At 63.1% G+C, this 922,746-nt stretch carries 778 protein-coding genes, 5 tRNA genes, 21 pseudogenes and 1 riboswitch (2 of these 805 running past the window's edge); of the genes and pseudogenes, 351 read left to right on the top strand and 453 right to left on the bottom strand.

Annotation, left to right across the window (positions count from 1 at the left end; all coding sequences use genetic code 11):
• The 12 genes and pseudogenes from P6U24_RS06395 to P6U24_RS06340 all read right to left on the bottom strand — a co-directional run.
• A protein-coding gene (locus P6U24_RS06395) for a c-type cytochrome (RefSeq protein WP_407158322.1) crosses the window boundary here: on the bottom strand, positions 1 to 439 show its beginning. The gene continues 512 nt to the left of window position 1, outside the view; only the first 439 of its 951 coding nucleotides appear in the window; it begins with the start codon at positions 437 to 439; its stop codon lies off the left edge, out of view.
• A gap of 483 nt (positions 440 to 922) precedes the next feature.
• A pseudogene (locus P6U24_RS06390) lies at positions 923 to 1,559 on the bottom strand (HD domain-containing protein).
• Between the two features lie 192 nt (positions 1,560 to 1,751).
• Positions 1,752 to 2,409, bottom strand: a pseudogene (locus P6U24_RS06385) (catalase); the annotation flags it as partial.
• 451 nt (positions 2,410 to 2,860) lie between these two features.
• Positions 2,861 to 3,622 (bottom strand): HD domain-containing protein, encoded by a 762-nt coding sequence (locus P6U24_RS06380; protein ID WP_407158321.1) that lies wholly within the window; start codon positions 3,620 to 3,622, stop codon positions 2,861 to 2,863.
• 62 nt (positions 3,623 to 3,684) lie between these two features.
• Positions 3,685 to 4,068, bottom strand: a complete 384-nt coding sequence (locus P6U24_RS06375; RefSeq protein WP_407158320.1) for a DUF302 domain-containing protein — start codon at positions 4,066 to 4,068, stop codon at positions 3,685 to 3,687.
• Between the two features lie 218 nt (positions 4,069 to 4,286).
• Positions 4,287 to 5,972, bottom strand: a complete 1,686-nt coding sequence (locus P6U24_RS06370) for an MFS transporter (protein ID WP_407160799.1) — start codon at positions 5,970 to 5,972, stop codon at positions 4,287 to 4,289.
• A gap of 147 nt (positions 5,973 to 6,119) precedes the next feature.
• The gene (locus P6U24_RS06365; RefSeq protein WP_407158319.1) at positions 6,120 to 7,241 is read right to left on the bottom strand and encodes an HlyD family secretion protein; all 1,122 of its coding nucleotides are present in this window, start codon (positions 7,239 to 7,241) and stop codon (positions 6,120 to 6,122) included.
• A 341-nt stretch (positions 7,242 to 7,582) separates the two neighbouring features.
• A complete protein-coding gene (locus P6U24_RS06360; protein ID WP_407158318.1) occupies positions 7,583 to 8,836 on the bottom strand; it encodes a c-type cytochrome in 1,254 nt (417 codons plus the stop codon).
• Entirely contained in the window at positions 8,829 to 10,607 is a 1,779-nt protein-coding gene (locus P6U24_RS06355; RefSeq protein WP_407158317.1) for a GMC family oxidoreductase, read from the bottom strand. Before P6U24_RS06355 ends, P6U24_RS06360 begins: the two co-directional genes overlap by 8 nt.
• A 1-nt stretch (position 10,608) precedes the next feature.
• Entirely contained in the window at positions 10,609 to 11,337 is a 729-nt protein-coding gene (locus P6U24_RS06350) for a gluconate 2-dehydrogenase subunit 3 family protein (RefSeq protein WP_407158316.1), read from the bottom strand.
• 32 nt (positions 11,338 to 11,369) lie between these two features.
• Complete coding sequence (locus P6U24_RS06345) at positions 11,370 to 11,870, bottom strand: Dps family protein (protein ID WP_407158315.1); 501 nt, start codon at positions 11,868 to 11,870, stop codon at positions 11,370 to 11,372.
• A 391-nt stretch (positions 11,871 to 12,261) separates the two neighbouring features.
• A complete protein-coding gene (locus tag P6U24_RS06340) occupies positions 12,262 to 12,417 on the bottom strand; it encodes a DUF3551 domain-containing protein (RefSeq protein WP_407158314.1) in 156 nt (51 codons plus the stop codon).
• 1,032 nt (positions 12,418 to 13,449) lie between these two features.
• On the opposite strand from P6U24_RS06340, the gene P6U24_RS06335 reads away from it, so the two are divergent.
• Positions 13,450 to 14,439, top strand: coding sequence for an NADP-dependent oxidoreductase (locus P6U24_RS06335; RefSeq protein ID WP_407158313.1), 990 nt, complete (start codon positions 13,450 to 13,452; stop codon positions 14,437 to 14,439).
• A 199-nt stretch (positions 14,440 to 14,638) separates the two neighbouring features.
• Here the strand turns inward: P6U24_RS06335 and P6U24_RS06330 are convergent.
• Positions 14,639 to 15,450 (bottom strand): annotated as a pseudogene (locus tag P6U24_RS06330) (alpha/beta fold hydrolase); the annotation flags it as partial.
• A 547-nt stretch (positions 15,451 to 15,997) separates the two neighbouring features.
• Here P6U24_RS06330 and P6U24_RS06325 point away from each other — a divergent pair.
• The 6 genes and pseudogenes from P6U24_RS06325 to P6U24_RS06300 form a co-directional block, all read left to right on the top strand.
• Positions 15,998 to 18,859 (top strand): ATP-binding protein, encoded by a 2,862-nt coding sequence (locus P6U24_RS06325; RefSeq protein WP_407158312.1) that lies wholly within the window; start codon positions 15,998 to 16,000, stop codon positions 18,857 to 18,859.
• A gap of 385 nt (positions 18,860 to 19,244) precedes the next feature.
• Positions 19,245 to 20,024: a sensor histidine kinase gene (locus P6U24_RS06320; protein WP_407158311.1), complete on the top strand. Its 780-nt coding sequence runs from the start codon at positions 19,245 to 19,247 to the stop codon at positions 20,022 to 20,024.
• 230 nt (positions 20,025 to 20,254) lie between these two features.
• Positions 20,255 to 20,398: pseudogene (locus P6U24_RS06315) on the top strand (LysR family transcriptional regulator); the annotation flags it as partial.
• Between the two features lie 183 nt (positions 20,399 to 20,581).
• Positions 20,582 to 21,349, top strand: a complete 768-nt coding sequence (locus tag P6U24_RS06310) for a LysR substrate-binding domain-containing protein (RefSeq protein WP_407160798.1) — start codon at positions 20,582 to 20,584, stop codon at positions 21,347 to 21,349.
• Positions 21,350 to 21,764: 415 nt separating this feature from the next.
• A pseudogene (locus P6U24_RS06305) lies at positions 21,765 to 22,164 on the top strand (SOS response-associated peptidase); the annotation flags it as partial.
• Positions 22,165 to 22,174: 10 nt separating this feature from the next.
• A pseudogene (locus P6U24_RS06300) lies at positions 22,175 to 22,355 on the top strand (indole-3-glycerol-phosphate synthase TrpC); the annotation flags it as partial.
• 111 nt (positions 22,356 to 22,466) lie between these two features.
• Here P6U24_RS06300 and P6U24_RS06295 read toward each other — a convergent pair.
• The 8 genes and pseudogenes from P6U24_RS06295 to P6U24_RS06260 form a co-directional block, all read right to left on the bottom strand.
• On the bottom strand, positions 22,467 to 23,156 hold the full coding sequence (locus P6U24_RS06295) for an LLM class flavin-dependent oxidoreductase (RefSeq protein WP_407158310.1): 690 nt from the start codon (positions 23,154 to 23,156) through the stop codon (positions 22,467 to 22,469).
• Between the two features lie 55 nt (positions 23,157 to 23,211).
• Positions 23,212 to 23,265 (bottom strand): annotated as a pseudogene (locus P6U24_RS06290) (hypothetical protein); the annotation flags it as partial.
• 1,467 nt (positions 23,266 to 24,732) lie between these two features.
• Complete coding sequence (locus P6U24_RS06285; RefSeq protein ID WP_407158309.1) at positions 24,733 to 25,200, bottom strand: DUF1348 family protein; 468 nt, start codon at positions 25,198 to 25,200, stop codon at positions 24,733 to 24,735.
• Positions 25,201 to 25,382: 182 nt separating this feature from the next.
• Complete coding sequence (locus P6U24_RS06280; protein ID WP_407158308.1) at positions 25,383 to 28,244, bottom strand: ATP-binding protein; 2,862 nt, start codon at positions 28,242 to 28,244, stop codon at positions 25,383 to 25,385.
• A gap of 183 nt (positions 28,245 to 28,427) precedes the next feature.
• Positions 28,428 to 29,726, bottom strand: a complete 1,299-nt coding sequence (locus P6U24_RS06275; protein ID WP_407158307.1) for an MFS transporter — start codon at positions 29,724 to 29,726, stop codon at positions 28,428 to 28,430.
• A gap of 255 nt (positions 29,727 to 29,981) precedes the next feature.
• On the bottom strand, positions 29,982 to 30,521 hold the full coding sequence (locus tag P6U24_RS06270) for a DUF4863 family protein (protein WP_407158306.1): 540 nt from the start codon (positions 30,519 to 30,521) through the stop codon (positions 29,982 to 29,984).
• Entirely contained in the window at positions 30,521 to 30,742 is a 222-nt protein-coding gene (locus tag P6U24_RS06265) for a hypothetical protein (RefSeq protein ID WP_407160818.1), read from the bottom strand. Before P6U24_RS06265 ends, P6U24_RS06270 begins: the two co-directional genes overlap by 1 nt.
• A 16-nt stretch (positions 30,743 to 30,758) precedes the next feature.
• Positions 30,759 to 30,818: pseudogene (locus tag P6U24_RS06260) on the bottom strand (hypothetical protein); the annotation flags it as partial.
• An 837-nt stretch (positions 30,819 to 31,655) separates the two neighbouring features.
• On the opposite strand from P6U24_RS06260, the gene P6U24_RS06255 reads away from it, so the two are divergent.
• From P6U24_RS06255 to P6U24_RS06245, 3 genes are all read left to right on the top strand, one after another.
• Entirely contained in the window at positions 31,656 to 32,633 is a 978-nt protein-coding gene (locus tag P6U24_RS06255; RefSeq protein WP_407158305.1) for a LysR family transcriptional regulator, read from the top strand.
• A 271-nt stretch (positions 32,634 to 32,904) separates the two neighbouring features.
• Positions 32,905 to 33,543, top strand: a complete 639-nt coding sequence (locus tag P6U24_RS06250) for an HD domain-containing protein (RefSeq protein ID WP_407158304.1) — start codon at positions 32,905 to 32,907, stop codon at positions 33,541 to 33,543.
• A gap of 127 nt (positions 33,544 to 33,670) precedes the next feature.
• Positions 33,671 to 34,786, top strand: coding sequence for an MFS transporter (locus P6U24_RS06245; RefSeq protein WP_407158303.1), 1,116 nt, complete (start codon positions 33,671 to 33,673; stop codon positions 34,784 to 34,786).
• 186 nt (positions 34,787 to 34,972) lie between these two features.
• On the opposite strand, the gene P6U24_RS06240 is transcribed toward P6U24_RS06245, so the two are convergent.
• Entirely contained in the window at positions 34,973 to 35,686 is a 714-nt protein-coding gene (locus P6U24_RS06240) for an alpha/beta fold hydrolase (RefSeq protein WP_407158302.1), read from the bottom strand.
• A gap of 99 nt (positions 35,687 to 35,785) precedes the next feature.
• Positions 35,786 to 36,181 carry an AMP-binding enzyme gene (locus P6U24_RS06235; protein ID WP_407158301.1) on the bottom strand — a complete coding sequence of 132 codons (396 nt, stop codon included), beginning with the start codon at positions 36,179 to 36,181 and terminating at the stop codon, positions 35,786 to 35,788.
• A gap of 453 nt (positions 36,182 to 36,634) precedes the next feature.
• Between P6U24_RS06235 and P6U24_RS06230 the strand changes: the two genes are divergently transcribed.
• Together P6U24_RS06230 and P6U24_RS06225 are read left to right on the top strand one after the other, a co-directional pair.
• On the top strand, positions 36,635 to 37,951 hold the full coding sequence (locus P6U24_RS06230; RefSeq protein ID WP_407158300.1) for a glycosyltransferase: 1,317 nt from the start codon (positions 36,635 to 36,637) through the stop codon (positions 37,949 to 37,951).
• A gap of 400 nt (positions 37,952 to 38,351) precedes the next feature.
• A complete protein-coding gene (locus tag P6U24_RS06225; protein WP_407158299.1) occupies positions 38,352 to 39,578 on the top strand; it encodes a cupin domain-containing protein in 1,227 nt (408 codons plus the stop codon).
• A gap of 797 nt (positions 39,579 to 40,375) precedes the next feature.
• Here P6U24_RS06225 and P6U24_RS06220 read toward each other — a convergent pair.
• The 4 genes from P6U24_RS06220 to P6U24_RS06205 all read right to left on the bottom strand — a co-directional run bounded on the left by P6U24_RS06220 (position 40,376) and on the right by P6U24_RS06205 (position 45,821).
• A complete protein-coding gene (locus tag P6U24_RS06220) occupies positions 40,376 to 41,023 on the bottom strand; it encodes a response regulator transcription factor (protein ID WP_407158298.1) in 648 nt (215 codons plus the stop codon).
• 34 nt (positions 41,024 to 41,057) lie between these two features.
• Positions 41,058 to 41,432 (bottom strand): response regulator transcription factor, encoded by a 375-nt coding sequence (locus P6U24_RS06215; protein WP_407158297.1) that lies wholly within the window; start codon positions 41,430 to 41,432, stop codon positions 41,058 to 41,060.
• A complete protein-coding gene (locus tag P6U24_RS06210) occupies positions 41,429 to 43,600 on the bottom strand; it encodes a PAS domain-containing protein (RefSeq protein WP_407158296.1) in 2,172 nt (723 codons plus the stop codon). The genes P6U24_RS06215 and P6U24_RS06210 overlap by 4 nt, the downstream gene beginning before the upstream one ends.
• A gap of 685 nt (positions 43,601 to 44,285) precedes the next feature.
• Positions 44,286 to 45,821 carry an ATP-binding protein gene (locus tag P6U24_RS06205; protein ID WP_407158295.1) on the bottom strand — a complete coding sequence of 512 codons (1,536 nt, stop codon included), beginning with the start codon at positions 45,819 to 45,821 and terminating at the stop codon, positions 44,286 to 44,288.
• Between the two features lie 604 nt (positions 45,822 to 46,425).
• Here P6U24_RS06205 and P6U24_RS06200 point away from each other — a divergent pair.
• From P6U24_RS06200 to P6U24_RS06190, 3 genes are all read left to right on the top strand, one after another.
• A complete protein-coding gene (locus P6U24_RS06200) occupies positions 46,426 to 46,887 on the top strand; it encodes a carboxymuconolactone decarboxylase family protein (protein WP_407158294.1) in 462 nt (153 codons plus the stop codon).
• Between the two features lie 1,187 nt (positions 46,888 to 48,074).
• On the top strand, positions 48,075 to 48,218 hold the full coding sequence (locus P6U24_RS06195) for a LysR family transcriptional regulator (protein WP_407158293.1): 144 nt from the start codon (positions 48,075 to 48,077) through the stop codon (positions 48,216 to 48,218).
• Positions 48,219 to 49,058: 840 nt separating this feature from the next.
• Complete coding sequence (locus tag P6U24_RS06190) at positions 49,059 to 50,114, top strand: LLM class flavin-dependent oxidoreductase (RefSeq protein ID WP_407158292.1); 1,056 nt, start codon at positions 49,059 to 49,061, stop codon at positions 50,112 to 50,114.
• Positions 50,115 to 50,239: 125 nt separating this feature from the next.
• Here P6U24_RS06190 and P6U24_RS06185 read toward each other — a convergent pair whose 3' ends face one another.
• From P6U24_RS06185 to P6U24_RS06170, 4 genes are all read right to left on the bottom strand, one after another.
• On the bottom strand, positions 50,240 to 50,401 hold the full coding sequence (locus P6U24_RS06185; RefSeq protein WP_407158291.1) for a hypothetical protein: 162 nt from the start codon (positions 50,399 to 50,401) through the stop codon (positions 50,240 to 50,242).
• Positions 50,402 to 51,001: 600 nt separating this feature from the next.
• Positions 51,002 to 51,940, bottom strand: a complete 939-nt coding sequence (locus P6U24_RS06180; RefSeq protein WP_407158290.1) for a homocysteine S-methyltransferase family protein — start codon at positions 51,938 to 51,940, stop codon at positions 51,002 to 51,004.
• A gap of 464 nt (positions 51,941 to 52,404) precedes the next feature.
• Positions 52,405 to 52,884, bottom strand: coding sequence for a cache domain-containing protein (locus tag P6U24_RS06175; protein ID WP_407158289.1), 480 nt, complete (start codon positions 52,882 to 52,884; stop codon positions 52,405 to 52,407).
• 161 nt (positions 52,885 to 53,045) lie between these two features.
• A complete protein-coding gene (locus P6U24_RS06170; RefSeq protein WP_407158288.1) occupies positions 53,046 to 53,954 on the bottom strand; it encodes a class II fructose-bisphosphate aldolase in 909 nt (302 codons plus the stop codon).
• Between the two features lie 369 nt (positions 53,955 to 54,323).
• Here P6U24_RS06170 and P6U24_RS06165 point away from each other — a divergent pair, with 369 nt between their 5' ends.
• A complete protein-coding gene (locus tag P6U24_RS06165) occupies positions 54,324 to 55,352 on the top strand; it encodes an RES domain-containing protein (RefSeq protein ID WP_407158287.1) in 1,029 nt (342 codons plus the stop codon).
• Positions 55,353 to 55,705: 353 nt separating this feature from the next.
• Here P6U24_RS06165 and P6U24_RS06160 read toward each other — a convergent pair whose 3' ends face one another.
• On the bottom strand, positions 55,706 to 57,031 hold the full coding sequence (locus P6U24_RS06160) for an MFS transporter (RefSeq protein WP_407158286.1): 1,326 nt from the start codon (positions 57,029 to 57,031) through the stop codon (positions 55,706 to 55,708).
• 816 nt (positions 57,032 to 57,847) lie between these two features.
• Here P6U24_RS06160 and P6U24_RS06155 point away from each other — a divergent pair.
• Complete coding sequence (locus tag P6U24_RS06155) at positions 57,848 to 59,458, top strand: amidase family protein (RefSeq protein WP_407158285.1); 1,611 nt, start codon at positions 57,848 to 57,850, stop codon at positions 59,456 to 59,458.
• Between the two features lie 703 nt (positions 59,459 to 60,161).
• Here the strand turns inward: P6U24_RS06155 and P6U24_RS06150 are convergent.
• Positions 60,162 to 61,346, bottom strand: a complete 1,185-nt coding sequence (locus P6U24_RS06150) for an ABC transporter substrate-binding protein (RefSeq protein WP_407158284.1) — start codon at positions 61,344 to 61,346, stop codon at positions 60,162 to 60,164.
• Between the two features lie 227 nt (positions 61,347 to 61,573).
• Here P6U24_RS06150 and P6U24_RS06145 point away from each other — a divergent pair, with 227 nt between their 5' ends.
• On the top strand, positions 61,574 to 62,149 hold the full coding sequence (locus tag P6U24_RS06145) for a MarR family winged helix-turn-helix transcriptional regulator (RefSeq protein ID WP_407158283.1): 576 nt from the start codon (positions 61,574 to 61,576) through the stop codon (positions 62,147 to 62,149).
• Positions 62,150 to 62,179: 30 nt separating this feature from the next.
• On the opposite strand, the gene P6U24_RS06140 is transcribed toward P6U24_RS06145, so the two are convergent.
• The 3 genes from P6U24_RS06140 to P6U24_RS06130 are packed head-to-tail and all read right to left on the bottom strand — an operon-like array spanning position 62,180 to position 65,057.
• Positions 62,180 to 63,406, bottom strand: coding sequence for an NAD(P)/FAD-dependent oxidoreductase (locus P6U24_RS06140; protein ID WP_407158282.1), 1,227 nt, complete (start codon positions 63,404 to 63,406; stop codon positions 62,180 to 62,182).
• On the bottom strand, positions 63,403 to 63,837 hold the full coding sequence (locus tag P6U24_RS06135; protein WP_407158281.1) for a Rieske (2Fe-2S) protein: 435 nt from the start codon (positions 63,835 to 63,837) through the stop codon (positions 63,403 to 63,405). Before P6U24_RS06135 ends, P6U24_RS06140 begins: the two co-directional genes overlap by 4 nt.
• Entirely contained in the window at positions 63,834 to 65,057 is a 1,224-nt protein-coding gene (locus P6U24_RS06130; protein WP_407158280.1) for a Rieske 2Fe-2S domain-containing protein, read from the bottom strand. The genes P6U24_RS06135 and P6U24_RS06130 overlap by 4 nt, the downstream gene beginning before the upstream one ends.
• Before the next feature lie 173 nt (positions 65,058 to 65,230).
• Here P6U24_RS06130 and P6U24_RS06125 point away from each other — a divergent pair, with 173 nt between their 5' ends.
• Together P6U24_RS06125 and P6U24_RS06120 are read left to right on the top strand one after the other, a co-directional pair.
• Complete coding sequence (locus tag P6U24_RS06125) at positions 65,231 to 66,034, top strand: SDR family NAD(P)-dependent oxidoreductase (protein WP_407158279.1); 804 nt, start codon at positions 65,231 to 65,233, stop codon at positions 66,032 to 66,034.
• Between the two features lie 14 nt (positions 66,035 to 66,048).
• Complete coding sequence (locus P6U24_RS06120; protein ID WP_407158278.1) at positions 66,049 to 66,558, top strand: cupin domain-containing protein; 510 nt, start codon at positions 66,049 to 66,051, stop codon at positions 66,556 to 66,558.
• Positions 66,559 to 67,107: 549 nt separating this feature from the next.
• On the opposite strand, the gene P6U24_RS06115 is transcribed toward P6U24_RS06120, so the two are convergent.
• From P6U24_RS06115 to trpC, 6 genes are all read right to left on the bottom strand, one after another.
• The gene (locus P6U24_RS06115; RefSeq protein ID WP_407158277.1) at positions 67,108 to 68,640 is read right to left on the bottom strand and encodes a porin; all 1,533 of its coding nucleotides are present in this window, start codon (positions 68,638 to 68,640) and stop codon (positions 67,108 to 67,110) included.
• A 1,382-nt stretch (positions 68,641 to 70,022) separates the two neighbouring features.
• On the bottom strand, positions 70,023 to 72,620 hold the full coding sequence (locus tag P6U24_RS06110) for an ATP-binding protein (RefSeq protein ID WP_407158276.1): 2,598 nt from the start codon (positions 72,618 to 72,620) through the stop codon (positions 70,023 to 70,025).
• 744 nt (positions 72,621 to 73,364) lie between these two features.
• On the bottom strand, positions 73,365 to 74,006 hold the full coding sequence (locus tag P6U24_RS06105) for an HD domain-containing protein (protein ID WP_407158275.1): 642 nt from the start codon (positions 74,004 to 74,006) through the stop codon (positions 73,365 to 73,367).
• 99 nt (positions 74,007 to 74,105) lie between these two features.
• Entirely contained in the window at positions 74,106 to 74,489 is a 384-nt protein-coding gene (locus tag P6U24_RS06100) for a hypothetical protein (RefSeq protein ID WP_407158274.1), read from the bottom strand.
• A gap of 525 nt (positions 74,490 to 75,014) precedes the next feature.
• On the bottom strand, positions 75,015 to 75,677 hold the full coding sequence (locus P6U24_RS06095; RefSeq protein ID WP_407158273.1) for a winged helix-turn-helix domain-containing protein: 663 nt from the start codon (positions 75,675 to 75,677) through the stop codon (positions 75,015 to 75,017).
• Positions 75,678 to 75,966: 289 nt separating this feature from the next.
• Positions 75,967 to 76,776: an indole-3-glycerol phosphate synthase TrpC gene (trpC, locus tag P6U24_RS06090; RefSeq protein WP_407160797.1), complete on the bottom strand. Its 810-nt coding sequence runs from the start codon at positions 76,774 to 76,776 to the stop codon at positions 75,967 to 75,969.
• Between the two features lie 865 nt (positions 76,777 to 77,641).
• Here trpC and P6U24_RS06085 point away from each other — a divergent pair.
• The gene (locus tag P6U24_RS06085; RefSeq protein WP_407158272.1) at positions 77,642 to 78,958 is read left to right on the top strand and encodes a glycosyltransferase; all 1,317 of its coding nucleotides are present in this window, start codon (positions 77,642 to 77,644) and stop codon (positions 78,956 to 78,958) included.
• A gap of 129 nt (positions 78,959 to 79,087) precedes the next feature.
• A complete protein-coding gene (locus tag P6U24_RS06080) occupies positions 79,088 to 80,311 on the top strand; it encodes a flavin-dependent oxidoreductase (RefSeq protein WP_407158271.1) in 1,224 nt (407 codons plus the stop codon).
• A 583-nt stretch (positions 80,312 to 80,894) separates the two neighbouring features.
• Here P6U24_RS06080 and P6U24_RS06075 read toward each other — a convergent pair.
• The 12 genes from P6U24_RS06075 to P6U24_RS06020 form a co-directional block, all read right to left on the bottom strand.
• Positions 80,895 to 82,358, bottom strand: a complete 1,464-nt coding sequence (locus tag P6U24_RS06075) for a catalase (protein WP_407158270.1) — start codon at positions 82,356 to 82,358, stop codon at positions 80,895 to 80,897.
• 714 nt (positions 82,359 to 83,072) lie between these two features.
• The gene (locus P6U24_RS06070) at positions 83,073 to 84,116 is read right to left on the bottom strand and encodes an EscU/YscU/HrcU family type III secretion system export apparatus switch protein (RefSeq protein ID WP_407158269.1); all 1,044 of its coding nucleotides are present in this window, start codon (positions 84,114 to 84,116) and stop codon (positions 83,073 to 83,075) included.
• On the bottom strand, positions 84,113 to 84,922 hold the full coding sequence (gene sctT / locus P6U24_RS06065) for a type III secretion system export apparatus subunit SctT (protein ID WP_407158268.1): 810 nt from the start codon (positions 84,920 to 84,922) through the stop codon (positions 84,113 to 84,115). Before sctT ends, P6U24_RS06070 begins: the two co-directional genes overlap by 4 nt.
• A 7-nt stretch (positions 84,923 to 84,929) precedes the next feature.
• Positions 84,930 to 85,199: an EscS/YscS/HrcS family type III secretion system export apparatus protein gene (locus P6U24_RS06060; RefSeq protein ID WP_407158267.1), complete on the bottom strand. Its 270-nt coding sequence runs from the start codon at positions 85,197 to 85,199 to the stop codon at positions 84,930 to 84,932.
• 7 nt (positions 85,200 to 85,206) lie between these two features.
• Positions 85,207 to 85,863, bottom strand: coding sequence for a type III secretion system export apparatus subunit SctR (sctR, locus tag P6U24_RS06055; RefSeq protein ID WP_407158266.1), 657 nt, complete (start codon positions 85,861 to 85,863; stop codon positions 85,207 to 85,209).
• On the bottom strand, positions 85,856 to 86,899 hold the full coding sequence (locus P6U24_RS06050; protein WP_407158265.1) for a FliM/FliN family flagellar motor switch protein: 1,044 nt from the start codon (positions 86,897 to 86,899) through the stop codon (positions 85,856 to 85,858). The genes sctR and P6U24_RS06050 overlap by 8 nt, the downstream gene beginning before the upstream one ends.
• Positions 86,896 to 87,288: a hypothetical protein gene (locus tag P6U24_RS06045; protein WP_407158264.1), complete on the bottom strand. Its 393-nt coding sequence runs from the start codon at positions 87,286 to 87,288 to the stop codon at positions 86,896 to 86,898. Before P6U24_RS06045 ends, P6U24_RS06050 begins: the two co-directional genes overlap by 4 nt.
• A gap of 83 nt (positions 87,289 to 87,371) precedes the next feature.
• Entirely contained in the window at positions 87,372 to 88,694 is a 1,323-nt protein-coding gene (locus P6U24_RS06040) for a FliI/YscN family ATPase (protein WP_407158263.1), read from the bottom strand.
• Positions 88,691 to 89,281 (bottom strand): hypothetical protein, encoded by a 591-nt coding sequence (locus P6U24_RS06035; protein ID WP_407158262.1) that lies wholly within the window; start codon positions 89,279 to 89,281, stop codon positions 88,691 to 88,693. Before P6U24_RS06035 ends, P6U24_RS06040 begins: the two co-directional genes overlap by 4 nt.
• A gap of 2 nt (positions 89,282 to 89,283) precedes the next feature.
• The gene (locus P6U24_RS06030; protein ID WP_407158261.1) at positions 89,284 to 89,838 is read right to left on the bottom strand and encodes a hypothetical protein; all 555 of its coding nucleotides are present in this window, start codon (positions 89,836 to 89,838) and stop codon (positions 89,284 to 89,286) included.
• Positions 89,835 to 90,590 (bottom strand): type III secretion system inner membrane ring lipoprotein SctJ, encoded by a 756-nt coding sequence (gene sctJ / locus P6U24_RS06025; RefSeq protein ID WP_407158260.1) that lies wholly within the window; start codon positions 90,588 to 90,590, stop codon positions 89,835 to 89,837. The genes P6U24_RS06030 and sctJ overlap by 4 nt, the downstream gene beginning before the upstream one ends.
• Entirely contained in the window at positions 90,590 to 91,027 is a 438-nt protein-coding gene (locus P6U24_RS06020; protein ID WP_407158259.1) for a hypothetical protein, read from the bottom strand. Before P6U24_RS06020 ends, sctJ begins: the two co-directional genes overlap by 1 nt.
• A 190-nt stretch (positions 91,028 to 91,217) precedes the next feature.
• On the opposite strand from P6U24_RS06020, the gene P6U24_RS06015 reads away from it, so the two are divergent.
• From P6U24_RS06015 to P6U24_RS06000, 4 genes are all read left to right on the top strand, one after another.
• Positions 91,218 to 91,850: a nodulation protein NolW gene (locus tag P6U24_RS06015; RefSeq protein WP_407158258.1), complete on the top strand. Its 633-nt coding sequence runs from the start codon at positions 91,218 to 91,220 to the stop codon at positions 91,848 to 91,850.
• A 235-nt stretch (positions 91,851 to 92,085) separates the two neighbouring features.
• Positions 92,086 to 93,396 carry a type II and III secretion system protein family protein gene (locus P6U24_RS06010; RefSeq protein ID WP_407158257.1) on the top strand — a complete coding sequence of 437 codons (1,311 nt, stop codon included), beginning with the start codon at positions 92,086 to 92,088 and terminating at the stop codon, positions 93,394 to 93,396.
• Positions 93,393 to 94,085, top strand: coding sequence for a CpaD family pilus assembly lipoprotein (locus P6U24_RS06005; protein ID WP_407158256.1), 693 nt, complete (start codon positions 93,393 to 93,395; stop codon positions 94,083 to 94,085). The genes P6U24_RS06010 and P6U24_RS06005 overlap by 4 nt, the downstream gene beginning before the upstream one ends.
• Positions 94,086 to 94,230: 145 nt before the next feature.
• Positions 94,231 to 94,710 carry a tetratricopeptide repeat protein gene (locus P6U24_RS06000; RefSeq protein ID WP_407158255.1) on the top strand — a complete coding sequence of 160 codons (480 nt, stop codon included), beginning with the start codon at positions 94,231 to 94,233 and terminating at the stop codon, positions 94,708 to 94,710.
• 154 nt (positions 94,711 to 94,864) lie between these two features.
• Here the strand turns inward: P6U24_RS06000 and P6U24_RS05995 are convergent, their stop codons facing one another.
• The 5 genes from P6U24_RS05995 to P6U24_RS05975 all read right to left on the bottom strand — a co-directional run bounded on the left by P6U24_RS05995 (position 94,865) and on the right by P6U24_RS05975 (position 101,886).
• The gene (locus P6U24_RS05995) at positions 94,865 to 97,918 is read right to left on the bottom strand and encodes a type III effector HrpK domain-containing protein (RefSeq protein ID WP_407158254.1); all 3,054 of its coding nucleotides are present in this window, start codon (positions 97,916 to 97,918) and stop codon (positions 94,865 to 94,867) included.
• 371 nt (positions 97,919 to 98,289) lie between these two features.
• Positions 98,290 to 100,218, bottom strand: a complete 1,929-nt coding sequence (locus P6U24_RS05990) for an FHIPEP family type III secretion protein (protein ID WP_407158253.1) — start codon at positions 100,216 to 100,218, stop codon at positions 98,290 to 98,292.
• The gene (locus P6U24_RS05985) at positions 100,218 to 101,120 is read right to left on the bottom strand and encodes a hypothetical protein (RefSeq protein WP_407158252.1); all 903 of its coding nucleotides are present in this window, start codon (positions 101,118 to 101,120) and stop codon (positions 100,218 to 100,220) included. The genes P6U24_RS05990 and P6U24_RS05985 overlap by 1 nt, the downstream gene beginning before the upstream one ends.
• Positions 101,121 to 101,242: 122 nt before the next feature.
• Entirely contained in the window at positions 101,243 to 101,446 is a 204-nt protein-coding gene (locus tag P6U24_RS05980; protein ID WP_407158251.1) for a hypothetical protein, read from the bottom strand.
• 242 nt (positions 101,447 to 101,688) lie between these two features.
• Positions 101,689 to 101,886 (bottom strand): hypothetical protein, encoded by a 198-nt coding sequence (locus tag P6U24_RS05975; protein ID WP_407158250.1) that lies wholly within the window; start codon positions 101,884 to 101,886, stop codon positions 101,689 to 101,691.
• Between the two features lie 847 nt (positions 101,887 to 102,733).
• On the opposite strand from P6U24_RS05975, the gene P6U24_RS05970 reads away from it, so the two are divergent.
• On the top strand, positions 102,734 to 103,690 hold the full coding sequence (locus P6U24_RS05970) for an IS481 family transposase (protein WP_407158249.1): 957 nt from the start codon (positions 102,734 to 102,736) through the stop codon (positions 103,688 to 103,690).
• On the opposite strand, the gene P6U24_RS05965 is transcribed toward P6U24_RS05970, so the two are convergent.
• Positions 103,687 to 107,274 carry a hypothetical protein gene (locus tag P6U24_RS05965; protein WP_407158248.1) on the bottom strand — a complete coding sequence of 1,196 codons (3,588 nt, stop codon included), beginning with the start codon at positions 107,272 to 107,274 and terminating at the stop codon, positions 103,687 to 103,689. The two genes, P6U24_RS05970 and P6U24_RS05965, sit on opposite strands and share 4 nt — an antisense overlap.
• A 118-nt stretch (positions 107,275 to 107,392) precedes the next feature.
• The gene (locus tag P6U24_RS05960) at positions 107,393 to 110,515 is read right to left on the bottom strand and encodes a hypothetical protein (RefSeq protein WP_407158247.1); all 3,123 of its coding nucleotides are present in this window, start codon (positions 110,513 to 110,515) and stop codon (positions 107,393 to 107,395) included.
• A 1,082-nt stretch (positions 110,516 to 111,597) separates the two neighbouring features.
• Here P6U24_RS05960 and P6U24_RS05955 point away from each other — a divergent pair.
• The 4 genes from P6U24_RS05955 (at position 111,598) to P6U24_RS05940 (ending at position 115,770) form a co-directional block, all read left to right on the top strand.
• Complete coding sequence (locus tag P6U24_RS05955; RefSeq protein WP_407158246.1) at positions 111,598 to 111,786, top strand: hypothetical protein; 189 nt, start codon at positions 111,598 to 111,600, stop codon at positions 111,784 to 111,786.
• A 223-nt stretch (positions 111,787 to 112,009) separates the two neighbouring features.
• Positions 112,010 to 113,698 carry a hypothetical protein gene (locus tag P6U24_RS05950; protein ID WP_407158245.1) on the top strand — a complete coding sequence of 563 codons (1,689 nt, stop codon included), beginning with the start codon at positions 112,010 to 112,012 and terminating at the stop codon, positions 113,696 to 113,698.
• Entirely contained in the window at positions 113,658 to 115,025 is a 1,368-nt protein-coding gene (locus P6U24_RS05945; protein WP_407158244.1) for a hypothetical protein, read from the top strand. Before P6U24_RS05950 ends, P6U24_RS05945 begins: the two co-directional genes overlap by 41 nt.
• 55 nt (positions 115,026 to 115,080) lie before the next feature.
• Positions 115,081 to 115,770 carry a hypothetical protein gene (locus tag P6U24_RS05940; protein WP_407158243.1) on the top strand — a complete coding sequence of 230 codons (690 nt, stop codon included), beginning with the start codon at positions 115,081 to 115,083 and terminating at the stop codon, positions 115,768 to 115,770.
• Between the two features lie 843 nt (positions 115,771 to 116,613).
• Here P6U24_RS05940 and P6U24_RS05935 read toward each other — a convergent pair.
• From P6U24_RS05935 to P6U24_RS05880, 12 genes and pseudogenes are all read right to left on the bottom strand, one after another.
• Positions 116,614 to 117,621 (bottom strand): GlxA family transcriptional regulator, encoded by a 1,008-nt coding sequence (locus P6U24_RS05935; protein WP_407158242.1) that lies wholly within the window; start codon positions 117,619 to 117,621, stop codon positions 116,614 to 116,616.
• A gap of 327 nt (positions 117,622 to 117,948) precedes the next feature.
• Positions 117,949 to 118,657: pseudogene (locus P6U24_RS05930) on the bottom strand (CbtA family protein).
• A 13-nt stretch (positions 118,658 to 118,670) separates the two neighbouring features.
• Positions 118,671 to 118,859: a CbtB-domain containing protein gene (locus P6U24_RS05925; protein ID WP_407158241.1), complete on the bottom strand. Its 189-nt coding sequence runs from the start codon at positions 118,857 to 118,859 to the stop codon at positions 118,671 to 118,673.
• A gap of 56 nt (positions 118,860 to 118,915) precedes the next feature.
• Complete coding sequence (locus tag P6U24_RS05920) at positions 118,916 to 119,242, bottom strand: nitrile hydratase accessory protein (RefSeq protein WP_407158240.1); 327 nt, start codon at positions 119,240 to 119,242, stop codon at positions 118,916 to 118,918.
• A gap of 13 nt (positions 119,243 to 119,255) precedes the next feature.
• Positions 119,256 to 119,873 (bottom strand): nitrile hydratase subunit alpha, encoded by a 618-nt coding sequence (gene nthA / locus P6U24_RS05915; protein WP_407160796.1) that lies wholly within the window; start codon positions 119,871 to 119,873, stop codon positions 119,256 to 119,258.
• A 22-nt stretch (positions 119,874 to 119,895) separates the two neighbouring features.
• The gene (gene nthB, locus P6U24_RS05910; RefSeq protein ID WP_407158239.1) at positions 119,896 to 120,639 is read right to left on the bottom strand and encodes a nitrile hydratase subunit beta; all 744 of its coding nucleotides are present in this window, start codon (positions 120,637 to 120,639) and stop codon (positions 119,896 to 119,898) included.
• 28 nt (positions 120,640 to 120,667) lie between these two features.
• Complete coding sequence (locus P6U24_RS05905; protein WP_407158238.1) at positions 120,668 to 121,168, bottom strand: DUF1097 domain-containing protein; 501 nt, start codon at positions 121,166 to 121,168, stop codon at positions 120,668 to 120,670.
• Between the two features lie 31 nt (positions 121,169 to 121,199).
• A complete protein-coding gene (locus tag P6U24_RS05900; protein ID WP_407158237.1) occupies positions 121,200 to 122,174 on the bottom strand; it encodes a CobW family GTP-binding protein in 975 nt (324 codons plus the stop codon).
• A 2-nt stretch (positions 122,175 to 122,176) separates the two neighbouring features.
• The gene (locus P6U24_RS05895) at positions 122,177 to 122,542 is read right to left on the bottom strand and encodes a hypothetical protein (protein ID WP_407158236.1); all 366 of its coding nucleotides are present in this window, start codon (positions 122,540 to 122,542) and stop codon (positions 122,177 to 122,179) included.
• 640 nt (positions 122,543 to 123,182) lie between these two features.
• Positions 123,183 to 123,719, bottom strand: a complete 537-nt coding sequence (locus P6U24_RS05890; RefSeq protein ID WP_407158235.1) for a hypothetical protein — start codon at positions 123,717 to 123,719, stop codon at positions 123,183 to 123,185.
• 587 nt (positions 123,720 to 124,306) lie between these two features.
• A complete protein-coding gene (locus P6U24_RS05885) occupies positions 124,307 to 125,221 on the bottom strand; it encodes a helix-turn-helix domain-containing protein (protein ID WP_407158234.1) in 915 nt (304 codons plus the stop codon).
• Positions 125,222 to 125,673: 452 nt separating this feature from the next.
• Entirely contained in the window at positions 125,674 to 126,624 is a 951-nt protein-coding gene (locus tag P6U24_RS05880) for a c-type cytochrome (RefSeq protein ID WP_407158233.1), read from the bottom strand.
• A gap of 481 nt (positions 126,625 to 127,105) precedes the next feature.
• Here P6U24_RS05880 and P6U24_RS05875 point away from each other — a divergent pair, with 481 nt between their 5' ends.
• From P6U24_RS05875 to P6U24_RS05860, 4 genes are all read left to right on the top strand, one after another.
• Positions 127,106 to 127,318, top strand: coding sequence for a hypothetical protein (locus tag P6U24_RS05875; RefSeq protein ID WP_407158232.1), 213 nt, complete (start codon positions 127,106 to 127,108; stop codon positions 127,316 to 127,318).
• A 151-nt stretch (positions 127,319 to 127,469) separates the two neighbouring features.
• Entirely contained in the window at positions 127,470 to 128,870 is a 1,401-nt protein-coding gene (selA, locus tag P6U24_RS05870; RefSeq protein ID WP_407158231.1) for an L-seryl-tRNA(Sec) selenium transferase, read from the top strand.
• Positions 128,871 to 128,895: 25 nt separating this feature from the next.
• The gene (selB, locus tag P6U24_RS05865) at positions 128,896 to 130,893 is read left to right on the top strand and encodes a selenocysteine-specific translation elongation factor (RefSeq protein ID WP_407160795.1); all 1,998 of its coding nucleotides are present in this window, start codon (positions 128,896 to 128,898) and stop codon (positions 130,891 to 130,893) included.
• Positions 130,846 to 130,938: transfer RNA gene (locus P6U24_RS05860), tRNA-Sec, on the top strand. Before selB ends, P6U24_RS05860 begins: the two co-directional genes overlap by 48 nt.
• Positions 130,939 to 130,952: 14 nt before the next feature.
• On the opposite strand, the gene selD is transcribed toward P6U24_RS05860, so the two are convergent.
• The 5 genes from selD to fdnG form a co-directional block, all read right to left on the bottom strand.
• Entirely contained in the window at positions 130,953 to 131,999 is a 1,047-nt protein-coding gene (gene selD, locus P6U24_RS05855; protein WP_407158230.1) for a selenide, water dikinase SelD, read from the bottom strand.
• A 93-nt stretch (positions 132,000 to 132,092) separates the two neighbouring features.
• The gene (fdhE, locus tag P6U24_RS05850; RefSeq protein ID WP_407158229.1) at positions 132,093 to 132,929 is read right to left on the bottom strand and encodes a formate dehydrogenase accessory protein FdhE; all 837 of its coding nucleotides are present in this window, start codon (positions 132,927 to 132,929) and stop codon (positions 132,093 to 132,095) included.
• 116 nt (positions 132,930 to 133,045) lie between these two features.
• Positions 133,046 to 133,702: a formate dehydrogenase subunit gamma gene (locus P6U24_RS05845; protein WP_407158228.1), complete on the bottom strand. Its 657-nt coding sequence runs from the start codon at positions 133,700 to 133,702 to the stop codon at positions 133,046 to 133,048.
• The gene (fdxH, locus tag P6U24_RS05840) at positions 133,699 to 134,610 is read right to left on the bottom strand and encodes a formate dehydrogenase subunit beta (protein WP_407158227.1); all 912 of its coding nucleotides are present in this window, start codon (positions 134,608 to 134,610) and stop codon (positions 133,699 to 133,701) included. Before fdxH ends, P6U24_RS05845 begins: the two co-directional genes overlap by 4 nt.
• Before the next feature lie 12 nt (positions 134,611 to 134,622).
• On the bottom strand, positions 134,623 to 137,694 hold the full coding sequence (fdnG, locus tag P6U24_RS05835) for a formate dehydrogenase-N subunit alpha (protein WP_407158226.1): 3,072 nt from the start codon (positions 137,692 to 137,694) through the stop codon (positions 134,623 to 134,625).
• 674 nt (positions 137,695 to 138,368) lie between these two features.
• On the opposite strand from fdnG, the gene P6U24_RS05830 reads away from it, so the two are divergent.
• From P6U24_RS05830 to P6U24_RS05815, 4 genes and pseudogenes are all read left to right on the top strand, one after another.
• Positions 138,369 to 138,524, top strand: a complete 156-nt coding sequence (locus P6U24_RS05830; protein WP_407158225.1) for a hypothetical protein — start codon at positions 138,369 to 138,371, stop codon at positions 138,522 to 138,524.
• A 319-nt stretch (positions 138,525 to 138,843) separates the two neighbouring features.
• Positions 138,844 to 139,494 (top strand): annotated as a pseudogene (locus tag P6U24_RS05825) (cupin domain-containing protein); the annotation flags it as partial.
• Positions 139,495 to 139,612: 118 nt separating this feature from the next.
• Positions 139,613 to 139,738 (top strand): annotated as a pseudogene (locus P6U24_RS05820) (oxalate decarboxylase); the annotation flags it as partial.
• Between the two features lie 131 nt (positions 139,739 to 139,869).
• Positions 139,870 to 140,067 carry a hypothetical protein gene (locus P6U24_RS05815; protein ID WP_407158224.1) on the top strand — a complete coding sequence of 66 codons (198 nt, stop codon included), beginning with the start codon at positions 139,870 to 139,872 and terminating at the stop codon, positions 140,065 to 140,067.
• A gap of 678 nt (positions 140,068 to 140,745) precedes the next feature.
• On the opposite strand, the pseudogene traG reads toward P6U24_RS05815, so the two are convergent.
• The 6 genes and pseudogenes from traG to P6U24_RS05785 all read right to left on the bottom strand — a co-directional run.
• A pseudogene (gene traG / locus P6U24_RS05810) lies at positions 140,746 to 142,313 on the bottom strand (IncP-type conjugal transfer protein TraG); the annotation flags it as partial.
• 89 nt (positions 142,314 to 142,402) lie between these two features.
• Positions 142,403 to 144,125, bottom strand: a pseudogene (locus P6U24_RS05805) (relaxase/mobilization nuclease domain-containing protein).
• Positions 144,126 to 145,470: 1,345 nt separating this feature from the next.
• Positions 145,471 to 146,658, bottom strand: a pseudogene (locus P6U24_RS05800) (DUF932 domain-containing protein).
• A gap of 366 nt (positions 146,659 to 147,024) precedes the next feature.
• Entirely contained in the window at positions 147,025 to 147,336 is a 312-nt protein-coding gene (locus tag P6U24_RS05795; RefSeq protein ID WP_407158223.1) for a DUF736 domain-containing protein, read from the bottom strand.
• Positions 147,337 to 148,320: 984 nt separating this feature from the next.
• A pseudogene (locus P6U24_RS05790) lies at positions 148,321 to 148,455 on the bottom strand (transposase); the annotation flags it as partial.
• A gap of 565 nt (positions 148,456 to 149,020) precedes the next feature.
• Positions 149,021 to 149,314 (bottom strand): hypothetical protein, encoded by a 294-nt coding sequence (locus tag P6U24_RS05785; protein ID WP_407158222.1) that lies wholly within the window; start codon positions 149,312 to 149,314, stop codon positions 149,021 to 149,023.
• A 545-nt stretch (positions 149,315 to 149,859) separates the two neighbouring features.
• Between P6U24_RS05785 and P6U24_RS05780 the strand changes: the two are divergent.
• From P6U24_RS05780 to P6U24_RS05760, 5 genes and pseudogenes are all read left to right on the top strand, one after another.
• Positions 149,860 to 150,087 (top strand): annotated as a pseudogene (locus P6U24_RS05780) (cytochrome P450); the annotation flags it as partial.
• 21 nt (positions 150,088 to 150,108) lie between these two features.
• A complete protein-coding gene (locus P6U24_RS05775; protein WP_407160817.1) occupies positions 150,109 to 150,249 on the top strand; it encodes a hypothetical protein in 141 nt (46 codons plus the stop codon).
• A 905-nt stretch (positions 150,250 to 151,154) separates the two neighbouring features.
• Positions 151,155 to 151,364, top strand: a complete 210-nt coding sequence (locus P6U24_RS05770) for a hypothetical protein (RefSeq protein ID WP_407158221.1) — start codon at positions 151,155 to 151,157, stop codon at positions 151,362 to 151,364.
• Positions 151,365 to 152,359: 995 nt separating this feature from the next.
• Positions 152,360 to 153,121: a phage integrase central domain-containing protein gene (locus tag P6U24_RS05765; protein WP_407158220.1), complete on the top strand. Its 762-nt coding sequence runs from the start codon at positions 152,360 to 152,362 to the stop codon at positions 153,119 to 153,121.
• Complete coding sequence (locus P6U24_RS05760; protein WP_407158219.1) at positions 153,060 to 153,512, top strand: hypothetical protein; 453 nt, start codon at positions 153,060 to 153,062, stop codon at positions 153,510 to 153,512. Before P6U24_RS05765 ends, P6U24_RS05760 begins: the two co-directional genes overlap by 62 nt.
• 32 nt (positions 153,513 to 153,544) lie before the next feature.
• On the opposite strand, the gene P6U24_RS05755 is transcribed toward P6U24_RS05760, so the two are convergent.
• Positions 153,545 to 154,731, bottom strand: a protein-coding gene (locus tag P6U24_RS05755; RefSeq protein WP_407158218.1) for an IS3 family transposase whose coding sequence is annotated in 2 segments (ribosomal slippage) — positions 153,545 to 154,479 and positions 154,479 to 154,731 — 1,188 coding nt in all. Because the reading frame shifts where the segments join, the coding sequence is not laid out codon by codon here.
• Between the two features lie 918 nt (positions 154,732 to 155,649).
• On the opposite strand from P6U24_RS05755, the gene P6U24_RS05750 reads away from it, so the two are divergent.
• The 18 genes from P6U24_RS05750 to rfbD all read left to right on the top strand — a co-directional run bounded on the left by P6U24_RS05750 (position 155,650) and on the right by rfbD (position 179,347).
• The gene (locus P6U24_RS05750; RefSeq protein WP_407158217.1) at positions 155,650 to 156,207 is read left to right on the top strand and encodes a transcription termination/antitermination protein NusG; all 558 of its coding nucleotides are present in this window, start codon (positions 155,650 to 155,652) and stop codon (positions 156,205 to 156,207) included.
• 24 nt (positions 156,208 to 156,231) lie between these two features.
• On the top strand, positions 156,232 to 157,011 hold the full coding sequence (locus tag P6U24_RS05745) for a response regulator transcription factor (RefSeq protein WP_407158216.1): 780 nt from the start codon (positions 156,232 to 156,234) through the stop codon (positions 157,009 to 157,011).
• Between the two features lie 91 nt (positions 157,012 to 157,102).
• Positions 157,103 to 158,041, top strand: a complete 939-nt coding sequence (gene rfbA, locus P6U24_RS05740; protein WP_407158215.1) for a glucose-1-phosphate thymidylyltransferase RfbA — start codon at positions 157,103 to 157,105, stop codon at positions 158,039 to 158,041.
• Positions 158,042 to 158,193: 152 nt separating this feature from the next.
• The gene (locus P6U24_RS05735; protein ID WP_407158214.1) at positions 158,194 to 160,653 is read left to right on the top strand and encodes a DUF1972 domain-containing protein; all 2,460 of its coding nucleotides are present in this window, start codon (positions 158,194 to 158,196) and stop codon (positions 160,651 to 160,653) included.
• A 9-nt stretch (positions 160,654 to 160,662) separates the two neighbouring features.
• Positions 160,663 to 161,832, top strand: coding sequence for a glycosyltransferase family 4 protein (locus P6U24_RS05730; protein ID WP_407158213.1), 1,170 nt, complete (start codon positions 160,663 to 160,665; stop codon positions 161,830 to 161,832).
• Positions 161,802 to 163,736: a GumC family protein gene (locus tag P6U24_RS05725; RefSeq protein ID WP_407158212.1), complete on the top strand. Its 1,935-nt coding sequence runs from the start codon at positions 161,802 to 161,804 to the stop codon at positions 163,734 to 163,736. Before P6U24_RS05730 ends, P6U24_RS05725 begins: the two co-directional genes overlap by 31 nt.
• Positions 163,737 to 163,931: 195 nt before the next feature.
• Positions 163,932 to 165,143, top strand: coding sequence for a VpsF family polysaccharide biosynthesis protein (locus P6U24_RS05720; protein WP_407158211.1), 1,212 nt, complete (start codon positions 163,932 to 163,934; stop codon positions 165,141 to 165,143).
• Positions 165,104 to 166,342, top strand: coding sequence for a glycoside hydrolase family 5 protein (locus P6U24_RS05715; RefSeq protein ID WP_407158210.1), 1,239 nt, complete (start codon positions 165,104 to 165,106; stop codon positions 166,340 to 166,342). Before P6U24_RS05720 ends, P6U24_RS05715 begins: the two co-directional genes overlap by 40 nt.
• A 129-nt stretch (positions 166,343 to 166,471) precedes the next feature.
• The gene (locus P6U24_RS05710) at positions 166,472 to 167,773 is read left to right on the top strand and encodes a hypothetical protein (RefSeq protein ID WP_407158209.1); all 1,302 of its coding nucleotides are present in this window, start codon (positions 166,472 to 166,474) and stop codon (positions 167,771 to 167,773) included.
• Between the two features lie 4 nt (positions 167,774 to 167,777).
• Positions 167,778 to 169,364, top strand: a complete 1,587-nt coding sequence (locus P6U24_RS05705; protein WP_407158208.1) for a formyl transferase — start codon at positions 167,778 to 167,780, stop codon at positions 169,362 to 169,364.
• A 919-nt stretch (positions 169,365 to 170,283) separates the two neighbouring features.
• A complete protein-coding gene (locus tag P6U24_RS05700) occupies positions 170,284 to 171,120 on the top strand; it encodes a hypothetical protein (protein ID WP_407158207.1) in 837 nt (278 codons plus the stop codon).
• Positions 171,121 to 171,562: 442 nt separating this feature from the next.
• Positions 171,563 to 172,402 carry a GNAT family N-acetyltransferase gene (locus P6U24_RS05695; protein WP_407158206.1) on the top strand — a complete coding sequence of 280 codons (840 nt, stop codon included), beginning with the start codon at positions 171,563 to 171,565 and terminating at the stop codon, positions 172,400 to 172,402.
• A gap of 249 nt (positions 172,403 to 172,651) precedes the next feature.
• On the top strand, positions 172,652 to 173,398 hold the full coding sequence (locus P6U24_RS05690; RefSeq protein WP_407158205.1) for a class I SAM-dependent methyltransferase: 747 nt from the start codon (positions 172,652 to 172,654) through the stop codon (positions 173,396 to 173,398).
• Between the two features lie 114 nt (positions 173,399 to 173,512).
• The gene (locus P6U24_RS05685) at positions 173,513 to 174,742 is read left to right on the top strand and encodes an NAD(P)-binding domain-containing protein (protein WP_407158204.1); all 1,230 of its coding nucleotides are present in this window, start codon (positions 173,513 to 173,515) and stop codon (positions 174,740 to 174,742) included.
• Positions 174,743 to 174,941: 199 nt separating this feature from the next.
• Positions 174,942 to 176,411: an undecaprenyl-phosphate glucose phosphotransferase gene (locus P6U24_RS05680; RefSeq protein WP_407158203.1), complete on the top strand. Its 1,470-nt coding sequence runs from the start codon at positions 174,942 to 174,944 to the stop codon at positions 176,409 to 176,411.
• 199 nt (positions 176,412 to 176,610) lie between these two features.
• Entirely contained in the window at positions 176,611 to 177,699 is a 1,089-nt protein-coding gene (rfbB, locus tag P6U24_RS05675; RefSeq protein ID WP_407158202.1) for a dTDP-glucose 4,6-dehydratase, read from the top strand.
• Between the two features lie 173 nt (positions 177,700 to 177,872).
• Positions 177,873 to 178,442, top strand: a complete 570-nt coding sequence (rfbC, locus tag P6U24_RS05670; protein WP_407158201.1) for a dTDP-4-dehydrorhamnose 3,5-epimerase — start codon at positions 177,873 to 177,875, stop codon at positions 178,440 to 178,442.
• Positions 178,424 to 179,347 (top strand): dTDP-4-dehydrorhamnose reductase, encoded by a 924-nt coding sequence (gene rfbD, locus P6U24_RS05665; protein WP_407158200.1) that lies wholly within the window; start codon positions 178,424 to 178,426, stop codon positions 179,345 to 179,347. The genes rfbC and rfbD overlap by 19 nt, the downstream gene beginning before the upstream one ends.
• A gap of 310 nt (positions 179,348 to 179,657) precedes the next feature.
• Here the strand turns inward: rfbD and P6U24_RS05660 are convergent, their stop codons facing one another.
• The gene (locus tag P6U24_RS05660) at positions 179,658 to 180,335 is read right to left on the bottom strand and encodes a LuxR C-terminal-related transcriptional regulator (RefSeq protein ID WP_407158199.1); all 678 of its coding nucleotides are present in this window, start codon (positions 180,333 to 180,335) and stop codon (positions 179,658 to 179,660) included.
• Positions 180,336 to 180,759: 424 nt separating this feature from the next.
• Between P6U24_RS05660 and P6U24_RS05655 the strand changes: the two genes are divergently transcribed.
• Positions 180,760 to 180,960: a hypothetical protein gene (locus P6U24_RS05655; RefSeq protein ID WP_407158198.1), complete on the top strand. Its 201-nt coding sequence runs from the start codon at positions 180,760 to 180,762 to the stop codon at positions 180,958 to 180,960.
• Positions 180,961 to 181,682: 722 nt separating this feature from the next.
• Here P6U24_RS05655 and P6U24_RS05650 read toward each other — a convergent pair.
• The 7 genes from P6U24_RS05650 to P6U24_RS05620 form a co-directional block, all read right to left on the bottom strand.
• Positions 181,683 to 182,375 carry a winged helix-turn-helix domain-containing protein gene (locus tag P6U24_RS05650; protein WP_407158197.1) on the bottom strand — a complete coding sequence of 231 codons (693 nt, stop codon included), beginning with the start codon at positions 182,373 to 182,375 and terminating at the stop codon, positions 181,683 to 181,685.
• Between the two features lie 63 nt (positions 182,376 to 182,438).
• A complete protein-coding gene (locus P6U24_RS05645; protein ID WP_407158196.1) occupies positions 182,439 to 184,304 on the bottom strand; it encodes a tetratricopeptide repeat protein in 1,866 nt (621 codons plus the stop codon).
• Positions 184,301 to 185,707: an HlyD family type I secretion periplasmic adaptor subunit gene (locus P6U24_RS05640; RefSeq protein ID WP_407158195.1), complete on the bottom strand. Its 1,407-nt coding sequence runs from the start codon at positions 185,705 to 185,707 to the stop codon at positions 184,301 to 184,303. Before P6U24_RS05640 ends, P6U24_RS05645 begins: the two co-directional genes overlap by 4 nt.
• Positions 185,649 to 187,802, bottom strand: coding sequence for a peptidase domain-containing ABC transporter (locus tag P6U24_RS05635; RefSeq protein WP_407158194.1), 2,154 nt, complete (start codon positions 187,800 to 187,802; stop codon positions 185,649 to 185,651). The genes P6U24_RS05640 and P6U24_RS05635 overlap by 59 nt, the downstream gene beginning before the upstream one ends.
• Positions 187,803 to 188,122: 320 nt before the next feature.
• Positions 188,123 to 189,304: a TIGR03118 family protein gene (locus P6U24_RS05630; protein WP_407158193.1), complete on the bottom strand. Its 1,182-nt coding sequence runs from the start codon at positions 189,302 to 189,304 to the stop codon at positions 188,123 to 188,125.
• Positions 189,305 to 190,016: 712 nt separating this feature from the next.
• Complete coding sequence (locus P6U24_RS05625; protein WP_407158192.1) at positions 190,017 to 191,210, bottom strand: serine hydrolase domain-containing protein; 1,194 nt, start codon at positions 191,208 to 191,210, stop codon at positions 190,017 to 190,019.
• Between the two features lie 49 nt (positions 191,211 to 191,259).
• Positions 191,260 to 192,900 carry a flavin-containing monooxygenase gene (locus P6U24_RS05620; RefSeq protein ID WP_407158191.1) on the bottom strand — a complete coding sequence of 547 codons (1,641 nt, stop codon included), beginning with the start codon at positions 192,898 to 192,900 and terminating at the stop codon, positions 191,260 to 191,262.
• Between the two features lie 368 nt (positions 192,901 to 193,268).
• Here P6U24_RS05620 and P6U24_RS05615 point away from each other — a divergent pair, with 368 nt between their 5' ends.
• Positions 193,269 to 194,153, top strand: coding sequence for a helix-turn-helix domain-containing protein (locus P6U24_RS05615; protein ID WP_407158190.1), 885 nt, complete (start codon positions 193,269 to 193,271; stop codon positions 194,151 to 194,153).
• 472 nt (positions 194,154 to 194,625) lie between these two features.
• Positions 194,626 to 194,748: a hypothetical protein gene (locus P6U24_RS05610; protein ID WP_407158189.1), complete on the top strand. Its 123-nt coding sequence runs from the start codon at positions 194,626 to 194,628 to the stop codon at positions 194,746 to 194,748.
• Between the two features lie 28 nt (positions 194,749 to 194,776).
• On the opposite strand, the gene P6U24_RS05605 is transcribed toward P6U24_RS05610, so the two are convergent.
• From P6U24_RS05605 to P6U24_RS05560, 10 genes are all read right to left on the bottom strand, one after another.
• A complete protein-coding gene (locus tag P6U24_RS05605; RefSeq protein WP_407158188.1) occupies positions 194,777 to 195,790 on the bottom strand; it encodes a formate dehydrogenase subunit gamma in 1,014 nt (337 codons plus the stop codon).
• Between the two features lie 40 nt (positions 195,791 to 195,830).
• A complete protein-coding gene (fdh3B, locus tag P6U24_RS05600) occupies positions 195,831 to 196,427 on the bottom strand; it encodes a formate dehydrogenase FDH3 subunit beta (RefSeq protein WP_407158187.1) in 597 nt (198 codons plus the stop codon).
• 13 nt (positions 196,428 to 196,440) lie between these two features.
• Complete coding sequence (locus P6U24_RS05595) at positions 196,441 to 199,383, bottom strand: formate dehydrogenase subunit alpha (RefSeq protein ID WP_407158186.1); 2,943 nt, start codon at positions 199,381 to 199,383, stop codon at positions 196,441 to 196,443.
• Positions 199,384 to 199,385: 2 nt separating this feature from the next.
• The gene (locus P6U24_RS05590; RefSeq protein WP_407158185.1) at positions 199,386 to 199,604 is read right to left on the bottom strand and encodes a twin-arginine translocation signal domain-containing protein; all 219 of its coding nucleotides are present in this window, start codon (positions 199,602 to 199,604) and stop codon (positions 199,386 to 199,388) included.
• 29 nt (positions 199,605 to 199,633) lie between these two features.
• The gene (locus P6U24_RS05585) at positions 199,634 to 200,413 is read right to left on the bottom strand and encodes a Cro/CI family transcriptional regulator (protein WP_407158184.1); all 780 of its coding nucleotides are present in this window, start codon (positions 200,411 to 200,413) and stop codon (positions 199,634 to 199,636) included.
• Positions 200,414 to 200,526: 113 nt separating this feature from the next.
• Positions 200,527 to 201,162 carry a DUF3306 domain-containing protein gene (locus P6U24_RS05580; RefSeq protein WP_407158183.1) on the bottom strand — a complete coding sequence of 212 codons (636 nt, stop codon included), beginning with the start codon at positions 201,160 to 201,162 and terminating at the stop codon, positions 200,527 to 200,529.
• Positions 201,159 to 201,674 carry a DUF3305 domain-containing protein gene (locus P6U24_RS05575; protein ID WP_407158182.1) on the bottom strand — a complete coding sequence of 172 codons (516 nt, stop codon included), beginning with the start codon at positions 201,672 to 201,674 and terminating at the stop codon, positions 201,159 to 201,161. The genes P6U24_RS05580 and P6U24_RS05575 overlap by 4 nt, the downstream gene beginning before the upstream one ends.
• On the bottom strand, positions 201,671 to 202,678 hold the full coding sequence (locus P6U24_RS05570) for a DUF6352 family protein (RefSeq protein WP_407158181.1): 1,008 nt from the start codon (positions 202,676 to 202,678) through the stop codon (positions 201,671 to 201,673). The genes P6U24_RS05575 and P6U24_RS05570 overlap by 4 nt, the downstream gene beginning before the upstream one ends.
• On the bottom strand, positions 202,675 to 203,214 hold the full coding sequence (locus P6U24_RS05565; RefSeq protein WP_407158180.1) for a DUF6505 family protein: 540 nt from the start codon (positions 203,212 to 203,214) through the stop codon (positions 202,675 to 202,677). Before P6U24_RS05565 ends, P6U24_RS05570 begins: the two co-directional genes overlap by 4 nt.
• Positions 203,211 to 203,918 carry a biotin/lipoate--protein ligase family protein gene (locus tag P6U24_RS05560; protein WP_407160794.1) on the bottom strand — a complete coding sequence of 236 codons (708 nt, stop codon included), beginning with the start codon at positions 203,916 to 203,918 and terminating at the stop codon, positions 203,211 to 203,213. The genes P6U24_RS05565 and P6U24_RS05560 overlap by 4 nt, the downstream gene beginning before the upstream one ends.
• Before the next feature lie 196 nt (positions 203,919 to 204,114).
• On the opposite strand from P6U24_RS05560, the gene P6U24_RS05555 reads away from it, so the two are divergent.
• Positions 204,115 to 206,085, top strand: coding sequence for a 4Fe-4S binding protein (locus P6U24_RS05555; RefSeq protein WP_407158179.1), 1,971 nt, complete (start codon positions 204,115 to 204,117; stop codon positions 206,083 to 206,085).
• 22 nt (positions 206,086 to 206,107) lie between these two features.
• Here the strand turns inward: P6U24_RS05555 and P6U24_RS05550 are convergent, their stop codons facing one another.
• The 4 genes from P6U24_RS05550 to tnpA (P6U24_RS05535) all read right to left on the bottom strand — a co-directional run bounded on the left by P6U24_RS05550 (position 206,108) and on the right by tnpA (P6U24_RS05535) (position 210,683).
• Positions 206,108 to 207,400, bottom strand: coding sequence for a c-type cytochrome (locus tag P6U24_RS05550; protein ID WP_407158178.1), 1,293 nt, complete (start codon positions 207,398 to 207,400; stop codon positions 206,108 to 206,110).
• Between the two features lie 856 nt (positions 207,401 to 208,256).
• Entirely contained in the window at positions 208,257 to 209,789 is a 1,533-nt protein-coding gene (gene tnpC / locus P6U24_RS05545; RefSeq protein WP_407160438.1) for an IS66 family transposase, read from the bottom strand.
• Between the two features lie 142 nt (positions 209,790 to 209,931).
• A complete protein-coding gene (gene tnpB, locus P6U24_RS05540; RefSeq protein ID WP_407153976.1) occupies positions 209,932 to 210,282 on the bottom strand; it encodes an IS66 family insertion sequence element accessory protein TnpB in 351 nt (116 codons plus the stop codon).
• On the bottom strand, positions 210,279 to 210,683 hold the full coding sequence (gene tnpA / locus P6U24_RS05535; protein ID WP_407153975.1) for an IS66-like element accessory protein TnpA: 405 nt from the start codon (positions 210,681 to 210,683) through the stop codon (positions 210,279 to 210,281). Before tnpA (P6U24_RS05535) ends, tnpB (P6U24_RS05540) begins: the two co-directional genes overlap by 4 nt.
• 566 nt (positions 210,684 to 211,249) lie before the next feature.
• On the opposite strand from tnpA (P6U24_RS05535), the gene P6U24_RS05530 reads away from it, so the two are divergent.
• From P6U24_RS05530 to P6U24_RS05500, 7 genes are all read left to right on the top strand, one after another.
• Entirely contained in the window at positions 211,250 to 211,468 is a 219-nt protein-coding gene (locus P6U24_RS05530) for a hypothetical protein (protein WP_407158177.1), read from the top strand.
• Positions 211,469 to 212,058: 590 nt separating this feature from the next.
• Positions 212,059 to 215,277, top strand: a complete 3,219-nt coding sequence (locus P6U24_RS05525; protein WP_407158176.1) for a DUF3237 family protein — start codon at positions 212,059 to 212,061, stop codon at positions 215,275 to 215,277.
• Positions 215,278 to 216,280: 1,003 nt separating this feature from the next.
• On the top strand, positions 216,281 to 217,006 hold the full coding sequence (locus P6U24_RS05520; RefSeq protein WP_407158175.1) for a DUF3237 domain-containing protein: 726 nt from the start codon (positions 216,281 to 216,283) through the stop codon (positions 217,004 to 217,006).
• A gap of 144 nt (positions 217,007 to 217,150) precedes the next feature.
• Entirely contained in the window at positions 217,151 to 218,095 is a 945-nt protein-coding gene (locus tag P6U24_RS05515; protein ID WP_407158174.1) for an encapsulin, read from the top strand.
• A gap of 87 nt (positions 218,096 to 218,182) precedes the next feature.
• Positions 218,183 to 218,539, top strand: a complete 357-nt coding sequence (locus P6U24_RS05510) for a hypothetical protein (protein ID WP_407158173.1) — start codon at positions 218,183 to 218,185, stop codon at positions 218,537 to 218,539.
• A 204-nt stretch (positions 218,540 to 218,743) separates the two neighbouring features.
• Positions 218,744 to 221,710 carry an FAD-dependent oxidoreductase gene (locus P6U24_RS05505; protein ID WP_407158172.1) on the top strand — a complete coding sequence of 989 codons (2,967 nt, stop codon included), beginning with the start codon at positions 218,744 to 218,746 and terminating at the stop codon, positions 221,708 to 221,710.
• A gap of 165 nt (positions 221,711 to 221,875) precedes the next feature.
• Positions 221,876 to 222,574: a VOC family protein gene (locus tag P6U24_RS05500; protein ID WP_407158171.1), complete on the top strand. Its 699-nt coding sequence runs from the start codon at positions 221,876 to 221,878 to the stop codon at positions 222,572 to 222,574.
• Between the two features lie 3 nt (positions 222,575 to 222,577).
• On the opposite strand, the gene P6U24_RS05495 is transcribed toward P6U24_RS05500, so the two are convergent.
• Positions 222,578 to 225,898: an ATP-binding protein gene (locus P6U24_RS05495; protein ID WP_407160793.1), complete on the bottom strand. Its 3,321-nt coding sequence runs from the start codon at positions 225,896 to 225,898 to the stop codon at positions 222,578 to 222,580.
• A gap of 226 nt (positions 225,899 to 226,124) precedes the next feature.
• Between P6U24_RS05495 and P6U24_RS05490 the strand changes: the two genes are divergently transcribed.
• Positions 226,125 to 226,340, top strand: a complete 216-nt coding sequence (locus P6U24_RS05490) for a hypothetical protein (RefSeq protein ID WP_407158170.1) — start codon at positions 226,125 to 226,127, stop codon at positions 226,338 to 226,340.
• Positions 226,341 to 226,364: 24 nt separating this feature from the next.
• Here the strand turns inward: P6U24_RS05490 and P6U24_RS05485 are convergent, their stop codons facing one another.
• On the bottom strand, positions 226,365 to 226,643 hold the full coding sequence (locus P6U24_RS05485; RefSeq protein WP_407158169.1) for a hypothetical protein: 279 nt from the start codon (positions 226,641 to 226,643) through the stop codon (positions 226,365 to 226,367).
• 287 nt (positions 226,644 to 226,930) lie between these two features.
• Between P6U24_RS05485 and P6U24_RS05480 the strand changes: the two genes are divergently transcribed.
• From P6U24_RS05480 to P6U24_RS05470, 3 genes are all read left to right on the top strand, one after another.
• Positions 226,931 to 227,215, top strand: coding sequence for a hypothetical protein (locus P6U24_RS05480; RefSeq protein WP_407158168.1), 285 nt, complete (start codon positions 226,931 to 226,933; stop codon positions 227,213 to 227,215).
• Between the two features lie 561 nt (positions 227,216 to 227,776).
• Positions 227,777 to 229,471 carry a hypothetical protein gene (locus tag P6U24_RS05475; protein WP_407158167.1) on the top strand — a complete coding sequence of 565 codons (1,695 nt, stop codon included), beginning with the start codon at positions 227,777 to 227,779 and terminating at the stop codon, positions 229,469 to 229,471.
• A gap of 72 nt (positions 229,472 to 229,543) precedes the next feature.
• Complete coding sequence (locus P6U24_RS05470) at positions 229,544 to 229,792, top strand: hypothetical protein (RefSeq protein ID WP_407158166.1); 249 nt, start codon at positions 229,544 to 229,546, stop codon at positions 229,790 to 229,792.
• On the opposite strand, the gene P6U24_RS05465 is transcribed toward P6U24_RS05470, so the two are convergent.
• From P6U24_RS05465 to P6U24_RS05440, 6 genes are all read right to left on the bottom strand, one after another.
• Complete coding sequence (locus P6U24_RS05465) at positions 229,793 to 231,520, bottom strand: chemotaxis protein (RefSeq protein WP_407158165.1); 1,728 nt, start codon at positions 231,518 to 231,520, stop codon at positions 229,793 to 229,795.
• A gap of 4 nt (positions 231,521 to 231,524) precedes the next feature.
• Complete coding sequence (locus P6U24_RS05460; protein ID WP_407158164.1) at positions 231,525 to 232,619, bottom strand: chemotaxis response regulator protein-glutamate methylesterase; 1,095 nt, start codon at positions 232,617 to 232,619, stop codon at positions 231,525 to 231,527.
• Between the two features lie 15 nt (positions 232,620 to 232,634).
• Positions 232,635 to 233,483, bottom strand: coding sequence for a CheR family methyltransferase (locus P6U24_RS05455; protein WP_407158163.1), 849 nt, complete (start codon positions 233,481 to 233,483; stop codon positions 232,635 to 232,637).
• Between the two features lies 1 nt (position 233,484).
• Positions 233,485 to 233,976, bottom strand: a complete 492-nt coding sequence (locus tag P6U24_RS05450; RefSeq protein ID WP_407158162.1) for a chemotaxis protein CheW — start codon at positions 233,974 to 233,976, stop codon at positions 233,485 to 233,487.
• An 80-nt stretch (positions 233,977 to 234,056) separates the two neighbouring features.
• Positions 234,057 to 236,252, bottom strand: a complete 2,196-nt coding sequence (locus P6U24_RS05445; RefSeq protein ID WP_407158161.1) for a methyl-accepting chemotaxis protein — start codon at positions 236,250 to 236,252, stop codon at positions 234,057 to 234,059.
• A 31-nt stretch (positions 236,253 to 236,283) separates the two neighbouring features.
• A complete protein-coding gene (locus P6U24_RS05440) occupies positions 236,284 to 236,721 on the bottom strand; it encodes a chemotaxis protein CheW (RefSeq protein WP_407158160.1) in 438 nt (145 codons plus the stop codon).
• Between the two features lie 368 nt (positions 236,722 to 237,089).
• Between P6U24_RS05440 and P6U24_RS05435 the strand changes: the two genes are divergently transcribed.
• Positions 237,090 to 238,169 (top strand): HD domain-containing phosphohydrolase, encoded by a 1,080-nt coding sequence (locus P6U24_RS05435; protein ID WP_407158159.1) that lies wholly within the window; start codon positions 237,090 to 237,092, stop codon positions 238,167 to 238,169.
• Positions 238,170 to 238,286: 117 nt separating this feature from the next.
• Here P6U24_RS05435 and P6U24_RS05430 read toward each other — a convergent pair whose 3' ends face one another.
• From P6U24_RS05430 to P6U24_RS05410, 5 genes are read right to left on the bottom strand one after another with little or no spacing between them, the layout of a single operon-like run.
• Complete coding sequence (locus P6U24_RS05430) at positions 238,287 to 239,996, bottom strand: methyl-accepting chemotaxis protein (RefSeq protein WP_407158158.1); 1,710 nt, start codon at positions 239,994 to 239,996, stop codon at positions 238,287 to 238,289.
• 31 nt (positions 239,997 to 240,027) lie between these two features.
• Positions 240,028 to 240,498: a chemotaxis protein CheW gene (locus tag P6U24_RS05425; protein WP_407158157.1), complete on the bottom strand. Its 471-nt coding sequence runs from the start codon at positions 240,496 to 240,498 to the stop codon at positions 240,028 to 240,030.
• Positions 240,498 to 242,621 carry a chemotaxis protein CheA gene (locus P6U24_RS05420; RefSeq protein WP_407158156.1) on the bottom strand — a complete coding sequence of 708 codons (2,124 nt, stop codon included), beginning with the start codon at positions 242,619 to 242,621 and terminating at the stop codon, positions 240,498 to 240,500. Before P6U24_RS05420 ends, P6U24_RS05425 begins: the two co-directional genes overlap by 1 nt.
• Positions 242,618 to 242,983 (bottom strand): response regulator, encoded by a 366-nt coding sequence (locus P6U24_RS05415; protein WP_407158155.1) that lies wholly within the window; start codon positions 242,981 to 242,983, stop codon positions 242,618 to 242,620. The genes P6U24_RS05420 and P6U24_RS05415 overlap by 4 nt, the downstream gene beginning before the upstream one ends.
• A gap of 10 nt (positions 242,984 to 242,993) precedes the next feature.
• The gene (locus tag P6U24_RS05410) at positions 242,994 to 243,302 is read right to left on the bottom strand and encodes an STAS domain-containing protein (RefSeq protein WP_407160792.1); all 309 of its coding nucleotides are present in this window, start codon (positions 243,300 to 243,302) and stop codon (positions 242,994 to 242,996) included.
• Between the two features lie 625 nt (positions 243,303 to 243,927).
• Between P6U24_RS05410 and P6U24_RS05405 the strand changes: the two genes are divergently transcribed.
• The gene (locus P6U24_RS05405; RefSeq protein WP_407158154.1) at positions 243,928 to 245,028 is read left to right on the top strand and encodes an IS4 family transposase; all 1,101 of its coding nucleotides are present in this window, start codon (positions 243,928 to 243,930) and stop codon (positions 245,026 to 245,028) included.
• Positions 245,029 to 245,806: 778 nt separating this feature from the next.
• Here the strand turns inward: P6U24_RS05405 and P6U24_RS05400 are convergent.
• Positions 245,807 to 246,025, bottom strand: a complete 219-nt coding sequence (locus P6U24_RS05400; RefSeq protein ID WP_407158153.1) for a hypothetical protein — start codon at positions 246,023 to 246,025, stop codon at positions 245,807 to 245,809.
• A gap of 569 nt (positions 246,026 to 246,594) precedes the next feature.
• Between P6U24_RS05400 and P6U24_RS05395 the strand changes: the two genes are divergently transcribed.
• A complete protein-coding gene (locus P6U24_RS05395; protein ID WP_407158152.1) occupies positions 246,595 to 246,957 on the top strand; it encodes a response regulator in 363 nt (120 codons plus the stop codon).
• A gap of 127 nt (positions 246,958 to 247,084) precedes the next feature.
• Here P6U24_RS05395 and P6U24_RS05390 read toward each other — a convergent pair whose 3' ends face one another.
• Both P6U24_RS05390 and P6U24_RS05385 read right to left on the bottom strand, forming a co-directional pair.
• The gene (locus P6U24_RS05390) at positions 247,085 to 247,342 is read right to left on the bottom strand and encodes a hypothetical protein (protein ID WP_407158151.1); all 258 of its coding nucleotides are present in this window, start codon (positions 247,340 to 247,342) and stop codon (positions 247,085 to 247,087) included.
• Positions 247,339 to 247,833 carry an RNA polymerase sigma factor gene (locus tag P6U24_RS05385; RefSeq protein ID WP_407158150.1) on the bottom strand — a complete coding sequence of 165 codons (495 nt, stop codon included), beginning with the start codon at positions 247,831 to 247,833 and terminating at the stop codon, positions 247,339 to 247,341. Before P6U24_RS05385 ends, P6U24_RS05390 begins: the two co-directional genes overlap by 4 nt.
• A 212-nt stretch (positions 247,834 to 248,045) precedes the next feature.
• Between P6U24_RS05385 and P6U24_RS05380 the strand changes: the two genes are divergently transcribed.
• The gene (locus P6U24_RS05380) at positions 248,046 to 248,918 is read left to right on the top strand and encodes a protein-L-isoaspartate O-methyltransferase family protein (RefSeq protein ID WP_407158149.1); all 873 of its coding nucleotides are present in this window, start codon (positions 248,046 to 248,048) and stop codon (positions 248,916 to 248,918) included.
• Positions 248,919 to 248,931: 13 nt separating this feature from the next.
• Here P6U24_RS05380 and P6U24_RS05375 read toward each other — a convergent pair whose 3' ends face one another.
• Positions 248,932 to 249,621, bottom strand: a complete 690-nt coding sequence (locus P6U24_RS05375) for a substrate-binding domain-containing protein (RefSeq protein WP_407158148.1) — start codon at positions 249,619 to 249,621, stop codon at positions 248,932 to 248,934.
• A 23-nt stretch (positions 249,622 to 249,644) separates the two neighbouring features.
• Between P6U24_RS05375 and P6U24_RS05370 the strand changes: the two genes are divergently transcribed.
• The 3 genes from P6U24_RS05370 to P6U24_RS05360 all read left to right on the top strand — a co-directional run bounded on the left by P6U24_RS05370 (position 249,645) and on the right by P6U24_RS05360 (position 253,474).
• Positions 249,645 to 249,824, top strand: a complete 180-nt coding sequence (locus P6U24_RS05370) for a hypothetical protein (RefSeq protein ID WP_407158147.1) — start codon at positions 249,645 to 249,647, stop codon at positions 249,822 to 249,824.
• A gap of 312 nt (positions 249,825 to 250,136) precedes the next feature.
• A complete protein-coding gene (locus tag P6U24_RS05365) occupies positions 250,137 to 251,258 on the top strand; it encodes an NAD(P)H-dependent flavin oxidoreductase (RefSeq protein ID WP_407158146.1) in 1,122 nt (373 codons plus the stop codon).
• 335 nt (positions 251,259 to 251,593) lie between these two features.
• Positions 251,594 to 253,474, top strand: coding sequence for a response regulator (locus tag P6U24_RS05360; protein WP_407158145.1), 1,881 nt, complete (start codon positions 251,594 to 251,596; stop codon positions 253,472 to 253,474).
• Between the two features lie 28 nt (positions 253,475 to 253,502).
• Here P6U24_RS05360 and P6U24_RS05355 read toward each other — a convergent pair whose 3' ends face one another.
• Positions 253,503 to 254,162 carry a TetR/AcrR family transcriptional regulator gene (locus tag P6U24_RS05355; RefSeq protein ID WP_407158144.1) on the bottom strand — a complete coding sequence of 220 codons (660 nt, stop codon included), beginning with the start codon at positions 254,160 to 254,162 and terminating at the stop codon, positions 253,503 to 253,505.
• 88 nt (positions 254,163 to 254,250) lie between these two features.
• Here P6U24_RS05355 and P6U24_RS05350 point away from each other — a divergent pair, with 88 nt between their 5' ends.
• Entirely contained in the window at positions 254,251 to 255,168 is a 918-nt protein-coding gene (locus P6U24_RS05350) for an SDR family NAD(P)-dependent oxidoreductase (RefSeq protein ID WP_407158143.1), read from the top strand.
• A gap of 222 nt (positions 255,169 to 255,390) precedes the next feature.
• On the top strand, positions 255,391 to 256,665 hold the full coding sequence (locus tag P6U24_RS05345; protein WP_407160791.1) for a serine hydrolase domain-containing protein: 1,275 nt from the start codon (positions 255,391 to 255,393) through the stop codon (positions 256,663 to 256,665).
• An 80-nt stretch (positions 256,666 to 256,745) separates the two neighbouring features.
• Here the strand turns inward: P6U24_RS05345 and P6U24_RS05340 are convergent, their stop codons facing one another.
• From P6U24_RS05340 to minC, 8 genes are all read right to left on the bottom strand, one after another.
• Positions 256,746 to 257,441, bottom strand: coding sequence for a hypothetical protein (locus P6U24_RS05340; RefSeq protein ID WP_407158142.1), 696 nt, complete (start codon positions 257,439 to 257,441; stop codon positions 256,746 to 256,748).
• 127 nt (positions 257,442 to 257,568) lie between these two features.
• Positions 257,569 to 257,820, bottom strand: a complete 252-nt coding sequence (locus tag P6U24_RS05335) for a hypothetical protein (RefSeq protein ID WP_407158141.1) — start codon at positions 257,818 to 257,820, stop codon at positions 257,569 to 257,571.
• A 144-nt stretch (positions 257,821 to 257,964) separates the two neighbouring features.
• Positions 257,965 to 258,777 (bottom strand): hypothetical protein, encoded by an 813-nt coding sequence (locus tag P6U24_RS05330; protein WP_407158140.1) that lies wholly within the window; start codon positions 258,775 to 258,777, stop codon positions 257,965 to 257,967.
• 591 nt (positions 258,778 to 259,368) lie between these two features.
• Entirely contained in the window at positions 259,369 to 260,385 is a 1,017-nt protein-coding gene (locus P6U24_RS05325) for a hypothetical protein (RefSeq protein WP_407158139.1), read from the bottom strand.
• Between the two features lie 630 nt (positions 260,386 to 261,015).
• Positions 261,016 to 261,789, bottom strand: a complete 774-nt coding sequence (locus tag P6U24_RS05320; RefSeq protein ID WP_407158138.1) for a thioesterase family protein — start codon at positions 261,787 to 261,789, stop codon at positions 261,016 to 261,018.
• Positions 261,790 to 261,816: 27 nt separating this feature from the next.
• Entirely contained in the window at positions 261,817 to 262,110 is a 294-nt protein-coding gene (gene minE / locus P6U24_RS05315) for a cell division topological specificity factor MinE (protein ID WP_407158137.1), read from the bottom strand.
• Positions 262,107 to 262,922 (bottom strand): septum site-determining protein MinD, encoded by an 816-nt coding sequence (minD, locus tag P6U24_RS05310; RefSeq protein WP_407158136.1) that lies wholly within the window; start codon positions 262,920 to 262,922, stop codon positions 262,107 to 262,109. The genes minE and minD overlap by 4 nt, the downstream gene beginning before the upstream one ends.
• A 19-nt stretch (positions 262,923 to 262,941) precedes the next feature.
• Positions 262,942 to 263,631, bottom strand: coding sequence for a septum site-determining protein MinC (minC, locus tag P6U24_RS05305; RefSeq protein ID WP_407158135.1), 690 nt, complete (start codon positions 263,629 to 263,631; stop codon positions 262,942 to 262,944).
• Positions 263,632 to 264,180: 549 nt separating this feature from the next.
• On the opposite strand from minC, the gene P6U24_RS05300 reads away from it, so the two are divergent.
• The 4 genes from P6U24_RS05300 to P6U24_RS05285 all read left to right on the top strand — a co-directional run bounded on the left by P6U24_RS05300 (position 264,181) and on the right by P6U24_RS05285 (position 270,006).
• A complete protein-coding gene (locus tag P6U24_RS05300) occupies positions 264,181 to 264,870 on the top strand; it encodes a hypothetical protein (RefSeq protein WP_407158134.1) in 690 nt (229 codons plus the stop codon).
• Positions 264,871 to 264,971: 101 nt separating this feature from the next.
• A complete protein-coding gene (locus P6U24_RS05295) occupies positions 264,972 to 266,540 on the top strand; it encodes an ABC transporter substrate-binding protein (RefSeq protein WP_407160790.1) in 1,569 nt (522 codons plus the stop codon).
• A 130-nt stretch (positions 266,541 to 266,670) separates the two neighbouring features.
• Positions 266,671 to 268,221 (top strand): ABC transporter substrate-binding protein, encoded by a 1,551-nt coding sequence (locus P6U24_RS05290; RefSeq protein ID WP_407158133.1) that lies wholly within the window; start codon positions 266,671 to 266,673, stop codon positions 268,219 to 268,221.
• A gap of 222 nt (positions 268,222 to 268,443) precedes the next feature.
• Positions 268,444 to 270,006, top strand: coding sequence for an ABC transporter substrate-binding protein (locus tag P6U24_RS05285; RefSeq protein ID WP_407158132.1), 1,563 nt, complete (start codon positions 268,444 to 268,446; stop codon positions 270,004 to 270,006).
• A gap of 282 nt (positions 270,007 to 270,288) precedes the next feature.
• On the opposite strand, the gene P6U24_RS05280 is transcribed toward P6U24_RS05285, so the two are convergent.
• The 6 genes from P6U24_RS05280 to P6U24_RS05255 all read right to left on the bottom strand — a co-directional run bounded on the left by P6U24_RS05280 (position 270,289) and on the right by P6U24_RS05255 (position 274,736).
• Positions 270,289 to 271,245, bottom strand: coding sequence for an IS481 family transposase (locus tag P6U24_RS05280; RefSeq protein ID WP_407154696.1), 957 nt, complete (start codon positions 271,243 to 271,245; stop codon positions 270,289 to 270,291).
• Positions 271,246 to 271,329: 84 nt separating this feature from the next.
• Entirely contained in the window at positions 271,330 to 272,298 is a 969-nt protein-coding gene (locus tag P6U24_RS05275; protein ID WP_407158131.1) for an NAD(P)H-dependent flavin oxidoreductase, read from the bottom strand.
• A gap of 181 nt (positions 272,299 to 272,479) precedes the next feature.
• Complete coding sequence (locus P6U24_RS05270; RefSeq protein WP_407160789.1) at positions 272,480 to 273,025, bottom strand: hypothetical protein; 546 nt, start codon at positions 273,023 to 273,025, stop codon at positions 272,480 to 272,482.
• A 173-nt stretch (positions 273,026 to 273,198) separates the two neighbouring features.
• Positions 273,199 to 273,780, bottom strand: coding sequence for a YqaA family protein (locus P6U24_RS05265; RefSeq protein WP_407158130.1), 582 nt, complete (start codon positions 273,778 to 273,780; stop codon positions 273,199 to 273,201).
• Between the two features lie 64 nt (positions 273,781 to 273,844).
• Positions 273,845 to 274,246 carry a phosphoribosyl-ATP diphosphatase gene (gene hisE / locus P6U24_RS05260; protein WP_407158129.1) on the bottom strand — a complete coding sequence of 134 codons (402 nt, stop codon included), beginning with the start codon at positions 274,244 to 274,246 and terminating at the stop codon, positions 273,845 to 273,847.
• Positions 274,247 to 274,355: 109 nt separating this feature from the next.
• On the bottom strand, positions 274,356 to 274,736 hold the full coding sequence (locus P6U24_RS05255) for a hypothetical protein (protein ID WP_407158128.1): 381 nt from the start codon (positions 274,734 to 274,736) through the stop codon (positions 274,356 to 274,358).
• 251 nt (positions 274,737 to 274,987) lie between these two features.
• On the opposite strand from P6U24_RS05255, the gene P6U24_RS05250 reads away from it, so the two are divergent.
• The 5 genes from P6U24_RS05250 (at position 274,988) to P6U24_RS05230 (ending at position 282,065) form a co-directional block, all read left to right on the top strand.
• Positions 274,988 to 276,025, top strand: coding sequence for an ABC transporter substrate-binding protein (locus P6U24_RS05250; RefSeq protein ID WP_407158127.1), 1,038 nt, complete (start codon positions 274,988 to 274,990; stop codon positions 276,023 to 276,025).
• Between the two features lie 104 nt (positions 276,026 to 276,129).
• Positions 276,130 to 277,932, top strand: a complete 1,803-nt coding sequence (locus tag P6U24_RS05245; protein ID WP_407158126.1) for a glucan ABC transporter ATP-binding protein/ permease — start codon at positions 276,130 to 276,132, stop codon at positions 277,930 to 277,932.
• A 306-nt stretch (positions 277,933 to 278,238) separates the two neighbouring features.
• A complete protein-coding gene (locus tag P6U24_RS05240) occupies positions 278,239 to 279,573 on the top strand; it encodes a D-alanyl-D-alanine carboxypeptidase family protein (RefSeq protein WP_407158125.1) in 1,335 nt (444 codons plus the stop codon).
• A 188-nt stretch (positions 279,574 to 279,761) separates the two neighbouring features.
• Positions 279,762 to 281,444 (top strand): long-chain fatty acid--CoA ligase, encoded by a 1,683-nt coding sequence (locus P6U24_RS05235; RefSeq protein ID WP_407158124.1) that lies wholly within the window; start codon positions 279,762 to 279,764, stop codon positions 281,442 to 281,444.
• A 135-nt stretch (positions 281,445 to 281,579) separates the two neighbouring features.
• On the top strand, positions 281,580 to 282,065 hold the full coding sequence (locus P6U24_RS05230; protein WP_407158123.1) for a peroxiredoxin: 486 nt from the start codon (positions 281,580 to 281,582) through the stop codon (positions 282,063 to 282,065).
• A 185-nt stretch (positions 282,066 to 282,250) separates the two neighbouring features.
• On the opposite strand, the gene rnhA is transcribed toward P6U24_RS05230, so the two are convergent.
• The 3 genes from rnhA to ispH are packed head-to-tail and all read right to left on the bottom strand — an operon-like array spanning position 282,251 to position 284,684.
• Complete coding sequence (rnhA, locus tag P6U24_RS05225; protein ID WP_407158122.1) at positions 282,251 to 282,715, bottom strand: ribonuclease HI; 465 nt, start codon at positions 282,713 to 282,715, stop codon at positions 282,251 to 282,253.
• Positions 282,716 to 282,728: 13 nt separating this feature from the next.
• Entirely contained in the window at positions 282,729 to 283,709 is a 981-nt protein-coding gene (locus tag P6U24_RS05220; protein WP_407158121.1) for a homoserine kinase, read from the bottom strand.
• A gap of 6 nt (positions 283,710 to 283,715) precedes the next feature.
• On the bottom strand, positions 283,716 to 284,684 hold the full coding sequence (gene ispH / locus P6U24_RS05215) for a 4-hydroxy-3-methylbut-2-enyl diphosphate reductase (RefSeq protein ID WP_407160788.1): 969 nt from the start codon (positions 284,682 to 284,684) through the stop codon (positions 283,716 to 283,718).
• 252 nt (positions 284,685 to 284,936) lie between these two features.
• On the opposite strand from ispH, the gene P6U24_RS05210 reads away from it, so the two are divergent.
• A complete protein-coding gene (locus P6U24_RS05210) occupies positions 284,937 to 285,635 on the top strand; it encodes a DUF1013 domain-containing protein (protein ID WP_407158120.1) in 699 nt (232 codons plus the stop codon).
• Between the two features lie 120 nt (positions 285,636 to 285,755).
• Here the strand turns inward: P6U24_RS05210 and P6U24_RS05205 are convergent, their stop codons facing one another.
• The 3 genes from P6U24_RS05205 to P6U24_RS05195 all read right to left on the bottom strand — a co-directional run bounded on the left by P6U24_RS05205 (position 285,756) and on the right by P6U24_RS05195 (position 289,130).
• Positions 285,756 to 286,031, bottom strand: coding sequence for a hypothetical protein (locus P6U24_RS05205; protein WP_407158119.1), 276 nt, complete (start codon positions 286,029 to 286,031; stop codon positions 285,756 to 285,758).
• Positions 286,032 to 286,309: 278 nt separating this feature from the next.
• Positions 286,310 to 288,220: a propionyl-CoA synthetase gene (locus P6U24_RS05200; protein WP_407160787.1), complete on the bottom strand. Its 1,911-nt coding sequence runs from the start codon at positions 288,218 to 288,220 to the stop codon at positions 286,310 to 286,312.
• 154 nt (positions 288,221 to 288,374) lie between these two features.
• Entirely contained in the window at positions 288,375 to 289,130 is a 756-nt protein-coding gene (locus P6U24_RS05195; protein WP_407160786.1) for a hypothetical protein, read from the bottom strand.
• Between the two features lie 181 nt (positions 289,131 to 289,311).
• Between P6U24_RS05195 and P6U24_RS05190 the strand changes: the two genes are divergently transcribed.
• From P6U24_RS05190 to P6U24_RS05180, 3 genes are all read left to right on the top strand, one after another.
• A complete protein-coding gene (locus tag P6U24_RS05190; protein WP_407158118.1) occupies positions 289,312 to 290,856 on the top strand; it encodes a cation:proton antiporter in 1,545 nt (514 codons plus the stop codon).
• 273 nt (positions 290,857 to 291,129) lie between these two features.
• Positions 291,130 to 291,615, top strand: coding sequence for a DUF924 family protein (locus tag P6U24_RS05185; RefSeq protein WP_407160785.1), 486 nt, complete (start codon positions 291,130 to 291,132; stop codon positions 291,613 to 291,615).
• A gap of 44 nt (positions 291,616 to 291,659) precedes the next feature.
• On the top strand, positions 291,660 to 292,430 hold the full coding sequence (locus tag P6U24_RS05180) for a hypothetical protein (protein WP_407160784.1): 771 nt from the start codon (positions 291,660 to 291,662) through the stop codon (positions 292,428 to 292,430).
• A gap of 288 nt (positions 292,431 to 292,718) precedes the next feature.
• Here the strand turns inward: P6U24_RS05180 and P6U24_RS05175 are convergent, their stop codons facing one another.
• Positions 292,719 to 293,519 carry an SDR family NAD(P)-dependent oxidoreductase gene (locus P6U24_RS05175; RefSeq protein WP_407158117.1) on the bottom strand — a complete coding sequence of 267 codons (801 nt, stop codon included), beginning with the start codon at positions 293,517 to 293,519 and terminating at the stop codon, positions 292,719 to 292,721.
• 192 nt (positions 293,520 to 293,711) lie between these two features.
• Here P6U24_RS05175 and P6U24_RS05170 point away from each other — a divergent pair, with 192 nt between their 5' ends.
• Entirely contained in the window at positions 293,712 to 294,887 is a 1,176-nt protein-coding gene (locus P6U24_RS05170) for a beta-propeller fold lactonase family protein (RefSeq protein ID WP_407158116.1), read from the top strand.
• Between the two features lie 155 nt (positions 294,888 to 295,042).
• On the opposite strand, the gene P6U24_RS05165 is transcribed toward P6U24_RS05170, so the two are convergent.
• On the bottom strand, positions 295,043 to 295,522 hold the full coding sequence (locus P6U24_RS05165) for a hypothetical protein (protein ID WP_407158115.1): 480 nt from the start codon (positions 295,520 to 295,522) through the stop codon (positions 295,043 to 295,045).
• Positions 295,523 to 295,739: 217 nt separating this feature from the next.
• Here P6U24_RS05165 and P6U24_RS05160 point away from each other — a divergent pair, with 217 nt between their 5' ends.
• A complete protein-coding gene (locus P6U24_RS05160) occupies positions 295,740 to 296,045 on the top strand; it encodes a hypothetical protein (protein ID WP_407158114.1) in 306 nt (101 codons plus the stop codon).
• Between the two features lie 262 nt (positions 296,046 to 296,307).
• Here the strand turns inward: P6U24_RS05160 and P6U24_RS05155 are convergent, their stop codons facing one another.
• Positions 296,308 to 297,495, bottom strand: a complete 1,188-nt coding sequence (locus tag P6U24_RS05155; protein WP_407158113.1) for a hypothetical protein — start codon at positions 297,493 to 297,495, stop codon at positions 296,308 to 296,310.
• Positions 297,496 to 297,520: 25 nt separating this feature from the next.
• Positions 297,521 to 298,153: an NUDIX hydrolase gene (locus P6U24_RS05150; protein ID WP_407158112.1), complete on the bottom strand. Its 633-nt coding sequence runs from the start codon at positions 298,151 to 298,153 to the stop codon at positions 297,521 to 297,523.
• Between the two features lie 69 nt (positions 298,154 to 298,222).
• On the opposite strand from P6U24_RS05150, the gene P6U24_RS05145 reads away from it, so the two are divergent.
• Positions 298,223 to 298,645 carry a PaaI family thioesterase gene (locus P6U24_RS05145; protein ID WP_407158111.1) on the top strand — a complete coding sequence of 141 codons (423 nt, stop codon included), beginning with the start codon at positions 298,223 to 298,225 and terminating at the stop codon, positions 298,643 to 298,645.
• Between the two features lie 185 nt (positions 298,646 to 298,830).
• The gene (locus tag P6U24_RS05140; protein ID WP_407158110.1) at positions 298,831 to 299,841 is read left to right on the top strand and encodes an aldo/keto reductase; all 1,011 of its coding nucleotides are present in this window, start codon (positions 298,831 to 298,833) and stop codon (positions 299,839 to 299,841) included.
• Positions 299,842 to 300,098: 257 nt separating this feature from the next.
• Here the strand turns inward: P6U24_RS05140 and P6U24_RS05135 are convergent, their stop codons facing one another.
• Together P6U24_RS05135 and P6U24_RS05130 are read right to left on the bottom strand one after the other, a co-directional pair.
• Entirely contained in the window at positions 300,099 to 301,061 is a 963-nt protein-coding gene (locus P6U24_RS05135) for an NAD(P)-dependent oxidoreductase (RefSeq protein WP_407158109.1), read from the bottom strand.
• 159 nt (positions 301,062 to 301,220) lie between these two features.
• Complete coding sequence (locus P6U24_RS05130) at positions 301,221 to 302,522, bottom strand: M24 family metallopeptidase (protein WP_407158108.1); 1,302 nt, start codon at positions 302,520 to 302,522, stop codon at positions 301,221 to 301,223.
• A 218-nt stretch (positions 302,523 to 302,740) separates the two neighbouring features.
• On the opposite strand from P6U24_RS05130, the gene P6U24_RS05125 reads away from it, so the two are divergent.
• A complete protein-coding gene (locus P6U24_RS05125) occupies positions 302,741 to 303,715 on the top strand; it encodes a LacI family DNA-binding transcriptional regulator (protein WP_407160783.1) in 975 nt (324 codons plus the stop codon).
• A 246-nt stretch (positions 303,716 to 303,961) separates the two neighbouring features.
• Here P6U24_RS05125 and P6U24_RS05120 read toward each other — a convergent pair whose 3' ends face one another.
• The 12 genes from P6U24_RS05120 to P6U24_RS05065 form a co-directional block, all read right to left on the bottom strand.
• Positions 303,962 to 305,446 carry an amidohydrolase family protein gene (locus P6U24_RS05120; RefSeq protein WP_407158107.1) on the bottom strand — a complete coding sequence of 495 codons (1,485 nt, stop codon included), beginning with the start codon at positions 305,444 to 305,446 and terminating at the stop codon, positions 303,962 to 303,964.
• A 1,192-nt stretch (positions 305,447 to 306,638) separates the two neighbouring features.
• Positions 306,639 to 308,096: a glycogen synthase GlgA gene (gene glgA / locus P6U24_RS05115; RefSeq protein ID WP_407158106.1), complete on the bottom strand. Its 1,458-nt coding sequence runs from the start codon at positions 308,094 to 308,096 to the stop codon at positions 306,639 to 306,641.
• Positions 308,097 to 308,106: 10 nt separating this feature from the next.
• Positions 308,107 to 309,372 carry a glucose-1-phosphate adenylyltransferase gene (gene glgC / locus P6U24_RS05110; RefSeq protein WP_407158105.1) on the bottom strand — a complete coding sequence of 422 codons (1,266 nt, stop codon included), beginning with the start codon at positions 309,370 to 309,372 and terminating at the stop codon, positions 308,107 to 308,109.
• A gap of 153 nt (positions 309,373 to 309,525) precedes the next feature.
• A complete protein-coding gene (locus P6U24_RS05105) occupies positions 309,526 to 310,473 on the bottom strand; it encodes a carbohydrate kinase family protein (protein ID WP_407158104.1) in 948 nt (315 codons plus the stop codon).
• Positions 310,470 to 312,122 carry an FGGY-family carbohydrate kinase gene (locus tag P6U24_RS05100; RefSeq protein WP_407158103.1) on the bottom strand — a complete coding sequence of 551 codons (1,653 nt, stop codon included), beginning with the start codon at positions 312,120 to 312,122 and terminating at the stop codon, positions 310,470 to 310,472. The genes P6U24_RS05105 and P6U24_RS05100 overlap by 4 nt, the downstream gene beginning before the upstream one ends.
• Before the next feature lie 28 nt (positions 312,123 to 312,150).
• Complete coding sequence (locus P6U24_RS05095) at positions 312,151 to 312,924, bottom strand: SDR family NAD(P)-dependent oxidoreductase (protein WP_407158102.1); 774 nt, start codon at positions 312,922 to 312,924, stop codon at positions 312,151 to 312,153.
• Positions 312,925 to 312,976: 52 nt separating this feature from the next.
• Positions 312,977 to 313,981, bottom strand: a complete 1,005-nt coding sequence (locus tag P6U24_RS05090; RefSeq protein WP_407158101.1) for an ABC transporter ATP-binding protein — start codon at positions 313,979 to 313,981, stop codon at positions 312,977 to 312,979.
• A gap of 13 nt (positions 313,982 to 313,994) precedes the next feature.
• A complete protein-coding gene (locus tag P6U24_RS05085; RefSeq protein WP_407158100.1) occupies positions 313,995 to 314,825 on the bottom strand; it encodes a carbohydrate ABC transporter permease in 831 nt (276 codons plus the stop codon).
• A gap of 4 nt (positions 314,826 to 314,829) precedes the next feature.
• Positions 314,830 to 315,702 (bottom strand): carbohydrate ABC transporter permease, encoded by an 873-nt coding sequence (locus P6U24_RS05080; protein ID WP_407158099.1) that lies wholly within the window; start codon positions 315,700 to 315,702, stop codon positions 314,830 to 314,832.
• Between the two features lie 270 nt (positions 315,703 to 315,972).
• Positions 315,973 to 317,262 (bottom strand): ABC transporter substrate-binding protein, encoded by a 1,290-nt coding sequence (locus P6U24_RS05075; RefSeq protein ID WP_407160782.1) that lies wholly within the window; start codon positions 317,260 to 317,262, stop codon positions 315,973 to 315,975.
• A 207-nt stretch (positions 317,263 to 317,469) separates the two neighbouring features.
• Positions 317,470 to 318,420, bottom strand: coding sequence for a sugar-binding transcriptional regulator (locus tag P6U24_RS05070; RefSeq protein WP_407158098.1), 951 nt, complete (start codon positions 318,418 to 318,420; stop codon positions 317,470 to 317,472).
• Positions 318,421 to 318,927: 507 nt separating this feature from the next.
• A complete protein-coding gene (locus tag P6U24_RS05065) occupies positions 318,928 to 319,113 on the bottom strand; it encodes a hypothetical protein (RefSeq protein ID WP_407158097.1) in 186 nt (61 codons plus the stop codon).
• Positions 319,114 to 319,274: 161 nt separating this feature from the next.
• Here P6U24_RS05065 and P6U24_RS05060 point away from each other — a divergent pair, with 161 nt between their 5' ends.
• The 3 genes from P6U24_RS05060 to P6U24_RS05050 all read left to right on the top strand — a co-directional run bounded on the left by P6U24_RS05060 (position 319,275) and on the right by P6U24_RS05050 (position 320,536).
• Complete coding sequence (locus tag P6U24_RS05060; protein ID WP_407158096.1) at positions 319,275 to 319,421, top strand: hypothetical protein; 147 nt, start codon at positions 319,275 to 319,277, stop codon at positions 319,419 to 319,421.
• A 280-nt stretch (positions 319,422 to 319,701) separates the two neighbouring features.
• Entirely contained in the window at positions 319,702 to 320,109 is a 408-nt protein-coding gene (locus P6U24_RS05055; protein WP_407158095.1) for a flagellar basal body rod protein FlgC, read from the top strand.
• A 208-nt stretch (positions 320,110 to 320,317) separates the two neighbouring features.
• Positions 320,318 to 320,536: a hypothetical protein gene (locus tag P6U24_RS05050; RefSeq protein WP_407158094.1), complete on the top strand. Its 219-nt coding sequence runs from the start codon at positions 320,318 to 320,320 to the stop codon at positions 320,534 to 320,536.
• Positions 320,537 to 320,652: 116 nt separating this feature from the next.
• Here the strand turns inward: P6U24_RS05050 and P6U24_RS05045 are convergent, their stop codons facing one another.
• From P6U24_RS05045 to P6U24_RS05025, 5 genes are all read right to left on the bottom strand, one after another.
• Positions 320,653 to 321,693: a 4-hydroxythreonine-4-phosphate dehydrogenase PdxA gene (locus P6U24_RS05045; protein WP_407158093.1), complete on the bottom strand. Its 1,041-nt coding sequence runs from the start codon at positions 321,691 to 321,693 to the stop codon at positions 320,653 to 320,655.
• Positions 321,690 to 323,225 (bottom strand): tripartite tricarboxylate transporter permease, encoded by a 1,536-nt coding sequence (locus tag P6U24_RS05040; protein WP_407158092.1) that lies wholly within the window; start codon positions 323,223 to 323,225, stop codon positions 321,690 to 321,692. Before P6U24_RS05040 ends, P6U24_RS05045 begins: the two co-directional genes overlap by 4 nt.
• A gap of 11 nt (positions 323,226 to 323,236) precedes the next feature.
• Positions 323,237 to 323,719 (bottom strand): tripartite tricarboxylate transporter TctB family protein, encoded by a 483-nt coding sequence (locus tag P6U24_RS05035; protein WP_407158091.1) that lies wholly within the window; start codon positions 323,717 to 323,719, stop codon positions 323,237 to 323,239.
• Between the two features lie 54 nt (positions 323,720 to 323,773).
• Positions 323,774 to 324,757 carry a Bug family tripartite tricarboxylate transporter substrate binding protein gene (locus P6U24_RS05030; protein ID WP_407158090.1) on the bottom strand — a complete coding sequence of 328 codons (984 nt, stop codon included), beginning with the start codon at positions 324,755 to 324,757 and terminating at the stop codon, positions 323,774 to 323,776.
• Between the two features lie 62 nt (positions 324,758 to 324,819).
• Positions 324,820 to 326,073, bottom strand: coding sequence for a CaiB/BaiF CoA transferase family protein (locus tag P6U24_RS05025; RefSeq protein WP_407158089.1), 1,254 nt, complete (start codon positions 326,071 to 326,073; stop codon positions 324,820 to 324,822).
• 163 nt (positions 326,074 to 326,236) lie between these two features.
• Between P6U24_RS05025 and P6U24_RS05020 the strand changes: the two genes are divergently transcribed.
• Positions 326,237 to 326,863, top strand: coding sequence for a GntR family transcriptional regulator (locus tag P6U24_RS05020; protein WP_407158088.1), 627 nt, complete (start codon positions 326,237 to 326,239; stop codon positions 326,861 to 326,863).
• A 228-nt stretch (positions 326,864 to 327,091) separates the two neighbouring features.
• On the opposite strand, the gene P6U24_RS05015 is transcribed toward P6U24_RS05020, so the two are convergent.
• The 9 genes from P6U24_RS05015 to P6U24_RS04975 form a co-directional block, all read right to left on the bottom strand.
• Positions 327,092 to 327,352, bottom strand: a complete 261-nt coding sequence (locus tag P6U24_RS05015; protein WP_407158087.1) for a hypothetical protein — start codon at positions 327,350 to 327,352, stop codon at positions 327,092 to 327,094.
• A gap of 42 nt (positions 327,353 to 327,394) precedes the next feature.
• Positions 327,395 to 330,088 carry a type VI secretion system ATPase TssH gene (gene tssH, locus P6U24_RS05010; protein ID WP_407158086.1) on the bottom strand — a complete coding sequence of 898 codons (2,694 nt, stop codon included), beginning with the start codon at positions 330,086 to 330,088 and terminating at the stop codon, positions 327,395 to 327,397.
• On the bottom strand, positions 330,061 to 331,128 hold the full coding sequence (gene tssG / locus P6U24_RS05005) for a type VI secretion system baseplate subunit TssG (RefSeq protein WP_407158085.1): 1,068 nt from the start codon (positions 331,126 to 331,128) through the stop codon (positions 330,061 to 330,063). Before tssG ends, tssH begins: the two co-directional genes overlap by 28 nt.
• A 16-nt stretch (positions 331,129 to 331,144) precedes the next feature.
• Positions 331,145 to 333,109, bottom strand: coding sequence for a type VI secretion system baseplate subunit TssF (gene tssF, locus P6U24_RS05000; protein ID WP_407158084.1), 1,965 nt, complete (start codon positions 333,107 to 333,109; stop codon positions 331,145 to 331,147).
• Positions 333,110 to 333,116: 7 nt separating this feature from the next.
• Complete coding sequence (gene tssE, locus P6U24_RS04995; protein WP_407158083.1) at positions 333,117 to 333,662, bottom strand: type VI secretion system baseplate subunit TssE; 546 nt, start codon at positions 333,660 to 333,662, stop codon at positions 333,117 to 333,119.
• A gap of 94 nt (positions 333,663 to 333,756) precedes the next feature.
• Positions 333,757 to 334,245 (bottom strand): Hcp family type VI secretion system effector, encoded by a 489-nt coding sequence (locus P6U24_RS04990; RefSeq protein WP_407158082.1) that lies wholly within the window; start codon positions 334,243 to 334,245, stop codon positions 333,757 to 333,759.
• Between the two features lie 77 nt (positions 334,246 to 334,322).
• On the bottom strand, positions 334,323 to 335,816 hold the full coding sequence (gene tssC, locus P6U24_RS04985; RefSeq protein ID WP_407158081.1) for a type VI secretion system contractile sheath large subunit: 1,494 nt from the start codon (positions 335,814 to 335,816) through the stop codon (positions 334,323 to 334,325).
• A gap of 41 nt (positions 335,817 to 335,857) precedes the next feature.
• A complete protein-coding gene (gene tssB / locus P6U24_RS04980) occupies positions 335,858 to 336,385 on the bottom strand; it encodes a type VI secretion system contractile sheath small subunit (protein ID WP_407158080.1) in 528 nt (175 codons plus the stop codon).
• Positions 336,386 to 336,555: 170 nt separating this feature from the next.
• Positions 336,556 to 338,007 carry an ImpA family type VI secretion system protein gene (locus P6U24_RS04975; protein ID WP_407158079.1) on the bottom strand — a complete coding sequence of 484 codons (1,452 nt, stop codon included), beginning with the start codon at positions 338,005 to 338,007 and terminating at the stop codon, positions 336,556 to 336,558.
• 1,015 nt (positions 338,008 to 339,022) lie between these two features.
• Here P6U24_RS04975 and P6U24_RS04970 point away from each other — a divergent pair.
• The 11 genes from P6U24_RS04970 to P6U24_RS04920 all read left to right on the top strand — a co-directional run bounded on the left by P6U24_RS04970 (position 339,023) and on the right by P6U24_RS04920 (position 357,266).
• Positions 339,023 to 340,945: a type VI secretion system Vgr family protein gene (locus P6U24_RS04970; RefSeq protein WP_407158078.1), complete on the top strand. Its 1,923-nt coding sequence runs from the start codon at positions 339,023 to 339,025 to the stop codon at positions 340,943 to 340,945.
• Positions 340,946 to 341,036: 91 nt separating this feature from the next.
• Entirely contained in the window at positions 341,037 to 341,636 is a 600-nt protein-coding gene (locus P6U24_RS04965) for a DUF6931 family protein (RefSeq protein WP_407158077.1), read from the top strand.
• A gap of 162 nt (positions 341,637 to 341,798) precedes the next feature.
• Positions 341,799 to 343,316: a type VI secretion system-associated FHA domain protein TagH gene (tagH, locus tag P6U24_RS04960; RefSeq protein ID WP_407158076.1), complete on the top strand. Its 1,518-nt coding sequence runs from the start codon at positions 341,799 to 341,801 to the stop codon at positions 343,314 to 343,316.
• Between the two features lie 191 nt (positions 343,317 to 343,507).
• Positions 343,508 to 344,905, top strand: a complete 1,398-nt coding sequence (tagH, locus tag P6U24_RS04955) for a type VI secretion system-associated FHA domain protein TagH (protein WP_407158075.1) — start codon at positions 343,508 to 343,510, stop codon at positions 344,903 to 344,905.
• Positions 344,906 to 344,972: 67 nt separating this feature from the next.
• On the top strand, positions 344,973 to 346,310 hold the full coding sequence (tssK, locus tag P6U24_RS04950) for a type VI secretion system baseplate subunit TssK (RefSeq protein WP_407158074.1): 1,338 nt from the start codon (positions 344,973 to 344,975) through the stop codon (positions 346,308 to 346,310).
• A 233-nt stretch (positions 346,311 to 346,543) separates the two neighbouring features.
• The gene (gene tssL, locus P6U24_RS04945; RefSeq protein WP_407158073.1) at positions 346,544 to 347,872 is read left to right on the top strand and encodes a type VI secretion system protein TssL, long form; all 1,329 of its coding nucleotides are present in this window, start codon (positions 346,544 to 346,546) and stop codon (positions 347,870 to 347,872) included.
• A 19-nt stretch (positions 347,873 to 347,891) separates the two neighbouring features.
• On the top strand, positions 347,892 to 351,455 hold the full coding sequence (tssM, locus tag P6U24_RS04940) for a type VI secretion system membrane subunit TssM (RefSeq protein ID WP_407158072.1): 3,564 nt from the start codon (positions 347,892 to 347,894) through the stop codon (positions 351,453 to 351,455).
• A gap of 3 nt (positions 351,456 to 351,458) precedes the next feature.
• A complete protein-coding gene (tagF, locus tag P6U24_RS04935; protein ID WP_407158071.1) occupies positions 351,459 to 352,154 on the top strand; it encodes a type VI secretion system-associated protein TagF in 696 nt (231 codons plus the stop codon).
• 13 nt (positions 352,155 to 352,167) lie between these two features.
• A complete protein-coding gene (locus P6U24_RS04930; protein WP_407158070.1) occupies positions 352,168 to 352,965 on the top strand; it encodes a PP2C family protein-serine/threonine phosphatase in 798 nt (265 codons plus the stop codon).
• A gap of 4 nt (positions 352,966 to 352,969) precedes the next feature.
• Positions 352,970 to 354,763, top strand: coding sequence for a protein kinase domain-containing protein (locus tag P6U24_RS04925; RefSeq protein WP_407158069.1), 1,794 nt, complete (start codon positions 352,970 to 352,972; stop codon positions 354,761 to 354,763).
• 355 nt (positions 354,764 to 355,118) lie between these two features.
• Positions 355,119 to 357,266: a caspase family protein gene (locus tag P6U24_RS04920; protein ID WP_407158068.1), complete on the top strand. Its 2,148-nt coding sequence runs from the start codon at positions 355,119 to 355,121 to the stop codon at positions 357,264 to 357,266.
• A 286-nt stretch (positions 357,267 to 357,552) separates the two neighbouring features.
• Here the strand turns inward: P6U24_RS04920 and P6U24_RS04915 are convergent, their stop codons facing one another.
• On the bottom strand, positions 357,553 to 358,557 hold the full coding sequence (locus P6U24_RS04915; protein ID WP_407158067.1) for a DUF4424 domain-containing protein: 1,005 nt from the start codon (positions 358,555 to 358,557) through the stop codon (positions 357,553 to 357,555).
• Between the two features lie 181 nt (positions 358,558 to 358,738).
• Here P6U24_RS04915 and P6U24_RS04910 point away from each other — a divergent pair, with 181 nt between their 5' ends.
• Positions 358,739 to 359,368, top strand: coding sequence for an invasion associated locus B family protein (locus P6U24_RS04910; RefSeq protein WP_407158066.1), 630 nt, complete (start codon positions 358,739 to 358,741; stop codon positions 359,366 to 359,368).
• Positions 359,369 to 359,604: 236 nt separating this feature from the next.
• Here the strand turns inward: P6U24_RS04910 and P6U24_RS04905 are convergent, their stop codons facing one another.
• Both P6U24_RS04905 and P6U24_RS04900 read right to left on the bottom strand, forming a co-directional pair.
• Positions 359,605 to 362,844 carry a beta strand repeat-containing protein gene (locus P6U24_RS04905; protein ID WP_407158065.1) on the bottom strand — a complete coding sequence of 1,080 codons (3,240 nt, stop codon included), beginning with the start codon at positions 362,842 to 362,844 and terminating at the stop codon, positions 359,605 to 359,607.
• Positions 362,845 to 364,868: 2,024 nt separating this feature from the next.
• Complete coding sequence (locus P6U24_RS04900; protein WP_407158064.1) at positions 364,869 to 365,156, bottom strand: hypothetical protein; 288 nt, start codon at positions 365,154 to 365,156, stop codon at positions 364,869 to 364,871.
• Between the two features lie 474 nt (positions 365,157 to 365,630).
• On the opposite strand from P6U24_RS04900, the gene P6U24_RS04895 reads away from it, so the two are divergent.
• The 7 genes from P6U24_RS04895 to P6U24_RS04865 all read left to right on the top strand — a co-directional run bounded on the left by P6U24_RS04895 (position 365,631) and on the right by P6U24_RS04865 (position 372,906).
• A complete protein-coding gene (locus tag P6U24_RS04895; RefSeq protein WP_407158063.1) occupies positions 365,631 to 367,382 on the top strand; it encodes a hypothetical protein in 1,752 nt (583 codons plus the stop codon).
• A 127-nt stretch (positions 367,383 to 367,509) separates the two neighbouring features.
• Entirely contained in the window at positions 367,510 to 368,457 is a 948-nt protein-coding gene (locus tag P6U24_RS04890) for an OmpA family protein (protein ID WP_407158062.1), read from the top strand.
• An 11-nt stretch (positions 368,458 to 368,468) separates the two neighbouring features.
• Positions 368,469 to 370,181, top strand: coding sequence for a caspase family protein (locus P6U24_RS04885; RefSeq protein WP_407158061.1), 1,713 nt, complete (start codon positions 368,469 to 368,471; stop codon positions 370,179 to 370,181).
• Positions 370,182 to 370,190: 9 nt separating this feature from the next.
• Positions 370,191 to 370,982 carry a DUF4384 domain-containing protein gene (locus P6U24_RS04880; protein WP_407158060.1) on the top strand — a complete coding sequence of 264 codons (792 nt, stop codon included), beginning with the start codon at positions 370,191 to 370,193 and terminating at the stop codon, positions 370,980 to 370,982.
• Between the two features lie 179 nt (positions 370,983 to 371,161).
• The gene (locus tag P6U24_RS04875) at positions 371,162 to 371,293 is read left to right on the top strand and encodes a hypothetical protein (protein ID WP_407158059.1); all 132 of its coding nucleotides are present in this window, start codon (positions 371,162 to 371,164) and stop codon (positions 371,291 to 371,293) included.
• Positions 371,294 to 371,443: 150 nt separating this feature from the next.
• Positions 371,444 to 372,022 carry a TetR/AcrR family transcriptional regulator gene (locus P6U24_RS04870; protein ID WP_407158058.1) on the top strand — a complete coding sequence of 193 codons (579 nt, stop codon included), beginning with the start codon at positions 371,444 to 371,446 and terminating at the stop codon, positions 372,020 to 372,022.
• 35 nt (positions 372,023 to 372,057) lie between these two features.
• Positions 372,058 to 372,906 carry an alpha/beta fold hydrolase gene (locus tag P6U24_RS04865; protein WP_407158057.1) on the top strand — a complete coding sequence of 283 codons (849 nt, stop codon included), beginning with the start codon at positions 372,058 to 372,060 and terminating at the stop codon, positions 372,904 to 372,906.
• A gap of 153 nt (positions 372,907 to 373,059) precedes the next feature.
• On the opposite strand, the gene P6U24_RS04860 is transcribed toward P6U24_RS04865, so the two are convergent.
• The 6 genes from P6U24_RS04860 to P6U24_RS04835 form a co-directional block, all read right to left on the bottom strand.
• Positions 373,060 to 373,398: a hypothetical protein gene (locus tag P6U24_RS04860; RefSeq protein ID WP_407158056.1), complete on the bottom strand. Its 339-nt coding sequence runs from the start codon at positions 373,396 to 373,398 to the stop codon at positions 373,060 to 373,062.
• A gap of 180 nt (positions 373,399 to 373,578) precedes the next feature.
• Positions 373,579 to 374,361 carry a MetQ/NlpA family ABC transporter substrate-binding protein gene (locus P6U24_RS04855; protein ID WP_407158055.1) on the bottom strand — a complete coding sequence of 261 codons (783 nt, stop codon included), beginning with the start codon at positions 374,359 to 374,361 and terminating at the stop codon, positions 373,579 to 373,581.
• A 90-nt stretch (positions 374,362 to 374,451) separates the two neighbouring features.
• Entirely contained in the window at positions 374,452 to 375,117 is a 666-nt protein-coding gene (locus P6U24_RS04850) for a methionine ABC transporter permease (RefSeq protein ID WP_407158054.1), read from the bottom strand.
• Positions 375,107 to 376,231, bottom strand: a complete 1,125-nt coding sequence (locus tag P6U24_RS04845; RefSeq protein ID WP_407158053.1) for a methionine ABC transporter ATP-binding protein — start codon at positions 376,229 to 376,231, stop codon at positions 375,107 to 375,109. The genes P6U24_RS04850 and P6U24_RS04845 overlap by 11 nt, the downstream gene beginning before the upstream one ends.
• Before the next feature lie 217 nt (positions 376,232 to 376,448).
• Complete coding sequence (locus P6U24_RS04840; RefSeq protein WP_407158052.1) at positions 376,449 to 376,871, bottom strand: DOPA 4,5-dioxygenase family protein; 423 nt, start codon at positions 376,869 to 376,871, stop codon at positions 376,449 to 376,451.
• A 39-nt stretch (positions 376,872 to 376,910) separates the two neighbouring features.
• On the bottom strand, positions 376,911 to 377,354 hold the full coding sequence (locus tag P6U24_RS04835; protein WP_407158051.1) for a hypothetical protein: 444 nt from the start codon (positions 377,352 to 377,354) through the stop codon (positions 376,911 to 376,913).
• Between the two features lie 185 nt (positions 377,355 to 377,539).
• Here P6U24_RS04835 and P6U24_RS04830 point away from each other — a divergent pair, with 185 nt between their 5' ends.
• Both P6U24_RS04830 and P6U24_RS04825 read left to right on the top strand, forming a co-directional pair.
• A complete protein-coding gene (locus tag P6U24_RS04830; protein ID WP_407158050.1) occupies positions 377,540 to 378,100 on the top strand; it encodes a hypothetical protein in 561 nt (186 codons plus the stop codon).
• A gap of 88 nt (positions 378,101 to 378,188) precedes the next feature.
• Entirely contained in the window at positions 378,189 to 379,145 is a 957-nt protein-coding gene (locus P6U24_RS04825) for an MBL fold metallo-hydrolase (protein ID WP_407158049.1), read from the top strand.
• 355 nt (positions 379,146 to 379,500) lie between these two features.
• Here the strand turns inward: P6U24_RS04825 and P6U24_RS04820 are convergent, their stop codons facing one another.
• The 16 genes from P6U24_RS04820 to P6U24_RS04745 form a co-directional block, all read right to left on the bottom strand.
• The gene (locus P6U24_RS04820; RefSeq protein WP_407158048.1) at positions 379,501 to 379,875 is read right to left on the bottom strand and encodes a hypothetical protein; all 375 of its coding nucleotides are present in this window, start codon (positions 379,873 to 379,875) and stop codon (positions 379,501 to 379,503) included.
• Between the two features lie 35 nt (positions 379,876 to 379,910).
• The gene (locus P6U24_RS04815; RefSeq protein ID WP_407158047.1) at positions 379,911 to 383,081 is read right to left on the bottom strand and encodes an efflux RND transporter permease subunit; all 3,171 of its coding nucleotides are present in this window, start codon (positions 383,079 to 383,081) and stop codon (positions 379,911 to 379,913) included.
• The gene (gene ihpB, locus P6U24_RS04810; protein ID WP_407160781.1) at positions 383,074 to 384,036 is read right to left on the bottom strand and encodes a divalent metal ion exporter adaptor subunit IhpB; all 963 of its coding nucleotides are present in this window, start codon (positions 384,034 to 384,036) and stop codon (positions 383,074 to 383,076) included. The genes P6U24_RS04815 and ihpB overlap by 8 nt, the downstream gene beginning before the upstream one ends.
• Complete coding sequence (ihpA, locus tag P6U24_RS04805; RefSeq protein WP_407158046.1) at positions 384,036 to 385,307, bottom strand: divalent metal ion exporter subunit IhpA; 1,272 nt, start codon at positions 385,305 to 385,307, stop codon at positions 384,036 to 384,038. Before ihpA ends, ihpB begins: the two co-directional genes overlap by 1 nt.
• A gap of 53 nt (positions 385,308 to 385,360) precedes the next feature.
• Positions 385,361 to 385,726 (bottom strand): hypothetical protein, encoded by a 366-nt coding sequence (locus tag P6U24_RS04800; RefSeq protein ID WP_407158045.1) that lies wholly within the window; start codon positions 385,724 to 385,726, stop codon positions 385,361 to 385,363.
• Between the two features lie 482 nt (positions 385,727 to 386,208).
• Positions 386,209 to 386,284, bottom strand: a tRNA-Phe gene (locus P6U24_RS04795).
• Between the two features lie 162 nt (positions 386,285 to 386,446).
• Positions 386,447 to 386,644, bottom strand: coding sequence for a DNA gyrase inhibitor YacG (yacG, locus tag P6U24_RS04790; RefSeq protein ID WP_407158044.1), 198 nt, complete (start codon positions 386,642 to 386,644; stop codon positions 386,447 to 386,449).
• A 105-nt stretch (positions 386,645 to 386,749) separates the two neighbouring features.
• Complete coding sequence (locus P6U24_RS04785; RefSeq protein ID WP_407158043.1) at positions 386,750 to 387,379, bottom strand: Maf-like protein; 630 nt, start codon at positions 387,377 to 387,379, stop codon at positions 386,750 to 386,752.
• 191 nt (positions 387,380 to 387,570) lie between these two features.
• Positions 387,571 to 388,038: a low molecular weight phosphatase family protein gene (locus P6U24_RS04780; protein ID WP_407158042.1), complete on the bottom strand. Its 468-nt coding sequence runs from the start codon at positions 388,036 to 388,038 to the stop codon at positions 387,571 to 387,573.
• A 48-nt stretch (positions 388,039 to 388,086) separates the two neighbouring features.
• Entirely contained in the window at positions 388,087 to 388,593 is a 507-nt protein-coding gene (locus P6U24_RS04775) for a UPF0262 family protein (protein ID WP_407158041.1), read from the bottom strand.
• Entirely contained in the window at positions 388,590 to 389,885 is a 1,296-nt protein-coding gene (gene hisD, locus P6U24_RS04770) for a histidinol dehydrogenase (RefSeq protein WP_407158040.1), read from the bottom strand. The genes P6U24_RS04775 and hisD overlap by 4 nt, the downstream gene beginning before the upstream one ends.
• An 87-nt stretch (positions 389,886 to 389,972) precedes the next feature.
• Positions 389,973 to 390,425, bottom strand: coding sequence for a DUF2948 family protein (locus tag P6U24_RS04765; protein WP_407158039.1), 453 nt, complete (start codon positions 390,423 to 390,425; stop codon positions 389,973 to 389,975).
• 20 nt (positions 390,426 to 390,445) lie between these two features.
• Positions 390,446 to 391,735, bottom strand: a complete 1,290-nt coding sequence (murA, locus tag P6U24_RS04760) for a UDP-N-acetylglucosamine 1-carboxyvinyltransferase (RefSeq protein WP_407158038.1) — start codon at positions 391,733 to 391,735, stop codon at positions 390,446 to 390,448.
• Between the two features lie 98 nt (positions 391,736 to 391,833).
• Positions 391,834 to 392,337, bottom strand: coding sequence for a hypothetical protein (locus tag P6U24_RS04755; protein ID WP_407158037.1), 504 nt, complete (start codon positions 392,335 to 392,337; stop codon positions 391,834 to 391,836).
• Between the two features lie 270 nt (positions 392,338 to 392,607).
• Complete coding sequence (locus tag P6U24_RS04750) at positions 392,608 to 394,320, bottom strand: FAD-dependent oxidoreductase (RefSeq protein WP_407160780.1); 1,713 nt, start codon at positions 394,318 to 394,320, stop codon at positions 392,608 to 392,610.
• A 62-nt stretch (positions 394,321 to 394,382) separates the two neighbouring features.
• Entirely contained in the window at positions 394,383 to 394,706 is a 324-nt protein-coding gene (locus P6U24_RS04745) for a hypothetical protein (protein WP_407158036.1), read from the bottom strand.
• A gap of 251 nt (positions 394,707 to 394,957) precedes the next feature.
• Between P6U24_RS04745 and P6U24_RS04740 the strand changes: the two genes are divergently transcribed.
• Positions 394,958 to 395,032: transfer RNA gene (locus P6U24_RS04740), tRNA-Thr, on the top strand.
• Between the two features lie 672 nt (positions 395,033 to 395,704).
• Here the strand turns inward: P6U24_RS04740 and P6U24_RS04735 are convergent.
• Positions 395,705 to 396,079, bottom strand: coding sequence for a hypothetical protein (locus P6U24_RS04735; protein WP_407158035.1), 375 nt, complete (start codon positions 396,077 to 396,079; stop codon positions 395,705 to 395,707).
• A 377-nt stretch (positions 396,080 to 396,456) separates the two neighbouring features.
• On the opposite strand from P6U24_RS04735, the gene P6U24_RS04730 reads away from it, so the two are divergent.
• Both P6U24_RS04730 and P6U24_RS04725 read left to right on the top strand, forming a co-directional pair.
• Entirely contained in the window at positions 396,457 to 396,675 is a 219-nt protein-coding gene (locus P6U24_RS04730) for a hypothetical protein (RefSeq protein ID WP_407158034.1), read from the top strand.
• 262 nt (positions 396,676 to 396,937) lie between these two features.
• Positions 396,938 to 397,195: a hypothetical protein gene (locus P6U24_RS04725; RefSeq protein WP_407158033.1), complete on the top strand. Its 258-nt coding sequence runs from the start codon at positions 396,938 to 396,940 to the stop codon at positions 397,193 to 397,195.
• A gap of 156 nt (positions 397,196 to 397,351) precedes the next feature.
• Here P6U24_RS04725 and P6U24_RS04720 read toward each other — a convergent pair whose 3' ends face one another.
• Positions 397,352 to 397,684: a hypothetical protein gene (locus P6U24_RS04720; RefSeq protein WP_407158032.1), complete on the bottom strand. Its 333-nt coding sequence runs from the start codon at positions 397,682 to 397,684 to the stop codon at positions 397,352 to 397,354.
• A gap of 425 nt (positions 397,685 to 398,109) precedes the next feature.
• Complete coding sequence (locus P6U24_RS04715; RefSeq protein WP_407160779.1) at positions 398,110 to 398,637, bottom strand: GNAT family N-acetyltransferase; 528 nt, start codon at positions 398,635 to 398,637, stop codon at positions 398,110 to 398,112.
• 279 nt (positions 398,638 to 398,916) lie between these two features.
• On the opposite strand from P6U24_RS04715, the gene P6U24_RS04710 reads away from it, so the two are divergent.
• Positions 398,917 to 399,564: a hypothetical protein gene (locus P6U24_RS04710; RefSeq protein ID WP_407158031.1), complete on the top strand. Its 648-nt coding sequence runs from the start codon at positions 398,917 to 398,919 to the stop codon at positions 399,562 to 399,564.
• A 369-nt stretch (positions 399,565 to 399,933) separates the two neighbouring features.
• Here the strand turns inward: P6U24_RS04710 and poxB are convergent, their stop codons facing one another.
• Positions 399,934 to 401,664 (bottom strand): ubiquinone-dependent pyruvate dehydrogenase, encoded by a 1,731-nt coding sequence (gene poxB, locus P6U24_RS04705; RefSeq protein ID WP_407158030.1) that lies wholly within the window; start codon positions 401,662 to 401,664, stop codon positions 399,934 to 399,936.
• A gap of 232 nt (positions 401,665 to 401,896) precedes the next feature.
• Here poxB and P6U24_RS04700 point away from each other — a divergent pair, with 232 nt between their 5' ends.
• From P6U24_RS04700 to P6U24_RS04690, 3 genes are all read left to right on the top strand, one after another.
• Entirely contained in the window at positions 401,897 to 403,870 is a 1,974-nt protein-coding gene (locus P6U24_RS04700) for an ATP-binding protein (RefSeq protein WP_407158029.1), read from the top strand.
• A gap of 74 nt (positions 403,871 to 403,944) precedes the next feature.
• The gene (locus P6U24_RS04695) at positions 403,945 to 404,343 is read left to right on the top strand and encodes a response regulator transcription factor (protein WP_407158028.1); all 399 of its coding nucleotides are present in this window, start codon (positions 403,945 to 403,947) and stop codon (positions 404,341 to 404,343) included.
• An 8-nt stretch (positions 404,344 to 404,351) separates the two neighbouring features.
• Positions 404,352 to 405,044: a response regulator transcription factor gene (locus P6U24_RS04690; protein WP_407158027.1), complete on the top strand. Its 693-nt coding sequence runs from the start codon at positions 404,352 to 404,354 to the stop codon at positions 405,042 to 405,044.
• A gap of 21 nt (positions 405,045 to 405,065) precedes the next feature.
• Here P6U24_RS04690 and P6U24_RS04685 read toward each other — a convergent pair whose 3' ends face one another.
• Positions 405,066 to 405,572, bottom strand: coding sequence for a hypothetical protein (locus tag P6U24_RS04685; protein ID WP_407158026.1), 507 nt, complete (start codon positions 405,570 to 405,572; stop codon positions 405,066 to 405,068).
• A gap of 513 nt (positions 405,573 to 406,085) precedes the next feature.
• On the opposite strand from P6U24_RS04685, the gene P6U24_RS04680 reads away from it, so the two are divergent.
• Positions 406,086 to 407,021: an RNA polymerase factor sigma-32 gene (locus P6U24_RS04680; RefSeq protein ID WP_407158025.1), complete on the top strand. Its 936-nt coding sequence runs from the start codon at positions 406,086 to 406,088 to the stop codon at positions 407,019 to 407,021.
• A gap of 275 nt (positions 407,022 to 407,296) precedes the next feature.
• On the opposite strand, the gene P6U24_RS04675 is transcribed toward P6U24_RS04680, so the two are convergent.
• On the bottom strand, positions 407,297 to 407,818 hold the full coding sequence (locus P6U24_RS04675; protein ID WP_407158024.1) for a Dps family protein: 522 nt from the start codon (positions 407,816 to 407,818) through the stop codon (positions 407,297 to 407,299).
• A gap of 549 nt (positions 407,819 to 408,367) precedes the next feature.
• Here P6U24_RS04675 and P6U24_RS04670 point away from each other — a divergent pair.
• The 3 genes from P6U24_RS04670 to P6U24_RS04660 all read left to right on the top strand — a co-directional run bounded on the left by P6U24_RS04670 (position 408,368) and on the right by P6U24_RS04660 (position 412,599).
• Positions 408,368 to 409,258: an SDR family oxidoreductase gene (locus P6U24_RS04670; RefSeq protein ID WP_407158023.1), complete on the top strand. Its 891-nt coding sequence runs from the start codon at positions 408,368 to 408,370 to the stop codon at positions 409,256 to 409,258.
• A 144-nt stretch (positions 409,259 to 409,402) separates the two neighbouring features.
• Complete coding sequence (locus P6U24_RS04665; protein WP_407158022.1) at positions 409,403 to 409,645, top strand: hypothetical protein; 243 nt, start codon at positions 409,403 to 409,405, stop codon at positions 409,643 to 409,645.
• A 53-nt stretch (positions 409,646 to 409,698) separates the two neighbouring features.
• Positions 409,699 to 412,599, top strand: coding sequence for an ATP-binding protein (locus tag P6U24_RS04660; protein ID WP_407158021.1), 2,901 nt, complete (start codon positions 409,699 to 409,701; stop codon positions 412,597 to 412,599).
• Here P6U24_RS04660 and P6U24_RS04655 read toward each other — a convergent pair.
• Positions 412,596 to 413,069 carry a DUF1348 family protein gene (locus P6U24_RS04655; protein WP_407158020.1) on the bottom strand — a complete coding sequence of 158 codons (474 nt, stop codon included), beginning with the start codon at positions 413,067 to 413,069 and terminating at the stop codon, positions 412,596 to 412,598. The genes P6U24_RS04660 and P6U24_RS04655 overlap by 4 nt on opposite strands.
• A gap of 285 nt (positions 413,070 to 413,354) precedes the next feature.
• On the opposite strand from P6U24_RS04655, the gene P6U24_RS04650 reads away from it, so the two are divergent.
• Both P6U24_RS04650 and P6U24_RS04645 read left to right on the top strand, forming a co-directional pair.
• Positions 413,355 to 413,570, top strand: coding sequence for a hypothetical protein (locus P6U24_RS04650; protein ID WP_407158019.1), 216 nt, complete (start codon positions 413,355 to 413,357; stop codon positions 413,568 to 413,570).
• An 84-nt stretch (positions 413,571 to 413,654) separates the two neighbouring features.
• Complete coding sequence (locus tag P6U24_RS04645; RefSeq protein WP_407158018.1) at positions 413,655 to 414,359, top strand: SDR family oxidoreductase; 705 nt, start codon at positions 413,655 to 413,657, stop codon at positions 414,357 to 414,359.
• Positions 414,360 to 414,373: 14 nt separating this feature from the next.
• Here the strand turns inward: P6U24_RS04645 and P6U24_RS04640 are convergent, their stop codons facing one another.
• Both P6U24_RS04640 and P6U24_RS04635 read right to left on the bottom strand, forming a co-directional pair.
• The gene (locus tag P6U24_RS04640; protein ID WP_407160778.1) at positions 414,374 to 416,449 is read right to left on the bottom strand and encodes a methyl-accepting chemotaxis protein; all 2,076 of its coding nucleotides are present in this window, start codon (positions 416,447 to 416,449) and stop codon (positions 414,374 to 414,376) included.
• A 118-nt stretch (positions 416,450 to 416,567) separates the two neighbouring features.
• Complete coding sequence (locus tag P6U24_RS04635) at positions 416,568 to 417,323, bottom strand: caspase domain-containing protein (RefSeq protein ID WP_407158017.1); 756 nt, start codon at positions 417,321 to 417,323, stop codon at positions 416,568 to 416,570.
• 279 nt (positions 417,324 to 417,602) lie between these two features.
• Between P6U24_RS04635 and P6U24_RS04630 the strand changes: the two genes are divergently transcribed.
• Complete coding sequence (locus tag P6U24_RS04630; protein WP_407158016.1) at positions 417,603 to 418,304, top strand: alpha/beta fold hydrolase; 702 nt, start codon at positions 417,603 to 417,605, stop codon at positions 418,302 to 418,304.
• 21 nt (positions 418,305 to 418,325) lie between these two features.
• Here P6U24_RS04630 and P6U24_RS04625 read toward each other — a convergent pair whose 3' ends face one another.
• Positions 418,326 to 418,979 (bottom strand): hypothetical protein, encoded by a 654-nt coding sequence (locus P6U24_RS04625; protein WP_407158015.1) that lies wholly within the window; start codon positions 418,977 to 418,979, stop codon positions 418,326 to 418,328.
• A gap of 154 nt (positions 418,980 to 419,133) precedes the next feature.
• Positions 419,134 to 419,718: a TetR/AcrR family transcriptional regulator gene (locus tag P6U24_RS04620; RefSeq protein ID WP_407158014.1), complete on the bottom strand. Its 585-nt coding sequence runs from the start codon at positions 419,716 to 419,718 to the stop codon at positions 419,134 to 419,136.
• A gap of 194 nt (positions 419,719 to 419,912) precedes the next feature.
• Here P6U24_RS04620 and P6U24_RS04615 point away from each other — a divergent pair, with 194 nt between their 5' ends.
• The 5 genes from P6U24_RS04615 (at position 419,913) to P6U24_RS04595 (ending at position 425,047) form a co-directional block, all read left to right on the top strand.
• Positions 419,913 to 420,410 (top strand): (2Fe-2S)-binding protein, encoded by a 498-nt coding sequence (locus tag P6U24_RS04615; RefSeq protein ID WP_407158013.1) that lies wholly within the window; start codon positions 419,913 to 419,915, stop codon positions 420,408 to 420,410.
• Positions 420,407 to 421,465 carry an FAD binding domain-containing protein gene (locus tag P6U24_RS04610; protein ID WP_407158012.1) on the top strand — a complete coding sequence of 353 codons (1,059 nt, stop codon included), beginning with the start codon at positions 420,407 to 420,409 and terminating at the stop codon, positions 421,463 to 421,465. Before P6U24_RS04615 ends, P6U24_RS04610 begins: the two co-directional genes overlap by 4 nt.
• A complete protein-coding gene (locus P6U24_RS04605) occupies positions 421,455 to 423,719 on the top strand; it encodes a xanthine dehydrogenase family protein molybdopterin-binding subunit (protein ID WP_407158011.1) in 2,265 nt (754 codons plus the stop codon). The genes P6U24_RS04610 and P6U24_RS04605 overlap by 11 nt, the downstream gene beginning before the upstream one ends.
• A gap of 209 nt (positions 423,720 to 423,928) precedes the next feature.
• Positions 423,929 to 424,609, top strand: coding sequence for a glutathione S-transferase N-terminal domain-containing protein (locus P6U24_RS04600; protein ID WP_407158010.1), 681 nt, complete (start codon positions 423,929 to 423,931; stop codon positions 424,607 to 424,609).
• A gap of 144 nt (positions 424,610 to 424,753) precedes the next feature.
• Positions 424,754 to 425,047: a hypothetical protein gene (locus tag P6U24_RS04595; protein ID WP_407158009.1), complete on the top strand. Its 294-nt coding sequence runs from the start codon at positions 424,754 to 424,756 to the stop codon at positions 425,045 to 425,047.
• A gap of 21 nt (positions 425,048 to 425,068) precedes the next feature.
• Here the strand turns inward: P6U24_RS04595 and P6U24_RS04590 are convergent, their stop codons facing one another.
• Positions 425,069 to 425,662 (bottom strand): GNAT family N-acetyltransferase, encoded by a 594-nt coding sequence (locus P6U24_RS04590; RefSeq protein ID WP_407158008.1) that lies wholly within the window; start codon positions 425,660 to 425,662, stop codon positions 425,069 to 425,071.
• 307 nt (positions 425,663 to 425,969) lie between these two features.
• On the opposite strand from P6U24_RS04590, the gene P6U24_RS04585 reads away from it, so the two are divergent.
• The 3 genes from P6U24_RS04585 to P6U24_RS04575 are packed head-to-tail and all read left to right on the top strand — an operon-like array spanning position 425,970 to position 428,826.
• Positions 425,970 to 427,103, top strand: a complete 1,134-nt coding sequence (locus P6U24_RS04585) for an ABC transporter permease (RefSeq protein WP_407158007.1) — start codon at positions 425,970 to 425,972, stop codon at positions 427,101 to 427,103.
• Positions 427,100 to 427,816, top strand: a complete 717-nt coding sequence (locus tag P6U24_RS04580) for an ABC transporter ATP-binding protein (RefSeq protein ID WP_407158006.1) — start codon at positions 427,100 to 427,102, stop codon at positions 427,814 to 427,816. The genes P6U24_RS04585 and P6U24_RS04580 overlap by 4 nt, the downstream gene beginning before the upstream one ends.
• The gene (locus P6U24_RS04575) at positions 427,813 to 428,826 is read left to right on the top strand and encodes an HlyD family secretion protein (protein ID WP_407158005.1); all 1,014 of its coding nucleotides are present in this window, start codon (positions 427,813 to 427,815) and stop codon (positions 428,824 to 428,826) included. Before P6U24_RS04580 ends, P6U24_RS04575 begins: the two co-directional genes overlap by 4 nt.
• A 14-nt stretch (positions 428,827 to 428,840) precedes the next feature.
• On the opposite strand, the gene P6U24_RS04570 is transcribed toward P6U24_RS04575, so the two are convergent.
• From P6U24_RS04570 to P6U24_RS04535, 8 genes are all read right to left on the bottom strand, one after another.
• Complete coding sequence (locus P6U24_RS04570) at positions 428,841 to 429,473, bottom strand: glutathione S-transferase family protein (RefSeq protein ID WP_407158004.1); 633 nt, start codon at positions 429,471 to 429,473, stop codon at positions 428,841 to 428,843.
• Between the two features lie 14 nt (positions 429,474 to 429,487).
• Entirely contained in the window at positions 429,488 to 430,990 is a 1,503-nt protein-coding gene (gene glpK / locus P6U24_RS04565) for a glycerol kinase GlpK (protein WP_407158003.1), read from the bottom strand.
• Between the two features lie 210 nt (positions 430,991 to 431,200).
• Complete coding sequence (locus P6U24_RS04560) at positions 431,201 to 431,974, bottom strand: SDR family NAD(P)-dependent oxidoreductase (protein ID WP_407158002.1); 774 nt, start codon at positions 431,972 to 431,974, stop codon at positions 431,201 to 431,203.
• A gap of 204 nt (positions 431,975 to 432,178) precedes the next feature.
• The gene (gene pimD / locus P6U24_RS04555) at positions 432,179 to 433,321 is read right to left on the bottom strand and encodes a pimeloyl-CoA dehydrogenase small subunit (RefSeq protein WP_407158001.1); all 1,143 of its coding nucleotides are present in this window, start codon (positions 433,319 to 433,321) and stop codon (positions 432,179 to 432,181) included.
• 182 nt (positions 433,322 to 433,503) lie between these two features.
• Positions 433,504 to 434,694, bottom strand: coding sequence for a pimeloyl-CoA dehydrogenase large subunit (gene pimC / locus P6U24_RS04550; protein ID WP_407158000.1), 1,191 nt, complete (start codon positions 434,692 to 434,694; stop codon positions 433,504 to 433,506).
• Between the two features lie 201 nt (positions 434,695 to 434,895).
• Complete coding sequence (locus tag P6U24_RS04545) at positions 434,896 to 436,083, bottom strand: acetyl-CoA C-acyltransferase (RefSeq protein WP_407157999.1); 1,188 nt, start codon at positions 436,081 to 436,083, stop codon at positions 434,896 to 434,898.
• A gap of 10 nt (positions 436,084 to 436,093) precedes the next feature.
• On the bottom strand, positions 436,094 to 437,770 hold the full coding sequence (pimA, locus tag P6U24_RS04540) for a dicarboxylate--CoA ligase PimA (RefSeq protein ID WP_407157998.1): 1,677 nt from the start codon (positions 437,768 to 437,770) through the stop codon (positions 436,094 to 436,096).
• Positions 437,771 to 437,942: 172 nt separating this feature from the next.
• Positions 437,943 to 440,039 (bottom strand): 3-hydroxyacyl-CoA dehydrogenase NAD-binding domain-containing protein, encoded by a 2,097-nt coding sequence (locus P6U24_RS04535; RefSeq protein WP_407157997.1) that lies wholly within the window; start codon positions 440,037 to 440,039, stop codon positions 437,943 to 437,945.
• 196 nt (positions 440,040 to 440,235) lie between these two features.
• Between P6U24_RS04535 and P6U24_RS04530 the strand changes: the two genes are divergently transcribed.
• The 8 genes from P6U24_RS04530 to P6U24_RS04495 all read left to right on the top strand — a co-directional run bounded on the left by P6U24_RS04530 (position 440,236) and on the right by P6U24_RS04495 (position 448,983).
• Positions 440,236 to 441,102, top strand: coding sequence for an IclR family transcriptional regulator (locus tag P6U24_RS04530; RefSeq protein ID WP_407157996.1), 867 nt, complete (start codon positions 440,236 to 440,238; stop codon positions 441,100 to 441,102).
• Positions 441,103 to 441,168: 66 nt separating this feature from the next.
• Positions 441,169 to 441,966, top strand: a complete 798-nt coding sequence (locus P6U24_RS04525) for an ABC transporter ATP-binding protein (protein ID WP_407157995.1) — start codon at positions 441,169 to 441,171, stop codon at positions 441,964 to 441,966.
• Positions 441,963 to 442,676, top strand: a complete 714-nt coding sequence (locus P6U24_RS04520) for an ABC transporter ATP-binding protein (RefSeq protein WP_407157994.1) — start codon at positions 441,963 to 441,965, stop codon at positions 442,674 to 442,676. The genes P6U24_RS04525 and P6U24_RS04520 overlap by 4 nt, the downstream gene beginning before the upstream one ends.
• A gap of 272 nt (positions 442,677 to 442,948) precedes the next feature.
• Positions 442,949 to 443,827 carry a branched-chain amino acid ABC transporter permease gene (locus P6U24_RS04515; RefSeq protein ID WP_407157993.1) on the top strand — a complete coding sequence of 293 codons (879 nt, stop codon included), beginning with the start codon at positions 442,949 to 442,951 and terminating at the stop codon, positions 443,825 to 443,827.
• Between the two features lie 2 nt (positions 443,828 to 443,829).
• Positions 443,830 to 444,846 carry a branched-chain amino acid ABC transporter permease gene (locus P6U24_RS04510; protein WP_407157992.1) on the top strand — a complete coding sequence of 339 codons (1,017 nt, stop codon included), beginning with the start codon at positions 443,830 to 443,832 and terminating at the stop codon, positions 444,844 to 444,846.
• Between the two features lie 10 nt (positions 444,847 to 444,856).
• Positions 444,857 to 446,083, top strand: coding sequence for an ABC transporter substrate-binding protein (locus P6U24_RS04505; RefSeq protein WP_407157991.1), 1,227 nt, complete (start codon positions 444,857 to 444,859; stop codon positions 446,081 to 446,083).
• 286 nt (positions 446,084 to 446,369) lie between these two features.
• Complete coding sequence (locus tag P6U24_RS04500; RefSeq protein WP_407157990.1) at positions 446,370 to 447,596, top strand: ABC transporter substrate-binding protein; 1,227 nt, start codon at positions 446,370 to 446,372, stop codon at positions 447,594 to 447,596.
• Positions 447,597 to 447,702: 106 nt separating this feature from the next.
• Positions 447,703 to 448,983: a glycerate kinase gene (locus P6U24_RS04495; protein WP_407157989.1), complete on the top strand. Its 1,281-nt coding sequence runs from the start codon at positions 447,703 to 447,705 to the stop codon at positions 448,981 to 448,983.
• A 361-nt stretch (positions 448,984 to 449,344) separates the two neighbouring features.
• Here P6U24_RS04495 and P6U24_RS04490 read toward each other — a convergent pair whose 3' ends face one another.
• The gene (locus tag P6U24_RS04490) at positions 449,345 to 449,860 is read right to left on the bottom strand and encodes a MarR family winged helix-turn-helix transcriptional regulator (protein WP_407157988.1); all 516 of its coding nucleotides are present in this window, start codon (positions 449,858 to 449,860) and stop codon (positions 449,345 to 449,347) included.
• A gap of 209 nt (positions 449,861 to 450,069) precedes the next feature.
• Here P6U24_RS04490 and P6U24_RS04485 point away from each other — a divergent pair, with 209 nt between their 5' ends.
• The 7 genes from P6U24_RS04485 (at position 450,070) to P6U24_RS04455 (ending at position 455,921) form a co-directional block, all read left to right on the top strand.
• Entirely contained in the window at positions 450,070 to 451,113 is a 1,044-nt protein-coding gene (locus P6U24_RS04485; RefSeq protein WP_407157987.1) for a branched-chain amino acid ABC transporter permease, read from the top strand.
• 3 nt (positions 451,114 to 451,116) lie between these two features.
• On the top strand, positions 451,117 to 452,886 hold the full coding sequence (locus tag P6U24_RS04480; protein ID WP_407157986.1) for an ABC transporter permease subunit: 1,770 nt from the start codon (positions 451,117 to 451,119) through the stop codon (positions 452,884 to 452,886).
• Entirely contained in the window at positions 452,883 to 453,614 is a 732-nt protein-coding gene (locus tag P6U24_RS04475) for an ABC transporter ATP-binding protein (RefSeq protein ID WP_407157985.1), read from the top strand. Before P6U24_RS04480 ends, P6U24_RS04475 begins: the two co-directional genes overlap by 4 nt.
• A gap of 117 nt (positions 453,615 to 453,731) precedes the next feature.
• Entirely contained in the window at positions 453,732 to 454,514 is a 783-nt protein-coding gene (locus P6U24_RS04470; protein ID WP_407157984.1) for a hypothetical protein, read from the top strand.
• 11 nt (positions 454,515 to 454,525) lie between these two features.
• Positions 454,526 to 454,921 carry a DUF6152 family protein gene (locus tag P6U24_RS04465; protein ID WP_407157983.1) on the top strand — a complete coding sequence of 132 codons (396 nt, stop codon included), beginning with the start codon at positions 454,526 to 454,528 and terminating at the stop codon, positions 454,919 to 454,921.
• A gap of 9 nt (positions 454,922 to 454,930) precedes the next feature.
• Complete coding sequence (locus P6U24_RS04460; protein ID WP_407157982.1) at positions 454,931 to 455,398, top strand: DUF6644 family protein; 468 nt, start codon at positions 454,931 to 454,933, stop codon at positions 455,396 to 455,398.
• Between the two features lie 61 nt (positions 455,399 to 455,459).
• On the top strand, positions 455,460 to 455,921 hold the full coding sequence (locus P6U24_RS04455) for a hypothetical protein (RefSeq protein ID WP_407157981.1): 462 nt from the start codon (positions 455,460 to 455,462) through the stop codon (positions 455,919 to 455,921).
• A gap of 62 nt (positions 455,922 to 455,983) precedes the next feature.
• Here P6U24_RS04455 and P6U24_RS04450 read toward each other — a convergent pair whose 3' ends face one another.
• The 5 genes from P6U24_RS04450 to P6U24_RS04430 form a co-directional block, all read right to left on the bottom strand.
• Complete coding sequence (locus P6U24_RS04450) at positions 455,984 to 457,129, bottom strand: ABC transporter substrate-binding protein (RefSeq protein WP_407157980.1); 1,146 nt, start codon at positions 457,127 to 457,129, stop codon at positions 455,984 to 455,986.
• Between the two features lie 164 nt (positions 457,130 to 457,293).
• Positions 457,294 to 457,713, bottom strand: coding sequence for an acyl-CoA thioesterase (locus P6U24_RS04445; RefSeq protein WP_407157979.1), 420 nt, complete (start codon positions 457,711 to 457,713; stop codon positions 457,294 to 457,296).
• Between the two features lie 205 nt (positions 457,714 to 457,918).
• Positions 457,919 to 458,680, bottom strand: coding sequence for an SDR family NAD(P)-dependent oxidoreductase (locus P6U24_RS04440; RefSeq protein WP_407157978.1), 762 nt, complete (start codon positions 458,678 to 458,680; stop codon positions 457,919 to 457,921).
• A gap of 25 nt (positions 458,681 to 458,705) precedes the next feature.
• Complete coding sequence (locus tag P6U24_RS04435) at positions 458,706 to 460,607, bottom strand: feruloyl-CoA synthase (protein WP_407157977.1); 1,902 nt, start codon at positions 460,605 to 460,607, stop codon at positions 458,706 to 458,708.
• Between the two features lies 1 nt (position 460,608).
• Complete coding sequence (locus P6U24_RS04430; RefSeq protein ID WP_407160777.1) at positions 460,609 to 461,412, bottom strand: crotonase/enoyl-CoA hydratase family protein; 804 nt, start codon at positions 461,410 to 461,412, stop codon at positions 460,609 to 460,611.
• 610 nt (positions 461,413 to 462,022) lie between these two features.
• On the opposite strand from P6U24_RS04430, the gene P6U24_RS04425 reads away from it, so the two are divergent.
• Positions 462,023 to 462,271 carry a hypothetical protein gene (locus P6U24_RS04425; protein ID WP_407157976.1) on the top strand — a complete coding sequence of 83 codons (249 nt, stop codon included), beginning with the start codon at positions 462,023 to 462,025 and terminating at the stop codon, positions 462,269 to 462,271.
• A gap of 366 nt (positions 462,272 to 462,637) precedes the next feature.
• On the opposite strand, the gene P6U24_RS04420 is transcribed toward P6U24_RS04425, so the two are convergent.
• The 4 genes from P6U24_RS04420 to P6U24_RS04405 form a co-directional block, all read right to left on the bottom strand.
• The gene (locus P6U24_RS04420) at positions 462,638 to 463,117 is read right to left on the bottom strand and encodes a DUF3237 domain-containing protein (protein WP_407157975.1); all 480 of its coding nucleotides are present in this window, start codon (positions 463,115 to 463,117) and stop codon (positions 462,638 to 462,640) included.
• Between the two features lie 118 nt (positions 463,118 to 463,235).
• Entirely contained in the window at positions 463,236 to 464,555 is a 1,320-nt protein-coding gene (locus P6U24_RS04415) for a TRAP transporter large permease (protein WP_407157974.1), read from the bottom strand.
• A 6-nt stretch (positions 464,556 to 464,561) separates the two neighbouring features.
• Positions 464,562 to 465,071, bottom strand: coding sequence for a TRAP transporter small permease (locus tag P6U24_RS04410; RefSeq protein WP_407157973.1), 510 nt, complete (start codon positions 465,069 to 465,071; stop codon positions 464,562 to 464,564).
• A gap of 238 nt (positions 465,072 to 465,309) precedes the next feature.
• On the bottom strand, positions 465,310 to 466,326 hold the full coding sequence (locus P6U24_RS04405) for a TRAP transporter substrate-binding protein (protein ID WP_407157972.1): 1,017 nt from the start codon (positions 466,324 to 466,326) through the stop codon (positions 465,310 to 465,312).
• 377 nt (positions 466,327 to 466,703) lie between these two features.
• Here P6U24_RS04405 and P6U24_RS04400 point away from each other — a divergent pair, with 377 nt between their 5' ends.
• Positions 466,704 to 467,120, top strand: coding sequence for a PaaI family thioesterase (locus P6U24_RS04400; protein ID WP_407157971.1), 417 nt, complete (start codon positions 466,704 to 466,706; stop codon positions 467,118 to 467,120).
• Positions 467,121 to 467,330: 210 nt separating this feature from the next.
• Positions 467,331 to 467,951, top strand: a complete 621-nt coding sequence (locus tag P6U24_RS04395) for a pyridoxamine 5'-phosphate oxidase family protein (RefSeq protein ID WP_407157970.1) — start codon at positions 467,331 to 467,333, stop codon at positions 467,949 to 467,951.
• A 133-nt stretch (positions 467,952 to 468,084) separates the two neighbouring features.
• Here P6U24_RS04395 and P6U24_RS04390 read toward each other — a convergent pair whose 3' ends face one another.
• Entirely contained in the window at positions 468,085 to 468,813 is a 729-nt protein-coding gene (locus P6U24_RS04390; protein ID WP_407157969.1) for a glutathione S-transferase family protein, read from the bottom strand.
• Positions 468,814 to 469,036: 223 nt separating this feature from the next.
• Between P6U24_RS04390 and P6U24_RS04385 the strand changes: the two genes are divergently transcribed.
• Together P6U24_RS04385 and P6U24_RS04380 are read left to right on the top strand one after the other, a co-directional pair.
• Positions 469,037 to 469,735, top strand: coding sequence for a helix-turn-helix transcriptional regulator (locus P6U24_RS04385; protein ID WP_407157968.1), 699 nt, complete (start codon positions 469,037 to 469,039; stop codon positions 469,733 to 469,735).
• Positions 469,728 to 470,042, top strand: a complete 315-nt coding sequence (locus P6U24_RS04380) for a YkgJ family cysteine cluster protein (RefSeq protein WP_407157967.1) — start codon at positions 469,728 to 469,730, stop codon at positions 470,040 to 470,042. Before P6U24_RS04385 ends, P6U24_RS04380 begins: the two co-directional genes overlap by 8 nt.
• Positions 470,043 to 470,062: 20 nt before the next feature.
• Here the strand turns inward: P6U24_RS04380 and P6U24_RS04375 are convergent, their stop codons facing one another.
• The 4 genes from P6U24_RS04375 to P6U24_RS04360 form a co-directional block, all read right to left on the bottom strand.
• Complete coding sequence (locus tag P6U24_RS04375; protein ID WP_407157966.1) at positions 470,063 to 470,455, bottom strand: hypothetical protein; 393 nt, start codon at positions 470,453 to 470,455, stop codon at positions 470,063 to 470,065.
• A 138-nt stretch (positions 470,456 to 470,593) separates the two neighbouring features.
• On the bottom strand, positions 470,594 to 470,944 hold the full coding sequence (locus P6U24_RS04370) for a DUF3307 domain-containing protein (RefSeq protein WP_407160776.1): 351 nt from the start codon (positions 470,942 to 470,944) through the stop codon (positions 470,594 to 470,596).
• A gap of 326 nt (positions 470,945 to 471,270) precedes the next feature.
• Complete coding sequence (locus P6U24_RS04365; protein ID WP_407157965.1) at positions 471,271 to 472,140, bottom strand: DUF6537 domain-containing protein; 870 nt, start codon at positions 472,138 to 472,140, stop codon at positions 471,271 to 471,273.
• Between the two features lie 14 nt (positions 472,141 to 472,154).
• Positions 472,155 to 472,826: a Crp/Fnr family transcriptional regulator gene (locus P6U24_RS04360; protein WP_407157964.1), complete on the bottom strand. Its 672-nt coding sequence runs from the start codon at positions 472,824 to 472,826 to the stop codon at positions 472,155 to 472,157.
• A 279-nt stretch (positions 472,827 to 473,105) separates the two neighbouring features.
• On the opposite strand from P6U24_RS04360, the gene P6U24_RS04355 reads away from it, so the two are divergent.
• The 4 genes from P6U24_RS04355 to P6U24_RS04340 all read left to right on the top strand — a co-directional run bounded on the left by P6U24_RS04355 (position 473,106) and on the right by P6U24_RS04340 (position 476,719).
• Entirely contained in the window at positions 473,106 to 474,218 is a 1,113-nt protein-coding gene (locus P6U24_RS04355; protein ID WP_407157963.1) for a cyclic nucleotide-gated ion channel, read from the top strand.
• A complete protein-coding gene (locus tag P6U24_RS04350; RefSeq protein ID WP_407157962.1) occupies positions 474,219 to 475,043 on the top strand; it encodes an enoyl-CoA hydratase/isomerase family protein in 825 nt (274 codons plus the stop codon).
• A 177-nt stretch (positions 475,044 to 475,220) separates the two neighbouring features.
• A complete protein-coding gene (locus P6U24_RS04345) occupies positions 475,221 to 475,955 on the top strand; it encodes a LuxR family transcriptional regulator (protein WP_407157961.1) in 735 nt (244 codons plus the stop codon).
• Positions 475,956 to 476,035: 80 nt separating this feature from the next.
• The gene (locus tag P6U24_RS04340; protein ID WP_407157960.1) at positions 476,036 to 476,719 is read left to right on the top strand and encodes an acyl-homoserine-lactone synthase; all 684 of its coding nucleotides are present in this window, start codon (positions 476,036 to 476,038) and stop codon (positions 476,717 to 476,719) included.
• On the opposite strand, the gene P6U24_RS04335 is transcribed toward P6U24_RS04340, so the two are convergent.
• From P6U24_RS04335 to P6U24_RS04300, 8 genes are all read right to left on the bottom strand, one after another.
• Positions 476,655 to 476,804: a hypothetical protein gene (locus tag P6U24_RS04335; RefSeq protein ID WP_407157959.1), complete on the bottom strand. Its 150-nt coding sequence runs from the start codon at positions 476,802 to 476,804 to the stop codon at positions 476,655 to 476,657. The genes P6U24_RS04340 and P6U24_RS04335 overlap by 65 nt on opposite strands.
• A 395-nt stretch (positions 476,805 to 477,199) precedes the next feature.
• The gene (locus tag P6U24_RS04330) at positions 477,200 to 477,847 is read right to left on the bottom strand and encodes a nitroreductase (protein WP_407160775.1); all 648 of its coding nucleotides are present in this window, start codon (positions 477,845 to 477,847) and stop codon (positions 477,200 to 477,202) included.
• 247 nt (positions 477,848 to 478,094) lie between these two features.
• Positions 478,095 to 479,339, bottom strand: a complete 1,245-nt coding sequence (locus P6U24_RS04325) for an acyl-CoA dehydrogenase (protein WP_407157958.1) — start codon at positions 479,337 to 479,339, stop codon at positions 478,095 to 478,097.
• A 226-nt stretch (positions 479,340 to 479,565) separates the two neighbouring features.
• Positions 479,566 to 480,810 (bottom strand): acyl-CoA dehydrogenase, encoded by a 1,245-nt coding sequence (locus P6U24_RS04320; RefSeq protein WP_407157957.1) that lies wholly within the window; start codon positions 480,808 to 480,810, stop codon positions 479,566 to 479,568.
• A 195-nt stretch (positions 480,811 to 481,005) separates the two neighbouring features.
• Positions 481,006 to 482,133, bottom strand: a complete 1,128-nt coding sequence (locus P6U24_RS04315) for an acyl-CoA dehydrogenase family protein (protein WP_407157956.1) — start codon at positions 482,131 to 482,133, stop codon at positions 481,006 to 481,008.
• 82 nt (positions 482,134 to 482,215) lie between these two features.
• Positions 482,216 to 484,081: an AMP-binding protein gene (locus P6U24_RS04310; protein WP_407157955.1), complete on the bottom strand. Its 1,866-nt coding sequence runs from the start codon at positions 484,079 to 484,081 to the stop codon at positions 482,216 to 482,218.
• Positions 484,082 to 484,307: 226 nt separating this feature from the next.
• A complete protein-coding gene (locus P6U24_RS04305) occupies positions 484,308 to 485,066 on the bottom strand; it encodes an SDR family NAD(P)-dependent oxidoreductase (RefSeq protein WP_407157954.1) in 759 nt (252 codons plus the stop codon).
• Positions 485,067 to 485,162: 96 nt separating this feature from the next.
• Positions 485,163 to 485,822: a TetR family transcriptional regulator gene (locus tag P6U24_RS04300; protein WP_407157953.1), complete on the bottom strand. Its 660-nt coding sequence runs from the start codon at positions 485,820 to 485,822 to the stop codon at positions 485,163 to 485,165.
• Between the two features lie 134 nt (positions 485,823 to 485,956).
• On the opposite strand from P6U24_RS04300, the gene P6U24_RS04295 reads away from it, so the two are divergent.
• The 6 genes from P6U24_RS04295 (at position 485,957) to P6U24_RS04270 (ending at position 492,685) form a co-directional block, all read left to right on the top strand.
• Positions 485,957 to 487,129, top strand: a complete 1,173-nt coding sequence (locus P6U24_RS04295; protein ID WP_407157952.1) for an acetyl-CoA C-acetyltransferase — start codon at positions 485,957 to 485,959, stop codon at positions 487,127 to 487,129.
• A gap of 185 nt (positions 487,130 to 487,314) precedes the next feature.
• A complete protein-coding gene (locus P6U24_RS04290) occupies positions 487,315 to 488,856 on the top strand; it encodes an acyl-CoA synthetase (RefSeq protein WP_407157951.1) in 1,542 nt (513 codons plus the stop codon).
• Positions 488,857 to 489,092: 236 nt separating this feature from the next.
• Positions 489,093 to 490,193, top strand: coding sequence for an alpha/beta fold hydrolase (locus tag P6U24_RS04285; protein WP_407160774.1), 1,101 nt, complete (start codon positions 489,093 to 489,095; stop codon positions 490,191 to 490,193).
• 72 nt (positions 490,194 to 490,265) lie between these two features.
• Positions 490,266 to 491,237: an iron exporter MbfA gene (gene mbfA / locus P6U24_RS04280; RefSeq protein ID WP_407157950.1), complete on the top strand. Its 972-nt coding sequence runs from the start codon at positions 490,266 to 490,268 to the stop codon at positions 491,235 to 491,237.
• A gap of 8 nt (positions 491,238 to 491,245) precedes the next feature.
• Positions 491,246 to 492,127 carry a hypothetical protein gene (locus tag P6U24_RS04275; protein ID WP_407157949.1) on the top strand — a complete coding sequence of 294 codons (882 nt, stop codon included), beginning with the start codon at positions 491,246 to 491,248 and terminating at the stop codon, positions 492,125 to 492,127.
• 27 nt (positions 492,128 to 492,154) lie between these two features.
• Positions 492,155 to 492,685: a cytochrome b gene (locus P6U24_RS04270; RefSeq protein WP_407157948.1), complete on the top strand. Its 531-nt coding sequence runs from the start codon at positions 492,155 to 492,157 to the stop codon at positions 492,683 to 492,685.
• A gap of 410 nt (positions 492,686 to 493,095) precedes the next feature.
• On the opposite strand, the gene P6U24_RS04265 is transcribed toward P6U24_RS04270, so the two are convergent.
• Together P6U24_RS04265 and P6U24_RS04260 are read right to left on the bottom strand one after the other, a co-directional pair.
• Positions 493,096 to 494,184 (bottom strand): Zn-dependent alcohol dehydrogenase, encoded by a 1,089-nt coding sequence (locus tag P6U24_RS04265; RefSeq protein WP_407157947.1) that lies wholly within the window; start codon positions 494,182 to 494,184, stop codon positions 493,096 to 493,098.
• Positions 494,185 to 494,323: 139 nt separating this feature from the next.
• The gene (locus P6U24_RS04260) at positions 494,324 to 496,108 is read right to left on the bottom strand and encodes an acyl-CoA dehydrogenase family protein (protein ID WP_407157946.1); all 1,785 of its coding nucleotides are present in this window, start codon (positions 496,106 to 496,108) and stop codon (positions 494,324 to 494,326) included.
• A 154-nt stretch (positions 496,109 to 496,262) separates the two neighbouring features.
• Between P6U24_RS04260 and P6U24_RS04255 the strand changes: the two genes are divergently transcribed.
• Positions 496,263 to 496,964: an SDR family NAD(P)-dependent oxidoreductase gene (locus tag P6U24_RS04255; RefSeq protein WP_407157945.1), complete on the top strand. Its 702-nt coding sequence runs from the start codon at positions 496,263 to 496,265 to the stop codon at positions 496,962 to 496,964.
• A gap of 225 nt (positions 496,965 to 497,189) precedes the next feature.
• On the opposite strand, the gene P6U24_RS04250 is transcribed toward P6U24_RS04255, so the two are convergent.
• Positions 497,190 to 497,807, bottom strand: a complete 618-nt coding sequence (locus P6U24_RS04250; RefSeq protein WP_407157944.1) for a GNAT family N-acetyltransferase — start codon at positions 497,805 to 497,807, stop codon at positions 497,190 to 497,192.
• 64 nt (positions 497,808 to 497,871) lie between these two features.
• Positions 497,872 to 498,087 (bottom strand): DUF1127 domain-containing protein, encoded by a 216-nt coding sequence (locus P6U24_RS04245; protein WP_407157943.1) that lies wholly within the window; start codon positions 498,085 to 498,087, stop codon positions 497,872 to 497,874.
• A gap of 114 nt (positions 498,088 to 498,201) precedes the next feature.
• Here P6U24_RS04245 and P6U24_RS04240 point away from each other — a divergent pair, with 114 nt between their 5' ends.
• From P6U24_RS04240 to P6U24_RS04225, 4 genes are all read left to right on the top strand, one after another.
• Positions 498,202 to 499,101: a transcriptional regulator GcvA gene (locus P6U24_RS04240; RefSeq protein WP_407157942.1), complete on the top strand. Its 900-nt coding sequence runs from the start codon at positions 498,202 to 498,204 to the stop codon at positions 499,099 to 499,101.
• 144 nt (positions 499,102 to 499,245) lie between these two features.
• Complete coding sequence (locus P6U24_RS04235; RefSeq protein ID WP_407157941.1) at positions 499,246 to 500,559, top strand: MFS transporter; 1,314 nt, start codon at positions 499,246 to 499,248, stop codon at positions 500,557 to 500,559.
• A gap of 85 nt (positions 500,560 to 500,644) precedes the next feature.
• Positions 500,645 to 501,682 carry an esterase gene (locus tag P6U24_RS04230; protein ID WP_407157940.1) on the top strand — a complete coding sequence of 346 codons (1,038 nt, stop codon included), beginning with the start codon at positions 500,645 to 500,647 and terminating at the stop codon, positions 501,680 to 501,682.
• Between the two features lie 13 nt (positions 501,683 to 501,695).
• On the top strand, positions 501,696 to 502,160 hold the full coding sequence (locus tag P6U24_RS04225) for a CinA family protein (RefSeq protein WP_407160773.1): 465 nt from the start codon (positions 501,696 to 501,698) through the stop codon (positions 502,158 to 502,160).
• Positions 502,161 to 502,203: 43 nt separating this feature from the next.
• Here the strand turns inward: P6U24_RS04225 and P6U24_RS04220 are convergent, their stop codons facing one another.
• A complete protein-coding gene (locus tag P6U24_RS04220) occupies positions 502,204 to 505,269 on the bottom strand; it encodes an efflux RND transporter permease subunit (protein WP_407157939.1) in 3,066 nt (1,021 codons plus the stop codon).
• The gene (locus tag P6U24_RS04215) at positions 505,266 to 506,369 is read right to left on the bottom strand and encodes an efflux RND transporter periplasmic adaptor subunit (RefSeq protein ID WP_407160772.1); all 1,104 of its coding nucleotides are present in this window, start codon (positions 506,367 to 506,369) and stop codon (positions 505,266 to 505,268) included. Before P6U24_RS04215 ends, P6U24_RS04220 begins: the two co-directional genes overlap by 4 nt.
• Before the next feature lie 357 nt (positions 506,370 to 506,726).
• On the opposite strand from P6U24_RS04215, the gene P6U24_RS04210 reads away from it, so the two are divergent.
• A complete protein-coding gene (locus P6U24_RS04210; protein WP_407157938.1) occupies positions 506,727 to 506,933 on the top strand; it encodes a DUF3551 domain-containing protein in 207 nt (68 codons plus the stop codon).
• A gap of 169 nt (positions 506,934 to 507,102) precedes the next feature.
• Here the strand turns inward: P6U24_RS04210 and P6U24_RS04205 are convergent, their stop codons facing one another.
• The 10 genes from P6U24_RS04205 to P6U24_RS04160 all read right to left on the bottom strand — a co-directional run bounded on the left by P6U24_RS04205 (position 507,103) and on the right by P6U24_RS04160 (position 518,394).
• Entirely contained in the window at positions 507,103 to 508,446 is a 1,344-nt protein-coding gene (locus P6U24_RS04205; protein WP_407157937.1) for an HlyD family type I secretion periplasmic adaptor subunit, read from the bottom strand.
• Positions 508,447 to 508,454: 8 nt separating this feature from the next.
• Positions 508,455 to 510,203, bottom strand: a complete 1,749-nt coding sequence (locus P6U24_RS04200; protein WP_407157936.1) for a type I secretion system permease/ATPase — start codon at positions 510,201 to 510,203, stop codon at positions 508,455 to 508,457.
• A 214-nt stretch (positions 510,204 to 510,417) separates the two neighbouring features.
• Positions 510,418 to 510,687 (bottom strand): GlsB/YeaQ/YmgE family stress response membrane protein, encoded by a 270-nt coding sequence (locus P6U24_RS04195; RefSeq protein ID WP_407157935.1) that lies wholly within the window; start codon positions 510,685 to 510,687, stop codon positions 510,418 to 510,420.
• Positions 510,688 to 510,809: 122 nt separating this feature from the next.
• Positions 510,810 to 511,793 carry an ABC transporter ATP-binding protein gene (locus P6U24_RS04190; protein WP_407157934.1) on the bottom strand — a complete coding sequence of 328 codons (984 nt, stop codon included), beginning with the start codon at positions 511,791 to 511,793 and terminating at the stop codon, positions 510,810 to 510,812.
• Between the two features lie 250 nt (positions 511,794 to 512,043).
• On the bottom strand, positions 512,044 to 513,456 hold the full coding sequence (locus P6U24_RS04185; protein WP_407157933.1) for an amidase: 1,413 nt from the start codon (positions 513,454 to 513,456) through the stop codon (positions 512,044 to 512,046).
• On the bottom strand, positions 513,453 to 513,650 hold the full coding sequence (locus P6U24_RS04180; RefSeq protein ID WP_407157932.1) for a hypothetical protein: 198 nt from the start codon (positions 513,648 to 513,650) through the stop codon (positions 513,453 to 513,455). Before P6U24_RS04180 ends, P6U24_RS04185 begins: the two co-directional genes overlap by 4 nt.
• 28 nt (positions 513,651 to 513,678) lie before the next feature.
• On the bottom strand, positions 513,679 to 514,737 hold the full coding sequence (locus tag P6U24_RS04175) for an ABC transporter ATP-binding protein (RefSeq protein ID WP_407157931.1): 1,059 nt from the start codon (positions 514,735 to 514,737) through the stop codon (positions 513,679 to 513,681).
• On the bottom strand, positions 514,734 to 515,636 hold the full coding sequence (locus P6U24_RS04170) for an ABC transporter permease (RefSeq protein WP_407157930.1): 903 nt from the start codon (positions 515,634 to 515,636) through the stop codon (positions 514,734 to 514,736). The genes P6U24_RS04175 and P6U24_RS04170 overlap by 4 nt, the downstream gene beginning before the upstream one ends.
• Before the next feature lie 3 nt (positions 515,637 to 515,639).
• Positions 515,640 to 516,593 (bottom strand): ABC transporter permease, encoded by a 954-nt coding sequence (locus P6U24_RS04165; protein ID WP_407157929.1) that lies wholly within the window; start codon positions 516,591 to 516,593, stop codon positions 515,640 to 515,642.
• Positions 516,594 to 516,774: 181 nt separating this feature from the next.
• The gene (locus tag P6U24_RS04160; protein ID WP_407160771.1) at positions 516,775 to 518,394 is read right to left on the bottom strand and encodes an ABC transporter substrate-binding protein; all 1,620 of its coding nucleotides are present in this window, start codon (positions 518,392 to 518,394) and stop codon (positions 516,775 to 516,777) included.
• Between the two features lie 258 nt (positions 518,395 to 518,652).
• On the opposite strand from P6U24_RS04160, the gene P6U24_RS04155 reads away from it, so the two are divergent.
• Positions 518,653 to 520,248, top strand: coding sequence for an ABC transporter substrate-binding protein (locus P6U24_RS04155; protein WP_407157928.1), 1,596 nt, complete (start codon positions 518,653 to 518,655; stop codon positions 520,246 to 520,248).
• 337 nt (positions 520,249 to 520,585) lie between these two features.
• On the opposite strand, the gene P6U24_RS04150 is transcribed toward P6U24_RS04155, so the two are convergent.
• Together P6U24_RS04150 and P6U24_RS04145 are read right to left on the bottom strand one after the other, a co-directional pair.
• Entirely contained in the window at positions 520,586 to 522,811 is a 2,226-nt protein-coding gene (locus P6U24_RS04150; RefSeq protein ID WP_407157927.1) for a CHASE2 domain-containing protein, read from the bottom strand.
• Between the two features lie 115 nt (positions 522,812 to 522,926).
• On the bottom strand, positions 522,927 to 528,821 hold the full coding sequence (locus tag P6U24_RS04145) for a VCBS domain-containing protein (protein WP_407157926.1): 5,895 nt from the start codon (positions 528,819 to 528,821) through the stop codon (positions 522,927 to 522,929).
• A 615-nt stretch (positions 528,822 to 529,436) separates the two neighbouring features.
• Between P6U24_RS04145 and P6U24_RS04140 the strand changes: the two genes are divergently transcribed.
• The 3 genes from P6U24_RS04140 (at position 529,437) to P6U24_RS04130 (ending at position 532,661) form a co-directional block, all read left to right on the top strand.
• Positions 529,437 to 530,216 (top strand): transglutaminase-like cysteine peptidase, encoded by a 780-nt coding sequence (locus tag P6U24_RS04140; protein ID WP_407157925.1) that lies wholly within the window; start codon positions 529,437 to 529,439, stop codon positions 530,214 to 530,216.
• A gap of 172 nt (positions 530,217 to 530,388) precedes the next feature.
• Positions 530,389 to 531,138, top strand: coding sequence for an ABC transporter ATP-binding protein (locus P6U24_RS04135; protein ID WP_407157924.1), 750 nt, complete (start codon positions 530,389 to 530,391; stop codon positions 531,136 to 531,138).
• Complete coding sequence (locus tag P6U24_RS04130; protein ID WP_407157923.1) at positions 531,135 to 532,661, top strand: permease; 1,527 nt, start codon at positions 531,135 to 531,137, stop codon at positions 532,659 to 532,661. The genes P6U24_RS04135 and P6U24_RS04130 overlap by 4 nt, the downstream gene beginning before the upstream one ends.
• Here the strand turns inward: P6U24_RS04130 and P6U24_RS04125 are convergent.
• On the bottom strand, positions 532,658 to 533,542 hold the full coding sequence (locus P6U24_RS04125; RefSeq protein ID WP_407160770.1) for an alpha/beta fold hydrolase: 885 nt from the start codon (positions 533,540 to 533,542) through the stop codon (positions 532,658 to 532,660). The genes P6U24_RS04130 and P6U24_RS04125 overlap by 4 nt on opposite strands.
• A 164-nt stretch (positions 533,543 to 533,706) precedes the next feature.
• Between P6U24_RS04125 and P6U24_RS04120 the strand changes: the two genes are divergently transcribed.
• Complete coding sequence (locus P6U24_RS04120) at positions 533,707 to 534,516, top strand: MBL fold metallo-hydrolase (protein WP_407157922.1); 810 nt, start codon at positions 533,707 to 533,709, stop codon at positions 534,514 to 534,516.
• Between the two features lie 259 nt (positions 534,517 to 534,775).
• On the top strand, positions 534,776 to 535,225 hold the full coding sequence (locus tag P6U24_RS04115; RefSeq protein ID WP_407157921.1) for a DUF4399 domain-containing protein: 450 nt from the start codon (positions 534,776 to 534,778) through the stop codon (positions 535,223 to 535,225).
• Between the two features lie 85 nt (positions 535,226 to 535,310).
• On the opposite strand, the gene P6U24_RS04110 is transcribed toward P6U24_RS04115, so the two are convergent.
• Positions 535,311 to 536,567 carry an aminopeptidase gene (locus tag P6U24_RS04110; protein WP_407157920.1) on the bottom strand — a complete coding sequence of 419 codons (1,257 nt, stop codon included), beginning with the start codon at positions 536,565 to 536,567 and terminating at the stop codon, positions 535,311 to 535,313.
• A 542-nt stretch (positions 536,568 to 537,109) separates the two neighbouring features.
• Here P6U24_RS04110 and P6U24_RS04105 point away from each other — a divergent pair.
• Positions 537,110 to 537,445: pseudogene (locus tag P6U24_RS04105) on the top strand (SRPBCC domain-containing protein); the annotation flags it as partial.
• An 81-nt stretch (positions 537,446 to 537,526) separates the two neighbouring features.
• Positions 537,527 to 538,000: a VOC family protein gene (locus P6U24_RS04100; RefSeq protein WP_407160769.1), complete on the top strand. Its 474-nt coding sequence runs from the start codon at positions 537,527 to 537,529 to the stop codon at positions 537,998 to 538,000.
• Positions 538,001 to 538,907: 907 nt separating this feature from the next.
• Here the strand turns inward: P6U24_RS04100 and P6U24_RS04095 are convergent.
• Positions 538,908 to 540,260, bottom strand: coding sequence for a transposase (locus P6U24_RS04095; protein WP_407154848.1), 1,353 nt, complete (start codon positions 540,258 to 540,260; stop codon positions 538,908 to 538,910).
• A 429-nt stretch (positions 540,261 to 540,689) separates the two neighbouring features.
• On the opposite strand from P6U24_RS04095, the gene P6U24_RS04090 reads away from it, so the two are divergent.
• From P6U24_RS04090 to P6U24_RS04080, 3 genes are all read left to right on the top strand, one after another.
• Positions 540,690 to 541,208: a hypothetical protein gene (locus tag P6U24_RS04090; protein ID WP_407157919.1), complete on the top strand. Its 519-nt coding sequence runs from the start codon at positions 540,690 to 540,692 to the stop codon at positions 541,206 to 541,208.
• Positions 541,209 to 541,325: 117 nt separating this feature from the next.
• Positions 541,326 to 542,018, top strand: a complete 693-nt coding sequence (locus tag P6U24_RS04085; protein ID WP_407157918.1) for a response regulator transcription factor — start codon at positions 541,326 to 541,328, stop codon at positions 542,016 to 542,018.
• A complete protein-coding gene (locus P6U24_RS04080) occupies positions 542,005 to 543,081 on the top strand; it encodes a sensor histidine kinase (protein WP_407157917.1) in 1,077 nt (358 codons plus the stop codon). The genes P6U24_RS04085 and P6U24_RS04080 overlap by 14 nt, the downstream gene beginning before the upstream one ends.
• Positions 543,082 to 543,154: 73 nt before the next feature.
• Here the strand turns inward: P6U24_RS04080 and P6U24_RS04075 are convergent, their stop codons facing one another.
• The 6 genes from P6U24_RS04075 to P6U24_RS04050 all read right to left on the bottom strand — a co-directional run bounded on the left by P6U24_RS04075 (position 543,155) and on the right by P6U24_RS04050 (position 551,815).
• Positions 543,155 to 544,792, bottom strand: coding sequence for an ABC transporter ATP-binding protein (locus P6U24_RS04075; RefSeq protein ID WP_407157916.1), 1,638 nt, complete (start codon positions 544,790 to 544,792; stop codon positions 543,155 to 543,157).
• Between the two features lie 5 nt (positions 544,793 to 544,797).
• Entirely contained in the window at positions 544,798 to 545,976 is a 1,179-nt protein-coding gene (locus P6U24_RS04070) for an ABC transporter permease (RefSeq protein WP_407157915.1), read from the bottom strand.
• Positions 545,976 to 547,088 carry a microcin C ABC transporter permease YejB gene (locus P6U24_RS04065; protein ID WP_407157914.1) on the bottom strand — a complete coding sequence of 371 codons (1,113 nt, stop codon included), beginning with the start codon at positions 547,086 to 547,088 and terminating at the stop codon, positions 545,976 to 545,978. Before P6U24_RS04065 ends, P6U24_RS04070 begins: the two co-directional genes overlap by 1 nt.
• Before the next feature lie 2 nt (positions 547,089 to 547,090).
• Positions 547,091 to 548,983 carry an extracellular solute-binding protein gene (locus P6U24_RS04060; RefSeq protein WP_407157913.1) on the bottom strand — a complete coding sequence of 631 codons (1,893 nt, stop codon included), beginning with the start codon at positions 548,981 to 548,983 and terminating at the stop codon, positions 547,091 to 547,093.
• Positions 548,980 to 550,830, bottom strand: coding sequence for an extracellular solute-binding protein (locus P6U24_RS04055; protein WP_407157912.1), 1,851 nt, complete (start codon positions 550,828 to 550,830; stop codon positions 548,980 to 548,982). The genes P6U24_RS04060 and P6U24_RS04055 overlap by 4 nt, the downstream gene beginning before the upstream one ends.
• A gap of 430 nt (positions 550,831 to 551,260) precedes the next feature.
• A complete protein-coding gene (locus P6U24_RS04050) occupies positions 551,261 to 551,815 on the bottom strand; it encodes a c-type cytochrome (RefSeq protein WP_407157911.1) in 555 nt (184 codons plus the stop codon).
• A 221-nt stretch (positions 551,816 to 552,036) separates the two neighbouring features.
• Between P6U24_RS04050 and P6U24_RS04045 the strand changes: the two genes are divergently transcribed.
• Positions 552,037 to 552,777 (top strand): 3-deoxy-manno-octulosonate cytidylyltransferase, encoded by a 741-nt coding sequence (locus P6U24_RS04045; RefSeq protein ID WP_407157910.1) that lies wholly within the window; start codon positions 552,037 to 552,039, stop codon positions 552,775 to 552,777.
• Positions 552,778 to 552,798: 21 nt separating this feature from the next.
• The gene (locus P6U24_RS04040) at positions 552,799 to 553,659 is read left to right on the top strand and encodes a prephenate dehydratase (protein WP_407157909.1); all 861 of its coding nucleotides are present in this window, start codon (positions 552,799 to 552,801) and stop codon (positions 553,657 to 553,659) included.
• A 251-nt stretch (positions 553,660 to 553,910) separates the two neighbouring features.
• On the opposite strand, the gene P6U24_RS04035 is transcribed toward P6U24_RS04040, so the two are convergent.
• Entirely contained in the window at positions 553,911 to 554,804 is an 894-nt protein-coding gene (locus P6U24_RS04035; RefSeq protein WP_407157908.1) for a LysR family transcriptional regulator, read from the bottom strand.
• A 103-nt stretch (positions 554,805 to 554,907) separates the two neighbouring features.
• Here P6U24_RS04035 and P6U24_RS04030 point away from each other — a divergent pair, with 103 nt between their 5' ends.
• Positions 554,908 to 555,780: an NmrA/HSCARG family protein gene (locus P6U24_RS04030; protein ID WP_407157907.1), complete on the top strand. Its 873-nt coding sequence runs from the start codon at positions 554,908 to 554,910 to the stop codon at positions 555,778 to 555,780.
• A 79-nt stretch (positions 555,781 to 555,859) separates the two neighbouring features.
• A complete protein-coding gene (locus P6U24_RS04025) occupies positions 555,860 to 556,528 on the top strand; it encodes an NAD(P)-dependent oxidoreductase (RefSeq protein ID WP_407157906.1) in 669 nt (222 codons plus the stop codon).
• A 386-nt stretch (positions 556,529 to 556,914) separates the two neighbouring features.
• Here P6U24_RS04025 and P6U24_RS04020 read toward each other — a convergent pair whose 3' ends face one another.
• Positions 556,915 to 557,934: an LLM class flavin-dependent oxidoreductase gene (locus P6U24_RS04020; RefSeq protein WP_407157905.1), complete on the bottom strand. Its 1,020-nt coding sequence runs from the start codon at positions 557,932 to 557,934 to the stop codon at positions 556,915 to 556,917.
• Between the two features lie 369 nt (positions 557,935 to 558,303).
• Between P6U24_RS04020 and metF the strand changes: the two genes are divergently transcribed.
• Positions 558,304 to 559,221, top strand: a complete 918-nt coding sequence (metF, locus tag P6U24_RS04015) for a methylenetetrahydrofolate reductase [NAD(P)H] (RefSeq protein WP_407157904.1) — start codon at positions 558,304 to 558,306, stop codon at positions 559,219 to 559,221.
• Positions 559,221 to 563,090 (top strand): methionine synthase, encoded by a 3,870-nt coding sequence (metH, locus tag P6U24_RS04010; protein ID WP_407157903.1) that lies wholly within the window; start codon positions 559,221 to 559,223, stop codon positions 563,088 to 563,090. Before metF ends, metH begins: the two co-directional genes overlap by 1 nt.
• Before the next feature lie 41 nt (positions 563,091 to 563,131).
• Here metH and P6U24_RS04005 read toward each other — a convergent pair whose 3' ends face one another.
• Entirely contained in the window at positions 563,132 to 565,117 is a 1,986-nt protein-coding gene (locus tag P6U24_RS04005; RefSeq protein WP_407157902.1) for a methyl-accepting chemotaxis protein, read from the bottom strand.
• 450 nt (positions 565,118 to 565,567) lie between these two features.
• Here P6U24_RS04005 and P6U24_RS04000 point away from each other — a divergent pair, with 450 nt between their 5' ends.
• The 4 genes from P6U24_RS04000 to P6U24_RS03985 all read left to right on the top strand — a co-directional run bounded on the left by P6U24_RS04000 (position 565,568) and on the right by P6U24_RS03985 (position 572,789).
• Positions 565,568 to 566,299 (top strand): outer membrane protein, encoded by a 732-nt coding sequence (locus tag P6U24_RS04000; protein WP_407157901.1) that lies wholly within the window; start codon positions 565,568 to 565,570, stop codon positions 566,297 to 566,299.
• A 170-nt stretch (positions 566,300 to 566,469) separates the two neighbouring features.
• Positions 566,470 to 567,531, top strand: a complete 1,062-nt coding sequence (locus tag P6U24_RS03995) for an MBL fold metallo-hydrolase (protein ID WP_407157900.1) — start codon at positions 566,470 to 566,472, stop codon at positions 567,529 to 567,531.
• Positions 567,532 to 567,717: 186 nt separating this feature from the next.
• Entirely contained in the window at positions 567,718 to 568,944 is a 1,227-nt protein-coding gene (gene hemA / locus P6U24_RS03990; RefSeq protein WP_407157899.1) for a 5-aminolevulinate synthase, read from the top strand.
• A gap of 335 nt (positions 568,945 to 569,279) precedes the next feature.
• Positions 569,280 to 572,789, top strand: a complete 3,510-nt coding sequence (locus P6U24_RS03985; RefSeq protein WP_407157898.1) for a NahK/ErcS family hybrid sensor histidine kinase/response regulator — start codon at positions 569,280 to 569,282, stop codon at positions 572,787 to 572,789.
• 95 nt (positions 572,790 to 572,884) lie between these two features.
• Here P6U24_RS03985 and P6U24_RS03980 read toward each other — a convergent pair whose 3' ends face one another.
• Complete coding sequence (locus P6U24_RS03980; RefSeq protein WP_407157897.1) at positions 572,885 to 573,559, bottom strand: response regulator; 675 nt, start codon at positions 573,557 to 573,559, stop codon at positions 572,885 to 572,887.
• A gap of 388 nt (positions 573,560 to 573,947) precedes the next feature.
• On the opposite strand from P6U24_RS03980, the gene P6U24_RS03975 reads away from it, so the two are divergent.
• Positions 573,948 to 575,576, top strand: coding sequence for an MFS transporter (locus P6U24_RS03975; RefSeq protein WP_407157896.1), 1,629 nt, complete (start codon positions 573,948 to 573,950; stop codon positions 575,574 to 575,576).
• A gap of 73 nt (positions 575,577 to 575,649) precedes the next feature.
• Here the strand turns inward: P6U24_RS03975 and P6U24_RS03970 are convergent, their stop codons facing one another.
• Together P6U24_RS03970 and P6U24_RS03965 are read right to left on the bottom strand one after the other, a co-directional pair.
• Complete coding sequence (locus P6U24_RS03970) at positions 575,650 to 576,117, bottom strand: secondary thiamine-phosphate synthase enzyme YjbQ (protein ID WP_407157895.1); 468 nt, start codon at positions 576,115 to 576,117, stop codon at positions 575,650 to 575,652.
• A gap of 2 nt (positions 576,118 to 576,119) precedes the next feature.
• Positions 576,120 to 576,719, bottom strand: a complete 600-nt coding sequence (locus P6U24_RS03965; RefSeq protein WP_407157894.1) for a hypothetical protein — start codon at positions 576,717 to 576,719, stop codon at positions 576,120 to 576,122.
• 399 nt (positions 576,720 to 577,118) lie between these two features.
• On the opposite strand from P6U24_RS03965, the gene P6U24_RS03960 reads away from it, so the two are divergent.
• From P6U24_RS03960 to P6U24_RS03940, 5 genes are all read left to right on the top strand, one after another.
• The gene (locus P6U24_RS03960) at positions 577,119 to 577,496 is read left to right on the top strand and encodes an AtpZ/AtpI family protein (protein WP_407157893.1); all 378 of its coding nucleotides are present in this window, start codon (positions 577,119 to 577,121) and stop codon (positions 577,494 to 577,496) included.
• Positions 577,497 to 577,568: 72 nt separating this feature from the next.
• Positions 577,569 to 578,312 (top strand): F0F1 ATP synthase subunit A, encoded by a 744-nt coding sequence (locus P6U24_RS03955; protein ID WP_407157892.1) that lies wholly within the window; start codon positions 577,569 to 577,571, stop codon positions 578,310 to 578,312.
• 36 nt (positions 578,313 to 578,348) lie between these two features.
• A complete protein-coding gene (locus tag P6U24_RS03950; RefSeq protein WP_006615622.1) occupies positions 578,349 to 578,576 on the top strand; it encodes a F0F1 ATP synthase subunit C in 228 nt (75 codons plus the stop codon).
• 30 nt (positions 578,577 to 578,606) lie between these two features.
• A complete protein-coding gene (locus tag P6U24_RS03945; RefSeq protein ID WP_407157891.1) occupies positions 578,607 to 579,179 on the top strand; it encodes a F0F1 ATP synthase subunit B' in 573 nt (190 codons plus the stop codon).
• On the top strand, positions 579,179 to 579,664 hold the full coding sequence (locus tag P6U24_RS03940) for an ATP F0F1 synthase subunit B (RefSeq protein ID WP_407157890.1): 486 nt from the start codon (positions 579,179 to 579,181) through the stop codon (positions 579,662 to 579,664). The genes P6U24_RS03945 and P6U24_RS03940 overlap by 1 nt, the downstream gene beginning before the upstream one ends.
• Positions 579,665 to 579,800: 136 nt before the next feature.
• On the opposite strand, the gene P6U24_RS03935 is transcribed toward P6U24_RS03940, so the two are convergent.
• The 4 genes from P6U24_RS03935 to thrC form a co-directional block, all read right to left on the bottom strand.
• Positions 579,801 to 580,424 (bottom strand): hypothetical protein, encoded by a 624-nt coding sequence (locus P6U24_RS03935; protein ID WP_407160768.1) that lies wholly within the window; start codon positions 580,422 to 580,424, stop codon positions 579,801 to 579,803.
• 178 nt (positions 580,425 to 580,602) lie between these two features.
• Positions 580,603 to 581,190, bottom strand: a complete 588-nt coding sequence (locus tag P6U24_RS03930) for a GNAT family N-acetyltransferase (protein ID WP_407157889.1) — start codon at positions 581,188 to 581,190, stop codon at positions 580,603 to 580,605.
• 96 nt (positions 581,191 to 581,286) lie between these two features.
• Positions 581,287 to 582,576, bottom strand: coding sequence for a M16 family metallopeptidase (locus P6U24_RS03925; protein WP_407157888.1), 1,290 nt, complete (start codon positions 582,574 to 582,576; stop codon positions 581,287 to 581,289).
• A complete protein-coding gene (thrC, locus tag P6U24_RS03920) occupies positions 582,576 to 583,994 on the bottom strand; it encodes a threonine synthase (protein ID WP_407157887.1) in 1,419 nt (472 codons plus the stop codon). Before thrC ends, P6U24_RS03925 begins: the two co-directional genes overlap by 1 nt.
• A 1,073-nt stretch (positions 583,995 to 585,067) precedes the next feature.
• Between thrC and P6U24_RS03915 the strand changes: the two genes are divergently transcribed.
• Positions 585,068 to 586,027 carry a c-type cytochrome gene (locus P6U24_RS03915; RefSeq protein WP_407157886.1) on the top strand — a complete coding sequence of 320 codons (960 nt, stop codon included), beginning with the start codon at positions 585,068 to 585,070 and terminating at the stop codon, positions 586,025 to 586,027.
• 193 nt (positions 586,028 to 586,220) lie between these two features.
• Positions 586,221 to 586,694, top strand: coding sequence for a DoxX family protein (locus P6U24_RS03910; protein WP_407157885.1), 474 nt, complete (start codon positions 586,221 to 586,223; stop codon positions 586,692 to 586,694).
• 8 nt (positions 586,695 to 586,702) lie between these two features.
• On the opposite strand, the gene P6U24_RS03905 is transcribed toward P6U24_RS03910, so the two are convergent.
• The 8 genes from P6U24_RS03905 to coxB form a co-directional block, all read right to left on the bottom strand.
• Entirely contained in the window at positions 586,703 to 587,461 is a 759-nt protein-coding gene (locus P6U24_RS03905; protein WP_407160767.1) for an SURF1 family protein, read from the bottom strand.
• Positions 587,462 to 587,734: 273 nt separating this feature from the next.
• The gene (locus tag P6U24_RS03900; RefSeq protein ID WP_407157884.1) at positions 587,735 to 588,121 is read right to left on the bottom strand and encodes a DUF983 domain-containing protein; all 387 of its coding nucleotides are present in this window, start codon (positions 588,119 to 588,121) and stop codon (positions 587,735 to 587,737) included.
• 133 nt (positions 588,122 to 588,254) lie between these two features.
• The gene (locus tag P6U24_RS03895; RefSeq protein WP_407157883.1) at positions 588,255 to 589,154 is read right to left on the bottom strand and encodes a cytochrome c oxidase subunit 3; all 900 of its coding nucleotides are present in this window, start codon (positions 589,152 to 589,154) and stop codon (positions 588,255 to 588,257) included.
• A 77-nt stretch (positions 589,155 to 589,231) separates the two neighbouring features.
• Positions 589,232 to 589,858, bottom strand: a complete 627-nt coding sequence (locus tag P6U24_RS03890; protein ID WP_407160766.1) for a cytochrome c oxidase assembly protein — start codon at positions 589,856 to 589,858, stop codon at positions 589,232 to 589,234.
• Between the two features lie 20 nt (positions 589,859 to 589,878).
• On the bottom strand, positions 589,879 to 590,046 hold the full coding sequence (locus P6U24_RS03885; protein ID WP_407160765.1) for a CoxF protein: 168 nt from the start codon (positions 590,044 to 590,046) through the stop codon (positions 589,879 to 589,881).
• Between the two features lie 20 nt (positions 590,047 to 590,066).
• Positions 590,067 to 591,020: a heme o synthase gene (locus P6U24_RS03880; protein ID WP_407157882.1), complete on the bottom strand. Its 954-nt coding sequence runs from the start codon at positions 591,018 to 591,020 to the stop codon at positions 590,067 to 590,069.
• 76 nt (positions 591,021 to 591,096) lie between these two features.
• On the bottom strand, positions 591,097 to 592,710 hold the full coding sequence (ctaD, locus tag P6U24_RS03875) for a cytochrome c oxidase subunit I (RefSeq protein WP_407157881.1): 1,614 nt from the start codon (positions 592,708 to 592,710) through the stop codon (positions 591,097 to 591,099).
• A 72-nt stretch (positions 592,711 to 592,782) separates the two neighbouring features.
• Positions 592,783 to 593,634 carry a cytochrome c oxidase subunit II gene (gene coxB, locus P6U24_RS03870; protein ID WP_407157880.1) on the bottom strand — a complete coding sequence of 284 codons (852 nt, stop codon included), beginning with the start codon at positions 593,632 to 593,634 and terminating at the stop codon, positions 592,783 to 592,785.
• Between the two features lie 446 nt (positions 593,635 to 594,080).
• On the opposite strand from coxB, the gene P6U24_RS03865 reads away from it, so the two are divergent.
• Positions 594,081 to 594,668: an invasion associated locus B family protein gene (locus P6U24_RS03865; RefSeq protein WP_407157879.1), complete on the top strand. Its 588-nt coding sequence runs from the start codon at positions 594,081 to 594,083 to the stop codon at positions 594,666 to 594,668.
• Here P6U24_RS03865 and P6U24_RS03860 read toward each other — a convergent pair whose 3' ends face one another.
• A complete protein-coding gene (locus P6U24_RS03860) occupies positions 594,669 to 595,184 on the bottom strand; it encodes a GNAT family N-acetyltransferase (protein WP_407160764.1) in 516 nt (171 codons plus the stop codon).
• Between the two features lie 97 nt (positions 595,185 to 595,281).
• On the opposite strand from P6U24_RS03860, the gene tldD reads away from it, so the two are divergent.
• From tldD to P6U24_RS03840, 4 genes are read left to right on the top strand one after another with little or no spacing between them, the layout of a single operon-like run.
• Positions 595,282 to 596,709: a metalloprotease TldD gene (gene tldD, locus P6U24_RS03855; RefSeq protein WP_407157878.1), complete on the top strand. Its 1,428-nt coding sequence runs from the start codon at positions 595,282 to 595,284 to the stop codon at positions 596,707 to 596,709.
• Entirely contained in the window at positions 596,706 to 597,518 is an 813-nt protein-coding gene (lepB, locus tag P6U24_RS03850) for a signal peptidase I (protein ID WP_407157877.1), read from the top strand. Before tldD ends, lepB begins: the two co-directional genes overlap by 4 nt.
• A 12-nt stretch (positions 597,519 to 597,530) precedes the next feature.
• A complete protein-coding gene (locus tag P6U24_RS03845; protein ID WP_407157876.1) occupies positions 597,531 to 597,866 on the top strand; it encodes an MmcQ/YjbR family DNA-binding protein in 336 nt (111 codons plus the stop codon).
• 21 nt (positions 597,867 to 597,887) lie between these two features.
• Positions 597,888 to 598,478, top strand: coding sequence for a nucleotidyltransferase family protein (locus tag P6U24_RS03840; RefSeq protein WP_407157875.1), 591 nt, complete (start codon positions 597,888 to 597,890; stop codon positions 598,476 to 598,478).
• 240 nt (positions 598,479 to 598,718) lie between these two features.
• On the opposite strand, the gene P6U24_RS03835 is transcribed toward P6U24_RS03840, so the two are convergent.
• The 3 genes from P6U24_RS03835 to P6U24_RS03825 all read right to left on the bottom strand — a co-directional run bounded on the left by P6U24_RS03835 (position 598,719) and on the right by P6U24_RS03825 (position 601,826).
• A complete protein-coding gene (locus P6U24_RS03835) occupies positions 598,719 to 599,453 on the bottom strand; it encodes a PAN domain-containing protein (RefSeq protein ID WP_407157874.1) in 735 nt (244 codons plus the stop codon).
• A gap of 419 nt (positions 599,454 to 599,872) precedes the next feature.
• On the bottom strand, positions 599,873 to 601,243 hold the full coding sequence (locus P6U24_RS03830; protein ID WP_407157873.1) for a glutamate--cysteine ligase: 1,371 nt from the start codon (positions 601,241 to 601,243) through the stop codon (positions 599,873 to 599,875).
• Positions 601,244 to 601,337: 94 nt separating this feature from the next.
• Positions 601,338 to 601,826, bottom strand: coding sequence for a MarR family winged helix-turn-helix transcriptional regulator (locus P6U24_RS03825; protein WP_407157872.1), 489 nt, complete (start codon positions 601,824 to 601,826; stop codon positions 601,338 to 601,340).
• A gap of 145 nt (positions 601,827 to 601,971) precedes the next feature.
• Here P6U24_RS03825 and gstA point away from each other — a divergent pair.
• Positions 601,972 to 602,597: pseudogene (gene gstA / locus P6U24_RS03820) on the top strand (glutathione transferase GstA).
• A 210-nt stretch (positions 602,598 to 602,807) separates the two neighbouring features.
• Here gstA and P6U24_RS03815 read toward each other — a convergent pair.
• The 4 genes from P6U24_RS03815 to P6U24_RS03800 form a co-directional block, all read right to left on the bottom strand.
• A complete protein-coding gene (locus P6U24_RS03815; protein WP_407157871.1) occupies positions 602,808 to 605,027 on the bottom strand; it encodes a 3-hydroxyacyl-CoA dehydrogenase NAD-binding domain-containing protein in 2,220 nt (739 codons plus the stop codon).
• A gap of 189 nt (positions 605,028 to 605,216) precedes the next feature.
• A complete protein-coding gene (locus tag P6U24_RS03810) occupies positions 605,217 to 606,425 on the bottom strand; it encodes an acetyl-CoA C-acetyltransferase (RefSeq protein WP_407157870.1) in 1,209 nt (402 codons plus the stop codon).
• 78 nt (positions 606,426 to 606,503) lie between these two features.
• Positions 606,504 to 608,294, bottom strand: a complete 1,791-nt coding sequence (locus P6U24_RS03805; protein ID WP_407157869.1) for an acyl-CoA dehydrogenase C-terminal domain-containing protein — start codon at positions 608,292 to 608,294, stop codon at positions 606,504 to 606,506.
• 127 nt (positions 608,295 to 608,421) lie between these two features.
• Complete coding sequence (locus P6U24_RS03800) at positions 608,422 to 608,823, bottom strand: nuclear transport factor 2 family protein (RefSeq protein WP_407157868.1); 402 nt, start codon at positions 608,821 to 608,823, stop codon at positions 608,422 to 608,424.
• 115 nt (positions 608,824 to 608,938) lie between these two features.
• Here P6U24_RS03800 and P6U24_RS03795 point away from each other — a divergent pair, with 115 nt between their 5' ends.
• The 5 genes from P6U24_RS03795 to P6U24_RS03775 all read left to right on the top strand — a co-directional run bounded on the left by P6U24_RS03795 (position 608,939) and on the right by P6U24_RS03775 (position 616,220).
• Positions 608,939 to 609,526: a PadR family transcriptional regulator gene (locus P6U24_RS03795; protein ID WP_407157867.1), complete on the top strand. Its 588-nt coding sequence runs from the start codon at positions 608,939 to 608,941 to the stop codon at positions 609,524 to 609,526.
• A 191-nt stretch (positions 609,527 to 609,717) separates the two neighbouring features.
• Positions 609,718 to 613,134, top strand: a complete 3,417-nt coding sequence (locus P6U24_RS03790) for a hypothetical protein (RefSeq protein WP_407157866.1) — start codon at positions 609,718 to 609,720, stop codon at positions 613,132 to 613,134.
• Positions 613,135 to 613,308: 174 nt separating this feature from the next.
• Complete coding sequence (locus tag P6U24_RS03785; RefSeq protein WP_407157865.1) at positions 613,309 to 614,121, top strand: hypothetical protein; 813 nt, start codon at positions 613,309 to 613,311, stop codon at positions 614,119 to 614,121.
• A 390-nt stretch (positions 614,122 to 614,511) separates the two neighbouring features.
• A complete protein-coding gene (locus P6U24_RS03780) occupies positions 614,512 to 615,438 on the top strand; it encodes a sulfite exporter TauE/SafE family protein (RefSeq protein ID WP_407157864.1) in 927 nt (308 codons plus the stop codon).
• A complete protein-coding gene (locus P6U24_RS03775; RefSeq protein WP_407157863.1) occupies positions 615,435 to 616,220 on the top strand; it encodes a TIGR02186 family protein in 786 nt (261 codons plus the stop codon). The genes P6U24_RS03780 and P6U24_RS03775 overlap by 4 nt, the downstream gene beginning before the upstream one ends.
• Before the next feature lie 64 nt (positions 616,221 to 616,284).
• Here the strand turns inward: P6U24_RS03775 and P6U24_RS03770 are convergent, their stop codons facing one another.
• Positions 616,285 to 617,223, bottom strand: coding sequence for a DMT family transporter (locus tag P6U24_RS03770; protein WP_407157862.1), 939 nt, complete (start codon positions 617,221 to 617,223; stop codon positions 616,285 to 616,287).
• A 97-nt stretch (positions 617,224 to 617,320) separates the two neighbouring features.
• Between P6U24_RS03770 and P6U24_RS03765 the strand changes: the two genes are divergently transcribed.
• Positions 617,321 to 618,184, top strand: coding sequence for a LysR family transcriptional regulator (locus P6U24_RS03765; protein ID WP_407157861.1), 864 nt, complete (start codon positions 617,321 to 617,323; stop codon positions 618,182 to 618,184).
• A 190-nt stretch (positions 618,185 to 618,374) separates the two neighbouring features.
• Here P6U24_RS03765 and pdeM read toward each other — a convergent pair whose 3' ends face one another.
• The 4 genes from pdeM to P6U24_RS03745 form a co-directional block, all read right to left on the bottom strand.
• On the bottom strand, positions 618,375 to 619,055 hold the full coding sequence (pdeM, locus tag P6U24_RS03760) for a ligase-associated DNA damage response endonuclease PdeM (RefSeq protein ID WP_407160763.1): 681 nt from the start codon (positions 619,053 to 619,055) through the stop codon (positions 618,375 to 618,377).
• 52 nt (positions 619,056 to 619,107) lie between these two features.
• Positions 619,108 to 621,807, bottom strand: a complete 2,700-nt coding sequence (locus P6U24_RS03755) for a ligase-associated DNA damage response DEXH box helicase (protein WP_407157860.1) — start codon at positions 621,805 to 621,807, stop codon at positions 619,108 to 619,110.
• A gap of 179 nt (positions 621,808 to 621,986) precedes the next feature.
• Positions 621,987 to 623,219: an ABC transporter substrate-binding protein gene (locus tag P6U24_RS03750; RefSeq protein ID WP_407157859.1), complete on the bottom strand. Its 1,233-nt coding sequence runs from the start codon at positions 623,217 to 623,219 to the stop codon at positions 621,987 to 621,989.
• A 102-nt stretch (positions 623,220 to 623,321) separates the two neighbouring features.
• A complete protein-coding gene (locus P6U24_RS03745; protein WP_407157858.1) occupies positions 623,322 to 624,248 on the bottom strand; it encodes a methyltransferase domain-containing protein in 927 nt (308 codons plus the stop codon).
• A 52-nt stretch (positions 624,249 to 624,300) separates the two neighbouring features.
• On the opposite strand from P6U24_RS03745, the gene P6U24_RS03740 reads away from it, so the two are divergent.
• From P6U24_RS03740 to P6U24_RS03720, 5 genes are all read left to right on the top strand, one after another.
• Entirely contained in the window at positions 624,301 to 625,338 is a 1,038-nt protein-coding gene (locus P6U24_RS03740) for a ligase-associated DNA damage response exonuclease (protein WP_407160762.1), read from the top strand.
• Positions 625,335 to 627,221 carry an ATP-dependent DNA ligase gene (locus P6U24_RS03735; protein ID WP_407157857.1) on the top strand — a complete coding sequence of 629 codons (1,887 nt, stop codon included), beginning with the start codon at positions 625,335 to 625,337 and terminating at the stop codon, positions 627,219 to 627,221. The genes P6U24_RS03740 and P6U24_RS03735 overlap by 4 nt, the downstream gene beginning before the upstream one ends.
• Before the next feature lie 115 nt (positions 627,222 to 627,336).
• Entirely contained in the window at positions 627,337 to 627,639 is a 303-nt protein-coding gene (locus P6U24_RS03730; protein WP_407157856.1) for a DUF6460 domain-containing protein, read from the top strand.
• Positions 627,640 to 627,652: 13 nt separating this feature from the next.
• Complete coding sequence (locus P6U24_RS03725; RefSeq protein ID WP_407157855.1) at positions 627,653 to 628,387, top strand: MBL fold metallo-hydrolase; 735 nt, start codon at positions 627,653 to 627,655, stop codon at positions 628,385 to 628,387.
• Positions 628,388 to 628,513: 126 nt separating this feature from the next.
• Positions 628,514 to 629,800 (top strand): MATE family efflux transporter, encoded by a 1,287-nt coding sequence (locus tag P6U24_RS03720; RefSeq protein ID WP_407160761.1) that lies wholly within the window; start codon positions 628,514 to 628,516, stop codon positions 629,798 to 629,800.
• Between the two features lie 135 nt (positions 629,801 to 629,935).
• Here P6U24_RS03720 and P6U24_RS03715 read toward each other — a convergent pair whose 3' ends face one another.
• The 3 genes from P6U24_RS03715 to P6U24_RS03705 form a co-directional block, all read right to left on the bottom strand.
• The gene (locus P6U24_RS03715; RefSeq protein ID WP_407157854.1) at positions 629,936 to 631,030 is read right to left on the bottom strand and encodes a quinone-dependent dihydroorotate dehydrogenase; all 1,095 of its coding nucleotides are present in this window, start codon (positions 631,028 to 631,030) and stop codon (positions 629,936 to 629,938) included.
• Positions 631,027 to 631,371 (bottom strand): DUF952 domain-containing protein, encoded by a 345-nt coding sequence (locus P6U24_RS03710; RefSeq protein ID WP_407157853.1) that lies wholly within the window; start codon positions 631,369 to 631,371, stop codon positions 631,027 to 631,029. Before P6U24_RS03710 ends, P6U24_RS03715 begins: the two co-directional genes overlap by 4 nt.
• A 163-nt stretch (positions 631,372 to 631,534) precedes the next feature.
• Positions 631,535 to 632,314: a class II aldolase/adducin family protein gene (locus P6U24_RS03705; protein WP_407157852.1), complete on the bottom strand. Its 780-nt coding sequence runs from the start codon at positions 632,312 to 632,314 to the stop codon at positions 631,535 to 631,537.
• A 188-nt stretch (positions 632,315 to 632,502) separates the two neighbouring features.
• Between P6U24_RS03705 and P6U24_RS03700 the strand changes: the two genes are divergently transcribed.
• On the top strand, positions 632,503 to 633,444 hold the full coding sequence (locus P6U24_RS03700; protein ID WP_407157851.1) for a 2-dehydropantoate 2-reductase: 942 nt from the start codon (positions 632,503 to 632,505) through the stop codon (positions 633,442 to 633,444).
• A 5-nt stretch (positions 633,445 to 633,449) separates the two neighbouring features.
• Here the strand turns inward: P6U24_RS03700 and P6U24_RS03695 are convergent.
• Positions 633,450 to 635,140 (bottom strand): annotated as a pseudogene (locus P6U24_RS03695) (methyl-accepting chemotaxis protein).
• 213 nt (positions 635,141 to 635,353) lie between these two features.
• Positions 635,354 to 636,259, bottom strand: coding sequence for a LysR substrate-binding domain-containing protein (locus P6U24_RS03690; protein ID WP_407157850.1), 906 nt, complete (start codon positions 636,257 to 636,259; stop codon positions 635,354 to 635,356).
• Positions 636,260 to 636,364: 105 nt separating this feature from the next.
• Here P6U24_RS03690 and P6U24_RS03685 point away from each other — a divergent pair, with 105 nt between their 5' ends.
• Positions 636,365 to 637,723: an FAD-dependent oxidoreductase gene (locus tag P6U24_RS03685; protein ID WP_407157849.1), complete on the top strand. Its 1,359-nt coding sequence runs from the start codon at positions 636,365 to 636,367 to the stop codon at positions 637,721 to 637,723.
• A gap of 4 nt (positions 637,724 to 637,727) precedes the next feature.
• Positions 637,728 to 638,960 carry a nitrate/nitrite transporter gene (locus P6U24_RS03680; RefSeq protein ID WP_407157848.1) on the top strand — a complete coding sequence of 411 codons (1,233 nt, stop codon included), beginning with the start codon at positions 637,728 to 637,730 and terminating at the stop codon, positions 638,958 to 638,960.
• Positions 638,961 to 639,002: 42 nt separating this feature from the next.
• On the opposite strand, the gene P6U24_RS03675 is transcribed toward P6U24_RS03680, so the two are convergent.
• The 6 genes from P6U24_RS03675 to P6U24_RS03650 form a co-directional block, all read right to left on the bottom strand.
• Positions 639,003 to 640,643, bottom strand: coding sequence for a lysine--tRNA ligase (locus P6U24_RS03675; protein ID WP_407157847.1), 1,641 nt, complete (start codon positions 640,641 to 640,643; stop codon positions 639,003 to 639,005).
• 159 nt (positions 640,644 to 640,802) lie between these two features.
• Positions 640,803 to 641,717 (bottom strand): transporter substrate-binding domain-containing protein, encoded by a 915-nt coding sequence (locus tag P6U24_RS03670; RefSeq protein ID WP_407157846.1) that lies wholly within the window; start codon positions 641,715 to 641,717, stop codon positions 640,803 to 640,805.
• A 124-nt stretch (positions 641,718 to 641,841) separates the two neighbouring features.
• Positions 641,842 to 642,438, bottom strand: a complete 597-nt coding sequence (locus P6U24_RS03665; RefSeq protein ID WP_407157845.1) for an SCO family protein — start codon at positions 642,436 to 642,438, stop codon at positions 641,842 to 641,844.
• A gap of 23 nt (positions 642,439 to 642,461) precedes the next feature.
• The gene (locus P6U24_RS03660; protein WP_407157844.1) at positions 642,462 to 642,638 is read right to left on the bottom strand and encodes a hypothetical protein; all 177 of its coding nucleotides are present in this window, start codon (positions 642,636 to 642,638) and stop codon (positions 642,462 to 642,464) included.
• Between the two features lie 163 nt (positions 642,639 to 642,801).
• The gene (locus P6U24_RS03655) at positions 642,802 to 643,329 is read right to left on the bottom strand and encodes a hypothetical protein (RefSeq protein ID WP_407157843.1); all 528 of its coding nucleotides are present in this window, start codon (positions 643,327 to 643,329) and stop codon (positions 642,802 to 642,804) included.
• A gap of 453 nt (positions 643,330 to 643,782) precedes the next feature.
• Entirely contained in the window at positions 643,783 to 644,136 is a 354-nt protein-coding gene (locus tag P6U24_RS03650; RefSeq protein ID WP_407157842.1) for a hypothetical protein, read from the bottom strand.
• A 376-nt stretch (positions 644,137 to 644,512) separates the two neighbouring features.
• Here P6U24_RS03650 and P6U24_RS03645 point away from each other — a divergent pair, with 376 nt between their 5' ends.
• From P6U24_RS03645 to P6U24_RS03635, 3 genes are all read left to right on the top strand, one after another.
• The gene (locus P6U24_RS03645; RefSeq protein WP_407157841.1) at positions 644,513 to 645,715 is read left to right on the top strand and encodes a patatin-like phospholipase family protein; all 1,203 of its coding nucleotides are present in this window, start codon (positions 644,513 to 644,515) and stop codon (positions 645,713 to 645,715) included.
• Between the two features lie 161 nt (positions 645,716 to 645,876).
• Complete coding sequence (locus tag P6U24_RS03640; RefSeq protein WP_407157840.1) at positions 645,877 to 646,590, top strand: TetR/AcrR family transcriptional regulator; 714 nt, start codon at positions 645,877 to 645,879, stop codon at positions 646,588 to 646,590.
• Between the two features lie 270 nt (positions 646,591 to 646,860).
• Positions 646,861 to 647,478 carry a PepSY domain-containing protein gene (locus tag P6U24_RS03635; protein WP_407157839.1) on the top strand — a complete coding sequence of 206 codons (618 nt, stop codon included), beginning with the start codon at positions 646,861 to 646,863 and terminating at the stop codon, positions 647,476 to 647,478.
• 16 nt (positions 647,479 to 647,494) lie between these two features.
• On the opposite strand, the gene P6U24_RS03630 is transcribed toward P6U24_RS03635, so the two are convergent.
• From P6U24_RS03630 to P6U24_RS03620, 3 genes are all read right to left on the bottom strand, one after another.
• Positions 647,495 to 647,568 (bottom strand) — tRNA-Gly (locus P6U24_RS03630).
• Between the two features lie 461 nt (positions 647,569 to 648,029).
• The gene (locus tag P6U24_RS03625) at positions 648,030 to 648,428 is read right to left on the bottom strand and encodes a nuclear transport factor 2 family protein (protein WP_407157838.1); all 399 of its coding nucleotides are present in this window, start codon (positions 648,426 to 648,428) and stop codon (positions 648,030 to 648,032) included.
• A gap of 298 nt (positions 648,429 to 648,726) precedes the next feature.
• The gene (locus tag P6U24_RS03620; protein WP_407157837.1) at positions 648,727 to 651,285 is read right to left on the bottom strand and encodes an ATP-binding protein; all 2,559 of its coding nucleotides are present in this window, start codon (positions 651,283 to 651,285) and stop codon (positions 648,727 to 648,729) included.
• Between the two features lie 457 nt (positions 651,286 to 651,742).
• Between P6U24_RS03620 and P6U24_RS03615 the strand changes: the two genes are divergently transcribed.
• The 6 genes from P6U24_RS03615 to P6U24_RS03590 all read left to right on the top strand — a co-directional run bounded on the left by P6U24_RS03615 (position 651,743) and on the right by P6U24_RS03590 (position 655,160).
• Positions 651,743 to 652,138: an SPW repeat protein gene (locus tag P6U24_RS03615; RefSeq protein ID WP_407157836.1), complete on the top strand. Its 396-nt coding sequence runs from the start codon at positions 651,743 to 651,745 to the stop codon at positions 652,136 to 652,138.
• Positions 652,139 to 652,377: 239 nt separating this feature from the next.
• On the top strand, positions 652,378 to 652,953 hold the full coding sequence (locus P6U24_RS03610; RefSeq protein WP_407157835.1) for a methylated-DNA--[protein]-cysteine S-methyltransferase: 576 nt from the start codon (positions 652,378 to 652,380) through the stop codon (positions 652,951 to 652,953).
• A gap of 9 nt (positions 652,954 to 652,962) precedes the next feature.
• The gene (locus P6U24_RS03605; RefSeq protein ID WP_407157834.1) at positions 652,963 to 653,811 is read left to right on the top strand and encodes a helix-turn-helix transcriptional regulator; all 849 of its coding nucleotides are present in this window, start codon (positions 652,963 to 652,965) and stop codon (positions 653,809 to 653,811) included.
• A 43-nt stretch (positions 653,812 to 653,854) separates the two neighbouring features.
• Positions 653,855 to 654,214 (top strand): VOC family protein, encoded by a 360-nt coding sequence (locus P6U24_RS03600; RefSeq protein WP_407157833.1) that lies wholly within the window; start codon positions 653,855 to 653,857, stop codon positions 654,212 to 654,214.
• Positions 654,215 to 654,225: 11 nt separating this feature from the next.
• Entirely contained in the window at positions 654,226 to 654,627 is a 402-nt protein-coding gene (locus tag P6U24_RS03595; protein ID WP_407157832.1) for an SRPBCC family protein, read from the top strand.
• Positions 654,624 to 655,160: a hypothetical protein gene (locus P6U24_RS03590; RefSeq protein WP_407157831.1), complete on the top strand. Its 537-nt coding sequence runs from the start codon at positions 654,624 to 654,626 to the stop codon at positions 655,158 to 655,160. The genes P6U24_RS03595 and P6U24_RS03590 overlap by 4 nt, the downstream gene beginning before the upstream one ends.
• Before the next feature lie 12 nt (positions 655,161 to 655,172).
• Here P6U24_RS03590 and P6U24_RS03585 read toward each other — a convergent pair whose 3' ends face one another.
• Positions 655,173 to 656,639 (bottom strand): MATE family efflux transporter, encoded by a 1,467-nt coding sequence (locus P6U24_RS03585; protein ID WP_407157830.1) that lies wholly within the window; start codon positions 656,637 to 656,639, stop codon positions 655,173 to 655,175.
• A 164-nt stretch (positions 656,640 to 656,803) separates the two neighbouring features.
• Complete coding sequence (locus tag P6U24_RS03580; RefSeq protein ID WP_407157829.1) at positions 656,804 to 657,910, bottom strand: 2'-deoxycytidine 5'-triphosphate deaminase; 1,107 nt, start codon at positions 657,908 to 657,910, stop codon at positions 656,804 to 656,806.
• Positions 657,911 to 658,037: 127 nt separating this feature from the next.
• A riboswitch (SAM riboswitch) is annotated at positions 658,038 to 658,117 on the top strand.
• 72 nt (positions 658,118 to 658,189) lie between these two features.
• On the opposite strand from P6U24_RS03580, the gene P6U24_RS03575 reads away from it, so the two are divergent.
• Positions 658,190 to 659,389 (top strand): O-succinylhomoserine sulfhydrylase, encoded by a 1,200-nt coding sequence (locus P6U24_RS03575; protein ID WP_407157828.1) that lies wholly within the window; start codon positions 658,190 to 658,192, stop codon positions 659,387 to 659,389.
• Between the two features lie 99 nt (positions 659,390 to 659,488).
• Here P6U24_RS03575 and P6U24_RS03570 read toward each other — a convergent pair whose 3' ends face one another.
• The 3 genes from P6U24_RS03570 to P6U24_RS03560 are packed head-to-tail and all read right to left on the bottom strand — an operon-like array spanning position 659,489 to position 662,527.
• Positions 659,489 to 660,487 (bottom strand): SGNH/GDSL hydrolase family protein, encoded by a 999-nt coding sequence (locus P6U24_RS03570; RefSeq protein WP_407157827.1) that lies wholly within the window; start codon positions 660,485 to 660,487, stop codon positions 659,489 to 659,491.
• 13 nt (positions 660,488 to 660,500) lie between these two features.
• A complete protein-coding gene (locus tag P6U24_RS03565; protein ID WP_407157826.1) occupies positions 660,501 to 661,271 on the bottom strand; it encodes an SGNH/GDSL hydrolase family protein in 771 nt (256 codons plus the stop codon).
• On the bottom strand, positions 661,271 to 662,527 hold the full coding sequence (locus P6U24_RS03560) for an OpgC domain-containing protein (RefSeq protein ID WP_407157825.1): 1,257 nt from the start codon (positions 662,525 to 662,527) through the stop codon (positions 661,271 to 661,273). The genes P6U24_RS03565 and P6U24_RS03560 overlap by 1 nt, the downstream gene beginning before the upstream one ends.
• A 299-nt stretch (positions 662,528 to 662,826) precedes the next feature.
• On the opposite strand from P6U24_RS03560, the gene apaG reads away from it, so the two are divergent.
• Positions 662,827 to 663,219 carry a Co2+/Mg2+ efflux protein ApaG gene (gene apaG, locus P6U24_RS03555; RefSeq protein ID WP_407157824.1) on the top strand — a complete coding sequence of 131 codons (393 nt, stop codon included), beginning with the start codon at positions 662,827 to 662,829 and terminating at the stop codon, positions 663,217 to 663,219.
• Between the two features lie 965 nt (positions 663,220 to 664,184).
• Positions 664,185 to 666,518 carry a molybdopterin-dependent oxidoreductase gene (locus P6U24_RS03550; protein WP_407157823.1) on the top strand — a complete coding sequence of 778 codons (2,334 nt, stop codon included), beginning with the start codon at positions 664,185 to 664,187 and terminating at the stop codon, positions 666,516 to 666,518.
• A 183-nt stretch (positions 666,519 to 666,701) separates the two neighbouring features.
• Here P6U24_RS03550 and P6U24_RS03545 read toward each other — a convergent pair whose 3' ends face one another.
• The 4 genes from P6U24_RS03545 to P6U24_RS03530 all read right to left on the bottom strand — a co-directional run bounded on the left by P6U24_RS03545 (position 666,702) and on the right by P6U24_RS03530 (position 670,426).
• Entirely contained in the window at positions 666,702 to 667,700 is a 999-nt protein-coding gene (locus P6U24_RS03545) for an Hsp33 family molecular chaperone (protein ID WP_407157822.1), read from the bottom strand.
• Positions 667,701 to 667,828: 128 nt separating this feature from the next.
• Entirely contained in the window at positions 667,829 to 668,194 is a 366-nt protein-coding gene (locus P6U24_RS03540; RefSeq protein WP_407157821.1) for an endonuclease domain-containing protein, read from the bottom strand.
• 97 nt (positions 668,195 to 668,291) lie between these two features.
• On the bottom strand, positions 668,292 to 669,218 hold the full coding sequence (gene argF / locus P6U24_RS03535) for an ornithine carbamoyltransferase (protein WP_407157820.1): 927 nt from the start codon (positions 669,216 to 669,218) through the stop codon (positions 668,292 to 668,294).
• The gene (locus P6U24_RS03530) at positions 669,215 to 670,426 is read right to left on the bottom strand and encodes an aspartate aminotransferase family protein (RefSeq protein WP_407157819.1); all 1,212 of its coding nucleotides are present in this window, start codon (positions 670,424 to 670,426) and stop codon (positions 669,215 to 669,217) included. The genes argF and P6U24_RS03530 overlap by 4 nt, the downstream gene beginning before the upstream one ends.
• Positions 670,427 to 670,904: 478 nt before the next feature.
• Between P6U24_RS03530 and P6U24_RS03525 the strand changes: the two genes are divergently transcribed.
• Positions 670,905 to 671,420 (top strand): GcrA family cell cycle regulator, encoded by a 516-nt coding sequence (locus tag P6U24_RS03525; RefSeq protein WP_407157818.1) that lies wholly within the window; start codon positions 670,905 to 670,907, stop codon positions 671,418 to 671,420.
• 205 nt (positions 671,421 to 671,625) lie between these two features.
• On the opposite strand, the gene phoB is transcribed toward P6U24_RS03525, so the two are convergent.
• From phoB to P6U24_RS03475, 10 genes are all read right to left on the bottom strand, one after another.
• Entirely contained in the window at positions 671,626 to 672,330 is a 705-nt protein-coding gene (gene phoB / locus P6U24_RS03520) for a phosphate regulon transcriptional regulator PhoB (protein ID WP_407157817.1), read from the bottom strand.
• A 15-nt stretch (positions 672,331 to 672,345) separates the two neighbouring features.
• Positions 672,346 to 673,062: a phosphate signaling complex protein PhoU gene (phoU, locus tag P6U24_RS03515; protein WP_407157816.1), complete on the bottom strand. Its 717-nt coding sequence runs from the start codon at positions 673,060 to 673,062 to the stop codon at positions 672,346 to 672,348.
• A gap of 33 nt (positions 673,063 to 673,095) precedes the next feature.
• A complete protein-coding gene (pstB, locus tag P6U24_RS03510) occupies positions 673,096 to 673,917 on the bottom strand; it encodes a phosphate ABC transporter ATP-binding protein PstB (protein WP_407157815.1) in 822 nt (273 codons plus the stop codon).
• Complete coding sequence (pstA, locus tag P6U24_RS03505; RefSeq protein ID WP_407157814.1) at positions 673,914 to 674,801, bottom strand: phosphate ABC transporter permease PstA; 888 nt, start codon at positions 674,799 to 674,801, stop codon at positions 673,914 to 673,916. Before pstA ends, pstB begins: the two co-directional genes overlap by 4 nt.
• Before the next feature lie 3 nt (positions 674,802 to 674,804).
• Positions 674,805 to 675,803 carry a phosphate ABC transporter permease subunit PstC gene (pstC, locus tag P6U24_RS03500; protein WP_407160760.1) on the bottom strand — a complete coding sequence of 333 codons (999 nt, stop codon included), beginning with the start codon at positions 675,801 to 675,803 and terminating at the stop codon, positions 674,805 to 674,807.
• A 97-nt stretch (positions 675,804 to 675,900) separates the two neighbouring features.
• Positions 675,901 to 676,911 (bottom strand): phosphate ABC transporter substrate-binding protein PstS, encoded by a 1,011-nt coding sequence (pstS, locus tag P6U24_RS03495; protein ID WP_407157813.1) that lies wholly within the window; start codon positions 676,909 to 676,911, stop codon positions 675,901 to 675,903.
• 139 nt (positions 676,912 to 677,050) lie between these two features.
• A complete protein-coding gene (locus P6U24_RS03490) occupies positions 677,051 to 678,358 on the bottom strand; it encodes an ATP-binding protein (RefSeq protein WP_407157812.1) in 1,308 nt (435 codons plus the stop codon).
• Positions 678,359 to 678,386: 28 nt separating this feature from the next.
• Positions 678,387 to 679,442 (bottom strand): UPF0104 family protein, encoded by a 1,056-nt coding sequence (locus tag P6U24_RS03485; protein ID WP_407157811.1) that lies wholly within the window; start codon positions 679,440 to 679,442, stop codon positions 678,387 to 678,389.
• Positions 679,443 to 680,460: 1,018 nt separating this feature from the next.
• Positions 680,461 to 680,766, bottom strand: a complete 306-nt coding sequence (locus P6U24_RS03480) for a hypothetical protein (protein ID WP_407157810.1) — start codon at positions 680,764 to 680,766, stop codon at positions 680,461 to 680,463.
• A 6-nt stretch (positions 680,767 to 680,772) separates the two neighbouring features.
• Positions 680,773 to 682,167 carry an OmpA family protein gene (locus P6U24_RS03475; protein WP_407157809.1) on the bottom strand — a complete coding sequence of 465 codons (1,395 nt, stop codon included), beginning with the start codon at positions 682,165 to 682,167 and terminating at the stop codon, positions 680,773 to 680,775.
• Between the two features lie 163 nt (positions 682,168 to 682,330).
• Between P6U24_RS03475 and P6U24_RS03470 the strand changes: the two genes are divergently transcribed.
• Entirely contained in the window at positions 682,331 to 683,386 is a 1,056-nt protein-coding gene (locus tag P6U24_RS03470; protein ID WP_407157808.1) for a polysaccharide deacetylase family protein, read from the top strand.
• Positions 683,387 to 683,408: 22 nt separating this feature from the next.
• Here P6U24_RS03470 and P6U24_RS03465 read toward each other — a convergent pair whose 3' ends face one another.
• From P6U24_RS03465 to P6U24_RS03440, 6 genes are all read right to left on the bottom strand, one after another.
• On the bottom strand, positions 683,409 to 684,674 hold the full coding sequence (locus P6U24_RS03465; protein WP_407157807.1) for a hypothetical protein: 1,266 nt from the start codon (positions 684,672 to 684,674) through the stop codon (positions 683,409 to 683,411).
• 96 nt (positions 684,675 to 684,770) lie between these two features.
• Positions 684,771 to 685,493 (bottom strand): sulfite exporter TauE/SafE family protein, encoded by a 723-nt coding sequence (locus P6U24_RS03460; RefSeq protein WP_407157806.1) that lies wholly within the window; start codon positions 685,491 to 685,493, stop codon positions 684,771 to 684,773.
• A gap of 412 nt (positions 685,494 to 685,905) precedes the next feature.
• The gene (gene boxB, locus P6U24_RS03455) at positions 685,906 to 687,357 is read right to left on the bottom strand and encodes a benzoyl-CoA 2,3-epoxidase subunit BoxB (protein ID WP_407157805.1); all 1,452 of its coding nucleotides are present in this window, start codon (positions 687,355 to 687,357) and stop codon (positions 685,906 to 685,908) included.
• A gap of 96 nt (positions 687,358 to 687,453) precedes the next feature.
• The gene (boxC, locus tag P6U24_RS03450) at positions 687,454 to 689,142 is read right to left on the bottom strand and encodes a 2,3-epoxybenzoyl-CoA dihydrolase (RefSeq protein ID WP_407157804.1); all 1,689 of its coding nucleotides are present in this window, start codon (positions 689,140 to 689,142) and stop codon (positions 687,454 to 687,456) included.
• A gap of 97 nt (positions 689,143 to 689,239) precedes the next feature.
• Positions 689,240 to 690,040: an alpha/beta fold hydrolase gene (locus tag P6U24_RS03445; protein ID WP_407157803.1), complete on the bottom strand. Its 801-nt coding sequence runs from the start codon at positions 690,038 to 690,040 to the stop codon at positions 689,240 to 689,242.
• A gap of 290 nt (positions 690,041 to 690,330) precedes the next feature.
• A complete protein-coding gene (locus P6U24_RS03440) occupies positions 690,331 to 691,851 on the bottom strand; it encodes a benzoate-CoA ligase family protein (RefSeq protein WP_407160759.1) in 1,521 nt (506 codons plus the stop codon).
• Positions 691,852 to 691,983: 132 nt separating this feature from the next.
• Between P6U24_RS03440 and P6U24_RS03435 the strand changes: the two genes are divergently transcribed.
• Positions 691,984 to 692,907 (top strand): helix-turn-helix transcriptional regulator, encoded by a 924-nt coding sequence (locus P6U24_RS03435; protein ID WP_407157802.1) that lies wholly within the window; start codon positions 691,984 to 691,986, stop codon positions 692,905 to 692,907.
• Positions 692,908 to 692,965: 58 nt separating this feature from the next.
• Here P6U24_RS03435 and P6U24_RS03430 read toward each other — a convergent pair whose 3' ends face one another.
• Genes P6U24_RS03430 through P6U24_RS03420 form a run of 3 tightly spaced genes read right to left on the bottom strand, consistent with a single transcriptional unit; the run spans position 692,966 to position 695,593 of the window.
• Positions 692,966 to 694,807: a MinD/ParA family protein gene (locus tag P6U24_RS03430; RefSeq protein WP_407157801.1), complete on the bottom strand. Its 1,842-nt coding sequence runs from the start codon at positions 694,805 to 694,807 to the stop codon at positions 692,966 to 692,968.
• A gap of 8 nt (positions 694,808 to 694,815) precedes the next feature.
• Positions 694,816 to 695,343, bottom strand: coding sequence for a helix-turn-helix domain-containing protein (locus P6U24_RS03425; RefSeq protein WP_407157800.1), 528 nt, complete (start codon positions 695,341 to 695,343; stop codon positions 694,816 to 694,818).
• Positions 695,333 to 695,593 carry a hypothetical protein gene (locus P6U24_RS03420; RefSeq protein WP_407157799.1) on the bottom strand — a complete coding sequence of 87 codons (261 nt, stop codon included), beginning with the start codon at positions 695,591 to 695,593 and terminating at the stop codon, positions 695,333 to 695,335. Before P6U24_RS03420 ends, P6U24_RS03425 begins: the two co-directional genes overlap by 11 nt.
• A gap of 365 nt (positions 695,594 to 695,958) precedes the next feature.
• On the opposite strand from P6U24_RS03420, the gene P6U24_RS03415 reads away from it, so the two are divergent.
• Both P6U24_RS03415 and P6U24_RS03410 read left to right on the top strand, forming a co-directional pair.
• The gene (locus P6U24_RS03415; RefSeq protein WP_407157798.1) at positions 695,959 to 696,318 is read left to right on the top strand and encodes a PilZ domain-containing protein; all 360 of its coding nucleotides are present in this window, start codon (positions 695,959 to 695,961) and stop codon (positions 696,316 to 696,318) included.
• Positions 696,319 to 696,324: 6 nt separating this feature from the next.
• Positions 696,325 to 696,585, top strand: a complete 261-nt coding sequence (locus P6U24_RS03410; RefSeq protein WP_407157797.1) for a hypothetical protein — start codon at positions 696,325 to 696,327, stop codon at positions 696,583 to 696,585.
• 10 nt (positions 696,586 to 696,595) lie between these two features.
• On the opposite strand, the gene P6U24_RS03405 is transcribed toward P6U24_RS03410, so the two are convergent.
• Positions 696,596 to 697,381 (bottom strand): IclR family transcriptional regulator C-terminal domain-containing protein, encoded by a 786-nt coding sequence (locus P6U24_RS03405; RefSeq protein WP_407157796.1) that lies wholly within the window; start codon positions 697,379 to 697,381, stop codon positions 696,596 to 696,598.
• Positions 697,382 to 697,500: 119 nt separating this feature from the next.
• Between P6U24_RS03405 and P6U24_RS03400 the strand changes: the two genes are divergently transcribed.
• Entirely contained in the window at positions 697,501 to 698,859 is a 1,359-nt protein-coding gene (locus P6U24_RS03400; protein ID WP_407157795.1) for a Rieske 2Fe-2S domain-containing protein, read from the top strand.
• A 162-nt stretch (positions 698,860 to 699,021) separates the two neighbouring features.
• Complete coding sequence (locus P6U24_RS03395; RefSeq protein WP_407157794.1) at positions 699,022 to 700,458, top strand: glutamine synthetase family protein; 1,437 nt, start codon at positions 699,022 to 699,024, stop codon at positions 700,456 to 700,458.
• A gap of 273 nt (positions 700,459 to 700,731) precedes the next feature.
• Here the strand turns inward: P6U24_RS03395 and P6U24_RS03390 are convergent, their stop codons facing one another.
• On the bottom strand, positions 700,732 to 703,098 hold the full coding sequence (locus P6U24_RS03390) for a TonB-dependent receptor (RefSeq protein WP_407157793.1): 2,367 nt from the start codon (positions 703,096 to 703,098) through the stop codon (positions 700,732 to 700,734).
• Between the two features lie 150 nt (positions 703,099 to 703,248).
• Positions 703,249 to 703,656 carry a DUF2946 family protein gene (locus P6U24_RS03385; protein WP_407157792.1) on the bottom strand — a complete coding sequence of 136 codons (408 nt, stop codon included), beginning with the start codon at positions 703,654 to 703,656 and terminating at the stop codon, positions 703,249 to 703,251.
• 285 nt (positions 703,657 to 703,941) lie between these two features.
• Here P6U24_RS03385 and P6U24_RS03380 point away from each other — a divergent pair, with 285 nt between their 5' ends.
• Entirely contained in the window at positions 703,942 to 704,322 is a 381-nt protein-coding gene (locus P6U24_RS03380) for a hypothetical protein (protein WP_407157791.1), read from the top strand.
• 64 nt (positions 704,323 to 704,386) lie between these two features.
• Here the strand turns inward: P6U24_RS03380 and P6U24_RS03375 are convergent, their stop codons facing one another.
• The 8 genes from P6U24_RS03375 to P6U24_RS03340 form a co-directional block, all read right to left on the bottom strand.
• Complete coding sequence (locus tag P6U24_RS03375) at positions 704,387 to 705,103, bottom strand: ABC transporter ATP-binding protein (protein WP_407157790.1); 717 nt, start codon at positions 705,101 to 705,103, stop codon at positions 704,387 to 704,389.
• Positions 705,096 to 705,863: an ABC transporter ATP-binding protein gene (locus P6U24_RS03370; RefSeq protein WP_407157789.1), complete on the bottom strand. Its 768-nt coding sequence runs from the start codon at positions 705,861 to 705,863 to the stop codon at positions 705,096 to 705,098. The genes P6U24_RS03375 and P6U24_RS03370 overlap by 8 nt, the downstream gene beginning before the upstream one ends.
• Complete coding sequence (locus P6U24_RS03365) at positions 705,856 to 706,803, bottom strand: branched-chain amino acid ABC transporter permease (RefSeq protein ID WP_407157788.1); 948 nt, start codon at positions 706,801 to 706,803, stop codon at positions 705,856 to 705,858. The genes P6U24_RS03370 and P6U24_RS03365 overlap by 8 nt, the downstream gene beginning before the upstream one ends.
• On the bottom strand, positions 706,800 to 707,717 hold the full coding sequence (locus tag P6U24_RS03360) for a branched-chain amino acid ABC transporter permease (protein ID WP_407157787.1): 918 nt from the start codon (positions 707,715 to 707,717) through the stop codon (positions 706,800 to 706,802). Before P6U24_RS03360 ends, P6U24_RS03365 begins: the two co-directional genes overlap by 4 nt.
• 96 nt (positions 707,718 to 707,813) lie before the next feature.
• Positions 707,814 to 708,986: an ABC transporter substrate-binding protein gene (locus tag P6U24_RS03355; RefSeq protein WP_407157786.1), complete on the bottom strand. Its 1,173-nt coding sequence runs from the start codon at positions 708,984 to 708,986 to the stop codon at positions 707,814 to 707,816.
• A gap of 264 nt (positions 708,987 to 709,250) precedes the next feature.
• Complete coding sequence (locus P6U24_RS03350) at positions 709,251 to 710,444, bottom strand: ABC transporter substrate-binding protein (protein WP_407160758.1); 1,194 nt, start codon at positions 710,442 to 710,444, stop codon at positions 709,251 to 709,253.
• Between the two features lie 83 nt (positions 710,445 to 710,527).
• Positions 710,528 to 710,851, bottom strand: coding sequence for a 2Fe-2S iron-sulfur cluster-binding protein (locus tag P6U24_RS03345; RefSeq protein ID WP_407157785.1), 324 nt, complete (start codon positions 710,849 to 710,851; stop codon positions 710,528 to 710,530).
• A 9-nt stretch (positions 710,852 to 710,860) separates the two neighbouring features.
• Entirely contained in the window at positions 710,861 to 712,099 is a 1,239-nt protein-coding gene (locus P6U24_RS03340) for a cytochrome P450 (RefSeq protein ID WP_407157784.1), read from the bottom strand.
• 68 nt (positions 712,100 to 712,167) lie between these two features.
• Between P6U24_RS03340 and P6U24_RS03335 the strand changes: the two genes are divergently transcribed.
• Positions 712,168 to 712,683, top strand: a complete 516-nt coding sequence (locus P6U24_RS03335; RefSeq protein WP_407157783.1) for a MarR family winged helix-turn-helix transcriptional regulator — start codon at positions 712,168 to 712,170, stop codon at positions 712,681 to 712,683.
• Positions 712,684 to 713,005: 322 nt separating this feature from the next.
• Positions 713,006 to 714,280 (top strand): NAD(P)/FAD-dependent oxidoreductase, encoded by a 1,275-nt coding sequence (locus P6U24_RS03330; RefSeq protein WP_407157782.1) that lies wholly within the window; start codon positions 713,006 to 713,008, stop codon positions 714,278 to 714,280.
• Here the strand turns inward: P6U24_RS03330 and P6U24_RS03325 are convergent.
• Complete coding sequence (locus P6U24_RS03325; protein WP_407157781.1) at positions 714,270 to 715,178, bottom strand: sigma-70 family RNA polymerase sigma factor; 909 nt, start codon at positions 715,176 to 715,178, stop codon at positions 714,270 to 714,272. The genes P6U24_RS03330 and P6U24_RS03325 overlap by 11 nt on opposite strands.
• Positions 715,168 to 715,476, bottom strand: a complete 309-nt coding sequence (locus P6U24_RS03320; protein WP_407157780.1) for a hypothetical protein — start codon at positions 715,474 to 715,476, stop codon at positions 715,168 to 715,170. Before P6U24_RS03320 ends, P6U24_RS03325 begins: the two co-directional genes overlap by 11 nt.
• A 285-nt stretch (positions 715,477 to 715,761) precedes the next feature.
• Here P6U24_RS03320 and atzF point away from each other — a divergent pair, with 285 nt between their 5' ends.
• Positions 715,762 to 717,582, top strand: coding sequence for an allophanate hydrolase (gene atzF / locus P6U24_RS03315; protein ID WP_407157779.1), 1,821 nt, complete (start codon positions 715,762 to 715,764; stop codon positions 717,580 to 717,582).
• 113 nt (positions 717,583 to 717,695) lie between these two features.
• On the opposite strand, the gene P6U24_RS03310 is transcribed toward atzF, so the two are convergent.
• The 6 genes from P6U24_RS03310 to ugpB all read right to left on the bottom strand — a co-directional run bounded on the left by P6U24_RS03310 (position 717,696) and on the right by ugpB (position 722,816).
• Positions 717,696 to 718,421 (bottom strand): GntR family transcriptional regulator, encoded by a 726-nt coding sequence (locus P6U24_RS03310; RefSeq protein ID WP_407157778.1) that lies wholly within the window; start codon positions 718,419 to 718,421, stop codon positions 717,696 to 717,698.
• Positions 718,418 to 718,816, bottom strand: a complete 399-nt coding sequence (hpxZ, locus tag P6U24_RS03305) for an oxalurate catabolism protein HpxZ (protein ID WP_407157777.1) — start codon at positions 718,814 to 718,816, stop codon at positions 718,418 to 718,420. Before hpxZ ends, P6U24_RS03310 begins: the two co-directional genes overlap by 4 nt.
• A 2-nt stretch (positions 718,817 to 718,818) precedes the next feature.
• Positions 718,819 to 720,195 carry an AtzE family amidohydrolase gene (locus tag P6U24_RS03300; protein ID WP_407157776.1) on the bottom strand — a complete coding sequence of 459 codons (1,377 nt, stop codon included), beginning with the start codon at positions 720,193 to 720,195 and terminating at the stop codon, positions 718,819 to 718,821.
• A gap of 10 nt (positions 720,196 to 720,205) precedes the next feature.
• Complete coding sequence (locus tag P6U24_RS03295; protein ID WP_407157775.1) at positions 720,206 to 720,397, bottom strand: DUF4089 domain-containing protein; 192 nt, start codon at positions 720,395 to 720,397, stop codon at positions 720,206 to 720,208.
• 206 nt (positions 720,398 to 720,603) lie between these two features.
• A complete protein-coding gene (locus tag P6U24_RS03290; protein ID WP_407157774.1) occupies positions 720,604 to 721,581 on the bottom strand; it encodes an aminoglycoside phosphotransferase family protein in 978 nt (325 codons plus the stop codon).
• Positions 721,578 to 722,816, bottom strand: a complete 1,239-nt coding sequence (gene ugpB, locus P6U24_RS03285) for a sn-glycerol-3-phosphate ABC transporter substrate-binding protein UgpB (RefSeq protein ID WP_407160757.1) — start codon at positions 722,814 to 722,816, stop codon at positions 721,578 to 721,580. Before ugpB ends, P6U24_RS03290 begins: the two co-directional genes overlap by 4 nt.
• Positions 722,817 to 723,353: 537 nt before the next feature.
• Between ugpB and P6U24_RS03280 the strand changes: the two genes are divergently transcribed.
• From P6U24_RS03280 to P6U24_RS03255, 6 genes are all read left to right on the top strand, one after another.
• On the top strand, positions 723,354 to 725,444 hold the full coding sequence (locus P6U24_RS03280) for a sensor histidine kinase (protein ID WP_407157773.1): 2,091 nt from the start codon (positions 723,354 to 723,356) through the stop codon (positions 725,442 to 725,444).
• A complete protein-coding gene (locus P6U24_RS03275) occupies positions 725,414 to 727,165 on the top strand; it encodes a DUF3369 domain-containing protein (protein ID WP_407157772.1) in 1,752 nt (583 codons plus the stop codon). The genes P6U24_RS03280 and P6U24_RS03275 overlap by 31 nt, the downstream gene beginning before the upstream one ends.
• Positions 727,162 to 727,902 (top strand): response regulator, encoded by a 741-nt coding sequence (locus P6U24_RS03270; protein WP_407157771.1) that lies wholly within the window; start codon positions 727,162 to 727,164, stop codon positions 727,900 to 727,902. Before P6U24_RS03275 ends, P6U24_RS03270 begins: the two co-directional genes overlap by 4 nt.
• A 251-nt stretch (positions 727,903 to 728,153) precedes the next feature.
• Positions 728,154 to 728,765 carry a sigma-70 family RNA polymerase sigma factor gene (locus P6U24_RS03265; RefSeq protein ID WP_407157770.1) on the top strand — a complete coding sequence of 204 codons (612 nt, stop codon included), beginning with the start codon at positions 728,154 to 728,156 and terminating at the stop codon, positions 728,763 to 728,765.
• Between the two features lie 375 nt (positions 728,766 to 729,140).
• Complete coding sequence (locus P6U24_RS03260) at positions 729,141 to 729,737, top strand: L,D-transpeptidase (RefSeq protein WP_407157769.1); 597 nt, start codon at positions 729,141 to 729,143, stop codon at positions 729,735 to 729,737.
• Between the two features lie 60 nt (positions 729,738 to 729,797).
• Positions 729,798 to 730,835, top strand: coding sequence for an amino acid ABC transporter substrate-binding protein (locus P6U24_RS03255; RefSeq protein ID WP_407157768.1), 1,038 nt, complete (start codon positions 729,798 to 729,800; stop codon positions 730,833 to 730,835).
• Positions 730,836 to 730,922: 87 nt separating this feature from the next.
• Here the strand turns inward: P6U24_RS03255 and P6U24_RS03250 are convergent, their stop codons facing one another.
• Positions 730,923 to 732,551 carry a hypothetical protein gene (locus P6U24_RS03250; RefSeq protein WP_407157767.1) on the bottom strand — a complete coding sequence of 543 codons (1,629 nt, stop codon included), beginning with the start codon at positions 732,549 to 732,551 and terminating at the stop codon, positions 730,923 to 730,925.
• Positions 732,552 to 732,717: 166 nt separating this feature from the next.
• Here P6U24_RS03250 and P6U24_RS03245 point away from each other — a divergent pair, with 166 nt between their 5' ends.
• The 3 genes from P6U24_RS03245 to P6U24_RS03235 are packed head-to-tail and all read left to right on the top strand — an operon-like array spanning position 732,718 to position 736,248.
• Complete coding sequence (locus P6U24_RS03245; protein WP_407157766.1) at positions 732,718 to 734,139, top strand: UbiA family prenyltransferase; 1,422 nt, start codon at positions 732,718 to 732,720, stop codon at positions 734,137 to 734,139.
• 24 nt (positions 734,140 to 734,163) lie between these two features.
• Positions 734,164 to 735,498 (top strand): FAD-binding protein, encoded by a 1,335-nt coding sequence (locus P6U24_RS03240; RefSeq protein ID WP_407157765.1) that lies wholly within the window; start codon positions 734,164 to 734,166, stop codon positions 735,496 to 735,498.
• Positions 735,499 to 735,501: 3 nt separating this feature from the next.
• A complete protein-coding gene (locus P6U24_RS03235) occupies positions 735,502 to 736,248 on the top strand; it encodes an SDR family oxidoreductase (protein WP_407157764.1) in 747 nt (248 codons plus the stop codon).
• Between the two features lie 82 nt (positions 736,249 to 736,330).
• On the opposite strand, the gene P6U24_RS03230 is transcribed toward P6U24_RS03235, so the two are convergent.
• A complete protein-coding gene (locus tag P6U24_RS03230; RefSeq protein WP_407157763.1) occupies positions 736,331 to 737,944 on the bottom strand; it encodes a hypothetical protein in 1,614 nt (537 codons plus the stop codon).
• 299 nt (positions 737,945 to 738,243) lie between these two features.
• Here P6U24_RS03230 and P6U24_RS03225 point away from each other — a divergent pair, with 299 nt between their 5' ends.
• Positions 738,244 to 739,719, top strand: coding sequence for an amidase (locus tag P6U24_RS03225; protein ID WP_407157762.1), 1,476 nt, complete (start codon positions 738,244 to 738,246; stop codon positions 739,717 to 739,719).
• Positions 739,720 to 739,831: 112 nt separating this feature from the next.
• On the opposite strand, the gene puuE is transcribed toward P6U24_RS03225, so the two are convergent.
• The 3 genes from puuE to P6U24_RS03210 form a co-directional block, all read right to left on the bottom strand.
• On the bottom strand, positions 739,832 to 741,271 hold the full coding sequence (puuE, locus tag P6U24_RS03220) for an allantoinase PuuE (RefSeq protein WP_407157761.1): 1,440 nt from the start codon (positions 741,269 to 741,271) through the stop codon (positions 739,832 to 739,834).
• Between the two features lie 5 nt (positions 741,272 to 741,276).
• Positions 741,277 to 741,633 carry a hydroxyisourate hydrolase gene (gene uraH, locus P6U24_RS03215; protein ID WP_407157760.1) on the bottom strand — a complete coding sequence of 119 codons (357 nt, stop codon included), beginning with the start codon at positions 741,631 to 741,633 and terminating at the stop codon, positions 741,277 to 741,279.
• Between the two features lie 131 nt (positions 741,634 to 741,764).
• Entirely contained in the window at positions 741,765 to 742,979 is a 1,215-nt protein-coding gene (locus P6U24_RS03210; protein WP_407157759.1) for an alpha/beta hydrolase family protein, read from the bottom strand.
• Between the two features lie 325 nt (positions 742,980 to 743,304).
• Between P6U24_RS03210 and P6U24_RS03205 the strand changes: the two genes are divergently transcribed.
• From P6U24_RS03205 to P6U24_RS03195, 3 genes are all read left to right on the top strand, one after another.
• The gene (locus P6U24_RS03205; RefSeq protein WP_407157758.1) at positions 743,305 to 744,081 is read left to right on the top strand and encodes a hypothetical protein; all 777 of its coding nucleotides are present in this window, start codon (positions 743,305 to 743,307) and stop codon (positions 744,079 to 744,081) included.
• 290 nt (positions 744,082 to 744,371) lie between these two features.
• Positions 744,372 to 746,348 (top strand): SPFH domain-containing protein, encoded by a 1,977-nt coding sequence (locus P6U24_RS03200; protein WP_407157757.1) that lies wholly within the window; start codon positions 744,372 to 744,374, stop codon positions 746,346 to 746,348.
• 330 nt (positions 746,349 to 746,678) lie between these two features.
• Positions 746,679 to 747,077 (top strand): DUF930 domain-containing protein, encoded by a 399-nt coding sequence (locus P6U24_RS03195; RefSeq protein WP_407157756.1) that lies wholly within the window; start codon positions 746,679 to 746,681, stop codon positions 747,075 to 747,077.
• A gap of 241 nt (positions 747,078 to 747,318) precedes the next feature.
• Here the strand turns inward: P6U24_RS03195 and P6U24_RS03190 are convergent, their stop codons facing one another.
• The 6 genes from P6U24_RS03190 to P6U24_RS03165 all read right to left on the bottom strand — a co-directional run bounded on the left by P6U24_RS03190 (position 747,319) and on the right by P6U24_RS03165 (position 752,815).
• Positions 747,319 to 747,615, bottom strand: coding sequence for a type II toxin-antitoxin system ParD family antitoxin (locus P6U24_RS03190; protein ID WP_407157755.1), 297 nt, complete (start codon positions 747,613 to 747,615; stop codon positions 747,319 to 747,321).
• Between the two features lie 72 nt (positions 747,616 to 747,687).
• Positions 747,688 to 748,383, bottom strand: coding sequence for an ABC transporter ATP-binding protein (locus P6U24_RS03185; protein ID WP_407157754.1), 696 nt, complete (start codon positions 748,381 to 748,383; stop codon positions 747,688 to 747,690).
• On the bottom strand, positions 748,383 to 749,132 hold the full coding sequence (locus tag P6U24_RS03180) for an ABC transporter ATP-binding protein (RefSeq protein ID WP_407157753.1): 750 nt from the start codon (positions 749,130 to 749,132) through the stop codon (positions 748,383 to 748,385). The genes P6U24_RS03185 and P6U24_RS03180 overlap by 1 nt, the downstream gene beginning before the upstream one ends.
• Positions 749,129 to 750,427, bottom strand: coding sequence for a branched-chain amino acid ABC transporter permease (locus tag P6U24_RS03175; RefSeq protein WP_407157752.1), 1,299 nt, complete (start codon positions 750,425 to 750,427; stop codon positions 749,129 to 749,131). Before P6U24_RS03175 ends, P6U24_RS03180 begins: the two co-directional genes overlap by 4 nt.
• Complete coding sequence (locus tag P6U24_RS03170) at positions 750,424 to 751,371, bottom strand: branched-chain amino acid ABC transporter permease (protein WP_407157751.1); 948 nt, start codon at positions 751,369 to 751,371, stop codon at positions 750,424 to 750,426. The genes P6U24_RS03175 and P6U24_RS03170 overlap by 4 nt, the downstream gene beginning before the upstream one ends.
• Before the next feature lie 205 nt (positions 751,372 to 751,576).
• Complete coding sequence (locus P6U24_RS03165) at positions 751,577 to 752,815, bottom strand: branched-chain amino acid ABC transporter substrate-binding protein (protein WP_407157750.1); 1,239 nt, start codon at positions 752,813 to 752,815, stop codon at positions 751,577 to 751,579.
• Between the two features lie 569 nt (positions 752,816 to 753,384).
• Here P6U24_RS03165 and P6U24_RS03160 point away from each other — a divergent pair.
• From P6U24_RS03160 to P6U24_RS03120, 9 genes are read left to right on the top strand one after another with little or no spacing between them, the layout of a single operon-like run.
• Positions 753,385 to 754,215 carry a nitroreductase family protein gene (locus P6U24_RS03160; RefSeq protein WP_407157749.1) on the top strand — a complete coding sequence of 277 codons (831 nt, stop codon included), beginning with the start codon at positions 753,385 to 753,387 and terminating at the stop codon, positions 754,213 to 754,215.
• A gap of 21 nt (positions 754,216 to 754,236) precedes the next feature.
• Positions 754,237 to 755,091, top strand: a complete 855-nt coding sequence (locus tag P6U24_RS03155) for a transporter substrate-binding domain-containing protein (RefSeq protein WP_407157748.1) — start codon at positions 754,237 to 754,239, stop codon at positions 755,089 to 755,091.
• A gap of 15 nt (positions 755,092 to 755,106) precedes the next feature.
• The gene (locus P6U24_RS03150; protein WP_407157747.1) at positions 755,107 to 755,754 is read left to right on the top strand and encodes an amino acid ABC transporter permease; all 648 of its coding nucleotides are present in this window, start codon (positions 755,107 to 755,109) and stop codon (positions 755,752 to 755,754) included.
• Complete coding sequence (locus P6U24_RS03145) at positions 755,751 to 756,407, top strand: amino acid ABC transporter permease (protein WP_407157746.1); 657 nt, start codon at positions 755,751 to 755,753, stop codon at positions 756,405 to 756,407. Before P6U24_RS03150 ends, P6U24_RS03145 begins: the two co-directional genes overlap by 4 nt.
• Positions 756,408 to 756,416: 9 nt before the next feature.
• A complete protein-coding gene (locus P6U24_RS03140; protein WP_407157745.1) occupies positions 756,417 to 757,217 on the top strand; it encodes an amino acid ABC transporter ATP-binding protein in 801 nt (266 codons plus the stop codon).
• A 10-nt stretch (positions 757,218 to 757,227) separates the two neighbouring features.
• A complete protein-coding gene (locus P6U24_RS03135) occupies positions 757,228 to 757,620 on the top strand; it encodes a RidA family protein (protein WP_407157744.1) in 393 nt (130 codons plus the stop codon).
• A 9-nt stretch (positions 757,621 to 757,629) separates the two neighbouring features.
• Positions 757,630 to 758,232 carry a DUF1989 domain-containing protein gene (locus P6U24_RS03130; protein WP_407157743.1) on the top strand — a complete coding sequence of 201 codons (603 nt, stop codon included), beginning with the start codon at positions 757,630 to 757,632 and terminating at the stop codon, positions 758,230 to 758,232.
• Between the two features lie 16 nt (positions 758,233 to 758,248).
• Complete coding sequence (locus tag P6U24_RS03125) at positions 758,249 to 759,046, top strand: urea amidolyase associated protein UAAP1 (RefSeq protein WP_407157742.1); 798 nt, start codon at positions 758,249 to 758,251, stop codon at positions 759,044 to 759,046.
• A gap of 13 nt (positions 759,047 to 759,059) precedes the next feature.
• Positions 759,060 to 759,683, top strand: coding sequence for an urea amidolyase associated protein UAAP2 (locus tag P6U24_RS03120; RefSeq protein WP_407157741.1), 624 nt, complete (start codon positions 759,060 to 759,062; stop codon positions 759,681 to 759,683).
• 13 nt (positions 759,684 to 759,696) lie between these two features.
• On the opposite strand, the gene P6U24_RS03115 is transcribed toward P6U24_RS03120, so the two are convergent.
• On the bottom strand, positions 759,697 to 760,641 hold the full coding sequence (locus P6U24_RS03115) for a LysR substrate-binding domain-containing protein (protein WP_407157740.1): 945 nt from the start codon (positions 760,639 to 760,641) through the stop codon (positions 759,697 to 759,699).
• 185 nt (positions 760,642 to 760,826) lie between these two features.
• Between P6U24_RS03115 and P6U24_RS03110 the strand changes: the two genes are divergently transcribed.
• From P6U24_RS03110 to P6U24_RS03060, 11 genes are all read left to right on the top strand, one after another.
• A complete protein-coding gene (locus tag P6U24_RS03110; RefSeq protein ID WP_407157739.1) occupies positions 760,827 to 761,855 on the top strand; it encodes an ABC transporter substrate-binding protein in 1,029 nt (342 codons plus the stop codon).
• A 193-nt stretch (positions 761,856 to 762,048) separates the two neighbouring features.
• Positions 762,049 to 763,092 (top strand): ABC transporter ATP-binding protein, encoded by a 1,044-nt coding sequence (locus P6U24_RS03105; RefSeq protein ID WP_407157738.1) that lies wholly within the window; start codon positions 762,049 to 762,051, stop codon positions 763,090 to 763,092.
• Positions 763,089 to 763,979: an ABC transporter permease gene (locus tag P6U24_RS03100; protein WP_407157737.1), complete on the top strand. Its 891-nt coding sequence runs from the start codon at positions 763,089 to 763,091 to the stop codon at positions 763,977 to 763,979. The genes P6U24_RS03105 and P6U24_RS03100 overlap by 4 nt, the downstream gene beginning before the upstream one ends.
• A complete protein-coding gene (locus tag P6U24_RS03095; protein WP_407157736.1) occupies positions 763,976 to 764,785 on the top strand; it encodes an ABC transporter permease in 810 nt (269 codons plus the stop codon). Before P6U24_RS03100 ends, P6U24_RS03095 begins: the two co-directional genes overlap by 4 nt.
• Positions 764,786 to 764,793: 8 nt before the next feature.
• On the top strand, positions 764,794 to 765,933 hold the full coding sequence (locus tag P6U24_RS03090) for an NAD(P)/FAD-dependent oxidoreductase (RefSeq protein WP_407157735.1): 1,140 nt from the start codon (positions 764,794 to 764,796) through the stop codon (positions 765,931 to 765,933).
• 34 nt (positions 765,934 to 765,967) lie between these two features.
• Entirely contained in the window at positions 765,968 to 766,264 is a 297-nt protein-coding gene (locus P6U24_RS03085) for a (2Fe-2S)-binding protein (RefSeq protein WP_407157734.1), read from the top strand.
• Positions 766,261 to 767,679 (top strand): NAD(P)/FAD-dependent oxidoreductase, encoded by a 1,419-nt coding sequence (locus P6U24_RS03080; protein ID WP_407157733.1) that lies wholly within the window; start codon positions 766,261 to 766,263, stop codon positions 767,677 to 767,679. The genes P6U24_RS03085 and P6U24_RS03080 overlap by 4 nt, the downstream gene beginning before the upstream one ends.
• Complete coding sequence (locus P6U24_RS03075) at positions 767,676 to 768,806, top strand: NAD(P)/FAD-dependent oxidoreductase (RefSeq protein ID WP_407157732.1); 1,131 nt, start codon at positions 767,676 to 767,678, stop codon at positions 768,804 to 768,806. Before P6U24_RS03080 ends, P6U24_RS03075 begins: the two co-directional genes overlap by 4 nt.
• Before the next feature lie 7 nt (positions 768,807 to 768,813).
• Positions 768,814 to 769,161, top strand: coding sequence for a RidA family protein (locus P6U24_RS03070; RefSeq protein WP_407157731.1), 348 nt, complete (start codon positions 768,814 to 768,816; stop codon positions 769,159 to 769,161).
• Positions 769,162 to 769,649: 488 nt separating this feature from the next.
• A complete protein-coding gene (locus P6U24_RS03065; protein WP_407157030.1) occupies positions 769,650 to 770,750 on the top strand; it encodes an IS4 family transposase in 1,101 nt (366 codons plus the stop codon).
• A 922-nt stretch (positions 770,751 to 771,672) separates the two neighbouring features.
• The gene (locus tag P6U24_RS03060) at positions 771,673 to 772,308 is read left to right on the top strand and encodes a LysE family translocator (protein WP_407157730.1); all 636 of its coding nucleotides are present in this window, start codon (positions 771,673 to 771,675) and stop codon (positions 772,306 to 772,308) included.
• A 136-nt stretch (positions 772,309 to 772,444) separates the two neighbouring features.
• Here P6U24_RS03060 and P6U24_RS03055 read toward each other — a convergent pair whose 3' ends face one another.
• On the bottom strand, positions 772,445 to 773,071 hold the full coding sequence (locus P6U24_RS03055; RefSeq protein WP_407157729.1) for a glutathione S-transferase family protein: 627 nt from the start codon (positions 773,069 to 773,071) through the stop codon (positions 772,445 to 772,447).
• 224 nt (positions 773,072 to 773,295) lie between these two features.
• Between P6U24_RS03055 and pyrE the strand changes: the two genes are divergently transcribed.
• Positions 773,296 to 773,853, top strand: a complete 558-nt coding sequence (gene pyrE / locus P6U24_RS03050) for an orotate phosphoribosyltransferase (RefSeq protein WP_407157728.1) — start codon at positions 773,296 to 773,298, stop codon at positions 773,851 to 773,853.
• Between the two features lie 102 nt (positions 773,854 to 773,955).
• Positions 773,956 to 774,750, top strand: a complete 795-nt coding sequence (locus P6U24_RS03045) for a DUF2865 domain-containing protein (protein ID WP_407157727.1) — start codon at positions 773,956 to 773,958, stop codon at positions 774,748 to 774,750.
• A gap of 135 nt (positions 774,751 to 774,885) precedes the next feature.
• Here P6U24_RS03045 and P6U24_RS03040 read toward each other — a convergent pair whose 3' ends face one another.
• Entirely contained in the window at positions 774,886 to 775,317 is a 432-nt protein-coding gene (locus P6U24_RS03040; RefSeq protein WP_407157726.1) for a hypothetical protein, read from the bottom strand.
• 219 nt (positions 775,318 to 775,536) lie between these two features.
• On the opposite strand from P6U24_RS03040, the gene P6U24_RS03035 reads away from it, so the two are divergent.
• Positions 775,537 to 775,821, top strand: coding sequence for a GIY-YIG nuclease family protein (locus P6U24_RS03035; RefSeq protein WP_407157725.1), 285 nt, complete (start codon positions 775,537 to 775,539; stop codon positions 775,819 to 775,821).
• 57 nt (positions 775,822 to 775,878) lie between these two features.
• Here P6U24_RS03035 and P6U24_RS03030 read toward each other — a convergent pair whose 3' ends face one another.
• The gene (locus P6U24_RS03030; protein WP_407157724.1) at positions 775,879 to 776,103 is read right to left on the bottom strand and encodes a hypothetical protein; all 225 of its coding nucleotides are present in this window, start codon (positions 776,101 to 776,103) and stop codon (positions 775,879 to 775,881) included.
• Positions 776,104 to 776,310: 207 nt separating this feature from the next.
• On the opposite strand from P6U24_RS03030, the gene P6U24_RS03025 reads away from it, so the two are divergent.
• The gene (locus P6U24_RS03025) at positions 776,311 to 778,830 is read left to right on the top strand and encodes a glycogen/starch/alpha-glucan phosphorylase (protein ID WP_407157723.1); all 2,520 of its coding nucleotides are present in this window, start codon (positions 776,311 to 776,313) and stop codon (positions 778,828 to 778,830) included.
• Positions 778,831 to 778,976: 146 nt separating this feature from the next.
• Positions 778,977 to 779,789 (top strand): acyl-CoA thioesterase, encoded by an 813-nt coding sequence (locus P6U24_RS03020; RefSeq protein WP_407157722.1) that lies wholly within the window; start codon positions 778,977 to 778,979, stop codon positions 779,787 to 779,789.
• 235 nt (positions 779,790 to 780,024) lie between these two features.
• On the opposite strand, the gene P6U24_RS03015 is transcribed toward P6U24_RS03020, so the two are convergent.
• Both P6U24_RS03015 and P6U24_RS03010 read right to left on the bottom strand, forming a co-directional pair.
• Positions 780,025 to 781,641, bottom strand: a complete 1,617-nt coding sequence (locus tag P6U24_RS03015; RefSeq protein ID WP_407157721.1) for a phosphoenolpyruvate carboxykinase — start codon at positions 781,639 to 781,641, stop codon at positions 780,025 to 780,027.
• A gap of 285 nt (positions 781,642 to 781,926) precedes the next feature.
• Positions 781,927 to 782,661: a HugZ family protein gene (locus P6U24_RS03010; RefSeq protein WP_407157720.1), complete on the bottom strand. Its 735-nt coding sequence runs from the start codon at positions 782,659 to 782,661 to the stop codon at positions 781,927 to 781,929.
• Between the two features lie 278 nt (positions 782,662 to 782,939).
• Here P6U24_RS03010 and P6U24_RS03005 point away from each other — a divergent pair, with 278 nt between their 5' ends.
• From P6U24_RS03005 to P6U24_RS02985, 5 genes are all read left to right on the top strand, one after another.
• Positions 782,940 to 783,641, top strand: a complete 702-nt coding sequence (locus P6U24_RS03005) for a response regulator transcription factor (RefSeq protein ID WP_407157719.1) — start codon at positions 782,940 to 782,942, stop codon at positions 783,639 to 783,641.
• A gap of 140 nt (positions 783,642 to 783,781) precedes the next feature.
• Positions 783,782 to 785,590 (top strand): stimulus-sensing domain-containing protein, encoded by a 1,809-nt coding sequence (locus P6U24_RS03000; protein WP_407157718.1) that lies wholly within the window; start codon positions 783,782 to 783,784, stop codon positions 785,588 to 785,590.
• Positions 785,591 to 785,727: 137 nt separating this feature from the next.
• A complete protein-coding gene (locus tag P6U24_RS02995) occupies positions 785,728 to 786,264 on the top strand; it encodes an HPr kinase/phosphorylase (protein ID WP_407160756.1) in 537 nt (178 codons plus the stop codon).
• 131 nt (positions 786,265 to 786,395) lie between these two features.
• Positions 786,396 to 786,797, top strand: coding sequence for a PTS sugar transporter subunit IIA (locus P6U24_RS02990; RefSeq protein WP_006611446.1), 402 nt, complete (start codon positions 786,396 to 786,398; stop codon positions 786,795 to 786,797).
• Positions 786,794 to 787,123: an HPr family phosphocarrier protein gene (locus P6U24_RS02985; RefSeq protein ID WP_407157717.1), complete on the top strand. Its 330-nt coding sequence runs from the start codon at positions 786,794 to 786,796 to the stop codon at positions 787,121 to 787,123. Before P6U24_RS02990 ends, P6U24_RS02985 begins: the two co-directional genes overlap by 4 nt.
• 115 nt (positions 787,124 to 787,238) lie before the next feature.
• Here P6U24_RS02985 and P6U24_RS02980 read toward each other — a convergent pair whose 3' ends face one another.
• The 5 genes from P6U24_RS02980 to P6U24_RS02960 all read right to left on the bottom strand — a co-directional run bounded on the left by P6U24_RS02980 (position 787,239) and on the right by P6U24_RS02960 (position 793,448).
• Positions 787,239 to 787,574: a cytochrome c gene (locus tag P6U24_RS02980; RefSeq protein ID WP_407157716.1), complete on the bottom strand. Its 336-nt coding sequence runs from the start codon at positions 787,572 to 787,574 to the stop codon at positions 787,239 to 787,241.
• A 10-nt stretch (positions 787,575 to 787,584) separates the two neighbouring features.
• Positions 787,585 to 788,796: a molybdopterin-dependent oxidoreductase gene (locus P6U24_RS02975; protein ID WP_407160755.1), complete on the bottom strand. Its 1,212-nt coding sequence runs from the start codon at positions 788,794 to 788,796 to the stop codon at positions 787,585 to 787,587.
• Between the two features lie 337 nt (positions 788,797 to 789,133).
• The gene (locus P6U24_RS02970) at positions 789,134 to 790,369 is read right to left on the bottom strand and encodes a TAXI family TRAP transporter solute-binding subunit (RefSeq protein WP_407157715.1); all 1,236 of its coding nucleotides are present in this window, start codon (positions 790,367 to 790,369) and stop codon (positions 789,134 to 789,136) included.
• A 135-nt stretch (positions 790,370 to 790,504) separates the two neighbouring features.
• On the bottom strand, positions 790,505 to 791,359 hold the full coding sequence (locus P6U24_RS02965) for a hypothetical protein (protein WP_407157714.1): 855 nt from the start codon (positions 791,357 to 791,359) through the stop codon (positions 790,505 to 790,507).
• 484 nt (positions 791,360 to 791,843) lie between these two features.
• Complete coding sequence (locus tag P6U24_RS02960; protein WP_407157713.1) at positions 791,844 to 793,448, bottom strand: glycosyltransferase family 39 protein; 1,605 nt, start codon at positions 793,446 to 793,448, stop codon at positions 791,844 to 791,846.
• Positions 793,449 to 793,562: 114 nt separating this feature from the next.
• On the opposite strand from P6U24_RS02960, the gene lepA reads away from it, so the two are divergent.
• Complete coding sequence (gene lepA / locus P6U24_RS02955) at positions 793,563 to 795,374, top strand: translation elongation factor 4 (RefSeq protein WP_407157712.1); 1,812 nt, start codon at positions 793,563 to 793,565, stop codon at positions 795,372 to 795,374.
• A 16-nt stretch (positions 795,375 to 795,390) separates the two neighbouring features.
• Here the strand turns inward: lepA and P6U24_RS02950 are convergent, their stop codons facing one another.
• The 3 genes from P6U24_RS02950 to P6U24_RS02940 all read right to left on the bottom strand — a co-directional run bounded on the left by P6U24_RS02950 (position 795,391) and on the right by P6U24_RS02940 (position 798,479).
• Positions 795,391 to 796,245 (bottom strand): transglutaminase-like domain-containing protein, encoded by an 855-nt coding sequence (locus P6U24_RS02950; RefSeq protein ID WP_407157711.1) that lies wholly within the window; start codon positions 796,243 to 796,245, stop codon positions 795,391 to 795,393.
• A gap of 385 nt (positions 796,246 to 796,630) precedes the next feature.
• Positions 796,631 to 797,833 carry an MFS transporter gene (locus tag P6U24_RS02945; protein WP_407157710.1) on the bottom strand — a complete coding sequence of 401 codons (1,203 nt, stop codon included), beginning with the start codon at positions 797,831 to 797,833 and terminating at the stop codon, positions 796,631 to 796,633.
• Positions 797,834 to 798,017: 184 nt separating this feature from the next.
• Entirely contained in the window at positions 798,018 to 798,479 is a 462-nt protein-coding gene (locus tag P6U24_RS02940; protein WP_407157709.1) for a hypothetical protein, read from the bottom strand.
• 312 nt (positions 798,480 to 798,791) lie between these two features.
• Between P6U24_RS02940 and P6U24_RS02935 the strand changes: the two genes are divergently transcribed.
• A complete protein-coding gene (locus P6U24_RS02935; RefSeq protein WP_407157708.1) occupies positions 798,792 to 800,213 on the top strand; it encodes an FAD/NAD(P)-binding protein in 1,422 nt (473 codons plus the stop codon).
• A 75-nt stretch (positions 800,214 to 800,288) separates the two neighbouring features.
• Here P6U24_RS02935 and P6U24_RS02930 read toward each other — a convergent pair whose 3' ends face one another.
• The gene (locus tag P6U24_RS02930; RefSeq protein WP_407157707.1) at positions 800,289 to 801,134 is read right to left on the bottom strand and encodes a CmcJ/NvfI family oxidoreductase; all 846 of its coding nucleotides are present in this window, start codon (positions 801,132 to 801,134) and stop codon (positions 800,289 to 800,291) included.
• Between the two features lie 15 nt (positions 801,135 to 801,149).
• Here P6U24_RS02930 and P6U24_RS02925 point away from each other — a divergent pair, with 15 nt between their 5' ends.
• Positions 801,150 to 801,419 carry a hypothetical protein gene (locus tag P6U24_RS02925; RefSeq protein WP_407157706.1) on the top strand — a complete coding sequence of 90 codons (270 nt, stop codon included), beginning with the start codon at positions 801,150 to 801,152 and terminating at the stop codon, positions 801,417 to 801,419.
• 114 nt (positions 801,420 to 801,533) lie between these two features.
• Positions 801,534 to 801,809 carry a hypothetical protein gene (locus P6U24_RS02920; protein WP_407157705.1) on the top strand — a complete coding sequence of 92 codons (276 nt, stop codon included), beginning with the start codon at positions 801,534 to 801,536 and terminating at the stop codon, positions 801,807 to 801,809.
• 25 nt (positions 801,810 to 801,834) lie between these two features.
• Here the strand turns inward: P6U24_RS02920 and P6U24_RS02915 are convergent, their stop codons facing one another.
• Both P6U24_RS02915 and P6U24_RS02910 read right to left on the bottom strand, forming a co-directional pair.
• The gene (locus P6U24_RS02915) at positions 801,835 to 802,467 is read right to left on the bottom strand and encodes a cell envelope biogenesis protein TolA (RefSeq protein ID WP_407157704.1); all 633 of its coding nucleotides are present in this window, start codon (positions 802,465 to 802,467) and stop codon (positions 801,835 to 801,837) included.
• Between the two features lie 428 nt (positions 802,468 to 802,895).
• Complete coding sequence (locus tag P6U24_RS02910; RefSeq protein ID WP_407160754.1) at positions 802,896 to 803,798, bottom strand: LysR family transcriptional regulator; 903 nt, start codon at positions 803,796 to 803,798, stop codon at positions 802,896 to 802,898.
• A 102-nt stretch (positions 803,799 to 803,900) separates the two neighbouring features.
• Between P6U24_RS02910 and P6U24_RS02905 the strand changes: the two genes are divergently transcribed.
• The 7 genes from P6U24_RS02905 to P6U24_RS02875 all read left to right on the top strand — a co-directional run bounded on the left by P6U24_RS02905 (position 803,901) and on the right by P6U24_RS02875 (position 809,276).
• Positions 803,901 to 804,788 carry an aldo/keto reductase family oxidoreductase gene (locus P6U24_RS02905; RefSeq protein ID WP_407157703.1) on the top strand — a complete coding sequence of 296 codons (888 nt, stop codon included), beginning with the start codon at positions 803,901 to 803,903 and terminating at the stop codon, positions 804,786 to 804,788.
• Between the two features lie 55 nt (positions 804,789 to 804,843).
• A complete protein-coding gene (locus tag P6U24_RS02900; protein WP_407157702.1) occupies positions 804,844 to 805,848 on the top strand; it encodes a zinc-binding dehydrogenase in 1,005 nt (334 codons plus the stop codon).
• A 68-nt stretch (positions 805,849 to 805,916) separates the two neighbouring features.
• Positions 805,917 to 806,402, top strand: coding sequence for a hypothetical protein (locus P6U24_RS02895; protein ID WP_407157701.1), 486 nt, complete (start codon positions 805,917 to 805,919; stop codon positions 806,400 to 806,402).
• Entirely contained in the window at positions 806,395 to 806,769 is a 375-nt protein-coding gene (locus P6U24_RS02890; RefSeq protein ID WP_407157700.1) for a YybH family protein, read from the top strand. The genes P6U24_RS02895 and P6U24_RS02890 overlap by 8 nt, the downstream gene beginning before the upstream one ends.
• 17 nt (positions 806,770 to 806,786) lie before the next feature.
• The gene (locus P6U24_RS02885; RefSeq protein WP_407157699.1) at positions 806,787 to 807,473 is read left to right on the top strand and encodes an MBL fold metallo-hydrolase; all 687 of its coding nucleotides are present in this window, start codon (positions 806,787 to 806,789) and stop codon (positions 807,471 to 807,473) included.
• 826 nt (positions 807,474 to 808,299) lie between these two features.
• Entirely contained in the window at positions 808,300 to 808,548 is a 249-nt protein-coding gene (locus tag P6U24_RS02880) for a hypothetical protein (protein WP_407157698.1), read from the top strand.
• Positions 808,464 to 809,276, top strand: coding sequence for a hypothetical protein (locus tag P6U24_RS02875; protein WP_407157697.1), 813 nt, complete (start codon positions 808,464 to 808,466; stop codon positions 809,274 to 809,276). The genes P6U24_RS02880 and P6U24_RS02875 overlap by 85 nt, the downstream gene beginning before the upstream one ends.
• A 347-nt stretch (positions 809,277 to 809,623) precedes the next feature.
• Here P6U24_RS02875 and P6U24_RS02870 read toward each other — a convergent pair whose 3' ends face one another.
• From P6U24_RS02870 to P6U24_RS02860, 3 genes are all read right to left on the bottom strand, one after another.
• Entirely contained in the window at positions 809,624 to 809,926 is a 303-nt protein-coding gene (locus tag P6U24_RS02870) for a hypothetical protein (RefSeq protein ID WP_407157696.1), read from the bottom strand.
• Between the two features lie 407 nt (positions 809,927 to 810,333).
• Positions 810,334 to 810,702 (bottom strand): hypothetical protein, encoded by a 369-nt coding sequence (locus P6U24_RS02865; RefSeq protein ID WP_407157695.1) that lies wholly within the window; start codon positions 810,700 to 810,702, stop codon positions 810,334 to 810,336.
• Between the two features lie 891 nt (positions 810,703 to 811,593).
• Positions 811,594 to 812,085 (bottom strand): YfbU family protein, encoded by a 492-nt coding sequence (locus P6U24_RS02860; protein WP_407157694.1) that lies wholly within the window; start codon positions 812,083 to 812,085, stop codon positions 811,594 to 811,596.
• Between the two features lie 300 nt (positions 812,086 to 812,385).
• On the opposite strand from P6U24_RS02860, the gene P6U24_RS02855 reads away from it, so the two are divergent.
• Positions 812,386 to 812,514 carry a hypothetical protein gene (locus P6U24_RS02855; protein ID WP_407157693.1) on the top strand — a complete coding sequence of 43 codons (129 nt, stop codon included), beginning with the start codon at positions 812,386 to 812,388 and terminating at the stop codon, positions 812,512 to 812,514.
• A 37-nt stretch (positions 812,515 to 812,551) separates the two neighbouring features.
• Here the strand turns inward: P6U24_RS02855 and P6U24_RS02850 are convergent, their stop codons facing one another.
• The 6 genes from P6U24_RS02850 to P6U24_RS02825 form a co-directional block, all read right to left on the bottom strand.
• A complete protein-coding gene (locus tag P6U24_RS02850) occupies positions 812,552 to 813,355 on the bottom strand; it encodes a hypothetical protein (protein WP_407157692.1) in 804 nt (267 codons plus the stop codon).
• Entirely contained in the window at positions 813,267 to 813,752 is a 486-nt protein-coding gene (locus P6U24_RS02845) for a hypothetical protein (RefSeq protein WP_407157691.1), read from the bottom strand. Before P6U24_RS02845 ends, P6U24_RS02850 begins: the two co-directional genes overlap by 89 nt.
• Before the next feature lie 282 nt (positions 813,753 to 814,034).
• Positions 814,035 to 814,286 carry a hypothetical protein gene (locus P6U24_RS02840; protein ID WP_407157690.1) on the bottom strand — a complete coding sequence of 84 codons (252 nt, stop codon included), beginning with the start codon at positions 814,284 to 814,286 and terminating at the stop codon, positions 814,035 to 814,037.
• Positions 814,287 to 814,445: 159 nt separating this feature from the next.
• The gene (locus P6U24_RS02835) at positions 814,446 to 815,243 is read right to left on the bottom strand and encodes a hypothetical protein (RefSeq protein ID WP_407157689.1); all 798 of its coding nucleotides are present in this window, start codon (positions 815,241 to 815,243) and stop codon (positions 814,446 to 814,448) included.
• Between the two features lie 187 nt (positions 815,244 to 815,430).
• Positions 815,431 to 815,799, bottom strand: coding sequence for a hypothetical protein (locus P6U24_RS02830; protein ID WP_407157688.1), 369 nt, complete (start codon positions 815,797 to 815,799; stop codon positions 815,431 to 815,433).
• Positions 815,800 to 816,646: 847 nt separating this feature from the next.
• Positions 816,647 to 817,375 carry a hypothetical protein gene (locus P6U24_RS02825; RefSeq protein ID WP_407157687.1) on the bottom strand — a complete coding sequence of 243 codons (729 nt, stop codon included), beginning with the start codon at positions 817,373 to 817,375 and terminating at the stop codon, positions 816,647 to 816,649.
• 544 nt (positions 817,376 to 817,919) lie between these two features.
• Here P6U24_RS02825 and P6U24_RS02820 point away from each other — a divergent pair.
• The 4 genes and pseudogenes from P6U24_RS02820 (at position 817,920) to P6U24_RS02805 (ending at position 820,007) form a co-directional block, all read left to right on the top strand.
• Entirely contained in the window at positions 817,920 to 818,438 is a 519-nt protein-coding gene (locus tag P6U24_RS02820; RefSeq protein WP_407157686.1) for a hypothetical protein, read from the top strand.
• Positions 818,439 to 818,576: 138 nt separating this feature from the next.
• Entirely contained in the window at positions 818,577 to 818,849 is a 273-nt protein-coding gene (locus P6U24_RS02815) for a hypothetical protein (protein WP_407157685.1), read from the top strand.
• Positions 818,850 to 818,864: 15 nt separating this feature from the next.
• Positions 818,865 to 819,597 (top strand): annotated as a pseudogene (mobF, locus tag P6U24_RS02810) (MobF family relaxase).
• A complete protein-coding gene (locus P6U24_RS02805; RefSeq protein WP_407160753.1) occupies positions 819,516 to 820,007 on the top strand; it encodes a relaxase domain-containing protein in 492 nt (163 codons plus the stop codon). The pseudogene mobF and the gene P6U24_RS02805 overlap by 82 nt, the downstream one beginning before the upstream one ends.
• 486 nt (positions 820,008 to 820,493) lie before the next feature.
• On the opposite strand, the gene P6U24_RS02800 is transcribed toward P6U24_RS02805, so the two are convergent.
• The 4 genes and pseudogenes from P6U24_RS02800 to tnpA (P6U24_RS02785) form a co-directional block, all read right to left on the bottom strand.
• Positions 820,494 to 821,540 (bottom strand): hypothetical protein, encoded by a 1,047-nt coding sequence (locus P6U24_RS02800; RefSeq protein WP_407157684.1) that lies wholly within the window; start codon positions 821,538 to 821,540, stop codon positions 820,494 to 820,496.
• A 1,166-nt stretch (positions 821,541 to 822,706) separates the two neighbouring features.
• A pseudogene (tnpC, locus tag P6U24_RS02795) lies at positions 822,707 to 824,235 on the bottom strand (IS66 family transposase).
• A gap of 69 nt (positions 824,236 to 824,304) precedes the next feature.
• Positions 824,305 to 824,658: an IS66 family insertion sequence element accessory protein TnpB gene (gene tnpB, locus P6U24_RS02790; protein WP_407154079.1), complete on the bottom strand. Its 354-nt coding sequence runs from the start codon at positions 824,656 to 824,658 to the stop codon at positions 824,305 to 824,307.
• On the bottom strand, positions 824,655 to 825,557 hold the full coding sequence (gene tnpA, locus P6U24_RS02785) for an IS66-like element accessory protein TnpA (protein WP_407154080.1): 903 nt from the start codon (positions 825,555 to 825,557) through the stop codon (positions 824,655 to 824,657). Before tnpA (P6U24_RS02785) ends, tnpB (P6U24_RS02790) begins: the two co-directional genes overlap by 4 nt.
• A gap of 846 nt (positions 825,558 to 826,403) precedes the next feature.
• Here tnpA (P6U24_RS02785) and P6U24_RS02780 point away from each other — a divergent pair.
• Positions 826,404 to 826,580, top strand: coding sequence for a hypothetical protein (locus tag P6U24_RS02780; protein ID WP_407157683.1), 177 nt, complete (start codon positions 826,404 to 826,406; stop codon positions 826,578 to 826,580).
• A 43-nt stretch (positions 826,581 to 826,623) separates the two neighbouring features.
• On the opposite strand, the gene P6U24_RS02775 is transcribed toward P6U24_RS02780, so the two are convergent.
• Entirely contained in the window at positions 826,624 to 827,583 is a 960-nt protein-coding gene (locus P6U24_RS02775; RefSeq protein WP_407157682.1) for a hypothetical protein, read from the bottom strand.
• 390 nt (positions 827,584 to 827,973) lie between these two features.
• Here P6U24_RS02775 and P6U24_RS02770 point away from each other — a divergent pair, with 390 nt between their 5' ends.
• From P6U24_RS02770 to P6U24_RS02750, 5 genes are all read left to right on the top strand, one after another.
• A complete protein-coding gene (locus P6U24_RS02770) occupies positions 827,974 to 828,834 on the top strand; it encodes a hypothetical protein (protein WP_407157681.1) in 861 nt (286 codons plus the stop codon).
• A gap of 97 nt (positions 828,835 to 828,931) precedes the next feature.
• Positions 828,932 to 829,162, top strand: coding sequence for a helix-turn-helix domain-containing protein (locus P6U24_RS02765; protein ID WP_407157680.1), 231 nt, complete (start codon positions 828,932 to 828,934; stop codon positions 829,160 to 829,162).
• Positions 829,163 to 829,501: 339 nt separating this feature from the next.
• Positions 829,502 to 830,026, top strand: a complete 525-nt coding sequence (locus tag P6U24_RS02760; protein ID WP_407157679.1) for an ImmA/IrrE family metallo-endopeptidase — start codon at positions 829,502 to 829,504, stop codon at positions 830,024 to 830,026.
• Between the two features lie 57 nt (positions 830,027 to 830,083).
• Positions 830,084 to 831,241 carry a hypothetical protein gene (locus P6U24_RS02755; protein WP_407157678.1) on the top strand — a complete coding sequence of 386 codons (1,158 nt, stop codon included), beginning with the start codon at positions 830,084 to 830,086 and terminating at the stop codon, positions 831,239 to 831,241.
• A 525-nt stretch (positions 831,242 to 831,766) separates the two neighbouring features.
• Positions 831,767 to 832,030, top strand: coding sequence for a helix-turn-helix domain-containing protein (locus tag P6U24_RS02750; protein WP_407157677.1), 264 nt, complete (start codon positions 831,767 to 831,769; stop codon positions 832,028 to 832,030).
• Between the two features lie 230 nt (positions 832,031 to 832,260).
• Here the strand turns inward: P6U24_RS02750 and P6U24_RS02745 are convergent, their stop codons facing one another.
• The 3 genes from P6U24_RS02745 to P6U24_RS02735 all read right to left on the bottom strand — a co-directional run bounded on the left by P6U24_RS02745 (position 832,261) and on the right by P6U24_RS02735 (position 834,029).
• Positions 832,261 to 832,428 (bottom strand): hypothetical protein, encoded by a 168-nt coding sequence (locus P6U24_RS02745; RefSeq protein WP_407157676.1) that lies wholly within the window; start codon positions 832,426 to 832,428, stop codon positions 832,261 to 832,263.
• A 119-nt stretch (positions 832,429 to 832,547) separates the two neighbouring features.
• The gene (locus P6U24_RS02740; RefSeq protein ID WP_407157675.1) at positions 832,548 to 833,780 is read right to left on the bottom strand and encodes a tyrosine-type recombinase/integrase; all 1,233 of its coding nucleotides are present in this window, start codon (positions 833,778 to 833,780) and stop codon (positions 832,548 to 832,550) included.
• Between the two features lie 159 nt (positions 833,781 to 833,939).
• Positions 833,940 to 834,029 (bottom strand) — tRNA-Ser (locus P6U24_RS02735).
• Between the two features lie 224 nt (positions 834,030 to 834,253).
• Between P6U24_RS02735 and P6U24_RS02730 the strand changes: the two genes are divergently transcribed.
• Positions 834,254 to 834,601 (top strand): hypothetical protein, encoded by a 348-nt coding sequence (locus tag P6U24_RS02730; protein WP_407157674.1) that lies wholly within the window; start codon positions 834,254 to 834,256, stop codon positions 834,599 to 834,601.
• 142 nt (positions 834,602 to 834,743) lie between these two features.
• Here the strand turns inward: P6U24_RS02730 and P6U24_RS02725 are convergent, their stop codons facing one another.
• The 3 genes from P6U24_RS02725 to P6U24_RS02715 all read right to left on the bottom strand — a co-directional run bounded on the left by P6U24_RS02725 (position 834,744) and on the right by P6U24_RS02715 (position 838,873).
• Positions 834,744 to 836,204 (bottom strand): trehalose-6-phosphate synthase, encoded by a 1,461-nt coding sequence (locus tag P6U24_RS02725; RefSeq protein WP_407157673.1) that lies wholly within the window; start codon positions 836,202 to 836,204, stop codon positions 834,744 to 834,746.
• 302 nt (positions 836,205 to 836,506) lie between these two features.
• A complete protein-coding gene (otsB, locus tag P6U24_RS02720; RefSeq protein WP_407157672.1) occupies positions 836,507 to 837,337 on the bottom strand; it encodes a trehalose-phosphatase in 831 nt (276 codons plus the stop codon).
• 6 nt (positions 837,338 to 837,343) lie between these two features.
• Positions 837,344 to 838,873, bottom strand: coding sequence for an MFS transporter (locus tag P6U24_RS02715; protein WP_407157671.1), 1,530 nt, complete (start codon positions 838,871 to 838,873; stop codon positions 837,344 to 837,346).
• A 215-nt stretch (positions 838,874 to 839,088) separates the two neighbouring features.
• Here P6U24_RS02715 and P6U24_RS02710 point away from each other — a divergent pair, with 215 nt between their 5' ends.
• The 5 genes from P6U24_RS02710 to P6U24_RS02690 all read left to right on the top strand — a co-directional run bounded on the left by P6U24_RS02710 (position 839,089) and on the right by P6U24_RS02690 (position 845,316).
• Complete coding sequence (locus P6U24_RS02710) at positions 839,089 to 839,514, top strand: DUF3175 domain-containing protein (RefSeq protein WP_407157670.1); 426 nt, start codon at positions 839,089 to 839,091, stop codon at positions 839,512 to 839,514.
• 673 nt (positions 839,515 to 840,187) lie between these two features.
• Positions 840,188 to 840,673 (top strand): (2Fe-2S)-binding protein, encoded by a 486-nt coding sequence (locus P6U24_RS02705; RefSeq protein WP_407157669.1) that lies wholly within the window; start codon positions 840,188 to 840,190, stop codon positions 840,671 to 840,673.
• An 87-nt stretch (positions 840,674 to 840,760) separates the two neighbouring features.
• The gene (locus P6U24_RS02700) at positions 840,761 to 843,106 is read left to right on the top strand and encodes a xanthine dehydrogenase family protein molybdopterin-binding subunit (protein WP_407157668.1); all 2,346 of its coding nucleotides are present in this window, start codon (positions 840,761 to 840,763) and stop codon (positions 843,104 to 843,106) included.
• Positions 843,107 to 843,124: 18 nt separating this feature from the next.
• The gene (locus P6U24_RS02695; RefSeq protein ID WP_407157667.1) at positions 843,125 to 843,925 is read left to right on the top strand and encodes an FAD binding domain-containing protein; all 801 of its coding nucleotides are present in this window, start codon (positions 843,125 to 843,127) and stop codon (positions 843,923 to 843,925) included.
• Between the two features lie 278 nt (positions 843,926 to 844,203).
• A complete protein-coding gene (locus P6U24_RS02690) occupies positions 844,204 to 845,316 on the top strand; it encodes a CaiB/BaiF CoA transferase family protein (RefSeq protein ID WP_407157666.1) in 1,113 nt (370 codons plus the stop codon).
• Between the two features lie 341 nt (positions 845,317 to 845,657).
• Here P6U24_RS02690 and hppD read toward each other — a convergent pair whose 3' ends face one another.
• Positions 845,658 to 846,776 carry a 4-hydroxyphenylpyruvate dioxygenase gene (gene hppD / locus P6U24_RS02685; RefSeq protein ID WP_407157665.1) on the bottom strand — a complete coding sequence of 373 codons (1,119 nt, stop codon included), beginning with the start codon at positions 846,774 to 846,776 and terminating at the stop codon, positions 845,658 to 845,660.
• A gap of 122 nt (positions 846,777 to 846,898) precedes the next feature.
• Here hppD and P6U24_RS02680 point away from each other — a divergent pair, with 122 nt between their 5' ends.
• Positions 846,899 to 847,390 (top strand): Lrp/AsnC family transcriptional regulator, encoded by a 492-nt coding sequence (locus P6U24_RS02680; protein ID WP_407157664.1) that lies wholly within the window; start codon positions 846,899 to 846,901, stop codon positions 847,388 to 847,390.
• Between the two features lie 91 nt (positions 847,391 to 847,481).
• On the top strand, positions 847,482 to 847,793 hold the full coding sequence (locus P6U24_RS02675) for a DUF1272 domain-containing protein (protein ID WP_407157663.1): 312 nt from the start codon (positions 847,482 to 847,484) through the stop codon (positions 847,791 to 847,793).
• Between the two features lie 240 nt (positions 847,794 to 848,033).
• Here P6U24_RS02675 and fahA read toward each other — a convergent pair whose 3' ends face one another.
• The 5 genes from fahA to P6U24_RS02650 form a co-directional block, all read right to left on the bottom strand.
• Complete coding sequence (fahA, locus tag P6U24_RS02670; RefSeq protein ID WP_407157662.1) at positions 848,034 to 849,326, bottom strand: fumarylacetoacetase; 1,293 nt, start codon at positions 849,324 to 849,326, stop codon at positions 848,034 to 848,036.
• A gap of 123 nt (positions 849,327 to 849,449) precedes the next feature.
• Positions 849,450 to 850,796, bottom strand: a complete 1,347-nt coding sequence (hmgA, locus tag P6U24_RS02665; protein WP_407157661.1) for a homogentisate 1,2-dioxygenase — start codon at positions 850,794 to 850,796, stop codon at positions 849,450 to 849,452.
• Positions 850,796 to 851,752, bottom strand: a complete 957-nt coding sequence (locus P6U24_RS02660; RefSeq protein WP_407157660.1) for an MBL fold metallo-hydrolase — start codon at positions 851,750 to 851,752, stop codon at positions 850,796 to 850,798. The genes hmgA and P6U24_RS02660 overlap by 1 nt, the downstream gene beginning before the upstream one ends.
• A gap of 37 nt (positions 851,753 to 851,789) precedes the next feature.
• Positions 851,790 to 852,017, bottom strand: coding sequence for a DUF2783 domain-containing protein (locus P6U24_RS02655; RefSeq protein WP_407157659.1), 228 nt, complete (start codon positions 852,015 to 852,017; stop codon positions 851,790 to 851,792).
• Between the two features lie 11 nt (positions 852,018 to 852,028).
• Entirely contained in the window at positions 852,029 to 853,693 is a 1,665-nt protein-coding gene (locus tag P6U24_RS02650; RefSeq protein WP_407160752.1) for an FAD-dependent oxidoreductase, read from the bottom strand.
• A 207-nt stretch (positions 853,694 to 853,900) separates the two neighbouring features.
• Between P6U24_RS02650 and P6U24_RS02645 the strand changes: the two genes are divergently transcribed.
• The gene (locus P6U24_RS02645; protein ID WP_407160751.1) at positions 853,901 to 854,431 is read left to right on the top strand and encodes a MarR family winged helix-turn-helix transcriptional regulator; all 531 of its coding nucleotides are present in this window, start codon (positions 853,901 to 853,903) and stop codon (positions 854,429 to 854,431) included.
• Between the two features lie 120 nt (positions 854,432 to 854,551).
• Here the strand turns inward: P6U24_RS02645 and P6U24_RS02640 are convergent, their stop codons facing one another.
• Together P6U24_RS02640 and P6U24_RS02635 are read right to left on the bottom strand one after the other, a co-directional pair.
• The gene (locus P6U24_RS02640) at positions 854,552 to 857,017 is read right to left on the bottom strand and encodes an adenylate/guanylate cyclase domain-containing protein (protein WP_407157658.1); all 2,466 of its coding nucleotides are present in this window, start codon (positions 857,015 to 857,017) and stop codon (positions 854,552 to 854,554) included.
• A gap of 291 nt (positions 857,018 to 857,308) precedes the next feature.
• Positions 857,309 to 859,345, bottom strand: coding sequence for an AsmA family protein (locus tag P6U24_RS02635; RefSeq protein ID WP_407157657.1), 2,037 nt, complete (start codon positions 859,343 to 859,345; stop codon positions 857,309 to 857,311).
• A gap of 338 nt (positions 859,346 to 859,683) precedes the next feature.
• Between P6U24_RS02635 and P6U24_RS02630 the strand changes: the two genes are divergently transcribed.
• The 3 genes from P6U24_RS02630 to P6U24_RS02620 all read left to right on the top strand — a co-directional run bounded on the left by P6U24_RS02630 (position 859,684) and on the right by P6U24_RS02620 (position 863,460).
• A complete protein-coding gene (locus P6U24_RS02630; RefSeq protein WP_407157656.1) occupies positions 859,684 to 860,358 on the top strand; it encodes a Crp/Fnr family transcriptional regulator in 675 nt (224 codons plus the stop codon).
• 480 nt (positions 860,359 to 860,838) lie between these two features.
• The gene (locus P6U24_RS02625) at positions 860,839 to 862,416 is read left to right on the top strand and encodes a glycosyltransferase family 39 protein (RefSeq protein ID WP_407157655.1); all 1,578 of its coding nucleotides are present in this window, start codon (positions 860,839 to 860,841) and stop codon (positions 862,414 to 862,416) included.
• A gap of 84 nt (positions 862,417 to 862,500) precedes the next feature.
• Positions 862,501 to 863,460 carry a DNA-methyltransferase gene (locus P6U24_RS02620; protein WP_407157654.1) on the top strand — a complete coding sequence of 320 codons (960 nt, stop codon included), beginning with the start codon at positions 862,501 to 862,503 and terminating at the stop codon, positions 863,458 to 863,460.
• Here the strand turns inward: P6U24_RS02620 and P6U24_RS02615 are convergent.
• The 4 genes from P6U24_RS02615 to P6U24_RS02600 form a co-directional block, all read right to left on the bottom strand.
• Positions 863,438 to 866,584 (bottom strand): efflux RND transporter permease subunit, encoded by a 3,147-nt coding sequence (locus P6U24_RS02615; RefSeq protein WP_407157653.1) that lies wholly within the window; start codon positions 866,582 to 866,584, stop codon positions 863,438 to 863,440. The two genes, P6U24_RS02620 and P6U24_RS02615, sit on opposite strands and share 23 nt — an antisense overlap.
• Positions 866,584 to 867,510, bottom strand: coding sequence for an efflux RND transporter periplasmic adaptor subunit (locus tag P6U24_RS02610; RefSeq protein WP_407157652.1), 927 nt, complete (start codon positions 867,508 to 867,510; stop codon positions 866,584 to 866,586). The genes P6U24_RS02615 and P6U24_RS02610 overlap by 1 nt, the downstream gene beginning before the upstream one ends.
• Positions 867,511 to 867,679: 169 nt before the next feature.
• The gene (locus P6U24_RS02605) at positions 867,680 to 868,324 is read right to left on the bottom strand and encodes an OmpA family protein (RefSeq protein WP_407160750.1); all 645 of its coding nucleotides are present in this window, start codon (positions 868,322 to 868,324) and stop codon (positions 867,680 to 867,682) included.
• Between the two features lie 178 nt (positions 868,325 to 868,502).
• Positions 868,503 to 870,017, bottom strand: a complete 1,515-nt coding sequence (locus P6U24_RS02600) for a caspase family protein (protein WP_407160749.1) — start codon at positions 870,015 to 870,017, stop codon at positions 868,503 to 868,505.
• A gap of 263 nt (positions 870,018 to 870,280) precedes the next feature.
• On the opposite strand from P6U24_RS02600, the gene P6U24_RS02595 reads away from it, so the two are divergent.
• Both P6U24_RS02595 and P6U24_RS02590 read left to right on the top strand, forming a co-directional pair.
• Positions 870,281 to 871,099: an N-acyl homoserine lactonase family protein gene (locus P6U24_RS02595; RefSeq protein WP_407157651.1), complete on the top strand. Its 819-nt coding sequence runs from the start codon at positions 870,281 to 870,283 to the stop codon at positions 871,097 to 871,099.
• Positions 871,100 to 871,101: 2 nt separating this feature from the next.
• On the top strand, positions 871,102 to 871,983 hold the full coding sequence (locus tag P6U24_RS02590; protein WP_407160748.1) for an NAD(P)-dependent oxidoreductase: 882 nt from the start codon (positions 871,102 to 871,104) through the stop codon (positions 871,981 to 871,983).
• Between the two features lie 1,073 nt (positions 871,984 to 873,056).
• Here P6U24_RS02590 and P6U24_RS02585 read toward each other — a convergent pair.
• Positions 873,057 to 874,046, bottom strand: a complete 990-nt coding sequence (locus P6U24_RS02585; RefSeq protein ID WP_407157650.1) for a L,D-transpeptidase — start codon at positions 874,044 to 874,046, stop codon at positions 873,057 to 873,059.
• Between the two features lie 236 nt (positions 874,047 to 874,282).
• Here P6U24_RS02585 and P6U24_RS02580 point away from each other — a divergent pair, with 236 nt between their 5' ends.
• Positions 874,283 to 875,173 (top strand): efflux RND transporter periplasmic adaptor subunit, encoded by an 891-nt coding sequence (locus tag P6U24_RS02580; protein WP_407157649.1) that lies wholly within the window; start codon positions 874,283 to 874,285, stop codon positions 875,171 to 875,173.
• Positions 875,174 to 875,478: 305 nt separating this feature from the next.
• Here the strand turns inward: P6U24_RS02580 and P6U24_RS02575 are convergent, their stop codons facing one another.
• Complete coding sequence (locus P6U24_RS02575) at positions 875,479 to 876,339, bottom strand: caspase domain-containing protein (protein WP_407157648.1); 861 nt, start codon at positions 876,337 to 876,339, stop codon at positions 875,479 to 875,481.
• 409 nt (positions 876,340 to 876,748) lie between these two features.
• Between P6U24_RS02575 and P6U24_RS02570 the strand changes: the two genes are divergently transcribed.
• The 4 genes from P6U24_RS02570 (at position 876,749) to P6U24_RS02555 (ending at position 883,007) form a co-directional block, all read left to right on the top strand.
• The gene (locus P6U24_RS02570; protein WP_407157647.1) at positions 876,749 to 878,479 is read left to right on the top strand and encodes a hypothetical protein; all 1,731 of its coding nucleotides are present in this window, start codon (positions 876,749 to 876,751) and stop codon (positions 878,477 to 878,479) included.
• 333 nt (positions 878,480 to 878,812) lie between these two features.
• A complete protein-coding gene (locus P6U24_RS02565; protein ID WP_407157646.1) occupies positions 878,813 to 879,550 on the top strand; it encodes a thermonuclease family protein in 738 nt (245 codons plus the stop codon).
• Between the two features lie 128 nt (positions 879,551 to 879,678).
• Positions 879,679 to 880,884: a pyridoxal-phosphate-dependent aminotransferase family protein gene (locus tag P6U24_RS02560; RefSeq protein WP_407157645.1), complete on the top strand. Its 1,206-nt coding sequence runs from the start codon at positions 879,679 to 879,681 to the stop codon at positions 880,882 to 880,884.
• Positions 880,885 to 880,907: 23 nt separating this feature from the next.
• Positions 880,908 to 883,007: a S9 family peptidase gene (locus P6U24_RS02555; RefSeq protein WP_407157644.1), complete on the top strand. Its 2,100-nt coding sequence runs from the start codon at positions 880,908 to 880,910 to the stop codon at positions 883,005 to 883,007.
• A gap of 64 nt (positions 883,008 to 883,071) precedes the next feature.
• On the opposite strand, the gene P6U24_RS02550 is transcribed toward P6U24_RS02555, so the two are convergent.
• The 3 genes from P6U24_RS02550 to araD form a co-directional block, all read right to left on the bottom strand.
• On the bottom strand, positions 883,072 to 884,061 hold the full coding sequence (locus P6U24_RS02550; RefSeq protein ID WP_407160747.1) for an ABC transporter substrate-binding protein: 990 nt from the start codon (positions 884,059 to 884,061) through the stop codon (positions 883,072 to 883,074).
• Between the two features lie 448 nt (positions 884,062 to 884,509).
• The gene (locus P6U24_RS02545) at positions 884,510 to 885,229 is read right to left on the bottom strand and encodes a ribonuclease activity regulator RraA (RefSeq protein ID WP_407157643.1); all 720 of its coding nucleotides are present in this window, start codon (positions 885,227 to 885,229) and stop codon (positions 884,510 to 884,512) included.
• Positions 885,230 to 885,355: 126 nt separating this feature from the next.
• A complete protein-coding gene (araD, locus tag P6U24_RS02540) occupies positions 885,356 to 887,095 on the bottom strand; it encodes an L-arabinonate dehydratase (RefSeq protein ID WP_407157642.1) in 1,740 nt (579 codons plus the stop codon).
• A 186-nt stretch (positions 887,096 to 887,281) separates the two neighbouring features.
• Between araD and P6U24_RS02535 the strand changes: the two genes are divergently transcribed.
• The 3 genes from P6U24_RS02535 (at position 887,282) to P6U24_RS02525 (ending at position 892,389) form a co-directional block, all read left to right on the top strand.
• Positions 887,282 to 887,992, top strand: a complete 711-nt coding sequence (locus tag P6U24_RS02535; protein ID WP_407157641.1) for a GntR family transcriptional regulator — start codon at positions 887,282 to 887,284, stop codon at positions 887,990 to 887,992.
• Between the two features lie 370 nt (positions 887,993 to 888,362).
• The gene (locus tag P6U24_RS02530; RefSeq protein ID WP_407157640.1) at positions 888,363 to 888,800 is read left to right on the top strand and encodes a response regulator; all 438 of its coding nucleotides are present in this window, start codon (positions 888,363 to 888,365) and stop codon (positions 888,798 to 888,800) included.
• Between the two features lie 106 nt (positions 888,801 to 888,906).
• Positions 888,907 to 892,389 (top strand): PAS domain S-box protein, encoded by a 3,483-nt coding sequence (locus P6U24_RS02525; protein WP_407160746.1) that lies wholly within the window; start codon positions 888,907 to 888,909, stop codon positions 892,387 to 892,389.
• An 82-nt stretch (positions 892,390 to 892,471) separates the two neighbouring features.
• Here the strand turns inward: P6U24_RS02525 and P6U24_RS02520 are convergent, their stop codons facing one another.
• From P6U24_RS02520 to P6U24_RS02485, 8 genes are all read right to left on the bottom strand, one after another.
• Complete coding sequence (locus tag P6U24_RS02520; protein ID WP_407157639.1) at positions 892,472 to 893,107, bottom strand: response regulator transcription factor; 636 nt, start codon at positions 893,105 to 893,107, stop codon at positions 892,472 to 892,474.
• A gap of 840 nt (positions 893,108 to 893,947) precedes the next feature.
• Positions 893,948 to 894,268, bottom strand: coding sequence for a PilZ domain-containing protein (locus P6U24_RS02515; RefSeq protein ID WP_407157638.1), 321 nt, complete (start codon positions 894,266 to 894,268; stop codon positions 893,948 to 893,950).
• Positions 894,269 to 894,291: 23 nt separating this feature from the next.
• Positions 894,292 to 895,164 (bottom strand): CheR family methyltransferase, encoded by an 873-nt coding sequence (locus P6U24_RS02510; protein WP_407157637.1) that lies wholly within the window; start codon positions 895,162 to 895,164, stop codon positions 894,292 to 894,294.
• Positions 895,165 to 895,201: 37 nt separating this feature from the next.
• Positions 895,202 to 895,594, bottom strand: coding sequence for a PleD family two-component system response regulator (locus P6U24_RS02505; protein ID WP_407157636.1), 393 nt, complete (start codon positions 895,592 to 895,594; stop codon positions 895,202 to 895,204).
• Positions 895,595 to 895,633: 39 nt separating this feature from the next.
• On the bottom strand, positions 895,634 to 896,107 hold the full coding sequence (locus P6U24_RS02500; RefSeq protein WP_407157635.1) for a chemotaxis protein CheW: 474 nt from the start codon (positions 896,105 to 896,107) through the stop codon (positions 895,634 to 895,636).
• Positions 896,108 to 896,133: 26 nt separating this feature from the next.
• The gene (locus tag P6U24_RS02495; protein ID WP_407157634.1) at positions 896,134 to 898,962 is read right to left on the bottom strand and encodes a chemotaxis protein CheW; all 2,829 of its coding nucleotides are present in this window, start codon (positions 898,960 to 898,962) and stop codon (positions 896,134 to 896,136) included.
• A gap of 474 nt (positions 898,963 to 899,436) precedes the next feature.
• Positions 899,437 to 900,981 (bottom strand): flagellin, encoded by a 1,545-nt coding sequence (locus tag P6U24_RS02490; RefSeq protein ID WP_407157633.1) that lies wholly within the window; start codon positions 900,979 to 900,981, stop codon positions 899,437 to 899,439.
• Positions 900,982 to 901,261: 280 nt separating this feature from the next.
• Positions 901,262 to 902,014 (bottom strand): histidine kinase dimerization/phospho-acceptor domain-containing protein, encoded by a 753-nt coding sequence (locus P6U24_RS02485; protein ID WP_407157632.1) that lies wholly within the window; start codon positions 902,012 to 902,014, stop codon positions 901,262 to 901,264.
• 722 nt (positions 902,015 to 902,736) lie between these two features.
• Between P6U24_RS02485 and P6U24_RS02480 the strand changes: the two genes are divergently transcribed.
• The 3 genes from P6U24_RS02480 (at position 902,737) to P6U24_RS02470 (ending at position 904,614) form a co-directional block, all read left to right on the top strand.
• Positions 902,737 to 903,441, top strand: coding sequence for a Crp/Fnr family transcriptional regulator (locus P6U24_RS02480; protein ID WP_407160745.1), 705 nt, complete (start codon positions 902,737 to 902,739; stop codon positions 903,439 to 903,441).
• Positions 903,442 to 903,729: 288 nt separating this feature from the next.
• Complete coding sequence (locus tag P6U24_RS02475; RefSeq protein WP_407157631.1) at positions 903,730 to 904,119, top strand: response regulator; 390 nt, start codon at positions 903,730 to 903,732, stop codon at positions 904,117 to 904,119.
• A 249-nt stretch (positions 904,120 to 904,368) separates the two neighbouring features.
• Entirely contained in the window at positions 904,369 to 904,614 is a 246-nt protein-coding gene (locus P6U24_RS02470) for a hypothetical protein (RefSeq protein ID WP_407157630.1), read from the top strand.
• 133 nt (positions 904,615 to 904,747) lie between these two features.
• Here P6U24_RS02470 and P6U24_RS02465 read toward each other — a convergent pair whose 3' ends face one another.
• Entirely contained in the window at positions 904,748 to 905,329 is a 582-nt protein-coding gene (locus tag P6U24_RS02465) for a LuxR C-terminal-related transcriptional regulator (protein WP_407160744.1), read from the bottom strand.
• A gap of 293 nt (positions 905,330 to 905,622) precedes the next feature.
• Between P6U24_RS02465 and P6U24_RS02460 the strand changes: the two genes are divergently transcribed.
• Both P6U24_RS02460 and P6U24_RS02455 read left to right on the top strand, forming a co-directional pair.
• Positions 905,623 to 906,780 (top strand): hypothetical protein, encoded by a 1,158-nt coding sequence (locus P6U24_RS02460; protein WP_407157629.1) that lies wholly within the window; start codon positions 905,623 to 905,625, stop codon positions 906,778 to 906,780.
• Between the two features lie 401 nt (positions 906,781 to 907,181).
• Entirely contained in the window at positions 907,182 to 907,601 is a 420-nt protein-coding gene (locus tag P6U24_RS02455) for a hypothetical protein (RefSeq protein ID WP_407157628.1), read from the top strand.
• A 62-nt stretch (positions 907,602 to 907,663) separates the two neighbouring features.
• Here P6U24_RS02455 and ipdC read toward each other — a convergent pair whose 3' ends face one another.
• The 15 genes from ipdC to P6U24_RS02380 all read right to left on the bottom strand — a co-directional run.
• Positions 907,664 to 909,298, bottom strand: coding sequence for an indolepyruvate/phenylpyruvate decarboxylase (gene ipdC, locus P6U24_RS02450; protein WP_407157627.1), 1,635 nt, complete (start codon positions 909,296 to 909,298; stop codon positions 907,664 to 907,666).
• Positions 909,299 to 909,444: 146 nt separating this feature from the next.
• The gene (locus P6U24_RS02445; protein WP_407157626.1) at positions 909,445 to 909,861 is read right to left on the bottom strand and encodes a hypothetical protein; all 417 of its coding nucleotides are present in this window, start codon (positions 909,859 to 909,861) and stop codon (positions 909,445 to 909,447) included.
• Positions 909,862 to 910,120: 259 nt separating this feature from the next.
• The gene (locus P6U24_RS02440; RefSeq protein ID WP_407157625.1) at positions 910,121 to 911,455 is read right to left on the bottom strand and encodes an alpha-amylase family glycosyl hydrolase; all 1,335 of its coding nucleotides are present in this window, start codon (positions 911,453 to 911,455) and stop codon (positions 910,121 to 910,123) included.
• A gap of 89 nt (positions 911,456 to 911,544) precedes the next feature.
• Positions 911,545 to 912,237 carry a DUF2848 domain-containing protein gene (locus P6U24_RS02435; protein ID WP_407157624.1) on the bottom strand — a complete coding sequence of 231 codons (693 nt, stop codon included), beginning with the start codon at positions 912,235 to 912,237 and terminating at the stop codon, positions 911,545 to 911,547.
• Between the two features lie 135 nt (positions 912,238 to 912,372).
• Positions 912,373 to 912,999, bottom strand: a complete 627-nt coding sequence (locus P6U24_RS02430) for an FMN-dependent NADH-azoreductase (protein ID WP_407157623.1) — start codon at positions 912,997 to 912,999, stop codon at positions 912,373 to 912,375.
• An 8-nt stretch (positions 913,000 to 913,007) separates the two neighbouring features.
• Entirely contained in the window at positions 913,008 to 914,579 is a 1,572-nt protein-coding gene (locus P6U24_RS02425; RefSeq protein ID WP_407157622.1) for an isochorismatase family protein, read from the bottom strand.
• A gap of 10 nt (positions 914,580 to 914,589) precedes the next feature.
• Positions 914,590 to 915,438 (bottom strand): MBL fold metallo-hydrolase, encoded by an 849-nt coding sequence (locus P6U24_RS02420; RefSeq protein WP_407157621.1) that lies wholly within the window; start codon positions 915,436 to 915,438, stop codon positions 914,590 to 914,592.
• A 19-nt stretch (positions 915,439 to 915,457) separates the two neighbouring features.
• Positions 915,458 to 916,348, bottom strand: a complete 891-nt coding sequence (locus P6U24_RS02415; protein ID WP_407157620.1) for an amidohydrolase family protein — start codon at positions 916,346 to 916,348, stop codon at positions 915,458 to 915,460.
• Entirely contained in the window at positions 916,345 to 917,454 is a 1,110-nt protein-coding gene (locus tag P6U24_RS02410) for a VWA domain-containing protein (protein WP_407160743.1), read from the bottom strand. Before P6U24_RS02410 ends, P6U24_RS02415 begins: the two co-directional genes overlap by 4 nt.
• A 5-nt stretch (positions 917,455 to 917,459) precedes the next feature.
• Positions 917,460 to 918,341 (bottom strand): AAA family ATPase, encoded by an 882-nt coding sequence (locus P6U24_RS02405; RefSeq protein WP_407157619.1) that lies wholly within the window; start codon positions 918,339 to 918,341, stop codon positions 917,460 to 917,462.
• Between the two features lie 7 nt (positions 918,342 to 918,348).
• Positions 918,349 to 919,371: a xanthine dehydrogenase family protein molybdopterin-binding subunit gene (locus P6U24_RS02400; RefSeq protein ID WP_407157618.1), complete on the bottom strand. Its 1,023-nt coding sequence runs from the start codon at positions 919,369 to 919,371 to the stop codon at positions 918,349 to 918,351.
• A gap of 1 nt (position 919,372) precedes the next feature.
• Positions 919,373 to 920,965, bottom strand: a complete 1,593-nt coding sequence (locus P6U24_RS02395) for a xanthine dehydrogenase family protein molybdopterin-binding subunit (protein WP_407157617.1) — start codon at positions 920,963 to 920,965, stop codon at positions 919,373 to 919,375.
• Positions 920,966 to 920,976: 11 nt separating this feature from the next.
• Positions 920,977 to 921,456, bottom strand: coding sequence for a (2Fe-2S)-binding protein (locus P6U24_RS02390; RefSeq protein WP_407157616.1), 480 nt, complete (start codon positions 921,454 to 921,456; stop codon positions 920,977 to 920,979).
• A 5-nt stretch (positions 921,457 to 921,461) separates the two neighbouring features.
• The gene (locus tag P6U24_RS02385; protein ID WP_407157615.1) at positions 921,462 to 922,280 is read right to left on the bottom strand and encodes an FAD binding domain-containing protein; all 819 of its coding nucleotides are present in this window, start codon (positions 922,278 to 922,280) and stop codon (positions 921,462 to 921,464) included.
• A 235-nt stretch (positions 922,281 to 922,515) separates the two neighbouring features.
• A protein-coding gene (locus P6U24_RS02380) for an SRPBCC family protein (protein ID WP_407157614.1) crosses the window boundary here: on the bottom strand, positions 922,516 to 922,746 show its 3' portion. The gene runs 213 nt beyond the window's last position; 231 of the gene's 444 nt are visible here — the last part of the coding sequence; its start codon lies off the right edge, out of view; the stop codon is at positions 922,516 to 922,518.

Here is a 922,746-nt window from a genome sequence, read left to right as displayed (position 1 = left end):
CGTCAACACCGTTACGGATGGCGCGGAAGATCTGACCATCAGACCAACGCTTCAATGGCCCGGCCGGAGTCAGGTTTGCAGCTACGAATGATCCAATTGGAAACTGGAGTTCTAGGGCCAGATCGTAGCCGCCGGTGAGCGTGCCGGTATGTGAATGGCAGGCACCACAGAGGCCGTCGGCGATGTCCTTGCCACGTGCAAGCAGTTCGGGCGTAGCCGTGACCTTGATGTCCGGGATCGGGGCCGAGCGGCCGTGCTGCTTGATCATCCCGAGCGACGTGAGTGTGCCGGCCGACAGTGCCACGGCGGATAGAACCGCCAACAGACCTGCGCCGCCCCATTTGATGACGCCGCTTTCAGAATGCCAACTGCGGAAAGCAGACCAGGCCAATAACGCGGCGATAGCGATTAACGCCAGCAATCCAACGATGTTTTGCATGCTACTCCCAGACAAATGATGCGGGCGAAGAATCGCAGCAGAATGGCGCCTGCTGGTTTACCCCGGTGGCTGCGCTGGCGAGCCAGCCGTTGTTGGCGGGCAATCGCAGATAGGTCGCCGAACGGGCTGCCCCGCAGACGCACTTGCGCACGGTTGGACTCCTCGCAATTCAACGCCGGACACTACTGAGCCAGAAGCGCTACAGAACAATTGCGAAGCTCGAAATCGAGTTACAGCGGTAAGGGTCCGATTGCATCACCGCCTGAAGGGGCGAGCCGTCACCGAAGACAGGCACCTATCGTTTTCAGTCGAAGCAAGCATTTGCTGCTCACGATGATGCAGGGGTGCAAATCACTCCGGCCGGCCATTTTCATTGCACGGCCCACAAACACAAGCGCGCCCGCTCGAGAGCGGCGGGCGCCTCGTCGCGGGCGCGACTGCCCGAGGACATTTCCAGCCAAAGGCCGATCGCGCCAAGGCCATTCAGCTCGACAACGCCGAGCCGAGAATGCTGGAGCAGAACTTCCCACGAACATAATTCATGTCCTTCAGCGCCAGGACATCGGCCTTCACGTTCCCGAACGCCGTCTGCGGCTTCTTGATGATTCCGTTGGCGAAATGATCGATAATGTTCTCTTTGAAGTTTTCCTCGCGCGGACGATGAGCGCAGACAAGGCTTCTCTGCTCGTGCGTGAAATTATGGTAAGCCATGCCGAGCACGTCCATTTCCGCCCCGGCGGTCACCAGCGCGATCGTTGGACGCATGTGCTCGGGGATTCCGGGCGTCGTATGCAGTGCGATCGCGGTCCAGACGTCCTCGATATCTCGCCACGCCATAGCTCTTCATGAATTCGCGGGCGGCATTGGCGCCGTCGACCTCGAAGCGCTGGTCGGGGCTGGAATGTTTCTCAGTGAGACCCACGTCGTGGAACATGGCGGCGAGGTAGAGCAATTCCGGATCGAATTTCAGCTTGCGTCGCTCTCCGGTGAGAGCTCCCCAAAAGAACACGCGGCGGCTGTGGTTGTACAGCAGATCGTCGTCGGCATCGCGCACGAGCTGAGTTGCGGCACGGGCTATGGCGCTGTCCGGCACGCGGATGCCAGCGATGATCTCGGACATGAATGATCTCCTTCGTTGGATCAGAGTGAGGTGGCGTCGACCGCCACGATGATCAGCTTTGGTTGAACAGGCGGTCGCCGCTATTCGGCAGCGACGTCTGTCGGCGTGAGCCCCACGGCCTGCGCCACGCCGGATGAACATCGTCCAGCGTGGGAAGTTGCCGCTTTCAACGGCATTGAGCAGATCGCGCCCATGGCTCTCGCGGTCGTTGGCGACGAGTGCGGCGGCCTCGCCATCGCTGAGATTCTGGATGGCCTGCTGCGTATGGAAGTGGAATTTGACCCAGACGCGATCGGCGCGGCGTTGATCATCGAGAATGTATGACTGCCGAAGCCGTGCATGTGCCGGAAGCTCTTCGAGACGCCGCGGTTGGACATGACGATGGTCACCTGGTGCAGCGCCTTGGGCAGCAGCGACCAGAAGTCCCAGTTGTTGTCGGCCGAACGCAGGCCGGTGCGCGGATCGCGTTTGATGGCGTGGTTGAGATCGGGGAAGCGCAGCGGGCCGCGGAAGAAGAAGATTGGCGTGTTGTTGCCGACAATGTCCCAGTTGCCCTCCTCCGTATTGAATTTGAGCGCAAAGCCGCGGATGTCGCGTTTCGCATCGGCCGCACCACGCTCGCCGGCAACGGTCGAGAAGCGCGCGAACATCGGCGTCTTCTTGCCGATCTGCGAGAAGATTTCGCGTTGGTGTAGCGACTGATGTCGTGCGTGACCGCGAAGCTACCGTAGGCGCCCCATCCTTTCGCGTGCATGCGCCGTTCGGGGATCACCTCGCGGTCGAAATGGGCCATCTTCTCGATGAGCCAGATATCCTGCAGCAGCGCCGGACCACGCGGTCCCGCGGTCATGATATTGAGATTGTCGGCGACCGGCGCGCCGGTTGCGTAGGTCATGGGTGGGCGGGGATCGCTCATGTCGGCCTCCTGTTGTCATGAGGGAATGGGGTAGCTGCCGGTCTCTGCGGTGAGATCAGCTGCCTGGCCCTATTTGGCCAAAAGGGCCCGGTAGCCGGCAACAAACACCACCCTGCGGATCAGGACAGCGGTACGTCGTTTCCTGACAAAGCACCGTTGGACAATCCTGCTTCGAGCCGCCGGCGCTCGACCCATGTCGTCTCAGCGAACGCAAGTAGCACGGAGCCAGCCGAGCCAATCGCCGTTGTCGCTGCTGACGAAGGCGCCCAACCCACAACTCTCCTCGATCAGGAGCTTGCGTGCGACCTAATTGTCCGCTGTCTGGCTCTCCGGCAAACGGCTGCCGGGGGCCGTCAGCATCCAACTCCACCAAAGCTGCTGCCGATTATGGTTCAGTCACCCAACGCGACTTCCGCATCAAACTGCTAAAGTCCCGCCGGCGGAAGTTCGGATCCTTGTAGGCCATTACATCGGCCAGACCCGTGCCTTGGGTCGTCTCAGGGCGGTGCTTGAGGCTATCGTACAGGGCCTGCAGGAAACCTTCCGCGAATTGCGGCGGCCGCGGATAAGCTGCCTCGACGGCACTCCGCTGCTCCGCAGTGAAATCATCGAAACCGGCGCCGACAAGGTCCATGTTGGCTGCTTCGGCGAGGAGTGCTGCAATCGGGTATAGATGCGGCGAAATCCCATTTGTTGTATGCAGCGCGATTGCAAGCCAGACATTCTGGCGATCCGACTCTGGAACACCTTCGCTCTGCAAGAACGCACGCGCGGCGTTCGCGCCATCCACTTCATAACGCAAATGGCTAGCGCCATACCCACCGGTCAGACCGTAGTCATGGAAGATCGCCGCGACGAAGAGAAGATCCGGATCGAAAGTCAGGCCCTTCCGCTTTCCGGCCAACGCCGCCCAGTAGTAAACGCGCATGGAATGCTGAAAAAGCAAATCGTCTTCGGCTTTGCGAACGGTCTCAGCTGCGTCTCGCGCTAGTTTGCTGTCAGGAGCTTTTACCCCTGATACCTCAATGGGGTTCGAAACCGCCCCGGCAGGGCCAGGCTTTACAGTTTCGGCCTGGGTCTTCGGCACGGACGCGGATCCGAGAACCAAAGCAAGGGCGGCACAAGTGAGAGCCGTACGAACCGTCATGGCATTCTCCTTCGCTAGTCGTTCAGGACGTCGCCCCAGGTTTTGAGCCACCGCCGCCGCGCTCAGTCATTGGTGTCCCGACCACGGCATTGGTGATGATCTTCTCTGCCGGCGCGAGTTTCCCTGCCATCCCCGGGGGGCAGCCCGTGCTTTCCGTGCAGTTCGACCGACCGGTTGAAGGTCACGTAGACTTTGCCATGCTCACCCTCTCGAACCAGTAGCCGCAGCGGGAGCTCAAGCGCGAAATCAGGCGCTGCCTGCATTAGAGGAGTGCCGCCTTCCGGGCGCCCATAACTGAGGACCGTCGTCGGCGGCATTTCCAATCCGACCGAATGAGCCGCGGCCCGTCGGTCGATCATCGCGAAAATTCTGAAACCTCTCGCTTCAAGACTCGACCGCAGGCGGGCAAGCGTATCGGCAAATGAATAGCTACTCTCTGGCTTCACTGGCAGCTCTCTCGATGTGCTCTGCCGCCCCAACGCGCTATGCGGAGCAAAAAGCAATATGCCAGTCGAATCCCTTCCGTTTGGGTCAGTCGCTGGCGGCTCAATTTGCGCCATTTGCGGCCGCAAGGAAGTGAAAGAACCGCAGCTGGTGAATGAGTAAGCTGCAGCTCTCCGTCATGTGCTTGACGACGTTCCCAGATTTGCCGGGAGGGCGCCGCCTACACCTGCTCAGGAGGCTTCAACGGGCCATCGATCCACTTCCAGGTATTAGGATCGTGCAAGGGATCGGGTTCGATTCTTATGCTGTAGCCACACTTCATAGTCCCGCCGACTAGATACCGTGCTGGCTTGACCTGTAGGCCTACGCGTCTGGACCCCGCGACCAATGCGATGAAAGCAGAGGTGATCTCACTGACGATGCTGGCTCGCTTCGGCCCTGGTCGGCCCGCCGCGCGCTCCTGAGAACGGCCGGTCCCGTTGTCAGGGTGGCGAAAGGGGGTCAGTGGACCGGCCGGCGGTTCGGTAATCGCCGCGAGAAGAAGCAAGCCGAGCGCGGCGGCGGCAAACGCGAGCCAAAAGCCATCGATGTATGCCAACACGTTTGCTTCCCGTCGAATGATCGCTCCCAGCCTGAGAAGCCCTCGGTCGCGCGCTTGAGAAACTCCATGCTGAGCGAAGCTCATCGACAGCCCTGCAAGCGCATCGGCCACCTCCTGTGCGCCGCCTTGAACGTATTTTCCCAACCAGTTCGAGTGCATCTGTTCTCGCACGCGCAACCACGTGGACAATGCTGCAGCGCCGAATTCCGCACTCCCGAGACGCACCACTTGGATGTAAGCTGAAAAGGCCGCCGCGCGTGCAGGATCCGAGTTTGTCAGCACGATCACGATAAGCGAGAAGAGCGTGAACGCCTCGCCAACGGCCTGCAGCAGAAGTAGCGGGACGAAGTCCTCCCGCACCCATTCATGCGTAAGCCTGGTCCCAAGCAGGGCCGCTACGCCAAACGAAAGAAGACCCAGCAGCGCCGTCAATCGGGCATCCAGCCGCTTCAGTAGGCGAACGGCGAGGAGAAGAAACAACAACATCGGTCCGACGACATAGAACAGCAGGAAGGGACCGACTTGTTCCGGCCGCAGCTGCGCAACTCCGAGGAGGAAATTGGGCACCAGTGACGTATTCGATAAATTGGTCAGGCTGAACAGCAGCAAAATAGCCAGAGCCAAGATGATGTTTCGTGAGAACAGGACGCTGACACTTGCCCATGGCATGGGGACGACGGCTTCATTTACAAGAAATGCCAGCAGGAGAAGCACGCCGGCAAACAAGAAGCTGGAAACGATACCCGAATTGAACCAGTCCAATCGATTTCCTTGATCAAGTCCTACGTAGATCATTGCCAAGCCAGCGCCGAACAGCAGCATTCCTCCCCAGTCTGCATTTGCAACCATGGCTCTGTTGATCGACTGGTGTGAACATCCGGCATAAGCAAGCCATGCCATCAGCAAGGTTGGCACAACGTCCTGCCAGTACATCCAGTGCCAACTGAGATGCTCCATATAGAATCCGACAAGCCACACCCCAAGGTTCTGGGTGCAGCCAACTCGCATGCAATAGACGGCTATGGCGGCCAGCCATAGCCGCGTCGGGACATGTCTGAATATGATCATGATCGCTGCTGGCACAAACGTCCCCAATAACAGCGAGTGGAGCGAGACAAGCACGAGCAGCGTCTGCAAGTCGCTCACCAGCGGAATGATCAGCGATACGCCCGCGTACAGGATGGCAGGCCCAACCAGAACCCGCCTGATTCCGTAGGCTGCGGCGAGCCACACCACCGCGGGCGCTATCAGCACTTGCGGCGCCGTTGCGCACGTGTTGAGCCATGACGCCTCGTCGAAACTCAGAGACAGCGCACCTCGGAGATCCGGTAGTTCTACTGAAACAGGCGGCTGTGCAGGTTTGCAATGAAGGAGCCGAGCAACACCGCGCCGACGGCAAGAAATGGGCGGTAACTGCCCTCTAAAGGTGGGTCCGGACTCTGATTACTCACCTTAATCGCGGACATTGGACATATCACTGGCACGACGTTCCGCCCGCGCTTGCGATTTATCGACGTAGATGCGAGTGATGACGGACATCCCCGGTCTGAGCTGACGCACGAGCGGCTGGTCAGCATCGAACGCGATGCGGACCGGAAGCCTCTCGACAACCTTTGTGAAATTACCTGTAGCGTTGTCCGGCGGCAGTAATGCGAACTGCGATCCACTAGCTGGCGCGATCCGCTCTACCCGGCCTCGCAAGCTCGCGCCGGGAAACGCGTCCACAGATATCTCAGCGCGTTGGCCCGACCTGACTTTCGTCAATTGAGTTTCCTTGTAATTCGCGATGACGTAGAGTTCGGGAATTGGAACGACGCTGATAAGATTACTTCCGACGTTGACGTAATCGCCTGGCTGAACCTGGCGCTCACTCACGAAGCCATCAAATGGCGCCACTATGCGGGTGTATGAGAGCTTGAGATTGGCTGTTGTCAGAGCCGCTTGTGCGCCAAGCAAGTCAGCCGCACGCTGCTGCTTTGTCCCGTTGAGAACGTCGAGCTGATGCTTTTGAACTTCGACGAACGCCTCGCTGGCTTTCACATCGGCTTCCGCACGCGCGTGCGCTGAGACGGCTTGCTCAAGCTTTTGCTTGGTTCCCGCGAGCGTCGCCACAAGCGACTTTTGCCGCTCCTCTTCTTGCCGGGTCTCGATCTCTCGGGCGACGGCAGCTTGCTTTGCGGCTTCCGCCTGCGCAATCGCCGCATACTGTAGTTCTATCTGATTGGTGAGGTTCTCCAACGCGGCCCGGGCGGCGGCTACACTGGCTTCCGCTTGGGCAACAATCGCAGCAAATTCCGAGTCATCGATTTGGACCAGAAGGTCCCCGGCTCGGACAGATTCAAAGTCATCGACCGCGACAGTACGCACCTGCCCGGCAATGCGAACGGACAATCGCGTAATGTGGGCTCGGACATAAGCGTCGTCTGTGACCTGGGTTGACATACCTCCGACCCAATCGTTCCAACGCAAACCGGCAACACACACCAGGGCCACAGCCAGCAAAACGGCGGCGATCGGCAGGACCAGACGGCCTATGGGTCGACGTCCTTGCCCGCCAGCTTCTACCGTAACCATCGTCTTTCCCTTCCGTGCTACGCATGGACTACTTAGGCAGCCATCAGCGTGGAAGTGAAACGACGTCATTGCGCGACTGAACGATGGTCATGTTCCGGGCGACCAGCAACGGTCGTTGCCGCTCGCCGTGCTATGGCTCGTGCATCCACGAACGCCCGCGTGCCATGCACGCGAGTTCGCAGGTGCCGGCCCGCTCATCCAAGGCAATTTCCCGAGGCTGCTGATGTTTAGGTGCTTACGCTGATGGCCGATTTGCCAAATTGGGGCATACGACAGGCCAACGGCGCCAGCGTCATCCCGATCCGTACGCCTTGTCGACAGGCCTTGGCAGGAAACCGACCTCAGTCCGCACGCGACGCGGTCTCCGCGCGGACTCGGGTAACATCCCTCGCTTCAATCGCCGGCGAGCGAGCTCCCCAGCTATTTCTCACGTAATTAAGTACATCTGCGATCTGGCGATCATCGAGCTGCCAACCGTACGACGGCATACCTGCGGCTGTAGGCTCCGCGTCCGTGCTTGCACTGCGCGCACCTCGAAGCAGCATCCGGATCACTGTTGTGGGGTCATCTGAGCGTACCATCGCGGACCCGCTCAGCGACGGGAACAGGTGTTCGACACCCTTACCTTCAAGGCCATGGCAGGCGGAACACTGGTCCCGATAGATAGCCCCGCCTGCGGCCATCATGTTGCCCTCGACCGAGGCCGATCCCCTACTCTCTTCAGCTTTGCCTGGGAGCGATTTCAAATACGTAGCGATCGCCATCGTGTCCGCATCGGTCATCCTGGATGTGGACTGCTCCACTGCCTCGGCCATCGGTCCGGTAGCCGCCGACAGGCGGTTGTGCCCGGTCTTGAGGTAGAGCGCAACATCCTCGGCCGTCCAGCTCCCGAGTCCGGTGCGAGTGCTGTTCGTTATATCCGGTGCGGACCAGCCCTGAAGATTGGCCCCCTGCAGGTATTGATCGGTACGGTCGCCTCCCAGCATCGTTTTTGGCGTATGACAAGCACCGCAATGCGCCGGCCCATCCACGATGAACTTGCCCCGATTCCATTCAGGCGACCTTTTTTGATCGGGTTCGTATTCTCTTGCTGCAAAATACAGCTTGTTCCACACGGCCATGAGCTTGCGGACATTGAATGGAAAGGGTAGCGTATTGGGATTGCGCGATTGGCGAACCGGATCGAGCGAGCTGAGATAGGCGCGGATCGCCAGGGCGTCATCGCGCGACATCCGGGTGTATGCATTGTAGGGCATAGCCGGATACAGATGCGCTCCGTTCCATCCAATTCCCCTTCTTAGCGCAGCATCAAATTGATCATCGGTCCACGCCCCGATACCCGTCTCCAGATCCGGCGTGATGTTGGGCGCGACGATGCTGCCGAATGGCGTTTCGATCGGACGTCCACCTGCGAACGGCCTGCCCCCGGGAGCGGTATGGCATCCGCCGCAATCAGATAGGATGGAGAGGTAGCGTCCCTGCTCGATCAGCGTGAATTCCTGCTGGTCCGCCGAACCGGCATATGCACTACAGGCGGTAACGATCGAAAGGATGGTTGCGAGTCCGAGTGTCGGCGGGCGATAAGACCTACGCATCGACCAGCCTCCCCGGGTTCTTCAGGTATTGCGTGCGAATCGCGGCGGCCGACCAATAGGCAAGAGCTCCAACCGTAAGCGTCGGGTTGTAACCGGCGTTCTGCGGGAACGCGCTCGCGCCCATCACGAACAGGTTTGGAACGTCCCAGCTCTGCAAGTAGCGGTTCAGAAAGCTGGTCTTTGGATCGGTCCCCATGATCGCGCCGCCGTTCAGATGCGTGGTCTGATAGGTCGTTATGTCGTAGGGCGCAGTACGATATTGGACTGCGAGTTTGTCCGCGCCCATGGCCTTGATGATCTCCGCAAACTTGTCGGTCAGAAACTTGTTCTGCTTGATCTCGTTTTCCTTGAGATCCATCGTGATCCGCATCAGCGGACGCCTGAAGCGGTCTTTATAGGTTGGATCAAGGTCGAGGTAGATGTCGCGGTACGCGTAGAAGCTTCCGTGTACGCCGGTGCCCGGCTTTACCGTGCTGAGGTAGTTGTCCTTGACCGCCCTCTTCCATTCGGCTCCCCATTTGGCCGTGCCGGGGGGCACTAGGGTGCTCTCGATCGGACGAGCCCCTGTCTGCACCTGCCCGACATAACCACCTCCAACGAAGCCATGCGGACCGTGATCGAAGTTGTCTCCGTTGAATTCGTCGATGCACATTCCGATCGACCCGGATCCGATGAACGGATTGAAGTTGAATTTCTTGTTGTCGAAGAACCCGTTCACGGTCGAGATCGTCTGGTGAGTGTAGTTGCGCCCTACGACCCCCGTGTTCGTGAACGGATCGTAGGGTTGGCCGATCTTCGAATGAAGCAGAAGTTGTACGTTGAATAATGCATAGGCAGACAGGATGACGAGGTCGGCCTCTTGCTCCCACTCCTCGCTGCTCGAATCGACGAACGTCACGCCAGTCGCCCGCTTTCCGGTGCGATCGAGATTGATCCGTACGACTTCCGAATTGTCGCGCAGACTGAAGTTCGACTTTCGAATCAGGTGCGGCAAAATCGTGGTTTGCGGGCTTGCCTTCGAATAGTTGCTGCAGCCAAACCACTCGCAGAAGCCGCAATAGGTGCAGGGCCCAAGCCTTAGGCCCAGTGGATTGGTGTAGGCCTGCGAAAGATTTCCGGAAGGCTGCGGAAAGGGCTTATAGCCCAGCTCCCGCGCAGCCTTGCCGAACAACGTATGGCTGAACGGCTGTTGTTGCGCAGGCGTCGGATAGGGCCGCGAGCGCGGCCCTTCGAAGGGATTTCCGCCCTCCTGGATCTCTCCTCCGAGATTGCCCGCCGTGCCCGACGTGCCGCAAAGATACTCGAAGCGGTCGTAATGTGGTTCGAGGTCATCGTAGGTTACGCCCCAGTCCTGGATAGCCATGTCGGAGGGCAGGAAGGACGCACCATAGCGTTCAGTGAGATGCGTTTTCAGCACGAAATCGCTCGGCAGGAAACGCCACATCTCGCCATTCCAATGTACTCCGCCCCCGCCGACGCCATTCGGCGGCATGAAGGCACCCCAGCTCCGGATAGGAAGCGCTGTCTGGCTCGTGTTGTTACGGAAAGTGAATGTGAGCTGATCCGGACGCAGGAACAGCTCGTGCCGAATACGGTAGCGAAGCTCATCCTGCATGTAGCTTGCCGGGAAGTCTGTCGGAGCGTCACGCCAAGGTCCGCGTTCAATGGCAATGACATCGAGCCCCTCATCAGTGAGCTCGTTCGCCATTATTGCGCCGGTCCACCCGAAACCAACGACGACGACATCTTTTCTCGGGAGCTTTCTGGCCACGTTACGACCTCGTCCATTGGGCGTTTCCGGTCATCCCGACTGGCGCGAGAGGAAAGCGCTCATTATGGCGGCTGACCCAGTCGAGATAGTTGTAGCGCGCGCCGGGATATCCGATCATCTTCCATCCTGCCATATCTCGATTTCCCCCATAGATCGGGTCCGCAAAGAATCCCATCTGCACGTCCTTGACCACCTGAGCGAAGAAGGACTTCCCATCGACGCCCTGGAGCTGCAGCTCGCCAAGTTCAAGATTCTTCAAGAACAGGGTCCTGTCGCTCTCCGAGATATCAGCGAATGCTCTTCCGCTATTTCGTCCCTTGCAGGCGGCATCGATGGCAGCCAATCCGGCGCGATAGATCTGTGCTGGCCCTACTTCTGTCTGATGGCCCTGATTCTTCGCTCCCGACTGAAACGGCGGACGCAGATACAGTCCTTCCTGCCTGCCATACGGCCCCGCCAACTGCCGGTCGATAAATACGGCGCAACCTGCATCTTTTCCGCCGAGCGTCTGTGGGTCCGGCGGGATGATGCAATCGGCGAGCGCCTCCATGGCCCGTCCTTCGGCACCAGTAAAGAATTCCCAAGGACCCAGCTTGAAACGCGTAGGGGGATCGCCCGCATTGGGAGCCCACGGCAACCGGCCGGCGATTGTCGCCGCGCGGACACTGGTCGCGGTGAACAACAGAGTGGCCGTTCCGGCAAGAAAGTGCCTGCGCCGCACGTCAGTCATGACTCTAACCTTCGCTGTCCTCGGGACATTCGTCAGTCACGCGCAGCTTCAAACAGGAACCAGATCCGCCTTTCAGCCTCATCGATCCAGTTTTCAAGCGCGCTTGCGGACGCAACATCGTCGTACCGCTCACAGAGCGCGTGGACATCGCGCATAGATTCAACCAGCCGCAGGTTGTCATCTTGCAACTCATTCAGCATGGCTCCTGGCGATTGCTCCAGGGCATCAGAGTCCATGAGCCGTCGCCGGTGGGATATCTCGCCAATCGACCGGATAGTCCGGCCGCCGACTTTTCGGCATCGCTCGGCCATCGCGTCCACCTGGTCAGCTTGCTCGTCCAACAACAGCTGATAGTCGCGAAAGTGTCGCCCCGACATGTGCCAATGAAAGTTCTCTGTCTTCAGGTACAAAGTAAAGACATCAGCAAGCAGATCGGTCAGAGCTGTGCTGATCTCGTTAGCCACGCCAGGCGGAAAGTTCTGCATGGCTCCAATCACGGCGGACGCCCTTCTGGATTCCACGGCGGTTCCCATGTCGGCATTTCCTTTTGGCTGCTCACCCGTGTGCGGTGGTATGCTCCTTCAATGGCACAGCTGGAAGTGAAACTCCTTCACTCGCGGGATGACGCGACTGCATTTCGGCCGTAACGCTCAATGTCCTGCGATATCTAGCCACGAAAAAGCCCGCCGCGCACGAGTACGAGCACGAGCGCGACGGGCATCAGGTCAGGGAGGAATGGCCGGAAGTTTGCAATCCGGCCGCCGCGAAGCAAGTGAACTCTATTCAAGATGCGAATGATCGCGGTCGAACTCCGCTAGACGCGATTCTCGAGCTGATCTCAGACGACAGATCGCATGAAAGTTCGTCACGCGGATGCTGGTGATCTTCACTTCTCGCGCACTCGTTCGTTGCCCCACAATCACTTCAGCGAACAGCCAACACCGACCTCATTTGCGCATCCGCCCGCGCACCTTTCTCGTGTCTCGATTGCAGAAGGAAGGGATCGCGGCGGCAATAGCCACCGCGCCCCGACGCAGCCGCATTGCATTGCGCCATGTCGGCATAGCTGCAATTCCACATGTCGCTCGATGCATCCCGGCGACAATACTCCCAGGCTCTCGCTGGCGGCAACGACAACGCTAGAAGCTCCAAGGTAAGCAGCCATATCAGCAGCTGAGCGGGCCGCGGTGACCGGCACTTCATCTTTGGCCGCCTCACCATCACGGGGCGCTGAAACATTGCTCTTCTTTGTGTAGGCTCGACGTCGCCCAATTACTCACGAGGATCGTCCGCGGAAGTGAAACGATTTCATTAGAAAATTGAGCGCAGTGCAGTTCAGGCGAACGTTACGCCCGCAATCTGCCCCTGCCCGGCTGCAGAGCGGCGCAGTTAATAGCGCTGTTGTAGGTTAATCACTTGGCTGTACATCAAACCTGCTTTAGAAGCAGATGGCTTCTTTCAACGCGGGAGACGCATAAGATGAACTACCTGTATGGTTGGCTCGCCCCAACATAATGGATTAAGGCACATTTCAGCTCTTCAGGCAGAAGCTCGCTGGACTGGCTATAGACGAGCCAGACCACAAAGCGTTGTATGCCCTGCTAAGCCTGCTGGCAGCGCGCTCTATCGAAGCTTTTGATGAAGAGCCAGTTCCCATATCGGTCGCTGATCGCAGCTATGACAACTTGCTGAGGCTTCCGGCGAGCCTCGATCTGTCTGCACCTGCAGACTGGCCGATCTAAACCGCTTAGCTGCGGTCGATCTTCTCGATCCCTCGATCGAACTCGGCAGTGATCCAAGCGCGCACTCCCGCTCGGAGCGAACGCAAACGGCATAGGCGCAACGTAGCTTGGCTTGGCGGCCTCATACTGGGCTCGCATGAGCCGGCGGCGCTCCGGGTCAGGCTGGCCATGTGGAAGACACGGCTTCCGCCCCAAGTCGCATCTGAAACCCGATGTGAATGAGGCTGTGTTTCGAGCTGCAGGCATTTCACTTCTGGCAGACGCTTGCGAGTGGTACTCACTTTTCGATCCCGCTACCAGATAGGCGGCTCTTCGGTATCTCGCTTCTTTGATGGGGACGTGTTCAACCTGCAACAAGCGGAGCCTCAGGATGGCAGATAAGATGACTCGCAAGGCCGCACATGGCACTTTACCGAGCGAGATCAAAGTTTGGCGCGTGCACTCCTTTGGCCCGCCCGACGCAATGATGTTCGAATCCGTTCCCCGGCCTGAACCCGGTCCTGACGAGGTCCTTGTAAAGGTGCATGCAGCGGGCGTTGGACCTTGGGACGCATGGATTCGGTCCGGCAAAAGTGCGTTGCCACAGCCTCTCCCTCTGACACTGGGCTCCGATTTGGCTGGAGAAGTCCAGGAGATTGGACCTGGTTCGACCAACCTGAACGTTGGCGATCAAGTCTTCGGAGTGACAAACAAGCAATTTCTCGGCGCCTATGCCGAGTACGCTGTCGCGTCTGCCGCGACGTTGGCTACACGGCCGCGCTCGCTTTCCCCCGTCCAGGCGGCGGCGGTCCCGGTCGTTGCGGTCACAGCGTGGCAAGCTCTCTTCGAGTACGCTCGCTTATCGTCTGGCCAGACGGTGCTTATCCATGGAGCGGCAGGAAGTGTCGGCGGATATGCCGTACAGCTCGCGCGCCGGGCCGATCTCCATGTCATTGCCACAGCGGCGAATGAGGATATCGAGCACGTACGGGAGCTTGGCGCAGCGCAGGTGATCGACTATCGGTCGCAACGCTTCGAACAGGAAGTCAGGCAGCTTGACGCCGTCCTTGACCTTGTTGGGGGTGAAACGCAGGAACGTTCTTTCGCAGTCCTGCGCGAGGGCGGCCGGCTGGTCTCCACGGTGTCGCAACCAGATCAACGATTGGCCAAAGATCGAAAAGTGGCTGCGGAGTTCTTTCTTGTCGACGTAACCACAGAGAGGTTGAGCAAAATCGCCGACCTCATTGACCGTGGTGAATTAAAAGCCGAGGTAGGCACAATTCTTCCCCTCCTAGATGCGCGAAAAGCACATATGATGCTTGAAGGCCAACTGCCACGACCAAAGGGCAAGATCGTGCTTCGCGTGGATTCGCCCGGATAGCGGCGGATCTGCAAGGGCCGCCCAAAAGTGAGCGCCGGCCGGATGTCTCCAGCAGTATCCCCGCCGGCGCGTCCCTCGATTGATTCCGTTTACCGCCCGATACGATGGGCCCCAATTCAGACTGGGCACACGTCGAATGCCGCCCGATCGCTGTTTCGTGTGATCTCACGAGGGCCATCGGGAAGCGATGTCGCGCTGCGATAATCGTCAAAAGCGCTTCGTTGACCAGCTCCTTTTGCGTGGTGCACATGCCGTGCGGTGCGTTTGGGATCACCCTCAGCTCGCCATGCTTGATGAGCTTCGCCGACCGCATTGCAGAGTTTTCAATGGGAATGATCTGATCGTCGTCTCCGTGTAGAATGAGCGTCGGGACGTCGAATGCCCTCAAGTCATCGGTCTGGTCAGTTTCGGAAAATGCCTTGATGCAAAGGTGGGACGCGGGCAAACTTGCCAACATTCCTTGTTGCCAGAACGATTGCAGCACGCTCTCGGAAACTCGGGCTCCAGCACGATTATAATGGTAAAACGGCTCACTGAGATCCAACCAGAATCCAGATCGATCGAGCAGAACATTCGCTCACATCCGGTCGAAGACTTCGAGCGGCAGGCCACCGGGATTGGCCTTTGACTTGACCAAAGTGGTGGCACCGCCCCGATGAGGACAGCCTTGGCCACGCGCGAGGTACCGTGCTGGGCGATATATCGCGCGACCTCGCCGCCGCCGGTCGAATGGCCAACGTGAACCGCTCCCGCAAGATCGAGGGCTGCGACCAGTTCGGCCAGATCATCTGCATAGATGTCCATATTATTTCCATGCCACGGCTTGCCGGAACGCCCACGCCCACGACGGTCATGCGCGATGACGCGGTAGCCGCGTTCTGCCAGGAAAAACATCTGATCCTCGAAGGCATGACCGCGCAGAGGCCAACCATGGCTGAATACGACGTGCTGTCCTGCACCCCAATCGCTGTAGTGGATATCGGTACCGTCCCGTGTTCTGAAGGTCGGCATTGGAAGACCCTCTCTTTGGCTGCTGCGCGCAGATCCCGTTGCGCTCTCGGCTAAGCTCAAAGAACTCAGCTCAATTGTGCTGTAGGGCTTTGAGTTCCGACGGAAGTGAGACGATCTCAGCTGCAGGATGTGTCGCTTGCACTGCCGCAGCTGGGCTCGGCCGCCTGGACACCCCGCAAGATACAACGCAACGGGTGAGGATCGATACGGCCGGCGCGTACAGCCCACTGCTTTCCGCGGCCACGGGATGGTGACCGCATCGGCTTTCCGTCGATTTCCGTCATAGGGTAGGCCCAAGGGGGATTTCAATCGCTGACTGGCCGTCCCACTTGCTCCCTGTGATCAGATGTGATGGTCGCTGGCAGTCCGGCAACCGTGGAACCTGCAGCCATCCGGCCGCCTCAAGCCCCTTTGCAAAGGATTGGTGCGGTTGAACCTCGGTTAAGGGGACGATATCGTTCAATCCGCAGTAGAACCGCAAAAGAAAGGTTTAAATATTGCACCATGGCCCAGTTGGCGCACGGTGGAGATCGGCGGATTTGTACCTATGAGCGAACCGGCAATCTGGCGTCGAACGGAGGTGTTCGTATTTGGTCCCTTCCAGCTACGGGTGGCCGCCAGGATATTGACAAAGGATGGTGAGCCGCTTGTGGTTGGCGGCCGGGCGCTGGACCTGCTGATTGCACTTCTCGAGCGCGCGGGAGAAGTCGTAAGCCAAAAGGATTTGCTCGCGCGAGTGTGGCCCAACGTCGTTGTCGACGTAACCAACCTGCGGGTCAATATTGCCGCTCTCCGCAAGATTCTTGATGCTGCAGGGGGCGACGGTCAGCGCTACATCGCAAGCGTCTCTGGCCGCGGCTACTCCTTCGTCGCACCTGTGCAACGCTGGAGCGACGATGTCTTCCGACACGTCGGCCAGGCGTCTACCAAGACGAACAACAACCGGATTCCCCCACGTCTAGCGCGGATGGTAGGCAGGGATGATACAGTGCTTACATTGTTGGCCAAACTGATGACGCACCGGTTCTTAAGCATTGTAGGTGCAGGAGGGGTGGGAAAAACAACGGTCGCTATTGCCGTGGCTTACGCAGCGCTCGAACACATTGGAGAGACGACCTGCTTTGTCGATATGAGTTCGCTCGCCGATCCAACATCTCTTCCGATCACCTTTGGAGCGACTTTCGGGTATACACCACAGCCACGTGACCCCATCTCATCTCTCATAACCTTCCTGCGCGGAAAGGCTGCTCTTCTTGTGATCGACAACTGTGAAACGGCGATCAATGCAGCTGCCGATCTGGCCGAGCGACTTCACCGAGACGTCACAAGAACGTACATCCTAGTAACGAGCCGGGAGGCCCTGCACGCGGACGGCGAACACGTCCACATCTTGAACTCTCTAGATTGCCCCCCTGACAAGTCCGACCTGACGACGGCCGATATACTCCGTTATCCCGCCGCTCAGCTATTTTTGGAGCGTGCGTCCGCTGCTGGATTGAGAACACCTTTACCCGATCCGGATGCTCCGACGGTTGGACGCATTTGCCGCAGGCTCGATGGCATTCCCTTGGCGCTGGAACTCGCGGCTGGTCGCATCGGCGCCCTCGGCGTTCGCGGCACCGCCGACCTCCTAGACAATAAATTTGCGCTTACTTGGAAGGGCCGCCGCACGGCACTCGCCCGTCACCAAACAATTACTACGATGCTGGACTGGAGCTATCGCCTTCTGTCTGAAATAGAGAAAACGATGCTCTGCAGAGTGTCCGTCTTTGTCGGCGATTTTACCGTGGCCCTGGCTGTGGCGCTCTCCCTCGATACGAACGAAGGCCGACAGGCGATAACCGAGTCCCTAGCAGGACTCGCTGCAAAATCCCTTCTGTCAGCCAATGATGGTGACGGCCAAACCCGCTATCATCTCCTGGAGACAACCCGCGCATATGCTGCGGTCAAACTCGAGGAGCGCGGGGAAGCACAAGATACTCAGCGGGCGCATGCGATCATGTTTTGCGAGCTCTTGCGGTGCCGGATAGGGCTCCGGTCCGTCTTCGACTCCCTATCAAGCGATCTGTCCGGATACGACGGTCATATCGGCAACATTCGCGCAGCGCTTGGCTGGGCATTGTCAGATCGCGGAGATCCGTCGCTCGGCGCGCAGCTTGCGGCCATGGCCGCGCCGCTGCTGATTCGACTGTCCTTCTTCGATGAATGCCGCCGTACTTGCCAGAGAGCCCTTGCCTTACTGCCAAGCCACGAGCGAGGCCAGCGCCTCGAGATGCTCCTGCAAGGAGCATTATCGTATACATCCATGTTCACGACAGGCAACAGCGAAGACGTGCAGGCGAGCCTCAAGAGAGGCTTGGCAATCGCGGTGGATCTCGAAGACCGCGCTCAGCAGCTGCACTTCCTGGCCGGATTAAACGCATTTCTGTATAGAACGGGCGATTTTCGCGGCTCCCTCGCAGTCGCCAGATGGGCATCCGACGCGGCGAAACACAGCAACATCGCGGCTGGTCTCGTAGCTGCTGAGTGGATGTTGGGCGTTGCATACCATTGCGTCGGAGACCAGAAGGCTGCGGAACGTCACTGCCAAACTGGCATGGCGCGTTCAATTGAGCTCGCGGTCCACGATGCACTTTTGTTTGGCTACGATCACCGAGTTCGTGCGCTGGTGGGGCTAGCGGGCACTCTTTGGCTACGCGGATATGCGAGCCGAGCCTTGAGAACTGCAGAGCAGGCTATTCGCGAAGCGGAAGCCCGGAACCACCCGATTTCGCTCTGCATATCCCTCTACACCGCTCAGGTTTTTCTGCGAGCCGGCGCCCTGCAGCGATCACGCGACCTATCTAATCGATTGATCGAGTGTGCAACGCAAAGCGGGCTCGATCCATTCCGCTTTATTGGCATGGCATTCAAGGGCGAGCTTGCTGTTCACAACGGAGAGCTAGATACGGGTACTGAGCTTCTCCGGCAGTCATTAGTGTCGCTACAGTCTGAAGAGCATGAGATGCTTTACACAATTTTTTCCGGCGCTCTTGCAGAAGGACTCAAGCGACAGCGACGCTTAGACGAAGCCCTTGCGACAGTTGACCGAGCAATCGATCGGGCCAGTGGCTCGGGAGGAGCGGTGGAGCTTGCAGAGCTGCTGCGACTGAAGGCCGAAGTTACAGCGGCGAGAACGCAATCGGATCTCGGTTCGGCATTGGACCTGATCGACCTATCTCTAGAAACAGCCCAACAACAGGGTGCGCTGGCCTATCAACTTCGCTCAGCCACCACGCTCGTGCACCTTCAAAGTCGAAACGGCACCGAAAATCGCGCGAAAGAGATTCTTGCAGCCGTCCTCGGGAAGTTTACAGAGGGATTCGAAACTCCCGACCTCCAGGCGGCTAGCGCCATTCTCAGGGCTTAACATTTGTTAAGTCGGTCCGGCCCTGGTTCGCAGCACGCAGTAGAGCCCCTGCGGATCGTTTACAGCTTTTAACAGGAGCGACAGCTTCAGATCGCTAAAGATCTCTCGTTTCACCGATGCGTGTCATCGCACGCTCCTGATTCATTATCCAATGGACCGTCTGTGCCCGCATTTGCCTGTGTACTTCCTGACGCAGACGGCGGTCCAGCGAGGGACGACACGCGCTCGCGAGACCACAATCGTGCTTTTTTGCAATAAGTCCCAAACTGTCCAGGTCACTTTACAGATTCTTAGCACGTTTAACTCGCAAGCGGAGCCAAAGTCGGTAGCATGGTCGATGGCAGGGTGATGTTCTTCCAAAGCCAGTGAGCTGAAAGGGGACACGATGCACAACGCGACGAATACGATCTCGCGCCGAGCAACTAATCATTTTGCCGGGAAGCACGAGCATACTTGGGCGCTCGATGGCACTGCGCAACCGCATTTGGCCTCAGAGTTTGAGGCTGCTCTGCTTGCAATAGCAGGTCACGACCTGCGTCAGCCACTCCAGGTGATTCAGAGCGCACACGAGCTGCTTGGGATGGGTGTTCGAACGCCGGCAGATTTGCGGTTACTGCAGTCGGGACAGAAGGCAATCGATCGTCTCAAGGAACAGCTGGCCTTACTCACCAGCGCGCTTCGAATGCGGGAACGCGCGAACACCCTCAAGCTGGTTCCGGTCTGCGTAGCGGACGTCTTGAGGCAGGCTTATCGGGAGAACGAGGACGTTGCGCTGAGCCGAGGCGTCATCATCCGCATGGTCCTATCCGAAGCAATGGTGGTGAGTGACAGCCTTCTATTGGGAGCGGCTGTCCGTAACTTGGTTAGTAACGCCGTCAAATACACCCGTCCGGGTGGTCGCATCCTGCTAGGTTGCCGGCGCTCCGGCTCAGACCTGCGCATCGAGGTGCATGACACCGGAATTGGCATCTCAAGCGAGCATATGCCGAGGATTTTCGATGCCTTTACTCGCCTCGACCCAGTGCAGCACGAGGGCCTCGGTATCGGGCTTTTCATAGTCCGACAGGCGCTCGGCCTTTTGGGGCATCGACTCCACGCAGCATCTCGCCCATCTCAGGGATCTCTCTTCTCGATCTCGGCAGCCCGATTTGAACTGCCAGACTGAGGCTGGCGTTCGCGCGATAGTGTCGAGCCAATATCTCGCTCAGTTGAGGCAATGGAGTTTCACGTGCACTACATGCTGTACTCTGCTCGCCCCACGGCAACGGCAGGAGCTCCGGCTCGGAGATTTGGGACTGAAATCGCGGGGCCGCCCTATCGTCCCTTAATCTCAAACGGCTATTGATCCATGAACTGTCACTGCCTCCTGACATTCACGACCGCCCAGGTTCGCGCATGACCACGATGTTGAACAGACTTGATCTGAACCTCCTGCGCGTCTTCGATGCGGTCATGGAGGAACGCAGCGTATTGCGGGCCGGCCAGAGAATATGCTTGAGCCAGTCTGCGGTCAGCCATGCTCTGGCTCGACTGAGAGAGGTGCTCGAAGACGAGTTATTCATCCGGACAACTAGCGGAATGCAGCCGACGGCACGAGCCCTCACGATGGCTCCGCTCATACGTCAGGCGTTGCAATCGCTCGAGACGGCAATCGGCTCGCCTAAATTCGAGCCGGCCAGCTCGACTCGACGGTTTACGATTGCAGTAAGCGATTTCGTGACGATGGTCATGGTACCGCGGCTCCTAAGTCTACTCAGGCAAGAGGCCCCCCTGGTGGAGCTGGTTATCCGTCCTGAGAGCATGAACGATTTGGCGGAACAGATCGATCTGGGGCATATCGACGCGGCAATAGGAACCTTCGCGCATAGTGCGACCCGGTTCCGGTCGAGCTCACTGTTTGCGTGCGACGATGTTCTGATCACCAATTCTTCTCGGCCTCTTAAAAATTTGTCGCGCGAAGTCCTTTCCCGCCTCTCCATAGCAGCAGTGTCCTCGCGTGGGGAGCACCCTGAGGTGGTAGAGGGGTTCGTCTGTCAGCGTGACTTATCTAGGAGAGCGGAGATGTATGATCGGGCCGCTTTGGAACGAGCACTTTCGGTGTCGGCCCAGAGCCCCCGGATAGTCGTATCGCTTCCGCATTTTCTCGCAGTTCCGACTCTGCTCGAGCAGTCGGATTGGAGTGCAATCGTGCCACGCCCAGTTGCCGTGTCTCTAGCTCGCACTCAGCCAATCTCGATTTACGAGCTTCCCTACCACTCAAGCTCGTTCGACGTTAGCGCTCTATGGCATGAACGCACCACCAATGACCTGCCGCAACAATGGCTGCTCGATCTTCTCGCGCGCGCTACCGAACATCTGCGACACCGTTCAACGAACTTGCCATTTTCCGAAGGATCAGCGTCAACACACACACATTTTCGCCCACCGACTCACTCGACGGCCGAGTTCACACAAAGGCGACCTGCCGCTACGGACTGCCGCCTTTTGTAAGTTCGGGCGTACTTTGCCCGGCTGGCCTCGGAAGACCTATACGCCGCTTGGGGGCGGAACGTCGCTCTTTGGATAGAACACGCCGTACACTTGCCGCCGAATCGAAAGCCGGCCTCACTCCGCGTTCGGCCATCTCCTGCTTCACAATCGAAACATGCCGGAAGCGCGCGCAAAGGGGCAAGCGGCCAGTTGCTACTCTGCTGCAGTCGGCGCAGCGGCGGCAGCCGGATCCGAAGACCTGAGCTCGTCATGAGCGCCTTGAAATGATGGCATTCGCCATCGGGCGACCGCGAGTTCCCCGCCGTCGGCGCCCGTCCAGCCGATTGGCGGCTTCTAGTCGGGAAAGACGCTCGGCATTGGCGCGAGGTTGCCGACGTATCGATTGACGACGCGGAACAGCGCGCTGATCGCCGCGCCCGACGGTGGCACGACCGACATTCCAACGTTACGAGCAAACACTGGACGCACTGGCTGGGCCCTGAGAACCGGTGCGTGGTGCCTTTAACACGGGCCGAAAGCAGCGACATCTGGTTCTCGGTCGATGAGACCCGCCCGCTCGCATGCTTCGCCGGCATCTGGACCAATTGGACGTCGGTCCGGAAGGTCAAGGAAGACGAGACGACCAACGACCTCTACACGTTTCTGATGTCGGAGCCAAACGCCGAAGTCGGTGCCATCCCTCCCAAAGCCGTTCCTGTGATCCTGACGACGCCGAGACATGGATGACGGCGCCGGTGGACGAACTCCTGAAGCTGCAGCGGCCGCTTCCGGACGGTACGTTGCGGATCGTCGCCCGCAGCGTGAAGGAAGACCCCGCACTAAACGACCAGCGAGGCGCTTGCGCCGCTTATCCGGGAGGAGCGGCTGATGGTTGGGGAAAGCGGGCATCTTCACGTCGGACGATATGGCTAGGCTAGAGCGCGCGGGCATGTCGACGTTTCTTGTCGGCGAGAACCTGATGCGTCAGCCCGATGTGGTGGCAACCCGCGCGCTGCTGGTGCGGGCCGAACCAGCGACGGCCGCGGGAATTACGTTGCAACCGAGATGCACCGTCCTCTCAATGAGCGAGCTGACTGCGGTAGCGCCGGGCGGGCCGCTCCGTTCAATGAAACTCGCGTTAGCCGAAATCTTGCGCATTTGGCGCAAAATCGGGAATGATGATCGAACGCATGGCCGAGTTTGTTTGGAGTGATATAGCGAGCGGTAGGTCCCCGAAAGCGAGCTGGCACATGACATATGTAACACCAGCTTCAATGACCTGGCTCTTGAACGCCTCTCGCACCGTGGATGGTGATCCGACCACGCAGAACCCGTCGTCCAAAGCTTGCTCGAACGACTCAGGCACATTCGGCGGATTTGGCAAACTTCGAGTGCGTGACAGGAAGGTGAATGTCTCGAACCAGCGAGGATAGGCGGGAGCGGCCAGAGCACGTGCCTTAACGTCGGACTCGGCGATCACCACAATGCGAACCATACCGAGCAGCGGCATACTCTGTGCTGGTCGCGCTATCCAGTGCGCGCGGTACGTGTCCGTATTTTCCCGAATGGCGTTACCCTTTCCGACACAAGCTATGTTGATCGAATTTTCAGCAGCCGATCGGGCTGTTTCCAGTTTTGTCGTCTCATACCACAGCGGCGGACATGGTTTTTGGATGGGTGAGAGTGTGATGGGCACATCAGCAAGGCTGAAGTAACGACCACGGTATGTAAGGGCATCGATTTCCATGGCTTTGATAACAATCTCGGCCGCCTCGTTGTAGCGATCCCGAGCCTCCGCGGGCGAAACGCCAAAAAAGCGAAAGTTCAAGTGGGACGCCGCCGCGGCCAATGCCTAGATCGAGTCTGCCTCCACTCAGCTGATCCAGCATGCAGATTTCCTCGAAAGCAGGCAGAGGATGATACAGATTCAACAACATCACCAACGGTCCGAGTCATAGTTTTCGTGTGTGTTGCGCCACGGCGGACAAAAACAAGTTGGGTGAAGCCGCCAGACCATGTGGCGTGCCATGATGCGAGGTGATAGGCGCGAAAGCCAACCTCATCGCACGCTGAGGCGATTTCTAATCGATCGTTGTATTGCTGGCGAAGGCTACCGCCAGCATGGTCCAAATGGTCAAAGACGCAAAAACTGAGAGCGGGCAGAGTTGCGGATCTCATGGAGGACCTTTTAGCCTGTTGTTCGGGAGACATGATCGTTCAGAAGTTGGTGTTGAACCACCGTCCCGGGCAGCTGGCCCAACGAGCGGCCCGTTGCACTTCGCAAAGAGTGTTGGCGTTGACTCACGATCCTCATTCCCTGACTTTGATGTGTTGCGGAGCGGGTTCGATTTGGAGAACCCTGACCGCGGGTATCTTAGGCCGCGACGGCCAACTAGCGACTGCATCGAATTCGTTCGAGCTATATGACAAGCGTGATCTCGAACGTACGGAGATTGCGGTTGTTGACGCCGCCCCTCGGGAGCGAAGCTTCGGCGCTCGGTCGGGCGACGCCCTCTTCATCTCAGCAATCAGCGCATAGTCGCCGCCGCTATGCTTTCCCTGATCGCGCGAACCAAGCCGCGCATTAGCGTCGCCGCGCTGGCGCGCGCCTCGATGCTCGCGCGGGGACGAGCACGCTCGACGGCGGCGATCTCGTCGCGCTTATAGGTTGCGATTTTCTTCGAAATGTCTGACGTCATCGACCCGTTGGTGGACTTCCTTGCCGCCCCACAATCTGCGCCGCTTCAGCAGAACGGTACAAACCAAACATTGTCGGCGCTTACTCACTTCCTCTTTATTGATCGTTCGTGCCGGGACGCATTTGCGAGCTCGTCATGACGCTCATACCGGCGATCAATCTCAACCACGCGATCGCTGGCGCGAGGGCCGATTGCCGTGAACGCGCCGACAAGCTCATCGTCAAGACGAACTCGTCGCAGTCCGATGCAGCTCCACCCTTCGGAGATGAAGGCCGAATGGCGCTGGGTCCGCGATGAGACGTCATCCACGTCAGACCGCGCTACCGGAGCAACGACGCCCAATCGGCGCTCCTCACGCAGCGCGCTTTGACAACGAGCGCCTCTGGGAGCGCCACACCTATTGTAATATTTCTCGGTGCTGGACGACTAAGCGCGAAATTGCGCATGCCCTCGAGCGGATTTGCGGGCGAACATGTGGTGACTGCGGCCAAACTATGCCCGGACTTACACCTGTAATGGTACAGGCAAGGAGCGGCACATTCACCGCCACGACGGAGGTGCTGCCCGGTCTCGGGCATCAGACACGGAGACGACCCAGCGTCACTCGACGATGCACCGCAGCGCCGAGCAAACCATGTGAGAAAGGGCGTTCTCCGCTAGGGCAGTTTTGGCGTTCGTTGAAGGATGCCCACGAACATACTTGTATCAAAGGTCGAAATCGCTCAGCTCCGGATGCTCCTCCGGCCTACGTCCAAGCGGCCACCGAAGGACCCGGTCTGCCTCCGTTATGGGCTGGTCATTGAAGCTCTCGATACGTCGCCGGATTAGCCCATCCGATTCTAGATCCCAGTGTTCATTTCCGTATGACCTGAACCAATTGCCATCAATGTCCCGGTATTCGCTTGCGAAACGAGAGGCAATCCGATTGCCTGCGAATGCCCAGAGTTCAGTGATTAGCCGGTACTCGAGTTGCCTTGACCATTTACAGATCAGGAACGCCTCGATGGCTGCCCGCCCCGAGAGAAATTCTGCACCACAGCGCCAGAAGCTGTCGATTGTGTAGCTCAGCGCCACCTGCGTGGGCATGCGGCTATTCCAATTATCTTCGATGGTTCGAACTTTGTCTGCTGCGGTGGCCCAAGTGAAAGGCGGCGCTGGAAGGCGGGGAGACATGCCATGTATCCAGTGACTCGATATTCACCAGAATGGCCCCACGGAAACTGCAACGCGAGTTGTTTCCTGTAAAATACCGTAAATCAACACCGCTGGACACAAGATCATGTCCTTCCTGATTGCAGCAGAGGTCCTGTCAAGGGCGGCACTTCGAAGTTTGATAATTCACTAAGCCAAACCGGCTAAGATCCTCCGGCTTTGACCTCGATGTCATGAAGTTGACGCGTCGCCTGGACTAGATCAGCAGTTTCGAATCCTTCCGTGAACCGCTCACGCACCTCCGCGAGCAAATGTCGGGCCTCTGTGACGAGCCCGAGATCCACCCACAAGGAAGCCAAGACCAGAGCCGAGCGCAGTTCCCAGCCGAGTGCACCCTGCTGCCGCGCCCGTTGAATGGACTCTTTGAGAGATGCCTCCGCCAGAGACAAGTTGTCGGGCGAACCCAGCAGTAACACGCGCGCGCGGGTCCGTAGCATGTCCGGTAACTCGAATGTTCCGGAACCGTTCCGCGCGTCAGCGAGTAGGCCGTCGATCACGCTTGATGCTTCCGTGAATTCGCCAGCATTGGCCAACCCCTCGGCCAGCGCTCGATAGACGGAGGAAGAGAGCATGTATCGTCCCTCGGCCCGGAGAACGGCTAGCGCCTCCCGGAGTAAGTTGACACCGAGCTGTGTTTGCCCTCTGGCCAGCAAAAGCTCGCCTTTCAATCCCATGCCACCGGCCTCGTAGTTTGGGAGCGAGTACTTGGAAGCACAGGTCGTGAGGCGTTCTATCAAACTTTCGGCTAGCTCCAGATCTCCGCGCCACAAGAAGACCGGCGTGGCGTGCTGAAGGCAGATGCACAGCGAAACCGGATGCTCTTGTCTCCCCGCAACTTCCATGCCCTGGTATGCCAATCGCGCCGCATGATCCGGAAAGCCTCTAAGCCACATCGTACGCGCGTATCCGATCAACGCTCTTACCCGGTGATCGAAACCGAATGAATGCACCTCGGCTATACCCACGCTCGCAGCGGTGCTGAAGCCCTTCTCGTAGCTCTGCTGCGCCGCCGCCTGGTTCCCGACCAAGTGGTGACTGGCACCTAGCATCCACTCGGCCGTCACGGCTGCACGCACTCCGCCGAATTCCGCTGCTATTGCGGCATAACGCTCTGCCGCGCCCAAGGACCCACCGAATTCCGCCATTCGCGCCAAGTGAAGATTGAGGCCGGCCAACACCTCCAGCTGATATTCCGGGTCCCTGAGCGAGTCGGCGAGTTCCAGCGCTCTCTCGAGCACAGTACCAACCTCGCTGCCATCGCTATGAGCATGGTTTGACGAAATCGCTAGCGATAGTTGCAGCTCAAGCTCGAGCTTTGTACCGCGATCCTCTTCCGCCAACGCATGGATTGCCTGCAGCGACCAACGTCGACACTCGCTGAGCATTGAAAGCGCCAGAAACAAACCCATAGCGCCGGCGCTAAGGGCAACTCCGACCGAAGCATCTCCCGATGCCGAAAAGCTCCATTCCAACGCAGCTCGGATATCGCCGATATGGCGATTATAGCCTGCCCAGTCACGTCCCCGCACACCTGCTGTACGAACTCGCCCCAAGCGCTCTGCAAAATACAGCGCATGCCTCCTTGCAACGACCTTGTCCTCACCAAGCTCCCTTGCTTTAAGTGCGGCATACGAGCGAGTCGTGTCAAGCAGCCGATACCAAATCGCGTCCTCGGTCGGCGAGACCGCAATGAGTGACTTGTCCATCAGGCTTACAATTTCGTTTGCAACTTGCAGGCCGTCGCGATCGTGGCGAGACAGAACGGCTTGTGCCATTTCTAGAGTGAACGCTCCAACAAACACCGAGAGTGCAGCCAAAGTCGTCCTCTCACCATCGGACAGGAGCTCATAGCTCCAATCAAGCATTGATTGAAGCGTCTGGTGCCGCGGCACACCGCGTCGCGTCCGCCACACGAGCATCAGATGATCACCAACCAGCCTGGTTAGGCCGCTGATTCCGTATGCGCTTACCCTGCTGGCGACCAACTCGATGGCGAGCGGCATTCCATCGAGTTGGCGGCAAATGTCGACCACGTGGTTGGCCTCATCGTCGGTGAGTTCATGCCGCACTCCTCCAGCCGCGGCACGGTCCATGAAGAGTTGCACAGCGGGAAAGCCCAGGGCCTTTGTCGCGGTCAGGCTTGAGTTACCGGTGGGCAGCTCAAGCGATTGAAGCGGAAAAATGTTCTCTCCCTCGGCGCGCAGAGCTTCTCGACTAGTCGCGATGAGGTGAACGCGAGGTGCTTCTCGGCATAAATTCTCGGCAAATTGAGCGACCGGGTCGAGGACATGCTCGCAACTATCGAGAACTATGAGGATCCGCTTGTCAGAAAGGAAACCCAGCAGCCGCTGGCTCGAGTCTTGCGTCTGCGCCACGCATCCCATGGCGGACGCGATCGCTGTCACGAGAAGCGCGCCGTCTCTCAGCACGCTCAAGTCAACGAAGCAGACAGCCTCCTGAAAGTCGCTCGCGAGGGCGTGTGCCACGGCTACGGCGACAGTGGTCTTTCCAACACCTCCCGGACCAACGATGGTGACGAACCGGCCCGACCTCACATCTGAACACAACAATTCAACAGTATCGTCGCGTCCCACCATGCGGCGCAGGGGATCGGGAAGCGTGTCAGATCGCGTCCGATCGAATACGGCCCTCGGGGAAGGCTGCAATTGCTGCGAACGCTGGACCGGGGCGACAAAGCAATAGCCCTTTGCTGGGACATTTGCGATATAACGTGCTCCCTCCCGGCCATCACCCAGCGTCTTGCGCAGGCCAGCGATCTGCACGCGAAGGCTCGCCTCGTCGACGATAACATCCGACCAAACTCGCTTGAACAATTCGCGATGGCTGACAACCTCCCCTGCCCGCTCGATCAGAGCAATCAGGATGTCGAGGGCGCGGCCACCCAGCGGGACCGGCTCACCTTCTTTCAGAAGAAGTCGTTCGGAGGCGAGCAATCGAAATGGACCGAAAAGAAACGCTTCGCCCTCGTTCAATCGCTGTTGCAAGACCGCAAACCTCAGGATATGGACCTGTTATCCAGGCAGGGTTTTTTGTTGCAGCGCACCAAAACCAATGCGCGGTGCCGCCGTCGGGCTTGATTAGCACATTTGGCTTGCAATGCGATTTGCTACGAAAGTTGGCCGCCCGCTGGCGGTCCGACGCGAAATGCCTGCTCCTGCGGGGAACCATCAAGGCAAAGGCTCGCGATAGCGGTCCGTGAACTGCACCAGGGCCAAGCTCGTAAGAAGACTCGTTGCTATGATTGCAAAAGCGGGTGCACGGCTATCGCCGGTGAAGTCTATGAGCCAGGTAGCCAAAGCAGGCGAAAGGGCGCCAACCATCACTGTCAATCCATACGCTACAGCGACGGCGGTGGCGCGTAAACTCGTGGCAAAGAGTTCGGCAATGGTTGACATCAGGGGGCCGATGTAGATCGCGTTCAGCAACGCGAGCGCCGATTGAACCAACATCAGCATCTGAACAGAAGGCCAGGTCGTCACAACCAAATACGCGGGATAGATGATCAATGCATATGTGACACTCGCGAAAAGTAGCAGCGGCTTTCGTCCAACGCGATCCGATATCATGGCGGCGACAAGAGTACAGACAATCATGACGCATGTTGCAACGATCGTCGCGAGCAGCGCCCCTGAACTGGGCAGGCCCAACTTTCGAGCCGCGAACGTCGGCATATAGACAAAAATGATGTTACCTGCGACCACGTAAAGGCTTAGGATTCCGATGGCCAGCAGGAGAGGACGCCCTGTTCCGATAGCGGCACCGGCTAGTCTATCCTTTCGCTCCCGCTGCTTCGTCAGGAACAGGTCGGACTCTTGCACCTCGGACCTGATGTAGATGGCTGTTGGGACGATAGCCAGGCCCAAGCTGAACGGCAGGCGCCACCCCCACGCTTCTATCTGAGCCGGCGTCATAGCCACATTGACCGTCATGACGACGAATGCAGCGATCACAAACCCGATTTGCTGGCTTGCGGCATTGAAGCTGGCGTAGAGGCCTCTTCGATTGGGTGGCGCAATCTCGACCAGTAGCGCAGTCGCGCTACCTAGTTCGCCCGCTCCCGAAAAGCCCTGCAGTAAGCGCGCGAGCAGAACAAGCAAAGGGGCCGCAACGCCAATGCTTTCGTAAGTGGGTGCAAACGCAATGAGAGCCGTTCCGAGGCCCATGAGATACATAGATAAACAGAGTGACGCCTTGCGGCCAACGCGGTCGGCGTAGAGGCCGAGAACGACAGCACCGAACGGCCGCATCGCAACTCCACCACCATATGTGGCAAGCGCCAGGAACAGCGAGGTAACCTCGTTTTGCGCAGGGAAGAACAACTTCGCCATGGGAATGGCGAGCACTCCATACGCGAAGAAATCGTACCACTCGAGCAAGTTGCCGATCGTGGCAGCGATTATGGCTCGTCGCCTCTTTGCTTGATGCGGACTGCACGATGAAGCGCAATTAACCTCTGGACGGAGCATTTGAGACGCTCGAACTTCCCTGCTCGTGGCCTTCAATCTGATGCGAGAGGCTGGCGCGCGCTTCTGACCTCGCTTCTCAGAGATCGAATTAGTACAATGCGCTGTCGCTTTGACGAGTTCATCGAGCGACGCAGGATCCGGAAAGGCTCCCTGATTGACTGCGGAGCACACTCATCGCACAGAGTGATTACCAGTAAATCACTTCCGCCCAACGTAATCGGACAAAGTCGACCGCTTAGCCCTGGCAGCCATTCCTTACGATGGTGCTTTCACTTCGTACGATATGCGGCCAGCAGGAAGATAAAACAATGCGATCACTTCCCCTCCTCGCACTTCCGGATAATGCTGACTTCCAGGATCTGGAGCGGTCCAGCCCGCCCCTTGCCAGCCTTGCAGACCTCTCAATTGCGCGCCCTCTGTTAGAGGGACGACCAGATTAAGTTCGCCATATGGGTGGCCGTGATACTGGCCGCGCAACATGTCGATATCGTTCTCGTCCTTGAACCGGCGAGGGTCGTTGCTGTTCATGTAGACCGCCGTTACGCTGAAATGAAACGTCTCGGGGCGCGGCTCCAAAATGCGGCTCCGACGATAGTTGGGCCCTTCCACTTCCTGGTTAGCAGCCCAGCCCTCATCGACGCCGAGCTTGATCAGTCGCGAAAGATCCTGATAGAGCTTGCTCTCCGGGCCGTAGGTCGTGTTGAGCCATCTCTCCATCTCGGCGCCTGGCGTCATATCCTTAACTTCCGCCAAGAAGGGGATGCTGCACTGAATTAGATCGTCTCTGCTGCTCATTAGTTTGCCTCCTTAGATTTCAAAGCCCACGAACTGGCGAAGTCGTCGAGATCGGCGCGCGGCATCAATCTCGGACCTGACTCGACCTTGGTGTAACCCACCGATACCCCGCATACGACCATCTGCTCCTCCGGGATCGGTAGCTGCTCGGGACGGATCTTGTGGTACTTCGCAAACGTCTCCTTGGGGGCACGAATGAAAGCCCCGCCCGGCAGCCGCAAGCAGCACCTTCTGGACGAACATGCCGAGATCGAGCCAACTGCCCGCCTCTAAGCGACGGTCGATCGTGACGATCAATCCGACAGGAGCGCCGAAGAAGGCATAATTCTTGCCGTTTGGTTTGCACGCGCCTCGGCATCCGTCTGCGCGATACCAAGCGCGCCATAGAAGATCTGGCCAAACTCCTGCCGCCGCTGGTGATAGGGTGGAGGCAATACGTCGGCATAGTACTTGTACTCCGAATGATGCTTGGCCCTGGCGTTACAGTGAGCTTCGAGAAGAGCGGCCGAAAGCCGCCTCTGAGGCGAGCCGGCAACCCCCAGACATTCCAGGGCTGTATGTTGGCGCCGCTCGGGGCAAAGCGCGCGAGTGAACGAATCTCGCTGATCGTGCGCCGCATCACGGGTCGATCCGAGAACTCGCGACAGGCGAAACGGCTTAGGATGATGCGATAAATCTCAGGGCGGCGTTCTCCCTGAAGCGCCTGCCTCTGCTCCGATTCACAACAAAACCCTACTTCCCCAGAGTCATCATTGGACGGCCGCAGGGTAATTGAGCTCTCCCCGGCATGGTCGACAACCAATCGCGGCATTTCACTCCCGGCGCTTGGCTTGAGTGTTCCCCCCGTGGCCGTCAGATCGGGAACGTACCGCACAGCGGGCCCGGAGCGACTTCCAATTGATCGCACCCGACGCTTCATTACGTTTCCTCCAAAGCATTTCTTGCGCCAAGATAATGACCAGCGCCTACTCAAACGGAAGTGAAATTATTGCAGCACGATGCTGAATACAGCTCACGTCAGGATGCATGGCGCGTTTGCAGCCTTCAATGGCTTGGATTGTGTTTGGAGCTGCATTGGGATTAACTAATGGTCATCCCTAGGTAGGGCGATGCTCCCATGCAGGAAATTCGATCGTGGCCGTCTCCTTCAACACACTGGACCTGAATCTCTTAAAGGTCTTCGATGCCGTTATGGAAGAGCGAAGCGTTCTGCGGGCAAGTCACAAGCTCGCACTGAGCCAGTCCGCCGTAAGTCACTCATTGGCGAGGCTCCGCGAAATGCTGGAGGATGACCTATTTGTGCGCACTGCAGCCGGCATGCAGCCGACTTCCCGCGCAATGGCCATGGCCACTCAGGTGCGCGAGGCGCTACGCGCCCTCGAATCCGCCATCGAACTACCTACGTTCAATCCAGCCATATCGACGAAGCTGTTCACGCTTGCAGCAAACGACTTCACCACGCTGGTGCTAGGGCCACCTTTGCTGAACCTGCTTGGTCGGGAGGCACCATCGGTCGATTTGGTCATCAAGCCAGTTACGCGAATAGATCTCGCCGAGCAGCTCGATCTGGGGCGAATTGATGTGGCAATCGGGGTGTTCTCCTCGCCCCCAAGCCGCTTTAGGACCGCGCTGCTGTTCGAATATGATGACGTGCTAATTGTTGGGGCGGCCAACAAGATTGAACAAATCGATAAGGCCGCTCTCGAACAGCTGTCACTGGTCGTGGTCTCGTTTGGCGGCGAGCAGGAAGGGGCTGTTGAAGGTTTTATCTCGGAGCGCGGTTTGGCGCGACGATCGGAGATGTACGATCGTGCAGCCCTCGAAAGAGCGTTCGGCAACAGCGACATGCTCCCGCGGATGGCAATTTGTTTGCCACACTTTCTTGCGCTGCCAGCGCTGATCGAGGGCAGCGAGCTCGCGGCAATCATACCTCGGCCGCTGGCTAAGGCTTTCGCCGGGACGTACGCAATAGCAATTCACGAGCTGCCTTACTCGACCAACCCGCTCGAGGTCCGGCTGCTCTGGCATGAGCGCGTGGATGAAGATCCATCGCATGAGTGGCTTCACGACATCCTTCGGCGCGCAACCGAGGGCCTGCGTCGTGCAGCGTAACCGCTGATCCGGAATTCATTTAGCGAGGTTATGGATGGCAATAGATCTGGCCATCAGTCCCAGGGCACGTTTTCCGATCGGAAGCGCGCACGGCCTCCTTCAATGCATCAGATCAAATATCTCCTTGCAGAATCTTCATACACTCGTGTCTTCAAACCTATCGACAACGGTTTATCTGTCGCATGGGGTCGCGTCGCGGTGAGGACCGGTCAAGCGGACTGCCCTCAAGCTACGTGATCAGACGTGCCCCACAGGTCAAGAGGAGCTCGGCATGGCCGACCAGATTTCCGGCATCAAGATTCCCGACAGCAAGATCGCACGTGAGGCCGCTGAACTGGTAAGGCAGCACGAGAGCGAGATGTTGTTCAATCATTCCGTGCGTGTCTTTGTCTTCGGTGCGATGCGGGGATTACGCCAGAATGTGAAGTTCGACTCCGAGCTGCTCTACGTCGCGGCTCTCTTTCACGATTTGGGTCTGGTCGATGCTTATCACACGCAGACGAAACGGTTTGAGCTCGACGGTGCAGACGCCGCGCGCGACTTTCTCAGGAGTCACGGCATACCAGAACCACAAGCCGATCTGGTGTGGGAGGCAATTGCTTTGCATACGACCCCGGGCATTCCACAATTCATGCGCCCGGAGATCGCCCTGACCAATGCCGGTGTCCTGGTGGACGTCGTTGGCATCGGATATGACGATTACACCCCAGAGCAGCGCGAACAGGTGATAGCCGCCTTCCCTCGTGGCGACTTCAAGAATGAGTTCGTCAAGGTTCAGACATGCTCGGCACTGAAAAAGCCTCAAACCACCTTTGGAACTGTGAATTTCGATTACATTGAATATCACGATCCTTCGTTTCACAAGCCGAATGCCTGCACGCGGATCCACAGCACTCCCTGGAAGAGCTAGGCCCCGCCATTTCGCACCGCTTTCCGGAGGAGGCGGTGCTTCAGGAGCTTGATAATCAAGCGATATGTCCCACAGAAGCCTTCTTTGGTTGACCCTCGGTGCTTTTTCCATCGGGACGGAGGGTTTCATGATCGCGGGATTGCTGCCGGATCTCGCCCGAGACTTGCATGTCGGCCTTCCCGCCGCAGGCCATTTGGTCACGGTGTTCTCGTGCGCTTACGCCATCGGCGCTCCTGTCATTGCGGTGCTAACGGCCTCGATTGAGCGGCGCAGCCTGCTAACCGTGGCCATGCTGTGTTTTGGTCTGGGAAACGCGTTGGCCGCACTGACCCCCAACTACGCTGGATTGCTCGCGGCCCGACTCCTGCTGGCACTGTCAGCAGCCGGTTTCATGCCTGCAGCCAGCGGATACGCCGCTGCCTTTGGAGGCCACGAGCGGCGGGGTCGCGCCCTCTCCATGGTCACTAACGGGCTCACTCTGGCGATCATCGCAGGCGTTCCCCTCGGCGTATTGGTCGGCGAGGGTTTCGGGTGGCGCGCTACCTTCTTTAGCGTGGCGGGGCTGGCGGCTCTTTCCGTCATCGGAATCCTGACTGGAATGCCCGGCCAGCAGCCCGGCATCGTCCCGACGCTTGGCGAACGTTTCGCACTCGCCAAGCGCCGCGATATGCTGGCCGTTCTGGCGACAAGCCTGCTGACGGTGGCGAGCACGTTTGCATTATACACCTACCTGAGCGTCTTTGCGGCCGAGGTTGCCGGCATCGGTCCGGAGGGCTTGATCGTGGTGTTGCTAGCCTTCGGATTAGCCAGCGCCATAGGGACATGGTTTGGCGGCATTATCACCGATAAATGGGGTGCAGCACGCACCGTCGCGATCGGCTGCGGTCTGACCCTTATGGCCTATTCGGTATTCTCTCTCGCTCCAGAGCTTCCGCCAAAGGAAGCCATATCCGCGCTCGTGCCCGCCCTACTCCTTTGGGGCTTCGCAAGCTGGGGAACGATGACTGCACAGCAAGCTAGGCTGGTGGCCCTTGCGCCGGCATTGGCGTCTGTCAGTCTCTCGCTGAACTCATCTGCCATCTATTTGGGCAGCGCCATGGGGGCTGCAGTCGGAGCTGTGGTCGTCGCAAAGGGCGCAGTTGAGCATCTCGGCTGGGTGGCAGCGCTCTTCAGCATGACCGCTCTTTTGGCAGTCCTGGTCGCAAGCCGACCCTCTCGCCCAGGAGAAACGGGAGTTCCTTGACGCTAGGCTCGCGATGCGGAAATGTCGCAAGCGCGGAACCTGCTGGCTCTCGACCTACGGGCGAACGCTTCGCAGCTTCTGCTGCGCCAAGCTGCCCGCTTCAGACTACTTTTCCATCGAATCGACGTGAGCAACCAAACTTGCCCCGACTACCGAACGCAGTATTCCCGTGGATAGCGGCTTCAACTAGTCTCTGCCAGCTTCGACAATCGCTTGTGCAAGCCGGGACGGATTGGAGAAACATAGCTCGTGACTTCCGGGCGTTTGAACGAGACGAAAGAGGCCGAGCTTCTCCGACAACCTCGGATGCAGCGGAAAGCTATGGGGTAGCGCTGTGTCTTCTGTACAGTTTATGAAGGACTTCGGCAGCGTCATCATGGCCGGGTTTGTGCGCACCATCAACTTGTCCGTGAAACTGTTGAGCGGGTGCGGGTTCAAGCTGGCGTATGCGCGATGCGCCGTTTCCAGATCGGCATCGTTGATGTAGGCCTCGCGCCAGATCCGAAACGGCAGCACGACTGAACCGTCCCCAAGGCTGGTGAGGAGGTCGGGATAATGCGGCGGCACCAAGTCGCTCAAGGACTCTCCATTGTTGGCGACGAACGCGCTGAGATACACCAAGCGGCGAAGGCGGCTGGCCATACGGTCGGCGACGCCGGTAATGACAATCCCTCCATAGCTATGGCCAACTAGAATGACGTCGTCGAGCTCGTTTTCCGATATGAAATCAACGATCGAATGGATTGCGTCCTCTAGCCCCGTCGTCTTGGGATCTCCCGGCCTATTGCCCTTCATGGTCGGCGTGAACACTAGGTGCCCATCAGCCCTCAGCAGGGCAGCGACAGATTCGAATTCAACACCGCTGTGCCAGGCACCGTGAACGAGGACGTAAGTCGACATCGCAAGCGATCTCCGTATCTATTCCCGCGCGCATAATATCTCTTCAGAGGCCGCGCTGTTGCAGTCACCCGGCCAGGATGCCGACCGCGCCGCTGTTCGTTAGCGTCTGTTAGTCGACTCGCGTTGGGCCGGCCTCCCAAGAACGGCTTGCGCCACAGCCTGACGATCGACGTTGCCAAACCCGTCACGGGGCACAGCATCAACGGCCGTCACCAGCTCGGGAAGCTTGTATTCGGCCAGATGCATTCTGGCCTCCGCCAGAATTTCATCGATGATTGCATCGTCGGTCTCGCCTTCAAGCTGAACAACGGCCGCGACGCGCTGCCCTAATACCGGGTCGGGCACACCAAACGCGGCTGCATCCCGAACCATAGGATGCATCAGCAGGGCGCTTTCGACCTCCGTCGGAGAGATATAGGAGCCAGCACGAACGATCACATCAGTCTTGCGATCGGCGAAAGGCGCTGCGCTCAAGAACTCTATTAGACGCGCCATCTCCAACTTCTCCTATGTCCCGAGCTTCGATCCGCACAGACGCACTGCAACCCAACTCGCTCGCGCGAGCTCTTCTAGATCAACTTCGTTCCAGAGCCGAGTGAAGTTCTTTCATCTTCCATATTCGACGGCTGCACTTGAACTCGGCCCGGCAGCCGCCATGATAGGCGCACATCTCGAACGAGCTCCAAACACTCATGCGACCTTGTTTGCAGCCACGGCCGCAAATAGCTGCGGTAGCTCCGCTGCTCATGCCGCTCCATCCGCTCGATAGAGTATGAACGCTACAGCCCGGCTACGTGAGTTCGGATAATGATGACAAATGTAGCGTGATCTCCCCGATCTGACATGGATCGGCAACGGAGGCTTACGAAATCTCCCGGTGCAGTCAGCTCGATTGCAGCCCCACGCTACATAGCCGCTTCGCTTGGACGGCCGGGAGACACAGCATCAATGAAAATAGTCATCGCTGCAACGCCCGCACCAGGGCATGTGAACCCGATGCTTGGGATCGCGCGAATCCTCTTGGCCGAGGGCCATGACGTGCTTGCATTCACGGGGCGCGCCTTTCAGCAGCGCATCGAGGCACTCGGCGCCACATTCCGTCCGATACCCGCCAGCGCGGATCAAGACGTGGTCGATCCCTTTTCGAAATATCCCGAGTTCAAGACGCTGCCTCCCGGGTTAGAGCTGTTGCGCGTTATCCTGGAGCGATTGTTCGTCGATCACATTCCGGCGCAACACCGCGGACTTGAGCAGGTGCTGCGAGAGGTCCCGGCGGATATCGTGATCGGAGATGACTGCTTCCTGGGATTGCTGCCGACACTTCTTGGACCGCGGTCGGGGCGTCCCCCGGTCGTCTGCTTTGGCACCTCCATCTTGCACTGGCCGCGCGAGGACGGAGCGCCCGACTTTCTCGGCTTGCCACCAGCGGCGAGCCCGGCCGAACATGCAGCAACCATTCGAGATCACGACAGGATCGTTCATCAGCCGCTTGCGCAGCGCTTGGATCAGTGTCTGAAAGAACTGGGACTAGGGTCGCTTGCGAGCCCGCCATTCGAGACGATGGTGAGGCTCGCCGATACATACTGGCAACTCACGGTGCCAAGCTTCGAATTTGCGCGGCCGCTGCCGAGCTCGGTGAAGTTCATCGGCACTCCGCCCATCGTGCCGAACCAAGTCCCAATTCCACCATGGGCTGGCGATTTGGACGGCAAGCGGAAGGTCGTCCTCGTCACTCAGGGAACGGTCGCGAACCACGACTTTAACCTCCTGATCACACCGACACTGGCTGCACTAGCCGAGCAGCCTGACCTCCTCGTCGTGGTTACAGCGGGGGGGCGGCCGGTTGAGGATATCCCGGGCCCCATCCCTGCAAATGCACGCTTGGCCAGCTATCTGCCCTTTGAATGGATCCTGCCCAGGGCCGACGTATTCGTCACGAATGGTGGTTACGGCAGCGTCAACCAAGCCATGAGATTTGGCATTCCCCTGGTGTGCGCAGGACTTACCGAGGACAAGGCTGACGTAAACATGCGCGTGGGGTGGTCCGAGGTCGGGATCAACCTCAAGACAAACGCGCCAACGCCGAAGGCCCTGCGCGATGCGGTACGGACCGTTCTCGCTTCCGAGAAGTTTCGCCGGCGCGCTTTGCTGATGTCCGAAGAGTTTCGGATGATCGACACTCGCGGCGAGATCATCCGCGACATCGGCCGGTTGTCCCAAAACGCAGGTGTCGACCCTCGTGCGGCTTCGATTCGGGCAAAATAGCGGCCGATGCTCCCGACCTCACTGCAGAAGATCGGTAGGCATGATCGCCACCGCGATGGCAACGCGCCCGCAAAACCTTGCAGTGCGGTCGTGGACTCGAATTGGTCTAGGCCGACGCAGGGGCGTATCGGCCGGCGACTCCGGCTGCCCACTCTCGCATCGGCGACGCCAGTAGATGCTCCCGCCGCACCGGGCCTTCCGCATCATGCTTCGTGCGTCGATGCAGCCGACGCATCTCCCGATTGAAATGGTTTCACTTCCGCGGGAATTCGAAACCGCACACCATACCATTCATCGCTACGCACCTTATCAACTGCTGTATCGACTACGTGACCATCGAATAACCCGGACGCAGGTCTGATGATGGTGTTCACCAATTTCATGCCATCGGAAACAACCCATGAAACCCATTTCACGTCGTCAAATCCTCGCCGCGACTGCTGCCAGCGGCTTGTTGACAACAACTGCGATCGCGCAGGCGCAATCTGCGAGTTCCACCCCTCAGCCACAGCGGCCTGGTCGTGGCGGCTCCGATCCTGGACCCCGCAATCTGATGCGAGACCAGCAGAATCCGGACATCCTTGTGCCACCTTCGACCGACCACGGATCTCTGCCCAACCTGCGCTTCTCGTTTTCTGATGCTCATATGCGGCTGGAGACAGGCGGTTGGACGCGCCAGGTGACCCGGCGCGAACTGGGCGCCGCTACGGCACTTGCCGGCGTTAACATGCGCCTTAATGCCGGTGGCGTGCGCGAGATGCACTGGCACAAGGCGTCCGAGTGGGCCTACATGCTGCACGGAACGGCTCGAATAACGGCAGTCGATCCCGACGGCCGCTATTTTGTGGACGATGTCGGCGAAGGCGACCTTTGGTTCTTCCCGTCCGGAACGCCGCACTCGATTCAGGGGCTTGGCCCCGACGGCTGCGAATTTCTTCTCGTGTTCGACGACGGCGATTTCGACGAAGACAACACATTCATGATCAATGACTGGTTCAAGCATACGCCGAACGATGTCCTTGGGAAGAATTTCGGAGTTCCGGCCTCGTTATTCGGCCACACACCCGAGGAGAGCGAGCGCTATATCTTCTCGGCTCCTTTGCCCGGTCCGCTGAGCTCGGACAACGTCCGTGGCGCAAACCCTGTGGAGACAAGCTATACGTGGCGCCTGATGGCGCAGGAGCCCATTCGCACGAAAGGCGGCACTGTCCGGATCAATGATTCACGACTGTTTCCGATCAACACCACGACGGCCGCTGCGCTCGTCGAAGTAAACCCGGGCGGAATGCGCGAATTGCACTGGCACCCTAACGGCGATGAATGGCTCTACGTCATCGAAGGCGAGGCTCGGATGGGCGTATTTGCAGGCCAAGGCCAAGCACGCACGTTTGATCTGAGAGCTGGAGATGTCGGTTACGTCCCGGTCGCGATGGGCCATTACCTTGAAAACATAGGATCGGGTCCATTTCGTTTTCTTGAGACCTTCAAGAGCCGCTACTTCGTTGACTTCTCCTTGGACACCTGGATGGCATCGACTCCGCCGGAGCTCGTTGATGCCCATCTGAAGCTGCCAAAAGACGTGATGGATGGGTTGCGCAAGACCAAGGCTCTCGTGGTTCCGAACTAGAACGTCCCCGGATCCAACTCCGTTCGTCAGTTTGGCTTGCGACGGGGCGCCCTGCCGCAAGCCGCGGCACCGTGCAAGCGAGACATCCGGCCTTGGTGCCGATCGGATCGTGCAAGGGTCGAGACATTCGTACCTTGCAAAACTGGACCAGCCGAGAGCTGCCCATCTGCGTACGCAATGAATAGAGATGCCACGAGAGATTTTTTGCGGCGTGACTTGCTTGGCCGCGGCTTGGCAGGCGCGATTTCGGCCCTGATTAAATCTCAGGTCCCAATGCCCGCATTGGCGGGACCCATCGATCTGACGAACAAACGCAGGGCTCGTCTACCAGGCGAACTCCTCGGAGGTTCGCACTTTCTATCGCGTCAATCGCTAGAGCATCTCGATAGGTCCGATAGCCCAATCATTCCAGTCTCAGTGGCCAAGCACGCGCACAATCATTTGGGCAGCGGTGATTGCAGGCGAGAGGGGCAATCACGATTGAGGCAACAACCATCGGAAGTCCTGCGCCATATGCTGCAACGAATTCTCATCGTGCATGGTCACTGTGAACGCGGTGCCGACTACTACCGTCGCGTTGGCGCCGGCCTTGGCCGCTTGGCTTCATGGCCGAACCCCGGTGCGTGGACAAGACTTGCCTCAAGACCAACCGGACAAGCCGCCCGAGCGCGGCTCCGCCCGGAATCTGAGTCAGACGACGCACATTGCGCAGTTTGTCAGTCGAATGGGAGCGAAACTACTTCAGTCGTACAATGACGGGCGGTTCTGAGGTCTGCCCCGCCCGGGGATTCTCACCGTTACTGGGATAGATCGAGCTTTGCCGCAATATTCACCAGTTCTGCGAACGAGGTTACGCGCATTTTGCGCATCACGTGGCCACGATGCGCTTTCACCGTTATTTCGCTGATACCGAGTTCGTGGGCCACTTGCTTGTTCAACAAGCCACGTACAACGAGGCGCATAACTTCACGCTCGCGTCGGCTGAGCAGGGCGTAACGATCCTGCAGATCCTGCATTTCGGCTTCGAGGCGGAGCGCGATCCGACTGCGGTCAATCGCGTCGTGAATGGCATCGAGCAAATTGACGTCGTCGAACGGCTTTGTCAAAAACTCGACGGCTCCAGCCTTCATTGCCTCGACCGTCATCGGCACATTGCCGTAGCCGGTGATGAATATGATCGGAGTGCCTGGCCGATCGACCGCTACCCGTCTCTGCAACTCGAGACCGTTGAGACCGGGAAGACGAACATCCAAGACGAGACAGTTGGGAACAGACGCGCGTGGGCGCGAAAGGAACTCCTGAGCCGACCCAAAGATCTCTGGCCGCAGCCCAGCATCACGGATCAGCAGCTCGAGCGATTCGCGCACTGAGACGTCATCGTCAACAACGAACACAATTGCTTCTTGATCCGACTTGGCGGGCAGCTCTTCCGCCAAAAATTTCATTGTCACCCTCCCTTTCTGATGAAGGTTTGTTCGCTCAACTTACCCCGAAGGCCGCATTGAGAGCATGCAACAATGCCGTATCGCTGAACGGTTTGGATAGACACTCTGCGGCGCCCTGTCCAAGCATTCGCGGGCGCGTGGGCTCATCCCCGTGAGCCGTTATAAAGACAATCGGAATTTTGTGGCGGAGACGTGTCAGCTCCTTCTGAAGCTCCGGACCAGTCATGCCCGGCATCGCAATGTCGAGAATGAGACAGTCCGTCCGCCCCACATATTCGGATGCCAGGAACTCTTCTGCAGACGAAAACGCCTGTGCGGCATAGCCAAACTCTCTCAGGAGATCCGGCAGGGATTCGCGCACAGATTCGTCATCGTCAACAACTGACACCAATGAAGGTGCGACCATCATGAATTCCTCGTGGCGCGGTTTTCGGCTAGCGTCCGTCGAGCCTCCCGATCATGCACGCCGGTCACATCCTCCAGGTTCCAGGGGATTGAAAACGAAAAAGTCGCTCCCGGTCCGTCGTTTGGAGCAGCCCATAGATGACCGTGATGATTGTCGATTATTGAGCGACTTACCGAAAGTCCAATCCCCATCCCCTCCTCTTTAGTCGTAAAGAATGGATCGAAGAGTCTCTCGGCCACCGCGGGATCAAGACCGGGTCCGGAATCGATTACGCTCAGACGGACACGATCACTTTGGTCTAGCTCTGTCTTGATTATCAGCGCTCTCGCCCTTCCATCGACCATGCTCATCGCGTCCAGGGCATTTTGCACCAGATTCAGGATGACTTGCTGAAGCTGGATCCGATCGCCCCTGACAAGCGGAAGGCTATCGGCCAGTTCCGTCCGCAAACTGACGCGGTCGCGTCGGAGCCTGTCCAGTGACAAGGCAATCACCTCGCGAGTTGCCTCGTTCAGATCGATCGGCTGTGTTAGGGGAGCTTTCCGATTAAAAAGCGCTCGCAACCGTCCGATGATATCGGATACGCGGCTGCCATCGCGGATTGTGCGCCGCACAGTTTCGCGCGCACCGGCGACGTTCGGAGGATCTGCGGTGAGCATACGCAACCCAGTGCTCGCGTTGGTGACAATACCGGACAGCGGCTGGCTTATCTCATGGGCAATGGACGCCGTCAGTTCACCAACAGTCATGACGCGCGCAATATGCGCCAATTTCGCTTGGGTGCTACGTAGGTCTTCTTCGGCCTTCTTGCGGTCTTCGATATCCGTGTTGAGGCCAAACCATCGAACGACATTGCCGTCTTGGTCACGCAGCGGATTGGCTCGAAACAAGAACCAACGGTATGTCCCGTCAAATCGGCGCAATCTCGCCTCCTTTTCCCCAGGCTGGCGAGAGGCCATGATCACTTGCCAGGCATTCGCGAGACCGCTCAGATCGTCGGGATGAACCGCCGCAGTCCACCCCCAATCTTGTACCATCTCCGAACTGAGACCCACGTAATCCAGATAGTGATGATTGAAGAATTCAGCGGAGCCGTCCGGTCGAGCAGACCAGACCAGCGCGGGAATGGTATTGATAATTAGATTGAGATTGCGCTCGCTAGCCACCTGCGCATTCTGGGCGCTCTTGCGATCTTCGATATCGATCTGCAGTACACACCAGCACACGATTTTTCCGCTAATGTCCCGCAAAGGAAAGCCACGGACGTGAAACCACCGATAGACCCCATCGCTGCGGCGATGGCGACTTTCGATCTCATACGGCTCTCCGGTTTCGACCGCCCGTCTCCACGCGCTGACCGTTGGTTCAAGATCATCGGGATGAACAGCGTCAATCGTACTCCAACGCTTGAGCTCCTCGACCGACTTTCCGAAGTATTCCAGGACAAGGCGGTTGACGGTCTGAACCTCGCCTTCAGCCGTCATGATGGCAATGGGTGCGGGAATGGCGTCCACGACCAACTGAATATCAATTTCTCGCACACGCAACGAGTCCACGAGGCGCCTGAGTTCGGCAATCTCCTGCTCTTGCTCTCTGCTGATGGCCGAGATCTTTTCGTCTTGCAGCGCGACCTGTTGAGCTCCGGTTCCGGACGCCCGTTTCCGCTCATTCAAAAGCTGCCTCTCATGTAGCCAACTCGCGATTTGGGTGGCCACAATCCTGAGACGAAGTCTCTCCGTTCGATCGGGAAATTCGGCGCGCCGCGACCCAGCCACCAACACTCCTGAATCGTTCTCAATTCCCAATGGCAAGACAATCGCGGCAACTTCGCTATCCCCTATCGCGAATCGCGGTTGTGAAGGCCACTGTCGCGGTTCTAACCCCAGTGCGCTCTTTGACAAATCACCAACCTGCCGTGACTGAGCAGATTCTTGCAACGACTGCGCGGTCCATGCCACCTCAAAAGGTTCGGAGCTGGCTGGATCTTTGAAATAAAAGTAAACGAGATCCAGCTTGAGCAGGTCCACCAACATTTCGAACAGGTCGGGAACCAGGCGCGGCAGGGAGTCATCGTGCGAGATCGGAAACCGAGCAAAGATTCGGTCGAGATCGTCGATGCAACGCCAAAGGTGCTCATCTTGCTCAACAGTACGTTCGCTGTTGATCACCATTCCAGCTTGCTGCCTCGGCGTTCCCGACCGACATTTGGAGAGGTTTACACCTCCATATCTAGACGACGAACAATCCAAGCGCATGCTTGGGAAGCCGCCAGACTCCAACGCCGCTACTGCGACAGAATTACCATGGCCGGACCGGCCTCGCAAGGTTGCATAAGACGTACATCACACGTTGTAGCAAGCAATAGAATCCCGCTCCAAGGCAGCGGACTGCGGCCGGTTGCCAGCGTCAGCTAGTTGCCACGACGCCTATCGGTGTCGCACGTAGTCATCAGCACCCCGTTGAGCCCGGTTATGGCCATCCCAGAAATTTCCACCCACTAGATCACCGTGTCCTTTATAGAGCAGCACTGGTGACAATGGTGCGGAGCTGTACTCCGGCTTACGCTCGCTAAATCGCGTGCACACGGATCGCGGGTCGCGCAAGGCCACCGGTGACAAAGGCGCATAGATCCCCGTGGCCTGCGGCACGGCAAGCGCCCAGCATCCCGCAATGACGATACCTGCGGGAATTGGCCAGTGCCGGCTTTGCAGTTTCATGCTCAGCGACCTCAACCAGAATCGCGACGACATCATAGGTGGTTCGCATCGGTCACCGCGATCCGAGTTAGCGGATACGGCACGCCAACACTGCAGCCGTCCAACGTCAGTGACAGATACGTCACTGCGCACTTTGTCGCTACACAACGACAGCGCCTCGCCGATTCTGGCTTTGGTCGTCCCTAAGTTCGGAGATCAAGCCCCGCACGTATACGCGCGTGGTCCGAGGCATCGTATACACGGTTCGGCCTCCCTGGCTATTTAACATCAAGAGAGATTTATTAACCAAGCCAAAGAGCGCAGCTAACGTCGTCGTCTCGTCGACGTCCGCTGCCAGCGCTACGGCTATAGCAGCTTCCAACGTGAACTCATCTCCAAACACCGACAACAGCCAAAGAACTTTTCGTTCATCTTCGGAAAGGAGTCGATAGCTCCAATCAAGAGCCGCACGAAACGTTCTGTGCCGCGATTGCGCAGTACGTGACCCTTTCCATAGGAGGCTTCTTGGGTTTTCGAGGAGTTCGACCAGAGATCCGAGGCCAAACGATTCGACGTGAGCCGCGGCAATCGCAATTGCAAGCGGATTTCCGTCAAGCTTCCGACAGATCTCTTTGACGTGGTTTGCGCTGTCTTGCGTCAACTCGAGTTCATCGGCCCCACTGGCCCGACAGTCCATGAACATCCGAGTCGCCGGATAACTTGCAAGGTCGGCCATCGAAACCGTGACGTGCTGAGGAGGACATTCCAGGGGCCCCAATCGGTGCACGTGCTCTCCGTCGACAAGCATAGCTTCACGGCTTGTCGCCAAGATATGAACTCGAGGCGCCTCTCGTAGCAGACGTGTCGCGAATGGGGCGACAACATCGATAACGTGCTCGCAGCAGTCAAGAACAACGAGCATCCGCCTTTGACTTAGATTCATCGGAAGCTCATCATTTTGCTTCTCATCCAAGCCGAGGCCTGATGCCAGCGTGGCAGAAAGCTGCAGGGAGCGTATTATCAAGCCAAAGTCTACGAAGCGCACATCCCCGCAAAATTCTTCTAGCAGCCTATGCGCAACACTCGTTGCGACTGAGGTCTTGCCGACTCCTCCGGGACCGACGATAGTAACGAATCTTTCATTTAGGAGCTTGCTTGCGGTCTCCGGAATGACCTTTTCGCGACCGATGAGGTTTGCCGGGGCCATTGGTACATTGTGATGTGTCCCAGTTGGCTGGGGATAGCTCCTCCCCACACCTGAACGAGCGACGGGCGCTACAAAACAGTAGCCGCGGCCTGAGACCGTCTGTACAAATCTGGCTCCAGCCTGCCCGTCGCCGAGCGCCTTGCGTAGTTCTGTCATTGCCACGCGTAGACAGCTAACGTCTGCGGACCGTGTGCCCCAAACACCAGCGAGCAAATCAGCTTTGCTGACAACTGAACCCGCTTGCCGGACCAACAGGACGAGAACATCGAAGGCCCGCGCCGATAGCGCAATTGCGGCTCCATTCAGAAGGACCTGACGACGCGGCACCTCGAGGGAGAACGGCCCAAATACAAAGGACCATGAGTTGATGTCCTCCACCGGTGCATCATCCCTCCTGGCCTTCCCTAGAACACGACGTCCATCGATCTCGTCGTCGAGGTCATTTCCGATCGCGCTTTGCCCGTTGGTTGCGGCACCCAGTCCCAGCATCGTACACCTGCTTAAATCTTGACGGCTCCGCCACACGAGCCGGTAACCTGGTCCCGCACGCAAGTTAGTCACAGTTACGGATGCAAGCGATTGCACTATGGTGTTACCCTCACGCCCGGCTGCCCTCATTGATGGCTTTAGGACTGGGCGAGCGGATCTCGGCTGGCCCGCCCTGACCGATACCGAGGTATCGATTCCGAGCATTTCGCCGCAGTAAGTCGGACGAGCATGGAGGAAGGCAGACTTTCTCGCTAATCCTCTCCGTGCGCCGATAGCTGCCAAATTGCGGAGGACCGCGCCGATCTGCATGCCCACCAGCGCGCCCTCGACATCGCTGGAACGGATTCGCCGACCGGCCGGGTGCGCCAAATCGTTGAATAGTGCCGCATTGGGGCACACCTTCCGAAATCGACTGATTCGACAGTCCGGCGTCCTTGCAGATGAGCGTGTGGCGGCGGCCCGCCTACCGGCAGCGTGAGTTAATCGCGACATTCTCCAATCCCTTGTCGAGGCCGGGCTCTCGCGCGCTGAAAAATCGGCCCAGATGTCACATTCAGGCGGTCTATCTCGTCTTGGTTGCGTCCCCAGACAGAAGGAGACCCACATGACCATCCGCACCAGCCCGTTCGTCGCTGCGCCGCAACTCGTACAGCAACTCATGGACTATGGCCGCACACTCCTTACCGATGGCTTTGAGCAGGCGCTCGTCCGGCTCGTGGCGATCCGCACGTCTCAAATCAATGGCTCCGCAGCCGGCCTTCAACTGTATTACTTGGAGGCGCGCAAGCAGGGCCCAGCCGACCTGCGGTTGGATCTGGTGGTCGCTTGGCGGGAAACCGATTTTTTCAACGCACGGGAGCGAGCCGCCCTCGGCTGGGCGGAGGCCCTGACCCGCGTCGCCGAGGCGCGAGTCTCGGACGAAGCATTTGACGCCATGAAGGCCCAGTTCACCGACGAAGAGCACGTGCGCCTCACCTTGATGATCGGCGTGTTTAACAGCTTCAACGGCCTTGCGGCTGGGCATGGCGTCAAAGCGACTTCTGACGCCCGGCCACAAACGAGCTGAGCACGGCCGAAATTCCGCTCGAGAAGCTCGACCCGCTGCGGGACATCCGGCGCGGGTCACCCTCGCCCGTTAGACTTTTTAGCCGACGATGGGGTACAGCCTAGAGATCAGCATGCCAAAAAGATCACAGTCTATGGCTCTTACGGCCTAACCGGCTCGCATGTCGTTAGAGAACTGTCGATGCGAGGATATGAGCCCGTACTTTGTGGTTGCGACGTCGATGCTCTGGCAAAGCTGAGCGGAAACTTCGGGTCATGATACGAAACAGCGGTAGCACGCATCGACGATTCGTCCTCTCTTGATCGTATGTTGAAGGATGTGACTGCGGTGCTGAACTGCGCTGGTCCTTACCACAACACCAGTTTCCCCCATAGCAACCGCCGCGATCCGGAATCATGTCCATTATCTTGACCCCAACGCCGTTGAGCAGCTTGCTGCCAAGAGGCTTTTTGACGAGCTTGATACGAGCGCCAAGCAGGCTGGCGTGTGCGTCGTGCCTGTGATGGGGATTTTCGGTGGCCTTGGCGATGCTTTGGCTGACGTAGCGTCAGAAAGCCGGCCGGACATTGAGGAAAGTGATAGTCGCCTACCGGGTGGACGGCTGGATTCCGACACGGGGATCGCAACTGACATCGAACCTGCTTCAACCCGCCGACCGACTAGCCTTTGAAATGGGCACGTTCAGGAAGATTGCCCCGACCCGCGGGGTGGAAGAGTTCGATTTCGGGGGCGACGAATAAGCCGTTCGAGTCGACGGGACTGAACATGTATCGCGTCTCCGACGAGAAACTCGTCGACTCCTGGATTTCGGTCGATCCGCGCACAACGCGTGCACAATACGCTGCGCAAGCCGTCCTTGGGAATGGGTAGTTCCGGGACGTCGGCCCCGCGCGGCTCGCGCCAACGCCGACCGCGAGCCGCGCCTTAGCACGGTCCACCTCCGATACTTCAGACCGACCGAACCCGCACATTCAACACCACGCGAGGAGCCGTTCAGCCTATTGTCTGCCAATATGCCAGGAAGCGACGCTCCGATCGCCGGTGAAGACGCATGCCAGCATCGGCCACGAAAGATATTCGCCATCGACATATTAGGCGGACAGCACCTTGTCAGAACCAGAATGCTTTCCGGCAGCCAGCGATCGATATTATGTTTGATCTAAGATATCTCCGGTGCACATTGTCGGTTGCCGAGCAAGGCAGCATTCGTCGCGCCGCCCACACGCTTCGACTTGTTACAGTCTACAGTTACACGACGGATCCAATTGCTGGAACGCCGATTGGGATTTCAGCTATTCGTCCGCGATCGACGTGCAGTCAAACAAGCTTAGCAGCCGCTGGCTTTCTGAAAGACGCTACCTCCGGGCGGAGCACCTCGATCGGGCCGCTCGATTGGTGCAGCAGTGCATCGCGGGGAGCAAAGGGGGCTCCGAGTCGGCATTCTGATGTCGCCGATTGGCGATCTCCTCCAAGGTTCATTTAGGCATTTAGGGAACAACCTTCCGTGCGCATCCTCCTCAAAGGAGCAACGTCGCTCGAGCTCCTGCATGCTCTGCCGATGGGCGAGATGGGCATCGCTTTATCACCGGAAGCATCAACCTGGACGGCTACGACGAACAGCTCTTGTCGGACGAGAGCGTCTTCGCGGCGCTACCGGACGTCCACAAACTGGCCTCCAAGGACAAGGTTTTCTGGAGCGATCTTGAGGAGGAAAAATTTTTTGATCAGCCGAGCGGGCCGAAAGCTCGAGGATATTACGAAGAAACTAGGACAACAAGGCTCACACCTTCGAGCCGATATACATGATGTTTTCTCGGACTAGTAGCGACAGCAGACTTTTGAACAGAATTGGTCAAAAGCAGCGCTCGGTGTCCGAGATCGCGTGCTTCTGGTCGCAGCCCGATAGCGGGCATCGCCCGCGCCCCGCGACGTCGTGTTCTGGTGAGCGCGTCTGATCCTTAATCAATCGCATCGTTCGCACAGTTTTATATTACATCCGTAATCCACCATCAGAATTTCAGATACCGCTCCAACCTTTGCTGCTATCCATCATTGGTACGAACCCTTTGCGTCCGCTAGCAACCGTGTCACTGCCAGCCGTCGATACCGATCTATATTTTGACACCGCTGACCTTGGCTGGTGCGGTCATCGTGCCGGGAGAGATACGTAAATGAGCAGCACTTGCAGGTTGCCCCTGAGCTTTGGCGTTTTTGACCATTTCGATCACGCCGGCCGCAGCATGGCACAACAGTTCGAGGACCGATTGAAGATCGCAGAAGCATGCGATGAAGCGGGCTTTCGGAGCTATCATGTTGCAGAACATCACAGCACGCCACATGGCTTGGTAGCGTCGCCGAGCCTGTTCCTATGCGCCGTCGCACAACGCACAAGGAAACTGCGTGTCGGCCCTTTGGTAATGCTGCTCAATCTTTATCATCCTCTGCGCGCCTTTGAAGAAATATGCATGCTCGATCTGCTTAGCGGCGGTCGGCTAGATCTCGGGATCGGACCTGGCGGCAGCTCTCCCGAATTGGCCTTCTTTGGTGTTTCCACTCAGGAATCACGAGAGCGCTACCATGAGAGCGCCGAAATTGTCTTCGAAGCGATGAAATCTCAGCGCCTCACGCACGCAGGCCGTCATTTTACCCTGCGCGACATCCCAATCACCCTGTCGCCGGTTCAGAAGCCGCATCCACCCTTGTGGTATGGCGCTATGAAACCGGAGACCGCCCAATGGGCGGCCGAAAACTCGATTAACATCGCATGTGTCGGAACGACCACCTCTATTCGTCCAATCACCGACACTTATCGGGCGAACTGGCGAGGACCGGCCAGCGCGATGCCTCTCCTCGGTATGGTCCGGATGGTCGTGATCGCGGAGACTGATGCCGAGGCGATCGCATCGGCTGGCCCAGCCTACGCGCGGTGGTTGGAGAGCTTCACGTTCCTGTCCCGCCAATACGACGTGCCTCCCCCGCCAGGCTTACCGTCTTCGTTCGCCGAAGCCCTAGACAAGGGCTTCTGCATCACTGGCCCATCAAACAGAATTCGCGAGGAATTGGCGAAACAGGCAGTCGAGGCCGGCGTATCCTACGTCATGTGTCATCTAGCTTTTGGCGATATGCCGCTTGCCGCGTCGCTGCAGACGATCGCACGCATGCGCGCTGACATTATACCTCACATCGACTGCAAGGACGCGCGAGCCTACCAATCAGAGAACGATTGACCTCGCTGCGCTTGCCAGAAACTCGGTGTGCATCTCGGGATTTATGGACCTGATAGCTGAAGCAAACCGACGCAAGCGAACGTGACCGGCACGTTTCGGACACTGTGCCGACTACAATGGCCGGCTCAACGAATGCCGACGCCGAGCAGCCGGTCGACCAGGCCCCGCACGGAACGCAACTCCACGGATGAGCCGGTCCGAGCCGTGCGGCTCCGCTCGATCACCCGCACGCGTTCCGCAAAATCCAGAGCGCGCTCGATCTGCTGCTCGACCAGAGGAATGGTCATTTCCCCGAGGTCGCGAGGCGAGTGACGATCTCCATGATTTGATCGCAGATTACAGGCGCCAGCCCCTCCAACGGTTCGTCAAGCAGCAGCACTTTCGGCCTGCCCCAGCAGCGTCCGTGCCAGAGTCAGCATCTGCTGCTCGCCGCCGGACAGCTGCATGCCGAAATGGCGCCGCCGCTGCGCCAGCCGCGGAAACAGCGTGTAAGCCTAATCGAGCGCGCCGCTGCCGCGCTCCTTCAGCCCGGCGATCAGGTTCTCTTCGACAGTCAGAGAGCGGAAGATGTCGCGGGTTTCCGCACATAGCCCATGCCGGCACACGCGCGGTCCGAAGCCTTGAGGGCTGTGATTTCCGCGCCTGCGACCCGGATGTGCCCGCCCTGATGGGTGGATAGGCCCATAAGCGTCGCAAGCAAGATCCTCGACCCGATCGGACGGCTGCCGGCCGACATAGCCGCACTGATGATCGAGCATGACATGGATCTGGTGTTTAGATTCGCCTCCCGCGTGCTAGTGCTGGCCAGTGGCAGGCTGATTTCGAAGGCACGCCGGGCGATGTCAACAGCGACGAACGGGTTCGCCCCTCGGCTCTGCGCCTGTCTGCTAGATGCAGGCTTCGCAGATCGCGGCGACATGACGATGGTCGGTGCCGCAGCAGCCACCGAGGATTCGCAGGCTGGGAAAAGACCGTCGGAGATCGGCATAGCGCCGGCCGAGATCGACCGGATCACCGCTGTCGAGCGTCTCGGATTCATCGAGCTCGTGATGACTTTTCGTCGATGCATTAGCCCTGACACCCTGGATGCGCTCAGACCATTTCTCGCCGGCATTCAATGCTCCTTCGAAATGGCTAGGATGGGCGCAGTTGATCATGAAATACTCAGGCCCGTACCGCGTGGTGCGATCAACGGTCTCGATCGCCTCGCGCAGGGTTTCCCCCTTCACCAGACGGCCGTCGATTTCGACGGTGAAAGAGATCGCCACGGGAATGCTCTTCGCAGCCTTGGCGGCGCGAACGATGCCGACCGCTTCATCGATTCCGTTCAGCGTGAAGGCCGTTACCATATCCGCACCGGCCTCCGCAAAGGCGGCAATCTGCGGTGCATGATAGGCTTCCGCCTCTGATGCATCCATGTTGCCGGACTTGTAGCCATCACCGCGCGGGCCGATCACGCCATTGATGACAATAGGCATGTTCGGCCGCTCCCAGCTGCTTCGCAGCTCGTTCAGATACTCAATTGAACGGGTGTTGATCGATTTCAGCGCGTCCGCGTCGTAGCCGAGCTTGGTGCCCCAGTCTGGGTTGGCACGCCAGGTCGGGCTGTCGAGCACGAAACCAGTACGGTTCGCCTGCGCGATCGCAAGATAGGATTCGTAACAGCGCTTGAGGTGCTCGCGACCGTCTACGGAATCGAGCAGAACGAAAGCGGCAAAGTGCGGCAATTCGAGGCCGTGGTGGAATATCAGCGTCGTTTCCATGCCGCCGTCGGTCAGAAAGATACCGCCTCGTCGCTGCGGCAGGTCGTGTCGGTACTTGGCCATCGATGCTCCACGATCAACGCTGTCGTCCGTAAGTTGGCCAATGCTAAGTTGATCGCGTAGGGTTGGGGACTCATATTGTCGCGACTTCGCAGACGCTCCGCATGCACGGAAACGTGAGCGCGTAGGACAGTTCGCACATCATTTGTGGCGACATCCGAGCGAGTGCATCGGCGTAAATTCCTGGCGGTCGATATAGCCATCCGGGGACTGGTTCAATCCAAAGACTAGCTTGGCCATGTCGTCTCGTCCTATTCGCCGAGCTTCGACAATCGACAGACTGACGCAGCCATCGGTATGCCCTAATCTCCATTCAGCTTGCTCATCTGCATTATTGCAACGGCCACTCGTGGCCCCCATCAAGGACCTCCTGATCCGCGCCGGTGGCGGACAAGAGGCATCGGACCAGTGAGCCGCATGCAGGGCTGCACGCTAGCCTCGCGGCCCATCTGCTGTCGCAGGGCAGACTACTCCGCAAAGAAGCCGGCGCCGATCAAGCCCGTCATTCCATCAGCCTTGAACCCTTTGACATAGCTCCATTTGTGCGAGGGCTCCGTCTGACCAGGTTTCGGGAACATGTAATCAACCCAGCCAGCCTGACTAGTCTGCACTTTCTTCAAAAATTCGTCGTGGAACATCTTCCCACGCGCATCCTTTTCGCCGTGAGGATTGGTGCCTTCACGTTTGGGAAATGCCGGATTCAGCAAGACATTGAGATGATCATCGTAAGCGAACAGGTATGTATTGCCAGACCACCACTGACTGTCACGCTTCCTGAATTCGTCAAATGCGGCCCTCCCCTTCTGATCGATGAGAGCTGCCGCCCGGTTGACGAGGTCTTCGACCCGTCTGGCCTGATCCGACGGTGGTGGCGCGTCTTGCGCGCGCACCGAACTAGTCACTATGACGCCGGCCAACGCAGCGCAAACCGTGAGTGCCTTGATCATTCTATCCATCCTGCATCCTCCGTCTCCGGATGAGACGTCCTGGAAGCGCATGATCAAGTCAAATAAACTAGAATTTTGTTCGTATCTATCAGTCCTGCACGAGCGCGCAGCATCATCGCCGGCCTCAACAACAGCGCTCACTTTTCGTCGAGAGCAGGCACTTACAAGGCCCCTTTACTGTTGAACAGCTTCAGTCGCGAAGAAACAACTTCCTTCACCGACTCCATTGCAAATGGCAGGATATTGTAAGGGACGACTTCGTTGGGTCGCTTGACCAGGCCCTCCTCCAGTCCGCGTCTCCAGGCAATTCGCAGTTCCGTGTTGATGTGAATGATATTGATTCCAGCTAAGATTGCTTTCCGCAAATCCTCATCATCTGTCCCCGAACCACCATGCAAAGTAAGCGGCACTTGGGCCGCGTTTTTGATCTCGATAATTCGTTGAATATCCAACCGCTTCTTGGCTGACCCATGCACCATGCTCTTTAGCATGCCGTGCATGTTGCCTACAGCCGGAGCCAGAATGTCGATCCCTGTAGCCTCAGCGAAATGCTTTGCTTCTGCTGGGGAAGTCAAACCCTTCGATAGGTCGGGAGCCTCTTCATGTATTTCAGAACCGGTTCCGATGTCCCCAATCTCTCCCTCCACAAGGATCCCGGGATTTATTGCTTTCAGGGTTTCGACCGCTTCTTTGGTTTGCTGCAGATTTTGCTCGAACGGAAGGGCGGAAAGATCGAACACAATCGCATCGAAGCCGGCTTTGGCCGCTTCGACAGCCTTCGCCAGGGAATGGGTGTGATCCGCATTCAGAAAGACCGGACAATTCCATTCCTCCCTGAGACTCCGCACCATTGCCGCAAGCTGCCGAACTCCGATAAAGTCCCGTTCGCCTTCAGATGCACCGACCATCACAGGGAAGTTCAGCTCTCGACTTGATGCCAGCACGGCCTTCAATATAACCCAGTCCCCAACATTGAAATGGCCGATTGCCACGCGGCCTTTTTGACTTTGCTCCAGAACGTCGCGCAAGCCATGCATCAGTGACCTCCTCACCAATTCTTTCTGCTTCATATTTGATACCTGCCCCCCGTCCCCGCGACCGAAATACGCAAATTTGAAGAGTCTGAACCGGACCGACACTGGAGGTGACGGCCGTGGCCATCGCGGTGGCGCAAGGCTCCTACGGATTAGAAGCATCTGATCCAATCATGACGAACACGACCGTTCGCCCGGGCTACCCATAACGGTACAGGACACTTTCGCAATCTTGGTACTGTTTCAGCGACGAGTGCAGCTCATCTAGTCGCCATGACCAAGGGCCTGAGCGGCGATATTGCAGCTTTACTCAAGCGTCGCAGCTGCTCCAAGCGGCAGGCGTGATCGCGTCCGTCGCAAAATCGAATCTATTACATGGTCTAGATACTTCTCAGGAGCGCGCGGATGACCAAAAATTTCGGCTGGCACAGCCTCAAGGCTTCTCTCGAAGCTGAGGCGCGCCTCTTCAATCCCACCGTAGCACACACGCTCAAATCGGGCCTAGATGGCATCCGCGATTTTGGAACACAAGAGGGCCGTCCACTCTTGGTCGATGCCGGCCCCGGATCTAACATACAAACCCTATATCGCGCTCGGGCCTTCCAATCTGACGAGAAGCTAAAAGCCGCTCTTCGCAGGCCCGATATTCAACTTGGCTCGTCACAGGGGTCTTGGCGGTCGGCCGCGGGCATCAAGGCGGGAGGCATCCTGGCCTTTTACGGTGCAATGAATCAACAGACGGCTATCGCTGATGTGAGGCCGTCTGCTGGCTGTCAGGTGGCGGTTGCGCGATTCGAGATCATCAGGAAGCTCCGCTTGCTCGATTTGACGGCTTTAACCAACTTACGTTTTACTAAAACCCTTGCTGATTTCGGGTTAACTGGACGGAGAGAGGCCGCCATTTTCCTGCGGTCTCTGAGTGGGCGTCTCGCGCAATCCGGAATGCCAGATGACGATCCGTATAACCACCTTGCAACGGACTCGATGGTGCATTTCCTTGCGATGGAAACAACCGCTCCGATAGACGGGATCATCTTTCCCAGAGCGCGAGCCGTCGGCAGCCCTTCTAGCGTTGTCCTTTTTCACAAAGCTGCGCGTGTCGAGCAAATGTACGTCTCCGAGCGGGCAAACATAAGCGCAAGTACGGGCCGCTGGACGGAGAATGGCTGGGTGGACGATTATGAGGTTCTTGAAGAGGTTCATCCTCACCACCGCGGGAATGACAGAAACGAGCAAGGACCTGGAGGTGCGCAGCCCCGAGCTGCTGATGGTGGATCACCTGCAGTTCCTCCGAATGCCGATCAGCGCGACGATAGCCTACGCGTCCTGATCGAGAGCCTGACCGTCCACCGGGTTAGGCATGTAGACTTCACGACAGACAGATTCCCGGTGAAGCGCAGCCGCCGAGACAATAAGTGCGGAGAAATTCGATGAGCGGGAACGTATCAAGCGGCCACTGATATATTCCGTTCCAATCCTGCTTTGCGCGGTCGGATGTTGTGTATGCCTTCGAAACGTTCGGAGCTGAAGGCTTGCTCCTGGCATGCAATCGTTGTGGCCTGTCAACAGCCCTTTGCTCCGCACACCAGCAGAGACACAACAGCTGAGCGTCAGGTCCCAGCCGACACGGTGATGTACGGTCGCCGGTTCGTGCGCTGCTGCCGATCCTCCTTACGCCGCGAACGTTGCGTCTCCGGCCGGCGCTCTCCGATACCGCCCCGGGTGAATGCCGCCCTTGGCAATCGGGCTGGGCCGAAGTCCTCTGATGCGACAACAATCCAGCGGGTTTATCTGCCGCCCTTCACCGGCGCGGTCTCGGGCATCAACCCCATCGCGACCAGACCAACCAGCCCAGCGAGCAGAAGGTACCAAGCTGGCGCCAGCGGATTTCCTGTCACATGCAGCAGCCAGGTGACAACGAGCTGGGTTGTACCGCCGAAGCTTGCGATCGCAACTGCATAGACTGTACCCATCACGCAGGCTCGGATTGGCGGGGGCAGCGCCTCCGTGATGGCCGTGATGAACGCGGCCAATGGTAGCGACACGAGCAGAGATAGCGCACCGAAGCCCAAAAACAGTGACCAGGCGTCAGGCGCCTGGACCATCCAAAGAAAGATGGGATAGGTCAGCACGATGACAGCCAGCTGCGGGATGATCATGACGGGTTTGCGGCCGACGCGATCGGCCAGCCAGGCTCCGAGCAGGGTCCCGATCATATGCAGACCGGTGCTGACCAACGTCGTGGCAAAGGCCATGGATGGTGTCACGTGCAGAGTGCTCTGCGCGTAGGTGGTCATATATTTGTTCACATAGGTTGAAATTGCGCTCTTGGCCAACACCATGAAAGCGAGGACGACCAGGCGTAGATATGGGCGGACTTGCGTGACATGGCGCCACCATTCTGCGCGCGTTGCATGGTCAGCCCCCGACTGCCTCGTATCCGGCAGCGTTCGACGCATCCACAACCCGAACGGGGCTATCATCACTCCGACCAGGAATGCGATTCGCCAGCCATAAGAGTCAAGTGCAGCTGAAGTCATCGTCGCGCTCAGGACGAGGCCGACCAGAGCGCCGGCGCCGCCGGCCAGTTCCTGGCTAACAGGCTGCATCGAAACAGCCAGCGCCCGCTGTCCGGGTGGGACGATTTCTATCAGGCAGGCCGTGCTCGGTCCGATTTCTCCGCCGAGGGCAAATCCCTGCAGCATCCTAGCAAGGATAACGATCACCGGCGCTGCAAGGCCGATCACTGCATAGGCCGGTGTGATCGCAGTGATCAGAACCGAGATCGCCGTCAGCGAATAGCTTATCAACATTGCGGGGCGTCGCCCAACACGATCAGCATAGGTGCCCAGCACCACCGCGCCAACGGGGCGCGTCACGAAACCGACACCGAAGGTCGCAAGCGACAGCATCAGGCTGCTGTACGCGCTTTGGGTCGGAAAAAAGGCCCGACCAATCTGCAGCGCGAAGAACGCATAAGTGATGAAGTCGTAGAACTCCAGCATGTTACCGACGGTAACCGCAAGTGCCGCCCGCTTCACCCTTACTGGGGCTGCAGCTGCGGTCCCTGGCGACAGGTCTTGTTTTCCACGACAACGATTGACTGTGTTCATCCGTACTCTCGTGTACTCGCATGCCAGAGGGCGCGAGCTTCAATACCGATCGGACGCTTTACGCGTTACCGATGGATTGCATGGCCTGACGCGATGGTTGCGATTGCAACGAGCACGCGATTACGATCGATTAGAGCAGAACATCCACCTCCCCGATCGCAGTCCACAATGTCCGACAGCGCGCCTTGAGTGCGCCCGATACCGGATCGGTATGCCAGCGCCGGGGGAGGACGTCGACATATCCATCGCCGCGCCCTGCCATTGATCGATGGCAAGCCATCATCCCCAGCGCCCAAGCCCCCCTGGATTACGGCCCGCTTTTGTCCGCAACAAGAACGGAAGATGTGCATCTTTAGGCGTTGCCTCAGCCGCCGCGGGCGGCGATCTCCGAAAGCTGCCGTCATCCAATGCGCAAAACCAATCCGGCGCGACTACTCGCCAGCCGACGGGCCGACATCTTCGTCGCTGTGTCCGAGCCGGACGAGCACTGCCCGGGCCTCTTCCGCAAGGCGCGCGAGTTCGGACTCGATGACATCCTCTCTAAACAGTCCGAGAGTGAATTTGGTAACGAACGAAGGCCGGTGACCAAGATTTCGGGGAAGCCATCGCGGCCGGACTCGATACAATTCATATTCATTCTGTATGGCGGATGTACCGGGATATGCGGGGTGGGAGACCGACAGGGTGCCACGTCGTTCGTCGCCCTGTCCCGTACACTTGGCTGGCCTCTAAGCGTCGGCAGTTCCACGCTGAGGAGACTGTCTCGGCCTGGCCGCTTCTGGCGAAAGTCTCCGACGCTTTCTCTCGACATCGCTTATGATGAGCGCTATATCTTCCACGGAAGATACACGAGATCGTCCGCGTTTTGATCTGATCATCCCTTTTCTCATGGCCCGCGCGATGGCCACCGCATGTGAGTTCGACATGATTTGCCGCCGCGAGCTTCTTAAGACCGCATCGAACGCCGCTGCCGTGTTGCTATCCGGCATCCCTCCAGTGAGGGCGGCGTATAGACATGATATTCTAGCGCGGTTGGACGCCATTACTGCCACAAGGGCGATGCGGCAAGGAGACGTGAGTGCCGAGGACTATGCAAGAGCACTTCTCGGCGAAGCCAAGCGGCTCGAGCAATTGAACGTGTTCTCGCATATCGAGCCAGATACGGTACTCGAGGCGGCGCGGCTCGCAGACAAGGCACGCCAGTCCGGGCAGAGCTTGGGAATTCTTCATGGCCTCCCGGTTCCGGTCAAAGACAGCATCAACACCGCAACGCTACCGACATCATGCGGGACCGCCGCGTTAAAGCACTTTCGTCCCGTACGCGACGCGGAAATTGTGCGCTTGCTGAAGGCGCAAGGCGCCATTGTCATGGGGAAAACTGGTCTACACGAAATTTCAATGGGGTGGACTAGCAACAACGAAATAACTGGTCCGGTGCGAAACCCGTATGACATGACTTATGTTCCTGGCGGCAGCAGTGGTGGCTCGGCGGCTGTTGTCGCCGCACGGATTGCCCCGCTGGCCGTCGGCGGGGACACCCTTGGCTCAATACGTGTACCAGCCTCCTGTTGTGGAGTGGTCGGATTCCGCCCGACATTTGGCCGCTATTCCAGCGAGGGCTCAATGCCGCTGACCGACAACAAGTTCGACCAGGTCGGCCCATTCGCCAGATCGGTTGCGGACTTGCTGCTTTTCGATGCAGCGGTAACAGCCGAAGCAGCTTCCATAGCGCCGGGCCCGCCAAAGGGCACGCGCATCGGCATTGTACCCAGCTACTTCCAAGAAGATGTCGATCGCGAGATCCAAATAGCTTTCCACAATATGCTTGAGAGCTTACGAGAGGCCGGAGTCGTGATCGTGGAAGTTAATGCGCCTGCGGAGCTCAAAGAGGCTGCGGCTATCGGCCTTACGATCATGACTTACGAGATGGTCGCGAACATTTCGCGTTTTCTGCGTGAGTACCATGCAGGCGTTACTTTCGATCAGATACTATCCGCTGCTGGTCAAGGTACACAGCGTGTTCTGAAGTCCAGGGCGCTGGCTCCAAATCGGCCGTCAGATACCGCCTACCAGGCGATGCTTGCAAAGCGCGATAGACTCAAGAGCTGCATGTACGACCTCTACAAAGATCACGCAATAGACGCGCTGGCCTTTCCGGCTATTGGATTCGCTCCTCCACAGATTGGAGAAGAATCCGTAATTGACATAAATGGGAGCGAAGTTTCTCTTCCGCTCGCCATGGCGCACAATGTTGCGCCGGGCAGCTGCTGCGGATCACCGGGCCTCGTTCTCCCGGTGGGCCTGAGTAGCAACGGACTGCCCATAGGAGTGGAGTTCGATGCCTTGCCAGGCAACGACCGGGGTCTACTCGGGCTGGGACTCTCGCTTGAGAAATCGCTCGGACAGCTCAAGCCACCCTCGCTCTGATCTTCCGACTCGCTTCGTTACGAGATACTAACGTTTTTGAACCGCGTCGCCACCCGCCCTGCTATTGGCAAGCCTTCATCGGTTCGAACAAAAACAGCCGTTCGAAGAAGCGTCCGCTTTGACTAAGTTGAAGTTCCTAAAATGCGCAGTTATCGACGGCGGTCAAATCGTTCGCAGCGTCCAAAAATATCAGACAGATCGCCTTATACATTAAGGGACACATAAGACAGCTTTGGCGGCTGCCTATCGGAGCTTCGAGACCGCGAGCGTAGATAATGGTTTACGTTAGTCGAGTTAAGGGATGCCGCGGGCTCAGACCAGTATTGGCATTCGCATTATTGGCACCCCGCTCTTATCTTCTTTTTCGGAAGCGGGTTCGACAAAGCGCCTGAGGATCGGCGGATTATACTGCCCAAGCACGCGATGAGCTAGCCGCTTGAGGCCATCTGCTTCTATACGGTGGAATATCGGACGGCGAGCCGGATTGAGCACGCCTCGATGCTTCCCTGCCGACTGGGCGAGACGCCCGAGCGCGAGCATCCGTCGGACTGATGCAGTGCCGTTTGCGCCCGCTCGATCTCCTGCGCGCTCCGGCGCTCCGGGAAGAACAATTAGGAGGCAGGCCGGGAAATGCTGGAGCGCAGCCGAATACCGCGATTCCGTCGATGTCAACAGCCGCCCGCCTTTAACAATCAGAAGCCTTTTATTGAGGGGTCATTATTTGGAGCATTGGCACCCAGCGCTCGCCGTCAAATCTCTGGGGCCGCAGCGCTGTGATCAAGCGATAATCATCCGGCCTCGTGTTGACAGTAATGCCGGGGATCAGACCTGGAAGTTCAACGTTTTTGAGCGCTGTGGCACGCCTCATGATGTTCTGTCGGGACAAATCATCACCACAGGCCTCGAGGACCTTTGTCATGAGAACAGCGACATTCCATCCGGTGAAGTTGAGCTGATCTTCGGTATCGCCCTCCGGATAGTACCTCTTCATGAACTCCAGCCATTCGAGATAGGCCGGATCGTTCGCCCATTCCGGGTCGCCCACCGATTTGGTCGGAGTCGCCGAGATCGCACCCTTTGCGTTTTCGAGCCCGGCCGGTTTCAGGATCGTTGCCACAAAGTTGCTTCCGATCGGCAGGAATTGCTGAGCACGCCACCCAAGCTCGCCGGCTTTACGGATTGCCTGGGAGGTGAACTTACCGGTCGACGCGTTGAGAAAGACGTTGGCGTTGCTGCTGGCCAACGAGACCACCTGCGAGTCGACCGTGGGCGATGTGACCTCGTATGGCGACGCCGCGACGATCTTGGCCGCCGGATCCAGGCGAGCCAGCTCGGCCTTGAAGCTGCGGAGATATTCGCGCCCGTAGTCGTCGTTCTGGTACAACACTGCGACGCGCGATCCGGGAGTGCGCTCGGCCACAAGCTTGGCGTAGATCATCGCTTCGGTGCTGAACAATGTCATTCCCGCGATTGTGTAGGGACTGGCTTTCGGATCAGCGAAGCGCTCGCTGGCGGCAAATACAAACAGTTGAGGGATCTTTCTTCCGTTCAGATATTTCTGAACTGCCGCATTCTGAGCGGTCCCCATGCTGCCAAAGATCGCCACCGCTTCGTCGTTCTCGATCAGCCTGCGCGTCTGCTCCACGGCTTTCGGCGGGCTATAGCCATCATCGAGGGAAATCAGCCTGATCTTGTGGCCATTGATCCCGCCGCGGTCGTTAATCATCTGGAAATAGCGGGACTGCACCTTGCCCACAGCACTCAGCGCCGAAGCTGGCCCGCTGTAGGGCATGGTCTGGCCGAGGATCAGTTCGGCCTCGGCCGCGCCGGCCGTACCGCAACGAGCCAGTAAAGCCGCAAATACGAGTACGGCGCGAAGTCCGCGCATGCCTCCCTCCCTTCTTAACTTCCTCTTACGAGAATTATTCTTCCCAGGAAGATTAATTGTCAAGCTGAAGAGCCAACGGATCCTTCCGCTGGTGACCGGCGCCGCTGCCAGCTGCAGTATGAGGATCTTCCGGGCGACATGCCATTCCGGCCGTGATAAGTTGCCTAGCGGATGACGCCGACGCAATTGGCGCAGACCGAGGACCTGAAGAAATGAAGAGGAGTAGCGTGTCACGCCGCGCCGAACCCGCGACCAAGAAACCACCAGAGCCCGACAGCACTCTTTACGACGATATTGAGGCCGCCTGGCTCAAGCAACGCCCGGACCTCGACCTTGCCGCCGCCTGCACGTTGTTGCGGCTGGAGCGCGTCAATCGCCTTCATGAAATACGGCTGCAGGAGATATCGAAAGCGGTGGGCCTGCAGACAGGCGAACTCTATGTCCTGCTGGCGCTCAGACGCGCGGGAAAGCCGTATGAACTGCGCCCAACCGACCTGTTCCGCGCTTTGCTTGTCACGTCGGGTGCTATGACCAAGCGCGTATCGCGGCTTCAGGACCGAGGCTTCGTCCTCCGCGTCTCCGCCAGTGATGACGGCCGCTCGGAGCTCGTCCGCCTCACCGCCAAGGGTCTTTCGACCGCGGACCGCGGTATCGTAGAGGTTGCGAGGGTCGTTGAGAGCGTAACCGAAGCCAGCGGACTCACGAAGGCTGAGCTCACGACCCTCGATCGTTGTCTTCGCAAGCTCCTCACCGTCAAAACTGTGAAAACGAAGAAGTCCGGCAGGCTTGCAGAACGCGACTAGCGATCGTCGTCGGCAACACTCCACAAGAGCCTACTGCCTATTCTTCAGAAAGGATCTCAAATCGCATGAAATGTCTTTCACCTGGTCTGGTTCCGGGGAAATACCGGCGGCGATCAGGCGCCGCGCCAGCATCTGATCGCCCGGATTGTTGATGCTGTCGACCGCGACCAGCTTGTCCTGCCGGTAGTGAAACACGGAGAACCGGCCGGCGTCGATAGCGCCGCGGATCACGATCCGATCGCTGCCTGCGGCATGGCCAACGGTCTGAAGCCTGAGATCGTGTTGATCCGACCAGAATCTCGGCACACTGTCGTAGGGCTCGCGGCTGTCCGCGACGGCGAGCCCGACAGCCCTTCCCTGATCCTGCGCGTGCTGAACGCACTCCAACCTGATCCACCCCCCTGCAAACCGGCTGTAATGAATAGCGCAATCGCCGGCGGCATAGATCCCTGGGCATGCCGTTCGGCCATACTGATCCACCATAATGCCATTGGCACATTTGAGCCCTGCGGCAACGGCGAGATCATCATTGGCAATGCCGCCAATGCCCACGACGACGAGGTCCGCGCCGAGGCGAACGCCTCCGTCCAGTTCGACCGCTGCAACTCGACTACCGGCTCCGAGGATTGCGGAAATGGCTGCGTTCGTCTTCACCGCGACGCCTGCTTGGACGTGAATGTCAAGGAGGAAGCGCGACACGACGGAAGATACCGCCCGCTCGAGCAATCGGGATCCAGCCTCAATCACCGTTACGCGCTTGCCGAGCTTGATCGCCGAGGAAGCCACCTCGAGGCCGATGAAGCCGCCGCCCACGATGACGATCTCGCTGGCCCGGTCGAGCCGTGCCTTGAGATCGATCGCATCGGCGATCGATCGAAGATAGCAGACCCCGTCGAGTTCAGCCCCGTGAATCGTGATCGGACGCGCGCGCGAGCCCGTGGCGATGACGAGGCTATCGAAGTCCAGGACTGCATCTCCCGCCAACACGACCCGGCCGGCATTGCGATCGAGTTCGACAACGCGACGCCCAAGGAGCAGGTCGATCCGCCTGCCGGTGAAAATGGCCTCGTCCCGCATGAGTAGCCCCTGCGCGGTGGTCTCTCCGAGTAGGAAATCCTTCGATAGCGGCGGGCGTTGATATGGCAGCACTGCTTCATCGGCGACTACCGTCACCGGCCCGGAATAGCCGGCCTCGCGCACCGTGAGAGCTGCCTGAACGCCGGCATAGGACGCGCCGATCACGACGAGGCCACTCACGGATTGACGTCCACATCGCCGTGACGGTGGGCTTCCGGAGCAGCGACGCCCTCGAGCTTTACATAGATCTCGCCATCCCGGATTTCGACCTTGAACGCCCTGATGTCCTTGTAAGCGCCTGCCCGGCATCTGCCGTTGCGGACATCGAACATCGCCCCGTGCAGGGGACATTCGATTACATGCCCTTCGAGAAACCCCGTGGAGAGCAGAGCAAATGCATGCGAGCAGACGTCCTCCGTGGCGAAGATTTCGTCATCGATCTTGTAGAGCGCAACGCGCTGGTCGCCGACCTTGAAGCCACGCGGCTCGCCTTCGAACAGCTTTGAGACGGCGCATAGATGTTGCCAAGTCATGGGATGGGTTCTCCTGGACCAAGGCTGAAGAATGGATGCGAACACAAAGGTCGGCGCCCCGATTTCCGATTCGATCAACGAGGAATCTGCCGCCAATCGTCGGAGGCGGACGCAAGCCGGCCACCGACCGCGCGAATGTCCTTGTAGGACATGGTCTCGCACTGGCCACTCTTGGGTGCCTTGCCCTCCATGAAGCCGCGCACTTCATCGAGCAATTGGCGGCGGACCCTTACGATTGCCTGGTCTGCCGAGCAGAGATATTCCTGCGAACGGTCCACGATCGGGCCCATGCTGACCATCACGACGAAATCCTCGATGACGATCTCATGGAAGCCTGTGCTGTTGCCGGCATCCATGATCTGGCGGTTCTGTCCCCAATTGTTGGTTTGATCACCTGGCAGGCCGCCGGCCATCGGCCATTGATTGGCGCGCTGCACCTTGCGCCAGGAATCCACGGGCTTCTCCGGATTGTAATAGATATACCACTGGATGAGGTTCTCGTCGTCGATCGGCACCGCGATGATCGCGGTGCGATCCTGCTGCGGGCCGGAATAGATCGGCGCGATCAATCCGTAATAGGGCATCACGAATTCCGTGACCCTGGCCAGGCGTGCTCCGTCCGGCGCGGTGCGCAGCGCGGCGGCACGGAAGCCATAGCGCTTCTTCTCAAATTCATAGCTCACTTCAGTGTTGACCCGTGTCGCGCCGAAATCGGTCGACGACGTCGCGGTCCAACTCTGATGCAGCAGCGCCACATGCGAGGAATCGATGGTGGCCTCGACGCCCTGCAACCAGTTCGCATGGAGTTCGATGCCAGCTGCGTAAACCTGGTCAGGCGGCAGATCCATCCATTCAAAGTCCGGAGCGGGCGGAGCCTTGCCTTCCCCGAGCCAGACCCAGATCAGTCCGGCCCCCTCCCGCGTCGGATAGGCTTTCGCCTTGACGGTCTTGGCGAACTCCCTTGGGTTGTTCGGCTCATTGGGGACGTCCAGCACATCACCGTCGGCTCTGATCCTCCAGCCGTGGAACAGACAGGTCAGCGAGCAGTCGTCGACACGTGCTAGCGCAAGAGAGGCGCCCCGATGCGGGCAAGCCTCATCGAGAAACCCGACAGTCCCGTCCTTGCCTCTGAAGGCCACGAAGTTGCGGCCGAATAGTTTGACGCGAACAGGCGCCTCTCCCTTGCGCACGCGAACCGAGAGAACGGCCGGCAACCAATAATGCTGCCGCAGCATGCGTCCCATGGGGGCGTCACCCGTGACGCGGCACAACAATTCATTCTCTTCCTTGGTGACCATCGCGAAAGCGCTCCCTTGTTGACGCCTTTGACGTCTTGGCGCTATTATCTTCCTCGGAAGATTTCTGTCAAGATCTCTTACTGGAATGCAAATCAGGGGGTGGCATGACTGAGGGGCGCCTAAAGGGCAGCGTTGCATTGGTGACGGGAGGAAGCCGCGGAGTCGGAAAGGGAGTGGCGATCGGCCTCGCAGAAGCGGGCGCGACGGTGATCGTCACGGCGCGCACCCGCGACGGTGCAGGATCTTGGCCCGGTTCTCTTGATGAGACCATCGCGGCGATCGAGGCGGCCGGCGGCCGAGGCATTGGCCTGATCTGCGATCACTCAGACGATGCGTCGGTGAAGGAAGTCTTCGAGTTCGTCCGGCGCGACCACGGCCATCTCGACGTCCTGGTCAACAACGTGTTTGCGTCGCCCGACGTGATGCCCGTGAATGTCCCCTTCTGGCAGATCCCGACATCAATATGGGACACTTTGCACCGGGTCGGCCTCCGCTCGCATTTCGTTGCAAGCCAACACGCGGTCCCCCTGATGCTGCCACAAAAACGCGGCCTCATCGTCAATACGTCGTCTGGCGGAGGTGTCCGATACACGTTCAATGTTCCCTTCGGCGTGCAAAAGTCAGGAGTCGATCGGATGGCACGCGACATGGCACATGAACTGCAGCCTTTCGGCATCGCCGCGGTTTCCATTTGGCCTGGCTACATCAAGAGCGAGAAACTTGCAGCGCAGCCCGACCGGGTGCCGCCCGCATTGGCTAAGCTGATAGCCGAGCGCGGCGAGACTCCAATCTTTGCCGGACGTGCAGTGGCCGCGCTCGCCAGTGATCCCGGCGTGATGGCCAAGAGCGGACAGATCCTGCTCGCCTCCGAGCTTGCCGCTGAATACGGCTTCACCGATATCGATGGGAAGGTGCCACCGCCACCAAGCCGCGATCCGGCCCCGCTTTCCGTGTTCACCCCGAACCTCTCAAACTGACCAAGGAGCAACCAATGCGCACCGCAATCCAGACCGCGCTCCCTTTCGCCGAACGAGACGGGCATCGGTTCATGCTTGCTGTCGTTACGGGCCTCGCCTGTGCGGTGGCGCTCGCCAAACCCCTGTTGCTGGCGATGACCGCAAACCCGGGGTTCCCAGCACCGCTGTGCGCCGAAATGTCCTCATCCAACTCATCGTTGAACAAGGTAGAGGTGATCACCTCGCACGCCTTGCCGAATGTCCCCGGCAAGCGGGTCACAGTCGTCCGAGTAAGCTATGGACCGGGCGGCTTTACGCCGCCGCACCGGCATGGCGGCTCGGTGACCGCCTACATCACAAAGGGAGAGATCCGGTCGCAGCTGCGCGGCGGTCCGGTGGAGACGTTCGTGGTCGGACAAACGTTCTTTGAACCGCCTGGCGCGATACATCTCGTGTCAGCCAATGCGAGCAATACAGAGCCAGCCGAACTGATCGCCGTCGTGGTCGCGGACGAGGGTGCGGAATTGACCACGCTCCTCGATTGAAACACTAACCCGCGTTCAATCGCTTGGCCGTCATCACCCCCTCATACGAAGCGCAGATTGGCTTTGAGGCTGCTATCAGCGCATACGAGATCTGCTCGAAGCAGTAACTGTTGCGATCTATAGCAGCAATTCCGCAGCGCGGATCGATCGTTCGGAAGTCGAGAGGACGCTTCCGCTTAACGCCTCGAAGGTCTGCCTTTCGGTATGATCGCTGGCTGCAGGCCACTCTGGTCTTCCTCGGCGAGCGATCCGTAGCCCTTGCTGGCCAACGATCCGTAGACCGGCCCGACTCTAGATGTTCGATTGCTCCGGCCGCACATTAATCCCGACGTTGCCGAATGCCGGCGCGCAATCGCCCAACCCGGCTAGATGTCTTCGCTCTGAATCGGCACGGGTTACGACCACGTCGCGAGCGCCACCGGCCATGCCTGCCACTGAGGCGTCGCATCGACGGCGGGGTGTAGATCTCCTCACCTCACAAGCACAAACCTCCGGCGGGGCATCGCCGGAGGTCCGTGGAACTGCTGGAGGTTTAACGTTATTGCAGCATCACCAGTTACGCTGAGCACGCAGCAGCATGCTCACCGTATCCTGATCCTTCAATTGATAGATGCCCGCCGGCTTGGCGACGCTGGAGACCTGTGGCACACTCGCAAAGCCATCGTATTTCTGGTCAAGATGAGTGTACGTCACTTCACCTGAAACGGTCAGATTCTTGACCGGCGTCCAGCGCGTGATTAGACCGACTTGGCTGATGTTGAAGTTGGGATTGCAGGTGGCTCCGCCCGTCAACAGAGTGGGAGCGTTCGCCGCGATGCCGGAGCAGATCAGCGAGCTACCGGTGCTCTCATACTCTACCGCGGCGTAGGCGCCATAGATAGCCGTATTCCAATATGCGTTCCAGTTGTGGGTGTAAGCGCCCCGCATACCCCACGTCTGCACCGTCGAGAGGCCATTTCCGGGCGCGAACACCGCATCAGCGACGCCCGCATAGCCGAGGCTACCCGCACCGCCATACATCGAATATGAGGTAACAGCCTGGCTCTGGAAGTTGTAGCGGCTGGCACCGTCGGTGTAGACGGCCTGGATGTTGATGACGTCGCCTGGCCCGGTCGGAATGTTCTTGATCGATAAGGCGAACTGAGCCGCCCAGCCCCATTTGTCGTCGGGATGGCCGGTAAGCTCGGTTGCGCCGTTATACGCCGCGTGGTTCTCGTGCGCCGCGAACGACGCCTGGAACAATCCCCAAGCCTGATCGATGCGAACCATGCCCACGATGTCAGGCGACACAGTGCCGCCGATCGCATTCACGCCATAGCTGCCACCCAACACGCCAGCCGCCGAAATGCCCGCGGTGTTCCAGATATTTGTAGTGAAGTAAGCTGATGAGTCCTGCGCCGAAATCGTTGCCGATATGCCCTGGCCGAAGTCGGCGGTATAGGTAAACTGATTGACTCCGTAGATGTCGCCCCCACCGCCGACTAGACCGTCAAAATTGTTGCTGGGATAGTTGGTCCAAGGCGCATCGAACTGAGATACCGCTTTGCCCATCGTGAAGCCGCCAAACTGGATGAACGCGTAGGGCACGGATAGAGACCCGCCGTTAATGCCGTCATTGCTAAGCCCGTTGACGGACGTGAGGCCGCTTGAGTTTGCCGCCCCAGTCGAATATTGAGTTCCACCATTGCCGACGCCGGTAAATGTCCCGGAGCTCCACGTGAAATAGGCTTCGAAATAAGTACGTACCACTCCGTATTCAGTCGCCGTGCGCGTGTCGAGGTTGAGGTCCTCCCGCGCACGCCACTGAGCAGCATTGCTCAGGCGATTGTTGGCTCCGGCGGGGCCGCTGTAGGCTCCGTTGTAGTTGCTGTTGGTCTGAATGCCGATTTCGGCACGAAGATAGCCGCCCAGCTTGATGCAAGTACCCGTGCCGGGAATGTAATAGAAACCGGCGCCGTAAAGCGAACACACCCTGGCATATTCAATCGCTTTGGCCTTCAATGGCAGATCCGCAGCTTGCGCCCCCGCCACGGTGAATCCCACTGCTCCCGCACCAAGGAACAGGCCCCGTATCGACATCATTCAGATCTCTCCAGTTTATGAGACGGTCCACGCGCCCCTGCGCTCCCGTCATGCGTCATCGCACGACCGCCGCGGGACCCATTCACTGATCATCCAGCTAATGCGGCACGACATGCGTGACACCTTTTATCGATTGATAACCATCATACGACAGACAAAGCTGGTTACGCCGGACACATTTACGGTCAACCAAACGAGATGTTTCCGTGTAGTTAGATTGCGACATACGAAACAGGCTTACGTATCATTTCTCATCGCCGCGACGACGCGAGCTTCTGACTCGGATCGTTGCGCGTAGATCGAACTAATTTCGAGTGAAACACGCATGACCAATGGATGGCGCTGCAGATCTTCTGCCGCGTACCTCGTTAGCCGCGCGCACATCTGCCGGCATCTTCCCGGGCGTCCCGCCTCTCACAGATTTGCCCAAGGAAACCGTCACGATGCACCTTGCCGACTCGCAGGCGCTCACCTCTAGGCACAAAGCGGCCTTCTCTTTTGCCGCGTCTGTTGTTGGAAGCGGTGTTCATCTCCTTCCCCGCTACCGATTGTGGCAGCCGCTCTTGACACCAGCATCCCTCATTGCCTGCAATAGGCTGCGATCGCTTGGACACTCCGGCACCGGCCTAGCTCGCCACGGCTTTTTTTGCTGCTATCGTTGAGCCCATCGCTCCGCCTGTGCCGCGACCATGGTTTTGGCCATGAACTGCTCCAATTTTATTCGATCTCACTTGCTCGGAGAGGCAAGAGCAGTGATCACAAAGCCGGCTTGCGATTTCATGTTCTACGGCCAGTCGTAGCGGAGTAAATTCCCGGAAGAGGAGCTTACTTCTGATGCAACGGAAGGTCGCTCGGGCCACTTGTCGCCGTGTAGCTTTTCGCCGTCACGGCCGGCTCGTTATCCCGAAGCTACGATCGCAACAGTTATGCCATTACGTCGCAGCCGGACGCGCATGGAGCTTCAGTCGTTTTCAGAATGAATGATCCAGTTAGGAGGATTAGCGAACCGCCATACGTGCGGGCAGCTTCGCCCGAGCGGTGACTGAACCGGCACCCAGCTGCCAACAACGATCTCGGTCCGAAAGCCGACAATCGCTGCACGCTCACAGGTATCGGCGGCTTGATAGGCGTCAGAGACGATCTCACCGACTTAAGCAGTCGACCGATTCTTTGATCGGACCCAACAAACGCCGTTCCGCGGTTCGAATCCCGCCGGCAATCGAGCCCGCACGAATGCCGGATTGGCTTGCAATTTGGAACTGGAGACCCAATGGGCGAAACGGCGGCAGCCCATCGCTGCGGACCGAGAATGACAGCTCCTTATCGGCGTTGTTGGCTCGACCTGCCCCTGAACGCACTCCGTCCAGACGTCACGGGTCAGATCATTCACTTGGTTGAGTCGCAGCTTTCGTCTGCTCATCCATCCCCTCCAGCACGGACCGTAATCGTCGAGCCAATTCAGACACACGAAACGGTTTATAGATAACCGGAAACTCGTCGACCGCCCCGTGCCGATGGAGAACGTCTCCAGCATAACCTGATGTAAGCAATATCTTCATCTTGCCTTTCTGTCGCTTAGCCTCGCGGGCAAGCTCGACACCATTCGGGCCGCTCGGCATGACCACGTCGCTGAACATAAGATCGAATTCCTGATCGCCTTCCAGAAGTCGGATGGCCTCACTTCCATTTTTGGCACAGACAACCAGATAGCCGAACGTGGTCAGCATCTCCGAAGTGACCTCCAACACGTCCTCATTGTCCTCAACCAGGAGAATGCGCTCAGACCCTCCTGGCACGGCTCGTGCCCGCTCGATTTCCACATTGATATCGAGTTCCTGCTGAGTGGCTTTCGGCAGGTATACAGTAACAGTGGTTCCTACTGCTGGCGCGCTTTCAACGCTGATATATCCGCCTGATTGCCGGACAAAGCCATAAACCATGCTGAGACCTAGACCAGTGCCCTTGCCCACCTCCTTCGTTGTGAAGAACGGCTCAAAAATCCGATCTCGCACCTCAGGCGGCATGCCGTGCCCGGTGTCCGCGACAGACAGCCTCACATATGATCCGGGCGGACATCCGGCGACGGCTCCCTCCTCGAGCACGACGTTTTGCGTTTCGATCTGAAGCACACCGCCGGACGGCATCGCGTCGCGGCCGTTCAATGCCAGATTGAGGAGCGCTGTCTCCAGCAGGGAGGGATCGACCGTGCACCGCCACAGTTGTTCATCCGTCTTCAGCCTCAGCTCGCATCCTGCGCCGATCGCCTGGCGAATAAGCCCCTCGAACTCAGAGATCAGCACATTGACATCAAGCAATTTAGGGTCGAGCTTTTGTCGGCGAGAGAAGGCTAACAGCTGCGTAGTGAGCTTCGCTCCCTGATCGGTGGCGCGTCTTGCCGCTGCTGCGAGCCGGCGAACCTTACTATTGTCGGCTACATCCTCGATGAGCTCTAGATTCCCCGAGACTACGGCGAGCAGATTATTGAAGTCGTGGGCAACACCGCCGGTGAGTTGTCCGACCGACTCCATCTTCCGGCTCTGATGAAGCTGCTCTTCCATATGATGGCGTGCGTCCACGGCCCGCCTGTGCTCCGTAATATCTCTGAAGAAAATGCCAATTCCTTCGCCGGACGGAAACGCATTGACGGTGTACCAAGCATCGCGACGCCTACAATGCGCTTCGAAGACCGCTGGACGACGATCCGACATGGTGGCCTGAAGCTGCGCCAGCGTCTCCTCGTCATGGTCACCGAAAATGGCTTCGCGTAGATCCATGCCGATCAGCTCACGGCCTTCTTTGATGTCGTCCCAGGCTCTCTGGTTGAAGAAGCTGATACGCCAGTCGGCATCGGCGATAACAACGCTATCAGTTGTGCTTTCGAAAACCATAGCGAGACGCGCAGCAGCGGTTTCGGCCTTCTCCTTCGCATCAGAAAATTGACGTTCCCGGCTTTCCAAGGCCGCAGCCATGGCGTTAAATGCACCAGCTACGCTCGCGATTTCCGATCGGTCTCGGATGTTTACACGGCGGCTATAATCGCCGAGGCGCCACTGGTTCGCTGCATCGACCAATAATTCCAGGGGTCGATGGATGAATTGTCGGGCCCCGAGCAACGTCATCACCCACACCAATAGACTGCTCATGGCGATCAGGAAGATGTCGCGTCGAGTACGACGTTGAATCTCGCCAAAGGCCTTCTTTTTGTTGAGACCATAGCTGACGTGGAGCCCTCCTGGCTCGACCATCGAGACGCCCACGATTCTCTCCACTCCGTCGGCATCCACCAGATCAGCTGCGAGGTTCTCCCAATTTGGCTTATCTGCCTCAACAAAATTGAGTTTCTTACCGACGAAACGGTCATTTTCAGGATAGCGGGCGAGAACGGTTCCATCTCGGTCGGTGATGGCTAGCGCATCTCCCTCTGGTACCCCCGCTCGCGCGATGTAATTGCCCAGCCAGTCGAGCCCTAGAGGCGCGATAATGACGCCAGCTATTTGACCATCTTCGTCAAGGAAGGGGAGCGCGAACTGAATCAATTTCTGCCGAACGGACAGTCCAATCGAGAATTGTCCGACTGTAAACGCGCCGGTTTTCAACACGTTCGCAAAGTATGCGCGGCCGGCAACATTGACGGCTTCTCGATCCCGGTTTGTATCACAGAACGGCTGGCCGTTCAGATCGCTAACCACGAAAGTAAGAAAGGCTGGAAACCGTGATTTCATTCCGGCGAGCGCAGCATTGCAGGCCTCGCTATTCTTCGACTTTATGGCAGGCAGCTCCGACAGCGCAATGAGAACCTGGCGAATGCCTTGAACTATCTGTTCCTGCTCTTTCGCAGCGAGCTGCGCGAGGCTGAGCGCTTGATCCTGTACTTCGACCCAGCGCGCGCGCCGTAGGCTTGTTTCATGGTACGCTTGGATTGCGATGGCAGGGAGCGATGCTAACGCAAGAAGCGCAAACAGGCGGGACAAGATCGACATTTGCTTCCGTGTGAAAGATCATCCAGTCGCGGGGTCTGTGTTCTTCGAGCGCTCCGTCCACAGCAACTTGCGGCGCGGTCCGAAGCTGACGGCTGCCTTATACGGCCATGCATCATTCTGACCGCGATCTCCACGTCGCCGAGTTCCGCTCGTCAGGCACCTAAACACAAAGAGCATGAGGTCACCCGAGAAACTGGTCTGGTGGGCTGAGCGCTTCTGGACGATTTCAGGGCGGCACACTCTGCGATGTGCCAAATGTGACTGGCCTCCGCCGCTCATCTACGTGCGCCGAACTACCGCCGAAGATTTTCCAGGAACAATGGAAAACATCTGCCGGCACAGCCCGCAGCGAACTTTGCACCGACGCCGTCGGCAGCTGCGGGCACTAGTGAAGAATCTATCAGGACGGCGTGCGCTGTGCCGAGAATAGCTCGCAGTACCATACCGGCATCTCCTTTCCCACCTAGATGCGGTTGCGCGCTACCGTTTAAAAGCACCAAGAAAGCGCAATTGCGATGCACCATGCACACGTAATCGATATGGATTCGATCCAGATACAACCGTTGTGTCGCTTTAAGCCTAAGCGGAACAATGGGATGCTGCCTCAACGCAATCCAATGCCGCCTCCGGCCACAGTCCATTCAAGCGAAGCGTATGGTGCCGCGCTTGTTAGCGTTAGCCTCAATTCAAATGTTCAACTCTGCCCCGCTTACGACGACTGTCGTAGTACTCTCGGTACACCGGTTAGTTTGGCCAAGCTGAACCAAGAATGATCGAGCAAAAGTTTTGGCGGACATAATTCATGTCCTTCAGCGCCAGAACATCAGCTTTCACGTTACCAAACGTGGTCAGGGGTTTCTTGACGATGCCGCGAGCAAAGTGGTCGATTATATTTTCCTTGAAGTTCGCCTCACGTGGATGGTGATCGCAGACGTGTTGCCGCTGCTCGGGCGTAAAGTCGTGATACGCGATGCCTAGCACATCCATCTCCACGCCAGCTGTGACCAGCGCGACCATCGGACGCATGTGCTCGGGGATGCCCGGCGTCGTGTGCAGCGCGATCGCAGTCCAGACCTCCTCAACATCGCGTTCCGGGACGCCGTAGCTCATCATGAAGTCGCGTGCAGCATTGGCGCCGTCTACCTCGAAACGGAGGTTGGGGCTCGAATATTTCTCCGTCAGTCCCATGTCGTGGAACATGGCGCCGAGATAGAGTAGCTCGTGATCAACCTTCAGCCCGCGTCGCATTCCGGTCAGCGCTCCCCACAGGAAAACGCGGAGACTGTGGTTATAGAGCAGGTCGTCCTCGGTGTCGCGGACGAGCTGTGTGGCAGCGCGCGCGATGGCACTGTCTGGCAAGCGGACTCCTGCAATGATCTCGGGCATGAGTGGTCTCCTTTGTTGGTCCAGAGGAACTCGCATGTGTCATGACCGAAGCTCACCGCTCATGGTGCACCACCAAGCGACGCAGCGCCGCTCTCGAGGTCAGAGTTGAACGGCTTGTCCGCGTTTCGCAGCCGACAGCTCGGCCAATGTCCCGTAACCCAGCGCGACATCTGCATCAGCTTGCTGAAATCCCTGCGGCGGAATTCTGGGTCCTTGTAGGCCAAAACCTGTGGCTTGGGTCGTCTCAGGGCGGTGCTTGAGACTGTCGTAAAGGACCTGCAAGAAGCCTTCCGCGAATTGTGGCGAACGCGGGTAAGCCGCTTCAACAGTGCTCCGCTGCTCCGCTGTAAAGTCGTCAAAGCCGGCTCCGACCAGGTCCACGTTGGCTACCTCAGCAAGCAGTGTGGCACGTCCGCGCAACCATGCCGGACGCGAACTGCTAAACCAAAGCACCAAGCATTTCGTCAGCGAGAACGCTGACATGACCAATTCACTCATAATTTGAGTTATTTGCGCATCAATGGAAGTGAAAAAACAGCAGCCGACGAATGAGCCCGCTGCACCATGCTGCCGTCGCAGTTGAACTCATAACCAGGGTCGACCGCATAATCGAAGTTCGTTCGTTCCCCCGAAATCATCGCTATTTGCCAGGCCAGCTTCACACACGACTGTTCACGAGCGGGATGCGCAGGCCGAGCCTGCCGCAAAGAGTTGGCGCACCCTTCAGATTTCCCGCCATTTCCTCTCACACATACCATCCTACGGCGCATCCTTCTCATATCCCGCGCCGACAGAGAGCTGAAATCGTGCGGCTCCCCCCGCTCCGCCATTGGCTTGTCAGCTTGCGCGAAACACCGGTCAGATCCGCCTGCACATAACAGCTGGATTTCTCCAATTTTTGTTGCCCCGTGCCTTGCCGATACATTCGTTGACCGGCAACAACGGGAGCCTGCTTGGCAACTCTCGGTCCAGGTGAGCGACTCGTAAGCGGCTTCCTCTTACGTCCGCTTAAAGCCGCTCTACCGGCAATGTGAAGATATACCCGACGCCTCGTTGCGTCCGGATAATCGAGGGCCCACTCGGATCCGACTCAAGTTTGCGGCGCAGTCGAAACACCTGGACGTCAATACTCCTGTCGTAAATATCATCGTGGAGACGTGTCGCCTGCAAAAGACACACCCGAGAGAGCGGCCTCTGCGGAGCATCAAGGAAAGCCGTTAGAAGCGCGCACTCGCCCTTGGAGAGAGCGATCCTCGCCCCACAGGATTCGGTCAGGCGACGAGTTTGCCGGTCGAGCTGCCACTGACCAAAACGCCAGAGGCCCTTCTGTCTATCCCGCTGTGTCGGTATTGATCCTTCATCTCGGCGCCTCATGACCGCCTTGATCCGGGCAAGGAGCTCCCTCAAGCCAAATGGTTTGGTCAGGTAGTCGTCAGCTCCGAGTTCCAACCCCATCACTCGACCAGCCTCGTCTCGCCGATGACCCGTGATGATGATGACCGGCACATCAGACTGCACTCTTAAATCCCGGAGCAGGTCGAGGCCATCTTCCTGTCCAAGGCGGAGAAGAGAACGATAAGGTCCGGTTTGCGTCGCGCAAGGATCCCGATCACCTCCTCCCGCCGCGATGCCGAAATGGTTCGAACACCATCCTCTCCTCGGTAATTCCATACCCGCTTTCGCATCATCTCGTCGTCTTCAACGACCATGCATGTCAACTGCTGGCTGCTTGCGCCGTCAAACGTCTGCCATGGCTGCACGAAACGGCTTGTTCCAGTTGCTTGGTTAGCACCGTAGTCAATCCGGCAATCGTTCACTCTCTAATGCCCCTCTGGCATCCGCAGGGTATATTGAGGCTCTGCGATCTCGGAGCTTGCGAGCCTCCCGAGCGACGCACTCTTGAGCCAGTCGCTGCGGGAGCTCCATCATTTTCACCGGCTCCGCCACAACTCCGACGCAGTCAGTGTCCGGGGCTTCCAGCCCCCCTCAAAAGACTTTGAGTCGCTGCAGTCACATCGGCTTGCCGCATCAGGCTCTCTCCGACCAGAAAGGTCGATATGCCAATGCGCGACAGGCGCATGAGATCGTTCGAATCCGATATTCCACTTTCGCCCACAATCAGGCGATCCTTAGGGATGTGCGGCGCCAAGTCCTCACTAATTTGGAGCGTCGTCTCGAAGGTTCGTAAGTTACGGTGATTAATGCCGATCATTGGCGAGTTAAGACGGAGCGCTCGGTCAAGCTCCGCACGGTCGTGCACTTCAATCAGCACGTCCATACCCAAATCGAATGCCGCTGCCTCAAGCTTCCTCGCATCGTCGTCATCGAGCGCGGCCAAGATTAGCAGAATGCAATCCGCACCGTGTGCACGTGCCTCCGCCACCTGATAGGTATCGAACATGAAATCTTTGCGAAGTACCGGAAGGTCTGTTTCTGCACGCGCCGCAACCATGAACGCCAACTCACCTTGAAATGACGGTTTGTCCGTCAAGACAGATAAGCAGGCGGCCCCACCAGCTTCATAGGCCTGCGCTAAGAGTTCTGGATTAAACTCCTCCCGGATGAGACCTTTGGATGGTGACGCCTTCTTAATTTCCGCAATCAACGCATATTCGCCAGCGGCGTGCTTCTTGCGAATCGCTGAAATGAACCCTCTGGGGGACGAAGCCGACCGGGCGAGCGACAACACTTCCGCCGGGGTATGTGTGCGCTTGGCCATCTCTATCTCTTGCCGCTTATAGCCCTCTATTCGTTTCAAGATGTCTGGAATCATCGCCGACTACCCTCGCACACAATTATTGACCTTGAGAGAGGCGGACGAGACGCCTCGCAGACCTATCAGGTTGGCGGGCGCGGTAATCAAAACGCAAGTCACGTCCATGCGATAAACTCGATCGTTGCGCACCTTGGTGTACCGCAATCGATCGCATGCAACCTTACGTCTGACTAACGATAATGACCCCACCCGATTTTCCCGCACGCTCATCGGCTCGTTCACACCAACGCTCATAATGAAGCGGAATCGCTACGAGCTGACTACTAACTCCCGGATTTTGATTGCATTTGAAACAGCATCTGTTTTGCTATAGTTTCGCTTAGAGGCTGATCACCGGCTCGCTGCAAGCATCCGTCCGAAGAGCTGAAATGTGCGCAACCGGTGGTGCTGTTGCAACAGAAAACGATATAGCTCAATCATCGCAGGCTCCTTCACGCTGCAAGAAGCCGGCACTAGGTTGGCCTTTTAGATCTACCTTCTTTCGTAGCGGAGTGAAGATCTTTCAGTTTCTCTATTAGGGCGCTGCACATCGGCGGCTGTCCGGTGCCTTCGCATGCCAGATGGCGCGCATATCAATGATCGATGGTATCGCCCGCGGCCACGGGCTGCGTCGAATCCAACACTCAGTTCATCAACGGCAGCGCCGCCAGTGGCGCAAGCGACGCACGCGTTCGATAACCCCGTGAATGCTACGTGATCGCTACTTGAAACCTCATAATCGTGACAAGCGTAGCGCGATCAAATCGATCTGACATCGAGCTGAAACAAGTTTTTCATGGATTATCGTGGCGCATTCAGTTCGACTGCAGTCTCACACTTGGTAGCCGCTTCGCTCGTATTGCGAGGAGAAACAACATCAATGAAGATCGTCATCGCCACTACGCCCGCGCCAGGGCACGTGAATCCGATGCTTGGGATCGCCAGGATCCTCGTGGCCGAGGGGCACGACGTTCTTGCGTTTACCGGGCGCGATTTCCAAAAACGCGTCGAGGCGATCGGAGCCACATTCCGTCCGATTCCCGCCAGTGCGGATCAGGACGTCGTTGATCCTTTTTCGAAATATCTCGAGTTCAAGACGCTGCCTCCTGGGCTGGAGCTGCTGCGCGTCATCATCGAAAGATTGTTCGTCGACAACATTCCTGCACAGCATCATGGACTGCAAAGGATGCTGCAAGAGATCTCGGCCGACATCCTTATCGGAGACGACTGCTTCTTGGGGCTGCTGCCTACGCTCCTCAGCCCCGCATCGACGCGGCCTCCGATCGTCTGCTTTGGTACCTCCATCCTGCATTGGCCGCGCGAAGACGGAGTCCCCGACTTTCTCGGCTTGCTACCTGCGGCAAGCCCGGGCGAACATGCCGCAACCATTCGGGAACACGACAGAATCGTTCATCAGCCGCTTGCGAGGCGATTGAACCAATGCCTTGAAGCACTAGGCGTTGGACCGCTTGCGACCCCGCCATTTGAAGCGATGGTCAGGCTCGCCGACACGTATTGGCAGCTAACGGTGCCGAGCTTCGAATTTCCCCGGTCGCTGCCGAGCTCGGTGAATTTCATCGGCTCTCTGCCCATCATACCGAACCAGGCGCCGATACCACCATGGGCAGATGATTTGGATGGCACCCGAAAAGTTGTTCTCGTCACTCAGGGCACAGTGGCAAATCACGACTTCAACCTTTTGGTCGCGCCGACCCTGGCCGCGCTAGCCGAGGAGCGTGACATCCTCGTCGTCGTCACCGCGGGTGGGCGGCCAGTCGCAGACATCCCGGGGCCCATCCCGCGGAATGCGCGCCTCGCCAGCTATCTGCCATTTGAGTGGATCCTGCCCAGGGCCGACGTTTTTGTCACGAACGGTGGGTACGGCAGCGTCAACCAAGCCCTGAGCTTTGGTGTTCCTTTGGTTTGCGCCGGGCTCACTGAAGACAAGGCCGACGTAAACATGCGTGTGGGGTGGTTCGAGGTAGGAATCAATCTCGAAACAAACACGCCGACCCCACTGTCCCTGCGCAATGCCGTCCGGACAGTTCTCGATTCCGAAAGGTACCGTCGACGCGCTTCCCGGATGGCCCAGCAGTTCCGCATGATCGACACTCGAGGTGAGATCGTCCGAGAGATCGGCCAGTTGTCGCAAAAAATGGCCGACAGGCCACGTGCTGCACGTATGCCCGCGAAGTAACGATCGATGCCCTTTTCTTCGATGAAGACGACTAACGAGCAAGCTGCCCCTTCCCCACCAAGAAAGGACAGACGCGTCCACCTGAACCAACCCGTTATCATCGCTGGCGGGGGTATCGGTGGACTAACATTGGCATTATCGCTGCATCAGCTTGGCATTGCCTGCATGGTCTTTGAGGCCACCACCGAAGTCCACGAGATCGGAGTTGGGATCAATATACTTCCGCACAGCGCACGCGTGCTCATGTCGCTCGGTATCTTCGGAGAACTTGAGGAGCTGGCCATTCGGACGCGCGAACTGAGATATATGAACCACCTCGGCCAACGCATATGGACAGGCAAGTGCGGTCTTTGGGGCGGACATGACATGCCGCAACTGTCCATCCATCGCGGCAAGCTCCATGGTGTTCTTTGGAGAACTGCGCAGGCACGGTTGCCTGCAGGAAGCTTGCGTACCGGTCATCGATTGAAGAGCTTTGATCAGGATCATGGCGGTGTTACCGCGCGCTTCAGGCGTGCCGACCGCACCGATGCGGACGAGCGTGGGTGTGTGCTGGTAGGTGCTGATGGGATTCATTCGGTGCTGCGGTCCCTGCTTCATCCGACAGAAGGCGCCGTTCGATGGCAGGGCAGCCAGCTATGGCGCGGAGCAGTCGAATGGCCTGTCTTCGAAGGCGGCAATACCATGATGATCGCGGCTGACTTGAGGACGAAGCTGACGGTCTACCCAATCGCTAGAGGTAGATCGGTTGGAACGCGGCTAACAAATTGGATTGTGAACGGTAAGGTGGCGAGCAGCACCACTCCGCCACCGCCCCGTGAAGGCTGGTCCCGCCCCGGTAAACTTGATGACGTGCTGCCCTTCGCAAAGCGGATTCGGCTACCGTTCCTTGACGTCGAGGCGCTTGTCCGAGCCACGCCAAGCTTTTTTGAGTATCCGGAGTGCGATCGTGATCCGCTTCCGTGGTGGACTCAAGGACGGGTGACTCTGCTCGGCGATGCCGCACATCCGATGTATCCCACCGGCTCGAACGGCTCAGCGCAGGCCATTCTCGACGCGAGATGCCTGGCGAAGCTCTTGTCCGAAATGGCTCCCGAGGTGGCGCTCAGAGCCTATGAGACGGAGAGGTTACCCAAGACTGCTGAAATCGTGCGCAACAATCGTCGAGGCGGGCCCGAACGCGTCCTTGATCTCGTGGCCGAGCGGGCACCAAACGGCTTCGAGCACTTGGAGGATGCAATCACACCCGCGGAACTCGTCGACATCGTCGGAGGCTATGCACGGATGACAGGTCTTATAGACAACCATCAGTTCTCTCCGAACGCCGGATCGGAGCGTCAAGCAGACACTTAGGGTCATGTCTTGGAATGCTACGACATTGCACCGCACGTACCAGCCCAGCCGCATCATCTTCGCTATGCCAGCGAGCGACGTCCTACCGCGCAGTCGGCCTTCGCTCCTGCAACTGACACTTGCACAGACCGATGCGGATCTCAGTCAGCACGGGACGCGGTCTCCGAGCGGACTCGGCTAACGTCGCTCGCTTCAATGGCCGGTGAGCCTGCCCCCCAGCTATTTCTCACGTAATTGAGCACTGCTGCAATTTGTCGGTCATCAAGCTGCCAGCTGTATGAGGGCATACCTACAGCTGTCGGCTCGGCATCCGTGCGTGCACTGCGCGCACCTCGGGCTTAGCTCGGCCAGAGCGGACCGGTCGCAATATGGCTTTCAGCCGTTGTCGGCGCCGCGGCACTAGAATCGGTCGCTCTGACCGGCGATCCCACCGGTACGCCCGCGTGATCCCTACCACCTGCACCTTCAGGCCGGCCGCCACGCCATCGTCAGAATACGCGCCGGATTGAGGGAGCGAAGCAACGGAGTCCATCTAGCACCAGTGGTGCCGCGCCCAACATCGTAGTGCTGGACGCGGCATCATCTACTCGGCAGCTAGATTCGCAGTCAAACCAAGCGCCCTGGCGATGCCGGCCCCGTATTCGGGATCTGCCTTAGCACAGTTCGCGATGTGGCGCTGCTTGACCTCGATGCGAGCATCACCCATGGCGTTCGCCGTATTCTCGAACAGAATTGTGCGCTGCGCCGGGCTCATGCTCCGGAACAAATTGCCTGGCTGCTCATAGTGATCGTCGTTAACCCTGTGATCCCAATAGGTCGCATCGCCCTCGAGCGGCAGCGGCGGCTCGATTAGGTTCGTATCGCGATCCATCCATGCGCCCTTACTGTTGGGCCAATAGGTCGGTGTAGCGCCCAGATTGCCGTCGGTGCGCATCGCTCCATCACGATGATAGCTGATGAAAGGGCACTTCGGTGCGTTGACCGGGATATGGTTGAAATTGATTCCAAGCCGATATCGCTGAGTATCCCCATAGGAGAATAGTCGCCCCTGCAGCATCTTGTCGGGCGAAAAGCCGATTCCCGGCACCACGTTGGCAGGTGAAAAGGCGGCCTGCTCAACCTCGGCGAAATAGTTATCGGGGTAGCGGTCGAGCTCCATGACCCCGACTTCAATCAACGGATACTCTGCCTTCGGCCACACCTTGGTCAGATCGAACGGGTTGAACCGAAACGTCTTGGCCTGCGCCTCGGTCATCACCTGGATGAACAGGGTCCAGCGTGGGAAGTCGCCGCTTTCGATGGCCTCAAAAAGATCGCGACCGTGGCTCTCGCGGTCACGGCCGACCAGATCGGCCGCTTCGGCATCCGTGAGATTCGCGATGCCCTGCTGCGTACGGAAATGGAACTTGACCCAGACCCGTTCATTGGCGGCATTGATCATCGAAAAAGTGTGGCTTCCGAAACCGTGCATGTGACGAAAGCTCTTCGGTATACCGCGATCCGACATTACGATCGTGACCTGGTGTAGTGCCTCTGGAAGCAGCGACCAGAAGTCCCAGTTGTTGTCCGCCGATCGGAGCCCGGAGCGCGGATCGCGCTTGATGGCGTGATTGAGGTCGGAGAAGCGGAGCGGGTCACGGAAGAAGAATACGGGTGTATTGTTACCGACGATATCCCAGTTGCCCTCCTCTGTATAGAACTTGAGCGCAAACCCACGAATGTCCCGTTCAGCATCAGCCGCGCCGCGCTCTCCAGCTACTGTCGAGAAACGCGCGAACATCGGAGTCGTCTTGCCGATGTCGGAGAAAATCTTGGCCTTGGTGTAACGCGTGATGTCGTGGGTGACGGTGAAGGTCCCGTAGGCCCCCCATCCCTTGGCATGCATCCGCCGCTCCGGAATCACCTCCCGATCGAAATGCGCCAGCTTTTCGATCAGCCAGATGCTCTCCAGCAAAGCCGGTCCGCGCGGGCCGGCCGTCTGAACGTTCGTGTTGTCCACAACGGGTGCACCCGTGGCATGGCTCAAAGGGCTCGTGCGGTCGCTCATTGCTGATGTCCTCGTTGGTGACGGAAGGAAAGTCGATGCTGGCACAATGTGTTGTCCTCGCCCGGTAGGGCATTTCACATTCACAGTGCACAAACAGCAATGCCAGCTACCTGCTCAGCCTCGGCGACGAACGGAAGTGAATTTATGTCACGCGCCGGGTGAAAGGCGTGCAGCAGCAATCGATCACTGCCTGACATGAGCTCAAGCTCCCGCAAACGCTGCGCACACTGTGCTATGGCTGCCGCCATGACTGCCTGCCTTCGTCGATTGGGTCTGCCGCGCGATCGCCCAGTGCCGCGCACCACCATCTTGCGTGCAAATCCTGGGCGGCATTTTCCTGACATCTGGAGCATATCGTCGAGACACGATGGCGGGACTTGTTGGGCGACTCAAGGGCGGCCAGCGCATGCGTCCATGCGACCAGCAGCGCGAGCCACGCAGCCCCGTGCGCGTCGGTCGGCGTGCATACGCACGATTCATCGCCGAAGGCGTCGCGCAGCCTGGCAAGCGCGCGGCTCTTGCAAGCGGCCAATGATCTTTTCGAGCCCGACCAACAGTCCAAATGCGATGCCGGTGACGCCGATGAAGGCGGCGAAATTGACATTCAGTACATACCAGAAGCGATCAAGGTGCGCTGTAGATGGGCTTAGCTGCTACGGAGGCTTGACTCAACGCGAGCGGGTCAAAACGTTTTGGTGTCTGGCGCAACGCGGCTCAAATGACCCTGGCCTCGCGCATGCAACCAATAATCTGCTGGAACATGTCAGGACTGATCATGCGTCCCACTTTGAGCCGCGGAGCCACATGCATGACCGCCGCTGCATCGAATACAATGGGTAAGTTGCCTTTCTTTGCTTCATCCAATAGCTTCGCGGCCTGATCTTGCGTCCCTCGCGCCACCAAAACCGGAACCATCGCATCTGGAGCGGCATAGCGCAGGGCCAATACGGTGTCGGCCGAGCGGACGAGGAAAGTCGCGTTTCTGAGACCGGCTTTTGAAGCCGAGCCGGTACGACGAACCTGCTGCCGCAAGCGCCTGATCGTAGGGTCGCCTTCGCTGTCCTTTCTTTCACGCTTCTGCTCGGTCTTGGTCATGCGCATGTCACGGAGAAATAGCCACCGTTGCAAGCTGATATCGAACCCGCCGAGCAACACAAACAGGGCGACCGATATGTACAGAAGGCGGGCAATCGGCGTCCCGAAACTCAGCGCTGCGCAATCAAGTCCGCATGCCGGAATCTCGATCAGGGCCTGAAGCGCAGCAATCGTGATGACCCATAACAAGATGCCCACTGCGGCAATCTTGACAGCCGACTTCGCAAGTTCAATGAGCGTCTTCAACCCGAACATTCGCTTGAATCCAGCAACAGGGTCGAGCCGTTCCATCTTCGGGATAATGGGGTCGGCCGCTGCGACAATGCCCCCGTTGATTGCGATGTTCGTCACAATGGCAACGGACACGAGCAATCCGACCAACGGCAGCACGGTCAATGCGATGTCGGTGCCCAACCGACCAAACAAGACTGCGACGGCGCTTTCAAACGGTTTGTCGTACAGATCCGGAACTGCCATCAAACCGTCCCTGAGCTTTGCGAAACTGGAGGGAAAGCGGATCAGCAGATATCCGAGCGCCGTCGTGGTGATGACCGCGGTGACGGCTTCCTTACTATGAGCAATCTGGCCTTTCTTGCGCGCTTCCCGCAACTTCTTGGCGGACGGCGGCAGCGTCTTTTCTTCACTGCTGTCTTGCCCACTCACAATGGCGCGCCTTCGGAGACGCGCATGAGGTCGAACAGACGTGGTAAGTCAACGAGATCTTGACGGACGTAGACCAACAAAAATGCTGCGTAGAACAACATCACGATAAAGAAGACGATATTTCGTAGCGAAAGAGCCAAGTCATCGACGCGCATTTGTGGTGCGATGCGCGCCAACACCAACAATGCAGCATCAGCCAGCAGCATTGCGAAGACGGCCGGAGCCGCAATCAAGAATCCCTGACGTGTCATCCTGTCAAGCATGCCGAGAAGCAGCAGCGGCGTTCGGTCGTTCAGCTGGGGAAATGCGCCGAAGGGTCGCCAGACCGTCCAGCTGTCGCAGAGTAGACTGGTCAGTGTTTCAAGGCCGCCGCTCATCACGAATAAAACGGTACCGATCATGATGAGCATCGTGCCAGAGATAGACACATCCTCGAAACCGGCCGGATCGTTAAGTCTGCCCTGCGTAGCGCCCCGCTGCGCGTCCATCACATCGCCTGCGACGTCCAGAGCCCAGAAAGGCATCCCGAGCACGAATCCAAGAACCGACCCGACAATGGCTTCCTTGGTGGTTAATAGAACCATTGCAATCGGGCCGAGGCCGTCGCGGGGGAGCGCAGCCTCAATCACGGGGGCGACTGGAAGCGCCAGAGCGGAGGCCGCGGCACCGCGGATCACGCCGGTCAGAGGGACACGATTGAACATCGGGTTGAACGACAACAGCCCGATCGGGCGCGCAAGTGCAATTCCGAACGCGAGCAGCCAATGCCAGGCTACCTCGAAATCCAAGCCGGAGTTTACTGCCATGACCTTGTTACCGCGCCATGGTCGGAAAACTATCGAACAACAGGCCCGACTGGCGAACAAGCGGCTGCACAAGCAGCGGTCCGGCAAAGATGATGACGACAATGACGGCAAGCAGCTTCATTGCGATTGGAAGCGATTGATCCTGCACCTGTGTCACCGCCTGGAGTATGCCGACGATCAGCCCGACGACCATCGCCGCTATCAGCGGCGGCAGCGCCAGGACCAGCACGATGCCCAGCATCGCGGCGAGCTGGTCTATAAGAGCGGTCTGCGTCATCCAGTAATCACGTCGCGTAGCCCAGCACGAGGCCGTGCATCAATCGCGTCCAACCCTCGATGGCGACGAACAGGAACAGCTTGAATGGCACCGAAATTGTCGTTGGTGAAACCGCCGACATTCCCATCGCCATCAAGACCGCCGTCACCGTCAGATCAACGGCAATGAACGGCAAGTACAACAGAAAGCCCGCTTCAAATGCGCGTCTGAGCTCGGACAGAACAAACGCTGGAACGACGATGACGAAGTTGTCGGGCGTGGGTGATAATCCTGAATCGGCTCCCCACACCTTTGCGGTTGCGGTTGCGAAGAACTCTCTTTCGCCCGGAGTGATGAAGCGCAACATGAAGTCCTTGGCCGGCACCTGGGCCCGGCTGGCGAGGTCGCTGAAGTCGCTCACGGTCGAATAATGCTGTCCAGGAACGGTCATTTCCGCATAAACCTTGTTGACCACAGGCGCCATCACATAACCACTCAAGAGCAGAGCCACCCCATAGAGCACGAGGTTGGGCGGGGTCTGCTGAAGGCCAAGCGCATTACGCAAGATGAACAGGACGATGGAGATCTTGATGAAGCTCGTCATGGTGACGGCCACGAAGGTCAGCGTGCCAAGCGCAACAATCGCGACAATAATCGCCAGAAAATTCGGCTGCACTTCATTCATAGTCAAACAGCCTGGTGACTTTCACCCCGACCAAGCCGTCCACATCGACCAATTCACCCCATCCGACCGGGCGCCCCTGCGCGCTGATACGCACGGGTTCGACGATCCGGCGGCCCAGCTCGACAATCGAACCTCGCCCCAATACGCGCAGCTCCGCCAACGTCATTTCCAAACGGCCGACGTCAAACATCAGCTGAACGGGTAATTGATCCGGATCGCTGACTGACGAGCCTTCCGGTGCAACTTCGATCGCTTCAACGCTTCGCATCGTCCACTCCGTTCTTTCTCTTTCGGCAGCTGGTCCGGGCGCTTCGAGCAGCCGCCATGTCTGAGCATGCCGCTCGGCCATCGCTGTCCAACTCTCGGCGATGACAAGCATGCCGTGCCTGCCATCGCCGCTTTGCAGGAGAACCGCATCTCCCAACTGTAGGGACAGCAAGGCAGCATGGGACAACTGCGTTGATCCAATCCGCAATGCCATGGGCAGGTTGAAGCAACTCATGTCTCGCGGCTTGACCGGCCAGAACTCCAGCAGCGTCGCAAGCGGATCCGGTCCGCCATGACCAAGCTCTGTCGAAAGCAGGAGGTGCCAACACTGGGTTTCGTTCTCGAGCAGAAGACGCAACCCGTGCGGACAGGGTTCGCTGCTGGCAGTTTTCAACCTACCTATCGTGATGTCGCGCCCCGTTGCCAACTCCAAGCTCCGAATGCGGGGCAGCAGCGCCGCTTCGAGAAGCAGTGCTGCGAGATCCGGGGACATCACCTCAATCTCCAGCGAGGGATCGAGAGCCGCCAGAACGTCTCGCGGCAAACTTTCCGGGCAGCGCAATTCAAGACGATCCACGCCCCAGGTCAGCGCCATACACGCTTGATCTCCCGTCTGATCGCGCTGGCGTTCATCCACCGACAATTGCGACGGTTTGCCGCCCAAGAGCACCTCATCGAACTTCAGCGCCCTGCGCGGCACGCTGCGCGCGCGACGAGCGGCAGCCTCGACGCGGCTGTATTCGGGGAACGCGAACGCGCGATGCATCATGTCGCGATCCAACGTTCGGCGACTTGATCTTCGCTTTCCGCTTCAGCACGCGCCTCATTTTCCCGCCGCCAGGCGGTGAGCCCTTTCTCTGCCAGGCTTTCCTTCTTACGGGTAAGCCGGACCTCCGATCGCAAGCGGGACATCGCATCGACCAATGCCAGGTCCGCCTCCTGGAGACTTTCCCGGGCTTTGGCCAGCGCCGCGTCAGCCGTCACCGCTTCTCGGTGCAGGACCTGCTCGAGCGCCATCAACAGCTTCAGCTCGTGCTGCTCTATCACGCGGCCGCGAACGGCTTCGTGCGCTTCGGCCAGCCGCGCAACGCCAAGTGCGACTGAATCATCCCGCCGCTCACGTTCGGATATCTCCAGCGCCGCGGCCGCCTCACGCACCCGCTCTGCGCGGCGAACGTCGCCTCGCCGGTGGCTCTCCCGTCTGCGCTGAGATGCGAGTAGCAATGCGGAGCGACGTATGGTCAGTTGGTGAGGCGCGCGAGCCATTTTTGCGTTTCCTGCAAGGAGCTGACCTCGCGCGAGCCCTGGCGCAGGAAGCTGCGAATGCGCTCGACGCTGGCCAGCGCTGCGTCGGCGCGGGGGTCGGCGCCTCTCTTGTATTCGCCGACTTGGACGAGAAACTCGATCTCGTTGTAGACGTGCAACAACTCGCGAACGCGGGCTGCGCGAGTGCGGTGAGATGGATCAGTGACGGCGTCCATGACGCGACTGCGGCTTGCGAGCACGTCGATCGCCGGATAATGGCCGGAGCTCGCGAGACTCGGTGACAGCACGATATGGCCGTCCAGGATTGAGCGCGTCTCCTCGGCGATCGGATCGCCGGTGCCATCTCCCTCCACAAGCACCGTATAGAAAGCCGTGATGGATCCGGACGCAGAGAGGCCGGCACGTTCCAGCAAGCGGGGCAACTCAACCATGACCGAAGGCGGAAACCCCCGCCGCGTCGGCGGCTCGCCAGCGGCAAGCCCGATTTCGCGCAGCGCGCGTGCGAAGCGCGTCACGCTGTCCATCACCAGCAGCACCCGCATCCCACGGTCACGAAACTCTTCGGCGATGGACGTTGCCGCATAACTCGCCTTGACGCGTTCGATCGACGGACGGTCGGAGGTCGCCACCACGAGTACGGTGCGCTTTCTCGTCTGCATGTCCAGTTGACGTTCGATGAAGTCGCGCACTTCCCTGCCGCGCTCGCCGATCAACGCCACCACGATGACGTCGACCTGCGCGCCGCGCGCCAACGACGCCAGCAAGGTGGATTTCCCACCACCCGGCTCACCATAGATCCCCAGTCGCTGCCCTTCGCCGCAGGTCATCAGCCCGTCGATCGCCCGCACACCCAGCGGGAGCACTTTGTTGATAATCCGGCGCTGCAGCGGCGAGGGGGGCTCGGCGCGAACTGCCCGAAACGGACATGAGGTAAGCGGCCGTCCATCGAGCGGCCGACCAAGTCCGTCGAGCACACGCCCGAGCAGAGCATCTCCCACCGGGACGCGCAGCACCGTGCCGGTCCGCTCGACCTCGGCGCCCGCAGACAGCCCCAGCATGTCGCCGATCGGCGCCATGACCGCTTCCTCGCCATCGAGCGCGATGACTTCGGCGAGTATCTCCTCTTCCAGCCCGTGATCGCGGAGTCGACAAAGCTCGCCCAGCCGTGCTCCGGGTAAAGCAGCGCGCAGGACCGCGCCCGACGCATGCAACACGGATCCCCGCATCGGCCGCGATTGCAAATTCCGCACCTCGGACCGCAAGCTGCTCAATCGCGAAGCGAGATCTCTGGCGGTCATCCTTGCGGTTCCACATTCGACCGATCATTGGGGAGGCCGTTCATCATCGCCCGAAATTGCCCCAGAAGCCCGAGCTCGGTCCGGCCGTTCTTGTGCACCAGGGAACACTCTCCCGGCGCCGCGTTCGCATCCACCTGCACGGTCACGCGGCAACCCTGTGGGGAACTCGTCAGGGCGTCGCGGAGAAGCACCGCGGTCTCCGGCGCAGCGCGCAGCGTCAATTGGACGTTGGCCGCGTGTTCGGCGATCGCCTCAGACGCCAACCGAACCAGGACTTCATCGGCAGGCAAGCTGCCGATGATTCGATGAGCAACGGCAAATACTAGTTCCGTCAATTCGCCTTCACGCTCGACCCAAAAGGCGTCCATCGTTTGACGTGTATTGATAATGATCGCGGCAGCCTCGGTTATGCCTTGGCGCAGCCCCTGCCGCCTCGCCTCCTCGAAGATGCGGTCACGCTCGGCGTCCATCTCCGCCCTCACCTGCTCCGCCTTGGCTCTGGCGTCCGCGAGAATCGCATACGCTTCCTTATGGGCGTCAAGCACATCGCCGCGGACAATGAAGTCGGAATGCACGATCGGATTCATCGCTAATCCGCAAGCAAGTGAGCTATAATTTGTGGGCCCCAGGTCCGATGAACGGAATCCGGCGCTGCCGCCGGCCTCTTCAATCTCAGCCGGCCGCACACGGCCCAGGGTTGCTGCTCGCACCACTCGGCCAGACAGGCGGCTCCATCGATTGCAACAGCTTTCGCAATGTCTTCTGGCGTAAGGTCGACCGTGACGCCCGGCGGCCGAGCCTCAGCGCGAACGAGTGCTAACGCGTAGTTCCTCTCGCCCAGAAGCGAAATGAGCAGACGACGGGACGCGCCATCGATGATGCGAATGATAGAACCCGCATGCCACACGCTCCCCGCCCGACGCGACAATTCAATCAATTGATCAGGCTGCATCGCCAGCATCTTCGCCTGTTCGCGGCTTAAGCAGCCAACCTCTCCCAGACGCCGCAAAACCAGACCGAACAATCGATCCCGAAAGCGCGGAGTGTGCACGAGTTGGTCCACCAAGGTGGACGAAATGCCACAGCCGAGGACCGACGCAAGTCGATCGGACGATGCCGATTGCAGCAACGCGGCGTCCGTCACTTTGTGCTCTCCGCCAACGGCGCTTTTGTCTGAGCCAACAGCTCACCGATACGTCGACGGAACATGACCAAAGGCAGGCCTGCGACTGCAACCAACACTACTCCGATAAGCCACGACAACCGCCAGTCGCCACCCTTCTCGATCAACCTCGGCGGAACGTCCGCGTGCCGAACCGGCACCAGAACGACTGATACCTTGTCGTAGCTCAGTCCCTGAACGCTATCGGCGACCAGCATCTTGATCTGCGAGACGAGACTCGGAACGCGACTGGACTCGTCGTAGCGAACGAAGACTGAGGCGGCCGATGGGATAGGCTCGCGCTTGAGAAGATCATTGTCGGGGAGCACGACCTGGACACGGGCGGTCAGCACTCCGTCGATCTGCGACACGGTCTGGGACAACTCCTGACCCAAAGCCCACAAAAACCGCGCCTGCTCCTGAAGCGGGGAAGCGATCAGCCCGCTGGGTTGGAAGACATCATTGATGCTATTGAACTTGGCACGCGGATATCCTTTTGCCTGCAATAGGTTTACCGCAACTGCAAATTGCCGGTCATCAATCGAGAGTGAGCTCGTGCCATCCTTGGCGACGGATTTGGACGCACTTAGGCCGCCCTGCAACAGCAAAGCCAACATCTCGTTGGCCTCCTGCTGAGGCAACGCCGTGTAAAGTTCTGTCTGGCACCCCGCAAGAACAAGCAGCGCAGCCGAGACGAGACCGCGGGCCGACCAGTGCCGTGCAGAGCGCCGCATTACTGGCCCTTCAACAGCGTATTCAGTATTTTGGTCACTTCTGTGGGGCCGCGACTGGCCATCGTTGCCTCAATTGCGAAGGTGTAAGCGCGATCCATCTGCGCGATCGCATCGGACGCAACCGAGCTATTGGGCACGTCAAGAGGTGGCTGATCGGACGATGCGGCCGACCCCGCATGATGGTTCTGGACCTCGAACACCTTTAAATGAGAGGCAAAGCTTTCGAGCTGATGGGCAGCACCGGCAGCCATTCCGCCAGTGGACGGCACCGGTCCGGCACTCACCTCGTGGACCGCAGAAACCTCGATCGCGCGTGCAAACTCATCCACCTGATGTTGGGTGGGCCGCTCCAGTGCGGTCTCCGATGCGCCCGCATTTGTCGCCGGCGACGGATGCGTGTCTTGAACAGCGGCAAGCGCTCCAACAACTTCGATCATGGCAATCCCGCGTTTCTAAGTGACTCTGCCGAATCGAGACGCAATTTGCAAAATCATATTAGCTACAAATGAAGCATTTCTATTTCAAAGGAAGCGCTGAGCCGCCACGAGAGCCCTTGCACGGATCCGTTCGGAAATGCGATCATCAATGCGGGTTATTGACTGTCATCACGGCATCGAATGAGGACGGATGTATCACGCATCGCTCGACCGCGCGGAGGCCATCTCGGTGAATTTATTCAGGCACGAGCCGAACGTAATGCGCGCGACTCTGACCGCAGTAAGCTTGCTAGGCGCGCTTTGCTCAGGGACAACGGTGAGCGCCGCCGAACCGGAATGGCCCACGGTATCCTACGATTATGTCGTGGTGGACCAGGATCTGCGCATCGTGCTGGAACAATTCGGCGTCAACACCGGCTTGCGCATAGCGTTATCCGATGCGGTTCAAGGAAGAGTGCACGGCCGATTGCCGCCGGCCCTCCCCCGTCAGTTCCTCGATCATCTGACCGCAACGTTTGGGCTGGACTGGTACTATGACGGAGTCGCGATCTTGGTCAGCGCCAAGTCCGAGGCTCAGACAGAAATGATAAATTTGAAGGGTACAGATTTTTCCGAGCTGCGAAGCGCGCTGGAAACTGCGGGCTTCCTTGATCGCCGTTATCAGTTGCGGGCCGGTCGGGAAAACAGCTCTGCAATCGTTTCGGGCCCTCCGCGATATGTCGCAGTGGTGAAGCAAGTGGCAGCGAGTTTTTCGCCAACGCCGGGGACGGTGCACGTGACCGTCTTCCGCGGCTCGTCGATCAGCCGGGTGGAATTCCCCTGAAGAGATTTCGCGGCAGAAGTTGACCGAGAGTGCGTGGTGGCAGAGCCGTCGCCGCTAAATTCATCGTGCCGGGCCGCTTGGGGCAAGCCGCTATCGGATGTTCAATACGAGTTCGACCGTGCGAAATGCGAACGCTCCCGCGAAACAATCCGTGACACCTGGGCTCCGCGTGGCGATCGTCTGCCTCGGATTGCTGGTTTCGTGCTTGACGCAGGGTGCGGAAGCAGCCGATTCGATGACCGTGACCGTGACCGCGACCAAGTCGATCAAGATCACCGTTTCGGGAGGCACGCTTCTGCGGCTTCCAGAGAATGCCGGGAGCGAATTCGTCGCCGACCCGAACATCGCCGATATCCAGACCCCGACACCATCGAGTCTCTTCGTGTTCGGAAAGAAACCCGGGCGCACCACGCTTTTTGTGCTCGCAAAGGACGGCACACCGGTCGTGGCGTACAGCGTTGACGTTAGATTTCCGGAGGCTGAGCTCGACGGGCAAATTCGGTCAGAAGCCGGGAACGCTTCGGTTCAATTGCAATATACGGCCAATGGCGCCGTGCTGAAAGGCACCGTCCCCGATGCCCAGACCGCCGAGCGTCTGCAAGATACCGCGACACGAACGCTGGGACCCGGCGTGCCACTATCCAACCAGCTCCAGGTCAATGGAGCACCGCAGGTCAACCTTAGAGTACGGGTCGCCGAGGTCAGCCGTTCGGTTTCCCGTGAGCTCGGCTTCAATTGGTCGGCCGTGCTCTCGGCGGGCGACTTTGCATTCGGGCTGCAATCCGGGCGCTTTGCCGGCTCCGGTTCGACGCTAACCACGAACGGATTGAACGGGATCTTCGGAAGTGTGGCCTCGAGCCACGCTAATGTGACGACGGTGCTGGATGCGATGGCAAGCGAAGGCCTGGTGACACTGCTCGCCGAACCGAACCTGACAGCCGTATCGGGGACAACCGCGACGTTTCTTGCCGGCGGCGAATTTCCCATACCGGTTCCTCAATCGCTCGGAACGGTGTCCCTTGAATACAAGCAATTCGGCGTCAGTATTGCGTTCACGCCGACAGTTCTTTCAAGCGGGCACATTAGCATGAAGGTTCGCCCCGAAGTCAGTGAGCTCGACAATTCCAACAATGTGAGGCTGGATGGCGTGCAGGTGCCGGCACTCACCACGCGGCGGGCCGAAACGACGGTCGAGCTAGCCAGCGGGCAAAGTTTCGCAATTGCCGGCCTCATTCAAAACAACAACAACAATAATATCCAAAAATTTCCCTGGCTGGGCGATATTCCTGTCTTGGGCGCCTTGTTTCGGTCCAATCAGTTCCAGCGGAATCAAACCGAATTGGTCATCGTCGTCAGCCCCTACCTCGTTCAACCGGTCGGTCCTGGACACAATCCCTCGGATACCAACAGCTACATTAGGACGCCTTCCGACCTCGAAGAAGCTGCATTTGGCAGGGTTGGCGCGCTCAAGCGCCCAGCCGGCTCCGCTCCCGCTCCGTCCTCGCCTCGCCCTGCGCCGGCTCATAACGGTTTCGTCTTCCAATGACTCGTTCTCTTGTCGTCGTGGCCGGCCTCGTGGTCCTGCTTGGCGGATGCGCCGATGGCGCTGCCGATTTCGGGGCAACACCTCCGGTGACGCTGGTCACCGCCCGTGAGGACGTGACCGTCGCGGCGAGAGGTTCCGAAGCCTCGAAGCTTCGCCTTCGGCAACGGATCGATTTGATTGCACAGGGCAACTTGCAGGCTGTTCGCGCTTCCATTGTCGCGTCGAGCGCGGCGCAAATAAAAGCGCTCAAATCGACCCTCATCGGCCTCGGACTTGATCCGGTGCACATCGTGGGATCGATCTCGCTGGAGAGGCGCTCGCGCTATGCAACAGTGGCGCTATTTCGAACCACAGCAATTCCGGCCGACTGTGCCGCCGCCATCGAGACCGCCTTCCCAGACGACCCCACCTATAGTCTCTCAAGTCTGTCCCACTGCGTGCAAGACAACAATCTGGCCGAAATGGTGGTCGACCCGGCCGACCTGGTCGCTCCTTCCAGGCTGGGACCTGCGGACGGCGCCTATCTCGCCGACGGCATGCGGTCCTGGCGCGAGAATCGCCGAAGCCAGCTCCCTGGAGCGAGCACGTCGGCTGGCCTGAATTCGGGACTAGGGGCTTCGAGCGGTTCGTCGACAGCTCCGACGGCGCCAGTCAATTCGAGCACAAGCCCGAACACCCGTAGCCCGTAACCAGATCCGATGCGCGCCTTGCAAGAATGCCCATACCATGCTGACTAGATTACTCGGTCTCGGAGCAGCGACCGTCGTGTTGGCAGCCTGCGCCAGCGACCCGGCCACGCAACACCAGCAGCTGGTTGCCCAGGATCCTTCCGCAATGATCAGGATCGCCAATGCCGCGGAGAGTTTTGGCGACACTGAGGCCGCCGCCGCGTTCTATCGACGTGCCGCGGACCTGCAGCCGGGTTCCGCAGCGGCCCAGATCGGGATTGCGCGTTCGCTTGCCGAGCAGGGCAAACTCGACCAGGCCATCGACACGCTTCGATCGGCAAAAGAGCGAGATCCCTCGAACACGCAGCTTGACGCAACGTTGGGCCGTTTGCTCGTGGCAACAAATCGCCCTGCCGAGGCAGTGGCGGCGTTCGACGAAGGGCTGCAGCAAGATCCTCGGTCGGTGCCGCTGCTAATTGGACGGGGCGTCGCTCTTGATGCAATGGGCCAGCATGCGGACGCACAGGACGCCTATCGCAAGGCCATCGAGTACGATCCAGAGAACTCAGCGGCCCGCAAGGATCTGACGCTTTCGCTCGCACTCACCGAGGGGCATGCCCGAGACGCAAAGTCTCGGGCATGGTAGCAACACCAAATTCCGCACGATCCGTCATCGGCAGGCTCACTCGGGGTCGGTCTGGCCGTCGCGCGTGCGCGAGGGAGTAAATCCGACCGTAGCCGCGACCGATCTTGTCCTACAGGACCTAGTGGCACTTTCCGAGCTTCAATGTCCACTGACATCATGCAGGCGAATGCGCTCCCGAAACTCCTGTGGAGCCTGCGGTACCACTGGGAAGCGGCGTGAGATCTCCGAGCGGACCCGCTCCAGTAATATCCTGGAATGTCGTTGGACCTCCATTGAGGCCGTATTTGTTCAGCGTAGCGTCCACCGTGCGCGTCTCGTTCACGGCCTGCCTCTTTTCGGCCGCGAGCTGAAGCGCGACGCCCGCTGCCGTGAGGCCAAGCCCAGCGATCGCTCCAAGCACGTCAAGCGACGTGCTTATGATGGGGGCCAGATCTCCGAGGGTCGCCATCCCCCATACCCGCGGTACGGTGATCTTGCCGAGCGAGCCTCCAAGGAACTTGATCGTTCCATCCAAGGCGTCCGCGGTGCCTACCGCAGTCATGAATGCACCTTGCGCAATGTTGATATTGCCGAGCGCGACCTCGCCGGCCTTCCGGAGATGATCCCCGTAGATGATCAGGCCGACGCCGGTTACGACATTGCCGACGCCGCCGATGTTGCGGCCAACCGCGGGCGCCTTTTGCTTGGCAATCTCGGAGCTAGTGTTTTTGACTTTGGTCAGATTGTCCTTCGCCGTTTTGAGAGCCTCATCCGCGGCTTTCTCAGTGGATTTCGCTTTGTCAACTTGGTCGATTGCCGAATCGACCCACTCGTGCGCTTTGTTGTATTCGTCGCGCGCCCTCGTACGGTCTGCGTCCGTTGCGGCGTTATCGGCCTTAGTCGCAGCATCATTAAGCTTCGCGAACGCGGCATCGAGATCCGCCTGCGCATTGGCGACCTTATGATCCGCGACATCCTTTGCTTTCCGCGCGTCAGCGACTTTCTGTTTTGCATCGGCCAGGGCGCGGCTATCGATGCTCCGGATGAAGCGACCAGCCCCGACCGTCAGCACGCCGAACGTGTTGATGCCGACGCCCACGTCAGCGGTGATCTGACCCGGATCCGTCGGCCTGTGCCCGCCGAGTGAGAGGCCAAGATAGAGGCCGCCCAGAATGGCAGTTGCGCCATGAAAGTAGCCGACCTTATAGGCATCATGCCAGGCGTTGCTGCCGAGGCTCATCTTTCCCGCCGTCTTGAGCACATCGACGAGCCGTTCGCCAGACCGGACGAGGTCCCATACGGCTTTGATGAGGTGGAACGCCAGCCCGGCATGTGTCGTCGAGACGTCGACAGACCCGGACAGGTCCGGATTTGATTTCCCGGCATCGGTGATGAACTGCTTGACCTTTTTTTCATCAAGGTTGCCGTGCCCATCGCCGAGGACGGTCTCGATCTGCTGCGGCGTGAGGCTCTCGAACACATGTTCGCTCAGCACGTCCTGGAAATTGTTCTGCAGCGCTGTTGCGTCAGACTTGACGACGGCAGGATCGATCACGTTGCCGAACGCTTCGACTTCCTGTGAGAACTCAGCGGACGCGTTGACCGGATCTTCTCCGCTGTCGAGCAGTTCCTGAAGCCGCTTGCCGCTCACGATCTCAGAGCTGTAATAATCGGCGAGCTTGTCGTAGCTGCCGGATTTCTTGGCGATCGCGGTCAGATCGAGATCCGCGGAGGGCGATCCCTTCTGCCCCATCGCGAGCTGGAAGAAGCCGGCCTGAGCCACATAGGTGTGCAACGCCATGCCGACCGCCACCTGATTGCCCTTCGCGTCCTTGGCATTCAGATCATCGTTCAGTGTCTGGCCGCTTTCAAACTTTGCAAACGCATTGCTGAACGCGTTCTTCAGGCCAGGATCGGCACTCACCAGCGATTGCAGCGCGCTGGTCGATGCTTTGGACAGGTAGTCCTGGACGCCGGGATCGGCAGAGAGCAGGTCGATCTTGCTTTGCAGATCATCATTGGTTTTCAGAAGATTCGGATTGATCCCGTCGGCCTCCTGCGTACCGACATCGGTGACTTGCAACTGGTTGTCGAGAGTCATCCGATCCTGAGTGTCTTTGAGCTCCTGCAAGACGGCCGCCTTCTGCTCGGCCGAGTAGTTCTCCGGATGCTCGAACACGTCGGACGTCAGCTTTGACGTATCGACATTGATGACCGCGTCACGCGATGCGACAAGATTGAAAAAATCCATCACCGAATTCGGTCCGCCCGGCGCGTTGGACGTAAGCCACGCTCCGATGTTGCCCGCATTCACCAGACCGTCGGCGACGGAGAGCGGGCTTTGGCCCGCCTGATCGATCTGGCGCAGCATGCCGGGATCGGACCAGAGCTTGGCGGCGGCCGTCAGTTCCGGACTGAGATCCGGATTGTTGGACGCCAATGCCAAGAGGTCCTGCGCATTGAACACGTTTCCTGACCACCCTGGCTGACTCGATCCCGCCGCGTTCGACAGCAAGGTCGCATTGGCTTCGAGAAGGGCCGCCGATCGCGCCAATTCCGTCGCGGTCGCGTCAGCATTTGGATTCGCCTTCTGCCAGGCCTGGAAATCCTTCGTGGCCTGATCCAGATCCACCGAAGCCCGCCCCACGAACTTGCTCAACGAGTCCTTGGTGATCGGCCCATCGATGTTTCCATTGTCGCCGCCGGCCTTGATCGCATTCAACAGCGCGCGATTGCTTTCGATGTAGGCCAAAGCGTTCAGGGCTTCGGGCGGCAGGGTTGTCGGCGGATGCGCCCAATCGATCTCGCCCAGATTCCACCGATTCCAGTTGTTGGCTAACAGCGTTGCCGCGTCGAGCGGCGCCTCGAGCGCGGCCACCGCTTGCTGTTGATCAGAGCCTATCCCGCTCGTGATGGTCGTGTATTGCGAATTGTAGGGGGCCGGCGGGACGAAGTTCGGGTCGTCCGTCTTCGGGTTGAACGCTGGGTTTGGATGGACCGCCGGCGGCACTGCTCCGGGAGGCCGGTCACCGGGGCCTCCATCGCCCTCGGCCACCAGCACCTGGTAATGCACGCCACCGCTCCCACTCTTGTCACCTGCTGGCGAGGCATTGAACAGTGCGACCGCTTGCGTCCAGCTCCTGGAAAGGTCGTCCATCCCATTCTTCGGTTCGGACCCCAAATCCTTCAGATCGTCAGCTGCGCTGCTGGCCCGCACATTCACACCCATATCATTCCCTTCGCAGGTTGCGGTACGTCCGGTCGGCACCACGAAGAAGATGTTGGTGCTTAGCGGGAGCTGTGCGGCCTCACAATGACGTGCATGTCCGCGCTCGCTTGGAGGAGCAGTAGGCATGGTTCATTAAAGCGATGCGACACTTTACTCACGCCGCAGTCACCTGTGTGTGATACCTAGCAATATCCGACCCGCTGATCACGCTTATGCATCATGGCGCCCCACGCGCTGCAAGACGCACACACCCGTGGTGGTCTTGTTCAGGCAAGCCGACGCAATGAAAGACGCGTGTTCTAAGCCCTTCACTCACCACTGCAGAGGCGAATGCGAAACGCCCGAACGGGTGAGCGGCAGCGTATCGCTATCTAGGCGCGCTCTCCAACGGCGACCAGATGCGGCGGCTCGCGACGACCTTCAGCCGTTGCCGGCATGATCTGATCATGCCGCAATGTTCCTAGCACATCGAGCTTGAAGTCTTGGGGAAGCTCGGCGTGTGTCACCACAGGCAGATCGTTCCCCGCTCGGTGAAGCAAGCTGCGAAGATGCCGCCGGATCTCGGATGAGGCCAATATGGCCGCCTGCGGCGTCGACGTCGCAAGATCGTGTAGTGCAGCAAGAAGGCGATTCGACGCCGCCGGATCGAGCAGCAATTGCGTCCCGGCCGGCGTGGCGTGGATGGCGCCGCGCAGAGCCGCGTCCAAAGGGGCATCAATGAGGATCACGGACAGGATCCTCTCCGGTCCGGCGAGCGCATGGCAGATCTGCCGGCGCAGGCCGACGCGCACGTGCTCCGTCAGAACCGCGGTGTTTTGTTCACGGGGTCCCCATTCCGCCACAGCCTCGAGGATCGAGCGAAGATTGGAAACGGAGACACCTTCATCAAGTAGCCGCCGCAGGATTTCCGCCATGCGGACAAGCGGTGCAGCTTTCGTCGCCTCTCGCACGAGATCGGTGTAGGCGGGCTCCATGCTGGCCAGCAGGATCTGAGTTTCCTGGATGCCGACGAACTGGCTGGCGATGCGGCCGATCGATTGCCGTGCATGGTGCACGAGATCGTCGATATTGTCCGCTTTACCGTGGCCTGCGGGCACGCCGCTGACATCGAGGCGCCATGTTCCTGGATCAGCCAGCCTGTCACCTGCGATCTGCACGCGCGGCACCGCGATGCCAAGGGATCGTCCAAGGTCCAATCGCACGGCGTCCATCGTTCGATCGACGGCCTCATCGAACGACCCAGACAGGTGCAATAGCAGCTGGGCGGCTTCGGGCTTCGTCGAGGTGGCGCCGGCCTCCGCGAAGCGCCGCTCCTCATCCTTTTTCCGCGCGGCAAGCACCCACCCGGCCGTGCCCAGCAAGATCGCCAAGACGAGGAACACAGCCGCGGGAAAATTCGGTACGAAAGCCAAAGCCCCCAGAACCGACGCGCCGATCTGTAGCGTCTTCGGTTCACTGGTCAGCTGAGAAATGATGTCGCCCCCGAGGTTGTTGCCGTCATCCGACGCAGCCCGCGTCACGATAATGCCCGCTGTGAGCGAGATCAGCAGGGCGGGAATCTGGGCAATCAAGCCGTCGCCAACCGCCAGCAATGAATAGGTCTGGACAGCCTGACCGAGCGGCAACCCCCGCTCGAGACAGCCGATGGTGATGCCGCCGATGAGATTGACGACGATGATCACGAGGCTCGCGATTGCATCGCCTTTGACGAACTTCATCGCGCCGTCCATGGCGCCGTAAAGCTGGCTTTCCTTTCCAAGCGCCTGCCGCCTGAGGCGCGCCTCGTTCGGATCGATGTCGCCGTTCTTCAGATCGGTATCGATGCTGATTTGTTTGCCAGGCAGCGCGTCCAGCGTAAAGCGCGCGGCGACTTCGGCCACGCGTTCGCTGCCCTTGGTGATCACCACGAACTGGACAATCGTGATGATCAGGTAGACCACGAGACCGACAACGACATTGCCGCCGATCACGAACTCGCCGAACGTTCGGATGATCTCTCCGGCATCACCCTGGGCCAGCACCAGCCGACTGGTGGTGATGGACAGCGAAAGTCGGAAGGCGGTGGTGATCAGAATGACGGTCGGGAACGTCGAGAATTGGACGGGAGCGCTGATGTAAACGGCGACCATCATCAGCAGGAAGGCCAATCCGATATTGCTTGCGATGAGCACATCGGCGAGCACCGCCGGCACCGGCAGGATCATCATGCCAACTGTCAGCACGAGAAGCCCCACCAGGATCAGCTCCTGCCGGGACGCGATCCGTTCCAGCACCGCATTGGCAGACGGCGAGATTCGCATCAGAACCGCACCGCGAGTGTCTGCTGTCCGCGCTTGACCAGCACGTGGCTTTCGTCAATGGCGGCGACGGTCCATCCGCTCGGCAGCACGCTGCCGATGAAATGCTTGTTGCCGTCGCCATCGATCACATAAGGATTCTGCCCGGGCCACACTGCCTGGACGGCAAGAGGCTTCGGCGTTGCACCGACGCTGACCGCGTTGACGAGCACCACCTGCCCGTTCACGATGCCGTCGAACCAGTGCTCGACGTCGCGCCATGCGGCCTCCTGCTCCCTGGAAATCTCGCCGCGCGCCTCGATGGCGCCGTCCGGCCGCGCCGTCAGCGCAAGAGCCCCCAAGTCCACGGTCGCGAGATGCTGCCGCAGACTCTCAAGGGCCGAAAGCTGCTTTTGGCGTACGGATGACCCATCTCGACTCGATGCGGCCGGAATCGACCCTGTCGTTTCCGTCTCATCATTCGATTGCAGGACCGCCGGCGCCGGCCTGAATGACACGAAGCCAGCCAGCGCGACTGCCGCCAACGTGGCGGCGGCAAGGATCGGCATGCGCAGGCTGGATCCGGCGCGCATTGATTCGACATTCGCATCGGGAACGGACGGCGCAATCTCCAATCTGAAGGCAACGCCACCGCTGCGAAAGCGCGCGTCGTTCGCACAACGCCTCGACTGTCCGGGTTTCAGGGTTCGGCGGCCGGAGATTTCGATTGGCCCATCGATGGCGTGGAGCACGATGCCATGGCTGCCATTCTCCAGGGCGAAACATGCGCCGTCGCGCAAATCGGAGATGACGATATCATCCTCCCCCGAATGACCGACCCGATTCCGACCAGCCACAAGCGCGGCGGATGCAGTTTGATGCACACCGCTTTCAACGACCAGAACCGCCGAAGCATCGATTGCCATGATAATATTTCTAGTTTGTTTTGTCCGTATTGGGCCGGCGCAGTCACCACCCATTGCTGCAACCCGCAACGAAATCGCTCGCAAGGGAGAAATGCGAGCGATCCCGCGAATGCGGAAGTACGTCAGCCGATATTCGGGCGCTGCTGGGCCGCGGTCTCCTTCGAGCCTTCAATGGTCTTTACGATGGTGATTTGCAGGTTCGTTTTGGTGGCAACTTCGAAGGCCTGTTGCATCTGCGCGATTTCGGCGTTGATGTCGCTGTTACCAGCATTCACGTCGCCAGCTTGGCCGGCTCCAATGCTGGGAGGGGTCGTCGCATCAGTCATCGATGTTCTCCTGACGTATTGCCGTGGTCCAAACCATTTGGACCACTAATGCGGACCGCATTTCTTCCAATGCGATCCGGAAGACGGCCAAGCCAGCCGCCTAAACCCCGACACAAAATTTAGGATAGACACACCCTAACACGTGGCGGGGAATCTCGTCGTCGCGCCTAAACCGCATTGCTCCGCAGTGACGTCGTCACCCCAGATCCGGCGCAACGGACTCCATGAGGTTGACTCTGCGCTCAGCCGGCGGCGTCCGGATCGCTCGTGTTGTCGTTGATCGCGGACACGAGGTCGCTTTCGGCCCCCTGTAGGACGGCCAGCATGAAGTTGGCGAGCGCATTCTGGAATGCATTCTGCACTTCCATATTGGGAGTGTCGCCGCTCGAGGTCCCAGGATCGCTATTCCTGACCTGATCAGCTGCAGTAATATCGGCCATACTGGCACTCCTTGAGTTTGAACCTAAGGCCTTCTCGTCGTGGCTGCTTTGCCCCGGTTACATGACCTGAGCCAACATCTGGCCCAGCTGCTGGACGGGTACATTGACCAGGCCATCCGTTCGATGACGGCAACTGCGCGACCGACCTTCCCGGACCGATGTTGTTCAAGCGTTGCGGGCCGCATGTGGCAGATTGCCCATCAGCTTTGGGCCGACGCTTGCCATGCCTCAAGCCGTTCCAGCGTATCGATCTGGCGTGCGGAAGACTCCGGAAACGCACTGAACGCATTGAAGATCTTGGCGACGACATACATGCCAAAGCTCCAGACGGGCCGAGCGAGAGCGAGATTGCGCGAGCTTGGTGGTGGTGTCGCAATCTCTCACATGGGCCGACTGTCGAATCCCCAGATTGCAATGTTGTTTTCAAATGATGGAGATTAGTTACAATTGTGAGCAAATAATTAAACTTCATCGGACCGACGATACGCCACAATCTTACCATGCGTGCATAGGCCAGCTGGCAACCATGCCACGCGCGCTCGCGTTTGGATGCCGCGTCAGCCCATTGAGCTGACGCGCTCGGGAATCCGGAAACGCGTACCCGTGTTCGCGGCGACTCGACATGCGGGTCATCCAAATCGATAAAGGGTTAATCTCGATTGCACGAGCCGCATCCGTCTCGAGCCGGCCTGTTCTCTTGGGATCTCCCGAGCCCCAACCGCGTCTGCACCAGACGCGATGATCGCTCGGCATCGCGCTCTAGGTGTGGTCTTTCAGGAGGTTGTCCATCTGGCCTGAACCGAGGAAGCTGAGGTTGCGAAGCTTCAGTGTTCCAAGGAGAGACCAGATGAACACCCATAAGAATGCGCCTTTGACGCCCAAAGGTCGAGAGGCGATGGTTCGCAGCGTCGTGGAAGGCGGACTAAGCCAAGCCGACGCAGCCGACCAGTTCAATACGACGCCCAAAACGGTCGCCAAATGGGTCAAGCGGTTCCGCGCAGAAGGTGCGGCTGGGTTGCAGGATCGCTCCTCCAGACCTCATTCATCGCCAAGCCAAACCCCGCCTGCCACGTGCACGGTCGTCGAGACGTTGCGCCGGCAGCGCCACACCGGTAAGCAAATCGCCGCTGAGGTCTGGGTGTCACCGGCTACTGTGAGCCGCATTCTTCGCCGATTGGGATTGAACCGGATCCGCGATCTGGAGCCGGCCGAGCCGGAACGCCGCTATGAGCGCGAGAACCCAGGCGAGATGCTTCACATCGACATCAAAAAGCTCGGGCGTTTCGAGCATGTCGGCCACCGCATCACCGGCGATCGCACCGGCCAGAGCAACAGCCGCGGCGTCGGCTGGGAGTTCGTCCATGTCTGCATCGACGATCATTCCCGCGTCGCCTTCTCCGAGATCAAGCTGGACGAGACGGCTAACAGCGCCGTTCCCTTCCTCAAGGCGGCGGTCGCCTATTACAAGAGCCTCGGCGTCACCGTCACGCGCGTCATGACCGACAACGGGAGTTGCTACAAGGCATTTGCCTTCCGCGATGCCTGCAAGGACCTGCGCATCAGGCACATCCGCACCAAGCCCTACACGCCCAAGACAAACGGTAAGGCCGAGCGCTTTATCCAGACCGCGCTCCGGGAATGGGCTTACGCCAAGGCCTATCCCACATCAGATCGGCGCGCCGAAGAGCTGCCGATCTGGCTGCACCAGTACAACTGGCATCGGCCCCACGGTGGTACAAAGTCTCAAACGCCTATCAGCAGACTCGGTCTAACCGAGGACAACCTCTCGAGGCTCCACATCTAGGCGCTCGCCGCGGGAAGCGGCGGAAGCCGCGCCGCCGATGTTCCGGGTGCGGCGTCGGTCAGGTTCTGCAGCGCGGCCTTCGGATCGAAGGAGCCGTTCTTATCAGCCATACCGACGTCGATCGCCACCTGCGCGAGCCCGAAATCACCATTCTGGATGGCAAAGCCCGCCAGCGCCTCCGCGTCATTGAGGATTGTGGTCGGATCGGCGCCCGCGCGGATGTCCGAGATGAGCTTCTGATCGGCCGACGCTTCGTTGAAGGTGGGCGGCGATGCATCATTGGGCGAAGCGCGGGTCGTGCCGTCGTTCATCAACGCTTCCTCGGCTCCGACCTGATCGTAGGAACCGTTGTCGACGCCGCTGATGATGGCATTGGCCGCCGCGACCAGATTGCTGTTGCCGTCCTTCTGTGCCAGCGACTTGGCCTGTTCGGCATCGACTTTGATGGTCTGCAGGTCCGCGCCATGCTCGATATCGCTCTGCAGTTTCAGGTAAGCGGCTCCTGCATTATCCGATAGCGTTGGCTCCTGCGGAGTTCGCGCGCCGGCCGTGCCCGGCGCCGCGTTATCCAGGGCAGACAATGACCCGTCCTTCGAATACGTCCTGTTGCCGGCTGAATTGCCGATGTTGCGCGCCACCGTTTCGAGCCCGGCGTCGCCAGTGCTCGCCGCGGCGATCGCAAGCTGCGCCGCATCAGTGATGATCGCGTTGGCGTCGGCACCGGACTCGACGTCCGACTTAAGCTCGTTATAGGCAGCGATGTCGGACGGGGGCACCAGCGACCCCGGTGCCGGCGGCGGTGGGTTCGTTTGCGGCGGCACCGATGTCTGCGATGGCGGATTATCCATCAGAGCGGTCAGGCTCCCGCTCTGATCGTAGCTCCCGTCAGTAATGTTGTTGCTGATATTCGACGCCGCCGATTCCAAGCCCGGCTGGCCGGCATTCTTGGCAAGCTGCGTAACCTGATCGGCATCAGCCTTGAGCTTCTGCGGATCGGCACCGCCGGCGATGTCGACCTCGAGCGTGAGATAGGCGTCATTTAACGGACTGTGCAGTCCGCCAAGCGGGTCGGCTATCTGAGGTGCGTACACATTATCCTGATCGGCAAGCTCGGGAGACGCGGCTTTCAGGAGGTCAACCGCACTAGCTCCATACATGCCGCTGCCGACCAGCAGCGCCACCTTCTCCAGCGTGCCGTCATTGACGCCCGCCGCCACGATGGCAAGCTGCTGGGCATCCTTTTGGATGGTGCCCTTGTCGGCGCCCGATTGGAGATCATCGAGAAGCTTCTCATACGCATCGACCGCCGGCCCGACCGGATTAAGCGGAGTCGGATCGCCGCTCGCAGTTGCCACGATGTTGTCTCTCGGCGGCGGTGAGAACGGAGGCGGCGGCGAGCCCGGCGAGAACGGAGGCGGCGAGCCTGGCGAGAACGGAGGCGGCGCCCATGCTCTGGCTGAGAAATTGTTCACGACGTCCACGACATCGTCGGCTGTCGCACCGTCCGCGCCAGCTGCGTTTTGTCCAACCTCAGCGATCTCGTGCGCAACTGCGCCGGCCTGGCTCGGCGTGGCGTCGCCAAGCCTGGCAAGCTGAATACCTTCCGTCACGCTTAATTCGACATCGACGATTTCGACCGCGTTGCCGTGGACGGAAAGTACAGCATAGCCGGCGTCAAACTGACCATCCAAGGCGTCGCTACCACCGGCAGCATAAGCTTTGAAAGAAGCCTCGGCGGCCTTAACCACATCTACGCCCGTGCCGCCGGCTATACTGGCAAGATGAGCGTTCCGATAGACATCCCGTGCAACGTCGGGGCCACCGGCCTGAGCGGCTGCGGCTACAAAGTCGGCAGCGGCGTTGGCTTCGCCGGTGGTGCCACCGCCGGCGTAAACATCCGCGACGATTTGGGCTGCGGGGGCGCCCCCATGAGTGCTCGCATCGGCCGCTGTCTCCGCAGCAGTGGCTGCTGCTTTACCTGCTTTGTCGGCGCTCGGAGCACGGTTGAATGCGCCCTGAGCGGCATTGGCGACTGCCTGAGCAGTGGCTGTAATGTCAGCACTACTGTCTCCGCGTTTGATCGCATTTTCAACTGCAGAGTTGACGGCGTCTTCGGCTGCTTTGCCGCCCAATACGAAGGCACGCACGGGTGCCTCAAAGTCGTCAATCAATTGGGCGATCTCGTCAGGACTGGTATTTGCCTTCACCGTCTCCAAAATCTGCTTGGCATAATGAACGACATCACTCGCATTGCCTCCACCAGCAAGGATGGTCGCAAAGGCGCGCGCAAGAGACTTGGTAACGGCGATGACATCGTTAACATCCCCTCCCGAATTTATGATTGCCTGGATCGCATCAGCAGTAGACAGCGCGACTTGAGCGACATCTCCAACCGTTCCGCCGACTCGGGCTGCTTGTCGAGCGGCTTGGCTGGTCGCGTTGGCAGCCGCAGCACCGCCAGCGCGAGCAGCGGTGGAGACAGCTTCGGCAGCGGCCGTTCCTCCCACCTCAGCGGCCTCAGCGGCAGCCTGGGCGGCGGCAACGGCAGCTTCAACACCGGCGGCGCCCCCGCCAGCAATTGCAGCAGCGAACCCGGCCGCGTCGGAAGCCGCTGTCGCAGCAGCTACACCCCCAGCCGCGGCAGCTTTAGTGACCGCGATGGCAGCATCGGCACCGCCAACTGCAGCGGCGGCGGCGACGGCTTCGGCGGCCCCATCTCCGGCTACGGCTGCGTTGGCGGCCGCCTGAGCGGCAGTTACGGCAGCGGCTTCGCCTGCATCTCCCCCGCCGGCTACCGCAGATGCAGAAACCGCAGCATCGGCAGCGGCCGAAGCAGCCGCTTCGCCGCCAGTTCCGGCCGCAATGGCGACAGCTTCGGCGGCAGCGACGCCGCCTGCCCCACCACCTCGCGTGACTGCTACGGCAATGGCACTGCCGACAGCACCGCCCCCAGCTTTCTCAGCTGCCTGAGCAGCCGCATTGGCGACAGACTGAGCCACGGTAGGATCAGCGATGGTAGCAACATTGGCAGCGGCGGCCGGACCACCGGCCACGCCGGCAGTTGCCACGGCCTGCGCCGCAGTTTGCGCTGCGGCCGCCGCTTGCGCTGGCGTGCCGCCGGAATCGGTCACATGCCGAGCCGCATTCGCGCCAGCCTGAGCGGCACTTGCGGCCACCGCCGCGCCGGCGTGGCCGCCAATCGAAGCGGCCGCGCCGTCAGCAATTTTCTTCACGCCAGCAGCGGCGCCAGAATCCGCAAGTTGAGATATCTGGCCGAGCGAAGTGTTGGGGCTCTGGCTGCTGCCCGAACCGGTCGAAGATGATGGGCGACCGGAACTACCACTCGTCGATGGACCAGTGCTGCCCGGTCCTGTCCCATGCGTCGCCGCAGGATCACCGCTCGGCGACTGCGCAGGCTTTCCATCACTCGACCCCGAGGCGAGAATTTGCGCCTTGACGGAGGCGAATTCGCGCTCGAGTGCCTGATCATATTCGGGCGTCGCGTTCGCGTTGTGCTCCAGCTGATTGATCTGGCGTGCGTAGGCATCCAGAAACGCATTACCGGTGTTGGCGGCGACCGACATGCTGCAGCTCCAAAATCTTAGGTTGGGTTCTCGATTACACGGGTCGTATCCGTCTGGATGCGACCTGCTCTATTGCGGATCTCTGATCCATCAGGCGTCCCCGGACTAGGCGATCGGCTCACGCGGCATTGTTGGAAATCGGCGGAAGCTGCGCGGCCGACGTTCCGGGAGCAGTGTTGGTCAGAGACTGCAGCGTCGCGTTCGCATCGAACGTTCCGCCTTTGACTGAGTTGCCGATATCGAGCGCCGCCTTTCCGAGCCCGAAGTCACCATTACTGATCGATGCCTCGGACAGCGAAAACACGTCGTTCATCAGCGTGGCGTTGTCCGCTCCGGCGCGGATATCGCTGACGAGCTTCTGATAGGCCGAAGTTTCATCGGAAGAGATTGAGCCGCCGGTGTTCTCAGGGGTGGTGCCGTCGTTCATCAGCGCTTCCTCGGCTCCCACCTGATCGTAGCCGCCATTGTCGATGCCGCTGATGATGGCATCTGCCGCCGCCACCAGGTTGCTGCTGCCGTTCTTCTGCGCCAGCGACTTGACCTCTTCGGCGTCAGCTTTGATGGTTTGCGGGTCCGCACCATGCTCGACGTCACTCTCGAGCTTGAGATAAGCGCCGTCTGCCGTATCTGATGGCGTTAGTCCCTGCGGACCTGTTGCGCCCGCCGTGCCCGGCGCCGCGTTATCCAGGGCGGACAACGACCCGTCCGTCGAATACGTCCCGTTGCCGGCTGAATTGCCGATGTTGCGCGCCACCGTTTCTAGCCCGGTGTCGCCAGTGCCTGCCGCGGCGGTCGCAAGCTGCGCCGCGTCAGAGATGATGGTGACGGCGTCGGCACCCGACTGGATGTCTGACTTGAGCTTGTCATAGGCAGCAATGTCGGACGGCGGCACCAGCGGCCCCGGCGCCGGTGGCTCCTGCGCAGTCGAAAGCGTCGGCGCATTGTTCATCAGAGCGGTCAGGCTCCCGCTCTGATCGTAGCTCCCGTCGGTAATGCTGTTGCTGATATTCGACGCCGCCGATTCCAAGCCCGGCTGGCCGGCATTCTTGGCAAGCTGCGTAACCTGATCGGCATCAGCCTTGATCTTCTGCGGATCGGGGCCGCCGGCGATGTCGACCTCGAGCGTGAGATAGGCGTCATTTAACGGACTGTGCAGTCCGCCAAGCGGGTCGGTTACCTGAGGCGCGTACACATTATCCTGATCCGCAAGCTCGGGAGACGCGGCTTTCAGGAGGTCAACCGCACTACTTCCATACATGTCGCTGCCGACCAGCAGCGCCACCTTCTCCAGCGTGCCGTCATTGACGTCCGCCGCCACGATGGCAAGCCGCTGGGCATCTTTTCGGATGGCACCCTTGTCGGCGCCCGATTGGAGGTCATGGAGAAGCTTCTCATACGCATTGTCCGCCGGCCCGACCGGATTCAGCGGAATCGGATCGCCGCTCGCCGTCGCCACGATGTTATCCGTCGGTGTCGGAGAGCCCGGCGAGAATGGAAGCGGCTGCGCCGTCTCAAAGATCGGAAATGACTCACTGGATGCATCGACCACCGGCACCTTGCCAGGCTGTGAACTCGTACCCCCGCCCGGGGTCGCAACGATCCCGGTCAGCTCCCGAGGGCCACCACCGTCCATCATCGAGGGAGTGTCGACAAGCGTGTTGGATAGACCGCCCGCAGACGAAGCGGGAGAATTCGGTCCTGTCTGACTGGCGTCCAGTCTGGGAGAAGCCGAGGCGGGACCCGGAGGTGGGGAAGCCAGCGTATTCCCCGAGCCACCCGCCGGCGGAGCCGTGACGAGATTGGATGTGGGAGGAGCCGAGGCGGGACGCGGGGGCAGAAACGGCGGTGCGTCGGAGGTGGGTGAAGAAGGCGGCGCCGGTGGTGTGTTCGGCTGGAACCCAGGCGGCGGCGAGATCGGAGGCGGCAGCGGCTCCGGCCGCGCCGCGAGGTGCTCGATCTGCGAAACGATTTCATCGGCGTCGACGTGAGTCTCAGCGCCCAATGTGGCTACGTCCGCAAAGTCATTGGCTCGCTGAGCGACAACGGACGGATCGGGGTTGTAGCGGAGCGCCTCGAATCGGGCTCCTTCCGCGATGCTTTCGGCAACGCGGAGAACGTCATCAGCAGAGGCGCCGTCCGTGATCATTGCGTCGGCCCCTCGAAATACTGCATCAACCGCACCGAACCCTCCGACTCTGTCAGCGGCAGCCGCCGCATCGAGAATCTGCGGCACGCGTTGCAAAAGTGCCTCGGCGCTGGCCGCACCCGCAGCGGGACCATTTGCAGCGCCGGTTACAGCCGCGTCGGCAATAAGCGACGCAAAATCTGCCTGGACGCCAGGAGAAGTGCCTTCTGCATCGAGGGCCTGGACAGCTTTCAAGACGGCATCAAAGGCATCTCGGCCGCCAGCTCCGGCGGCCTGAGCTTCGGCTGATATTATGCGTTGGAAGGCAGTTACACCCGCCATGCCGAAATCCTCCAAATATCCGATGCCCGTCGTAAGGTTCGAGAACACGAAGAATCCTGGATCCCGCCCAATGTCTTGAGCAATGCCGATGCTCTTTGGTACAGTGTTGCTCAAGTCAACAGCAAGCTCCGCGGCATCGTGGCCATTGAGCCCAACGCTGTAAACCGCGGTGCGCACGGCACCGGAAAGTGTCTCTGCAGCATTAGCTGCTATCGCGTGCTCGCCGGTCGCATTGAAAACAGCTTCAGCAGTATCAGCGATCGCCCTGGCCGCTCGAGCCGCATCGGCTGGCGTGCCGCCGGCACCGCGAACGTCTTGCGCAGCTTGGAGCGCAGATTGGGCTGATGTTTCGCCACCCGATTGAGCAGCACGGGCCACGGCGGCGGCAGCATCGCCCCCTCCAACCTCAGCAGCGTCGGTGACGGCGCGGGCAGCATCGGCAGCATCGGTGATGGCGACTGGACCGCCCGCTGCGCCGCCGGCCGCATTGAATGCGCCTTCTGCGGCGCTGACGGCAGCTTGGGCCGCGGGAAGGCCGCTCACCGCTGCGGCATCAGCGACCGCCTGAGCCGCCGCAGCACCACCTAAGCCTGCAGCATTGGCGACAGCAACTGCCGCGGCGGTCGCATCGGCGACCGAGCCGCCCGCCGCGAGGATAGAGCTTGCGGCATTTGACGCAGCGGTCGCTGCGGCGGTTGCGGCCGCGGAAATCGCTGCAGGCGATAGGCCGGCTCCGGCGGCAACCGCAGCCGCATTCGAGCCCGCCAGGGTCACGGCGGCGGCTCCCGTGGCACCTGCAACGCCGCCGCCGAGCGCGTGCGCCACATTGGCCGCGCTGTTGGCAACAGCCTGCGCCGCTGCGGGATCGACGACGCCGATCCTGGCGACATTCGCAGCAGCCTGCGGACCGCCGGCAGCTCCGGCGATCGTCGCGGCATCCGCCACCGTCTGCGCCGCAGCCTCGGCGGCGGCGGCCGCTTCAGCGGCCGTGCCGCCGGAATCGATCACACGCCGCGCAGCGTCAGCGCCAGCCTGGGCAACCGAAGCACCAGCGGCGTCGCCGACCGACGCGGCCACACCGTCGGCAATCTTCTTGGTGGTATCCGCCGCACCGGGGCCCGCAAGGTGAGTGATCTCGCCGAGCGACGTGTCAACACTCTGGCCGCTACCTGCACTGGTCGCAGACAACGGGCCGCCGGAACCGCCGCGGTCCGATCCGCCCGGCTTGTCACTGGGCTTGCCCGTGGGTTTGTCAGCGGAAGTGCCATGGGCCGTCGCAGGAGCGGCGCCCGGCGACTGCGCAGGCTTTCCATGACCGGAGTTCGAGCCGAGAATTTGCGCCTTGACGGCAGCGAATTCCTGCTCCAGCGCCGCATCATATTCCGGCGTCGCGTTCGGATTCCGCTCCAGCTGATTGATCTGGCGTGCCCAGGAATCCAGAAACGCATTACCCGTATTCGCAGCGACCGACATTTTCCCGCTCCCGACCAAACGACAATGCGAGCAACCGGGGTCCATGCGGACGCATGGGCGCGCCGATCCCTCGCGAACAGCGATGCTAGAGCTGCAGGATTTCAACGTCGTTGCGAATGGTGGAGATCGGCTACAGCAGTAAGGAACAAGCAAATCCCATTGTGGCCGGCATGCGCCAGCCTTCACTCAAAAAAGCCAGAGTGCGACTAGGCACGGCGCCCCTCTCGCGAATCCCTTTGGTCAATTGAGCGTCGCGCGATCAACGCTTCTGGCGCCGGATTTCGCGCCACTGCAACGGAGCTGCCTTTCGAAGTCATCCGGTCCACCGGATTCAGCCAGGACCGGGTTCGATTCCGATCGAGTTTGATTTTAGCCGGAACGGCATGGTGTTCCCTGCAATTCGCGCGGCACAAGCAGTCAACAAGACCGTCGCGCTCTCCCGCCGGGTGCGAAACAAAGCGGACGTGTTAAGCTTCTGGAGCTTGCGCGACGGAGTCGCATGGAGTTTTTCATTTGAAAGAATGCGGGCCGCGATTGAAGGAGCCGTGATCATCAGGATGGCAGTGGTTTGAAGTCGATGGGCAGCCGCCTGCGAAGCGGCTCATCGGTCAGCTCGTTTCGCGTTGAACGGGCCGATGGAATTCTTTTGTTCCTTACTGCTGTAGCCGATCTCCACCATTCGCAACGACGTTGAAATCCTGCAGCTCTAGCGTCGCTGTTCGCGAGGGATCGGCGCGCCCATGTGTCCGCATGGACCCCGGTTGCTCGCGTTGTCGTTTGGTCGGGAGCGGGAAAATGTCGGTCGCTGCGAATACGGGTAATGCGTTTCTGGATTCCTGGGCACGCCAGATCAATCAGCTGGAGCGGAATCCGAACGCGACGCCGGAATATGATGCGGCGCTGGAGCAGGAATTCGCCGCCGTCAAGGCGCAGATTCTCGGCTCGGGTTCGACTGATAGAAAGCCTGCGCAGTCGCCGAGCGGTGATCCTGCAGTGACGCACGGCAAGCCAAGTGAATCGGGTGGCGGTTCATCCACGACGGGCTCGAGCAGCGGTAGTTTCGGTCCATCGTCTTCGACCAGTTCAGGCAATACTGAGAGCGTCGATACTTCGCTTGGCCAAATTAACAAGCTTGCGGGCTCGGACGCGGCTGATTCGGTCAAGAAGATTACCGACGGTGCAGCCACTTCAATCGGCGGTGACGCGGGTGCCGCCGTGGCTGCGAGTGCCGCTCAGGCCGGCGCTGAGGCTGCACAGCATGTGATCGATTCCGGCGGCACGCCTGCGCAAGCAGCGGCGGCTGCCGAGGCTACGGCCCAGGCGGTAGCGACCGCTGGCGCGGCCGGTGGTCCGCAAGCTGCAGCGAATGTCGGCAGGATCGGCGTGATCGTCGACCCCGCGACCGCTCAGAATATTGCCAACACGGCTGCAAATGCATCTGCCGCTGTCGGCGGCGGTGCTGCAGCCACCGCTATCGCAGCCGCGGTGACCGAAGCCGGAAATGCCGCTGCGGCAGCTGTCCTAGCTGGCGGCGGTTCTGCCGCAGCGGCAGCTGCTGCCGCAAACTCGGCTGCGACGGCCGCTGCCAACGCTGCGACTGCTGTTGTTGACGCCGGTGGCACCGTCGCCGACGCCGTCACCGCCACCGGGCTCGTTGCCTCGGCTGCGGGCTTCGGTGGCGCCGGCGCTGCCGCAGCGGTAAGCGACGCCGTAGCGCAGGGTGGTCTCGCTGCTGGCAAGGCCGTTGTCGATGTTGCTCAGACCACGGCCCGAGCCGGCGCCAGCTTTGCCGACGTCGCGCGCGTTGCGGGCGATGCGGTTGCTGTAACCAACATGGCCGCCCTGACTGGCGGCACGACTGGCGATATGCTTCAGCTCACCAGTGCCCTCACCAACGCTTTCGCCACCGGTGGTGCCGATGCGGCCGATGCGGTTGCGCAAGCTGCCGGCGCGGTCTTCGGTGTGACCATGAACGCTCACATTGTGTCGGGCGCGGCGTTGTCGACGACAGACATCATCAGCGCGGCACAAAGCGGGGCGCATGCAGCGCAAACTGGTGGCGCTGCAGCTGCAGAGACCGTTGCACAGCGTGCTCAGGCGGCTGCTTCAGAAAATGGTGCCTCTCCCGCCGATGTCGCTCGCGCTGCCCACGCGGCCGACATTGCTTTGCCCGATATCGGTCGCGCAACCAGAAACGGTGGCGAGCGAGCCGGAGATGCGGCATTTGATGCCGCCAATGCTGTTCTTGCAGCCGGCGGCAGCGATGCTCAGGCGACGGCCGCGGCAACGGGTGTCGCTGACGCTGCCCTGATTGTTCGGGCCCACGGCGGCACGGCTGCGGATGCCTCTGCTGCCGCAAACAGTGCTCGCAACGTTGCGACCGCCGTTCTCGGCGCCGTCGGCGGCACCACCGATGCCGGCGCGGCGGCGCGATTTGTTGCCAATGCCGCCGCTCAGGGAGGTGCGCCTCTCGGAGGATATTGATCGCGTGGTCAATGATATCGCGGCAGCCCATGGCACCAAACGCGATTTAATCAGCGCCGCCAATTTGATCGTAAGATCCTTCTCCGCCGGTGGCCAAGTGGCAGCGGACGCAGTCGCCAATACCGTTGCCAGTGTTCTCAACGGAGGCGGCACGATAGCTGATGCCCGTACTGCCGTCCAAACCGTCCTGGGTTTTGCTCAGCATCGCGGTCCCGCTCTCGCAGCGGACGCCGGCAGAGTTGCCGATATCATCTTTTCGTCGCATGGCACCATTGGTGATTTCACTCGTGCGACCGACGACATCGGCAGGGCTTTCAACGTGGGCGGCCAAAATGCCGCCGATGCTGTGGTTAGAGCTGCTCAGGCCGTCGCCGGTGCGGGTGGAGACCGAGAGGATATCTATGATGTTATTTCGGTCGTCGTTGACCACACTGAGGAATTTGCCCTGGAGCCGATTCCCGGGCACTCCGCGGCCGACTACGCCGCCAGTATTGCCAATGCGGCCGAGCAAGCTGCGATTGGCGGTGGAACCCCTAGCGATATCATATCGGCCGCGGAGCGTGTCGGTAGTGTTTCCGCTACAGCGTTCCCTTTGGCGCCTTCCTTCGAAGCTAATCCAGCCGTAAGAGAGTCGGTGCCTTCGGCAGACAATCTGACAAGCTTGGGCAACGTCGTAACGGCGCCGGTGATCTTCGAGGCACCTCAAACCATACACAATCCGTTTCCTGCCCCGGCTGAAAACGAGGCCTATAACAAGTTGCTGGCGGACATCGGGTCGGGCGCCGGCAAGGATGCGATCGAAAGTGATGCCGCCCAACTCGCCGTGGTCGCGGGTGAGCAGGGCGATGCTCGGCTTGCGAGCGTCGCAATCCATGTCGGCGATACTTTGAATGATGGGTCCTATGATGCCGCGGCGTCCACCAAGGATTTGAAAAACAATCCTCCTTCGACACCGTTCGGCCTGACGCCGAACGTTCCCCTGTGGCAGGACAACAGTGCACTCGCTGAAGCCTACCATCAGCTGCAACAGGAGGTGGCTAGCGGCGGACAAACGCTGCCGACCGGCAACGTCATGCCGGATCCGCAAAAGATCAAATCCGATGCTGATCGCCTCGCCGGGCTCGCAAAGGATGCGGGCCAGCCCGGGCTGGCAACGGCGGCGGCCAACATCAGCACCAGCATTTCCAACGGCACATATGATCAGACGGCGAGCCTGACCGCTCTCATGGACAATCCAATACCGCAGACCCTGATATCGCGATCGCCAATGCCGCCGCCGCCGGGTCCACCATCAGTCGGGCGCCGACGCCGTCACCATCATCTCTGACGCGGCGCAACTTGCCATCGCCGCGGCAGGCACTGGCGACACCGGGCTCGAAACGGTGGCGCGCAACATCGGCAACTCAGCCGGCAACGGAACGTATTCGAAGGATGGATCGCTGTCCGCCCTGGACAACGCGGCTCCGTTCTCGGCCGGCGCACGCAGTTCGCAAGGGCAAACGCTATCGGATAATGCGGGAGCCGCTTACCTGAAACTGCAAGGCGACGTCGAGCATGGCGCGGACCCGCAGACAATCAAAGCCGATGCCGAGCAGGTCAAGTCGCTGGCGCAGAACAATGGCAATACCCATCTCGTTGATGCTGCCAATGCTATCATCAGCGGCATCGACAACGGCTCTTACGATCAGCTCGGAGCCGAAGAAGCGCTGATGAACGACGGCACGACCAGCGCGTCGCCTGACAATGGTTCTCCGCCGTCCTTCAACGAGGCCTCGGCCTATCAGAAGCTCATGGCCGATATCCGCTCAGGCGCCGATAACACCACGTTGATCAGCGATGTTATATCGCTTTCCAGTGCATCGATCGCGAATGGGGATTTCGGGCTTTCGCAGGCGGCGCTCGACATCGGCGATTCCGTCAAGAACAGTACATTCGATCCGAGCGCGGCGCTGCAGTCCCTGACCAACACTGCTCCCGGAACGTCGGCCGCGCAGCTTCCGCCATCGATCGGCTGGATCGATCAAAGCCCGCCTCCCAGTACCTGGGACCAACTGTTGGCCGACATAGCGTAATCAAGGCGATTCGCGGGGCAATGCCCGACAGCTGAACCGCTTCGAATTCAAACCAAGGAGTGCATCAACATGGCCGATATAACGGCAGCCGAGCCGTTGTGTACCTACGCGCGTGGCTCATTTCGCTGCTTCCGCGCATTGAAATGGTCGGTCGCACCGTCGGGCTCGAAGGGCTGTCGGAGGCGACCAGGCTGCAGCGAACCGGGCTGATCGAGAGCCTGCTGGCGGACCGGTGAGAAGCCGTTTGCCGTGATGAGGCGCAAGGTCATCAAGAAGAGATGAGCGCGCGCACTCCGTCGCAGGCAGGCAACCGAAATTCATCAAAGCAGCCTCTATTACTATGAGCCTCTCTGCATCGGCGGCACATCTGAAATTCAGGTGGAACTCAATGAAACCGGTGCCGCTCCTTCGGGCATGGGCGAGTTTGGTGCACCAATGGCTGGCGCTACCGTCGCGAATGCGATTTTTGCCGTGAGGGGGCAGCGACCGCGACAAATGCCTTTTGGTCAGCTGCAAAGTTGAGCAGCCCCGTTTATCAAACCCAGAGACCCGGTTGCCCGCGCAGGTGGGCGGCTTCAGCTGAGCGTGCTTGGTCGCATCTCAGCGCGCAATCATCGAGCACGGTGAACCGGACGTTGGCGCCGTCATCCGTGAGATCGGAGTGGATACGGGATGGACGTCTGCCCAACGGCATGTCTACAACGATCGGTTCTCAAGTTGCCGCCTCTCAGCGGGGGCGGCCGATCGAGCAATTCGCACGAGACCCAGGCATCCAAGGTATTTGTACTTCGGCCAGTGGAACGGCACCTCGCTAAGGCCCTCTCGAAAACTGGATCTACAGTTCTAGGCAGTTAGGGACTGTTGATCGAGCGTCGGACTGATCGGCGTATGCGGACTTGGGCTCGAATGCTGAAATCGGCTCCTGTATTCGTTCGGCGTCACCCCGATCGTCCTCGCGAAGGTCCTGCGCATATTGTTGACGTCGCTGAAACCGCAGGTGCTTGCTATCCTCTGAAGTGGATGGGGCGTGTCTTCCAAAAGCCGGCGTGCGGCGTCAACCCGCGCCGCAGCGACGAAATCAGCAGGCGTAATACCGAATTCACGACGGAACACACGCGCAAAATTACGAGGACTCATTCCTATCTCACGAGCGATGCGCACCACTGACAGCGGGCTGGTCAGGTTTGCAAGGATGTACGCTTGCGCTCTCTGCGTTACTGTACGCTCCGACATTTGACCAACGAGGTGAGCGCTGAATTGAGACTGCCCACCCGGTCGCTTAAGAAAAACCACCATATAACGCGCGACAATCATCGCGATATCGCGCCCGTGGTCCTCCTCCACAAGGGCCAGCGCTAGATCGATCCCAGCAGTGACACCTGCGGCTGTGATCAAGGGTCCGTCACGCAGATAGATGGCGTCAGCATCGAGTTCAATCTCCGGGAAGTCCCTCCTGAGCTTGTCAGCGCACTCCCAGTGCGTTGTCACACGCCTGCCGTTTAGCAAGCCAGCTGCTGCAAGGAGGAATACCCCAGTGCAAATGGAGCCATAGCGCCGCACGGTCGGCACGCGGCGCTGCAACCAGCCGATAACAGCAGGATCGATGTACTGGAAAGATGGGTCGCCAGCCACTAGTAACGTGTCGATCGGTTCATCAGAGTCGAAGATGGTTCGATCGGCCATGAACCGGAGTTGCCCCGTCCCCCCGATCGAACCCGCACCAGTTGACATGATTTGTATGTTATAGATGCCCTGATCGCCGAGGCGGCGAGCCGCCTCCCAAAACACCTCGGCCGGGCCAACGATGTCGAGCGACTGGACGCCGGGCGGGGCGAGAATGACAATTCGCATAGCTCTCATTCCTCTTAGCCTCGGTACGTTGCGGTCGTCATGTTAAGTCGTTGGACCGCGCCTCTCTCGCTAGCGCTCCGCCGGATTTGGCGGCTGTTTAGGTGAAAGCTGCGTGCACCGATCGAAGGATCCGCCATGAGCCTACACCGAGCCGCAGCGACGAACCGCCCGGCGCTAGCGCGATAACACTCAAGACACTCGGCAGGCTCAGGCAGATGTCCAAGAAGCGTTCTGAAAGCTAGCCGGTCGACGAAACAGATATTCCTGCGCTCCATACCGAACTGGAGGGCGTCCAGGTCCGCTCGCCATATTGCGCGGTTCATCACGTCAGGCTTCGAACCGACGCAGGATTGCGCCGCTCAGCGCCCCAAGCAGAAGCCAAAACGCAAAGCTGGTCAACACCGCTGCAGCTACGAACTGGCGCTCGAGCGTCAGTGGCACCAGGGCATGACTTCCCTGCGGTGGCAGGGGGGGCCCCAATCAGGTGTGGCCCAGCCACCAGCAGAGCTGCGAGCGCTACGGCCCATACTGCCCGCATGAAGACCACGAGCCCAATCCCGACGACCGTCGCGGCGACGGTACCAATCCACCAAAGCTGCCCGTCTGCCACAGGCGCGGCCGCTGTGCCGGGCAACTCCAGCGGTAGCCTTGGCAGGGGAGCGACCGTTACGCAGGCGAAACCAGCGAGCCCCCACAAGAGGCCCTCTCGCCATGTCGCCGAACTACCGGGCCAGGCTATGAGCCCGGTCAACACGAGCGCGTCCCCGATGGCGGTGAGGGCGTTAACCGCCAGTGTGAACGCATATCGCTCAACGTCGTCTGCGGCCGCCCATCCTTCCTCCTCATGATCATGTGCGTGTGCAGCGGTCGCCTTACGATCTTGGCTCGCTGCAACGCGCTGGTCGCCCGTACGCTCAAAAACCTCTGCCCTGACGATAAGTTGGCTTGTGCTGAGGAATTGGACGAAGCTGATGGCGATGCTGGCGATGAGACCAGCCAGGACCGTGGTGAAAACGATCGAGCGGAAGAGCGACACCGCCAGCTCCCGTTCAGTGGCAAGGAAAAGCGTTGGAGTGGCGAGCCTCGTGTGCGGAGTTGCGAACGACCTCAAGATACGAGAAGCCTACAAAGCCGACGATCGCTAAATCGGGAAATGCTGCCAAAGCCGCCTGGATCAGCCCTGCCGCCGGAGCATTGGCGATCACCTTAGAGGGGCGGATGGAATAGGCAACTGACATCTTCGCTGTCTTTCAAGTTCGCACGCTGAGCGCGATCCGTGCTGAAGTTCTCGGCATCAGGTATCCAGTGCCGCCCTGAGTTCGCTTGCCTCCAGAAGACCGGTCTTCACAACCGCCCTCTCCAGCGCCGCAAGCCAGCGCTCGTAGTAATTCCAGGATGAACGATCATCGAAGTGCGCGTTCTCCCAGGCTTTGATCTCGCAAATCAGCTCGTTGCGAAAGTCATCCCATTCGAAACAACCCTGCTTCGCAAGAGCAAGGGCTACTCCGAACGCTATCCGCTCCCAAGGCTCGCTGAAGCAGAACGATCCGTTTGCACGTGGCGGCGTGTCGGGCTGCCCCATCATCTCCGTGATGGCGAAATGCTCGAAGCGCGTCAGCATCAGATGGCGCTCCTCAGACAGCCTTCGCGATGGCGACGCCCATCATGGCTTCGGGGGTCACCAACGTCTCGAGTTCGGCTTCGGAAAGCTCCTCTGTGCCGGCAGGGCGCTCCGGCACGACGAACCAACGGATCTGCGCGCTGGAATCCCAAACGTTCACCTCGACCGATTCCGCAATATCGAGGCCGAACTCCTTCAGTACCGCTCGCGGCTCGCGCGCAGCACGGCTGCGGAAGGTCGGATCCTTGTACCAATAGGGCGGCAGTCCAAGGACTGGCCATGGATAGCAGGAACACAGTGTGCAGATGATCAGATTGTGCACGCCCGGAGCATTGGCCACCGCCCGCATATGCTCGCCTTCTGCACCGGCCATCCCCTTAGGCAGTTTCAGCTCTGCGATCGCCTTCGGAGTATTGTCAAGGAGGCGCTGCTTGAATGCAGAGTCGACCCAGGCACGCGCCACAATCTTGGCGCCGTTGAACGGTCCCATCTTGGTCTCGAAGACTTCGAGCACTGTGTCGACGGTCTTGTCAGTGATGATGCCCTTCTGGATCAACAGGGCTTCGAGCGCACGCACACGTGCGGCGCTGTAGGCTTCCCGGTCTTTGCGATATCTAAAACGGTCATCCATGAGCAATGCTTCCAGTTGGCAGTCATGCTGCGTTGGCGATAACAATGGCCGTCGGCGCCCCGATATAATGAGCGTAGAGATCGGCGTACAGGCTGAAGTTTGGCTCGGCATTGCCGGGCCAGATCTCGGCCGGGTCGAAGCGGACGCAATAGACAGCCATTGCGGCACCGATCCCGTCGGGGCCAGTGTCGCACAGGTAAGTGTAGGCGCCCTCGTAGACCGTTTCGATCGTGCCTGTCTTACAGCGGAGAAATCCGGGCAGGCGTGTATGGTCGACGCTCGGCACATCCCTGACCGCCACCTTGTCCCCTACGGCGAAGTTATAGGTGACGGCTATATCGCGTCTCGGACTGTCGCCTTCGATGAGATACTGAATGATCCGATTGTCGATAGCGTCATCGCCACCACTCGGCAGCGGTTTACCGGGCTCTTCATAGTATGCCTCAGTCAGTGCATTGAGCTCGACGGCGGTGATGTAGCCCTTTTCGATGAAATACTCGGATATGCCGCCCAGCCACTTCTCGTAGTAGCGGAACTTGAAATAATCGAAAGGATTGAGCGATTCGGCGCCTTTGCGCAGGTCCGCCCAGGTCCAGACAGTGTGAAAAGTGGAGGGCGTCTGCGGCAGGGGCAGTTGCGGTGACAACGCCATCATTGCGGTGTGAATGCCGAAGATCCGGGTCTCCCACGCCTCAACGAACACGCGAGTTTCTGTGCTGACCGGACCGAGGCCCTCGAGTCCGCCAAGGTAGTGCTGGAGTTTCATCGAACGTTCCTCCAAAGACTTTGGTCGATTAGGCGGCCGTAGGCTTTCTGGCCGAGAGCAACTGTGTGCCAAATTGCGAGGCAAGACCGAACAAACCACCGACCAACATTGCGGCCATGGCGACGAGCGTCGGATGATTCATGCCACTCATTGTGACGGTCGTGTTTGTCGCTGCCGTCGTGCCAACGAGCGAGGCGAAGCCGAAAACGATCGCCGGCGGGAAGTTGAGCAGCGGCACTGCAGAAATAAGGATCATGGCCGAGGTGCCGAGACCGACAAGAACGGCAGCGAACGCGGGATGCGTCGGACCGAATTGAATGATCAGCAGCGCGATAGAGGCAATGACGATACCAGTCCAGTTCGATACCAAGGACTTGATCAGGCCCTTTCTACCGCCTCCACAGGTAAAGAACGATGCCCATGCTATGAAGGTCACCCAAACCGGAATTGGAAGGACCGTCGCGGTGACGTACGTGTCTGCAGCGCCTAACACTCCCAGGCTGATTGTGGCAGCAATGATAGAGGGCATGTGGATTCCACGTTTGTTGTTAAATGGCGGGTCAGGATGTGCGCGCGTGTGTCCCCACTAGGCACGACGCGAAGCTCTTTCGGATGGCGTTTTCGTCCAGGTTACGGCCGATGAATACGATTTCGTTCAGGCGCAGCTCCGCTGGCTTCCACGCCCGTCCCGGTCTTCCTTCAAGCGTCATGTGAACGCCATGGAATACATATCGCCGTGCTTCGCCCTGGAAGTTTAAGACGCCCTTCACGCGGAACAGGTCCTTGCCTGTCGCCTGCACGAGTTGATTAAGCCATGTGTTGAGCGCAGTCGGATCGAGCGAGCCCTTCTCGCGTATTGCTATGCAGCCTATGCTGTCGTCGTGCTCGTGGCTGTGATCGGCGAGGATGTCAGGATCTATCGCCACAATATTTCGCAGATCGAACGCCCCAATGTCGAGCACTGCGGCGCGCTCGACGACGCAGGAACGTGTCCTGATGATCTTGGCCAGCGGGTTCAGCTCCCTCAGCCCGCACTCCCTTTGGTAGAGAACGCTTTCTGGCTCAAGATCGACCTTGTTGAGAAGGATTACGTCGGCGAAGCTGATTTGTTCCCTTGCCTCGTCTTGGCTCAATTGCTGCGTGACGTGCCTGGCATCAACCACGGTGACGATCGCATCGAGCTCGAGTTCTCTCGATAGAAATTCATCGAGCATAAAGGATTGAATGACCGGCGCAGGATCAGCGAGGCCTGACGTCTCGACAAGGATTCGGTCGACAACGCGTCCGGATCCGAGCAAGCCACGAATTGCGGTGATCAGATCCGTTCGGACCGTGCAGCACACGCATCCATTGTTCAGTTCGATAATCTCGTCCTGTGTTTCGAGAACGAGCTTACCGTCAATGCCCACCTCTCCATATTCGTTTATGATTACCGCGATGCGCTCATCTTCCGAATTCCCAATGAGCTGATTGAGAAGGGTTGTTTTCCCTGCTCCAAGGAAGCCCGTCAGAATAGTTACTTTAAGTCTTTTCATTTTCAAAAGCGCGTATTCTCAACCCAACCGTTTGAGCCAGCGATCGACGCTAGATTGCTCGATATGCGAAGCTCCGGGCTGGCGGTGTGCTGCGGATTTGGTTCGATTAGATTCGAACGAGCGTCGCGCGGCAACACAACGAACGCTGCGGTTTCTGCCAAATCTAGAGTAAAAACGGACATCATTTTCAAGCGCCGTCGAACAGCCCATCTTTTACGCGACAAGATGAAATTTTGCCCTTTAATTGTCTGCGGATTAATCGTTGCGGTAATTGCCCAAACTGCCCAAGGTGCGCGGACAGCAAAATGCCTTCTGTCGGATTTTGCACTGTGGCGATTGCGGCTCCGCAACGGATCAAGAATCGGCATTCGGGGCTGGCGAGTTTGGATCGTCGTGCGAGATCGAGCGCTGCGCACCTCGTTCTTCCAACTTGGTGCCGCCCTCGGCTGCTCCATGAAAAACGCGAAAGTCCGATCGACAGTTCAATTGTCAGCTCGATCTGGAAACTCGTGGCGTGCTTTTCGCCTCCGGTCCATTGTTTACCTAAGACGGATCGATGACCAGAGACGGCATCACAGTGCTTCGCGCAACATCGTTCGAAGAGCCCAAAGCCATCACAGCGCATCATAGGCAACTGCGTTGCCGATTGGCGACCGATAGTCGGCCCGTTGGCCGATGCTATCGACCAGCCAAGAAGATCGGGGCTGATCGACAGCGGTCTCTTCAACACCAACGGGCCAGAAGTCGCAGCATACGAAGGCATCGGGGCGCAAATGTTCTGTCAATTCACATTTGTCGCATTCCGATAGAACGCATCGACTTCCTGGAGCGAAGCAGACCATTATACGTGCTGTGAATTCTTCGGTCCTTGAGGGATCCGAGATGTGGTCCGTTGTCGTAAGTCAGAGGTATCGGTCCGGCTGCTTTCATCGGGTGGGCCTTGGTAATTCGACCACGACTTCGATTCCATATGCCACTCGTCGGAAGGGGCGCGACCGATATTGAGAATCAACACCACGGATGCGGAACGGCGCGGCTAGCGGCCGCACAAATCGCGCGTTCAGTCGAGAGCAGCAGGAGCCGGTAGCCATCCTCCTCGTAAAGGGGGTACTGGCCGATTTCGTAGCACGCGCGCACGTACTGTAGCGCCGCGGCTGCTCCTGTCGGGCTTCCCGGCACGGTGGTGGCGAGCCGATGCGATGCCTTCATCTCAGCACGACCGAGAGCTCCTTCGGTCTCGCAGAGGCCAGCCAACTTGATCTCCAGCTCGGTCCGCCTGCTTGTTGGCGCACGCCGCAGTTCGCGCTCGGCGGCATCCTGTTCGGCGAGCAGGTGCCCCAATTCCTCGAAGGCTCGGCGGTGACCCTCAATGGCATCGAGGATCGGGTCGGGCGCGGTCGAAACACTAACGCTTCCGGCCCGTGAGGGGGTGATGAGCCGGGCGAGAAATGCGGCTCCGCCGGCGACGAACTGCCGCCGCCGAACAGCCCGTCCCGCAGGAAAGATCGAACGACTCGTGGTATAGGCAGAATCAGCCTGAGACATGGTGAGCTCCATGTTGAGGGTTAGGCTCGCGCAGGTGTGTCCAGCACCTGTGCGGGCCGCTTGCACTGGTCCTTAGCGGCCAGTGCCGCGAATCGAATCACGGCCGATGCGTTGCGGCAATGGATATGAGGTGACTTCCAGCGATCCAGGACGCGCAGGAATCGTTCGCGGCGGATGCTCCCGAAAATCTCTCGTGGAATTTCAAGCGAGCAAATGCTCTATTTCAAGGAAGGTCGGGCGCGGGTCTCGGCCGTCTTGCGTTTGCGCATTCGCAATTCGAGCGATCGCGACAGCTTCGGCAGCAGGATCTACCTTGGGCATCGAAAGATGAGCTGGGGCTCGGCGCTCCCCGGACGGCCGATAGCGATCGCTTCGGATCGTTCGCTGGTAATCTCCAAGCCCGAGTCTCAGCGATCTTGTCGCGTTCCGAAGAGCCCGGTCATTCTTCCCCCTGACAGCGCCGCAAAGTTCGGTACGAAGCTTCGACCAATAAGGGGCCAGTTTGTCTCCACAATTCAACGGTCTTATCGCAGATAATCCACCCAGCGGGCGGCGTCGGAACCTGACGCGTCGTTCCGGGCCTTGCGTCAGGCACTGGGTGGCCGCCGTCGCACATGACATGCCCCCCCGGGGGCGTGACCGAACCGTTGGCGGAACGCTCGGGCAAAACTCGTGTAATCGCGATAGCCGGAAGCGTAAGCTATCGCGCTCAGAGGCTGACCCGACTTCAGCGACGCACGGCGTTCGATGTTGCGCGCAGCTTGATCCAGGCGTAGTGATTGAATGACGCCGCTGCAGGTACAACCGCGATTCGTGAACAGTTTTTGAAGATAACGTAGCGAGATGCCGGCCTCGGCAGCAATCTCTTGCGGACCGAAATCTGGGTCTGGAAACCGATCCTTGATGATATCGCAGATGCGATTGAACAGCCGGTCTGACTGAAGAGAGCCTACTGCTGGGTCCGCTGGTGCGAATAGTGCTCCGAGCAGATCATAAACCGCCAGCTGCATATAGTTGCCAGCCAATATAGGTACCGGTTCCTCGTCTTCGACAGCATCCAGAACGAGTTGGAACAGCAGGCGTGATGCACGCGTTCTAGAGCGGCCACTGAGGCCGCCGCGTGGCTCGAACCCAAGTGTGGAGATCAGATGCTGGCGAGGCAACTGCAGGACAATCCACTGTTCGTGGCCATCATTAAGATACGTCGCTGGACGGGCACATTCTATGAAAGCGACATCTCCCACGCCCAGTGCTACGGCCTGATCATTTTGAATGATCGTTGATCGTCCAGCGACCTGAAATACAGCAAGGCAGTGATCAACACCGTCAATGCGAATATCCCTTTGCGTCCGTTCGCAACGACATTTATTATTCCTGATTTCCGACACATTAAGTCCGAAGATGTGCCGGGAGCGAACCCTGCCGGCAAAGGCTTTAGGGTTATCTATCGTGTACAGCCCGAAATTCGGGCGCAAAAGATCCCGCCACTGTTCGTAGTTCAACTCGGGCGTCTCGAGAAGGTGGGCACTCCGCATCAGCGCCTAGATCCTTTTAAGAGTGATTTGGAGTTCCTAAAAGAGGCTCTCAATCCGACTCTTTCAACGGCTCAAGCAATCAAATCCTGGAGAAACGCGGGATGAGTATGATCACAAACGCGATTGGCATCCAAGGCGCAAGCGGACTTTGGCCCGCCAACGGGATTCAGGTGAAGAAGGCCAAATCGGTCCGCGCCCAAATTGAGCAGATGTCGGGCTATCGTTCCAACCTCAGGGGAGAAGAAATGGCCCGTCTTGTGGAGGCACCATGGCTCGGGCGGGTCCCGCGCGCAAATCGAAACTGCCAGCGCCTCACGGCGCTGGGAGCACGGTGCTTACCAATGTGCCGGGCTCCGCGGCCGCGCTGACGAATCCGTCGGCGTGCTCCAGTGTGCTGATGCTCGAGAATACAACCGGAATTAGGGGGTGGGCATATGCGTCAGGTACTGATAGATCGCAGCCAGCTCGTCATCATCCATTTTCCCGACTGAGCGCCACGGCATCTGTTCGCTGATTTGATAACCGTTGGGGTCGATGCCGGTGCGCATGGCTGCGACGAAGCCGGCCAGCGTCCAGTCCTTGACCAAGTTCAGGTCGGGTCCGAGCGGTGCCAACTGCCCAGGCACGCCTCCGGTCAGTTTCTCACCGTGGCACTCACGGCAGTCCTGGTACGACAGGATGTACTCGCCGAACTGATAGGTCGGTCCTTTCGGCGGCCCTGAGACATGGCCGGTGATGATCGGCTTGCCACTTGGCAGCATGCCGGCACCGAGCATGGCTAGGCCGAGCATATTCATGTGATCGGGCGGATCCGGCGTCGGATCTCCTGCTGCGGGCAGGCTACGGATATACGCGATCACGGCCTTGATATCGTCATCGGTGAGCCGGCCGGCCCTGATGTAGGACATCATTGTCAGCCACCGGCCCTCTGCATCAATGCCGTTACGAATGGCGCGGAAGATCTCGCCATCGGACCAGTGCTTCAAGGGCCCAGCCGGAGTAAGATTTGCGGCCACGAAGGATCCAATTGGAAACTGGAGCTCCACAGCGAGATCGTAGCCGCCGGTAAGCGTACCGGTGTGTGAATGGCAGGCGCCACAAAGACCGTCGGCGATATCCTTGCCACGCGCAACGAGTTCCGGTGTAGCCGCAACCGCGATGTCCGGGATGGGGGCTGAGCGGCTGTGCTGCTTGACCATCCCCAACGACATGAGCGCTCCGGCGGACAACACCGGAACGGACAGCAGCGCCAAAAAACCTGTGCCGCCCCATTTGACGATGTGGTTTTTGGCGCGCCAAGTGCGGAAAGCGGACCACGCCAATAATGCGGCCATGACGATCAACGCCAGCAGTCCAACGATATTTTGCATGGTACTCCTAGACACATGATGCGCACGAGAAAGTGAGCTGAGCAGAATGGGAATTTGCCGGTGGCTCACGCTGACGATGTATCTCGCAACGACGGCCGGCGGCGCGCCATCGCAGATAGGCCACGGAACGGAGGGGGTCGTGGGTCTAACGCGCCCTTTCGTGCCTTACGTCGCGCACTCGGCCGGCGTTGTCGCCCTGCACATGAAGGCCGAGTGCGTGACCAGCAGCAGCCATGTGATCAGACGCGTGTGGATCGGGAGCAAGGTGCTAATTGCGCAAGTCACGGGCGCCGACCATGTCATGGTCGATGCCGAAGGACCCTTCGCAGGACGGGGTTCTCCACCCGACCGGTGGCGAGGGGCGTTCACGTGTCTATGGCAGATCTGGGCCTGCGACCTTCCGCAGCTCGCTGGCGTCGCCGCGGCGGGGTGGCACGTACTGTTGGGCGGTCCGAGCCCGATCGACATCATGGACCTGCCGATGAGCATCAAGACCGGATATGGGGCACTCTTCGACCACATCACACTCCAAGAGTTGCTCGGGCGTGCCGCAGCGCTCAACTGTTCGACTGGATTGCGCGCGGGTGCCCTCAAGGTGACGATCGGCGCCACCTATCCACTGACGTACGCGCGCGCATCCCGACATGGAGCGCCGCGCCAGCACGGGAAAGCTGCTGCTGCCGTACGTGCGTGACCCGCGCGCCGGGATCATGGGCGGACCCAGCCTAGCAGCAGATCGGCCCGCGCAACCGACTTGCGGCGCGGGAGAGATTTTGCGGCAGGAGATTGGTTTCTGGTGCAAAGCTCCTGATATCATCGACGGAGACCATCAAACGGTTGTGAGAATGCCGGACCTACCTTCTTTTCGCGATCTTCCCTCGGTAAGCGCCCTGCTCGGCGCCGCCGAAACGGCGCCGCTCATCGAGCTCTTTGGCCTCCGAGCGGCGACCGAGGCGCTGCGCGCCGTTCTCGAGGAGGCGCGTGCGGCGATTAGGCGCGGCGACAGCAACCCGCCGTCCACCGACAAACTCGTGGCAAGCGCGTCCCGCCTGCTCGCGCTCAAGGATCGCTCGTCGCTGCGTCCGGCCTTCAACCTGACCGGTATCGTCCTGCATACCAATCTTGGTCGCGCAGTGCTGGCGCAGGCGGCGATCGAGGCCGCCACGGCCGCGATGCGCGATGCGGTCGCACTGGAGTTCGATCTTGCCACGGGCAAGCGCGGCGAGCGCGACGATCATGTCCGCGACCTGCTGTGCGAGCTGACGGGCGCGGAGGATGCCACCATCGTCAACAACAACGCCGCCGCGGTGCTGCTCTGCCTCAATACGCTTGCCGACGGCCGCGAGGCGATTGTCTCGCGCGGCGAGCTGATCGAGATCGGCGGCGCGTTCCGCATGCCCGACATCATGGCGCGCGCAGGCGCCGTGATGATCGAGGTCGGCACCACCAACCGCACCCACCCTAAGGATTATCGCGCGGCGCTGAATGAGCGCACCGGCGTGATGCTGAAGGTTCACACCTCGAACTATCGTATCCAGGGCTTTACCGCTGAGGTCGACGCGAAGGAGCTCGCTGCAATCGCGCGGGAGGCGAGCGTGCCGCTATTGCACGACCTCGGCTCCGGCACGCTGATCGACCTGTCCCACTACGGCCTGAAGAAGGAGCCGACGGTGCGCGAGACGGTCGCCGACGGCGCCGGTCTCGTCACCTTCTCCGGAGACAAGCTGCTCGGCGGCCCGCAGGCCGGCTTCATCGTCGGCCACAAGGCGTGGCTTACGGAGATCAACCGCAATCCGATGAAGCGCGCGCTACGCGTCGACAAAATAAGACTGGCGGCGATCGAGGCGACGCTGAAGCTCTATCGCGACCCGGACCGTCTGGTGGAGCGGCTGCCGACCGCGCGATGGTTGGCGCGGGCACACGCTGACATTGCGGCGCAGGCCGCGCGTATGCTGCAGGTGCTGGCCGGCGTGCTCGGCGGCAGCTATGTGGTTGAGCTGACGGATTGCGATAGCCAGGTCGGCTCCGGGGCGCTGCCGCTGGACACCATGCCGAGCGCAGGCTTGATCGTACGCGCACAAGGTGGAGCCGCGCTGGACCGGCTTGCGGCCGCACTGCGCGCGCTGCCGCGACCGGTGATCGGACGGATCGTCGATAACGGCCTGCTGCTCGATCTGCGCTGCCTGGACGACGAGGCAGAGTTCGTCGCCACGCTCTCTGCGCTGCACCTGCCTAGGGCGTCCTAACCGTGCCTCGATCGGAAACATCTCGATGATTATCGGCACATCGGGCCATATCGACCACGGCAAGACCGCGCTGGTCAAAGCGTTGACTGGCGTCGATGCCGATCGCCTCAAGGAAGAGAAGGCACGCGGCATCACCATCGATCTCGGCTTCGCTTATTTGCCGATCGAAAGTGGCGACATCCTCGGCTTCATCGACGTGCCCGGCCATGAGCGCCTCGTGCACACGATGCTGGCCGGAGCCGGCGGCATCGACTATGCACTGCTGGTCATTGCTGCCGATGACGGCGTGATGCCGCAGACGCGCGAGCACCTCGCCATCATCGACCTGCTCGGCATCAGCAATGGCATCGTCGCGTTGAGCAAAGCGGACCTTGCATCAGCAGAGCGGCTCGTGGAGATTTCGCGGCAGATTCGCGATGTGCTGGCGGGCACGACGCTGGCGGACGCCGAGATCCTCCCGGTCTCCACTGTCAGCGGCGAAGGCATCGATGCGTTCCGCGCGCGCCTAGTTGCAGCGGCACGCGTAGCGACGCGCCATGCCGCCGACAGCCGGTTTCGGCTTGCGGTCGATCGCTGCTTCACGCTGACCGGCGTCGGGGTCGTGGTGACTGGCACAGTGCTATCGGGTTCGGTCACGATAGACGATCAAGTCGTCGTCAGCCCATCCGGGCTGAAGGCGCGGGTACGTTCGATGCATGTGCAGAACCGCCCCGCACAACGCGCGCGGGCCGGCGACCGCTGCGCACTCAACCTCGCCGGCGATGGAATTACGAAGGACGCCATTCAGCGCGGCAATGTCGTGCTCACCCCTAGCCTGCATGCGCCGACCGACCGGATCGATGCGCGGCTGCGCTTGCTGTCAAGCGAGGCCAAGTCCATCCGGCAATGGCAGCCGGTCCGGCTGCATCATGCCGCGGCCGAGGTCGGCGCGCATGTCGTCCTGCTCGATGACAAGCCGCTGGCGCCGGGCGAAGAGGCCGATGTGCAGCTCGTGCTGGACCATTCGATCGCGACAGCAGTGCCCGACCGCTTCGTGATCCGTGATGCCTCCGCGCATCGCACAATCGGCGGCGGCAGCTTCATCGACCTGCGTCCGCCGCAACGGCGCCGCCGCACGCCCGAGCGACAGGCGCAGCGGGCGGCGCTGGCGATTGCCGATCATACCGAGGCGCTCGCAGCGCTGCTACAGACGTCGCCGTTCGCCTGGGACATCACTGCATTCCTGAGGGACCGCGCGCGGCCGGAAAGCGACGAGAACAGCCTGATCAGAGAATTGCAGCTGGTTGCCCTCTCTACCGGCGCGACGCGAGTCGTGCTTACGATCACATATTGGCGACAGCTCGTGAGCGATATCATCGCGCAACTTACAACGTTCCATGCCGAAAATCCGGATCGACAGGGCATCGGCCGCGAGCTGCTGCGTCTGTCATCAAAGCCGCGCCTGACGGTGCCGGTTTTCACCGTGGCACTGGCGCGCATGGCCGCGGATCGAGAAATCGTACCGGACGGCGCCTTCGTTCGCCTCGCCTCGCACAGCGTACGCATGTTGGCCAAGGACGAGGAGGCATGGGATGCGATCGCGCCACTGCTTGCCGGCGAGACGCGTTTCCGTCCGCCGCGCGTGCGCGATATCGCGAACGAGACGGGGCGGCCGGAGCGCGACGTGCGCCGACTGTTGAAGCTTGCCGGACGCATGGGCCGCGTCGATGAGGTCGCGCACGACCATTTCTTCCTGCGCGATACGGTGCATGAGATGGTCGGCATCGTAGCGGACCTGTCGGCCGCGGCGCATGATGGCAGCTTCACCGCTGCGCAGTTTCGCGACCGCGTCGAAAACGGACGCAAGGTCGCGATCCAGATCCTCGATTTCTTCGATCGTCACGGTGTGACGCTCAATCGCGACGACATCCGCCGCGTCAACAAACACCGGGTGGACTTGTTCGGCCCCTTGGTGCAATCGTCCAGTGCTAGGAATGGAAGAGGATCGTCCCCGGTGGGATGTCCGGACTTCAAATCCGGGTGAGGCAGCGAGCCTGTCTTTGGTGGGTTCGACTCCCACCCTCTTCCGCCTTGCTCTGCCCCCTAAATGATCTCGACCGCCGGAGCACCTTCCGCAACTGAACCGATGATGCTTGCGCGCGGATAGCCCGCACCCTTGATGGACGCACGAAGCGCCTGGGCGCGATCCGGCGCACACGCGATCAGCAAGCCGCCGGAGGTCTGCGGGTCAGTGAGCAACGCGCGCTGCCAATCTTGGAGCAACGGCGGCAGCACCACCTGCTCTCCATAACTCGCCCAGTTGCGCCCTGAGGCGCCGGTGATGTAGCCCGCTTTCACCAGCCGCTCTGCGTCAGCAAGTAGCGGAATCTTGTCCCAGGCGATGGTGAGGCGCATGCGGGCGCCGCGTGCAAGCTCCAGCCCGTGGCCGAGCAGGCCGAAGCCGGTGACGTCGGTGATGCCATGCACGTCTGTGTCGCCGCCGAGCACTTGTCCGATTTTATTCAGAAGCGTCGTCGAGGCGATCATCTCGTCGTAGGCTCCGTCAGGCAGTGCCTGCTTCTTGAACGCCGCCGAATAGACGCCGACGCCGAGGCCCTTGGTCAAGATCAGCACATCGCCTGGCTGCGCACCGGAATTCTTGCGCACGTTCTCCGGGCGGCAGAGGCCGATCACGGCCAACCCATAGATCGGCTCAACGGAATCGATCGAATGGCCGCCGGCGACCGGAATGCCGGCCTCGGCGCAGATCGAGGCGCCGCCGGCAAGGATCGCGCGGACGGTCTCGATCGGCAGCTTGCCAAGCGGCATGCCGAGAATGGCAAGGGCCATGATCGGCCGGCCGCCCATCGCGTAGATGTCGGAGATCGCGTTGGTTGCGGCGATGCGGCCGAAATCACGGGGGTCGTCGACCACGGGCATGAAGAAATCAGTGGTGGCGATCACACAGGTCTCGTCGTCGATCTGCCAGACTGCAGCATCGTCGCCGGTCTCGGTGCCGACCAGGAGCTGCGCGAACGGCGCGGCCTTCGGCTGGTCGGCCAGCAGCTTCTGCAGCACCGACGGCGCGAGCTTGCAGCCACAACCTCCGCCGTGGGCGAGGTCGGTCAATCGGACAATGGGGCTCAACATCTGAAACTCCCGGCCTGATGCGCGATGGCGACGATAGTCGCCTCATCCGAAGTAGGCTGCGCGCGCGCCGCTCACAAGTGCGGAAATGAAACGTCACCCCACCAGCAGCAGGGGATGCGGCGCATGGCGCGACCAGCCGGCCTCAGCAATCAGCATGTCGAGGCCGAGCGAGGCCAGATCATCGGCGAACGGATCGGCCTTCATGTCCTGCTTCTGGTAGATCATTTTTGAATAGGTATGGCACGCCTTGCAGGTTTCCGCCTTCACCACCCCGTTGTCGCCTTCGACGCCCTCCAGCGTGACCGATTTGGAATCGCCGCAGGTGATGCAGACCGCGCGCACGTGGTTCCACGCGGTGGCGCATAACGAGCAGTGCAAATAGCGTGTGCCAGGCGTCGCGCCCGAAGCTGTGACAAAGCCTGCGCTCGGCGTCGAGCCGCAGGCCGGACATAGTCCGCGCTGCGGCAAAAGCTGCAGCGATGGCTGCGGGAGGCGCGCTGCCATCCGGACAAAATAGACCTGCAAAGCGGCCGCGACGTACAGCGCGGATGCGGCATCAGAAGCCACGACACGCCCATGCAAGAAGGCGTCGGCCAGCTGCTCCCGGGCCGACGCATCGTTCACATGCAACGCCGCTATGGCCTCGCGCGCCGGCGCAGGCACCTCAGGCGTGTCAAGATGGTCGTGCAGAATGACAAAAGCCGAGTGCCATGAAGCGGACCTGCGATGGCCGTCCGCGGCGAGCGGCGGCAGGCCTGCCGCCACCGCTTGCGCGATGGCAGACTGAGGCAGCGCATCCGGAGCAGGGCCACTCGTTGTAGCGACGTGCTGGGCGCGCGCGAGCCGTCCCATGAAGCGCAGCCAATCTTCCATCGGATGGCCCGCGGCCAAGATATCCAGTCGCTCCGCCGTTGCGCCAAAGCGCCTCAACGGGTCGGGCAGAAGGATCGGCTCCGGCGCCTTGACGCCGCCGAGCGGACCATCCCATTTGCCTTTCGCCGCGACCTCACCCTGTCTCAACGCATCATCCCTTCATCGCCACCTATTCATTGCCGCCGGGGCAGCGGCCCGCGCGAGCCGGTCTCGACTAGCCGCCGCAGCCATTTGCGATGATGGCGATAGGCCCAGCCGGGCGTCACCCAGCCATGCATCATCGCCCGCATCGACCCCCTGATCCACAGGCCGGCATAGACATGGGTGATCCAGACGATGATCGCACCGATCGCCGCAAGGCTATGGACCAGAAGCGCAATCCGCTGCTGCTCGATGGTCGTGTAGCCTGAGAAGTAATATTCCCAGATCACGAGCCCGGTGAAGAACAGCACGGGCACCAGCAGCGCCATCGCCCAGAACACAAATTTCTGGCCGGCATTGAAGCGCGGCACCTCGGGCACGCCCTCCTCGTTGTTGACGAGGACACGGTTGATCGCACGCAGCCACGCGATGTCATCCCGTGACGGTAACTCGTCGCGCCAGAACTGCACGATCATGCCCATGTAGCTTGCGAACAGCACGCAGCCGATCCAAGGATGCGCCGCGCGCGTCCATTGCCCGCCGCCGAACAGGTTCGACAACCAGAACAGGAATGGATGGAACATCGACAGACCCGACAGCACGAGCAGCGTGAAGCAGATACCGGTGATCCAGTGATTGATCCGGCTCGCGGTCGAGTAGCGAATGATGGTGCCCGGAGGATAGGTCATTTCAGCCCCTCTCCCGCGCTCAGCAGCCGTTCGGCCTCGGCTTCGTCCTTTGCCTCGACCTCATTCGGTCCGGCCATGATCCAATGCACGAAGCCGGCGATCGCGGTGAAGGCGATGCCCGCCAGCGCCACCGGCTTGATCAGGCCCTTCCAGAAGCCGACAAAATTGCTGACATGCGGATTCGCCGGCAGACCACTGTAGATCTCCGGCTTGTCGGCGTGATGCAGCACGTACATGACGTGGGTGCCACCGACGCCCGGCGGATCGTAAAGGCCGGCATTCTCGAAGCCGCGCGACTTCAACTCCTTAACGCGCTCGCCGGCCCAATCCTTCATGTCGCTCTTGGCTCCGAACATGATTGCGCCAGTCGGGCAGGTCTTCACGCAGGCCGGCTCGAGGCCGACACCGACGCGATCCGAGCACAGCGTACACTTATACGACTTGTGGTCCTGAGGGCTGATGCGCGGAATATCGAACGGGCAGCCCTTCACGCAATAGCCGCAGCCGATGCAGGCATCGCTCACAAAGTCGACAATGCCATTGGCATATTGCACAATCGCGCCCGGCGCCGGACAGGCCTTGAGGCAGCCAGGGTCCTCGCAATGCATGCAGCCGTCCTTGCGGATCAGCCATTCGAGATTACCCTGATCGCTCTCATATTCGGTGAAACGCATGAGCGTCCACACCGACGGACCGAGGTCCATCGGGTTCTCATAGGCGCCCTCAAAGTGTCCGATCTCCGGACGCAGGTTATTCCACTCCATGCAGGCCGACTGGCAGGCCTTGCAGCCGATACAACGGGTTACGTCGATCAGCTTGGCGATCTCCTGCTCGTGATTGCGTGCGGCGGGCGGCGTCAACGTCGTCGCCGACCGCCTGATGTAGTCCTGGGATTGCAAATCCGCCATCGCTCAGCTTCCTCAGACCAATGGTCCCATGGCCTTCTCGACGTTGACCAGAAACGCCTTGAACTCCGGCGTTTGTGTGTTGGCGTCGCCGACCGACGGTGTCAGCGTGTTGGCGCCGTAACCTTTGCGCGCCTGCCCGGTGAACCCCCAATGCAGGGGAATGCCGATCACGTGGGTCGGCTTGCCGTCGACCAACAGCGGCTTGATACGCTTGGTGACATAGGCCTTGCAGACGACGAAACCGCGCTTCGAGGACACACGGACCCAGCCCCCCTGCGCGATATCCTTCTCCTTCGCGAGCGCCTCGCCGATCTCGACGAACTCCTCCGGCTGCAGGATCGCGTTGATCAGCGCGTGCTTGGTCCAGAAGTGGAAATGCTCGGTCAGGCGATAGGTGGTGCCGACATAGGGGAATTCGGCCGAGGTGCCGAAATCCCTGCGATCGCCGTCGAACACCCGCGCGACCGGATTGGAACTCACCTTCGGATGCAGGATGTTGGGCAGCGGCGATTCCAGCGGCTCGTAATGCTCGGGGAACGGCCCATCCACCATCTGGTCGCGCGCGAACAGCCGGCTCTGGCCCTCGGCGTTCATGATGAAGGGACCGACGCCGTCCGATGGCTTGGTGGTCGGCGTGTAGTCCGGTACGTCGATGCCGATCCACTGCTTGCCGTTCCATTCGATCAACGGCTTGCTCCGATTCCAGGGCTTGCCCTCGAGATCGGCGCTGGCGCGGTTGTAGAGGATCCGCCGGTTGGCGGGCCACGCCCAGGCCCAGTTCGGCGCAATACCCTGCTCGCGCGGATCGGTGGCATCGCGCCGCGCCATCTGGTTGCCCTTCTCGGTAAAGCTCCCTGAGAAGATCCAGCAGCCGGACGCGGTGGTGCCGTCGTCGCGCAGTTGCGCGAAGCCGTCGAGCAGCTTGCCGCTCTGCACGGTCACCGTACCGGTTGCATCCTTGAGATCGACCAGCGCGCGGCCGTTCATGTCTTTCGCGAGCTCTTCCGGCTCCGGGTCGGTCGGATCGGTGTAGTCCCAGGTCACATTGAGCAGCGGATCGGGGAAGGCGCCGCCTTCCTTGCGATAGAGCTCGCGCATCTTGTGGAAGATCGCGCTCATGATCCAGATGTCGGACTTCGCCTCGCCCGGCGGCTCGGCGGCCTTCCAGTGCCATTGCAACCAGCGCGCCGAGTTGACCAGCGAGCCGTTCTCCTCGGCAAAGCAGGTGGTCGGCAGCTGGAACACCTCGGTCTGGATCTTCGACGGATCGGTCGGATTCTGCGGGCCAAAATCCTCCCAGAACCGCGACGTCTCGGTGTCGAGCGGATCCATCGTGACCAGGAATTTCAGCTTGCTCAGGCCGCGACGGATCTTGCCCCGATCCGGAAAGGCCTGCATCGGGTTGAAGCCCTGGCAGATATAGCCGTTGATCTCGCCGTTGTTCATCATCTCAAAGGCGCGGATGATGTCGTAGAGCGGCACATCGAGCTTCGGCAGCCAGTCATAGGCCCACTCGTTCTCGGCCGTTGCAGCCTCGCCGAACATGGCCTTCTGGAAGCTGACGAAGAACTTCTTAGTGTTCTGCCAATAGCTGATCTGACCCGGTCGCAGCGGCTTGAACTGCCGCGTCGACATGTACTCGTCGAACGTCGTCTCGTGGTCGGCCGGCAGGTTCATATAGCCGGGCATCTGGTTGGACAGCAGGCCGACATCGGTCAGCCCTTGGATGTTGGAATGGCCACGCAGCGCATTCATGCCGCCGCCGGCGACACCGATATTACCGAGCAGGAGCTGGACCATCGCCATCGCGCGGATGTTCTGCGACCCGACCGAATGCTGCGTCCAGCCGAGCGCGAACAGGCTGGTCATGGCCTTGTCTGGCGCCGATGTGCTGGCGATCAGCTCATAGACCTGCAGGATCTTGTCCTGCGGGGTGCCACAAATGCGCGACACCATATCGATCTTGTAGCGATCGACATGTTGGCGCAGCAGACTCATCACGCAACGCGGGTGCTGCAAGGTCTCGTCCAGCTTGGCAAAGCCATCGTCGTCGAGCTCGTAGTCCCAGCTCGAACGATCGTAGGTCCGGTTCTCCTCCTTGTAGCCGCTGAACAGCCCCCCGCTGAAGCTGAAGCCCTCCTTCACGATCAGACCGGCGTTGGTATAGTGCCGGACATAGTCGTGCTGGATAGCGTGCTTTTCCAGCAAATAGTGGATGAGCCCGTTAAGGAAGGCGATGTCAGTGCCGGGCCTGATCGGCGCATACATGTCCGCAACCGACGCCGTTCGTGTGAAGCGCGGATCGACGACGATGAGCTTGGCGCCGTTCTCGATCTTCGCCTCGATCACCCATTTAAAGCCGCACGGATGCGCTTCGGCGGCATTGCCGCCCATCACGATCACAACATTGGCATTCTTTATGTCCTGCCAGGTGTTGGTCATCGCACCGCGACCGAATGATGGGGCCAAACTGGCCACCGTCGGTCCGTGTCAGACACGCGCCTGGTTGTCGAACACTACCATGCCGAGCGAGCGCGCCACCTTCCAGGTCAGGTAGGCGGTCTCGGACGAGGATGCCGATGCCGCCAGCATGCCGACACTGGTCCAGCGGTTGACGGTCGTGCCGTCGTTGTTCTTGGCGATGAAGTTCTTGTCGCGCTCGTCCTTCATCAGCCGCGCGATCCGGTCGATCGCAAAATCCCAGCTCACATCCTTGAACGTGTTGCTGCCGGGCTCACGATAGCGCGGCGCCTTCAGCCGCGTCGGCGCATGGACCACATCCAAAAGGGCTGCGCCCTTCGGGCACAGCGTGCCACGATTGACGGGATGATCCGGGTCGCCCTCGATATGGATAATGTCAGAGCGCGCATTCTTGGCGCGGTCACCCATGCTGTAGATGAGGATACCGCAGGCCACCGAGCAATAGGTGCAGGTGTTGCGCGTTTCCGTGGTCGCCGACAGCTTGAACGGCCGCACCGCAGCGGCCAACGCCTCGCCGGTGTAGCCGAATCCCAACGCGCCGAGACTGGAGGCCGCGAGACCTGCCCCGGTCAGTTTTATGAAACCGCGACGGCTCAATTCCATCGTCAGTGCTCCCACATGACATTCCACTCAATGGCGCCCGCATCGAACCGGATCGGTCCACGGACCGATGAGCGTATGACCATCCTCCTGGATGCAGCTGATCGCAGATATCCGCGTCAAGCCGCGTGACCTGCAGGTCAGCCCCGCATCTCAGCGGTGGCCGGTCAACTTCGACATCATCGCTGCTTAGCGCGCAGCCGCACCACGCTTCAAATACCTATATCGTACGCATGGGCGAGGCACCTATACCTTGGAGCGCCGTCAGGGCTGATGATCGTGCTTAATCGAAAAACGGCGACTCCAACGCTCGGCTTCTCGATCTGCACCTGGCTGAAGCTAGCGATCGCTGATCCTACGGCATGATCCTGGCCTCCGGAGCTGTCGCGGGTCTGGATCGGCAACCTGATTCGCTTGCTTCGCCTCGACCGAGGGAAGCCCGATCCCGACAGCCAGCCGCGAGCGGCGAGTCCGGTTATTTCCTCGGCAACTGCCGCAGTTGCGGCGATCAAGCAGTTTCCAACGGACGTATTCGTCACCAACAGTGGCTATGGCAGCGTCAACCAGGCCATGAGCGTTGGCCTTCCCCTGGTCTGCCCCGGCCTGGCCGAAGACAAGACCGACGTGAACACGCGCGTGGACGGTCCGAGCTCGGGATCACGTGGAGACAAACGCGCTTGCGTGACACGGTGCGGACCGATCTCGAGTCGAGAAATCGCCGACGCGCCTCGCTGCTGCCCGACGAGTTCCGCATGATCGACACCCGAGGCGACATCACCCGCGAGATCAAGGTTGGCCCGATCCGGCACCAAAGCCGCCCGATGCCTCAATGAGCTTCTGTAATCACGGGGGCGAGGTCGCCCTGGTCCACGCAGCCTAGCACAATGCGCCGCATATTCGGGCATCGAGTATGAGATGAGGTGATCAGGTCGCCTGTGATTGCCTATCAGTATGCCTCGTGGGATCAATGCAGCAAACGCATCTTTCGGCTGAAATGCTTTCACTTCGGCCGGAGTTCGAATCCGCACACATCCCGATCGTCGCTACTCACGTACTTTGGCAACTGCTGCATCGGCTGCATGACCCTCGACTATCCTGGACGCACGTCCGCGATAACGATGCTCAATAGTGCCGTGCCACTGGAAACAACCCATGGACTCGATTTCACGTCGTCAAATGCTCGTCGCGACTACTGCCAGCGGTCTATTGACAACAACTGCAGTCGCGCAAGCGCAAACGGGAAGCGCCGCTCCTCAGCCACAGCGCCCAGGCCGCGGCGGCTCTGATCCAGGACCGCGTAATTTGGCACGAGACCAACAGAATCCAGATATTCTCGTGCCACCTTTGACCGATCACGGCTCACTGCCGAACCTGCGATTCTCGTTCTCTGATGCCCACATGCGGCTGGAGACAGGTGACTGGACCCGCCAGGTGACCCGGCGTGAATTGGGCGTGGCCACAGCACTGGCCGGCGTCAACATGCGTTTGAATGCCGGGGGTGTGCGTGAGATGCACTGGCATAAGGCTTCCGAGTGGGCCTACATGCTCCATGGAACAGCTCGTATCACGGCAATCGATCCTGAAGGTCGCTACTTTGTCGACGATGTCGGTGCCGGCGATCTTTGGTTTTTCCCCTCCGGAACACCGCATTCAATCCAGGGGCTCGGTCCCGACGGCTGCGAGTTTCTTCTCGTGTTCGACGATGGCGATTTCGACGAAGACAACACGTTCATGATCAACGACTGGTTCAAGCATACACCGAACGAGGTGCTCGGCAAGAATCGGAGTATCGGCCTCATTGTTTGGCCACACGCCGGAGGAAAGCGAGCGTTATATTTTCCCGGCTCCATTGCCCGGCCCGCTGAGCTCGGACGGCATTCGGGGCTCAACCCCTGTGGAGACAAGCTATACGTGGCGCTTGATGGTGCAGGAACCCATTCGAACGAAGGGCGGAACCGTGCGCGTCAACGATTCTCGCTTGTTTCCGATCAACACGACGACTGCAGCTGCGCTGGTCGAGGTAAATCCAGGCGGAATGCGCGAACTGCACTGGCATCCGAACGGAGATGAATGGCTTTGCGTTATCGAAGGTGAGGCTCGGATGGCGTATTTGCGGGCCAAGGCCAGGCGCGTACGTTCGATCTCAGGGCGGGAGACGTCGGCTACGTCCCGGTCGGTATGGGTCACTATCTCGAGAATACAGGTTCTACTCCATTTCGATTTCTTGAAACATTTAAGAGCCGTTACTTCGTGGATTTCTCTCTGGACACGTGGATGGGATCGACCCCACTGGAGGTTGTCGATGCGCATCTACAGCTGCCTCGAGAAGTGATGGACGCGCTGCGGAAGACCAAGGCTCTGGTCGTACCGGAGTAGAACACAAGAAGTGTGGCGAACCCCGCTTCTCACTTTTGTTTAGCGCCGCGCTGCAATGGCGGCGACTCAATGGCGAGCGGGATGGCCGATACTAGGCGTCATCTCGCCAGATCAAAGATGTTTGTGTTTTGCGCAATTGGATCAGAACGATCTCACCAAATTCATCGTACGCTTCCGGAAAGCCTCCGCTGGCCGATAGAAAAAAGCCTGAGCCTGTCATCGCGGTATTCGAGGCCCGGCTTGGGACCAGAGCCGGTCCACTGACAGCCGACCTGGTGACGAAGTCGGCGCCTCTGGTTGACCCAACTCAGTTCTCGCTTGCCCGCCCAGCACTCGTTCAGGCGCTAGATGCGTCCACCTATCCACCTAGTCAGTCGCAGCGGGGCTATCCCTCCTGCCGAAGCGCGGAAAGGCGAGTCCCGCGGCCGCGCAAATCGCACGTTCAGTCGAGAGCAGCAGAAGGCGGTAGCCATCCTCCTCGTAGAGCGGGTACTGGCCGACTTCGTAGCACGCGCGCACATACTGTAGCGCCGCGGCTGCTCCTTTCAGGCTTCCCGGCACCGTGGTGGCGAGCCGACGCGAGGCCTTTATTTCAGCACGACCAAGTGCTCCTTCCGCCCCGCAGAGGCCGGTCAACTTGGCCTCCAGCTCAGGCCGTCCGCCGCCGGGCGCACGCCGCAGCTCGCGCTCGGCAGCATCTTGCTCGGCGAGCAGGTGCCCCAGTTCCTCGAAGGCTCGGCGGTGGCCTTCGATTGCATCGAAGACCGGGTCGGGCGCGGTCGAAACACCAACGCTTTCGCGCATCTCGGTTGCTGTCCCGAGCGCGTCCGATACGCGCTTGGCGGTGCGCTCGTCATTGGTGGAGAACGCGATCCGGATGTGGCAATTATCGAGTATCGCGTGATTGGGGCCATAGGCGCGTTCAAGCTGGTTCAGGCTCTGCGTGATCAGGAAGCTTCGGATCCCGTAGCCTGCCATGAAGGTTAGCTGACTTTCGAAAAAATCCAGCCGGCCGAGGGCCGCAAACTCATCGAGCATCAGCAGCAGCTTTTGCCGGCGTCGGTCGGTATCCAAACTTTCGGTCAGCCGCCGTCCAATCTGATTAAGGATGAGGCGCATCAGCGGCTTGTGCGGGCGATGTCGGAGGGCGGGATCACCAGATACAGAGATATGGGTTGATCCCCATCAACCAGATCACGGATGCGCCAGTCGCTTCGGCCCGTCACCTTGGCGACCACGGGGTCGCGGTAAAGTCCCAGGAAGCTCATGGTCGTCGACAACACGCCCGATCGCTCGTTCTCACTCTTGTTGAGTAGCTCGCGCGCCGCCGAGGCCACCACCGGATGGACGCGCTCGCCGAGGTGCGGTGTCGCCAGCATGGCGTTCAGGGTTACCTCGATTGGGCGTAACGGGTCCGACAGGAAGTTGGCGACCCCTGCCAGCGTCTTATCGTCCTCGGCGTGAAGGACGTGTAGGATGGCACCGACAAGCAAAGAATGACTGGTTTTCTCCCAATGATTGCGCCGCTCCAGTGCGCCTTCGGGATCAACGAGAATGTCGGCGATGTTCTGCGCATCGCGTACCTCGTTGTCTCCTTTACGGATCTCGAGCAATGGATTGTAAGCGGCGCTCGCGGGATCGGTCGGATTAAACAGAAGCACCGACCCGAACTGAGCGCGAAAGCCGGCGGTCAATTGGAAGTTTTCGCCCTTGATGTCGTGAACGATCGTCGAATACGGCCATGTGAGAAGGGTCGGAATGACGAGACCGACTCCCTTTCCCGACCGGGTCGGCGCAAAGCACAACACGTGCTCGGGGCCGTTGTGTCGCAGGTAGCGGTCGCCCAAACGACCGAGCACGACGCCATCGGGTCCAAGAAGGCCGGCACGGCGCACCTCTCTTGGATCGGCCCAACACGCTGATCCATAGGTCGTGACATGCTGGGCTTCCTTTGCCCGCCAGACCGACAGGATAACAGTAACGACCATGGCCGCGATCCCGCCGCTTGCGGCGATGCAGCCACCCTGGAGGAAAATCGTCGGCGCATAAGGGTCGAATTTGAACCACCAGATGAATAGGGCCAGTGGTTGATACATGGGCCAGGGCCCGATCATGAACCAGGCGGGCCCGAGCTGCCGCTGAAAGCCGAGTTGCCAAGCGGTCCACTCGGTGGCCGTCCAGAGAAAGGCGAGCACGAGCAGCGACGCAATGAGAAGCTGGCCCCAGAGGATTTTGGTTGCGGACATGCGCGGAGGTGATGCCCGCCTTGTGCAATATTCAAAGACAATCCGCTCGCCATCGTAGTCAGACGCGAGGTGGCGTAGAAATCGGATGGTCAGAGCGCGAGGTCGCGCTTGCGTCCAAAACTCCATTCAACGCCACCGGGACCGGCAATGCCGTTCACATGCCTGCCAAGCTCGCGTTCCAGGGAAGGTATCCAGGGTACGAGCTGAAAGCCCAGGCCGTTGTCGATCATCGCGTAGCGGCCGGAAGCAAGCGACAGCCGTTGGCGATAAACTCCTGTGACGGCCTCCCCTGGCTCGGCCGGCAGATGCGACAGTCCTGTTTCGGAGGCGAGGCGCCGCCCGACCGCATCGAGTTCGCGGCTGCGCAGCGTACCTACAAGATTGCGCCCGATGGTGACCTTATCTCCGTCGCGGCGAGCAAGCCCCTGCTCGGCTAACCTATCGATCCGCCGATCGAGTGCAGTACGAACCTCGGCGCCGAAACCGGCAGGTGAAAGCTCGCCACCTTCTCGGGCGACCAGCCGGCGATCAAGCCAGGTCGCCCCCTCCGCGGCCACCTGTTGGTCGAGAATGAGATCCGAGCGGACCGCAAGCGCGACCCGCTGACGGCCCCCTGCATCGTCGAAACGGCGCAGCTCCACAATACCGCCGATGGGCCCATCACCGGCCGCTTCGATATCAGGGAGCTTGAGATGATGAACGCGCCCGTCGATGCCGTCGCCGATAGCGAATCCCGAGCCCCTCAACTCGTCATCCAGCCCGCGGGCGATGAGGCGGCCGATCACGGGCTCGCCATGGCGTTCGCCTTCGAGCGCCCAGGATGACGGGGCGCGTGTGGTGCCATCCTTCGTAAGGCTCTTGTGCAGGCGCTTGATGATATCGCCGCGCTCGCCCAGCTCGTGCAAGCGTTGCTCCGCGTCAGCCGCTAGCACCCAACGTGCTGGTCCCGCAGGTTCAGCCAGACCCAACCGCTCCAAGGTCCGCTCCGGCCAATTCGAAACTCCCGCAGCGGATCAGGCGTGGCATCCCGGCTTGGCCGGAGATCAACCACCCCATCCGCTGCGCCCGCTTCCCGGGCAAGCACCCGATCGATCCGTGTCCAGCGTTCGGCCGTCGTTTCATTCTCAAGGCCACGACGAACCTCAAGCTCCGATCGCGGGCCGAGCTCGCGGGTGACGAGATCACCGGCCCGGGCGCGCAAGCCCTTGAAATATAATCGCGGCTGATGACGAGGTCTTCGTCATCGATGCGGCCTCTCACGAGGATGTGGACGTGTGGGTGCTCCGTGTTCCAATGGTCGATGGCGACCCAATCAAGGCGCGTGCCGAGGTCGCGCGAAGCCTGGTCCATGAGCTCGCGGGTGAAGGTCCGTAAGCTTGAGAGCTCGCCGGCATCATCGGGCGAGACGATGAACCGGAAATGATGCCGGTCGTCCTTGCAGCGTTCAGTGAAGGCTCGGCCATCCGCCTCTTCTCCGGCCGCATCGAACAACCTGCCCTGCGACCCATCGCGGGTGACACCGTCACGCTGGAGATATCCGATATGGGCGCGCAGCGCGCCGGGCGATCGCATCCGCCGCACGACCCGTGCCTTGACGACAGCTCCGCGGGTGCGGCTGCCCAGGAGCCTTGACGCGGCAAGGCTCGCGGAGCGGCCACGCCCAAACGTGCTGCCGCGCCTCTGGCCCGCCCGCGAGAGACCGCCGGCTTTCTGCGCGGCCTGGAGCGCCTGCGCCAGGAACGGTTTTGTACGAGCCGCACGCGTCGAGCGGATGCGACCTGGATGGATGCGAAAATCGTCGTTTCCGGTCATCTTGAGCTCACGGGGTGTCGAAAGTTGAGCTGCGATAACGCGTTCCCGAAAGTCGCAAGGTGCGCCTGATATGGCGCAATGTTTGCCGGATCGCTGGAATTTTCAGGTAGCACCCAGCCCACCGACCGCGCGCACCTTGTGCGCTTTATCCTGCCCTCAACGGTCGTCTACTACCTGCTCTCATCCTGCCCACACACTAGAATACGAAAACTCCCGCCAAATGCGACAAAGTGCGATTGCCGGCAATTACTACATACCTCGCCAGATCAACGCACAATAGACCCGATTATGCAGGCTACCAATGCATAGCATTGACCGGAGATAGACGGACAAAGGTCAGAATCGATCGCTCGGTGGTTAGCTTATTCGCTTCCCGATCGCCCGACTCAAAGTGCTGGGTCCGCCGTCGGCCTGCAAGTTTATGGCTGAACGACCGAGTCCGTTGATCTCGATTTCCAATCGATCCTCTGCAAGCTATGCAGTATAGGCTCGCGAAGCTAGAAGCGGCCAATCTGCAATAAATTTTCTTCGTAGAGATCTGAATCCGCATTATAGGCTAGACCGCAGGTGCATAGGGTGTGAAAACTCCATTCCTTTTCTTCCCTGAGCCTTCGCTTTGCTTCCCGCTTTCTTGCGCGCCTTCTGATCCAGCCTCACTTCAGACGCCGATTTGCATTGGTCCTGCAATCGGAGATTCGCTAACTCCTCCGTGAGGCTGCTAACAACCTGCCGTCCAACTGCGGAATTCATGCCATCTTATTGCAGAATAACGGCATGGAATTCCCATTGCTCGTCCCCACCTGGGCGACGGTCTCTCGGCAATTCCGCTGCAGACCGGCTGCACTTGAGAACGCGGGCGGATGCTGGACAATCGTCTGTTCAAAGTCGTTAGGCTACGAAAATGCACCGCCGCCGATGGCCAAGGTTGAACGCAGCAGTAGTGCGTCGAGGCGGCGCGCTTCGTCCAACTTTCGTCGCGGCTGACGCGAATACGCGTGTCGATTATTCGGAAACTCTCGGCAGGAAGTAACCGACGGCACCGTCACTGCGGGTCAACGTCGTAGGCCATTTCCTGGCGTCGTGAAGTCGCGACAGCCGACGATCTTGCGAGATCGGGCAGCCGACGCAGTTCAAAGCCGCGGGACGAATTCGTCCGTCCGCTTGAACGTCGTACCTGTGATCGGTTGTTGGATTTCTGCGCTGTCGCGAGCCGGGCCGATGGCCCGGCGAGCCCCGGCCGTTTTCAAGCGGCCGGCCGCCGCTCAGGTTGGCCAGAGCGGCAGCGATGCAGATCAAAGGCACAGAGGAACGCGCAACCGGTGTCATCCGGTTGCGCGGGTCGTGTTTAGCTGGCACGCTCCATCAAGCGCTTGGCCTTGCCTTCGAGCTCCAATCTCGCGTCTAGATGCGCCTTGCCGTGCTGTGATGCCCTGCACGAAGTCGAAGACGCTCTCCGGCTTGCGGTTCTCCTCACCAAGAACGGCTTCAATGACCTTCGATGTCTCGGCCTTGGAAAAGCCGCTCTTACGCAAAAAGCTGTCCCGGTCCTCGTCGGTGCGGGCGACGATCCGCTGCCGGGCGGCTGCAATACCGGCGACAAACGGCGCAGGCGAGGAGTGGGCAGAGTTCGTTAATGCGGGCGCGGCCTCATGGGCAAACCGCTGCGCGGCAAACTTCGAATGTCGATGGTGATCTGCTCGAAATTCTCCACGCCCCAGAGATTGCGGTTCATGCAGACGGCGCGCAGATAGAAGCTGGCAATGCCAAGGGTCTTGCTACCGACCTCACTGTTCCAGCAGTAGAAGCCCCGGAAATAGACATCCGGCGAACCATCCGGCAGCCGTCCCGCTTCGATCGGGTTGGTGTCGTCGACCAGAAACAGGAACACGTCGCGGTCACTTGCATAGAGCGTGGTGTTGTCCCTGGTGACATCTACGAATGGATTGTGGGTCATGCTCGACCAGTCCAGCACGCCCGGCACTTTCCACCGTGCGTCACCGGTGCCATTGCCGGCGATCTGCATGACGGCGGCGACCAGTTCGTGATCCCAGATACGGCCGTAGTCCGGCCCGGTAACGGCGCGAAGCTCGACCCGGCCGCTGTCGGCTTCCAGGGTTTTGACCAGTGCGGCACAGTGCGACAGCAGGCCATGCTGCAGGTTGATGGCCGATAATGGGGTGGGCAGTTGCCGCAAGTAAACGGCGAGCGCGCCGACCAACGTGCACAATTGCGCAAAGCTCCAATGCATCGGCGCCACCGGTTCGTCACGACCGGGAACGATCAGGGCCAGCCGCTCGGCGTTGTCTCGGGCAGCTTCGACGCGAATGGATCGGCTTTCGACGGTGCGAGCCTGGGCGCACTCTGCCCGGCTGCGCACGGCGTCATAGAGGTCCGGCAGGTTCAGATATCTCTCGTCATCGGGTCGCGCAAACCACTCCGACGACACCCGGCCAATGCGCTGGCCGCGCGAGATGTCCACCCGGAATCCACCCGAAACCTTCTGCCCGCCGTGCTGAGAAACTGTCACGTTCATCGTCGTCTCCTGTCAGGTGAAGCGCAGCGCTGCGCTGCAACCCTGCCCGTCGGCGAGACCTGGGGAAGCAAGGGCAAGGGCGGCCGGGAGCGGAGGGGTATCCCCCGCCTGACAAGGGCGCGCGAGATCCGCGCGCGTCTGCACGCGTCGTTCCAGTCGAAAGTACTTAGATCAGATAAGAGGCGCGGAAGACCGGGGAGACCGCCCCGGTCGGTACGCTCTGTGCTCAACCCTCGCCCGCGCGAGGGCGGAGCCATTAGCAATCTCTTCAAAAAAAGCGCTCCTTCGTCTTCCTGAACAGCGGACGCAAGAAACACAAAAATGGCCCCGCCTCCGAAGAGGCAGGGCCGATGATCCAGCGCCAGATCACTCGCCGGCGCGGCGCGACCAGATCAGCGTGAAGCCGTCATCGCCGTCGACCTTGACCAGCGATGCGTAGAGCGGCGCCGGGAAGCTTGGATCGTCGAGCTTGACCGAGAGATATTCGCGGTCGCTGTCGCGGGCGGTCTTCTTCCAGGCCGCGCCGAATTCGGTGGGACCGGCAAAGATGCGATAGTCGGGCGCCTTCTCGTGGTCCTTCTCGGATGCAACGAACTTGGCTTTGACGTTCAGCGTCAGCGTCTTGATCGAACCGGTGTAGCCGTTGCCCGATGCGGTGAAAGTGCCGATGGTCGACATGGTGATCTCCGTCTGCTTGCTCGGGCCGCGCCCATCGCGGCCTCGATGGCGCCCTTGTGCCCGGGGGCGATCGGCCCGCAGCGCGCAGGGCCCACAGCGCAGCGGAGGACGGCGGAAGGCCGGCTTTTTTGACGTCCGCGAGGAATGCCGCCGCTTGGCGGCAGGGGAAAAAAGCTGGCTTTGAGCCGTTGCGAAGGCGATCGAGAACCTTCCGCCCCTCGGGCCGGATCAGCCATTCGAGGTCCGCGTCGACGCGTCATGACCGTACTGATGGCGAGAATATTGGCGACGGCCGCCGCCGACACAGCACAGGGACACGGCTCGCTCGCACGCTGCCGCGACCATCAACGGCAAGGACTGCGCATCCCGGCGACAAGCTGGACCGCTTCTTTCGCGTTCGCCGTGCACTGCTATCGACAGCAGTCACAGATCCGCCTGGGATCAACGCCGCCATCCGTTCGGCCTCCATCCCGTTGCCGCAACCGACTTCGAGAACGCGTGATCCTGCGACGAGCCGCAGCCGGTCGAAGGCTTGCGATCTGATTTCGCTGAACACTTCGGCTGCAAGCCTCAATTAGCGGTCGGCTGCCGCAGAATTACGATCTACCTTTCGCCAGTCTGGACTCATTTTGTCCGGACTCATTTTGATTTCTACCATTGTTGATGTTCCTCACGATGCTCCACCTCGACGATCTTCATCACGCGAGAGATTGGTGGATTAGACCACGCTGCATAGTGCCGCCGCTTCTAGTTATGGTAATGGAGGTGGCGCTACATCAACCGCACGCTTCGGCCAAGGATGCAATGCGATCGCCGCCATCGGCCGAACCGGGGACGTTAGCCGGTCTCTGTGTCGCGGATAATGCGGAATGCGCAGCCCGTGTTGCAGATGTAACCCGAGATGCTCAATGGGAGAGGTACGGCTTCAACCCGATCAGCCTTGCGGATGGTGTAAGGGCCGAACGCCAACGGCAGATCGCGTCAAGGTGCTCCAGATCGCAGAACCCAGAAAATACCATTGAGGACACGTCGGTCGTTCACACGACGAATGCCACGCGGTTTGTTCGGCAACATCGGCTTGATGGCAGCCCACTCATAGTTGACGAGTTCGTAGCGCATGTCGAACCCCCAGGTTGGGAGTTTGAATCACAGGAGTTCGGTCAAGCGCAATCCCGCTGAGACCATCGAAAATGCCCCTTAGCTGAAGTATGATATGGCATTGAGGTGCTGGGATAGCTTAACAAGAGCGTGCCCCGATGATTGAACTGCTGAAGGTTCAACCGGATGATCTCGGCGACAGTGGCCTCCGTCGGAATCTTCCTGCTACGCACGGCCGGACCATACAGGGTCAATCGCTGCCGAAGTGGGCTGCCCGCGCGACGTCTGCTCTTCCCTCGAAGCGAGCAGCACAGCGGGCATTCCGAATCGGCAGCTTCGGCCCAAGAGCTGCCATTGCGCAGCCCCTTTTTGCACGGCTGCGAGACGTGATTTGTTCGTGCGAGTACACCGTTGGCGACCGGAATCCAAGATTTCGGCGGTGCGCCAGGTTACTTTTGAAACGCTTTTCCCGTGAGCTGCAATCAAACCGCGATTTGTCCCCTCCAGAGTGCCGCTTCTCACTCCTACGGAAAGAGACGAAATGACGACGCTGGCGTCGACCGCAGGCGACCGGGCCATGGCCACTTCAGGTATCGGGGCGCAGTTCAAGCCCTTCGAACATCATGGCATGTACGCGTTTTTGGCGCGCGCCCGTGCCGAAGAGCCGGTGTTCTTCTGCCCGGAAATCAACCACTGGGTCGTGACGACGCGGGAGGATATTCTGCCCATGCTGCGGGATGCGACGCGTTTCTCGGCTGACATCGCGTTGGCTCCGGTCGTGCCCCTGGTGCCAGAGGCCTTGGCCATCCTGAAGGCTGGCATGGGCGCCGAACCGACGATGGTCAACGGCGATCCGCCAAAACACGACCGTCTTCGGCAAATCGCAGGGCGCTTCCTAAATGCCAAGCGCTTCCAGATGCTCGAACCCGACATACGTCGGCTGGCCCGCGAGGCCCTATACGCGCTTGAGGGTCGCGCCGAAGTCGATCTGGTTACCGACTTGGTGTACGAGTTCCCGGCCCAGGTCCTCTTCCTGCTGATGGGCATTCCGGCTGACGAGGCGCCGCGCATCAAGCGCTGGTCCGACTATCGCTTGCTGATTACCTTCGGAGACCTTTCACCGGAGGAGCAGCTGCGCGGCGCCCAAGACATGGTGGCCTACTGGCGCTACTGCGTCGCGCTCGTCGAGGATCGCCTGCGCCGCCCGCTGAGCGATTATGCAAGCTTTCTGATCGAACACCGCGGAGAGGTTGAACCGGCACTATCCGATAACGAGATCATGTCGTTAGTCTTCGGGCTACTGCAGCAGGGCACGAGACCACCACCAACCTCTCCGGCAACGCGCTACTGGCGCTGCTTAGCCACCGCCCCAGCTGGCAGGCGATCTGCAGCGACACCTCCCTCATTCCTACCGCGGTTGAAGAAGTGCTGCGGTTTGCCTCCTCGGTTGTGTGCTGGCGGCGTAGGACCCGAGAGGCGACGGTGGTGCAGGGAATCACCATTCCCGCCAACGCCAACATTCTGCTTGCCCTCGGCGCCGCCAACCATGATGCAAGGCTATTTCCCGAGCCCGACCGCTTCGACATCAGGCGGCCGAATGCGCACGAGCATGTCTCCTTCGGCAAGGGTACGCACTTTTGCATGGGTGCACCCTTGGCCCGACTAGAGGTTAGGGTGCTGCTCGAGGAGATCGTCAGGCGCTATCCAGCGCTTACCCTGGTGGAGGAGCAGCACGTCGAATACATCCGCACCATCGCCTTCCGCGGTCCCAAGCGCTTGATGGCCCGCCTTGAGCCCGTTCGTGTCAGTACCTAGCGGCTAGTTGACGATGTCGCTCGGCATACCAGCGTGAATTTCGCCCCGGGTCCGGCGCGCTGAGGGTGGGCGCGTGTCGGCGTCGGATCATCGCTGCGAGTCGCAACCAAGACTGGCTTGGATGCCCTGATAAGAAGCCCGAGGTCTCACATGGGTCGAAATCGCCGTTTGAGAGGGCGGCTGACCTGCCGCTAAGAATTTGCTCCAGAACGATTTAGAGTCCGGCCCGACCAAGGACGGACAGATGAAGCGTAAGCGGTTCACGGAAGAGCAGATCATCACGGTTTTGAAGCATGAGGCCGGCGAAGACGGCTGATCCGATCCTCAGATTCGGAGTAGAGGCAAGGTTCTGTCCGAGAGGACTTCTATCCTTACTCTCGACGAAGTCCAACGATAGCGCTGCGCACAGCCGAACCTGGGCGTCGCGATCCCTGATTCCCGGAACCCGCCCCGTTGGTTAGACCGGGACGGTGAGCGAGTCATGACAGAAGTGGTTGCAGGGATAGGATTTGAACCTATGATCTTCAGGTTGTGAGGTTGAATGGCATTTCTACACACCCGAAGGTAACCAACGGGACCAAGTGAGCACTGGACGGCAGATTACGAGCTTGCCAACAGCGCTTCCGGTTTATCCGATTTGTACGCTACGGCGCGCAGGACTTGGCGACGGCATCAGAGAGCCTTTTGTTTGACGCCCAGGGCATATAGATCGACGCATCCTGGGCAATTGGGTCAAGCACAGATGCCATCGAAACAAGTCAGCAGCAATCTCGTCAACTACCGCAAAAGCAGTGCCTTCATGATAAGCCCGCGTCGACACCAAGGCCGCGCCAAGGCAATGCCCGTCTCGCTCAGCGGGGCTTGATCAGGTCGTGGCGCAGATCATCTAAGCACATGTAAGAAACATGGTTGACAATGACAACAATAAGCGGCGTCGGCTCGTCGAGCTCAAGGACGGTTGCCGCTATGGCAAATTCGGAAAGACTAAGGCTTATGAACTGATCGCAAAGGAGCTGATCAGAGCCTATAAGATGGGAGGCAAGACCATGGTGGACCTCGACAGCGTGGACGAATATCACGCCTCGTTGCCTAGGGTCGAATCGAGAGCAAACTAGGCCGCCGACCTCGAGATGGCGGGCTCAACGTTAAGCAGGCCATCGATGCGTTCGACCCAATGCTGCATTAAACGCATGCGCTCGGCCCAATAGCCGTGCGGTTATCGATGCCGTGGATGTCGTTCTTGTCGCCGTTGCCAAAATGGCGCCACACACCTCGTTGCGCCATCGCCGCTTTTTCCTCCGGGACGTGGCGAATTGGGCCTCCACTACATCACCGTCGTACGCGCCTCCTGGTTGAGCAGGTTCGACGCGGTCGAGCGGAAGCCGTGGGCGCAGTGGGTCGCCGCCGGCGGCAGTATCGCAGTCGATAGTCGGCAGCGTCTTGTTCAGTGTTTTCGGACATCAGGACGCCCTCGTCATTGGACGCCCAGCAGATTGCGGATCAGCGTCGCGCGATCCCGCGTTTTCGATAATTGGTTTCGCGTGCACGTGGACAAAGACCCCCCTAAACCTCGCGATATTGCGTTAAGTCGAGTCCCGCTGGGACTTCGAGTCGGAGCCGGGTTCGATTCCGGTCGGGGCGATTTTGGAGACCGGAATGGCAAGGGGCGTGCCCGCTGCCGTGGAGGTCTGCTGTTATATTTTTACCAGCTGACACCACGCGTCATCTTGCTGGTATTTCTGCTGGTATCGGTAGCAATTGACAGATAAAATGACCCTAAATTCAATTGGTTGCGGGAATAGGCGACTGCCGGCCAGGGGCACCAACCAGGCTGTTCAAGCCCGTTCTAAAGCGTCCGCGCAGTGCTTGGAAACCCTTTGAAAATAGGCACTTCCGCGTAGGTCGGTGTTCGTCACCGTTTGTTCTCCTCCGATCCCAGCCGGCCGATTTGCTGGTATCCTGCTGGTATCAGGAGAGCAAACGTTCACGGCGCCTTTCGCTGTTCCGAATGAAGGAATTGAGCAGATGGCCCGCAAGAACGATGGCGCGTGCGCCAACCCCAAGCAGATCAGGACCGACGCGCCGCCCGATCCAGATTCGAGAATGGCGCGTGGAGCCCCGCCAAGACTTCCGACGTGACCGGTGGCGGTCTCGATCTCTTCGTCACGCCGGACGTGAGCAGGCCCGGCAAAGCTGCCTCCAGGCTCTGGCGGATGGACTACCGCTTCCATGGCCGGCAGAAAACCTACTCCATCGGCCCTACGGCAACGGCAAGGATGGCACCTTCTCGCTCGCCGACGCGCGGCGCGAGCGCGACAAGGCCAAAGATCTGCTCAAGGACGGCAAAGACCCGAGCATCGAGAAGCAGCTCGACAAGCACAGGCAGGCCGCCTCCCGGCCTTTCGGGAAATGGGCCGACGAGTGGCTCGCAAAGAAGAAGGTCGAAAGGGTCAAACGCGGCAGGATCGTCGCGGTGCGCGACCCCAAGACCATCGAGGTGCTTGAACTGCGCGTCGGCTACATCAAGAACCGCTTCGGCAAGCTGTGCAGGCAGGGCATCAAGCGTCCGGACGTGCTCGCTCTTATGCGTTCATACGAAGCCGAGGGAAAGCTCGAAACTCGCGACCGCGTGCGTAGCATCGGCGAGCAAGTCTGCGACTGTGTCGAAGGCGACGGCTACAATCGATTCCGCAACCTGAAGGGGCAGATGATTGCCAATATTTCGACGCCGCGTCCCGGCGTCACCGAACCACGCGACGTGACGCGCGTCTTCAAGCCCATCAGCGCACCATGGCCGAGAGCAAGGTCTAGTGACGTTGTTGGCCTTGCGCTTCGATGCGCTGACCATTCCCCGCCCCGGCATGGTCAATGAAATGGAGTGGAGCGAAGTCGATTGGGACGCCGAACGCTGGACTATTCCAGCCACCAAAATGAAGACCGGTTGGGACCGTGTCGTGCAAGATTTCGTCGACAAGAACGAGACGGCAAAGTCAACCGGTTTGAGAGGCCGCCAGCCGGTCGCGCCGCAGCCGGGCACTAGCAGGACGACCGCGCGCAGCGCTGCCGTTCTCGTCGGGATTCTCGCTCTGATTGGAATCGGCTACGGCATTTACAAGGCCGTCAGCCTAGGCCGGGACGAGATCGTTGTACGCTACACGGCATGCCTGCGAGAATATGAGAGAAACTGTGGCTTTAACCACGATGTCTATCTCTACTGCTACGCGGATGCCGCAGCGTACATCAAGGAAAAGACCAGTGCTTGAGGGTGTCGGCAAACTGACCTGCCACCGAACTTTCATCCAGTAGCAGTTAGAGTCTCAGGGTTTTGTACGCCGATTGGCGCGGGTGGAGCAACGGGCGATCGGCGGAGCTGGCCGGGATTGCGCAGCCGATCGTCCGTTGCGGTGAATGTGGCGGCGTAGGCCGCCGGCGTGAGGTATCTCAGCGACGAGTGCGGGCGATCGCCATTGTAGTCGGCGATCCATGCCGCGATCTTGGTCCTGGCATCATTGAGGTCGAAGAACAGCGTCTCGTTCAAGAACTCATCGCGCATGCGTCCGTTGAAGCTCTCGACGAAGGCGTTCTGGATCGGCTTACCCGGCGCAATGAAGTGCCAGTCGATGCTGGTTTCTTTGCACCAGGCCAGCATGGCGTTGCAGGTGAACTCGGTGCCGTTGTCGGAAACAATCGAGCCCGGCTTGCCACGCCGCGCGATGATCGCCGTCAATTCCCGGGCCACCCGCCGTCCGGAGATCGACGTGCCCGGGATCGCACCCAGGCATTCCTTGGTGACGTCGTCGACAATGTTGAGGACACGGAAGCGCCGACCGTTGGCGAACTGGTCGTAGACGAAGTCCAGGGACCAGCGCGCGTTCGGCCTCGTTTCCAGAAGGATCGGCACCCGGACGCCAACTGCCTTGCGACGGGTCCGACGCTTACGCACGGCGAGCCCTTCTTCCCGATAGAGCCGGTGGACACGGTTGATCCCCGATGGCTCGCCTTCCCGCCGCAGCAAAATGAACAGTCGCCGATAGCCGAACCGGCGGCGTTCATTGGCAAGCTCACGCAGCCGGGCACGAAGCTCAGTATCCGGTGGCCGGCAAGAGCAGTAGCGGATCATCGTCCGGTCCGCTCCCACGATCGAACAGGCCCGCCGTTCCGACAGGCCCATCTTGGCCTTCAGGTGCGCGACGCCGGCGCGCTTGGCGGCGGGCCCTACCATTTTTTTGACAACAACTCACGGAGCGCCGCCGCATCAAGCATCTGCTCGGCCAGAAGCTTCTTCAGCTTCGTGTTCTCCTCCTCCAGCGCCTTCAGCCGCTTGGCCTCGGAGACGTCCATGCCGCCGTATTTAGCCTTCCAGTTGTAAAACGTCGCTTCCGAGATCCCATGCTTCCGAGCCAGATCGGCCGTCTTGGCGCCGGCCTCGTGCTCCTTCAGCACCGCGATGATCTGCTCTTCCGTGAACCGTGCTCGCTTCATCTGTCCGTCCTCGTCAGGCCGGACTCTAACTCCTCCTGGAGGAAATTCTCAGGGGCAGGTCAAAACGCAATAGGGTCGCATGACGGAAACAAATGCGGCTACACCAACGCTCCGGTGTTGTGCACGAAAAAGGCTCCGTAGCCTGAGGCGAGTGCTCGACACCTACCGTGATCAATGGCCAGATTAATACAGCAGCTTGGGGAGAGGCGCTCGCGGAAAATCGCGTTTTTCTTGGCCTTTTTCAAGAGTGCGGTTAAGCGCGTCATCGTACGCCCGCGCCGTGCGGCCAAGGAGCGGGGCCTGTAGCAGCACGTAGAAATGCAGCAGCACAAAAAAGATCGGCGATCGATCCGCTCGATGAGAATAACTGCACCATCCAGAGCTGACCTAAAAGCGGCAGCTCGCACTTCGCTAACGGGTCAATAAACGATATCGCATGCTTGGATGGGTACGAAAAACGAGCCGCGATGCCCGCTCAGCGGGCATGACATGCCGCTTCGAGTGTCCTCACTTTGAGCGATTTACTTGTAAGATCTGTGACAGACCCATGACATCACGAGCCCGTCCTCGCGGACACTCTCGAACGAAACACGTCTCTACCGTTCCTGCTCACCCGATCGGCATACATCCCCGCCCTACCCCAATCGACATAATTGCATATCGCGAGACCTCTGCGCATAATCTGTGGGTAGGAATGGCCTCCGCCGATCAAGTGCTGCGAGGCGAAGCAAGAGAGAACGCGGGTTAGCGCAGAACACGCCCCGCGTATTAATTTACGTGTGAACCATGTCCGACGCGTCGGACAGTCCGGCTCACCCGAAGTGCGGTAGCGTTGGACCATCGGTTCGTCCGCTTGCTCGCCATGCAACTTTAAACCAGTAGCCTCACCTCCCAACAGCTAGCGCCGAGTAGAACTACATGTTTGTTACCTCACCGTCCCGACGCGAGCGCTGGTATGCCGTTTACACTCTGCCAAATCGGGAGGCGGGTGCGCAACTGAACCTTAGGAATCAGGGCTTTCGGACTTTTTTGCCGTTGCTACCAAAGACAGTCCGACACGCCCGCCGGCATGAGACGATTCTCGCCCCCCTCTTTCCACGCTACATGTTTGTTGCGCTCGATCCGACGCGCGATAGATGGCGCGCCATCAACGGTACCCACGGAGTCACCACATTGATAATGTACGATGAGCGCCCCGCGCCTGTGCAGTCCGGCGTCGTCGAAACCCTTATTGCGTCAAGCACTCCCGCGGGAGAGGTTCTATATTGTCAGGATGTTGCGCTAGGTGATCGTGTGCGACTCATTGCTGGTCCTTTTGCTGGCCAGCTCGGGATATTGCAGCGGCTTAATACTGCCGGACGCGTTCAGGTCCTGCTTGAAATAATGGGGAGCCAGATTCCGACCAATCTCCATGCGCGCAGCGTGGTTCCAGCTGGCCAAAGCAGGGCCGCAAGTGGAGCAGCAGTGCATCCCTAAGATGCTTTGCTGGAGCTGCACGCGATGGACCGGACCTCATTAGCCGTTGCACTTGTTAGCCCTGATCCAGACTTAAAGGACGGGCTTGCCAGGACTTTGATCCGCGCCGACTATCGGGTGCACGCCCCGCCCCCCGAGGCCGCGCTCTTGGATACGCTTCCCGGAGCTGACCCGATCGTGGTGCTTGCGGATGTTCACGGAAATTTCCTCTTCACGCTTCATCAGCTCGTGCAATTCAAAGACCGTCATCCAGTCAGCTGGATAGCATTGCTAACGGCTGAGAACCGTATTGACGACCTTGTTCGGGCGTTTCGCTGCATCCACGACCCATTCTCGACGACCGTGGTCACGTGTGAAACGCTCGCCGACTCTGTCGCGCTGGCCCTACTCGCTCCAGAACACCTTCGTCCCGGCTACTTTGCGTTATTGTATCCGCATGCCGGGACCGAAACGGGCGAATTGCTCCAAAGCCGCGCTTTGGCCGCCGCTATGCGCTATCGCAGTCCAGGATCACTCCGCGGGTGGAGCGATCGTGCGGACCCCCACTCGCGCATTGCTAAAAAGGACGAAGGCGACGGCGGGTCAATTAGCTCGGAGCCTATTGGCCGGCCGCTATTGTCGGCTCGACAAACGTTCATTCTCAAGTGTCTGCTCCAAGGCGAGTCGAACAAGGCAATTGCTCAGAGGATTCGCGTGACTGAAGGTACCGTGAAGATTCATATACAACGTCTTCTCAGAAGACTTGGCGTTCGAAATCGGACGGAGGCGGCCGTCTGGGCTCTTGGGAGAAGATGGGACCGCTAACCGCATCCCAGCCCAACTCTCTCAACTGTCGCGCTTGTCGTCACGCCCGTGAAGCGCGGACACTCCGGCAGCTCTCACAAAGGTCAAGATCATGCGCGGTATCATATTGGCTGGCGGCACCGGAACGCGGCTCCATCCCATCACCCAGGTCATCTCCAAACAGCTGCTCCCGGTTTACGACAAACCAATGATCTACTATCCGCTAACGACTCTTATGCTGGCGGACGTCCGTGAGATTCTACTGATCTCCACGCCAAGCGACCTACCACAATTCGAGCGGCTGCTCGGCAACGGGTCGCAATTCGGTATCTCTTTGCAATATGCAGAGCAGCCGCTGCCCGGCGGCTTGGCGCAAGCCTATCTCATCGGTGAAAAGTTCGTGAAGAACCAGCCGTCAATGCTGATACTGGGCGATAACATTTTCTATGGTCCCGATCTGCCGCGTGTGCTGCGTTCGGCCATTTCCCGCGGGCGGGGCGCCACAGTGTTCGCTTATGAGGTCGATGATCCTCATCGCTACGGAATTGTTAGCTTCGATGCGGTCGGCCAGGCCGCCGGGATCACCGAAAAACCTGAAGCACCGCAGTCAAACTGGGCCGTTACGGGGGCCTACATCTACGATGAAAACGCGCCTCGGCTGGCGGCTGAGTTGACGCCATCAGCACGCGGTGAACTCGAGATAACCGACCTGAACCGGGCTTACCTCGCGCGCGGGATGCTGACGGTCGAGAAACTTGGTCGTGGGTTCGCCTGGTTCGATACGGGAACACCAGAGTCGTTGATGGGAGCGGCCGAGTTCGTCCGGAACGTTGAGAAATGCCAGAAATACCTGATTGCCTGTCCTGAGGAAGTTGCTTTCAGTCATGGCTGGATTTCGTCCGCCGATCTACGACACCGCTCGGCAGCCCTGGCAAAAAGTGATTATGGGAAATACCTGTTGAAGCTTCATCATGATGTCCGGGATAAGCCGCCAAACGTCCCGGCGTCGCCGTTTCCCGCGGCGGCGCGTTCGGCCAGCGCTTTCTTCTGAGCAAAGCATCTGAGCAATATCGTGGAAGCTTTGGTCGCTGAGCGGCCAGCCAGCCTAAAACAGAGTTGAACCGGCGCGAGCGTTCCTGCTGGCAGTTCTGAAGACGTTGCCGCGGGCGGCTGCCGGCGCTGAGCGACGGCGAGGGCGGACGAATGTCATCCTTCAGTCTGATGGATTTGATCCGGAAGGTCGGTGCCGGCCCGCCGTCCGACCCGGGTTTGCTCGATGAAGCTAGTTCGTTGTCCGTTTCTGGTGTAAGCCGGAACGCATATCCTAGACTGATGATCCTCGGAACACGAGGCATCCCTGCTGCTCACGGCGGTTTCGAAACCTTCGCCGAAAAGTTTGCCCTCTATATGGTGGACCAGGGCTGGCAGGTCACTGTCTATTGCCAGGTAGACGACAGGAGCACAATCTCCACGCCAGGTCCGAAACTCTCGATCGACCATTGGCGCGGCATTCGCCGAGTGATCATACCGACGTCGGGTGATGGTCCGTTGTCGACAGTGATCTTCGACTGGCGTTGCGTTCTGCATGCCCGCCGCGAGGACGGGCTGGCGTTGGTCTTGGGTTATAACACCGCTTGCTTCTTGCCCCTGTTACGCATGCAAGGTCGACCGGTTCTGACCAACATGGATGGAATTGAGTGGAAGCGGCCGAAATGGTCTCCTGCCGTCCGGCTCTGGTTCCTGCTCAACGAGTGGATCGGATGCGCGACTTCCAGCGCGCTCATCGCCGATCATCCGGAGATCAACAAGCACCTGAAGCGCCGGGGCGCGGGAATCAAGATCTTCATGATCCCTTATGGTGCCGATCTCGTCGAGAGCGCTCACGTGCCTGCCCTGCGCGATTATGGGCTTGAGCCAAATGCCTTCATTGTCTCGATTGGTCGGATCGAACCGGAAAATTTAACTCTGGAGATTGTGCGCGCCTTCTCAAGACGCCGCCGTCCCTATTCGCTCGTATGCGTCGGAAAGCTCGACCCTGAGCGGAGCGCTTACCACAGGCAAGTGAAGGCAGCCGCGAGCGCGCAGGTGCGCTTCCCAGGAGCGATTTATGACCGGCAGACGATCGGCTCACTCCGCAGGGGTGCGCTGGCCTATGTCCACGGACATACCGTTGGCGGGACAAACCCATCGCTTGTGGAGGCGCTCGGCGCTGGAAGTGCCATCATTGCTCACCGGAATCCGTTCAATATGTGGACGGCAGGTCCCGAGCAGTTCTACTTCTCATCCGAAAGCGAGTGCGATGTTCTGCTTGATCATCTTGTAGACGATCCAGGTTCCGTCAACCGTGCCCGCCAGGCTGCCCGACGCCGTCACAGCCAAATGTTCGAGTGGCCTCGCATCTTCGATCGCTACCACGCTGTGTGCTCGCAGCTGATATCCGGACGAATGTCGCAAGTCTTGTCTCTGCTTTTCGCGCTGCTCGCCTCCCTTCAATCTAGCCCGGCACACAGCGAGTATATTCTCGGACCTGGCGATAAGCTTGACATCTCGGTTTCTGGATCGACTCCCCACCGCGCCACCGTCAATGCCGACGGCCAGGTTGCGATCCCACAGGTTGGTTATGTGGCGCTCGCAGGCCTGCCGCTCTCTGCAGCGCAAAGCCGACTGCAGGACGCGTATCGCGACAAGAAAGTTCTCCTCGATGCCGACGTTCTGCTGGAGATCGACGAGTACCGGCCATTCTACATCACAGGCGATGTCGCGCATCCAGGAGCGTATCCCTTTCGGCCGGACATCACGGTCCGGCAGGCCGTCGTCCTGGCGGGTGGGGTGGACACGATCCGGTTCCGCTTTGGAGATAACCCATTCATTCGTGCTGCTGATCTGCGCAATGAATATGAATCCCTTATTGCGGAAAACCTGCGGGTCAATCTGCGCCGGCGCAGGCTGCAGGCCGAACTTCAAGGTAAGGTCGACGCCGATTTTGGCGATCTGGAAAGCCCGTCGGTGTCGCCTGCAGCGTTCAACCAAGCGGTTTCGCTGGAAAAAGACCAGCTGAGGGAACGTGCCACACTTTTTCAGAAGGAGATTTCGTCTCTCAAGGCGGCCATCAGCAATACACAGCAGGATTTGAGCACACTTGCTGACGGGGTCAAAGTCGGCAGCGAAAGTATAAAGCAGGAGGAGGCGCAGCTGGCAATGATGAAGGGCAATTTCGACAGGGGTGTTATTCCTGCGAACAGGCTCTCGGAGCAGCAACGTGATCTGGCATACGCCAAGACGCAGTATCTCGCAGGATTGTCGCAGTCGTGGGCAGCGAGAAAATCGCTTGGCGACTTGCAGATCCAGCTGGAACAGACGATTCAATCTCGTCGCGAGAAGGCCTTGTCCGATCTCGCGGACAGCGATCTGGCCCTAGAGAAAATTAGGTCGCAACTCAAGGCAGTGGCGGAGAAGTTTGCGATCGTAGGCGGAGCACGGTCCGCGCTTTACATGAATTCGAAGAACGACGTTGTTGTCGAAATTCACCGCAAGGCCGGAGATGCGGTCAACACCTTGCAAGCAACTGTCGACACTGCGGTTGTTCCAGGTGACGTGATCGAGGTCGACCTAAAGCCCGCTCGGCTGATGGGGTTCGCTGGTTCCAACGATGTCGAGAAATAGAGCCACGCCTTGCGCCGGTTCGATATTCTTTGTGTTCACCCGCACTACGACCTCTATGGATCGGATCGCTGCTTCATCGAGTCGGTTGCTTCTCTCCGTGCCGCATTTCCGGGCGCCCGCATTCGCGTACTCGTTCCAAAGTATTGCAAATTGAGCATTCTGATCCAGCCATTCGTGGACGAGGTTAGCGTGGCGCCTTTGTGGGTGATCCGAAAACGTTATCTGCGCAGACTTATCACGCGGGATCTTTTCAGGCTACCGCACGCCCTGTCGCGCGCCTATGCACGCTTCCGCGCCAGTGACCTAGTCTATATCAATACGGTCACAGCTATCGACTACATGGTCGTTGCGGGCCTGTTCCGCCGCAAAGCGATCTTGCATGTTCATGAAGCGCCGACCGGCATCGTGGGCTGGGCGCTGAGACTGCTGGTGCGTGCCATTCGCGTTCCCACCATTTTCAATTCCACGGCGACCCGCGAATTCTACTCTTTGCCCGCCGCGGTTCCTTCTTACGTCCTGTACAACGGCTTCCGGGGGCCCGACGCTGTTGAACTCTCTACTTACGACGGCCTGCGACCGCTGCGGTTGCTCATGCTTGGGAGAATCAATCGCGGCAAAGGCCAGGATCTCCTGATCGAGGCCTGTAGCCGACTTCCCCGATCACTGCTGGACTGTCTGGAGGTCAGGATTGTCGGCAGCACCTTTGATGCGCAGCTGAAGCTCGAGGAGGACCTGCACCATCGAGCCAAAGCTGTTTCTCGTTCGGATGTAATCCGGTTCGAACCCTTTGTCGCCGACCCCAGTGCCCACTTCCAGTGGTGCGACCTTGCCGTCGTGCCGTCGCGCGTGCCGGAAGGCTTCGGTCGGGTCGCCGTGGAGGCGATGGCCTTTGGGCGAGCGTCGATCGTCGCAGCTCATGGCGGTCTCACCGAGATCGTGGTGAATCAGGAAACAGGGTGGCATTTTGCGCCCAATGACCCGCAGGCCCTCGCCGATTGCATTTGCCGAGCACTCAATTCCCCCGAGACCGTGACGGCGTTCGGACAGGCGGGACGGCTCCGATTCGAAAATCTGTTTGCCGCCCATCTGGTCGACCAGCAGTTCAAACGAATTGTCAGCGGCCTGGTACAGCAGGCTCAGGAGGCACAATGTCGTTCGAGAAGGGGCCGACGTTCGTGACCCACCCGTGGCTCGCCGGCCGCTTCGATGAAGCGCAAATTTTGGAGCAGCCGGGCATCGATCTGAAGGAAATGCTGGCCATCGTGCGGCGCCGCCACATCCTGTTCCTCGGCGTCAGCGGAGCGATGATCCTGCTGACGCTGCTTTATCTGCTCGCGGCTAAGCCAACCTACACTGCTACTGCGGAAATATTGTTGGATCCGAGCGGCGAGCGAATGACCGAAAGCGGACCGATTTCAGAAAGCGCACCGCCCGACGGGGGGGCCGCGTTCGCTGAAAGCCAGCTCAGGGTCGTGCAGTCGGAGAGCGTTCTGCGCCGTGTGGCCGCGACCGAGCAACTGTACTCCGACCCCGAATTCGGGGGCGAGCCGACATTGCGGGTTCCGCCTGCGGTGGCGGCCTTCTTGGGTCGGATCAGGGGCCACCAGGACAGCCAGGAAAGCAGTGAATTGCGCGCGCTGCGGCGGCTCCGCGATGCGGTCAACAGCAAACACGCCGGTAAGGCGCTCGTGATCGATGTGCTGGCGTCATCGCATGACCCACAAAAATCTGCGCGGCTGGCCAATGCTGTCGTGGACGCGTATTTAGCACAGGACGCCGATGCCCGAGCCGGGGCAGCAATCCAGACCGCCAACGCGCTCTCTGCACATCTGGGCGATCTGAGTGAGCAGGTCCGCCAGTCCGACGAGAAGGTCCAGCATTTCAAGTTCGAGCACAATACAATTGTGACGCCCAACGAACTCACCTCGCTGTCAACAAAGGAAGCGCTGGTCGCACTGCGCGAGCTTGAACGTAAGGCCGAGGTGGATCGTACGATCTATCAATCTTTCCTCACGCGCGCGCGTCAGGCCGCAGCAAAGGGCGCTCTCGGCCTGACGAACGCCCGCATCATCTCTCAGGCCGTTGCTCCAATTCGACCGAGCTGGCCTCCAGTCGCTGCGTTGCTCGGGCTTGCCAGCGTGCTTGGGGTCGGACTTGGAATTGGAGCAGCGCTGGCTAGGGACTATTTCGATAGCAGGATCCACACGCGACGCCAGCTGGAGGCTTCGTGCCAGCACCGAGTGCTTGCGGCGATCCCCGATCTGAAGCCCACGATGTCAATGCCCAAAATTGTTGGTAACATGTTCAGCGGTGCCCCGGAGCTGGCTGTTGCCGACATACAATTCCTGCGGCTTCGAGATTCGTTGCGCAGCGCTGAAGTCCGTGGTCCCCGTAGTCCCGGCACAATCCTACTCATCACCTCAAGCGGCAAGGGTCAGGGCAACTCCACCATCGCGGCGAATCTCGCACTTGCTTCGATGCATGACGGCGAGTGCGTTCTGCTCGTTGACGCGGATCTCCGAAGCCGCGCGATCTCCAATCAGCTTCCCGCCAAGCTGACGAGCAACTCAAGGACTAATTCCATCGGCGGTTCCATTAGGACGGAGCACCCGGGATTCAACGACGTCATCAAAGGCTTGGCCGGTTTCGAAGCCTCGCTGCGGTTCGCGGTGCCCGAGCGCTTGGCAATTCTTCCCGCAGGTTCTGCAGAGGCACCGCCATCGCGGGTTGACCGCGTCGAGCTGATGGATCTGGTCTTCTCCAAAGCGTTGCAGTTCGATTTGACCATCGTCGATTGCGGCGACGCTCCTTCGAACCGCCTCGTGCGGAGCCTCGCCGCCGTCGCGCACCAGATCCTCCTGGTGGTAAAGGCCGGAGCAACCAGACCTGCAGACATTGAGCTCGCGAACGCTATCTTGAGCGTTGCCCCGAGCGGCATTCGCGGCATCATTCTCAACTCCAGCGCGCGTCGTGGAACGCGCGCGTCTTGGAAAACGCATTCTGCTGGCTCTCGAACGGCCGTCTGCCATCATTCGGCCGGTGGGACAACTGCGCGGTCGTACCCGAAGCTCGCTGAAAGATAGTCATTTTCCCGAGGCTTGGCGCTCCCGCGCCAGCAATTGACAGATAGCCAGGCGCGGCGATCCCAATCGACATGCAGCCGAACAATCCACCAAATGACTGACATCACGGCGACAAACTTTTGCCCGTCCAGCATTTCCGCGCGATCAGCGCCTGCATCTAGCCAGGTGCTCTCGGCTCTGGTGAGACTGATAGTCTTGCTGCTCTTCACCGTATCCGGCGGCATGTTATGGGAGCTTGGCCTAAACTATGATGGGATCACCGGGGCCCCCGCGTCGAAGATCCACCCGGCCACGTATGCAACAGTGGTGGCGTTCGCGCTGTTCGTGCTCGCACGCCGCAATCCTGCGTCGCTGGTCCCGAAGTTGGCATCGCAGCGTCCAGGTTCGGTCGTCTTCTTCCTTGCTGCCCTCTCAGTGCTGGCCTTCATCGTCATTGACCGCCGGCCTGGACCAGCAGGGACGGTCGACACATTTATCCTTCCGATTCTGCTGACGTGGATTCTTGCGGAACAGAACGCCAGGAGCATGCGCTCGTTGGAGTTGATGCTCCACCTGCTGCTCACATCTAACGCGCTGCTCACGCTGTACGAGTTCATAGCCGGAACTCAGCTGTTCCCGTATCGGTTCGAAGGCGAACTGCTTATCGACTACCGCCCCGGTGGATTGATCGGACACCCGCTGACCAATTCGGTTGTGACCGGGACATACATCGCCAGCTTGCTGAGTGGGGGTGCGTGTCTTGGCCAACTCCTCAGACCGCCACTGATCCTCCTACAGTGGACTGCGCTGGCTGCAGCCGGAGGCCGGACGGCGCTGATCCTGATCACGGCCCTTATTGGTTTCCAAGTGCCGCGTTTCGTACTCGGGCTGGCCACGGGACGCCGCCTCAGCCTCCTGGGATGGGCCGCCTGCACCATCATGCCGGTGATCATTGGTGCCGGCATCGTTGCCCTCCACACTGCGGGATTCTTCGATCCCTTGGTCGATCGTTTCAAAGACGACACCGGCAGTGCCCAGACGCGCGTACAAATGTTCGATATGTTTTCCCACCTGGGGCTCCGTGACCTGCTGCTATCTCCGGACGTGGCATTGATCGAGTCGTTGCGGCCAGCTCAAGGCTTGGAGCAGGGGATCGAGAACCCGGTCATCCGCCTTGTCCTGTACCAGGGCATTGCGGCGACCGCGGCGCTTGTGCTCGGCTTCATTTTGTTTGTTCGCGAGGTGATCCGGCCACTACGACACGGGTACGGCCTGCCGCTGGCGTTCTTTCTAGCGGTCATCATGTCCTTTGAAAGTCTGAGCAGTAAGTCGCTGCTGCTTGCACAGTTCATCGTGATCGTTTTGGTCATGTTCAGAGTCGCACGCCCATGGAACAACCAACTCGCCGTGATGTCATCAAGTCGTTGATGGTCGCGAGCAGCGTCTGTCTGCCTGGTTCCGGCTTACGATGCGAGCCTGCGAAGGCCGCATTTCGCCGCGGCATCAACATCTGGCCGTGGTTCGCACTGACCCGTGAGTTTGCACCGCCGAGCCGCGCCTATGCATGGCCTCCGTTTGAGAGCGACCGGCCGCAGCCGTCGGCAGCCGATCTCGCGGCCCTGCACCGTGTCGGCTTCGACTTCGTCCGCCTCCCGGTCGATCCGGGGCCATTTCTTGCGGCGAACCGCGATCAGCGCCAGCAATTGCTTGCGACCGTCGAGCGCGCTGTCGACTCCATTCTAGCGGCGGGCCTCTCCGTCGTGCTCAACCTGCATCCGAACGAGGCGACGCATTTTTGGAATCCCCAACAGATGCTGGATGAGAGCCCGCGGGGTTCTTTCGGTTCGTTCGTCGATCTTGTCGTTGACGCGGCGCGGCTGCTGCGGACAGCTCCCGAGGGACGAGCGATGCTGGAATTGATGAACGAACCGCCCCAGCCATGCGGCTCCGTAGAGTGGCAGAAGCAGCAGTCGCACCTGCTTGCCGCAGCCCGAAGTGCCGCTCCCGATTTGAGAGTGATGCTCACCGGCGCCTGCGGGAGCCTGCCGGAAGGCCTGCTCGCGCTTGCCTCGACTGATGACCCAAACGTTGTCTTCACCTTCCACTATTACTGGCCGTACCTCTTCTCGCACCAGGGTGCGACATGGATGACGGAAGAGCCGATATACCGCTACTTGCGATCCGTTCCCTGGCCCGCCGCCGCTGGCGATCTCGATTCGACGGTAGCGATTTTCCGCAAACAGGTCATGGCGGATGCGGCATTGTCGAAGGCAGAACGAGAAGCTCTGCTGATCCAGGGCCAGGACAAGCTCGCGACCTACTTCGCAGCCCAAGTAGATGGATCAAGCATCGAGAAGGACTTTGCGCCCATCGATGAGTGGCGAGAGCTGCATAACATTTCGTCCGACCGAATTCTGCTTGGCGAATTCGGTGCCACCAAATGGGCTGCCCCCCCCGATCGAGCTAGGTATGTGCGCGACGTCCGCAGTGCCGCGGAGGCACGCGGCTTTGGTTGGGCGTTCTGGAACATGTTCGACGTGATGGGCGTCACCGTCGACGATCACACCCACGTGCTGGACGGCGCCATTTTGGCCGCGCTCGGATTGCAGGCTCCCGACGGAAGGTGAGCGCTGATACTTGCCCTCGGAAATCCTCAATGTGCCCCGGTAATGACGCCGGCGCATTCATGTGCTGCCGCGATCCGCTGCGCTGCGGCCCGAGAGGCGCGCCGAAGCCATTGCGATGCCGAGAAAAGCATGGCAGCTGACCAAGCCATCATCCGATTGAGCGCCTCGCTTGGCGGCCGCTATCTGTCACGGCTGGCCGGTGAAGGGCCTCAGAGCGTCTACCATTTTTGCCTGAACATTGTCCTATTACGTACGCTGTCGCCCTACGATTACGGAACTTTCTCGATCATCTTTATAACCGCCGCCACCGCGACTCTGTTCAGCGATGCCTTGTTCGCGATTCCGGCAACTGTCTACATTCCCAGTAGATGCGGCTGCGCAGCGCGCGTCCTTGACGTGACGATCGGCTCTGTGGCGCTTCTTGTCTGCAGCGCACTCTCCATCGTGGCGTCGATCGTCATCTGGGTCTGGTTGGGGATTCTGAGTGTGAGCTGCTTTGGAAGTGCCTTCATCGGTCTATGGGCGCTCCGTAATTACACGCGCGCCGTCGCTTTGGCCCAGCCGTCGCGAGCTGGCGGAGCGCGGGCCACGCTTTCCGATTTGACTTACGTGGTAAGTGGGACAGCGCTTCTGATCGTGGTGCCGCGGGTGCTGTACCTGCCGCTTACGCCTGGGTTGGTGTTCGGCGGCCTGTCTGCGGCGTGTGCGCTTGGAATTTTGCCGTGCTTTCTCGATAGGGGCTGGCGCATCCGCATCAGTTTTCGTGCGCGCATATTCAGACGCTACGGCGTGTTTCTGCCGGCACTCGTCTGGTCACTCGCCGGGGCAGGTGCGGCCATCCTCCTGGGACAATCGCAGGCGTTCCTGGTCGCCGGAATTGCCGGTCCTGCGGCATTCGCTCCCATTGCCGCGGGGTTTGTTCTGCTGGCTCCAATCCGTGTCCTTACCGGAAGCGTGCTCAACGTGCTGCGCCCCGAACTGTCGCGACGCGACGAAACCCGGGATGCGGCTTCAATACAAAAGGTTCTGATATTTTCAGTTCAGTGTGCGCTACTGTTCGTCCTTGCCTATGGAGCGTGCCTTTTGCTCGCTTGGCCACTGGTCAAGAGCCTGCTGTTTGCCAAGCAATTTGTCGGCGAGCCGATGAGCCTGATCGTCACCATGGCTTGGCTCACGGCCATGACCTATACCGCTTACCAGCCCTTCCGTGCTCTCGCACAATCCCAGTCACGCTTCCGCGACATTACACTGGCGACACTAGCCGGGGGCATCACCGGATTTACCACGGTCCTGCTGCTGCTCCTCACCTTTGGCCCGGCGATCTCGATTGGAGGCGCGCTTGTTGGCGAAGCCACGACTTTGTTCCTACTCTGGGGAGCCTACCTGAGGTCCGGCGCTCCAGGCTTCGTTGCTCGCTTTGGAGGTACCTAAACGGATGCGTGCCGAGGTTCGAGTCGATCGGGGTGCGCCCCGATTGTGGCATCTCAGCCTTATTGAGAAGCTGAACGCGATCCCAGGAGTCCTGGCAGGCGTAGGCTGGGGCGCCAGGGCAGAGCCGCTTCCAAGTTGCGTCTCGCTGCTTTTCCTGCTCGAGCGCATGATCAACGGCCTGCCCGCAGGCGGATTGGCCGAGGCTGTACCCATAGGCGCTTTCCTGCCCTACGTCCTTGAGCCGGCCGACAAGCCGGATCTCGTAATTGATCTCTGCGGGCCCATGGAGGCGTCTGCAGAGGTGCGCTGGTGCGTGACATTTGATGGGGTTTGCGGGGATGCCGCTGCATTAGCAGCTTTGCTGGCAGGACGCGCTCCTGTGATCGGGATTATCAATACACAAACCGGCGTCGCACTGGCGTCCGGCCGACCAGGTACCGAAGCGAACGGCATCATCCTCACTGCGTTCGAGGATTGCCTGACACGAGTGATCACGCTCATCGTGGCCGCTACCAGGGGGACCGCCCCGTCTCAGCCCTGTGCTGATGCCGCCGGTCTGCCCCTGCGGTGCGGCGACGTCGCCCGCTTCGCAATGAAAATGCTGGTTAGGCTTGTCATCCGACGGCTCTATCAGCTTTGCACCTATGCGCCCCATTGGCGGGTCGGCTGGAGGTTCGTCGACGGGCCGGACACCTTTGATCTGCTGGCTATGCCAACTGAAGGCTGGAACATCTTGTGCGATGACGGACTCCGGTTCTATGCCGATCCGTTCCCGTTGGCATTCGGAGGCCGCGTGGTGGTCTTTGTTGAGGAATTCGATCATCGGCTGGGGCGCGCTGCCATTGCTGCCACGGAGTTCGACGCGCACGGGCCGCGCTCCGCCCCTCGAACTGTCCTCGCGACGGGTTCACACCTTTCGTATCCCTTCGTGTTCGAGCATGCGGGGGAGGTCTGGATGACTCCCGAATCCACCGCTGCGCATCGCATCGACCTCTACCGCGCGGTCCGATTTCCAGACTCCTGGCAACTTGCAGCCACGCTGGTGACCGGCGTCGAGGCGAGTGATCCGACACTGGTTCAGCATGCCGGACGTTGGTGGCTGATGGCGACTGTCAGAGAGGGGCACGGATCCTTTTCCGACGCGCTCTACCTCTGGTCCGCCAGCAATCTTATTGGACCATGGGTCCCCCATCGGCGAAATCCTGTACTCGTCGACATCTCCTCAGCTCGGCCGGCCGGTCGGCTTGTCGAGCGTGGCGGACGTCTACTAAGGCCGGCTCAGGATTGCCGAGGGGGATATGGGAGAGCCGTAACCCTCGCTGAGATCACCCGCCTCGATGACGATACATTCGAGCAGAATATTCTTGTTACCTTGCGTACCGGGCCAGGGTGGCCGGGACGTCGACTGCACACTCTCAACCGTGCCGGGCGGGTTGAGTGCATTGACGGTTCGGCGATAGCGGTGAAGGTCAAGGGCGAGCTCAACCGTTGGGCGGGTTTGGTGACGCGCAGGCATGGTGTTCCGCAGCACGATGCGGAGCCCGTGATTGCGCGAGCACGCGGCGATGTTTCGGAAATTGCGCCAGATTGAGTCATGATTTGACGTTTCCGTCGCAAGATGCTCGCCAGATCAGCCAAATCAGGCTCGCCTCCGCGAGGTCGCTCCGGAGTTCGGAAGACGTTTTCCAGCCGCTTCATTTGAACTCCAGCGGACGATAACACCTTCTGTGACAGACGCAGTCGGGGCTTCCCGAATGAGCGGTCCTACCCGGCTGCAGATTAATCGCCTCATAGAGAACAGCATGTTGCGCCGCGGCCAAAGCAGCCTATCGCCCAGACTAAGCAGCTTCTGAACATACCCGGCGAAGAGCACTGGAACAGCGCCGGCCATGCCATCGTGGCAGATTCCGCGCGCGCTCGGCTCTTCGCGAACGTCTTCTCACAACTCGACGCGCCAGGTGTGCCGCGGTGACCAGATTCGAGGCCGGGATTGCATGAGCCACGCTGATCGTACGCCTACTTCCCCCGGGACCACCGAATCGCGAGCTCTCGATATATGGATGAAACATGTATCGCGAGCTCGAGCCACAGGACGCCGTTTGGCGTCCGGATTGCGTCACGCGCCGCACAGCGATGTTCGCGATGAGACGTGGCCCCATCAACGCGGTCGTGGCCTTGAGCCGGTGCACCAAGGGGTGCCAGCGGTCGTGATTCTTGGTGGCCTGAACAGCCTTGGTGTAAGTCGTAGTCTGGGTGCCGGAAATGTGACGAGTTATACAATCGACACTCGCTGGCTCAACCCGGGAATGTGGTCCCGATATACTAGTCCTGTGCGGTCGAACGGGCTCGAAGGTGAGCCCCTGGTCCAGACGTTGGCGCAACTCCAGGCGAAGCTGGGAGGTCGTCCAGTTCTCTTCAACACTCACGAGCTGGCTGTCCTCGCGTTGTCCCAATATCGAGACCGCGTCAACGTGCATTTTAGATTTCGATTGCCACCGCATAAGACCGTGTTGGTGCTTCAAGACAAGGCTCGTTTCCACGAATTCGCGACATCGGCTGGGCTTCCGGTCCCACCAGGAGCAGTGCTTCGCTCGCAAGCGGACATCGCGAAGAAGCTCTCCGCACTAAGTCTTCCGTTGGTCGTCAAGCCAGCCGACAAAGAGAGCGTCCATCGCGGAAAGGTACGAGGCATCGCAGTATGCCGCTCCGCCCGTGAGGCCGTGATCGCCTGCGAGCGAGTCCTGGAAATTGCCGGCGAGGTCCTGGTGCAGGAGTGGGTCGACGGCAGAAACGATGAAATCTATTTTTGCCTTTTTTATCGCGGTCGCAAGGGTCAACTCGTGAGCATGTTTACGGGCCGCAAACTAGCAAGCAGCCCACCAGGTATTGGCCTCACCGCATTTTGCGTCGAGGCGGCCGAAACGCGCCTAATTTTGGAGCCGATGACTGAAGCGTTTCTGGAAACCGTCGATTACGCCGGGATGGGCAGCATGGAATACAAGTGGGACCGGACAAACCGCCGATTCGTGATAATTGAGCCGACTGTCGGGCGCACTGATTGGCAAGAAGAGATCGCCACCCTCTGCGGAGTAAACATCCCCCTAGAGGCCTATCGTCATGAACTTGAGCTTCCGCCGGAGCCGCGGTTGCGTTCGTCGACCGACAAGGTCGTCTGGCGTGCTTCTATTTGGGAGCGACTGAAAACTGAGCGGCCTACACTTCCTCGGAACGCCGTCATCTATGACGGGTACTGGCGCCTTGATGACCCCATGCCGGGACTGATCCAATATTCGTGGGGTGCAGTCACAACTGCGTTTCGACAATTGCAAAAACATATTCCCCGCTGACGGGACATCGGTGTCGGTTAAATGACCAGGATTGCAGCGAGGTCTTATCAGACCGAACGATATATTCCGACCCGACACCGCGATGAGGGATGTGTTTACATTGCAGAGGGGAGCACGCGGAGTGGAGATCGTTCTCACGAAAGAGACGGCATTCGACTTCAATTCCGGCGAGTACGAATCCCTTTATAGGGATTCACACGCGACAGCGTTCCAAGCACCCTTATGGCTTGCAGGGATCCATGACCTCGTAATGCCCAGCACCGGAGCGGAGCCAGTGACAATTACCGGACGATCGCGTGACGGGCGGCTCGTCCTTCTCGTGCCCCTTATGCGCCGATGGCATCGTGGGCTGCGTCGCATTGAATTCGCAGGTAGCGAGCTTTGCGACTACCAGAGAGCTGTTTACAGGCCCTCTGACAGGACGGTCCTGCAAGAAGACCCTATGCTCGCGCAGCATGTCTCGCAGTATCTCATGCCGTGCGACCTCATCACGCTGGAAAAACTTGACGGGAACGATACGGTACTGCGTGCACTGTTTCCGCGTGCGCGCCAAGCTGCGATGCGGGTGGGCACCTATCCATCTATATTGGGGCAGGAATGGGGGCTATGGCGCTCCAACAACATGGACCTGGACTTTCGGCGTTATCTCGACAGAAAGCGACGGCGGCTTGGGCGGTCCGGGGAATTGCATTTTTGCCACGTGGATGAAGAAGATGAGTTGAGGCGCATCTTCGAGTCTTCACGACGTTTTCGCGCCAGCCGGTTCAAGGAGCTCGGCGCGTGCGACATTACTGCGCATGAAGACGTATTCGGATTCTACCGGAAGACGGCGATCGAAGGCGTCCATCAGGGCACGGCGTCCACGTTCTGCCTCTATGTCGACCAGCGTCCGATCGCGGTCATATTCGGGCTGCGGGACGATCGCACATTCTGGCTGGTTTGGGCGGCCTTCGACACCACACAGTATCGCAAGCACTCCGTGGGCCTGCTGGCCACAGAAGACGCGATCCGGACGTGCATCCAGATGGGTCTATCGATCTTCGATTTCACGATTGGAGACCATCCGTACAAACTACAGTTCGGTGGCAAGAAGCACCCCCTCTTTGAGTGGCACATACCCACGAGCCTCGCAGGCCGCATTGATCTCGTACGAATCACCGCGGTTCGCGAGGCGAAACGCGTCCTGAGACCCTGGTTGAAGGGTAGTGAAAGCTGGGGCAAGCCGGCGCGCGCCACAATCCGAGACCGCTTGGCCGCCGTGATCAAACGTGACCTGAATTGAGGCAACTTCCTTCCCGGTCGCGGAAAGCCGAAACGGGTCGAGCACAGCTGCCAGAACCCACCGGATCAATCAACGTGCGAGAACAAGCGAATGAGTGTGGCCCTATCCATCGAGGGAATTACGAACGTGGCATGCCCTTGGCCTGACGTGCTCTGCCCCACTTGCGGAACAGCGGTCCACATCAGCAGATCTGGCCGGTCGGTTTGCTCATGCGGAGCAGAGTTTGCCTTTGAGGGGAATATCGCGTTCTTGTCGTCGCCCGGAATGTTGGAGCGGATTCCAGAGGCTGCCACGCGCAACCAGGAGGCTCCACAATATTTGCAACTACCAAAGTTTCCCACCCAGCTTGATAGCATCCGGCGGTTCATAGACGCGGTCCCGGCCGAGCTCCAGGCATTCCCGGCGCTCGACCTCGGCTGCGGCCCTGGACCGACAACCGCTATGCTGCTGCAACGTGGATATCGCGTAATCGCGGTCGATTTCTCTACGGCCTCTCTGCAGCTTAATGCAGCCTCGAATGCCGAGCATGAATCGCGCGTCATGTACGTGGCAGCAGATTTGAAGGAGTTCCAGGTGGCCGGTGAGAGTTGCGGCGTTCTCATGATGGCGGACTTCCTGCAGCACCTCGGAGATATGGGCGACCAGCAGCGCTTTCTCCACAAAATCCTGGCCGCCCTTGTGCCTGGTGGCAGGTTTTATCTGAGTTGCCTCAACTACAACGTCAAGAATTGGTGGAAGAAGGATCGGATCGGATCATTCAGCGACGGAGCGATGCCAGGGACAATCAGCTATCGAAGATCGCAGGTACGCGAGGTCCTTTCGATGCTGCCCAGCACGATTGAAGTCCTGGCAATTCACCCGATGAATATCTTTCACAACGCGGTAGCAGATCGAATGGCGTCGCGGCTGCCCCTGCCTTTTCTGCTCGCAAGGATGATCGTCGTGATCGGACGTCGGCGACTGAGCGAGCCTCCGCGTGTCGATACGCAACGATAATGCCTGCCGGGGCGCGCCTTTGCTTCAGTGAATGCGCGCAAGGCCCAGCATGCTGGACAAACATGCTCATCCTTCGATGTAGCGGGCGCAGCCCAACTCTGAGGAGAGATGGAGATGCGGACGACGAATCTCGCAATCATTGGTGCGGGACCATATGGGCTTTCCATTTCTGCTCACTTGCGCGCGTGCGGGATTTACCATGAAATCTTCGGGCAGCCGATGAACAGCTGGCGCCACAACATGCCCACAGGGATGAAATTGCGTTCCGAGCCGCATGCATCAAGTCTGTGGGACCCTGAACGCCAGCACACGCTCCAGGCCTTTTGCAGCGAAAGGGGGCTCGATTATCAGCCAAGCGGCCGCCCCTTAGGCCTCGCCGACTTCCTGGATTACACCGAGTGGTTCCAGAGGCACGCCGTACCCGACGTAGAACAACTCGTGCTGTCCCGAATCGCAAGGGCACGAGACGGCTTTTGCCTAGAGTTCTCTAACGGCCAGATGTTGTGGGCCAAGAATGCCATCATTGCAACTGGGCATTTGCCGTTCCGCAATGTGCCCGCCGCGCTGTCCCATCTTCCGACCGAGCTCGTCTCGCACAGTGTAGACCACAGGGACCTTGCGCGATTCCACGGCAAAGAGGTGCTGGTGGTGGGAGCTGGGCAGAGCGGCCTCGAGACTGCGGCGCTGCTGCATGAACAGGGGGCGAATGTGAGACTTGTGATGCGGGGCCAACGAGTTAAATGGAATCCTGCGCATCCGGGCGAGCGTGCAGTGCTTAGCAAAATTGTTTATCCCGAGGCGGGACTCGGGTTCGGATGGCGGAATGTGGCCGTGTCCCAGTTTCCAACGCTGTTCTATCTTCTCCCAAATTCGCTGCGCAACTACATTGTCTCGCGGAGCCACGGGCCATCGGGAGGCTGGTGGTTGAAGGAACGCGTAGCCGGATTGATTCCTATCCTAACAGCACTCGAGATTGAGCGCGCCTTCGAACGACGCCAGCGGCTGCAGCTCATAGCTCGAACGGAAGGTGCCACGCGGGTCCTCGAGGCGGACCATGTGATTGCGGCGACGGGCTTCAAGCCGGATCTGCGGCGGCTCTCGTTTCTGGACCAGGGCTTGATGACAAATATCAAAGGAGTGGACGGCATACCGCGTCTGAGCCTCTGCGGGGAATCATCTGTGCCCGGCTTGTTTTTTGTAGGGCTCCTCACAGCGCCGACATTCGGCCCGGTGATGCGCTTCATGTTCGGCGCGAAGCATATCGCGCCGGCGCTGGCGCGCCGATTCTCCGCGCGCGGCGCTTGGCCCAGCACGCTCGCCGCGCCAGCGGCAGCGCGCAATTGATCGGGGGCCGCTTCGGGTCCTGGATCATGCCGAGCACCTAACGCCAACGAGTGCTCGCGCCAGCAAGGGCGACCGAAAGAGTATTGGAGCGCTGTCGGCCAGTGTCCGTCTCCGGAGGCCAACCGCGAACTCTAGCGCGCCCTCCATTTCGGTATCCGCAGCCGATCGCATTCGCATGATAACCTAATGGGAGGATGCTGTGGCATACAGCTCGCTGCACAAACTGTTCCCTGCGTCTGCTCAATCGAACCTTGACGGATGGTTTGCCGCAAGCTCGCTGGAAGGCTTCCGCATCAGATTCGGCATCGGCGAGTTTTTATTGGTATCTGCCGCTGCCTACCTTGGGAGCGCGACCTATCATCGTATGGTCCTGCTGCAATGGCCAGACCCTCAGCAGTATGCCCCAGCAGCGCTCTTGCTCGGCGCGATGGTTTCCGGCGTGGCTCTGGCCCTTGGAGGTTTCAATGGACTCGAGAGGACATCGCTACACCGGTTCATGTGCAACGGAGTAGGCGCGATCACTGTCGCTTTCGCGTTGTTTGTCTCGCTGATGTTCTTGCTCAAGGTCGCAGATGCATATTCGCGTGGCACATTTCTGTTTCAGCTGGTGTGCATCCTGGCCGGAGTAATTGCCCTGCGGCTGGCTGCGTACTCACGGCTGCAAGCCGGCATCGCCGCCGGCCGGATCGAAGCACGTCGCGTCGTTCTCATCGGAGATCGAGAGCACTGTTCCGAATACTCTCTTCGCCTGAGAATGACGGGCATACGGACAGTGCGCACATTTGGCTTCCCTGCCCGCCATGAAAGTGACTTTGACCTGGCAAACCATTCTGTCGGCGGATCGGCTTACGTTCGGCAATTCATCAGACAGTGCCGTTCGCGCAATCCAGACGACATCATTGTTCTGGCCGACGAAACGCATCTTCGCGGGACAAGAGCCCTCACCCTCGCGCTTTCGGAGATACCGGCCAATATTCACGTTATTCCAGTGGAAGCGGCCGACTTGATTGGGGCGGGCCGCATCGTTGAGTTCGGAAAGACGGTGACCCTGCAGGTGGCTCGCCGTCCGCTCTCTCAGGCCGAGCGCTTCATTAAGCGCTCCTTTGACATTGTTGGGGCATCCGTTGGCCTCATCTTGCTTGCGCCGCTCCTCGTAGCCGTGGCGATAATGATCAAGCTGGACTCACCGGGACCAGTTCTCTTCCGGCAGACCCGGCATGGGTTCAACAACAAGCCCATACGCGTGCTGAAATTCCGGTCGATGAGGGTCATGGAAGATGGCAGCAGCTTCAAACAGGCCACCAAAGGCGACGAACGTGTCACCCGTCTTGGCCGAATTCTGCGGCGCACCAACATCGACGAACTTCCCCAGCTCTGCAACGTGCTGCTCGGCGACATGTCGCTTGTGGGTCCGCGTCCGCACGCAACCGCACACAATGAAATGTTCGAACAACTGATTTGGCCATTTTATCGGCGTCACAACGTGAAGCCAGGCATCACAGGCTGGGCACAGGTCCATGGCCTCCGCGGTGAAACCGATACGCTCGAAAAGATGCAGCGCCGGGTGGAGTACGACCTGTACTATGTCGACAACTGGTCGCTTTTGCTCGATTTCAAGATCATCATTATGACTATATTCTCGCTCGCCGCCTATTCAAATGCGTATTGAGCGGCAGCGCGGGATCAACGGCTTCATAGCTGTACCCGCCATTCCATTCCACCAGGAACTAAGCTACGAGCCATAGTCGGGCTGCGGCGTAATGGCCGTCGAGATTAGGATCGGCTTGAGTGGGCGTGCTATTGCTGGTGGATTATGGACCCGATACAGCACGTCCGGACGCCCGCGGGTCGGCGTGTGCAAGGATTGGATGTCGTTCAGCCGACTCGGTCTGATCATGGATATGATGACGCGAATCGTGGTGACAGGAGGGGCCGGCTTCATTGGCTCCGCGCTGTGCAGGTTGCTTATTCGACACAGCGCATGCCAGCTCGTCAATATCGACAAGCTAACCTACGCAGGCAACCTGCAATCGCTCAGAGACGTTTGGGATCATCCGCACTACCGGTTCGTCAAAGCGGACATCTGCGACCGGCGCGTGATCAGCGGCGTCCTCGCTGATTTTAGGCCGACTGCTGTCGTGCACCTCGCCGCAGAGAGTCACGTCGATCGTTCGATCGGGGGCGCGGACGCCTTCATCGAGACCAACCTCGTGGGTACCTTCCGACTACTGGAGGCGTGTCGGCAATACTGGTCCGGCCTCAAGCCGGACCAGGCAAATGCTTTTCGTTTCCTGCACGTCTCCACCGACGAGGTCTACGGCTCGCTCGGGTCTGATGGGGCGTTTACTGAGGCGACGGCATACGATCCATCCTCGCCCTATTCCGCCTCCAAAGCTGGTTCTGACCATTTGGCACTTGCGTGGCACCGGACATATGGGTTGCCGGTCATCGTTACCAACTGCTCGAACAATTACGGCCCGTATCACTTTCCCGAAAAGCTCATTCCGCTTGTCATCCTAAACGCGCTGGACTGCCGAGAATTACCCGTATACGGAGACGGCGAGAATGTGCGAGACTGGCTCTACGTAGACGATCATGCAAGGGCGCTCCATCTCGTGATAACCAAGGGCCGGCCCGGACAGAGATACAATATTGGCAGCCACAACGAGCGCAGCAACCTCGCGGTGGTTGGCGCCATTTGCGACATCCTCGATGACCTGGTGCCCGTGGGAGCCTCGCGAAGACAGCTCGTCACCCATGTGCCTGACCGGCCCGGACACGACCGCCGCTATGCGATCGATCCGACGAAGCTCGAAAGCGAACTCGGTTGGCACCCTAAAGAGACGTTCGAGACCGGCTTACATAAAACGATCCTGTGGTACTTGCAAAACGAGTGGTGGTGGCGTCCGCTGCGCGAACGCGCTTATAACGGCCAGCGGCTTGGGCTTATTGCCTGAGCTCCGCAGCGGCTGATCGAGTTCTACATCACAGCGCCGCTTCGATGGAGAATGCGCAGTACGTACGTCGTAACGGCCGGCACTTTTGGCCGATGCGGCCGTTCCCAGCGCTGCTTCGCTGGCTTGCGTGATACATCGAGTCCAAAGCGCCAGATCAGCAATGAGGGTCGGGCATGAATATCGTGCGGACAGCACTGCCCGCGGTGATCATCATCGAACCGGACATGTTCGGCGATGCGCGCGGCTTTTTTCTTGAGACGTTCCAGATGCGACGCTACGCCGATTTCGGAATTGTGCAGCCGTTTGTTCAGGACAACCTGTCACGCTCTCGCTACGGCGTGCTACGCGGCCTGCATCTTCAAAGTCCCAAGGCTCAGGGGAAGTTGGTAAGTGTGATGAGGGGGTGCGTGCGCGACGTTGCCGTCGACGTGCGACGCGGTAGCCCGACATTCGGGCTCCATGTCGCGGTCGAGCTTTCGGAAGCTAACCGCCGCCAGCTGTGGGTGCCGCGGGGCTTCGCGCATGGCTTCGTCGTGCTCTCCGAGAGTGCTGATTTCTTCTACAAGTGCGACGAGGCTTACAGCCCTGCCGACCAGATCGTAATCCGATGGGATGATCCGGCTCTCGCAATCGACTGGGGCATCAGGGCTCCCCAATTATCGGAACGCGATGCGGCAGCCCCACTTCTTGCCGAAGTCGCCGGCCTGCCCATTTATGGTGAGGCATGCTGCGCACGCTGCTAACTGGAAGCAGCGGGCAGATCGGTGGCGCGCTGGTGCGTCCCCTGTCGGCGATCGGCACCGTCATCGCACCTTCACGGCACGAGCTTGACCTATCGGCCCCCGAGACGATCACTGTCGCGCTCGATCGCATTGCGCCAGAGCTGATCATCAATCCCGCGGCTTACACCGCCGTCGACCGCGCCGAGGACGAAGAGGCTCTAGCGTTCCGCGTCAACGCCGAGGCTCCCCGGTGCATGGCTTCGTGGGCGGCGGCACACCTGGTACCGCTGATCCACCTATCGACCGATTATGTGTTTGACGGCTCCGGCGAGCAGCCATGGCGTGAGGACGACCGGCCTGCGCCTCTGTCCGTGTACGGCGCGAGTAAGCTCCGCGGAGAGGAGGCAGTCCGTGCAGCCGACGGTCCGCACTTGATCATTCGTACATCCTGGGTATACGCCGTCCGAGGCGCGAACTTCATGCACACGATCGCGAGACTTGCTGGCGACCACGCGGAACTGCGAGTCGTAGCTGACCAGGTGGGTGCCCCAACCTCGGCCAGCGCTATCGCAGAGGCGCTCTGTGCGATATTATCCGGCAGCCCGGTTGACCTGACTTCTCGCCTCGCGGCTAGCGGGGGGCTCGTTCACCTGGCCTGCGGTGGCGAGACCAGCTGGCATGGATTCGCAGTTGCGATTGTGGAAGGCTTAAGGGCGCGCGGCGTTACGATGCGAGTCGAGCGCATCGTGCCTATTCCCAGCAGCGAATATCCGACACGCGCGCGCCGGCCGCGCAATTCGCGTCTTGAACAGGCACGGCTCTCGAAGGTGTTCGGAATTGCTCTACCGCCTTGGCAAGACGCGCTTGCGCACGAACTCGACCTCCTCGCTCGCAGAACTCCTGCGATTGCTGGAGCGGCTAAGTAAGCCGAAAGCGTTGGGGCGTTCGGGGCACGGGTGACAGGCGACCAGCGAAGGCACCAATGCGCCATTCGCGAGACATCGCCGCTCCACCGAACAGTCTCGGGCCGGTTCGCGGATGTGTAGCCTATGAAGCTTGCTCACCGGCGTTCATGCGAGATCGAACCGACTTTTCGTCGTTCTGTCACTACGCCGTCGAGAGTGCGCGCGCGGAGCAGCGGCAAGATCAATAACAATGACACGTGGAGCTTGTCATCCTGGTAATGCAGCCGGCGCTGCCGAGGCGAGCAGAAGCCCGGGACTCGGCCGGCACCCACTATCCTCGTCGTTGCGCGATGGCGCGGGCAGCTCGATCCTCTACAGGCGGGGTAGCGCTCTCATTTTGAGAAATGGCGAGCGCCGCAAGTTCCGTGCGATTACTGATTGCAAGCTTATGAAACATCTTGCGAAGATGAACTTTGATAGTTCCATCGGCAAGCTTCAGTCGGCGCGCGATCTCCTTATTCGACAGCCCTAGCGAAACTAAACGCATAACCTCTCGCTCCCGTTCTGTCAGTAACATCGGCGCATTTTTCGCGACTGCGCTGGATAGCTGGTCAGAAGACGGTAATGACAACAGTTTCTGGCCATTCGCAACCTGGCGCAAGGACTGCACCAGAACTTCGACTGATACATCGTTGACGAGGACGCCATACGCACCGGCCTCAGCTGCCATGACGAGCTCGCGCCCCCCTAAGCACTTGGCGAACAAGATCACACGCGTGGGACACCCCTCAGAACTAACAATGCTGAGGATTTGCAACCCAGTCAGTCCAGGCATGGAGATGTCGATGATGGCGACGTCCGGCCGCAGCCTCCGGAGCGCCTCAACGCAACTCACACCGTCGTGGCAACACGCAACAACCTTGAAGTCCCGTAGCCTACCGATCACTCTTCGTAGACCCAGCTCAACGACGGGGTAGCGGTTAGCAATCAAAATATTGATACACCGCATGAGCTGCCCTCCATCCGCAAGACTTTAACTGTCATGCACGCCGGAGCTGCCCTCCAGGAGCCCAACACTTACTCCGCCATAAGATGCGTTCAATCCTCGATTCAATGAAACCAACCCTGCTGTGCGGATCGGCGGCCCTCGAGCGCCCACCACCGCCTGCGACGCACCGATCACCTGGTCTTTGGCGCGCCTTCAGGTTGGATGATGGGAATTAGCCGTTAACATTGCGGCACAGCGCTTCAAAGCACGGACTTTTGAAATTACCTCAAGAGCCAGGGACCGCACCGCAGAATCCGACCCGGTCGCCGCTCAACGATTGACACGAGAGGACCAAGTTCAACGGCCCGATGACTCGTATTGTGCTTATAAGCTATGACGGCGTGGATGCGCACGCGAGAGGCTGCCCCGTCGGGAGAAATCGATCTTGCGCTGGATCCTCCAAGGCGATTCCAACAAATGCATAGCATGGAAGAAGGATATCGCCGAAGGCCGCACCTGCCTGAGTTTATGGTCGGTAACGTGCTTTGCGCGCATCGATCGGTCCTCACCCGGTGGAATGCCGGCCAGGAGGTCGGCGGCCCGGTGTCATAGGGGCGGCCAAACATCAAGATGCGCCGGCATCTAATGGAAACTGCCATTCCCATTCCGATTTGCGATCGCAATGCGACCGACGATGGCATTTTCTTTCAGCGAATAGAACAAGGCCGCTTCAAGCTGAGGCGCAGAATCGATCACGCCGGTCGAGGGCGCAATAACGAGTTCGCCTTCGTAAGTTGCCTCTTCCAGCTGATTGCGGAGTTCAGGGACGCCCTTCGGCTTACCTCCCCATTCAGGGCGACAAGCGTGGCATCGATCTGGTGCCTGAAGTCATCCTCCTTCTTCCGCCGGCGGGCGTCGCTATAGGCCGCCTGGAGCGCTCTCTCTCCCGCCGTTCCAGATAAAGCGATTAACCTCAACAACATTTGGATCACGATAGGTTTCTTCGGGGATACGCTCGCTATTGAGCCCGGCAGCCTCCGACCGCTGGAGCAGATCAGGAGCGGCTTCCAGGGCTGCTGCCATCTGCGCATGATCGGCCGGCGCGCAGGCGATATCGACTAGACGCTTATAGCTGTCGTGGGCTGCCTTCGGGCCACGCGGGCGCAACCGCACCGTTCAGACTTACCATGCCAGAAGCCCAACTTGGTCGCCCATCGCCAAGTGCTCAACGGATCGCCAAACTAGCGTTGCACTTTGAGACCCATCGCGACCTCAGCACTTCAATCGCATATTCGGCGGAGTCATCGCACATGGCGGCCGGAGAAGCTCGACGCCTAGACCATGACCGCGATATCCAACCGCCAGGCTTCACGCAGGAGCCCGGATACAAAATCCGACACCGCGCACCGTGCAAATGAGCGGATAGGCCTGTTCGCTGTCGATCTTCCTTCGCAGACGTCCCACGTAAACATCAATCAGATTCGTCGCAGGATCAAAATTCAGACCCCATACATGCTGCAGCAGCAGGTTTCGCGTCATGACCTCACCAGCGTGGCGGGCAAGGTACGCCAGGAGCCTGAATTCGCGGGGCCTTAAGCCGATCTGTCGGCCAGCCCGATACGCGGTTCGAGCCACGAGGTCCATTTCCAAATCCCCCACCCGCAGCGTTGTTTCCTGCCAGACCGAAGTGCTACGCCGGGAGAGCGCATCAACACGAGCCAGCATTTCCACCAAGGCGAACGGCTTCACTAGGTAGTCGTCAGCGCCTGCGCGCAAGCCGTCCACGCGATCGGCGACTTCGCCAAGCGCGCTGATGATCAACGCAGGTGTCCCGATCCCATATTGCCTGAGGCGCCGGATCACTCCGATCCCATCGACGCCCGGCAAGGCATGATCAACGGTCATCACAACATATTCGGCGGAGCGACCAAAGTGCAGGCCCTTCTCGCCGTCGGTTGCGATTGTAACGTCATAGCCGGCCGAACCCAAGCCACGACCAAGCTCATTGGCGGTTTGCGAATCGTCCTCGATGACGAGAACACGACGCATGCAGTTCGGCATGACATCACCTCCATCGCAGGGTTTGGGCTTCGCGATCCCGGTCGCAGACTGCTCACAGCAGCTTCAGAGCTTTGCGAGATGGATAGGACGGCGCATTCGTTCAGATGGTTGCGTCGGCGGCACGAACTGAATCGATGCGAGATCAAGGCCCGCATCTGGCAGGCCTTGAGCTGACGCACGCCCCAGCCACAGACGTGCTGATTCCAGATCGCGCTCGCCCGCCAGCCCTCGCGCTAAATATCGACCCAGCATCTTTTGAGCTTCGGCATGGCCCCGCTCAGCGGCTGCCTGGAACCAATGCTGCGCCGCAGGCGGGTCCGTCGGCACGTCATGTCCACCGCCGCTCAACACCCCCAGCGCGTACATCGCGCCAACGTGCCCCTTGACGGCGGCCTTCTCGAACAACGCGGCCGCCGCGAGATGATCGCGCGGTCCGCCGCGACCATTCACCATCATTTCCGCCAGAGCCGCCTCGGCATCCGCAATGCCGACCGCGGCAGCGCGCGCGATCCAGGCACGACCTGCCTCGGCATTGGCCTCGGTACCACGCCCGTCGACAAGCATGCGGCCATACCAATATTGCGCGTTCGCGAGCCCATCGGCAGCACGACGGAGATACCGGAGCGCTTGCCGCTCATCGCGCTCAACGCCGGCCCCTTCTGCCAGACAGAGACCGTAGTTGAGCGCTGCCACCAGATTGCCGGCCGTAGCCGCCTGCTCAAGCCAATGGCGCGCATCGGTCAGGTCTTCGGCGCGGCCATCGCCGAAACCCCGCAAGAGAAGATTGGCGAGATCCACCCGAGCCTCCGAATCACCGGCATCAGCGGCGATGCGCAACCAGCTCGCCGCCTCTTTCGGGTCGCGCGCCACCCCAACGCCAGTCAAATAAAGCAGGCCGAGCGCCCGCGCCGCGATCTGGTGGCCGGCTTCTGCCGCACGGCGAAACCAGATCGCCGCTTCTGCATGATTGGGCGGCAGCGCCCCTCGCTTGGCGTAGAGGTCGCCGACAAGCGCCGCCGCATCCGGATCGCCGGCCAATGCCGCCCTGCGGAGCCACGACTCACCTTCTGTCGGATTTGGTTCGACTCCAAGCCCTTGCATCAGCACGCGTCCCCAGTTTGCCTGGCCCGAACGATTGTTCTTGGCAGCCGCTTGCCGGTAGAGCTCGGCCGCAGCCGCGGGATCTCGCTCCGTTCCACATCCATGCTCCGTCATCACGCCAAGCAGATGAATCGCTGGTGCCAATCCGGCCTGTGCAGCACGACGGAGATTTTCGACAACCCTGCGCCGCCCTTCCTCATCCGTGACTGATCGAGCCAGCGACTGCGCGTATCCGAGCGCGCCCTGAGGACAACCGGCCTCGGCGGCGCGCTGATACCACGCATGCGCCTCCTCCGGGTTGCGCATCGATTCCGGGCCAGAGCTCAGGATGTAGGCAAGCACGGCCTGTCCGTCCGCGGAGCCGCGCTCGGCTGCCCGCCGCGCCCATTTCTCCGCCGCGACAAAGTCGGGGGCCAGCGCTTGGCTCGCTGAGAACAGATTTGTGGACGTGGACTCGCCTGCAAAGGCTTGCGGGTCCGCTCCGGCACCAACCCCGTGAACGTGCAGTGCCGCGAGCAACCACTGGGCCTCGACATGTTCCTGAGCCGCGGCGCGCGTGAGCCAGCGCGCGCTCTCGGTGACGCTGAGCGGGACGCCTGAACCTTCCAGATAGCAGCGCCCGACCCGGTATGCGGCCTCTGCGTTGCCGGCATCGGCGGCACGGGCGAACAGCGCAAAGGCCCGTGTTGTCTGAGACTGCTTGTTCAGGCGGATTGCGCGTCGCAATGCTGCCGATGCCGACAGCAGGCCGACGACACGATCGAGAAGACGCGCTCGTCTCGTAGCTGCGCATTTGCGGCCCGCGGTCCCTTCATCGGTGCATCTCACGGTTCGCGCATCCCTTCCGACATCACTGGTAGAATCCGGCCAAGCAGATAAGCCATAACGGTGCGCTTGCCGACCTTGATGTCGGCGGCAACCGGCATGCCGGGCATGACGTGAAAGCCAGGCGGCACGTCGTGCAGCATCAATCGGTCGAGGGTGATGCGCGAACGGTAGAAGGGCTCGGCGCCGGCCGGGTTTACAGGACTCGCGCCGGTGCGGGCTTTCGTGCTGTCCTGCGCGGCAAAGCTGTCGGCGCTGACAGTGCGCACCATTCCATGCGCCAATCCGTACTGTGTCGACGGAAAGGTGTCGAACTTGATAGCTACCGGGGCTCCCGTATGAACGAAGCCGTGATCGCGTCCGGCGATATCCGCCTCGATCTCAAGCGGCGCGTCGTCGGGTACAAGCGTGATCAGCTGCTCGCCCGTTTGCAGCACGGAACCCTCGGACACCTTGGCAATCGTCAGCACCGTGGCATTCCGGTCAGCGCGCATTTCGATCAACTCGCGCCGCAAGAGCGCCTCGTTCAGCGACTCACGCGCGTCACTCAACTTTCGAGCTGCTTCCGACAGCGCTTGGCCGATCTGGCCATGCCAGTTTTGAACATAGGCGTCACGCTCCGCAATCATCGCGGCAAGCTCTGCCTTCGCGCTCTCCCCTGTATTGAGTGCTGTGGACAGGCTGCGCTCGATCTCGAGCCGGCTGTCAGTCGCAATCAAGGCGTTGAGCTGACTTCCGACCTGCAATGCCTCGAGTTTCTTGCGCATGGTCTCCACGGCTTGCGCAACGACCAGCCGCTCGCGGAAAACTCTGGCGTCCGCAGTTGACCGCGCCGCGGTAGATGCCAGCGCATCGATCTTCTGACGATAGAATTCCAGCTTGGACTTCCGTTCCGCCTCACGCTGCGCGTAGATGCCAGCCTGAAGCAACATCGGCTGGTCAGTGCCCGAATATTGGAAGGGCTGCTGCTCCACCTCCGCCTGCATGCGCGCCACCTCGGCTTGCAAGCTCGAGACTTGTGCCTGCAGCGCGCCGACATCAGCGCTGGCAAACGTCGGATCCAGCCGGGCAAGCACGTCGCCCGCGTGAACGCTTTGCCCTTCCGTCACATCAATCGAGCGGACGATCGACGTTTCCAGAGGCTGCACGACCAGCATCGGTGCCCGGGAGACCACCTTTCCGTGCGCGGTGACAACCCTGTCGATCGGGATCAGCCACATCGCCGCTACGCACGCGGCAAACATGCCACCGATCATCCAGATAGTGCCGCGCGCCGCGCGGGGCACGGGAGCCGCAATGACTGCCGTGGTCGGCGACTGGAATTCCAAGACCATCGGAAGCGTCAAATCATCCGATCGGCTCGTGAGACGAGTTGCACCGGAATGGCGCGTGAGCAAGAGCGGCATGACGTAGCCCTTGGTCTTCGAGATGGCGGTTCTGCTGCATCCAGAGCTGACGGTAGATGGTGCAGCGTTCGAGGAGCACGCGATGCGGCGCGATATCAACCGCCCTGCCCCTTTCCAGAACCAGGATCTGATCACAGTCGATCAATGATGAAAGGCGATGCGACACGATCACCATCGTCCGGCCGTGTGCAATGCGAATCAGATTTGCGTTCAGCAGCGCCTCGCTCTCCGGATCGAGCGCGCTGGTCGCTTCATCCAGGACCAGGATCCGCGGATCGCTGATCAGTGCCCGCGCAATCGCCAGCCGCTGCCGTTGCCCGCCTGAGACATTCGGCGAGCCTTCCTCGATCAGGGTCTCATAGCCGTTCGGCATGCGCTCGATGAACTCTTCGGCGCCGGCAAGGCGCGCGGCGAGCACGGCGTCGTCCAGCGTCAGCCCCGGCCGACCAGCGATGATGTTGTCGCGTATCGAGCCACGGAACAGAAAGTTTTCCTGGAGCACCACGCCAAAGTTCTGGCGCAGATGACGCAGGTTGATATCGCGCACGTCGTTGCCGTCGATCTTCAGAAAGCCGGTGTAGTCGCGGTTGATGCCCTGCAGCAGCCGTGTCAGGGTCGATTTGCCGGATCCGCTACGCCCGACGATACCAAGCCTTATGCCGGGCGGGACCTCGAAGGTAACGCGGTCAAGCGCGGGAATCGTCGTTCCCTCATAGGTGAAGCTGACATCCTCGAATGAGATGGCGCCAGCGAACCGCGGCAGGAGCCCGCCAAAGGCAGGCTCGGACTCCGGCGGACGATTCAGAACCGAGGCTGCTTCACCGATAGCAGCTGCGATGCTTTGGTAATCCTCTATCAGACGTGCGAGCCCGGCGAGCGGCTGGGCCACACGCATGCTGAGCATCATGAAGGCGAACAGCGCACCGACCGCATAACCGCTGTTGTCGGCCAGAGCCATGTAAGCCCCCACCAACACGATACCGATGGACATGAAACGCTCGATCGGGGCAACTATCGTCTGTGGCCAATTCGTCAACTTGCCGAAGGCAAGGCGCCACCTCGCGGCATCGGCGACGCGCGCGTCCCATAGCGCGCTGCGTTGCCGTTCCAGGGCGAGTGATTTGATCGTCTTGATCCCGAAAATGGTCTCGCCCAGCGCCGAGGCCTTGTCGGTCTCGGCGCGAACTACCTTGGCGAACACCTGGCGCAGCGGCTTCAGGAAAGAGAGGATGACCAACATGATCGACGCCGCGCAGGCCAGGACCATCCAGGCCAGGATGGCGTTGAGAAGGAACAAAAACGGCAGCAACACGACGAGCGTCGTCAAATCGAGAAACGTACTCAGCAGCTTGCCGGTGAGGAATTCGCGTATCTTGTAGACTTGCACGATCTTGTGCATCGTTTCGCCGGCGGGATGCCGCTCGAAATAGTCGAGCGGAAGCCGCAACACGCGATTGAAGACATGCAGGTTCAGTTTTGCATCGAGGCGCGTGCCGACGACGAGAACGATCAGCCGGCGGGCATAGCCGAGAAGGACCTCGAACACGGCCGCAGTCGCGAGCAGTACCGCGAGCAGCGCAAGCGTCGAGTAGCTATTGTGGGTAAGGACCTTGTCGACCACGCTCATGACCAGCAATGGCGGAAAGATCGTCAGAAAGCTCAATGTCAGCGACGCTAGCCCCACATCGCGCAGTGATCGCTTCTCCTGCAGCACTAGGCCCGCGAGCCAGCTCAGACCAAATGGCTTTTCGGCCTCCGGCTGACCACGCGCGGCGCGCAGCAGGATCGCCTCGCCCGACCAGACCTGCTCCAACCGCAGCTTATCCACGGCAATTGTGCGCCCGCCTGCAGCCGCGCGGGGGTCCTTGAGGACGACGATATTCTGCTCGGCATTCGCACCGACCAGCAACCCGGCACCGCCGTCCGTGAACAGCAGCACCACCGGCCCGGCGTCATGCAACCGCATCAGTTGGCGCCACCGCAGCCGTGCCGCGCGCGCCCACATGCCGGCGTTCTGCAGCCAAGCGGAGAGCGCAGCAGCGGAGGGCACTTGTTTACTGTCGATGCAGGGGAGCTCGCGCGGATCGAGCGTCATGCCATGGAATCGAGCCGCGTTGATCACGGCCTCTAGGCGCGCGTGGCTCTCGTGGCCGCCCACACTAGGGCAGGCCGCGCCATTCCCCGCCGCATGCCCGTCTCCGGGACTGGCTGCGGATATTCGCGACCGACTATCGATGTCCAACCCGAAAGACTGCCCGCCCATTATCTCCACGAGCGGTCCTCCTCAGACTAGCACTCCTTTGCATTCTAGGAATTCGGCCCTGCAGCGCCGCCGATACGGAGCTCCGCATGTGCGAAGAACTCCGTGCAGCAGAACGAAAAGCCGAACGCCATCCCTCAGTCGTGGCACCGCCATCAGCCGTGCGGATGCGAGCCCGGCATCGACATTGCGGATCGATCCGGCTCGGGGGTCGCCGACAACGAGCCAAACAGACCCTGAGCTTCGTCCTGCACACCGGCCGAAAAATAGATCTTGTTGGGGTCACTGTTGCCACTGCCATTGCCGGGAACCAGAGCCCAGAGATCACCAATGGTGATTGGAGCGCCGGCAGCGTCGAGCAACTTGCCGTCAAAGTGATCGCTCTTCAGATTGAAGGCATTGATGGTGCCGTCACCGAAATTTCCGACCAGTAGATCGCCGCTCAGCTCTCCAAAGGACGTAGGTGCGATTGCAAGCCCCCACGGTGAATCGAGCGGCCCGCGCGATGCCACCCTTTGGAGCAAGTGCCCTTCGAGGTCGAACTCGTCCACGAAGCCGTGGCCCGCACCGGCGACGTCGTCGTGCTTGGCCGCGTCCTGCAACGCGAATGTCACGAACAAATGTCCATCAAGAACCTGGACATTGAAGGGCGCGTAGCCCTGCGGCAGATGCTTGTCGGTGAAGCTGTTCACCTGCGTGAAGTTCTTGTCGTAGACTTCGACCTTCCCACTGTTGAAGTTCGCCGCAAAAAGGAACGTACCGTCGTCGTTAGTGCCGATCGCGAGCCCCTTGTAAACGGCGCCCTGGCTCGAATGATCGACGGCAATGACCGAGTTTTTGGGATCTACGTTCGGGCTCCAGCCGGATATGGTGCCGTCCTCCGATGCGAAGATGAACTTCGACGAGTCAGTCTTGCCGCCACTGGTGACGTCGAAACCGCTTCCCGCATTGAACACCTGTCCGGTGGGGGCGGAATGGTCTTCTCCGGCAATTCCTGCGACCGTTACAAGCTGAGGCCCGGCCGGCATTCCGGCAGCATTATAGATTGTCGTCACGCCCTTGCCGTTGTCCGAGACCCAGAAAAGCCCGGTCGGGCTTTCGGCAATGCCCCAGGGATTGATGAGGTTTGGATCGATTGTCGTTGTCGGCGTGACGCCTGGCGTCTGCGAGCTATCCGCGACCAGATTGGTCTGCGTGATGGCGACCTCCTGGTTTTCGTGATCGTGATCGTGGTGGTGACGATGGTGGTGATGACCATGGTGGTGATCCGGACTCATTGCGTCCATGATTTCCTCCAGTTTCGTGGCGCGAAGATCCCCGCGCAGGTCGAACGACATGCGGATTCTCGGGCCATCTCCATTCGGAGCTGGCAGCGCTTCTGGAACAGGAAAATTTCCAAACGCTCGTAAAGCACGAGCGACAACCCTGAGTATCAGTTCCGACGTCACGCCAACTCAAATGACCTTTTTGTTAGTTTTTTCACGATCGGGTGACACTCGGGGGTGGCGCTTGGCGAATTCGGATATCGCATCTCATCGTTAGCGACCAGAGACCGTGTTGCGAGCTACAACTGTGTCGAACGCGGCACGGCGTCAGGCTGCAGTTCGCCAAGCACTCCAGGCTACTGCATCAGTTTAGCACCATAAACGACGCGGCCCCAATGCAACGAACGCCGCCGAACGCAAACGAAGCAGGATCAACGAAGCCGCCCGATAATCCGCCGTCCATAACGGTCGGGTTTCGGGTTCGAGTCATGCCGGGCTGACCAGCAAATCGGTCGGTGATTAGACCTCTGTTTGGCCAGATCGCCGCACCAGAAATGCCTTTTCTTCGTCCACCGAACCTGCGATTGAAGCACGGAGGCCCTGGTCGGGTAGGAAGCGCGGCCTGGTCTCACAGCATGAGAGGTTGGAATGGGTCGTATCCTTCATTAGCCGTGACATCATGCGGATACGCCCGACTGGACATTGTCGGACGGTCGCAGTTGGAGACCGGCCTCAAGGAAACAGGTCGCGCTGTGCGAGAGTTGCGATCTCGATCCATAAAAATCTAGCCCGCCTTTCGCTGCCTCAGGCTCTCGTAGAACGCGGTCTCAAAATTCATGTAACCGATAAACGATGCTAGATCGCCGAAGGGAAGAATCTGGGTGGCCCAGAACCCGCCGTATCCGTTTCGTCGATCGATCCAGTAGAACAGGTTAGCAAGTCCGGCCCAGCCCAGCGCACCGGCCGGACGTCCCGTAGGCGCCTCCTCGTCGTTGATCATGAAGGTCAGCCCCCAAGATTTCGACTGACCTGGGAAGAATTCCGCGTCATTGCACAGCGCGGGGATGACACCCGTGATGGGCGTCACCTTGTTGTCGCCCAGATGGTTCCTTTCTGCCATGCGCACGGTCTCGGCCTTCAGCACACGGCCGTGCTCGCCCACACCATCGTTCAGCCACATGCGGATAAAGCGCATATAGTCGCCGACGGTGCCGTAAAGGCCGTGGCCGCCCATGTGCACTTCGGGCTTGGCGGGGAGCTCGAAATCCATTGGCGTCAACGAGCCGTCGGCATTTCGCGCGTGGATCCCGGCCAGCCGCTTGCGCATCGCATCGGTCAACTCGAAAGTCATGTCCTTGACGCCGAGCGGTTCGAAGATGCGCGCCTTGAACACCTCGCCGAGCCGGCGGTCCGTGATGGTCTCGACGATCTGGCCGCACCAGTCGAGATTGGTCCCGTAATCCCACCGCTCGCCCGGATCGAACAGCAGCGGCGTCATCAGGCAGGCCTTGGTCGCAGTGATCACGCTGGGTTGACCCTTTTCCTGCGCCAGCCGATTATAGATGTGGTTAATGAAATCGTAGCTCAGCCCGGCGGTGTGTGTCATCAGCATGCGCGTCGTGATGTCGCGCTTCGGCGGCCGCAGGATCGGCTCGCCCTTGGCGTCAAAGCCTTCGATGACCTGGAGCTTGCTGATCTCGGGCGCATAGCGCTTGGCCGGTGCGTCGAGATCAAGCTTGCCCTCCTCGACGAGTTGCAGCACGGCGGTACCGGTGATCGCCTTGGTCGTGGAGAAGATGGCAAAGATGCTGTCCATCGTCATGTCGGCCGGCTGATCAAGATGGCGCTTGCCGAACGCACCTTCGTAGACGTTGCGGTGGCGGTCCGTCACCATCGCGACCACGCCGGGCACGCGCGGAGTGGATGTAACGACATCGTCGAGAACGGCGTCTGCCGCTGCACTGAAGTTCGTGCTCATGATCTTCCTCCCTCCTTATTGGAATGATTTCGTCGACGCGACGCTTCGCTCAGTGCATGGCAAACCCCTGGTAGTCGTTGGCCGCGACCTCGTCACACTTCTGACGATAAGCGCCGACACCACCGCAGTAGGACAACACACGGCGTGGCTTACCCTCGACGTTCGAGCCCAGATACCAGGAATGGGTTTTTGCAATCAGCGTCGCATTGGCGATCTCATCGTGATGGACTACCCATCCATCCTCCGCCTCCTTTGTCGGTTCGACGACCTTGAAGCTCTTTCGACGCATGTAGGCGATGCAATCGTCGATCCATTCGACCTGCTGCTGCAGGCACGTGGTCATGTTGCAGAGCGCGGCCGAGGGAGCGAGCGGCACCGCGGTCGTAAAAAGATTCGGATAGCCGTGAACCTGCAGGCCCATCGTGGTGCGGATATCCTTGCTCCAGTCATCCTTCAATGATCGCCCGCCGCGGCCCCTGATATCGATCCGCGTCAGCGCACCAGTTCCGGCGTCGAATCCGGTTGCCAGAATGATGATGTCGAGGTCATGGAGCGTGCCGTCGGCGGTCTTGATGCCCGTGGGCGTGACGCAATCGATCGGATTGTTCTTGACGCCGACAATCTCGACATTGGGACGATGGAAGGCTTCGAGGAAGTTCTGCTCGAGCGGGACCCGGTGCGTCCCGAACCCGTATCCGGAGGGAATGAGCTGCTCGCACAGCTTTGGATCCTTAAGCCGTTCACGCATCTTCTCGCGTACAAATTCGGAGATCTCGGCATTGACATCCTCTTCAAAGAACAGCTCGGCGAAGGACGATATCCACAGTTTCAGGGAGCCATCGTTCCAGCAATCCTCGATCACCTCGTGCCGCTGCTCTCGCGTCAGACCGGCCCAGCTGTGCTCGAAGTCGTATTCAAATCCGGTAAAGGTGTGCGGCAATCGCTCCGCGAAACGCTTGAACTTCGACTTGTAGGATTCCGCCTCCGCCGCGCCGTACTTGGGATTCTTCATCGGGATGATGTATTGCGGCGTGCGGATGAACACCTTCAGGTGACCGACCTCGCCCGCGATGGTCTGGATGACTTGGATGCCGGTTGCGCCGTTGCCGATGACGCCGACGCGCTTGCCAGCGAAGTCGACCGGCTGCTTGGGCCAGCGCGCGGTGTGAAACAGCTGCCCCTCGAATGTCTCCTGTCCCGGGAACGATACGTGAGGCGCCGAGAGCATGCCGCAGCAGGTGACCAGGAACTGGGTGTCGATCACGTCGCCTTGGTCGGTCGTAACCAGCCAGCGTTGCGTTGCCTCGTTGAAGTGCGCGCTCTTCACGACAGTGCCGAACTGGATGTCCTTGCGGAGATCCAGGCGATCAGCCACGTAGTTCAGCCAACGTTCGATTTCCGGTTGGCCGGGGAATTTCTCGCTCCAGCTCCATCCCTTGTAGAGCTCCTCGGAGAAAAGGTACTGATAGATATAGCTTTCCGAATCGAAGCGCGCGCCCGGATAGCGATTCCAGTACCAGGTACCACCGACGCCTGACGCCGCGTCGATAGCCCTGACGTTCAATCCCTGCTCGCGCAGGCGGTACAGTTGATAGAGCCCGGCGACGCCGGCTCCGACAACCACCGCGTCGAATTTTGCCGTCGCGTGCGCACCATTGCTTCCATTGGACTTGGTCGCGGCTTCCGTCATTTTTCCCTCCTCTTGTGTTTCCGGGTGCGCGCGGCCTTCCCCGTCCGTCGTGTCATCGGACGGTGGTGCATCGCGTCATTGTTGGTCCCGGCAGTGCGATCGGACGCGTTCACTTGGCCCGCGGCCGTTCCGCCGTTCGTTCTCCTGGTTGGGACGTAGAGGAGGCTACGAGACCGTCGTAGTTCGGGGCTTGAACAGAATCGACAATCCTTTGAACGAAGTCACGGGCATCGCAAGGCGCGGCATGGTCTCAGCACGGCTCGCTTGGCAAATGATAAAACCGGCTTATGCTGCCCCTCTGCCATTCGGCCAATGAGAAGCAGAGGCGGTCAACCGCGCTACAAAATCCAGGGAGGGAGGCTCGCGCGATGGGCCAATTCATCACGGTCGAGGAGCTGCCACGTTACGCTCCCGGCCAATTGATGCTGGACAGTTCGGCGGTGGGGAAGGCCGACTTTCGGCTGCGGGTATTCCGCTATGCGCCATCCGACATCTGGGTGCCGCCATCCGAAAACTTCCTGATCGTCACTTATCGCGAAGGCACGACGTCGATGAACCGCCGCCTGACCGGCGCCTGGAAGCAGGATCATGTGGGCCGTGGTGTCACAACCCTTCTGACGCGCGCGGAGGCTTCGAACTGGCGCTGGAGCCACGACATCGAAGTCAGCCATTTCTACATCTCCCCGACACTGATGGCGAAGACCGCCAGCGAGGCGTTCGACCGCGATGCGGAAGGCGTCGAGCTCCACGACCTGCTCAGGATCGATGATCCGGTCCTGACCTGGATCAGCGACCAAATGGTTCAGGAGGTTGCCGCGGGAGTTCCGGGTGGACGCCTCTGCTACGACGCGCTGGCGCTTCAGGCCAGCGTACACATCTTACGAAAGTATGCCTCTGTGCGCTTCAAAATGCCCTGCTCGCAGGGACGTTTCAGACCGGCCCACGCAAGATTGATCGAGGACTATATCGAGCAGAACATATCCAGGAACATCACGCTCGAGGAATTGGCCAACATCTGCAACTGCACACCGGTTCAGTTTGCGCGCAAATTTCATGTCCACTACGGCATGCGGCCGCATGCCTACGTCTTGAACCGCAAGGTGGAACGCGCGTGTCAGCATCTTCGCAAGGATCGCCTGGCGCTAAAGGAAATTGCGTTGCTGAGCGGGTTTTCGGATCAGAGCCATCTCAACCGGGTCTTTCGCCGACACATGAACCTCACGCCGGCCGAATATCGCAAGAAATCAGCATGAGCCAGGCCCGACCGAGGGAAATCGCAGGGAAGCGAATACGCCTAGCGACGTTTCTACTGCACCAGTTTCGTACCAGAAACGATCTGAACAAAGCTGCACGAACGCGCTCGATTTCAAGCGAAAGTCCGGCAAAATCAATGAAGCAGATTTTTGTTCTCCCGCTCATAACGGTCGGATTGCCGGTTAGAGTCTCCAAGAACTGGTCATTGCTGCGGCTCATCGGTCAATGTTGCTGTCACATCCACGACCCCGAGGCCTTGTTCGACGTGACTGACGTTCTGAAGTTTCGGTAAGCGTCGTGTCGTTTTCGACTTACCGTCTCCACCCCTTCGAGGATATCGTTTCCACTGATCAGCGCCGGTGGTCGGCGCCATGGCCGTCCGCAGAGCGTCACCTCTCCTGTGGTGTGCGGGGTTCGCACGCGAACTGCAGCAGGGCCCGCGTGCACCATGGCCAAATGCGGAGGATTCGGATGAAAGCATTCTTGCTTGCTTGCGTGGCGGCTATCGTGATCGCGGCCGCCTGGGCTGCGGTGCTGAGCAGGATCCAGGAGCCTGTCGCACAGGCCTTTGCGACAACAGGCGTACGTCTCTAGGGAGCGGCCAACGGCAGCTCTCCCGCCGCTACTCTGCTGCGGAGGCGGCGTGGTGCGGCTGCCGCTGGCTGTCGTTCGGACCGGTGCGCGCCATTTCGTCGTCGAGCCAAAGGCTGTGATGCTCGCGCGCCCAATTGACGTCGACCTCGCCTGACCCCATTGCCTCGAATGCGCCTTCCATACCGATCGTGCCGATATAGGTGTGCGCCAGCATCGCCGCGATGAACAGCACCGCGACGATGGCGTGAACCATCTGGGCCATCTGCATGCCCTCGATCCCCGTGACATAGAACGGGAACATGAGGAAATAGCCGCTCGCAGCGACAAGACCGCCTCCGATCACGACGATCCAGTAGATCCCCTTCTGGCCTGCGTTGAAGCGACGGGCCGGCGGGTGATCATGCCCGATCAGGCCGCCTCCCCGCTTGATCCACTCCACATCCAGCTTGTTTGGGATGTTGCCGCCGATCCACATCAGAAAGATCAGCACGACCCCAATCGTGAATGGGAAGCTCAAATAATTATGCGCATACTTGGCCCATTGCGACCATTCCGAAAACGTCTCGAATCCGAGCAGCGGCAGCAGCAGCGGCCGTCCGAAGGTGATGTTCAGTCCGGAGAGCGCCAGAATGATGAAGCAGGTTGCGGTCATCCAGTGTACGAAGCGTTCGAACATGTTAAAGCGCACAATGGTGCGCCCTGATCGTCCGCTCTCCAGGCGGACCATGCCACGCGTCAAATAGAAAATCACGAGCAGCGCGGTCATGCCGAGGATGGCGATGCCACCGGTCCAGCGCAGCGTTACATTGCGGAATTCGCGCCAGTCGCGTCCCGCCGGTTGCATGAGCACGCTGGAGCGTTGGTCGGGAATGCTGACGCGGCCCTGGATCCGGTCCATCTCCTGGAGCAACTGCCGCTCGGTGACCGAGCTTGCTGTCGGATTGACCTGTTGAGCGCTCGTCGGGGTCGGCGCCGCCGTGATCAAGAAGAGCAAGGCGGATGCGCCGATAACCAGGTGAATGATCCTTGCAGATGAGCTCATAACTCCTCCCTGGTCATGCGCGCCCCTGTCGACATCCCACTCAGGACTCGATCGTCTCGTGATAGGCCGTCGCCCAGCCCCATGCGCCCGAGCCGTAGCCGCGCTTCATCACGCGCTCTTTGTAGATTTGAGCTATGATCTCCCCGTCTCCGGCAAGCAGTGATTTGGTCGAGCACATCTCGGCACAGAGCGGCAGCTTGCCTTCGGCAAGCCGGTTCGCGCCATATTTCTCGTATTCCTCCCTGCTGCCGTCGGCCTCCGGCCCTCCGGCGCAATAGGTGCATTTGTCCATCTTGCCGCGCGAGCCGAAATTGCCGACCTTCGGATATTGCGGCGCGCCGAACGGGCAAGCGTAGAAGCAGTAGCCGCAGCCGATGCAGAGGTCCTTGGAGTGAAGCACCACGCCGTCGGCGGTGGTGTAGAAGCAGTTCACCGGGCAAACCGCAGCGCACGGCGCATCGGTGCAGTGCATGCAGGCCATCGACACCGAACGTTCGCCCGGCTTGCCATCCTGGAGGGTGACGACGCGGCGCCGGTTTATGCCCCACGGCACCTCGTGCTCGTTCTTGCAGGCCGTCACGCAGGCGTTACACTCGATGCAACGGTCGGCGTCGCAGAGAAACTTCATACGTGCCATCGTCGTTGCTCCTTTATGCCGCCGCGATCTGGCAGAGGGTGACCTTCGTCTCCTGCATGTTCGTCGCGGGATCGTATCCGTAGGTGGTGATCGTGTTGGCGCTCTCGCCGAGCACGATCGGATCAGTGCCCTTGGGGTAGTTGCCCCGAAGATCCTTGCCTGCGAGCCAACCGCCGAAATGGAACGGCATCCAGGCCACGCCCTTGCCGACACGCTCAGTGACGAGCGCCTTCATCCGCGCCCTGGAATTGCTCTCGGCACCCGTGACCCAGACCCAGCCGCCGTCCTTGACGCCGCGCTCGGCGGCATCGGCAGGATTGATCTCGATGAACATGTCCTGCTGCAATTCGGCGAGCCAGGGATTGGTCCGCGTCTCCTCGCCGCCGCCCTCGTATTCGACCAGGCGGCCGGACGACAGGATAAGCGGAAACTGCTTGGCGATTCCCCGTTCTACGGCCGCCTTTTGCACCGAGAAGCCGATATTGGGTACGCGGAATTGCTTGGCATCAGGCAGCGTCGGATATTTGGCGACCAGGTCCACGCGCGGCGTGTAGATCGGCTCGCGGTGAACCGGAATGGGATCGGGTAAGCCGAACGCATTCATGCGCGCCTTGCCGTTGCCGTAAGGGACACAACCGTGTTTCAACGCGACGCGCTGGATACCGCCGGAAAGATCGAGAGACCAGGACACCGTGTCCGGATTGGCCGGATTGATTCCGTTGATGACGGCCATTTCGGATTCGGTGAGGTCGGTGTCCCAGCCAAGCTTCTTCAGCACCGCCAGCGTGAATTCCGGATAGCCGTCCTCGATCGCAGACCCCTTCGAGTACGAGCCATCGGCGAGCAGGCTCACTTTCCGCGTCGTGCCGTCCGCCAGCTTCTCCTCGCGCTCGATGCCGAAGCGCGGCCGGAACGTGCCGCCGCCGTCCATCACATGCAAATTGGTATTGTAGAGCAGCGGCGTACCGGGATGCTTGACCTCCGGTGATCCCCAACATGGCCAGGGCAAGCCGTAATAGTCGCCACCGACCTCGGGATCGTCCTTGGGCGCCCGCATCGTCAGCACGTCAAACTTCGCCTGATTCTTCATATGCGCCTTGAGGCGCTCTGGCGATTGCCCGCAATACCCCGTGGACCAGCTGCCGCGGTTCATCTCGCGCAAGACATCCTCTGCCTCGGGCAAATTGTTCTCGACCTTGATGTTCTTGAACATCTGGTCGGCGAAGCCGAATTTCTTCGCCATGAGATAGATGACCTCGAGGTCGTCCTTCGATTCGAAGACCGGCTTCACGATCTGCTCGCCCCACTGGATCGAGCGGTTCGAGGCGACGCGCGAACCCTTGCACTCGAACTGCGTGGCGACGGGGAGAATGTAGACCCCCTCCTTGCGTCCCGCCTCGACGGCGAGCGAGGCCCAGGTGGTCGGATGCGGGTCGGCAATGACGAGCAGTTCGAGGCCCTTGAGGCCGTTCAGCGATTCGGGAATGCGCGTGATGCTGTTGGAGGCGTGTCCCTGCACGAACACCGCCCGCACATTGTCCTTCTGCCCGACCTGTTCCTTCGGCAAGGTCACGGCGTCAAACCAGCGGGTCAGCGGGATGCCTGGGGCTTCCATGATCTGCTTGGATTCGAAGCGCGACTTCAGGAACTCGTAGTCGACCTCCCAAACCCGCGACCAGTGTTTCCAGGCGCCTTCGGCGAGGCCGTAGTAGAACGGCAGCGTGACGATATCGAGCCCGACATCGGTCGCGCCCTGCACGTTGTCGTGGCCGCGGAAAATGTTGGCTCCCTTGCCCTCTCCACCGACATTGCCCGTCATCAGCAACGCGATGCAGCTGGCCCGCACGTTGGCGGTACCGACCGTTTTCTGCGTCTGGCCCATGGCCCAGATCAGTGTCGCCGGCTTCTCGGTGGCAAACATCTTGGCGACACGCTTGAGCTGCTCGCCCGGAATGCCGGTGACGCGCTCGACTTCTTCCGGAGGCCACTTCTCCACTTCCTTCCTGACATCGTCGAACCCGTAGACGCGCTGCCGAATGAACTCCTTGTCCTCCCAGCCGTTCTGGAGAATGTGCCACATCATTCCATAGAGCACCGGGATGTCGGTGCCCGGGCGCATGCGCACATATTCGGTCGCATGTGCGGCCGTGCGCGTCAGACGCGGATCGATGACGATGAAGTTGGCCTTTTGCAGCTCCTTGCCCTCGAGCAGATGCTGCAACGACACTGGATGCGCCTCGGCCGGATTGCCGCCCAACACGACCTGGGTCTTGGCATTCCGGATGTCGTTGTAGCTGTTGGTCATCGCGCCGTAGCCCCAGGTATTGGCGACGCCGGTGACGGTCGTTGAATGGCAGATGCGTGCCTGGTGATCGGTGTTGTTCGTTCCCCAGAACGCCCCTAACTTGCGGAACAGATAGGCGCCTTCATTGGTCATCTTGGCCGAGCCGAGCCAATAGACGGAATCGGGCCCCGACTTCTCACGCACGGCGAGAAGCTTGTCGCCGATCTCGTTGATCGCGCTATCCCAGGAGACACGCGTCCACTGCCCCCCTACGAGCTTCATCGGGTAGCGCAGCCGCCGGTCGCTATGCACGAGCTCGCGCACGGAGGCGCCCTTGGCACAATGCGAACCGCGATTGATCGGGGAATCCCAACTCGGCTCCTGGCCGATCCAGACCCCATTCAAGACCTCCGCCGTCACCGTGCATCCGACGGAGCAATGCGTGCAGATGCTCTTGCGAACGGTCGCGCCCGCGGTCAGCGGTCCGGCCATCGCCGCTTCCGCCTTGCGCACGCTACCGAGCGGCATGGTGCCGAGGGCGGCGAGCGCACCGCCGGCAAGGCCAGATTTGCGCAGAAAGCTGCGGCGATCGAGACCACCTGCCTGAGTTGCGAGGGCGACGGCAACGGAGCCGTGGCGTGGCGAATGCCGGTCTGTTCGCTTGATCAGCACAGTCAGCCTCCGTTAGCGGGATAACGATTGACGCGGTAATAGGCTTTGACGTGATCAGATTCCCTGTAGCGCGCCTTGCGCTTCTCATCGTTGGTCTCGCTGTCGGCCACCGCTGACCCGACCAGCGGTGTCGCGAGCGTCGCGCCGACGCCCACCGTGCCGGCGCCGACCCTGCGCAGGAAGTCGCGGCGTCCGACTCTGGCCTTCCCGTCTTCACTCATCGCATTTCTCCTCGACCCGCGCGGGCCGGTCAGTTGGCGAATGTGAATGCTTCCCTCTCGATCTCGATAAAGGTACGGCCGAGCGCGCCGACCGCACGATAGAAGCTGGCGCTCTCTGCATCCTCGATGTCGGTGAACAGGCGTCCCATCCAGGGAGCGACGTGTTTCTCGAAAAAGGTGCGCTGCGCGTCGGACGACGCCTCGAAACGGCCCCCGGCAAAACCTGCCATGATCTCGCAGAGGACGGCCGCGTGATCCTCGGGCTCCGAATTGTTCGCAACACGCTCGATCCCGAGTGTCGCGAGATCGGCGCGCAGGCGCGACAGCGGCCGCTCGTTGAGAAAACCGGTCAGATAGTAGGACGCATAGGGCAAGAACTCACCACGACCGACACCAACGAACAGATCGAAATATTCGCGTTCGACCTTCGCTGCGATTGCGCCAGCCGCAGCCGCGGCCAGCGCAGCATGCGCCCGCCCGAGCGGCGTCACATCCCCGGTCAATGCAGCCAGTTGATCGAGCAGCTTTCTTGATGGCGCTGCGGACAGAAGCGAGGCCAGCAGCAAATATTCCTGCGCACGCGCCGCGTCGATGGGATCCACCGGTTCCGCGGACAACGGCAGGTCACTGTAGAGATCAGGCCGCAATTTGCTGCGCGATACGCCGGTCGCCGCTTCGACCTCAATCACCCGTTGTGCGGGTACCTTGCTCCAATTCGAAACGGAGGGCTGGCTGATGCCGATTTTGCGCGCAAGCTGGGCAACGCCGCCGGCAGCGTCAATGGCGCGATGCAGACCCTCGTCCCGCACGTGGACCTCCCATCCAAGTCCCAGGTGCTTGATTTTGCTTTTTTCTAAGAATGCGAAGCGTAATCCTCGCTTCGCGGATGGTCAACGCTGGCATAGCCGAACGCTATGAGCATCTAAAATGGCAGCGCGCCACCATGCATGCCGCGTCGCCGCATGGGAACGGTTTCTTTTTTCTGGGTGTCCTGAACTCCTGCGTGGTCTGTCGCCACCGGTTGCGCTGCAACAGGAGCGGACACAGCGGTCCCCTCGACCGCGCACGCGATTTCGGCAACTTCCTCCTGATGCAGTTCTCGTGAAGAATCCTCGGATTCGACGGTCAGATCCGGCAGGGATTGAGCCGTCTTGCCCAAGCCACCGACGATCCGATCAACCAGCTCGGCCAGCTCTCCGGCGGAACAATCGAGCGGGCCGAAACCCGGCATCGCGGTCGGATCGTTGAAGTCCCAGGCGTTCTCCGCGAGCCCGACGAAGTCGCGAATGGCAGGATCGGCGCTCCAGGCGCGACGAAGCGCAGCACGCATCAGCTCCTGCGGAATTCCTTTGTGCAGGAATGCCTTGATGTCGGTCGCGGACGTTATCGAGTCGAGTGGTGGCAGGTCCGACAGGTCGAATTCGACATCCTTGTTCCTGACGGCGGGCGGCGGTGCAGATCGCACGTCCTCGTGTGTTACCGTCTCCGGCGGCGTGGCGCTCGCTTTTGCCTCCTGCTTGCGGCGAGACCAGCGTCTCAGGAACTTGTCCTCACTCATTCATGCCCGCCTTCATGCTGGCGGCGCGCCAGCGCCTCCGGATTGGCCGGCCGCCGCGTGCGTTTGAAGAACTCCCGTTCGACGTGGTGCTCAGCGACGAAACTTTCAATCGCCTGGTGCAGCGTCTCCGGCATGGCCACCGCCTCGACGAGATTGCCGGCGGCTTCTGTAAAGGCCTCCCCTTCCGCGGGATCGGCGGTCGCGGCCGTCACCGAATAGGGCCAGGCACCTTCCGCTGGGGACAACACGATCCAGATGCCTGGACTCCCGGAGGCGAGATTGTCGCGATAGCGCGCGGTCTCGGAGAGATAGAGATCGACTGTGGCACTGCCTGCATAGAACAGGGTGGCGCCGTGCTCCTCGCGAAGCACGGTCCAGGGTTTTGTCTCCGGCTCGTCCGGCAGCACGGCGACAGCGCGCCAGACGAAGTCAGCCCATTGCGATCCCGCCTTGCACCGTTCGACCACGATGCCGACGGGGATGCGGACGAGCGGCGGGGCGGCGGCGTTCACGTCATCATCTCCAGATGCTTGATCGGCAGCCCCGTCAGCAAATTTTGCGGCTTCATCCGCAGCTTCTGATCGGACGTCATCGCAAGGATAAGATAGACCGGCCCGCCTTGCACAGTCTCTATCGCCGCGCCCACGTCTACAAACGTCAGGCGGAACAACGCGAGCACCTGGCCGGCTCTGCATTCGTCGAGACGTTCGCCATACCAAAGACGGTCGCCGAGCGCGCTGCCGTCGGCATCGAGCCCGACATACCAAGTGAGCTGCGCATCATGCAGCTCGCGCAACGGCTCAATGGCAACGTCGATTCCGAGCAGATGGGAAATCCAGCGCGCCATGGCCTGCGCCAGCGCAGCTCGCCCGCGGCCGCCTGCGGTAAAGTCGAACGCCATGTCGAAATGGTCGCTGCGTCGCCAATACTCCCCGGCGTTCGCCTCGCTCAGCACATCCAGCCGAGCGTCGGTCATAGTCCCCAACATCGACATCAATGAGAGCACCGGGGTCGTAGTCTGCCCACCGACCACCTCTTCATCGCCGAGCAGTAAGGCGTGCTCATGCGGCATGATGCGCTGCGGGCGAAAAAACAGTTCGGCCGCCCGCAGCACGAACGGGTCGTGGCAACCGTCGAGCGCGTTGCGCAGGATCACATGCACGAGCTGATTGACGAATAGCGGCGGCAAATCGTTGGTGCGTGACCGGATGATTGCCAGATAGGCCGCTTCAAGCGTCGGATGTCGCGCAAGGAGATCGCGAAAGGCGAGCACGAAGCGCCAGTTGTCGCGAGCATCCGCATCGGCGATCGCGGCGACCGTGCCCGCGCTGACCGGCTTGCGCGGGTTGGCGAGCAGCTCGCGGTGCAACCTTCGTTCGACCGCGCAGGCATCCTCCGGCGGCATCAGCTCGGGACGGGCGAAATAGGCCTTCAGGAACTCGTCGGTGACGCTGAGCCGGCCGTCCTCGTCGCGATCGAGCAGATGGTGGCCGCACGCGATCCAGAAATCCTTCATCGCTGTCGCGGCTCCTGGCTGATTTCGGCAAGGTGGAGATCACCGTCTGGCTCGTCTTGCTCCTCCACTTCCATGAACGAGAATGCCTTGCCATGTCCCTGCCCTTCGCGCAGTTGCAGCCTGCGGAAGACCTCGCGGATGTCGCCGTCGCTCGCCGAGCGGTGGACGGCAATGAGCGAACTGATCGGGTGAGCACAGAGCGATCGCACGAAGGCGACTTCCTCTTCCGCGGCCGTCCGCGCAGTCGGCAGGTCCGGCGCGCCGAAACGATCGACAAGCTGCTGGGTCAGCAATTCGATCAGCCCCTGACAATCGTCCGGCTTCGCCGGGACAATCTGCGCCAGTGTCGACCAGCCCCAGGATTGCACGCCGAGGAAGCCGCTGCGGAAAGCCGCGCGCGCCTTTCCGCTCAGTTTTGCCGGATCGCGACCGCAGAAGCGAAAGGCCCCGGAGACGACCCATTCGCCTGAGACGGCCGGCTCGTCGAACACAAAGTTGTCCGAGCGATCCAGCGCGATGCTGCGCAGCAGTTTCACAGCCGCGGCCCTCCGATCGTCGGGTCGAGCCAGGAAGGCGCGGCGAGTGCCTTCACTAGCCCGTTCCGCTCGGTCGTATCGGCGCCGAGGCGCCGGGTGAGGAGATCGCCGCGATCGTCGATCCGCAGGAGCCTTTGCCTCGCGCGGGCTAAGCGGCCGAGGTAGTCGCGCGCGACGCTGTCAAAGCCATCGACCCGCCAGCCATCGATCGCCCGCATCAGGTATCGCGCAAAGCTCTCGGTCACCTGCACCGCCCCCGCTTCGCCGAAACCCTCCTCGTCCAGCGCAGACGCGAGCGGATGAACCCCGGCGCCCGGATCAGTCATCGCGACGGTTCGGATCATGGCGCCGAACACGAGCCATGCAGTCGGCTCGTCCTCATTTGCCGACGACGGCCATCCCATCCGCCCGCCACCGACCAGCCCGCCGTCGATCCTGATTGCGTCTGGCCAGTCGATCGTGATGACCTTGTTCGGCGGCGCATAGGCGCGAAGAGCATCCGTGAGCGCAACCATGCCGGCGTAGAACGCGCGCCGCGCTGTGCTCAAGGGCTCGTCCGGCTCGAGCACCACGGCAAATTCGGCAAGGTCGAACCGTCCGACATAAACCAACGTCCCGGCGCCGCTTTCGGGTGCAATGCGGCAAGCGTGGGCAAAGGCGTCTCCACTCTCGCGCAAGCGGACGAGCGTGAATGGCGGCGGCAGACGAGTCGGTTCCGCCGGGGAAACATGGCTGGTTGGGGTCGACCGCAGGTCGTCCTCCACTTTCCTTTTCTTCCCGATAGAGAATATCTATACGAAGCTAGGGAATGGCGCGAGTCCGCCGATCCGCGTTGCAGTGACGGAGGCCACCTTGGAGCCGCCAGCGAAGACCGTCCTGATCTGCTCGTGTGAGGACACGATGCACCTCGACGTGGCCGCGATCCGGCGCGGATGCCGAAACTGCGAGATCAAGACCTTTCGTCATCTCTGCGGGGCGGAGCTCGATCATTTCCGCAATGCCGCAAAGGCGGACGGGGCGCTGACGGTCGCCTGCACGCAGCAGGCCGCGCAGTTTGCCGACGAAGCCGGCGAACGTCCTGACGGGATCAACTTCGTCAACATCCGCGAGACCGCGGGCTGGTCGCGCGATGGCGCGAATGCGGGCGCGAAAATGGCCGCGCTGCTTGCGGCCGCTGCGATCTCCGCACCGGACTATCCGCTCGTCACGCTGTCGAGCGACGGCATCGTCCTGATCTATGGGCGCGACGAGGCTGCGATCGAAGCGGGCCGGCTTCTCGCTGACCACCTTGATGTCACAGTCATGCTCAAGCAGCCCGGAGACATCGTGCCGGCCGCGGCGACGGTCTTCCCGATCGTCAAGGGAACGATACGCAGCGCGCGCGGACATTTCGGCGCCTTTGAGCTCACGATCGACGACTACGCGCGGCCCCGCCCATCGTCGCGCGATCGCCTCGTGTTCGACATCCCGCGCGACGGCGCGACGTCGCACTGCAATCTCGTCCTCGACCTCTCCGGGGAGATGCCGCTATTTCCCGCGCACGACCTGCGCGACGGCTATTTGCGCGCGGATCCCAGAGATCCGGCGGCCGTGCTGCGCGCGGTGCTTGCCGCGCGCGACCTCGTCGGCAGTTTCGACAAGCCGAAGTATGTCGACTTCACGCCCGGTCTCTGCGCCCATTCGCGCTCCAAGCTGACCGGATGTCATCGCTGCCTCGATCTGTGCCCGACCGGAGCGATAACGCCCGACGGCGACCATGTCGCTATCGACGTGAATGTCTGTGCCGGCTGCGGACAATGCGCGGCCGCATGCCCAACGGGAGCAGCGTCGTACGCGCTGCCGCCTGCCGATACGCAGTTGCAGACCCTTCGCGCGATGCTGCTAGCCTATCACGAGGCCGGCGGCACGCATTCGGTGCTGCTGCTGCATGACAGCCCCCACGGCACGCCGCTGATCGAGGCGCTCGCCCGTTTCGGCGATGGGCTGCCGACCAACGTGCTTCCCCTCGCCGTCAACGAGCTGACGCAGGTCGGGCTGGAAGCGATCATCGGCGCATTCGCTTATGGCGCGTCCGCGGTGCGCTTCCTGTTGCGTGCGAAACCGCGGCATGAAGTGACCGGACTGTCGCAAACGATCGCCATGGCCGATGCCATCCTGGCCGGGCTCGGATTTGACGGGCGCCGTGTGGCCACCATCGAAACGGACGATCCCGAGGCGCTGGATGCACAACTGAGCGGAATCGAGATGCTTGCGGCCGTCGAGAGGCCCGCAACCTTCAAGACCGTCGGGAAGCGGCGCGACCTGCTTCGATTTGCCTCGAGTGAATTGCACCGCCTGGCGCCAACGCCCGTCGACGTGATTGCCCTGCCGCAGGGCGCGCCGGTCGGCGCGGTCAGCGTCAACACGGATGGATGCACCTTGTGCCTGTCCTGCGTCTCGGTCTGTCCGACCGGCGCGCTTCGCGACGATCCTGAGCGGCCCGTGCTCAAATTTGTCGAAGACGCCTGCGTACAATGCGGCCTGTGCCAGAGCACGTGCCCCGAGAAGGTCATCACGCTCAAGCCGCAGATCGATTTCCGCGCGGCCCGTGCGTCCGCGGTCGTGATCAAAGAGGAAGAGCCCGCCCTGTGCATCCGCTGCGGCACGCCGTTCGGCGTGAAGAGCACGATCAATCGGGTTGCCGCAGTGCTCGAGGGCCGGCATTGGATGTATCCCGCCGGCGACAAGAGGCTCGAGGCCTTGCGGATGTGCGCCGACTGCCGCGTCAGCCTCATGAGTGAGCAGCAATTCGATCCGTTCCCCGGTGTTCGCGAGCGGGCGCCTCCGCGCACGACCGACGAATATTTGCGCGAGCGAGACAACAAGCACTAAAGCGTCGTATTCGCGCAAGTGGTTACTTCCCGGTGGCGCGCGCCAGAAAATCGGTGAGCGCGCGGCGATCCTCGGCTGAGCCAATGTGCTGCTCCGGCATCTTCGTGCCGGGCGTATAGGCGTTCGGTCCGATCTCGAACAGTCTTGCGACGGTTTCTGGCGTCCAGACGATGTCCATCTCCTTGAGCGCATCGGAGAAGCGATAACCCGGCAGCGAGGCGATCTTTCGGCCGTAGAGCCCGGCCAGCGTGGGGCCGGCGCGCTGCACCTCCTTGTCTGACAGCGTGTGACAGGCGATGCAGGCCCTGAAGATTTCGGCGCCGCGATCGCCAGCATAGCCGGCGAGCGGATCGGCCGGTGTGCCCAACAGGTTCGAGCCGACGGCGAGGCCAGTCAGCGCATTCCAGCGCCCGATCTTGCCGTCAGCGCCGCCGGTCAGAAGCGTCACGCCATCGGGCAGGAACGCAACCGACCAGACCGGCATGCGGGGTCCAACGAGCGTGCGCAGCACGCTGCGCTCCTTACGGTCGACGATTGCCACGCTGCCACCAATGCCGGCCGCAGCAATCAACGCGCCGTCCTGCGAGATCGCCAGGGCCACGATCGGCGTGGCGCCGGCGACGACGTTGCCACTTTCCTTGCCCTCGGCAGTCATCATGCGCATCTGTCCGTCCGCAGCGCCCGTCACGATCTCGCCATCCGGCGCAATCGCAACTGCGTTCAATGGCGCAGGCAGTGCGACAATCTCGGAGCTACCATCCGTCAAACGCCAGATCCTAGCCGTCTGGTCGTAGCCCACGCTCACGAGCGATCGTCCATCCGGCGCGAATGCCACACCGTTGATGTTCTGCGCATGCCCCTCCAGTACGCGCGAGGTGCCGTCCGGCAGCGACCAAAGCCGCACCGAGCGGTCCCACGAGGCCGATGCGAGTGTCGATGCATCCGGCGAGACGGCGAGCGCGACGATAGGCCCTGTATGACCTTCGAACACCTTCTCGGGTTGCTGCCGGCCGGCGGCCCAGATCGCGATGCGTCCGTCCGCGCCGGCCGTCGCCATTCTTGTCGCGTCCAGGAAGGCGACCGCGTTCACCGCATCCGCGTGGAAGCGCAGCACCTGCTCGGCGGATTCGGATGCCAGCGACCAGCGGATCGCCGCGGTGTCGAAGCTCCCCGACAGCACCGCCTTGCCGTCCGCCGAGACGGCGATCGCACGCACGGGGCCGCCATGCCCGATCAATTGCGCGTGCACGGGCCACAGCCCAGCGAGCGGCGCGGCTGCGAGGAGAATTATGGAGAGATGCAGACCCGGTTTCATTCGTCGTCCGATCGTGAGACGCGATCGACCAGCCCATTTTGCATGATTTTCACCGCGCGGCCAAAATGATGGTGCGGCTTATTCGGTTCCACAGTGCGACAGGCAGCGCTTCGATCAGTGAAGCACCTGCCTCCCACCGCTGAGCTCTGAGCCGACAATACACGTAGACAAAAAGCCTATTGCAGGTGTTGTCGCGATAGCCACGCCTTCGTGTTGGTCCCGCCATCCCAACCCGACCAACCAGGACGCGTCGCCCATCCTCATCATCGCCATCGTATTGGCCCTGCTCCTCGGCGACCCCGCCTGCGCGCAACCCAATTTCCACCATGGGTCCTCGACGGTTCAACGATACTTTCAACTCAAGCCTTGGAAGCCGTGCAAGCGATCCCGAAAGGGCTTGTGGGCCGCACGGAGACGAACCGTGGCCCTAAGGATCGGAGGATTGCTCCGCTAGCGCTGCCTCATCTCTCGCGTGGAAACACCAACGATCGATCATCGAAGTCCTGGACCGGAAGTTTATCTGCCCGCGATCCATTTTGGGACTCCTGCTCGCCGGTGAGACGGGCCGCTCCAGTAGTCCCGACAATCGGCCATGTATGCGATCGCAACATAGTCGTTGCGGCAAAGAGCGATGCAGCGACAATCAGTCCGCAAATTGTCAGACGCCTCATTGGGAATCTCCGTTCCTATGCGGGAGCTGGAGGCCTGACTAGCGCTTCATCGGTATCTCGGATGTGTGCTGCGTCACATCTCCCGTATCGGTGATCGGAGTTCCACTTCGTCGGGTCACCTCTGCGAACGTAAGTATCCGGTGAAGACCGCGGGTTAGTCGATTGCCGCCCCGCCAGTCCAAGGATCAGGCGACGAGCTTCTGGGCTGAGAGCTTCCAATTCCAAGGCAGAAGCTGGTCAAGCGTGCGGATGTTGTGGTCGTTGATTCGAGCGAGGACGTCGGCGAGCCAAGCCTGAGGGTCGACGTCGTTGAGCTTGGCGGTCTGTATCAGCGTGTACATCACGGCGGCCCGTTCGCCGCCGCGATCGGAGCCGGCGAACAGCCACGCCTTGCGGCCGAGTGCGATGCCGCGCAACTCGCGCTCGGCGGCGTTATTGGTCAGGCAGATGCGGCCGTCGGAGAGAAAGCGCGCGAACGTCTCCCAGCGCTTGAGCATATAGTCCATGGCCTTGGCGACCTCGGAGTGCCGTGACAGCTTAGCGCGCTCGGTGCGCATCCAGATCTGCAGATCAGCGACCAGCGGCGCAACGCGCAGCGCGCGCTCGGCGAGCCGTTCGAGCGGCACCCGGCCGTTGATCTTGCGTTCGACGTCAAAGATCGCGTCGATGCGCTTCACCGCCTCGAACGCCATCGGCGCGATGACGGCGAGTTTGCCACGCGCCTTGGCGGTGACGTCGGCGAGCACGAAGAACTTGCGCCGAGCATGCGCCCAGCAAGCGGCCTCGGTGATCGGCCCTCCCTTGCGGCCGGCCTCGTACAGCCGGTTGAAGCCAGCGTAGCAGTCGGCCTGCAGGATGCCGCCATAGCCGTGCAGGTGACGCTCGGCGTGCTCGCCCGCGCGGTCGCGCGAGTAGAAGAACACTGCCGCTGGTGGATCGTGGCCGCCGAATGGGCGATCGTCGCGCACATAGACCCAGGCCCGTCCAGTCGCCGTCTGGCCCTTGGCAAGCACTGGCACCGGGGTCTCGTCGCCATGGACGCGGTTGCCCGCGAGCACGTGCGCACGGATCAGATCATGCAGCGGCCGCAGCAGCGCCGCGCAACCGCCCACCTGGTCGGCGAGCGTCGACAGGCTCAGCGCGATGCCCTCGCGCGCGTAGCGCTCCGACTGGCGATTGAGCGGCTGGTGCTGCCCGTACTTCTCGAACAGGATCATCGCCAACAGAGAAGGCCCGGCGAAGCCGCGCGGCAGAACGTGGAACGGCGCAGGCACCTGCGTGATCTTCTCGCAGTCCCGGCAGGTGAACTTCTCGCGCACGTATTGCACGACCTTCCACTGCCGCGGCACCACCTCCAGTGTCTCAGTAACATCCTCGCCGAGCTTGGCGAGCCGGGTCGAGCCACAGCAGGCGCAGGCATCGGGACCGGGCAGCACGACCCGCTCGCGCGGCAGATGCGCCGGGAACGGCTTGCGCGCAGGCTTGTTGCGCGGGAACGCAGACAGCGGCGGCGTCTCGCCAACAGCAGCGGCTGTCTTCTCGGCCGCAAGTTCGTCCTCCGCCGCAGTTGCTTCCAGCTCCTCAAGCTGAAGCTCCATCTGGTCAAGGAGCCGCGCCTTGTGCTCGCTGCGCTGTCCAAAGAGCTCGCGCCGCATCTTCGCAATCGTCAGACGCAGATGCGTGATCAGAGCCTCCGCGCCAGTCGCCTCGGCACGCATCCGCGCGATCTCGGCGTCGCGATCGCGCAGCAGGCGCGTCAATCTCTCGATCTCATCCGGGGAGAATCACTGGGGCTCATCGCCAATGATGGAATCACAGGGCGCGCGGTTTGTATGCCCTTCCTATCGCGCTCCAACGCGTTCAGCCCGCCGCCTCCGGCCGCCATGTCCGCTGCGGCAGCCGCCAGTCGATCCCTTCCAGGAGATACCCGAGTTGGGCCGGCGTGATCGCCACCGTCCCGTCCGCCGGCGACGGCCAGATGAAGCGGCCGCGCTCCAGGCGCTTGGAGAACAGGCACATGCCCTGGCCATCGTGCCACAGCACTTTGATCAGGTCGCCGCGCCGGCCGCGGAATACGAACAGGTGGCCGCCATGCGGATCGCGCTTGAGGGTCTCCTGCACCAGCAGCGCCAGCCCATCGAACCCCTTGCGCATGTCGGTGCGGCCTGTCGCCAGCCACACCCGCGCCCCGCTCGGAATAGGGATCGTCATCGCCGCTCCAGCGCGCCGATCATCCGCGCCAGCGCACCGGGATCGACGCCTTGCTCGACGATGACCCGCAGCCCATCCGCAAGCACGATCTCCATGCGTCTGCACCCACCAGCGGGAGGCGGCGATGCCGCCGCGGCCGATCCTCCATCCGCAATCACCGCTTCGGCAAACGACACGGGCTCGGCATTCCCGCCCAGTCGCCCCTTGCGTGCCAGCCGACGCCAGGTGAACAACTGACCGGTCGACAAGCCATACCGCCGGGCGGTTGCCGAGACCTGCCGCGTGCCGCTATCGCTCTCGGCGACGATCCGCCGCTTCTCTTCCAGCGTCCAGCGACGCCGCGACCCGGTCTGGATCACCTCAAGCCGCGACACCTTCGGCATAGTCGTATGCTCAGTCATACGACTATGTCTTCGCGCCTCCCTGCATCAGCGCAAGGCGGTTCTCACCGGAGGGGTACTCTGAAACCGGACTAGGAGCCGATGTGCTTCTTATTTTGAATCAGCAACACAACGAAGGCTCCGCGGCTCTTACACCGAGCTACTTATCCGGCGCGACCACGATCTTGTTCGATCCTTCCGGCGCGGCTTGCATCCCCGGCGGGCTTTGACCTTGGGGACTTTCCGCAGGGGCCCCGCCAGACTGCGTATTGATGGGGCCGGTCCAGCCCTGCGGTTGCAATTGGCCTTTATCCTCGGCGGCGGTTCTTTCAGCGTCCCTTGCGACCGGACCAGGCTTTGGCTGCTCCGTTTGCGCAAGTGCGAAACCGGAGCACAGCAGAACCATCGCGCCAACTGAGATAGTCCGCAGCTGCATCTTGGGATATCCTACTGCATGGTTGCAGCTCAACGAAGGAAGGCCTGCTCTGTTCCATGCCTGAATAACGTCACTGCTTGAACCAAGGCGCACGGGCGAATGTGCCTTCGGCGGGGACTCCAGGGTGATGGCAATGCAAATACGATCAAGAATGTATCTGCAGGTAATATCGACGCTGAGAACGCTTCGCGTATTGTTGTCGCATGATCACGATCCAACAGCAAAAGCCTCGCCAGTGCTTCTGTACATATCCATTGCGCTTACGCTGCTGCTGGCGATGATAGAGGTGGATCTGCATAGTGCTGAATTGCAGTCTTTGGGATTGAGAGGCGGTCCATTCCTGCTCGATCCGATCTTTATGAGCCCTTGATCGAGAACTTTCCAGTAACGGGCCGCCAAGCGCTCTCCAGCGAGGTGCATGTTCAGCCTACGCGGTCTACCGTAACCGCTATATATCGATGCCACCAAAACTCTCCAATGGACGGCGTCCAGCAAGCAAATGCTAATTTCTTGACCAGGCGCCGGCACCACGTTCATTTCAGCGCCCCGAATGCCGACACTCACCGGCGGCTTCGATTTGACCATGGCAACCGGCGGCTGGCATTCTCCAGGGAAGCGGGCAAAGCCAACAAAATCAACGGACTAAGTACCCGTATGGGGAGAATGGCCTCATTGTTCTGCAAGACTTGAAGACGAAATGTTTTTTGGAAGCCGGTTACGCGCACGGTATCGGAAAGACACCGATCTATATAGCTTTGCCGGTGCCTTGGTATGAGGATATAAACGTTCCATTCAAGCTACCTGATTGTTGATGGTCCGATAGTTTGGGTTTTAGTCGTGGACCAGCCCTTTGTACCAGAGACCGACAGTACTCCGACATTCGCGCTCAGGAACAATGGTCCGAACGGACACAAGCGGGGCGGCTCCTTGCGCCGTTGATTCTATTCAAGGGAGACCTGCGTGGGCACAGCGATTCGTGGCAGTGGAATGATCCGCGAGGCCTCCAGGCTCGCCGCAGCCGGCGAGCTCGGAAATTCGGATGCCATTCGACTGTTGCAGATTCCCCATAGCAAGGAAGACGTCCAAGAAGTCCTTCACACCTTCGGGCAGCAGCTATCCCGAGAAGCGAAGAGCAAGTTGACCTTGGACGCGTTCGTGCCGCCACCGTCCGATGTCGATAACGAGCGGTACGAACCACTCTTCGACAGGTACATCATCACGGGCAAGACCTATACAACCGCCAGCGGCGCAGTCGTGCTGAATGAGCTTCAGTACTACAATGGTCAAATGGTGCACCTCCACGGCGAGTGCTCCAATATCTCTCTGGTGAATGCCGCATTGGCCGGCAGTGGCTACAGGCCGATGACCTTGAGGTACGCGGACGGTAGGCACGCGGCTATCGCACAGCTCTGGTCGAGCAAGTTTACCGATACCTCGATCCGACCGTATGCCGCCATGTTCATAGTGGTAGCTGCCGTGGCGGACAACGCTCCCGAAAGCCAAGCGTGCCTGAGGGCGGCGTCTAACGGCGCATCGAGCGTGCTTGCGATGCTCGACGGATGGTTCGATCCCGCAACCATGGTCTACGAGAACGGCGCGCGGATGTACATGTTCCGACTGCTCGATACAACCCAGGTTGCGATCGACGTTGGCCGCGAGCGCATGGGCACCGACAAACGGCCCGGGACCGTCGACATGGCGTGCAACGGGCACCGGCTTCATTTGTCGATCACAGACCAGCACAGACGTGGCGTCGTCCGGGGCGACCTGGAGCTTACCAGGGATCCGACGGCATACGACTCCGCGGTAGCACAGGCGGCCAAAACAGCGGGCATCACGCTGCATGCGCTTCCGCGCGGGACCGAATGCGTCTACCCGGCGGTCGCGCGCATCGGTCAGGGTGCGGTCGTTCGCTGGCAGTGGCGAAGCGACGTCGCCCCTCGGCTTCAGCCGGTGTTGCCAGGGTCTGTGCTTTTCGACCGGAGTTCGGAAGAAGGTCGGACCCTTCTCGCATGGGGCTTCACACCCAAAGTGCTGGGGTTTTTCCCCAAAGTGCGGGGGGTGATCACCGGCCTGGTGGATCAGCCGCGAGCTTGCGCCCGCGACAATTCGGCCGCGTGCCGGGGAATGGCGAACGCCGGTCCACGGTCACATTCGAGGGCATCCGAAGAGGCCGCCTCTGCTCCATCCCGCTGGGCTTGGAATACGAGCTACCTCGGGTCGTTGAAGGTCGTGCTCCGGAAGGAGTTGGTCGGCCCGATGTCCGACGGCCTCCGGGTCAATTGGCACATCGCGGAAGGGACCTTCGTCGGGCCGGGTCACGATGCAGTCGTCTTACCCGGCGCGGCGGACTGGATGCATATCCGCCCGGATGGAATTGCGATCGTCAACGTCCGGGCGTGTTTCGAGACGCGGGAACGTGTTCGCGTGTACGGCGCCTACGGCGGGGTCGCCGATTTTGGTCCCGACGGCTACGCGCGGGCGCTGCGCGACGAGTACGATCGGCAAATCCCCGCCGTGGTCACACCGACGTATGAGACTGCGGATCCGAGGCTCGAATGGCTCAACCGCGTGCAGTGTATCGGCGTGGGCAGGGTGGACATGACCGCACTGCGCGCTGAATTCGACATATACCAGGTGCGGGTGGGGGAGCGAGCGCAAGAGACGTCGAGTGCGGCAGCACAGTCACCGATACCGGAGCAGATCAACACTGCCATCGAACGTTTTCGCAACGCTATTCCTGCCAATTTCGATCCCAACTACGTCGATAAAGTCGTCATACCGTTCTTACTGACGAACATTTACGAAGGGGAGCGGCCCCTGTTGCCAATGATAGCCCTCAATCTCAGCAAGGAGAATGCACTCCCTGATCATTTTCTTGGCCTGATCTACCGTGACTGGAAACCGACCCCTGAGGAGGGCGTGATGGTTTTCATGCAAGGCCTCGAGAAGCGGGGCGACAATAATCTTCGCAAGCGAATCTATTTTTCGGCTGTGTCGCCCGATCTGTATAAGCCGATGTACCGCGCCAAGGTCACGGCCTTTTTTGACAAGCTTTTGGATCAGAAATTCGCTGACAGGCCATTCATGCGGCATTACCTCGACCACTATTTCGACCTCTACTGGGACCTTCACCTTGGAGTTAGCGGTGGCGATATTCCCCGTGAGGTTCGTGAAATCGGAGAGGCCTTCAACACGGTCGTTGCGTATCAGAATCCCTTGCTGCCAATTACCTACCACAACTATACGAAAGTTCGTGAGCTTCAGGAATTTCTCAAATCATGGGTCGACGAACGCATCAGCGATATCCAATCTGGCAAGATCAAAAATCCCGAGAAAACGATCGCCTGGCATTGGCTGAAAAATGCCGGGGACGGCAGTCATTTCAGCAAGAAGGACATAGTCGTTGAGTGCTTGCACAATTTCGTCGCGCTGAGCCAGTGGGGCAATATGATCTTCCGGATCATGTCGCTCTTGTCCGAAGACCGCGGCGATCAGGCCGTGCGAGCGTCATTTCAGAAGACAATGAGCGGAAATTTCGACAGTGCCGGGGGCGCGGCATTCTCGCCGCTTGAACTATTCGTAATGGAATTGTTCCGCGTGATTTCGCCGAACGGCGGCAGCATCTCCAGCATCCATGATGAGAGATCGACCGACCACGGAGCGTCTCTGCAGCAAAAGTTCGGCTTACCGTTCGAACGGCACAGCTATATCTGCACGCCGCATACCAGCACCAGCCTGGATCCGGTTCACTGGACGGATCCAAATAGATTCGATCCGCAACGCTATCTCCGTGTCCCGACCAGCGCACAAATCAACGATGACAAATGTCGGCAAATCGGCCTGGCACGGTGTCCGTTCGACATCACCAATTTCAAGATCAAGGACGGACGAAATGCACACATTACAAATAGCGGCTTCGGCACGCTGTTTGTCGTTGCAGACGGACGAAGCTACCCGGTTTGCGACTATGCCGGCTTTGCCCCGTTCGGCTTTGGATACCGGCGATGTCCAGCTGAACGACTGACAATTCTCGTCTTCGAGGATTTTTTGCGAAAGGTCTGGCGCGACAAGATCCTGTTTCGGAAGCTTGATCTGGCAAATCCTACCCACATACCGGTCGGGCTGAACGCAGTGATTCAAGACGATATCGCCTTCAACAAATTCGCTTTGCGATAGGCATCGCGCCGCTGGCAAGCGGTCAAACGCGGGGCCGGCACGGGCGTTGGCGCAGCAACGCGCGGTCGGTGTGGGACGGCACAGGCGGCTCCGAATGGAGATCACTAGTCTCGGCCTTGCTCCCCAAAGGCTCAGCACGCGCGACAGCTTGCCTCCATGATCAGAGATTTACGTAAATCTCCAGCGAGCAGGGTCGTGACGCGCCATCCTTGTTTGTGTGTTCTCGTGCTCGCTTCCCACCACCGCATTGCAGTAGGTTGCCCCCCCTATTATGCACACTCAACATAGTATAGGCTTCAATTAGCCCACGCTGCGAGGTCCGTCGAGCAATGCAAGGCAAAGGCCATGGATCGAAAGGCCCGGTCGGGGACTCGAGGCTGCCGACCTCGGGAGCGCTGCCGCGGTCGCATTTGCCGAGCTTTGCCGACGCGGCTGCCGTCCAAACAGGGGCAGCCCAAAAGCGCGCCCTCCTTCGCGGCCCCTTGTGTGACGCGCCTCGATCAGCCCCCCAGAACGCCGCGCGTTCGAGAGACTCCTCGGCGCAACAGGCAGCGCCTTCACCCCTTCTGATGACCGATCCCGGCGATCTCATCGCGCGCGCCCTCGCCATCCTCGCCGAGGAGGAGGAAGCATGGCAGGCGCGCCGGGGCTTTGATCTCCCATCGCGGAGCGTCCGGTGAACTGCCCGCCGTACGGATTGGTCCATCGGAGCGTGGCTTTTCGCGGAAGCTGCGGCAACGCCCTCAGCGATCCCGGCCCGTGGCCGATGTCTTCCAGCGCGCCTGCAACGCCCACTTCCCTGACGCTGCGAACGGATGAAGCCACTTCGGCGACTGCATCATGTATGCCTTCGATGCAGCACGCGCGGGACGGCTCGGAGCTGCGATGGGGCGAGGCGGATACGCCTGTGCCTGCTGCGGTGATTTCTCCAGGGGTCCCAGCATCGGTCACTGTGGCAGTCTCTCCAGTGCGGCCGGGTCACGCTGTCACGGTGGAGTATCGGGTGAACGGAGGCCCGGTCCGCGAGGCAGCCGGGCAATCCGCGCCGCGCGTCCACGGTGCGAACGAGCGGGTATTTCGGGTGCTCCTGCCCGGCCAATCCGGCGGAACGGTCGAGTTTATGCCGGTGCTTCGCTTCGCAGGCCAGCCGATCTCTCCCCGCCTGCGGGAATCCGCCGAATGTCCCCGGTATCAGGTGGGCTGCGGAGCGGCACCGGGCGCGACCGCTAGTCTATCCGCAAGCGAGCCTCGCTGGAATTGGGATACCACGTTCCTCTGGACCGGCACGGTCGCCATCCGCCCGGAGGTGATTGGCGTCATGCCAGATGGACTGCGGATCAACTGGCACGTCACGGAAGGACGCTTCGTTGGGCCGCGCTTCGAGGGGATTGTCCGGCCCGGCGGGGCCAACTGGCTGCGCATCCGCAAGGACGGTGTTGGCATAGTCTGCGTGACGGAGTGTCTGCAGACGCGGTCGGGTGCGCGGATCGACTGCCTGTATGACGGCATCCTTGATTTAGGTGAGGACGGCTACGAACGTGCCGTTCGCGGCGACTTCGGTATGTTGCCGCCGTTCGTTCTTGCTCCGACCTATGCGACCGCTGACAAAGAACTCGCCTGGCTCAACCGCACCCAGTGTATCGGCGTTGGCAGGGTGGACATGAAGACGCTGCGCGCCGCGTACGACGTCTACGTCGTAACAGCGGGGACGGCAAAACATATGGAGTGAAGGACTGATCCGGAGCCGGAGCCGCATCTGTTGAGGCGCATCAACGGCGCTTCAAGATTGAAATATTGCATTCGTTAGCGCGCAAAGCATTGTCGGACAAACAGCTCTCATCCCCGATGTGCCCAATTATGGGGGGCTTCTGAAATGACAAACGATAACCCGCAAGTGCCGTGGACCGACGAGCAGTGGGCTCGCGTGAACAAAGCCGTCCAAGAGGAAGCTAGCCGCGCACGGATCGCGGCGACATTCCTTCCATTGGTTGGACCGCTGCCAGCGGATACCGACTTCGTGAGGGAGGGAGTGATCCGATACCTGCCTGCTGCTCCGCCGAATTTGGACATCCAGGACAAGGCTGTCATCCAGTTGGCCACGTTACAGGTAAAAGTGCCCGTGCGGGCTGCGCAAATGGCCGATCCGGAGATGACCAGCGTGCTGGCCCTATTCCGGCGCGCTGCCAACGTACTGGCTCGTCTCGAGGATGCCGTCGTGTTCAGGGGATTGGCGCCAGACCCGGCATTCCCGGGACAGAATAAGTTTGCCCCCCCCATAAATGTCGGCCCACCGCCCCCCCAAAGGGTCTGGGAAATCACCGGCGGGCAGATAAAGCGCGGACTTCAAACAAATCCAGTCCCTCCGGCGCCCTCGGTTATTATTCAACCGGGGCCTGCAAGCAGAGGCACGCGACTGGTGCGCGGTATAGCCGATGCCATTGGTCTCTTGGAGGCGAGGGGCCACTTCGGACCGTTCGCGGCAGTGCTTGACCAGCCGCTGTTTCTTGCCGCTCAGACTCCATCGCTGGCTCTTGTATTGCCGCAAGATCGCATCCTCCCGTTCCTGGGCGGTGGTCCGCTGCTCCGCTCGTCCACGCTTGACAACGCAGTGGTGATCCCCGGTCCACCTCCTCTAGTCGTTCCGTCCGGCGTGGTTATGGCACTTGGCGGCGAGCCAGTCGAACTAGTCATCGCCTCAGACATATGCGTCCAGTTCCTGCAGGTCACAGCTGAGCCGAACTTCGTCTTCCGTGTGTGTGAGAAGATGGCTCTCCGCATCAAGGAACCTGAAGCAATCGTACAGCTAGTCATGTTGTAGCTGCCATGAAACTTTGGGGCACGGTAGCGATTGGACGCGCATGATGATCGCTACTTTCAGTTCGGTACAAACTAGGAGCAGATACAAATGGTCAAGGTAAGTACTGAAGTTTTGAAATCTGCCTGTTCGATGAAGGAGAACAAGGCCCGGAAGATAATTGAGGAAACCACAAAAGTGGTTCTCAACTGGAAGACGCTAGTCGACGTGAAACCGGCAAACGAAAGTATAACTGTGAACGTGCCGCACGACCTCCGCGAGGATCCATTGATCATTGTCTTGATGAACAAAGAGATGAAGCCCGTGGCTGCACTGGGATATGATCAGAAAGAAGCACATTTTCGCCTTGCCGAAACCAACCCGGTCCGTTTTGTTGACGACGACAGCCACCTGCTTGAGGCCGAGCAGAAGCCTTGCCGCCGTAATGAAGAAGCAGATGGAAGATGAAAAAGCGTGAATGGCCAGAATCTATCTCAAAATACCCGACCGCCAATCTGTCCGAACTACAAACCTGTGCATCGGCGGTTTCCGGCGTGATGCCGCAACGAGATTCTGCGGGCAGGTTTGACCGACATTGCCAACACGCATGGTGAGAGAGGCGGGCCGGGATGAATGCCTGATCAATGGAAAGTTGCAATGGCGCGGTGAAGCATGCCCAACAGGGTCGTCGTCTTGGGAGGCGGTGTCGCCGGCATGAGTGTCGCGCACGAGTTGGTCGAGCGCGGCCTCGATGTCGTGGTGCTCGAGAGCAGCGATATTGCGGGAGGCAAGGCCCGCAGCATTCCCGTCATCCACGAGGGCGAGGACGCCAGCGGACATCAGCTCGCCGATGGCGATGGGGGTTCGATCCAGCACCGGGTGCCCGGCGAGCATGGCTTTCGATTCTTCCCAGGCTTCTACAAGCACGTCATCGACACCATGCGCCGCATACCGTCGTTTGACGGGAGCAAGGTCGCGGATCACCTGGTGCCGACCACGCGGCTGGAGTTCACGCAATACGACAAGCCCACAATAGTCGTACCAGCGGGCTTTCCGCTCTCGCCCCGCGATGCCGGCACCACGCTGCGGGACATCCTGCTGCTGTTCGAACAGTCCCCCGACCTCACTCCCGACGATCTGGCATTCTTCGGCGCGCGCCTGTGGCAGATACTCACGTCCTGCCACCAACGCCGGCTCGCAGAATACGAGGGTACGAGCTGGTGGGAGTTCGTCGGCGCAGAGCAACGGTCGGCGGCATACCAGAAGTTCCTCGCCGCCGGCTTAACGCGCTCGCTGGTGGCTGCCAAACCGCGCAAGGCGAGTGCGCGCACGATCGGCGACATCTTTGTGCAGCTGGTGCTCACGATCCTGAACCCGATCGCGGGATCGACTGATCGCGTGCTTGACGGCCCAACGAATTTCGTCTGGATCGATCCATGGCTTGCGTATCTCGAATCGAGCGGGGTGCGATACGTCAAGAACGCGCAGGTCGAGGAGATCCTTTGCGAGAACGGACGGATCACCGGCGTCGTCGCTCGCCAGCAAGGCGAGCGCATCATGGTGCATGGCGACCACTACGTGGCGGCGCTCCCGCTCGAGGACATTGCCCCCCTGGTGAGCGACCGCCTCGCGGCAGCCGACCCGGCCCTCGCCAACCTGCGCGCGCTGGCCGCCAACCTGGAGTGGATGAACGGCGTGCAGTTCTATCTGCGCCGCGCGGTGCCGTCGACGCACGGGCACGTGGTTCACATCGACACCGAATGGGCGCTCACCAGCATCTCGCAGCTTCAGTTCTGGCGCAATGTGCCGTCCGAGCTGTTCGGAGACAGCGACGTCCACGGCATTCTCTCGGTCGATGTTTCCGATTGGACGGCCCCGGGGTCGAGCGGACGCCCGGCAATGCGGTGCACGCGTGAAGAGGTGGTGAGCGAGACATGGAATCAACTCAAGCGCTCGCTCAACGATGCGGGCGATGAGGTGCTGCGCGATGAGGATTTGCATTCGTGGTTCCTCGATGCGGACATCGAGACCGATCCGGCACGCCCGGGCTGGCTGCAGAACTCCGAGCCGCTGCTCGTGAATCAGGTCGAAACCTGGGCCTTGCGTCCCGAGGCGACCACCGCCATTCCAAACCTTTTTCTGGCGTCGGACTACGTTCGCACGCATACCGACCTCGCAACGATGGAGGGAGCCAATGAGGCAGCTCGGCGCGCGGTGAACGGGCTGCTTGACGCCGTGAAATTCGACGGAAGCCGCTGTGAGCTGTGGCCGCTGCACGAACCTGAAATCCTCCTGCCATGGCGGCTGCACGATGCAGCGCGGTACCAGGCCGGCCTCCCCTGGGACGCTTCACTCGCGCAGGTCGCTGCCCACGCCTTGCGCGGTGCGTCGCCGCTCCTGGAGCAGGCGCACTCCCTGCTCGAGCAGGTATCGCCGTTCACCCATGCCATCGCCGACACGCTTGACCCGCGCAGTGCCGCCGCGGATGATGTCAGCGTGCTTGATAAGGTCGACCCGACGACAATGGGGCGCCGCTTGTTCGATGTGCCCACCCTGCAGGATGCGTTGATCAAGGTCGTGGACACTGTACCAGTGGCCGGCGAGATCGTAGGCCCGGGCGGCTTCCTGGACCGCCTGGTCTGGTATCGCGAAATGCTCGCCGATATGCTCGCAGACGGCGTACCGACGTGGGAACCGCAGCGGCACCTTTATGGGCTCGTGAAGGATTTCATGGAGCGGTCAGGCAAGGGCCTTCGCCCTGCCCTCTGCATCGCGACCGCGAGAGCGCTGGGGGGCCGCGCGGAGGATGCATTTCCTGCCGCCGCCGGCCTGGAAATGCTGCACAATGCATTTCTCGTGCACGACGATATTGAAGACGGTAGCGACTGGCGGCGTGGCGTTGCGACAATGCATCGCCGCGCCGGGATTCCGATCGCCGTGAATACCGGCGATTCCATGAACGCACTCGCCATGCGCCTTTTCCGCAAGACTGGCGAGCGGCTCGGACCGGTGGCGGCGCTGCGCGTCTTCGATGAAGTCGATCACATGATCTTCGAGACCTTGGAGGGGCAGGCCATCGAGCTCGGATGGGTGCGAGACAATGATCTCACAGTTACGACAGATGATTATCTGCGGCTCGTGCTGAAGAAAACGGCTTGGTACAGCTTCATTCACCCCATGCGGATTGGTGCACTCGTTGCCAACCGCGAGGACCAGAATCTTGGTCGATTTGATCGGTTTGGCTATCTGCTTGGACTGGCTTTCCAGATCACCGACGATGTTCTTAATCTCGTTGGCGACATTGGGCGTTACGGCAAGGAGATCGATGGCGATCTGTGGGAGGGAAAACGGACTATTGTGCTTACGCACGCGCTCGCTCACGCCAATCGAGTTGATCGAGCCTGGATCAGCCAGCTCCTGGTGCGGCCGCGTGAGCGCCGCCTGCCGCGCGAAATCCTGCGACTCCATCAGATTCTCGCGAGCGGCGGCAGCATCCAGTGGGCACAGCGCGCGGCAGCCGAATTTGCAGCGGCTGCGGCGCGCGAATTCCACGACTCTGCATTCGCAAATGTACCTGCAAGTCCCGATCTCGAGTGGCTGCGCAGTTGCATAGACTTCCTGATCCAGCGTGACGCATAATCAGGTTCAGGTTTGGCTTTCTGGCTCGGGTTTGCGCATGGGGCTTCGCCGACCGCGTTCTAATCTTACTGCGTCACAAGTCGTGTGAACTTCTAAAGTAGTAAGACCAAGCGACGAGGACCTCGCCCTGTCCTCGTGTCATCGGAGCCAAACCTCGGACGCGCCATGGAGCACCTCGGCAGGCTATTCGATGCAGACAACCCGCTGCTCGGGAAAGCCGCCGATCAGCTTGGCTACGTCGTGCCAGATCTCGAGCAAGCCATGAAGGGCTGGATCGACCGGGGTGTCGGGCCCTGGCTCACGGTCGGTCCGGTGGTCGTCACTGATAACAAGTATTTGGAGAGGCCCTCGCGCCCGATGCTCATGTTCGGTTTCTGTCAGGTCGGCGGGGTGCAGCTGGAGCTCATTCAGCCGCTCGACGATGAGCCGTCAAGTTGGCGCGCCTTCCTTGCGGCAGGATGGAGCGGTTTTCACCACTGCGGTTTTTGCGTCGAGCCGCGCGATTACCAGCGATCCATTGCGCGGGCCAGGGCGTCCGGCGCGACGATGCTGCAGATGATGTCGTTTTCGGGCGCCCGCTTCGCCTATTTCTTGCCGCCTGATCGCGTCGGTTCTCCGATTGAACGAATTCGGCTCGAAGAGGTCGCGCCTGAAAAAGCAAATGCAGTGCGCAATTCCGTCGCCGGGGGTTGCATGATCGGGGAATTGATCGAATTCCAGCCTCGTATCCGCGAGATGTTCGCGACAGTCACGCAGGCAGCGGCCACTTGGGACGGCAAGAGCAGACCGGTTCGTCACCTGCTTGGGCCTGTCGCAAAGGCAGGAATCGGTTCGCGCTTGCTGCGCACCATCCGATTCCGGTGATGCTCAGGCCTTGAGCTGCTCCAGCAGCGTTTTGGCCTCCCTCAAGTCGGGCGTGTCGAAGCCCTCGGTGAACCAGCCATAGACCGGGGCGACAAGATCGTGAGCCTGCTGTCGTTTGCCCTGAGCGTACCACAGCCGCGCCATGCTCACCGCCGCACGCAGTTCCCAGGACTTTGCCTGCTGCCGGCGAGCGATCGCGAGCGCATGTTCAAAATATTCTTCCGCCTTCGTTGCGTCTGGGTCGGGCAACGATAGCGCGATTTCGCCTGCCATGCGCTCGATCTCGGCCTCAAACCATCTTTCCTTGGTTGTCTCTACCTTGGTCATCGCCTCGCGAATGCAGGACAGTGCATCATCGAAGTTGTCGAGTTCAGCATGCGCGCCCGCCAGGTACGACAAGCAGATTGGCTCCAGCGCTGTTGCCCCCGTTGACCGACGTGCGATGATACCCGAGGTGATCACATGGATGGCGTCTGACAATTTTCCTGTGAGGGCCAAGACGCAACCTTGGACCAGCATTCCGAGCGACCCCCAAAACAAGGAACCTCTTTCGTCCGCCAGCGGGACAAGTTCGTTGGCCTCGGCGCTCGCTGCCGCATAGCGTCCGCAGCACATATGGGTAAAGGATGTATGGGCCAGGGCATACATCAACGTGGCGGCCTGGCCGATCTCGCGCGCTTCCTTGAGCGCCTGTTCAGCGTCTCTGGCGGCAGCCTCGGGGAAGCCAAGAAGCCACAGAGCCCAGGCCCGATAAGATAGGGCTGCGACCCTCATGTCCTGGCCAAATCGGGACGCCAATGCACGATGCTCGGCGGGTTCGTAGATCGCGATCGCCTGATCGTAATGTGCCCGACTTTCCGCAATGGCCCCCGTACACATCAGGGACGTGCCCATAAGACGATGCCCAAGCATGAGCGGAACCATTGCTCCTCGCTTCTCGGCAAGCGCCAAGCACTCTGCCGCGAGGTCGAGGAGAGCGTCGCTGTTGAAACCTATATAGTTCGCAACCCAGAACCCATAGAGGACTGAAAATAGGAGCAATGGGTCCTCAGGGGACTCTCCGAGTGACTCCGCTTGCTCGATAAAGGCGCGGGCTCGATCGAGAGATGCGATGGTCTCAGGGGCCGCGTGGCCCTTGGTGTGCATCAAAGCATTCACAAGAGCGACTTGTAGTTTGATCTGGTCGGCGCGCAGCGCTGGTGTGCCCGGCAGCGTCGCAATCTGTGAAAGAGCGCGGGTTAGCTGAACCGTCGCTTCTACTAGCGCTGAACGTGCTAGCGAACGCTGTCCCGCCTTGCCCCACAAGGCCGCCGCCCTCTCGATCAGCCCGGCCTCGGTGCAGTGATGTGCCAGCAACTCCGGCTGGCTCTCGGCTGTCTCGACGGATTGGCTTTCAATTGCTTCGGCAATGCGTGCATGAAGCGCCCGGCGGGGCTCCCGCAGCAACGTTCCATAGAACGCATCCCGCACCAAGGCATGCTTGAATAGGTACGTCGCGTTCGGAGGCAAGCCCAATCTGAGAAGCAAACCAGTCCGTATGAGACGGTCTAGAGCGGATCCCAGGTCCGGCCCTGGCATGCGCACCACCGCTGCCAGGAGAGCATGCGAAAACTCTCGTCCGATCGCCGCGCCAATCTGTGCCACTTCCTTGGCGGGGCCGAGCCGGTCGAGCCGCGCCATGAGTAAGGCGTGCAAACTTGCTGGGACTGCCAAGGCTGGAGACGGAACGACGGCAATCGTGCGTTCGACCGCGCCCTGGCCCTCCGCCTCCAGCACTGCCTTCGTCATCTCTTCCACGAAGAGGGGGATGCCATCGGTACGTTCGATGATGTCCTGCCTGATGCACGCCGGCAGCGGCTTGTCGCCGACTACGCCGTCGATCATGGCGCCGACTTGGCGTTTCGTCAGCCGATTGAGCGTCATGGCGGTCACGTGCGGCCGCCCGATCCAGGGCGCATCGAATTCCGGGCGGAATGTTACTATCATTAGCGCGCGAAGAGTGTTAATCCTGGCCACCGCCCGACCGACAGCTTCTAGGCTGGTAGGATCGGTCCAATGCGCATCCTCGAAGATTATCAACACTGGGCTTTGCCGTGTAAGTGCTTCTAATTGTGAGATGAGCGCTTCGAATGTTCTCTGCCTGCGCTGCTGCGGGGTCAATTCTAGGGCCGGATAGCGTCCATCGTTCGGGAGCGACAGCAACTCGGCAATGAGCGAAGCGTCCTCGATCGAAGTCGAGGTCTGCGCGAGCAGGGTGTCAAGCTTGTCGAGCCTTTGCGATGTATCGTCGTGCGTCAGCCTGGCGGCGCGTTCCATCTGCCCGATGATCGGATACAGCGCACTGTCGGTGTGCTGCGGCGAGCAGAAATAGCGCAAACGCGTATGCGGCTCGCCGGCGAGGCGTTCCAGAAGCGCGGCCGTGAGCCGCGACTTGCCGATCCCCGCCTCACCACCGATCAGGACCACCTGGCCGTCACCTGCCTTTGCCGTGGCCCAACGCCGCAGGAGCAATTCGAGTTCTTCCTCCCGCCCGACAAGGGCGGTCAGGCCGGTTGCGTGCAGCGCCTCGAAGCGGCTCGCCACGCAACTCGCCCGCAGCGCCACCCAGGCCCGCGTGGGCACGGCGATGCCCTTGAGGTCCTTCGGTCGGAGCTCTTGTAACTCGAATAGGTTGCCGAGGAGCCTTCGAGTGCCTTCGGCGATGACAACCGTGTCCGGCTCAGCGATCCCCTGCAGACGAGCCGCCACGTTCGGTGTCTCGCCTACCACTCCCCGTTCCTGGGCCTCGCCGGCACCAACGAGATCGCCGACCACGACGAGCCCCGTCGCAATCCCGACACGGACCCGGATCGGCTCCTGGATACCCAGCTTGCCGACCGCCTCGATGATCGCCAGTCCCGCCCGGACGGCACGCTCGGCGTCATCCTCATGGGCGTGGGGATAGCCGAAATAGATGAGCACCCCATCGCCCATGTACCTGGCAACGAAGCCGTCGAACCGGGCGACCGTCTCCGCGACGCACTTATGATAGGCGCCGATTACCGAACGCAGATCCTCTGGGTCGAGCGTGGTCGAGAGCGCGGTCGAGCCAACGAGGTCAGTGAACATCACCGTCAGTTGGCGCCGCTCGGCGTCGGCCGAGGCGTTGCTGAGATCGCGGATCGCACGCAGAATTTTCAAGCGATGACCGACCGAAACGCCAAGGTCTTTGAGATGTTGGTCGGTCAAGTCGCGGAGAACGGCCATATCAATGTCGTTCTCGGAGAACCTCTGCGCGTAGTCGGACATGCCGAGCTGTTTGAGCCAGTCCGAAATTTGTTGCATCGTGGTCACCACGATCCGGGCGTCGCCAATCTAAGCGTTGGCCTCACGACTACAGAAAGAGATTACACAAGAAAGACCGCGAAAGCACGTCCCCATGGGCGCGGAATCGCCCGCCGAACATCATAGGTTTTGCAAGATCGAGCATTGAATGCCCGCCCTGTGCGCTAGCAGTTGATAGCGAGAGCGCTATGCTGCCGAATTCGAACCGAAATTATGAAGAACTGTCTTGGCATACCGGATGGTATTCTCGTCGTTCAATGACCAGAAAACAGCAATTTATCAGCTACTTGGTGGTCTTCTTCGATGCCTGCCAGGGCAGTCGACCGAGCTGGCCGATGCCGCCATGATGCATCGCAACAAACATCGCAATCTCATCGCCGCCCATCCGGAAACTCGATCACGGCCAGGCCAGATTGGCGGCGGCGAACAGCAGCCAGCGTGACGTTCATGAAGCTTGGGTCGGACATCATGTCACTCCGTCTGGAGTCTGTTGCTTGAGGAAGCTGATCAACATCAAGACCAACATGTCGGCGAGGCTTCCGGCATCGACGCTCGCCCAGTTGAATTCCTGTCTTGGTTTGTCCAGCCTCAGCCGGTTCGAGACCCCCAGCAGGAAGCACTTGATCTGATCCGGGCCGGCATATCCATGACCCGCCCGATCGATCGCATCGCTGTAGGTCAGATTCTTGCCGTCGTCGACCAGCTGGTGGCGCACGGCAACGTTGATCGAGGCAGTCCTGCTCATCTCGCTACCCCATACGCGACTAGTCGTGCTCCACTTTGGATCCGATAGGCCCTTCTTTATCAACTCCTGCCGCCCGCAAACGTGAACCGGTTCACTATCGGCCGAAAAACCGAACGAGGTTGCTGCAATCCTCAGCCTGTCACGGCGTTCGCGGCCTCATGATATGAGGGCTCTTCAGCCAACCCAGACATTGATGATCATTGAAAAGGTAGCTGGGGCCATCCGACACGATTCGAACGTCCGCTCCTCAGATTCGTAGTACCACGCGAGCCGAACTTCTCAACCTGTTGCCGACCGACTTCGATCCCGACGCATTCGACGCAGACTTCACTCTCTTGTCGTCCGAGATCGGAAAGCAGAAGCCAGAGCGAGCGATTGTCGAGGAGGCGGTCATGCGCACCGGCAAGCCGGCAAACCAGAGCCTCTATTGTTCGGAGGACATCGTGGAAACACTGATGGCCCAGCAGGTCGGAATGCGATCGATTCGCGTTCAGAGTCTTCCCAACACTGACTTGAGTGGACTACGGCGGAAGATCACGGATTTTCAGGCCCTTCTCGGAGAAGAAAAGTAATCACTTCGCGTTGGCCCAACGAGGTGACGAGTGCCATCCATATTGTTGGACGCCGATAGCCCAACAGGGTCGCTGGTGTTGGGCCGAGTGAGCGCCAAATCCAAATAATGCGGATTGTGAACCAACCCACACAGAGCGACAGCTTCCGGGAATACAATTACCAGTATATGAGCTAACACATGCTGCGCCCTCGGGTGCTCCAACGAAGACACTTGAGATCTCGCGCCATTTGTAGCCAAGGCGCTTCTCAGGCTTGACTCGGCTCTCTCAAAGAATGGGATTGCTCGATCCCTTCAATCGGGCTCAGTGACTCGCATTGCGTTGCGTACGTTCGATCAAACGCAGGTTGCCGTTCTTGCTGGTGCGCCAACCATGTTGGGAGCGGCGAGGCGGAGTATTGCCTCAAGTCTCATACGGAAAATACCCAGCATCGGCACTTCGCCGGGAGCATTTGCCACATGTCATCGCATACGCGTCCACCGACGCGACCGGCGCAATAACAACCATCAACAGGCTTTCGAACGTCAACAGGAGTGGACAAGTGTAACGGAGGAAATGGTCATGGCATCGAAAGGGCAAGTTGTAACGATCTCGAAGACGAGTGAACTTCCGATAGACGTCGACAAATTGAAGGCCGCAGTCCAGGAAGCCATCGCTGCGTCACTGGTCCAGGCGGCGCAAGCAACGCGAGCGCCACCGCAGCCCGAGGCCGCCGAGAAGGCCGCGACCGCGGAACGAATCCAGATCTATGAGGACGACCCGTTCCTCGAGGCCGTCGCGAACGCCAGCCCCGTTGCAGCCGACCCGGTTCGGACGGGCGAGCCCACCAACAGACAGGACTTGCTGCAAATACAGATCGTAGATCCCCAGCCGGACCCGGAGATCTACGAGCCTCCCACGCAGGAATTTCGCTACTGGGACACGGAGTCTGCGTTGGACCGTGCGATCAGCTTCTGGGGTCCATTGCTTCCCAGCGGCACGCAATGGTCAACCGATCAGCAGCCGATGCAGGTCAATCTGGACGAGGGAGAAGATTTCAACGCTTTCTATGCGCGGGATAGTGGGCTCAATTTCTTCCACGGGCTGGTCGACAAGGTCGCCCCTCCCTTAACGGTGTTCTCTTGCGCTAGTCCCGACGTTTCCTGCCATGAATGTGGGCACGCGATCCTTGACGCGGTAAAACCCGAGCTGTTCAACGCAATGAGCTTGGAAGTCGCCGCCTTCCATGAGTTCTTTGGCGACGCAAGCGCGATGCTCTCGAAGCTGCAATTGGCGTCACTCCGTGACTTCGTGCTCCGGCAAACTCGTGGACGTCTGAGCTCGAATTCGCGGCTCTCCCAGCTCGCGCGTCAACTCGGCTGGGCCATCCGGGTCCAGGTCAATCCCACGGCGGTGGACCGAGACTGCCTGCGGAATGCCTCGAACAATTTCTTCTACCGCAATCCCGCCGGTCTGCCGCCGCGAGCTCCCGCCACGCAGCTCGCCTCGGAGCCACACTCGTTCTCTCGCGTGTTTTCCGGTGCATTTCTTGACGTGCTGGCAGGGATGTTCAAGATCGGCCCCGCCAGCTTGGCCGGGACGGATTCGGAAAAGCTTCTGGCCGTGGCGGTCGACGCAGGCAGGCTCCTCATCGAGGGCGTGCGGATGGCCTCGGTGACGCCAGGCTTCTATAGCCAGGTGGCGGCGGGAATGATCCAGGCCGATCAATCTCTCTCCGGGGGTCGTTATCGGACGGCCCTCACAAGCAGCTTTGTCCAGCGCGGAATTCTCTCCCCGACCGCAACCATGTCCCTGGTCCGGACCCTTCGGGAGCACAGCGCCTCCTTCGGCGTGACGGGTCGCGCGCCGAACGGTCAGCAACTTCAGTTCGAGAGTGAGAGCGACGGATACAAGATGAGCGGGCGAGACGCTCCAAACCTTCCGCTCCGGCCGCTCGCGACCCGGTTCGGCATCACCCTGCATGTTCATATGCCAGCGGAGGGCGCGCGCTTCCCCGTAGCGGCGGCCGCCCTGGCCGGGGAGACTCAAGACATCTCGAGCGCCGAGGAAGACGCCCGTTCCTTCGTCGAGGACCTGATCCAACGTGACAAGATCTCTCACCAGGGCGCAACGGACGTTATACCTGTCGAGCTAACCTCGCCGGGCGAAGCTCTGCAGCATCATAAAACGCACTACCTGGTTCGCGAGGACGGAAAGACAGTCCTCAAGCGCCATCACTTTGACTGCGGATTCTGTGGCTGCAACCACCATCATTGAGCAACTCGCGAACGGCACCCGCTTCCTCCCAAAGCGGGTGCCGTCACGCCGATTCGATCGGGTGGATTGGGCATGCAAGGAATGCTAAAATGGGCTGATAGCGAGGAGAGCCGGACGAAGGCGATGACCAATCCACCCAAGCCGCAATCCGAGCAGGACGCGGAGACGCGGCAGTTCATCGAAACGATGGAGAAGACCGGGCAACTCGTCGACGTTGATGAGCACGAGGATACGTCGCGGTTGCCGCCGCATGTAACACATGTCCGTTATCCGGACGGCGCCGTTAAGCGCATCCGCTTCACGGGCCCTGGACACCAGTGATCAAAATAGCAGCACACCATCGTCTTCGTGCGCTGCCGGCATGACAGTGACCTCTGATGTCACGCCAAACCGCCGCAATACGTCCCGATGGACCTCGCGTTCGCGCTCCATCGTGTAACGGGTGAACAACTCACCCAGCAGCGACTCATCCGCTGCGGACAACAGAGGCAGCGGGGGTGCGGCGTTCTGGGCGGCGATGGCTGCAGCCAGTGCCGGTAACGCGGCCGATGCCTGATCGAGCGCAGTCATGCGATCGCGGGCCCGGCCCAACAATTCGTCGAATGCGGCACTCTCCCGCGCAAGCCGCGTCATCAGTCCCACCAATTGCTCGTTACCGGCCTCGACCTCCTGCAGCGCGTTCAGCACCGCTGGCTCGAGCCGGGCGAGCTCGGCCGCGTTGCCCTTTGCACGCCGCTCCCGCAGCTCACCGACAAGGGTTTCGATCCGGTCAAGAACAGGCCTGAGTCTGTGGGCACCAGCCGACATCTGGTCTGCAGCGGCCTTGAGCTCGTTGGCGATCACCACGAACGCATTGCCCTTCGCGCCGGCGCGGGCTGCCCTCAAGCTGGCATTCATGCCGATCAGGATGATGTCGCCCACAGCGTCGCCGAGGCCGGAGATCGCCTCGCGGAAGCGCCCCACCGTTTCGGTGACAACAGACAGCGCATTATCGACCGATACGCCCGACTGCTCGCAGGCCGCGATCAGGTTCGACGCCTGCGATAAGCGCTGCTTCACCACGGCCAGGAACGAGGATGCATCCTCGCTTTCGCCGCCATAAATGGCGCGGCTCTGCGCCACGAGGCCGCCGGCGTCGCACATGATTGCGCCGAGCGCGCTCACCGTGCGCGCGAGGTCCTGATCGAAGGCGCGCTTGGTGTCCTTCAGCTGCTCGGCCTGGAGCTGGCCGATGAGCCAGGCCGCAGCCGCGGCCGCCGCGGACGCCTCCAGCATCAGGTTCGGCGCAGGCTGAGGCATGCGGCCGAGCCCCTGGCTGATATGTTCCAGCCGCTGGCGCGTCGCATCGCCCGATTGCAGTGCCATGACCGCCTCGGTGATTGCCGACGCGATCCGGCTCGCGGCCGTTGCAGCCATCTCGGTCAGCCTCGCCCCACCCACCTGCTGCACCTTCAGCTCCGAACGCGCGCTCACCAATCCGGCGGCGACCGACAACAGCTCGCTGCGATGCAGGTTCTCGAACTCCCTCTGCCGCGCCAGCGCGGCTTCGACGGCCTTGGCGAGCTGAACACCGTCACGGGTGCAAGCCTCAACGGAACGCTGCGCGGCCTGGCCGAGCTCGAAGGCTTCGCGGGTGAAATCGAGGAAGCTTTGCCGCTCACCATCGAACGATGCGGCCTCGATCCGCGCGCTGCGCGCCACGATCGTGATCATCTGGATGTGGCCGGACAGCAGCTTGAGGATGGCGCCGGCCTGCTTGGCCTGCTCGCCGATGTCGCCGAGCAGAGCGGCTTCGGCCGGCAGCGCCAGGGCAACATCGTTCAGCCGGTCCGCGATATTCTGGAGCGCCTGCGAAGCGCTCTCGATACCCGTTCCCGACAGCTCCTGCGCCAGGACGACGAGGCTCGCCTCGAGCTCCTTGAAGATCCGATGCCCCTGGCTGAGACGATCTCCGATCTCGGCAAAGGAGTCCTCGATCTGTGAAGAAACGCCGGCGATCGAGGTCACCGCCGCCGCGATCGCGTCCATCCTGTCCGTCGAAAGCGTCACCGCATCAATCCGTCATTGCGGCCTGACCGGCCTGATGCCACAGCATGATCTCGCGCGGGATCTGGCGCAGCGGCACGACTTTCTCCGCTGCGCCTCGCGCGATCGCTTCCTTGGGCATGCCGAACACGACGCAGCTCTCCTCGTCCTGTGCGCGTGTGGCAGCGCCGAGCTTGCGCATCTCGAGCAGCCCGCGCGCGCCATCATCGCCCATCCCGGTCATGATGATTCCGAGCGCATTGGCTCCGGCGAATTGTGCGGCCGAGCGGAACAGGACGTCCGCCGAGGGGCGATGCCGCGACACCGGCGGGCCGTCCTTGATCGCAATGTGATAGCGCAGACCGCTCCGCTGCAGCAGCATGTGTTTCGATCCCGGCGCGATATAGGCGCAGCCGGACTGCACTGCTTCGCCGTCCTCCGCCTCCTTGACCTGGATCTGGCAGGTCCCGTTCAGGCGGCGGGCGAAAGCCGCGGTGAAGCCTTGCGGCATGTGCTGCACGATCAGGATTCCCGGGCAATGTGGCGGCAGCGATTCGAGCACGTCGGCGAGCGCCTCCGTCCCGCCGGTCGAAGCACCAATGCAAACAATACGCTCGGTCACGGGCCGTGACCGTCCCGCCAGCGGGGGCGGCATGATCGCATCCGCCGTGAGCTTCTTCTCGACCAGAGATCGACGGCCGGGACGCGGCCGCACTCTTGCCCGTGCGGCCGCCTTCACCGCCTCGCGCAGCCGCGCCGAACTCTCGAACAGCGCCTGCCTGGTATCGATGCGCGGCTTGGGCACGATGTCGACAGCCCCGGCTTCCAACGCTTCAAGCATCTGCTCGGAGCCGTCCTCGGTCAGCGATGAGCAGATGATCACGGGGATCGGATGCTGCGCCATGATCTTGCGCAGGAAGGTGATGCCGTCCATCCGCGGCATCGCGATATCCAGCAGGATGACATCGGGCAATTCGTTCTGCAGCCGGCGGGCCGCCGCGAACGGATCAGACGCCGTCCCCATGATCTCGATCTCGGGATCCTCGCTCAGGATCGTCGAGAGGATCTGGCGCACCGAGGCGGAGTCATCCACGATCAGCACGCGACACTTTGGTTCGACCATGGCGCGCCCCTTCCGCTAGACCCGAAAGATCGTCGGCTGGACCTGCTTCAGGCCCGGCACGACGCTGTGGATCATGGACTCGGAATGGCCGACCATCAGGTAACCTCCGGGTCTCAAATGCGAGCAGAGCTGCTCGATGACCTTGCGTTGGGTCTCCCGCTCGAAATAGATCAGCACGTTGCGGCAGAAGATGATGTCGACGTCGCGATCCACCGGATAGGTCGCGTCCATCAGGTTCATGCGCATGAAATTGGTCATGCGACGCAGCTCCGGCACGATCCGGACCTCGTCGCTGGCGCGATCCTTCGATCTCAGGAAGTAACGCTTGACAAACTCCGGCGGAACCGGCGCGAGCACGTCGCTTGTGTAGATGGCCTGCCTGGCTAGCGCGAGCACCGCGGTCGAAATGTCGGTGCCGAGAATGCGGTACCGGAGCGACCTGGAGCTGCGCGCCATGTCGTCCAGTACCATGGCCGCTGTGTATGCTTCCATGCCCATCGAGCAGGCTGCGCTCCAGATCTTCAGCTCCTGACGCCCACGTGTTTTCGAGAGCGCCGGCACCGCGACGTCCTTCATGAAGGTGAAGTGCGACGGCTCGCGGAAGAAATCGGTCTTGTTGGTCGTGACGACATCGATCAGATGCGTCAGCTCACTCTCGAGCAGTCCTTCCTCGAACAGATTGTCGACATACTCCGCGATACCTGAGAAGTTGAGCGCCCTGACGCGCTTGTGCAGACGCCCCTCCAGCATCAGCCGCTTGGCAGCGGGCAGCTTGATCCCAACCTGCTGCTCGATCAGCTGGGCCACCGAACGGAAGTGGCGATCCGAAAGCTGCGTCGTGTGCAATGCGTTTGCGGTCGTCATGTCATGCTACGGCACTGGCGGCGTCCAGCTCCGGCTGGCCGGCGCTCGCGAACTCGGAGTCGGACATCAGCTTCGCCAGATCGAAGATGATGATGAATTTTTCTCCCTTGCGGCCGATGCGCGCGATGTAGTCGGACCGCCAGCGGCCGCCGACGGAGGGCACAGGCTCGGTGGTGCTCTCGTCGATGTCGGTGACCTCGAAAACGCAATCGGCGACGAAGCCGACGCCGACGACGCGATCTTCGATCGGCACGTCGAGGATGATGATCCGCGTCGCATCGGTCGACGGCACGCTCGGCAGATCGAGCTTCAATCTGAGATCCACGATCGGATAGCCGGTGCCGCGCACGTCGATCATTCCAAGCAGGAAATGCGGTGCATGCGGCAGCCGTGAAATCGGCCGCATGTCCAGGATCTCCCGGACATTGCGGATCGAAATGCCGAACGTCTCACCGGCGAGACCAAGCGTCAGATATTGCGAGATGGCGGCCATGTCAGGCTTCCCTCATGAAATGACAGTTCGGAAGAGGCGACCAGCCCTGGCGAGCGGCGCCGCATCACCCTAGACAAACCTCAGCGCTGAAAATCTGCGTCACGCTCGTCAGCACCGTCATCCAGGGTAAAGGCGAAGCCTCCGCCGCCGGCGACCTTGACCGCACGGGCCGGAGCAACCGTGACCGTCTTCCTGGCCCCACGCTCGGCTGCCGCCATACTGGCAGCTTTGGCGCGCAGCTGCCCGACGGCGCGGTCGATCGGCCTTGGGCTAGCAGCGGGCGCTGTGGTTGCGGCCTCCTCGATCCGGAAATAAGCGATGGTGGCCTGCAACTGCTCGGCCTGCGAGGCCAGCTCCTCAGACGTCGACGACACCTGCTCCGAGGCGCTGGCATTCTGCTGGCCGACCTTGTCGAGCTGCTGAATCGCCTGGTTGATCTGCGCCGAACCGACGTCCTGTTCGCGGCAGGCGGCGGTGATCTCCTCGACCAGCTCGGCCGTCTTCTTGATGTCCGGGACCAGCTTTGCGAGCATCTGGCCGGCCTCCTGAGCCACCTTGACGCTATCGGAAGATAGCGTTCCGATCTCCGCAGCCGCGGCCTGGCTGCGTTCGGCAAGCTTGCGCACCTCGGAGGCGACGACAGCAAAGCCCTTGCCGTGCTCGCCGGCTCTCGCCGCTTCGACCGCGGCGTTCAGTGCCAGCAAATCGGTCTGACGCGCGATCTCCTGCACGATCGTGATCTTCTCGGCGATGGTGCGCATCGCTTCCACCGCACGGCCCACCGCGACGCCGCTTGCTTCCGCGTCCTTTGACGATTGCGCGGCGATCTTCTCCGTCTGGCTGGCGTTGGAGGCGTTCTGCTTCACATTCGCGGCCATTTCCTCCATCGAGGAGGAGGCTTCTTCGGCGGACGCCGCCTGCTCGGTCGCACCTTGCGACAGTTGCTCGGCAGAGGCCGACAGCTCCTGGCTGCCGGCGGAGACGTTCTGCGCCGCCGTGAGCGCTTCCGACACGATCTGACGGAGCTTCTCGACCATCCGCTCGAGCGCCAGACCCAGCGTGTCCTGGTCCGACAACGGCTTCGCAGCAACCGTGAGATTGCCGTTGGCGATCTCGTTGGCCACGGAGGCCGTCGCGTTCAGGTTCGTCGTCATCGCATTCAGCGACTTGAGCACATCGCCGATCTCGTCGTCGCTCTTGCTCTCGATCTTCTGGCTGAGATCACCGATCGCAACCGCGTTGGCGAGCTCGACAGCGCGGGCCAGGGCGCGACTGGTGCTGATCGCGATCCAGGTCGCCGATGCCACCGCGACCAGCAACGCGCCGATGATGGCGCAGATCACAAGCAGCTTGGCAAAGCTTGCTTCCTTTGCTGCCTCGTCGGAGACCTCCGCCATCTGCTGCTCGTTGCGCTTTACATATTGCTCGATCGAATCGAGGCTCTCATTGAATGCTTTGCGTCCCTCGCCATTTGCGAGCGCGGCCGCCTTGATGTTGCCGGCTTCCGCGGCGAGGCCGGTCGACTTTTCGGCAGCCTTGGACAGACGATCGAGCTGGGCGTTGAGCGGAGCGGCCGCGCTCGCGCTCTGCCCGCTCGCCAGCTTTGCAATGTCCGACTTGACTGCGTTCAGGCGCTGTGTCGCTTCCTTCACGTCGGCCTCGACCTCATTCAGGTCCGCGGTCGTGTAGGACGAAACTATTGCGCGCGACAGGCGCGCCGCGTCGAGCTTGGCGGTCAGGAGCGCTGTCACGGCAAGCTGACTTTCCGAAGCCCCCTTGTTCAGCTCCGCGACCATTGAATCGAGCAGGTTGTCCAGCTCCTTGACCGCGGGTTGGCCCTCGCCCTTCCAGAGCTGTGCGGCCTTGTTGTTGGAGTTCAGCAGGGTCAGTTTCGCAATCTGATCTTCGAGCTCGTTCATGCGCTTGATGTGGACGCCCGCGTCGTCGAGGATGCGTCGGCCGGCATCGCTGGCCTTGCTGTAGAGCTCATCCCTCAGCTTCAGCACCCTGTCGCGCCGCGTCATCATGGTGCTGTAATAGTCCTGCACGTCCTTGTCGCTGGTCGAAGCGAGCATGCGCATTTCCGAGCGCTGCTGACCCTGAATGCCGTTCATGACGTCCGCGGCCATTTTCAGCCGGTTTGCCTGCGCGACGGTCCGCTCGCCGGTCCCGCTCAGCGAGGTCAATTGGCTGTAAGCGATGCCGCCCGCAACCGCCGACAATATGATGACCGCGCCAAAAGCGCCGGCCAGCTTGGCTTTAATAGTAACTCTCATCTTAGTCCCCTGTCCCGCCTCCGGGACGCTGCTAGTTCAGAATGCGTTCCATGTTCGGCACGATGACGAACTCCTCGGGCCATTTGGTGATGAAGCGGATGAATTCCGGCCGCCAATGCATGCCGACACGCGGCGTCTGCTGAATGTCGGTGCGGACGATCTCCGTGACTTCGTAGACCTTGTCGGCCGTGAGCCCGACGAGAACCGGCTCACTGTCGACCTTGAGCTCGATCACCACGATGCGTGTGTCGACAGAGGCTTGCGCCGCAGGCATGCCGAAGCGGACGCGCAGATCGGCGAGCGGAATCACGTTGCCACGCACGTTGATCACGCTCGGCACGAAGGCCCGCGCGCCGGCCACGCGGGTGACCGGCACCGGATCGATGATCTCGCGCACCAACTCGGCTTCAAGCGCAAACTTCTCCTCGCCGAGCCCGATCATCACGACTTGAAGCGTGCTCTCCCTCATCAGGGACGTATCCTGTTCGCGCATAATCGTCATTGCACGGCCACGCTCATCTGCGTTCGCGGCGGCGGCTGCAGCGCGCCCGCGAGAACCCACATCGTCGACGCAATCAAATCAGACACGGAACTCCCCATATGCTCGAGCACCATCCCCCGACGCCCGAGACGGTTGCAGAATAGAAAGTTAGAATTAGAAATTGCTGAAGAGCGGTAAGAAAATAATTTCATGAAATAGCCAGCGACATCATCGTCGCGGCACGGGATCATTGATGACGTGCCCGGGAGAACACGGGGGAGATTAATGAGCGGGTAACAACCAGGCGGTAGCCTCGCCAGCTCGATGCTACCGGACAACAATTCGAAAGAGGGCGGATGCTGACCCAAGCGCTTATCGTCGACGATAGCCCTTCGGTTCTCGATTTCCTGAAGCGTCTCATCGAGACAGATGGGTCGGTCCAGGCCACAACCAGCCTCGATCCCGTGGCCGCGCTCGACATCGCCCGGGAGCTTCATTTCGACATCGTCCTGGTCGACTACGAAATGCCGAAGATGGACGGCATCCAGTTCGTCCGCGAGCTGCGCGCGCTGGCCGGTTTCAGCGAGACGCCGGTGGCGATGATCACGTCGAGCGACTCCGATGAAATCAAGCTGCGCGCCCTGGAAGCCGGCGCGACGGATTTTCTCCCCAAACGTCGCAATAGCGTCGAGGTCAGGGTGCGGCTGCGCAATCTCATCAGCCTCGGCAAAGCGGTCAGGAAGCTCAACGATCGCGCATCGCATCTTGCGTCCGAGGTCGCTGCTGCCACGCGCAAGCTGCAGGAGCGCGAGGAGGAGATCATCCTGCGTCTCGCGCTGGCCGTCGAGTATCGCGACAATGACACCGGCGAGCATACGCTGCGCGTCGCCAAATACAGTCAGGTGATCGCCGAGCAGCTCGGCCTGCCGGCGCGCTTTTGCCGGGAGATTTACCTCGCCGCCCCGCTCCATGATGTCGGCAAGGTCGGAATTCCCGACCACATCCTGCTCAAGCCCGGCCGGCTCACCGAGAGCGAAATGGCGGTAGTCAGGACCCACGCCCGGATCGGAGAACACATCCTCGCGGACAGCGAATGCGACCTGATCCGGCTCGCCGCGACGATCGCATCGGCGCATCACGAACGGTGGGATGGCGCCGGCTATCCGAACGGGCTCAAGGGCGCCGAGATTCCGATCGCGGCGCGCGTGGTGGCGGTCGCGGACGTATTCGATGCGCTGACATCGCGCCGCCCCTACAAGGAGGCAATGCCGCTGATCGAGGCCCGCGATTATCTGATCGCGAACCGGGCGCGGCATTTCGACCCGGATTGCGTCGATGCATTCGTGTCCCGCTGGGACGAAGTCGCATCGATCGCGACGTCGCAGTCGCTGGCGCCGTTCCCGCGCAAGGATGGACGTTCGCTGCGGGTGGCCTGATTGGATCAGGTTATGTAGATCGGCCTCTCCATGGGAGAGAGGCCGATCTTCGCTGCTGGATCGGACCCAAGCCGATATCGTGTTGCACGACGTCGCGACCTACGCTCCCGGCCCGGTTCAGCGCTGGAAGTCCGCATCGCGCTCGTCCGCACCATCGTCCAAGGCGAAGGCGAAGCCGCCGCCTCCGCCGGCTGCCTTGAGTTGGCGGCGCGGAGCGGCCGATTTGGCCGGCAGAGGCTTCTTGGCACTGCGGTCCACGGCGGCCATTCGCGCGGCCTTGGCGCGAAGCTGTCCAACCGCATGATCGATCGATGCGCGTCCCTCCACACCTGACGCCGCCGCGAGGTCGTCGATCCGGAAGAAGGAGATCGTCGACTGCAACTGCTCGGCCTGCGAGGCCAATTCCTCTGAGGTCGAGGAGACCTGTTCGGATGCACTGGCGTTCTGCTGGCCGACCTTGTCGAGTTGCTGGATTGCCTGGTTGATCTGCGCCGAGCCGACATCCTGCTCGCGGCAGGCTGCCGTGATCTCCTGCACGAGCTCCGCGGTCTTCTTGATGTCCGGCACCAGCTTGGCGAGCATCTGACCTGCGTCCTGCGCCACCTTTAGGCTGTCCGATGACAGCGTGCCGATTTCGGCCGCAGCCGCCTGGCTGCGCTCGGCGAGCTTGCGCACTTCGGAGGCGACCACCGCAAAACCCTTGCCGTGCTCGCCGGCGCGCGCCGCCTCGACGGCAGCGTTCAGCGCGAGGAGGTCGGTCTGGCGTGCGATCTCCTGCACGATCGTGATCTTCTCCGCGATCGTCTGCATCGCCTGCACGGCGCGCCCAACCGCAGAACCGCTCGCTTCGGCATCCCTCGCGGACTGTGTGGCGATCCTCTCGGTCTGGCTGGCGTTGTCGGCGTTCTGCTTCACGTTGGCCGCCATCTCCTCCATCGAGGAGGAGGCTTCCTCGGCAGACGAAGCCTGCTCGGTCGCGCCCTGTGAAAGCTGCTCGGCGGAGGCTGACAGCTCCTGGCTCCCCGCCGACACGTTCTGGGCGGCGGTCAGCGCTTCAGACACCACCTGCCGCAGCTTGTCGACCATTCCGTTGAGCGAACGGATGAGATCGCCGATCTCATCGTTGCTCGCCGACGGAATCGTTTGGCTGAGATCGCCTCGCGCAACCGCACCGGCCAGGTCCACCGCGCGTCCCAAAGAGCGGCTGATGCTGAGCGAGATCCAGATTGCGGCCGCAATGGCGATCGCCAGGGATGCCCCGATGATCGTCAGCAGAACGAGCTGCGCCTGCTGACCTTCCGCCTTGGCCTGGACCACCTGCTCGGCGAGCTGCTTCTTGGTATTCGCAACATATGTGCCCATCGCATCGAGCGCGTCAGCGACGACCTTGCGGCCCTCGCCCATCGAGCGCTCGGTGGCCTTGGCCTTGTCCGTCCGGGCAAGCCTGAAAGTCTCGTCCTGGAACGCGATCATCTTGGAATAGGCGGCGGCGAAGCCATCGAGGAGCCGCTTTCCCTGCTCGCTCGCCAAGGCATAGACCTCATCCCTGGTCTTGAGCGAGGTTTCCCTGCTCTTGGCCGCGTCGGCGGCGAATTGCTCGGCCTGCTGCTCCGACCCGAGAATGGCGTTCTTCTCGGCGCGGACCTGCACGAGAATCTCCTTCTCGATCTCGGCAGCCTTCTCCATGCGCTTTGCGCGCTGGGCCATGCTGTCTGCATTGCCGATCATGTCGCTCAGCTTCAGGTAGGCGATGCCGCCTGCAACTGCCGAGAGGATGATGATCGCTCCGAACGCGCTCGCCAGCTTGGCCTTGATTGTGAATCTCATGTCAGCCCCCGTCCTATGCCCCAGGACATCCCTAATTCAGAATGCGTTCCATGTTCGGCACGATGACGAACTCCTCGTGCCATTTGCTGATGAAGCGGATGAACTCCGGACGCCAATGCATGCCGACCCGCGGCGTCTGCTGCACATCGGCGCGAACGATCTCGGTCACCTCATACACCTTGTCGGCGGTGAGCCCGACCAGAACCGGCTCGTTGTCGATCCGGAGCTCGATCACGACGATGCGGGTGTCGACGGAGGCTTCCGCCACCGGCATGCCGAAGCGGATGCGCAGATCGGCGAGCGGAATCACATTGCCCCGCACATTGATCACGCTCGGCACGAAGGCTCGCGCGCCAGCCACCTTCGTCACCGGCACCGGATCGATGATCTCGCGCACCAGCTCGGCTTCGAGCGCGAACTTCTCCTCGCCGAGCCCGATCATAACGACCTGAAGCGCGCCGTCAGTCGCCGCGGACGCGTCCTGTTTGTGCGCGCTGCTCATCAAGCCGCCTCGTTGATCTGCTTCTCGGTCCGAACCTGCGCCAGCGCCACGAGCTGCGCCACGTCCAGAATCAGTGCCGCGGTGCCGTCGCCCAGAATGGTCGCGCCCGAGAAGATCGTGACGTCCGAGTGAAGCTTCGACAGCGACTTGATCACCGTCTGGTGACTGCCGATGATCTGGTCGGCCACCAGCCCGACGCGGCATTCGCCGGTCGAGATGATGATGGTCTTCTGATGCGGATCAGCCGCGGCATCGACGTGCAACAGTTCGCGTAGCCGCAGGAACGGCACCAGGCTGCCGCGCACATTGAGGAAGCTTCGGCCGCGCGAGCGCTGGTCCTCGGGCGTCAGCTCGACGCATTCCTCCACGGCGGACAGCGGAATGATGTAGCGCCCCTCGCCGACCCGGATCAGAAGGCCCTCGATGATCGCGAGCGTCAGCGGCAGCCGCAGCGTCACGGTGGTGCCCTGACCCGGCCGGGTTGAAAGATCGATCGAGCCGCGCATGTTCTCGATGGTGCGCTTGACCACGTCCATGCCGACGCCGCGGCCCGACAGCGCCGAAATGGTCTGCGCCGTCGAGAAGCCAGGGTGGAACAGGAACTGATGGATGTCGCTGTCCGACAGCGTCGCACCGGACGCGATGAGGCCCTGCTCTTCCGCCTTGGCCCTGATACGCGCGGTATTGAGGCCGCCGCCGTTGTCGCGCACCGTCACCAGCACCTGCGCGCCCGAATGGACCGCCTGCAGCTCGATGCGACCGGACTCGGTCTTGCCGGCGGCCGCGCGCGCAGCGTTATCTTCAATGCCGTGATCGATCGCGTTGCGGATCAGATGCACCAGCGGATCGGCCAGGCATTCGATCATGGTCTTGTCGAGCTCTGTGTCCTCGCCTGAGGTGATGAACTCCACGGGCTTGCCGAGATCGCGCGACAGATCGTGCACCAGGCGGCGGAAGCGGCCAAACAGCGAGCCGATCGGCACCATGCGCGCGCCCATCGTGGTGTCGCGCAGGCTGCCCGCGAGCCGTTCGATTTCCTCCGCGATCATCTTGATCGACAGGTCGTCGCTGCCCGCCGCCAACTGGCTGAGCCGGGCCTGCGCAATCACGAGCTCGCCGACCCGGTCCATCAGCTCATCGAGCCGCTCGGCCTGCACGCGCACCGTGGCGACCGCACGCTCGTCGCTCCGCTTCGGCTCCTCGCGGCGGGCCTTGGCAGGCGCCTGCGGCGCTGCCGGCTCCGCCGTTGCCGCGTCAACCGGCCGTGGCGCAACCGGCTCCCGTTCAGGCACGATGGCCGGTGCCGCTGCGGCCACAATCGCAGCCGGCTCGTCCTGGACGTCCACGTCTTGGACGAGCGCGTCCTGAACGAACGCGTCCTGGACCGGCGCGACCATTTGCGGCGTGACGTCGGCCTGCGTCAGCGGCGTGATCGTCAGCTTCATCTCGTCGCAGACGAACATGAAGACGTCGTCGATCGCGGCCCGATCGCAACCACAATGCAGCGTGACGTCCCATTTGAGATAGCAGTCTTCCGGCTCGAGTTCACCCAAGAGCGGAATGGCGTCGGTCAGCGGGACGGCAAAACAGGGACCGAGCTTGCAGAGATCCTCGAGCAGGTCGAGCGGGTTCGAGCCGTTGCGCAGCACATGCTGCTCGAATTCGAGATAGAGCTTCCAGCCCGCCGGACGCTTCGGCTCCGCCGATGTGGCGGTCAAGACGGCAACGGCCGGCTCTGCGGCGGCAGCCAGCGGCGCGACGAACTGGGTCAGATCGCCAAGGATGGCATCGCCGATGATCGTATCGGTCTCGTCGGGCGCCTCGATCAGGGCGCGGATGTAGTCCTTGGCGGCGAGCGCGACCGCGATCAGCTCCTGCGTGGGAACGATCTCGCCTTTTCTCACCCGGTCGAAGGCGGTTTCGAACTCATGGGTGAAGGCGGCGACCTTGTCGAACCCGAACATCGCGCCCGAGCCCTTGATCGTGTGCAGAGCGCGGAACGCAGTATCGACCAGATCCTTGTCGTGAGGTCGCTGGCCGAGATCGAGCAACGTGCCTTCCAACACCTCCAGCAGTTCGCTTGCTTCCTGGCGGAAAACTGCAGTGGCGTCGGCGAAGCTCATGACCGCACCAGCTTGCCGACCACCGCGAGCAGCTGAGCCGGGACGAAGGGCTTGGTGATCCATCCCGTCGCCCCGGCGCTCTTTGCTTCCTGCTTGGCGCCGTCACTGGATTCCGTGGTCAGAAACACGATGGGCAGTCCGGTGAGCGTCGGCTGCTTGCGCAAGGCCCGGATCAAATCCAGTCCGTTCATGACTGGCATGTTGAGATCGGTGATCACCATGTCGGGACGGCTGGCCTGCGCCTTAGCCAGGCCTTGGGCACCATCGCCCGCTTCGATCACGCTGTGGCCGGCCGGCTCGAGCGTCATTCTGATCATCTGGCGCATGCTCGGGGAGTCGTCGACAGTCAGGATCGTCGCCATTGGCGCCTCTTTATTGTTTGTGGAAATGATGCGTGATCATCTCGTCACTGGTGAAGCCCGCGCGGTGCAGGGTCTTGCGAAGCGCCTGCGAGAACGCCGTCAGGACGACCTTGCGTCCTTCGGCCCGGCCCGTCTTGGCGGTCGACAGCAGGAGCTGGATCGACGTGACGTCGGCCTTGTCGACATGCGAGCAGTCGATTTCGAGCCGCTCATGACGACCGAAGGCATCGCGGATCAGCTCGCACACCACCCTTATGCATGCGATGCTGCAATCGGCCGGAAGGCGTAAGGCCTGTCTGGGTGGAATCAGATCAGACATCGGCCGAGCCTCCAAATCGCTTTCGATCCACATGACACAAGTGAGTGAACCGGATAGGTCGCCGACAATAGGTCTCAGGCATGAGGAAAGCGTTAATGACTGGGGCTTGCGGGTCCTACGCGATGCACCCTGCAGATGCGATGAGAATTGCGGCGTGCTGGACGCGGCATCGATGCTTGAAAGGCTGACCGCGCCGGGCACCCGTAACATTCCGGTGACGCGGTCGACGGTCCGACGTCTCGTCGCAAGCAATAGAGCAGCTGTTGCAGGTCGCAAGGCAGCTTACGTTGGCGTACGAGCCATCCCGAACAGTGACGAGGCTGCCCGCCTGTACTGATCACGCATGCGCGGCCTGTCTCATCGCTTCGATCCTGCTTCAATTGTCAAACAGCTCGCAGGCACGCGGCCGTGGTCTCGCGGCATCTGACGCCCGAGTTGTGCTGCGGCATGCCACCCTCAACATCAAGGAGGGCGCAGAGAAGGCCGGGAGCTCGCCGCCCCCATGGTCCGCGTGCAGCAAAGAAGCACGCGGCAGAACCACAGGTGCAGCCGAGATCACCCGGCCTTCCCCATAGGCGTTAAGTTTAGTCTTGCGTGTTGGAATCGTTCGTGATTCGAACATGGGATGACACGAGATTCGCTTTTGAACGAAGACTGGGCGAGCGTCGTTACGCAGCTAGGTGGGGCTGCGCAGCTCGAGAGCAGCGCGCGCCAGACGAAAGCTTTCGTGCGGCAACGGCGGATCCCTGATGCGGTGGCGTTGCTTCGGCTGATGCTGGCTTATTGTCTGGGTGAAAGAGGGTTAAGATCGACGGCCGCGTGGGCTGCTTCTGTTGGCCTTGCCAATCTGAGTAGCGTGGCGCTGTTCTACCGCCTGCGTCAATGTGGCGATTGGTTTACCGTGCTTGTGGAGCGCTTGCTCGCGGCGGCGGCGCCAAAGGCGAGCCGAGGCCGTCTGATCCGTATCATCGATGCCACGACAGTGCCTCAGGCAGGGCCGGCTGCGCGCAAGAACAGCGAGCTTTGGCGCATTCATAGTGCATTTGATCTGCCATATGAGCGGTTTGGCCATTTCGAACTGACAGATCAGCAAGAGGGCGAGACGTTTGACCGCATACCAGTGGTCAAGGGTGAGATCCGTATTGCTGACCGCGCCTATCTACAACCTGATCGGATCTCGGCAGTGCTCGAAGCTGGTGCAGATGTTTTGATCCGAGCGGGCTGGAAGAACGCACGTTGGCTTGATGCCAAAGGCTGTCCGCTCGATCTGATAGCCGAATTACGGGCGGGGAACGCCCGCGGACTGATCGATCGGCCGATTTGGATCAAACGCAAGGCCGGCGCGCCTCTGGCTATGCGTCTGATCGCAGTCAAGAAGTCTGCCGATGCGGCTGCCGCGTCGCGTCGTAAAGCCCGGCGAGACGCCCAAGACGAAAACCGCACCATCTCTAAAGAAACTTTGGAAGCGGCGGATTGGGTCATCCTGGTCACCTCGCTAGCGCCGGACGAGTTCACCGTCGAAGATGTGCTTGCGCTTTACAGACTGCGATGGCGGATCGAACTCGGCTTCAAGCGATTGAAGAGTTTGATCGGCCTCAAGACACCGCCTGGAACCGATCCGCGCTCCGCCAAGCCCTACCTGCTGGCTCATCTCTTGATCATTTTGCTGCTCGAACCGCTTGTCCGCGAGTTCGAGGACTCTCCCCACTGGACGCAGGCCGCCTGACGACACCTGGCGCTTGGCGTGTCTTGCAGCAACTCATTGCGTCCTTGCTACAAGCAATCATTCCACAACCAACCATCCGCCGCCTCCATCACAGCAAACGGGTACTGGACCGGCACCTCTACGAGCCACCTCGAAAACGACGATATCAATCGATGCCCGCATTATCTTAACGCCTATGCGGCCTTCCCTGCGCGATGGTTTTAACGCTTATACGTGCTCTCCCCGGGGACCGGCTTGATTGCCCCCGTCATCCGCGCGCTCGTCAATGAACAGCGCGGACCTAGCACCAGCACCGGGATGCCAGGACCACACGATTTCGCCGTCCGCGCCATGCCGTTCGTCCGCACGTGACAACGTGCTGCGCCACGCCGCGTCCATCCAATCCCACCTCGCGTGTCGTGACGACCGCGATACGCCCCTCGTGCCGAGGCGGGATGACGCGATGAAACAACTGATTTGGGGTCCGAGTCAAGAATTATTCTGGTAATCGGAAAAATTGATACAGAGCCAAGATTGCATGGAGATCCTCGCAGCTACGAGCCGGATCATGGATAGTTGCACTGTCGCCGTCATCGTTCTTGTCCCGTCGGCGGCAATGCTCATTAGAACATGACCAGCCTTAGCGCCGGCGCCGGGACACCAGCGCCACACGGGTTGATGTCCCAGCACTTTCCCGATTTGTCCAAGGACGGATCAGCAGATTGAAATCAAAAGCTTGCGCGGCTTGCCGTCATGGCTCGGCAAGGTCCTCCGAAGCACAGGCGTAATATCGTCTCGTTCAAGCGCCATCGAGTTCTCTAAGGATTTGATCGCGGTGCGCAACGAATTGAATTTGCGTGCAAAGGAATGTTTCCAAGAGGGAGCGGGCGAAAGTTGTGTCTTGCCCACGATGATCAAGTTCTTCTATGCGCTGTTCTTGATCAGAAATGGCCTGCTCGCCCCGCAATACGTGCTTCTCGGCTTCTGCCAAATGTTGAAGCTGCCTAGAACGATCCATGACGAGCCCCCTTCCTTTGCAGGCGGGAGCGCAATCGGTCTCTCAGCCACCGGCGCCTACGGGCCGGGCCGTTGCCGGTGATGCGCGATGATAGCCCCGCGTGCGGAATGGTTCCAGGTAGGCAGCGTAATATTCTTGCTTGCGCAGCAACGGAACCAACGGGCGGTCTGGCCGAACAAGCCGGTGGCTGGGCCACATGACCGGGAACCAACTTGCTCAACCCGAGTTCGTTCTCCATGCACGGGCCCATTGAAAGGGACATGCTACTCATTCGGGCGGATGCCGCCATCGCGCTAGCTCGGCTGTTAGAGAATCAATTGTCTGATCACATCGCAGTCGCCTGCGCCCAATGCCGTCGCACCGAGCAGCATGAAGCATTTCTGGCGGATCTGAACCCAGCCGTGGCGATCTCCTTGCTCGCGAGCGAGAAGCTCTGAACAAGGGACACCAGCGAACTCGGCCGCAAATTCGGCAGATGCTTCCGCCCGTTGGGAACTACGGCTTAGGAACGCTATCGCCGGTCTTTCTTTGTCATCGCGAGTGCGAGAACAGGGCGAAAGCTGGAACAGATGGCCCGCAATACTGCTTTGAAGGACTGCCGCGTTCTCGTTATCGAGGACGAATATTTCCTCGGAGATGATTTGGCGAACGCACTTCGATCGCACGGCGTCCAAGTGATCGGGCCAGTCTCCAAGTTCGCAGATGCGATGGCGATCCAGCACGACGGTTTTGATGTCGCTGTGATCGATATCAACCTGCGCGGATGCTCGGCCTACCCGATAGCGGACAAACTCCTGAGTCTCGGTAAGCCATTCGTCTTTGCAACAGGCTACGATGCCAATACCATTCCAGACCGCTTCCGTGCCGTGCAGCGATGGGAAAAACCCTATGAGCTCGACAAGCTCACAGCTGACGTCGCCGAATTATGTTGATCGCAGCTTCACCATGCTTGCAGTGTGAGGAGTGCAGGGTCATGCCCCCGCGGTTTGGGACCACGGGATAGGCCACGGAAAAAGTGCATTGTTACCGCAACCGCGCAATGTCGCGAGCAGATCGCTATCAGTGCCGCTGATGGTGCAAGAGCCGTCGAGGCGAACCCGCCGGCTGCGGTCCGACTCCGGGCTCATCCATCCCCGCTCTGACACCGCTCCATCTATCTACTCTCGCCGCGTTGATGAGCAGCTTGACCTCGCTGGCGGTGCTGGCGACCGCCCTGCCGTGCAGCTGCCGCACCTCCTCGTCGGTCGCGGCGATGATGTCGTCGCTGAGTGCTGCGAGCAAACGGGCCAGCTCAACGCGGGGGTGCCAGCGTGTCATGGCTCGCTCCAGGTCCGTTGATGGCGCAGCAGCGTGCGCCGCATGCGCCGCCGCGCGGTGTCATAGTCGAGGGCGGAGATGCCGTAGGCGCTGCAGATCTCCCTGGCCGCAAGGCCGTTGGCCATGCCGTCTATGATCTTCAGGGCAATCGGGTCTCCCGCGAACAGCCGGAAGATTTCGGCCAGGCTCGCGACCGCGACAGCCACCCGCTCGGGATCGGATACTTCGTCAACCGGATCGGCCAACGAGCCGCCCCGGCTCTGGTCATCGCGGCTGACGAGCAGCCGCTGCTCATGACGGACGCGGCGCCAATAATCGTCGCAGATGCTGCGCATGACGCCCGAAAGGAACGCGAGGATCGGCACGCCAAACGGCCAGACGCGCGATCCATCGAGAACGCGCACGATCGCCTCGTGCAGCACATCCGCCCAGCCGAACCCTTCCGGCAGCCCGCGGCTCCACAACTGGGCCAAGGCCTTCAGCCGCGCCAAGTCGGTCTCGGACAGCGCCTCGATCGCGGACGCAGCGTCGGCAGCCGTCCGGCCCGCTGCGCTGGCAATTCCCGAGGTGACTGTCGATCGTTCCATGTCCCTTACTATGCGGTCCAGCCGGCCCGGCGCGGACAGTGTACCGAAAAATATTTCGGCGTGTCTGCGCCGGCAACCCGCGCCCGCATCATCTCCATCCGCAACAGGAGAGAGCCATGGATGACATTTCGGCGGCGCGCCGCTGGTATGCCGAAGACCTGCGCTGCAAGACCCCGGTGCTGCGCAACCTGCATGTGATCGACGCTTTCGCCACCGTTCCGCGCGAGCCCTTCGTCGGCCCCGGCCCCTGGCGCATCATCCCCTACCCGTATCAGCAGCCCTTCGTCACGCCAGACAGCGACCCGCGCTGGCTCTATCACGATGTTCTGGTCGCGATCGATCCCGGCCGCAATCTCAACAACGGCATGCCGAGTTTCTGGGCGCGCAATTTCGAGCAGCTGGATATCGCGCGCGGCGAGCGCGTGCTGCAGATCGGCGCCGGGACCGGCTACTACGCGGCCGTGCTCGCCGAGATCGTCGGCGCCGGCGGGCGCGTCACGACGGTCGAGATCGATGCGGCTCTCGCGGAGCAGGCCCGCGCCAATCTCGCGCCCTGGCCGCAGATCAACGTGATCGCAGTCGATGGCCGCGCACTCGAGGCCGGCGCATTCGACACCGTCATCGTGTTCGCCGGCTGCACGCACCCGGCACCGCAATGGCTCGACGGCCTGGTCGAGGGCGGCCGGCTGCTGATGCCGCTCACCACCGACTCATGGTCAGGCTTTCTGCTGCATGTGATCCGGCGGGGCACATCCTTTGCGGCTTCATCCATCGGCGGGGTCGGCATCTACCCCTGCATCGACGGACGCGACGAGAATGCGAGCCAACGCTTGAAAGCTGCACTGGATGGGCTCGAAGCCCCCAAGATTCCCATCAGCGCTCTACATCGCGGCATTCCCTCACCTGCCGATGCCGAGCGGGTCTGGTATCAGGCACCTGGGTTTTGGCTGGAGCGTGAGCGGGCCGGAGCGGATGCGACAAGCCGCTGACCGAAGATCGTCCTCACAGCGGCGTCATACCGTGGCGGCGCTTGGTGTCCGCGGTCGCGGGCGAGGCGAGATAGCTGATGAAGCCGCGCGCGGCCTCCGCATGCCCCGCCGCCTTGCAGATCGCAGCGGCGAAGATCGTCTTCGGCTGCAGCGCCTCGGGCAAGAGGCCGACGATGTCGATGCCGGGCGCGCCCTGCATCTCGCTGAGCTGCTGGAAGCCGACCTCGACCGCGCCGTCAGCGAGCAGCTTTGCGACGGGGATGCCGGGCTTGGCCTGGACGATGCGGCTGGCGATCTCATTCTCCAGCCCCCAGTCGCGGGCCAGCTTCACGACATGGGCGCCGCTCGGGCCGGTGGAGATGCCGATCGACGCGGCGTTCGCCAGCGCCGCGCGCACCGCAGCCTCGTCCAGCGGGTCGGGCCGGATCGCGCCAGCGCGCACCGCCATCGCCATCGGCGACTCCGCGATTTCGACGATACTGCCGGCAACCAGCGCACCATCGGCCTCGAGCTGGCGCAGCGCGTCGGAGGCGAGCACGGCGAGGTCGAAAGGCTCGCCGGCGCGGATGCGCTTGGCGGCATCGACGCCGCCGACGGATTCGATGCTGACCGCCTGCCCGCTCGCCTGCTGATAGGCGCTTGCGAGTTCGGAGAGGATCTGCCGGGTCGCCATCGAGGAAATGCCAGTCACCGTCATGCTCATCGATCGCTCCGTTTGAGATAGCCGTGCCGCTTCAATCGCTGCGGTCCAAGCGCCGGGTCCAAGCCGCATCCGGCCCCGGCTTTCCGGATATTGCAAATGCCGCGGCGGAGCAAGCGGCCGACCGCCGCGAGGTCATGCCGGCCGGCGGATTTTCGTGTCCGCCGCAGCTCGACGTGCTGCGGCAATACGCGCATGATTGTTAGTTACAGCCGTAATCAGGTGACGCGCTCAGTCACGTGCTGTTGAGGCGACGATCGCTGAGCATGTGCTGAGAATGAATTGTCACAGGAGCTTCACATATTAGCACGGAGGGAGAACCGGAGCGTACGTACTAACAAGCCGATGACGAGAGCGCTTCCTGTCACATGCATTGATGCAGGATCATCCCAACGTCGCGATGCCTGCAAGGCGCGATGAGCCGAGCACAGACGCAGCTCATGGACGCCGCCGACGATTGAACAAACAACATTAGTGCGCCGGGCCGCTGCGGACGGCGGTCAGCATGGATCATTGATATGACGAAGACCAGCGGAGAAGCATTGCAGAAGCCGCAAACCGATGAGATCAGATGGCCGCGGAGCGGCCTGCTCGACCTGCTCGGCATCACCCATCCCATCATCCAGGCGCCCATGGGCCAGCACGCCGGACCGGCGCTGGTCGCAGCCGTCTCCAACGCGGGCGCGCTCGGCTCGCTTGGTTGCGGCCCGATGTCGATCGGAAGCACGCAGCGCCGTATCGCCCAGGTCAGGCGGGCTTCCGCGCGGCCGTTCAACCTGAACTTCTTTGCTCATCCCGCGCCGCTGGTCGATTCCGACACCGCCGATCTGGTGCGCGCCCGGCTCGCGTTCTACTACGGGCTGCTTGGCCTGGGCGCCGTGCCGCGGCCGACCGATCCGCTGCCGCGCTTCGACGAGAAGCGCCTGCAATTGATCCTGACGACGCGCCCGCGGGCCGTCAGCTTTCATTTCGGAATGCCGCCCGCGGCGACGGTGGCGCGGATCAAGCAGGCCGGCTGCGTCGTGATGGGCTCGGCCACCACGGTCACTGAGGCGCGGGCGCTGGAAGAGCAAGGCGCGGACGCCATCATCGCACAGGGCATCGAAGCCGGCGGCCCGCGCGGCACGTTCACGCGCGGCGACGGCGTCGGGCTGATCGGCACGATGGCGCTGGTGCCGCAGGTGGCGGACGCGGTGCGGGTGCCGGTGATCGCCGCCGGCGGCATCGCGGACGGCCGCGCCATCGCCGCCGCCTTTGCGCTCGGCGCCAGCGGCGTGCAGATCGGCACCGCGTTTCTCGGCTGCCAGGAGGCGGTCGTGCCCGCGCCCTATCGCGAGGCGCTTCGCCAGGCGAGTGACGACGACACCAGGCTGACCCGCGTCTTCACCGGCCAGCCGGCGCGCACCCTGCGCAACCGCATGACCGATGAGCTGGCGGACGCGGAGGTGATCGACTTCCCGGCCCAGCTCAGCCTGACGCGCGCGCTCGCGAAGGCCTGCGCGAAAAGCGCGCGCACCGACTTCGTGCCGCTGTGGGCGGGCCAGGCGGTGCCGCTGGTGCGCAGCCTTCCTGCAGCGGCGTTGATCGAGGCCCTGGTGACGGAGAGCCGGGCCTGGCTGCCGCGGCATCCAGTCCACTGATGGCGAGCGCGGCGCGAACAATCGGGATCGATGCGCGCCATGGCGCGTTGGCTCGCTGCGACCCGAGCGCACAAGCGTGCGCGCCTCGGCCGGGAGCCAGTTTTCCGCGCGCTGTGCATATCGGCGTGCAGAACACCTTGGCAACCTATGAAATAGTTGTGACGTTGGTGCGTCGGGAGCGCGCGACGAACAGACCACGCGAGAGCCGCTGCCAGCGCCGGCAGCCGAAGTGCCGACATGGACGACGCACTGCACGCGATTAGCACGGTCGAGCGGCTCTGGATCGGCACCGCCCGCCTGCAGAACGAGAACGACAAAAGCGCGACGATGTGCCTATGACGGAGACATCGGGCCATCCCACCCTGCTGCTGGTCGAGGACAATCCTGCAGACACCGAGCTGGTCCGCGAGATGCTCGATGGGCCCGGCGCACCCGCCCCCTACACCGTGCGCCATGTCGGCCGGCTGTCCGATGCCGAACAGATCCTGCGCGCCACTCCGGTCGATGTCGTGCTGCTCGAGCTGCACCTGCCCGACTGCTCCGGCGTCCATTGCGTGCACCGCCTGCAGCAGATCTCGCCGGCCACGCCGATCATCGTGCTGAGCGGGCTGGTCGACGAGACGCTGGCGCTGACCTGCATCGATGCCGGCGCGCAGGACTATCTGAACAAGGAAGAGCTGCGGCCGGCGATGCTCCGCCGCACCATCGAGCGATCGATCTCGCGGCTGAAGGAGGCGCGCGCGACCGATGCGCTGCGCCGCCAGTTCGAACATCTGGTCGGCTCGATCCCTGATGCGGTGGTCGTCACCGATCAGCGTGGCACGGTGCTGTTCGGCAACGACGCGGCGCGCGCGCTGTTCGGCCGCGGGCGTGGGGATTTCATCGGCAGCCAGTTCGGCCTCGACCTCAGGGACGGCGTGGTATCGCAGCTCAGGATTCCGGGCAGCGATGAACGGCGCGTCTGCGACATCCGCGTGGTCAACTGCGAATGGAACGGCGCGCCGGCGCGGCTCACGCTCATTCATGACATGACCGAGCAGAAGCGGCTGGACGACCAGCTCAGGCACGCCCAGAAGATGGAGGCGATCGGCCTGATCGCCGGCGGCGTCGCGCACGACTTCAACAATCTGCTGGCGATCATGCTGGTCTATGCCGAGATGCTGCGCACCGAGTTCGAGGCCGACGATCCGCGGCTGGTCGAGGTCGTCGAAATCGTGCATTCGATCGACCGCGCCCAGGCGCTGACCCGTCAGTTGCTGGCGTTCTCCCGCAGGCAGACGAGCGAGCCGACCGTGCTCAACATGGTCGAGGTGGTGGCCGGCGTTCATTCGATGTTGCAACGGACGCTGCCCGCCAGCATCGATTTCGTGGTGCTGCCGGGCGACGACATCTGGCCGGTCCTGGCCGACAAGGGCCAGCTCGAGCAGGTGCTGATGAATCTTGCGGTCAACGCCCGTGACGCCATGCCTTCCGGCGGACGTTTCGCGATCGAGATCGAGAACAGGAGCATCACGACGGCCGATCACGGCGTGCGGCCCGGCGACTATGTGGCGGTGCGCGTCAGCGACACCGGCACTGGCATCGCCCCCGAGCACCTCGACCGCATCTTCGATCCCTTTTTCACCACCAAGGCGCGCGGCCACGGCACCGGGCTCGGGCTTGCGATGTGCTACGGCATCATCGCGCAGGCCCGCGGCAACATGACGGTGGAGAGCAGGCTCGGCCTCGGCACCAGCTTTCTGATCCTGTTGCCGCGCACCTATCAGACCGAGGAGCAACTGGTCGCGGCGGAGGCCGAGCAAGAGGAGCTGCGTGGGCGGGAGACGATCCTGGTGGTCGAGGACGACCAGGCCGTGATGCGCGCCGCCGCCGCGGCCTTGACGAGGGGCGGCTACACCGTGCTCACCGCCGCCAATGGCGACGAGGCCCGGCGGCTCCTGCAGAACCACCGCGGCAGGATCGACCTCGTGCTCAGCGACGTCGTGATGCCGCAGCTCAGTGGTCCTGAACTCGCCGAATTCCTGGCGGCGACGTCACCCGGGCTGCCGCTGGTGTTCATGACCGGCTATTCCAACTATCCGATGACGACCGAGAGCGGCGAAGGGCGGATCGCCAACCGTCGCGCGATCATGAAACCGTTCCGGCCCAACGTGCTGCTGTCGACCGTGCGCGAGGTGCTCGACGAGTCGGAACGCGAGCGGATGCTGCAGCAATGACAAGGACCTGCGGGACGCCGTCAGAACGTCAGGCTCTTCCGTCCCGCGCGCCCTGCACGAGGCCGCGCGCGAACAGCCGGAGGATGCCCTGCTCGAGATCGGGTTCGGCGGCACGGCCGCGTCCGAGCGAGCCGTCGATCCGAAGCATCGCCAGGCCGTGCACGAGCCCCCAAGCTGCGATCGCTGCCTGCTCGCGAATCTTAAGCGGGGTATCCGCAGCAAGGTAGTCCGCCAGTGCCGCCCGCGTTGGCGCGAAGGTCGCGTGCTTGGCCTCTGACACCAGCGGATAGGCGTGCCAGTCGGCAACGCCGACGCCGAACATCAGCCGATAGAGCTGCGGGTGCGCCACGGCGAATTCGATGTAGTCCAGCCCGAGCCCGACCATGCGCTCAAGCGGCTCGGACAGCCGCGCGGCGCTCTCGGCCTGCGAAGCCGCGAGGCTGCGAAAGCCGGCTTCGGCGAGTGTCGCGAGCAGGTCTTCCTTGCCGGAGAAGTGATTGTAGGGTGCCGCCTGCGATACGCCGGCCGCGCGCGCCACCGCTCGGAAAGAGAGGGCTTCCGCTCCCTCGCGCTCCAGCAGCGTCATCGCAGCCGCGATCAGCGCCCGTCTGAGATCGCCATGATGATAGGGCCGCGGCGGCTTTGCCGCCGCTTTCGCGGGGCGGCCGCCCGTTTTTGATTTTTTCATCTCATCCAATGTTGACAGTGAACATATTTTCCATAGGATCATGTTATCAGCGTTCACATTCCAGCACAAACCGGCAGGAGGACATGATATGAACGAGCCACGGACATCGCGAAGGCCGTCGCGGCGCCAGGCGCTCGCCGCGGCCGGCGGCCTGACGCTCGGCGCGGTCGGCGGCATCGCGCTGGCGCAGGCCAGCCGACCGCCCGCTCCGACCCTCATCGAGGCATCCAAGCGCTTCGCCGGCAAGGTGGTGCTCGTCACCGGCGGCACGTCCGGCATCGGACGCGCGGCGGTGGCGGCATTTGCCGGGCAAGGCGCCGCGGTCGCGTTCTGCGGCCGGCGCGAGGCACTCGGCCAGGAGGTTGAGGCGCAGGTCCGGGACGCGGGCGGCACAGCGCGCTATATCCGCGCCGATGTGCGCGAGGAGGACCAGGTCGCGGCCTTCGTCCGCACCGCCGTCGAGACCTTCCATGGCCTCGACATCGCGCTCAACAATGCCGGCATCACGATCGAGAAGCCGCTGCATGAATACTCCGCGGCCGAATGGAACGACATCGTCGACACCAATCTGCGCGGCGTGTTCCTGGCGATGAAATACCAGATCCCGCCGATGCTGGAGCGCGGCGGCGGCACCATTCTCGTGACCTCGTCGTCGAACGAGCATCGCACCAGCGCCCGCCGCAGCGTCTACACCGCGACCAAATGCGGCCTGATCGGCCTCGTGCGCTCGGCGGCGCTCGACTATGCCGGGCAGAACATCCGCATCAACGCGATCGTGCCGGGGACGACCGACACCGCGCTGGTCCGGCGCGTCGCCGGCACGGAGAACATGCCAGATGCGCTGTGGGAAATCGGGGCGGCGCAGTGGGCGCGGTCCAACCTGCCCGGCATCAAGCGAATGGCGCGCCCCGAGGAGATCGCCGAATTCGCGGTCGCGATGGCCGCTCCGGAGCTGACCTACATGACCGGCGCCGCGCTGGTGGCCGATGGCGGCTCGGGCTCGTGATTTCCAAAGCGCACGATCACGTGAGCGATCCGCGTGCGGCAAGGCTAAAATCCTTCGCTGTCGTGCTCTAGAGTCCCTTGCAGCATGGTCCAATGCCGAAGCGGCTCACGCGTCGCAGAGCGGCGGGCTCCGTGAGGGCGTCGTCGAGGCGAGATCGAGGTGGCTGAAATAGGAATTGGTTCGGCCGGCTGGCGCTGCCTGCGCAGGCTGTCGCTCGTTGTGATTTTTGCCGTGCTCTTGCTGAGCCATAGCGGCGCCGGCCCGCTCCCACCTGCACCGGCGCCGGACAAGCTCGACCGCATCACGCAATTCTTCGACCAGGAAGTGGCCACCGGGCGACTGCCCGGCGCTGTCATCCTGATCCAGCAGCATGGCCGCGTGGTCTACCAGAAATGCTTTGGCGTGCGCGACGTCAAGACCGGCCTGCCAATGACGCCGGACACGATCTTTGCGCTGCATTCGATGACCAAGCCGATCACCAGCCTCGCCGCGATGATGCTGGTCGACCAGGGACGCATGTCGCTGTCCGACCCCGTCTCGAAATACATTCCATCCTTTGCCAAGGTCACGGTCGGCGTCGACACCGTGACGGCCGACGGCAAGCATGTGCTGCGGCGCGTGCCCCCAAACAACCCGGTCACGATCCGCGACCTGATGCGGCACACCTCAGGGATCACCTACGGCTATATCGGCGGCGAGCTGATCGAGCACGCCTACATGGCGGCCGACATCTTCGCCGGCCATTTCGACAATGCCGAATTCGCCGACCGCATCGCCGCGCTGCCGCTGGCGCGCCAGCCAGGCACGCTGTGGCGCTACGGCCATTCCACCGACGTGCTGGGCCGCGTGATCGAGATCGTATCGGGCGAGACGCTGTACGATTTCGAGAAGCGCAATATCCTCGATCCGCTCGGGATGAGCAGCACCAAATACGTCCTGACCTCACCGCAAGAGCGCGCGCGCATGGCAGAGCCGCTGCCGACCGATCACATCCTGCTCGCGGCCGAGCAGGAGCGGCGTGCGCATCCGGAATGGCAATCCGGCGGCGGCGGGCTGGTCTCCACCGTCACCGACTACGCGCGCTTTGCGCAGATGCTCCTCAACGGCGGCGAGCTCGACGGTCATCGCTATTTGTCGCCAGCGGCATTCAAGGAGATGACGACGGACCAGATCGGTCCCGGGTCCGGCGTCGGGCGGGACTATTTCTATTTTCCCGGCGACGGCTTCGACTATGGCTACGGCCTTGCAGTACGGGTCGCACCGGGCGAGGCGCATCCGCCGCCGCCGGGCTCGATCGGCGAGCTGAAATGGGACAGCGGCAGCGGCACCTATTTCGGCGTCGATCCGAAGCTCGGCATGCTCTACATCATGCTCGAGCAGACCCAGAACGAACGCGGCCGCATCACACCGGCCTTCAAGAAGCTGGTCTATGACGCGTTCGATACGGCGCAGGACGCCGCGCCGCGCAACGAGGCCGCCAGCGCGATCGCCAAATAGACCTTTCTCAGATCATCCATATGCAAATGGAAAAGGCCGCGCGAGGCGCGGCCTTTTGTCAATCCAATCCCAACAGGCCGTCAGATCGCGGCAGCGACCTTGTCCAGGCCGATCAGGCGGGCGAGCTTGCGGACCTCGTCCTTCTGGTCGTCGCGGAGCTGCCACAGCAGCGGCATCGCCGCCGACTTCAGCTGCTGCACTTCGTCGGAATCGGGATCGATCGCCGGCACGCTGCCCGGCTTCGCACTCGCGACTTGGCGCGTGGAATGAAGCTTCTTGGCGACCGCGCGCAGCGCGCTCTCCACCGCAGGCCAGTAGTATTCCTGGCTCGCGGACAGCTTCAAGCGTTCCTTGATGCCGGCGATCTGGCCGTCGCTGAGCAGCGCATAAGCCTTCTGCACCTCCGGCTTGACCGCCGCCGGCTTCGGATGCGGAGCGACCGCTTCAGCTGTGGGCGTAGGCGCCTGGGCCGCGGCAGCAGTCGCGGCCGGCTTGGTCGGCATCGGCATCTCGGCATCGGCCGGCGCATAGGCCAGCGCCTCGCGCACGGGTTCGGCGATATCAGCTGCAGGTCCCTGCCGTTCGGCCGATGCGCTGACATGGTTGACGGTCAGGCGGTCGCCCTTGGCCTCGCGATTGGAGATCGGGCTCTTGGCGATCACGGCCGGCATCGCGATACCGGCGGCCGGCACGCTGTCCCGCGTCAGAATACTGGTCGCCGCGGCCCCTACGACGAGCAGGCAGACCAGAGCGACAAGGGTAATCGACTTCGTCACGCAAATCTCCGTATCCCCGGAACGCCGCACTTTGCCGAAAACTGGGAGTTAATTAAGGCTGAACCGCGCCAGGCTCGCGGAATTCCCACCGATCCCAAGTGCGAACCGGGCGAAAAAGCCATGGAACTCAGGCAGTTGCGGAACTCAAATCGTAGGCTGCCTGGATGTCTGCAACGATGTGCGAGGCTTCCCAAACCGCCGCCGGCTCCGGTGCATGCAGGCTGATGGTCCAGTTGCCGCCCCTCGCTGTGCGCGGCACGCAGATGATATCGAACTGGACTTCGCGGCACATCGGGTGACGCTGCAGCGCGTGACCGACACGGATTCTGATCTCGTCGAGCGTCGCCGTCGTCTTGTCCGAGAACCTCTCGCTGCCCATCGCACACCCTTAAGTGATTCGAGCCCTGCAAGTCTTCCGCAGATAGCGGACTACCGCCATGGACCGATTGTCGCCGTGCGATGGTTAACAGCGCGTTAAAGTTGTGCTCTGCGAGGTCCGGACTCAACGCCCAGACGCGGCGCATCAATCGTTGTCGTCCCCGAACAGGTTGAAGCGCGGCAGCGCGGGGCCGACCGGCTCGGCGACATACTCGCGCCGTGGCACGTCCTCACGCCGCGGCGCGTCGCCGTAGACGACACGCGGCGCAGAATCGCGATATCCGCGCGGCGCCGGATCGCGCTGCGCCGAATCCTCGCGCACCGCTTGTTCGACATCGCGCATGTCAGGCTCGCGTTGACGCGGGTTACGATGACGCTCGACCCAATGCTGATGCCGTTCGGCGCGCCGCCGCTCGCGCTCCGCGCGCCGGGAGTCGGCGTCGCGCGACTTGCCGTCGTTCGACTTCACGTCGGAATCTGAGGCCTTGGCGTAGGCAGCCTCCGGCGTGCTCGCCCGCTGATGTGCAGCAGGTGGAGAGGCCTCGGCAGCTGGCGTCGGGGCGGGCGCCGCCGCTGCGGCCGCCGACGGTGACGGCGAGGGTTGCGGCTGCGGCTTGGTGTCGGCTGTGCTCTGCGGATTGCCGTCGGACGCAGGCGGCTTGCTATCCGCCTTGTCCGCCGCGGGCTGCGGCTGCTCGGGCGTCTTGTTGTCGGCCGATGTGGCGGCGGCTGGCTGCACCACGACCGGTGCTGTCGCCGCGCCCTGCGTCGCTGCTAGATAGGAGTTTGGCGCTGCACTCTGGGCTGGCGGCGCATCAGCGGATTTGCGCTCGGCCTTCGTCACCTGCGGCGTCCTTGGATTCATCATCTCGGCGATCAAGAACCCACCGCCCAGGCCGAGCGCGACGGCAACGGCCACGGTTCCCGCCCCCGCGAAATAAGCTGTCGACATGCGCATGGCCTTGCTCCCTCGCTTTGCGCGGGCAACGCGGAGTGAGCAGCGATGTTCCTGGAACATTGCATTGCGCTAAGGCCGGAACACGCCTTGAATCCTCGCACAAACAACAATGAAGGTGTGATGGGGAGGACTGCGTCACCATGAGCCATGCGCTCTATTCGTTCCCCCTCGTCCTCCGATCAGACCTTGCGGGCGCTGCGCGTTTTCCATCGCGCACTGCATTCAGCTGACCGGCGGGTCGCTGTCCTGCCAGGCGCAACTGACCTGATCGGCCGCATGCAAGCCGTGTTCACGAAGCTACGCCGAAGCATCGGGAGCGGCGCATGCAGCTCGGGATCGCTCCGCTCGCAATGACAGAGAACGAAAGACACGGCTTGACGATCTCGCAGTCATCTCCGCTTCCAGTTGCGGCTCTGCCTGTCGTCCCGGGCAGCGAAGCGCGACCCGGGATCCATATGCACAGGACGATGTGGTGAGCGCAGATGCGTCGACGCGCGTGCCTCAAACATCGGCCGGCGGCTATGGATCCCGGCGTTCCCCGGGACGACACTGGAGTTGTTGCACGAGCCTCGCAGACATGGCGCGGCTGTCTCACAACGCCGCCAGCGCGGCGCGCAAGGGCGCGAGCGGCAGCCAGTTAGGAATCCGGCGCTTGGCGAGCCAGTAGGGACGCCACAGCGCGCGCCAGCTGGCGCTGTCGAGCGGCGCTTGATCCCATCGAATCTTGTCGGTCTCGATCTGGAGCAGGTCGTGCATTTGCAGCCACCGTCGCGCGACCCACCACAACTCACGCGGTACGACGGCGTTTCCCGGTCCTTTGAGCTGAACGATGTTCGATATCGGATCACGATATCGGACGCCGATCTCCAGCGTCGCGACACGCTCGCCCCCGCGCCGGACGCTCCACAGCCGCGAGCGGTTATGGGCAATGTCGGCGCCATAGGTCCGTACACAATTGCGCATGGCGAGCGCCTCCTCGACGATATCGGAGATGTCATGGAGAGGCCGGAAGTCGTAGTCTCCGACGCGCCCGGGATTGAGCCACATGTTGCGGATCGGCCGCTGACCGAGATTGAGGTGCAGCGTGATCATCGCGCGCCAGGCGCAGGCGGCTGCGACGGCAGCGTCGAGCCTCATGTTCGGCGTCCACGGCCGCTCGATCAGTTCGTAGCCGAAGCAGCCGGGCTGCCCCGAGAACCAGACCCAGAGTGCGAGCAGGTACATACGTTCCATGTTCAACGCGCGCGGCGCGCGGACGAACTCGCGGGCGATCCACACGGCTGCCGGCTCATGCGCGAGCGCAGCCATTTGCGAAACAAGCTGCAGCCACGTCGGCATGAGCTTCGGCGAGCGCGGCAGATGGTTTCCGATCTGTCGCCGAAGCAGCTCGCCACCGGGCAGCGGATCGATTGGCCGGTCGAACGCTTCCGGTGGCAGCTTGCGCAACCACATCGGCAGGCTGGCAGCTGTCGCCGCCTCCGCAAGCGGACGACCGTCGATCACGCAAGCGAGCGTAGCGTCCGGATCGAACCCGCTGCGCGGCACGGCGAGTGCGAACAGCAAAGCCGGAAAGCTCAGCGCGAGATCGGCGAGCCGTGGGTGGCGCATTGCGCAGGCGCGCACGCGAGATTGAAAACGAGATGAATAGCGCCGCAGCCGGCGTTCGCGCAGGTCGGAACGCTCCGGCTCCCGGCGGGGAGTCAGCAAACGATGGGATGTCATGACACGAGTTTTCAAGCGCAGGCCACGAGGGCCGCGGGCTTTTCGATGAGATTGGAAGGTGTCAAAATGTATCCGGGACATTCATCCCGGTCGGCCGCGTCAATGATCGCGCGGCGAGCCCGGGAAGCGCGCAAGTCTGAACATGGTCGCCTCCTACGTTGAAGTTGCGGTGCGTTGAACTAGCGCGTTTCTCGGCCGAGCGCAACTACGGGCAGACAAGTCTGCACGTTCGGTGCTCGAGCGATATTGTTAGGACAGTTGTCCCTGACAGACCGTCCTTTTTAGACTGACGCGCCGTCATCGCGAGGAGCGAAGTGACGAAGCGATCCAGTTCTGCCGCAAGATGCTTGGCCCCTGGATTGCTTCGCTCGCAATGACGTGGTCGCCGGCTGCGCATAATAGTTGGCACTCACTGCGTCGGTGAAAAGCGTCGGCCACCGGATGCCCTCACATAGATCGTGCTTTGCGGCCCGGCTCAGGGCCGGACAGCGGCGCTCCACGCGACTGCTCATCTCCTCAGCGCTTCTCGATCACGAGGCTCTGCGTAACGCGGCCGAGATAGCCCTTGATGTCGCCGAGCCGCGCCATCGCGAGCCCGGCGCCGTCGGGCCCGATCCAGCTCATCGCGTCCAGCAGCACCCATTCGCCGACCGGCTCGCGGGCCATGTTCACGGTCAGATCGGCATTCAGGAACGTGTAGGTGTTGAAGTCCAATGCGGCACCGGTGCCGTTGCAGAAATCGGCGGCGACCAGCGCCCGCATCGCCTGCGACACGGCATGCCCCTCGACCAGCGGACGATCGACCCGATACCAGATTGCGCCCGGCCCGCGCGCACCGAAGCGGCCACGTGCCGCGCGCAGCGACATGCACCTGACGAAAGGGCTGGTGGAGATGTCCGCCGGCTCCGGCCGTGAGACCTCAGGACCAGGGAGGTCGACCGGCAGATCGGCGATATCGTCGGGCAGCGGCACGTCCGCCTGCCGCACCTTGAGCACGGTCGCCACCACAACGACGACATCGTCCGCGCGCAGCCGCACCGCGCAGAGCTGGACCTTGCGGCCCTCGCGCAGCACTTCGGTCTCGATCAAGAGATCGCGCAGCGGCACCGGCCGCATCAGGTCGACCGTCACCCGGGCGATGCGCATCGGCGATTGCGTGGCGACGCGTTCGGCCGCCCACACCACGAGCGCTGACGGGGCCGAGCCGTGTTGCATCGCGGGGTCCCAGGGACCGGCGGCATCGGGATTGACGGTGACACGCGCGCCATCGACGCGGAAGATCGGCCGCATCAGTTCGTCACCGGCGTGCGCTGCGCGTCAGCCGGCGGTTGCGAAGGCGCGATCGGCGCCAACGGGCAGTTCGATATCGACCTCCAGCGTCGAGACATGCTTCCCCCGATCCATCTTGACCATCACCTTGTCGGGATCGAGTACCACATGGCGCGAGACGACAGCGAGGATTTCCTCGCGAAGCTGCATCAACAGATCGGGCTGGCCGCGCAGGCCGCCGCGCTCATGCGCGAGCAGGATCTGCAGCCGCTCCCGCGCGATCGGCGCAGTAGCCTGGCGGCTGGCGACCTGACGGCTGGAGAAAAGCCGCAACATGCTCATGCCGCCCTCCGTCCACGCAGTAGCCTCATGAATCCCTTGGGCTCGGCCGGCACCATCATCTCGACCTGCTCGCCGAGCAGGCGCCGCATCGCATCCGAGTAGGCGCGCGCCGGCGTGCTCGCCGGATTGTTCAGGGTAACGGGACAGCCGACATTGGACGCGCGCAGCACGTCCTGGCTCTCCGGAACGATGCCGAGCAGCGGCGTCGCCAGGATCTCCAGCACGTCGTCGATCGACAGCATCTCGCCGCGTGCGGCGCGGGCCGCATCGTAGCGCGTGATCAGGACGTGCTTCTCGACCCGCTCGCCGTTCTCGGCGCGCACGGTCTTGGAATCCAGCATGCCGATGATGCGGTCGGAATCGCGCACCGACGAGACTTCCGGATTGGTGACGATGATGGCCTCGTCGGCGAAGCGCATCGCCAACATCGCGCCGCGCTCGATGCCGGCGGGGCTGTCGCACAACACCCAGTCGAACGACTTGCGTAGCTCGGCGATGACGCGGCCGACGCCCTCCTCGGTCAGCGCATCCTTGTCCTTGGTCTGGGATGCCGGCAGCAGCCAGAGATTCTCCAGCCGTTTGTCGCGGATCAGGGCCTGCGGCAGCTTGGCGATGCCCTGCACGACATTGATGAGATCGAATACCACGCGCCGCTCGGCGCCCAGCACCAGATCGAGATTGCGCAGGCCCACATCGAAGTCGACGACCACGACCTTCTCGCCGGCCTGCGCAAGCGCGGCGCCGACCGCGGCCGTCGTCGTGGTTTTGCCGACGCCGCCCTTGCCGGACGTGACAACGAGCACCTTCGCCATTTTGTTACCCTCCTAATACTCAGTTTAACGGCGTAATCCTCAAAGCATTGCCGTCGAGCCTGGCCTGCGCCGGCTTGCCGCGCAGCGCCGCATCGATCTGCTCCGCGGTGTGGTAGTAACCGTCGATCGCAAGCAGCTCGGCCTCGATCTTCTGGCAATAGATCCGTGCGGACGCGTTGCCGTTGACGCCGGCCATGGCGCGGCCGCGCAACGCGCCGTAGACATGGATCGAGCCGCCGGCAACGATCTCCGCACCGGACGAGACGGCGCCGAGCACCGTGACGTCACCGTCGGGAAACACGATCGACTGGCCGGAGCGCACGGGCGCATCGAGCAGCAGCGAGGTCGGCTCTCGCAGCGCCGGCTTCTCCGGCTCGATGTCCTGCACGACGCACTGGCGGCCGCCGGAGAGCAGCGGCGGCATGCCGATCGACAGCCGCGCCGGCTCGACGCCTTCGAGCCCGAGCACGCGGATGCTGCGCGCCTCGATGCTCTTGATGAGATGGGTGATCGCAAGCGGGCTCAGATCCACCGCTGAGAGGTCGAGCACCACCGGCTTGCCGACGAAGAAGCCGGGCGATCCCGCAAGCGTTGCGTCGAGATCGGACAGCCAACCGGCGATAGGAACGACCGGCGCGAACACGAACGCGACATAGGATCGGCCGCGCAGGCGGATGAGCTGACGTGTGGCTTCTACGCTGACATTCATGACCATCCGACCAGCTTTGTTATCGAATGGTTAACTGTCAGCGCGCATTGGTTAACGGCTGGTTAACATACGGGCCAATATCGGCAAAATCAGCAGGATGGTACGAACATACTTCGACGCGGATCGAATATAGACGTTTTCATGTCAAAATGAAGACACAAACGATGCGAAATGAAGACCAAACCCGGCAAATACGCCACAAGCATAAAACGCGCCTAAATTTGATCACATCGTGATGATAGCACCTTCACGAATAGTTCCACAGACTGGCGCATAGCAGGTCTGTGCAGCGATTGACACTCGTCAGGGGGCGAGGCATGGGATCGAGTGAAGCACGGGGGGCGCGAATGGCGCCTCGCCGCGCGGTGCGGATGACGTCGGTTGGCGTGCGAGTTCTTCGCGGCGACACGCCGGATTCCGCGGGAATATGCCACTCGACCGGGATGCATGCGGACCGTTACGCTCTCACCCGTTCTTCATTAAGAACCCTTGTCACAACGACCAACAACGTACCGGTGTACCCGGGGTAAGGCGTCAGAGGAGTAGCGTATGAGTTCGATGAGCGAACAGAATCCGACGAATCCGCAGGATCCGCTGCACTACGCGCCTCGTTACCTGCGCGAGAAGCCGGAAGGCGCAAGGCTGTCGCTCGTTGAAGATGCGCGCGATGCAGCCCAATCCACGGAGCGCCCCAGTCGCGCGGTGATGCCGGCCGCCAAGCATCTCGATGCGCGCCTGGAGGGCGCGGTGTTCGAGTCGCTGCGCCATTCGCTCGATCCACATGTGATGCGCGAACCCCCTGAATTTGCTCGTGAACGTGACCGGCGGTCGGTGGCGCTCAAGATCGCGGCCCGCTTCGCCGCCGCGACCGGGGTCGCCGCCGTCGTGGCCCTGTTCTTCGTCAACATCGTTCCGGTCTCACGGCAGCCCGACGCAAGCTCTTCCTTCGTGGCGGCGGTACAATCGATGAAGACGACCACCCCTCCGCCGGCCGCGGCTCCCGCGCCTGCCGTTGCGCCCGAGGTGAAGGAGGTCAAGGCCGAGCAGTCCGAAGCCAAGCCCGACAAGACCGATATCAAGTCGATGCCGGCCTTGTCGCAGTTCCAGTCGCTGCTGGCTTCGGGCGACGGAGCTCAGGCCCCGGCGCAGGCGAAGACCGAGACGACGATCGACAAGCCGCTGCTGCAGCAGTTCATGCAGTGGAATCAGAAGACGATGCAGTCAGATAAGGCCCAATAAACGCACGCCGCTTCGTCCGGCTTCACCTGAACGCAGATCGTATCACCATGACCATCATGCCTGACCACCGACGTTCTGCAGCGGCGGCGCGCTCTTTGCGCATGCATGTCCGCCTCGCTCCTCTCGTGCTCGGGGCGTCCCTGCTCTCCAGCGCCGCAAATGCCGCGCCCGGCGACAGCCTCAACGTGGTTCGCGATCTCGGCAGTCGCGTCGGTCCGATCATCGGCTCGGCGCTGGCCTGCCGCGACATTGCCCGGCCGCGCATCCAGGTGATCATCGAGAAGTTTCAGGCTGTGATCAGGGAAGCGTCGACCACCGACGCAGACCGTGACGAGCTGACCCGGTTGCTCGACCGCTACGTCGCCGACGGCCGCACCGCGGTGACCAGCGGCCGGATGGATTGCCGCGGCGCCGAGCGCCAGCTGGCCGATCTCGAGCAGTCGATCGCGACGCCGCCGCAGACCACGTCGGGGCTGCCGGAGGTGACGATCGCACCGCCCGCCGCGATGGCGGCGACCGTGCCGACGCAAACCTTGCCGCCTCCGACGAACGTCCATGGCGTCACCCAGAGCGACATCAAGTTCGGCATCGTCATCCCGTTGTCAGGTCCGAACAGGGAGACCGGGCGGCAGATGAAGATGGGCATCGAGGCGGCCTTCAATCGCACCAACGAGGCCGGCGGCGTCAACGGCCGCATGCTGAAGCTGATTGCCGCCGACGATGGTTATGATCCGAGCCGCACACTCGGGGCCATGAAGCAGCTCTATGAGAAGGAGCAGGTGTTCGGCTTCGTCGGCAACTTCGGATCTGCCACCGCGGCGGTGGCCATTCCCTATGCGCTGGAGCGGCGCGCACTGTTCTTCGGGGCCTATACCGGCGCCAATGTGACGCGCCACGATCCGCCGGACCGTTACGTCTTCAACTATCGCCCCAGCTACGCCGAAGAATCCGAAGCTCTGGTGCGCTATCTCGTCAAGCTGCGCCATCTGCAGCCGCGGCAGGTCGCGGTGTTCGCCCAGGACGACGCTTTTGGCGATGCAGGCTATGCCGGCGTGGCGAAAGCGTTTCGCGCGCTGGGCGTCAACGACAGCGCCATTCTCCGTCTCAAATATGCGCGCAACACCGTCGACGTGGACGGCGCGATCAACCAGCTGAAGGCGCAGAAGGCGCCGGTCCGCGCCGTCATCATGGTGGCAACGACGCGCGCCGCGGCCAAGTTCATCGAGAAGGCGCAGGACCAGCTTCCGGGACTGATCTTCGCCAATCTTTCGGCGGTCGGAGCCTCTTCGCTTGCCAGCGAACTGATGCTGCTTGGTCCCCGCTATACCAATGGCGTGATTGTCAGCCAGGTCGTGCCCGGCGTGTCCGGCTATTCGAGCCTCGTGCTCGACTACAAGACCGCGCTCAGCAAGTACTTCCCTGGCGAGGCGCCCGACGACACCTCGCTCGAGGGCTACATCTCGGCCAGCATCCTGATCCAGGGCTTGAAACGGGCCGGGCCGACCTTCGACACGGAGACGCTGGTCGACACGCTGGAGAACCTGCGCAACATCGACCTCGGCGTCGGCGCCAATCTCGCCTTCGGCCGCGCCGAGCACCAGGCCTCGCACAAGATCTGGGGCACGGCGCTTGATGAAACAGGCACGTTCCAACCCGTGGAACTGGAATAAACGCCCCGCAGTCCCAGCTTTTTCCCGGAGGTTCGAACAAAATACCGGCGCTACGAAACCTGCCCTTAATTCGAACAGGCACCAATAGCCGGAGTAGTTCGACCACAATCCAGAAGAAGCGGATATCAGAATGACCGTTCGTTGGTCCTTGCTCCTGATCGGGACTTTCCTCGCGGCGCCGGCGGGCTCCGCGTTCGCCGGTCCCGTCGACGTCGTGCGCGACCTCGCCGCCCGCGTCGGGCCGATCGTGGGCCAGGCCTCGACATGTCAGGACATTGCGCAAGGGCGCGTGCAGACCATCGTCGACCAGTTTCGCGAGGTCATCCGCCAGGCCTCGCCCAGCGATGCCGACCGGGACGCGCTGATCCGCAATTTCAACGGGTTCATTGCCGAAGGCCGTAACCGCATGGCGGCCGCGCAGCTGAACTGCCAGACCGCGGACCGGCAGCTGACCGAGCTCGAGCGCTCGCTCAGCAATCAGCCGGCGGCGCCCGCGGCGTCCAGCATCATCGCGCCCTATTCCGCGGCCGCCTCGACCAATCCGACCGCGACGACGCCCGCCGCGCCGGTGCATGGCGTCACCGACCGCGAGATCCGGTTCGGCATCGTGATCCCGTTCGGCGGCCAGCGCCGCGAGGTCGGGCGTCAGATGAAGATGGGCATCGAGGCCGCCTTCAGCCGCGCCAACGACGCCGGCGGCATCAATGGCCGCACGCTGCGGCTGATCGCAGCCGACGACAATTACGAGCCGAGCCGCACGCTTGCGGCGATGAGCCAGCTCTACGACAAGGAGCAGGTGTTCGGCTTTATCGGCAATATGGGCACCGCCAATACGGCGCTCGCGATTCCCTATGCGCTGGAACGGCGCGCACTGTTCTTCGGTCCGATCAGCGGCTCCAGCATCGTCCGGCGCGATCCGCCGGATCGCTACGTGTTCAACTTCCGCGCCAGCTTCGCCGAGGAGACTGCGGCGATCGTCCGCTATCTGGTCAAGCTCAAGCGCATTCCGCCGAAGCAGATCGCGGTGCTGACGCAGGCCGACGCCTTCGGCGACGAAGGATTTGCCGGCGTCACCAAGGCTTTCCGCAGCCTCAACATCAACGATCCGGTGATCCGCTTCAACTATCCGCGCAACACGCTCGACGTCGACGAGGCGGTCAACCAGCTCAAGGCGCAGAAGACCCCGATCAAGGCCATGATCCTGGTCGCCACCGACCGGCCGGCTGCCAAGTTCATCGAGAAGACGCACGATCAGTATCCGGGCATGATCTACGCCAGCCTGTCCGTCGTCGGTGCAAGCAGCCTGGCCACCGAACTCAAACTGCTCGGCCCGCGCTTCACCCAGAATGTCATCGTCACCCAGGGCGTCCCGGCGGTATCGGGTTATTCGAGCCTGGTGCTCGAGTACAAGAACGCGCTTGCCAAATATTTCCCAGGCGAGGCGCCGGACTACACCTCGCTCGAGGGTTTCATCTCGGCAAGCATCCTCATTCAGGCCTTGAAGCAGACCACACCGCTTGATACCGAGCGTCTGGTGGAGACGCTGGAATCCATGCGCAGCCTGGATCTCGGCCTCGGTACCAAGCTTTCGTTCGGCCGCGCGGAGCACCAGGCCTCGCACAAGATCTGGGGCACGACCCTTGACGAAACCGGCACCTATCAGGCGATCGAGCTTGAATAGGGTGGACCCGGAGACGATTGGAGCAGGATTCGTGGCGGCGCGGCGACGTGCCGCCAAATCGTTAAAGCGTGATCTAAAAACATACCGATAAAATCATTAGAACGATCATGCTCATTTCTGAAAAAGCTGTGGCGCGGAGACGGTTTTAACGTGATAGCACCGCGCCGTCGGCTTTCATGACAGGCGGCAGACCTCGATGAGGTCGTATTTGGGATAATGGCGATGAACTTTCGGTGGAGTGCCCTTCTGATTGCGGGCCTGCTGGCGACGCCAGCGCTCGCGGCAGGAACCAATGCGGACGTCGTGCGTGGCCTCGCAGCCCGGGTCGGACCGATCGTCGGTTCGGCCTCCGCCTGCCAAGCCATCGATCAGGGCCGGGTGCAGGCGATCGTCGACAAGTTTCGCGAAGTGATCCGCGAGGCCTCGGGCGGCGGCGCGGACCGCGACGATCTGACCCGCGTCTTCAACGGCTATGTCGCCGATGGCCGCAGCCGGGTCGGTGCCGGACAGACCGACTGCGCGGCCGCCAGCCGCCAGCTCGTCGACCTCGAGCGCTCGCTCGGCCAGGCCGCGCCGCCGCAGACGACGGCCGCCGTGCTTGCCCCATCGACCGCGGCTGCGGCAACCGCGCCGACTGCGACGTTGCCGGTGCAGAACTCGGGCAACGTGCAGGGCATCACGGCCAATGAGATCCGCTTCGGCATGGCCGGCCCGTTCTCCGGCGCCTCCAAGGAGCTTGGACGGCAGATGAAGCTCGGCATCGACGCGGCCTTCAGCCGCGCCAACGACGCCGGCGGCATCGGCGGTCGCAGCCTGCGCCTGTTCGCGGCCGACGACGGCTATGAGCCGTCGCGCACGCTCGAGGCGATGAAACAGCTCTACGAAAAGGACAAGGTGTTCGGCTTCATCGGCAATGTCGGCACGCCGACCTCGGCGATCGCGATGCCCTATGCCCTGCAGCACCGCGCGCTGTTCTTCGGTGCCTTCACCGGTGCCGGCCTCCTGCGCAACGACCCGCCAGATCGCTATGTGTTCAACTTCCGCGCCAGCTACTCGGAAGAGACCGACACCGTCGTGCACTATCTGGTCAAGCTGCGCCGGCTGCAGCCGCGGGACATCGCGGTGTTCGCACAGCAGGATTCCTACGGCGATGCGGGCTTTGCTGGCGTCGCCAAGGCGTTCCGCTCGCTCGGACTGTCCGACTCCTCGATCGTGCGCTTCAACTACAAGCGCAACACGGTCGATGTCGACGAGGCGGTCGGCCAGCTGAAGGCGATGAAGTACCCGCCCAAGGCGATCGTCATGGTCGCGACCTATCGCGCAGCGGCGAAGTTCATCGAGAAGACGCGCGACCTCTATCCGAACATGATCTACACCAACGTGTCGTTCGTCGGCTCTACGGAGCTCTCCGACGAGTTGATGCTGCTCGGTCCGCGCTACGCCAATGGCGTGATCGTGACGCAGGTGGTGCCGGCTGTGGGCGGCTATTCCAGCGCCGTGCTCGAATACAAGAGCGCGCTGGAGAAGTACTTCCCCGGCGAGGCGCCCTCCTATGTGTCGTTCGAAGGCTATATCGCCGCCAACGTCCTGATCCAGGCGCTGAAGCGAACGGGAGCCCAGCTCGACACCGAGGCACTGATCGACACGCTGGAGAACATGCGCGATCTCGATCTCGGCCTTGGCGCCAAGATGGGCTTCGGCCGCGCCGAACACCAGGCCTTGCACAAGATCTGGGGCACCGCGCTCGACGACAAGGGCAAGTATCAGGCGATCGAGCTCGAATAGTCCCGGCTCGCGACTAGATCATGATGCGATTAGAAGGAATCGCATCATGATCTAATCTCTTTGATTGAGCATGATCTTTTCGGAAAACCGGTTTCCACTTTTCCGGATCATGCTCTAACGGCTCAGAATCCAAAAGCGCGGCAGCTCCCACTGCCGCGCTTTTTACGTTTTCAGGATCGGCTTAGAGCCTTTCCGTTCCGATTGAATCGGAACGGGGCTCTAGCTCGTTGTTTTGACGCGTTTTCTTGACGCGAACCGGTATCCACTTCGCTTGAAAACGCTCTAGATGTGGAGCCTCAAGAGGTTGTCCTCGGTTAGACCGAGTCTGCTGATAGGCGTTTGAGACTTTATACCACCGTGAGGCCGATGCCAGTTGTACTGGTGCAGCCAGATCGGCAGCTCTTCGGCGCGCCGATCTGATGTGGGATAGGCCTTGGCGTAAGCCCATTCCCGGAGCGCGGTCTGGATAAAGCGCTCGGCCTTACCGTTTGTCTTGGGCGTGTAGGGTTTGGTGCGGACGTGCCTGATGCGCAGGTCCTTGCAGGCATCGCGGAAGGCAAATGCCTTGTAGCAACTCCCGTTGTCGGTCATGACGCGCGTGACGGTGACGCCGAGGCTCTTGTAATAGGCGACCGCCGCCTTGAGGAAGCGAACGGCGCTGTTAGCCGTCTCGTCCAGCTTGATCTCGGAGAAGGCGACGCGGGAATGATCGTCGATGCAGACATGGACGAACTCCCAGCCGACGCCGCGGCTGTTGCTCTGGCCGGTGCGATCGCCGGTGATGTGGTGGCCGACATGCTCGAAACGCCCGAGCTTTTTGATGTCGATGTGAAGCATCTCGCCTGGGTTCTCGCGCTCATAGCGGCGTTCCGGCTCGGCCGGCTCCAGATCGCGGATCCGGTTCAATCCCAATTGGCGAAGAATGCGGCTCACAGTAGCCGGTGACACCCCAACCTCAGCGGCGATTTGCTTACTGGTGTGGCGCTGCCGGCGCAACGTCTCGACGACCGTGCACGTGGCAGGCGGGGTTTGGCTTGGCGATGAATGAGGTCTGGAGGAGCGATCCTGCAACCCAGCCGCACCTTCTGCGCGGAACCGCTTGACCCATTTGGCGACCGTTTTGGGCGTCGTATTGAACTGGTAGGCTGCGTCGGCTTGGCTTAGTCCGCCTTCCACGACGCTGCGAACCATCGCCTCTCGACCTTTAGGCGTCAAAGGCGCATTCTTATGGATGTTCATCTGGTCTCTCCTTGGAACACTGAAGCTTCGCAACCTCAGCTTCCTCGGTTCAGGCCAGATGGACAACCTCCTGAAAGACCACATCTAGAGCGGCGGGTCGACCGCTTCCTCATATTCCCGCTTGAAGCGCGCGATCAGCTCGGCCGCCGGCACGATCCTGTCGACGGCACCGATGCCCTGTCCCGAGCCCCAGATCTCTTTCCAGGCCTTCGGCTTGCTGCGCTCGCCAGAGGCGTCGGTGCCGAAGCTCATCTTGGACGGGTCGGAGGTCGGCAGATTGTCGGGATCGAGCCCGGCGGCCGTGATGGACGGCTTCAAATAGTTGCCATGCACGCCGGTGAACAAATTGGAGTAGACGATGTCCGAGGCGCTCGATGCCGTGATCATCTGCTTGTAGGCCGCGACCGCATTGGCTTCCTCGGTCGCGATAAAGGCGGAGCCGATATAGGCGAAGTCGGCGCCCAGCACGCGCGCCGCGCGGATGGCGCGGCCATTGGCGATCGCCCCCGACAGCGCGATCGGCCCGTCGAACCAGGCGCGCGTCTCGGTGACGAAAGCCAGCGGCGAGATCGTGCCGGCGTGACCGCCGGCGCCGGCCGCGACCAGGATCAGGCCATCGGCGCCCTTCTCGATCGCCTTGTGCGCGAACGTCTGGTTGATGACGTCGTGGAACACGATGCCGCCCCAGCGATGCGCGGCCTGGTTCAGCTCCTCGCGCGCGCCGAGCGAGGTGATGATCATCGGCACCTTGTACTTCTCGCACAGCGCAAGATCATGCTCGAGCCGGTTGTTGGAGCGGTGCACGATCTGGTTGACCGCGAACGGCGCCGAGGGCCTGTCCGGATGCGCCCGGTCATAGGCCGCGAGCTCCTCGGTGATGCGCGCGAGCCATTCGTCCAGCAGCTCGGGCGGGCGCGCATTCAACGCCGGAAACGCGCCCACCACACCGGCCTTGCACTGGGCGATCACGAGATCGGGCACGGAGATGATGAACAGCGGCGAACCGATCACGGGAATGGACAGACGGCCCTTGAACAGCGCAGGCATGGACATGTCGAGATATTCCTCTCTACGGAAGACCGATGAACCGGCCCTTAGGATGCCAGACGTCATGCCATCAAGGCAAATCAGGCTCTGACACGAACTGGAGAAAGTCCTGCCGCATCTTGCGTAAAGGCGCTGCCTTCGGCCCGACAGAGCCACGATCGGAAGCGATCAGGCAGAGCCTGCGCGATTACTGGCACAAGGCTGATGTCACGTAGGTGTCGGTGCGGCAGTCGTCCGGCTTGCGCGCGCGGCCTGGAATCAGCACTTTCGGCGAGCAGCTCTCGGCGGCATCGCTGTTGAGGCTCTTGCCTTCCTTGTAGCCCTTGCTCTGGCAGAGCTTGTCGGCAGCCATCTTGCAGTCTGGCGTGCGGTTCGCCGCAAGAGGACAGACCGACCGTCCCGTCACCATCGTCGACGGCTTGGCGAGCCGCGACAGCGTCTCACCGGTGCCTTTGAGCGCATCGCCGGCGGCGCCCGAGGTCCCCTCCGATGGTGCCGCGCCTGTCGCGGTGCCGCCTTCGTCCGATTTCCTCAGCGGCAGAATCTTGTCGAACAGCTTGCCCATGTCCTGGAACAGGCCGGGATTGTCCTGGCGCACCGGCGGCGGCTGTGATTGCTGCGGCTCGGTCGCGCCAGACGGGGATGACGGCGGCGATCCCTGCTCCTGCAGGCCCAATGACGGCTGACTGCGCGGGCTCTGCGTCCAGCCCGTCGCAGTCCCCCCGATCAGCATCGGCACGACCAGAAGCGCGGTGACGAGAGGCGCCAGCGCGAGCCGTGGCCGATGGACAAAGTGAGCTGATGACACCGCGTTCCGACAGATCGACAGACCGAAGGCAGCATAGCAGCAAACAATCCGCCGTGCGAGCGACGCGCATGACGGGCAGCCCACCTGGTCGGCGCGCGTCAGATCAGCTTGAACGCAACGATGAAGCCGGCCACCAGCACCGCGGCGCCGAGCCCAACCCACAGCCCGAGATGCTTCTCGATCCGCACCCGGATCCATTCGCCGTAGCGGTTGAGCAGGATCGCCGCGATGAAGAAGCGCGCGCCGCGCGCCACGACCGAACACAGCACGAACAGGACGACGTTGTAGCCGGCGAAGCCCGAGGTGATGGTGACGAGCTTGTAGGGGATCGGCGTCAGGCCCTTGAGCAGGATGATCAATGCCCCCCATTCGGCATAGGAGGCGCGGAACGCTTCGACCTTGTCGCCGAGCCCGTAGAGCTGGATCAGCCAATGCCCGAGGGAATCATAGAGCAGCGCGCCGATGGCGTAGCCCAGCAGGCCGCCGATCACGGACGCCGCCGTGCAGACGGCGGCGAACAGCCAGGCCCGCTGCGGTTTCGCCAGCGACATCGGAATCAGCATCACATCCGGCGGGACCGGAAAGAACGAGCTTTCGGCGAAGGCGACCGCAGCCATGATCCACAGGGCATGCGGCTTGTGCGCGGCGTCGATACACCAGTCGTAGATCCGTCTGAGCATGGTCCGCGATGAAGCAAACCGCGGCCGATTTGTCCATGCCGCGGACGTGAATGTTTGCGAACGATTATCGGCGTTTGTGCAGCGGGCCGGTTTCCAGCGCGACAATTGGTCGCCGCTGCAGCCGGGCTGACGCGGTCTTCGGCACCTTAACCGGCTGTTTCGGCATTTTCTCGGCAATGCCCAGCAGGAGTTCGCGCCGCTCCATCTCGCGCCAGACGTCCTCCGGGCGAATCCCGGTCTCCGCCCACAGCACCGTGAGATTGTAGATCAGGTCGGCGCTCTCGCGCACCACGGCATGGGCGTCGCCGCTCACGGCGTCGATTGCGACCTCGATCGCCTCCTCCGCCAGCTTCTTGGCCATTTTGGAGGTGCCGCGCTGGAACAGCTTGGCCGTACGTGACCGGCCGGGATCGAGGTCCCGGGCCGCCAGCACCGCCTGATAGAGCCGCGCGATCGAATCACTCATGGCGATACGTTAGTCGAAAGCCATGGCGAGCGTGTTAACGCCTGTGACGAAAAAGTAAAAATCCGCCGGCATCGCAATGCCGGCGGACCTGCTCGAAGCCGCAAGGCAATCACCAGCCTCGGTAATACGGGCCTCCACCATAGTAGCCGTAGCCCTGGCCATAATAGGCCGGCCGGCCGTAATAATAGTCGTCGTAATAATCGCGCCGGCGCTGCTCGGCGGCGATCGCAAGCCCGGTGCCTACGATGCCGGCAAAGGCCGCGGCGGCTGCCGCGCCCCCGCCGCCATGGTAACGGTGATGATAGACCCTGCGGCGCGCGCTGATGTCGGTGACGGCGCCATTGTCCTGAACCGCGGTGGCCGCCACGCGCTTCTGGGCCGGTGCGGCCGTAGCCAGCGAAGGCGCGACCGCCGTCAGGGCGACGGCCGCGATCGTCGCCAGCGCCGTGGCGCGGCCGAGCCGCGCAAACATCCCGCCTGATGCGAACATATCGTGATCCTCCATAACGATGCGATCTGAGGTGACAACATGTCAGATGGCGCTCGGGTTCCAGTTCGGAAACCCGCTGGGGTCAGCGCAAAACGCCGCAGGGCCTGCTCATGGATCGTTCAGGTTTGGGCGCTCAAAATGGCACCTCGCGCCCCTTGCGCGAGGAAGCGTCCGCGCCGTCGCCACACTGAATTTGTCGATGCAGGCTGGGCGTTGCACGATCATGGATGAGTACCGCCCGGCGTGACCCGATGCGCATGCAACGATTCCTCGTTCGTCTCAGCCTGCTGCTGATCGGCCTCGCCGCGCTGACCGGCTTCGGCGCGCGGGCTGACGACGGGCTACCGATAGCCATCCGGCTGGTCCTGGAGCGTCCGCTTGACGGGAGCATGGCACCGCTCGTGCTGGCGGACAGTCGCGGCCTGTTCAATGCCGAAGGCGTTACGGTGGCGACGACCAGCGCCAAAGGCCCGGCGGACGCCATTGCCCGCGTCGCCAGTGGCGAGGCCGATCTTGCGCTCGCCGACATCAACGAGCTGGTCCGTTTCCACGGTGAGCCCGGCAAGCCGGCGGTCAAGGCGGTGTTCGTGCTGTTCAACAGCGCGCCTTACGCGATCGTCGCGCGCAGGAGCCGTGATATTCACACGCTCGCCGATCTGGACGGCAAGACGGTCGGCGTGGCCGAAGGCGACCTCTCGATCCGGCTGTGGCCGGCCGTGGCACGGCACAACGCCATCAAGACCGCGGAGCTGAAATTTGCCAAGGTCGGCGCTGCCGTGCGCGAGCCGATCCTGTCCGCCGGCCAGGTCGATGCCGTCACGGGCTTCTCCTATCTCTCGGCCGTCAACTTGCGCGACCGCGGCGTGCCGGCAAGCGACCTCGCCGTGCTGAACTTCTCCGACTATGGCTGCGAGGCCTATGGGCTCGCGGTCATCGCCAGTCCGGCCTTCGCCGCCGCGCATCCGGAGGCGTTGAGGGGTTTTGTGCGTGCGCTGATCGGCGGGCTGCACCGCTCGATCAGCGACCCGGCCGCTGCCGCTGCTGCGGTGGTGAGCCGCATGGATGACGGCTCGCCCGAACTCGAGCTCGAAAGGCTCAAGACCGTATTGGCCAACAACATTCTCACGCCGGAAGTCCGTCGCAACGGCATTGGCGGCATCGATCCCCTGCGGATGGAGCGCGCCATCGACCAGATCGGCGAGGACCAGAAATTCCACAGGCGCCCCGCTGCCGCCGATATTTTCGACGACAGCTTTCTGCCACCGGTCGATGGGCGCCTGATCAATTGAGCTGACAGGCTGAGCTCGATAATTGGCGCTGTCACCCGGCACCGTTCCAGGGCTAAATTGCGGCGCCACTTTCACCGCGTCCGGACGATACGAAACTGCTGCCCATGTCCCTGCTCCGCCTCTACGCCCGCGTCCTGCAGCTGCTCGGCAAGGAGGCGCGGCTCGGCTGGATCCTGGCGATCGCCAATCTCGCGCTCGCCGGCGCGCAATTCGCCGAGCCCGTGCTGTTCGGCCGCATCGTGGACGCATTGTCGGGGCGCAGCACGAGCGGCTCCGCGTGGCCGCTGCTCGCCGCGTGGGCAGCGTTCGGCCTGTTCACCATCGTGGCCGGTGCGACAATCGCGCTACATGCCGACCGCCTCGCCCACCGCCAGCGCCAGGCGGTGCTGACCAGCTATTTCGAGCACATCCTGCAGCTTCCGCTGACCTTCCACTCCGGCACCCATTCGGGCCGGCTGATGAAGGTGATGCTGAACGGCACCGACGCGCTGTGGCGGCTGTGGCTGTCGTTCTTCCGCGAGCATTTCGCCGCCATCATGTCGGTCGTGGTGCTGCTGCCGCTGTCCCTCTATCTCAACTGGCGACTCGCGATCCTGCTGTTCGTGCTCTGTGTCGTGTTCACGGTGCTGACCACGCTCGTGGTGCGCAAGACCTATGGCATGCAGAGCGAGGTCGAGGAGCACTACAGCAACCTTTCGGCGCGCGCCTCCGACGCGCTCGGCAATGTCGCGCTGGTGCAGAGCTTCGTTCGCATCGACGCCGAGGTGCAGAGCCTGCGTTCGGTGTCGACGCAGCTGTTGTCGGTGCAGATGCCCGTGCTCGGCTGGTGGGCGCTCGTCACGGTGATCACCCGCGCCTCCACCACCATCACGGTGCTCGCGATTTTCACCGTCGGCATCGCGCTGCATGATGCGGGCCTGTCCTCGGTCGGCGACATCGTGATGTTCGTCTCATTCGCGACCATGCTGATCCAGAAGCTCGAGCAGGTCGTATCCTTCATCAACAACGTGTTCATGGAAGCGCCGCGGCTGCAGGAGTTCTTCACCGTGCTCGACGCGGTGCCAGCGGTGCGCGACCGGCCTGACGCGATCGACACCGGCCGCCTTTCGGGCCTCGTCGAATTCCACGACGTCTCGTTCTCCTATGATGGCAAGCGGCCGGCGGTGGCGGATCTGACCTTCACCGCGCTGCCGGGCCAGACCATCGCGCTGGTCGGCCCGACCGGTGCCGGCAAATCGACCGCGATCGCGCTGCTGCATCGCGCCTTCGATCCGCAATCCGGCTTCATCAAGATCGACGGCATGGACGTGCGCGGGCTGAAGCTGTCGGCGCTGCGGCGGAACATCGGCGTGGTGTTCCAGGAGGCGCTGCTGTTCAACCGCTCGATCCGCGACAACCTCCTGGTCGGCAAGCCCGACGCCACGGATGAGGAGCTGCGCACCGCAGCCGCGCGCGCGCAGGCGCTCGATTTCATCACGCGCGGCGAAGCGGGCTTTGATAGCAATGCCGGCGAGCGTGGCCGCATGCTGTCCGGCGGCGAGCGGCAACGGCTGTCAATCGCACGCGCGCTGCTGAAAGATCCGCCTATCCTGATTCTCGACGAGGCCACCAGCGCGCTCGATGCGGTGACCGAAGCCAAGGTCAACGCGGCGCTGGACGAGGTGATGAAGGGACGCACCACTTTCGTGATCGCGCACCGCCTGTCGACGATTCGCAACGCAACGCGCATCCTTGTGTTCGAAGCCGGCCGCGTGATCGAAAGCGGAACTTTCGATGAACTTGTCGCGAAAGGCGGTCATTTCGCGGAACTCGCCAGGGCGCAGTTCATGGTGCAGGAGGCAGCGCGCGCGGATGTTCCGTCGCCGACAAGCGTCCTCACGCAGGGCGGCACAAGCCCCGTGACATAGGTCCCCGCCTCGACATTTCCATCGTGGAATTGAACGCCTGGCCACTGTTCCGAAGCAGCGGGCGGGTATAGTTTGCGGCGTGCCGCGACTGGCGTTCCGTCGCCTGCATCCGCTCTGCTGACGGCATGCCAGCGAATGCCGGCCCGAGGGAACACTAGCCGAGTGATCGTCGTTGGCGGCACCGGACACACTTGAAACCCGAACATCAGATCGCCCTCCTCTTTCCACGAGGCGGGTCTCAAAGACCGGAATCGGATAGTGCAGTTGCTTCGCTCGTTGCTTCGTCTATCGCCAATCAAATTCATCATGCTCGTTGCCGTGCTGGCGCTGGCCGGCAGCCGCATCGCGCAAGCCGAAGCTCTGCTGCTGGTCGAAGCCGATAGCGGCAAGGTGCTGGAAGCGCAGAACGCGACTATTCCCTGGCATCCGGCCTCGCTGAGCAAGATGATGACCGCGTATGTCACCTTGAAAGCGGTCAAGGACGGCAAGATCACGCTCGACACGCTGTTCACGGTCTCGCCGGTGGCGGCGTCTCAGGTGCCATCGAAGATGGGCTTCCGTCCGGGCACGCAGGTCACCGTCGACAACGCGCTGAAGATGATGCTGGTGAAGTCCGCCAACGACATGGCGGTAGTGCTCGCGGAAGGCGTCGGCGGCTCAATCCAAGGCTTTTCGGCGATGATGAACGACACCGCCCAAAAGCTCGGCATGACGCAGACCAACTTTGTCAACCCGAACGGCCTGCCCGACGACGCCCAGATCACCTCGGCGCGCGACCTGGCGATGCTGGCCCGCGCAATCATCCGCGACCTGCCGGAATACGAATATTTCGTGCACATTCCCTCGATCCGCTATGGCCGCCGGATCACGCAGAACTTCAACAAGCTGATCGGCCGCTATCCCGGCGCCGACGGCTTCAAGACCGGCTTCATCTGCGCGTCCGGTTATAATCTGGTGGCTTCCGCCACCCGCAACGGCCGCCGCCTGATCGCGGTCGTGCTCGGCGCATCCTCCGGCAAGGCGCGATCGCTGCGCGCGATGCAAATGCTCGATCGCGGCTTTGGCGGTACCGCGCTGAGCTGGCTGAAGCCATCGCTCGGCACCGTTGACAGCCTTGTCCCAACCGACGTCCCGGCGCCGGATCTCCATGACGATGTGTGCGGGCCCAAGCGCCGTGCTCCCGCCAGCGACGACGAGGAGGATACGGTTGCAAGCTCGGCCAGTGAATCGCCAGGCGGCGCGGTGCTGGCCGGCCTTCAGCAGCCGGCGCTGAAGCCCGCAGACCTGCTTGCGAGCCAGGCGGCGCCCTCGGAGCCCGTGGTGGTCTATACCGGTCCGACCAAGACCGGCGCGGCGCTGATTGCCGCGGTCGCTGCCGATACCGACAGCCAGACCCTGTCCAAGCATCGCGGCAAGAAAGTGGTCCGTATCGCGGTAAAGAAGACGGACGGTGACAAGGCTGGAGCCAAGCCGACCGAGGTCAGCGCCAAGCCGGCCGCCGCTCGCCACGCCGGCGCCAAGCCTGAGGCCGGCGCCCCGAAGGCCGCGGCCGATGCCGCCGCAGTCAAGCCCGGCAAGCCGAAGGCGGCGGCCAAGCCGAAGTCGGACACCAAGCCCAAGGCCAATAGTAGCCCGAGCTAACAGCTGTTCAGCGCGACGCATCATCAATGCGGCGCGCGCATTTGGCACATCGGGCACATCAGCGCCATTGATCCGTTAACCCTCGCTGTGGGTTCCCAGCCGCTTGCCTTGAATGGCCGCAGATTCGATACTGCCGGCAACAGCCGTCCCGGTCGCCCGGAGGCGGCAGACGGACGGAGAGGAAAGCCATGGAGCGCATCTGGCTCAAGCACTATCCCGCCGGCGTTCCGGCCGATATCGATCCCGCGCAATATTCCTCGCTCGTCGAGCTGCTCGAAGAGAGCTTCCGGAAGTTCGCCGACCGCAGAGCCTTCATCTGCATGGACAAGGCGATCAGCTATCGCGAGCTCGATGGGATGTCGACGGCGCTGGCCGCCTATCTGCAGGGTCTCGGCCTGCAGAAGGGCGCCCGGGTCGCGCTGATGATGCCGAACGTGCTGCAATATCCGGTCGCGATCTCTGCGGTTCTGCGCGCCGGCTTCACTGTAGTCAACGTCAACCCGCTCTACACGCCGCGCGAGCTCGAGCACCAGCTCAGGGATTCCGGCGCGGAAGCCATCATCGTGCTTGAGAACTTCGCGCACACCGTGCAGCAGGTCGTCGGCCATAGTGCGGTCAAGCACATCGTCGTCGCCAGCATGGGCGACCTGCTCGGCTTCAAAGGTGTCATCGTCAACCTGGTCGTGCGGCGCGTGAAGAAGATGGTGCCGGCCTACACGCTGCCCGGTGCAGTGGCGTTCAACGATGCCGTTGCGGCCGGCCGGGCCAAGCGCTTCGAGAGGCCCACGATCGGACCCGACGACGTCGCCTTCCTGCAATATACCGGCGGCACCACCGGCGTCTCCAAGGGCGCGACCCTGCTCCATCGCAACATCGTCGCCAATGTGCTGCAGAACGACGCCTGGTTGCAGCCGGCGCTCGCCACCCCGCCGCAGATCGATCAGTTGCTCGTGGTCTGCGCGCTGCCGCTCTATCACATCTTCGCGCTGACCGCGTGTTTCCTGCTCGCGGTGCGCGCCGGCGGCGCCAATCTCCTGATTCCCAATCCGCGCGACATCCCTGGCTTCATCAAGGAGCTGATGAAGTATCAGGTCAACAATTTCCCGGCGGTCAACACGCTGTATAACGCGCTGTTGCATCATCCCGATTTCAAGAAGGTCGACTTCTCCAAGCTCAAGATCTCCAACGGCGGCGGCATGGCGGTGCAACGCTCCGTCGCCGAGCAGTGGCAGCAGGTGACCGGTTGCAGCATCGCCGAAGGCTACGGCCTGTCGGAGACGTCGCCGACGCTCACCTGCAATCCGCCGACGTCAACCGCCTTCAACGGCTCGATCGGCATCCCCGTGCCCTCCACCTACATCTCGATCCGCGACGATGATGGCAACGAGGTGCCGCTGGGACAAGCCGGCGAGATCTGCGCCAAGGGGCCGCAGGTGATGGCCGGCTATTGGAACCGGCCCGACGAGACTGCGAAGGTGATGACGGCGGATGGCTACTTCCGCACCGGCGACATCGGCATCATGTCGGAGGACGGCTTCACCCGGATCGTGGACCGCAAGAAGGACATGATCCTGGTCTCCGGCTTCAACGTCTATCCGAACGAGGTCGAGGAGGTGATCGCGAGCCATCCGGGCGTGCTGGAAACCGCCGTGATCGGCCAGCCCGACGCGAAATCGGGCGAGTTGGTGAAGGCCTTCGTTGTCAAGAAGGACCCCAATCTCAGCGCCGAGGAGATCACCAAGTTCTGTCACGAGCAGCTGACCAACTACAAGGTCCCCAAGCTGATCGAGTTCAGGACCGAACTGCCCAAGACCAATGTCGGCAAGATCCTGCGCCGGCAGCTCCGCGACGAGAACAAGCCCGCCGCCTGAGGTGATCCTTGCGGCCCGAGCGCGCGTGACGTTCGAATTGATGAAGCGAGAGCACGGAGGGCCGTTGCCGTTTCCGTCCAAGCGCCTATGCTGGCGGTATCCGCCCACATCAGTCCATTCCAGGGAGAAGTGAAGATGACGATCCAAGTCGGCGACAAGCTGCCGGAAGCCAAGTTTCGTGTCATGACCGCCGAAGGCCCGCAGGTCAAAACCACCGACGACATCTTCAAGGGCAAGAAGGTCGCGCTGTTCGCGGTGCCCGGGGCCTATACCGGCACCTGCCACAAGATGCATTTGCCGAGCATCTTCCTCAACGCCTATGCGATCAAGGGCAAGGGCGTCGATACCATCGCCATCGTCTCGGTCAACGATGCCTTCGTCATGAACGCCTGGAAGCGTGACACCGATCAGCGCGACGAGGCCGTCTTCCTCGCCGACGGCAATGCTGATTTCACCAAGGCGATCGGCATGGAGCTCGATGCCTCCGCAAACGGCCTCGGCATCCGGTCCAAGCGCTATTCGATGCTGGTCGAGGACGGCGTGGTGAAAAAGCTCAACCTCGAGCCCGCGCCGGGCAAGGTCGAGGTCTCCGGCGGCGACACGCTGCTGGAGCAGCTGTAAGGCGCGCGCCTTAGTACTGAGGCACGCAAGAAACTCATTCGATCAACGCGCGCGTGCCGCTACACAAACGCTGTCATTCCCCGCGAAGGCGGGGAATCCAGGACGCCGCGGCTTCTCGGCTGTTCACACGATCGTCTTTAGGAGACTGGATCGTCCGCCTGCGCGGACGATGACAGTGGAGCAAGTCAACCCCTTACGTTCTGCTGCAGCCTCGCCATGGCGACGCCGTCACGAGCGAGCTGGTCGGCGCGCTCGTTCTCGGCGTGGCCGGCGTGGCCCTTGACCCAGTGCCAATGCACCGTGTGCGGCTTCAGCGCCGCATCGAGCCGCTGCCACAGCTCGGCGTTCTTCACCGGCTTCTTGTCGGCGGTCTTCCAGCCGTTCTTCTTCCAGCCGTGAATCCACCCTGTGATGCCCTGCCGGACATATTGGCTGTCGGTGTAGAGCTCGACCTGGCACGGCCTCTTCAACGCTTCCAGCGCGGAGATCGCCGCCATCAACTCCATGCGGTTGTTGGTGGTGTGCGGCTCACCGCCCTTCAGCTCCTTCTCCTTGTCGCCGAATTTGAGGATCGCGCCCCAGCCGCCCGGACCGGGATTGCCCGAGCAGGCGCCATCGGTGTGAACGGTGACGAGCGGAAGCGCACTCATGCCAAAGCTCCGGTCACGTCAAGGCTCCGGAGGCGATCAGGCCATAGTCGCGCACGCTCAAAACGCTCTGGTGGAAGCGCAGCTTGCGGACATATTCGAGCGGATCCTTCGGCTTCACCAGCGCGCCCGGCGGCACGTTGAGCCAGTCGACCAGCCGCGTCAGCAGGAAGCGGATCGCGGCTCCCCGCGCGAGCAGCGGCAGCGCCGCCTGCTCGGCCTCCGACAGCGCGCGCTCGCGGCCATAGGCGTTGAGGAAGGCCCGCGCCTTGGTGACGTTGAAGGAATGATCGGCCTCGAAGCACCAGGCATTGAGGCAGATCGCGATGTCGTAGGCGAGGATGTCGTTGCAGGCGAAGTAGAAGTCGATCAGGCCCGACAGCTTGTCGCCGAGGAACAGCGCATTGTCCGGAAACAGATCGGCGTGGATGATGCCGTCCGGCAAGTCGCGCGGCCAGTCAGCCTCGAGGTGATCGAGCTCGGCCGCGAGGAAGGCCGATAACCCCGCTTGCACCGTATCCGCACGCGATGCCGCCTGGGCGAACAGCGGCCGCCAGCCGTCAACCGACAGCGCATTGGCGCGCCGCATACTGAAATCGTGACCGGCAAGATGCAGCTTCGCCAGCGCCTGGCCAATACCAGCGCAATGCATCGCGGTCGGCTTGCGCGGCCACACGCCTTCGAGGAAATCGATGATCGCCGCCGGCCGCCCGGCAAGCTCGGACAAGGTCTCGCCCGACTTCATCTTCACCGGCTGCGGACAGACGATGCCATGGCGCGCCAGATGCGCCATCAGGCCGAGAAAGAACGGCAGGTCACCCTTCGCGACGCGCTTCTCATAGAGCGTCAGGAAGAACGAGCCCTTGGTGGTGTGGAGCAGGAAATTGGAGTTCTCGACGCCTTCGGCGATGCCCTTGTAGGAGAGCAGTTCGCCGATGTCGTATCGATTGAGGTAGTCCGCAAGCTCGTCGGCGGCAACGTCGGTATAGACCGCCATGTAAGACTATTCCGCGGCAGCTTCGGGCCGCAGCGAACGCGGCAGCGGGAAGAACTCGTTCTCCTCGGCGGCCGACACCGTCTCCACATGCAGCGTGAAGCGCTCGGCGAAGGCGCCCATGATCTCCTCGACGATCACCTCCGGCGCCGAGGCGCCGGCCGTGATGCCAAGGCTCTTGATGCCCTCGAAGCGCGTCCAGTCGATATCCGAGGCGCGCTGGGCCAGCACCGCGATCGGGCAGCCCTCGCGCTCGGCAACCTCGCGCAGACGCTGCGAGTTGGAGGAGTTCGGCGCGCCGACCACGATCAGCGCGTCGACCACCGGCGCCACCTTCTTCACCGCCAGCTGGCGGTTGGTCGTGGCGTAGCAGATGTCTTCCTTGTGCGGCCCGGAGATGTTCGGGAACCGGCCCTTGAGGATCGCGACGATATCCTTGGTGTCGTCGATCGACAGCGTGGTCTGGGTCACGAAAGCGAGGTTGTCGGGGTCCTTCGGGGCGAAGGTCGCGGCGTCCTCGGCGGTCTCGATCAGGGTCACCGCGCCCGGCGGCAGCTGGCCGACGGTCCCGACCACCTCCGGGTGGTGGGAATGGCCGATCAGGAGGATCTCGCGGCCCCGCTTGAAGTGGATCGCCGCCTCCCGGTGCACCTTGGTGACCAGCGGGCAGGTGGCGTCCAGGGAGAAGAAATTGCGGGCCTGGGCCTCGGCCGGAACCGATTTCGGCACGCCATGTGCGGAAAATACTACCGGCGCGTTGGTATTGTCCGGGATCTCGGCCAGTTCCTCGACGAAAATGGCACCCTTGGTCTTCAGGCTGTCTACGACATACTTGTTGTGGACGATCTCGTGCCGGACATAGACGGGGGCGCCGTAGATGGCGAGAGCCCGTTCGACGGTATCAATCGCCCGCACCACGCCGGCGCAGAAGCCCCGCGGCGAGCAAAGCACGATTCGAAGGTCTGGTTTGGCTGCCATGGAGCTGATCTGTGCGGGCTGATTTTCGGCCGATCCGGCCCCCGGGCCGGCATGCGGGAGGACGGTCATAGAACTCTGGGAATGCGACGGTTCGGATAAGGACTTGGGACCGCTTTCGAGCGCTGTCAAGGCGTTTCCGCAAGGCATTGCGCCAGCGCCCCGGAAGGGACTATATAGGGGCCAATTCCCGTCATCGCTGATGACCGCAGGTTTCGCCACCAAGGAGGGGGCGGAGCACAAAGGAGATTTGCCATGAGCAACGCCCCGCTGATGCCAAAGGCAACTGCCGTGTGGCTGGTCGACAATACTGCGCTGACCTTCGACCAGGTCGCCGATTTTACCAAGATGCATCCGCTCGAGGTGCGCGCCATCGCCGACGGCGATGCGGCCCAGGGCATCAAGGGCATGGACCCGATCTCGACCGGCCAGCTCACCCGCGAGGAGATCGAAAAGGGCGAAAAGGACCCGAATTACCGCCTCAGGCTGCAGGAGAGCAAGGTGGTGCTGCCGCCGCAGCCCAAGCGCAAGGGGCCGCGCTATACCCCGGTGTCGCGCCGGCATGAGCGGCCGAGCGCAATCCTCTGGCTGGTGCGCAACCATCCCGAGCTGAAGGACGCGCAGATCATGCGCCTGGTCGGCACCACCAAGAGCACCATCGCCAGCGTCCGCGACCGTACCCATTGGAACGCTCAGACCCTGACCCCGATGGACCCGGTGACGCTCGGCCTGTGCTCGCAGATCGAGCTCGATTTCGAGGTGCAGCGCGCCGCCAAGGAGAAGCCGATCGAGGCCCAGTACAGCGGCGCCACCCTGCTGCCGGCCTCCGAGACCACCCGCAAGGACGAGTACGAACCGGCCGCGCGGGAATCCGACGATCTCAACGTGGATGCCGTGTTCGCCAAGCTGAAGACGATCGGCGGCAAGAAGCCGGAGGACGACGAAGATAGGTGAGACCGCCCTCTTCGCATCTCACGATCATGGCGCCGGATTTACCGGCGCCATTTTTGTTTGCAGCGGGCGCGCAGCACGCCTTTAACCTCTCCCCGTAACAACGGGAGGAGCGCACCGTCGTTACGGACGATCCGGGTGGTTCATCATGTATTCGCCGAGATCGCGCTGCCTGCGGTCGGCCTTCGCCTCGGCCCGCTGGCGCTGCACATCGCGATCCCTGCGGCAGGCGACATATTCCGGCGAGCCGGCTGCCACGGTGTTGTTGGCGCGGCAATAGGAATCATCGTCATCATTGCCGACGGCGGTCACCGTCCCCGTATTGCGAGCGGCACAGCCGGCGAGCGACAGGGCGACGAAGGGAACGATGAGGAACGAAAACGAATGAGGCAGGCGCATCGGGCTCTCGATCGGAATGGGCGCCCTGTTTAGCCGAAAATGCGGAGTTTGTAAGTCAGGGATGAACGCCACGACGGCGGCAGTTTCCGGGGAGCCTTGCATGAGAAGGCTGCTCGCTCCCTATTCGCCTGAGAGCGGCCGAGCCTCGCAGTCAACGACTGCCGTCATTGCGAGCGGAGCGAGGCAATCCAGCATGTGAAGGTAGTCTGGATTGCTTCGTCGCCTTCGGCTCCTCGCAATGACGGCTCCATGTCGCGCTCGAGCCCATCATACCGGCGTCACACCCGCCCCTTCAGCGCGGTGCCGATCTCGTCCAGCACCTTGGGGTCCTCGATGGTGGCCGGCATCGCCCAGGCCTCGCCGTCGGCGATCTTCTTGATGGTGCCGCGCAGGATCTTGCCCGAACGTGTCTTCGGCAGCCGGCCGACCGTGATCGCGAGCTTGAACGCGGCGACCGGGCCGAGCTTCTCGCGCACCAGGCCGACGACCTCCTTCTCGATCTCACTGGGACTGCGCGCCACGCCGGCCTTCAGCACCAGGAAGCCGCAGGGCACCTCGCCCTTGATCGCATCCTTGATGCCGAGCACCGCGCATTCGGCGACATCGGGATGCGAGGCGAGGATCTCCTCCATGCCGCCCGTCGACAGCCGATGGCCGGCGACATTGATGATGTCGTCGGTACGCCCCATCACGAAGACATAGCCGTCCTCGTCCTTGTAGCCGGCATCCGACGTCTTGTAGTAGCCGGGAAACTCGGTGAGATAGGCCTCCTTGAAGCGGTCGTCCTGCTGCCACAGCGTCGGCAGGCAGCCGGGCGGCATCGGCAGCTTGATCACGATCGAGCCCATCGTATTCGCCGTCACCGGCTTTGCAGCTTCGTCGACAATGTCGACCTGATAGCCGGGCATCGGCACCGTCGGCGAGCCGTGCTTGACCGGCAAGAGCCCAAGCCCAACCGGATTGCCGGCGATGCACCAGCCGGTCTCGGTCTGCCACCAGTGATCGATCACCGGCACGTTCAATTGTTGTTCTGCCCATTCGACCGTCGGCGGATCGGCGCGCTCGCCGGCCAGGAACAGCGTACGGAATTGCGACAGATCATATTTGCGGATCTGCTCGCCATCGGGATCTTCCTTGCGGATGGCACGGAACGCGGTCGGCGCGGTGAACAGCGCCACCGCTCTGTGCTCTGCTATCACACGCCAGAACGCGCCGGCATCGGGCGTGCCGACCGGCTTGCCCTCATACATGATCGAGGTGGCGCCATGGATCAGCGGCCCATAGACGATGTAGCTGTGGCCGACCACCCAACCGATGTCGGAGCCGCACCACCAGACCTCGCCAGGCTTGATGCCGTAGAGATTGGACATCGACCATTTCAGCGCGACGAGGTGCCCGCCATTGTCACGCACCACGCCTTTCGGCTTCCCCGTCGTTCCCGATGTGTAGAGGATGTAGAGCGGATCGGTCGCGAGCACCGGCACGCAAGCGGCAACCTTGCCGGCATCAAGCGCGGCCTGACGCAAGCTGGCCCAGTCATGGTCGCGGCCGGCGACGAGCTCGCAAGTATGCTGCGGCCGCTGCAGGATGATGCAGGCCTCCGGCTTGGCGCTGGCAAGCCCGATCGCCTCGTCCAGCAGCGGCTTGTACTGCACGATGCGGCCGGGCTCGATGCCGCAGCTTGCCGAGAGGATCAGCTTCGGCGCGGCATCGTCGATCCGCGTCGCCAGCTCCTTGGCGGCAAAGCCGCCGAACACCACCGAATGCACGGCGCCGATGCGCGCGCAGGCCAGCATCGCCACCACCGCCTCGGGCACCATCGGCATGTAGAGGATGACGCGATCGCCCTTGGTGACGCCGAACTCCTGCATTACGGCCGCGAGCGTCTCGACCTCGCGCAACATCTCGGCATAGGTCAGCTTGGTCACGCTGCCCGTGAGCGGCGAATCGTGGATCAGCGCGAGCTGATCGGCGCGGCCGCCAGCAACATGACGATCGAGCGCGTTGTAGCAGGTATTGACGACGGCGCCGGTGAACCAGCGGCCATAGGCACCCACAGCGGGATCGAAGATTTTCCGTGCCGGTTCGATCCAGTCGATCTCGCGCGCCGCCTCGGCCCAGAAGCCCTCGGGGTCGGCAAGCGAGCGGGCGTGAACCTCGTGATAGCCGCTCTTGCCTTGAACGTTCATCATCGCCTCCCGGATCGTGTTGTTGTCATCGATCTGGATCGGCGCCAGCCCGGCGGCCATGATCCGGATCAATTCGCATAGGTTTCACCGCATCTTCACGTGATGCGCAGCCATTTCAAGCGGGAATGGCTACGCCTTTCGGCGATGGAGCAATTCAATACCCGCCACCGGCCTGGAGCCGTTCGAGCCGGCCCTGCATCTCCTTCTTCAGGTCGAAGCCGGGGCGGCCGAAACCGGCGTCGCGGCGGGCGAGATACTGCTCCTGCTCGCGGCGCCGCGCCTGGCCCTCGCGCGCGCTGGTGCTGGTTGCCTGCCGCACCACCCGGGTATTCGCTGCGAAGATCTCGCGATCGAGATCGGCAAGCTCGGGGTCGGCGCAGATCGCCCTCTCCACCGGACGCCGCGCCTGCGCGCAGCTGAAGCTCGGCTTGCCGGCGACCGCCATCTGCGCGCCCAGCCGCTCCAATTCCAGGCCCAGCGCATGGTAATTGGCGCGGGCGCTGACATGCGCCGGATTGAGCTTCAGCGCCGCGGCGAAATCCGAAAGCGCTCTGACCCGGTCGCCCTTCTTGTGCTCGAGCTCGCCGCGCGCGTTGAAGATGTCGGCAAGAGTCGGCTCGAGCTGCAGCACGACGTCGTAGTCGGAGATGGCGCGGTCGGTCTCACCTTTCCGGATCAGAGCGGAGGCATGCGCGATGAGCGCATTGACGCGGTCGGTCCGCGCCGTCTTGGCATTGTCGATCAGCGCGCCGCATTCGGTCAGGATCTTGTCGGCGTCATTGGCCTCGGCGGCCGCGACGCAGGCCGCCGGATCGACCGCGGGCTCCTTGCCCGGCTCGGCGGCGCCGATCGCGTGCGCCTTTGCGGCAAGCGCAAACCACAGCGGCGCGACCAAGAGCAGACGAACCAGGGCGTGACAGCGTGGCGCAGCAGGACCTGATAATGCGAGAACAACCACGACGACCGGATCTTTCAAATTCGGACGGCCCAAAACAAGGGCTCCACTGACGCAGCGATTTGCGGCAAATATACAGATAGGTCCAAGATGCCCCAAGATGCGACACATCCTTGCATAACCTGGGAACCATGGCTTGACGACATTCGAATGGATCATCGGCCTCTTGCTCGCATCCGTCGTGCTCTTGGCACTGGCGCGGCGGATCAAGGTGCCCTACCCCACGCTGCTCGCCGTCGGCGGCGTGCTGCTGGCTTTCGTGCCGGGGGTGCCGAGCTGGACCTTCGACCCCGACCTGACGCTGGCCGTGTTCGTCGCGCCGGTGCTGCTCGATGCCGCCTATGACACCTCGCTGCGGGACCTGCGCAACAACTGGCTGCCGGTATCGATGCTGGTCATTGTCGCGGTCACGGTCACGACGGTCGCCGTCGCGGTGGTGGCGCATTGGCTGGTGCCCGACATGCCATGGGCTGCGGCGGTCGCGCTCGGCGCCATCGTCGCGCCGCCCGATGCCGCCGCGGCAGTCGCCATCCTGCGCCAGGTCAACCTGCCCTATCGCATCCAGAAGATCCTGGAGGGCGAAAGCCTGCTCAACGACGCCAGCGCGCTGCTGATCTACCGCATCGCGGTCCGCATCGCGCTGCTGCACGAGGTCACCTGGAGCCGCATCGCGCCCTCGATCGTGCTGGCGCTGGCCGGAAGCCTGGTCGCAGGCTATCTCGCTGCACGAATCTGGTTGCGGATCACGGCGCGCGTCAACGACGCGCCGACCGCGATCATCCTGCAATTCAGCGGCACCTTCCTGATCTGGATTGCGGCCGAACGTCTCGGCCTCTCCAGCATTCTCGCCGTGGTGGTCTTCGCGGTCACGCTGGCTCGCACGGCACCGGAGCGGACGCCGGCGCGGCTGCGCGTGCCGTCCTATGCAGTCTGGGAGACCGTGGTCTTCATCCTCAATGTCCTTGCCTTCGTGCTGATCGGCATGCAGCTCGGCCCGATCTGGGACCGACTCGATGACGTGATCCGGCTGCAATATGCCGAGATCGCCGCCTGCGTGCTCGTCGCCGTCATCCTCGCGCGCATCCTGTGGGTCATGAGTTATGGCGCAGTGATGCGTTCGTTGTGCCGCAGAGGGGTGCTCGGGCCGGGCATTGCCCGCGAGGTGCCGACGCTCAAGGGCGGCGTGGCGGTCTCCTGGTGCGGCATGCGCGGTATCGTGACGCTGGCCTCCGCCTATGCGCTGCCCGACGGCTTTCCCTATCGCGATCTCATCCTGCTGGTCGCGTGCTCGGTCGTGCTCGGCACGCTCGTGCTGCAGGGACTGACCCTGCGGCCCCTGATCCTCGCGCTGCAGCTCAAGGACAACAATCCGGTGGGGAGCGAGGTCGCGCGTGCCCGGGGCGTCGCCTATCGCGCGGCACTGCAGGAGATCGACGGCGACGGCTCACTGCAGGCGGAGCTGCTGCGGCAGGAATATCGCGAGGTGCTGATGCAGGCCGAAGGCAACCCGGACGGCGGTGTCACCACGACCGAGCTGCCGGCCGATCCGTTGCGACGGCGCGCTTTGGCAGCGGCGCGCCGCGCCATCCTGTCGCTGCGCCAGTCCGAAGATATCGGCGATGACGCTTTCCATCAGTTGGAAGAAGAGCTCGACCGCGCTGAGCTCGGTGCGCAGGGTTAGAGCTCGAATGATTTCCGTCGCAACTCATCAGTAACACGCGGGAAATACTGATCTGCGAGCCTTCTTCTCTAAGGCTGCGTGTCAAACCGCAGCGACAGCCTGCAGAGATTTTCAACGATGTCCACGGACCGACCGACCGACGCCTCGACAGCAAGCCGCGAAGGTTTCCTCGAGCGCGAATATCATGCCGGCAACGCACACTGCGATGGCCCAGGGCGGCATCCAGTCGCGCCTGCGGATGTCGTCTCCTTCTGGCAGGAGGCCGGCAAACCCATGTGGTTTGCCAAAGATGCGAATTTCGACCGCTGCTTTCGCGAACGATTCCTGTCCGCCCACGAGGCGGCAACACGCGGCGAGCTGAACGACTGGGCGGCGACGCCGGACGGCGCGCTGGCGCTGCTCATTCTGCTCGATCAGTTCCCGCGCAATGCGTTCCGAGGCACGCCGCGCGTCTATGCCAGCGATGCGCAGGCCTACGAAATCGCAAGCCGTGCCGTTGCAGCGGGGTTTGACCAGCAGGTTAGTCGCGAGCTCCGGGCCTTCTTCTATTTGCCGTTTTGTCATTCGGAAGATTTGGCCGACCAGGAGCGCGCGGTGGCGCTGATGCGCGAGCTCGGCGGGGAAGCTGCGCAGGCTGCCGAGCGCCATCGCGACATCATCAGGCGTTTCGGCCGCTTTCCCCACCGCAACCCGATTCTCGGCCGCGCCATGACGGCGGAGGAGCAGGAGTATCTCGATCGGGGTGGCTTTGCGGGGTAGCGGGACTCATTGAACCAAAGCCGTTGCGGCGAGACACAATGTCCATGACGACACTGATCGACAATTCGCGCGCACGCGGCGTCATCGCGTCCCCTGCGCGCTATTTTTATTTCAACATGGCGCTCGCCTGTGCGGCGGTCGCCTTTCTCGGCTTTGCGCCGACCTATTGGCTGCCGCTGGCGCGCGGATCGTTCTCCGGCGCGCCCGTGGTGCATTTCCACGGCTTGTTGTTCTTCACCTGGACCTTGTATTTCGCCTTCCAGAGCTGGCTTCCGGCCTCCGGCCGCACGGCCTGGCATCGTTCCCTCGGCATTGGCGGCGTGTCGCTGGCGACCGCCATGGTGATCTTCGGCGTCATGGTCGCGATCGAAGCCATGAAGCACTCAGCCGCGATCGGGCAGCCCAACGAGGGTATCGCCTTCGCGATCGTGCCGCTGAGCGGGATTGCGTTCTTTGCCCTAGTGTTTGCGCTGGCCATCGCCGCGACACGCCGGCCCGAGACTCACAAGCGGCTGATGCTGCTCGCCGCCATCTCTCTGCTCGATGCGGCCGTGGCGCGCTGGTTCCTGACCTTCCTCGCCCCGCCGGGACCGCTCGGCCCGCCGCCGGTGCCGGTCACAATCGCCCCGGCGCTGGTCGCCTATCTGCTGCTCGTCGTGGCGATCGTCTATGACTGGCGCAGGCTGGGCCGCCCGCATCCGGTCTACGTCTATGGCGGCCTCGCGCTGGTCGCAGTGAAGCTTCTGAACTGGCCGATCAGCATGACTCCGATGTGGCATTCATTCGCCGGTGGCCTGCTGGCGATGGCGCAATAGCACCAACAACAAACGATTGTGATCTCGGCGCCGGAGGCATGCTCTCGACTTGAGAAGCTGTTCGCGGTCGCGCCATCGGCGGTGAACTCCCTCTCCCCGTTCTTACGGGGAGAGGGTTGGGGTGAGGGGCAGACGCTTGCTCCGTGTGTGCCGTTAGACCTGTACCCCCTCACCCGGATTGCATCTGGCGATGCAATCCGACCTCTCCCGGCAAGCGGGGCGAGGTTGCAGCGAGCGCACCGCGAGAAATGTGCGTGATTTTGCGCTTTTGCCGCGGTGGGAGCCTGCCTAACTCCGACACGTCAGCCCGCCGTCGACGACAAGCTCGATGCCGGTGATGTAGCGCGACTCGTCGGACGCCAAGAACAGCGCGGCATTGGCGACGTCCCAGGCTTCGCCCATATGGCCCATCGGCACCTGCGCATCGCGCTTGCGCCACATCTCTTCGACGTCGCCCTTGGCGTAGCTCGCGGCAAGCCCGGCAGAATGCTCGACCATCGGCGTCTTCATCAATCCCGGCAGGATCGCGTTCACGCGCACATGCTTGGGTGCGAACTCCACCGCCGTGGTGCGCGTCATCTGGTTCATTGCCGCCTTGCTGGCGCCGTAGCTGACATAGGAGATGCCGACCTGGCGGATCGAGGCCACCGATGAGATGTTGATGATCGAGCCGCCGCCCTGGGCGACCATCACCGGGATGACATGCTTCATGGCAAGACAGGCGCTCTTGAGATTGACGGCGAAGACGCGGTCCCATTCGGACTCCTCGACATCGACGACGCTGCCCATCTCGGCGATGCCGACATTGTTGTCGAGCACATCGATCCGGCCGTAGGTGTCGAGGCAGAGCTTGACCATCGCCGCGACGTCGCCGGCCCGCGACACGTCCGCCGTGAAGGCGGTCGCGCGGCCGCCCTCGCCAGCGATGATCCTAGCCGTCTCCTCGGCCGCGGCCGGATTACGATCGACGCAGAACACCTGCGCGCCCTCGCGCGCGAAGGTGACCGCGGTCGCCTTGCCATTGCCCCAGCCCGGCCCGATCGAGCCGGCGCCGACCACCATGGCGACCTTGCCCTTGAGACGATCCATCGTTTTCTCCCTTGGTCTTCTGCTTGGCGGGCAAATTGGACGGGCGCAGCGGCGCCCGTCAACCGTCGGGACGGCAGACGCACACGCCATTTTCGCAAGGCCCCTTTCGCTCTGGCAAGAAAGCGATCTCCCGCATAGGCTGCCGGGCTGAAGCCGGCCCGTCAGAGGCCGGCCATGACCGGGAGAACGCTGATGCCTGCACCTTCTCTAGCGCGCCTGCTCGTTGCAGGAAGCCTTGCGCTGCTCGCCTCCACTTGCCTGACGGCGGCGCGTGCGAAACCTTTCATGATCGTCGGGCTGGACGAGAAGATCAGCTGGGACGCCGACGGCAAGGCCGTGCTTGCGCCCGCCGGCAAGGACCAGGTGCTGATCGTCGATCTCGCCGATCCGGAAAGCCCGAACATCGTGGCCTCGCTGCCGCTGAAGAATTCGGTGGTCGGGCCTCCGGTCAATGTCGCGATCGATCCGACCGGCGCGGTGGCGCTGGTGGCCGATTCCGTCGATGTCGCCAAGGATGGCGAGGCGCTGAAGCAGTCGCCCGACAACAAGATCTATGTGATCGATCTCAAGGCCAGCCCGCCGAAGCTCGCCACCACCATCACCGGCGGCAAGCAGCCCTCGGGCCTCAGCTTCAGTCCGGACGGCAAGATGGCGCTGGTCGCCAATCGCGGCGACAATTCGGTCAGCGTGCTCTCGGTCGACGGCACCGACGTCAAGGTGACGGATACGGTGAGCCTGCCGGACAGCGTCGCCCACGTCCAGTTCACGCCGGACGGCAAGCGGGCGCTGGCCGTGCGCTTCCCGGCGCATAAGGTCTCGATCCTCGACGTCGCCGGCGGCAAGGTCAGCTACAACAAGATCGACCTGCCCACGGGCCAATGGCCCTATAATGTGGTGGTGACGCCGGACAGCAGGCTGGCATTAACCGCCGACAACGGCGCCTCCGGCTCCTCGGACGGCAGCGTCGACACCACCAGCGTGATCGATCTCACCGCCAATCCGCCTGTTATCATCGACCGCGTCGTGATCGGCGACGGCCCGGAAGGCTTTGCAATGAGCCCGAAGGGCGATCTCGCGGCGGCCGCGATCCTGCGCGGCTCGAACATGAAGAATGCGTTCTTCTACAAGAAGAACGGCAGCATCTCGATCCTGAAGATCGACGGCAAGAAGGTGACCAAGACGCAGGACATCGAGGTCGGCGGCCTGCCCGAGGCCATCATGTTCACGCCCGACGGCAAGTATTTGCTGGCCGGCAACTTCCTCGACCAGGACTTCTCGATCCTGAAGGTCGATGGCAGCGAGGTCACCGACACCGGCAAGCGCTTCAAGGTGCCCGGCCACCCGGCATCGGCGCGCATGGGGAATTGAGGGGGCCATCTCCGTCATTGCGAGGAGCCGAAGGCGACGAAGCAATCCAAAATCTTCGTGTGATGCTGGATTGCTTCGCGGAGCCTGTCATCCGGCCGCGCTTTGCGCGGACCGGGTGGCTCGCAATGACGAAGAAGTCGGAGTGGCGCCGCCCGTCACTGGAACGTCATGTCCAGGCACTTGGAAATGTCGGAGCCAAGTCCCGAGGAGATCGTGATGCAGCCGCGTACCTTCTGCTGGGTGGTGTCCGCGGCCCAGATCGAATAGCCGCCGGAGCCGAAGAACGAGTTGGTGTTGGCCGGCTCGCTCTCGGTGGCGTCGAATGCGTAGTTGGAATCGGTATCGAAGACGCGCGGCTTCTTGGTGCAGCCGCCGTCGGTCTGCACGTTGATGACCTCCTTGTTGTCCCGTGTCAGCGACAGCGACACCTGGCACCGGAAGTACTCCGACGTTTTGACATTGAAGAGGTAGGTATAGGACTTGCAGGTCGCGGTGTTCAGTTTTCCCGGCGAGAGCCCTCGGCTGCAGGCAATGCGCTGGTTGTTCGAGAGCTTGAACTCGTCGGCGTGCGCAGCGGACACCAGCGTCACCAGCGATAACGCGACATACAAGACCGACTTCGTGACGTGGTTCATTCGACTCGTCCCCGCGAAAATTTCTTCGGTGGTGGTTCAGCGTATGGATATTTGGTTCTAGCGTATGAATAAAAGATAGTCGTGCGGCGGAGCACGAAAATTACAAGGTGATGCCGGCATGCCGCTGCGACAGCGTGCCCGGTTGCATCGGCGAAGCGATCTGGTTCTTGATTTGTTCGAAACGAGATGGCGGCTTTTCGCGTTCAAGGAGGATGAGATGACGACCCCAATATTGAGAGTCCTGGCGGCAGTGGCGCTGATCGGCACATCGACGATCGGCGCCAGCGCCGACCCTGCCGAGCCGGCGGCGTGGGAGCTCAGGCCCGACATGGGCTACGCCTACGGCAAGGACGGCAAGACCCTCGCCTACAAGATGGGGACCAAGAACGCCAACATGCTGCTCAAGGGCGCCAAGAAGGTGCCGAAGGGCACGCTGTTCTTCATCGGCCAGAACGGCCAGCTCTACATGCGCACCGGCCCCTATCTCGAGGGCGACGGCAGCTTCATGTTCGGTTCGGATTAAGCAAGAGCAGATTGATCCGCGCGGATTGCGGGCGAGTCAAGAAGGATTCGTCAGTCTATCGCCGCATGGGCAGTGCACCCTCTCCCCTTTGTGGGAGAGGGTGGCGAGAATGAGCGAAGCGAAATTCTCGCCGGGTGAGGGGTCCGTATCTGCGGAGACAGACCCCTCATCCGAGTTCGAACTTCGTTCGAAACCACCTTCTCCCACAAAGGGAGAAGGTGCACCGAATTGGCCGCGAGCTTCGCGAGCCTTCACCGACGCCCTAATTGAACGCCCCGGCCAGCTCTTTCGATCCCGGCAGGCCGCTCAGCGAATCCATCCGGGCGTCGGTGACCGCGAGCAGCTTGGCCACCGTGTTGTGTCTCACCGCGACCGGGTTGCGCTCATAGCCACCGCGCTGGAAGAAGTTCGCGGTCGGCACCTGGTCGCGCATCTCGAGCGGCATGGTCACCATGTCGAAGCCGGTGCCGTCGCCGGTCAGGTTCATCATCTCGAGCTCGGCGGCGGTCAGCGGCCGGGTAAAGCCCCTGGCGCGGGCGAACAGCACCGAGGTAAGGAGCTTGTAGGTCTGCAGCATCGGGCCGACATCGATGTCGAGCACCATCGCATGCAGCGCCCAGCCCTGCTGGCTGTTGCCGATCTGCTCATGCGCGGACCAGTCGTCCGGCACCGAGCGGGCGATCGCCACCATCTTCTTCAGCACCGCAAGCTTGTGCTCCATTGCCTGCCGACCCGGCCCGCTGGTCTGCCCGACGCGCTCGCTCAGCACGCGGATGAACAGCGGCCCCTGCTCGGCCAGCAGCTCGACGGTGTTGGTGGTGAGCAGCTGATTGTAGCCGATCGCGGTCGAGATCGCGCGGTTGCCCTTGAAGCCGGATTGCGAGTCGTGCCTGCCGTTGCCGCCGGTCTCGAAGGCGTAGACCCGCACCGCCTGCTCGCGCGTCAGGCCGCTCGTCGAGGCGAAGTTCGCATAGGCGCGCTTGAAATCGCTCTCATTGGTCGGACGCTGCGGCGCCCATTGGAACTGGTCGCGCGCGGCCTGCAGCAGGTCGGCGACAACGGGAATGTATTTGGGTTCGCGCGGCTCGCCTTCCGGCTCCGGCTGCGGATTCACCGGGCGCTTCGGCCCAGTATAGACCGGCGGCTGCTCCAGCACATAATCGTCGAGCGTGATCGGCACGTGGTCGCGCCGCTTGGCGTTGCGGCCGCGCCGCTTGTCGGCGATGGCCTTCCAATAGGCGCTCGCTTGCGCATCGAAGGCCGCGCGGGCCTCCTTGTACTCCGCGAGCCGCCGCTGGTAGTCGGCGATCGCCTCGGGCGAGGCGGCCTGCGCCATTGCGTCCATCGGCGCCGCTGCCGCGCCCGGCCCGGCCGCGTGCAGGGATGGCGCTGCGAACGACAGGCACAGGCCAGTGATCAGGAGGACATGACGAATCGGAGGGTGATGCATGGCACGGTTGTAGCGAAAACCGCGGCTACTTCCAGGCAAAGACCGGCTGTTCCAGCGTGTCGACGCGGGTATTGCGCCCGGCCAGCACCTCGCGGAACTGATAGATCAGGGCCGCGGTCGGCGCGTGGATCAGCCCCTGCCCATAGTGGAAGCGGATCACGCGTCCCGGACTTTCCGGGATCGCGGTGAAATCGAAGGCATCGTCGGCCGCGATCGCAGCAAGCTCGACCCGGTGCACCGATGCGACCTCGTCCGGGTTCGGCACCGGCACGGCCGTGCCGCCCACCCACATCACGACAGGCGTGATCAGATAGCCCGAGCGGGTCGGATAATCGTCGAGCAGGCCGAGCACCGCGTCCGCCGCCAGCGCGAGCCCCAGTTCCTCATGCAGCTCACGCAAGGCCGCCTGAACCGGCGTCTCGCCGGTGTCGCACCGCCCACCCGGCAGCGCCCATTGCGCACGATGCGTCCGCAACGACGCGGCTCGGCGGGTCAGCAGCAGCGCAGTCTCGATGTCACCACGATCGGAGGCTGTAAGCGCGATCGCGACCGCTGCGCGCTTCAGCGCCAGCGTGGCGTCGCCCTCGGATAGCCGCACGAAGGCGGCACAGCGCTCTGCAATATTCCGTCGGGTGGTATCGTCAAACGGCAGGGCCATGTCGCTTGACTACATCACGGCTGGCCGTGATGAAAGCAGCCGGGTTTCATTGGTGGGAAGTGCGGACGCATGACAAAGACGGGCTTGGCCAAGCTCGAATCCGACGGCTGGGAGATCGTCGATACCAGCGGCTTCCTGCATCTGGTCGGCCCGCTGTGGCAGCGGAATGTCGACGGGGCCTACGAATATGCGCTGCACACCGAGGACAAGCATCACAATCGCCGCGGCCTGGTTCAAGGCGGCGTGATCATGACCTTCGCCGACCGGGCCTGCGGCATGACCGCCCGCTTCGTTTCCGGCAAGCCGCATCTGGCGACCGTCCAGCTCGACGTGCATTTCGTCGAGGTCGGCAAGATCGGCGAGACGCTGATCGCCCGGCCGCGCGTGGTTCGCACCACCAAGAGCCTGATCTTCATCACCACCGAGGTCACGGCTGGTGAGCGCGTGATCGCAATGGCGAGCGGCGTGTTCAAGATCTTGAAGAGTGCGTGAGAGACGTACCAGCATCTGCGCCGTCATTGCGAGGAGCCCATCGGGTCTCGCCTCCGGCGACCCCGACGGCAGGCTCCGACGACGACGCAATCCAGGCTGCTTTCACGTTGACATTGCTGGATTGCTTCGCTTCGCTCGCAATGACGCCATAGCTATCCTGCGTCACATGAACATCGAGGCATCCCATGCATTACCGTCAGCTCGGCCGTAGCGGCCTGAAGGTTTCGCCGATCTGCCTGGGCACCATGATGTTCGGCGGCCCGACCGACGCGGCGGCGTCCGCGCGCATCATCGCGAAGGCGCGCGAGGCCGGCATCAACTTCATCGACACGGCGGATGCCTACAACAAAGGCGGCTCAGAAGAGGTGGTCGGCCGCGCCATCGCTGGGGAGCGCGACCGTTGGATTCTCGCCACCAAGCTCGCCAATCCGATGGGCGATGATCCCAATCGCGCCGGCCTTTCGAGGCGCTGGGTGCTGCAGGCGGTCGATGAAAGCCTAAGGCGGCTCGGCACCGACGTGATCGACATCTACTATCTGCACAAGGAGGACCACGCGACGCCGCTGGAGGAGACGGTGCGCGCGATCGGCGATCTGCTGCGCGCCGGCAAGATCCGTTATTTCGGCGTCTCCAACTATCGCGCCTGGCGCGTCGCCGAGATCTGCAACATCTGCGACCGGCTCGGCATCGACCGGCCCATCGTCAGCCAGCCCTATTACAACGCGATGAACCGGATGCCGGAGGTCGAGCATCTGCCGGCCTGCGCGTATTACGGTCTCGGCGTCGTGCCTTATAGCCCGCTGGCGCGCGGCGTACTCACCGCCAAATACAGCGTCGATGCCGCGCCGGACCAGGATACGCGCGCAGGCCGCAACGACACGCGCATGATGCAGACCGAATGGCGGCCGGAATCCTTGAAGCTCGCGCAGGAGATCAAGCACCACGCCGAGGCCAAGGGCTTCACCGCAGGTCAGCTCGCGGTGGCCTGGGTGTTGAACTCCTCATTGGTCTCTTCAGTGATCGCAGGTCCGCGCACCGAAGAACAGTGGGACGACTACATCCGCGCGCTCGATTATCCCTTCGCCGCCGACGACGAGGCGCTGATCGACCGTCTCGTCGTCACCGGCCACGCCTCGACGCCGGGCTACAACGACCCGGCCTATCCGATCGAGGGCCGCAAGCCGCGGGTGGGATAAAGACCGCCTCTGTAGCAGCATCGGCGGTGCACCCTCTCCCCTTGTGGGAGAGGGTGGCTCAAGATCGCGAAGTGAGATTGAGCCGGGTGAGGGGTCTCTCTCCACGATTCGTGCACGAGGAGACAAACCCTTCACCCGCCTTCGATGCTTCGCATCTCAGGCCCCCCCAGGGCTTCACTCGTCCCGACTCCCGCAAGGGGAGAGGGTGCACCTATGTTGACGCTCGCAGCCGACCCGAAATCAGCGAGCGCAAATCCCTATCCCTCCGTCTCCAGCCCCGTCGGCGTCGGCACGTTCTCGGGCGCAAGCGTCATGCCGGCGTTGCGGGCGACGGATTCGAGCAGCGTCGCGAAGTCCTTGGCGAGATATCCGGCCGGATCGCCTTGCAGATACGCGGCGCCGATATGGGCCTGCAGCGCCTCGCGCGCCGTCGCCGTGATCGGCATCGCCACTCCCAGCTCGCGCGCGGCCTGCAGGCCGAGATCGAGATCCTTGCGCAAAAGCGGCGCGGTGAAGGTCGTGGTCCAGTCGAGATTGACCAGCGCGTTGCTCTTGTACTTCGTGAACACCGAGCCCATCACGCTGGCATTCATGAAGTCGAGGAAGGCGTGGCGGGGCACGCCGGCCTTCTGCGCCAGGATCGTGATCTCGAGGAGGTTCTGGAACACGACGCCGAGCATCACGTTATGAGCGATCTTGCAGATGCGCGCCAGCTCGCCCTCGCCGACATAGGAGATGCCCGAGGCCGCGATGACCTTCAGATAAGGCGCGATGGTCTCGAACGCATCCTTCGGACCCGAGACCACCGACGACAGCTTGCCGGCCTTGACGCATTTGCCATTGCCTGACACCGGCGCGCGCACGAAGGCGCAGCCGATCTCCTTGAGCCGAGAAGCAATCGCCTCGGACTCGTCGACGCCGATCGACGAGCAGTCGACCAGGATCTTCGGCCGCCGGCCGCTTCCCGCGAGAAGACCATTCGGGCCGAAATAGATCTGCTCGAGATCGTTGCCGGTCGAGACCATCGAGAACACGATGTCGCAGGCGGCGAGCTCATCGAGCCGATCGGCGATGCGGCCGCCGTTGGCCGCGAGCGGCTCGGCCTTGGCGCGCGTCCTGTTCCAGATCGCCACCTTGTGGCCGGCCTTGAGCAGTCTCTCGGCCATCGGAAAGCCCATCCGGCCCATGCCGATCCAGCCCAGCGAATGCGTGGCGGTCATTGTCACCTCCCTATCTTCTTGCTGCGGCGTCCGTCATTGCGAGGAGCGAAGCGACGAAGCAATCCAGAATCCCACCCGCAGCTCTGGATTGCTTCGCTTCGCTCGCAATGACGAAATAATTGAGGGTCGCTCCGACGGCTTCTATATACGACGATCAACTCAGTACCGATTGGCGATCGGCAGCTCTTCCGCGGGGAATAGCGTGATCACCTGGCAGCCTTTGTCGGTGACCACAACCTCCTCCTCGATGCGCGCGGCCGAGTAGCCGTCGGCCGCCGGGCAATAGGTCTCCAGCGCGAACACCATGCCGGTCTTGATCTCCATCGGGTTCTCCAGCGAGACCAGCCGCGAGATGATCGGCCGCTCGTGCAGCGCGAGGCCCAGCCCATGGCCGAACTGCAGGCCGAACGCCGCCATCTCTGAGGGGAAGCCGAACTCCTCGGCCTTTGGCCAGACGCTCGCGACCGTGTCGGTCGATACGCCCGGCTTGATCAGCGCGATCGCGTTGTCGAGCCATTCGCGGCAGCGCTTATAGGCATCGTGCTGCACGGGCGTCGCGCGGCCGACATTGAAGGTGCGGTAATAGCAGGTGCGATAGCCCTGATAGGACTGCAGGATATCGAAGAAGGCCTGGTCGCCCGGACGCAAGATGCGGTCGGTGAAATTGTGCGGATGCGGATTGCAGCGCTCGCCCGAGATCGCGTTGATCGCCTCGACGTCGTCGGAGCCCATCTCATAGAGCAGCTTGTTGGCGAGCGCGACGATGTCGTTCTCGCGCACGCCCGGCTTCAGATGCTCGTAGATCGAGTGATAGACGCCGTCGACCATGGCGGCCGCCTGGTTGAGCAGCATGATCTCATCGATGTTCTTGATCTCGCGCGCATCCAGCATCACCTGCTGGCCGTCGACGACTTTCATCCCTGCCTTCTGCAGCTCGAAGAACATCGCGGTCTCCGCGAGGTCGACGCCGACCGGCATGTCGGCGACGCCGGCTGACCGCAGCAGGCTCATCACCTCCTCGGCATGCGCCTTCATCAGCCCGACCGCGGGCGGCACGGTGCCGCGCATGCCGAGCATGCCGGCGCGACAACTCTCGGCTGGCAGCCAATCGCAATAGATGCGGTGATGCACGGCAGCCGAACCGAAATCCCACACGATCGGCTCGCCATTGCCCGCGAGCAGCGCAAAGCGGCACAGCTTGTCGCGCTCCCATTCGCCGATCTTTGTGCCGGAGACGTAGCGGATGTTGTTGACGTCGAACAGCAGCAGCGCGCCGCAACCGGAGGCCTTCAATGCCGCGCGCGCCCGCGCCAGGCGGTAGCGCCGCAGCCGGTCGAAATCGACGCGGCGTTCGAAATCGACCGAGACATGGCCGTGCGAGGGAATGGCGCGATCCCAGCGCCAATGCGGATCGAGGTGTTCCGGACTGACCAGATGCGGCTTGAGCGCGGTGCCTGTCATGTTGCGGATATCCAGATGATGGCTATTGCAATCGATTGCAATAAGCGATTTATTGCATGCACGCGCAAGCTGTCAAGCTGCGCGGGGACGCAATCGTCGCTGCATCGCGACATGACGACAGGCCGATGGATCACGACCGACGACAGCATAAGCGAGCGCGCACTGTGCCGGCCGGAGCGCCACGGCCGACCATCAAGGACATTGCCGAGCGCTGCGGCGTGCATCCCTCGACGGTGTCGCGTGCGCTCAGCCCTGACATGAAGCATCTCGTCGCCGACGCTGTCGCCCAGCGCATTCACGCAGCTGCCAACGCGCTTGGTTACCGGCTGAACCTCGCGGCGGCGGCCTTGCGCACCGGGCGCAGCGGACTGATCGGCGTGCTGGTGCCCGATATCGCCGACCCCGGCTTTCCGCCGATCCTGTCGGGCATTGCCGATCAGCTCGATGCTGCCGGCTATGCAACCATCGTCGTCGACGTCGGCGCCCACCGGTCACAGCAGCAATTCGTCGACCGGCTGATCGCGCGCGGCGTCGACGGTCTGGTGCTGGCGACGGTGAGTCTGCGCGACAGCATCGTGAAGCATTGTCTTGATGCCGGGATCCCCGCGGTGCTGGTGAACCGGCTCGACGGCAGCGCGCGACTGGCGTCGGTCGCCAGCGACGACGCCGAAGGCATGCGGCTCGCGGTCAATCATCTCGCCGAGCTCGGCCATGTCAGCGTCGGCCATGTCGCCGGCCCGTCTAACATCTCGACCGGCGCGCGGCGCCGCGCCGGTTTCGAGGCCAGCGCAGCGCGTGCGGGCTTGAGCGCGCGCGCCACCGCGGTGGAGATCGCAGCAAGCTACACGCGCGAGGCCGGTCGCGAGGCGGCGCTGCGCCTGCTGGCTCGCAGGCAGCGCCCGAGCGCGATCGTCGCCGCCAACGATCTGCTTGCGCTGGGCGTCTACGATGCGCTCGCGGCGCGTGGGCTCGGGTGTCCCATCGATGTCTCGGTGGTCGGGCACAACGACATGCCCTATGTCGACATGCTGTCGCCGCCGCTCACCACGGTGCGCATCGCCCAGCGCGACATGGGCGAAGCGGCAGCGAAGCTGTTGCTGGAGCGCATCGCCACGCCAGCCGCAAAGCGCGAGCACATCGTGCTGGCGCCCGAACTGATCGTGCGCGGCTCGACGGCAGCGCCGCCGGCCTGATCCGATCAGCAGTGATTTCAGATGTCTGGAGAAGTCGCGCGAGCGATTGCGCAGCAGGCGGTGCGCCCCCTCGCCCCGTCCTTCACGGGGAGAGGGTTGGGGTGAGGGGCAGACGCCCGATCGGTGCGAGTAGCCATACCCGTACCCCCTCACCCGGATTGCATCTTACGATGCAATCCGACCTCTCCCCGCAAGCGGGGAGAGGTTAGAGCGAGTGCGCGGCGAGATATGTGTGCATCCGTCCGCTCAAGCGACCGCTGCGCTCGCCGCCGTCCCCGCGCGCGTGATCACCTGCCCGGCCCTCGCGCCCTGGTGAGCGCCCTGCCACCACGTCAGGGCGCCGTTGACGATGACGGCCTCGATGCCGGAGGCCGGCACGCAGGGCTCGTCATAGGTCGCGGTGTCGCGCACGGTCGCTGCATCGAAGATCGTGATGTCAGCGTGGTTGCCGAGCGCGATGGTGCCACGCTGCTTGATGCCGAAATTCTGCGCCGTCAGCCCGCTCATCTTCCACACTGCGGTTTCGAGCGAGAACAGGTTCAGCTCGCGGCAGTAATAGCCGAGCACGCGCGGGAAGGTGCCCCATAGCCGCGGATGCGGCCGCTCGCCGAACGGCAGGCCGTCGGAGCCGATCATGGTCGGCTCGAACGCCAGGATGTTCTGCACGTCGGCCTCGTCCATCGCGAAGTAGATCGCGGAGGCCGGCTGCAGCCGCTTGGCCGCCTCGAGCCGGTCGACGCCCCACTGCGAGGCGATCTCCGCAAGATCGCGCCCCGCAACTTCCGGATGCGGCTTGGAGGCAGCGACGACGACCTTAACCTTGAGCTTGGCGGGATCGGTGTGCAGCATGGTCGAGGACGCGTTATAGGGATAGCAGTCGAGCGCGACGCACTGCCACTGCATCGCCTTGCTGATCACCGGCAGCGTCTCTTTCGACCGGCCGAAATTGGCCGGCTGCGTCACCTTGTGGTGCGAGATCACCACCTGCACGTCGAGCGCCTTGCCGATCGCAAAGCTCTCCTCGAGCGAGTCCATCACGCGATCGGCCTCGTTGCGCATATGCGTCGCATAGACCGCGCCGGTGCCGGTCAGTGGACGGCAGATCTCGATGATCTCCTCAGTGGGAGCTGCTTCCGCCGGCGGATAGAAGGTGCCGGTCGAGACACCGATCGCGCCAGCATCCAGCGCCTCCTGCACCAGCGCGCGCATCTCGGCGATCTCGCTCTCCGTTGCAGGCCGAGACAGATCGCTCATGACAGAGGCGCGCAGCGCGGTGTGACCGACCATCGGCGCGATGTTCACCGACGCCGGGTTTGCACGCAGCATCGCTACGTAATCGGCGAAGGTGGCGAACTCGGTGTCGCGGCCGCCGCCGGCCGAGAGCAGGCCGAGCGGCATCGGCCGCGGCGTGCCCGGTTTCAACGGCGCGACGCTGACACCGCAATTCCCGGCTACCACCGTGGTCACGCCTTGCGAGATCTTGAACGGCATCTCGGGCTCGACCAGCACGGCGCTGTCGTCATGAGTGTGCGAGTCGACGAAGCCGGGCGCCACGATCTTGCCGGCCGCGTCGATGGTGCGTTCGGCTTTCGCGACCTTGAGATCGCCAATCGCCGCGATACGGCCGTTGCGGATGCCGACATCGGCGTCGAAGCGCGGCGCTCTGGTGCCGTCGATCACGGTGCCGCCACGGATGAAGAGGTCGAAGGAATTGGCAGAAGAGTCTGTCATGAGGTCTCGCGCGTCGCTGGCATCGGTGCAAAAGGTGTTAGTTTTGGTGGCAAGCGTTCCGGTGAAAACCGGCATGATTCCTCACATGGCATCGCGTCCTCCGGCAGTATCGCGACAACAAACGCTGCAGCCGAAATATCGGACGACAACCGAGCAAGGGTAAAGTGCAAAGATCGCGGGGCGGGTCAGCTCTGCAAGTGGGCCGGCGAAGCACCTCATGCCCCCGCTGCTCCGAGCGACGGCGGAAGCGATTGGGCGCCCGATCTTGCCGCATACCCGCTGTCGTCCCGGTCAGGCGCGCAAATGCACGCCGAGAACGCCGGGACCCAAACTCACCGGCTTTACTGGCGGTGGTTATGGGTCCGGGCGCAAAGGGCGGGACGACACCGTTACATGACTGCCTGTCGGGCAAATCACGTTGAGCTTTTTTTCGATCTCGCACTCTGAATACCTGCGGCGGTGGCGAAAAATGCCGTCGCGCAAAAACTCATTTCGTGAGCCGGATCAACAGCAAACGGCGCGCGCGGTCCTCGCGGCCAAATTTTTCTCTTTCGTTTTTGCAGAAATTATGGATCATGCTCCCATCCTGCCTCGCCGAGAGGGGCGTTGCGCGCGATCGTCACGACACGTGAGGCGGGGATGCGATGGCCGTATCGGGTTGCCGCGTGATCTCAGGTCATGCCGACGAACAACATCGATATGGACGTGAAGTCGTGTGGTCCTGGCGCCCCGGTGCTGGCGTCCTGCGCAGCGCGCTTTGCGCGTTGTCGCAAACGGGGGCAATCGAGCCGGTCCCCGAGGAGAGCACGTATAAGCGTTAAAACCATCGCGCAGGGAATGCCGGTTGATCGGCTGCACCTGTGGTGACTGCCGCCTGCTTTTCTTTCTGCAGGCGGGCCATGGGTGAAGCCTTCACCCGGCATTCCCTGCGCCCTCTCGATTCCTTTCGAAGGGCATGTCGCTAGGTACCACTCGGGCGCGATCCGCCGCGAGGATGCGATGGCATGTCCGATGCTGATTGAGATGTTAATATGGAACGCTGCTCCTCCATTGTCATTGCGAGGAGCGAAGCGACGAAGCAATCTAGACCTTTTTCCTGGCGCTGGATTGCTTCCGCCTTCGCCCGCTGGGCTTCGGCGGACACGTCGCGTCGCTCGCAATGACGAGAAAGCGATACCTCGCTTCAATAATACTACCCGCCGCGCTGCGCCACGATCTGGCGATACAACTCGGCATAGCGCGCGGCGCGATGGCGCCAGGAGACGTCGGTCAGCATGCCGTTGAGCTGCATCCGCAGCCACTCCGAACCATTGGCGCGGGAGGCGTAGAACGCAGCGGCCGCACGGCGCAGCGCGTGGTCGAGATTCTCGGCCGTGACGGGCGAGAACTTGAAGCCGGTCGCATCGGTCGTTTCATGCGCGTCGATGACGGTATCGGCAAGGCCGCCGACGGCGGCGACGATCGGGATGGCGCCGTAGCGCAGCGCGCAAAGCTGCGTCAGGCCGCAGGGCTCGAAGCGCGACGGCACCACCAACGCATCGGAGCCGGCCTGAATGGCGTGGGCCAGGCTCTCGTCATAACCGGTGACGACGCCGATCTGGCCGGGGTTCGCGCTGGCGGCTCCGCGAAAGGCCTCGCGCAGATCGGCGTCGCCGTCGCCGAGCAGCGCCAATTGCATGCCGCCACTCAGGATGGTCGGCAGGCAGGCGAACAACAGGTCGAGCCCTTTCTGCCACGACAGGCGGCTGACCACGCCGAGCAGGAAGGCATCCGGCGACACCCGCAATCGCAGGCGCTGCTGCAGCGCCGCCTTGTTCGGCGCCCGCGCCTCCAGGCTGTCGACGCCGTAATGCGAGGCGATGGCGCGATCATGCGCGGGATCCCAGACCGACATGTCGATGCCGTTGAGAATCCCAGTGAGGACAGCGGAGCGCGCACGGAGCAGGCCGTCCAGCCCCATGCCCTGCTCGGCGCCCTGGATCTCCAGTGCGTAGGTCGGCGACACCGTGGTGATGCGATCGGCGAATTGCAGGCCAGCCTTGAGGAAACTGATGGTCCCGTAATATTCGACGCCGTCGACCGCGAACGACTCCGGCGGCAGGCCGAGCGAGCCTAATAGCTCGCGCGGGCAGCGGCCCTGAAAGGCCAGATTGTGCACGGTCATCACCGTGCCCGGATGCGGCCGTCGGCTGTAGCGCAGGTAAGCCGGCAGCAGTCCTGCCTGCCAGTCGTGGCCATGAACGACATCGGGCACGAAGGCAGGGATGGCACCCAGCGCGATCTCGGCTGCGACCCGCGCCAGCGCTGCGAAGCGGAAGGCGTTATCAGGCCAATCCTTGCCATCCGGGCCGAGATAGGGATTGCCGGGACGCGCAAACAGATGCGGCGCATCAAGCACGAGCAGGTCGAGCTGGCCATGCGTGCCGGCAAGCAGCCGCGCCGGTCCGCCGAACAAATCCTTCACTGCGAGGACGTTCGTCGCGGATTGCAGTGCCTCGACTGCGGCGGGATAGCCCGGCATGAGCGTGCGCACCGCGACGCCTTCCATGCGCAGCGCCGCCGGCAACGCGCCGGCCACATCGGCAAGCCCGCCGGTTTTGACGATCGGATAGACTTCCGACGCGACCGAGAGGACGCGCAAGTCGCTCATTTCAAGTCGCTCATCGATTGAGTCCGTCGATCATCGGCTGGGTGATCAGCGAGATGCCGTTCGGCGAGGTACGGAAGCGCTTGGCGTCGAACTCGGGGTCCTCGCCAACGACGAGACCTTCGGGAATCTGCACGCCGCGATCGATGACGACGTTCTTCAGCCGCGCATGCCGGCCGACTTGGACATAGGGCATCAGCACCGCACCCTCGAGCCGGGCGTGGGAATGCAGGTGAACGCCGGTGAACAGCAGCGACCGCCGGACCGATGCGCCGGAGACGATGCAGCCGCCTGACACCAGGGACGAGATCGCCTCGCCGCGCCGTCCGTCGCCCTCGTCATGCACGAACTTGGCAGGCGGCACGATCTCCGAATAGGTCCAGATCGGCCAGGAGCGGTCGAACAAATCGAGCTCGGGCACGACGTCGGTGAGATCGATATTGGCGGCCCAATAGGCATCGACGGTGCCGACGTCGCGCCAGTAGCTGCGCGGATCGTCACCGGAGCGCACACAGGAGCGCGTGAACTGATGCGCCACCGCGCGGCCGTTCTTGACGATGTAGGGGATGATGTCCTTGCCAAAATCGTGGGCCGAATTCGGATCGGCGGCGTCGCGCTTCAATTCGTCGTACAGGAACTTGGCGTCGAACACATAGATGCCCATGCTGGCGAGCGACATGTCCGGCTTGCCGGGCATCGGCGGCGGATCGGCCGGCTTCTCGATGAAGGCGCGGATGGTGTCGTCTTCGTTGACATGGATGATGCCGAAACCGGAGGACTCCGCACGCGGCATCTCGAGGCAGCCGACGGTGACATCGGCCTTCTGGTCGACGTGCTGCTGCAGCATCGCCTCGTAGTCCATCTTGTAGATGTGGTCGCCGGCCAGCACCACGATGTATTTGATGTTGTAGCTCTCGAGGATGTCGATGTTCTGGTAGACCGCATCCGCCGTTCCGGAATACCAGCTCGTCTCCGAGACGCGCTGGCTGGCGGGCAGGATATCGAAGCTTTCGTTGCGCTCGGGGCGGAAGAAATTCCAGCCCATCTGCAGGTGCCGGATCAGGCTGTGCGCCTTGTATTGGGTGGCGACCGCGATGCGCCGGATGCCGGAATTCACCGCATTCGACAGCGCGAAATCGATGATGCGGGACTTGCCGCCGAAATACACCGCAGGCTTGGCGCGCCTGTCGGTCAGCTCCAGCAACCGGCTGCCGCGGCCCCCCGCCAGCACATAGGCCAGCGCATGACGCGAGAGCGGCTCAGTTCCGGCTGGTGCCATGTGTTCCTCCCTCTTGGCATCTCGTCGGCGCAGTCAGGCCCAGGCGAAAGCCGGTGCCGCCCTTTTGGGCCTGCATGCTATCCCGCCGCTGGCTGCTTCTATATGACGGGTGAACAGACAACCAGTTCCGCAAGGGGAGCGCAATGGCTCCGATCAGGCGAGCGCGTCCCAGTTCGCCGCCATCTCGGACCAGTGCGGCGGATCGGCCCCGGGGCGGGTGCAGGTCACGGCCGCGCAGACGGCGGCGAAGGACAGCGCACGGCGCAGCTCGGCCTCGGTCATCATCGGCAGCTCGGCCTTGCGAAGGCGGCCCTGCTTATGGAGGGCGAACAACAGCGCCGCCTGGAAGCTGTCGCCGGCGCCGATGGTGTCGACCACGGTGATGGCAGGTGCGGCAACCTCGACCGCACCGGCGGTCCGATGCCAGGCCAGCGCGCCTTTCGGCCCACGGGTCACGACGAACAGCTTGCTGCCGGCCGCAAGCAGCGCCTCGGCCCGTTCGGCATAGCGATCATGGCCGTGGAGGTAGTCGAAATCGACATCCGACATCTTGATCATGTCGGCTTGAGCGGCAAACGCCTCCATGCGCGCTTGGTAGGCCACCTTGTCCTTGACCAAATTGGGCCGGCAGTTGGGATCGAAAGAGATCGTCGCAGTGCGGCTCGCATCGGCGATCATCGCTTCCGTCTCGGCGGCGCCCTGGTCGTGCACCAAGGTGGTCGAGCCGACATGCACGGCGTCGATGGTTTCAAAGGGGATGCGTCCCCTTGGATAGGCCCAATTCCGCGCGGCGGTCGCGGCATCGTAGAACGCGTAATGCGATTCGCCGGCGACGATGCGCACGAAGGCGAGCGTGGTCTGGTCGTCGCCGCGGGTGGCGTAGCGCAGATTGACATTGGAGGCGGCGGCATGATCGGCGATCATGCTGCCGAACAGGTCGGTCGAGACGCCGCCGACGAAGCCGGTCGGCGCGCCCAAACGCGCCAGGCCAACCGCGACATTGAGACAGGAGCCGCCGACCGCCGGCATCAGCGCATCGCGCCCCTGGTTCGTGGTCGCGGGCACGAAATCGATCAGGGCGTCGCCGCAGCTCAGGATCATGGGTGCGCCCCCGCTTTGCCCTCGCGCATGATGGCGCGGCTGTCGCGATCGAGCGTGCGCAGCATCTTGTGGATGCGCCGCTTGCGCTGATGGAAGGTGGTCAGATCAGGATCGGTCGGATCGCTGAGACGTCCGAGCGCCGACATCGAGGCCATGGTCTCACTCAGCGAGCGGAAGCCGCCGCTCGCGACCGCCCCCAGCATGGCGGCGCCGAGCAGCACCGGCTCCTGCGTGCGCGGCAGCGCCACTGTCAGTCCCGTGGTGTCGGCCATGATTTGCCGCACCAACGGGCTGCGGGAGGCGCCGCCCGCCATCACAACCATGCGGCTGCGCACATTGTTCTCAGCAAAGGCGTCGATGACATCGGCAAGGCCGTAAGCGAGCCCGCAGAGGCCGGCGACGAACAGCCGCTCCAGCGCGCCAATGTCGGTATCGAGATCGAGGCCGGCAATGGCGGCGCGCGAATCCGGATCGGCATAGGGCGAGCGGTTGCCGAGGAACTCGGGGAGGATATGCAGATCGCGCGCCAGCAGCGCTGCTTCGCCGACATGCTTGACCCGGGCCATGATGCGGCGTTCGAGAAACTCGATGACGTCGAGCCCGCCGTTATGCGCCGCAGCGCTGGCCTCGGCGAACGAAGGATGCGACCGCAGCAGGTGATCGATCGCAGCGCCCGCCGCCGACTGGCCACCCTCATTGAGCCAGAAGCCCGGCACCATGCCTTGGTAATACGGTCCCCACACGCCCGGGACGAACGACGGCTCTCGCGTGGTGGCCATGATGCAGGCGGACGTCCCCATGATGTAAGCGAGGCGGTCGCGGACATCGACCTCGCCGCCATCGGCGGCGCGGCCGCCGATCGCGCCGATGCCGCCGGCATGGGCGTCGATCAGCGCGGCACCGACGGCCGTGCCGGCGAGCAGTCCAAGCTCCTGCGCCACCGCGGGCGACAGGCCCTGGCCGAGCGGCGTGCCGGGCGCGACGATCTCGGTGCCGATCCGCGCGTAGCGCTCGGCTGCGAACTCTTCGAGACCGATGCGCTCGAAATAGGATGCGCTCCAGCGCTGCTCGTGGGCGAGATAATTCCACTTGCAGGTGACCGTGCACATCGAGCGCGCCAGCGAGCCGGTGGCCTTGTAGGTGAGATAGTCGGCGAGATCGAAGAAGTGGCCGGCCGCATCGAAGCTCGATGTCAGATGCCGCTTCAGCCAGAGCAGCTTGGGCATCTCCATCTCCGGCGAGATCGAGCCGCCGACATAGCGCAGCACGTCGTCCTGCGTCGCGTTGATGTCGCGCGCCTCGGGAATCGCGCGATGATCCATCCAGACGATCACGTTGCGCTGGTGATCGCCGGACGTACTGACCGTGAGCGGCTGGCCGCGGCCGTCCAGTACGACCAGCGAGCAGGTGGCATCGAAGCCGATGCCCTTTACAGCTTCCGGCGGGATGGCCGCCTCCGCCATCGCCGCCCGCACCGAGGTCACGCAGGCGTTCCAGATGCCGGCGGACGACTGCTCGACGATGTCGCCCGCCTCCTGCCAGAGCTGGATCGGATATTTCGCGGAGGCGAGCAGATTGCCCGCCTCGTCGAAGACGCCCGCTCGCGTGCTCGATGTCCCGACATCGACGCCGATGTAAGCCTGCCGCATGATCGCTCCCGTCAGTTTTGACGCGAGCTTACCAGCAAGTGTACCCGCCATCGACAACGACGACGCTGCCGGTCATCAGGCTCGCCGCCTCGGAGGCCAGGAACAGCACCACCGAGGCGATCTCGTCGACCTGCCCCATCCGCCCCATCGGGGTTCCGCCGATCCAGGCGTCGTACATGCGCGGGCTGTTCTTCACGAAGGCATTCAGCGGCGTCTCGATATAGGTCGGCGCCACCGCGTTGACCCGCACGCCGCGCGCGCCCCATTCGGCGGCGAGCGACTTGGTCAGATGGTGCACTGCGGCCTTGGAGGCGTTGTAGAAGCACTGCTCCTGCGGCTTGTTGACGATGAAGCCGGACATCGAGCCGATATTGACGATGTTGCCGGCCTTCGCCGCCAGCATGTGCTTGCCGAAGGCGCGGCAGCACCAGAAGGTGCCGTTGAGGTTGACGTCGAGCACGTTCAGCCAGTGCTCGTCCGTGACGGTCTCGGCCGGCGTCTCGCTGCGGGCGATGCCGGCATTGTTGACCAGGATATCGACCTTGCCATAGCGCGCCACCAGCTCGTCGGCGACCTGCGTCACCCGCGCGGAATCGGTGACGTCCATCAGGACGGTCTCGGTGTCGTAGCCTTTGGCCTTCATCTCGGCCTGCCCTGCGGTGGCGACCTTGCTGTCGCGATCGGCTATCACGACCTTGGCGCCCGCCTCCGCCAGCGCCTCGACACAGGCGAGCCCAATGCCTTGGCCTCCCCCGGTCACCAGCGCAGTCTTTCCGTCGAGCTTGAATTTTTCCATGTACATGGCCGTCGTCCGTCTTTCTCGTCGGCGCCACGAAGGTGGCGCCCTCTCTCTCTCACGCAAAAATCGCGTTGCCGCTCGCATCGAAGCGATAGATCCGGTTGGGATCTGGCACCAGCGTCACCTGGTCGCCGGCCTTGACGCCCTTCTCGCCTTCACAGCGCGCGGTCAAGGTGCCGACCGGTCCGGCGTCGACATAAAGGAAGGTGTCGCTGCCGAGATGCTCGGCGACCATGACCTTGCCGGACCAACCTTGGCCACCGCCATCAATATGGAAATGCTCCGGCCGTACGCCGATGGTGGCCGCGCCGTGCTGGGCGGCGACGTCGCCGGTGATGAAGTTCATCTTCGGCGAGCCGATGAAGCCCGCCACGAACAGATTGGCCGGTTTCTGGTAGAGCTCGATCGGCGAGCCATATTGCTCGATCTTGCCGGCGTTCAGCACGACGATCTTGTCGGCCATGGTCATGGCCTCGACCTGGTCGTGCGTCACATAGATCGCGGTGGTGGCGAGCTGCTTCTGCAGCCGCGTCACCTCAAGCCGCATCTGCACGCGCAGTGCCGCATCGAGATTGGACAAGGGCTCGTCGAACAGGAAGGCCTTGGGCTCGCGCACGATGGCGCGGCCGATCGCAACGCGCTGACGCTGGCCGCCGGAAAGCTCGCGCGGCTTGCGGTCGAGATAGGGCGTCAGGTTGAGCGTCGCTGCGGCCGCCTCGACCTTGCGATTGATCTCGTCCTTGGGCAGGCCGGCCATCTTGAGGCCGAAGGCGATGTTGCCGCGCACGCTCATATGCGGATAGAGCGCGTAGGACTGAAACACCATGGACAGCCCGCGCTTGGCCGGCGGCACCGCGACGACGTTCTTGCCGTCGATCAGGATCTTGCCGTCCGTGACGTCCTCCAGCCCCGCGATCAGCCGCAGCAGCGTGGTCTTGCCGCAGCCGGACGGTCCCACGAACACCACGAACGAGCCGTCGGCGATGTCGAGATCGGCGCCCTTGATGATGTGGACGGGACCGAATGCCTTCTGCACGCCCTGTAATGTAATCTGGCCCATGGTCCAGTCCCCTCTATTTCACCGCACCGAATGTCAGCCCACGCACGAGCTGTTTCTGGCTGAACCAGCCGATGATCAGGATCGGCGCGATCGCCAGGGTCGAGGCCGCCGACAGCCGCGCCCAGAACAAGCCTTCCGGACTCGAATATGAGGCGATAAAAGTCGTCAGCGGCGCCGCTTCCAGCGTCGACAGGTTCAAGGTCCAGAACGCCTCGTTCCAGGCGAGGATGAGGTTGAGCAGCAAGGTCGAGGCCAGCCCCGGGATCGCCATCGGCGTCAGCACATAGATCAGCTCGCGGCCGATCGTGGCGCCGTCCATCCGCGCCGCCTCCAGGATGTCCTTCGGGATCTCCTTGAAATAGGTGAAGAGCATCCAGATCACGATCGGCAGGTTGCCAAGGCAGAGGATGAAGATCAGGCCGGCGCGGGTGTCGAGCAGCCCGACATTCTTGTAGATCAGGTAGATCGGCACCAGCACGCCGACCGGCGGCATCATCTTGGTGGACAGCATCCAGAGCAGGACGTCCTTGGTGCGCTTCGTCGGCGAGAACGCCATCGACCAGGCCGCAGGGATGGCGATCAACAGCGCAATGAGCGTCGAGCCGCCCGCGATGACGATGGAGTTGAGCGCGTGATGCAGGTAGTCGCTGCGCTCCTGCACGGTGGCGTAGTTTTCGGTGGTCCAGTGGAAGAACAGGAAGGAGGGCGGCGTCGCGAACGCCTCGAGCTCGGTCTTGAAGCTCGCCAGCACCATCCACAGGATCGGAAAGAAGATCAGGAAGCCGACCAGCCATGCGCCGGTGGTGGAGACAACAACGTTCGTGGTCGTGACCTTGCGTGCCATCTCTTTAGGCCTCCAGATTGCGGCCGACGATCCGCACCAGGAAGAACGCGACGATGTTGGCGATGACGACCGCGACGAGGCCGCCGGCTGAAGCGCTGCCGACATCGAACTGGATCAGCGCCTGGGAATAGACCAGGAAGGCGATATTGGTGGTCTGCAGGCCCGGCCCGCCGCCGGTCGTGACGAAGATCTCGGCAAACACCGTGAGCAGGAAGATCGTCTCGATCAGGATCACCACCGTAATCGGGCGCGCCAGGTGTGGCACGGTGAGATAGATGAAGCGCGACAGCGCGCTGGCGCCGTCCATCTCGGCCGCCTCCTTCTGCTCCTCGTCGAGCGACTGCAGCGCAGTCAGCAGGATCAGCGTCGCGAATGGCAGCCACTGCCAGGCCACGATGAAGATGATGGCGAGCAGCGGCGCATCGGTGAACCAGTCGATCGGCGTCAAGCCGAACGATCGCGCGATCCAGGCGAACAGGCCGGAGACCGGATGCATCAACAGATTCTTCCAGACCAGCGCGCTCACGGTAGGCATCACGAAGAACGGCGCGATGACCATCAGCCTGACGAAGTTGCGGCCGACCACCGGCTGGTCCAGTAGCAACGCGATCGGGATGCCGAGCCCGATGGTGAGCAGCAGCACCGACCCGACCAGGACCAGCGTATTTTGTAGCGAGGCCAGGAAGGCAGGATCGGTCAGGAAGTATCGAAAGTTCTCGAGGCCGACGAAGCTCTCAGAGCCCGGATCGAGCAGGCTGTAATGCAGCGTCGAGAAATAGATCGTGAGCGCCAGCGGCACGATCATCCAGATGAAGAGCAGCAGCACGGCCGGCGACAGCAGCGCCCGGGCCAAGGTTTGCGTCTGTTTGGTGGCCATGCCTTGCTCCCGAACTCAATCGTCGCGACTTGCCTCGTCGTTGCGAGCGAAGCGAAGCAATCCAGGAGCCGAAAGAAAGTCTGGATTGCTTCGTCGCTAACGCTCCTCGCAATGACGGCGCTGATGAGGAGCGCAATGTACCAAGTATCGGCGAAACATCTTCGCGGATGTCGAGTGTGAAAAAGCGGCCATCCCAAGAGCGTCACCGGGGATGGCCGCAAGTGTCAGCTCGGGAGGAATGAGCTGATCAGGCGGCCGATCGCAATCGACCTATTTGATGTAGCCCGCGCGCTTCATCTCGCGTTCGGTCGACGACTGTGCGGCGCTAAGTGCTGCATCGACCGAGGTCGAGCCCGCGAGCGCGGCCGAGAACTGCTGGCCGACCGAGGTGCCGATGCCCTGGAATTCCGGGATCGCGGCATATTGCACGCCGACATAAGGCACCGGCTTGACCGTCGGCTTGTTCGGATCGGCCGCATCGATCGAGGCCAGCGTCATCTTGGCGAACGGCGCAGCCTTCACATAGTCCTCGTTCTTGTAGAGCGAGGTGCGGGTGCCCGGCGGCACGTTCGCCCAGCCTTCCTTCGAGGCGACGAGCTTGGTGTAGTCCTTGCTGGTCGCCCAGGCGATGAACTTCTCGGCCGCGTCGACCTTCTTGGAGCCGGCGGGGATTGCGAGATTCCACGCCCACAGCCAGTTGGCGTTCTTGCCAAGGCCGGTGTTCGGCGCCAATGCAAAGCCGACCTTGTCGGCGACCTTGGAGTCCTTGGGGTTGGTCACGAAGGACGCCGCCACCGTGGCATCGATCCACATCGCGCATTTGCCGGCGTTGAACAACGCGAGATTCTCGTTGAAGCCGTTCGAGCTGGCGCCGGGAGGACCTGCTTCCTTCATCAGGTCGACATAGGTCGACAGCGTCTTCTTCCATTCCGGCGTGTTGAACTGCGGCTCCCATTTCTCGTCGAACCAGCGCGCGCCGTAGGAATTGGCCATCGCGGTCAGGAACGCCATGTTCTCGCCCCAGCCGGCCTTGCCGCGCAGGCAGATGCCGTAGACGCCGGCCGACTTGTCGGTGAGCTTCTTGGCGGCGTCGATCACGAAGTCCCAGGTCGGGCTCTCCGGCATCTTCAGGCCTGCCTTGTCGAACAAGTCGGTGCGATACATCGTCATCGAGCTCTCGCCATAGAACGGCGCGGCGTAGAGCTTGCCGTCGACCGACACCGCGTCCTTGATCTTCGGAAGGATGTCGTTCGCGTCGTAGTCGGTGCCGAGATTGTCGAGCGGCACCAACCAATTCTTCTTGGCCCAGATCGGCACTTCATAGGTGCCGATGGTCAGAACGTCGAACTGGCCGCCCTTCGTTGCGATGTCGGTGGTGACGCGCTGGCGCAGCACGTTCTCCTCCAGCGTGACCCATTTCACCGATATGTCCGGATTGGCCTTGGTGAATTCACCGGTCAGGCCCTGCATCCGGATCATATCGCCATTGTTGACGGTGGCGATGGTGAGCGTGGTCTCGGCGAGCGACGGCGCCGACATCGCGAGTGCGGCCGCGCCCATGAGGGCGCCCAAAGCGACTTTCGCAGTGAAGATGGTCTTCACGGATGTCCTCCCTCTCCCCGCGTGTTTTGAACATATGCTCACGCGTTGGGCTTATGTTCACTATAGAGCGGTGACTTTGTCAAGCACGCTTCCGCGCCCTGGAGTTGTGCGGCGCGATATTGCGCACGCGCATGATGGACGCGTCGCATGCAAGAGAGAGATTGTTCAGGCCAGAATAGCGTGCGCAGTCGCTTCGTCCGTGATCAGGCCGTTGATCAGCCGGCCTGCAAGCGCGGCGCGGATGGCAGGAATCTTCGCCGGCCCGAGCGCAGCCGCGACTGTCAGCGCCTTTGCCGGCACATCTGGCGGGATGCTGGTGAGACGGCGGTTGGTGCCGCCCTTGATCAGTCTGCCCTTCGCGTCATAGGCCCAGCCGGTGATTTCGCCGACCGCGCCCAGCCGCATCATCTCCGTGAGCTCCTCGCGGGTGACGAAGCCGTCGATATGCATCTGCGCCTTCTGGTCCATCTGCCCGATGCCGATCAGCTTCAGGTCCGCCTTGTCGGCGACCGCTTTCACTTTCGTGATCGCGTCGATCCGGACCATGCGGTCGCGCTCGTCCTGCGAGTCCATCAAGAACGGCAGCGGCATAGGGTAATGCCGCGCGCCGGTGCGGTCGGCGAGCCGACCGACCGTGTCGAAGAAGCTTGCCGAGCCGTCCGCCAGAATGTTGCCGACAAGCGACACGATCTGATGCTCCGGGCGGTCGACCGGCGTCACCCGCTCGACCGCGGCGCGCACCGCACGCCCGGTGCCGAGCGCGATGATGACCGGCGTTTCCGAGCGCAGTGTCAACTCCAGCAGATTCGCGCAGCGCTCGGCGATGCCTGCAGCCGCCGACGGCGCGGCCGGATCGGTCGGCACCACGTCGCAATGCACCAGATCGAAACGGTCCCTGAGCTGCGCCGCAATCTCCATGCAGGATGCGATCGGATGCTCGAGCCGAAAGGTGATCAGCCGCTCGGCCAGGCACAATGACACCAGCCGCTGCGCCGAGGCACGCGACACCTGCAGCATCTTTGCGATCTCGTCCTGGGTGTGGCCGGCGATGAAATAGAGCCAGCCGGCGCGTGCCGCATCATCGAGCCGGGACTTGTCGCTGTCGTTGGCCGCCATCTGGTGGAAATCCTGCATGCAATCACCGAAACAGAACATATGCCCAGGCGATGAGCAATAGTTCTCTCTTGTCGATGCTCGGCGGGCGGCGGCAGTTGAGGAGCCGGATGCCCCATCAGCATCGCGCTGCTCGACTGCCGCGAGCATCACTGTTGAAAAGGTGATGCGTTGACGGACCATTTCGAGCCCATCGACGCCGTCAGGGATGACGATCAGGCCACAGCCTTGAGACGCAAACGAGAGGCTTCTGACGCGAGCAGCGCCCGGGGCCGGCCTGCATGAAGGGACGTCGAGGGATGGTGATATGCTGCGCGGCAGCATAAAGCTCGCCATCGGCTCGGGTTGCATCAGGAACGATGCTCCCGAGCGCGCGCTCACATGAACGACCGCCTCACCGCAGTTCATCGACCTCATTCGATAGACGACGACCTTCGCTCAGCGATTTTGCCCGCAGGCCGATCGGTGAGATCATGGCCCTCCAGCACCGTTGCAGCTCATGCGGGGCGATTAAAACAAATCGCCGAGGTCATCGGCCTCGTTGGACAGATATTCGACCGTCCGCTCGGCAATGGCACGCATCAGCCCGATCTTGTTGAGATCATGCCCGCCGAGAACGGCCCGTGCCACCACGGCGAGATCGGCCCAGGCGGGGTATTCCTCGGGATCTTCCCGCATCCACAGCGCGTTGAACACGAACAGCTCGGCCCATCGCTCGCGCCGCGCCCCGATCGCGCCGTTGCATCGTCGAGCTGGCCCGAGGCAGCCTGCAGCTCGGGCGAGGCGGCGATCCCCGCCTGCTGCAATGCCCCGCCGAGAAAAGCCATCATGCCGCCGTCGATCTCACCCGCCTCGGCGTGCGCGGCCAGATCGGCCTGGAATGTCGCGATCAGATCGGCCGCATCTGCAAAGCCGCGCTTGGCCCGATCGTTCAAGCCTGCGAGCAGCATCTGGAGCAGAAAAAGGTAGCCGACGCCGAGGGCTTCGCGATCGTCTTGGCATGATCATGAAGACCCGCTTGGGTTGCGCGTGCTTTGGCCATCAAAGGAACTCCTTTCCTGAAGAATTAGCGCAAAATGCCGGCGAACCTGAGGACAATCCGACCTCGTTCACCGGAAAGATGCCAGCGATGCGCTCCCCTCCGCGTCGTTGGCCGTTCCGCGTTCTATGCGGCATGGTCAACGATACCTTGCCGCAACGGGGCCGATTTTCGCGCTCGCCTTGACACTTGCTTACCGCACATGGGCTTAGCTGGCGCTTCGGTTTTCGCCTGTGAGTCCTTCGATGAGCAACATCTCGACCATCGCATTGTCCGGCATGAACGCGGCGGCCCGCCGCCTCGATGTGTCCGCGAGCAATATCGCGAACGCCAGCAGCAATGGCGCGCTGCCGGTTGACGGCGCGGTGCCATCAGGCGCACCTCGGGCCTACGTGCCGCTGCAGGTCGTGCAGACCGAAAGCGCCACGGGCGGCACGCAGACATCAGTGACATCGGTGACGCCTGCCAGTGTCGCGACATCGGACCCATCCGCGCCTTTCTCCAATGAGGACGGGCTCGTCGCCACGCCCAATGTCGACCTCGCGCAGGAGATGATCAGCCAGCTCGTCGCCAAGTACAGCTACGCCGCCAACGCCAGGGTCATGGCCGCCGACGATCGGATGACGAAGACATTGATCGACACGATGGCGTGATCTTGGCGCGCTCCGCGGAACTTCCGCTCTCTGCCCAAACATGATAGCGCCGTGATCGCGCATCCGCTGTGATGGCCTGCGCACAAGCCCGGCTTGTATCGAAGTGCATATGGCGTCGCGACGATTGTGAAGGCAAGGTCACGGTCCGACACATGCGCGCCATATGCCGGCGCTACGAATCAGGCCGGAATGCCTTACGGGGGACCACATGGCCGACAACGAACTTGAAATCCTGACGAACGCGCGCGCGGTGCTGCTGGAGCTTCGCCGAAACCTGGCCAAGACCATCGCGGCCGGCTACAAGAGCGGCGAGACCGAAACCGCGATCAAGAGCCTCATCGAGACCCAACATGCCATCGACGTGATCGACCATGCGGGCGATGAGCTCGAGGACGCCGAGGAAGAAGAGGAAGACGACGAGGACTAACATCGCAAGTGCGGTGGCCGGCGGAGCCGCGCCGATCAGGTTCGGCCCGCCGAATGACAGGCGCCTCTTCCGTGAGGTGTCGCAACAGAGTGCCGCAGCGAAGGGTGCCGCAGCTATCAGCCTGTTGCCGAGCTGGCGCGGCGACCGTCAAGCTGGGACGTCTGAGCAGCCGCCATCTCGGCCGCAAGCAGCAGCGCCGCATGGCTCGCTCCCGCGAATGCGATGCCCTGCCCTGCGATGTCGTACGCGGTGCCGTGCGCGGGCGTGCAAATCGGAAACGGAAAGCCGCCAAGCAATGTCACGCCGCGATCAAAGCCCATCAGCTTCATCGCGATCTGACCCTGGTCGTGGTACATCGTCAGCACCGCATCGAAGGCGCCGGCTTTGGCGCGCAGAAACACCGTATCCGCAGGGAACGGCCCCTCCGCAGCAATGCCGTCGCGCTGGCCTGCCATCACCGCGGGCGCAATGACGTCGATCTCCTCGCGGCCGAAATTGCCGCCATCGCCGGCGTGCGGATTGAGCCCGGCCACCGCGATGCGCGGCCGCGCGAAGCCGGCCTTGCGCATGCAGGCGTCGGTCAGCGCGAGCGCGCGCTGGATGCGTTCACTGGACAGCTGCGACGCGACGTCCCTGAGCGGAATGTGCGAGGTGACCCGTGCGTTCCAGAGCCGGCCCAGCACGTTGAATTCACTGGCCGCGGCCGTGAGCCCGACCACATCAGCAGAAAACGCGATCTCGTCATCATAGTCGGCGCGCGCAAGCCGCATTGCCTGCTTGTTGAACGGCGTGAAGCAGACGGCATCGACGCGGCCGTCACGGCCGAGCTCCAGCGCATGCCGGTAATTCGCAAGCGCGAATCTGCCGCCGGCAAGGCTCGGAACGCCGCGTTCGATTTCTGCCGGATCGAGATGGCCGAGATCGACAAATAGCACATCGCTATCTAGCTTGCGGAAATCGGCGTCCTGCTCCACCGTCTTCAGCTGCGGCGCGATGCCGGCCACGCGCGCGCCCTCGTCGAAGACGCGTCGATCACCTATCACGACGAGCCGGCTGCGGGACCGGACGTCTTCGAGTGCGACGAGCTTCGCCGTCAACTCCGGACTGATGCCGGCAGGATCTCCCATCGCCAATGCAACGAGCGGTCTCATCGTCATATGATCGCCTTCTCCTTGTTGGTCTCGGCAGCGGTCGATGCGGGCTTGCGCAGCGGATGCAGCAGCTGCAAGGCGAGTGGCAGCAGCAGCAGCGCAATGCCGGCCACCACAAGGCTCGTCACCAGCCTGTTGGCAAAGAAGATCCCGAGAGATCCCTTGGACATCAGCATCGATTGCCGGAACGCATCCTCCGCCTTGTCGCCGATGACGATCGCGAGCACCAGCGGAGCCAGCGGATAGAACAGCTTCTTGAAAAGATAGCCGACGATTCCGAAACCGAGCATCAAGACCACGTCGAGATAGGAGCTCGACACCGAATAGGCGCCGACGACGCAGATGATGACGATCAAGGGCGCGATGACGACGAAGGGAATCCGCATCAAGGCCGCGAACACGGGCACAGTGAGCAGCACCAGCGCGACGGCGACGATGTTGCCGACATACATCGAGGCGATCAGTCCCCAGACGAAGTCCTTGCTGTCGACAAACAGCATCGGCCCGGGATTGAGGCCCCAGATCATCAGGCCACCCATCATCACGGCCGCGGTGGCCGAGCCGGGAATGCCGAGCGAGAGCATCGGGAGTAGCGCGCTGGTGCCGGCCGCGTGATCAGCAGTCTCCGGCGAAATGATGCCTTCGACCTCGCCGGTGCCGAAGTGCCGGCCGCGGCGCGAGAACCGCCGCGCGATGCCGTAACTCATGAACGATGCAGCCGTCGGACCGCCCGGCGTGATGCCCATCCAGCAACCGATCGCCGCACTGCGCAGCAACGCAACGCCATGCCGCGGCAGACGCGCGACCGCGCGAAACACCTCGCGCCAATCGATCTTGGAGGAGACCGCACGGGCATGGAACTCCTCCTCGACGGCAACGAGGAGCTCGCCGATGCCGAACAGGCCCATGACAGCGACGACGAAGTTCACGCCCTTGACGAGCTCGTCGATGCCCATGGTCAGGCGCACGCTGCCCGAGACGGTGTCGATGCCGATCGCCGCAATCGCAAAGCCGATCGCCAGCGCCACCACCGTCTTGATCGGCGCTGCGCCGCCCATGCCGACGAAGCTCGCAAACGCGAGGAAATAGACCGCGAAATATTCAGGCGGACCGAACGCGAGGGCGACCTGCGCCACCCAGGACGCGAGGAAGGTAATCAGGATGACACCGACCAGTGCGCCGAACGCCGCCGAGCCGAAGGCGGTCGCCAGCGCCGTGGTCGGCCGTCCGTCGCGCGCCATCGGGTAGCCGTCGAAGGTGGTCGCGACCGATGACGGCTCGCCGGGGATGTTGAACAGGATCGAGGTGACGGAGCCGCCGAACAGTGCGCCCCAATACATGCTGGAGAGCAGGATGATCGCCGAGACCGGCTGCATGCCGAAGGTCAGGGGCAGCAGCAGCGACACGCCATTCGGGGCACCAAGGCCCGGCAGCACGCCGACGAGAATGCCGAGCAGCACGCCAATCACCATCAGCACCAGATGCGGCATCGTGACGGCGACGGAAAAGCCGTGCAGGAGCTCCTGGAGATTCTCCATCGCTCTCTCCGTCAGAACCCGAGCGCTGCGGCGATCGCGCCGTGCGGCAGTGTGACCTGGAACATGCGCTCGAACACGACATAGAGCGCGAGCGACGTCGTAGCAGCTACAGCCAGCGCGCGCAGCAAAGACTGATGCTTTGGCACCGCAAGCACCGCAAAGACATAGCCTGCCGCGGCGAGATACATCCCGGCCAGCGGGATGGCCGCAACGAAGATCGCCGCCGGCACGAACAGGGCGGCAAGCCGGCGCAGCTCTGTTCGCGTGATGGCAACGGGCACGCTTGCAATTGTCATCGCCGGCAACGCGCCCCGGACCAGGTTGTAGAGGCTGCCGAACACGATGACGACGCCGGTCAGGAACGGGAACGTGCCGGGGTCGACGCCCTCGCTCGACCAGCCGATACCATTATCGAGACTGGAAACGACCACCGCCACGCCGAAGCTGCCGGTGAGGATGGCGGTTGCCAGTTCGAGAGCGCGGCGCGACATCATCGACGTCTCCAGCCGGGCGTGAGACCACAAGCAATCATTGCGCAGCCCTTCGGCTTACTTGACCAGCCAGCCCTGCTCGCTCGCGACCTGCTTGAGGTGCTCGATATCCTCCTTGATGAACTTGTCGAAATCGGCCCCGGTCAGGAACGTGTCGACCTGCGAGGTCTTCTCGATGTAGTCCTTCCATTCCGGCGTCGCCTGCACCTTCTTCATGAGGTCGACATAGAACGCGGCCTGATCCGGCGTGACCTTGCCGGGCAGCCACACCGTGCGCGGCTGCTCATATTGCGCAATGTCGAGGCCCTGCTCGACGCAGGTCGGCACGTCGCTCCAGCCTTCGGTGGCGGTGATCTTCGGCCCTTCCGGCAGCCGCTTCGGGCTGAAGGCGCAAAGCGGCCGCTGCGTTCCGCCGCGCCATTGGCCGAGGCTTTCGCTGGGATTGTTGACGTGAGAATCGATGTGCCCGCCGGCGAGCTGCACGGCGGCTTCTGCGCCGCTCTTGAACGGGATATAGGTCAGCTTGACGTGCCCGACCTTTTCGATCATGCGCGTCAGCACCTCGTCGGTATCCTTCGACTGCGCGCCGCCCATCTTGAATTCGTGCGTGGCGGCGGCCTTCAGATAATCACCCGCGGTCTTGTAGGGCGCGTCCTGCTTGACCCAGAGCAGGAACTCGTCCTGCGCCATGGCTGCGATTGGCGTGAGATCGGTGTAGTTGAAAGCAACCTTTGAGACGAGCGGCTGCTGCCAGGCATTCGACGTTCCGAAGATCACCTTGTAAGGATCGCCAGCGGATGCCTTGCCATACACATAGCCTTCCGCACCGCTGCCGCCGCCCTTGTTGACCACCACGATCGGCTCGTCGGTCAGCTTGTACTTGGTGATGATATTCTGCACCGCGCGCGCCAGATTGTCCGTCCCGCCGCCCGGTCCTGCCGTGGCGACAAACTCGATCGGCCTTTGCGGCTGCCAGGCCGCAGCCGCCGGGCCCGTGCCAGCCAGCAGGGTTGCAGATGCGAACAGTAAAATTGGCGTCATCGGGCGCATCATTTCCTCCGTTTGATTCTTCGTTTTTTGTTTTGTAGTCGATCGCGGCGTCGTCAGGCGAGTTGTTCTGCGCGGCCCATCGATGCCGAAACGATTGCGCCTTCTTGTTCGAGCGCTTCGATCTGCCTCGGGTCAAACCCGTGCTCGGCCAGCACCTCGCGCGTGTGCTCGCCATAGACGGGCGCGCCGGTGCGAACCTTGCCCGGTGTCTCCGAGAATTTGATGGGAAGCCCGATCGTCTTCACCGGCCCGAGCGTCGAATGCTCGACCTCGACCACCATCTCGCGCGCCAGCGTCTGCGGATCGCTCAAGGCCTCCAGCATGTCGTGGACGGGACCACAGGGCACGCCCTTCTCGTCGAGCGCCGCGAGCCAGTGCGCGCGCGGCTTGGTCCGGAAGCGTTCGCTCAAGACAGCGTCGAGTTCCTTGAGATGCGCCATGCGATCGGCACCGGTGACAAAGCGCGGGTCGGTGGCAAGCTCGCTCGCGCCGAGCGCTTCCAGCATCAACAGCCAATGTTTCTTGTTGGCGCCGCCGACCACGAGCCAACCGTCCGAGGCTTCAAAGGCCTGATAGGGCGCATTGAGCGGATGCGCGGAGCCCATGGCGCGAGGCGCCGTGCCCGCGGCGAGCGCGATGGTCGATTGCCAATAGGTCTGCACCAGCGCCGCTTCATAGAGCGAGGTCTCGACCCATTGCCCTTCGCCGGTCTTCAGGCGATGGGTATAGGCCGCGAGGATGCCCATGCTCGCCAGCAGGCCCGCCGTGATGTCCGATAGTGGCGGTCCGCATTTCACCGGCGGACCATCAGGCCGCTCCCCGGTGAAGCTCATGATGCCGCTCATGGCCTGCGCGACCAGATCGAAACCGCGCCGATGCTTGTACGGACCGGTGCGGCCGAAGCCGGACAGCGAGCAATAGATCAGGGCCGGAAATTCCTTGTGCAATTCCTCATAACCGAAGGCGAGCCGCTCCATGGCGCCGGGCGCAAAATTCTCGACCAGCACGTCGGCGCTCGCGATCAGCCGCCGCAGCACCTGCTTGCCGCCATCCGTCTTCAGATCCAGCACGATGCCGCGCTTGTTGCGGTTCATCATCAGGAAGGAGGCTGCCTCGTCGCCGATTTTCGGCGGGACCGAGTGGCGGGTGTCATCGCCACCGGGCGATTTCTCGATCTTGATGACGTCTGCGCCCATGTCAGCAAGCATGAGCGTGCAGGTCGGGCCCGCCATCACGTGGGTGAGATCAATGACCTTGAGGCCCGCAAGCGGTCCCGATGCGCGCACTTTGTTGTCTGGGATCGACATGCGGTCCTCGCCCTTCCGATTGTTCTTTTTTGACAATCTGAATGCAAAAACTGGTGCTATCAAGCGAAATATTCTAAATTCCGCTTCGTAAAACCGATTTTGCATTCAAAACGGAACCTGCGCCATGCTCCATGAGGAGGTCGTCGGACGCATCCGCTCGATTTTGCTCGACGGCGAAATTCCCCCTGGCGGGCGGATCCCCGAGCGCGACCTGTGCGATCGGCTGCAGATCTCGCGCACGCCGCTGCGTGAAGCGCTCAAGGTGCTCGCCGCCGAAGGTCTCGTGCAGCTCCTGCCCAATCGCGGTTCGCGCGCCGCCAAACTGACGGACAAGGACATGAGAGACTTGTTCGAAGTCTGCCAAGGACTGGAGGCGCTTGCAGGAGAGCTCGCCTGCGAGCGCATCTCGGACAGCGAGATCGCGGAGATCGCTCAGGCGCACGCAGCCATGCTACAGCATCACCGCGACGGCGATCTCATCCAGTATTACCGCTGCAATCGGGCCATCCATGAAGCCATCGTCGCCGCGGCGGACAATCCCGTGCTGACGGGACTCTACACATCGGTGACCGCGCGCATTCGTCGCGCGCGCTACGTCACGCCGATGACGGCGCAGCGCTGGGCCGTCGCCGTTCAGGAGCATGAGGCCATCCTCAATGCGCTGCAGCGACGCGACGGCGTCGGCCTCTCCCACATCCTGCGCGCACATCTGCGCCACAAGCGTGAAGAAGTCCTGCAAGCCGGCTTCGCCGAAACGGAAGGTAGCGGCGTCACGCGAATAACAGCGTGAGGTCAGCTCTGGCGAGGTCCCTCGGCATGAACCTTCCGAGGCATGTAAACCACGAATAGATCACCAAGACGATTTTCAGCTGCACTCGCGCCACGCTCGGTCGGAGCCGCAACGAAGCATCGTCTACATTGAACGTCGCTGCGCGTGTGACCAGCTCACGGCCGATGCCATGAAGAGTCACTTGGCTCGTCCTCTTCGCCGGCCGGGACGTCTCCTGCTCGCTGGTCGTTATCTCCTGGCTTTCTTTTTCTTCGCCGGAGTCTTCTTGGCCGGAGATTTTGCCTTCTTGTTCGTTTTTGCACTCGTTGCTGCGCGCGCAATTGCAGGCGTTGACCGCAACGCCGCAAACTCGGCCTCGATCTGGTCGGTCAAGCTCTGCAGGCCATAAAGCAGATTGAACATCACGGGATCCTGCTCCGCCGAGACATGGCGCGAGGCCTCCTTGAAATTCTCTCGTGCGATCACATAGCCACTCATCGCATCCTCCATTGTCGTCAAGGGCGCATGGCCCATCGATTTTCAATTCATCAATCAAGCCCAAGCATATGCGAAGTCGCTGCCCTCGATCGTGACCTTGGCCTCCTTCAGTTCCTCGCCTGCAAGCGAGCGCTTGAGGAACTCGCGCGACATCGCGGGCAGCAGCGTGTTGTTGATGATGTTGTCGATCATGCGGCCACCCGAGTCGGGGTCGTTGCACAAGGAGACGATGTGATCGACGACGGCCTCGTCATAGTTGAATACGGCCGCATGGTTGTCGCGCACGCGGCGGCCGATACGATCAAGAGCCAGCCGCACGATGCCAGCCAGCATCTCTTTCGAGAGCGGATAATAAGGGATGGAGACCATCCGCCCGAGCAGGGCCGGCGGAAACACGCGGAGCAATTCCGGCCGCAACTCCTGAGCGAGCGCCTCCGGGTCTTCACGGAATTTCGGATCGGCCGCCAGTTCCATGATCAGATCGGTCCCGACATTCGTGGTCAGGATGATCAAGGTGTTCTTGAAATCGATCCGCCGGCCGTTGCCGTCATCCATGAAGCCCTTGTCGAACACCTGGAAGAAGATCTCGTGGACATCCGGATGGGCCTTTTCGACCTCGTCGAGCAGGATGACGCTGTAAGGGCGCCGCCGCACCGCTTCGGTGAGCCGTCCCCCTTCGCCGAAGCCGACATAGCCGGGAGGCGCGCCTTTAAGAGACGAGACGGTGTGCGCCTCCTGGAATTCGGACATGTTGATGGTGATCATGTTCTGCTCGCCGCCATAGAGCGCCTCGGCGAGCGCGAGCGCGGTCTCGGTCTTGCCGACCCCCGACGGGCCGCACAGCATGAAGACACCGATCGGCTTGTTGGGGTTGTCGAGCTTCGCCCTGCTGGTTTCGATGCGCTTGGCGATGACCGCCAGACCGTGAGACTGGCCGACGACGCGCCGGTTGAGAATTTCCGGCAACCTGAGGACGTTCTCGATCTCGTCCTTCACCATGCGTCCGACCGGAATGCCGGTCCAGTCCGACACCACGGAGGCAACGACGTGCTCGTCTACATGGGCATAGACCATCCGCTCCTCCGGCGGTCGCGCCTCGAGATCGTTGAAGAGCTCGCGGATCTGCCGACGCAGTTGCTCCTTGTCGGCCGGCTCCGGCGCAGTCTCGCTCGCGGGCTGTCCTTCCTGCTCAGGCTTCCCGGCTTCTCGCGGAGCGAGCTTTTGCCGCAGTCCGCCGATCTCGGTTACGAGCTTCTTCTGCGAAGCCCATTTTTCGTCGAAGGTGGCGAGCTTCTGCTTCAGCGTCTCGACTTCGGCGTCGATGGCATCGATGCGCTGCTGCGCCTCGACGCCGATATTGCTGTCCTCGATCAGCGCGGCCTTCTCGCTCTCACGTGCTGATATCTGCGAGGTGACATCCTCGATCATCGCCGGGATCGCATTCTGGCTGATGGCCACGCGGGCGGAGGCGGTATCGAGCAGGCTGACCGCCTTGTCAGGAAGTTGGCGCGAGGGAATATAGCGGCTCGACAGTTTCACGGCGGCGACGATCGCCGCGTCGGAGATGCGCACCTTGTGATGCTTCTCCATCGGACCGAGGATGCCACGCAGCATGTCGCAGCAGGTCTCGACATCCGGCTCATCCACCTTGATCGGCTGGAAACGTCGCGTCAGCGCCGGATCCTTTTCGATATATTGGCGATATTCCGCCCACGTCGTCGCCGCAATGGTCCGCAGCGTGCCCCGCGCAAGCGCTGGCTTGAGCAGGTTCGCGGCATCGCCGGTGCCTGCCGATCCTCCCGCCCCGATCAACGTGTGCGCCTCATCGATGAACAGGATGATCGGAGTCGGCGATTGCTGCACCTCGTCGATGACCGAGCGCAAGCGCTGCTCGAACTCGCCCTTCATCGAAGCGCCGGCCTGCATCAGCCCGATATCGAGAACGCAGAGCCGCACATTGCGCAGCGGCGGCGGCACCTCTCCTGCGGCAATGCGGCGCGCGAAACCTTCGACGATGGCAGTCTTCCCGACGCCGGCCTCGCCGGTGAGGATCGGATTGTTCTGACGCCGGCGCATCAGGACATCGATGACCTGCCGCACTTCCTCGTCGCGGCCGAGAACGGGATCGAGCTCTCCCGCGCGAGCCTTGGCGGTGAGATCCTGGGAAAAACGGTCGAGCGCCGTCCTGCCGGTCGGGCCGGGAGCGGCGGCTGCCGCGCCGGAGGCACCGGATGCGACCAGCCCCGATCCATCCATCGGCTGCAAGGTCTCCTCTTGCGAGCTCGCCCAGATGGTGCGGTAGTCACGCGTGAGCTGATCGATCGAGATCTTGCCGAATTCAGGCGAGACATTGGCGAAGGAGCGCGAGAGCTCGCGCGACTGCAACGCGCCGACCAGCACATGGCCGGTCCGAATCTGAGTTTCGCCGAAGAACAAAGTGGCGTAGTGCCAGCCGCGATCGAGCAGGTCCATCAGCGTGTTGGAGACCGCCGGCATCTCGGTCTCGTTCTTGCGAAAGGCGTTCACGACGCTGTTCGCATCCTTCATGAGCTTGCCGCGATCGATGCCGAAGTGATCGACCGTCAGACCGAGATCCGTGTTCTCGACCTGCAGAATATGAACGAGCCAATGCGCAAGCTCGACGTGACGGTTGCCGGCGGCTTTGGCCTGGCGCAGCGCCTTGAAGAACGCCTCGTATCCGACCCGATTGAGCTTGCCTGCTACCGCCTCGAGGCTGATGTCGACCATTGTTTCTCTCCCCTGCCCTCCGCCGGCTTGGATTTTTGCTCGCGCTTCTGACGCATCCGTTCGGCTGGATGAAAGCGCGCGTCCCGACGATACGCATCCTGCAGCGTCCAGTTCGGCGCCATCCAGGTCGTCCAGCCGAGCTGGCCGGACTGGCCCAAACGGATGGGAGGGACGGCGCCGGCACGAATGGCCAGCTCCGTGTCCCATTCGAGCTGCTCGCCATTATAGAAGAACATCAGATCGGCCAGAGGTTCGCAGAGATCGCCCGACGGGAGAAAGCGCTGATACTGCTCCAGGCTGTTGGCGAAGATCCTGATCCGGATCTTGTCCTGAACCGTAAATATCGTCCCGCCCATCATGGCGTCCGCGCCCAGCGTGGCGTGCCGCGCCCCGAGCGCAGTCTGGTCGGCCCGTTCGATCTCAAGGCGCATCCCGACGAACTCGTCGATCTCGACCTCGACGTTGAACAAGCCGCGCAGGGCCGCGGTGAGCCGAGAGGCAGATTTCGCCTGCGCGCCGAGCAGTCCCGCGTAACCGAGCTTTGCGGCATCCGGGATGCTATCGAGGTTATGATACGGCGCCGACCCGATGCCGATGGCCGATCCGATATAGGCGCCGAAACGATCGAGATCGGGCCGGTCGTTCTGGACGATCGGGCGAGAGTCCGCCCAGGCGCGGAAAAACAATTGAATGAAACGATGATTGAAAATGTCGAGGAAGCGCGAGAAGGAATCATCTTGCGCGAGCAAGAAGTGGTAGGCTTCCTCGGTCGTGGCGAGCGGCAGTGCGCCCTGCGGGCCCAATAGTCCGAGAAACTTGACGAATAGCTTGAGCGGCTTGCCCTCTTCCGTCTCGGCGCGCGCGAGATTCGAAGCGGGAAACTCCATGAAGGGATCCTGCCCGAGCTGCACATACTCATCGCGTCTGGACGCGCTGTCACCGATGCGCGGCTTGTCCGGATGATTGCGCTCGAGATGACGCAGGACCGTGAAGTAATCGAACCGCCAAGGCTCCTCTTCCAGGTTGCGAAGGAAGGTCATGGTTGCACGACCCGGTTCATAGCGGCCGACGCTTGCCCATGCGGGGCGGCCAGCGCATCACCCCGCCGCGCTCCACGGAGCGGATCACGGTCTGGGTGAAGTGGTTGAACCCGGAATATTCGGCGAAGAACCGATCGAGCACCGCGCCGAGCAGGAAGATGCCGGCACCTTCGAACGCCTTTTCATCGATCGTCACGGTGATCTCGATCCCGCGCGCCGCGCCAGTCCCCATCCGCTCGCGAATGCGGCGGATGACCGGGCGGCTATCGACCTGACGTACGGCACGGATGCGGCGCTCCGTGAGAGCGTCGTTCATCTCGGCGAACATTGCGAGCGTCTCCTGCAGCGCCTGTGCATTCCGTCCGGCGCCGCGCTCGACCAGACCGAGATGATTGGTGCTGAGCAGGTTGACCAGCCGCCATGTGACGGTGCCAGTGTGCGCTGTCTCGCTGCGGCTCCGCAGCTGCGCGACGATCGGCTCGCGCGGCGGCGTCGGACCAGCAACGCATTGGAGTTCGAGGGAGAAATCATCGACCAGACGAAAATCGGCGCCACCGACGCCGATCGGCACATGCTCCGTCAGATGCCTGTTCGAACACAACGCGCGGGCGCTCAGCTCGGCAACGGCGGTGCCGTCGTCGGTGCCCCCGAGCTCGCTGAGCGAAATGAACATGTCGGTCCCGACATAGTCGGACGAAACGCCAATACGCTTCTCCTCCACCGTGCGGCGGCGAGGCAGGCGGCGCGTGGTGTAGTTCAGCCGTGCCGTGCGCTGCGTCGTCTCCAGCGAGGCCGCATAAAGCGGCTGCACCGGGACTTTCTCCTGAACGCCGGGGAAATGAGCATAGACCGCGAGCAGACGGTGTGGCTCGAAGTCGAGATAATGGCTGCGGTCGGGCACGACCTGATATTCGTGCTGATTCGATTTCAGCGCGATGCGATCGATCGTCTTCTCGAACAGGTTGATCGCCGGCGCAGCATAGGGCGCGAACATATCGGGCCGTACCGCTGCAGCAAGCCTTGCATTGACCTCGTCGAAGGCGAAGAGAATGTCGACCGTCTTCGCCTTCAGCTTCGGCATCACCTCGCCCAATCCGGTCAGATTGAAGCCGAGGAACTTGCGCGGAAAAACGAAGAATTCACGTAGCAGGTCGAAACCCTCGAACACCCGATAGTCGTTCGGAAACAGCGCGTCGGCGCGGTCGAAGCCGACCTGCTGTAACGAGTCCGCCGGAGCGCGATGAACCACCGCATCGCCATATTCGTCGAGATAGCGGAAGTAGACGCCCTTGCAGCGGCCGAACAGCTGCTCGTAGAGCGCAATCGAGTCCGCCTCCGAACCGGCCAGATACAGCGGCAGGTTGGTCATGCGACAGCCGCGGAACTGCATCTCGGGCTTGGCCAGCGCCTCGGCGTCGGACGGCTCGTCCTCCTTGCGCGAGGCAAACCGGTGCGTGAATGTCAGCCGCATGCCAGCCAGCGCGTCGCTGCCGACCGAAGCACCCAGGGCCTGCAGCGGCGCGGGCGAGGCAAAATACTCGGCGCCGATGAGCTCGAACGGCCAAACCATGATGTCGCTGCACAGCCGATAGCGGCACGCGATCTGCCGGCCGAGCTGGCGGAAGCTCGCATCGAGGTGCGAGCCGCGCGGAATGGCGCGCCCGTCGCGCAGCGCCTTTTCCCCGAACGGCGGAACGACCTTCGCAAGCAGCGCCGAGGGCGTCGGCGCGAGGTAATGCGGCACGAGCTGCTCGAGCAGATTGCTGGTGAACTCGGGGAATTCGTGCTTGAGCTTCAGCTGGACGCGCGCAGCGAGAAAGGCCGCCCCTTCAAGCAGACCCCCGATCATCGGATCGACGCGGTCGCCCAATATGCCGCCAAGCCGCTCGGCGATTCCAGGATACTCACCTGCAAATTCCCGCGCCTGCTCGTTGAGCAGCTGAAGCTCGCGATTATAGAGATCGAGGAATTCCCGGTTCATCGCGCCGTCACAGCCGCTTGACCAAGATCTTGCCGGTGTCGATGATATCGGCAACGAATTCGACCGGAACGTTCACCGGGTCGCAAATCAGATCACCGCGCACGATGAAACGTACCTTGAGCTCGGCCGGATCGATGCTCATGTCGCGCTCGACCTGCACCGTGGCTGCTGCAAGCCGCGGTTCGTAGATGAGGATCGCCGCCCGGATTTCGGCCGGCACGTTGATGAGATCCGCCTCGTCGATGGTGCGATGAGCGACATCCGGAATCCCGAAGTTGAGGATCGACCTGCGCGCCAGCGGCATGTCCGACATGTCGATCGTCGATTCCAGAGCGACCGTGTTCAGCAGGGCGTCGAGGTCCCGCCAGACCTCTTCGCGCAAGATCGCTTCCGTGATCACCTGGCGTGCCCGCAGTCTCCGGCTCGCAACGATCCGCTCTCCCGCCTCATTACGGATATCGAGCGACACCTTTGCGTCCTTCTCCCGATGGGCCGCGCGGAATGCTTGCATCAGCGGCGGACTAAGTCGTGTCTTGCTGCTCACCTCGGGCATGGATCACCCATACTCCACAAGACACGGGCCCCCTCGTCGACCCAGACAATCCGCCCACCAACACAAGAAGGCAGCAGGCGGTCCAGCGGCCTTCTCAGGTCGCCTTCGACGTCTGAATGTTGTAGCCGAAGTCGGTGTTGCCACCGGCGCTTCCGGCATCCTGCTGCAACTTGTACGCCTGCTTGAACTCGGCGAACGCCAGCGCGACATGCTCGTGGACAGCCTGATCCGAGCCGCTTCCGCTCCACTGAACCGAGCTCACCATCAGGTCCGTGAAGTCGACCTTCATGTACTCGACACGCGAATCGCCATCCAGCTTCATGCAGCTAAGCGTGCCGCTCCCAATGTGCTTGCCGGTCGTGCTCGCCTTGAACAGGGCAACCGATGCCTTGTCGAGGTGCTTCGAGATGGTGATCTCCGCGACATGGGCCTGCGTCGACTGACCGCCCTGACCGATCGAGAAGGACGCCGGATTGCTGACGCCCCAGGCAAAGCTCTGGACTTCGATCCAATCCTTGTGATCTTCGTCCATCGACTCGCCGTCGAGGCCATCAAGCTTCAGATAAATGTTGGTGGCAGCCATGGAAAATCCCTTCCGTTTGGGGAGTAATCATTTAGCGCACAATTTAGTCGCCAATATTACGAAGGCGGTTCACGAATTTATTTTGCGACCGGCAATCGCGACACCAGCCGCAGGCCGATGTCCATACCCTCCAGCTGGAAGTGCGGACGCAGTTCGAACGTCGCAGAGTAGTATCCGGGATTTTCCTCGTTCGGCGTAATGCTGATCTTGGCGCCAGCGAGCGGTCTACGGCACTTGGTTGCTTCCGTCGAATTCTTCGGATCGCCGTCGACATATTCGCTGATCCAGTTGGTCAGCCACTTCTCCAATTGCTCCTTCTCGTAGTAAGAGCCGACCTTGTCGCGCACCATGACCTTGAGGTAGTGCGCGAAACGGCAGCACGCGAACATGTAGGGCAGGCGCGAGGCCAGGTTGCTCGATGCCGTCGCTTCGACGTTGTTCTGATACGCCTTCGGCTTGGCCAGAGATTGCGCGCCGATGAATGCGGCCCGATCAGTATTCTTGCGATGGATCAGCGGAATCAGACCCGATTTGGCGAGCTCGGCCTCGCGCCGGTCACTGATGGCGATCTCGGTCGGACATTTGAGATCGACGCCGCCATCGTCGGTCGGGAAAGTGTGTGCAGGCAGGTTGTCGACCTCGCCGCCGGATTGCACGCCCCTGATCCGGGCGCACCATCCGTACTCCTTGAAGGCCCTGTTGATGTTGGCCGCCATGGCGTAGGCCGCATTCATCCAGGCGTATTTCTCGCCCTTGTGGCCGTCGGTGTCTTCCTCGAAGCCGAAATCTTCGACCGGCTCGGTCTTGGCGCCGTAGGGCAGACGCGCCAGCACGCGCGGCATGCAAAGTCCGACATATTTGGCATCGTCGGAATCCCGCAGCGATTTCCAGGCCGCATATTCCGGCGTGTCGAACAGCTTGCTCAGATCACGCGGGTTCATCAGCTCGGTCCAGGAATCCATGCCCATCAGGGTGGAATCGGCCGCGGCAATGAACGGCGCATGCGCCGCAGCGGCAATCTTGCTGAGATCGCGCAGCAGCTGCACGTCGGTCGGCAGGTGGCTGAAATAATAGTCGCCGATCAGACAGCCATAGGGCTGCCCACCGAGCTGTCCGAATTCCTCTTCATAGGTCTTCTTGAACAGCGGGCTCTGGTCCCAGGCCGCGTTCGGATACTGCCGCAGATGCCGGTAGAGCTCCGTCTTGCCGACGTTCATGACGCGGATCTTCAGCATCGCGTCGGTTTCCGACTGGAATACGAGGTATTTCAGTCCACGCCAGGCGCTTTCGATCTGCTGGAATTCCGGCGCATGCATGATCTCGTTCAGCTGTGCCGACAATTTCTTGTCGAGCTGCGCAATCATCTCCTCGATCGTGTCGAGAACGTCCGCCTTGACCAGGCTGCTGTCGGCGAGCGCCTGCTCGACCAGGGTATTGACTGCATTTTCGACTTCGGTCGCAGCGCGCTCGGTTCGAGGCTTGAAGCTTTGCTTCAGCAGCTGTGCGAACTCGTCGGTCTCACGCGTTTCAACAAGTGCTTCCTGAGGCGCCTGCGCGGTCTCTGTAGCCATGACGGCCCTCTCCAAATGTTAAAAAAGCCCGATCGGGAAGCTCAGGACTGACCTTCGCTTTCGCCGCCCGATTCCGTATTCCGCTGCTTGAGCGCCGCCATCATCTGCGGGTCGGACAACAGCTTGCGCAGCGTTGCCTCGGCAGCAACCTTGCCGTCCATGTAGCGCGCAAGATTTGCGAGCTGCTGCCGCGCCTCCAGGAGCTTGGCGAGTGCCGGCACTTGACGGGCAACTGCAGCCGGCTCGAAATCGGCCATCTTGTCAAACCGGAGGCTGACACCGAGCTTCTCGCCCGGTTCGTCCGACAGCTTGTTCTCGACGCGGAAGCTGACGCCGGGCTGGATCGCCGCCATGCGCGCATCCAGATTATCCATGTCGAAGTCGAGGAATTTGCGCTGCGCGACTTCCTCCTTCTCGACTCCGGGCGTGTTGCCCGAAAGGTCGGCCATCACCCCCATGACGAAGGGAATCTCGACCTTCTCCTCGGCGTTCGCCGGGTTCTCATAAGTAATGTGCACCCGCGGCGGGCGATTGCGTCGAATAAATCTCTGACCACTATCTCGCGACATATGCTTCGTCCTATCTTATGAATGCTTGGTCGGAATGTTCATCGCGTCCTGAAATCGGCCATCTGAAATGGCGGGATTAAAGGGCCCTTTTATGGCTTCGTCAATTGTCACGCCTGCGTCACACGTCACCGGGCGACAAGATCGATGTGTCGCTGCTCCGATAGCCATCCTCACTTGTCAGCTCCGATATTCTTGAGCGCTGCCTTTGGTAGCACGTCCCTGAGCACCGCCATGAAGTCCCGCTCCGCGAGCGCACGCGCACGCTCGCAAATCATAGGCACAGGGCTGGCCGGCTCGTGCTGGCGAAAGTAGCTCTGCACCTGCTCGAGCAGGGCGATGGCCTGGCTGCGGCTTCGGACTTCGTAATGCGGAACAGGCGCCTCTGTCGACGCGGCCGGGTCGGCCGCAGCTGTGGCCGCATCTGCCGCGCTCACCTGGGGAAGATTGTTCAACTTGCCGATCGGGAGTTCGAACACCTGATCGCTTCCGATCTGGAAGACGGCCTTGTCCAGATGGCCGGGAACGAGGATGCTGATCACCTCGAGGAATGACTTGCCGATGAGTTGATGGGCCTGGCGCACCAGCGGAAGGGTCGGGCTCGAAGGCTCGCGCCGGCTGTAATAATCGGCGATCGCCGCAAGCGCCTCGCGCGCGGCGGCAAGGGAGGCCGGCGCTCCGGCGGGATTGAACGGCTTGTCATCCGCTCGCTGCCCCGCACCATCGGCTTGCGCTCCCGCCTCGGTCGGCTGCTGCGCGAGCCTGCCGATCTCGGTGGCTGCGGGATCGATGAACCCCTGGATCTTGGCGACCAGCGCCGGCAGATTATCGAGACCTGCGGATGCGCCGTGAAGCGCGAACGCGTTGCGTATCTGGCCCAGCGCCGTCTTGAGCAGACCGATGTGCTTGCGCGTGGCGGCCAGAGCGGCCGGGTCGGCATCGCCTCGGCCCTCCAGCAGAGCGGTGACGGCCAGCTTCGTCTCTCCGCCGCGCGGCTTCACCTCGCCATTCGCAATCATCAGCGCCCGGTAGGTCGCCGGCCCAATTCGCCGCGCCTCGAACAGGGGTGCATATTGAAGCGGAAAAACCACAGTCGAGGCGTCCAACGCGCCGATGGCAATCGATCTGGCGGTTGCATCGTCGCCCTGACAGCGCGGATGGACCTGATCCCAGAAGGCCTCCAGCAGTTCGGCAATACCCGCAACACTGACCGAGAACGCGGCAAGATCCTTGTCCAGGATCTCGAGACGCGCCTGCATGATCAGCAACCTGATGTCGCGCGTGCGCTGCAACAGCGGCTTGATCAGCTCCCGCTGCCCCTTGATATCAACCGTCGTCCGATCGAATGGCCTGCCATCGTCGGCCGAGAAGAAGGAGGCGGGGAGGACACCTTCAACCTGGGCGAAGAAGTTCAAGTAATCGATATCGCCGTCCAGATCGAGATCCGGCCCGCACGGATCGGCATCGGACAAGGGGCTACAGAGCGCGGCGACCGCCGGATCCAACTTGCGAGGATCGGAGCTGCCCGGCGCAGTCGTCGCAGGCGCTTCCGTCACAGGCGCCTCCGACGTCGGCTCCGCACCGGCGACTGGCTGCTCCCAGCTCGTCTGATCAGGCTGCAGCACTGCCTTGACCCCGCGGACACGGCAAGCTCAAACCATCAACCACGACTTGCAAACCACTCTTCGCAAAAGCCATTCCCGAACCGCCCCTTCGCAGTCGGCCGCACACCTGCCTCTTCAGAGGCCGATCCATCCGACGCTATCATCGTGCGTGCTGTTCGACTACTTATTATGAGTGTACCCGCCGGGCGGTTCGGTTCAAACCGCTCCCGCAGGGCAGCAGAGCGACGACCATAGAGCCGCTCCAGAAACCAGTATACGGCTCCGAATGGCGGCTTCATGACCTAGCTCACACTCTGCAGGGCGTTGGCGGCGGCGTGGGGCGTCACGGCCGGGATCTCGGGGCCACAACCGCCCGCTTCCGCCAGACACCTCGGCTGCGGCCGTACCAGGATATTGCTGCGATTGTTATCGTACCCTCACCGCTTCGACGGCCCTTCTCGCATTTAAACAAATCGCGAGCTTCGATGTCGCTCGATCGATTGCACGCTATCGTCCGATGCGAGGACCTGCGCGAGTGCGCGCAAGAGTTTACCTGCCTATGTACATTCGTTTGACGCCCTCGACGACTCGGCCTGCGCCGAGCGCCCCGGCCGCGCTCGCTGCGCCGCAGTAGTTGTCGAGATCCATGAGGCCCTCAGATAACGAGAGCCGAGCGCATCGACACGTTATTCATCATTCATCGGTCTGCGTCCGGACCCGCATCCGCGTGTTGAACCTGCGCACCGGGCGGAAACGAAGGCGCGATCACCACCCGCAGCGTGCGACGCAAGTGTCTGTCACATTTGTGCGGTACGCCCATTTTCCTCGATCGAATGGCCATGGGACCGCCTCACTTGCGCAATGGATTTCCGCAACTCTGGCCCTCAGCGCGTGCGCTCCGCCGATCCCCTGCGGATGACATCCTGCAACCGCCTCGGATCGTCGCTGGGCCCACGCAGCAACCGATCTGTTTGAAATTGAACCGGATATCCGCGACGTTCGACAAACATGAGTTTCCGGTGCGGCGAGAGGGCAAATGGGAAAGATCAGTCAGGACGGACAAGTCGGAGAACTGACCACGCCACTGGGCAAGGATGTCCTGGTCCTCAGTCAGTTCAACGGGGTCGAAGCGCTCGGCGAAGATTTCGAGTTTCAGATCGATGCCTTGAGCGAGCAGGAGAACCTGAATTTTGATCAGGCGCTCGGGAAGTCCTGCACGATCAAGCTTCAGGCCTACAACGGCAAGGTGCGCTTTTTCGACGGCATTCTCACGCGTGCACAATGGGTCGAGAAGATCGAGGACTACTACCACTACCGATTGGTGCTTCGCCCCTGGTTCCATCTTCTGTCCTATCGGGCGGACTGCCGGATCTTTCTCGACAAGAATGTCAAGGACATCATCCAGGAGGTCTTCACCAAGGCCGGCTTCACCGATTTCGAGTTCAAGACCACCGCCGACTACGACAGCATTCCCTATTGCGTGCAGTATCGCGAGACCGATTTTGCCTTCTGCTCCCGGCTGATGGAGCAGTATGGGATCTATTATTTCTTCAAGCATTCCGCGGGCAAGCACGTGATGGTGCTGGCGGATTCCCGCTCCTCGCACGAGGCCAATCCCGACGTCCCCAAGCTGCCCTACCTTCCGCTCGGAGGCCGCGCGCTTCACGAGGATCAATATCTGGGGGCCTGGGTCTCGGAACGCCGCTTCCGGACCGGCAAGGTCGAGTTCAACGACTACGATTACCTCAAGCCCAACAAGAAGCTGCGCGCGCCGAACGAAGCCGCGGAGAATTACACGCATTCGAAGTTCGAGGTTTATGACTATCCCGGCAAGTACGACGAAGAGGACAAGGGCAAGAAGTTTTCGAAGTTCCGCCTGGAGGCCGAGCAGTCCTACGATCATCGCCGCTATGCGGACGGTGATGCGGCCTCCTTGTTTCCAGGCAGCCTCGTCACCGCCGAGCGCCATCCGATCGGTGCGGAAAACCGCGAATTTCTCGTCGTCCGATCCTCACACCGTTACGGCACCCAGAACTATCGAACCAATGCGTCCGGCAGCGCCGAAGAGCAGGTCTATTATGGCTCGTACGAATTCCTCCCCAGCGACCGGCCGTTCCGTAGCCTTCCCGTCACGCCGAAACCGCGCATCTACGGCATCCAGACAGCCAAGGTTGTGGGCAAGAAGGGCGAGGAGAACGAGGAGATCTCGACCGACGAGAACGCCCACATCTGGGTGCAGTTCTACTGGGACCGCGAGCCGAAGAAGTCGTGCCCGGTGCGGGTCGCGCATGCCTGGTCCGGCAAGAGATGGGGCACGCAGTTCATTCCGCGCGTGGGCATGGAAGTGGTCGTCGAGTTCCTCGAAGGCGATCCGGACCGGCCGCTGGTGACGGGATGCGTCTACAACGGCGACAACAAGGTGCCGTACGCGCTGCCCGACAACAAGACGCAGTCCGGCACCAAGTCGGAATCCTCGAAAGGCGATCACGGCTATAATGAGTTCATGTTCGAGGACAAGAAGGGCGACGAATTCATCCGCATGCATGCGCAGAAGGATCACCTCGTCACCATCAATGCGAACCAGACCGGGACGGTCGGCGTCATCGGTCCCGACTCGCCTTACATGGGAGGCGACCAGACCTGGACTGTCGGCAACAACCGGACTTGGACCATTCAGAAGGGCAACGACAAGCTGGAGATCCAGCTCGGCAACCAGACCATCACACTCGACATCGGTCAGCAGACCGTCGATGCAATGACCGGCATCACGTTGAACGTATGCATGGGGCTCAGCAGCGTTAAGATCATGCCCGACTCGATTTCGCTGATGGCACCCAACATCAATCTCACGGGCATGGCTTCGATCAACCTGACGGCACCGTCCGTCAATGTCGCCGCGGTGCTCAATACCCCGATGCTCAATGCGGCCGCGGCGACGATCAGCGGCATCCCGTTATAGGAGCGCCCAACCTGTAACTTATAGCATCCGATAGCCGCATGTCCCTTGTGCCTGCGGCGGGAGGTGACAAGCTTGGCGACGAGCTGATTTCATGACGATCGTATTGTCCGGCGCATTATCCGGCCCTTGGGGTGCCTCGATGTCCGTTATCCGTTTCGCGACTGCTCGTGCGTTGTTTGAGGCCTTCCCCGAAGTGTCTGAGATCGTCAACCATGCTCCAACCGAGCAGACGCCGACCGATTTCGTCAAGAGCCTGGTCTCGGCCGGCAAGATACCGGAGGCAGTGGGCTTCTGCGCCTATCTGTTGCCGCGGCGCGAGGCCGTGTGGTGGGCATGCACGAGTGTAAAGACTCTTGCGGAGGATCTTGCCCGCGATCGTCCCGACGCTCTGCTCGCCGCCGAGTCGTGGGTCTATCAGCCGGATGACCAGCGCAGGCAATACGCGCTGCAGATCGGCGATCGTGGCGACCGCAAGGATCCAACGACCTGGCTGGCGCTGGCAGCCGGATGGTCGGGCGGGTCTCAGACGGTCGGATCCCAGCCCGCGCCGATTGCACCTTTTATGACGGCGCGGGCGAGCCGGGTCGCCATTCTTCTCAGCGCGGCGAAGGTCGGCGGTGCCGAGCGCATGTCGCGCTTGCGCAAGTGTATCGCCGACGCGCTCAAGCTCGCGGACCACGGCCTTGGTTGACCAGAGCGGTTGCTCACGCTGTTGTAGTTCGTGGCGCGCTGGTCGCTGCGCCGGGCCGGCCTTGAACGGTCAGGGGATTGGACGTACCGTGCTGGGCGATTGTGGAATTGGACCCGATGCTGTTCTGCAAGCACCGGCTGATCCTTGCAGACGATGGCGGCCATGGCGCTGACGCTGAGAGTTGAGAACCAGACCAGCCTTCCAGACGGCGGCGCGCTCAGCATCCAGATTCAGGGCAAGCGCGGCATCGATATCGGCCGCGATCAATATCTCGACTGGACCCTGCCTGATCCGGACCGCGTCATCTCAGGCAAGCATTGTGAGATCAGGTGGCGCGACGACGCCTATTGGCTGCATGATACCTCGACCAACGGGACCTACTTGCTGGGTGCCGAGACCCGCTTGCCGGTGCCTTACCGCATTCGTCACGGTGACCGGTTCTTGATCGGTCATTATATCATTTCGGCCAGCATCGACGGGCAGACAGCGGATGCGGCGCCGGTTACGGCCCCTGCCCCGCCCGCGAGCTACGACGAGATATGGAGCGCGGTCGGCGACGTCGCTCCGCCTGTTAACCCGAAGCACCTCAAGCCCAACCGAGATTCCGGGCCGATGAAGGCCGATTTTCTCGAATGGGCGGTCGACGTTCCCTGGACCACTCCCGCTGCCCGCCGGCCCGGAGGCCCATCCGCTCCTCCGCCCGATCCTGCTGACGACATGGGCTGGGCGCATGGGGTGCGGACCGAGCCCGCTCCCGTCGCGGCCGCGCCTCCCATGCCCGAGCCGCGACGGCCGGTCTGGACCGATGAAGCTGCGCCGTGGAGCGCGCCACCACAGCCTCAGCACAGTTGGCCCGAGACCGTCGAGACGCAGCCGGCCGCACAACCGCGAGCCCCAATTGAGAACAAGACACCGCCAGCCGCGCCTGTCGTTCCACCAGCGATGCATGATTGGCCGCAGGCCAATATCGAACGGGCCGCGCCGGCTCCCGCGGGCGGAACGGAACGCGGTCAGCCCGCTGGAGCCGGCGTGTCAGGACTCGATCGGTTCGTCCGTGCGTTCGCCTACGGAGCGGGTCTGCCCCAGGATGCACTCTCGGGCAGTGATCCTGCCGTGCTGGCGGAGCAAATCGGCCAATTGCTGAGAGTGCTCACCGAAAACGCCAAGGAGCTGCTCGAAGCCCGCCAACAGGCCAAGCGCCTCGCCCGCAGCTCGGACCACACCACGATCCAGGCGCTGAACAACAATCCCCTCAAGTTCGCGCCCACCGCCGAGGAGGCGATGCGGCTGATGTTCGCGCCGCCAGGCGGAAGCTATCTCGATGCGCGTGCCGCCTTCAAACAAAGCTTCGACGACCTGAAATCCCATGAGGTCCAGACCTTTTCGGCGATGCAATACGCGCTCAAGGCACTATTGGCGGAGTTTGATCCCGGGCAAGTCGAGCAGAGACTAAAGAGTGAGCCCGGTCTCGCCGACGTATTTGGGTCGCGCAAGGCGAGCCTTTGGGACGCCTATGTCGCACATTGGGCGGTTCGGACGCAGAGCAGGAAGGATGCGCTGGTGAACGCATTCATGGTCTACTTCGCCGAACATTACGACGAGGAGGAATTCGGACGCACGGATGACCGAGCTGCCTTGCAGTCGGACAAGCGGGCGGGACTGCCGGGGGGAAGCCGCTGAAGGAGTGCATTGCGTGTAACGATTCGGCGCCCGCTCCGCGTGATTTTTGCAACTGGCGCACCAAGCCTTGGGCTCGCGACCTGCAGTAATCGAGGAGAGCGGGCAATAACGATACCAATTTCGACGGCGAGTTCGAGAATGCCATTCTACCCAACCGCTGAAGACCGTCGTCACCATACCAGGAATGCCTGATGGCGCTTCGCCTGACCATCGAGAATCTGGCCAACCTGCCCGACGGAGGACCCATCTCGTTTGCGGTCGACGGAGAGCGCCCGGTCGATATCGGACGCGACAAGCACGTCGATTGGACCTTGCCGGATCCAACGCGCTACATCTCCGGCAAGCATTGCGAGATCCGCTACCGCGACAACAGCTATTGGCTTCATGATGTCTCGACCAACGGCACGTTCCTGAATGGAGCGGCGCACCGAATGCGCAGCCCTTACCAACTCAAGGACGGGGATCGTCTCATTATCGGCCACTACATCATCGCGGTTTCGCTCGATCGGCCCGAGGGCTCGCATGTGCAGCGCGCTCTGCCGCAGACGAGCAGCGCCGCGCGCCCGGCCTCAGACGCCGATGTGTGGGCGAGCGGAACACCGGCGGTCTCCCCGTCGCCGGCAGCGAATGACGCTCGCGCGCCTCGCAGCGCAGCGCCGGCACAGTCGGCCTTCGCGGACTGGACTTCATCCGGGGCAGGCGCCGACAGCTCCGCCGTTCGTCCGCGCGCGCTGACCGGTCAGAACGACGACAGCGCAGGTATGGATTGGACGGGCAGCGATCCCTTTGGTGTGCAACGGACGTCCGATCCTCACGCCGTGGCGGCGCGCGATCAAGCGGCACGCATCGACCATCCTGCTCCTGCCGAAAGCGTCGCGCCACCAGCCACATCGCCGTTCGCCGTGCCAAAGCCCCAAGGGGGCTCCCCCGCCAGCGCGGCCGCCGCGCAGGCGGAATCTCCGCCGACGGCGAGCCCTGCTGTCGAAACCGGCGTCAGGCCGCAGGGCGCCGGGCAGAGCCTGGCCAGCATCATCGCACGCGGCGCGGCCGTGCCCGAGAGCACGTTTGCCAACCGCGACGAGGATCAGCTGGCCCACGAGCTCGGCGAGCTGATGCGGATGTCCATCATCAACCTCATGATCCTGCTGCAGGCGCGCAATGAGGCCAAGCGACTGACGCGCAGCAGATCTCACACGACGGTCGAGGCGACTGAGAACAATCCGCTGAAATTCGCACCTTCACCCGAAGAGGCGATGAGAATTCTGTTTGGCCCGAGGAACCGCGCCTATCTGGGCGCGCGAGCCGCATTGGAGCAGGGCTACAACGATCTGCGGACTCACCAGCAACGGACCTACGCTGCCATGCGGCACGCCATCTCCATGCTGATGGCCGAGCTCGACCCTGCAGCGATCGCCAGGCAGGCCCAGGACCAGGAAAGCATGCTCGACAAGGTTCGCTCGCAGAAGGGCCGGCTCTGGGACACCTTGGTCGCACGCTGGAATGCAAGCTTCGGCCGAGAGGCCAGTGCCCCGGTCGATGCATTCATGCAGCATTTTGCCGATCACTACGATGAGGCCCATCGTCAGTAGAGGTCGAGCAGAGATTTGCTGCGGAATAGCCGGGGCAACCGGCACAACATGTGAACGGATGATGTAGATGTCTTGGTACAGCAAGGTTTTTTGGTCGGAGGGCCTGTTTCTTCGTCCGCATCATCTGCAGCAGAACGACAGGTATATCGAGCACCTGATCGACAAGCGCGTCCGCCACGTCACGCCCTATCCTTGGGGTTTTGATCAGCTCGAAATCGACCAGGACCTCGCCCAGCAAAGCAAGTTCGGCCTGCGCCGCGCCAGCGGCGTGATGCCCGACGGAACGCCGTTCGACATTCCAGCGGACAGCCCCATTCCGGACGCGATCGACGTCCCCGACGGCACCGCCGGCCAGATCGCCTGGCTGGTCATGCCGCTCGCTGCGCCCAATACCCGCGAGGTGGATGAAGCCACGGCAGAAAGCGCCAGCCGCTACACGCGGTCGTCCGAGACCTTCATCGATTCCACGTCCTCGCTCAGGATCGAGGAGGAGGTCGAGATCGCATTGCCGCGACTGACATTCGAGCTGCGCCGAACATCCAAGCCCGGCTATATGGCTCTTGGCATCGCACGCGTGCTCGAGGTGCGCGACAAGAACGTGCTGTTCGACGACCGCTACGTGCCGCCCATGCTGGTGTCCGCGGCCCACCCGGTGATCAGCGGCTGGATCAACCGCGTGATCGGCTGGATCGACGCCAAGCTGGAAGAGTTGGCGCGTTATGCGGTGGATCCGTCCTCGGGAGGCGGCCTGCAGAGCGTCGAGTATCTGGTGCTGCAGCTGTTGAATAGAGAGATCCCGTCGCTGATCCACCTGCAGCGCTCGGGCTATGTGCATCCGGAACGGCTTTATGAGCAGCTGCTTCGGCTGGCCGGCGAGCTCGCCACCTTCGTGACGCAGGAGCGGCGCGCGCGGGACTATCCGGCCTACGATCATGACAACCTGGAGAACGTCTTCGCGCCGCTGATCCGCGATCTCCAGGAATTCCTCAGCGCCCAGCTCGGGCGCCGCGCCATTCGCCTGGAGATCATCGAGCGCGCGCAGAACGCATTCGTCTCTCCGATCCGCGACCGCTCGCTGTTCCGCAATGCGACCTTCGTCCTTGAGGTCACCGCGCGCCGCCCGCTGGTCGAGATCCAGAACGACTTCCCGCATCTGTTCAAGGTCGGGCCGAACACCAAGATGAACGAAATCGTGCACGCCAACCTGCCCGGCGTGCCCCTGGTGCACTTGCCGACGCCGCCGCCCCACATCCGCGCGATCACCGACCACGTCTACTTCTACATGGACAGGAAATCGCAGCTCTGGCCTGACTTCAGCAACGCGGCGTCCATCGGCATGCACTTCTCCGGCGACTGGCCCGAGCTGGAACTTTATCTCTGGGCGATTCTGGAAGATCGGCGATGAGCGACAGGGACAAGCCTGTGAACCCCTTCGGACGGACCGAGCGGACCATCATCCGGCCGAATCCCGGAGGACGGTTGCCGCAGGCGCCGCCAGCGGCTCCCTCACCTGGCCCGCCCCCGGCAGATGTTTCGAACCCACGCGCACCGTTCTCACCGGTGCCGCTGGCCGACAGCGGCGCTGGCGGTCCGCCACCTCCGGGACAATACTCGCCTGTCCCGCCGCCGGTGGCATCCGTGGTTGCGCCCAGCGCTTCGCTCGGCGCGGCTCCTGTGACGCCGGCTGCGGAAGATTGGATCTCGTCACAGAACCAACCCGCGCGCGGGCCCGACCTGCCGCCCGCACCGGCGCTGCGCGTCGATGACCTCGTCGCGCCGAATGCCAACCCGATCATGCGGGCAGCCGGTCCGCTGCTGCAGCTGCTCGGACGACTGCGCGTCGCCCTGATGCGCGCCTCCTTCGCCAGCCTGATGGAGCAGGTCGCCGACGCGGTGAAGTTCTTCGAGAAGGACATCCGCTCGGCTGGCATCTCCGAGCAGCAAGCCAATACTGCGAAATACATTCTCTGTGCGACTGCCGACGATATCGTGCAGCATATCCCGACGAATGACCGGCATGTCTGGGCGCAATACAGCATGCTGAGCCGCTTCTTCGGAGAGCGCATCGGCGGCGTTCGTTTCTTCGAGATCCTGGATCGGCTCAAGGCCGACCCGCTGGTCAACTACCCGGTCCTCGAGTTGCAGCACGCCTGCCTTGCGCTCGGATTTCAGGGCATGCACCGCACCTCCGCAGGCGGCGTCGCCGGGCTGCAGGTGATCCAGCGCGACCTCTACGAATTGTTGCGGCGGGTCCGTCCAAGGGTGATGCGCGACCTGTCGCCGAACTGGCGCGGGCAGGCGCTGGCGGTGCGCCGCAACCGCATTTCGGTTCCGGCCTGGATGGTGGCCTCGGTCGCCGCCGCACTGCTGTTTCTGGGGTTCATCACCTTGCGGACCTGGCTGATCAGCCGTACCGAGGCGGCCGCGCAGCTCGCATTCTCGCTGCACCCCTCAGACAAGATCGAGCTGAAGCGAAAAATCGTCGCTCCGCCGCCGCTCCCGCCGCCCCCACCGCCTCCGGATCGCATCACGCAGCTGCAGAGAATTCGGAACGCGCTGGCCGCCGAGAATACGGCCTGCAAGATGACGGCCGACCAGTCGACGAACTTCATCATCATCAGGGTCTGCAATCTGATCCTGTTCGACTCCGGCAAGGCGACGGTGCTGGACGCTTTCAAGCCGATCGCGACCCGGCTTGCCGCCACGCTCGAAAAGGAGCCCGGCAAGATCCGCATCGTTGGGCACACCGACAATACGCCGATTGGCAACGCACGCTTCCCATCGAACTACGTGTTGTCGCTGGAGCGCGCCAAGGCCGTCGCCGCGGTCTTGAAGCCGGGACTGTCGGATTCCAGCCGGGTCGACGTCGAAGGCAAAGCCGCGGACTCCCCGATCGATACCAACGCGACGCCCGAGGGACGGGCAAACAACCGGCGCGTCGAAATCTTCATTGCAAGAAGCGAATAGTCGATAAGGCAGCGACAGGATGCTCCCAAAACAAATCATCCGAATTATCCTGTACGGGGTCGGCCTCGGCTCTCTCTCCGCGGTGGTCTATTTCGCTGGCCCGCTGATTTCGATCGGCGGCTGGCATCCGTTCGAAAACACGATCGTCCGGCAGATCACGATTCTGCTGCTGGTGACCGCCGCCGCCGGCTTCAGCGGTTTCACGTTCTACAAGAAGCGCAAGAGCGCGGAAAACATTGCCAAGGGCATTTCCGGCGAGGCCGAGCCTGCCAATGACGAGCCGGTGCTCAAGGAACGCATGAAGGACGCCGTTGCGACCCTGAAGGCCGCAAGCAAGGGCAAGTCCGGCTATCTCTACGAACTGCCCTGGTACATCATCATCGGCCCGCCCGGCGCGGGAAAGACCACGGCCTTGGTCAATTCGGGTCTGAAATTCCCACTCGCGGCCGGTTCAACGCCGGCCGCCGTGGCCGGCATTGGCGGCACGCGCTATTGCGATTGGTGGTTCACCGACGAAGCGGTGCTGATCGATACCGCCGGCCGCTACACGACGCAGGACTCCGACGCCACCGCCGACAAGCAGAGTTGGTTTTCATTCCTCGATCTTCTGAAGAAGAACCGGCCGCGCCAGCCGATCAACGGTGTCATCGTCGCAATCAGCATCGAGGATCTGCTGACGCTGTCTGCGGCTGAAATCTCGGCGCACGCGAACGCCATCCGCGCGCGGCTGCTCGACCTGCATCAGAGGCTCAAGGTCGACTTTCCGGTCTACGCGCTGTTCACGAAGGCCGATCTCGTCGCGGGCTTCAATGAATATTTCAGCTATCTCAACGAGGCCGCCCGCCGGCAGGTCTGGGGAGCGACATTCCAGACCGCGAACAAGAAGCAGAACATGGTCGCCACGGTTCCCGACCAGTTCGACCAGCTGCTGGAATGGCTGAGCGAGGAGACGATCGACCGCCTCCAGGAGGAGCCCTCGCCCAACTACCGCGTCTCGCTGTTCGGCTTCGCGGCGCAGATGGCGCGGCTCAAGCCGATCGTGGCGAATTTCCTGACCCAGATCTTCGAGCCCACCCGCTACCACGTCAACGCCACACTGCGCGGGTTCTATTTCAGCTCAGGCACGCAGAACGGCACGCCGATCGATCAGCTCGTCGGCTCGCTGGCGCGGACCTTCGGCGCCGAGCATGTCGCAACAACAGGCCATTCGGGAACCGGCAAGAGCTTCTTCCTCACCGACCTGATCACGAAAGTCATCATCGGCGAGGCCGCCTGGGTGTCCACCGACAGGGCTGCCATCAGGCGCGCCTTGATCCTGAAGGCAACTGCATTTTCCCTGATCGGCCTGGTGACGGTCGGGCTGACCTTCGCCTGGCTCACGAGCTACAAGCAGAACCGCGACCTGATCGAGCAGAACGAGCAGGCGGACAATGATTACTCCGGTGCCGCCGGCCCCTTCGTCAAGCAGACCCTGATCGACGACCGCGATCTGCATAAGGTGCTGCCGCTGCTGCACCGCTTGCGAAATACGCCGGTGGGCTACGGCACGCGAACCGCCTCGATCCCGACGTCGGAAGAGTTCGGGCTCAGCCAGCACGACCGCCTGCTCTCCTCCTCCAAGACGGCCTACCATACCGCTCTGGAGCGGCTGTTCAGGCCAAGGCTGCTCTATCGGCTCGAGGAGCAGCTGAACGCGCGGATCGCCGACGGCGGCTTCGTTTACGAGGCCTTGAAGGTCTACATGATGCTGGGCGGCCTTCATCCGGAAGACAAAGACCTGATCATGTCGTGGATGCAGCGGGATTGGGCCGAGAATCTCTATCCCGGCCCTACCAACGCGGAAGGCCGGAAACTGCTGGCCGAGCACCTGGCAGCGATGTTCGATTTGGAGACTGAGACGCCTCCGCTGGTCGAACTCGATGGCCATCTGGTGCTGGAAGCCCAAAGAACGCTCGCTCGGCTGAGCGTCGCCCAACGTGCCTATGAGCTGTTGAAATCGGAGGCGCGCAGCTCCAGCGCCGACGACTGGTCGGTGGTCCGCAAGGGCGGGCTTGACGCCGCCAATGTGTTCGAGGCCGACAAGGGCCAGCCGCTGGAGACGATCACTGTTCCCGCCTTCTTCACCTATAACGGCTTTCACGACAGGTTCATGGCCAAGCTCGCCGACCTATCGGAGCGGATGAAAAAGGACCGCTGGGTGCTGGGCGAAGCGGGCCAGCAGTCCGCCCTCGGCCAGCAATACGACAACCTCGCCGATGGCCTGCTCGATCTCTACGGGAATGACTTCGTCGGCGCCTGGCGCGATGCGCTCTCCAAGCTGAGGCTCAAGAAGCTGCTTGCCGACAAGCCGCGATATCAGGCGTTGCGTGCGATCTCCGCACCGGCGTCGCCGCTGCGGCTGATCCTGGAATCGCTGCGCGACGAGACCAAGCTGACGCGTGAACGCCCGAAACCGGCAAACGCGGACAAGGCCGCCTCCTCTGCAGCCGATGCGAAGGCCGCGACCATGGCCATGCTGTTCAATGCGCAGGACGGCCCGCCCGGCGCCAAAATCGAAGCGCAATTCAGGCCCTACCACGCCGTTGTCGAGGGCGAGAGCACGCGACGGCCGATCGATTCGGTGGTCGCCAATCTCAACGACATTGCGCAGAGCCTGACGCTCATCATCGAGAATCCGCAACTGACGGCGCAAGCCACCGCCGCGCTGCAGAACCAGGTCGCGACGCTGCGAAACAATGCCGGCAGAATGCCGCCGCCATTCTCGGACATGTTGCGGGGCGCCGCGGCCGAATTTGAAACGGACATGGCGGCGGCAACCGCCGGCCAGTTGCTGGTCATGCTGCGCGACCAGGTCACGCCGGCCTGCCAGCAGATCATCACTGGCCGCTATCCGTTCGTGCGGGCCAGCAACCAGGAGGTTCCGCTCGGAGATTTTTCCAAGCTCTTCAGCCCGAACGGCATTCTGGACAAATTCTTCACGCAGTCGCTCGCGCCTTATGCAGATACTTCGAAGCCGGAATGGACCTGGCGAAAGGAAAGCGCTGTTGGCGCGACCTTGTCGGCGGACACGCTGAGGCAGTTCCAGCGCGCGGCCTATATTCGTGATGCCTTCTTCCAGAACGGAGGCAACCTGCCTGCGGTCGCTCTCGCCGTGCAGCCGCCCGTGCTCAACGAGCCCGGAGCGAGCGCCAAGATCGAAATCGGCGGGACGGCAATCGCGAGCCCCGCTCCGCCGGCGCCCGCGGGGGGCGGTCTGTTCGCTTCGCCGTCGCCGCCACCACCGCCGCCGACCAAGCTTCCCAGCGTGTCGCCGACCAGTGTTCAGTGGCCGGGCCCATCGATGCGAACTGCGATTTCGGTGACGAATGACGCGACCGGCCAGCCATCGATCCTCGAACGGACGGGACCCTGGTCCTTGTTCAGGCTGCTGGAAGCAGGATCAATGACGGCGCGAGCGGAAACCGCCACCGCCAGCTTCATTGTCGCCGGCCGTGAGTTGAAGTATCAGATCACGACCGGCTCGATTAAGAATCCCCTCAATCTCAGCGCGCTCCGGGAGTTTCGCTGTCCTAACGGGATTTGATCCATGCGGTGCGGCCTGTTCGGAAAGCTTTCCGCAAAGCGCGACTTCATCGCTCTGGCCACTCCGCGCCGCTTTCTGGAAATGTGGGAGCCGTGGGTGCAGTCGTGCATGGCGGCAAGCCAGCATCATCTCGGCACCCGCTGGCAGAACGCGTTCCTGACCGCGCCGCTGTGGCGCTTCTGGCTCGGCGCCGACCTGTCGGGCGCGACGGTGCTCGGCACGCTGATGCCCTCGCTGGACGGGGTGGGACGCTATTATCCTCTCACGCTCTTGGCGGTGGCCGATCCCGACCACTCGATACCGCCACCGGATATCAACGCGCAGGAGCCGTGGTTCGCGCTCGCCGAGGAATTCCTGCTGGCGACGCTCGATCGATCGAAATCGTTCGAGGACATCTCCGCGGCTCTGGATAGGCTGGCGCCGCCGGACATGGAAGCCACCGTGCCCAGTTCGGATCAGATGCTTCGCCTCGACGACATGCTCGTCGGCACCATGACGGCCGGCAAGACGTTTCAAGATGCCCTGAGCGCTTTACGCCGGAGCAATCATGCGACCGCGGCGGCCGCAAGCTTCTGGTGGACGGCGGGCGGCGAGGATTTCCCACCGCTGGCGCTTGCTTCGCACGGGCTGCCGGATCCGTTCCACTATTCGTACCTGCTGACTGGAAAATCCCCCGACCAATCACGCGAACACGGCTGAGGCAGGAGCAGCGATGGGCGGACCATCATCCTATTCCTTCGAAGCAGGCTCGGCGACCCATCCCGGAAAGGTACGCTCTCGCAACGAGGATGCCTGTCTGGTGCGGACGGATGCCGGTCTATGGGCAGTCGCCGATGGCATGGGTGGTCACGAAGCCGGTGATGTCGCCAGCCAGCTCATCGTCCGGGCTTTGGACGGCATTTCGGAGGCGGATTCGGCGGTGCAGCTTCTCGAGGAAACGGAGAGCCGGATTTTTCTGGCGAACCAGCAGATCATCGATCTCAGCCGCCAGCGCGGCGGCATCGTGATCGGCTCGACAGTAACAGTGCTCCTGATTTCGGAAGATCACTATGCCTGCCTATGGGCTGGCGACAGTCGTCTCTATATCATCCAGGACGGATCGATCAGGCAGGTCTCGCACGATCACACCGAAGTCGAGGAGATGCTGGCGCGCGGCGCCGTCACCGCCGAAGAGGCCAAGCATTGGCCACAGAACGTCATTACCAAGGCGGTCGGGATCCACGACAATCCTGAACTGGAAGTCGTGACGGGCGCATTCGCCGAACACGATGTTTTCGTCCTCTGCAGCGATGGCCTCACCAAGCATGTCTCCGACGACGAGATTCGGCAACTGGCCTGCACGCAGGACGCGCAGTCATCATCTGCGGCGCTCGTCGACCTTGCGGTGGAACGAGGCGGGCTGGACAACGTGACCGTCGTCGTGGTTCGACCGATCCGAAAGGAATCCAGTCGCGAGCGCACCGTGACTCTGGCGACCGAAGACCGGCCAGACACGAGTATTTGGGAGTGATGGAGTGAGGGCCAACGATCCATTTCGATCGGCTCAGAGAGGCGTCCCGCCGGGAACGCGGCTCAACGGCATCTATGAAATCGACCAGATGATCGGCGTCGGCGGGATGGGCGAGGTCTACAAGGGCCACGAAATCCAGACCGGGACGGCCGTGGCGATCAAGATGCTGGTGCCGGAAATGGCGGAGAACGAGGCCGCGCTGGCGCTGTTTCGCCGGGAAGCTTCGGCGCTTCACTATCTGATGCACGACGCGATCGTCCGCTATTTCGTGTTCACGGTCGAACCCGTCCTGCAGCGTCCTTATCTCGCGATGGAATTCGTTGATGGCCGCTCGCTTGCCGATATGCTGGAAGAAGGCCCGCTGACGATCGAGGCGTTGCTTCGTCTCATGAAGCGGGTGGCGTCCGGACTCAATGCGGCTCACGAGCGTGGCATCATTCATCGCGACGTCTCGCCTGACAACATCATCGTGCCCCGGAACGATGTCGCCCGCGCGAAGATCATCGATTTCGGTATCGCCCGCTCCACCCAGATCGGCGATGCGACCATCATCGGCTCGGGCTTTGCCGGTAAGCACAATTATGTCTCGCCTGAGCAGATCGGTCTTTATGGCGGCGAGGTCAATGCGCAGTCGGACGTCTACAGCTTCGGACTGGTGCTGTTCTACGCGCTGACCGGACAGAAGCTGGATATGGGAGGAACCCAATTCCAGCTGGTCGAGAAACGACGGCGCGTGCCCGACCTCGGCGCCATCGATGCGCGAATCCGCCCCCTGCTGGAGCGAATGCTTCAGCCGGACCCGAAGGACCGGCCGCAGATGGCCGAGATCGAGAGTTGGACCATCGGGGCACCCAAGCCGGTGCCGCAAGGGAGCATCGAGCGCGCCGGCAAACCGGAACGTGAAGACGTCGCCCTCCGGCCGAGCAGGCCCTGGCTTCGTGCAAGCGCGATCGTAGCACTGGCGCTGCTGGTCATCGGCGGTGGGGGATACGGGTACTATCGTTACGTCTGGAGCGTGCCGGCTGTCGTGCGCCCACCACCACTGCCGCCGCTGCAAAAGGAGCCACAAACGCCGCGGCCGTCGCAGACGCCGCGGCCGTCAGTCACGCCCCCTTCAAATACCGACATTCCCAAGGATACGCCGGACAGACCGCCCATCGACAACCCTGCGCGCAGCGATGTGGTACGCCGATTCATCCAGCAATATGACGGCGGCGACTGCTTCTTCATCACCCCCGTTGCCATCGGTGCGAGCGCGGCCATTATCGAGGGGCTGGGCTCGTCGATGGCGCCGTTCGAAGCGCTGGACAGAGCTTTCAAGCGGGCACAGGGCTTCGAAGCGTCGATCGGCATTCGTGTCGTGACCCCGCCGCAGTGCCCGGCGATCACATTTCTGAACAAGGTGCGCGGTGAGGCGGCACGAACGCCGCGCATCTCGCTCGGCTCGGTGAAGATCAAGCCGAACGAGACGCTCGCCGGCAACATTGAGAACTTTGCCAATCGGGTCGTCGAGTTGCTCCTCGTCTCCGAGGACGGACAGGTGCAAAATCTCTCGTATCTGTTGAAGCCAGGCACCGATGCCTTGTCCTTTGCGATCGACATGAAACGGGCCGAGAGCGGCCTCGGAGCCAACGTGCCGCAACTGGTTATGGCGGTTGCAACACCGCGGGTCCTCGACTCGCTGAGGCAGCCGACCGCGACGCCTGCGGATCAATTCTTTCTACAGGTCCTCAGCGAGGCCCAGCGCACCGATCTGACCATCAACGCGGCTGCCCGCTATGTCACGATTCAGAAGTGAGGTCGGGCGACCGAGATCTGATCCCTGACAAAGCAACGGCCTGAGGCGGCCGGGAGACGCAAGCCCGCTTGCGCGAGAAGGGCCGATCTGTGTGACCGGATCACGCAGCATCGCTAGTGTTGCCCGGGTGTCACGCCGCGGGCGCGCCATCAACGCAGGATTCAACAACCGGCCTCACCAATACGTGCGACCTTTTAGTGAACCAGATCACATCGTCGCAGAACTAATTGTTTGAAAAAGCAAAGCCGCCGGCTTTTTGGTCACATTGAGCGCTTATCGTTGCAACCAGAAACCGGCTGCCGTATAACTTGCGGCATTGTTAAGGTCTTTGAGTGTGGCCTGTACTAGGGGCATCATGGCGAGGCTGCTCATCACAGCGGTCTTAGTGCTGCTGGGGATATTTGCCCTGGCGGAGACTCCCGCTTATGCCACCGCCGAGAAGCGGGTCGCCCTGGTCATGGGCAACTCCGACTACAAGGACACCTCGCTCGCTCTGCTCAATCCCAAGAATGATGCTGCTGCCGTTGCCGATGTATTGAAGTCGCTGGACTTCGACGTCCAACTCGTCACCAACGTCGGCAAGCGGGACATGGACGGCGTGCTGGAGCGGTTCGCCCGTGCATCGGCCACGGCCGATTCGGCGCTTTTCTTCTATGCCGGCCATGCCATTCAATATCACGGCAAGAACTATCTGATGCCGGTCGACGCCCAGTTGGAAGACGAGATCAGCATTCGCTACAATCTGGTCTCCGTCGACGATGTGCGCTCAAGCCTCGACCGCGCCAGCGGCGTCAAGATCATGATTCTCGACGCCTGCCGAAACAACCCGATCGCCGATCAGCTGAACCGGATCGCCAATGGTGGCCAGACCCGCGGCCTTCCCGCGACGCGGGGCCTTGCGCGCATCGACAAGACGCAGGGCATGGTCATCGCCTATGCCACCGCCCCCGATGACGTTGCCCTGGACGGCACCAATTCCACCCACAGCCCGTTCAGCTCTGCTTTGATCCGGGAGCTGCAGGAGCCGGGCCTTGAGATCGGAACGCTGTTCCGCAGGGTGGCGCGCGACGTCAACGACAGCACAAATGGGCGACAGCGGCCTGAGACCTCGATCAGCCTGCTGAGCGAATATTATCTCAATCAATCCGACCGGAAGATCTGGGAAGACATGCGGGAGACCGCAGACATTCCGCAGATCCTCGAATTCCTGCGCCGTTATCCGAACTCGATCAGCGCCCTGGACGCGAAGTACCGCCTTGACGTGCTGGAGCGGGCGAAGCGGGATCGCGAGGACGATGAGATGCGACTTCGGCGCGAGGCGCTGAAGAAAGAGCTTGAGGCGCAGGAAGCGGCAACCCGCGCAGAGATTGCACGCCTCCAGGAAGAGAAGCGGCTGGCCGACGCGCGTGCGGCCGACCGGGAGGCGCAACGCAAGCGTGACGAGCAGGCTCAGCTCGCCGCGCTCGAGGAGCAGCGGAAGAAAGACCAGGCGGCCGAGGTCGCGCGCGTTGCTCGGCAGCAGCGCGAGGAGCAGGAACGGCTCGCCAAGCTGGAAGAGGACCGGAAGAACGCCGAAAAGGCGCTTGCCGAGAAGAAGGAAACCGAGCAGCGCCGGCAGGCGGCTGAGAAGCTCGCGGCGCTGGAGCAGGAGCGCGTGAGAGCTCAGCAAGAGGTCGCCGCCCGAGAAGAAGCCAGGCGAAAGGATGAGGAAGCCCGCAAGAAGGCCGAGGAAGCCTGCAAGGCCGAACAAGCCACGGTGGACTCGGCCGGCCGCGATGAGGCCAAGCTGAAGCTGTTCATCGGCTCGTCTGCCTGCCCCGACGCGAAGGTGCGGGCGCAAAGCGTCGTCGCGGCCCTGACTGCCGAGCGCGAGCAGGCGCAGCGCGCTTGCGATTCCGAGGCCAGGCAGCTGGCCGCGCTGCTCAAAGCGCCCGGCTCGACCGAATCCCGTGACAAGCTGCTCGAACTGCAATCGTCCCTGACCTGCTCGAACCTAGCACCGAAGATCGTGGACGGCCTTGGCCGGATCAACATCGATATCAAGCGCGGTGTGATCCGGAGCTCGCAGGCCGAGCTGCGCCGCCTTGGCTGCTACCGCGGTGCCGAGAACGGCGAGCTCGACAACTCCACCAGGGATGCGCTGAAGCGCGTCAACGTCGCTCGCGGCAAGGCGGATGCGGCGCTGGAGATCGACGATGGCGTCCTGGCGGACCTGAAGAAGCTGGACGCACCGGCTTGCACGCTGCCGAAGCCGGAGCCTGAAGAAAAGGAAGTCAGCAGGCCGAAACCCCGGATCGTGTCGCGGCCCGGCCCGGCAGTCCATGGAAGCCGCGACCGTGAGGAGCGCGCTACCCACGAGGATCGCGCCGCGCGTGAAGATCGCCCAGTCCCGCGGCCGCGGGCCGAGGCTCGCCAGTCACCGTCGCCCGGCGGCGGCGGCGGAGGAGCCGGTGGTGGCGGTGGCGGCTCGGGCGGCGTGTCGGTCCACGGTCTCAGCTTCTGACCAGAAGCACTCCAGCCTCTAGTTCTAATTGAACGTTTCCAAAGTCTCGGTTCTGTTGATTACGGAAATGGTGACCCCCGCTGTCATCGTCCGCGAAGGCGGACGATCCAGTACGCGCCGTGACCTTTCGGTTCGATCTCTTCTGCCGCGACATACTGGATGCTCCGCCGGAGCCTGTCATCCGGCCGGCCGAAGGCCGGACCGGGTGGCGGAGCATGACAGCGTTGGAGATGGCGAGAGCTCAACCCATCCACCGACAGCCGATTTCCGGGAAACGCTCGGTTAGCTACAAGCGGCCAACGAACAAGAGCTTGAGATCCCGGTCGGGCGTGAAGTCCGTGGCCCGCACGTCGAGCCCGGGCTTGGCCGACGGCGCCAGCTTGCCGGGGCAGTAGCTGACCAGGCGATTGTTACCGCCCTTGTCGATCGTAATGCGGAAGCTCTTGATGGGACCAGCCCAATTGGCGCCCGTTTTCAGCACGTAGCTGATCCTGCGCTCCTGGACCATGGCGCTGTTGTTGCGGGAGCTTCCCGCCATCTTGTCGAGCTCCTGGAGAAATTCATCGCTCACGCAATAATCCTTGCGATAGCGCTCGATCTCCTTGGCCATGGCCTTCTCTTGTCGCAGACCCTTTCGCAAGACAGTGTCAGGGCTGGCGCCAACGCTCGGCCGGTAGGTGTGCTCGACGATGACGGGCTTGCCCGCCGGGAAGGTCTGCTCCCGGTACACGGTGGTCTTGACGGTCCAGCCCGGCGAATACAGCGGCTTTCCGCGCTCGTCACTGCCCGCCGGCATCAGCAATCCCTCCGACGCCATTCTCTCGCGGATCGCCGGAGCGAGATCCTGCGGCCGAAACTGTTGCGCACCCAGCGGCAGCAGCGGGACCTTCATCTCGCGCAGGCGCGCCGTCACGTCCTTGTCGCCGAGATAAGCATGCTGATCCGTGTTGTATTTCACGGGGGTGCCGTCGATCTTCGTTGCAAAATCAACAAAGTTGAGCGGATCGTTGGACGAGAACGAAATGGTTTCCCCTTCCGCCAGATCGATATCGGGAAGCGGAAACGCGACCGTGAGCGTCACCGGCGCCGACTGCGTGTTGACGAATTCATAGCGAACGCTGATGCGGTCCAGCGAAATCGCCAGGTCCTCGCTCCTCATCTCCACGGCTGACGAACGCGTGAATTGCAGGCCGCCGATCGCAAGCTCGGCCGCCGTATCGTTGGCGAGCGCGGCGGAATAGCCGCAAAGGACGAGGCCCGCTGTCAGGATGGTTGCCGGAAGCCGATACATCATCGCTCCTGCTGCTGTTCATGACCGGCGATGCCGCCGCATCGCAGGCAAAATTGACACGGGGAATCTGCTTAACAATTGACATCATGCCGCACCGGCGGCCTACTCCAGCATAGGTCAAATCGCCGGACTGACCAAATCCTTATCTCGTTTCGGCACGATCGGCCTGCCTGCAGATCCCATGCGCTCCTCATCCTTCACTGCTTCGATTGTCTCACTCTGTCTCATCAGTAGCGCCATTGCGGGCGAAGGTTCGTTCTGGTCCACCGATTGGCTGCTCGGTGACAAGGCGCCGAGCCCGTCCGTCGTCGCCCAGGCCAAGCAGGCGCCGTCCTCCAAGACCGCGCCGGCGCCACAGCAGAGCTCCGACGGCCCGCCGCCGGAGAAGACTGAAACGACGAATTTCGAGAACTGGATCCTCAGCTGCCGCGAATTCGTGGAGGGGCCGAAGAAGCGGACCTGCGCGATGACCGTCGCCGTCCGCAAGACGGATACCAATCGCCCGGTGCTCTCCTGGACCATCCGTGCAAACGATAAGGGACAGATGGTATCCGTCATCGAGACGCTGCCAGGCATTTCGATCGTCCCCGGCATCGAGGTCAAGCTCGAGAAGGGCGCAGCGCCGCGCAAGGTGCCGATCGAGATCTGCGAGCCGAACTGGTGCTCGGGCTCGCTGCCGATGGACAAGGGCTTCATCCAGGAATTGGCGACCTCGTCCAAGGCCACGGTCGTGATCACCTCTTCGGCAGGTCAGCCCTTCACCTTCGAGTTCCCGATCAACGGCTTCGAAAAAGCCTTCGCAAAGATGTAGGACGTGCGACGGCGCGGCGACCAACCGATTGGTCCTCCCCACTTCGACCGGATGAGAACGGAAAAGGCTCTTGCGTCCGTCGCAGGAGAAAGCCTGCGTTGTCCATCATGCGTCGAGCGAACGGTTGGCGTGCGGCATGCACCGCAGAGTGCGCTCGCAAAGTTGTCTCAAAACAAATGAGCCGGCTGTGGGACCGGCGCATCGTTTGGATGTTGAGCGCGCGGCGCCGCTTCGGCCTATGACGGACCGAAGGTGTAGCGGATGCCGCCGACGATGCCGCCGCCATGCAGATTGTCGCCGAAGCGCCAGTCGCCGCGAACGAAGCCGAGCAGGCCGCTGGTCTGCGACTGGAACGAAAGGCCGAGGCTGGTCTGGTAGAAGGTGCCGACACGCGTCGTGGCCAGATCGAAGGTCGGCGAGCCTGCTGCGGTGCCGGTAAAGGTACCTGCGGCGTTGCCCATGAATTCGTGCTGCACCAGCGCGATGCCGAATGGCGACCAGTTGAAGCCGCCATAGGAGAAAGCCGTACCGACACGAGCACCGGCGCGGCCGAGCAGGCTTTCGACCGTATTGAAGCCGAGCACACTGGTACCATTGAAAACCGGCAACGTATCGAACGTCGAGCGCGTATAGCTCACGTTGAAGGTCGGTTCGATGAAGAAGTTGTTGTCGAACCTGAAGCTATACGATGCGCCGCCGTTGACGTTGTCCGACTGGCCGTTGAACCCGACATTGTTGAGCAAGGCCGTCGGGTTGGTCACGTGCATGTCGTACCAGGAGTGACGGTACGTGAAGTCGGTCGAGAGTGGTCCCTTGGTAACGAGGCCGTAGACACCGACAAAGGGAACCTCGAAATTGACCTGGTTCGGACCGGCGACCAGCTCGGTCGAGGTCGCCTGAACGTCACCACCGGTGATGCCGAAATGCGCGTTGACGCCGCTGCCGCCAAGGTTGAGCCAGCCGGTATCGGCGCCGGTCTGGACGCCGGTGAATTCGACGCGAACCCTGGATTGCGCGGTGTCGAAGATCGATCCGTTCAGCGCCACCGAGCCGGTCGATGAGACAGTGGTCACGCCGCTCGACACGCGCGCCCATGGACCTCCCACCATCTGGCAGTTCTTGTCCCCGCTGCTCGGCCACGGGAAGCTCGGCGAGTCGCAGGGCTTGTCGGTCTGCGGCGAGGCGACGAGATTGCCGCCGGGCTGATGGAACGAGGCGTCGATCGAGCTGATCGTCGACAGAATGCTGGTCAGCGGCCCCGTTGCGGCCCGCGCACTGGGCGCGACCAGAATCTCGATGTTAGACGTGTTGTTAGCGCCCTGGCCAGGATTGAGGTACTGATAGGCAAAGAACGGATTGATGGCACCAGTGAACGTGCCGGTGCCGGTGTTGGCGCCTGCGCCGGCCACGTTGACCAGCGGGAACAGACCTGTTGCGCCGGCGCCGCTCACATTGATCACGCCGTTCTGGGCTGCGTTCAAGCTGGCCACATTGATGGAGTTGATGGCGCCGGTCCCGTTCAGATTGAGCTGGGTCGTGATCGTGCCGCCACCGGTCAGCGCGCTGCTCTTCGCATTGACGGTCGTGCTGCCGGCCGCGCCGGTCAGGTTGATCGTGCCATTGTTGACGAGGCTCGCCGCGGTGACGGTGCTGATGCCGCTCGCATTGACGGTGCCGCCCGAATTGTTCGTGAATGCACCCGGCCCCGCATTCCAGACGCTGCCGGGATTGATGTTGACGGTGCCAGTGTTGGACAGCGTACCGTTCCACTGCGCGTTGTTGGTGATGATGCCCGTGTTGCTGGCAACGGCCGCGTTGTAGGTCCCGTTGTTGATCACCACACCGGCGTTGTTCAGCGCATCATTAATCGTGCCGTTGTTGGTGATCGTCCCGGTCGACGTGTTGTTGATATTGGCAGCTGTCAGAATACCGCCTGCTGCGACTGAAATTCCACCACCGCTGGCGGAATTGCCGGCATTGCTCAAGTTTCCGGCCACAGTGTAGTTGCCTGTACCCGAGACGGCGAGCAGCGAGGTTGCGGCCGTGTTGTCAAAGGTCGAGTTGCTGCTGACTGTGCCGGTCACGTTGAACTGGCCAAACGCACCGTTGGTGATGGCACCTTTGATTGCGCCACCGGACGCGTTCACGATAGCCAGATTGGCGCCGGCACCGGTGCCTGTATTAGAAAATCCGCCGACGCCCGTCCCGCCGGGACCACCGGTATCGATCGTTCCAGCAATCTGGTTGACCACACCACCTGCGCCATTTTGAAAGCCACCGGCCGTCGTTGTCCACGTACCAGAATTAGCCAACTGTCCGTGGTTCACGGCAGCCCCGGTCCACGTACCGGTGTTGTTAACGGCGTTGGCAGTAGCCGTATTCAGGTTATCCGTGAGATTGCCACTCCAGGTGCCGGTGTTTGAGATCGTACCGGTCGCCTCGTTCTTCACGGCGCCGGTCCACCCACCGTGGTTGACGATGTCGCCGGTATTGTCGGTGCCTGCAACAGCCGAGAGCGCGCCACCTACCGCAACCGTAATACCTCCACCGCTTGCAAGCTTGCCCGCGTTGGTCACCGCGCCAGCGATGGTGTAGTTGCCGGTACCCGAGACGGCGAGCAGCGAAGTTGCGGCCGTGTTGTCAAAGGTCGAGTTGCTGCTGACTGTGCCGGTCACGTTGAACTGGCCAAACGCACCGTTGGTGATGGCACCTTTGATTGCGCCACCGGACGCGTTCACGATAGCCAGATTGGCGCCGGCACCGGTGCCTGTATTAGAAAATCCGCCGACGCCCGTCCCGCCGGGACCACCGGTATCGATCGTTCCAGCAGTCTGGTTGACCACACCACCTGCGCCATTTTGAAAGCCACCGGCCGTCGTTGTCCACGTACCAGAATTAGCCAACTGTCCGTGGTTCACGGCAGCCCCGGTCCACGTACCGGTGTTGTTAACGGCGTTGGCAGTAGCCGTATTCAGATTATCCGTGAGATTGCCACTCCAGGTGCCGGTGTTTGAGATCGTACCGGTCACCTCGTTCTTCACGGCACCGGTCCACCCACCGTGGTTGACGATGTCGCCGGTATTGTCGGTGCCTGCAACAGCCGAGAGCGCGCCACCTACCGCAACCGTAATACCTCCACCGCTTGCAAGCTTGCCCGCGTTGGTCACCGCGCCAGCGATGGTGTAGTTGCCGGTACCCGAGACGGCGAGCAGCGAAGTTGCGGCCGTGTTGTCAAAGGTCGAGTTGCTGCTGATTGTGCCGGTCACGTTGAACTGGCCAAACGCACCGTTGGTGATGGCACCTTTGATTGCGCCACCGGACGCGTTCACGATAGCCAGATTGGCGCCGGCACCGGTGCCTGCATTAGAAATCCGCCGACGCCCGTCCCGCCGGGACCACCGGTATCGATCGTTCCAGCAGTCTGGTTGACCACACCACCTGCGCCATTTTGAAAGCCACCGGCCGTCGTTGTCCACGTACCAGAATTAGCCAACTGTCCGTGGTTCACGGCAGCCCCGGTCCACGTACCGGTGTTGTTAACGGCGTTGGCAGTAGCCGTATTCAGGTTATCCGTGAGATTGCCACTCCAGTTGCCGGTGTTTGAGATCGTACCGGTCGCCTCGTTCTTCACGGCGCCGGTCCACCCACCGTGGTTGACGATGTCGCCGGTATTGTCGGTGCCTGCAACAGCCGAGAGCGCGCCACCTACCGCAACCGTAATACCTCCACCACTTGCTAGCTTGCCCGCGTTGGTCACCGCGCCAGCGATGGTGTAGGATCCGGAATTGACGATTAGGCGCGAGCTTGCCGCAGCATTGTTGAATGTGCTGTCGCTCATCACCGTGCCACTGACGCTGAACGTACCGCCGGTGTTGTTCGCGACCGCCCCGTTGAACGCGCCACCATTGGCGTTGATCGTGCCGGTGTTGGTCGTGCCGCCGTTGGTCGAGCCCGCCGTCTGCGTGTAGGTCCCCGAATTGGTCAGACCACCATTGAGCGCGCCGGTGTTCGTAGCAATTCCGCTGTTGTTGAGGCCGCCATTTTGCGTTCCGCTGTTGCTGTAGTTCGCACTGTTGGTGACCGCGCTGGTCAGCGTTCCGGTGTTGACGAGAGCGCCACCCGTCACGTTCGTGGTCGTGAACGAATTTATCCCGCTGACCGTGAGAGACCCGCCCGTCACAGAAATCCCGGAGCCGGTCATGTTGTTGGAGATCGAATTCGTTCCGCCCTGGTTGACCAGGTTTGGCCCCGCGCCATTGAAGTTCACAGCCTGACCAGACACCGTGTAGTTCTGCGAGGCGGCGGTGAAGGTCCAGGAATTCGGCGTAATCGGTCCGGCGGTGACCGTGACGGTGGTGCTGCCGGTCGCATCGAACGTCGCGGCCGACCCGGCGGTGACGGGAGCCGTACCGGTCGACCAGTTGGTGCCGAGATTGTAGTCAGATGTCGTGGTGGTGCTGCCGGCACCGCCCCAGGTCTGCGCTTGGGCGGCCGCCATGCCACCGAATGTTGCAATAGCGAAGGCGACGAGTGCAGTGGATTCGAGCAATCGGCTTCGAAGCGGCTGCGACGGTCGCGATGTGGGCGCTACGCCCGGCTTGCGCGACCGATACCCCTCGATCTGAGAACTCAACATGTACGCCACCCCAATATGGATTTGGCGCACGCCTGAACCCCTCCGGCCGCGCCAGAAACTTAAGAAACATTAACTCACGTTTCTGGTACCGGCTCTAGTGCTCAGGCGCCACCAACGCGCTACCTAAACACCATGAGAACCTGATTGTCGGCGACAGTTGCGCGATTGCAACGTGCGACTTCGTGACAACTACACGACAAATACATAAATGCCGCCCGCGGCGGTGTCGCGGACGGCACAACAAACAAAGGCTCAACAAATAAGTGGGACGCGGTTTGCCGTCTTAGAACGAGAGACCGGAGATGAACACCGGGCGGCCGCACCAGAAGCAAGCGGGCCTGACCTCGGGTGTCGCCGACGACACCAGGATCGGCCTTTGAGCCGGCGCCGCCGCGACCGGACGGATGACCTTCGTGCGCTTCACCGGGGGCCGGGCCGCAACTGAGGCAGGTGCAGCGGCCGGCGAAGCAAATACCGAGTCAAACCATAACCAGCCCGTTTCGGCCCGAGCGGTCCCCGAGAAGGATCCCATCGACACGAGAACTGCGAGAACGGCTGCCGGTTTGGCAATGCGCCTGAAAGCAATCATTCGATCGACTCCTGTTCCATCTCGCCACCTGGGCCGAAGTCTTGCGCTTCGACGGACACTGGCACGCTATGCTTACAAAAAAGTAATCGCAAGGGCAGGAAAGCTGCGCAACGTAACGCGGCACACAGCGATGAGTTTCATTCCGGGGGATCGCAATGGCAATATTGTAGTTTTATTGCGCCAAAAGAAAGGCCGCCTCATCCGGAGACGGCCTTGGTGCACGAGTGTGGCAATTTGGCTTCAGATTGCGTGCAGAACCTGAACGGTCAATGTGATCAGTAGGTCACACCCGAAATGTAGACAGTGCGATTGCACCAGAAGCAATCGGGCTTCTCGCTCTTGGCGGCGGATGCGACAGCGACACGCTTTGCGCGGGAAGTCGTCATCGCCTGAGCATGCGCCCGCGCCGGCCTGGTCGTGGACTCAACGGATGCATCGGAGGGAGCCATTGCAACGACGATCTTCTTGGTCGACTGCGCTTGAGCTGTTGCACCCATGCACGCGATGGAAATCAGTGTCACCGCAACCACGGCCGGCTTGGCGACCATCTTGAAGATCGGCATCACGCAACTCCTGTTTCTTTTTCGAGCCTTTCGTTCGCTCCTACGTGAAACACTGACGCAACTTGCAGATGAAGTCACGCAAATGCCTGAAAGACAGTAACGTCGCGCCTAAATGCGAACAGATAGTTCGTTGTTAGTTTTGAAGAAGCTTCTTAACGCGTCTTTCATATTTCACTCGCGCATGAGCGTCCGCGCCCCTTCGACGCGGCCCAAGCAACACCGAGCACACGCATAACGCGAGCAAACGCGCATCGAGCGGATCATGGTGCAACAAGGAGTCGGAAGAGCTCCCGCGCGGAGACATCGCAGGACGTGCAGGCCGCTGCGAGCGCATCAGCGGTCCGTGGCGGCTTGGGCGCGAGCGTCCGGGCCCAAGCACACTTTATTGCCGGCCTTGTGTGATCCGGACTACTGACTTTCTCGCGGGAGCGAGATAAAGTTAGGGATACTTTCATCAATTTAGCCGGGCTCACCATGCTGACGTCGCGGAATAGATTCCTGGCTGCCGCTTATGCTGCCATTGTCCTGATCGGGACCTGCGTCGGCGCTGCCGCTGACGATGTGATTACCCGGCGCTTCACGGCCGGGAACGCGCCCGACGCAGTCGGAATTGCGGATGCCAGCGAAGATGTCGAGCTTGCCGGCCCGCAGGCCCTGACCAGCGACGCGCAAGGCAATCTGTTTCTGCTCGACCAACTGAACCAGCGCATCGTGGAGTTCAATCCCAAGCGACCCGCTGAGGATCCGAGCATCCTGGAAATGCCGCCCAGCGTGCAGCCGTCCGACCTCGTCGTCCGAAAGGACGAGATCCTGGTCTGGGACAACGGCATCCATACGCTGAAGGCGAGCGGCCAGCCGACCTCGACGCGCGGCATCGGCGGCACGACCGTGAAGCTCGAGGAGGTCAGCTCGCGCGACCTGGATGATCAGTTTGCCACCTCGGCGTTCGCGCAGATGGGCTCGCAGCCTCCCGGCGATGCAGCCGACGTGCTCGACAAGGACAGCCGCGCGGTCACGGTCAAGCAGGGCCGCAAGCCCAGCCGCCAATATGTCGCGTCCCGCGGCCGCGGTTCGGTGATCGCCGATATCACGCCCCAAAAAGGCGACAACGCGGTCCTGATCGAGGTTCGCAGCCTCGATGGCAACGAGACGATTGCGCAGTTGCACCTGCGTGTCCATGACAAGCTCGGTGCGGTCGAATTCCTCGAAATCGACAATAACGACAAGCTTTACATTCTTGGCGAGAATGTTCCGGACAATGCTGCCGGCGCCGCAACCTTTGTCGCCCGCTACGCGCTTAGCGGCGATCTCGAAGGGGTCTACGAACTGCCGCTGGAGAATACGCCGATCACAAGGCGCTTCGTGACCATCTCCGGCGATGGCGACGTGTATTTCCTGCGCACGCAGCGGACCGGCGTCGAGGTGGTCGGGGTCGGCTTTCGGCCGCTGCGCAACGCCAAGGTGATCGACATTCGACCGCGGATCCAGAACGCCGGCGCCTCGCCCTCCAGCAGGTTCACCGCGATCGCTGCGGTGCGGCCGTCGAACCGGCAGCAGGTGGTCGAAACCGCCTTTGCGTTCGAAGGCATTCAGTGGCAGGTGACGCCGCAGAATTATGGCCCGGAGCCGGACCAGGCCTGCACCGGTTTCAGCCGGGTCAGGCGGCCCTGGTACCTGCAGGGCAAGATCGGTCAGCAGGTCCGCGGCGTGCCCTATTGCTGGGGCTGCTCCGGCTCGCTGGCCACCTTCCAGAACCAGATCGCGCACGGCGTGAAGGCGGGAAACGTCTGTACCCGTAACGAGCCGCGCAACGACGTTGCCGGCGTCGACTGCTCCGCCTTCGTCAGCGCGACCTGGGGCCTTTCCGTGCATTACACGACGGCCGCCATTCCCGCGATCGCAAGTCCAATAACGGATCCCTGGCAGCTGCGCCCCGGTGACGCCCTGAATAAGCCCGGCTCGCACGTCATGTTGTTCCTGCGCTTCACGCCGGATCGCAAGGCTGAAGTCATGGAGTCATCAACCGGCGGCTGCAATGGCCGCGTCTGCCGTAACGTCTACCCGCTCGCGGCGCTGCTTGCGCGCGGCTATCAGCCGGTGCGTTTCAAGGCGCTCGCCGACGACAATATGGTCGTCGCACAGAGCGCTTACGCTTCCGGCAAGGTAGACAAGCGCGAGCCGGACGCGACGCCGACGCACGCGCACAGGCGACGGAGCAGGCATTAGGATGCGAGATCAGCCAGTCGAACGTGACCGCGCGGGTTTTTTGGCCCTCACCCTTTGTTGTACAAAACCTTTTTTCCGCTCAGCGCGACTATCCCTGAGATTGGCTTCTGGATCCGGAACGACATCGATGGGCATTTCGAAGCGGTACGTTATTGTCTTGGCCGCGAGCTGCTGGGCCGCCCTGGGCCAGGCGCTGGCGGCCGACTGCAATTCACTGCTCAATCCGTTCAACCAGGCGGTCGACGAGGCCCGCGAGACCGATGCCCAGGCGTTGATCGACAAGATCGCGGGCAGCAACGACTGCGCCCGCTACCAGATCCCCGCTCAGACCCGCCTAGCCGCACTCAGGCTTTCGGCAGCCCAGATCCTGATGGCCCGCGGCCGGCCGGTGGAAGACTATGAGCGCCTGCTTACGGCTGCGGAGACCCCGGAAGTGCTCTGGCAGGCTTCGGCGACGCTTGGCGAGGTGCGGTTCGGCGAGCGTCGCTTCGCCGAAGCCGCGCAAGCTTATGACCGCGCCATCGGCATCCTGAACAATATGACGTTGACGCCCGCGCGTCCGGAGCGGTTCGAGATCGAGGGCCTGATCAGTCGCGCCGGACAGGCACGGCTGCTGGCGGCCAACGTCAAGATGGCCGACGGCAGCACCCGCTTCGTCCCGACCGCGCGCGACCACCGCGACGGCACGATCGGCGGGATGTATTCGCGCTCGGTGCGCGGAATCACGCCGCAGTCGATTCCGATTCCCATCACCTTCGAATACGCCAAGACCACGTTCACTGCGGTCGGCGAGGAAGCCGCGCGAGAACTCGCGGAGGTGCTCAAGGAGCAGCGGCCGGAACGCATCGAGCTGGTCGGCCACACGGACATCCGGGGCAGCGATGAAACCAACATGAAGCTCTCCGCGGCGCGGGCCGAAGCCGTTGCGGCCTTTCTGAAGGAGGCCGGTGTATCGGCCGTGATCGAAACCAAAGGCGTCGGCTCGAGCGAGCCGCTGAAGCTGGTCGACTCCTCTGGCCTCGGCCAGGACGACATTTATGCACTGAACCGTCGCGTGGAATTCGTTCGCCCATAGGAAGCAAGGCCATGTCAACCATTCGCGTTGCGCTTACCGCGGCTTGCGTTGTCATCTGTATGGCCAAGGCCGCCCTGGCCACTCCCAGCCTGCCGCTCTACCTCGCCAATCCCGACGGCGGGGCAATCCGCGCGCTGATCATCGGGATCAACGCCTATCAGCACGTGCGCCAGCTCAAGGGATCGGTGGCAGATGCGCGCGACATCGAGGGAGCGCTCCGCTCGATGGGCACCACCGACATCGTGACGCTGACGGACGCGCAGGCCAATCGTGCCGCCATCCTGCAGAGCATCAGCGATCTCGTTGAGCGGACCAATCCGAACGACCAGATCATCCTCTCCATTGCCGGCCATGGCGCCCAGGAGCCCGAGACCATCAAAGGCTCGGAGCCGAACGGCATGCAGGATGTCTTCCTGCTGCCCGGTTTCGAGCCGACCGCCGAAGGTTCGAAGCAGCGCATTCTCGGCAGCGAGTTCAACCATTTCATCCGGCAGTTCGAATTGCGCGGAGCGAAGGTGCTGTTCGTTGCCGACACCTGCCACGGTGGCGGGATGACGCGCGACATCGATCCGCGCATGGCCGAGATGAGCTTCAGGCAGGTTCCGACCTACACCCTGACCGTGGACCGGCTGACGCCCGTCACCAATCAGTCCGATCCCGTCAGCGAGCTCGACCTCGACCGCACCACGTTTCTCGCCGCGGTCGATCGCAATACCAAGGCGCCCGAAGTGAAGATTCCTGCGATCGACGGGTTGAGAGGAGCTCTGAGCTATGCCGTCGCGCGCGCTCTCGAGGGCGGCGCCGACGCCAATCATGACGGCAGGATCACATTGAAAGAGCTGTTCACCAACGTTCGGCAGGTCGTCTATCAACTGTCGGATCAACGGCAGAACATCGTCACCCAGACTTCTCCCGGTCGCGCGGGCGACGGCGAGGTGATGTTCCAGCTCACGCGCGGGCTCACGCTGACCCCCTCGACCTCACAGGCCGCTCAGCAGGTGGCACTCGCCAGTCCCACGTCGGAGAAGCTCGAGCAGAAGCCGGCTAGTGCTCCGCCTGTCGCGGCAGCACCGGCAGCATCAGCGGCCTCGGTCAGCAAGCTTCCGATCCGGCTGGCCGCCCTCGATGGCAACAACAACGCGATTCCGAAGCTGACCTCGAACGAGGCATCGATCGAGATCGTCGCTCCACTCGAAAATCCGGACCTGATCTGGGACCCGAAATCGCGGGATGTCATCTCGTGGGGTGACGTCATCGCCTACAAGGTCGACGCCACCGATCTGGCCACGGTGATCGACCGCACTGCGGCCGTTCGCGAGCTGAAGCGGATGGCCACGCAATCGCCCCAGTCCGTGCGCGTGGCGCCCGACGACGCACAACATCACAATGGCGAGCCGGTCCAGATCGAACTCAAGGACGTTTCCGGCCGTGCCGTTGTCCTGTTCGATATCTCGGGCGATGGCACGGTCCAGATGCTCTATCCCATCGGCTCGGACGAAGCGCCGACACAGGCCGGCAGCTTGCGCCTGCCACTTCGGGTGCGCGAGCCGTTCGGCGCCGAGCAGGTCGTGGCCATCAGCTCCACCCAGCGGCTCGTCGACTTAGAGCAGGCGTTGCTTCAGCTGAACCGGCGGAAAGCACCGGGCCAGATGATCAAGGTCATGACCAAATATCTGCCGCCGGATGCGCGGATCGGGTCGATCGGGTTCTTCACGGCACCCTGAGGCGAGGGCATGTCAAAGCTCAGCGGCATCATCAGGGGATTTTGTATCGCCGCGGCGGTCAGCCTGACCTCGCAAGCGCTCGCCGCTGTGGTCATTCTGGACGGCGCCGGTCCACCTCCCTCGCCGGCGCCTGCGCTCACGGCGCCGGAGACACCTCCGGACGCGACCACGCCACAAGGCTCAGGACCGGCTGTTCCGGCGCCGCCGGCTGAACTGGCGCCGGCCGCGCCGCCCGCGATCACCGCGCCGCCGCCGCAACCTGCATCGCCCCCGCCGGAGGCACGGACGACCACACTCGATCTCTCCGGCGCGGCGCCGGCAAATCCGGCCGAGCTGTCGGTCGAAATGTTGCCCGGCCGAACCGTGAGCGTCGGATCGACCGTTTCGTTCAAGGTCAGCAGCAAGAAGCCGGGCTACCTGGTGCTCATCGACGTCGACGCCACCGGTCATCTCACCCAGCTCTATCCCAACACGACGTCGCTGACCCGGACCAACCGCGCCAACGCCAACTACGTCAAGCCGGGCATCCCGTTCACGATACCGCTTGCAACCGATCCTTACGCGGGCGTGCGCTACGTCGTGTCCCCCCCGAACGGCCGCGCCACGATCGTAGGTATTCTTAGTCCGTTGCCGGTGCAGATTCTCGACCTTCCGGATGTGCCGGCCGAGCTGGTCGACAAGCCCGACAAGGTGCTGTCCTTCCTATCCAAGCGTGCAGGCGAGCTGCGCATTCTCGACAGCGGCAATCAGTTGCGGGAAGCACGCTGGTCGTTCGATGCGAAACCTTACGTCATTCAATGACCCGCTGGTTGCTATGCATCGCTTCATGAGTCCAACAGCGCCCTACTCGGCGGCCATTGCTGTTTGCAATGGGGGTTGCTCAGTCGAATCCTCGTGCATCTCATGTGTGGTCGGCCTGATCCGGAACCACGCGGCATAGAGCGCGGGAAGAAAGAGCAGGATCAGCCATCGAAGCCACGGTGCAACGCACGAGGCCCCTGATCCTGACCGCGCTTGCCTTTGTGCTGGCCTTCATCCCGCGCACACACTCCGTCTTCTGGGGATCGATGGCCTATACTTTGATCGACGGCACGGCAGTCGGCACGGGCTAAACGAAAATGTGATCGATGCAGCGATCGGCCTTCGAGGACTCCATCGAGAAGCGTTCGCATCCCGCGGAGCCTCTATCGGCCCTTGATAGATTGCGTTCACCCTCTATCTGACGTATAGAGGTTGAATGAAATCTAAGAAGGAGATCCAAGATGCGAGTGAGTCGCATTCAGGCCGCGGAAAACCGTCAGAACGTGATCAATGTGGCAAGTCGCCTGTTCCGGGAGCGCGGCTTCGATGGCATCGGCCTCAAGGATCTGATGGAGGGCGCCGGGCTCACCCAAGGCGCCTTTTACAAGCAATTCGCGTCGAAAGAGGATCTGGCGGTAGAGGCGTCCAAGCGGGCAATGGAGAGCGCCTCCGGCCGATGGTCGGACGCGGCCACGCAGCATCCTGATGATCCGCTTGGCGCGGTGATCGCGTTTTACCTCAGTGGCGATCATCGCGAAGAGAGGATGGACGGCTGTCCGATCGTAGCACTCGGCTCAGATGCTGCCCGACAGGGCCCCGATGTGAAGGCGGCATTCGAAGCGGGCATCAAAGCGCATCTCGAAGTCCTCAGCCGCTTCATCGCTCAGAGCGGCGGAGAGGCCGCCCGCGGCAAGGCGATGGCTATTCTCTCAACCATGGTCGGCGCGGTGACGCTATCGCGCGTCGTCAACGATCCCGGCTTGGCCCAGGCCTTTCTGGACGCGGCGGCCGAACAGGTTCGCGACACCGCTGCCGCTTGAAAGATCACAACCGTTCAAAGCACAGAGAAACTCCAATGCTCGCGAGTGACGCCAAACCAACTCTGCTCAAGATAGCGGACACGCTAAGCGTACGTTTTCAAAAGACCGGCAGCGGGCCTCCGCTGCTCCTCATACATACGATCCGGACGCAACTCGAGTATTTCCGGAGCCTTGCGCCCCTCCTCGCGACATCGCACACCGTGTACGCCATCGACCTTCCGGGCCACGGACACTCACCGATAGATCCAGGCGCGAGCTTCGACGAGCCCTATTTCAGGCGGGCGGTCATTGGCTTCATCGAGGAGCTCGACCTCTCCGACGTGACGCTCGTTGGCGAGTCGATCGGCGGCGCATTGGCCCTCACGGTAGCCGCGGCGCTTCCGCACCGGGTGAAGCGGGTCTATGCAATCAACCCCTACGACTACGAGACCCGCTACGGGGACGGCCTTCGGCGTGGCAATTTGCTCGCCAACTTCATTATCGGAAGTTTGCAGGTTCCGGTACTCGGCGCGATCAACGCATCGCTCGAAAACAAGCTGATTCTCGGCAAGATCATGGGCGGCGGGTATCACGACCCTCGCAAGCTGCCGGCCGATCTGCTTGCTGAGTTCGATCACGTCGCCCACCGCCCGGGATACAAGCGGGTCGCACGCAAGGTGTTGGCAGGGTGGCGATCCTGGAGCAAGGCACGCGATTGCTATCGGCACATCTCGGCGCCGGTAACGCTCATTTATGGCGATAGTGATTGGTCTCGGCCAAACGAGCGCGAACGCACACGATCGCTGATCCCTGCCGCGCAGATGGTGACCCTCAGGAATACCGGCCACTTCTCAGCTCTCGAGAATCCGTCGGAGCTGGCTCGGGTGATCTTGGCGACAGAATGAGCGCGCAATCAACCACGGGAGTGGCGACCATGTTCAAACGCTTTGGGACAGTGAATTACAGCACTGAGATCCTATTCAATGCAGCGGATCTGGCGTTCGCGTCCCATTGCCAGCCGCCTCACCCGCTCCTGAACGCGACAAGCGGCCGCGAGATCAGGGGGAGAGGGTCGGAGCGCAGGCGCTCGTCACCGAGTCCAATATCGGCCGCAGCCTGACGGCGAGTTCGGCGCGATCATTGGCAAACAACTGGTCAAACGTCTTGTTCTCATCCGGAGAAATCCGGTCGGCAAGATGGTCCGAATAGCAGACGCAGTACTGGGCGAGCTTTGCGACCTTGATCGCCTTGTTTTTTGGATTGTCGGTCTGCTTCTGGAAACAGATCTTGAAGGCGTTTTCCAGGAACTCGGTCCGACTGGTACCAGTCAGCCCCGATTGCGCAAAGCCGGCTGAGGATGTCAGGACCAGAAGAAGGCAGATCGGAATGACCCTCATCGATGAAGCTCCGCTTGCGCCGCATCCAGCCTATGCTGCGGACCGAAAACACCCCACGAATATTGAATTGCCGGACACCGGCCCGTCAAGCCAACGGCGATTGCATCATCATCCCGGGGCGGAGACTGCGCATGAGCGCCGGCCGTTGCCGGCGCCAGTGACGAGGCCTCGCCGTCCCGCTCAAAACGCGGGAATCTGCCCCGGCAGCTTGTCCTTGATCAGCTGCCGGATGGTATCGTTCTGGAAGGCATGCACCAGCTTGGCCACCCATGGAGCATCCTTGTCACGTTCGCGGACAGCGATGAAGTTGTTGTAGGGATTGTTCACCGGCGATTCGATCGCAATCGAATCCTTGCCTGGAATCAGCCCTGCCGGGACCGCGTAGTTGGTGTTGATCACCGCCGCGTCGACATCGTCGAGGCTGCGCGGAAGCTGTGCCGCGTCGATCTCGCGGAATTGCAGCTTCTTGGGATTGTCGCTCACGTCGAGCACTGTTGGCAGCAGGCCGACGCCATCCCTAAGCTTGATCAGCTTCTCGGCCTGCAGCAGGAGCAACGCGCGGCCGCCATTGGACGGATCGTTGGGGATACCGATCGAGGCACCCGGCTTCAGTCCATCGACCGCCTTGACCTTGCGGGAATAGAGCCCGATCGGCGCGACGATGGTGTCGGCGACCGGCGTGATCTTGTAGCCCCTGGCCTTGATCTGATTTTCGAGGAAAGGCTTGTGCTGGAACGCGTTGGCGTCGAGGTCACCGGCATCCAGCGCGGCGTTCGGCAACAAATAGTCGTTGAACACGACGACGGTGATGTCGAGCCCGTCCTTGGCAGCGATCTCCTTGACCTTGGCCCAGAGGATTTCGGCGTCCCCGCCGGAGATTCCCACCTTGATCTTTTGATCGCCCAAAGCCGGCGCGGCGAACGCCATCACCGCCATGATGAGTGCAAGCAAACGAAGTTTCATGTCGTATATCCTCTAAAGATGGGAATTGATGCCGGCTCGGGTCCCGTCACATCGATGGGACCAGCCGCCCCCGTATGACAGACCCTGCGTCTAGCGATGACGCAGCCGCCGGTTGAGCCGCCGTGCGAGATAATCGCCGATGGTCTGCACGCTCTGCACGAGCGCGATCAACACGACCACCACCGCAAGCATCATCTCGGGCATGAAGCGCTGGTACCCATAGCGGATGCCGAGGTCGCCGAGACCGCCGCCGCCGACGGCACCGACCATCGCGGAATAGCCGAGCAGGCTGACCACGGCGAGCGTCAGTGCCAGCACGAGTCCCGGCAGCGCCTCGGGGATCAGAACCTTGAAGACGATCTGCAGCGGGCTGGCCCCGAAGGAGGAGGCGGTCTCGATCAAGCCGCCATCGACCTCGCGGATCGCCGCCTCGACCAGCCGGGCGATGAAAGGCGTCGCCGCCACGGTCAGCGGCACGATCGCGGCGCCCGAACCGATCGAGGTACCTGCGACCAGCCGTGTGAACGGAATGATGGCGACGACGAGAATGATGAAGGGCGTCGAGCGGGTCGCATTCACGATCACGCCCAAGACAGCATTGACCGAGGGCGCAGCGAACAGTTCGCCCTTGCGGCTGGTGGCGAGGAAGACGCCGAGCGGCAAGCCCACCGCCGTCGCCATGAGGGCCGCGATGGAGACCATGAACAGGCTTTCGCCGGTGGCCTGGATGACGAGGTTGATGAGTTCAGGCGACATAGCCGAGTCGCTCCGCTGCGAAATCGTTCTGCGAGAGAAAGAACAATGCTTGGCGCAAGGCCGCCTCGCCACCCGGGATGCCCAGGATCACCGAGCCGACATGTCGGCCGCCGATCTCGTCGATGCGCGCCGACAGCACGGCGACATCGATCGCCAGTTCGCGCGCGAGCCGCGCCACCACGGTATCGCCGGCATCGGTACCCTGTACTTGCACGCGAATGACGGCCTTCCCGGCCGGCACCGGGTGCTGCTCGAGCCGGCTTGCCAGCGACACGGGCACGGTGTCGCCAAGCACTTCCGCGAGAAATGTCTGGGTCGTCGGATGTCTGGGATGGGTGAAGATGTCCGCGACGTGGCCGCGTTCGACGATCCGACCGCCGTCGATCACGACCACCTCGCTGGCGAGCTGACGCACCACCGATATCTCGTGCGTGATCAGGACGATGGTAACACCGATCTCGCGATTGATGTTGGCGAGCAGGTCAAGGATCGCCCGCGTCGTCTGCGGGTCGAGCGCGGAGGTCGCTTCATCTGACAGCAGCACATTGGGGCGGGTCGCCAGCGCGCGTGCGATGCCGATCCGCTGCTTCTGTCCGCCCGACAGTTCGGATGGGTAGCGGTCGTGCTTGTCCGCGATATCGACCAGTTCCAGAAGCTCGGCCACGCGCGTCCTGATATCGGCCTTCGACCATCCGGCGATCTCGAGCGGCAGCGCGATGTTGCCTGCGGCGGTACGCGAGGAGAGCAGATTGAAATGCTGGAAGATCATCCCGATCGAGCGTTGCGCAAGCCGCAAAGGATGACCGCTCAACGCCGAGATATCGCGGCCGTCGACCACCACGCGGCCGGTCGTCGGCTTCTCAAGCCCGTTGATCAGCCGCACGAGGCTGGATTTGCCCGCACCGGAGCGACCGATCACGCCCGTGATCGAGCCGCGGGCAATCGCGAAATCGATATCCTGCAGGGCCTGCACGCTCGGCTTGTCGCGGTAGGCTGGATAGGTCTTCGACAACCGTTCGAAGCGAACCATCGGCTCGGCGACGACCGCCGCAGGCGCAACCGGCTCGGGCGGCCGGAGCGGCTCTGCGACTGCCAGGGACTGATGGGCATTCATCGAAAAAAACTCACTTGATGCGCTGCGGTGCAACCGGATTTGCGCCAACATCGCCCGGACGTGTCGCGATGGCAATTTCAGATATTTGCAGCGGCGTGGGCGGAGCTTTCCCAAGCCCGCGATGGAGAAGAAACTCCTTCTCCGCGCAGGTGCCTTCGTAGGGCGCTCCGTAGCCGCTTTGTGTCAAGGCCTTGACCCGCCGTAGCGCGGCCGGTTCTCAGGGACTCAGCGTCGGTTGCGTGTTCGGCTCGCGCGGCAGCTCCGCCTCGCTCTGTTCCGGCAGGTTCTCACCGCGGATCTCAAGCGGCGCGCCGATCCAGAGCGCATGGCCGGTGTGATCCGCCAGCGGATGCGTGGTGTTCGGATGCACCAGGACACTGAGGCGCCCATGATTGAGCATCAGCCACGGCACCAGCGCCGGGAAGACGTCATTGGCAAAGGCCACCTGATACATCGCGCGCGCGTGCGGCCCGACAGGTGCATCATGCCAACGCCCAAGCGTCACCACGAAGCGCTCGCCGATCCAGGTGCGCAATCGCTCCGCTTCCGCGCGTGTCTCCTGATCATAATAGACATGCGCGTGGAAGCTTGCGATCGCCCGCAGCGGATGCGGTGCTTGTTCGTTCGCCCTGCTGTCCATCGGTGACCACCTTTCTCCCGTCACCCCTGACCGCCTTCATTAAACTAAATGGCCTAGCCTCCGCAATTGCGGTTCGATCAGGCGAGTCCATTCGGCGAACCAGAGCGACATCGATTGTGCGCCGATCGCCAACCCATGGCCTGCAGGAAGTCGCCTCTTGTCACGACTGATCCCGATCTGGATCAGAAGGAGCAGAAGATCGAACGCCGTTGGTCCAATCGCTATGAGCTCGGAGCTTCGCTCGCGTTCGCGCCGGTCGGGATCCAGGCAACGGCCCTCAAACGAGAACCGCACTTCTCGCGCCCCTTGGACAAAAAGCCAAGGAACTTTCAACCGCAATTCAAGACGCCCACAAGGCCTTTCAGCCAGTAGGGACGTATCTCCGTCAGCAGCAAAGCTATCGGCCGCAAAATCAGCAGCGTCATGAGGATTGTTGTTGGCGGCGCCGGCCTCATCAGAACGAAGCTTGCGAGCAAGCTGCATGGGGGAGCGTCACGAAGTGACTCCAGCAGCTCTCGACACGGGCGTCGACATGATAGCGAGAGAGGGCCTCGATGGAGCGCTTTCGCTCGGCTCGGTTCGTTCCGAGGGCCGGTTAAGAAGGCCCCGCCAGTGAAACGAACGAGTGAGGAACGCTCTTCACGTAGCCCATGATGCGAGCACAATCTATGAGCAAGCCTATCTCGCGCGATCCCTCGCCGGAGGACTCGCCAGCCGAAGCCGAAGCGCGCCGGGGTACCCTGCCCACCGCCGATCGACGTCCTGCCGACGCGGAGATGGCGCGGATCCTTAAGACCACGCCACTTCGCATGGCCTTGGACCCGACCGGAGGCGCGATCGCGCATTGGAAACATGGGGCTGTGCACGACGCACTCGAGCCCATGACGGAGCACGTCGTCACGACCTACACCGCCACGATGCAGCGAATGGAGCGACGATCAGGAAGATCACTTGCAACCGGGATGGCGCGCTCCGGAGTCGTGGCAATCATTCCAGCGGGCTCAAGCGCCCGCTGGGATATTTTCGGGCCAGTCAATGTCGTTCAGCTCTATCTTCCGCACGCAACGCTCGAGCGCGTGGCAGGCGAAGCTGACCTCTCTCTCGCTGCGCTTGCTTCGGATGCCGGCCTGTCGCGCTTTCACTTCTGTCGCGCCTGGATCTATGCGTCGCAGGCCGAGCGTGCCGCTGCTCTGGCATCGGCTGATCCGGAGCGTGTCACCGATCTCTGAACACCTCACCAGCATTGACTGCGCTTTCCACATGGGAAGCCCGACCTGCGCGCCCAGGATCGAGCGACCGAACGCAGGAGTTTCAACGATGAATCACACGACCCACAACACTCAGCAGGAGATAAACATGAGCCTAGATATGACCGCACACTCCGTTGGATCAAAGACAGACGAATTGGTTCCGTCGCGCTACGCATTAAAGGTCGGCGAGATTGACGTGCTGGTGGTCAGCGATGGGGTCCTGCCGCTTCCCGCGCAAATGTTAGGATACAACGCCGACCCGGCCGTCCGGGCCGCTTGGCTGAAGGATATGTTCCTGCCGCCGGACGCTTTCGATTGGGCGCTGAACGCGGTCGTGGTGCGTAGTGGCGGTCGGACCATCCTTATTGACGCCGGATTAGGGAGCGATCCCGACTTGCACTTGCCGCGAGCCGGGCAGTTGATCAAGCGACTGGACGCCGCCGGCATCGATCTTGGGTCGGTCACCGACGTGGTGCTGACTCACATGCACATGGACCACGTTGGCGGGCTGCTCGTCGACGGGGTCAAGGACCGGCTGCGACCGGACCTGCTGATCCACGTGGCGGCCGCCGAGGTCAAATTCTGGGAGGCGCCCGATTTCTCCCACACCGCCATGCCGCCGGGATTCCCGGAGGCGCTTCGGTCGGCTGCCAAGCGATTCACGAAGGAATACCACAACCAGCTACGGCAATTCGAGGAGGAGCACGAGGTGGCGCCCGGCGTCGTCGTCCGTCGCACCGGCGGCCACACCCCCGGGCACAGCGTGGTCCGCCTGGCGTCCGGCGGTGACGCACTGACATTCGCCGGCGACGCCGTGTTTACGGTCGGGTTCGAGCAGCCCGACTGGCACAACGGCTTCGAGCACGACCCCGAGGAGGCGGCCCGCGTTCGGGTCCGGCTTTTGCGTGAACTGGCCGAGACCGGCGAGATGCTGGTGGCCACTCACCTGCCATTCCCGTCCATCGGCCGGGTGGCCGTCGACGGCGACGCTTTCCGGTGGGTGCCGGCGTTCTGGGATTACTGACCGCTTGCTGGGTTAGGCCAAACCAGGGCGTGTGCTCATCGCGTTGATGAGTTCGCGCCCTGGCGACCGCGATTGTACAAGACCGTGCTGCAGTGTGAAAAAGTGGTGCCCAGGGAGAGAATCATACGCAACCGCCGACACGAGGAACGACTATTTGTGCTTAGTATCGTGGCGTGAGCGCTTGGCAGACGGGGTCGCGCAGCATGTTCGATTACGTCCTTCCTTCCAATCGGAGGCGCTTGTAGAGCGCTTCGACTGCATCGCATGCGCCGCCGGCCGAGGAGAAGTGAGTAATCGACTGGATTGAGCAAAACGCACCTGCCCCGATCGGCATTTCTCCACCCCGTTGGGGCAGTCACTTGGTTTTGTACTTGACCTGGCCCGACTTCCCATCCGCCGTCTTGATCGTCAGCGTGACCGTGGTACCAGGCCCGATGGGGTTCTTGGCGTCTCCCTTCAAGGAGTTCGCACCCGAGGGCGTTAGCTGAACCGTTTCCCGACCGGGGCCGCCGACGATAAGAACTGCTCCCGAATAACCTTTGGTCGGAATCGGGTTCGGCTTGTACGGCTCCCAGACGTTGATAGTCACTGTGTTACCGGACGTCAGCAGTTCCGCGTCGATGCCGGCAACGTCGAGCATGAGGCCGCCGTTCGGGCCTTTTTCGTAATCCTCGGCCAGCACAGGGCTCGCGAATATCAGACTGACGACGAACAACATGATGACCTTCATGACTGGGCTCCCTTCGGATTGAACGTCGGTTGATCCTAGTCTTTGATGCCGTCTCGCCGGAACAGGACATAGAGCGCCGGCAACACCAGCAGTGTAAGGATCGTTGACGAGATCACCCCGCCGATGACGACGGTGGCGAGCGGCCGCTGCACCTCGGCTCCGGCGCCCGTTGCGACCGCCATCGGGACAAAGCCGAGGGAAGCCACGAGCGCTGTCATCAGAACCGGACGCAGGCGCGTCACAGCGCCCTGCTGCACGGCCTCGACCACCGGCAATCCCTGAGTGCGCAATTTTTCGATGAAGGTGATGATCACAAGGCCGTTGAGCACTGCCACGCCCGAAAGCGCAATGAACCCGATGCCCGCGCTGATCGACAGCGGGATACCCCGCAGGAGCAACGCGACGACGCCTCCCGTCAGGGCCAGAGGAACTCCGCTGAACACCAAAACTGCATCCGCGGCCGATCCGAGGCTCAGGAACAGCAGCAGAAAGATCAGCGCCAGCGCAAGCGGCACGACAATCGTCAGGCGCTGCGTAGCCGAGACGAGTTGTTCGAACTGGCCGCCCCACCCGATCCAGTAGCCGGCCGGGACCTTGACCTTTTGCGCCACTTGATTTTGGGCGTCCGCAACGAAGGAAGCGAGATCACGACCGCGGACATTTGCCGTGACGACGATGCGGCGCTTGCCATCTTCGCGGCTGATCTGGTTGGGACCTGGCGTGATATCGATCTCGGCGATTTCCGAGAGCGGGACATAGCGGATTTGCGCCAGTGGCGAATTGCCCCACAAGGCGGTCGTCGCCTTGGCCGAGTTCTCGACCGGCGGCAGCGGGATCGGCAGTGATCTGATCGCCTCGACATCGGAGCGCAGATGTTCCGGAAGTCGAACCACGAGATCGAAGCGCCGATCGCCTTCGAAGATGCGGCCCACGCTCTTGCCCGCGACGGCAATCTCGACGAGGTTTTGCACATCGCCGACATTGATGCCGAACCGCGAAAGAGCCTGGCGATTGACGCGGACGGTCAGGACCGGCAGCCCTTCGACCTGCTCGGCCTTGACATCTGCTGCGCCTTTCACCTTCTGCAAGATCGCCTGGACTTGAGCTGCGGCGGAAACCAGCACGTCGAGGTCGTCTCCGAATATCTTGACTCCGACATCACTGCGAACGCCCGAGACCAGTTCGTTCATGCGCTGCTGGATCGGCTGGGAAATCCCGTAGACACTTCCCGGCACGTCCTCCATCGCTTTCTGGATGTCCGCGACGAGGGCGGCTTTCGTCTTATACGGATCGGGCCACTGCCGGCGCGGCTTCAGCATCACATAACCATCGCCGGCCGACGGCGGCATCGGATCGGTCGCGATCTCGGCCGCGCCCGTTCGGGCGAACACGTCCTTGACCTCCGGCACCTCAAGCAATCGTTTTTCGAGCATCTCCTGCATTTGGACCGATTGCGTCAGGCTAGTGCCAGGGATGCGGATGATATCCATGGAGACATCACCCTCGTCGAGGCTCGGGATGAACTCGCCGCCCATACGGGTTGCTGCTATGGCGCAGACCGCGACCAGCAATGTGGCGATCAGCACCACCCCGAAGCTGTTCCGAAGCGATCCCTTCAGCAACGGAACGTAGATGCGCCTGGCAATGCGCATGAACAAATTCTCGCGCTCCGAAACGGTCCCCGTGCCCAACAGAGCAACAGCCGCTGGCACGAAGGTCAGCGAAAGGACGCTGGCGCCGGTCAGCACCATCAACACCGTCAGGGCCATCGGCGTGAACATCTTTCCCTCAGCGCCGCTCAGCGTGAGGACGGGAAGATAGACGGCGGCGATGATGAAGGTCCCGAACAGGCTCGGCCGAATGACCTCCCGCGATCCTGCCAGAATGGTAGCGAAGCGCTCCTGGCGGTCGAGAGCGCGGCCAAGCTGATGCTGTTGGGCCGCCAGCAGCCTCAGGCAGTTTTCGACGATGATCACCGCGCCGTCGACGATGATACCGAAGTCGATCGCGCCCAGGCTCATGAGGTTGGCGCTGACCCTGTTTTCAACCATTCCTGTGATCGCAAACAGCATCGAGAGCGGAATCACGCATGCGGTGGCGACGGCCGCCCTGACATTTCCAAGGATCAGGAACAGAACAACAATCACCAGGATGGCGCCCTCGATGAGATTGGTCCTGACGGTTGCAACGGTCGCGTCGACCAGGCGGGTGCGGTCGTAGACGGTGTGCGCCATCACGCCATCCGGCAGCGACCGCGATATCTCCTTGAGCTTGGCATCCACGCGCTGGGAAGCCGTGCGGCTGTTCTCGCCGATCAACAGCATGGCGGTGCCCAGCACGACCTCCTGCCCGTTGAGCGTTGCAGCTCCGGTGCGCAGATCCGTGCCTTCTCGGACGTCGGCGACATCTGCAATACGCACGGGAAAGCCATTGCGTGATCCGATGACGATCTGCTTGATCTCGTCGATGTTGCCGACCTGGCCTGGCGTGCGAACGAGGTATTGTTCGCCGTTGCGTTCGATGTAGCCCGCGCCCACATTGGCATTGTTGGCCGCCAGCGCCGCCATCACGTCGTGAAATGTCAGCTTGTACGCCATGAGCTGGGCGGGATCTGGCAGCACATGGAATTGCTTCTCGAATCCTCCGACCGTATTGACCTCATTGATGCCGGGAACGGTCCTCAACCGCGGCCTGATGATCCAGTCCTGGATCGTCCTTAAGTCAGTCGGCGTGTAGGATTGGCCATCTTGCTTGCGGGCGTCAGGCTTGGCTTCGACCGTGTACATGTAGATCTCGCCGAGGCCCGTCGAAACCGGGCCCATGGCTGTCTCGATGCCGGCGGGCAACTGATCCTTTGCCTGTTGGATGCGCTCGTTGACCAATTGCCTGGCGAAATAGATGTCCGTCCCGTCCCTGAAGATGATCGTGACCTGACTGATGCCGTAGCGCGACAGCGACCTGGTGTTCTCCAGGTTCGGCAAACCTGCCATCGCCGTCTCGATCGGGAACGTGATGCGCTGCTCGACCTCCAGCGGCGAATATCCCGGGGCCCGGCTGTTGATCTGGATCTGGACGTTGGTGATGTCGGGAACGGCGTCGATCGGCAGCCGCGTGAAATTGTAGGCGCCGAAGCCGGCCAAGGCCAGAACGCCAATCATGACCAACCATCGCTGGCGGACCGCAAAGGAGAGGATGCCGTCAATCATTGTCCGCCGCTCCTTTCCCCATTTCCGATTTCAGGATGAAGCTGTTGCGGGCAGCATAGACGTCCCCTTCCAGCACGCCGAAAGTGATCTCGGCGAACTGCGGGTCACGCTCGCCGATCTCGACATCGCGCGGCTCGAACTTGTCGCCGCTGCGCACGAAGACCACCGCCCGGTTTTCGACCGTCTGCAGTGCCGAAGACTTCACGGCCACGGCGACTTTTCGTTCCGACAAGGTCACGCGGGCGGTGACAAAGAGGCCCGGCCGAAGCCGCTGGTCGGGGTTCGGCACGATGGCGCGGGTAAGCGCGCTCTGGGTCTCGGTGCTTCCGACCGGAGACAGGTATGCGATCCTGGTCTCGATCAGCACGCCGCCGTCGCCCGGATCGATAAAGACCTGATCGCCGGTATGCACGCGGGCAAGATCGCGCCGGTAGACGGAGAGATCGATCCAGACGGTCGACAGGTCGGCGACGACAAAGGCGGGCTTCTGCTCTGAGACGTACTCTCCCAACGTGGTCTGACGGTCGATCACCGTGCCTGCGAGCGGCGCCTTCAGTTCGTACGGCGTGAGGCTCTGGTTGCTCTCCACGACAGCAAGCACATCGCCCTTTTGAACGTGATCGCCGATCCGCTTGCGCACTTCGCGCACGATACCGGGAAAACGGGGGGTGACTTGAACGAGCGATTCCTGGTTGGGCTGGACGACCCCGTTCAGGAGGAGGCTGTCTCGAAGCACGGCAGAGGACGCGGTGGCCAGCTCGATACCGGCAGCGGCAATCTTGGCATCACTCAGCGTGATGCCTTCCGAACGCTCTTCCTTTTCGGCGCTCTCGGCCTTTTCAGCCTTCTCGTTCGACCCGATGTTCGTGCTCGCTGGTGTCAGCATGCGATAGCCGCCGAAGATCAACGCCGCGGCAACCAATGCGAAGCTCAAGTAGCGAATCACTCGGGACATCATCGGGCGCTCTCCCGAGCCAGCGAAAACGGATTCCCGATCAGCCCTTCGATGGTGGCGATCGCGATATGGAAGTTTTGCAGCGCCTCCTGCTCGCGAAGGCGGGCCTGAGTCAGGTTCGCCTGAGCGTCCAGGACTTCGAGGAGCGTAAAGCGGCCTTGGCCATAGCCCTCCGCGATGGCGTCCGCGGCCTGCTGCGCTTTCGGAATCGCAGTGTCCCGCAGGATGCCGAGCTCTCGCAAGGAGCCTTGCAGGGAGTCGTAGGCTCGCCCGGCGACCACGATGAGGGTGTTGCGGTTGGCCTGCCGCTCTGCGCTTGCCTTGGCCAGGTTTTCCTGAGCCGAAAGGACATTGCCCTGGTTCTGGTCGAAGACTGGAATGGGTACCGACAGTGTCAAGCGAACGGCATCATCGTTCGTCTCGTTGAAGTGCCGCCACCCGGCGCTGAGCTGCACGTCCGGATAGGGCTTCAGACGCGCGATCAGAAGCTCGGCGTTACGCTGCGCGTACACTGCGGTCCAGCGGACCAATTGAGGGTTGGCGTCAATCGCCGCGACGACCGACTGGAACGTGGGTGGACGGCCCGCAGCGTCAAGGCGGCCGGAGACCGAAGCGAACTTCGGTGTCGTATCTCCCAGGAGCACAGCCAGCTCGCGCCGTGCGCTCGCAAGCGTCGCTCTGACGCGTTCGCGATCCGCCTTCACCAGGGCGGAGGCTACTTCAGCCCGCCCGGTTTCTGCCGGCGATGACGCGCCGGCCTCGACACGTCGCTGCAAGAGCGGTGTCAGCTTGTCGATCGCGGCAACCTGCTCGTCGAGGATCTGGATCCGACGCTGCGTGCCGAGCACGTTAAGAAAGGCGATCGCCGTTTCGGAAAGCACCTCCAACCGGACGGCGGTCCGCTGGATTGCAGCAACCTCAACACCCGCTTGCCCCGCCGCGATGCGCGCATCGCGCTTGCCGAACCATTCGAAGATCTGGCTGATCTGTAACGTGGTCTCTGCGGACTTCGTCCCCCGATATTTGCCTGTGCCGAAGGAATCGTCCTGTTCATAGGACAGATCGGGATTGAGCAGCGTTCCAGCCTGGATGCGCTGACCGGTCGCGATGCCGATGTCCCGTTCGGCCGCGGTAAGACGGGGGCTCGCCGCGACTGCGCGGGCAAGCGCGTCCCTCATCGTGAGTGTCTGGGAGTATGACGGACCTGCGAGCCACGGGCCGACCAGAAGGGTCGCCGCGCATGCAAGACGCATCGCTGTCCTGACGAGCATGGAGAAATACCTGGACGAACAAAACCGAGCGCCGGCGCGCTCCGAGGATGCGCTCAGGTCAGCCGTTTGGGCGGGGGCGTATCGAGCCCGGGATGATCCTCAAGGAGAAACGTTGGCGTTGCAAAGGCCAACGCCGCCGGCTTCGCCGACGGCTCGGCGGCCAACACCGGAGGCGGAATCAATAACGGCACGCAAGTGTAGCAGTGATCGACAACGGTGACCGATTTCTTGGCCCCGTGGTCGGCGTTGTCCTGGTCGCCGTCGAGCATCACCTGATCCGCGACGGCGAGCGTCTCCTCGGCGCAGGAGACCTCCCCCGCAATTCCGACCATCACATAGGCGAGCATGAGGAATACGGTCAGGAACCCGCGCAGCGCAGGTGCAAAAGCGTGCGATTTATGGCCGATCCGCCGTTTCATCACCCTACCGATAGCAAGGACCGCCGATAAGCACCATCAGAGATTCGGCCCGGTGCGATCGGTCCGCTTTCGCGGGTGGCAGGCAAATATCGGGGAGAGAGGACGATCCGGCCTTCCGCAACAAGATCATCAACATCAGAAGTCTCAGAACGGCGAAGGCCAAGACGGTTCGCATCGTGCCGGATTGAGTTGAAGAACCACACGCCGAGTTCTTCGAATCCTGATTCACCTTTGATCGCTCTCGTCCGAATAGTCGCCACGCAAGCTGCATGGAAATTGGTCGAAGCCACGCGGAGCGGCGAACTGCCGCCTCGCTTGCACGCGTCACCTAAATTGGCTGCGGGGAATGATGCGACCCCTTGCGAGATCTAAGCAATTGATTTTCTTGTAGTATGAGCCCTGGGGAGAGAAATCCGCCGGCGCCTTCGCGTCGAACATCTACCGAACGCAATCGTACGAGATCGTGCTGCAGTTTGGAAAAATGGTGCCCAGGGGCGGAATCGAACCACCGACACTGCGATTTTCAGTCGCATGCTCTACCAACTGAGCTACCTGGGCAGGTCTCGAAGGCGTGGAAAAAAGCCCATCGAGCCCGCGCCTTATAGGCGGCAGAGGCGGCGCTGTCTACCGTTGCGGCACGATTGTTTCCACATTCCTGTTGGGCCTGCGCCGACAGTTGCACCGCGTTTGGCGCGACGGCAAGATCTTGAAACATCTGCGTTATTCGACATCGTCCTCATCCCCCTCGGTGGCCGGGATGACATAGGAGCCGGAAAGCCAGCGGTTGAGATCGACGTCGCGGCAGCGCGGCGAGCAGAATGGACGCACCTCGTTCGCCGCCGGGCGGTTGCAGATCGGGCAACGGCGGACCGGCTTGGCGGCAGCGTCTCGGGCAGGGTTGGGCGTTCGGTCTGGCATCGCACCGTTATTTAAGCACCGCGACCGGCGAATGCACCCGGGATCCGGCAATCTCGCCAGCCATGTGGCCTGGCAGACAACGAGCGTCAGCCTTTCGAACCGCGCTCAGACCCCGACCGTGTTGAGCCAGCCGAAGCGGATCGGAAAACCTTCGCCGGCGAGCAGGCTGACGGTCTCGTAGAGCGGCAGGCCGACCACGTTGCTGTAGGAGCCAACCATCTTCACCACGAAGGAGCCGGCGATGCCCTGCACCGCGTAGCCGCCGGCCTTTCCGCGCCATTCGCCGGAGCCGATATAGGCCTGGATGTCCTCCTCGCTCAGCCGCTTGAAGCGCACGCGGGTCTCGACCAGACGCTGGCGGAACGCCTCCCGCGGCGTCACCAAGGTGATTGCGGTGTAGACGCGATGGTTGCGGCCCGACAGCAGCCGCAGGCATTGCGAGGCCTCGTCGACCAGATTGGCTTTGGGCAGGATGCGGCGGCCGACCGCGACCACTGTGTCGGCCGAGATGATGAAGGAGCCGCGCAGCTCGTCGTCGAGCTGGACCGACTTCAACGCCGCATCGGCCTTGGCGCGGGCGAGACGGTTGGCGCAGGCGCGCGGCAGCTCCCCGCGCTTCGGCGTCTCGTCGACATCGGCCGGACGCAGCGCGTCGGGCTCGATGCCGGCCTGGTTGAGCAGCGCCAGACGCCGCGGCGAGCCGGAAGCAAGAACGATTTTGGGACGGCCGAGCATGCTGATTTGACGGGAGGATTCGGAAAATGGCTGGAGCGCGCGCGGAACCTATCGGATGGGCTGCCATTCCACAACCCGCGGGCGCCGTTCAAGGAGAGGCCGGATGCCGCCTGCTCTAAGGGCGCAACGTGAGCCGCTGGCGACGATCCTTGTTTCGGTTCGATGACACCTGTGTGGAACTCACGCGCCCTCTATAATCCAGCGGGGCCGCCCTTGACGAAGCGTTTGCGGATCCGGGCGTAGAGCCCGTCGGAGACCTCGCGATAGGCTGCGAGCTTCTGCTCGCGATTCCCCGCGGTATCGGTCGGGTCTGGCGTCGGCCAATATTCGATGTCGGCGGCCAAGGTGCGGGTCAGCTCCAACGCCTTGTGATGCGCCTCCGGCGACAGCGTGATGATGAGATCGAAGTTCAGCCCCTCCCAGTCCTCCAGCTCCTCGAAGGTGGTCGGCTTGTGGGTGGAGATATCCTGGCCGAGCTCGGCCATGACAGCGACCGCGAACGGATCGAGCTCGCCCTTCTTCACGCCTGCGGAGCGGACATAGAGCTCTCGCGGGAACATGTGGTGCAACAGGCTCGCGGCCATTGGCGAGCGCACGCTGTTCTGGCCGCAGGCGAACAGCACCGCCTGCGGTTGGCGCGTCCGCGGAGCCTCGGCCATCCGCTCAACCGCCCGCGCTGACGGAAGCGAGATGTCCGCCGGCTGCCATCATCCGCCTTCCCCTTTCCAATGCAGCACGGTGATCAGGGTGAACAGCCGCCGCGCGGTCTCGAAATCGATTCTCACCTTGCCCTTGAGCCGCTCCTGCAGCGTGCGCGAGCCCTCGTCGTGAATGCCGCGACGACCCATGTCGATCGCCTCGATCTTGTCGGGCGTGGCGGTGCGGATCGCCTGGTAATAGCTGTCGCAGATCATGAAGTAGTCCTTCACGATCCGCCGGAACGGCGTCAGCGAAAGCAGATGCGTCACGACAGGCGATCCGTCCTCCTTGCGGATGTCGAACATCAGCCGGTTGGATGTGATGCCGAGATGCAGGGCGAACGGTCCAGCGACGTCGACGCCTTCGGGCGCGAAGAGGTTTTGCTCGATCAGATCGTAGATCGCAATCGCACGCTCATGCTCGATATCCGGTCCCGACCGGCCGATCGACTCGTCGTCGAGCGTCACCGCGACGATCCGCTTGGCCTGATCATCGCTGGGCGGGGGCGCGGTCATGACAGATTGAGGCGCAGTCCAATGGAACGGGAATGGGCGTCGAGGCCCTCGGCCTTGCCCAGGGTCATCGCCGCTGGTCCGAGCGCGCGCAGCTGGTCGGGGCCGCATTTGAGGATCGACGTGCGCTTCATGAAGTCGAGCACGCCGAGCCCCGAAGAGAATCGCGCCGAGCGCGCGGTCGGCAGCACGTGGTTGGAGCCGCCGACATAATCGCCGATTGCCTCCGGCGTGTGGTGACCTAAGAAGATCGCGCCGGCATTGCGGATCTTGGCGGCAAGCGCATCCGGATCGCGGGTCATCACTTCCAGGTGCTCAGCGGCGATGGCGTCCGCCAGTGGCACCGCCTGGTCGAGATGACTGATCTCGATAATGGCGCCGAAATCGGCCCAGGAGGCGGACGCGATGGCAACACGCGGCAGCGTTTTCAGCCGGCCTTCGACCGCGCGGGCAACCTCATCAGCGAGACGGCGACTGTCGGTGATCAGGATGGACTGCGCGCTGGCATCGTGCTCGGCCTGGGCGAGCAGATCGGCTGCGATCCACTCGGCATTCGCGCTGTCGTCGGCGATGACCAGCACCTCGGAGGGGCCAGCGATCATGTCGATGCCGACCTTGCCGAACACCAATCGCTTCGCGGCGGCGACATAGGCATTGCCGGGGCCGACGATCTTGACGACCGGATTGATCGTCGCCGTGCCATAGGCGAGCGCGGCAATCGCCTGAGCCCCGCCGACGCGGTAGATCTCGGAGACGCCGCCGAGATGCGCGGCTGCCAGCACCAGCGGATTGAGCCTGCCCTCGGGCGCCGGGACCACCATGACAAGACGCTCGACACCGGCAACCTTGGCCGGCACCGCGTTCATCAGCACGGAGGACGGATAGGCCGCGGTGCCGCCGGGAACATAGAGGCCGACGGATTCGACCGCGCTCCAGCGCCAGCCGAGCTCGACACCTTCGGCGTCGCTGAAGCGCTGGTCTTGCGGCACCTGTCGCAGATGAAACGCCTCGATGCGGTCACGGGCAAATTTGAGCGCGTCCACCGTGGCCGGATCGCAGGCCAGCACCGCCCGCTCGATCTCGGACGCCGTCACCCGCAGCGACGACGCATCGAGCTCCAGGCGATCGAACTTCTTCGTCGCCTCGATCAAGGCCGCATCGCCACGCTTGGCGACATCGTCGACGATCAAGCGCGCGGCGGCTTCGACGTCGGCCGAGGCCTCGCGCTTGGCGGCGAGAAACTGCCGGAACTGGGCATCGAAATCGGCGCTGTCGCGGCTCAGACGAATAGGCATTGCATGCTTTCCAGGGGCGGGATTCGAGGCGCCCTCGCCTGCTCAATGGCGCGGCGGCGAGGGGTCGTCAACCCCGGCGGAACAGCCCTACCCGCCCCCGCCGGTCCTATCTCCCTCTCCCGGATCTCCCGTCCCCAGATCGTCGGGACCGAGGTCGGTCAGTTCGCATTCCAGGCACTCGACGTCGAGGCGCAGTGCCCCGCCATGCGAGAACAGCAGAAGCGCACTGCCGCCGGGCGGCTCGGTGTCGTGAAACTCGATGCCGATCAGCTCCAGCACGGTGTTCGGCGCCGCCACATCGATCTTGCGCGACTTGCAGGCCAGCACCCGGTCGAACCGGAGCACGGAGACCAGCCGGCGCGGCTCGGCATGGCCATGCAGCGTCTGCGCCCAGTCCAGCCGGTTCATGCCGATCACCAGCCGCTTCTCGGCCTGACGCCAGATGATGTCGGCCGGCTGCACCCTGGCGTCCTGCACATGGGTGGAGACCACGGCCAGATCGTCGGCATCGAGCGCGATCAGTTTGAGCCGGTCGGTCACGGCATGATTGTCCCACGTCCTTAGTCGCTGATGCGCTCGATCGCGGCACCGCACGCCTTCAGCTTCTCCTCGAGCCGCTCGAAGCCGCGATCGAGGTGGTAGACGCGATTCACCATGGTTTCGCCCTCGGCGGCAAGCCCTGCGATGACCAGCGACACCGACGCGCGCAGGTCGGTCGCCATCACGGGCGCCCCGCGTAAGGTCGAGATGCCCTCGATCCGGGCCGTCTCGCCGTCGAGCGAGATGCGGGCGCCGAAGCGCGCGAGCTCCTGCACGTGCATGAAGCGGTTTTCGAAGATGGTCTCGGTGATCGCCGAGGACCCTTGCGCGCGCACCATCAGCGCCATCAGCTGCGCCTGCAAGTCGGTCGGGAAGCCCGGGAACGGAGCGGTCGCGACCTGCACAGGGCGGATGCCGTTGCCGTTGCGGCGCACGCGGATGCCGTCGGCATTCACGCTGATCTCGGCGCCCGCTTCCTTCAGCACGTCGAGTGCCGATTGCAACAGCTCGGCCCTGGCACCTTCGAGCTGGACGTCGCCGCCGGTCATCGCGGTGGCGATCGCATAAGTGCCGGCCTCGATCCGGTCAGGCAGCACGGTGTGCCGCGCGCCGTGCAGGCGATCGATACCCTCGACCTCAATCCGCGCCGTGCCGGCGCCGGTGATGCGCGCGCCCATCTTGATCAGGCATTCCGCAAGATCGCTCACCTCCGGCTCGCAGGCGGCGTTGGTGATGAGCGTCGTGCCCTTGGCGAGCGTCGCGGCCATCAGCGCGACATGGGTGCCGCCGACCGTGACCTTCGGAAAATCGATATGGCCGCCGCGCAAGCCTCCGTGCGCCTTCGCGACCACATAGCCGCCGTCGATGGCGATCTCGGCGCCGAGCTTTTCCAGCGCCATGATCAGGAGATCGACCGGGCGGGTGCCGATGGCGCAGCCGCCGGGCAAGGACACTTTCGCCGCGTGCATGCGCGCGAGCAGCGGCGCGATGACCCAGAAGCTCGCCCGCATCCGCGACACCAGCTCGTAAGGCGCCGTGGTGTCGATGATGTCAGCGGCGGAGATCTGCAGGGTCTGGCCCTGATATTTGCCGTCGCCGACCCGCTTGCCGACCGCGGTGATATCGACGCCGTGATTGCCGAGGATACGCTGCAGCTGCGCGACATCCGCAAGGCGCGGCACGTTGTCCAGGATCAGCGTCTCCGGCGTCAGAAGCCCGGCGATCATCAGCGGCAGCGCGGCGTTCTTGGCTCCCGAGATCGGGATGGTGCCATTGAGCGGGTTGCCGCCGATGATCCGAATGCGATCCATGCCGATGCCTGCCGAGGTTCGATGAGGAGGAAGCATGGCATGAGTCGCGACATTGCGGCGATTTGATGGGATCGCCGCAATGTCAGCTGCGATCTCCCTCAAGCCGACAGCGGCAGCGGCCGGAACCGCCGCCAGACACTGATGATCGCGACCGCGAACAGCAGCAGCACGACGCCCTGCACGATCGCGAAGACGGTCGCATTCGGCGGATCGCCCGGGGCCAGCGCATGCAGCAAGGGGATCTTGAGGAAGCTCTGGATCACCAGCACGAACACGTTGAGGTAGAGTGAGACCAGCGCGCTCACCACATAGACCGGCCGCCAGACGCCCGAAAGCCGCCTGCCATAGAGCGCGACGCAGGCGATCGCCAGCAGCACCAGCGAGATGACGCTGAGCACATGCGACGGCAACAGCTCGGTGAACGGAAACATCAACCCGGTGACGCTGGTCAGGATCGTCGTCACCAGAAAGATGCCGGTCAGCGCCGGCATCCGCTGCGAGCCGAGCATGCCGAACATCACGACGAGGCCCGAGGCGACCGCGACCAGGCTGATGATCACATGAAGAAGTGTGAAATTTTCAAGGCTCAATCCGAGCATCATGGCGAGAGCTCCGTTGGACGACCGCACCACCATGCGCGAGCGCCATGGCAAAATTGCCACCGGAGCGAGGCATGCGGCGCGCATTCACGAAAATGCACCCCTGCCGCCGCGATATTTCGCGGGAGCGCCGCGTGCGCGCCACAGATGTTGCCCGAGTACGACACGTGAAACATCATACTAAGAGCTGATCATTGCCGCCCGGACCGCGCGGCATTTGCAACGTCGCACGATCGCTTCGAAAAAAGCACGACGGTTTCGTCTTGCCATCAACTACGCCACCGGCTTCAGCGAATCGGCGAGGAAGCCGTGCAGCGCCGCGACCACCTGGGCGCCCTCGCCGATCGCGCCGCCGACCCGCTTGACCGAGCCCGAGCGCACGTCGCCGATCGCGAACACGCCGGGCACCGAGGTTTCCAGCGAGGCCACGAGCCGTCCGGCATTCTGCTCGGACTGCGCGCCGGTCACGACGAAGCCGGCACGATCGAGCGTGACGCCGCAGCCATTGAGCCAGCCGGTGGCCGGATCGGCGCCGACGAACAGAAAGAGGTTGCGAATATCGAGCGACATCTCCTCTGGCGAAAGACGGCTCTTCCAGATGATGCGCTCCAGCCCGACATCGGCATTGCCTTCGAGACCCACGACCTCGGAATTGAACATCAGCTCGATGTTCGGTGTTGCCTCGATGCGCTCGATCAGATAGCGCGACATGCTGGCGGCAAGGCCGCCGCCGCGCACCATCATGTGCACCTTGCGCGCGTGCCCCGAGAGGAACACCGCCGCCTGACCGGCCGAATTGCCGCCGCCGACCAGCGCGACGTCCTGGCCCGAGCACAGCCGCGCCTCGATCGGCGAGGCCCAGTACCAGACGCCGCGTCCCTCGAAATCCTTCAGCCGGTCGATCTGCGGCTGGCGGTAGCGTGCCCCGCTCGCCACCACGACGGCGCGCGAGCGCACCTCCTCGCCGCCGTCAAGCGACAGCACGAAGGCGCCATTCTTGCGCTCGCAGTCCAGCGAGTTGACCGAGACCGGGATCATGATTTCGGCGCCGAACTTCTGCGCCTGGTTGAAGGCGCGCGCGGTCAGCGCATGGCCGGTGATGCCGGTAGGAAAGCCGAAATAGTTCTCGATGCGCGCGCTGGCGCCGGCTTGGCCGCCGAACGAACGGGAGTCCATCACGACGACGGACAGGCCCTCGGAGGCGGCATACACGGCGGTCGCCAGTCCCGCCGGCCCGCAGCCGACGATCGCAACGTCATAGACCTTGTCGCCACGCGCCCCGCCGATCATGCCGATGGCGTGGGCGAGCTCGGTCTCGCTGGGATTGCGCAGCACGGTGCCGTCGGCGATCACCACCAGGGGCCAATCGGTCGGCGACGGCGAGTAGCGCGCGATCACCTCGGCGGCATCGTGATCGGTGGCCGGATCCAGCAGATGATGCGGAAAGCCGTTGCGCACCAGGAAATTCTGCAGCCGCGCCACCGAGGTCGAATTGGTCGGGCCGATCAGCACCGGACCGCCGCCGCCGCTCTGGATCAGACTGACCCGGCGCAGGATCAGCGCGCGCATGATGCGCTCGCCGAGCTCGGCCTCGGCGACCAGCAGCGCACGCAGCCTGTCGGGCGGCAGCAGCAATGTCTCGACGTCGCCTTCGGCCACGCCGTCGACCAGCGCGACGCGTCCCGAGAGCTGGCCGATCTCGGCCAGGAACTGGCCCGGGCCGCGCTCGGAGATCTGGGTGACGTGGCCGAGGCCATCGCGCTGGCTGATGCTGACCTGGCCGGACAAGATCACGAACATGCCGAGACTGGGCTTGCCGGTCTGAAACAGCATCTCGCCGTCACGATAGCTGCGCACTTCCCCGAAGCGGCGCAGCCGCTCGATCTCCTGCGAGGTCAGGCTCGGGAAGGTCTGTTCGAAGCGCGGAAACGCCCGGGGTGAGATTCCATTCTCGATGCCGCCGCTCGAACCGCCATCCGCTGTCATCGCCATATCCCCTGCTTCCTCATTCCAGTCGTACCGGATGCGAATCGTATCCGGCCCGTTTTTCACGCCTCGCGTTCGCCGGCGTCTTTCGCGAATGCCGTTTCATCAAGGTCTGAGGGCGTGGCCTCGCCTGGCTTGCGCTGGCGTGCCTGCGCCTTGCGCCGCTTGAGATTCTCGCGCAGCGCCCGCTTCAGCCGCTCGGCCCGTGCGTCCTTCTGATGCCTGGCTGGATTCTTGGCCGGATCTCTGGCCTGCCCGTCGTCCATCTTGATCTCGCCCGTTTTCGGCGGCCCCGGCACATCTGATGCTAGAGCGCCCAAATCCCAAGTCATGTTCTCGCTGGCGCCTGACAGCTGGTCAGCGACGTCCCCCGAAAAGTCCATCATCAAGCCTATAATCCCGGCGATCCGCGCCGTCTCCTGCCGGGATGGGCAGGAACCGGAGCCGTTCCGCCGGCTCGGGGGCCGAAACGGGCTCTCGGACCGGATAATCACGGCTTTTCCTCGACTTGGACCGGCACAAGCGGTTCTTTCCTGCCCAAAACCGGTCACTCGCGCTTGCGTGGACGGGGACCTTGTGGCAAGAACCGCCGCGCTTGGTCGCCGGCCACCGGCCCGATTCCATTGCGACCCCGTTTGCTGCCGTAGCTCAGTGGTAGAGCACTCCCTTGGTAAGGGAGAGGTCGACAGTTCAATCCTGTCCGGCAGCACCATGGGATCAGGTTTTCCCTGCCCGTCTGCATGACACCGGCCAACTCCCGCGCGCGTGTTCGCGATCCCGCGACGCGTTTGGCGTCCGAGGCTTGTTCGTTGGTCACACCCTCCTTGAGAATGAGGGCGCAGGGAATGCCGGGTGAAGGCCTCACCCATGGCCCGCCTGCAGAAAGAAAAGCAGGCGGCAGTCACCACAGGTGCAGCCGCTCAACCGGCATTCCCTGCGCGATGGGCTTACGGCTTACTTCGCGCTCTCCCCGGGGACCGGCTCTCTTGCCCCCGTCATTCGCGAAAGCGTCTCTTCCGCGAACTTGACCTCAGCACCGGGAGGTCAGGACCACGCGACTTCGCCGTCCGCACGAACGCGTTCGTCGGCATCCGACAAGGATGCTGCGCGCCCGCACGGCCACCGCTCCCCGCCTCGCGTGTCGTGACGATCGCGATACGCCCCTCTCGTCGAGGCGGGATGCGAGGGATATAGCACGATTTCTGGAAAAACGAAAGAGGAATTTTGTGCGGCCGAGACCTCGTCAGCCTTCTTCCTTGCTCACGGTCCCCTCGAAGCTGCATTCTCGGCCAAGCTCAGTCACCGCGCAAAAGCTCAACGCGAGGCGCTGTCCTACCTCGGAGAAAAATCGGATTTGTAGTGTCCTAAAGGCGACTATCGGGCGCTAGAGCGGCCGCCGCCTCTCGATCTCTTCACGTACCTGCTTGTCGGCGCGGTCACTGAGTTCGACCAGCGGCTTGAGCCACTCGATTCGGAAACGCAAATAATCAAACACTTCGTCGATAAAGACCCACGCCACGTCATAGTGAACATCGTGAATTTCGACCAGATAGCCCCCGTCTGGCGTCCGGTAAATCGTGTAGGTGTCGCCGGCCTCCCCGAACTGCTCGACACGCTCGGCCCCCTCATTGGCCAGGGCCTCCGTCCAGTCGATCTCTTCTGACGCTGCAGCCTTCCGAAACCACTCCGGCACGGTTCCCAGGCGGTGAAGTTCGCCCGCCTTATAGGCCAGATTTTTCTTGGCTTCGATATCCGCCATGCGGTCCTCCTGACATCACTCAGGAGAGCAGTATGTCAGAGAAAATCGCCGAACCGAAATCATCGGATCGACGAACTCGGTCGATCCAGCCTCGCCCCAACGATCGTGCACCTGAGAACTAGATCGGCGTGGCCAGGCATCGCTTCATTCCAATTCGACGAACGAGCCTCAAGGGCAACAGCGTTGCGAACGCATCGATCGCACATGTGACCTGCCTGACGCCACGTTCTGCGACATCGCTGGTGCACCTCGAATGGGACGATGCGCTTGGCCTCGCTTAGCCCACGCCGAAGGCTGCCTTTGTGAATTCCGCATTGTGCCGCGCCGGCCGGCGCCGTTTCATCGCGACACTAGAGATCACGAGCTTCGGATCGTCCATGACGGAATCGGAAGTCGTCTTGAGCATCGTGGCGCTGCGGCTCGCTGCGCTCCTGCTGGCAGGCCTCATCCTACAGGCGTTGCCAACGCCACCCTCGTCCGCCGTCCAAGTCGCGACGACCGACGCGGCCCTGCAGGGCATACCGGCCGCGAAACCGGTCCGCAGCGCGCGTGACGGCACCGACGAACTGGTGCGCGACATGCTGCTGCACGATTAAAGGGCGCGGCACGTGAAAGCACAGCTCGGCAAACACAGCTGATGGCGCTGGGCCATGGATTGCTCCTGTGTGCAGCAAATCCGCCCGCCGCCGCGTCCGCCGAGCATCGTGCTCTTGGGCGGCGGTCGGCTGGAGCCGTCCTCACGCCGTCATGTGACGAGCCACCCCTGCAGCGCTCACGTGCGAACGGGAAAACAACTCGCTTCTCTTGATGCAATGTGGCAAGCTCGCTCGAGCGGGGATCGACTTGAAAGTCGAGCACATGGCGACCGTTCGAGAGTTCGTCGATTTTTGGCTGGAGAACTGCGTCCATGCGGACGAAGAGTTCGGTCCACGACGTGGACGGCAGGCCGTTGAACAGCTCGTTCATAACTTGATCCGAGCCGCGGACGACCAGGGCATCACAAAGGCCCAGATCGAGGCCGAACTCGGCAGTCCCTACGATGTCATCCGCGCCAGGATCGACGAGAAGAACAGGGACGAAGCCAGCCGGCTCAAGAAGGGGACGTCGACCGCTTGAACTGCCAATCGACATGATCTCGTTGGCGACGCCGCCAAGCTGCTATCTGGCCAGATAAGCCCCTCCTCTTAGGAACAGGCGGAACAGTCGCACGTTGACTTGCATCTGCCGCAAACGGGATCCCCGAAGGCAATCTTCGCCAAAGCACTTACCGGCTTATAGCCATTGCGGTGCACATTGAGCACTCGACCAGCAAGACGTGCCGATCTCCGCCAGGTTCTTGGTTTTCGGCCGCCCGTGGCGTTGCAGGAGGCAATCCTGCAATGGGCGGACCGTCAGGCCGACAAGCCGGCGCTGTCGCAGGCCATATGCCGTCTGATCGAACTCGGTCTCGCTAGGGGCGATGGCGCTGGGTGCAGGAATAGCGGGGACAGGCAAAAGCAGCGCGCTCGTGAAATAGCGGGCAACACGATCGACGACATAAGCGATACGACGACCACCGAAGGCAATCGAGCGGCTCGCAAGCGAGATTTGCTGAACGGTCCGCAAGAGTTCACTAGGGTTCGCGTCGATGGTCCTCAGCGCGGCAAGCCAGTCCGATCATAAAGCGGCTATGCAGCGCGCGATCTGACGCATCTGGGACAGCAACTTCACTCAACCGAGGAACAATCATGAGAGACAATTCCCGTGCTCGCGTGCTACGCGAGGCCAACAAGCTATTCAAAACCGTCGACAGGAAGAACGTGGCGACTGACTACGAAAGAGCGCAGCAGTCATTTCACGAAAATCGCGAGCGATTAAAGGCAGAGCGATTGGCGCGGGAGGTAAAATCTCCAGCACCGCCGGCCCGTGGCGGGGGGCAAGCGTAGGGTGCGTTGAGCTCCTGCGTAACCCATCCATGCAGGATCAGAGCGATCGTCGCAAACAGGTCGGTAAGCCCTGTCTGCTCTAACCATCCTACACGCCGTACGTCTTCACGACTCCACCCGCGGAGCGCCCGGCGTATCGAGGAAACGCTGCATGAAGATCAGGTCCAGCCAGCGACCAAACTTGTGACCGACTTCCCGGAAATGGGCGACAGGCTCGAACCCGAGACGCTGATGAAAACGGATCGATGCGTCGTTCGCCGCGTCGATGCCGCTGATCATGACATGCCTTCCCGCCGCGAGCGCACGCGGCAACAAGTTCTCGACCAGCGCGCGCCCTGCTCCTAGCCCGCGCATGTCGTGACGGACGTGAACGGTGTGCTCGACCGTGTAACGGTACCCCGGCCATGCGCCCCTCCACTCGCCGAATGAGGCAAAGCCGACGATACCGTCATAATCGGCGTTCACCGCGACGACCACCGGAAAGCCAGCTGAAGATCGAGAGCGACACCAAGTTTGCCGCTCCTCCAGCGTCGAAGGCTCCAAACTATACACTGCCGTGGAGGAGGCGATGACCTCATTGTAGATCGCCAGCACGGCCGGCAGATCGCCTTCGGTTGCATCGCGGACGGTCAGATTGACTCTCATTCCGGTTCACACCGCATGATTGAAAACGATTAGGCAGTTCCGATCAAAGACGGCAAGCCGATCGCTTCTACAATGGCTCACTGCCGCATCATAGCAGTCGGGCTTCGCTGGCGTGGTGGGATGCACATCTCGCGACGGTTCGTCGCAGCGGCCGCTCCTGATGTGCGGATGCAGCCAAACTTAACTGCTCCTTAACCACGCCGACATAGTTGTTCGCTGTCACGGTCTGCAACGATTAGAAATATCCAGAACAACAATCTTCGAGCCATGACCGCCGTCCCAAGCGCCAGCGCCAACCAGATCTCTCCCGCGATGGAGCGGATGTATCACCAGAGCAGCCTGCTCGGTGAATGGAAGGGCACGTGGACAGCAAACCATAGTGCGGTATCCTTCAAGGTGGTGAACATCCGCGGCGCGCAGGCCACGGTGGAATACACCCACAATGGACACACCGAGCGCGGCATCGGCACCGTCAATGGCGCCACGATCGATTTCGGCCCGGTCACGCTCGGGACCAAGAACGGCAAGAACGCCGTGCTGCTGTTCTCCGCCGGCGGCGGCAAGGCGACCGCGTTTCTTGAAAAGCAGACGCCCGCCGCCGAGGACGACAAGCTCACCGGCGGCTGGGGCGGCTATTCGGCCGATAACGGCAAGAGCGCGAGCTTTCGCGTGCTCTCGGTCGACGGCAAGGAGGCGAAGGTCAGCGTCACGATCGACGGCGTCACCCGGCAGGGGACCGGCATCGTGTACAAGAACGTCATCATGTTCGGGAACACGCAGGTCTCGACCGACGACGGCAAGACCGGCAAGGTCATCTACCACGTCGGCAACAAATCCTACCTGATCCCGGTGACCAAGGTGAAGACGAGCTCGACCTCGACCTCCACGTCATCCACGGTAGACAAGTCGGCCTGAGCGCGGCGATCCGCCGCGCGCCTGTCGACACTGACATCTGAAATCTTTGCCCGAAACGCCATTCGCGCGGCAGCTTTCGACTGTCCTGTCAGCAGCGAAAGAAAATCCGTACCGCCAGTGCCGGGCCACCAGCCGGAATCAAAAGGGGCCGCATTTGCGCGACCCCCAGCCCACCGGCAAAAATTGATTCGGAATGAAAGGCAGCACCGGCAAGAGGAAGCCTAGATTTTTCCACACATTCCGTGGATTCCGTATCATTACGGTGTTCCAGCACCGGAACCCTCTCGAGGTGTTCGCGACGGTGCCATCCTCGCCCAATTCACCGGCGGCGCGGGACACGCCTCGCCATGAGGTCGAGGTGCTGCCGCCTCACCGCGGCAGCAGATTCTCCTTGGCGAGATCGATCACCTCGTCGCCGCGGCCGCTCATGACGGCGCGGATCAGCCAGACCGAAAAACCCCTGACCTGCTCCAGGCCAATGGTCGGCGGCATCGACAGCTCCTGCTTGGCGGTGACGACGTCGAGCACCGCCGGCCCATCATGGGCGAGCAGCTCGGCGACCGCACCTCGCAGCTCGCCGGGATCCTCGACCCTCTTTGCGTGAATGCCCATGGCGCGGGCCATGGCGGCAAAATCGGGATTCTCCAGATCGGTGCCGTGCTCGACGAAGCCGGCCGCCTTCATCTCCAGCGCGACGAAGCCGAGCGTGCCGTTGTTGTAGATGATCACCTTCACCGGAAGCTTCTCCTGCTTCAGGGTGATGAGATCGCCCATCAGCATGGCGAAGCCGCCGTCGCCGGACAGCGAGATCACCTGGCGCTTGCGGTTCGCGGCCTGGATGCCGATCGCCTGCGCCATCGCATTGGCCATGGAGCCGTGCGCCAGCGAGCCGACCAGGCGGCGCCTGCCGTTCACCGCGACGTAGCGCGCCGCCCAGATCGTCGGCATGCCGACATCGAAAGTGAAGACGGCATCGTCCGAGGCCGCCTCGCTGACCAGGCGCGTGAGATATTGCGGATGGATCGGCAGCCGGCCCGGCGTGCCTTGCGCCAGCTCGTCGAGGCCCTTCCGCGCCGACTTGTAGCGCGAAAGGTTCTGATCGAGGTGACGACGATCTGACTTCGGCTTGAGCCGCGGCTGCACCGCGCGCAAGGTCTCGGCGACATCGCCGACAATGCCGAGATCGAGCCTCACCCTGCGCCCGAGCTGGTTGGCGCGGATATCGACCTGCGCGATCCTGACGTCGCCGGGAAAGAACTGCTTGTAGGGAAAATCAGTACCCAGCATCAGCAGCGCGTCGCAGCTGTGCATGGCGGCGTAGCCGGAGGAGAAGCCGATGAAGCCGGTCAGGCCGACGTCGTAAGGGTTGTCGTATTCGACATGCTCCTTGCCGCCGAGCGCATGCACGATCGGGCTCTTCAAGGCGTCCGCCAGCGCCATCAGCTCCGCATGCGCGCCGGCGCAGCCGCGGCCGCAGAACAGCGTGACGCGCTCGGCGCTGTTGAGGAAATCCGCCAGCGCGGCGATCTCGGCGTCATCGGGGCGCACCACCGGCCTCGGCGGCAGCAGGCCGGCATTGCCGACCGGCCGCCGCTTCGCCGCCGCCTTCAGGGCGACATCACCGGGAATGACGATAACGGCGACGCCGCGCTCGCCGACCGCGGCGCGGATCGCATTCTCCAGGACGAACGGCATCTGCGCGGGATCCGAGATCAGCTCGCAATAGACGCTGCATTCGCGGAACAGGTTCTGTGGATGCGTCTCCTGGAAATAGCCGCCGCCGATCTCTTGGGAAGGAATGTGCGCGGCGATCGCCAGCACCGGCGTGCGGCTGCGCTGCGCGTCGTAGAGACCATTGATGAGATGCAGATTGCCAGGCCCGCAGGAGCCGGCGCAGACCGCGAGCTGGCCGGTGAGCTGCGACTCGCCGGAGGCGGCAAAGGCGGCCACCTCCTCGTGGCGGACATGCACCCACGCGATCCGTTTCCGGTTGCGCAGCGATTCCGTCAGGCCGTTGAGGCTATCGCCGACGACACCATAGATCCGCTCCACGCCGGCAAGCTCGAGCGTCTCGACGATCTGATCCGCGATGGTGGCCATGGCAAAATTCCTTCCGGAGTACGAGGCTGCGAGATTTGAGCGGTGCGGCGAATTTGCCCGCCGCGGCCCAGCAGCTGGGTCAAGATGCCGTGCTGCACAAGGTTCCCTACTGAACGATCTTGTGCGGCTCCCGCCAGCACACCTTGGTATGACTGATCGCACGGCGCCCATCCGCTATAGAGAGCAGAGAGCATGGTGGCTTCGAGGCCGGCGAGGCAGCGAGGATGGCGGATTGGACCAGCGGCACATCGACGGCGGCAGCGCCATGACGCTCGATCTGCACCGGCGGCGGCTGATCGTGGCCGCGGCGGCGGCAGCGTCCTGCGCGATCTTCGCCGCCGACGCGCTGAGCCCGGTCGATGGCGCGGTCGCCGTGCTCTACACCGGCGTCGTACTGATGGCAGCCGCGCTCGGCCGCCGCACCGTGATCGCAACCGGCCTCGCCACGGCCGGGCTGACCACGGTTGCATTCCTCTGGGGCCATTCCCCCTTAACTCACGGCGACGACCCGCTCGGGGGCGCCTCGCTGCGCTATGCGGTGAGCCTGGTCGCGATCGCGATCACCGTGCTGCTGACGCTACGCGACCGCTCGGCGCGGGTCACGCTTGCCGAGCAGGCGCGCATCCTGGAGCTGTCGCATGATACCGTCGTGATCCGCGATGCCAACAACATCATCCAGTATTGGAACGAGGGCGCCGAACGGCTCTATGGTTGGACCCGCGAGGAGGCCGTCGGCAAGGTCTGCCAGCAGTTGCTCAAGACCGTGCTGCCGGGCAAGGATGTCGCGCAACAGCTCGCGCAGAGCGGCGCGTGGTCCGGCGAGATCATGCGGACGCGGCGCGACGGCACGACCCTGATCCTGGCGAGCCGCTGGCTGCAGCGCAGGGATCCCGAAGGACGGCAGATCGGCATCATCGAGACCAGCGCCGATCTGACCGAGAGCCGGCAGGCGATGGCGGAGCGACAGGCTTCCGAGCAGCGCTACAGCACCATCTTCAATGCCGCCGGCTTTGCCGCGCTGGAATGCGATCTCAGCGCGGCGATGCGGATCGTGCTGGCAACCGACGGCCGCGATCTGGCGCACCGGCCGCGGTCGCGCTCCGACCTGCTGCGCGAGGCCGCGGGCCAGATCAGGATCTACAACGCCAACAAGGCGGCGCTCGCTTTGTTCGAGGTCGATACGGCGGCCGACCTCGTGCCCGGCGCGATGCTGCTCGCCGGCCTAGCGGACGCCGCGCAGGATATGGCGCGAGAGGCGCTGGCGCAGGTGTTCGCCGCCCTCGCCCAAGGCGAGCTGCTGGTCGAGACCGAGACGAAATGCGCAACGCCTGGCGGCCGCACCATCGATGCGGTGCTGCGCGTCTCCGTGCTCCCCGACGGCCGTGATTGGTCGCGCGTGCTACTCATGGCGGTCGACGTCACCGAGCGCAACGAGGCCCGCGCCAAGATCGAGCGCTCGTCCGCGGACCTCGCCCATGCCGGGCGGGTGTCGATCCTCGGCCAGCTCGCCGGTTCGATCGCGCATGAGGTCAATCAGCCGCTGGCGGCCATCATCAACTACGGCAAATCCGGCAAGCGCTGGCTGGCGCGGCGCGAGCCCGATCTTAACGAGGTCGCCGAATGCCTGGACAAGATCGTCGCCAACGGCAACCGCGCCGCCGACGTGGTCGGCCGCGTCCGCGCCCTGGCCAAGAAGACGGCGCCGCAGACGAGCCCGGTCGACATGGTGCTCCTGGTGCAGGAATCGCTGGCGCTGCTGGCGCGCGAAGCCGCGACCAGCTCGACCTCAATCCGGGTCGAGCAGAGCGGCGAACCGGCTCAAATCGTTTGCGACCGCGTCCAGGTGCAGCAGGTGATCGTCAACCTGTTGATGAACGCGCTGCAGGCGACGCGCGGCGTCACCGAGCGGCCGCGCGAGATCCACGTCACGATCGACGGCGGCGCGGAGGAGACAATCGAGGTCGCGGTGCGCGATTCCGGCAGCGGCATCGAGGGCGATCCTGACCGCATCTTCGATCCGTTTTTCACCACCAAATCCGACGGCATGGGCCTTGGCCTGTCGATCTGCCGCAGCATCATCGAAAGCCAGGGCGGCCGTATGCACGCCTCGAACAACGCGCTTCATGGCGCCACCGTGGCCTTCACGCTGCCGGTCAGCATCCCGGCCGAGGCGCGCTGGCGGGCGCGGCCTAATATCTTGATATGATGGGCAGCGCGCGGCCGAGGCGCCATACCATGGCGACGGCGGCATCGATCGGGTCCGCTGGGCGGGAGAATGCAGTGCAGGACAGGCCGACCATCTGCATCGTTGACGACGACGACGACGTGCGGGAGAGCATTTCGAGTTTCTTCCGCTCGGTCGGCCTGCAGGTCGAAGGGTTCGGCGCGGCGGAAAGCTTCCTGCAATCACCGGCGGTCTCGCGCGTCGGCTGCCTGATCACCGACCTGCACATGCCCGGCATGGACGGGCTCGGCCTGCATCGCGAGCTGATCCGGCGCGGCGTCGCGATCCCGGTCATCGTGATGACCGCCTATGCAACGCCGGAGGCGCGCGCCGAGGCGCAAGGCCTCGGCGCCGCCGGCTTCGTCGACAAGCCGGTCGATCCGGAATTGTTGCTGCACGATGTCGAGACCATCCTGAGCGACCCGGCGCGCTCGGCCAACCCCAGAGATACATGAGCGCGGACATGGACATCGCCAGCCAGTCCCTGATCTGCGTCGTCGACGACGACGCCGACGTGCGCGGCTCGATTTCGAGCCTGTTACGATCGACGGGCTACGCGGTGCAGACTTTCGCCGGTCCGTCGGAATTTCTGGCCTCGGACGCGGTCGATGCGGCCTCCTGCCTGATCCTCGACATCCGCCTGCAGGAAGCCGACGGCCTTGAATTCCAGCAGGAGCTCGTTGCCTCGGACTCGGCGATCCCGGTGATCCTGATCAGCGGCTTCGGCGACATTCCCATGACCGTGCGGGCAATGAAGGCCGGCGCGATCAACTTCCTGCCAAAGCCGTTCGAGGATGGCGCGCTGCTTGCCGCGGTCGCGGAAGGCGTGACGCGCGACCAGCAGCGGCGACGCGCGGCGCATCGCGACGAAAGCATCCGCCTGCGCTACGAGCAGCTCACCCCGCGCGAGCGCGAGGTCATGAGTCTGGTCACGTCGGGACTGATGAACAAGCAAGTGGCCTGGCAGCTCTCACTCTCCGAGATCACCGTGAAAATCCACCGCGGCAACATGGTGCGCAAGATGAAGGCGAAATCCGTGGCCGATCTGGTGCGCATGGCCGACCAGCTCGGGATCCGCAGTGCCTCTCCAGCGCTCGCCGGCCCTGACGGCGACGGCGCGAGCATCCCCGCGCGGCGACAGGGCCCGCCAAAATAGGCGAATGACAGACCGACCCGCTCAGCGGGCGTCACTCATCGCGCCCCGCCCGATCGCGGCGATCATCTCGCCGGCGCGCGCCGCATTGGTCACGATGCGCTGCGCGCACAATAGCGCCTCGGGCAGATCCGGCTGCTCGCGCTTCAGCCAGCGTAACGACGCCCGGCCGTCGGACAAAAGCACCGACAGCGGCTGCCGCAGCTCGTCGAGCAGCGGCCGCGGCACGCCGGCGACCGCAGACTTGCTCGCCACGTCTGCGCGATGCCGCCACAAATCGGCGCGCGCGCCGCGCAGGATGAACAGCGAGACGGTGCCGAGCAGCGCGATCGAGATCGCGGCATGGACCAGCGCACTCGGATGATGGCTATCCACCACCGACGCCAGGATCAGCAGGAATCCTGCCGAGACGACCGCCCGCGCCGGGCGGGGGCCGGCCAGGCGCAATGTCATCAGCGCGACGATGCAATAAAGGTCGGACAGGCCGAAGCGGTAGCCGGTCGCGACGTCGATCGCAAAAATCGCCGGCATGAGCAGGATGCAAAGGACGAGCGACCACTGCAGCCCACCCCGGCGCCGTTTCGAGCAAGCGTTCGTCATTGTCGACCCCAGTTGCCAGTCCCACAGATGGATCATGACGGCGGCCGGGCTAACAGGCTTTCAGGTTGGGATGACGAACTTGCATGAATGCACGACCCATGACGGGCAAGGGCGAGGCGGCATGATCGCGAGATTCTACGGCCCGACCGTGTAGCGCGCTGCCTTGTGCACGCAGCCATCACATATGCGCCATGACATATGCGGCATGCGCCTTGCGAATATTTGTCGCTGCGCCAACCGTCTCGCTCCACTGAGATGACGTCGATCATACGACCGTATCAGTCGGCACAGCCGATCGCGTAGCTAACACCTAGATTTAATATCCAGCGGAAATTCGCCTGACTAACTTGCCCGCAGCATTTCACCGCACCCTGACGGAGCAAGCATATGGCCAACTCGACGGCTCCAGCATTTTCCTCCTCTCGCCTTCCGACTGCAGCCCGCATGGATTCGGCCCGCTTCGACGAGCAGGCCTATATGGGCCTGATCGGCCGCTACCCCGTGCTCGAGCAGGCGCGCGAGGAAGAGCTCGCGCGGCGATGGGCGCGTGACAGGGATCAGCAGGCCGCCGATATCCTGGTGACGAGCCATCTCAGGCTCGCCGCAAAGCTGGCGCGGCGCTATCGCGGCTACGGCTTTCCGCTCGGCGACCTGATCGCCGAGGCCAATCTCGGCCTGGTGATGGCGCTCAACCGCTACGATCCGGATCGCGGCGCGCGCTTCTCGACCTGCGCGATCTGGTGGATCAAGTCGGCGATCTACGACTATGTGATGCGCTCGTGGTCGCTGGTGCGGCTCGGCCGCACGCCGGCCCAGAAGAAGTTGTTCTTCCGCCTGCGCGGCGAGATGCGGCGCCTCCGCCCCGAGCATGGCGGCGCGCTGACCAGGGAGCTCGCCGAGCAGATCTCGCAATCGCTCGACGTGCCGCTCGACGATGTGCTCGAGATGGAGCAGCGGCTCTACGGTGACTTGTCATTGAACGCGCCACTGTCCGACCTCGAGGACGCCGCCGAATGGCAGGACCTGATCGCCGACGACTCCCCCAGCGTCGAGACGCTGCTCGCGGCCAATGACGAGCGCGACCGCCAGCGCGCCGCGCTGTCAGATGCACTTGCCGTGCTCAATGCGCGCGAGCGCCACATCTTTGCCGCCCGGCACCTGCGTGAGCGGCCCGAAAGCTTCGAGCAGATCGGACAGGCGCTGTCGATCTCGGCCGAACGTGTCCGGCAGATCGAGGCGCGCGCCTACACCAAGGTCGCGAACGCAGCGCGACGGCTGTGCAAGGGCGTGGCGGCGCCATCGATCACGGCCGGCATCCTGTCCACGCAAGCACCCTTGCCGAATTTTGCGAACAACGCCACCTCACCGGCGTTCGTGTAAGACGACTGCGCACCCGCTTCGCCGGGTGCGCATCCCGCCCTCGCGGCGGCGTCAGGGGCCTCATGTCAGGGCCTCACGGTTCGAGACGGCGCCTTCGGCGCCTCCTCACCGTGAGCTTTGAGATTTCGCCGCGAAAAGACCCTCATCCTGAGGAGAACGCCTTAGGCGGCCGTCTCGAAGGATGGCCGCACAAAGACTACCTGCCCAGCCTCTTCAATCGTGTGCGATAGCCCCCGTCACGGGGAGGTGAGACGAGCAACAGGGCGCAGCGAGCCTCAGCGCGCTTCCGAATTCGATCTGGTGCGCCCCGCCTCGTAGAGGAACCAGACGCGCCGTTCGCCCTCGTCGATCCAGTTCTCGAGCAGGCTCGCGGTCGCGACATCGCGATATTCGTCGCAGAGATTATGCACCTGGCGCATCTCGCGCACGAGCTGCTGATTGTCGCTGCGCAGCTCGGCCAGCATGTCCTGCGGATCGACATATTCGGCATCATTGTCGAGGATGCGCTGCTCACGGGCGATCTGCCCGGTCGAGCGCAGGGTCGTGCCGCCGATCTTGCGAGCCCGCTCGGCAACTTCGTCGGTCATGGCGAAGATCTGGTCCGATTGCTCGTCGAGCAGCAGGTGATAGTCGCGAAAATGCGGTCCCGACATGTGCCAGTGGAAATTCTTGGTCTTCAGGTAGAGCGCGAAAACGTCGGCCAGCAGAGCGCGCAACGCCGCGGAGATGTCGCGCGTGGCCTTGGCCCCGAGATCGGTCGGTCCTTCCAGTTCGGGACGTGTGCGGGCAACTGTCATGGCTTATTCCTCTTGGCTATCGTCGACGACGGACATCGATGGTCTTGCGAAATAGTCTTGGGTGACCCATCAGGACTACTTGCTGATAAACGGGACTCCACGCGGCCGGATCACGGGAGGGGGCGCGGGGAAACGGATCCGGTTCGCGTGGAGCCAGGCGTCGTGCATGGCGAGGGAGGACAACGTCCTGCACGACGAACAGGTGGTCCTGCACCAAAGATGTAGTCGCTGCCTCGCAGGCGATATTTTCAATCCGCACGGTGCCGGAAAGGAGCGGGAGCGGCATACGATCAAACGCCCGTGAGTGGATGCACCGTCGCGTTCCCGCGCGAGTCTGGCATGATCACGGGAATTAACGATTATCCACAAAAATCCTGGCCTTTCGCAAACATCGTGCGTTTTCGAAAACCGCCGCGAGGTCGGGAATACGCCACTGCGGGCCGCGGCCTAGACTCGTGCGGCTGTTCAACCCGCAACACGGCAAACCGCAACAAAACGCGATCCCCAAAGGGCTGCCGTCCTCTCGCAGCAGCGCGGTCAGGTAGTGGAATGCGCAAGATCATCGTTGTCACCGGCGCCTCGAACGGAATTGGAAATGCAACGTGCAAGACGTTGGCGCTGGCGGGACACACGGTTTATGCGTCGATGCGGGATACCAGGGGCCGGAACGCGCCTCACGTCCAGGATATCGAGAACTACGCGCGGGAGCGAGGCTGCGACCTGCGCGTGATCGAGCTGGACGTCGCCTCCCAGAACTCGACGAGCGAGGCGATCGACCACATCGTGGCGGAGAACGGCCGGCTCGATATCGTGGTCCATAACGCCGCGCAAACCGCCTACGGCCCTGCGGAAGCCTTCACCCCGGAGCAGCTCGCCGAGATCTTCGACGCCAACATCTTCAGCACCCAGCGGGTCAACCGGGCGGTGCTGCCGCAGCTTCGCAAGCAGGGTCACGGATTGCTGGTCTGGATCTCGTCGAGCTGCGCACGCGGCACGACCTCGCCGTTTCTCAGCCCCTATGCCTCATCGAAAGCCGGCATGGATGCGCTCGCGATGACCTATGCCGGAGAGATCGCACGCTGGGGCATCGAAACCTCCATCATCGTGCCGGCCGATCTCGGCCCGGCTCACTACCTGCATTCCAGCCGGCCGAGCGACGCGCTGCGCGCAGAGGAATATTCAGACGGTCCGACTGCCGACATCAGCGAAATCGCGCTCGGCGGATTGGCAAAGCTGTTTCCTCTCGGCACCGATTCGGATATCGCGGTCGCGATCGCCGATGTCGTCGAGATGCCGTTCGGCACGCGCCCGCTTCGCATCCATGTCAATCCGGATCACGCCGGCGCGGCCGTCATCGACGCCGTGGCGGAGCGGATCCGTGCGGAATTTCTCCGGCGGATCGGACTTGCCGACCTGCTCAAGCCGGCGGTCATCGGATAGCCCTGCCCATGAAGATGCCGATCAATCCATCTGATACGACATGCCCCATTGTGACGGACGAATGACAAATTTCGACATGAAGCGAATAATGATGGGCCGGATGCGTGCGGCATCATCGACCTGAAAACACGCGGTGCACATCAGGTGCAGCAAGGTTCCATGGTCGGATGTCGTGACGATTTCTGCGAACACGAACATGTGTTTGAACGATTGTCGTTTCTGCGCACCCGCGTTTTTGCATTGCGGATCATTGCTTTAAAAGTCGGGCCTGGATTCGCCTTGCTCCGGGAACCGTCGGCGATCGCCGGACTGGGCCTGCCGAAAGCTGGACAAGTGATCCGCAAGCGTCACTCTGCACGCGATCTTGTCCGCTCTTTCAACTTTTGAGAGGCGGGAGCGTGTTTCGGATCTTTGTAGATCAAGTATCGAGTTGAGTTCTCATGGGCGCTCCGGCGCAGGGTAGCAATCGCAAGACTGGTAGAGGCCCGGCGATCGGGGATGCGGTTTTCGGGCCGTTTCGGCTGCATGTCGCGCAACGCCGGCTGGAGAAGAATGGCGCTCCCGTAGCGCTCGGCACGCGCGCCTTCGATATCCTCGTTGCGCTGGTCGAGCACGCCGGCACGGTGGTCAGCAAGACCGATCTGATGGCGCGCGTCTGGCCGCACGCGACGGTCGACGAGAGCGCGCTGCGGGTCCAGATCGTGGCGCTGCGCAAGGTGCTCGGCGAAGGCGACGCCGGTGCCAGATATCTCACGACGGTCTCAGGACAAGGCTACTGCTTCGTGGCCCGCGTCCTGCACCACGACGAAGCCGCGCCGGCCTCACCTGACCCGGACACGATCGCCGCCGCTCACAACCTGCCGGCGCGGCCGCCCCAGCTGGTCGGACGAGACCACACCGTTCAAGACATCGTGGACCAATTGACCAGGGGTCGTTTCGTGACCGTCGTCGGGCCGGGCGGCATCGGCAAGACCACTGTGGCGATCTCCGTGGCTCACGCCCTGCTGCCGCAATTCGACGGCGCAGTCCACTTCCTCGACCTCGGGACGCTGCGGGCCCCCGATCAGGTGCCGAGCCTGATCGCCGCAACACTCGGACTGGGCGGACAGGCGGGAAACCCGGCCGACCGCCTGGTGAATTTCACCCGCGACAGGCGGCTTCTGCTGGTTCTGGACTGCTGCGAGCATGTGATCGAGACATCGGCTGTTATCGCCGAACGCCTCTACAAGGAAGCCGCGCAGGTTCATGTGCTGGCGACCAGTCGGGAATCGCTGCGCGTCGAGGGCGAGCACGTGTACCGGCTGCCGCCACTGGCAAGTCCTCCTGACGGCACCGGCATCACTGCGGCCGAGGCGCTGGCCTTTCCAGCAGTCCAGCTGTTCGTCGAGCGCGCCAACGCCAGCAGCGGCCAGTTCGAGCTCGACGATACAGATGCGCCGCTGGTGGCCGAGCTGTGCCGGCGGCTCGATGGCATTGCGCTGGCGATCGAGCTCGCCGCCGGCCGCGTTGGCGCCTATGGCATCAAGCATACGATCGATCTTTTGAGCGACCAGTTCAGGCTGCTATGGAAAGGACGGCGCACCGCGCCGCCGCGACACCAGACACTGCGCGCCACGCTGGATTGGAGCTATAACCTGCTGTCCGAATCCGAGCGCACGACGCTGCGCCGATTGTCGGTCCTGGTCGGCAATTTCACGCTCGATGCCGCCCGCGCGGTCGCCTCCGCGGAGGATTCCGACGACGCCCGGACCATCGCATCCGTCGCCAACCTCGTCGCCAAGTCGATCCTCACGGCCACGGCGACGGGCCCGGTCGCGCAATACCGGCTGCTCGACACGATGCGCGGCTATGCACAAGAGAAGCTCGGTGCGAGCACGGATGTCGATGCCACCGCGGCACGTCACGCAAGGTATTTTTTGCGCCTGCTCGAGAGTGGCGCCGATGGAGAGCGCGGAGAGCCGGCTGGGATCGCGAGCCAACTCGGGAATATCAGCGCTGCGCTGGCCTGGTGCTTCTCGGCGCAGGGCGACCGCGCCACCGGAGTCGCGCTGGCCGCAGCCGCCATGCCGCTGTTCCTCGAAATGTCGCTGCTGGCGCAGTGCCGGGCCTGGGCCGAGCTCGCGCTCGATGCAATCGATGGCATTGATCGCGACATCCGGCACGAGCTCGATCTTCGTGCCGCCCTGGGGCTCGCGCGGATGTGGACCGGGGGCACGACCGAGAGCGTGCAAAGCTGCCTGCTGCATGCGCTTCGGCTCGCCGAACAGAGCAACGACATCTCGAATCAGCTTCGTCTGATCGATGAGCTGCATCTCCTGTATTTCATGGCCGGCAATGCGGACAACGCGCTGGATATCGCGAGGCGCGGCGTCGCCACCGCCGCGGCCAACGATGATTTCGATGCGCTGGCGCGCATGCAGGTGTCGCTCGGCGTCTCTCTCCTGCTGATCGGCGACATCGCCGCGGCACGCTCCCATGTCGAGGCCGCGCTCTCGCAACAGCCGGCGATCGAGTCGCACGGCCGCGGGCAGTTTTCGCTCGACTATCCCGACCGCGCTCACGTCACCCTGGCGCGGATCCTCTGGCTGCAGGGATATCCGGATCAGGCGATGGAGATGGCGCAGCAGGCGATCGCCCATGCCGTCGCACTCGGCCACCCGGTCAGGCTGACCAGGGCGCTGCTCTGGGCTTTCGCGATCTATGCCTGGAACGGCGAGGCAGACGCCTATGAAGACTACGCCAACCATATTATCGAGGAGTCCGGCAAGCACGCGCTCGGACCATTCCAGGCGATCGGCGAGGCCGTCAAGGGCGTCATTCGTGGGGCACAGGGCAGGATCGAGGAAAGCCTGATCCTGTTGCGTCTTGCGCTCGACAAGATGGGCGATCACCGCTACGGCCCGATCACCGACTTCAACATGCATCTCGCGGAGGGGCTGGCACGGGCCGGCCAGCGCGGCAGCGCGCTCGAGATGATCGACGAGACCATCGCGCGCGCCCGACGTCTCAACTATCTGATCGAGCTGCCCGAGATGCTGCGGATCAAGGCGGAGCTGTTGCTCTGCGGACCGGAGCCGGACGTTTCGCTCGCCGAGCGCCTGCTGAACGAATCGATTGCGATCGCCCGCCACCAATCGGCGCTGGCCTGGGAGCTGCGAACCAGCATCAGCCTGGCGCGGCTGCGGATGCGGCAGGGGCGCGAGGACGAAGCGCGCGCCCTGCTGGCACCTGTCCATGACCAGTTCACGGAAGGCTTCAGCAGCCGGGATCTCAGGGCGGCGCGGGAGCTGCTCGATGCGCTGGACCGGCGCAATCGAGAGCGCGCCGGCCGCAGGCTCTAAAGTCCGAGATCAGATAGCCCCGGATGATCGGCAGGTCGCGGGCCCGAGCGATCCCAATGGTACTTGCGCTCGAACTCCTTGATCGGAAGGTCATTGATGCAAGCAAAGCGGGTCCGCATCAGGCCGTTCTCGGCGAACTCCCAGTTCTCATTGCCATAGGAGCGAAACCAGTTGCCGGAATCGTCGTGCCACTCATAGGCGAAGCGCACCGCGATCCGGTTTTCGGTGAAGGCCCAGAGCTCCTTGATCAGCCGATAGTCGAGCTCCTTAGCCCATTTGCGCGCGAGAAAGGCGACCACCTGCTCCCGTCCGTGGACGAACTCGGCCCGATTGCGCCAATAGCTGTCCGGTGTATAGGCAAGCGACACGCGCTCCGGATTGCAACTATTCCACGCGTCCTCGGCGGCGCGCACCTTCTGGATCGCGGTCTCGCGCGTAAACGGCGGAAATGGTGGACGGCTCTCGCTCATGACTGCTCGCTCCTGATAGCTTCGTGGTGGCGGATGGCGCCGGACGCATGCGGCCGCGCACGAGCTATCCTGTCTTTCGATCCGTGCCAATTGCATTTCTCTTCATATGGGCCGGCAGCTTTGCCACTCCGCACGACGATGCGCGCGGCCTCGCGACCTTCGTCTCGCGCGGTCACGCCGGGTTGAAAGCGCGTGAGCGAATTTTGGCTTCGATCGCCCGCTCTCCTTTGCATCTGCAACTGCGAGGCTTCGGTCCTTGGCCTCCGATTCAAATGGAGAGACGACATGACTCAATTCAAGCTGCTGTCGGCTGCCGCCATCGCGTTGGCCGTGCTCGCCGGACCCTCCTCCGCGCGCGAGAAGCACCCGAACTTGCGCGTCAGAGACGCCCATGCCGCGGTGCCCGCAATGCCGGTCAGCAGCATCGATTGCGTGCGCGCTCCCGCTGTCGGCGCCTTTGCCACCGCACCGTGGACCATCCCACCTTGCGAGCCGCGCTGAACCGCACGGGCGCGAGTGGGCTTGCCTTGATCGCAGCGCTGCGACACAACGTCTGAAGCAGCAACTCAACTGGGATCGCAAGCCATGACAGGACAGAAGGTCGCGCTCGTCACCGCCGGCGGCAGCGGCATGGGTGCGGCCGCGGCACGCCGGCTCGCGGCGGACGGATTTGCCGTCGCGATCCTGTCCTCGTCCGGCAAGGGCGAGGCGCTGGCGGGCGAGCTCGGCGGCATCGGCGTCACCGGCTCAAACCAATCCACCGATGATCTGAAGCGCCTGGTCGATCGAGCCATGACCCAGTGGGGCCGCATCGACGTGCTCGTCAACAGCGCCGGCCATGGACCGCGCGCGCCGATCCTGGAGCTGACCGACGAGCAGTGGCACAGCGGGCTCGACACCTATCTGCTCAACGTGATCAGGCCGACGCGGCTGGTCACGCCCGTCATGCAGGCGCAGAAGACGGGTGCGATCATCAACATCTCCACAGCCTGGGCGTTCGAGCCGAGTGCGATGTTTCCGACCTCGGCGGTGTTTCGCGCCGGCCTTGCCGCGTTCACCAAGATCTTCACCGATACCTACGCCGCCGACAACATTCGCATGAACAACGTGCTGCCGGGCTGGATCGACAGCCTGCCGCAAACCGAGGAACGGCGTCAGAGCGTCCCGCTGCAGCGCTACGGCACAACAGCCGAGATCGCTGCGACGATCGCCTTCCTCGCCTCCGACGGCGCCGCCTACATCACCGGGCAGAACATCCGCGTCGATGGCGGCATGACACGAGCGGTGTGAGACTGACGCCCTGCTTACGCCGCGCGCACCGAATCCAGGAAGCGTGCGACCTCGCTTCGCAGCCGGCTGCTCTGCCCGGCGAGCGACTTCGCCGCGGAGAGAACCTGGGACGAGGCCGAGCCGGTGTCATCGGCGCCCTGCCGCACGCTGGCGACATTGGCAGAGACTTCCTGGGTGCCGTGCGCGGCCTGCTGCACGTTGCGAGAGATCTCGCGCGTCGCCGAGCTCTGCTCCTCGACGGCCGATGCGATGGCCGAGGCGATCTCCGACATGCGCGAGATGGTCTCGCTGATCTCCTTGATCGAACCAACCGACTCCTGCGTTGCGCCCTGGATGCCGCCGATCTGCTGGCCGATCTCGCCGGTCGCCTTCGCGGTCTGCTCGGCCAGCGCCTTCACCTCAGCTGCAACCACGGCAAAGCCGCGCCCCGCTTCGCCGGCGCGCGCCGCTTCGATGGTGGCATTGAGCGCGAGCAGGTTGGTCTGCCCTGCGATCGCGTTGATCAGCTCGACCACGTCGCCGATCCGCGCGGCGGCCTTGGCGAGCTCGCCGACACGCTCATTGGTCCTGCGAGCCTGCTCCATCGCCTCGCCGGCGATGCGCGCGGAATCCTGCACCTGCCGGCTGATCTCATCCACCGACGAGGTCATCTGCTCGGCGGCCGCCGCGACCGAATGCACATTGGTCGACGCCTCCTCGGAGGCGCCGGCGACCACGGTCGCCAGTTCCAGCGAGCGTCCGGCCGTCGCGGTCAGCATGCCGGCCGAGCGCTCCAATTCGCCGGCTGCATCCGAGACGACGCTGATCACCTCGCCGATGGCGGTCTCGAATTCACGCGTGAAGCGCTCGACGCGCTGGCCACGCTCGATCTTGGCCTTCGCGTCCGTCGCAGCCGCGGCCTCGGCCGCCTTCTTCGCCAGCAGCGCCTCCTTGAACGTCAGAAGCGAGCCCGCCATCGCGCCGATCTCGTCGGCGCGGCCGCTGACGGGAATCGCGACATCGTCGCGCCCCTCGGCCATTTCGCCGATCACCTGAGTGAGTTTCGCGATCGGCGCGATGACGCGGCGGCGCAGCAGCATGCTGACGCCGACCAGGAGGCCGAGCAGTGCGGCGACCACGACGCCGGCAAGCCCCAGCAGCATCCAGGCCCGGTCGCGCTCGGTGGCGGCACGGTCGCGCGCCTCGGTAATCGCGGCATCGCGCACGACCAGGAATTTCATGATCGGCGGCACCACCAGTTCGGCCAACTGATCGCCGTCGATCGAGTAGTTTGCTTCGGCGAGGCCGGTTGCGATCTCTTTGTCGACGACGGGGGCGGCTTGGCCGAAATAGGCCTGCTTGGCCTCCTTCAGCGCATCCGCCAGCCGCGCCGGATTGCCGAGTTGGTCCACGGCGGCGTCCATGCGGTCCCGGTCGGCGTCGACACGCCCCTGGGCGCGATCAGCCGCGACCTTTTCGGCAGCCGTGAGCCGCCGGTGCGCGCCGATCGCCGGCGACAGCGTCGCCGCACGAGCCCCTGCAGTAACGCGCATGTCCTGAGCCGTGCGGGCGGTGTCCAACAGCGTAATCAGCGAGGCATCGGTGTTGGCAACAACGGTCTGTAACCGGTTCAGGATCGGTTCAATGATCATCGTGACCTGCGCGACGCCGGGCAGGAAACCTTTTACGACGGTCTGGTCGCGCGCGCTCAGCGGCTGCAGAACCGCGCTGTCGGCTGCGGCACGAATCTCCGCCAGTTTCGCTGCGGACTGATTGAGGCTGCCGGAGACGGCCTGACTGTCGCTGAGCTCGGCGACCGCCTTCTGGGCCTTCGCCAGCGCTCCGTCCGCCGATTGCTTGGCCTTGTTCATCGCATCGAGCTGCGCCTGCGTGGCGGGCCCGTCCTGGAACAAGGGTGTTAGGTAGGGTGCACGATAACCGACGACCCCCTGCGAGAACAGCAGGACTGCACCGAACGCCTCGACGGCCCTGATCGCCTCGGCCTTGTCGACCAGCGTGCGATATTGCGCAACGACGACCTCCGCCGCCGGTACGAGCGCCAGCGCCGTGACCGACAACATCGACACCGCAAACAGCTGACCGATCTTCATGAGCCCGGGCTTCCATCCACCTTGTTCCTGAGTGGAACATGTGACTGAGACAACTAACAATTGACTAAGCACGCGGCGTGTCCCGTAGTTTTGCGGGAGACAGACGCGGCCGGCAGTCTCAGTACATCGCCTCGCGCAGGTCGGTCTGAACATCCTTGAAGACTTGGTCGACCGGCTGGGACGAACGTAGGCGCTTGACCAACTTTGCCATCGCGGCGCTTTGCGACCGGTCGGTATTTTCGAGCACCTGGCCAGGCGCGGCTGACGTGACGACCGGCGTGGCCGCATCGGAGCCAATCGGCGCCAACCCATGCGAATAGGTGCGAAAGCGGCGTTCATAGGGGTTGCGCAGCGAGGCATCAATATAGGCAAGGGAGGTCCTGGCCCCGGTGCTCCTGATCACGGCGAGCAGGCTGTTGACGTTGATCCCCTGCGTGCGGACGTCGCGCTCCTGCCAGATCGCGGCATCGACCGGGATCAGATAGTTCTGTCCGCGCGACTGCACGCCGAAGCCGCCGAGATACACAACGACGCTGCCACCGCGCCGGACGCGTGCCTTCAGCCGCTCGGCCGCGCGCATCGCCTCGGTACCTGTCGCATTCGTCACGACCTCGACCTGATAGCCACGGTCGCGCAGCGCGCTCGCGAGCGCATCGGCATTGCCGGCAATCTGCGTCAGCGGCGCATCGGCGTCGGGGTAGCGGGAATTCGCGATCACCAGTGCGGCCTTGTCTGTGGGGATCACGGGCGCTGCCTTCTGCGCCGGCGTCGCCGCGTGGTGTGGTCGCCACCACGCCCGCTTGGCGTGTCCGACTGTGGTCGACAACAGCATCGTGGCGATCACGGCCACCAAGATCCAGCCTGCCTTGCGCATCGTCCGCCTCCATTCACGGCTGCCAGAAAGCAACGCCATCAACATGCGCATCCCGGTGCGCCCATGAATAGAAACGATCGAAATACACCGTTTCCATTTCGGCATATGCCGGGGGCCCAGGAAGACGATCACGGCACCACAACATGGTGGCGGCAAGGCGGGCTGATTACCGCATATGCACGAAAACCCGCCTACCGCCCGGTTTGACAGGCTTCCGCCAGCCTCTAAGTTCGCGCCCCACAAGGATCCGCGCCGATCCAACGCCAGGGGGAAATGCCGATGACTGACGCGCTGCCGCTCGTGCTCGTGCCAGGTCTCATCTGCTCGCCGCGGATCTGGGCGCCGCTGCTGCCGGCGCTGTGGCGGCATGGGCCGGTCACGATCGCCAACCATATCCGCGACGACAGCATGGCCGGCATTGCCCGCCGCATCCTGAAGGAGGCGCCGCCCCGCTTCGCGCTCGCTGGCCATTCGATGGGCGGCTACATCGCCTTCGAAATCATGCGCCAGGCCCCTGAGCGGGTGGCCAAGCTGGCGCTGCTCAACACCCAGGCCCGTCCCGACACGCCGGAGGCGACGGCGCGCCGCCGCGGCATGGTGGCGCGCGCGCAAGGCGGCGGCTATCGCGCCGTGGTCGACGAGCTCTGGGCGAACTTCGTGCATCCCTCGCGCAGCGGCAATGCGAGCCTGCAGCAGATCGTGCACGACATGGCCGACGATGTCGGTGTCGAGGCGTTCCTCCGGCAGCAGAACGCCGTCATGACGCGGCCGGATTCGCGCCCCGTCCTGACGGCGATCCGCTGCCCGACCTTGGTGCTGACCTGCGACAGCGACAATACCGTCCCCAGCAGGCTGTCGCCGGAGATGACCGACGCGATCGCCGGCTCCTGGCTCGTGGTGCTGGAGAATTGCGGCCACCTGCCGCAGCTCGAACGGCCGGAGGCGACAATAGAGGCGCTGCTGGAGTGGCTGGCGGCATGAGCGCACCGGGCGGCACCGCCCCTATCGACGCCAATAGGCGTGCTGCAGCATATTCCCGACGCCATCGCGAGCCTGCTCAGGATCGAGTCCGATCGAGGTGAAGTAGGCAACGAGCGTGTCGATACCGGCGGCGTCGCTCGGCCCGGCCGGGGGAAGCAGGCCTGCCAGCTTGGCGCAGCTCATATAGCGCAGTCCGTGCCAGGGGCGCCCGTCGGTATTTTCCGTACGCCGGCTTTCGAAGTTCACGCCCCAGCGGTGGTTGGCGGCCTTCGGGATCGCCTCGATGCGAATGAACTCAAGCCCAGTCGGTGCGTAGGCCTTGTTGCTGAGGTGATCGACCTCATAGCCCGGAATGTCATCATCGCCCAGCGCGACGCCGTAGGCATGGCTGATAAAGGCGAGGTAGGCTGCCTTGTAGTTCGAGAACGTGGCGCGAACCCAGACCGACCAGGTGCGGTCGCGATCCGAGCCGCCCTCGAGCATGATCACGGAGCGTTCGCGATGGCTGCCGACCCGGCCACTGCGCGCCTCTGCTGCCGCGCTCAGATTGTGGGCCTTGCCCCGGAGCATGTCCGCGCTTTCGACTTGAACCAACGCCCAGGAGGGATCGTGAACCCATTGCTGGATCAGCGCGCGCCGACGCCGGTCGGCGATCGCAATCACCTGCGTTGTCATGGACTGCTCCAGATGACCTTCGCTCAATTATCTATGTGATCGAAATCGCGCCTTCGGTTCGATCCGAAGCTCTCGATGCGGTGAAAATGCGTCGGCGCAGCACCTCGCCGGAAAAGCATAATTGTAGGATGGATTTCGCTTCGCTCACCCCATCCTACGTCTTCGTCACCCGCAGCCCATCCACGAACACGTCGAGCAGCCGCAGCACGCTCTCCTGCCAGCCCCGCTGGTCATGCATGTAGCACATGCCGATGAGGGCGCGGAGCAGGTCGTCGGCGGTGACGTCGGCGCGGACCTCGCCGGCATCGACGGCGCGTGTGAGCAGCGCGCCGATCGAGGCCGTGAGATGCGCGTGCGAATAGGCGGCGAGCTCCGAGTTGGCGTTCATCACGATGGCAAGCGCGGCCATCATGCCCTTCTTGGTCGCGACGAATTGCACGGTCGAGCGCAACCAGTGCCGCAGCGCCTCGGTTGGTGACGCATCATCCTTGAGAGCTTCGGCAAGCTCGGAGAGCTGCTCGACCTCGTGGCGATAGACCGCCTCGAACAGATCCTCCCGTGTCGGGAAATGCCGGTACAGCGTGCCGATGCCGACGCCCGCCTGCCGCGCCACCGCTTCCAGACTCGCCTCCGGGCCGCCGGCGCTGAACACGATCTTGGCGGCAGCCATCAGACGCTCGCGATTGCGGAGCGCATCAGCGCGCGGCTTACGGAGGCTCTCTTGCGTTTTGGTCGACATCTCACCAGCTCTTGATCGAAGCCCCGCATCCACGCCTTGATAAACGGAGGCATCCTCCGTATAAAGCCAAGCGCCGCCGCGGACCAATCACTGTCCCCTTACCTGTTCCGCGGCCGCCGGATCCGGACGGACCACGGCCCGTAAGGCCCTCCCGCCCTGATCCGATTAGGCCATAGCTTCGATCGGAACAACGCATGAATCTGACTGTGAGCCTCACCGTCAACGGTGAGCCGCGCACGCTTGCGCTCGACGACCCCCGCGTCACCCTGCTCGACCTGCTGCGCGAACGGCTGCAGCTCACCGGCACCAAGAAGGGCTGCGACCGCGGCCAGTGCGGCGCCTGCACCGTGCTGGTCGACGGAAGGCGCATCAATGCCTGCCTCCAGCTTGCTGCAAGTCTCGACGGCGCTGCCGTTCAAACCATCGAAGGCGTCGCCGATGGCGACAAGCTGCACCCGGTGCAGGCGGCATTCATCGAGCATGACGCGCTGCAATGCGGCTTCTGCACCCCCGGCCAGATCATGAGCACGATCGGCCTGATCAATGAAGGCCAGGCCGGCGCCGATCCGGAGCGGATCCGCGAGGGCCTGTCCGGCAATCTCTGTCGCTGCAGCGCCTATGTCGGCATCGTCGACGCCGTTGTCGACGTGCAGCAGACGCTCGCGGCCAAAAAGACGGAGCGCGCGGCATGAACCGGTTCGATTATGTGAAGCCCGCCAGCCTCACCGAGGCGATCGCGGCAGCGAGCGCTCCCGGCTCGGCCTATCTCGCCTCCGGCACCAACCTGCTCGACTTGATGAAGGGCGATGTCGTGCGGCCGGCACGGCTGGTCGACATCTCGCGTCTGCCCGAACTGAATCGCATCGAGCGTCTCGCCAATGGCGACGTGCGCATCGGCGCGCTCGTGCGCAACGCCGACCTCGCCTACGACCCGGACTTCGCCAAGGATTTTCCGGCCGTCGCGGAAGCGCTGCTCTCCGGTGCCTCGGCACAGCTGCGCAACGCCGCGACCGTCGGCGGCAATCTCCTGCAGCGAACGCGCTGCGCCTATTTCTATGACACGGCATCCGCCTGCAACAAGCGCACGCCTGGATCGGGCTGCGATGCCCGCGAGGGCGAGAACAGCCAGCATGCCGTGCTCGGCTGGAGCGATTCCTGCATCGCCACTCATCCATCCGACTTCTGCGTGCCGCTCGCGGCGTTCGACGCGATGGTCGAGATCGAGGGCAAAGGCGGCCGGCGCGAGGTCGCGCTCGAGGCATTGCATCTCCTGCCAGGCACCACCCCGGAGAAGGAGACATTGCTGGAACCGGGCGAGATGATCGTCGCGGTGCGACTGCCAGCGGCCGTCCGCAGCTTCGCTCCTCATGCGCGGTATCTGAAGGTGCGCGAGCGCACGTCCTACGCGTTCGCCGTGGTCTCCGCCGCAGCCGGCCTGAAGATCGAGAGCGGCATCATCACGGAGGCGCGGCTCGCGCTCGGCGGCGTTGCCGCCAAGCCGTGGCGCCCGCGCGCAGCGGAAACGTTGCTCGTCGGTCAGGCCGCTGACGCGAGCAGCTACCAGCGTGCGGCTGACGTGGCCCTCGCCGACGCAAGGCCCTCGGGCGACAACGCCTACAAGATCCCGCTCGCCAGAAACATCATCGTGCGCGCGCTTCATCTCGCGGCACTGGGCACGCCGGATCGCATGCCGGCGCTGCCCGCCTCGCCTTTCTCCTCTCCGACAGGAGCCCTTCATGACGCTTGAACTCGATCTGACTCGCGATCCTGCCCACCTGCGGCACGGCTCGAACATCGGCCAGCCGCTGGCGCGGCGCGACGGCGTGCTGAAAGTCACCGGCCGTGCGCGCTACGCCGCCGACAATCATCCGCGGGGCATGCTGTTCGCGGTGCTCGCTGTTGCCAGCGTCGCGCGCGGCCGCGTCGCCTCGCTCGACATCGAAGCCGCCAAGGCGCACCCCGGCGTGGTCGAGGTGATGACCTCTGCCAACCGGCCGCCGCTCGCCGACGATCCCGACGGCAAGCCCAATCCCTTCGCCTTCAGGTTCGAGGCGCTGCAGAACGACCGCGTGCGCTACGCGGGCCAGCCGATCGCAGTCGTGATCGGCGAGACACTGGAGGCGGCGACCGAAGGTGCCTCCCTGCTGAGCCCGCGTTACGAGACTGAGCCTGCGCGCATCGGTCTCGACGGCAATGAGGCCTACATTCCGCCTGTTGTCGGCATGGGCTTTCCCGCGGAAAGCCGCCATGGCGACGTCGATGCGGCACTGGCTGGTAGCGCCAAGACAATCGAGGCGATCTACGAGACACCGCCGCATTATCATAATGCGATGGAGCCGCACGCGATCGTTGCAGAGTGGCAGGGCGACAGGCTCGTCATCGATACGCCGACGCAAGGCCTCGTCATGATGCAGGCGCGTCTCGCCGGCCTGTTCGGCATTCCGCCTGAGAACATCCTGATCCGCAGCCCGTATCTCGGCGGCGGCTTCGGCGGCAAGGGTCTGATGGCGGGACCGCAGGTGCTCGGCATTCTCGCCGCGAAACTGGTGGGACGACCGGTGAAGCTCGTGGTCCGCCGTGAGCAGCTCTACGGTCCGTTCGGCCATCGCTCCCCGACCCGGCAGACGCTGCGCCTCGGTGCGAGCGCCGAGGGCCGGCTCTCGGCGATCCACCATCACGCCAGGATCGTTACCTCGAGCTTCGAGGACTTCTACGAATCGGCGGCGCATGTCACGCATACCCTCTACGCCGCGCCGGCGATCGCGACGACATACGATGCCGTGCGCGCCGACACCGGCACGCCGCTGTTCGTGCGTGCGCCGGGGATCGCGCCGGGATCCATCGCGCTGGAGAGTGCCATCGACGAGATGGCGGAGGCCTGCGGCATCGATCCGCTCGCCTTCCGCGTCCAGAACTACGCCGAGGTCGAGCCGACGACCGGCAAGCCGTTCTCCTCCAAGGCCCTGCGCGAATGCTACACGCAAGGTGCCGAGCGGTTCGGCTGGTGGGATCGTCCGCTGAAGCCGCGCATGATGCGGGACAAGGACGGCTTCCTGGTCGGCTGGGGCATGGGCACGGCGACCTTCCATGCCCTGATGTTCGCAGGCCAAGCGCGAGCGGTGATCCGCCGCGACGGCTCGGGCGTGGTGGAGAGCGGTGCGCACGACATGGGCCAGGGCGCCTGGACGGCATTCGCGCAGATCGCCGCGGATTCGCTCGGCCTCGATCTCGACCAGGTCACGTTCAAGGCCGGCAGCTCCGATCTGCCCGACGCCGGCATCGCCGGCGGCTCGGCACATACGGCAACCGTCGGCACCGCGATCCACAATGCAGGCGCGGCCGTGATCGGCAAGCTCGCCGAGCTCGCGACCGCGGACCGGCGCTCGCCGCTCTTCGGCGCCGGCAACGCCGGCGTGGTGGCACGGGCCGGACGGCTGCTCCGGCGCGACGACGAGAGCCGCGGCGAGAGCTATGGCGAGATCCTGGCCCGTGCCGGCCTTAGCGAGATCGAGGCCTCGGGCAGCGGGCTTCCCGATCAGGCCGCGAACGAACACTATGCGATGCATTCGCATGGCGCGGTGTTTGCGGAAGTGAAGGTCGATCCGGATCTCGGGCAGGTCCGCGTTTCGAGGATGATCGGTGCTTTCGCCGCGGGCCGCATCATCAATCCGAAGATGGTGCGGAGCCAGCTCATCGGCGGCATGATCTGGGGCGTCTCGCTGGCCCTGCACGAGGAGGCGATCACCGACCGCCGTTCGGGCCGCATCATGAACGCCAATCTCGGCGAATATCATGTGCCGGTGAATGCCGACATTCCGGCGATCGAGGCCTTCACGGTCGAGGAGGTCGATCCCCACGTCAATCCGCTCGGCATCAAGGGCGTTGGCGAGATCGGCATCACCGGCTCGGCAGGCGCGGTCGCCAACGCAGTGTGGCACGCCACCGGCATTCGTGTCCGGCGCTTCCCGGTCCGGATCGGGGATTTGGTCGGGCACGGCTGATAGCTGCGATACGGGACGACCGCAGCAGCCGCCTGCTCGGCCTCACCTCCGCCGAAAAGAGATGCCGGTGCGCGATGAGCGCACCCGCATGGGGTCCTACAAAATAAGGTTCGGCTCCTATTTGGTCGCGACTTTTCATCGCGCGTCGTAGCGACCTCGCATAGTCTCGCGCCGGCAAAGGCGGGTTCGAAACCGCGCAGGGGGTCAAGATGAAGTTCTATTCCTTCTGGCGATCGCTGGCGAGCTTCCGGGTGCGCATCGCGCTCCATCTGAAGAATGCCGCGCATGAGGTTGTGCTGGTCGACATCGACCGCGACGAGCAGCGCAGCGCCGACTATGCCAGCGTCAATCCGCAGATGGTGCTGCCGGCTCTCGTGCTGGACGACGGCACCGTGCTGTCTCAGTCACTCGCCATCCTCGACTATCTCGACGAGACATTTCCGGAGCCACCGTTGTTACCTGCCGACATCAAGGGACGGGCGCGGGTGCGCGCCCTGGCGCTGATGGTCGCCTGCGAGGGCCATCCGCTACTGGTGCCGCGTGTGCGGCACTACCTCGACGACGTGCTGAAGCTCGATCAGGAGGCGCAGGCGGCGTGGCGGAAGCATTGGATCGTCGAGACCCTCAAGACGCTCGAAGCACAGCTTGCGGGGGCACAGGGACACCGGGCGCTTCTGCTATGGCGATGCGCCGACGATGGCCGATATCTGCATGGTCGGCCATGTTTCGATTGCGCTCATGCAGAGTATCGATCTGGCGCCCTACCCCACCACCAAGCGTATCTTCGAGACGTCGATGGCACTGCCGGCCTTCGCGCAGGCGCACCCGCTGGCGCAGCCAGATACGCCGCAGGCGATGCGGCGGAAGTGACCGCGCGACCGCCCGGATGACCTGCATAAATCAGGGTTCACCAATTTTTCGTGGAAGAGCCGTAACATGCAACCGCTGGACGTCTGACATGACCAAATCGTCCTTGGCGCGGTGCAGCGAATCAGGTGCTGATGTTCCATCGGGGGACCAACGGAGCCTCGCCCGTGTCGCACCATCATACGCTGCCGCCGCTCGTGACCACGCCGGAATCAGCGAAGGCTAAGGAAACCCGGCGCCGGCGCGGAGCCGGCAGCGTGTGGCGCCGACGCGCAACCGCCGAGTCCGACGAGGCCGACGACATCGACGACATTCCGCGCCTCGCTCCCCGCTCCAGCCAGCCTCCCGCCGAAACCACCGAGCGCCACATCCCCCCACCTCCCGGCAAGCTCAGCGCCGACACGCTGAAGGTGATGCTGGAAGCGCAGGAGGCGACGGCGAAAGACGAGAGGCAGTCTTAATCAACCGTCTGGTTTACGCGCTCAATCGATCAGCGGCACATGCGGCGCGACGTGGCGCGGCAAGGTGCCATCCAGCCTGGGATCGTCGATCACCTCGACCTGCTGGCGGAACGGGCGAAAGCCGGAGCGCTGGTAGAAGCCGAGCGCGCGTGGGGAATCGAAGGTGCAGGTGTGCAGCCAGACCCGGCTGACAGGCTTGCCCCAGGCGAGCCGCAACGCGTGGCTCATCAGGACGCGGCCGGCGCCGCTGCCGATCAGCGTCGCGGTGAGGCCGAAGAACACGATCTCGCATTCGCCGTGCTCTCGGAAATCCAGCTCCAGCAAACCTTCGTCACGATCCTCGCGTTGCAGCGCATGGACCTCGACGCCATCGGCGCGAATGATCGCGCCGAGCTCGGCATCGCTCATGCGCAGGCGCGACGACCATAGCCAGTCCGCGCCGATGCGCGTGTAGAGGTCGCGAAACCAGTCAAGTCGTGGCTCTGCAACGTGACGGACCGTCCACGGGGTTGGCAGCTCGGGCGGCAGCGCAGGCGGCGTCCGCATCTCCAGATGCGTCACGACCGTGGCGATCTTGCCGGCAGCGATGTCAGAATAACCGTCAGGGAGTGTCATCCGTGCGCGTTCTCTTTCTGGTAGCTGTTGAACCATCGTGGCCGGCCAAGGCGCCGGGCACCTTTTGATACATCAATGCCTTCGATCGCTACCTCCAGTCAAAACAAGGACAGGCTGAATGCCGCCTCGCGCCACGGAATTGGCCGATCTTCCGCGTTGAAGGAGCATGTTGGAGGCAAAGCCCGGACCGGAGAGCGCATGCACCGGCGCCGCTGCGACATTCAGGTTGTCGCAAGCGGCGGGACCGGCGTGGACATGCGTTCGCGAAGCAGATGAAATGAGGCGAAATCCGGATGGTTCACAGCTCATGTCGCTGAAGTTCAGGCTCGCTTCTCGAAACCTGTTTCATGACCGGCTTCGTTTCGTTGCGACCATCGTCGGTATCGTCTTCTCCATCGTGCTGGTGACAGTCCAGCTCGGGCTCTATGCCGGCTTCCGGCGCATGGTCACGACCATGATCGATCACGCCCAGGCCGATCTCTGGATCATGCCGACCGGCACCAAATGCTTCGAGGATCCGTCGCTACTGGACGAGCGGCAGCGATTTCGGGCCCTGGCCGTCAAGGGGGTCACAGGCGTGACCCCGCTCGTCATCGGCTATGCGCAGTGGCGGCTGCCGACCGGCACCACGACCCCGGTTTTCATGATCGGCGCCGAGCTCGACGCCGCGAGCCTGCATCCCTGGAACGTGGTCGCCGGCCGGCTCGGCGAACTCGCCATTCCCGGCGCCGTGGCGATCGAGCAATCCTATTTCAGCCGGCTCGGCGTCAGCTCTCCGGGAGATACTGCCGAGATCCGCGACCAGAAGGTGCAGGTGGTGGCGGTGACCAAGGGCATCCGCTCCTTCACGACGACACCTTACGTCTTCACCGACCTCGACCGCGGCCATGCCTATACCGGCATCCCCGCCAACAAGGCGTCCTACCTCTTGGTGCGCGTCGCGCCCGATGCCGATGTCGACGACATCAAGCGAGACCTGCGCGCCAGCCTCACAGATGTCGAGGTGCTGACAACAGGCGAATTCCGCGATCGCAGCCAGTCGTTTTGGCTGTTCGGCACCGGTGCCGGCGCGGCCTTGTTCGGCGGCGCCCTGCTCGGCTTCATCGTCGGCACCGTGATCGTGGCGCAGACCCTGTATTCGAGCACCAAGGATCATCTGAACGAGTTTGCGACCTTGCGCGCCATCGGATCGTCCAGCAGCTACATCTACACGGTGATCATCTGGCAGGCGGTGCTCAGCGCCATCATCGGCTTTGCCGGCGCAGCGGCGGTCTCTGGCGCGGTGGTCAGCATGACCGCCGACTCCGCGCTGCCGGTGACGGTGACCCCGGCGCTGACGGTCGGACTGTTTCTGCTGACCCTCGTGATGTGCGTCGGCTCGGCCATGGCCGCGATCGTCAAGATCATGCGCATCGACCCCACACTGGTGTTCACGCGATGACCGAGCCGGTGCTTGAGGCTGATGACATCGTGCAATTCCTCGGCCAGGGCGCCGGCCGCGTGCAGGCGCTAAAGGGCGTCAGCCTCTCGCTCAAAGGCGGCGAGCTGGCGCTGCTGATGGGCCCGTCGGGCAGCGGTAAGACCACGCTGCTCTCGATCCTTGGCTGCCTGATGACGCCGGCCAGCGGCACGGTCCGCATTGCCGGCAAATCGATCGAAGGCGCCGATCCGGAAGCGCTGGCCAAACTCAGGCGCGACAACATCGGCTTCATCTTCCAGTCCTATCATCTGTTTCCGACATTGACCGCGGAGGAGAACATCCGCTTAGCGTTGGACGTGCGCGGCGACACCTCGCGCCGTGCCGTCGAGGCGGCCCGCAACGTGCTCGCCCGCGTCGGCCTCGGCCATAAGCGAAAGTCGCGGCCGCTGGAGCTCTCCGGCGGCGAGCAGCAGCGCGTCGCCGTGGGGCGCGCCATCGTCGGCGATGCCAAAGCCATTCTCGCCGACGAGCCGACCGGCGCGCTCGACGCCGAAAACGGACAGGCGATCATGAGCCTGCTCGCGGAGATCGCCAAGGACCCGACGCGCGCGGTGCTGGTGGTCACGCATGACCCGCGCACGGTGCCGTTTGCCGATCGCATCATCCACATCGAGGACGGGCGGATCGTCGGCGAAGAGAGCCCGAGCCAAGCAAGGAAAGCATCGCACTCATGATCGCGACAAAGGCCAATCCGAGGGCCAGGATCATCCTTCTCGCCGTGCTGCAAGTGGCCGCCCTGGCGTCCGCGGCTGCGCAGGCCGCCGGCAACGAGACCGCCGACGACAAGCGGTGGCTGGCGGTGGCGCCCGGCCGCGTCGAGCCAGTATCGGGCCAGATCAAGCTGACCGCGCCCGCGATCGGGGTGATCGACAAGGTGCTGGTCAAGGCCAACGACACCGTGCTGGCCGGCGAGCCGCTGGTCCGCCTCGTCGATGCGGACGCACGCGCGCAGCTCGCCTCCGCCGAGGCGCAGGCGGCGATGCGCCAGCGCGTGCGCGACAAGGAATCGACGCCATCAGGCGCAGGTCCCAGGCGACGTGCCGAGGACGCAGTCGCCGATTCCGAGGACTCGGTCTTCGAATTGCGCGCCCTGTTCGACAAGGCCAGCGCCGACAAGCGCGCCGGCCGCACCGATGCCGATGTCGATGCGGCGCGTGCGACGCTGACGCGCGCGCAGGAGCGCCTGGCACAGCAGATGAACGAGCTACGCCGGATCACGGCCGATGCCCCGCTGCCGACGGTCGCCGAAGGCCAGCTCAACGCGGCGCGTGCCGATCTGCAAGGAGCGCGCGCGACGTTGGAGAAGCTGACGATCCGCGCGCCGGTGGACGGCACCATCCTGCAGGTGAATGCCAGGCGCGGCGAGCTCGCCACGCCGCAGGGCGTGACGCCGCTGGTCCTGATGGGCGACATGTCGTCCCTGCGGGTCCGCGCCGAACTCGACCAGCGCGACATCGACAAGATCAAGGTCGGCCAGGCGGCCGTGGTGCGCTCGGATGCATTTCGCGGCCGCGACGTCGCCGGCAAGGTCGCCTTCGTCGCGCCTTTGGTCGAGAGCAGCCGCAACTCCAACCTCAGCCAGCGCAATATGACCGATGTGGACGTCGTCGAAGTGCTGGTCGATCTCAGCGAACCCGGTCCCTTCGCGGTCGGGATGAAGGTGGACGTGTATTTCAAGCCGTAAGCTTTAAGGGGTGGTCAGTCCCCGCTCGGCGGCGCCAGTGGCTGCACGATCTCCTGGAACGGCGGCAGCGCCTCGCAACGCGCCGCATGCGCGGCCAGCGCCGGATAGCGCTCCGCATCGAACAGATGGGGATGCGCTTCGCGCGTGAAGCGCAGCACGCAGGCGACCGCGACATCGGCATGGCCGATCGCCCGTCCATTCCAGTAGTCCGTCGTGACCGCCGCGCGCTCGGCCTCGAGCATCGCCAGCACGCCCGAGATCTGCGTCTCGCACCGCGCGACCCACATGGCCAGACGATCTTTGCGCAGCACGCGCTCATAGATCAGGCTCACCGCCTTGTCGCCGAGCCCGGTGGCAAGGGCGATCGTGCGCAGTGCCTTGCGCCGTGCCGGCCCGCTGCGCGCCAGCATGGCGCGCTCGGGACCAACCGTCTCGTCGAGATGGTCGAGGATCGCGGCCGAGTCGATCAGCGCCTCGCCGTCATCGAGCACCAGGACCGGCACGCGCAACAGCGGATTATAGGGGGCGATCTTGTCGGCATCGCCAAAGGTCGACCACGGCCGATGCTCGAACGGCAGGCCGTAAAGCCGGAGCGCGATGGCGGTGCGGCGGACGAAGGGCGAGTCGTATTGGCCGATCAGGAACATGGCTTATCCTTCTCCTACTCGCCCTCGTCGCTAGCGAGCACCCCCTTCACCGCGCGCGCCCAGCCCTTCAGCTTGCGCTCGCGCGTGGCGGCGCTCATGGCCGGCTTGAAGCGGTGCTCGAGCCGCCAATTATCAGCGAACTTTTGCGGCTCCGGATAGACGCCGGCCTTGAGCCCAGCGAGATAGGCGGCTCCGAGCGCGGTGGTCTCCTGGATCATCGGGCGGTCGACCGGCGCATCGAGCAGATCGGCAAGCCGCTGCATGGTCCAGTCCGAGGCCGTCATGCCGCCATCGACGCGCAGCACGATGGTGGCGGCAGACGCATCCGGCCAGTCGCTGCGCATCGCGGTCCAGAGATCATAGGTCTGGTAGCAGACGCTCTCCAGCGTCGCATGCGCGAGCTCGGCGGGGCCGGTGTTGCGCGTGAGTCCGAACAGCGCGCCGCGCACCCGCGGATTCCAGTAAGGCGCGCCCATGCCGACGAAGGCCGGCACCAGATAGACCGATTGCATCGAGTCCGACTTGTCCGCGAGCGGCCCGGTCTCGGCCGCATGCTTGATGATGCCGAGCCCATCGCGCAGCCACTGCACCGCCGAGCCCGCGACGAAGATCGAACCTTCCAGCGCATAGGTGCGCACGCCGCCGAGCTGATAGGCGATGGTCGTGAGCAGACGGTTCTTGGAGACGACAGGCGTCGTGCCGGTGTTGAGCAGCGCGAAGCAGCCGGTGCCGTAGGTCGATTTCATCATGCCCGGCGTGAAGCAGGCCTGGCCGATGGTCGCAGCCTGCTGGTCGCCGGCGATGCCCGAGATCGCAATTGGGCCACCGAACAGATCCGGGACGGTCTCGCCGAAATGCGCCGAGGAATCCTTCACCTCGGGGAGCATCGAGCGCGGCACGCGCAGCAGCTCGAGCAGTTCGTCGTCCCACTGCCCAGTGTGGATGTTGAACAGCAGGGTGCGCGAGGCGTTGGTGGCATCCGTCGCGTGCACCTTGCCGCCGGTGAGGCGCCACAGCAGATAGCAATCGATCGTGCCGAACATCAGCTCGCCGGCCTCCGCGCGCTCGCGTGCGCCCGGCACGTGATCGAGGATCCAGGCGACTTTGGTGCCCGAAAAATAGGGGTCGATGATCAGCCCGGTCTTCTCCGAGATCCTGGGCTCATGGCCCTCGTTCTTGAGCCGGGCGCAGATGTCGGCGGTGCGGCGGTCCTGCCAGACGACCGCGCGGTGCACGGCCTGGCCGGTGGCGCGGTCCCACACCACGGTGGTCTCGCGCTGATTGGTGATGCCGATCGCCGCGACGTCCCTGGCCGCCAGGCCGGCTTTGTCCAGCGCATCACGGCAGGTAATGATGGTCGAGGTCCAGATGTCCTCCGGCTCGTGCTCGACCCAGCCGGACGCCGGAAAATGCTGCGGGAATTCCTGCTGTGCCACTGCCGCGATCGAGATGTCGGAACGGAAGACGATGGCGCGCGAGGACGTGGTGCCCTGATCGATGGCCAGCACGAAGGACATGACGTTTCATCCCGAGAAGCTGTTGTGGGACGCACAAGCAAGCGGATTGAGAGAGGAAGGTCAATATCTCCCTGTCGTCGCGGCCAAGCGAAGCGCGAGCCGGGACCCATACCGCGTTGTGCTCTCGGTTGAAGCACGGCGGCGGATATCCGTCGTAGCAAGAACGGCCGGTGAGTATGGGTCCCGGCGTTCGCCGGGACGACATCGGTGCTACACCGCCGCCGTGGTCACGCCGCCATCGACGACGATGGTTTGGCCGGTCATGAAGGTCGAGGCGTCGGAGGCCAGATAGGCCACGGCGCCGGCAATCTCGTGCGGCTCGCCGATCCGCCGCAGCGGCGTGGTGGCGCAGCGCTGCTTCAGCCGCGCCTCGTCCTCCCACAGCGCGCGGGCGAAGTCGGTCTTGACGAGGCCCGGCGCCACGCAATTGACGCGCACGCCCTTCGGGCCCCATTCGCCGGCGAGGCTGCGGCACAGCGCGAAATCCGCCGCCTTCGAGATGCCGTAGGCGCCGATCACGGTCGAGCCACGAAGTCCGCCGATCGAGGAGATGATCACGACCGAACCCCTGCCGCGCTCGGCCATGGCCGGAATTGCCTTGGCGCAGAGCCAGAGATTGCTCTTCACGTTGGAGCCCATGATCTTGTCGAAGGCTTCGTCGGTGATATCGAGCAATGGGCCGTAGTAAGGATTGACGGCGGCGTTGCAGACGAGGATGTCGACCTTGCCGTAATGCGCAACAGTGCCGTCGATCAACGCGTCAACCTCGGCGCGGCGCGAGATGTTGCAGGGAATGACGTGCGCATCGCCACCGGACTTGCGGATGGCTTCGGCGACGTCTTCGCAGGCATCGGCCTTGCGGCTGGAGATCACCACCCTGGCGCCGAGCTGCGCCAGCAGCTCCGCCGAAGCGCGGCCGATGCCGCGGCTGGAGCCGGTGAGGACGGCGACCTGGCCGGTGAGATCGAAGGGGATGTTTTTCATTATTGTTTCCTCCGCGACGACGACGTAGCCCGGATGAGCGCAGCGACATCCGGGATCATCGTCATGTTACCCGGATATCGCTGCGCTCATCCGGGCTACGATTGGCTCTATCGGCCGTCATTGCGAGGAGCGCCAGCGACGAAGCAATCCAGACTTCTTGAACAGCACTGGATTGCTTCGCTTCGCTCGCAATGACGATGACCTTCAGATCAAGCTGCCCGCCTCGGCCACGCGGCGCTGGTGGTAGTCGGTGTCGCCAAAGCTGTTCTCGATCATCGTCAGGCGTTTGAAGTAGTGGCCGATCTTGGCCTCCATGGTCATGCCGATGCCGCCATGGAGCTGGATCGACTGCTGGCCGACGAACTTGCCGGATTTGCCGATCTGCACCTTGGCCGCCGCGATCGCGGTCGCGCGCTCCTTGGCGTCGTCGAAATCGTTCGCCATGGTCGCGAACATCGACATCGAGCGCGCCTGCTCCAGGGCGACGAACATGTCCGCCGCGCGGTGCTGCAACGCCTGGAACGAGCCGATCGGCACGCCGAACTGCTTGCGGGTCTTGATGTACTCGACAGTCGTCTTGAGCGACTCGTCCATCAGCCCGACCGCTTCGGCGCACAGCGCGACGCGGGCGTCGTCGACCACGCGCTCGATCAGCGGCAGGCCGTTTTCGGGATCGCCGATCACGCTGTCGGCGCCGACCTCGACACCGGTGAAGGTGATGTCGGCCGCGTGCAGACCGTCCTGCGTCGGATAGCCCTTGCGCGTGATGCCCTTCGCATCGGCCGGCACGATGAAGACGCCGATGCCGGTCTTGTCTCGTTGCGATCCCTTGGTGCGCGCCGTGACGATCAGCGTGTCGGCGCTGTCGCCATTGAGCACGACGAACTTCTCGCCGTCGATGACATAAACGTCGCCCTTCTTCTTCGCGGAGGTCGCGACATCGAAGAGATCGTAGCGCGACTGCTTTTCGAGCTGCGCAAAGCCGAAGGTCTTGCTACCGTCGATGATGCCAGGGATGTGCGCGGCTTTCTGCGCGTCCGAGCCGCCATGGCGCAGGAAGCCGCCGGCGATCACCACTGTGGCGAGGTAAGGCTCGAGCACCAGCGCGCGGCCCATCGCCTCCATCACGATCATGGTCTCGACGCCGCCGGCGCCGAAGCCGCCATCCTCTTCGGCAAACGGCAAGCCGAGCAGCCCCTGCTCGGCGAGCCTGCTCCACATCGCCCTGCTCCAGCCGCCCTGTTCTGCCATGTATTTCTTGCGCGTCTCGAAATCATAGGCATCGGCGAGCAGGCCATCGATGCTTTCTTTCAGGAGCCGCTGCTCCTCGGACAGATCAAAATCCATATCACTGTGCTCTCTTTAAACGCGGACAGTTATGTTGCCGCTGTTGTCGCCTGATCCTCCGCTGTCATCCCCGCGAAGGCGGGGATCCAGTAATCACCAGCGTCGAAGTCACTCACGACTGCCGCGGCGTACTGGGTCCCCCGCCTGCGCGGGGGACGACCACCATTCGTGTCGCGACTGCGTCACAGCCCCAGCACCGCCTTCGAGATGATGTTGCGCTGGATCTCGTTGGAGCCGCCATAGATCGAGACCTTGCGGTTGTTGAAGTAGCTCGGCGCGATCTGCGCGGTCCAATCCATGGTTTCGTTGCTGTCCTCGTCGCCGTGAACATCATAAGGCGCGGCGAATGGCCCGATCACCTCCATCAGAAGCTCGGTGGTGGTCTGCTGGATCTCCGAGCCCTTGATCTTCAGCACGGACGAGGCCGGATTGGGCTTGCCCTTGCCGTGCTTGCCCTCGTCGGCGACGACGCGAAGCTGGGTGAGCTCAAGCGCCTTCAGCTCGATCTCGCAGGCCGCCAGCTTCTCGCGGAAGGCCGGGTCCTCGATCACCGGACGGCCGCCGGATTCGACCTTGGAGGCGAGCTCGCGAATGCGACGCAGCCGCTCCTTAGAGACGCCGACGCGGGCGATCCCGGTGCGCTCGTTGCCGAGCAGGAATTTGGCATAGTCCCAGCCCTTGTTCTCCTCGCCGATCAAGTTCTCGATGGGCACCTCGACGTCATCGAAGAAGACCTCGTTGACCTCGTGGCCACCATCGATGGTCTGGATCGGGCGCACGGTGACGCCCTTCGACTTCATGCTGAACACGATGAAGGAGATGCCCATCTGCTTCTTCGCGGAGGGATCGGTGCGGCAGAGACAGAAGATCATGTCGGCATATTGCGCCAGCGTCGTCCAGGTCTTCTGGCCGTTGATGATCCACTTGTCGCCTTTGCGCTCGGCCTTGGTCTTGAGAGAGGCGAGATCGGAGCCCGAGCCCGGCTCGGAGAAGCCCTGGCACCACCAGTCGTCGACATTGGCGATGCGCGGCAGATAGCGCTTCTTCTGCTCTTCGTTGCCGAACGTGTAGATGACCGGACCGACCATGGACACGCCGAAGGCGAGCGGCTGCGGCGCCGGATAGGACTGCAGCTCCTCGTTGAAGATGTAGTGCTGCACGGAGGTCCAGCCGGTGCCGCCATATTCCTTCGGCCAGTGTGAGACGCCCCAGCCCTTCTTGTTGAGGATGCGCCACCAGGTGACCATCTCGTCCTTAGTGAGATGACGGCCCTCGACCAGCTTACGCCGCGTCTCCGGCGGCACGTTGTCCTTGAAGAACTGCCGGACTTCGTCGCGGAAGGCCTGCTCTTCCCTCGTGAATGCGAGATCCATTGGATGCTCCTTGCGTATAGGCTTGTCTCGACATATCCGCGGCGGGGGTGCGCCCCCTCTCCCTCCGGGAGAGGGTTGGGGTGAGGGGTTACGGTCTAACGAGGAACGCTCCCCCTCACCCGGATCGCTGCGCGATCCGACCTCTCCCCGCCGGGGAGAGGTGACGACCGCATGCGTGGCACCACCAACCCAACCAAATAGTTACTGCAGCACCTCGAACAGGCCGGCGGCGCCCATGCCGCCGCCGACGCACATCGTGACGACGGCATACTTCGCCTTGCGGCGGCGGCCCTCGATCAGGGCGTGGCCGGTCAGACGTGCGCCCGACATGCCGTAGGGATGACCGACCGCGATCGCGCCGCCATTGACGTTGATCTTCTCCGGATCGATGCCGAGCTTGTCGCGGCAGTAGATCACCTGCACGGCGAAAGCCTCGTTCAGCTCCCAGAGCCCGATGTCATCGACCGTGAGCCCGTGGCGCTTCAGCAGCCGTGGCACCGCGAACACCGGCCCGATACCCATCTCGTCGGGCTCGCAACCATGAGCGACGAAGCCGCGGAAGATGCCGAGCGGCTTGAGGCCGCGCTTCGCAGCCTCCTTGTCGCTCATGATGACAGACGCGCTCGCGCCATCAGAGAGCTGGCTGGCATTGCCGGCGGTGATGGAAAAACCCTCGCCGCGCACTGGCTTCAATCCGGCGAGCCCTTCGGCGGTGGTGTCCGGACGCGGGCCTTCATCCTGCGAGAGCGTGACGTCCTTGAACGAGACGTTGCCGGTCGCCTTGTCGGTTACCGCCATCTTGGTCGTGATCGGCGCCAGCTCGTCATTGAACTTGCCGCCCTGCTGGGCGGCGGCCACGCGGCGCTGGCTCTCCAGCGAATATTCGTCCTGGCGCTCGCGCGAGATGCCGTAGCGCTTGGCGACCACCTCGGCGGTGTCGATCATCGGCATATAGACCTCGCCCTTGATCTCGAGCAGCGCCGGATCCTGGGCGTGGAACGTATTCATCTTGTCGTTCTGCACGAGGCTGATCGACTCGCCGCCGCCGCCGACTGCGATCTCGACGCCGTCGAAGATCACCGAGCGTGCTGCGAGCGCGATCGCCTGCAGGCCCGAGGCGCACTGCCGATCGATCGTGGTGCCGCCGACCGTGACGGGCAGGCCGGCGCGCAGCAGCGCCTTGCGCGCGATGTTGCCGCCGGTCGCGCCCTGCTGCAGGGCGGCGCCCATCACCACGTCTTCGACCTCCTTCGGGTCGACATTGGCGCGCTTCACGGCCTCGCCGATGGCGTGGCCGAGCAGCGTCGCGCCCTCGGTAACGTTGAGCGCGCCGCGATAGGCCTTGCCGATCGGGGTGCGGGCAGTGGAAACGATGACGGCGTCGGTCATGGGCGACCTCCTATTGCTGTTGTTGTTGGGCTTGAACTGATTGGACCGCGGGCTGCTGCCTGCGCAGCTCGTGGCGGGAAAGCTTGCCGACCGGCGTGCGCGGCAATTCGGCGACGAACTCCACCGCGGCCGGCAACTCGTGCTTGCCGAGCTTGCCGGTGAGGAAGGCGCGCAGCTCGTCCATCGAGAACGGCGCCGCGCCGTCGCGCAGCTTGATGAAGGCCTTTGCCGCCTCGCCGCGATAGTCGTCGGGGATGCCGATCACGATCACCTCCTGCACGGAAGGGTGCGTGTAGATCGCCTGCTCGATCATCTGCGGATAGACGTTGAAGCCGCCGGAGATGATCATGTCCTTCTTGCGGTCGACCAGGAAGAAATAGCCGTCCTCGTCGACGTAACCAATGTCGCCGGTGAGGAAGCGATCGCCGACGAAAGCCTCCTTCGTCTCCCGCGGCCGGTTCCAATAGCCCTTGGTAACGTTCGGGCCCTTGATCCTGATTTCGCCGACTTCGCCCGTTGGCAGCACCCTGGTCGGGTCGTCCAGCGACACCACGTCCATCTCGATACCCGGCAGCATCAGCCCGATCGAGCCCGGCTTGTCCGGGCCGTCCTTCGGATGGCCGGTGCCGGGCGAGCAGGTCTCGGTCATACCCCAGCCACTCTTCAGCTTCAGCCCAACCCGACGCTCGAAGACGCGCGCGATCTCGACCGGCAGCGGCGCGCCGCCGGAGCCGGCCGATGTCAGCGACGACAGGTCGCGCTTGTCGAGATCGGGCAGATTGGCGATCGCGATCCACATCGTCGGCACGCCGGGAAAATAAGTCGCGCGCTTGACCTCGATATCGCGCATGACGGCCTCGACGTCGAAGCGCTGGTGCAGCGAGATCAGGTGGCCGAGCTTGAGCGCCGACAGCAACACCACCGTGAGTGCGTAGATGTGGAACAGCGGCAGCACGCAGATCACCCGCTCGCTGCCATTGCGCGTCGCGCGCGACGGCCGGCCCCAGACCTCATAGATCGAGACCGCGGAGGTGAGATTGCCGTGCGTCAGCATCGCGCCTTTCGGCAGACCGGTGGTGCCGCCGGTATATTGCAGCAGTGCGACATCTTCAGGCGAAACCTCAGGCCATTGCTCCGGCGGCGTGGCGCCATCGACGAACTGGCGATGAGTGATGATGGCGGGATGATCCGGCAGCGGCGCCTGCGGCGTGCCGATCTTGCCCCAATGATCGTCCTCGCAAATGATGAGGCGGTCGAGCAGCCCCTTCTCCAGGAATTTCAGCGCGGTCGGGAGCAACGCGGCCAGGTTCGACGTCACCAATATGCGCGCACCTGAATCTGTCAGCTTGTGCGACAGCGCGATCTCACCGTCGAGCGGCGACAGATGCACGACACGGGCGCCGGCCTTGAGCGCGCCGAAGAAATTGATCGGATGATCCGGCGTGTTACCCAGGAAGAGCGCGACCGACGCCCCCTTGCCGTAGCCGGCACGCAGGAATGCACTCGCGGCCTGCTCAGCCAATGACTCGAGCTCGAGAAAGGAGATCGGACGATCGCGGAATTCGATCGCGGGCCGGTCGCCATGCTCGCGCGCCGCCTGCGACAACAGGTCAGGCAGCGTGCCGCGCGCGATCGGCTCGTCCCACCGCACGCCTTCTGGATAGAACTGTTCGCCGGGATGGGTCATCAGTACTAAGTAGTTTCTCGTGAGGCGGGTAGGCTCTCTCCGTTCCCTCCCCCCTTGTGGAGGAGGGTCAGGGAGGGGGGTGAGCCACAAGCACCGAGCCCGTGGTACCCCCACCCCCTCCCCGCAAGGGGGAGGGGAGCAGACCGCATCGCGTGGAGAGAGCTGGGCTCCATCAAGCCGCCTTCGATGCGGCGGCGAGCGAGGCGAAGGTCTTGCCTTCGTCGGCGAGCTGCTTCAAGAGCGGTGCCGGCTCCAGCGACGGATCGTTGGTCTCCTTGGCGTAGAACGCAAGCCGGTCGGCGATGTGCTTCAGCCCGACAGTATCGGCCCAGTACATCGGACCGCCGCGATAGATCGGCCAGCCATAGCCATACAGCCAGACGACGTCGATATCAGAGGGCCGCGCGGCGATGCCTTCGGCCAGGATTTTCGCGCCCTCGTTGATCATCGGATACATCATTCGCTCGAGGATCTCCTCGTCGCTGACCACGCGGCGCTTGCGCCCAAGCCGCGTCAAGGTCTGGTCGATCAGTTGCTCGACCTCAGGATCGGGCAGCGGCGCGCGCGAACCGGCTTCATATTTATAGTAGCCCTTGCCGGTCTTCTGGCCGAAGCGGCCGGCCTCGCACAACGCGTCCGCGATCTCGCTCTTGATGCCGCGATCCTTGCGCGAACGCCAGCCGATATCGAGGCCGGCGAGGTCGCCCATCGCGAACGGCCCCATCGGCATGCCGAACTTGGTGACGACAGCATCGACCTGCTGCGGCAGCGCGCCCTCGAACAGCAGCTTCTCGGCCTGCTTGCCGCGCTGCGCCAGCATGCGGTTGCCGACAAAACCGTCGCAGACGCCGACCACGGCCGGCACCTTGGCGATCTTGCGCGCGATCGACACGGCAGTGACCAGCGCGTCCGGCGCGGTCTTCTCCGCCCGCACGATCTCGCACAGCTTCATCACATTGGCCGGCGAGAAGAAATGCATGCCGAGCACGTCCTGCGGACGCTTGGTCTCCTTGGCGATCTCGTCGATGTTCAGATACGAGGTGTTGGAGGCGAGCACCGCGCCCGGCTTGGCATATTGGTCAAGCTTGCCGAACACCTCCTTCTTCACCGCCATGGTCTCGAACACCGCCTCGATCACGAGGTCGGCGTCTTTCACATTCTCCAATCCGACGACGCCGTTGATCAGCGCCATGCGCTTGGCCGGCGCATCCGCCGGGATGCCGCCACGTGCGGCCGTGGCCTCCCAGTTCTTCTGCATGATGCCCATGCCGCGCTTGAGCTGCTCCTCGCCGGTCTCGATCAAGGTCACCGGCACGCCGGCATTGGCAAAGGACATCGCGATACCGCCGCCCATGGTGCCGGCGCCGATGATGGCGACGCGCTCGACCGGCCGCGGCTTGGTACCTTCAGGCACGCCTGCGATCTTGGCCGCCTCGCGCTCGGCGAAGAAGGCATAGCGCTGCGCCTTGGACTGATCGCTGGCGACCAGCTTGAGAAAACCCTCGCGCTCCCGCCGCAGACCTTCGTCGAACGGCAGGTCGATCGCATAGCCGACCGCATCAGCCGCCGCGAACGGCGCCTCCAGGCCGCGCGACTTCTTGGTGATGGCGGCGACCGCATTGGTGAAGATCGAACGATCCGCCTTGGCGGCCGCAAGCTTGGAATCATCGTCGCGCAGCCGGCGCAACGGGCGCCCCTCCGCGACCACCTTGCGGGCAAACGCCTCGCCGCCCGCGGCAGGCCCCTCGACGATCTCCTCGACGAGACCGTTGCGCTGCGCTTCCGCGGCACTGATCGGATCGCCGCCGACGATCATCTTGACCGCAAGCTCGGGGCCGACGGCGCGCGGCAGCCGCTGGGTACCGCCGGCGCCGGGCAGCAGGCCGAGCTTGACCTCGGGCAGGCCGAGCTTCGCTTCCTTGGTGGCAACGCGGTAATGACAGGCCAGCGCCACTTCCAGGCCGCCGCCGAGCGCTGTGCCGTGAATGGCGGCGATGACGGGCTTCGGGCTGTTCTCGATCTCGCTCAGCACGTCGTTCAGCGCCGGCGGCTTCGGCGGCTTGCCGAACTCGGTGATATCGGCGCCGGCGATGAAGGTCCGGCCGGCGCAGGTCAGCACGATGGCCTTGATTTGCGGATCGGCAATTGCCTGCTTGACGCATTCCAGGATGCCGCCGCGAACTGCGGCACTCAGCGCATTGACGGGCGGGCTGTCGACGGTGACGATACCGATGACATCATGACGATCAAGCTTGGCCACTTCGCTCACGCTGCGCTCCTTGGGATTGTCCGTGCTCTTTTGTTGATTGGCGGCTTCTCGTTTTGCGTCGAGTAGCTGCGCTTGCGTATACCCGCTGCAATGGATTGAATTCCGCACTGCGAAATCTAATTCCACATCTTGACACGCAGGGTTATTTTGAAGCACGAGCGTTGTCAACGAGGCGCAGCAATCAACAGCCGATGAAATGAAACGTCCAGGGAAGAAAGCCGCGACCGATCGCAGCTTCGTCGTTGCGCTGTCTCGCGGACTCGACGTGCTGCGCGCCTTCAGACCGAACGACGGCCTGCTCGGCAATCAGGAAATCGCCGCGCGCACCGGCCTGCCGAAGCCGACGGTGTCCCGCCTCACCTATACGCTAACCAAGCTCGGCTACCTGATGCCGGTGCCGCGCTTCGAGAAATATCAGCTCGCGCCTGCGGCGATGGCGCTCGGGTACGCCGCGCTGGCCAATCTCGGCGTGCGCCAGCTCTCCGAGCCGTTTCGCGAACAGTTGACCCGGGAGACCGGCGGCGCCGTCGCGGTCGGCGCGCGCGATCGCCTCACCATGATCTATTTCGGGCAGAGCCGGCAAGGCGTCGTCAACGTTCAACTTGACGTAGGATCGCACATTCCCATTGCAACTACAGCGATGGGGCGCGCCTATATCTGGGCACTTCCGGACGATGAACGCGTTGCTCTGTTGCGTGAGCTGCGCGAGCATTACGGCAGCCGCTGGCCGAAGATCCGCGACGGCATCGAGCGCTCCGGCGAGAGCGTGGCCAAATACGGTTTTGCGATCTCTGCCGGCGAATGGCAGGACGACGTGCATGCGGTCGGCGTCGCGCTCAGGCTGAACGACGGAACTGGTCCTTATGCGTTCAACTGCGGCGCACCGGCTTTCCGCTTCACGGAAGAGCGACTACGCACCGACATTGGACCTCGTCTTGTCGCGATGGTAAGGAATATCGAAGCGGCGCTCGGTGGCGCGATGCCGCAATCAAACAAAGAAGCCAGCAAAAAGCTGAAGCCAGGAGGGAAACTTGCTCGTGTTGCCGAGGGGATCAGATCGTAGCTGCCTGCATCGTGACCGGCTGATACCGCGTCGCTCCGCCTTATGCGTTGAGGCGGGCGAGACGAGATGACGCAGGTACAACTTGCGCAAGGGACCGATCCCTTGCTGGCCGTGCGCGACGTCAGCGTCGTGTTCGGCGGCATCGTCGCGCTGAACGGCGTCTCCTTCGACATGCATCACGGCCAGATCCTGGGCCTGATCGGACCGAACGGCGCCGGCAAGACCACGCTGTTCAACTGCCTCTCGCGGCTCTATCAGCCGAGCTCCGGCGACATCCTGATGGAGGGCGTGAGCATCCTGAAGCGGCCGCCGCACCGCATCGCCGAGATCGGCATCGGCCGCACCTTCCAGAACGTCGCGCTATTCCCAAATCTCTCGGTGCTCGACAATGTCCGCGTCGGCACCCATGCCCGCACCTCCAGCGATATCATCTCCGACTCGCTCCGCCTGGCCTGGGTTCGCCGCGGCGAAGGCGCGATGAACGAGAAGGTGAAAGATATTCTCGCCTATCTCGACCTCGACGGCGTCGCGCACAAGATCGTCTCCGGGCTTCCGTTCGGCACGCAGAAGCGGGTCGAGCTCGCGCGCGCACTCGCGGCAGATCCGAAGATCCTGCTGCTCGACGAGCCGGCCGGCGGCCTCAACCACGAGGAAGTCTATGTGCTCGGCGATTTGATCCGCCGCATCCGCGACGACCGCAAGATCACCGTGCTCTTGGTCGAGCATCACATGGGCCTCGTGATGTCGATCGCCGACCACGTGGTCGCGCTCAATTTCGGCAAGAAGCTCGCCGAGGGCACGCCGGCCCAGGTGCAGTCAAACCCCGACGTCATCAAGGCCTATCTCGGGAGCAAGGATCAATGACGGCGCTCCTGAACGTGAAGGACCTGCGCGCCTATTACGGCCAGGTCCAGGCGCTGCATGGGCTGAACTTCTCCCTGAGCGAAGGCAGCCTCACGACACTGCTCGGCGCCAATGGCGCCGGCAAGACCACCACGTTGCGCGCGATCTGCAACATGGTGCGCTCCAGCGGCACGATCGAGTTCGACGGCCAGCCCCTCACCAACCGTTCGACCGAGAACATCGTGCGGCTCGGCATCGCCCATGTGCCGCAGGGCCGCGGCACCTTCACCAACATGACGGTCGAGGAGAACCTGCAGCTCGGCGCCATCACCCGCACCGACAAGACGGGCATCGTCGCCGATATCGAGCGCATGTACGGCTATTTCCCGGTGCTGAAGCAGCGCTATGCGCAGCAGGCCGGAACCCTCTCCGGCGGCGAGCAGCAGATGCTCGCGGTGGCCCGCGCGCTGATGCTCAAGCCGCGGCTGATGCTCTTGGACGAGCCGTCCTTCGGGCTGGCGCCGCTGATCGTGCGCGACCTGTTCAAGATCCTCGGCCAGATCAATCGCGAGGAGAAGGTCTCCATCCTCGTCGTCGAGCAGAACGCGCAGCTCGCGCTCGAGCTCGCCGACCAGGCCTATGTGATCGAGACCGGCCGCATCGTGATGTCAGGGGCTGCCAGGGACATCTCGAACGACGAGAACGTCCGCAAGTCCTATCTAGGTTATTGAGCGAGATCATGTGATGGACACGGTCTTTCCAGGCACTCCGTACACCTCTCCCTTTGGGAGAGGCGTAGGCCCCCTTCGGCGGCCGTTCCAAGCGACGCCGAAGCGGAGCTTCGGCTACGGCGAAGCGCCGGGTGAGGAGTTGCGGTCCCTCGTGGGAGCTGAACCCCCTCGCCCGATTTGCTGCGCAAATCGACCTCTCCCCGCTGGGGAGAGGTGGACCTTCGGTGCCGCTACACTTCAGCTCGAAACCGTCATTTCTTAGGAGCACGGCCATGGAGCTTTTCATCAACCAGATCCTGGCCGGCATTGCGACAGGTGCGATCTACGCCTGCATGGCGCTCGCGGTCGTCATGATCTACCAGGCGATCGATCATCTCAACTTCGCGCAAGGCGAGATGGCGATGTTCTCGACCTTCGTGTCCTGGCAGCTGATGCAATGGGGCGTGCCCTATTGGGGCGCCTTCCTGATCACGCTGGTGTTCTCCTTCCTCGGCGGAATCGCGATCGAACGCGTGCTGTTCAAGCCTTTAGCGAAGGCCCCGATCCTGACCCAGGTCGCCGGCTTCATTGCGCTCTACTCGATCATCAATTCCTGCGCCGGCCTGATCTGGGACTTCACGATCAAACAATATCCGACGCCGTTCGGCTCCTCGCCCTTCCTCGGCAGCCAGCTGATCTCGACCCATCAGGCCGGCATGATCGGGCTGACCCTGCTGATGCTGCTCGGCCTGTTCTTCTTCTTTCGCTACACGCGGATGGGCCTCGCGATGCGCGCGGCGGCATCATTGCCCGAATCCGCGCGACTGGTGGGCATCAACACGTCATGGATGATCGCGCTCGGCTGGGGCATGGCCGCCGCCATCGGCTCCGTCGCCGGCATGATGATCGCGCCGGTCGTGTTCCTCGAACCGAACATGATGCTGGGCGTCTTGATTTACGGCTTCGCCGCCGCCGTCCTCGGCGGCCTGACCAGCCCGTTCGGCGCCGTCGTCGGCGGCTTCCTGGTCGGCATCTTCGAGAACCTGGTCGGAACCTACATCCCGGGCGTCGGCAACGAGCTGAAGCTGCCGATCGCGCTGGCTCTGATCATCACCGTCCTGGTCATCAAACCCGCAGGCCTGTTCGGCCGGCACATCGTGAAGCGAGTCTGATCATGAGCACCGCCGAAGACCTCGCCACCCACGCCCCCGCCGTCGAAGCCGTTCCGAAGCGGGCGATGACGCTCAGCACGGGCACGACCATCGCCATCCTGGCGGTGCTCGTGGTCGTGCCGGCCTTTGCCAAGAATTTCATCATCTTCCAGCTGACGATGCTGCTGATCTACGGGCTCGCGGTGCTCGCGCTCAACATCCTCACCGGAGGCTCGGGCCAATTCTCGCTGGGCCAGAGCGCGTTCTACGCCCTCGGCGCCTATACGTCGGCGATCCTGATGGAGCATTACAATCTCAACTACGCCCTGACGCTGCCCATCGCCGGCGTCGTCTCCTTTGCGGCCGGCTTCCTGTTCGGCCAACCGGCGCTGCGACTCTCCGGCGTCTATCTGGCGCTTGCGACCTTCGCGCTGGCGACCGCAATGCCGCAGCTGCTCAAGCTCGGTTTCTTCGAGCCATGGACGGGCGGCGTGCAGGGCCTGGTCGTCACCAAGCCCGACGCACCGTTCGGCCTGCCGATCGGCCAGGACGCCTGGCTGTACTACTTCACGCTGGCGATCACGGTCGCGATCTACATCTTCTCGATCAACCTGCTGCGCTCACGCTCAGGCCGCGCCTTCATGGCGATCCGCGACAACGAGATCGCAGCCAGCGCGATGGGCATCGACGTCGCGCTGTACAAGACGCTTGCCTTCGGCGTCAGCGCCGGCATCACCGGCGTGGCCGGCGGCTTGGGAGCGATCGCGGTGCAGTTCGTCGCGCCGGACAGCTACACCATCCAGCTCGCGATCTCGCTGTTCCTCGGCATGGTGGTCGGCGGCGTGGGCTGGCTGCCAGGTTCGTTCATCGGCTCGGCCTTCATCATCTTCGTTCCCAACATGGCCGAAGGCATCTCCAAGGGCCTGTCCGGCGCGGTGTTCGGCGTGCTCCTGTTCCTGGTCATCTTCCTGATGCCGCATGGCGCCAGGCAGATGGCGATCATCGGCCAGCAACTCATCGACAAGTTCAAAAAGAGCTAAGGAGGACATCTTGCATTTGAACTACCGACTGCGGCTCGCCGCGCTCACTGCGGCGGTCATTGCCTCTACCACCAGTGCAGCCCTCGCGCAGAAGAACTACGACACCGGCGCATCCGATACCGAGATCAAGATCGGCAACATCATGCCCTATAGCGGGCCGGCCTCTGCCTATGGCGTGATCGGCAAGTCCGAAGCGGCCTATTTCAACAAGATCAATGCCGAAGGCGGCATCAACGGCCGCAAGATCAATTTCATCTCTTATGATGACGCCTACTCGCCGCCCAAGGCCGTCGAGCAGGTGCGCAAGCTGGTCGAGAGCGACGAGGTGCTGATGGTCTTCAATCCGCTCGGCACACCTTCCAATACCGCCATTCAGAAATACCTCAATTCGAAGAAGATCCCGCAGCTGTTCGTAGCCACCGGCGCCACCAAATGGAACGATCCGAGGAATTTTCCGTGGACCATGGGCTGGCAGCCGAGCTATCAGGCAGAATCGCGGATTTATGCCAAATATCTGCTGAAGGAAAAGCCGGACGCCAAGATCGGGCTGATCTATCAGAACGATGATTTCGGCAAGGACTATCTGAAGGGGTTCAAGGACGGTCTCGGACCAAAGGCGGCTTCGATGATCGTTGCCGAGGAGAGCTATGAGACCTCGGAGCCGTCTATCGACGGCCATATCGTGAAGCTCAAGGCCTCCGGCGCCGATGTCTTCTACAGCATCACCACGCCGAAATTCGCCGCGCAGGCAATCAAGAAAGTGGCCGAACTCGACTGGCATCCGCTGCAGATCGTCGTCAACGTCTCGTCCTCGATCGGCGCCGTCATCAAGCCTGCCGGCTATGAGAATGCGCAAGGCATCCTGTCGGCCAACTACGCCAAGGACGCCTCGGACCCGCAGTGGGACAATGATCCCGGAATGCACAAATACACCGAATTTCTCAAGCAGTATTACCCCGACGCCAACAAGATCGACAACTCGGTGTTGTATGGCTACGGCGCGGCGCAGACTTTGGTGAAGGTGCTGCAGATGTGCGGCGACGACCTGACCCGGGCAAATGTGATGAAGCAGGCCGCGAGCCTGAAGGATTTTGCGCCGGACACGCTGCTGCCGGGCATCACGATCAACACGTCGCCCACCGACTTTGCCCCGATCGAGCAGCTGCAGATGATGCGCTTCAAAGGCGAGCAGTGGGTGCTGTTCGGCGATATCATCAGCGGCGAGGTGCAGGACTGATCTCAGCGCGGCCGGTTGCGCTCGGCAGCTGATACGAGTGATGCATGACAAGCCCCTGCGCGCGAGCGCAGGGGCTTGTGTTTTCTGACAATCCAAGCACAACCGTTGTCGCGGCCAAGCGATGCGAAAGGCGTTATCCCGCACTGCACGCGCATCGCCCGCATGCGGCCTTTGTCGCATGCGCTCCGCCCGGAACTCCTGATATGCTCACAAGCTCAAGAAGAGCCTTCGCCAAAGAAGGCCACGACACATCATCGCAAATCCATCACCATGGGAGGAATGCAACATGATCCTCACGCGAAGGGCGGCCGTCGTCTCGGCTGCGCTCGTCATTCTTGCCGCGACCTGCGCGGCGCGTGCGGCCGACAAGAAATACGATACCGGCGCCACCGACACCGAGATCAAGATCGGCAACATCATGCCCTATAGCGGGCCGGCATCGGCCTACGGCATCATCGGCAGGACCGAGGCGGCCTATTTCAACAAAATCAATAGCGAGGGCGGCATCAACGGCCGCAAGATCAACTTCATCTCCTATGACGACGCCTATTCGCCTCCGAAGGCGGTCGAGCAGGCGCGCAAGCTGGTCGAGAGCGACGAGGTGCTCTTGATCTTCAACTCGCTCGGCACGCCGTCCAATTCGGCGATCCAGAAATACATGAACGCCAAGAAGGTGCCGCAGCTGTTCGTCGCCACCGGCGCCACCAAATGGAACGATCCGAAAGACTACCCGTGGACCATGGGCTGGCAGCCGAGCTACCAGTCGGAGGCCCGGATCTATGCCAAGTGGCTCTTGAAGGAGAAGCCCGGCGCGAAGATTGCCGTGCTCTACCAGAACGATGACTACGGCAAGGACTACCTGAAGGGATTGAAGGACGGGCTCGGCAACAAGGCGGCGAGCATGATCATCGCCGAGGAGAGCTACGAGACCACGGAGCCGACGATCGACAACCACATCGTCAAGCTGAAATCCTCCGGCGCCGACGTCTTCGTGGATATCGCCACCCCTAAATTCGCCGCGCAGGCGATCAAGAAGGTCGCCGAGATCGAATGGAAGGCGCTGCACATTTTGAATAACGTCTCGGTCTCGATCGGGAGCGTCATCAAGCCGGCTGGCTTCGCCAACGCGCAAGGCATCATCTCGGCACACTATCTGAAGGACACCACCGATCCGCGATGGACCAATGATCCGGGCATGAAGGCCTATCTCGAGTTCATGACCAAATATTTCCCGGAAGGCGACAAGCTCGATAACGGCACTGTCGTGGGCTACGGCGTGGCGCAGACGCTGGTGCAGGTGCTCAAGCAATGCGGCGACAATCTCACGCGTGAGAACGTGATGAAGCAGGCGGCGAGTTTGCGCGACTTCCGCACCGAGGTGCTGCTGCCCGGCATCACCATCAACACCTCGCCGACCGACTTCGCGCCGATCAGCCAGCTCCAGCTGATGCGCTTCACGGGCGAGCGCTGGGACCTGTTCGGAGACGTCATCTCCGCCGACGTCGGCGGTTGACGCTTTCTTTTCTTCCGCCCCCCGCGAACACCGCTCGCGGGGGTTTTCTTTTTTCACGCGACGGGAGATAAGCGGGTAAAGATCCAGAGGAAGCCGCCGGGGACCAATGACCGACCGCCGACCATTGTTGCGTGAAATCTTCGATGCCGCGGTCGCCGCGGCGCATCCCGACGTGGTGCTGGCCTCACATCTGCGGCCCGTGCCGAAAGGCAAAGTCATCTGCCTCGCGGCCGGCAAGGGCGCCGCTGCGATGGCCGCTGCCGCCGAACGGCATTACCTCGATACGTTGAAGCTCGATCCGGACCGCCTGGCGGGCATCGCGACCACGCGCCACGGCCACGGCGTGCCGACCCGGCGGATCAACGTGATCGAGGCCGGCCATCCGATGCCGGATGAGGCCGGGCTGAAGGCCGCCGAGGAAACGCTGCAGCTTGCGGCAACGGCTGGTCCCGACGACCTGCTGCTGGTGCTGCTGTCCGGCGGCGGCTCGGCCAACTGGATCGCGCCGGTCGCCGGCGTGTCGTTCGCGCAGAAGCAGCAATTGACGCGCGCGCTGCTGCGCTCCGGCGCGCCGATCGGCGAGATCAACACAGTCAGGAAGCATCTGTCGCGCATCAAGGGCGGACGGCTTGCCCGCGCCGGCCAGAAGGCCGAGATCGTGACGCTGGCGATATCAGACGTGCCGCATGATGATCCGTCCGCAATCGCGTCGGGCCCCACGGTGCCTGATCCAACCACGCTCGCGGATGCGCGTGCTATCATCGCCAAGTACCGGCTCGAGGTCGATCCGGCGATTGCACGCGCCCTGGAGGATCCCAACAATGAGAGCTGCAAGCCAGGTGATGCGGCCTTTGCCCGCGCGTCCTATGAGATGATCGCGCGGCCCCGCGCCTCGCTCGATGCGGCGGTCGCCCGTGCCAAGGCGGCCGGCTATGAGGTGGTCGATCTCGGTGCCGATCTCGAAGGCGAGGCGCGCGAGGTGGCCAGCGATCACGCCGGACTGGCGCTGCAGGCCCGCGCGAAGGGGCAGCGCGTCGCGATTCTCTCAGGCGGCGAGCTCACGGTGACCGTGCGCGGCAATGGCCGCGGCGGCCCGAACCAGGAATATGCGCTGGCGCTGGCCGATCTGCTGAAGGATACGACCGATGTCGCGGCGCTGGCCGGCGATACCGATGGCGCCGACGGCGGCGCCGGCAGCGCGTCCGATCCGGCCGGCGCGCTGATCGATGCGGCGACATTTGCTTCGATGCGCGCAAAGGGCCTCGACCCCAGGGCCTATCTCGCCAACAACGACGCCACGGCTTTCTTTGCCGCCACCGGAGATCTGCTGCAAACCGGCCCGACGCTGACTAACGTCAACGATGTCAGGGTGATCCTGGTGGATTGAGGGGTCACGCTCTCCGCGTCATTGCGGGCGAAGCGACGTGTCCGCCATAGCCCGAAGGGCGACGGCGGAAGCAATCCAGAATTGCTTGTGAGGCGCTGGATTGCTTCGTCGCTTGCGCTCCTCGCATTGACGGGAAGATCGCCGCGGCATTCTACGCTGTCGTCCCGGGCAAGCGAACGCAGTGAGCGCGACCCGGGACCCATAATCACAGCCGCCCGCTGTTGATGGCGCTGGAGCTCCAGCCATTTTCCGACAACACAGGCCTGTGGTTATGGGTCCCGGGTCTGCGCTTCGCTTGCCCGGGACGACAGCGGAGGTCGCCGGGACGACCGTCGATCTCATTACCAACGCTGCAGCGCTCTCAAAACTCCGTTGCGATCTTGGTCAGCATCGAGAGCAGGGCCTCGCGGCCGTCGGGGCCGAGCAACTCGTTGAGCCGGGCCTCGTGCTTGGTGGCGACCAGCTTCTTGGCCCGCGCCAGGACGCTCTTGCCCTTCTCGGTCAGCATCAAAATATGCGAGCGCCGGTCATTGGCCGAGCGCACCCGCGTGCAGAGATCGCGGCTCTCCAGGCTGTCCAGCATGGCGACGAAATTCGGCCGGAGGATGCCAAGCGTATTGGCGATCTCGGTCTGGTTGCGGCCGGGATTGTTGTCCAGCAGCAGCAGCACGGAGAATTGCGCGGGAGTGAGCTGCACCGGCGCAACGCAGTGCAGGAAGTCCTCGAACACTTTCAGCTGGGCCCGCTTGAGGGCATAACCGAGCAGCTCGGACAGTTCGCCGAGCCGGACCGCTTGCGCTTCGTCCAGGGGTTCGGCAGGCTCCTTGCGGCCTTCCCTGGCACCCTTATTATTGTAGTCCTTGACGCTATCGGTCATGGCAGTCCGCTAACACGGTCATTGCGTGGGCTCCGTCCCTGCACCGCTCGAAGCCGCATCCGGTGTCTCCACGAGATGACGGTCTTGAGATTATATTTGATAATTGTTATTGATCATATCAAATACGGGCAGCCGATTTCAACTGCCACGACCGGCGCGACGGCGCAAAGCGCTGCGCGGATCCGGTCACCATGGGGGAGCGTCAGGTCTTGAACACGACGATCATGCTGTTCCTGATTCAGGACGGCATCACCAATGGCGCGGTCTATGCGCTGCTCGGCCTGGCGCTGGTGCTGGTCTTTGCCGTGACACGGGTGATCCTGATCCCGCAAGGCGAATTCGTCACCTACGGCGCGCTCACCTATGCGTCGCTGTCGTCGGGCCAGATGCCAGGCACTGCCAAACTGGCAGTCGTGATGGGCATCGCGGCCTTCATCTTCGATCTCTATGTCGCGCGCAGGTCGCTGCATTGGCAGCGCGTCCTTCGTTCTCTCCTGCTCAATGTGGTGCTGCCCGCGCTTGTGCTTGGCGTGACCTATTGGGCAGCAGGCGCGCGGGCACCGGCGGGTGTGAACGTGGCCCTGTCGCTCGCGATCGTCGCCGCGATCGGCCTGTCGCTGTACCGCATTGCCTTCCAGCCGCTCGCCCATACCTCGGTGCTGGTGCTGCTGATCGCCTCCGTCGGCTGCCATCTGGCGCTGCAGGGCCTCGGCCTGTTGTTCTTCGGCGCAGAGGGCCAGCGCGGCCCGACCCTGCTCGATGCCTCCGCGATCCTTGGCCCGCTGCGCTTCACCGGCCAGGGGCTCGCGGTCTACGGCATCACCATCGCCTTCATCATCGCGCTGTGGCTGTTCTTCGGGCTCACGCTCTACGGCAAAGCGCTGCGCGCCACCGCCGTGAACCGGCTCGGCGCGCGGCTGGTCGGCATCCGCACCACGCTGTCGGGCCAGATCGCCTTCCTGCTCGCCTCCATCATCGGTGCGCTCTCAGGCATCCTGATCGTGCCGATCACCACGCTCTATTACGACACCGGCTTCCTGATCGGCCTGAAGGGCTTCATCGCCGCGATCATCGGCGGGCTCCTCAGCTATCCCCTGACCGCAATCGCGGCGCTGATGGTCGGCATCATCGAGTCGTTCTCGTCCTTCTATGCCTCGAACTTCAAGGAAGTGATCGTCTTCATGCTGCTGGTGCCAATCCTATTGTTGCGTTCGCTGCTGGCGCCCGCGGCAGTCGAGGACGAGAAGGACTAGGCCATGACTCAACGCTGGCCCATTCTTGTCTTCGCGCTCGTCATGGCGGTGATCCCCTATGTGCCCGGCATACCGCCCTTCTGGATCGTGCTGCTCGACAATATCGGGCTCTCCGCGCTGGTCGCGATGGGGCTCGTGCTGCTGACCGGCGTCGGCGGCCTCACCTCCTTCGGCCAGGCCGCCTTCGTCGGCTTCGGCGCCTACACCACCGCCGTGCTGTCGGCGAATTACGGCGTCTCGCCCTGGCTTACGCTGCCGGCCTCGCTGATCGTCGCAGGTCTCGCCGCCGTGGTGCTCGGCCTCGTCACCGTACGCCTGTCGGGCCATTACCTGCCGCTCGGCACGCTCGCCTGGGGGCTTGGCCTGTTCTACCTGTTCAGCAAGCTCGAATTCTTAGGGCGCAACGACGGGGTCTCCGGCATTCCACCGCTTGAGATCGGCGGCTTACGGATGCTCGATCCCGGCACCATCTATTACGCGATCTGGATCGCGGTGCTGGTCTCGGCAGTGCTGACGATGAATCTCTTGGATTCCCGCACCGGGCGCGCCATCCGCGCGCTGCGCCGCGGCCATATCGCGGCCGAAGCCTTCGGCGTCCATGCGCCGCGGGCCAAGCTGCTGGTGTTCATCCATGCGGCGGTGCTGGCCGGCCTGTCCGGCTGGCTCTACGCCCATTTCACCCGCGCCGTGAACCCGACACCGTTCGGCGCGCAGGCCGGGATCGAATATCTGTTCGTCGCGGTGGTCGGCGGCGCCGGCTATGTCTGGGGCGGTGTGCTTGGTGCGGCGATCGTCGTCATCCTGAAGGAGGTGCTGCAGAGCTATCTGCCGCTGCTGCTGCACGGCTCGGGCCAGCTCGAGACGATCGTGTTCGGCATCATGCTGGTTGCGCTGCTGCAGCTTGCCCCCACCGGCGTCTGGCCGTGGCTGACGGCATGGCTGCCGCTCCGACGCGCGCGGAAAAAGCCCGATACCTCGATCACGCTGCCGGCGCGGGCACGACCGGCGGACGCATCCGACGTGCTGCTGCGGATCGACAATGCCCGCAAGCAGTTCGGCGGCGTGGTTGCGGTCAACAACGTCTCGTTCGAGGTGCGCTCGCGCGAGATCGTCGCGCTGATCGGCCCGAACGGCGCCGGCAAGAGCACGACCTTCAACCTGATCACAGGCGTGCTGCGGGCGACCGCAGGCCATATCGCGATGTTCGGCAAGCGCATCGCCAACGCGCCGCCGCAGGAGATTGTGCAGCTCGGCATCGCCCGCACCTTCCAGCACGTCAAGCTCGCGCCCGACATGACGGTGCTGGAGAATGTCGCGATCGGCGCGCATCTGCGCGGGCATGCCGGACCGGTCGCCTCCATGCTCCGGCTCGATCGGACCGATGAGGCGAAGCTGCTCGCGGAAGCAGCGCGCCAGATCGCCCGCGTCGGTCTCGCCGACCAAATGGACCAGCTCGCCGGCTCGCTGTCGCTCGGCCAGCAACGCATCGTCGAGATCGCCCGCGCACTGTGCGTCGATCCGATGCTGCTGCTGCTCGACGAGCCGGCCGCCGGCCTGCGCCATATGGAGAAGCAGCGGCTCGCCGCATTGCTGCGTGAGCTTCGCGCCGGCGGCGTGTCGGTGCTGCTGGTCGAGCACGACATGGGCTTCGTGATGGATCTCGCCGACCGCGTCGTCGTGCTCGATTTCGGCACCAAGATCGCGGAGGGCACGCCGGCCGCGATCAAGACCGACCCGAAGGTCATAGAGGCGTATCTGGGAGCCGGCGCATGAGCGCGTTGTTGCAGGTTTCGGACGCCCATGTGTCCTATGGCAAGGTCGAGGCGGTGCGCTCGGTCTCGCTCGAGGTTGGTGCCGACGAGATCGTCACCATCATCGGCGCCAATGGCGCCGGCAAGACCACGCTGCTCGGCGCCATCATGGGTGTGCTGCCTCTGAAGGGCCACGTCAGCTTTGCCCGCGAGGACCTCGCCCGGCTCGAGATCGAAGACCGCGTCGCGCTCGGCCTGTCGCTGGTGCCGGAAGGCCGCGAGCTGTTCGCCGGCATGACTGTCGAGGACAATCTGCAGCTCGGGGCGTTCCGCATGGACAAGGCGCGCGCGGAGGCCGGGTTCGATCATGTCTACACGCTGTTTCCGCGGCTGAAGGAGCGTCGCAAGCAGCTCGCCGGCACGCTGTCCGGCGGCGAGCAGCAGATGCTGGCGATGGGCCGCGCGCTGATGGGCGCGCCGAAGCTTCTGATGCTGGACGAACCCAGCCTTGGCCTTGCGCCGATCATCGTCGCCGGCATCTTCGAGATCATCGCGCAGCTGCGCAAGGATGGGGTCTCGGTGCTCCTCGTCGAGCAGAACGCGAAGGCCGCCCTGCAGGTCGCCGACCGCGCCTATGTGATGGAGCTCGGCGAGTTCGTGCTGAACGGCAAGGCCGCCGAAATCGCCACCGACACCCGTGTCGCCGCCAGCTATCTCGGCTTCACAACTGAGGCGCGCAATCACGTTTAGGTTTCAACAGCGTTCGCATTTAATCCCGCTTTCTTGAACTGAACGGGTCATGTGAGACTTTCATTTCGCATCTGCATTATCTATCTTGCGGTAAGAAGGTAGTGGGAATGCCGCATCGTGACCAGGTTTGCGAAGCGCTTTGCGATCATCGGCTGCGTTGCAGCGCTGATCGATCTGTCGTCCGGTTGTGCTGCATTAGCTAATCCGCCCGATCTCAGCGGAGTATGGCTACCAGATATCAGGGATCAAAAGCGGCAGGAGACGGCGAACATGCCGCCCTGGAAGCCGGAGATCGTTCCCCAAGTCCAGCACCTGATCTCCGAAGAGAAGGCAGGCCGGCCTTTTCTCGTGCTCAGCCATTGCCTTCCGCACGGCATGCCGAGTTGGATGCTCATGACTCACAACGCGTTCGAGCTGCTGACAACTCCAGGTCGCATCACGATGCTGGGCGAGGTCGACGGCAATCGGATGCGACGGATCTATCTCGATGGGCGTCAGCATCCGGAGGATCCGGACCTCACTCTGTTCGGCCATTCTGTCGGCCATTGGGAAGGTGACACGCTGGTGGTCGACACCACCGCGATCGTGCCGCAGGCCTTCATCGCGATCAGCGAAGCGGTCGGCATTCCCAATGACGGCGACATGCACGTGATCGAACGCCTGCATCTGACGGCGCCCAGCGAGTTGCATGACGACTTGGAGATCACGGCACCAAAGGTGTTGAGCTCGACCTGGAAGACCACGCGCATCTTTCGCCGCTATCCCGACCGGCACTATGAGATCACCGAAGGCGAATGCGTGCAGGAAGGTCTGACGCCGGGCAAGGACAAGAACGGCCACGACATTTTCGTCCCGAACGCGCAACAGGACGAGTACGGGTCGGTTCATACCGCCAAATAAGGATTCCCAGGATGTCGCCAAAGGCCGCTTCTCTTGCCGTCTCCCTGCTGCTCGGGTCGGGAGGCGTGGCATCAGCGCATCATTCCACCGCCGCTTACGACGTCGAGCATCACCAGATCATGCAGGGCACGGTCAAGCAGGTGAACTGGACGAACCCTCACATTACCTTCGTCGTGGAAAGTGATGCAAAGGACGGCGCCCAGCCCGTCACCTGGACGCTCGAAGTATCGAGCCCGGGCGTGCTGAGCCGATCCGGCTGGACCAAGCGCTCGCTGCAGCCCGGCGATCATGCCGAGTTTCTTTACGCGCCGCTCCGCGACGGCAAACCCGGCGGGCTGCTGCAGAAGGTCACGCTGCCTGACGGCAAGGAGCTGACCTACAGCCTGACGACTCCCGACGAGCAGTGACGCGGTTCCATGCACGCCATCCTGATCGAGATTTCGAAGTGGCTGGCGGCAACCTCGCTCAGCCAGACCATCCAGACCACCGGCTGGATCATTCCGACCCTGCAGACCATCCATATCCTCTGCGTCGCCGTGGTGTTCACCTCGGCGATGCTGGTCGACTTCCGGATCTGGCGACTGTTCGAACGCGACGTACCGCTGCCAGAGGTCGCGCGGCGCTTCCTGCCGTCGATCTGGCCGGTGCTGGTCATCCTGCTCGCGACCGGCGGATTGCTGATCGTCGGGGAGCCCCGTCGCTCGCTGCTCAACGCGACCTTCTACATCAAGATGAGCCTGCTGCTCGGCGCGATCCTGCTGACGGCAGCCCTGCAGAGCTCGATCGCGGGACAGCCAGCCTTCTGGCACAATAAGCGCCTGACGGGCCGCGCGCTGGCGACACACCGCCCTCGGCACGGATTGCAGGCGCGCTGTCGATCCTGATCTGGATCGCGGTGGTGGCCTGCGGACGGATGATCGGCTTCACTATGGATTCGCTCTGACGATGCGCAACATCCGCCGTCTTGCCGCCCTCGCCGCTGCAATCGTGCTCTCCGGCGTGATCCCGTCGCGGTCGCAGAACGCGGCGCCGACGCCACCCTTCCAGCCGCATGTCGACATGCAGACCTTCATGGAGCACGTGCTGACGCCGGCGGCATCGGTGCTGTGGAGCGTCAACGCCGCGATGATCGACGCCCGGGGTGAGCATGATCTTGCGCCGAGAACCGACGAGGACTGGGAAAAGCTGGTGAGCGCCGCGGCGACGCTGGCCGAAGCGACCAACGCGCTGATGATTCCACAGCGTGCGATGGACCCGGCCTGGAACGGCTACGTCAAGAGGCTCGCCGATGCCGCCGACAAGGCCTATCACGCCGCCGAGAATCACGATCTGAAATCCATCTCCGAAGTCAGCGACCGGCTCGACGGCATCTGCTCCGCCTGTCACAAGCATTACGGGTTCGAGTAGCTAGCAGCAGAAAGGCCGGCGCGCCGCGCCGGCCTTTCGTATTCGAGGCTCGGTGCGGCCGCTTACTGCGCCGGCACGTATTTGCCGTCCTTCACGGTCAGGATGATGCGGGCGCGGTCGTCGAGCCCGGAGCGGTCCTTCTCGGTGAAGTTATAGACGCCCTGGCTCGCGGCCATGTCCTTTTCGGTGAGCAGCGCCTGGCGAATCGCCTCGCGGAATTCGACCGTGCCGGGCTTGGCCGTCTTCAGCGCCACCGGGATGACGCGCTTCAAGAGCTCGAACGCATCATAGGAATGGCCGGCGAACTGGCTCCGGCTGTTCGGGCCATACTTCGCTTCATACGCGGTGTTGAGCGCCAGGCCCGGCTTCTTGGTCAGCGCGCTGTCGGCTTGCGTCTCCGGCGACATCACCGGGCCCGAGGCCATGATCACCCCTTCCGCGGCCTTGCCGGCGATGCGAATGAAATCCATGCTGGCAGCGCCATGGGTCTGGTAGATCAGGCCCTTGTAGCCGCGATCGCGCAGCTCGGTCTGCGGCAGCGCGGCCGCGGTGCCGGAGGCGCCGACCAGGATGGCGTCCGGATTAGCAGCGACGAGCTTCAGGACCTGGCCGGTCACGGAGGTATCGGGACGGGCGAAGCGCTCCTCGTCGACGATCGAGATGCCCATCGGCACGCCCTGCGCCTTGAGATCGTTGAACCAGAGATCGCCGTAGGAATCCGAGTAGCCGATATAGCCGACCGTCTTGATGTTATGCGCCTTCATGTGCTCGTAGAGCACCTTGCCCATGATCGGCACCGGCTGCGGCATCACGACCGACCACTTGGCGCGCTCGGGCGAGACCGGGAACGGCGCGAGCCCGAAATGCGGAATGCCGGCCTCGTTGGCGACATTGGAGACCGCGATCGTCGGCGGCGTGGTGGCCGAGCCCATGATGATATCGGCCTTGGACTCCGTGACGAAACGCCGCGCATTGGTGGTGGCAGTGGCCGGATCGCCGCCGTCGTCGAGCACGATCACCTTCAGCGGCACGCCGCCGATCTCCTTCGGCACGAAGTCGAGTGCGTTGCGCTCGGGAATGCCGAGTGCAGCCGCCGGCCCCGTCGTCGTGGTGGTGATGCCGATCGTGATCTCGCTGGTCTGCGCCAGTGCCGGCACTGCCGCGAACATCGCAGCGACCGCCACGGCCGCCAAATAGGTTTTTCTCATTCTGTTCCTCCCGAAGATAGGCTTCAGTTCAAGTCTCAATTGCGCAACCGGGTCGCCTTGTTTAGCGCATGCCCTGGAAAATTCGAGTGCCGAGCACCGTCAAGGTTAGCGCTCTCGGCGCGGATCGTGTTTCGAACGTAACGTGAGCGTGGCGCGTCCTTTGGTCACGTCCGCATGAACTTGTCTCTGACCTCCTCCGGGATCGGCGCCGATTTCAGTTTGTCAGGATCGTTCGGATCGCGGCCGACCAGCACCCGCGTCTCGAAGCCCTCCAGCGCGAGCTGCTTGCCCTTGTACACCTTATGCGTGACCTCGAAGGAGGAGCGCCCGAAGCTCTCGATCCGGCTCTCGATCGTGATCCAGTCGCCATGCGTGGACGGGATGTAGAATTTCGCCCGCGTGTCGACCATGGGGATGCCGACCAGGCCGTAGCGGCGGACGAGTTCCTGCTTGGAGCAGCCGGCCGCCTCGAACATGATCGAGGTGGAATCGTCGAACATCGCGAAATAACGCGGATAGTAGACGATGTTGGCGGGGTCGCAGTCGCCCCACTGGATCTGCACGTCGCGGCGATGGACGAACATGGCGATGCCTGCCTTCACTGCTGCCCCGGCGGAGGTGCGCCCCCTCTCCCTTGGGAGAGGGTTGGGGTGAGGGGTTAAGGTCTATCGAGAGCATGAGGCCCCTCTCCCGGATTGCATCTTACGGTGCAATCCGACCTCTCCCCAACGGGGAGAGGTGTAAGACCGAGGTCGCGATGAGCATCCTGGCTCATTCGACTATCAAACCTCACTTCGGCGCCATGCGCAGCGAGCCGTCGAGCCGCACCACCTCGCCGTTGAGGTAGGGGTTGTCGATCATATGCAGGGCCAGCGCAGCGAACTCGTCGGCGTGGCCGAGCCGGCGCGGGAAGGGGATCGCGGCGGCGAGCGAATCCTGCGCCTCCTGCGGCAGATTGGCCAGCAGCGGCGTCATGAACAGGCCGGGCGCGATGGTGAGCACGCGGATGCCGAACTGCGCGAGCTCGCGCGCGATCGGCAGGGTCATGCCGACGATGCCACCCTTTGAGGCCGAATAGGCCGCCTGCCCGATCTGGCCATCATAGGCCGCAACAGATGCGGTGTTGATGACGACGCCGCGCTCGCCCGTCGCTTGCGGCTCCAGCTTCGACATCTCAGCTGCCGCCAGCCGCAGCATGTTGAACGAGCCGATCAGGTTGATCTTGATCACCCGCTCGAAATCCGCGAGGGCCATTGGCCCATCGCGGCCGACAACGCGCTTGGCGACGCCGATGCCGGCGCAGTTCACGAGCACCCGCGCCGGGCCGTGCGCCTTGTTTGCTTGCGCGATCGCTGCCTCCGCTGCCGCCGCATCGGAGACGTCGCAGACCACCGCGGTGCCCTTGATTTCCGCCGCGACCTCCTCGGCGAGCTTGGCGTTGAGATCGAACACGGCGACCTTGGCGCCCTGCGCGGCGAGTTTGCGAGCCGTCGCTGCGCCGAGGCCGGAGGCACCGCCAGTGACGATCGCGGCCTGATCCTTCAACAACATGATCGTTCTCCTTTTGATGCGCGGCTCAGCCGACGACGATGATTTCCTCAGGCGGCGTGGCGGCATAGAGCTGCTCGATCAGCTCCTTGCGATTGTCCAGCACCGCGCGCTGGTTGATCGAGCCCTTGTCGGTCACTTCGCCGCGATCGATCGACAGCGGAGTTCCCAGCAGCACGGCGCGGGTGATCCGGTTGGACGAGCCGGTCGCAGTTCCAAAGAAGCGCGCGAAACGCTCGCGGAAGGCTTCGCGGATCAGGGGATCGGCCGCGATCGCCGCGAGGTCGTCGTGCGGCAGCGTCGCATTGATCAGCCGGCAGCCATCGAGATCGAGCACGACGATCGCGGAGATCTCGTCGCGGTTGATGCCGGCGATGACGACGTCGCGCACCAGCGGCGCGCAGGCCGCGATGAAGCGCGCCCGCAGCGGACCGACCGAGACCCAGGTGCCGCTGGCGAGCTTGAAATCCTCGGCGATGCGGCCATCGAAATCGAAACCGGCGTGGAGGTCGTTGGGATCGGCGGGCTTAAGCGCATCGCCCATCCGGTAGAACCCCTCCTCGTCGAACGAGGCCGCCGTCACCTCGGCCTGCCGCCAATAGCCGGGCGTCACGTTCGGCCCCCTCGCGCGCACTTCGAGCTTGCCGTTGTTGGGCACGAGCTTGGCCTCGTTGCCGGACACCGGCAGTCCGACATGACCTGAGCGGCTGGTGCGCGGATTGACCGACATGAAGAACGGCGCGGTCTCGGTCGATCCCAGGCCCGTCAGCATCGGCACGCGCGCGCCGGTCTCGGCGAAGGACAGCTCGTCGAGCTCGTTCCAGACATGCGGCGCCAATGCAGCACCTGAGAAGAACATCGCATGCAGGCGCCGGAAGAACATCTTGCGCAGATGCGCATCGTCGCGGAGATACGGCAGCAGCGACTCATAGCCCTTCGGCACGTTGAAATAGACTGTCGGCGAGATCTCACGCAGATTGCGCACGGTCTCCTCGATGCCGCCAGGCACCGGCTTGCCCCGATCGAGATACATCGAGCCGCCGTTGAACAGCGTCAGCCCGATATTGTGATTGCCGCCAAACGTGTGATTCCACGGCAGCCAGTCGACGATGACCGGCGGCTCGTCTTTCAGAAAGGCGAGCGTCTCGCGGATCATCACCTGGTTGGCGCAGAGCATCGACTGGGTGTTGATCACGGCTTTCGGATTACCGGTCGAGCCCGAGGTGAGCAGGAACTTGGCGATGGTGTCGCCGCCGATGGCCTCATGCGCGGCGCCCAGGCCCGCATAGAGCGGGGTCGCCATCAGGTCCGCAAGCCGCGTGACCTCGCGCCCCGCGACTTTGCCGAAGGACGCCGCGATTTCGGTGCCCGCGGGCACGTTCGCCACCAGCGCGTCGGCAAAGGCGTCGGCATCATCGGCAAACACCAGCCCCGGCGTCAGCAGATTCATGAGATAAGACAGCTTGCCGTAGTCGCGCGAGACCAGCGAATAGGCCGGGGACACCGGGCAGAACGGAATCCCGGCATGGAGCGCGCCGAAGGCGACCAGCGCGTGGTCGATCGAATTGCCTGAGAGGATCATCACGGGGCGCTCGGCCGACAGACCGCGCTCGAGCAGCGCCGAGGCGATGTGCCGGCTCGCCGCCAGCAGTTCGGCATAGGTGAGCTCACGCCAGCCCGTCGACCCAGCGCGCTCCGCCATGAAGACACGATCGGGCGTGGTCTCGGCAAAGTGATAGAGCCGATCGGTGACGCGCCGCGGATACCCGGCGAGCGGCTTTTTCGGCCGCAGATAGATGGTGCCGTCCGCGCGGTGCTCGATGCCGACAGCGGGGTCGTTGAACGAGATCGCGCGTAAGGGATGAACGCTGGCGGCTCGCGCCTGCGCTGTCCCCTCTCCTCCCTGTGTGCTTGTTGTTGGCGCGTTCATGTCACGTCGGTTTCACCTTTGCGGTCTTGTGATCGAGAAAGGCGCGGATGCGGCGCTTGGCTTCCTGATCGCTCTGCGCGACCGTGGCCATCAAGGATTCCATCAACAGGCCGGTCTGCGGATTCGCCTCCGCGATCATCGGCAACGCCTGCAGCACCGCAAAATTGGTGAGCGGCGCGTTACCTGCAATCTTCTCGGCCAGCTCCAACGCCTTGGCAAGCGAACCGCCGTCCTCGACCAGATATTGCGCAAAACCATAGGCCGAGCCTTCGGTCGCCGAATAGACGCGGCCGGTGAGCATCATGTCCGCCATGCGGGCGACGCCGATCAGGCGCGGCAGCCGCACCGAGCCGCCGCCGCCGACAAAGATGCCGCGCTGGCCTTCGGGCAACGCAAAATAGGCGGACGGCTCGGCGACGCGAATATGCGCCGCACAGGCAAGCTCCAGGCCGCCGCCGATCACCGCGCCCTTGAGCGCGGCAATGACGGGCACGCGGCTGTACTGGATGCGATCGAACACCCGGTGCCACATCTGCGAATGCACCAGGCCTTCGGTCGCATCGCGCTCGCGCAGCTCGGAAAGGTCGAGGCCGGAGGAGAAGTTGTCGCCGACGCCATGGATCACCACCGCCCTGATGTCATCGGGCAGATCGGCGAAGCACTCGCCGATCGCAAGGATGATGCCGTCGTTCAGCGCGTTGCGCTTGGCCGGACGGTTGAGGCCGACGGTCAGCACCGCGCCCTGCCGTTCGATCTTGAGCAGCGCGGCATCGGCTGCGGGCGCTGGCGTCTCGGCGTTTCCCATCTGAACCATTGTGTCCTGTTCTGAATAGTTATGTTTTATAACGATTTTGACGGGTGTCAATCAAGAAGGCGTTTGGGCGCGTTTTGCGCACTGCAGCATTGGACGAGGAGCTCCAGGGCTCGCCACCAGGGACGAGTTCGGGTCAGCGTCGCCGCCACCTGCACTGCCGCCCGCGAAGGCGGGGGTAAGGTATCGTATTCCAGCGCCGGCCGTGGTCCACCGAGAGGCCGCGGCGTGCTGGATGCCCGCTCTTCGCGGGCATGCAGCTGAACACGAGGCAGCGTTCTCGCCGCGCGTCTCGCGCCCGAGCTAGTCTTGAATTCACCCTCGTCTTGAATCGAGAGGGTGCAGGGAATGCCGGGTGAAGGCCTCACCCATGGCCCGCCTGCAACAAAGAAAGCAGGCGGCAGTTACCACAGGTGCAGCCAGATCATCCGGCATTCCCTGCGCGATGGTCTTAACGCTTATACGTGATCTCCTCGGGGACCGGCTCGATTGCCCCCGTTTGCGATAATGCGCGTTCCGCGCATTCCGCAGACCTCAGCACCGGGAGGCCAGGACCACACGACTTCACGTCCGCATCGACGTTGTTCGTCCGCATGATCAGATCATGCTGCAACTCGACACGGCCACCGCTCCCCGCCTCGCGTGTCGTGACGATCGCGCGCAACGCCCCTCCCATCGAGGCGGGATGTGCACATCATCCACGTTTTCTGTAAAAACGAAAGAGAAAAATTTCGCGATGTGGCCGCTCGGACGCTTGCGCTTTGAAACGGCTCGCGAAATGAGTTTTTCTGCGCGGGTGATTTTCTTGCCTCTTTACAGCGCGTCGCGCGGCAAGAGCGGCGAGAACTCATAACCTGATTTGCCCGACGGATGGTCACATAGCTTGTCACACACGTGTGTCGTCCCGGCCAAGCGAAGCGCAGAGCCGGGACCGGTAATCGCCGCACAGCGTGACTAAACAAGGCGATCGCTCCAGCTTTCGCGAAACGAAAGCCGGTGAGTATGGGTCCCGGCGTTCTCGGCGCGCAATGCGCGCCTGACCGGGACGACATCGAGTCTTCGGCTGCGCTCGAGCGTTCAATCGCTGAGCGACGCACAACGCTCGCAGCTCCCTCGTTCGTCATTGCGAGGAGCGAAGCAATCCAGACCTTCCTTCCCGATCCTGGATTGCTTCGTCGCCTTCTCCTCGCAATGACGGAGTTGTTGGCGTTGGTGTCACTCACAGTACCACATGCACGTCTACGATCACGCGGTCGGTATGGCGCGCGGCGGAGGCGACGAAGATGTGTTGCATCAGCCAGCGATACTTGTCGTGCCCGGTCTCGAAGCGCGGGTGGGTGCGGAAGTAGATCAGCTGGGGATCGACAGGCTCGCCGCGCTTGAGCTTTTGCAACAGCTCGACGGGTCCGAAGCGGATGCCGCGGTTTTCGACATAGACAATTGCGCCGTCGTCGGTCTCGAAGGCGTACTTGGCTTCCAGCTCGATCAGCTCGTTCGGGCGGATGATCTGGAAGTCGGCGCCCAAGGCGCAGACCTTGCCGGAAATGCCCTCGCCGTCCAAACCCGGCCCTTTCACCTCGCCACCATGGATCGGGATGATCCGGCGCACGCCGGTGCCGATCTCGCCGGCCGACATGACAGCGCCGATCAGCGCGGTGACGGTGAAGACGTATTTGGTTTCCAGGGTCGGGTTGGCCATCGATGTGCTCTCTCCCAAGCTCGGTGATGTCTCAGCGCCCACGGCTGTTACCCTCTCCCCTTGTGGGAGAGGGTGCACCACCCGATGCCGCGCCAAGCAAATCTCGTCTCATCGGTCATCACCGCGCCACCATCTGTTGCGGCAGCCAGGTGGCGAGGATCGGGAATGCGATCAGGATCACCAGGCGCACGAGGTCGGTCGCCACGAAGGGCAGCACGCCTTTGAAGATGGTGGCGAACGACACGTCCTTCACCACGCTCTTGATCACGAACACGTTCATGCCGACAGGCGGATGGATCAGGCCGAGTTCGACCGTCATGACGATGATGACCCCGAACCAGATCGGGTCGAAGCCGAGATGTGAGACCACCGGGAAGATGATCGGCACTGTCAGGATGATCATCGCCATCGCATCCATCAGGCAGCCGAGGACCAGATACATGATCATGATCAGCGCCAGCACGCCGTAGGGCCCGAGCCCCAGGCCGGTGAGGAATTCCGTCACCTTCTGCGGCGTCTGCGTCACCGTGAGGAAATAGCCGAAGATCAAGGCGCCGATCAGCACGGTGAAGACGGCAGCTGCAGTGCGCGTCGCCTGCAACAGCGATGCGAGGATCTTCTCCTTGTCGAGCCGGCCGGTGGCGAGGCCGATCAGGAAGGCGCCGGTGGCGCCGACGCCGCCGGCCTCGGTCGGCGTGAAACGCGGCAGGAACGGCAAACCATAGAGGCCGCCGATCACGAACAGGAACAGCAGCACCGGCGCCCAGATATCCCGCAAGCCCTTGAACCGTTCGCGCCAGGACAGCGCCTCGCCCTTCGGCAGGAAGCCCGGCGCAACGCGCCCGATCAGCGCGATCGTAATCATGTACATGGTCATCGCGAGCAGACCGGGAACGATGCCGGCGATGAACAGCTTGCCAATGTCCTGCTCGGTGATGATGCCGTAGACCGCGAGCACGGTGGAGGGCGGCAGCATTGCGCCGAGTGTGCCGCCGGCCGCGATCACGCCCGTAGCGAAGGACTGCGGGTAGCCGAAGCGGCGCATCTCCGGATAGGCGACCGCGGAAAAGGTCGCCGCGGTCGCGACCGACGAGCCCGAGATCGCGGCGAAGCCGCCGCAGGCCGCGACGGTGGCGATGCCGAGGCCGCCGCGCATGTGCCCGACGAATCCGTTGGCGGCGCGAAACAGCTCGCGACTCATGCCGGAGTTGGAGACGAAGGTCCCCATCAGGAGGAACATCGGGATCACGCCGAAGGTGTAATCGGTGACCGTGCGCATCGACGTCTGCCCGACCAGCTTGAGCGCGGCGGGGCCGCTGACGAGATAGCCGAAACCGGAGACGCCGACGAGGCCCATCGCCATGCCGACAGGCACGCGCAGCAACATCAGGGCGAACAGCGCCACAAACCCGATCAGGGCGACGGCATCGGTAGTCATGAGGCGCTACTCCGTCGCCTTGATCTCGGGGTCATGCATGTCCTCTGGATGGAAGATCAGCCGGTAGGTCCTGATCGCGATCAGCAGCACGGCGGAGACGTCGCCGATCCAGGCGATCAGGAAGAACGGCCATGTCGGCATGTGCAGGTCGAAGGTCAGGACGTTATCGTTGTAAGTGCCGCGCACCTTGTCGAACAGCGTGTAGGTCTGCACCGTCACCACGAACAGCAGCACCAGGGTCGCGAACACGTCGATCCACCGCTGGTGGCGTGGCCCGACATTGCCCCAGACGAGATCGACCGTGATGTGGGTGCCGCGGTAGGAGGTCGCGGCAATGCCCCAGAAGATCAGGATGCCGAGCAGCATGCGCCCGATGTCGAAGGAATCCGGGATCGAATAGTTCAGCGTATTGCGGAGCAGGACCGACAGGAAAATGTCGAGCGCAACGATGCCGACGAAAAAGGCCGCGATCCATTCGATGCCATCGATGAACCGGTCCATCCAAGCGCGTTTCATCAGGTCCCCATCAATAAGTCATGCATGCGCAGGTCTCCCCCCACGCTCGCTATAACCTCGCCCCGCTTGCGGGGAGAGGTCGGATGGCAGCGCAAGATGCCATCCGGGTGAGGGGTACAGGTCTGACGATTGACACCGATCGTGCGTCTGCCCCTCACCCCAACCCTCTCCCCGTAAGAACGGGAGAGGGAACGCACCGGCCGCTGCGCAACAGCGAGCAAACAACTACGAGACGATGCTACTGCGCCAGCGCGTTGTACTTGGTGAGCGAGGCCTTCAGCTCGGTCATCGCGACGTCCGCATCGATGCCGGTCTTCTTGACGCCATCGGCCCAGGTCTTGAACAGCGGATCGGCTGCCTTCTTCCACAGCGCGGTCTGCTCCGGCGTCAGCTTGTAGACCTCCTGGCCGGACTCGGCCTTGATCTTGTCGACGCCCGCATCCTCGAACTCACCCCAATGCGCGCCGACCTTGCCTGCCATCTCGGTGGTGCAGTTGTCGTCGATCGCCTTCTTCTGGCGGTCGGACATCTGGTCGTATTTGTCCTTGTTCATGACGAAGACGAAGGTCGTGACGTACATCGGCGCATCGATGTGATATTTCGTCACCTTATCGACGCCGAACAGCAGCAGCGATCCGGCCGGGAAGAACACGCCGTCGGCGACGCCGCGCTCGATGATGTCGCGCACCTCGGGTGCCGAGGACTGCACATTGGTGCCGCCGAGCTGGGTGACGAAATTCGCGATCGTCGCATCCGCGGGCCTGATCTTCATGCCCTTGATATCGTCGGGGACGGTCACCTTCTTGGTCCGGGTGTGGAGCGCCGAGGGCGTATGGACGAAGGCGAGGCAGTATTTGACGTCCTTCATCTCCTTGGCGGCATATTTCCGATACCAGGCATCGAGCCCTTCGGAGCCGCCCTTGGCGTCGGAGATCAGGAACGGCAATTCGCCGGCGCCGACGATCGGGAAGCGGCCGGGCTGATAGCCGGGGTTGACATAGGTGACATCGGCGATGCCGTCACGCGCCATGTCGTAATGATCGAAGGCCTTGCCGAGCTGCTGCGCAGGAAACACCTTGGATTTGATGGTGCCGCCCGAGGCCTTCTCGACCGCGGCCGCCCAATCCTCCAGCGACTTCTGCAGCGGATGGCTGGCCGGCACCCAGTGCGAGATCTTGAGGTCGAAGGTCTTCTCCTGCCCGAACGCAGGCGTCACGCAAGCCGCAAGCCACAACGCCAGTAGCGTCTTCCTCATCGAGATCGTCTCCTCAATCACGGGCCTTCGAGGGCCCTTTCGTTCATTGTTATAGGATATAATCATTATTGCAAGCGTTGGCCGTAGACGCGTCCGTCGCCTCGAAGCCTATAGCATCGCCGGTGACCCGTATCGCGAACAAAAGTCGCAAAAGCTTCGTCCAAAGGCTTCATCCGTCGTGCGCCGCTGCCATGCGGGTGGGGACACTGCACATCCCGAAATTGCACTCTGATCGCAGCGCAAGCGCGCTGCGCGCTGCACCGGCCCGGTCGCGTTTCAAACGCCTGCGCAAATCCCGTTTAAAACTTTGTAGGCGGTGCATGCGGCGCTCACGTCAGCTTCAATGGTGTCATCCGCACTGAGTTGGACGATCGCAGATGAGCACCGACATTCCGCACGGTTTCGAGCCGCATTTCCGCAGGAGCCCGTTCACCGATCCCTGGGAGCCGCTCTACGCGCGAAAGACCGACAAAGCGATCACCCTGGGGCTGCGGGTCGGCAAGCCGCACACCAATGGGCGCGGGCTAATTCATGGCGGGCTGATCGCGGCCCTGGCCGACAACACGATGGGCTACAGCTGCGCGCAGGCGCTGGGCTGGGCCTCGTCGCTGGTCACGATCAGCCTCGCGGTCGACTATCTCGGCAATGGCGAGATCGGACAATGGCTCAGCGTCGAGGGCGACGTGATCAAGACCGGCAACACGATCTGCTTTGCGCAAAGCCTGGTCCGGGTCGATGACGCCGTCATCGCCCGCGCCAATGGGACGTTCCGGGTGGTGAAGAAGACCGCGTGACCCTTGCTCCGACATCGTAGCCTGGATGAGCGCAGCGATATCCAGGTCCCGCGTATCGCTCGCGCTCACGCGGGCTACGGCATGGCCGCGCATTGTTGCGTCGGCCGTAATGATGAAATGCCGATCCGGCTGATTGTCTCCGGCAGCGCCAAGCTCATATCACTCGTCACGAAGCGGCCCTGTGGCCGCACGAGCCGATGGAGGGCTCCGATGACCAGCTCTTTGAGCTATCCGAGCGATGTGGCGTTCAGCCCGGCTGTCAAGGCGATCCAGACGCGCAAGGGTTCACGCGAGGCCTATGCGCATGTCGAACAGACCCGCGGCTGGCGCACCGACATCGATGCGGATCTCGCCGCCTTTTTGGCAGAGACGACGAGCTTCTATCTGTCGACCGCATCGGCCGATGGGCAGCCCTACATCCAGCATCGCGGCGGGCCGGCAGGTTTCATCAAGGTGCTGGACAGCCATACTCTGGCCTTCGCCGATTTTGCCGGCAACCGGCAATACATCACGCAGGGCAATCTGGCCGAGAACCCGAAGGCGCATATCTTCATCATGGACTACGCCCATCGCCGGCGCGTGAAGATCTGGGGCGAGGCCAAAGTCGTCGAGGATGATCCGGCGCTGACGCGCTCGCTGATGCCGCAAGGCTACCGGGCGCGGCCCGAGCAGGTGATTCTGTTCACGGTCAAGGCCTGGGACACCAACTGCCCGCAGCATATTCCGCAGAAGTTCGATGCAGCCGATGTCGCCGCCGCGCTCGCCTCGCGCGATGCAAGGATCGCGGAGCTGGAGGCTGAGTTGGCAAAGGTGAAGGGCGCGACGGCTTAAGATCAACGTTCGAATACGATCGGATCGACACGTCATTGCGAGCGAAGCGAAGCAATCCAGAAGCCAAGACGAAGGTCTGGATTGCTTCGTCGCGTCGCTCCTCGCAATGACGGTGTAGACGGTGAACTCGCAATTAAGCCGCTTCGGCCTGCTTGCCCCAGGCGAACTCGGGATAATACTGCGCCATCATGCGGTCGACGTAGGCGACGAGATTATCGAACGCTTCGGCGCGTCGGCGCAGCTCGGACTCGAAGAACGGCGTCAGGATGCCGGCCAGCACCGCAAACGCTGTCGCGTCGGTGCCGCAGGGCCGGTCGCCGAAGAGATAAGCGTTCTCGCCGAGCTGGACCGAGAGGGCACGCAGCGAGCGCGCGGCAAGGTCGACGTCTTCATCAGGTGCGTGACGGCCGAGCCCGGAGATCAGATAGTTCTCGGCGACGCGGAACTGCGCGTCCTCGCGCAGCCGCTCGCGCTTGTCCTCCGGCGCGCCGTCGAAAAAGTGCGACGGCCCCTTGGCGAAGTTGACCGGATCGACCCAGCGCGCGCCAACCAGGCCGAAATAGAGATGATGCTCGATCATGCGCTCGAAGGCCCAGGCTTGCGCGCGGGCCTGCAGATCGAGCCCGTCGTCGAAGTCGAAGCCGCATTTGCGCTCGAGATGGGCGCGGATGAAGGTCGAATCGGCGACCACGGCGCCCTGATCGTCGATATACGGCAGCTGCCCCTTCGGCGAGGACGGCGGCATGGCGCGCTGCTTGCGATAGGCCAATCCCGCCATCTTCAACTGCACCTCCGTCTTGGTGACGAAGGGGCTGATTTCGGGCAGGCCGAAGCCCGCACCCAGACCAAACAGGGTGATCATCAGAGCGCTCCCACTTTCTTGACCAGTTGTTTCAGGCTAGCGAGGGCCTGCTGCCACCATGGTGTCAGCAGCGGCAATATCGCGGTCCAAAGTCCCATTCCATCGATCATCATCATGGGAAATCCTCTTCATCGAAGCGTTGTCCCGTTATAAAAGCCACCTGCTGCCAACATGCTGTCAGCATCCGCGAGAGGGCGCAGCGGAAAGCCAAACGGGGAGACAGATGCGACGCGCCGACCGGCTGTTCCAGATCATCCAGGTGCTCAGGCGGACGCGACAGCCGCTCACGGCTGACGCGATCGCGGCCGAGCTCGAGACCTCCAAGCGCACCATCTATCGCGACATCGCCACGCTGATCGGCCAGCGTGTGCCGATCCGCGGCGAGGCCGGCATGGGCTACATCCTGGAGAAGGGATTCGACCTGCCGCCCTTGATGCTGACACCCGACGAGATCGAGGCGGCCGTGCTCGGCGCGCAATGGGTGATCGGGCATGCCGACCCGGTGCTGGCGCGGGCCGCCGAGGATCTGATGGCCAAGATCGCCGACACGGTGCCGGAGCGGCTGCGGCCGTTCGTGCTGGAGCCGGCGAGCCGTGCCCGGCCGCCATGGGAGCGCGAGCCCGACCGCATCGACATGGTGCGCACGCGCGCGCAGATCCACGAGGGCAAGAAGATCGCGCTGCATTATCGGGACGAACAGGGCCGCGCCAGCGAGCGCACGATCTGGCCGATCGCGATCGGCTATCACGAGGCGGTGCGGATTTTGGCCGCGTGGTGCGAGCTGCGGCGGGACTTCCGCAGCTTCCGCACCGACCGCGTCATCGCGGCCGATTATCTCGACGAGAAATATCCCGAACGGCGCGAGGCGCTGCGGGCGAAATGGCGGCGCAGCCTGGTGTGGGAGGCGCCGAAAGATGTCTGATCCAGCCGAGACGGCGGCCAGCCCGTGCCAGAGCTGCGGTGCCTGCTGTGCCTATTCGCAGAACTGGCCGCGCTTCACGATTGAGGAGGACGAGGCGCTGGATCTCATTCCACCCGAGCTCGTCAACGACCGGCTGTCAGGGATGCGCTGCGAGAACGACCGCTGCTGCGCGCTGCAGGGCACGATCGGCGAGACCACCGCATGCGGCATCTATGCGCTGCGGCCGGAGGTGTGCCGCACCTGCATGCCGGGCGATGCCGAATGCGCGATGGCGCGGCGCAGGTTCGGCTTGCCGGCGCTCCGTTGATCGGTGGCGCTGCGGCGTGATCAGGCCGTGACCGGCCCGAAATCGTCGAGATCGTCGTCGAGCGGCACGATCGCGGACAGCGGCTTCGTCGACAGCGAGATCGGTTTGCGGCTGCCCGTGAATGTCACCTCCCGGCTCGCCTTGGGATCGCGGGACTGCGCGTAGAGCACAGCACCGACCCGGCCGCCGAACTGCAAGAGCTCGCGCTCGCTGCAGGTCGACGCGATGGCCAGCGCCAGCGAATGCAGGTGGCTGCGCCGGTAGCAGAACAAGGCCAGCATCGCCCTCACGTCGGACGAGACGCTCTCGACCAGCGCAGGCAGGCCGTTCTCATTGGCGCGGTAAAGCTCGCCCAGCAAATCATCACCGACCGGGCAGGCGTCGCTGTTAAAACCGTCACGGCTTGGAAACATGGCGAAAATCCCCTCGCCTGCAGGATGCATCGCCAATTGCTAACGGAACGTTAACCATCGTGGCCGGTAGTCGTACGGTGGCCCTGATCCCGCCCGAATTCCCAATTCGCGGCGGGCCGCCGCGCGATGCGCCCGAAGTCAGGCGTTCGCGGCCATGAAGATCGATAGGAAAAACCCGGTCAGATGATGCAGCGCCTGGTCGACGCCGATCAGGGTCCAGAACCAGGGATGCTCGGGCGTCATGCGGAAGCTATAGGAGCAGATGCCCTTGATGCGATCGATGACGATGTGGATCGCAAAGTCGATCAGCGCCACGAACCAGAACCGCGGCGCAACCGCCACGATCAAGACCATGGCGACCGCGAGATGGACCAGGCAGTGCGCCAGCAGCGGCAGCGCCCAGCCCTTCCTCTGATCCTTGCCATGCGCCATCCAGCCGGTCTGCAGCACGAAATCGGCAATGATGTGCTTGAAGGTGAGCAGCAGCATCCAGCCGACCAGCGCACCAACCGGAACCGAGGACGACAACGAGGGAAACGACAAGGCTGACGCTCTCACTACGACAGATCGTTGGACGCACCGGGAACTGGAGACGTTCAGCGCAATCTGGTCCGAAACCCGGCCAATTCGACGCGTATAGCTTTTATGACATCTTGCGTGGCGAATTGCACGTGAAAGGGAACCGCTGCCTCACATCGCCATGCCCGTTCGCCCGCCTTCCCGGGAGTAAGGTTACCCCGCAATCGCGGGCCGGCGCGGCCTGCCTTACGATAATTCTCATTCTTTTGAGCCGGTTACGCCGCCACTGCGCCTGCTCACTCCGCAGCATTGACGTCCGGTTGCAGTGCAAGGGCCCGCGCCCTGATTTGAGCGATGGTCCGTTTCAACGCGACCTGACGTGGATCCGGCATGGCCGCGGCCCGTGCCTCGGCGATCGCGCCGGCGAGATCAGCGAGCGGCAGCACGCCGTCGAAGGTCGGCTTCGCCAGCCCGTCGATGATCGCGTGCCAGTCGGCCATGCCGCGCCGATAGGCCTCGCCATAGCCCTGCACCATGGTCGCGGTCTCCACCACCGCGGCAGCAGAGGCCGGCTGCTTGTCCAGGCAGCGGGCGATCATGTGCAGCCAACGCTCGACCCAGGCGCGCTCCTCGGCATAGCGGACCGAGAACAGCCGCCAGCGCTTCAGGCCGGCGCCGAGCTTCAAGCACCGCACGCCGGTGCGGGAGCTGGCCGGAAAACGCAGCGCGACCTGCCGGTGCAGCCAACCGAGCTTTTCGCAGACCACGAACAGCGGATCGCCCGCCGTCTCCGGAAGGGCCCCGACCAGCTCGTCGACGCGAAATTTCTTCGGCTCCGAACGCCGCGCCGCGCCGTTGCCGAGCTCGGCGAGCTTGAGCTGGGCGCTGCGGATCGGGTCCTCATAGGCCATGCGCTGGGCCAGCAGACGCGCGATCCGGCACAGCAGGTCGGTGTCGACCTCATGGCGGCCGACGAAGCGCTTGACCCGGTCGACATAGAGCTGGGCGTAGCTCGGCCCCTGATAGTCCATCAGAAGGTGGATGCCGTCGCTGACGATCGGGATCGCCGCGGCAGGCAAACCGTCCGGCAAAAACGGGCGCGCGCAGTCGTCGTCGCCGAGAATATCGGCGAACAGATAACGCAACGACGACAGGACGCTTGCCACCGCTCCTCCTTCGCTCAGGCCGACTTTGCCGCCACGCCCCTGGCTGCCGCGGTCTGCTGCGCCAGCCGCCGCTCCAGCGTCTCGATGTTCTGGAACAGCCGCGCGCTCGCCAGGCGCAGGAAGTAGAACGCAAACGCCGGGTTCTGCACGTAGAGCTGCTCGACCTGATCGTAGCTGACCGACAGAATGAGACCTCCCTCGATGCATTCCAGGGTCTGGGTGCGGGTGTTGGAGGGCGAGATCATGCCGAACTCGCCGACGATGGCGCCGACCGGCAGCTCGATGCCGGATTCCACCAGCTTAAAGCGGCCGCTGACGATGTAGTACATGCTGTCGGCCTTCTCGTCCTTGTAGAACAGGACCTCGCCGGCGGCACATTTGCGCTCGGTCATGAACGGCTTCAGCCATTCCATCGACAGATCGCTGGAGACCGACTTCTTCACGTCGCGCACGAGCTGCAGCATCTGGTGCAGGCGGTAGCTGTTGAGCGGCAGCAACACGCCATGCAGCATCAGGGTCGGATAGTTGTGGCTGGGAATCGCGGTCGCGATCAGAACGATATTGGTCAGGATGGCGAAGACGCGCAGCGGGATCATCGTGCGCATCGACAGCGTCGCGACCACGAAGATCGATGCAAAAAGGCTGCCGGCGGCGCCTGCATGTTCGACCAGGTGTGAGGTATCCATCGGGATCAACCAAACCTTTGGGATACAGGGCGGAGGGCAGATCGGTTCCTCCAGCCCTGCCGCCATATGTCTTATGTCCGCGAGGACTCCTGATATACGGCGGAAAAGCGACGTTTAAACCGGGATCGGGCCGGCAGGGACAAAATTCCGCTGCCTGCGGCCCACGTTGACGTCTCCTCTCCGGTCAAGGCACTGTCCCCCGACGGCCGTGAGCCATTCGAGTTTCTTGCCGGTTTCTTGCCCGAAGGGCTTTCTTGGAGCGACAGGCGCCCGCGTTCAATGTCCAAACCGCTGCTTCTTCCCGCTCTGGGACAGTTTCTCGCAACAACGGCCGCCCGCAACATGACAAAAGCCACCTACGCCGCGGTGGCCGCCGGCATCGTCGCGATGGTCCTGCTGACGGTGGATTCGGCCCACGAGGCCGCGCCCCGCTTGATCGGCGGGGCGCTCTGGGCATGCCTTGCCTTCTTTGTCGTCGAGTGGGCGGTACGGGTTCACCACGCCGCGCGGACGCGCGCCATGGCGGCCTACATCTTGTCGGGCGCTGGCCTGCTGGATACCGCCTGCATTGTTGCGGTGCCGCTCGCGCTCCTGCTCGGCATCGAGCCACGGTCGGCCTGGCTGCTGGCCGTGCTCTGGGTGGTGAAGGTCATTCCGGGCGTGCCGGGTCTGCAGCAATTGCGCCGGGTGCTGGTCGTGGAGGCTCGGCCGCTGCTATCGGTGTTGGCGCTGTTCCTGCTGGTGCTCTTCCTCAGCGCGGTTGCAATCTATGTGCTGGAGCGCGACGAGCAGCCGGCGACCTTCGGCAACATCCCCTCCGCGCTCTGGTGGGCGGTGGTGACGCTGACCACGACCGGCTATGGCGATGTCGTGCCAGTCACGCCGCTCGGGCGGATGGTGGCCGCCATGGTCATGATTTCCGGCCTCGGCGTGTTCGGGCTGTGGACTGGTATTCTTGCCACCGGCTTTGCCGCGGAGACCCGGCGCGACAATTTCCTCAAGACCTGGGAATCGGTCAGCCGGGTGCCGTTCTTCGCCACGCTCGGCCCCTCTGCGATCGCCGACGTCACACACATGCTGCGCACCATCGATCTGCCGCCGCGCACGCTGGTGATCCGCAAGGGCCAGCCCGGCGACTGCATGTATTTCATCGCCTCCGGCGAGGTCGAGGTCGACCTGCCCGGCAAGAAGGTGCTGCTCGGCGAAGGCGCCTTCTTCGGCGAGATGGCCCTGCTCGGCAGCAATCCGCGCTCGGCCAACATCGCCACCACCACGCTCTCAAAACTTCTGGTCCTCGACCTCGTCGATTTCCGCCTGCTGATGGCCCGGCATCCCGACCTCGTCAGCGCCATCGACGCCGAAGCCCAAAGGCGCGCATTGGAGAATCAATAGATGACCGACGCACAGGCAAATGGCGCGGCTCACGACCGCGCTTCCGAGGCGAGCCCGCCGCTGCTCATCACGGAGGGTGCCCGCGCCACCATCCGGCTGAACCGGCCGCGCCACCTGAACCGCTTGCAGGCGGAGGACCTCGACGCACTCCTGACGCTGTTCGACCGTATCGAGGCTGATGCGGCGATCCGCGTCGTGATCCTCACCGGCTCCGGGCGCGCCTTCAGCGCCGGCTATGATCTCGGCTCGATCGCGGAACGCGCTGAGGGAACCGACAATGCGAGCGCCGACGAGCCTGGCGCCGGCTCGGCTTTCGAGGTCGTGGTCAACCGACTGGAAGACCTCGCGCTGCCGACCATCTGCCGGCTCAATGGCGGCGTGTATGGCGGGGCGACGGATCTTGCACTTGCCTGCGATTTCCGCATCGGGGTCGACACCGCCGAGATGTTCATGCCGGCCGCGCGACTAGGGCTCCACTACTATCCTGCCGGCATCAAGCGCTACGTCTCCAGGCTTGGTGCCGATAATGCCAAGCGGCTCTTCCTCACCGCCGCGAAGATCAGCGCGCCCGAGATGCTTCGCATCGGCTATCTCACCGCGATGGTTCCACCTGAGGCGCTCGACGAGGAAGTCGATCGCCTGGCGGCACTGCTGGCCGGCAACGCGCCCGAGGCGATGCGTGGCATGAAGCGCGCCATCAATGAGTTCGCCCGCGGCGCGCTTGATGAGGAGGCCGCGGCTCGCCGGCACCGGGCCAGCATGCGCGGCGCCGAGATCAAGGAAGGCGTCAAGGCATTTGCTGAAAAGCGTCCGCCCAGATTTTAGCTGATGCCGGTGAAGGTCCCTCGCAAATAGCGGCCAAATCTGCCGGGATGCTTTGCGCATCCTGGAATTGTCGTCGGCGCGGACCACTCTGCTGTGACAAGTTAGCTTATTGTACTACTTTGTGATTGACTCGGACTCGTCGGTAGCTAGCCTTTTAGCTCAGCCGGAGACTGTCATATGCAGGGGACGGAAGCATATTGGGGACGCCGTGCGCTGGAGTTTGTCGATGCGATCGAAGCGTCGCCGACCAGCGCGAATGTCGTCTCCTTGTTCGAGAAGATGATCGGAGAGTTCGGGTTCCATGCCTACATCATGGCGGGCATTCCGATCTGCGGCCAATCGCTCGGACAGCTCACGCTCGCCAACGGATGGCCGGCCGAATGGTTCGAGCTCTATAACCGCAGCAATCTGGTCGCCGTCGATCCGATCCCGCGACACTGCCTGCACACCTTGAATCCCTTCCTGTGGACAGAGGCACCGTATGATCGCACCGGCGATCCGGCGGCCCATGGCGTGATGACGCGGGCGCGCGACTTCCGTCTCAACGAAGGCCTTTGCATCCCGGTCCATTACGACGACGCGGTTGGCGCCATCAGCCTTGGCGGCGAGCGCCCCTATCTCGACGCGGAAGCCAAGAGCGCGCTGCATCTGATCGGCATCTTCACCCATGGGCGACTGCGGTCGCTGATGCGTCCGCTGGGTAGCCAGGCCGCACGACGCCTCTCCAAGATCGAGGCCGAGGTGCTGCGCTGGGCCGCGCGCGGCAAGACCGCGTGGGAGACCGGGCGGATCCTCGGACTTTCCGAGCGCAATGTGCGCTGGCACCTGGAAGAGGCGCAGCGCAAGCTGATGACCAAGAACAAGACTGCCACAGTCGCCGCAGCCCTTGTCAATGGCGAGATCATGCTCTGAACTGGCGCTTCTTCCAGTAGAGTCCTTCCCACTGCGGCGGCATGCTGATTGTCCCATTCGAACAATCAGCGGTGTCTCCGATGCCTGAAATCCATGTTGTTCGCAAAGACAACAGACATCTCTACGAGAGCTATTTCGATCCGTATTTCCGGCTGCGCCACGACATCTATGTCAAGCAGCGCAAATGGATGGCGCTCGACCGGCCGGACGGGCGGGAGATCGATCAGTTCGACACCGAGGATGCGGTCTACCTGTTCTGCCTCGACAACGGCCAGTTGATCGGCGCGATGCGCGCCGTGCCGACCGTGCTGCCGACGCTGATGAGCGAGATTTTTCCCTATCTGAACATCCGCGGCCCGATCTGCCGGCCCGATGTCTATGAGTTGTCGCGCGTCTTCGTGATTCCCGAACGGCGCGGCGAACATGCCGGACCGCGCGTCGAGACGCTGCTGCTGACGGCGATCATGGAATTCGGCATCTCGATCGGATTGACCGGCTTCTCGATCGTGCTGGAGTCCTGGTGGCTGCCACGCTTCGAGCGCTGTGGCTGGAAGGCCCATCCACTTGGCCTGCCGCACATGATGGACGGCATGTCCGTGCTGGCCGTGCTGGTCGATTGCGACGACGTGACCTGGACCTCGCAATGCAATCAGAGTGGGCTGACCCGGCCGACCCTGACCTGGCAGGGCCTCGAGCGGGTCAGGCGTCGCGCTCTGCCGGATATTTTTCTTCCTCCTGCAGCAGCGTTTCAGCCAGCGCGATGAGCTGCTCGCGATGCCGCGTCACGCGCAGCTTGTGGAAGGACTTCAACAGCCGATGGCCGAGGATCGTCGCCTCGTCGGCCTTCAACGCTGCGAGCTCTGGCGACATCTCTGTTGGGTCCATTGCTGTCATGTCGGGTCTTGAGCCGTGAGCGAACCATCCATCGACGAGATCATCGAACGCCTGCAGTTCTGCATCGTGGACGCACGGGCACTACAACTCAAGATGTTGGAGCGAATTTTGTCAATATCGCTACTAGAAGCGCATCAACTCAAGGAAAAATCAGGACACGAGCGCCAGAGCCGGCCTCACTGAAGCGACATTCGATGGCCTGAAAAGGTAAAAGCAATGACGCGTCAGCGCAAGGCAGGCGATCGCCGAGGCCGTCGCGATCGAAATGGATGCATGACTGACAGATAGCCATCCGTTCCATTTGGCGGAACTGTTGCGGTGCGGCGCACGCGCAGCCGACGCATCCTTTGTCAGTTGTCGACGAATCGCGCGGCCTCATTGATCGACGCGCGACTAGTGCGATAGGAATTGGCCTTGTGATCGCGGTCGGGATAGCCGAACGAGATTCCGCAGACCACGCGGCGGTCGTCGCCAAGGCCGAAATGCTGCCGCACGAGTTCGGAATGGAAAGCGAGCGCCGCCTGCGGGACGGTGGCGACGCCGAGTGCCTGTGCAGCCAGCATGAAGCTCGTGACATAACCGCCGCAATCGATCGCGCCATAGGTGCCGAGCGCCTCGTCGCTGTGGATGATCGCGACATGCGGCGCGCCGAAGAAGTTGTAGTTCTCCAGCGCCTGCTTCCCGTAGCCGGCCTTGTCGCCGCGTTCGATGCCAAGCGCGTTGTAGAGTTGAAAGCCGCTCTCCCGCCGCCGCGCCAGATAGACGCCGGTGTATTCGCGCGGAAACGGGAAATCGCCGGACGCAGGCCTGCCGCCCGAGGCCGCCGCATACATCACCTCGCGAAAGCGTTGCGTCGCATCGCCCGAGGTGATCTCGACCCGCCAGGGCTGGCTGTTGCACCAGGACGCGGTGGTCTGCGCCGCCTTCAGGATGCGCTCGATGGTCGCGCGGGCGACCTGCTCTGGGCGGAAGCTGCGGCAAGAGAAGCGCGCGGCCATGAGCCGTTCGAGAATGGCGATGGGGTCTTGCACGCTATCCATCGGTGTAGAGTCCATTGAAATGCTTTCGGTTCAGTCCGCTCGGAGGTGCGCAGCTCCACAGGATGAGGATCTAGTCCGTAGCCCGGGTGAGCGCAGCGATACCCGGGACTCGTCAGTGACAGGGATCCCGGATGTCGCTTCGCTCATCCGGGCTACATGGCTCCTAAGCCGGGCCACTCAAGCGAGCGCCCCGGAATGACGGGAATCAGCTTCGCCCCTTGGTCGGCACCTTGTTGAACGGCACGTCCTTGTCGACGCGGATATCACCAGGCAGACCCAGCACGCGCTCGGCGATGATGTTGCGCAGGATCTCGTCGGTGCCGCCCGCGATGCGCATCGACGGCGACGACAGCAACATCTGCTGGAACTGGCCTTGCGCCGTCTCCTCGTCGCTGCCCGTGAGAACACCGGCTGCGCCCTCGAGGTCCATCGCGTAAGCCGCGATGTCCTGCAGCATGGTGCCGGCGACCAGCTTGCCGATCGAGTTCTCCGGACCGGGCCGCTCGCCCTTCGACAGCGCCGAGATGGCGCGATAGCTGGTGTATTTCAGCCCGCTCGCCTTCACCGCCCAGGATGCGAGCTTCGCGCGCGTGGCACGGTCGTCCGCAAGCCCGTTCTCGGTCATCAGATTCGAGCAGAATGCGAACATCTCCGGAAATCCGGTAGCGAGCCGCGCGCCGATCGACATGCGCTCGTTCATCAGCGTGGTCAGCGACACGTTCCAGCCATCGCCGACACTGCCGAGCCGCTGGCTGTCCGGAATGGCAACATCGGTGAAATAGACCTCGTTGAACTCCTGCATGCCGTTGGCCTGCTTGATCGGCCTGACTTCGACGCCCTTGCTCCTCATGTCGAGGAAGAACATCGTCAGCCCCTTGTGCTTGGGCACGTTGGGATCGGTGCGGGTGATCAAGAGGCCGAAATCGGAGTAATGTGCGCCCGAGGTCCAGATCTTCTGGCCGTTGATGATCCACTCGTCGCCGCGCTTCTCGGCGCGGGTGCGCAGTCCCGCGACATCGGAGCCACCGGCGGGCTCCGAGAAGAGCTGGCACCAGATCTCCTCGCCGGAGGCCAGCTTCGGCAAATAGCGGCGCTTGTCGGCCTCGCTGCCATAGGCCATCACGGTCGGGCCGCACATGCCCTCGCCGATCTGGAACGGCTGCGTCAGCTTGCCATAGATGCCCTCCTCCTGCTGCCAGATCACGCGCTCGATCGGCGAGGCGCCGCGGCCGCCATACTCCTTCGGCCAATGCAGGCAGGCCCACCCCGCATCGAATTTCTTCTTCTGCCAGGCCTTGCCGACCTCGACGATGTCGGCGTGCTTGAGGCGGATGCGCCCGAGCGACGAGCTCGCGAGCTCGGCCTGCAGCTCCTTCGGCGCATTGGCCTCGATCCATTGGCGCGCCGTGTTGCGGAATTCGGCTTCCTGCGGGGTATCATCGAAGTTCATCTACCGACCTCATTTGACATTGTTCTGACGCGATCTCGGTGGTCGTCATTGCGAGCCACCCGGTCCGCGCGCAGCGCGGGCCGGATGACAGGCTCCGCGAAGCACCCCAGAAAGCCGCCGGAAAAGAAATGGATTGCTTCGTCGCCTTCGGCTCCTCGCAATGACGAAGGCTAGATATCCGCGCCTCATCTTCGAGACGCTGCTGCGTAGCTCCTCAGGATGAGGTCTAGTTCCGTCCCTTCGTCGGGACCTGATTGAACGGCACGTCCTTGTCGACCCTGATGTCGCCGGGCAGGCCGAGCACGCGCTCGGCGATGATGTTGCGCATGATCTCGTCGGTGCCGCCCTCGACACGGGTGCCGGGCGCGCGGAGCAGCATTGCCTGGAATTTGCCGGCGAGCTCGGCTTCCGGTCCGCTGAGCACGCCGGCCGCGCCCTGCAGGTCGAGCGCGAAGGTTGCGACGTCCTGAATCATCGAGGCCGCCACCAGCTTGCCGATCGAATTCTCCGGGCCCGGCCGCTCGCCCTTCGACAGCGCCGAGATGGCGCGGAAGCTGGTATATTTCAGGCCGCTCGCCTTCACCGCCCAGTTGGCTAACTTCGAACGCACGTTGCGATCCTCGATGGCGGGACCATCGTCGAGCATCAGTTGCGAGCAGAATTCGAACAGCTCCGGAAAGCCGGTAGCGACGCCCGCGCCGATCGACATGCGCTCGTTCATCAACGTGGTCAGCGCCACGTTCCAGCCGTCGTTGACGGCTCCCAGTCGCTGCGCATCCGGGATCACGACATCGGTGAAATAGACCTCGTTGAAATCGGATTGCCCGCTCGCCTGCTTGATCGGACGCACCTCAACGCCTCTGCTCTTCATGTCGAGGAAGAACATCGTCAGGCCCTTGTGCTTCGGCACGTTGGGATCGGTCCGGGTCAAGAGGATGCCGTAGTCGGAATAATGCGCGCCGGAGGTCCAGATCTTCTGGCCGTTGATGACCCAAGCCTCGCCGCGCTTCTCGGCGCGGGTACGAAGTCCCGCAACATCGGAGCCGCCGGCCGGCTCGGAAAACAGCTGGCACCAGACCTTTTCTCCCGACGCGAGCGGCGGCAGATAATGCCGCTTATGCTCTTCCGAAGCGTAGGCCATCATGGTCGGCCCGCACATGCCATGGCCGATGATGAACATCGCCGAGAGCTTGCCGAACGGGCCCTCCTCCTGCTGCCAGATCACGCGCTCGATCGGCGAGGCGCCGCGACCGCCATACTCCTTCGGCCAATGCAAACAGGCCCAGCCGGCGTCGGCTTTCTTCTTCTGCCAGGCCTTTGCTACTTCAAGGACGTTCGCGTTCTTCAGCGCGGTACGCCCAAGGGAGGACGCGCGCAACTCGTCCTCATATTCTTTGGGCGCGTTGGCTGCGATCCAGGCCCGCGCCTCCGCGCGGAACGCGGCCTCCTGCGGGGTGTCATCGAAGTTCATCGGCAAGCCTCTGCTTTTATCGCAACGATTAGAAAAATAGTCCCACCCTCGTCATTGCGAGCCACCCGGTCCGCGCGAAGCGCGGCCGGATGACAGGCTCCGCGAAGCAATCCAGAGCTATAGAAAGATTCTGGATTGCTTCGTCGCCTTCGGGCTCCTCGCAATGACGATCCCATGAGTTGCTGGTGGGTGGAATCACGCCGCATTGCGCTTGCGCATGCGGTCGATCAGTTGATCTTCCCAGTAGCTCAAGCTGCCAAGTCCCAGCGCCAGCGCATTCGCGCGGCGGTAGTACAGGTGGCAATCGAACTCCCAGGTAAAACCCATGCCGCCATGGACCTGGATGTTGTTCTTGGCACAGTGCTGGAACGCCTGCGTGGCGCTGATGCGGGCCGAGGCAGCGGCCTCCGACAATTCCGGCGCGCCGGTCGAGAGCGCCCAGGCGCCGTAGTAGCAGTTGGAGCGCGCGAGCGTTGCCGAGACATACATATCGGCCAGCATGTGCTTGACCGCCTGAAACGAGCCGATCGGGCGGCCGAAAGCGATGCGGTCGAGCGCGTAGTCGCGGCCCATCTCCAACGCGCGATCGGCGCCGCCGATCTGCTCGAAGCCGATCAGCACCGCGGCGCGATCGAGCACCTGCGTGATAATGCTCCAGCCGTCGCCGGCCGCGCCGAGCGGCTCGGCCTTGCAATTCGTAAACGTCACCTCGGCCTGGCCGCGCGTCGGATCGAGATTGGTCAGCAACTTGGCCTCGACACCGCCGCTCTTCACGTCGACCAGGAACAGGGAGATATCGCTGTCGCGCCCCGTCGAAGCGGTGCGCGCAGCGACGATGACGAAGTCTGCAATGGCGCCATCGGGAACTGGCTTCTTGACGCCGTTCAAAACGTTATTCGAAGCCTCCAGTCTGATCGCCTTCGGCGACTGATTGCCTGATCCCTCGAACAGCGCCAGCGTGCCGATCGCCTCGCCGCTTGCGATTTTCGGCAGCCATGCCTGTTTCTGTGCGTCGCTGCCGGCGAGCATCAAGGCTTCCGCGGCGAGATAGACGGTCGATGAGAACGGCACCGGAGCCAGCGCGCGGCCCATTTCTTCTGCGATCACGCAGAGCTCGAGATGGCCGGCGCCGGCGCCGCCATACTCCTCCGGGACGGCGACGCCGAGAAAGCCCATCTCGGCAAGACCCTTCCAGAGCTCGCGGTCATAGGGTGACTGCCCGTCGAGCACGACGCGCACGGCTTTTGACGTGCACTTTTCAGTGAGAAATTTCCGCGCCTGGTCCCGGAGCTGCTTCTGGTCGTCGGAGAAATCGAAGTTCATGGCCCACCTTTTTGTTGGCGTCATTCCGGGGCCTCGCGAAGCGATGAGCTCGGAATGACGAAGGGAGAGAGCAGCGCGATCATCACAGCACGATCACATCATCCGCCGGCGGATCGGCGTAGAGCCGCTCGACCAGATCGGCGCGGCGCTCCAGCCCGGCGCGCTGGTTGATATAGCCCTTGTCGGTCAGCTCATGACCGTCGATCGATGGCGGCTCGACCATCAGCATCACGCGGGCGATGCGCCGGCTGCTGGCCTCGCCGCACGCTTTGTTATGCGCCTTGATCCCGCGCCTGAGGCAGGCGATCACGGCGGGATGCTTCACCACGTCATCAAAGCCCGCATCGGGATTGCCGACCAGCTGCCGGCAGGCATGCAGATTCGGCCAGGCCAAGAGCCCGATCGAACAGCGGTCCTGACCGGTCACCAGCGCGTCCTGAATGACAGGTGTTGCGGCCGCGATCGCATCGGTGCGCAGCGAGCCGACATGGACGAAGGTGCCTGTCGTCAGCTTGAAATCCTCGACGACACGGCCGGCAAAGATGATGCCCTGCATGGGATCATCGGGATCGACGAACACGCCGGCATCGCCGATGCGATAGAAGCCCTCTTCATCGAAGGCCGCCTTAGTCAATTCCGGCTGGCCGAAATAGCCTGGCGTGACGTTGACGCCGCGCAGCCGCAACTCATATTTGCCGCCGACCGGCACCATCTTCAGCGCGACGCCGGGAAACGGCAGGCCGATCAGGCCGACGCGCTCGGTGTTCCAATAGGTGCCGGTCGAGGTCGGGCCGGTCTCGGTCGAGCCCCAGCCGGTGTAGAACACGATGCGCTCGCCGGTGGCGCGCACCGCGAGCGCCTGCATGCGCTCGTAGAGATCATCCGGCAGCCGCGCGCCGCCATAGCCCATCAAGGCAAGGTCCTTGAAGAAGGAACGGCAGAGCGCATCGTCCTTTTCCATGGCGCCGGCGAGCGCGGCGTAACCGACGGGCACATTGGCGTAGTAGGTCGGCGAGATCTCGCGCAGGTTCCGGATGGTCTCCTCGAACTGGCCCGGCATCGGGCGGCCGTCATCAATATAGAGCGTGCCGCCATCGATCAGCAGCGGATTGAACAGCGCGTTGCCGCCCATGGTGTGATTCCAGGGCATCCAGTCCAGCACGGTCTGCACCGGCGCGTCGGCTCCGCGCGGCCGCACCTGCATCATCATCGCCGCATTGGCGCACATCATGCGTTGCGTGTTGATGACGGCCTTGGGCATGCCGGTCGAGCCCGAGGTGAACAGCAGCTTGCCGATCGTGTCGGGCGTGATCTCTGCGATCGATGCTTCGACTGCGTCTGTCACCGGCGTCGCCGCCAGATCGGCGAAGGCAAGACTTGGTACGCCGTCACAGGCGCGCGCGACGTGAATCACGGGAACACCGTCGAGCGGCAGCGCCTTCAGGGCTCTTTCGAAGGTCGGACCGTCCTGCACCATGATCGCGGCGGGCTTGATCAGCTCGAACAGATATTTGAGCTTGAGATGATCCTGGCTGACAAGCGAATAGGCCGGCGACACCGGTGCGGCCGGCAGCCGCGCCTGCATCGCGGCCATGGTCATCAGCGCATGCTCGATCGAATTGCCGGAGAGGATCGCGACCGGGCCGTCAAGGCGAAGATCGAGCAGGCCTTGCGTCAGCGCATCGACGCTGCGCTTGGCCACGCTGTAAGAGATCTTGCGCCATTGCCGCTCGGGGCCAACGCGCTGCGCGAGCCAGGTGCGCTCCGGCGCCTCGCGCGCCCATCTCGCGAGCGACGCCGGAATATGCGGCCCGTATTCCTGCAGCGGAATCCGCGATTGCATGATGATGGTGCCGTCGTCGCGCCGCGCGACCGCGATGTCGCGCGCGAGCCAGTCGACCTTGCGGAAAGCCGGCTTCTCGAGCACGCCGGCCATAGTCCCATCCATTTGCGTCTCCCGAAATATCGTCCTTTGCGGATCTTGGTATTTGTTTGTTCGCGTGCCGCTGCCCTGCTGCGCCCTCTCGCCTTGTGGGAGAGGGCATCACCGGCGGTAGCTCTACATCGCTCGGGTGAGGGGTTTGTCTCGGCATTTGCACACGCGGAGAGAGACCCCTCACCCGCCTCGCATTCGCCCGGCACCCTCTCCCACAAGGGGAGAGAGTAAGAGCGACTCACCTCGGCGCCATGCGAATGGCGCCGTCGAGGCGGATGGTCTCGCCGTTGAGCATCGGATTCTCGACGATGTGGACCGCGAGGTTGCCGTATTCCGAGGCATCGCCAAGCCGCGCCGGATGCGGCACCTGGGCCCCCAGGCTCTTGCGTGCTTCCTCGTTCAGGCCCATCAGCAGCGGCGTCAGGAACAGGCCCGGCGCGATGGTGTTGACGCGGATCTTCTGGCTGGCGAGATCGCGCGCTGCCGGCAGCGTCAGCCCGACCACGCCACCCTTCGAGGCCGAATAGGCGATCTGGCCGATCTGCCCCTCATACGCGGCGACGCTCGCGGTGTTGATGATGACGCCGCGCTCCTCGCCAATCACTTCAGTCGTGATCGCACGCTCGGCAAACAGCCGCAGCACGTTGAAGGTGCCGATCAGATTGACATTGATGATGCGGGCGAACTTGGCGAGCGGGTAGACGCCATCCTTGCCGACGATGCGCTGCGAGCCGCCGATCCCGGCGCAGTTCACCAGCACCCGCGCGACGCCATGTGCCGCCTCGGCCTTGGCGAGCGCGGCCCTGACCTGGTCCTCGTCGGTGACGTCGGCATGCAATGCAACGCCTTTCACTTCGGCGGCGACCTTCTCCGCGTTCTCCAGGCTCTGGTCGAGCACGCCGATTCTGGCGCCCTTGGCTGCCATCGCCCGCGCGGTGGCGGCGCCGAGCCCCGATCCACCGCCGGTGATGATGGCGGCAATGTCTTTGAGTTGCATGATGCGTGTCTCTCCCTGTGCGTTTCTTGCTGGTGCCGGCGAATGGCGAATAGGGAGTAGCGAATAGAAGAATACCGGACCCCTACTCGTCACTCCCTATTCGCCATTCGCCCTCTTCACTATTCCGCCGCAGACCAGCGCCTCCATATGCGCGATGTAGTCGCGGCAGACTTCGTCGGTGACAGGACCGACGCCGATCGCGCGCGACATCGCATGACGGCCGAAGAACAGGTGATCGCAGGCGCCGATCAGGCTGGTGTAGAACAGCACCGGATCGACGCTGCGAAATTCGCCAGCCGCAACGCCCTGGTCGAGCAGGCGCCGATGGAAATCCAAGAGCGGTGCCACGAAGAAGTTCGAGACCTCGTCGGCAGCCTCCGCGCTGCTCTCATGCAGCAGATAGTGGATCAGCCGGTTCATGTAGGGAAAGCGGTGATAGGCGCGGATGATGCCGCCGATATGCAGCTTCAGCTTCGCGGTCGGCGAGATCGGCTGCGCCAGCAGATATTCGAGGTTGGCGACTTCCGTCGCGGCATCGCGCGCCAGCAGCGCCAGCAGCAGGCCGTCCTTGTTGCCGAAATGATATTTCACCAGCGCGGCGTTGACGCCCGACTTCTGGGCGATGTCGCTCAAGGAGACCTCGATCGAGGCGCGCGCGATCATCAGCTCGCTGGCCGCGACCAGGAGCTTCTCCGCGGTCGCATTCCGCCCCGCGGGAACTCGATTTGTCGCGCTGCTCGTGAGCTGAGATGACATGACCCTGTCCAAGACCGGGCGGCAGCTAAGCCGATGCCGGCGATGAGCTCAAGAGTTAATTGATCGATTGACTAAGTCTCATTCGACCATTTAAATCGCGATCAAAGAAGAACCAAGTCTAGGGAGGAAACGCCATGGCCGAGGCCTATATCGTCGCGGCTGCCCGCACTGCGGGCGGCCGCAAGGGAGGCCGGCTGGCCGGCTGGCATCCGGCCGATCTCGCGGCCAAGGTGCTGGATGCCCTGGTGGAACGTTCAGGCGCAGCGCCGGACCAGGTCGAAGACGTGATCATGGGCTGCGTGATGCAGACCGGCGAGCAGTCCAACAACATCGCGCGCAACGCGGTGCTGGCCTCCAGGCTGCCGGAGAGCGTGCCCGGCACCTCGATCGACCGGCAATGCGGCTCGTCGCAGCAGGCGCTGCACTTTGCGGCGCAGGCCGTGATGTCCGGCGCCATGGACTGCGTGATCGCCGCGGGCGTCGAGTCGATGACGCGGGTGCCGATGGGACTCGCCTCTTCGCTGCCAGCGAAGAACGGTTTCGGCCACTATAAGAGCCCGAGCATCGAGCAGCGTTATCCGAACATCCAGTTCAGCCAGTTTACCGGCGCGGAGATGATGGCCGAGAAATACGGCCTCTCCAAAGACGAGCTGGACGAATACGCCTATAACAGCCACCAGCGCGCAATCGCGGCGACGCAAGGAGGCAGCTTCAAGGACGAGATCGTGCCGCTGCAGATCACGCGCGCCGACGGCTCGACCGACACGCACACGATCGACGAGGGCATCCGCTTCGATGTCAGCCTCGACGGCATCAAGGGCGTCAAGCTGATCGCCGAGAACGGCAGGCTGACGGCGGCGACCGCGAGCCAGATCTGCGACGGCGCCTCCGGCGTGATGGTCGTCAACGAACGCGGGTTGAAGTCGCTCGGCGTCAAGCCGATGGCCCGCATCCACCACATGACCATGATGGGCGGCGATCCCGTGATCATGCTGGATGCGCCGCTGCACGCGACCGAGCGTGCGCTGAAAAAGGCCGGCATGTCGGTCGACGATATCGACCTGTTCGAGGTCAACGAGGCCTTCGCCTCGGTGCCGACCGCCTGGCTGAAGACCACCGGCGCCGATCCCGCGCGGCTCAACGTCAATGGCGGCGCGATCGCGCTCGGCCATCCGCTCGGCAGCTCCGGCACCAAGCTGATGACGACGCTCGTCAACGCGCTGAAGCAGCGCAACAAGCGCTACGGCCTGCAGACCATGTGCGAGGGCGGCGGCATGGCGAATGTGACGATCGTGGAAAGGCTGTAGGCGCAACCACAACAACGGTGTCGTCCCCGCGAACGCGGGGACCCATAACCACCGATGTGAGTGGAAGTCTGAGCTGGAGCTCCAGCTCATCGATCCACAAGCGCCTGTGACTATGGATCCCGGCTCGCGCTCGCTACGCTCGCTTGGCCGGGACGACATCTCATCCCGTTCGGCAGTGTGCTCTCATGACCCACCCCTCCATCCACGCCCGCACCGACCCCGACAAGATCGCCTACCAGATGGCCGGCGGCGGCAAGGCCATCACCTATCGCGAGCTCGACGAGCTCTCGAACCAGGGCGCGCAGCTGTTTCGGGCGCTCGGGCTGAAGGCCGGCGATCACATCGCCTTCCTGATGGAGAACCGGCTCGCCTTCATGGAGATCGCCTGGGCCGCGCAGCGCGCCGGGCTCTACTACACCGCGATCAGCCGCTATCTGACAAAGGACGAGATCGCCTACATCATCAGCGACTGCGGCGCCAAGGTCTTCATCACCTCGCCGAAATGCGCCGAGCAGGTGCGGCAAGTCGTGAGCAGCGAGCCGGGAGCGCCGCTGTTCTTCATGCTCGATGAACCGGAGCCCGGCTTTCGGTCCTGGGACAAGGAAGCTGCCGCACAGCCGACCACGCCTGTCACGGACGAGGTCGCGGGCTACGACATGTTGTATTCGTCCGGTACGACCGGCCGGCCGAAGGGTATCAAGAAGAGTTTCGAAGGCAACCGGATCGACGCGCCGAACCCGTTCCTGAAGGTGCTCTGCGCCGACATGTGCGGCATTGGCGCGGACAGTCTTTATCTGTCGCCGGCGCCGCTCTATCACGCCGCGCCTCTGCGCTTCAACATGATGGTCACGGTGCTCGGCGGCACGTCCATCATCATGGAGCGTTTCGACGCCGAGGAATTCCTCCAGTTGGTCGAGAAGCACAAGGTGACGCACGCGCAGCTGGTGCCCACCATGTTCGTACGCATGCTGAAGCTGCCGGACGAGGTTCGCGCGGCTTACGACGTCTCCTCGCTGAAGGGCGCGATCCATGCCGCGGCGCCCTGCCCGGTCGACGTCAAAGCGAAGATGATCGACTGGTGGGGACCGATCTTGATCGAGTACTACGCGGGCTCGGAAGGCAACGGCGTCACGGTCTGCACCTCGCAGCAATGGCTCGAACACCGCGGCAGCGTCGGCCGCGCCGTGGTCGGCAAGATCAGGATTCTGGGCGAGGACGGCGCGGAGATGCCGACCGGCGAGATCGGACAGGTCTACTTCGCCGACGGGCCGGTGTTCACCTATCACAACGACCCGGACAAGACGAAGCGCGCCTATAACGACAAGGGATGGTCGACGCTCGGCGATGTCGGCTATGTCGATGCGGATGGCTTCCTCTATCTCACCGATCGCAAGTCCTACATGATCATCTCCGGCGGCGTGAACATCTATCCGCAGGAGACCGAGGACGTGCTGATCACACATCCCGAAGTCGCCGACGTCGCGGTGTTCGGCGTGCCCAACGAGGAGATGGGCGAGGAGGTCAAGGCGGTGGTGCAGCCGCATGACATAGCGCGTGCCGGCAAGGCGCTCGAGGAGCAGCTCATCCTGTTCTGCCGCGAGCATCTCTCCCCGATCAAATGCCCGCGCACGGTCGACTTCGAGGCCGAGCTGCCGCGCACGCCGACCGGCAAGCTGGTGAAGCGCCATTTGCGCGATCGCTACTGGCCGAAGAAGGTCCTGGTTTAGCCTCGAAGCAAGCTGTCATCCCGGCCTTGCGCCGGGATCCATAACCACCGATACCGATTATGCGAAAGCTGGAGCTCCGGCTTGCGCAACAAGCAGCGCCTGTGGTTATGGGTCCCGGCTCGCGCTTCGCTTGGCCGGGACGACGAGAGGAGTTCGCCGTGACCGCTTCCCATCCGCCGATCCCGCTTCCACCCTCCATCCGCTCACGCCAGGTCGAGGGCATCAACGGCTTGTCGATGCATGTGCTCGAGGCCGGCTTCGAGACCAAAGGCCGGCCCTGCGTGCTGCTGCTGCACGGCTTTCCGGAGCTGGCCTATAGCTGGCGCAAGGTGATGCCCGCGCTGGCGGCTCGCGGCTATCACGTGATCGCGCCCGACCAGCGCGGCTATGGCCGCACTACGGGATGGAGCGCCGAGTATGATGGCGATCTTGCGCCGTTTCGGCTGACCAATCTCGTGCGTGACGTGCTCGGGCTGGTCTACGCCTTCGGCTATCGGCATGTCGATGCGGTGGTCGGCCATGATTTCGGCAGCCCGGTCGCAGCTTGGTGCGCGCTGATCCGCCCCGATGTGTTTCGCTCCGTCGTGATGATGAGCGCACCGTTTGCCGGCCCGCCGGCGCTGCCGTTCGACACCGTCGACAAGCCGGCGATGCCGCCCAAGGATGATCCGGTGCGTCGCGATCTCGCCGCACTGCCGCGGCCGCGCAAACATTATCATTGGTACTATTCGACACGCGAGGCCAACGCCGACATGCACCGTGCGCCTCAGGGACTGCATGATTTTCTGCGCGCCTATTATCATCACAAGAGCGCGGACTGGACCGGCAACAAGCCGTATCCGCTCAGCGCCTGGTCGGCGGAAGAGTTAGCGAAGCTGCCGACCTATTACGTGATGGACCTCGACAAGACCATGGCGGAGACAGTCGCCGAGGAGATGCCGGATGGAGCTGCGATATCGGCCAATCGCTGGCTGCCCGACAGCGAGCTCGCCTATTACAGCGCCGAGTATCGGCGCACGGGATTTCAGGGCGGGCTGCAATGGTATCGCTGTGGCACGTCCGGCACGTTCGATGCCGAGCTTCAGACATGGGCCGACCGGCGTATCGAGATTCCCTCTGCGTTCATCGCAGGGAGACAGGACTGGGGCACATATCAGCGCGCCGGCGCGTTCGAAGCTATGCAGACGCGCGCCTGCGGCAACATGATCCTGTGCGAGCTGATCGAGGGCGCCGGGCACTGGGTGCAGCAGGAGCAACCCGATTCCGTCAATCGCCTGCTGCTGCAATTCCTCGAAGCGACACGGGCAGGCCATCCTGAGCCCGCGCGCGTGCCATGATTTGACGACGCTGGCCAGACGCCCTATATGATTTAGAATAATTCTAAAGTACTGGGCGATAAGGCTAAGTGAATGAAGAAATTCGCTGATCTCAGCGAGCGCGAAATCCTGGCGGTCGCGATCGCGGCCGAGGAAGAAGATAGCCGCATCTACATGACCTTCGCCGAGGACCTGGCGGAGCGCTATCCCGATTCGGCCAAGCTGTTCGAGGAGATGGCCGAGGAGGAGCGCGGCCATCGCCACATGCTGCTGGAATTGTACGAGCAGCGCTTCGGGCCGCATCTGCCGCCGATTCGGCGCGAGAACGTCAAGGGCTTTCTGTGTCGCCGCCCGATCTGGCTCACCAAGAACCTGTCGCTGGAGGCCATCCGCAAGGAAGTTGCCACGATGGAGTTCGAGGCCGAGCGCTTCTATGCCAAGGCCGCCGAACAGGCCCAGGATGTCGGCGTGCGCCGGCTGCTCGGCGATCTCGCCGAGGCCGAGAAGGGCCATGAGACGATCGCGGCGAAGCTGACCGACGACATCCTCACGCCCGACGTGCGCAGCAAGGAAGACCAGACCCGGCGCCGGGTGTTCGTTCTGCAATATGTGCAGCCGGGGCTTGCCGGGCTGATGGATGGCTCGGTCTCGACGCTCGCGCCTTTGTTCGCCGCGGCGTTCGCCACCCATCAGAATTTCCAGACCTTCCTGGTCGGGCTTGCCGCCTCGATCGGCGCCGGCATCAGCATGGGCTTTGCGGAAGCGCTCTCCGATGACGGCTCGCTGACCGGGCGCGGCTCGCCCTGGCTGCGCGGCGCGACCTGCGGCGTGATGACGGCGCTCGGCGGCCTTGGTCACACGATGCCATATCTGGTGCCGGATTCCTGGCCGAATGCATTCTGGATCGCCACCACGATCGCGGGGCTCGTGGTGTTCTTCGAATTGTGGGCGATCGCTTACATCCGCGCCCGCTACATGGACACGCCATTTCTGCAGGCCGTGTTCCAGATCGTGCTCGGCGGCATCATCGTGCTCGGCGTCGGCATCCTGATCGGAGCTGCTTAGGGAAGAACATGACGGGGGCATCACGTTATCAGGGCCGGCACGCACCGATGTGCCTGGCTGCCGCGATCACATCGCTCGCATTCGCCGTGCCGGCGCAAGCGACTGACGAGATCCAGGTCTACAATGCCGGCATCGCCGCGCCCGGCCAGTTCACGATCCAGCAGCACCTCAACTACGTCGGCATCGGCATCAAGGAGCCGCCGTTTCCCGGCGGCATCGTCTCCAACCACAGCCTGAACGGTACGCCGGAATTCGCATATGGCCTCACCGATTGGTGGGAGCTCGGCCTCTATCTGCCATTCTCGGTGCAGGACGGCCGATTCTACTCGGACGCCTTCAAGCTGCGCACGCTGTTCGTCTCGCCGCATGCCGACAAGCGAAACTTCTTCTATGGGGTCAATTTCGAGCTCTCCAACGAAACCCCGCCGTTCGCGCAGACGCGCTGGGCGCTGGAGATCCGCCCCATCATCGGCGTTCGCAACGCCGAGTATGAGTTCATCGTCAACCCGATCGTGGATATCGGCTTCGGCCGGTATGGCGAAGCCGACTTCGCGCCAGCGGCGCGGCTCGCGCGCAAGTTCGGCGATGATCTTGATTTCGGTTTCGAATATTACGCCGATTTCGGCAGGATCGGTTCCTTCTCTCCGCTCCGGGAGCAGCAGCATACGCTGTTTGCCGTGACCGACTTCAAGGCCGGCGTCCTCGATATCAATCTCGGCGTCGGCTACGGCCTGACGCCGGGCTCCGACCGCTTCGTGGTCAAGAGCATCATCGGATATGCTTTCCCGGTGCCTGGCGGCAACAATCGCCCGAGTGACCGCGCGCCGATCGGGGCGGTGAATCCGATGGCGCACGCATCGCTGCGGACATTTCAGCCCGGAGCTGAATAGGAGCCGAGACCAATTCGAGGAAGCCCGATGACGCCCCGTCTACACTACGGCACGCCGGCGAAAATATTCCATTGGCTCATCGTCGCGCTGCTCGCCGTGCAATATCCGATCGGCTGGCTGATGCCGGACCTCCATCGGGGCATGCAGCCGGGCGCGCCCATGATCTTTCACGTCTCCGTCGGCTTCACGATCCTGCTCGTCATCGTGCTGCGCCTGGCCTGGCGGCTGAGCCATCCGGTAGCACCGGAAAGCTCCCTGCCGATCCGGCAGCGGCTCAGCTCGGAGCTGGTGCACTGGATGCTCTACGTTATGGTGCTGGCGACGACCATCAGCGGCTGGCTGTTCGCTTCCTATCGCGGCTGGACCCTCTCGTTCTTCTATTTGTTCCGATTGCCGATGCTCGCCTCGGACAATGCCGCCGCCGGCAAGGCCATCGACGGCCTGCACCAGGCTGCCGAATGGCTGCTGATTGTTCTGATCGTGCTGCATGTCGGCGCCGCACTGGTGCACATCTTCATCTATCGCAACCGCGTCATGCAGCGGATGTTGCCGGGCTAGCCGCCCAGCCTCTGCACAATTTAGGTCGAGCGGCGATCGCTGATATCGCGGATTGAAGCGGCCTGCGCCGCTGTCGCCGCGGCCTTGAGCTGGGACCCAAACTACAACTGTTCATGTGGAGACGCGCTGTGGCTCCGGCGTGCTCGTCAATACCGGCGGTGGTTTATGGATCCCAGGTCGCGCTCGCTTCGCTCGCTTGCCCGGGAGGACAGTGGGGAATTGGGTGGCATCTTGTCTCGGCAAAGCTGGTGTCGTCCCGGTCAGGCGCGCAATTGCGCGCCGAGAACGCCGGGACCCATACCGCGGGATCGCGCGGTGAGGTAAACGACCAGCCGTCGAAACGATAAGCGTCGGCGGCTATGGGCTTGGGCTCAAGATCGGGACGACGGCAACGGCTGGAGCAACGGCCGCTAGCTATCAAACACCACCACGGTGCGCAGCGTCTTGCCGGCCTTCATGTTGGCGAAGCCCTCGTTGATCTCGGACAGCTTCAGCTTGGCTGAGATCCAGTCCTCCAGATGCAGCTTGCCGCGCAGGTAGAACTCGACCAGGCGCGGCATGTCGACCCGGAAATGGTTGGAGCCCATCGACGAGCCTTGAATCCGGCGCTCGCGCAGGAAGTCGAAGCCATGCAGCTCGATCTTCTGGCCGAACGGGATCATGCCGACGATGGTCGCGGTGCCGCCGGGCGCCAGCATGGCGAATGCCTGCTCCGCGGTCTCCTTGCGCCCTAACACCTCGAAGGCGTGATGCACGCCGCCCTTGGTGAGATCGCGCACCTGCTGCACCGCATCGCCCTCGGCGGGATTGATGATGTCGGTGGCACCCAGCTTGGTGGCAAGCTGCAGCTTCGCGGGATTGGTGTCGATCGCGATGATGCGGCCGGCACCAGCGATCTCGGCGCCGTTGATCGCGGCCATGCCGACGCCGCCGCAACCAATCACCGCAACCGTCTCGCCGGCCTGCACCCTTGCCGTGTTCACGACCGCGCCGTAGCCGGTGACGACGCCGCAGCCGATCAACGCGGCGAGATCGAGCGGCATGTCGGGCCTGATCTTCACGATCGCATTCTCGTGCACCAGCATCTGCTCGGCGAAAGACGACAGGTTGAGGAACTGATGCAGCTTCTCAGGCCGTCCCCACGACAGGCGGTTGGACATGCCGGGCTGCATCTTCACCGTCGTATCGGTGCACAGCACCGGGCGCCCCGTGGTGCAGTTGTCACAGGTGCCGCAGAACACCGACAGGCAGGTGACGACGTGATCGCCTGGCTTCACGTAAGTGACATCCGAGCCGACCTGCTCGACGATGCCGGCCGACTCGTGGCCGAGCACCGCCGGCAGCGGATGCGGATAAAGCCCTTCCATGAAATGCAGATCGGAGTGACAGAGGCCGGCAACCGCGGTGCGGATCAGCACCTCGCGCGGCCCCGGCTTCGGCAGGCTGATCTCCTCGATCACAAGGGGCTGATTGACCTCCATCAGCACGGCAGCCTTCATCGCATCCTCCCGATCTTGTTTTCGTTGTTTGATGTTAGCTACGAACTCAGTCCACCCTCTCCCCTTGTGGGAGAGGGTGCACCATCGTTGTGTCGACAGCTACGTGACACCGCATTCAACTTTCACATACGCCGCGAGCCTACGCCGCCGAGACGAGTTCGCCAACCTCCGCCATGCTGATAGCGCGATCGCCTAATAAATAGCTCGCGATCGCATCATCGGTCTTATTTTCCGCAGGCCGGAACGGATCGGCAGGCATCAGCCGATGCGCGACGACCAGCTTCGACAGCAGCAGCCGGCGCGCATCGCCGCGCATCTCATGGATGCGCCCGGCTTCCCATGCCAGCGTGACCGCGCTTGCGACATGATAGAGCAGGCTGGTGGCGCGGCGCGCCTCGGCCTCGTTCTCCGCGCGGCCCGCGACCTCGCGCGCAAAGCCGATGCCGCGGTCGATCAGGCCCCGCAGCTGGTCGCGCCAGCCTTGCGGCACTCTTGCACTCTCGTCGAGCCGCGCATGCAGATCGGCCGCGAGGGCGGATTCCGCGCCATGGCGGCCGACTGCGCGCTTCAGCGCATCGAGCGCAACGATGTTTCCGGTGCCTTCCCAGATCGAGCCGAGATGCGCATCACGCAGCAGCCGCGCGGTGGCGAACTCTTCGACATAGCCGATGCCGCCGCGCATCTCCAAGGCATCGCCGCAGACCTTCCTTGCATCGCGCGTGGCACGGAACTTCAGGGTCGGGGTGAGGATGCGCAGCAGCGCCGCAGCATCTTGGCTGCCGGCCTCGGCGCGATCGAGCGCATCCGCCGTGAGAAAGCTCATCGACAGCGCCTGTTCGGTTCCGAGCATGATCTTCATCAGTTGTCGCCGCCCGAGCGGCAGGTCGATGATGCGGCGGCCGAACACCACGCGATTCGACGCCACCGTCATCGCGTCGTGATACGCGCGGCGCATCAGCGCGGTGGACTTGACGCCGTTGGAGAGCCGCGAGGAATTGACCATCTCGGCCATCTGCACAAAGCCGCGGTCGAGCCGGCCGACGGCATAGGCAATGGCGCCTTCCAGCTTGATTTCGCCTGATGCCATCGAGCGGGTGCCGAGCTTGTCCTTCAGCCGCACGATCCGATAATGGTTCTGCGCGCCGTCATCGAGGAAACGCGGCATCAGGAACAGGCCGACACCGCGCGTGCCGCTTTCCGCGCCTTGCGGCCGCGCCAGCAGCATCACGACCTTGGCGTCGGCATTGGAGCAGAACCACTTCTCGCCGTGAAGGCGCCAATGATCGCCCTCCTGCACGGCGGTCGTGGTCAACGTGCCGACATCCGAGCCGCCCGCCTTCTCGGTCATGAACTGGCCGCCCTGCGTCAGCTTTTCCATGTCGGTCTGGGTCAGGCCATCGAGATATCTGTCCTGCAATTCCCGGCTGCCGGAATTTGCCAGAAGCTTGGCGCAGCCGTCGGTGACGTTGATCGGGCAGCCGAGCCCGAACTCGGCCTGATTGAACAGGAAGGTGAAGGCATGCTTGGCGGCGACCGGATATTTGTCCGGCCAGCCTAAGATACCCTTGCGGATCGACATCGCATGGATACCGAACTCGCCGAAGGCGGCACGCTCCAGTTCGCGATAGGCCGGATGATATTCGATCCACTGCACGTCGCGGCCGAAGCGGTCGCGCTGGTGCAGCACCGGGCCGTGGCGGTCAGCAAGGCGCGCGCATTCGTCGAGATAGCCGCCGGCCAGTTCGCCCAGCCGGTCGAGATGCGGCTCGATATGGCGCAAGAGAGCGTCGGGCAGATGAATGCGCAAGAGGTCGGCGAGCGCCGGATCGGCGCGGTAGAAATTCATGCCCGTGGTATCCGGCGCCAGCAGGCCCGGCCGCGGCCCACCGGTCATGACATCGTCGCGCTTCAAGAAGGGGTGCATCTGGAATTCCCTGGTCGTTTTCGTCCCGAAGCCGAGTATGTTTTTCTAAGGTGCGGCTCTGGTCCCAGTTCTCGCGCGAATGTGGAGCGGATGCCATAGGAACTTGGCCATGCCGCTCCTAGATGCATAGCGCCCTGCATTGGAGGTAAGCCCCATGGAAAGTCCGACCTACAAGACCGCGCTGATCGTCGGCGCCGGCGAGGGCCTCAGCGCCTCGCTGGCGCGGCTGCTCGCCCGCGAGAAGATCCGCATCGCGCTCGCCGCGCGCAAGGTCGAGAAGCTCGGCGCGCTCTGCCACGAGACCGGCGCACGTGCCTTTGCCTGCGACGCCACCAACCTCGAGGAGGTCGAGCGGCTGTTTGGCCTCGTCGAGCGCGAGCTCGGCACGCCCGATCTCGTGGTCTACAATGCCAGCGGGCGCACGCGCGGGCCGTTCATCGATCTCGTGCCGGCAGACGTCGCGCAAGCGATCGCGGTGTCTGCCTTCGGCGGCTTCCTGGTGGCGCAGCAGGCCGCACAGCGCATGCTGCCAAACAGGCATGGTGCGATCCTGTTCACCGGCGCCTCCGCGAGCGTCAAGGGCTATGCGCAATCGGCGCCGTTCGCGATGGGCAAGTTCGCGCTGCGCGGCCTCGCACAGAGCATGGCGCGCGAGCTGTCGCCGCAGGGCATCCATGTCGCGCATTTCGTGATCGACGGTGGCATCCGCAGCGCCGCCCGGCAGGAGCCGGAGGACAAGCCGGATTCGTTTCTTGACCCCGATGCGGTCGCGCTCAGCTACTGGAGCGTGCTGCAGCAGCCGCGCAGCGCATGGAGCTGGGAGATCGAGCTGCGGCCCTGGGTGGAGAAATTTTGAGGCCTCCACCGTCATTTGCGAGGAGCGAACCGACGAAGCAATTCAGGCTTCCTTTGCGGCTCTGGATTGCTTCGCTTCGCTCGCAATGACGGATAGTCAATCGACCAACGAGATAGGACATGCCCACCGAGACCACCATCGACACCGGCACTGACGAGCTGCGTGCGAGCTTTCATCGAGAGGCGCAAGGCGGTATTCAGCGGAAGCCGATCAAGAACGAACGGCTCAATGCGCCGGCATCTCGCCGAGAGGCTCTGCGGCCGAAACCAGCCGCAGGCTCGCGCAAGGAACGGGTGCGGCCTCTGCGATCCGCTTCTCGAAGCGCACCAGCTTCCAGTCGTCGGGATGCTGGCGAAACAGATAGCCGGACTTCTTCGCAAGCGTGATCATGACATCGTTGGAGCGCAGCGTGTCGCCGAACATAGTCTTGGAGCCGAGCGCGGCGGCGCGGCATTCGACGTTCTGCATGAGCGCTGGACCGATGCCGTGGCCCTGCCAGCGATCCTGCACCGAAAGGCCGAACTCGACGCCGTGGTCCTCCGGATGAAACGCATAGCGCGCCTCGGCCACGACACGTTCGACCCCGCCGACCTCCATGATGGCCATCAGGCTGAAGCGATCGTCGCGGCCGGTATGGGTGAAGTCTTCAAGCACCGCCCTCGGCAGCTCGCTCATCGCGCCGAGAAAGCGGTTGTAGCGCGAGCGGGAGCTTAGCCCGCGAACATAAGCCTGCAGAGCCTCGGCATCATCGGGCGTGACGAAGCGCACCGTCACGGCCTCGCCGCGCCGGGTGTGGACCACATCCGAATACTGGTCGAGATCGGCGAGATTCGGCTGCAACATGGCTCACTCCGGCACGGGACCGCCGGCGCCCTCATCTTCCGAGCGGCGCCGGCGCGGCGGCTCATCAAGCCCGCCAGAACGGCTTGTCGATCTCGAAGGCGACATCGCCCCGCGACAGGCCAAGGTCATGCAGATCGCGCTCCGACCAGCGCGCCAATTCGTGGCGCGCCTGGTAGCGTTGGCGCCAGGTCTGGAGCAGCTCGCCGAGCCCGCTCAGGAACCCGCCAAAGCCGCTGTGCGCATGATGATTTGTCATTGGCGAGGAGACGCAAGTGGACATGGACACCTCCTACAGCTAACTTGCCCACAGTATCTGGGCGCTTTTTGCACCGCCTACAAACGACACTTTGCGCCGCTTCGGATGACATAAACTCATGCAATCGAGCCCGTCCGGATGACTGCCCGCCTGCCTTCCCTCAATGGACTGCGGGCGTTCGAGGCCGCTGCGCGGCACCTGAGCTTCACGCGCGCGGCCTCCGAGCTGAACGTGACGCAGACCGCGATCAGCCATCAGATCAAGCGGCTCGAAGACGAGCTGGGGATCCGCCTGTTCGTTCGTAACAACCGCAGCCTCGCGCTGACCCCACAGGCCCGCGATTACCTGCCGCTGGTGCGGGCGGCCTTCGACGATCTGCGGCTCGCCACCGACCGCCTGGTGCGCAAGGGCGATGGCAAGGTGCTGACCGTGTCCACGATCGCGTCGCTCGCCGCCAAATGGCTGCTGCCGCGGCTGTCAACATTCCAGGAGGCGCACCCCGGCATCGACGTGCGCATCACCACCTCGACCAGCCTGGTCGATTTCAAGGACGGCGATGTCGACGCCGCGCTGCGCTATGGCCGCGGCCACTGGCCGGGCGTGCGCGCCGAATGGCTGATGGCGGACGAGCTGTTTCCGGTCTGCAGCCCCGCTTTGCTGCAGGGCAGCAAACCACTGCGCTCGCCGCAGGACCTCGCCCATCACACGCTGTTGCACACCAGCGGCGGCTATGATGACGATTGGCGGCTATGGCTCACGGCGGCGGGATTGCCGGCCTCGATCTCGAAACAGGCCGGCCTGAGCTTCGACCTCGTCTTCGTGACCATCCAGGCCGCGATCGACGGCTTCGGCGTTGCGCTCGGGCGCACCTCCTATGTGCGGGACGACATCACCAAGGGCCGGCTTGTGGTCCCTTTCAAGATCGCGCTACCGGCCGATGCGGGCTTTTACCTAGTCTCCCCGGAGGGCCGCACCGATCCGCCGAAGCTGCGCGCGTTCCGGCAATGGGTCAAAGCCGCGGCTGGGGCCAAGTCCTGAACGTTTCGAAGGGGATAATGCTGCTCTGCCGAAACGGATTCCGGTTGGCCGGCCGGCTCTCGCGTGGCAAATTGGCGAACGATAGCAACACGGCTGGCGAGAATACTCTTCCGCACGGGCCATATGACGGGGAGGAGATCTCGCGTGTCACAAACCACCACCACACAACCGCCGGCCGTCAAGTCGCGCCTGGGCGCGATCCTGCGGGCGACCAGCGGCAATTTCCTCGAACAGTTCGACTTCTTCCTGTTCGGCTTCTACGCGCCGATCATCGCCAAGGCCTTCTTCCCGTCGGAAAATGAAACCGCGGCGCTGCTCAATGCCTTCGGGGTGTTCTGGCTGGGCGCGCTGATGCGCCCCGTGGGCGCGATCGTGCTCGGCGCCTACGTCGACAGGATCGGGCGCCGCCAGGGCCTGATCGTCACGCTCGGGATCATGGCGATGGGAACCGTGATCATCGCGGTCTGCCCGAGCTATGCAACGATCGGCATCGCTGCCCCGATCATCGTGCTGATCGGGCGTCTGCTGCAGGGCTTCTCGGCCGGCGTCGAGCTCGGCGGCGTGTCGGTCTACCTGGCCGAGATCGCGACGCCCGGCAATCGCGGCTTCTACACATCGTTCCAATCATCGAGCCAGCAGGTGGCGATCTTCGTCGCCTCCATCATTGGCTACCTTCTGAACGAGATGATGCCGGCCGCCACCGTGGCTGCCTGGGGCTGGCGCATCCCCTTCTTCATCGGCTGCCTCATTATCCCGCTGATCTTCTTCCTCCGCCGTACCCTCGAAGAGACGCCGGCATTTCTCGCGATGAAGCGGCATCCGACCTCGTCCGAGGTCTTCGCCTCTGCGCTCGAGAACTGGCGCATCGTCGTGCTCGGCATGATGATCGCAGTGCTGACCACCACCACCTTCTACTTCGTCACCGTCTACACGCCGACCTTCGGCAAGAATGTGCTCAAGCTGACCACGGCGGACGCGCTGCTGGTGACGCTGCTGGTCGCCGTCACCAACTTCCTCTGGAATCCGGTTGGCGGCGCGGTATCCGACCGACTCGGCCGCAAGCCGGTGCTGCTGACGATCGCGGGCCTGTCGCTGGTGACCGCCTATCCGGCGCTGCATTGGCTCGTGGCGGCACCGACCTTCGGCAAGCTGCTCGCCGTCGAAATGATGTTCTCGTTCTATTTCGGCGTCTATAGCGGCACCATGCTGGGCTGCCTGGTCGAGATCGTGCCGGCCCATGTTCGCACCACCTGCTTCTCGATCGCCTTTGCGCTGGCGGCCGCGCTGTTCGGCACCTTCACGCCGTTCGTCTCGACCTGGCTGATCGACAAGACCGGCGACAAGGCCTCGCCCGGCCTCTGGCTGATGTTCGCCGCCGTGCTCGGCATCATCGCGGCGCTGACCGTCTACCGCGGCGGCCGCCAGGCCGTCGCGGCACGCGAGCCCGTGACGGTGTGACGATTGCGTGCCGGCCGAACGTCAGGCGTTCGGCCGGCACCATCTCGTCTCACGCTCTCCTGCTTACATTCCCCGCCGAGGATCCATGTCGCGTATCGCAACCGCGGCCACTGCCGCCATGCTGATGACCTCCGCAGCCGCCTGGGCCGATGAACCGATCTCGCTGCGGGACATGGGCTCGTTCCATGTCGGCGGACGGCTGGTGGAGATTTCCGGCAAGCCGGTCAAGGACGTGACCTTTACGCCCGGCGGCGTGCCGGCCAAGGTCGATCCGAACGGGACCTATCAGGTCGAGCAGATGTATGTGCAGTACTTCCTGCCCGCCAACGAACGCGGCGCCTATCCGCTCCTGCTGTGGCACGGTGGCGGCTTGACTGGCGTCACCTACGAGACCACGCCCGACGGCCGCGAGGGCTGGCTCAACTATTTCCTGCGCAAGGGCTGGAGCGTCTACAATTCCGATGCGGTCGAGCGCGGCCGGGCCGGCTGGGCGCAGTATCCTGACGTCTTCAAGGGCGAGCCGGTCTTTCTCACCACCTCCAATCCGTTCGAGCGCTTTCGCATCGGCGACGGCCCCGGCTCCTACGATCCCGATCCCGCCAAGCGCAGGTTGATGCCCGGCAGCCAGTTTCCGGCGGAGGGTTATGACAACTTCGTCAAGCAGAACGTGCCGCGCTGGACCACGACGGACGACGCGACGATCGCGGCCTATATCGCCGAGATCGACCGCGTCGGGCCCTGCATCATCCTGTTCCACAGCCAGGCCGGCACGTTCGGCTTCAAGGTGGCGCAGGCGCGTCCCGACAAGGTGAAGGCGCTGATCGCGATCGAGCCGGCGGGCGTCGGCGATCCGGCCAAGGTCGATGTGCTGAAGAACATCCCGATCCTGTTCGTGTACGGCGACTACATCGAGCGCGATTCACGCTGGCCGAAGATTCGCGCCACCGGCGTCGGCTTTGCGGAGGCGATGCGCGCCGCAGGCGGCAGCGTCGATGTCGTCGACCTGCCCAAGGCCGGCATCCATGGCAATTCGCATATGATGATGATGGACAAGAACAACATCGAGATTGCGAACCTGATCCAGACCTGGCTCGAGGGCAAGGGCCTGACCAGGAAGCCGTAAGCCATGCAGCCGTATTGCGGAGCAGGTCGCGCAGCGGCTCACGGCGCGCAAACAGACCATCGCGGTTGCGGAATCCTCCACCGGCGGGCTGATCTCGGCTTCGCTGCTCGCGCTGCCCGGGGCCTCGAGCTACTTCCTCGGCTCGGCGGTGGTCTATACGCGCGATGCGCGGCGCCTGCTGATGGAGATTCCGGACGACGCCATGAAAGGCATCCGCTCCGCATCGGAGCCCTATGCGAAGCTCCTGGCGGAACGCATCCGCCACCGCTTCTCGGCAGATTGGGGCCTGTCGGAGACCGGCGCCACCGGCCCGACGGGTAACCGTTATGGCGATGCCGCGGGCCATTGCTGCCTCGCCGTTGCTGGCTCGAAGACATCCGTGATCACGCTGGAGACCGCGAGCTGCGATCGTGTTAGCAACATGCAGGCGTTCGCGAAGGCGGCGCTCGAACTCTTGTTGAAGCGGCTGGACAGCTGAATTGGTCGACAGCAACGATTCCGCTCGCCGGCAATACCGGCACTCATGCCGACGCGGATGGAGCGGAGGATTCGACTCGTCCCTTCTCCTCGAACCAGACCACGTACAATGTCGGCAGGAAGACCAGCGTCAAAACGGTCGCGATCAACAAGCCGCCCATGATTGCAACGGCCATCGGTCCCCAGAACACCGTCGGCGCGATCGGGATCATGCCGAGAACGGTGGATACGGCCGTCAGCATGATCGGCCGGAAGCGAGAGCTGCTCGCGTCCACCGCCGCTTCCTGAGGCGTCTTGCCCAAGGCGCGTTCGGCGTCGATCTGACCGATCAAAATGACTGCGTTCTTGCTGATCATGCCGAGCAGCGCAAGCACGCCGAGAATGGCGACGAAGCCAAGCGGCCTGCCGGAAAGCAGCAGCGCGGCAACGACACCGATCAGGCCGAACGGCGCCACGCTCAGGACCATGAACAGTCTCGAAAAGCTTTGGAGATGCATCATGAGAACCGTGAACATGACGAGCAGCATCATGGGTACCACGGCGAGGACGGATGCCTGCGACTTCTGACTCTCCTCCACTGTTCCGCCGACGACCACGCTGTACGACGGCGGAAGTGTCCTTCTGAACTTGTCGATCGCTGGCGACAGCGCCGTAACCACGCTTTCCGGCAAGTTGTCACCAACGACAGCAGCCTGGACCGTCAAGGTCGGAACGCGATCGCGCCTCCAGATAAGCGGGAACTCCTGGTCATATTCGAAGGATGCAAACTGGCTGAGCGGGACGGTTTGCCCGCCCGGCAACGTCACCGGCAGATTGCGCAGACTGTCCAGCGAAACCCTCTGCTCGTCGGTCGCGCGCGCCACCACGTTGACCAAATAGATGTCGTCGCGGACCTGGGTTATGGGCAGACCTGTTAGAACCGCGTTCAGCACGGTTGCGATCGCCTGCGAGCTGAGGCCGAGCAGGCGCGCCTCATTCTGATCGACACGAACGCGCACTTGCCGGTCAGGCTCCATCCAGTCGAAATTGACCTGCTTCGTATTTGGACTGGAGCTGACGATCTGTCCGACCTTGAGCGCGATCTCCCGGACCCGTTCTACGTCGGGGCCGCTGACGCGATATTGCACCGGCCATCCGACCGGCGGTCCAAGCTCGAGCGGGGACACGAACGCAATCGCTTTGGGGAATTCCTCCGCCAGCAGTTTTTCGAGCTTGGAATGCAGGCGTTCGCGCGCGGCAACGTCTTTCGCAGTCACCACGCTCTGCGTGAAGAAGTCGTTCGGGAGCTGGACGTTAAGGGGTAAGTAGAATCGAATGGCGCCGCGCCCGACATAGGTGCTCCATCTTGCCACATCGGAATCGGCCGAGAGGGCCGCATCCAGCCGCTTGGCCACAGCCTCGCTCGCGTAGATCGAAGCGTTCTGCGGCAGGCGGATATCCACGAGCAGTTCCGGACGATCCGACGACGGAAAAAACTGGCGCGGGATCAGCGGCATCGCAAAGACCGAGGCGACGAGGAGCGCGACCGAGATCGCGATCGTCAGCCATTTCGCCCGCATCGCGAAGGTCAGAAACCTCCGGTACGTCAGGAAGACCGTGCCCGGCTTCGCCGAATTGCCTTGCTTGGGCGGAACGAGGATGGCAGCGCCCATCAGCGGCGTGAAAATGACGGCTACGAACCACGACACGAGCAGCGCGATCGTGACCACGGCGAAAAGCGAGAAGGTGTATTCGCCAGCCGAGCTCTTCGCAAAACCCACCGGAATGAAGCCTGCAATCGTCACCAAGGTGCCGGCGAGCATCGCCATCGCATGGGTCCGGTATGCGAAAGCTGCCGCCTCGACCTTGCCGGCGCCTTGCGCCAATTTGGTGAGCGTCGCATCGATCGTGGTCATCGCATCGTCGACCATCAGCGCCAGCGCGATAATCAGTGCCCCCAGGGAAATGCGCTGCATGTCGATGCTGAAGAGCCCCATGATCGGAAAGACGATCGCCAGCGTGAGCGGAATGGCGAGGGCGATGATCAGGCCGGGCCTCACGCCAAGGCTGATGAAGCTCACCACCATGATGATGGCGATCGCCTGCATCAGCGAGACCATGAATTCCCGGATTGCGTGCTCGACCACAACAGGCTGGTCCGCGACCAGGTTAGGCTCAATTCCGATCGGGAGCTCCGCCGTGATCTCGGCCATTGCCTTTCTGATGTTGGCGCCAAGCGCAAGAATATCCCCGCCATCGCGCATGGCGATTGCAAGTCCTATTGCCGGGTGACCGTTGACACGAAACATTGGTTGGGGCGGATCGACGTAACCGCGCCGCACACGCGCAATATCGCTCAAGCGGAGCATGCGGCCGCCCGCCGAGAAATTGATGTTGGCGATGTCCTGCTCCGACTGGAAGCTGCCTGACACCCGAAGCGAGATGGTTTCCGAGCCGGTCTGTAACGTTCCCGCCGGACGCACGATGTTCTGCGACTGGAGCGCTGCGATCAGGGCTGTCCGATCAACTCCCAGAGCCGCGAGCTCCTTGGTGGAGAACTCGACGAAGATCACCTCATCCTGCTCGCCCAACAGCTCGATCTTCGACACGTCGGGCACGAGAAGCAGCTTTGAGCGGACATCCTCGACCCGATCGCGCAGCTCACGCTGACCGAACCCGTCGCTGGTGAAGCCGTAGATGATCCCGAATGTATCGCCGAACTCGTCGTTGAACCCCGGTCCGATCACGCCGGCGGGCAGCGTATGACGCATGTCGCCAATCGACTTGCGTACGTGATACCAGGTGTCGGCAACGTCCCTTGCGCTGGCACTCCCCTTCAGGTTCACGAAAACGGTCGAGATACCTGCTCTGGTGAAACTTCGCAGGAAGTCGAGATGCGGCGTTTCCTGCAAGCTACGTTCGAGACGCTCCGTCACCTGTTTCATCGTCTCCTCCACGGAGGCGCCGGGCCAAGCGGCCTGAACGACCATGGTCTTGATGATGAAGGCAGGATCTTCGTTGCGTCCTAAGCGAAAATAGGACAGTGCGCCCGCAACCACCGCAATGATCATCATATAGACGACGAGCGAGCGGCGTTTCAGCGCCCAATCGGAAAGATTGATCCCGCTCATTGCTCCAATCCGAGAACGCGGACCTTCTGACCCGGATGAAGCGCCTGGACGCCGGCGGTGACGACGATCTCACCGACGTCGAGTCCCTGCGAGATCACCGCCTGCGCTTCATCGAACCTCAGCACGTCCACATTGCGCACCGAAACCGTATTGCTGGCGGGATCGACGATCCATACCGCGGGGCGCTGGTTCATCCTGGTCAGGGCCGAAGACGGAATGTCGATCATCGGCCCGGCACTGGTGCTCAACCGCCCGACGACCGTCGCGCCCAGCCGCATCGCCGGCGGAGGATCGCTCAGGCCGACCCTCACCTCGAAGGTCCGAGTAACAGCATTGGCCTGCGCGGCAACCTCGCGAACCCGCCCTTTCGCTTTTGTCGCGGGATCATCGGCCAAACTGACTTCGACCTCCGGATCGGCCGAAGCAGACCTGACCAATTGGGAGGGGACGTCAAACACCGCATCACGGCCGTCCTGCCGCGCGATCCTCGCAATCATCTGACCGACCTGGACCACCTCACCTGCTCCGGGACCGGTGGCAGTTATCACGCCGGGCGCATCGGCCTTCAGTTCGGTGAAGCCGACGAGGTCGTGCGCGGCACTCAGTTGGGCTTCAGCCGCATCGACCTGCGATTGCGCTGTTTGCCGGGCCTGCGTCGCGGCGTCGAAATTGGCGCGCGTTGTCCAGCCCTGCGCCAACAGAGTCTCCTGACGGTCGAAGTGATTGCGCGCCTGCGTCAACTGCCCCTGGGCCGCGGCTAGAGATGCTTGCGCCTGCCGCAGCGTATTCAGTTCATTCCGGGAATCCAATCGCGCCAGCACCTGACCGGCTTCGACCCGATCGCCGATCCTGGCATCGTTGTTCAACAGCCGCCCGGATATCCGGAATGCAAGGCTCACTTCATCTTCGGCTTCGATCCGCCCGGAGAAAGTCAGGGGTGTCGTGATCTTGCGCTTTTCCACGATCGACGTGCGCACTATTCGCGGCGCGGGCGTAGCGTTTGCCGCCGTTTCTCTCTCGCACGCTGCGAGCGTCAGCGAGAATGCCGCCATAAAGGTCGATGCGACGAAGCATCGGAACGTGCATCGGCTGCCGCGCATAGGCATTAGTACTTCCATTCCGAGCATATTGCCGGGGCAGATCGACGTTTCCAGGTCCCGGCACCGCGGTCGGCATTTTTGCCGAAGGGCTCCAACATCAACATAGGTAAATCTACCGGTACGGCCGGATGTAATTCTTAGTGTGCCGTGTCGTGTGCCTTGGGAGATTCCTGAGACCTGATCAGGGCAATCACCCGATATCGCCGGCTCCGCTGACGACACATCATTCGATCCTCAGGTGGAAGCAATGGCGCGCGGCAATGCCGCCGCGCGCTGCTTTGTGCTTCGTCGGATCGGCGTCGTTGATCCAAGAACGTTCGAATCTGCCGACGAGCCGCGGGATCAGGAGGATTTCAAATGCGAAAGTTGATCTTAGTTGCAGCCGCACTCCTCGGAACGCTGGCGATCGCGCCCCTTGCATCGCCGACGCAGGCCGAGGGGAATCAATGGTGCTCCAAGTTCAAGGGCTCCACGAGCTGCAGGTATTCCAGCGAGGAGCAGTGCCGCGCGTCCAGGAGCGGAAGAGGCGGATCGTGCTTCCCTCGGCGGCAGGCGTCGCGCTAGTTGCGCAGCAGGGTCGCGAGGTCCCACCCAGGACGAGGCCAGACGATCCGCTGCTCGTAGTGGCGCCGTCATAAACTTGGCCATCATTGCGATGCGCGACAGCGCCGAAGCAATCCAGAATTGCGCGAAGATTCTGGATTGCTTCGCTCGCAATGACGGCGGGATGGGTTTACTTCTCCCGGAAAGCGCGCATGAGCTGGTCGTTGAGCGGCTTCATCAGGTAGGAGAGCACGGTGCGGTCGCCGGTCTGCACGAAGGCTTCGACCGGCATGCCGGGGATCAGCTTGGCCTCACCGAGACGGGCGATCTCCTCCGGCGGCATCGAGACGCGGATCGTGTAGTAGCTCTGGCCGGTGCGCTGGTCGGTGGTAACGTCGGGCGAGACGCGACTGACCACGCCGTTCAGCTCCGGCGTGGTGCGCTGGTTGAAGGCCGACAGTCGCAGCAGCGTCTTCTGCCCGACCTGCAGCTTGTCGATGTCCTGCGGATTGACCTTGGCCTCGACCTGCAGATCGTCGGTCTGCGGCACGATCAGCATGATGGTGTCGCCGGCCGTGATGACGCCGCCGACCGTATGCACCGAGGATTGCAGCACCATGCCGTCCTGCGGCGCGCGGATGTCGACGCGGCGAAGCTGGTCCTCGGCCGTGATCTTGCGCTCGACGAATTCGCCGATCTTGTCATTGGTCTCGCGAAGGTCCTTCGAGACCTCGCTGACCACGTCCTTGTCGACCTGGATGATCTGCAGCTCGGTCTCGGTGATCTTGCCCTTGGCCTGCGCTCGCGAGGCGATGTACTGCGCACGCTCGCCATTGAGGCGCGCCGCGTCGCGCTCCAGCGTCGTCAAGCGCGATATCTGTATCAAATGCTGCTCGTAGAGCTGACGCACGCCGTCGAGCTCCTTCTGCACCAGCGCGATCTCCTGGTCCTTGGCCTTGACCTGGGCCGACATGCCCTCGACCTCTTCGGAGAGCTGGGTGATGCGCTCGCGAAGCTGCGCTTTCTGCCCGGTGCGGCCGTTGACGCGCACGTCGAACAGCTTGGACTCGCTGGCCATCAGGACCTTCACGTCCGGATCGTTGGCACGGGCGGTGAGCTGCGGCGGAAAGCTGATTCTATCGAGCCCGCGCTGCTCGGCCTCGAGCCGCGCGGCGCGCGCCCACAGCGCATCGAGGTTCTTGGTGACGATCGCGAGGCTCGCCTTGGTCACGGTGTCGTCGAGCCGCACCACGATGTCGCCGGCCTTGACCACGTCGCCGTCGCGGGCGCGCAGCTCGCCGACGACGCCGCCGGTCGGATGCTGCACCTTCTTCACGCTGGATTCGACCACGATCTGCCCGGGCGCGATCAGCGCCCCGGAGATCTCCTGCGTGGCCGCCCAGCCGCCGAGTCCCCCGGCCAGCACGCCGACCACGGACAGGCCTACGATCAGATGCAGCCGGATCGAGCGGCGCACGCCCGGCGTCCGGCCACCGACCAGGGCCGGAGCCGCCGTGGCCTGGCTGCTGCTCATGGCGTGGATCATGGCTTGGCCACTCCGGACTCAGAGACGATCTTGATCGGCGCCGGTGTCGCCACCCGCGGCTGCAGCACCTGCGCCAGCACGGTCTCCTTCGGCCCGAAAGCCTGCATGCGGCCGTCCTTCATGACCAGCACCTGATCGACCGCCTCGATGCCGATCGGCCGGTGCGCCACCACGACCACGATGGCGCCGCGCGCCCGCGCCGAGCGCACCGCCCGCGACAGCGCCTCATCGCCCTCGGTGTCGAGATTGGAGTTCGGCTCATCGAGCACGATCAGGAACGGATTGCCGTAGAGCGCGCGGGCCAGCGCCACGCGCTGGGCCTGACCTGCCGACAGCGCGGCGCCCTGATCACCCACCTGCGTGTTGTAGCCGTCGCGCATCTTGATGATCATATCGTGCACGCCAGCCTCCTTGGCGGCGGCGATAATCGCATCGGCATTGGCGTCCGGATCGAAGCGCGCAATGTTCTGCGCCACCGTCCCCGCGAACAGCTCGACATCCTGCGGCAAATAGCCGATGTGGCGACCGAGCTCGTCGGACTGCCACTGGTCGAGCGCGGCGCCATCGAGCCGGACCTTGCCGCGCACCGGCTGCCAGACCCCTACCAGCGCCCGGATCAGCGAAGATTTGCCCGACGCGCTCGGCCCGATCACACCGAGCCCCTGGCCCGCTGTGAGCGCGAAGGTCGCGTCCTGCACGATGATGCGCTGGTCGCCGGGCGCAACGATGCTGATCGACTCGACCGACAACTGACTCGATGGTGGCTGCAGCAGCGTCGGCGCGGGCCGCACCGGCATCCGCTCCATGAGCTGATTGAGCCGGCGCCAGCTTTGCCGCGCAGCAACGAAGCCCTTCCAATGCGCGATCGCGAGATCGACCGGCGCCAGCGCCCGCGCGCTGAGGATCGAAGACGCGATGATGATGCCGGCGGTCGCCTCCTGGCGGATGACCAGCATGGCGCCGATCGCGAGCACCGCGGATTGCAGCATCATGCGCAGCACCTTGGCGATCGCACCCAGGCCGCCCGAGACGTCGCTGGCGCGCTGGTTGCCTTGGAGATAGCGCTCGTTGGTGTCGTTCCAGCGCTGCTGCAGCCGGCCCGCCATGCCCATCGCGACCAGCACCTCCGCGTTGCGGCGGCTGGCCTGCGCCAGATCGTTGCGGCGCGCGGCGAGGTCGAGCGCTTCCTTGGCGGGCTGCCGGGTCATGTACTCCGTGACGAGCGTCAGGGCCACCAGGATCATTGCACCGGCGAGCGCGGTGACGCCGATCAGCACATGAAAGGCGAAGCAGATCGCCAGGTACAGCGGCAGCCAGGGCAGATCGAAGAACGCGCTCGGCCCCTGGCTGCCGAGGAACGCTCTGACGTTGTCGAGGTCCCGCAAGGGCTGCAGCCCCTCATTGCGCCCCGCTGTCGTGAGCGGCAGGCGGACGATGGTATCGAACACGCGCGCATTCAGGCTCTCGTCCAGCGCGGTTCCGATCCGCCCCAGGATGCGGCTGCGGATCAGATCGAGCACGCCTTGGGCCAGATAGAGGCCGGCCGCCAGAATCACGAGGCCGACCAGGGTCGGGACGCTGCGGCTCGGCAGCACGCGGTCATAGACCTCGAGCATGAAGATCGAGCCGGTGAGATAGAGCAGATTGATGATGCAGCTCATCACGCCGACGCCGAGAAAGGCGCTGCGACAGCCCCGTAATGCCTCACTCAGCTCAGAACGCTTCGCGCCAGGTGCGGCCGCCATCCATCCGATCTCTTCAAATAAGATGCACGCCGCCGGGCAATGGAACGCAGGATTCGGCGGTCAGTGGCCGACTTATACCCTATTCTCGGCGCGACCGTCCAACCTCCGCGGCATTAACCTAAACCGGCGCTCCTCATTAGTCGGAGCACGCCGGAAAATGTTCGAAATACTGAGAGAGCCCAAAAACGCGCCAATCGCCTGCCAGGCCGGACAGCTAGAACCGGCCGCGCCCCCGGAGCAGTCCGATGACCAAGAGCAGAATGACGGCGCCCAGCGCCGAATAGACGATTTCCGACACCAGCCCGCGGCCGAGATGAATGCCGAGCTTGGGGAACAGCAGGCTCGCGATCAGGGCGCCAAGGATGCCGATGACGATATCGCCGATCAGGCCAAAACCGGCGCCGCGCACGATCTTACCGGCGAGCCAGCCCGCGACCAGGCCGACAAACAGGACGACCAACAGACCTTCATTCGATATGTACATGACTTAAGTCCTTGCCGGCGGCGGTTCCCGGTGCCGCGGCCTCAGCATAGCGGGGCTGATCCATCGGGACGACCCATCGGGCACCGTCCGGGCCTCCAATCGCGCAGCTTTGCCGCCGACCGTTACGTGGCCGCAACACTTGCCAGCCGCTCTGCGAGGATGCAGCGGGCCAGGCGACCGGGGCCAAGGCTGACATTAGGCGGCCGGGCCTCGCTGCAGCCGATCTCGGCGAGGCTGCAGCGCGGCGCGAAGGCGCAGGCGCGCGGCGTTTGGTCGAGCGAGGGCGGCGTGCCCGGAATGGTCTGCAGCCGCTCACCGCGGCTGGCGCCATGGATAGTCGAGGCGAGCAGCCCACGCGCATAGGGGTGAACCGGATTGCGCACGATATCGCGCAAGGCACCCTGCTCCACGATCTCGCCGCCATACATCACCGCGACGCGGTCGCAGATCTCGGTCGCGACGCCGATGTCATGGGTCACGAAGATCACGGACATGCCGAACTCACGCTGCAGCTCGCGCAGCAGCAGCAGGATCTGGATCTGCACGGTGGCATCGAGCGCGGTGGTCGGCTCGTCCGCCAGCAAGATCTTCGGCTTGCAAGCCAGCGCCAGCGCGATCATGGCGCGCTGGCGCATGCCGCCGGACATCTCATGCGGATAGGAATCGAGCCGCCGATTGGCGGAGGGAATGCGCACGACCTCGAGCATCTCGAGCGCCCGCGCGCGGCCTTGCGCGTAGCTCTTGCCTTCATGCCGCATCACGGTTTCGGCGATCTGCTTGCCGATGGTGTAGACCGGGTCGAGCGCCAGCCCCGGCTCCTGGAAGATCATCGAGACGGTCCGGCCGCGGAACGCCGACAGCTCCTCATCGGTGAGCGCAAGCACGTCGCGCCCCATCACCTCGACGCTGCCCGTGATCTGGGTGCGCTTCTTCGGCAATAGCCGCATTAACGCGCGCATGGTCACGCTCTTGCCGGAACCGGATTCGCCGAGCAGGCCCAGCACCTCGCCGTCGCCGAGCGACAGGCTGACATCGTTCACGGCGTGAACCGTGCGCTCGCCAGTGAAGCGGATGGTGAGGTCCTTGATCTCAACGAGGTTCGTCATGGCACGGCCATCGCTTGGCAGAGGAATGGCGCGGCTGGATTGGCCCCGCTGGAACGGCGAACTCCGTCTTCACCTCGCCCCGCTTGCGGGGAGAGGTCGGATGGCAGGGTGACGGGGTAGAGGTCTAACGGCTCGCATCGCGCAAGCGTCTGCCCCTCTCCCCATAAGAACGGGGAGAGGGAGCTTACTGCCCGTGCCGTAAGAGCACCGACTCCATAGCTGGATGACAGCGATCGCCCGACCTTCGCACTCATGGCAATTTCGGTACCCTGGCGTGAAAGTCGGTGGCGCGTTGGAACGCGGCGCCGATGGTCAGCACCGTCGCTTCGTCGAAGGAGCGGCCGACCAGCTGCATGGCGATCGGCAGGCCCGACGCCGAGAAGCCGGAGGGGATCGCCAGTGACGGCAGGCCGAGATAGTTGATCGGGCGGGTGAAGCGCGTCAGGCGCTGGATCACCGCCTCGGCACCCGGGCCGCCGCCAACGTCGCTCTCGGCGATCGACGGGGCCACAATCGGCGACACCGGCGCAATGACAGCATCAACGCCGGAGGTCGCTGCGATATGCGCGGCGAGCGCCGCTCCGCGCCAGCGCATCGCCTCCAGATAGGTCACGCCCGACACCGCCAGCGCATTCTGCAGCCGCATCAACACTTGCGGGCCGTAATCCTGCGGCCGCTCGATCAGCCAGCGCTTGTGGAACGCCGCGGCTTCGACCGCGAGCACGATCTGGGATGCCGAAGAGAGCTGGCGCTGGTCGGGCAGCTCGACCTGCACGACATCCGCGCCTTCGGTCTTCAATGTCGCGATCGTGGCCTCGAGCGCCTTCGCGACATCGGCGTCGAGATCATCCACATAGAACGACTTCGGCACGCCGATCTTCAGGCCCTTGAGCGAGGCCTGGGTCGCGGCGAGATAATCCTGCACCGGCGCCGTGCTCGCAGTCGGATCCTCCGGATCGGGGCCGGCCATCAAACCGAGCAGCAGCGCGCAATCCTCCGCCGTCTGCGCCAGCGGACCGACCGTGTCGAGCGATTGCGACAACGGCATCGCGCCGGCGCGGCTGACGCGGCCCCAGGTCACCTTCAGCCCGGTGACGCCGCAGAAATGCGCGGGCATGCGGATCGAGCCGCCGGTGTCGGAGCCGAGCGCGGCGAAGGTCAGCCGCGCGGCCACCGCCGAGCCGGAGCCCGACGACGAGCCGCCGGTGACGTAACCGAGCTTCCAGGGATTGTGCACCGGGCCGTAATGCGCGTTGTGCCCGGTCGGCCCATAGGCGAACTCCGCCATCTGCAGCGTGCCGAGCCGGATCGCGCCGGCATCCTTCAGCCGCTGCAGCGCCGTCGACGTTGACGTCGCGACGAAATCGCGCCGGATCAGCGAGCCGCAGGTCGAGATGTGACCGGCATCGTAATACATGTCCTTGTGCGCGAGCGGCACGCCATGCAGCGGGCCCTTGACGTTGCCCTTGGCGAGCTCCGCGTCGGCCTCGGCCGCTGCCTTCAGCGCCGGCTCGGACTCGATCGCCATGAAGGCGTTGAGGTGCGGCTGCCACTGTGCGATGCGGTGCAAACAGGAGCGCGTCACCTCGTGCGAGGACAGCTTCTTCTCCGCGATCGCCTTGGCGACCTCGGTCAGCGTCATCAATGCGGGCTCTGCACTCATCGCGCCACCGTCAGATGCTGCACAACGACGTAGCTCGCCGGCTCCAGATCGAACGGCAGGGTGCCGGCGATCGGCGCAAAGCCCTCCAGCGCCGGTCCGATCGAGCTCGCGATCCGCGTCGCCGTGTCCTTGTCGACGGGGACGCCTGCGGCCTCCGCCATCGCGCTCACATTCTGGGGTGTCGGTTTGGTCATTCGATCTCTCGCCCTTGTGCGATTGCCATCAAGCAGCAGTTGCCGGAGCGCGGCTGTGTCCCGATCCCGTCATCGCCATGTGGCACGCGGCCTGACGGCCCATATTATCGAGCGCTGTCAGCTTTGGTGCGCTATTTGCGCAGAGCGGCTCCGCGAACGGGCAACGGGTATGAAACCGGCAGCCCGGCGGCGGATCGATCGGATTGGGCGGATCGCCGGAGATGGGCGGCACCTCGGTTCGCTTGTCCGGGTCCAACGACGGCATCGCGGCCAGCAGCGCGCGCGTATAGGGATGCGCTGGCCTCGCCCAGACCTGCTCCACCGGGCCGAGCTCCACGACCTCGCCGAGATACATCACCAGCACGCGGTCGGAGATGTAGTGCACGACGTTGAGATCGTGGCTGATGAACAGATAGGTGAGGCCGAATTCGCGCTTCAGGTCGGTGAGCAGGTTGAGCACCTGCGCCTCGACCGATTTGTCGAGCGCCGAGACCGCCTCATCCAGGATCACGAGGCGCGGCGACAGGGCCAGCGCACGCGCGATGTTGACGCGCTGGCGCTGGCCGCCGGAAATCTCGTGCGGATAGCGGCTCGCGAAAATCTCGGGGCGCAGACCGACCTTGCCAAGCAGGTCGCGCGCCAGCGTACGCGCCGCGCCATCCGCCATGCCGTGAACCTTCGGTCCGAACGCGATCGACTCCTCGATGGTCAGCCGCGGATTGAGCGAGGCGTAGGAATCCTGGAACACCATCTGCATGCCGCGCCGCAGCTCACGCAGGCTCATCTCATGGCCGACCTGCATGCCGTCGAAGATCAGCTCGCCGGCATCGCAGTCCATCAGTTGCATCAGCAGCCGCGCGGTCGTCGACTTGCCGCAGCCGGACTCGCCGACGATGCCGACCGTCTCGCCCTTGCCAATCGCAAACGACACGTCGTCCACCGCACGCACGGTCTTGCGCGCGCCGAACCAGCCGCCGCGCACCGGGAAGTGCTTGGTCAGACCGTTCACCTGCAGCAGCGGCTGCGCCTTGCCGCCGCGATCCTCGATCGGCTCCAGCCGGTTGCTCATCACGTCCGTCTCGCTCATGAGCGAATATCCATGGCGCTGCGCAGGCCGTCGCTGAGCAGGTTGAAACAGATCGAGACTGCGAAGATCATCACGCCGGGCAACGCCGCGACCCAGGGATTGACATAGATCGCGGTGCGCAAGGTGTTCAGCATCAGCCCCCATTCCGGCTCCGGCGGCTTGGTGCCGAGGCCGAGAAACGACAAGCCGGCCGCGAGGATCATCGACACCGAGATCAGGCCGGTGGCATAGACGAAGATCGGACCCAGCACGTTGCCGAGCATGTGCACGCGCATGATGGTGGAGGGCGAGGCGCCGGAGGCGCGTGCGGCTTCGACGAAGTCGCGGTTGCGCACGCCCGTGGTGACGCTCTCGGCGACGCGCGCGATCTGCGGCACGAACACGATCGTCAGCGAGACGATGGAGTTGGTGATCCCGGCGCCGAGCGCGCCGGATATCGCGATCGCCAGCAGCACCGACGGGAAGGCGTAGAACACGTCGATGGTGCGCATGATCGCGGTGTTGACCCAGCCGCCGACATAGCCGGCGACGAGGCCGAGCATGGTGCCAATGCAAAAGGCCAGGATCACGGGCGAGATGCCGATCAGCAGCGACAGCCGGCCGCCATAGATCAGCCGCGCCAGCATATCGCGTCCGAGTTCGTCGGTGCCGAGCAGATAACCCGGCGTGCCGATATGGCGCAGGCGGCGGATCATCGAGCCCTGATAGGGATCGGCCAGATGAAGCCACGGCGCCAGCAGCGCGGAAAGGACGATCGCGAGCAGGATCGCGACGCAGACCATGCTGATCTTATCGCGGACAATGCGGCGACCAACGGTTGCCCAATAGCCGCGCGCCTTGGCGGTCGGCGCGGCCTGCAGCGCGGCGTCTGGCAATATCTGTGCGGGAGTGATGCTCATCGGCTAGCCCCGCTTGATGCGCGGATCGATCGCGGCCTGCGCGATGTCGACCAGCAGATTCAGAATGACGAAGAACATCGCCAGCACCAGGATCGTGCCCTGCAAGAGCGGCAGGTCGCGCTGGAAGATCGCCGAGTTGAGCAGAAGGCCCGAGCCCGGCCAGGAGAACACGGTCTCGATCAGGATCGAGCCGCCGAGCATATAGCCGAGCTGCAGACCCATCACCGCAAGCGCGGTGGGCGCGGCATTCTTCAGCACGTGCCGAAACACCTGAGTCTCGCGCAGCCCCTTGGCGCGCAGCGCCTCGACGAAATCCTGGTTCAGGATGTCGCCGGTCAGCGCGCGCACCGTGCGCGTGATGATGCCCATCGGGATGACGGAGGTGGTGATCGCGGGCAGTACCAGGAAGCGCAGATGCGCCCAGTCCCACTCCCAGGCGCCGGAGCCGGACGGTCCTGCGCCGACCGCGGGAAGCCAGTTCAGCTCGACTGAGAAGATGATGACCAGCACCATGCCAAGCCAGTAATGCGGCAGCGACACGCCGGATATCGCGATCGAGGTCGCAAGCTTGTCGATCCAGCTGTCGCGGAAGTAGCCGGCGACGAGGCCGAAGAACAGGCCGAGCGCAAAGCTGATCATGGCGGCGGCGATCGCCAGCATCACCGTGTTCGAGACCGCACGCATGACCTCGCCGAGCACGGGGCGTCCGGTTGCGATCGAGCTGCCGAGATCGCCATGCAGGGCGCGCCACAGCCACAGCCCGAACTGCACCGGCAACGGACGATCGAAGCCGTAGGCGGCGCGCAGCTGGTTAGCGAGCTCTTGCGACGCGTCGGCCGGCAGCACGGCGACCAGCGGATCGCCAGGCGTGATATGGACGAGCATGAAGCAGACCAGCGCCACCCCGAGAATGATCGGGATCGCATAGACGGTTCGCCTGGTCACGTATGAGAGCACTGGTCACCTTGCTTCTCTCTTCTCCCCTTGTGGGAGAAGGTGCCTCAGCTCCCCTCCCCCTTGCGGGGAGGGGCCGGGGGTGGGGGTCCACAGCAGCAGTATCGCTTGGAGTACCCCCTCCCTAACCCTCCCCCGCAAGGGGGGAGGGAACGCAGCGGTGCGCGCGGCGAGCGTTAGTCATTCACGGCTCGACCGTGACGGACGAGAAGTTCACCAGCCAGCTCTTCGGCTGCACCAGCCCCTTGACATTCGGGCTCAATGCGCGCGGGCCGACATCGTGCGCGACGTAGAGGAAGTCCGCATCGTCCACCGAGGCCGCATGCAATTCCGCCAGCGCCTTGTCGCGCGCAGCCGGATCGAAGGTCTGGCGCGCCTTCTTCACCAGCTCGTCGAACCTTGGATCGTTGATGAAGCCCCAATTGTTGGAGACCGGCGGCGCCATCGACGAGTGAAAGAAGCGCACCAGCGCGAAGAACGGGTCCATCGCCGCATAGGTGACGTTGATCGCGCTCGCGCCATTGGCAGTCGGGTCCTTGGCGCCGCGGCGCCAATTGGTGAACAGCGTATTCCATTCGATGACGTCGATCTGCACATCGAAGTAACACTCGGCGAGTGCCTGCTGCAGATATTCGTTCATCGGCACCGGCTGCATCTGGCCCGAGCCCGAGGCGGACGTCTGCACCTTCACGGCAAGATGCTTGCTCGGGCCGTAGCCGGCCTCCTGCATCAGCTTCTGTCCGGCCGCCAGATCGTATTTGATCTGGAAGGTCGGATTGCCGCGCCAGGGATGGCCGGGCTCGAAGGTGCCCGTCGCCGGCACCATCAGGCCCGCGAGCAGGCCCTCCTTCATGCCCTCGCGGTCGACGCAGAGATTGGCGGCCTTGCGGACGCGGATGTCGTTCCAGGGCGAGCCCTCGACGCGCGAGAACTGCCACGGCCAGACATGCGGCTGCTCGTTGGCATAGACCTTGAAGCCGCGCTGCTTGATCTCAGGCAACGCATCGGGCGCCGGCGCCTCGACCCAATTGACCTGACCGGACAACAGCGCCGCAGTGCGCGCATTGGCCTCCGGCATTGGCAGCAGCACCATCCTGTCGGTCTTGGGAATGCGCGCCTTGTCCCAGTACTCGTCGTTCTTCACGAGCTCCAGACGCTCGCGCGGCGTGAAGCTCGCCATCTTCCACGGACCGGTGCCCGAGGCATCCTTGGCAAAGGCGTCCCATGCGGCCTGCGTTTTCGCCTTCCCCTCGCCGCTCGCGGCATCGTAGAACTTCTGCCACTTGGTCGGGCTTGCCATGAACAGATTGGCGAGGTTGATCGGCAGGAAGCTGTCCGGCTCCTTGGTGGTCAGCTCGACCGTGAGATCGTCTATCTTGCGCGCGGACGCCAAGGTCGGCATGCGCGAGGCCGTGACGCCGACCTGACTCGGATCGAATTGCGGCGCATCCTGCTTCAAGACCTTCTCGACGTTCCACACCACGGCGTCGGCATTGAATGACGAGCCGTCATGGAAGGTGACGCCGGAACGCAGCTTGAAGATCCATTTTGTTTTGTCGTCGTCATTGACCTTCCACTCGGTGGCGAGGTCAGGAATGATTCCGCTGGCCTTGTCCTCGGACGACAGATCGAACTGGGTCAGCGCGTCATACATCGTGACGCCGGTGAAGCGATTGCCCTCATAGCCCTGGTCGGGCTGGCCGAGCGTGCGTGGAATATCCGCCGCAGTCATGCCGATGCGCAGCACGCTTTCGGCGCTCGCCGTTGCTGGCAATGCAACAACGATCGAGACGCCAACCATCATTGCGGCCGCAAACGCCGCACGGCCCCTCGTCGGCTTCACAACACTCAAACGCACGATATCAAGTCTCCAAGCTGGCTAATTCTTGAGCACGGTGTATGCAACGGCTGTGCCAAGCAGGCGAATGGCGCCGGGCCTGCGGCCTTTCATCACAACCGTTTGTATTCAAACGATCTCGCCATCGAGCCTCGATGATTTTTGGCACCAAGCTTGCAGCCTCCGGACGCATCAAATTTGAGCGTTTTCCCCGAGGAGTTCTACATGCGTGCCCGATTATCGCTGCTTGTCACCGCGGTTGCGGTCAGCCTGTCCGCACCATCCGCGCGCGCCGAAACCGTGGTGCGCTACGGCATGTCGATGGCCGATGTGCCGCTGACCACGGGCCAGCCCGATCGCGGCGCCGGCGCCTATCAGTTCACCGGCTATACGATCTACGATCCGCTGGTCGCATGGGACATGAGCAGCGCCGACAGACCGGGCAAGCTGATCCCCGGCCTCGCCACCGAGTGGAAGGTCGACGACAAGGACAAGACCAAGTGGCGCTTTTCCTTGCGCAAGGGCGTCAAGTTTCACGATGGCAGCGATTTCACTGCCGACGCGGTGATCTGGAATCTGGACAAGGTGCTCAATGATAAGGCACCCCAATTCGACAAGCGGCAGAGCGCCCAGGTCAAGACCCGCCTGCCCTCGGTCGCGAGCTACGCCAAGATCGACGACTATACGGTCGAGATCACGACCAAGACGGTCGACTCCTTCTTCCCCTACCAGATGCTCTGGTTCCTGATTTCGAGCCCAGCACAGTATGAGAAGCTGGGCAAGGATTGGGACAAGTTCGCCAGCCAGCCCTCGGGCACCGGCCCGTTCAAGCTGACCAAGCTGGTACCGCGCGAGCTCGCCGAGCTCACGAAGAACGCGGACTATTGGGATAAGAGCAGGCTTCCGAAGGTCGACAAGCTCGTGCTGGTGCCGATGTCGGAAGCGCTGACTCGCACCAACGCGCTGCTCGCAGGCCAGGTCGATCTGATCGAGACGCCGGCGCCGGACGCGGTGCCGCAGCTCAAGGCGGCCGGCATAAGAATCGTCGACAACATCACGCCGCATGTCTGGAACTATCACTTAAGCGTGCTGCCGGGCTCGCCCTGGACCGACATCCGCCTGCGCAAGGCGCTCAACCTCGCGATCGACCGCGACGCCGTGGTCGGACTGATGAACGGTCTTGCCAAGCCGGCCAAGGGCCAGGTCGATCCGTCGAGCCCGTGGTTCGGCAAGCCGAGCTTCGACATTAAGTACGATCTCGCCGCGGCCAAGAAGCTGGTCGAGGAAGCCGGCTACTCCAAGGACAAGCCGCTGAAGACCACATTCATCATCGCGCAGGGCGGTACCGGCCAGATGCTGTCGCTGCCGATGAACGAATTCCTGCAGCAGAGCTTCAAAGAGATCGGCATCGACATCGATTTCAAAGTGGTCGAACTGGAGACGCTCTACACGCATTGGCGCAAGGGCGCAGCCGACGAGATGAACAGCGGCATCACCGCCAACAACATCGCCTATGTCACCTCCGATCCGCTCTACGCGATCGTGCGCTTCTTCGCCTCCGACCAGATCGCGCCGGTCGGCGTCAACTGGGGCGGCTACAAGAATCCAAAGGTGGACGCGCTGATCACCGAAGCCAAGCAGACCTTCGATCCGGTCAAGCAGGACGAGCTGATCGCGCAGGCCCATGCGCTTGTCGTCGACGATGCCGTGCTGGTCTGGGTCGTGCACGACACCAACCCGCATGCGTTATCGCCGAAGATCAAGCGGTTCGTGCAGGCGCAGCACTGGTTTCAGGATTTGACCACGATCGGGGTGGAATAGATCACGGCTGTCGTCCCGGCCAAGCGAAGCGCGAGCCGGGACCCATACTCCCGCGGCGGTTATTTGTTTCATCGAGCGGAGTCGCAAGCCTCTCGCCCTCAATTGAGTCCTGTGGTTATGGGTCCCTGCGTTCTCGGCGCGCAATTGCGCGCCTGACAGGGACGACACCTTCGATTCATTGGCAGATCGTGGAATGGCAAACCGCCGTCATCGCGAGGAGCCGAAGGCGACGAAGCAATCCAGACTTTCTCGTCGACTCTGGATTGCTTCCGCCGTCGCCCTTCGGGCTATGGCGGACAAGTCGCTTCGCTCGCAATGACGGCAAGCAAGCGCAACGTTACTTCGTCAACAGCGCATGCGCGCCGTTCCAGTCCTCCGGCGGCGGATCGGCCTGGTAGTCGCGGATGCGAGCTTCATAGAGATCATAGAGCTGCGCCAGCGTATGCGCCTCGTCGGTCTTGCGGCCGCGCGCGATCGCGGCCAGCGCCTCGTCCCAGTCGCGGCTGCGATACGCGGCCAGCATCTCGATGGTGAGATTGCGCAGGCGCTGAAAGCGCTCGGAGAGCATGACATCCTCGCGGCCGGCAATCGCATAGATCACCTCCGGCTCGCTCTTGCCCTTCACCATGATGAAGTCGAGCTCGAGGATCGCAAGGCGGTCCTTGACGGCCATCGCGGTGCGCGAGCCGACGATGATCGGAAAGCCATATTCCTTGGTCTGACCTTCCAGGCGCGAGGCGAGATTGACGCTGTCGCCAAGCGCGGAATAGTTGAACTTGAGGTCGGAGCCCATGTTGCCAACCACGCCGATGCCGGTGTTGAGGCCGATGCCGACCTTGAGCGGGATGTAGACGTGACCGCCGTCCTTCGCCTCCTGCTCGCGCACCATGTTGACCGCGTCGATCCGGTCCAGCATGTCGAGCGCGGCCTCGCAGGCGTTGATATGATGATCGGCGTCCTCGTGCGGCGCGTTCCAGAACGCCATGATGGCGTCGCCCATATATTTGTCGACATAGCCCTTGCGTGCGATGATGGCGTTGGTCAGCGGCGTCAGGAAGCGGTTCATCAGCTGGGTCAGGCCCTGCGGATCGTGCTTGTAGCTCTCCGAGATCGAGGTGAAGCCGCGCACGTCCGAGAACATGATGGTGATCTCGCGCTCCTCGCCGCCAAGCTTTGGCGGGGCATGCGCAAGCTGCTCGACAAGCGCCGGCGACAGATACTGGCTGAAGGCAGTGCGGATCTGGCGGCGCTGGCTCTGCTCGCGCACGAAGCTCGCGAAGATCAGGGTCAAGTAGATCGCGGTGGTCGACAGCAAGGGATAGGTGAAGTCGAGCAGCAGCCGGTGCTGCGTGTAAGAGTACCAGGAAGCGCCCATCAGCGCCGTCGCGAACAGCCCTCCGACCACGACGAGCGTCACCGCGCCGAGCCGCGGCGCAAAGATGATGACGAGCAGCCCGAACAGCAAGGCCGTGCCGAATTCGGCGGCGGGCCCCCACGTCGGCAGCTGCAGAAGCGCGCCGACCAATGCGCTCTCCAGCACCTGCGCGTGCACCTCGACTCCCGGCATCGCCGGCGACACCGGCGTGGTCTTGATGTCGTTGAGCCCGGCTGCGGACGGACCGATCAACACCAGCTTGCCGGCGATCTTCTCCGCCGGCACCCGTCCCTTGAGCACATCGATCGCCGAGACGTAAATCGAGGGGTCGCGGTGCGCATAATGGATCCAGATCTGGCCATTGCGATCGGTCGGGATCTGAAAGCCGCGTAGCCCGAGGCCGATGATGCCGGCTGTATCCGCCCTGATCAGCACGGTGTCCGAACGGCTGGCCAGGCGCAGCATCTCGAAGCTCAGCGACGGCATGATCACGTCCTGCGCCTGCATGATCATCGGCACCCGGCGAATGATGCCATCGCGTTCGGGGCTGATGTTGAACAGGCCGCGGCCAGCGGCCGCATGTTCGAGCACCGGCACGTTGCGGAGCAGTCCGGCGAATTTGAACATGAATTGCTGCGGCTCCCCGATGAGGGCGAGGCCAGTCACCGGCAATGCCTTGTCGAGCCCCGCATGGACATCCGGTCCGGCGGCCTCGCCAAGCACCACCCGCGAGGCGCGCAAGGCATCCGCCAGCACCTGATCGTTCGACGGCAGAGCACGCAGCTTGTCGCGCGTGGTCTCGTCAAGTCCGGAGAAGGTATCGGCAGCGATGTCGGGATTCAGGCGGTCAGGCTCTGCGAACACGACGTCGAAGGCGATCACCACCGCGCCCAGCTTAGCCAGGTTGGTGACGATATCGGCAATGCGGGTGCGCGGCCAAGGCCATTGACCGAGCCTGGGACTGGCCAGGCTCTTCTCATCGATATCGACGATGGTGACCGGCCGCATCGTCTTCACGCGCGGCTCGATCACCTGGAAATTGTCGAAGGTCCGGAGGCGCAGCTCCTGGATCGGCGCCGGATCGGCAATGCGCAGCGCGGCGAAGCCGATCAGCAGCACGAGGCACATCAGCCGCGCATAGCCGAACCGGCGCGCAAACCATCGTGGCACGGCTCGGAGGCGTTTCATCTGATGTCCAGGGTCGGCATCGCAGCGGATGGTGTCAAGGGACCAACAGCTCCCTTATCCCTGTGGTAGCCCCGCTTGGCAACGCTCCAGATGCGCTATCCCGCGGGCGGCACGGTCAGACGATATGGAAGTCGTTCGGATGCGCGGTGAGCTGCGCGAGCGTCACGCCTTTCAGCGTGATCGTCTCATGCGCCGCATCGACCAGGACGGTGTCGTGGCCGGCATTCGCAGCATGGGCGCTGTTCAGAATGTCCTGCGTCGACGCTCCGAACAACGCATGATTGACTTCGAGCGTGTCCTTGTTGACGTCGAAATCGGCGATGGTGGCGCTGCCGAACTGCTGCGTGAACACGAAGGTATCGTTGCCGCCCTTGCCGAAGACGATCACGCCGCCGCCGACGTCATCGAATGTGTCGTTCTGCGCGGTGCCGACCACGGCCGGCGAGCCGTTGCCGGTGATCGTGACAGTCAGCGGCTGCAGCCCGAAGCTGCCATGCCCGTCGCTGACCTGCGCCTGGTAGGTGACGGTCAGCGTATCGCCCGGCTCGAGGAAATCGAGGCTGGCGCCTGCCGGATCATAGGTCCAGTGCAGCAGGTCAGTCTTGCCGTCGGAGCTGACACTGTCAAACTTGATCGCTCCGGCATCGACCAGCGCGTCGACGTCGAGACCGCCAGGCAGATGCGACGAGCCGTTGTACTTGATGGTGGCATCGCCGATCACCGACGCCGTGAGCGTGTCGCCGATGTCCTTGTCGGTCACGGTCAGCGTGCCGCCAATTGCGCTCGCGAGCTTGACGTGGGAATCGTCGAGGTAGCCCGCGGACACATTGTCGATCTCGAAGGCGTTCTGGCTACTGTGCAGCACGACCTTGGTGAACGGGGCGAGGTCGAGAAACTCGACATAGCCGTTGGAGGCGAACGAACCCTGGCCGCCATTGGCGAGCAGCGGCGCGACGTCGCTGCCATCGTAAGCTGCGACCAGCTTGTTGCCATTGTAGAAGTCGATGCTGTTGTAAGCGTCGACCGACCCCCAATACAGGCCAAAGCTGTTCTGCTGATGGTCGAAGGTGATGGTCGCCTGCGCATGCGCACCGATGCTCAGATAGTTCGAGCCGTCCTGAGCGCCCTGGCCGACGTAAGGCGCGGCCGACACCGAGGACGAGCCATGCACGATACCGGCATTGCCGTCCGCATCGATCCACGCCTGCAGGGCGGTGCTGTAGAAATCGCCGTGGCCATGGCCGTTATTGGAGGCCGAGCCAGCCTGCTGCTGATCGAACGTCTCGGTCGCAAGACCAGCCGTATTCAAGGTGGTGCCGGCAGCGAGTACGATCGGCGACTTCGCCAGGATGACCGTCTGCACCGCCGGATTGGTCTCCCCAAGGATGACGGGAGCGTCCTCGGCGCCGTCGATCGTGACCGTCACCGGAACGTCGATCTTGCCACCTTGGTGATCGTCGATCGTCACCGTCGAGGTGACCGTCAAGGTCTGGCCGAAACCGAGAAAATCCAGCGCACCGTCGGCGATTTTGTAGCCCCAGTCGACGGTGCCGTTATTGGTGTTGCCGGACTGCTGGATGGTCAACGCCTGATCCAGCGCGGTGATCTGACCCGGCGTGAGCGACGCCGTCATGTCGGTGGTGTGGTTCGCCGCAGTCCATGTCAGGGCGGGCGTCGACATCGTTGCGATCGGCCGGTCGGTCAGGTCGATATCGCCAAAGTGAATCGAGCCGCTGACGCCGTCGATCTGCGACGACCCGCTCGTGTCGGCGCGCTCATGGATCGTGCCGGCTTGCGCCGCATCATCCGCGGCAACCGTTGGCGCATCGTCCTTGGCGCTCAGCGTGATGAGCGTCCCGCCATGTCCGTCGTCGGAGCTGGCAAAATGCGCGTGGCTGTAGTCGATGGTGCCGCTCAGCGTCAGGCTTACCGTATGGCCGGCGCTGTCGCTGACGGTCAGCAGGCCGGATTTGGCATCATAGGTCGCGGTCGGATCGTCGGCGAACTTGACCGCGGTCAGATCGAGCTTGTCGGAAATTCCGAGGCCCTGGACGGTCTTGACCGAGCCGGCGGCGTCGAGCACCAGCTCACTGCTGCCGTCGCCGACGAACTTCACCACCAGCGCATCGGCACCGCCGAGCTCCAGGGTGCCACCCTGATCGATGACGATCGAGCCGGTGCCACTGATCGCGCCGCCAATATCGAGCGTCCCGCTCTTCACCTCGATCGTGCCGTCATTGATGACGGCGCCACCGATCGCGTTGAAGCCGGTCGCCTCGAGCGTGCCGAAGATCTGAAAGGTGCCGTCTCCCGTGACGGAGGTGCCCGCGAGATCCAGGATCGCACCGCTATCGACCGTAAAGGTGCCGGCATTGTCGACGTGGGTGTCCGACAAGGTCACGGCAATGCCGTGGATCTCGAGCGTGCCGGCCATGCCGATGCTGATCGTGCCGCCGGCGATCGTCGTGTCGCCGTCGAGTACCAGTGTCGATGGCACCGGCGTTCCGCCATCGTCGTCGACCACGATCGCGCCTGCCGCACCGTTGTCGATATCGACATTGTCGAAGGTCGATGCGGCGTTGGTCTCGACATGCACAGTGCCGGCATTGACGAGATCGCCGCCGCCGATGCTGCTGTGCGCGAGGACCAGCACCGACTTCGCGTCCACATCAATGGCGCCGCAGTTCGTGACATTCACCCCCGACAACGTGGCGCCGCCGGCTGTCGCGACATCAAGGATGGAATACGGCCCGATCGCAAGGTCGCCGTCAGTGACCACCACTCCGTTCTTCAGCGTCAGGGTGACCGGGACCTGCTCGCCCTCGAAAAGGGCAACCGTGCGCACGTCATCGCCGCCGCCGTCCTGCCAGGCCGGCCCGCCGATCATGATCGCGCCGCCATCGACCGCGCTGCCGTCCAGCGTGCTGTCGCCAACGACGTCGATCTCGCCGGAATTATGAACGGTGCCGCCGGTGATAGTGGCGTCGGTCAGCGCGAGTGCGCCGGCGACCGCGATTGTGATGGTCGCGTTGCTTTCGTTGGTGACGGTCTCGCCGTAGAGCACATTGCCGGTCGCCTTGACCGCGAGATCGCCGGAATTGCCGAGCGTCCAGCCGATCAGCGCGGCCAGCCCTGTCAGCGCGACCGTGCCGCCGCTGACATTGCTGATATGGCCACCGATGATGCCGGCATCGTTCAGGGACAGCGTGGCCCCCTTGTTCACCGTGATGGTGCCATCGTTATTGTCGAAGACGGTGCCGAGGTCGAGCGTGAGCGTGGCGCCAGCGAGAATGTTCAGCGCATTGTTGGCGGTGACGGTCTCGCCATCGAGCGCATTGCCGCTGCCCGAGACCGTGATCGTGCCGAAATTGGCGAGCCAGCCCTCGCTCAGGACGCTGCCGCCGTCGAGCTCCAGCATGCCCGCCACGGTGATGCCGCCGCCGACAATCGCGCCGCCCTCGAGAACGAGCGTGGCGGGCGCATCGACCTGGATCAGCCCGTCATTATCGCTTCCGGAATTCACGACCTCGGCAGAGACATGCAACGTCCCGGCGGACAGCTCGATGGTACCGGTGTTGGTGACGCCAGTCGCGGGGCCGAAGTCGCCGCCGCCCGCGAGCACCAGTGTGCCGAAATTCTCAAGCACACTCTGGTCGAGCAGCTCGGCCTCTCCGCCGACGCGCATGGTGCCGGCATTCTGCACAATGGCATCCGCATGCAGGGTCAGCGCGCCGCCGATCGTGAGCGTGCTCAGATTGTCCAGCTCCGGCGTGCTGCCGCCACCGGCATCGTCCATCGTCACCGTCTTGGCGAAGGCATCCTGATCGATGGTCACCGGAAAATCCGGTGTCAGCCCCTGCGACGCATCGGTCTTGATAATGACGTCATCGTTAGCGGTTGGCGCATGTCCGGTCTTCCAATTGGCGCCGTCACGCCACAGCAGCGCCGATGCCGATGCGGCGCGCTCCTCTCCATCCGTCCCGCTCGCCTTCCCGATCCAGATTTCGCCTGGATTTTCGGTGCCGGTGATGGTCACGGTCACGGTCTGCTCGGACGTCGCACCTTGCGAATCCGTCAGCGTCACCGCATAGGTCAGGGTCAGTGTCTGTCCTGCGGGAATAATATCCGCCACGTCGGCTGGCAGGCCCGCTAGCGACCAGTTGATGGCGCCCTTGCCGGTCCCTGTGCTGTCGGCCGCGAGCGAGGCGCTGAAGGCCTGCTCGAACAGCGCCAGCGGCACGCTGCCTCCGCCCTGAAGCACCGCGCTGCTCAGCTTCGTCGACACGGTATGTCTGTCGGTCAGATCGACATCCGCGAAGCTCAGGCTGCCTGCGGTCGGATCTTCGGCTGTCAGCGAGCCGCCGTGCGTGCTGGTCCCGGCGGACAATGCAATGGTCTGCGCGCCTGTCGTGATGACCGGTGCATCATTGGTGCCGGTCACCGTGATGGTGATCGGGACCTCGGTAAACTCGTTGCCCAGGTCGAAATTATTGTCGACGCGCACGATGTAGGTCAGCGTCAGCGTCTCGCCCGCGGCGAGGAAGTCGAACGCATGATCCGGAATGCTGTAGGTCCAGGTTGCGGTCCCGATGTTGCTGCGGGCGGGGTCCTGCACCACGGCGATATTGATCTCAGTCGCCGCGATAGCCTTGAGCTGGAGCGCATTCAGCGAGCCGCTGACGTCGATATGCTGTGCGTTCGCGTAGGCGAACGACTTGAACGTCACCGACGCAGACGGATGATCGCCGCCATTGACGTCGGCGTAACTGATCTTGCCGGACACCACATCGGCATCGATCGCATCGCCGGTCTTGCCGACCCGCTCGGTCAGCGTGAAATGAGTGCTCGGCTGGCTGGATGCGTCGAGCACAACGGCGCTCGGCGGTCCCGGAATGTGGAACGGCGCATCAGTCGGGCCGATCGTCGGCAATGAGTTCGGCGTATTGCTGACCAGAAACGTTGCGGCCGGCGTGACGCCGCCGTCTGCGAATTTGAGCGGCGTGGTCTCCAGCACCCCGACGTCGGTGAAATGCGTGTTCGATTTTGGATTGGTGTTGTCGGTGAACTTCAGCGTGAAGACGTCGTTGATCAGCTTCTGGACATCAGGCGGCAGGGTCGTGTCGGTCTGGCTGATCACGCCGTTCTGGATGCTGATCTGCTGACCAGCCTGGTCGACCAGCGCGAGCGGCTGCAGCGTCGTCTTGTCGAGCAGCACATAGGATCCGGTTCTGCCGTCCGGCTCGACCAGCACCTGGAATTTCGCGCCGGGCGTGCCGCCCTGGCCGGAAACGTCGAAGTCGATCTGGACCAGCACCGCGGTGCCGCGGATGCCCATGGTCGCCACGGGCGTGTCGATCTTCATGTCGCCATGCTTGGCGGTCTGGCCGGCGACGAAGGAGATGGTGCCCGCGACCAGGCTGAACAGCGTCGAATTGTTCGAGCCGTTGGCGTCATAGACCATCTCGTTGAGCACCATCCGCGCGTTCGACGACAGGCCGAACACGGTCCCGTCGACGAAGGTGATGCCGAGCGTGGAATCCGATCCCGACTGGACCACATCGCCTTTTTCGACGTTGTCGCCCTGGTGCAGAATGATCGAAACGCCGTTGCGGATGGCCGTTGCCGTGCCTTGCAGCTTGGTGACGTGGCCGATCACCTTCCCGGCGGCTGCGGTGCCATCCGCCTGGCTGACCTGGACGGTGCCGGTCAGCGCGCTGACGATGTCGCCGGTGAGATGGGCGCCGTCCGGCGACGCCAGCGGAGCGCGCTTCTCACCCTTGAAATAATCATGCAGGACGAATTCGTGGCCGTCGGCAGACAGAATGAGATCGGTGCCTGAGCGCTTGAAATCGCCGTTGAACAGGACATGCGCGTCGGGAATGACGATCGCATCTGCCGGTGCGTGCGCGGGCGGCGCGCCAAAGCGTACAGTCCCATCGACATTGCCTTGGGCATGCCCGCCCGGGCCGTCAGGGAAAAGCGCGGCGTGAAAACTGCCAGCGTAATTCACGGAGCCACCACAATAGGTTAATAATTAAGTAACAATGAACGACCGAGGCCTCATATCACCGGCGGTCGCATTCCCCAACCATCCTCAGCTTGTGCCTGCGGGGCTGACCACGCCCTCCGCTCGATGCGCAAGCTCCCGAATTTACCAATTGTTAACACTGTTCCTGTCGTCCGTTCTGCCACACCATGAGTATTTTTGTGCCGTGAAAGGTTCACGGAAAATCCGCTAAGTCCAAGCAGGTGCGTCGATATTTGCTGCGGCCATCCGAGCTTGGCGGGCCCCTCCATGCGGTATTCCTGTGCGGGCCAGCGTGAACGGGCGTCCGGCGCGGGCGCAGTTTGAATCAAATTAGCCATATCCGCAAAAGCCGGCCGAGCCACAACCTTTGAGAGAAACATCGTGGACCACGGCCCGCAAAACGGCTGCGGCGGTGGATTGGATCGCTCGAATTGTAAGGATCGGCGCAACCGCCCGTTCTGCCTGACTTCAATCATGAAGCGCGGAAGCCGCGGGCTTAAAAAGAACCGAAAGCTCCTCGCCCCATCATCCGACCCGGACAAGGAGCCGGGCACGACGACGCTTTCTGACGCGATGCCCGGAGGGTGGGGCGTCAACATGGATAGTCTCGATCGCATACGCGCATCGCTTGTGGCTGTGCTGGCCTGCGCCATGATCTGCGCCGCCATGGCAACGAACCTTCAGGCCGGCCCGATCGCGCAGCCGGCCGGACTCGCGGCCGCTCGTCATTCGACCGAGCCATTTGGCCTTGGCGCGTGGGACCTCTTGGCCGGGACGCTGAACGACAAATGGCAGGCACTTGCACGCAAGCTCGATGACGAGCGCGTCCAGATCGCGCTGTGCGATGGCGATCGCGAGCGCTGCGCCTCTCCCGCCGCCTTGCGCTTCCTTGCCATCGTCGACCAGGGCCGCGGCCGTGAGGGCCGCGCCCGGATCGGCGAGATCAACCGCGCCGTCAACCTGGCGCTCCGCCCCGCGAGCGATCTGGCGCAATATGGCGAGGAGGACGTCTGGAGCTCGCCGCTTGCAACCTTCAGCCGCGGCGCGGGCGATTGCGAGGACTACGCGATCGCGAAATATGTCGCCCTGCGCCAGGCGGGCCTCGCGGCGCGCGATCTGCGCGTCGTGATCCTGCACGACGCGCTCCATCACGAGGATCACGCCGTCGCGGCGGCGAGGCTCGAGGGCCAGTGGCTGTTGCTCGACAACCAGCGCATGGCGATGATTGAGGATACCGATGCCAGGAACGTTCGCCCGCTGTTCGTGATCGATGAAAACGGCATAGCCAAATACGACGATGGGCCGCTGCTGGTCAGCGCGCCTGAGCCGCTCCCCACGATCGCCGCGGCACAGGCGTCCGTCGCGACGGCCGAATGATGGCGCGTGGCATCATGAGGCTGTCGTTGTGCGCGGGTGCCAGGTTGCGGCCGGCAACCGATCAGCAGCATGATCATTGGTACCTCGCGCATCGCGATGCGAGCGCCCATTCACCGTGCCGAAACGAGTTCCGGCGAAGCTGCCGCCCAGACCCGAGCTGGATGATCTTGCCATGACATCACAAGCCAATGCCCTCGCCGTGCGCGAACTGACCAAATGCTTCGACCGCCCCGCGGTCGACGGGCTGGACCTCGTGGTGCGCGCGGGCGAGTTCTACGCGCTGGTCGGCCCCAACGGCGCCGGCAAGACCACGACCTTGCGCATGGTCGCAGGCCTGCTGCGGCCCGATGCCGGCGCGGTCGAGATCTTCGGCATCGACGCGCTGCGCGATCCGATCGCGGCCAAGCAGGTGATGGCCTGGGTCTCGGACGAGCCGATGATCTATGACAAGCTGACGCCGCTGGAATATCTGGAATTCGTTGCCGGCCTGTGGGGCATCGATCCGGCGACCTCGGGCCGCGCCGCGCACGAACTCCTGATCTCGCTCGGGCTCGAGCGCCATCTGCATGAGCGCTGCGAGGGCTTTTCCAAGGGCATGCGCCAGAAGGTGGCGCTCGCCGGCGCGCTGGTTCACGATCCCCGCCTCATCATCCTGGATGAGCCGCTCACCGGGCTCGACGCGGTGTCCGCACGCCATGTGAAGGGCCTGCTCGCCGAGCGGGTGCAGAATGGCGGCACGGTGATCATGACCACGCATATCCTCGAAGTGGCCGAGCGCATGGCAGACCGCATTGGCGTGATCGCGGCCGGACGGCTGCTCGCGGAGGGCACGCTGGCCGAGCTGCGCCAGCAGAACGGGCATACCGATACCAGCCTCGAGGAGCTGTTCATCGCGCTGGTCGATGTCGAGGACGCCGCGTGACCCGGGCGACGACGCTGTCGTGGTTCGCCCGCCACGAGCTGCGGCTCGCCTGGCGCGAATGGCTCGGCATGATCACCGGCGGGCGGCGCCGGCGCACGCGCGCCGCCATCATCGGCCTGCTGATCTTTGGCGCGGTGATGCATCTGCCGGCCTGGGCCGTCGTTGGCCGCTATGCCGACATCACCTTGCCGCTCGACAAGAGCGCGCTGATCGTGATCACCGCCACCATCATGTTGTCCTGGGCCTTGATGCTGTCGCAGGCGATCGAGTCGGTGACGCGCGTGTTCTATGCCCGCGCCGATCTCGATCTCATCATGTCGTCGCCGGTCCGGCTGGCCGAGATCTTCTCGGTGCGGATCGCAGCCATTGCGCTCTCGGTCACCTGCATGGCGCTGCTGCTGGCGACGCCTTTCATCGACGTGCTGATGTTCGAAGGCGGGCTGCGCTGGCTCGCCGGCTTTGCCGTCGTGGCCGCGGTCGGGCTCTCGGCCGCGGCGCTGGCGATCGCAATCACGATTCTGCTGTTCCGGCTGATCGGCCCCGCGCGGACGCGGCTGGTCGCGCAGATCCTGGCCGCGGTGATCGGCGCCGGCTTCGTGATCCTGCTGCAGGTCGCAGCGATCATCTCCTACGGCACGCTGTCGCGCTTTGCGGTTCTCACGTCGGACACGGCAGCCGCGATCGCGCCCGATCCCGACAGCCCGCTCTGGTGGCCGGCACGCGCCGTGCTCGGCGATGCGCAGGCGCTCCTGCTGCTGCTCGCCACGAGCCTGACGCTGCTCGGCGTGGTGATGGCGATCTTCGCGCCGCGCTTCGCCGACACCGCCATCAGCGCCGCCGCGCAAGGCGTCTCCAGCCGAACCGGCACACGCGTCAAAGCCTTTCGCGGCGGCTCGCGCCAGCAGGCCCTGCGGCGCAAGGAGCTGGTGCTACTGCGACGCGATCCCTGGCTGATCTCGCAGACGCTGATGCAGCTGCTCTATCTGGTGCCGCCGGCGCTGCTGCTCTGGCGCAGCTATTCGGACAGTTCGGCGGCGATCGTGCTGATCACGCCGGTCATCGTGATGGCGGCCGGCCAGCTCGCTGGCGGCCTCGCCTGGCTCACCATCTCCGGCGAGGATGCGCCCGAGCTGGTCGCCACCGCGCCCTTGCCACCGGCGCACGTCGTCCGCGCCAAGATCGAGGTGGTGCTGCTGGTGATCTGCATCATCTTCGCGCCGCTGATCGCAGCCCTGGCCTGGATCGCGCCCTGGCAGGCCGCCGTGACCGCCTGCGGCGTGCTGATCGCGACCATTGCCTCGACTTCGATCCAGCTCTGGTTTCGCGTGCAGGCCCGCCGCAGCCAATTCCGCCGCCGCCAGACCTCCTCGCGCCTCGCGACCTTTGCCGAAGCCTTCTCCTCGATCGGCTGGGCGGCCACCACCGCACTCGTGCTGGCCATTCCCGCAGCCGCCCTGGTCTCCGGCCTGATGACGCTTGCGCTGCTGGCGGCCACCTGGAAGCTCAGCCCAAGGCGGGACTAACTCTTTACCAACTCCATGACTGCTGAAGCGAAGACCTCTGGCTCCTCCTGCGGCAGATTGTGGCCGGCGCGCGGGATCACCCGATGCGCCCGGCGGTCGGCGAACTTCGCGGCGTGCGCAGACCCATCAGTTGCCCGGAGGACGCCGTCAGCTTCACCGTCGAGCGTGATCGCAGGAACCGTGATCACCGGCAGCGCCGCGAGCTTGTGCTCGATCTCGGCATAGCACGGATCGCCTTCCGCCAGTCCGTAGCGATGGCGATAGCCGTGGATCGTGACGTCGACGTAATCGGGATTGTCATGCGCTTCGACGGTGCGCTCGAGCGTCGCATCGTCGAAGCGCCAGTTCGGTGACCATTGCTGCCACAGCATGCGCGCGATCTCGCGCCGGTTGGCGGCAAGGCCGGCGCGACCGCGCTCGATCTGGAAGTACCATTGATACCAATAGCCCACTTCGAAGGCGACATCGGCGGGCTTCTGCGCGTTGGCAATGTCCTGAATGAGATAGCCGTTGACAGAGACCAGGCCGCCGCAACGCTCCGGCCACAACGCGGCCCCGACGCAGGCCGCGCGGCCGCCCCAATCATAGCCGGCGAATATCGCCCGCGGGATGGAGAGTGCATCGAGCAGCGCGATCAAATCGGCGCCGATCGCGCCCTGTTGTCCCGAGCGCGGCGTCGTGACATCGCGGAACCGGGTCGGACCATAGCCGCGCAGATAGGGCACGATGACCCGGCAGCCCTGCGCCGCGAGCTGCGGGGCGACATCGACATAGGAATGGATGTCGTAGGGGAAGCCGTGCAGAAGCATCACGGCCGGCCCGCCGGCGGGCCCGGTCTCGTAATAGGCGATGTCGAGCACGCCCGCCTCGATATGGCGCAGCGGCTCCAGCCGCGCCGACGAGGATGCCCGCGATTGCGCTCCGGATGGCTCGGTCAACGTCGCTCTCCCTAGCTGCTGAGTCCTGACGCCCTGTTGATGCACGAAGGATAGTTCTGTTCCAGCATCGACGGTACACTGACTGCGACGTCGAGAGGGGGACCATCATGCTGCGTGCACTGTTCGCCCTTGTTGCGATGCTGGTTTCGGTACCCGCGGTGGCGGAACAGGCGCCACGCGGCAGCGAGTGCCTGGCGATGTCGGGCGGACCACGCACGACACCGGTCAGCCTGCGCAGCGCGGCGGCCGGAAGCGACGAGGTCGCGATCACCTATGGCGGGCACTCGACCTATTTCATCGATACGCCCGGTGGCGTCAGGGTCGCGACCGACTACAGCGGCGCTTACCAGATCGGCCGCCTGCCCGATGTCGTCACCATGAACCGCGCCCACTCCACCCACTACACGCTGTTCCCCGATCCACGCATTCCGCATGTGCTGCATGGCTGGCGCAACGACGGGCAGCCGGCGCAGATTTCGGAACATATTGGTGACGTCTTGATCCGCAACGTCACCACCGACATCCGCCGCTATTTCGGCGACACCTCCGGCATCGATATGATCAAGGACGGCAACTCGATCTTCATCTTCGAGGTCGCGGGTCTGTGCATCGGCCATCTCGGCCACCTGCATGTGAAGCTCAATGACAGCCATTTTGCCGCGATCGGCCGGCTCGACATTCTGATGGTGCCGATCGACGGCACCTATACGATGTCGCTCGACGGCATCTCCGAGATCACGAAACGGCTGCGTGCCTCGGTCGTGCTGCCGATGCATCGCTTCGCGACGCCGCTTGACGAGTTCATGCGGAAAATCGGCCAGGATTTCGAGATCGACCGGCGGGCCGAGCGCAGCTTGCGGATCTCGCGCGAGACGCTGCCGTCGACGCCGACCGTGATCATCCTCGATGGGGTCTGAGCAACGCCGGTTCGCACCGGCGACAACTTTCTGCACTCGCCAAAATGTGAGCCCAACCAGGCGGCGAGCCGTCGCAACTGTAACCGTTCGCCGGCAAAGGACATGGCACCGCCATAATTTCCTCTCGGCTTTGCCCCAACCGGTCGCCCTACTCCATGTTGCTCTGCGGGATGGACCGTGCCGACGATCGGATGCGATCATGGCTGCGTCATCTCACCCGGTTAAGATATGTTCTCTGTTTGCTAAGGAAGGAATCGCAATGCGACGAGTATGCCTGGCGCTCGCAATGATGCTGTCGACGGCCACCTTTGCCGCTGCCGGCGAAACGCCCGCGCCCGAGGGCGCCAAGGTCTATTTCATCAACCTGAAGGACGGCGACACCGTGACCTCGCCGGTGCTGATCCGCTTCGGCCTTGCAGGCATGGGCATCGCGCCGGCCGGCACCGAGGCGCCGAACACGGGCCATCACCACCTGCTGATCGATGCCGAGCCGCTGACGGGTGACGCCCTCAACGAAGCCATCCCGGTGGACGAGCATCACGTCCATTTCGGCAAGGGCCAGACCGAAGCCTCGGTCAAGCTGACGCCGGGCAAGCACACGCTGCAGCTCGTGCTCGGCGACTGGAGCCACATCCCGCACAAGGCTCCCGTGATGTCGGACCGCATCACGGTGACGGTCGAAGGCGGCGAGGCCAGCGCCAAGCAGTAATGTAATGACGGATCAATTGCGGCCGCGCGGCCGCAATACTGATATCCAAGGGCAGCACGGCGAGCGCTGCCCTTTTTCATGCGCTTCAAGCCCACTCGCCGCCGCGGAACACCGGCACGCTGCTGCCGTCGGCGCGGATGCCGTCGATATCGGTCTCGGCCGCGCCGATCATCCAGTCGATATGGATCAGGCTCTGGTTGCCGCCTTGCGCTGCGATTTGCTGCTGGCTGAGCTTGGTGCCGTCGATGAAGCATTTCGAGTAGCACTGGCCAAGCGCGATATGCGAGGCGGCGTTCTCGTCGAACAGCGTGTTGTAGAACAGAAGCCCGCTCCTCGAGATCGGTGAGGAATGCGGCACCAGCGCGACCTCGCCGAGCCGCCGCGCGCCCTCGTCGGTGTCGAGCACCTTGTTCAGCACCTCTTCGCCGCGCGAGGCCTTGGCCTCGACGATGCGGCCTTCCTCGAACTTCACCTGGATATTGTCGATCAGCGTGCCCTGGTACGACAGCGGCTTCGTGCTCTTCACGGTGCCGGAGACGCGCCGGCAATGCGGCGTCGTGAACACTTCCTCGGTCGGGATGTTGGCATTGCAGGTGATGCCGTTCTTTGCGGTCGATGCGCCGCCTTCCCATTCATGACCATCGGCAAGCCCGATGGTCAGATCCATGCCGGGGCCGGAATATTTCAGCGCGCTGAAGCGCTGGCCGTTGAGCCAGTCGGTGCGCTCGCGCAGCACGGCGTTGTGGCGGTCCCAGGCCGACAGCGCATCCTCCTGGTCGACGCGCGAGGCCCCGAAGATCGCTTCCGCAAGCTTGGCCACCGCGACGTCCTCGGCCACATCGGGGAAGACCAGCTTGGCCCAGGACGGGCTTGGATAGGCGATGATGTTCCAGTTGGTGTCGAAATTGGTGATCTTCTCCAGCGCCGGCTGATAGGCCTTGGAATTAGCCTTGCTGGCGCGCGCCACCTTGGTGGGATCCTGGCCCGACAGCAGCATCGGGTTGTCGCCGACGATCGCGAGCCGCGCGGTGTTCTCGGTGAACGCCTTTGCCATGCCCTGGTAGAGCCAGTCGCTGGCGCGGTCGAAGCTCGCATCCTGGCCGAAGCGGTAACGTGCAAGCGTCAGCTCTTCATCGGAGAAGAAGGACGTGACGATGCCGGCGCCGGCCTTGTAGGCATGCTCGGCAACCCTGCGCACCAGCGGCAGCGCAACGACCGGTGCAGTGAGCAGCAGATCCTGCCCCGGCTTGAGCTGCAGGCCGACCTTCACCGCGACCTCGGCAAGACGGTCGAGCTTGACTGGGTCGATAGCGGCGGAAACGTTGCGCAGGTGTTCGGTCATGGCTTTTCCGTTCGATCAGGGTCGGCGTGGGACTGGAGATAGGTACCGCGCAGCGGCGATCAATGCTACCGGCGATCGCAATCGGGCTGGCGAAATCTCTCGACCGTCATGCCGGGGCGTCCCAACGGGTCCGCGCGTTCCGCGCGCCCCGGAATGACGGCGAATTTTCTGCGCCATCGTTCCGCACATGACGGTCTCTTCTCGCGGCGCCGATGCGCCCGAGTCGTTGCAAGGAGACCCTCTCCAGAAGCAGAGGGCGCAGGGAAGACCGGGCATCCGCTAAGATCCGTGGATCCGTGGTGCCGCGCATCACTTTCCCTGCACCGACACGACGTCGCGCCGCGTGGTACGATCTTCACAGCAGCCCGGCAAGGCCGCCGTTTGCCACGGGCATACGTCAATGTGGGAGGATGACGACTTCCGCACAGGCAGAATTTTTTCGGTGGCGATGTCGGCCGAAGCCGCCTTGATCCGTCCTTGTAGCAAGACGGAGGGAATTGCCCCTTCGTTCGAAGCGCCCTCGAACAAGGAAGTGAACCATCATGAGGCTGAAGGTTGAGACCACTGTTGCCGCCCCCATCGAACAGGTCTGGCACGCTTACACCACGCCCGCTGACATCCTGAAATGGAATGCCGCGTCCGACGACTGGCATACGACCAAAGCAACGGTCGACCTGCGCGAGGGCGGCACCTTCTCCTCGCGCATGGAGGCCAAGGACGGCAGCACGGGGTTCGACTTCGCCGGTACGTATACGAAGATCGTCGAGCACAAGCAGATTCAATACGCTTTCGGCGATCGCAAGGCAGAAGTCGAGTTTACGCCCGGCGCGAAAGGCGTCCAGGTCAGCGTCACGTTTGACAGCGAGCCGACGCATTCCGTCGAGCAGCAGCAAAGCGGGTGGCAGGCCATCCTGGACAACTTTGCGCGTTATGTCGAAGCGAAATCGACCGGACGCGGGCTGCCCAAGAACATGATCTGTGTATGGTACGACAAAGATGCGGAAGCTGCGGCCCGCTTCTATGCCGAGACCTTCCCGGACAGCTCGGTCGGCGCCATCCACTATGCGCCGACCGACTATCCCTCGGGCAAGGCGGGTGATGTTCTGACAGTGGAATTCACGGTGGCCGGCATCCCGTGCCTCGGTCTCAACGGCGGCCCCACTTTCAAGCACAGCGAAGCTTTCTCCTTTCAGATCGCCACGGATGATCAGGAGGAGACCGATCGCTACTGGAACGCCATCGTCGGGAATGGTGGAGAGGAGAGTGTGTGCGGATGGTGCAAGGACAAATGGGGCGTGTCCTGGCAAATCACGCCGCGCGTCCTGACTGACGCGATGGCAGCCGGAGGGGATGAAGCGAGACGGGCGTTCAAAGCCATGATGAGCATGAAGAAGATCGACGTCGCTGCGATCGAAGCGGCGCGCCGCGGCTGAGCCGGGCCGCACGTCTTCCGGGACGTCCGCAAATCGCGACTGAAGACCCTTCGGCCAACTCCAAGACGTCCGCATGTCGGACCCGACGGACGTCATGGACGTGCAGGCCGAAGGGAGCTGTCGACGAACGGCTGCTGCCGCTGGTCTGCGGAAAGACTGCGGTTGCTGCGCGCTCAAAGGGAGCGGCGGATATCCGACGCATGATTGCGGAAATGCCGCCTATGAGCGCTGGGCCGCAAGCCAGTCTCGGTAGAACTGCTCCTGTACCGCCACTGAGGCAGGAATCACATCAGGTCCTTCCGCAAAATCTCGACGAGATCGTCGATTCTTGCGTGGCGGCCCCGCCGCGAGCTTATACGCCCTGGCCCATATCCCTCGCCATTCCTGAAGGATATACATTCAGGCTGGCTCCATAACAGAATGGAATGCGCCCATCCTTGGCTAGTGCATCGCGAATATTGCAGAGCCCTTGAAAGAGGTCTGTTGCACTGGCTTCTAGGGCTTTATCTCGGTATTCGCACCGCAGCCGACAGTGGTCGCGCTCGTAAAACAGCGTGAACATGGCTGTCTCGCCACCATGCTGACGAGTGCGATGAACTCGCGTCGCATCACGATGCTCTCCCGCTGCCAGCCGGCCAGAAGAGCTTAACACATATCAGCGCGGCACGCGTCTTGTGCTGTCGCATTTGACGCCGGCCGTCCAATTCTCCGCTGGACTATCCGGGTTGAAATCACGGGCATGCTGTGGATGTTTCCGGGGATAATAATCGCTCTTGCGTTTACCAGTGAGGACGCTCCGTAGCTGCGGCTGATGGATGTCTCCTCTTGGCCGATTCCGTTGAAAAAGTCGGCAGTAGTTTCGTCGCGAAAGACCGCTGTTCCACGAACGAATTTGGCTTGGTGGGGTTCACGCGGGCGTCGGTGCAGGCATCGGGATCAGCTTGGCCATCTTACGAAGGTTCTGAGCGGTGGCCGCGAGGGTGAACTCGTCGCGTGCGCCGTTCGGTCCTCTTAGGCGCAGCCGATCCAGCTTGAGAATGCGCTTGAGATGCGCGAACAGCATCTCGATCTTCTTGCGGAGCCGGCGTGAAGTGCGGCCTTCCCATGAGCTTGCGATCTCGCGCGCCATGTCGCGAGCGCCCTCGTAGATCGAGCGTGGAACTTTCCGGGCCGGGGTGTTGGGGCAACACCTGCTTTTCAGAGAGCATGCTTGACAATCGTGCTTGCTCGCGCGGTAGAGGATCGTCCTATGGTCGTTCACCGGCCTCCCTGTGGTGGTGAGGGTTTTGCCATCGGGGCAGCGATAGACGTCCGCAGCATAGTCGTAGGTGAAGGCCTCGCGCGAGAAAGTCCCGTCGGTGCGGGCCGACTTGTCGAAGACGGTCACGTGCGGCTCGATCCCCTGCTGGTAGACCAACCACCCGAGCATCTCAGCGGAGCCATAGGCACTGTCGCCGAGAAGCCGGCTTGGATAAAGATCGAACCTTTCGAGTGAACGCTCAATCATGCGCTTGGCGGCCAACACTTCTGCTTGGCGGATCGCCGTGGTCGCCTCGACATCGACGATGATCGCATTCTCGACGTCGACCAGATAGTTCGTCGAGTAGGCGAAGAAGGCTTGGCCGCCGTGCGCTCCCGTCCAGCGTGCCGCTGGGTCGGAGGGCGACACAAACTTGGGCGTGACCTCCGTCGCGGCGCCGAACGCGGCATCATCAAGAACAGCAAGATATTCATCGATCGCTCGGCTGGCAGCCTCCGGTGGAAGCCCCTTGTCGCCTTCGATGCCCTTCTGCCGATTGGCATCCGCCTTGATCAGGCTCGCGTCGACCGCGAATCCTTCGCCGCCGACCAGGCGCTCCCGGATGCACCGGCGCAAGACGGCCTCGAACACGCGGCGGAAGAGATCGCTCTCACGGAAGCGGCCGTGCCTGTTCTTCGAGAACGTCGAGTGATCAGGGACAGTCCCGTCCAGACCCAGACGGCAAAACCAGCGGTATGCCAGATTGAGGTGGACTTCGTCACAGAGCCGCCGCTCCGATCGGATGCCGAAGCAATAGCCGATCAGGAGCATCCTGATCATCAGCTCCGGATCGATCGAGGGCCGCCCGATGTTGCTGTAGAACGGTGCCAACTCCCGTCGCAGGTCCTCCAGGTCGACGAACCTATCGATCGACCGCAGGAGGTGGTCGGCTGGGATGTGCCTTTCTAGCGAGAACTCATAGAACAACGCAGCCTGTTCGACTTGCCGATGCCCCATCATGATCTTCAGTCCTGCCCAATTAGACAGACTGAATCATCGATATCTCTGCGTCGCAACTGCCGACTTTTTCAACGGAATCGGCCCTTTGAAGGCCGTTCGGCCGACACTCAAGGTGTCCGCTCATCGAACCTGGCCGGGCACCATCGCTCCGGAGACCGAAGCGAGCTTCGGCCCATGGCGGGCATCGACAGTCAGGCAACTTGCAGGACTGCTATCGACGCGATCGCTCGGCGGGATCAGGTCTAATTCAGATCGAATCTGCTGGCTCGATCGCGTCCCGAGGGAGCGCCGCAGGCAGCCAGGGAGCTCCGCATTCTAACTTCCATGTCAGAAATTGGCGCATTTGTAAGTTGAAGCAGAGCCCGCCGTCACCTCATCTGATGCTCCTTCGCGGCGAGATCGTCGCCGCATGGCATGGAGGACCCTTCGATGACCAACAGGCTTCTCACCGGCCTCGTCGCGGCGACGCTCGCCGCGTCGCTGGCGGTCGCTTCGCCAGTCCTCGCCCGCGGCGGCGGGGGTGGCTTTGGCGGCGGCGGACATGGTGGCTTCGGCGGCGGCGGCATGGGCGGCGCCCATTTCGGTGGCGGCGGAATGCACATGGGTGGAATGGGCGGCATGGGCGGCGCTCGCTTTGGCGGAGCATCGTTCGGCGGCGCCCGCTTCGCCGGCGGCCCGATGGCGGCACACGCCGCCTTCGCACCGCGCTTTGCAGGCAGCCCGATGGCCACCCGTGCAGCGTTCGGACCGCGCTTTGCCGGCCCCGGCTTCCACGGCCGGCCCTTTATCGGCCGCCACGCCTTCTTCTTCCGGCATCATCGGCACTTTGCCTTCTTCGGCGCGCCGTTCCTCTTCGCCAGCTATGGCTATTATGACGGCTGCTGGCAGCGCAGCTGGACGCCGTGGGGCTGGCAATGGACAAATGTGTGCGGGGATTATTGGTACTAAAATAAACGTGACCGCACCTTTGTCGCGATCGCCACCGGGCCGTTCCGCCCCACCCAGACGTTCCGCCCTGCCCGGGAACGGGATAGTCTGGTGGCGACCGTCGCGCGGAGTTGAGCCATGACCGGAGGTCACCACCGCATTCTCGTCGTCGAGGACGACCCGGAAACCGCAGGGCAGCTCGCCGAAGAGCTCACGAGCTCGGGCTACGAGGTCGACCTCGCCGCGACCGGCCGTGAGGCGCTCAGGCGCGGCAGTGAACATCCCTATGCCGTCATCACTATCGACCGCATGCTGCCCGACATCGACGGCATCACTGTCATGCGGGAGCTGCGCGACGACGGCATCGCCGCGCCCTTCCTGATCATCTCCGCGCTCGGCGAGGTCGACGACCGCGTGCGCGGCCTGCGCGCGGGCGGCGACGACTACCTCGTCAAGCCGTTCTCCTTCGTCGAGCTGCTCGCGCGGCTGGAGGCGCTCGGCCGTCGCAGCGAGACCATTGCCAAGGAGACGATCCTGCGGGTTGGCGATCTCGCCATCGACCTGATCTCGCGCAGCGCCAGCCGTCGCGGCAAGAAGATCCCGCTGTTGCCACGCGAATTCCAGCTGCTCGAATATCTGGTCCGCAACGAGGGCCGCGTCGTTTCCCGCGCCATGCTGCTGCAGCACGTCTGGGACCTGCATTTCGATCCCTCCACCAACATCATCGACGTCTATGTCGGCCGCATCAGGCGCAAGGTCGACGACAGCCAAGCCTATCCGCTGATCCACACCATCCGCGGCATCGGATATTGCCTCCGTGCTCCTGGCTAAGACGCTCAGCTCATCGACGTTCCGCCAGGCGCTGATCGCGATCGCAATTTTCGGCCTGATCGTCGGAGCGCTGTTCGCCTATGTCTACTTCGGAACGCTGGCCTATGTCCGCAGCCATGGCGGCGACGCTGGAGATCACGACGGTTTCACGCAGACGATCGCGCTCGCGATGATCGCGGTCGCGCTGCTGCTGCTCGTGCTCGCTGGCCTCGCCGCGGTGCTGGTGACGCGGCGAACCGTCGGGCGGATCGAACAGATCAATGCCACCAGCCGCGCCATCATGCTCTCCGGTCTCGACCAGCGCATCCCGCTGCGCGGCAGCCATGACGAATGGGATCGCGTCGCGGAGAACCTCAATCAGATGCTGGACCGCATCGAGACGCTGATGAGCGAGGTCAAGCAGGTCGGCGACAACGTCGCGCACGACTTACGCACGCCGCTCACGCGCATGCGTGGACGGCTTGAGAAAGCCTATCACGCCCCGCGCAACAGCGAGGCCGATGCCGCGCTGATCGGCGACACCATCGCCGAGCTCGACGCGGTGCTCGGCATGTTCGCCTCCATCATGCGGATCTCCGAGATCGAGACCAGGGCGCGCAAGGGCGCCTTCCGCGAGCTGAACCTCGTCGAGATCGCGACCGACGTCGTCGAGCTCTACGATGCCGCGGCCGAGCAGGTTGCGACCCGTCTAAACCTTGCGGGGGACCGCGAGGTGAAGGTCACCGGCGACCGCGACCTCCTGTTCGACGCCCTAGCCAATCTCGTCGACAATGCCCTCAAGCACGGCCGCACGCATGGCCAGGTCACCGTTACCTGCACGGCCAAGGATGGATCTGCCGCGATCGCAATCGCTGACGACGGCCCAGGCATCCCCGCGGACCAGCGCAACCAGGTGTTCAAGCGCTTCTACCGGCTCGAGCAGAGCCGCTACACGCCGGGCAATGGGCTCGGCCTCAGCCTCGCCGCCGCGGTGGCCCGCCTGCACGGCGCCGACATTGCGCTGCGCGACAATGCGCCCGGGCTCATCGTCGAGCTCAGGTTTCCTCCGCCGTCCGCGCTTTGAGCCAAACCGCTATGCAATGCGGACTCTTTCCTGGCCGCGGACCACTCCGGCGGCAATTGGCAAGTAGGATATACTACGTCGCCACCGCACCGCTATCAGCAGCCTCGTTGCGGAAGGCGGCTGCGAACAGCGCGCGGGTGTAGTCGGTTTTCGGCGCCTTGAACAGCGCCGCGGCCGGCCCCTCCTCCACCACCTTGCCATGGCGCATCACGATCAGGTGGCTGGCGAGCGCGGCGACGACGCGCAGGTCGTGCGAGATGAACATGTAGGTCAGATCGCGCCGGCGCTGCAGCTCGCGGAGCAGATCGACCATCTGCGACTGGAACAGCATGTCGAGCGCCGAGGTCGGCTCGTCCAGCACGATGAAGCTCGGCTCCAGCACCGCGGCGCGCGCGATCGAGATGCGCTGGCGCTGGCCGCCGGAAAATTCATGCGGATAACGGAAGCGCGTGTCCGGATCGAGTCCGACATCTTGCAGCGCCTTGACGACGCGGGCTTCGCGGTCCTCGCGCGACAGGCCAGGCTGATGGACGCTTAGCCCTTCGGCGACAATATCGCCGACCGACATGCGCGGGGAGAGCGAGCCGAACGGGTCCTGGAACACGATCTGCATGTCGCGTCTGTAAGGGCGGACCTCCTTGAACTTCAGGCCCTGGATGTTGTTGCCGAGAAACACGATCGGCCCATCCGAGGAGATCAGCCGCAACAAAGCAAGCCCGAGCGTGGTCTTGCCCGAGCCGGACTCGCCGACGACGCCGAGCGTCTCGCCTTTGCGCACGGCAACCGAAACGCCATCGACCGCCTTGATGTGGCCGACCACCGAGCGGAACAGGCCGCGCTTGACCGGAAACCAGACCTTGAGGTCGTCGGCCGACATCACCACCGGCGCTCCGGGCCGGGGCGGCGCCGGATCTGGCTTCGGCTCGGCCGCGAGCAGCGCCTTGGTATAGGGATGTTTCGGCGCGGTGAACACCTGCTCCACGACGCCCTGCTCGACGATCTTGCCGCCATTCATGACGCAGACGCGATCGGCGATGCGGCGGACGATGCCGAGATCATGAGTGATGAAGAGCAGGCTCATGCCGAGCCGCGCGCGGATGTCGGCGAGCAGCGCCAGGATCTGCGCCTGCACGGTGACGTCGAGCGCGGTGGTCGGCTCGTCGGCGATCAGAAGGTCAGGCTCATTGGCGAGCGCCATCGCGATCATCACGCGCTGGCGCTGGCCGCCGGACAATTGATGCGGATAGCTGCCGAGCCGCGTCTCCGGCTCGGGAATGCCGACCTGGGTGAGCAGCTCCAGCGTGCGCGCCCGCGCCGCGCTGTTCGACATTGGCCGGTGCAGATGCAGGATCTCGGTGATCTGCTGCTCGATCGTGTGCAGCGGATTGAGCGAGGTCATCGGCTCCTGGAAGATGATCGAGATATCGCTGCCGCGGACCTCGCGGATCTCGCGCTCGGACAGCGCCAGCAGATCGCGGCCGTTGAAGCGGATGCTGCCGGAGGGATGCGAGGCCTGCGGATAGGGCAATAGCTTCAGGATCGACAGCGCGCTGACCGATTTGCCCGAGCCGGATTCGCCGACCAGCGCGACGCATTCGCCGCGCTTGATCTCGAAGGAGATATGATCGACGGCAAGCGAGGTGCGGCCCTGCTGATGGAAGGCGACCGAGAAATCGCTGACCGCGAGCAGCGGCTGGTTGGCGGCATCCATGCGGCTCACCTGAACGTCTTGCGCGGATCGAAGGCGTCGCGCACGGCCTCACCGATGAAGATCAGCAGCGACAACATGATCGCGACCGAGAAGAACCCGGTGAAGCCGAGCCACGGCGCCTGCACGTTTGCTTTCGCCTGCGACAACAGCTCGCCCAGCGACGGCGAGCCGGGCGGCAGGCCGAAGCCTAAGAAGTCGAGCGCGGTCAGCGTCATCACCGAGCTCGACACGATGAAGGGCAGGAAGGTCATGGTCGCGACCATCGCGTTCGGCAACAGATGCCGCACCATGATGACCGGGTTGGAGACGCCGAGCGCGCGCGCCGCCTGGATGTACTCGAAATTGCGGCCGCGCAGGAATTCCGCGCGTACCAGGCCGACCAGCGACACCCAGGAGAACAGCAGGAGAATGCCGAGCAGGGTGAAGAAGCCGGGCACCAGCACCGCCGAGATGATCAAGAGCAGATAGAGATAGGGAATCGCGTTCCAGATCTCGATCAGGCGCTGGAAGGTGAGATCGACCCAGCCGCCGAAATAGCCCTGGATGCCGCCCGCCGCGATGCCGATGATGGAGGAGAAGAAGGTCAGCGTCAGGCCGAACAGCACCGAGATGCGGAAGCCGTAGATCAGGCGTGCGACGACATCGCGGCCCTGATCGTCGGTGCCGAGCCAGTTGTATTCGAGATCCCGGCAGCTCTTGAGGCCCTTCTTCTCGACCACCGGGCGACACTGCTCCTCGGTCAACCGCCAGGTTGGCGGCGACGGCGCCGGCGTCGGCAGATCGAGATTGTGGGTGTCGTAGGAATAGCGGATCAGCGGCCAGACGATGGTGCCGCCCTTCTCCGCGATCAGCTTCTGCAAGTATGGATCGCGATAATCGGCCGCGGTCTCGAAGTCGCCGCCGAACGCCGTCTCCGGATAAGTGACGAAGGCGGGCCAGTACAGATGGCCGTCGAACTTGATCAGGAACGGCCGGTCGTTCGCGATCAGCTCCGCAAACAACGACACGACAAAGAGAAACAGGAAGATCCACAGCGACCAGTAGCCGCGGCGGTTGGCCTTGAAGTTCTGCCAGCGCCGGCGGTTCAGCGGCGAGGGCTGAAAGGGCTGCCGCGTCGGCGGCACGGCCTCGCCGACCGCCGTCCGAGTGGTGGTTTCGACAGGAGGTGGTGCCGTGATCGTCATCAGACCTCCCTCGCCTCGAAGTCGATCCGCGGATCGACCCACATGTAGGTGAGATCGGACAGCAGGTTCACCACCAGGCTGATCAGCGAAAAGATGTAGAGCGTGCCGAACACGACCGGGTAATCGCGGTTGAGCACGCTCTCGAAAGAGAGCAGGCCCAGCCCGTCAAGCGAGAAGATGGTCTCGATCAACAGCGAGCCCGAGATGAAGGCGCTGATGAAGGCGCCGGGAAAGCCGGCGATCACGATCAGCATCGCGTTGCGGAACACGTGGTTGTACAGCACCTGCCGTTCGCTGCAGCCCTTGGCGCGCGCGGTCATCACATATTGCTTGCGGATCTCGTCGAGGAACGAGTTCTTGGTGAGCAGCGTCATGGTCGCGAACGCGCCGAGCGCCATCGACACCATCGGCAGGGTCAGGTGCCAGAAATAGTCGATGATCTTCCAGTACCAGGGGAAGTTCGACCAGCCGTCCGAGGTGAGACCGCGCAGCGGGAAGATGTTGAGGAACGAGCCGCCGGCGAACAGCACGATCAGGAGGATCGCGAACAGGAAGCCCGGGATCGCAAAGCCGATGATGATGACCGCCGAGGTCCAGGTGTCGAAGGGGGTTCCGTCCGTGACGGCCTTGCGGATGCCGAGCGGGATCGAGACCAGGTAGCTGATCAGCGTCATCCAGAGGCCGAGCGAGATCGACACCGGCAGCTTCTCCTTGATCAACTGCAGCACGCTGATGTCGCGGAAATAGCTCTTGCCGAAATCGAAGCGCGCATAATTCCAGACCATCAGCGCGAAGCGCTCCGGCGCCGGCTTGTCGAAGCCGAACTGCTTCTCCAGGCTCTTGATGAAGGCGGGATCGAGCCCCTGCGCACCGCGATATTTGGAATTCACGGCCTCCGCGCCGACGCCCGGCTGGGTCGGCCCGCGCGCGCCGAAATCGCCGCCGCCGCCGGACACCCGCGAGGTGCCGCCGGTGTCGGCGCCTGAGAGCTGCGCGATCACGCGCTCGACCGGTCCACCCGGCGCGAACTGCACGACCACGAACGAGACGAAGAGGATGCCGAGCAGCGTCGGCACCATCAGCAGGATACGACGGGCGATATAGGCGCTCATGGCTACTTCGCCTGCTCGATCTTGGCCGCCTTGGCAGCATCGAACCACCAGATATCAGGCGCGCCGGTGCCTTGCGCATATTTCGGCGGCTTGGCCGGATGGCTGAACTCGTCCCAATAGGCGACCGGATGGGTCGAGCGATACCATTGCGGAACCCAGTATCGCCCGGCGCGGAAGACGCGGTCGAGGGCACGGCAGGCGATGGTCAGATCAGTGCGGCTTTCGGCCGCGACCGCCTTCTCGATCAGCGCGTCGATCGCAGGATTGGCGATGCCGGCGAGATTGTACGAGCCCTTGGTCGCAGCGGCCTGGGACGAGAAATAGGGCCGCAGGGAGTCGCCCGGGGTCGCCGACATGCTCATCCGCTCGATGGTGATGTCGAAGTCGAAACCCTCGACCCGCGCGCGAAACTGCACGGCGTCGACGATCCGCAATGTCGCATCGATGCCGAGCTGGTTGAGGTTCTTCAGGAACGGGCCGTGGTGCGGCTGGAACGAGACCTCGTCGATCAGGAACTCGACGCTGAACAGCTCGCCATTGGGCAGGTAGCGCTTGCCGTCCTTGACCTTGAGACCGGCGTCATTGAGCAATTGCTGTGCCTTGCGCAGCAGGCGGCGATCCTGGCCCGAGCCGTCGGAGACCGGCGGCACGAAAGGCGTGCCGAACACCTCGTCGGGCACCTGGCCGCGGAACGGCTCCAACAGCTTCAGCTCCTCCGGCGAGGGCGGCCCCTCCGCCACCATGTCGGAATTCTGGAACGGCGAGACGGTGCGCGCATAGGCGCCGTACATGATCGACTTGTTCGTCCATTCGAAATCGAAGGCGTAGTTGAACGCCTCGCGCACGTGCGGATCCTTGAACTTGTCGCGCCGCGTATTGATGAACCAGCCCTGTCCGCCTGATGGCGTCTCGTCGGGCAAGGTCTCTCGCTTGACACGGCCGTCCTTCACGGCGGCGAAATCGTAGCGCGTCGCCCAGATCCGCGAAGTGAACTCCTCGCGATAGAGATAGCTCTTGCCCGTGAAGCCTTCATAGGCGACGTCGCGATCGCGATAGAACTCATAGCGGACGACGTCGAAATTGTAGCTGCCGCGGCAGACCGGCAAATCTGCCGCCCACCAGCCCTTGACCCGCTCGAACTCGACGAAGCGGTTGACCTCGTATTTGCCGACCTTGTACGGGCCGCTTCCGAGCGGCACCTCGAGCGTGGATTCCTCGAACGGACGCGTGGCGTAATAGGCCTTGGAGAAGATCGGCAGGCCGGCGACATAGAGCGGCACGTCGCGGGCGCGGTCCTTGGCGAAGGTGACGACCACGGTCGCATCATCGGCCGCCTCAGCCTTCTCCATGAAGCGAAGCTGCGTCACGATCAGAGGATGGCCCTTCTCCTTGAGCGTGGTCAGCGACCAGGCGACATCCTGCGCCGTGATCCTTACACCATCGTGGAAGCGCGCCTCGGGCCGCAAGGTGAAGCGGTAGGTCAGCTTGTCCGGCGAGATCGCAACCGATTTGGCTGCATAGCCGTACATCGCATCCGGCTCGTCGCCGGCTCGCGCCATCAGGGTCACGAAGGTCATGTCCATGCCCTGCGCGCCCTCCCCTTTCATGATGTAGGCGTTGAAGGAATTGAAGGTGAAGAAGGACTGGTTGTTGGCGCGCACCGAGGGGATCAGCGAAAAAAAGCCGCCCTTCGGCGCGTCCGGATTGACGTAGTCGAAGTGATGGAATTCGGCCGGATATTTCAAATCGCCGAACGCCGACATGCCATGCGCTTCGGCAAAGCCCTCACCTTCGCTGGCCGAAGCGACCGGGAAACGTGCGGCGGTCAAGGCGCCGAGACCGAGGCCGAGCACGCCCCGGCGTGACAGCAGATGCGTGCGCAACAGCCGGCTCAAGAGCGGCCACCCGTCTTGGCGGCCTTCTCGGCGTCCCACCACCACAGGGTCGGCAGGCCGGAGATCGCGTATTTCGCCAGCGGCTCGGGATGGCTGAAGCGGTCCCAGCGGGCGTAGTTGATGGTTCCCGAAATGTAGTGCGGCACCACGTAGAAATTCCACAGCAGAACGCGATCGAGCGCCTTGCAGCTCGCCACCAGTTCGTCACGCGTTTTCGAGAAGATGATGCGGTCGATCAATGCGTCGACCGCGGGATCCTGGATGCCGCAGATGTTCTCCGCACCGGGATTGTTGGCGGCCTGCGAGCCCCAGAACTCGCGCTGCTCGTTGCCGGGCGACAGCGACTCCGGCCACACATGCGTGGTGAGATCGAAATCGAACGAGCGCAGCCGATTCTCATACTGCGCGCTATCGACGGTGCGGATCGACACCGCGACTCCCAGGCGCTCCAGCGAGGGCTTGTAGAACAGGATCAACCGTTCCATGCTCTCGCTTTCGGTCAGGAATTCGACGCTGACCGGCTTGCCGGAGGGATCGACCAGCTTGTGGTCCTTGATCTCGAATCCAGCCTCCTTCAGCAGGCGCGTCGCCTCACGCAGATTGTTGCGAACGTTCTCCGGGTTGCCGCCCACCGGGTTGACATAGGCCGTGGTGAAGACCTCCGCCGGCACCTTGTCCTTGATTGTCTGCAGGATCTCGAGCTCCTGCCCCTGCGGCACGCCGGCGCCGACGAACTCATCCAGCCCGGCGAAATAGCTGTTGATGCGCTTGTAGGCGCCGTAGAACAATTGCTTGTTCATCTCCTCGAAATCGAAGGCGTAGTTGAAGGCGCGGCGCAGCCGCACATCCTTGAACAGGTCGCGGCGCAGGTTGAAGGCAAAGCCCTGCATGCGGCCGATATTCCTGATCGGAAACTGCTCCTTGATCACCCGTTTTTCTTTCACAGCCGGGAAATCATAGGCCGTGGCCCACTGCTTGGCCGAATTTTCCATGATCCAGTCGATCTGGTCGGCCTTGAAGGCTTCGAGCGCAACCAGATTGTCGCGGAAGTACTCGTAGCGCAGCTCGTCGAAATTGTTGATGCCGATCTGGGTCGGATGATTGAGGCCCCAATAATCCTTGACGCGTTCAAGCGTCACGGAGCGCCCGGCAACGAACTCCTTGATCCGATAGGGTCCGGAGCCGAGTGGCTTCTCCAGCATGGTCGCGGAGATATCGCGCTTCTTGCCGCTAGGGTCGGTGCCTTCCCACCAGTGCTTGGGCAAGACGACGAGCTGACCGACGATCGAGGGCAGCTCGTGATTGCCTGGCGCATCGAAGCTGAAGGTGACCTCGTTGTCGCCGGTCTTCTCGGCCTTGGTGACATGCCGATAGTAGAACGACGCCCGCGGACTCTGCTTCTTCTGGACGTCGAAGGAGTAGACGACATCCTCTGCCGTGACCGGCTTGCCATCATGCCAGCGCGCATCCGTGCGCAGGCGGTATTTCACCCAGGCGAAATCCTCCGGATACGCGACCGCCTCGGCCAACAGACCGTAGCTGGTTTCCGGCTCGTCCATCGAGCTTGTCGTCAGGGACTGGTAGATCAGCCCGACGGCAGCGGCGATGTTGCCCTTCGTACCCGCGACGGCGTAGTTGAAGTTGTCGAAGGTGCCGACGGAGATCTGGCGAACCGTGCCGCCCTTCGGCGCGTCCGGGTTGACGTAATCGAAGCGCTTGAACCCCTCAGGATATTTGATGTCGCCGAACAGCGACAGCGCATGGCGCCAGCTCGGTTCGGTGGCGCCTTCCGCCTGCGCGGGGTTGGTGATGGAGAGGGTGACCGTGGCGCCGAGCGCCGGGGTCATGGCAGCAAAAGCGGTGCTTTGCAGCAGCTGTCGTCGGGTAATCGCCAAATCAAGACTTCCTCTGAACAAGATCGCCTGAGGCGCAAGGGCACCCCAGGGCGAACCGCCTTTACGCCCCCGCTTATGGCGTGGAGATGACTCCCGCAGCAAGCCGTGGTTCGCGCCATCAGCAAAAAACCGGGCCGGGAATGCGGGTTCCGCTCATAGGGGAGGCAATATAAGGCAAGGTTTCGGCGAATAACGTTGCTTTTTCCTCATGATACCGGGTTGTGAACGCGCCTGAACGTGAAATCGGCTGCACCCATGCGGCGAAAGGTCCCAAAACCGGCGGAACAAGGCACGCCAAAATGCAAAAACGGCCAGGAGTGACCCTGGCCGTGCATATGGCTCTGATGTCCGGACCGGGATGCAACCGCCCCGGCAGAAAGACTTACTTGGCTGCGGTGGGCAGCGGCGCCGGATTGTCCGACAGCGAGTTCAGGAACGCCAGCACGTCGGCGCGCTCCGAATCCTTCTGGATGCCGGCAAAGCCCATTGCGGTGCCCGGGATGAAGGCCTTCGGATTGGCGATGAACTGGTTGAGGTCGTCGATAGTCCAGGTGCCGCCCTTGGCCTTCATCGCTGCCGAGAAGTTGAAGCCGCCCCGGCCCTCACCCTTGTGATCGCCCACGATGCCCCAGAGATTGGGGCCGACCCGGTTCGGGCCGCCCTTCTCGAAGGTGTGGCAGGCCGCGCACTTCTTGGCCGCGACCTCACCCTTCTGCACCGAAGCGCTGGCGAGCAGCTTCTCGATCGGCTCGGCGGCGGCCGGCGCGGCGCCACCCTTCTCGCCACCTTCGGGCTCGGCCTTCACGGCGATCTCGAAGCCCGGCTTCTCCGGCATCTTGGGGGCAAACAGCGCATTCGCAGAGAAGCTCGTGACCAAGAGGACGAGACAGGTGGCGAGGACGGCGCCGAGAATCTTATTGAGTTCGAAGGAGTCCATCTTGGGTCAGGCTCCGAGGCGGGATGTCATTGTTCTGGACCACGGGCCACACCCGCGCATCGCAAATTATGGATCGCCTCAGGAATCGGTCGCTCGTGCCTCCCCCCTTCGGCGGGAGATCAGATATCGGTTTGCCCGTGCTCTGGCAACCCGTATAAGCGAGCCGGCTTTTGCCCTGTCCCCCGCTGATATCGACATCATCAGAGACTGCATCTTCCAGGATGACCGATCCCCGCACCCTCGTGCTGATTCCCGCCCGCATGGCCGCGACGCGTCTGCCCGGCAAGCCGCTGCAAGACATCGCCGGCCTGCCGATGATCGTGCATGTCCTGCGCCGGGCCGAGGAGGCCGCGATCGGCCGGGTCGCGGTCGCGACCGACACCAAGGAGATCGCGGATGCGGTCGCAGCCCATGGTGGCATGGCTGTCATGACGAGCCCCAGCCATCCCTCCGGCTCGGACCGGATTCATGAGGCGATGTGCAAGCTCGATCCCGCGGGCGCGGCCGAGATCGTGATCAATCTGCAGGGCGATTTCCCGACGATCTCGCCGCAGAACATCCGCGACGTGCTGCCGCCGCTGGCGGATCCAGCCGTGGATATCGCGACGCTGGCGGCGCAGATCCACACCGCGGAAGAGGATGCCGCACCGAGCGTTGTCAAGGCGGTGGGCTCGCCGATCGGCCAGCGGCGGTTGCGCGCGCTGTATTTCACCCGCGCCGCCGCCCCCTACGGCGACGGACCGCGATACCATCATATCGGCCTTTATGCCTATCGGCGCGCCGCGCTGGAGCGCTTCGTCAGCCTGCCACCCTCGTTCCTGGAACAACAAGAGAAGCTGGAGCAGCTCCGCGCGCTCGAAGCCGGCATGCGCATCGATATCGGCATCGTCGACACCGTGCCGCGCGGGGTCGACACCTCGGCCGACCTCGAAACCGCCCGACGCGTCCTTTCCAAGGCTTGAGCGGCTGCTACAAGGCGTCTCATGAGCAAGAACCTGAAAATCGCATTCCAGGGCGAGCCGGGAGCCAATTCCCACATCGCCATTTCCGAAGCCTATCCCGACGCCGAGGCCATGCCCTGCGCCACCTTCGAGGACGCGCTGTCCGCGATTTCCTCGGGCGAGGCCGATCTCGGCATGATCCCGATCGAGAACTCGGTGGCAGGGCGCGTTGCCGATATCCACCACCTGCTGCCGGCCTCGGGGCTGCACATCGTCGGCGAGTGGTTCCTGCCGATCCGTCACCAGCTGATGGGCGTCAAAGGCGCCAAGCTCGGCGACATCAAGGCCGTCGAGAGCCACGTCCACGCGCTCGGCCAATGCCGCAACATCATCCGCAAGCTCGGCATCAAGCCGATCGTCGCCGCCGACACCGCAGGCAGCGCCCGCTTCATCGCCGAGCGCGGTGACAAGAGCACCGCGGCGATCGCCTCCCGGCTGGCCGCGAAGATCTATGGCCTCGATATCCTCGCTGAGGATGTCGAGGACGAGGCTCACAACACCACGCGCTTCGTGGTGCTGGCGCGCGAGCCGAAATGGGCAGTGCAAGGCTCGGGCCCGCTGGTCACCACTTTTGTATTCCGGGTGCGCAACCTCCCCGCCGCGCTCTACAAGGCGCTCGGCGGCTTCGCCACCAACGGCGTCAACATGACCAAGCTGGAAAGCTACATGGTCGACGGCAATTTCTTCGCCACCCAGTTCTATGCCGATGTCGACGGCCATCCGCACGACAAGGGGCTGGCCTTCGCGCTCGAGGAGCTGAAATTCTTCTCGCGCGAATTCCGCATCGTCGGCGTCTACCCGGGACACCCGTTCCGGGCCACCTTCAGCGAGAAGCAGGAATAACTCTCTCCTGTCGCCCCGGCGAACGCCGGGGCCCATCACCACCGGCCATGGTGAAGCTGAGGATATCGGCCATCTTGCAAGGCAATTTCGATTCCGCAGTATGGGTCCCGGCGCCTCGCGCGCAATTGCGCGCTAGGCCGGGACGACAGCAGCGTTTGTTGCGAACTGAAGTGTTGCCTGGGCCTGCCGGGACGGCGTTGCAAATTCAGACCGCCGCTTTTGCAAGGACGAACTCTTCCCGTCGCCCAACCTTATGCCCCGACATAGGCCGCCAGCTCGGCCGGCGTTCCCATCGGAAAGGCCTCTTTCAAGCAGTCGAGGAAGGCGGAGACACGCGCGCTCAAGAGCCGCCGCGAGGGATAGAGCGCCCATAGCGCGATCTCGGGTCCGTCAACGTCACCCCAATGGGCCAGCATGCCGGCAGCCAGATCGTGGCTGACGAGCGACAATGGCAGACGTCCAGCGCCGACGCCTGCTCGCACGGCGTCGCGGACCATCACGAGCGATGACAGGCGCAGCACCGGATCGATCGCGATGCGCGATCGTCCACTCAGCGCCGTCACATCCCACGCAGCAATCCGATCACCCGCACTGCGCACGACGGCCGGAACAGCTGAATCGTCCGTCGGCCGGACCAGATTCGGGCTCGCCACGACCACCAGCCGATCGCGCAGGAAGATCCGTCCAACCAGGCTGTCGTCGGGATCGGGATTGACCCGGATCACCAGGTCATAACCTTCCTCGACCATGTCGACAGGCCGGTCCTCGCTTGTGACCTCGAGCCGGACCTGCGGAAACCTGAGCGCGAATCCGGCCGCGAGCCTGCCCATTGCAGTCTGGGAGAACAGCAGGGGTGCGCTGATCCGCAACCGGCCGCGCGGCGTGTCGCCACCGGAGGCGATCGCGGCGACGGTTTCGTCGAGCTCGGTGAGCAGCGCGCCCGTCCGCTCGTGAAGCGACCGTCCTTCCTCGGTGAGCTTCAGCGCGCGCGCCCCGCGCTCGATCAGGCGCAGGTCGAGGCTGGCTTCCAGCTCCGCGACCCGGCGCGACAGGGTCGCCTTCGGGCGCCCGCTGGCGCGTGCGGCGCGTCCGAACCCGCCGTGCCGGGCGACCAGATTGAAATCAGTAAGGGCAAGCAGATCCATCGTTCCACCTGTGAGACGGTCTGTCCAGATATAGCGTCTATCGGCACGAATGTGGATCAATCATTTACGGGGCGTCTTCTGACCCAAACCCGGAGTGATCCCCATGACCATCCTCGTAACAGGCGCAACCGGAACCGCCGGCCGCCAGGTTGTCGAACAGCTCGTCCAGCGTGGTGCCGACGTGCGCGCCCTCGTCCGCGATCCCGCAAAGGCCAACTTCCCCGCGGGCGTCGCCGTCGTGCAGGGCGACCTGCTCGACGTCGACTCGCTGCGCACTGCGTTCGCTGGCGTCTCCACCCTGTTCCTGCTCAACGCCGTCGTGGCTGACGAATTCACGCAAGGCCTGATCGCGCTCAACCTGGCCCGCGAGGCAGGCATCGAGCGGATCGTCTATCTCTCGGTGATCCATAGCGATGCTTACGTGAACGTGCCGCACTTCGCCGGCAAGTTCGGCGTCGAGCGGATGATCGAGCAGATAGGCTTTGGTGCCACCATCCTGCGCCCGGCCTACTTCATGAGCAACGATCTCACGATCAAGGACGTCGTGACCGGATATGGCGTCTACCCGATGCCGATTGGCAGCAAGGGTCTCGCCATGATCGACCCGCGCGACATTGGCGAGATCGCAGCCATCGAACTGATCCGTCGCGAGCAGTCGCCCACGCCGCTCCCGCTCGACCGGATCAATCTGGTCGGTCCCGATACGCTGCGTGGTGCAGATATCGCCGCCATCTGGTCGGAGGTGCTCGATCGCCCGATCGCTTACGGCGGCGACGATACCGCGGTGTTCGAGAAGAACCTCAGGCAGTTCATGCCGAGCTGGATGGCATTCGACATGCGGCTGATGAGCGAGCGATTCCTCACGGACGGAATGGTCCCGGAGGCCGGCGACGTTGCGCGCCTGACCGCGATGCTCGGCCGACGCTTGCGATCCTACCGCGACTTCGCTGCCGAGATCACAGCTTCGAGCAAATAGGTCGGCGACATCGCCGGCGAAAGAATCTCAGGCAAGGGACGGCCTGCGAAAGGTCGTCCCGCTCCTCAAGGAGGCATTCATGACCGATTCCGAAACGGATAACGTCCGAACCGCGCAACCGAAGATCCTGGTGCTTGGCGCGACCGGCGGCACCGGCCGCCTGATCGTCAGCGAGGCGCTGGCGCGAGGCTACGATGTCACCGCACTGGTGCGCTCGCCCGAGAAGGGCAGCGACCTGAAAGGCGCGAAACTCATCGTCGGAGACGCCCGCGACGAGCAGACCTTGCGCGAAGCCGTCAAGGGCCGGGACGCCGTGGTGAGCAGCCTGGGCTCGTCGGCGAGCCCGTTCCGGGAGGTGACGCTGCTCTCGACTGCCACGCGCGCACTCGTCAGCGCCATGAAGGCGGAGCAAGTGTCTCGCCTGGTTTGCATCACCGGCATCGGCGCCGGTGACAGCGCCGGGCACGGCGGCTTTGTGTTCGACAAGCTGATTTTCCCGCTGCTTCTTCGCAACGTGTACGCCGACAAGAACCGGCAGGAAGCTATCATCGGGGACAGCGGCCTCGACTGGGTTGTCGTTCGCCCCTCCGTCCTGAACGACAAGCCCGGTGGCCATACGACCCGCGCGCTGACGGATCTTGCCGACTTTCATGGCGGAACGATCTCCCGCGCAGACGTCGCGCGCTTTGTCCTCGACCAGGTGCGCGACAACAGCTGGCTGCATCGTTCGCCGTTGATCACATGGTAGTTGATCACATGGTAAGAATAGGGCGAGCGCGAGGCCGGCACCTCAAATTCGATGTCGTCCCCGCGAACGCCGAGGTCCATAACCGCAGGTGTAAGTGTAGCAGCACAATATCTACCACCTCGCTCCCAAGAGAGATCTCGCGGTATGGATCCCGGCTCGCGCTTCGCTTGGCCGGGACGACAGCGAAGTGCAAGGGCGGCACCGCGAATTCGATGTCGTCCCCGCGAACGCGGGGACCCATAACCACCGTATCCTGTTGCCGGAAACTGCCGGAGCTCCAGCGCGGTTCAACGAGCGCTGTGTTTATGGGTCCCGGGTCTGCGCTTTCGCCTTCGTCCCTTTGGGCTTCGGCGGACAAGTCGCTTGCCCGGGACGACAGCAGAAATTCAGGCGGCGGCGCTGCTCTGCAGCCCGAACGCTTCCGCGAGCAGCGTATACGACCGCTTCCGCGCCTCGTGGTCGTAGATCGCTGTAATCACCATCAGCTCATCGGCCTGGCTCTCCTCGATCATCGGCTTCAGCTTCGCCAGCACAGTCGAAGGCGAGCCGACGAACAGCCGCGAGCGGTTGCGCGCGATCGAGGCGCGGTCGGCCTCCGTGTAGGGATAGGTGGCCGCCTCCTCCGGGCTCGGCAGCGGCGCGTACTGGCCGCGGTCGCGCCGCAGGCGGTTGAGATCCATCGAGGACGCCAGCCGCTCGGCCTCGGCATCGGTCTCGGCCGTCACCACGGCGACCGCGAGGATCGCATGCGGAGTGCCACGCCAGCGCGACGGGGTGAAATGCGCACGATAATTCGTCATCGCGTGGATGGCGTCGTGGCTGGCGAAATGATGCGCGAACGCAAAACCCATCCCGACCTGCGCTGCGAGCTCGCTCGAATAATCGCTGGAGCCGAGCAGCCAGATGGGCGGCAGCGGCGCGTCATCCGGCATCGCGATCACGTTGTGATAGGGATGGCCGGGGGGAAACTCGCGGGTCTCCCACAAGGTCAGTTCGTGCAGGCGCTCCAGGAAATCGTCGCCCTCACGGCGGTCGAGCCGACTTCGAAGGGCATAAGCCGTTGTGCCATCGGTGCCGGGCGCGCGCCCCAGGCCAAGATCGATGCGGCCGGGAAACAGCGCCTCCAGCATCTTGAAGCGCTCGGCCACCACCAGCGGCGCATGGTTGGGCAGCATCACGCCGCCGGAGCCGACGCGGATATGTTTGGTCACGGCCGCGATCTGGCCGATCATGACGTCGGGCGCCGGGCTCGCGACGGACGAGAGACTGTGATGCTCGGCGGTCCAATAACGGACAAAGCCGAGCCTATCGACATGAACAGCCAGATCGATGCTGTTGCGCAGCGCCGCTGAGGCTTTTGTGGCGGTGGTGGTGACGGAGAGGTCAAGGACTGAGAGCGGTATCATCCACTCAAGCTAGTGTGGAGAGAACGGCAGACAAAGGGCGCCTCCGGCAGGTCAGGGCTGCCCATCCCCGCCTAGCACCGTGTATTTCAGTGGGCGGTGTAACACGATTGCAACAATCGCGCCAAGACTGCCCACCACAATATGCCTGGAAATCAGCTGAAAAATCAGCAAACGACTCGCCTGCCGTAAGGAATGGTCGCCTGCGGCTTCGTGCCATCGACCATCGATCTTTGCGTTTTAAGACAATAATGGGCAATTTCCCACCACCGGTGGGCTGTTGGTTCTCGCCGGCTTCGCCTATCTTACGGCACCACGCCCTGGATGGAGGGCTGTGAGCCGACATTGACGCCCACCGGAGCGCCCGACACCATGACCGACCTGACGACGCCCATATCGAATGGACCCGCCGGGCTGACGCGGCCGAAAATCTCCTTCGAGTTCTTTCCACCCAAGACCGAGGAGATGGACAAGACGCTGTGGGCGTCCATCGAGCGGCTGGCGCCGCTGGAGCCGAACTTCGTCTCGGTGACCTATGGCGCCGGCGGCTCCACGCGCGAGCGGACCCACGCCACCATCGCCCGCATCCTGAAAGAGACCAGCCTGCTGCCGGCCGCGCATCTCACCTGTGTCGGCTCTGCGCGCAGCGAGATCGACGAGATCGTCGACCGCTATCACGAGGTCGGCGTCCGCCACATCGTCGCGCTGCGCGGCGATCCGCCCGGCGGCATCGGAACGCCCTATTACACCCATCCCGACGGCTATCAGAGCTCGCCCGAGTTGATCGCCGGCATCAAGAAGCATCACCCCGATATCGAGATCTCGGTCTCGGCCTATCCCGAGAAGCATCCCGAAAGCCGCGACTTCGACGCCGATATCGACATGCTCAAGGCCAAGGTCGATGCGGGCGCCACGCGCGCCATCACCCAGGTCTTCTTCGACAACGATCTCTACTTCCGCTATCTGGACCGGGTGCGCGCCCGCGGCATCGACATCCCGATCGTGCCCGGCATCATGCCGATGCACAATTTCAAGCAGGCCCGCGGCTTCGTGACCCGCGCCGGCACCACCGTGCCGGAATGGCTGGCCGAGAAGTTCGATGGCCTCGACGACGATGCCGACACCCGCAAGCTGGTGGCTGCCACCGTTGCCGCCGGTCAGGTGCAGAAACTCGCCAAGCGCGGCGTCGACACCTTCCATTTCTACACCATGAACCGCGCCGATCTCGTGTTCGCGATCAGCCACCTGCTCGGCATTCGCCCGAACGCTACCAAGAAGGCCGCTGCCTGATGAGTGCCCCTGTTTCCGCCAAACGTACTGCCCTGCTTGCCGCCGCCAAGGAGCGCATCCTGGTGCTCGACGGCGCCATGGGCACCATGATCCAGGCGCTGCAGTTCGACGAAGCCGCTTTCCGTGGCGAGCGGTTCAAGGACTTCCATCGTGACCTGCGCGGCAACAACGACCTGTTGATCCTGACCCAGCCGCAGGCGATCGAGGATATCCACGCGCAATATTTGCGTGCAGGCGCCGACATCGTCGCCACCAACACCTTCTCGGCGACGTCGATCGCGCAGGCCGATTACGACCTGACCGATATTATTTACGACCTCAACTTTGAGGGCGCGCGGCTGGCGCGCAGCGCCGCGATGCGGGTCGCCGCGGAGGACGGCAAGCCGCGCTTCGTCGCCGGCGCGATGGGCCCGACCAACCGCACGGCCTCGATCTCGCCTGACGTGTCCAATCCCGGCTATCGCGCCGTCACCTTCGACGATCTGCGGATCGCCTATGGCGAGCAGGCTCGCGGGCTGCTCGACGGCGGCGCCGACATCCTGCTGGTCGAGACCATCTTCGACACCTTGAATGCCAAGGCCGCGCTCTATGCCATCGCCGAGCTCTGCGAGGAGCGCGGCATCGATGTGCCCGTCATGGTCTCCGGCACCATCACCGACAAATCCGGCCGCCTGCTCTCGGGCCAGATGCCCGAGGCGTTCTGGAATTCGGTGCGCCATGCCAGGCCCGTGACCATTGGCTTCAATTGCGCGCTCGGCGCCGAGGACCTGCGCGCCCATATCGCCGATATCGGCCGCGTCGCCGACACGCTGGTCTGCGCCTATCCGAATGCCGGCCTGCCCAACGAATTCGGCCAATATGACGAGACGCCCGAGTACATGGCCCGGCTGATCGGCGAGTTCGCCCGCGACGGCCTCGTCAACATAGTCGGCGGCTGCTGCGGCACCACGCCGGATCATATCGGGGCGATCGCCGCTGCGGTCGCCCCGCACAAGCCGCGCGTGGTGCCCGAGATCGCGCCGCGGCTGCGGCTCTCCGGCCTCGAGCCGTTCGAGCTGACGCCGGCGATTCCCTTCGTCAATGTCGGCGAGCGCACCAACGTCACGGGCTCGGCGAAATTCCGCAAGCTGATCACATCAGGCGACTACACCGCCGCACTGCAAGTCGCGCGCGACCAGGTCGCCAACGGCGCGCAGGTGATCGACGTCAACATGGACGAGGGCCTGCTCGACTCCGAAGCCGCGATGCGGACCTTCCTCAACCTGGTCGCAGCCGAGCCGGACATCGCTCGCGTGCCGATCATGGTCGATTCCTCGAAATTCCACGTCATCGAGGCCGGCCTCAAATGCGTGCAGGGCAAGCCGGTGGTGAACTCGATCTCGCTGAAAGAGGGCGAAGAGAAGTTCCTGCATGAGGCGACAATCGCGCGGCGGCATGGCGCGGCGGTCGTGGTGATGGCCTTCGACGAGACGGGCCAGGCGGACACCTATCAGCGCAAGACCGAGATCTGCGCGCGCGCCTACAAGATCCTGACCGAGCAGGTCGGCTTCCCGCCCGAGGACATCATCTTCGATCCGAACATCTTCGCGATCGCGACCGGGCTCCAGGAGCACAACAATTACGGCGTCGACTTCATCGAGGCGACGCGCTGGATCCGCCAGAACCTGCCGCATGCGCATATCTCCGGCGGCGTCTCCAACCTCTCCTTCTCGTTCCGCGGCAACGAGCCGGTGCGCGAGGCGATGCATTCGGTGTTCCTGTATCACGCCATCAAGGCCGGCATGGACATGGGCATCGTCAATGCCGGGCAGATGATCGTCTATGACGACATCGATCCCGAGCTGCGTCAGGTCTGCGAGGACGTCATCCTCAATCGCGACCCGGGCGCCGGCGAGCGGCTGCTTGCCTTGGCCGAAAAGTTCCGCGGCAAGGGCAAGCAGACCAAGGAAGCCGATCTCGCCTGGCGCGAATGGCCGGTCGAGAAGCGCCTGTCGCACTCGCTCGTGCACGGCATCACCGAGTTCATCGAACAGGATACCGAGGAAGCCCGTGCGACGTCGAACCGTCCGCTCGACGTGATCGAAGGACCGCTGATGGCCGGCATGAATGTGGTCGGCGACCTCTTCGGCGACGGCAAGATGTTCCTGCCGCAGGTGGTGAAGTCCGCACGCGTGATGAAGCAGGCGGTCGCCTATCTGATGCCGTTCATGGAAGCCGAGAAGGCGGCCAACAAGGACGTCGGCCACGAGCGTTCCTCCGCCGGCAAGATCGTGCTTGCGACCGTGAAGGGCGACGTGCACGACATCGGCAAGAACATCGTCGGCATCGTGCTCCAGTGCAACAATTTCGAGGTCGTCGATCTCGGCGTCATGGTTCCGGCGGCCAAGATCATCGACACCGCGAAAGCCGAGAAGGCCGATATCATCGGCCTCTCCGGCCTGATCACGCCCTCGCTCGACGAGATGGCCTATCTCGCATCCGAGATGGAGCGGCAGAACATGCAGATGCCGCTCCTGATCGGGGGCGCCACGACGAGCCGCGTGCACACCGCTGTCAAGATCGACCCGAACTATCGCAGCGGACCGGTGGTGCATGTCAATGACGCCAGCCGCGCGGTCGGCGTCGCCTCCTCGCTGCTGTCGCCGGAGCGGAGAAGCGCCTATGCGAACGATGTCCGCGCCGAATATGCCAAGATCGCGGAAGCGCATCTGCGCGGCCAGGCCAACAAGAAGAGGCTGACGCTGGCGGATGCCCGCGCCAATGCAACGAAGATCGACTTTGCCAAGGCGAGGCCGGCAAAGCCGACCTTCCTCGGCCTCAAGAGCTTTGCCGACTACGACCTCGCCGAGCTCGTGCCCTATATCGACTGGACGCCGTTCTTCCAGGCCTGGGAGCTCGCCGGCCGCTTCCCCGCGATTCTCGACGATGCCACGGTCGGCGAGGCCGCGCGTGCGCTCTATGATGACGCCAGGAAGATGCTGGACCGCATCATCAAGGAGAAATGGTTCACCGCGCGCGCAACCATCGGCTTCTGGCCGGTCAATGCCGAAGGCGACGACATCATCGTCTATGCCGACGAGACGCGCACGAAGAAGATCGCGACGCTGCACACCCTGCGCCAGCAGCTCGAGAAGCGCGAGGGCCGCTTCAATACCGCGCTCTCCGACTTCATCGCGCCGCGCGCCTCCGGCATTCCGGACTATATCGGCGGCTTCGTCGTCACGGCGGGGATCGGCGAGGACGTCGTCGCCGACCGCTTCAAGAAGGCCAATGACGACTACTCATCGATCCTGGTGAAGGCGCTGGCCGACCGCCTGGCCGAGGCCTTTGCCGAGCGCATGCATGCGCGCGTGCGCCGCGAGTTCTGGGCCTATGCGCCGGACGAGGGCCTCTCGAACGAGGAGTTGATCCTGGAGAAGTACCAGGGCATCCGCCCTGCCCCCGGCTATCCGGCACAGCCTGACCACACCGAAAAAGCGACGCTGTTCAAGCTGCTCGATGCCGAAAAGAACTCCGGCGTGAAGCTGACCGAGAGCTTTGCGATGTGGCCGGGCTCATCGGTCTCGGGGCTGTATTTCGCGCACCCGGAAAGCTTCTATTTCGGCGTCGGCAAGATCGAGCGCGACCAGGTCGAGGATTACGCCGCGCGCAAGGGCATGGCGGCAGCCGAGGTCGAGCGCTGGCTGGCCCCGATCCTCAACTACATCCCGTCGCAAGCCGGACGGCCGAAGGATGCAACGTTCACGGCCATTCCCGCCAACGACACCGGCCTCGATGATGCGGCCGCAAAGGAGCTTGCCAATCATCCGCAGGGCTGCACCTGCGCCGTGCATCTGGCCTGGCGCAAGAAGGCTGTGGGAGCGAAGTAGCTTTCTTCCACGGGCCTTTTGCGAGCGGATCGTAAGAGGCCCTACGCTGCCTGCTGGTCGAAATTCGTCTCGAACCAGGCTTGGTAGGCCAGCCGGTGCCTGCCGAGATCGAACTCGACATGCAGCGCACCCTGCTCGCGGGCGCGCACCGTGAACGGCAGGTCGTGCGCGAAGCCCTCGATATGCATCGTCCCGCTCGCGCCGATCTCGACACTGTGCTGGACGCGGATCCAGGCGCCGCCTTCGGAGATGTCGACCAGCATCGCATCGAGCTGCCCAGCGCGTGGGATCGTGAGCTTGACCGGCCGGTTCGCCTTGACGCGGGGCCATTGCCGCCGGTTGGCTTCCGTGGTGGTGGTACGCACCACCTTCACCAGGGTCGAGCGCAGCGAGGACAGGCTGGCGGCGACATTGCCGATGGCGCTGCGGACCTCGGCCGCGCGGTCATCGACCGAGCCGGCGTCGCGACCGACATTGGCCATCTTCACCGAGACCTCCTGCGCGGCCGTGGCCGATGCTGCGACCGAACGGCTGATCTCGGAGGTCGCGGCGTGCTGCTGCTCCATCGCCGCCGAGACCGAGGCGGCGACCTGGTCGATCTCGGAAATCTGGCTGCCGATCTCCTCGACCGCGCCGACGGTCGCGGACGTCGCGTCCTGCACCTCCGAGATCAGGCGCGAGATCTCGTCGGTCGATTTCGCAGTCTGGTCAGACAGCGACTTCACCTCGGCGGCGACCACCGCGAAGCCGCGGCCGGCCTCGCCGGCGCGCGCGGCCTCGATGGTGGCGTTGAGCGCCAAGAGATTGGTCTGCTCGGCAATGCTGCCGATCATGTTCGACACTTCGGCGATCCGCCCCACCGCGGCCGATAGCGCCTCGATGGTCGTCTTCGCCTTGTTGCGTCCGGCCACGGCGCTCTTGGTGATGGTGCTGGCGCGCGCGACCTGGGAGGAGATCTCGCGGATCGCCGAGCTGAGCTGATCGGCGGCTGCGGACATCGTCTGCGAATTGGACAGCGACTGCTCGGATGCGATCGCAACATGCTTGGCTTCGGAGGACAGCGCGCGCGCAAGCTCCGATAGCCCCCCTGCGGCCGTCTCGACGTCCCGTGAGGCGCCAGCCGCAGCCTCGACGGAGGTGCTGGTCTCGCGCTCGATGATGTCGGCCATGTCGAGCATCGATCGCCGCTTCGCCTCGTCGGCGGCCGTGCGGTCGCGGTCCTGCCGCTCCCGCAGCGCCATGTTGTCCTGCGCATTGGTCTTGAACACGGCAAGCGCGGCGGACATGGCGCCGATCTCGTCGCCGCGGGCGGCGAACGGAATCTCCGCGTCGAGGTCGCCATCGGCAATGGCCCGCATGACAGCGGTCATCCGCGACAGCGGCCGCACCACGCCGCGGACCAGGCCGGCAAGCCCGGCGACCACCAGCGCAAACACCACGCCGGCCACGCCCCAGACCACCCACAGCATGGTGCCCTCGCGCGCGGCCGCGGTCGTCTCCATCTCCGAGTTGAACTTGTTGGCGCGCGTGACGATGTCGTCGATCACGCCGCGATGCGCGGTGTAGGCCGCCGTCAGGCCGGTATAGGCCGCGGCGGCCTTGTCGCTTTGGCCGGCCCGCAGCGCGGGGACGAGCTCGTCCGACACGATGCGCCAGAATTTCCGCACCTCGGCGTCCGAGGTCTCGACCAGCGCCGTTTTCAAGGCCGGCTGCAGCGCAGAGGCAGTCCAGAAGGCCTTGCGCTCGTCATAGTCCTTCTTCAGCTGCGCCAGCTTCTTTTCATGCGCCTCGATATTGCTGGGCTCGCGCAGCGCCAGCGTGGATTCGAGATAAGCCTCGATGACATAGGCTGGCGGCGGCAGGATGTCGGCCACCAGGTCGTTTCCGAGCTTGATGTCGGCATAGAGCGGTCCGCCGACCTTGAGCTCGCTAAGTGCATAGGCGCCAGTCAGCACCACCGCAGCAAGTCCCGCCGCGACCAAGAGGCCAAACGCGGCGATCGCGGTTGAAATCGAAAGGCGGGTCATGTCGCTTCACTCATCCTCGTTGATGAAGCCCGATGCGGCGATCGAGCTCTCGCAAAGCCGGTGGAAGCGTGTCCTTCGCCGGGGCGCATGCAAGCGCCGCCCGCCACGAATCGCCGCGGGACCCCTTCCGATTGGACTGTCGGCGAAGGCGATCTGCCGGCTGGTAAATTTTTGACACCGTAGGAATGCGGGGTTTTTACCTCGGCGAACGAGCATCGCGCTCATCTGTTGTTAATGCGCCTGTCTCACAGCGGCACGAGGAGGAGGTCCTGTTAACCCTTCGTCAAGTTCTGATTAAGTTTCTGCTAACTACGTGAAAACGTTTGGCTATCAGAGAGTTGGATCGGGGGTCGCTGTGTTGCGGCAGTGACAGCATTTTATTCAAAACCGATCTATCTCGACGCCATCGCGGCGCCGGGGTGCGCTGCTAGTAATGTGTTGGAGACCACTATGAAGACGTTCCTGCTCGTGACCGCAGCGCTCGCCATCGTCGCTGGCGCCCAGTCCGCCGCCGCTGCCGATCTTCCCGCCCGCAACTACCCGTACGCCACGAAGGCCCCGGCCTATGTTGCTCCGATCTACAACTGGACCGGCTTCTATATCGGCGGTCATCTCGGCGGCGCCTTCTCCAGCGACAGCAACTTCTCGGGCCTCGCCACCGGCAACAACTCCAACGGCCGCTTCCTTGGCGGTGTGCAGGTCGGCGCCGACTGGCAGATCTCGCCGAACTTCGTGGTCGGTGCCGAAGGCCAGTACAGCTGGCTGTCGGGCAGCGTCGGTGCGGTGTTCCCGGGCGGCTATGCCTACAACAACAGCCAGCGCGGGCTCGGCTCGGTCACTGGCCGCGTCGGCTACACCTGGGGCCCGGGCCTCGTCTACGTGAAGGGCGGCTACGCCTATTCCGACAACAACGAATCCGTGACCTTCGCCGGCACGCCGATCGGCTTCATCACCAAGGGCGATCACCGCAACGGCTACACCGTCGGTGCCGGTCTCGAATACATGTTCGCGCCGAGCTGGTCGGCCAAGGTCGAATACGACTACTACAATTTCGGCGACGCCACCTTCACCGCTCCTGCCGCGCTGGTCCCGACCGGCAGCTTCACCACCGATGACCACACCTTCAAGGCGGGCGTGAACTACCGCTTCAACTGGGGCGGCCCGGTCGCCACGACCTACTGAGCCGCACAGGCTTTAGCTGTCTTCGTGATGAGGGCCGGCAGCAATGCCGGCTCCGGGGCAACAGTGAGAGGGAACGCTGGCACCTCCGCCCGTCCAGCCCTGCGTCCCGCCGTGATGCCTCCCCGCTTTTTCGACTGGCGTTAGGGCATTCCGACCGTTAAGCCGGTCACATGCATTCAAAGACAGCCAGCGTTCACTCCTCCGCCGAGGCATTGCGATACCCCTGGGAACAGCATCCCGGGGAGGATCAGGTCGTCGAGGTCACGCCTGGCGTGCTGTGGCTGCGCCTGAAGCTGCCGTTCCGCCTCAACCACGTGAACATCTATCTGCTGGCCGACGGCGATGGCTGGACGGCGGTCGATTCCGGCTTCGGCAACGAGGAGTCGATCGCGGCCTGGACCGCGCTGCTCGACGGCCCGCTGAGGCATGTGAAGATCACGCGGCTGATCGTCACCCATTCGCATCCGGACCATGTCGGGCTCGCAGGCTGGATCGTCGAGCGCTTCGACTGTCCGCTCGTCATGTCGCAGGTGGAATACCTGCAATCGGTCTATCACCAGAACCGCGGCACGGAGGAGCGGCGCAACGCGCAGCGGCTGTTCTTCCGTCGCCATGGCATGGACGAGAACCTGACTGATAAGCTGCTCGGCCGCGGCCAGGATTACCTCAAACGCGTCTCGGTGCTGCCGCCATCCTATCGCCGCATCTCCCACGGCGACGAGATCACGATCGGCAGCCGCCGCTTCAAGGTGATCACCGGCGGCGGTCACGCGCTCGACCAGGTGATGCTGTATTGCGCGGCAGACAAGCTGTTCCTGTCCGCCGATCAGGTGCTGAGCAAGATCTCGCCCAATGTCAGCGTCTGGGCGGTCGAGCCCGACCAGAACTCGCTCGGCGAATATCTGGCCTCGCTGGCGAGCCTCACGACCACCCTGCCCTTCGACGCGCTGGTGCTGCCCGGCCATGGCGTGCCGTTCTATGGCCTGAAGACGCGCATCAAGCAGCTCGCCGACCATCACGAGGAGCGCTGCCGCATGATCGCGCAGGCCTGCCTGGACGCGCCCAAGACCTCGGCGCAGCTGGTGCCGGTTGTGTTCCACAAGCATGCGCTGGACGCGCACCAGATGGGCTTTGCCGCCGGCGAGCTGATCGCCCACGTCAATTACATGCTGGTCGAGGGCCGCTTGACGGCCGAGGAGACCGACGGTGTGCTCTGGTTCCGAACCACCTGACCTTGATCTGCGTCATTGCCGGAATGCCTGATTCTTTCATGATCGCGCGGCGCTCATCGGCATCGTGACCGCCGGCGCGCCCATTGAAGAGGGATTCCGGCTCGACAGCCAAGCTGGAAACGCTCTAAGAAGGGCCGTAACCGCCCCTCACCGGGCCGCTTTTGCGTCGAACTGCCGGGTCTTGCGATGGACTACAGCCAGTATTTCAGTGCCGCCCTTGGTCGTCTCCATGACGAGCGGCGCTACCGGGTTTTTGCGGATCTTGAGCGGATCGCCGGCCGATTTCCGCACGCCGTCTGGCATTCGCCAACGGGTCCTCGCAATGTCGTGATCTGGTGCTCCAACGACTATCTCGGCATGGGCCAGCACCCGAAGGTGGTCGGCGCCATGGTCGAAACCGCCACCCGGTTCGGCACCGGCGCCGGCGGCACGCGCAATATCGCAGGCACCCACCATCCGCTGGTGCAACTCGAAGCCGAGCTCGCCGACCTCCACGGCAAGGAGGCCGCGCTGCTGTTCACCTCGGGCTATGTCTCGAACCAGACCGGCATCGCGACGCTCGCCAAACTGATCCCGAACTGTCTGATCCTGTCGGACGCGCTGAACCACAATTCGATGATCGAAGGTGTGCGCCAGTCGGGCTGCGAGCGCCAGATCTTCCGCCACAACGATCTGGGCCATTTGGAGGAGCTGCTGATCGCCGCCGGCGACCGACCCAAGCTGATCGCCTGCGAGAGCCTGTATTCGATGGACGGCGACGTCGCACCGCTCGCGAAGATCTGCGATCTCGCCGAGCGCTATGGCGCGATGACCTATGTCGACGAGGTCCATGCCGTCGGCATGTACGGCCCGCGCGGTGGCGGCATTGCCGAGCGCGATGGCGTCATGCATCGCATCGACGTCCTGGAAGGCACGCTCGCCAAGGCGTTCGGCTGCCTCGGCGGCTACATCGCCGCTAGGGGCGAAATCATCGACGCGGTGCGCTCCTACGCGCCTGGCTTCATCTTCACCACCGCGCTGCCGCCCGCCGTGTGCTCGGCCGCGACCGCCGCGATCAGGCACCTGAAGAGCTCGAACTGGGAGCGCGAACGCCACCAGGACCGCGCCGCCCGCGTCAAGGCGATCCTGTCCGCCGCCGGCTTGCCGGTGATGTCGAGCGAGACCCATATCGTGCCGCTGTTCGTCGGCGATCCCGAGAAGTGCAAGCAGGCCTCCGACCTCCTGCTCGAAGAGCACGGCATCTACATCCAGCCGATCAACTATCCGACGGTCGCCAAGGGCACCGAGCGGCTGCGCATCACGCCCTCGCCCTATCACGACGACGGCCTGATCGACGGCCTCGCCGAAGCGCTGCTGCAGGTCTGGGAACGGCTCGGCCTGGCACTCAACAAGAAGGCGCTGGCGGCGGAGTAGTTCGCGGCTTCGAGCGACGCAAAAAACTCGGTGTCGTCCCAGTCAGGCGCGCAATTGCGCGCCGAGAACGCCGGGACCCATACCGCGTGATGTCTGAAACGGGCACGTGGCTCATACTACGGACAACAACCAAAGCCTGTGGCTATGGATCCCGGCGTTCGCGGGACGACACCGGTGGTTGAGGCAAGCCCCTCGGATCGCATCACCTGCCCCCCTTAACAACGTTCCTCGTTGCCGCATCGCAACGGGGAAGTTGGCTGTCGCTTCCCTGCTCCGGGCACGCTAGATTTGCCCGCAGAACGGGATCGGGTGGCGTTTGAGGAGCTTGCGCAGCGATGCTGCATGACTGGGCTGTGGTCGCCGCCGCCTTCGGCTATATCGGCTTCCTGTTCCTGGTGGCGAGCCATGGCAACCGCCGGCGCGCCGAGCCGCGCGGCCGGCTTGGCGGGCTGATCTATCCGCTGTCGCTGGCGATTTACTGTACGTCCTGGACCTTCTTCGGCTCGGTTGGCTTCGCCACCCGCACCAGCGTCGACTTCCTTGCGATCTATATCGGGCCGATCCTGATGGTCGGAGTCTGCACGCCGCTGCTGCGCCGCGTGATCCAGCTCGCAAAGTCGCAGAACATCACCTCCGTCGCCGACCTGGTCGGCGCGCGCTACGGCAAGAGCCAGGCAGTCGCCGCCACCGTGGCATTGATCGCCATCGTGGGCTCGGTGCCCTACATCGCCCTGCAGCTCAAGGCGGTCGCCTCCTCGCTCGAAACCATCCTGAGCGAGGACGAGGTATTCGCGCGCATACCGCTAGTCGGCGACATCGCCTTGATGGTGACGCTGGCGATGGCCATTTTCGCCGTGCTGTTCGGAACGCGCCAGAGCGATGCGACCGAGCATCAGCATGGATTGATGCTCGCGGTCGCGACCGAGTCGATCGTCAAGCTCGTCGCCTTCATCGCCGCCGGTGCCTTCGTCACATTCTGGATGTTCTCGCCGCTCGAGCTGATCACGCGCGCGATGAAGACGCCCGAGGGCGAGCGCGCGCTCGAATATGTCCCGGGCATCGGCAATTTCCTGACCATGACGCTGCTGTCGTTCTGCGCCGCCATGCTGCTGCCGCGCCAGTTCCATGTCAGCGTGGTCGAGAACGCCAATGATGCCGAGGTGAGCCGCGCGCGCTGGCTGTTCCCGCTCTATCTCGTTGCCATCAACGTGTTCGTGATTCCGATCGCGCTGGCCGGCCTGGTTGCGTTCCCGTTCGGCGCTGTCGACAGCGACATGTATGTGCTGGCGCTGCCGATCGAGGGCAACGCACCGCTGCTGTCGATCGCCGTCTTCGTCGGCGGCCTATCGGCCGCGACCGCGATGGTGATCGTCGAATGCGTCGCCCTGTCGATCATGGTGTCCAACGATCTCGTGATTCCCTTGGCGCTGCAGCGGCTGAAGCAGGCCGGCGAAAGCCAAAAGAATTTCGGCAGCTTCGTGCTCGGCACCCGCCGGATCGCGATCTTCGCCATCATGGTGATGGCTTATTTCTACTACCGCGCGCTCGGCAACACCCAGCTCGCCGCGATCGGCCTGCTCTCCTTTGCCGCGATCGCCCAGCTTGCGCCGGCCTTCTTTGGCGGCCTGATCTGGCGGCGCGCCACCGCGCGCGGCGCCATCGGCGGCATGCTGGTCGGTTTCGCCGTGTGGCTCTACACGCTGTTCATCCCGAGCTTCCTCGATACGTCCACATCGGGCATCCTGCTCTTGCAGCACGGCCCGCTCGGCATGGAGCCGCTGCGACCGCAGGCGCTGCTCGGCACCGATCTGCCGCCTTTGCTGCACGGCGTGCTGTGGAGTCTGTCGCTCAACATTCTTGCCTATGTGACGCTGTCGCTGGCGCGCCGTCCCACATCGATCGAGCTGCTGCAGGCCGACCTGTTCGTTCCCAACACGCTGACCCCGATCGCGCCAACCTTCCGCCGCTGGCGCTCGACCGTGACGGTGCAGGACATCCAGAACACCGTCGCGCAATATCTCGGTCCGGACCGGGCAAAGGATTCGTTTGCCGCCTTTGCCGCCAACCATCCGACCGCGCGCGATCCCACCGCACCGGCCGATTTCGAGCTGCTGCGCCACGCCGAGCACCTGATCGCGTCCTCGATCGGCGCCGCCTCCTCGCGGCTCGTGATGTCGCTGGTGCTGCGCAAGCGCACGGTCTCGGCAAAGGCGGCGCTGAAGCTGCTCGACGATGCCCACGCCGCCCTGCATTTCAACCGTGAGATCCTGCAGACAGCGCTGAACCATGTGCGGCAGGGCATCGCCGTGTTCGACGTTGATCTGCAGCTGATCTGCTCGAACCAACAATTCGGCGATCTCTTGGGGTTGCCGCCTCATCTGGTGCAGATCGGCAGCCCCTTGCGCGAGATCCTCGAATATATGGGCGAGAACGCTGGCGATGAGCTCGCGGGCGGCGAGGAGCTGCTGGCGCGGCGGCTGTCCGCCTATACCACGGAGGGCGAGCCTTACCTGGAACGCCTGCCCGATCGTCACATGGTGATCGAGGTGCGCGCTAACAGGATGCCGGACGGCGGCCTCGTCATCACCTTCACCGACGTCACGCCCTCCTTCGAAGCCGCGGAGGCGCTGGAGCGCGCCAATGCGACCTTGGAGAAGCGGGTGCGCGACCGCACCGAGGAGCTGACCCGGCTCAATTCCGAGCTGGCGCTGGCGAAGAGCGCGGCCGAGGACGCCAACATCTCCAAGACCCGCTTCCTGGCCGCAGCCAGCCACGACATCCTGCAGCCGCTGAACGCGGCGCGCCTCTATGTCACGAGCCTGGTGGAGCGGCAGAAGCCAAGCGAGGAAACACGGCTGGTCGAGAACATCGACGATTCCCTCGAAGCCATCGAGGAGATCCTTGGCGCGCTGCTCGATATCTCAAGGCTCGATGCCGGCGCGATGACGCCGTCGATCTCGAGCTTCAAGATGGCCGATTTGATGCGCTCGCTGGAGATCGAGTTTGCACCGGCGGCGCGCGCCAAGGGCCTGAAGCTCACCTTCGTGCCCTGCTCGCTGCCGGTCGAATCCGACCGGCTGCTGCTGAGGCGGCTGCTGCAGAACCTCATCTCCAACGCGATCAAGTACACCCAACAGGGCCGCGTGCTGGTCGGCTGCCGGCGCCATGGCCGCTCGCTCAGGATCGGCGTCTACGACACTGGCGTCGGCATCCCGGCGCAGAAGCGTGGCGAGATCTTCAAGGAATTCCACCGGCTCGAACAGGGGGCTCGAATCGCGCGCGGCCTTGGCCTCGGCCTGTCGATCGTCGAGCGCATCGCCCGCGTGCTCAATCATGGCATTGCGCTCGAATCCAAGCCGTCCGGCGGCTCGGTGTTCTCGGTGACGGTGCCGGTCGCCAAGGCGATCAACCATACCGCGGCGGTAACCAGCGCGACGCCGCTCGCCAAGACCCCGATCGCAGGCGCGCGGATCGTCTGCATCGAGAATGATCCTGCGATCCTCGACGGCATGAAGACGCTGCTCACCCACTGGAATGCGGAGGTCATCGCTGTCGCCGATCCGGAATCGGCAATGGAGGCGATCGAAGCTGCCGGCGGCACCGTCACCGGGCTTCTGGTCGACTATCATCTCGACCGCGGCAACGGCATCGCCGCGATCCGCGACATCCGCCGCCGCTTCGGGGAGGCGATCCCGGCGATCCTGATCACCGCCGACCGCAGCCCCCACGTGCGCGCCGCCGCGCGCGAGGAGAACATTGCGGTGCTCAACAAGCCGGTGAAGCCGGCCTCGCTCCGCGCTCTGCTCGGGCAATGGCGCATCCAGCAGATGGTCGCGGCGGAGTGATGCTGCGCGGTAGCGATACGATGCGATAGCGATGTCCGGGCGATTCGTGGAGCGCGGTCCCGGGTATCGCTGTCGCTCACCCGGGCTGCTGAAGGTTATTTCCCCGTCGGCGTGTCCTGCCGCCAGGCCGAGCCTGCGATCTTGGCCGCAGCGATCACGGCCTGCGTGCGGCTCTCGACGCCGAGCTTCTGCAGGATTGCCGAAACATGCGCCTTGATGGTGGCCTCGGAGACGCCGAGTTCATAGGCGATCTGCTTGTTGAGCAGCCCCTCGGAGAGCATCATCAGCACCCGCACCTGCTGCGGGGTCAGCGTCACCAGCCGGTCGCGCAGCCTGGTCATCTCTGGATCGGCGGCCGCGGTGAGATCGGTGTCGGGCGGCACCCAGATCTCGCCCTCCATCACCTTGAGGATCGCATCGCGCAAAGTATCGACGCCGAACCGCTTCGGGATGAAGCCGGAGGCGCCGAAATCGAGCGAGCGGCGGATCGTGGCGGCATCATCGCTCGCCGACACGATCACGACCGGCACCGCCGGATATTGCGCGCGCAGATAGATCAGGCCCGAAAAACCGGAAATGCCGGGCATGGTGAGATCCAGCAGGATCAGGTCGACCTCGGCATCCTTCTCCAAGAGCGCGGTCAGATCTTCGAAGGAGCCTGCTTCGTCGACCACGGCCGAACTCACGACGCTGGCGACCGCCTGCCGTAACGCGTTGCGGAACAGCGGATGGTCATCGGCGATGACGAGACGAGTGCTGGCAGGCGCCATTCTTCGAATTCTTACAACTGTAGTCTTACCGAGATTCCACGAACCATGCTCATGCGAAGCGCGCAGCGTGGTTTTTCGAAATACTCCTCCGGCGGGAGGTTGCATGCAAGCGGGCAATTCCACCTGATGAATAAAGCAGTTAATCGGTTTCCTTGTGCATCGCAACACACCGCACGGCGTCACCGGCGGGCGTTGATCCGCAAACGTGCTCGCGCGCGTCATTCCCCACAACCTTCTCGGATGAGGGCCGAAAGTCGTATTGGGGGCGCTTTCACCGCAATGTTACTTTGTTTCGCGAGGCCACATGATGCGACGGCGCCTTTTGCGGCCGCGCGTCGGAGGCGAGCCTTCAAAGACCAAACGATCTGGGGAGTGGATGCTGATGACAATGGCAGCGACAGCAGGCGGTACCTACCGCACCGGAGGGATGACGGCGGAGGAGCGGAAGGTGATCTTCGCCTCCTCGCTCGGCACCGTGTTCGAGTGGTATGATTTCTACATCTACGGCACGCTCGGCGTGTTCCTTGCGAAATACTTCTTCTCGACCGTTCCCGCGAACGTCGCCTTCATCTTCACGCTGCTCGCCTTCGCCGCCGGCTTCGCGGTCCGGCCGTTCGGCGCGCTGATCTTCGGCCGCCTCGGCGACATGATCGGGCGCAAATACACCTTCCTCATCACCATGACCCTGATGGGCGTCGGCACCTTCTTCATCGGACTGCTGCCGAGCTATGCAAGCTGGGGCATTGCGGCCCCGATCGTGCTGATCTTGCTGCGCCTCGTCCAGGGCCTGGCGCTCGGCGGCGAGTATGGCGGCGCGGCGACCTATGTCGCCGAGCACGCACCGCAAAACAAGCGCGGCTACTACACCTCCTGGATCCAGACCACGGCGACGCTCGGCCTGTTTCTGGCGCTGCTGCTGATCCTCGGCATCCGGACCATCATGGGCGAGGAGTCGTTCGGTGACTGGGGCTGGCGCATTCCGTTCCTGCTCTCAGGCATCCTGCTGATCGTGTCGATCTGGATCCGGCTGACGCTGAACGAATCGCCAGTGTTCCAGCGCATGAAGGAGGAGGGCAAGACCTCCAAGCGCCCGCTGAGCGAGGCCTTCGGCGAGTGGTCGAATGCCAAGATCGCGATCCTCGCGTTGCTCGGCGCAACCGCCGGCGAAGCCGTGGTGTGGTATGGCGGCCAGTTCTATGCGCTGTTCTTCCTGACCCAGACCATCAAGGTGCCTGGCGTCCCCGCCCAGATCATGATCGTGGTCGCGCTGGCGCTCGCCACGCCCGGCTTCATCATCTTCGGCTGGCTGTCGGACAAGATCGGCCGCAAGCCGATCATCCTGGCGGGCTTCCTGCTGGCGGCAGTGACCTATTTCCCGATCTTCAAGGGCATCACGCACTTCGCCAATCCGAAGCTGGAGGCCGCGCTTGCCTCCTCGCCCGTGACCGTCGTCGCCGATCCGAACGAGTGCTCGTTCCAGTTCAAGGCGACCGGCGCCGAGAAGTTCACGACAAGCTGCGACGTGGCCAAGTCCGCGCTGGTCAACCTGTCGGTGAACTACAAGACCGAGGCGGCGCCCGCAGGCACCAAGGCGCAGGTGAAGGTCGGCGAGCAGGTTCTGGACACCGCCAGTCCCGATTTCGCCAAGGCGCTGCCCGCAGCGATCAAGGCGCACGGCTATCCGGCCTCGGCCGACCCGGCTGAGATCAACTACTTCATGACGACGGTGCTGCTGTGGATCCTCGTCGTCTATGTGACGCTGGTCTATGCCCCGATCGCCGCCTGGCTGGTCGAGCTGTTCCCAAGCCGCATCCGCTACAGCGGCATGTCGCTGCCCTACCATATCGGCAACGGCTGGTTCGGCGGCTTCCTGCCGGCCACCGTGTTCGCCATCGCGGCCGCAACCGGCGACATCTATGCGGGTCTCTGGTATCCGATCGGCGTCGCGGCGATGAGCCTCGTCATCGGCTTCCTGTTCCTGCCGGAAACCAAGGACGTCGATATCGCGCAGACCTAGACCGCAGCGCACCCAGCTTTCAGCACGTCGAACGGCCGCGGATCTGCTCCGCGGCCGTCCTGCTTTCCGAACGCTAGGCAGCGCCGATGAACTGCAGCACGACCTCGCGGCTATGGGGCCGGGCGCGATGCTCGATCAAGTAGATCGCCTGCCAAGTCCCGAGCATCATCTCACCCTCGCGCACCGGGATCTGCAGCGATGTCGATGTGAGCATCGTCTTGATGTGACCGGGCATATCGTCCGGTCCCTCAGTGTCATGGACCCAGCCGGCATTCTCCGGCGCTAGGCGCGACAGCGCCGTGGTGAGATCCTGCAGCACGCTGGGATCGGCGTTTTCCATGATGGTCAGCGATGCCGAGGTGTGGCGGATGAAGACTGTGACCGCACCTTCTCTGGCATTGGCCTGGGCGAGGAAAGCCGCAACCTCCCGTGTCAGATCGACAAAGCCGCGGCCCGACGTGCGCACGGTCAGCACCGAGGTGACAACGGTGTTGACGGCGACGGTCGACGACGCACTGCGGGACACGGTTTTTGTCGACATCCTCAGATCTTCCCTGACATGTCCTTCTGCACGCGATTGGCCATATCGATCAGCCGCCGCCAGGCCTGCTCCACGAATGCCATCACCCGGTCCATGTCCTGATCGCTCGGCAGCGGAATTTCGATCTTCCGCGACCCGTCCGTCGACTTCGGCTCGACAGGCTTGGACTCCGCTGGCTTGGACTCTGCGGATTTCGGATCGGCCTTCTGCAACTGATCCGATTTCGGCAGGGCCTGGTCCTTCGGCAACGCCTCGTCGATCTTGCCGGTGACGGTCTGGTCGCGGGAGGCAAGCTGCGCCTTCAGCCGATCATTCTCGGCCCGCAGCCGGCCGATCTCGGCATCCATCGCGGCACGCTCATCGGGCACCGCATAGCAGGACCACCCCATGCCCGCCGTGTCACTGCAGGTCGAGATCGCCCCCGTCCTCGTGTCGAGCCGGACCACGCCATCCGACGTGGCCGACATCGTGTAGCGGCCCTTGTCGCTATCCGGCGCAGGCTGCTCGGCCGCGGCCGGCCCGACCATGCAGGCGGCCGCAACGACGGCTGCGATCAGGCTGCGCCGCGGCGATATCAATGCGATCGATGTCCGTGCGTTCATGACGTTGCTCCCGCATGGCAAGGCATCCCGATCCGCAGCGCTTGCCCTCGAATTTTGTCGCGCGCGTGGTTGAGGGTTGGGCTTCGTGCCTCTGCTTTTTGACCTATGGGGAGGACACCGCGATTTCAACGCGGGCGCGCCACATTCGCTGCCTTGCCGACCGCGGCACGCGAAAGCCAAGAGGGGCGATCGCGCACCGCACAAGCGTGCGCTGATGCGCCGCGGTGACAGCTGTCGACCGATCCAATGCGAGGCCAAGAATTGCAATAAAATCAATAACCTAACTGTTCCACACGCAATCTTGACTTGGCAGGATGCGGTCAGTATGGTCCGCGCGGCTTTAAAGGGTGATGGGGCGCAATTTCCTTCAACCCGCAGCGACGTATCGGTCTTCACATCATGGCGGAAGGCACGGACGACAGCAGCGGACACGGAAGTGGCGATAAATCGCCCGATGAGGCTGCGCTTTCCGCAAGGCTCGGAAGTCTTGATCAGCGGTTGTCCGAACTTCGTGACAGCCGCGCGACCAGGACTGACCAACCTGGAGCTGGAGGCGGAGACAGTGCGGCCAGAGCATCGGCGATGGCGCGCGGTCTTCGGCTTTCCTCCGAGTTGATCGCCGGTGTTCTTGTCGGTGCGGTGCTCGGCTGGGGTTTCGACCGCTTGCTGTCGACATCGCCTTTCGGATTCATCGTGTTTTTCCTGCTCGGCTTCGCCGCCGGCGTGTTGAATGTGGTGAGGTCGGCAGGGGTTGCTCCGGACCGGACCGGCCGATAGCGGCATGCGGAAGTCCCGTCGAATGAAGTGCAAAACGCCGGCGTCGCCGGTGAACAATGAGACGCCACGCGGATGATCGATCCGATCGAACAATTCGACCTCAACAAGATCTTCACGATCGGCCATATCGGCAATCATGAGATCGCCTTCACCAATTCCACCGCCTACATGCTGCTCGCGGTCGCGATCATCAGCGTCATGATGCTCGGTGCTGGGCGGGCGCTGGTGCCGGGGCGATTCCAGTCGGTGGTCGAGCTGTCCTACGAGTTCGTCGCCAACACCATCAGAACCAGCGCCGGCTCCGAGGGCATGCGGTTCTTCCCGCTGGTGTTCTCGCTGTTCATGTTCATCTTCGTCTCGAACATCGTCGGCATCATCCCCTACACATTCACCGTCGCCAGCCACATCATCGTCACCTTCTCGCTGGCGCTTCTGGTGTTCCTGACGGTCATCCTCTACGGCTTCTACAAGAACGGCCTGAAGTTCTTTAAGCTGTTCGTCCCCTCCGGCATTCCGGTGGTGATCCTGCCGCTGGTGGTGCTGATCGAGATCATCTCCTTCTTCTCCCGCCCGATCTCCCACAGCGTCCGTCTGTTCGCCAACATGCTGGCCGGCCACGTCACGCTGAAGGTGTTCGCGAGCTTCGTCATCATGCTGGGCGCGCTCGGCGCCGTCGGCAAGGCTGGCGCACTGCTGCCGCTGGGCCTCGCCGTCGCGCTCACCGCGCTGGAGCTGATGGTCGCGTTCCTGCAGGCCTACGTCTTCACGATCCTCACCTGCATCTATCTCAACGATGCTATCCATCCGGGCCACTGATCCGGCCCAACTCACAACCTCTAAAAGGAGCTTTTCATGGATCCGGTTGCAGCGAAGTACATTGGCGCAGGCATTGCCTGCATCGGCATGGGTGGCGCCGGTGCCGGCATTGGCATCATCTTCGGCAACTACCTCTCGGCCGCGCTGCGCAATCCGTCCGCTGCTCAGGGCCAGTTCGGCAACCTGATCTTCGGCTTCGCGGTGACCGAGGCGCTCGGCATCTTCTCGCTGCTGATCGCGCTGCTCCTGCTGTACGCCGTCTAAGCGCGGCCCGAGCCGGACAGGAGAACGCCCGTGGCTGAAAGTCATGGCGAGGCCGCCAAGGGGTCTGCCCAGGGCACGACCGCCCATACCGAGGCCGAGGGCGGGCACGGTTTCCCTCCGTTCCGGTCGGAAACCTTTCCCTCGCAGATCGTCTCCCTGCTGGTCGCTTTCGTGGTGCTGTACGTGATCGTGTCACGTCTGGCGCTGCCGAAGGTCGGCGGGGTGATTGACGCCCGCCAAAAGGCCATCGAGACCGATCTTTCGGACGCGCAGCGGCTGAAGGACGAGTCCGAGGCCGCGATGAAGGCGTATGAAAGCGAGCTCGCGACCGCCCGGGCCAGCGCCCAGGCGATCGGAGCCGAAACCCGCGAGAAGCTTGCGGCCGCCTCGGAAGCCGAACGCAAGGCCCTGGAGCAGAGCCTCGCGACCAAGCTCGCGGAAGCGGAAAAATCCATTGCCGCCACGCGCGCGACCGCGATGAGCAATGTCCGTGGCATCGCCGCGGATGCGGCCAGCGCGATCGTCGAGCAGCTGACCGGAAAAGCTCCGACAGCAAAGGCGCTCAACGCGGCCGTCGATGCATCCTTGAAGGAAACAGCCTGATGTTCGCCGATCCGGAAACCTGGGTTGCGATCGCCTTTATCATCCTGCTCGCGCTGTTCGGCTATTTCGGCGTGCATCGGATGCTCCTGACCGCACTCGACCATCGCGCCGAGCGCATCAGGTCCGAACTCGACGAGGCCAAGCGCCTCAAGGAGGAGGCGGCGAAGGTGCTCGCGGACTACAAGTCCCGCCGCGCCAGCGCCGAGCGCGAAGCGGCCGAGATCGTGACCTCTGCCAAGGCGGAGGCCGAGCGCATCGCGACAGAGGCCAAGGCCAAGATGGAAGACTTCGTCGCCCGCAGGACCAAGGCCGCCGAGAGCAAGATCGCGCTCGCGGAAGCCCAGGCCCTGGCGGACGTCCGCTCTGCCGCCGCGGAGGCGGCCGTGCAGGCCGCCACCAGCGTGCTGTCGCAAACGGTGAAGGGCAAACTTGCCGACGACCTCGTCGCCAAGGGCATCAAGGAAGTCCGTCAGAAGCTGAACTGAGCGGGTCTCACACACCTTCGATCAGACCATCTCTGAAAACAGCCGGCGCGACATCCTCGCGCCGGCTTTTTTTGTTCTCATTTCTTTGTCTTCAATATCGCGCCGGCGGGCGTGACCTCCGATCAAGCCACGCGGACTATCTCTTCTTCTTCCCACGCGCCTTGGGCTCCGGCCCCAGTGCCTGCGGATCGAAGCCGATGTAGAACACGTAGGCATCGGGATTGGAGCCCGGCCCCGGCACCGGATAGACCAGATCCTCGGCGACGATCGTGAACGGCACGCTACCGTCCTCGGTCATCTGCACTGTCGTGCGGTAGGCCTTGGTCGCGATCACCTTCTCGTTGACGCCGCCCTGGACCACGGCGACGCGCATCGGAATCTCCACGGTGGCGGGGGCGCCCGCGGCGCCCGCAATCACCCGCCCCTGGATGCCGATCTTGGCGATGATCTGACTGCCTTCGAGATTGCACTCCCGTGCGGTCTTGGTGATGGAGGCCTGGAATTTGACGTCATTGCCGATCGCCTGCTTGCCAGGCGCCGCCACCGCATAGGTCGAGGCGCCGGCGCGGATGTTGACCGGCGGGCAGGTCAGGCCCTCGGTCGGATCGGCCGCTGGCCCGCCGTTCGCGGGTAAGTTCTGCTGATCCGGCTTGTCGTCCGAGCCGCCGCCGAACAGGCTCTTGAAGCGGTCGGTCAGCGATTGCGCCGCGGCCGGTGAGGCGAGGCTCGTCGCGCCCAGCGCGACTGACACCGCGGCCACTGCCGCAAACCGGATTGCACGTCTCTCACGCATCGGATGTCCTTAAGGCTTGTCATCGCCCGGCCACCGCGTCTCGCTTTAACAGCGCGATCACGGCGAAGCCGTGGCACTCTTCATGGGTCAAATTGGCGGCGCCAGCACTGCGGCTGCGCGCTGTGAAAACAGCTTCGAAATCATTCTACCCGCGGAAATCCTCGTTCAGCAGGCCATAGAGGAAGTGGTCCTGCCAGACCCCGTTGATGCAGAGATAGCGGCGCGCCAGGCCTTCGCGGGTGAAGCCGCATTTCTCCAGCACCCGGATCGACGGCGTATTGGTCGGGATGCAGGCCGCCTCGACCCGGTGCAGGTTGAGCTCGCCGAACAGCGTCGGCAGCAACAGGCGCAGCGCCGCGGTCATATAGCCGCGATGCGCATGCGGCTGGCCCATCCAATAGCCGATGGTGCCCGCCTGCACGATGCCGCGGCGGACATTGGCGAGCGTGATGCCGCCGAGCATGGCGCCGTCATTCTCGCGGAACACGATGAACGGATAGGAGCGGTCGGCCGCCATGTCCTCGGCATAGCGGCGCAGCCGACGCCGGAAGCCGGAGCGGGTCAAATCATCGGACGGCCAGATCGGCTCCCATGGTGTCAGATATTCGCGGCTGTAGTCACGCAGCTGCGCCCATTGCACGTAGTCGGCCATCTGCGGCGCGCGCAAATAGAGCCCATTGCCGCGCGGCGCGAGCGCCGTCGGTCCGCTGGATGGCAAACGAAACAGGGCCACCTGGGATGCTCCCCTGCTCTTCCCAGCTTCCACTGGTGACCGCTCCGGATTCCGCGCCGCACGCGAGCTCACGCGGCGGGACGGACTCCTGCAGCCTCAATGGAGCTGAGCCTTCGACTTCGACCCGCTCAAAGCTTCCGCGAAAGTCACCGCGCTGTCCAGACCCCTGCCGCTGCCGAGCGCAACCACCGCCGGGCGCGAGCGCGCCAGCAGCGTGCGCGCCGCATCGCGGGTGCTCTCGACGCTGACGGCGTCGATCTTGGCGACCATCTCCTGCAGCGTCTGCGGCCGGCCATAAGCGAGGATGTGGCGCGCGAGCTGTTCGGCACGGGAGGAGCAGCTCTCCAGCGCCATCAAGAGGCCCGCCTTCATCTGCGCCTTGGCGCGCGCGACCTCGGAATCGGTCAGCGTCTCCACGGCGTCACCGATGATATCGACCACCACCTCCATCATCTCGGGGGCATCGGCCGGATCGGTCCCGGTGTAGAGGCCGAAGAAGCCGGTGTCGCTATAGGGCGCATGGAATGTGTAGACCGAGTAGCACAGGCCACGATTCTCCCGCACCTCCTGGAACAGGCGGGAGGACATGCCGCCGCCCAGGATGTTGGTGAAGACCTGCAGCGAGAACAGCGATGGATCGGCCTGCGGCACGCCTTCCAGCGCCAGCGTCAGATGTGCCTGCTCGAGATCGCGATGCACGACCTTCGAGCCGCCTTTGCCGAAGGTGGCCGGCAGCGGCTTCGGCGCCGGCGCGCCGTTGAAACCGGCAAAGCGCTTGGCCACGTCATCGACGATGCGCGCGTGATCGACCGCGCCGGCGGCGGCCACCACCATGTCGGGCCCGCGGTAGTGCGTGGACAGATAGCCGCGCAGCTTGTCGCGATCAAAACCCTTCAGCGTCTTGGCGGTGCCGAGCAGCGAGCGGCCCATCGGCTGGTCCGGATAGCAGAGCTCGTTGAGATGCTCGAACACGACATCGTCGGGCGTGTCCTGCGCCGCGCCGATCTCCTGCACGATTACGTTCTTCTCGCGCTCCAGCTCCTCCGGCACGAAGGAGGGATTGGCGAGAATGTCGGAGAGCACGTCGAGCGCCAGCGGCACGTCGGCCTTCATCACCCGCGCATAATAGGCAGTGGTCTCGGTCGAGGTGCCGGCGTTGAGATCGCCGCCGACCGCCTCGATGGTCTCGACGATCTCGCGCGCGCTGCGCGTCGTGGTGCCCTTGAACGCCATATGTTCCAGGAGATGCGAGATGCCATGCTCGTCGGGCTTCTCGTCGCGGCCACCGACGCCGGCCCAGACACCCAGCGCGGCGGTCTCGAGATGCGGCATCGTGTCGGTCACGACCGTGAGCCCGGTCGGCAGCTTGGTGACTTCCACAGCCATTAACCTATAGCTCCCTGCTTGGCGGCCCGGCTGACCGACAGGATGAACTTCTCGACCTCGGCCTGGTCGTTACGCATGATCCTGACCTCTTCGCGCCTCGTCATCAGCCCGTCGAGCCAGGCCGGCAGATGCGGCCGCACGCCGCAGGCGGCTTCCACCGCGTCCGGGAATTTCGCCGGATGAGCTGTCGAGAGCACGATGTTCGGCACCGATGTATCGGCGGAATCGCGATCGGCGACCGCGAGCGCGACCGCCGTATGCGGATCGACGAGATCGCCGGCCTCGCGGAAGGCGGCGCGGATCGCGGCCGCCGTCTCGGTCTCATCGGCGCGGCCGGCGTCGAAATCGGCGCGGATCGCGGCCAGCATGGCATCGGGCAGCACGAAGCGCCCGGACTGCTTCAGCGAGGCCATCAGGCGGCGCACGGTGTCGGCGTCGCGGCCTGCAGCCTCGAACAACAGCCGCTCGAAATTCGATGAGACCTGGATATCCATCGATGGCGAGGTGGTCGCGTGCACCTCGCGCACCTCGTAATGGCCGGTCTTGAGCGTGCGCGGCAGGATGTCGTTGACGTTGGCGGCGATGCGCAGGGTGCGGATCGGCAGGCCCATGCGCTTGGCGACGAAGCCTGCAAAGATATCGCCGAAATTGCCCGTGGGCACCGTGAAGTCGACGCTGCGCTGGGGCGCGCCGAGCGCGACCGCCGAGGTGAAATAGTAGACCACCTGCGCCACCACGCGCGCCCAGTTGATCGAATTGACGCCGGACAGCGCCACCGCGTCACGGAAGCGATGATTGTTGAACAGGCCTTTCACGATCGCCTGGCAGTCGTCGAAATTGCCCTCGATGGCGAGCGGGTGGACATTGGCGGCGCCGGCCGTGGTCATCATGCGCCGCTGCACCTCGGAGATGCGGCCGTGCGGGAACAGCACGATCAGATCGGCATTGTCGCGGCCGGCGAAAGCTTCCACCGCCGCGCCGCCGGTATCGCCCGAGGTCGCGACCACGATGGTGGTGCGCTCACCACGCCCCGCCAGCACATGATCCATCAGCCGCGAGATCAGCTGCATCGCCACGTCCTTGAAGGCGAGCGTTGGGCCGTGGAACAGCTCCAGCACGAACTGGTGCGGATCGATCTGGTTGAGCGGCACGACCGCCGGATGGCGGAACGTGGCGTAGGCCTCGTTGGCCATGCGGCCGAGGTCGGCGTCGGAGATCTCGCCGGCGACGAACGGCTTGATGACCTCGACCGCGACCTCCCAATAGGGCCGGCCGAAAAACTGCGCGATCGCCTCATGCGACAGAAGCGGCCAGGTCTCGGGCACGTAGAGGCCGCCGTCGCGGGCGAGCCCGGTCAGCATCACGTCGCAGAAGCTCAGCGCGGGGGCTTCCCCGCGGGTGGACACGTAGCGCGTCAAATCGCTCTCCAGGCCCTCATCATCAGCTTAAGCCATTGATTTGATTACAGATCAGAACTGCCTCGCGGCAAACTGGTCTGGCACCATAATCGTTTTGCCCAGACGGGGAAACCGGTAGTTGCCGCAGAAATAGCTGTACGGAAGGCGTACAGAGATTCGCGGCAGACCTCGCTGTCGTCCCCGCCTTGTGCGCAATTGCGCACTGGAGCGGGGACCCATAACCACCGGCCGTGCGGTTGAAAACGAAAGTAGCTCCAGCCTGCGCCCAACTGCAAACTGGGGTTATGGGTCCCGGGTGGGCGCCTGCCGGCGCTGTCGCGCCGTCCGGCTTGCCCGGGACGACACCAGCGGGTGACTGCTCCAACTTCTCACCCATGCAGCGCCGACTCATACCTTCTCGTTCTCGCGACATGACATGCCCGAGCTATGCTTCATTCATCTACCCTCTCGCATTGGAGGGCGCAGGGAAGGCCGGGCGCCGGCTGGCGCCCATGGTCCGCGTGCAGCAAAAGAGCACGCGGCAGAACCACAGGTGCAGCCGAGATCGCCCGGCCTTCCCTGCGCGATGGGTTTAACGCTTATACGCGCTCTCCCCGGGGACCGGCTCTCTTGCCCCCGTCGCTCACGACGCTCGTCGAACAGCATCGCAAGCTTGGCCTCAGCACCGGGAGGCCAGGACCACACGACTTCGCAGTCCGCGCCCGCGGCACTCGTCAGTTGCCGCCTGCACGTCCATCGCATCCCGCTTCCACGTATCGTGACGACGCGCACGCCCCTCTCCGATGAGGCGGGATGGCTCTAGACAATCACCAATTCTGAAAAAAAGAAACAAGAATATTTTTCGCAAAAGGGCTGGACACGACCGAGCTGCTTGATCGGCCGCACAAAATTAGCGTTTCGGCGCAGACGAGTCGCGGAGCATGCGCGGGCGATTTGCAGCGAGACGTGGGCCATGCCGTTGCGCCGGTAACACGAAGCAGGTTGCGCGAAACAATCGCGTATCGCAGCGCCGCTAGGTCTCGCGATCGTAACGATCACGCCATCATTGCTCAGACCGGCGGGGAATTGCCATCATGCCAGAGATGTTCGACGTCGCGCTGCCGATCGTGTTGGCCGCGCTGCTGACCTTCGCGAGCCTGCGCGCCTTCAGGCACAAGAGGAGGCTGGTCCGATGGGGCGTCGGCAGCATCGCGGCACTGCTGACGCTGATCGCCACGATCACGAGCGTGTTCGCGCTCGCTGGCCTCTCGCGGTTGAACGCGCATGGCGCGCCGGCCGTTTCGCCGACCATCGCCGGTACCGCCGAGCAGGTACAGCGCGGACACGAGATCGCCGACGGCTTCTGCAGCGGCTGTCACGCACCCGACGACATCACCGCGACGCTCACCGGCGACCGTGACCTCGGCCGCCATCTTCCGCTGCCGCTCGGCTCCTTCGTCGCGCCGAACCTGACGCCGGCCGGGCGGCTCGCCCGCTGGTCCGACGGCGACATCTTCCGCGCCATCCGCAACGGCGTCGATCCCGGCGGCCGCAGGCTGTTCATCATGTCGCTGACCAATGCCTCGGGGCTCAGCGATGACGACACCAAAGCTGTCATCGCCTATCTGCGCAGCCTGCGCGCCGATGGCCGGGACACCGGCGCGACGCCCGACCGCTTCTCGCTGCTCGGCCTCGTCATGCTCGGCGCCCACCTGCTGCCCGAGGCCAAGCCGGTGCCGACTGGCGTAGTCATAGCACCGGCCAAAGCGCCGACAGCAGAATTCGGCGAATACATTCTCTCCTATCAGGATTGCCGCGGGTACCATGGCAAGGCGCTGACCGGCGGCGTGCCGGGCCAGCTTCCGCCGCTCGGCCCTGATCTCAACGTGGTCAAGGTCTGGAGCTTCGATCAGTTCGCCGCCACCATGCGCACCGGCGTCGATCCCACCGGCCACGAGCTCGGCAAAGAGATGCCGTGGCGGCCGATCGGACGGATGAGCGACGACGAGCTGCGCGCCATCTACGAATATTTGATGCACCTGCCGGCGAGCTGACGGGATCGCATCCATGCAGCAGGCACGCATCATCTCCGCATTCAGCACATGAATGGTCCGTAACAACGGGCCGCTCGCATCCGAACGGACCGTCATCGGCAACGTTACGAATGGCGGACGAGCGATGACGCGGAACTCCCTTGTGGCGAAAACTATCAGCCGGGGCAACGAGCTGATTTGCGCGATGTTTGTCATGGCTCAGTCGTCGCCGATCGCGCGCTGGTCCCCGATTCCGCTGCGGCTTATTGTAGGCTATGGCTTCGCCGAGCATGGCTTCGCAAAACTGCTGCGCGGCTCTGACAATTTCACCGGGCTGTTGCACGCGCTCGGCCTGCCGATACCGGCGCTGTTCGCCTGGATCACCATCGTGACCGAGATCGCAGGTGGCATCCTCATGCTACTCGGCGCGCTGGTGCCGCTGATCAGCATTCCCATGGCGATCGTGCTGATCGTCGCGATCATCACGGTACACTGGCCCTATGGCTTCTCGTCGATCAAGCTGCAGGCGATCACGCCGCATGGTGCGCATTTCGGCGAGCCCGGCTACGAGACCGACCTGCTCTATCTCGCCTGCATCATCGCGCTGGTGCTCGGCGGCGCCGGCCCCTACGCCATCGACAATTGGCTCTGGCGCCGCTTCGTGGTGCGGCTCGCGCAATCCTCATAATGATGGGATCACGGCCGTTGCGCGCGACGACCGCGGGCCCAGACCGCAAACGCGATCACGAGCGCAGCCGCGAGCGAGAACCAGGTGATGGCATATTGCATGTGCTCGTCGCGCAGATGCGGCGTCAGCGGGCCGGGCTTCGGGATGCCGTTGTCCGGCACCGGCGTTTCGAGATCGATGTAGAACGGCGCCACCTCGCCCCAGCCGAGCGCCTTGGCCATCGCGAGGTGATCCCTGGTGAACCACAGCCGCTTGTCGCGGTTGTCCGCCGGCGTCAGCAGGCCGGCGCTCTCCGGAAAACGCAAGTAACCGGCGAGCGTGATAGGCTCGCCGGTGATGAGCTTGGCGGCCGCGCGGTCCTCGACGCTGCGCTCCTGCATGGTGTTGGCGATGAAGCCGGTATCGATCACGACGGTCTCACCCGAGGCCAGCCGGGCCGGCAGGAAGGCCCAGGTGCCGGGGCCAGAGACGTCCTCGCGGACCGCGGAGCCGGCGCTATAGACCATCGCGTCCGGCAGCTTCAAATAAGTCGCGGTGAAAGTGACGCGGCGGAACTCGTCGTTCGCCGCGTTCAGCGCGGGCCATTCCGCGGACGGCGGCAGCGGCACCGGTGCAGCGGTGATCCGCGCCTCGAGCGCCGCGATCAGCGCATGCTTCTCGGCGCGGCGCGCGAGCTGCCAGACGCCGAGGCCGATGAAGATCGCAACCATCAATGCGGTGAACGCGGCAAAGGCGCGTGTGCCGCGCCCGCCGATAGCGGTGGTCATTGTCATAGGAAGGCGCTCGCGCGGTCGGCCTGTCCCTGAAGACTTGTTCGCAAGCTCTCGCGCGGAATGCGGTGCGCTCCCTCTCCCCGTCCTTCACGGGGGCGCGACGAGCTTCGCTCGCGCTGAGAGGGTTGGGGTGAGGGGCAGACGCGCCACCGGTTTGATTGTTGAGACCTGTAGCCCCTCACCCCACCCCTCTCCCCGCAAGCGGGGAGAGGGAGCTCACCGTCTCCTGCGCGAGAGTTCGCGAACAGTTGACACACCATCCTGCCCTCACCGCGGACCGCGGTCGACGAGCTCGCCCGGCGCAGCTTTGTGGTGGAACTGCAGCGCGATCAGCAGCGACTTCATCGACCGCAGCGGCAACAGCGTGGTGACGAGGATCAAGGGCAGCCACAGCGCCGCGTGGAGCCAGAATGGCGGCTGGTACTTCACCTCGACGATCAGCGCCGCCACGACCACGATCGCACCTGCGATCATGATGATGAAGATGGCCGGGCCGTCGCCGCTGTCGATGAAGGCGTAGTCAAGCTCGCAGGCTTCGCAGCGGTGTCGCAGCGTGAGGAAGCCCGAGAACAACTTGCCCCGGCCGCAGCGCGGGCAGCGGCAGGCGAGGCCGCGCAAGATGGTCTGCGATAGCGTGACGGGCTGGTTATGCATCGCTGTGTTCCACCCATCCTTCGTCGAGCAAGTCGTCCACACGCACATGCGCAGGAGAGCCGTAACAAGCAGGAGAGCCGTAAGAAAAAGGGCGGCCCTGCGGCCGCCCCCTTGTAGCACGATCAGCGGCCCGTCAATGCACCGCGTGGGAAGCGGCCTCGGCGCCGTGGCTGCCCCAAATGTAGATGCAGATGAACAGGAACAGCCAGACCACGTCGACGAAATGCCAGTACCAGGCGGCGAATTCGAAACCGAGATGCTGCTTCGGCGTGAAGTGGCCGAGATAGGCGCGGATCAGGCAGACGATCAGGAAGATGGTGCCGACCAGCACGTGGAAACCGTGGAAGCCGGTGGCCATGAAGAAGGTGGCGCCATAGATGTTGCCGCTGAAGGCGAACTCCGCGTGGGCGTATTCGTAGGCCTGCACTGCGGTGAAGGTGGCGCCGAGCAGGATGGTCAGGAGCAGACCATACTTCAGGCCCTGGCGATCGTTCTCCAGCAGCGCGTGGTGCGCCCAGGTCACAGTGGTGCCCGAGGTGAGCAGCAGCAACGTGTTGAGCAGCGGCAGGTGCCAGGGATCGAGCGCCTCGATGCCCTTCGGCGGCCAGGTGCCGGGCACGCTGCAGGCACCCATCTGGGTGCCGGCGCCGCAGCCGAACACGGCGTCGCGGGTCGCCTGCACGGCGTCCGCCGGGAACAGCGAGGCGTTGAAGAACGCCCAGAACCAGGCGACGAAGAACATCACCTCCGAGGCGATGAACAGGATCATGCCGTAGCGGTGATGCAGTTGCACGACGCGGGTGTGGTCGCCCTTGTATTGCGCCTCCTTGATGACGTCGCCCCACCAGCTCGCCATCGTGTAGAGCACGCCGACGAGGCCGATGCCGAACACGATCGGCGCGGCCGAATACAGATGATGCATCCAGCCGACCGCACCGAACGCCATGATGAAGGCCGACAGCGAGCCGACGAACGGCCACGGGCTCGGATCGACGAGATGGTAGTCGTGATGCTTAGCGTGGGCCGTAGCCATTCAAGTCTCTCCCCAGATCGATGCCGACGGAGCCGGCAGATATTCCTTCAAACCAAAGCACTGAAAGCGCGGCGTCATCACAGGCTGCCCCGCGGCTTCTCCACCTCACGCGCGGCAACCGGGCTCTGCGCCGCGTCGCGGACCGGATAGAATGTGTAGGACAAGGTGATGGTGTTCAGCGTGTCGTTCTCATGGTCGCCTGCGATCGCCGGATCGACATAGAACACCACCGGCATCTGCCGCGTCTCGCCCGGCGCCATGGTCTGCTCGGTGAAGCAGAAGCAGTTGATCTTGGTGAAGTAGGAGCCAACCGTCAGCGGGGTGACGTTGTAGGCTGCCTGACCTGCGGTGGTCCGCGCCGACTGGTTGGTCACGGTGTAGTAGACCGTCACCACCTCGCCGATCCTCACCTGGATCTCGGTCTTTTCCGGCTGGAATTTCCAGGGCAGCCCGCCGGCGACGTTGGAATCGAAGCGCACCGCGATGGTACGCCCCAGCGGCGCCGTAGCGGGCGCCGAGGCGGCAACCTGCGTGGTGCCGTTGAAGCCGGTGGCGCGGCAGAACCAGTTGTAGAACGGCACGGCGGCGTAGGCCGCGCCGACCATCAGCACGACGACGGCACCGCAGATTCCGCCGACCAGCGCGTCACGTCGGGTGGCCGCGCGGCGGGACCGCGCGGCCTGCGCCGGCAGTTCTGCATGCATCGGCTTTTCGGGTCTGTCCATCAGATCGGCCGTCTCAACACCGCGGGCCCCTTGACCAGGGTGACCGCGAAGAACAACACCACCAGCACGCCGAGTGCCAGCGCGATCGCGACCGAGCGGCGGCGCCGTGCGCGCAGCTGCGCCTCGGTGAGGACGATCCCGTCTTCTGGCTGGTTCGGCTCGGCCATGTCGGTGCCATGCGCCCCCTTCACCCGACCGCGCCCGGCCAGACTAACGGCGCGAGCATGCGCGCCACCGCCTCGACGCCCAGCGTCGCGAACAGCGCGAACAGATACAGGATCGAGAAGGCGAACAGCTTGCGGGTGGCGCGCAGCGAGGCGCTCCGCTCACGCTTGCGATAAACCTCGATCGCGAGCCACATCATGCCGGCGCCCAGCACGAGCGAGACACTGCCATAGATCGCGTCGAAATAGCCGAGCGGCCAGGGCGCGAGCGCAATGCCGACCAGGACGATGGTGTAGAGCAGGATCTGCAGCCGCGTCGCATCGGGGCCGGCGACCACCGGCAGCATCGGAATGCCGGCGCGGGCATAATCGTCGGAGCGGAACAGCGCCAGCGCCCAGAAATGCGGCGGGGTCCAGAAGAAGATGATCAGGAACAGCCACAGCGGCTCGGGCGCGATCGATGCGGTCGCCGCGACCCAGGCCACGACGGGCGGCAGCGCGCCGGCGGCGCCGCCGATCACGATGTTCTGCGCGGTCCAGCGCTTCAGCCACATGGTGTAGACCACGACATAGAAGAAGATAGTGAAGGCGAGCAGCGCGCCGGCATACCAGTTGACGAGAATGCCGAGCGTCAGCACTGAGAAGAAGGACAGGGTCGAGCCGAAGGCGAGGGCCTCAGGCGGCGTGATGCGGCCGCGCGGGATCGGGCGATTGGCGGTGCGCGTCATCTTGGCGTCGATGTCGCCTTCGAGCGCCATGTTGAGCGCGCCGGAGGCACCGGCACCGACCGCGATGCACAGCAGCGAGGTGATCGCAAGCACCGGGTGAAAGTGACCGGGCGCGATCAGCAGCCCAACCAGCGCCGTGAAGATCACGAGCGACATTACCCGCGGCTTCAGCAGCGCGAGATAGTCGCCGACATCGGCCTCGGAGATCCGGGGACCGGCCGCAATGGCGTTCTGCTCGATGACCGACACGATCAATTCCGATGTTTCGCTTCAGCAACCCAGCCGGGCCAATGGTCCGGCTGGGACGAGATTTGTCAGGACGGGATCACTGCACGCGCGGCAGCGTCTCGAACTGGTGGAACGGCGGCGGCGAGGACAGCGTCCATTCCAGCGTGGTGGCACCCGGCCCCCACGGATTGTTGGCGGCCTGCTGCTTGCGCATGAACGCATCGACCACGCCGTAGAGGAAGATCAGGACGCCGAAGCCCGAGATGTAGGAGCCGATCGACGAGATCAGGTTCCAGCCGGCGAATGCGTCCGGATAGTCGATGTAGCGGCGCGGCATGCCCGACAGGCCGAGGAAGTGCTGCGGGAAGAACACGAGGTTGACGCCGATGAAGGTGAACCAGAAGTGCGCCTTCGCGATGGTCTCGTTGTACATGTAGCCGAACATCTTCGGGAACCAGTAGTACCAGCCGGCGAAGATCGCGAACACGGCCCCTAGCGACAGCACGTAATGGAAGTGCGCGACGACGTAGTAGGTGTCCTGCAGCACGCGGTCGACACCGGCATTCGCCAGCACGACACCGGTGACGCCGCCGACCGTGAACAGGAAGATGAAGCCGATCGCCCACAGCATCGGCGCGCGGAACTCGATCGAGCCGCCCCACATCGTGGCGATCCAGGAGAAGATCTTCACGCCGGTCGGCACCGCGATCACCATGGTGGCGGCGACGAAATAGGCCTGCGTCGCCGAGGACATGCCGACCGTGTACATGTGGTGCGCCCAGACCACGAAGCCGATGCCGCCGATCGCGACCATGGCATAGGCCATGCCGAGATAACCGAACACGGGCTTGCGCGAGAAGGTCGAGACGATCTGGCTGATCATGCCAAAGCCGGGCAGGATCAGGATGTACACTTCGGGATGACCGAAGAACCAGAACAGATGCTGGAACAACAGCGGGTCACCACCGCCATCGGCCGCGAAGAAGGTGGTGCCGAAATTGCGGTCGGTCAGCAGCATCGTGATCGCACCGGCGAGCACCGGCAGCGACAGCAGGAGCAGGAACACCGTCACCAGGATCGACCAGACGAACAGCGGCATTTTGTGCAGGGTCATGCCCGGCGCGCGCATGTTGAAGATCGTGGTGATGAAGTTGATGGCGCCAAGGATCGACGAGGCACCGGCAATGTGCAGCGACAGGATCGCGAAGTCGACCGCCGGTCCCGGGTGGCCCGAGGTCGACAGCGGCGCATACATGGTCCAGCCCGCACCGACGCCGTTGGCGCCAGGTTCGCCCTCGACGAAGGTCGAGGTGAGCAGCAGCGCGAAGGACGCCGGCAGCAGCCAGAACGAGATGTTGTTCATGCGCGGGAACGCCATGTCCGGCGCCCCGATCATCAGCGGCACCATCCAGTTGCCGAAGCCGCCGATCATCGCCGGCATGACCATGAAGAAGATCATGATCAGGCCGTGGCTGGTCACGAACACATTGTAAGTGTGGTTCTCGTGGAACAGCTGGACGCCCGGATACATCAGCTCGATCCGGATCGCGATCGACATAGCAAGGCCGATGATCCCCGCGCAGATCGCGAAGATCAGGTACATCGTGCCGATGTCTTTGTGATTGGTCGAATACAGCCAGCGCTTCCACCCGGTCGGATGGTCGTGCGCATGATCGTCATGGCTGGTCAGGGTCGTTGCGCTCGTAGCCATTACCTATTCCCTTATCCCCTTCGGACCGCGCGCGGTCCGATCAAAATCGCCCGTCTTGCTGCGAGGCGCCGCTCAATGCGCCAAGCTGACGGCCGGGTCGGCCGCCGAGGCATAGGTGTTGCCCGGCGCGCTGGCGAACTTCTTCTTGGCATCCTCGACCCAGGCCGCGAAATCCTGGTCGCTCACGACGCGCACCGCGATCGGCATATAGGCGTGGTCCTTGCCGCAGAGCTCGGAGCACTGGCCATAAAACACGCCGACCCTGGTCGCCTTGAACCAGGTCTCGTTGAGGCGGCCGGGAATGGCGTCGATCTTGACGCCGAAGGACGGCACCGCCCAGGAGTGGATCACGTCCGCACCGGTGGTCTGAACCCGAATCACCTTGTTGACCGGCACCACCATCTCGTTGTCGACGCCGAGCAGCCGCGGCTGCTTGTCCTGCGCCAGCAGCGAGTCGAACTCGAACTTGCCGTTATCGGGATAGGCGTAGCTCCAGTACCACTGCTTGCCGGTGGCCTTGATGGTCAGGTCGGCCTTCGGCACGTCGAGCTCCAGGAACAGGAGGCGGAACGACGGCACCGCGATCGTGACCAGGATCAGCACCGGGATCAGCGTCCAGGCCACCTCGAGCAGCGTGTTGTGGGTGGTGCGCGAGGGCACCGGGTTGGCGCGCGCATTGAACTTGACCACCACGGTGATCAGCAGCGCCAGCACGAATAGCGTGATGATGGTGATGATCGTGAGCAGCAGGCCATGGAACCAGGTGATGTTCTCCATCACCGGCGTGACCGCCTCCTGCAGCCTGATTTCCCAGGGCGCGGGCTGCCCCATTTCGGCAAATGCCGCCCCGCTCGACAGCAGCGACACACCCGCCACCGTCAATCCAACCAAGCGGGCGCCCAATCGGCCCATCGACATCTTCATGTCGCTCGCGCTCCCTTCAGAACTTTCCCCCGCAGCGCGCGCAAGGCGGCGCGCTGTACGATCCGCGCTCCGGACAAATGGCCTTGAAGCGGGCTTATAGGAAAGCACCTGGGCCAGTTCACTGGAATGACGAAATCTTGCTCCTCAAACCATAATTCTTGATCCATCGCAATGCAGTCTTATGCAGGGTGTCGCGCGCGGCCACGAGATTGGCCCCGCTGTGATTTTTCCGGTAGATTGCCGATTGGCGCGACTTCGCGGACGGCGAGCGCTTGACAGGCGTCCTGCCCGTTGTACGCAAGCCGGGCGACGCCGCACGGAACTCTGATTCGAAAGATCGGGCTCGCAGGGTCATTTCAGGCCTGAAGATGCCGATCCTGTCCTCAAGGCGCCATCATTGCCGTATCATGCCGTCGCGGCTTGCAGATCACCCACAGGAAAGTGTCATGGGATCGACCCGGATGGGGCCTTCAACGGACAGGACGACGGACATTGCCGGCGGAGATGCGAACGGCTCGCGACGTCCGCGGCGGCTCGGTCTTGCGGCGCTCTCAACGCTTCTTGGCTTCGCGGCCGTCATTGCCCTCCCTCACCTCGTCCACGCCCAAGGTGCCGTGCGCTCGGTTCATGGTGACTGGCAGATCCGCTGCGATACCCCGCCCGGTGCCCAGAACGAGCAATGCGCCCTGATTCAGAGCGTGGTAGCGGAGGACCGCTCCAATGCCGGGCTCACCGTCATCATGCTCAAGACCGCCGACCAGAAGAGCCGGCTGATGCGCGTGGTCGCTCCGCTCGGCGTGCTCTTGCCGTCCGGCCTCGGCCTGAAGCTCGACAACCAGGATGTCGGCCGCGCCGGCTTCGTGCGCTGCCTTCCCAATGGCTGCGTCGCCGAGGTGGTGATGGAGGACAAGCTCCTGAACCAGCTCAAGACCGCCAAGACCGCGACCTTCATCATCTTCGAGACGCCCGAGGAGGGCATCGGCTTCCCGCTCAGCCTGAACGGGCTGGCGGAAGGATTCGACAAATTGCCGTGATCAGCACGGCCGCTGGCCGGCTGCCGTCTCCAGCGACAGCGCCATGATCAGCACGGTCTTGTCGATCGCATCATCAGGCGCTTCCGCCGGCTGCACCGCCTTGATGACGAAGCCGGCCTTCTCGTAAAGCCGGATGGCGTTGGCATTGCTGCGGTAGACGGTAAGCTCGACACGGGAGAAGCCGAACGCGCGGGCATCGGCCAGCGCCCGGGCCATCAGCCGGGAACCGATGCCCTGGCGCCGGAACTGCGGCAAAAGGCCCATGCCCAGGACGCCGATCCGGGCGTCGATGGGCCCCGATTTGGGCGTCACGTCGCACCAGCCGACCACCTCGCCACCAGCGCGCGCGACCAGCTGCGGATAGCCATGGGCGATCATGTCGAGGACAAAAGCACGTGTGGATTCAAGGGGCGGCGCCTCGCTGAAGGACAGATAGCGCCGCTCCCGCGCTACCGAGTCCAGCGTTCGGTGGAAGCTTTCGATATCTGCAGGGGTGATTGGAGTGATCTCAACCATGTCCGTTCGGTAATCATCCGGCCCCTCGCGCCCCGACCCCGAAACAACTATCTTGGATCGTACGTTCCGACAACGGACCTGCCCAGTGGACATGCCGATGACAGATCCCGCCACCACCTCCCTGCTCGACCGAGCCAATCTCGACCGCGACGCCGTCCGGAACGAGGTGGGGCGCGGACTCGCCGGCGCCGACGACGGCGAACTGTTCCTGGAATATAGCCAGACCGAAGCGCTGATGTTCGACAACGGCCGGCTGAAGCAAGCTACGTACGACACCAGCCAGGGTTTCGGCCTGCGCGCGGTGAAGGACGATGCGGTCGGCTATGCCCATTCCTCCGACGTGTCGCTGCCGGCGCTGATCCGCGCCGCGGACGCCGTCAGCGCCGTGCGTGGCGGCTATTCGGGCACGTTCGCAAGCCCGCCGCCGCACACCAATGTGCGCCTCTATGGCGACGACAATCCGCTCGATGCCCCCGGCTTCGAGAGCAAGGTCAAGCTGCTCGGCGAGATCGACGCCTATCTGCGCGACAAGGACCCGCGGGTGCGGCAGGTGACAGTCAGCCTCGGCGCCACCTGGCAGGTGGTCGAGATCCTGCGACCCGACGGCGAGAGCTATCGCGACATCCGCCCGCTGGTGCGCGTCAACATTTCCGTGGTTGCCGGACAAGGCGACCGGCAGGAGAGCGGCAGCAAGGGCTATGGCGGTCGCGAGGCGTATGCGCGCTTCATCGAAACCAAGGCCTGGCGCGAGGCCGCCGACGGCGCGCTGCGCGAGGCGCTGGTCAATCTGGAATCGGTGCCGGCACCGGCCGGCGAGATGGACGTGGTGTTGGGCGCCGGCTGGCCCGGCGTGATGCTGCATGAGGCGGTCGGCCACGGTCTGGAAGGTGATTTCAACCGCAAGAAGACCTCGGCTTTCGCCGGCCTGATGGGCAAGCAGGTGGCGGCCAAGGGCGTCACCGTGGTCGACGACGGCACCATGGCCTCGCGCCGCGGCTCGCTGTCGATCGACGACGAGGGCACGCCGACCAATCGCACCGTGCTGATCGAGGATGGCATTCTCGTCGGCTACATGCAGGACCGCCAGAACGCGCGGCTGATGAACATGAAGCCGACCGGCAACGGCCGCAGGCAAGGCTATGCCCATGTGCCGATGCCGCGCATGACCAACACCTACATGCTCGCCGGCGCGCGCGATCCGGCCGAAATCATCGCCTCCGTGAAGAACGGGATCTATGCGGTGAATTTCGGTGGCGGCCAGGTCGACATCACCTCGGGCAAATATGTGTTCCAGTGCACCGAGGCCTACAAGATCGAGGACGGCAAGGTCGGCGCGCCGGTGAAGGGCGCGATGCTGATCGGCAACGGTCCGACCGACCTCAATCGGATCAGCATGATCGGCAACGATCTGTCGCTCGATACCGGGATCGGGACCTGCGGCAAGAATGGACAGGGCGTGCCGGTCGGCGTCGGCCAGCCGACGCTTCGGATGGATCGGATCACGGTCGGAGGAACGGGTCGATGAATGTCGAGAAGGTCACGGACCAGGCCGCTCAGAGCAGCAGCACCGGTCACGCCAAGGGTCAGACCAAGGGTCAGACCACGTGGGGCGGTCAGATCGCGCAGCTCGCGGCCGTGGTGCTGGCGGTGTTCGTCGCCAAGGGCGCGATCGCCGAGCCGTTCTACGTGCCGTCGGGCTCGATGGAGCCGACCTTGATGATCGGCGATGCGCTCCTCGCCTCCAAATTCCCCTATGGCTACGGCACTTCCTCGCTGCCGATGCAGATCACCCTGCCGGAAACCGGCCGCCTGTTCGGCGAGACGCCCAAGCGCGGCGACGTCGTGGTGTTCCGCTGGCCGGGCGACAATTCGCAGGCCTGGGTCAAGCGCGTCGTCGGCCTGCCCGGCGACCGCATCCAGATGCGCCAGGGCCAGCTCTTCATCAACGACCAGCCCGCGACCTTGAAGCCGGACGGCATGGGCGAAGCCGAGGATGATAACGGCCGCACCGAGCCAGCCTATCGCTATGTCGAGACGCTGCCGAACGGCGTCTCGCACAAGATCTTCAAGCTGCGCGACAACGGCCGGCTCGATAACACGTCGGAAGTGACCGTGCCGCCCGGCAAGCTCTTCGTGCTCGGCGACAACCGCGACAATTCCGCCGACAGCCGCGTGCCGGTGCGCGACGGCGGCGTCGGGCTGCTGCCGATCGACAATCTGGTCGGCCGCGCCGATGCGGTGGTGGGCTCCTGGGATCTCGGCGTGCGCAACCAGCCGGTCTGGGCCTGGCTGTCGGGCTTCCGGCTCGATCGCTTCTTCACCGCGGTGAGGTGAGGGGCGCCTCGCGTGACCTTCGACGATGTCAGGGCGATGGCACTGGCATGGCCGGAGGTCGTGGACGGAACATCCTACGGCACGCCGGCGCTGAAGGTGCGCAAGAAGCTGCTGGCGCGCCTCAAGGAAGACGGTGACAGCCTCGTCATTCCGGGCGTGCCCCAGGACGAACGCGACATGCTGGTGGAGAGCCGGCCGAAGCTGTTTTACTTCACCGACCACTATCGCGACTATCCGATCGTGCTCCTGCGCCTGTCTGAAGCCGAGCGTGCCGACGTCGAGCCGTTGGTGCGCCGGCAATGGCGCGCACTGGCGTCAAAAGCCGCGCTGAAGAACGACCGCGGCTGAGCCCGGCCACCAGACGAACCGATGAACGCCGACGAATTCCTCGCCCTCGCGCTGCGCAATCCGATCAACGAGGCGATCGCGCGCGAGCTGGCCGCACTCGCGCTGCCGGATGCCTGGCTTGTCGCCGGCTGCCTGACGCAGACCGTCTGGAATGCGCTGAGCGGACGTCCCCTCACCTACGGCATCCACGACTACGACATCTTCTATTTCGATCCCGACACGTCATGGGAGGCGGAAGACGCGGTCATCAAGCGCGTGCAAGCGCAGCTTGCGTCCTGCGAGGCTAGGGTCGAAATCCGTAACCAGGCACGCGTGCACCTCTGGTATCCGGCCAAGCACGGCAAGCCCTATGCGCCGCTCACCTGCGCGGCCGACGGCATCGACCGCTTCCTGACCGTGAACACGCAAGCCGGCGTCCGCCCAACGGGCAACGGCTTCGACGTCTACGCGCCGAAGGGCTTTGACGACATCGCCGACATGATCGTGCGGCCCAACCCGTCGCCGAACTTCTCGGCCGCGAACTACAGCGCGAAGGCCGCGCGCTGGAAGGCGCTGTGGCCGGAGATCAGGGTGATGGCGGCGGAGGAACAACTATCGGGCCGCGTAACGTGACGCAGACCACTGCTCTAAATTCCCCATCGTCATCGTCCGCGAAGGCGGACGATCCAGTACGCCGCAGCCGCTCGATTGCAACACTGCGTCGTCGACTACTGGATCGCCCGGTCCCATCTACGCCTTCGGCTTCGACGCGGCCACGTGCTCAAGGGCGCGCCGGAGCTTTAGCGAAGGCGGCAAGCCTGGCGATGACAGCGAGAATGAAGACGCGTCCGCCGTGTCAATTCAATCGCAAGCCTATCTCAGCACACCGGACGTAAACCCGGCGCGGCGGCGCGGTGGCTTGATCTCCTTCTTCAGGAAGCAGTGCGCTTCCTTGCCGGCATAACCCGGGCGGGCGAAGGTCCAGGCGCGGCACTTGTTATCGCCGGCACAGGCGGCCTTGCAGATTTCCTCGGCGTCGGTGCTGCGTTCGCTCGCTTTGTCAGCGCCTTTGTCGATGCCCTTGTCGATTGCCTTATTGTCAGGGGCCCTATCGCCGCTCCGATCGATGCTTTTCTCGCCGCCCTTGTCGGCCCCTCTCTCGATCCCTCTTTCGGCGGACTTCTCGGCGCCCTTGCCGTCGGCCTTGATCTCGAAGCTGCGATAGTCTCCGCCGGGACGATCGATCGCGGTCTCGACCGTGCCGTTGCGGATCTCGACCACGCCGGCGCCGCGGACGCCCGAAACACAGCAATTGTCGGGCACGCGCGGCGGCACAGTGCCCTTCAGCCAGCACACCGCTTCGCTGTCGAACACGGTCGGATAGTTGAAGCTCCAGGCCCGGCAGCGCCGATCATGTTCACACAACAATGCGCAATCGGCCGGATCTGCAGAGGAGACCGGCACGCTCGTGTAGTCGCCGCCCGGGCGATCGAAATTGGACTGTGCCGCCGCGGGCTGTACGACACCCACGGCCGCCAGACAGGCCAACACCGACAAACATGCGCTCAGCGAGCGCCTGATCTTGATACGCGACAGCTTCCGACCCATTGGATGCGCTTGAGTTTTCCCCACTTGCCATTTGATGGCCACGAACCTGTATGGCGGATGAACGGGTCCGACACCTTTGGACACAGATCGCTGAGCTGTGCCCGTAAGGAACACAGCTATTAGCGCAGATTGTGGTGGGCGCCTCTCCCCGCAAGCGGCAGGGCTATCGCATATGAGAAAAGAGACTGGGCAAGCAACTTTTTGCGGCCATCCTTCGAGACGGCCGCCGAGGGCGGCCTCCTTGGGACAAGGGTCTTTTCGCGGCGAAAATCTCAACCCTCATGGTGAGGAGGCGCCGAAGGCGCCGTCTCCCCGGACGATGCTTCGCATCGCCGAGAGAAGCATGAGGCCATGGAGCTTCTGAGCCAGAAGAGCCATACGCGATTGCCCTGCCGCAGGCGGGGAGAGGGTGAAGAAAGTCAGAACGCGTATTCCTGATAGGCCGGATCGACCGAGCCGCTCCACGCGCCATGATATTTTGCCAGCATCTCCTCGGCTGGGGTCTGTCCCGTCTCGATCATGTGGTCAAGCGGCTCTAGGTGCCGGGTCTCATCGCGGCCGAGATGATCGACCCGGCCGCGGCGCCGCAGGCCGTGATGCGACAGCTTCACGCATTCCTTGGCGACCTCGAACACGAAGCGATCACGGATGCGTGCCTTGAAGCCGAGCCGCGGCACGTCGTCGCGCAGCGACTGCCGCTCGAACGCAGTCCAATCCTTGACCAGATCCCAGGCCGCATCGAGCGTGACATTGTCATAGAGCAGCCCGACCCAGAACGCCGGCAGCGCCGGCAGCCGCCCCCAGGGCACGCCATCGGCGCCGCGCATTTCGAGATAACGCTTCAGCCGCACCTCGGGGAAGATGGTGGAGAGGTGGTTGGCCCAGTCCGACAGCGTCGGGCGCTCGCCCGGCATCGCCGGATTCTTTCCGGCGAAGAAGTCGCGGAACGAGGTGCCGGAGACATCGATATAGTTCTCCTCCCGCTTGACGAAATACATAGGCACGTCGAGCGCATAGTCGACCCAGCGTTCGAACCCCATGCCGTCCTCGAACGCCCAGGGGATCATGCCCGAACGGGCATTGTCGGTGTCGCGCCAGATCTCGGAGCGGAACGAGAGGAAGCCGTTCGGCTTGCCTTCGGTGAACGGCGAGTTGGCGAACAGCGCGGTGGCGATCGGCTGCAGCGCCACTGATACCCGCAGCTTCTTGACCATGTCGGCTTCGGAGGAGAAGTCGAGATTGGTCTGCACCGTGCAGGTGCGGTACATCATGTCGAGGCCGTAGCGGCCGACCTTCGGCATGTAATTGGTCATGATCTTGTAGCGGCCCTTCGGCATCACCGGGATGTCCGCCCGCGACCAGGACGGCGTCATGCCGAGCCCGAGAAAGCCGATGCCGAGCGGGGCGGCCACCTCGCGCACCTGAGCCAGATGCGCCATCAACTCGCCTTGCGTCTGGTGCACGGTCTCGACCGGCGCGCCGGACAGTTCGAACTGGCCGCCGGGCTCGAGCGAGATCGCGCCGCCGCCGGTGACGTCATAGAGCCCGATGATGTTGCCGCGCTCCATGATCGGCTCCCAGCCGAGCAGGAGCTTCATGCCTTCCAACAGCGCGCCGATGCCGCGTGCGCCCTCGTAAGGCACGGGGCGCCGGCCATCCAGCGTAAACGGCGTCTTCTCGTGCTCGGTGCCAATGCGGAAGGCGGATTGCGGTTTCACGCCCGCCTCGAGCCAGGCGACGAGTTCGTCGCGCGACTCGAGTGGAGTCATATCGATCTGGTCACGCGCCATGCGAGTCCCGGTTCAAGAGCGCATCAGATATCGCGCGGTGACAGGAATGTCCGCGAGGCGAAGGGCGCCGCGGACGTTGAAAACGATAAAAGGTTCATCGCGGCGAGGCGCCTTCCGCAGCCGTCGACGGCAGGGCCTCGCCGCAGGAGCAGCCGAGACGATCGAGCAGAGCGCAGAGCTTGGCTGCGTCGACGTCCGACAGCTTCGACCCGACATGCTTCTCGATCGCGGCCGAATAAGCTCCCCACATCCGCTTCTGCAGCTCGCGTCCGGCCTCGGTGATCTCGACGAACTGGCCGCGCTTGTCGATCTTGCATTCGCGGCGCACCGCCAGTCCCTCGTCGACCAGCCGGTCGATCAGCCGCGAGGTCGAATATTGCGGCAGCAGCATCTGCCGTTCCAGCTCGACCGGCCGCAGCTCGCCACTCGGCGCCCGCGACAGCTCCAGCAGCGCGTCATACCAGGCGAGCGGCGGAAAGCCGGCCTTCTTGAGCTCCTGCTCGACCGCGTCCAGCACCCGGCTCCGGACCCGCATCAGGCGGATCCAGGCAGCGGTCGCCTCGGTCGACGGTTTGCGTTTCATGGTCCGGCTCGCACCTTCACGTCAATAGTCTAGCCTACTCGATGCATCTGCATCAATCTTGACTATTCCATGCACTTGCATTTAATCGCCTCGCGTCCCTACCTCAACTCTCTTAAGCCACGGTTCGCAAGGAAGGAAACCGCCGATGAAGCTGTATTATTCTCCGGGTGCCTGCTCGCTGTCTCCCCACATCGCCCTGCTTGAAGCCGGCCTTCCCTATGAGCTCGTCAAGGTCGACTTCGCGCCAAGAAGCTCGAAAATGGCGACGATTATTTGAACGTCAATCCGAAGGGCCAGGTGCCGGCGCTTAAACTCGACGGCGGCGAGCTGGTCACCGAGGGGCCTGTCATCGTGCAGATGATCGCCGACCGGGCCGCGGCCAAGGGCGATGTTAGGGGTCTGGCGCCGGCGCGCGACAGCGCCGAGCGCTACAAGCTGCTGGAGTGGTTGAATTTCATCACGACCGAGCTGCACAAGAATTTCAGCCCGCTGTTCCAGCCGGTTTTTTCCGACGAGGTCAAGGCGTTCTTCAAGGATCGGCTCATGGGCAAGTTCAAATATATCGACGGCCAGCTTGCGGGGCGCGACTATCTGCTCGGCGAGGACTTTTCCGTCGCCGACGGCTACCTGTTCACGATGCTCTGCTGGGCTGACCGCATGCAGTTCGATCTGGCAGCCCTGCCGAACCTCGTCGCCTACAAGGCCCGCGTCGCCGCCCGGCCGAAGGTGAAGGAGGCGCTGACCAAGGAAGGGCTGCTGAAGGCGGCGTGAGTTTGCTCTTCTCCTCGCTTTAGCGATGCCGTCTCAACGCATTCAGTGTCGTCCCCGCGAAAGCGGGGACCCATAACGACAGGCGGCGGTTGGGGTACGAGATGGTCGTGGCGGCTTGCGTCGCAACAAACTACCGCTGCGGAGTATGGGTCCCGGGTCGGTGCTCGGCAACGCTACGCGTTGCCGAGCTTGCCCGGGACGACAATGGAATCAAGCCGCCGCCTGCGACTTCTTCGGCGGGAAGCGGCCGTAGAAGGTCTCGCCTTTCGCCGCCATCTCCTCCAAAAGCTTCGGCGGGGTGAAGCGCGGGCCGTATTTCTTCTCGAGCTTGTGGCAGAGCTCGACGAACTTTTTCGTGCCCATGAAGTCGATATAGGACAGCGTGCCGCCGGTGAACGGCGCGAAGCCAAACCCTAAGATCGAGCCGACATCCGCCTCGCGCACGTCGGTGATGACGTGGTCCTCGACGGTGCGCGCCGCCTCCACCGCCTGCACCACCAGGAAGCGCTGTTTCAATTCCTCCACGCTCAACGTGTCGGGGTCGAGATGCTTGGGCTGCAGCTCGGCAAGGCCCGGCCATAGACTCTTCTGGCCTTTGCCCTTCTCGGGATAGTCGTAGAAGCCTTTCGCGTTCTTGCGGCCGAAGCGGCCTTGCTTTTCGACCATCTCGATCATCAGCTTCTTGTGATCCTGATTGATCGCGTTCGCGCCAAGATCGGCCTCGGTGGCCCTCATGATCTTGAGGCCGAGATCGAGCGCGACCTCGTCCGACAGCGACAGCGGACCGACCGGCATGCCAGCCATCTTGGCGGCGTTCTCGATCATTGCAGGCGGCACGCCCTCCAGGAACATCTCATTGCCTTCGGAGATGTAGCGCAGCACGCAGCGGTTGGCGAAGAAGCCGCGAGAGTCATTCACAACGATGGGCGTCTTGCCGATGACGCGGACATAGTCGAGCGCGGTCGCCAGCGCGACATCGCCGGTGTTCTTGCCGACGATGATCTCCACCAGCATCATCTTCTCGACCGGCGAGAAGAAGTGGATGCCGATGAACCTGCCCTGGTCCTTGAACTCCTCGGCGAGCGAGGTGATCGGCAGGGTCGAGGTGTTGGAGGCGAAGATCGCGCCGTCTTTCAGCAGCGGCTGCGCCTTGGCGTACGTCTCGGCCTTGACCTTGCGGTCCTCGAACACGGCCTCGATGACGAGGTCGCAGTCCCTCAACGCATTGTAATCGGCGGTCGCGGTGATGCGGCCGAGAATGGCCTCCGCATCAGCGGGCTTGGCGCGCCCCTTCTTGATGAGATCGTCGATCACGCTCTTGGCGTGCGCCTTGCCCTTGTCGGCGCTCTCCTGGTCGCGATCGATCAGCACGACATCGAGCCCGGCGCGCGCCGAGACGTAGCCGACGCTGGCGCCCATGAAGCCGGCGCCGATCACGGCGAGCTTTTTCACGTTGGTCGGCGGCACATTCGCCGGGCGGCGCGCGCCCTTGTTCAGCTCCTGCATCGACAGGAACAGGCTGCGGATCATCGCGGCCGCTTCCTTGCTGCGCAGGATATGCGCGAAGTAGCGCGACTCGACCCGCAGCGCAGCGTCGATCGGTAATTGCAGGCCTTCATAGACGCAGCTCATGATGGCGCGCGCGGCCGGATAATTGTCGTAGGTCTGGCGGCGATAGATGGCGTTGCCGGCCGGGAACATCATCATGCCGTTCTTGGAGAACACCGGGCCGCCCGGCAGCTTGAAGCCCTTCTCGTCCCAGGGCTGGACGGCCTTGCCGCCGCCCTTGATCCAGTCCTTCGCCGCCTTGATCAGATCGGCCGCTGGAACGATGGCGTCGATCAGCTTCAAGGCTTTGGCTTTCTCGAGAGGCAGCGCCTCGCCCTTGAGCAGCAGGTTCATCGCGTCCTGCGGCTGCACGATGCGCGGCACGCGCTGGGTGCCGCCGGCGCCGGGAAACAGGCCGACCTTGATCTCGGGCAGCCCAAGCCGCGTCTTTGGGTTCTCGGCCGCAACGCGATAATGGCAGGAGAGCGTCAGCTCGAAGCCGCCGCCGAGGGCAAGGCCGTTGATCGCGGCGACCCACGGCTTGCCGGAGGTTTCCATCGCCCGATAGATCAGCGAGAAGCGCCGGCTGTTGTCGAACAGCATCTGGTTCGCCGCTTCCTCGCCCTTGCTCTTGAGGATATCGGCGTAGGCGTGGTTCATGCCCTCCAGCATCGACAGGTCGGCGCCGGCGCAGAACGCCTCCTTCGCCGAGGTGATGACGACGCCTTTCACCGCGGCATCCGCGGTGGTCTCCTTGACGATGGTCTCGAGCTCGATCGCCGAGGTCTCGTCGAGCACGTTCATCGAACGGCCCGGAATGTCCCATGTGACGAGCGCAATGCCGTCGGCGTCGGTCTCGACTTTGAAATTCTTGAAGGCCATTTGGTGCTCCCTCGATGCCTGCAGCCGATCGGCGCGGCGAATATCGACGTGGATCGTAGGGTGGGCAAGCCGAAACGTACCCACCAGCTTCTGCTCATGAGTTCGTCATTGCGAGGAGCGATGCGACGAAGCAATCCAGAATCTTACTCGGAGCCCTGGATTGCTTCGCTTCGCTCGCAATGACGGCAGTCAAACCCGCTCGATGATGGTGGCAGTCCCCATGCCGCCGCCGATGCATAGCGTCACCAAAGCGGTTGACTTGTCTGTTCGCTCCAGCTCGTCGAGCACCGTCCCTAAGATCATCGCGCCGGTGGCACCCAAGGGATGACCAAGCGCAATGGCGCCGCCATTCACGTTGATCTTGTCCTTGTCGATCTCGAACGCCTGCATATAGCGCAGCACCACCGAGGCGAAGGCCTCGTTGAGCTCGAACAGGTCGATGTCCGACTTTGTCATGCCGGAACGCTCGAACAGCTTCTTGGTGACGTCGACCGGGCCGGTCAGCATCATCGCCGGCTCGGAGCCGATATTGGCGAAGGCGCGGATTTTTGCGCGCGCCTTCATGCCGTATTTCGCGCCCGCCTCCTTGCTGCCGAGCAGCACCGCGCCGGCGCCGTCGACGATGCCCGAGGAGTTGCCGGCGTGATGCACGTAGTTGACGCGCTCGATCTCGGGATGCGACTGCACCGCGACCGCGTCGAAGCCGCCCATCTGCGCCATCTGCACGAAGGACGGCTGCAACTGCGCCAGCGACTGCATCGTCGTCGTGGGACGCATATGCTCGTCCTTGGCAAGGATGGTGAGGCCGTTGATGTCCTTCACCGGCACGACGGAGTTGTTGAAGCGACCCTCGTCCCACGCCTTGGCCGCGCGCTGCTGGCTCTGCACCGCATAGGCATCGACATCGTCGCGCGAGAAGCCGTATTTGGTCGCGATCAGGTCGGCCGAGACGCCCTGCGGCATGAAGTAGGACGGCACCGCCATCGACGGGTCCATCGGCCAGGCGCCGCCGGAGGCACCGATGCCGACCCGGCTCATCGACTCGGCGCCGCCGCCGATCACCAGCTCATGCTGGCCGCTCATCACCTGCGCCGCGGCGAAGTTCACCGCATCGAGGCCGGAGGCGCAAAAGCGGCTGATCTGCACGCCCGGAACGGCCTGCCCGAGCCCGGCGTTCAGCGCCGCGAAACGCGCCATGTCGGAGCCGGCCTCGCCGACCGGATCGACGATGCCGAGCACGACGTCGTCGACCGCGTCTTCGGGGATGTTGTTACGGTCCTTCAGCGCCTTGAGCGGCACGGTGGCGAGTGCCAGCGCAGTGACCTCGTGCAGCGCGCCGTCCGGCTTGCCGCGGCCGCGCGGGGTGCGAACGTGGTCGTAGATGAATGCCTCAGGCATGACGCCCTCCTGATATGATGTTCGTCATCTCTAGCAAAGCATGGATGCGCCGGCGAGCCGGCCGGCGCTTCCCGCACCTCAGAACGCTTCCGCGGGCAATTCCATCATGGTGGCGCAGCCGGCCTGGATCTTCGCCAGGTGTGCCGCGGTCTCCGGCAGCACGCGTTCCATGAAGAAGCGGCCGGTGGTCAGCTTGGTCGAAAGGTATGGGGTGCTGCCGGACGCCGCAATCTTGTCCTGCGCGACCTTCGCCATCCGTGCCCACATATACGCAAAGGTGACCAGGCCGAACAGATGCAGATAGTCGGTCGCGGCCGCGCCGGCGTTGTCGGGCTTGGTCATCGCATTCTGCATCAGCCAGGTGGTGGCCTGTTGCAGATGGCCGAGCGCGGTCGAGAGCGGCGCGACATAAGGCTTCATCGCCTCATCCGCGGCATGCTCCTTGGCGAAGCTGCCGACTTCGGCGAAGAACGCCATCACCGCGCGGCCGCCGTCGCGCGGCAGCTTGCGCCCGACCAGATCCAGCGCCTGGATGCCGTTGGCGCCCTCATAGATCATGGCAATGCGCGCATCGCGCACGAACTGCTCCATGCCGTGCTCGGCGATGTAGCCATGGCCGCCGAACATCTGCTGCGCCTGCACCGCATTGGCAAAGCCCATGTCGGTCATGTAGCCCTTCATGACCGGCGTCATCAGGCCCATGTGATCATCGGCGGCCTGGCGATCTTTCGGATCCTGCGAACGGTGCGCGACGTCGCTCTTCAGCGAGGTCCAGATCACCATCGCGCGCGCCGCCTCATTGAAGGCGCGGATCGAGAGCAGCGTCCGGCGCACGTCCGGATGCACGATGATCGGATCGGCCGGCTTGTCCGTGGCCTTCGCGCCGGTCAGCGAGCGTCCCTGCAGCCGCTCGCGCGCGTAAGTGACCGCGTTCTGATAAGCGACCTCGGACTGCGCGAGGCCCTGCACGGCGACGCCGAGGCGGGCCTCGTTCATCATCACGAACATGCCCTGCATGCCCTTGTTCTCTTCGCCGATCAGCCAGCCGGTGGCGTTGTCATAGTTCATCACGCAGGTGGAGTTGCCGTGGATGCCCATCTTGTGCTCGATCGAGCCGCAGGTGACGCCGTTGCGCGCGCCCACCGAGCCGTCGGGATTGACGAGAAACTTGGGCACCACGAACAGGGACACGCCCTTAATGCCGGCGGGCGCGCCTTCGATGCGCGCGAGCACGAGATGGATGATGTTATCAGACAGATCGTGCTCGCCGGCCGAGATGAAGATCTTGGTGCCCGTGATCTTGAAGCTGCCGTCGGCCTGCCGCACCGCCTTGGTGCGCAACAGCCCGAGATCGGTGCCGCAATGCGGCTCGGTCAGGTTCATGGTGCCGGTCCATTCGCCAGCCACCATCTTCGGCACATAGGTCTTCTTCTGCTCCTCGGTGCCATGCACGAGCAGCGCCGCGGTCGCGCCCATGGTGAGTCCGCCATACATCGCGAACGCCATATTGGCGGAGCACTGGAATTCATTGACGGTCTGGCTGAGCGTCACCGGCAAGCCCTGCCCGCCATATTCCGTCGGCGCCGAGAGGCCGAGCCAGCCGCCCTCGGCGACCTGGTTGAATGCCTCCTTGAAGCCCTTCGGCGTGGTGACGCTGCCGTCGTCCTTGCGCTTGCAGCCTTCCAGATCGCCGGTGCGATTCAGCGGCTGCAGCACCTCCTCGGCGAGCTTGGCCGCCTCGCCGATGATGGCCTCGCGCACGTCGGCGGAGGCATCGGAGAAGCCGGGCAGATTGTCGTAGCGGTCGATCTGGAACACGTCGTTGAGCAGGAAGCTGACATCTTCCACGGGGGCTTTGTAGCTCGGCATCTCAAATCTCCGGCAGGCAGGCTGAGGGGACGATTCTCGGACGCGACGATCACTCGAATGGTGGCCGCGGACCTTAGCGATTCCAATTACGGTTATCCACGTGCGGTTGCAGTTCCGTAAGGACTGGTCAGCGCGATGCGCTTTCAGGCTTGACCAACTGCTCGCCCATCAGGCGGTGCAGCAGGTTGATCGCCTTCAACGGCCGGACCATGACCTTGAAATGGGTAATGAGCCCTTGCGCATCGAACGTGATGATATCGACGCCATTGATGGTGATGCCGTCGATCTCATTGGTAAATTCGAGCACGGCACCCGTGTCGCTTGTCCACTCGCCGACAAATTTGAAGCCGGGACCGCCGAGCACTTTCTCGGCACTCGACAGGTATTTGAAGGTGATGTCGCGGCCGCGCTGCGGCGTGTGCACGACCGGGCTCTCGAACACGGCGTCCGGATGCAGCAGATCCCAAAGCGCCGCGCGGTCGTGCGACGTCATGTAGCCGTACCATTTCGCAAGGCCGGTCGTTGTCATCGACGCTCCCTCCGGGCCAAGCTGCCGCTGGCTCCTGCATATGCACATTGACGCATATGCGCCTTTGTGCATAAAGTCAAGCGAGACGCGATCAGGATCTTGAGAGCAGACAACAATGGCCCTTGGCGACGCCATTCTCGCGTGCCTGACCGAACGTCCGATGACGGGCTACGAGCTCGCCAAGACGTTCGATTCCTCGATCGGCTTCTTCTGGAAGACCGATCACCAGCAGATCTATCGCGAGCTGTCGCGGCTGCGCGACCGCGGCTACATCCAGGGTCGCGAGGTGGTGCAGACCGGAAAGCCCAACAAGCTGGTCTACACGTTGACTCCCGAAGGACGCGCCGCATTCCGGCACTGGGCGGCGCGGCCGAGCACGCCAGCTTCGATCAAGGACGACTTGTTGATCCGGCTCTATGCACTGGAGGCCGTGGACATCGAGCCGCTGCGCGCCGACCTGATGGCGCGGCTGGAGCATCATCGCGACCGCTACGAGCGCTATGAGCGCATCGTGAAGAAGCGCTTCCCGGATGGCACGGCCTCGCCTGCCGACATGGGCAAGCTGCTCAACCTGCGCATCGGTCTACGCCACGAGAAGATGGTGGCCGAATGGTGCGAGGAGGCAATCACGGCTCTGTCCGCGCTCACGGGCACGACCAACGTGGTGGCGATCGGCGCGGATACCGGCGAAAGCAGGGGTTGAATCGCTTTATCGCTGCGCCTGCAAAACTTTAGGCCGGCCGGACGGCGATCCTTAACCCGGTATTTACCGTAACGGCCAAAAGTCGGGATCTGGAGCAGACGACCTGCGCGGATTCCGGCCATGCTTGCGTCGGGACGTGCGGGGAGGCTGGAGGCGCCGGGTGGAGCGCCCAAGCGGAACCGGACGAGAGCATGAATTCGCGCGTACCGTTGAGTCACGAAGGCATCGAACCGACGGTTCGCGAGCGAGCCGAGGCCGCCGCGCAGCGCGCCGGCATGACCTACAACGACTGGCTGAACTCGACCGCAGGCCCAACGTCCACATCGGATTTCCGCCCTCCGCAGGATGCTCGCGCGGCGGCGATCGCGCGCGAGACCCGCGAAGTCGCCGACATCCACCAGCGGCTGGATTCGATCGCACGCCAGATCGAGCAGATGTCCCGCCCTGCCCCGCGCCGGGAAACGCTCCGCGGCGAGCAGGGCGTTGCGCGCCAGCTCAATGATGCGATTTCGCGGCTCGATGCGCGGCTGTCGCAGATCTCGACACCCCTGCGCCGTGCGAGCACCGAGGACCAATATCGCGGCCCCGACGGCGTCGAGCGCGCCGCGGCCCAGCTCTACCGCGCGCCGCTGAGCCCGGCCTCGCTTGATGTCGCGGTGGCGGAGATCAGTGCCCGGCAGAGCGAGCTCGACAATCCCAGGCCGCGGCAGCTCGCCGCGCATCAGGCGCCGCCGACCGCACCCGTGATGGCATCCGCGAGTGCGCCGGTGATGACGCCGCCGGCAGCCGACTATTCCGCGCTCGAGCGGCAACTGCTGAAGATCACCAGCCAGCTCGAGGCGCTGCAGCGGCCCGACGACGTCATCGAGCAATCGATCATTGCGTTCCGCGCTGAGCTTGCCGAAATCCGCATCGCGCTCACCGAGGCGATGCCGCGCCGCGCCATCGAATCGGTCGAGAGCGAGATCCGCGCGCTGTCGCGCCGGATCGACGAGAACCGCCAGAGCGGCGTCGACAGTCAGGCGCTGGCCGGCATCGAGCAGGCGTTGGCGGAGATCAAGGACGTCGTCAGCTCACTGACGCCGGCCGAACAACTCGCCGGCTATGACGAGGCGATCCGCAACCTCGGTGCCAAGCTCGATCTGATCCTGCGCGCCAATGACGATCCCGGCACGGTGCAGCAGCTCGAGAACGCGATCAGCGCGCTCCGCGCGATCGTCGCCAACATCGCCTCCAATGACGCGCTGGTGCGGCTGTCGGACGACCTGCGGCTGTTGTCGTCGAAGGTCGACCAGGTCGCCGAGGCGCGCGACAATCGCGACTCCTTTGCCACGCTGGAGCAGCGCATCGCCGCGCTCACCTCGGCGCTGGAAAGCCGCGAGCGGCCGAGCGGCGCCGGCGAGAGCACCGCCCAGATCGAGGAGGCACTGCGCGGATTGTCCGAGCGCATCGACCGGTTGCAGGTCGGCACCGACAGCGCGTCGAGCTTTACCCATTTGGAGCAGCGGGTCGCCCAGCTGCTGGAGCGGCTGGAAGAGACCCAGGATCCGCGCAGCGGCAACATGGCCCGCGTCGAGAACGGGCTCCAGGACATCCTACGCTATCTCGAACGGCAGCAGGCGACGTTCGCCGCACTTTCCGAAAGCCGGGCGCAGCGCGCCGCCGAGGCGCCGGTGGACACCGGCCTGATCGACCTGGTCAAGCGCGAGCTCACAGACATCCGCTTCAGCAAGACCGAAGCGGACCGCCTCACCCAGGACTCGCTCGAAGCCGTGCACTCGACGCTCGGCCATGTCGTCGACCGGCTGTCGACAATCGAGGGCGATCTACGCAACGCGCGCACCACGCCGGTCGAGCCCTCGCCGCCGCTGGTGCCGCCGCTCGATCCGGAGATGGCGCCACAGCGCACCGTGCCGCCGCAGATGCCCGAGGCACTCAAGACCGAACCGAAGTTCGAGTCCTATAAGCCCGAGCTGCCCAATCCCGCTGCCGAGCAGGCCGCAAGCCCGGCCCCCTTCGTGGCCGCGCCGCGCGATTTCCACGCCGCGACAACCGCGCCCGCCGCCGTGCCGCCGACCTTGCCGCTGCCGCCGAAGGCGATCTCCGATATCCTCGAACCGCATGCGGCGCAGGCTGCGCGCATGGCCGCGATCGAGCCCAGTCTGCCGCCGGATCATCCGCTGGAGCCGGGAACGCGGCCCGCCAGCCGCCTCGCCTCGCCCGCCGAGCGCATCGCAGCCTCGGAGGAGGCGATCAGCGAGCTTCCCGCCGCCAAGCGCGAGCCCGTGTCGACCTCGAGCTTCATTGCGGCCGCACGCCGCGCCGCGCAGGCTGCGGCCGCCCAGCCGGCCGACACCAAGGCGAAGGGCGCCGACAAGGCGAAGAAGGTCAAGGAAAAGGCCAAGGACAAAGGCAAGGAGAAGCCGAAGGACAATCCGCGGCCGGTGATCAGCGCCGATCCGGACAGGGAAGCCTCGGGTCTGGGCTCCAAAATCCGCTCGCTGCTGGTCGGCGCCAGCGTGGTCGTGATCGTGCTCGGCACCTTCAAGTTCGCGATGTCGCTGCTCGATGCCGGCAGCACACCGCCGCCCGCGCCCCCGATTCAAACCCAGGGCGATACGTTGCCGCAGCTCCAGACCCCGGCGCTGCCGCCGGCGCCGAAAGCCGCAGCGCCGGATCCGGCGGCGCCGTCGATGACCTCGCCGACGCCGCTCGAGCGACAATCCTATAACCGCGCGATGCGGACCGAGGCCGAGACGGTGGCGATGCTCGCGATCCCGCAGGATCAGGACGCGCCGGCCGCAAGCGAAGTCACCGGAACGGTCCCGACAGCCGCAAACGGCCAGAAGCTCACCAATGTGCCGGTGCCGGCGACCGAGCGGCTGCCCGATGCGATCGGCAGCATCGCGCTGCGCGCGGCGGCCCTGAAAGGCGATCCGACCGCGGCTTACGAGATCGGCTTGCGCTTTGCCGAAGGCAGAGGCGTGGCGGCGAATTTCGAGGACGCCGCGAAATGGTACGACCGCGCTGCGCAGGCCGGGCTGATTCCCGCGGTGTTCCGCCTCGGCACCTTCTACGAGAAGGGCCTCGGCGTGAAGAAGGACCCCGACATCGCGCGCCGCTACTACACGATGGCGGCCGAACGCGGCAACGCCAAGGCCATGCACAATCTCGCGGTGCTCGATGCCGACGGCGGCGGCAAGGGTGCGAACTACAAGAGCGCGTCGCAATGGTTCCGCAAGGCGGCCGAGCGCGGCGTTGCCGACAGCCAGTTCAATCTCGCGGTGCTCTATGCGCGCGGCATCGGCGTCGAGCAGAACCTCGCCGAATCCTACAAATGGTTCTCGCTGGCCGCGGCCCAGGGCGATGCCGATGCGGGGCGCAAGCGCGACGACGTTGCAAGGCGCCTTGATCCGCAGTCGCTCGCGGCCGCCAAGCTGGCGATCCAGACCTTCACCGCCGAGCCGCAGCCTGACGATGCCATCAACGTGCCGGCACCCGCCGGCGGCTGGGATGCGGCACCGGCGCAGACGGTGGCCAAGCCGCCTGCAAAGCCGGCGGCGGTCAAGCGCACCGCAGCGGCCGCGCCCGCATCGGCGGCGCACTGATCGGCGCACGTCGCTTTCGAGACGTCGCGAGAATTTTGCGCAGAAGACGGTGCGCTCCCTCTCTGGCTGAGAGACGCCATCAGTCCGTCGGAAGATCATAGTCCGGCCCCGCAAATCCGTGTAGGAAGGCACCGGCCGTCAGTGCGACGGCGCTTGCCGTGCGGAGTGCGTGCCGTGGTAGACGATCTTGACCAGAACGGACCTTCCTTCCAGCGCTCGCCAACCGGTCCGTGGGTGGCGCCGCCGCGCGCAGTACCTGCGCCTCGGGCACAGCCGCGGATCGCCGCAACCGGTCCCTCCGTCTATTGGTGGCGGCGCCTAGCCTCGGTCATCTTCTTCTCTGTGCTCGTGGCGGGCACCGGCGTGCGCGCCTATCGCGACCTGTCGCGGCCGGAGGCCTGGGCCTATTGGAAAGACCAGTACCTCTCGCCGAGCCTGAACTCGACACTGATCCCGAATGTCGACATCGACCACAGCGGCCATGGCCGGACCGCGCTTGCGATCTCCGGCGAGATCGGGCCTGCCGCGGCAAGCTGGCTGCGCGACCGGATCGACGACGCGCATCTCGCCAAGGGCGACGTCGTGCTGCTGTCCTCGCCGGGCGGCAATCTCCAGCAGGCAATCATTATGGGCGAGATCATCCGCGCGCATGAGCTTGCGACCGCGGTCGGTGTTGCCGATCGTTCCGGGCGTGTCCGAGCCGCCTATTGCGCCAGCGCCTGCGTGATGGCCTATGCGGGCGGCTGGCCGCGTTATGGCGTCGAAAACTCCGCGCTCGGCGTGCATCGCTTCACGACGACGGCACCGGTCGCAGATCCCGTTGCCGATGCCCAGCGCGTGACCGGATCGATCCTGCGCTACATGACGAGGATGGGCGTCTCTGCCGAGATCGTCGAGGCGATGTCCGAGACGCGCGAGATCCGTTGGCTCAAGGACAAGGACGCGCAGGCGATGAACCTGGTCACCGCGCCGGTCCACATACGCTAGAGACCACCAGCCTGCGCCAAGACGCGCGCAAAATCCGCAGCAAAAAGCCGCGTGACGCATTTTCCCGGGTCCCGCGCCCGAGCTATTTCGGCTATGCAGGGTGATCGCGATGATCTCTGATCGGTTCGAGGGGGCATCCGCGGACTCGGTCCACCTCTCCCCTGCGGGGAGAGGTCGGCGCGCAGCGCCGGGTGAGGGGGCGCGGCGCTCAAGATAGATAGACCGTAACCCCTCACCCGGATTGCATCTTCGATGCAATCCGACCTCTCCCAATGGGAGAGGTGGACCACCGATGCGGCGCTCGCTCGATCAGATATCATCCTCTTGGACTAACGCCGTGGGCGGTCGCGGCCGCCTCGCGCCAGAGCCTGGAAAGAAGAGCGACAGCGCGTGCAGATCTATCTCCCGATCGCCGACATCCCGGTCAACATCTTCCTGCTATTGGCGATGGGAGCGGCGGTCGGCTTCGTCTCCGGCATGTTCGGCATCGGCGGCGGCTTCCTGATGACGCCACTGCTGATCTTCGTCGGCATCACGCCAGGCGTTGCGGTCGCGTCCGTGGCGAGCCATATCGCCGCCTCCTCCTTCTCGGGCGCGCTGTCCTACTGGCGGCGGCGCGCGATCGATCCCGCGCTCGCCTTGGTGCTGCTGACGGGCGGCATCATCGGCACCGCACTCGGCGTCTCGACCTTCACGCTGCTCCGCGCGCTCGGCCAGCTCGACCTGATGATCGCGCTGTCCTACGTCGTGCTGCTCAGCAGCGTCGGCGCTGCGATGTTCTATGAAGGGCTGCGCGCGATGATCCGCGCCTATCGCGGCGGCCCCGTCACGATCCGCCGGCCGGGCAGCCATGGCTGGATTCACGGCCTGCCTCTGAAGCTGCGCTTCAAGCGTTCCAAGATCTACATCTCGATCATCCCGGTGGTTGCGATCGGCATCCTGATCGGCTTCCTCGGCGCAATCATGGGCATCGGCGGCGGCTTCATCCTGGTGCCGCTGCTGATCTACCTGCTGCGCGTGCCGACCTCGACGGTGATCGGCACCTCGATGGTGCTCACGCTGGTCACCATGATGGTCGCAACCCTGCTGCACGCGGCGACCAATCACCTGGTCGACGCGGTGCTGGCGCTGATCCTGATGGTCGGCGGCGTCACCGGCGCGCAGTTCGGCGCACGTGCGGGCCAGAGGATCCGCGGCGAGCAGCTGCGGCTGCTGCTCGGCCTTCTCATTCTCGCGGTCGGCGTGCGCTTCGCCATCGAGCTCGTGATCCGGCCGGAGGACCTGTTCACGATCCGCGAAATCGGAGTGAGCCAATGAGAGCGCGCCGTGTCGCCGCAACCATTGCATTGGCGCTGATAGCGGCCGGCCTCGCAGGGTCGGCGCATGCGGAGCGGCTGATCGTCTCGGTCTCGAACCATCGCGTGACGGTGACGCCGAACTACGCGGGCGAGGAGCTGGTGCTGTTCGGCTCCGTCGAGAGGGACGGGCCGACGGCCGCCGCACCTGATAGCTACGACCTCGTGGTCACAGTGCGCGGCCCGCGCGCCGACATGGTGACGCGGCGCAAGGAGCGGCGCTTCGGCATCTGGATCAACACTGACGCGCGGCAATTCCCCAACGTGCCCGGCTATCTCGCTGTCTTCGCCAACCGGCCGATCGAGGCGATCGCCTCGCCCGAGGTCCAGCGGCGCCAGCAGCTCGGACTCGCCAATGTGCGGCTGCAGGAGGGCGCAGGCCCCGCCGATGCCGAGGCATTGGCGGACGACGTCTTCCGTCACGCCTTCGTGCGGCTGCAGTCCCGGCACGGGCTCTATCGCGAGGACACCACGGCGGTGACGTTCCTGACATCGACATTGTTCCGCACCGGCATTCCGCTGCCCGCCGCGGTGCCGATCGGCACCTATGAGGTCGAGATCAAGCTGTTTGCGAACGGCGCTTATATCACCAAGACCGAAACCGCGTTCGAGATCGTCAAGGTCGGCTTCGAGCAGTTCGTCGCCAGCACCGCGCGGCAGAACGGTTTTGTGTATGGCCTGATCACGACAGCGATGGCGCTGATGACCGGCTGGATGGCGTCGATCGTGTTTCGGAGAGATTGAAGATCCGCATCCCGCTGTCATCGCCCGGCTTGCCGCCTTCGCGGGGAATGACACGGAGACTGGATCACCGGCTCGTCGCGGCCTCTGGAGCCGTGCTCCCCGCCGCCACCGGCGTGCGCGTTACCAGATAGACGCCCAGCGCGACCGGGATGATTCCGAACAGATCCTGCACGGCGACGTGCTCGCCGAGCACGAGGAAGGCGAACACCATCGCGAGCGGCGGCATCACGAAATGATAGGCGCTGGCGGCCGTGGCGCCGCAGACCTTGAGCATGTGAAACCACAGGACATAGGCCAAGATCGAGCCGCCGAACACCAGGAAGGCAAAGGCGCCGGCGAGCTGCGCATTCCACACGATCGCATCCATATTGGAGCTGAGCGCGAACGGCCACAGCGCGAGACCGGCCGCGAGATTCTGAATGCCATTGCCGATCCAGAGCGACCCCTTCGGCGCGAGCTGCTTGAACAGGATGGTACCCGTTACGATCGAAGCAAGCGCAGCCAGCGTGTAAAGAATGCCCTCGAGCTGGTCCGACCCGACCGACAGCCGGTGCCAGACGATCATGGCGACGCCGATGATCCCGAGCGAAAGCCCTGCGATCTTGCGCCAGGTTAGCGCCTCGCCCAGCAGCAGCGCTGCGAATACGGCCGTAAACACCGGATTGGCCGAGACGATGAGACCGCCGAGCCCGGCCGAGACGGTCTTCAGACCGGTATAGCCGAGACCGAGATAGAGCGCGTTATTTGCGATGCCGATGATCGCGAACACGAGGGCATCGCGCCGGCTCATCGCAAAGGCGTCGCGACGCAGAACGGAGAAGGCGAGGATCATCACGCCGGCCAGCGAGAACCGCGCGGCCAGCAGCAGCAGCGGCGGACAGTAGGTGACGCCGACCTTGCCGGCGACGAAGGCGAAGCTCCAGAGCAGGCAGAACAGGCCGATTTCGAACGGCAGGGAATTCAATCCTGAGCGGGGCATGGATACCGAGGGCGCGAGCGACATGGGAAGTCTCCTTCCGCCCTGATCTAGGGGTGGGCCTTCCCATTTGGAAATTAAATGATATACTAGGATGCAGTGATTTTATAAATGGCCGTTGGGCATGCTCGATCTTGAGCTGTTGCGCAGCTTCGTCTCGGTGGTGGAGGCCGGCGGCTTCACCCGGGCCGGCGAGCGCGTCCACCGCACCCAGTCGACCGTGAGCCAGCAGATCAGGCGGCTGGAGGACGATCTCGGCCAGATCCTGCTCCATCGCAATGGCAAGGACGTGACGCCGACCGAGGCCGGCGAGCGGCTGCTGTCCTATGCGCGGCGGCTGCTGGCGCTGGCCGAGGAGGCGCGTGACGTCGTGGCGCGTCCGGGCGGCGATGGCGCGGTCAAGCTCGGCATCCCCGAGGATTTCGCCGCTTATCGTCTGGCGAAGGTTCTGGCGGGATTTTCCCGCGCCCACCCCACGTTGCGGCTCGACGTCCGCGCCGACCAGAGCATCAATCTGAAACGCGATCTCGAGCGCGGCGATCTTGACCTCGCCTTGCACAAGCGCGGGGTGGGTGAAGGAGATGCGATTGCGGCCTGGCCGGAGCAGGTCTCCTGGGTCACCAGCCGCAACCACCCGGTCGATCTCAATTGCGCGTCATTGCCGCTGATCGGCTTCCCCGCCGGCTGCCTGTATCGGGCGCGTGCCATCCATTCGCTGGAGATGTCGGCGCGTGCCTGGCACATGGCGTATACCTCATCGAGCCTTGCCGGCATCCAGGCTGCGATCGCGGCCGGCATGGGGCTCGGCATCCTCTCGGACATGGCAATTCAGGCCGATCACCGCGTGCTGACGGCAGCCGAAGGCTTTGCCCCGATCGATCGCACCGAGCTGGCGCTGGTCGCCTCACCCGATGCTAGCCCGGCGACGCTGAGGCTGGCCGAGCGGCTCGCCGAGTTCTGCGAGAAGGTGCAGGCCAAGGCGGCGTAGCGACCTGCGCCCGCTCACATGGCCATCATTTCGCTGCACGAGCGGTATGTTCCCTCTCCCGCTTGCGGGGGAGGGCCAGGGAGGCGGCCGCCGCACCAGCGGTGTTCGTGGCGCCCCCTCTCCAACTCTCCCCCGCAAGCGGGAGAGAGGGCACAGCGGCGCTCGCGGCGCACACCACTGATTCCAACTTCTAATAACATTTCGCCGCGGCGATGCTGTGCAGCCTGCTGTCACCGAGCACATGAGCGACGAACGAGCGCTGCGGGAAGATCTTTGCGAACGCCGCGTCGCGCACGCTTAAGCCGCCGGCATAGGCGCCGAAGGCCGGCATGATGGCGCGCTCGCCATCGGAGACGAAGCAGCGCCGCTCGACCCGGCGCGCACGCGTGGCCACCCGCGCCTTTGGATGCAGATGGCCGGCGATCTCACCGCGCGCGCCGGTCGGCTCATGGCGGAAGGCAATCGCACCGATCGCGATGATCTCGGCGACGGTGCCGCCGAGATCGCGCGGCAGCGCCGGATCGTGATTGCCCGAGATCCAGATCCAGTCGCGGCCGGTCTGCAGCGTGGCGAGCTGCACGCGATCCGCATCCGACAGCCGCATGTGCGCATGGCGATCGTGAAAGCTGTCGCCGAGCGCGATCACGGTGCGCGGATTATGACGCGCGGTGACCGAGGCGAGCCGGGCGAGCGTTGCGGCGGTATCGAATGGCGGCAGCAGGGTGCCGCGTTTCGCAAAGCTCGAGCCTTTCTCCAGATGCAGGTCGGAGACCACAAGCAGGCGCTCGGCCTCCCACAGCAATGCGCCAGAGAGATCCGCAAGGAACGTCACGCCAGCCAGATCGAAGGCGGCATCGCCAACGAGACCGATGCTTGACGATGTCGTTGGATCAGTGCCCCGCAAAATTCATCCTGCCGTGTTGCTACCCCATCGCCTCCTTGACCAGCTCGTCGGCAGCCTCGGCCAGGAGCTCGTCGGAGGCCTCGCCATAGACGGACTCGCGGCCGATTTCCAGCATCACCGGCACCGCGAGCGGCGAGACGTGATCGAGTTCCCGATGGGTGATTCGTCCCTTGATTCGGCCGAGCATATCACCAAGCCGCTTCAGGTCGAGCAGGCCAGTGGCTGCGTCGGCGCGCGCCGCGCGCAGCAGCATGTGATCGGGCTGATGCCGGCGCAGCACGTCATAGACGAGATCGGTCGAGAACAGCACCTGGCGACGCGTCTTTTCTTCGCCGGTGAAGCGGCGCGGAATAAGGCCCGAGATGATGGCGCAGGAGCGGAACGTGCGCTTCATCAGCGCCGATTCGGCGAGCCACGCCTCGAGATCGTCGCCCAGCATGTCCGGGTCGAACAGCGCATCGAGATCGAGCCGGCCATCGCGCACCATCATCGAAGTGTCGCCGAGCCCCCACACCGCCAGCGCATATTCATTGGCGACGAAGCCGAGCGGCCGCGCGCGGGCCCGCTCCAGTCGCCGCGTCAGCAGCATGCCGAGCGTCTGGTGCGCGAGCCGGCCCTCGAAGGGATAGCAGACGAGATAATGCTTGTTGGAACGTGGGAAGGTTTCGACCAAGAGCTCGCGCCGCGCCGGCACGCGGGAGAAATCCGTCTGCAGCGCCAGCCAGTCGCGCACCTGTTCCGGCAGTCCCTTCCAGGCGCGGGAATCATCGAGCAGTCCGCGCACGCGATCGGCCAGATAGGTGGAGAGCGGGAACTTTCCGCCCATATAGGACGGCACCTTGGGATCACTGTCATTGGCTCTGCTGACATAAACCTGATCTTCCGCCAGCGCCTCGTAGCGCACGATTTCGCCGGAAAACACAAAAGTGTCGCCGAGCGTCAGGCCCTCGATGAAAGCCTCCTCGATCTCACCTAACAGCCGGCCGCCGCGCGCAATTGCGCTTGCTGTGCCGGCGCCGCCGCTGCGCGAGCGCACCAGCCGCACCTTCAGCATCGCCTCCTCGACGATGGTGCCGACATTGAGCCGATAGCTCTGCCGCACCTTCGGATTGGCGACGCGCCAGCGGCCCTCCCTGTCCTGCTTGATGCGCGCGAAGCGCTCATAGGTCTTCAGCGCATAGCCGCCGGTGGCGACGAACTCGACGACGTCGTCGAAATCAGCGCGCGTCAGCGTCGCATACGGCGCAGCCGTCAAGACTTCCTCATAGAGCTCGTGGGCGAGGAACGGCTCGGCGCAGGCGCAGCCGAGCACGTGCTGCGCCAGCACGTCGAGCGCGCCCGTGCGCAGCGGCGGCGTGTCCTGCGCATTCTCGGCAATGGCGTCTATGGCGACGCTGCATTCCAGCACCTCGAAGCGGTTCGCGGGCACCAGCACCGCGCGCGAGGCTTCGTCGAGCCGGTGATTGGCGCGGCCGATCCGCTGCATCAAACGCGAGCAGCCTTTGGGGGCGCCGATATTGACGACGAGGTCGACGTCGCCCCAGTCGACGCCGAGATCGAGCGAGGAGGTGCAGACCACGCCGCGCAGTCGTCCCGCCGCCATCGCGTCCTCGACCTTGCGGCGCTGCGCGACGTCGAGCGAGCCGTGATGCAGGGCGATGGCGAGATTATCGTCGTTCATGCGCCAGAGATCCTGGAACAGCATCTCGGCCTGACTGCGGGTGTTGACGAAGATCAGCGACGTCTTATTGGACTTAATCAGTTCGTAAATCTCAGCCAGTGCATGGCGCGCGGTGTGGCCGGCCCAGGGCAACCGCTCGCGCGTATCCAGCATCTCGACGATCGGCTGCGCGGCGCCGCCGGCAACGACGACGTCGGCCGACGCGGTGAGGCCGTCCGGCTGCGGCACCAGGAAACGCGCGAGTGAGTCGGGCTCGGCGACCGTCGCCGATAGTCCGATCGCGCGCATCTGCGGCGCGAGGCGCCACAGCCGCGCCAGCGCCAGCGATAAGAGATCGCCGCGCTTGGAGGTGACCAGTGCATGCAGCTCGTCGAGCACGATCCGCTTGAGCGAGGAGAACAGGTATGGCGCGTCGTCGGAGGCGAGCAGCAAAGCGAGCTGCTCCGGCGTCGTCAGCAGGATGTCGGGCGGATAGCGTCGCTGCCGCTGCCGCCGCGACACCGGCGTGTCACCGGTGCGGGTTTCGACCTTGACCGGCAGGTTCATCTCGGCGATCGGGGTCTGCAGGTTGCGCGCGATATCGACTGCCAGCGCCTTCAACGGCGAGATGTAGAGCGTGTGCAGGCCGGAGGAGCGGATGACGCTGCGGCCGGTGGAGATCGCTCCACGGCGCGCTGTCTCCACTCCCTCCCCCCTTGTGGAGGGTTGGGGAGGGGGGTCAATGGCAGCGCTCAGAGCGAGAGGCTCACCCCTCTCCCACCGCCCTTCGGGCGTCGACCTCCTCCGCAAGGCGGGAGGTGGCAACTGCGCGCGGGAGACGCCTCCCAGCTCAATCAAGCTCGGCAGAAATCCCGCCAGCGTCTTGCCCGCGCCGGTCGGCGCGATCAGCAGCGCCGAGCGCTCGGCGCGCGCCTTCTCAAGCAATGCGAGCTGATGCGCGCGCGGCGCCCATCCGCGTGCTGCGAACCATTGTTGGAAATGGTCCGGCAGCAACGCGGCTGCGTCGTCGATCGGAGCTGGTGAAACGCGGGGCGGCACCCGCAAAAATTAAGTGCTCACTTCGGCTTCGTCGAGGGTGGCGAGACCGGTATTTCGCCCCCGCCGTCATTGCGAGCCAACGGGTCCGCGCGAAGGCGTGGTCCGATGACAGGCTCCGCGAGGCAATCCAGACCCTAGGGATTGCTTCGTCGCCTTCGGCTCCTCGCAATGACGGCAAATCAACCCTCCGTCATCGGCTTGTCCGAAATGTCCCAGTCCTTGCCGTTGAAGATGGAGATGTAGAGAGTCTTCATCGGCGTGTAGTCGTCAGGTGTGTAGCTGTAGCTGACCCCGTCGAGGAAGAACGGCGAGTGGAAGCCGGCGAGCGTCGAAGCATGTCTCAGCACGTTCTCACGCGTCAGCGTATCGCCGCAGCGGCGCAGGATCTCGCCCATCGTCACCGCCTGGCCGTAGCCGGCATAGGCAATGGTGTTGTCGGGATCGACATTGGGCAGATATTTCGCACGCAGCGCCTCGAACCCTTTCACGTCCGGATCGTCCTTCCAGCGCGGCACGCCGGCATCCTTGGAATAGCGGATCGCGACGATGCCGGTCGCATTTTCCAGTCCGGCTGCATTCAGGATCGAGCGGCCCACCGACCCCGCCGACAACAATTGCAGCGGCTTCCAGCCGAGCTCGGCGACTTTCCGAATCGACTGCGAACTCGCCTTGCCAGTGGTGATATTGTAGAACACGTCCGCACCCGACTTCGACAGATTGATCAGCTGAGAGTCGACCGTCGGATCGGTCAGATCATAGGTCTGCTCCATGATCACCTGCGCCTTGCCCCCGGCGTCCGCCAGCACCTTCTTGAACGGGCCCAGGAAATCGCGGCCGAAATCATCGTTCTGATAGAGGATGCCGACCTTCGCCTCCGGCTTCACCGAGAGCACGTGCTTGGCGAGAATACGCGCCTCCGTCGGATAGAGCGGCAGACCGGCCATGGTCCATTTGTTGTTCTTCGGATCGTTCCACTTGGACGCGCCGGTGTTGAGCAGGAGCTGCGGCACGCCCTTGGCGTTGAGGTATTTGTGCACGGCGGTCTGCGGCGCGGTGCCGAGCGATCCGAACAGCGCCAGCACCTCCTCCTGCTCGACCAGCCGCCGCGTCGCCTCGACGCATTTCGGCGCGCTATAGGCATCGTCCATGGTAAGGAACTTGATCTTGCGGCCGTTGATGCCGCCCTGCTCATTCAGCATCTGGAAATAGGCTTCGCCGATGCGGCCCAGCACGCCATAGAGCGAGCCGGGCCCGGAATGCGGCACGGTCTGGCCGAGCTTGATCTCGGTGTCGCTGGCGCCGGCGTCGTATTTCTTCTCGGCGGCCCAGACATAAGGCGCGGCGACGGTGGAGGCGCCGATGGTCGCAAGCGCGGCGGCGCAAAATTCGCGCCGCGTCGGATGATTTTTCATCTTATGTATCTCTCTCCCTGGACGCGCACATTGTGCGGACATCGGGAGGGACGCGGCAAGAGCGAAGTTGTCGCGCTGCAGCGCAACGCGTAGCGCCTAGACTCAAGTCTTCGCAGCAACGACCACGAGGCCACGCACCGGCACCTTGTCCTCGGTGCGCGGGCTCGCCGGTTCGAGATGCGCCAGCGACAGGCCGGCCGTGGCGACCGCCGCGTGAATGTAATCCGCACTGTGGGCGGTACGCAGCCCCTCGCCCATGATGACACCGTCACCATCATGCGTCTCGACCGTCAAAGCAAGCAGACCGCCTGACATGAGCACGCGCTGTATTTCGCTCAGCACGGGTGCGAGCTCGCCGACATAGACCATCGCATCTGCGGCGAGCACCAGATCGGCGCTGCTATCTGCCTGCCGCGCGAGCGCAGCTGTCATGTCATCGACCTCGAGCGCAGCATATAGACCGGTGGCGCGGGCCTGCTCGATCATGCCCGGCGAGAGATCAATCCCGATGAACGTCTCGACATTCTGGGCGAACGCCGCCGCGCCGAGGCCAGTGCCGCAGCCGAGATCGATCGCGCGCTTGAAGAAGGCGGGTTTACGCTCGGCGGCACGCACCGCGAGCACCGCCTTGAACAATAACGCCGGCGCGCGATAGTGCAGCCGCTCGGTCAGCTCGTTGTCGAAGTGCGGTGCATATTGATCGAACAGCGAGCGCACATAGGCAGGCGGCATCGCGGTCACCGGCGCGGCACCGAGGCGCATCAGCCAGACACCGGCGCCATGACGATCGCTCGGATCGGAGGCGCGGGCTTGCTCGAACGCGGTAACCGCTGCATCGCGATCGTCCAGCTCCGCGCGGATCTCGCCCAGCGAAAACCAAGCCGAGGCGAAGTTCGGCGCCACCTCGATGGCCTGCTCCAGCACCTCCGCCGCCGCAGCGAGATCGCCCCGCAATTGTAGGTCGCGCGCGAATTCGTAGCGGCGGTCGGCGATCAGATCGCCGGAGGACAGGAACAGGCGGCCAAGCATGATGGAACTGGAGCGGACTCGATCGGTTGCAGCTCCGCCCTATATGACAGAAATGCGCCCGCAAGACATCCTGATGCCCGCCACGGCGGGCCTCTGCTGCCAGATCGGCGGCTTCCATATCGACCCCACGCGGCCCGTGGAACGGGCGCTGATCACCCATGGCCATTCCGATCACGCCCGTGCCGGCCATGGCGCGGTGTTGGCCACGCAGGAAACCCTCGATATCATGCGGCTGCGCTATGGCGAGAACTTCGCGGGCTCGACGCAGGCGATCGCTTACGGCGAGAAGATCAGGCTGGGCGAGGTCACGGCGAGCTTCCACCCCGCAGGGCATGTGCTGGGCTCGGCGCAGATCAAGGTCTCCTGCGGCGGCACCTGCGTCGTCGCTTCCGGCGACTACAAGGACGTGCGCGACCCGACCTGCGCGCCGTTCGAGCTCGTGCAATGCGACGTCTTCATCACCGAGGCGACGTTTGGTCTGCCTGTGTTCCGCCATGGCGACGCCGCGGCCGAGGTGCGAAAGCTGCTCGCCTCTGTCGCGCTGTTTCCGGAGCGCGCACATCTGGTCGGCGCGTACTCACTCGGCAAGGCGCAGCGCGTGATCGCGCTGATCCGCGAGGCCGGCTATGACGCGCCGATCTATCTCCACGGTGCGATGGCCAAGATCACGCAGTACTATGCGGACAGGGGCATTGCGCTGGGCGAGCTGCGCCCGGTGAGGGGCATCAAGAAAGCCGATCTCGCCGGCACCATCACCCTGGCGCCGCCGAGCGCGACGTCCGACCTCTGGACGCGGCGCTTTCCTGATCCGGTCACGGCATTCGCCTCCGGCTGGATGCGGGTGCGGGCGCGCGCCCGGCAACGCGGCGTCGAGCTGCCGCTGGTGATTTCCGACCACGCCGATTGGGATGGGCTCACCACGACCATCGGCGCGACCGGCGCCGGCGAGGTCTGGGTCACCCACGGCCAGGAGGACGCGCTGGTGCATTGGTGCAGGACCAAGGGCCTTGCCGCGCGGCCACTCGATCTGGTCGGCTATGGCGACGAGGAGGAGAGCGAAGTCGTGGCACCGGAGGAAGCGGACGCATGAACCGCTTTGCCGAGCTGCTCGATCGCCTGGCCTATGAGCCGGGGCGCAACAACAAGCTGCGCCTGCTCACCGCCTATTTCCGCGAGGTCGAGGACCCCGACCGCGGCTACGCGCTGGCGGCGCTCACCGGCACCTTGTCGTTCAAGCACGCCAAGCCGGGCCTGATCCGCGACCTCATCGCCGCGCGCACTGATCCGACGCTGTTCGCGCTGTCCTATGACTATGTGGGCGATTTGTCCGAGACTGTCGCGCTGATGTGGCCGAAGGCAGGTCATGACCAGTCTTTTCCTGGCTACCCCCCTCCCCAGCCCTCCCCCACAAGGGGGGAGGGAGCCGAGTTGAGTGCGGGGCGGCGGCAGAGCGATATATTTGCCAGCGAGATGGCTGCAGTCTCAACAACTGAAAATCGTCCGACACACACCGCTCTCTCCGTTCCCTCCCCCCTTGCGGGGGAGGGTCAGGGAAGGGGGTACCACACGATAGGTCTCTCAGAAGCGCCTCCTGTTTCGAACCTGCACAACAACCCTCCTCCTCCGACCCTCACCGAAGTCGTCACCACCTTGCGCGCGCTCGGCAAGACCGAGTTGCCGCGGCAACTGGCGCACTGGCTCGACGAGCTCGACGAGACCGGGCGGTGGGCGCTCTTAAAGCTCGTGACCGGCGCTTTGCGTATCGGCATTTCCGCGCGCCTCGCCAAGACCGCCGCCGCCGCGCTCGGCAACAAGGACCCTCACGATGTCGAGCTGATCTGGCCTGGCCTCACCCCGCCCTATCTCGACCTGTTCGCCTGGCTCGAAGGCCGCGCGGACAAGCCGGTCAATCGCGATCCTGCGCCGTTCCGCCCCGTCATGCTGGCGCATGCGGTGGAGGACGAGGACTTCGCCGGCATGGATGCGGCCGACTACATCGCCGAATGGAAATGGGACGGCATCCGCGTGCAGGCGGTGAGCGGCCGCGATCCAAGAGGGCACATGGTCACGCGGCTCTATTCGCGCAGCGGCGAGGACATCACCGGAAGCTTCCCCGACCTGCTGCCATCGCTGCATCTGCCCGGCGCGCTCGACGGCGAATTGCTGGTGGTCCGCGACGGCCGCGTGCAGAGCTTCAACGTGCTGCAGCAGCGCCTCAATCGCAAGACAGTTTCGCCCAAGCTGCTCAAGGACTATCCGATCCATTTGCGCGCCTACGACCTGCTGCACGATGAGGACAGCGATCTGCGCGAGCTGACCTTTGCCGAGCGGCGCATGCGGTTAGAGGCGTTCATCCAGAAGCTCGACGACCCACGCGTCGACCTGTCGCCGACTGTTGCTTTCTCGACCTGGAAGGAGCTCGCCGCGGCACGCGCCGACCCTGCCGCCGCAGGTGCCGGAGAGGACGCCGAGGCCGTCGAGGGCGTGATGCTGAAGCGGCGCGACGCGGTTTATTTGCCCGGCCGGCCCAAGGGCCAATGGTGGAAATGGAAGCGCGATCCGCACATCATCGATGCCGTGCTGATGTATGCGCAGCGCGGCCATGGCAAACGATCGTCCTACTATTCCGATTACACGTTCGGCGTCTGGACGCGGAGCGAGGACGGTGACGAGCTGGTGCCGGTCGGCAAGGCCTATTTCGGCTTCACCGACGAGGAGTTGTTGCAGATCGACCGCTTCGTCCGCCGCAACACAACTGAGAAGTTCGGACCTGTCCGCCATGTCGTACACGAGCCGGACCAAGGCTTGGTGCTCGAGGTCGCTTTCGAAGGGCTGCAGCGCTCGGTGCGACACAAATCCGGCGTCGCGATGCGCTTTCCGCGCATCAACCGCCTGCGCTGGGACAAGCCGCCGCGCGAGGCCGATCGCCTGGAGACGCTGGAGAAGATGCTGAAAGCGGAAACGTCCGCATAGTGCCGCATCTCGTATCATTAAATGCCGGTAAGTCGCTTGCAGTCGCGTGCCGGGTTCCCCACCTGCCCTGCGTCGCTTATAATGGGCATACGAACTTGCCCCGGAGACGAATCGAATGTCGAACGAGATCAGGGATTATCCGGCTCGCAGCCAGGACAGCCTCTCCCGTTTTCTCGGCGGCTCGCCGCTCGCGGTGGCGTTCCGGCTGATCCTGCTGTCGATCCTGGTCGGCGTCGTACTGTCCGCAATCGGCTTCGATCCGCTCAACATCATCTATAGCATCCGCCTGCTCGTGCAGCGGCTATATGAATTCGGCTTCGATGCCTTCAATTGGCTGTGGCGCTACTTCCTGCTCGGCGCTGTCATCGTGATCCCGGTCTGGTTCCTGTCGCGCCTGTTCGCGCCACGCGGCCGGTAGAGGATCGCAGCCGATGCAGTTGCGCTTCGTCGGCTGCGGTGACGCGTTCGGCTCCGGCGGCCGCAACAACACCTGCTTTCATCTCACGGGCGAGCGCACCAATCTCTTGATCGATTGCGGCGCCTCGTCGCTGCCGGCATTGAAGCGGCTCGATATCGCGCGGAACGACATCGAGCTGATCCTGATCACGCATTTCCACGGCGATCATTTTGCCGGCCTGCCCTTCTTCCTGCTCGACGCGCAATTCTCGCGCCGGTGCAGGCCGCTCGTCATTGCAGGTCCGCTGGGAATCGAGACCAAGCTGCCGGAACTGATGGAAGCGCTATTTGAGAATTCCTCTAAAACCAAGCAGAAATTCGAGCTGTCACTCGTGACGCTCGCGCCGGAGCAGACCGCCAGCTTCGGCGCGGTCAGCGTGACCCCCTACCCGGTCGTGCACGGCGAGTCCGGCGGACCGTTTCTCGGCTATCGCATCGAAGCCGAAGGGCGCGTCATTGCCTACAGCGCCGACACCGAATGGACGGAAACGTTGATCCCGCTAGGGCATCGGGCCGATCTCTTCATCGCTGAGGCGTATACCTACGAGAAGGCCGTCAAGAACCATCTCAGCCTGGCAGCGCTGGGAGCACATCTCAGCGAGATCCAGCCGAAGCGGCTTGTCCTCACCCATATGAGCGACGACATGCTGTCGCGGCTGCCGACGCTGACCTATACGGCGGCGCATGACGGTATGAGCATCGAGCTCTAGCGTCATACTGAGAACATCGCTAAAGGACGGCTCGCGCCAGACGTGATGTCCGGCGGCTTAGCAAGGCGGGCGGGCATTCCGTTGCATTCCCCAGCACAGACCAGGCCGACTGTCACCAGCGCGAGCGTGTTCGCGATCGCCGGGCCTGCGATGGTCGCCAACCTGACCACGCCGCTGATCGGCATTGTCGCCACCACGGCGATCGGCCGGCTCGGCGAGGCCAGCCTGCTCGGCGGCGTCGCGATGGCCTCGGTGATCTTCGATTGCCTGTTCTGGCTGTTCGGTTTCCTGCGTATGAGCACGCTGGCCTTCACCGCGCAATCGCTCGGCGCCGGCGAGACCGATGAGATGCGCCTGGTGCTGGTGCGCGGGCTCCTGATCGCCGCTCTCGCCGGCGCGGCTCTGATCGTGCTGCAGCTTCCGCTGGCGGCATTGGTATTCGACGCGATGGGCGGCTCCGAGGCCGTCAGCCGCGCCGGCCGGACCTACTTTGCGATCCGGATCTGGTCGGCGCCGCTGGCGCTCGCCAACTATGTCGTGCTCGGCTGGCTGGTGGGGCAGGCCCGCGCGCGGCTTGCGCTGGCCATGCAGATCGCGATCAATCTGGTCAATGTCGCGGCCACCCTGCTGCTGGTAATCCTGTTCGAAGCGGGGATCGCGGGCGCAGCCGGCGCCGCCGTGATCGCGGAAGGATCCGGCGTCATGCTCGGCATCGTCATCGCGCGGCGGCTGCAGCCCGACGGCTTGTCGGTGCCGCGGCAGAGGCTGCTCGACCGTGACAAGCTGAAGCGCATGCTCGCGGTCAATCGCGACATCATGATCCGCACTGCGGCGCTGATCGCGGTGTTCCTGTTCTTCAATGCACAGGGCGCGCGGGCCGGCGACGTCACGCTGGCCGCGAATGCGGTGCTGAACAATTTTCTGCTGGTCAGCGCGTTCTTCCTCGACGGGCTCGCCAATGCCGCCGAGCAGTTATGCGGCCATGCCATCGGCGCCCGTGACCGGCGCGCTTTCACCGCCGCCACCGGCCTCGTCATCGCCTGGGGCTTCGGCTTCTCGCTGCTGGTCACCGCTGTGCTCGCGCTGTTCGGGCCTGCGCTGATCGACCTGATGACTTTGAGTCCGCCGGTCCGGCTCGCCGCGCGCGAGTTTCTTCTCTTCGTAACGATCTCACCGCTGCTCGCGGTGTTCGCCTTTGGCTTCGACGGCATCTATATCGGCGCGACCTGGGCGCGCGACATGCGCAACCTGATGGTGGCTTCGCTCGCGCTGTTCCTGGCGACGTGGGTCGCGCTGCGCGACCTCGGCAATACCGGATTGTGGATCGCTTTCCTGGTGCACTACGCCGCGCGCGGCGGCCTGCAGGCGGCGCGCTACCCGGCGCTGGTGCGGGCGTCGTTTGGGAAGAATTGAAGTCTCCCCGTTTCCACAACTGTCATCGTCCGCGAAGGCGGACGATCCAGTACGCCGTGACGCTTCGGTTCGATGACCACTGCCGCGGCGCACTGGATGCTCCACCTGCGCGGAGCATGACAGCCTTGGATGTGGCTACCGCGGCCAATCCTCCGCGGTGATCGCCGCGGCATCCGCGCCGACGATCTCCGACAGTTGGTCGCGGCCTGTGCGCAGCAGGGTCGAGGCGAGGTCGGCCTTGATGCTCTCGACGAGGCCAATGCCCTTGTAGACCAGCGAGGAATAGAGCTGGATCAGGCTGGCGCCGGCGCGGATCTTGGTCAGCGCCGCGCCTCCGGAATCGATGCCGCCGACGCCGACCAGCGGAAACGCGCCCTCCACGCGCACGAAGGTCTCCGCCACCATCCGGGTCGAGAGCCGGAACAGCGGCCTGCCCGACAGGCCGCCCTGCTCCACGGCCCGCGCCTGTTCGCGCAAGGTCGTAGGCCGCGCCAGCGTGGTGTTGGAGACGATCATGCCGTCGACGCCACGCGAGCGCGCGACATGGACGACATCGTCGAGCTCAGCGAGGCTGAGATCGGGCGCGATCTTGAGCAGCACCGGCGTATCGCCGGACTTCTCCCGGACGCGGTCGCGCGCCTCGATCACCTTGGCGAGGAGATCGTCGAGCTGCGAGGCCTGCTGCAGATTGCGCAGGCCCGGCGTGTTCGGCGAGGAGATGTTGACGGTGAAATAGCTTGCCACCGTGGCGAAGGTCTCGATCAGGCGCACATAGTCGGCGACGCGATCGGCCGAATCCTTGTTGGCCCCGACATTGACGCCAACAATGCCGCCGAGATGGGCACGGCCGGCGAGCCGGCGCAGCACCATGTCCGCGCCGTCATTGTTGAAGCCCATGCGGTTGATGACCGCTTCGTCGCGCTCCAGCCGGAACAGCCGCGGCCTGGGATTGCCGATCTGAGGCCGTGGCGTCACCGAGCCGATCTCAACGAAACCAAAGCCGAGCCGCAGCAGCGCGTCCGGCACCTCGCCGTTCTTGTCGAAGCCGGCGGCCATGCCGACCGGATTAGGGAAATTGAGCCCGAAGGCGCGCACCGCGAGCTTGCCATCGTCCGGCCGAGGCCGCACCGGCGGCAGCAGCTTCAGGCCCTGGATCGCCAGGCGATGAGCGTCCTCCGCATCGAGCCAGCGCAGCAGTGGCAGCGAGAAGGTGTCGAAGGCGCGGATCACGGCGCAAGCTCGGGAATGTCGTGAGTGCCGTCGGAGCGGGTGTGCATCTGATGCACCGCCGTCACCGCGCCGAGATCGAGCTCGCCATAGAGATGCGGAAACAGCTCGTCATTGCGCGAACGCTCCCAGCGCAGGGCATCGCCGAGCGCATCGGCCTCGACCTCGACAAGGAACAGCGCCGTCTGGCCGGCGAAATGCTTGCGCGCCGTGCCCTCCACCTGCGCAGCGGTCGAGAAATGAATGAAGCCATCGCGGAGGTCATCGGCGCTGCCGCGATAGGTGCCCTGCCGCTCGGCCTCGCGCCAGGCAGAAGCGGAGCAGATTTTATAGATTTTGGGCACGTCGCGAGGTCCTGAGGTGTTGAGTTTGTTGAGCTTTTCGCCGCCGATCGAGTTGGTGAGGACGGCCGAACTCGAGGCCGCCCGCCACCTGAAAGGGGTTAACGGAATCAGGCAGGAAATCAACCTACCAACCTTTGTAGTCGACGTCGCGGAAGCCGGACCGTCAGGTCGCGTAGTCCGGCTCCTTGCGGTCCAATATCCGCTTCAGGGCGTCGAAATGACGCTGGGACGGGCCTGGCTTGTACATGCTGCCGCCGGCAAAGCTCTGCCTGGTCTTCTCGACCACTGGATCAGGTAGCTGCTTCAGCCGCTGGCCGGTCCACATCGCATAGATCTGCACCTGCGCAACGCGCTCGACGTAATAGAGCCGGTCATAGGCGGCGGCGATGGTCTCGCCCACCGTCGAGATGCCGTGATTGGCCATGAACAGAATGGTCTTGTCGCCGATGACCCGCGCCAGCCGCGCGCCCTCCGCCGGATCGAAGGCGGGACCGGTGTATTCATCGTCATAGGCGATCTGGCCGGACATGCCGACCTCGGTCTGTCCGATCTCCTTGATGCGCGGGTCCTCCAGACGGGTGAGCGCGCTGGCAAAGGGCATGTGGGTGTGGAACACGGCTTTCGCCTGCGGCAACGCCTTGTGGATCGGCGCATGGATGCAATAGCAGGAGCGTTCGACGTCGCCTTCGCCGCGCTTCACCAGGCCATCATCGATGCCGACCTCCATGAAGCAGGACGCCGTCACCTCCGACCAGTGCATGCCGAACGGGATCTGATAGTAGCGGTCGCTGCGGCCCGGCACGACATAGGTGAGATGGTTGAAAATGCCCTCGCTGAAGCCGTGCATGTAGGCGAGCCGGTGCGCGGCGGCGAGGTCCACCCGCGCCTGCCACTCTTCGGTGCTGCATTCGGCCAACGTGTTCGGGGAAACCCTGAATTGCATGCGCCTTCTCCCTGCTCGCTGGATCCGCCTGTTCCAGGCGGACGATTGTCGGTGCCGCCATCGTAGCCCAGAGCGGAAGCGACATCGGCTGAAATCGCTGCGCACCTCCCATCTTGATTTGCAAGCCGATCGCCGCATCTGTGATGATGCGCTGCCATACACGCCGACACGGAGGCATGGGCGGGATCATGACAAGCACGCGACCTTCCGAACGCACGACGATCGCCGTGATCGGGCTCGGCAGCATCGGCGGCGCCATCGCCGGGCTGTTGGCATCGCTCGACCGCTACGACGTCACGGCCTCCGTGCGGCGACCGATCGAGCGGCTCACGATCGAGCATCCCGAGCGCACGATCGATGTACCGATCCGTGCGCTGACTGACCCGAGCGAGGCGGCGCCCGTCGATTGGGTGCTGCTGGCCACGAAGACGCAGGACACCGAGGCGGCCGCGCCCTGGTTGAAACGACTCTGCGGGCCGCATACCCGCATCGCGACCCTGCAGAACGGTATCGGCCATGCCGAACGGCTCGCGCCGATCGCAGGACAAGCGCGCGTGGTCCCGACCATCGTCTACTACAATGGCGAGCGCCTCGCGCCCGACCGCGCGCGCTTCCGCCGTGCGGGCCCGCATGATCTCGCGGTTGCCGATGACGAGGGCGGGCGTGCCTTCAAGGCGCTGCTCGACGGCACGGGCCTGCGGGTCCTCATCAGCCCCGATTTCAAGACGCTGGTGTGGCGCAAGCTGCTGCTCAATGCGATGGCCAATCCGATCACGGCGCTGACTTTGCAGCGGCAGGCGGTGTTCCGCCGTGAGGACATCAAGGCACTATGCCTCGACATCTTGCGGGAGGCCGCGGCGGTGGCGCGGGCCGATGGCGCGCAGTTTCCGGATGACGAGCCCGAGCGCTTGCTGGCGACCCTGCTGACCTATCCGCCCGACGCCGGCACCTCGATGTATTTCGACCGCATCAACGGGCGGCCACTGGAGATCGAGGCGCTGACCGGCGCAGTGGTCGCGGCCGGCGAGCGCCATGGCGTCGCCACGCCGATCAATCGCGTGCTGCTGGCGCTCGGCCGCGCCGTCAGCGACGCGCCGGCGCGTATCACGACGACGCCGGCTGGAACATAGCCAGCCTACGCAGCGCGGACGGAGGCGAGGAATTTGCTGACCTCGAGCTTGAGACGGCTCGAATCGCCGGAGAGTGCCTTGGCGGCCGAGAGCACCAGCGACGATCCCGAGCCGGTCCGGTCGCGCCGCGCTGCACGTCGGTGATATTGGCCGAAACCTGCTGGGTACCGCTCGCGGCCTGCTGCACATTACGGGAGATTTCCTGCGTCGCCGCGCCCTGCTCCTCGATCGACGCCGCGATGGCGGAGGCGATCTCCGAGAGCTTCTCGATGGTCGAGGAAATCTCCTTGATCGCATTGACGGAGTCCTGCGTCGCGGCCTGGATGCCGGAGATCTGCTGGCCGATTTCGCCGGTCGCCTTCGAGGTCTGCTCGGCGAGCGCCTTCACTTCTGATGCGACCACCGCGAAGCCGCGGCCGGCCTCGCCCGCGCGCGCGGCCTCGATGGTTGCGTTCAGGGCGAGCAGGTTGGTCTGGCCGGCAATGGTATTGATGAGCTCGACGACGTCGCCGATGCGCGTTGCGGCTTTCGACAGTTCGCTGACGCGGTCGGTGGTCGATCGCGCCTGGCCGACGGCATCGCCCGCCATGCGTGCGGACTCCTGCACCTGCCTGCTGATCTCGTTGACCGACGAGGCCATCTGCTCGGATGCCGTCGCGACCGATTGCACATTGGCAGAAGCTTCCTCGGAGGCGCTTGCGACGGCGGTTGCCAGCTGTTGCGACCGCTCGGCCGTCGAGGTCAGCATGCCTGCGGATGTCTCGAGCTGCGACGACGCCTTGGACACCGTCTCCACGATCTCGCCGATCACGGCCTCGAACTGCTGTGTGATGGCGTCGACGCGGCGACCTCGCTCGATCTTCGCTTCGGCGTCCACGGCCGCACGCTCGTCGGCGGCCTTCTTGGCAATCAACGCGTCCTTGAACACCTGCAGCGCATCGGCCATGGCACCGATCTCGGTCTTCTCGCCGCGGTGAGGCACCTCCGCCGCAAGATCGCCATCACCGAGCGCCTGCATCGGCTGCACGATCGAGGCGATGCCGCGGGACACGTCGTGCACAAGATAGAAGCCGATCGTAACGCCCGCGATCAGCGCCACGACGAGGATTCCGCCAAGCAGCATCATGGAGGACGAATAGATAGCGGCGGCCTCGGCCGATGCCTTGTCGGCCTGCCGGTTGTTGAGCTCGATGTCCCTGTTCAGAACCTGGTCGGCGCGCATGCCGACCTTGTTGACGACCTTCAGATTCAGATCATGCGCTTCCTTCGGATAGCGACCGGCATCCCTGCGCGACAGCTCCATGACCTGCTGCGTGCCGGTGCGATACTCGTCCCACAGCTTCACCCATTCATCATAGAGCGCCCGCTCCTCTGGCGAGGCGATCAACGGCTCGTAGCGCTGGCGGATCTTGTCGTTATCCGCATTGACACCTTGCAGCATCTTTTCCATCGCCAGCTTTTCGTCGAGCGTCTCGACCAGCAGCTGCTCGCGCAGCACGTTGCGATAGGTCTGCGCGCCGGCCCGGAGATCGCCGAGCACCCGCACGCTGGGCAGCGAGTTGGTGGAAATGTCGAGCGTGTTCGCGTTCATGAGCTGCATGCTCCTGACAGCGAGCAGCCCCATGCCCGTCATGACGACAAGCAGGAACGCGACGACGATGGTGATCTTGGCGCGGATCGACAGACGGGCAAGCATGGACTGATCTCTTCAACGTGCGGCGCAACTTCGCTGTTCCGGACGCGTGTATCCGAACACGGTCCCGCAACGTGCCGGATCATGCGCGAGCAGAGTTAACAAACTGGGCCAAGATGACCGGTCGCTGCATGTCGCCGAAGACAGGCGCGCCGGCGTCATTATGACACGCGTGCACGCCATCGTTGTGCCGCGCTATGAAAGTCGCGATCGGAACTAATCAGAAGTTGCGACCCAAGGTGGAGACGGCGAGAACGCATCTTTGAGGAATTGCGCCAGCGCGCTGATGCGGGCCACCTTCATGCGCGCTTCGGGGATCAGCATCTTCACCCATCGCTCCGGCGGTTGGTAGCTCTCCAACACAGGCACCAGCTCGCCCGTGGCCAGTCTCGGCGCGGTCAGATATTCGGAAAGCAGGGCAATGCCGTTTCCGGCCAGGGCCGCGCGCAAGAGGACCTGTCCGTCATTGGCGCCGATCCTGGGATTGATCTCGACCGCGGTCGGCCCCTGCGGGCCGTTGAACGACCAGATCGATCCGGTCGGCGCGAAGTTGAGCGTATCATGCCCGATCAGGTCTCGCGGATGCGCGGGCGCACCGCGGCGGGCGACGTAGTCAGGTGATGCGCAGAGCATAGGCCGCAGCGGGCACAATGGAATATCGACCACATCGCCGAAGGTCGACTCGAACGCAGCGATAGCGACGTCGAGACCTTCGTCCGCCGGATTCACTGACCGATCCGCCAGCACGATATCGATGCTGAGCTTCGGGTTCTGCGCCTGGAAGCGCGCCAGGATGTCGGCGAGATAGAGCACGGTGAGCGTCGTCGGCGCCTTGACGCGGATCGGTCCTTCGAGATCGCGCTCGGTGTCGGACACCTGGCGCATCGTGTCGTCGAAATCCGCAACCAGCGACCGGACGCGCTCGATCCAGCGCCGGCCTGCCTCGGTCAGCATCACCGTCCGGGTCGTTCGAACGAACAGCTTGGTCTTCACTGCGCGCTCGAGCTGATCGACCCGCTTGGTCAGTACCGAGGTCGCAAGCCCGTTCCGCCGGGCTGCGGCGGAAAAACTGCCAGTTTCGGCGACAGACAGGAAAGCCCGAAGATTCTGGAGAGCATCCATCAGCATCTTTCTCGAATCGCGAAAAGTGTAGCTGCATTTCGCACTATTCTTCGCGAATTGCGAGTGAGCTAAGCTCGAGCAACATAGGCGCTCAGGGAGGCACTCTTGGTCCATATGGCTGTTCGGGAGCCGAACCGTGACACGGACGTGCTCGGTTCCTACGACGTCGTCGTCGTGGGTGGGGGTCCGGCCGGCCTCGCGGCCGCCACTTCGGCCGCCAGGAATGGCGCCGACGTCCTGTTGGTGGAGCGCTACGGCTTCCTGGGCGGCATGGGCACCGCGGGCGGGGTCACCAATTTCGCCGGCCTGTTTGGCCTCGTGCACGGCGAGACCCGTCAGGTCGTGCACGGCGTGGTGGACGAGCTCCTGGACCGGCTCGACCGGCTGGGCGGGCTGAACGAGCCGCAGCAGGGCCTGCAGGGACGGATCACGGTCCGCTCCTACGATGTTTCCGCCCTGAAATGCGCGGCGGACGATCTCCTACTGTCCGCGGGCGTGAAGCTCTTGTTTCACGCCGTCGCAGTCGATGTCGCGATGGACGATGATCGCATCGCCGCGCTTATCGTCGAAACCAAGTCCGGCCGTCGCGCCATCCCGGCGAAGCTGTTCATCGACTGCTCCGGCGATGCCGACCTTGCAGCCCGCGCCGGCGTGCCGTTCCAGACCGGCGACGGCCATGGCGGCGGCCTTTTTCCGACTACGATGTTCCGGGTCGGCGGCGTCGACCCGGCCCGCGCGCTCGCGGCGGTCGGCGAGTTCAAGGCGATCGACCGGCTGATGAGCGAAGCCGCGGGCCGCGGCTACCGGTTTCCGCGCGAAGGGGCGATCGTGCGGCCGCAGAAGAACCCCAGCGAATGGCGCGTCAACGTGACGCAGATCCGCAACGCGCAAGGCAGCGTCATGGATGCCACCGATGCGCTGCAACTCAGCGATGGCGAGATCGAAGGGCGCCGGCAGATCCAGGAATATTTCCGTTTCCTGAAGCACGAGGTCCCCGGCTTCGAGCATGCGCATATCGTCGAGATCGCGCCACAGGTCGGCATCCGCGAGAGCCGGCGCATCGAGGGCGCCTATCAGCTCTCCGGGCAGGACATCGTCGCTTGCGCCGACTTCGACGACGCCATCGGTGTGAATTCCTGGCCGATGGAGCTGCATGTCGCCGGCAAGGTCGAGTGGGGATTCTACCCCGACGGCAGCCGCGGCTTCTGCCAGCTTCCCTTCCGCATGCTGCTGCCGAAAGGCGTCGCCAATCTGCTCGTCGCAGGACGCTGCGCCTCCATGACGCATGAGGGGCAATCCGCTGCGCGCGCCAGCGGCGCCTGCTTTGCGATGGGGCAGGCCGCCGGCACCGCGGCAGCCATGGTCGCATGCGATGCGACCAGCGCCTCGCTGCGCAAGCTCGACGTGACCGCGCTGCAGAACAAGCTCACCGCGCAAGGCGCCTATCTCGGGACCGACGTGTAAGGCCATGACCACGGAGATCGAAACTGCCGCGACGCGGGTGCCCGCCGCGTCCGACTATTATCGCTGGGTCGTGCTGCTGATCGCGTGGCTGAGCTTCCTGTTCAGCTTCATCGACCGCCTGACCTGGGCGAACGTCGCCGTCTCGGCGGGCCAGTCGCTGGGCCTCTCGGTGGCGCAGCTCGGCGTCTTCGTGACCGCGTTCTATGTCGGCTACGTCATCTGCAACGCGGTCGGCGGGGTCATGAGCGACATCGTCGGCGGCCGCGCGACGCTGACGATCTCCATGCTGGCGCTCGGCGCGTCCACCTTCCTGTTCGGATTCACCTCGTCGCTGACGATGGGCATCGCCTTGCAGGCGGTGATGGGGCTCGCGGCCGGTGCCGACTACGCGTCCTGCGTCAAGCTGATCGTCAATTGGTTCGATCGCGGCAGCCGCGGCCGCGCGATGGGACTGTTGCTCGTCGCGTCGTCCCTCGGCGTTACCGCCACCAACGCAATCGTGCCAACGCTCGCGGCCTGGGTGGGATGGCGCGGGGTCTACCAGGCGCTCGGCATCGCGACCGTTCTGGTTGGCGTGATCGCTTATGCTTTGTTGCGCGACCGTCCCAGCGACCAGCCGGTGGTCGCGGCCAAAGCTCCGCCGATCGGGCCATTGCTGCGCGACCGCAACGTGCTGCTGCTGACACTCAGTGGCTTCGGCGCCTTCTGGGGCACCTGGGGTTTTGCGTTCTGGGCCAACGCGCTGATGATCCGCGGCCATGGCCTCACCGCCGTGGAAGCCGGCTTGGTCATGTCGCTCGCAGGCATTGCCGCCATGATCGGCAAGCCGCTGATCGGCCTGCTAGCCGATCGGCTGGGCGGCAAGGAAAAATGGCTGACCATCGGCACGCTGGCGCTGTTTGCGATGATGCTGCTGGTATTCGGGACATTGCACGACAGGCTGGCGTTTCAGATCGCAGCGCCCCTGCTCGGCTTCGGCGCCTTTGTCTACAGCCCCTTGCTGGCCGTGATGGTTGCCGATGTGGCCGGCGCAGCGCTCGCCGGCTCGGCGACCGGGCTGACCGCCAGCGTCTGGCAGCTCGGCAGCGCGATCGTGCCGGTCGTGGTCGGTGTGATCTTCCAGGCGACCGGCTCGTTCATGGCCGCCTTCGCGACGCTCGCGGCAGGCCCGGCGCTGGCGATTCTCTGCCTGCTGTTCCTGAAGCTGGGCGACAAGCGAACCGCTGTGGAGCGTTGAGGAGCGGATCGCAATCCGCTCCTCTCGACGAACCGCCTGCGCTCAGGCCGAGCGTGCCAGCGCGCCATCGATCATCGCGACGGCATTGCTGATACCGTAGACCGCAACGAAGGAACCGAAGCGCGGGCCCTTCTCCTGACCGAGCAGCACCTGGTAGAGCATGTTGAACCAGTCGAGCGACACGCCCGGCCGGCCATCCTTGCCTTGCTTCTTGTGATCCAGGAACGGCTCGCGGCGGCCGATCTCGTAGACCACGTTCTGGATGTCCTCGGCGGAGGCGTCTGCCGGCAGGTTCGACAGCGCATCGCGCAGGTCCTGCAGCGCGGCGCGCTCGCTGTCGGTCGGTTCGCGGAACGTTTTCGTCGGCGCCACGAAGTCGCGATAGTAGTTGATGGCGTAACCGACCATCGCATCCAGCTTGGGATGCGTCTGCGGCGTCACGCCCGGACGGTAGCGGCCGATGAAGCCCCACAGCGTCTCGGCATTCTCCGCATTCGACGACGACACCAGGGTCAGGAGAAGCTGGAAGGTGACGGGCATGTCCGACTTCGGCGGATGGCCGGAATGGATGTGCCAGACCGGATTGCCAAGCTGCTGCTTGGCGTCCTGCCGCGGAAAGCCTTCCAGGAACTGCTGGTAGTCGTCGACATTGCGCGGGATGACGTCGAAATACAGCCGCTTCGCCGCCTTCGGCTCGCGATACATGAACAGCGACAACGATTCCGGCGAGGCGTAGCGCAGCCATTCGTCGATGGTCAGGCCGTTGCCCTTGGACTTCGAGATCTTCTGGCCCTTGTCATCGAGGAACAGCTCGTAATTGAAGCCTTCCGGGGGCGTGCCACCCAGCGCCGAGCAGATCTTGCCCGACAGCTTCACCGAATCGATCAGGTCCTTGCCGGCCATCTCATAGTCGACGCCGAGCGCATACCAGCGCATCGCCCAATCGGGCTTCCATTGCAGCTTGCAATGGCCGCCGGTGACGGGAAGCGTGACGCGCTCCTTGGTCTCGGGATCGTCGTAGGAGATGGTGCCGGCCTTGGCGTCGTGCTCGGCGATCGGCACGTAGAGCACGAGCCCAGTGCGCGGGCAGATGGGAAGAAATGGCGAATAGCTCGCCGCGCGCTCCTCGCGCAGAGACGGCAGCATGATCGCCATCACCTTCTCCAGCCGCTCCAGCATGCGCAAGAGCGCCGCGTCGAACCGGCCCGAGGTGTAGTAGTCCGTCGAGGAGGCGAACTCGTAGTCGAAGCCGAACTGATCGAGGAAAGAGCGCAGCCGCGCATTGTTGTGGGCGCCGAAGCTGTCATGGGTACCGAAGGGATCGGGCACTTTGGTGAGGGGCTTGCCGAGATGCTGCGCCAAGAGCTCCTGGTTCGGCACGTTGTCCGGCACCTTGCGCAGGCCGTCCATGTCGTCGGAGAAGGCGAGTAGGCGAGTCTTGATCTTGTCCTCGGTCAGCACGCGAAAGGCATGGCGCACCATGGTGGTGCGGGCGACCTCGCCGAAGGTGCCGATATGCGGCAGGCCGGAGGGACCGTAACCGGTCTCGAACAACACCTCGTCCTTCGGATTTTTCTTCAGCCGGTTCACGATCGCTTTCGCCTGCTCGAACGGCCAGGCGTTGGATTGTTCGGCGAGCGCGCGCAGGTCGCTCGGGCTGATGGCGAGATCGGTCGTAGACATTTGAATACGGGTCTCCAAAGGAGCAGACAGCTAACACAATCGTCATTGAGAGCGAAGCGATGTGTCCGCCTTAGCCCGAAGGGCGACGGCGGAAGCAATCCAGGTTGAAGAAGGACTGGATTGCTTCGGCGCAAGAGCGCCTCGCAATGACGGCGAAGGCTAGAACGGGCTGACCGAGAAATAGCGCAGCCACAGGTCGGTGTAGCGGCCTTTTTCCCAGACCCGGAACAGCGCCCAGTTCAGCGCCTGGCGCAACAGGTCGTTGCCCTTGCGCACGGCAATGCCGATGCCCTCGCCGAAATAGCGGCTCTCGACGAAGGGGCCGCCGGAAAAGGCGCAGCAATCGGCGGAGTCGGTGCCGTTGATCCAGAACGCCAGCGAGATGCCATCCCCGAAGATGAAGTCCACCTCGCCGCGCCTCAGCGCGGCGCGCATCGCATCGCTGTCGGGATAGGACTTGATCTCGGCGTCGGTGAACATCGCCTTCAGATAGGCCTCATGCGCCGAGCCCGCGATGGCGCCGATCTTCCTGCCCTCGAGGTATTCGGGCCGGATGTCCGTCATCACGGACTCCTTGCGCGAGGCGAAGCGGGCCGGCGCCCGATAATAGGGGTCGGAGAAATCGACCCGCGTGCGCATCTGCGGCGTCACGGCCATCGAGGCGATGATGGCGTCGCCCTTGTTGGAGGAAAGCGCGTCGAGCAGAGTCTCGAACCGGCGCATCTGGATGGTGCAGGTAACCTTGATCTCGTCGCAGATCGCCCGCGCCAGGTCGACGTTGAAGCCGGCCGGATTGCCGTCGGGCCCGGTGAAGTTGAACGGCGGGTAATCGGTCTCGGTCAGGAAGCGGATCACGGTGAGCCGTGATAATTCCGGCCGCTCGGGACGGCGCCGGGGGTCCCAAAAGCCGGGCACGGCTTGCGGTGCCGCCTCGACCGGCGGCTTCGGCAGGGTTTGAGCCAAGGTCTCCCTTGCCGCCAAACTCACGGCCAGGAGCACGCCAAGCGCAAGGCCCGCCGCCAGGCGGCGCCACACAGGCTGCGATTTCACGCGTTGGAACAGGGCTATCGACATCGGCAATTTCGGGATCGGAGCCTTATAGACGATCCCTGCCGAAATTCGAGTGCCGATTACGCGAGCCGGAACCGGCGGGCTGAACTCGTTAACGAGGCCGTTTCGCCGGTAAGCCCTCTAAGCCCTAAATGTATTTCTTCAGCTCTGCGGCCGCCTGCTCGGGAGACTGCTTGAGGTTGAAGGGCGCGACGAAGCGGCCGTCGCGATCCATCAGGTAGACCAGCGCGGTGTGGTCCATGGTGTAATCGCCATCCTTGAGCGGCACCTTCTTGGCGTAGACCCGATATTCGGTGGTGACCTTGGCCATCACTTCGGGATCGCCGGTCAGCCCCTTCAGGTGCGGATCGAAGCTCGACAGGTAATCCTTCATCGCTGCCGGCGTGTCGCGCTCGGGATCGACCGAGATGAAATAGGCATTGACGCGGTCGGCATCCGGTCCCATCGCCCGCAGCACCTCCGAGATCTCGAACAGCGAGGTCGGGCAGACGTCCGGGCAATGGGTGAAGCCGAAGAAGATCAGGGTCGGCCGTCCCTGCAGGCTCTTGTCGGTGACCGTCGCGCCGCTCTGGTCGGTCAGCTGGAACGGGCCGCCGATCGCGGCCGGGGCCGCGACATTGCGTCCGCCGCCCATCACCAGGAACAGCAGGACCAAGCCGACGAGAAGGCTGACCGCGAACGATCCGACGATCACCAGCGGACGGACCGAACTGCTCTGCTCCATTCTCAACTCCCGTTAACGGCCGATCAGAAGCAGGCCTCGAGGCCCGAGACGATCATCTCGAAGAACACGGCCGTGCCATAATGGGCCCACAGCGCCAGCGCACCGGCCAGCACCGCGGCGGCAGCGACACCGGCGATGGCAGCCGGGGCACGCCTGCCGGCGGCCGGCAAGTCTTGCGGCGGTGACACGGGCTGGATCATGGCGAGCCTGCTTGGCCTCTGGCACATGCCATCGGCCGGTTCCTGCCCTCCAAATAGGTCTCTGATATGACCGAGGCAAGCGTGACCAGCAGCCAGTCACGCCGTGCTGAAGGCGCTTCAGCGCCTTCAGGCAGCACGTCATCGTCAGTGCGACGCCGAAGCCTTAATGCGAGGCGGAAGCCTTGGCCGCCGCCGGCGACAGCGCCGGAACGCCGGCAGGAGCCGCCTGCGACGCCGAGGGAGACGATGCCTGGGCGTCCATATAGCAAGGCCGGTACATGGCTTGCAGCTCCCTGCCGCGCAGGAAGATCATGCGCGGGGTCAGGCCGCCGCGCTGGGCGATCCAGCGCCGGATCGGCGACGGATACATCGAGTAGAGCATCTGGGTCGCTTCGGGGTTGGTGACCGCACGGCCGTTGGCACCGAAATCCCAGGCCGCATGGAAACCGAGATTGGCGTGCGAGGTGACGCAGATCTTGTCGTGGGGGATGGCGCCCAGCACGATCGTGCAGGCCGAGGCGCACAGGCCGTCGATGATCACATATTCGCCGGAGGAGCGGAGCCCCTGATACCTGTCGACATATGTTCCGATCCTCCCCCCGCGATCGTCAGCGATTCGGACCACTGCGTGACTGGCCCCTGCCCCCGCGATCAAGAGAACGACCGCGAGCAACCCCGTCAGAAATTTCATTGTCGAGCCCCAGTTCAATCCCGTCGAAACCGATCTGACCGACTGTGATGCGTTTCTTTGTGATGCGTGACTGCGATGGATCTCACACTCGCGGCCGACCGTTCCCAAGCAGGTCCAGAACACGAAAGCTCAAACCGTAATCGCTGGTGTCAGCGTGTTGCGAGATCGTGTTTTTGTCCAGACGGCGCGGCAACGGAGAGCAAATTCAAATGGAGTGTTGCCGGCTCGCTGCACCCTTGGGTGACGCAGTCGCCACGCCGGTTCCGGCGTGGCGACTGCGCCACGGACGGCGTGTCTTTCCTACCTATCATGCACAGTACAAGAAAGCCCCGGTGAATACCGGGGCTTTCTTCGGTCAAAATCGTGGCGCAGGTGCAGCCGTGATTCGTCCGGTGCGATCAGTCAATGCTCATGCGTGCGGCTCGTCCCGCGTCCGAACGCACACGAATCGAATCAATCAGGCAGGCGAATCTTGGCACCGAAGGTGACGAGCGACGCATCGGCCGAGGTCAGCTCGATCTGCCGATCCGGCGCAGCCTGATAGCTGCCGTCCTCGGCCTTGCGCAGCCCGTACTGCCAAACCGTCAGCGGCTGACCTTGGGCGAGCGCGTTCGACAGCCGCTCGGCGCCACGGCCGGGCAGCTTGAGCAGGTCGTCGCGCATCATGCCGATCACGACCGGCTCGCTGCCGCGATGCAGCTCGAAGAACACCATGCGGTTCGGTTTCTCATGCGGCTTCAGCACGGTGTCGGCGGCGAACAGCACGAGGCAGATGCCGACGGCAATCCATTTCCAAGTATCGGACATCGGGAATCATCTCATCCAAGGCAGGCCGAAGCGGACGCCGTGGATAGGGTCCGCCCGGTTTGGTCGCAACTTACAGTCTGGTCATCGGGCGCGCGATAACGCCTGAGGTAATCGATTCGTCCTTGATAGGAAGTCGCGATCCGTCACTTTGGTTTTCACAAGGCGGAGAGGGATCGACGACCGACATCGATACGATCGCCGCAGATCGATACGGCCGAAATCGCCCAGCGCTCGACGAGCCTCGACCAGGCGGCCGAGCTTACGTCACCACTGGTGGACGGAGACTTTACACCAGTCTTCCAACTCGTTAAACAAAACGATACTGTATCGTTTTATTAATGCGGCATTAATGGCGCGGCGTGGCGGTTGCATGGGCATGAACAGCGATTGGCGGCAGAGGTCCTCCATCTTCCCGTGGGCCTGGCTTGCGGCCTGTTGCATCCATACGACCCACGGCTTGGCGCCGTGCCTGGCGCGGCTCGCGGCCCTGCTGTCCATCGTGGCGCTGGCTGCCTGCGGCTCGCTGCCGCGGACGCCCTACACCGCCGCCGATGCCAGCATCTCCCGCGTGCTCAACCTCGACGGCTTGAGGCGCTACACGGACGAGCCGGTCGCCAATTTCAGCTTCGAAAAGAGCAACTTCTCGGCGCCCAGAACCTATCTGGCGCTCTCCGGCGGCGGCGCCGATGGTGCCTACGGCGTCGGCGTGCTCGCCGGCTGGACCGCATCCGGCACCCGTCCGACCTTCTCGGTCGTCTCAGGCGTATCGACCGGCGGGCTGATCGCGCCCTTTGCCTTTCTCGGCCCCCAGTACGACGAAACGCTGAAGGAGGTCTACACCAGCGGCATCGCGGAAAGCCTGCTTGCCGATCCCAGCATCATGCGGGTGCTGTTCGGATCCGGCCTGTTCGGCAACACGCGACTGCGTGAGCTGGTGGCGCGCTATGTCGGACCGGAAATCACGGCCGCCGTCGCGCGCGAACACGCCATGGGCCGCAGGCTGCTCGTGGTCACGACCGACCTCGACACCCAGCGGACGGCCATTTGGGACATGGGAAAAATTGCAGCGATTGGAACGCCGGAGGCCCTGCAACTGTTTCGCGACGTGATGGCCGCTTCCGCCAGCATCCCCCTGGTGTTTCCGCCGATCCTGATCGATGCCGAGGGCGGAGGCCGGCGCTTCCAGGAGATGCATGTTGATGGCGGCGTGACTGCGCCGGTGCTCACGCTGCCTGACGCCCTGCTCTTGCAGGGACGGCTGCCCGGCAGCGGGCGACTGAACATTTACATCCTGGTCAACAAGAAGCTCGAACGCACCTTCGAGCTGGTGTCGAACACTACGATCGATGTTGCCTCCCGCAGCCTGTCGGCGATCACCCAGTCGCAGACCCGCTCGGTCGTCCTGTCGACCTACGACTTCGCACGGCGCAACAGGCTCGGCTTCCATTTGTCCTATATCGAGCGCGACTATCCGCCATCGCCGTCGGAAGGATTCGATACGGCCTATATGCGCTCGCTTTACCAGTATGGCTACGACAAGGCGTCAGCCCGCCGCGCGTGGACCACGACGCCGCCTTGAGTCTGCAACTTTGCGGGCCACAGCCTTCGTTAGAGCGTTGAAGATATGGGCATTTGTCGGGATTGCCGGGTGACGCATCCACCATCGGGCGTTATAGAGCAAGGAGGATGATCCCAACCGGCAACGGGAACGGCATGGCATCGGCGACGGCGGGCGCAAGGATGGCGAGGCGTGGCGCGATAAAATCGCGCGGCGGCCGGCCGACCAAGAGCGCGGCGATCGAGCGCGACCAGCGCCTGATCGAGGTCGCCACCCGCCTGTTCCTGGACCGCGGCTATGATGCGACGTCGCTCGATGCGGTGGCGGAAGCGGCGCGCGTCAGCAAGCCCACCGTCTATGCGCGCTACGGGGACAAGCGCGGACTATTTGCGGAGGTGCTGAGGCGCGAGATTGGGCGCTGGCTTGCTCCGCTTGCCGAAGCGGCGGAAGTGCAGCTCACCCGCCCCTCGGACATTTCTGTCGAGCAGCGCTTGAACGAGGTCGGTCGCGAGATGCTGACGTTCACCTGCGGTCCTGACGCCGTTGCGTTCAGCCGCATGCTGACGTCACAGGCCATCAACTTTCCCGACATCGCCAAGCTCGGCAAGGAGGAAGGCTGGTTGAAGGCCGTTTCCACGACCGCACGCTTCTTCGACCATCTGGTCGCGCAAGGCGCCATGGACGTCGAGGATACTGGCGTCGCGGCCGAGGTTTTTCTCGACGTGGTTGTCGGTCACACGCATCGGATGGCGACGTTCGGCATGCCGCTGGAGATGAAGTCCGCGGAAAAGCGCATGCGCCTCGCGATCAAACTGTTTCTGGCCGGCGCGCTGGGGCCACCGAGCCGCATCCAGTCCACGCCCAGCGCGACCATTCGGCGGCGCCCTTCCCGCTGACGCTCCCGCGCAGAGCAAATCTCCGTATTGCCGAGCCACGTGCTTGCATCAAATTGCCCTTGACCATAATAAAACGATACGGTATGGTTTCATTACAATGAGCGTTGGCCTGTTACGTCCGCGCCAAATGGGCCTGCGCCGACTCTCAAACTTCCGATCGTCGCAACAGTGAAACGCCGTCTGCAACGTTCCGCGGCCGGCCCCGTCCAGGGTCGGCCGCGCCTTTCTTCAAGGATTCGGCCCATCCGCCGGCAAAGCACAGGTGCAAGGATGGCGACAGAACAAGGATACGGCCCAAGACGACAGCGGCTGCTCTGCGCGCTCGCCGTTCTGTCGGTGTTGCTGGCCGCCCCGGCACAGGCGATCACCACGGCTGATGGCGCGCCGGCTGCTCGTCAGAGCGAGACGGACGACGATGCCGCTCTCGACCGGGAGGCCGTCAGCCGCGAGATCGAACGCTTCCGCAGCTCCGCGATCTCCCTCAGCCAGGCGATCGCGATCGCGGAAGCAACGCATGCCGGCTCGACCGCGGCCGATATCAGCTTCGATGGTGAGGCCGCCACACCGATCTACCGCGTCAAGACCGTTCACAATGATCGCATGTGGCAACACGCCATCGATGCCACCACCGGGAGGATCGTCGGCGGCGAGGCCGCCGTTCCCTTGACCGAACTCGAGCCCGAGGATCGGCACAATCTCGTTGCGCTCAAGGCGATCCGGCACCACCTGCTGGATGCCGTGCACGTGGCCGAGCATGCGGCATCGGGCAAGGCGATCAGCGGCGGATTGATCCGCGAGGGCGGACGGCTCAATTTCGCGATCGTTGTCGTGAGCGGCAATGACCTGAAGCAGGTCATTCTCCAGCCGCCCCGCGCGCATCGTCCGTAAGGAAACGTTGAAGGATTGGAGCGGGCGAAGGGAATCGAACCCTCGTATGCAGCTTGGGAAGCTGCCGTTCTACCATTGAACTACGCCCGCAAAGGCAACTTTTCCTCTCGTAGGCACCGGCTGGGCCGCCGTTACCGTCAGCCCTCTTTACCCGACTGGCTTACGCACGTCCATGGGCAACATTTCGAGCCCTAATGACGCGGACTTTGCTTTCGCTACCGTATCTCGAACGAGCAGCCAATTTCCGGATGAGCAAATCTAGACGCGGCTTGATGATGCCGTGTCCGGAGCGCTCATTGCGGCAGACAGGGTTCCGCAACTCCCCTGGATGACGTCCTATGCCGCTGAAGGGATGACCAGGACACGGCACCATCTGCTTCGGACGATGCAGCAGTGCCATCAGTCAAGGCGACCATTTCGTCGCTCTTGTTGCCAGCCGAATAAGGCCGCGGCAATTTTTCCAGTCTGACCTGCACGCCGAGTCCATTTCAGAGCCATGACCGTTGGGCATAAGGAGGGGCGCGACTGCGCCCCTCGCGCAGTCGCCGCTGTCACGACATCGCAAGAACGTCCGCGGCAGTGTCAACGTATTCCTGGAAAAACACCACCTTGCCTTGTCGGAACTTGAAAACGTGAGCCCATTCGTTCTCGATGGACTTGCCTGTTTTCCTTGCTCGGCCAGTCAACCTGCCCAAGGCGACGACCGTGTCTCCCTGCTCGATCATCTCACGCGGCTCAAACTCACTGAATTCCCAATTCTCACCCACCTGCGCGAAGAAATTGCCGATCTCCTGTTTTCCCTTGAAGGTGCCTGCCCAAGGCAGTTTGTCCTTGGGTCCCGGGATCATCCAGGTACAGTTCTCGTCTATCAGCTCCTTCAGCAGAGCCGGAATGTCACCCCGTTGAAAGAATTCATAACCCTTCTTCGCTGCTTCGGTGTTGGATGCCATAGGAAGTCCTCCTCGCTGTGGATCGCTATAGGCAAACCGTGGTCGGACCTGCCGCGACCAGACGGCCTCTCGCTTGCTGCTGCGGCCTGCTCAGGATTGCACGGCGCTACGACGAGCCAGACGCCACGTCAGAAAAGTGAATGGCGAGAGGCTTGGGCATCCGCTCCTCCTGCGTCTGCTGCCCGCAACCACACCTCGACTTCGAAACCCAGCATGCAAGCCTGGGCATGCCTATAGGTCAAAGCCATAGAAAAAAGGTTCAGGGCGGGCTGCCGTGGCCCGGCGACCGTTTCAGGACTCACGCGTCCAAGAGCCGCAGACATCGGGCAAGCTCGGCGCGGAGGTAGGGCTTGCCGATGACCGGAAACTCGCCCACCGCGCCGTGCTGCGCCAGGACGTCGGCCGCATTACCCGAAGCGAGCAGGATCCTGATGCCCTCATACAGCCGCCGCGCCTCGCGCGCGAGCTCGATGCCGTTGACGCCGCCTGGCATCACCACGTCGCTAAACAGGATGTCGGGCCGCATTCCGCTCTTGAGCATCCGCAGCGCATCGACGCCATTGCGGGCATAGGTCACGTCATAGCCGAGCCGCTTCAGCATTGTCACCGTGACATCCAGGACCTCGTCATCGTCCTCGACCAGGAGCACCCGCCCCGAGCCCGACGGCGTATCCTGCGTCGGCGCGGCGGTCGCCTCCACGACTGGGGCTTGCGTTGATCTCGGCAGATAGAGGCAGATCGTGGTCCCCATGCCGACTGCGCTCTCGATGGTGACATGGCCGCCGGACTGTCGAACGAAGCCGTAAACCATGCTCAGCCCAAGCCCCGTCCCCCGCCCGACCTCCTTTGTGGTGAAGAACGGCTCGAACGCTCGGTCGAGCGTGTCCGGCGCCATGCCGCAGCCGGTATCGGTGACCGAGATCATGACATAGCAGCCGGCCGACACGCCCGCGATCGCATCGTCCTCCAGCGTGACGTTTCGCAAGCTGATTTCCAGCAGTCCGCCATTCGGCATCGCGTCCCGGCCGTTGAGCGCCAGGTTGAGCAGCGCGGTCTGCAACTGCGCGGGGTCGACATAACACGGCCACAAGTGATCGTCGCCGACGAGCCTGAAGTCGCACCCATCGCCCGCTGCCTGACGGATCACGTCCTGGAAGTCCTGGATGAGACGATCCGCGTAGACCGGCTTCGGCGTCAGTTTCTGCCGTCGGGAAAAGGCGAGAAGCTGGGCAGTGAGATTGGCGCCGCGGTCGGCCGCCTTTCGGGATGCTGCCGCCAGCTCGCGGGCATGATCCCGGCTCGTCTCCGGGCTCTCGATCAGCTCGAGATTCCCCGAGATCACCATCAGCAGGTTGTTGAAGTCATGGGCGATGCCGCCGGTGAGCTGGCCGATTGCCTCCATCTTCTGGCTCTGATGAAGCTGCTCCTCGATCAGCCGGCGCGCCTCGATCGCCTGCTTGTGCTCGGTGATATCCCGAAACAGCACGGCAAGACCTTCGCCCGACGGAAATGCGTTGATGTCGTACCAGACACCGCGCCGGGCGCAGAACCGCTCGAATGAGGCGGATTGCTGCTTCGATACCGCCTCCTGCAGCAGGAAGGCGACATCGGGCTCGGCGGCCGCAACCGAAAACGCCTCCCAGATGTCCACGCCGATGAGATTGCGCTCCTCGGACAGATGCGCCTGGGCGCGCGCGTTGAGATAGGAGACGCGAAACTCGCGATCGACGATCATGACGCAGTCGTTCGTGCTTTCGAAGATCGAGGTGATCCGATTGGCGGCCTCCTCGGCTCGTTCCTTGGCCTCGTAGAGTTCCCGCTCGCGCGCTGCGAGTGCATCGGCCATGGTGTTGAACGCATCAGCGACCCAGGACAGCTCCGACCGCTTGTCGCGGATATGCACCCGCTGCGCATAGTCGCCCAGCCGCCACTGGTTCGCGGCGTCGACCAGCTGCTTCAGCGGCTGATGAATGAACCGCCGGGCCCCGAACCATGACAGCAGCAGGACCAGCGCCGCGCCGAGTGCGATGAGAAGCACGTCCTGCCAGGTGCGGCGCTCGATCCAGCCGAAGGCCTGCGCCTTGTCGAGGCCGACCGCGACGAGCAGCTCGCCGGAGTCTGCTTGCAATGTCGAATAGCCCACGATCCGCTCGACGCCCTTGAGATCGACGGTTGTGACCGTGCCCGAACGGTCCGAATGCATGTAGCGTTGGCCGGGCATCTGCCGGCCGACGAAGTTGCCGTTGTCGGGATAGCGCGCGAGGTAGGTCCCGGCGCGATCGGCGATGGCCAGCGCGGCGCCGCGCGGAACGCCCAGCTGCAGGATGAAATTCGCCAGCCACTCCAGATTGAGGGCGGCGACGATGACGCCGGCGAGTTGGCCGTCATCGTTCGAGAACGGCAGCGCGAACGGGATGAGCTCGCGCCCGGTCAGCCGGCCGATCGAATAGATCCCGACGGTGAAGTGGCCCGTCCGCATCGCTTCGGTGAAATAGGAGCGGTCCGCCAGATTCACGCTCCGGCCATTGGTGGTGCAGATGGACTGGCCTTTTATATCGACGATGACAAAAGTCAGGAATGCCGGGAAACGCCCCTTGAGCGTCGAAAGATAACCGCTGCAGGCCCGCGAATCCCTCTCCTTGATCGCCGGAAGCTCCGAAAGCGCGATCAGCACCTGACGAATGCCCTCGACGACCTGTTGCTGCTCCGCGGCAGCAAGCTTGGCAAGGCCAAGCGCCTGCTCCTGGACTTCGGCCTGACGGGAACGTCGGAGATCGACCTCGTTATAGGATTGGATCGCGATTGCCGGCAGCAGGGCGACGGCCACGAGTGCAAACAGGCGCGAGAGCAGCGTCACGTCTCAGTGCCCGTGACGACAAACCCGGCCTGCAGCCAGCTTTGCCGGGCCGCCGCAGGACACGCGACAGCATCCGCGCCGAGGATGGACAAGGCGACGGGCAGAAGCCGTTCGACCTGGCATCCGGCTTGTGTCCGGACACCGCTTCGCGATCTGCATCTCTCACTCCATCGACTCGACAGGAGATGCATGCCCTCTGTTACTTCAAGATGTTCAGGACAGACAATTGCATTACGGTTGCAACGCAAGGCCACCAAGCCGGCGCGGGACACGATCGGACGCGATGCTGGGAACGGCGTGCGGGCTTGCCGCCGGTCGCAGGAACTCTGTTCTCAGTCGCCCGTTCACAATGAAAGGCCGTGCGGCAGAACGGAATTGCGCCCGTGCCGCAAGAGCTCGCTCAGCTATCCTCGCTCCGCCCGGCCCTCGTCGCGAACGGAACCCCGGGAGAGCCCCTATGACCAGCGAATTGATCCGCAAGGTGCAGACCAAATTCTGGAGCGCCTCGGTTCTCGACATCTACACATTGCTTTGCGGCGTTTTCCTGGTTCTCGCACCATGGCTGTTCGGATTCATCCGCACGGCCGGAAGGCTCGACGCCGAAGTGAGCGGCTATGTGCTGATCGCGCTGTCCGCCGCCGGCTTCGTTGCCTTCGCCGACTGGGAGGAATGGCTGAAAGTTGCCGTCGGCATCTGGCTGATCGCCGCGCCCTGGCTGCTCGGCTTCACCCATACCTCGGCCATGCACGTCAGCATCGCGATCGGCGTGATCGTCACCTTCCTGACGTTGCTCGAGATCTGGCTTGCGCACGATCCGGATTTTGTCCGGGATGCGCGGACTCCGCGCGTCTGAGTTGCAGCTATTCGAGCCGTTCACGGTCGACGCAAATGCCGCGTAGTGTCGAGGCTCGCTTGCAACCGAACTCGCGCGGAGTCACCTCCGCGCCGCGTCGCAACGCCATGATCACACTTGACAAGGATGACCCAAATCACGGCACACCCCGCCCCAGCACATCATGGTTAACATCTGACTGATTCCGGTGCGGCCTGGTCGGCCGGCGACGTGATGTGGCGTGCGGTTGGGGTGGCGTCATGAGGCGTGGTTACACTGTTTTCGATACGGCGCTCGGCCGTTGCGGCATCGCGTGGAGCGATGCAGGCGTGGTCGGCGTGCAATTGCCGGAAGCGCGAGAGATCGAGACGCTCCGGCACCTGTTCAGGCAATTTCCCGAGGCCCGCGAACTTCGGCCGCCTCCGAGCATCGAGGCCGCCATCGACGGAATTGCCGCTGCGCTGCGTGGGCATGACGTGGATCTCACCGAGATCGATCTCGACATGAGCGACGTCGCGCCGTTCAATCAGCGGGTCTATGATTACGTCCGGCAGATCCCGCGCGGCGAGACTCGCATCTACGATCAGATCGCAGCGCATCTGCATGTCGGCGGCGCCCTGCATTCAGTGGCGAACGCGCTGGCGAAAAATCCTTTTCCATTGATTGTGCCGTGCCACCGCGTGCAGGGCGCCGGCAATGGCCTGGACAAGGCCTCGCCGCACCGTGGCATCATCTCGGGCCGCCGGCTGCTCGCGCTCGAGGGCGCGCTGCCAGAGGCGGGATTGACCCTGTTCGATGCCTTGCTGGTGGTTGATCGGGCGCGCGCGGCTCACTAGATCTGTCGGATGGCCGCGACCATCCTGTTCAACAGCCGCTCCGTCCGGGTCTCGGACTTCCGCTGCACGGCGCAAGCCGGCGACGCGCCATTCGTCGAGCGGTTCGGCTGTCATTCCGTCTCCTACGTACGCAAGGGCAGCTTCGGTTGCCACCATCGCGGCCGCTTCTTCGAGCTGGTCGCCGGCAGCCTGTTCATCGGACATCCCGGCGACGAGTTCATGTGCACACATGATCATGTCTGCGGCGACGAATGCCTGTCGTTCTTTCTCGAACCCGAGCTGGTGCAAAGCATCGGCGATGCCAAGCCGGTCTGGCAGGCCGGTGCCGTGCCGCCATTGCCCGAGTTGATGGTGCTCGGCGAACTCGCCCAGGCTGCAGCCGAAGCACGCAGCGATATCGGCCTGGACGAAATCGGCCATCTGCTTGCAAGTCGCTTCGTCGCGACGATGTCGGGCAAGCCGCCACAGCCCGCCAAGCCCACGGCGCGTGACCGCCGCCGCGCAGTCGAGACCGCGCTGTGGATCGACGCCAATTCGCACCGCGAGATCGAGCTGGAGGACGCGGCGCGCGAGGCGAGCGTCAGCCCGTTCCACTTCCTGCGCATGTTCTCCGCAACGCTGGGCGTCACCCCGCATCAATACCTGTTGCGCTCCCGATTGCGTCATGCGGCGCGGCGGCTGGTCGATGATGATGCGACCGTTACCGACATCGCCTATGACGTCGGGTTTGCGGATCTTTCCAATTTCACCCGCACCTTTCATCGCGCTGCCGGCGTCTCGCCGCTAAAGTTCCGCCAGGCCGCGCGCGGCGAGCGCAAGATTTTCCAAGAACACGTGGGGCCATCGGACATTAACTGATCGCCATGGCGCGCCCGCTGCGCGCATCACATGGAGATCAATCATGTACGATCATCTTGGGCTGCATGTCGGCAATCTCGACGCCAGCATCAGATTCTACACGGCCGCGCTCGCTCCGCTCGGCCACATCCTATGCACGAAGGATGAGACCTCGGCGGGCATCGGCCCGAAGGGCGAGCCCGCGCTGTGGCTTTATCACGCGCCCGGACAGAGCCAAGGCGGCGTGCACGTCGCATTCCGTGCTCCCGACCACGCGGCGATCGCAAAATTCTACAGCGAGGGGTTGAAGGCCGGTGGCCGCGACAATGGCGGAGCCGGGCCGCGCACCGACTACAGCCCAACTTATTACGCGGCGTTCCTGATCGACCCCGACGGCAACAACGTCGAAGCCGTCTGCACCTGAGAGCTCCAACCATGGCGTCAATCTACAAGGACATTCCTGTCAACGCGCCGGCATCCGCGGTTTGGGATGCGGTGCGTGATTTCGGCGCGGTGCATACGCGGCTTGCGCCGGGTTTCGTGACCGACTGCAAGCTGGACGGTGACGCACGCATCATCACGTTTGCGAACGGCACCGTCGTCCGCGAACGCTTCGTTGATTGCGACGAGCAGCGGCGACGGCTGGTTTATTCGGTCGCAAGCGAGCGTGTGACCCAGCACAGCGCCTCGATCCACATCATCGCCGACGGCGATGATCGTTCTCGCATGATCTGGATCACCGACGTGCTGCCGAACGAGATTGCGGCCTATATCGACGGCCAGATGGAGCTCGGCGCTACGGCGATGCAGAGGCATCTTGGAGATCATAGCTCATGACAACCTCTCCTTTCCTTGTCGCGCTTGGAGCCGACGGTCCCGCTCCGGAGCGCGCCGGCAAGATGGATCTCTACGGCCGCTTCATCGGCTCGTGGGATCTCGATGTCAGCCAGTTCGCCGAGGACGGGGCGGAGCGGCGGCGCAAGGGCGAATGGCATTTCGGCTGGGTGCTGGAAGGCCGCGCCATCCAGGACGTCTGGATCGTGCCGCCGCGCGGTCCGTTGCGGGCCGGCGATGCCGCCGCCAATATCAACAGCTACGGCACGACGCTGCGGATCTACGATGCCCGGATCGATGCCTGGCACGTGCAATGGTTCGATCCCGTTACCCAGACCATCTTGCAGATGATCGGCCGCGCCGAAGGCGCCGACATCGTGCAGCTTGGCACTGCTCCGGACCGACGACTGATCCGCTGGCGCTTCCTGGAGATCGAGCCCAGCTCCTTCCTATGGCGCGGCGAGACCTCGTCCGACCAGGGCGCGAGCTGGCGCGTGGTCACCGAGTTCAGAGCAGTCCGAGCAACAAGCGGGTGATGTGTCTCACGCTCACGGGCGACGGCGTAACCTGCCGTAGCCCGAGAGCGCGGAACTGATCACGACGGCTGCAGATTTCGATCCCCAGCGTGTCATGATGACGCTTGCGCAGGAGAGCACGCCGAGCAGCATCATCGACGACGCCGCGAGCGTGAAGAAGTTTTGCGCGGTCGCGGCATGCATCGACAGCCACCAGCCGCCGGATGCGATGAAGACGAGCCGCACCGTCTGCGCCACCACGGGTCCGGTCATCCTCGCCGCACCCTGCGAGGAGAAATACATCGAGAGCGCAAGCCCGATGAAGGCGTACATCGGCGCCGCTGTTCGTAGATATTGCCCGCTCGCGATCCGCACTTCCTCGTCATGGGTGAAGATATCGACCCAGAGGCTCGGCTTGATCGCGATCACGGTCGCGAGCGCGCCGACCGAGATGAAGGATGTCAGCCCGGCAACCCAGGCGATCCGCCTGGCGCGCGCAACGCGCTCGGCCCCGATCGCCATGCCGATCATCGGCACCGAAGCGATACCGAAGGAGAATGCGATAGAGGTCAGCATGAATTCCAGCCGCGCGCCGATGCCGTAGCCGGCAAGGACCGCCGTGCCGAGGCTGGCCAGCATATGCGTGAAGATCGCGACCGATAACACCCCCTGCAACGGTGACAGGCAGGAGACCACACCGACCTTCAGGATATCGCCGAGCACCGCGCGGCTTATTCGCAAGCCGCGCAGCTTTGGCACGACACGCGCGCGGCCAGAGAACAGATACCAGCCCATCACGGAGATGCTGACGAGGTAGGCGATCAACGCGCCGGCGGCGACGCCGCGCATGCCGAATTGCGGCACCGGGCCGAGCCCGAGGCCGAGCGTGCCGCCGAGGATAACCTGCAGCAGCGCCGAATTGAGGATCAGCATGGACGGCAGCTTCATATTGCCGGTGCCACGCAAAACGCCGGCCATCGAATTCATCAGCCAGGGCAGCACGGCGCCGCCGAAGAACACCTGCGCATAGGCGGCCGCGTGTGCCAGTACCTGACCGCGGCCGCCGAGCAGCGCGAGCAACTGCGGCCCGAACAGGAGCATGCCGATCATGAAGGCGAGGCCGAAGCAGAGGCCGATCAAGAGCGCATGCGAGGCCAGCGTCGCGGCGCGCACCTGGTCGCCGGCACCGAGCGCGCGTGCGATCGCCGAGGCGACGCCGCCGCCCATCGCGCCGCCCGACATGGTCATGGTGAGGATGACGAGCGGAAACACCAACGCCATCGCGGCAAGCGCCTCGACGCCCAGCAAGCCGATATAGGAGGTCTCCGCGATCACCACGCAGGTGCCGGCCGAGAGCGCGATCACGTTCGGCCAGGCCAGTGAGAGCAGCGTGCGCAGGATCGGCCCGTCGGTCAGCACGCTCTTTGCCGGCGCCACCGGCGGCGGCAACGGCTGCTCCCTCTCATCAACCGGGATTTCGGCGACGCCGATTTCGGACATCTCTCTCCCCAGGGGCTCGCCGCATTCCGCACGGCAGATATTGTGCGCTGGTTGAATTTTGTCATGGCGCTAGCGCCGCGCGAGGATGTCCTAGCACGTCCGCCGCGATTTCCCTGCGGCCATCGGCGCATTGGGGACCTGCGGGGAATGCAGGCGGGGGGATATCAGAGACGAAAATGCTTCGACAGCTTCAGGCCTTGCGCCTGGTAGTTGGAGCCGATGCGCTGGCCATACATCGCATCGGGGCGCGCCAGCATCTTCTCATAGACCAGGCGGCCGACAATCTGGCCGTGCTCGAGGATGAACGGCACCTCGCGCGAGCGCACCTCCAGCACGGCGCGCGCACCCTGCCCGCCGGCGCCCGCATAGCCGAAGCCGGGATCGAAGAAGCCGGCGTAATGGACGCGGAATTCGCCGACCAAGGGATCGAACGGCACCATCTCCGCCGCGTAGTCCGGCGGCACCTGCACAGCTTCCTTGGAAGCGAGAATATAGAACTCGCCGGGATCGAGAATCAGGCTGCCGTCGGCGCGCGCCTTGATCGGCTCCCAGAAATCGTCGACCGGATAGCCACCACGGCGGTCGATATCGACCACGCCGGTGTGGCGCTTGGCGCGATAGCCGACGAAGCCGCCCGAGTTCGCGCCGGAGAGATCGACCGACACGGCGACGCCGCCGACGAGATCGGCATCGTCGCGGTCGACCAGCCGCTCGGCCTGATGCAGCGCATCGAGCTCATCTGCATCCAGCACCGCCTGCCCTGCGCGGAAACGGACCTGCGAGAGCCGCGAACCTTCGCGAAGCAGGACCGGAAACGTCTTCGGGCTGATCTCGGCATAGAGCGGACCGTGATAGCCGGCCCCGATCATATCGAACCGCCTGGTGCCGTCGGCAATCACGCGCGTGAACACGTCAAGCCGCCCGGTCGAACTCTTCGGATTGGCGCTTGCTACGATGTCCTTCGGCAGCGCCAGGCTCTCCAGGAGCGGCACGATGTAGACGCAGTTGGTCTCCAGCACCGCACCGTCCGCGAGCGCGATCTCGTGCAGCTTCAATTCATCGATGCGCTCGGCAACCGTCGCGCCGGGGCCCGGCAGGAAGCTGGCGCGCACGCGGTAGGCGACATCGCCGAGCCGCAGGTCCAGGCTGGCTGGCTGGATCTGACTCTCGACGAAGTCGTATGCGGGAATGATCAGGCCAGCCTCCGCCATCGCCGCGATCATGCGGTCGGGCAGGATGCCATTGGCATCGGCTGGCAGTTGAAACGACAAAGCCTGATCCCTCGCGGCCTGATTACTTTAAAGTGGGCCTGGAAGCGCGCCCAGCCCCATATATTGGGCCTCTACCCGGTTATCCGATGGCCGGCTTGACGGAAAGGCCGCGGGCGATTAAGAGCACGACTTATCCCGTGGTGATTTGAGCCGGCCGGCTTGCAGCCACGTTAAATAAATCGCTAAACAGGCCGGGGACAGATGTGATCCCGGCCTTGAGGAATTTTCCCAGGCCGGTTTTTTTGTGGCCATTTCACCCGTGGTCACGATGGAGGTCACATGTCCAAAACCACCGTTCCCGCGCTGACCCAGTACCGGCCCGAAACCCGCCTGGTGCATTCCGGCACCCTGCGCTCCGAATTCGGCGAGACGTCCGAGGCCCTGTTTCTGACCCAGGGCTTCGTCTATGGCAGCGCCGAGGAATGCGAGGCGCGCTTCAAGGGCGAGGACCCCGGCTTCATCTATTCGCGCTTCTCCAACCCGACCACCGCGATGTTCGAGCGCCGCATGATCGAGCTCGAAGGCGCCGAGGCCTGCCGCTCGGCCGCCACCGGCATGGCCGCCGTGACCACCGCCATCCTGGCGCCCTTGCGCGCCGGCGATCATGTCGTCGCCTCCAAGGCGATGTTCGGCTCGTGCCGCTTCGTGATCGAGGACCTGCTGCCGCGCTACGGCATCGAGTCGACTCTGGTCGACGGACTCGATCTCGACCAGTGGCAGCGCGCGATGCGGCCGAACACCAAGACCTGCTTCCTGGAAAGCCCGACCAATCCGACGCTCGACGTGCTCGACATCGGCGCCATCGCGGAAGTCGCGCATGCACACGGCGCCCGGCTGATCGTCGACAATGTCTTCGCTACGCCGATCTGGCAGAGCCCGCTCGCGCTCGGCGCCGACGTCGTGGTCTATTCCGCGACCAAGCATATCGATGGCCAGGGCCGCAGTCTCGGCGGCGTGATCCTGTCGTCGGAGGCCTTCATCAACGAGCACATCCACAATTTCATGCGCCAGACCGGCCCGTCGCTGTCGCCCTTCAACGCCTGGGTGCTGCTGAAGGGACTGGAGACGCTCGCGGTGCGCGTGCGTGCGCAGACTGAGAACGCAGCGAAGGTCGCCGACTTCCTGGCGAGCCACAAGAAAATCTCGCGGCTCATCTATCCCGGACGTGAGGACCATCCGCAGGCCGCAACCGTCAGGAAGCAGATGCGCGCCGGCTCGACCCTGATCGGCTTCGAGGTCGAAGGCGGCAAGCCGGCCGCCTTCCGCACGCTCAATGCACTCAAGCTCGCCAAGATCTCCAACAATCTCGGCGACGCCAAGACGCTGGTCACTCATCCCGCCACCACCACCCATCAGCGGCTGACGCCGGAAGCGCGCGCCGAGCTCGGCATCAGCGAAGGCTTCATCCGCTACTCCGCCGGCCTCGAACATCCGGACGATCTGATTGCCGACTTGGATGCCGCGTTGGCGAAAGCGTAGCTTTCGCCGCGAATGGTGAGTAGCGAATAGCGAATGGATTTTACGATTTACGATTCGCCATTCCCTACTCGCTATTCGCTACTGCCTACCCGCCTCTCATCACATTCGCCGATAGCTCGGCACGTCGGGCGGCGTGTTGACGCCGATCTTCACCGCGCCCACCGAGCGGATGATGTCGTCGCCAAGCAGCTGGGCGAAGCAGGCATAGCCCCAATCGTTCATGTGCAGGCCGTCAGCGATGACGAAATCGTTGATCGGAATGTCCTGCCGCTCGTGCCAGTCGCGCATGACCTCGAAGCGCGGGAAGATGCCGACGTGATGCAGCTCGGCGATCCGGCTGAGCGCCTTGATCATCCGGCTTGCGCTTTCCGGCCGCTCGATCACGCGCGGTGAATACTGCAGATCGACCAGCACGACGTCGGCACCTGCGGCCTGCATCTTCGACACACCATCGTCGACCAGCTTGGCGGTCTCTGTGGGATCGAGACCTCGCAGCACCGCATTGGTGCCGACCTGCCAGATCACGAGGTCGGGATGCTGGTCGATCACGCTGCTCTGCAGGCGCTTGGCCATCTCCGGCGCATCCTCGCCGCCGATACCGGCATTGATGACCGAGATCTGCGCCGCCGGATATTGCCGGTGCAGCTGCGCGGCGAGCCGGTTCGGATAGGTGTATTCCGGCGCGCTCGATCCCCAGCCCTGCGTCGAGGACGACCCAAACGCGATGATCACGACCGGCTTGCCTTCGGCGAGCTTGCTCGCGACATGCGGCAGCGAGATGAAGGATTTCTTCGCGACACCCTTCGGCGGCAGGCAGGGCACGCGATTGAAGATGTCGGAGGCCGATTTCGCGACCTGCTTGACCTTGTCGATCGCCTTGGCGGTGAGGCTCCTGGGCTGCTGCGGATCGGAGGCTGGCGCCGTGATGGCCTGCGAGCCAGGGGCGTTCTGCGGCGGGCTTGAAACCTGCGGAGCCGCCTGGGCTGCATTCTGCGCATGAACCATGAGAGGGGGCGCCGGCAACGCAAACAGCAGGGCGGCCGCCACGGACAGCAGCGCCAGCCGTCGTACCGGGCGGTGACACTTCGTTAACGTCATGAACGGAAAAATCCTAGTTCTGCTGCGCCGGCGCAAGATGCGCCGCGTCGATGATGAATTTCGACAGCGCTCGGCCGAGGCAATCGTGAACCTGCTTGGCCAGCTCGAGACCGTGGGTCGGATTGAACAGGTCGAAATCGCCCTGCTCGCTCCACTGACGCATGATGGAGAAGCGATCGAACAGCGGAACGTCGCGCTCCTGCGCGACCACACGCATGTTGTCGATATAGGGCGGCACGGAAATCATGGTCTCCGTGCGCGGGCTATATTGCAGGTTCATCAAGATGACATCCGCTCCCGCATTCTGCAAGGCGCTGACCCCCGCGTTCACCGCATTGCGGAAATCATCGGGATCGATGGACCGCATGGCGTCGACGGTTCCGGTCTGCCAGACGACCAGAATAGGCTTTTTTTCTTCTACCAGTTTAACGAAACCGCTTGCCAACTCCTCCGCAGTCTTTTTGGGCTGCAGCTCGACGGAGAGATTGACAGGAACGGCCGGCAGTCTGTCCTTCAGGGCGGCCTGCAACCGTGCCGGGTAGGCACTGGCCTCTGACGTGTTGATCGTGGAGGATCGGCTGCCGACGACCAGGATATCGAGCGGCTGCCCCTTCTTGACCGCCTCAGTGACTTTCGGCAGTGGACTTTCGGTCGTCAGAAGGTAGGCAGGCACCTCGCAGCTGGGCGGGTTGTCGGCGCGCGCGGATGTTGCCAGCCCCAAGGTCCACGCCGAGGCCAGCGCCGTCCCTATCATCCCGCATCGCCACCACGAGACTGATAGCATCAGCCCCCTCCAGCCAGATCGGCATTGCTGCGCACGGCCTTGCGCGTCGCACCTTTGTCAGCCTCATGTTTGTACCACGAAATCAACGAGGCAACCCCCCACATGATGAGGATGCCGCTGAGGCTGATCAGCGCATGCATGACCGCGCCGCCCGAGACCTCGGCCAGGATGAAATGCCCGGCGAACGCCAGGAAGACGCCCAGGCAGAAGATCTCCAGCGAGTGCTGGCCGCACACGATCAGCGGCCGCAGCCAGGCTGATTTCAGGCCCGGCCAGGTCCGCGGCAGGAAGTAGACGGTCAACGCCGCCAGCGCCAGGAAATGGGCAAAGCGCAGCACGTCGAGATCGGTCTTGTCGATCGGATACATCCACTGCTCGAGGCGGCGCGGCATCAAATGGCCGAGTTGCGGGATGTACCAGGTGAGCGTCACGAAGAAGGCGGCGAGCAGATAGGCGAAGCTGATCCAAAGCGTGATCGGCGAATTGAGAATGCGCGACATCCGCCGTGCACCGCCAAGCGCACACCAGGCGCCGAACACGAACAGAAGCTGCCAGGCCAGCGGGTTGAAGGCCCAGACGCCGTTCGGATAGGCCGAGAGATAGAGATCGAACTGCCAGGTGACGGCGTAGATCACCACCGCCAGCGCCAGCGTGAGATCGGCCTTCCAGCGCATCAGCCACAGGATCACCGGCAGGAACAGCATCAGCATGATGTAGAGCGGCAGCACGTCCATGTTGACGGGACGGAAGCGCAGGATCAGCGCCTGCACGATGGTCACGTCCGGCTGCTTGAGGAAATCCATGATCCCCATCTCTTCGGTGTAGAGCGGGTTCTCGAAGCTGGTCGCGACGTAGGAGATCTCGGCAAGGAAAATCGTGAACAGGAACACGTGCGCGACGTAGATCTGCCAGACCCGGCGCAGGATGCGCGCGGTCGCCACCACGAAGCCGGCCTCCTGCATTGCCCGCCCGTAGACGAAGGCGGCCGTGTAGCCGGAGATGAAGATGAAGATCTCGGTGGCGTCGGAGAAGCCGTAATTGCGGATCGTGAACCAGGTGAGCAGGTTCGGCGGCAGATGGTCGACGAAGATCAGCCACAGAGCGAGCCCGCGAAACAGATCGAGCCTGAGCTCGCGCTCGCCCGTCGCCGGCAAGGCGGCGGCTGGCACGGCCGCGGCCGCTTCCGGCGCCAGCGCGGGCGATTCGACCGTTCCGGCAAGTTCGGGTCCGCCAAGGCGATTGACAATCGACGTCATCAGGCACCGTCTCGAGCAGCCGGTTCAGGGCCGGCCCGGCAAGGGAGAATGTAAGGCTGCGCAACTTGTGCGCAAGTTATGAACGGCTTAAGAGCTTGGGCGAATTGGCCGCTGTCGGAGCTTGGCGAGACGCGTGCTGCCATCCGGTTACGCCGGCTGCGCAAAGCCCGTAACGCTGGCAAAATGATGATTCGCGTGTCGCTTCTTCGGCGGCGGCGAGAACCATAATCCGGAACTGTGGTGAAACCGCGGTCGCCTGGCGATTGGTTCCGGCAGAACTTTTGGTTAGGATGCGCGCCATGTACCGTGCCGTCACCCGCGACATCGAGGTCACCGTCGAGCCGAACTTCCTGCCTGAGAAGTCCTCGGCCGAGAACGGGCGGTATTTCTGGTCCTACACGATCGTGATCACCAATTCCGGCGACGAGACGGTGCAGCTCAAGAACCGGCACTGGATCATCACCGACGCCTCCGGGCGCCAGGAGCACGTGCGCGGCGAGGGCGTCATCGGAGAGCAGCCGGTGCTCGCGCCGGGCGAGCGCTTCGAATACACCTCGGGCGTGCCGCTGGCGACCGCATCCGGCTTCATGGTCGGGTCCTACGAGATGGAAAGCGAGAGCGGCGAGCGCTTCGAGATCGAGGTGCCAGCCTTCTCGCTCGACTGCCCCGAGGGCCGGCGGGTGTTGAACTAGGGGCATAGGCCACGCCTCACTTCGCCGTCGTCGTCTGCCAAAACGCACCTGCCTACGTTTCACTGCGCTGTCGTCCCGGGCAAGCGAGCGGAGCGAGCGCGACCCGGGATCCATAACCACCGCTGGTGCTTTACGAGCACGCTGGAGCAACAGCGCGCTTCCACACGGACGGCGGTGGTTATGGGTCCCGGCTCAAGGCCGGGACGACACCTTTTTTGCGGAGGCAAGCTGCGTCACTGGCAGAGGCCCGCAACAACGACGTGAACTCTCGTTCTCGCGGCGCATTGTGCCCGAGCTATGCAATTCATTTGCGCTCCAACTAACAAAGAGGGCGCGGGGAAGGCCGGGCGCCGGCTGGCGCCCATGGTCCGCGTGCAGCAAAGAAGCACGCGGCAGAACCACAGGTGCAGCCGAGATCGCCCGGCCTTCCCTGCGCGATGGTTTTAACGCTTATACGTGCTCTCCCCGGGGACCGGCTCTCTTGCCCCCGTCGGCCGCGAACTCGTCGAGTTCCGCGACCTTGATACCAGCACCGGGATATCAGGACCACACGACTTCGCCGTCCGCGATCATGTCGTTCGTCGGCAAGCTGTTAGCTCGCTGCGACACGTCGCGTCCATCGCATCACCGGCCCAACGCTCGTGACGATCGCGAAGCGCCCCTCTCATCGGGCCGGGACGTGCGGAAATGTGAACTTGATTTGCCCGACGACGCAAGTGTTTTGTTAGTTGCAGCAAATCTGCCCGACGGGCAACAGGTCGCGACTGTGCGCAACGGCTGGAAAGCGACTTTACGTCAGCTCGTTAGCCCGCTCTCGTGCTCCGGACAAGCCGGCGGGCGCCTCTGGAACCTCGTTCACGCTCGCGCAACCACCGTCACTTGCCCGTCATCCGATCGCCGAACCGGGTTGTTGATATGATCAATATCATATAACATCCGCGCGTGGGATCATAAGGGAGCGCGCAATGTCCAAGGCCGAATGGCGGAAATCCGCCTGTAATCTCTGCTATGTCAATTGCGGCATCGAGGTTCTGATCGAGGACGGCCGCATCAGCAAGGTGCGTGGCGATCGCGACAATCCGAAGTCGCAGGGTTACATCTGCAACAAGGCGCCCCGCATTCCCTACTACGCCCATCACCGGGATCGGCTGACCTCGCCGCTGCGGCGGCGCGCCGACGGCAGCTTCGAGGCGATCGACTGGGACACCGCGATCGCGGAAATCGCGGCACGGCTGCGCGCGGTCGCGGACATGCATGGCGGCAGCAGCATCGCGATCTATGGCGGCGGCGGCCAGGGCAATCATGCCGGCGGCGCCTATTCGCGGGCCGTGATGGCCGCTCTCGGCATGAAGTATCGCTTCAACGCACTATCGCAGGAGAAGACCGGCGATTTCTGGGTCAATGGCCGCATGTTCGGCAGCCAGATCTGCCACACCGCCGAAGACATTCATCATTGTGACCTGCTGCTCGTGATCGGCGCCAATCCCTGGCTCGCGCACGGCTTCCCGAACGCGCGCGACCTTCTGAACCAGATCCGCAAGGATCCCGATCGCCGCCTGATCGTGATCGATCCGCGCCGCACCGAGACCGCCGAGATGGCGGACCTGCATCTTCAGTTGCGCCCAGGCGCCGACGCCTTCCTGCTCGGCGCGATCCTGTCGACGCTGCTGCGCCGGGACGGCATCGATCACGCTTTCCTGGAGGCGCACACGATCGGCTTTGCCGAGGTGAAGCAGGCGCTCGCGAAGATTCCGGCCGCGCAATGGGCTGCGGCGGCCGAGATCCCGCTCGACCAGATCGAGCGCTGCGTCGACATGATCCTGGCCGCAAAGGCGATGACCGTGCGAGTCGAGCTTGGCATCCAGCAGGGTGTCAACTCGACGCTCAACTCGTACCTGGAGAAGCTCCTGATCATGCTGACCGGCAGCTTCGGCCGGAAGGGCACCAACCAGCTGCATTCATGGCTGCAGCCGCTCTGGGCGCATTCGTCGGGCGAGCGGTTTGCGCCTGTAGACACCGAGGTCATCGCCGGACTGCTGCCGGCCAACCTGTTGCCGCAGGCGATTCTGAACGATCATCCCGAGCGGCTGCGCTGCGTCTGGATCGACAGCTCGAACCCGGCCAACACGGTCGCCGATACCGCGGCGGTGGAGAAAGCGCTTGCCGCGCTCGATCTCTGCGTCGTGGTCGACGTCGCGATGACGGAGACGGCGCGGCTGGCGCACTATGTGCTCCCGGCGTCCTCGCAATATGAGAAGACCGAGTTCACGCTGTTCAATTTCGAATTCCCGGTCAACTACTTCCAGGTGCGCAACGCGCTGCTGCCGCCGCTCAAAGGCACCCTGCCGGAGCCGGAGATCTATTCGCGGCTGGCGCGGGCGCTCGGGCTGTTGCCGGGCGACAATGTGCTGGCGCCGCTGCGCGAGGCGGCAGGGAAGTCGCGCGGTGCATTCGCCAAGGCGCTGCGCACCTTCGTGGCCGAGCATCCGCAGCCCGCCGCCGTCGGCGCGCTGATCCTCTATCACACGCTGGGGCCGACACTGCCCGACGGCACCGCCGCCGCCGCGCCGCTCTGGCAAGCCGCGCAACTCTGCGCCAAGCGCGATCCGGCAGCCGTGCGGCGCGCGCTCGGCGCCGGGCCGGAGATCACCGACGCCGCGCTTGGCGATGCGCTGTTCGATGTGGTCGTCGGCTCGCGCAGCGGCGTTGCCATCACGGCGCATGACTACGAGGAAGTATGGTCGCTGGTCGCCCATCCTGACCGCAAGATCCGACTCGCAATCCCCGAGATGCTGGATTGGCTCGGCAAGCTCGATCCGGCCGTAGCCGTCGCGCCGACGGACTATCCCTTCGTGCTCGCGGCCGGGCAGCGGCGCATGTTCAACGCCAACCAGATCTTCCGCGACCCGGCGTGGCGGCGCGACGATCGCGATGGCGCGATGCTGATCAACGCCGATGATCTCGATGCGCTCGGCGCCAGCGACGGCGAGTGGATCGCCGTGCGCTCGGCGGCCGGACGGCTGGTCGTCCGCTGCAAGGCGGATGACAGCATGCGCCGCGGCCAGCTGGCGCTGCCGCACGGCTTCGGGCAGGACTATCCGACTGACGATGGTGAGCGGCTGGTCAACGGCCCGCGCATCAATGTCCTGACCGATGCTCGCTATTGCGATCCCATCGCCGGCACGCCCTACCACAAGAACGTGCCGGTGCGGCTCGAACGGCTCAGCGCTGCGGAAGCCGCCGCGTCAGAAGCGAATGCGCAGCGTGTCCATGGCGCCGGGGCCGCGGCACCGGGCTAGGCTTTTTGCATCAGAGGCGAACAGTCCTCGGGGGCACAACAGCCGTCATCGCGAGGAGCAGAAGCGACGACGCGATCCAGAGCTATGGCAAGCATTCTGGATTGCTTCGCTTGCGCTCGCAATGACGGAGCTGACAGCAGGCGCGCGCCGCCCCCCACCGAGAAAGGGCGGCAAGCCGGTTAACTAATTCTGCGTCACGCCGGCTTCCTGCGGCGTGAACTCATAGACCGAGGAGCAGAACTCGCAGGTGACGACGACCTTGTCGTCCTTGACCATATCGGCGCGGTCCTGGGCCGAGAAGCTCTTGAGCATACCCGCCACCGCGTCGCGCGAGCATGAGCAGCGTGCCTGCAAAGGAAGCTCCTTGAACACGCGCACGCCGCGCTCATGGAACAGGCGATAGAGCAGCCGTTCGCCCGACAGCGCAGGATCGATCAGCTCGACGTCCTCGACGGTCGAGACCAGCGATTGGCCCTCGACCCAGGCGTCGTCCTCCTCCACGGTGTGCAGCGTCGTGCCCTCCGGCGCGTCGCCGGGATGCAAGTCCGCCTGACGCGAACGCTCCGGGGCCTTCGGCAGAAACTGCGTCAGCAGGCCGCCGGCGCGCCAGCGATGCTTGCCGCCGCTCCACTCCTCGCCGACCGCAAGCCGCACGCGGGTCGGGATCTGCTCGGAGCGAAGGAAGTATTCATGGGCGGCTTCCTCCAGGCTGCCGCCGGTCAGCGACACCAGGCCCTGATAGCGGCTCATGTCGGGCCCCTGGTCGATGGTCATCGCCAGATGGCCTTTGCCGAGCAGGCCGCCCGAATCCTTTGCCTCGGAAAGCCGCGCCTCGTCATAGCGCGCATAGGCACGCAGCCGATCCGGCGCCTGGAAATCGACCACCAGGAACGAGACCGGGCCGTCGGTCTGGGTCTGCAGGATGAAGCGCCCCTCGAACTTGAGCGAGGAGCCAAGCAGCGTGGTCAGCACGATCGCCTCGCCGAGCAGCTTGCCGACGGCTGCAGGGTAGTCATGCTTGGTGAGGATCTCGTCGAGCGCCGGGCCCATGCGGGTGAGGCGGCCGCGCAGATCGAGCGCTGCGACCTCGAACGGGAGCACCGCGTCATCCACCGGCACGGCCGAGGGCGCACGAACATCGCCGGCGAGATTGATTTCATTGTCGGGAGTGGAGGCTGTCATGGCGCCTATTTGGGGATGGGGAGAGCAAATGGAAGGGGAGATATGGAACTATGCTTTCGCGCCGAACTCAGTGCACCCTCTCCCCTTGTGGGAGAGGGTGGCGCCGAAGGCGCCGGGTGAGGGGTCTCTCACCTCTCGCCGAGCTTTGCGAGGACGTCCTCCATGACCTCAGTGCGACGTTGGAGGGCATCGTTGTTCCAGTAGCGGGCAACCCTGAAACCTTCGCGTACCAGGGCTTGGTCTCTCGTCATATCGCTTGTCGCTTCTGCGTGTTGGCTTCCATCGATCTCTATGACGATCCCTCGCTCGAAACAGACAAAGTCCAGAATGTAATTCTGAAATGGGACTTGGCGACGAAATTTGGACCGTGAGAAACGCCGATCGCGAAGCAGCCGCCACATCGCGGCTTCGGCATCAGTCGGCTCACTCCGCATCCGCCTGGCGAAGTTGCGGATACGCTTTGCGGTCGGCCGATGATGCGGTTCTTGCGGCACCAACCCCTCACCCGTCGCGCTTCGCGCGCCACCCTCTCCCACAAGGGGAGAGGGTGCACCGAGCAAGCCGCTGGTTCGTTCTCTTTGCCGTCGCGCGCTACGCCCCAGCTCCAAAACACCAGGCCAAAATGCCCTTCTGGGCGTGCAGGCGGTTCTCGGCTTCGTCGAACACCACTGACTGCGGGCCGTCGATCACCTCGTCCGTCACCTCCTCGCCGCGATGGGCGGGCAAGCAGTGCATGAACAGCGCGTCGGGTTTCGCGAGCGACATCAGGTGGGAGTTGACCTGATAGGGCTTGAGCAGGTTGTGGCGATGCTCGCCGTCCTTGTCGCCCATCGAGACCCAGGTGTCGGTGACGACGCAATCGGCCCCGGCGACGGCCTCTTCCGGATCAGTACCGAGCTTGATCTCGGCGCGGCTGTTGCGGATGAAATCCTTCATCGCCTTGCCCGGCGCGAGCTGCGGCGGCGTGGCCACATTGAGCTTGAACTTGAAACGATCGGCGGCATGGGCCCAGGAGGCCAGCACATTGTTGTCGTCGCCGCTCCAGGCCACGGTGCGGCCCTCGATCGGCCCGCGATGCTCCTCATAGGTCATCACGTCGGCCATCACCTGGCAGGGATGCGAGCGCCGCGTCAGCCCGTTGATGACGGGCACCGTGGCGTGGGCCGCGAGCTCCAGCAGCGCGTCGTGGGAGAGGATGCGGATCATGATCGCATCGACATAGCGCGACAGCACGCGCGCGGTATCGGCGATGGTCTCGCCGCGGCCGAGCTGCATCTCGGCGCCGGTCAGCATGATCGACTCGCCGCCGAGCTGGCGCATGCCGACATCGAAGGAAACGCGGGTGCGGGTCGAGGGCTTCTCGAAGATCATCGCCAGCACCTTGCCCTCGAGCGGCTTTTTCGCGGGCTGCTGGGCCTTGAGCTGCTTCTTCATGTCGCTCGAGAGCGCCAGCATGTTGCGCAGCTCTGCGAGCGGAACCTCACTGATGTCGAGGAAATGACGGGGCGCCTTACTCATGAACTAACCGCCTGCTTCACCTGATCGCCTGATAGCGCGGCGCAGGCCCGGTCGAGCCGCTGCACCGCCTCCTCCACTTCCGCCTCGCTCACGTTGAGCGGCGGCAGGAAGCGCACCACGTTGTCGCCCGCGCCCACCGTCAGCAGCTTCTGCTCGCGCAGCGCCGTCACCAGATCGGTCGACGGCACTACGGCCTTGATGCCGATCAAAAGACCCTCGCCGCGCACTTCGGCGATCACGTCGGGATGGCGGTCGATCACCGCACCGAGCTTCTGCTTGAGCAGCAGCGACATCTTGCGCGCATGCTCGAAGAAGCCGGGCGCCAGCATCACGTCGAGCACGGCGTTGGCAGCCGCGACCGCGAGCGGATTGCCGCCGAAGGTCGAGCCATGCGAACCCGGATTCATGCCGGCCGCGGCATCGGCCGTCGCGAGGCAGGCGCCGATCGGGAAGCCGCCGCCGAGCGCTTTCGCCAGCGACATCACGTCGGGCGTGACGCCGATCCAGCGATAGGCGAAGAGATCGCCGGTGCGGCCCATGCCGGTCTGCACCTCGTCGAACACCAGCAAGAGGCCGTGCTCGTCGCAGAGCTGGCGCAGCGCCTTGTAGAATGACAATGGCGCCGAGCGCACGCCGCCCTCGCCCTGCACCGGCTCGATCAGGATGCCCGCGGTGTGCGGGCCGATCGCGCGCTTGACCGCCTCGAGATCGCCGAGCGGCACCTGGTCGAAGCCGTCCATCGGCGGGCCGAAGCCGTCGAGATATTTGGCCGAGCCGGTGGCGGCGAGCGTCGCCAGCGTGCGGCCGTGGAAGGCGCCTTCGAAGGTGATGATGCGATAGCGCTCGGGATGGCCCTTGGCGGCGTGATGCTTGCGCGTGATCTTGATCGCGCACTCCATTGCCTCGGCGCCGGAATTGGCGAAGAACACGTAGTCGGCAAAACTCTGCTCGCACAGACGAGAGGCCAGGCGCTCGCCATCCGGGCTCTTGAACAGGTTCGACATGTGCCAGAGCCTGGTCGCCTGCTCCTGCAGCGCCTTGACCAGATGCGGATGCGCATGACCGAGCGCATTCACCGCGACGCCCGAGGTGAAATCGAGATAGCGCTCGCCATTCGTTGCAACCAGCCACGCGCCCTCGCCGCGCTCGAAGGCGAGATCGACCCGGGCGAATACGGGAAGAAGATGCGACGCGGCGGCTGCGGACATGGTGGATCACTTGTGCTTGGGGCAGTCCGAAATGCGCGCCAACTGGGCGCCATCGTGCATCAGGGACCCCGCCCTGGAAAACAAAATGTGCCGCCTTTTCAAGGCGGCACGTGGAACTATTCTATGCGGCCGGCGATAAGTGTCAACACGCAGCGCAGGCAGCCTGATCGCGTGGATTCCGTAAGATTGCGGTGATGCGGATTTGCTGCTCGTGCGCCGCGTCCGGCGACGGAAGGTGTGGACGATGGCCTCCGACTCTTGCGCGGGAGTCACGCCATATTGTAGCGTTTTACCTGTCGAGTACGACATCTCGTGCGGCAGTTCTGATCCTGAAAGCGTTCGGTTGTTTCGCGTACACGTCCGGAAGCGCAATTGCGCCCGGCGAGGGCTAAGGGATTCAGCATGCAGGAGATTTCTTGAGATAGGCATCGCAGCGCCGTCCCAGAATTGGCCGGCGCGACGCGAAGGGAAACATGCGATGACGGTATTGACCTGGTCCGACGATCGCGTCGAGCAGTTGAAAAAGCTCTGGGAGGCCGGGCTTTCGGCCAGCCAGATCGCCGCGGAACTCGGAAACGTGACGCGCAATGCGGTGATCGGCAAGGTGCACCGGCTCGGCCTCTCCGGCCGTGCCAAGAGCCCGGCGACAACCGCGCCGCGCCAGCGCAAGGCAACCCCGCGCCCCGCGCAGCAGATGATGCGCGTCGCCCGTCCGGTTTCGCGCGGCAACACCGCGCTTGCGCATGTGTTCGAGATCGAGGTGGAGCCGGATCCGGTCACGTTCGACAACGTGGTGCCAATGGGCCAGCGCCGCTCGCTGCTCGAATTGAACGAGGCCACCTGCCACTGGCCGGTCGGCGATCCCTCGAGCCCCGACTTCTTCTTCTGCGGCGGCAAGGCGCTCTCGGGCTTGCCCTATTGCGCGCAGCATTCGCGCCTCGCCTATCAGCCCGCGGCCGACCGCCGCCGCCAGCAGCCGAAGCCGGCACGCTGAGCTGCTAGCTTGCAGGCGCAATTGTAGCTCAACGTCAGCTGTCGTCCCCGCGAACGCGGGGACCCATAATCACCGGCGGGTGTGATTATGACGTGACACCGATCCAGCCCGCTTCAACCATCAACATTCGTGGTTATGGGTCCCCGCGTTCGCGGGGACGACACCGGTGTTTGTTGTAGCACGTGTCGCAACGCCCCGTGTCGTACTACGACTCCGCCTTCGCAAAGCGGTCGTCGAGCGCATAGCCGGCGCCGCGCACGGTGCGGATCGGATCCTGCTCGCGGCCGGGATTGAGCAGCTTGCGCAAGCGGCCGATATGCACGTCGACGGTGCGCTCGTCGATATAGATGTCGCGGCCCCAGACGCTGTCGAGCAGCTGCTCGCGGCTGAACACGCGACCGGGATGTTCGAGGAAGAATTCGAGCAGGCGGTACTCAGTTGGGCCGAGATCGATCGGCCTGCCTGAGCGCGCCACGCGCCGCTTCTCGCGGTCGAGCTCGATATCGCCATAGGCGAGCACCGTGGCGAGCCGCTCGGGGCTCGCGCGCCGAAGCAGGCCTTTCACCCGCTGCAACAGCTCCGGCACCGAGAACGGCTTGACGATGTAGTCGTCGGCGCCGGTCGCAAGCCCGCGCACGCGCTCGCTCTCCTCGCCGCGCGCGGTCAGCATGATGATCGGCAACTGCTTGGTCTCGGGCCGGGCGCGCAGGCGGCGGCACAGCTCGATGCCGGAGAGGCCCGGCAGCATCCAGTCGAGCACCACGAGATCGGGCACCCGCTCCTTCAATCGGGTGTCGGCGTCGTCGCCGCGCTCCACCGTTTCGACCTCATAGCCTTCGGTCTCGAGATTGTAGCGCAGCAGCGTGGTCAGCGCTTCCTCGTCTTCCACCACCAGAATGCGCGCGCTCATTGCTCAACGTCTTTCCTAGTTGCCGGGGATCGTGGTCGCGAAGGTCGTCATGTCGCCCTTCGGGCGCTTGTCGACCATCTGCTGACCCTCGATCATGTAGAACACGGTTTCCGCGATGTTGGTCGCGTGGTCGCCGATCCGCTCGATGTTCTTGGCGCAGAACATCAAGTGAATGCAGAAGGAGATGTTGCGCGGGTCCTCCATCATGTAGGTGAGGAGCTCGCGGAACAGCGAGGTGCAGATGGCGTCGACCTCCTCGTCGCCCTTCCACACACTCATCGCCGCCGGCAGGTCGTGGGCGGCATAGGCATCCAGCACCGACTTGACCTGCGACTGCACGAGGTCGGTCATGTGCTCGAGCCCGCGGATCAGCTTCAAGGGATGGAAGTCGCTCTCCAGCGCCGCGACGCGCTTGCCGATGTTCTTGGCAAGGTCGCCGATCCGCTCCAGATCGGTCGCCACCCGCATGGCGCCGACGATCTCGCGCAGATCGATCGCCATCGGCTGGCGGCGGGCGATGGTCAGCACCGCCCGCTCCTCGATGATGCGCTGCAAATTGTCGATCTCGGCATCGGTCGCGACCACGCGCTGGCCCAGCGCGACATCGCGGCGCACCAGCGCGTCGACGGAATCGGTGATCAGCCGCTCGGCCAGGCCGCCCATCTCGGCGACCAGGCGCGTCAGCTCCTGCAGGTCACTGTCGAACGCCTTGGCGGTATGCTCGCTGGCCATGATTGTCTCCTCGGCAATGTGTCCGTGACGGCGTCAGCCGAAGCGGCCGGTGATGTAATCCTGGGTCCGCCGATCGCTCGGCGAGGTGAAGATCTTGCTGGTGTCGTCGAACTCGATCAGCTCGCCAAGATACATGAAGGCGGTCTTGTCGGATACGCGCGCCGCCTGCTGCATGTTGTGGGTGACGATCGCGATCGTGTAGTTCTCGGAGAGCTCCTGGATCAGCTCCTCGACCTTGGCGGTCGAGATCGGGTCGAGCGCCGAGCACGGCTCGTCGAACAGGATCACCTCGGGCCGCACCGCCACGGTGCGGGCGATGCACAACCGCTGCTGCTGGCCGCCGGACAGCGACAGGCCGGACGCATTGAGCTTGTCCTTGACCTCGTTCCACAGCGCGCCCCCGCGCAGCGCCTTCTCGACGCGGTCGTCCATCTCGGACTTTGAGATCTTCTCGTAGAGGCGGATACCGAAGGCGATGTTCTCGTAGATCGTCATCGGGAACGGCGTCGGCTTCTGGAACACCATGCCGACCCGGGCGCGCAGCAGGTTCAAATCGAGCTTCGGGTCGAGGATGTTGGTGTTATCAAGCATCAGCTGGCCGACCGCGCGCTGGCCCGGATAGAGGTCGTACATCCGGTTGAAGATGCGCAGCAGGGTCGACTTGCCGCAACCGGACGGACCGATGAAGGCCGTGACCCGGTGGGTGCCGAGCGTCAGGTTGATGTTCTTCAGCGCATGGTGCTCGCCGTAATAGAAGTTGAGATTGCGCGCGGTCACCTTGGCCGGCGCTTCCGGCAGGGACTTGGCGGGAATTGCGCCGGCGGGGCTGGACACGGAAACGGACATATCGGTCATTTTGCGCTCCTCTCGGCGCCAAGCACGCGCGCGCAGATGTTCAGGGCGAGCACGGTGATCGTGATCAGCAGCGCGCCGCTCCAGGCGAGCTGCTTCCAATAGGCGTAGGGGCTCTGGACGAAGTTGTTGATGGTCACCGGCAGGTTGGCCATGGTCTTGGAGAGGTTCAGGCTCCAGAACTGGTTCGATAGCGCGGTGAACAACAGCGGCGCGGTCTCGCCGGCAACGCGGGCGGTCGCCAGCAGCACGCCGGTGATCAGGCCCGAGCGCGCCGCGCGATAGGCGATGCGGCGGATCACCAGCGAGCGCGGCAGGCCGAGCGCGGAGGCCGCCTCGCGCAGCGGATTGGGCACCAGCAGCAGCATGTCCTCGGTGGTGCGCAGCACGACCGGGATCACGATCACGGCCAGCGCCAGCGAGCCGGCGATCGCCGAGAAGCCGCCCATCGGCACCACCACCGCGCCATAGACGAACAGGCCGATGATGATCGACGGTGCCGACAGCAGGATGTCATTGATGAAGCGGATCACCGAGGTGAGGCGGTCATTGCGGCCATATTCGGCGAGATAGGTGCCGGCGAACAGGCCGAGCGGCGCGCCGATGCCGACCCCGATCACCGTCATGATCACGGAGCCGACGATGGCGTTGCGCAGGCCGCCCTCGGTCGAGCCCGGCGGCGGAGTGTCGGCGGTGAACACCTGCAAGGTCAGGCCGGTCAGGCCTTCATAGAGCAGGTCGAGCAGGATCAGCGCCAGCCAGGTGACGCCGAACAAGGCGGCGGCGACGCAGAGGCCGCGCACGACGATGTCCTTGCGGCGGCGGCGCGCGTAGATCGGATTGACGGGATTGACCGGCGTGCCGACCGCAAAATCCACAGCAGCCATGACTTATTTCCCCGCCTTGGTTTCGAGCCGCATCAGCATCAGGCGAGCGGCGGCGAGCACGAAGAAGGTTAGAACGAACAGCAAGAGCCCGAGCAGGATCAGGCTCGACTGATGCAGACCGTCGCTCTCCTGGAATTCGGAGGCGATCGCGGCCGAGATCGTGGTGCCCGGCGCGAAGATCGAGGAGGAGATGCGGAACGAGTTGCCGATGATGAAGGTGACCGCCATGGTCTCGCCGAGCGCGCGGCCCAGCGCCAGCATGATGCCGCCGATCACCCCGATCCGCGTATAGGGGATGACGACGCTGCGCACGACCTCCCAGGTGGTGCAGCCGACGCCATAGGCCGCTTCCTTCAGCACCGGCGGCACGGTCTTGAACACGTCGACCGAGATCGAGGTGATGAACGGCAGCACCATGATGGCGAGGATCAGCGAGGCGTTGAACAGGCTGAGATAGGACGGCGGGCCCGCGAAGATGTCCTGCAGGACCGGGATGTTCGCACACAGATTGATCATGAACGGCTGGAACGTGTAGGCCAGGAACGGCCCCAGCACGAAGAAGCCCCACATGCCGTAGATGATCGAGGGGATGCCGGCGAGCAGCTCGATGGCGATGCCGATCGGGCGGCGCAGCCATTGCGGGCACAGCTCGGTCAGGAAGATCGCAATGCCGAGCCCGACCGGAATCGCGATCAGCATCGCGATGAAGGAGGTCACCAGCGTGCCGTAGATCGGCCCGAGCGCGCCGAGCACCGGCGGATCGGCCGAAGGCGCCCAGCGCCGCGTCACCAGGAACTGGAAGCCGAACTCCCGCATCGCCGGCCACGCACCGATGATCAGCGACAAGATGATGCCGCCAAGGATCAGGAGCACCGAGATCGCGGAGAGCCGGGTGATCCAGTAGAAGGTGATGTCGCCGAGCTTGAAGGCGGACAACGCGCGGGCGCGGTCATACGGACCCGCCGCGGAGGCAATCCCGTCAGCATTGCTTTGAACGGCCATGTCTGCCACGCCAGCCCCCTTGTTCTCGTGCACCCGTACACTTTCCGGACACGCCCTCCCCCCGCAAAGCAGGGAGAGGGACCAATCAACGAACTGATCAGCTCTTGATGTCCGACGACCAGGTCTTCTCGATCAGCTTCACGACGCTGTCGGGCATCGGGATGTAATCGAGCTCCTCGGCCATCTTGCCGCCCTTCTCGAACGACCACTTGAAGAACTTGATGGCTTCGGCGGAGGCCGCCTTGTCGGTGGGCTCCTTGTGCATCAGGATGAAGGTCGCAGCCGTCATCGGCCAGGACTTGTCGCCCGGCTGGTTGGCCAGGATCACGTAGTAGCCCGGAGCCTTGGCCCAGTCGGCGTTCGCGGCGGCGGCCTGGAAGGCCTCCACGGTCGGCTCCACGGTCTTGCCGGCCTTGTTGATCATCTTGGTGTAGGTCAGCTTGTTCTGCTTGGCGTAGGCATACTCGACATAACCGATCGAGTTCTTGGTCTGGCTGATGTTGCCCGACACGCCCTCATTGCCCTTGGCGCCGACGCCGACCGGCCACTCGACAGCCGTGTTCGATCCGACCTTGCTCTTCCAGTCTGCGCTGACTTCGGAGAGATAATAGGTGAAGTTGAAGGTGGTGCCCGAACCGTCCGAACGGCGGACCACGGCGATCGCGTCCGAAGGCAGCTTCACATTGGGGTTGAGCCTCTTGATCGCGGCATCGTCCCACTTGGTGATCTTGCCGAGATAGATGTTGGCGAGCGTCTCGCCGTCCAGCACCATCTCGCCGGGCTTGACGCCCTCGAGGTTGACGACCGGCACGATGCCGCCCATCACCATCGGCCACTGAACGAGGCCGTCCTTCTCGAGCTGCTCGGCTTTCAGCGGAGCATCGGTCGCACCGAAGGTCACGGTCTTGGCCTGGATCTGCTTGATGCCGCCGCCCGAGCCGATCGACTGGTAGTTCAGACCGTTGCCAGTCTCCTTCTTGTAGGCGTCAGCCCACTTGGAATAGATCGGGAACGGGAACGTCGCGCCCGCTCCGGTGATGTCGGCGGCAAAGGCCGACGTCGATGCGGCGACCAGGCCGGCAGCGACGATAGCTTTGACGAAATTCATGCTGGTCTCCATTTGGGGAACGAAGCGCCAATTGCGCCCGATCGCGCTCCCCAGCGCCGCTTTAAGAGGCGTCGTTGCCGCTTTTATAAAGGTTTGGTGACAGCTGGATGACAGCGCCAAGATCTGAAAATGCTTGGTTTTATTTCGCAACCCCGGGTTTTTGCTGGGGAAAGCAGGCGGTAAACGCCGCCCCATTTTTGGGCACGCTCTCGATCAGCAGCCGGCCGCGATGGCGATTGAGAATGTGCTTCACCAGGGACAGGCCGAGCCCGGTGCCGCCCTGCATGCGGCTGTCGCCGACGTCGACGCGGTAGAAGCGCTCGGTCAGGCGCGGCAGATGCTCCGGGGCGATGCCGGGTCCGAAATCGCGCACCTTGACCCGGATCTCCGGGGTGCCCTCGCCCGAAACCGCAGCGGCCAGCGAGACGATCACCCGGCCGCCCGAGGCGCCATATTTCAGAGCGTTCTCGATCAGGTTCTCGAACAGCCGCAGCAGCTCCTCGCGGTCGCCGGCGATCGTCACCGGGCTGTCCGGCAGGTCGATCTCGACCACGACCTGCCGCTCGCGCGCCAGCGGTTCCAGTCCGTCGGCAACCTGGCGGATGATTGGGATCAGGTCGATCGAGGTGTCCGGCCGGACATGGGCCGACAGTTCGACCCGGGACAGCGACAGCAGATCATCGATCAGGCGGGCCATGCGGGTGGCCTGGGCATGCATGATGCCGAGAAAGCGCTCGCGCGCTTTGGCATCATCCTTGGCGGGCCCCTGCAGCGTATCGATGAAGCCGGACAGCGCCGCCAGCGGCGTGCGCAGCTCGTGGCTGGCATTGGCGACGAAGTCGGCGCGCATCTCCTCGACCCGTCGCAGCGGCGTCAGGTCGTGGAACGTCATCAGCATGCATTTGTCGGTGCCGCCGAACGCCGTCGGCACTGGAACCGGCGTGATGACAAGTTCCATCCAGCGGTCGACCGGAACGTGATCGAGATAGGTGGCGCGGCGCGGCTCGGTGGTGGCGATAGCTTCGCGCAGCGCGGTGATGATCTCGGGCGACCGCAAGGCGAACTGGGCCAGCTCGTTCCGGCGCAGCGCCGGCGCCAGCTGGGCCGCCGCGGCATTGAGATGAATGACGCGACCGGCGCGGTCGAGCAGCACCGCCGGGTCGGGCATGCCGGCCACGAGTGCGCTGACGGCCGGGGCTTCGACCGGGTTGGCGCCTCGGACGTCCTCGCGCGCGACCGCCGCGCTGTGCAGCCGCCAGGGCACCAGGGCGGCTGCTGCAATGCACAAGAACGCGATGAGGGCCCGGAACGGCAGCAGCTCGTCGAACAGGACCAGGAGGCCGAGCACCAGCGCCGCCGCGAGCAGGATGATGGCGGAATGACGCAACCGATCCGGCCAGGGGGCGAACATGGTGGAAGACGAGGTTGTGGGAGCGTCGAGTGCCATCGGAGCTGCCTCTTCTCCCCTGTGCTGCTCAGGTGGCGGGATCGCCACGCTCCCTCACATAAGCGGCCTTAGCCGGCCGCCCCGGATCGAGGCTGAGTGCCGCCTGCCGCAGCCGTTTCGATCGGGCGCTGATGATAACCTCCCGAAACGTCAATAAGATTACAGATATGACGAAAGGTGCCAGATAGTACAAGATCCGGAACAGCAGCATGCCCGCGAGCAGTTCCTCGCGGTCCATCTGCCAAAGGCCGACCAGCATCGCGGCATCGAACACGCCGAGCCCTCCCGGCGAATGGCTGGCAAAGCCGAGCAGCGTCGCCGAGACGAAGATGACGGCGACCACGACAAAGCCGAGATTGGGCTCGTCCGGAACCAGCACGTACATCGCGAGCGCGCAGAAGCCGAGATCGAGGATACCGATGGCGATCTGCAGCAGGGTCAGCGATCCTCCCGGGAGCACCACGGTCCAGGGCCCCCGGCCGACCACGCGCGGCTGTGTCGAGACCCAAACCACATAGGCGACCAAGGCCACGATGATCGCGATCGCGAGGGTGCGGTTGACCCAGGGCGGCAACTGATCGATCGAGGCCGCGGCCTCCGGATGGTAGGCGATGCCAAGGCCGAGCACCGCGGCATTGCCGAGCCAGAAGGTCAGTCCGGCGAGAAAGCAGATCTTGGCGACGTCGATCGCATTCAGGCCGCGCGCCGAATAGATCCGGTAGCGCACCGCGCCACCGGTGAAGACGCTGGCGCCGACATTGTGGCCGATCGAGTAGCTGGTGAAGGCGGCGAGCGCGTTGATGCGGTAGGGAATATGGCTGTGACCGATCGCGCGCACCGCGAACAGATCATAGAAGGTGAGGGTGAAGTAGCCGGCCGCGACGAACAAGGCGGCGAGCGCGATCTGGTAAACTTCCGTGCTCTTGATGGCCTCGACGACCTCCCCGGTGTCGATGCCGCGGAGCATGTGATAGAGCACGTAGCATGCGATCGCGATGACCGTGACGCTGACGGCGACTCCCAGCTTATGCAGGACCTGCTTCTGACGCAGGAACGTGGCCGCTCCGCGGATCGCTTCAAGCATCTACACCTCTACCATGCCGGGACCCTCGAGGGCAGGGCGAGCCGATGACGCCGCCGCGCCATTCCGTCAACGCAATGACCTCGTAGCGCGTTTCGAGCCGTTGTGGAACTCGCCGCGTGTGAATAAAAAACATACACATACAATATACTTAGGAGGCATTCGGGAAGCGGGATGCACCGTTTTGTCGCAAGGCTTGAGGCGTCCCTGCCCGACCAGCCTGTGCGCGGCAAGTTAAACTTCTATGAGGGGTGCGGAAAGCCGGGATTTTCAGGGGGAGCGAGGCCATTTGCGACCGTGGAAGCTGCAATCTCCAGTTCTGAAGAGGCGCAAAAGGAAGCGCCGTCTTGCAGCCCGTGCGTAAAGGATAATCTCGCCCCGCGCATTTGCCAGCCGCGCAAAATGGTCAACAATCCGTGTGCCTTGGCTGCCGTCACGTAAACTCACCGCCGCGTGCGATGCGATACGACCGGCGTCCGCCGTGGCGCATGGAGCTGCAACGTGTTTGCAGGCAACGACCTTGGTGGCGCGCTGAGGGAGGCTGCGTCCTCATCCTCGCGTGTCGTCCCGGGCAAGCGAGCTCGCGGCAACGCGAAGCGTTGTCCGCAGCGAGCGCGACCCGGGATCCATAGCCACCGTCGGTGCGGTTCAAGAGCACTCGAGCAAGAGCTCGTCTCCTCACGAGCGACGGTGGTTGGTTATGGGTCCCGGCGTTCTCGGCGCGCAATTGGGCACCTGACCGGGACGACACTATTTTTGCGGAAACAGCTCGTCTTCAGCTCGATCCACTCGCTCGCCTGGTCGGGACGACAAAAATCTTTGCAATCGCGGATTTCCGCAAAATGGGACCGGCTCGTCGCGACATCGACCCAGCCGCACGCCGCCTCGTCGTCGTGGTCGATGCCATGCGCGATCTCTCAGAGATCGATCTGTCCGCGACGTGATGGCGAGCGAGGGCAGCACGCCAGCGGCATGGTGTCGCACTAGACCACGCCGATGTCCAAAGACTCAGCCAAAAGTATCAACCCAGCGATTTGGCGCGCATGCTGCGGAATACCACCCAGGCGCGCAGCCAGGAGCCGACGGCGCAGCCCGCCAGATAAGGCACGAACATCATGAGCAGCAGTTCGAGCCAGTAGCCCGCACGGCCTGGAATCAAATTGGTGAGCGCGGCCGCCACGAGCAGCACCGCCAGGGCCGCCAGCAGCCATATCCCCGGTCGCGGCACGCCGGGCGCACGGTGGACCACCGCCACCCACCCCATCGCAAAGCCAAGGGCGAGCGCGCCGAGCAGCCAGCCCCAGTGAAACGCGATCAGAAACGCCATCTTAGATCACCTCACCAGAAACTCGATACGGCGGTTCTGGGCACGGCCGTCGCTGGTGTCGTTGGAGGCAAGCGGCTGGGTCGAGCCGTAACCGACCGCCGTGAAACGCTCCGCGGGCAAGCCGGCCTGCACGAGATAACCGATCACTGCCTGCGCCCGCTTCTCCGACAGAGCCTGGTTTGCCGGCTCCTCGCCAACGGCATCGGTGTGGCCGGCGACTTCGATGGTCGCGGTCGGACAGCGCATCGCGATCTCGACCAGCCGATCAAGCAGGCCGGCGGAGTCGCGGTCGATATCGGCGCGGCCGGTCTCGAAGCGAATGGTGCCCTTCGCGAGCAGGTCTGAGAACAACTGCTGGCAGACGGTCGGGTCGACCGGGGCAGCTTGCGGCTTCACCGAGATCTCGGCCTTGACCTGCCAGCCCTGCGGCACGTCCTTTGGCAGCGCGGTGCGGATTTGCGCGGCCGCCGCATCGTAGAGCGCGTCGCCCGACAGCTTGATCTCGCGATCGGAGACCACAAGCGTGCCGGTCGACAGCCGTGACAGCGCGCCGAGTGCCGGCACCACCGCGTTGACGAAGCCCGCGGGCGCGCCGATCGAGGTCTTGAGATTGTCGACCACCTTCTCGTCGAAGAATTTGCGCGAAGAGGCGCCGGCGATCACGGCATGGATATTTTCGTCGGGCACGTTACCGGACAGCGTCACGGTGACGGCAACCGGATCCTTGTAGGCCTGCAGGATATAGGGCGGCGCCTGGACCTCGTTGCCGGCGACCTTGAAACCCTCGGGCAGCTTCTTCAGCGCGGCCGCGATCGCCTCGCGGCCGCCGAGCTCGCGCGCCATGCCCGACAGCGTGACCTCGCCATCCGAGATGGTGAACTTGCCGTCTTTCAACTTGCCGATCTGGCCGATCAACAGCAGCGCCGCATCCTCGAAATGCGCCGGCGCGCCACGCGCGAGCGCCATCTGGTCAGCCACCTCGACGCCATTGAGCGCGTCGCGCGCGGCCTCCACGAGCTTGCCCTTCACGGCCGGCAGCGGCGCGTTACCACCAAGCGTCACCCTGACGACGTCGCGCTCGGCGGACCAGACGAACGGCTTGGCTTCCGGCGCCAGACGCGTCTCGTCATCGACCAGCCGGACGCCGGGCACGGCGGCAACGGCGCCGACCGCGGTGCTGCGGCCGGCCTCTGAAAAGGCTTCGGCACGAACAGTGACGTCGCGGCCGTCGACAATCACGTTGGCCTTGTCGAGGACGGAATCCTTGAGTGCGGCAGAACTGCGGCCGGCGAGATCATTCTCCAGGGGTGCGGTGCTGCTCCAGGCAGCCAATCCCCACAACACGAGCAACGGGATGACTCCTGGCCACCATTTCCCGCTCCACCTGAAAAGTCCACGCATTCGTCATCCCGTTCGGTCAGGAAGCAGAGAGAAAACAAACCCTTGCGGGCCTGTCAAACCGGAAATAGAAGGCCCCCATTCGCTGCGGCCATTGGTCCGGATAACAGTTTCTTCAACGATTCCCCGGTAATCTTCTACACCCTAACCGGGCCGTCATTTCGAGATGAAGCGCTTTCGCAAGACATTTATCCGCGCCGGTCTCGACGCGCTTTATTTCAGTGGGGCGCATTACTGGCTGCGGCCGATCTTCTCCGGACTCGGCGCCATCTTCACGCTGCACAACGTTAGGCCGCAGCGCGAGGACTGCTTTCAGCCCAACGCCCATCTGGAAGTCACGCCGGCCTTCCTGCGCGAGCTGCTGGCGCATCTGCGCGCCCACGACATCGAGATCATCGGGTTGGACGAATTGCACCGGCGGCTGGTCGAGCGTGACGCTGGCCGCCGCTTCGCCTGCTTCACCTTCGATGACGGTTATCGTGACAACAGAGATTTCGCGCTACCTGTCATGCGCGAGTTCGACGCGCCGTTCACCATTTTCGTCACCAGCGAATTTGCCGAAGGTCGCGGCCGGTTGTGGTGGATCGCGCTGGAGCGGGTGATCGCGGGCGCTGATCACATCGAGGTCGAGATCGGCGGCGCGGCGACACGGCTCGGTACGGCGACCTCCGCGGAGAAATGCAACGCGTTCCAGCGGCTGCACGGCTGGCTGCGCGGCCTGCCGGAACATGATCTGCGCCGCGAGATGAGCGCACTCTGCGCGCGCCACGACGTCGACGAGGCGGCGATCTGCCCCGAACTGTGCCTGTCATGGGACGAGCTGAAGCAGCTTCAGTCCGAGCCGCTGATCACGATCGGCGCGCATACGCTCAGTCATTGCAATCTCGCCAGACAGAGCCAGGAGATCGCGCGCCGCGAGATCGCCGACAGCCGCGCCCGGATCGAGGCCGAGTTGCAGCGGCCGATCCTGCACATGGCCTATCCGTATGGTGACCGCGCGGCCGCCGGTGCCCGCGAATTCCTGCTGGCCGCCGCGGCCGGCTTCAAAACCGCGGTGACCACCCGGCCAGGCATGATCTTCGCCGAGAATGCCGCGCATCCGACCGCGCTGCCGCGCGTCTCGCTCAACGGCCATTACCAGGACGCGCGCGTGCTCCCCGTCCTGACCTCCGGGGCCGCAACCGCGATGTGGAACGGCTTTCGTCGCGTCGACGCAGCGTGACGCCATTCCCGGAAGAAACCCGCTAGCGGGCAACGGCCTTCAATCGGGACCAGGCCTCCGCGTCAGGAAAGCCCAACGCGCGGAACCGCGGCGGATAAAGATGCGGCACCGGCGCGAACAGATGGCCGACCATGCTGATCGCATCCGGCCAGCTGACGTCGGCCATGTCATCGACCTTTTGAGTGGCCCCCGCCGCCGGCTTGACGAACACGAGCCGGTCAGCGCGCGGGAGCAAAGTGCCCGTAGTGCCCGACGGCAGCGTGGCGACACTGAACGTCGCGCGCGAAACCTTGGCGCGATAGAGCATCACGCTGGCGACAAAAACATCCCGGCCCTGCTGATCGTGATACTGGTCGAGCAGCTGCTTCTGCTCATGGTAGTCGGCCGCCAGCTGATGTTGCAGGATCTCGCGCCGGCGCCACTCGAGCCTTTGATCCGCGAGCGGTTCCTCGATCCAGCGCTCATCGTTCCACTGCAGCAGCGAGGGCGAGCAGGCATGCGGCAGTTCCGCGGCGCTGCTCGCGATATCCAACAACCTGGCGACACCAGCAGGATTTTGCGTTCCAGTCAGATAGAACACATTACGGCCCGGCACCGTGACGATCGGCGCGCCATGAATCGGCGGCAGCGGATAGTCCTGGCCTGGCCTCAGCAGCAACAGCGCCGATTGATGGTCTTCAAGGTTGGCGCAGCCGAACAGCCCATCCCCGAGCGGTTCGAAAACCGGTGCCGGCAGCCTTGCGCGAAAGTTTGCGATCCCAAGCCGTATCGCCTGCGCGATCGACAGACCGGCATCAGCAAGTCTTTCACGCGTCATTAGCGACATGCTGTCGGCCTGATCGCGCAACGCGCAGACGACGAGATCGGCCGCAAAGGGTAGAAACGCCACCCCGCGGCTGTCGTCGCCTGGACCTCCCGAGATCCAGTTGCGGATCATCATGTTGCTGACAAGGGCCCGAGGGCGGATGCCCGGCATCAACTCATCCGGAAGAGTCTCAGCCGAAAACGCATCATGGCTCGGCGTCTCGCGCAGCGACCGCACGAACCGGGCGATCAGATCGGCGCGGCCGGCCGGGTCCCGGCGCAGCCACTCCCCGAACGTATTGCGTGTGAACGCGGAGATCTGCGAGCCGTCATCCCCGGCAAAGGCGAAGCTTCCCGTCTCGTGATCATAGCGCCTGGCCACCAGATTTTGTCGCTGGCATTCCGCCATGAACTCGCGCACGAATTGCGTGTAGGGGTCATCGGCCTCGGCTGGCCGCAGGCGCTTCCTGATCCAATCGAACATCACATCATCCCGGTGATTTGGGCGCATGACATATCGACGCGATCGTGGCCGAAATTGCGATCTCGGCCCGTCGAGAGATCTTTCGTCTCGCGCGTCTCAGAGCAGCAGCAGCACGCCGGACAACATCAGCACCGCAAGGATGACGCACCGGAACACGACCTCGTTGACGCGCCGGAATGCCAGGATGCCGAGCCCTGTTCCCGCCAGCAGCGCCGGGATCGACAGCGCAAAGTCGAGCGCAACTTTCGCGGCCAGATCGTGCCGCATCACCATCAGCGCCAGCGCGAAGATCTGCATCACGGCGATGAAGGGCTGAACCATCGCACGCTGCTCGCTTTTCGGCATGCCATGCAGGTCGCACCAGATGGTCGGCAGCGCGCCGGGCATCGCGGTCAAGCCGCCGATCAGGCCGCCGCCAAAGCCGATCAGCGCACTGATGCCGTGCCTGACCTCCTGGATGACGCGCATGCCAGGCCGGAACAGCATAGGCCGCATAAACGGCGACGACGAGCCCAAAACCTTCGCGGAAGGCGTATCGGCCGTATGCAGCAGCCACAGCGCGATCGGAACGCCCAGCAGGCCGCCGATCACCAGCACCAAGCTTTGCCGCCACTGGATGTTCCTGCGCATGGCCCACAGGCTGGTCGCCTGCACGCCGACGCTGCAGGACATCATCAGCGGCACGGCTTCGATCGGCTGCAGGATGTGCAGCAGGATGCCGCCGGCCACGGCCGAGAAGGCGAAGCCGGCAAGAAGGGAGACGAAGGCGCCGGAGAACACGGCTGCGCTGAGCAGCAGGAATGATCCGAAATCTGTCATGGAGAATCCGTCTGAGAGTCGCCGCGCCGAGAGGGCCGCGTCGGTGATGCTGCGGCGGACGCGTGATGCACCGCCGGGCGGCCGTGCATTTGTGTGACGCGTCACACCGCCGGCAAACCTGTCATGACGGACGAGAGAAAGCGTCCTCCCATCGAGGGAGACGCTGCAACTATAATGTGGAGCGGCTTTCGGCCGGTCAATGCGGCGTAGCCTCTCCTTTGGATATTGATGAATGCCGCGCTGCCCGCGCCTTGTTCAACTGTCATACCCGCGAAAGCGGTATCCAGTACGCCGCGGCCCGGGTAACGGGCACAGCATTTAAACAACGAACGTTTGCGTTTACTGGATCACCCGCCTTCGCGGGTGATGACAGCTTCGGTGTCGGCGCATCAGTGCAAGCGAAGGTCCAGCACTACGACTCGATCTTCACATACTCGAAGTCGCCGGGCTTGTTGTCGATGCCGACCTTCGGCGGCGCGATCCAGGAGGCGAACGCGCCGATCTCGGTGACCGGCTTCATCAGCGAGGCGATGAACTCGCCATCGGCCTTGGACGGCAGCCAGTCGTCGCGGCGCTTGGTCCAGGTCGCGTCGTCGATCAACAGCCCCTCCGGCGTCGCATGCACGTCCTTGAACTCGCCGATCGCGCGGTGGAAGGCCGTGTGCGGCAGGCTCAGCTTGAAGTCGTAGCCGGCGGTGGAGATCACCTTGTTCCAGCGCAGCAGACCCTTCACGCAATCCTGCGTGTAGTCGTCGCGCAGGCGCATGTTGAGCGCGGTCAGAGCCGGCTCGTCGACCCGCTTGATCTCGCCGTCGACCAGCTTGAGCACCGGATAGGTCGAGTTCTTCAGCTGATGATCGTCGTCGATCTGGGTCTCGTGGTAACGGCCCTTGATGCCGGCGTTGAAGGCATTCGCCGCGTTGGTCGAGACCTCCGAGCCGAACAGGTCGAGCGACAGCGTATAATGCAGGTTCAGCTTCTTCTGGATGGTCGGCAGGTCGATGACGCCGAGCGCGCGCACGCGTGCGATATCGGTGGGATCGTCGATGCCGGCCGCGCGCATCGCGTCAACGGTGCGCTGGACCACGCGGGTGATGCCGGTCTCGCCGACGAACATGTGGTGCGCTTCCTCGGTCAGCATGAAGCGGCAGGTGCGCGACAGCGGATCGAAGCCGGACTGCGCGAGGCTGTGCAGCTGCATCTTGCCGTCGCGATCGGTGAAATAGGTGAACATGAAGAAGGACAGCCAGTCCGGCGTCTTCTCGTTGAAGGCACCTAACATGCGCGGCGAATCCTCGTCGCCGGAGCGGCGGCGCAGCAGCTCATCGGCCTCCTCGCGGCCGTCGCGGCCGAAATATTTCTGCAGCAGGTACACCATCGCCCAGAGATGGCGGCCCTCCTCGACGTTGACCTGGAACAGATTGCGCATGTCGTAGAGCGAGGGCGCGGTCTTGCCGAGGTGGCGCTGCTGCTCGACCGAGGCCGGCTCGGTGTCGCCCTGGATCACGATCAGGCGGCGCATCAGCGCGCGGTATTCGCCAGGCACCTCCTGCCAGGCCGGCTCGCCATAATGCTCGCCGAACGGGATCTTGCGGTTCTCCTCCTGCGGCGCCAGCAAGATGCCCCAGCGATAGTCCGGCATCCTCACATAGTCGAACTTGGCCCAGCCGCGCGGATCGACCGAATAGGCGGTGCGCAGATACACCAGCGACTGCTGGAAGCCGTCGGGGCCCATGTCGTTCCACCAGTCGACATAGCCGGGATGCCAGCCCTCCAGCGCCTTCAGCACTTGCCTGTCCTCGGCCAGATTCACGTTGTTCGGAATCTTGGTCGAATAGTCGACGTTCATGATGTTCATATTCATCGCCGTGCTCCTTGGCCGGCGAATAGCGAATGGCGAGTGGCGAATGGAGATCGTCCGTTCGCCCTTCCCTATTCCCTATTCGCTACTCCCTATTCGCTATACTCTCGTCATATCGAAACGCGGCTTCTGTCCCGTGCCGTAGCGCCTCAGCGCGCCATCGTCGCCGACCGCGTTGGGCCGCTGGAAGATCCAGTTCTGCCAGGCGGTGAGCCGCGCGAAGATCTTCGATTCCATGGTCTCCGGCCCGGTGAAGCGCAGATTGGCTTCCATGCCGGTGAGGCTGTCGGGCGAGAAGCTCGCGCGCTCCTCCAGGAACACGCGGACCTCGTCGTTCCAGTCGATGTCATCCAAGGCAAAGGTGACGAGGCCGAGCTTTTCGGCGTCCTCGGCCTCGATCGCCTCGCCGAGCTTGTCGCGCACGCGATCCAGATCGGATGGATCGGCCTGGAAGCGCGATTCCAGCCGCGTCAGGCCATGGCTCATCGGATAGGGACCGAAATTCATCGCCGACAATGCGATGGCCGGCGGCGGGCGGTTGTCGCCCTCAATGGTGCCGATCAGCATGTACGAACGGTCGGCGGCGAACACGAGCTCGGCGAGCGTGCCGGCAAAGCAGGAGCCGGGCTCGACCAGGGTCACCAGCGTGCGCGAGGTGACGTCGATGCGCTTCAGCACGCGCTTCCAATAATGCCTGATCTCGTTGACCAGCCAATGTGCCTTGTTGGCCTCGAGGAAGTCATCGTGGCTCAGCACATGCGCGCGCTCGCCATGCGACTTGAAGACGAGCAGCGCGATCTCGAGCTCGTTGATGCGCAAATGCAGGATCGCATCGTCGAGCTCGCGCGCGACCTGCAGCGGCCAGAACGAGGCGCCTTGGGCGATCATGCCATCGATATCGGCCGGCGCGCCGGTCTCGGGCGCTGAGATCGTGATGGTGGCGATGCGCGCGGCGCGGTCGATGTCGACATTAACGAAGCCATACCGCACGCTGCTGTCGTCGATGGTGCGCGACAGCGGCGTGAGCTGGACGCCCTTGCCGTTGCCATTACGCTTCGACGACGCGGCAAACTCTTTCGCACGCTCGGCGACCCTGGCATCGACCTTGCTATTCGGCGCGATCTCGTCGACCAGGCGCCAGGCGAGGGCGCGCTTGCCCTTGATGCCTTCTTCTGTGGTGCAGAACACGTCGGCGCGGTCGCGGCGCACCTTGCGCTTGTCCACCACGCGCGTCAGCCCGCCGGTGCCCGGCAGCACGGCGAGCAGCGGCACCTCCGGCAGTGCCACCGAGGAGGCGCCGTCATCGGCAAGGATGATGTGATCGGTGGCGAGCGCCAGCTCATAGCCGCCGCCGGCCGCGGTGCCGCTCACCACCGTGATGAAGCGCTGGCCACTATTCTCGCTGGAATCCTCGAAGCCGTTGCGGGTCTCGTTGGTGAACTTGCAGAAATTGACCTTGTGCGCGTGGGTGGCGCCGGCCAGCATGCGGATGTTGGCGCCGGCGCAGAACACGCGGGGTTTCGCCGAGCGAAGCACGACCACCTTGACGGCGGGGTGCTCGAAGCGCAGCCGCTGCACGGCATCGGCCAGCTCGATATCGACGCCGAGATCATAGGAATTGAGCTTGAGCTGGTAGCCCTCGAACAGGCCGCCGTTCTCATCGACGTCCATCGTCAGGGTCGCGATCTCGCCGTCCACGGCGAGCTTCCAGTGCCGATAGCGCGATGGATCGGTCTGGAAATCGATGAAGGTCTTGCCTCCCGCGAGCACGCGGTCTTCCCCGGCCATGGGCCACCCTTGAGCTTGGAACGCTTATCGTTTTCATGCACAATAATTCATGTTTTAGGGTACGTCTATCCCGAAACACGAAAATGTGCACTTTGCTTCATGCAGAGGCGGCAGCCGGCAGCGTGGCGCCGGCGAAATCCGCAATGATCTTCAGCGTGGCCTCACCGGCCTCGCGATGCGGCGAATGGCCAACGCCCGGCAGCATCGTCACCTCGACCGGGCAGTAGCACTCATCCCTGATGATCTCGACCTGACGCGCGGTGCCGTATTGGTCGGCCATGCCCTGGATCACCGCGACCGGCACGCGGATATAAGCGAGCGCATCGGTGATGTCCCAGGCACGAAATTTCGGATCGAGCCAGGCGCCGTTCCAGCCGTAGAAGGCGTTGTCGACGTCCTCGTGCCAGCGCGCGAGCTTTGTCCTCAGCTCCGACGTCTCATAGGCGGTCTTGATGTCGGCGATCGACGCAACCGAGATATCCTCGACGATCACGTGCGGCGCGATCAGCACTACGCCACGGAGGCGATGGTCCTGGTGACCGCCGGCATAGAGCGCCGCGATGGAAGCGCCGTCGGAATGACCGACGAGAAGGCCCTCGCGGAAGCCGATGGAATCGAGCAGCTTCGGCAGCACCTCGCGCGCCTCGCGCTGCATGTAGTCGAGCGGCCGCGGCAGGCTCACCGGTGACGATGCGCCGTAACCCGCGCGGGAGTAGACCAAGACGGAGGCGCCGGTCGCCTGTTGCAGCCTGTCGGGAAAATCGCCCCACAGGCCGACGGAGCCGAGGCCCTCATGCAGCATCACAATGCACGGCGCATCCGACGGCTGCGGGCCGATCAGCCGATATTCGAGTTCGGCGCCGTCGACGGCGAGGAAGCCGGTGGGAGCCAGGATCATGCCGATCTCCGCCCGCGCTGCTCCATGTGCCGCGCGCCCGCACTCCTTGCTCCGTCGTTCCCTCTCCCCTTGTGGGGGAGGGCCAGGGAGGGGGGTGAGCCACGCACGCCGGAGCCCGCGGTACCCCCCTCTCTATCTCTCCCCCACCGCAAGTTGGGCCTGCCCGACTTGCGCAAAATAACCATGCGCAACCGGGGTAAACCCCGGTTGCGTGGGGGAGAGAACCGAGCGGAATTCGCTGCAATGATTTGCTTCATAACGGCCATGACGGCAACTACTCGTGACGGCAACTAGTGACTTGCGCCCTCGCGCAGCTTGAAGCGCTGGATCTTGCCGGTCGCGGTCTTGGGCAGGCTCTCCACCACCTCGATCCAGCGCGGATATTTCCATGGGCCGATCTTCTGCTTGACGTGTTCCTTCAGCGCGTCCTGCAGGTTGAGCCTCTCGGCGGCAGGGCGCAGCACCACGAACGCCTTCGGCTTGAGCAGCCCCTCCGGATCGGCCTCCGGCACCACGGCCGCTTCCAATACGGAGGGATGGGTGATCAGCGCGCTCTCGACCTCGAATGGCGACACCCAGATGCCGGACACCTTGAACATGTCATCGGAGCGGCCGCAGATGGTGTAACGACCATCGGCATCGCGGATGTATTTGTCTCCGGTGCGGGTCCAATAGCCCTCGAAGGTGGCGCGGCTCTTGTGGCGCTGATTCCAATAACCGTCGCCGGCCGACGGCGCATGCACCACCATCTCGCCGATCTCGCCATCGGCGACATCCTGCCCCGCCTCATTGACCAGCCGCACCTGATAGCCGGGCACCGGCCGCCCGGAGGAACCGTATTTGATATCGCCGGGCGCGTTGGACAGGAAGATGTGCAACAGCTCGGTCGAGCCGACGCCATCGAGAATGTCGACACCGAAGCGCGCTTTCCACGCATTGCCGACCGATTCCGGCAGCGCTTCGCCGGCCGAGGTGCAGATGCGCAGACGCGTGCCCGCGCGTTCATTTTTCATCGCTTCATCGTTCAGCATCGCCGCGAACAGCGTCGGCACGCCGTAGAAGATGGTCGGGTTATAGCGGTTCAGCAGCTTGAACATGCTGGCCGGTGTCGGCCGCTCCGTATTGAGCACGGTCGTGGCGCCGACGGAGAGAGGGAACGTCAGCGCGTTGCCAAGGCCATAGGCGAAAAACAGCTTGGCGGCCGACAGGCAGACATCGTCCTCGCGAATGCCGAGCACTTGGCTGGCATAGGTGTCGGCGGTGGCGGCGAGATTGGCGTGGGCATGGCGCACCCCCTTGGGCATGCCGGTCGAGCCGGACGAATAGAGCCAGAATGCCGGCTCGTCTTCATGCGTCGCCACTGTGGCGAACTGATCGCTCTCGCGCGCGAGCTCTTCCGAGAGCAGCTTGTGGCCGAACGCGTTTGCACCGGACACGACGACGCAATCGAGATCGGGCATACGCCCGACGATGTCCTTCACGACCGGAAAGAGCGCCTCGGAGACGAACAGCACGCGGGCGCGGCAGTCCGCCAGCACGTAGGCGTATTGATCCGCGGTCAGCAGTGTGTTCAGCGGCACCGGGACGATGCCGGCGCGCATCGCTCCCAGAAACACGGCAGGGAAATCGACCGTGTCCAGCATGATCATCGCCACGCGCTCCTCGCGGCGAACGCCGAGCCGGCGCAGCATGTTGGCGACCCGGCAAGTCTGTTGCTGGAGTGCGCGATAGGTCAGCTCAGTGACCGTGTCGGTATAGGCGAGCTTGTCGCCGCGCCCGGCCTCGACATTGCGGTCCAGCAACCATGTCACCGCATTGTAGCTCGCCACTGCGTTTCCTCCTCAGATTTTTGAATTATAATTCATAGAATGGTCACCACGCGTGCTTGCTGTCAATCCTCCCCGGCACTATGTTTCCGTGACAGCTCAATTTCGTTCCGGGACATGACACACGACAGCGATGCCGCGCAGGAGACCGCCGACCCGTCCGATGCCGAGACCGGCTTTCTCGAACGGCTCGGCCAGCGCGTGCGCACCATGCGCGCGCTGCGCGGCATGTCGCGCAAGGTGCTCGCCAAGGTGTCGGGGATTTCCGAGCGCTATATCGCCCAGCTCGAAGGCGGCAAGGGCAATGTCTCGATCGTCCTGCTGCGGCGGGTGGCGAACGCGATGGGCGCGCCCCTCGAGGACATCGTTCCCGGCAACGAGCAGCAGCCCGACTGGCCCGTGATCCGTGACCTCCTGCGGAAGGCAACGCCTGAGAAGATCGCCCAGGCCAAGGCGATCCTCTCCGATGGAGCCTCGGCGCCGCTGCGCCGCGCCTTCTCGGGCATCGCGCTGATCGGCCTGCGCGGCGCCGGCAAATCGACCCTTGGCAAGATGCTGGCGGAGCGGATCGGCTGGAGCTTCGTCGAACTCAACAAGGAGATCGAGCGGCAGAACGGCCTCGAGGTCGCCGAGATCATCAATCTCTACGGCCAGGAAGGCTTTCGCCGCATGGAGCAGGCGGCGCTGGCGCAGCTGCTCGCACGCAAGGAGCTGATGGTGCTGGCGACTGGCGGCGGCATCGTCTCCGAGCCCGTCACTTACGACCTGATCCTGAAATCCTTCTACACGATCTGGCTCAAGGCCGAGCCCGAGGAGCACATGGCGCGCGTGCGCCGACAGGGCGACCTCCGTCCGATGGCCGACGATCGCTCGGCGATGGCGGAGCTGCGCAACATCCTGGTGAGCCGCGAGCCGCTCTACACCCGCGCCAACGCGATGGTGGATACCGCGGGACTTTCGGTCGACGCCGCCGCCGCCCGGCTCGCCGACGCGGTGAAGCCGGTGTTGAAAGCCGACGCGAAGATTTTTGCGCGGGGATGACCTTCTACCTAAGAAAAATTCTTAGAACACAGCCCAGACACTATATACCATCATCTGCTCAGTTTCGAAACAAGTCTGGGCTCTCCTCCGTTTCAGCAAGTACTGACGGACCGGGGCCTTCCCCACTCACATAACGATTCAACGCGATCAAATCTGACCGCATGTCTTTGCGCGAAACCTCCAAATAGCGCCAGCAACTAAACTCTCGCCCTCTGACATGCTCATTCAGTTCGAGCGCTAGCCGAATATGTTGTTTTGCAGCCGAAACATTTCCGGCCACATACTGAGCTAACGCAAGACACTGCCTACGGTTGACCGTATTAGGATCATCGCCCGCGGAAAGCAAAACAACCGCCTGCATGAGATCATAAGGGGATTTTCCAGTGTGCCCCCATTCCGCCATCGCGAAATTGAAGACATCCACAACATTCTCCGAGCGAAGAACATCCTCGCGATTAGAAGCAATCTCTTTCATCGCACGCTCAAATTGCCTTGAGCTTATCAGCGCGAGAACTAAGTGCAATTTAGCTTGCCGCCGAACGCGAGCATCTTGAGAAATCTGAAAGAGCTCTTGCATTAGCTGGACAACAAGCGACACTCCTCTCCCGTCACTCAACAATATTTCCGCCAATCTAATCAGCCGAGACCCCTCGAGAGTCTTGAGCGCGGGAGACCTCGCTACCGCTTCAATCCAATCCGGATCGAACTCACGAAGCAATTCGACGGCTGCAACGACATCATAGGGAGACGAATTCTCACCCGCCAAAATGGCGCGCAAATCAATCAACGCGTCGTCAGACCGACTCTCTAGACGCGCGATTGCGGCTCTTCTCCGTCGAGCGGTTTGCACATTAACTCCAGCCTCAATGGCCGTGGTCAAACTACGACTCTCAGCGTCCAGGTCGCCAAGAAAACTAAAGATTTGAGCCATTAGCCAAGCAATCCGACCGTTTGCAGGATGAAGCTTCTCAATCTCAGCCAACTTCACCGAAATAGATTCATATTCCTCATCTGCTGGCGGACGCTGCCGAAGACCGTCGCGCATTTTACGCAACTCGGCTATTGCTCCATCAATATCTTCGAAATTTTGTGAAACGATCTTGTCGACCAAGCTTTTATATTCAGCCGCAAGTCTAGATTCTGGCCTATCCAGCACAAACAATGACTGCTCCAACAGCGTAAGACTATTGTAATGGCGCACTATACTGGGCGCGTCTCGATAACCCAAAATTTTCTTCGCTTCGTCGAGTTTGCGCTCAAGAATATGATCCTCATCATCCAAGTCTGGCACATTGGAAGCACAAAAAAGCAGACTGATATTGGCGCGGCGCGGCCCTCTCTGCTCCTCCCGAATATCCCTTACGACACTTTCGAGCCCGATTAGATTTTGATCGTTTGGGAAAAACATAACAACAACTGAGTTCGGCAAGTGCCTAGTACAAATGCCACCAACATCAGTATGGCCAGTCCTGCTGTCGATCAGCACATAGTCAAATTTCAGCGACTTCCATTGAAGTTTTAAATCCTCAAAGAACAAAAACCCGCTCTGTCGAGAATACAGCGACTGCCAGTCAATTGAAACCAAACGACTAGCATATTCACGATTTCTCTTTCCCGCAGGCATAACCCATATACTTGCATTTCCCAAAGTAGATTGAACAATAAATTCTTCCGCGCAGGGCGCCGTGGAAGTCGCCATGTACTCAGAGACATACTCAACCACTCCTTTTGCGTCTGCTAGGCCAGCAAAGGGAGCATAAGTAGAGATACCAGGCGCCTCTAGATCAAAGTCCACGATTAGCACTTTACGCCCTCGCTGCGCTAAGACAGCCGCCGCGTTCACTAACGCCATCGTGCGGCCCACGCCGCCGTTGTACGAATAGAAGGTCACGATGTGCATAGATGTACCTAGCTAGCTTTTCTCAGTTGAAACAGCGAGGCTGCCGCAAATGCATCTTCTGGAAGCTGCATCCGGAAGCGAATTTCGTCCGGCGCTCGGACTGCCCCTAATGCCGAGATAATTTCAAAGTTTGAGGGAATTGCGAGCAATCGCAGATAGCAGTCCATTGCATCATTCTGAATCTGATTGCCCGACTCCCATCGCTTTACAGATGCCAGACCCAAACGCGACCTCTTCGCCCACTCCTGCTGGGTGAGATTGTATTGCTCACGAATCGCTCTAATCTCATCCGGAGCTAGTCGACCCAAATGCCGACAAATTGTCGCGTGCCGAATTTCCTCTGCTGCCCCATCCGTAACTTCGATGCCGCATGACTCACATCGAATTACTGGCACGCTTGCGCTTAAGGTGACTTGATCTTCGCCGACACCATAGATGAATGACTCTACTTCGTAGTGCATGCGGGCTGCACTTGAGCCGCACATTGGACAAACGCGAGGTTCAGTTGCGCAAAACGATAGAACGTTACTTTTCATCGCGCTCTCCTCGGCGAACAGTGACTGAATAGTGAAAGCTGCGCCCGATGACGGTGTCAGCACCCAACTGCAGCTTGACGTAGATTCGGCAGTGTGGATCGTGTGAAGGCAACAGCATCACATATCCCTTCTTTCCAGCAGGAACCTCGAGTTCGATCACTTCGACCAAAACGCCGGCCTCCAAATGGGCCGCGAGGTACTCCCACGCGCCATCTTCAGTAAAAACCTCTCCGGTGCGCGGATCTGTCATCCCAGTCGCACGCCAGTCGCAGGGACGATCTCGGTGGAAGGCGCGGGTCCGCGTTCGGCGCGAACGCGCAAATTCGCATAAGCGTCTTCGCACTTGATCGTCGATTGACAAGCATCTCGCTCCACATTTGGATCAATTGATACCACAACCCGCATAAAGAGTAAAGCCGCGGGGCTCGATGGCTCAAATGATGCTTTAGAGGGGCCTATTAAGTTAAAGCGTCGGAACTCAAAAAGACTGCTAAGATTTTTTTGCAGTGCACAAAGCCGAGGCGCGTTAACCACCGGCGTCATCTCCATACCACCACCGCTAGCGCCGCACGCTCCGATTGCCTAATGTCCGTTAACAGCAACGGAGAGTGTGTCATGCAGGACCGACGACGCATGGTCCGCAACCGCGTCTATTATGGCGGCGTGCTGGCGTTCAACGCGCGGCGGTCGACCTTTGCCTGCATCGTGCGCAATTTCAGCGACGGCGGCGCCAGGATCGAGTTCGAAGGCTCGCCGCTGCTCCCGGACTACCTGGATTTCAGCATCGAGCGGCGCGACCTCGCGTGCCGCGCGCGCCTGGTCTGGCGCGGCCATCAGGAGGCCGGCCTTGTCTTTGCCGACACGCCGCAGACGCCCGAGATCGTGTCCCTCGACCTGGCACGCAGGCTGCGCGCCGGCGAGCGCACCAACAGGCTGCTGCGCGCCCGCCTCGATCAGCTCCTGTCCGGACATTGATACACGATGTCGGACGCTTCGTTACCGCGTCAGGACATCGCGCCATCAGCGGAGATGATCGCCTCCGAGCCGGATGTGATCGAGAGGCCGCGACGCTGCATCTGGCGTCGCGTGCTGCGGCCGCTGGCGCTGGTCCTGACCGCGCAATATACGATCGTGCTGCTCATCAGCCTGACGGTGATCGGCACCGTGCGAACGCTGGTGCTGCCGCACATCCTCACCAGCTTCGAGGCGATCTCGGCGGCGCTGAAGCGCGCGCCGTTCTGAACGCGCCTCATCAGAGCAGTTGCGACCGCACCTGCGCGGCGCCGTCCCGCAGCAGCGGCAGGAAGCACTTGATCATCGCGTCGGTCGAGATGCGATCGACATGGGCGCCGATATTGATCGCCGCGACGATGGTATCGTCATAGCGCCGCACCGGGACGGCTATCGAACGGAAATGCGGCTCGGCCTCGCGATCGACCAGCGCGTAGCCGCGTTCGCGATCGGCAATGATGGCAGCGAGCAATCGCTTCGGATCGGTCACTGTCTGCGGCGTCAGCGCCTCGCGCCGCATCGCGCCGAGTTTCGCCTTCAATTCGGCGTCACCAAGCCGGCCGAGCAGCGCGCGGCCGACGGCCGTACAGAAGGCAGGAAGCCGATAGCCAATATCGACGCCGCCGGTGAAGATGCGGGTCGGGCTGGCGCGCGCAATGAACACGACATCGTCGCCGTCGAGCACTGCGAGAGAGCTGATCTCCTGGGCGACGACCGAGATCTCGTCGAGCACCGGCTGCAGCACAGTGACGAGCTGGTTGGAGCGCAGATACGAGGCGGCCAAGGTCAGCACCTGCGGCGTCAGCCAGAACAGCTTGCCGTCGCTGTCAACGAAGCCGCCACGCTGCAGCGTGAAGAGAATACGCCGCGCGGTCGCGCGCGGCAGATCGGCGATCCGCGCCACGTCGCTCAACGTCATGGCGCCGCCGGCGCCGCCGAACGCCTGCAGCAGCCGCAGGCCGCGGTCGAGACTTTCGACCACATCCGTCGAGCGCTCGTTGCCGTCGTCCCGTTTCAGCTTCGGCACTGCACTGATCCTGATCTACCCTGCCGCGAAATCCGGCTTGACCGGCTTTGAGAACGCTTGTCATAATTCGCCCATTCGTTCAATAGGCGAACAAAATCGCCGCAGGGAGATCGCGCGCCATGATGAGCCAGGAGCAGAACGACCTGATCACCCGCACCGGGCCGAAGGACCCCTGCGGACGCTTGATGCGGAAGTACTGGCAGCCGGCGGCGCTGGTGGACGAATTGCAGGGCGAGCGGCCAGTGCGGCCGGTCAGACTGCTCGGCGAGAATCTGGTGCTGTTTCGCGACGAGCAGGGTCGCTATGGCCTGATCGAGCGGCATTGCGCGCATCGCGGCGCCGATCTCGCCTTCGGACGCCTCGAGAATGGCGGATTGCGCTGTGCCTTCCATGGCTGGCTGTTCGACGTCACGGGGCAATGCATCGAGACGCCGGCGGAGCCTGCGGGCTCGAAACTGTGCCAGGGCATCAAGCAGGTGTCCTACCCAGTGGTCGAGAAGAGCGGCATCCTCTGGGCCTATCTCGGCGAAGGCGCCCCGCCGGCCTTTCCGGAGATCGACTGCTTCGTCGCACCCGGCAGCCACACCTTCGCGTTCAAGGGCCACATGGCCTGCAACTGGCTGCAGGCGCTGGAGGTCGGCATCGATCCGGCGCACGCCTCCTATCTGCATCGCTTCTTCGAGGACGAGGATACGTCGAAAGCCTATGGCAAGCAGTTTCGCGGCGCCTCGGCCGGATCAGACCTGCCGATGACCAAGATCCTGCGCGACTATGATCGGCCGATCATCAATGTCGAGCACACCGAATATGGGCTGCGGCTGATCGCGCTGCGTGAGATCGATGAGGCGCGCACCCATGTGCGCGTCACCAACCAGCTGTTCCCGCACGGCTTCGTCATTCCCATGAGCACGGAGATGACGATCACGCAGTGGCATGTGCCGGTCGATGACGAGAACTGCTACTGGTACGCGATCTTCACCAGCTACTCGGCGCCGGTCGACAAGCAGAAGATGCGTGACCAGCGTCTCGAGCTTTATGAGCTGCCGGACTACAAGTCACGCAAGAACAAGGCGAACGATTACGGCTTCGATCCGCAGGAGCAGGCGACCGCGACCTATACCGGCATGGGCAACGACATCAACGTGCACGATCAGTGGGCGGTGGAGTCGATGGGGCCGATCCAGGATCGCACCAGGGAACATCTCGGCCAGAGCGACAAGGCGATCGTGCAATATCGCCGCCTGCTGCGGGCTGAGATCGAGAAGGTTTTGGCCGGCGAGCCGCCGATGCTGTTCCTCGACGAGGCGACCGCCAAGAGCATTCAGGGACCGGCGACGATGGACGGCATCGGTCCGAGCCAGGGCTGGGAGCTCTACTGGATGGAGGTCGACGTCAAGCGCCGCCGCGGCGCGCCCTGGGCCGCGCCGGTGCCGCAGGAGATCGCAGGCAAAGTGCATCATCTGACGGCGGCGGAGTGATGAGAGTGATCGACGCTCTGTCCCCGTCATTGCGAGCAAAGCGAAGCAATCCAGAGTGCCGCCGCGTCAAGATTCTGGATTGCTTCGTCGCGGAGCCTGTCATCGGGCGCGCATTCGCGCGACCCGTTGGCTCCTCGCAATGACGATCGTAGGAGCAGCGCAGTGACCTTCGTCGCACGCCATCGCCTGTGGTCCGATGAGCAGCGGGAGGCGGCGCGACGCCTCGCCCGCGTCGTCGAGGAGAAGAATCTTGAGGTCATCCGCCTCGCCTTTCCCGATCAGCACGGCATCCTGCGCGGCAAGACGCTGATCGCCGCCGAGGCGGTCGCCTCGCTGGAGAGCGGCTGCTCGATCACCACCACGATGCTCGCCAAGGACACCTCGCATCGCACGGTTTTTCCGGTGTTCACGAAGGGCGGCGGCTTCGGCATGAGCGAGATGGAAGGCGCCGCCGACGTCCTGATGGTGCCGGATCCTCCAACGTTCCGCGTGCTGCCATGGGCGCCGACCACGGGCTGGATGTTGTGCGACCTTCATTTCGCCGACGGACGCCCCGTGCCGTTCGCGACACGTCAGATCTATCGCAACGTGCTGAGTGAACTCGCGCAGCGCGGCTATGACTATGTCGCCGGTCTCGAGGTCGAGTTTCACGTCTTCAAGCTCGATGATGCGCGAATGGCGCCGGAGGATGCCGGGCAGCCTGGGCAGCCGCCCTCGGTGAGCCTGCTGTCGCACGGCTATCAATATCTCACCGAGCAGCGCTTCGATCAGATGGAGCCGGCGCTCGAAATCTTCCGCCGCGAGATCATCGCGCTCGGCCTGCCCTTGCGCTCGGTCGAGGTCGAGTTCGGCCCCAGCCAATGCGAGTTCACCTTCCAGCCGCGCAGGGGGCTGGAGCCGGCGGACAACATGGTGCTGTTCCGCTCGGCGATCAAACAGATCGCGCGGCGCCACGGCTATCACGCCACCTTCATGTGCCGGCCGAAGCTGCCGAACGTGTTCGCCTCCGGCTGGCATCTACACCAGTCGCTGATCGGCCGCGAGACCGGCGCGAACGCTTTCATGGCGACCGAGACGGACCAAGCGCTCTCGCCGTTCGGCCGCGGCTTCCTCGCCGGGCTTCTGGCGCATGCCCGCGCCTCGACCGTGTTCACGACGCCCACGATCAACGGCTACAAGCGCTACCGCTCCTATTCGCTCGCGCCGGATCGCGCGATCTGGGGCCGCGACAATCGCGGCGTCATGATCCGCGTGCTCGGCGGCGCTGGCGATCCGGCGACACGGCTGGAGAATCGGATCGGCGAGCCCGCCGCCAATCCCTATCTTTACATGGCCTCGCAAATCCTCTCCGGCCTCGACGGCGTCGATCGCGCGCTCGATCCCGGCCCGTCGGCGGATACGCCTTATGAGACCAAAGCCGCGCTATTGCCGAAATCGCTGCGCGAGGCGGTGTTCGCGCTCTCAGACGATCCATTCTTCCGCGAGAAGCTCGGCGCCAAATTCGTCGACTACTATGTGCACATCAAGAACGCCGAGATCGAGCGCTTCCAGGCCGAAGTGTCGGACTGGGAGCACCGCGAATATTTCGAGATGTTTTGAAGAGCGACTCGCAGGACCGGGGGCGCACTAGCAAATCGTTTCCTTGATATCGGCCATCGCAGGATGGATTGACCTCTCGCCATCTCCAACGCCGTCATGCTCCGCCACCCGGTCCGGCGTTCGGCCGGCCGGATGACAGGCTCCGGCGGAGCATCCAGTACACCGCGGCAGAAGAGATCAAACAGAGACGTCACGGCGTACTGGATCGTCCGCCTTCGCGGACGATGACAGTAGGAGTTGTATCAATAGGACCGAGGCTTTGGAAAAAGGCATCTAGAATTTGAAGTTGGCGAACGCGCGCACCCCGATGCCGGGCATCAGCACCTCATCCTTGGTATAGGAGACCGAATTGCGGATGTTCTGGTTCAGCAGATTGTTGCCGAGGAGCCCGACATACATCTCGCGCGCCCCGAGCCAGTTCGGACCGAGCTTGGTCTTGTAACTGACTTCCGCCTTGAGCAGGTTGTAGCCGGCCGTTGGCGTCTCGCCGATCACGGCGATGTCGTTCTGGGCAAACGCATGCAGCAGGTTGATCCGTGCCAACCAATTGTCGTCGCGCCAGAAGAACCCGCCGCCGACACGTACCGGCGGAATTCGGGGAACGTTGGTACCATCGGTGAAAGTGGCGCGAACGATGTCGAATTGATTCTCGAAGCCCCAGATGCCACCGTACAACGGCCCTATGTCGAGCTGGCTCTGGAATTCGCCGCCACGAAAAGTCGCGTCTCGCTGCGAATAGACAGCCTGCCTGAGTTCGGCATCAGGCGCGCCGCACGAGGCAAAGTCCCCGTCACACATCACGCCGGTGAGCCGCCGAAAGATGAAATTGTCGAACCGGGTGTAGTAGGCGGTGGCCTCGAACCGGAAAGGACCGGTCGCCTTGCGCAATCCGACTTCGACGGATTTGGCCGTCTCGATCGTTAGATCCGGATTGCCGATGTCGAAGGTTGCGGTCGCGTCATGGGCGCCGCGCGAGAACAATTCCGCCGGCTTCGGCGCGCGCTCGACATATTGCGCCGTGATGCTGCCGACGAGGTCGTAGGGCAGATTCTGGATCAAGCCGACGCTGCCGCTCTTCGGCGTGAAGTTCAGGCTGCGCCCGAGACTCGTCTGCGGCGTGCCGTCGGGGAGGAAGTCGCCGGGGAAATTGGGAGTCGACCCGGTCAGATCGACGTGCTCGATGCGGCCTGCAATCTGGGCCTTGGTCGTTTCGGTGAATTTGAGCTCGTTGAAGACGTAGCCAGCTTCCCGGGTGTTGCGGTTCGGATCCCACAGGCCGTTGAAGAGAGTGCCGGGATTGTCGGGACTCGGCGCAGTCAGCTCCTGATGTCCAGCCTGCAGACCGAATGCGGTGGTGATCTCCGCAAAGCGCGCATTGAAGGGCATGAGCTGGACTTCCACCCGGACTTCCTGCTCCTTGTTCGTGAACGTCTGCCGCACGCCGTCCGTCGTCGGGTCGGCGGGGTCGAGATAGCCGAGCTCGTTGTGCCTGTAATCGGTCGCGCCGGCCCAGAAGCGGACCGCATCGATCGCGGCCGCGTCCGGCCGATACTCGCCCTTCACGGTGATCTTGGTCTGATGCGCGTCGATGCGCGTGTTGTGGTCCGCGCCGTCGATGCCGGGCACGTGATAGAGAGAATCGTTCTGCGTGATCGCCGCGCCGATGAACCCGCCATCGAAGAAATACGAGCCGCCGATCGAGGCGCCGTCCGACCGCGTTGCCGAATTCGGCTGGTGATTTCCGACCGGGCGGGTCCGGTCGAACAAATACGGATAGCTCGGAATGTAGTAATCGGAGGTGTTGCGGCCGTAAGCGTCGGCATGGAAGGCGAAGTTGCCTCCGCCCGTATCGAGCAGGACGCCGCCTTCGATGCCACGGTTGACGGAGTCGAACGAGGTGCGCGTCTCGGCGGTAACGCAGGGGGACGATGCGGCGGAGGCCAGCGGCGCCTTGGTCGGCAGGCCATAGGTCTGGAATGGCGCCGCGCAAGATGGCAGCGCATCCGGAATGCGATTATTGGTTGCGCTCACGACGCCGCCGATCGAAGTCGATCCGTAGCGAAGCGCTGCCGGCCCACGCACGACCTCGAGTTGATTGACGGCCAATGGATCGATGGGGACGAAATGATCTTCGCCCAGGTCGGACGCGCCGCCCGCACTCGTGCCATTCTCTGCGATCCCGACGCGATTGACGTCGAGACCGCGGATGATCGGCCGGCTCGAAGCGCCGGGCGCAAAGCTCGAACCGGTGATGCCGGGCTTGGAGAAGAGCAGATCGCCCAGTTGAGCGCCGCCCTCACGGCGAATCTCCTCATTGGGCACCACGGTCACGGTCGCGAATTGGTCGGTCACGACCGGCAGCACGCCCTGTGTGGGCGCGGCGGCCACCGCCGGCGCCGCCTCTGGTGCCGACGGTGCCGGCGTTGCCTGCGTCCGCACCCGGGGACCCGTGGTACGCGCGACGCGTGACGGCGTGCGCGACGGAACGACGTGCCGCCGCACGATCGGGCTCGGCGCCGTCACCGTCACCGGCGGCAGTTCGGCCGCTGGCTTTTCCTGCGACATCGCCGGGCTTGCCGCGCAAAGCAGCAGCAGGCTCGCCCCGCCCAACCACCGCGCACGTCTCGAGTAGACCATCATTGTACTGCCCCCAAACCAGGCGCCGACCCGATGCAGCTGTTTGACGGGAAGGCGACCTGCCGCCGATCTCCGGCGGATTCGATTCCGACTTTCCTGGCTGCCGCGTATGGATAGAGCCGACGGAGTCCAGGTGTGATCAAACGACCGATGTCAGGGTGCGGGGGGAGCGCGGGGCTGGAAGCCGGTGGTTGCCGGCCGCAACTGGATCAGTTCGGCATCGGCGACGTGGTACGAGAATTCGGCTGCGCGCGGCAGCGGCAACGCGGGTGCCGACGCGAACAGCAAGACGTTCGCCATCGACATGACGACGCAGATCGCACAATCGTCGACCGCGGGCTTGTCCTTGTCGTGACCGTCCGGCGAGGTGCGCCCAGCCGCAACAATCTGCAGGCTCAGTCGCGCCTGGGAGTCCGTATTGCTTGGCGTCAGCGCGGAAGCAGCAAGCGGCGCGGCATGTGCGAACGCATGGCTATGCCCGAACGCCAGCACGAGCTGAACGAACAGCGCAAAAAGCGCGAGACGCGCGCCATGCCTGATGTTCGTCCGGAACCACTTCATCTCGTTCGGCGCCCCACATCACAAGCGGAGTGTTTCTCCGCAGTGATGTTACTTTATTACATCGCAAGAGCGCCCAGCCCGTGTCAATCACGGCACGGCCTCCAAGCTCGATCGGCCACAAAATGTTGCTATCGAGCAACGCTGCAGCCGTTTGCCGACGGCTGCGACCCGGCACCGCGCGCGCTCGCCTTGACATCTGTCGCGCACGCGCGCGGCGATCTATACAGCATCTGCCTGCCCACACGACTGCCTGGGCGAAGCAGATCCGCATTGGAGTCATCTTGGATGAAGACATTCCTTCACACGGCTGTCGCAACCATCATGCTCGGGTTGCAGCCTGTCAGCTCACCGCTTGCGCAAACCGCACCCGAGCCCGCACCGGCCGCAAGCCCGGCTCCAGCGGCGACACCAGCCCCCGCACCTTCACCGGCAGAAGCGGCGCCTTCGGCGCCGCCCGCAGCCGCATCCACTGACAACACCGGGGCGAATGAAGGTAAGGCGGCGGCGAACGCGGAACCAGCCAAGCGCAAGTCACCGAAGCGGCTCCGCGTCAGCGCGCAGACGCGCCACGAGATCGAGCATTCGCTCAAGACCGGAACCGTGCCCTCGCGCTATCGCAGCCAGGTGCCGAAGGAGTATCAGAAGTACATTCCGTTCGCGCGGTGAGGAACCTCAACAGCAGCTTGGATCACGACCTTTTCGGCGGCCGCCATGAGGCCGAGCAGCGAACTTAGATCCCCAAGTACCGATGCTGCAGCTCCGGCTCCGCCATCAGCTGGGCCGAGGTGCCGCTCCACACCGTGCGGCCGCGCTCGATGATATAATGGCGGTCGCAGATGCGGCTGAGGTGCTCGACATTCTTGTCGATCACCAGGATCGATTGCCCCCGCGCCTTGAGCATCGACAGACAGGTCCAGATCTCCTCGCGGATCAGCGGCGCCAACCCTTCCGTCGCTTCATCGAGAATCAGGAGCTTGGGGTTGGTCATCAGCGCGCGGCCGATCGCCAGCATCTGCTGCTCGCCGCCGGAGAGCTGATTGCCCATGTTGCCGCCACGCTCGGCGAGCCGCGGAAACAGGGCGTGGATTTTGTCGAGTGTCCACGGATCGGCCGCGCCCAGGCGATTGCTCGCAGCTGCCACGAGATTTTCTGTGACGGTGAGATTGGGGAAGATCTGCCGCCCTTCCGGCACAAGGCCGATGCCGAGCTGCGCGATCTGGTAGGACGGCAGACGGCGCGTCTCTTGCCCGCCAAAGCGGATCGCCCCGGCACGCGCCGGCGTCAGCCCCATGACCGAGCGGATGGTCGTGGTCTTGCCCATGCCGTTGCGACCCATCAGCGACACCATCTCGCCGGCGCGTATCGACAAGGAGAGGCCGAACAGCACCTGGCTGAGGCCATAGCAGGTCTCGATGCTCTCGACCTCGAGCAGCGCAACGTCAGCCATGTTTCACCACCACGTGCTGATCGCCGAGATAGGCGCGCCTGACCTCCTCGTTGGCGCGGATCGCATCCGGCGCGCCGGAGGCGATGATGCGGCCATAAACCAAGACGGAGATCCGATCCGCCAGCGCGAACACCGCCTCCATGTCGTGCTCCACGAGCACGATCGAGACCTCGCGCCGCAGCTCGGCGAGCAGCTTCACCATCGCAGCCGATTCGGTGACGCCGAGGCCGGCCATCGGCTCGTCGAGCAGCAACAATTGAGGCCTGGTCGCCAGCGCCACGGCAAGCTCGAGCTGGCGCTGCTCGCCATGGCTGAGCCGCGCAACCAGAGCGTCGGCGCGATGGCCGATCCCGACGCGCGCCAGCGCGGCATGTGCGGCATCGCGCAGACCCCTCTCCTTGCGCGCATTGCCGAAGAAGCGGAAGGAGGAGCCGGCCTGCGCCTGCGCCGCCAGCGCGACATTGTCGGCCGCGGTGAAGTCCGGCAGCAGCGAGGTGATCTGGAACGAGCGCGCCAGACCGAGCGCGCAGCGGCGATAGGCCGGCATGGCCGTGATGTCGCGGCCGGCGAGATAGACGCTTCCACCATGCGGCGCGAGATGCCCGGTGAGCTGGCTGATCAAGGTGGTCTTGCCGGCACCGTTGGGGCCGATGATGGCGTGGATCTCGCCTTTGGCAACATCGAGGCAGACGTGATCGGTCGCGACGATGCCGCCGAAGCGGCGCACCAGATTGTCGACGCGCAACAGCGGCTCAGCCACGGTGCAGCCTCCCGACCAGGCCCATGATGCCGCCGCGGCCGAACAGCACGACGAGCAGCAATAACGGTCCCATGATCAGCGCCCAATATTCGGTGACCTGCGACAGCAGCTCTTCGAGCACGAGATAGACCACCGCGCCGATCACGGGTCCGAACAAGGTGCCCATGCCGCCGAGAATGACCATCACCATCAGATCGCCGGAACGGGTCCAATACATCACGGCCGGGCTGACGAAATCGGTGTTGTTGGCGAGCAGCGCGCCGGCAAGCCCGCACAACGTGCCAGCGATGACGAAGCAGACCAGCTTGTAGCGCTTGGACGGAAAGCCGATCGCCTGCATGCGCTGCTCGTTGGAGCGCAGGCCCTGCACGACGAGACCGAAGCGCGAATTGACGATGCGCCAGACCAGGAAGACCGTGCCGAACAGGCAGGCCAGGCAGAGGTAATAGAACTGCACCCGGTTGCTGAGGCTGATCAGGCCGCCGAAATCGCTGCGCGTGTAGATGGTCAGCCCATCGTCGCCGCCATAGCGCGCCAGCCCCGAGGCGATGTAATAGGCCATCTGGGCGAAGGCGAGCGTGATCATGATGAAATAGACGCCGCGCGTGCGCAGGGAGAGCGCGCCGATCACCAGCGCGTAAGCTGCGGATGCCGCCAGCGCCACCGCGAACTGCGCATAGCCGGAGCCGATGCCTTCCTGCGCAAGGATGCCGACGGCGTAACCGCCGATGCCGAGATAGGCGGCGTGGCCGAAGCTGGGCATGCCGCCATAGCCCAGGATCAGGTTCAGGCTGACGGCCGCCAGCGCCAGGATCACGATGCGCGTGAACAAGGTCAGCACGAAGATGTTGCCGGTCAGGGTCGAATAGACCGGCAGCAGGATCAGGCCCGCGACGACGAGCGCAGCAAACACGGCCTGGGCGTTGAGAGACGACTTCATCTGCGACTGGCCGGAAACAGGCCTTCCGGCCGCAGCACGAGCACGATCGCCATCAGCAGATAGATCATCATCGAGGACATCGCAGGTGCGGCAGTGGAGGCGGCCGCCGAGCTCAGCACCTGCCGCAGCAGGTTGGGCAGGAAGGCGCGGCCCATGGTGTCGATCAGCCCGATCAGGATCGCCGCTATGAAGGCGCCGCGGATTGAGCCGATGCCGCCGATCACGATCACGACGAAGGCGAGGATCAGGATGTTCTCGCCCATGCCGATCTGCACGGTGAGGATCGGCGCCTGCATCAGGCCGGCGAGGCCGGCCAGCGCGGCGCCGAGGCCGAAGACGAGCGTATAGAGCAGCTTGATGTTGATGCCGAGCGCGCCGATCATCTCCCGGTTGGAGGCGCCGGCGCGGATCAGCATGCCGATGCGGGTGCGCATCACGCCGAGATAAAGCAGCAGGGCCACGAGCAGCGCGACGATGATGATCGCGAGCCGGTAGGCCGGATAATGGATGCCGGGCAGGATCGTGACGGGCACGGTGAGCCATGGTGGCAGCGGCAATGCGAGTCCCGCCGGTCCCCAGATCAGCCGCACGGCTTCATTGAAGAACAGGATCAGGCCGAAGGTCGCGAGCACATGGTCGAGATGGTCGCGGCCGTACAGGTGACGCAGTGCCACGAATTCGAGCACGATGCCGAGCGCCAGGGTCGCAATGAGCGCGAGCAGCGCGCCAGCCAAGAAGCTGCCGGTCCAGGCCGCAAACGTCGCGGCGAAATAGGCCCCCATCATGTAGAGCGAGCCATGCGCGAGGTTGACGAGGTCCATGATGCCGAAGACCAGCGTCAGCCCGGCCGCAAGCAGGAACAGCAGCAGCCCGAACTGCAGCCCGTTCAGGAATTGTTCAACGACGAGAAGCATGCGTCCTTAGGTCAGGTCCGACGGGATTGCGCTTGAGAAGATGGCGGCAGGCGCTGCCGCCACTTCAATATTTTAAGCTTCAAGCAAATTCCGGGCCTATTTCATCGGGCACTTGTCGTGGAAGCGGTCCTGGTCGTCCTTGACGATGGTGGCGACGGTCTTCAGCGAAAGCTGGCCGTCGGCGTCCTTGACCACGTCCTGCAGATAGAAATTCTGGATCGGGATATGGTTGTTGCCGTATTTGAACGACCCGCGCAGCGACTTGAAGTCCGCCTTTTCCATCGCGGCCTTCATCGCGTCCTTCTTGGTGAGATCGCCCTTCACCGCAACCACGGCGCTGTTGATGAGCTGCGCGGCGTCATAGGCCTGTGCGCCATAATAGGTCGGCCGCAGGCCGGTGTATTTCTTGCGGTAGTCCTCGACGAATTTCTTGTTCTGCTCGTTCGGCAGGTCGTTGACCCATTCCTGCGCGCCGGGCACGCCGATCGCATTGTCCTTCTGCAGCGGCAGCGACAATTCGTCGACGGTGAAGGCGGTGTAGAGCGGCATCTTCTCCTTCAAGCCGGCCTGCGCGTATTGATTGAGGAACTGCACGCCCGCCGCGCCGGGATAGAATACGAAGATCGATTCGGCATTCGAGGCGCGCGCCTTGGAGAGCTCGGCGGAGAAATCGAGCTGGCTCGGCCACACCGTGTATTCCTCGCCGACCACCTCGCCCTTGAAGGTGCTCTTGACACCGGCCAGCATGTCCTTGCCCGCCGCGTAGTTCGGGCCGATCAGGAACACCGACTTGACGCCCTTCTGGTTCATGTAGAGGCCCATGGCGGCCGGCGTCTGATCGTTCTGCCAGGACGTCGAGAACACATAAGGCGAGCACAATTCGCCCGCGAGCTGCGACGGCCCGGCGTTGGCAGAAATCAGAAAGGTCTTGGAATCGACGGCGGTCTTGAGCGAGGCGAGCAGCACGTTCGACCAGATGTAGCCGACGATGAAATCGACCTTGTCGGACTGCACCAGCTTCTCGGTCTTCTGCTTGCCGACGTCAGGCTTCTGCTGGTCGTCCTCGTAGATGACCTCGACCGGCTTGCCATCCATCTTGCGGCCGAGATGATCGAGCGCGAGTTCGAACGAATTGCGCATGTCGTTGCCGATGACGGCGGTCGGACCGCTGAACGTCGAGACGAAGCCGATCTTGATGGTGTCGGCTGCAAACGCGGAATTCGCCAGCGTGAGTGCCGCCGCACCCGCCAGCCAGAAAGCCGTCCTCATATCCCCTCCCTCCCTCTCGGCCGAACGCCACGCAGCTTGCAGCCCTCGGCTTGTCGGCGTTGCTCGCCTTGCATTTTCTTTGCCGTGACGCGTCATTGCGCGCCATCGTAGGCCGGCCGATACCAGCAACAAGCTGCAATCGACTCCGGCCCATGCACCATAATTCGCGAAAACCGCAGATGGCAAGAACTATACTGCCGATCGATGGCCCGTCTGGCGATCAGAACCGGACCCGTCACCCGCGGTTCACACGTGCAAGGTGGTTCATTTCACCAGAGGGCAGCCGCCATCGGCAATCGGACGAAAGGCTTGGTTGGCTGGTATGGTCGCGATCAGCCGATAGTAGTCGTAAGCATATTTCGACTCCTCCGGCTTCTTGACCTCGAACAGGTACATCGGATGAACGACGCGGCCGTCCTGGCGGATGACGGTATCGCCGAACAGCTTGTCCTTCCCCTTGAAGGTCTTCATCTGCGGCACGACCAGCTTGGCATCATCGCTGCCGGTGGCCGCGACCGCATTCAGATAGGCAAGGGTCGCGGCATAGACGCCGGCCTGATTGCCACTTGGCATCTTGCCGTTCATGCCGGGCCGCGCCGCGAAGCGCTTGGCGAAGGCGCGCGTGTCGTCGTTCATGTCCCAGTAAAAAGCTTCGAGCAGCTGGAGGCCCTGTGCGGCTTTTAGTCCCATGCCATGGATGTCGTTAATGAAGAGCAGGAACGCGACCAGGGTCTGGCCGCCCTGCTGGATGCCGAATTCGGCGGCCTGCTTCACCGCATTGATGGTGTCGCCGCCCGCATTGGCAAGGCCAATGACCTTGGCCTTGGAGGCCTGCGCCTGTAGCAGAAACGAGGCGAAGTCCGACGTGCCGAGCGGATGCTTGGCCGAACCCAACACCTTGCCGCCGTGCTTCTCGATATAATTGCTGGCTTCCGCCTCAATGCCTTGGCCGAGCGCATAGTTGACGGTGATGAAATACCAATCCTTGCCGCCCCGCCCCATCATCGCAGCCGCAGTCGTATTGCCGGTCGCCCAGGCATCATTGACCCACTGGATCGTGTTGGGCGAGCAGGCCTTGCCGGTCAAATCGGAGCTTGCGGTCGATGAGGCCAAAAAAGTCATGCGGCTGTCGCGCAGCAGCTCGTTGATCGTCAGACCAACGGCCGAGTTCGGCACGTCGACGACGGCGTCGACATGATCGACATCGAGCCATTTGCGCACGATAGCTGAACCGATATCGGCCTTGTTCTGGTGGTCGGCATAGACGATGTCGACCTTGATGCCCTTGCCGCCGCCGCCGAAATCTTCAGCCGCCATGCGTGCGGCCTCCACCGAGCCCATGCCGTTGGTGTCCTGGAAGATGCCGGAAATGTCGTTGAGCACGCCAATTCGCACGACATTCTCCGAAATTTCCGCGCTCGCCGGCGCACTGCACAGACCGAGCGCCATCGCCAGCATCCATCTCAATCGTCTCGTCATTGATTCCCCCTTTTGTCTTTGCTTTTTTTGCGAGTCGCTGTTGCGGACTCATCGTCGCAGCATCAGCTCTGCCGTTCGGGCAGCCGCACCACCAATCCGTCGAGCGCAGGGCTGACCTTGATCTGACAGGACAGGCGACTGTTCGGCAGCCGTTCCGACGCGGTGCCGTCGAGCAGCGCGTCCTCATCGTCGCTGATCGGATCGAGCTTTCCGGCCCAGGCCTCGTCGACATAGACGTGGCAGGTGGCGCAGACAGCGTTGCCGCCGCATTCGGCGACAATGCCGTCGACGCCATGGGTCAGCGCCGCCAGCATCACGCTGGCCCCATCCTCGGCATTGACGCTCTCACTGCGGCCGTCAAGATGAATGAAGGTAATCGTGGTCATGGTGTCCGTTCAGGCTGGCGTGATGACGACGGGCAGGCTCTCCAGCCCGCGCAACGTGTTGTTGTAGCGGCGCTTGACCGCACCATCGATCGTGATGCTGGCGGCCTTGCGTGCCAGTGCCGACAGAATGGTTTCCCCTTCGAGCCGGGCCACGAGCTGGCCGACACACATGTGGATGCCGGAGCCGAAGCCGACATGGCCGGAGACCTTGCGCGTGATGTCGTAGCTGTCGGCAGCCTCCCAGCGGCGCGGATCGCGGTTCGCCGCCCCCAAGAACATCAGCACCTTCTCGCCCTCGCCGATCCTCGCACCGCCGAGTTCGACCTCGCGCGTGGTGGTGCGGAAGAAGGTCTGCACCGGGCTTTCGAACCGAACTGCTTCCTCGAAGGCATTGCGCGCCAATGACGGGTCGCGGCGCAGCCGCTCCCATTGGTCGGGATAGCGCGCGAGGCAATAGATCGCAGCGCCGATGCCGTAGACCGTGGTGTCGAGCCCGGCCGACAGCAGCGAGCGCACCAGCAGCGGGGCTTCTGCGGCGGTGATGTCGCCCTTGTCGACAAAGGCATGGACGCAGGCACCGAAGCCGCCGGCGGTGAGATTGTCGCGCTGGCACTGCGCGGTGACATAGGCCTGGTGCGGCGCCGAGCGCTCGATCGCCTGCTGGCGCAGCTCGTTGGGCGGGCCGAATGCGTTGAACACGAGGCTCGCATAGGGAATGAGGTGCTCGCGCCCCTCCGCCTGCAGGCCCATCGCATCCGGGAAGACCGACAGCGGGTAGGCTTCGGCCAGATCAGTGATGGCATCGAAGCGTCCGCGCGCCAGAAGCTCGTCGACCTTCGCCTCCGCCGCCGCCATGAAGCGATCTCGAATCTGCTTCATCACCGCCGGCGACAACACCTTGCTCAGCACCGCGCGGGTGCGCGTATGCGCGGGCGGATCGGCCTCCAGGATCAGGCTCGGCGGCCGCCATGGCGCCTCCTTGGCGAAGTCGCTGAGGCCGACGCCGCGGCTGGAGCAGAAGGTCAGGGGATCATTGAGCACCGCATGGACCTCGGCGTAGCGCGCCACGCCATAGACATTCCACCGGTCGAGATAGACCACAGGCCCCGCCTCGCGCATCTCGTCATGCGCGGGATAGGGATCGTCGAAGAAAGGAATCGAAAACGGATCGATGTCGAGATGCGGAATTGCGGCTGCAGCCGCGGCGGCAGGCACCTCGTCCGATGCAGGACCATGTGTCGGGTTCATGCGCTCCTCCCAAATTCGGCCTTGTCATGCGGCGGCTCGTGTTTCTATGTCTCGATCAGCGAGGGATCATGAGCAACAGGACCGGCAAACCGCACGGAGCCAGGCAGGCAGGCGAAGCCGCGCGAGCCGGCCACACGCTCGATCTCGACCGCTACGTGCCCGCGATCATCACCTTCATCGCCAACAAGCTGTCGAACAGCGCGACCGCATTCTACCAGCGCAATTTCGACGTCAACGTTACGGAATGGCGCATCATGTCGCTGCTGGCGATCGAGCCGGGGATTCCCGCCTCGCGCATCTGCAGCGTCATCGGCTTCGACAAGGGACCGGTGAGCCGCACGCTCGCAACGATGAAGAAACGCGGCCTGGTCGCGATCCGCTCCGCTCCGGAGGACGGACGCAGCCATGCGATCTCGCTGACGGCAAAGGGACGCGCCACCCATGACGAGGTCATCGTCGCCGCGCTGGAGCGCGAACGGCGGCTGCTGTCGTGCCTGGACGCGCAGGAGCGGGAGGTCTTGATCGCGCTGCTGCGGCGTTTGCACGACAATCTCGGCGCCGTGACCGAGCCTGAGGGCTCTTAGGCGCCGCGCAGCCGTTTGGTGCCGCGCACGACCATGGAGCGGTTCCCTCGAAAGCGCGCTTGAAGCCGCGCCGGCTTGCCGCGGGCTACGCATGTCGTTCCATCCCTTCACGTTTGCGGGCGCATTCTCGCCTCGTCATTCGACGCGAACCAAGCTTCCATATATTAGTTGCCTTGGCAACCAAATAATTGACCGGAACTCGGCCGCCCCCGCCCGCTCTGCGATTTGCGCCGGCTATCGCGCGATTGGTAACCAGGGCTTGATGTCAGCAGGCATCCGCGTGCTTAAATGGAGGTTGTGGGACACAGCGAGGGCCAGATCCATGACCGAGCAGGCACAGGGCCTTCACCATGTCGTCATTGTCGGCGCCGGCTTCGGCGGCCTGGAGACGACCTACCGTCTGGCCGGTGCGCCGGTCCGGATCACGTTGATCGACCGCCGCAACCACCATCTGTTCCAGCCGCTGCTGTACCAGGTGGCGACCGCATCGCTGGCCACTTCTGAGATCGCCTGGCCGATCCGCTATCTCGTGCGCGACCGCCCGGAAGTCACCACGCTGTTCGCCACCGTGACGGGCATCGACGCCGAACGCCGCACTGTGTTGCTCGATCGCGGCGATGAGGTCGGCTACGACACGCTGGTGCTGGCGACCGGCGCCCGCCACGCCTATTTCGGCCATGACGAATGGGAGCCGTTCGCTCCGGGCCTGAAGACGCTCGAAGACGCCACCACCTTGCGGCGGCGCATCCTGGTCGCCTTCGAGCGCGCCGAGCGGGAAACCGACCCAGTGCGGCGTGCCGCGCGGATGACCTTCGTCATCATCGGCGCGGGTCCAACCGGCGTCGAACTGGCCGGCACCATTGCCGAGCTTGCCCACTCGACGCTGCCGCGCGACTTCCGCAACGTCGACACGCGCAAGGCCCGCGTGGTGCTGATCGAGGCGGGCCAGCGCGTGCTCGCCGGCTTTCCCGACGATCTCTCGGCCTACGCGCACAAGTCACTCGAGAGAATCGGCGTCGAGGTCGTGCTAGGCCAGCCCGTGACCGATTGCAACGCCGAGGGCGTGGTCTATGGCGGCAACCGGCTCGAGACCAAGACCATCATCTGGGCCGCCGGCGTGCGCGCCTCGCGCGCGGCGGAGTGGCTGGGCGCGCCGGCCGATCGCGCCGGCCGGCTCCAGGTCGCGCCTGACCTCACTGTGCCCGGCCACCCCGAGATTTTCGCGATCGGCGATACTGTGACGATCTCGGCCTGGAACGGCCAGCCGGTGCCAGGCATTGCGCCGGCCGCCAAGCAGGAGGGCCGCTATGTCGCCGAGACCATCAAGGCGCGGCTCGCAGGCCGCCCTACGGCGCCATTCCGCTACAGCCATGCCGGCAGCCTGGCGCAGATTGGCAAGCGCCTCGCGGTGATCGACTTCGGCCGCATCAAGCTGCGCGGCGCGCTGGCGTGGTGGATCTGGGGCATCGCCCACATCTACTTCCTGATCGGGCTGCGCCACCGCCTCAGCGTCGCCTTGAGCTGGCTATGGGTCTATGCCCGCGATCAGCGTGCGGCTCGGCTGATCACGCAAGGCAGCAGCAAGGTCACGGGCTGAGCCGATAGTCGGCGCCGTCGATGACGTAGGCGGCATGACGGAAATCGCGGATCGAGATCACCCCGTCCGCCGCCCATTGCAGCAGCATGAAATAGGACGGCACAGCATCTGGTCGGCCGGGGTCGACCACCAAGAGCGCCGGCCGCCCCTCGACCATTCCCGGCACGAGATGCCAGTCGCTGGCCTTGGCATAGTTGCCGAAATAACGTGACACTTCGACCTTGCCGCGCATCCGCGTCCGGCCGACCAGATCGAGCCGGATGTCATCGGCGAGCATGGCGCGAACCGCGTCGAAATCATGCGCGTTGAAGCGCGCGGCGTAGGCGGATAGCCGCGCCTGCTCCGCCGGCGCGAGCGCCGGCTGCGGGAGATCCTCGGAGCTTGCGGCCAGCTCGCGCAGCCGCGCGCGGCCGCGATGCAGCGCGGCCTTCACCGCGGCGAGACTCATGTTAGTGATGTCGCAGACTTCCTGCGGCGTACAGCCGAGCACGTCGATCAGGATCACGCTGCCGCGCTGGCCGACCGGCAGCTGCATGAACAGCCGCAGGCCGAGCCGGGCCATCTCGCGCAACGTCGTCGCATCATGCGCGTCGGCCATCAGCTCCGCCTCCTCGCCCATCTGCAGCGCCTCCAGCCGGCTGCGGCGGCGCAGGAAATCCAGCGCCGTGTTGTGTGCGATCCGGAATAGCCAGCCTTCCGGCTGAGCGATCGGCACCGCTGCAGGCCAGGCCTGCACCGCCTTGATCAGCGCATCCTGCACGATGTCCTCGCCATCGATGACGGAGCCAACCATGCGTGCGCAATAACGATGCAGCCGCGGCCGCATCGCGATCAAGAGATGATCGAGACCAGTTTGCTCCGGGACGTTCGAAGGCGATGTCATCCGGTCAATGTTCATCGAGCATCCGGTAATTGCCGACGACCGTCGCCTGACGCACCACGGGCGGCTCGGCGCAGCGGTCGCGGACGCCCTGCTGGAAAGCCTGGAACGCGGCGAGCTGCGTCAGCGAACTGGTGCCATCGGCGGCATCCGTCGCGACGAGATGGACGAATGTATCATCGTCAAGCCGCAGGGTCAGATAGCGCAGGCCTTCCGGCTTGGCCTCGCCAAGCTCGGCAAACACCGCCGCCACCAGCTCGGCATTTCGCGCCGCCTGTTCCGGCTTGGTCCTGTACCTGATCAAGCGCGTCATCATGTCCTCCTCATCCTGATCTGCATCCTCAAGGACGTTTCGACGACGCCGAAAGATGCGCGGCCGCAGGATTATTTTTGCGGGAGCGGCAGCCTGCATGTTTTTGAGGCAGACACTCGCCTCCATCGTTCAGCAGCGCAGGCGCCCTCCCGAGCAACAGTCTGAATTTGCACCGATATTTTCTTCATTCGGGACACGGGGGAATTGTACACAATGGCACATGCCTTGCTTCGCTGGCCTCGCATTCGAAGTCGCGGAGGAGTTGCTTGCGATGGCCGGACCGAAATCATGCCCCTCTCGCCTGCGGAGCCGCGCGTGACCGAGACCGTTGCCGAGATCGTCGCAGGCCATCGCGACGGCCGCATCTCCCCCGCGCAGACCGTGGCGCGCAGCTACCGGCGTATCCGCGACCATGCCGATCCTGCCGTCTTCATCAGCCTACGCGACGAGGCCGACGCCGTGGCCGAGGCCAAGGCGCTCTCGGCCAAGGATGCCGCGCACTTGCCGCTCTATGGCGTGCCGGTCGCGGTGAAGGACAATATCGACGTTGCGGGCCTGCCGACCACCGCCGGCTGCCCTGCCTTCGCCTATACGCCGTCGCGCGATGCGACCGCGGTGGCGCGGCTGCGCGCGGCCGGCGCTATCGTCATCGGCAAGACCAATCTGGACCAGTTCGCGACCGGCCTTGTCGGCGTGCGCTCGCCCTACGGCATTCCGAAGAACCCGGTGCGAGCCGATCTCGTGCCGGGCGGATCCAGCTCGGGCTCGGCCGTTGCGGTCTCCGCAGGGCTGGTGCCGCTGTCGCTCGGTACCGATACGGCCGGCTCCGGCCGCGTGCCGGCCATGCTCAACAACATCGTCGGGCTGAAGCCAAGCCTTGGCATGATCTCGACATCAGGCGTCGTGCCGGCGTGCCGCACACTCGACTGCATCTCGATCTTCGCGCTAACGGTGGATGATGCGGCGACCGCGCTCGGCGTGATGGCGGCAGCCGATCCGCTCGATCCGTTCTCGCGCGACCGGCCGCTTGCGGCGCTGACCGCCTTTCCAAGCGGCTTGCGGCTCGGCGTGCCACATCCGGGCCAATTGATCTTCTTCGGCGACAAGGAAGCGGAAGCCGCCTATGACGATGCGGTCGTACGCTTCAGTGAGCTCGGCGCGAAGCTGGTCGAATTCGACCTCGAGCCGTTCTACGAGACCGCGCGGCTGTTGTACGAAGGGCCGTGGGTTGCCGAGCGCTATCTCGTGATCCGTGATCTGCTTGCGTCAGATCCGGACGCGATCCATCCGGTGACGCGCGAGATCACCATCGCCGGCGCGCGTCCGTCCGCCGCGGACACCTTTGCTGCGCTCTACCGGCTGCAGGCCTTGCGCCAGGTCGCGACGCGCACCTTCGCCGAAATCGACGCGCTGCTGCTGCCGACCGCGCCGACCGCCTACACCACGGCCGACGTGCTCGCGGACCCGATCCTGCTCAACAGCCGGCTCGGCACCTACACCAATTTCGTCAACCTGCTCGACCTCTGCGGACTGGCGCTGCCGGCCGCGATGCGCGATGACGGCATTCCGTTCGGCATCACGCTGCTGGCACCGGCAGGGCGCGATGCCGCGCTCGCCAGCATCGGCCGCGTCTTTCATGCCGACACCGGTCTCAGTGCCGGCGCCAAGGGCGTCGTGCTCCCGCCGCTTGCCACTCTGCCGACGACATTACGTGACGGTGAGATCGCGATTGCCGCGGTCGGTGCGCATCTGTCGGGCATGGCGCTGAACCACGAATTGACCGCGCTCGGCGCACGATTGCTGGAGACGGCGACGACCGCACCGGACTACAAACTTTATGCGCTGGAAACCACGCCGCCGAAGCCCGGCATGCTGCGCATCGAACCCGGCACAGGCACGGCGATCGCGCTGGAGGTGTGGGCGCTCTCGGCGGCGGCCTTCGGGCAGTTCGTCGCCGCGGTGCCACCGCCGCTGTCGATCGGCACCATCAGGCTTGCCGACGGCCGCAGCGTGAAGGGCTTCATCGTCGAACCGGCCGCGCTCGACGGCGCACGGGATATTTCATCGTTCGGAGGCTGGCGAGCGTACATAACCCAAGGCGCAGCCTGATCGTATTCACCGACCGTCATTGCGAGGCGCGAAGCGCCGAAGCAATCCGGACTTCCTTCTTGAAACTGGATTGCTTCGCTTCGCTCGCAATGACGCCGCTGATGCTGCGTCGCCTACACCGACACTGCGTAGGTCTCGTACTCCCCGCGCACCAGCTCGATATGAGCGCGCATGGCGTTGGACGCGCCGAGCTTGTCGCCGCGCAGGATCGCGACCACGACGCGGTCATGCTCGGCATGCGATTTCGCCAGGCGGCCGAGATTGCGAAACTGGGCGCGGCGGAACGGCTGCACCCGCACCCGCGTCGCCAGCGTGATCTCGGCGATATAGGCGTTGTGCGCGCCGGCATAGATCGCGCTATGGAAACGCTCGTTCACCTCGTGGAAGCGCTCGGGATTCCCGGCATGGCTGAGATGCCGGAGCTCCTCATGGATCGCCTCCAGCCGCTGCCGCTCGATCGGCGTCATGCGCTGCGCGGCGAGACCGGCGCACAGCGCCTCCAGCTCGGCCATCGCCTCGAACATGCCGGTAAGGCGATCGAGCGAGGGCCGCGCCACCACCGCGCCGCGGTGGGCGCGCGCCTCGACGAGGCCTGAGGCCACGAGCTGGCGCAACGCCTCGCGCACCGGCGTGCGCGACACATTGAAGCGCCTGGCGATCTCGGTCTCGTCGAGCGCTGCACCGGGCGCCAGCGCACCGCGCACGATCTCGTCGGCAAGCTGCAGGCGCAGCTCTTCGGCGCGCGTGATCTTGGCAATGACTGGGGGAGCGCGATCGGCGCGCGGCATTTCCGGCGTCGGCCGCTGCTGTGCGCGAGCTTGGCTATCATCGAGACTCATGCCGCTCGCCCCTGCGGCTCGTCGATGACGCTGACATGGGCGGCGACGATCCGCCAGCCCTCGGGGAAGCGCACCCAGGTCTGCATCTGGCGGCCGACGCGCCCCGGCGCGCTGTCGCGATAGAACAGCGTCGAGGCGACCGCGGTATCGCGGCCGTAGGTGGTGATGACGGTGCGCGCGGTGCGCCGAATCAGCCCGGCCGGCGAGCGGCCGGCGCGGAACGCCGCGATCTCGCTATAGCCGTAGAGATTCTCGCCGATGCCGTAGCGCAGTGTGCGCGCATCGTTGCGGAACAGTTCGTCGAGCACCGCGACGTCGTTGCTCACCAGCGCCTGTTCATAGCGCTGGAACTGCGCGGTCACCTCGGCAACGATCTCGGGCAAATCGACTTCCATGCTTACAATCCCTTCGGCTCCGGCACGGCCGCAACGCCCATCTCTTGCAAGGCGTGCGCCACGCGCAGCACGATGTCCTCGCGCCAGGGCGCGGCAATCAGCTGCACCCCGATCGGCATCGGCTGCAGCGGCACCGGCACGGCGACGACGGGGAGCCCGATGAACGAGACCGGCTGGGTGTGGATGCCGATATTGGCGCGCACCGGCAGCTCGACGCCGTCGAGCACGAAGTTGACCTGGCCGATCTTGGGCGCGACGCAAGGTGTTGCCGGCGCGATCAGCACGTCGACATGCTTGAACAGCTCGAGCACGCGCGCGCGATACCAGCGGCGGAATTTCTGCGCGCGATCGACCAGCGGCGCCGGCACCATCGCGCCCGCGATCAGCCGGTCGCGCACCGCCGGATCGAAATCGTGCGCGCGCGTGCGCAGGCGATCGAGATGCAGCGAGGCGCCCTCGGTCGTGGTGATCACATAAGCCGCGGCGCGGGCCCGCGCTGCCTCCGGCACCTCGATCACCTCGGTCGCGTTGAGCGCCTTGGCGACGCGGCCGATCGCCTCGATGGCTTCCGGGAACAGATGCTGCTGGAAATGACCGCCGGCGATCGCAATGCGCAGGCCATCGATGCCTTGCGCTAGAAGCGGCGTCACCGGCTCGATCGCGCGCGCCGTGCAGGCGGCGTCATCCGCATCGGCGCCCTGCATCGCGTCATAGCTCAGCGCAAGATCCTCGACCGAACGCGCCAGCGGGCCGAGATGATCGAGGCTGGCGACGAACGGAAACGAGCGCGCACGTGACAGCCGGCCATAGGTCGGCTTCAGGCCGAAGATGCCGCAGAACGAGGCGGGCACGCGGATCGAACCGTTAGTGTCGGAGCCGAGCGCGATCGGCACCAGCCGGCCGCCGACCGCGCCCCCCGAGCCGCCGGAGGAGCCGCCGGTCATCCGGCTCGTATCGTGCGGGTTGCAAGAATTGCCGTCGTGGATGTTCTCGCCGGTGAAATCATAGGCGTATTCGCCCATGTTGAGCGCACCGACCAGCACCGCACCGGCTGCTTCCATCCGCTCGATCAGGGTCGCATCGCGCAATGCCGGCGGGTCATCACGATTGATCTTGGCGCCGGCGCGGGTGACGAGTCCCTGCACGTCGAACAGGTTCTTGACCGCGAACGGCACGCCGGCGAGCGGGCCGACGTTCTGCCCGGCCTCGATGGCGGCATCGATCGCGCGTGCCTTGGCGCGGGCCCGCTCGGCAGTGACATCGGTGAACGCGTTCAGCACGCGGTCGCGCACGCCGATCCGCGCCAGCACGGCCTCCACCACATCCACCGCCGACAGTTTCCTGCTCGCCACCGCCTGCGCGATGGCCGTGGCGGTCATCTCGGCAGGATCAAGCGATGAAGACACTGGCGGGCTCGGATTGATCTGGCAGCTTGTAATCATCGACCAGCTTGGCCAGCCGCAGCGATACTTCGAGATTGGCGCGGATCGCCGGCCGCCAGGCGTCCTCGATGGTGAGCCCCAGCGCACGCCCGACGGCGTCGATGTAATCGTTCAAATCGTCGTCCGAGCGGTCGGCCATCTCGCGCCTCTCATGCACCCGGCAGTGGCGGGCGCTGCATTCGCCCTGAACGGTTCGCAAGCTTCATGCCAAGGAATCTCGCGCCTTAAGCGGCTGAAATATCTCGCTGGTTTCGGCCGTTCCGCAACCTGGGACAGCTTCAGATTGCATACAGAGCTCCTATTGTGCCTAGTATTTGGTCAGAAGCACCAGGATCTGCCCGGCGCTCAGGTCGGCCAGATCAGCTCCTGAAGCTCCCAGAGATCAGCCGCTTTGGAAGACCAGTCCGGAATGCAGATGTGGCGGTTGGGGTCGCTGGCGCGATGCAGCAGCATCAACGCCATCAGGCACCGTTTGAACGATGCGTCGATTTGGCCCATCGCATATCCATAGCCTTCGAGCAGGCTGCGGACGCGCCGCGGCCGCCCGGCCGACATGAAAGCGCTCGGGCCGAGCAGGTCGTAGTCGCCAAAGCCTGTGAACACGTCGCCGAAGTCGAACAGGCCGCAGAGGCGCCAGCCGTCGCCCTTGCGCGCCACCTGGAAATTCTCCGGGATGTACTCACCGACGAGAATCACGGGCCTTGGGCGCATCGGGATCAGCTCGCGCACCTCGCGCAGGAGGTCGTCCAGCCCATCGAGGAATTTAGGCGCCAATCCGAGCCGCTGATGCCGCGCGAAACAGCCTTCGAACTGGCCCTGCATGACATCCGCCCATGCCGGCGTGACCTTGAGCAGCTCGCCCGGCGGCACCTGCTGCACGCTGGCGATGGTCTCGCCGAGCTGGCGCAACACCCGCTCCTTGTCGGCCTCCGCCATACCAGGCCAGACCTCGGAGGCCGCCACGCCGGGCAGCCGTGTCATGAACAGATACGGCCATCGCTCACGCTCGCCCTCGGCGACGAGCTCGGGCACATCGATCCGCAATTGCCCGGCCAGCGCGCGCAAGGTGCCGCGCTCGGAAATGAATTGGCGGCGATGGAAGGGCGGGAAGATCTTCAGGATCAGGCGGTCACCGAGACCGACAACGAGATTGGTCCCGGTCGCGAACACGACCGGGTCCGACCACGCGATATTGTGCTCCCGGGCGATGTCGCGCGCGATCGGCAACCAGCGCGCCGGCTCGGCGCGGAAGGCGCGGAATGCCGCAAGATTCGTCAGTGCCAGCAGCGAAGGCGACGTTTGCTCTTGTCGCGCCTCGCTCATTGCTCGGGGCTGGCCCGCTCGAACTGCCGAAGCAGCTTGTTGCCGCGCTCGACCGCCGCATCGAGCGCCTCGCGCGCGGATTTCCTGCCGCTGAACGCCAGCTCAAGCTCGTCCTCGATCGCATCGCGGATCAGCACGAAGGAGCCGAGCCGCAGCCCGCGCGAATTCTCCGTCGGCGGATTGAGCGTCACCTGCTCGATCGAGATCGCGGTCCCCGGATTGCGGTCGTAGAAGCCTTGCGCGCGGGTCAGCTCGAAGGCGGCGCGCGTGACCGGCAGATAGCCCGTGTTCTGGTGCCAGGCCGCCTGCACGCCCGGTCTGGACAGATACGCAAAGAATTTCGCAACGCCGCGATATTCCGCCCGCGGCCGGTCCCGCAGCACCCACAGCGTGGCCCCCCCAATGGTCGAGTTCTGCGGTGCGCCCTTAACATCGGGCCAATAAGGCATCATGCCGTAGCCGACCTCGAATCTCGAATTGGCCTGGATGTCGGCCCGCGTCGCCGACGAGCCGATGAAGATGCCGCATTCGCCTTTCTGGAAGCGCGGCTCGGCCGACTGTCCGCGCCCGCTATAGTCGAACACCTTGGTGGCCTGCCAGCTCGCGAGTTGCGCGATCTGACGCACCACCAGCGGATTGTTGAAGGTCAGCACAGCATCGATGCCGCCAAAGCCGTTCGCCCTGCTCGCGATCGGCAGATTGTGGAAGGCGGAGAAGTTCTCGACATTGATCCAGGACGGCCAGGAGGTGGTGAAGCCGCAAGCCGCACCGCGCTCGCGCAGCCGCTTGGCGGCCAGCCCGACCTCGGGCCAGGTCTTCGGCGGCATGTTCGGATCAAGCCCTGCACTTCGGAACAGATCCTTGTTGTAATAGAGGATTGGCGTCGACGTGTTGAACGGGAACGACAATAGATTGCCATCGACGTCGGCATAATAGCCGGTCACTTCCGGAAGATAGTCGCCAGGCGAAAAGCTCTCCTGCTCGTCGCGCATCAGCTCATAGACCGGGTAAATGGCGCCCTTGGCGGCGGTCATGGTCGCGGTGGCGATCTCGTTGACCTGAACGATCGCCGGCTGGCTGCGCGAGCGGAACGCGAAGATCGCCGCCGTCACCGTTTCGGTGTAGTTGCCCTTGTAGCTGGGAACAATGCGATAGTCGGATTGCGAGGCGTTGAAATCCGCCGCCAGTTTCTCGACTTGCTTGCCGAGTTCGCCCGACATCGCGTGCCACCACATGATCTCGGTTGCGGCGAAAGCCGGCGCGCCCCCGATGGTCACGATCGCCGCGATGCAGATCCTGAGCAGCGTCCCGTTCAATCCCACGACGTCATTCCAATCACGATCAATCGAAATACGGCTTGCTGAAACGAAATATCGACAGCAATCCGGCAGGCAACGGACTGAAATGGCCCCCCGGATTGATGGTGCCGGCCATTGACGGGCCTCGCCGCGTCGGCAGAATGGCCTTATAGCACCGGTTGCAAAAAAACACTGAACCTTTTCACGTGGGGACAGACCCACTACCCAAGGGGACCATGTTGCCTGTGTACCGCGCCGGCCTTTCGCGGACCTTGAGAGTGGATGTCGCGCCGATGCCGACTTTGGCTGCGACCGCCGTTTCACGCACATGCGACTTGAAGTTGAGCGCACGTGTCCGCGTCGGTGAAGCTGCGTCGCAAAATGACCATGCCGATTGCAGCCGCAATATTGGGCTGGTTTGCCGCGGCCGACGGATCGTCCGGTCGCCGCGATGGCGCGAGCCGAATTGATCCGATGGCCAGGTCCGACCAGAATGGCACGAAAGGACGTCCGGCGAGACTGGCGATCCTGGGCCGCGCCCGCATCGTGCGGGTGTTGCGCGCTGTGCCGATCCGCTGGCGCATCCTGTCGATCGCTGCGCTGAACTCCGCCGTCGTCATCGTGCTCGCGGGCCTGATCTGGAACGGCTCGCAGGTGCTGGGCAGTGCCTGGGAGGATGTCCGCCAGGTGCGGGAATCCGACAAGATCCTGGCGCTGCTGGAGAGCGAGACCAGCCGGCTGCAGAACCTCATTCATCGCTACATCAACCAGCCGAGCCCGGACCTGTTCGCCGAAATCCTGCTGCTGCGCGAGGCGGTGCTGGGCACCCTGACTACGCGGGCGTCCACCGACCCGATGCTGTCGGGCTCGGTCGAGGAGCTGGAGCGGGTCACGGTGCGCTTTCTCGACGGCTTCGGCGAGTTGCGCAGCCTGCAGACCACCATCTCCAAGACCTATGAGGAGCAGGTGCTGGGGCCCGCGCGCGATATGGCCGGGCTCTATTCGGTGATCGAAGGCGCGACCGGTCATCGCGATGCGCAGATCTGGCCGTCGCTCGGCAAGTCGCGCGAGGCCTTCACCGCGATGCTGGTCGCGGCCAACTCCTACTATTTGTCGCTGGCGCCGGCCTCGGCCGAGGACGCACGGCGCAACACCGAGACCATCGAGAAGACCATTCCTGTCATGTCGGAGCTCGCCGACAACGATCTGCAACGGCTGGCGCTGGACAAGCTCAGCGCACGCACGGCAGCGCTGCGCGACGGCTTCTCGAAGCTTTCGGACGAGCTCACCAACCGCACCGAGCTGCTGCGCAACACTATCGATGCGAGCCAGGCCGAAACCATCGGGGCAATCGACGAGCTGTCGGTGAAGATGCGCCAGCGCGAGCAGAAGGCGCAGGCGACCTTCGATCGCACCTTGCGCGACATCTCGCGTCGCGTGTTGTCGATCGCGGTGATCTTCCTTGGCGTCATCCTTAGCGCAGGCGTGCTGATCGCTTTGTCCATCCGTCTGCCGCTGCAACAGATCATGGCCGCGATGCGGGCGATCGCGTCCGGCGACTATGATCGCCAGGTGCAGGGCACCGATGCCCGCGACGAGGTCGGTGCCATGGCACGGGCGGTCGAGGTATTCCGCGAGAATGCGATCGCCAAGCGCAAGACCGAGGACGAGCTGCGCACCTCCAAGGAAAAGGCCGAGAGCGCCCTGCTCGAGCTGAATGCCGCGCAGCGCAATCTGATCGACGCAGAGCGGCTCGCCGCGCTCGGCGGCCTGGTCGCCGGCGTCGCCCATGAGGTCAACAACCCGATCGGCATCAGCCTCACGGTGGCATCAAGCTTTGCCCGCCGCGCCGACATCTTCGAGAAGGAGCTGATGGGGTCCACCGGACTGCGCCGGTCGCAGCTCGAGGAGTTCGTGCGCGCCTCGCGCGATGCCTCGCAGCAGCTCGTCGCCAATTTGCAGCGCGCCGGCGAGCTGATCCAATCCTTCAAGCAGGTCGCGGTCGACCGCTCCCATGCGGAGCGGCGGCAGTTCATTCTGCACGAAGCCACCGACCAGATCATCGCGAGCCTGAAGCCGGTGCTGAAGCGGGCGCCGATCGCGCTCAACGTCGACGTGCCCGAGGGGCTCCTGATCGACGGCTATCCGGGCTCGTATGGCCAGATCCTGACCAACCTGTTCCTCAACGCCGCCAACCATGCCTTCGCCGACGGCCGTGCCGGTACCATCTCGATCACGGCGCGGCCGCGGGGCACCGATGACATCGAGATCATCTTCGCCGACAATGGTGCCGGGATGAGCCCGGACGTCCAGCGCCAGGCCTTCGACCCGTTCTTCACGACCCGCCGCAACGAAGGCGGCACGGGACTCGGCCTGCATATCGTCTATAACCTGGTGACGCAGCAGCTCGGGGGCCGCATGATGCTGGAGTCCCGGGTGGGACAAGGCACGACATTTCGCATTATCATGCCCCGGATCGCCCGAGATTCTAAAGAATTGGGCGGCTCTGACACAGAAGGCGACGGAACCACGCAATGGCCGAACAAGACGATGTCCTCCAACTGATCGACGACATTGGCTTCGTTGAGCAAGAGCATCCGGCGCGGAAATGGAAGATCGCGGTCATCGATGACGACCACGCCGTGCATGAAGGTACGCGCTTCGCGCTCTCCGACTACAGCCTGAACGGTCAGGGACTGGAGATCCTGTCGGCGTTCTCCGCGGCCGAAGGTCGCATCCTGATGCGCGACAATCCCGATGTCGCCGCGGTGCTGCTCGACGTCATCATGGAGACCGACGTCGCGGGCCTCGAGCTCGTCGAGTACATCCGCAACGAGATCAAGAACGAGACCGTGCGCATCATCCTGCGCACCGGGCAACCGGGCCAGGCGCCGGAGCGGCGGGTCATCGTCCAATACGACATCAACGATTACAAGGCCAAGACCGAGCTCACTGCCGACAAGCTGTTCACCTCGCTGACCGCGGCCTTGCGCAGCTACCAGCAGCTCGAGCGGATGGTGCAGACCCGGCGCGGGCTGGAGATCATCATCGACGCCGCCTCGACGCTGTACGACTTCAAATCGATGCAGCGCCTCGCCGAAGGCGTGCTGACGCAGATCGCCTCGCTGCTCAATGTCGACTGCGCCGGCATCCTGGTGCTGCGCGACGACGGCAGCGGCAGCAAGACCGAGGACTTCTCGGTGCTGGCGGGCTCAGGCTGCTACAGCCGTTTCATCGGCGCGGCCACCTCGAAATCGCTCGATCCCGAGCTGCGGGACATGGTCGAGGCTGCGTTCAAGAAGCGCATGAATGAATTCGCCGACCAGCGCACCGTGCTTTATGTCCGCACCGGCTCGGGGCGCGAGGTCGTCGTGCTGCTGCAGGCGGAACGGCCGCTGTCTGAGACCGACCGCTCGCTGGTCGAGATTTTCTCCAGCCGGCTGTCGATCGCATTCGACAACGTCATCCTGTATCAGAAGCTTCAGGAGGCCAACACGCAGCTCGAGGACCGCGTCGCCCAGCGCACCCGCGCGCTGATGCAGGCCAATAGCAGGCTGTCGGCGCAGTGGCTGCGGCTGCAGCGTGCCAACGGCTTCAAGAACGAGATCCTTGGCACCGTCGCGCATGATTTGAAGAATCCGCTCGGCGTCATTCTCGGCCGCACCGAGATGCTGACCGAGCTGTTTGCGACCGGCGCCTCCAAGGACGGCGTCACCACGCAGATTGAACACATCCGCGACGCCGCCAAGCGGCTGACCTCGATGGTCGATCATCTGATCTCGGATGCGATGTCTGACGCCTTCGATATCACCATCCGCCGCGAAGCGGTCGACCTCGCCGCGCTGGTTCGCGAGGTCGCGGAAGCCAACCAGCCGCTCGCCGTGAACAAGCAGCAGATCATCACCGTGGCGGCGCCGGACCGTCTCTCCGCAATGTGCGATGCCGACCGCATGCGCGAGGCGATCGACAATCTCGTCAGCAACGCCATCAAATACAGTCAGATGGGTGGCCGGATCACGATCGAGGTCGGCACGGAGGGGGGCAACAGCGTGATCAGCGTGACCGACGAGGGTGCCGGCCTGTCTCCGGAAGATCTCGGCCGCTTGTTCGGACGCTTCCAGCGGCTGTCGGCCAAGCCGACCGCCGGCGAAAGCTCGACCGGGCTCGGGCTATCGATCGTCAAGCGCATCATCGACATGCATGGGGGCGACGTCGCCGCCAGGAGCGCCGGGCCGGGGCGCGGATCGACCTTCACCATCACACTGCCCGCGACAGAACCGTCATGAGCCAAAATCAGCACATCATCATCGTCGACGACGAGGCGCCCGCCCGCGAGATGGTCGGCGATTACCTCAAGATGCACGGCTTCACGGTGACGCTGTGCGATGGCGGCAAGAGCCTGCGCGGCGCCATCGACGCCGGACCGGCCGATCTCGTCGTGCTCGACCTCAACATGCCGGAGGAGGATGGGCTCTCGATCATCCGCGACCTCAAGAGCCGCACCAATATTCCGGTCATCATGCTCACGGCGACCGCAAGCCCGATCGATCGGGTGGTCGGGCTCGAGCTCGGCGCCGATGATTACGTTGCCAAACCCTGCGAGCTGCGCGAATTGATGGCGCGCATCCGCTCGGTGTTGCGGCGGAGCGGACCGGCCAAGGTCGCTGTGGCGGCACCGCAGCCTGCGGCTGCCAAGGCCGGGGAGCAGCTGGTGCGTTTCGGCACCAAATGGCTCGACCTCGACGCCCAGGCACTGCGCGACGACGAAGGCAACGAGCACCCACTGACAGCATCCGAGTTCGGGCTGCTCAAGGTGTTTGCCGCCAATCCGAAACGGGTGCTGTCGCGCGAGCGGCTGCTCGAGCTTGCCAATGCCCGCGACGCCGAGGCCTTCGACCGGGCCGTCGATCTGCGCATCATGCGCATCCGCCGCAAGATCGAGCCCGATCCGGCCAAGCCGGCGGTGATCCGCACCATCCGCGGCGGCGGCTATCTGTTCTCGCCATCGGGTGAAAAAGCGTAAACGCTCGCGGCACTGCAGCAAGCCTGACGTCAAGGAATCTGCTTCGAGGTCACTATACCGCGGCCGATCCTGTCTTCATTGAAAAACTTCACATTTTTGCCACGACTGTTTCGCGGCATTGCCGGCGACGAAACAATTCTCGCGGGCGACGAAACCATTTTCCCGTTTTAGTGCAGACGTCCCGAAACCTGGGCTCATTAACAATTTGCCCAACGAAACGCCGCAAGGGGGCGGCGCAACGGGAGAGTGTCATGCAGAACGTCGTTGCCATCAATTCCGCAGCCAGCCAGGGCATCATCGCAGCCCAGGCGACCACGGATGAAATGCTTCTGCAGAGCATTGCCGGGGGGGATCGTACCGCGATGCACACCCTCTATGCCCGGCACAATGTGCGGGTCTACCGGTTCATCCTGCGCATCGTGCGCGACACCAACGTCGCCGAGGACCTGGTCAGCCAGGTGTTCCTGGACGTCTGGCGTACCGCCAAGCAGTTCGAGGGGCGCTCCCAGGTTTCGACCTGGCTGCTCTCGATCGCCCGCTTCAAGGCGCTGACCGCGCTGCGCCAGCGCCGGTTCGAGGACATCGACCAGGACGAGGTGCGCGAGATCGCCGATGAATCCGACACGCCGGAGACCTCGCTCGAGCGCGCCACCACTTGCGCCATTCTGCGGGCCTGTGTCGCCAAGCTGTCGCCCGCCCACCGCGAGATCATCAATCTCGTCTACTATCATGAGAAGTCGGTGGAGGAGGTCGGACAGATCATCGGCATCCCGCAGAGCACGGTGAAGACGCGCATGTTCTACGCCCGCAAGCAGCTCGCCGACCTGCTCAGGGTCTGCGGCGTCGATACCATCGCGGCCTGAAAGTAGCTTGATCTCAAGATCCTGCCCGGGGCAGACGAATTCCCGGCAGGCCTTTTGGAAAAAGCGCCGAACGAAACAATTGAAACGATCGGCGAAATCAGCCGGAAAAGATCTGCTGCTACGACCGTACCGTCGGTCGAACCAGTCCCCCAGCTCGGTTTGGCCGGCATCGCAGAGCAAGATCTTCGCCGGCAAACTCCACCGAGCAGACTTTAACCTCCCAAGTTGCCTCGACGACCCGGATGGATGCCCCCCTCCGGGTCGTTTTGTTTCTGGGCCTGATGCGACGCGCCGATGCGCCGGTATCGTTCGCGCTCGGAACCATTGGATGGTAAGAACGAGGGGCTTGGCAGGTTCTGTTGAGGGGAGCTTGGAATGACGGTTTTGCGTCACCTGGTTTTTTGCATCACCGCCGCGATCGCGCTGGCCTGCTCGGCCGTGCACGGCTTCGCGCAGCAGCCGGATGATCCCGGCGACCAGCCAGGCCTGGTCGCCGACGACGACTACGAACTCGATCCGGTATGGCGCAAGCAGATCGTCTATTACCGCACCACCGAGCCGCCGGGCACGATCATCATCTCCACGACCGAGCGGCATCTCTATTTGGTGCAACCCGGCGGCCGCGCGATCCGCTACGGCATCGGCGTCGGCCGCGACGGCTTCCAGTGGCAGGGCCTGCTCAACATCACCCGGAAAGCGGAGTGGCCCGACTGGACGCCGCCGCCGGAGATGATCCAGCGCCAGCCCTACCTGCCCCGCTTCATGGCCGGCGGTCCAGGCAATCCGCTCGGCGCCCGCGCCATGTATCTCGGCACCACGGTGTACCGCATCCACGGCACCAACCAGCCCCAGACCATCGGCACCAAGATCTCGTCGGGCTGCTTCCGCCTGGTGAATGCGGATGTCGCCGATCTCTACGATCGCGTGCCGGTCGGCACCAAGGTGGTGGTGCGCCAGAAGCCCGAGCTCTAGCCGCAAGCACCGGATATTTCGTACCAATCGCTTTTTCCCCGACATTGCGAGAGACACATCATGCGCACGTTCCGAGGCGGCCTGCTGATCGGGCTCGCCGTTGCCGTTCTGGTCGCGGTGGTCGCGATCACCTACGAGGTCTATGACACCCGCACCTTGAAGCGCACCGTCCGACGCGGCGAGGTGCTGTGCGGCGTCAACGCCGGCCTGCCCGGCTTCTCGATTCCCGACGACAAGGGCAACTGGACCGGCTTCGACGTCGATTTCTGTCGCGCGGTGGCCGCGGCGATCTTCGACGATCCGAGCAAGGCGAGGTTCATCCCGCTCGACGCCAACGAGCGCTTCAAGGAGCTGCAGAGCCGCAAGGTCGACATTCTCTCCCGCAACTCCACCTGGAACATGTCGCGCGAGCAGAACTACGATCTCTATTTCCCGGCGGTCGCCTATTATGACGGTCAGGGCTTCATGGTGCCACGCGCGCGCAAGATCGAGACTGCGCTCGACCTGAACGGCAGCAAGGTCTGCGTGCCGGACGCGACCACCAATCTGCTCAACCTCGCCGACTACTTCCGCGCCAACAATATGAATTACGAAGAGGTGAAGCTCGCCAAGCTCGACGACGTCGTCAAAGCCTATGACAGCGGCAAATGCGACACCTTCACCGCCGATGTCTCCCAGCTCTACGCATTGCGGCTGAACCTGTCGAAGCCGGCCGATCACGATATCCTCGCCGACGTCATCTCCAAGGAGCCGCTCGCGCCCGTGGTGCGCCAGCGCGACGACGACTGGATGATGATCGTGAAATGGACGCTCTATGCGATGATCAATGCCGAGGAGCTCGGCGTCACCTCCAAGAACATCGACGAGGCGCTGAAGTCGAAGAAGCCGGACGTCATGCGGCTGGTCGGCAACGAAGGCAGCTATGGCGAGGATCTCGGCCTGACCAAGGACTGGGCCGTGCGCATCATCCGCCATGTCGGCAATTACGGCGAGGTCTATGAGCGCAATATCGGTGAGCAATCCAAGCTGAAGATTCCGCGCGGCATGAACCAGCTCTGGAACGCCGGCGGCATCCAATACGCCCCGCCGATCCGGTAAGGGGGATACGCGCTATCCCGCCGCGGCACGTGGGTCGCGATCACCCAGCGGCATCAGTCCAGAGGGGGATGCCGGATCCGCGAGGCGTCACGGCCGCGGCGCGACCCGCCTCACCTTCCACAAGGTGCAGGCGATCTCGTCCGGCGCTGCGGGAACCGTCTCGGCGAGCTTCTCTGCCGTCACATTGCGCGTTTCGACGAGGTTGTGAAACCACGCACGGTAGGGCTGCTCGATCACCAGGAACTGGGGATACTTCCTGACGATATCGTCGGTGCTCTCGACCTGCGGCATCGGCTCCCATGTCTGTAGACCCTGCATGATGTGGAAGTCGACCGCGTTGCCGCGCGAGCGGTCCGGATAGTTCAGCACGACGTCCCAGTCGAGCGGGAAACGATAGGCCTCGCCATGCGCGGCATAGGTCGCACGCGGCAGGAACATGTGCGGTGAGTCTACCATGACAGGCAGATCGCCACTGACAAAGGCGCTCTCGAAGAACACCCCGTGCGTATCAGCACAGATCGGCTTGCCATGCACCGAGCTGTTGGCATGCAGCACTGCGTTGCGCGCGACCAGCGGCGCGATGACCGCGCAGATCGCGAGCACGAGGGTCCGCCGCTCCCGGGCATGGCGCAGCAGCCATTCGCCGAAGGCGACATGCAGGGCGAACGCCGCGAAGAGTTGTGGGGTGAAGAAGCGTGGGACGTAGATCGGGAACGCCACCTGCGAGAACAGCCAACCGGCGAAGGTGAAGACGGTTGTTGCGGCCAGCACCAGACCAGCGAAGCGAACCGGCTGCCACTGCGGATCGCGCAGCATCGGCCGCAGATGCAAGCCGTCCTGCTTCACATGAGCAAGTCCCGCGGCCAGAAGACAGCAAGCCTCCAGCGTCGACAGCCACAGCATCACGTCCGATCCGAACAGGATGTCGGCCAGGCCGGACAGCGTCGGCTGCATCATCCAGTTGTAAGGTTTGGCAACGGCGAGTTGCCGAATCAGCGACGGGCTCCAGGCCGCAACGGCAACGATCGCGGGCAGCACGGCAATCACGATCAGCGGGAACAGCCGCCGGCCGTCGCGCGGCTGGCTCAACCAGCCGGCGAGCGCGATGCAGCCGACATAGGCGATGCCGAAGGTGTGCGCCATCGCAAGCCCCAGATTGGCGAGCGCCAGCCACGCGACATCGATGCGCCTGCGCTGCTCGATCAGGCGCTGCTGACACAACACGGCCAGCGCGGCCATAAGGAAGTAGAGCGCATAGGTTCGCAGCTCGGAGGCGGCATAGATGAAGGCGTCGCTAAGTGGGATGAACAGCGCCGCGCCGATCCAGCACGCATTCGCCGAGGCGATTCGGCGCGCCACACGACAGAGCGCGGCGATGCCGGCCGCCGCAAGCACGACGTTAAGCAGCTTGAGCAGCACGACCGAAGCGGCGAAATCCGGCAGTGGACGCGTCAGCAGCCAGGCCGCGGTCATATAGAATGGCGGATTGCCGTCGATACCGAGCGCAATACCCGCCCACAGCTTCCGTATGCTGTTGGCGGTCAACAGGTTGGTCGTGAGCAGCTCATCCGACCATAGTTGATCGCTGACCGACCGGACGGCGACGATGGCCAGCATGCCGCCGATCACCAGCGCACAAATCCGCGCCAGCGATCGCGGCGCGGAGCCTGCTATCGGTTCGCTGACATCGTCGTTGCGGACGACAGCTATGGTCACGACCTCATTCCTTCTCGGCTCGGACCGCTCATCAATCGAATAAAAACGTTAGCGCCAGCTTTCCACCCCGCCAGAGGGGACCGCAGGGGGCAGGATCGGCCGGCTTCACCCGATCTTTACGGAAATCCTGACAGGATCGGCGACGGGCGCCGGGAAGCGGTGAGACATGCAATTCCTCTCTCCAGAAGCGATCGAACCGGGTGATGCGGGCGCAGCAGGTGATGCGCGCGTCCCGGCCGGATGGCCGCTGGTCGTCGACCTCGATGTGGTGCTGCCGCACGCCAACCTGACGCTCGAGGCGGCCCTCTCGGAGCTTGCGCAGCGCTCGGATGCGATTTTCGGCCTGCTTGCCGCAGCCTTGCGCGGTCCTGCCGCGCTGAAGCGACGGATCGCGGAATCGTCCCATTTCGACCCAGCCCGGCTGACCTACGATCCCGACATCGTCGCCTTCATGCTGAAGGTGCTTGGCGAAGGACGGCCGGTCTATCTCGCCTCCGACCGTCACGGCGGCGCCATGGTCAGCGCGATCGCGCAGCATCTTGGCGTGTTCACGGCGTGGGCCGCCTCGGCCGACGGCGCGCAGCGCAATCCCGACGCGCTGAGCCTGCCGCAATCGGCGAGCCGGGGATTCGATTATCTCGGCCATGCCGCAGCCGCGCTGCCCGACGGCGCAATACGGATTACGCCTCCCGCTCGCAAGGCCGACACCGCGATCCATCCGACGGGCTGGCGCATCTGGGTGAAGCTGCTGCGCGTGCATCAATACGCCAAGAATGCGCTGATCCTGGTGCCGCTTCTGACCGCTCACCAGTTCGGACCCGAGGCGATCGCGACCGCGCTGCTTGCCGCGCTCGCCTTTTCGCTCTGCGCCTCCAGCGCCTACATCCTGAACGACCTCATCGACGTCAAGGCCGACCGCGCCCATGCCACCAAGCGCCATCGCCCGATCGCGAGCGGCGCTGTGGCACCGGCGCGCGCCGCTGCTGCCATGGTGGCGCTGCTCGCCGCTGCGATCGCGATGGCGGCGGCGGTGTCCCTGCCCTTCCTCGGCGTGCTGCTCGCCTATTTGGCGTTAACCACCGCCTATTCGTTCAAGCTCAAGCGCGTGGCGCTGATCGACGTCGTCACGCTCGCCGTGCTCTACACCATCCGCGTCATCGCCGGCGCGGTCGCGATCGGCGTGTCCATGTCGGAATGGCTGTTCGCGTTCTCGCTGTTCATCTTCATGTCGCTGGCACTGGTGAAGCGCTACGTCGAGCTGTCCGCCCGGCGCTCAGGCGAGCGGCTGATGTCGCGCGACTATTTTGCCGACGACCTGCCGACGATCGCGGTGCTGGCGGCTGCCGCCGGCTTCAACGCCGTGGTCGTCTTCACGCTCTACATCTCGTCCGACACGGTTCGCGCGCTCTACAGCCATCCGCAGTCGCTGTGGATCGGCTGCCCGATATTGATGTATTGGATCGCGCGCGTGATGCTGCTGGCACAGCGCGGCCAGATCGACGATGATCCGGTGATCTTCGCATTGCGTGATCGCGTCAGCTGGGTCGCGCTCGGCGCCATCGGCGCGATCCTGCTGCTCGCGATCTAGCGGGCGAGCCACGGACCCGCGCCCATGAGCGAGCTCGCAGGCTGGGGCAACTATCCCACGATCGCGACCGAACGGCTCGCTCCCGGCCGACCTGACGCGGTCCCGGCGCTGCTGATGTCGCGCAACGGCCTGGTCGCGCGCGGCCAGGGCCGCGCCTATGGCGATGCCGCGATCGGCATGGCCTCGACCCTGTCTTCGCGTGGGCTCAACCGTTTCCGCGGCTTCGACGCCGCGAACTGCCAGCTCACCGCCGAGGCCGGCGTCACCATCGCCGATATCCTCGCGACCTTCGTGCCGCGCGGCTTCTTCCTCAAGGTCGTGCCGGGCACCAAGTTCGTCTCGATCGGCGGCGCCATTGCCGCCGACGTCCACGGCAAGAATCATCATCGCGACGGCAGCTTCGGTGACCATGTCACGGCGCTGCGGCTGGCGCTGCCGAACGGCGAGATCGTCACCTGCTCGCGGGACGAGAACGCGGACTTGTTTGCCGCCACCGTCGGCGGCATGGGGCTCACCGGCGTGATTGTCGACGCGACGCTCCAGATGATGCCTATCGAGACCGGCTGGCTCAAGCAGACGACGCACGTCGCCGCGAATCTCGATGCTGCCATCGACGTCCTCGATGCGACGGCGTCGGCGACCTATTCGGTGGCCTGGATCGATTGCGTCGCCCGCGGCGCATCGCTCGGCCGCGCGTTGATCTTCACCGCCGATCATGCCGATGCAGCTGACGCAGCGCGGCTCGGCCCACAGCTTGCGTCTTTTCCGGATGCGCGCAGTGCCGGGCCATCTGTGCCGTCCTGGTTTCCCGGCTTTGCGCTCAACCCGTTCTCGGTGCGCGCCTTCAACGAGCTCTACTTCCGCAGCGGCGCATCCCGCGCGGGCGCGCCCGAGCTCGTGCGTTGGGATCCGTACTTCTTCCCGCTCGACGCCATCCAGGGCTGGAACAGGATCTACGGCCATCGCGGCTTCCTGCAACATCAATATGTAGTCCCTGCTGCGAATGCGCGCACCGTGCTGGCCGAGATCATGGATCGCGTCGCGCGCCGCGGTACAGCGTCGTTCCTCGCAGTGCTGAAGCAGCTCGGCGACAGCCACGGGCTGATGTCGTTTCCGCTGCGCGGCTATACGCTGGCGATGGATTTTCCGATCACCGACACGCTGTTCGGCTTCCTCGACGAGATCGACGCGCTCGTGGTCGCGGCCGGCGGCCGGCTCTATCTCGCCAAGGATGCGCGGCAGTCGCGCCGAACCTTCGAGGCCGGCTATCCGTCTCTTCCTGCCTTCCGCGACATTCGCCGCCGGATCGGGGCCAATAACCGTCTCGTCTCTCATCTCTCCGCACGCCTGGGGATCTAAATCATGACCGCTCCGAAATCCGTGCTCGTGATCGGCGGCAGCTCCGACATCGGCCATGCCACGGCGCTGCGCTATGCACAGGCCGGCTGGCAGGTCGCGCTCGCCGCCCGCGACACCACGGCCGCGCAGCGCAATGCCGATGACATCAAGGCCCGCAGCGGCGTCGACGTGCCGGTGCATGCGCTCGACGTGCTCGCGACCGACAAGCTCGCCGACTTCGTCGCCGCGCTTCCAGCGCTGCCCGATACTGTCATCTCCATGATCGGCGAGCTCGGAGACCAGAAGCGTGCCGAGACCGATCTTGCGCATGCGACGATGATCATGCGCACCAATTTCGAGGCCCCGAGCCTGCTGCTCGGCCTGTTTGCGAACGCCTTCCAGGCACGCGGCGCGGGTACGATCGTCGGCGTCAGCTCGGTCGCCGGCGATCGCGGCCGCGGCTCAAATTACGTCTATGGCGCGGCGAAGGCCGGCTTCTCGCAATTTCTCTCCGGCCTACGCAACCGCATGGCGCTCGCGGGAGGCGTGCGCGTCGTCACTGTCAAGCCCGGCTTCGTGCGCACGCGAATGACCGCCCATCTGAAGCTGCCGGCACCGCTCACTGTGGACCCTGGGCGCGTCGCCGCCGACATCTTCCGCTCGGCCGAGGAGAACGGCCGTGAGGTGATCTATGTCGGCCGCCGGTTCTGGCTTGTCATGACGATCATCTGCGCGATCCCGGAGACGGTGTTCAAGCGGCTGAAGCTGTGAGTGTCGGCTCAGATTCGCTTTTGCTGCGGGCTACTTATGACGCCACTGCCCCGGGCTGACTGCGCCGCCGCCGCTCGGGCAACTACCGCGCCAGCATCTCCAGACGGTCCCGTGGCGGCAGCGCCTTCGCAAACGCCTCGAGCACGCGCGTGACCTCGGCCGCGTCGGCGGACGGCGTGCGATAGAAAGCGACGTCCGCGCCGGCGGCGGTCACGAGATTGGTGTGCAGCACTGCGACCTTGGTCCAGGTCGCCGGCACGCCTTGTGGAAACCAGTTGTCGTAGATCATGGCGACGCCGACGTCGTAAGCGGAGGCAAGTTCGCCCATCCGCTCGGGGCCATATTGGCCTGCCAGCTTCGCCTTGCGCACTTGCTCCGAGCCGAGGCCCCAAAGGTCCAGCACGAAATTCGGATTCCTGTAGGCAACCAGGCCGAGATCGTTGACCGCAACCGGATGTGGGCAGAACTCCCGTGCGAAGCGGCCCATCTGATATTGCTGCTCGTAGATATTGCGGGCGCCAAACGGCGTGATCAGCGCGGCCGAGAGATAAGGCTGAGCGACCAGCGCCATCAGCAGGATCAACGCGATCTTGGTCATGCCCCAGGCGCGTGCGCCGAGCTGCGGTCTCACCTCTGTCGCGATCCACAGCAAGGTCAGCGCGGCAAGCGCGGTGACATAGACCTCGTAACGGTGGAACCAGTTGTACTGGCCGAACGCCAGATGACCGCCGATCGCAGCCTCGACCGCGCCGCAGACGATCAAAGCGCGACGGTCGGACCGCAGCCACCAGGCGCTCCCCGCGATCGCAATGAACAACAGCGCCAGCGTGCGGCCATAGGTATCGTCAAGCGCGGCAAGCAGGTTCTGCAGCAGCGCACCGAACGCGCTACTGTGCTCGTAAGCCGTCTCCGCGATGCGCGACTTCAACAGCACCGAGCTCGGCAATAGCGGCAAGCCGCGCGCGCTCATCAGCGCGACATAAGCCGAGAGCGACAGCACGATCAGCGCCGCGGCTGCCAGTGCAAAGCGCCGATCGCCGAGCAACGTAAAGGCCGCGATGGCTGCGAGTGCCAACGCCGCACCTTCGAAGCGGATCAAGGGCAACAGGACGAGCGCAACCAAATGCAGCCAGGTCGGTGCGCGTCCCCTCGCCGCAGCGACCAGGCCGGCAAAGGTCGTGATCGTGGCCCAGACATGCAGGCTGTGCTCGAGCCCGGTCATCGGCAGCGCGATCGTGCTGGCGACGAAGATCGACAGGATCGCAACCGCGTAGCCAAACGGCACGTCGTCGTCACTGAGGCCAAAGCTCTCGATCAGGCGCAGCACAGCGACCATCGTGGCCGCGGCCGCAGCAGAGGCGATTATCAGCGGGCCAAGCGCGCCAAGATGCAGCGCTTCAGTCAACGCCAGAAGATAAGGCCAGATGATCGAGGAGCTGGGCGAAGAATATTCGGTAGCGTTGACGCCATAGCCGCCGTGCAAAATGTGGTCGGCGACAGCGAGATGGATGTAGGGATCGTCGAGCGTGAACACGATCCGGCCGCCGCACAGCACGAAGCTCGCGATCAGCTCGGCGGCGAACAGCACAGCCCACAGTGACAGCGTAACGCGCGACAGGCGCGACCACGCAAGAGCCGTACTGCCGGCTCCCAGCCGCGAAGGCAAGAGCGCGGGATCATGCAGCGCAAGGGTCACGTCGGCGCGCTCCAAAGGTTTTGCCCGGCAATGACACGGCGACAATTCGCCGATGCCGGAAGGGACCAGTATGTCAGAAGCCCTGCCCGTCCCTTCGCACTTGCATATGGCTGAAAGCTTAGCTTGCGGTTGTCACCAGCGGTACAATTGCGCTTTTGCGTGAACAGGGACTTAACGCGGTCGTGTGCAGCGCATCCACCGCCATGACCGCGCGGCACGCGCGCCATGCCGGCGCGGTTGATTGACTTGCTGCTCTGCGGATCGCAAGGTTTTCGCAACTCGACGAGGATGACGATCAGATGACTTTGGCGATGAGCTGGGACGAGTGGGCCCGGCATGATGGCGTGGCATTGGCAGAACGGGTGAAGCGCGGCGAGCTGACACCGCAGGAGCTGGCGAGCCAGGCCGCCGCCGGCATCGCCAAGGTCGACCCTGCGCTCTCCGCCGTGGTCGAAGTGTTCGACGACGCGCTCGCCGATCCGGCCAAGGCTGGCGCCAATCTCGATGGTCCCTTCGCCGGCCTGCCCTTCCTGATGAAGGATCTCGGGCCGACCATGGCCGGCCGGCTGCAGGAGATGGGCTCGCTGTTCATGCGCGGCAACCGCGCCGCCGCCGACATGCATCTGACGATGAAGATGCGCCAGGCCGGCCTCAATTTGATCGGCCGCACCACGACGCCGGAATTCGGCGTCTGCAGCTCGGCCGAGAATCCCGCCATCTACATCACGCGCAATCCGTGGAACACCGACTACACGACCTGCGGCTCCTCCGCCGGCAGCGCGGCCATGGTCGCCGCCGGCGTGGTGCCGATCGCGCACGCGACCGATGGCGGCGGCTCGATTCGCATTCCCGCGGGGGTCAACGGCAATCTCGGCCTGAAAGTGTCGCGCGGCGTGTTCTCGATCGCGCCGCATCTGTCCGATCTCTCGGGCCTCGTCTCGATCCAGGGCTGCCAATCGCGCACGGTGCGCGACACCGCCGCCTTCGTCGACCATTGCCGCGGCGGCGCGCCGGGCGAGTTCATGCCCTATTGGACCGCGACGGAGCCCTATGTCGAGCAGATCAAGCGCGATCCCGGGAAGCTCAAAATCGCGCTGTCGCATCAATGGGGCGACTATCGCGCCACGCCGCACCTCGCCGCCGAACTCGCGCGTGTCGGCCGCTTCCTGGAAAGCCTTGGCCATGTCGTCGACTACGCGCTCCCGGCCGTGGACTACGCCGCCGCGTTCGCGGCCCAGACCACCTGCTACATCTCGAACTTCGCGATCGTGATCAACAACATGCTCGCGGCGCGCAATCTGGAGCGGCCGCCGGCCGACCTGATCGAGCCGGTCAACATCCGGATCTGGGAAGCAGGCAAAGATACCAGTTTCAAGGAGCGCGCCGCGATGCAGGCGGTGTTCAACACGACATCGCGCGGCTTCGGGGCCTTCTTCGAGGATTGGGACATCATCCTCACCCCGATCACAGCGCTGCCGACGCCGAAGGTCGGCACGAGGGAATATCTCACGACCAGCGACAATCCGGACGTGCTCGACTGGTTCGGCAATCTCTGGCGCAACTTCGCCTTCACGCCGCTCGCCAATCTCTGCGGCATCCCGGCGCTATCGATGCCGCTCGCCAAGAACGAGCATGGCCTGCCGCTCGGCATCCAGGCCATCGCCAAGCAGGCCAATGACGGCTTGCTGCTGCAGCTCGCCGCGCAGATCGAGCGCGCCATCGACGGCAAGTGGAACGCCGGCGAGCGGCCCGGCGTGCATGTGACGAGCGGCTAGGCGCGCAACTAACTAAATAGTGGGTTAGACCACGAGAGCGACACGTTCGGTCCACCCTTTCCCTTGCGGGAGAGGGTGCATCGTGCGTGCGGCACGAGACGATGACTCACAATCAAGCGTCGCCCGAGGACACCGCAAACTTCCGCACCAGTCGTGCTTTCGCAATGTGGCCGATCTGCTCGATCGCTGTGGCGATCTCGCTCTCCTTGTCGTTGCTGATGCGTCGCTCCATCTCGGCAATGACGGAGGCACGGTCGCCGTGCAGCGCCAGCGCCAAGATCAGTGGCATGGCGAATTTTTCGCGATAGCGGCGGTTGATATCGGCGACCTGATCGAGCTCGGCGCGTGACAGCGCGGTGAAGCCGAGCCGGCCCTGCTCGCCGCTGGACTCGCCGGTCAGCGTGCCCGCCGCAGCTTCCCGGCCGGCAAGCTCGGGATGCGCACGGATCAGCGCGAGCTTCTCGTCGCGGTTCATCGCGCGCACCACGCCCATCAAAGTGGTGTGCAACCCGTCCGCGGAGTCGTCGATGGCGGAAAGTCCGGCGCGATGCGCACGCTCGGCAATTGCCGACGTGTGCTCGAACACATCGCCGAAACGCTCGACGAACAGCGCGCGCGGCATGCGCGAGGGGCGATAGCCGCCGACAGGCGGATGCATCCTGATCCAGTGCCGAGCAATCTCGAGCCGCGTCGCCACCCAGACCTTGTCGTGGCTCGTCACGTAATCGAGGAAGCGCGCCAGCGCTGCGGCGCGGCCGGGACGTCCGACCAGGCGGCAATGCAGGCCAACCGACATCATGCGCGGCTGCTCGACGCCTTCGGCATAAAGCGTATCGAAGCTGTCCTTCAGATAGGCAAAGAATTGATCGCCGGAATTGAAGCCCTGTGGCGTGGCAAAGCGCATGTCGTTGGCATCGAGCGTATAGGGCACGATCAGCTGCGGGCCGTGCGGACCCTCGACCCAATAGGGCAACTCGTCGGCATAGGAATCGGCGCTGTAAAGAAAGCCCTGCTCTTGCATCGCAACTTGCAGCGAATGCTCTGAGGTGCGGCCCTGGTAGAAGCCGAGCGGCCGCTCGCCGACGCATTCGGTGTGGAGCCGGATCGCCTCCTCGACATGGGCGCGCTCGGCCTCCTCCGTGTAGTCGCGATAGTCGATCCATTTCAGACCGTGGGTCGCGATCTCCCAGTTCGCTTCCTTCATCGCCGCGACCGCATCAGGATTGCGCGCCATCGCGGTGGCGATCGCGAACACCGTCACCGGCAGCTTGCGTGACGTGAACATCCGCCACAGCCGCCAAAAGCCGGCGCGCGAGCCGAACTCGTAGATCGATTCCATGTTCATGTGCCGCTGCCCGGGCCAGGGCTGCGCACCGACGATCTCGGACAAGAACGCCTCCGAGGCGGCATCGCCGTGCAGGATGTTGTTCTCGCCTCCCTCCTCGTAGTTGATGACGAACTGCACCCCGATGCGGGCATCGTTCGGCCAGCGCGCATGTGGAGGATTGCGGCCATAGCCGACGAGATCGCGGGGATAAGGTTCGGAGGTCATTCCAGTCAGCTCCCGCGATAGGTCGAATAGCTCCACGGCGTCGCCAGCAGCGGCACGTGATAGTGGCCGTCCGCGTCGGCGACCGAGAAGCGCAAGGGAATGAGGTCGAGGAAGAGCGGATCGGCCACGGCAAAGCCATGAGTCCTGAAATAGGCGCCCATGTGAAAGGTCAGCATATAGGTGCCGACCTTGAACGTCTCGCCCGACAGCAGCGGCTGGTCGGTGCGGCCATCGGCATTGGTCCGCGCCTGCGTGAGGCGGCGCCACGTGCCATCGGCTTGTAGACCATCCAGGTCGATCGCGACGTCTGCCGCGGGCGTTCCCCTGACCGTATCCAGGATATGTGTGCTGAGCCGGCCCATACTGTCCTCGTGGTGTGAGGATGCAGCCTAGCAGCAGCGGACGCAAGGTTCGAGGCGATTTGCATCGGCAATCGAGCGCGACGGCAGCGAGTTGATCCCCGGGAGAACCTGCCGTGAGGGCGACGGCTCTCTCAGTGGCCCTGCCGCACGAGTGACGCCAGGAATTCATCTGCCACGGCTCGCCATCGGTCGACATAAAGCCGTAGCAGGTGTCCGTCACCGGGAATGCCGTGGATGAGTTCGAACCTTGCACGGCCGCCGGCGGCAGTGAATGCCTGATAGTACTCGCGGATGAGGGCTTCGTCATAAAGGCGATCGTTGTCGGCATAAAGCCAGAGCTGCGGCACCTTGTCGGCCGCGCCGCGACCGGCGTTTCTATAGTACGGCGTCGTCACTGGCCCGTACGGATACCAGCCGCCGGAGAAGTTCACCACGCCCATGACGTCGCTAGGCTTGAGGCCGGCATAATGTATGGCCAGAAAGCCGCCGCGCGACTGGCCGGCCAGCAAGACGCGCCCCGGCTTCACGCCAGGGAGCGTGCGGCCATAGGTGATTGCCGATTCCAGATCCTCAACGGCCTGCGCGACGCCGGCGGACACGTCGTCAAGGCCGCCATCGTGATCGCGCCCAAAGTCTTCCTCGCCATTGATACCCTCGGAGCGGCCGCGCCCGCGTCGCATCAAGGCAAGCACCGCAAAGCCATTCCTACGAAGCCAGTGCGCCTCGGTCGAGAATGACCAGCTCCTTAGCTGATTGAGGCCGACGTCGGAGCCATGAGTGAAGATCGCGAGCGGCGCAGGCCCGGCGTCCATCGGAGGATAGTACGTCGCTTCGAGCTTCATTGGTCGCGAGCCGTCCGGTGTGCGCACCGTCAGATGCGGAATCCAGACGCGCTCGCCGGGCCACGGCCACTCGGCTGGTCGTTCGCCGGCCGCGAGGCGCGCCGGATCGGCGCGGACCAAGGTGCCAGAGGTGACGCCGCCCGATTTCAGCGTCGCCGTCATGTAAAGCCGATCCGGGCCGTCGAAGACATATTGGAAGAGACGAAATCCGGTCATCGTCAGCGCGCCGTCGACGATGACTGCATCGTCGCGCCACCATTCCCGGTTCATGCCATAGAACGCCGAGTCCGATTGCGCGAAGATCACCTTCGCATGACCATCGGCGCTAACGCGCTCGACCACGAGAATGTGCCGGTCATCATGCCAGGTTCCGATCCACGCGCCCTGGAAGCGCGCAATTACAGGCGGCACATCGGCCGCCGGTGTCTCCATCTCGAGCTTTTGCGGCAATGGGACGACGCTCTCGGGATCGACCGTCAGCGGTTGAGCCTGAGCGCTGATCATCTGCATCATCAATACCACTTGGACTATCGTCAGGAATCGAAACATGGCCTGCTCGAAGCACGGTCGCATGTCGCGCCCTGCGCTGCTCCGGCTCTCCGATATCGACACTATTCGAAGCACCACACGCCCGCCAGCGCGAGGCCGGTACTTTGTTCCTCCGATTCATTGCAAGCGGACGCAAGACAAGCGTGCCGTGCAGGAACAGAGCATGATCGTGCGGCCGGCATCGGCCGCAGTGAAATCACGGTTTTTCCCAAATCGCGCCGGACCGCGGTTGCAACATGGCCGCTGGCCAAACGATCGGTGGAGGCGTCACGCCGTGCCCATGAACGACGACTCAGCTCCGGATCATTCGCTGCCTTTGTTTCTCTCCAGCGACGTCGAAAAAACCGAGCAGCGTGGGTCGTCTCGCATTCTCAAGTCGGGCCTTCTCGGCCTGACGGCATTGGCGGTCGGCGGCGCAACCCTGCTGCTGGGAGGTCCGACATCGCACGTCACTGCGATCACCGCATCGTTCGTTGGCACGCCGGCCCCCGCGCCCGTGCCGAGCATTGATGCGCCGGCATCGCCGACTCGACCGATCGTTGAAGCGCAAGCAGCCCTGCCGACGGAAGCAGCGCCGCAGACGGAAGCGGCGGTGCCAAACGACCCGCAGTCCGCGGCCGTCGCACCCGAGCCCGCAGAACCGAAACAGAGCGATGCCGGCGTCGATCGCGAGGCTTTGTTCAGGCAATTCCAGGCCTGGGCTCAGCAGCACGACAGCAGGCAGCAGGAGTCCGAGCCGAAGACCACGGCGCAGACGACACGCGAACCGCCGGCTCCGCCGCAGCCGACCACGACGACCTCGCGATCTGTCTCGCCACGCGTCGAGCCGAAGGCCGCGGCGCCGGCCGCTCAGGCTCCGGTTCGCGCCGCGCAAAAGCAGCGGCCCGCGCGCGAGCTTCGGAATGCACGTGCAGAGGTCGAATCCGAACGACGGGCAAAGGCAACGACCGCGCAGCCCTATTGGAGCCCGACGGAGGAAACCCGCGCAGCGGATACGCCGGCCCAAAGCACGGACACGCCCTGGCTGTTGCGGCTCTTCGGCGGGCAGCACAATTAGCGCGGCAATGAGCGCATATAGTAGCAGCTGTTGGTGTTAGTCGGCGGTCGCGCGCATCGGTTCATTCAACCGATACAAATAAATCTGCGCCGAATTTGCACGTCATGTCACATGCTACTCGACCAAACGTACGACTAGACCAAAGTATCGAGCGAAATTCGATAGAGGCGATCTAGCAAACGCCGCTCCAATGCCTAGCTCTCGCGCGCCGAGATTGCACGGCAATCGCCCGATGGCGCCCTGCAAGCAGCAGCCGCGCTGACATCGGGCGAGTTTGGAGATTTCCCATCATGTATACCCCAGATCTGATTCAGCCGGCCCTCTGGGCCGGAGGCATCGTTGTGCTGCTTGCATTGCTGAAGCTTGCCAACATCCTCCGCTACATCCCGAACAACCAGGTCGGAATCGTCGAAAAGCTCTGGACCTTTCGCGGCTCGGTTGCCGAAGGATTCATCGCACTGAACGGGGAAGCCGGCTTCGAGCCGGAAGTGCTGCGCGGCGGCCTGCACCTGTTCTTTCCCTTCATGTATCGCATCCATCGCTCCGATCTCGTCACCGTCGGCCAGGGCAAGATCGCCTATGTGTTCGCGCGCGACGGCGCGCCGCTCGGCGCCTCGCAGGTGCTCGGCGCCAACGACACTGAGGACAAATCCGATTTCGAGGATGCCAGGCGCTTTCTGCAGGCCGGCGGCCAGAAGGGTCCGCAGCGCAAGATCCTGCGCGAAGGCACCTACGCGATCAACACCACGCAGTTCGCGATCATCACCGACGAGCGCGTCTACGGCCATGCACTGAGCCCGCAGGAGCAATCGGTGCTCGACGGCATGCAGCTCACGATATCGGAACGCTGGGGCTTCACGCCGGTGATCTTAGCTGCCGGTCACGACCTGGTCGGCATCGTCACCGTGCATGACGGACCCTCGCTGCCGTCAGGCGAGATCATCGCGCCGGAGGTCGGCATCGATCGTAACAACAGCCATACCTTTCACAACAATTTCCAGGAGCCCGAGCGTTTCCTGAAAGCCGGCGGCTATCGCGGGCGCCAGCTTCAGGTGATCGTCGAGGGCACCTGGTACATCAACCGCCTGTTCGCCACCGTCGAGGAAGTGCCGAAGACGGTCATCCCGGTCGGCAATGTCGGCGTCGTCATCTTCTACACCGGGCCGCGCACCGCCGACGTCTCGGGCGAGCAATATCGCCATGGCGAGCTCGTCTCTAACGGCAGCCGGGGCGTCTGGAAGGATCCGCTGCTGCCGGGCAAATATGCCTTCAACACCTATGCGGGAAAGATCGAGATCATCCCGACCGTCAATTTCATCCTCAAATGGGTGCGCGGCGAGGTCGGCGCCATGAAGCTCGACGAGAACCTGTCGGAGATCTCGCTGATCACCAAGGACGCGTTCGAGCCGACGCTGCCGCTCTCGGTGGTGATGCATATCGACTACAAGAAGGCCCCGATGATCATCCAGCGCTTCGGCGACGTGAAGAAGCTGGTCGAGCAGACGCTCGACCCGATGGTCTCAGCCGTCTTCAAGAACATCGCGCAGAAGATGACGCTGATCGAGCTGCTGCAGAACCGCGCGGCCGTGCAGGATGAATCGGCGTCCATCATGAAAGCCAAGTTCGAGACCTATTCCCTCGATCTGCAGGAGGTGTTGATCGGCACGCCGCGTGCCGCCCCCGGCGACCAGACCATCGAGAACATCCTGATCCAGCTGCGCATGCGCCAGGTCGCGCGCGAGCAGGTCGAGACCTTCCAGGAGCAGGAGAAGGCCGCGATCCAGGAGCGGACGCTCAACGAAGCCAAGGCGACGGCCGCAGCGCAATCGGCGCTGACGCAGTCGCTGATCCAGATCAAGGTCAACGAGAACGAGGGCGCGGCCACGCTCGCGCGCGCGCAGAAGGATGCAGAGACCCGCAAGGTCACGGCAGCGGCCGTCGGCGAGCAGTCGCGGCTGGAGGGCCAGGGCGAGGCCGATCGCGTGCTTGCCGTGGGCGCTGCGAACGCTCAGGCGACCAAGCTCTCGGTCGATGCCTATGGCGGGCCCGAGTTCAGGCTGGCGGAGCAGAACTTCGCCAAGTTCGCCGACGCGCTGACCCGGATCAACCAGCCCCTGGTGCCGCAATTCCTGATGTCGGGCGGACAGGGTCAGGAGAGCAGCAATGCCGGCCTGATCCCGACCGCGATGCTCAGCTCCATGTTCGGCCAGATGATGCCGGATGCGCTGGAGAGATTGAAAGCCGAGGCGCCGAGATCAACGCGGTGATTCGATTCGTCCAAAGTCACGGTCTATATATAGAACCCCCGCTGTCATCGTCCGCGAAGGCGGACGATCCAGTAGGCCGTGACGTTTCGGTTCGATCTCTTCTGCCGCGGAGTACTGGATGCTCCGCCTACGCGGAGCATGACAGCGCTCGGCTAGATCCAAGGCAGGCCTGCACGCAGATGCGTGCAGGCCTGCTCCTTGCTTTCGATGTGGCATCAAGGCCTCACCCGAGCGTGATAAGCGTGCGCTTGATCCAGAACCGATCCGCTTTTATGGGACGGGACGCCTCCGATTCACACTTTCGTCCCGAAGTTCCGCTCAATCACATCCATGAAACAGAGTTTGCCGTTCGCGCTCACGATCGCGATCTGCGCCGGCCCTTCGCTCGCCTGGGCGGCGCATCACAAATCCATCGAGGACCAGCTGATGCAGCTGGATCCGCAGACCCGCGCCGAGCAGCGCTGCAATGGGCGCGTGTCAGGACTCACCAACCGCGAGCACAAAGGCTTCAACACCGACGAGGTGGTTGCCTACGCCTTCGCCGATACGACGCTGAAAGGCACGGTGGTGACGGCGCCGGGAGCAGCTTTGCGCAGCCACGGTCGCTGGTATCACGTTTCTTATGTCTGCAAGGTCTCGTCCGACGGATTGAACATCGAGTCGTTCGACTACACGCTCGGCGACGAGGTGCCGCGCACGCAATGGGCCGAGCATTACCTGGTGCCGTGAGGCTCGGTGCCTCAGTCATGGGCTATTATCGCTCTGCTTCGCTTGGTTCGTCAGGCTCCGTGTCCAGGTGCCGGACCGGCTCCATGCGCTCGTGAAGGACTCTTACGATTTCCACGAGATTTGGCCGAACGACGCGATAAACCGGTGCCTGCCTTCCTGTCCTCATCGTTCGGCGCTGAGCGCGAGGATTTGAGCAATGTCACTTCGCGCCAATGATGAAAGGCGGAAGCGAGCCATTGAATTAACGGGCTCGTTGTGAGGAGACCGTCAAACCTTGGACGTAATCGTCAAGCTCGGAGTCATCCAGCTCGACAAAATCTCCTCGTTCGAGCGCATCAATGCCAGCCGTGATCTGAAGGCGCAGCGCCTTCAGTTTCAGCGCATCTTCCTGGCGCCTCTGCCGTAGCGCTCGGAGAGCGTCGCGAACCGCTTCGCTTGCATTCTGGTACTCTCCTGCTTTCACGACCCTTTCCACGAAGGCGTCCTGTTCGTCGGTCAGACTGATATTTCGCGTAGGCATGTCGATATTCTCCGGCACTTTGTGGCAGCCTACTACTTTTGGCAAAGTTTGCCAATCACAACTACCGCTCGCCGGCAGACGGTGTACTGCCTACACTTCGAGCCATTCCTTGCGAATGGCGTCGTTGGCCTTCAACTGGTCCGGCGTGCCCTCGAACACGATGCGGCCGTGCCCCATGACGTAGACGCGGTGCGAGATACGCAGGGCGATCGACAGCTTCTGCTCGACCAAGAGGATGGCGACGCCGGCTGCGGCGATCTTCGCAATGAGGTCGCCGACTTGTTGGACGATCAACGGCGCCAGGCCTTCGGTCGGCTCGTCGATCATGATCAGTTCGGGATCACCCATCAAGGTGCGGCAGATCGTCAGCATCTGCTTCTCGCCGCCGGAGAGCACGCCGGCCGCAGTGTCGGCACGGGCGGCAAGGTTAGGAAACATCTCCAGCATGCCCTCGAGCTTCCACTTGCCGGGGCGCCGCGTGTCCTTGATCCCGAGCAGGAGGTTCTGCCGCACGGTGAGACCGGGGAAGATGTCGCGATGCTCCGGCACGTAGCCGAGCCCGTGATGCGCGATCCTGTAGCTCGGCAGGCCGGCGATGTCCTTGCCCTTGAAGCGGATGGTGCCCTGCGGCGCCACCTCGCCCATGATCGCTTTCACGGTGGTGGAGCGGCCGACGCCGTTGCGACCCAGGAGGCTCACGACCTCGCCGGCGGCGATCGTCATGTCGACGCCCTGCAGGATGTGGCTCTTGCCGTAATAGGCATGGAGATCCTTCACTTCCAACATCAGTGCGCCTCCTCGCCGAGATAGGCTTCACGCACCTTGGGATTGGCGCGGATTTCCTGCGGCGTACCGGAAGCGATGATGTTGCCGTAGACCAGCACCGAAATGCGGTCGGCGAGACCAAACACCACGCTCATGTCGTGCTCGACGATGACAAGCGTGCGGCCCTCGGTGAGGCGGCGGATCAGCGCCACCGCGCGCTCGGTTTCGGCGTGACTCATGCCGGCGGTCGGCTCATCGAGCATGATCACGCTGGCGCCGCCGGCGACGGTGATGCCAATCTCCAGCTCGCGCTGCTCGGCATAGGTCAGGAGGCCTGCCGGCACGTCGCGGCGATGGCTGAGATGGATGTCCTCGAGGATCTCTGCGGTGCGGCGCTTCACCTCAGGCAGATGATCGACGTTCTTCCAGAAGGCGTAGCGATGGCCGGTCGCCCACAGCACGGCGCAGCGTACGTTCTCCCACACCGTCATCTTGGCGAAGACGTTGGTGACCTGAAACGAGCGCGACAGGCCGCGGCGGTTGATCTCGAATGGTCTGAGGCCCGAGATGACGTCGCCGTTCAGCCGGATCTCGCCGGAGGTCGGCTTGATGTGGCCGCTGATCAAATTGAACGTCGTCGACTTGCCGGCGCCGTTGGGGCCGATGATGGCGTGACGCTCGCCTTGCGCGACGGTCAAGTTGAGGTCGCGGATGATGGCGACATTGCCGAAGCGCTTCTGCACGGCGTTGATTTCGATTGCTGCGGTCACGCCAGATATCCCCGGTCACGGGCCACGGTGGCGGCGCGGTCCCAGGCCTCTGCGATCCGCCGCCAGGTGATGCGGGAAATGAGATAGCCGCCGACGAGCAGCACGGCCGTGACCGCCCAGGTGACCGGCGCCCTCGGATCGAGCGAGATGCCGAACAGATCGATGGTGTTGCTGTCGCCGGCTGAAACATGCGCGACCGTCTCGATGGTGAGGATGACGCCGAACGCCAGTGCCAGCGTCGGGACCACCGCGACTAGATAGGACGGGATCACATTGTGCAGCGTGCCGGCACGGATCAGCGGCCGGTGCATCATCAAAAGACCGGCGATGCCGGTTGGGGCGAACATCACGATGCCGATGAAGATGATGCCGAAATAGAGCTGCCAGACCGTGGTGATGTTGGTCAGACCGAGCTGCAGATAGGTGACGAGAATGGCGCCCAGGACGGGACCGAAGAAATAGGCGGTGCCGCCGATGAAAGCCGAAAACAGCACCAGGCCCGACTGCGTCGCGCCGAGATAGGCGGAGTTGGCGATCTCGAAATTGATCGCGGTGAGGCCGCCGGCGATTCCGGCGAAGAAGCCAGCGAAGCCATAGGCGAGATAGCGCACCACATGCGGGTCGTAGCCGATGAACTGGACGCGCTCGGGATTGTCCCGCACCGCGTTGCAGATGCGTCCGAGCGGTGTGCGGGTCAGCGCATACATCGCGATCGCCGAGACCATCACCCAGAACGCGATCAAATAATAGACCTGGATCTGCGGCCCGAAGCTCCAGCCGAACATATGCGGCAGCGCGGTGCGGTCGGTGGTAATACCGGATTCGCCACCGAACACGCTGCGCAGGATCAGCGAGGACGAGGCGACCAGTTCTCCGATGCCGAGCGAGATCATCGCAAACACCGTGCCGGCGCGCTTGGTCATCACCCAGCCGACCAAGAGCGCGAACACAAGGCCTCCGAGACCGCCGAACAGCGGGATGAAAGGCAGCGGGACCGGCCAGTCGTGACTGGCGACCGCGTTCATCATATGCACGGCAAGGAAGCCGCCGAGGCCGTAGTGAACCGCGTGCCCAAACGAGAGCAGCCCGGTCTGGCCGAGCAGGATGTTGTAGGACAGCGCAAAGATGATGGCGATGCCGATCAGGCTGAACGAGGTCAGCGAGCCGCCGGAGGAGAACAAGAGCGGCAGCACGATCAGCGCGACCGCGGCGCTCAGCCAGATGGCGTAGAAGCTCAAGGCGCTGCCGGAACGTTCCTTCAGCAGGTCGGGCGAGGAGGTCGCAGCCTTGATCATGTCTCGCGCGTCCCCAACAGGCCCATGGGACGGACGATCAGGATCAGCACCAGCAGCACGTAGGGCAGGATCGGCGCGATCTGCGCGATGCTGACGTTCCAGATGTCGGTGAGCGGCGATGGCCCAAGGCTCGGATCGAGCGGCCCGAAGGCGCTGGCGAGCGAGCCGTTGAGCGCGACGGCAAAGGTCTGGACCAGCCCGATCAAGAGCGAGGCGATGAAGGCGCCGGGCAAGGAGCCGAGACCGCCGAACACGATGACGACGAACAGAATCGGCCCGAGCAGCGCCGCCATGTCGGATTGCGTCACCAGCGAGGGGCCGGCGATGACGCCGGCAAGCCCGGCCAGCGCGCTGCCGACGCCGAACACCAGCATGAAGACCCGCCCGACATTGTGGCCGAGATGGCCGACCATGGCGGGGTGGGTCAGCGCCGCCTGCACGATCAGGCCGATGCGGGTGCGCTTCAGCACGACCAGCAGCGCGACGAAGATCGCCACCGAGATCACCAGCATGAAGATCTTGTAGGCGGGATAGTTGGTCGAGAACACCGTGAAGGCCGGAAAGTCCAAGAGCGCCGGGACGCGATAATCCACCGGACTCTTGCCCCAGATCATCGACACGATCTCCTCGATCGCGAAGGCGAGACCGAAGGTCAGCAGGAGCTCGGCGACGTGGCCATGCTTGTGGGTGTTGCGCAGCCCGTAACGTTCGACCGCCATGCCGACCCCGCCCACCAGCAGCGGCGCGATCACCAGCGCCGGCCAGAAGCCGATCCATTTGGTGAGCTGGTAACCGAAGAAGGCGCCGAGCATGTAGAAGCTGGCATGGGCGAAATTGAGCACACCCATCATACTGAAGATGACGGTGAGGCCGCTGGACAGCAGGAACAGCAGCATGCCGAACAGAACGCCGTTGAGCGTGGAAATGACGATCAGTTCAAGCACGGGTCATCCATCCTGCTCATTCCGCTTTGATCATCCGGGCTTCATGGTTCGAGACGGCGCTGCACGCCTCCTCACCATGAGGATCTGGAATCGGCCGGGAAACAGGGAACCGTAGCCCGGGTGAGCGCAGCGATACCCGGGGACACTTGTCCCGCATGGCGCTCCGCTTATGCGGGCTACGACCTTATCGAAACATCTTACCCGATCAAGGCCGCTTCATCTTGCAGGTGGTCGGCACCATCGTGTTCTGGGTGTCGATCTTGGATATCAGGTGCCAGCCCCAGCCGGTGTTCTCCTCATCGAACGGCTCCTTGGCCTTGTCGGCGAGCGTGCCGAAGGAGGAGATGTAGATCGGCTGGAAGAACTGGTGATCGTCCTTGCGCATGAGGCCCTCGCCGCCATCGTGCACCTCGGACTTCATGTCCTCCAGTGCGGCGGCGACCTTGACCGGCTCGATCGAATTGGCCTTCTCCGCGGCCGCCTTGAACATCCGCATCTCATTGACCGCGCGCGGATACCACAGCGAGAGGCCGACCTTGGCGCGGAAGTCCTTCTCGAACTCCTCCGCGGCCTTGTTGCCGGAATTGGCAAAGCCCTCGGTGATCTGGAACACCTGGTGATCGAGCCCGGTCTGCTTGATCGCGGTCGGACCGCCGGCGCCGCCGGCATAATAGGTGTACCAGTTGACCTTGAGGCCGGCATCGGCCGCCGCTTTCAAGAGCAGTGCGAAGTCCTGGCCCCAATTGCCGGTGACGACACTGTCGGCGCCGGAGGCCTTGATCTTGGCGATGTAGGGCGAGAAATCGGTGACCTTCAGCAGCGGATGCAGCTCGTCGCCAACGATCTCGATGTCGGGCCGCTTCGCGCCCAGCATCTTGCGCGCATCCGACCGCACCGACTGGCCGAACGAATAGTCCTGGTTGATCAGGTAGACTTTCTTGATGGACTGCTGACCCTTCATGTAGCTGGTCAGCGCCTCCATCTTGATGTCCGAGCTCGCGTCCCAGCGGAAATGCCAGTAGCTGCACTTGTCGTTGGTCAGGCTCGGATCGACCGCGGCATAGTTGAAGTACAGCACTTCCTTGCCGGGATTACGCGAATTGTTCTTGGTGACGAAGTCCTCCAGCGCCGCGGCGACCGATGAGCCGTTGCCCTGGGTGATGTAATGGATACCGGCGTCGACCGCCTTCTGGGCCTGGACCAGGCTCTCCTGCGGATTGGTCTTGTTGTCCATCGGCACGATCTCGATCTTGTGACCGAGGATGCCGCCCTTGGCGTTCAACTGATCGGCAAGGTACTGGAAGGTCTTGAGACCGCCCTCGCCGACGCTGGCGCCGCCGCCGGACAACGGATCGATATAGCCGATCTTCAGGGTGTCTTCCGCATGCGCCGCACCGAAGACGAACGGTAACGCCATCGCGGCTGTCATAATCATTCTGCGCATGCTTGGGTTTCCTCTTTTATCGTTATGAGACCGGTTCGCCCGGCCTTATCGCTCTGATGCAACAGGCCCTTCTTAATTCGGCAGCCTGAGCGTTGACAAGCCTACAATGGGCGAACGATGCGCACGACAGGGAGCGGAGCGCGCCTGTCCGGCAATCGGACAGCGGCTCTAACCGACTGGGCGCGGCCCGCGAAGCTCGCCGCTGGCCGACACCGCGGGCGGTGGCCCGCGCCTGCTGCCTCGCGCGGCAGGCGGTGCCCCCGCCCATATTCTGTGCAGGCCTGCCCTGACAGCTGCATGTGGCGGTGCGCAAGCGGCGTGACCGACGTGACCGAATGCGCGGTGCGCGCCCTGATACGAAGCATGCTTCGTATCAGGGTCGCTTGAGCGGCGGCCCCAGCGCCGAAGCCGCCCTTTGGCATGTCCCTTGCTCCGGCCATTAAGTGAATTTCGTTGGCGTTTCGCGGATGGCGCCTGTTCGACGCTGGGCGTCGGCATGGCCTGGGGGAAGACGGGATGAGTTCGCAAGCTTCAATCGCCTCGCGCCTCCTTCCGGTCGGAGCACGCTGATGTCCATCGTCTCGGATGCGATCGCGCGGCGCTTTGGCGATGGTGGGCCGGCCGGCAATGACGGCGACAACGATCTCGTCCGCCGCGTGCTGTCGCGCAAGACCGTGCGGCGCTATGCCGAGACAATCCCGAGCGAGTCCCTGCTCGACACGCTCATAGCCTGCGCCTTGAGCGCATCGGCGAAATCGGACTTCCAGCAGGCCTCCATACTGCGCGTGCGCGATCCAGCCAAGCGCGCCGCGATCGGCGCGCTATTTCCGGCGATGCCGTGGATCGGCGCCGCGCCGGCGTTCTTCGTGTTTCTCGGCGATGCCAGGCGGCTGCAGCGGATCGGCGAGCTGCGTGGTAAGCCAGTCGACAACGGCACCCTCGAAGGTTTCTTCAACGCCGGCATCGATGCCGCACTGGCGCTGCAGACCATGATCCTGTGCGCGGAATCGGTCGGCCTTGGCGTCTGCCCGATCAGCGTCATCCGCAACGAGATCGACAAGGTCGCCGAGATTCTCGCCCTTCCCGATCTGGTATTTCCGGTCGCCGGGCTCTGCCTTGGTTATCCCGCAAGTGAAGGCCACGTCAGCCTGCGGCTGCCGCGCAGCATCACCACGCATGTCGATCGTTACGACGACAGCGCGCTCGCCTCCGCGATCGACGATTACGACCAGCGGCGGCACCGGCAGCACGCGATCCCGAAAGAGCAGCGTCGCGCCAATGCCGAGTTCGGCGAGGCCGCCTTCTACGGCTGGTCGGAGGACAAGGCGCGACAGGCGGCCAAGGCCGAAGGGGCGGCGTTCCCGCCCTACCTGCGCGCCCATGGATTTGGCTTCGATTGACGATCAAGGAAAGGGGAACTGATGACCACGACCCGTGCGCCACTTTGCTTCGCCTCGCTCTCCATACGCCTCGCGCTCGGCCTGCTGACGGCCGCGCTCGCCATTCCGACCCTCGCCGCCAACGCCGGCAGCCTCGACGAGATCAAGAAGCGCGGGCTGATCGTCGCGACCGAGGACGACTTCCGCCCCTTCGAGTTCGTCAAGGACGGCAAGCCGACCGGTTTCGACAACGAGCTGATCGAGGATCTGCGCAAATACGCGCCGTTCGAAATCAAGCAGCAGATCCTGCCCTGGACCGGAATTCTCGCCGGCGTCAGCACCGGCAAGTATGACGTCGCAATCACGGCCGCGATCATCACCAAGGAACGCAAGCAGTCGCTCGACTTCACCAGCCCGATCGCGGATGCAACGCACTATTACGTCAAGCGCAAGGACGACAAGAGCATCTCCTCGATCAAGGATCTGAACGGCAAGACGGTCGGCGTGCAGGCCGGCAGCGCGCTGCTCGCTCGCTTGCCCGAACTCGGCGCGATGCTGGAGAGGGACGGCGGCAAGCTCGGCAAGGTCGTGGAATACACGTCCTATCCGGAGGCCTATCAGGATCTCGCGCTCGGCCGTGTCGACTACGTCGTCAACACCATCATCAACATCAAGACGCTGGTCGCCGAGAAGCCGAACGTGTTCGAGGTCGGCCAGCCCGTATCAGGCAAATCCTTCCCGGCCTGGGCAGTCGCCAAGGGCAACACTGAGCTGCTGGAATTCCTCAACGGCTTCATCGCCAAGGAGAAGGAAACGGGCCGCTTCGCCGAGTTGCAGAAGAAGTGGTTCGGCGAGTCTTTCCCTGACCTGCCCGTGGCGTTCGAGCCTGAATTCTAACGACGTGCTGGGCTGATGAGCACGGCCGACGTCCTCGCGATCCTGCAGGGTGCCGTCGTGACAGTCACGCTGTCACTGACCGGCATCCTGATCGGCCTGCCGATCGGTCTTGCGCTCGCACTCCTGCGCTGGGCCGACGTGCCGGTGGCCGGGCGGATCGTCGCCGTCTATGTCAGCCTGCTGCGGGCGACGCCGCTGGTCACGCTGCTGTTGCTGCTGTTCTTCGCGCTGCCCAATGTCGGAATCGCGATCGGCCCGATCTCCGCCGCGATCCTGGCGCTGGTCATGAACACATCGGCATTCAATTGCGAGGTCTGGCGAGCCGCGCTGATGAATTTCCCGAAGGACCAATATGAGGCGGCGCAGTCGGTCGGCATGACCGCGCCTTTGCGCTTCAGGCGCATCGTGCTGCCGCAGATCGTGCGCGTCAGCCTGCCCGGCCTCGTTAACGAGATGTCGCTCCTGATCAAGGTGACGCCGGTGCTCGCGGTGGTCGGCGTCGTCGACATCACCCGCGCCGCGGTGCGGATCGGCGCGGAAACGTACGAGCCGCTGCCGCCGTTCCTGGTTGCGGTCGCGATCTATGCGCCGATCGTGTTCGCGCTAGTCGCGCTGCAGCGCTGGATCGAGCGGCGCCAGCGCACGGCGGAGGCGCTGGCATGATCTCCGATTTCGGCGTGGTCTGGAGCGAGCGCGGCCTGCTGCTGAGCGGGCTCGCCAACACGACGATCCTGTCCGTGCTGTCCGCGGCTGCGGCGCTTCTGCTCGGCACAGTGCTGACGCCGGTCTTGATGGCGAAGCAGCGTTGGCTCGCGATCGCTGCGCGCGGCTTCGTCGACAGCATGCGCTGCGTGCCGTTCCTGCTGTTCGCTTATATCGTCTATTACGGGCTGCCCTCGTTCGGGCTGCGGTTCGACAACTGGACCTCCGGGTTGATCGCGCTCACGCTCTACAACGCCGCCTATATGGCCGAAATCCTGCGCGGCGCCTGGGCCGCACAGCCGCGCGAACCGATCGAGGCGGGGATCGCCTTCGGCTTCGCCAATCTCGGCCTGTTCCGGCGCATCGTGCTGCCGCCGCTGCTGCTCGCGGCCGGTCCCGTGATCGGCAACCAGACCATCCAGATCGTCAAGGACAGCGCCTTTCTCACCATCATTGCACTGCCGGAGCTGACGCATGCGGCAAGCTCGATCCAGTCGCGGCACTATGTGCCGTTCGCGGCCTTCATCACTGCGGTTTTCCTGTATTGGGGCCTGTGCCTCGTGATCGAGGCCGGCGTCGGCTCGATCGATCGTCTGGCTGCGGCGAGGCGCTAGGAGCTGATCATGGACACCGGCAATGTTCTCGATGTCGCGGGGATCTCCAAGAGCTTCGGCGAGCTGCGCGTGCTCACGGACATCAGCTTCCAGGTCGGCAAAGGCGAGACGGTCTGCGTGCTCGGTCCATCCGGCTCCGGCAAGTCGACCCTGCTCCGCTGCATCAATTGGCTGGAACGTCCCGACGCCGGTCAGGTCTATTTGAACGGCGCGCCGATCGGCATCAGCGGGGCCGGCCTGGTCATGACCGATCGCGAGCTGTCGCGCGTCCGCACCAGGATCGGCATGGTGTTCCAGCACTTCGCACTATGGCCACATCTCACCGTGCTGCAAAACTTGATGGAGGCGCCGCTCCATGTGCAGAAGCGCCCCAAGGCGGAGGTCCGCGACGAGGCGCTGGCACTGCTTGCCAAGGTGGGGCTCGGCGACAAGCGCGACGTATTTCCAGCTAGATTATCGGGCGGGCAGAAGCAGCGCGTCGGCATCGCCCGGGCACTCGCGATGCGGCCGGACCTGTTGCTGTTCGACGAGCCGACCTCGGCACTTGATCCGGAGCTGGTCGGCGAGGTGCTGGTGGTGATGCGCGAGCTCGCGCGCGAGGGCATGACCATGGTGGTCGTCACCCACGAGATGGGCTTTGCGCGCGACGTGGCGACACGCGTCCTGTTCATGGATCGCGGCCGCGTGGTCGAAACCGGGCCGCCGGAGCGCTTCTTCTCCGCTCCCGAGACCGAGCGGGCGCGCTCATTCATCCAGCGCTATGCGGGCGATATCGGCGGCAGCCGGCAACGCAGTGCCATCAACAGCTGAGGACACCGCAATGGACCCGATTTTTCACCTGCTGCCTGATGCACCCAAGCCGGTCGCGCCCTACAGCCATGCCGTCGAGGCCGGGCCGTTCGTATTTGTCACCGGCCAGCTCGCGACCGATCCCGACGATGATGGCGTGCCGATTCCTGAAGGCATCGAGGCGCAGACGCGCAAGGTGATGGGCAATCTGTCGCGTGTGCTGAAAGGCTGCGGCATGACCTTTGCCGATGTCGTGTTCGTGCGCATCTATCTCACCGATTTCAAACGCGACTATGCTGACGTGAACGCAATCTTCTCGAGCTATTTCGACGATGCGCGGCGTCCGGGACGCACCACCGTCGGCGTCACCGATCTCGCCCGCGGCGGCATCGTCGAGATCGACCTGATCGCTTACAGACGTTGAGAGGCCACCATGGATGATCTCATCGAGATTCCGGCCCGGCGCGGCAAGGCTGCCTTCGTCAACAGCGGCCAGGTCATCACCGTCATCAACACCCATGGTGAGCAGGTGGTCGACACCTGGGCCTTCAACCGCGTCGATCTCGCCGAGTTCATGTCGAACGAGCACACCCGCGCGCACAGCCTGCATCTGGTGCCGAAGGTGGGCGACATCATGCGCACAAATAAGCGCCGGCCGATTCTGACCCTGATCGAGGATACCTCGGGCGGCGTGCACGACACGCTGATCGCGGCCTGCGACCGGCATCGTTACGCATTCCTCGGCGTCGAGGGCCATCACGACAACTGCACCGACAATCTCTTCGCCGGCATGGCGGAGCTGGGCTTGGTGCCTCCGGAAGTGCCGAGCCCGCTGAACCTGTTCATGAACATTCCCTGGGACGCCGCGGGCACGCTAGCTTTCGCAGCACCACCGAAGCCTGTGCCGGGCGGTTACGTGCGGCTGCGCGCCGAGATGGATCTCGTGATCGCCTTCTCCGCCTGCCCGCAGGACATCCTGCCGATCAACGGCAAGGCCGGGAAACCGGTCGAGGCGCACTTCACGATCACCGGCTGAGAGGAGGCGGGTGACAATGCAAGACAAGGAAGCCAACCGACGACGGTATGAAGAGCTGCGCGCCGCGGGACAGCAATCAACCAAGAAGACGTTGCCCAAGCCGACGCGCCGTGACGACGCACCGATCGCGGACGATACGGTGATCGAGCGACGGCAGGTGCCCGGCGGCTGGTACACGAGCCTGCAGCTGGCGCGCGGAGAGGCGCTCCGCATCATCGACGTCAGCGGCCGCGCCAGCGTCTCGCTGCTCGCCTGGCGGATGGAGGACACTTCCGAGCGCATCAACTGCGCCGATACGGTCAAGGTGCAATGGAGCGCCGCGTTGTCGAAAGGGCGGGTAATCCTGTCCGACATGGGCCGGGTGATGCTGTCCGTGACCGAGGACACCTGTGGCGCGCATGATCTATTGGTCGGCGGCTCGACTCCGGCGTCGGCGATTGCGCGCTTTGGCACACAGACCCGTAACACGCGGGAGAATTTCATCGCAGCAGCAGCGAAGGTCGGGCTCGGCATACCCGACATTCCGCCCTGCGTGACCTTCTTTGCGCCTGTTACGACCGATGATGCCGGCCGCTTCGTCTGGCACGGCGATCGCAAGCAGGCCGGCGATTTCGTCGATCTCCGCGCCGAGATGAATCTGCTGGTGGTCGCCTCGAACTGCGCCCATCCGCTCGACCCGGATGGCGATGCGGCGCCCGAAGCCGTGACCTTGATCCGGCATCGCACGCTGTCGCCAGCCGCCGATGATCTGTGCCGAACCGCTTCGCCGGAGGCGGCGCGCGCTTTCGCCGTCACCGATCAGCTGTTCGCGTGAAGGAGCACCTGGCATGGCCGGTCTGGACGCCACGAATATCGTCTACGCCTATGACATCCCGGCCGAGCGACCCTGGTCGCGGGTGATCAAAAAAGGACAGATGCTGCGGATCATCGACAGCGAGGGCCAGCAGGCTGTCGATGCGCTGCTCTACAATGCCGACGATTCGGCCGAGCGCTACAGCGCCCAGGATACGCTGCGCGAGCAGGGCTCTGCCTACATCGTGCTGGGCACGCAATTGATCTCCAATGCGGGCCGGGTGATGGCGCGCATCACTGCCGATACCTGCGGGCGGCACGACACATCGGCCGGCTGCTGCTCCTGCGAGAGCAACGCTGTGCGGTTCGGTGAGCAGACGCGCTATCAGCATGCCTGCCGAGAGAACTTCATCCTCGAGCTCTGCAAGCACGGCCTGACCAAGCGCGACATCGTCTCCAACCTGAACTTCTTCATGGAGGTGCCGATCGAGCCATCAGGCGACTTCACCGTGCTCGACGGACTTTCAGCGCCGGGAAACCACGTCGACATCACCATGGAGATGGACGTGCTGTTCGTGATCTCCAACTGCCCGCAGATCAACAATCCCTGCAACGGCTTCAACCCGACGCCGATCCGGGTCGAGGTGCACGAGGCATGACCGGGCGGAGACGTTACGCCTGCCCGGCGCTCGCCTGCAGGACGTAATCCGTTTGTGCTACGCCGCTGAGCTGCTCCAGGGCGGCGCGCACTGCCTCGACCAGATCGAGCGCCATCGGCGAAGGGCTGCGTTGCGGCGGGAACACCGCTGCGAACTCGAAATCCACGCGAGGCGAGAAGCGGCGCACAACGATGCCGCGGCCCTCGAATTCGCGCGCGGTAAAGGGATCGCAGATCCCAACGCCCAGACCCGACGAGACCAGCCCACACATGATCTCGGACAGCGTGGTCTCGACCCGAAGCACCCGCTGCACATCATCGCGGTTGAAGGCCTGGTCGATCAAATGGCGGCCGGTCGTCCCGGCCGACAGTGAGATGAAAGTCTCGCCTTCGAAGTCACGCGGCACGAGCGTCGCCTTGGACTCCAGGCGGTGACCGGCAGGCAGGACGGCGACCCGGGGCAGTGGCGGCATCCGCACGCTCGGCAGGCCGGCATGGGCGAGCGGCACCTCGGCGAAGCCGACGTCGCACTGGTTGTTCAGCGCCCAGTCGATCACGATCGGCGAGATCACGCCGACGAATGACAGATTCAGATTCGGCCGCTCCTGGAGAAAGTGGCCGGCCAGGCGCGGCAGATAGCCATTGGCGAGGGCCGGCATTGCGGCGATGCGCAGCGTGCCGGTGCGCCGGCCGCGGATCTCTTCGGCGGCCGCGGTGATGCGATCGAGCCCGACGAAGGAGCGCTCGACTTCCATGTAGAGCGCGGTCGCGGCGGCCGTCGGCACCAGGCCACTGCCGCGCCGCTCGAACAGCTCCATCTTCAGCAGCGCCTGGAAGTCGCGCAGCAGCCGGCTGACCGCCGGCTGTGTCACCGCCATCAGCTTGGCGGCGTCGGTGACGCTGCCCGTCAGCATCATCGCGCGAAAGGCTTCGACCTGTCGCGAGTTGATCCGTGCCATGATACCAATCCCATAACATTTCAGCATTAAGACGATGCCATTATTCATTGGACGGCGGAAGATTGCATTGCGATCTTTTTCATCACGTCACACCACAGCTTAGTTTTTGGGCGAAACGATCCGGCGGGGCTATCGCGCGATTTCGCAGAACGCCTCCGCAGCACGGAATGGGGAGATCGGTCGAAATGAAGCATCTCAGCCTGCTGACTGCGGTCAGCATCGCGGTCCTGGCCACGCCCGCCACCTGGGCGCAGCAGAAGACGCTCTATGTCGCCGGATACGGCGGCTCGTACGAAAAGACGGTCCGCGACGAGGTGATCCCGCCGTTCGAGCAGGCCAATGGTGTCAAGGTCGAATATGTCGCCGGCAATTCCACCGACACGCTGGCCAAGCTGCAGGCCCAGAAGGGCAACCAGCAGATCGACGTCGCCATCCTCGATGACGGCCCGATGTACCAGGCGATCCAGCTCGGCTTCTGCGACAAGGTTGCAGGGCTGCCCGGTGATCTCCTCGACATCGCGCATTTCAAGGATGACCGCGCGGTGGCGATCGGGCTGGTCGCGACGGGCCTGATGTACAACACCAAGGTGTTCAAGGAGAAAGGTTGGGCGCCGCCGACCTCGTGGAACGACCTGAAGGATCCGAAATACAAGCAGCAGCTCGTCATCCCGCCCATCAACAATACCTACGGCCTGAATGCGCTGCTGATGCTCGCCAAGATGAACGGCGGCAGCGAGTCCAACGTCGATGCCGGCTTCAAGATCTTCAAGACCGACATCAATCCGAACGTGCTCGCCTATGAGCCGTCGCCGGGCAAGATGACCGAGCTGTTCCAGTCGGGACAGGCTGTCATCGCGGTGTGGGGAAGCGGCCGCGTGCAGAGCTTCGCCAATACCGGCTTCCCGGTCGATTTCGTCTACCCGAAGGAGGGCGCGGTGTCGCTGCTGACCACCGCCTGCCCGATCGCGAAGTCGAACTCCTCGCCGCTGGCCTCGAGCTTCATCAAGCTGCTGCTCGATCCGAAGATCCAGCTGACGATGCTGAAGGAGTATGGCTACGGCCCGGTGGTGAAATCGGTGGTGGTCCCCGAGGGGGTCGGCACCATGGCGCCGATCGGCGATCGTGCGGCCAAGGTCTATGCGCCGGACTGGACCGTCATCAACGACAAGCGCGAGGAATGGACCAAGCGCTGGAATCGCGAGGTCGAGCGGTAAGAAGAGTTTGTAGCACACTCTCACCGAGGCGACGGCCTGCCCCCTCCCCCCTTGCGGGGGAGGGTCGGGGAGGGGGGTACTCCAAGCGACACTGCCGCTGTGGACACCCCCACCCCCAGCCCCTCCCCGCAAGGGGGAGGGGAGCGCAAGACGCTCGGCGCCACAGCGCTCTGTCCGTTGGAAAATCCCACCCATGTCCTTCCTCGAACTTGACCGCGTCGGCAAATCCTTCGGACCGACCACGGCCGTCGAAGAGTTCAACCTCGCTGTCGCGAAAGGCGAGTTCATCTCTTTCCTCGGCCCCTCCGGCTGCGGCAAAACCACGACGCTGCAGATGATCGCGGGCTTCCTCGATCCGTCGCATGGCGCGATCCGGCTCGAAGGCAAGGACCTCATCAAGATTCCGCCGGCCAGGCGCGGGCTCGGCATCGTATTTCAGAGCTACGCGCTGTTTCCGCACATGACGGCGGCGGAGAACGTCGCCTTCGGGCTGGAGATGCGGAAGGTATCGCGTGCCGAATGCGCCGAGCGGGTGCGCGCCGCGCTCACGCTCGTCGGCCTTGCCGGCTATGAGGACCGCCATCCCCGGCGCATGTCAGGGGGCCAGCAGCAGCGCGTCGCGCTCGCCCGTGCGCTGGTGATCCGCCCGAGCGTGCTACTGCTCGACGAGCCACTGTCCAATCTCGATGCGCGGCTGCGCGAGGACATGCAGATCGAACTGCGCCAGATCCAGCGCAATCTCGGCACCACCACCATTCTCGTCACCCACGACCAGATCGAGGCGATGTCGCTGTCCGACCGCATCGTGGTCATGAGCAAGGGCAAGGTCGAGCAGATCGGCACGCCGCAAGAAGTCTATGAGCGGCCGGCTTCGGCCTTCGTCGCGCAGTTTCTCGGCAAGACCAATGAGTTCACCGCAACCGTCGATCGCGCGGCACAGCCGGCCAAACTCGTTGCCGGCGGCTGGAGCGCGCCGGCGCCGGCGGGAATCGCAGGCGCGGTCACCGTGAGCGTTCGCCCCGAACGGATCGGTTTTGGCGACAACGGCCTGTCGGCGCGCATCGCCAGCCGCATCTTCCAGGGCAATCAATGGCTGTTCCAGTGCGAGACCGAATGCGGCCCGGCGATCGTGATCCGGCAGAATGACGGCCGGTCCCAGCCCGAGCAGGGCGCGGCCGTACATCTCACCTGGCAGGCCACCGACATGAGCCTGCGCGCGGCCGGAGGCGCGGCATGAGCGCCGCCATCGCCACTGATCCTTCTGCCGCGGGCGAGACGCGCGCCGGCCTGACGCTGGCGCTGCCTGCCCTGATGCTGTTCACGGGCGTCGTCGTGATCCCGCTCGTCATGACGGTGATGCTCTCGTTTCACGACTGGGGCCAGTACAAAGGCATCGAGCCGGTCTTCATCCTGAAGAACTGGCGGGAGATCGCCAGCGATCCCTATTACGCCGAGATGTTCTGGCGCACCTTCCGCGTCGCGGTGTTCGCAACGCTGATCACGGCGGTATTCGGCGTGCCCGAGGCCTACATTCTCAACCGCATGAGCGCGCCATGGAAGGGGCTGTTCCTGCTCCTCATCCTCGGACCGCTCTTGATCTCGGTGGTGGCGCGCACGCTCGGCTGGGCGCTTTTGTTCGGCGGCAATAACGGCCTTGCCAACAAGCTGCTGATGTCACTCGGCCTGATCGCATCTCCGGTGCGCTTCATGTTCACCGAGACGGGCATGGTGATCGCGCTGGCGCATGCGATGATGCCGTTCATGGTGCTCGCGGTGTGGACCGCGCTGCAGCGGCTCGATCCGCAAATCGAGAATGCCGCGGTCTCGCTCGGCGCCGGCGCGCTCACGGTCGTTCGGCGTATCATCCTGCCGCAGATCATGCCGGGCGTGCTGTCGGGCGCGGTCATCGTGTTCTCGCTGTCGGCCAGCGCCTTCGCCACGCCCGCGATCATCGGCGGCCGCAGGCTGAAGGTCGCAGCGACGCTTGCCTATGACGAATTCCTCAACACGCTGAACTGGCCGCTCGGCGCCGCGGTCGCGGTCCTGCTCTTGCTTGCGCTGGTGCTGATCGTGGTCGGCTCGAACACGCTGATCGAACGTCGTTACGCGGAGGCGTTCCGATGAAGGCGAACGGTCCTCTTGCTCTCATTTTCCATACCTTGTTCGTCATCTTCATGCTGGCGCCGATCGTGGTGGTGTGCTGGGTCGCCTTCACGCCGGAAGGCTTCCTGTCGATCCCCATCACGAATTTCTCCCTGCGCTGGTTCAAGGCGCTCGCGAACTATCCGGAATTCATGCACGCCTTCGGCATCAGCCTGTGGCTCGGGGTGCTGTCGTCCTTCGTCAGCCTGTTGTTCGCGGTACCGGCGGCGCTCGCGATCAGCCGCTATCGCTTCCGCGGGCGCGAGGCGCTGTCGGCGCTGTTCCTGTCGCCGCTGATGATCCCGCATGTCGTGCTCGGCATCGCCTTCCTGCGCTTCTTCACCTCGATCGGCATCGGCGGCACCTTCTCGGCGCTGGTCATCGCGCACATCATCGTGGTGTTTCCCTTCGCGCTACGGCTGACACTTGCGGCAGCAACCGGCATGGACCGCTCGGTCGAGATGGCCGCGGTCTCGCTCGGCGCCGACGGCTGGACCATGTTCCGCCGCGTCACCCTGCCCTCGATCCTGCCCGGCATCGTCAGCGGCTGGATGCTCGCCTTCATCCAATCCTTCGACGACCTGACCATGACCGTGTTCCTCGCCGCGCCCGGCACCGAGACGTTGCCGGTGCGTATGTTCCTCTACATCCAGGACAACATCGATCCGCTAGTGACCTCGGTCTCGGCCAGCGTCATTGCCATCACCATGACCGTCCTGATCCTGCTCGATCGCTTTTACGGACTCGACCGCGTGCTCACCGCCAAAGGCGGCGACGCCGGCCGATAGGAGATATGATGACCAAAGACTACGAGGTCGCCGTCATCGGCGGCGGCCTGCTCGGCTCTGCCATTGCCTGGGGACTTGGCCGGCTCGGCCAGCGCGTCGCGGTGCTCGACGAAGGCGATATCACCAAGCGCGCCTCGCGTGCGAACTTCGCGCTGGTCTGGGTGCAGAGCAAGGGGCTGGGCATGCCGGCCTATACCGGCTGGACCGTGCGCGGCTCCAAGGCCTGGCCAAAGCTTGCGGCCGAGCTGAGGGAGCAGACCGGCCTCGACCTCGCGCTGCAGCAGAATGGCGGCTTTCACCTCACGCTCGGCGACGCCGAATATGAGGCGCGCACCAATCTCGTCGCTCGCATGCACAACCAGACCGGCGCGACCGACTACAAGATGGAGATGCTGCCGGCGGCGGAGGTGAAGAAGATGCTGCCGCTGATCGGGCCTGAGGTGTCGGGTGGCAGCTTCTGTCCGTTCGACGGACATGTGAACTCGCTGCGCACCTTCCGCGCCTTCCACACTGGCATGAAGCAGCTTGGTGTCGATTATCTCCCCGAACGGCCGGTCACCGCGATCGCGCGCGAAGGCGATGAGTTCAAGCTCGCGACGCCACAAGGCGAGCTGCGCGCCGCCAAGGTCGTGCTCGCCGCCGGCAACGCCAACCAGACGCTGGCGCCGATGGTCGGTCTCTCAGCGCCGATGGGACCGACCCGTGGCCAGATCGTCGTCACCGAGCGCACCATGCCGTTCCTGCCCCATCCTCTCACCACCATCCGCCAGACCGACGAAGGCACGGTGATGATCGGCGACAGCAAGGAGGACGAGCTCGACGATCGTGTGCAGAACCACCCGATCAATGCCGTGATGGCCGATCGCGCGCAGCGCATGTTCCCGCATCTTTCCCGGCTCAACGTGATCAGGAGCTGGAGCGGCATCCGCGTGATGCCAACGGACGGCTTTCCGATCTACGACCAGTCGGAGACGCATCGAGGGGCTTTCGTCGCCTGCTGCCATTCCGGCGTGACGCTTGCCGCCAACCACGCCTTCGACATCGCCCGCATGGTCAAGCAGGGCGCGCTGGAGGCTGAGCTGGTCGATGCCTTCTCGGCGCGCCGCTTCAACAGCGAGTCCGGAGCGAGCGGCAGTGGCTATTACTGATACGGGCCGGCGCATGCCGCCCACGGAGACGACAATGTTCAAGCGAGCTGACGGTGATGCGAGGCGATCGGTGACGATCCATGTCGAGGAGAAAGCGGTGACCGCACGCGAAGGCGACAGCGTGTCTGCGGCGCTGCTGGCCTCCGGCCTCGATGCGCGCCGCACGACCGCCGTCAGCGGCGCCAAGCGGCTGCCTTATTGCATGATGGGCGTGTGCTTCGACTGCCTCGTCACCATCGACGGCGTCGGCAATCGCCAGGGCTGCCTCGTCCCGGTTGCGGACGGCATGCAGATCGAGATCCAGAAGGGCAAGCGGGAGATCGGCCGATGAGCACCGTCCCGAAGCGTGACACATACGACGTCATCGTGATCGGCGCCGGTCCGGCCGGGCTCGCCGCCGCCGCAACTGCAGCCGGCGCGGGCCTGTCGACGCTGATGCTCGACGAGAACGCCGGTCCCGGCGGCCAGGTCTGGCGCGGGATCGCTTCGACGCCGATCAAGAATGAGGCCGTGCTCGGCGCCGACTACTGGTCGGGCGCGGAGATCGCGAAGGCGGCGCAGGGCAGCGGCGCGGAAATCATTCATCGCGCCACTGTCTGGAGTCTGGATCGCAATCTCGAGCTCGGTGTCTCCATTGGCGGCGGCTCTGCATTCATCAAGGCAAGGCGCGTCATCATTGCGACCGGCGCGCTCGAGCGTCCCTTTCCTATTCCCGGCTGGACCCTGCCGGGCGTGATGACGGCGGGCGCCGCGCAGACCATGTTGAAATCGTCGGGATTGGTGCCTGACGGACGCACCGTCATAGCGGGCCAAGGCCCGCTGCTGTGGCTCTTGGCCGCGCAGATCCTGCGGCTCGGCGGCCGTATCGACCGGGTGCTCGACACCACGCCGCGCGGAAACTATTTCGCCGCCCTGCCCCATGCCTTCGCGTTCATGACGTCGCCCTATTTCGCGAAGGGCCTGTCGATGATGCGCGAGGTCAAGGCGCGGGTGCCGGTGGTCAAGGGCGTCATCGAGCTGTCAGCAAGCGGCGATGGCCAGCTCGCCTCCGTCAGCTATGTGGCCGGCGGCAAGCGCGAAACGCTGGCGACTGATCTGCTGCTGCTGCATCAGGGCGTGGTGCCCAATGTCAATCTGGCGATGGCCGCCGGTGTCGAGCATCGCTGGGACGAGTTGCAGCTGTGTTGGTCGCCGGTGCTCGATGCAAACGGCGCGAGCTCGGTCGAAGGCATTGCGATCGCCGGTGACGGCGCCGGCATTGGCGGAGCGCAGGCGGCTGTCTGGCGCGGCCGGATTGCGGCCCGCGCGGCAGTCGCAGCGCTTGCGCCTGATGCAGTGGCGAAGCTTCCTTCGCTTGCGAGCTTGCATGGCGAGCTCAAGCGGGCCGAGCGCGGCCGGCTGTTTCTCGATACGCTGTTCCAACCGGCCAAGCCGTTTCGCATTCCCTCTGGGGACACCATCGTCTGCCGCTGCGAGGAGATCACCGCGCAGGACGTGCGCGATTCCGTTGCGATCGGCGCCACCGGGCCGAACCAGCTCAAGGCCTATCGCCGCACCGGCATGGGCCCGTGTCAGGGCCGGCTGTGCGGTCTCACGGTCACCGAGCTGATGGCGGAGGCGCGCGGCAAGACGCCGCAGGAGATCGGCTACTATCGCCTGCGCGCGCCGGTGAAGCCGATCATGCTGTCGGAGCTGGCGGCCCTTCCGAAGAACGACGATGCGGTCAAAGCCGTGGTGCGCGGATGACGATCCAAACGGATGCCATCATCGTGGGTGGCGGCATCCACGGCTGCTCGACCGCGCTGCATCTGTGTCTCGCCGGACGCAAGCCGGTGCTGATCGAGAAGGACTATGCCGGCCGCCATGCCTCCGGCGTCAATGCCGGCGGCGTCCGCCAGCTGGCGCGTGACGTTGCCGAGATACCCCTTTCCATTCGCTCGATGGGTATCTGGGAAAGCATCACCGAGCTCGTCGATGACGATTGCGGCTTCGAGAGTCACGGCCAGGTGCTGGTCGCCGAGAACGAGGCCGAGCTTGCGGCGTTCAGAGCCCGTGTCGCTGATCTGAACGGGCGCGGCTTCACCCATGAGGAGCTGATCGACGGCGCAGAGCTGCGCCGGCTGGTGCCGGCGGTGGCGGAGAGCTGTCCCGGTGGCGTGGTGTCACGGCGCGATGGCGCGGCGCAGCCCGCGCGCACCACCACGGCATTTCGTCGCAAGGCGGAGCAGTTGGGCGCGGTCATTCGCGAAGGAATGGCAGCGACGAACATCCGGAAGGACGGTGAGCTGTGGCGTGTCGATGTCGGAGACGAAAGCTTCGCCGCCCCGGTGCTGGTCAATGCCGCCGGTGCCTGGGCCGGCCGCATCGCCGCCGATCTCGGCGAGCCGGTGCCATCGGAGACCATCGCGCCGATGCTGATGATCAGCTCGCCCGTGCCGCACTTCATCGATCCCGTGGTGATCCTGCGCGGCCGCAAGCTGTCGTTCAAGCAGTTCAAGAACGGCACGGTGCTGATCGGCGGCGGCCATCTCGCGGTGCCCCACCAGGAGCGCAACGAGACCGTGCTCGATTGGCGCAAGCTTTCGGAGAGCGCGCGCACCGTCTCCGAGCTGTTCGCGGTGATGCGCAATGCCACCATCGTGCGCGCCTGGGCTGGCATCGAGGCGCGGATGCGCGACGACATTCCGGTGTTCGGTCCCAGCGCGCGGCACGAAGGGCTCTATCATCAGTTCGGCTTCTCGGCGCACGGCTTTCAGCTAGGCCCCGGCGCTGGCGCTGTCATGGCCGAGCTGATCGTCCATGGTGGCAGCCAGACCCAGATCGGCGGGCTGAGCATCACACGGTTCCGCAATCCCAACCTTTCAACAGCATGAGGACATCATGACCATCACCAGAAAAATCCGCTCGGCGATCCATCACCGCATCGTCGAGGCAGGCGGCTTCGTCTTCATCGGCGGCACCGTCGCCGACGACACCTCTGTCTCGATGGGCGAGCAGACCCGCAACATTCTCGGCAAGATCGACGGATTTCTGAAGGAAGCAGGGACCGACAGATCGCGCGTGGTCAGCGGCCAGATCTTCGTCACGGATCTGGCGAAGAAGAAGGAGATGGATGCAGCCTGGACCGAGTTCTTTGGCGACGATCTGCCGGTCCGCGCCACCGTCGGTGTCGCCGATCTCGGCGGCGGCGCGCTGATCGAGATCGTCATCACCGCGGTCAAGGGCTGAGGCGCACTCGATCGCTGGCCGAGGAAGCTGTCACGCGCGATGCTTGTGTCAGCGAGCAGCGCGCATGAAGTGGGATGAGGCGCATGGATGTTCCGCTGGTCATCGCCCGGCTTAACCGGGCGATAGAGTGATCACCGGCCGACATTGTTGGAAGCATATTGCCGACCGCGCGCCTCACTTCGGTCTCTGGATACTGGATCGCCCGCCTTCGCGGGCGATGACACGGAGTGCATGATCGCTCACACGACCACCCAACGCACCGCCACGCTCATATGAGGGTGACAGCGATGCCAGAGGGCGCGTCATCAGTCACGACCATTACGCTTCACGTGTCAAACAGCTGAAGGCGTGCGCTCGCATTGTCGCGGCATGATCTGCCCGAGCTATGCAAGGCATCGCCCCCTGAAATTCGACGAGGGCGCAGGGAAGACCGCATAGGCGTTAAGTTTAGTCTTGCGTGTTGGAATCGTTCGTGATTCGAACATGGGATGACACGAGATTCGCTTTTGAACGAAGACTGGGCGAGCGTCGTTACGCAGCTAGGTGGGGCTGCGCAGCTCGAGAGCAGCGCGCGCCAGACGAAAGCTTTCGTGCGGCAACGGCGGATCCCTGATGCGGTGGCGTTGCTTCGGCTGATGCTGGCTTATTGTCTGGGTGAAAGAGGGTTAAGATCGACGGCCGCGTGGGCTGCTTCTGTTGGCCTTGCCAATCTGAGTAGCGTGGCGCTGTTCTACCGCCTGCGTCAATGTGGCGATTGGTTTACCGTGCTTGTGGAGCGCTTGCTCGCGGCGGCGGCGCCAAAGGCGAGCCGAGGCCGTCTGATCCGTATCATCGATGCCACGACAGTGCCTCAGGCAGGGCCGGCTGCGCGCAAGAACAGCGAGCTTTGGCGCATTCATAGTGCATTTGATCTGCCATATGAGCGGTTTGGCCATTTCGAACTGACAGATCAGCAAGAGGGCGAGACGTTTGACCGCATACCAGTGGTCAAGGGTGAGATCCGTATTGCTGACCGCGCCTATCTACAACCTGATCGCATCTCGGCAGTGCTCGAAGCTGGTGCAGATGTTTTGATCCGAGCGGGCTGGAAGAACGCACGTTGGCTTGATGCCAAAGGCTATCCGCTCGATCTGATAGCCGAATTACGGGCGGGGAACGCCCGCGGACTGATCGATCGGCCGATTTGGATCAAACGCAAGGCCGGCGCGCCTCTGGCTATGCGTCTGATCGCAGTCAAGAAGTCTGCCGATGCGGCTGCCGCGTCGCGTCGTAAAGCCCGGCGAGACGCCCAAGACGAAAACCGCACCATCTCTAAAGAAACTTTGGAAGCGGCGGATTGGGTCATCCTGGTCACCTCGCTAGCGCCGGACGAGTTCACCGTCGAAGATGTGCTTGCGCTTTACAGACTGCGATGGCGGATCGAACTCGGCTTCAAGCGATTGAAGAGTTTGATCGGCCTCAAGACACCGCCTGGAACCGATCCGCGCTCCGCCAAGCCCTACCTGCTGGCTCATCTCTTGATCATTTTGCTGCTCGAACCGCTTGTCCGCGAGTTCGAGGACTCTCCCCACTGGACGCAGGCCGCCTGACGACACCTGGCGCTTGGCGTGTCTTGCAGCAACTCATTGCGTCCTTGCTACAAGCAATCATTCCACAACCAACCATCCGCCGCCTCCATCACAGCAAACGGGTACTGGACCGGCACCTCTACGAGCCACCTCGAAAACGACGATATCAATCGATGCCCGCATTATCTTAACGCCTATGGGGAAGACCGGGCACCGGCCGGCGCCCATGGTCCGCGTGCAACAAGAAAGCACGCGGCAGAACCACAGGCTCAGCCAGGATACCCGGCCTTCCCTGCGCGATTGGTTTTAACGCTTATACGTGATCTCCCCGGGGGCCGGCTTGATTGTCCCCGTCGTCCGCAATGCTCGTCATGAACATCGCGGCCTTGACGCCAGCACCGGGGCGTCAGGACCACACGACTTCACGTGCGTGCCGTGCCCGTTCGTCCATGTGTGAAGCACACATTGCGACACGCCGCGCCCATCGCATCCCGCTTCCAACGTCCGTGACGATCGCGATACGCCCCTCATGTGGAAGCGGAACGTGCGGAAAGATCGTTCTGATTTGCCCGACAAAGCAAGCGAGGCAGCCTGCGACAAAGTAGCCCGACGGGCAATTCAAGCATGGCTTCCATTTGCAAATTGCCCGTCGGGTTAGGTGCCGCCCACTATACTGCCGTCGTCCCGGCGAACGCCGGGACCCATAACCACAAGCGGAGGTTTGTGCGCGAATTGGTCGTGACTGCGCTGAGCGCACCAAACGACCACCGTGGAGTATGGGTCCCGGCGTTCGCCGGGACGACGATCTTTATGACGGCCTCCTTACGGCTCATACGCAACGTACCACTGCGCAACTCAATTGCTCTCCGAACAATTTGCGCGATGACGCCGTGCAGCGATCTGCGGTAGGACAAAAGCATCCGTCATCACAGCTCGTCCGCCAATGCCCCACGCCTCATCCCTGCTCGCTTTTGCGCTCGTCTCCCTCGGCATGGTGCTGACGCCAGGGCCGAACATGATCTACCTGATCTCGCGCTCAATCACGCAGGGGCATGCCGCCGGAATCGTGTCGCTCAGCGGCGTGGCGCTCGGCTTCGTGGTCTACATGCTGGCAGCGGCCTTCGGCATCACCGCGCTGCTGCTCGCGGTGCCGTTTGCCTATGACGCGCTGCGTCTCGCCGGCGCCGCCTACCTGCTCTATCTCGCCTGGCAGGCGATGAAGCCCGGCGGCCGTCCGCCGTTCCAGGTGAAGAAGCTCGCGATCGACAGCCCGCGAAAGCTGCTCCTGATGGGCTTCGTCACCAATCTGCTCAACCCCAAGATCGCGATGCTGTATCTGGCGCTGCTGCCGCAGTTCATCGATCCCTCGGCGGGCAGCGTGCTGACGCAATCATTGGTGCTCGGCGCCATCCAGATCGCGATCAGCGTCAGCATCAACGCCGTGATCGCGAAGGCCGCCGGCACCATCGCGCTGTTCCTGGCGAGCCGGCCGAGCTGGGCGCTCGTGCAGCGCTATCTGATGGGCACGGTGCTGGCTGGGCTTGCGGTCAGGATGGCGGTCGAGGCGCGAAGGGGGTAGCTGCTCTTCGTCTCCCGCGCGTGAGTGACGCGCGCACATCTCGCAGCGTACTCGGTGCACCCTCGCCCCTTGTGGGAGAGGGTTTCAGCGTGCTTGCCGAGCAATCGGCGGCCTCACGAGCGTCGCAAATAACGGCTCAATCCAGCTTTGCCTCCATCCCCCGCGCCACGCCGGGGCGCGCCATCAGCGCCTCGTACCAGCGCTTGACATGCGGGAAGTCGGCAAGATCGACCTTGTGGCGCGGATGCCGCCAGGCCCAGCCGAGAATGGCGAAATCGGCCACCGACAGCGTGCCCGCGACGAACTCATGGTCCGCAAGCCGTCGGTCCAGCACGCCGTAGAGCCGGCGCGTCTCCGCCATGTAGCGCTGCAGCCCGTAGGCGCGATCCTGTTCGTTATCCAGAGCGATGAAATGATGCACCTGGCCTGGCATCGGGCCGAAGCCGCCCATCTGCCACATCAGCCATTCGTAGACCGGAATTCGCTCGGCCAGCGGCTTCGGCAGGAACTTGCCGGTCTTCTCGCCCAGATAGAGCAGGATCGCGCCGGATTCGAAGATCGAGACCGGTTTGCCCTCCGGTCCCCTGGGATCGACGATCGCCGGTATCTTGTTGTTGGGACTGATCTTGAGGAAGGCCGGCGCCATCTGCTCGCCTTTGGTGATGTTCACCGGGATCACCTTGTAGGGCAGGCCCATCTCCTCCAGTGCCACCGAGATCTTGCGGCCGTTCGGCGTGTTCCAGGTATGAAGCTCGATGGTCATCCGGTCCCTTTCAGCTGCCGTTCAGACAAGCGGGTTTACCATCCCGATGTTTGGGCGGCAAAACGGCCAAGAGGGCCAAGGGTAGCGGTCGTCCTATTAAGGAAGGCGTGCACAGGCCGCCTCGCCGCTGTTGACGAGCCAGGCCAAGCGCTGGCAAGAGCGTCGCGCCGCCGGTAAGATTACGAACAGTTGAACCGTTAAATTCGACGATCGGGATCAAAATCTTGTCCAAATCCGCCTCACGTGCCCGTCTCCACGAGATCATCCGCCGGCGCTCGTTCGGCCGCGGCGAGATCACGCTGGCCTCGGGCCGCAAGAGCGATTTCTATTTCAACCTGAAGCCGACCATGATGGACCCCGAGGGCGCGACGCTGCTCGCGGAGTTGACCTATGAGGCGCTGAAGGACGAGAGTTACGACTATATCGGCGGGCTCGAGATGGGCGCGGTGCCGCTGGCGGGCGCAATCGCGCAGATTTCGTGGATCAAGGGCCATCCGATCGCAGCCTTCTTCGTCCGCAAGAAGCCGAAGGAGCACGGGGCGCGGCTGGCGATCGAGGGGCTCGCCAAGGATGAGACTCTGGTCGGCAAACGCATCGTCGTGGTCGAGGATGTCACCACGACCGGCGGCTCGGCGATGAAGGCGGTGGAAGCCCTGCGCGAGGCCGGCGCCGATGTCGCGCTGGTCTTCACCATGGTCGACCGCCAGGAGGGCGCAGCGGAAACCTTCGCGGCGGCCAAGCTGCCGTTTCGCGCGCTCTACACGGCGGGCGAGTTTCTCTGAGATCGCGCTTGCGCGCTCACCGCTCATTTACCATCCCTCACTAAGGTTACCGCAATGCCAACGTGATCGCGCCAACGGCGCGGGACTGGAACGGAGCGGGCGTTGCGTAGCGGATTGTTCTTGCAGCATAAGCAGCGCGGCGTTCTGCTCGTCGGCGCAGTGATCCTGGCCAGCTCGGTCGCGTTGATGCCGCGCATGGCATTGGCCGAGGGCCTGTTCGATTTCCTGTTCGGCGGGCTCACCAGGCCGCAGCAACCGGCACAGGCCGATGTCGTCGATCCCGCAGCGGCTGGCCTGCAACCGGTGCCGCAGCCGCGCGCCGCCGCGGCCGGCTCCGGGCCAGCATTTTGCGTGCGCAGCTGCGATGGCCGCTATTTTCCGCTGATGCGCGGCGCGACCTCACCGGCGCAAATGTGCCAGGCGTTCTGCCCGGCGAGCGCGACCAAGGTCTATTTCGGCGCCTCGATCGATAGCGCCTATGCCGCCAATGGCGAGAGCTATGCGGACAGCGAGAACGCCTACGCTTATCGCAAGGCGCTGCGCGCGGACTGCACCTGCAACGGCCGAGATCCCGCAGGCCTCGCCCCGGTCGACCTCGCGCTCGACAATTCGCTGCGGGCAGGCGATGTGGTTGCAACGTCAGACGGGCTGGTCGCCTATTCCGGTCCGCGCGGCGGGCCCGCCCAGACCGGCGACTTCACACCGGTTGCCTCCTATCCCGGCCTGACCGCCGAGGTGCGCGCGCGCCTGACCGAGCTGAAGGTCGCGCCCGTGCGCGCCGAGACGGTCGCAACCGACATGACCCTGCCGACCGACGGGGGCATCAGCCTGGCACCGCCCCCAAGCAGCGCGCCGAAACCGGCCCAGGGCCGTGACAAGCGGGCGGCACTGTACTGACAGTAGTTGCATTCATTGCGAGAGCCGAAGGCGACGAAGCAATCCAGACTTCCTTCTTGGCTCTGGATTGCTTCCGCCGTCCCCCTTCGGGCTATGGCGGACAAGTCGCTTGCGCTTGCAATGACGAATATCTTTTCACCGCCCCACGATCACGCCGATGACATTCGGCACCGCCAGATATTTCTCCTCGATCGCCGTGCGTGCCGCGGTGCGATTTTCGTCGGTGAGCAGCCCGCGCTTCTCGGCCAGGATCATCCAGCAGAATCCCCACCAATCGGTCAGCATGCCCTCGTCGTCGGCGAGATCGTAGCCCGCCTCCGCCGCGAAGATGCGGGCCCGCGCCTCGTCCAATCCATCGAGGAAGGTGTGATCGGTCGCCGAGAACAGGTCGTCGGAGATGTCGTCGATGGTGTAACCCCAGATCGACATGCAGACCGCGTTGAATTCGCGATCGATCTGGTCGTCGTCCACGACGCGTCGGCGGGCGGCCTTATGCAGCCGCGACAGCGTGCGGGCGAAATCGGCGATTCGGGTAAGAGCCAGGGGGTCGAAGGCGATATTGGACATGATGTCCTCGCTTTTGAACGCTGATGCCATGGGGTGCGGAGCCAGAGGGTCTTCCGAATCACGAGGGTATAACGACAGCTTGCCAAATTGTTCTTAATTTGTTCTAACGAATTTGGGAAGAGAGAAGAGAGAAAAGATCGTCGTCCCGGCGAACGCCGGGACCCAGACTCCGCAGAGCCTCGATCTTGCACGATTGTCGGCCATGACCACCGGGGCTTTATGTTACGTGTACATTTGGCCAGCGGCCATCACGGCACGCTCTACATCGGCGTCACCAACGATCTGCGACGGCGTCTGGAGCAGCATCGAACTGGCCGGGGTTCGCGTTTCGTCAGCAAGTACAAGGTCAACCGGCTCGTTTACGTCGAAACCTATCCGACGGCGATGGAAGCCATCGCACGCGAAAAACAGTTGAAGAACTGGCACCGGGACTGGAAGATCGAGTTGATCGAGAGGGATAATCTGGATTGGAGCGATCTGTCGGGCCTGATCTGCGGCCTGTGAGTCTGGGTCCCGGCGTTCGCCGGGACGACGGAGAGGGTCTCGGCGAATACTCCGCCCCTACCCCGACGCCAACAGTCGGCCGCTGCAGGCACTGGCCCAGAATGTCGCGCCACACTGCCGCTTGATGGCGGCGCAGCGCTGCGCCGGCGAGGCATTGGCGGGAACGGTGAAGGCGCAGCTCAGCCCATCCGCGCTTCGGCCGGTGCTCCCGGCCGCCGCACTCGTGACCGAGATCAGGCAGACCAGCAGCAGTGCGGCGACGATCTCAATGATCAGCCTCATGACGCACCTCTCTCGCTGGAATCCTCGAGCCGACGCAGTCCGGCCTTCAAGTCTAGCATGGAACACCTCCCTGCGTTCGGAACTTGGCCCGATTCTTGCGGAAGATCTCATCTTTCGGGCGGACCCGAAACCCTCCCGGGTTTCGATTCCAACTCAACCGTCGTATGGTTTTAGATCGAACTGACATCAGCATCACAGGTTCCCCAGGTGGCAGATCACCCGTCCCAGCGCAGCTTTCCCGCTCCCGGCCAACCCGTCGACGAACTCGCGGTGGCCGAAATCAAGAGCGACATCCTAGCCAAGCTCCGCCTGGACATCGGCAAGGAAGCGAGCCAGGCGACGGCGCACGACTGGTACGCCGCTGCGGCCCTGACGCTGCGCGACCGCATCGTCCATCGCTGGCTGACCGCCGACAAGGAGAGCTACGATGCCGGCCGCAAGCGGGTCTATTATCTCAGCCTGGAATTCTTGATCGGCCGCCTGTTCACCGACGCGCTGACCAATATGGGGCTGATGAAGGTGTTCGAGACCGCGCTTGGCGATCTCGGCGTCGGTCTGTCTGACTTACGCAAAAGCGAACCGGATGCTGCGCTCGGCAATGGCGGACTGGGCCGGCTCGCCGCCTGCTTCATGGAGAGCATGGCGACGCTCGCGATCCCGGCGATCGGCTACGGCATCCGCTACGATTTCGGCCTGTTCCGGCAGGTGATCGTGGACGGCTGGCAGCAGGAATATCCGGACGTCTGGCTCTCCTTCGGCAATCCCTGGGAATTCCAGCGCCCCGACGTGGTCTATCACGTCCATTTCGGCGGTAGCGTCGCCCATGTCGACGACAAGGGCCGCGACCGCGCGGTCTGGACTCCCGGCGAGACGGTACAGGCGGTCGCCTATGACACGCCGATCGTCGGCTGGCGCGGCCAGCACGTCAACGCGCTCCGGCTGTGGTCGGCGCGCTCGCCCGACCCGTTGAAGCTCGACGTCTTCAACACCGGCGACTATCTCGGGGCCTCCGCCGAGGAGGCGCGGGCCGAGGCGATCTGCAAATTCCTTTATCCGAACGACGAAAGCCCTGCGGGGCGCGAGCTGCGGCTGCGGCAGGAATATTTCTTCGTCTCGGCCTCGCTGCAGGATCTCGTAAAGCGGCATCTCGGCTCGGACGGCCAGCTCCGCAGCCTGGCGCAAAAGGCCGCTGTGCAGCTTAACGACACCCATCCCTCGCTCGCCGTCGCCGAGCTGATGCGCATCCTGGTCGACCTGCACAATTTCCGCTGGGACGAGGCCTGGAAGATCACGGTCGCCACCCTCTCCTACACCAACCACACGCTGCTGCCGGAAGCGCTGGAGACCTGGCCGGTCGAGCTGTTCGAGCGGCTGCTGCCGCGGCACCTTGACATCATCTACCGCATCAACGCCCAGCATCTTGCGCTGGCGGAGGAGCGCGCACCGGGAGACATCGACTATCGCGCCTCGGTGTCGCTGATCGACGAGCGAAGCGGCCGCCGCGTGCGCATGGGGCAGCTCGCTTTTGTCGGCTCGCACCGCATCAACGGCGTCTCGGCGATGCATTCCGACCTGATGAAGGAGACGGTGTTTCACGATCTCAATCACCTCTATCCCGGCCGCATCACCAACAAGACCAACGGCATCACCTTCCGCCGCTGGCTGATGCTGGCCAACCCGAAGCTGACCGAGCTGTTGCGCGAGGCCTGCGGCGAGGCCGTGCTCGACGATCCGACCCAGCTCGCGGCGCTGGAAAGCTACGTCAGCGATGGCGCGTTTCAGCAGAAGTTCCGCACCGTCAAGCACCACAACAAGATCCAGCTCGCGCGCCTGGTCGGCGAGCGCATGGATATTCGGCTTGATCCGTCCGCACTGTTCGACGTGCAGATCAAGCGCATCCATGAATACAAGCGCCAGCTCCTCAACATCCTCGAAGCGATCGCGCTCTATCAGGCCATCAAGGACAATCCGCAGGCCGATTGGGTGCCGCGGGTCAAGATCTTCGCCGGCAAGGCGGCGGCGAGCTATCGCTACGCCAAGCTCATCATCAAGCTGATCAATGACGTCGCCGAGATCGTCAATAAAGATGCAGCAATCGGCGGCCGGCTCAAGATCGTGTTCCTGGCCGACTATAATGTGAGCCTCGCAGAGACGATCATTCCCGCAGCAGACCTCTCCGAGCAGATCTCGACCGCGGGCATGGAAGCCTCCGGTACCGGCAACATGAAGCTGGCGCTGAACGGTGCGCTGACCATCGGCACGCTCGACGGCGCCAATATCGAGATCCGCGACAATGTCGGGCCGGAGAACATCGCGATCTTCGGCATGGAGGCGATGGACGTCGTGGCGCGCCGCCAGCAGGGGCTCGACGCGAGCGACGTGATCAGCAAATCACCGGCGCTGGCGCGGGCCATCAATGCGATCGGCGCCGGCGATTTCTCGCCCGACGACAAGGGGCGCTTCGAGCCGATCGCGCATGCGCTGCGCTATCTCGACCACTACATGGTCAGCGCCGATTTCGATTCCTATTTCCAGGCGCAGCGCGGCATCGATGCACGCTGGCAGGTGATGCCGGCGTGGACACGGGCCTCGATCCTGAACGTCGCGCGCATGGCCTGGTTCTCCTCCGACCGCACCATCCGCGAATATGCCCAAGACATTTGGAACGTGCCGGTCGGGCCGAGCGCCGCGGCGGTCGGCCAGGCCCAGCGCGGCGTGAAGGGCTGAGCCAGATCCAACGTCATTGCGAGCGAAGCGACGTGTCCGCCGAAGCCCAGCGGGCGAAGGCGGAAGCAATCCAGCGCCTCAAGAAAGACTGGATTGCTTCGTCCGCTTCGCTCCTCGCAGTGACGGTCTCTCGCTATGAGTAGTTGATGCCAAGCGATCATCTGTTCGACCAAGCCACCCGCGTCACCGCTGGCGACAGCCGCTGGCAGGGCCGCACCAGCCCGGACTACTGGGCCTTTGTCGGCCCGTTCGGCGGTGTCACGGCGGCCACCGTACTGCGTGCGCTGATCGAGCATCCGCAAGCATCAGGCGATCCGCTGGCGGTGACCGTGAACTACTGCGCGCCGATCGCGGAAGGTGTGTTCGATCTCGACGTCCGGCTCGCAAAAGCCAACCGCTCCTCGCAGCATTGGCTCGTGGAGCTCACGCAAGACGGCGGCGATCCCGCAACGCTGGCCACGGCCGTCTTCGCCGAACGCAGGCCGTCGTGGTCGCATCAGCCGGCAAAGCCACCCGAGGCGCCGCCATTCGAGGAGGTCCGCCGTCATCCCGATTCCGGCATGTCATGGCCGCAGCAATATGATTTCCGCTTCATCGAAGGCCGGCCGCAACTCGGCGCGGGGCCTGCCGACGCGCCGCACAGCCCGTTCTCGAAGCTGTGGATCTCAGATCGCAAGCCGCGCACCATCGACATGCTGTCGCTGCTATCCATGTCCGATGCCTTCTTCGGACGCGTCTTTCACGCGCGCGGCGAGCTGGTGCCGTTCGGCACGGTGTCGCTGACGACATACTTCCATATCAGTCGCGCTGAGCTGGAAGCTGAGAACATCACCCGCGTGCTCGCGGTCGCCGACGCCAAGGTGTTCAACAGGAGCTATCAGGACCAGCACGGCGAACTCTGGTCGCCGTCGGGACGGCTACTCGCGACCACGACGCAGATTGCGTATTTCAAGGCGTAACGCCTCATTCAAGACGTGAGGCTGGAGCGCTTCAACGTATCAGGTGTCGTCCCGGCGCACGCCGGGACCCATACACCGCAGCAGTCGTTTGTGGCACGTCGTCAATTGTCAGCCGTCGCAACATAGCCGCCGATGGCTATGGCTCCCGGCTCAAGGCCGGGACGACACCGATGATGTGGCGGCAACGCATAACGCCGCCCGCCGCGTTCGAGCTGCCCGCGACGACGACCGATAACTACTCCGCCGCCAGCTTCAGATCCGGCGCCGCGGCGCGGACTTCGGCATCGACCTGGGCTTCGAACTTGGCAAAGTTCTTCTGGAACATGCCGACCAGCGCCCGCGCGGTCTTGTCGAACTCGGCCTTGTCTTTCCAGGTGTTGACCGGATCGAGGATCTCGCTCGGCACGCCCGGCAGCGCTGTCGGCACCGCAAACCCGAAATATTTGTCGGTACGGAATTGGGCGTTGCGCAGGCTTCCATCGAGCGCCGCGGTCAGCAGCGCGCGCGTCACCTTGATCGGCATGCGGCTGCCGACGCCGAACTTGCCCCCGGTCCAGCCGGTGTTGACCAGCCAGCAGTCGACACCGTGCTCGGCGATCAGTTCGCGCAGCATGTTGCCGTACACCGATGGGTCGAGCGGCAGGAATGGCGAGCCGAAGCAGGTGGAGAATTCCGGCTTCGGCTCGGAACCCAAGCCACGCTCGGTGCCGGCGACCTTGGCGGTGTAGCCGGACAGGAAGTGATACATCGCCTGCGCCGGCGACAGCTTGGCGATCGGCGGCAGCACGCCGAAGGCGTCGGCCGCCAGCATCACCACGTTCTTCGGATGCGGCGCACGGCCAGTGCGCGAGGCGTTCGGGATGAAGTCCAAGGGATAGGCAGAACGCGTGTTCTCGGTCTTGGAGCCATCGTTGAAATCAGGAACGCGGGTGTCCTCGTCGAGCACCACGTTCTCCAGCACCGTGCCGAAGCGCTTCGAAGCTGCGTAGATCTCAGGCTCGGCCTCCTGCGACAGCTTGATGCACTTGGCGTAGCAGCCGCCTTCGAAGTTGAACACGCCGTCACGGCCCCAGCCGTGCTCGTCGTCACCTATCAGCGTGCGCTTCGGATCGGCCGACAACGTCGTCTTGCCGGTGCCGGACAGGCCGAAGAAGATCGCGGTATCGCCGGCAGGTCCCACATTGGCGGAGCAATGCATCGGCATCACGCCCTTCTCCGGCAGATAATAGTTCAGCGTGGTGAACACGCTCTTCTTCATCTCGCCGGCATAATAAGACCCGCCGATCAGGACGATCTTGCGGGCGAAATCGATGGCCACCACGTTTTCCGAACGCACCCCGTGACGTTTGGGATCGGCGCGGAAGCTCGGCATGTCGATGATGGTGAGCTCCGGCACGAAGCTGTCGAGCTCGTTGCGATCGGGACGGATCAGGAGCGTGCGGATGAACAGGGAATGCCAAGCGAGCTCGGTGAAGACGCGGGTCTTGATGCGGAAGCTCGGATCGGCGCCCCCGTAGAGATCCTGCGCGAACAGCGTCTTGCCTTCGGCGTGCTTGATGAAATCCTGATACAGCGCCTCGAACTGCTCTGATGTGATCGACTGATTGCCGGCCCACCACATCTTCTTGTCCGTGGTGGCGTCACGCACCGTAAACTTGTCTTTGGGGCTGCGGCCGGTGAACTCTCCGGTATCCGCGCACAAGGCACCATCCGCCGACAGCACGGCCTCACCCGCGGCGAGCGAGTACTGATAGAGTTGCGGCGCGCCGAGATTCCAGTGCACCTGCTTCAGATTTTTTAAGCCGAATTTGTCGGCACCGAAGGCGCCGTTGCGCAGACCCGTCTCTTTCACGAAAAGCCCTCCTGAGAGACCGCGCGAGACGAGCGGAAGGAAGCCGCTTGGCGTCTGTTTCGCGGTGACCGTCACACCGAACACTGCTAGCCCGTAAAAAGCCCGGTCTTGGACCTAATACTGATCAACGTTCGTCTTGCCAAGACGATCCGCATGGATTGGTTGACTGGCAAATCGCTGCTTTGATTTAGCTCAATTCGTTACCGCGCTGCACGCAGCGGCGGCAAAGCGCCGCGATTCCGATCACCCGCCTTGCTGCGATGCAGCACGATGGCTCGCCCGCGATTAACCCTTCGCCCGCGCCTCCTCTGCGAGCCGCACCAGCATCTTACGCAGCGCCGCCGGCGAGGTGACCCGCTCGGGAAAATCGAGCCGCAAAGTCTTGCCGTCTGCCATCATGTCGAGCCCGTCGGGATCACAGCCGGTGCAGCGCCAGTCGGCCCGTCCGGCGCCGAGCAGCCTCGTCGCGTAGAGACCGAGCGCGTCGCGATGGTCCTCATTCATGTGGTCGAGAGCGCCCTGCTCACCTTCGAGCAGCGGCGTCGCATCGGAGATATCAGTCAGGATCTGTGCCGGCGTGAGATCGACGATGCGCCCGAATCCGGCCACCAAATGCGTGCCGGAGGGGCGGATCAGGAAAAACGAGAAATCCGCGAAATCGGCGTAGTCGGCGGCGGCGGGGTGCACCTTGAGGTAGCGCGACCTCAGGTTGCTTCTAATAGCTGCGCTCGCTTGCTCGGCGCGGCCCGACAGCATGATTCGCGCGCCCTCGAGCGGATCTCCCGGCGCGCGTTCGTCCAGCATCAGCGATACCCTGCTATCAGCAAGGATGTTCCTGGTGTGCACTGCGAGCCTGGAAATAAGCAGGATCGGCGAACCATCTGCATGATTCGCAACATTCACCAGCGAGCAATAAGGATCGCCCGAATTGGGCATCAACGTCGCCAGTGCGCCCTGGCGACTGCGCCGGAGCAATGAGCGCGCGAGTCGGGAAGGGTTGAAATCGGAGGTTGGCTGCATGTTAATACCTGACGGTTCGGCGCTGATATTCGTACTCGTTTTGCGCGACTTTATCGATTGTCGGCGGGCCCGTCCCATCCTGTTGCAATGAAGACCTTTTTTCGGCTAAACGGGCATCCTGATGGGACGCGGCGCACGACTTCGCCATGCGTTTTGCGGAACTCGGTCACACTTCAGCCCAGCTTGCATTGCTCCGTTGACCGCGTTCGAAGCCCATTTATGCGGCGTATAGCTGGATTGCTCGCCGTTTCAGCTAACCAGACTCTGAAAGCAGGCTCATGCCCACAATCGCCTTGGTCGACGACGACCGCAACATCCTCACCTCGGTCTCGATCGCACTCGAAGCCGAAGGCTACCGCATCATGACGTATACGGATGGAGCGTCAGCCCTGGACGGCTTCCGCACCAGCCAGCCCGACCTCGCCATCCTCGACATCAAGATGCCGCGCATGGACGGCATGGAGACGCTGCGCCGGCTGCGGCAGAAGTCCGATCTGCCGGTGATCTTCCTGACCTCCAAGGACGAGGAAATCGACGAGTTGTTCGGCCTCAAGATGGGCGCCGACGATTTCATCCGTAAACCGTTCTCGCAGCGGCTCCTGGTCGAGCGCGTCAAGGCCGTGTTGCGCCGCTCGCAGCCGAAAGATCCGACGGCGCTGCCGAAGGAGAATGATGCCAAGGCGCTCGATCGCGGCCTGCTGCGGATGGATCCCGAGCGCCACACCTGCACCTGGAAGAACGAGCCGGTGACGCTCACCGTCACCGAGTTCCTGATTCTGCAGGCGCTGGCGACGCGGCCGGGCGTGGTGAAGAGCCGCAATGCGCTGATGGATGCAGCCTATGACGATCAGGTCTATGTCGACGACCGCACCATCGACAGCCACATCAAGCGGCTGCGCAAGAAGTTCAAAATGGTCGACGAGGATTTCGAGATGATCGAAACCCTCTATGGGGTCGGTTATCGCTTCAAGGAAACTTGAGGCCGTAGGCGGCGTCGATCAACGCTGACGCCGTCGGCCTCGACTGCTGCAATGAAGTCGTGGCCCCATATGCGCCTTCGACATCGGAACAGCGGATTACGACTTGGGCGTGCCGGGACGCCCGAAATGGGGCACAGCCATTGCTCGATCGAACGCATCCTGATCAACGCGTGAATGCGCAGGATATGGCGCCGCCGGCAATGCTGGACGGCGCGACCGAGGACATGTCGCCGGTCCATGGGTGGCAGACGCCCCTTGGCTGGCTGCGGCGTGCCGGGCAGTTCCTGTTCGCGCTCTCCTTCTCCAGCCTCACCCGACGCATCGTCTCGCTGAACATAGCGGGACTCTTGGCGCTGGTCGCGAGCATCCTCTATCTGTCGCAGTTCCGCGCCGGCCTGATCGACGCGCGCGCGCAGAGCCTGCTGGTGCAGGCCGAGATCATCGCCGGTGCGATTGCGGCATCGGCGACGGTGCAGACCAATACCATCACCATCGATCCCGACCGCCTGCTCGATCTCAAGCCCGGCGAGAGCTACGGCGCGCCGGACGAATATTCGCCGCTCGACTTCCCGATCAATCCGGAGCGTGTCGCGCCGGTGCTGCGCACGCTGATCCAGCCGACCAAGACCCGCGCGCGAATCTACGATCCGAACGGCGGCATGCTGCTCGACAGCCGCAGCCTGGAGAATGTGGTGCGCTTCGAGCTGCCGCCGCCCTCTTCGGAGCGGCCCGGGATCGTCGAGCGCGCGCTGATCGCGGTGCGCACCTGGCTCAATCGCGGCGACCTGCCGCTCTATCGTGAGCAGGGGCCGGAGAACGGCAATGCTTATGAGGAGGTCGCCGGCGCGCTCAAGGGCCAGAAGCGCAGCATGGTGCGGGTCAATTCGCGCGGCGAGGTGATCGTCTCGGTCGCCGTGCCGGTGCAACGCTCGCTCGCCATTCACGGCGCACTGATGCTTTCGACCCAGGGCGACGACATCGACCAGATGGTGACGGCCGAGCGCCTCGCGATCCTCAAGGTCGGCGGCGTCGCCTCCGCCGTCATGATCGTGCTATCGCTGCTGCTCGCCAGCACGATCGCAGGTCCGGTGCGCCGGCTTGCCGACAGCGCCGAGCGGGTCCGCCGCCGCATCAAGACCCGGGTCGAAATTCCCGACTTTACCCGGCGCCGCGACGAGATCGGGCATCTCTCCGGCGCGCTGCGCGACATGACCGACGCGCTTTACAACCGAATCGAGGCGATCGAGATGTTCGCCGCCGACGTGTCGCATGAGCTAAAGAACCCGCTGACCTCGCTGCGTTCGGCGGTGGAGACGCTGCCGCTGGCCCGCACCGATTCGAGCCGTGGCCGCCTGCTCGCGGTGATCGAGCACGACGTGAAGCGCCTGGACCGGCTGATCTCCGACATTTCCGATGCCAGCCGGCTCGACGCCGAGCTGCAGCGCCAGGACATGACCCTGGTCGACCTGCGACGGCTGCTGACCACCCTGACCTCGGTCGCCAACGAAACCAAGCTCGGGCACGACGTCGCGGTCGAAGCGCGGTTCGAGGGGCGCGGCCCAGGCGACACCTTCTCGGTGCCGGGCCATGATTCGCGACTCGGACAAGTGGTCTCCAACCTGCTGTCCAATGCGCAGTCGTTCTCTGCGGCGGGCGGCAAGGTCCGCATCGTCTGCCGCCGGATCCGCTCCGAGATCGAGATCACGGTGGACGACGACGGCCCGGGCATCCGCGAGGATGCCTTGCAGCGGATCTTCGAGCGCTTTTACACTGATCGTCCGCATCAGGGCTTCGGGCAGAATTCGGGACTCGGCTTATCGATTTCCAAGCAGATCATCGAGGCCCATGGCGGGCGTATCTGGGCCGAGAACCGGCCAGGACCTGCCGATGCCGATGGCGCGCCGACGGTCGCCGGCGCCCGCTTCATCGTGCGCCTGCCAGCGTCGTGACCGCGCCGAGAGGCACGGCACGGCGCTTGGAACGGATTGACGTTCGCCCCTGAGGCGTCGCCGGCCAGCAAGGGTCAAGTCTACACGTCAAGGCTTCGCGGCTTGCCAAAGGGCGTGAAAAGGTGCGTGCTGATGTGATGCACGAGCAGCCGCCAAAAACCGGTCCCAGCATTCATGCCTCGGCCGTCAAGATCGGCGAACAGGCCGTCCTGATCCGCGGCCCTTCCGGCGCCGGCAAGTCAAGGCTTGCGCTCGAGCTCATCCTGGCCGGCCGGTCGGGACAGATCCCGCCGGCCGTTCTGGTCGGCGATGACCGTGTCCAACTCGACACACGCGGCCAAGAAGTTTGGGTGCGACCTGTCGAACAATTGGCCGGCCTGATCGAGATTCGCGGGCTCGGCATCCGCGCCTGCGACTTCGTGCGCGAAGCGAGGATCGGATTCGTTGTCGATTTGATGGCGGACGACGCCGAGCGCCTGCCGCCGCCGGGTGCGTTAAAGACCTCTCTTAACGGTGTGTTATTACCGAGAATTCCGATTGGCGCCGGCTTTTCGCCCTTTTTCCAGGTTGCAGCTGCTCTGATCACCACCGAAACTTCATGTTCCGGTAATCTTTCGGCCAATTGTGTGAAGGGAATTGGTAACCATATCACCGGCACTATCGCGACCGAATAGACCGGCGCCACTTCTCCTTTCCGCAAGTCAGTTATCGGGTGAAGGCAAACATCCCCTCTTGCGCGGGGGCTCTGGATGGTCAAAGTGGCGCGTTCGTGCGGTGCACCCAAGGCGCCCGCGAGGAGTATCCGATGATTGGCCTGGTACTGGTGACCCATGGGCGCCTCGCCGACGAATTCAGGGCGGCGCTGGAACATGTCATGGGTCCTCAAAAACAAATCGAAGCCGTGACAATCGGCGCCGACGACGATTCAGATCTTTGTCGCAGCGACATCATTGAAGCGGTAAACCGTGTTGATACCGGCGACGGCGTCGCCATCCTCACCGACATGTTCGGCGGCACGCCGTCGAATCTCGCAATTTCCTGCATGAGCCGGCCCAAGGTCGAGGTGCTTGCAGGCATCAACCTTCCGATGCTGGTCAAGCTCGCCAAGGTCCGCGAAGAACGCTCGCTTCCCGATGCGATCGCGATGGCCCAGGAAGCCGGCCGAAAATACGTCACCATCGCCAGTCGGGTGCTTGCCGGCAAATGAGCGACGAGGACGCCCCGCAGGACCATGTGGCCGGGCCGGGCGTGCCCCCAGATGCCTTGTCTCGCGAGCTTCTCATCACCAACAAACGCGGTCTGCACGCGCGCGCCTCAGCCAAATTCGTCCAGACCGTCGAACGCTTTCAGGCCGAGGTCTGGGTCACCCGCGGCGGTGAGACGGTCGGCGGTCGTTCCATCATGGGCCTGATGATGCTCGCCGCAGCACCCGGCACTACGATCCTGGTGTCCGTAGCCGGGCCAGAGGCCGAGGCCGCGCTTGCCGCCATCACCGATCTCGTCAACGACAAATTCCACGAAGAAGGCGTATGAGGCGACGTCCGCGCTCTCGCCATCGTCATTCCGCAACGCGCCATGTGGCGGCGACGCGGAATGACGTCGTCAGCACGATACGCTCTGCTCTTCCGCCCTCCGCGCCGGTTCTGCGTCAGTCGGAATAGCTTCGGACGAGATAGTCCACGATCTTGCCGATATCTGCCTGCTCGATCGGCGCGCCGTAGACGTTGATCATCTTGTTCACTTCGGCCTTCCAGAAATCCTCCTTGAACTTAGGTCCGCGAGGCTGAGTGGCGACGTAATCCGCCGAATGACAGCCTGTGCAATTGTTTTGCACGACGTCCAGGTTGGGGCCGGGCTTGAACGCCGACGTCTCACTTGGCAGCTTGTACTCGATCGGCTTTGCGCCGACCGGCGCGAGACCCAAGCAGAGGGGGGCACTCAGTCCGGCGAGGGCCGCGAACGCGACCAGTATCGACCATCTCATGATAGGCTCCTTACGCCGCCCTGACGCGAACGGCTTCGACCACGTTGCGCATGTAGCCGGCCGGATTCCAACGCGGCTCCATCGGCTGTGTCTCGCCGCCGTTGCTGGTCGCGCGCACCTTCAGTTCATGGCTGCCTGCCGCCAGCTTGATCGGCATGTGCCACTCACGGAAGGAGTATTTGCCGAGGTCCTTGCCAAGGGCGGCCTGCGCCCAGGTCTTTCCGCCGTCGGTCGAAACGGCAACGTCCTTGATGCCCTTGCCGCCGTCAAAGGCGATGCCCTTCAGTGCGAGCTGCGCACCGGCCTTGACCGTCGCGCCGTCCGCCACGCTGGTGATGAACGACCTCACGTCGAATCGATTGATCGGAATGGTGGCCTTCGGTGCGGTTCCCGGATCGACGCAGTGGCACTCATTGTCGGGGATGCGGTAGGCGGACTTCATCCAGAAGCCGTCGAAGACATTATCGATGACGGTGATTTCGTTGAGGTGCTTGACCCAATAGGTGCCGTAATAACCCGGCACCACCAGACGCAGCGGGAAACCGTTCAGCCACGGGAGATCCCCGCCGTTCATCGAATAAGCGAGCATGACTTCGCCGTCCCGCGCGTGATCGATGTCGAGCGCCTTGATGAAATCGGGCGTCTTGTCCATGACCGGACCGTCAAGGCCGTTGAAGGTGACCTGGCGGGCGCCCTGCTGGACGCCGGCCTTGTCGAGCACAGCCTTGAGCGGTACGCCCCTCCAGCGTGCATTGCCCATGGCGCCGTTCGCCAATTGCCCGCCCGCGATGCGCGGATCGAACAATCCGCGGCTGTTGCCCGAGCACTGATTGACCGCCACGATCTCGATGGCCGGCATCTTCTTGATTTCGGCCAGCGACAATTGCATGGGCTTGTCGACCTTGCCCTTGATCTCGATCGAGAACGTGGCCGGGTCGATGCTCAGCGGGATGTTCGCGAGATGGTAACGGACGAAGAAGGCATCGTTCGGCGTGATGGCGCCGTCATTGAAGACGGAGAACGGCGTTTCAAGCTGGGGCGGCCTGCTGGTCAGACCGATCATCGGACGCTTTTGCGGATAGCGGACCAGCGGCCGCTGGCCGTTCGCGAAGGGCAGCTCGATAGCCTCCGCAAGAGCGCGCACAGGCGCCGCCGCCATTTCCGTGCCGAGCGCCGCGAGGGCGGCGCCGGAATGCTTCATGAGGGTACGCCGGTCGATCATGGAGGCTCTCTCCTCTTTGATTTGCGACGGCATCTGCCGGGCCGTTGGACGCGCCCGGACTAGAGCTTTTCCGTTCCGATTGAATCCGAACGGGGCTCTAGATTTTCGTTTTAACGCGTTTTCTCCACGCCAACCGGTCTCCACTTCGCTTGAAAACGCGCTCAAGCCAGGAGATAGCCCGGCTCGCGCCTGGTGCAAGCCGGGACTAGCCCTCGCATCGTACTGGTCCCCGTCGGGTCAGATCATGACGCGGTCAGACGGAATCGCATCATGATCTCATCTCTTTGATTGAGCATGATCCTTCGGAAAATCGCCGCACGCTCCGGCGGATCATGCGCTAGCGCGCCGCCTGTTCCGCCTTCGTCTCGGCGAGGTATTTCACGAAACGCGCGAAGAGCTGCTCACGTTCCGGGCCCGAGAGCGTCTTGCGCCCGGACGAGGAAGCATAGCTTTGCAGGAACCTCTCGAAAGCCGACTTCAGCTCGGCAGATTGGTCCGGCGCGCCGTCGGAGGTGGAGGCCACCGGCTGGTTGCGGTGGGTCGCCAGCCAATCGGCTGCGGGCTTGAAGCGCGTCCAGCCGGGCATTTCGGCCGCGAGATTGACCTCACGCCACTTGGGATGCCGTGATCGGCTGTTGAACTGATCGATCTTGCTGAAGAACGCGTCGACGAACTTGGCCACCCGGTTGTAGCGCACTGAGTTCTCCGGCCAGGTATAGGCGACGAGCAGCGCGCGGTTGGCAACCGTCGGGACGGTGGTGCCCTCCGGGATCAGCTTCGGATAGGTGTCGTGCGTGAGCTCCGCCGGGAGATAGTTCGAGAACAATTCGCGCAGATCATGGTTCGGCAGGCTTTCCTGATCGAGCGGCAGGAAGTGCAAACCATCTTCCTTCTTCACGCTCGCCAGGGTCACCTGCGGCGCTCCCGTCAGGATGATCATCGCCGAGATCTCTCCCGAGATCAGCCTTTTGAGCGCTTCATCGTTATCGTAATAGCTGCGTTGCACCGGGATGTTCAACGAATTGAAGACGGTGTCGGCAGTCACCTCGGTCTGGCTGTTCTTCAGATTGAAATTGACGTTCTTGCCGCGCAGGTCGTCGTAGGACTTGATGTCGTTGCGGGCGAGGACCTGGAACTCGGAATTGTAGAGCTTCGTAATGTATTGGACGTGCTGCTCGATGTTGGCATAGAGCGCCGGATCGGTTTTCTTGAGGAGCCGCATGTTGTCCTCGTCGACAACGGCCATATCCATGTTCTTGAGGAACAGCACGTCCTTCAGGTTCTGAAGTCCGCCGACCCCAATGACCGGCAGAACACGCACGCCGTCCGGACTCAAATCGTTGACGACGTTGCGGATGTCCTCGGCGAACCTGGCGCAGGTGCACGAGATGCCAGACACCACGATTGACACCGCGATGTCATTGGCCTCCCGCTTCTTCTGCTCGTAGCTGCCGGTGGACTGTTGGCGCGGTTGCGGCGAGGCGGGCCGCGCGGCGACGGCTGACGTCGCAAGAATGGAAAATGCCGACAGGCACACAAAGAGATTTCTAGCAGTCGTGTTGAAGATGCCCATTATCTACCCTTGGATGATTTGCGGCACGTCATGAGTGCCGCGAGCCAGTGCGCGGCCTTATGACGGCCGGCGTCGATCAGCCGGCGGCCAAAGGCCGCCGCTGCGATTCAGTCTCGAAGAGAAGCGGCGAACCGACTACGGCCGCTTGCTTGCGAGTGTTTCGAGGCGCCGAGATGCCTCCGTCGAGCCGAACTGCTTGGCTTTCTCGTACCAAGCCCGCGCCATCTCGATATCCGGTACGATGCCATGGACGCCGAGCTTGGCCAGAACGGCAGGATCGTAGGTTCCTGCCAGCGTCGCAGCGGCGCGAGCGTTTCCGGCCTCCGCTGCCCGCCGCAGCACGAGGCGAGCCGCCGCAACGTCGCCGCTCGCAATTAGGGTGTCGCCCCGCACGAGCAGTGAGGCCACTTCCTCCGGCGCTAAATGATGGATCGTCGGCTTGGCTTCCGGCTGCGGGAAAGCCGCAGGCGGAGGGAGGGTGGCTGGCACTTGCGTCGCGGCGGGAACCTCGACGATGGGCGCTTGGCTTTGCGTCGCGCTCTCATACGCCGGGGTGATCGCTTCGCCGCTCACCTCGGGTGCAACCGGCGCAGGCGCCGCTTGCAAATCCCGCGGCGTCAGAGCGGTTGCGGCCGCATCCGCGGCAGCCTCGAGCGCGCCCCTGGCCTTGTCGGCCGGAAGTTGGCCGAGGTCCCAATGATAGACGGTCGCGAACGCGGCCAGCGAAACCAGCGCAACGCCCGCTGCCATAACGCGCCATTTGGCGGCGGAGCGTCGGCGCATCCGGACGGTGAACTCCGCCGGATCGGGCGCGCCGTCGGGCTCACTGAGAAAGACTGGCAGCGAGTCGGAGGCATCGTAGTCGTCGGCCGCAGGCATCTGCGCATCGGTGACGATTCGAGGGCCACGCGGGATGCGGGTAACGACCTGGTCGAAGTGATCGAAAACGTCAGGGTCGCGCGACCGCCGGCGATGCGCCGTTCGCTCCATGCAGATCTCCAATGTTCTGGCTTTACGGCGGGAGCGCTCGGACCCTTGATTGTTGTGCCTTGGTCCGGAAATATCCCTTTGCGTGTATCAAATCGCGTCCAAATTCGTCCAAATGACGACTGCGATTGGGACGGATCGGGAGATCAATCGGGCCAGATTCTGGCGCTCGTTAAAAAATGCTTATTTTTCCGCGGGATGCGCCGGGCTTCCCGTACGATACCGGGGTAGCCCTGCAGGTCACCATCATCCGACTTTGCCGCGAACGTCCTGGCATTCACCGCAATGAAATACCACCGGGTCACGGGTGATTCGTTGTGCAGCTTGTCGAGCCTATCGCCGACCACGTCAAGGCCGAGCACCGCACGGTGCGCAACTATCTCAAGCGGCGTCTCGGCGACGGCATCGGCGCTGTGCTCGCCGCTGCCGGCACCAAATTCGGTCTGCTGCGTTCCGGAATCAGCCGGTCAAACGCGTTCGTCCCACTTCACTTGCCCGGCGGCACGACGAACACCTTCCACGCGATCGACGGACCCGCCACGCCGCGGAAGAAGCGCTGGGTGGTCATCACGAGCTGCTCGGCGTTCGGCCCGTGCTCTTTCATCCAGGCCTCGCAAGCGGCGATCCTGTTGTCGGTGGTGTCGCAGACGCCGATGAAGCCGTCGCGCGTGAGATCATCGAGCGAGGTCAGACCTGAGCCCCAGGCTTCGTCCGGCGTATAGGGCACCGTGTACGGCCGCGGATGATCCGGGCTGTAGAAGGTCATCGGCGTATTCATCTCCGAATAGCCCGCGGCAACAGTCCAGGGCGTGCCGAACCGGGCATGCCAGATCTCGGTCAGCTCGCGCGCCAGCTGCGAGCGCGCGCCATAGCCGGTGGTGCCGTTGGGATTGGCCTTCATGTCGCGGAGCGCGATCGAGGGCGAGGCGACCAGCGTCGCCACCGACAGCACCAGCCACAGCACCGTAAGCCGCACCAATGCCGCCCTGCGCAACCTTAAGGCCGGGATTGCCACCAGCGCCAAGGGCACCAGGAAGAACAGCGAGATGCCCCAGTCGGTCTTGACGTAGATGGTGAAGGCAAGCCCGCCGAGCGGCGGCCCGACCGCGACGATGGCCTGCACCAGCCAGACGTTGAGGGCCTGCGCCGTGTCGACGCCCGGATTGGGACCGCGCCGCCAGTTGCGCCACATATGCTTGACGGGCCAAGCCATCACCAGCGCCGCCAGCGTCAAGGGAAGCGCCAGCAGCGCAAGGTTATGCCCGACATAGCCGAGCACGAGTTGCGCGCTCTTCGACCTGTCGGACAGGCTGTAAACGTCGCCGGCATAGGTCAGCGGCACGAATTCGACGTCGACCAGCCAGACCAGATGCGGAATCAAAACCACCAGCATGGTGACGATGCCGACCCAGGGCGCGGGCGATTTCAGGAACCGGACGCGCTCCGGGTGGATCAGCGCGGCCAGGCCAATGGCGCCGATCATGGTCACCACCCAATATTTGGTCAGCAGCGCCAGCGCGCCCGCCAGCCCCAGCCAAATGCCGGACAGGACGCTGCGCTTCTTGAAGGCATCGAGATAGGCCAGCATCAGCAGCGGCAGCGTGACGAGCTGCAGCAGGTCCGGATTGTATTTGTAGCCCTTGAAATTGAAGGTCGGGTAGAGCGCGAGCATCACGACGGTGAAGAAGGCGCGGCGCCGATCGACCACTTGCAGGCTGACGAACCAGCAGATGACGAGCCCGGTGCTCACCGTCGTCATCGCCAGCGCGTAGGTGGCCCAGTCCTTGACCGGGAACAGCATGAACCAGAGCCCGGCAATCCAGCCCGACAGCGGCGGATGCTTGCCGTAGCCAAGCAGGAACTTACTTCCCCAGGCATAGGCCTCGGCGACATCCATGTGGATGTCCTGCGCCGCTTTCAGGTTGATCAGGATCAGGGTCCAGATCACGGCGTGAACCACCGCGAAGACGAGCACGAGCCAGGTCGAGGTGGCGGGATCGCTGGCTCGCGCGGCCAACCAGGCCGAGAGCCGGGCGACCGGAGAACGGCCGCGCGGACGTGCGGCGGCAGGCAGGAAAGAGGCAGTCGACATGCCCGTCAGTACCCCGTTTTCAGGTGCGTTGGAATCAGCTTGGCGTGAAGGAAGGCGCCTGAAATCCAGCAATATGGTTGCTGGTTTTGGGTGCGAATGCTATTGGCGCGGCCCATGACGACCGTCCCCATTCCGAACATCCGCAACTTCTCCATCGTCGCCCATATCGACCATGGAAAATCGACCCTGGCCGACCGCCTGATCCAGATGACGGGCGGCCTGTCGGACCGCGAGATGGCGGGCAAGGAGCAGGTGCTCGACTCGATGGATATCGAGCGCGAGCGCGGCATTACCATCAAGGCGCAGACGGTGCGCCTGCATTACCGCGCCAAGGACGGCAAGGACTACATCTTCAACCTGATGGACACGCCCGGCCACGTCGACTTCGCCTACGAGGTCTCGCGGTCGCTGGCCGCCTGCGAGGGCTCGCTCTTGGTGGTCGACGCCAGCCAGGGCGTCGAGGCGCAGACGCTCGCCAATGTCTACCAGGCGCTCGACAACAATCACGAGATCGTCCCGGTCCTCAACAAGATCGACCTGCCGGCCGCCGAGCCGGAGAAGATCAAGCAGCAGATCGAGGACGTGATCGGCATCGACGCGTCCGACGCGGTGATGATCTCCGCCAAGACCGGCCTTGGCATCCCCGACGTGCTGGAGGCGATCGTCACCCGCCTGCCGCCCCCGAAGGGCGATCGCGACGCGACCTTGAAGGCGCTCCTGGTCGACAGCTGGTACGATGTCTATCTCGGCGTCGTGGTGCTGGTGCGCATCGTCGACGGGGTGATGAAGAAGGGCCAGCGCGTTCGCATGATGGGCACGGGCGCGGCCTATGATGTCGAGCGCGTCGGCTTCTTCACGCCGAAGATGCAGCAGGTCGACGAGCTCGGGCCCGGCGAGATCGGCTTCATCACCGCCGCGATCAAGGAAGTCGCGGACACCCGCGTGGGCGACACCATCACCGACGACCGCAAGCCGGTTTCCGAGATGCTGCCGGGCTTCAAGCCGGCCGTGCCGGTGGTGTTCTGCGGCCTGTTCCCGGTCGATGCCGACGATTTCGAGACCTTGCGTGGCGCGATGGGCAAGCTGCGCCTCAACGACGCCAGCTTCTCCTTCGAGATGGAGACCTCAGCCGCGCTCGGCTTCGGCTTCCGCTGCGGCTTCCTCGGCCTCTTGCATCTGGAGATCATCCAGGAGCGGCTGAGCCGCGAGTTCGATCTCAATTTGATCGCCACCGCACCGAGCGTCATCTACAAGATGAAGCTGACCGACGGCAGCGAGATCGAGATCCACAATCCCGTCGACATGCCCGACCTAGTCAAGATCGCCGAGATCGACGAGCCCTGGATCGAGGCCACCATCCTCACGCCGGACGAATATCTCGGCAGCGTGCTGAAGCTCTGCCAGGATCGCCGCGGCAATCAGAAGGAGCTCACCTACGTCGGCAGCCGCGCGATGGTGAAATACGACCTGCCGCTCAACGAGGTGGTGTTCGATTTCTACGATCGCCTGAAATCGGTCTCCAAGGGCTATGCTTCGTTCGACTATCATTTGACCGACTACAAGCCGGCCGACCTCGTCAAGATGCAGATCCTTGTCAATGCCGAGCCGGTCGACGCGCTGTCGATGCTCGTGCATCGCACCCGCGCCGAAGGCCGCGGCCGCGCCATGGTCGAGAAGATGAAGGAGCTGATTCCGCCGCACATGTTCCAGATTCCGATCCAGGCGGCGATCGGCGGCAAGGTGATCGCGCGCGAGACCGTGCGGGCGCTGCGCAAGGACGTTACCGCCAAGTGCTATGGCGGCGACATCACGCGCAAGCGCAAGCTTCTGGAGAAACAGAAGGAAGGCAAGAAGAAGATGCGGCAGTTCGGCAAGGTCGACATCCCGCAGGAAGCCTTCATCGCCGCGCTCAAGGTGGACAGCTGAGCCGAGCCCAGCATCCTCATAGCTCCTGCACGCACCTGAGCTCTGCGTTGAACACGGCGCGCGGCACGCTCACCCGCGCATCGCGATTGAGCGCATCAAGCTCGTCGAGGTGAGCGTCAGGTGCGGAGCTGACGACGGCCAACGAGTCGAAAAACGCAAGATCCATCTCACTGTCCTGCCGGGGCATGGCGCCCCAGATGTCCCATGGCAGCATCTCGTGGTTGTTCAGCGCGGCGAGGTCGCGAATGAGATTGCCGGCGATGAACCACAGCCCGTGCATGTCGAGGATGCCGAAGGCGTCCGGATCGGCCGCTCCGCTGCGGCAGAGCGACCAGGCATCGCCCGCCACGACGAACTGATCCCGCGGGACGTCGTGGGGATCGAACGCGATGCCGAAGAGCTCACGTTGGCGGGCATCGAGCTGCGCATCGAACAGGATCCAGCGCCCACTCATCTCATCCCAGTATTCCGTCACCCAATGATCGAGATACCTGCCCTTCTCGAAATAGGCGCCGAAGCCGCAGCGGGCCCGCGCCGCAACGCCGTGGCTGCGCAGCATCGCGACGTGTAGCAGCGTGAAGTGCCGGCAGACGCCGACCTGCCGCTTGTCTGCGTCTCGCGATACGGACAGAGGCCGTTGGTCGCGCGCGACGATCTCGTCCACTATCTGCTCGACCCCGCGCAGGTGGGATTGAGCCAGCTGGTCGGGGCCGAGCGTCACTCCATACGCGGGCGCAATGTGCTGATGGATCAGCAGCCCCTGCACGGCGTCTGCAAGTGCACCGGGATCGCGCGATAGGCCCTCGAAGAGATCAGCGTGACGCCCAGGTTCGCTCATGGCGATCGGCTTTTTGTAGCGATCCAGATCCATCGGGAAAGCCTCCCCACTCGGTCAGATCACAGGCGCAACCGGGCGCCATCGCTGGCCAGTCTATCGCATTTCACGCGTCGCTCCCATCCGAGATGCGAAGCTGGCGCTCGCTCGACCTGCGCGATCCGAAGCCGATGAGCCGTTGCTTACCCGTTCGCCCATGTCACGAAAGCGGAGCCGACCTCCTGCAAGACAATCTCACGCGCATTCATGCCAATAGGGTGCGACGAGTATCACGGGCGCGGCATGAAGCTGGCATGGCTGCCTGCAAGCCGGGCCGGTCGCCCCTTCTACGGCTGCCGTCCTCCGGGACCGAGCCCGATCTAGAAAGGCACGCCAACCATCGAGCTGCGGCGCGTGATCGCAAGCATGTTGGACCGAGCCGTCACGCCGCAGCGACCGCCCGCGGCCGCCGCCGGCCGAGCAGCACCAGAATGGCGAGCGCCGCGCAGGAGCAGAACAGCGCAAGGCCGAGCAGCGCGTTGCTGCCAAAGCGCGTGAGCAGCGCCACCAGGATCGGCGCGGACACGGCGGAGAGAATATTGAGCGGCAGCGCCATGCGCGACATCGCCCTGGTGAACTCCGCCTTGTCATAGAAGATCAACGGCATGGTCGCGCGCGCGACCGCGAGCGCACCACTGCCCATGCCATAGAGCAGCATGAACAGCGCGACGGTCCAGGTGGCGCCGCCGATCGACATCAGCAGCAGCATTGAAATGGGCAGCGCAAGGCCCGCGACGAACGCCGTCGTGATCCCGTCCCAGCGGCCGCCACCGAGAAAATCGATCGCACGCGCGGCAACCTGGATGACGCCCAGCATCGAGCCGAAGCTGATGGCCTCCGTGGCCGAGAGGCCCTCCGCCTTGAACAGCTCGATCAACAGGGCGCCCATGCCGAAGGTCACGAACACGTAGAGCCCGAGCGTCGTCAGCAGCAGATAGAACGTGCTGCGCGAGGGCGCAGGCGGCGGGGCAGACGCGGCGATACCGTGAACCGGCGTGGCATCGGCCGCCTTGCGGCGCGGCAGGCCGAACGCAAACAGCGGCAGGCAGACCAGCGGCATGATCGCCGCGTAGACGAGGCAGGTGCCGCGCCAGCCGAGCAGGCCCGTGAGAAAGGCGGTGGTCGGCCAGAACACGCTGCTCGACAGGCCCGTCACCAGCATCAGCGCGCCGATCGCGCTCTTGGCGTTGCGGCCGGCGACCTCGTTGAGCACGATCAGCCCCGCCGTCGTCAACGTCGCACTGCCCGCGACACCCAGGCACACCCAGCCGGCGAAATAGACGAGCGGACCCTGCGCCGCAGCCAGCAGGGCGAAACCGGGCACCGCGACCAGCGTGCCGGCCATCATGACCCGCCGCGCACCATGGCGCGTGAACGGTGCGGCCAGCCAGGGCGAGGCGATACCCATGGCGATGTAGAATACCGAGGTGCCCGCGAACACCGCGGCGATGTCCATGCCGAGGTCGGCAGCGAGTTGCCGTCCGATGACTGCGGGAAGGCTGACGGTGCCCCAACCGATGAGCTGCGTGATGGCGAGAACGACGAGGACGCGAAAAATCCTGAGATCGGCAATCAAGAGGGGCATTTCCGAAAAATTCGGCCGCCGCTGCGGCCGTTTGCAAATTGATGATGCTCGCATCGTGTCGCCGGATGGCCGGACTTTCAACCGGGCGCAGCTCATTGCTGCCATGACGTGCCGGGCATCCGGCCCCTTCAGGCGGCTCGGGTCCCTACGCGCCGGCGGCACTGGGTCTCTGGGAGGGCGCCGACTATCGCGGCGCGGAGGTGGCCGGCTTCGCCGGGCATGATTTGCGCAGCTCCTTGAGTGCGGCACGCATCTTGACGAAATAGGTCGCGTCGTCCTCCGGCGTCATGCCGAAGCAGACGTAGTCCATGTGATATCTGACCTCCTGCTCGAAGCTTCGGTGCCACTCCTCTTGGTCATAGACCGCAAAGATCTCGTCATAGGCGAACAGCATGTGCGACACGAAATTCTTGTAGAGCACCCATTTCAGGCGATCGGCGCGGATCTCCGCCATATCTGGCTCGGTCATCTCGGGGTGTCGAAGCCGCGCGTCGCTGTAGGACATGTAGACCTGACGCGCCGCGGTCTCGCGCGCATTGGTCCGGAGGTGGCTGACCTGAAGTGCCACCACGCCGAATCCGAGGACCGCCAGGACGGCCGAGATGATCTGGGCCCAATTCGATTTCGGTCGCTTGTTGTCGCTCATCGCCGGCTCCAGACAGGCATGTTCTGCCGCACCGGCAGCATAGCATCGGCGGCTCAACATACATCGTTCCGCGGTGGCACCCTTCCAAACCGGCTCGGACCTCTGACACGCAGGCGTCCGCAATTTCGCCATCATGCGGGCAGGTGGCACCACGGCATATCACCGGTCTTGCCTTGGCGCTTCGTGGAATAGTTCGGCTGGGAACACGGCCGACAACAGGGCCTTTGTTCTTTCCTGAACAGTCCGTTCATTTGCGTGTTAGTGTGACTGGCTTACGCGTCTCCGCTCTCCAGAAGGACGAGGCATCTGCGCATGACCTACTTGCCGGAACGACACGCGATCATCATCGGCGGCGGCGCCTCCGGCGTCCTGCTCGCCTACCAGCTGCTGCAACATCCGGCCTCGGATTTCAAAGTCACCTTGATCGAGAAGCGCTCCGAGGTCGGACGCGGGCTCGCCTATCACACCGGCAATGCCGAGCATCTCCTCAACGTTCGCGCTGCCAATATGAGCGCGCTGCCGGATGATCCCGATCATTTCTGGCGCTGGCTGTCGACGCGGCCGGATCAGCATCCGCTCTGCCCCGATCCCTATTGCTTCGTGCCGCGCCGCCTCTATGGCGACTACATCGCGAGCCTGATCGAGCCATTCGTTGCGGCCGACTGCGGCGCCGAGCGGCGGCTTTCGATCGTGCGCGGCGAATGTATCGCCGTGAGCGAGGGCTGGAGCAATGTCACGGTAAGCCTCGCCGACGGATCGCGTCTCGCTGCCGATATTGCCGTGCTGGCAACCGGCCATGATGCGGCAACCGCCCGCTCGGCCTGGCACGCCGATCCCTGGATTTCGCCTTCGGTGCCGGGATTTGCAAAGGACGCGACGGTGCTGATCCTGGGCACCGGATTGACGATGGCCGACTATGTGCTGAGTCTGCTGCGCGAGGGCCATCGCGGGCCGATCATTGCGATGTCACGTCGCGGCCTGATGGCCAAGGGCCACCGCCGCACCGCGCCTCTTGCATTCAACGAGGAGAACGTTCCCTTCGGCGCCAGCGCGAGCACGCTATTGCGCTGGCTGCGGCAGCGGATCGCAATTCATGCCGCCGAGGGCGGCGATTGGCGCAGCGTGCTCGACGCCATCAGGCCGTTCAGCCAGCGGCTCTGGCGCGAGCTGCCGCCGGCCTCGCAGCGCAGCTTCCTCGAGCACGCCAGGGCGTGGTGGGACGTGCATCGCCACCGAATGGCGCCCGAGGTCGAGGCGCGCATCAACCAGGCGATCGTAGACGGGCAATTGACCGTGACGGCGGCCAAGCTGCTCGGCACCGAAGGCGGCGCGCAGGGCGCACGCATCCGCTATCGCCGGCGCGGCCGCGCCGAGATCGAGAGCCTCGAGGTCGGCGCCATCGTCGACTGCACCGGCATCGTGCGCGATCCGCGCGCCACCACCAATCCGGCGGTGCGCAGCCTGTTCGACCAGGGGCTGGCGCGTCCTGATCGCTTGCGAATCGGAATCGAGATCGCGTCCGACTGCGCGGTCGTGCGCGATGATGGCGTGCCGTCGCAGCGGCTGTTTGCGATCGGCCCGCTGACCCGCGCGGCGTTCTGGGAGATCATCGCGATTCCCGACATTCGCAATCAATGCGCTGCTCTGGCCGATCAGCTGACGCAGAAGCGAGCGGCGCTGCTGCCGGGAATGGTCGTCCAGCAAGCAGCCATCGATCGGCGGATTTCGATCTAGTCTAGCTGTCAGGCGCCGCCGCCAACGAGATGAACCGGCCCAAGGGGGCCGGCTCATCTGTCAGGGCGCAAGCCATCACTGGCGATGGAAGACCAATGTCCGCAGCTCGATGCTCTCGCGCGGCGCCGCGTCCGCAGGCGTCGTCGGATCGACGAAGGCGGTGTGCGGCCCGAACCGGGTGCGGCCGTCGGTTGCCGAGTCATAGCACTTCAGCAGCAGTGCCTCGTCGGGCGTCATCTCCGGGAAATAGAACCAGCGATGGTTCGGATTGTAGGTGACCGAATAGGTCTCGCCGCTGCGGTTCGGATAGATCAGGTCCGAGGCCACCAGATCATCGGGCGCGACCGTGCTGCCGTCGCACATCGCGAGCGGTGAATCTCGCAACGGACCCCGGATCGGCCGCCACAGGTTGATCACCTGGACGCGCCCCTTCAGGAGTTCATCGGCCTCAGGACCGAGGTGCTCGCGGACGCGATTGGCTCCGGAGCGGTCGGTCTGATCGACATGCACCCGGGTTGCCGGCTGGCGCGGCCCGGCGCCACGGATGTCGGCGGCGCCTTCGATCCGCTTGCGGACCGTATGGTCGAAGATGACGACGCGATCGGCATGAAGCGTGGTGCGGATGAAGGCCTCCGCAGCCGGATAGTAGACGTCGCGCACCTCTTTATCATCATAGAAGTCGCGCACGCTGGTCGGATGCCGGACCAGCGCGAAGCCCTCGCGATCGAGCGAGAAGCTGTTTGCGATCGAGCGGCCGTTGAACACCGGCACGTGATGCGGTTCCGGCAGCGCGGTCGATTTCGGCTCGCCCGGCGGCGGGTCGAACGCATAGGTGCGCGGCTTGCCGTCGATCGGCGCCAGATAATTCAGCTCGGCACGGACGAACGGCAGCGATTCGATATCTCTTTCGATCAGGCTCATGCGCGTCTCCCGGAAATGAAAGCACTTGCATGGATGTTGGTCCGATGGCCCGAGGGTCACAAGCACGGCTTCAAAATAATAACGCTGCTGCTCTTGCCGGTGGCTAGCGGGGAAGATCCTTGCAGAAAAACCCTCCAGGGCGAGCAATTGTCCTGCGCGCACGATGATCGGCGCAAGTCACATATCAGCCATGCCGACGGGGATGTCACGCGTGCTCGCGCCGGCGACGAGCGGGGAGATTTTGCGTTTGCAGAAGACGGCGCCGGCAGCAGCTTTGTTGCTTGAGGTTCGCGCAAATCGGTCGACCATTTCATTGACGCGACAAGCCGCGCACCTACACTTCTGGTGGCGACATCTCGCCCGAATGCAGCCGCCTCGCAGCAACGTTCGATCACCGCCATGGCACAGCAACCCGAAGTCTTTGCTCTCGATCTCGCCGAACGGCCTGCTTTTGCCTTTGCGGCCGACAGCCTGGACGGGGCGCGACGAATGGCGCGTTCGGATTGGATGCGGCTGGCGCTCGATCGCTTCTGCCGCATCAGGCGGCCAGGTGCAGCGGGGCAGTTTCAGCTCCGCTGCGCGACCGACAGCGAGGCCGCTGCCTACCATGAGCGTGCCGACGAATTTGCCGATCCAACAGATCAGGTCTTGATTGCGCACCTGCCGGAGAGCTGACGCGCCTCGCGATCGAGACGAAGGATTATTCCCGCGCCAGCCGCAGCGCCTGCTGCAGTGCTGCCCGCTGCTTCATCCAACGTGTTTCCTCGGCCTGCGCTTTTGCCTCAAGAGCCTCGCGCTCGGCATCGATCGCCGCGACGCGCTTGTCATGCTCCCGTTCGGCCGCATCCAGCGCAGCCTGAGCGCGCGCAACGGCTTGCTCTCGCCGCTCGCGCGCCTCCTCGCGGGCCGCCTCCTCCTTCTGCCGCGCGCGCTCGCGGCGAGTCTGTTCTCTCTCGAACGCCAACGCGGCCTTCCGGGCAGCCTTGTCGTCGGTCGCACGGGGTGGCGGTTTGCCGGTCTTGGGACGTCCTTTCCCGGCCTTGCTGCTTGCGCCTTTGCCTGGCAGGCCGCTGTCGCCGCGCGCCAGCGATGCTGGCAGCTCGGCCTCCTCGCGAAACGGACCGCTCGATCCGACCGGGCGTTTGAGGATCACACCGGGCTTGGCCAGGGTCGCCGCGACAACGTCAGGATCGGTGCTTTCCCTGGCCACGCCTTGATGAAAGAGGTTGCTGTCGGCGCCCCACGCCTCCAGCGCCGCCTTCATCGACGGCGCCGCGATGGCCAGATCGAAGAAGCCCAAGGAGGTTTCGAAGGTCTTGAGCTTTCTTGCCATGAAGCCCGCTCAACCGACTATTCAAATGCCATTGCGTGAGAAAACCCGTGGCGCATCCGGGAAATGATCGCGAGCAGGACGAACGGGCCGGCTGGCGGAGAGAGTGTCAGTCAATCCCCATTGAAAGACAAAGCATTTTTGACTTTCTTAGACTAAAACCCACCGTCTGAGCTACGGCCGAAAAAGGAGTTTTGGCTTCGAGTCCTTTGTCCGCTTTGCGCAAAGAGCTGCCATCCTCGCTAAATCGCACTCCGACCCTGAACAGACTATTTGAGGACGGGCAGATTCCTTCTCTTTTCAAGCATGGCGGGATCGCTGATCGACGTGCTTTCGCCGCCGAGGGAGACACTAAGAGCACTAGCTTAGGAAGGAATGTTCAGTGCACGGACCGCGCCATCAGCCATGCATTGGCTTAAGCGTATCGCGCTCTAGCGCAGCGCCTTGATGTAGTCGATGAAGGCGCGCAGCGGCGGCGGCACGAGGCGACTTCCGGAATAATAAAGGAAGGGCCCTGTAAAAGGCTGCCACCACTCGGCGAGCACGGGCTCCAGCCGACCACTCTCGAAGTGCGGTCGAAGCCAATCCTCGAAGAGATGGATGATGCCGATGCCCGCGAGCGCGGCAGCAACGCCGAGATCGGAAGCGCCGCCGACCCGCACCACCAGCCGGCTTTGCGGTTCGACGCGGACCACATCGCCGTTGCGCTCAAACTCCCACGGGCTTGATAACGCGCCGGTGACGAACCTGCCAAGGATACAGGCATGACCGAGCAGGTCGCGCGGATGTTTGGGCCGTCCATGTCGATCCAGATATTCTGGCGCGGCGGCCGTCGCAAAGCGTTGGATGCGCGGCCCGATCGGCACCGCGATCATGTCCTGCTCCAGGCGTTCGTCGTAGCGGATGCCGGCATCGTTGCCTGATGCCAGCACATCAATGAGGTGATCCTCCGCATCGATTTCAACGCGAATGTCGGGATAGGCTTTCAGAAAGCCGGGGAGGATCGAAGGCAGCGTCAGCCTTGCTGCGCTTACTGGCACGTTGAGGCGCAGCGTGCCCGAAGGTTGGTCGCGTAGGCCTTCGATCATATCGAGCGCGGCTTCGACTTCGCTGAAAGCAGGCGCAAGACGCGCCATCAGCAGCGCCCCTGCCTCGGTGGGCGTCACGCTGCGCGTCGTGCGGTGAAGCAGGCGGACACCCAAGCGGGTTTCGAGTCGCTGCACAGCTTCGCTCAGCGTGGAGGCGCTGACATCGGTATTCCGCGCAGCGTCCCGAAAGCCGCGCGCCCGGGCGACGGTGACGAAGGCATTGAGGTCTTCCAGATCGGCCCGCATTGTTCGGTTTTCCGTACAGCCCGTGCGGATAATAGCCACTAAACACTTCAATCCTAGCCGCCTAAATTAGCTCCCACAAGACAAGAATGGCGGAGCGGTTTCGTGCAAAACATTGAGCAATCACAGGAAAAATCGGCCAGCATATCGCTGGGCGACCGCCGGGTGAAGCGGCTTGGCTACGGAGCGATGCAGCTTGCCGGCCCGGGCGTCTTCGGACCACCGCGCGACCATGCTGCCGCGCTGGCCGTATTGCGCGAGGCGGTGGCGGCGGGCGTCGACCATATCGACACAAGCGACTTTTACGGCCCGCATGTCGTCAACAAGCTGATCCGCGAGGCCCTGTCGCCCTATCCGCGCGACCTGGTCATCGTCACCAAAGTCGGCGCGGTGCGTGGCGAGGATGGGTCGTGGAATCCGGCGCAAGAGCCGGACCAGCTCCGCTCTGCAGTTGAGGACAATCTGCGCAACCTGGGTCTCGATCGGCTCGAGGTCGTCAATCTGCGCATCCATCCGGACGACCAGGCACGCGGCGGTCACTCGATTGCGAAGAGTTTCAGGTCGCTGGCGACGATGCAGCGCGAGGGGCTGATCCGACATCTCGGCGTCAGCAACGCGACCGCCGCGCAGGTCAGGGAAGCGCGCGACATCGCGCCGATCGTGTGCGTGCAGAACGAATACAACCTCGCGCGCCGGAATGACGACACACTGATCGACAGCCTTGCGGCTGACGGGATTGCTTACGTCCCGTTCTTCCCGCTCGGCGGTTTCAGCCCGCTTCAGTCAGAAAGTCTTTCCGCCGTGGCCGCGCGGCTCGGTGCGACCCCGATGCAGGTCGCACTCGCCTGGCTGCTGCAACGCGCGCCGAACATCCTTCTCATTCCCGGCACCTCTTCGGTCGCGCATCTGCGCGAGAATCTCGGAGCCGCCAAACTGGTTCTTCCGAGAGACGCCGTGACGGAGCTCGACATGATCGGCGCAGCGAGGCCGTGAGCAAAGCACTCTTACACAAGCATCACCACCAACAACATTGAAAGAGGTTACGATCATGAAAGCAATCAAGTTGAATGGCAGCGGCGAACCGCGCGACGTGCTCACCCTGAGCGACATTGACAATCTGCCGCCTCCGAATGGAAGCAACGTTGTCGTCCATATCCGCAAGCGCGCCGTCCATCCGGCGGATTACCAGACCGCTCGCGGCTTTCTTCCGGTGGACGTTTTCGCGCCTCACGGCATTCTCGGCAACGATGGCGTCGGCGTGGTGGAGGCGATCGGACCCGATGTCGATCCCGCAACCAGGATCTCGGTCGGCACGCGCGTCATCGTGTATCATGCTCAAGGGACATGGGCCGAGCGCGTGGCGGTCCCAGCCTCCTCGCTGATGCCCCTGCCGGACGACATCGACGATGCCGTCGCAACCCAACTGGCGACGAACGGTATCACCGCCGTGATGCTGCTGCGGGCAGCGGAGGAGGCCATCGAGGGCAGAAAGGCGCCCTTGCTCGTCACAGCCGCGAGCTCAAGCGTTTCACGCAGCGTCATTGCGCTGGCGCGTTTGAAGGGCCACGCGGTGGTCGGCCTTGTGCGCCGTGACGCCGACGCCGCCAGCCTCGCCGAACAATTCGACAAGGTACCCGTGATCGGCACCGACCGCACGCATTGGCAGGAGGCGACGAAAGTTGCGGCGGGGCAGTCACCCATGGTCGCGATCGATGCGATCGGCGGTGAGATGATGCCCACGCTGCTCGGTTTGCTTGCCCCCGGCGGCACCTTGATCACTTATGGCGCGCTCGATGGGCGGCCGTCACCCATCCACTCGGGCTTCGTGACCGCGTTCGAGCTGACCATTCGCGGCTGCTCTGCGATCGGTTGGGCTATGCGAACGCCGCCGGAGCAGCGCGCCGCAGATTTTGCCTCGCTGTTCGACCTCGTGCGTCGCGCGCCGCATCTCTTCGCCGGCTACAGCGAATTCAAAATGGCCGACGTGGTCGCGGCGGTCGCTGCGGCGGAGGCGAGCCCGCGGCGCGGCGCGACAATCCTGGTTTCGCCATAAGTGATACGGCGGGGTGACGGGTTTGCCCTACGCGTCACGCGCCCGTCGTCTCCAATGAGGTGCTCATCATGACCGATAACCCGGCCAAACTCACGGATGCGCAGATCGTCCGCATCGTCGAGAACTATTACGCATCTGTCGATTCGCGCGACGCGGATCGGATCGCCGGCACCTATTTGCCGGCACCGACGACGGCTCTGCAATTCAATGCGGACGAGCCGATCGTCACGGTCGATGCCATACGAGCGTTCTCGGCCGGTTTTGTCGAGGCCGTCACGAACATCCGCCATAGCCGGATAGAGGTTTGGGCACGGCCGCTCATGGGAGACGTCGTTCCGGCGGATCTACCTGCCGCGCGAAATGACGCCACGCTGACGGTCGCATCGACAGCTCTTCCGACCTTTACGGTAGGAAAAGGGGCAGCGGCCAGGCGGATCGCGCTGCCGGCGACGTCCGTCTTCACGATCGACGTGGCCTCGGGAAAGTTCGTGTCGGTCCACAACATGTTCGATATTGCCAAGGTCTATGCTGCCGTAGGAGGGGCACATGGCTGACACCAAACCTCAGGAGGCTCATCGTCAATTCGAGGACGCGTATAATTCAGGCAAGATCGAAGCGCTTCTAGCCTTGTACACGCCAGACGCGCATCTCGTGACTGAATCGGGAAACATCGCAATCGGCTACGACGCCATCCGTGGTGAGCTGCAGGGATTCTTTGCCATCAAGGGTCGAATGACGGTGGAAACCATTTCCGCCGTTCAGGCCGGCAATATCGCTCTCCTGCGCGCGCAATGGCATCTGACCGGGACCGGCCCGGACGGGCAATCGGTCGCGCTCAGCGGCAAGACGGCTGAAGTCGTTCAGCGGCAGCCGGACGGGCGATGGCTGTACCTGATCGACAATCCGCATGGTTCCGAGTAGCTATAATGGAGGCATGAATGAAACAGATTTTTCCTGATCTCTGGCAGACACAGGCGGAGCATCCATTCGCGGGTGTAACCTCGCACGCCTATTTGCTCGTGCGCGATACGGGCAACATCCTTCTCTACAGTTCCGGTTTGCGGGACGAGTATCAACCCATGAAGGAGCTGGGCGGTATCGCGCACCAGTATCTCAGTCACAGGGATGAAGCCGGTCCCGCGCTTGCCGACATCAAGGAATTCTTCGGCTCCAAGCTTTGGTGTCACCGCCTCGAAGAACCATCCATCAGCAAATTCGCTCCCGTCGATGGCTTGTTCGACAAGCGCGAAGTTGTAAATGGCGTCGAGATCATCCCGACCCCCGGCCACACCGATGGCAGCGTATGCTTTTTGGTCCGTTCGCCGCATGGCAAGACCTATCTCTTCACCGGCGACACAATCTATCAGGAGAACGGTGCCTGGGAGACTCGCGTCAACGGATATGGCGGCGGCTCGAAATCCGATCTCAAGAACAGCCTCATGCTGTTGCGGGATCTCGCACCAGCGGTCGTGTTCTCAAGCGCTTCGGTCGGCGACCTTCCATTCAAGGAGGTGACGGCAGCCGAGTGGCAATCGGACATCGATAACGTAGTTCGTACGCTGTCCTCGCCGATCCCTCGCGCGCTTCGTTCGCTCATGAAGCCGTCGCGCAAGACGCAGGATTGAGATGCTCAACGTTGCGTGCAGGTAAGAAACGCGCCCCGAAGCTTCTCCCGAAGGTCAGGACCGTCGTCGACCTGCTCAGTCAAGAGTTTGCCGATCTGAGGGAAAGCCAAGGCGCGAAGAAACTCCGAACTCACGGTCAAACCCACGGTTTGCGCGATGACTGAGAGCAATATCGCGGATGCGGCCGCAACCGCTTTGTCGCGCTACTCGTTGTTTTTGCTTTGGCATCCGACAACGGGATAATGAGGGGAGCGGTATAGGAGCGGAAGACCCCTCCTCCGAACTCACAGCGAAAAACTACGGCTTGCGCGAGGGATTAGCGTAAAATCGCGGAGTTCTTCGGTCGCCCTGCGCTAGAATCGAACAATCGGAAGCTGGAGAGAGCTGTGGCGTAGAAATGGCGGAGAGAGTGTCAGTCAAGCCCCATTGAGAAGCAATAGCATTTTTTCAACCGCACATTGATAGCCACGGTCTAACCCACGGGCGCCCCGAGGACCGGAGCTTGGATAGGAGCGCGAGGGGTACCGGTTGTGGGAAGGCGCAACCGATACCGACATTCACTCAAAGATCGCCATTTGACCAAGCCAACCGAGGCTGGTGTTCCCTAGGGAACTGCGGCACGCCGACAATTTCACAGACTTGACAGGAAATTTGGGAAACCCTGCTCCATTGATGTTCAATGCGTTTCAGTATGCGCCCCCAAACAGAAGCGGCGAGACCGCCCGACAAACGAAACACCGTCCCGATTGGCGATCGGGACGGCGCAAAAACCAGATGCCTCGGAGTGATAGCGCGTGTATCGTCCTTCTGTATGAGGGAAGGCTAGATGATCGAAACTCTTATTAATTGGGCGCTGATTGCAGCGCAGTGTTTTTTTGCTTTTTGCGCTGTCGGGACATTCGTCATGTTCACGACCGGACGCGACTACCGAAACCTTCTAGCAGCAACGACCTTTGGCGTCGCCCTTGCCGCATCTTATCGAATGCACGCATGGTGGCCGTTGATGGCTGGTTTTGCGCTGTTGTGGATTTTTCGGCTGATGGGGCTGGAGCCGGGCGGGTCAACCGCTCGCTAACAGAAATCGCTATGGACGCAACTCAGTCGAGACCGCTCTACTTCTGCGAGCCGCACTTTTCTCTTTTCCTAGAAAGCAAACCGGGAAAGTGGCGCTCGAAAGAAGTGGGGAAATGGTCAACGGCGACAGGCCATCGGCTTAGGGGAACCTATTCGCCAGCCAATTTGGATCGCCCGCTTCAACGAACCGATTTGGTTAGCCTGCGTGACAGTGAAGACGCTGAGGTTCTGGACGTTTGCGTGTTCATTTTCGCGTGGGGTGGGATGAAAACGCCGGATGGCCAGGCACTCTTGAACTCAGGAAACAGAGAATGGGTTTGTGTGTCAGAGCTCATTCGGGACGGGCGAGTTTGCTATCTAGAGGGATACGAACGATTTTTCCGGCTCTCTAAGGCGGGCAAGCTGCCCGGGTGCGGGCCCGCCTACTACACCAAATTGCTATTCTTCTTACCGAAAAGCGGACTGCGCCGGGGCGTAATAATGGATCAATGGACAGCCCGCTCCATAAACCTACTCACGGGTATGGACCTCGTGTCGATCCGAGGCTCAGGACGACGCGGGTGGGTGCTGCCTTCTAATGACGCTCGCGTATATGAAAACTTCTGCAACGCTGTTGGCTCGCTCGCGGCTCAAACCGACTGCTCAATCGAAGAAACTGAAAAGCGGCTATTCTCAGAAGGGGGGCGGGTACCTGCAAATTGGCGCAAGCATGTCATCGCGTGCACCTGAGGAAAGAAGGTTTGCCCAGAAGTGAGACAACAATATCGAAGGCACGCGAACAGCCGAAGGCTTTCCCGCCCCTAAACGTTTGGAACGAGGCCGCACTCTTCTTCCTGTCAACTTTGCCGGATACGCCCGGCGCGAAAGCCGACCCGTTCTACTTCGTTGCTTTGATCAGCTGGAACATTCCCGACAACGGGAAGCCGTCCGAATTTCGTGTGAAAGCGGTGGCAACCAACACTCGCTTGCCCTCGATGGCAGCGGGCATTTTCAACGCGACTCTGGATTTTCCGTTGAGCCGGTTCAGTAGGGCTTAGTCGTCCTGACAGTCGCCCGAGCGCTAGATGAGCCGCAGGTCAGGACGGCGGCCGATCCATCAAATGCATGCCGATTGCGCCATCGACCCGCCCCCAGGCATTCAGGAAATCTTGGAAGGCTGAAGACCGCAACACGTTGCGTTTCGGCTTCTTGAACTCCAAGGCCCGTTGACGGGCTGCCTTAGCAAGGCCGGTAAGGTAGGTGTCACCCCGCGCGTCTTCTATCTGATGCAAGAAGCTGGTAGCAGCTGCCACCCAGTCATCATTATCTACCGTAACCGCGTCGTGGATTTCGGACCATCGCTTCCGCCATTCCACGTATTGTTCTTTTTCAATCCTCATTTCCGTTTTGCCTTCTGAGCGGCTTCACGCGCAGCACGCAATTCTGGCTTGTCCACACCCGCCCCTCTCTTTTCGCTCAGCGGATAGTCGACGTCCACCAGAGTGGTTCCGTCATCGGTCCAAACACGTTCGGTATAACGATCGGCGGCACGGTCGAAGCGCCGCGTTTTGTTGATGAAATCGCCGAAGGCCTTGCGCAGCTGCCGGCCAGGTAAACAATTCCACCAGCGCTTTCTTTACCCCCGGCCGCTTCTGCTCCAGGTTGAGGCCAACTTGCGCCCGAACCTTTACAACTAAAGCTTTGAGAAACTGCTTTCTAGTTAATCCGCAATGCGCGCACGGGATGCTGTCGGGCAGCGTCGCGCCGCAATCCCCCCACACGACCGGAACGGCTTCATGGTCGTCCATTAAACAAGCTTCCATTCTCTCTCGATGCGGCCTATTTCGTCGGTCAGTAGCGTCAGAAAAAGGTCTTCGCCGGCGTAGGCCGTTCGTTGCGCATAAATCATTTCCCGCGCTTTGGCCGATAGGTGCGGCCTCAGACTTGCGAAGTACGGTGACGCCGTTATCGACGGCTTCACTTCCGACCAATCCTTGTTGCGATCGGAGAACATCGGGATGAGTTCAAGTCGCCAGCCGGTAACGAACTCGCGGCGCCGTGCCAGTTTTTGGCGGCGCTTTTCAATACCCCAACTTGCCCAGGGACTGAAAAGGCCAGCGACGCCTCCCAAGATCGGTGGCGCGACGTAGCGAGCTGCGATATCCAACAGGTCCATAATCAAAGTCCCATTGTGGCTGAAGCTGCGGGCCTTCTACCACAGAGACCGGGAATTTTCCGGCCTCGGCCAGACTTTCCGGCCTTATTCCCGGTTGTTTTTGCAAGCTTTTGACTACCGTCAGACGGACCAAGCGGGAACTTCCGCGGGGTCCCAACTCGCAACCTGATGGAGGATCATGTCGCAAGCTGTTCTCAGCTTACCCCAATTCTCGCCGTTCGAACTACTTTTGGCCGACTACGAAGTTGCGATGCTGGAAAAGAAGCGCGCTTACGTGCGGTGGTACAACGCATGGAGGCAACCGTGGCCGGGACGCGACCGCCAGCACCGCATCTGACGCTGTGGAAGCAGCCTTTTACAGGGCATACGAATCCGTAGACCACGTCGCTGACATGATCTTTGACCTTCCTGCCGGATCGGCATCGGAACTCGCAATCAAGGCCATAGTGCTGTTGGAACGGGTCCCCAGCCAGCCGCCCTATTTCACGACAGACCGCAAGACCTGAACCGCATCATCCAGGAAGTTCGCGGACTGGCCGGCCTCTGATCGGTGACGAAGGCCGAACGCACCGAACGGATCAGAACGCTGGCGAAGATCGCGCTGGATATATTGAAGCGGAACGTTCCCGGCTGTTATCTGCACCTGAAGCCGGGCGCGCTCGCGCGCTCGACTTCCATCAGGGTGGGCTGTGGCTATCGTACCGACGATTTGTCGATGATCCTGACGGGCGCACGATCTTGGAAATTAAGAGCGGCGGTCAGATCGCCCTACGCGCCGAATGGACGAACGATGGGTTCGACCGCACGTCTTTCAAGCCCGGCCAGGGGACGATGGGTTGTTGCGGTGCGACTGAACACCAACGTTGGCCGGACAACAACTTGCAAAGGCCGTCAGGCCGGTCCGATGGCAATTTTGTCGACATGTTCCTGGGTCAACGGGAATGGCCGTCCGAGTTCGTTCCAAATCGTCAGCATCTTGCGATAAATCCCGAGGGTCGAGCGCGAGTGCGAATTCCGCGGACGCTCTCGCTGTTCGGCCCAAAGACCAAGGTCGTCGATCAGGAAGCCCGCGATTCCAAAATGCGGATCGTTGTTCCCGTCGAAACCGTCGAAACGAGGATGGAAGGCGGCTGCTGGAGGCTCCTTGCCGGCCTCGTACGCCCGCTCCAGCGCGCGGTACATCGCGAAAATGTCCTCAACTTCCTCACCCACTCCTTCCGCCGTTTCGTCCGAAATCCATTCGAAAACTCTCGGATAAAGGGTGACGTAACCCCGCTCCAAAATTTCAGCGAACTTTCCGAGTTTCTCGTCGCCCTCTAATCGAGAGCGGATGCGGTATTGATTGGCCAGCGATGCTCGCTCGTACAACGACAGCTTTTCCATGCGCAGCGCTCCATCAGCGAATTGGCGGGGTCGCGGCTGATATCAGAGCGGCGGGTTCGGGCGCAACAGTAAAACGCCGGGCCAAAATTCGAACAATCTGTTGATAACTTCCACGCCTCGCTTGCCGAACCGGGAAAGGTCCCGGGTCTCCGGCCCTGCTGCCCATCGCCGCGATCACCGCGCTCGCAGCCGGAGGATCAACGAAGCTCACCTGGATGCCGTTCGGGCTCTCTCAGCTCCGTATGTCCAAAGCCGACACCGTCAGAAGCCCTCCAAAGGGAGGCGGATGGGGCTGTGGGCATGAACGTCAAGGCGCGGGACGAAGCCGTCATTCCCCTCTGTCATCTTCACCACTTCGTCGAGTACCACGGCATCAATCGCCGCAAACAATATTGGGAAACCAATACGGCACCCATGAGCATCACCTAGAGAAGACCCGGCGCCCTCTCGGCCTCGCCCCATTCCCTCAAAGGGTATGAAGGATGTCTCGCTTCTCAAAAGTCCGGTTGCTGCGATACCAGCTTTCGTAAACTTTGCCCGGCTCGTCAGCATACAACGCCGAGTGGATGCCATACTCGTTGGTGTCCTTGAACCAATAACCTTCCATCGATTCCGCGACGTCATAGAGCTTGTAGACTGCAAGATCGCGCGACTCGTAAACTTTGTCGCCATCAGGAGTATCGAAACTTGTCGTTTTAGCGAACCGGGCTATATCATACTCGCGCACGGCCTGCTTCAGTCGCTCCTTGAATTTCGAGTCCTTCACCTTTCGGATGTAGCCGTACAGGTGGTCTTCCTCCTTCTTGCTGAGCATCGGCATCTGCTGGCGCCATTCCTCCGACGCCGCTCGCTGGAGGGAGTGAAACTTCACCAGGTTGACGAAGTGCTCCTCGATGTCGTCCTCGCTATAGCGCTCTAGCGTTTCGCGGTAGAGAACATACGGCCGCGTGCTGATGAAGTCGAAGTTTTCATAGATTGGGTATCGTTCGGTGAGAATGAGGAGTTGCGCCTCTCGCACCTTCGCATCCGCGGTGAACAGCTTCCCTTGCTCGGCCAATGCTCGATTGTAGACGGTGTAGTATCGCTCCGGGTCGAGCTGGATGAGATAGTTCGACAGCTCGCGCAAATACGCGTGCAGGAGATTGCTGCGGTCGATTGCTGATGCCCGCGACGATATCGTGTTATCGCGAGCCGCAGGCGCCGCCTTCGGTCGAAACCCATACCCCGCAAGCGCGCCCAGCGCCAGCGCCAGGATGTATCCCCACTCCATGGTCAGTCCTCGCCCCGTGGATACAGATGCCCTTCCGTCTGGAAGCTGCTGTCAGTTCGGTCGTAGCTCTCGATGAAGTCATCGCCGTTCCAGCGAAAAAGCTGTACATGCCGTATTTGTCCAGGTCTTTGAAATAGAACCCGACGCGGCTTTCTGCGAAGTGGTCCAGGTGGAACGCAGCTAGGTGCGCGGTCTCGAAGACCTTCTGCAGGTGCTTCGCCTTCCACAGCGGCTGCTCGCGCTCCCGCCAATGGTACTCGCGCATCCCCGCCTTGATGTTCTCGTAAAGTTTGGTGTCCCTGTCGAGACGAACGTTCGCGGCCTCGGCGGCTTTGGTATTCTTCGCTGCCACAGGAAAAATCCGCCGGCAACCGCCAGCACAATCAGAAATGACCAATCCATTTCTCCCCCCCCCCGCGGGCCATTATCACCCAGCGGTTGCAGCGGCTCAATACTGGTCGCTTCATCAACTCCGGGAGACGGGAAATTGCCTTGGCAATGCGCCGGGCCTCATGCCTCGTCAGGTGAGCGTCTGCATACTGGTAATCGCGGGCGTGCAAATCCTCTTGGTGGACGACCGAGCAAATCCAAAACCCATTGCCGTCATAGACCCGGAACCACTGATCCCGCTCTCGCCCCTCCTCAACCAGCCACGCCGGAAGCCGGCGGAGGTTGTCCATCACATCCGCCGATGAGAGGGGGTGCCATTGATGCGCTTGCCGAAGGCATAGGTCTTGCCCAGGCGCTCCTCACCCTTAAGCCGGTCGCGGTGTTCGACCAGGCGGTCCACCTTCGTCTGCATCCGCTCCAGGGGGTCATCGGCTGAGGCGGTCGGGATACCGGCTTTGCGGAGGCTCAGGATTTGCTTCTGCTGCCGGCTGATTTGCCTCCGCATGTGCTCGATTTCGTTACGGATTCCGTCGATTCGCATGGCCGCATCCTTGGACTGGCCAGGACAACGGCGAGCCAGCCGGTGGCCTCGATGCCGGTGCCAAGTATGGTGATGCGGATCTTCTGGTCATTATTCACGGGAGACCTCTCCTGGTGCTGGAGACGGTGCGGAAATATGTCGTCCGTAACACTTCGGACATCACGCCCTGACGGTGCCCTCCATGGATTCCGGGAAGACCGGGCCGACGAACTGGCAGACCGGGCAGCCGCAGCGCCAGGGATCGTGGAACATGGCCGTGACGATTAGGCTGTCCCACAGGTGGAACCCCCAATAATGGAAATCCCAGCCGTCAGGCTGAAAGCGGTCGAAAAAGTACGAGAATATCTTCGGGTATTCACCGCGGGAAACGCCCCGCCCGCTGTCGGCGTAATCCTTGAAGAACGGCTCCGGCGGTTCATAGGGCGCGGTTATCCAGTAACGCATGCCCCACTCCTTCGGCAGGATGACGCCGTGGTGGTGAAAGTAGAGTCCCCGGATGATTTTCCAGATGACACCGTAGGCGCGGTGATGATCGATAAACTTCGCCACCCGATTCGCAGGGAGGTGTACGCCTTTGATGACGCTCTTGAACTCGTCCATTACCTGGTTGACCAGGAAGACGTTTTTGCCCGCCTTGATCTTCTCGCGGATGCGGATGTGATGGGCGTCCCCCGCCTCACTGCCTCCCGTCATCGGCAGTAGGGTATGGACGAAATACTCCTCGTCCTCCTGCCATTCGCGGTTACAGGCGGCATGCACCGGGATGGTCAGCAGATTGCTGATGTTGTACCGCCGCCGCATTTCTTTCGGGAAGAACAGCAGAGGCGGGACGTGGTCAACCGACGTCGGCTCAACCAGCTTCTCGCCGCAGAGATAGCAATGAGTCGGGCGTATCCTCTTGTTCATTCTCCCGGTGTAAGAGGACACCTCCCGTGTTTCAACCTTGACGACGGGCACCTCCCGGCTTTCATCGGTCGAACCGCGTGTGCGGCGGCCACGGCACCAGCCCAAGACTTCCCTCACTCGCGAAGCCGCGGCACGAACGGTCGGGCGCCCCGGTGCTCTTCGCGCTCCTGACGTTGCTGGCGGCACTCCTCGAAGAACAATTCAAGCCGTTCAAACTGGCGGTTGACATTGAAGTCCCTCATTCCGGTATCCCCAGCCGCTCGTTTGTCTGCCGCCGAATCTCGCGATTGAAGTCTTCCGTCCGCTGGCGTGCCTCGGCTGCGAGACGCGCATACCGAGCGGCGAACTCTTCCGACGACATGCCGGTGGTGTCGGCTGCGTTCTTCCAGCGTTCCTCATTTAGCCAGGTGGAGAGCATGGGCACAAACTCGGTGCCGGGCTTGTTCACACCGGCACAGGGCTTCACCGCGGCGAGGATGGCTTCCGGCTTGTGACCGCGCTTCAACGCAGCAGCGTAAGCCTTGAATGCCCGAGCGCGGACGTGCTGCTGAAGCTTCCCGCATGATTGACGACCACCCTTCGCGGCAAAGGTGTAAAGTTCGAGCACAGCGTTGGCTTACTGCTGATGCCGTGCTCAGAAAAGCTTTCTCCGTCCCGCGAGCCGCGAACGACAACGCCGAACCTTCTAAGTTGGTAGTGCCGAATAATGCCCGCGGCAACCTGCCGTGAACTGGCGTCGATTCGTGCAAGTGAACCTCGGTCTGTGACGCGGGCCACTGCCCAGCCTGACGAATGAAGAAGACCACCTCAGCCTCCGAAAGCCCGCATACGCTGGGTGACGTCCGTCATCACCAGGGCTGGTCCAGGCAGCCCGTTCAGAAAGTCGCTCAGATTGACGGATGGAATCCAGCAGCCTACGGCCGATTTTACGAGCACCTCCCGCTGCTCATCCCAATTGAGCTAACTGAATTGCGGCCCTCGACGACGCGTTGTGATTTCGATCGCGAGCACGATGACGGCATGCGGATCCCGGATGTGGCGCAAGCAGGCAAGCAGGCAAGCAGGGGCTCCGCATATAGCTAAAAAGGAGGTGGTTGATAGCCTTCAACTGCGTGTGCTGGCATCTCACCTCCTTTAGCTTTCTGGCTCTGCTGCGGGGTGATTGCGGGTTTCTCGATCGACGTTCCATCCTCGGCAATCTGAACGCGGCCCACTGGATCGATTTGGTCTGCGACTCCAAGGCCCAAGCCGCCAGTCTGTGGCGGCTCTTTCCATCGCCTTGTCCGGACCGCAGGCAGCCATCGCGGCTTTGACAAACGTTCGATATCCTGTGCGGCGCGGTGATTGGCTGCCATTCGAAGCCATGTCTTGCGTTGCTTCGCTTCCACCTTGAGGGCCTTCTCGCGCGCATGTCGGGCAGTCTCAGTGCGTTGTTAGGCCTGTTCAACTAGAGATCAAGTCGGCTGCCGAACTGATGTCGCATCCTTGCGCTCCAGCTTGTGTTTTAGATTGAATGTCTTTTCGAGCGTCGTGTGTAGCTTCTCCAGGACGACCCAAGCTTCCTTACCATCCTGCTCAGTTCTCTGGAGCATGAGTTCGACGAGCTGGTTCAACTGGTATGCCCGCGGCTCAAGCCAATTCTTTTCCTGTTCCGTCAGGCCCGTTGTGCCTACCGCCCCCTCCATCTTCGCCCCGAATCGCTCCATGATTCTGGTGCGTTCGGTGTTATACATGTCGAACAGCGCCACTGTGCTCTTATGAAGCTCATCGAGTGCGCCCATCTCGTTGAAGAGTTTCGAATCAATCGAGAGCACGAGGGCCATTTCTTCGGGCGCGAATTGCACCGGGTCTGGCAAGGGGATTATCGGCCTAACTATCTGAAATGCGGCTCCTTTGAAGCCGGACTTTTGTGCATCATCGAAACAACTCTTGACGGCCTTGCCGAGTGTATGCAGGTCGGAGGTTAGCCGTATCATCTTAAAGAACAGCGCATAGCCGCGAGCTTTGCGCAGTTCAAATCTATCTTCGTCCCGATTAGCCTTCGCAGCATTGATGTTCTGGCGAAGGGTGAAATACGCCATCCCGGCACTGATGGCCGCGCCGATTAAAGACCCACCAATGACGCTAAAAACCGCCCATGCTGTTGAAACCGTACTTACATGCCCACTTACTTCCGCCGCCATGCGCGCGCCCCTCTAGTGAACCGCCCTTTCTACTACCACCAATTGAGAGGCCCCTTCCAGAAATACTCCCCGTTTCCCGGTTTGCTGCTTCCGCATACCCTGGACTACTGAGCCGATTGCCCTATGCCGACTCAGCCGCCCCGTCCCTTCGAAGGCCAGGATTTTTCTTTTGCCTGACTCAGATAGGGCGTTGTTCTAAGCGTCACCACTCGGAGAGCATTGTGATCGACAGCGGCAAATTTCCGAAATTCAAGAACGGAAAGCTCGTCAACGCGCCACTTCCTCAGTGGTACCGCAAAGCAGTCCACAGAGGATGAAGACTTAGATGCGTCGTTGAGGAGAGTCGGCGCCAGCAGCCTTGATCACTATGGAGAAAACGCCGACTCAACAAAGATCTTTCGTGGCCGACAGACGGATACTTAAACCACACGCTGATGCAATCCACATTCTTGTATGTATATATACTTGGCCGCACCATCTTCCTTCGATATATAATGTGTATCTGTTGTTGCAATAGGCCGTCTTTTTCAAGCGAGTCTGACTCGTGAGTGCATTTCTGCAATATGTTCAGGCAAATCTCACGGCACTCCAAGCTATCTTTGGTTGGCTGACCACCTGCATAGGCGGCCTGTACGTTCTATACAAGTTTTGGTTAGAACGCAGGGAGAAAGGCTTGCAAGCAAATGCAAGCGGCGAGACGAATGGGAAGGACGAACAACCGGCGCGAAGCGTTAAAAAGCTCGAACCGGTGCAGCAGTCTCGAATGGTCCTTCTTATCGGGGCCGCTTTGATCGTTGCCGGTCTAGCCATTGCGGTACCGGTGACTTACGATGCTCTTACAACCGTGACCGTTGAGTACAAGGTATGTATAGGCGAGTACGAAGGCGGCTGCACATTTGCCCACGATGATCGTATCTACTGTATACTTCCTGGCTTCCCCACGGTTGATGATTGGGCAAAGAAGAGATGCCTAAGATGGTCCACGGCTACCATTGGATCCCACGATGGAAACAAGTGCGGTTATACGAACGTCGCGGTTTCTTGCACAAAGCGTAAGCCCTAGCTAGCTGACGAGAGTGGAACGTAGCAAATACCTCCTCACACTGCCGTCTTTCTCGATCTTGCAAGAGCTATAGGTTCTGATCCCGCTTCGCCATTCGGAAATTATCGAAGATCGAAAAGGGTTGAGGTCGGTTGCCGGGTGATCACGGCATCCGAGCTTGGCTCCCGTCCCGGCCCGACCAAGCACGGCGTGCGCGTCCGATTCATCGGCCTTGGCGAAGACGTCTATGAGCTGGAGCTGCCCTATCTCAAAATACCGAAGCTGCGGGAGCCGATCATGCCGGCTGATTGGACTCGTCCCTTCTCCGGGGTCAGTCTCTCGAAGACTCGAGAAGCCGATCCAGATTTAACGCCCTCACCCGCTCGCCTTAGCAAGGATCTGGCGGCACAAATCCTCAAGCGGCGGGACTGAGCCACGGTAGCGTCCATCTCAGCTCGCGGGAACGCCACGTCGGCCTCGCGCTACTACAGCCATCTGCAGTGCGACGATTACTACAGCCGTGATGGGGAGCCGGCGGGCCGCTGGGCCGGCAAAGCGGTCGAGCGGCTCAGCCTGGGCGGCCCGGTCACGCAGACCCAATCCGATGCCGCTCTGCGCGGCATCGATCCCAAGACCGGCGAGCGGCTGGCGCAGCTTGGCGGCCGCGAGCATGCGGCCGGTTGGGACATGACCTTCAGCGCTCCCAAATCCGTGTTCGTGCTGTGGGCGCTCTCTGAGGCTCCCGAGCGCCAGGTGATTGCGCAGGCGCATCGCTCGGCCGTGCAGGCGGCATCCGTTCACCTGGAAGCCACCGCAGGACGGGCTAGACGTGGCCGGTCCGGAGCTACGCGCGAGCAAACCGCGGGGCTGCTGATGTCGCAGTTCGATCACCACGCCAGCCGCGAATCCGACCCGCATCTTCAACCTCGCCCTGCGCCGCGATGGCGGTTCGGGTGCGATCGTCAGCCGCGAGCTCTACAAGGCCCATAAGCAAGCTGGTGCGACCTACCGCCCTGCTCTTGCCGCGGAGCTCGAACGGCAAGGCATTCGGCTGGAGCGGCAGAAGGATACGTTCCGGGTTACGGCCTTCCAGCCCGTATTGAGCGCGCTTTCTCAAAGCGACGCCGAGCCATTGAGGAAGCGGCAGAGGTCCACGGCTACAGCACGCCAAAGGGCATAGAGCTGGCGACCCTATACACGCGCCGTCCCGAGCGGGATGCCAAGCTCGCCGAGCTCATCAAGCATTGGCAACGTGAGGCCAAGGCGCTGGGGTTCGAGCTTGGCCGCCGCCGCGATGATATGCGCACGACCTCCCGCGGACTCTCTGTCGTACGGGAACATCTGCTGGGCGGAGCCTCACCCCGTCCGCGGTTTCGCAGGCGTCAGCCCCAACAGCTGCTGCCAAGTCAGCCGAGCACCCGACCGCCGCCCAGCTCGGTTCTCGTCTCGGCCGGGTCCTGCGCACCTTGGATCAACCGGCCGCCATGTCTGGCGTCAGGATCAACCCCGGTACCGGCAGTACGAGCGGGATTGATCGGGAGCCCGGAAGCAAATTGGATCGCAGCTTCCCATGCCAACGATGGCCTATGATCGCTCAACACATATGCGGGCTTGGCAAGTGCCCTGCCCTCTGCATAATCGATCTCCAGCCCGCAGGAAGCGATCTGCGAACGCCGTCCAGATCGCAAGAGCCGACAGCGTTGGAGGCGCCATTTACCCGGGCAAATGCGCGAGGGATCGATCGCGAGACCGGCAAATCGATTGGTATCCGCGCCCAAGCGCCAGCAAGTTATTGACGAGTCTTGATTTGTAGATCATTCGGCAAGACCGCCGTATTCATTCAGGCCCGCTTGTGTAAACACTGCTCAAGACCGAATGTTTACTTCACCCCAATGAGATAGCCGCGCGCGGCCCGCGAAACGTCAGCACCACAGGTGCATAGGGTGTGAGAAAATAACTTTCCCTTCCTTCTCTTTCTTTGGCCTGCGGATTGGACGGATCGAATGGGTTAGCCGCTCACTGAGTTGGGCGGAAAAGGTAGCCAGGCGGTAAGCTTGCTCCGAGACGATGGCGTGGTCAGAATGAATCCTCACGCTTGGCGTGAATGCCTGCAGCGAGCAGAAGCGCGACCGCCATCGGATCTAGGACGGCCACGAGAGCCAACGTGAGCAGCCTGACTACTCTCTCAAGGTCCGTGGGGGGTATGCCGACCAACTGGCCGAGATATCGTATCGGCCCGACCTCCGCCTCGTCACGCCTGCGCTGCGCGTCGATCTTAGCTTTGGCGATCTGTAGGCTGGCGAGCGCTTGAGACTCGCGCAGGCGCTCAGCCGCTATGTCCGCCCGTTCGCGGCGCTTCTGATCAGCGATCGTCATCGCTCCGAGCGGCCGGCCTAGCCGCGTTGCTTCATCGATGGCCATATCGATCTGCGCGATACGCCGATCCAGGTCGGTGACTGTTCGGGTTTGTATCCCGAGGCGAGCCTCGATATCTGCGGTTCTGTCGGCAAGGGCAAGTTCGACCGACGCCATGTGGTCGAGGTGAGCGCGGGTAAGGAAGCCGAACACCCCGATCGCATTCAGGCCCATCAACACGCTGATCATCAGGACGAGGACGAGCCGCAGGATGGATGGTGCAGAGGTCCAACGCTCAGTCAGCCAGGCAGCGGCGACGAGCTTTCCGGCCTCCAACACAGCACCCATGATGATGACAGGCCAGAAGGCACCGGCAAAGATCGTGGTCAGCCCGTCAATGGAAAAGGCAGCCGATACGCAAGCCAGTGCCAGCGCCACGATGAAAGCGGCATGACCGACCGGTGTGGTGAGACGGCGCGTTCCCTTCGCTCCAGACCTCGCTGTGACGGCGCTAGCTTGGGTAACAGCCCCCATATCCTCTGTAACGGTCGGCGTTACGGGCTCCGTTACAATGATCGCTTCAGCGTTACGACGGATCAGGCCTGCCTGCTCCCAAGCTTTCAGCCGGCGAGTGGTCCGCATCCTGTTCCAGCCCCATTGACGTCCCAGCTCCGCCGCGCGGGCGGTCACGCGCCCGCCGTCCTGCGAACGCAGCCAAGCCAACGCCTCCAAGTCATCGAACGGATGGGGCCGAACTGTTTCTATCATAATGAGATGCTGCTCCTCGCGCCTCGGCCCGGGCGACCATGGGAAGCGCCACCGGACGACCTGCTTCAAACACGATCGGACTGGCCTCGAGTGGCTGAGAAGAAGGGGGCCTCCGGCGACCGCGAGGGCTCATCGCATTTTCTCGAGCCCTAAGAAGAAGCAGATGGCCTGCACAGCGGCACCAAATGGCGGTGCCATTTGGGGCTGTCACTACCTGATCGCGAGCCGAGTCTATCGCGAAGCCCTGGACCGCGCGTAGTTGCCAAGAAAAGTCGCATGTATGAAGCAGAAGCGGAACTGCCAAATCGCGCGACATCTCGCGCTACAGCCCTCCCTTTAGTGGCCATACGCGGCATGGGGCGCCGGAACTGCCGGATCAAACCCGTCGTCAGCAATTCGTAGCGGCTTCCATGTGCTCAGGGCGCTTCATGAGCGGGGATGCTCCCAAGCTCGAGGTCCAGCTACGGTCGTCCGAGATCCTCACGATTCGTCAGAAGACTTGCTGGGCTTGCGAAAGGAAAGACCGGGCATCAGATCGAGTCTTATGGCCCGAATGACGCGCTGACGCTCAGCGCTACTGGTCCTTAACTATACTGCGGGATCGTCTAACCATGAGGACACGCGACGATCTGAGAGTTGTGATCGACACGCTGCGCGAGCGCCACAGCCCTTTTTGCGGCCTATCTGGAGGCAGCAGACAGATTCGAATGGCGAGCTCTCAACAGGCCGATGGCAATTGGTGAGCTTGCATCGGTCGCAAATGGCGGGGCATCAGGTCGACGTCCGTCTGAACGGGCTGGCAGCAACGCACCGGCGCTGACACCCTGATTCGGGACCGGCCAATTTGCACGCGGCTTTCGCACCAGCTTCCTGAATCGCGGGAGGGTCTGTATAGAATGATGCTTACCGGGCGCCGTTCATTGTGCATCTGATCTGCAGACGGCCGGCATCGCCCATGCAGTTCAACTTCCCGACTTCTGCCGATCGATCGCCAGCACGTCACGCTCAGACGCGAATGATCTGAACAGATGCGCCGCAAATAATGCTGCGCAAGAGTTTCTGCTCGCGTAACCAGCGCTGTGTTTGAGCGCATCTCGACTTGGGAGTGGAGAAGGCCGAGATCACGGACGAAGCGAAGCAGTAAGCGTCCGGCTGCTGCACTTCTCTCAGCTCTTGACAGGATTTGCGGCTTTCCAAGCCCACGGCAGCAGGTCATCGAGGCGATTGACCGGGTATCCGTCGATCATGCGCGAGAGCACGTCATGCAGATAGGCGTAGGGCTCGACATCGTTCAGCTTGCAGGTTTCGACCAGCGTGCACAGCACGGCCCATCTGTGTCCGCCTCCATCGCTGCCAGCGAACAGATGGTTCTTGCGGCCGAGTGCAACAGGCCTGATTGCGCGCTCAACCGGGTTGGTATCGAGCTCGATGTGACCATCATGCAGGAAGCGCGTCAAACCGTCCCATCGCGAGAGCGCGTAGCGGATCGCTTCAGCAAGCGCGCTTCGGCCCGGCACGAGAGGAAGCTGCGCTTCGAACCAGAGCCGCATGGCATCGATAGCGGGCTTAGAGCGAGTCCGGCGCGCTGCGAGCCGGTACGCAGGCGACTGACCGCGAACATCCGCTTCTACGCCATAGAGCTCCGCAATCCGCCGCAGCGCCTCGGTCGCGATCGGAGCATTGGTGGCCTGCGCCACCTCATAGAAGCGTCGCCGTGTATGGCTCCAGCATGCGGCGAGCACAACGTTGCCTTTTCCTGTCAGGGGCTCGAAGCCGGCGTAGCCGTCGACGTGGAGCACGCCCTTGAAGTTTGCCAGATGAGAAGCTGGCCGCTCAGCTCTGCGGTCTGGCGCGAACAGATAGACCGCCGCCGCGGCTCCGGTCCGCCCCAGCCGCGTTGCTCGCGGGCATAGACCCAGAGTCGTCCCGTCTTCGTTCGCCCACGTCCGGGGTCGAGCACCGGTACGGGCGTATCATCGGCAAACAGATGGTCGGAGGCAAACACGTTCTTGCACAAACGCTCGTGCAATGCCTCGAGCCACCAGCAGGCGCCGCCGACCCATCCAGCGAGCGTCGATCGCGGGAGATCGACGCCGTGGCGTGCGAAGATCTGCGACTGCCGATAGAGCGGCGTGTGGTCGCAATATTTGCTGACCAGCACCTGGGCAAGCAACGCCGGCGTTGCCAGGCCGCTGGCGATCACCCGCTCAGGGGCCGGTGCCTGAACGATCGTCTCGCAAGCACGGCAAGCATACTTGGGACGGGTAGTTCGTACCACGCGCAGTTGAGCCGGTATCCAATCCAGCATCTCGCTCACGCTCTCTCCGACCACATGCAGCGCGCCGCCGCAACACGCGCAGGTCATGTCGTCGATGTCGAGCCGCACGTTCTCGCGCGGGAGATGATCGGGCAGAGGCTTGCGATGGGAAGACCGTTCGTTTGGTTGCTTATCAGCCGGCGGATGGCTCTCCTCCTTGCCGGCCAAATCGGCTTCGATCTCTTCAAGTCCAAGCGCAAGCTGATCCGGATCGATGCGTTCGGAACGTCGGCCGAACTGCGCGCGCTGCAACTGCTTGATGATGGACTTGAGGCGCTCGATCTCGGTGTCGCGATGTTCAAGACCGCCGGCGATATCGCGAACGAGGCGATGCAGAAGTACTGTATCTGTCGGGAGATTGTTCAAATCGAGCTGCATGTTCGATACTACTCGAACACGCTGATTCGAAGAACTGCCGTCGCTCTATTTGATGCAGTGTTTTGCGAGTTATCCCGCAAGAAGCGGGCGCCAGAAGCGCTCTGGTGTGCGCCAGTCGATACCCTCAAGCAGCATTGCGAGCTGCGCCGGCGTCAGCATCACCGTGCCGCCGGGCTCGGTTGCGCGCGGCCACATGAACTGCGCGCGTTCGATGCGCTTGGTGAAGAGGCACAGCCCTGTCCCATCCCAGAACAGGATCTTCAAGAGCGAAGCATTCTTGCCGCGGAAGACGAACAGATGGCCCGAGAACGGGTCCTTCTTCAGGTGTTCCTGCACCAATGTCGAGAGTCCATCGAGTCCCTTGCGCATGTCGGTGTAACCAAGCGCCAGGTGCACTTGCACGCCCGCCGGGATGACGATCATGACGCCTTCTCCTTGCGGGCGAGCTGCCGCTTCACTTCCGCCGGACTGCTGCCCACTGGTGCAAAGACACGGCGTCCGTTTTCCAATTCGACTGCGATCATCCCGTCCGGCGGCTGCACGAGGTCGCACAACGCCGCGAGCGCCGGCACCTCGTTCGCCGTGCCTTTGGTCAGCGCGACAGTTGCCAATCGCGGCGCCTTCTTAGCCGCCAGGCCGAACTGCACCCGCCAGCGGAAGACCATGCTGGTGGCGACGCCGTGCCGACGGCAAACCTGCGACACGCTGACACCTGGTTTCTCCGTCTCCTGCACGATCGCGCGCTTCTGTTCGTCGCTGAAGCGGCGCCGGTTGGACCGACCGTCCGCCTCTTGCGGTGTCAAGCGGTATTTGCGCCGTACGCAACTAGCAGCGCTGCTTAATTGAGCCCGGGCACTCGGATGAAGCAGAGATCGCCAGTCCATTTCCTCGCCGGAATCGGCAAAGCGATTGCGCCAAATGCGCAGTGCGTAAGGAGAAAGTCCGAGCGCCGCGGCATACTCCGCATTCCCCAAGCCGCTCCAGTTCATCGCCTCAACGTGCATGCCCCAGAACGCCCGAACAGCAATTGTGTCGCTATCCGTACGCATGTTGTAGCGATAGGTGAATGTTTTCCGGCGGGGCTTCGATCGCGCTTTCTTGCCCTGTCGTTCGAGCTGTTTGGTGCGCAAATTCTGCAGGCGTTTCTTGCGTTTGCGCAGATCTTCCGAGCTCAGCAGATGACGCGCCCATCTCTTGAACGACGTCGTCGAAATTTCGCGTCGGCGGCAATATTCCTCGACGCTTTGATGCCCGGCGTACCAGGTCGCAACGTGGTTCGACCAGTACGGGTTGTTGGCCTTTGCCCAGGAACGATGACCCACCGCCGGAGATCCTCCACCTCACGAAGGAGCCCCACATCATGCGCCATTGCACATAATCAATCTATGTGCGGAGATCGGACGGTTACGCGAAGCAACCGTCTATAGCAGGATAAAAGCCGCAAGGTGCGGTCGGTTGATTGTTTGAGATTTGCCAGCAACTTCAAGCAAACTTCGAACTTTGTGAAGACTCCTCAAAATTTTCCATCTTTATCACCGTGCTGTTCTTGCTCAGTGTTTGACACCTTGTGGCTGGCCTGATGAGCGGAAGCGACGACTTTCTTCCTGCGTCCTGACACCGGTGATCGCCTTGGACCTCTGCGGCGCCGCCGCAAAGCGCTCGCCAACTGCCTGGGCCATCGGCCTCGAGATGGCGGCCCTCATGTGCGCCCGTGGATTTGAACAGGTGGAAGCGCTGGTCTATACGGCTTGCAGCAAGATCGCCTTCCGCCCGGGGTGGTGCAGCCCCGGGCGCGCCGGGAAAGCTGGTGCCCGTTTCCGCCCTTCTGCCGGTGTCCGCGAGCAGCAGAAGGGCATCAGCCGCGAGAGCGCGGCCATGTTGATGAAAACCTGCTCTATGGGCCCACAAGGCCGGCGCACGACAGTGGAGCGTTTTCCGGAGTTCGTGGCGCATGGGCCCGGACATCCGCAAGCCCCGGTCGGAAAAGGCCAAGACTCCGAAGCGGACCGCGCTGCTGGTCTACGGTGATAGCGACATATTCGTGCCACGTGGGCTTCTAGAAGCTGCTCGGCACTCCGTCGCTTCTCCGGGCCGCCCTCGCGGCCAACAATTTCAAATAATGCTCGGCACCTCATTTAATCCGTTTCCGGCACAATGTAGGCTTGCGCATGCTGGAGATCGAGATGCGACGAACGCTCATTCACCTCACCGGTACGGCCGCGCTGTGTCAGGCTGGCTTGGCGCCGCCCGCGCTTGCTGACCCGGAATGGATCATCGAGAAGATGAGCGGAATGTTGCGGCCGGACGTGGGCTGGGCGCAGATACGACGGGCTGAACCGATTTGAAGAAAGGAAACCCAAGGCGGTAAACCGAGGGTCTTCTAAGAACTTAATTGAGACCAAGCGACGCATTTATGTTCGGCGACACATCAACGAAGCTTTGGACCTGCCGCAGCATCTCATCGCACTCGGGTCGAACGGTAGCCTCTCGTCGGTTGATAGAAGGATATTGCGATCGTATCTGACGGAGACAAATAGCTGCGTATTCCACCGCGAAGGCCGGACATTCCTTAGACAAGCGTTGAAATCTCTCGCCGTTACCATTGCCAACGTTTTCCAGTTCCGCTGGCGTGCATTGCACGCCATCAGCAAAGACACCCGCGAAACCCGCGGGATTCGCCAAATAATGCCGAAATAGTTCCGTCAACAGCGGGCTTGTGGTACTAGCAGCGAAAGTGCTCTGGAATAATCCGGCCTGCGCAGTGTCGGCGGACGTGTTTGAAGCGGCAATATCACGTCCAGCGCAATATTTTCCCAAACTTTCTCTCATCCCGAGCCCAATCAACAGCACGAATAGGTGGCGCAGGGTGTCGATCCCAGAGTCCGCGTTTGACATCGAGTACCGGCTAAATATGTCCGCGTACCATGCGATTGCGTCCGTTCTCATATCTCCGCTGTTTGCTTTCGCCATTTCGTTGGCGGCAGGGTCACCAGCTTTCAGTTTGAGGTATACCTTCGCGAAGACAAGAGCCATGCCCTTCATATAGCCACGAGGCGCTAAGCCCCGATTCTGCCAATTCAGCTTGACGCTCTTAGATTGAGTCACGATGGTTGATATTGCGGCAACGGCTTCTCCACGCGCAGCTATATCGACAAGGTTGGGAAATAGTTCCTCTGACACAAACGGACCGGGATTAACCGGAGAAGCGACGGCCTTACGCGGAACGAAGGCTGACGCGATTGTGCCGATAGTTGGTCCTGCAGCAACAGCGATTCCCAAGAGTTTTCGCCTCGTCCATGAGGCAGTCTTGCTCTTATCCGCATTAAATGGATTTGGTGGGTTAGACATGCGTCTTGCTCCCTTAACTTCGAGAACAGCCCCCCCTGCGGCCCGAGAGCCAGTCGATTTCTTTCATTTTGCGCAATTGACCTGCGTTAGTCTTACAGGTTGCTCGCGCAGCCTCGATTTGGTTGCTCGGTCATCTTGCTGGAATTCGATCGAATGCGGAAGTCCGTAATGCATCGGCCGAGCCGCAATTTGACCCAACACCGGAGAAAGCGGTGAACTCTCGCCGCGCGGCTCTTGGGGATAAACCGGACCTCGCTCGGTTTGGACCTTCATCGTCGGTTTTGTACCTCAGCGGACACAGCCGCCCACAGCCATATCGCGCGCTTTGTGTTACCTTGAGAGGCTCCCGCGACTTTTCGCCAGTATAAGTCTCTCTCGAAAGGAAAGGAAATGATTGATTGGACAGGTCTCATCAAGACACTTACCAGCACCGCAATCGTTGTTGCCGCACTGGGTTGGATCGCATCGAAAGGAATTGAGCACTGGCTTGGGCTACAGGTTGAGAATCACAAATCCGCGCTCGACCAGCAGGTCGAGACATTCAAGTCTGATCTAAAAGCCAAATCTGATCGCCAGCTAGAGGAGTTCAAGAACCAGCTAACCGAGCGCACTGCCCAGAAAGATAGAATAAGAAATGAAGTGGCGCGCTGGTCCAATCCCATCCCTAGCGCGGTCACCGACTTGAAGAACAGACTGGAAAACATACTGGATCATCAGGGTTACCTGGCTCTGTCGCCAAAGGTGAGACAACGAGTTAACCCCCAATGGTCCATCCAATACGACTACTTCTTTCCCAGCACGATTTACTTGTTCTCGCGATATTTCTGTTGGACTGGACTTCTTGAGGAAAAACTTAGCTTTGAGCTATTCGATAAGGAGGACGATAAGGAAGCATTTTTCGCGCGGATGCGAGAGGTGAATCGCAACCTCAGCGGATTTCCCCTTGACCAATTGCAAGACATAAAAAGCGAAGAAGACTCGCAAATATTCAACCTGCAGCAACGCAGCATGGGCGAAACATTGCGATCGAAAAGTGAACCCCGTTGCATAAGCTATTCCGAGTTTCTCGAAAGATGGAGTGAGCCAAATTTTCGAAAATCATTTGAGCCATTGACCACCTTCATAGAAGGAATTGAGCCGAGCCGGCAGCGCCCTTGGAAAAGGCTCGAGCTCATGAGGGAGGCTTTGAGCGAACTGGAGAGGGACTGCAAGAAGCTCCTCGGCCTGAAGTCAACAAAGGCCGATCCATGATCGGCGCTGCGCGTGCTTACCGTGAACACTATAGCGCAACCCCCACGAGCTCACCGCCTGGGCGGTGAGGCTGGTCAGCGTGATCGGGAGTGCGGCAATGGACGGCTCGCAATATCTAACCGCCGAGGAAGTCGTCGAACGCTACCGCGGAGCGGTGAGCGTCGGGACATTGCGCAACTGGCGAGCCACTCGCGTGGGGCCGACCTTCGTCAAAATTGGGAAAGCAATCCTCTATCCAGTTGACGAGCTCAAAGCGTGGGAGAAAGGAAACATGGTCTCCTGCCGTGCAGCTGGAAGACTGCGCGTGATCAAGTCTGGTCAGGCGTGAGGATCACAAGTTTTCACGCGCGACCGTCCCCATTTGGCGTCCCCTACCGAGCGGCATCCCGTGAAAATACCAATGATATTAAGTGCATGGTAGGCGCGCCATGCTCATGCATAACCACCATCCATCAGCAAGAGATCAAGATGGCGAATGTCACGAACCTTGCACCAGCATAGTGGCGCATCTGACGCGTCAAAACGACAAGCACTCGAGCAGCGGCGGTCGCGGAAGCGGCAGAAGGGCTCCGAAAATCCGTTGAAATCATTGCAATTCGCTGGAAATTTACTATTTCTAATCGACATTTGATGCTAGCAGCTGATTCGATCAAAGGGCTTCCGTTTCATGAGCTATAGCGCGCCCACCGAGTGCGGCTTGGCCAAATCCGCCGTCGACAGCTTCGCGTCACAAGTGGCCTCCCACTTTGGGTATCGGCCTGGCGCTGCGTTAGAGCCCATCGTCGAGAGGATGGGCGGCACCATTCGCATTCAGAACGTACTTGATTTCAATCGGATTCCGTCTGGCTCAATCCGCATTGATGGCCCTGCGCGCTTTGAGATTTTTCTAGCGGCCCACACTGGGCCAGCAAGAGATCGCTTCACGATTGCACACGAGCTCGGTCACTACGTTCTCCATTACCTCTATGCGCGGCAAAACGGTGCGCAAATTGAGCGACTTGAGGCTCAGCGTTACGGCACCGGTCGCGTTGAGTGGGAAGCCAACTGGTTCGCTGCGGGGTTCTTGATGCCGGCTGGCCAGTTTACGGAGCGGTACCACGCGCATAGGGGAGTGATCCCGCTTCTCGCGGATGAGTTTGGCGTGTCTATTGAAGCTGCACGCATTCGTGCCCAGTTCGTGGGTTTGGGCTAGCCTGAGTTCATGACGGAAGGCGGTCCCTTTAGCTCGGCTCTCCGTCTGTTCCTCAGCGTGGATATCGTCGGTTCGACGGCATTCAAGCAAGCCGCCAAAGATAGGCGAGCTGAGAAGAGTTCTACGGAAGGCTCCGATCCCCGACCCGCCGAACCCTGGTTCTCACCTATCGCTCAATTCTACAGAGCTATTGAACGCACCTTTGCGAGGGAGTGGGCAATATGCGTCGGCCTATCCGAAGACGTCGGCTGGCCGACGGGGCGCGCACCTGAGTTATGGAAAAGTGTCGGTGACGAACTGATTTACACAAAGCAACTCGATGACCATCGCGAAGCTCTCACAACCCTGAACGCTTGGATCAAGACCGTCAGTGCGTACAGAACGCGACTGAAGGAGCAATTCAAATCGCTTGATTTGAAGACGACTGCTTGGATCGCTGGTTTTCCCGTTCACAATGCAGAGGTGATATTTCGTTCCTCTGTGCAAGGACTTGGCGCGGCCGGAGACCAAGACGATGATGAGGTTTTCAGCAATCTCGCGCTGCTGAGCGAATATTATTCGCAGCAACCGAATCCCGATCTCACTAGGGATTTCATCGGCCCTGCTATTGATACCGGGTTTCGCTTATCACAACTTTCTACGCCTCGCCGGCTCGTAATCTCTGTTGAGCTCGCCTTTATCCTCGTTCATGCGGTCAGAACTCAACCTCACGAGTACAGGTACGACACCCCAAGATTCTTTTTCGAAGGCCGTCACACACTGAAGGGCGTTTTTGGAGGGCTCCCATACCCTGTCTTTTGGATTGATATGCGGCCTTCCCCAAAGCTCGAGGAGACCGAAGATGCACTCAACGGGAAGGCTCCCCTAAATACAGACGCAGTTCTAGCGTTCTGCCAGGAGTTCATCAAAGAAAACGCGACTTACTGCTTTACCCCGTACATTGTGGGCAATCCCGACCCCGCGTTTAACAAGATCCCCGAACATCACCAAGAGCGCCTGAACGGGCTGAAAGCCTATTGGGAGCAAGAGGCGCTGAAGCGTGAAGATGAGAAGCGAGCCGGACTGGAAAAGGCCGAGCCCGAGCACGACGAAGACAAGAAACTACTGCTGAGCAGTGTCTTGCGTCAACTGGACAAAAATCAGCCCGTTGACTCATCTGATGCAACGAACCACGAAACCGAACGGACCGTGTCCTCGGAGCAATCACTCGAATGATCGGGCGCAGATGTGCACCGCGGCCTTCTGACGCTTAACTCAAGCGGGTTTTAAGAGGCCGATCAGATAAGACCTCTATCGAAGCGAGGTCAGTCTATTTTTTGACCTGAAACGGCCGACGTTTCTATGGCGCTTACAACTCGGCTCACTGCGTTTGCGTGGTTTCGCAGTGAGGCAACCCACGACGTCGCCTCCCAAACGGTATCGCTCAAGGACCCTCCACGAATATTCGTCGTGAATGCGGAGCTCTGCAGTGCACCGATTGACGCCGAATGATTCACACGCCGGCTAATCACCGTTACAAGCCGCCCGCCATAATCAATCGCTGTTACAGCCATCTCACACTCGCCAGCAGAGGCGCGCGAGCTAGATGCTGGGATAGCCATCGGCCATACGCCCGGCCTGACAACGTTGTCTTCCATATCTCGACCTCAAGCCGAGAGCCCCCTGCAATAAGTGTGCGGCGGCCCAATTAACGGGTTATAGCCAGTGGTTTTATAGCCCGTTAAGTGCGCGCATGCAAGTATGCATGGGCGAGCTTTGGTGGCATGGAATTTACGGCGGATCCGGGTGAAGCGCGGCCTCTCTCAAGAAAGGCTCGCCTTCGATGCGGGCATCGATCGCTCGTATGTTGGTGGCTTGGAGCGAGAGGAGGAAAATCCGACGGTCGATCTGCTCGACCGTTTAGCAAGAACGCTATCGGTGCACGTTTCCGAATTCTTGATTGAGCCGCCGCGGGGGGCCCTCCCTCCGAAGCCACTACGCCGCGGCCGTCGACCAGCAGACTAGTACGCTGCCTTGACCGGGCACCGACCGAAAAAATCTCATGCCGCCCTTTGTACTCCGGAAGGCGTTTGGGTCGTCGCACTTTCGCTTTAGTACTCCGCTCTATCCAATGCTTCCGTTGACGCGTCGTACGACCGTACTAACGTGGAGGGCTCCGTTGAAGTAGCGCCGCTATGTCTAGCAAGAAGCAACCAAGTGCAAGGGATGACGGTTCTCGAGATCCGAGCGAGGCATCAACCAGCATGGGGGCCGCAGTCATTCCGTTCGCGCATCGCGTAACCTGCACCATAGCAGACGCTTGCCTTGCTACAGGCCTCGGGCGCACCAAGCTGTACGAATTGATTGGAGATGGTCAGATCAAGACGACCACGATCGGCCGCCGTCGCCTTGTTCTGGTTCAATCGCTCCTATTTCTGGTCAGCTCGGGTGGCCGATACTGAGCTTCTAGGCGACACAGGCGACCCTGCGAGCGGACGACGCTGAAATTCAGCCGTCGTTTCAGACGTCGATGATTGGCAATCTAACCATCCATCCCTAGTAAGGCTGGGCGGGATCGAAGATGAACAACGCTTGGACATTGCGGCAGGACAAAGTCGGCCCACTCCTTCATCAAGGCACGGCGTTTCTCTAGCTTCTGACCACGTTGGTAGGCTGCTGTCGTTTCGCTCTTGTATTTGTGTGCGAGCGCGGCCTCTCGAACGCCATCGGCATAGTCCGTACACTCTTCGGCCCAAGTTGCAAAAGTTGACCGAAATCCATGCACCGTTACGTGGCCGTAGCCGAGGCGGTTCAGCACAGCTAACATTGCATTCTCCGAGAAGAGCCCGCCGCCCGGATTTGTAAAGATAAACTCGCCCTGGGTCTCGTCCATGCGACGCAAAATGTCGATCGCCGGATCCGATAACGGAACAAAGTGATCCTGGCCCATTTTCATCCGTACTCCGGGGATGCGCCACGTCGATGAAGATCGGTCGATCTCGGACCAGCGAGCTTCTACAACTTCGTTTGTACGACAGGCCGTAAAGATCACGAACTCAAGCATAGCCGCTGCGACGCCTGTGGCGGCGCGAAGATCCTTCGTAAACCGTTGTATCTCCGTGTAAGGAAGTGCCGGATGGTGGCGCACCTCCCGCTTCGGCCTCTTGGGGAGTTTTTCACGCAGCTGCTTCGTAAGCTCTGCCGGATTGCGAAAATCTTTGTCATCGACGTCAATGTTCTTGGCGATGATAGTTTCGATCCGACCGCGCACCCGATTAGCCGTCTCGCGCTTCTCGATCCAAATTGGCCTAAGAAGTTCGTAGATGTGGCTCGGCTTGATCTCCGGGATGGTCAGATGGCCAATCGTTGGGTAGGCGTACCGCTTGAGGGACGAAGGCCACTGGTTGCGATGCTTTTCGCTCCAAGCAGTCCAGCAACTGTCAATATAGACCTGTGCGCATTCCTCGAACGTCTTCGCCTTCTCCGCTTTAACAGCCGCCTTTTGCGCTTCGCGCGCCAGACGCTTTTCCTGGACGGGATCGACACCAACTCGCACCTGCAAGCGCGCTGCGTCGCGCGCGAGCCGAGCGTCTTTCAAGGACATATCCTTGAGCGAACCAAGGCCGAGCCAGCGCTCCTTGCCTTTGAACCAATATCGGTAGTTCCAATTCTTCGAAGTCGGCCCGGCCACAATGAGATAGAGACCGTCCCCGTCTGGATATTTGCCGGGCCTTTCCTCGCGCTGGATATCCAGCGGCTTGAGCTTGCCAGTCATAGTGTCTCCGGTGACCGTCCTCCGAACCCACGGGCAAAACCTACGGTCGAGAGCCGGATTGAGGAGAACACCGGTGAACGGGCAAGTACAGAACTCCCCGCCTAGATCGCTGATTTTGCTAGGATATCGGACGATAGCGAACGATGGAGAACATTTTACTGGCGGAGAGAGTGGGATTCGAACCCACGGTACGGTTTCCCGCACACACGCTTTCCAAGCGTGCGCCTTAAGCCACTCGGCCATCTCTCCGAAGGCCCCTCTCTTGGCGGGGTCGGCGGCGTTTTGCAAGCGGCGGCAGCGCTTTCATGGCAAGATTCCAACAAGCATTTGATGGATTGGGCAAATCGCACCGATCCCGGCGTTCAGAAGCTGGCTTGACCGGCCCTCGAACCGCCAATCGGGCCCGAGCGAGGACTGATTTGCGCCATGAGCCGCAGGTACAGGCGCCATCCGTCATCAACGTAGGAAACGCAATGACCATCCGACACGCGATCCCCCATTCCATCCTAGTCGCGACCGCCGTGATTCTGCTGGCCGGCCTTGCCGCCGCCCGTGCCGACCAGTGCACCCGGCAGGGTGTCGACGTCACCTGCGACGACGGCCGCAAGGGCATCTTCCAGGGCGACGCCATCCTGTGGCCGGACGGCACCCATTCCCGGCTGAAGGGCCATGACACCGTCATCGTCGGCAACAAGGCCTCCGTCGTGGTCGGCAAGGGCGTATTCGTCGGCCAGGGCAAAGGCGAGGTGCCGATGGAGAATCCGAGCGCCCCGAACAAGCTGCAATGCGCGGTGCTGGACGGGGTGTCGTATTGCAACTAAGCGCGGCCCTGGGGTGATACGAAAGCGAGGGTCTTGCCATGGCTCCTGCGCAACGCTGGGGCAACGAGCACTCCACGGGACCAATGACAAAGGCGCGGACCGAACTCACGGTGCGCGCCTTTGTTGGTGTCGAGAGACGAGCTCAATGATACCGCGCGCCGGGCGGCGCCGAACTGTGCGCCAACAGCCCGGCAGCGGCGGCCGGTAGCGGCTCGATCTCGGGCTCGTCGATCTCGGTGTCCTGCAGCAACTCGACGAAGTCGGCAAACCACTGCTGGATCGAATGCCGATGCAGCTTGGCCATCATCGCCTCATAGCGCAGGCGCCGCTCGTTCAGCGGCATCGACAGCGCCATCGCGATGGTGCGCGCCATGCCGTCGATGTCGTGCGGGTTCACGAGCAGCGCTGTGTCGAGCTCATCGGCGGCGCCGGCGAATTTCGACAGCACCAGCACGCCGGGATCGACCGGGCTTTGCGCGGCCACATATTCCTTGGCGACCAGGTTCATGCCGTCATGCAGCGGCGTCACCACGCCGACCTGCGCGGTACGGTAGAGGCCCGCGAGCACGCCCTGACCGAACCCCTTGTTGAGATAGCGGATCGGCGTCCAGTCGACCTCGCCATGACGGCCGTTGACCTCGCTGACCAGACGCGCGACCTCACTCTGCAGATTGCCATAGGCCTCGATCGATTCGCGCGATGGGGTTGCGATCTGCAGCAGTGACACGCCGCGCAGCAGGCCCGGATGCATCGACCACATCCGATCGAAGGCGTTGATGCGGTTGATCAGGCCCTTGGAGTAGTCCAGCCGGTCGACGCCGATCGCAAGCTTCTCGCCATGCAGGCTGCGACGCAGCCGTGAGACATCGGGATGCGATACGGCCTTGGCGGCGGATTGCGCGAACTTGTCCGCATCGATGCCGATCGGAAATACCGCGAGCCGCGTGCGGCCGTAGCGCGACTTCACGACACCGTCGCGGATCTTGAGGCCGAGATCGACGCGCACGCAGGACGCAAAATTCTCGCAATCCTCTGCAGTCTGGAAGCCGATCAGATCATAGGCCAGCATCGCCTCCACCAGCTCCCGATGATGCGGGACACTGTCGATGACGCTGCGTGACGGCCAGGGCGTGTGCAGGAAGAAGCCGATCGGGCTCTTGACATCCAGCCCACGAAGCTCGGCACCGAGCGACAGGAAGTGATAGTCCTGAATCCAGAACAACGTGTCCGGCTTCTGGAAGCGCATCAGCGCACGGGCCACGAACGCGTTGACCTCGCGGTAGGAATTGTAGTCGTCGTGCGAGACGCGGATCAGGTCGCTGCGCGAATGCAGCGCCGGCCACAGCGCGGAGTTGGCGAATCCTTCATAGTAGCCGGCATAGTGTGCAGCCGGCAGATCGAGCAGCGCCAATGCGCCGGCGCCGAGTTGTTCAACCTCGACGATCGGTTCCATTTGCGCGCCATCGCGCACCCTTCCCGAGGAACCCACCCAGATCGCCCCTGATTTCTCCACGACCGGCAGCAGCGCCGCTGCAAGTCCGCCGGTCATGGGCTCGTTGGCCTTGCCACGCGCCACGCGATTAGAGACGACAACGAGGTTCACAGGAACTCCCTCCTGATGGTCACTGCCGATTAACAGCCATTCATCAATATGGTTCCGGAACAACCTTTCAACGAAATGAAACCAAATTCAGGCGGACCCGGGGTGTTATCTGAGCGCGCGCCACGCAAGAATGTTTCTAAGCAATCACACGACCGACGCGAAACCGCCGCAGCTTCAACATGCCCGCTGATTGCTCGGGCAAGTTCCGCACGTTTCGTTGCATGTGACGTCGCGGCCAATTGCACACACCTCACATCGGCGCGACGACAACATTGCTGACATATCCTTGTGAGTGATGCCGATTAGCTCAGCGACGCTGTCTTATTGCCGCGTGCGAGCACGGCGAGGAACTCGCGCACGTCGCTCGGCGCATCGAAATGGCCGTCCACTCCTTCCGCACGGCGACCGACCGAGAAAGACAGCCCGCCATAATCAGGCATGATCGCAAACACGCTCTCGTCGGTGACGTCATCGCCGATGAACAGCGGCTTGCGGCCTTTGAACGGCGCGCGCGTCATCAGCTCGCGCACCCCGCTCGCCTTGGTGAAGCCGGCATGCTTGATCTCGCAGACGCATTTGCCGGGCAGCACCTCGATCGGAGCTTCCGGCAATTCGGCGCGAATCAGCGATACGACCTCGTAGATCGCGCGCTCGGCCTGCGGCGCCAGCCGATAATGCAGCGCCAGCGAATAGCCCTTGTCCTCGAGCAGAATGCCGGGACTGAGCGCGGCGATCGCCGCCAAGCGGCGCTTCAATTCCTTGTCCATCATCGGCGCTTGCACCGCGCCCTGCTCACCTCCGAGATTGAGCCGCATCTCCGCGCCATGGCCGCCGACGGCCGGATAGACCGCCGGCGCGAAGATCAGATCGATGTCGTTGAGCGAGCGGCCGCTGACCAGCGCCAGCGCGCCCGAGGTCTGCTGCATCAACGTGTTCAGCGTCTCGCGAAGTCCCGGCGGCACCCACACCTCGCGCGGCGTTGCGGCGAGCTCGATCAGCGTGCCGTCGATGTCGAGCAGGATCGCGGTCTCGCTCAGATGCGGCACCAGGCTCGCCGGCACCGGCACCGTCTCCGGCCTTTTGTCGATCTCATCGCGCAACGGCTGCTCCACCGCTTCGGTCATAGGGGCCATGCCATCTTACTCCATAACTGCGAGTGGACGCGCCACCGATTCCAGCGATTTTCGCTCGGCCGCCACCGCATAGCGCCATGCGATGCCCGCGGCGACCACCATCAGCAGCGCGCCGAACAGATAGCCTGCGAAGACGCTGCCCCGGGCGCCGGTGTCGAGCAACGCACCGAACAGCGCCGGCCCGGCGACACCGCCGATCCCGGTGCCGACGGCATAGAACAGCGCGATCGCGAGCGCCCGCACCTCGAGCGGAAAATTCTCCGACACGGTCAGGTAGGCCGCGCTCGCTGCGGGCGATGCGAAGAAGAAGATCACCATCCACGCAAGCGTCTGCGTCTGCGCGCTCAGCACGCCGATCGAGAACAGGTAGCCGGTCAGCGCCAGCAATACGCCTGAGACCCCATAGGTGAACGTGATCATGGCGCGGCGCCCGAGCGTATCGAACAGACGGCCAAGCAGCAGCGGGCCGAGGAAATTGCCCGCGGCGAAAGGCAGGATGTACCAGCCGACGTGATCAGCCGGAATGTCATAGAAATCGGTCAGGACCAGCGCGAAGGTGAAGAAGATTGCGTTATAGAAGAAGGCCTGCGCGCTCATCAGGACGAGCCCGACCAGCGCACGCTGGCGATAGACTACGAACAACGTGGTCATGACTTCGGACAGCGGGGTGTGATCGCGCATTCTCAGCCGGATCTTCGGCAGATCGCGCTCGCCCCGCTCGCGGTCCTGTCCCGTGATGCTGCGCTCGATCTCGGCGACGATCGCATGCGCCTCGTTCGGACGGCCATGAACCATCAGCCAGCGCGGGCTTTCGGGAATCCACATCCGCATCACCAGCACGATCAGGCCGAGGCCCGCACCGGTGCCATAGGCGAGCCGCCAGCCGAGATCTGGCCCGGTCACGGCGGGATCGAGCAGCACGATGGCGCTTACCGCGCCGATCGCAGCTCCAAGCCAGAAGCTGCCGTTGATGAGAAGATCGGTCCAGCCGCGATAGCGGGCCGGCACCAGCTCCTGAATGGTCGAGTTGATCGCGGTGTATTCGCCGCCGATGCCGGCGCCGGTGAGGAAACGAAACAGCGCGTAGCTGGCAACATTCCACGACAGCGCGGTCGCGGCCGTGGCGGAGAGATAGAGCGCAAGGGTGATGAAGAACAGCTTGCGCCGGCCGATGCGGTCGGTGAGCCAGCCAAAGCCAAGCGCACCGAGCACCGCGCCCAGGAGATAGGCGCTGTTGGCAAGACCAATATCCAGATTGGAGAAATGCAGCGTGGGGCTCGCCTTGAGCGCACCGGAGAGCGCGCCTGCCAGCGTGACCTCGAGCCCATCGAGCACCCAGGTGATGCCGAGCGCGAGCACGACGCGGGTATGAAAGCCACTCCAGCGGAGATCGTCGAGCCGAAAGGGGATGCTGGTCTCAATGATATCAGGGTCTATGGCCATGTCGTCGGCCACCGACGGCTGCGTGCAATGGCCGGATTGTGGCGCGGCGAGGGCATCGCCATAGTTGACTGCGGACGCCTGCCCGAGTTCCATGAGACTGACCGGTTTGACAGGGCCGCCGCGTGCTCACGTGCACATCGACAAAGCCCGGGGTTCCCCGAGATTGAACGCACAATGCGGCGGCGACATGCCGCCATAGGCGACAACGCCAGGCTTCGGCCTGCGGTTCCGCAAAGCCTCTTGCGGGAACGGGAAGGAGACGCCGCCGTTGCCTTGAGAAATCATGGCGTTGGGAGAGCAAAAAAAAGATGGCAGCGGCTCGAAAGTCAGCAGGACGCAGCGAGTCAGGCCGGAACACAGCATCGCGTAGATCGGCACCATCCACACGCAAGACGTCCACCAGAACCACCGCACGGAAACGCGCCACCAAGGGAGCGGCGCGCGGCCGAACGGCAGCACGATCATCGCGCCGCTGGTCGCGCGAGGTGACCGAGCATAGCGATGCGCTCGACCTGCAGCAGGGCGTATTCAAGCAATCGAGCGCGAAGAAGATCGCTGCGTCATTGAAGCGATCGGCCGAGCAGAGCAGGCGACGCAAGGCCGGCGCCTACCGGTCTGCGCTGTCGATGCTGACGTTCTACATCAATCGCGCGGGCAAGAAGCTGCCGAAGCCCCAGCGCGACCGGCTCGAACGGGCCAAGACCGAGCTGAGGCACCAGTTCGGGCGGGATTAGCCCTGGACGGAATGGCCCTCGCTCGCTGCGCTCCCGATTGTCGTCCCGAGCAAGCGAATGAAGTGAGCGCGACCGGGGATCCATCAGCACCCAAGTCGGTCCAAGAGTGGAGCTGGAGCTCCAGTCCTTATCAATAATCAATAGCGGTGTTTCCCCGCGTTCGCGGGGATGACATCTGACCGTGTGGCGGAGAGCGGCGCACCCAATGCAATGCGCCGATCCACGCCGCGTGGATATTCGCCATGAAGCGGCCGAGCTCGGCATGCGCCGGGCGCTTTCCGATGGCAGCGATCGCGCCGAGTGCAGCACCTCTTCCAATGCCCACCGGTCGTCTCGCTGGTGGCGCGGTTGACCTCCAGTCATATCGGTCGCGGCCGCGGGCGCCAGCGCCATCGCCGAAATCTTGTCTTATGTGGCCAAGCGCCGCGGGGCCGCCATGGCTCGCGGCCGATCCCATGCGTGAACTTGCGCCACGATCGACCAGCGGCGGTAATTTTGCCGAATCCGGCAGGCCGGCGGCCAGCACGGGCCGTGCTTGGGGCCAGCCGGCGCCGAATCACGGCGCCCGGACGCAAGACATGCCGGTGACATCCACGACGAAAATCCCAGTTGCAAAGTCGCTGGCGCACGGTTTCTAATTGGAACAGATAAAAATCCATCGGGAGGAAAAAACGTGTCCACAGTCAAACTGACGGTGAACGGCAAGGCTGTTGCGGTCGAGGTCGAAGACCGCACCCTGCTGGTCCACCTGCTTCGCGAAAACCTCAACCTGACCGGCACCCATGTCGGCTGCGACACCAGCCAATGCGGCGCCTGCGTGGTCCATATCGATGGCCGCGCCGTGAAGTCCTGCACCGTGCTGGCCGGCCAGGCCGACGGCTGCAACGTCACCACCATCGAAGGCATTGCCAAGGGCGACGAGCTGCACCCGATGCAGGCCGCCTTTCGCGACAATCACGGCCTGCAGTGCGGCTACTGCACCCCCGGCATGATCATGTCGGCGATCGACATCGTGAACCGGCATGGCGGCGAGCTGGACGAACCCACGGTCCGCGAGGAGCTCGAAGGCAACATCTGCCGCTGCACCGGCTACCACAACATCGTCAAAGCGGTGCTCGATGCCGCCGGCCGCATGAAGGTCGCGCAGGCTGCCGAATAGCGGCCGCGCTCGCCTCCGCACGACAGCAACACCGCCAGTCTCGAGGGAGCAGGCGGGACAAACATACTCCGGCAGGGAGAGGATCGCATGGGCATTGAAGGCATCGGCGCCAGCGTAGTGCGCAAGGAAGACAAACGCTTCATTACCGGCAAGGGCCGCTATGTCGACGACATCAAGCTCGTGGGCATGACCTACGCGCATTTCGTCCGCAGCCCCCACGCTCACGCCAAGGTCAAGAGCATCGACACGTCAGCGGCCGAGGCCATGCCCGGCGTGATCGCCGTCCTGACCGGCAAGCAGCTCGTCGACGACAAGGTCGGTAACCTGATCTGCGGCTGGGCCATTACCTCGAAGGACGGCTCGCCGATGAAGATGGGCGCCTGGCCCGCGATGGCGCCGGAAACCGTGCGCTTCGTCGGTCAGGCTGTCGCGGTGGTGATCGCCGACACCAAGAACCTGGCCCGCGATGCGGCAGAAGCCGTGGCAGTCGATTATGAGGAGCTGCCCGCGGTGGGAGACATGCCGTCGGCACTGAAACCTGGCGCGCCGCAGCTCCACCCGGAAGCGCCTGGCAACGTCGTCTATGACTGGTCGATCGGCGACGAGGCTGCCGTCAATGCGGCATTCTCGAAGGCTGCCAACGTGGTCAAGCTCGATCTCACCAATAACCGTCTGGCGCCGAATGCGATGGAGCCGCGCGCGGCGATCGCCGACTATGACGCTGCGGAAGAGCACTTCACGCTGTATACGACGTCGCAGAACCCGCACGTTGCCCGTCTTGTGCTGTCGGCGTTCTACAACATCGCGCCCGAGCACAAGCTGCGTGTGATCGCTCCGGACGTCGGCGGCGGCTTCGGCTCGAAGATCTTTATCTACCCGGAAGAGATGGTGGCGCTGTGGGCCTCCAAGAAGGTCGGCCGTCCCGTGAAATGGACCGGCGACCGCTCGGAGGCCTTCCTCACCGATGCGCATGGCCGCGACCACATCTCGCATGCCGAGATGGCTTTTGACGCCGACAACAAGATCCTCGGACTCCGGGTCAAGACCCACGCCAATTTCGGCGCCTATATGTCGCTGTTTTCGTCCTCGGTGCCGACCTATCTCTATGCGACGCTGCTGTCGGGCCAGTACAACATCCCGGCGATCTACGCCGAGGTGATGGGCGTCTACACCAACACCACGCCGGTGGATGCCTATCGCGGCGCAGGCCGGCCCGAGGCGAGCTATCTGCTCGAGCGGCTGATGGAGACCGCCGCGCGGCAGCTCAAGGTCGATCCGGCAGAGCTGAGGCGCAAGAACTTCATCACGCAATTTCCGCACCAGACGCCTGTCATCATGGCCTACGACACCGGCGACTTCAACGCCTCGCTCGATGCGGCGCTGAAGGCGATCGACTATGCCGGCTTCGCGGACCGCAAGGCGAAGGCCAAGGCCGACGGCAAGCTGCGCGGCATCGGCTTCTCCTGCTACATCGAGGCCTGCGGCATCGCGCCATCGAAAGCGGTCGGCAGCCTGGGCGCCGGCGTCGGCCTGTGGGAGTCGGCGGAGATCCGCGTCAACCCGGTCGGCACCATCGAGGTCCTCACGGGATCGCACAGCCACGGCCAGGGGCATGAGACGACGTTCTGCCAGCTCATCGCCGACCGGCTCGGTGTGCCGATCAGCCAGGTGCAGATCGTGCACGGCGACACCGACAAGGTGCAGTTCGGCATGGGCACCTATGGCTCGCGCTCGGCCGCCGTCGGCCTCACCGCGATCCTGAAGGCGATGGAGAAGGTGGAGGCCAAGGCCAAGAAGATCGCCGCACATCAGCTCGAGGCATCCGAAGGCGACATCGTGATCGAGAACGGCGAGTTCAAGGTCACCGGCACCGACAAGTCGATCGCCTTCCCGATGGTCGCGCTCGCCGCCTACACAGCGCACAACCTGCCCGACGGAATGGAGCCCGGATTGAAGGAGAGCGCCTTCTACGACCCGACCAACTTCACCTTCCCCGCCGGCGCCTATATCTGCGAGCTCGAGGTCGATCCCAAGACCGGCAAGACTTCCTTCATCAACTTCGTGGCGGCCGATGATTTCGGGCGGCTCATCAATCCGATGATCGTCGAAGGCCAGGTCCATGGTGGGCTGGTGCAGGGCATCGGGCAGGCGCTGCTCGAGCATGCGGTCTATGACGGCAACGGCCAGCCGGTCACGGCCTCGTTCATGGACTACGCGATGCCGCGCGCCGACGACGTGCCCTCGTTCAAGCTGAACCACACCACGACGCTCTGCCCGGGCAATCCGCTGGGCGTGAAGGGCTGCGGCGAAGCCGGCGCGATCGGCGCCTCTGCGGCGGTGATCAACGCGATCACGGATGCAATTGGTAACAACAATCTCGCAATGCCGGCGACGCCGGACCGCGTCTGGCGCGCGATCCAAGGCAACGCCTGAGCGCAGGGAGGAGCAATCATGTACCAGACCACCTATCACCGCCCCTCCTCGATCGATGAGGCCGTCGCGCTGTTCGGCAAGGGCAGCGAGCCCAAATTCCTGGCCGGCGGCCACACGCTGATTCCGGTGATGAAGCAGCGGCTGGCCGCGCCGTCTGACGTCATCGACATCGGCAGGATCAAGGAGCTGATCGGCATCCAGGTGACATCAGATGCGCTCGTGATCAAGGCTGCGACGACCTATTACGATATCATGACGAGCGCTGACGTGAAGAAGGCCATCCCCGCGATTGCCTATCTTACCTCGGTGCTCGGCGATCCCGCGGTGCGCAGCCGCGGCACTATCGGCGGGTCGATCGCCAACAACGATCCGGCCGCGGATTTTCCCGCGGCGCTGGTCGCGCTCGGCGCCACTGTCAAGACCAACAAGCGCGCGATCGCAGCGGATGACTTCTTCCAAGGCCTGTTCACGACAGCGCTGGAGGACGGCGAGATCATCACAGAGGTCTCGTTCCCGATTCCGGACAAGGCCGGGTACGCCAAGCTGCGCCATCCGGCCTCGCGCTTCGCTCTGACCGGCGTGTTCGTGGCCCGGATGAAGGGTGGCGATGTCCGCGCTGCCGCGACCGGCGCGTCGCAAACCGGCGTGATGCGCGTACCGGCGATCGAGGCGGCATTGAAAGGCAATTGGTCGCCGGCGGCGCTCGATAATGTGGCTGTATCATCTGCCGGCCTGCTCAGCGACATCCACGGCTCCGCCGATTACCGCGCCAACCTTGTCAAGGTGATGGCGCAGCGCGCGGTGCAGGCCGCTGGCTGATCCCGCATTGCGGTCAAAATGCTGCGGCGCGCAGCGATGCGCGCGGCACTTTTTTCGAGCTCTTCATTTTCAGCAAACAGCTCTGCACCGGCGCGCCACTTGCCACGGCAAGTCCGAGACAGGACAATCGCGGCTGAAGGGAACGCGACAGGCGTAGCACCCACGGCAGCGCGGCATCGGAAGTCGGCCCCTCCCTCACAAGGGAAGAGGGTGCAGTGCACCGCCGTCGCCGGAGCAGTGTGATCAACATTGCGCGCTGCATAAGAGGAAGACACGACGTGCTCGACACGACCGCACCGCAGACACAAACGCGCTCAACAGGCCCGCTTGCCGGATACCGCATCGTCGAATTCGCTGGCATTGGGCCCGGCCCGTTCGCCTGCATGATGCTGGCCGACATGGGCGCTGAGGTCGTGACGCTCGACCGCGTCGGCGCAAAGAAGAATATGAAATCGGTTGCGGGGCGCGGCCGCAAGGTCATCGAGCTCGATCTGAAGAACAAGGACGTGATCGCGCAGGTGCTCGACCTGCTCGCCGGGGCCGACGCACTGATCGAAGGCTTCCGTCCCGGCGTGATGGAGCGGCTGGGCCTGGGCCCCGACATCGTGCTCGCGCGCAATCCCAAGCTCGTCTATGGCCGTATGACCGGCTGGGGCCAGGAAGGCCCGCTGGCACAGGCCGCCGGCCACGACATCAACTACATCTCGATCACCGGTGCGCTGGCCGCGATTGGACCGGCGGAGAAGCCGGTGCCGCCGCTCAACCTGGTCGGCGATTTCGGCGGCGGCGCGCTCTATCTCGTGGTCGGCGTGCTCGCCGCGCTGCTCGAAGCCTCGAGGTCGGGCCAGGGCCAGATCGTCGATGCAGCGATGTGCGACGGCGCGGCCTCGCTGATGTCGATGTTCTTCGATCTTGCGGCTGTAGGGCGCTGGCGCGAAGGTCGCGACCAGAACCTCCTTGATGGCGGCGCGCATTTCTACGGCGTTTACGAATGCGCCTGCGGCCATTTCATCTCGATCGGCTCGATCGAGCCGCAGTTCTACGCGCTGCTGCGCCGGCATGCCGGCCTGTCGGACAACTGTTACGACGCGCAGATGGATCCGAAAGCGTGGCCGGACCTGAAGCAGAAGCTGACCGACATTTTCAAGAGCAAGACGCGCGAGGAGTGGTGCAAGATCATGGAAGGCACCGACATCTGCTTTGCGCCAGTCCTGACCATGACGGAGGCGCCGCAGCATCCGCACATGGCCGCGCGCGGCGTGTTCGTCGAGCGCCACGGCGTGACGCAGCCCGCCCCCGCCCCGCGCTTCTCGCGCACGTCATCCAATATCCGCGAACCGGAGATAGCCGAGATCGGCGCGCTGGTGGAGGAGTGGAATAAGCCTCGGTAAACTCGCTCCACAAACTCAGTGTCGTCCCGGCCTTGAGCCGGCACCCATACTCACCGGCCGCAATTGGGCGAGGATCGTCTGCTACCGAGCGCAATTGAGAGATCACGCGGTATGGGTCCCGGAGCGAGCTTCGCTTGCCCGGGACGACAGCATGATTGTCGATTCGGCGAAAGGTCTCACATCCGTCATTGCGACGAGCGCAAGCGACGAAGCAATCCAGCATCGCACAAGGACTCTGGATTGCTTCCGCCGCCGCCCTTCGGGTTATGCCGGACACGTCGCGGAGCCTGTCATCGGGCCGCGCGCTCGCGCGGACCCGTTGGCTCGCCATGACGGTGGGCCTACTCCGCCGCCTCGACCTTCAGCACGCCGCGGCGGATCTGGTCCTCTTCGATGGATTCGAACAGCGCCTTGAAATTGCCCTCCCCGAATCCATCGTCGCCCTTGCGCTGGATGAATTCGAAGAAGATCGGCCCGATCGCATTCGCTGAGAAGATCTGCAGGAGCACCTTGGTCTGGCCGCCATCGACCACACCCTCGCCATCGATCAAGATGCCGTTGCGGCGAAGACGCGCAACGTCCTCACCATGCCCGGGCAGGCGCGCATCGATCCGCTCGAAATAGGTGTCGGGCGGCGACGGCATGAAGGGCAAGCCCGCGCCACGGAGGTTTTCGATGGTCGTGTAGATGTCGCGCACGCCGCAAGCGATGTGCTGGATGCCTTCGCCGCGGTAATCCCTCAGATACTCCTCGATCTGGCCCGAATCGCCGGCGTCCTCGTTGATCGGAATCCGGATCTTGCCGTCCGGGCTGGTCAGTGCGCGCGAGAACAGGCCGGAGGCGCGGCCCTCGATGTCGAAGAAGCGGATCTGCCGGAAGTTGAACAGTTTCTCGTAGAAGCCGGCCCAGACGTTCATGCGGCCGCGATGCACATTGTGGGTCAAATGGTCGATGTAATAGAGCCCGGCGCCCGTGGGGCGCGGGTTGCGCGCACCAAGCCAGTCGAATTCGAGATCGTAAGCGGACCCTTTGGCGCCGTAGCGGTCGACGAAGTACAGCAGGCTGCCGCCGATGCCCTTGATGGCGGGAATGTCGAGCGCCTTTTGTGCAGGAGAAACATCGGCCGGCTCGGCGCCGAGCGCAATCGCGCGCGCATAGGCCGCCTTGGCGTCGACCACGCGGAACGCCATCGACGGCGCGCAGGGCCCGTGCTCTGCCACGAAGTTGCGGCCGTGGCTGCCGGCCTCCTCATTGAGGAGATAGTTGATGTCACCCTGGCGGTAGAGCGTGATCGCCTTGGTCTTGTGCCGGGCGACTGCGGCAAAGCCCATCAACGAGAATAATCCGTGCAGCTTGGACGGCTCAGGATGCGCATATTCGACGAACTCGAAACCATCGGTGCCCATCGGGTTGTCGGCGGACATGACGGCTGGCGGCGCATCGTGCGGAAACGGACCCATCGGCTGCTTCTCCCTGGATTTCAGGACACCATCTTCCGCTTCAATGTCCGCAAGAAGCATGCAAGGACTTGCCATTCCAGCCCTGATGTGCACGATCCGTGCATGTTTATCGGATCTCATGCATGATCTCTGTCGATACATTCGACCTCAAGATTCTCGCCGCGTTGCAGAACGACGGCCGCCTGACCAACCAGGAGCTGGCCGACATCGCCGGCCTCTCGGCGTCCCAATGCTCGCGCAGGCGGATGCGGCTGGAGGAAGACGGCGTAATCGCGGGCTATCGCGCCGCGCTGTCCGGCGAGGCGCTCGGCTTCGAGCTGATCGCCTTCATCCAGATCACGCTGGCGACGCACTCGCCAGACAATGCGAAAAAATTCCGCAGCCTCGTTGGCCGGGTCGACGATATCCAGGAAGCGTATGCGCTGACCAGCGACGCCGACTATCTGCTGAAGGTCGTGCTGCGCGACCTCAAGAGTCTCTCTGACATCGTCAATAACGTGCTGATGCCGCATCAGAGCGTTGCGCATGTGCGCTCCTCGATCGTGCTGGATTGGCTGAAGGAAAGCGCCAAGCTGCCGCTCTCGGCGATCAAAACCGGAATAGTCGGGGCGTGATCGCCATATCGATGGCGCAAAACGAGGGAAGCTCGCCCTATCCTACCGCCGCGTCTTCAGTCATCATCGGAATATTGACTGCGAGGCAACCATGGCGCTGCAACTTCGGCCGAACTGCGAATATTGCGACAGGGACCTGCCGCCGAGCTCCCTGGAGGCGCGCATCTGCTCCTACGAGTGCACCTTCTGCGCCGAGTGCGTGGAGACCAAGCTGGTCAATGTCTGTCCGAACTGTGGCGGCGGCTTTGCGCCGCGCCCGATTCGCCCGACGCACGAGTGGCGGAGCGGCGTGTGCGCCGTGAAGCAGACGCCGTCGGACAAGCGCGTGCATCTCAAATATCCATTCGACGACGTCGCCGCGCTGACTGCCCTCGTGCGGGACATACCTCCGGAGCAGCGCTGAACTCTCCTCTCGTCGCTTAGGGGCGGTGGCGCAGCAATCTGGAATCTTGCGCGCAGGCCCCGATCCCTCTGCATTCACGGTATCGTCCCGGCCTTGCGCCGGGACCCAAACTCCGCGCTCTGGAGGATGAAATCGCTGGAGCTCCGGTGTACCTTATCGACACGTCCGGTGGTTATGGGTCCTCGCGTTCGCGAGGATGACCGCGGCGGGCTTGGCCGCGTTGTCCTCATGCAATGATCGTTACTCCGCCGGCGTGATCGTGCCCTCGACCGCACCAAATCCGACGCGGTAGCCATCCCCCTGGCACCAGCCGCGCATGACGAGGGAATCGCCGTCCTCCAGGAACGACCGCTTGATGCCGCCGGCAAGCTCGACCGGCTCGGTGCCGTTCCAGCTGATCTCCAGGAGGCTGCCGCGCTGGTCCTTCCCCGGACCCGAGATGGTGCCGCTCCCAAGGAGATCGCCGACATTCATGGCGCAGCCGCTCGAGGCGTGATGCATCAATTGCTGCACGCTCGACCAGTACATGTATTTGAAATTCGTGCGGCAGAGGGTCTGCTCCGCACTCGTGCCCGGTGCGCGCAAGGCGACATCAAGCTCGAGATCGTAGTTCTGCGCGTTGCGTTGCTGGAGGTACGGCAGCGGCTTCGGATCCTGCTCCGGCCCGTGCACACGGAACGGCTCGAGCGCCTCGCGAGTGACGACCCACGGACCGATCGAGGTGGCGAACGCCTTGGCCTGGAATGGGCCAAGCGGCACATATTCCCATTGCTGGATGTCGCGCGCGCTCCAGTCGTTGAGCAGCACGAAGCCGAAGATCATGGCTTCGGCCTGCGCTTCGGTCAGCATCTCGCCCATCTGAGACGGCTGTCCCACCACGACGCCCATCTCCAGCTCGAAATCGAGCCGCTTACAGGGCGAGAAGCTCGGCACATCCGCGGTCGGCGGCTTAAGCTGGCCGCGTGGCCGCCGCACCTTGGTCCCAGAGACGACGACCGTCGAAGCACGGCCATTGTAGCCGATCGGCATGTGCAGCCAGTTCGGCTGCAGCGCATTATCCTTGCCGCGGAACATCACGCCGACATTGGTGGCGTGCTCCTTCGAGGAATAGAAGTCGGTGTAGCCTGCGACCTGGAATGGCAGATGCAGCCTTGCATCGGTCATCGGCACCAGCGCGCGATCGCGCAATTGCGTGTTGTCGCGCAGCTCGGGATTGTCATGACGCAACAGCTCGCTGATGCGGGCGCGAGTCTTCGACCAGACGTCAGGCCCGAGTGCCATGAAGGCGTTCAGCGATGGCTCTGCGAACACACCGGGTTCGACGACATCGATCCGGCATTCCTGCGCCAGCGCCCAGAGATCGAGCACGTATGCACCGATCGCGACGCCCACACGCGGCGCGAGACCGTTCGCCGAGAACACCCCGTAAGGAAGGTTCTGGATCGGAAAATCGGAGGACGGATCAACCGGAATGAAGGAACGGAGGGAAGGATCATTGGGATGCACAGTGCTTCTCCGGTTACAGGTCGTCATGCCCGGGAAAAAGCGCGAAGCGCGTCTTCGCGCTAAATGTCCCGGACATCCACGTCGAGTGGCGGCAAGAAGATCGTGGATGGCCGGGACAAGCCCGGCCATGACGACGGTGGGTTGGTTGGATCAGGGCTTCGTCGGGTCGAACCGCTTCTCAAGGCCCTTCCAGCAATCGGCGTAGTCGCTCTGCAAGGTGCCGGACTCGGCCGCGTGCTTCGTCACCCGCTGCGGAAAGCGCGTTTCGAACATGAAAGCCATCGTGCCCGTCAGTTTGACCGGTTTCAGGTCGGTGTTCGATGCATGATCAAACGCCTCGCGATCCGGCCCATGCGGCAGCATGCAATTGTGCAGGGACATGCCGCCCGGCACAAAACCCTGCGGTTTGGCGTCATAGACGCCGTAGATCAGGCCCATGAACTCGGACATGATGTTCATGTGATACCAGGGCGGACGGAACGTGTTATCCGCCACCATCCAGCGCTCCGGGAAGATCACGAAATCGATGTTCGCGGTGCCGGCGGTTTCCGACGGCGAGGTCAGCACCGTGAAGATCGACGGATCCGGATGATCGAAGCTGATCGCGCCGACCGGCGAGAATGTGCGCAGATCATATTTGTAAGGCGCGTAGTTGCCATGCCAGGCGACCACGTCGATCGGCGAATGCGGCAGCTCGGTCCTGAACAGCGAACCGCCCCACTTCACGTAAAGCTCTGTCGGGGTGTCCTTGTCCTCGTACGCGGCCACGGGCGTCAGGAAATCGCGTGCGTTCGCCAGGCAATTGGCGCCGATCGGCCCGCGCTCCGGCAGGGTGAAGGCGCCGCCGTAGTTCTCGCAGAGATAGCCGCGCGCCGGGCCTGACGGCAGCTCGACGCGGAATTTGACACCGCGCGGAATCACCACGATCTCCCCGGGCTCGGCGTCGATCCGGCCGAACTCTGTGACGAACAAGAGCTTGCCCTGCTGCAGCACGAACAGCATCTCGCCATCGGCATTGTAGAAGTTCTGGTCGACCATCGGTTTGGTGATGACATAGACATGAGCGGCCATGCCGGCCTGGGTGTTGGCATCGCCGGCGGTCGTCATGGTCTGCACGCCCTGGAGGAACGTGACGTCTCCTTGTGGAATGGGCGTCGGGTCCCAGCGCAATTGTCCGATAGGAAGATCATGCTCGTGGCAGGGCGCGGTGCGCCACAATCCGGCATCGACCTTCGCAAAGCGACCGGAGTGCTTCACGGACGGACGAATGCGGTACAGCCAGGAGCGCTCATTGGTGCCGCGCGGCGCGGTGAAGGGCGATCCGGAGAGTTGCTCGGCATAGAGCCCGTAAGCGCAGCGCTGCGGCGAGTTGCGACCCATCGGCAGCGCAGCCGGTAGCGCCTCCGTCTCGAAGGAGTTGCCGAAGCCGGACATGTAGCCCGGCGTCACCTGCGCCGAGGCGCGGCTGAGTTGGTCAGGCGATGTGTTGATATTCATCATCCTTCTCCTTGCAGACGGGCCCACATCTCGCGGTCGCGCTCGGCGGTCCAGATCACGGGGTCGTCGATGCCCGACGCCTCGTCATAGGCGCGCGACACGTTGAATGGCAGGCAGTGCTCATAGATCGCAAAGCTCGAGAACTTCGGATCCATCACCTCGCGGGTAGCAGCCATCGACTCTTTCAGGCTGCGGCCTTTTGCGACGGACATCTCGGCGGCGCCATAGAGCGAGGTGACGAAATCACGCGTCATCGCGATCGCTTCGCGCACGACGGCCTGGCCCTTCAGCGCGTCGCCACGGCCGGGCGCGATCGCCTTGGGATTGAACGCCAGGATGTCGTTCAGTGTCATCGGCCATTCGCGCAAATGCGCATCGCCACAATAGCAGGCGGAGTGATATTCGATCAGGTCGCCGGAGAACATCACCTCGGCATCCGGCACCCAGGCGACGATGTCGCCGGAGGTGTGACCGGCACCGAGCTGGATCAACTGCACCTCGCGCTTGCCGAGATGGATCGTCATCTCGCCCTCGAAGGTCAGCGTCGGCCAGGTCAGGCCGGGAATGCTTTGCGCATCCTGGAACAGCCGCGGGAAACGGCCATATTCCGAGTCCCAATCCTGCTGGCCACGCTCGACTATCAGCCGATGCGTCTCCTGCGAGGCGACGACGCCTTGCGCCTTGTAGGCGGACGCCCCGAGCACGCGCACCGCATGATAATGCGACAGCACGACATATTTGATCGGCTTGTCGGTGACCGTGCGCACGCGCTCGATCACCTTGTTCGCCATCGCCGGCGTCGCCTGCGCGTCGAACACGATGCAACCATCCTCGCCGACGATCACAGCGGAGTTCGGATCGCCCTCCGCGGTGAAAGCATAGAGGTCGGGACCGATCTCGGAGAAGGTGATCTTCTTCTCGGCAAGGTCGGTGGTGGATGCGAAACCCTTCGCCATCGCTGTATTCCCTTGGTTTTGGCCTGCCGCGGCCTCTTCACTGCTGTTGCTGATGCTGCTGCTGGTTGGCCTCGATCATGCGGCGCCTGGCGAGCGCGATCGCCTCGCGTAATACCGTGATGTCGCCGATGTGATTGGCAAGGATCAGCACCAGCGCGGCATCGAGATCGGCGCTCTCAGCCTCGCTGAGGCCGCGATGCGCCTCGACCACGGCGCGGAATGCGTCGTCGGGCTTGGCGAAGTTCGACTGCGTGGAGAGCGCCATGTGCAAAGCCCTCACTGACATCCGCTGGCACGCGCCAGCGCCGCCGCGATGGCGTCCCGCGTCGGATGGCGGAAGCGCGCCGCGACATAACCGTCCGGCCGCAACAGGTAGGACGTGCCTGATATGGCGTCGTAGCGCTGCCACGCCAGCCCCTGCTCATCGGCGAGGCCGCCCGCGCCGCCGATGCCGACGTGACCAACATCACCGGGCAGTTCGATCGCGCCGCCATTGGCGAACGACAGCAACGTGAAACGCCGGCCCTGCGCGCGAAAGGCATCGGTCAGGAACGTGGCCTCTCCATCATTATTTGTGAGCGGCGCGTCCGGCATCGACGTACCCGGACAGGGTCCCGCGCGCCATGCTTCGCTGTCGGCGGTCGACAGTGGGGTGTCGTAGACCGACGGCACCGACAGCCGGCCGCCATTCACCATGCGCTTGGCGAATTCGGTCTCCTTGGCCAGCGACAGCACCGCCTTGCGCAGCCGCGCCTCCTGATGCGTGTTCGGCGCCATGAAATCAGTGGCCCGCGTGGATTCGCGGATGTTCTCGTCCGCCGCCGCGCTGCGCTCGATGTGATAGGTCTCGATCAGACTCTCCGGTGATTGCCCACGCAGGATGCGATCGAGCTTCCAGGCCAGGTTCTCCGCATCCTCCAGCCCGGAATTGGCGCCGCGCGCGCCGAACGGCGACACCTGATGCGCGGCATCGCCGGCAAAGATCACCCGGCCATGGATGAAGCGATCCATGCGCCGGCACTGGAATTTGTAGAGCGAAATCCACTCGAACTCGAACTGATCGTGACCGAGCATGCGCGCGATCCGCGGCCGCACGTTCTCCGGCTGCTTCTCGATGGCAGGATCAGCGTAGCGGCTGAGTTGCAGATCGATGCGCCAGACGTCGTCGGGCTGCTTGTGCAGCAGCGCCGAGCGCCCGGCATGGAACGGCGGGTCGAACCAGAACCAGCGCTCGGTGGGAAACGCCGCCGTCATCTTGACGTCGGCGATCAGAAACTGATCCTCGAACACCTGGCCGGAAAATTCCGCCCCGACCATCTTGCGCAGCGACGAACGCGCGCCGTCGCAGGCAACGACATATTGCGCGGCCAGCCGATAGGGGCCGTCCGGCGTCTCGACCGTCAGGACCACACGATCATTGCGGCTCTCCGCCGCCGTAACCTTGTTGCGCCAACGCAAGCAGATCCCGGGCAACTCCTGCACGCGATCGACCAGATAGGCCTCGGCATGGAACTGCTGCAGGTTGATGAAGGCCGGCCGCTTATGGCCGGGCTCCGGAAGCAGATTGAACTGGTAGAGTTCGGACGCCCCATGGAAGATGCGGCCGACGCTCCACACCACGCCCTTCTCGACCATGCGGTCGCCGACGCCGAGCCGGTCCCAATATTCCAATGACCGTTTGGAGAAGCAGATCGCGCGCGAGCCCTCGCCGATGCGGTCGGCGTCGTCGAGCAGCACCACCTTCTGGCCGCGCTGCGCCAGATCGATCGCCAGCGACAGCCCGACCGGACCGGCGCCGACCACGACGACGGGATGCTCGGCCGGCGCTCCGCGATCCTGGTCCGGATGACGGCGATAGCCGAACTGAACTTTTGCCTGGCCGGTACCTGCTTGCCCCGTAACTGTCTGACTTGCGGTCTGCACCGCGTCGCGCTGCACCATGGCTGCCGTGCCTGCTGCCCTTCGCTGCTCGTTGCGATTTTTCGCTTTGTCCACTGCGCGCATCGAGCGCGCCTGGCGTTTCCTTTTCGATGAACCATCCGGCATCTTGCCAAATAGTCGCATCTGCAACTATTGTACACCCGCGAGCCGTGGCGCCGTCAACCCAAATTCGAAGGCAAGATCTTGCCCCCTGTTCCAGCGAACGTGATCAAGCGGCAGCCGAGAGCGGACCCGGCGCGTAACGGCACGGCGCCGCGAGCACCGGAGCGGCTCGATCTGTTCAAGTTCGCGCCGTTCCGGCTCAACCGCCTTGCGGCCGAGGTGAGCGCTGCACTCGCCAGCGACTATCGCGAACGTTATGGCCTCGACATTCCGGAATGGCGCGTGCTGGCGACACTCGGCTTCCGGCACGATGCCTGCAGCGCGCAATACATCGCGCAGTGCACGCGCACGCACAAATCGACCATCAGCCGCGCCGTGACGGCGCTCCTGGAGCGGCGGCTGCTCGAGCGGGTCGAGAACGCCGACGACCGCCGCGAATTTCGCCTGAAGCTGAGCCGCAAGGGCAAGGCGCTGTACGACGAGCTGGTTCCCCGCCTGCAGCGCAAGGAGCGGGAGATCATGTCGTGCCTCTCGGCGCAAGAGCGCAAGGAGTTCGACCGCCTGATCGGCAAGATCGAAGCGAGCCTGGATCTGATCCAGACCAGCGAAGAGGCGGACGCAAAGGAGGCGTATTGAGGCACGCCAGGATTGCACGCGCGCTCGGACTGCCTCAAACCCGATCGTCATGCCCCGTCACCGGGTCTCGCCTTCGGCGAGCCCGATGACGGTCGGAATGAAGTGCCACTCCACACGCGACTACGTCGACGACGACCTGCGCCGCGCCGGCGGAGCCGCGGACGTCTCCGCGACATCGTCCTCTTCCTCACGCCAGTCCAGGATCTCCATGGCCAGCACCGGATGATTAAAGCCCTTGAGGTGCAGATCGTCGATCGGCAGCGCATCCACGTGAGACTCGACCATGCCATAGACGCGGCGCGACACCACGATCTGTCCGGCCTTGGCCTCGCTGCACAGCCGCGAGGCCAGATTGGTGACGCTGCCGATGGCGGCATATTCCAGCCGATGCTCGAAGCCGACTTGGCCGAGCGTGGCATAGCCCACCGCAATGCCGACGCCGAACCCAAGGCTATGGCCGCGATTGCGCCAGCGCTCCGTAAGCGCGCCGATCACCTCGCGCATCTCGATCGCCATCTTCACCGCACGCTTGGTGTGGTCTTTGAGCTGGATCGGTGCGTTGAACAGGATCATCACGCCATCGCCGGCGTAACGGTCGAGCGTGCCTTCATAGCGGAAGATGAGCTGCCCGAGCGCGGCGTGGTACTCGCGCAGCACGTTCATCGCCTCTTCCGGCTCGGTGGTCTCGGTGAACGCGGTGAAGCCGCGCAGGTCGCAGAACACCACCGTCACCTCGCGGCGATGGCTCTGCAGCAGTGCATCCTGGCCCTCTGAGGAAGCGATGATCTGAGCGACCTGCGGCGCCAGGAAGCGCTCCAGTCGCCTGATGCGCTCGATCTCGGCGAGCTGCTTCTCGACCCGCTCCTCCAGCGACTTGTTCCATTGCCGCAGCTGCTCGGTCTGCTCCTGCAGCTTGCCGGCCTGCCGCTGCACGGTGGCATGCGCAAGCGCCAGCTCGCGGCCCTTCTTGTCGACTTCGGTGAACAGCCGCGCGTTGCGCATCGCCAGCACGGCGTGGCTGGCGAAGCTGCGCATCAGACCGATCAGGTTTGGTGGAAATTCGCCCGCGGCGAGCCGCAGCACCACCAGCGCACCGAGCACGCCCTGCTGATCGATCAGCGGCGTGAACAGCACGGCATGGAAGCCTGCGGCAACGGCGACATCGCGCAACGGATGCTCCGTTGCCTCGCCCAGCTCCGAGATCGTAAACGGCTCGCCGGTGCGCACGGCCTCGCCGAGCCGGCCAGCGTCTCCATCGAGAATGCGGTGCTCACCATCCTGCGCCTTGCCGATGCCACTGGCCTCGACCAGATTGAAGCGCCGTGTCGCCGCGTCATAGGAATAGATCAGCACCGCATCGGCATGGGTGATCTCCAGCGCGCGCGCCGCCACGGTCGGCAGCACCGCGTTGAGATCGAGCGATGCGGCGACCGCGCGGCCGACCTCCTCGAGCACCTTCAGCTCATTGATCGATCGCGCCAGATCGCGGGTGCGCTCCTCGACCTTGCTCTCCAGCACCGAATAGGACTGGGCGATCTGGCTGGCCATGCTGTTGAACTGCTCGGCGAGCTCTTCCAGCTCGTCATGGGTGTTCACCTCGATGCGGCCAGAGAAATTGCCGGTGCCGAGGCGACGCGCGCCGGCCCGCAGCGCCGTGATCGGCACCAGCATGCGCCGCGCCAGCACGGTACCGGCGAGCGTCGCAACCATCAGGCCGAGCCCGATCAACAGCATGCCACGCAGGACCTGATCGCGGATCGGCGCCAGCGCGTGCGCGGTCGGCTGCTCGAACATGACGGCCCAGCCGAGCTTCGGGATCACGGAGGAGGCCGTCAGCACGCTGCGGCCATCAATGTCGTTGCCTGAGGACAGCGGCTGCGCGCCTGGCTCGATCAGGGCCGCGACCTGCGGCAGGGCTGAGACATCCTTGGCGACTGCAGGCCCACCGCCCGAGCTTGCAAGCACGCGGCCGCGCGGGTCGATGACATAGGCATAGCCGAGCCTGCCGACCTGGGCGTCGTCGATGAAGCCGCCGAGAAATCCAAGATCGATATCGGCCACCGTGACGCCGGTATTGAAGCCGGAATGCGCTACCGCGATCGACATCGTCGGCTGGCCTCCCATGAACAGGATCGGCGAGAAGCTCGCGCCGCGGGTGATCGCCTCCGTGAAGCGTGGATCATGCAACAGCTCCGTACCGACCGATTTGGTGATCGAGGTGCGCGACAGCCGGAGCTGCTCGCGTCCGAAGCCGTCGATCTGATAGAGCTGCGTGATGGCGGGCGCCTGCGTCAATAGCTGCGTATAATCGGCCTGGCGATCCTCCTGCCCGGTTGCACTCGCCCGTGTCACCCAGCTGACCTGGCGCTGCAGATCGGATATGGCCAGATCGATACGCTTGGCGGTCGCCTCGGCCTTTTCCGCCATTGCGCTCGTCAGGCTGGCCTTGGTGGCGCGATAGCTGATCCAGGTCTCGGTGACGCCATTGATCGCGAGCACGAACACCACGAGCCCGACCAGCGACACGACATACTTGGCGAACAGGCCATAGCGTCGCGACCGGACTTTGTTGTCGACCCCGCTCATCCGAACCCTCGTGCGCGACCATCCCGGATCAGGATGGATGCGCATCCGCTGCTGCCTCATTGATGCGGCCGCAGCACCCTGGTGCCGGTCTTCATCGCATCGGCACGATTGAAAGTGCCTGGCCCCGCTGGCCTGGCTGCCTGGCCAATGTACCACAATTTGCCGTGCAAAAGCCGAACCGCCGCCGCATGGTGAACGGCCGGTGCGGAGAGATGCGAGCCGATGGCCAGGCGCCATCCTCCATTCGGAGGACGATCATCAGCCCCGACCGGCAGGCGATCCGGTCACATGCTACCGATTGAACAGCCGCTTCAGCACGTCATTCATCGGCGCGCTGTCCTGCGGGGCGTCCTGCGCAGGAGGCTGGATCGATCCTTGCGGAGCCGGACTGGTCGGGTCGGATGGCGATGACGGCGGCGGCGCGCGGTCCCGCCCTTTCGTGCCCTGCTGCTGCAGCCCCTGCTGGATCAGATCGCCGATGGCCGCGCCGAGCTGGCCGCCGAGCAGGTCGGGCGATGTTCCCGGTCTCGTCGGCGTCCCGGGATCGGGTGATGCCGCTCCATTCGACGTCGCACGGCCGATCAGCCCACCGATGCCGTTGATCAGCCTGTCCAGCCCGGCGCCATCCCTGCCGAACAGCCCCTGCCCCATCTGCTTCAGCCTGGCATAGGCGGCGTCTGGATCGTCGAGGATGCCGGCCATATCGGGATAGAAGCGCGGCTGTGCCCAGGGGCCATCGACGACGACGGGAATGCCGAGCCCGACCGGATCGGAGGTACGGCCCTGTCCCTCGGTGGTCAACACGAGCTTCGGCTCGACCCGCAACGCCAATGCCTTATTGGCGAGATCGATCGTGCCTCCGCCGGTCACCTTGACCAGCGGGCCGATCAGATTGAGATCGGATGTCGTCGCCTGGCCGCGGTCGACCTGGAAGGAGGCCGAGAGCTGGCTGAGATCGGTCGACAGCTCCTGCGATTGCTGCCAGCCCGAGAGCGGGTTCGACGTCAGCGAGCGGATCATCTGCGCGATGTTGATGCCGCGAATGGCGCCATCGGTGAAGATCAGGAACGCCGAACCGCTCACATTCGACATGATCGCCTGCTGGCTGGCGCCGCTGGAGCGCAGCGCCAGCTTGGCTTGCATCCTGGCATCGAGCTTGTCGAAATCTGCGAGGTTCTGCAGCAGCGGCAGCGCGCGCACGCCGGCGAGATCGCCATGCATCGCGTAGGTCGGATTGCCGCTCGTGGCATCGATTACGATCTCGCCACTGGCCTGGCCGTCATAGGCACCCAGATTGACGATCGTCGCCTTGAGCACGCCACCGGCGAGCGAAGCCTCTACCGTAGCCGGCCCGAGGTGGGCGCCCGATGCCTTCAGCTCTGAGGCCGAGAGCTTCACCTTTGCATCGAGATAGTTCAGTCCTATGAGATCGATCGGTGTTGTGCTCCAGCCCTGCGAGCCGCTCGTCGCGACAGCATCGCTTGATCCGAGCTCCAGCCGCTGGAAATCGAGATCGAGCTTCACCAGTGGCTTGCTGGCAATTTCGACCGACGCCCAACCATTGAAGGCGCCGCCATCGAGCATCCCGCTGAGACTGTTGATCATCACGACCTTGCCGCTGCGCCGCAGCTCGGCATGACCCGACAGCGGCGTGCGCAGCATGCCCGGCATATCGAGGTTGAAATCCACCGGGACCGCCTTGCGCTCCGCAGGCGGCGAAGACACATCGGCCTTGGCATCGAATGTGACGGAATGTGCCGCGGCGCGCGCGATGCCGGTGATCGCAATCTTGTTGTCGGCCGACCGCACCGCCTTGGCGTCGATGCCATCGATTCGTTCCTCCACGCGGTCGCGCGGATTGGACAAGATGACGGCGCCATCCGTGACGACCAGACGATCGATCAGTACCGGGCTGTCATCGCCGCTCTTCGCGGCCGTATTGCTTCGCGGCGGAATGTCACGGAACCGCTCACGGAGCAGCGGCAGATGCAGCGTGGGCTTCTCCACGATGAGCTCACCAATCTCGGGGCGCCCTGACCACAGGGTCGATAGGCTCACATCTGCCTTGACCCGGCTGATTGTCAGCCGGCTGGTCCCGTCCCGATCCCCGGGATCCTGCAGTGTGACATCGGTCAGGACGGCGCGAGGCGACGGCCACAGGTCGAGGCTGGCCGAGCCGGCAACGCTCAGCCGATACCCGGTTTCGCGCTCGACGCGGTCCTGGATCGCAGAGGTGAAGAATCCGATCGGCAGACCGAACAGCAAGGGCAGCGCCAGGATGATCACCACGATCGCGATCGCAGCACTCGCGATTTTCAATGCCTTCATATCGATAGTCCGATCGCGCGAGCGGCTGCACGCACTGTTCTGTCCGGCCGGAACGCCATCCTCTGAAAGGTGGGGAGTGTATTCCGCAAACGACAGCCTGCTCCAGAGCGCCGGAAAATAATCAGCAGGCCGGCACGGTTATGTGACTTATGACACACTTCCGCCGGATCGATTTCTGTAACTGGGGCTTTCCCAGCATCTCGCCCGCCGGTCGCAGGCCGACCTGCGATATGACGACCGAGGTGCTGGCCAGAGAAGTCAGAACGTTGCTTTCATTCTGAGGATCCTGGAACCACCCGGCCGCGCGCCGCGGCGCGCCTATTTTCAAAGGCATAATGATGAGCAAGCAGGCCGAATTTGCGGTCATTTTGAAGATGAACCCGATGTTCGCGGACCTTGGTTCCGACGAGCTGCAGCGTCTGTCCAATCTGTGTCACACGCAAAATCTCTCCGCAGGCGAGACGCTGTTCCAGAAGGGCGATCCCGGCAACGCGCTGTTCGGTGTGCGCCGCGGCCAGATCCGCATCGAGACCGGCGCCACCGACGGCAGCCGGTTGACACTGAACTTCATGGGCCCCGGCGATCTGTTCGGTGAAGTTGCGGTGCTCGATGGCCAGGAGCGCACGGCGGATGCGACGGCCGGCGAAGCGACCGAACTGTTCGTGCTCCGGCGCGAAGACTTCCTGCAGTTCCTCGAGCGCGAACCGAAGGTGGCGATCAAGCTCATTCAGCTGCTGTGCCAGCGCATCCGCTGGCAGAGCGAGCGCATGGAGGAATCCGTCCTGCAGCCGCTGCCGATCCGGCTGGCGCGACGGCTGTGCGCATTGGCCGAGGATTTCGGCTCCGAGGTCCACATCTCGCAGGAGCAGCTCGGCATCTTCGTCGGCGCCGCCCGCGAGAGCGTCAACCGGCAGCTGCAGACCTGGCGCAAGGACGGCATTCTGGATCTGCAGCGCGGCCGCATCCTGCTGCAGAACATGACGCGCCTCAACGCGATCGCGCGCAACGACTGAGCTCATCGGCGCGTCGCGATTTTTCCACCTTGGTGCCGCGCTCGCTGACGTCCCGCCGCACCGTGCTCACGTACCGTCGCCTCGCGACATCAGCGTGATTGCGTCAGACAACTCAGCAGGCTGCGCAGGATGACGGCAACACTGCGGCACAGCTGAAAATCGGCTTTTCCGAGTCGCTGGCGTGACGCGAAACATGCTACCTGCTTCGTTTGATGTCTACACGGCCAAACATGATCGCATTTAGGTCACCACTCCTCACAATTTGCGACATGAACAGTTTTTAACGAATCTAAATAGGCAATTCGGCGGTGGTGACGACCAGTCTGTTCGCGTGTGACCCGCGCGCGAGCAGAGAGTTCGTGTGCCCTGCCAGTCATGTGAGTACCTGGTTCGATGTGTGTTGCGTTGTCTGTTGCGATTGGGCGGGCCAAAGCATCATCGATGTGGTCGTCCACGTCGAGCTGGTCGTGGCAAAGACCCTTGCTGCTCTTGATAGAAGGCGTCGAGGAAGGCTGGGCCATTCCACTCCTGATCGCTGGCTTTGTCGCGGTGTGGATGGCTTACCTCAGCATCGCCTATGCCGGCGGAGATCTGCATCAGGACGTGCTGGAAACCTGGACGCTCGGCCGCAGCTTCGATTGGGGCTCGTCCAAGCATCCGCCGCTGATGGGTTGGATCGCGCGCCTCTGGAGCTCGCTGTTTCCGCTCACCAACTGGTCGTTCGACCTGCTGGCGCTGACCAACGCTGCGATCGCGCTCCTGATCATCGACCTCATCGCGCGACAATTTGTCCGCGGTGACAAGCGACTGATCGTGATGCTGCTGTTGATGCTGCTGCCGATCTATCAGATGCATGCGCAGCGCTTCAATGCCAATGCGGTACTACTCGCGACCTGGCCGCTTGCGACCTTCTGCTTCCTCCGCTCGTTCCAGACGCGGACGGTCGGCTGGGCGGCGGTCGCCGGCGCGACCGCGGCGCTTGCGATGCTGGGCAAGTATTACTCGATATTTCTGATCGGCGGCTTTGCCGTTGCGGCAATCTGCCATCCCGAGCGGCGCGCCTATTTCACCTCGCGCGCACCCTGGATCGCAGCAGCGACCGGCCTATTGGCCCTCGCGCCGCACATCCACTGGCTGGCAACCACCGGAGCGCAGCCGTTTGCCTATGCGATGGAGCACCATTCCGGCAAGGCGCTCGGCCCGGCTGTGCGCGAAGCAGGCGGCTTCGTGCTGGCGATCGCCGGCATCGTCGCGGTGCCCGGCCTGATCTGGCTTCGGATGGCGGGCCGCCGCGTCCTCACCAATTTCAGCCGCGACGTCAGCGCGATGCCATCCGGCATGAAGCTGCTCTCGACGATTGGCATCGGCACGGTGGTCCTGCCGGCGCTCACGGCAGCGGTGCTGGGAACGGACATGCCGCCGCTCTGGGGATTGCAGGGCATTTTCCTGTTCGTGATCGTCATCGTCTGCGGCGCAAACTATCCGGTGCCGCGGGTCCTGACGGTCAATCTCGCAGCAACGGTCATTGGTATCGCGATGCTGGCGGCCGGCGTGGCAGCACCCGTGCACGCGCTCTACCGCAACACTCACCCGCTCAGCGAGGGCCGCAACTTCTATCAGGGCGCGATTGCCGAACTCACGCGCCGCTGGCACGCGCTGTCGGATACGCCACTTCCGGCGGTCGGCGGCGACGAGGGGCTCGCTTTCGCGGCGGCCTTCTACAGTCCCGATCATCCCGTCTACGACCCACGCCTGCTCACAGCGCATGTACAGCCGCAGCCCGATGGAGGCCGGAGCGTGCAAGGCTGGACCGCGCTCTGCTACGACACCGATGTCCCTTGCATAACGGCGATGGAGCGCGCGGTGGCCGGGGAGCCCAACGTCGTCAGGTCCGATTTCGTGCTGCAGTCCGGCCTGCTCGGCGAGCCCGGCGCAACGCAGGGCTTCATCGCGCTGCTTGTCCCGCCGCAGCTGGAACAGCCGGAAAGGCCGTCGCCGAGCCGCAGCATCGCCGAGGAATTCAGTGCCAAGCGCCGCACCCGGCCCGCCGTGAACTGAGATATTGCGCCGCGCTTCACACGTTGCGGTTGACGGCATCGGGCGGCCGAATAGAGTTGCGGCGGACCTTGATCGCGGTGGAAGATGCCGAACAGGTCGCATCGCAATGCCGGCCATATCGGCATGAACCGGCTGCGCAAACTGGGACGGCTCCATGCCTCCGCACGCGCGATCGGCCCCGGCGCCGATATCACGTCCCACGTCGTCGCGACCGGCGATTGCCTCGAGACGCTGCGCAGGATTCCGTCCGGCACGATCCAGCTCGTGATCTGCGATCCACCCTACAACATCAATGTCGCCGGCTGGGACACGCTCGACGACTATGTCGATTGGGCCGGCCGCTGGCTTGGCGAGATCGAGCGCGTGCTGGCTCCATCAGGCAATCTCGTGCTGTTCGGCGGCCTGCAATACCAGGCCGAGGCTGGCGGCGGCGACTTGCTCAGCCTGCTGGCCTGGATGCGTGCCAACAGCCGGATGCTGCTCGCCAACCTCATCATCTGGCACTACCCGAACGGCATGAGCGCGCAGCGCTTCTTCGCCAATCGCCACGAGGAGATCGCCTGGTTCGCCAGAACGCCGAGATATTACTTCGATCTCGACGCTGTCAGGACACCCCTCGATCCGGCCACGCTCGCCGCCTACAAGCGCGACAAGCGCCTCAACCCTCTGAGCCTCGACAAGGGCATCAACCCGACCAATGTCTGGAAGATCGCCCGGCTCAACGGCAATGCGCGGGAGCGCGTCGGCCACCCGACCCAGAAGCCGCGCGAGCTGATCGAGCGCATCGTCCGCGCGCTGTCCTATCCGGGATCGACGGTGCTCGACGTGTTCGCTGGCAGCGGCGTGACCGGGCGCGTCGCGATCGAGACCGGCCGGCACTCCATCCTTGGCGATGCCGACCCGCAGCTCCCGATCTTTCTCGCGCGCCACCTCAAGCAGATGCACGACGCCGGTTCAGACGTTCCCGCGCATCGGCTGATCGATGATGGCGACTGGTCGGCGCATCCGGTGTTCCGGATGGCTACTCAGCCGCCGGCGACATGACCGATGGTGGCTTGTGCTGCCCGTCGCTCTTGGACTGCTCCTGCGCCGCCGCGTCGTGAGCGGCGGAGGAGACGATCAGTCGCCTGCCCGCGCGCTGGAACAACGAGCCGACGTCATCCATCACCATGAACATCGCCGGCACGAACACGAGCGACAGGACCGTCGAGAACAACAGGCCGCCGATCACGGCAAGCGCCATCGGCGAGCGGAATTCGCCGCCGGCGCCGACGGCAAGCGCACTCGGCACCATGCCGGCAACCATCGCGATCGTCGTCATCACGATCGGGCGCGCCCGCTTCATGCCGGCGTCGATCATCGCCTCGTCGCGCGGCTTGCCGGCACGGATCGCTTCGATCGCGAACTCGACCAGCATGATCGCATTCTTGGTGACGATGCCCATCAGCATCAGGATGCCGATCGAGACGGGAATGGTGAGCTGCTTGCCGGTCAGCAGCAGTGCCGCGATGGCGCCGCCGATCGACAGCGGCAGCGAGAACAGGATGGTGATCGGCTGCAGGAACGTGCCGAACAGCAGCACCAGCACCGCATAGACCATCATCAGACCCGACGTCATCGCGGTGACGAAGCCTTCCGACAGCTCATTGAGGCTTTCGGCATCGCCGGACGGATTGACCCTCACGACCTTCGGCAGGGTCTTCATGACCGGCAGCTGATAGATCTGCCTGGTGGCGTCGCCGAGCGCGGCAAAGCCGACAAGGTCAGCGGTGACGGTCGCCTGGCGTTCGCGGTCATAGCGGTTGATGCTGGTCGGCCCCTGATCGAGCTTGACGTCGGCGACAACCGACAGCGGCACACCGCCCTTCTCGCCGTGCGCACCGAGCGGCACCCGCAGCTGCTCCAACGTCTTCACGTTGGCACGCGCCGCGTCCTCGAGCTGCACCCGGATCGGGACCAGCCGGTCGCCGGCGTCGAACTTCGCCAGCGCCGGGCCGACATCGCCGATGGTGGCGACGCGGATCGTCTGCGACAGGCTCTCGGTCGACACGCCGAGACGCGCGGCGAGATCGGCGCGCGGCTGGATGCGCAGCTCCGGCCGGTCGAGCGAGGTTTCCGCGATCACGTTGGCGATGATCGGAATCCGCTTCATCTGCAACGCCAGCTCGCTTGCGACATTGTCGACGATGTTGCTGTCCGAACCGGTCACGATCAGCGAGATCGCGCGCAGGCCGTTCTCGTCCTGGAACCAGAAGCGAATGTCCGGCACATTCCCGAGCTCCTCGCTGATCTCGTGCTCGAGCTCGCGCTGGGTGACCCTGCGCTCGGTCTTTGGCGTGTAGTTGATGATCAGCGAGGCTCGGCGCACTTCCATGACGCCGGATGGCGAACGGCCGCCGTCGACGAACACGCTGCGCACTTCGGGGCGCTTGCGCAGGCGAGCGACGATGTCCTCGGTGACCTTTTCGGTGTAGGCGAGCTGCGAGCCCGGCGGCAGTTCCAGCGCCATCAGCGACCGCGCAGTGTCCTGCGCCGGCAGGAAGCCCTCCGGCAGCAGCTTGATACTCCAGACCGAGGCGGCGAAGATCACGAGGCCGATCGCCACCGTGACATAATGGTGCTTCACCGACCAGCCGACGACGCGATGATAGCCGCGCAGGATGCGGCCCGGCGGTGGCTCGTCATGGGCTTGATGCTTGAGGAAATAGGCCGCCAGCATCGGCGTGACGAATCGCGCAGCAAGCAGCGAGAAGAACACCTGCACCGATACGGTGATGCCGAACTGTTTGAAGAACTGTCCGGCGATGCCGGACATGAAGCTTGCAGGCGTGAAGATCGCGATGATGGTGAGGCTGATCGCGATCACCGCGAGCCCGATCTCGTCGGCGGCCTCGAGCGCGGCACGATAGGGCGTCTTGCCCATCCGCATGTGACGGACGATATTCTCGATCTCGACGATCGCGTCGTCGACAAGGATGCCGGTCGACAGCGTGATGGCGAGGAACGAGACCAGGTTCAGCGAGAAGCCGAGCAGATCCATCGCCCAGAAGGCGGGGAAGATCGACAGTGGCAGCGAGATGGCCGCAATCACGGTGGCCCTGATGTCGCGCAGGAACAATAGCACGATGACGACGGCGAGGATCGCACCCTCGAACAGGGTCGAGATCGCTGCCTCGTAATTGCCCTTGGTGAAATCGACGGAGGTGTCGATCAGCTTCAGGTCGACATCGGGATAGGCGGCTTTGAGTGCATCGATGCGCTTCTGCACCGCGGCCGCGACCACGACGTCGCTTGCGCCCTTGGCGCGCTTGATGCCGAGCGCCACCACCGGCTCGCCGTTGAAGCGCGCGAAAGTGTGCCGGTCGGCGATGGTGTCGGTGACGGTGCCGAGATCGTCGAGCCGGACCTCGCCGCCGCCGAACAGCGGAATCATGGTGCCGGCAAGCTCGTTCAGCGTCTTGGCGCCGGCCAGCGTGCGGATCGCCTGGTCGTTCTTGCCGATCTCGGCGCGGCCGCCCGCGAGGTCGACATTGGTGCCGCGAAGGCTCTGGCTGACATTGACAGCAGTCAGCCCCATCGCCTGCAGCCGGTCCGGATCGAGCGAGACCAGGATCTCGCGCTCGACACCGCCGATGCGCTCGACCTGGCTGACGCCGCGCACGCCCTGCAGGGCGCGCTTGACCACGTCGTCGACGAAGAAGGACAGCTGCTCCGGCGTCTTGCCCGGCGAGATCGCCGCATAGGTGACGATCGGTAGGCCGATCTTGTCGACGCGCGAGATCAAGGGTTCGGTGACGTTCTGCGGCAGTTCGGCGCGCACCCGCGTCACCGCGTCCTTGACGTCATTGAGTGCGCGGTCGGTATTGGTTTCCAGGGCAAACTGGATCGTGGTCACCGACAGGCCGTCGGTGATCGTGGACGAGATATGGCGCACGCCTTCCACACCGGAGACGCCGTCCTCGATGGTCTTGGCGACTTGCGATTCGAGCTCCGCCGGCGCGGCACCGAATTGGGACACCGCGACCGAGATCACCGGGATATCGGCGTTGGGCAGTCGCGTCACGGCGAGCTTGGTGAAGCTGATCCAGCCCAGGATCAGAAGGATGATCGAGAACACGACCGACGGCAGCGGGTTCCGGATCGACCATGCCGAGATATTCAATGCCATCAGCGTACCCGCGTGCGATCGATGTCTTCGGCGAACATGGCCCTGATCTGGTCGCCATCATGCAGCGAGCTGCCGGCGTCGGCCACGACGATCTCATCGACGTCGAGGCCCTCCAGGATTTCGGTCGAGGTGTCCGAGACCAGCCCGACCCTGACCCTGCGCGTCTCGATGATGTTGCCTTTCACGACCTGGATCGTCAGGTGATCGATCGCGGTATTGGGGATCGCGACGCCGCAGCTGCGCTTGGCATCGATGCTGGCGCGCGCGAACATGCCGACCTTGAGCTGCGCGCTGCTGGTCAGCGAGATCCTGACATGGCCAAGCTGGGTGTTGCGATCGATCTGCGGCGAGACCTGTCGAACCCGGCCGCCGATGTCGGGCGCGTCGTCGCGGCTGATGCGCACCGTGGCGCCCGGATTGAGCTTGAGCAGATTTACGCTCGGCACCTCGGCATCGAGCTCGAGCTCGTTGTTGATGGCGATGCGGAACATCGGACCGGCCTGCGGCGAGGCCGGCGCACCGACGATCGTCTTGACCTCCGTGACGACGCCGGCGGCCGGGGCGCGCAGCGACACTGGCTTGCCCGCTGCGGCGGCCGGCACGCCCGGCTGGGGTGGCGGCGGCGTCAGACGCGCAAGTTCCTGGTTCTCGGTGACCGTGTCGCCTTCCTTCACCAGCAGGTCGGTGACCCTGGAGCCTTCCTGGTCGACCCCGACCACCGCCTCGCGCCGCGGCACCACGAAGCCGGTCACCCGCACCAGGTCGGAGAAGCAGGCGTTGACGGCCTTGGCGACGACCACAAGCGCCTGCATCCGCGGCTCCTCCGGCACCGGATGGGACCGATGCTCGAACAGGTAGTAGCCGACCAGGAGGGCGATGATGAACACCGCAGCGCCTGCAGGTTTGAGGGTCTCGGAAAGCTTCATCGGCCAATCAATCCCGACAGGGTGAGACGAGCAGGCGGCGACGGGCCCATCCAGGGCGCCGAGCGGGAGCTTGGCGCGGCCCGCGCCGCTCGTCACAAATGAGACGCGTCCCACCCCATTGGAGGAACGCGTCCCGTCTGTAAACCGCTGTCTCGGTCACGCGGGCCCGTCAAGGCTGCTTTGCCGCGGTCTTGCTTGCCATGTTAACCACCTGCACGCGACGGTTCACTTCGGCGAGGGGCCGGCTCGGATCCTTCAACTTGCTCTTGCCATATCCGACAGCGACGAGGTCGGAACCGGCGATGTGGAATTTCTCGACCAGATAACGCTTGATGGAATCGGCCCGGCGCTCCGACAGGTCCTGGTTGTAGGCGTCGGTTCCCGCCGCATCGGTGTGACCAGCAACCACGAAAGTCGCGCCCTTCAGCCCCGGGCTGGTCAGCGCGCGGCCGAGGGCCTGCACCGAGCGCAGCGATTTCTGGCTGATATTGGCGGAGTTGTAGTCGAAGGTGATCTCGAGATCGATGTTCGGCTTTGCTTGCGCCATGGTCGCGAGTTGCTCGCGCTCGGCCGGCGAGAATGAGCGGGGCGCACGGCCGCGGACGCTTTGCAGGAATGTGTCCTCGGCCGGCGGGGCCGCGGGTGGGGCGGCGGCCTGTTCGGCCGGCCGGTCGAGCGACAATCCGCGGATCAACGGCGGCGCCTTCGGCACGGCGAGCGCACGCACGATCTGGTCCTCGGTCACGTCCTCCGCGGCGATGGCGCTGACCACGCCGAGCGACAATCCGGCGCCGATCGCGGCGATCGCCAGCATTGCGCGAGAGCGCGGCAGCGCCGCCGCCATGGTCTTGCAAATCGTCATGATGGCCAGCCCCTCACAATCGGTCTCGTCAGACACACCGCAAGCGCGGGCTTGCGGCAATCACTGTCGCCGTTTGTCTCGCGGAGGCGGCGTAGGGTTCGACTGATGTCGGCTGCGGCGCACAAAAATCTCAGCGAACGCCGTAGCTTTCGTACTCGCTGACGATGTTCGGATCCATCGCCTTGGCGTTGGCGATGTCGAGCGCGCCCTCCTGCGCCGCGCCGTTGCGCTGCTTGGCGAGACCGCGACCATAGAGCGACGAGGTCAGGCGCGGATTGATCTTCAGCGCCGCGTCGAAATCGGCGATCGCGTTCTTGGTGGCGCCGCTCTTCAGGTTGACGAGACCGCGGCTGTCGAGCGCATCGACGAAGTTCGGCCGCAGTCGCAGCGCCTCGTTGCAATCCTTCAGCGCGCCTTGCAGCTCGCCGATGACGGTGCGGGCCCAGCAGCGGTTGTTGAGCGCCTCAACGTCCTTCGGATTGATCCGGATGGTGGCGTCGAAATCCTTGATCGCAAGCTCGTAGGCGCCCTTGCTGGCATAGACCTGGCCCCGCCGGTAGAGCGCGCCGACATCGTCCGGGTTGGCGCTGAGCCTGTCGTTGAGCCCCTTGATGACGGGATCATCGGCGAGTGCGAGCTGCGGCGACGGCGCGGCATTGGCCGCAGGCGTATTGCTTGGCGAGGGCGACGGCGAAGCAGACGGCGGAGGCAGCACGGGCTGCGCTGGCTTCTCGGCCTTCTGCGCCGGCGGAGGAACCGGACTGGCAGCCGGCGGCGGAGTTGCCGGCGCCGCCGCGACCTGGGCCGGCGCGGGCGACGGGGCCGGCGCTGGGGCAGCCGGCGGCGCGCTATTGCCTTCGCTCAGGCCACCTGTCAGCCGGCTGCCGGTGCCGGTGCCGGGCACGAAGGAGAAGTCCTCCGCGAGCGAGGACGAGATCCACGGCACCTGCTCGCTGCGCGAGGCGCGGGTGACGCCGACGCGGGTGCGGTTCAGCGTCTCCTCTGCGGTGAGATCGGGGACGCGAATCTCCTTGAGCAGCTCCTGCACGAACAGGCTATGGTCGCGGCCACTGTCCGACACCACCGAGGCCAGCGCGGCCGAGTACATCACCAAGGTACCGCTTGGCGCGATCACCGGCGCAAGGCCGGCCGAGGAGGTGCGGAAGCGGCGCTCGAACGGGTTGCGGCGGGAGGCATCGATCAGCGCGATCTTGACGCCGGCACCGCGGCTGTTGATCTCGCCGAGCACCGTCTCCAGGCTGAGGCCGTCGCGACGCACATCGGCTTCCTGCCAGATCTGCGCATCGACCGGGATCATGTAGCTCTGCCGGTTCGATTGGATAGCGAAGCCGGAATAGAACACCAGCACCACCGAGCCCGGCCTGACCTTGCCATAGAGCCGGTCGAACGCGCGGCGCATGGTCTCGCCGCCGGCGTTCTCCTGGACCTCGACGGTGAAGCCGTCGCGCTTGAGCTCCTCGGCGACATCGCGCGCATCGTTGATCGGCTCTTTCAGCGGCGCGTCGGCGTCGGGATATTTCGCATTGCCGATCACCAGCGCAACACGGTCGCCCGCCGCGCATGCGGGACCTGTGAGAGCGGCAGAGACAAACAGGCAGAGCAGCAATACCAGGCGAAACGTCATCACGATGGCGGTCCAGCGGTCAGCAACGAGGCGCCGTGTCCAGCTTGCGCCGCGGCGACCTTAACCCACGCAAACTGCATTATCAAATCGCGGTGATGGCACGTCAACCGCTTGGAATGTCGTAGGAATCATCTACCCGCCTCATCGTCCCGTTCGCACGCCCACGTCCTGTGTCATCGCTGCAACGCCGCTCCTGTCGTTGACCTTTGCCGGCGCCGGTGGCTTGGTGCCGTTCCCACTCCTGCAAGCAACGAGAACAACGAATGGGAAACGCCGCCGAGATCTACGCGCTCCGCTATGCGACGATGTCGCCGCGCGTGCCGCACATGAACTTCCTGCAGCCCGATCCGCATGACACGACGGCACAGGACCTCGATTATTTCGTGTGGCTGATCCGCCTTCCCGGCCGCGACATCCTGGTCGACACCGGCTTCAATGCCGAGGAGGCGCGCTTGCGCAGCCGCACCATCAAGCTCAATCCGGTGGAGGCGCTGGCCGGCTTCGGCGTCAGGGCGGAGACCATCCGCGACGTCATCGTCACTCATCTGCATTACGATCACGCCGGCAATCTCGACCGCTTTCCGGTCGCGCGCTTCCATCTCCAGGAGCGCGAGATGGCCTATGCGACCGGCCGCTGCATGTGCAACGGCCTGCTGCGCCATCCGTTCTCGGTGGAGCACGTCACGCAGATGGTGCGCCATGTCTATGGCGAGCGCGTCACCTTCCATTCCGGCGACGGCGAGGTCGCCCCAGGCGTCACCGTGCATCGCGTCGGCGGCCATTCCGACGGGCTGCAGGTGGTGCGCGTCGAGACTGCGCGCGGCCCCGTGGTGCTGGCCTCGGACGCGGCCCATTACTACGCCAATCTGCACAGGCGCAGCCCGTTTCCGATCGTCTACAATATCGGCGACATGGCCGCGGGCTGGGAGACCGTGGAACGGCTCGCCGGCCATCCCGATCGCACCATCCCGGGCCACGATCCGATCGTGACCGAGCTCTATCCATCGATCGGCGACACCGGGGACGTCTTCGCGCTGCATGTCGCGCCGTCGCGCTCCTTCACCAAGCGGGAGACCCCCTGATGATGGGCGGCCCGCTCGGCTTCATTGGACTCGGCGTGATGGGCGAGCCGATCTGCCGGAATCTCCTGCGCAAGAGCGGCCGGCCGGTCATCGCGTTCGATCTTGCGGCCGAGCCGCTCGAACGCATCGCGGAGGAAGGCGCCGCCGTCGCGACCTCGGTCGCCGATGTCGTGACCGGCAGCGCGCTCGTCTTCCTCTGCCTGCCGAGCGCGAAGCATGTGCGCAGCGTGTTCGAGAATGACGGCATTCTCGCCCATGCCAACCCGCAGCAGATCGTGATCGATCTCGGCACGTCCTCGGTGAAGCAGACCCGCGATTTCGCACGCGCGCTCCAGGACAAGGGCGCGAGCTGGATCGACGCGCCGATCGCCCGCACGCGCCAAGCGGCGCAGGACGGCACCTTGAGCGTGATGGTCGGTAGCTCGCCGGAGTTGTTTGCCGCGGTCGAGCCGCTGATCCGCTGCTTTGCGACCGACGTCACGCGGTGCGGCGAGGTCGGCGCCGGGCAGGTGACCAAGATCCTCAACAATATGGTGCTGTTCGAGACCGTGAATGCGCTGAGCGAGGCGGTTGCGGTGGCGCGCCGGAGCGGCGTCGAGTCGAAGCTGCTGCTGGAGACCTTGTCGAAGGGCTCCGCCGACAGCTTCGCGCTGCGCAACCATGGCCTCAAGGCGATCGTGCCGGGCATCTTTCCCGAGCGCGCCTTCTCGACCGCATACGCGCTGAAGGATCTCTCCTACGCACTCGAACTCGCCGGCGATGCCGGCCTGCACTTGCGCGGCGCCGAGCTGATCGGCTCCCTCCTGAAGCAGGCGATCGATGCCGGCGATGGGGACGCGTATTTTCCGGTGATCGCGAAGCTCATTGATCGTGGAACAAGATAATGTAGGTGTCGACGCCTCCGCCGTCATTGCGAGGAGCGAAGCGGACGAAAGCAATCCAGACCGTCTCAGCCTAAAGATTCTGGATTGCTTCGCTTTGCTCGCAATGACGACGTGGCTTCGATCTCGCGCCAACAATATCGGGATTCCGGGTTCGCCCTACGTCCCGGGAATGGCGCGTGGACTCAGATTCGAATGTCAAACAGCCTAATCGCGGTCATCGCCCGCGCAGGCGGGCGATCCAGTATGCCAGAGACGATCGTCATCCATCGAGAGGTCGCGGCGTACTGGATGCCCCGCCTACGCGGGGCATGACATCGGAACACACGTCCACGATCTCGCGACGCGTGTCGCGCCCGAGCTATGCCAACGATCCACCCTCATAACGGATAGAGGGCACAGGGAAGGCCGGGCGCCGGCTGGCGCCCGCGGTCCGCGTGCAGCAAAAAGCACGCAGCAGAACCACAGGCTCAGCCGAGATCACCCGGCCTTCCCTGCGCGATGGTTTACGCCTTATACGCGCTCTCCCCAGGGACCGGCTCTCTTGCCCCTGTCGCTCACCGGATGCGTCGACATCTCACGAGCTTGACCTCAGCACCGGGAGGCCAGGACCACACGACTTCGCCGTCCTGTCAGAATTGTTCGTCCGCTCGCGAATGCGCGCTGCAATTCCGATAGGCCATCGCATCTCAGGCCCGGCACTCGTGACGATCGCGAAGCGCCCCTCTTGGCAGGGTCGAGACGCCGGAGAATGTGAAGTTGATTTGCCCGACGACGCAAGGGGATTCTTTGCAACAGATGGGGACTCGCCTGTCATCATCTTGACGACGCTCGACGAATTAGTTGGATACAGCAGCGGCGTCATTGAGAGGAGCGTCAGCGACGAAGCAATCCAGACTGCACCCCGGATCGATTCTGGATTGCTTCCGCCGTCGCCCTTCGGGCTATGGCGGACACGTCGCTTCGCTCGCAATGACGGTTGGGGGGAGGGTCTCGATCAAGAATGTCGAGATTCCCGGCTCGGTCGCTATCCGCGAACGCGCCGGAATGACGGCACGTGCGAGAGACTTGCGCGCTCAATGCAAATCCACCTCGGCGTGGCGCTTCAGATGCTCGCCGATGAAGCGCACGTCCCAATTGGTCATGCGCACGCAGCCATGCGACTCGGACTTGCCGACCTTCGACGGCTCGGCGGTGCCGTGGATGCCGTAGCCGTTGCCGACGGAAAGCCCGATCCAGTACGAGCCCACCGGGTTGTTCGGCCCCGGCTTGATGGTGAACGGCTTCCCGGATTTGATGCCCTTGAACTCATAGTCCGGATTGTAGCGATAGGTCGGATTCTCATCCGACGAAACCGTTTTGAAGGTGCCGGTCGGCGTCGGCTTTTCCTCGCTGCCGACGGTGGCCGGAAAGAAGGCCACCAGCTTGTTGTCCTTGTCGAACGCCTGCACCGTGCCTTCGTCCTTGTTGACGTCGAGCCGGGTGATCTGCGGCAGCTTCGGCCTGTTCTTGTCATCGGGCCTGATGACGCCCGCGACCGCGATCTCGTCATCGACCTTATCGAACGTCTTGCCCGGGTTGAGCGCGGCAAGCAGGTCCTCGCTCATGTGGAATTTCTCCGCCAGTCCCTCGCGCGGACTGGCGTAGCCGAGCGCGGGAAGGTCCTTCATGTCCTCCATGTGCTGCGGCGGCTTTTGCAGGAACGGTCCCTTCACGTCCTGCTTGGTGATCTTGTAGCTGACGATGACAGGCTCCTGATCCTGCGCGGTCAGTGCGGTCCACAACTCAGGTGTCAGTTTGGAGCCGGTCTTCAAGCCTCGTGACGCGGCGAAGGCGGCCAGCGCCTTCTGGGCGTTGTCGCCGAACCGGCCGTCGATCTCGCCCGGCGAGAAATGCGCACGGTCGAGCAGCACCTGCGCTCTTATCGCGACCGGATCCATCCTCGCCTCGCCCGGCGGACGCTTGCGCAGCTCGGCGGTGTTGACGGCGTCGGGTTTGAGCTCGACAGCAAACACCGGAGCGACCAGCGACGAGGACAGCAGCAGCGGGATCAGGAGGCGAATCATATGTTGCCCATGAAAGCAAGGAGAGCCAATTCGGATGCATCAACGTGACGATCCGAAATAAGTTCGCGCTTTTCGCGGCCGCAGAGTGAACAACGCGTGCCCGCGAGCGACCAATGACAGGCGGTTCGGCCGGCAGCCGCATCGCGTGACGTGCTGCGGGGACGACAATTCGGCGGCACTGGTCCGGACCCAGCGCATCTGTTATCGATCGATCAGCTCACAGGATCAGTATTCGTATGATACAAGTCCCGCCCTCCCGCCTGCCGCGCGCGCTGTTGATGGCAGCCAGCCTTGCCTTGCTGGTGCAGGGCGCCATGGCGGCGGACAGCGAACCGCCAAAGGGCGCCGCGGTGACGGTGCTGACGGCGGCAAAATCCTGCTTCGACAACACGGTCGAGGTTTCGGGCCTGGTCCTGGCGCGCGACGAGACCGCGGTGCGTCCGGACCGGCCGGGACTGAAGGTGGCCGAGGTGCTCGTCGATCCCGGCAGCACCGTGACCGCGGGCCAGAACCTGGCGCGGCTGACCGCGCCCGATGGCGGCACGATCATGGTGCAGGCGCCGGTCGCCGGAACGGTCTCTGCCTCCACCGCGACCGTCGGCGCCTTGGCCTCGGCGCGGGGCGAGGCCCTGTTCTCGATCATCGCGCGCAACGAATACGACCTGGTCGGCCTGGTGCCGAGCGCTGAGATCAACAAGCTCGCGGTGAACCAGACTGCCAGGATCCGCATCGTCGGCGTCGGCGATGTCGATGGCAAGGTTCGCCTGATCGCGCCAACCGTCGAGCCGAACAGCCAGCTCGGCCGGGCCTTCATCGGCATCAACGCCAGCCGGCGGCTGTTGGTCAATTCCGCGGGGCGCGCGCTGATCAAGATCGGCCAGAGCTGTAACGTCGCGGTGCCGCTGACATCGGTGCTCTATGATCCTGCCGGCACTGTCGTACAGGTGGTGCGACGGGAGCGGGTCGAGACGCGGCGGGTCGAGGTAGGCCTATTGTCCGGCGGACAGGTCGAGATCCGCGACGGGCTCAACGAGGGCGACGTCGTGGTGGCACGCGCCGGCGCGCTGCTCCGCGAAGGCGATTTGGTGCGGCCGGTGATGGCGACGGCCGAACAGGCGGGGAAGTAGTAAGAGAACTGCCGACCACTGGCATCTCGTCATGCCCGCGCAGGCGTGCATCCAGTGCGCCGCGGCCCATCAGCTCAAGCACTGCCGCCTCGTTATTTGGCACTCGCTCAATAAAAAAACGGCGTCGTCCCGGCGAACGCCGGGACCTATACCCACCGGCGCTCATGTTGCGACGGCTGATCATGGGCATCGCGCCACAAGCGATGGCTGCGGCGTATGGGTCCCGGGTCGGCGCGCTGCGCGCTTGCCCGGGACGACAGGCGTGGAATGCGGCTCGCAACGTCGCCCAATCTTGGAGTAGCGCCTCAGCTTCCCGCGTCCGGCTCGGCGCCGAAGCGAACGTCTTCGAGCAGCGATGAGGAGACCGACGGCACCTGCTCGCCGTCGGAAGCGCGAGAGATCGCCATGCGGGTCTTGTTGAACACGGCCTCCGCGCCGGCCGACTTGCCGTCGAGATTGCTCAGCAGCTCGGCAACCAGCACGCTGTTGCGGCCGTCCGAGTCATTGACGACCTTGCCCGGCATCGCCGACGAGAGGACCAGCGCATTGGCCGGCGCGTTGATCGCCGCGAGCCCGTGCGAGAAGGCGCGGAAGCGCCGCTCGTAGGGATTGCGGCGCGCGGCGTCGAGCACGACGAGCTTGGCGCGGGCGCCCTGGCGCTGCATCAGTTCCAGCACCTTCTCCACGCTGGTGCCATCGCGGCGGACGTCGCGCTCCTTCCAGATCGCGGCGTCGACCGGGATCATGTAGCTCTCCCGGCCGGCCTGGATGGCGTAGCCGCCATAGAACAGCATCACCACCGAGTCCGGCTTGATCTTCGCCTGCAGCCGCGCGATCGCGCGCGCCATGTCGTCCTTGGTTGCGTCCTCGATCACGTCGACGTCGAAACCATCACGGCGCAGCGCGCCATCGAGCGCACGCGCATCATTGATGGGCTGCGAGAGCGGGTCGCCCGCGTCGGGATAATGACCATTGCCGATGACCAGCGCGAGCTTGGCGCCGGCCTTTCCCGTCACCGCCCCCTGCTCGGTCGCAACCGCCTTCACGGGATCGAGCGTGCGCTTGTTCAAGGCAGCATGCGCGCCGATGGCGAGCGACGCCGTGCCGATCAGGGCGGCGGCAATCGCAAGCGAGCGGCGGGAGAGAGAAGACTGCCTTGCTGTCATCCATTCAATCCTGGTCAGAGCCAATCCGGTCGATGTCAAACCCGGTCAATGCCAAACCGTTCAGCCCCAGGCGTGCGCACGCGCTGGTCGCGCCGAGTTCCCGAAAGGTTTGAGAAGTTGCGGGACGATGTGTCGTCCAATTGCGCGCAATTTGCCGCGCCGCAACGAAGAAAGCCTTAACCCGATCCCCGCCAGCGGGCAAGACGCAAACATCGATGATTTTACAAACACTTGAATATTAAGGCAAAATTCACCATGCGGACCATTGTTTGCGAAGCAAGAAAATGGTCCGGAATTGCCACATTTAACAGCCCGTGCGCGGCCGTCACTGTGACTACATCACATTTGTCTTTACCGGTCCGCCATGTCAGGCTCAGCGACCCGCCCGCCGATTCCGAGCGAAAATTTCATGAGCCTTCAGTATTTCGCCGGCGCCGCATATCGAACCCTGACGGCGCGGAAGGACGGGCCTTCGCTCTATGACGTCTGCGATCCGGTGCTGCGCCGCCCCAGGAGCGGCGATGCGCATATTGCCAAATTCTACCGGACCGCGCTCGGCAATCCGGCGTTGCGCGCTTTGCTGCATCGTGCCGGGCTGCCCGAGTTGAACGAGCCGGCGCGCCTGACGGCGCTGCGCGAGGCCTTGATACGTGCTCGCGACGATGCATCGCCCGACTGGGACGCGATCGGCCGGCCGGTCGCCGACCTCATCGATAGCTTCGCGCTGACGCATCCGCAGCCGCCTCGAGCGGACCGGCCTGCCGCGATGCCGGCGGCAAACGCAATCGACCGCATCATCCGCGCCTGCGGCGCGCATCTGCTCGGCTCGTTCGCGACAAACGGCTTCATTCCGACCTTTGCCGCCTTCAACCTGATCGGCGATCCGGACCTGAAGGGCCGCGAATTCCTCACCGCGCTGGCCGGGCTGAATTCGCGCGGCTACAAGAATTCGACGCTGCTGTTCAATCTCGCCCGCGTCTTCATCGCGCGCTCGCAAGCAAGCGCGATCGTCAACCCGCCCTGGCGCGGCATCGCCGAGCCGATGTGGGCGCCGGTGCAGATCCGCCATCGCTCGGCCTATTACGACGCCTTCTTCACCGAGGCGCTGCTCGCCTTCATCGAGAGCGGGCTTGCGTCTCCCAACCAGGCCAGCTCCGCCCGCGGCGCTATCGCGGCCATGGTCGATTTCTGCCTCAAGACCAGCCGCGAGACCGTGCGCGGCGCCGACGGCGCGACCTATGACGTGGTGACCGCGCTGGCGCCTCTGCCGCATCCGCGCTTCTCCCGCTTCTTCGCGCACATCAAGCAGGATCTCGGCTTCGGCGTCTATGTGCCGGACTGCGACACCACGGCCTGCGCATTCTCGGCGGCGACGCAGGCGGGCTCCGACGATCCGATGCTGAGCCAGCCGCTGGTCGATTTCTATGCCGGCTACCAGGTGCGCGCCGGCAGCAACGAGCCGCGCGTCACGGTGCCGATCAACGACGGCATTGACTATGAGGGCGGGATCGCCACCTGGATCGACAGTATCAAAGGCGAGCGGCCGTTCGGCAACGACCTCGATCCGACGCTCAATCTCGACGTGCTTGAAGTCTCGTTCCGAAACTTGGCCCGATGGCGAATTCTGGAGACGCCGCGACGGCTGCAGATGATCCGGCAGATCATCGCGTTCCAGCAGCGCCTGGTGGTCAGCGGCGCTTTCACCGACCCGCGCTCACACATCTATTATCTGCCCGAGCTTTACTGCGCCTATTTCGGCCGCTGCTACGCTGCCTTCATGATGCTGCCGGCGGCGGCGCGCCGCATGATCGATCCCGGCGGCGCTTTCGAGATCATCCGCATCCACGTGCTGGCCTATGTGCAGGACGAGTTGATCGCGTGCGAGATGAACGCGTTCGATGCGGCGCTGGCGCTGATCGCGCTCGGCCATCTCGGCGCGGAGCGTGCCGCCTTCGTGCCGGCGCTGCATTGCGTCGTTGCCTGCTTCGGCGAGGAGGGTAAGCGCGCGCCGTACCGGGCCTATGAGTGGAACAAGATGAAGACCCCGACCCGCATCCTGGTCGGCGGCCCCGAAGTGACCTCCGCCTTCGTGCTGATGGGGCTGACCCTGGCGCGGCGGGTGACGACGGCACAGGGCTGAGGAGCGGAAACGGACGTGGGGAAGTCCTTCACCCTCCCCTGGAGGGGGAGGGTCGGCTCACATGAGCGAAGCGAAATGTGAGCCGGGGTGGGGTGATATCTCACGTCACCACTTCACCCCACCCCGATTGCGCGCTTCGCCCGCAATCGACCCTCCCCCTCCAGGGGAGGGTGAAGGACCGAGCATGCCGCGCGATGACCGCGCATCTCGACCAATGCGTAAGCAGCATCGCGCGAAGTTGAGGCTACCCGGCCCAAACGAGGGTGGCGCCGGGTGCCGATCCGTTTCACAATCTGTTGCTGTGAAACAAATCCAGGATGCACGGCGCCGTTCATGTGGACGAAAATCCGATTTCCTCTGCTGTTCTTCCCTCTGCTCTTGGCTCTGCCACACCTGGCCCAGGCTGCCGATATCACCGGCGTGCCGAAGATCCGCGAGGCCGACACGCTACAGATCGGCAGCACGCGGATCCGGCTCGGCGGCATCGATGCGCCCTCGGTCGACCAGCTCTGCATCAACACGCAAGGCGAGCGCTGGACCTGCGGCGTCGCCGCGCGCGACGAATTGATCAAGCACACCGATGGCAAGAGCTGGACCTGCCATCCGCGGCAGGTCGACCGCCGCGGCCGCCAGGTCGCGCGCTGCGAGGTCGATGGCGAGGACATCCAGAAATGGCTGGTCGAGAACGGCTGGGCGCTGGCCTATACCCGTCTGTCCAAGGACTACGAGGCGGACGAAAAAGCTGCGCGCGAGGCCAAGGCCGGGATGTGGCAGGGCGCCTTCATCGCGCCATGGGACTGGCGCGTGCGCAACAAGAAGACCCCGATCCTTGGCGCCACCAAGCCGCCGGAGAATGCCCATGCGATCCTGCTCGCCTCGGCCTCGGGCCCGGTTGCACCATCGCCCGACTGCACCATCAAGGGCAATGTCAACAGCGCCGGCGAATGCATCTATCACCAGCCGACCAGCCGCTGGTACGCGCAGATCAAGATGCGCATCAGCAAGGGCACGCGCTGGTTCTGCTCGGTCGAGGAGGCCGAGGCGGCCGGTTGCCGCGAAACCCGGCGCTAGCGCCATCAGCAACATGCCAGCCTCCCGGTATCTCCGGCTTTTCTTGAGCTGCTGCGGCGCGTAAAACCGCATCCGGCCCACCGGGTTTGAGGGCCCCTGACATCGACCGTTTCCAAAGGACATTCGAAATGACCGTTCGCGCGGGCCGGGAGTTTCTGGCCATCCCCGGACCCACCACCATGCCCGACGAGGTGCTGCAGGCCATGCACCGGCCGGCGCTCGACATCTACTCCGATCAGATGATCAACCTGACCGACAGCCTGATGACCGATCTCGGCAAGCTGTTCGCCACCAAAGGCAAGACCTACATCTACATCGCCAATGGCCACGGCGCCTGGGAGGCCGTGCTCTCCAACGTGCTGTCGCGCGGCGACAAGCTCCTGGTGCTGGAGAGCGGGCGCTTTGCGATCGGCTGGGGCCAGGCCGCGCGCATGATGGGCGCGGAGGTCGAGGTGCTCAAGGGCGACTGGCGCCGCGCGGTGCGTCCCGCCGAGGTCGAAGCGCGGCTGCGTGCCGACAAGGAACACACGATCAAGGCGATCGTGGTGACGCAGGTCGACACGGCCTCCGGCGTGTACAACGACATCGAGGCGATCGGCAAGGCGATCAGGGCCGCGGGCCATCCGGCGCTGTTCATGGTCGATACCGTGGCCTCGCTCGGCTGCATGCCCTACGAGATGGACAAATGGGGCGTCGACGTCACCATGTCGGGCTCGCAGAAGGGCCTGATGACGCCGCCAGGCCTCGGCTTCGTCGCCGCCAACGACCGCGCGCTCGAAGTGCACAAGAAGGCGGGCCTGCGCACGCCCTATTGGGATTGGAGCGAGCGCGAGGGCGAGGAGCATTACCGCAAATATGCCGGCACCGCGCCGGTGCATCTGTTGTTCGCCCTGCGCAAGGCGATCGACATGCTGTTCGAGGAAGGGCTGGAGAACGCCTATCGCAGGCATAGGCTGTTGGGCGAAGCCGTGCGTCGCGCCGTCACGGTGTGGAGCGAAGGCCAGGTGCTGAGCCTCAACATTGCGGAAGCGAGCGAGCGTTCCGATACGGTGACCACGGTGCTGATGGGCGGCGAGCATGACCCTGCCGCGCTCTATCGCTACTGCAAGGAGCATTGCGGTGTCATCCTTGGCGCCGGGATCGGCGACCTCTCGGGCAAGGCGTTCCGCATCGCCCATATGGGCCATGTCAACGCGCCGATGATTCTCGGCACGCTCGGGGTGATCGAAGTCGCGCTGACCGCGTTGAAGATTCCGCACGGCCGGGGCGGCGTCGATGCCGCGGTGCAATGGCTCGGCGAGAAGGTCAGCCCGACCAGCGAGACGCAGCTGTAAGAGAGCCCACGATAAGAGAGCTTATGAGCAACACGACCGAACAGGCGCCGGTGGCGCCGCGCCGCCCGCACTCCTTCAGCCTCCACGGCATCGCCATCCAGGACGACTATGCCTGGCTGAAGGACCCCAACTGGCAGGAGGTGCTGCGCGATCCGCAGTTGCTGGATGCGGACATCCGTTCCTATTTGGAGGCGGAGAACACCTATGCGGAGCGCCTGCTCGGTCACACCGCCGCGCTGCAGAAGACGCTGGTCGCGGAAATGCGCGGCCGCATCAAGGAGGACGATTCCTCAGTCCCCTCGCCGGACGGGCCTTACGCCTATTTCCGGAAGTACCGGGAAGGCGGTCAGCACGAGATGTATGGCCGCATGCCGCGCAATGGCGGACCGGAGTCCATCGTGCTCGACGGCGACGCGCTCGCCAAGGATCATGAGTATTTCAAGTTCGGCGGCAGCCGCCACTCGCATGACCACAGACTGATCGCCTGGAGCGCCGACACCAAGGGCTCGGAATATTTCGCGATTCGCGTGCGCGAGTGGGAGACGGCCACGGATCATGACGATCTGGTCGAGGAGACCGATGGCGGCGTGGTCTGGGCGCTCGACTGCAAGAGCTTCTTTTATGTCAAGCTCGACGACAACCACCGGCCGTTGCAGGTGTGGCGGCACAAGCTCGGCACCGCGCAGGCCGATGACGTTCTGGTCTACGAAGAGCCGGATGCCGGCTGGTTCACCCACCTGCATGAGTCGACGTCCGGCCGCTTCTGCGTGATCGCCGGCGGCGATCACGAGACCTCCGAGCAGCGGCTGATCGACCTCGCCAATCCCGACGCGCCGCCCCGGCTCGTCGCCGCGCGCGAGGAAGGCGTGCAATATGACGTCGCCGACCACGGCGATCAGCTCTACATCCTGACCAACGTGGACGGCGCGATCGACTTCAAGATCGTCACGGCGCCGCTGGCGGCGCCGGAGCGCGCCAACTGGCGCGATCTGATCCCGCACCGTGCCGGCGTCTATGTGCTCGACCATGACCTCTATTCCGGCCATCTGGTGCGGCTGGAGCGCGCCAATGCGCTGCCGGCGATCGTGATCCGCGACCTCAGGACCAGCGAGGAGCATGCGATCGCTTTCGACGAGGCCGCCTATTCGCTCGACGCGATGGGCTCCTACGAGTTCGACACCACGACCCTGCGTTTCTCCTATTCGTCGATGACGACGCCGTCGGAAGTCTATGACTACGACATGGTCACGCGCGAGCGAACCCTTCGCAAGCGGCAGGAGATTCCGTCCGGCCATAACCCTGCCGACTACGTCACCACCCGCATCATGGCCAGGGCCGATGACGGCGCCGAGGTGCCGGTGTCACTGTTGCACCGGCGAAATTTCGTCCGCGATGGCAAGGCGCCGCTGCTGCTCTATGGCTACGGCTCCTACGGCATGGCGATGCCGGCCTCCTTCAGCGCCAACCGCCTGTCCCTGGTCGATCGCGGCTTCGTCTATGCGATCGCCCATATCCGCGGCGGCACCGACAAGGGCTGGGGCTGGTATCTCGACGGCAAGCGCGCCAAGAAAACCAACAGCTTCGACGATTTCGCGGCCTGCGCGCGCGCATTGATCAGCGAGAACTACACCAGCGCCAAGCGCATCGTCGGCCATGGCGGCAGCGCGGGTGGCATGCTGATGGGCGCGGTCGCCAACCGTGCCGGCGAGCTGTTCGCCGGCATCGTCGCCGAAGTGCCGTTCGTCGACGTGCTCAACACGATGCTCGATCACTCGCTGCCGCTGACGCCGCCGGAATGGCCGGAATGGGGCAACCCAACCGAGAGCGCGGAGGATTTCCGCACCATCCTGTCCTACTCGCCCTATGACAACATCGCCGCGAAACCCTATCCGGCGATCCTGGCGATGGCGGGACTGACCGATCCGCGCGTCACCTATTGGGAGCCCGCGAAATGGGTCGCGCGGCTGCGCGCCACCATGACATCGGGCGGGCCGGTCGTGCTGCGCACCAACATGGGCGCAGGCCATGGCGGCGCCTCCGGCCGCTTCAACCGGCTCGACGAGGTCGCAATCATCTATGCGTTTGCGCTGTGGGCCGTGGGGCTCGCCGACAAGAGCGCGTGATGCTCGCTTGTCCGGGACGACAGTCGTCGTGACGAACGCCTCGCGGCAACTTGCGCCGCGCGACTCAGCTGCCTTTCAGGTCATGGGCGATCGGCAGGTAATAGTCAGTCCATGACTTGGGCTGAGTCTTCAACGTGCCCGTTCTGACGAGATGGGTTGCCAGTTTCATCGTCCCCTGCGGCTCGAGATTCCACTCCATCATGCCGGGCTGCTTGAGCAGGGCCAGCAGGTCCTCGGTCGAGGTCCCATCACCCGTGATTTCCTTGTAGATCTCGACCGCTGTTCTGGTATCGCTGCGGATCAGGTCCTGCGCTTCCTTGGTGGCGTCGCGCACGGCCTGAATAATAATCGGATTCTCGGCGGCGAAGCGGGTCGAGGTGAAGAACTGCACCTGGCTCAGCGGGCCGCCCATGACGTCGGACGACGACATCACGACATGCGCTCCCGGCACGTTCTTCAGCTCCAGGTAGCTGAAGGGCGGGATCGAGAAATGACTGCGTACGTCTCGTTGGGGATCGGCGAGGGCGCCGTAGGCGTTGGGATGACTGAGCTGAACCGTGCTGGCGTCAAGCTTGCTCCATTGGTCGGTACCGAAGGCTTCGGCAGCCGCGATCTGCAGCACGATCGCCTGGGTCGACACCTTGAGCGTCGGCACGGCGATCTTGTCGGTCGGACCGAAATCCTTGATCGACTGGATGTTGGGATCGCGGCTGATCAGGGTCATTGGCTGCGCCGATGTCGCAACGATGCCCTTGACCCCGCCGAGCGTAATGTCCCAGAGCTGCAGCAGATTGCCGGTCCCGGTGTTCAGGATGTCGATCGTGCGCGACAGGAACGCGTCGGTCTGCGCGCCGCCGGTGGCGAAGGTGAGCCATTTGACGGTGACACCGGGCAGGCCGAGCGCCGCAGCGTGCTTCTCGATCAGCTTCTGCTTCTCGATGATATGACTGGGCATGTAGAAGATGCCCGGCTGCCGCGAGATCGCAATGTCCATCTTCTGCTGAGCTCGCGCAGGCACCGCGCCTGCGGCACCGAACAGGATTGCCATCAGCATCGCCACTACCGGACCGGCGGCCCAGCGTCTTGTCCGAACCATGGACACCTTTCCATTCACGTCGCCGCCTGACGGCGGATTTTGGCATTGGGGCTAATGCATCGATGCATGTCTGGCAAGGGTCTACCCCGCCATGGCCCCTCGCTCGCCTATGCTCCTTCGAAATGGACTAACCGTTTTCTTAACGCATCCTCAGTCCGATACCGATCTCGGCGTGTCGAGGAGGGCTGTCGCGTGTTCTCGAGCATGATGGAGCGACGCATTCAGCCGTCATTCCCGGTCAGGCGCGCAATTGCGCGCCGAGAACGCCGGGACCCATAATCACGATCCTTCGTTGTTGAGCGCGACAGCGCGACGTTCTTCGTCGTAACGACATTCCGGGAGTATGGGTCCCGGATCGCGCGCGCTGTCCTCGCTTGTCCGGGACGACAGCGGAATTTGCGGCTCGCTATCTTCCGTTCTTCTTCCGCCACGCCGCGAAATCGGTCAGCGTCTGTTCCTGCGTCGCCGGATACAGCCCGACGATCGAGCGGCCCTTCGCCACCTCCTCTGCAACGAAATCCTCGAATGCGGTCATCTCGAAGGTCTCGTCCGCGATCTCATCGGCGAGATGCGCGGGGATGACGATGACGCCGTCGGCATCGCCAAGGATCACGTCGCCGGGAAATACCGGCGCGTCCCCGCAGGCGATCGGCCCATTGATCTCGATCGCATGATGCAAGGTGAGATTGGTCGGCGCGCTCGGTCGCTGATGGAAGGCGGGAATGCCAAGCTTCGCAATCTCGGCGGCATCGCGGAAGCCGCCATCGGTGACCACACCGGCGACGCCGCGCTGCTGCAGGCGGCTCACCAGGATCGCGCCGGCGGACGCCGCGCGGGCATCCTTGCGGCTGTCCATCACCAGCACCGCGCCGGGCGGGCAATCCTCCACCGCCTTGCGCTGCGGATGCGCGGGGTCACGAAACACGTCGAGCCTGTTGAGATCCTCGCGCGCCGGAATATAGCGCAGGGTGAAAGCTTCGCCGACCATGGTCGGCTGCTCCGGATTTAAAGGGCGGACGCCCTGGATGCACTGGATGCGATAGCCGCGCTTGAACAGCGCGGTCGCAACCGTGGCGGTGGAGACGGTCTTGAGCTTGTTGCGGGTGGCATCGCTGAGCTTGGTCATGGTCTATCTCTCCGATCGACATTCCGGGATGCGCCGGGACAGCGCTGGCCCGGAATGCATACGCCCGATCATCGTTATGGATTCCGGGCTCGCCGCTGGCGCGGCGCCCCGGAATGACAGCTCGAACTAATAAATCGCCGGCTCGCCGGTGGCTGCGCCGAAGCCGGTCTCCAGGAAATCGAAGTCGCAGCCTTCGTTGGCCTGCTTGATATGACGTGCGAACATCCAGCCATAGCCGCGCCCGAAGCGCGGGGCCGGCGGCTTCCACTCGGCGCGGCGACGGGCAAGCTCATCCGCCGCCACATCGAGATTGATGGTGCGCGCGGCGACATCGAGCGTGATGCGATCACCATTCTTCACCAGCGCCAGCGGTCCGCCGACATAGGCCTCAGGCGCGACATGCAGGATGCAGGCGCCGTAGCTGGTGCCGCTCATGCGCGCATCCGACAGCCGCACCATATCGCGCACGCCCTGCTTCACCAGCTTGGTGGGGATCGGCAGCATGCCCCATTCCGGCATGCCGGGGCCGCCAATCGGCCCGGCATTGCGCAGGATCAGCACGTGGTCGGCCGTGACGTCGAGATCGGGATCGTCGATCGCCTTCTTCATCGACGGATAGTCGTCGAACACCAGCGCAGGCCCGGTGTGCTTGAGAAAGCGCGGATCGCAGGCGGACGGCTTGATGACGCAGCCGTCGGGGGCAAGATTGCCCCTGAGCACCGCGAGCGCGCCTTCCTTGTAGATCGGATAGGAAACGGAGCGGATGACATCGTCATTGTAGACCTCGGCGCCTGCGATGTTCTCACCGAGCGTCTTGCCGTTCACCGTCAGGCACTCGAGATGAAGATGCTCGCGGATACGGCTCATCAGCGCGGGCAGGCCGCCCGCGTAGTAGAAATCCTCCATTAGATAGGTGTCGCCGCTCGGCCGCACATTGGCCAGCACCGGCACCTTGCGGCTGGCACGATCGAAATCGTCGAGCCCGATATCGGCGCCGGCGCGGCGGGCCTGCGCGACCAGGTGGATGATCGCATTGGTCGAGCAGCCCATCGCCATCGCCACAGCGATCGCATTCTCGAACGCCGTCTTGGTCTGGATCTTCGAGGGCGTCAGATCTTCCCACACCATTTCGACGATGCGCCGGCCGCATTCGGAGGCCATGCGGACGTGCTCGGCATCGGCGGCCGGAATCGATGAGGCGCCGGGCAAGGTCATGCCGATCGCCTCGGCGATCGCGGTCATGGTGGAGGCCGTGCCCATGGTCATGCAGGTGCCGTGGCTGCGGGCGATGCCCGCCTCCATCGTGTCCCAATCCTTCTCGGAGAGTTTTCCGGCGCGCCGCTCGTCCCAGTACTTCCAGGCGTCCGAGCCCGAGCCGAGCGTCTTGCCCTTCCAATTGCCGCGCAGCATCGGACCCGCCGGCAAGTAGATCGCCGGCAGGTTCATACTGGTGGCACCGAGTAGCAGCGCGGGCGTGGTCTTGTCGCAGCCGCCCATCAGCACCACGCCGTCGACCGGGTGGCTGCGGAGGAGCTCCTCGGCATCCATCGCCAGCATGTTGCGGTAGAGCATGGTGGTCGGCTTCAACAGCGATTCCGACAGCGACAGCGCCGGCAGTTCGATCGGCAGACCACCGGCCATCAGCACGCCGCGTTTGACGTCGTCGACCCGCTGCTTGAAATGCATGTGACAGGGCTGCGCGTCCGACCAGGTGTTGAGGATCGCGATCAGCGGCCGGTCCTGCCATTCCTCGCGGGAGTAGCCGATCTGCATCACGCGCGAGCGATGACCGAACGACCTGAGATCATCAGGCGCGAACCAGCGCGCGCTGCGAAGCTGGTCGGGACGTTTACGCGTGTCGGTCATGATCGGCTCTCCCTGTCATCATGATCCCTCCCGACGGTGCGGCGCCGCGGCCGGCATCGGTTACGTGATGGGATCAATGAACGCGCCTCCCTTGTTCCGGCGGCGTCTTGACGGCTGGAAGGCAGAGATGCACTAATGCATTAGTGTATCTACGGCAAGCCTTTGTCCGCCAAATCTGTGTCCGCCATGGCTCCTCTTCCAGCGCAGCATCGAGCGGCAGCCGCCGAGCGTCTCGACCGCAGCCGTCAGGCGGCGCCGCAGGTGTATGCGCGATTGCGGGGGCTGATCACCGCGCTGGCGCTGCCGCCGGGAGCGCCGCTGTCCCGGACTGCGCTTGCAAAGGAATTCGGCCTCAGCTCGACGCCGATACGCGACGCATTGATGCGGCTCACCGAGGAGGGCCTGGTCGAGGTGTTCCCTCAGCACGCGACCCTGGTCAGCCGCATCGACCTGCGCCAGGCCGGGCTCGCGCATTTCCTGCGCCAGGCGCTGGAGCTCGAGGTCGTGCGCATGCTCGCGCTTCACGCCGATGCCGCGCTGTCAGGCGATCTCGACGAGATGATCGCACGCCAGCGGCGCTTTGCCAGAGAAGGCGACCTGGAATCCTTCATGGCCGCCGACGATGACTTTCATGCCCGGCTCTATGCCGCGGCCGACAAGCAGGATCTCTGGATGCTGGTGCGCAGCCGCAGCGGCCATATCGATCGGCTGCGCCGCTTGCATCTGCCCTCGCCCGGCCGGGCGCAGAACATCATTCGGCACCACCGGCTGATTGCGCAGGCGATCGGCGAGGGCAAGCCCGACGAGGCGCAGACGCATCTGCGCACCCACCTCTCCGGTACCCTCGGCGCGCTCGCCGCGATCCGCAGCCGCCATCGTGATTATCTGAAGGAGTGATGCGAGAGAGATCGGCCGCGTCCGCTGGCTTCACGTCCGCTTGGATCAAGCAGCCGCATCGGCGGCCATCCGCGCTTAGCTGTTGGGATACAAGCGGCACGGGAACAACGATGACCCTCTATTGATGCGTTTGAATTCATGCGTTTGAGCCGCTGCAAAGCCGTGGTCCCGGACAACTAAGGCGAGTATCGCCAGGGAACCCGCATACGGCCGCATCCGGCATGGCGATGCATCTCATGGGGCCACAAATTCGCAGAGAGCGCGGGATGAGGCGCCCCCGGCGTGTGCAAACTGCTTGCAGCCATCCGCGAATTGGGCAAAACCTTACAACTGGCCGTTGGTCTTGATTTGAACGAATCGAGGGTCGACTTTGGCGGAGATTCTGGTCGTGGACGACGAGCCGGTCATGCAGATGACCGTGGGGCGCGTGTTCGAGCAGGCCGGGGACGCTGCCGTCGCGGCCCACGCTCGCGCCAAGGGGCTGGCGATGAGGTTTCAGGCGAAGGCGTTCGACCTGCTGATCCCCGGCATCTTCATGCCTGGCATGGACGAGCTTGAGACCACGCACCGCATTCCGCGGCAGCGGCCCGACCTGGCGATCATCATCACATCCGGGCTGCCTCGCACGCCCGATTCGATGCAGGAACCGGACGATCCGATCATGGCAACCAGGCCCAAGCGATGGGCGCCTTGCTCAAGCCGTTCAGGCCGTCGGCTTTGCTCGCGATGGTCGCCGACTGTCTCACCTCATCGAGCCCGTCCACTGCGCAATCCAGGGCCGGACCGTGATGCTGTTTCGAACTCCTGACGCCAGAGGAACCTCGCAGCTCCTCCCCGGCGTGCTGGGCCGGCGCAAGAGCGACGAGCGCTGGTTCGAGCGCGGCACGTCGCTGACGAGCCGGCTTGCCGTCGCGATGATCCTGCTGGTGGCGATCGCGGTGTTCGCCGTCGGCTGGCTGAGCTATCGAAGCCTCGAGCAGGCGCTGCTGCCGCGCGCGCTGGACCGCGTCGAGGCCCATTCGCGGCTGATGGCGACCGAGCTCGAATTCTACGTGGCTGGCGCGCGCAACGATCTCATGAGCTATCGGGCCGACCCGAGCCTTGCGACGATGATCCGGACCTCGGTTGCAGGCGGCACCGATCCGCGCGAGGGGCTTTCGGTACAGGCCTTGCGGGAGCGGGTGGCGGCGCGCTTCTTCGCCGAGCTCGACGCCAAGCCGAGCTATGCCATGTTCCGCCTGGTCGGCCTGGACGACGGCCGCCGCGAGTTGATCCGCGTCGATCGCTTCGGGCCGAACGAGACCGTCAGGATCGTCCCCGAAGCCGAACTCGTCGCGCGCGGCGATCGTCCCTATTTCACCGAGACGCTGAAGCTCAAGCAGGGCGAAATCAGGGTCTCGCCGGTCATCCTCGACGGCAACGGCCGCGATTCCAGCGCCGACATCCCGATGCTTTGCGTCGGCACGCCGCTGCTTGGCCCCGACGGCAAGCCGTTCGGCGTTCTGCTCCTTGACGTCGACATGCGGCCGATCTTCAGGCACCTGCGCGCATCGGCCCGGCCCGGCGCGCAGCTCTATGTCGTCAACGCCAAGGGCGACTATCTCTTCCATCCCGATCCGCAGAAGGAGTTCGCGAGCAAGCGCGGCGGCACCGCGCGATGGCAGGACGATTTCCCATCGCTCGCCGCCATGGCCAACACCACGCGCAGCTTCGCGCAAATCGTGCAGGATGAGCACGGCCGTCCTGGGGGCGTCGCGTTCGCGCCCGCGCTGCTTGCCGGGCAGGAATGGGTCGGGGTGATCGAGACCATTCCGAACACCGCCTTCATGGCGCCCGCGCTCACGATCCGGCGAACGGCGCTGCAGGTCGGCCTGATTGCGATGCTGGGTGCGGCCGCGCTGGCCTTCATGGTGGCGCGCTCGCTGACGCGGCCTGTGAACCAGCTCACCGCCGCCGTCGAGGGCATCGGCCGCGGCGAACATGTGCGTTTTCCGGTCGACGCCGGCGGCGAGACCGGCGTGCTGGCGCGGGCGTTCTTCCGCGTCATGGACGAGGTTCGGGCCAAGACCGCCGAGCTCGAGCGCGAGGTCCAGGAGCATTATCTGACCGAGGCCGCACGCGACCATTTCGCGGCGCGCGAGCGGCTGTACAGCGCCGCGGTGGAATCGTCCAGCGACGCGATCGTGACCATGTCGCTCGATGGCACGATCACGGCCTGGAATCCGGCGGCCGAGCGCGTGTTCGGCTATCCACCCGAAGACGCAGTCGGCAAGAACATCAGCCTGGTCATCCCCCCGGACCGGACCGACGAGACGCGCGAAACCCTCGAGCGCGTCGGTCGTGGCGAGCGGATCCAGCAATATGAGACGATGCGGCTGCGCAAGGATGGCGTGCTGATCCAGGTCTCGCTGAGCATGTCGCCGATCGCGTCACCAGGCGGCCAGATCATCGGCGCCTCGAAGATCGCGCGCGACATCACCGAGAGCCGCAAGACCGAGCTGGCGCTGCGCCAGCAGACCGAGGAACGCCGCCGCATCTTCGAAACATCGCAGGACCTGATCCTGATCGCCGACCGCAAGGGCATCCTGGTCCAGGTGAGCCCGAGCTGCGAGAACATCCTGGGCTACGCGCCGGCCGAGATGATCGGCCGGAGCGGCGCCGATTTCATCCATCCCGACGACCTGCAAAAGGCGCGCGAGGAGATGCGCGCCTCGCGGCGCGGCCGCCGCGCCCGCAGCTCCGACTCGCGCTACATCCACAAGGACGGCCACATGGTGACGCTGTCCTGGACGGCGAGTTGGTCGGAGCCGGTGCAGCGGCACTTCTTCATCGGTCGCGACATGACCGAAAGCCGGCTCGCGCAGGAGACCCTGCGCGAAAGCGAGCAACTCGCGCGCAACATCGTCGAGACCGCGCTCGATGCGTTCGTCCAGATCGATGACGACGGCCGCGTCCTGAACTGGAATTCGCAGGCCGAACGGATCTTCGGCTGGGCGCGCTCGGACATTCTCGGCAAGGACGCGTTCGAGCTGATCGCAGACGAGGAGGAGCGCGAGGAGCTGCGCGCGGGGCTCGGCCGCATCGTGCTGACCGGAGAAAGCCAGGTGATCGGCCAGGGCCGGCGCCGCGAGATGATGGTCCGCCGCCGCGACGGCCGCGAATTCAAGGCGGAACTGAGCGTCACCGCGCTGCGGACCCGGAGCGGCTTCGTCTTCAACGGCTTCTTCCGCGATCTCACCGACAAGATCGCCGCCGAGGAGCGGATCCGCCAATCGGAGAAGATGGAGGCGATCGGCCAGCTGACCGGCGGCATCGCCCACGACTTCAACAACATCCTGACGGTGATCACCGGCACGATCGAGATCCTCGCCTCCGCGGTCGCCAAGGAGCCGCAGCTCGCCGCCATCACCAGGATGATCGACGAGGCTGCCGCGCGCGGTGCCGATCTCACCCAGCACCTGCTCGCCTTCGCGCGCAGGCAGCCGCTGCAGCCGCGCGAGGTCGACATCAACACGCTGGTGATCGACACCGCCAAGCTGCTGCGTCCGACGCTTGGCGAGCAGATCGAGATCGAGTCGGCGTTCGAGGAGGAGACCTGCGCCGCGCATGTCGATCCCAATCAGCTCGCGACCGCGATCATCAATCTGGCGCTCAACGCGCGCGACGCCATGCCCGAGGGCGGCAAGCTGCTGCTCGAGACCGGCTGGGCCGATCTCGATGAGAACTATGCCAGCATGTATGATGATGTGCGCCCGGGCCGCTACGCGATGATCGCGGTCAGCGACAGCGGCAGCGGCATTCCGGCTTCGATCATCGACAAGGTGTTCAATCCGTTCTTCACGTCGAAGGGGCCCGGCAAGGGCACCGGCCTCGGCCTGTCCATGGTCTATGGCTTCGTCAAGCAGTCCGCCGGGCACATCCGGATCTACAGCGAGGAAGGTCACGGCACCACGATCCGGATGTATCTGCCGCCCGGCAGCGGCGTGCCGTCGGCGAGCGCGGAGGCTTCGTCGGTGGCGATCGAGGGCGGCCAGGAGACCGTTCTGGTCGTCGAGGACGACCGCCTGGTCCGCGGCTACGTGCTCGCGCAGCTGCATTCGCTCGGCTATGCCACGCTCGAGGCCGCAAACGGCGCCGAAGCGCTTGCCATCGTCGAGGCCGGGGAGCCGTTCGACCTGCTGTTCACCGATATCATCATGCCGGGCAGCATGAACGGGCGCCAGCTCGCATCCGCCGTGCAGCAGGCCAGGCCCGGCATGCCGGTGCTGTTCACCTCAGGCTATACCGAGAATGCGATCATGCATCACGGCAGGCTTGATTCGGGAATTCTGTTGCTCGCCAAGCCCTACCGCAAATCGGAGCTGGCGCGGATGATCCGCAGGGCGCTCGAAGCCTGATCGTAACGCCAATGAACCCGGACCGACGGGCGTCGGGCTGAGCGAGGGCGACCGAACCGCCGCCGTCAGCGTCGCAATCGGCTCAGGATGCGCGCGAAGCCGTCATCACGATGCGGATCAGATCCGCCGCATTACGAGCCCCGAGCTTCTTCATGATGTTGGCGCGATGATCCTCGATCGTTCGCGGGCTGATGCCGAGCGTGCGCCCGGCCTCCTTGTTCGAGGCGCCGGCCGTGAACTGCTCCAGCACCTCGCGCTCGCGCCGCGTCAGCGGCTCGCGACCGGGGAAATGCAGCGAACCGATCTTCGGCGTGGCATTCTCCTTCTGCCGGCGCGCAAATGCGCCAATCGCCTCGTTCAGCCGCGCCACGATCTCGGTGCCGCGGAACGGCTTCTCGATGAAGTCGAGTGCGCCGTTCTTGATTGCGTTCACCGCCATTGCGATGTCGCCCTGCCCCGAGATCATGAAGATCGGCGCGGGATAATCCTCGCCGTGCAGTTCCTTGAGAATATCGAGTCCGGATTTTCCTGGAATATGCACATCGAGCAAAATGCAGGCCGGCGTCCTGCTTCTTGCGACGGCCAGCAATGCCGCACCATCCGCGAAACAGATCACCTCGTACCCACCTGCCGACAAGACCATCGATAGGGTGTCGCGCACGGCTGGATCGTCGTCGACGACAAAGATCTCACCGCGGGAAGTCGTCTGTTCGGTCATGTCGATCGCTCTTCGAAAGAGAAGAATAACTTGAACACGCGCCTTATGATACCACACTCCGCGTGCGCTTTGGGCGCCCGTATTTGTACGGTTTATGAGCTTAACTCACAAGTAGTACGAGCCGTTCGCTCGGCAACCCTGACATCCGCAGAGGGCATCATGCGGGAACCCCGGCGACGCTCAGGGATCACAGCATACCAGGAACCGAGCCTTGATCGGGTCGCGTCGGAGCTCCGTGCACTGTTTTCGATGCGCGGGCGGACGCGCCGCCAGAGGCAACGAAGGTCGACAAACGATCGGTAACTCTAAGAGCTCAAGCGCGCGCCACCTGCTCGAAGCTGTCGACGTCGATCTTCGTGCTGCTCTGCACGATAGCTGACATTGGTCCGACGAATATAACGGTGACGAAGGCGCTGGCCGAGCCGCGTCTGCGCAACCGCGAAAATGAAACGGCGAGAAAGCTGCGGCGACTCCGTTAGGCAGGACGAGCAATTAGGCAGAATTAGCAGAGTAAGGCCGGGCCGAGCACCGCCTCGGCCTGGACCACAAGGAATGCACGGAGCCAGAAGATCAATCCGGCGCAAACGTACATAAAGCCGCGCGGCACTACGACGCGCGCGATCCACGCCGCTGCCGATGAATAACGATCGAACCGGCGAAGCGGACGCCGGCGATCGCGCCCGTAGCATCGCCGTCCTCGCGCGACAGGTCAAGCGTCACGCGACCGCGACGCTCCTTGCTGACTCCTCGACCGTGCCGGGCAGATAGCGACCACGCCGGTGTGGTTGCGCCGGCGTGGATGAGCAAAGCGGAGAGCTGAAAGAATGGGCAGCTGACGGCTCAGACCGTCGTGGCTTCCTGGTTGGAGGAGCTCGACCGTTTCTTCTTGTTCTTGCCCTTGATGAACTGGATGTCCATCTCGGAGCCGTTCACACGCACCAGCTCGCAGCGGCGATAGGCAAGCCCGGTCGATGACAGCAGCAGAAAGAATTCCTTCAGATTGAGGCCCTGGATCGAGCCTTCGACCGTCAGGATCGCGTCATTGTCGGAAATCGCATTGAGCTGGCAATCCCGCCGCCAGGTTCCGTCGATGCCCATGATGCAGACATCATAACCGCGGCTGAACGTGACGCGCTCTGCGCCCTTGTTTTCGTCGGCCATCTTCTATGTCCTTAAGTCGCGGGTCAATGTCCCGCCATTGTCGCCATCTTCTGCAGCGTGCCGAACGCGGGCGGCTTGGCAGGCGCCGCGCCGCTCGGCCGGTAGAGGCCGCGCCGCTCAGCGAGCGGCTTGAACACATCGGTCAATCCGACCACGGTCTCAGCGGCGCCGAGCACCAGGAAACCGTCCGCCTCCATCGACTTGGCGAGCCGGCCGAAGATGTTGATCTTCGTTTCCTGGTCGAAGTAGATCAGGACGTTGCGGCAGAAGATCACGTCGAACGTGCCAAGCTGGGAGAAATCGTGCAGCAGATTGAGCCGCCGGTGCTGGACCATGGCGCGCAGATCGGAGTTGATCTGCCAGAGCTCGCCGACCTGCTTGAAATACTTGACCAGCAGCTGGATCGGCAGGCCGCGCTGCACCTCGAACTGGCTGTAGAGGCCGGCCTTCGATTTCTCCAAGACTTCCTGTGACAGGTCGGTGGCGATGATCTCGACCCGCCAGCCGCTCAGCGCAGCGCCCATCTCCTTGAGGCACATTGCCAGCGAATACGGCTCCTGGCCCGTCGAGCCCGCGGCACACCAGATCCGCACCGACTTGCGGCTGGCACGCGCCTTCAACAGCTCCGGCATGATCGCTTCGCGGAAATGATCGAACGGAACCTTGTCGCGGAAGAAAAACGTCTCGTTGGTGGTCATGGCTTCGACCACCTGACCGATCAGGCTGCTATTTCCGTCCTTCAGCTTCTGGACCAGCTCTCCGATTCCGGGGAGCCCGGCTTTTCTCGCGAGCGGAAGCAGGCGGCTCTCGACCAGGTATTGCTTGTCGCTCGACAGGTCGAGACCGGACTTTTCTCGAAGCAACTTGCGCAGGAATTCGTAATCAGGCTGGTTCACGGACGGCCTCTTCTAGGCGAACGAGAGCACGGAGCGATCAAGCAGAAGCAGGAGACATGGATTGGTCGATGAGGCCGACCTCCTGGAACTTTGCCGAGACGATGTCCTTGTCGAACGGCTTCATGATGTACTCGTTGGCACCCGCGTTCAGGGCACGGGAAATGTGGTCGATGTCGTTCTCGGTGGTGCAGAACACGACCTTCGGCTCCTCGCCGCCGGGCATGCGGCGCAGCCGGCCAAGAAAATCGTAGCCGTCCATCACCGGCATGTTCCAATCCAGCAGGATCGCTTCCGGCAAGCTCTTCTTGCAGGCTTCCAATGCCTGCTCGCCGTCCTCGGCCTCGATCACCGCGAAACCGATCTCCTCGAGGATGCGCCGCGCGATCTTGCGAACCACACTTGAATCATCGACAACCAGACAAGTCTTCATTTCCACTCCCCCTTCGGTGGGATGTTTGAGCGCGGTTCGTTACGCGGCGAGTGCTGCCTTCGGCGCAAGTTCGAGCACGCAATCGACATCGAGGACGACCATGAGCTGGCCATCGAGGCGATGGACACCGCCGGCGAACTTGGCCATGCGTGGATCGAGATTGACCGGATTCTCCTCGCGGCCTTCTTCTGGAAGCCGCAGCACCTCGCCGATCTGGTCGATCAGCAGACCATAGGACTCGCCACGCAGGTCGACGCCGACCGCCATCGGCGGCTTGCCGTCATCGGCCTTGGACAGGCCGAGGCGCGCGCGCATGTCGATCACGGTGACGATGCGGCCGCGCAGGTTCAACACACCGGCGATCTCCGCCGAGGACAGCGGCACGCGCGTCAGCCGCTCCGGCATGAACACGTCCTGCACCCGCGAGATCGGCAGCCCGAACAGCTGCCCGCCGATCACGACGGTGACGTATTCGGCGACCTTGCTGTCACTGACTTCGACCTTGCTGCTCATCTTATCCTCCTCCCTGCCGCGGGGGTTCACGCCGCAACCTTGGCCGCTTCGGCCCTGGCCTGCTCGTCGATCTGTTCCTTCAGCGCCGCGATCAGGCCCTGACGGTCGAACTTGGCGATGTAGTCGTAGAAGCCGGCCTGACGGCCGCGCTCGATCGCCGCGGGCGACATCAGCGAGGACACCGCGATGACAGGCAGATGGTTCAGGTTCTGGTCGGCGCGAATGGTCTCGGCGAACTCGAAGCCGTTCATCTCCGGCATCTCGATGTCGGTGACGATGACGTTGAAGTTCTGGCCGGAGCGAAGCGTGGCAAGACCCTCGACCGCGGAGCTCGCGGTGCGCACCTTGTAGCCGGCCGACTTCAGCACCGGGGCCAGCATGTTGCGGAAGAACGCGCTATCGTCGACCAGGAGCACCGACTGGGTCAGCGATTCCGACCTCATCTCCTTGCGGATGAACCAGTCGGCGAACGCCATCGGCAGGAAGTGGCCGACATCGATCACCTCGGTGGCCTGGCCCTTGATCACCGCCGAGCCGAGAATGCCGTCGACCTTGGCGCCGGAGACCTCGATGTTGAGCCGCTCCTCGACGATGTCGATGATCTCGTCGACCACGAGGCCCATCGAGCGGCGGTCGTCCGCAAACACCAGGATCGGCTGCGAGCCTGACGTCTGGACCGCAACGCCTTCCATCTGCACCAGCGGCATCAGCTGATCGCGGTACTGCACCATGTAGCGGCCGTTGGAGAGCTCGATCTTGTCGGCGGCGATCTCCTCCAGGCGCGTGACGAGGCCGAGCGGCACCGCCTTGGGCTGCGCCGTGCCGGCGCGGAACACGAGAAGCGAGGTGAGCTGCTCGGCGCTGGAGACGTGCATGGCGTTGTGCTCGTCATTGACCGCATGCGAGGCGGAGCCGGCGGCGCCGAGCGCCTTGGCAATGCCGTTCGGGTCGATGATCATGATCACGGCGCCGTCGCCCAGGATGGTGTTGCCGGAGAACATGTCGATGTGACGCAGCTTGGTCGACATCGGCTTGACCACGATCTCCTCGGTGTGGAACACGCCATCGACCACGATGCCGAAGGTCTGGTTGCCGACCTGGGTCACCACGATGAAGCCGTTCTCCGGATCGATCGACGAGCCGTCGTCGATCTTCAAGAGCTTCTTCAGATGCATCAGCGGCAGCAGCTTGTTGCGCAGCCGCAAGACCGCGGTGTCCTTGATGCGCTCGATGCGGTGCTCGGAATTGGCGCGGGCGCGGACCAGCTCGACCACCGACAGCTGCGGGATCGCGAAGCGGTCGCCGCCGGCCTCGACGATCAGCGCCGAGACGATGGCGAGCGTCAGCGGAATCTTGATGGTGACCGAGGTGCCCTCGCCGGCCACCGACTTGATGTCGATGGTGCCGCCGATCTGGTCGATGTTGGTGCGCACCACGTCCATGCCGACGCCGCGGCCCGAGACCGAGGTGATCGCGGCGGCGGTCGAGAAGCCCGGCTCGAAGATGAACTTGTGGATCTGGGCTTCGGTCATCTTCTCGAGCTCGGCCTCGCTGACGAGGCCGTTCGCCACCGCCTTGGCCTTGATGCGCTCGGTGTTGAGCCCGCGGCCGTTGTCGGCGATGCAGATGATGATGTGGCCGCCTTCATGATAGGCGGACAGGCGGATGGTGCCCTGCTCGCCCTTGCCGGCCGCGACGCGCTCGGCGGTGGTCTCCAGACCATGGTCGGCGGAGTTGCGCACCATGTGGGTGAGCGGATCCTTGATCAGGTCGAGCACCTGGCGGTCGAGCTCGGTGTCGGCGCCGTGCATCTCGAGCTCGATCTGCTTGCCGAGCTCGGTCGCGAGATCGCGCACGATGCGCGGCAGCTTCTGCCAGGCATTGCCGATCGGCTGCATGCGCGTCTTCATGACGCCTTCCTGCAGCTCGGCGGTGACGTTGGAGAGGCGCTGCAGCGGCACCTTGAACTCGGTGTCCTCGTTGCGGCGGGCGATCTCCAGGAGCTGGTTGCGGGTCAGCACCAGCTCGGAGACCATCGTCATCAGATGTTCGAGCGTGTCGACGTTGACGCGGATCGACTGGTTGGCGACCTTGTCGCTCTCGGCCATCTCGCCTTCGGCGGCGACGGCCTTGCGAACCGGCTTGGCATCCTTCTTCGCCGGCGCGGCTTCGGCTTTGGCCGCAGGCGCCGCGGCCGGGGGCTTGGCAGCCGCCATCGCAGCGGCGGGCTTCGCAGCCGGCTTCGGTGCAGGCGCCGCGGGCTGCGCATGCGCGGCCGGCACTTCGATCGCGGTCTCGCGGAAGGCGCGCTCCAGCTCGTCGAGCGAGACCTCGCCCGGACGCAGCGGCCGCTCCAGCGTCTGGTCGATCAACGTGCCGTGCGTCATCTCCTTCTCCTTGGGCGCAGGAGCCGCGGCAACAGGTGCCGCCGGTGCGGGCGCCGGCGCTGCCACAGGCGCGCCTGCCGCCATGGCCGCCATGCCGCGCTCGACCATGGCTTCGAGCTCGTCGATCAGGTCGCGGTCGGCGCCCTCGGGCTCGGCTTCGGTCGCTTCGAGCTGGCCGAGAATGTCCTTGATGCGGTCGATCGTGGTGAGGATCAGCGTGACGGCCTCGCCGGTCACCGGCATGCCGTCGCGGAATTTGCCCATCAGCGTTTCGGCGGCGTGCGCCAGCGCTTCGAGCCGCGGCAGGCCGAGGAAGCCGCAGGTCCCCTTGATGGTGTGCACCAGGCGGAAGATGTTGTCCAAAATCTTGGCGTTGTTCGGCTCCTGCTCGAACCGAACGAGCTGATTGTCGACGGTGTCCAGGCTCTCGCTGGTCTCCGTCAGAAACTCACGCAACAGATCATCCATCAGACCGTGCCTTCCAAGAATAGGCGCTGCGATCGCAGAACGATCGCCGTTTCTGCCCGGAGATGCGTGGCAGCAGCTCCGACGCGCTCATCAAGCAGGCATGGACAAGCCATCGCGGTTGCCTGGCCGAACGCAGTGGGTTTCCCTCTCTGCAATCGATAAGGCTTGCGCTTTCTCTGTCCCGTTAATTTTGATGTCCGTGCAAATACGGAGCGAGGTACCGGCGATCGGCCCGGGATGCTGCGGCGGCCAGGACAGACGTCCCTCCATCACGAAGCTGCAGGCATTGCCTGCTTCGCACACATGCTGGCGCTCCTGCGCTTCGCGCCTTGGCCCCATAGCGCAGATGCAGAGCCCCGCTCGATCTGATCAATCGGCGCGCCGGCAAAGGCTCATGAAAACCTGTAGCTCACCGCGCCATGGCCAAAAGCGGCGGGGTTTCCCCCGCCGCTTCGGCTGTTGGCGTCGTGACGCTTAGCGCAGCAGCTGCAGCACGCTCTGCTGCGACTGGTTGGCGAGCGACAGCGCGGACACCGCGATCGACTGGCGGGTCGACAGCGCCTGGCTGTTGGCCGCTTCCTCGTTGGTGTCGGCCAGCGTCAGGTTCGACGAGCCGGTCTGCAGCACGTTGATCAGGTTCTTGTTGAAGTCCTGACGGATCTGCACGACCGAGAGATTCGAACCGAGGGTCGAAGCTTCATTGCGCAGCGTGGAGCTCGCCGAGCTCAGCGCGGTGATCACCTTGTTCGCCGAGTTGTTGTCGAGGAAGTCGACACCGGAGGTCAGGGTCGACAGACCCAGGCCCGAGGTGTTGAAGGTCACACCCGTGATCGAGAGCGACGACTTGCCGGTCTCGTTGAAGGTGAGCTTCAACGTGTCGCCGTTCAGCAGGTTGACGCCGTTGAAGGACGAGTCGGCCGCCGTAGTGTTGATCTGCGCCAGCACGTTATTGTACTGCGCCACCAGGCTTGCCCGCTGCGACTGCGAGGTCGCATCAGCGACCGGAGCAGCAGCCGTCAGACCGTTGAAGGCCTGGCCGCTGGCCGCCGCCGTGCCACCGATGGTGCCGATCGTGGACGATGCAGCGTCATTGGTGGTGGTGATCGAGATCTTGCCGGTCGCGGAGTCGATCGAGGCCTGCAGGTTGTTGGCGGCGAGCTTCGTGTTCAGATCGTTCAGCGTCGAGACCTGGCCGGTGCCGAGGCCGAACGTGATGTTCGTCGCCGTGCCCCCGCCGGTCGCCGCGATCGTCAGCGTCTGGCCGGACAGGCCGTCGCCGACGGAAGAGCTGAAACCGAGCTTCGCCAACGCAGTGCCCGATAGCGTGAGGCCCGATGCAGCGGGCGTCAGGGTGATCGCACCGGCGGTGATCGAGGAGGTGACGCCGGTGGCCGACTGGATCGTCGACAGCAGATGCGTGACGGTATCGGTGATGCCGATGTTGGTGCCCGACGAGCTCGAACCGGCCACGAAGGTGAAGGTGGTGCCGTTCACGACCAGCGTGTCGGCGGTGGTGATGCCGGTGGCGAGGTCGTTCGAGGAGGAGCCGCTGGTGCCCGACAACAGCGTAGAGCCGGTGATCGCTGCCGGCGTGGTGTTGTCGTTGTTGACGACGCTGCCGGTGACAGCGCTGGTGCTGGCGGCCAGCAGGTTGGTCGCAGTGGCGCCGGTCAGCGCGGCCGAGGTGACGGTGGATTTGGTGGAGTAGCCGACCGAGCTCTGCAGCACCTGATTGGCGATCGACTTGGCGCTGTCGACGAGGCTCTGCAGCGAGGTGATGCCGGTGTTGGCGGCCTGCAGCACCTGCACGCCGTTGCCGATACCGTCGAGCAGGTTGGAGATGTCGGAAGCGCGGTTGTCGAGACCCTGGGCGGTGAAGAAGTTGGTCGGGTTGTCGAGAGCCGAGTTGACCTTCTTGCCGGTGGAGAGGTCGTTCTGGGTGGTGGCAAGCAACTGAGCGGTCGACTGCAGCGAGAGCAGGTTCTGGCGCACGGACGCCGAGAGGACGATACCTGACATTGTCATTCCCTTCTGGATGAACAGTGATCTGTCGCCGTACAATTCTGTCGGCGACGTGCCAGACTGGTGCGCAGGACCCTACCCGTTCGTTAAATCGGGTTCCTCAGCCCAGGCGCGAACAGCGCCCTCCACGGTTAAGTTTAATTGGGAACTAATCCGCTAGATTAAAAAGTAATGAAAATACAGGCGCCCTGCGACGCCTTGCGTTGGACAAGGAGCCAAGCTCGGTCCTGCTCAGGACAGAAAGCGTGAGGTCGCCGCCGGGTCGCAGGCGTACTAATTATGCGAGCAGAGCCTCGCCACGCGGCAGCAGGATCTCCACCACAAAGTCGGCTCCCCGTGGCTCGCCGAGCCTAAGGCGACCGTTTGATCGATTGACGAAGTCTCGGACCATGCGGATATCGGAGGCCACGCGATCGAGCCTCCCGATCGTCCCACCATTGGCCTGGGCGTTCAGCACGATCGCAGCGCCGGCCTCCGCGCCCTGATCCGGCGCGCCCTCGGAGCTGCGAGCGGGCCTTGCTTCGAACGCGAGCCGGCCACGGCCCGCCATGGCGTCGCGGGCCATCATCCCAAGGCAAAGCAGCGCCGCCATCAACTGGCTGGGATCAGCAAACGCTGTCGGTGTGCCCGGCACGACGCCTGCCGTAACCTCGATCTCGGTGCCCAGCGTCGGGCGCAACAGCCGACCGACATCGGCCAGCAGCTCGTCGATATCGAGATCGCAGGGCTGCGGCGGACGGCCGCGCGCAAACGCCAGCAGCTGCGAGGTGAGCCGCGCGCCTCGGGTCGCCGCTTCGTCGATCAGTCGCGCGATGGCTGCGAGATCAGGCCGATCCACGACAGCCTCGGCGAGAATGTCGATCGTTCCGGTAATGACGGTGAGAATGTTGTTGAAGTCGTGAAGGATGCCGCCAGCGACCTGGCCGACGATCGCCATGCCCTGGCTTTCGCTCTCGGCGACCTGCCGGTCGGGCTCGACAGGGTGTCGCGACGATGATTGCTCAGACCCGTGCTGAAATGTTGTTGCCATTGCTTCCTCGGCTCCCCGTCCGTGCCCGGTGGCGGCAATCACCACGAAGTCGCTATCGTTGCGGCGCCGAGGTAACGCGCTCGACGGCGACACGTTGCGAGAGTCGGGCCCGCTTCATTCCTCTGCGGACACGTTTGGTGGACCTTCTGGTGGACCTTCGAATGAAGGACGCCAGAATAGCCTGAAGCGCCCGGCAGGATTCAGACCTCTTCGAGGAGCGCCCTCAGGACAAGAAGAAGCCCCAATCGGCACATCAGCGCTCCGGCCGCGAGATCAGATCGACGAATCGGCCAGCGCCAACTCTCGGCTGCCAAGCGCGATGATGTCAATTGCAGGCACTCTTTGCAGGGAACACGCAGGCATCCGCCTCGTTAGCACCGTCGATGAGGCCCGCGTGCATTCGCCCGCAGCAGGCAGATAGGCGTGGCTCTACGAGGCACTCGCCTGGACGCGCAGAACGTTGGCAGCAGCGGCTGCTGCAGCGGGACGCGGTGCGGGATAACCGTCGCTCGTCCCAAAGGCCGTCCGCCGCACTTTGATACCGATTTGTGCATCTGCACGGTAAGGGACAGACGGGAGCCGCGGCGAACGGCTGCCACGGGCCTGCATCAGCGCTGATTCTTCTTGTCAGGAAAATGCCGGGGATTCATTCTGTCTGGCAACCAGCGCGCAGTTTGCTTCGTCAGACAGGAGACTTGCATTCAACAGGGCAGGAGATGGCTTTGGACACGAGCTCGCGCTCTCCGAATGGTTTTTTGTCGGCCCTGGCCGAAGATGATTTTGAACTGATCCGGCCGCATCTGCGGACTGCCGACCTGGTCCAGGACTTCGTCCTGGCGGAAGTGGGCGAACGGCTCCCGCGCGCTTATTTTCCTCATCGTGGCGTTATCTCACTCGTGGTCAATCTGGCCCGGGGAGAACGCGTGCAGGTCGCCATGATCGGGCGCGATAGCGTACTCGGCAGTCTCTCCGCGCTGGCCGGCGACACGATCGTGCTGAACACCGCCGTCGTGCTGGTACCGGGCCTCGCATCAGTGCTCGACGTCGAGCGGCTCCGCGCGGCAGCCGAGCAGAGCGCGACCTTCCGATCCCTGCTGTTCAAGCATGCGCTTGCCATCTACGTGCAGAGCCAGCAGACGGCCGGATGCAACGCGGCGCATACGGTGGAATCGCGGCTCGCACGTTGTCTGCTGCAGACGCACGATCTATCCGGCGGCAGCAAGCTCTATTTGACTCAGGAGTCGCTGGCACAGATGATCGGCGCCCGCCGCAACAGTGTCTCGCTGGTCGCCAGCACGCTGCAGCAGGCCAATTTCATCCATTATAGCCGCGGCCACATCGAGATCACCGATCTCGGCGGCCTGAAGAAGACAGCCTGCGAATGTTACGGGGCAGCCAAGGCGCAATATGACCGCCTCGTGCGCTGATTGATCATCTCAGCTGGCTAAGCCGCACCCGGCTGCCGCCTCATGCAGGATCGGCTGCATCGAACGGCCGCGATCACGCAACGAGCGCGATCATGCGTTGCGTCCGTGCAACTACGGGCCTGCGCACGATCGCGGCACTTGTGCGCTACAGAATTAACGCGCTGTTCAACGGCGAATGATAAGTGTCAAGCTGCTGACGAGCGCGAGTTGCAAGAAGCGTCGAATCATCCTTCGTGCTGAGATATCTCGCCCGTGTTCGGCTTTTGACGAAACGCGCGGAGTAATGACATGGCTTTTGATCTGTCGATGCCGATCCTGGTGGTCGATGACTATTCCACGATGATCCGGATCATCCGCAACCTGCTCAAGCAGCTCGGATTCGAGAATGTCGACGACGCCAGCGACGGATCGGCCGCGCTCGCGAAGATGCAGGCCAAGAAGTACGGCCTGGTGATTTCCGACTGGAACATGGAACCGATGACAGGTTACGACCTGCTCCGGGAAGTTCGCGCCAGCCCTGAGCTGTCGAAGACTCCGTTCATCATGATCACGGCGGAATCCAAGACCGAGAACGTCATTGCCGCCAAAAAGGCCGGCGTGAGCAACTATATCGTCAAACCGTTCAACGCGGCGACGTTGAAGACCAAGATGGAAGCGGTTTTCGGTCCCGCTGAATAGATCTGCGATTTCCTGCGCCGTATCGAACGGCGGCTGAGCCAACGCTCAGCCGCCACTTTTTTTTGCCGGAGCGTTAATCCCTCCTCAACAGAACCGCCCGAACCGTCGGACACAAGCCGCTCACCCCCTCTGCAAGGCGAGCACGCGCGCCGCAAGCAATGCCGCTGGCCCGCCGTACTTCTACTGTTCGCAATTTTCACAAACGAATAATCATGACTTGAGACACTTTCCTCAGCATAGGAGATGTCCATGTTCACGTTTGAAACGGCCGACCAGAAGGAAGTCCGGCGTTTTCGAATCGCCCAGTTCAATGGCCGCCCCGCCACGGTAAAATCCGGTGGCGCCACCATCACGGGCCTCGTGCGCGCGGTGATGGAGAAGGAAGCAAGCGTTCCGCCGCGCTGGACCATCACGATCGTCCCGATGCCGCCAAAGGCACAGCCGGCGCTGCGTCCGGTCTCTCGCGTGCGCCCGTTCGCCGAAGACTATTTCTAGATCACACAGCCAAGACACGCGATCAGCGCCAGCGGCGCTGGCGTAGCGGGCCTCGTCCGACCTTGCATAGACAAGATGCTCCCCACAGAAATGAACGCGATCGCCGCACGCGCGGCGCGTCATGTGCAGCGGATCAGCCGAGCTGATTGAGAAGAGCTACGCGGACCAGTTCGGCCGTGTTGCGTGCGCCGAGCTTGCGCATCGCCTCCGCGCGATGGCTCTCGAAGGTGCGCGGGCTGATGTTCGTGCGCAGCGCGCCCTGCTTGTTGGACAGACCTTCGCTGATGAACCGCAGCACCTCGCGCTCGCGCCGTGTCAGCGGCTTGCGCGGCGGCACCTCCCGCTCGGCTTGGCCGTCGCCCGGCCCCTGCACGGGGCCGCCGGTCGCCTCCACCGCGCCTTGCAGACCGGTTTCGGAGATCAGCTTCACGAGCGCGCAGACCCGCTCGGTTTGCTGAAGCGCATTCTCCACGATGGTCTGCAGATAGGCGCGATCCTCGAGCGTCTCGGCGATCCTGTCGCTGTGCTGCTTGATCTCCCCCATGTACAGCAGCAGCGCAGTCAAGGGGCCATTGAGCTGGCGCGCGATGGCAGCGCTGGCCTGGTCCATTACGCGAGTTCGGGCGGCCAGCGCAATCAGCTCGGAATGCGAAGCGCCTGCCGCAACAGGCCGCACCGAAAGCTCGCTGGACGTGCTCTTGCTCTGCCGTGCCATGCCTTTCTGCTTAAGGGGAGTCGCCTTTATACGGGTTAACTTTTCAGCCCGTAACATTACGGGAACCGCGACCGAGGCCTGCAGATCGCGGCACAATTCACGCGACGGTTGCAGGCACCAAAGGATCGGTAGCCCGCTGATTGCAGACCGAATGCGGCGGGCCGGAGAGGCCTGCCCGGACACCGTATTCTTCCGACCTTTGTGCATTCACTTTAAGTTACCGCGAACTGTTTCATGCTTTCATCATCAAGAGGCGGGCGATCCGCCGGCCTCGCATGGAACAGAACGATCACATGCTTCAGCTCGACCGGCTCTGGGAGTTCCTGCAGCGGCTGTCGCCGCTGACGCGGAGCTGTCTGCTCAGCGAGCTGGAGCGGCTCGAGATGAACGGCATCGAGATGCCGGGCTCGGCCGACATCCAGGCAAGATTGCGCGCCGAATTCCGCCAGGACGGAACGACGCAGCACCGCACGGCCAATCCGTCCCGCTTCTTCTTCGTGCCGGTCGAGCAGTTGCTGGTCGACGGCTCCCCGGACCACGCCAATCTGGGCCGGATCGCGCGGGCGTCGCTGACGCCGATCTGGGAGTGGATCAGCCGCGACCTGCTCCCGACCATGGCGCGCGACTACAACGCGAAGATGAAGGAGCTGATCGCGAGCGACAATCAACGCGAGCTGCGCAAAGGCGCCAACACCTTTCAGACCAAGGTGACGAAATCCCTGGAGGGCACGCTGGCGGCACCCGACGGCATCGAGCAGATCCGCACCAAGCTCAAGGCTTACACCGCCGCACCTGGCGTCTTCGAGGACGTGAAGAAGCTGATGCAGGCGATGCAGGCGCGCGAGTTGCTGGCACAGTTCAGCGAAAGCCTGCCGGAGCGGATCGTCGAGTTCGATGACCCGCAGGTCAAGAAGATGACCGCACTGCTCGACGCGTTCCGCAAGAAGAATCCGGCAGCCGTGCCGTTTGCGCTGACGCTGGTGGCCAAACGGCTGAAGGAGCCCTGGCAGATCCTGCGTCTCGCGACCAAGCCCGCACGCAGCAAGGATGTCGATGACGTCGCGGCCACGCCTTACGCGATCGCGGTGCCAATGGTGCTGGACCAGATCGAAGACAAGCGCATTGCATTGCGAGCTGCCCTGAAGAACAACCGCGTGGTGACCGCCAAGGACATCCTGACCGACATCTACAATACCGAATACGCAATCCAGGTGCGGATCGACGGAATCGAGGACTCCGATTGGGGCCGGCGGCTCCAGGGAGTGATGAATGCAATCACCGCCATGGTCGAGGCCGAGGTGCGCCGCTTCCCCGCCGAGGTCGGACACGTGCTTGGTTCGCGGCGGCTGCGCAGCCACCAATCACTCGCCGGACGATTGACCTACTTTGCCTGGAAGGGACGCGACGTGATCCAGGACGGCGCGGCGTTCTGCAAGCGGCTGATCGGCTGAGAAGCCGTTTTCCGTTCCGGGCTTCACCGGGCGGCTACGACCCTCGCGGCCATCTTCCGGCGACGTGCGCAGTTCGGGCTGCGTCCCTTCTGCTTCGGGCTTGCGTGCGAAAGGGGCCGCCGAGCGCGCATGACGCCCGACCAGAAACGTCTCCAGGAAACGCCCGGAAAAGACGAATCTGAACCACCAATAGGCGATGCGTCGTGTCGTCATGGATCCAATCGCTTGATATCGAAAGCTCCACCGGCGGCGTCATATCGCACTGCGCAATGCTGTCGTGTGAAATGCTTCACAATTGGCGGAGACGTGACAGGCGCTCGGCCTTTTGCGGTTTACAGACCAGCGTGGCATCGCCGATCATGATCCACATAGCGTGCATGACGCATAACGTGGAGGCGACGATGAGGGGAAGCAAGGCTCTGGTGACCGCGGCGATGGTGCTGATCTCTGCCCTGCTGTTCAACGTCGGCAGCGAAGCACAAGGCGTGCCCCAGAGCACGGCTACGCCGACACCGGACAATGCGATCCTGCTCACGGTGTTCTTCAAACATGATCAGTCCCGCCCCTTGAGCGAGTTGAACGCGCAACTCGAGAAGCAAGGCTTCTACAAGGCGTTTCCGCCTGCGGGCGTCGAGGTCGTAAGCTGGTACGTGATGATGGGCATTGGTCAGGTCGTGACCTTGCGGCTGCCGGCGTCGCGGCTGCGCGAGGTCAACCGCGTGCTGGAGGACACCGCCTGGGGTTCCTACCGTACCGAGTTCTATCCGACCTATGACTACAAGGCGGTCGGCATCGCCGCCCACGAGAAGGCGACGCAATAGAGTGCACTTGAGAGCATAGTGGGCGCTTCAGGCCAGCGCAGGCGCGGCACTCATGATCGTGCTCATCCTTTCATGCGCTCGCGCGCCGACTTGAAGCCGGCGACAAAGCGCGCCAGCGTCTGCGATGTCTCGCCGCGCGGCAGCATCACCTCGATCAGCGAAAACTGCCCCCGCCGCAGAACGGCGCGATCGAGCGCGGCGGCAAGGCCTGCGCGGCTCGTGACCCGCTCCCCGGCGCCGCCGATGGCACCAGCGACCTCCGCGAAGTGCCAGTCATCGAGATCATTGAAGCGCGATTCCGGCTGGAACACACGCAGCATCTCCCAGCTGCAATTGTTGAACAGGACCACGATCGGATCGAGCCCGTAGCGACGGCAATTGCCCAGCTCCCATCCGGTCATCTGGAAGGCGCCGTCGCCGACCAGGATCAGTGGACGCAATCCGGTCGCCGCGACGCCGATGCCGGCCGGCACGCCAAATCCCATCCCGGCGTAGTAGCCTGGCGCGGCCAGCGCGGTGTTGTCGATCTCCATCGCCGTGAACAGGCAGTCGCCGATATCGGAGGTCATCGGCATCTTGCCATGACGGTCGAACAGATCGTTGATCGCGGTGGCGATGTCGGAGGGAGCGACCGGCTGATCGTCCGCAGGCAGCCCGCGCGGGTAGACCGCATGCTGACGCGGCGGGCTGGAGCGCGGTGCCTGTGGCGCAGCACGGCCTTCGAGCGCCCCGATCAGGTCGGCGAGCGGCATGTCGCGATACATATGATGACCGATCTGCACCTCACGGCTCGACGCCATGATGGTCCGCCGCGGATCGGGCGCACGGTTCGACAGTGCGAAGTTGGTGTCGGACAGGATCACGCCGAGCATCAGGACGAGATCAGCGTCCTCCACCAGCCTGGTGACCGCGGGATCGCCAGCCGCCCCGAGATAGGTGCCGGCAACGACATCACCGGCATTCTCGAGCAGGCCGCGGCCCATGAAGGTCGTGACGAGCGGAATGCCCAGCTTGCGAGCCAGCGAAGCGATCGTGTCCTCGACGCCATAGCGGCGGATCTCGACGTCGACCACGATGACCGGCGCCGCAGCGCCTGCGATTCGTGCGAGAATTTCCTCGACGCATTCGGCGAGCGCGTCTGCCGCTGCGTGGCGCGGCGGCAATGGCACGACCGGCTCGACCTCGGCATCGACCATGTCGCGTGGAAACTCGATATACACCGGCAGCGACATCTCCCGGGCGCTGCGGAGCACGCGCGCAATCTGTGCCGGCGCGGTGGCCGGATCGGTCAGCACCGCCTGATCGCAGGTAATCTCCTTGAACACCGCGAGCTGAGTTTCGATCGTGCGCGCCTGGTGATGCAGAAGGAAGCCCGAAACGCGCTCGCGCGCGCCCGGCGCGCCGGCCACGACAACCACAGGCGATCGCTCGGCATAGGCACCTGCAATGGCGTTGACGACATTGAAGGCGCCGGCACCATAGGTCACAACTGCAACACCGAGCCCGCCATGATAGCGTGCGGCGGCATCGGCCGCGAAACCGACGGCCGGCTCGTGGCTCAAGGTGAAACTCTGCAGAATGCCGCTTTCCTCGATCACCTTGAACAGCGGCAGCACGAAATCACCGGGGATGCCGAAGATCTCGCGCGCCCCATGATCCCTGAGCGCCGTGAGCAGAGCATAAGCCAAACTGGGCATGGGATATCCTCGCCGTCAGCAGTGATGACTTTGCCGGGTCAAAGCTGCCTTATCCCCTGATCTTATTTGCCATCCTCATCTTGCAGCCCATTTTGCAAGATCTGCAAACGGAAATCGCCATATCATCTCATCGCGTCATCGCGCCCCTAAATCATCGGGCAGTTTTGGTCTCCGTTGGCCCAAGCCAGAATGAGGCCTTTCCAACGCTCGCTACCCAGAGAGTTGCCAGAGCGAACCGTCAATTTTGAGCCCGCATGGTCTTTTTCGATACGTACGGAAAGGTAGTAATTGCGGACTCCCATGTTGATCAATGAAAGCGTTGTCTCGCCGTATCCAAGTTCGGAGTAGAGATCCGAATCGACAGCCATTGACGCGTATGCGCCCATGTTAACTGTAAAGCAGCGCTTGGCCGTCGTGGAGACGCGCCGATAGATTTCCTGATAGTTCTCCGAGTATGTCTGAATCGTCGGTGTCGTCTTCGCCTCAAGCTCGGCAGGTGTGGAAGAACAAGCGCACAGCATCAACGTGGCCGCACAGGCAGCCACAATCAAAATCTTCTGCATTCCAGAAAGCCCCCGCAAACGTCCTGCAAAGAGCAGTTTGGTCTACTCAAACGATACGATCAACCACAAATATCTAGCCAAAATCGGCAAAATCCAGGGTTACGGTCTATCGCTGTCTCAAGCTGCTTAGCCTGTTGACGAGGTGCTTGCCGGCGCTCACTTGCGGCAGCACGACGCCTGCAACTGCGATTTTCGTCCCGCTGCAGGCGGCTTCCATTCGATACCGGTGCAGATGCCCTCGCGCACGCCAAGATAAATTTCAGCGGTCCACGGGTTCGAGGATGCCCCATCCGTGAGCGGGCATCATGATCTCGCTACCGCCGCCTGCATGCGTGGCCGACACATTGCCTGCCAGCAGCGCGACGGAGCAGGGAATCCTACTCGCGACCGGCGTATCGGACAGATTGAGCGCGACAAACAGCCGGTCGCCGGCGTGAGCCGCTTCGAACACCAGATCAGCGTTGCGCAACCCGATCATCTTGCAGCGAGCACGATGCAGCCAGGGATGCCGTCGCCGCAAGCCGATCAGATTTTGATGCAGCCGGTAGACCGGCCAGCCGAACGGCGCCAGGCCATCCGGCATCGGCGGAAACGCAGGCCGGATCGCGTCGTCGCCGCCAGCACGATGCTCCTTGATGCCGCGAAACGCTTGCTCGTCGCCCGCATAGATCGAGGGCGTACCGGCTACGATCATGAGAACGACGAGCGCATGCGGAAGATGCCGCTCATCCCTGAACTGGCTCGCGATCCGCGTCACGTCATGATTGCCGATGAACGTCTGCGGCACGAACGTATCGAGCAGCGCGTTGTGCCGTTCGAGCGCCCAACGGAGCTCGAAGAAATTTCGATCGTTGAGCGCGCTCCAGATCGCCTTCCACAGCTCGTACTGCGTGACCGCGTCGACCCCGGTGTCGCGGACGAAGCCGGCATAATCGCCATGGATCACCTCGCCGAAGACATACGCGCCGGGATGCCTTGATCGCACTGCCGGCAGCACCTTGCGCCAGAACGGCCGCGGCACAGCATAGGCGGCATCCAGCCGCCAGCCGTCGGCGCCGCGATCCAGCCAATGCATCATCACCCGCGTCACGTAGTCCACCACTGCGGGTGCATCATGGTTGAGCGCGACGAGCTGCCGATGGCCTTCGAAGGTCGCATAATCGGGTTCGCCGCCCTTTTCTGGCCAAGTCAACCGAAACCAGGCCGCATCCTCGGTGTTGGCGCGGCTTGCGATCGCGCGTTGGAAACGCGGATGATCTCGCCCGACATGATTGAACACGCCGTCCAGCACGACGCGCAGGCCGCGCGCATGCGCCGCCGCGATCAACGCGTCGAAATCCTCGATATCGCCAAGCCGCGGATCGATCTGGAAATGGTCTGTGGTGTCGTATCCATGCGTCGATGAGGCAAAGATCGGCCCAAGCAACAGGCCGGAGGCGCCGAGATTCACGGCATAATCCAGCCAATCGATCAGGTGGCGCAGCCGGTGCCTGACCGGCGCATTCGCAATTGCTTCACGCTCCGCGCCGGTGAAGCCGAGCGGATAGACCTGCCAGAACACCGCCCGCTCGATCCAGTCACGCAAATCCTTCACCTCGCAGCTTTGCCGGCGATGTTAGCGCGACTGCGGGCAAATGCCTATCGGTTGGCCGTTCTCGCATTCCGAGCAGCCGATGCCCAGCGCTAGCCGACGACCGCGAGCGCCGTCACCGCGTAACCGTAGCGGATCGTACGGTTCAGCACCGGATCCGATATCTCATAGTCGAAACGCTCTGCCGGGCGGATCCCACCCTTGGCGGCAAATGTGCCGCCGAACACCGCCGCGCCTTCGGGCAGGCCGCCCGCACCGAAGCGGCGCGCGATCAGATCGTCCGGCGGCAGCATGCCGGCGAGCGCGCCCTCCTGATAGAGCTCACGCTTGCCGCCGATGGTGGCATAGGCGCGCAGCATGATCCGGTCCCAATGCGCGGCGACATCGGAATAGAGCCACAGCTCCGGCGCGATCGGCTTGTCGCACATCTGCTTCGACACGGTGATGTTGTACGTCTCGACCTTGCGGTCGGTATGATCCGAGCCGACACCGACATAGACTTGGCCATTGGCTCGAAGCAGGACGAACTCGACCTCGCCGCTCGAGTCACCGCCACTGGCTTCGATGGCCCTTGCGGTCGTGAGGCGGCTCGCGGCGACCTCGTAATAGATCGGCGTTGTCGCGGGGCGCGGAATCCCCAGCGCCTCCAGCTCGGCAATGTGCTTATCGCGCGCGACGGGATCACGGCCAGTCCAGCCGGCGATCACCAGGTGAGCGATCGTTAGCCGCTGCTGCGACGCGCCTGAAGCCTGGTGAACCGTGAAGTCGATCGTCGTGCCGCTCATCTCGCCGCTACTTTCCTCGTTCGGAGTAAGCGGGCGGCTTAGCGGTCGCGGGCTCGGCATGCAAGCGTGCTGGATGGGAAGTCCAAACTCGGCACCATCGTGATACCGCTCGCGGAGGTGGTCATGAGCTGAGGATCAGAACCGCGCCGCGAGCTCGCCGAGGCGGCGATGCACGCCATTGCGCGCCGTCCGGATCGGCTCTGCGGGGCCAGTGGTCGGGCCGATCGGCACGAACTGCACGCTGCGGATGCCGATGAAGCGTAGCGCCTCGCGCAAGTAAGGTGTCGCCATGTCAACGCGGCCGCGGTTCATGCCCGTGATGAAATCGCTGCCGCTCGCCATGATGACGAGCGTCGGCCGGTCGCTCAGCAGCGGCAGATAGCCGATCGCCGGATCGAAGCGGAAGGTCAGGCCCGGCTGGCTGATCACGTCGATCCACTGCTTGAGCTTGTAGGGAATCGAGAAATTCCACATCGGCGTCGAGATCACCACGCGCTCGGCGAGCGCAAGCCGCAGTGCCAGGCGCTCGGCCACCGCGAAGGCATCACGCTCCGCGTTGCTGAAGTTCCGGCCATCGATGCGGGCATATTTGGCATCCAGGATCGGCCCGACGAATTCGGGCAGCGGCTCCCGCCACAGATCCATCTCGTCGATATCCCAATCGACATGAGTTTCGCAGAATCGCTCGACGAACATCCGGCCGGCGGCTGCGGATTCGGACTGCGCGCGCGGCGAGCAGATCATATGCAGCAGCTTCGGCATCGCCGTCCTCAGCCCAGCGCCTTCAGCACGGTATCGGCGTTGGTGACGACGGAGACGTTCTGCAGCGCGAAGTTGATCGAGGCACTGTGCCAGTCGGCGTTCATGGTCGAGCAGCAGTCCTCCGGCACCACGATGAAATAGCCCTTGTCGGCGCCGGTGCGCGCGGTGTGCTCGACCGACATGTTGGTCCAGGCGCCGGTGTTGATGATGATGTCGCGCCCCGTCGCCTTCAGGATCGTCTCCAGCCGCGTGCCTTCCCAGGCGCTCATCCGCATCTTCTCGACCACGAAATCGCCGGCGCGTGGCTCCAGCCCCTGCACCGGCGCGGCGCCCCAGGTGCCGCGCACCAGCGCCTTGCTATCGACCAGCCCCTCGAACAGCGGCGCATTGAGCGTCACGCCCGGCGCGCCGGGCTCGACGACAAACCAGACATGGATGATGACGACGCCGCGGGCACGTGCGGCCTCCGCGAGCCGCCTGACATTCTCGACGACGCGCTGCTGGCGTGCATGCGCTGGCGCACCAGAGTCCGCGAACGCGCCGCCTTCCATGATCACGTCGTTCTGCAGATCCTGGATGATCATGGCGCAGCGCGAGGGATCGAGCTGCATATCGCCACCGGCAAGCTGCGGCGCAGAGGTCGTCGATCGTGCCGCCGGTCCGCCAGCGCGCGCGGACATATAAGGCTCGTGGCGCGGACCGACCTTGGTCGGAATGGCATAGACCGAATGGGTCGCGGTCAAATACAGCGTGCGAAACTCGGGGCCGCCCCAGGCGAGATTGGCGACGAGCTCGGGCACGCGCACCTTGCCGAGCAGATTGCCATCCGGCGAATAGACCCAGACGCCGCCGGGCGCGGTGACCCAGACATTGCCATGCTGGTCGCATTTCATGCCGTCGGGCACGCCGGGCTCGAGCTCGGAGCGGATGGAGCTGGCAAAGACGCGCGCATTGGAGAGCCCGCCGTCGGCATTGACATCGAACACGCGGATCATCGCCTGTACGGTGTCGTTGACATAGAGCAATCGCTCGTCGGGCGAGAAGCACAGCCCGTTCGGCTGGTCGAACAGATTGCGCTCGACGACGAGCCGCGGCGCGCCGCCGCCTGGCGGCACGCGATAGACGCCCTGAAAGCCGAGCTGGCGCGGCCGCTCCACGCCATAGACCGGCATGCGACCGTACCAGGGATCCGAGAAATAAATCGCGCCGCTCGAATGCACGCAGACATCGTTCGGGCTGTTCAGCTCCTGGTTTTCGAAATGCGACGCCAGCACCTCGCGCCGTCCGTCGGGCCGCTCGCGGATCAAGGACGAGGTCGCATGCTCGCACACGATCAGGTTCAGCTCGGCATCATAGGTCATGCCGTTGCACTTGTTGGACGGGCGGCGCACCTCCGTGGTGCCACGCCGCGCATCCCAGCGCCGCCGCACATCGCCCGGCATGTCCGAGAACAGCAGGAACTGCTCGCGCGGATGCCAAATCGGCCCTTCCGTGAACTCGAAGCCGGTCGCGACCTGGCCGACCGGCGCGTAAGGATCGATCAGGTTTTCGAATTCCGGCCGCACCGTCACATGGGTCATCGATTACATCTCACGCCGGAAACCAGTGCCGCTGCGGCAGACTCTGCACAACAGGACCAGGCACCTGATCGTGCAGCCGGCCCACCACCACGCCGTGCTCGACCTTGGCAGGGCGATCATGCACCGGCAGCAGATAGCGTGAACTACTCAAGAGCTTCTTGATCGCAGCCTTCTCGGCGCGCTTGGACGTGCCGTGATTGCCGGTCGTGCGCGGCTCGCCGTCGTGGATCTCATTGAACGGCGTCACGATCTGATCGTTGAAATCATAGATCACGTCGCCGCAGATGGTGGCGATGCCGTCAGAGGTATGGACGTGGATGTTCATCGAGCCCTCCGTGTGCGCATTCGCCGCCTCGCAATAGACACCCGGCATCAGCTCGACTGCGCCGGTCAGCTCGAGATCGAGGAAGCGCAGCGCACCCTTGGTGTGCAGACGGTCGACCAGATGCTTGATGTCGGGCGCGGGATATTGCGGATGCATCAGGCCCGACACCGAATATTCCAGCTCGCGTCGGTTCAGCACGACGGTCGTGTTCATCGGAAACAGATCGTCCTTGCCAGCATGGTCGATGTGCAGATGGGTGTGGCAGACATAGCGGACGTCGCCCATCCGCACGCCGTGACGCATGAGCTGGTTCTCGATCATGTTCTCGTGGAACTGCAGCCCGCGCATGCCGAGCGTTTCCATGATCTGGTTGGAGCGATAGCCGGTGTCGACGACGACGGGATAGGGACCGCCGAGGATAAGGAAGCCGAGCGTCAGCACGCGCCTCGTGCGGCCGCAATCGCGCCCCAGCACCAGGAAGCTCGATTCCAGCTCGATATCGCCGTAGTCCAGGATCTTGATCTCCAGCGGCATTGGTCCTCCCTTGATGGTCTTATGCGTCGAGCCGGTAGACCCGGCTCGCCGTGGTGCGGAACAGCGCATCGCGCTCCTGTGTGCCGAGCGGCGCAGCAGCCGCGCGGAATGTATCGACCAACGCGCGATAGCTGGTCCACAGCTTCTCGATTGGAAAGTTCGATCCGAACAGGCAGCGCTCAGCGCCGAACAGCGCCACCGTCCCAGCGACAATGTCGGCAATGTGTGCAGGATCATTGCGATGGATGAAGGTGCCGAGCCCGGACAGTTTCGAGACCACGTTCGGGCGGGCCGCCAGCTTTGCCATGCCCGCGCGCCACGCCGCGCGCCCCTCCGGCGACAGGTCTTCCAGCATGCCGGCGTGCTGCAGGATGAAGGTAACGCGCGGGCATGCATCGGCAAGACGCGCGGCACCCGGCATCTGCGGCGCGAACACCTGCAGATCGAAGCTGAAACCGTAATCGGCGAGATGCGCGACGTTGCGCTGGATCACCGGATCGTCGCAGAGGTCAGGGCGAGATGCGAAGCGGTACAGCGGATTGGGATGCCAATGCAGCTGCATGCGCACGCCGCGCACCAGAGAATAGCGCTTTAGCCGATCGAGCTGCGGCCGCACGTCGCCGACCGATATGTCGGCATAGGCCACGATCGCATGCGGCCAGCCGCGCTCATGTGCCGTCCGCTGCACCCAGGCCGCCTCGTCCTCGAACCGTTCCCTGGCCCAGTTGGTCTGCACATAGACCGAGCGGGTGACACCGGAGCGGGCGAGATCTCCGAGATATTCGTCGATCGTGTAGTCGCGCCGGATCGGCGCATAGGGGCCGAAGATGCGCGGCTGCATCGGGCCAATCAGCCAGGGCAGATCGGCCTGACGCCAGATGTGGTGATGCGCGTCGACGATCCCGGTCATGCCGCCCTCCTCTGCGCCAGCGACAATACATGCGTGACGATGTCGGCTGTCGAGCCGCCGCTTTCGAGGTCATCGACCAGCTGCGCAATCGCTATCAGCGCCTCGGTCTGCGGCCTGAAACCAGGCCCGGTCGCGAGCGGCGTCAGCCAGCTCAATCGCCAGGCGCGGCGCGACAGCCTGGCGACTGCATCGCGCAAGCTCGCGACATCGCCGCGCTCCAGCCCGTCGGAAATGACGATGACCGCAGCACCGCGCGCATAGCCGGCAAACCGCGGCACACTGAGGAACGCCTGCAATGCATCGCCGATCCGCGTGCCGCCATCCCAGTCGCTGACCAGGTGCGACGCCGCGCTCAGGGCCTGCTCGCGGCGCTTCAGCCGCAACGGTCGCGTCACCCGCGTCAGCCGCGTGCCGAAGGTGAACACCTCGACATGCGGCGCGGCCTGCACCAGCGCATGCCCGAGCGCCATGTTGTCCTCGGTGCGCGCCTTCATCGAGCCGGAGACGTCGATCAGCAGCAGCACCTTGCGCGGCCGCGGCCGGCGCTTCAGCCGGCCGAGCCGCAGCACCTCACCGTCGCTGCGCACGCTGTCGCGCAAGGTGCGGCGCAGATCGGCGAACGGGCCGCGGCGGGACCGCATGCGGCGATGACCGCGCCGCCGTGGCAGCCGGCTTCGTGCCTCACGCGCGAAACGCCGCAGCGCGTCCCCGGTCGCACGCTGCTCGAAGCGGCGCGCCACCAGCGCCTCGTTGCGCGCGGCAGCGAGGCCCGATTCCTTGGTCTCGTCGGTGAGCGGCGTCTCGTCCTCGCCGCGTCCCTCCTCCTGCAATCGCACCACCTCTTCGTCCTCGGCGCCCGGGCCCTCGACAGCCTCGCGCCCACGAAAATGCAGGTCGAACAACCGATCATAAGTCGCGCGCCGCTCCGGCGGCGGCGCCAGCGTCGCAAGCCCGGCTTGATAGATGTCGTCGAGGCTGCGCGGTCCGAGCAGTTTGACGGCCGAAAGGAATGCGGTGGTCTGCTCCGGTGCGACCGCAAAGCCGTTGAGGCGCAGCAGCCCGGCGAAGGCGACGAATACGCGCGAGCCGCGCGGCAGTTCGGCCATCTCGCTCACGCCACCGCCTCCGCAATCAATTCATCGAGCCGCGGCGCGATGTAGCCAAGATCCTCCTCGTCCTTCAGCGCCACGCCGATTGCGCGCTTGAACGCATCCGGCCAGCGCGCGCCGCCCTTGTGCAGCAGTGTCGCGGCCTCGGCCCAGTCGACCGCTTCGGCTATGCCGGGCGCCTTGGACAATGGCTCGCGCCGAAGACGGCTGACCGCAGCGACCACCGCGCGCGCCGTCGACTCTGCGACGCTGGACGCCCGCAGCATGATGATGCGCGCCTCGCGCTCGGTCGTCGGATAATCGATCCAGTGATAGACGCAGCGACGCCGCAGCGCTTCATGCAAATCGCGGGTTCGGTTCGAGGTCAGGATCACCACCGGCCGCTCGGCGGCGCGCACCGTGCCGCGCTCGGGAATCGAGATCTGGAAGTCGGAGAGGAATTCGAGCAGGAACGCCTCGAACTCCTGATCGGCGCGATCGATCTCGTCGATCAGGAGCACCGTCGCGTCGGGCGCGCGCAACGCAGCCAGCATCGGCCGCTCGATCAGGAACGCCTCGCCATAGATGTCGATGGTCTGATCGCCGGCCTGCCGGATCGCCAGCATCTGCCGCGGATAATTCCACTCATAGAGCGCAGCGGAGGCGTCGATGCCCTCATAGCATTGCAGCCGGATCAGCCGGCGGCCGAGCACGGCGGCAATCGCTTTCGCCGCCTCAGTCTTGCCGACACCGGGCGCGCCTTCCAGCAGCAGCGGCTTGCCGAGCGCGAGCGACAGATAAGCCGCTGTCGCGAGGCCTTCATCGGCAAGGTAATAGGCCGAGCGCAGCGCCCGCTCCAGCGCCTCAGGGCTGTCGATGCCTACGATGTTGCTGCGAACTGCCATGCGCCTCTCACCGTCGCGGCTGCGGCCTCGCGCCGCCCTGCGCCTTGATCGCGCGCAGCACCTTCTCTGGCGTGATCGGCAACTCATCGATGCGCACGCCGACCGCATTGAAAATTGCGTTTGCGATCGCCGGCAGCACCGGATTGGCGCACATCTCGCCCGGCCCCTTGGCGCCGAACGGCCCGTCCGCCGCGGGCCGCTCCAGCACGGCAATATCGTGCGGGCAGATGTCGCCCGGCCCCGGCATCAGATATTCGACGAAGTCGCGCGGACCATGCGCGGGATTGGGATAATAAGGCTCCGGCGTCTCGTACAGCGCGTGGCTGACGCCCATCCAGGCGCCGCCGACCAGTTGCTGCTCGACCAGCCGCGGATTGAGCGCACGCCCGAGCTCATAAGCGCTGTCCATCCTGATCATGCCGATCTCGCCGGTCTCGTCGTCGACCTCGACCTCGGCAACCAGGCAGGCATGCGCGTAGCACGTCGCCGGCGACATCTCGCCGGTTTCCGGATCGACATCCGACAGCGGCACCAGGAAGATGCCGCGCCCCGAGATGGTGCGTCCCTGCTTGAACTGCGCCGCGATCGCGACGTCCTTGGTGGAGATCGCGCGATGCGGCGCGCCCTTGACGTGGATGTTGCCGCGGCCGTCGGTCTCCAGATCGGCGGCATTGACCTCCAGCTCCTCGGCCGCCGCCTCCATCATCACGCCGCGCGCCTCGCGCGCCGCCGCCATGACAGCATTGCCGACGCGATGGGTGCCACGCGAGGCGAACGAGCCCATGCAATGCGGGCCGGTGTCGGAGTCGGCGGTGTCGACATAGACGTCCTCGACCGGCACCCCTAACGTCTCGGCGCAGATCTGCCGCGTCACCGATTTCATGCCCTGGCCGAGATCGATCGATGACAACGCCACTGTGAACTTGCCGCTGGGATTGGAATGCACCAGCGCCTGGCTGGGATCGCCGCCGAGGTTCATGCCTATGGGATAGTTGATCGAGGCGATGCCGCGTCCGCGATGCCTGGTCATCTCAGCGCCTCCTGGTGCCGAACACGGAGGAGAACCGGGTGGCGCCATGCGACGGCGCCGTAGGCTGTGGCGGCGGAGGCGCAGGTGGTGGTGGCGGCGCCACCGGCCGCTGGTCATGGGCAGGCACCGCGAGCCCACGATCGTAACTGGTGCGCTGCTGCGCCGGCGCTACGCGCGGCGCGACGGGTTCACGCGGCGTCGGTGTGATCTCCGCGCGCGCGCCGCCGCCGTCCTTGCGCGAGGACATGCGCTTGAACTCATCGCGCAGCGGCCATTTGGCCTTCTCGGCCGCGACCTGCACGCATTCGATCAGCGCGGTGTTCTTGGCCTCGCGCCGATGCGCCTTCATGTCGCCGTCGCGATAGGCATTGATCAGGCGGAATTCCATCGGATCGATGCCGACAAGATGCGCGAGCTTGTCCATCTGGCACTCGATCGCGAAATCCATGCCGGTGACGCCGAAGCCCCGCATCGCGGTGGCAGGCGTGCGGTTGGTGAACACGCAATAGATGTCGCCATAGACGTTCGGGATGGTGTACGGCCCCGGCAGATGCGCGGCGCATTTCACCACCGCGTAGCTCGACAGCCGCGTATAGGCGCCGCTGTCGAAATAGGCCCGCACCTGGCGCGCCGTGATGCGGCCGTCGCGCCTGACGCCATCCTTGATGTAGATGCGCTCGGCGCCGCGCGGCGGACCGTACTGCATCTCCTCCTCGCGCCCGAGCACGTAGCGCACCGGGCGCCCGGTCAGCATCGCACCGAGGATCGCGAGCGGCTCGGTCAGGGTATCGACCTTGCCGCCGAAGCCGCCGCCGACCGTGCCGCCGATGAAGTGGAAGGTGTTGGAGGGAACGTCGAGGATCTTGGCGCAGGTATCGAGCGAGAAGAACAGGGCCTGCGTCGAGGTGTAGACCACATAGCGGCCGTTGGTGTCGGGCGCCGCGATCGAGCCGTTGGTCTCGGTCGGCGCGTGCTCGATCGGCGACATCTGATAGCGTTGCTCCAGCACGTGATCGGCTTCGGCAAAGCCGCGCTCGAGATCGCCGAAGCGTAGCTTCTGATGATCATAGCGCTCGTGATAGATGAACGTGTTCTTCGGATAGGTCTCGTTGACGACGGGCGCGCCCGGCCGCAGCGCCTCCTCGACATCGAACACGGCGGCGAGCGGCTCGTAATCGACGCGGATTTTCGCAATCGCCTCATAGGCCTCGCGCGGGCTGTCGGCGACCACGGCCACGATCGGCTCGCCCTTGTAGCGCACCTTGCCCTCCGCCAGCGACGGCTCGTCGTCCTTGCCGAAATTGATGAGGCTGAGCAGCGTATTGAGATTGCGCGGCACGTCGCTGCCCCTGATGATCCGCCGCACACCCGGCGCACGCTCGGCTTCCGCGGTGTCGATGCGCCTGATCCGAGCATGCGGATGCGCGCTGCGCAGCACCTTCAAATGCAGCATGCCCTGCAGCTTGTGATCGTCGAAATAGGCCGAGGTGCCGGTGACATGGCCGAGCATGTCCTGGCGCTGCGTGCCCTTGCCGATTTCCTTCAAATTATCGTCGCGCTCGTCGGCGAAGATGTCCTTGCGCAATTCCAGCATGGCGATGTCCTTCAGGCGCGGGCACGCGACGCGGAGGCAGCGGCCAGCACCGCATTGATGATCGGCTCATACCCGGTGCAGCGGCAGATGTTGCCGGAGATCGCCTCCACGACTTCGGCGCGGCTCGGCTGCGGGTTGTGGTCGAGCAACGCCTTCGCGGCCATCAGCATGCCCGGCGTGCAATAGCCGCACTGGGCGGCGAAATTGTCGGCGAAGGCGCGCTGCAGCGGATGCAGGTTCGGGCCTTCCTTCAGTGCGTCCAGCGTCTCGACCGAGCGGCCGGCCACCGTCTCTGCCAGCGTCAGGCAGGACAGGTGCAGCTCGCCGTCGATCAGCACCGAGCAGGCGCCGCAGCCGCCCTGCCCGCAGCCGAATTTCGGCGTCATGTCGCCGATCAGCTCGCGCAACGCCACGAGCAGGTTGACGCCGCCATCGACGAAGATTGCGACGTCGCGGCCGTTGTGCCTGAATTGCAGCGCGGTCTTCGCCATCTCTCCTACTCCTGTCCGGACAGCAGCCGCCGCAGGTGCACGCCGGCGATCTCGCGGCGATACCAGGCGCTGGCGAGCGCGTTGTCGGCCGGTGATGTTCCCTCAGTTACAGCCGCTGCGGCTGCATTGATCGATCCGCCGTCGAGCCCGCGCCCTTCGAGCGCACGCTCCGCTGCCTTGGCACGGACTGGCACCGGCCCCATCGATCCCAGCGCAATCCGGGCACCGCTGATACGGCCGCCACTGGGCGGCAGATGCGCCGCCAGCGTGATGACAGAGCCACCCTTCGGCTTGATGCGGGCCACTTTCCGATAGCGAAACGCTTCCGCGCTCGCCGGGCGCGGGCAGGAGACCGACAGCACCAGCGCGCCGGCGTGCAGCTCGCGTGTCTGCAGGAATTCCTCGATCGCGATGTCGCGCACACCGAGGCCGCCATGCACTGATACGACTGCATCCAGCGCCAGCAGCGCCACGGTGAAGTCACCATAAGGAACCGGCGCGAACAGATTGCCGCCGAGGGTGCCCATGTTGCGCACGGCTGGCCCGCCGATCGAGCGCGCCGGCGCATGCAGGAAGGCGAGATCGCGTTCGGCCAGAATGCGCGCGAAGGTGACACCGGCGCCGATCACGACACGCGTGCTCGACGCCTCGATCCGCGTCAGCGCGTGATCCGCGGCCCGCACGACGGTCGCAATGGAGATATCGCCCTCGTTGAGCGCTCGCATCACCAAGGTGCCGCCACCGAGGTAACGGGCGGACCGATCCGACGACAGCGCCGCTGCCGCTTCGCTGGTGCTCGCGAAGGTCTTCACCGTGACCGGCATTGGTCCGCCTCCGAGGTATACGCAGGTCTTGCGAGGTTTGTTGGTGAACTCTCGCGAAGTACCCGGTGCGCTCCCTCTCCCCGTTCTTTACGGGGAGAGGGTTGGGCTGAGGGGTGAACGCCCGATCGCTGCTCGTTGTTAGACCTGTACCCCCTCACCCGGATGGCATCTTTCGATGCCATCCGACCTCTCCCCGCAAGCGGGGCGAGGTTAAGGGAGCAAGCCGAGATATAGTTCATGCAGCCTCCTTCAGATGGCGGCGGATGGCGTCGAAGCCGCCTTGGTAGATATCCTCCGCCACCATCTTCGTGATCGAGTCGGCATCCGCAGGCCGAGTCGTGAAGCGCGATTCCCAATGCCAGAAGGTGCGGTCGCCATCGGTCACCGGCAGCAGCCGGACATGGGCGACATAGTTGAACATCGGGATCGGCGTATCGAGCAGGCAGTAGCTGAAGGTCTGTTCGAG

Origin of the sequence: Bradyrhizobium sp. STM 3557, assembly GCF_045571465.1 — a bacterium.
Taxonomy (GTDB): Bacteria; Pseudomonadota; Alphaproteobacteria; order Rhizobiales; family Xanthobacteraceae; genus Bradyrhizobium.
This window is presented reverse-complemented; position numbering and strand designations above follow the sequence as displayed.

Coding starts and splice junctions, on each gene's coding strand:
- P6U24_RS04185 (WP_407157933.1), bottom strand. CDS start 513,456: ATGAGTGCAGAGCCCGCATTGATGACGCTGACCGAGGTCGCCAAGGCG.
- P6U24_RS04655 (WP_407158020.1), bottom strand. CDS start 413,069: ATGAGCGAGAGCCGTCCACCATTTCCGCCGTTTACGCGCGAGACCGCG.
- P6U24_RS04585 (WP_407158007.1), top strand. CDS start 425,970: ATGTCGCTGAAGTTCAGGCTCGCTTCTCGAAACCTGTTTCATGACCGG.
- P6U24_RS06120 (WP_407158278.1), top strand. CDS start 66,049: ATGCGCACCGCAATCCAGACCGCGCTCCCTTTCGCCGAACGAGACGGG.
- P6U24_RS04305 (WP_407157954.1), bottom strand. CDS start 485,066: ATGCAACTCAAAGACATTGCCGCCATCATCACCGGCGGTGGATCGGGG.
- glpK (WP_407158003.1), bottom strand. CDS start 430,990: ATGTCCTTCGTGCTGGCCATCGATCAGGGCACCACGTCCTCGCGCGCC.
- P6U24_RS04170 (WP_407157930.1), bottom strand. CDS start 515,636: ATGAGCATCACTCCCGCACAGATATTGCCAGACGCCGCGCTGCAGGCC.
- P6U24_RS03670 (WP_407157846.1), bottom strand. CDS start 641,717: ATGTCGATAGCCCTGTTCCAACGCGTGAAATCGCAGCCTGTGTGGCGC.
- P6U24_RS05875 (WP_407158232.1), top strand. CDS start 127,106: ATGAGCATCAAGACCGGATATGGGGCACTCTTCGACCACATCACACTC.
- tssE (WP_407158083.1), bottom strand. CDS start 333,662: ATGCCCGAGGTGAGCAGCAAGACACGACTTAGTCCGCCGCTGATGCAA.
- P6U24_RS03100 (WP_407157737.1), top strand. CDS start 763,089: ATGAGCGCCGCCATCGCCACTGATCCTTCTGCCGCGGGCGAGACGCGC.
- pstB (WP_407157815.1), bottom strand. CDS start 673,917: ATGACCGATATGTCCGTTTCCGTGTCCAGCCCCGCCGGCGCAATTCCC.
- P6U24_RS05100 (WP_407158103.1), bottom strand. CDS start 312,122: ATGCGGCAGGCTTACATCGGCGTCGATGTCGGGACATCGAGCACGCGA.
- P6U24_RS06040 (WP_407158263.1), bottom strand. CDS start 88,694: ATGACCGCCAGAGATCTCGCTTCGCGATTGAGCAGCTTGCGGTCCGAG.
- minE (WP_407158137.1), bottom strand. CDS start 262,110: ATGAGCATGTTGCGGCTTTTCTCCAGCCGTCAGGTCGCCAGCCGCCAG.
- P6U24_RS02680 (WP_407157664.1), top strand. CDS start 846,899: ATGATCTCTGTCGATACATTCGACCTCAAGATTCTCGCCGCGTTGCAG.
- P6U24_RS04345 (WP_407157961.1), top strand. CDS start 475,221: ATGCAGGGGACGGAAGCATATTGGGGACGCCGTGCGCTGGAGTTTGTC.
- P6U24_RS03225 (WP_407157762.1), top strand. CDS start 738,244: ATGACTTTGGCGATGAGCTGGGACGAGTGGGCCCGGCATGATGGCGTG.
- P6U24_RS02875 (WP_407157697.1), top strand. CDS start 808,464: ATGGTGGCCGTTGATGGCTGGTTTTGCGCTGTTGTGGATTTTTCGGCT.
- P6U24_RS04775 (WP_407158041.1), bottom strand. CDS start 388,593: ATGACCGCGCCCCCGCCCAGCGATGATCAGGCCAAGCGGATCGTCGCG.
- P6U24_RS06335 (WP_407158313.1), top strand. CDS start 13,450: ATGGCAGATAAGATGACTCGCAAGGCCGCACATGGCACTTTACCGAGC.
- P6U24_RS05295 (WP_407160790.1), top strand. CDS start 264,972: ATGCATGTCCGCCTCGCTCCTCTCGTGCTCGGGGCGTCCCTGCTCTCC.
- P6U24_RS04400 (WP_407157971.1), top strand. CDS start 466,704: ATGAGCACCGACATTCCGCACGGTTTCGAGCCGCATTTCCGCAGGAGC.
- P6U24_RS05495 (WP_407160793.1), bottom strand. CDS start 225,898: ATGCAACAAATTTCGGACTGGCTCAAACAGCTCGGCATGTCCGACTAC.
- P6U24_RS03965 (WP_407157894.1), bottom strand. CDS start 576,719: ATGAACGCACGGACATCGATCGCATTGATATCGCCGCGGCGCAGCCTG.
- P6U24_RS02885 (WP_407157699.1), top strand. CDS start 806,787: ATGAAACAGATTTTTCCTGATCTCTGGCAGACACAGGCGGAGCATCCA.
- P6U24_RS03470 (WP_407157808.1), top strand. CDS start 682,331: ATGAAGCGCTTTCGCAAGACATTTATCCGCGCCGGTCTCGACGCGCTT.
- P6U24_RS02770 (WP_407157681.1), top strand. CDS start 827,974: ATGATTGATTGGACAGGTCTCATCAAGACACTTACCAGCACCGCAATC.
- P6U24_RS04300 (WP_407157953.1), bottom strand. CDS start 485,822: ATGTCATCTCAGCTCACGAGCAGCGCGACAAATCGAGTTCCCGCGGGG.
- P6U24_RS03340 (WP_407157784.1), bottom strand. CDS start 712,099: ATGAACCCGACACATGGTCCTGCATCGGACGAGGTGCCTGCCGCCGCG.
- hppD (WP_407157665.1), bottom strand. CDS start 846,776: ATGGGTCCGTTTCCGCACGATGCGCCGCCAGCCGTCATGTCCGCCGAC.
- P6U24_RS06085 (WP_407158272.1), top strand. CDS start 77,642: ATGAAGATCGTCATCGCCACTACGCCCGCGCCAGGGCACGTGAATCCG.
- P6U24_RS02750 (WP_407157677.1), top strand. CDS start 831,767: ATGCATGGGCGAGCTTTGGTGGCATGGAATTTACGGCGGATCCGGGTG.
- rfbB (WP_407158202.1), top strand. CDS start 176,611: ATGTCGTTCAGCCGACTCGGTCTGATCATGGATATGATGACGCGAATC.
- P6U24_RS06245 (WP_407158303.1), top strand. CDS start 33,671: ATGATCGCGGGATTGCTGCCGGATCTCGCCCGAGACTTGCATGTCGGC.
- P6U24_RS06075 (WP_407158270.1), bottom strand. CDS start 82,358: ATGAGCGACCGCACGAGCCCTTTGAGCCATGCCACGGGTGCACCCGTT.
- P6U24_RS04230 (WP_407157940.1), top strand. CDS start 500,645: ATGTCGCGTATCGCAACCGCGGCCACTGCCGCCATGCTGATGACCTCC.
- P6U24_RS02585 (WP_407157650.1), bottom strand. CDS start 874,046: ATGATTCGCCTCCTGATCCCGCTGCTGCTGTCCTCGTCGCTGGTCGCT.
- P6U24_RS03150 (WP_407157747.1), top strand. CDS start 755,107: ATGAGCACGGCCGACGTCCTCGCGATCCTGCAGGGTGCCGTCGTGACA.
- ugpB (WP_407160757.1), bottom strand. CDS start 722,816: ATGTGGTGGCACGCGATGTCGGGCGAACTCGGCAAGCAAGTCGAGAAA.
- P6U24_RS05590 (WP_407158185.1), bottom strand. CDS start 199,604: ATGAGTGAAGACGGGAAGGCCAGAGTCGGACGCCGCGACTTCCTGCGC.
- P6U24_RS02535 (WP_407157641.1), top strand. CDS start 887,282: ATGGCTCCTCTTCCAGCGCAGCATCGAGCGGCAGCCGCCGAGCGTCTC.
- P6U24_RS05300 (WP_407158134.1), top strand. CDS start 264,181: ATGAGTTCGATGAGCGAACAGAATCCGACGAATCCGCAGGATCCGCTG.
- P6U24_RS04725 (WP_407158033.1), top strand. CDS start 396,938: ATGGCGACCGTTCGAGAGTTCGTCGATTTTTGGCTGGAGAACTGCGTC.
- P6U24_RS04340 (WP_407157960.1), top strand. CDS start 476,036: ATGCCTGAAATCCATGTTGTTCGCAAAGACAACAGACATCTCTACGAG.
- P6U24_RS04140 (WP_407157925.1), top strand. CDS start 529,437: ATGGATAGTCTCGATCGCATACGCGCATCGCTTGTGGCTGTGCTGGCC.
- P6U24_RS05040 (WP_407158092.1), bottom strand. CDS start 323,225: ATGGAGAATCTCCAGGAGCTCCTGCACGGCTTTTCCGTCGCCGTCACG.
- P6U24_RS03980 (WP_407157897.1), bottom strand. CDS start 573,559: ATGGCGCCTGCCAGCACTCGTCTCGTCATCGCCGATGACCATCCGCTG.
- P6U24_RS05460 (WP_407158164.1), bottom strand. CDS start 232,619: ATGGTCGAACCAAAGTGTCGCGTGCTGATCGTGGATGACTCCGCCTCG.
- P6U24_RS03835 (WP_407157874.1), bottom strand. CDS start 599,453: ATGGGTCGGAAGCTGTCGCGTATCAAGATCAGGCGCTCGCTGAGCGCA.
- P6U24_RS03465 (WP_407157807.1), bottom strand. CDS start 684,674: ATGTTCGATTGGATCAGGAAGCGCCTGCGGCCAGCCGAGGCCGATGAC.
- otsB (WP_407157672.1), bottom strand. CDS start 837,337: ATGGCCCCTATGACCGAAGCGGTGGAGCAGCCGTTGCGCGATGAGATC.
- P6U24_RS02880 (WP_407157698.1), top strand. CDS start 808,300: ATGATCGAAACTCTTATTAATTGGGCGCTGATTGCAGCGCAGTGTTTT.
- P6U24_RS05985 (WP_407158252.1), bottom strand. CDS start 101,120: ATGGCAATCGATGCTTCGGCGGTTCTGGTCGTTGAAAGCGGTGTGCAT.
- P6U24_RS06185 (WP_407158291.1), bottom strand. CDS start 50,401: ATGACCATTCCTCTGGTCGAGCAGCAGATCGAGCGCGCTCTGGATTTT.
- P6U24_RS05035 (WP_407158091.1), bottom strand. CDS start 323,719: ATGATGTCGCGCCGCGCTCTCGAACTGGCAACCGCCATCCTCACCGGC.
- P6U24_RS06340 (WP_407158314.1), bottom strand. CDS start 12,417: ATGTGGAATTGCAGCTATGCCGACATGGCGCAATGCAATGCGGCTGCG.
- P6U24_RS02890 (WP_407157700.1), top strand. CDS start 806,395: ATGGCTGACACCAAACCTCAGGAGGCTCATCGTCAATTCGAGGACGCG.
- P6U24_RS03830 (WP_407157873.1), bottom strand. CDS start 601,243: ATGGCGCGTGACCAGATCGATATGACTCCACTCGAGTCGCGCGACGAA.
- glgC (WP_407158105.1), bottom strand. CDS start 309,372: ATGGCACCAGCCGGAACTGAGCCGCTCTCGCGTCATGCGCTGGCCTAT.
- P6U24_RS02910 (WP_407160754.1), bottom strand. CDS start 803,798: ATGCGGGCCGATCTGGAAGACCTCAATGCCTTCGTCACCGTCGCCCGG.
- P6U24_RS06360 (WP_407158318.1), bottom strand. CDS start 8,836: ATGCGTAGGTCTTATCGCCCGCCGACACTCGGACTCGCAACCATCCTT.
- P6U24_RS04825 (WP_407158049.1), top strand. CDS start 378,189: ATGAATCACACGACCCACAACACTCAGCAGGAGATAAACATGAGCCTA.
- P6U24_RS02560 (WP_407157645.1), top strand. CDS start 879,679: ATGACCGTTCGCGCGGGCCGGGAGTTTCTGGCCATCCCCGGACCCACC.
- P6U24_RS03775 (WP_407157863.1), top strand. CDS start 615,435: ATGAGAGCGCGCCGTGTCGCCGCAACCATTGCATTGGCGCTGATAGCG.
- P6U24_RS04450 (WP_407157980.1), bottom strand. CDS start 457,129: ATGAGAAAAACCTATTTGGCGGCCGTGGCGGTCGCTGCGATGTTCGCG.
- pstA (WP_407157814.1), bottom strand. CDS start 674,801: ATGGCTGCTGTGGATTTTGCGGTCGGCACGCCGGTCAATCCCGTCAAT.
- P6U24_RS04325 (WP_407157958.1), bottom strand. CDS start 479,339: ATGAACTTCGATGATACCCCGCAGGAAGCCGAATTCCGCAACACGGCG.
- P6U24_RS05935 (WP_407158242.1), bottom strand. CDS start 117,621: ATGCGAATTGTCATTCTCGCCCCGCCCGGCGTCCAGTCGCTCGACATC.
- P6U24_RS03545 (WP_407157822.1), bottom strand. CDS start 667,700: ATGACAGCCTCCACTCCCGACAATGAAATCAATCTCGCCGGCGATGTT.
- P6U24_RS03105 (WP_407157738.1), top strand. CDS start 762,049: ATGTCCTTCCTCGAACTTGACCGCGTCGGCAAATCCTTCGGACCGACC.
- P6U24_RS03345 (WP_407157785.1), bottom strand. CDS start 710,851: ATGACCACGATTACCTTCATTCATCTTGACGGCCGCAGTGAGAGCGTC.
- P6U24_RS02470 (WP_407157630.1), top strand. CDS start 904,369: ATGTTCACGTTTGAAACGGCCGACCAGAAGGAAGTCCGGCGTTTTCGA.
- P6U24_RS04320 (WP_407157957.1), bottom strand. CDS start 480,810: ATGAACTTCGATGACACCCCGCAGGAGGCCGCGTTCCGCGCGGAGGCG.
- P6U24_RS04260 (WP_407157946.1), bottom strand. CDS start 496,108: ATGCACCCCTTCTTGAAGCGCGACGATGTCATGACCGGTGGGCCGCGG.
- P6U24_RS05580 (WP_407158183.1), bottom strand. CDS start 201,162: ATGAGTGAGGACAAGTTCCTGAGACGCTGGTCTCGCCGCAAGCAGGAG.
- P6U24_RS03070 (WP_407157731.1), top strand. CDS start 768,814: ATGACCATCACCAGAAAAATCCGCTCGGCGATCCATCACCGCATCGTC.
- P6U24_RS02920 (WP_407157705.1), top strand. CDS start 801,534: ATGGCACAGCAACCCGAAGTCTTTGCTCTCGATCTCGCCGAACGGCCT.
- P6U24_RS04350 (WP_407157962.1), top strand. CDS start 474,219: ATGACCGACGCACAGGCAAATGGCGCGGCTCACGACCGCGCTTCCGAG.
- P6U24_RS04750 (WP_407160780.1), bottom strand. CDS start 394,320: ATGACAGCGGATGGCGGTTCGAGCGGCGGCATCGAGAATGGAATCTCA.
- P6U24_RS03600 (WP_407157833.1), top strand. CDS start 653,855: ATGTACGATCATCTTGGGCTGCATGTCGGCAATCTCGACGCCAGCATC.
- minD (WP_407158136.1), bottom strand. CDS start 262,922: ATGGCGAAGGTGCTCGTTGTCACGTCCGGCAAGGGCGGCGTCGGCAAA.
- P6U24_RS03640 (WP_407157840.1), top strand. CDS start 645,877: ATGGCGAGGCGTGGCGCGATAAAATCGCGCGGCGGCCGGCCGACCAAG.
- P6U24_RS05130 (WP_407158108.1), bottom strand. CDS start 302,522: ATGACAGGCACCGCGCTCAAGCCGCATCTGGTCAGTCCGGAACACCTC.
- P6U24_RS02650 (WP_407160752.1), bottom strand. CDS start 853,693: ATGGTGCAGCGCGACGCGGTGCAGACCGCAAGTCAGACAGTTACGGGG.
- P6U24_RS04075 (WP_407157916.1), bottom strand. CDS start 544,792: ATGGATGCCGCCAACCAGCCGCTGCTCGCGGTCAGCGATTTCTCGGTC.
- P6U24_RS04890 (WP_407158062.1), top strand. CDS start 367,510: ATGGGCATTTCGAAGCGGTACGTTATTGTCTTGGCCGCGAGCTGCTGG.
- P6U24_RS04500 (WP_407157990.1), top strand. CDS start 446,370: ATGATCCTCACGCGAAGGGCGGCCGTCGTCTCGGCTGCGCTCGTCATT.
- P6U24_RS04035 (WP_407157908.1), bottom strand. CDS start 554,804: ATGGATCTGCTTGCCCTTACTGATTTCAATCTGGTCGCCCGGCACGGC.
- P6U24_RS03840 (WP_407157875.1), top strand. CDS start 597,888: ATGAACGCCGACGAATTCCTCGCCCTCGCGCTGCGCAATCCGATCAAC.
- minC (WP_407158135.1), bottom strand. CDS start 263,631: ATGAATGTCAGCGTAGAAGCCACACGTCAGCTCATCCGCCTGCGCGGC.
- P6U24_RS05085 (WP_407158100.1), bottom strand. CDS start 314,825: ATGGCACGCAAGGTCACGACCACGAACGTTGTTGTCTCCACCACCGGC.
- P6U24_RS03560 (WP_407157825.1), bottom strand. CDS start 662,527: ATGACGTCGATTGTCAATCGCCTTGGCGGACCCGAACTTGCCGGAACG.
- P6U24_RS05880 (WP_407158233.1), bottom strand. CDS start 126,624: ATGCAAAATATCGTTGGACTGCTGGCGTTGATCGTCATGGCCGCATTA.
- P6U24_RS06220 (WP_407158298.1), bottom strand. CDS start 41,023: ATGAAATTTTTGGCGGAAGAGCTGCCCGCCAAGTCGGATCAAGAAGCA.
- P6U24_RS02400 (WP_407157618.1), bottom strand. CDS start 919,371: ATGACCAGGCATCGCGGACGCGGCATCGCCTCGATCAACTATCCCATA.
- selD (WP_407158230.1), bottom strand. CDS start 131,999: ATGTTGAGCCCCATTGTCCGATTGACCGACCTCGCCCACGGCGGAGGT.
- tssF (WP_407158084.1), bottom strand. CDS start 333,109: ATGAACCGGGAATTCCTCGATCTCTATAATCGCGAGCTTCAGCTGCTC.
- P6U24_RS02570 (WP_407157647.1), top strand. CDS start 876,749: ATGAGCCTTCAGTATTTCGCCGGCGCCGCATATCGAACCCTGACGGCG.
- P6U24_RS04835 (WP_407158051.1), bottom strand. CDS start 377,354: ATGCAGCTTGCTCGCAAGCTTCGTTCTGATGAGGCCGGCGCCGCCAAC.
- P6U24_RS02935 (WP_407157708.1), top strand. CDS start 798,792: ATGACCTACTTGCCGGAACGACACGCGATCATCATCGGCGGCGGCGCC.
- P6U24_RS05430 (WP_407158158.1), bottom strand. CDS start 239,996: ATGAGATTCACAATCAAGGCCAAGCTGGCGAGCGCGTTCGGAGCGATC.
- P6U24_RS03385 (WP_407157792.1), bottom strand. CDS start 703,656: ATGAAGTGGTTCCGGACGAACATCAGGCATGGCGCGCGTCTCGCGCTT.
- P6U24_RS05405 (WP_407158154.1), top strand. CDS start 243,928: ATGACACGAGATTCGCTTTTGAACGAAGACTGGGCGAGCGTCGTTACG.
- P6U24_RS02565 (WP_407157646.1), top strand. CDS start 878,813: ATGTGGACGAAAATCCGATTTCCTCTGCTGTTCTTCCCTCTGCTCTTG.
- P6U24_RS04990 (WP_407158082.1), bottom strand. CDS start 334,245: ATGGCTGCCACCAACATTTATCTGAAGCTTGATGGCCTCGACGGCGAG.
- P6U24_RS05165 (WP_407158115.1), bottom strand. CDS start 295,522: ATGAACCACGTCACGAAGTCGGTCTTGTATGTCGCGTTATCGCTGGTG.
- P6U24_RS02925 (WP_407157706.1), top strand. CDS start 801,150: ATGAAAGCACTTGCATGGATGTTGGTCCGATGGCCCGAGGGTCACAAG.
- P6U24_RS05475 (WP_407158167.1), top strand. CDS start 227,777: ATGGCATCGAAAGGGCAAGTTGTAACGATCTCGAAGACGAGTGAACTT.
- P6U24_RS03140 (WP_407157745.1), top strand. CDS start 756,417: ATGGACACCGGCAATGTTCTCGATGTCGCGGGGATCTCCAAGAGCTTC.
- P6U24_RS02415 (WP_407157620.1), bottom strand. CDS start 916,348: ATGACCGGGATCGTCGACGCGCATCACCACATCTGGCGTCAGGCCGAT.
- P6U24_RS04215 (WP_407160772.1), bottom strand. CDS start 506,369: ATGCGCGGCAGCCGATGCACGTTCCGATGCTTCGTCGCATCGACCTTT.
- hisD (WP_407158040.1), bottom strand. CDS start 389,885: ATGCCTATTCGTCTGAGCCGCGACAGCGCCGATTTCGATGCCCAGTTC.
- sctJ (WP_407158260.1), bottom strand. CDS start 90,590: ATGCGGCGCTCTGCACGGCACTGGTCGGCCCGCGGTCTCGTCTCGGCT.
- P6U24_RS03530 (WP_407157819.1), bottom strand. CDS start 670,426: ATGTCCGCAGCCGCCGCGTCGCATCTTCTTCCCGTATTCGCCCGGGTC.
- P6U24_RS04440 (WP_407157978.1), bottom strand. CDS start 458,680: ATGTTGTTGAAGGATCAGGCCGCGATCGTCACTGGCGGTGCCTCCGGC.
- metF (WP_407157904.1), top strand. CDS start 558,304: ATGACCGACCTGACGACGCCCATATCGAATGGACCCGCCGGGCTGACG.
- P6U24_RS05270 (WP_407160789.1), bottom strand. CDS start 273,025: ATGCTGATCGGGGGGACTGCGACGGGCTGGACGCAGAGCCCGCGCAGT.
- P6U24_RS04380 (WP_407157967.1), top strand. CDS start 469,728: ATGTCTGATCCAGCCGAGACGGCGGCCAGCCCGTGCCAGAGCTGCGGT.
- rfbC (WP_407158201.1), top strand. CDS start 177,873: ATGAATATCGTGCGGACAGCACTGCCCGCGGTGATCATCATCGAACCG.
- P6U24_RS03575 (WP_407157828.1), top strand. CDS start 658,190: ATGTCCAAAACCACCGTTCCCGCGCTGACCCAGTACCGGCCCGAAACC.
- pstC (WP_407160760.1), bottom strand. CDS start 675,803: ATGGCCGTTCAAAGCAATGCTGACGGGATTGCCTCCGCGGCGGGTCCG.
- P6U24_RS04465 (WP_407157983.1), top strand. CDS start 454,526: ATGTCGCCAAAGGCCGCTTCTCTTGCCGTCTCCCTGCTGCTCGGGTCG.
- P6U24_RS04690 (WP_407158027.1), top strand. CDS start 404,352: ATGGACATCGCCAGCCAGTCCCTGATCTGCGTCGTCGACGACGACGCC.
- P6U24_RS05445 (WP_407158161.1), bottom strand. CDS start 236,252: ATGAGAGTTACTATTAAAGCCAAGCTGGCCGGCGCTTTTGGCGCGGTC.
- P6U24_RS04065 (WP_407157914.1), bottom strand. CDS start 547,088: ATGAGCGCCTATATCGCCCGTCGTATCCTGCTGATGGTGCCGACGCTG.
- P6U24_RS04405 (WP_407157972.1), bottom strand. CDS start 466,326: ATGAGGAAGACGCTACTGGCGTTGTGGCTTGCGGCTTGCGTGACGCCT.
- P6U24_RS04820 (WP_407158048.1), bottom strand. CDS start 379,875: ATGAAGGTCATCATGTTGTTCGTCGTCAGTCTGATATTCGCGAGCCCT.
- tldD (WP_407157878.1), top strand. CDS start 595,282: ATGACAGATCCCGCCACCACCTCCCTGCTCGACCGAGCCAATCTCGAC.
- P6U24_RS05450 (WP_407158162.1), bottom strand. CDS start 233,976: ATGGCCGCCATCTCGCAATATCTGACGCTTGGTCTCGCCGGTGAGACG.
- tssH (WP_407158086.1), bottom strand. CDS start 330,088: ATGGTCGACATCAGCCTCGAGGCGGTAGCAGGCAAGCTCAATCGGGTC.
- P6U24_RS05285 (WP_407158132.1), top strand. CDS start 268,444: ATGAACTTTCGGTGGAGTGCCCTTCTGATTGCGGGCCTGCTGGCGACG.
- P6U24_RS05610 (WP_407158189.1), top strand. CDS start 194,626: ATGAAAGCATTCTTGCTTGCTTGCGTGGCGGCTATCGTGATCGCGGCC.
- P6U24_RS02580 (WP_407157649.1), top strand. CDS start 874,283: ATGATACAAGTCCCGCCCTCCCGCCTGCCGCGCGCGCTGTTGATGGCA.
- P6U24_RS03735 (WP_407157857.1), top strand. CDS start 625,335: ATGAACCGCTTTGCCGAGCTGCTCGATCGCCTGGCCTATGAGCCGGGG.
- P6U24_RS05335 (WP_407158141.1), bottom strand. CDS start 257,820: ATGGGCAGCGAGAGGTTCTCGGACAAGACGACGGCGACGCTCGACGAG.
- P6U24_RS04830 (WP_407158050.1), top strand. CDS start 377,540: ATGAGCAAGCCTATCTCGCGCGATCCCTCGCCGGAGGACTCGCCAGCC.
- P6U24_RS04210 (WP_407157938.1), top strand. CDS start 506,727: ATGCGAAAGTTGATCTTAGTTGCAGCCGCACTCCTCGGAACGCTGGCG.
- P6U24_RS05500 (WP_407158171.1), top strand. CDS start 221,876: ATGGAGCACCTCGGCAGGCTATTCGATGCAGACAACCCGCTGCTCGGG.
- P6U24_RS03330 (WP_407157782.1), top strand. CDS start 713,006: ATGACCGAGCAGGCACAGGGCCTTCACCATGTCGTCATTGTCGGCGCC.
- P6U24_RS03975 (WP_407157896.1), top strand. CDS start 573,948: ATGGCAGCGACAGCAGGCGGTACCTACCGCACCGGAGGGATGACGGCG.
- P6U24_RS05710 (WP_407158209.1), top strand. CDS start 166,472: ATGGCAGCTGACCAAGCCATCATCCGATTGAGCGCCTCGCTTGGCGGC.
- P6U24_RS03375 (WP_407157790.1), bottom strand. CDS start 705,103: ATGGCTGACGTTGCGCTGCTCGAGGTCGAGAGCATCGAGACCTGCTAT.
- P6U24_RS05365 (WP_407158146.1), top strand. CDS start 250,137: ATGACGAAGACCAGCGGAGAAGCATTGCAGAAGCCGCAAACCGATGAG.
- P6U24_RS03895 (WP_407157883.1), bottom strand. CDS start 589,154: ATGGCTACGGCCCACGCTAAGCATCACGACTACCATCTCGTCGATCCG.
- lepB (WP_407157877.1), top strand. CDS start 596,706: ATGAATGTCGAGAAGGTCACGGACCAGGCCGCTCAGAGCAGCAGCACC.
- P6U24_RS05090 (WP_407158101.1), bottom strand. CDS start 313,981: ATGGGCCAGATTACATTACAGGGCGTGCAGAAGGCATTCGGTCCCGTC.
- P6U24_RS05650 (WP_407158197.1), bottom strand. CDS start 182,375: ATGCCGAACTGCATGCGTCGTGTTCTCGTCATCGAGGACGATTCGCAA.
- P6U24_RS06060 (WP_407158267.1), bottom strand. CDS start 85,199: ATGACGCAGACCGCTCTTATAGACCAGCTCGCCGCGATGCTGGGCATC.
- P6U24_RS02515 (WP_407157638.1), bottom strand. CDS start 894,268: ATGGCCGACGAAAACAAGGGCGCAGAGCGCGTCACGTTCAGCCGCGGT.
- P6U24_RS02825 (WP_407157687.1), bottom strand. CDS start 817,375: ATGGCGGCGGAAGTAAGTGGGCATGTAAGTACGGTTTCAACAGCATGG.
- P6U24_RS03985 (WP_407157898.1), top strand. CDS start 569,280: ATGCTGCATGACTGGGCTGTGGTCGCCGCCGCCTTCGGCTATATCGGC.
- boxB (WP_407157805.1), bottom strand. CDS start 687,357: ATGAATATGAACATCATGAACGTCGACTATTCGACCAAGATTCCGAAC.
- P6U24_RS06345 (WP_407158315.1), bottom strand. CDS start 11,870: ATGGGAACCGCCGTGGAATCCAGAAGGGCGTCCGCCGTGATTGGAGCC.
- tagF (WP_407158071.1), top strand. CDS start 351,459: ATGCGGTGCGGCCTGTTCGGAAAGCTTTCCGCAAAGCGCGACTTCATC.
- P6U24_RS03415 (WP_407157798.1), top strand. CDS start 695,959: ATGCAGGACCGACGACGCATGGTCCGCAACCGCGTCTATTATGGCGGC.
- P6U24_RS05635 (WP_407158194.1), bottom strand. CDS start 187,802: ATGACGCTCGATCCGCGCGAGCTCCCCTGCATCGACAGTAAACAAGTG.
- P6U24_RS02985 (WP_407157717.1), top strand. CDS start 786,794: ATGAGCGACGAGGACGCCCCGCAGGACCATGTGGCCGGGCCGGGCGTG.
- P6U24_RS06190 (WP_407158292.1), top strand. CDS start 49,059: ATGAGCAGCACTTGCAGGTTGCCCCTGAGCTTTGGCGTTTTTGACCAT.
- P6U24_RS04660 (WP_407158021.1), top strand. CDS start 409,699: ATGGGCGCTCCGGCGCAGGGTAGCAATCGCAAGACTGGTAGAGGCCCG.
- P6U24_RS04270 (WP_407157948.1), top strand. CDS start 492,155: ATGACGCCCCGTCTACACTACGGCACGCCGGCGAAAATATTCCATTGG.
- P6U24_RS02900 (WP_407157702.1), top strand. CDS start 804,844: ATGAAAGCAATCAAGTTGAATGGCAGCGGCGAACCGCGCGACGTGCTC.
- P6U24_RS02465 (WP_407160744.1), bottom strand. CDS start 905,329: ATGGCACGGCAGAGCAAGAGCACGTCCAGCGAGCTTTCGGTGCGGCCT.
- P6U24_RS04475 (WP_407157985.1), top strand. CDS start 452,883: ATGAGCGCGTTGTTGCAGGTTTCGGACGCCCATGTGTCCTATGGCAAG.
- P6U24_RS04860 (WP_407158056.1), bottom strand. CDS start 373,398: ATGAGGGTCATTCCGATCTGCCTTCTTCTGGTCCTGACATCCTCAGCC.
- P6U24_RS05240 (WP_407158125.1), top strand. CDS start 278,239: ATGCTCGTTGCCGTGCTGGCGCTGGCCGGCAGCCGCATCGCGCAAGCC.
- P6U24_RS02850 (WP_407157692.1), bottom strand. CDS start 813,355: ATGGAGTGGGGATACATCCTGGCGCTGGCGCTGGGCGCGCTTGCGGGG.
- P6U24_RS03090 (WP_407157735.1), top strand. CDS start 764,794: ATGACCAAAGACTACGAGGTCGCCGTCATCGGCGGCGGCCTGCTCGGC.
- P6U24_RS04755 (WP_407158037.1), bottom strand. CDS start 392,337: ATGATGCTCGGATTGAGCCTTGAAAATTTCACACTTCTTCATGTGATC.
- P6U24_RS05455 (WP_407158163.1), bottom strand. CDS start 233,483: ATGACGACCGCAAACGCATTGCACACGACGCAGCTTTCGGATCGCCAC.
- P6U24_RS05290 (WP_407158133.1), top strand. CDS start 266,671: ATGACCGTTCGTTGGTCCTTGCTCCTGATCGGGACTTTCCTCGCGGCG.
- P6U24_RS02495 (WP_407157634.1), bottom strand. CDS start 898,962: ATGGATGATCTGTTGCGTGAGTTTCTGACGGAGACCAGCGAGAGCCTG.
- P6U24_RS05550 (WP_407158178.1), bottom strand. CDS start 207,400: ATGAAACCGGGTCTGCATCTCTCCATAATTCTCCTCGCAGCCGCGCCG.
- P6U24_RS03605 (WP_407157834.1), top strand. CDS start 652,963: ATGGCCGCGACCATCCTGTTCAACAGCCGCTCCGTCCGGGTCTCGGAC.
- P6U24_RS03585 (WP_407157830.1), bottom strand. CDS start 656,639: ATGTCCGAAATCGGCGTCGCCGAAATCCCGGTTGATGAGAGGGAGCAG.
- P6U24_RS02575 (WP_407157648.1), bottom strand. CDS start 876,339: ATGACAGCAAGGCAGTCTTCTCTCTCCCGCCGCTCGCTTGCGATTGCC.
- poxB (WP_407158030.1), bottom strand. CDS start 401,664: ATGGCCACCATCGCGGATCAGATCGTCGAGACGCTCGAGCTTGCCGGC.
- P6U24_RS03705 (WP_407157852.1), bottom strand. CDS start 632,314: ATGCAATTCAGGGTTTCCCCGAACACGTTGGCCGAATGCAGCACCGAA.
- P6U24_RS06105 (WP_407158275.1), bottom strand. CDS start 74,006: ATGCCCGAGATCATTGCAGGAGTCCGCTTGCCAGACAGTGCCATCGCG.
- P6U24_RS05210 (WP_407158120.1), top strand. CDS start 284,937: ATGAGCAACGCCCCGCTGATGCCAAAGGCAACTGCCGTGTGGCTGGTC.
- ihpA (WP_407158046.1), bottom strand. CDS start 385,307: ATGCTCGTCAGGACAGCGATGCGTCTTGCATGCGCGGCGACCCTTCTG.
- P6U24_RS06150 (WP_407158284.1), bottom strand. CDS start 61,346: ATGCGCGGACTTCGCGCCGTACTCGTATTTGCGGCTTTACTGGCTCGT.
- P6U24_RS04520 (WP_407157994.1), top strand. CDS start 441,963: ATGACGGCGCTCCTGAACGTGAAGGACCTGCGCGCCTATTACGGCCAG.
- P6U24_RS05175 (WP_407158117.1), bottom strand. CDS start 293,519: ATGGATCGTCTCAAGGGCAAGGTCGCCATGGTGGTCGGCGCCGGCTCG.
- P6U24_RS05160 (WP_407158114.1), top strand. CDS start 295,740: ATGACGACCCCAATATTGAGAGTCCTGGCGGCAGTGGCGCTGATCGGC.
- P6U24_RS04190 (WP_407157934.1), bottom strand. CDS start 511,793: ATGACGAACCTCGTTGAGATCAAGGACCTCACCATCCGCTTCACTGGC.
- P6U24_RS04160 (WP_407160771.1), bottom strand. CDS start 518,394: ATGATGGTTGGCGTCTCGATCGTTGTTGCATTGCCAGCAACGGCGAGC.
- P6U24_RS03805 (WP_407157869.1), bottom strand. CDS start 608,294: ATGCCGAGCTACAAAGCCCCCGTGGAAGATGTCAGCTTCCTGCTCAAC.
- P6U24_RS04385 (WP_407157968.1), top strand. CDS start 469,037: ATGCGACGCGCCGACCGGCTGTTCCAGATCATCCAGGTGCTCAGGCGG.
- P6U24_RS06020 (WP_407158259.1), bottom strand. CDS start 91,027: ATGATCGAAGTTGTTGGAGCGCTTGCCGCTGTTCAAGACACGCATCCG.
- P6U24_RS05980 (WP_407158251.1), bottom strand. CDS start 101,446: ATGACTGATGCGACGACCCCTCCCAGCATTGGAGCCGGCCAAGCTGGC.
- P6U24_RS05970 (WP_407158249.1), top strand. CDS start 102,734: ATGAACACCCATAAGAATGCGCCTTTGACGCCCAAAGGTCGAGAGGCG.
- P6U24_RS06165 (WP_407158287.1), top strand. CDS start 54,324: ATGACCAAAAATTTCGGCTGGCACAGCCTCAAGGCTTCTCTCGAAGCT.
- P6U24_RS04675 (WP_407158024.1), bottom strand. CDS start 407,818: ATGACAGTTGCCCGCACACGTCCCGAACTGGAAGGACCGACCGATCTC.
- P6U24_RS02430 (WP_407157623.1), bottom strand. CDS start 912,999: ATGCCGAAGCTGCTGCATATGATCTGCTCGCCGCGCGCGCAGTCCGAA.
- P6U24_RS05530 (WP_407158177.1), top strand. CDS start 211,250: ATGTATCTGCAGGTAATATCGACGCTGAGAACGCTTCGCGTATTGTTG.
- P6U24_RS02475 (WP_407157631.1), top strand. CDS start 903,730: ATGGCTTTTGATCTGTCGATGCCGATCCTGGTGGTCGATGACTATTCC.
- P6U24_RS06050 (WP_407158265.1), bottom strand. CDS start 86,899: ATGATGCATCGCGCGTTCGCGTTCCCCGAATACAGCCGCGTCGAGGCT.
- P6U24_RS04865 (WP_407158057.1), top strand. CDS start 372,058: ATGCTCGCGAGTGACGCCAAACCAACTCTGCTCAAGATAGCGGACACG.
- P6U24_RS04650 (WP_407158019.1), top strand. CDS start 413,355: ATGACTCAATTCAAGCTGCTGTCGGCTGCCGCCATCGCGTTGGCCGTG.
- P6U24_RS05950 (WP_407158245.1), top strand. CDS start 112,010: ATGTCGGTCGCTGCGAATACGGGTAATGCGTTTCTGGATTCCTGGGCA.
- yacG (WP_407158044.1), bottom strand. CDS start 386,644: ATGCCAGACCGAACGCCCAACCCTGCCCGAGACGCTGCCGCCAAGCCG.
- P6U24_RS02545 (WP_407157643.1), bottom strand. CDS start 885,229: ATGACCAAGCTCAGCGATGCCACCCGCAACAAGCTCAAGACCGTCTCC.
- P6U24_RS04290 (WP_407157951.1), top strand. CDS start 487,315: ATGACCCACCCCTCCATCCACGCCCGCACCGACCCCGACAAGATCGCC.
- P6U24_RS02860 (WP_407157694.1), bottom strand. CDS start 812,085: ATGGAAAAGCTGTCGTTGTACGAGCGAGCATCGCTGGCCAATCAATAC.
- P6U24_RS03905 (WP_407160767.1), bottom strand. CDS start 587,461: ATGACCACCGCTATCGGCGGGCGCGGCACACGCGCCTTTGCCGCGTTC.
- P6U24_RS03740 (WP_407160762.1), top strand. CDS start 624,301: ATGCGCCCGCAAGACATCCTGATGCCCGCCACGGCGGGCCTCTGCTGC.
- P6U24_RS04900 (WP_407158064.1), bottom strand. CDS start 365,156: ATGCCGATCTTCAAGATGGTCGCCAAGCCGGCCGTGGTTGCGGTGACA.
- P6U24_RS05900 (WP_407158237.1), bottom strand. CDS start 122,174: ATGAAAAGACTTAAAGTAACTATTCTGACGGGCTTCCTTGGAGCAGGG.
- P6U24_RS03175 (WP_407157752.1), bottom strand. CDS start 750,427: ATGATCAAGGCTGCGACCTCCTCGCCCGACCTGCTGAAGGAACGTTCC.
- P6U24_RS02840 (WP_407157690.1), bottom strand. CDS start 814,286: ATGCGAATCGACGGAATCCGTAACGAAATCGAGCACATGCGGAGGCAA.
- P6U24_RS02590 (WP_407160748.1), top strand. CDS start 871,102: ATGGGCGGCCCGCTCGGCTTCATTGGACTCGGCGTGATGGGCGAGCCG.
- P6U24_RS06225 (WP_407158299.1), top strand. CDS start 38,352: ATGAAACCCATTTCACGTCGTCAAATCCTCGCCGCGACTGCTGCCAGC.
- P6U24_RS06270 (WP_407158306.1), bottom strand. CDS start 30,521: ATGAGCAGCAGAGACGATCTAATTCAGTGCAGCATCCCCTTCTTGGCG.
- P6U24_RS04895 (WP_407158063.1), top strand. CDS start 365,631: ATGCTGACGTCGCGGAATAGATTCCTGGCTGCCGCTTATGCTGCCATT.
- P6U24_RS04880 (WP_407158060.1), top strand. CDS start 370,191: ATGTCAAAGCTCAGCGGCATCATCAGGGGATTTTGTATCGCCGCGGCG.
- P6U24_RS03255 (WP_407157768.1), top strand. CDS start 729,798: ATGCGCACGTTCCGAGGCGGCCTGCTGATCGGGCTCGCCGTTGCCGTT.
- P6U24_RS05150 (WP_407158112.1), bottom strand. CDS start 298,153: ATGGCCCTGCCGTTTGACGATACCACCCGACGGAATATTGCAGAGCGC.
- P6U24_RS02740 (WP_407157675.1), bottom strand. CDS start 833,780: ATGACTGGCAAGCTCAAGCCGCTGGATATCCAGCGCGAGGAAAGGCCC.
- P6U24_RS04560 (WP_407158002.1), bottom strand. CDS start 431,974: ATGAAAAACATCCCCTTCGATCTCACCGGCCAGGTCGCCGTCCTCACC.
- P6U24_RS02895 (WP_407157701.1), top strand. CDS start 805,917: ATGACCGATAACCCGGCCAAACTCACGGATGCGCAGATCGTCCGCATC.
- P6U24_RS02765 (WP_407157680.1), top strand. CDS start 828,932: ATGGACGGCTCGCAATATCTAACCGCCGAGGAAGTCGTCGAACGCTAC.
- P6U24_RS04250 (WP_407157944.1), bottom strand. CDS start 497,807: ATGTTGCAGCCGAATCTCGCCGATCTCGACCAGTATTCGGATGTGGTC.
- P6U24_RS06095 (WP_407158273.1), bottom strand. CDS start 75,677: ATGGAATTACCGAGGAGAGGATGGTGTTCGAACCATTTCGGCATCGCG.
- P6U24_RS02865 (WP_407157695.1), bottom strand. CDS start 810,702: ATGGACCTGTTGGATATCGCAGCTCGCTACGTCGCGCCACCGATCTTG.
- P6U24_RS05695 (WP_407158206.1), top strand. CDS start 171,563: ATGCTCGCGCAGCATGTCTCGCAGTATCTCATGCCGTGCGACCTCATC.
- pimC (WP_407158000.1), bottom strand. CDS start 434,694: ATGGATCTCGCATTCACGAGGGAAGAGCAGGCCTTCCGCGACGAAGTC.
- P6U24_RS04590 (WP_407158008.1), bottom strand. CDS start 425,662: ATGACACTCCCTGACGGTTATTCTGACATCGCTGCCGGCAAGATCGCC.
- rfbA (WP_407158215.1), top strand. CDS start 157,103: ATGCGCGGTATCATATTGGCTGGCGGCACCGGAACGCGGCTCCATCCC.
- P6U24_RS05975 (WP_407158250.1), bottom strand. CDS start 101,886: ATGGCCGATATTACTGCAGCTGATCAGGTCAGGAATAGCGATCCTGGG.
- P6U24_RS05990 (WP_407158253.1), bottom strand. CDS start 100,218: ATGCGAATCTCGCCGTCTGCCAATGCGGTGCTGGAACGGATCGCGTCC.
- P6U24_RS03690 (WP_407157850.1), bottom strand. CDS start 636,259: ATGGATGCTCTCCAGAATCTTCGGGCTTTCCTGTCTGTCGCCGAAACT.
- P6U24_RS03590 (WP_407157831.1), top strand. CDS start 654,624: ATGACAACCTCTCCTTTCCTTGTCGCGCTTGGAGCCGACGGTCCCGCT.
- P6U24_RS03625 (WP_407157838.1), bottom strand. CDS start 648,428: ATGGCATCCAACACCGAAGCAGCGAAGAAGGGTTATGAATTCTTTCAA.
- P6U24_RS03125 (WP_407157742.1), top strand. CDS start 758,249: ATGCAAGACAAGGAAGCCAACCGACGACGGTATGAAGAGCTGCGCGCC.
- P6U24_RS05120 (WP_407158107.1), bottom strand. CDS start 305,446: ATGACAGACTCTTCTGCCAATTCCTTCGACCTCTTCATCCGTGGCGGC.
- P6U24_RS04310 (WP_407157955.1), bottom strand. CDS start 484,081: ATGGATGGGACTATGGCCGGCGTGCTCGAGAAGCCGGCTTTCCGCAAG.
- P6U24_RS02390 (WP_407157616.1), bottom strand. CDS start 921,456: ATGGCGAAGACCGCGCTGCAATTCAGGCACAACGGCCGCGACGTCGCA.
- P6U24_RS03240 (WP_407157765.1), top strand. CDS start 734,164: ATGAGCGAGCTCGCAGGCTGGGGCAACTATCCCACGATCGCGACCGAA.
- P6U24_RS06325 (WP_407158312.1), top strand. CDS start 15,998: ATGAGCGAACCGGCAATCTGGCGTCGAACGGAGGTGTTCGTATTTGGT.
- P6U24_RS06000 (WP_407158255.1), top strand. CDS start 94,231: ATGATCAGGATCGCCAATGCCGCGGAGAGTTTTGGCGACACTGAGGCC.
- P6U24_RS04780 (WP_407158042.1), bottom strand. CDS start 388,038: ATGGCCGAGGCTCCGCGGACGCGCCAACCGCAGGCGGTGCTGTTCGCC.
- P6U24_RS03060 (WP_407157730.1), top strand. CDS start 771,673: ATGCCCCACGCCTCATCCCTGCTCGCTTTTGCGCTCGTCTCCCTCGGC.
- P6U24_RS04575 (WP_407158005.1), top strand. CDS start 427,813: ATGATCGCGACAAAGGCCAATCCGAGGGCCAGGATCATCCTTCTCGCC.
- tnpC (WP_407160438.1), bottom strand. CDS start 209,789: ATGCGTGCCGAGGCGACTGGCGCGGAGGCTCTGATCACGCATCTGCGT.
- P6U24_RS05105 (WP_407158104.1), bottom strand. CDS start 310,473: ATGATCCTGAGCTGCGGCGACGCCCTGATCGATTTCGTGCCCGCGACC.
- P6U24_RS03490 (WP_407157812.1), bottom strand. CDS start 678,358: ATGGCACTCGACGCTCCCACAACCTCGTCTTCCACCATGTTCGCCCCC.
- mbfA (WP_407157950.1), top strand. CDS start 490,266: ATGAAGAAATTCGCTGATCTCAGCGAGCGCGAAATCCTGGCGGTCGCG.
- P6U24_RS04885 (WP_407158061.1), top strand. CDS start 368,469: ATGTCAACCATTCGCGTTGCGCTTACCGCGGCTTGCGTTGTCATCTGT.
- tagH (WP_407158075.1), top strand. CDS start 343,508: ATGGCGCTTCGCCTGACCATCGAGAATCTGGCCAACCTGCCCGACGGA.
- uraH (WP_407157760.1), bottom strand. CDS start 741,633: ATGGGCCGGCTCAGCACACATATCCTGGATACGGTCAGGGGAACGCCC.
- P6U24_RS04730 (WP_407158034.1), top strand. CDS start 396,457: ATGACGGAATCGGAAGTCGTCTTGAGCATCGTGGCGCTGCGGCTCGCT.
- P6U24_RS06365 (WP_407158319.1), bottom strand. CDS start 7,241: ATGGTTACGGTAGAAGCTGGCGGGCAAGGACGTCGACCCATAGGCCGT.
- P6U24_RS02420 (WP_407157621.1), bottom strand. CDS start 915,438: ATGCCGCTGGAGATCAAGATCCTGGACTACGGCGATATCGAGCTGGAA.
- P6U24_RS03145 (WP_407157746.1), top strand. CDS start 755,751: ATGATCTCCGATTTCGGCGTGGTCTGGAGCGAGCGCGGCCTGCTGCTG.
- P6U24_RS03825 (WP_407157872.1), bottom strand. CDS start 601,826: ATGAAACGCAAACCGTCGACCGAGGCGACCGCTGCCTGGATCCGCCTG.
- P6U24_RS04255 (WP_407157945.1), top strand. CDS start 496,263: ATGGAAAGTCCGACCTACAAGACCGCGCTGATCGTCGGCGCCGGCGAG.
- P6U24_RS02520 (WP_407157639.1), bottom strand. CDS start 893,107: ATGACCGAACAGACGACTTCCCGCGGTGAGATCTTTGTCGTCGACGAC.
- P6U24_RS05745 (WP_407158216.1), top strand. CDS start 156,232: ATGGACCGGACCTCATTAGCCGTTGCACTTGTTAGCCCTGATCCAGAC.
- glgA (WP_407158106.1), bottom strand. CDS start 308,096: ATGAGCGACTTGCGCGTCCTCTCGGTCGCGTCGGAAGTCTATCCGATC.
- pimD (WP_407158001.1), bottom strand. CDS start 433,321: ATGGATTTTGATCTGTCCGAGGAGCAGCGGCTCCTGAAAGAAAGCATC.
- P6U24_RS04930 (WP_407158070.1), top strand. CDS start 352,168: ATGGGCGGACCATCATCCTATTCCTTCGAAGCAGGCTCGGCGACCCAT.
- P6U24_RS06210 (WP_407158296.1), bottom strand. CDS start 43,600: ATGGTGATCAACAGCGAACGTACTGTTGAGCAAGATGAGCACCTTTGG.
- P6U24_RS04615 (WP_407158013.1), top strand. CDS start 419,913: ATGAATCTGACTGTGAGCCTCACCGTCAACGGTGAGCCGCGCACGCTT.
- P6U24_RS05795 (WP_407158223.1), bottom strand. CDS start 147,336: ATGTCGACCATCGGCACTTTCACCGCATCGGGCAACGGCTACACCGGT.
- P6U24_RS04495 (WP_407157989.1), top strand. CDS start 447,703: ATGACCGACCGCCGACCATTGTTGCGTGAAATCTTCGATGCCGCGGTC.
- P6U24_RS05360 (WP_407158145.1), top strand. CDS start 251,594: ATGACGGAGACATCGGGCCATCCCACCCTGCTGCTGGTCGAGGACAAT.
- P6U24_RS03960 (WP_407157893.1), top strand. CDS start 577,119: ATGGCGGAAGGCACGGACGACAGCAGCGGACACGGAAGTGGCGATAAA.
- tagH (WP_407158076.1), top strand. CDS start 341,799: ATGGCGCTGACGCTGAGAGTTGAGAACCAGACCAGCCTTCCAGACGGC.
- P6U24_RS06200 (WP_407158294.1), top strand. CDS start 46,426: ATGACCATCCGCACCAGCCCGTTCGTCGCTGCGCCGCAACTCGTACAG.
- P6U24_RS03765 (WP_407157861.1), top strand. CDS start 617,321: ATGCTCGATCTTGAGCTGTTGCGCAGCTTCGTCTCGGTGGTGGAGGCC.
- P6U24_RS03595 (WP_407157832.1), top strand. CDS start 654,226: ATGGCGTCAATCTACAAGGACATTCCTGTCAACGCGCCGGCATCCGCG.
- P6U24_RS05770 (WP_407158221.1), top strand. CDS start 151,155: ATGGTTGACAATGACAACAATAAGCGGCGTCGGCTCGTCGAGCTCAAG.
- P6U24_RS03290 (WP_407157774.1), bottom strand. CDS start 721,581: ATGAGCGAGGCGCGACAAGAGCAAACGTCGCCTTCGCTGCTGGCACTG.
- P6U24_RS03665 (WP_407157845.1), bottom strand. CDS start 642,438: ATGGAGCAGAGCAGTTCGGTCCGTCCGCTGGTGATCGTCGGATCGTTC.
- P6U24_RS02775 (WP_407157682.1), bottom strand. CDS start 827,583: ATGTCTAACCCACCAAATCCATTTAATGCGGATAAGAGCAAGACTGCC.
- P6U24_RS04005 (WP_407157902.1), bottom strand. CDS start 565,117: ATGACCCGCCTTTCGATTTCAACCGCGATCGCCGCGTTTGGCCTCTTG.
- P6U24_RS04610 (WP_407158012.1), top strand. CDS start 420,407: ATGAACCGGTTCGATTATGTGAAGCCCGCCAGCCTCACCGAGGCGATC.
- boxC (WP_407157804.1), bottom strand. CDS start 689,142: ATGGCCGGGGAAGACCGCGTGCTCGCGGGAGGCAAGACCTTCATCGAT.
- P6U24_RS02500 (WP_407157635.1), bottom strand. CDS start 896,107: ATGAGCAGCAAGGTCGAAGTCAGTGACAGCAAGGTCGCCGAATACGTC.
- P6U24_RS02555 (WP_407157644.1), top strand. CDS start 880,908: ATGAGCAACACGACCGAACAGGCGCCGGTGGCGCCGCGCCGCCCGCAC.
- P6U24_RS04120 (WP_407157922.1), top strand. CDS start 533,707: ATGCTGCGTGCACTGTTCGCCCTTGTTGCGATGCTGGTTTCGGTACCC.
- P6U24_RS02455 (WP_407157628.1), top strand. CDS start 907,182: ATGAGGGGAAGCAAGGCTCTGGTGACCGCGGCGATGGTGCTGATCTCT.
- P6U24_RS04040 (WP_407157909.1), top strand. CDS start 552,799: ATGAGCAAGAACCTGAAAATCGCATTCCAGGGCGAGCCGGGAGCCAAT.
- P6U24_RS05750 (WP_407158217.1), top strand. CDS start 155,650: ATGTTTGTTACCTCACCGTCCCGACGCGAGCGCTGGTATGCCGTTTAC.
- P6U24_RS03155 (WP_407157748.1), top strand. CDS start 754,237: ATGACCACGACCCGTGCGCCACTTTGCTTCGCCTCGCTCTCCATACGC.
- P6U24_RS03280 (WP_407157773.1), top strand. CDS start 723,354: ATGGCCAGGTCCGACCAGAATGGCACGAAAGGACGTCCGGCGAGACTG.
- P6U24_RS05515 (WP_407158174.1), top strand. CDS start 217,151: ATGACAAACGATAACCCGCAAGTGCCGTGGACCGACGAGCAGTGGGCT.
- P6U24_RS05330 (WP_407158140.1), bottom strand. CDS start 258,777: ATGCGCATGTCGACAGCTTATTTCGCGGGGGCGGGAACCGTGGCCGTT.
- P6U24_RS04415 (WP_407157974.1), bottom strand. CDS start 464,555: ATGACTACCGATGCCGTCGCCCTGATCGGGTTTGTGGCGCTGTTCGCC.
- P6U24_RS04200 (WP_407157936.1), bottom strand. CDS start 510,203: ATGGCGGCCGCACCTGGCGCGAAGCGTTCTGAGCTGAGTGAGGCATTA.
- P6U24_RS03800 (WP_407157868.1), bottom strand. CDS start 608,823: ATGACAACGACCGGCCTTGCGAAATGGTACGGCTACATGACGTCGCAC.
- P6U24_RS05205 (WP_407158119.1), bottom strand. CDS start 286,031: ATGCGCCTGCCTCATTCGTTTTCGTTCCTCATCGTTCCCTTCGTCGCC.
- P6U24_RS03445 (WP_407157803.1), bottom strand. CDS start 690,040: ATGATCCTGGCTCCCACCGGCTTCCTCGCCGTCGACGGCGCCGAACTC.
- P6U24_RS06035 (WP_407158262.1), bottom strand. CDS start 89,281: ATGAATCCGATCGTGCATTCCGACTTCATTGTCCGCGGCGATGTGCTT.
- P6U24_RS03890 (WP_407160766.1), bottom strand. CDS start 589,858: ATGCATGCAGAACTGCCGGCGCAGGCCGCGCGGTCCCGCCGCGCGGCC.
- P6U24_RS06160 (WP_407158286.1), bottom strand. CDS start 57,031: ATGAACACAGTCAATCGTTGTCGTGGAAAACAAGACCTGTCGCCAGGG.
- P6U24_RS05620 (WP_407158191.1), bottom strand. CDS start 192,900: ATGACGGAAGCCGCGACCAAGTCCAATGGAAGCAATGGTGCGCACGCG.
- ctaD (WP_407157881.1), bottom strand. CDS start 592,710: ATGGCTACGAGCGCAACGACCCTGACCAGCCATGACGATCATGCGCAC.
- P6U24_RS04155 (WP_407157928.1), top strand. CDS start 518,653: ATGCGTGCCCGATTATCGCTGCTTGTCACCGCGGTTGCGGTCAGCCTG.
- P6U24_RS03635 (WP_407157839.1), top strand. CDS start 646,861: ATGGCGACAGAACAAGGATACGGCCCAAGACGACAGCGGCTGCTCTGC.
- P6U24_RS03035 (WP_407157725.1), top strand. CDS start 775,537: ATGTTACGTGTACATTTGGCCAGCGGCCATCACGGCACGCTCTACATC.
- P6U24_RS03940 (WP_407157890.1), top strand. CDS start 579,179: ATGTTCGCCGATCCGGAAACCTGGGTTGCGATCGCCTTTATCATCCTG.
- P6U24_RS03355 (WP_407157786.1), bottom strand. CDS start 708,986: ATGAGGACGGCTTTCTGGCTGGCGGGTGCGGCGGCACTCACGCTGGCG.
- P6U24_RS02710 (WP_407157670.1), top strand. CDS start 839,089: ATGGCAGCGGCTCGAAAGTCAGCAGGACGCAGCGAGTCAGGCCGGAAC.
- P6U24_RS03335 (WP_407157783.1), top strand. CDS start 712,168: ATGAGCAACAGGACCGGCAAACCGCACGGAGCCAGGCAGGCAGGCGAA.
- P6U24_RS05505 (WP_407158172.1), top strand. CDS start 218,744: ATGCCCAACAGGGTCGTCGTCTTGGGAGGCGGTGTCGCCGGCATGAGT.
- P6U24_RS05045 (WP_407158093.1), bottom strand. CDS start 321,693: ATGACGATGAGACCGCTCGTTGCATTGGCGATGGGAGATCCTGCCGGC.
- P6U24_RS02760 (WP_407157679.1), top strand. CDS start 829,502: ATGAGCTATAGCGCGCCCACCGAGTGCGGCTTGGCCAAATCCGCCGTC.
- P6U24_RS03300 (WP_407157776.1), bottom strand. CDS start 720,195: ATGACCGCCACGGCCATCGCGCAGGCGGTGGCGAGCAGGAAACTGTCG.
- P6U24_RS05185 (WP_407160785.1), top strand. CDS start 291,130: ATGTGGTTTGCCAAAGATGCGAATTTCGACCGCTGCTTTCGCGAACGA.
- rfbD (WP_407158200.1), top strand. CDS start 178,424: ATGCTGCGCACGCTGCTAACTGGAAGCAGCGGGCAGATCGGTGGCGCG.
- P6U24_RS06350 (WP_407158316.1), bottom strand. CDS start 11,337: ATGACTGACGTGCGGCGCAGGCACTTTCTTGCCGGAACGGCCACTCTG.
- P6U24_RS04265 (WP_407157947.1), bottom strand. CDS start 494,184: ATGAAGGCTGCCGTGCTGATGGAGGTCAATCAGCCCCTTGTGATCGAG.
- P6U24_RS04315 (WP_407157956.1), bottom strand. CDS start 482,133: ATGAACTTCGATTTCTCCGACGACCAGAAGCAGCTCCGGGACCAGGCG.
- sctT (WP_407158268.1), bottom strand. CDS start 84,922: ATGGCAGTAAACTCCGGCTTGGATTTCGAGGTAGCCTGGCATTGGCTG.
- P6U24_RS03110 (WP_407157739.1), top strand. CDS start 760,827: ATGAAGCATCTCAGCCTGCTGACTGCGGTCAGCATCGCGGTCCTGGCC.
- P6U24_RS05420 (WP_407158156.1), bottom strand. CDS start 242,621: ATGAGCTTCGCCGACGCCACTGCAGTTTTCCGCCAGGAAGCAAGCGAA.
- P6U24_RS03885 (WP_407160765.1), bottom strand. CDS start 590,046: ATGGCCGAGCCGAACCAGCCAGAAGACGGGATCGTCCTCACCGAGGCG.
- P6U24_RS05220 (WP_407158121.1), bottom strand. CDS start 283,709: ATGGCGGTCTATACCGACGTTGCCGCCGACGAGCTTGCGGACTACCTC.
- P6U24_RS03790 (WP_407157866.1), top strand. CDS start 609,718: ATGAATTCGCGCGTACCGTTGAGTCACGAAGGCATCGAACCGACGGTT.
- P6U24_RS02655 (WP_407157659.1), bottom strand. CDS start 852,017: ATGGCGCTCTCCACGCAGTCGAACTTCGCCAAGCCCGACGACGCATTC.
- P6U24_RS03995 (WP_407157900.1), top strand. CDS start 566,470: ATGCATTCAAAGACAGCCAGCGTTCACTCCTCCGCCGAGGCATTGCGA.
- P6U24_RS02640 (WP_407157658.1), bottom strand. CDS start 857,017: ATGAGCGGGGTCGACAACAAAGTCCGGTCGCGACGCTATGGCCTGTTC.
- P6U24_RS02715 (WP_407157671.1), bottom strand. CDS start 838,873: ATGGAACTCGGGCAGGCGTCCGCAGTCAACTATGGCGATGCCCTCGCC.
- P6U24_RS03320 (WP_407157780.1), bottom strand. CDS start 715,476: ATGATGACGCGCTTGATCAGGTACAGGACCAAGCCGGAACAGGCGGCG.
- P6U24_RS06285 (WP_407158309.1), bottom strand. CDS start 25,200: ATGTCTCCCCGCCTTCCAGCGCCGCCTTTCACTTGGGCCACCGCAGCA.
- tnpB (WP_407153976.1), bottom strand. CDS start 210,282: ATGACGATCCCTATTCCGAGCGGGGCGCGGGTGTGGCTGGCGACAGGC.
- P6U24_RS04430 (WP_407160777.1), bottom strand. CDS start 461,412: ATGGGAAACGCCGAGACGCCAGCGCCCGCAGCCGATGCCGCGCTGCTC.
- P6U24_RS04275 (WP_407157949.1), top strand. CDS start 491,246: ATGACGGGGGCATCACGTTATCAGGGCCGGCACGCACCGATGTGCCTG.
- P6U24_RS06240 (WP_407158302.1), bottom strand. CDS start 35,686: ATGTCGACTTACGTCCTCGTTCACGGTGCCTGGCACAGCGGTGTTGAA.
- P6U24_RS04685 (WP_407158026.1), bottom strand. CDS start 405,572: ATGCCGGCGATTTTTGCGATCGACGTCGCGACCGGCTACCGCTTCGGC.
- P6U24_RS05230 (WP_407158123.1), top strand. CDS start 281,580: ATGACGATCCAAGTCGGCGACAAGCTGCCGGAAGCCAAGTTTCGTGTC.
- P6U24_RS03030 (WP_407157724.1), bottom strand. CDS start 776,103: ATGAGGCTGATCATTGAGATCGTCGCCGCACTGCTGCTGGTCTGCCTG.
- nthA (WP_407160796.1), bottom strand. CDS start 119,873: ATGGATGACCGTTTTAGATATCGCAAAGACCGGGAAGCCTACAGCGCC.
- P6U24_RS05925 (WP_407158241.1), bottom strand. CDS start 118,859: ATGTCAGTTGCCTATTCCATCCGCCCCTCTAAGGTGATCGCCAATGCT.
- P6U24_RS04815 (WP_407158047.1), bottom strand. CDS start 383,081: ATGATTGACGGCATCCTCTCCTTTGCGGTCCGCCAGCGATGGTTGGTC.
- phoB (WP_407157817.1), bottom strand. CDS start 672,330: ATGAGCGCGCGCATTCTGGTGGTGGAAGACGAGGAAGCGCTGACCACG.
- P6U24_RS04630 (WP_407158016.1), top strand. CDS start 417,603: ATGACTGACGCGCTGCCGCTCGTGCTCGTGCCAGGTCTCATCTGCTCG.
- P6U24_RS05250 (WP_407158127.1), top strand. CDS start 274,988: ATGCGCATGCAACGATTCCTCGTTCGTCTCAGCCTGCTGCTGATCGGC.
- P6U24_RS04285 (WP_407160774.1), top strand. CDS start 489,093: ATGCATGTGCTCGAGGCCGGCTTCGAGACCAAAGGCCGGCCCTGCGTG.
- P6U24_RS05390 (WP_407158151.1), bottom strand. CDS start 247,342: ATGACACGCTGGCACCCCCGCGTTGAGCTGGCCCGTTTGCTCGCAGCA.
- P6U24_RS03915 (WP_407157886.1), top strand. CDS start 585,068: ATGCCAGAGATGTTCGACGTCGCGCTGCCGATCGTGTTGGCCGCGCTG.
- P6U24_RS06380 (WP_407158321.1), bottom strand. CDS start 3,622: ATGACGGTTCGTACGGCTCTCACTTGTGCCGCCCTTGCTTTGGTTCTC.
- puuE (WP_407157761.1), bottom strand. CDS start 741,271: ATGACCTCCGAACCTTATCCCCGCGATCTCGTCGGCTATGGCCGCAAT.
- P6U24_RS04605 (WP_407158011.1), top strand. CDS start 421,455: ATGACGCTTGAACTCGATCTGACTCGCGATCCTGCCCACCTGCGGCAC.
- P6U24_RS03725 (WP_407157855.1), top strand. CDS start 627,653: ATGCAGTTGCGCTTCGTCGGCTGCGGTGACGCGTTCGGCTCCGGCGGC.
- P6U24_RS05625 (WP_407158192.1), bottom strand. CDS start 191,210: ATGAGCACGAACTTCAGTGCAGCGGCAGACGCCGTTCTCGACGATGTC.
- P6U24_RS05325 (WP_407158139.1), bottom strand. CDS start 260,385: ATGCGCCACCCACGGCTCGCCGATCTCGCGCTGAGCTTTCCGGCTTTG.
- P6U24_RS03745 (WP_407157858.1), bottom strand. CDS start 624,248: ATGCTTGGCCGCCTGTTCCTGTCCTCCGGCGATCTGATCGCCGACCGC.
- P6U24_RS05265 (WP_407158130.1), bottom strand. CDS start 273,780: ATGCTCAGACGGATCTACGACTGGTGTATCGACGCCGCGCACAAGCCG.
- P6U24_RS03135 (WP_407157744.1), top strand. CDS start 757,228: ATGGACCCGATTTTTCACCTGCTGCCTGATGCACCCAAGCCGGTCGCG.
- P6U24_RS04845 (WP_407158053.1), bottom strand. CDS start 376,231: ATGAATGCCCATCAGTCCCTGGCAGTCGCAGAGCCGCTCCGGCCGCCC.
- P6U24_RS06130 (WP_407158280.1), bottom strand. CDS start 65,057: ATGGTCACCAAGGAAGAGAATGAATTGTTGTGCCGCGTCACGGGTGAC.
- P6U24_RS05140 (WP_407158110.1), top strand. CDS start 298,831: ATGCATTACCGTCAGCTCGGCCGTAGCGGCCTGAAGGTTTCGCCGATC.
- P6U24_RS05630 (WP_407158193.1), bottom strand. CDS start 189,304: ATGTCGTTCGACCTGCGCGGGGATCTTCGCGCCACGAAACTGGAGGAA.
- P6U24_RS04445 (WP_407157979.1), bottom strand. CDS start 457,713: ATGTTCGTCCATCGCCGCGACGTGCAGATCCAGTGGGGCGACTGCGAC.
- tssC (WP_407158081.1), bottom strand. CDS start 335,816: ATGGCTACAGAGACCGCGCAGGCGCCTCAGGAAGCACTTGTTGAAACG.
- P6U24_RS05920 (WP_407158240.1), bottom strand. CDS start 119,242: ATGCTGACGCGCTTCGAGCATTTCGCCATCACGGAGATGATGGGGCAG.
- P6U24_RS04220 (WP_407157939.1), bottom strand. CDS start 505,269: ATGAGCGGGATCAATCTTTCCGATTGGGCGCTGAAACGCCGCTCGCTC.
- P6U24_RS03005 (WP_407157719.1), top strand. CDS start 782,940: ATGCCCACAATCGCCTTGGTCGACGACGACCGCAACATCCTCACCTCG.
- P6U24_RS05200 (WP_407160787.1), bottom strand. CDS start 288,220: ATGAACGTTCAAGGCAAGAGCGGCTATCACGAGGTTCACGCCCGCTCG.
- P6U24_RS05015 (WP_407158087.1), bottom strand. CDS start 327,352: ATGGAGGATGCGATGAGTGGCTATGTGATCGCACGAGAGAATTTCAAG.
- P6U24_RS05135 (WP_407158109.1), bottom strand. CDS start 301,061: ATGACCGCCACGCATTCGCTGGGCTGGATCGGCATGGGCCGGATGGGC.
- P6U24_RS04020 (WP_407157905.1), bottom strand. CDS start 557,934: ATGATACCGCTCTCAGTCCTTGACCTCTCCGTCACCACCACCGCCACA.
- P6U24_RS03275 (WP_407157772.1), top strand. CDS start 725,414: ATGGCCGAACAAGACGATGTCCTCCAACTGATCGACGACATTGGCTTC.
- P6U24_RS04745 (WP_407158036.1), bottom strand. CDS start 394,706: ATGATGGACTTTTCGGGGGACGTCGCTGACCAGCTGTCAGGCGCCAGC.
- P6U24_RS02660 (WP_407157660.1), bottom strand. CDS start 851,752: ATGGCGAAGGGTTTCGCATCCACCACCGACCTTGCCGAGAAGAAGATC.
- P6U24_RS02605 (WP_407160750.1), bottom strand. CDS start 868,324: ATGCTGGCGATCGCCGCGATCGGCGCCGGATTGTCGCTCGGCGTGGTC.
- P6U24_RS05685 (WP_407158204.1), top strand. CDS start 173,513: ATGCGGACGACGAATCTCGCAATCATTGGTGCGGGACCATATGGGCTT.
- P6U24_RS04030 (WP_407157907.1), top strand. CDS start 554,908: ATGACCATCCTCGTAACAGGCGCAACCGGAACCGCCGGCCGCCAGGTT.
- P6U24_RS05070 (WP_407158098.1), bottom strand. CDS start 318,420: ATGGCGGCCAACGACAGCGACAAGTCCCGGCTCGATGATGCGGCACGC.
- P6U24_RS04375 (WP_407157966.1), bottom strand. CDS start 470,455: ATGTTTCCAAGCCGTGACGGTTTTAACAGCGACGCCTGCCCGGTCGGT.
- P6U24_RS04330 (WP_407160775.1), bottom strand. CDS start 477,847: ATGGCCGCGCGCTTCTCTTGCCGCAGCTTCCGCCCAGAGCAGGTCGCC.
- P6U24_RS05735 (WP_407158214.1), top strand. CDS start 158,194: ATGTCATCCTTCAGTCTGATGGATTTGATCCGGAAGGTCGGTGCCGGC.
- P6U24_RS05905 (WP_407158238.1), bottom strand. CDS start 121,168: ATGCCCTCTATCATTGCTGCCACAATCAGCCTGGGAGTGTTAGGCGCT.
- P6U24_RS05275 (WP_407158131.1), bottom strand. CDS start 272,298: ATGTCCATGCCTGCGCTGTTCAAGGGCCGTCTGTCCATTCCCGTGATC.
- P6U24_RS02410 (WP_407160743.1), bottom strand. CDS start 917,454: ATGGCCGAACTGCCGCGCGGCTCGCGCGTATTCGTCGCCTTCGCCGGG.
- P6U24_RS03010 (WP_407157720.1), bottom strand. CDS start 782,661: ATGCAGCCAACCTCCGATTTCAACCCTTCCCGACTCGCGCGCTCATTG.
- P6U24_RS04580 (WP_407158006.1), top strand. CDS start 427,100: ATGACCGAGCCGGTGCTTGAGGCTGATGACATCGTGCAATTCCTCGGC.
- P6U24_RS04515 (WP_407157993.1), top strand. CDS start 442,949: ATGGAGCTTTTCATCAACCAGATCCTGGCCGGCATTGCGACAGGTGCG.
- P6U24_RS04800 (WP_407158045.1), bottom strand. CDS start 385,726: ATGAAACGGCGGATCGGCCATAAATCGCACGCTTTTGCACCTGCGCTG.
- P6U24_RS03065 (WP_407157030.1), top strand. CDS start 769,650: ATGACACGAGATTCGCTTTTGAACGAAGACTGGGCGAGCGTCGTTACG.
- P6U24_RS04545 (WP_407157999.1), bottom strand. CDS start 436,083: ATGACCGACGCCGTCATCGTTTCCACTGCCCGCACCCCGATCGGCAAG.
- P6U24_RS04920 (WP_407158068.1), top strand. CDS start 355,119: ATGGCGAGGCTGCTCATCACAGCGGTCTTAGTGCTGCTGGGGATATTT.
- P6U24_RS03325 (WP_407157781.1), bottom strand. CDS start 715,178: ATGAACATTGACCGGATGACATCGCCTTCGAACGTCCCGGAGCAAACT.
- P6U24_RS05055 (WP_407158095.1), top strand. CDS start 319,702: ATGAGCAACATCTCGACCATCGCATTGTCCGGCATGAACGCGGCGGCC.
- P6U24_RS04110 (WP_407157920.1), bottom strand. CDS start 536,567: ATGACCGAACACCTGCGCAACGTTTCCGCCGCTATCGACCCAGTCAAG.
- P6U24_RS03350 (WP_407160758.1), bottom strand. CDS start 710,444: ATGCTGGCGATGGCGCTCGGTCTGTGCAGTGCGCCGGCGAGCGCGGAA.
- P6U24_RS04850 (WP_407158054.1), bottom strand. CDS start 375,117: ATGTCGCCTGAACTCATCAACCTCGTCATCCAGGCCACCGGCGAAAGC.
- P6U24_RS02425 (WP_407157622.1), bottom strand. CDS start 914,579: ATGACCCATGTGACGGTGCGGCCGGAATTCGAAAACCTGATCGATCCT.
- P6U24_RS03865 (WP_407157879.1), top strand. CDS start 594,081: ATGGGATCGACCCGGATGGGGCCTTCAACGGACAGGACGACGGACATT.
- P6U24_RS03420 (WP_407157799.1), bottom strand. CDS start 695,593: ATGACAGATCCGCGCACCGGAGAGGTTTTTACTGAAGATGGCGCGTGG.
- P6U24_RS05470 (WP_407158166.1), top strand. CDS start 229,544: ATGCAAGGAATGCTAAAATGGGCTGATAGCGAGGAGAGCCGGACGAAG.
- P6U24_RS02525 (WP_407160746.1), top strand. CDS start 888,907: ATGATCCTGCTGGTGGCGATCGCGGTGTTCGCCGTCGGCTGGCTGAGC.
- nthB (WP_407158239.1), bottom strand. CDS start 120,639: ATGAAACTCCAGCACTACCTTGGCGGACTCGAGGGCCTCGGTCCGGTC.
- P6U24_RS03270 (WP_407157771.1), top strand. CDS start 727,162: ATGAGCCAAAATCAGCACATCATCATCGTCGACGACGAGGCGCCCGCC.
- P6U24_RS03390 (WP_407157793.1), bottom strand. CDS start 703,098: ATGATGGTCTACTCGAGACGTGCGCGGTGGTTGGGCGGGGCGAGCCTG.
- P6U24_RS05640 (WP_407158195.1), bottom strand. CDS start 185,707: ATGCCGCTCTTGCTCACGCGCCATTCCGGTGCAACTCGTCTCACGAGC.
- P6U24_RS02950 (WP_407157711.1), bottom strand. CDS start 796,245: ATGGATCTGGATCGCTACAAAAAGCCGATCGCCATGAGCGAACCTGGG.
- P6U24_RS04870 (WP_407158058.1), top strand. CDS start 371,444: ATGCGAGTGAGTCGCATTCAGGCCGCGGAAAACCGTCAGAACGTGATC.
- P6U24_RS06175 (WP_407158289.1), bottom strand. CDS start 52,884: ATGATCAAGGCACTCACGGTTTGCGCTGCGTTGGCCGGCGTCATAGTG.
- P6U24_RS03430 (WP_407157801.1), bottom strand. CDS start 694,807: ATGCACATCGTGACCTTCTATTCGTACAACGGCGGCGTGGGCCGCACG.
- P6U24_RS02960 (WP_407157713.1), bottom strand. CDS start 793,448: ATGTCGACTGCCTCTTTCCTGCCTGCCGCCGCACGTCCGCGCGGCCGT.
- P6U24_RS02615 (WP_407157653.1), bottom strand. CDS start 866,584: ATGGCATTGAATATCTCGGCATGGTCGATCCGGAACCCGCTGCCGTCG.
- tssB (WP_407158080.1), bottom strand. CDS start 336,385: ATGTCGCGAGATAGTGGTCAGAGATTTATTCGACGCAATCGCCCGCCG.
- fdh3B (WP_407158187.1), bottom strand. CDS start 196,427: ATGGCACGTATGAAGTTTCTCTGCGACGCCGACCGTTGCATCGAGTGT.
- P6U24_RS04620 (WP_407158014.1), bottom strand. CDS start 419,718: ATGTCGACCAAAACGCAAGAGAGCCTCCGTAAGCCGCGCGCTGATGCG.
- P6U24_RS04965 (WP_407158077.1), top strand. CDS start 341,037: ATGACGATCGTATTGTCCGGCGCATTATCCGGCCCTTGGGGTGCCTCG.
- P6U24_RS04295 (WP_407157952.1), top strand. CDS start 485,957: ATGGCCGAGGCCTATATCGTCGCGGCTGCCCGCACTGCGGGCGGCCGC.
- P6U24_RS02995 (WP_407160756.1), top strand. CDS start 785,728: ATGCACGAGCAGCCGCCAAAAACCGGTCCCAGCATTCATGCCTCGGCC.
- P6U24_RS05965 (WP_407158248.1), bottom strand. CDS start 107,274: ATGTCGGTCGCCGCCAACACCGGTAATGCGTTTCTGGATGCCTACGCA.
- P6U24_RS03040 (WP_407157726.1), bottom strand. CDS start 775,317: ATGTCCAATATCGCCTTCGACCCCCTGGCTCTTACCCGAATCGCCGAT.
- P6U24_RS03770 (WP_407157862.1), bottom strand. CDS start 617,223: ATGTCGCTCGCGCCCTCGGTATCCATGCCCCGCTCAGGATTGAATTCC.
- P6U24_RS04645 (WP_407158018.1), top strand. CDS start 413,655: ATGACAGGACAGAAGGTCGCGCTCGTCACCGCCGGCGGCAGCGGCATG.
- P6U24_RS04910 (WP_407158066.1), top strand. CDS start 358,739: ATGCGCTCCTCATCCTTCACTGCTTCGATTGTCTCACTCTGTCTCATC.
- P6U24_RS05890 (WP_407158235.1), bottom strand. CDS start 123,719: ATGTCTCAGGCTGATTCTGCCTATACCACGAGTCGTTCGATCTTTCCT.
- atzF (WP_407157779.1), top strand. CDS start 715,762: ATGCCCCTCTCGCCTGCGGAGCCGCGCGTGACCGAGACCGTTGCCGAG.
- P6U24_RS04175 (WP_407157931.1), bottom strand. CDS start 514,737: ATGAGCGAGACGGACGTGATGAGCAACCGGCTGGAGCCGATCGAGGAT.
- selA (WP_407158231.1), top strand. CDS start 127,470: ATGCCGGACCTACCTTCTTTTCGCGATCTTCCCTCGGTAAGCGCCCTG.
- hpxZ (WP_407157777.1), bottom strand. CDS start 718,816: ATGGAAGTCGATTTGCCCGAGATCGTTGCCGAGGTGACCGCGCAGTTC.
- P6U24_RS02505 (WP_407157636.1), bottom strand. CDS start 895,594: ATGAAGACTTGTCTGGTTGTCGATGATTCAAGTGTGGTTCGCAAGATC.
- P6U24_RS03645 (WP_407157841.1), top strand. CDS start 644,513: ATGAACAGCGATTGGCGGCAGAGGTCCTCCATCTTCCCGTGGGCCTGG.
- P6U24_RS03205 (WP_407157758.1), top strand. CDS start 743,305: ATGAACGACGACTCAGCTCCGGATCATTCGCTGCCTTTGTTTCTCTCC.
- P6U24_RS02610 (WP_407157652.1), bottom strand. CDS start 867,510: ATGAAGCTTTCCGAGACCCTCAAACCTGCAGGCGCTGCGGTGTTCATC.
- P6U24_RS02675 (WP_407157663.1), top strand. CDS start 847,482: ATGGCGCTGCAACTTCGGCCGAACTGCGAATATTGCGACAGGGACCTG.
- P6U24_RS05350 (WP_407158143.1), top strand. CDS start 254,251: ATGAACGAGCCACGGACATCGCGAAGGCCGTCGCGGCGCCAGGCGCTC.
- P6U24_RS04045 (WP_407157910.1), top strand. CDS start 552,037: ATGACCGATCCCCGCACCCTCGTGCTGATTCCCGCCCGCATGGCCGCG.
- P6U24_RS04625 (WP_407158015.1), bottom strand. CDS start 418,979: ATGACAACGCAGGTGATTGCGATCGCCGACCGGCGTCGGCGCGCGCTG.
- P6U24_RS05095 (WP_407158102.1), bottom strand. CDS start 312,924: ATGTACATGGAAAAATTCAAGCTCGACGGAAAGACTGCGCTGGTGACC.
- P6U24_RS06215 (WP_407158297.1), bottom strand. CDS start 41,432: ATGATGGTCGCACCTTCATTGGTGTCAGTTGTTGACGATGACGAATCT.
- P6U24_RS05080 (WP_407158099.1), bottom strand. CDS start 315,702: ATGGCCACCAAACAGACGCAAACCTTGGCCCGGGCGCTGCTGTCGCCG.
- P6U24_RS05245 (WP_407158126.1), top strand. CDS start 276,130: ATGTCCCTGCTCCGCCTCTACGCCCGCGTCCTGCAGCTGCTCGGCAAG.
- P6U24_RS05440 (WP_407158160.1), bottom strand. CDS start 236,721: ATGAGGGAGAGCACGCTTCAAGTCGTGATGATCGGGCTCGGCGAGGAG.
- P6U24_RS03730 (WP_407157856.1), top strand. CDS start 627,337: ATGTCGAACGAGATCAGGGATTATCCGGCTCGCAGCCAGGACAGCCTC.
- P6U24_RS04435 (WP_407157977.1), bottom strand. CDS start 460,607: ATGAACGCGCCAACAACAAGCACACAGGGAGGAGAGGGGACAGCGCAG.
- P6U24_RS04970 (WP_407158078.1), top strand. CDS start 339,023: ATGGGAAAGATCAGTCAGGACGGACAAGTCGGAGAACTGACCACGCCA.
- P6U24_RS04855 (WP_407158055.1), bottom strand. CDS start 374,361: ATGAAACTTCGTTTGCTTGCACTCATCATGGCGGTGATGGCGTTCGCC.
- P6U24_RS05425 (WP_407158157.1), bottom strand. CDS start 240,498: ATGAGCAGCGCGCACAAACAGGACGCGTCCGCGGCGACTGACGGCGCG.
- P6U24_RS02490 (WP_407157633.1), bottom strand. CDS start 900,981: ATGTCAGGTATCGTCCTCTCGGCGTCCGTGCGCCAGAACCTGCTCTCG.
- P6U24_RS03095 (WP_407157736.1), top strand. CDS start 763,976: ATGAAGGCGAACGGTCCTCTTGCTCTCATTTTCCATACCTTGTTCGTC.
- P6U24_RS03795 (WP_407157867.1), top strand. CDS start 608,939: ATGGCCCTTGGCGACGCCATTCTCGCGTGCCTGACCGAACGTCCGATG.
- P6U24_RS05435 (WP_407158159.1), top strand. CDS start 237,090: ATGCTGACCCAAGCGCTTATCGTCGACGATAGCCCTTCGGTTCTCGAT.
- P6U24_RS05400 (WP_407158153.1), bottom strand. CDS start 246,025: ATGGATCGTTCTAGGCAGCTTCAACATTTGGCAGAAGCCGAGAAGCAC.
- P6U24_RS03435 (WP_407157802.1), top strand. CDS start 691,984: ATGACACACGACAGCGATGCCGCGCAGGAGACCGCCGACCCGTCCGAT.
- P6U24_RS03130 (WP_407157743.1), top strand. CDS start 757,630: ATGGATGATCTCATCGAGATTCCGGCCCGGCGCGGCAAGGCTGCCTTC.
- tssG (WP_407158085.1), bottom strand. CDS start 331,128: ATGACCTTCCTTCGCAACCTGGAAGAGGAGCCTTGGCGGTTCGATTAC.
- P6U24_RS02635 (WP_407157657.1), bottom strand. CDS start 859,345: ATGAAGGCATTGAAAATCGCGAGTGCTGCGATCGCGATCGTGGTGATC.
- P6U24_RS02915 (WP_407157704.1), bottom strand. CDS start 802,467: ATGGCAAGAAAGCTCAAGACCTTCGAAACCTCCTTGGGCTTCTTCGAT.
- P6U24_RS02945 (WP_407157710.1), bottom strand. CDS start 797,833: ATGCCCCTCTTGATTGCCGATCTCAGGATTTTTCGCGTCCTCGTCGTT.
- P6U24_RS03550 (WP_407157823.1), top strand. CDS start 664,185: ATGTCCAAGGCCGAATGGCGGAAATCCGCCTGTAATCTCTGCTATGTC.
- P6U24_RS02970 (WP_407157715.1), bottom strand. CDS start 790,369: ATGGGCATCTTCAACACGACTGCTAGAAATCTCTTTGTGTGCCTGTCG.
- P6U24_RS03410 (WP_407157797.1), top strand. CDS start 696,325: ATGTCGGACGCTTCGTTACCGCGTCAGGACATCGCGCCATCAGCGGAG.
- phoU (WP_407157816.1), bottom strand. CDS start 673,062: ATGGCCAGCGAGCATACCGCCAAGGCGTTCGACAGTGACCTGCAGGAG.
- P6U24_RS05380 (WP_407158149.1), top strand. CDS start 248,046: ATGGATGACATTTCGGCGGCGCGCCGCTGGTATGCCGAAGACCTGCGC.
- P6U24_RS04390 (WP_407157969.1), bottom strand. CDS start 468,813: ATGATCACCCTGTTTGGTCTGGGTGCGGGCTTCGGCCTGCCCGAAATC.
- P6U24_RS03480 (WP_407157810.1), bottom strand. CDS start 680,766: ATGGCGTTTCTGATCGCGTTTCACTGGGGCTGGCTGCTCGGCGCGCTC.
- P6U24_RS05815 (WP_407158224.1), top strand. CDS start 139,870: ATGGGTCACTATCTCGAGAATACAGGTTCTACTCCATTTCGATTTCTT.
- P6U24_RS04570 (WP_407158004.1), bottom strand. CDS start 429,473: ATGTTCCTGATCGGCCAATACGACTCGCCCTTCGTCCGCCGCACCGCC.
- P6U24_RS04070 (WP_407157915.1), bottom strand. CDS start 545,976: ATGACGATCACGGCACCACCTCCTGTCGAAACCACCACTCGGACGGCG.
- P6U24_RS04050 (WP_407157911.1), bottom strand. CDS start 551,815: ATGGACTCCTTCGAACTCAATAAGATTCTCGGCGCCGTCCTCGCCACC.
- P6U24_RS04410 (WP_407157973.1), bottom strand. CDS start 465,071: ATGAAACGCGCTTGGATGGACCGGTTCATCGATGGCATCGAATGGATC.
- P6U24_RS05660 (WP_407158199.1), bottom strand. CDS start 180,335: ATGCGGTGTATCAATATTTTGATTGCTAACCGCTACCCCGTCGTTGAG.
- P6U24_RS03425 (WP_407157800.1), bottom strand. CDS start 695,343: ATGAAAAGTAACGTTCTATCGTTTTGCGCAACTGAACCTCGCGTTTGT.
- P6U24_RS04840 (WP_407158052.1), bottom strand. CDS start 376,871: ATGGACAGCAGGGCGAACGAACAAGCACCGCATCCGCTGCGGGCGATC.
- P6U24_RS03910 (WP_407157885.1), top strand. CDS start 586,221: ATGGCTCAGTCGTCGCCGATCGCGCGCTGGTCCCCGATTCCGCTGCGG.
- P6U24_RS03185 (WP_407157754.1), bottom strand. CDS start 748,383: ATGTTGGAAGTGAAGGATCTCCATGCCTATTACGGCAAGAGCCACATC.
- P6U24_RS03655 (WP_407157843.1), bottom strand. CDS start 643,329: ATGAAATTTCTGACGGGGTTGCTCGCGGTCGTTCTCTTGATCGCGGGG.
- P6U24_RS03565 (WP_407157826.1), bottom strand. CDS start 661,271: ATGCTATCAGTCTCGTGGTGGCGATGCGGGATGATAGGGACGGCGCTG.
- hmgA (WP_407157661.1), bottom strand. CDS start 850,796: ATGAATATCAACACATCGCCTGACCAACTCAGCCGCGCCTCGGCGCAG.
- P6U24_RS03055 (WP_407157729.1), bottom strand. CDS start 773,071: ATGACCATCGAGCTTCATACCTGGAACACGCCGAACGGCCGCAAGATC.
- P6U24_RS04240 (WP_407157942.1), top strand. CDS start 498,202: ATGACTGCCCGCCTGCCTTCCCTCAATGGACTGCGGGCGTTCGAGGCC.
- P6U24_RS03525 (WP_407157818.1), top strand. CDS start 670,905: ATGACGGTATTGACCTGGTCCGACGATCGCGTCGAGCAGTTGAAAAAG.
- P6U24_RS06115 (WP_407158277.1), bottom strand. CDS start 68,640: ATGATGTCGATACGGGGCCTGTTCCTTGGTGCGGGAGCAGTGGGATTC.
- pstS (WP_407157813.1), bottom strand. CDS start 676,911: ATGAATTTCGTCAAAGCTATCGTCGCTGCCGGCCTGGTCGCCGCATCG.
- P6U24_RS05955 (WP_407158246.1), top strand. CDS start 111,598: ATGGTGTTCCCTGCAATTCGCGCGGCACAAGCAGTCAACAAGACCGTC.
- P6U24_RS03195 (WP_407157756.1), top strand. CDS start 746,679: ATGAAACAGAGTTTGCCGTTCGCGCTCACGATCGCGATCTGCGCCGGC.
- P6U24_RS02695 (WP_407157667.1), top strand. CDS start 843,125: ATGTACCAGACCACCTATCACCGCCCCTCCTCGATCGATGAGGCCGTC.
- P6U24_RS03080 (WP_407157733.1), top strand. CDS start 766,261: ATGAGCACCGTCCCGAAGCGTGACACATACGACGTCATCGTGATCGGC.
- P6U24_RS03400 (WP_407157795.1), top strand. CDS start 697,501: ATGATGAGCCAGGAGCAGAACGACCTGATCACCCGCACCGGGCCGAAG.
- fdxH (WP_407158227.1), bottom strand. CDS start 134,610: ATGGCGGATTTGCAATCCCAGGACTACATCAGGCGGTCGGCGACGACG.
- metH (WP_407157903.1), top strand. CDS start 559,221: ATGAGTGCCCCTGTTTCCGCCAAACGTACTGCCCTGCTTGCCGCCGCC.
- sctR (WP_407158266.1), bottom strand. CDS start 85,863: ATGAATGAAGTGCAGCCGAATTTTCTGGCGATTATTGTCGCGATTGTT.
- P6U24_RS05320 (WP_407158138.1), bottom strand. CDS start 261,789: ATGCGGCCGATCTTCCGCGTCGATGGCGCGCGTGTCACCGTCAATCCC.
- P6U24_RS03610 (WP_407157835.1), top strand. CDS start 652,378: ATGAGGCGTGGTTACACTGTTTTCGATACGGCGCTCGGCCGTTGCGGC.
- P6U24_RS03235 (WP_407157764.1), top strand. CDS start 735,502: ATGACCGCTCCGAAATCCGTGCTCGTGATCGGCGGCAGCTCCGACATC.
- murA (WP_407158038.1), bottom strand. CDS start 391,735: ATGGATCGCATTCGGATCATCGGCGGCAACCCGCTCAATGGCACCATC.
- P6U24_RS04460 (WP_407157982.1), top strand. CDS start 454,931: ATGCACGCCATCCTGATCGAGATTTCGAAGTGGCTGGCGGCAACCTCG.
- P6U24_RS04360 (WP_407157964.1), bottom strand. CDS start 472,826: ATGGATACCTCACACCTGGTCGAACATGCAGGCGCCGCCGGCAGCCTT.
- P6U24_RS05605 (WP_407158188.1), bottom strand. CDS start 195,790: ATGAGCTCATCTGCAAGGATCATTCACCTGGTTATCGGCGCATCCGCC.
- P6U24_RS06205 (WP_407158295.1), bottom strand. CDS start 45,821: ATGCTGGGACTGGGTGCCGCAACCAACGGGCAAAGCGCGATCGGAAAT.
- araD (WP_407157642.1), bottom strand. CDS start 887,095: ATGACCGACACGCGTAAACGTCCCGACCAGCTTCGCAGCGCGCGCTGG.
- P6U24_RS06250 (WP_407158304.1), top strand. CDS start 32,905: ATGGCCGACCAGATTTCCGGCATCAAGATTCCCGACAGCAAGATCGCA.
- P6U24_RS02730 (WP_407157674.1), top strand. CDS start 834,254: ATGACCATCCGACACGCGATCCCCCATTCCATCCTAGTCGCGACCGCC.
- P6U24_RS05255 (WP_407158128.1), bottom strand. CDS start 274,736: ATGTTCGCATCAGGCGGGATGTTTGCGCGGCTCGGCCGCGCCACGGCG.
- P6U24_RS04055 (WP_407157912.1), bottom strand. CDS start 550,830: ATGACCCCGGCGCTCGGCGCCACGGTCACCCTCTCCATCACCAACCCC.
- P6U24_RS04025 (WP_407157906.1), top strand. CDS start 555,860: ATGACCGATTCCGAAACGGATAACGTCCGAACCGCGCAACCGAAGATC.
- P6U24_RS06310 (WP_407160798.1), top strand. CDS start 20,582: ATGGTCATGGTACCGCGGCTCCTAAGTCTACTCAGGCAAGAGGCCCCC.
- P6U24_RS04635 (WP_407158017.1), bottom strand. CDS start 417,323: ATGCGCAAGGCAGGCTGGATCTTGGTGGCCGTGATCGCCACGATGCTG.
- P6U24_RS03815 (WP_407157871.1), bottom strand. CDS start 605,027: ATGGCCTTCAAGAATTTCAAAGTCGAGACCGACGCCGACGGCATTGCG.
- P6U24_RS03650 (WP_407157842.1), bottom strand. CDS start 644,136: ATGTCCGATACTTGGAAATGGATTGCCGTCGGCATCTGCCTCGTGCTG.
- P6U24_RS02395 (WP_407157617.1), bottom strand. CDS start 920,965: ATGCTGGAATTGCGCAAGGACATCTTCGCCGACGAGCGCGACGATAAT.
- P6U24_RS05355 (WP_407158144.1), bottom strand. CDS start 254,162: ATGAAAAAATCAAAAACGGGCGGCCGCCCCGCGAAAGCGGCGGCAAAG.
- P6U24_RS05945 (WP_407158244.1), top strand. CDS start 113,658: ATGCCGCCGCTCAGGGAGGTGCGCCTCTCGGAGGATATTGATCGCGTG.
- P6U24_RS03115 (WP_407157740.1), bottom strand. CDS start 760,641: ATGGCACGGATCAACTCGCGACAGGTCGAAGCCTTTCGCGCGATGATG.
- P6U24_RS02975 (WP_407160755.1), bottom strand. CDS start 788,796: ATGATCGACCGGCGTACCCTCATGAAGCATTCCGGCGCCGCCCTCGCG.
- P6U24_RS05075 (WP_407160782.1), bottom strand. CDS start 317,262: ATGGGCGCGGCCGCACTCGCGATGTCGGCGCCGTCGCTCGCCGAGACC.
- P6U24_RS03200 (WP_407157757.1), top strand. CDS start 744,372: ATGTATACCCCAGATCTGATTCAGCCGGCCCTCTGGGCCGGAGGCATC.
- P6U24_RS05170 (WP_407158116.1), top strand. CDS start 293,712: ATGCCTGCACCTTCTCTAGCGCGCCTGCTCGTTGCAGGAAGCCTTGCG.
- ihpB (WP_407160781.1), bottom strand. CDS start 384,036: ATGTCCCGAGTGATTCGCTACTTGAGCTTCGCATTGGTTGCCGCGGCG.
- P6U24_RS04085 (WP_407157918.1), top strand. CDS start 541,326: ATGACCGGAGGTCACCACCGCATTCTCGTCGTCGAGGACGACCCGGAA.
- P6U24_RS05375 (WP_407158148.1), bottom strand. CDS start 249,621: ATGAGCATGACGGTGACTGGCATTTCCTCGATGGCGACCCGGCAGATC.
- P6U24_RS05845 (WP_407158228.1), bottom strand. CDS start 133,702: ATGACCTATCCTCCGGGCACCATCATTCGCTACTCGACCGCGAGCCGG.
- P6U24_RS04785 (WP_407158043.1), bottom strand. CDS start 387,379: ATGCTCGGCCGTCCCAAAATCGTTCTTGCTTCCGGCTCGCCGCGGCGT.
- P6U24_RS06320 (WP_407158311.1), top strand. CDS start 19,245: ATGCACAACGCGACGAATACGATCTCGCGCCGAGCAACTAATCATTTT.
- P6U24_RS05280 (WP_407154696.1), bottom strand. CDS start 271,245: ATGAACATCCATAAGAATGCGCCTTTGACGCCTAAAGGTCGAGAGGCG.
- P6U24_RS03700 (WP_407157851.1), top strand. CDS start 632,503: ATGACAAGCACGCGACCTTCCGAACGCACGACGATCGCCGTGATCGGG.
- P6U24_RS02980 (WP_407157716.1), bottom strand. CDS start 787,574: ATGAGATGGTCGATACTGGTCGCGTTCGCGGCCCTCGCCGGACTGAGT.
- P6U24_RS05725 (WP_407158212.1), top strand. CDS start 161,802: ATGTCGTTCGAGAAGGGGCCGACGTTCGTGACCCACCCGTGGCTCGCC.
- P6U24_RS03310 (WP_407157778.1), bottom strand. CDS start 718,421: ATGAGTCTCGATGATAGCCAAGCTCGCGCACAGCAGCGGCCGACGCCG.
- rnhA (WP_407158122.1), bottom strand. CDS start 282,715: ATGAGTGCGCTTCCGCTCGTCACCGTTCACACCGATGGCGCCTGCTCG.
- P6U24_RS04245 (WP_407157943.1), bottom strand. CDS start 498,087: ATGTCCACTTGCGTCTCCTCGCCAATGACAAATCATCATGCGCACAGC.
- P6U24_RS03810 (WP_407157870.1), bottom strand. CDS start 606,425: ATGCCTGAGGCATTCATCTACGACCACGTTCGCACCCCGCGCGGCCGC.
- coxB (WP_407157880.1), bottom strand. CDS start 593,634: ATGAAGATGTCGATGGGCCGATTGGGCGCCCGCTTGGTTGGATTGACG.
- P6U24_RS05895 (WP_407158236.1), bottom strand. CDS start 122,542: ATGCCGATTCTTGATCCGTTGCGGAGCCGCAATCGCCACAGTGCAAAA.
- P6U24_RS04735 (WP_407158035.1), bottom strand. CDS start 396,079: ATGGCGGATATCGAAGCCAAGAAAAATCTGGCCTATAAGGCGGGCGAA.
- P6U24_RS02405 (WP_407157619.1), bottom strand. CDS start 918,341: ATGGCAGTTCGCAGCAACATCGTAGGCATCGACAGCCCTGAGGCGCTG.
- P6U24_RS02800 (WP_407157684.1), bottom strand. CDS start 821,540: ATGATAGAAACAGTTCGGCCCCATCCGTTCGATGACTTGGAGGCGTTG.
- P6U24_RS06155 (WP_407158285.1), top strand. CDS start 57,848: ATGATGAGCGCTATATCTTCCACGGAAGATACACGAGATCGTCCGCGT.
- P6U24_RS04355 (WP_407157963.1), top strand. CDS start 473,106: ATGTCCAAACCGCTGCTTCTTCCCGCTCTGGGACAGTTTCTCGCAACA.
- P6U24_RS06275 (WP_407158307.1), bottom strand. CDS start 29,726: ATGCTCCGTCCAGAGGTTAATTGCGCTTCATCGTGCAGTCCGCATCAA.
- P6U24_RS05705 (WP_407158208.1), top strand. CDS start 167,778: ATGCGTGCCGAGGTTCGAGTCGATCGGGGTGCGCCCCGATTGTGGCAT.
- P6U24_RS02600 (WP_407160749.1), bottom strand. CDS start 870,017: ATGACGTTTCGCCTGGTATTGCTGCTCTGCCTGTTTGTCTCTGCCGCT.
- P6U24_RS04205 (WP_407157937.1), bottom strand. CDS start 508,446: ATGAGCAGCAGCCAGGCCACGGCGGCTCCGGCCCTGGTCGGTGGCCGG.
- P6U24_RS02930 (WP_407157707.1), bottom strand. CDS start 801,134: ATGAGCCTGATCGAAAGAGATATCGAATCGCTGCCGTTCGTCCGTGCC.
- P6U24_RS03360 (WP_407157787.1), bottom strand. CDS start 707,717: ATGCTTCTCGTCGTTGAACAATTCCTGAACGGGCTGCAGTTCGGGCTG.
- P6U24_RS03950 (WP_006615622.1), top strand. CDS start 578,349: ATGGATCCGGTTGCAGCGAAGTACATTGGCGCAGGCATTGCCTGCATC.
- P6U24_RS05415 (WP_407158155.1), bottom strand. CDS start 242,983: ATGGCGACGATCCTGACTGTCGACGACTCCCCGAGCATGCGCCAGATG.
- P6U24_RS03660 (WP_407157844.1), bottom strand. CDS start 642,638: ATGATCCAGCCCGTGTCACCGCCGCAAGACTTGCCGGCCGCCGGCAGG.
- pimA (WP_407157998.1), bottom strand. CDS start 437,770: ATGACCCATCCCGGCGAACAGTTCTATCCAGAAGGCGTGCGGTGGGAC.
- P6U24_RS03955 (WP_407157892.1), top strand. CDS start 577,569: ATGATCGATCCGATCGAACAATTCGACCTCAACAAGATCTTCACGATC.
- P6U24_RS02460 (WP_407157629.1), top strand. CDS start 905,623: ATGCTTCAGCTCGACCGGCTCTGGGAGTTCCTGCAGCGGCTGTCGCCG.
- P6U24_RS03970 (WP_407157895.1), bottom strand. CDS start 576,117: ATGTCGACAAAAACCGTGTCCCGCAGTGCGTCGTCGACCGTCGCCGTC.
- tssM (WP_407158072.1), top strand. CDS start 347,892: ATGCTCCCAAAACAAATCATCCGAATTATCCTGTACGGGGTCGGCCTC.
- P6U24_RS02385 (WP_407157615.1), bottom strand. CDS start 922,280: ATGCCGGTCACGGTGAAGACCTTCGCGAGCACCAGCGAAGCGGCAGCG.
- hemA (WP_407157899.1), top strand. CDS start 567,718: ATGGACTACAGCCAGTATTTCAGTGCCGCCCTTGGTCGTCTCCATGAC.
- P6U24_RS03860 (WP_407160764.1), bottom strand. CDS start 595,184: ATGGTTGAGATCACTCCAATCACCCCTGCAGATATCGAAAGCTTCCAC.
- P6U24_RS05555 (WP_407158179.1), top strand. CDS start 204,115: ATGCACCTCGACGTGGCCGCGATCCGGCGCGGATGCCGAAACTGCGAG.
- P6U24_RS06005 (WP_407158256.1), top strand. CDS start 93,393: ATGACTCGTTCTCTTGTCGTCGTGGCCGGCCTCGTGGTCCTGCTTGGC.
- P6U24_RS04915 (WP_407158067.1), bottom strand. CDS start 358,557: ATGTATCGGCTTCCGGCAACCATCCTGACAGCGGGCCTCGTCCTTTGC.
- P6U24_RS03675 (WP_407157847.1), bottom strand. CDS start 640,643: ATGTCTACGACCGATCTCGCCATCAGCCCGAGCGACCTGCGCGCGCTC.
- P6U24_RS04180 (WP_407157932.1), bottom strand. CDS start 513,650: ATGACCAAACCGACACCCCAGAATGTGAGCGCGATGGCGGAGGCCGCA.
- P6U24_RS04195 (WP_407157935.1), bottom strand. CDS start 510,687: ATGTACATATCGAATGAAGGTCTGTTGGTCGTCCTGTTTGTCGGCCTG.
- P6U24_RS04425 (WP_407157976.1), top strand. CDS start 462,023: ATGCTGCAACTCGACACGGCCACCGCTCCCCGCCTCGCGTGTCGTGAC.
- tnpA (WP_407153975.1), bottom strand. CDS start 210,683: ATGACTGAGCATACGACTATGCCGAAGGTGTCGCGGCTTGAGGTGATC.
- P6U24_RS05615 (WP_407158190.1), top strand. CDS start 193,269: ATGGGCCAATTCATCACGGTCGAGGAGCTGCCACGTTACGCTCCCGGC.
- P6U24_RS02595 (WP_407157651.1), top strand. CDS start 870,281: ATGGGAAACGCCGCCGAGATCTACGCGCTCCGCTATGCGACGATGTCG.
- P6U24_RS06230 (WP_407158300.1), top strand. CDS start 36,635: ATGAAAATAGTCATCGCTGCAACGCCCGCACCAGGGCATGTGAACCCG.
- apaG (WP_407157824.1), top strand. CDS start 662,827: ATGTACCGTGCCGTCACCCGCGACATCGAGGTCACCGTCGAGCCGAAC.
- P6U24_RS04480 (WP_407157986.1), top strand. CDS start 451,117: ATGACTCAACGCTGGCCCATTCTTGTCTTCGCGCTCGTCATGGCGGTG.
- P6U24_RS05235 (WP_407158124.1), top strand. CDS start 279,762: ATGGAGCGCATCTGGCTCAAGCACTATCCCGCCGGCGTTCCGGCCGAT.
- P6U24_RS02780 (WP_407157683.1), top strand. CDS start 826,404: ATGCTGGAGATCGAGATGCGACGAACGCTCATTCACCTCACCGGTACG.
- P6U24_RS04090 (WP_407157919.1), top strand. CDS start 540,690: ATGACCAACAGGCTTCTCACCGGCCTCGTCGCGGCGACGCTCGCCGCG.
- P6U24_RS03460 (WP_407157806.1), bottom strand. CDS start 685,493: ATGACAGATTTCGGATCATTCCTGCTGCTCAGCGCAGCCGTGTTCTCC.
- P6U24_RS02855 (WP_407157693.1), top strand. CDS start 812,386: ATGAACGTCAAGGCGCGGGACGAAGCCGTCATTCCCCTCTGTCATCTT.
- P6U24_RS05145 (WP_407158111.1), top strand. CDS start 298,223: ATGACAAAGACGGGCTTGGCCAAGCTCGAATCCGACGGCTGGGAGATC.
- P6U24_RS05025 (WP_407158089.1), bottom strand. CDS start 326,073: ATGTCGATCCCAGACAACAAAGTGCGCGCATCGGGACCGCTTGCGGGC.
- P6U24_RS05485 (WP_407158169.1), bottom strand. CDS start 226,643: ATGAGCAGGACTGCCTCGATCAACGTTGCCGTGCGCCACCAGCTGGTC.
- P6U24_RS03265 (WP_407157770.1), top strand. CDS start 728,154: ATGCAGAACGTCGTTGCCATCAATTCCGCAGCCAGCCAGGGCATCATC.
- P6U24_RS03615 (WP_407157836.1), top strand. CDS start 651,743: ATGACCAGCGAATTGATCCGCAAGGTGCAGACCAAATTCTGGAGCGCC.
- P6U24_RS03245 (WP_407157766.1), top strand. CDS start 732,718: ATGCAATTCCTCTCTCCAGAAGCGATCGAACCGGGTGATGCGGGCGCA.
- P6U24_RS03680 (WP_407157848.1), top strand. CDS start 637,728: ATGACCACGGAGATCGAAACTGCCGCGACGCGGGTGCCCGCCGCGTCC.
- P6U24_RS03160 (WP_407157749.1), top strand. CDS start 753,385: ATGTCCATCGTCTCGGATGCGATCGCGCGGCGCTTTGGCGATGGTGGG.
- P6U24_RS03365 (WP_407157788.1), bottom strand. CDS start 706,803: ATGAAGTCGTCTCTCAACGCCCAGGCCGTGTTTGCTGCGCTCGTCGTC.
- argF (WP_407157820.1), bottom strand. CDS start 669,218: ATGAGTAAGGCGCCCCGTCATTTCCTCGACATCAGTGAGGTTCCGCTC.
- P6U24_RS04000 (WP_407157901.1), top strand. CDS start 565,568: ATGAAGACGTTCCTGCTCGTGACCGCAGCGCTCGCCATCGTCGCTGGC.
- P6U24_RS06100 (WP_407158274.1), bottom strand. CDS start 74,489: ATGTCAGCGTTCTCGCTGACGAAATGCTTGGTGCTTTGGTTTAGCAGT.
- P6U24_RS03210 (WP_407157759.1), bottom strand. CDS start 742,979: ATGATCAGCGCTCAGGCTCAACCGCTGACGGTCGATCCCGAGAGCGTC.
- P6U24_RS02445 (WP_407157626.1), bottom strand. CDS start 909,861: ATGCAGAAGATTTTGATTGTGGCTGCCTGTGCGGCCACGTTGATGCTG.
- P6U24_RS05030 (WP_407158090.1), bottom strand. CDS start 324,757: ATGACGCCAATTTTACTGTTCGCATCTGCAACCCTGCTGGCTGGCACG.
- P6U24_RS02990 (WP_006611446.1), top strand. CDS start 786,396: ATGATTGGCCTGGTACTGGTGACCCATGGGCGCCTCGCCGACGAATTC.
- P6U24_RS03020 (WP_407157722.1), top strand. CDS start 778,977: ATGCCAAGCGATCATCTGTTCGACCAAGCCACCCGCGTCACCGCTGGC.
- P6U24_RS04135 (WP_407157924.1), top strand. CDS start 530,389: ATGACATCACAAGCCAATGCCCTCGCCGTGCGCGAACTGACCAAATGC.
- P6U24_RS02870 (WP_407157696.1), bottom strand. CDS start 809,926: ATGAGGATTGAAAAAGAACAATACGTGGAATGGCGGAAGCGATGGTCC.
- P6U24_RS04370 (WP_407160776.1), bottom strand. CDS start 470,944: ATGCTGCTGCTCACCTTCAAGCACATCATTGCCGATTTCGTGCTGCAG.
- P6U24_RS04670 (WP_407158023.1), top strand. CDS start 408,368: ATGCGCAAGATCATCGTTGTCACCGGCGCCTCGAACGGAATTGGAAAT.
- P6U24_RS04095 (WP_407154848.1), bottom strand. CDS start 540,260: ATGATGGGGCATCGGCAAGTCGAACAGGCTGCGTTGTTCTATGAGTTC.
- P6U24_RS02550 (WP_407160747.1), bottom strand. CDS start 884,061: ATGCTGATGGCAATCCTGTTCGGTGCCGCAGGCGCGGTGCCTGCGCGA.
- P6U24_RS06010 (WP_407158257.1), top strand. CDS start 92,086: ATGACCGTGACCGTGACCGCGACCAAGTCGATCAAGATCACCGTTTCG.
- P6U24_RS05995 (WP_407158254.1), bottom strand. CDS start 97,918: ATGGGTGTGAATGTGCGGGCCAGCAGCGCAGCTGACGATCTGAAGGAT.
- P6U24_RS04455 (WP_407157981.1), top strand. CDS start 455,460: ATGCGCAACATCCGCCGTCTTGCCGCCCTCGCCGCTGCAATCGTGCTC.
- P6U24_RS04710 (WP_407158031.1), top strand. CDS start 398,917: ATGACCGCCGTCCCAAGCGCCAGCGCCAACCAGATCTCTCCCGCGATG.
- P6U24_RS03085 (WP_407157734.1), top strand. CDS start 765,968: ATGTTCAAGCGAGCTGACGGTGATGCGAGGCGATCGGTGACGATCCAT.
- P6U24_RS04150 (WP_407157927.1), bottom strand. CDS start 522,811: ATGAAACGCCTCCGAGCCGTGCCACGATGGTTTGCGCGCCGGTTCGGC.
- hisE (WP_407158129.1), bottom strand. CDS start 274,246: ATGAGTGATTCGATCGCGCGGCTCTATCAGGCGGTGCTGGCGGCCCGG.
- P6U24_RS05395 (WP_407158152.1), top strand. CDS start 246,595: ATGGCCCGCAATACTGCTTTGAAGGACTGCCGCGTTCTCGTTATCGAG.
- P6U24_RS04600 (WP_407158010.1), top strand. CDS start 423,929: ATGAAGTTCTATTCCTTCTGGCGATCGCTGGCGAGCTTCCGGGTGCGC.
- P6U24_RS02965 (WP_407157714.1), bottom strand. CDS start 791,359: ATGGAGCGAACGGCGCATCGCCGGCGGTCGCGCGACCCTGACGTTTTC.
- P6U24_RS03475 (WP_407157809.1), bottom strand. CDS start 682,167: ATGCGTGGACTTTTCAGGTGGAGCGGGAAATGGTGGCCAGGAGTCATC.
- P6U24_RS03120 (WP_407157741.1), top strand. CDS start 759,060: ATGGCCGGTCTGGACGCCACGAATATCGTCTACGCCTATGACATCCCG.
- P6U24_RS04115 (WP_407157921.1), top strand. CDS start 534,776: ATGCGACGAGTATGCCTGGCGCTCGCAATGATGCTGTCGACGGCCACC.
- P6U24_RS03075 (WP_407157732.1), top strand. CDS start 767,676: ATGACGATCCAAACGGATGCCATCATCGTGGGTGGCGGCATCCACGGC.
- P6U24_RS05715 (WP_407158210.1), top strand. CDS start 165,104: ATGGAACAACCAACTCGCCGTGATGTCATCAAGTCGTTGATGGTCGCG.
- fahA (WP_407157662.1), bottom strand. CDS start 849,326: ATGACGACCTGTAACCGGAGAAGCACTGTGCATCCCAATGATCCTTCC.
- P6U24_RS02620 (WP_407157654.1), top strand. CDS start 862,501: ATGCCGAACAGGTCGCATCGCAATGCCGGCCATATCGGCATGAACCGG.
- P6U24_RS04420 (WP_407157975.1), bottom strand. CDS start 463,117: ATGGCCAACCCGACCCTGGAAACCAAATACGTCTTCACCGTCACCGCG.
- P6U24_RS02700 (WP_407157668.1), top strand. CDS start 840,761: ATGGGCATTGAAGGCATCGGCGCCAGCGTAGTGCGCAAGGAAGACAAA.
- tnpB (WP_407154079.1), bottom strand. CDS start 824,658: ATGATCGTCATCCCGGCGGGCGTGCAAGTGCACCTGGCGCTTGGTTAC.
- P6U24_RS03165 (WP_407157750.1), bottom strand. CDS start 752,815: ATGCGCAGAATGATTATGACAGCCGCGATGGCGTTACCGTTCGTCTTC.
- selB (WP_407160795.1), top strand. CDS start 128,896: ATGATTATCGGCACATCGGGCCATATCGACCACGGCAAGACCGCGCTG.
- lepA (WP_407157712.1), top strand. CDS start 793,563: ATGACGACCGTCCCCATTCCGAACATCCGCAACTTCTCCATCGTCGCC.
- P6U24_RS03925 (WP_407157888.1), bottom strand. CDS start 582,576: ATGGCTGTGGAAGTCACCAAGCTGCCGACCGGGCTCACGGTCGTGACC.
- P6U24_RS05155 (WP_407158113.1), bottom strand. CDS start 297,495: ATGCATCACCCTCCGATTCGTCATGTCCTCCTGATCACTGGCCTGTGC.
- P6U24_RS02435 (WP_407157624.1), bottom strand. CDS start 912,237: ATGAGCGGCACGACGATCGACTTCACGGTTCACCAGGCTTCAGGCGCG.
- P6U24_RS06180 (WP_407158290.1), bottom strand. CDS start 51,940: ATGGCCAAGTACCGACACGACCTGCCGCAGCGACGAGGCGGTATCTTT.
- P6U24_RS05050 (WP_407158094.1), top strand. CDS start 320,318: ATGGCCGACAACGAACTTGAAATCCTGACGAACGCGCGCGCGGTGCTG.
- P6U24_RS03485 (WP_407157811.1), bottom strand. CDS start 679,442: ATGCTTGAAGCGATCCGCGGAGCGGCCACGTTCCTGCGTCAGAAGCAG.
- P6U24_RS05570 (WP_407158181.1), bottom strand. CDS start 202,678: ATGAAGGATTTCTGGATCGCGTGCGGCCACCATCTGCTCGATCGCGAC.
- P6U24_RS02630 (WP_407157656.1), top strand. CDS start 859,684: ATGAGCAAGCAGGCCGAATTTGCGGTCATTTTGAAGATGAACCCGATG.
- P6U24_RS04510 (WP_407157992.1), top strand. CDS start 443,830: ATGAGCACCGCCGAAGACCTCGCCACCCACGCCCCCGCCGTCGAAGCC.
- P6U24_RS04680 (WP_407158025.1), top strand. CDS start 406,086: ATGGATTCGGCCCGCTTCGACGAGCAGGCCTATATGGGCCTGATCGGC.
- P6U24_RS05410 (WP_407160792.1), bottom strand. CDS start 243,302: ATGTCTGATCTGATTCCACCCAGACAGGCCTTACGCCTTCCGGCCGAT.
- P6U24_RS02485 (WP_407157632.1), bottom strand. CDS start 902,014: ATGGCAACAACATTTCAGCACGGGTCTGAGCAATCATCGTCGCGACAC.
- ipdC (WP_407157627.1), bottom strand. CDS start 909,298: ATGCCCAGTTTGGCTTATGCTCTGCTCACGGCGCTCAGGGATCATGGG.
- P6U24_RS03260 (WP_407157769.1), top strand. CDS start 729,141: ATGACGGTTTTGCGTCACCTGGTTTTTTGCATCACCGCCGCGATCGCG.
- P6U24_RS04395 (WP_407157970.1), top strand. CDS start 467,331: ATGACCAGCTCTTTGAGCTATCCGAGCGATGTGGCGTTCAGCCCGGCT.
- P6U24_RS04530 (WP_407157996.1), top strand. CDS start 440,236: ATGAAACGTCCAGGGAAGAAAGCCGCGACCGATCGCAGCTTCGTCGTT.
- P6U24_RS06235 (WP_407158301.1), bottom strand. CDS start 36,181: ATGGCGCGTCTAATAGAGTTCTTGAGCGCAGCGCCTTTCGCCGATCGC.
- P6U24_RS03750 (WP_407157859.1), bottom strand. CDS start 623,219: ATGAAAAATCATCCGACGCGGCGCGAATTTTGCGCCGCCGCGCTTGCG.
- P6U24_RS04490 (WP_407157988.1), bottom strand. CDS start 449,860: ATGACCGATAGCGTCAAGGACTACAATAATAAGGGTGCCAGGGAAGGC.
- tssK (WP_407158074.1), top strand. CDS start 344,973: ATGTCTTGGTACAGCAAGGTTTTTTGGTCGGAGGGCCTGTTTCTTCGT.
- P6U24_RS04525 (WP_407157995.1), top strand. CDS start 441,169: ATGACGCAGGTACAACTTGCGCAAGGGACCGATCCCTTGCTGGCCGTG.
- ispH (WP_407160788.1), bottom strand. CDS start 284,684: ATGGCAGCCAAACCAGACCTTCGAATCGTGCTTTGCTCGCCGCGGGGC.
- P6U24_RS03380 (WP_407157791.1), top strand. CDS start 703,942: ATGAAGACATTCCTTCACACGGCTGTCGCAACCATCATGCTCGGGTTG.
- P6U24_RS06170 (WP_407158288.1), bottom strand. CDS start 53,954: ATGAAGCAGAAAGAATTGGTGAGGAGGTCACTGATGCATGGCTTGCGC.
- P6U24_RS02940 (WP_407157709.1), bottom strand. CDS start 798,479: ATGAGCGACAACAAGCGACCGAAATCGAATTGGGCCCAGATCATCTCG.
- P6U24_RS05510 (WP_407158173.1), top strand. CDS start 218,183: ATGGTCAAGGTAAGTACTGAAGTTTTGAAATCTGCCTGTTCGATGAAG.
- P6U24_RS03295 (WP_407157775.1), bottom strand. CDS start 720,397: ATGGCCGACCGCTCGGACGACGATTTGAACGATTACATCGACGCCGTC.
- P6U24_RS05180 (WP_407160784.1), top strand. CDS start 291,660: ATGACGACACTGATCGACAATTCGCGCGCACGCGGCGTCATCGCGTCC.
- P6U24_RS06015 (WP_407158258.1), top strand. CDS start 91,218: ATGTATCACGCATCGCTCGACCGCGCGGAGGCCATCTCGGTGAATTTA.
- P6U24_RS03570 (WP_407157827.1), bottom strand. CDS start 660,487: ATGACGTTAACGAAGTGTCACCGCCCGGTACGACGGCTGGCGCTGCTG.
- P6U24_RS06110 (WP_407158276.1), bottom strand. CDS start 72,620: ATGTCGATCTTGTCCCGCCTGTTTGCGCTTCTTGCGTTAGCATCGCTC.
- P6U24_RS04640 (WP_407160778.1), bottom strand. CDS start 416,449: ATGAAGATCGGTCAGCTGTTTGCGGTGTCGATGTTGTCGGTCACGGCG.
- P6U24_RS03900 (WP_407157884.1), bottom strand. CDS start 588,121: ATGCATAACCAGCCCGTCACGCTATCGCAGACCATCTTGCGCGGCCTC.